The organism is Pseudomonas sp. AK181 (assembly GCF_051122975.1).
GTDB lineage: Bacteria > Pseudomonadota > Gammaproteobacteria > Pseudomonadales > Pseudomonadaceae > Aquipseudomonas > Aquipseudomonas lactis.
Genome location: NZ_CP146348.1, coordinates 2,160,387 through 3,083,132 on the forward strand (window position 1 = coordinate 2,160,387; position 922,746 = coordinate 3,083,132).

Consider the following 922,746-nt stretch of genomic DNA (forward strand, 5'->3'; position numbering starts at 1 on the left):
AAAAGAACCCCGGAGAGGGGAGTGAAATAGATCCTGAAACCGTATGCGTACAAGCAGTGGGAGCCCACTTTGTTGGGTGACTGCGTACCTTTTGTATAATGGGTCAGCGACTTATTTTCAGTGGCGAGCTTAACCGAATAGGGGAGGCGTAGCGAAAGCGAGTCTTAATAGGGCGTCTAGTCGCTGGGAATAGACCCGAAACCGGGCGATCTATCCATGGGCAGGTTGAAGGTTGGGTAACACTAACTGGAGGACCGAACCGACTACCGTTGAAAAGTTAGCGGATGACCTGTGGATCGGAGTGAAAGGCTAATCAAGCTCGGAGATAGCTGGTTCTCCTCGAAAGCTATTTAGGTAGCGCCTCATGTATCACTGTAGGGGGTAGAGCACTGTTTCGGCTAGGGGGTCATCCCGACTTACCAAACCGATGCAAACTCCGAATACCTACAAGTGCCGAGCATGGGAGACACACGGCGGGTGCTAACGTCCGTCGTGAAAAGGGAAACAACCCAGACCGTCAGCTAAGGTCCCAAAGTTATGGTTAAGTGGGAAACGATGTGGGAAGGCTTAGACAGCTAGGAGGTTGGCTTAGAAGCAGCCACCCTTTAAAGAAAGCGTAATAGCTCACTAGTCGAGTCGGCCTGCGCGGAAGATGTAACGGGGCTCAAACCATACACCGAAGCTACGGGTATCACGTAAGTGATGCGGTAGAGGAGCGTTCTGTAAGCCTGTGAAGGTGAGTTGAGAAGCTTGCTGGAGGTATCAGAAGTGCGAATGCTGACATGAGTAACGATAATGGGTGTGAAAAACACCCACGCCGAAAGACCAAGGTTTCCTGCGCAACGTTAATCGACGCAGGGTTAGTCGGTCCCTAAGGCGAGGCTGAAAAGCGTAGTCGATGGAAAACAGGTTAATATTCCTGTACTTCTGGTTATTGCGATGGAGGGACGGAGAAGGCTAGGCCAGCTTGGCGTTGGTTGTCCAAGTTTAAGGTGGTAGGCTGGAATCTTAGGTAAATCCGGGATTCTAAGGCCGAGAGCTGATGACGAGTTACCTTTTAGGTAACGAAGTGGTTGATGCCATGCTTCCAAGAAAAGCTTCTAAGCTTCAGGTAACCAGGAACCGTACCCCAAACCGACACAGGTGGTTGGGTAGAGAATACCAAGGCGCTTGAGAGAACTCGGGTGAAGGAACTAGGCAAAATGGCACCGTAACTTCGGGAGAAGGTGCGCCGGTGAGGGTGAAGGACTTGCTCCGTAAGCTCATGCCGGTCGAAGATACCAGGCCGCTGCGACTGTTTATTAAAAACACAGCACTCTGCAAACACGAAAGTGGACGTATAGGGTGTGACGCCTGCCCGGTGCCGGAAGGTTAATTGATGGGGTTAGCTAACGCGAAGCTCTTGATCGAAGCCCCGGTAAACGGCGGCCGTAACTATAACGGTCCTAAGGTAGCGAAATTCCTTGTCGGGTAAGTTCCGACCTGCACGAATGGCGTAACGATGGCGGCGCTGTCTCCACCCGAGACTCAGTGAAATTGAAATCGCTGTGAAGATGCAGTGTATCCGCGGCTAGACGGAAAGACCCCGTGAACCTTTACTATAGCTTTGCACTGGACTTTGAATTTGCTTGTGTAGGATAGGTGGGAGGCTTTGAAGCGTGGACGCCAGTCTGCGTGGAGCCATCCTTGAAATACCACCCTGGCAACTTTGAGGTTCTAACTCAGGTCCGTTATCCGGATCGAGGACAGTGTATGGTGGGTAGTTTGACTGGGGCGGTCTCCTCCTAAAGAGTAACGGAGGAGTACGAAGGTGCGCTCAGACCGGTCGGAAATCGGTCGTAGAGTATAAAGGCAAAAGCGCGCTTGACTGCGAGACAGACACGTCGAGCAGGTACGAAAGTAGGTCTTAGTGATCCGGTGGTTCTGTATGGAAGGGCCATCGCTCAACGGATAAAAGGTACTCCGGGGATAACAGGCTGATACCGCCCAAGAGTTCATATCGACGGCGGTGTTTGGCACCTCGATGTCGGCTCATCACATCCTGGGGCTGAAGCCGGTCCCAAGGGTATGGCTGTTCGCCATTTAAAGTGGTACGCGAGCTGGGTTTAGAACGTCGTGAGACAGTTCGGTCCCTATCTGCCGTGGACGTTTGAGATTTGAGAGGGGCTGCTCCTAGTACGAGAGGACCGGAGTGGACGAACCTCTGGTGTTCCGGTTGTCACGCCAGTGGCATTGCCGGGTAGCTATGTTCGGAATAGATAACCGCTGAAAGCATCTAAGCGGGAAACTAGCCTCAAGATGAGATCTCACTGGAACCTTGAGTTCCCTGAAGGGCCGTCGAAGACTACGACGTTGATAGGTTGGGTGTGTAAGCGCTGTGAGGCGTTGAGCTAACCAATACTAATTGCCCGTGAGGCTTGACCATATAACACCCAAGCAATTTGACTACTCTAACGAGCATCAGATTGCGGTGTGTGAAGACGAAGATGAACCGAAAGTTCGACGCTCACAAAACACCGAGATCTATCACATACCCAATTTGCTGAAGCGAGGCCAACTGGCCACGACTCAGTACCCGAATTTCTTGACGACCATAGAGCATTGGAACCACCTGATCCCATCCCGAACTCAGCAGTGAAACGATGCATCGCCGATGGTAGTGTGGGGTTTCCCCATGTGAGAGTAGGTCATCGTCAAGATTAAATTCCGAAACCCCAATTGCGAAAGCAGTTGGGGTTTTGTTTTGGGCGCTCGAAAATTTCAGCGCTTCTGGCAACATTAAATAAGCTGCCGTTGAGGGAATTCGATACAAAGTGTTTCTGCATTTTTGCTATGGTGCAGCACATTTTCACAAGGACTGATCCTTATCCGCAGGATGCGGCGTCGACCTTTTCCAACGAGATGCTGTAGAAATGCCTGAACCGATACCTATCAAAGATCACGAAAAAGAAAACCGCCTGGTCAACAAGCGCTTGCTCGCCTGCGCGTTGTTGGTGATTGGGATCACGTGTGCGCTGGTAGGGCGCATGTATTTCCTGCAGGTGGTGCAGTACGAATACCACTCCACAATTTCGGAAAACAACCGGGTCCACGTACTGCCCATCACACCGACTCGCGGCTTGATCTACGACCGTAATGGCGTGGTGCTGGCCGACAACCGCCCTAGTTATAACCTGACCATCACCCGTGAGCGCACTGCCGACCTCAAGGCTGAGCTGGACGAGATCGTCAATCTATTGCACCTGCCTGCCGAAGACCGTGCGGTGTTTGATAAGGCGCTCAAGCAGGCCCGTCACCCGTTTGTTCCCGTCACGTTGTTCTACGAGTTGACCGAAGAGCAGATCGCCGTTTTGGCCGTCAACGAGTTCCGTCTACCTGGGGTGGACGTCGAGCCACAATTCGTTCGCCACTACCCCCTGGGCGCGCACTTTGCCCACTCCATCGGCTACGTCGGCCGCATCAACGAAAAAGAATCCAAGACCCTTGATTCGGTGGAGTACCGCGGTACCCAATCCATCGGCAAAACCGGAATCGAGCGCTTTTACGAGTCAGAACTGCATGGCCATGTCGGTTATGAAGAGGTGGAGACCAACGCACAGGGCCGTGTGCTGCGCGTGCTCAAGCACACCGATCCGATCCCTGGCAAAAACATCGTCCTGAGCCTCGACGTCAAGCTACAGGAAGCCGCCGAAGAGGCCTTGGGCGACCGTCGTGGTTCGGTAGTCGCCCTGGACCCGCAAACCGGTGAAGTATTGGCCATGGTCAGTAAACCGAGTTTCGATCCGAACCTGTTCGTCACCGGCATCAGCTTCAAGGAGTACGCCGCGCTGCACGACTCCATTGACCGGCCGCTGTTCAACCGCGTGCTACGCGGGCTCTACGCGCCAGGTTCAACCATCAAGCCGGAAGTGGCCATTGCCGGTCTCGACAGTGGGGTTGTTACCCCACAAACCCGAGTCTTCGACCCGGGTTACTATCAGTTGCCAGACTTTGACCACAAATACCGCAACTGGAACCACAGCGGTGACGGCTGGGTGGACATGGACGCGGCCATCATGCGTTCCAACGACACTTACTTCTACGACCTGGCCCATAAGCTCGGGATCGACCGCCTGCACGACTATCTGGCCGAGTTCGGCCTGGGCCAGAAAGTGTCCCTGGATATGTTCGAAGAATCTGCCGGCCTGATGCCATCCCAAGCCTGGAAGCGTGCGACCCGTCGCCAGCCGTGGTTCCCAGGCGAAACCGTGATCCTAGGCATTGGCCAAGGCTATATGCAGGTCACGCCACTGCAATTGGCCCAGGCCACAGCATTGATCGCCAACAAAGGTGTATGGAACCGGCCGCACCTGGCCAAGACCATTAACGGTGTGGCTCCGGTAGATGAACACCCGATGCCCAACGTTGTGCTCAAGGACCCGCGTGACTGGGAGCAGGTCAACCATGGCATGCAATTGGTGATGCACGATCCCCGCGGTATCGCCCGAGCGGCAGCGCAAGGCGCGCAATACCGCATTGCCGGCAAGAGTGGTACCGCCCAGGTGGTGGCAATCAAGCAGGGTGAGCGCTACAACCGCAACAAGACGTTGGAGCGGCATCGCGATAACGCCTTGTTCGTCGGCTTCGCGCCGGCCGAACATCCGAAAATCGTGATTTCAGTCATGATCGAAAACGGTGAGGCCGGCGGCCGTGTAGCCGGGCCCGTGGTCCGACAGATCATGGATGCCTGGCTGCTCGACCAGGAAGGCCACCTCAAGCCGCAATATGCAGCGCCGGCCAAGGCTCCCGGCGATCCACGGGTTTGACTCAGACCTTCCATTCGTCCCAGCGCGCTACGCCGTCATAGGCCAGCCAGGGCACTTCATGGGCCGTCCAGATATGCGAGGTAGGCCTGACGCCCGGATCATCATCCAGCGTCGCCACCCGCACGATCACGTGGGGTTGATGCCCACGTTCAGCAATCAGATGTGAGCCGCAGCGCGAGCAGAAATGTCTGAATTTGCCCGGCGAAGATTCAAAGGACGACAGCAGTTCCTCACCCTGCGTCCAGTGAAAATGCTCACGCATCACCCCGGCCGTGGCGACAAACGCGGCCGCGTGTGCCTTGCGGCAGCTTTCGCAGTGGCAGTGGCTGATGGGCATGTCCAGGCTGTCCACTTGGTAGCGCACACCTTTGCACAAGCAACTTCCATTCAGTGGGTCAGTCATAACCTATGGCCAGGCAAGGAGGGGGTCATCATCATCGCGCACAATGCAAGGTTGCGCATTGGTTGATGTCACCTACTGTTCAATGAAGGAGGTGACTTATGCACGTATTAGATCGCATCGAACGCAAAGTCCTGCTCAACGCACCACGTAAACAGATTTGGGAGGCACTCACGCAGGCCGAGCAATTTGGTAACTGGTTCGGTATCGCGCTTGAAGGTAAAACGTTTGTGGCCGGAGAAACCATCGAAGCACCCATTACCTACCCAGGTTACGAACATGTCGTGTGGAAGGCCAGGATCGAACGCATCCTGCCACAAACGCTGTTTTCTTTCTGGTGGCATCCTTTCGCAGTGAAAGAGGGCGTCGACTACGACAAGGAAACACCGACGCTGGTGGAGTTCACGATTGAAGACCGCGCTCCAGGCATCCTCTTGCGGGTCGTCGAGTCCGGTTTTGACCAGATCCCCGAAGCGCGGCGCCAGAAAGCCTTCAAGATGAACTCCCGTGGCTGGGACGAACAAATGGGCAATATCGAAAGCTATCTGAATCAAGCCTGACCCGAACGGGCATCATGGTTGATGCCCGGCTTCACGCCAGCGTGCATTCGATGGCTTTAGAAACTCATCTGCCACTGGCCGACCACCGCATGATTGCGGCTATTGCTGCCCAACTCGCCGTTGTAGCCGACGCTCAGGTTCTGCTGCGCAGACAAACCCACCGCCAACCCCACTTCAACCATCAAACTGTCGCGGTCCAGCGCGCTGCCTTCAACATTGAAGGCGTCGCCGCCGATCAAAAAAGCCTGCCGAGTCTTGCTGTCGACATTGCCATAGAGGTGCCGCCAGCCGAAGCTGGCCTGCGGGGTCAGGCTGATGCCATTGTCCAGTTGGCTCAGATGAGCCAGGCGCACCCCGAAGGTACTGCTGACATTGTCCTGGGTTTGTGCATCCACCTTGAGCGAAGCATCGCCGCCTTTCTCGCGGTAGTTGTCGCGGTGATAGCGCTGATAGCCGAGGTTGGCGAAGGGCTCGATATTCAATCGGCCGTTACCCAGCATGTAACCCAGTTCGGCAAAGGCTTGCTGGCTATCGGCGTCGTAATCACCCTTGGGGCGCTCGCTGAAACCTGCGAACTCTACTGTGCGCTTGTTGTTACCCCTGTGTTGGCTGTACGCAGCCCCCAGGCGCAACGCCAATGGGCCATCCTGGCGTACGGCATATGCCCCCGCGTGCCAGCTGCGTAATGAGTTATCGACGTTGTGGCTGTCCATATCGGTCTTCGAATAGCCGCCCAGTACACCCAGGCGCCAGAGCGGCGACAAGGACCAGTCAATACCCAGCAGGCTGCCTTGTGTACGCTGCTGTGAAGACTCGTTACCGTGCTGGCCATCAAGCTTGCCGTAGCTGCCGAGACCTTGCAGCCACACACGGCCTCGTGCGTTTGGATCATTCAAGTTGCGCGCACTGCTGGGGATGCCAGTTGCGGCAAGCTCAGGTGTTTGCGCCGACTCAAGCCCGACGAGCAAGCTTGAACTGCTGCTCATCTGACGCATGGCCGACAGCATAGACGTGCCCACTTGGCTGCTGGCCGCCAGTGTGGCACTGGCGAGGTTGGCGTTGCTGCTGCCTGCCAGGGCCTCGAGCGCGGCGCTGGCCGTGGTCTCCGAGGTGGCCAGCAGCGCGTCGTAGAGCGGGTTGGGGTTTGGCATCATGGAGGGCGGGGGGAAACTGCCATCCCAGTTGCTCCAGTGGCTCCACGTGATGGACTCGATGCTGTTGACTGCGCGGGCGGCGTTACTGGTACGGGCGTAATCGATGAACTCGACATCGTTGCGTGTGTAGCTCAGGTTCACCCGGTTATTGTCGTAGCTGAGTGTTGGCGTCAGGAAGGCGTAGTAGCTGCGCAGGTTGGAGTCATCAAAGGTCCCCGTGATGCTGCCTGCTTGCAGGACCGTGTACGTGCTGTGCCAGGGATAGTCCATCGAGTAACCGGGCTGCGGCCACAAATAGGCACCGTTGAGGCTGGCATTGCCGACCACATGGGTTGTCGCAGCACTGTCGTCGGGATAAGTAGCGAACTCGAATACAGAGCCTGGCTTCATGATCAGGTTGCCGTTGACCTGAGGAGCGCCGACAACGATATCCGTGATCAATCTCCCGCTGACGGTAAGATTGTTGACTGAGCCTCGGCCCCGGTAAGTCGCGCCTTGGTCGACGATCACGTCACCAGCGATGTTGCCCTGGTTGTTCAAGTGACCATTGGCAGAGAGGCGCGCGCCTTCGCTGAAATCGCCGCGACCATTGAGTACCCAGTAGCCGCGACGCACTTGTAGTACGTCAAAATTGCGCGTCGCCTCGACCGTCCCGTCGGGTTCGCGCGTATCTGAAGGATAATATTGGTAGCCTTCCAGAATCATGGTGTTATGCCCTGCGCCGCCGTCAACTAACCCCTCAAAACGGGCGCCGGGGTACAGCGTCAAGGTGTCGTTGCCGCCCCCCATGTCCAGGGCTACACCATTACCCCCGCTGATCAGGGCACCGTTGAATACCCGGTCGTCGAAATTACCGATAAAACGCGCGCCATAGCCATCAAGCCCACGCAGGTCGACGAAATTTCTCAGCTCCGTTGCGCCGGTTGCCGGCCCATCATGGCCATCACTGACTAAGAGGCCATTGTTGGCACCTGTGATTGAGCCGGTACGTGGAATGCCTGTGGAAGGATCAAACCTGCCGCCGTTGAAGAGGTAGCCACCGCCAATCGATACCCCATCGCTGGTGTTGGCTCGTCCATTTTTGTTCGCTCCACTGGCGCCCAATGCCCGGATAACGCCAGAGTTTTCGATGTGGGCAATGCCTCCTATGCGTAGGCCATCGCCGTCGATATTCTCCAGGCGTCCTTCTCGTGCGCCAGTGATCGTGCCGTCGTTGTAAACCGTGGCATCACCCGTTATCGAAACCCCAGCGCCGTCACGTCCGGCAAGCGTGCCATTGTTGCTCAGCAAATTGAGTTGTTCGCCTGAGATTGCATGCTGGGCGCCGGAGATTACCCCGGTGTTGTCGATGCGCACATCGGTCGCAGCGCCCAGGCTGATCCCGTCTAATCTATCGGCAGTAATCGAGCCGTCATTTTGAATGAAGACATTGCGCTGCCAATCAGGCAGGTTTTGGCGAACGCTGACGGCGGTCGTATGGGTGGTGATGCTGCCGGTCTTGGTCACCCACAAACTGGGAGTGTAAAAATAGCCACTGCCCACGGTGAGCGGGGTATTGGTTGGGGTATCGATGAATACTTGAGCAAGGCTGGCGGGAGAAAGCGAGGCGCCGGAAACAATCAACGAAATAGTCAGGGCCAGACGGCGGGGGACGAACGACATGCGCGAAATCCTTTTCTTGAATCGCGCTATCTTCCTATATAGCCATTTGATATTGCCAGCGCATTCTTATCCTAAAAAGCGATGACATCCTTTTTATGATATTGCGCGCTAGGTGTGCGTTTACCCGCCGCCTTGGCCCGGATGCCGAGTAGAATCACGCCCTGAACGCGATTCTTGAGGTGCGGTACGGTGGATTTACAGCAGGGTTTTGTCCTGACCCGGCATTGGCGCGATACCCCGGCGGGCACGGAGGTCAGCTTCTGGCTGGCCACCGACCAAGGGCCACGGTGCATTCGCCTACCCGTGCAAACCTCGGTGGTGTTCATCCCGGAGGCTCATCGCAAGCCGCTCGATTGGTTGCTCAAGGGCGAGCGCGATCTTGAGTTGCGCCCGTTGCAGCTGTGCGACTTTCATCACCGCCCGGTCCTGGGCCTGTATGCGCGCCAGCACCGCCAGTTGATGGACATCGAAAAGCGCCTGCGCGCTGCCGGGGTCGATGTCTACGAAGGTGACGTGCGCCCGCCGGAGCGCTACATGATGGAGCGCTTTATCACCGCCCCGGTGTGGTTCGGTGGCACGCCGGATGCGAGCGGTACCTTGCTCGACGCGCAGATGAAGCCCGCCCCCGACTACCGTCCGCCCTTGAAGCTGGTGTCTCTGGACATCGAGACCACCGCAAAGGGCGATCTCTACTCCATCGCCCTTGAAGGCTGCGGCGAGCGCCAGGTGTACATGCTCGGCCCGCCGAACAAAACCGACGCCGTGGATTTCAAGCTCGACTATTGCGACACCCGAGCTCAACTGCTCGAACGCCTCAACCAATGGCTGGCCACGTTTGACCCCGACGCGATCATCGGCTGGAATGTGGTGCAGTTCGACCTGCGCGTCCTCCACGAACACGCCCAACGCCTGAACGTGCCGCTGTTGCTGGGACGTGGCGGTGAGGCCATGGCCTGGCGCGAACACGGCAGCCGCAATCACTACTTCGCGGCGGCGGCGGGGCGGTTGATCATCGACGGTATTGAAGCGCTGCGTTCGGCCACCTGGAGTTTTGAATCCTTCAGCCTGGAAAACGTCGCGCAAACCCTGCTCGGCGAAGGCAAGGACATCTCTACGCCGTACCAGCGCATGGACGAAATCAACCGCATGTTCGCCGAGGACAAGCCCGCCCTGGCGCGCTACAACCTCAAGGACTGCGAACTGGTCACGCGGATTTTCGAGAAGACCGAGCTGCTCAAGTTCCTGCTCGAACGCGCCAGCGTCACCGGGTTGCCGGCCGACCGTAACGGCGGCTCGGTGGCCGCCTTCACCCACCTGTACATGCCGTTGATGCACCGCCAGGGTTTCGTCGCGCCGAACCTGGGCGACAAACCGCCCCAAGCCAGCCCCGGCGGGTTTGTCATGGACTCACGCCCGGGCCTTTACGAGTCGGTGCTGGTACTGGACTACAAAAGTCTTTACCCGTCGATCATCCGCAGTTTCCTGATCGACCCGGTGGGCTTGATCGAAGGCCTCAAGCATCCCGACGACAGCGACTCGGTGGAAGGCTTTCGCGGGGCGCGCTTCTCCCGCACCCGGCATTGCCTGCCGTCCATCGTCACCCGCGTGTCCGAAGGCCGCGAAGAGGCCAAGCGCGAGCGCAATGCGCCGCTCTCCCAGGCACTGAAGATCATCATGAACGCCTTTTACGGTGTACTCGGTTCCAGCGGCTGTCGGTTCTTCGACACCCGGCTGGCGTCCTCGATCACCCTGCGGGGGCACCAGATCATGCGCCAGACCCGCGCGTTGGTTGAGGCCCAAGGGTACGAGGTGATTTACGGCGACACCGACTCCACGTTCGTCTGGCTGGGCAGCGCGCAGTCTGCGCAGGACGCCAATCGCATCGGCCTGGCGCTGGTGCAGCACGTCAACGACTGGTGGCGCGCGCACCTGAGCAACGAGTACGGCCTGCAAAGCGCTCTGGAGCTGCAATACGAAACCCACTTCAGCCGCTTCCTGATGCCGACCATTCGTGGCGCCGAGGAGGGCAGCAAAAAGCGCTATGCCGGCCTGGTCGTACGCGAAGATGGCAGCGAAGAAATGGTCTACAAGGGCCTGGAAACCGTGCGCAGCGACTGGTCGCCCCTGGCTCGGCAATTCCAGCAGGAACTCTACCAACGCATCTTCCATCGCCAACCCCATCAGGACTACATACGCGACTACGTGCGGCGTACCTTGAGCGGCGAATTCGATGAGTTGCTGATCTACCGCAAACGTCTGCGCCGGCCCTTGCACGACTACGAACGCAACGTCCCGCCCCACGTACGCGCCGCGCGCCTGGCAGACGAGTACAACGATCGCCTGGGCCGCCCGCGCCAGTACCAGCGCGGTGGCTGGATCAGCTACGTGATCAGCGTCAACGGCCCGGAACCGCTGGAAGTGCGGCAGGCGCCCATCGACTACGACCACTACGTCACGCGCCAGTTGCAGCCCGTCGCAGACGCGATTCTGCCGTTCGTGAATGATGATTTCGGCACGTTGGTGGGCGGGCAAATGGGGCTATTCTAGCTAATCGACCCCAGGCTCACTATTGCCCTTGGCTCAGGAGGAAACGCCCATGTACACCCTCTATGGCACCGACGAATCCGGCTCCTGCATGATCGAAATTGCCCTGCAACGCTGCGCGGTGCCGTGGCATCGTGTGGAGGCCAGTTCCTGGCAGGAAGGCGAGGGCAGTGACGCGCTTGCACGTATCAATCCACTCAAGCAGATCCCCACGCTGGTTACTCCAAATGGTCAGGTACTGACCGAAAGCGCCGCGATCCTGATCCACCTGGGCCTGGAGTATCCCAAGGCCGAGTTGCTGGCCGGCGATCGTACGCAGATCCTGCGCGGCTTGCTGTATATCGCCGCCAACTGCTATTCGGCGATCGGCATCATCGACTACCCGCAACGCTGGTTGGGCAATGCCGATGAGGCGCAGCAAGCGCAACTGGTCAGCGGCACACGGCGCTACCTGCATCAGGCCTGGGTCGTGTTTGCCGATCAGTTTGCCGGCCAGCTGTTTACCCCGAGCAATGTGCCGAATGCACTGGGCATCATGGCGGCGGCGGTGTCGCGTTGGGACGACGCGCGCGCGGTGCTCGGCAATCTGGCGCCGGGCTTTGCGCAGAGCCTGGAGCGGGTAGACGCTGACCCTGTCGTGGCCCCCGTTTTTGCCCGGCATTGGCCGCAGTGGAAGGCCTCGTAACCGGAAGAAACAATGACCCGGCCACTGTCCAAGCCCTTGCGTAGCGGGCTTCCTGACCTACGCTTCTCAAAGTGGTGTAGGAATCATCCTTGAATTTGGCTGTCGCAGACATGAAACTCAAGAACCCTGCATGGAATTCAAAGGAGGTGCGCATGCTCATCCGGTCGCTGACCCTGGCTACCTTGATGGCTTTTACGGGGCCGTTGTTGGCCGCTGATGATAATCCGCTCAAGCAGGAATTGGGCAAGACGCGCCCCCTGGTGGTCGTGGAGCTTGATGCTGGAAACCCGACACTGGCAACGCTGAAGAAACAATTGGAAGAGGCTGCCACCAAGCAGTCCTTCGAAGAGCGCAGCATGGTGTTCTACACAGTCAAGTTCGGCAGTATCGGCGCCGAAGGGGAGAAGTTCGCCAAGGACCCAAAGGACAGTAAAAAGCTCACGCCGCCAGAAACCAACGCGCTGATCCGCGCCCTCAAGCTCGGGGTCGGCAGCGGCACCAAGGTGATCCTGGTTGGCAAGGACGGCGAGAAGAAACTCGAAAAAACCGTCCCCCCGGACAGCCTCGACCTGAAGGAATTCTTCAGCGCCATCGACCAGATGCCCCAGGCGGAAAAGGAGCTTGCCGCGCCCGCGGAGCCAGAGCCTGTTCCAGCCGCGCCAGCGGCTCCGGCCAAGGGCAGCAAACCCGCCAAGCCCGGCAGCAAATCCCCAAAGCCACTGGAGGATTAACAGGTCCTCATCCCACCCCTGTGGTGGGAGCAGGCCTCAGGCCTTCCACGGCTTGAGCCAAAGCCCCAACCCCAGCAACACCAGCGCGCCGGCCAGGCTGCTCAACCCCAACTGCCATCCATCGTTGTGCAAGGGGTGCAGGGCCAGCGCCGCCACACCCAACAGCACCCCGCTCAAGCCCCACTGCAACGGCCAGCCCAGTTGGCCGAGCAGTTGCTGGCGATGCATCAGCAACAGGTTGGTCACCACCACGCCACCCAACGCCGCCAAGGCGATCCCCGGCAGGCCGAAACAATAGGGCAGCACCACCAGTAACGCGGCATTGACCAGGCTGCCCAGCAGTTCGCAATTGAGCGGCAGGCGCGTGTCACCGCTGGCGTAGGCGTAGCGCGCGAGCATGGCGTTCCAGGCGCCAAACACCAGGGGCGTGGCGAACCAGGCCAGCAGCGCCGGCAGAGGGCCGTCGGCGCTCTGGGCGGGCATCAGTAGATGAATCAGCGTAGGGCTGGCGCCAATCAGGCCGAAGGCCGCAGGCAAGCTCAGCAGGGTCGCTGCATCCAGGCCGCGGCGCAGCAGCGCCAGGCGCTGTTGGCCTTGCTCGCCGCTCATCATGCCCAGCAGCACTTGGTTAAGGCTCATCAAGGCAATCAGTGGCAGGTTGATCAGCTTGCGCGCGAGGTTCACCCACGTCACAGCGCCTTCCCCCAGGAAACTGGCGATCAACCGCTCCAGTAGCGCCAGGCCCTGGCTCGCCACGTTGCTGGCCAACAATGGGCCGATGCGCCCCAGCAATTCGCGGCCTGCCAGCGGGTCGCCGCTGACCTGCCACGGCCGCCAGCCGAAGGACCAGACCGGCGCCAGCAACGGCAGGCACATCAACACACTGCCAGCAAAAAAGCTCATGGCCAGCTCGGTACTGTCGCTGGAGCTGCCACGGATAAACAGGTACAGCACCGGTGGCAGATTGAACAGCAAAGAGCCCAGTCCCGGCAGGACAAAACGTTGGCGTGCCTGCAAGGGAATGCTGAACAACGCATGCATCACCAAGCCTGGCGCACAGGCGGCTAGCCAGCGCAGGTTGGCGGCGGCTTGGGCATGGGCCGCGGCGTCCAGGCCGGGGCCGATCAGGCGCACCCACAGCGGCGCGCCCAGCGCCAGTAGGGCAAACAGGGCCAGGCCCACGCCCAGCAGGCGAGGGGACAGGCTGGCCAGCCAGGCTTGCTGGCGCTGTGGGTCGCGTTGCTGATAGAGGGGCAGGGCAGCCGCTGCGAGCAAGCCGGCGGCCAGGGTCATGCGCAGGGCTTCGGGCAAAAACACCGCCACCAGAAACCCGTCGCTGCGACTGCCCGCGCCCCAGGCCGCCACCAGCAGCCATTCGCGGGCAAAACCGGCCACCAGCCCGGCGAGCGTCGCCAGGGTCAGCCAGAGCGTGCTGCCGAACATCAGTGAAACAGGGTGAACAGGCCTTTGCCACCCACCTTGTAGTTCAGGTCATGGCAACGTTCGCCCATGATTTTGGCGCCGCTGCCGCCAATGATTTTGTAGGGCGCCACGGCTTTGGCCACCACGGTATTGGCGCTGATCACTGAACCATGGCCCAGGTGCGTGCCGTAGCCGATCAACGCTCGGCTGCCGATCCACACGTAGTCGTCGATGTAGATCGGCCCGGAAATCGACCAGAACTCCGGCGCCTGCAAATCATGACTGCCGGCGATGATCAGCACGTGGGAGGCAATCGCCACATGGTTGCCGATCACCAGCCCGGCGCGGGCGTCCACCTGGCAATGCCAGCCGATGACCGAATCGTCGCCGACCACCAGATTGTGCATGCCCAGCACTTCGGTGTTACGCCACACGCTGGAGCCCTTGCCTATTTTCGCGCCACCCAGGCGTAGCCAGGCAATGCGCACATGGTGGCTGGGGATCTTGTTGATCAAGATGTTGTAGGCCATGTCCCAGACACTGCGCCATCGGTCTTTGACGGTTGCCCAGTTTTTGCCGTAACGCGGCAGTAGCTGGGCCGCAAGGTCCTGTTTCATTCGGCGGAACAGGCGGCGCGCCACCGGGTGCTCAATCGCGGTTTCCAGGTCGATGGAGCTGATCCAGAAGCGCTTGTTGTCGCCTTCGCCTTCTTCAAATACCACGTCGTGGGCCAGGCACCAATCCAGCGCCTCTTCCAGGTCTGGCAGGCTCACGCCTATTTCAGCGGCCAGCGTGGGGAGGCGGTCGCGCAAGTCGGTGGAATGAATCATCCGGTGCTTCATGGTTGGTTATCCTTTGGCTCAATGGCAGCAACAGGGGCGGTAATGGACGGGCGCAGGCGCACCTGTTGCAGGCTCATGCCCATCAACAGCCAGAACAGCGCGATCAGTACAAAGGTGAAGCTGAAATAGTGGTCGAAAATCCCCGTCAGCAACGCCGCCAGTACGCCACAGATGCACCCCAGCCACAGCGCATTGTCGGCGGTGACCTTGCGCACCTGGCCCAGGGGCCGCACTTCGCGCCACCACAACAGGGTGACGGTGATAAACAGCAGCATCCCTGGAATGCCCACCTTGTAGATGAAGTTCAGCCACAGGTTGGAGATCCCCAACAGATTGGAGCCGGGCACGGGCGGGTCGATCTTGAAGCCGATCCCCAGGGGGAAGGTCGCCATGGCGGTGGGGAACCTGGCGTACTCGTCAAAGCGGATTTCGGTACTGGCGTTGGTGGTCGAGAAAATGGTCAGCAAGCGCTCCTGCAGCGGCGGATAGAACATCACCAGCGCAACGGCGAACGCCGCCCCGATACCGATGATGCGCCCGCTGTTCGGCACGCGCTTGTAAGCCAGCCAGATCAACACCAGCGCCAGGGCCACGATGGCGCCACGGGAAATACTCAGCAGCAGGCCGGCACACCCCAGCACCGCCACCGCCAGGCCCAGCGCCCGACGCCAGCCGCTGCGGGTCCAGCCATAAAACAGTGCCAGCGGAATAAACAGCACCAGCACGCCACCGGTCAGGTTGGGGTGCACCCAGGGCGAGGCCATGCGCGTGTAGTTGGCGGAGAAAATATCCTTCACCGCTTCCGGGTGGGCGTATTTGAGGTCGGTGAGAATATCGATCATCGACATCGCATTGCGTGTTTTGAGGAACATGAAGATCGACAGCAACAGCATCGCCAGGTTACCCAGCAACAGGGCGACCACCACCTTGTCGCGGTCGGCGTCGGTACGCAGCAGCAGCGGCACGATAAACAACATCGACAGGTTCATCAGCCAGCGCACCCAGTTCACCGGCCCGTTGCCTTCGGCATGGATGATCAGCATGCCCCAGATAAACGGAATGGTGCTGAACAGCATCAGCCACATCAGCGCCCGTTCGGTCGGTCGCCACAGCATGAAGCCGCGGGTCTTGCCGATGAACGATTGCCAGAACACCCCGGCCCAGGTCAGCCCCAGTACCGCCTCGCTGACGGTGGTGCGGATGCCCAGTTGCAAGGTGGTGTAGGGAATACTGGTGGCCAGTACCGCGAAAATCAGCAAGCCCCACAGGGGAAAGCGGATCAGGGTCAAGGCCACGGCCACACCGGCCACCACCAACATGACCTTGATCGGTGACAAGGCCAACAGCAACCCGCCGAACACCAGGCCCAGCAGCAGACTGACGAATTTTCCTGGCAGCATTAGCGATCCAATTCCTTGAGCAAAGTGTCCAGGCGCGCGCGATAGGCCGGTTCGGCAAATTGCCGGGCCCAGGCGCGGTGTGTTTCGCCGTCTTGCGTGGCCTCGGCGCCTGCCAGTTGTTGCATGACCTTGTGAAGTTGCTCGGCGTCATGGGGGGCGAAGCGCGGGGCGTTGGGCGGCGCGATTTCATCCAGGGCGCTGCCGCGTGCCACTGCTACCGGCGTGCCGACACTCAAGGCCTCCACCACCGGCAAGCCAAAGCCTTCGGCATAGGACGGCTGCCACAAGCACGCGGCATGACGGTAGAGCGCTTGCAGTTGGCCGTCCGATAAACCGCTGCACCAATGCAGGCCTGGCAGGTCGCCGAGTGATGCCGGTACATCGCTGGCGTGGCCCACCAGTACCATGTCCGGCACATCAGGGTTCAGCGCACGGCAGGCCTGCCATTGGCGCAGAAAGAACTCCATGTTCTTGCGCGGCTCCCGCGTGCCCACCACCAGCCAGTAACGCGCCGGCAGGTTGGCGGGCAGCGGTTCTGGCGCTGCATTCAGTTCGGGCACAAGATTGTTCAGCACGCGGAACTTGGCCCGGGCCCAGGGGAATAGGCGCGCGGCTTCATTGCAGGAAAACTGCGACGGGCACCACACCCGATCAGCCTGCCATACCGACCAGGCAATCGAAGCCCCGTCGATCAGGCGGTAGGCCAAGGCCTTGAGCTTGGAACGATGGAAGTTGCGGTGGGTGAGCTGAAACAGGTCATGCAGCACCAGCACATAGCGGGTGCCGGCGGGTTTGCGACACAGCGGCAAGCCCATATTGGCCGTGGCGATGTACAGGTCGATCTGCTGCTCGTGCAGCGCCTTGGGCAAGAACCCGCGCTCGAACCGCAGGCGCACTTGGGGGCGTTGCAGGCCGTCCAGTGGGCTGGCCCAGGCCGGGCAAACCGCAGTCTGACGTTGCGGATGCTCCAGGGGCGCCTCAGTGAAAAGCACCACCTCGGTGTTGCCCCGCGCGCGCAGGGCGTCTTCCAGGGCCACGACCTGGCGGGCGATGCCCGAAGACGGCGCAACCGTGGCGGGGCGATAATCCAGGGCTACGCGCATGGCTGAGACTCCTTGGCGGTGAGCAAGCTGTGGTAGAGGTGCTCCAGTTCATTACCCGCCACCGCCCAGTCGTGGTATTGCCGCGCATAGTCGCGTGCCGCATCGGCCAGTCGCCCGGCCAGCGCCGGTTCATCCAGCAGGCGCACAACGGCGTCGGCCAGGGCCTCGGCGTTTTCGCCGGCCAGGTAATGCACCTGCGGCTGTACCGCCAACCCGGAAACGCCCTGGGCCGTGCTCACCAGCGGCAAGCCGGCGGCCATCGCCTCCAGCACCTTGAGCTTGGAGCCGCCGCCATGGCGCAACGGGGCGACAAAACCGGCGCAGCGGCGTTGCAAGGCGCACAAGTCGGGAACAAACCCCAACCACTCGATACGTTCATCGGGCCAACGCTCGCGCCAGTGTTCGGGTAAGCCATAGCCGACCACCGCCAGGCGTGCGTCCGGGCACTGCAACCAGACCCTGGGGAAGATCTCTTCGAGCAGCCACTGCACAGCGTCCAGGTTCGGTGCGTACTCGTAGTTGCCGACGAACAACAGGCGCTGGCTCTGCGCATCGGCGTTGACCTCGGCGAAGGCGCGGCTGTCGACCCCATTGACCACCACGCTCACTGGCGTCGACGACAGCGGCCGCATGGCCTGGGCGTCCGCCTCGGTCACCGCGACCACATGCGCGGCGGCATCGAACGCCTTGCGTTCCCATTGCCGACAGCGCCACTGGTCGTACTGCACAAACGGTGCGGCCCACTTGGGGAATCGGTCATAAGTGGCGCCGCCAAGGCTCGATTCCAGGTTGTGCTCGGTCAGCACAAACTCGCGCCGTTGCTGCTGCAAGGTGCGCAGAAACGGCTGCAGGCTGTAGCTGTGTTCGACCTGAATCACGTCCCAGCGCTCATTCAACAGTTGCGCAAACTGGGCCTGCAACGGTGCCGACAGGCCGTTGACCGTGGTCAGCAGCGGCCAGGGCGCGAACAGGCCGCCGAGCAGGGTCAGCGGATGTTTCAGCGGCCGGCGTGGAACCACGATCAGGCGCTCGAGCAGCGGCTCAAGGGCCGCATGCACCGCGTCATCGGCCGGCGTTTTCGATTGCGCCAGCAGCGTGATGCGATGCCCGCGCTCACTCAAGGTGCGCAGCAAATGGTACTGCCGCGTCTTGCCGCCGCTGGTGGTCGGCCACGGCAGGTAGGGCACAATCCAGAGGATTCTCATGTACAGCTCTCCATGCCCAGGGCTACCACACCAGTATCTGCAAACTTGGCTTCACCACTGGGCGAATACCGTTCTCGTCGCTCAGGGTTTGCCGGGCGCCGGTCAGCGGGTCCAGCAGTTCTGCGTTTTTGATGCCGGGCAGGCTGATGCTGCTGCCTTTGGCGCTCCAATACATCAGCAGGTTTTTTCCGTCTGGGCGGGTCCAGGCCACGCTGTAGAAGCTGTCCGGTACATCCTGAAGCTGCGGCGTGTTGCCGGGTTTGAGCGTGGGGCCGGTGATCTCCAGGAAGCGGGCGAGGGCGGTGTACACCGGCTTGGGTTCGCCATCGAGGTTCAACAGGCCGTAATGCTGGTCACGTGGCGAGGCGCGTTGGTCGAGGTCGGACAGCGCGAACAGGAAGATCTTCTGGTAGTCCTGGGACGCCATCAACGCCAGGCGGCGCAAGGTGTAATCGGCTTGCCCGTCGACACCGATCAGGTCCTGCATCTCCTTGGGCCCGGCATAGCTGGACCAGCCCCATTCAGTGGCCCAGACCTGCTTGATCCCGGCACCGTGCAGCATCGAATTAAGTTGATCGCCGCGCAGCAGCACTTCGTTTTTGCCCGGCTCATCGGTTTCCGGAGTCATCGAATAAGGGTGATAGGCCGCGACCATGCCCAGGCTTTGCACCCCCAGCGCGCCGAGCGATTCAAACATCAGGGTTTTGCCACGCGGCGGCATCTGGCTGTAATACGCCATGCCACCCATGACCTGCAGTTTGTCCGGCGCTGCAATGTTCAAGGCCTTGTGACTGGCCAATAACAATTGCGCGTATTCCTTGGCGTTGACTTTGGGGCGCCAGTTGTTCGGCAGGTTCTGTTCATTCCATACCTGCCAGGCATCGATATTCGGGTAGCGCTTGGCCAGTACGGCCAGGCGCATGGCATAGATGTTGGCGTCCCGCGGTTGATACTGGTCCTGGAACGGCACGCCCTTGGGGGCGGTGGTGATAAAGGGTGCCGACCCCACCAGGTAAAACACCGAACGCAGTTTTTCGGCGGTCAGGGTGCGGTCCAGTTCATCGAAGGTGCTGAGTTGATAATCGTCTTCCTTGGGTTCCAGGCGATCCCAATGCAGGTCGACCCGCACCCATTGCAATCCAAGCTTCTTATATTGGTGGATCTGCTTACGGTACTGCTCGGGCGTGAACCACAGAAAGTGGGCGTTCACGCCGAGAAAATCCTTCCAGACCACGCTGCGCTCCGGGGCCAGGTTCACCGGTTGTGCATCGACTTTTTCACTCAACAGCAGGGCGCTACCGACGGCGATTGACAGCGCCAGCGGCAGGTAGCGCCACAGTGGGCGAACGGATGACAGGTTCATCGCAACGGCTCCTCACAAGCATCCCGAAATAATTCAGCAAACCGCTGGGCCGTGTTGGCCCACTGGCGTTGGTGGCCGATTTCTCCTGCCCGGGCGGCCCATTGCTGCGCCTGTTGCGGGTCGAGGATCAAGCGGCTCAAGGCGTTGCTCAAGGACGCTGTATCGCCTTGCTGATAGGTGATGCCATTGCCGCCGGCCACCTCTTCAGCGAAGGCGCGGGCGTTGGAGGTGATCACCCCGCGCCCGCAGGCATTGGCCCACGACAGCGCGCCGCTGGTGCCACGCATCTGCCCCAGGAAGCTGAGTTTTTTCGATTCGCGATAGGGCAGCACCATCACATGGTGCGCCTGGATCGTAGAAGGGATCTGCGCCGAGGGCAGGTCCAGTTGCCAGTCCACCACATCTTCAAGATGCAGCGCGCTGATCTGCTCGCGCAGGCCGTCGAGGTAGTTGCCGGCGGGGTCAAAGGTCATTTCCGGCGCGGTGCCACCGGCCAGGGTCAGGCGTACCTGGCCTCGGCATTGCGGGTGGGCGGCCAGTGACTGGGCCAGGGCCAGCAGCAAGTCCTCAATGCCCTTGCCACGGTAGATAAAACCGAAATACAGCAGGCGCAACGGCGCCAGTGGCGGTAACGCCTGGGGCGCGATGGGCAGGTTGCCATGGGCAATCACCGCCACCTGTTGCGGGCGCAGGCCCATGCGCTGGCGCAGGCAGTCGCCGCCCAAGCGGGTGAGGGTGATCAGGCGGCGCATGCCTTTGGCCAGGCGCCGTTCTTCGTGCAAGGTCAACGGGTCGGCTAGCAGCGCCGCCGCCTGGGGCAGCGGGTGAGGCAGGCGTTCAAGCAGCGTCAAAGGGAAAAACAGCTTGGCTCGGCGCCAGATCAGGCGCTCCGGGTCATGCACCGTGGCGGTCAACGGCAGGTGCGGTTGCGCCCGGCGCAGGTACTCCAGCGCCTGGAACTCACCGAAGCGTCCACCCCCCAGTTCTGCATGCACCAGGTCCACGCCGCGCCAGTCAAAGGCCTGCAGGCGCTTCAACTGTTCAGGCAGCTCCAGGCAGCCGGCGAGCGGGGTCACCACCTCAAGGCCCAGTTCGATCAACGCGTTGCGCAAGTGCGCGGCGTAATCGGCGATCCCGGTCTGCTCCGGTGGCAGCGGCGCCAGCAATGCGATACGCATCAGGCCGCCCCACGCCAGCTATTGAGTCGCGCCAGCACCTTGGCCGGCACTTCGAAGCGGCGGCGGTTGAGGATCATGCCGTCGACTTTGCCGAACGCGGTGGTCAGTAACGACACCGCATTTTCGATCGTTGGCACGGTGCTGGTGCGGGCTTCGATCACCAGCACGATCTGGTCAGCGCGGCGCAGCGTCAGGAAGGCCTGCGGGTTGGAGGACAGCGCCGAGGCGTCCAGCAGTAATACTTCACCCGGCGTTGGCGCGTTCGCCCCATCGACCGAGACGCGGTGACCACGCTCCTCCAGCAGACGCTTGAGTTGCGAGGCGATAAAGGTCACACCTTCGCCATGGCGCGCCGAGGTCAGGCCCAGGGCAAACCCTTCAGTGGCAATGCGATCCAAGGGCAGCAGGCTGTACAAGCGATAAAGGCTGGCGGTGACGGCTGCCGGCGTTGCGTCTTGCACATCGGGAATGCTGCTCCACAGCGGCACATGGAACATCTCCTGCAAGCGGGTACCATCGTGGATGCGCTGGTCCAGCAGGTACAACACATAGATGGTCAGCAAGCCCACGGCCACGCCGGCGGGAATAGCGAACAACAGCATCAGCAGGCTCTTGGGAAACACGCGTGCCGGGTTGAGGGTGGCGTGTTCGATCAGGGCGATGTTGCTGATCTGGCTGTTGTCCAGTTCGTGGTCGATTCGCGCTTGTTCAAGATTGTCCGAGTACAACGCGTAGCTCTTTTCGGCGGTGCGCAGTTGTTGGCTCAGGGTGTTGAGTTGCGGCTCATCGGTCATCGCCTGGTCACGCTGGGCGCGCAGTTCGGTAAGGGTCTTGTCGTAGTTCTCGATTTCCCCGGCCAGTTTGCGCTCTTGCAATTGGGCGTCGATCATTTGCTGTTTGACGTTGATCACCAGGCTGTTGGGCGCGGTGTTCTGTGAGCGTTCCAGGCGGGTGGCTTCCTGGGCGCTGAGGGCTTCCATGTCGCGGATGTTCTGCTCGATCTGGTTGACCTGCGGGGTGCCCGGCAGGTAGGTGCGCAACAGCCGAGCCCGCTCCACTTGCAGTGCATTAAGCTGGCGCTTGAGGTCGAGCTGGGTGGGGTTGAGGCTGGTTTCGCGCATCGTGACCACGTCTGCCGGCTGGCTCTTGATTTGCTGGCTGGCGTTGGCCAGCAGGCTGCGAATCCCCGAAATCTGGTTCTGTGCGCTGACCTTGGCGTCGGTGACGCGGTCGATCTGGTTGGTCAGGTTCTTCAGGCGCGCATCGACACTGATCGAGTCGATCTGCTTCAAGCGGCCTTGTAGCTGATCTTTCAGGCTCTGGATATTCTCCGCCACCTTGGCGCGTTCGGTTTCATAGAAGGTGTGCAGGCTCTTGCGCCCGAGAATCCGCGCGCGTTCTTCGAGGTAGGCGTTGACCCAGGTCTCGACGATTTTTTGCGCCACCGCCGGGTCGTCCCAGGTGAAGGAAATCTCGATCACCGAAGAACCCGGCTCGTGGCCGGCGGTGAAGTTCTTCTCCAGTGAGGTCGCCAGGCGTTCCAGCGGGCTTTGTTTCTCGGCAAGGCCGACAAACTGCAGCACACTTCGAATGCCATTGATGACTTCGCCCACACCCTTCTTGATGTAGAACTTGGTGACCTTCCAGAAGCCTTGCGGCGGTTCGGCGGTCATCGCCATATAGCGCTCGGCGACGATATGCACGATGGGCCGGCCCGTGAGCATTTTTTCTTCGTCGACAATCGGGTCGTGCTGGGTGCTCGGGGCAATCAGCGTCTGGCGGTTGGCGGCCTCGATCGGCAAGGTGGTGTTATCCCGCCCCGGCTTGACCAGCAAGCGCGCGTCCGACTCGTAGCGAGCCGGCAGCAGGAAGGCACCGAGCACGGCGATGACGATCGTGGTGAGCACGGCCAGTTTGAATTCGCGGCGGTAGATGAAAAACAGCCGCAGCAGGTCGCGAAGAGAGCGGATTTCGATCACAGGATCACTCCATTGCATATGGGGTTTACGAAAGGCGGGAACGCTTGGTTCGAGTGATACGAAGCCCGCTTCATAATCCTTGGCCTGCGTTGATGGTTGGGTTGTTGTAGATGGTGTTGCCGCTGTTTTTCACGTCGCTCTTGTTCAGGTCGTAATTCAAGCCAATACCAATCCCTTTGTTGATCGGAAACAGCTTGGTGAAGTACATATCCACAGCCTCCACCGTCGCGCCGATGCCCGATTGCGGCACAAAGATCAAATCGCCGCGTTGCAACGCTACCCGCGGGTGATTGGGGTTGGTCAACATGCTTTCCAGGCTGATGAAGTACGTCCTGTACTTGCCATCGGGGCCGGTGCGCAGCAAGGCCACGTTGGAGGCATCCGCCGAGGGCAATACACCACCGGAGCTGAGCAGCGCCTGCTCGACGCTGACGTTGCCGGCCAGGTCGAAAAACGCCGGGTTGGACACCGCGCCGCCGATAAACACCTTGTTGCTCGGTGCGCTGGCGATGTTCACCGTCACCGCAGGTTCCCGGTAGATGCGCTTGTACTTCTCGGTGATTTCCTTGCCCAGGTCTTCGGGCGTGCGCAGGGCCGCCTTGACCCGGCCAATGTTGGGCACCGAGATCACGCCGTCGGGGCGCACCACAAATATCGTCATGTCATCGGCCGCCGCCGGCTCCTGGGCATCACGTACGATCCGCAGCGAGTCGCCGCTCTGGATCAGCACCTGCGGCGGTGGCAGGTCGGCCAGGGTCAGCGCCGCTTGATGGCCGGCCTTGAGCGTGTCGTTATCAGGAAGCGGCACCCGCGCGGGGGTCGAACAGCCAGCCAGCCAGATTGAGGCACTCATGAGGCCGAGCAGGGTAAGACGGAAACGTCGGTTGATAGTCTTCATGACGGCTCAAGTCCAGTAGGTGGAAAACATGCCCAGGCGCCGTTTAAGCGCGTTGGGCAGGTGGCGTTCAAGGTGGCCGAGGCGATAGCCCAGCAATTTAAAGGCACTGCGCACCACCACTTCGGGGGCGCGGTACAGCGCGTTGGCCTCGCGCAATGCGTGCAGTTCGGCCAGCACATAACGTTTGCCTTCGCCGCCGGCGTCGCCAAACGCCTGGCGAATCCACGGCTCGCGGCCGTAGAACACACCGATATCGAAGTAGCGGCGAAACTCTTCCAGCAAGCGGTAATCATGGGAGTGATAAACCTGCGCACTCGCGGCATAGCGCACCTGATAACCGGCCAGCAGCATGCGCGCGGCCACATAGGCGTCTTCACTGCCAATCACGTCCTGGGGGAAACCGCCCACCGCGCTCAGGGCGCTGCGCCGGTACACCGAAAACGAGTCGGAGCTGAAGCAGGTCTTGATGCCCAGTTGCGCTGCATCGTCCAGGCGCTTGGTGCGGCTGGCCGCCGGGTAATTGAAGTGCCGCGACTGCGCGCCGAGCACGCCGGCACCGGGGTGCGGCAGTTGCCGGCCGTAGGCCACGCCATTGAGCGGCTCCAGTTGCAGCTCGCTGATCAGGTTGGCAAAGGTCTCGGCGTTGGCGGGGATCGCGTCCTGGGTCATGACGATCAAGGCGTCGCCGCCTACTTGCTCGCTGGCCCAGCGCCGGGTACCGCCGTGGTTGAAATCACGGGCGTCAATCACCTCCACGCGCGCGCCGAATTCGCGAAAGCGCGCCACGGTGTTATCGCTCGATGCGCTGTCGACCACCAGCATTTCGTCCGGCTGCAACGTCTGCATGCGCAGCGCTGGCAACAGGCGATCCAGGTGGCTGGCCGCGTTGCGGGTGGGGATGATCAATGACGTACGCATCAGGGCTTCACTTCAACCGGCGCGCGGCCGTAGATGTCGTCATAGCGCACGATGTCGTCTTCACCCAGGTACTCACCGCTCTGCACCTCGATCATCACCAAGTCGATGATGCCGGGGTTGGTCAGGCGGTGCTTGTGCCCGGCGGGAATGTAGGTGGACTCGTTCATGTTGAGCAGGATTTCGCGCTCACCATTGGTGATCATCGCCGCGCCGCTGACCACCACCCAATGCTCGCTGCGGTGATGGTGCATTTGCAGGGACAGCGAACCTTTGGGCTTGACCACGATGCGCTTGATTTTGAACCGCGTGCTTTCTTCCAGCACCGTGTAGGTGCCCCAGGGCCGAGTGACGGTGCGATGCAGGCTGAACGCCGGGTGATTCTGGCGCTTGAGTTCGGCAACGATATGCCGCACGTCCTGGCTGCGATGGGCGTCGGCGATCAGCAGGGCGTCGGGGGTGTCGACGATGATCAGGTCACGCACGCCCACCGCACCGAGTACCCGCTTGGGCGAGTCGATGTAGCAGTTATGCACGTCGTGCAGGATCGCCTCGCCGTTGATCTGGTTGCCATTGTCGTCACTGGGCGTGAGTTGGCGCAGGGCTTCCCAGGAGCCGATATCGCTCCAGCCTATGTCGCAGGGCACGACCGCGACTTGGGCGGATTTTTCCATCAGCGCCACATCGATGGAGATATCCGGCGCGGTGCCGAAACCTTCCGGGCTTAGTTCGCGCTGGCGGCTGCTACTGTTTTGCAGGCTCTGGCTGTGCTCCAGCGCCGCCTTGGCCGCCTCCAGAACCGCCGGGGCGTGGCTGGCCAATTCTTCCAGCAGGGTTGCCGCCTTGAAGCAGAACATGCCGGCATTCCACAGATGCTTGCCGCCGTCCAGGTAGCCTTGGGCGGTGGCCTGGTCGGGCTTTTCGACAAAGCGCTGCACCCGAAAACCTGCGCCCAGGGCCGGCCCTTGTTCGATATAGCCAAAGCCGGTTTCTGCTCGGTCAGGCTGGATGCCAAAGGTCACCAGGTAACCGGCCTCGGCCAAGGCACGGGCTTTTTCCACCGCCTGGGCAAAGGCGCTTTCATCCAGCACCAGATGATCGGCGGGCATCACCAGCAACTGCGCGTCTGCGCCAAAATGCTCCTGCACATGCAACGCAGCCACTGCGATGGCGGCGGCGGTGTTGCGGCCAAACGGCTCCAGCAGCAGGTCGAGGCCCAGGCGCTGGGTGTTCACCGCGCGGTAGTCGTCGAGAGTGCGAAACAGCAGGTCGCGGTTGGTCACGGTCAGGATGCTGTCGACGCCCGGCAAGTGACTGGCCCGCAGGAAGGTCTTCTGCAACAGGCTCTGGTCGTCGCGCATGCGCATGAAGGGCTTGGGCATGTTCTGCCGCGAAACCGGCCATAGCCGCGTACCCGAACCACCGGAGATGATGCAGGGAATCAATCCGTTAAGTGGGTTCATCAATAGACTTCCTTGGTGGAAAGAACGGCCGGGACCGTCATGAAAACGATGTAGAGGTCCAGCCATACGGACCATTTGGCGATGTATTCCAGGTCGTATTCGACCCGCTTCTGAATCTTGAATAACGTATCGGTCTCGCCGCGGTAACCATTTATCTGCGCCCAACCGGTAATGCCCGGCTTGACCCGATGGCGCGAGCTGTATTCGCTGACCGCTTCCTCGAAAGGAATCCCGGCGGCCTTGGTGGCCGTGGCGTGGGGGCGCGGGCCGACCATCGACATATTGCCCAGCAGCACGTTAAACAGTTGGGGCAGCTCATCAATGCTGGTCTTGCGGATGATCCTGCCGACCCGAGTGATGCGCGGGTCCTGGCGCGTGGTCTGGTTCTCGGCGTTGAGGTCGGTCTGCTCGACGTACATCGAGCGGAACTTGAACACGCGGATCAGGTTGTCGTTGTAGCCATAGCGCTTCTGGCGAAACAGCACCGGGCCCTTGGAATCGAGTTTGATCGCGATGGCGGTCACCAGCATCACCGGCGACAGCAGCAACAGGCCGATGCTGGCCAGCAGCAGGTCTTCGCAACGCTTGATAAACGGCGACCAGCCTCGCAGCGGCAATTGCGAGGTGTTGAACATCAGAATGCCGCCCACATCGGTGATGCGGTTATGGCCGTAGCGCAGGGCGGCCATGTCCGGCACCAGCATGACGTTCACCGACATCTGTCGCAGGCGCTTGACCAACCCGTTGATGCGCTGCTCGGCAGCCCAGGGCAGGGTGATCATTACCTGGTTGACCTGTTCGGAGCGGATCAGCTTTTCCAGGTCGCGGGTATTGCCCAGCAACGGCAGGCGGCTCAGCTCCTTGGGAATGCGCTCGGTACGGTCGTCGATAAAACCGATCAGGCCGGAACGAATATCACTGTTGCGCGATAGGTGTTCAGCCACATGCACGGCCGTGTCGGTAAAGCCCAGGATCACGGTGCGCTGGAGGAATTTGCCGTTGTCCATCAAATGGCGATACAGGCGCAGCATGAGTATGCGCTCCACGCCAAACAGCACCAGGCTCGCGCAAAACCAGAACGCCAGGTTGCGAGGGCTCAACTGCGGGAACAGGAGCAGGATCTGGTACATGAACAACAGGATGCAAAACGCCGAGACCCAGGCCACCAGCATCACGCGAAAACGCAGGCGATTGCTGAACAGGTCATCGGAGTAAACCCCCAGGGCCTGGAACAGGATAATGGTCAGGATCGCAAAGAACGCCAGCAGGCCCAGATAGTGAGTGCGCATGTGTTCCGCGACCGGGTCCGGGTAGAACAACAGGATGATCGCCGGCGAGATGGCGGTCAGTCCATGGATCAGTTTTACGAAAACGACAAAAAACTCAACGAAACCGGTGCGAGTTAAAAACAGGCTATCAACCGACGATTTGCCGCGCATACATCAGATCCTCAATACACCACCAGAACGTTCCTATTCGTTTGCTCATCCATAAGACAGGTATGCATTACAAGTGGTGCAAATCGAACGACTTCTGTTGCTGGGTAATACGTAATGGCTGTCTAAACGCAGGCATTTACTGGTTGATGGCTAAATAGTGGCTCCTTTGAGGATTTGTGTCAATGATTTGGCTTTTTGGCCGTCTTATTCGATAGTCCTCTCAAGGTCTCCATGATATGACGGTTTGTTGACGTGCATGGCGGGTATTTCAGAATAATCGAGAATCGATGATGGCTTTTTGGAGTGTAGGAACAAACCTAGGGATTTGCCTGCTAGCCACGAAAAGCTTTTGACGATGGCGGAGGGCCTTTTTGTAGGAGCGAGCTTGCTCGCGAAAAACGTCAACGATAACGCGTGCTTCCTGGGTACACGCGGCGTCTGGGAGTTTTTCGCGAGCAAGCTCGCTCCTACAGGAGGGGGTGTGCGGTGCTTAGAAGTTGCCTTTGAGGCTCAGCGTCAGGTTACGCGGCTCCCCTTGAGCGCCATCGTCCAACTGATAGTCGCCCCACACCCTGAGCATATGTCGGGGCAAGTGGGTGTTGGAGACCGCGTCTTCAGCAATCACTGGGTTCGCTGCGTGAGCAATGTATCCAGCACAATTTTTTGTAGGGCCTGCCAGCGCCGATTAATCTGGGGTTTTCCCAGCGGACGGTTCAACCATGATCAGCCTCGTCACACTCGGCGTTTTTTCCGGCGCTGTGTTGCTATTGCTGCTGTCACCGGGGCCGAACATGGCGTTTGTCATCAGCCAGGGTGTCGCCCATGGCTGGCGCGGCGGCATTGCTGCGGCCCTGGGCATTGGCGTGGCCGACCTGTTGCTGACGGCATTGACCGCGATGGGGGTGACGGCGGTGGTCGCCAGTTGGCCGCCGGCATTCGACCTGATCCGTTGTGCGGGCGTGATCTACCTGCTGTGGTTGGTCTTCAAAACCTTGCAAAAACGCCCCAGCCTGGGCGCCGCTCACGTCGGCAGCGTGGCGTTGAGCCGAGTGTTTCTGCAGGCCATGTTCAACAGTTTGCTCAACCCCAAGGCGTTGTTGTTTTTCATGGTGTTCCTGCCACAGTTTGTGCGGCCCGAGGCGGGGCCTATCGCCTTGCAATTGCTGGTGCTGGGCGGCGTGCTGACGCTGATCGCGAGCGTGTTTCATGTGCTGTTGGGCCTGTTTGGCGGGACGCTGAGCCGCTTTTTCGCCAAGCGCACAAAAAGCGGCTGGTTGCAGAAGTGGGGATTGGCGGCGGTGCTGATGGCGTTGGCCGTGCGTTTGGCGGTGATGTCGCGTCCTGCCTGAGGGCACGCGGGAAGCCAGGCAGGTTTCTTTGTGGCGAGGAAGCTTGCTCCCGTGACGGCCCGACAGCCGATGCTCATTTACCAGACACCCCACCATCCAATTGTGGGAGCTGCCTGCCAACCGACGCCTATCTACCTGGCACCCCGCAATCAAACTGTGGGAGCGGGCTTGCCCGCGAAGGCGGCCTAACAGGCGACGCAGTTATACCGAGAGCATATCCATTCCTGCGGTAACGGCTACTTAGGGTTCCGCCCAACGGCGGCTCACTTTCGAAAAGCGCGAAAGTAAGCAAAGCGCTCTTGCCCCACCACTCGGCACCTCGCTTAGGCTCGGTGTGCCCGTAATCCGCCAGAGATTTGGGGGGCCGCCGCCACGCGCCATCCATGGCGCGGGGCGGCTAAACCGGCATCCCTGCCGGTTTACCCCCCAAATCCCTGTCGAATTCCGGCCAGCGTGGTTTAACGGGGCGCTTGAGATCAAGATCAAAAGCAGATCAAGAGCGGCTCGCTTCGCATCGTGGTTACTGTCGGCTACAACTCGACGGCCGTCGAGCACCGAAAGAATCAAAAAAAGTTACGTATAGCGGTCTAGGGCTCCCCTATGAATCCAAATTCACCCCAACCGCGCAGCCGCCCGCGCAACAATCTCCCCGCGCACTCTGCGTGACTCTTCCGTGCGCTTGTTAGCCTCCTCCAGCACATGCCGGGGCGCCGTTTCCGGGCGGCCGGAGTCAAACGGTGGGGCTGGCGCGTATTCGATTTGCAGTTGCACCAGTTGCGCTGCCGCTTCGCTGTACAGCTCTGCGGCCAACGTCAGGGCAAAGTCGATGCCGGCGGTGATCCCGCCGCCGGTAAACAGGTTGCCGTCACGCACTACACGCTCCTGCACAGGGATGGCACCGAGCGGGGCGAGCAGGTCGTGGTAGGCCCAGTGGGTGGTGGCCTTGCGACCGCGCAGTAACCCTGCCGCGCCCAATACCAGTGAGCCGGTGCACACCGAGGTCATGTAGCGTGCGGTCTGTGCCTGGGCCTTGAGAAAGTCCAGGGTTTGCGCATCTTCCATCAACGGGCCTACGCCAGCGCCGCCAGGTACGCAGAGCACGTCCAGGTTCGGGCAGTCGGCATACGTGATGGTCGGCGTGAACACCAGGCCAGTGCTGGAGGTGATCGGCGCGAGGTCTTTCCACACCAGGTGCAGCTTCACGTCTGGCAGCGAACCGAGGACATCATAGGGGCCGGTAAGGTCCAGTTGCTGGATGCCGGGGAACAATAGAAAGCCGATCTGCAAGGTCATGATTCAAGCTCCGAAAGGAATGGACGTCCTTACTGTAGAAGCCTAGGCTTTGGCGAATACGCCATTGAGCCCACTAATCTCGCCAATCATGCCTAAAATTATTCATGTCCTCGCGTTTGAGAATGCCCAGGTGCTCGATGTCACCGGGCCTCTACAGGTGTTCGCATCGGCTAACGATCTGGCGCGCCAACGTGGTTTGCCATTGCCCTACGCGGTCAACGTCATTGCTACTCAGGCTGGGCCGGTGATGACGTCAGCTGGTCTGGCGCTGCTGGCTGAACCGCTGCCCGCCATCGACGCGCCTTGCGACACGCTGGTGATCGCCGGTGGCTGGGGCGTATACGGCGCTGCCGAAGACCCGGCGCTGGTGCAGTGGGTACGCGATAAATCCCATTCCACCCGGCGCATGGCTTCGGTGTGCACCGGAGCTTTTCTGCTGGCCGCCAGTGGCTTGCTCGATGGTTGCCGCGTGGCCACGCACTGGACACGCTGTGAAGAACTGGCGCGCAAGTTCCCTGCGCTCACGGTGGAGGCCAATCCGATTTTCATCCAGCAGGGCGCGGTGTGGACATCTGCCGGTGTGACCGCCGGGATCGACCTGTGTCTGGCTTTGGTAGAGGAGGACCTGGGGCGTGCGATTGCCCTGGAAGTGGCGCGCCACTTGGTGGTGTTTCTCAAGCGCCCTGGCGGTCAGTCGCAATTCAGCGTGACGTTATCCCTGCAAAAGAGCGACAGCCGCTTTGCTGAGCTGCATGCCTGGATCGCCGATAACCTGACGCTGGGCCTGAGCATCGCCACCCTGGCGGCCCAGGCTGGCATGAGCGAGCGCAGCTTTGTGCGTCACTACCGCACCGAGACCGGCCAAACGCCTGCGCGGGCCGTGGAACTGATTCGCGTCGAAAACGCACGCCGGCAATTGGCAGACAGCACAACCTCCATCAAACGTATCGCCATGCAATGCGGTTTTGGCTGTGAAGAGACCTTGCGTCGCAGCTTTCTAAGGGCTTTGTCGGTGACGCCCCAGGCGTATCGGGAGCGTTTTTCACCGCTCCAGTAGTTCCAGCAAAGCGTGAAGCGTGACCTGAGGCGCTTCCTGGAACACATTATGACCCACGCCGGGCAACACCTGGCGGCGATAAAAGCCGCTGAAGTGCTCTACATCGTCATCCTCCAGCGGCGGCGGGCCCACACCGTCGTCGGCTCCGCACAACGAAATGCTCGGTACCGATATCGCCGGTTGTGGCACCAGCGCCTGCTCGATGTATTCCAGCGCGGGATCACCCGGCGCATACATGAAGCGGTGGCGATAGGAGTGAATCACCACCTCTACAAAGTCGGGGTTATCAAACGACGGCGCGGTCAGGGCGTAGCGGCTTGGCCCTTCGGCCCAGGACGGTGACCACAGTGTCCAGAGCAGTTGGCAGAGTTCACGCCGGTTGGCCGTCAAGCCATCGACCCCGCGCTGGGTGTGAAAGTAATACTGATACCAGAGCCGATGTTCTGTCTCAGGTGCCCTGGGTTTGAGCGACTGGCTGATGGCCTGAATGTTGTAGCCATCGCCGGTCACCAGGCCGCGTACCCGCTGCGGCCACAGCGCCGCCACAATACAGGCGGCGCGCCCACCCCAGTCAAAGCCGGCTAGGGTGGCTTGCGGGATGGCCAAGGCATCCATGAAATCCAGCAAGTCCTTGGCCAGCGCTGCCTGTTGGCCGGAGCGCATCACTTGCGTGTTGATAAACCGTGTCGGGCCATAGCCGCGTAAATACGGGACCAATACCCGATAACCACGTTCAGCCAGCACCGGCGCGATGTCGTCGTAACCCCGAGGGTCGTAGGGGAAGCCATGCAACAGGATCACCGGTTCGCCCTCGACGGGGCCGTGGGTTTCGTAAGCCACATCAAGCAGGGTGGTGCGCACATACAGCAATGCGGGTGGGGTGATTACGGTTGCCATACGGTTTTCTCCCCACTGAGCTTGCGGTCCAGGAACGTTGCCGCGCTGATCAACGCCAAATGGCTCAAGGCCTGGGGCGTGTTGCCCAAGTGCCGGGCCTGGCTGTCGAACTCTTCGGCGTACAACCCCAGCGGGTTGGCGTACCGCAGCAACTGTTCGAATTCCAGATGGGCTTTTTCCACTTGCCCGGCGCGCGCCAGGCATTCGACGTACCAGAACGAGCAGGCGGCAAACGCGCCTTCGACGCCTTGCAGCCCATCGATCTGGCTGTCGTCATTGCGATAGCGGTAGACCATGCCGTCGCGCACCAGGCTTTTCTGGATCGCTTCCAGTGTCGACAGCCAGCGCGGGTCCGTGGCGGCGACAAAGCGCACCAGTGGCATCAACAGCATAGAGCCGTCGAGGGCGGTGCTGCCGATATGCTGCACAAAATGCCCGCGTTCTTCGTTCCAGAAGTTCGTCCAGATGTCGGCGTAGATCGCCTGGCGCGTCTGGTCCCAGCGTGCGAACGGCGCTGGTAGTGAGCGTTTGGAGGCCAGGCGGATGGCGCGGTCCAGGGCCACCCAGCACATCAGGCGTGAGTGCAGGAAGTGGTGCTGTTCACCGCGCATTTCCCAGATGCCCACGTCTTTGTGGTTCCAGATCTCACACACCTGGTCGACCACTTCCACCGTGTGTTTCCAGCCTTGGTGGGAGATGGCTTCGCCGTATTTGTTCACTAGGTAGACCGCGTCCATGAGTTCGCCATAGATATCCAGCTGGATCTGATCGAACGCCTCATTGCCCACCCGCACCGGTTGGGCGCCGCCGTGGCCGCTCAAGTGGTCGAGGGTGGTTTCCGGCAGCTCCTGGCGGCCGTCGATGCCGTACAGGATGTTGATCTTGGTCGGCTGGCCGCAGCAGTCGCTGACCCGCCCCCTGAGCCAGCGCATATAGGCGTTGGCCTCCTCGACGAAACCCAGGCGCATGAACGCATAGACGGTGAACGAGGCATCGCGGATCCAGGTGTAGCGGTAGTCCCAGTTGCGTTCGCCGCCGGGCGTTTCCGGCAGCCCGAACGTAGCCGCGGCGATGATGGCGCCGTGTTTGCGCGAGGTCAGCAGTTTCAGCGCCAGGGCCGAGCGGTTGACCATCTCGCGCCAGCGTCCCCGATAGTTGGACTGGCTGATCCAACCGCGCCAGAACTTCAAGGTGCGCTCCAGGTAGAGGTCGGTACAGTCGTTGGTGACGCGCGCATCCTCCTGGCCGCCGAGGACAAATTCGGCGCCTTCATCCTGGGCGAGGGTAAAGGTGGCGAGGGCGGTGTTGTCTTGAAGGGTCAGCGGCTGGCTGCCGATCAGGCGCAGGCCAGGCTGGCCGCTGGCGGTGAACACGACACTGGCAGCCTCGGCCTTCGCCTCGGTAGCGGCCCGGGCATAGTCGTGGCGCACGGCGCAGCTCAAGTGGATCGTCGCCTTGCCACTGACCACCCGTACCCGCCTGATCAGCAAAGGCAGTTCATCGACGTTTTCGCTGACGGTCAGCAGGTCGGTGATCTCCACCACCGCTTCATCGCTCAGCCAGCGGGTTTGCAGCACGTTGGTGTCGGGCAGGTAGATCTGCTCGCGGCGGGCGTTGGGCAGGTCCGGGGTAAGCTGAAAGGTGCCGGCCTCGGGCGTGTCGAGCAATGCGCAAAACACCGAGGGGCTGTCGAATTCCGGCCAGCAGAAGAAGTCGATGCTGCCGCGGTCGTTCACCAGTGCCGCACTGCGCATGTCGCCGATGATCCCGTGGGCATCAATGGCGCTTTGAGGTTCGTTCTTGAAATCAACCATTGCCACGGAACTCCGGGTAGAGGCTCATACCGCCATCAATGAACAAGGTGCTGCCAACCACATAATCAGAGGCATCGCTGGCCAGCCACACCACGGCATTGGCCACGTCTTCGACGTCACCGACACGACCATAAGGAATCAATTTGAGCAGCTCTTTTTCTGCAGCACCTTCAGTGGCTGCGCGGTTGATCGCCGTGCGAATCGCCCCAGGCGCAATGCCATTGATGCGGATGCGTTGCTCGCTGACTTCCTGGGCGAGGGTGCGCATCAGCATCTCCACGCCGCCCTTGGAGGCCGCGTAATTCACATGCCCGGCCCAGGGGATGACTTGATGCACCGAACTCATATGGATGATTTTGCCGGCGGCCCGTGACACACCTTCACGAACGCCCTGGCGATTGAAGATACGCACCGCCGCCCGCGCGCACAGGAATTGCCCGGTGAGGTTGACGCCAATCACCGTGTTCCAATCCTCAAGAGTCATATCGACTAGGTTGGCGTCTTTTTGCAGGCCGGAGTTGGCCACCAGAATATCCAGATGGCCGAAGGCGTCGAGGGTTTGTGCGAACAGGCGTTCAACATCGTCCTCCTTGGACACATCGCCGCCAATCGCAAGCGCCTGGCCGCCGTTGGCATTGATCTGCGCGGCGAGGGCCTCAGCCGGTGCCGCCTGGGAGTTGTAGTTAAGCACCACCGCCGCGCCTGCTGCGGCCAAGGCTTTGGCCGCACCCGCGCCAATGCCGGAACTGGCCCCGGTGACCAGGGCCACTTGTTGCTGCAAGGAAATCTGCATCGCCCACCCACCGTTTTATGAGAGTCCTTCTTGCTGACTGGCGGCGGGGAGCGGAAGTTCACCCCCTGGCGCTTACGCCCAGCGCGGGTAAAAGCGCGACTTTGTCGTATGATGCTGAAAACAAAGGGCAATACAGGAAGCGATGGAATGCACGTGTGGGCCGATAACAGATGGACGAAACTATTGCTCAGCGGCGTATTGGCCGTTTTATCACTGACTCAGACAGCCTTGTGCGTCGCCGACAACAGCAATGGTAAAGCGCTGTACCTACAACGCTGTGCCGTGTGCCATGGGCCTGATATCAAAGGCACGGGGCCATTGGCTAAAAAAAGTAATCCGCCAACCCCCGACCTGACAACCGCCGCCTTCAAGAAACGACTCCATGATTATCCGGGCGTTATCGTCTCCTCGGTCATCCTTCGCCCCAATGGCAACCTGATCCCCAAGACGCTGCAAGACAATGGCGTAAAGATCGCGCCACATGCCTGGAGCGTTAAAGACTTTCGCGATTTGCATCAATACATGAGTGAGGTCATTTCGAACAAATAGTGGGTGGGCGATGGGCAGCAATTGCCCCGCTTAATAGGAAGCATTACTATTCACGCCCCGTCTCCCCAGTGCTCCCGTGATGACTCCGCAGCCGCCCCGCAGAACAGGCTTTTTCGAGCACTACGAAGAGTTGATCGGCACCTGGACACGCCGCCTGAGAAACCGTCAGCAGGCCGAAGACCTGGCGCACGACACCTTCGTGAGGGTGCTTGAGTCCGCTGCCTGCGAGGTGGCGCAGCCGCGCGCTTACTTGCACCAAACCGCACGTAATATTGCAGTGGACGCCTACCGCCGCGAAGACCGCCGTGAGGCGCTGGCGCTGCAGGGGGTTGATCACAGCACGCCCCACAGCGGCGACCCGGAGCATTACATGCACGCGATCCAGTTGGCCGACGCCATCGAGCGGGCGCTGGCCGAGTTGCCGCTCAACTGTCGCAGGGTTTTTATCTGGCAGAAGATCGAAGGGCTCACCCAGCAGGAAATCGCCACACGCCTGGGGCTGTCTAAAAACATGGTGGAAAAGTATATGATCCGCACCCTGCGGCATCTGCGTGATCGTCTGGATGCGAGCGCGCCATGACCGGCTTTGAAACAGGATCTTCCACGATGGATAACCGTGTCCGTGATGAGGCCGCGCAGTGGTTTGTGCGCCTGCAAGACGGCCCATTGAGCGCCCAGGAGCGTCAACGTTTCGATGCCTGGCGTGGAGCGCAGCCCGCGCATCAGTACGAATTCGATGTGCTGCAAGGGCTATGGAGTGCTGCGGATTTGCTACCCAAGGCCCGGTTGCAGGCGCTGGGCGACGCGCCGGTCGAGCGCCCCGGTCGGCGTGCGCTGATGCGTTATGCCGTGGCCGCCAGTGTGGTCGCCGTTGCAGTGGGCTTGAGTGTATTCAGCGTGTTTGAGCCAAAGCCCTACAATGCCGAATTCAGTACGCAGGTGGGCGAGCATCGCCAGGTGACCTTGCCCGACGGTTCAGTGATGGACCTCAACAGCCGCAGCGTGGTTGCGGTTCACTACGCAAAGGGCCGCCGTGGCGTGGAGCTCAAACAGGGCGAGGCGATGTTCAGCGTGCAACATGACGCCGGCCGCCCGTTTGTAGTCGCCGCCGGGGCAGGGCAGGTGACCGTCACCGGCACGCGCTTTGATGTGCGCCTGGATGCGGACCAGACCCGCGTGGCGGTCGAAGCCGGCACGGTCAAGGTGCAGGGCCAGGCGTCCGATCACATCGTCACGCTCACCGCTGGCCGTGGCACCCATTTTGATCCCCAAGGCCAAGTGGCAGCGGCCTACGCGGTAAACCCTGAAGAACTGACTGCGTGGCGTACCGGTAAACTGGTGTTCAACAACGCCACCCTGAGTGAGGTGGCGCGGGAAGTGTCGCGCTACCGCGAGCAACCGCTGCGTGTCAGTACGGCAGCGGTGGGCAACCTGCGCCTGACCAGCGTGTTCAAATCCAGCGACACCGACGCCTTGCTCAAGGCCTTGCCCCACATCCTGCCGGTCGCCTTGCGCACGTTGCCGGACGGTAGCCAGGAAATTATTTCACGCTGACATTCAGGTTTTTTTCGAGTTCTTCGTCTTCTCCTGCAACTGCAACTGGTTTGCATTAACGGCTGCGCATGCTTGCGATCACAGGACTAGGTTCGACGTGAAAAAACTCGCCCTCCACAACAATAAAATCTCCCGCTGGGCGCCCTTGGCCCTGGCCGTTGCCATCGGCACCACACAGGCTGCCGAAGGCATTCACATTCGCGCCCAATCCCTGGGCGCAGCCCTGAGCCAGTTGGGCCAGCAGACCTCGCTGCAAGTGTTCTTCAGCCCCGATATGGTTGCCGGCAAGCAAGCCCCTGCGGTGGATGGCAACCTCTCTCCCGAACAAGCCCTGCGCCAATTGCTGCAAGGCACTGGCCTGGATTACCAGATTGACGCCGGTTCCGTGACCTTGCGCCCGGTGAGCAACGGCACCGGTGAAGCTGGCTCGCCCCTGGAGCTGGGTGTGACCGATATCAAGGTGGTGGGCGACTGGCTCGCCGACGCCGATGCCGAAGTGGTGCAGAACCATCCCGGTGCGCGCACGGTCATTCGCCGCGAAGCCATGGTGGAGCAGGGCGCGATGAACGTCGGTGATGTGTTGCGCCGCGTGCCTGGCGTGCAAGTGCAGGAATCCAACGGCACCGGCGGCAGTGATATTTCCCTCAACGTCGGTGTACGCGGCCTGACCTCGCGCTTGTCGCCGCGATCCACCGTGCTGATTGACGGCGTACCGGCGGCGTTTGCTCCCTACGGCCAGCCACAACTGTCGATGGCGCCGATTTCTGCCGGTAACCTGGAAAGTATCGACGTTGTCCGTGGCGCGGGTTCGGTGCGTTATGGGCCACAGAACGTCGGCGGTGTGATCAACTTCGTAACCCGCGCGATCCCGCAAGACTTCTCCGGTGAAGTCGGCACCACCCTGCAAACCTCCGCCCATGGTGGCTGGAAGCATGTGGAGAACGCCTTTATCGGCGGCACAGCCGACAACGGCATCGGCGCCGCGCTGCTGTACTCCGGGGTCAACGGCAACGGTTACCGCAACAGCAACAACGGCAACGACATCGATGACGTGATCTTCAAGACCCACTGGGCGCCGACCGATCAAGACGATTTCTCGCTGAACTTCCATTATTACGATGCCAGTGCCGACATGCCCGGCGGCCTGACCCAGCAGCAGTTCGACGCCAACCCGTACCAGTCGATACGTGACTGGGACAACTTCAGCGGGCGCCGCAAGGACGTGTCCTTCAAGTACATCCGCCAGATCGACGACCGCACCCAGGCCGAAGTGCTGACGTACTATTCCGACAGTTTCCGTGGCAGCAACATTGCCAACCGCGACCTCAAGACCCTCAGCTCCTACCCGCGCACCTACTACACCTTTGGCATCGAGCCGCGTGTGTCCCATGTGTTCGACCTGGGGCCCAGTACCCAGGAAGTCAGCGTGGGTTATCGCTACCTCAAAGAAGGCATGCACGAGGAGGCCACCAGCCTGAACCTGGTCAACAATGTGCCGACGCCGGGCGGGCAGAGCGACGGCCACGTGTACCAGGACCGCACGGGGGGCACTGAAGCCAACGCCTTCTATATCGATAACAAAATCGATATTGGCAAATGGACCATCACTCCCGGTATTCGCTTCGAAGACATCCGGACCGAATGGCATGATCGTCCGGTCGTGGCCCTGAATGGCAAGCGTACCGAGGAAAAGCGCCGCGAAGTCCACAACAACGAACCGCTGCCGGCCCTGAGCGTGATGTACCACGTGTCTGACGCATGGAAGCTGTTCGCCAACTACGAAACCTCCTTCGGCAGCCTGCAGTATTTTCAACTGGGCCAGGGCGGTACCGGCGACCAGACGGCCAACGGCCTGAACCCGGAAAAGGCCAAGACCTACGAGGTCGGTACGCGCTACAACGACAGCGTCTGGGGTGGCGAAGTGACGCTGTTTTACATCGACTTCTCGGATGAACTGCAATACGTCAGCAATGACGTGGGCTGGACCAACCTCGGCGCCACCAAGCACAGCGGCATCGAAGCATCGGCCCATTACGACCTGGCCAACCTTGACCCGCGCCTCGACGGTCTGACCGCCAACGCGGGCTTTACTTACACCAAGGCCACCTCCGAAGGTGATGTGCCGTTCAAGGGCCGCGACCTGCCACTGTATTCCCGCCAAGTGGCGACCCTGGGCCTGCGCTACGACGTCAACCACTGGACCCACAACCTGGACGTCTACGCCCAGTCCGGCCAACGTGCGCCAGGCACCGGTACCACCTACATCACTCAAGGCACCGCAGACGGTCAATACAGTGATATCCCAGGGTATGTCTCGGTCAACGTGCGCAGTGGCTATGACTTTGGCGCGCAACTATCGAATCTGAAGTTGGGGGTGGGCGTGAAAAACGTTTTCGACCAGCAGCATTACACGCGCTCCAGTGACAACAATGCCGGGTTGTACCTGGGTGAGCCTCGCACGTTTTTCGTACAGGCAAGCGTGGGGTTCTGATCTGTTGCCGGTAGGAAAGATCGCAACCCCAGGGTTGCGATTTTTTTGCCCGGGTCAAGCGCTCTGCTCACTCATAAACGGCAGGCCACCCTCTGTTTCCTACATCGCCCCCGCACAGATTATTGCTGGATCAGGAACTGATTCCGACGCAAAACCACACATGGGAAAGCTGATGGGCTTCGACATTGCGTTGGAGCGACAAGCTGAAAATCGCCCACTGTCATGGAGAAACGTATGTCGGTATCGATGTCGGATGCACCCGTCTCTGCGTCATCAACGCCTGACCTCTCATCGGCCAATGCCAAGGCCGAGATCAAAAATACCCGCCAGGCGCCTGCTACGCCTTCGTTCAATGGTCGGCAGGCTGCCCATGTGAACTTTCAAGCCGGGGACAGCAAGGCCGGGCCTGTATTCAATTATCACCAGGCGCCAACCACCGCGGCAGATGTGCTTGGGCATCGCCACAACCCGCCGGCCATGCAGAACTTCCTGAGCCAACTCAAGCACTGGATCAGCCACTGGTTCTCTGGGCATCGGCCACCCATGCATCCTGGTTGTGGGCATCCGCCGCCACGGCCGAACCCAGGTTGCAGTAACCCGCCACCCAGGCCGAACCCGAGTGGGTGCAACCCACCACCACCACGACCGGATCCCACCGCATGTCGGCCGTATCCGCCCGCCCCCGGCAGGCCAGACGCGCAGTATTCTCTCAAGAGTCGAGAAGAGTTGGCGCAGCAGTTGCGTGACAGCTTCAATGCCTTCAGAGATCCGAAGAACCCTGGCTCTATCAGTGTTGACAGCATTCTTGCAATGGCCAAAAGAGGATGGTCGCCCAACCCGGTCATGAAGGAAAACATTCGCCTGGCCAATGAGTTGCTACGACGTCCGGAACTGATGGCCGCGTTGGATCGGCACGGTTCCACGGGCGCTTTGGATGGCTTGGTCGACCGGCACAGCCTGAATGCGGTGATCCAAGGGGAAAACTACTTCAAGTACAAGACTGACAAAGAACTGGCCGGTGAACTGCTTGAGCATTTTGACGAGTTGAAGGACGGGAGCGGGGGCTCAAGCCTTAAAATCTGCGACTTGAAAAAGTGGGCATGCAAGCCGCTTACCGGCGACGCTGCCAACGACCATCTAATTCAGTTGGCCCAGGAAATGCTCAAGCGCAGTGACGTGCTTGAGCGAATGGATAACCGCGCCAGTAAAGATGACGATGGGAAGATCAGCCGTACAGGCCTGTACCTGTTGTCCCGCTGAACCTTCTTCAGGCGTCGCCTCTCTGAGGCGGCGCCAGTCCTATATGTTTCAAGGAACGAATCACGCCCATTTGCCACATAAGTGGTACCTGCGGTTGCGACTCGCCCTGTCGCTTTTCAGTTTCTGAATGAGGGAAAAATATGCCTTCAACCTCGTTTAATTCTCGCCCAACCGGGCCCATCGAACTCTTGCGCAATACCCAACGTGAAAGTCTGCCAGTCTCCCTGGACCGAGCACCCTCGTGCAGTCTCCCTTTTGCGTCGACCGAATACGAGGCACAGACACTGCGCATGAAAGCTTATGCCGGCCAGCTTAAATTCCAGGCGCCTGTGTCGGACGATTTTTCCCGAGGCATGCTGGCAGACCCGCAGGTTAACGGGGAAGGTATTGATTCGTTGAACGACACAGGGTTGATCAACTGCCTGACCAGTTGGTGGCGTAGACGCAAACTGGGTTAACCGTGGCTGAGCACGGTTTTACATATTGTCATGGGTATTTGTCCTTCACCCGGAACTGTCGAGTTCGCCCAACCACACATGAGATGCCTGCCTGAGTGGAGTCCACTCGTTGATGTTGCCCATCAAGGTAAAGTCAACCCAGCGGATATGCATCTGAACAGAGTTGGAGAAAACCCATGTGTATGGGAGTGAGATAAGTACAGGGGGGTGTGCGAGGTAATCCTGGGATACTCCGGGAGAAACCGGTCTACTCTGAACGAACTATGAAATAACCTTGCACACGCTGCAAATGAAATCAGCCACTGTTTAGCCATCGGGTGGCGAGGTACGGTCCTCCATATCATCAGCGAACAGATCCTTCTGTCGGCGGGCCAGCTCTTCCTTGCGCACCGCCTTCACGATCTTGTAAATCCACTGTAACGAAGCGCCGTATTTGGCTACCAGCTCCCGGTGATTCGAGCCGTTGAAGTCATCGTAGATCTGACGATCTCGGCGACTCAGCTTGATTGACTGGCCGATGGGAAAGTAGATGTTCTGCCCGCCCCAGTGCGCGGACATACGATCAGTAATTTCCCCGGCGACCTGCTGAGCGGTTCCGCTCTCCATCGAGGCCAGCTCTACGAGAGCTATTGCAATGTGGTCTGTAAGGTCAACCAGCAGCTCGGGGCCCTTGCTTCGGAAGTCGGTCATACGTCACTCCTGCCGCTATCCGCGCTTTCAACGCGCAGTAGCCACTGTTTCAGATTTTCAATTACCCGGCTGGCCTGAGCAGTGGTGAGCCACTGCAACGCAGCGACGCGGGTCATGCCCAGCACAAACTTGGCCAATGCAGCCTCAGAAGGATCACGGACGGCGCCCAGTTCATGCAGCGTCAGCCACAGAGAGCGGATCTTCTTCGACTGGACGTCGTCGGCTAAAGGCCGCTTAGGTTGATTGCTTGGACGAACCTTAAAGCCCCGCAGCTTGAGCTGTTCCAAAACCCTTAGCAGGTTTGGAACGCTCAAATCAGCGGTGGACGTAGCGCCATCCAATCCCGTCATGCCAGCCAACAGGAGGCGATAGGTATCGTCATCCATGCGCAACTCGCGTCGAGCAACGTGGATCAGCTTGATCAGACGCAGGCGGTTCGGGTTGGACGGCGCGGTTTTCACTGGTCACCTCCTTTCATCGAGCGTGTGTTGCCGTTCTGCTGGTTACGAGCGGCATGAATCCGTTGCCGGATCTTGCTGCATTTGGCGTGATTACCAGTGTTACGGGGGCGCTGGCATTGATCGCAGATCGCCAGGAACTCCAGTACACCGGCTGAGAGTTTCCCCGTGCTGTTCATGCCCATTTTTGTCGCCTCATCAGCTCAATAGCGGCCTGCTGCGGATCTTCAATGTCGCCATAAGACAATTCGCGGATGAAGTCCTCCATTTCGAGTTTGTCGTCCAGTGCATGACCCGAAGACCACGCGGCCACTCGCCCTTCGCCGATTGCCCGAGGCACTTCATTACCCAAGCCTTCAACTACTAGGGTGTCGTACTTCTTTTCTGCAGCGCTCATGTCAAACCCCCATGGTCAAGCGTGCGCGAGGCTGATGGTTCACCGCCTGGTGCAGTTGGGCGGACTTGCCCGCTTCATAGCCCGCGTCACCGGCGCCCTCATTGCGCGCTTTGACCTTGCGCCGCTTGAGTTCAACGCTTTTTACGTCTGCATGATGTTTTTTCATGAAGGCGTCAATCGCTTCGGCGATGTTGTCTTCTACGCCCGCAAACGCTTGGATTTTGCTGTGAACTGCATCCAGCCAGCCATTGGCGAAGGCATCCCCTCGGGCGGCCTTCGTAGAGCGCTTGCAACGCTTCTGTGTGTCCAAAAAGTCACGACGGGCCTTTTGTAGCTGACGAGCCAGCACTTGGTATGCGTAGCCGGACAGTTCCGGTGCGGCTGAGCAGCCAATAAAGATGAAGCGAGCAGCACTCCACTGAGGGTTGGAAATAAGGATCATGGTGCCGAACGCATCTGCACAGACTTGCGCAAGACGCACACGCCAGACAGGAGGCGAACCCTCCGAGCCCGCAAGGATCGTGTGTTCGCTCGCCATGCTGGCAAGCACGTCACCCACCTCCAGGTTGTACATCTCCATCAGTTTGTGCGCTTGGCGTAGCGCGGTTTCAGCTTCGTGCGGATTGCTGGTTTTGGACTTGGCCATCTCCAGGCACTTCTTGATTTTTTCCAGAGTGCGGTTGTTGTCCATGTCACTTTTCCTCCGAATCTGTGTCGCGGCTGACGTTCTTCGTCACCGTCAGTGGGAACTTGCCAAACAGATCAAGGGCTGTGGCGCAACCCGCCTTGAAGCCTTTGCGTTCGTCGCCCACAAGCAGGACTTGCTGTCCATTTGCGCCGCGTAATACCAACTCGGTATCGGCTGGCGCCTGCACAATCATCTGCAGTTTCTGGACATGATTGGAATGCCACTGCTGAAGCCATTTGAGGATCTCTACGACCTCCGGGTCGCGGGTGGTTACAGTCACTTGATCGGCCATGTCACATACCCTCCAGAGGGGTGATACGCCACTTGCTATGCAGGCGCCCAACAGGTGTGCATGGCAGGCGTTCAACGCCAGCGGACACGCCTGGAAAGAGCTTTTCAGCCAGGCGCTTCACTGGGTATTCATAGTCATGGGTGCAAGACACACGCTTGCCCCGCACAGTGCCGGTAACGTAACCATCACCGTCCTGTCGTACCGAAACCTCCACCGGTAAAAGCGGTTGTATCGAGCGCACCGGGTATTTAATGCATTGGTCACGAGTATCCCCAGCGCGGAGAAACTCCACCAAACTGCCCACCTTAAGGCTTGCCAGGTTTACGACTCTTACTCCAGTCCATAGGCTGGAGTGGTAAGGCCAGCTTCCGGTGACGATGCCAGCCTCATCGACGGTCCACACCAGGAAGTCCTGGTGGTGGTCCTGAAATTCAATCAGTGTCTTGGTCATGTCACACCACCGCCAGGTCTAGAGGGATTGCCTTATAGTTGTCGGAGTCGCCGATCCGCTCATACACGCGGATGTAAACGGCACTGCCCGAGACCATGATGGAGTCCTTCACGGCCTTCATAGCGGCCTTCCAGTTATCGTCATCAATCTCTAGCCGCAACAAATCCAACACATCGGAGGTTTTGATCTGCCCATTACGGTTGGGGCTGAACACCCGGTCGACGATAGCCATCAAATGAGTGTCTGCCCCCTTGCTCCAAGCACGGATGCAGTCGTAGACCAGTACCTTTGCCACTTCCATTTCCTCGGTGAACGTCAGCCGGTCGGCATATGAACGCTGCACCTTGTACTGGCCGTCATACGTGGCGATGGTCACGTTGCCCTTCTTGCCACCCATCTGAACGCCGTAACGCTCACCGGCAATGCTGATCAAGTCGGCCACATCGCCGAGGGATTTTTTCTTGAAGTTTTTCAGCGCAAGGCTCAGAGCCTTGGCAGCATCTGCTAATTCGCGGGTCACCTGATCGCGCAGCTTGTCTTGGTCTCGCACCTGATCTTCAGGGACCAGGTGGCCCATGGCGTTACGCATATAGCCCTGAGGAATATTGCTATCAGACATGGTCGCTCTCCTTTGTGAGGGCCTGCAGATGCAAGGTGGCCCATTGGCACGTTTCATCGGCGTTCACGCCTTGGGCCTGGACAACAACCCGCTCAATCCCGCCAGTTTTGTCGTAAACGGTGACCATCCAACCAACGACTCGGTTGAAGCCGATCTCCAGCCATAGGTGAGGCCGCAGGCTCAGCGCGGCGTCAAAGGCTGTTACCAAACCGGCCAATTGGGTGACGTGTTCGCTGCACTCGGCGTGCAGGTGGCTGATGACCTGGTATAGATGTTGGATAGCGTCCGAGAAGCGATCTTCAGCAATGGCCGCATGAGCCGCCTCTAACGCCCGAGATGGATCGGGCACCCGCTCGGCATGATCCAGGAGCACCGCCACATGCTTCATGGTGTCCTGCCAAAACAACGTAGGGGTTTCGGAGGCAACAGCTGCTCTCAAGGCTTTAATCGAAACATTGAGGGCCTGGTTCATTGGTCCTGCTCCTTCACCAAGCTGTACCAAGCCACATCAACACCCCGTACCGTCACGGTGTTGCGCGTAAACCGACCTGCAGGCGAGTAACGCATCCCGCGCAATTCATGCCCAAACCGCCGTAGGAACAGCTCAATATCGCTGTGGTCGATAAAGATCTTGTTGTCCAGCAGCACCAGGTGCTTGATCCCAATACCGGCGTCTCGGATATCACGGGTCAGTTCGTTGTAAGCCGAGAGCTTCACAGTGAAGTCTTCAGCCAAAACGCTGGTCCGCTCCTCCACTTGCACACCTACGAGGTATAAAGCGGCCATCTCACACCCCCTTCACAATGTCGGCGGTTACAAGGGGCGCGCCCAAATTCGCGGCCAGGTTCATCGCGGCGATCAGCAGGTTGCCGATTGCCAGCGGGTACAACAGCGAGACCGCCGTATCTCGACTCCCATTACGACCAGGTAGCGAAAGGCGGGCTGCAATGGCCTGGATGCCCCCAGCGTCGATCACCTCGGCCAGCGCCTTGCCTGCGCGTTCAAAGCGGAATTTCAGAAACTCCTCCAGCAGTGCGCCTTCGATTGGCGGCAGCATGATCCGCTCGCACCGCTGCACCACTTCACGTACATCCGCGTTGCGCTCGCTCAGTTTCACGCTCAGCTCCGGCTGGCCGATCATGATGATGCTGACCAGCTTGGTGAAACCGGACTCCAGCTCCAGGATGCGCTTGAGGTGTTTGAGCGTTGGAATCGGCAGGCTATGGGCCTCCTCGATTACCAGGCAGTGGCGATAGCCTGCGGCGTGGGAGTCTTTCAACACTTTGTGCAGCTGGGCAAAGCGTGCCTCGGGGCTGTTCTTGGGTTTGGTCAGGGGCGAGACCCTCGCCATCATTGCCTCGGCAATGTGAGTGCTTTTCAGCGATTTGCCTTTGGTGTCGTTATCTTCGGAAGCCAGTACATAGGGCTCAATGATCAACACCGGGTCATTGTTCTCAACGACTCGGTTCACCAGGTCGCGGCGCAAAGTGCTTTTGCCCGCACCTGATTCCCCCTGAACTGCCAGGAAGCCACCGTGCTTTGCGGTCTGGTACATAACCTCGCGAACGTAGCGGATATCCGGGCTGATCCACATGTCCTTGGCGCAGGAAAGTTCATCAAAGGGGTCGCGGAACAGACTGAATGCCTTACGAGTAGTAGGCAGCAGGGTTTGTTTTGGCAGTAACATAGGTTCGTCCTCCCCGGACGGCTCTTCTTTAAGGGCCGGATCTGTCGTGTTGGCGCACGGCAGGTCCACTTCTTCAAAGGCGTTAGCGATATCGGCATCGTTGGCGCCGGACTCGGTCAAGAACACACGAATGCGCCCCTGCAGGTCGGCGCTGTCCAGGCTGCGCGGCCATTGGCCGTGGTTCAGCAACTGAGCAATAGAGGCCTCGCTGAGCTTCAGCGATTCGGCCAAGGCCGATTGAGATCGGCCCACCCCCTGTAAAACGTGTTTAAGTTTCAACATCACTCACCTCCAACCGCCGCCCGAACCAGGCTGAGCGGGTTGCGCATGACCTCTACAGGCCGTTTCAGCTCAGCCTCAATGGCATCAAGCTGGTCTTGGGCAATGCCCTCCGGGTAGTGCTGCTGCAGCCAGCTGAAGCATTCGGCTGACCAAAGGTTTGCCATTCGTGGGCGCAGCAATTTCGCGGCCTCGACGTGCGACAGCAGCGCATGCTCGACAATCGGGGCGTTGACGTTCAGGGATGTACCACGGCGTGGCAGGTACGCCGGTAGCACGGTGTCGGTGACATGTTTGTGCGGGTCGATCAGCCCACCGAACGGCAGCGTTTTCGCCTTGCGGGCGGCTTCGGCATCGGCTTTGTTGGTGGTGCCGGTGGCGATCTGTTCCAGCAGATTGCGCGAGACTTGCGCCGGGGTTTCTGCGTGGCGCTTGTACTGCTCGCCGATGGTGGCCGAGGTCTGCGCGAAGCCGAACTGGTCCATGCCGATCCGCTCGACTACGTGGTAATGCTCGCGGCCATCGGCACCGGTCATAACGACAACCGCAGAATCTTTGTCGCGCCAGCAATTGCGGGTGATCAGCAGCTTTTCGCCAACCATAACTTCCGGTACCGAGCTGACGTCGAACTGGTCCCCGCGAAACGAAACGCGTAGCAGGTTGCTGACCTTGCGTTCCTCTGGCGTGCTGACCGCCAGTTCGCGGCAAACCTCAATGCCTGGCGCCAGGCGCAACTCGTCCTGCTTGATCAGTTGCCACACGCCGTAGCGGCTGCGGCGTGTCCTGGTATGAATGGAGGTTGCGTTGAAATAGCGCATCCACTCACCGGCCCAGCTATTGATCTGCTCAAGGCTGGTTGCTGCCTGGAACTTCAAGGCGCTTTCAAATTCGCGCTCAACGATGTTGTGGGCCTGCTCCACCTGCCCCTTGGCCCGTGCGTTGCCGACCTGGTTAATGATCAGTTCGATGGACATGGCGCGGCACAGGTTGCGGAAGATACCGCTGGTCATGGCCGCGCCAGGGTCGGTCATCAGCATCCAGGGCACGCCGTGGAATGGGTCAGATTCGTGGCGCTTCTGCATGGCGTTGATCAATACGGTGCAGAGGTTCTCAGCCGACTCCGCGCCCAGTACATACTCGACATACAGCGTGCCGCTGGTGTGGTCGGTGATCACGTAACGCCATAGGCGCTGGCGCTCAATTTTCTTGAGGTTGCCCGGCTTGCCATCGTAGAACTCGGCCTGCCTCATCACCCGAGCGCCATCGTCTGCCAAATAGAACTGTGTCGAGATAGAGGCGTCGACCTGCCAAACGTGGTTGGGGTGCTTGCTGGCAAGCGATACGGCGGGTGCGTCATGCAGCAGCTGCTCAGGGTGTAGTTTGTAGGCACGCAGAGCGCGGCTGATGGCGCTGTTAGTCAGTGGACGAAACTCACCTGAGGCTTCATCTATGCGGCCAGCCAGAATCAGGTTGTTGCTTCGCAGGCGCTCAACAGCGCGCTCAATGGTAGACAGCTGCTTGTTGTTGGCCCGGATGGACTCCAGCAATACCGCCGAGATCATCCGCGCTTCATCCAAAGGTAAGGTGCTGTTACCGGCATCGCTGCGACGTTTACGAGGTTTGCTCACCGCTACCTCCTTCAGCTTACGCTGCAGGGTTTGAAGGGAAACACCCAGCTCGGCTGCACCGGCCTTGTAAATGGCGGTGCGTTGACCGTGTGGGGCATTGGCTGCCCGTTGGGCGATTTGCGCCAGTTGCTGGGTCTGTACGGGGTTCATCGGTTACGCCTCGGCCTGGGTCTGCCATACCGGCGTGTCGTCCTGGTGTTCGGGCAAGTGAAATTCGCTGCGAACAGTTGCCAGGGTGATTTCAAGCTGCTTGATCAAATCGGCCTGGTAGGCACGGTGGTCCTGGCCGTGTTCGGCAGCGTGTTCAGCCATCTTGGCGAAGCCTTCGCGAAGCTCGCCCAGGATCTTGGCTTCCACTTCAAAATGAAGAGCGACCACCTCGGTGCGCAGCTCTTTGATGACATCGTCTGGCGTTGCCGTCTGGATGCGCTTCTGAAGTTTTTTCAGCTCTTGCTTGGTGCTATCAAGCTCTTTGGCTTTGTTCGCCATGACTTCGCCTTGGGCTTCATAGTCGGCGTTGACTTCGTCCAAACGCTGGGTCAGTTCGGTTTTTTCTTTCGAGTGTTTGGCGATGATCTCTTCGGCGAGGTCGACAAAAGCCTCTTTGTCACCGGCCTTGGCGACTTCGATTAGGGCGGCTTGTGCATCTTCAGGCAGGCGGCGGTATTGGCGCATTTCGCGGTAGCCGATGCCCATGCGCGACATGGAGTCCAGCGCATTCTCACCAAATTGGCGAAGGTTACGGATATCCTCATCCACTTGGTCAACAGACCTTCCAAGCACCTGGCAAAACTCCTCCCAAGTGCCACTCAGAATTTCCGGACCGGTCCGGAGTTTCATGCCTTTAATAGCCCTGTAGAGCTTGTTTTCTTTGACGAAGGCCAATTTCGAAATCCGGACCGTCCGGGAAAAATCTTCGAAAGCGCCAGCCGCTTGTGCCTGCCCAAGCAGTTGATTTACCAGGTCACGCTCTTCGCTGTGGGCGGCGAGCATTGTCGCGACCGCATTCTGATTAGCCGTCAGCATTTCGCCGTCCAGGACAGGCAATTCAATTGGGGCAGTAGGTTGGGCTTTAGTACGTGCCATGGTTTTCTCCTTAGTTGAGCGAGCCAGCGGCAATCCGCTGATTGATTTCTTGCATCCGCTGGGTCAGCCTTGCCATGTGTTCGGCATGGGCCTGGGCGATTTGCAACATCGCCACCGAGTGGGCAAACCGACCGTTGTCCAGCTTTACTGCCAGCCCCTCTTCAATCAGGGTTTGCATAGCGCGGGTGATGTTGCTCGGGCTGTCCTTGGTTAGTTGGGCCAGCTCGGTGTTACTGAGGCCGGTGACGGTGTGCCCCTTCAAGGCTTTCAGCACGCCCAGCACGCGAGCGGCTCCTGAGGCGGTGCGGCTCATGGCTGCCCCTCCAGTTCCAGTTGTGGGTGTTGGGTCTGGCTGACGTTGCCTCGGTGCCAAGCAAGCCCTTCCATCGCGGCCTGAATTGCAGTCAGGGTCTCTTCGGCTTCACTGTTCTTGGCGTAGAACGCGAGCAGCTTCCCGGCGGCGGTTGTCAGCAGCTCCTGCAGCGCCTGTGTATCCTGGGCAGTGCAATTGCGCCCGGTGGGCATTTCTATAGTCAGGCGGCCTGCACTAGCAGCTATCCAGCGCGTGACGTAATCGCAGTTGCATACCCGCTCGTAAGGGCGGATCAAGTTGGCGGGCATGCGACCAGTTTGTAACCATTTATAAAGCGCCCAGTGATCGGGCAGCCCCATCTCGTCCGCGATGCGCTGCACACTTTTATTGTGAGCATCGATTGCAAAGTCCTTGCACAGCTCTAAGGCGTGGCGCAGCGACGTAGGACGGACGTTCTTCCAGCGGCGGCGATTCATTGGAAACCCTCCTGCAGACGGTCTTCCAAACAAATGGATTTTTTGCAGCTAGCCAAACAGGTTGCGCCAGCTGCAAAGTTTTGCGGTACATTCGCAAACTGAGACATGGCTATGACCGACCGTATTGAGGCGCTTGAAGCGCAAGTGAATGCTTTGGCGCAGGGCTGGTTACGCCTTGCGGCAGTTCTTGAAGTTGAAGGTCTTGTAACGGCTGAATGCCTTGAACAGGCCCTGAGGCCAATTCGTTGGCCGGGCCAATCAATCGAGGCTGAAGCCACGAAAACGCTGGGCTGGCTTTGCGATCAATTGGCTGAAGCCCGCGTGGCCCGCCAGTCGACAACGCGACAAACCGAAAGCCGAAGCGGTCGACGCTCATCTGCACGGCAGCCATTACGCTGCCAACGCCGATGAAGGTTTAAGTCCAAGCTTCACCGCAATATCGTGAGCCTTGCCGTAATGGGCTTTGGCTTGGCCATTGAGTACGCGATACACCTCGTTACGGGTGTAGCCGTTCTCGGTAGCCCATTCAGTGATGGTTTTGCCAACCCGACGGAAGTTTTCTTTCACCTGGTCGGCGGATAGGGCTTTGGCATGGGTGGCCATGGTGGTGGCTCCTGTGATGCAAAGATGATTAGTGTTTGTGTGGATGATTTTGTGATCTATAGATCACATAGTCAAGGAATATTTGTGACGGATAGATCACCTTTTCTGCGACTCAAAGAAGAGCGCAAGCGCCTGAAGCTGACTCAAGCTGCTGCTGGAGCAGTTGCGGGCGTGACAAGAGAGACTTGGAGTCGATACGAGGCTGGTGCGGTTGCACCCGGCATGGAGGCGCTTGAGGCTTTTGCTCTCGCGGGTGCAGACGTTCAGTACGTACTGACAGGGCTGCGCGGATCGCTTCCGCCGTCAACCAGGGAGCGGCTGTTTCTAGATCAATTTCGCCGCAGCCCTGAAGAGCGACAAGATGAGGCGCTGCGCGTTCTTCTGGGGGCGCAAGCTCCTACCAGCGCACAACATACATTTCAAAGTGTTGGCCAATACATTCATGGATCGGTAAACCAGTCGGGTCTGACCCTCAACGTTGGTGGCAAAGGGAAGAAGTGACATGGTGCAAAACTTCCAAGGAGGAGTCGGTCAAGCAGCCGAAGGGGATATTAATAATTACGGAATCAATATCAGCCTCGCGGATGCCGACAAAGCTGAAACCCGTGGGTTGGTCACGGCTCAACGTAAAGAGCTGCATGAACTGCGCGCTAAATGCGAAGAGCTTGGTGATGACCCTAGGGATGTATGGCGTACGGTGCACGCCCATTTAGGTGTCACGTCGATCAATGAGATTACAGCCGATCAATTCTCGGAAGCGCGAGAGGTCATGCGACAAAGGCTTGAGTATCTTAGAGAAGGTGCAGACAAGCGCAGGCTTGTTGGAAAGGTACTTAGGGCCGTCGCCGAAAAGGACGCAAAAGCAGAAATGAATACGTTCTGCGATCTCTCATTTGGCCGGACCCAACTTAAAGATCTTGAGAAGGCTCAGCTTCAAAAAACACTTGAGTATGTGCTTCAGTTCAAGGCGGTTGTTGCTTCGGCAAGTGAGCCCGCCGAGCTGACATTTCAGAGTTTTGTTTTATTGTATAAGAAGAATGCTGCCGGGATTTTTGCTCTCGGAATCTTGATTGGTGCGGTGCTTTTTTAGGTGGGTGGAGTAATGAAAACAAAGGTTTCAGGTTTCCTGGTTGTCGTGCTTCTGGCTCTTTCAGGTTGTGGTGCTGAGTCAGGCCCTCCTGAGTTTAAGGTCCTTACCAGCGACGCGGTCGTGACGAATGCTCTGCCGGCCATTCGAAAAGTTTGTCCAGGTTTGGATAAGTACTCAGCGCAATTCAGCAACGTACGAGTTGAGCAGCAATTTCGTACTGCCATCCTTTTCGAAGTTTCTAACTCAAGCAAAATCCCAGATGCTTATAAAGCCGGTGGACATACATGCTTTGTAGAGATTGATGATGAGGGCAAAAATATTTTTATCGAAAAAATGGCATGCAAGTCGATTTGCCAAGATCAAACAACGACTGCTGACGGGCAATTGAAACTCTCACTGGCGGAGTGACTGCGAGCAGCATGCGGTATTCACGCTGACATCAAATCTCTTTAAACCCGATTAAAAGCCTTCCTGACACACGCCGCCCATCATGGCGGCGTGTGTATTTCTGGCGCCTGAAACCTGTGGCGCCATTACAGGAGGCGTCCCGTGCGACCCGAATTCCCTCGCGGCATCCGCAATTTCAACCCCGGCAATATCCGCCACACCAAAGGTGTGCGCTGGCAAGGCATGGCCGACGCTCAAGGCGATAGTGAGTTCGTCCAATTCACGGCTCCACGTTGGGGCATCCGAGCCATTGCTCGAATCCTAATCACCTATCAAGACAAGCGCCTGGCCCCTGATGGCAGCCGCATCGACACCGTGCGCGAGATCATCGAACGCTGGGCGCCGCCGTCCGAAAACAATACCAACGCCTACACCGCCAGCGTGGCCCGCGCCTTGGGGATCGGCCCGGATGTAGGCTTGGATGTCTACGACTTCGATGTCATGCGCACGCTGGTGTTGGCGATCATTCGCCACGAAAACGGCCCAGGCCCGCTGCCAGGTGGTCAATGGTACGGCGAGTCGATCATTGCCGAGGGGTTGACGCTTGCAGGCATCGAGCGCGGGGCCAAACACGGCGCCAAGCAGGCCGATACCGACTGGAGGCCAGCATGAAGGGAGTCAAGCCCATCTGCGACTGGCGCTGCTGCTACCGGCTCTACAGCGTTCAGATCACCGTCTTCATCGCGTTCCTTGGCCTCGCTCAGTTGGAGTTGCTGCCGATGTGGCAGGGCCAGCTCTCGCCCCGCGCTTACGCGGCGCTGAACAGTGGTCTTGCAGTGGTTCTATTTTTTGCCCGCTTGATCAAACAACCGCCTGACCAGGGGAAGCCGCTATGAGGCTCAACGTCTTCGGTCGGTTGTTTTCCGCGCTGCTGGCCGGGTTTACCTGGGGGAATCGTTGGGCATCTCCTTGTTCCGCTGCCGGTACTTGGATCGGAGCGGCAGTGGTGCCTCCCTATCGACATGGCAAAACAGGTATCGCCGCAGCGAAGCGTCGTTCACGTAAATCACGTAACCGCCAGAGGCATTCCCGTGGGCGCGCTTGAGCAAATGGTCTGGCCGTTGACTGCACGCCTGGCAGCGGTCGGGTTCGCCTGCGCGCTCAGCGCTGCAGCAGCCGGTTCAATCGCTTACGGCTTCGGCTTTCGGTATGCCGAGTCGGTGGGCGCAGCTGCTCTGGCAGATCTCAAGTCACAGCACTCCGAACAAGCTCGGATCGCTGAAAGCGCTAACCGCCTACAACTGCTCCAACAGGTCGCTAGGGCCAGCGAAAGCGAGTCTCTGCTGTTCAACCTGATGGACCAGTACGCCAAACAAAAACAGCTGCTCCAGGAGCGCATCCCTAATGTCACGACCCAATACCGGCCTGCGCCTGGCGCAGTTGCTCAGCCTATCCCTCGTTGCGTGTTCACTGCTGGCTGGCTGCGCGACTTCAACACCGCCCTCGGTGTGCCCGCCCCAGGATCAAGCACCACTGCCACCCAACTTGCGCAAGCGCCCTGGGCCACCCCCGGCACTGACGCCGAACTATTGGAAAGCGGCGTCACTCCCGCAGACATTCTCGCCTACGCCCAGGACTACGGCCTGTGGGTTCGTAACAACCTCGCCCAACTCAACGGTTTGCTGGATCTACAGGAAAAGGACTGATGCCCTATGGATGTAGCCGAACACGCTACAGAGCAAAACGACGATGAGTCGGCAGCACGTATCTACAGCCACGGCCTGCAGCGGCGATCTGGTATTTCAGCCTACCGCTGCGAGGCTTGCGGCGATGCGATCCCCGAGGACCGCCGCCAAAACGAACCGGGTACCGAACACTGCAGCGACTGTGAAGGCGCTTTACAACACATGAACAGACGGGGTTTTCGATGAACCTGAACGAACTCAACTTTGGCTTCCAGACCGTGCAGTGGCTGATTTTGACGGTACTTGGCATCTACACCTGGATGACCAAGCGCCAGGCGGCAAGCGGTCAGGAACTTTTGGATTTGCGAGTCCGTATTGTTGCCCTGGAGGAGCAAATTCGACACCTGCCTGACCAAGCAGCGTTCACCAATTTACTGGGTGATATGAAAGCCATGCGGGCCGAAGTGTCAGGGGTCAAGGATGCACTTGCCCCTTTAGCCCGCTCGCTAGACCGGATCAATGATTACTTGTTGCGAGAAAAAACATGACTCAATTCGCCGCCTTTCTACGAGAAGACTATCGTCTGGTCATCCTGCGCTTGCTGGCCGAGACCACCGGCTACCGTGCCAATAGCTCTGTGCTGACCATGGCCCTGGACAGCTTCGGCCACACGCTAAGCCGTGACCAGGTCAAAACCGAAATGCAATGGCTGGCCGAGCAAGGCGCCCTGTCGCTTGCCGATGTTGGCCCGGTGCTAGTGGCGACTCTCACCGAGCGCGGGCAGGACATCGCTGCAGGCCGTGCCCGCGTCCCAGGTATTAAAAGGCCGGGGGCGTAACCATGGCGGGCAAATCATCCGTCAGCCGCCTGCCGCCAGTGGTCAAGGCTTACCTCCAGAAGCTTCTGCGTGAAGACCGCATGACCCTGGATGAGATGATCGCCGATATCCAAGCGCGGTTTCCCAATGAGAAGGTGCCCAGCCGAAGCGCGCTGGGCCGTTTCAAGGTGGGCTTTGAGCAACTGACTGAAAAAACCCGACAACACCGGGAGCAAGCTGAAGCTTTTGTCGGCGCGTTTGGCGAAGACTCTAGCGATAAAACTGGGGCATTGCTGGTTGAGGCCATTTCTACCTTGGCCTATCAGGCCGCCATGGGCGCGCATGAAAAGGATGAGGTCACCACCAAAGAGGTGGCTGATCTGGCGCGTGCAGCGAAAAACACCATGCAGGCCCGCACCTTGAGCATGAAAGAACGCCAAGCCGCTGAACAGGCGGGGCGTGACCGTTTGATTCGCGAGCAGTCCGCTGAATTGGATAAGGCCGTCAAGGCCAAGGGGTTGTCCGAAGAACAAGCTCTGTACTGGCGCCAGAACTTCTTGGGCGTGAAGCAATGAAACCATCGTCCAGCACCGTCCGTGTCATCGAGTGGGACGAGCTACCGCCCAGCGTTCGCCAGATTCCCGAGGGATACAACCCGATTGCCGAAGGCATCCTGATGGCTCACCAGGTGGACTGGTTGAAGATTCAGGCGCAAATAAAACTTTGCGAAAAGGGCCGCCGCACGGGCATCACATTTGCTGAAGCACTGGACTCGGTCATCACCGCCGCTTCTCAGAAATCCGCAGGCGGCATGGATTGCTTTTACATTGGCGATACCAAGGAAAAGGGTCTGGAGTTCATTGGCTACTGTGCCAAATTCAGCCGGGTGATGGCCGAGGCTCAAGCCTCGGGCGTCAGCGAGATTGAAGAGTTCCTGTTTCAAGATCAGGACGAATCGGGCAATACACGTCAGATCAATGCTTACCGAATACGTTACGCCTCGGGCTTTAAAATCGTTGCACTGTCGAGCAACCCGGCCAGCGTTCGTGGCCTGCAGGGCAAGGTCATCATCGACGAAGCCGCGTTCCACCGTAACGTATCCGCCGTGCTCGATGCCGCTACAGCCTTGCTGATTTGGGGCGGTCGCATCGTGATCATCAGTACTCACAACGGCAAATCCAACCCCTTTAACCAGATGGTCAATGACATCCGGGATGAGCGTTATGGCGACAGCGCCGAGGTGTACACGGCAACGTTTGACGATGCCGTCGCCAATGGGTTGTATGAGCGTGTTTGCTTCATGGCGGGCGAGCCTCCGACCGCTGAAGGTAAGGAAACTTGGTACAAGAAAATCCGCAATGCCTATGGTCCGCGTAAGGCGCAGATGCGCGAGGAGTTGGATGCAATCCCCCGCGATGGCAATGGCGTGTCCATTCCTGGCGTGTGGGTTGACGAGGCCATGCGTCCTGGCCGCGAAGTACTCCGACTGGCTCTGGATGCAGACTTTGTCCACCAGGCGCTGTATCGCCGCGAAGCTTATGTAAACGACTGGATTGACCGCGAACTGGCGCCAGTAATGTCAGAGCTTGATCCTGAACTTCGCCACTTCCTAGGTATGGACTACGCGCGGCACCGCGACTTTTCCATCATCTGCCCGATGTCGGTTGACATGTCTCGGCACCGTGATGTGCCGTTCGTGATGGAGATGCACAAGGTTCCGACCCGCCAGCAACAGCAAATTCTGTTTTACATCCTGCGTGGCCTGCCGCGCTTTGTCGGCGCCGCACTGGACGCCACCGGCAGCGGCGAAACCCTCGCCGAGGACACTGCCGACGAGTTCGGCCACAACCGTATTCACCAGGTGAAGATCACCCGCGCCTGGTACGGCGCCTGGATGCCCAAGTTCGTGCAGTTGTATGAAGACGGCGCCATCACCATGCCGAAGGACGACAACCTGCACCAGGACGTGCGCGCCATCGAAACCGTGGAGGGCATTCCGATGATCGTCAAAGCCCGTTCACAAGACCTTAAAGACCCGGACCTGTACCGCCACGGTGACTTCGCTGGGGCCGGTGCGCTGGCTAACTTCGCCACGTTGGAAGTCGCATCAGGGCCGGTCGCTGCCAAATCACGCCGCCCTCGCCAGGGCCGACGAATTACCCAGGGGTACGCATGAACAACACAGGCCTGTGGGTCAGCCCCACCGAGTTCGTCAATTTCGCCGATGCCAAGCGCGACAAGCTGCTCGGTCGGCACATCGCTACCCGCGACCGCTCCAGTGGCGGCGCCTTTGGTAGCGCCAATCTGCCCAACCCTGACCCGATCCTCAAGGCCCAGGGTAAGGACATCACGGTCTACCGCGACCTGCGCAGCTCCGCACTGGTCGGCGGGAACATCCGTCGCCGCAAGGCGTCGGTGCTAGCCCTGGAACGCGGTATCAAGCGTGGTAACGCGCCTGTCAAGGTTGAGCGCTTTGTCCGCGACTGGATGCTCGATCTGGACCTTGACCGCATCATTCGCGAGCTGCTCGATGCGCCGCTGTTTGGGTACCAGCCTGTCGAGTTGATGTGGCAACCCGTTGGCGGCTACCTGATGCCCTCTGATCTACTCGGCAAGCCCGCCGAGTGGTTCTTCTATGACAAAGAAAACCAGCTGCGCTTTCGCTCTCAGGACGGTGGCCAGGAAGGCGAACTGTGCGACCCGCAGCGCTTCATCGTGGCGCGCCAGGATGCAACCTACGCCAACCCCTACGGCTTTCCCGATCTCAGTATGTGCTTCTGGCCCGCCATGTTCATGAAGGGCGGCTTGAAGTTTTGGGTGCAGTTCACCGAGAAATACGGCAGTCCTTGGGTTATAGGTAAACACCCTCGTGGCGCCACTGATGCCGAGACCGACTTGCTGCTCGATAGCCTGGAGGCCATGGTCCAGGACGCCGTAGCTGCGATCCCTGACGACTCCAGCATCGAAATCAAGGAAGCGTCCGGCAAAGCGGGCAGCGCCACGGTTTATCGTGAACTGCTGGAGTACTGCCGCAGCGAAATCAACGTAGCCATGCTCGGGCAAAACCAGACCACTGAAAAGGAAAGCAACCGCGCAAGTGCAGAAGCCGGTGCCGAGGTCACCAAAGACATTCGTGATGGTGACGCCGGGATCGTGGCCACAGCCATCAACGCAGTGATCCGCCGCATCGTCGATATCAACTTTGGCGAACATGTTGTGGCCCCCGTGTACGAGCTGTGGGAACAGGAGGAGATTGATAAGGTCCTGGCCGAGCGGGACAAAAGCCTCAGTGAATCGGGAGTCAAGTTCACGCCGCAATACTTCAAGCGCACCTATAACCTGCAGGACGGGGACATTGTCGAAACCGCACCGGCTGATACCGGCCCTGCTTTTTCGGAGCCGACCTTCAAGCCAATCCTCGACCAGCTGGCGCTCGACCAGGCTATTAATCGCCTGCCCGCCGAGCTGCTCCAGGAACAGGGTGAAAAGCTCGTAGCGCCAGTATTGGAAGCCCTGCAACGCGGTCGCTCTGATAGTGAAGCGCTCGGCCTCCTGGCTGAAATTTACCCTCACATGGATGACCAGTCGCTGCAGCAGAACCTTGCCCGCTTGTTGTTCATCGCCGACACCTGGGGCCGCCTGAGCGTCAACGCGGATCGGGAGGACTGACGTGTCCAACGCAAAAGCACCTAACCCTGTCGACCTCAAGGGTATTTTTGGACTGGAGCCCGAGCAGGCCGTCGCTTACCTAAAATCCAAGGGCTACGCAATCACCTGGAACTGGCAGGACATGCTTGACCAGGCGCACGACCAGGCGTTTACCGTGGCTAAGGCCATGCGCCTCGATCTGCTGTCTGACATTCGCGGTGCCCTGGAGACGGCGTTGCAGGATGGACAAACCCTCAAGCAGTTCATCACGGCGCTGCAGCCGACCTTGGAGTCTCAAGGCTGGTGGGGCAAGCAGGTCATCGTTGACAGCCAGGGCGAGGGTGAACTGGTCCAGTTGGGCAGCCCGCGTCGGCTGAAGACCATCTACCAGACCAACCTGCAGAGCGCTTACATGGCCGGTCGCAAGGCCACTATGGAAGAAACCACCGATACCCATCCGTACTGGATGTACGTGGCTATCCTGGACGGCAAAACACGGCCCAGTCATCGCGCCTTACATGGTCAGGTCTTTCGTCACGATGACCCGATCTGGTCGGCGATCTTTCCACCTAACGGTTTCAACTGCCGTTGCCGCGTTGTTGCGCTGACCGAGGCAGCAGTCAAACGCCGGGGGCTTAAGATCGTTTCAAGCGAAGGCCGCATGTTCACCGAAACGGTCGAAACAGGCGTGGATAAGCGTACGGGCGAGATTCGTACTGCAGAGGTCACCGGCTTGCGTACCACGGATAAGGTGGGCAAGCCCGTAACGTTCCGAACAGATCCGGGGTTCAACCACGCACCAGGTACTGGCCTGGCCGACATGTTGAAGCGTAAACAAACAGCGGCATAAGGGGTTTGACATGATCACAGTAGAGCTGGATCACCAGCGCCTGCAGGACGTTTTGCGCCGGGTGGAGTGGGCGGTGGGTGATGTTGCGCCACTGATGCGTAGTATCGCCGCCGAGATGCTCAGCCAGACTGAGGAGAACTTTGCCGAGGAGGGTCGGCCCGATTGGGCGGATCTTTCAGACACAACCACAGAGCGCCGGGCGAAGAAAGGTAACTGGCCTGGCCAGATATTGCAGGTCAGCGCCGCAGGGCTGGCAGCATCCATCAGCAGCCGTGCCGATGACAGCAGCGCACTGGTCGGCAGTAACAAGCCATATGCCGCAATGATGCACTTCGGCGGTGACAAGTCGGAATTTCCACATCTATGGGGCGACATTCCAGGCCGTCCGTTCCTTCCTATGGACACCGAGGGCCAGCTGCAGCCCGAAGCGGAAGAGTCGATCCTGGAATTGGCGATGCATCACATCGAAAAGGCAGCTCGCCTGTAACGCCCTCAGAGGCGCCTGGGCAGCAATGCGGCTGCGGTTCATCGCACTATAGGGTTGAACAACGTTGTAAACGCTTTATAAAGCCGATCTGCCTTATTCTTTACCAGCGGCGCGAGTGCTGAATGCACCACCGCCGTTCTGGCACTCATCTGAAACTCTTTAAACTCGATTAAAAGCCTTGGGCCGATCACAAGCCCAATCTGTGCGCATCACCTTCAACGGCAGCGTACAGCCTCATGAAACCCATTCACATCTTCAAGTCAGGTCAGCACACCGCAATGGGCGGCGGAAGTTTCGACTTCAGCGAGTCAGACCTCGCCGCCACGGTGAAAGCATACGACCCGACACTGCATGAAGCCCCACTGGTTATCGGCCATCCAAAACATGACGCCCCGGCTGGCGGTTGGGTCAAGTCCTTGTCTCTCGCAGATCACGGCCTAGTCGCCGAGCCTCAGCAAGTGGACGCCGATTTTGCCGAGCTGGTTGCCAAGGGCAAATTCAAGAAAATCTCCGCGTCCTTCTACCAGCCTGATGCCGCCAACAATCCAGTCCCTGGCGTGTACTACCTACGACATGTCGGCTTTCTTGGCGCCCAGCCGCCAGCCGTCAAAGGTCTGCGCCCCGTCGACCTGGCAGAAGGCGAAGAAGGCGTCCTTGAATTTGGCGATTTGGGCGACAGCGTCTCCGCAGGCATTTTTCGCAAATTGCGCGAGTGGCTGATCAGCCAGTTTGGGCAAGCCGTGGCCGACCAGGTCGTGCCCAACTGGGAAGTCGAAACCCTCCTGGCTGATTCGCTCCGCGATGACGGGCCAGCCGCATTCAGCGATCCCGCGCCCAAACCAACCATCGAGGCAACCATTGTGACTGAAGACGAAAAAAACGCCATTACCACTGAAAACGCTCAGCTCAAAGCCAGGCTCGCCAAGCGTGAAAAGGCAGATATCGAAGCGGCACAAACCGCCTTGCATGCAAAAAACGTCGAGTACGCCGAGCAGCTAGTCGCTGCGGGCATGAAGCCCGTTCATGTACCCGCCATCGTCGCCGTACTGGATTACGCCGAGGGCGGCGTAAAACCACTGGAGTTCGGTGAAGACGACGAGCGCGAGCCTTTGGCCGATGGCTTGAAGAAGGTGTTCAACACCTTGACTGGCTCGGTCAGTTTCAGCGAACAGGCGTCCAAGGAACGGGCTGGCAAGACAACCAAACAATCTCAAAACCCGTTGCTGGCTGATGCCGAAGCCCGCACTCAGAAATAGGAGGTCCCATGGCTAATTTTTCACAACCTAAAAATTTGGGTGACGTGCTGCTGGTTGAGGTCAGCGAGGGCTGGACCAAGCAGAAAGGCACCTTGCTTGCTGGCTCCAAATATTTGCTGGGCCAGGTGCTGGCTAAGGTGGCGGGCAAGTACCAGGTACTCGATCCAGCCGGAGCGGCGGCTGCCAAAAAAGCGGTCGCTGTGCTGGCTGAAGATGTGGATGCCACCGACGGCGACCGCCCTGGCTTGGTGATCGCTCGCGGCGCCGTTGTTGATCCAAATGAATTGGTGTGGCCTGCCGGTTTCACCGATGCCCCCAAAGCAACCGCCCTGGACGAACTCGATGCCCTTGGCATTGTTGCCCGTGCGGCCCTCTGACTAGGAGTACTCCATGAATTTGCAAGACATGTTCAGCATTGCCAACCTGACGGCAGCCGTAAACAAGCTACCCGCTATTCCTGGCAAGGTCGGCGCGATGGGGCTGTTTGACGAAAAAGGTGTCACCAGCACCAGCGTGGTTATTGACGAGCGCGAGGGTCGCCTGGTTTTGGTACCCAACACTTCGCGTAACGATGATCCAGCGCCGGTCAAAGGCAGTAAGCGTTCGCGTAAAACCTTTGAAACCTTGCACTTGCCCGTCAGCCGATCTCTTCTACCAAACCAGCTCCAGGGCATTGCGGCCTTTGGACAGGAAAACTCAGCGGCACCGGTAGCCACCATCATCAACGACAACCTGCAGGAGTTGAAAAACAGCATCGAAGCCACCCGCGAATTCCAGCGCGTTGGTGCCTTGCGCGGCAAATTGCTGGACTCTGACGGTGCTGTTATCACCGACCTCTATAACGAGTTCGGGGTGGAGCAAAAGAAAATCAACGTCAACCTCGGCAGTGCTACCACCAACGTTCGCAAGGCGTGTCTGGATGCCAAACGCCATTCCGAATCCAAGCTCGGCGGTGTAATGGTCACAGGGTTTCGCAGCCTCTGCGGGCCGGGTTGGCTGGACGCTTTCGTCGAGCACGAAAAAGTTAAGGCGGCATTTGCCAACTATCAAGAGGCGCAGGACCGTCTGGGTGGCGACGTGCGTTCGGGCTTCACCTTCGGGGGCATCGAGTTTATCGAGTACGACGTGACTGTCAGTGCTCAGCGCTTTATCCCCCTGGATGTGGCCCAGGTGTTCCCTGTCGCCAAGGGCGTGTTCCGCATGTTCAACGCCCCGGCCAACTACAACGAAACGGTCAACACCCTGGGCCTGCCGTTTTACAGCAAGGCTGAGGCACGTAGCTTGGGTAAAGGCTGGAAGTTGGAGGCTCAGAGCAACCCATTGGCCTTGTGCTTGCTCCCTGAAGCCCTGGTCGAATTGAAGATAGGTTGACCCATGCGCTACTGCACCCGCGCCGATATCGGCAACGCCATCCCCGAAATAACGTTGATCCAGCTTTCCAATGATGACCCGGCTGCAGAGCAGCCGAACGAAAACGTCATTGGTGACGGCGTGCGCCAGGCTGAAGAGTTGGTGGATGGTTATCTGCGCGGGCGTTACAACCTGCCGCTGGACCCGGTGCCCACCGTTTTGCGCGATGCGGTGGTGTATTTGGCGCGGCACTGGCTCTATCAGCGCCGCCCGGAAGGGGCGATGCCGGACCCGGTCAAGGACAGCCGCAAGGACACCATCAAGCTGCTGGAAAGCATCCGCGATGGTGTGGTCACCCTGGGCATGCCAACCGGCCAGGCGGCACCAGAGCCTGGTGAAATCAAAGTCCGTGCCCGCCGCTCGCAGTTCACGGCTGATCAATGGGAGCGCTACTGATGAGCCAGCCCAAGGCAAAGACCCAAACCGAGCAGTTGCTGGATGCCTTTATCGCTCGGTTAAAAAAGGACTTTGGCCGGGAGCTGTCCGTTGAGCTGTTTCCTGAAAACCCCGCGCTATACCGACTCAACCATACGGTGGGCGCCATTCTGGTGGCTTACGGCAAGTCGACGTTTGGTGCATCAGAAGCCACTGACGCGGTATTCCAAGCCCGCAGCATGAGCTTTCAACTGACCCTGGTGTTTCGCCAGCTTCACGGTTCCGGCGGTGCGATCAGTTTTCTGGATCGGATTCGTGAATGCTTGACCGGCTGGAAACCACCGCATTGCGATATGGCATGCAGGCCATCCGCCGAACATTACATCGGCCAGGTGCAGGGGCTTTGGCAGTACGGGGTGACCATCGCTACTCGCGCCACACAGCTACAAACCATGGGTCCCGAAGACGGCCCGCTATTGAAAGACACCCGCTTTGAGGAACACCCATGAAACTGACCCGATACCTCTACACCGGCCCGCAGAGTTGCGCCTCGCTACGTGTGGGTGAAGAGCGCGAGCTGCTCGATGTGCAACTTCTGCCTGGAGGTGACGTCGAGCTTCCGGCTGATCACGAATACACCGTGGTGCTGCTGGCATTGAAGCACCTGGTGCTTTTGCCCGAGACGTCCGTAGTTCCCACTCCACCGGCTGAGCCTGTAGCCGTCGTCGAGAAGAAAGGAGCCAAACAAAATGGCAGCTAACTATTTGCATGGCATCGAGACCATCGAAGTCGAACGCGGCCCTCGGGCTATCCGTGTGGTCAAGTCAGCGGTCATTGCGTTGGTCGGCACCGCGCCTATTGGACCGGTCAACGAGCTGACACTGTCGCAAACCGAAGTGGACGACGCCAAGTTCGGCCCAGATCTGGAAGGTTTCAGCATCGCTGAGGCACTGGCGGGCATTCATGCCTTCGGCGCCGGGACCGTGTTGGTGGTCAATGTGCTGGACCCGGCAGTCCACCGCAGTAATATCGTCGGGCAGGCTCGCCAGTTCGGTGACAACGACCTGCTGCAACTGCAGCACGGTGCCTTGCAAGTCCTTGCGTTGAAGTCTGAGGACGGTACCAACACTTATGTAGCGGACACCGACTATTCAGTGAACCTGCTGACCGGTCGTGTCACGCGTAAACCTTCGGGCGGTATTCCTGCCGCTGCCAAGGTGAAGGCGGACTACACCCACACAGATCCGAGTAAAGTCACCCCAGCCGATATTATCGGCGCCGTCACCGTGGCCGGTCGCCGTACAGGCTTGAAGGCGTTTCCAGACAGCTACAACCTGTTCGGGTTCTTCCCCAAGGTTTTCATTGCGCCAGGCTTTAGCACCTTGAACAGCGTGAGTGTCGAACTGATTGCGTCGGCGACCCAGTTGAGCGGCGTTGCTTACATCGACGCCCCCATCGGCGCCACAGTGCAACAGGTAATTGCTGGCCGGGGCCCACTCGGCACCATCAACTTCAACACCAGCAGTGACCGGGTACGTCTGTGCTACCCACATGTGAAGATCTACGACGCACGCACCAACGGCGAGCGCCTGCAGCCGCTGTCGGTCCGCGCGGCGGGCCTGCGGGCCAAGGTCGATAACGACAGTGGCTACTGGTGGTCCAGCTCCAACCAGGAACTAGTGGGCGTCATCGGCCTGGAGCGGCCATTGACGGCGCGGGTCGATGATCCCAACAGCGAGGTCAATCTGCTCAACGAAAACGGTATCACCACCGTGTTCAATTCGTTCGGCACGGGCTTGCGTCTGTGGGGCAACCGCACCGCCGCCTGGCCGACCGTGACCCACATGCGCAACTTCGAGAACGTGCGCCGGACCAAAGACGTGGTCGACGAATCGATTCGTTACAGCTCGCTGCAATTCGTTGACATGCCAATCACCAACTCGCTGATCGACAGCATCACGGAAAGCGTGAACCAATTCATGCGTAAGCTGATTGGCGACGAGGCGCTGCTCGGTGGTGAGTGCTGGTATGACCCTGCACGCAACCCGCAGACCGAGATCGAGGCCGGACATTTGCTGTTCAGCTACAAACTGACGGTGCCTCTTCCATTTGAACGCGGCACCTTTGAAACCGAAATCACCGGGGAATACCTGGTCAACCTGGGAGCCGCATAAATGGCCGGTTTTAGCGCACATCGGATCGCCAACGCGTCGGTCTACCTGGATGGAAATAGTTTCTTTGGTCGCTGCGAGGAGATTGATCTTGGCTCTGTGAAAACAGTGATGTCGGATTTCCAAGGGCTGGGCTTGGTAGGTCTTATCGAACTGCCAGATGGCATCGACAAGCTGGAAGGCAAGATCGTTTGGAACAGCCTCTATTATGACGCAGCTAAGAAGCTAGCTACTCCGATGAAGAGCGTGCAGTTGCAATGCCGTTCAAGCGTTCAGGTGGTCAACAGCTCGGGCCTGGTCGACGAGATCCCGCTGGTCACCATGATGACGGTGACCTTCAAGGAATACGCCCTGGGCAACTACAAACCGCGTGATCCAAGCAAGTTCGAATCGCCATTTTCGGCCACGTACGTACGGCAGATACTTGATGGCGAAGAGATCATGCTGCTCGACTATCTGTCCAATATCTTCAAGGTTGGCGGTGTAGATCAGTTGTCCAAATACCGTAAAAATATAGGACAAGCTTGAGTTAACTTCCCGCTAGCTCACTTGCCGTTGTGACAGCCAGCGCGACACCTCGTTTCAGTACACTGGTTGTTAGGTCTCTGATCTGATCAGCAAAGCCGCCTTTAGTCGCTGCAATGAGCTGCTGTCCTAGCGTTTCGGAGTTCTCAAGGCTTTTAGGCGTAGCCTTGAGAACCTCCAGACCTTTTGCGGTGAGGGTCACGTCGATGAACCCAGTTGAGCTCGATATGAGTATGTCTATATAGCCAGCCTTGGCTAACCACTTTGCTGAGTGGACGAAGAAATCCACGGTTTCACGTTCAATCTCAGTCAAGTCTTGGGCACCACCGTACCCTTCCTCAGTTACCGGATCGAATACCCTTTTCTGCATCGTGACGCCTGCAATCTCAGGTTCAAGGCGGGTTGGAACTGGAAAGTGCTGATAAAGATGAGCAAAAATCTTCCCGGTTATTTCGTCAAACCGCTCTATATTCGACTCTGACATATTCGGCCTCGGCTACTTCTTTTTAGAAAGACTATTGATGTAAGACCGTATATGCGGCCGCGCTGCCGCTATCGGGTCCAGCCCTCGTAGCTCTGTGGTTCGTTGATCCCCATTGGGGAGAAAAACGGTCAACGTGTCTCCCTCCACTATGAAGGTTGCCGTGCATTCAATGCCGTTATGCTCAAGCGTGATTTCTTCTTCCATTTTGACCTCCCAGTCTGCTCATCAAAAAATTTCTCTTTAAACTCGATTAAAAGCCAGCGCTCCGACCAGACGCGATACTCAAGGCTCTCATAGAGCAACCGATCACTCGATCAACCTGGAGTATCAAACGTGGCCGACCAAGTCAGTCTCACCCTCAAGTTCCCCTTCAAATCAGGCACAGGTGACCAGCTCAAATCCCTGCCTATCAAACGTCTCAAGCGCAAAGACATCAGCGCAGCCCAGGCAGTAGCCAAGGACGAAGGCGCCATGGAAGACATGCTATGCGCCAAGATGCTCGGCATCACCCTGGAAGATCTGCTGGAATTCGATATTGCTGACTCTAAGTCAGCTACTGAGGTGTTGCGGGAAATGTCCCACGGACGAGACCTTGCTGCATTCCTGGGACGAAGCGCTGCTACTGGTACTGAGGATGCAGCCGTCTGAAATCGACGAGCTGGAGATGGAACGGTACTGGTTTTGGGTCGATGTATGTCAGCGAGAGATTAACCGCCGGATCGAATTTTCCGAGCAGATGAACCGCTGATCAAAGTCACCAAGCCAACTACCACTCCCGCTAGCAATGCGCCGCCCGCTGCGATAGGGGCGGCTACCAGCGCCAGCAACGGCAGGCCCAGGCAGAACATCAGCACCGCAGCCCACAATGGCAGGTTTGCCAGGCAAAGCCAGGCAAGCCAGATCACACCGACGCCGATGGCCAGTGCATATAGGGTTTTGGCGGTGAGCAGAGCGGCTTTTTCAAACATGCTTGCAGCGTAGCAAATTATGGCTAATGAAGTCCTGGTCGGATTAAAGATCGGTGCCGTGGTATCCGGTAGCCTGCATGCCGCGTTTGGCTCGGCGAAGTCGACCGTGCAGCAGTTGGGCCGCGCTACCGATGGCTTGACTACCAAGCAGAAGCTGATGGGGGCGGAGCTGGCGGCTTCTATTGCCCGAGGCGGTACCGGCGTTGAACGCCTGCGCCGTCAGTACGACCAGGTCGGTCGTACCATTGAACAGCTCAAGACCAAGCAAGAACGCCTCAATACCAGCATTGCCCGTGGTGAAACGCTGAAAAACAAGCGTGGTGATCTGCGTGGGCAAGCGGTGGAAACTATCGGTACTGGCGTGGCCCTGGGCGCGCCAGTGGTGCAGTCGGTGCGCACGGCCATCGAATTCCAGGACCAAACCCGCGACATATCTATTACCGGTGGCTTTGACGAGGCTGAGGAACAACGCCTAAGTAATGTGATGCGCGGCGCCGCTCTGAGGTGGAACCAAACTCAAACCGAAGTTGCCAAGGGTACGGGCGTCCTGATTGCAGGAGGTATCTCAAGCGCAAAAGAGCTTGCTGCGTACGCGCCAGTAATGGCCAAAACCGCTACCGCAACCCGAGCCAGCATGGACGATCTTGGGGCTGTCGCTATCGCACTGAACGATAACCTGGGTATCGGCGCCGCTGGGTTAGAGCGTGCAATGAATATCCTTGCCTATGCAGGCAAGCGAGGCCAATTCGAACTGGCAGACATGGCTAAATGGCTGCCGCAGCTCACGCCGCAATTTGCTGCGCTGGGTGTTACAGGCGAGCGTGCGGTCGCAGAAATTGGCGCATCGTTGCAAATCGCACGTAAAGGCGCCGGAAGTAACGATGAGGCTGCCAACAACTACAAGAACTTCCTTTCTAAATTGACCGCTCCTGACACTTTGAAGTCATTCAGCGACGCGGGCATTGATCTTAAAACATCAATGACTAACTTGATCAGCTCAGGGCTTACTCCCACGCAAGCCATGCTGGACATCATCACAAAATACATGGGCACTAAAAGCCCAAAAGCAGCATCCGAATTTCAAAAGGCGATGTCGCTCAAAGATCAATCAGAGCGAGAGACAGCACTAAATCGCATCAACGAAGCTTATAAGCTCGGAGAACTGTTCCGGGATATGCAGGTATTGTCATATCTCCGACCAGCGCTCGCGAACCGGTCGGAACAAGCAGACATCCAAAAAGGAGGAATGGGGTCTGCTGACCAGGGCGTGCTTGAACAGGACTGGAAAAAGCGTATGGGTAGCCCCAAAGAGGAGCTGAAGCGCCTGGGAGTGAACCTATCAGACATTGGCATCTCGCTGGGAAGCGCCCTTATACCTGCACTGGTGGACGTGACCCAGGCACTTGTACCTGTGATGGCTTCGTTCTCAACATGGGCCAGTGAAAACCCCACCATCATCAAAGGCGTTGTCGGTCTCGTCGGCGGCCTGCTCGCGGGCAAGCTTGCCTTCATCGGCCTGGCCTACGGCGCTAATCTGGTTATGTCGCCGTTCGTGGCAATGTCCACCACCATCACTACCGTATCGGCCAAATGGACGTTGTTGCGTGGTATGTGGCAGGTGGGCAAGTTTGCCCCTCTGGTCAGCGGCCTGTCCCGTGTTGGCGCGGGTTTGCTCACTGTGGCCAAGTACAGCGGGTTGTTCTTGCGCGGGGTCACTATGGCATTGGGCGCGCCGTTGCTGATGGCGGCCCGAGGTGGGTTGTTCCTGGGCAAAATCCTCGGCGGCACTTTGCTGTTCGGGCTCAAGCTTGCCGGACAGGCAGTCCTCTGGCTGGGCAGAGCCTTACTGATGAACCCCATCGGTTTGTTGATCACAGGTATTGCTTTGGGCGCGTATCTGATCTACCGCTACTGGGAACCCATCAAGGGCTTCTTCAGCGGCTTATGGACAGAGGTCAAGGCGGGCTTCAATGGCGGGCTGTCTGGTATCACCGGATTGATTCTTAACTTTTCACCGCTAGGGCTGTTCTACCGCGCCTTCGCTGGAGTAATGAGCTATTTCGGAGTGGAGCTGCCCGGTAAATTCAGTGAGTTCGGCGGGATGCTGGTGACGGGGCTGATTAGCGGCATCAGCAACATGGCCAGCTCGCTGAAAGACAGCGTGGTGGGCATTGGCTCCTCTGTTAAGGGCTGGTTTACGGAGACCTTGGGCATCCAGTCACCGAGCCGGGTTTTCATGGGGTACGGCGCAAACATCAGCGAAGGCGCGGCAATTGGCATCACGGCGCAATCCGACCTGGTGCGCCGAGCAGCCCTGGGAATGGCGGGTCAGTCGAAGGTCGACATGCTGCCGCCCAACCCGGCTGAAGTATCCAGAGCGAGCATGATGGGCGGCTTTTCAAGCCCAGGCCAAGGCGGCGCACCTGGTGCAACAGGACAGCCCACTTACCATTACTCGCCACAGATCACGGTATCCGGTGGCGCGAACATCCGTGACCAGGTGGTGCAAGGATCGCAGGCCGGTTACGCGGACTTTGTGAAGTTCATGGAGCGCTACAGCCACGACAGGCGCCGCCGCAGTTATGGCTCATCTGATGAAGGATTTGCCTGATGTTTGCGATTCTTGGCGATATCGAGTTCACCGTTGCAGGTGGTATCAGTGGGCTGGAGCAAAGTGGCTCTGCCGACTGGGCTGAGCATTCTCGTATCCAGGGTAAGCCACTGCTGGAGTGGATTGGCGAAGGCTTGGACACCTGCAACCTGACGGTAGAACTTCACCCGGTGCTGGGTGATCCCGATGAGCGCTTGCGGGCTCTTCGCCAGGCCAAGAGCAAGCACGAGCCGCTGGCATTCGTCATGGGCAGTGGCGAATACCTGGGTGCCTATGTCATTACCGATATCGGCAACACGATCCGTCGAGCCACCGCTGTCGGTCAGATTACGGCGGCCACAGTGCAGGTGAGCCTGAAGGAATACACCGGGTCGTTTAATCGTAAGGTTCTGCGGCCAGGGCTGCTCGATCCCGCCTTGAGCGGAACAGCTGCAGCGGGCATGGGGTCACCTGGGCTGATATCAAAACTCACGCCACCCGCCAGCCCGACCCAGTTGGCTATTGGTCACGCTAAAACCGTTGGCAATGTATTGCGGGCGGGGAAAAACCTCTATGACTCCGTCAAGAGCGGCAGTCCGTCGATGATTCTGGGCCAGGTACCGCAGTTGCTGAATATCACTGCGCGGGCTATCGAGCCGCTCCAAGGTTTTAAGCTGGCAGCTGAGCTGCTCGATGACGGCTCCGATCTGTCGCGCCTGAGTGACAACGTGCTGGGCAACGTAATGGGGTCTCGGTCGAGCCTTGATCCGGTTGACCTTGGCAACATCGTCGACCGGTTCAACAGCTCACACGAATCCCTAAACCAGGCGGCGTCCACCTTGAACGGTGCGGGCACTCGCCTGGCGGGCCTGGCGGCACAAGTCCTGACCCGGAGAGCCTGATGTTTATCACCCACATAACAACTGAGGGAGAGCGCTGGGATCAGCTTGCCTGGCGTTACTACGGTGACGCTCACCGCTATTGGCCTATCGTGGAAGCCAACGCCCACGTGCCCATCACTGCGGCTCTCCCGGCTGGTCTGATGCTCGCTATTCCAATGTTAGAGCCAGTGGCGTCAACCGAGGATCTCCCCCCATGGATGCGCTGATTCCCGAACAGGTACCCGAGGCGCGCTTTGTGCTGACCTACCAGCAGCGCAACATCACCCGCGATATCAGCAAGCACTTGCTGTCGTTGAGTTACACCGACTTTTTGACCGGGCAGGCAGACAGCCTGGACATTGAACTGGAGGACATGGAGGGCAAGTGGCGGGACGCTTGGTACCCAGGGCATGGCGACACCTTGCAGCTGTCTATCGGCTGGGAAGGCAAGCCTCTACGGTCCGTGGGCAGCTTTGAAATTGATGAGGTGGAGCTGAACTGCCCGCCCTCGACCATCAACATTCGGGCGCTTGGTGCCGGCATTCAAACGGCGTTGCGGACCACCGAGCATAAAGCCTACGAGAACACGACCCTGGATGCGGTAGCGAAACAGATTGCAACGCGCCAGGGGTTGGAGCTGATTGGGCGCATTGAGCCGATCACACTCGACCGGCTGACCCAGCAAGAGTCGGATCTGACGTTTCTGCGCAACCTGGCGGGTGAGTACGACTACGCCTTCAAAGTGACCGGCAAGCGCATGGTGTTTCATGCGATCAGCGAGTTGTGCAAGGGCGTGCCCGTGGGCAGCCTGGTCCTGCAGGATCTCGCCAGCGTCCGGTTGCGCGACCAGATAACCGTAGTGCCGAAGGCTATCGAGGTGAAACACAAAGACCCTGTCCAAAAGAAACTGATCTCTTACACCATCGTTAATGGCGAAACAGTTGCTGTGCCCAGCAGCTCCAGCAAGACCACCACCAGTGCCGATACCAAGAAACAGCGAGGCCGTAGCAGCTCGACAGAGGTGGCAAAAGCCAAAGCCAAGGGCGACCTCGGCAAGGCTAACCGAGAGCGCACCACGGGCAGTTGGACCAGTATGGGGCGCCCTGATCTGGTGAGCGGTAACGTGGTCACCCTGGTCGCAGCGGGCAAACTTGGCGGCAACTACCTGATCACCGCCTCAAACCACCGCGTGAGCCGTTCCGGCTACACCGTGGATCAAGAGGTCTGCCGCGTCTCGGCGCCCACGATCAGCTTGACGGCGGCCAATACCAAGCCTGACCTGGCGCTGTCGACCCATGGCATGCCGCATGAAGTGGTGGCGTAATGGGCGTTGAACTGGAATACGGTGAGGTCAGCGCTGTGGATTACCCTGGTTGTCGCATCCGCGTGCGACTGGATGACCGTGACGGCGTAGAAAGTTACTGGCTCAACGTGCCTCAGCGTAATACGCAGGGCACAAAGCGCCGTCCGCTCATGCCCGAACTGGGCGAACAAGTGGCGGTTCTGCTCGATGCCGATGGCGTGGGCGGCGTGTACCTGGGCGGGATTTACTCGACTGCCGAACCACCGCCTGTCATAGACGAGGATACTGACTATGTGCGCTTTAGCGATGGAACGGTCTCGACTTACAACCGCGTGTCCGGGGTCATGACGCTGGACTGTGTTGGAGCATTGCTTGTGAAGTGCGGCAGAAACATCATGGTTGAGGCCAATGAGCCAGTAACAGTTAAGGCTCCCTCTGCAGTATTGGACGTCCCGCAGGTGACCCTCAATGGAAACCTGCAGGTGAATGGAAATATCAATGCGACGGGAAAAATCATCGATGCTGCCGGAAACTCAAGTAACCATAGTCATTGATCTAAAGTAGGACAGCGATTTTTGCACCTTTAATAAACTCACCACGGATTGTGTTCCCGTATACCGTCAACTCCTTTGGTCCAATATCGACCCCAGTGCTCTTCAGTCGATAGGTCACCTCCACAGCTGTGATGGGGGTCGAGATCTCAAACAAAGCATCAGGCGCCTCTGGATATTGTTTACGTAGTGCCTCCTCGCTCTTAAGCTCCAAGAATTTCACGGAGACCGCGTCGCCATTGGGATACTTAACTGAGACAGCTTTACCGGATGGTGGGCATTCAACATCCTCTTGGTTGCCATGAACGGTCCAAAAGTTTTCTTCCATCGAGAACCTTGGTTCACCGTTAATGGTCGCCTCTGCGACATTTAGAAGAAGATATCCATCATCATCACGACTAAGCCAAATTACGGGACCATGCTTATGGCTTACAGCCACGTAGGTTTCCAGGAGGAAGCTTCCACCTATGACCATTAACAACTCATTTCTCATCCAGTTAAAACGTCCTTTGACTTGTTCAGCTTCATCCTTCGCTTGCTTCATTTGCCTAAGCTGCTCAATGGTAAAAGCACCTGCGTCTGCTTGTGCGTGGTGCTGAACACACAGAGCTATCATTCCCTCCGGGTTGTGGTGATTCTCTACGTGCCAAGGCGGGTCAAAATGATGCCACTCAAGGTAAGGGCTACCGCAGCCCTTTACAGGGCAGCCGAAACCAACCTCCTTTCTTAACTGCCTGAGTACCGCTACTTTTGGTTTTCTATTCATTTCAGCTCCTAATTGCCTAAGCACGGTCTTCTTTAAACTAGGTTAAAAGCCAAGCGTAGATGGTTTCTCCATCATTGGCACATGACGACTCCCCTTGCTTATACCAGCATCACCGCCGCCCACTGGCAGCCCGCCCTCGGTACACCCGGAGGGGTGGTTGAGGGCCTACGGGACATTGACCAGGCTATTCGAATTATCCTGACCACGCCCAAGGGCAGCGATGCCCACAGGCCCGACTTCGGCAGCGACCTACATCTGTATATCGACTGGCCCACCAACCGGGTCACCCCGCACCTGGTGCGCGAATCGGTTGACGCCATTCGTCGCTGGGAAACCCGCGTTTCCATTGTCCAGGTGCAAGTCAGTATCGACGACGAACACGTCACGGTGCGCGTGCAATGGCGTGTTGCCGATGGCGTTCCTCAACTGACCGAGGTGCCGTATGCGCGAGCTACCTAAGCCCGAGTTCGTCAAGATCGATCCTGCGGCCACAGAGGCTGAGATTATTGCCAGCTACGAGAAAGAGTCCGGCAAGTCGTTGTACCCCGCGCAGATCGAGCGTTTATTCCTCAACCAGGTAGCTTATTCAGAAACACGAATCAAGGCTGCGATCCAGAACGCTGGTGAGAAGCTCCTGGTGCGATACAGCAGAGGGCCGATCCTTGACTACCTGGGCGACCTAGTTGGTACGCCACGCTTGTTATCCGTTGGTGCGGTTTGCACCGTCCAGTTCGATATCGTCGGTGGGCAACCGCAGGATCGTTTGATTCCCGCCAATACACGCCTAACCACTCAAAATGGCGCCGTGGCGTTTCTTACCCGTCAGGAGGCGGTCTTGAAGGCGGGAGCGCTTACTGTGCAGGTGCGGGCTGTCTGCGACACCCCCGGTGTTATCGGCAACGGTTGGGCTATCGGTCAAATCAATACATTGGTCGGTGAGGGGTTTACCGGGTTATCGGCCAGTAATATCACCGTACCTGTCGACGGCGCAGAAGACGAGGTCGATCCTCATTATATAGAACGGATCATTCTTGCCCCCGAGGCTTACACCACAGCAGGCAGTGAGGGCGCCTACCGGTATCACGCGCTATCGGTCCACCAGTCCATCATTGATGTGGCCGTACGCGGTCCCGAGGACGGATTGCCAGATGGCGAGGTGGCTATTCATCCGCTCACTGAAACGGGTATGCCTACGGCGAACCTCCTGGAGCAGATCGAGCGTTACCTGACCGGCCAAAAACTACGCCCTCTGTGTGACACAGTGCGAGCGCAGATGCCGGAACATATCGACTGGCGTATCAAGTCGCACATCACGCTGTACGCCTGGGCCGACAGAGAGCCCACTCTGGCCGCAGTGCGTAAGGCCGCCCAGGACTACGCCCAGGAACTGCGCGTCAAACTCGGGCTCGACATCGTGCCCGAGCAGCTCAACGCCCGACTGCAGGTCTCGGGCGTGTACCGCTCAGTCCTGGAGCTACCGGCTGTTCCCCTGACACTAGGGCGACACAGCTGGGCTGATTGCTCTGACATCGACATCCTCTATGCGGGGGTGTCTGATGGCTGAGTTGACCCTGCCGCCAGCGCTGGCGGGTGACGAACGCTTTGCACGCCTGTGCAAGTTGCTTGAAGAACGGCATGCCGGCATTGATTTGACGCCGATGCTGGTCTATCTCCTCGACCTGGTGAAAGCGCCTCTGCTGCCCGTGCTGGCCGATCAGTTCAGCCTGCTCGATGAGGCCGCTTGGTTGTTGGCCGAGTCCGAAGACGCCCGCAGGAACCTACTCAAAAACGCAGTAGAGCTGCACCGATACAAGGGCACGCCCTGGGCGATCCGGGAAATTATCCGCCTGCTAGGCTTTGGCGAGGTCCAGCTGCAGGAGGGCCTCGGCGGTCGCACCTATGACGGCAGCATTAACTTCAACGGGCTTTACGTCTACGGCGCGCCCCGCGCCTGGGCAGCGTATCGCGTGATATTCGCCGAGCCCATTACGAACGATCAGGCGGATCTAATCCGCCGCATGTTGTCCACCATCGCACCTAAAAGGTGCCGCCTTGCCTCGCTTGAGTATCAAGCCGTGGCCATTCGCTACAACGGCGCCGCTCGTTATGACGGGCTGTATAACCATGGGAGCAGTATTTGATGGCCACCTTGCCTGAAACAGAAGACTACGCAGATGGGACTTACCAAATTGAAACTTCGGATAGGGTATTAGGTGGCCCTGGTGGCATAGCGAACAAACAAGCTGAGCAGTTGGGCAATCGAACTGCGTGGCTGAAAGCCGCTATCGCAAAGATTGTTAACGGTAAAACCGCCGTTGGCTTGGCTGCTCAGCTGGCCACAGCTCGCTTGTTGAAGTTCAAGGGCGCGGTCAGTGGCAGCGTTAGCTTCGACGGTAGCGCCGACACGGAGATAACGTTAACGCTCGCTGACTCAGGTGTTTTGGCTGGAAGCTACACAAAAGTCACATTAAACGCGAAGGGCGTAGCCACCGCAGGTGAAAATCCCCGGACCTTAGATGGGCACGGGATCATCGACGCTATCGCTATCGGTGATTACGGGCTCGGCGGGAAAGTATCTCCACAAGGGCGTATTGATTCCAAAAATCTGCTCGGCGGCTTTTACTCGTTCAAGGAGGGATATACCACTTTTGCCAACTACGTAGGGTTGATCAACATCCCTTATGGGGAGGAGGGTTTCGCTGGGCAGTTAGGCTTTGAGCAAGGCGGAGCAGAGCCAGTAGTTTATATCAGGAGCGTGAGCAACTCAGGAGAGTGGACGCCCACCCGGAAACTTTGGCATACAGGTAGCTTCGACCCCTCAACCAAGGCACCACTTGCGAGCCCTGTCTTTACTGGAGCGCCAGAGGTGCCGAACGTGGCCGCTGGAGACAATTCAAAGCGTGTCGCGAACACTGCGTTCGTTCGGGCAGCTGTTTCTGCATTGGTGGGTTCTTCGCCAGAGGCGCTTGACACATTAAACGAGTTGGCTACCGCGCTAGGAAACGATCCGAACTTCGCGTCCACAATGACAAAAGCGCTGGCCGGTAAGGCTAACAAAGGCGTGAGCCTTGCGGATTACGGAATACTTGATGGGGTCAAAATTGGTCGCTTTGGTATCGGTGGCACGTCCACTGATGTAGCACCCATCGAGACAATTGGTTTGCCCGGTGGTTTTTACGCGATGGATGGATCGCCAACAGCTTTTTTACAGTATTCATCCATCTTAAACCTCCCCTATTCCGACAAGTCGTGCGCTGGCCAGATTGCTGTAGGTCAGGGCCGTGATGATGTGATTATCTGCGTTCGCGGCGTGACGAACTCAGGTAAGTGGACGCCGAAACGGACCCTATGGCATGACGGAAATTTAGATGCAAATGCTCTTCTGCCGGTTGGGACTTCTATCGCTTTCGCGGGCGCCAGAGCGCCTGCTGGATTCCTGAAAGAAAATGGTGCTGCAGTTTCCAGAACCGTATACGCCAATCTCTTTGCAGTAATTGGTACGACCTACGGTGCGGGAGACGGGAGTACCACGTTCAACCTGCCCGAAAGTCGCGCAGAGTTCTTCAGAGGGCTCGATGACGGTCGCGGTGTTGATGCCGGTCGTGGTCTAGGAACCTGGCAACCCCCAATGCTGGAGGCTCACGATCACACGCTGACTAGCGACGGTACCGGAGCCGCTGGAGCTGCTGGAGGAAATACAACAACAGACTTTAAAGTTGACGGTAGCGTGAGCGTCGGAACCACCGGTAGAACCGGCGGGGCCGAAACGCGTCCTCGAAACGTTGCACGACTGATGTGTATCAAGTACTGAGGTGAACCATGACAGATTCCAATCCTCCGCGGATTTACCTAGCCCATCCGGTTACGGGGGAGTACATAGGTGAAGCATTTGCAGACCCCAACCCGCTTGACCCGGATAACTGGCTCATACCAGCCGGGGCCTTTGTCGAAGCGCCGCCGCCAAACAAAATAGGCTTTGCAGTGATCAATACTCCCGACAGCGATCAGACCTGGTCGTTAGTTCAAGACTGTCGAGGCATTGTCTATAGCAAAGTCGATGGGAAGGCTCGCGAATGGCAAGAGCTTGGCCCGCTTCCCGATTACCTGACAGCAGAAGTCTGTCCCGGTCCGTTTTACGTATGGCAAGAAGATCGCTGGCAGTTAGATCAAGAAGCAGAGGCTAAGGCACTATCCAGTCAAGCCCTAGCTGAACGCGACCGATTGTTGGCGGCTGCAGCCACGCGAATAGCACCATTGCAAGATGCAGTGGATCTGGGCGACGCGTCGCCGGAAGAAGAGATAGAAATAGAGGAATGGAAGCGCTATCGCATAGGCTTGAACAGAATTCAGCGGCAGCCTGACTTTCCGAAAATTATTGATTGGCCAGCTTCACCCGCCAATCGCAATCAGCAATAAAAGAGGGCTGCCAGCTCAGATGTAGACGCATCTAAGCTGACCGCCAACCAGCAGAACTACCCTGCAAGCCAGCCAAGGCCCTCCCGCTCACGTGAGCGCTGGAAAGCCTACCAGAAGTGCAAAAGGTTTGCAGATGATGCAAGAGATACGTTGTGGCCACTGTGGCCGAAAGTTAGCCGCCGTATGTGGGTTTACGGAGTTACAGATCAAGTGCCCGCGTTGCCGGACGCTTAACCATTTGAAGGCCGAGAGCCTCCTGACATCGCCAGCGAGCGTCCCAAGCCTTCAGGAGGCAGTATGTCCGCGCAACCGATTATCCCCTGGATAGGTGGCAAACGCCGTCTCGCCGACCGTATCTTTACGCTGTTTCCGGCTCACAGTTGTTATGTGGAGCCTTTTGCCGGAGGCGCCGCGCTATTTTTTTTAAGACCGGTACCGGCAGAGGTCGAGGTGCTTAATGATGTCAACGGTGACTTGATCAACCTCTACCGGGTGGTGCAAAACCACTTGGAAGAGTTCGTCAGGCAGTTCAAATGGGCTCTGTCGAGCCGCCAGGTGTTTAAGTGGTTGCAGATGACGAGGCCGGAGACCCTTACCGATATCCAGAGGGCAGCCAGGTTTTACTACCTGCAGCAATCCGCTTTCGGCGGACGCGTTGATGGACAATCGTATGGAACCGCTACCACGACACCACCAGGACTAAACCTACTGCGCTTAGAAGAGACGCTATCAGCCGCGCACCTGCGTCTGAGCAGCACTTATATAGAGCACTTGGGTTGGCAAGAGGTGATGAAGAAGTACGACCGTGAACACACGCTGTTTTACTGTGACCCGCCGTATTGGCAGACGGAAGGCTACGGCGTTCCGTTTGGGCTGGAACAGTACGAAGCGATGGCCACAGTTTTAAGAGAAATTAAGGGCAAGGCTATCGTTAGCCTGAATGACCACCCTGACATCCGTAGGGTATTTGCTGATTTCCACATAGAAACCACTGACATCAAATACACCGTTGGGGGCGGTAAAGGGAGTGATGCAAAGGAGGTGTTGATCTTCAGTTGGGACATTCAGGCCGAACCTGCCGGTCTGTTTTGATATTCTGTTGCAACAGCTGCAAAAAATTCTGAGGCCATTTATCTCAGATTAGAGCGCGAGTTTTTCGCGCTCGGCATCACCCATGACAATCGAGGGTGTACTACCTCCCCGGCCTCTCCCCCCCGACAGGCCGGCCGTACAATCAACCAAGCCACCACCGGCCACCGCTGAAACCTGGCATGAAAGCTCTTCCTCGTCCCCGGTGGAAGGCCCGCGCAAGCCCCGTCTTTTTCGTGCACCCTTGTCGGCTCTGCGTCATCGAGACTTGCAGAACTTACCCATTGAGCGGTCCAGTGGTGTCCTGCCGAGTGCAACGTCAACGGATAGCCAGTTGACTAAAGCGCTGGAGAAATCCTTCGCCTTGCTGCACTCGTTCCTGAGTGATGGGCGACTGACCTGGATGTCTTTGCAGCGGATCGCCGCTCATCCTAAGGGGGAAAGCGAGGCGTTGGATGACGTGATTCAGGTCGTGAGGGAAATGCTCAAGCGCCCGCGCTTGAGTGATGCGGTTTTCAGCCGGGACGGCGATATTACGCGCGATAGCCTCAGTGCGGCTGCCCAGGCGTTGCAGGGGAACAGCTCGGCGAATGTGTTCAGTCAAGACCCGTTTCATGCGCAAGGCAATGCGCAGGTGGTGGAGGCACTGCAAGGCCAGTTTCCGCTGTTGAGAGACGAGACCATGGATCGAACCTACCTGTTTGAACAGCATCAGTACGTGGAAATCGCCAAGCTCAGGGAGGTCATGCAGGACCCATACGAGGTTGATCAACAGAGCGCGCCCGTGCTGGATACGTCCACGGGCATGCCCCAATCCAAATACAGCGAGTTCTGCGTCTACACCGCCAAGAACATTATTGAGCGCCCAGGCTTGTTGCCCTCATTGGAGCGTGCAAATGTCACACGACTATTTGGTCCACCTCACAAAGAGGGGTGGCTGAGCAACAAAAGCCTTGAACGGTGGCATGAGCAGGACGCCGCTCGCAAGGCACGCTGAAAAGCGAGCTATACCTTGAGGATTTTGCCACTGATGGCCACTGCCGCCAGCAATACCGCGATCAGGATGAAGGCAGTACTCAAGCTGCTGCCATGGGCGATAAAGCCAATCATGGCGGGGCCGGCGAGAATGCCGGCATAACCCAGTGTGGTGATGGCGGGCACCGCAATATGTTCCGGCATCACTGTTTGCTTGCCCACGGCGGTATACAGCACCGGCACGATATTCGAACACCCGGCACCCACCAGCGCATATCCGAGCAGCGCCGTTTCCCACGCTGGCAATAGGGTTGCGAGGAGCAAGCCGGCACAGGCCAGCGCGCCACCGATCACAATCACCCGTGTGGGCCCCAGGCGTCGAACAATGGCATCGCCGGTGAGTCGCCCTGCGGTCATGGTCAAGGCAAATGCCGCGTAGCCCAGGCCGGCGTAAGCCTCATCCAGGCCGCGCTCGGCGCTCAAAAACACGGCACTCCAATCCAGTACGGCACCTTCAGCCAAAAAGACGATAAAACACAGGCAACCGATAAACAACACCACCCCATGGGGCACTGCAAATGCCGGCCCTGAGCTTTCACTGCCGTAAGGCAACAAGTGCGGTGCAGCCTTGAACAGCGCTCCCAGCGTGATAACCACCACCACCAGAGTTGCCTGCAATGGCGACAGCCCCAGGCCAAGTAACCCCGCAACCCCCGCTGCGCCGACAATGCCCCCCAGGCTGAACAACCCATGGAAGCCCGACATCATGGTTTTGCCACTGGCGCGCTCAACGATCACCGCTTGCAGGTTGACGGTGGAGTCCACGGTGCCCAGGCCTGCGCCAAACAGGAATAACCCGGCAATCAACAACGGGATCGAACTGACGGTGGCCAGTATCGGCAGGGCCAGGCAGATCATCAGTGTCCCTGCGGTCAGCACGCGTCGGCAACCGTAACGCGAGGCGAGCGCACCCGCTGCCGGCATTGCGATGATCGACCCCACCCCCAGGCACAACAACAGCAAGCCAAGGGTGCCTTCATTCAGGTTCGCGCGTGCCTTGGCATACGGCACCAACGGCGCCCAGGCCGCGATACCAAAACCTGCGATAAAAAAAGCGATGCGGGTCGACATCTGTTCCAGTCGCCCGGGAACCACGGGGGCAGGGGTGGGAATGGCAGTCATGAAAAATCCTTGGTTTGGCGTTCAACGAACGATGTCCGGCGCGACATCCTTGCACATCAGGCCCTCTCGAGCGAGCCGGGTTCCCTTGGTGTTACGGGGTGCGAGGCAAATTTTTTTACAAACACGGAACGCTTTGACCACCGGTGACCACGTAGAAAATGATCGAGCCTGTAGGAGGTGGGCTGGAAGGTGTGTAATCCCTGCGGGAGTGGCTGAACCCCAGGTTTCTTGCGGCGGATTACCACCTTCCAGCTCACTTTCCACAGACTTGGCGTTCTGTAATACGCCGCAGTCCCGCTAGGTAGAGACGCGGGGGCGATATCAGTGGGGGAGTCCTGACGCCCCGCGATCCTAATGTGGGAGCTGGCTTGCCTGCGAAGACGGCCTGCCAGCCGATGCATATCTACCTGATACCCCACGATCAAACTGTGGGAGCGGGCTTGCTCGCGAAGGTGGCCTGACAGTCAACACAATTGGATTGTGTACATATCCATTCCTGCGGTAACGGCCGCTTAGGGTTCCGCTCTGACAGCGGGTCACTTTTGGAAGGACCGGAATGCCGGCCCAGCCAAAAGTAACCAAAAGGTCCTCGCCCCACCACTCGGCACCTCGCCTAGGCTCGGTGTGCCCGTAATCCGCCAGTGATTTGGGGGGCCGCCGCCACGCGCCATCCATGGCGCGGGGCGGCTAAACCGGCATCCCTGCCGGTTTACCCCCCAAATCCCTGTCGAATTCCGGCCAGCGTGGTTTGACGGGGCGCCTGAGATCAAGATCAAAAGCAGATCAAGAGCAAGAGCGGCTCGCTTCGCATCGTGGTTACCCATGGTCAGGAGCCAACATTTGTAGCGGGACAGGGCGACTAAAAAGCGGAAACGACTGTCGCATTAAATAAGTGTCAGCCGTTTCCTTAAAGTTGAGTTATACAGAGACAATCTGTAGTCGGAATTTTCTTCATGCTGTTAGAAGATTTTTTGGTTGTATATATTCTGTAAAAGACACTTCCATCTTCGCTGTACGAAACTTCTGTTTTATTCAAAAAGGACCGAAAAGTGCCTGGGGTCGCTAAGCTTGAGCGTGTTCAGGTGCTTTTTTTCGCAATCCGAATGGGGGTTGGGGCGAGAGAGAGTCGTTCAAGAGAAAGTTGATGGCGGGTAACAAAGGATGGTTAACGAGGTTGTTTCGTCGCGTTTCAAGTTAGTCCTTTCAAGCATAAATACAGAACTTCAGGTAGTGGCGTTCAAAGGCAGCGAAGCCCTTGATCAGCCTTACTTTATACAAGTGCAGTTAGTCAGCGAAGATCCTTTCCTTGACCTGGAGGCGTTGCTTCATCAACCCGTCTATCTGGCTTTCGGCGAAGCAGGCCAGGGCTTGCATGGGCAAATCTACGCCATCGGTCGGGATGATCCCGGTACGCGGCTCACCCTTTATCACCTGACGCTGGCCCCACGCCTGGCATCCCTGGCCCATCGTTGCGACCAGCGGGTTTTTCAGCAGTGCAGCGTACCGCAGATCATTGCCGCGGTCCTCGAACACCACGGTATCTTTGCCGACGCCTACACGTTTGAGTTGGGGCCGGTGGTGTATCCACCGCGCACATTTTGCGTGCAGTACAGGGAGTCCGACCTGCATTTCATCCAGCGGCTGTGTGAGGAGGAGGGTATTCACTACCACTTTCGCCACAGCGCGCAGAATCATCTGCTGGTGTTCGGTGATGACCAGACAGTATTTCGCCGGTTGCCGGTGCAGCGCTATTGTTGGTCGTCTGATCCATCGCTTGGGGCCCCGGTTGTCCAACGTTTCGACCGGCGCATGGTAACGCGCAGCCGGCGTACCGTACGTCGTGACTATGACTTTGAGCACCCTTCGTTTCGCCTGCATGACCAAGCCGGTGCCGGGCCGGTCGATCCTTTGGAAGACTATGGCTACCCTGCCGGCTTTACGTGCCATGCACGCGGTGTGCAGCTGGTACGGCGCGGCCTGGAGCGCCACCAGCGTGATCGCCATCGGGTACTGGGCAAGAGCGATCAACCGGCATTGTGCAGCGGTCACTTTCTTGAGCTGTGTGATCACCCGGACCCAGCCTGCAACGACTTATGGCTGCTGACCTCGGTGCGTCATGAGGGTTACCAGCCGCAGGTGTTGGAGGAGTCGATCGTTGATGCCAATGGGTTCCAAGGCTATCGCAACCGGTTCACCGCAACCCCCTGGCGCGCAGTGCATCGACCGGCCCTCAAGCACCCCAAGCCAACGATCAGTGGCAGCCAGACCGCGACGGTAACCGGGCCTGCCAGCGAGGACGTGCACTGCGATGCCTATGGTCGTGTGAAGGTGCGCTTTCACTGGGATCGCGCGGAAAAGGGCGACGAGACCAGCAGTTGTTGGCTGCGTGTGGCGTCCGGTTGGGCGGGTGATGGGTTTGGCGCCATGGTCATTCCACGGGTGGGCATGGAAGTGTTGGTGAGCTTTCTGGAGGGAGACCCGGACCAACCCCTTGTCACCGGTTGCCTGCCCAATGCATCGCACCTGCCGGCGTACCCTTTGCCGCAGCACAAGACACGCAGCGTTCTGCGCAGCCGCAGTTCGCCGGGCGGCGGGGGCGCCAATGAGTTGTACCTTGAAGACCGACGCGGCGAAGAGCTCATTTACCTGCGCGCCCAGCGTGACCTGGAGCAACGGGTGGGGCATGACAGTCGCCTGGAGGTAGAGGGCGATAGCCTGACTCGCGTTGGCCAAAGCTTGGTGATCGAAGCCGGGCAGGAGGTTCATCTCAAGGCCGGTGCCAGCCTGGTGATAGAGGCGGGTGCGCAACTGAGCCTGAAGGCGGGTGGGGAACACCTGGTGATGCAAGCCGGCAGTATTTGCAGCAGCCGGTCCATCACCCTGGGCGGTTTGCCGTCTGCCGGCCGTTCGGTGAGCCCGTCATTGGTTGCCGGCGCGCAAATCTCTGCAGCGCAAGGCGTCATCATGGATCTGGCCAAGCAACTGGGCGCGGACTTTTGCCCACTGTGCGAACGCTGCCGCGAAGGCCTGTGCAATATCGCGGGGAGGGCCGCCTGATGGACAATTTGCCCCATCGCTGGATGGCCCAACAACAGCAGAGCGGACACCAACTGTGCCTGATGCTGGAGGGAAATCACGAGGCTCGCCAACCCCTGCTGACAGATCGCGCCCCGTCGCACTATTGCAGCCTCTACAGCGAGACCGCTGCGGCGGAGTTGGCGAATTCAGGCCCGGTCGTATTGTTACTGGAGCAGATGAATGAGCCTGCACTGGCCGACCTGCTGTTACACCCTGAGTCGAACTGGGGTTGGCTCGCCAGCCTTCCGGCCAACGACCTGGCGGGTATCGCGCGCCATTGGCGCGAGAGACTGCTGGTCGGGCCAGCAGGCCAGCAGGCGCTTTATCGCTTTCACGACAACCGCACCCTGGCCCGTGCCTTGGCCCATCTGGCTGAGGAACATTGGCCGGTCTACCTAGGGCCACTGATCAGCGTGTGCTATTGGCGTGAAGGCCGTTGGTGCCATCACGAAAACCCTGCACCGGGCGACTACCCCGCGCCTGAGTCCCCGCCGTGGCTCGACACACCCAACCCCCAGGCCGAAGCGGTCCTGCACGCCAATATCCTGCGTTACCTGCTGGCTGAGCACAGTGAAGACCTGGCGGCATTGGTCGAATTCCAAGACCCCAGGATTTGGCTGTCCCAAGTACTGGAGCAAGCGCACACCTGGCAATGGCGGGAGCCGGAGCAGCTCGAATTTCTGGTGGTTCGTCGGTTGGCAGAGGCGACCGGCAGTAGTGTTACTCACTGGCAACCGAGGGCAGGCGAGGCGCCAGGGGAGCATTTTTTACGAGTGGCGGCGCAGTGGCACAGGGAGGTAGGGAGCCGTGAGTAAATGGATGGGATTGGTGCTACTGGTGGCTGCGGTGCTTTCGGGATGTACGGGAAGGGCGGTGGAGCGTTTTACGTTGGAGGTGGATTTGCCGGCGCATTTCGGCCTTGTGGGCGATGCTTCCTACACCCCCGCGCCGGGCGAAACATGCAAGTTGCCTCGAAGACATGGCAAGCGACCGGATCTCAAAATATTCAAGGCTGCCAGCAAGCCCATAGCGAATAGAGTGAGTTTCGACGTGCCACTGACAGAACGGGTGGAAGGCTGCTCGCTGATGTTACGTAAACTGGTGTTTGCGATTAACGCAAAGTGGGGGGAGCGTTGGTCGGACGTTGGACGGGATTACGCCGCTGTTTATATCCGAGATAGTTGGGAGGGCGGAATGTCTTTGATGTCGGAAAGTTATGTCCGAGAGCTCCCAGGGCAATGTCAATGGTTGTTTCGTACTGTTGGCCCCCAGCATGCCCTTATTAAGGGGCTTAAATGCAATTCGCTGAACACCAGCGGACAGCTTACGAAAGCTCGTGCTGGCGGTTATGTGTCCCGTGCTGGGTTGCGTGGGAAGACGCTGAGAATGGTGCTGGCGTTAACCGAAGAAGAACAACCAGCAGTGCGAGACAACTGGGTAAAGGTTGTCGGTGGCTGGAAGCGTTGCAGGGGAGAAAGCCAGGAAGACATATTTGCGTTTTGTCGCGGCAATGTCTCTGACTTCAAGGCTTTCAAAATGCCAGATGGGCGTCTATGCAATATTTATCCGACCTGTGATTAATCAGGAGAAACCTCATGGAAGAAGCTGCATGGAAGCAACAGTTTTTCAACGACAGGATGCCTGCTTGCTCATTGAATGGGGGTTGGTTGACCTTCTGCTTAGTCGATGAAACGGGAAATGGAAAAAGTTATGGGGGACTGCCTTACACCCTGCGTGACGTTGCTGGTCAGCAATACAACGGTCGGTTGAACGGGGAGGGTTTTGCCCGAGTGGAGGGCTTTTTCTGTGGACCCGTAATTCTGATGATGGATGAGCGCTATTCAGGTCGGGAAACGCTCTATCAGTCGCTCATGACACGTTCATTCTATGCATTGCCTATCACTGAGTTGCAAGTGCGTGCCGAGCAAACCCATTTTCTTGATAACCACGATCAGATTGTCGAAAAAAATCCCGCACGCCCAAATGCAGATCATTTTTATCAGGTTGAAGTGAGTGACCTGGTTCGACATAGCGCTCACTTGCCGCCCCTGTCGTCACAGGCTCACCGTCCAATGCGGCATGCACTCAAGATGATGGCAGACCTTGGTTTTGGACCTCCCGAGTCTTCCTTCAAGGGGCTGGTGCTCTTTCCAAAAAAATTCACAATGTTGCAGGTGCGACCTCTAAGAGCATTACGGCCAATCCTTTCTACGCAGGATCAATTTTGCGCATTGAACCTGTACCAACTGGCATTAATGGCAACATTAAGCTATTGCGAGTTTGGCCAAGATCCTTCAGCAGAACCTAAGGATAAAGTCAGCTTTCCTTGGCATCCAAGTATCGGGAATTTGTTTTCCGAACGCTTGTCATGTCACCGAGAGGCGTGGAGGTTTGACTCAGAGCAAGTGCAACGATTTTATCCATTGTATGAAGACGTAGCTTATTCCCGTCGTTTCGAGATTTTGCCTTTTGACCCAGAGTTGTACGGGCAGAATGCCAATGCGCATGATCTCGAGCATCCGGAGCGTATACACTTTTTTAACGATGTAGAGTTTGGAACAGATACTCAAGCATTCATTTGTCATCACGATGAAGTGGTGCTTATTGCTGTACGCGGCACCGCTAGTGGTGCCGATGTTCTACGCGATGCAAACGCCCATCAAGTCCCATTCATCGAGGGCGTTGGAAAAGCCCATCAAGGTTTTTATCAGGCATTTCAGGCCATGCATAATTTTGTATCGGGTTACCTTTTTCGATATCACAGCAGGCAACGAATTATCATTTGTGGCCATAGTCTTGGGGGTGCTATAGCACTCTTATTGGCAGAGGCCCTACGCCGCACACCAGATCGAGATTACGACCCACTCCTCTACACCTACGGCGCCCCACGCGCCGCCGACGCTGAATTCACCGCCGGCGCCTCAACCCTGGTCCACCACCGCATCGTCAACCACAACGACCCCGTCCCCAGTGTCCCGGCGCCCTGGATGAACACCACCGCCAAGCTCTGGATTCCCGGGGCCATCACCCTATTCAGCAACCCCGCACCCGGCGGCCTGCTGTTCGCCGCTGGGCTGGTGCGCGTAGGCGGCAACCCCTATCGGCATCACGGTGAGCAATATCACTTCATGCCAATCACACTCGCCGATGGCAGCCATTCCTCGGTGTTATGGAAGCCGGGCTGTGAATCGCTCCAAGAGGCGGGGTGCAACCGCGCATTGCAACTGCAGGGCGATATGCCCGACCGCGATAATCTGCTGAGGCAACTGTTCCAAGCCGACCAGCACTTCATGACTACCAGCTACATCCCTGCAGCCTGGGCGACGTTGCGCCGCTGGCAACAAACCCTGGAGAGTGACGGCCCGCTGGTGACCCAGCGGGAGTTCGAGCTGCTCGACCGGGCCTTCGAAGACATGCGCGAGCAACTGCGGGCCAAGCGGCGTGAACTGGCTCAGCGGCGCCCAGCCAATGATCGTAGCCATGAACCCACCGATGCCTTGAACGCAGAGATCGACCGTTTGCACACCAGCCGCGAGCGCTTGGCAAGCCTGCGCTGGCGTCGCCTGCAAGCCCATGATGTCTACGGCAGCCATGCCCGTTCTGCACATCTGCAATCGAGCCTCAAACGTTGGTTCAGCCACCGCGAGAATCGTGAGTCGTCCCAATTCGCCAGCATCCCACCGCCTGCCCACGATGAGCAGGCCCGGGCGCAAACGCTGGACATCGACTCAGTCGTCTAACCCACGCGGTTACATAAACTCTACCTGGGCCGGTTGCCGCTTCATCAGCACCTTGCCGTTGCGAATCGAGTACAGCGGCAGGCCCTGGCTACGTATGACTTCGTAGTCGCTGTCGGCCGACAGGATCAATAGATTGGCCGGGCGGCCTACTTGCAGTCCGTATCGGTCGCCCAGGGCCATGGCCTTGGCGCTGTTGTCGGTAACCAGGTCCAGGGCGTTTTGCAAATTGCGGTAACCGAGCATATGACAGATGTGCAGACCGGCCTCCAGTACTCGCAGAATGTTGCCGTTACCCAGCGGGTACCAGGGGTCGACGATGGAATCCTGGCCGAAACACACGTTCATGCCGGCCTCAAGCAGTTCGTTCACACGGGTGACACCGCGCCGTTTCGGGAAGTTGTCGAAGCGGCCTTGCAGGTGGATGCTTTCGGTAGGGCACGAGACAAAGCTGATACCGGAATGCCCCAGGAGGCGAAACAGCTTGGCGCAGTAAGCGTTGTCGTAGGAGCCCATGGCCGTGGTGTGGCTGGCTGTCACGCGGGCACCCATGTCGCGGCTGCGGGCTTCTTCGGCGAGGACTTCGAGAAAGCGTGAGTGGGGGTCATCGGTTTCGTCACAGTGCACGTCCACCAGGCAGCCGGTGCGTTCGGCCAGGTCCATGAGGAACTTCACCGAACTCACGCCTTGGTCGCGGGTGTATTCGAAGTGGGGGATGCCACCGATCACGTCGGCACCCAGGCGAATGGCTTCTTCCATCAGTTCGCGGCCATTGCGGAATGACTCGATACCCTCCTGGGGGAAGGCAACGATTTGCAGGTCGATCAGGTGCGTGCTTTCTTCACGCACTTGCAGCATGGCCTTGAGCGCGGTGAGGTCCGGGTCAGTGACGTCGACATGGGTGCGCACATGCTGGATGCCATGGGCGGCGAGGGCCTGTATGGTTTTTTTGGCCCGCGCCTTGGTGTCTTGCTGGGTAATGGTGGCCTTGCGTTCGCCCCAGCATTCGATGCCTTCAAACAGCGTACCGCTCATGTTCCAGCGCGGTTCGCCGGCGGTAAGCGTGGCGTCAAGATGGATGTGGGGTTCGACGAAGGGCGGTATCACCAGGTTGCCGGCGGCGTCCAAGTCGCCGGCCATCAGCGTTGGCACCCCGGTTTGCGCAGTGATGCTGGCGATCCGGCCGTGTTCCAGGTGCAGATCATGCAGGCCTTCACGGTTGCGCAGGCGGGCATTGATGATGTGCATGGTCAAGTTCCTCTTGGCTAAAAACAATCAGGCAGACAGCCGCCAGATCCTCAGGGCGATACCGATGTCCAGGCGGTCATGGCGCGTAGTATGGGGCTGAGCAGCACATAGGTCAGCGATGCGGCAAAAATTCCCACCAGCGGCGCGACCCACGGCGAGTTGAACGCCAGCACGGTGCCCACTCCATACGCAATCAGGCCAGGCCAATTGAACGCCGGTAGGCGAGCCTGCGCCAGGCGTGGGTATTGGCCGCGATAGCGATAGAAGAAGTCCGCCATGATCACGCCCCCAATCGGCGGGATGACCGTGCCCAGCAGGATCAGGTACGGCACCAGCAGGTCGTACATGCCGAACAAGGCGAGCAGGGTACCGATCACCGCGCCGGCCAGGGTCACGCTCTTGCGCCGTTGAGTGCGCAGCAGGTTGCAACCAGCGACGGCGAAGTTGTAGATGGTGTTGTCCTGGGTGCTCCAGATATTAAGCAGCAGCATGGCCATCGCTGCCGTGGCGAAACCTTGCAGCAGCAAGACCTCCACCACATCCGGTTGCTGATAGACGATGGCGCCATAGGCCCCGATCAACACCATCAAGCCGTTGCCGACAAAAAAGCCGATCAGGCTGGCCAGCACCGCAACCTTGGCCGAGCGCGAAAACCGTGTCCAGTTGGTGGCCTGGGTTGCACCGCTGACAAAGGTCCCGAACACCAGGGTGATGGCGGTGGACAAGTCCAGCTCAGCGCTGGGCACCACCGCCAGCAGCCCCTCCAGCCCGCCGACCTTCACGGTGGCGACCCACATCGACAGCAGCAACAGGATGCCCATGGCCGGTACCGCGATGTAGGACAGGATTTCCAACCCGCGATACCCCACGTAGGCGGTGGCGCAGAACAATAAGCCAAACACCAGCATCAGCCCCAGCACACTGCCCGGGCTCAACTGGAAATATTTGCCCAATACCACGGCGGCCGTGGCCGTGCCCCAGGCATACCAGCCGATCTGGGTAAAACCGAGGATCAAGTCACTGAGCTTGCTGCCCACTTCGCCAAAGCAGAAACGCCCCATCAGCACCGAGTTCAAGCCGCTCTTGAACGCGATGTAACCCAAGCCTGCGGCGTAGATACCCAACAACAGGTTACCCAGGGCCACGACGCCAAGCATGTCGATGAAGCTGAACGCCACCCCCAGCTTGCCGCCGGCGAACATGGTCGCGGTAAAAAAGGTGAACCCCAGCAACACCATGGCCGTAGAGGCCAGACCCTTGCGCGCATGCAAGGGGACTTCGCTGAGAGGGTAGTCGTTGCCGGGTTCTTGCTGCGTCATGGGGCTGCTCCCTGAGTGGTGACCCAGGTCGCGTGCATCCTGCGTGCCAACGCCGGTGCAGGCAGGTATGCGTTGACGGGAGCAAGCCCTTTATAAGGCCGCCCCCTCCCAATCAGCGCAAAAGCAGTGCAGCGGTGAGCCAAACTGGCTCAGTCAAACAGCGTCGCCAGCCAATTATAAGAGTTAGAGCGAACAAACAGTGACCTGTGGCGAGGGAGCTTGCTCCCGTTGGGCTGCGTAGCAGTCCCATCTTTTGGGGCCGCTTCGCGACCCAGCGGGAGCAAGCTCCCTCGCCACAGTGACATTCCCCGCAGGTGGTCTTTTCAACACTCGATCACTTACTCACCGCGATAGATGCAGCCACTGGTGCACGTCTCGTGGATACGGATCGCACTGAGTTCCGGCAGCAGAGGTTTCAACTCCGTCCAGATCCACTTGGCCAGCACTTCGCTGGTGGGGTTTTCCAGGCCGGGAATGTCATTGAGGTAGTTGTGGTCGAGGCGTTCATAGAGCGGCTTGAAAATCGCTTTGATCTCCGAGAAGTCGCGAATCCAGCCAGTATGGGGATCCAGGTCTCCGCTCAGGTGGATGGCCACCTTGAACGAATGCCCATGCAGGCGCCCGCATTTGTGGCCTTCCGGTACGTGGGGCAGGCGGTGGGCGGATTCGAAGGTAAACTCTTTGAAGATTTCCACGGTATAACCTGTAAGGCAGGGTTTTAAAGGGCTCTGTGCGATTGTCAGCTTTTGGTGTACTGATCAATGTACTGATTTGTCGTTGCTGGGCGTAATTGAGGTCATCCATTCAGCGATTGCCGACTGGCGCCAGGCGACCGAGTTGGGGCCTATTCTAACCTGTTTTGGGAATGTGCCCTCCCTGATCCGACGATAAACGGTATTCCGCCCCAGGCCGGTCGTATGAAGCACTTCATCTAGGCGCAGGAAGCGATCGATGTTCTCTGCTCTGTTCATGGCTCTTTCCTTGCACCCACCGTGGGCCGCGCTGTCTTGATGATGTGGATTGCCAGGCCGAAGCTGATCAGCAGCCAGGCGCATGTGCCGGCGAAGGCGTAGAGCAGTGCCTCGGTGGTGCCGGTGTCCAGCAGGTCGATAGCGAACCAGCCGAACCAGCCGAGGGTTCCTACCAGGTACAGCAAAGCGCCCAGCAGTATCAGGGTGAGTTTCATAGCGAACATGGGGTGTCCTAGCCGCGCTGGGCGGCAGAAGGTGGGTTAGGGTTATGCTCTTTCGCAGAGGTCCAGGCCAATCTGGCTTACGCGATCGACGCAGGCGGGGTTAAGCCAGATGCATTCGGTTCGGTTGGCGGTGCCGCGCCCTGCGCTGATGCGGGCGGATGTGCTGTAGCTGGCCCAGCCAGGTAGCAGCTCCGCGTACAGGTCACTCGGATATCCCGACAGCACGACCATTCCTTCTAGATCGAGCAAAACCCCGAGCAGTTCGCGGTGTGCAGCGTCATCCATCTCGTGTTTGTAGTACCGGCCGCTCGACGCGCCTTTGTACCTGGTGTCATGCACATAGGGCGGGTCGACGTAGTGCAGTGTCTGCGGCCCGTCATGCGCTTTTATGACCTCGATCGCCGGACGGTTTTCGATCAGAACACCGCTCAACCTCTGGCCAACCTCGGCAAGTTGCTCCGGATAGGAGGCCCAGAGTGACTGGGCTGTGCCGTATTGGCGCTTGGTGTCGATGCGGAATCCGGTCACGCCCTTGGTGGCGCCGGCGGAGCCGAACCCCATTTGCGCCCTGATGATGGTCCGCCTTGCACGTTCGATCGGCTCGGCGCTCGGCTCCCAGGACAGTTCGAACTCTTCGCGGGAGTAGGGCGTGAATACCAAGCGCTCGACAAGTCCCGATCGCGAGTCCAGATCCTGCAAAACCCTGAATAGATTAACGATGTCGCCATCGAGGTCGTTGTACACCTCAGCATACGACCGAGGCTTTTGCATCAGCACGCCAGCGGCGCCGCCGAACGACTCTACATAGCAGGTGTGCGGTGGGAAGTGTTGCAATACCCAAGGCGCAAGCCGGAACTTGGCGCCGTGGTACCGGATGACCGGGGCGGTGATGGTCATAAATATTTTCCAGGCGTGCGCCCGCCGCTCACCGGCAGGCATGTAGGGGGATTGGGGTTAGGGGTAGTTCTTGCTGATGCGCTGGGCGATGTCTTCGAGCGTTTCGGCCATGTACCACATGTCGTTATTGTCGCGGCGCGAAACGACCAAGGAGCGCTGAACGTTGCGCCCCATGAGGATTGCGATAGCCAGGCGGATTAGGGAAGCCTCGAGCTTTCGCCGAATGAAGCCTTCGCGCAGGATCATCACCGTGGCCCCTTGCAGATGAAGACGTAGGCGAACCAGAGGGGGGCGATCATGGCGTCACCCGCTTACGCACCCACACACAGATCGGGCCGTCGTCGGTATCGTGGATCGAGAAGATGAACCAGCCTTCGCCAGGAGGATTGGTCGGGTGCCAGGCCGCACAATCGGCGATACCTTCAGCAAGCCAAGACGCCTGCACTTCCTCTGGCGCGTCGTATTCGAAAGCCCGTTCGCGAGCTTCCAGACCGCGCGAGTCAAACCAGGCGTATGGGATCAACTCGTCTTCGGTTGATGGCCAGGCTGGGTGGGTCCAGTAGCCGTGTGCGTCACGCTCGACTGGCAGCGGCTGGATCAAAACACTTTCTTCAGGCATGCCGGGTTCCTTGCCGCTATAGCGGCTGACTTTGAAGGGGGAGGGGTTACAGGTTTTGCGGGTGGAGTACGGATGTGCTCCTATCGGGATTTGGCGGCACGCTTTCGAAATTCGTAAACCATACTGCGCAGATCTACCAGTGACTCCTGCAGGTCACCGCGTGCGGAGTCGATATTCTCAAGCAGCTCGCCTTCGCCCTCGTCGCCACCCTCATCGACGGCCAGAAGGGCCAGCCCGTATGCCTGGAACTTCGCCAGCACATCATCGGCTGACTTGGCCATGTACTCGGCATGCTCAATGACATAGTCCTTGTCGGAACGCTCATTGGTAACAGGCGCTTCCGGAGCGGCGGCGAGCATTGCGGCCCAGCACAGTTTCGCGCGGAACGCGGCTTGCTGGCAGCCGCTCATTTCTTGGTACTGCTCCCAGACTTCCTCATCGGAAAAACACTCGTCCGGCTCCGACTCGAAGCCGTTTATCACCATGGTTTCGGTCGGTTCAACCGGCACCAGTTTCCATTGACTGCTCATACAGCCTCCCTCGTTACCAGATCATGGGCATCCACAACGGTCATGCCGAGCTTCTCGGCGATCAGCACTTCCAGCTTTGCGCCCTTTGAATGCTCCCAGCCGGCCAGGGTGGCCACGGTGTCGCAGTCCATCAGCGCGGCAATGTCGCGGCGCATACAGTCGGTCCAGGTGCCGCCTTCAGGGTTGATCTCGGCGGGGTTGGTGACTGTGTGGCCGCGGGCGCGGAGGCTGGCGGTCATGCTGTGGAAGGTGGGGAAGTTCAGCCCGGGAAAGCCGCTCATGGGCCCGCTGAGGTAAATTCGTTTCACGGGGAGTCCTTGCCGGGCCATGCCCGGGCGGTGGAGTGGGGGAGTTAGGCGGCTGCGAGGTATGCTTCGATAACTCGCTGTCCGGCCAGCGGCGGTACTGCGTTGCCCGCCATGTGCATGGTCAGCCGGTGGTTGTCAGGTCGCAGGGTATTGGCCGGGAATGACTGGGCGGCCAGAGCCTCATTTGCACTGAGCATTCTCATCTCGTCGCCGCGTACCAGCGCCCACCGATCCAGCGTGGTGATGGTGCCGATGGGTCTGCCCATGTCTCTGCCCGTGAGCCCAGATCCTTTGCCGTAGTAGGGCATGATGAACTGATCACCGAAGCGATCCCTGCCATTGGCCACGCGTGCAAGAGTTGCCGTGGCGCGTCCTGGCTTATCTATGAGCGACCATTTTCCAGAATTGAAATCAAGGAAGCTGGTGGCTGGCACATGCTCATGCCGTTGTATTTGGAGCATCAGTGGCGCCCTGCTGCGGGTCAGCACCAGAAACAGGCGAATACGATGCTGGGGAACGCCAAGGTCGGCGCAGTCGACGATATGCGGTGCAACCTGGTAGCCAAGAGCCTGAACAGCTGCGAGCCAGGCTGGATATAGCGCCCAGTCCATGAACTCGGCCACGTTCTCCAGTATCCCGCCTTCAGGTCGGTGAAACTCAAGCGCAGAAACAACCGCCCAGGCAGTAGAGCGGCTGGCGTCGTGCTGTGGATTGCCCGATGACTTGCCCCGCGCCTTTGAATGGCCCTGGCAACACGGAGATGCCAGAAGCAAATCATGCTTGGGAACTGTTTCCCACTTGGCCTGATGAAGGTCTTGGCAGACATGCTGGGTGCCTGGGTGGTTGGCGCTGTGCCATTTGACGGCCTCAGGCCAATGGTTGGCAGCCCAAAGAACGTCAACGCCGGCAGCGCGCGCACCGGTACTCCATCCGCCAAGCCCGGCGAATAGGTCAATTGCTGTATGCATAGGGATCCTCGCCGGCTGGCGCTGTTCAGTGATATAGGGTATTACGGGTGACCGGCATGGAGCCGGATCAAGGAGCGGAGAGTGTCATCAGCTTTTAGATATTCAGGTCAGAGATACAACGATTCTTTATTGGCGCTTGGAAATGTCCGGATCGGAACACTTCATGACTTTAGGAGTACCGAACATAAAGGCGGCATCGCCGATGTAAATGAAGGAATTAAAAGCGTCTCTCATGATATTCCATATTTTAATAGCAGAGATGTTGGCAGCGCGCATCGTGAAGCTATAAAGCAATTCAAACTTATTGACTTTGATGACTCAGATGGAATTAGTTTGAAAGATATTCGTATGATTCAAAAATTTGATCATCCGAATTGTTTTGTACATTGTGTTTCATCTGAATATTCAAGGAGTGTACTTGCGCAGTTCGATGGAGCAGATTCTTGCGTTGAGATCGTGGACTTATTTAATTTCTATCGGCGACTAACGGAAACGCTAAATTTGCATGTTCCAGTCGTCCTCTTAGGGATCGCAGAAGTACGGTACATGCCGCGCGACGAGGAGTGGAACGGTCTGAACTGGGGGGGTCATCCAGCATTGATAAAAGAACCAAGTTTTTCAAAGCAATGCGAAATCAGAGCAATTTGGCAACCTAAGTTCAGCGGGGAAATAGCGCCAATAGTAATTAATGACACAGCTCTAATTAACTTCTGCAAGAGAAAAAAACTGCCCTAATCCAATGTGTCTTTCCCTTCTATAGCAATCTAGGCGCGCCGAACCTTGAAATGCAGCATCGCCTTGATGCTGTGGCAGTAATCCTGAAGCCGCTCATAGGCCTTGTATCTCGCTTGGCTGCGAGTGGCCGCCCAGACCCTGATCAGGTCTTCGCGGGCTTCCCGGCTCCAGTCGAGGTCTTCCCAGTCATGCCTGAACGGCAGGACCAACCACTCTTTTAGCGGCAGCCTCTCGGCCATTTCGCCGTACTGCATTTCGTGGGTCGGATGGTAATTGCTGATCCTCTTCTTTGGGTCTTCGTCGAGCACCACGCCGATGTAGTGGCCGCGATCCGCCAGGATGATGCCAGGCTTGCCGTAAGCGATGACGCGGCGGCCGATTTCGGCTGGCACCTGATAGTGCTGCCGAACGTATTCGCAGTTGTAGTCCATGGATTATCTCCAGTCAGGCGCCGCCCTCCGGTTACCGGATGCAGCGAGTAGGGTGGGTTACGCGGGTTCGATGATCTCGTCGCCTGGGTCTTTCTGGATGGCGAGCAGGCTTTTATTGCGGAATTCCCGCGCCACAATTTCAGTAGGTTCGAAAACGTGGCGCGGCGGATTCAGTAGAGGCTGGCACTTTGCAGAACCCAGCGCGTGCAGGTGATGAATCATCAGCGTCATCGCCTCGCCCTGCTCAGTAATGCCTGACCACTCCATCAGGTCGGCCAGCGCCTGGCGGGTGCCAGGGCGAACCCTGAGCCTCAATTCCTCTTCGGCAAGTGCCGCGCGCTTCCTGGCGGTTTTCGCTGAGCGCTCCTGCACAGTCTTGGCCATGGCCTACCTCTTCTATTCCGCTGGCCGGCAGTGCGAGCCAGGTTTGACGTTTGCGCTGCTGGGTGCGGGCTATGCGGCGCATGAGGTGCTTCCGCGCCGAGCCTTTGGATAGTCGATGCCGTGGGCCGCGATGATCCGCTCGAATGCCTTATTGTTGATGGCGAGCTTCCCGCAGCACTGGCGCCGTGTGATTCCAAGCTCCAGGAATGCACGGATGCGCTCGGCGTACTTCGCGTCGCGCTCACCCATTTGGTCTCGGCGGTAGTTGTTGTTCGCACCGCCTCGTTCCGGCTTCTTGAAGGTGATGTCGTTCATTGTGGCGTGCTTGTAGACGTTGCGGCGACTGATGCCCAGGGCGGCAGCGGCCTCTGTTTGGGTGTGCGTGGCGCTCAGTTGGCGCATGTGCTCCACCAGCTTTAGCCTGGCCTGCTCCCGAACATCTTCCCTGTCCAGGGGCAGGGGAGCTGCTTCAACCCGGCGCCGAACGAACGGCTTGGGCGCTGGAGGCTCTTGAGGTACGTAGACGACCGGTTTCGGTGGTGGCGGCGGCTTTATTTCCTCTATCTCACCGCCGGCCGCCACAAACTCAGCGACCTGGGCGGCCAGCTCGTTCGATGCCGGCCGAAGGCGTTCTACTTCGTTCTGTAGGATGCTGATCATGACTACCTCACTTGATGCTGATCGAGCTTTTGCCGATCTCAGAGTGGGCACCTGGGACTTCCTGACCATCCTTCAACGCCTTGGCGATGGCCGCCTTGTCCGGTGCGCTGTGTACTTTGACGTTTACGAAGTCGTCGGGGATGGCCTTTTCATCGTCGATGACCACGATGGGCTTGCCCTTGCCGCAGGTGATGGTGAACAGCGGGTGGGTGATCTTGGCGATGCCCGCCGCATCCATGTTGGTGCGCAGGTACTCTTTCAGGCCTTCCTTGCGGTTGTTGATGATCCGCTTGCGCTCGGTGAGCCTGTCGATCTGCGACTGAATCGCCTCAAGGTCGCCGTCAATGTTCAGGGTGATCATTGCGATGGCCTTTCCCTTCTCCTGGAACTCGCCTTCGATCCCTTCCATGGTGTCGCGCAGGGCGACGGCCAGGTCTTCGTCGGCGGTCTCGGCCAGGGCGGCCAGCTCTTTGAACTGCTCGGCAATGGTGTAGAGCGTGGTCATGCTGCTGACTCCTGTTCAAACCGGCCTTTCTGCTCGTCGTACTCGCGCACGATCCTGGTGACGGCCTTGTTGTCGTTGCGCAGCGTCAGGCGGCGCACGGCCACGTCATGGAACGATTTGAGTTCCTTCGGCGTCTTGGCGTTTTTCAGGGACTCAATGACTGACGCGATGTATTCAAGGCGCTCCAGCCTTTGGCGTTCTTCCTCGGCGACCTTGTCTTCGGCCTGCTCGATGGCCTGTTCATCCGCCAAGGCGTTTACGTAGTCCTTGTCGTCGAACATCCCCAGGAACACGTCAGCGCTGAACCCAAGCATCGAAAGGGACTTCTTGATGGCGTCGGTAAGCGACTTCTTCGGGGCCTCGCCGTCGGTCGTTGTGCCGTACTTGCTCTTGTAGAGGTACGGTGTGCAGCCGTACTGTTCGAACTCGCCGCGTTCGCCGTCCTGCTTGATCCAGAAGCGGATCTTCACGGTGTGGTTCAGCTCAAAACCCAGCGTGGCGCGCTTATCGCCCTCGCCGACGAAGATCTCGGCGCCCTTGTCGAAGCGCTCTTCCAGCACAGTCCAGCCAAACCCAATGCCGACCGGCCCGAATATCTCGGTGGCCTTCATGATCATCGCCGTACCGTTCAGGCTGGTGATCTGCTGGCCACCGACCTTCGCGTCTTTGGTGTACCGGGTATCCGTCTTCTCGACGCGATTCCAGATCTGCATGTTTTTATCGGACATGACTATCTCTCCGCGCCACCGGAGAGGGGCGCTGTGAAGGGGGTTATTGGGTGGCTTTCTTGATTGCGCGACTTGCTACGTGGGCGGCTTTGTTCTGGAGGGTCTGATAACCCTTGTCAGCCGCACAGTGCGCTAACGCATCCAGTGCAAGCTGGAGGGCTGCAAGCAGATCAGGCGCAGCGGCGATCAACTTGGCGTCAGCCTCTTCGTAAACCCAGTCGACAACCTGCTCCTGGTCCTCGTTGAAGTCGATGGCGAAAGCTCGCTGGCCTGGCACGTTGCTGTGCTGCACCTCGCGGATGGTCCACGGTGCGGGGGTGTGCTTTTGTTCCGACATGGGGATTCCCTGCCGCGATGCTCGCAGCGATTGAAGGTGTTGGTTATTGAGTGATTCGATCAGCGAGGGCGCCGAGCAACATCACGAAAGTAAAGAATGCGAGCGCTATGGCAGAGCCGCGCCAGAAGCAGTAGCGCTTGGCTCTTTGGTAGGAGGTCATAGCGCGTCACCGGGGTTTTCCAGAAGCGCAAGATTGTCTTCTACGAGCCTGTCGCGCTCTTTGCGCAGACCTTCCCGTTCCTCTATCAGTTGTGCGGACCACTCACGTTCTCGGTCATGCGCTTCTGACCAATATTTCGCGTCCTTGCGGAACCGCTCGTTCTCGGCGATCAGGGCCAGGACAACATCAGGGTTGGCGGCTCTATAGAACGCCTCCGCCGCTCCAAACTCATGACCGATGCCGTAGAACTGGACACCAATTGCTGCGCCATCGAAGTTGCAGTAGTCAGCCTCCAGTTCGACCTCCCCCTGGCCGCCACACTGAGGGCATTCAACGTGCCCATTTTCGACTTTCAACTCAGCGCTGTCGAAGTCCTGCGGGGTTGCGGCCTCTGCCAACCGCTTCAGCTCGGCGTAGTCGGTCATGGCGCCACCTTAACGGCATAAGCGACAGTCCACTCACCGCACAGGCAAGCCCGGCGGCTATAGGCATGAACATTGGGGATGCCGGCGTCATGTGCCAGCGACAGGGCGCCCAGCCACTTGGTGTGGGTGAACGCCAGGATCATGCGGTCGGCGGGCAGTTCTTCGACTTGCTCGTCGATCAGCGATTTCAGGATTGGCGTGGTCATGCGGCGGCCTCCTTGAGCTGCGTATTTCGCTCGACGAACTTGGCGTCCAGCGCATCGCGGTAACGGTTGGCGGTAGGGGAGTCGACCAGATCGGCGAACTCGGCCATTTCGATCATACCCATGACGAAGGTGCGGTCCGGTACCGGCGTGCACGACTTCTTCATCTTGGCGATTTCCAGGCCCAGGCGGGCGAGGGCGGTAGGGGTATTCATAGTTCTTCGTCCTCGGCCTGGGCGGCCAGTGCATCGTCAGCAAGGGGCCGAAGTAGGGCCTCTGCAATTTCGCCAAGCTTGCCGAAGTGGTGGTCACTGGGACCGAGTAGCTCGGCTATGGCGTTCTTGTCGGGATTGTCGTCAGTGGTGACCAGAAGCCAGCCCAGGGCCGGTGAGGTTACCTCGCAGTTCGCCAGCCGGTTGTTCACGTGCTCATCCAGCGCCAAGGCAAGCTGGGACACCCGCACGCCCTGTGGCTGGCACATCCGGCGCTGGAACTTGACATCCATACGGAACCTCACCAGCTGCTCCGTGGCGTTGTACAGCCACTCCTTGCGTGCAATCTCCACCGCCGACTCGCTCACTGGAGGCGGCAACTGAGCGTCGTAACGCTCCTGGCATATCTTTAATGCTGCGTTCATGGTCGCCTCCAGGCTTGGTTATTTGGTTGGCGGGGCGGGGAGTGGTTGCCAGTGGGTTACTGGGTATTGGCCGCCGAAGCGCTCTTGGTGGTAGTCGTAATTGATCGTGGCGACTTCGTTACCCTTTGGCGCTGACGGCCTATAGGTCAGGACGTATCCACAAAGTGGCAGCCTGTCTTCAACCTTGATCCAATCGCTCATGGCGACCTCCAGTGTTCCAAATCCAGCCAAAGGTAATCGACATGCTGTCCCGGCCCGTGCTGGGCGTAGACGCGGTCGTGGTGCTTTAGGTTGACGTGCAGCTTTGCCTTCTTCCGCTTGGGCCAGGCACTGCCGCAGATCTTGCAAACGTGAGCTACAAGCTCTTCGGCCATGGCGACCTCCAGTGTTTGGGGTTAGGCGGATACTGCGACCGAAACAGCTTCACGAAACCGCGACGGGCTCCAATCGCAAGACTCGTCAGCCGGGATATGGCCGAACATCGCGGTGCAGCGCTTGCAGTGCACGCAGTCGCCGCAAGTCTTGCCCTCGGGCAAGTTCATCTGGTCAGCGTTGTCCGCCGACCGTGGGAAAGGCGCTCTTTGCTCGCTCATGAATGTCTCCGTTGATTTTTTGGTTCACCTGTATTCGTCAACACACATGCCTCCCGCTGGTTGCCGATGGGCGCGGGGGAGGAGTGCTGACGTAATAGAGGTGGTGAAGGGTGCCCAGGCCCGCTACTGGCGACGGCCTGGGTTTGCTGCGTCATCGGTGTTGGCCAGTTACCCGCCGCTGATTGCAGGGCTGGCCGTTCGTCTTCGTGGTTGGGCTTCGAGCTTCCTACTCACAGCGTCAAACAGCATTTGTTCGCCGTGGATCACAGGTCCTTACAACATGCACGCTACAGCTCTGAGTGCCCTGATTGAGTGGGGCAGGGTGCATGAGGTCCGGCGGTCCCAGCCGAAGCTATCGGGCCCGCTAATTCTTGAATTTGGTGTCTCTCCCATCTGCCGCTGGGATTCGCGGGGCGCATTGCTTGCCGGGTCATTCGTGCCTACTGGGCATACACGGTTCTGGCGTTTCACCATCGAGCAGCCGTACAAGGTTTTCCCTGTCGTTGGCAGGCTTTCGGGCCTGTCTGCTCGCCGGTCGCCGGTAGAGGCAATGCGGTCTGTTGTTTGTTGCGCTGACTTTTAAAGAGCGGTCAGGCCCTGAGGCCCTGGCGAATCCCTGTTGGGTGACTCGATGGAGCTAATATCTCCTATGGAAATATTCATGTCAACTCCAATGGAGATAATTTTTATCGAAGGCACAAAAAAGCCCGCTCAGTGGCGGGCTGTTTGGAGGGCGCGATGCGTCAGTCGGGGCCCTGAGCCTTCAGCCTGGCCAGGCCCTGCTTGATGTGACCGGCATTCTCGCCGATGGTGAAGAGTGTGCCGCGCACGTTATCGCCGGCCTCGGCATTGCCTTGGCGCTCCACAAAGAGTGCGAGCTCCATTATGGCAGCCTCCAGGGCGAGCTGGTTCTCGTAGATGCGTTCGAGCATATCGGGGAGGGAGTAGGGGGCGGGCATTGAAAAGCTCCGAGAATGGGAGCCGAAAGAATAGCAGGAGGGCAGATACAAGAAGCCCGGCGCTGGGCCGGGGCTGATTAAGATCCTGAGTTAATTTGAGGGGGCTGCGCCTGAGGCTGGGTCGGAGCTTGAGTAGGCGCATAAGTATTCTTCTGCTGAGCCTGGATTTGCTCAAGAAGCTTTCTGGTTTCAATAGACTGTTGCTTGGCTTCTTGAACTAGTACCGATGTTTCTCGCCCAGAGTCAAAGGCTGTAAACGACAGGCTGACTACCGCAACAATGGTGGCAATCATGACGGCCGTGGCAGACCAGATATTTGCCTTCATGCCCTTGATCGGCTGAATTTCCAGCCGAAAGTCGCTCACAGCTTGTCGCATATCTCCCTGGAAATCGGCAATGCGCCGATCCATCCGCGCTTCGACTGCGGACAACTTGGCGTCTAGCTCTTCTCTATTAATTTCGCTCATGGTTGCAGTATCGTCCTGCTTCTTAGCATTGTCACGGGCTACCGATGCTCGAAGCAATCGGCTCTGATCGAGGATGCTGGACTGAGAATGCTTATCTCTGCCTAGGTTCCAGTCTCCGCCCATCGCAATATTGACCCACTGAGGCGGATTTTCAATGTCGCCGAGAGGTGTGGTTAGACGTCTACCGCCAGAGTGGGACTTTTCCGCGCCGACGATCATTCATCGACCTCATCAAACACGGACTTTCGCACTGATTCATGTACCGCAATAGGGCGCACAAATCGACATTTCGTACAAATTAGCGGAATAACTGGAAGCCCGGACATGAATAGTTCGCCGCGCGGATTGCACCATGGCAGAGACGCTGAAAATGCATCCTCTGGTACCGCTACTTCCCAGTTCACAGATTGACAAAATGGGCAGGTCGACGAAGCGCCGACCTCAGCGAGCCAGGCGTTCAATTTCGGGATACTTAAAACTTCTTTTTTCGATGTGGTTGTTTCTACTGCCATTTCTATGCACTCCGTCCATTGCTCGGCGGGATTAAAACCGGCCTATAGCACTAATTGCGCCGCGATCTCCCCGGCACCTGCATCCCTACAACATCCCACCACGCCAAACCACGCGTCCGATGATGCGAACCTCGTTTATCTCCCCGTCGCGCAGCGTCTCGTCGCCGTAGCGCGCCTTGTCGGGGTTGTCGCTTCGAATGATCCAGCCGTCGAAGTCGGACTTCACCAGGCGCTTCACGATCGTGCCTTTCGATTCGCTCTGCATGGCGAATATCTGGCCGTCCTTGGGTTCCACTTTCGACTCATCTACGAGTAGTACGTCGCCATCATTGATGGTTGGCTCCATGCTGTGCCCGTTCGCGTAGATCACGTCCAGGTTCTTCTGGTTGAGGTTATTTGCGCGAAGCCAGGCCGACTTAAATGCCATGACGCCGCGGATCTCGACGTGCGGGTTGTCGTCCCCGTCGCCGGTTGACCCGCGCGCCGTCAGTTGCAGGACGCCGGTGTAGCCGGACTCATCGTTCAGATCGAAGCTGCGCGGGGGAGTGCGGCTATCCGCATCTGGGGCGGCCGGCGCATGACTCAAGCCTGCAGCCGAAGCCATGCGGCCTATGTCGTCCTCGATGCGCTTGCTGAAAGAACCAATCGGCACGCCCAGCATTTCGGCCATAGAAACAGCAAGCTTCTGTGTGAGGGGGCGATGTCCATTCAGATGGCTACCAAGTGTCCCCTGACTCATACCGACAGTGTGAGCGATCTCATCCTGGGTCAGGCGTTTGTCCTTAGGGCGCGAGGCATTGAAGTCCGCAATTGCCTTTTTCAAGGCCGCGCACTCTTCCCGCTCCCAATCAAGCAATTGGCGTCTTTCTTTATTCATTTCGCAAGAATATTCCCACTGGAAATAGTTAACCATCTCCATTGGAGTTGCAAAGTATCTCCATGGGAGATAATCTGCCCGCATGAATGCCAATGGAGGTATGGCCATGAGCCGAATCACTCTCAATCAGTTCGCTATCAGCAAGGGCCAAACCAAGGCCGCTCAGTTGCTCGGTATGTCCCAGGGTGCTTTGAACAAAGCACTCAGGGTTGGCCGAGACATTTTCGTGACCGAGGCTTCGGACGGCACCTTTCATGCCGAAGAAGTTCGCCCGTTCCCAAGCCAAAACCAGCTTAAAAAATCAGCCGCTTAAGCCCTTTCATCAGCCAGGAGAACAGAAGTATGTACATGGACCCCAATCAAAAGCGCGCCATTCCGGTGAAGGTTCGTTTTGAACCAGTGCTTGATCGGATTCTGCGCAAAGCCGCCAGCAAGACCCGTATGCAACACGCCACGTATCTCTACGAAATCATCGAGTGGGCAGTTTCCAACGGTGTCATCGAAGAGCTCATGCAGGACAAACAAGAAGATATCGCGGGCTAGAGGCCTTTTGGAGGCCCGAATGAGCATTGAGCTTGAAAAGTTGCCGCCTAAGACGCGGCAAGCGGTAGAGGGGTTGATGCGCCAGAACGGGTGGAGTTTCGCCCAGGCAATCAACGCAATGATGGAAACATCAATCGCAAGCGGGGCGCTTTCAGAGGTCGGCAGGAAGAAGGCAAAGGTCCTTCAGTTGGTTACCCCAATGAGGGCCTCTGGCAGGGACTCTTAAGGGTAATCCAGAGGGCCTCTGCCAAATTCAACGCAAAAAAAAGCCGGGGTAGTGACCCGGCTCTCTTCAACGCTTCGTGGGATCGATTATATGCAAACCACACCACATAGCAATACCCCGGCTAATTCCGCGCCACGTTTTTCGAATGCTGAAAACGTGGCGCGCAAAACTATGTCGACTCGGGAAATCGCTGAGCTGACCGGCAAGGCGCATTTTCATGTGAAGCGCGACGTTCTCGCCTTGCTGAAAGAGCTTGGAGAGGATGCATCCAGTTTTGGATGTATCTACCTAGACCCGCTGAATCGCGAGCAAACCGAATACTTGCTCGATCGCGAACATACCGACTGCCTTTTGACCGGCTACAGCGCCGCCATGCGCATGACCGTGATTCGCCGCTGGCACGAACTGGAGTCGCAGGTTGTTCAGCCACAGCCGCTCTCGACCATCGAAATCCTGCAGATCGCCATGGAGTCTGAAAAGGCCCGCTTGATGCTTACCGCCCAGGTTGAGCAGCAGGCCACCAAGATCCACTCCATGGAGAAACTGTTCAAGGAAGGCATGACCCACACGCAATTCTGCAAGGGCCTCAATGGGGTCAACGTCATGCAGGTGGGCAAGTATCTGGAAGCGCGCAGCTGGCTCTACAACGAGAGCAAGTCCGGCCTGCGCCACCGCGTGGGCTCCTATGCCCGCGACAAGTACATGACCGAGCACCAACACGAAGTCACCCCGCACGGCAAAGACCCGTTCATCTCCTACGCGCCAATCCTCCTGAAGAAGGGTGCTGCGCGCCTGTACGACCTGTACCTGGCTGGAGAGCTGCCCATGAAGAAGACCTGGGACGGCCTGTTCACTCACGACAAAGCATTCAAGGGGGCCGCGTGATGGCTCGTTCCAGAAATATCAAGCCAGGGTTCTTCTCGAACGAACACCTGGCAGAGGTGGATTTTGCCACCCGCTTGCTCTTCATCGGTATGTGGACCGAGGCTGACCGTGAGGGCCGTCTTGAGGATCGCCCGCGCCGCCTGAAAATGGCCCTATTCCCGGCCGACAATGTGGACATCGAGAAGATGCTCGCTGACCTGGATCATTTGGGGTTCATCACCCGGTACACCGTCGGATCATTTAACGCCATCCAGATCGTTAACTGGGCGAAACACCAGAACCCGCACCTCAAGGAAGCCAAGAGCACCATCCCTGAAATGCCCGAGCCAGAGCATTGCCCGGTAAAGGTAGGTGCTAGCACCATGCAAGCACTAGGCGAGAACAGTTCTTTCCCGGCTGATTCCCTCTCTTCTGATTCCGGATTCCTGATTCCTGATTCCCTTCCTCCGTCGCCTGCTCCGGTGGTGGTGGAAGACCTTTTCCCAAAGTTCTGGAAGCTCTATCCGCGCAAGGTGGGGAAGGACAAGGCGGAGAAGGCCTGGGCCAAGCTCAAGGTCAGCCCGGACCTGTTCGACCTGATGGTCAAGGCGCTGGGCAAGCAGGTGCTGACGCCGGAATGGATCAAGGACAAGGGCCAGTTCATCCCGCACCCATCGACGTGGCTGAACGGTAAGCGTTGGGAGGACGAGATACCTGATGTCGCCAGTAACGTGCATCCGTTCCCACAATCTCGCCACACCGGTTTCGCAGATCGCGACTACACCGCAGGCCTGATTCAGCGTGAGGACGGTTCCTATGCGATCTGAGCCAGCAGAACAGCCGTCGCCCGAGTTCCCAGCAGGCACTCGAATTCAGCCGGCCACCTGTGAGACCCACGGCGACTTCGAGCAGAAGGTATTCCCTGTGCTGGGCAAGGAGCTGAAGAGCGCCTGCCCTGAGTGCAGCCGGATCACTCGCGAGAAGACCGAGGCGGCCGAGCAGGCGAGCAAGGCAATGGAGATCCGCATGGCCATGGAGCGCAAGCTCGGTGCGGCGCTGATCCCCAAGCGATTTGCGGGAAAAACCCTGGATGGGTACGTCGCTGCCACGTCAGAACAGCGGAAAGCGCTGAACACCTGCCGCCGGTACGCCGCCGAGTTCAAGGAAATCGCCGAGGCTGGCCGCTGCCTGCTGTTGCTGGGCAAGCCCGGTACCGGCAAGACGCATCTGTCCGTGGCCATCGCCAACGAAATCATGGCCAAGTCGAGCGCCACGGCGGTGTATCGAACCATCGGTTCCGTGCTGCAGGCGATCCGCGCCACGTACGACCGCACCAGCGACCAGAGCGAAAGCCAGATCCTGTCGAGCCTGATCAGCCCCTCGCTGCTCATCCTTGACGAGATCGGCGTCAGCAAGGAAAAGCCCAGCGACTTCGAGCTGACCACCCTCTTCGCAATCATCAACGGCCGATACGAGCAGATGCGCCCCACGGTGATTGTTTCAAACCTGGAAGCCAAGGCGCTGCCGGATGCCATTGGCGACCGCTGCATTGATCGTCTTCGGGAGGGCGGGGTGATCGTCATCCCGTTTGAGTGGGAATCACAACGCGGCAAGGAGGGATTTTGACATGACCGACAAGATGCGTGACGAGTTCGAGAAAAGCCCGCGCTTCAGGGGAATGGATTTTACCCGGTCGGCAACTCATCCGGACTACTACAACAGCCCCTACGCCAATGGTGCATGGGATGGCTGGAAGGCCGCCAAGGAAGTGGATGGAGCTGTACGTAATCCCGAGCCGAGCCCCCTTAAATTCAGCGAGAGACTTGCATATCTGCGTGCGACGCAAGGGCTAACGCAGCGTGAGCTTGCCGCTGCAACCGGCCTCTCGTGGTCGATGATTTCGAGGTATGAGGCAGGGGAGTGCCGACCTCGATTAAAAGCCATTTTTGCCTTGGAGAAGGCGCTTGGTTGCCCGGGTCAATTTCAAGGAGCCAGCCATGACTGACCATACCGAACTGAAGCAGCTGGTAGATCGCGTGCTGACGGATCGCCGGTTCTGCGGCGACGAAAACCACAAGACTCTTGCTGATGGTGTCCTGGCCCTGATCGCCGAGAACGAGCGTCTTACCAAGCAATGGGGTGATCGGCCTGCATACCGAACGCCTGAGTACGAGAGCAAGCGCGATGCCATGTGGCGCCGCGCTCACATGGTTGCCACCTCCAAAGGGTACGACCACATCAACATGGCAATTGCAGCCGCTCCCAGCGCCTGCGTGGATTGCATGGGTTGCGGTGGTGAATGGCAGGGAGAGGGGATTGCTAACTCGGTGTGTGAGACCTGCAAGGGAAGTCGTGGCAAGGCTCTGGAGGAAGAGCGCGACCAACTCCGCGCCGAAATCGCCGGCCTCAAGACCGGCTACGAAGCCTACGAGCGGGTGAATGCTGAGCTGAAGGCTGAGAGCGAGGCGTTGCGCAATGCGTTGCGACCATTGCTGGCTAACTGGGACGACCTAAAGCCTGGCGAATCGATCAATGTCGACGCCGCCCGCGCTGCCATGGGCCAGGGAGAGCAGTCATGACTATCGACTCAATCGCTTTGTGGCTTGGGTACTGCGTGATGATGGTTGGTGGTGCCCTGGCGGTAGCGGCGATGCTGTTGGTCAGCAGCCTGGTTCTGTCCGCGAAGGTCAACCTGATCGGCAAATACCTGCGGTTTCACTGGGACCTGAAGACCCTGCGCGCGACCATGCGCCAGCTTGAGGCGGAAGGGAAGGTCAGCAAGAAGACGGGGGTTAAGCCATGACGGACAAGATCAGCGTCAACTGCCAGGCCAAGCTTTCCGAGGCAATCACCAGCCTGACTGCCATGTACCGAGACAAGAAGTTCGTGGTGGTCTCCCTGCGCCCTGGCAAGGATCGCACGCTCGACCAGAACGCCCTGTGGTTCGCAATGTACAAGCGCATCGCCGAGATGACCCAGATCGGTGACGCCGCCGACGCCCGCCGTTACTGCAAGCTGCACTTCGGTGTGCAGATCCTGCTGAACGAGGATGCCGGGTTCCAGGCTGACTGGTACCAGGTCATGCGTCACCTGACCTACGAGACCAAGCTGGCCTTAATGGGCGGCTGCAAGCTGTTCGGCCCAGACGGTATGCCGGTGACCAGCCTGTTCAATCGCGCCCAGGGCATCCAGTACACCGACCGCATCGCTCACTATTTCACCGGCCAAGGTGTTGTGTTCACTGATCTGCTTAGCCAGGAGGCCGCATGAGTCACGACAACGGATACGGAAAGCCTTGCCCTGACTGCGGCGAGCCAATGAGCAATATGCCAAGCCTGAACCTTCGACAGTGCGCTACAGGCTGCAAGGAGAAGTTCGACTGGAAGTTGGCTCAGGGTCAGGCGCCATTGTTCGGTAACAACCGGCAGACAGCCAAGGAGGCTGTATGAAGCGCACCCCACTGCAACGCAAAACGCCGCTCAAGTCCGGTGCCGCACGCCGAAAGCGATGCCCAGAGTGCCGAGTGATGTTCTCGCCCTCCAGAGACGCGCAGGCGGTGTGCGGTGAGATCGAATGCGCCATCGCCTATGGTAAGTCGGAGAAGGGCCAGGCGAGCGCCAAGAAGGCCCTGGCGGATGTTGGTCGCAAGGACATCAAGGTCCGAAAGGAGAAGCTGAAGAGCAGGGCGGATCACCTCAAGGATACGCAGCACGCTTTCAATGCCTGGATACGTGCCCGTGACGCCGGGCAGCCTTGCATCAGTTGCGGCACCACTGCGGATGTTCAGTACTGCGCGGGCCACTACAGGACGACTGGTTCATGCCCTGAACTGCGCTTCGAGCCGCTGAACGTCCATCTCCAATGCAACAAGAACTGCAACCTATCGAAGTCCGGAAACATCCTCGGCTACCGCCCGCGCCTGCTGGAGAAGATAGGCGCCGAGATGCTGGCCTGGATCGAAGGGCCTCATGAGGCCAAGAAGTACACCATCGAGCAACTGAAGGCGATGACCGTCGAATACCGAGCAAAGACTAAAGAACTGAAAAAGGGGCAGGCAGCATGAAGATCAACTCAGCGCGCCAAGCTTGGCATGACTGCAAGTACAACCCGGCCCCCGGCCAGACCTCTGACGTTGTGCAGTTGGGCGTGGTGGTGCAGAACACCGAGCGCGGCCCGACGGCAAACCACGCAGTGCACGGTGCGCTTGCAGGGCATATCCAGTCGGCAATCGCTCGCCTGCACCCGCAGATCCGCGTATTCGGTGACTTCATGTACGCCGCCGAGCAAAGCGACGATATCCGCGAGGCTGCTGAAGAGGTCGTATTCCTGCTGGTGCAAAACCGGTCTCCACGGATGACGGCGGCCAAGCGCGATAAGCTGGAGTTCGTCGTAAAGGGCGTGCTACGCCGGTACCAGCACATGCACCAGGGCGGGCAATCGTCCAACGAAGACCCGTTGGCCAACGCCGAGAAGTTCAGGGCTTGGATGTGGAAGGTCTACGAAGTGCGCCTGGAGTCGTGCAACTGGGAGCGGGACTGGGGTGGTGTGCTGCAACTGATCTTCGAGTGCTGCGAAGATCTGGATCGGCGCGCGTTAAGCCCGGTTGCAGCGGTAATTTACGAAATGCGCGAGGCCGCATGAGGGCCTATTGCGTTCCCGTGCGGCTGGTGATACCTTATCGCCACTGTTAGAGTTTTGCCTACGGCAACTTAATCAAATCCCTAAAAAAACCCGGCCATCGAGTCGGGTTTTTTATTGCCCACGGAAAGGGCGATTCAGCAAAAGGAATTTGCAGATGTTGAAAGAATTCAGATGCGGTAACTGCAAAAGACTTCTCGCCCGTACGGGTGGGTTTACAGAGCTCCAGATCAAATGTTCCCGATGCGGGACGTTGAATCATGTGAAGGCCACGAGCCTCGAGCAATCGCCTTTGAGCGACATGAAAGCGGAACCCTCCGCAACAAATCATTCGACTTAAAGGTGACAACGATGGAACCAGTAACTATTGGTGCGAAACACTTCTCCGGCAGCGTTTACATGTCTGCCCAGATCATCAATCCAGCCGATAACGTGGCTGGCGTGATCATTCGGACGGGCCTTTTTTCGGGCCCGGGCGGCTCCGTTATCACGACAGGCACTGCAGCGGCTTCTGGTATCGGTGATGCAACAAAGCCATTCTTGGCGTACCTGTCGGCCTCGAACGTTATGCAATTGCAATATCCGATCTTTCTACCGCCAGGTTATGGTCTTTGGGCTAAAACTAGCTCTTACCTCGATACCTACATCACTTACGATCTGCTCACCTAACAGGAGGGGCTGCTTTCGCGGCCCTATTCATTTCTATTCAGGGCCTCGACATGATCGAGGCCTTTTCGTTTTCGGCTCCACCACACCCATTGCTCCGAGCTGGGAGTGCTGTGTGAGCCGATTCAATTTCCAAACATGCCCCACGGAGTCGAGCGCATGGAGTATTTACAGCGCCTGCTCGACAAGATCGACAGGTTCGAATTGTTGATTGCGGGCCTGATTGGGGCCGTTGTTGCGAGCTGGTGGCACAAGGACGATTTGTCCGACTGGCGCGCCTGGATGGTGTTCTTGATCACGGGGGTTGCCTGCTCGCTGTATCTGACGAGCATGGTCAGCGCCTACCTGAATGTCACTGAACCCAAGATCGTCGCCGGGATTGGCTTCTTGCTGGGCACGTTCGGCGGTTCACTCCTGGCAGCAATCAACCGAGCCATCAAAGCCGCTGACCTCTGGGCGCTTATTCGCCAGCGGTTCGGGGGAGGCAATCCACCATGAATCTTGAACTGATCAACTCCATCGCCTGCGGCCTGATCGCGGCATGGGCGACCTGGTGCGTACTGAGCGGGAAGGTGAGGGACGGCATCCTTGGGAAGCTGATCTACACCACGATCGCCATCACGGGTTTTGTCGTGTCGGTACGCAGCCAGAACATCTTCTTCGGCCCGACCACTGCTGGCCTGACGCTGCATGTCGCCCTGGCCATGGCCGGTGCCCGCCATATCTTCATGGTCACCTACTGGCAGGCGGTAAAGGCCTGGCTGTGCAAGACGCTGAACTGCGAACAATGCATGGGTTGCCCGAAGGCACCTGAAAGCATCGAGCAGCCCAAGCAGTAATCCGCGCCACGTTTTCGAATGCGCCAAATAGTGGCGCGCAACCACTTATTCCACCTCATCACGCGAGGCATGCAGTCTCAAAGGATCCCGTATGGCGCTGACAGCAAAACAGCAGCGCTTTGTCGATGAGTACCTGATAGACCTGAATGCAACGCAAGCCGCTATCCGCGTGGGTTACAGCAAGAAAACAGCGGACCAGCAAGCTAGTCGCCTGTTAACAAATGTCAAGGTTCGTGAATATCTGGCTCAACGGCAGGCGGATAGAGCGAATAGGACCGAGATTACCCAGGACAAGGTCCTCAAGGAGCTCGCAAAGATCGGGTTCAGTGACATCCGCAAGATAGTGCGCTGGGGAGAAACCCAGGTCCGCATGGTTGACGGTGAGGATGACGGACCGGAAGACATGGTGCCCTATCACGGCCTGGCACTGATTGATTCAGCTGAGGTGGATGACTCTACCGCTGCAGCCATTGCCGAGGTTTCCCAGAGTCGGGATGGCTTGAAGGTCAAGCTCCACGACAAGAAGGGCGCGCTGGTCGATATCGGTCGTCACCTCGGAATGTTCTCGCCGCCAGGTCATGCCGACCTCGACACCGAGTTAAAGCGCATCGATGTCGAGAACAAGCGCCTGCTCAACGAGAAGCTGCGCCGCGAACTGGAAGACCCGAATAAGGGCCTGCCCGAGCCTAAGCAAGTAATCATCGGGGTAGAAGATGCAAGCGACCCTGAAGCTGAATAAGCCCCAGTTCGAGTTCATCAGTCACCCCAAGAAGTTTTCGGCGTTCGTCGGCGGCTACCGTAGCGGCAAGACTTTCGTGGGCTGTGTTCGGCTCTGCATCAACGCGCTGGAGAACCCTGGCATTCCCCAGGGCTATTTCGCGCCGACCTATCCGCAGATCGCTGACATCTTCTACGACACCATGCCGGTGGTCGCGGAGGCGTTTGGCCTGTTCGCCGACATCGTGCCGAGTAAGAAGCGCGTGTACCTGCGTGATAACCGAGGCCGGTGCCTATCGACCATCGTTTGCAAGAGCATGGAGCATCCGCACCGCATCGTCGGCTTCAACATCGCGCATGCACTGGTCGACGAGATCGACTGTATGCCGATCAAGAAGGCCGATAGCGCCTGGAAGAAGATCATTGCGCGGATGTCCACTGTGTGGCCTGGCCGCGACATGAACACCATCGACGTCACCACGACGCCGGAGGGCTTCAACTGGGTCTATCGCAAGTTCGTCAAGGAGCTGGCATCAAACCCGAGCCAGCGCCCGCTGTACGGCATCGTGCACGCCTCTACGCGCCAGAACGCCAAGAACCTTCCGAAGGACTACATCAAGTCGCTGCGCGAGTCCTACCCGGCGAACCTGGTGGATGCTTATATCGACGGCCTGTTCGTCAACCTGACCTCTGGCAGCGTCTACCCGAACTTCTGCCGCAAGCAGAACCACACCGACGCAACAATTCGCCCAGGCGAGCAGCTGCACATCGGCATGGACTTCAACATCAACCGGATGGCTGCAACTGTCCACGTCATCCGAGATGGTCTTCCCATGCTGCTGGAAGAGGCCACCAGCCTTTTCGACACGCCGGCGATGATCGTCGAGCTGAAGCGCCGTTTCTCGGGGCACAGCATCACGGTCTATCCGGACGCCAGCGGTAAGAACCGCAAGAGCGTGAACGGCAGCGAGTCAGATCACAGTCTGCTTCGTGCTGCCGGCTTCATGGTGATGGTGAACCCGTCGAACCCAGCGGTTAGGGACCGGGTACTGGCCGTGAACGCCATGTTCCTGAATATCGACCATAAGCGCCGCTACCTGGTGAACACCGACAACTGCCCAGTAACCACCCAGGTGCTGGAGCAGCAGGCTTACACCGAAAACGGCGAACCAAACAAGGACGGCACTGAAGACCCGGTCGACGCACTCGGCTACTTCATTGTCCAGCGCTTCCCGATTGCGGGCAGCTACACACTCGCAAACGTGAGCAACTCATGAGCGCATTCAGCTACCTGAAAGACAGCCTGCAGAACCTGGTCGCAGGACTGGGTACTGCGCGCGACAAAGCATCCCACTCGCACTATGCCGTGCCGGAGATGGACGACCAGCAGCTGTTGAATGCCTTCCGTGGCTCTTGGACTGCGCAGAAGGGCGTGACCATCCCCGCGGTGGACGCGTGCCGTAACTGGCGCAGCTGGCAGGCCGACAAGGACCAGATCGAACTGATCGAGGCCGAAGAAGACCGCCTGAACGTCAAGGGCAAGGTGCTTGACGCCCTATTGAAGGCCCGCCTGTTCGGTGGTGCTGCCGTGTTCATCGGCACCGGCGAGCGTGATACGGCATCCGAGCTGAACCCTGAGCGAATCAAGCAGGGAGGCGTGAAGTACCTCACTGTCATGACTCGCCGACAACTCAGCGCGACCGAGATTGAACAAGACCCGCAGAGCCCGCGCTTTGGCAAGCCCAAGGCTTACCGGTTACCGGGCAGCTTGGTTGAGATCCACCCGTCGCGCTTGGTGATCTTCATCGGCACGCCACACCCTGACCCTGAGCTCGCGGTCGGTTGCGGCTTCGGTTGGGGTGACTCAGTGCTCCTGGCTGCGATGCCCGCCGTGCGTCACTACGACGAGACGGTGGCCAACGTTGTGAGCCTGGTCTACGAGGCCAAGATCGACGTCATCAATATCCCAAACCTGATGGCGAGCATGCAGGACAAGAATTACGAGCGCTTGCTGCTGGAGCGCTTGCGTCTGGCTGCTACCGCCAAGGGTATCAACGGCACGCTGATCCTCGACGGCGCCGAGACCCATAGCTCCAAGTCGGCCAGCTTCGGCAATCTGCCTGAGGTGATCGCCAAGACAGAGCAGGGCGTGTCCGGCGCGTTCGATATCCCGGGCACCCGAATGTTCGGCCAGTCCTCCACGGGCCTGGGTGCCAACGGCGAAGAGAACACCCGCAATTACTACGACAACGTCGCGTCGCGCCAGAAGCTGGAGATCAAGCCAGCCATGAGCGTGCTGGATGAATGCCTGATCCGCTCAGCACTGGGCAGCCGCCCCAAGGAGATCCACTACTCATGGGCGCCACTGTGGCAGGCCACGGCCAAAGAGCGGGCTGACATCGGCAAGACCACGGCGGACACCATCAAGGCGCTGAAAGATTCCGGATTGTTCCCTGAAGACGCGCTGTCGGCTGCCTCGGTGAACCTGCTGGTGGAGCTGAGCGTGATGCCTGGACTGGAAGCGGCCATCGATCAGTTTGGCGCCGAGCTTCCGGACGAAGAGGGAGGCGCAGCTGATGATGGCCTTCCGGTAAGCGAAGGTGATCAGGTAGCGGACAAGAAAGCCCTCTCCGACGCCGCGCCGCGCACGCTGTACGTGTCCCGCAAGGTCACCAATGGCACCGACATCATCGCTTGGGCCAAGGCTCAGGGCTTTGAGTCAACCGTGCCCGCCAATGAGCTGCACGTCACCGTCGCCTACAGCCGCAACCTGGTGGATTGGATGAAGGTCGGCGAGTCATGGTCGGGTGATGGCAAGGGCGAGCTAAAGATCGCTCCGGGCGGGGCAAGACTGATCGACAAGTTCGGCGAAGGCGCGGTGGTGCTGCTGTTCAACAGCTCTGAGCTCGCATGGCGGCACGTAACCATTGTCGAGGCCGGGGCCTCATGGGATTGGCCGGACTATCAGCCCCACATCACCTTCACATACGAACCCGGCAGTGTCGATATCGACAAGGTTGAGCCATACCGTGGCGCGATCGAGCTGGGTCCTGAGATCTTCGAGGAGCTCGACCCATGATCTTTACCGACTCCGTGCCAGTCACGGGCGTACGGCGCACCGAGGACGGCTATCTGGTCGCTGAGGCGCGGGTGGCGCGAACCGGCATCCAGGACTACTTGGGCACCGAGATTGATCCGGACAACGAACACGGCCTGCGCGATAAGCCAATCGTTCGCGTGTACCGGCCCGAAAGCGCGGTTTTCCACGCTGATGCGATGCACTCGTACGCATACCGACCAATGACCAATGGCCACCCGGGCGGCGACGGCGTCAATTCCAAGAACTGGAAAGACGTCGCTATCGGCCAAACCGGTGGCGAAGTCGTCCGCGACGGGCAGTTCGTCAAGGTGCCCCTGGTGCTGATGGACGCCAAGGCGATCGAGGACTACGAGTCCGGCAAGCGCGAGCTGTCCATGGGCTACGGCGCCGAAGTCGTGTTCCAGGATGGAGTAACCGGCGACGGCGAGCAGTACGACTGCTACCTCGGCCCCATGAAAATGAACCACCTCAGCCTTGAGCATCGCGCTCGGGGCGGCATCGATCTTCGCATCGGTGACCACAAACCAGACACCCCCAAAGGAGGCCATGACATGGCTGATGCACTGCGAAAACTCCTTGTCGATGGCATCTCCATTGATGTCACCGAGCAAGGCGCCCAGGCCATCGAGAAGCTGAACACTAAGCTTGCCGATGCTGCCACCGCCACCAAGACCCTGACCGACGCGCACGCTACGGCGATCGCGCTGAAGGATGGCGAGCTCGCCAAGAAAGACGCTGAGATCGACGACCTGAAAGCCAAGCTGCTCAGCGATGCCGACATCGACAAGCGCGTCACTGCCCGTGCCGACCTGCTCACCAAGGCCAAAACCATCGCCGACGCCGACTACACCGGCAAGACCGACGCCGAGATCCGCAAGGCCGTGGTCATCGCCAAGCTGGGTGATGCGGCCGTAACGGGCAAGGCTGACGCCTACATCGATGCCCGCTTCGAGATCCTGGTGGAAGACGCTGCCAAGAACCCGGCCAATGACCCATTCCGCCAGCACATGATCCACCAGGACAGCGCTGCCGGTGGTGATGATTCGGAAAAAGCACGGCTGAAGATGATTTCGGACATGCAAACCGCCCACCTGCCGAAAGCATAAGGAGCACACCATGGCTACTTACCAAACCACGTACACCAACGCTCCAGCCAAGGGCGTGCCCGGCCTGGTCGCCAACGAAGAGAAGTGCAACAAGATCAGTCGCACCGTCTCGAACGCCGAAGGCATTGTCTTCGGCGCGCCTGGCTTCCGTGTGGCTGGTGCTGGCAACGATCACAAGATCGCCGCCACTGGCACCCTGTTCCTGGGCCTGGCTGTGCTGAGCGCAGCCGTACCGCCTGTGGCGACCGGTTCCACTCTGATCGACGGCTACCCGCGAGACTTCACCGGCGCGTTCATGACCGATGGCCAGATGTATGTAACCGCCGGCGCTGCCGTGGTGCCTGGTGATGACGTGTACTACGTCGCCGCGACCAATCGCTACGTCACGACCGCCGCTGAAGGCGCAGTGTTGATCCCTGGCGCCATCTTCGACACCACTGGTGCGAACGGCGACATCGTTGAAATCTCCCTCAAACATCGGAGCGCTTAACATGCCTCAAGCTTTCGAAGACGCTCAGTCGGCGTTCCCGTTCGTTCTGGCCCAGGGCCGGAACATCGAAACGCGCATCTACACCCGCCGCTACCCGACGTTTAACTACGCCGCGAGCATTCCAGTGGTTACTGAAGGCGCTCCATGGGCCATCGGCACCACGTTCTTCACCGTCGATACTGCCGGTGAAGCCAAGTTCCTGTCGGGCTCGGGCACTGACATGCCGTTCAACTCGGCAACGCGCGACCAGGCATCGCACGACTTCGCCATGATCGGCTCCGGCTGGGAATGGAACCTGGAAGAAGTGAACCAGGCGCAGCTGTACGGCATCAACCTGAGCGGCACCAAGGCTGATTCGGCCGCCGACAAGGTTGAGCGCCTGCTGAACAGCATTGCCTTCACTGGCAGTGTTGAGAAGCGCTGGACTGGCCTGTTGAACGACAGCAACGTTTCTCGGGTTGACGCTGCTGCATCCGGCACCGCTGGTTCGACCTACTGGTCCGCCAAAGACGTCGACCTGATCATGGCCGACGTGAATGGCTTGCTGGGCAGCATCCGCACCAACACTGGCGAAGTCGAGTGGGCAGATACCCTGCGCATGCCGCCTGACGCATTCCGAGCGGTGGCAACCAAGCGCATGGGCGCTGGCGATGGCTTCATGACGGTGCTGGAATACATGCGCCGCAACAACATCTACACCGCCGAGACCGGGCTGCCGCTGGACATCGCGCCACTGCGCGAAGCCCGGAACGCTTCGCAGGATGGTGGTGGTCGTCTGGTTGCGTACCGCAAGGACCCGGAAGTGGTTCGCTTCCACCTGCCAATGCCGCGCCGCGTCCTGGCTCCGCGCCAGAAGTCCATCATGGGCTTCGAAACCGGGATCATCGCCCGTACCGGCGGTACCGAGATTCGTCTGCCGGGCGCCGTGGCGTACCTCGACGAAATCACCCCGCCAGTATCCTGATAGGAGGTCGACATGAAAGTAACCAATAACTCGAAGGCACTGCAGGGCGTGCATACCACGGATGGTGTGGTCTATATCCTGCCAGGCAAAACCAAGGAGGTCGATCTGACCTCAGAAGGCCATAAGGGCGCGTCTCGCCTTGCTTTTCTGAGCGTGGAAGGCAAAGCGCCTGCCGGTGATGGTGACGAGCGAACCGAGCTCTTCGCCAAGCTGAAAGCGCTGGGTATCGATGCAGCCGGCAACAGCAAGACCGAAACCTTGCAGAAGAAGCTGGACGAAGCCTTGGCCGCTGCCGAAAAGCAGAAGGTCATGGATGAGCTGACCACGCTGAATGTCGAGTTCGACAAGGAAGCGAGTCTGGAAGACCTCCAGGCAGCACTCGCTGCCGCCAAGGCGTAACACCCCGCAAAACCCGGAGCGCAAGTCGCTCCACCTATTCGAGATCTCCCGATGCCAGACTTTTACGGAACCGTCGCAGAAGCCGACGCCTATCACGCTGCGCGCGCGAATACCGCGTGGACCGGTGATGAAGTGGCGAAGCAGGCCGCGCTGATCCGGGCATCGGCTTACATTGATGGCAAATACCAGTCCCAGAACGCTTGTGGGCGCTGGGAATCGCTGTTTTCCGGGAGCAAGACAGGCGGCCGGGCCCAAGCCTTACAATGGCCGCGCACTGGTGCCACAGATAACGAAGGTAACGCCATCCCTGTGGATGAGGTTCCAATCGAGATCGAACAGGCCACGTATGAGGCTGCTTTGCGTGAAATCGTGCTGCCTGGGAGCCTCAGCCCTGACTATGTGGCATCTGGTGCGATCAAGCGGCAGAAGGTCGACGTTCTTGAAATCGAGTACCAGTCGGCTGCGCCTGGCGCCGCCGGAGTACCGACACGACCAGTAATCACGGTGGTCGACGAGATGGTTGCTCCTCTGTTGGGCTGCAAGACTGCATGCGGAGTCGCGGTGTTCGTCGTATGAACGCCTCGGAAGCGATTCTTGCCATACAGGGCATGGAGCCTGCTGCTCAGCGTGCCTATCTGGCTCAGATCGCCGATATGATCAGCGCAGCAACATTGGCGGAGATCGAGCGAGCGATCAATGATGGCGACGAGAACCAGGTAGTGGCGCTGCTTCCGATCGGTCTCTTCGCTGGACTTATGGAGTTGATCCGCACCGCATACCTGAAGGGGGCAAAAACCGAGGCGAAAGGGATCAAGGCTCCCGGGGTTTCGAAGGATCTGGATGTTCATGCACCTGACGTTTCGTCGTTCTTGTCGGGGCAGGCTCGCTCGCTGCTGGATCAAGCCGCAATTGATGAGGCGACGGCGGTTCGCGCGATCTTGCAGGCTGGCCAAGCCAGTGGGCAGTCGTCGCGCAAGACTGCGCTCGACTTGATCGGCCGGATCAGCAAGCAAACAGGCAAGCGCTCGGGCGGAGTTGTGGGGCTCAGCGGAAACTTCGCCGAGAGCGTGGCCAACGCGAGGACGCAACTGCTCAGCGGCAACGCAACCGAAATGAAAAAATACTTGCTTCGAGTTCGGCGTGATCGCCGCTTTGACGCAACGGTCGAATCTGCCATCAGAGAAGGCCGGACACTCAAGGCCGACGACGTGAGCAAGATCGTCGGACGTTACGCTGACAGGCTTCTGGCAACTCAGGCTGAGATGATCGCCCAGACGTATGTTGCCGAGGCATTCAATGAGGGCCGCGATCAGGCATGGCGACAGATTATCGAGCGCAGTAAGGGCCGCTTGACCTTCACAAAGACCTGGCGCTCTCGCCGAGATGAGAAGGTGCGCGACAGCCATGCCGCCACAGACGGCCAAACAGTCCAGGCCGATCAGCCGTTCATCACCCAGCGCGGCGCAATGCTGATGTTCCCATGCGACTCATCGCTTGGCGCGCCTCTCACCGAGCGAGCGCGATGCCGCTGTATCGCTGAATACTCAATGGTGCCGGTCAGGCATCAGGAGGGCTTATGAGCATAAAAGACACCATGCAGTCCACCTTTGGCGCGCTGTTCGATGGAGCGTTCGCCGAAGTTATGACGAGCTTCACAGGCACATACCTTGGACCAGGTGTTTATGACCCGGTCACCGAGGAGACGACCGCACAGACGGTCACCTATACCGGGCGCGGTGTCCTGACCCGTTACAAGCTCGAGCAGATCGACAATGTAAACATCCTTTCAACTGACTCGCTGCTGATCGTGCTGACCAATGAAGTAACGGACCTACCTAGCGCTGGGCACAAAATCAACGCGAAAGACCCGATCACTGGTGAGCTGAAAACGTTCGACCTGCTACCGGTGAAAACTGACCCTGCCAAGGTCCACTACCAACTCCAGCTGAGGGCTGTCTGATGGCGAAGGGTTGGAGCGTGCCACCATCGCTGTTCATGGATGAGGTTGAGGATGCGCTTGTTGAGCGAATCCGGGCTATCGCCACTGCGATGCATGGCGAGATCATCAGTCGGTCACCAGTCGATACCGGACGCTTCCGGCGCAACAACATCGTCAGCATAGGCGCACCGGTGTTCTCCACCACGCTTGAGGTGGACCAGAATGGCGCCGAGACGAGGGCGGAAGGGATTGCCGCGTTGTCAGCGCTCAAGCCTTACACCGTCGTATATATCCAGAACAACCTGCCGTATGCCGAACGATTGGAGAATGGTCACTCTCGCCAGGCACCGGCAGGCATCTACGGCATCACCTTCATAGGCGTGTCGGAGGACTTTCGATGACCTTCGAGCAGATCAGGGCGCTTATCACCGCTCGCATGGTTGCGTTCACCGGTATTGAACAGGCGCGGATCGATTACCCAAACCAGCCTGCAGTGTTCGCCCCGCCAGATACTGGCTTGTGGTGCCGCCTGAATATCCAGTACGCCACGGCCTTCATGGCGGGCATGGCAGACCGCCCCTATACGCGCAAGCCCGGACAGATCAGCATCCAATGCTTCGCCCGGGTGCACACCGGCACAAAATCCATTAACCAGCTGGCCGACGCGCTCGAAGCGCACTTCGCCTACTGGATGTCCGGCGACCTTGAGTGCATGGAAGCAAGCCAAGTGGTGGCCGGCGAGTTCGAGGGTTTCTACCAAATCAACGTCAACATCCGGTTTCGCGCCGGCTGAGAGGGAAAATGCAGAGCGCAAATTACGTGCCGGGTGTCTCCGGTTGGAGGCTCCACAAGAACGGAAGCCTTGAATTCAAATCGTCCGGCGATCCGTGCCTATCCAGTGTCGGGAAAGAGGAGTCGGCACAGCCATTTATCGTCGTCGACGGCGTGACTTACATCCGTCAGGAGTCGGTCGATGAGTCCAGCATTCAGGGGGCGAAGCTGGCCCCGCAGTGGAACGTTAAGCTTGAGCTGCTCAACGGCAAGTATGTGGCTGCCGGTATTGGGCTGGGTATTGCCTCGCAGTTTCTGGTTAACGCTGACAAGTACCGCGTCAAGTGCATGTGTTGTGGCGGTCCTGCCGGATTCGACCAGAAATAATCAGCCCATTGGGCCAGCCAACCCCGCCTTGAGCGGGTTTTTTTATGCCCGCGAATAGGAGGCTCCAATGAGCTCTGGCGCAAAAGTTGTAAGTCACATCATTGCGGAGGTCACGCCCGGCGTTACTCCCACCGGTACCTGGGACACGCTGCGCCTCACCGGCAATGCGCTGACCCCGACCGTCAACACCGAAGTCAGCGACGAGATCACCGACACCCGCCTGAGCCAGGGCTCGGTGGCCACCAGCATCGATATCGGCGGCGATCTGACGGCCGAGTTCTCGTTCGGCTCGTTCGACCAGCTGCTGGAAGCCGCCTTCTATGGCGTGTGGACCGCTGACGTGCTGCGTGTGGGCGATACACGCAACACCTTCAGCATCGCCAAGGGCTACAACGATGTCGGCGTGTACGGACTGTTCAAGGGTGCACACGTCTCTACCTTCGCCCTCGACATTCCGTCCGAAGGCAAGGTGACTGCCACGTTCAACATGGCCTGCCTCGACTACACCGACGGCGAAGTGCCGATTGTGGTGTCGCCCAATGCCCCGACCACTACACCGTTCCTGTCGAACAACAACGTCGGCACGATCCTGGTCAATGGCCAGTCCCTCGAAGGCGTGGCCTGCGTATCGGCCATGACCATCGCCCTGGACAACAGCCTGCAAACCCAGCGCTGCCTGGGCTCTGAAAGCCTTGGTCCTGGTGCCCACATCGCGACCGAGGCAGCGATCACCGGCAGCATCACCCTGGCCTGGTCCAAGCGTGCATGGCAGCTGTGGAAGAACACCTTCACCCGTACTCCCATTGCGGTCGTGTTCCCGATCACCGACGCGCTGGGCAACAAGTACACCTTCAACTTCCCAGCTGTGGAAGTGGACGGCGAATTGCCGAACGGCGGAAAGCGCGACCTGATCGAGGTCACGCTCAATTACACCGTGGCAAAGCTCAGCCCGACCATCACCCGTGAAGCTGCTGACCCGGCACCGTAAACCCCTTTGACTGCCTCGGCTTGAACGCCGGCCGGGGCGGTCCTTTTATTGGCGTGGCGTTGAGGATTGATCATGGCTTTGCAACTGACCAAGAAAGACCAGGCGGCCGCCGGCGCACGCTGGGTGGAATTCGACAAGGACACCAAAGTGCTGCTGGCCGGCATCGACAATGCCGAGTACCAGGTTGGCCTGGAGCGCATGCGCCGCCGTATCGCGCGCAACGATGCCCGCTTCGAAGAAGGTCAGGTAGGGGTAGTGGCGGGCGAGCTCACTGAGCACCAGAACCACGCCATGTTGCTGGCTCACTTCATCGTGAAGGACTGGTCGGGCGTTCTGGATGCCGAAGGCAATCCACTGAAATACGGCCCTTCGGTAGCTGCGGAGCTGCTTGAAAACAGCCTGGAATTCTTCCTTTTTGTGCTTCGCGGCGGATCGAGCGTTGCCACTGAAAGCGCCGAAGAGCTGAAAGACACGGTGGGAAAGCCGTTGCCCGATTCGAGTGGGAAAAAGAGTGGGCGGGCGGCCAGGCCGAGAAGCGGAGCCTGATCTATAGCCGACTGGGCTTTGAGCTGCCAGACGAGCCTGGGAGTGATCCTATCACGGCGTACCTGCTGAACACCTTCCGCAATGTCGCCCGAGGGCGGCGCTTCCTGTCGACCATGGCCGGGGCATTCCCGCTGCCGTTATCCGCTCGGGAAATCTCCGACTGGCTGGACTCGCACCCGTCTCCGCTGTCACGCGACGAAGTGGACGCCGTTATGTTCGCCTTGGATGCGGTGTGCCTGGCCGACGACAGCGATGATTGACAACCAATATGACGCGGCAGGCCCGCAGGAGCACAAATGAATACATCCACACCTGCGGGAGCCGAGTGCGAGATGGTGTCAGTTACGTGTGGTATTTCCGCCACGGAATCTGCGAAGGGTGAAGGCTTGCAAGAAGCTTGGCCAGATCTTGCCGACCGTGATACCGGAAGGTTCCCCGCGAATCTTGTGACGCAAGAACAACGGGTACTCCTGGAAAATGCGGCTGGAACGATTCGCGGACTGGCTGCGCTGCGCTAGATGATGACGTGTAGTGGTGCTTTACGATCACAACGGCAAATGTGACGCCCCTATGAGTAATCAGGGCTCCTTCAAAGCTGCTCATGCCGACCTCCAGGTCTTAAGCGCGCCGATATTGGCGCTATCCCAGTCCTTGGGCTTGCAGGCGTAGGACTGGGGAAATCCTTGCGTATGGCAGGAGGCTACTACTGGCCGATGGTCGGGCGTTACTGGGGATTCGTACAGGCGGGAAGGGTGTGCAATGTGTGCACGCCCTAACTTAAAGTTAGGGCGTCAGATCGAACCAGCGAAAACTTGTTGGTTCGCTGTGGTCGGGGGCGATTCATTCGATTCAGTTATGGTGATGATCACCATAACTGGGTAAAGGACGGGTCATTTGTTCTTCTTGATTCGGCCATCGAACTCTTGGCGTTGGCGTATCTCGGAAACGATCATGCTTTCATCGTCAGTGCCATCTTCAAGTTCCTTCAAGCGTTTTTTTGCCTTCTCCTCTTTTTCGCCCGGCTTCATGCGGGCCTGGCCTTGCTCAATCTGCTCTTTGGAATAGATGCTTGGAGGTCGAATTCCCAGCATCTCATCGCGAGCCCAGCCAATCATGCGGGAGAGAAAGAAGGATCCGTATTCATCCATGGTCATACCGGCCTCGGCTGCAACCTCTTCCATCTTCTCGTATAGAGCTCCAGGCACCTTTACGGCGATCTCGTCGCCATCCAGGAAGGCTGAAAGCTCTCCAGGACATTCGAGAGCCTCCTCCAAGGCCCAGAGAGCTTTTTTTCTGGGCTTAGACTTGCCTGACTCATATTTGGATATCTGAGACCAAGAGACCCCAACCATGGACGCTAAGTCTCGTTGCGTTAGGCCTTTCTGCGTGCGCAGACGAATCAGTTTGTCGGCGAAAAGATCAGTCATGACTCTCTCTATGGAATTTTGCTATGGGCAGCGTACGTCTCAAGGATTCGCAAAGCAACAAATGACACAGTGACCGTTGACAAATGAAGCAAAGGAAGCAAAACTACACAAAGGAAACGACACAAAGGAAGCAAGTGATGATTGATTCAAAGATAACTACAGCAGTAAGAATGCTGGTAGCCATGCGGAAAATGCTGGAAGAACGAGCTGTTGAAAATGGCCGAAGTCTCAGTGGTGAAATCGTGTTCCGCCTGAAAAAATCACTCGAGCAGGAACAGAGCCATGAAAAACAGCAGGCATAAAAAAACCCCAAAGCTGGCCGGCGATGGGGTGGTGGTTAACGAGATCAACTTCCAGGAAGAAATCGTCATGAGCGATATTAGCACAGTCGTAGCAAAATCCAACGTCATCCCGTTTCGTGCCACCAGGCTCTTGCTTGTCGAGCACTGTGGTCAGCCATTCATTCCCATGAAGCCAGTCGTCGAGGGGATGGGGCTTGATTGGAAAAGCCAGCATACAAAATTGACATCCGGCCGATTTAATTCAGTTATCACGATGATCGTGACAACTGGTGTCGACGGTAAGCAGTACGAGATGTCTTGCCTTCCATTGAAAAAACTTCCTGGCTGGCTTATGTCGATTCACGCGAGCAAGGTCAGGACTGATCTGCGCGAGAACGTGCTGGCTTATCAGGACGAGTGCGATGACGCGCTGTGGTCCTACTGGAATGAAGGTCATGCCGTAAACCACCGCGGACCAGACCAAGCGTTGACCGTCCTCGGCCAGACCATTGGCACTGACGGTTTCCACATGCTCGGCGCGATAGTCAAAGGAAAGGTGGCGAGTCTGCCGGCTCATGCACAGCGTCGCGCCACTGCAAAGATTTGGTCACAAACTCATGCGGCTTTCGGCGTGCGCTCTGCTGCCGATATCCCGTCTGACCAGCTCGACGCGGCGCGAAACTTCATCGCGGCCTATGTCGTTCTGGAGGGCGAGTACATCCAGGCCACCCCAAAGGGCGGAGTCAGCCTTGATAAATATGAGGCAAGCCATCTCTACGGGCTGATGTCATATTTTCATGCAATGTCAGAGCACCGTGAGCATATGCTTTCCGCTGCTCGGTTGCTCGACTCGAAAACGCTGATGTTGTTCTTTGACATGCTGAATGAGGGCCGTGGAGCTTTTGCAAGTTTGGATAAGCGCCGCGACGAGCTCTACCAGAACTCTCGCAGTCTCGGGTTGAGTGGTGGCTACGCATCGAGGGCTTCGGCATGAAGGACTTCGTATACATCATTGAATTTGGGCCGAAGCTCGTAAAGATCGGAAGATCTCGAAAGCCTGATTTGCGCGTTCTGAACGTCTCGAGCGCTTCTGGAAGAAAAAGCCGTAGGGTTTGGGTGTCTCCACCAATAATGAATGCCGGCGATGTCGAGAGGAGGGCTCACGCTTCTGTAGGTGAGTTTCGCGGTCATGGCGAGTGGTTCAACTGTCCATTCGATCTGGCTGTCGAGCGTTCGTCCCGACTGATATCTGAACAAGACCTTTGGACTGATGAAAAAGACGATGAGCGCTCAAGAAAGAGCCGGGCGGATTTCGACTCTCTAATCCATCACATCTTTCCGAGCTCTAGCTCAGGCAACAAACTGAATTTGGATGCGGAGTACAGGGAAAGGTTTAAGCGCGAAATATTTGATAGGTCGATTGAAAATTATGTGAGCTTTCTTGAGGTGGATTCGGCGCGCGGGAGAATCTTCGACGAGCAGATAGCCCTTCATGAGCGAGCTGTAAAGAGCCTTGATGGTCTGTCAATTGACACGGTATGCGAGCTTATATTTCTGCGCGCTTTAGGAAGCGAGGAATATCTTAAAGCAACCATGATGTCCGGCGTCTATATGGGTCATGTCACGGAAAACTGCATGATGGTGCTTGGTGATGCTGAGAAGATTCCAGGCATGATGGACGTTATTGAGCAGACAGCGAGGGAAAGGCTGGCGGCGCGCGATATGGCAAAATAGCTTAATCCAAAAATCCATCGCCCCGCACATGCGGGGCTTTGGTGCTTCCCCTGGATGGTGGTAGATTGCTGCCATCAGAAAAAGGAAGTCACCATGCGAAAATTATTGAAAGGACTGCTTTTTGCTTTCGTATCTCAGGGAGCACTTGCAGCATCGAATGCTACTTATCTCTCGTGCCCTGGCGTCGACAAAAGGGCTGACGATCTTGTTGTCGTGCTTGATCAGCAAGCCGGCACGGCCTCGCTTCAAAGTGGTAAGAGTGGCGAAGGCCTGAACTTCGTCTCTCCAGCTTCCTTCGGCCCAAAGGAAGTGATGTGGAGATACCAATCTGACCGGTACCCTCGCAAGTTCTCTGTAGATCGGGTTAGCTTGGTCCTTAAAGTAGAGACAACGAGCACGATGACCGACAAAGTTTATGTTGAGTCATCAACCTGCACGATTGTTAAACCGCCAAGTGGTGCGAAGTTTTAGATAGATTCCTGATTCGAAGCCACCGACTGGTGGCTTTTTTATTGACCGGAGAAAAGCTATGGCGCAAACATCGCGGCTGGTTCTCGAAATCGACAGTCGGGACGCTGAGCAGAAGGCCGCTGACACAAGAAAAGCCTTGGAGGCCTTGGAGGGTGTCGGCCTTCGGGTGAAGCCGGCGATGGAAAAGGCTGGTGCTGGAATGGAGTCGATAGGCAAGGGCGCCGAAAAGGCAACCAAGTCTGTGCAAGATCAGCGCGATGAGATAGACCAGCTGCTGGGAAGTATTAACCCGCTTACCCGCAAGATGAACGAACTGGAGAAGCAGGAGCTTGCTCTGGCAAAGGCTCACAAGGCTGGCAAGATCGAGACTGACACGTACATCGAGTACCAACAGAAAATCACCGCAACTCGTAATGAACTGACGCGCTTCAGTGATTCTCTGACCCGCACCGGAAATACTGCAAAGCAAACTGCCGCCGCACTTCGTGGGGTGCCCGCCCAGTTCACCGATATCGCGGTGTCGCTACAGGGAGGCCAAGCTCCTCTGACGGTTCTTCTTCAGCAGGGCGGCCAACTAAAAGACATGTTTGGCGGTGTCGGTCCTGCCGCGAAGGCGTTGGGTGGATACGTTCTCGGCTTGGTAAATCCATTCACTGTTGCGGCTGCTGCAGTCGGAGTACTCGGACTTGCTTATTTCCAAGGCTCGAAAGAGGCTGACGCCTATCGCAATGCCCTGATTCTCTCTGGCAACGCTGCAGGCACTAGCGCTGGAGCCATTGGCTCGATGGCCGCGAACGTGAGCAAGTCTGTGGGAACCATTAAAGCTGCATCGGAGGTGTTGGCTCAGCTGGCAGCGTCGTCGAAAATCCCCGCATCCTCTTTCGAGATGATCGCGACGGCCGCGCTGAAGATGGAGCAAGCGACTGGGAAGGCCGCGAGCCAAACCGTGGCCGAATTCGAGAAGCTGGCGAAAGATCCGGTGAAATATTCGAAAGAGCTCAACGAGCAGTACGGCTATTTGACTGCCTCCACTTACGCGCAGATTGAGGCTTTGTCGAAGCAAGGCGATCAACAAGCGGCAGCAAACTTTGCTGAGAAAGCCTACGCCGAGGCCGTTGACTCGCGGGCCGAACTGATTAGAAGCAAGCTAGGTCTTGTCGAGACAGCCTGGGATGACGTGAAATCGGCCGCCAAGGGGGCTTGGGATGCGGTTTTGGATATTGGCCGCGAGGACACTTTTGAGCAGAAGCTGGTAAAGCTCGAGGACCGCCTCAATCGTGTGCGAAACGCGAAGATACCGACCATCTTCGATGACAATCCAAACCTTGGCGAGCTTGCCAGCGGAGAGAACGGCGCGCAGTCGGATATCACTGATTTGTATGTTCAGAAAGCCGAAGACGATAGGCGAGCGGCCGCCAAAGCTGAGCTTCTGAGACTGGACAAGGAATCGATCGCAAACCAAGAGAAACTTAGCGAGGCTCTGAAAAGCTCAGCCTCGAACGCCGATAAGCTGAAGGCTCGTTATGCAGAGATCGACAAGCAGATCGCGTCCGCCAGTCGACGCGGAACTGCTTATTCAGAGACCGAAATAAAGCAGCTTCGGGATGCTGCCGCCAAGCAGTTTGCAGACCCAAAACCAAAGGCTTACACGGAGAACGCCGGCCAGCGAATGCTCGATGAGGCGCGCCAGCGCTATGCAGTGCTTCAACAGCAGAGTTCTTTGATTGGCCTGCAGGCTGACGGAACGAGGTCCTTAGGCGCCGAAGCAAAAAAGCTGTTGGAGCTGGAGCAGCAGATTGCCGACCTAAAGGACAAAAAGACTCTTACTGCTACGCAAAAGCAGCTTCTGGTAATGGCGGATTTAAACCTTGCACAGCAGAAGCAGAACGCCGCTCTTGAGAAGGAAAACGAGTTACGGAAGATTGCGACAGAAGAGGTGCAGAAGCTCGCAGCATTCCAGACCAACCTGGCCAGCCAGCTCTCTAAAGCCCAGATCGGCCTGGATAACAACTTGGCCGGCATGGGCATGGGCGATCAGATGCGCCAGCGCCTGCAGGAGCAGCTGAGCATCCAGCAGCAGTATCAAACGCAGCTGGACGCGCTGGAGCAGCAGCACAACGAAGGCCGGATCAGCGACAGTCTTTACGGTAAGGAAACGGAAGCCCTGCGTGCGGCACTCCAGCAGCGGCTGACCATGCAGCAGGGATATTACACTGCCGTTGACCAGGCCCAGTCTGATTGGTCGCTCGGAGCATCCTCGGCGCTTCAGACCTACGCCGAGCAGGCCAATGATGTCGCTGGGCAGACCCGCAACCTGTTCACCAATGCTTTCGGCAACATGGAAGACGCCGTGGTGAACTTCGTGAAGACCGGGAAGCTGTCGTTCAAAGACTTTGCTGATGGCGTGATTTCTGACCTCATCCGTATCCAGATACGCCAAGCGGCTGCCGGGTTCCTCGGCATGGCTTTTGGCGCCATCACTGGCGGTGGTGGGGCGGCTCTCGGGCCGGCGGTCATGACCGGCAGCAGCCAGACCATATCGCGCGTCGGCTTCTCTGGCGGTGGATATACCGGCGATGGTGGCAAGTTTGAGCCGAAGGGCGTGGTTCACGGCGGGGAGTTCGTTGTGAAAAAGGAGGTTGTCAGCCAGCCTGGCGCGCGTGAGTTCCTGGAGCGCATGAACGCCAACTCGAATGGATACGCTGATGGCGGCCACGTCAATCCTACGCCCGCAGCAGCATCCAGCAGCACCACGCAGAGCATCGCAACCAATGGCGGATCACCGACCATAACTCAACAGTTCAGCTTCCAGGGCAACCCTGACGATGCAACCATCAGCCTTGTGAAGGATGCCGCTTATCAGGGCGCCAAAGGCGGATACGAGATGGTGATGCGTGATTTGAAGCAGAACGGACCCATTCGCCAGCTGATCGCACGGCGCTAAGCCTTTAAGGAGTAACGCATGGCTCTTACGTGGCCTGCTTCGCTGCGCCCGTCAGAAATGACGTGGGGCATAGTCAATAATGGCCGTGCGTTCACGTCGACGCTTTCGAATGCTCAGCAGATCGTTGGTTACCCGGGCGCCTACTGGCAGTGCACGCTGACCTTCGGTTTGCTGACCAGAGCCCAGGAGCGCGAGCTTTCTTCATTCCTGGGAAAGCTGGACGGGATGTTCGGCACGTTCAACATGCCGGCGTTTACCCGTCGGCGCACGCTGAGCATTGGATCGCTGACTGTTGTGTCGGGGAATGCACAGGCAAGGTCGATGGTCGTGGCTGGGGCTGCGCCAAGCTCGGCGATATTCAGTTCGGGCGACTACATCACGGTGGCAGGCGAGATGTTCGAGGTTACCGATCCTGCCGCGTCAAGCGCCCAGGGCCAGGTTACGGTGATGCTCAATAAGCGCATCAGAAAAACCCTTACCGCCGGTGCTGCAGTTGAATACCTCAACCCGTATTCCGAAATGCGCATGACGTCCGATACCTGGTCTATGTCCGTCAGGCCCGTTGTCGCCAACGGCTCATACCAATTCAGGGAGGCGTTCTGATGCCATCAGCTTTTCCATTCAGCCAGAGCGTGGTGAACATCATAGCTACCGGCAAGTTCATGCCGGTGTACGCGGTACAGCTGGACTTCGTCGACGGCATGGTGTTTGCGCATACCGGCACCGGTCAGTTGGTGGTGGACGGGATCACGTACGAAGGCGTCGGCGATTTCGGCCAGGTCAGCCAGTCGCAGGAGAGCGACAACTCTGGCTCGCCGATGTCTGTGGACCTCACGCTGAGCGGCCTTGACGCCTACATTCTCTCTGAAACCAACATCAGGGGCTGCAGGGGCAGGGCGGCCAAAGTCCTTTTCATCGTCTTCGACGAGGCCGGTAACTACGCCGCTGACATTTTGTTCTCGGGGCGGATGGACGCGGCCAAGTTTTCGTTCGCCGGCAATGGCCAGGAAGGCAACAGCATCACGGTTCCGGTGGTGGACCGCATGGCCGAATGGAGCCGCACCGGCACCGAGCGCTTCACAGACGAAAATCACCGCGCACGCCATCAGGGCGACCGCTTCTTCTACGCCATCGCGCAGATGTCCGAGTGGCCAATCTACTGGGGCTCCAGCAAGGACGCGCCGGCATTCACCTACGGGGATTAGCGATGCGATATCGCGATTGGACCATGCGTCTAAACGAAACAATCAAGGCTGCCCAAGGGCGGCCTTTTTTATGGGGAGAATTTGACTGCTGCCTATTCGCCGCCGATTGCTCTGCTGCCATATGCGGTGTCGACCCGGCTGCTGACTATCGCGGCAAGTACAAGACAGAGGCCGGTGCTAAGCGCCAGTTAAAGCGAAAACACGGAAGCCTGGAGGCAGCGTGGGACGCCTGTTTTCAAAGGGTTTCGCTGGCATTCATCCAGCGTGGCGACGTGGTGCTGTACGACGCCCCGGGAGGCCGGAGCATGGCCGTCTTCTGGGCGGGTGATTACTGGTCGGCAACCGATGACGGCGCCCACCGCATTGAGTGCGAGCCGAAAGCCGCCTGGAGGATCGAATAATGAGTGGTGGCGTTAAGAAAATTGCCTCGGTCGTCGTTGGCGCTGTCATCGGTTTTGTTCAAGGTGGCCCGGTCGGCGCTGTAATCGGTGCGGGCCTGGCGTTCTACGCAGCCGAACAACAGGAAAAGCTCAATACCAAATCCCCGCTAAGGGATAACGAGCCGTCGGCACAGACAGTGAGGTCGTCCAAGGCGCCTGTACGATTCATCCTTGGCCGAGTCGCTACTGGCGGCGTGTTGGTCTGGGCCCAGGAGCAAAAGGGCATACAGATGGAGGGGGAGTGGCTGCACCTGGTCTACGTCCTCTGTGAAGGCGGCGTCGACGCTCTGGAAGATATCTACTTGGGCGAAGAGCCTATCGCTGCATTTACAGGATTCGCCAGCTACGAGTTGGTCGTAAACCCAACTCAGGTGAATGCATTCCTGAAGGCAAATTGCCCAGATTGGAAGGACGTCCAGATCGGGCGCGGCCTGTCTTTCGTTCGCCTTTCGCTGATGTATAGCGCTGTCAAATTTCCTTCTGGCATTCCAGACGTACGGTTCGTGGTCCGCGGGCGCAATGACATCTTCGACCCACGCACCAACACCAGCGTGTACAGTGCAAACACCGCACTGCATATCCTTTGGTATCTGCGTAATCGCTGCAACGTTCCGGATGATGAGATCGTCTTCTCGACATTTTCCAGCGCGGCCAACGTTTGTGATGAGGCAGTGACCAACGCCGACGGCTCTGTGAGCCAGCGGTATCGCAGCGCATGCGTTATTGGCGCAGATGAGCTTAAATCAGGCGTTCTGCAGAAGCTTGAGGCTGCATGCGCCGGGCGCCTTATCAGGGTTGGCGGGCGCTGGATGTTGCAGGCCGGCGCCTACTACGGGCCGTATGACTTCGAGATCACCGAGGATATGGTGATAGGCACAATCGGCGGTAGCACGGAGCCAACCAATGATTCTGCAATAAATACGGTGCGCGGCACGTTCATCGATCCGTCGCAGTCTTGGACGGAAACCGACTATCCAGAGGTAAGTGTCGCTGAGTGGATCGCCGAAGACGGCGGTGAAGCAGCCGAAACGCTGACCTATTCCTACGTTACCGATGCCTACCAGCCACAGCGTCTGGCCAACATTGAGTTGCGCCGGCGTCGCGCGGGCGGCGTTATAACGATCCCAATGAATTTCTCGGGGTACAACTGCCGGCCAGGTCGCGTGGTTCGCGTTAACCTGCCTTCGCTCAACATCCTCGGCGAGTTCATCGTGACCAACTGGTCGATGGGCGACAACGAAGGCTGCAACGTCCAGGTCCAGCAATACGAGGCCGCGATCTTCGACGACGCGGTCGGGCAGCCATATGACCCGCTGGGGTTTATCAACCTGCCGTCGGGTGGTCTTGGGTCACCAACAGGTCTAACTTGGAATCAGGAAACTGGAGCAGAGGTAGTCCAGGGTGTGCTGTCCTGGGTTGCGCCGGCGGGCATTGTTACCGAGTACGCGGTTATTGTCCGGCAGGGCTCGGGGGTTGCGCAGTCTCACACGATCCAGGCCGCGAGCAACAGCTGCCAAATCAATGGCCTGCCATCTGGCAGCTACACGATGAGCGTTGCGGCAATCGGCCCAATGGCGCGCTCTGGCGAGGTCACCATCACAGTAAGCATTGAGGGGCCGCCAATCCCGGAATCTTGCTCTGTTCAGTCCTCGATCGACTCCATCACCCTGACGCCGAACAACGTGCTTCACGGCCTGAATGGCGGGACGTACGAATATTTCTTCAGCGTTACCCCACAGGCAACCGCTGGCGAATCAACCTATCTGGGGCAGGGCCTGAGCTTTACACACACCGGCCTTGCGTTCTACACGAACTACTATTACTTCATCAGGTCTGCAAACGCGTATGGAAAGAGCGCGTTCCTTTACGTGCCCGCCGCAACCTCCAACAACGTGGGCACCTATCTTGATGCTATCAAGGGGAAGGTTGATGAATCATCGTTGGCTCCAGCCCTTAACGGGCGCATCAATCTGATTGATGGCGATGGGCCTGGCTCCGTAAATGCTCGAAATGAGCAGCTTAGAAAGGATCTCGAGGCGCAAATCAAGCCATACGTTGATGCGCTGTTGTGGGACGCAGCAAAGGCTTACGCCAAGGGTGACATTGTTCGCCAGGGAAACAAGCTGTACCAAGCCCTGGCGGCTAACAGTGGCTCTCAGCCGCCCAGCGCAAACTGGAAAGACGTCGGCGATATCCTCACTGATGCGAACGCTTTGGCAATACGGGTTGATAACCTTGACCAGGAAATCACCGCAGTCGATGGTAGGGTGGTTGCCACTCAGGAACAGCTTACCCAGCTCCAGACAAAGGTAAATGACCCGGTAACTGGCCTGGCGGCTACGGCAAATAACGTTACCCAGGTGAATCAGCGAGTAACCAACGTCGATGACAAGCTGACCGCGCAGACGCAGCGAATTGACGGCGTGTACGCAGAAATCAATGCGCCTATGGCTGGCTCTGATAATGACCTGGCTGGCGGAACCCAGGGCTATGCGGGCGTTTGGTCGATCCAGTCTGCTATTACCGATGGTGACTACGCCCAAGGCAAGCTGACTCAAACTGTCGAAGCTCAAGTCATCAAAAACTACGCCACCTATGAGGAGACAACGACCGCGCTCGTCAACCAGCAGACCGCTACAACCAGCCAAGTAACGGCTCTTCGCTCCGATTTTGACGGGAACAAGTCCACCGTACAGACGCAGATTAAGACGGTATCCGATCAGGCGTCAGCCACCGCAAGCCAGACCACTCAGCTGCAAACAACCGTCAACGGACACACTCAGCAGTTCCAGCAACAAGCAAGCATCAACCAAGACGTAAACGGAAAGATCACCGGCACCTACTCGTTCCGATTCAAGTTCGATGTGAATGGGTCGCCCTACACTACCGGCGTAGGACTTGGCATTGAGACTGGGGCGAACGGTCAGGTTACTTCGCGCTTAGTCATCCAAGCCGACCAGTTTGCAATCTACAACGGCGCGGTAGGGGCGGCAGGATCTAGCGTGCCATTCGCCGTGAACGGCACAGAAACTTACCTCAAGTCGGCATTCATCCAGGACGCATCGATAACCAACGCGAAGATAGGTAGCTACATCCAGTCGAACAACTACGTCGCAGGGCAGACAGGCTGGAAGTTGTTCTTCGATGGGACGTTTGAAATCAACAGTTCGCTTGGAAGTGGCCAAGCTCGCCAAGTAATAAACAATGCTGGCGGCAAGGTGTTCGATGCGGCTGGAATTAAGCGCTATCAATGGGGAGATCTTAACGCATGAGTTTCGGCGCGAGGGTGTGGGGGCCTACTGGAGTACTGGAGCTTGATGAGACCTCATTTACCGTGGGGGTTACGTATTCGGCCTTGGTGCCAAAGAGTGCTGGCAGGTTCGTTGATATATCAATTCCTGGTGTCGAGCCGACAAAGTATTCAGCGGTTTGCGTTCCAATCGCTCCGTACGGAACGTCTGGGCAATTCAACAGCGCTATTGGGTTTATTCCCGAAATATTAAATGGAGTTGTGCGTGTTTGGTTCGGTAATAGGCAAAGCGCGAGCGGCCCGCTGGGGACCTCAACCCAAAGGTTACTTGTGATGAGGTACAGGTAATGTCTTATGGAATGATGTTTAAAAATGGGTCAGATGTTGTAGTAATCGACTCTGAGTTTTCAAGGCTGACCACTTTGGATAAAGGAGCCTGGAACGGTACTGGGGCCGGAGTCGTAGTCAACTTTGCAAAAACCATAACGACAGATGAGCCGCCACTGGTTTTCGTGCGACCTGATCAGTCCAACGTGTTTTGCTTCTGCTTGGTACGCGGATCAGCCGGCGCCTGGACGGGCTTTTCATTCGTTGGCGTTGTTGGTCAAGCCACATCAGGTAAGTGGTTTGCAGCTGCGTTCAAGTCAGAACCTACAGCGAGCTTCGGGTTTCGTCTTTGGGATGGTAGCGGAAAGCTTCTATTCGACAACGGAACTCCATGTGCTCAATTTACGAGGACCATCACAAGCTGGACCTATTTGGGGGCGGTGCAAGATCCGCAAGGCCAATCCCGCTTGTCGTGGACGGCTCCCTCCAGTTTGGCGAGCGGTGATTACATGCTTTTAAGCAACATCGCCATGGATGTTGCTGGCCTAACTTCTCGACAAGGAAATATGTACGCGGTATGGGAGTACAACAATGACCGACTGATAATTCAAGCGGTTGGAGTGGACCTATCAACCACGCTGTATAACCCTGTCGTATTTGCAAAACAAATTATTTGAGGACTTCATAATGGCAAGACAAAGCATTAATCTCGGCACGGCGCCTACAGGCCAGGGCGGCGATACCTTCCGCACTGCCAGCCAGAAGAATAACGACAACTCGAACGAGCTTTATACTGCCCTTGGGACTCCGGCTAACGGACAGCTGCCCTCGGCGCTGCCCGTTGCGAAAGGAGGAACAGGCGGGACTACGCAGAGTGCTGCCCGGCAAGGCTTAGGGTTAGGCGCTGCATCAACTAAAAGCTTCGGACTGCAAGAAGGCGAGCTTATCCCTGCGGGTACTTACAGTGGGTTTTATTCGAACAATGCGCCGACGACATATCAAGCAGATAGGCCTGGCGAGCCCGGCCAAGGTGGTGCTTTTTCCAGACTTGGCGCTCCAGGCTCGTCTTCAGGCTTGTCGTACTGCACGGTTATCCGTATTCCCTATGCTCAGGACTTCGAGGCGCAGCTGTTCATCCCCGTTGCTCAAGGCAGCGGTAACTTACATTTTCGAACCACGGAATCAAACAGTGGCGGCGCATTCGGCCCCACATACAAGCTTTATCACACAGGCAACACCACCCGCGGTTCCGGCGGTGCGCTTTCTGCAGCATCGCCAATCCTGAGAATCGCTAACGTGTCCGCCAGCGAGCGCCGCGACCTCCAAGAGGAATCGTTTCTCCCCGCCGGCGAATGGGGTGTGGCCAACGATGAAGCACGCGGCGTTATTGTTGAGCGCCTCGGCGTTGGCGAGTATCGGGTGACCGGTAGCCTCGGCCTGGCACTGGAGGGTTGGCGGACCCACGACCCAAGCTCCCCAGACGGCGGACGGATGCTTGGTATCACCGACAGTCATCAGGAAGAGGACGGCACTGTCATCATTCGCCTATTCAAACAGCGCTGGACGCTCACCGATGATGGAGAGATGGTGCCGGGCTGGGGCGCACCTATGGATGTCCCGCTGAATAGCTGGATCGATGTGCGGCTTGAAATGCCCAAGGTCGATACGCCGCCGCCACTCAGATCGACCGAAGAATAGCAGCCCGCCAATTGAGCGGGCTTTTTTACGCCTGGAGAAAAGCATGTCGAGCACCGAAACTCGCGGGGTACGCAACAACAACCCCGGCAATATCGATTACAACCCGGCCAACCAGTGGCAGGGCCAGCTGAAGCCAGACCCTGCTTTAGAGAAGCGCTTCGCCAGGTTCGACACGCCGGAGAATGGTATCCGCGCCCTGGGCAAGCTGCTGCTGACTTATCAGCGCAAACATGGCCTGAAAACTGTGAAGGCGATCATCAGCCGGTGGGCGCCGTCGGTAGAGAACGACACTGCGGCGTACGTGCACGCGGTCGAAGCGAACACCGGCACCCGGCCTGGCGCCGAGATTGACCTGGTCAACCCGGTGGTAATGGCTGGCTTCGTCAAAGCCATCATCCATCACGAGAACGCAGGCTATGCCTACTCTGAAACGGTGTTGGCAGAAGGCGTGCGGCGGGCGCTGGCATGACGTCGGTACAGAAGCTGGCCGGCCTGGTGGTGCTGATCCTGGTGCTGATGGCCAGTGCCGCGGGCGTTACCTGGCAGGTTCAAGACTGGCGGATGGGCAATAAGCTCGCCCAGCAGGCCGTCCTGCACGGGGATGACCTTGCCGCGATCAGTAATGCCGCCACCGCCCAAGCCCGCGCCGAGCAGGGCAAGCGCCTGGCCCTGGAGCAGCAGATCGCTGGCCAGGACCAACAACATACAAAGGAATTATCCGATGCTCAACGAAACCAGGCTCGCCTGCGTGACCAGCTTGCTACTGCTGATGTCCGGCTGTCAGTCCTCCTTGCCGAGGATCCTGCCAGTGGCTGCAACGTGCCTGCCGCCACCGGGGCCGTCGGCGTGGTTCATGCAGCCCGTCGAGCCCAACTTGACCCAGCGCATGCGCAACGAATTGTCGCCATCACCGACGACGGGGACAACGCCATAATCGCCTTGCGTGCGTGCCAGGCGTACGTCAGGGCTATTGCTCGCTGATCGGCTGAATCAGCTCTGGCCCTTTGTTGCGCACGTTGCCCACAGCCGTATCGACCTTGAACCACTCGAACACCTCAGACGGTTCACCCTGGTGAAGCACCATCTGCTCGGCGCGCTCCTTGGGCGTGGCAGGATCCAACCATTCCCGCGCCAGGTCCGGGGTAAGCACCACCGGGCGGCGGTCGTGAATGTCCACCATGCCCCCGGCACTGTCGGCGGTGATGATCACGAAGCCGTCATGCTCGCCCGGTCCTTCATCAGCGTCCGGCAGTTGGCCAATGGCAGCGCAGTATATTGGTGCACCATCCCGCCGGCGGATGAGGTAGGGCTGCTTCTTGGGCCCGCCCTCATCCACCCACTCAAACCAGTTGTCTATAGGCGTGATCGCCCGGTGCGGCCAGATCGCCCGGAAGAACGGGCCGTGGGCTACCTTTTCCACGCGGGCATTGATCGGCGCTGCCCGGTCTTTTGCCCAGTGCGGTCGCCAGCCCCAGCGTACCGGATCGGCGTGGAGTAGGTCGCCCTGCAGGTGCAGCAGCGCAACCGCGGTTGTCGGTGCCACGTTGTAGCGCTCAATCGGCTGATCACCCACGGAGTTTGCCAGAGCATTGGGCATGCTCAACGCTGCAACGAAGTCGTGGATTCCCCGGTACTGCGAAAGTCTCCCGCACATAAGCATCTCCGCTCGTCGGCGCCGATGAACAGCCGGTCCCCGGCCAATCTCTACACTGTAGACACTGGCCCGAGGTATTCGTCATGGCGATCAACGTTGATCAGGTGAACGCAATGGAGGCGTGGTTTGCGCTACGTAACAATCCAACCTTCATATCGGCCACGCCTGAGGAACGCTACGAAACACGGCTGGCGCTGGCTGACGACCTCAAGCAACAGGGGCTGATCAACGAAGGTGAATGGCGCGAGCTGACCGAGGAAGCAGTTGCTGCCTATGCCGACGAGTTAGGCTAATGGCTGCTTGTAAACGCTAAGCTCAAGCAGTAGTCGCTGGTTTTCCCTGCGCAAATGCTCGTTCTGGCTGGAGATCATCTTCAGGCTCATGATCTCCTTGCTCATTTCCGATCCATCAATGTGAGCGCGGCTCAGATCTGCCGTAGCCAATTTGAGCTCCGTCTCGGCTTTGGCTTTCGCGGTGGTCAGCAGGTCGTTCATCTGCACCAGGCCTGCGATATTCGCCCGCGCTCGCCGCAGCATGCGCTCTGTCTCCACCAGCTCATCCACGAGAATTGAGCATTGGTGCTGGTACATTTCAAGCGGAGTGGGGCAACCGAGCCAATCATCGGTGTCCATTTCAACGTTCATAGCGTGAATCTCAAATACTGTATGTGCGTACAGTAATCGAGGTTTAGGCGTGGTGCGATATGAGCCGACGAGCTGCATCAGGCTCCACGTGATGGCATATTGGTATTCCGTGCTCTACAGTCACACGCTCAGATCTTTAGGTGGAGCGCGTGATGAAGCTGAAAGTAGATAGCATCAATAACCGTGGAAAACTCAGTGAAGAGCACGTATCTCTGAGAGTTTTACAAAATTGCAACTTATCTCGATACATGATCATGGACACAACCTTCGGTGAAGGTGGAGGTATCTCCAACGAACATAGGCATATTAAATGGTTGCCTCCCTATGATGTCACCGCTGGAATGATGGTTGCCTTGTGGACTGGAACAGGCGAAGACAGAGTCGAGATGCAAGGCAACACAAAGTGGCAGTACGTGTTCTGGAATTCTGGCACACATATCTGGAATGACGATGGTGATGCCGCCGTTTTATTGGAGCTATCCAGCTGGGAAACGACGACGGTAGAGTAGATTACGTTGCAGGGTCGGCCTCGGGCGCAACGAGGTCTGCCCACTCCTGCATCATTTCGCGACGCTGCTCCAGGTAGGCCGCGTGGTTGTACACATCTCGGATAAAGCTGCTATCAGCATGGGCGAGTTGCCGCTCGATCCAGTCACGGTTGTAGCCGCGCCCGTTCATCTCAGTAGAGAATAGATGCCTGAAGCCGTGGGGCGACTGCTTGCCGGTGAGGCCGCAGAGGTCCATGACGTTGTTGGCGTAGTTAGTGCCAATCGGCATTGTTGGATCGCTACGGTTTGTGAACACGTAGCGAAGGCCTCCAGTGATGGGTAGCATGCTTTTCAACAGCTCAACGGCCTGGGTCGGCAGCGGCACGGCATGCTCTCGTCGCGCCTTCATCTTCGCCGCCGGCGTTGTCCAAGTTGCAGCATCCAGATCGATCTCCGACCATTCGGCGTGCCTGACCTCGCCAGGCCGTGATGCGGTGTAAATCATCAGCATGATCGCCGACCGCAATTGGTGGCCTGACACGCATTGTTGAATGGTGGCGATGGTCTTGGGTAGTTCGCTGAATGGCAAGAATGGATGCGGCCGGTTCTGCGCGCCTTTCTCGGTGACGGCGTGCATCTCAGCGGTAGGATTCGATTCAATCAGACCGATGGCGATCGCATAACTGAACACCTGGCCCATGCGCTGCCTGACCTTGACGGCGGTTACTACTGAGCCGCGCTTCTCGATCCGCCGTATTAGGGTGATAACGTCGGCGCGTTTAATGGCGTCGATCTGTCGACCGCCAAATATTGGAAGCACGTCCAACTCCATCAAGTTGCTGATGATCCGGTAGGTGCCCGGCGAAATGCTGCCCTTCCTGAATGCCAGCCACTCATCGTACACGCGGCGGAATGTCCGACCGCCAGCCTCAATCAGTCCTGCCTTCTTCTCCTTCCTCGATTCGCGCGGATCCACGCCGCGCGCAATGTCTTCCCGCGCCTCATCTCTGCGAGAGCGCGCTTCCTTTAGACCCGTTTCCGGGTATGTCCCAAAAGAAATCCTCGCCTGCTTACCAAGCCATGTGAATCGAAAGTGCCAGCTCTTGATACCGCTGGTAGCCACATATAGAGAAAGCCCCAGTGTGTCGGGTAGGGTGTATGCCTTTTCCTTTGGCTTTGCCTGTCTGGCTGCGGTGTCCGTGAGCGCCACTAGTACATCCTCTCAAAAGTGTTCCTGATGTACTGGATAATGTACTAACCCAATGGCATTGGGAAGGTATTGAGTGGTACGCGGTGATACGCGAATGTCTTTGAGCGTGCGGTTTTAAAGGGGCGTTTGATACGGGAGGGTTTCAGGCGGGAGGCTACCGTGGAATCTTTGAAGATTTCCACAGTGTTTTCAGCTCGGTCAGGTGTCTGGCAGGCGGCGAGTTTAACAGCTTGATCAACCTCTGCGCATACCGCCCATGCGGTCAAAGGGCCAGCAAACGGTCGCCGAGCTTGCCGTTATCCGCCAATGCCAAAAACTCATCCCCCAGCCGTTGGCTCTCGCTCATGGCGGTTTGCCAATATTTGTTGCGGCCTGGATCATCGCCCATAAAGCGCTTGAAGTCGCTGCGGTCTGGCAGCTTGCCATGGGGCAGGCGGGCCAGGTAGTCCCTGGACGGCGCCAGCAGTAACACATCCTGCAAGCCTTGCTGGTTGCTGCGTCGCCATGGCAGGCCCTTGTCGAACCAGCCGGGGATGACTCGGTCGGTAAAGTGCGGGTACAGCACGATGTCATCGCCGTGGTAGGGCAGGTCGAGGTGGTAGTCCAGCAAGCCGCCGTCGCGGTAGGTGCCGGCTCCGGCCCCGGGCAGGTCGCGCACGCCTTGCATCACCATGGGGATCGAGCCGGACGCGAGCAATGCCTGGCGCAGGTTACCCACGTCCAAGGTGAGGAAGCGCGAGGGGAAATCCTTCAGGGGGTGTACCGGGGGTGCCTGGCGCGGGTCGTGGATGATCAGCCGCTCAAAATGCCGCGACAGCCGTGCGCGGCCCCGCAGGTTATCGGCAATCACCGACGACAGGCCCAGCCCCAGCCGCCCACGGTGGTCATCGGCGAGCAAGCCGTGGCTCTTGACCACCATGATGTTCAACCGATAGTCGGGGTTGTCCAGCACCCGCGCATCGCGCCCGGCCAGCAGGTCGTCGAGCATGCGTTGGCAGCTCTGGCTGACTTGGGCCATGGTCACGCCTTTGGCAAAACGCTGCTCGTTGTACAGGCGGCCCAGGTCGAGCAAACCTTGCACCGGGTCGGGCAGGCAGGCGCTGGCAAACCGCCAGGAGCCGATGGACGCGCCGATCAGCGCACGCTCGCGCGGCGCACGGCGTAACCAGTCACCGAACAGCGCCAGGTCGAGCCCTTGGATACCCAGAGCCTTGGGGCCGCCCGCCGCACCGGGAAGGATGCCGACGTCGGCAGGCGCAAGGCCCTGCTCGCGGATGCGGGTGAAGGCGCGTTTGCCGGCCTTGAGGGTCAAGGCCGGGAACTTGATATGGATGGCGGTCATACCGGTCTCTTTTGAGGCGAGCGGGGCAGTATAGGAAATCTCGCAGGCCGTGGGAAAAATGGCTTAACCGCAATTGCCATGGTGGCAATTCAGTTTCAGTTAAGTTGCAGCGCGTACGGTGACTGGCGTAGGAAAACATCATGTAACGGAGACTTATCATGAAGCGCCTCACTGCCCTGGGCGCCGCCGCTATCATCCTCGTTACGGCGACCCCGGCCGCCGCCGTGGACCCCGACAAGCCACTGATCGTGCCGGCCACTGTTACAATTGTCGCTTTCGATCAACTGGAGGCCACGGCGCTGGCCCTTCACCCTGGTTCGACGCTGCTGGACACCGACCTGGATGAGGAATACGGCAAGTACGTCTATGAAGTCGAGCTACGAGATACCAACGGCATTGAATGGGATGTTGAATTGAACGCGCTCACCGGGCAGGTTCTCAAGAATCATCAGGATACGTAATGAAGGTAAATTTACGCGTCGGCAGTCGCGTGGCGCTGGTGCTCATGGTCTTTTGTTCTAGCCTGGCGGCCCGCGACCTGAATCAGGACGAGGCCCTGGCCCTGCGCCAGCAGGGCGTGATCCAGCCATTGGAACAGCTGTTGCAACAGGCCATGGCGCGATACCCGGGCTCGCGGCTGCTGGAAGCCGAACTGGAAAAGAAGCACGGGCAATATGCCTATGAAGTGGAGCTGGTGACCACCGAGGGCGTGGTGCGCGAGATCAAGCTGGACGCCACCAACGGTAACCTGATCAAAGATGAGGAAGATTGATGCGCCTGCTCCTGGTGGAAGACAACGTACCCCTGGCTGACGAGCTGATGGCCGGCCTGCAGCGCCAGGGCTATGCGGTCGACTGGCTGGCCGATGGCCGCGACGCCGTGTATCAAGGGCGCAGCGAGCCCTATGACCTGATCATCCTCGACCTTGGCCTGCCCGGTTTGCCCGGGCTTGACGTGCTGGCGCAATGGCGCGCCGCCGCGTTGGCCATCCCGGTGCTGATTCTGACCGCCCGCGATTCCTGGGCCGAGCGTATCGAAGGGCTCAAGGCCGGCGCCGATGATTACCTGAGCAAACCCTTTCACCCTGAAGAGCTGTACCTGCGCATCCAGTCGCTGCTGCGCCGCTCCCACGGCCAGACGAACCAGCCCACCCTGCAAGCCGCCGGCCTGCATTTGGATGAAGGGCGCCAGTGCGTGCTGCGCGACGGCGCCGAGATCCAACTGACGGCTGCCGAATTTCGCTTGTTGCGCTATTTCATGCTGCATCCCGAACAGATCCTGTCCAAAAGCCACCTGGCCGAACACTTGTATGACGGCGAGACCGAGCGCGACTCCAATGTGCTGGAGGTGCACGTCAACCACCTGCGGCGCAAATTGGGCCGCAGCGTGATCGAGACCCGGCGCGGCCAGGGCTACCGTTTCGGCGCCACCCCGGCATGAGGTCAATCCAGCGGCGCCTGAGCCTGGGGTTGATCAGCGTGATGGTGATTGTCGGCGTGGTGCTGGCGCAAACCAGCCTGTGGTTGTTCGAGGCGGGTTTGCAGCGCTACCTTGAAGCGGGCTTGCGCAACGACAGCGAAAACCTGCTGGTGGCGCTGGTGCGTGGGCCCAATGGCGTGCAGTTGGATGAGCAACGCCTGTCGCCGGCGTACCAGCGGCCATTTTCCGGGCATTACTTTCGTATCGACTTTGCCGACGTACACTGGCGCTCCCGCTCACTGTGGGACCAGGAACTGCCCCGGCTCCCCGTGGCGGGGCTCAAGGGCAACCTGCAACTGGGGCCCGAAGGCCAGCAACTGTTGGTGTTGCGCTCGGACTACAAGCGCTTTGGCCAGTCGATTTCCATCAGCGTGGCCCAGGACTACACGCCCGTGCGCGAGAGCTTTCGCCTGATGCGCCAGGTCGGCCTGGTGATGGGGCTGGCGGCGCTGTTGCTGGTGCTGATCCTGCAACGGGTCACCGTACGCCGTGCCTTGCGCCCGCTGGAGACCGCACGTAACCAGATCGCCCAACTGCAACAAGGCCAGCGTTCGCAACTCGACACCCAGGTGCCGCTTGAACTGGAGCCCCTGGTGGCGCAGATCAACCACCTGCTGGCGCACACCGAAGACAGCCTCAAGCGCTCCCGCAACGCCCTCGGCAATCTGGGCCATGCGCTGAAGACTCCTCTGGCGGTGTTGTTAAGCGCCGCTTCCAGTGAAGCGCTCAAGGATCATCCGCAGTTGAGCCAGTTGCTGCGCGAGCAGCTGGAGCAGGTGCAGCAGCGCCTTAACCGTGAACTCAACCGTGCGCGCCTGGCGGGTGATGCCTTGCCGGGCGCGTTGTTTGACTGTGAACAAGAGCTGCCCGGTTTACTGGCCACCCTGCGCATGATCCACGGCGAACACCTGGACCTCAGCTACCAGGTGGCGCCGGGCCTGCAACTGCCCTGGGACCGTGAAGACCTGCTGGAATTGCTGGGCAACCTGTTGGACAACGCCTGTAAATGGGCGGACGCCGAGGTACGTCTTAGCGTCAGCGAGATGCCCCACGGTTACCGGCTGGCGGTGGAAGATGACGGCCCCGGCATTCCCGAGGCCCAGCGCGACCAAGTGTTCAGCCGTGGCGCACGCCTGGATGAACAGAGGGTTGGCCATGGCCTGGGTTTGGGGATCGTGCGCGACATCGTTGAGGTGTGGGGTGGGGTGCTGCAGCTGCAGGAGAGCGAGCTGGGTGGGCTCAAGGTCTTGATCGAGTTGCCACGCCGCTGACGCTGACACACCACCGCTCAAGATGTGGGAGCTGGCTTGCCTGCGATAGCATCGACTCGGTTTGCCTGAAGTACCGAGGTGTCTGCATCGCGGGCAAGCCCGGCTCCCACAGAAAAGCCTTGCTACATTCAGACCCTGAACTGATCCATCAACCCCTGCTGCTGGTTCGCCAGGCTGTTCAACGCCTGGCTGACCCGCGCCGATTCATTGGCCTGCTCCGACAACGACTCGGTCACATCGCGAATGGTCGCCACGTTGCTGTTGATCTCTTCGGCCACCGCGCTTTGCTCTTCGGCGGCGCTGGCGATTTGCAGGTTCATGTCGCTGATCACCGTGACCGCATCGCCAATCTGGCGCAAGGCCGTCACGGCCTGGCCCACCTGTTCGACGCTGCCCTGGGCCTGGCGATATCTGTTGCCCATGGAACCGACCACGTCGCTGGTACCGGTTTGCAATTGTTCGATCACCAGGCGGGTTTCTTCCACCGATTCCTGGGTGCGTCGCGCCAGGTTGCGCACTTCGTCGGCGACCACGGCAAAACCGCGGCCGGCTTCACCGGCGCGAGCGGCTTCGATGGCGGCGTTGAGCGCCAACAGGTTGGTCTGCTCGGCGATGCCGCGAATTACTTCGAGTACCGAGCCGATCTGTTCGCTGTTGGCGGCCAAGCCTTCTACCTGGGCCATGGCAGTGCTCATGTCGGCGGCGAGCTCGCCAATGTTGACGGTGGTGCGGTCGATAACGGTCAAGCCTTGGCGGGTCGCCTGGTCGGCATCCCGTGCGGCTTGGGCCGCTTGGGCGGCGCTGCGGGCCACGTCCTGGGCGGTGGCGCTCATTTCGTGGGACGCGGTGGCCACCTGATCCACCTGGCGGTACTGCTGCTCCATGCCGGCGCTGGTTTGCGTGGCAATGGCGGCGGACTGGTCGGCGGTGCCGCGGGCATCCTGCACCGAGCGTTTGACCTCGGCAATGATCGGCTGCAGCTTGTCGAGGAAGCGGTTGAACCAGCCGGCCAATTGGCCCAGTTCGTCCTTGTTGGCATAGGCCAGGCGCCGGGTCAGGTCGCCTTCGCCGCTGGCGATATCCTCAAGCATGTGCGCCACGCCAAGGATCGGCCGGGTCACGCTGCGCGCCATCAGCCACACCAGGATCAAACCGACCACCGCGGCCAGCAGGCCCAGGCCCAGTTCCAACAAAGTGCCTTTGGCGTTATCGGCGTCCAGCTGGTTTTTCAGCGCTTCGGCGGGGGCGACCAGGACTTGTTCCGGTACATCCAGCAATACGCCCCAGGCCTTGCCGCCGGGAATCGGTGCAAAAGGCGCCAGTACCTTGAGTTGATGGTCGGTGCGCAGGCTGTGAGTCTGGGTACTGCTGGCCAGGGCACTGATCAACTGCGCGCCGCTGGCCGGGTCGACCTGCTCCAGGCGTTGGCTGAGTTTGCTGGCGTCGGGGCTGTAGCCGGCCAATAAGCCAGTGGCGCTGAGAATGCTGACCTGGGTCTGGCCGTCGTACAGTTTCCCGCTGGCCTGCTGGCTGACCGCCTGCAAGCTGTTGAGGTTGATGTCCACCGACAGCGAGGCGATGACTTTGCCGTTGACCATCAGCGGGAACACGATGCTGGTCATCAGCACGTTCTGGCCGTCGATCACATAAAAATAAGGTTCGATCACACAGGGTTTGAGGGTCGTGCGCGGGCAAGTGAACCAGGCGTTGGCCTTTTCGCCGCTGGGGCCGATGGAGGTGTCGGCCATGTCGCTCTCGGGCAGCGCCATCGAGGTGATTTTCCCCGGCGTCGGTTGCGACCAGTACAGCGCGAAACGGCCTTTGTTATTGCTGCCCAGTTCCGCCTGGTTGGCGAACAGTTCGTCCTTGCCGTCCAGCGCATTGGCTTCGAACACCAGCGACAGGCCGAGCAGGTCGGGGTTGGCTTGCAGGGCGGCCTTGACCTGGCGGGTCAAGTCTTCACGGGTGTCAAAGGCATCGAGAAAGCGCTTCTCGGCCTGCTCGCGCAAAAACAGCACCTGGCGGGAAAAACCGTGGCCGTATTGGTAGGCATCCATGAACTGTTGGCGAATGCCCAGCGCCTGCACTTCACCTTGGGCCTCGATGCGCGACTGGGCGGCTTCGTCGAGCATCTGCATGCTGGACGCCTTGACCTGCTGCGAGCTCTGCGCCATGCGATACAGCGACAGACCCACCAGCAGGGTCACGATCCCCAGCAGGCACAGGCCCGCCAGCAGGGTGATTTTCCATTGAATGGAGAGCTGCCTGAGCGACATCGGGACATCCTTACCTGAAAGCACATAGAGACAGCTTATCGGCGGGCGCCTGCAATTCTTTATCTGTTGAAAAGGAGTTCACTCACCACAGTTTTTGACATGACAGCCCAGCTCCTGCAAAGTGCGCGCCCTCTAATAAGACCTCTTTCAAGCCTGCACGCCGGCAGCTGTTCCCATGGGCCGCGCGCGGGCATGCCTGTCTTTTTTGTTTCTGCTTGAGGTAACCATGATTAACGCAGTCATCGCCGCGGTCGGCACCATGCTGGTACTCAGCCTGTCCCGCGTGCACGTGGTCATCGCCATTATCGTCGGCGCCCTGGTGGGCGGCTTGACCGGTGGCCTGGGTATCGAAGCCACGCTCAAGGCCTTCAACGGCGGGCTGGGCGGCGGCGCAACCGTGGCCTTGTCCTACGCATTGCTCGGGGCTTTCGCCGTGGCGATTGCCAAGTCCGGGCTGGCCCATGCCCTGGCGGACAAAGCCTTGCTGCTGGTGGACCGCCAGGACGCCAGCGGTGGCAACCACGTCAAATGGCTGCTGATCGGCCTGTTGTGGGTGGTGGCGATTGCCTCGCAGAACATCTTGCCGATCCACATTGCGTTTATTCCGCTGCTGGTACCGCCGCTGTTGTATGTGCTGACCAAGCTGCAGCTGGACCGTCGCCTGATCGCCTGCGTGATGACCTTCGGCCTGATCACCCCGTACATGTTTCTGCCGGTGGGCTTTGGCAATATCTTCCTCAATCAGATCCTGCTGGCCAACGTCGCCAAGAGCGGGGTGGATATCAGCGGGGTCAATGTCACCCACGCCATGGGCCTGCCGGCGCTGGGCATGGTGGTGGGCCTGCTGGTGGCGGTGTTGATCAGCTACCGCAAAAAGCGTGTGTACGACCTGAAGAAAATCGAACGGGTCGAGCAAGTGGCAGTGCAGTACAACCCGCTGACCCTGCTGGTGGCCGGCCTGGCGATTGCCTCGGCGTTCATCATCCAGTTGTGGCTGGACTCGATGATCATCGGCGCCCTGGCCGGGTTCCTGATCTTCTCGGTGTCGGGCATCGTGCGCTGGCGCGACACCGATGACCTGTTCACCGAAGGCATGAAGATGATGGCGATGATCGGCTTCATCATGATCGCGTCCTCAGGCTTTGCCGAAGTGCTCAAGGCCACCGGCGACGTGAATTCGCTGGTGCAGGCCTCGGCAGCGTTCATCGGCCATAGCCGAGGCGTCGGCGCGTTGTTGATGCTGCTGGTGGGGTTGTTGGTGACCATGGGCATCGGCTCGTCGTTTTCCACCGTGCCGATCCTCGCGGCGATTTTCGTACCGCTGTGTGTGCAACTGGGCTTCAGCCCGTTGGCCATCGTGTGCATCGTCGGTACCGCCGGAGCCTTGGGCGACGCCGGTTCGCCCGCGTCGGACTCCACCCTCGGGCCCACCTCCGGCCTGAACATCGACGGCCAGCACCACCACATCTGGGACACCGTGGTGCCGACCTTCCTGCACTACAACCTGCCACTGCTGGCGTTCGGCTGGCTGGCTGCGATGACGCTCTGACGAGGTTCCTGTAGGAGCGAGCTTGCTCGCGAAAAGCGTCAACGATAACGCGGGCAACCTGGCACCCCGCAGTGCTCTCAGGTTCTTCGCGAGCAAGCTCGCTCCTACAGAAATTGCTCACATGGCCGTTAACCTCTCAAGTCGCCACTAACAAGAGAGAAAAGCCATGCGTCTGAGTTTGAAGGCCAAAGTCCTGGCCCTTGCTGTCGTGCCGGTGTTGTTGTTTGCCGTGGTCATTAGCCTGACCACCGTGTGGATTCTGCAGGGCCAGGCCCGCAACGAAGTGGATGAAACCCGCCAGCGCCTGCTCAACGACGCCAAAGCCACCCTGCAAGGTTATGTCGAGGTGGCCATGACCACCATCAAGCCGCTCTACGACGCGGCAGCCCCCGGCGACAGTGCGGCGCGGGCGCAGGTGGTCAAGTTGCTGTCCAATACCAGCTACGGCAAAGACGGCTATTTCTTCGGCTACGACTCCGAGACCATCCGCCTGTTCAAGGGCAACAGCCCGGACGGCGTGGGCAAAAGCTTCAAGGACAACCGCGACCCCAACGGCGTCTACGTCAACCGCGACCTGGTCAAGGTCGGCAAGGACGGCACCCACTACCTGCAATACAGCTCGACCCAGCCCGGCCAGACCGAGCTGGTGCCCAAGCTCGGCTATACCGAATACCTGCCCAAGTGGGACATGGTGATCGGCACCTCGGTGAACCTCGATGGCATCGACGCCCAGGTGGCGGTGGTGCAGGCCAAAGTCGAGACACGCATGCAAGGCGTGCTGCTGAGCATCCTCGGCGTCGCCGTGGTGGTGTTGCTGGTGATCGCCGCCGTGGGCATGCTGCTGGCCAATACCATCTTGCGTCCGCTGCACCTGATGAAAGCCAACCTCGATGACATCGCAGCCGGTGAAGGCGACCTGACCCGCCGCCTGGCCATTACCAGCCAGGATGAACTCGGCGACCTGGCCGGTGCATTCAACCGCTTTGTCGATAAAATCCACGGCCTGGTGCGCCAGATCACCGACATGACCGCCCAACTCACCGGGCTGGTGAGCCAGGTGTCCGACCAGGCCCAGCGCTCCGAGCAGGCCATGGAACGCCAGCGCCACGAGACCGACCAGGTGGCCACCGCGATCAACCAGATGTCCTCGGCCGCCCACGAAGTGGCGCGCAGTGCCCAGGGCGCCGCCGTCGCTGCGCAGCAGACCGACGCCGAAGGCCAGGCCGCCAAGCGCGTGGTGGACGGCAGCATCGCGCAGATCCACGCGCTGGTGAACGACATCCGCAGCAGCGGCGTGTCCCTGGACAGCCTGCAGCAGGATGTATCGTCGATTGTCAGCGTGCTCGGCGTGATCCGCTCCATCGCCGAACAAACCAACCTGTTGGCGCTCAACGCGGCCATCGAGGCCGCACGGGCCGGGGAGGCCGGGCGTGGCTTTGCCGTGGTCGCCGATGAAGTGCGTGCCCTGGCCAGCCGCACCCAAACCAGTACCCAGGAAATCCAGGGCATGATCGATCGCCTGCAAAAAGGCACCGAGGCGGCCGTGGACGCGATGCGCCGCTCCAGCGATGCCGGCGACGGCACCTCGGCCCAGGCCAACCAAGCCGGCGCGTCCCTGGACACCATGGCGCAACTGATTGGCACCATTAATTCAATGAACGCCCAGATCGCCAGCGCCGCCGAAGAGCAGACCGCCGTGGCGGAAGAGATCAACCGCAGCGTGCATCAGATTGCCGTAGCGGTAGACAGCGTGGCGGACGAAACCCAGTTGGGTGCTCAGACGTCTCGCAGCCTGGCAGACCTGGGCCAGCGCCTGGGGCAGTTGGTGGGCCAGTTCAGGATCTGATCCATTCAATCCATGGCAGCATAGGTATCTACACAATTTTGGTGCGACGCTGAACCTGTGGCGAGGGAGCTTGCTCCCGTGACGGCCTGACAGCCGACGCTTATCTACCTGACGCCCGCGTTCCAAATGTGTGCGGGCTTGCTCGCGAAAGCGGCCTGGCAGTCAACACAGTTGGATTGTGTACATATCCATTCCTGCGGTAACGGCTACTTGGGGTTCCGCCTGACGGCGGGTCACTTTCGAAAAGCGCGAAAGTAACCAAAGCGCTCTTGCCCCACCACTCGGCACCTCGCTTAGGCTCGGTGTGCCCGTAATCCGCCAGTGATTTGGGGGGCCGCCGCCACGCGCCATCCATGGCGCGGGGCGGCTAAACCGGCATCCCTGCCGGTTTACCCCCCAAATCCCTGTCGAATTCCGGCCAGCGTGGTTTAACGGGGCGCCTAAGATCAACATCAAAAGCAGATCAAGAGCGACTCGCTTCGCATCGTGGTTACCGTCTGCTGCTATAGCCCACAAAGTTGTGTAGATACCGATGCCCATGGCAGGGTTTAAACGTCGCGCATCAGCAGGCCAAAGCGCAGGTCCATCTGCGCCGGAATCGGCACATACACCGTATGCCCGTCCCCCGGCGCCACCTCGATGCCTTCACCCTTGGCGTTGTGCAGGCTTGCCAAGTCAAAGTGAAAATTGCCGGCGGGCGTCATTAACTCCAGGTGGTCGCCCAGCGCAAAGCGATTCTTCACCTTCACCTCGGCCAACGCGCCACGCCGCTCGCCGGTCAGTTCTCCGACAAACTGCTGGCGTTCGGAAACCGAGCTGCCGTTCTGGTAGTTCTGGTACTCGTCGTGCACGTGGCGGCGCAGGAAACCTTCGGTGTAGCCACGCTGGGCCAGTGACTCGAGGTTGGTCATCAAGCCGCGGTCAAACGCACGGCCGGCCACAGCGTCATCGATGGCCTGGCGATACACCTGGGTGGTGCGTGCGCAGTAGAAGTGCGATTTGGTGCGGCCTTCGATCTTTAACGAATGCACGCCCATCTGTGCCAGGCGCTCCACATGCTGCACGGCCCGCAGGTCCTTGGCGTTCATGATGTAGGTGCCGTGTTCGTCTTCGAAGGCGGGCATGGGGTCATCGGGGCGATTGGCTTCCTGTAGCAGGAACACCTGATCGGTGGGCGTGCCGATGCCCAATGTGGGTTGATATTCCTGGACGATATCGCCAGTAACATTCTCCACTGCCGGCGTGGCCTGGTATTTCCAGCGGCAGGCATTGGTGCAGGTGCCCTGGTTGGCATCGCGCTTGTTCATATACCCCGACAGCAGGCACCGCCCGGAATAGGCCATGCACAAGGCCCCATGCACAAACACCTCCAACTCCATGGTTGGCACCTGCTGGCGGATTTCGCCGATCTCTTCCAGGGACAGCTCCCGCGACAGAATCACCCTGCAAATACCTTGTTGCTGCCAGAACGCCACGCTGGCCCAGTTCACCGTATTGGCCTGTACCGACAGGTGGATCGGCATCTTTGGGAAGTGCTGGCGCACGAGCATGATCAACCCCGGATCAGACATGATCAGCGCATCCGGGCCCATGGCGATCACGGGCGCCAGGTCCTTGAGGAAGGTCTTGAGCTTGGCGTTGTGCGGCGCAATGTTCACCACCACGTAGAAACGCTTGCCCTGGTCATGGGCTTCCTGGATGCCGAGGGCCAGGTTGGCGTGGTCGAACTCGTTGTTGCGCACCCGCAGGCTGTAGCGCGGCTGGCCGGCATAGACCGCATCGGCACCGTAGGCGAAGGCGTAGCGCATGTTTTTCAGGGTGCCGGCAGGGGCGAGCAGTTCGGGGGCAATCATGGTGGGCATGGCTGTAGGTCGCAAAAGGCGCGAGGGTAGTGCAGGGCCGGGCGCCGTGCATTGATCCACGTCTAAACAGGGCGATCTATGCTTGTTCGAAAAACAAGGGCACTCCCAGGTTTGGCTGCGGACTAAGCAACAGGGCCGCGATCGGCCCTGTTTTTCTGACATGGACCGGACATGAATCAAACCAACCTGCAATTCAAAACCCTGTTGCTGTTACTGGCCCTGGTCACCGTGGCTTTTATCTGGATATTGCTGCCGTTTTACGGCGCGGTATTCTGGGCTGTGATCCTGGGCATTATCTTTGCGCCGATGCAGCGCCGCCTGCAGCAGCGTTTTAGCTGGAACCGCAACCTGACCTCCCTCACCACCTTGATGGTGTGCCTGGTGATCGCGATTCTGCCGGTGATCATCACCAGTGCGTTGCTGGTGCAAGAGGGGGCCACGCTCTACAAAAACATCGAGAGCGGCAAGCTCGACGTGGCGGGTTATATCGAGCAATTCAAGAACGTTCTACCGCCGTATTTCCAGCAATTGCTCGACCGCTTCGGCATGGGCAACCTCGAAGGGCTGCGGGAAAAGGTCGTCAAGGGCGCGATGCAGGGCAGTCAGTTCTTTGCCTCCCAGGCGTTCAGCTTCGGCCAGGGGACGTTTGATTTCCTGGTGAGCTTTTTCATCATGCTGTACCTGCTGTTTTTCCTGCTGCGCGACGGCCCTGAGCTGGTACGCAAAGTGCGCACAGCCGTACCCTTGGCCGAGCCGCAAAAGCGTCGCCTGCAACTCAAGTTCAACCGCGTGGTGCGCGCCACGGTCAAGGGCAACGTGCTGGTGGCCGTGACTCAAGGTGCGCTGGGTGGCTTGATCTTCTGGTTCCTGGACATCCCCAGTGCCTTGCTCTGGGCCGTGCTAATGGCGTTCCTGTCCCTGCTGCCTGCGGTGGGTGCCGGGCTGGTCTGGGGGCCGGTGGCAGTTTATTTCCTGTTGAGCGGTTCGATCTGGCAGGGCGTGGTGCTGGGGCTGTTCGGCGTGTTCGTGATTGGCCTGGTGGATAACGTGCTGCGCCCGATCCTGGTGGGCAAGGACACCAAGATGCCGGACTACCTGATCCTGATCTCGACCTTGGGCGGCCTGTCGGTGTTCGGCCTTAACGGCTTTGTCATCGGGCCGCTGGTGGCGGCGTTGTTCATGTCGTGCTGGGCGTTGTTCGTCGAAACCAAGCCGCGGGTCAAGCTGCCGTTGCCGTAGCTTTCAGGCCTCAAGCCTGAAGTCGGTTGCCATTCGGCGTTGTGTTTCGGCATCGGATAACGAGGTGAGCGGGCCGCTGATCGGCTCGCCATCGCGCACCACATACCAGCAGGCGAGCAAGCCCAGTTTGCGCAGAGGGGCGGGGACGGCGCTGCCGATGACAGACATGATTTGAACAGTGGGCATAAGTACCTCCAAACGTTATGGAGGTCACCTTACGGTTTGCCTGCGCCTGGGAAAAATCACCTGGCTCGATAGTCGACATCAATGCCAGGCGTTAATCCACCACCTGGTCGAGCATGTTCACCACTTCGTGCTCACTGAGCAGGCCCTTGCGCACCAGGTTTTCGGCCAGCAATGCCAGGAACTTGGCGCTGCGATGGCCTTCAAGGTGCTTGAGTTCAGTCAAGGCGCTGTAGACCTTGCTGGAGGTGCAAAGGCCGGCGGTGCGGTGCGGGTTTTGTGTGGGCATGGTCAATCGTCCTTAATTGTTATTGGCTGGACTGAGTCGATAGTGCGACTGTTTTGTGACGCAAACATGACAGCGCAGCCCGCAACCGATCAAGAGGATATTTGCCGCCCATGATGTGGGATTGCTGCTCGTGCGTTGTTCTCACAGCGACACTGACAGGATAAATCCGGACTTCCCAGGCAAAAAAAGGCCCCGCGTGTGGGCGAGGCCTGTGGCTGTCAACGCGGTTAAACCTTACCAACCATGGCGGTAGTAACCGTGGGGCGGGCCGTAGTAGCCGCGAGGCGGCCCATAATAACCGCGCGGTGGGCCGTAATAGACGGGCGCCGGGCGGTAGTAAACCTGCTGTTGCACATACACCGGTGGCGGTGGCGCGTAGTAGACCGGCGGCGGAGCGGCATACACCGGCTGCGGCTGAACATACACCGGTTGTTGCACGTACACCTCACGCGGCTGGCTGGCAACCACAGAGCCGACTACCGCTGCGCCGACAAGCGCACCGAACACGGCCGGGCCACCCCAACCACCACCGTGGGCGGAGGCTTGGCCGGCCATCGCGAGTGCGCCGATAAGCAAGGCGATCCTGGGAAGTTTACGCATGATGGTCATTCCTCAATTAGCCCCTGCGCTTGTGGTCTGCAATCAATAGACTCAAGGATTGTCGCGGGGATACTTTTAAGACAACGTATTTCGAGAAAACAGCACCGCCAATGGGTAAAGGTTGTGTAAGGTCTGTACCGATTTGCTTACTTCAAGGAGTTCTCCATGCAGATGCACCCCAACAAGGACACCCAGCTGTGCATGTCGCTCTCGGCGCGCCCTGGGAACTTTGGCCTGCGTTTTCATAACCACCTGTATGAACAGCTGGGTCTGAATTTTTACTATAAAGCCTTCAGCAGCCAGGACTTGCCCGGCGCGATCGGCGGTATCCGCGCCCTTGGCGTGCGCGGTTGTGGGGTGTCCATGCCGTTCAAGGAGGCCGCCATTGCCTTGGTCGACGAACTTGATGAGTCGGTTCAAGCCATTGACTCCCTGAACACCATTGTCAACACCAACGGCCACCTCAAGGCTTACAACACCGACTACATCGCCATCGAGCAATTGCTTAAAAAACACGCGGTGTCCAAGGACTCCAGCTTCGCCCTGCGCGGCAGCGGCGGCATGGCCAAGGCGGTCGCCAGTGCCTTGCGTGACGGGGGGTACGCCAATGGCGTGATCGTGGCGCGTAATGAGGTGGCGGGCCAGGCATTGGCCAGGAACCTGGGATACGCGTGGCAGGCGGATCTGGGTAGCCTGCGGCCGCAGATGCTGATCAACGTGACGCCCATCGGCATGACGGGTGGGGCGGAGGCGGATGCATTGGCGTTTGAGGCTGGGGCAATCGATCAGGCGGAAACTGTCTTCGATGTGGTGGCGATCCCGGCGGAAACGCCGTTGATCGTGCGGGGGCGTGCGCAGGGTAAGCGGGTGATTACCGGGTTGGAAGTGATCGCTATTCAGGCGTTGGAGCAGTTTGTGCTTTATACCGGCGTGCGGCCTACGCAGGAGCAGTTTGAGGCAGCGGTGGCCTTCGCCCGCAGCTAAGGCCTTACACAAATCCACTGTGGGAGCTGGCTTGCCTGCGATGACAGCCTGCCAGCCGACACTTATCTACCTGATGCCCCACGATCCAACTGTGGGAGCTGGCTTGCCTGCGATGGCGGCCTGCCAGGCGACGCCTATCTACCTGACACCCCACGATCCAACTGTGGGAGCTGGCTTGCCTGCGAAGACGGCCTCACAGTCGACGCCGTAATGCCGAGTACATATCCATTGCTGCGGTAACGGCCACTTAGGGTTCCGCCCTGACGGCGTCTCACTTTTGAAAAGCGCAAAAGTAAGCAAAACGCTCTTGCCCCACCACTCGGCACCTCGCCTAGGCTCGGTGTGCCCGAACACAGTCTTGAATCCGTGGGCCGCCGCCACGCGCCATCCATGGCGCGGGGCGGCTAACCCGGCGTCCTGCCGGGTTACCCACGAATTCAAGCCTGCGTTCGGCCAGCGTGGTTTAACGGGGCGCCTGAGATCAAAAGCAGATCAAGAGCGGCTCGCTTCGCATCGTGGTTACCGTCGATCACCTCAGAGTGTGTAGATACCTATGGCGGCTTCCACATCTTTATCTGCGTTATGCCTGTTCCAGTTGCGCCAGCCGCTCTTCCAGTGCCGCAATCCGCGCTTCCAGCTCTTCAATCCGCTCCACCGAAACAGCCCCCGCGCTACGCTCCACTGGGTTCCCCCTTGCGGTCATAATCGCTTCAATATCCGCCGGGTCTCCCAGTGCATGGGTGTACCGATCTTCCCGCTGCCCCGCCTGACGCGGCACCAGCAGCGCCAACCCCCGCGCAATCAGGCGCTCCAACTGATGCACGACCTGTTCGGCATCCTCGAAATCATGCATGCGCCCGCTGCGGGTGAGCAGCTCATTGACGGTCTGCGGCCCCCGCAAAAACAGCAGCCCGGTCAGGATCACCTGGGCCGGCACCAGTTCCAGGGCCTTGTCCACACGGTGTTCCCAGCGGTCGGCGCGGCTGCCCATTACCAGGCGCGTGAAGCCTTGGCCTTCGAGCGCGCGCAGGCTCTGGCCGACCTGGCCTTGGCTGAGGTTCATCACCGGCTCGCGGCTGGTCTTCTGGTTGCAGGCCAGCACCAGGGCGTTGAGGGTGAGGGGGTAGGTTTCCGGGTTGGTTGCCTGTTTTTCGATCAGGCAGCCCAGGATGCGGATTTCCGTGCTGTTCAGGCGCGGCTCAGGGGTGTCGGTGTCGTGCTCGGCGGTCATCGCGCTTTCCCTATGCAGTGAAGCCCCTTAGCCTAAGCTTGAAAAAATAAAAGACAAGCGCCAGGCATGGCTATAATCGCGGCTGGTTCCAACCCCGCCATTACCGTGAGACTGTCATGACTATTTCCCTGTACGCCGCTTCCATCCCGGTCTTCAAGCAAATGCTCAACGCCCTCAGCGATGTGCTGAACAAAGCCGAAGCCCACGCCAGCGCCAAGAACATCGAGCCTAACGCCTTGTTGCAAGCGCGCCTGTTCCCGGACATGTTCCCGTTGGTGCGCCAGGTGCAGATCGCCGTGGACTTCGCCAAAGGTGTGTCGGCACGCCTGGCCGAGATCGAAGTACCCAAGTACGAAGACAGCGAAGTCACCTTTGCCGACCTGCAAGCGCTGATTGCCAAGGTCCTGGCCTTTGTTGACACCATCAAGCCCGAGCAGATCGACGGCAAGGAAGGCATCGAGATCGTCACTCGCCCCGGCACCCCGAAAGAGAAGCGCTTCAGCGGCCAGTCCTACCTGCTGACCTACGGCCTGCCGCAGTTCTTCTTCCACGTCACTACCACTTATGCGCTGCTGCGTCATAACGGTGTGGAAGTGGGCAAGCGCGATTATATGGGCGCGTTCTAAACCCGCAGACACAAAAAAGCCCGGTGCCGTTCTCTGCGAACGGCACCGGGCTTTTTTATGGGGCTGTGTTAAGCGGCCTGTTCTTCCTTGCCCAAACACGCCGCCGCCGTAAACAGCACATCGGTAGACGAGTTGAGTGCGGTTTCCGCCGAGTCCTGCAGCACGCCGATGATGAAACCGACGGCCACTACCTGCATGGCGATTTCACTGGGGATGCCAAACAGGCTGCACGCCAGGGGAATCAGCAGCAGCGAACCACCCGCCACGCCAGATGCGCCGCAGGCACACACCGCGGCGACCACGCTGAGCAGCACGGCGGTCGGCATGTCCACGGCGATGCCCAGGGTATGCACGGCCGCCAGGGTCAGCACGGTGATGGTGATGGCGGCGCCGGCCATGTTGATGGTGGCACCGAGCGGGATCGACACCGAGTAGGTGTCTTCATGCAGGCCCAGGCGCTTGCTCAACGCCAGGTTGACCGGAATGTTCGCCGCGGAGCTGCGGGTGAAGAACGCGGTGATGCCGCTTTCGCGCAGGCACATCAGCACCAGCGGGTAAGGGTTGCGGCGCAGTTTCCAGAACACGATGGCCGGGTTGATCACCAGTGCCACGAACACCATGCAACCGATCAGCACCACCAGCAGGTGGGCATAGCCGAGCAGGGCGCCGAAACCCGAGGTGGCCAGGGTGGAGGCCACCAGGCCAAAGATGCCCAGCGGGGCGAAGCGGATCACCACGCGCACGATCAGGGTGACGCCGTTGGACAAGTCGTCCAATACCGTACGGGTGGTTTCACCGGCATGGCGAATAGCGATACCCATACCGATGGCCCAGGCCAGAATGCCGATGAAGTTGGCGTTCATCAGTGCACTGACCGGGTTATCCACCACACTGAGCGCCAGGCTTTGCAACACTTCGCCAATGCCACCCGGAGCGCTCACCGTGGCGTCATGGGTAGCCAATACCAGGAACGACGGAAACATCATGCTGGCAACCACCGCAACCACGGCGGCGGCAAAGGTGCCGAGCAGGTACAGGAACAGGATCGGGCGGATATGGGTTTCCTGGCCATGCTTATGGTTGGCAATCGAGGCCATGACCAGCACAAACACCAGGATCGGCGCGACGGCTTTAAGGGCCGTGACAAACACCTTGCCGATAAAGCCAGTGGCGCGCGCGGCCTCGGGTAACAGCAGGGCCAGCACGATCCCGGCGATCAGGCCGATGACGATTTGGGTGACCAGGCTGACGCGCATTAAACGTTGCAACAGGGAAGGGGCAGCAGTCATAAAGAGTTGTCTCTAGTTTTTTTAGTAGGGCACAGCATTGCAGGCAGAAAGCACTGTAGGAAGTAGGCGCGAAGTCTAGCATGCTGTAGGACGCGTCTCGTTTGCTGCGGCATTCCGTCACCCGTTTCAGTCGAGCTTGGTCAAATCCGGACATGTTCTGTTAAGATTCGACCCTCTCATCTTTCCTCTCCGTCAGCGGGCCCTTCGGGCTGTCGTTGATGTCGTCGTTTCTGGAGTTTTCATGTTGTTTCCTATCCTGCTGCTGTCAGCCGCTGGTTTTACCGTGCTGACCACAGAATTCGTCATCGTCGGCCTGTTGCCTTCGATTGCTCGGGACCTGAACGTCAGCGTGTCCCAGGCCGGGCTGCTGGTGACACTGTTTGCGTTCACCGTGGCCGCGTTCGGCCCGTTCCTCACCGCCTATTGCGCGCGGTTCCCGCGCAAGCGGTTGTTTATCAGCATCCTGATCATGTTCGCAGCCGCCAATACCGTGGCGGCATTGGCACCGAATATCTGGGTGATGGCCGTGGCCCGTTTGATCCCAGCCCTGGGCTTGCCAGTGTTCTGGGCCTTGGCCAGCGAAACGGCGGTAGACATCGTCGGCCCTGAGTTCGCCGGGCGTGCGATTGAAAAAATCGGCTTTGGCATTGTGTGCGCCACCGTGTTTGGTATTCCGGTGGGCACGCTGATTTCCGATATGTTCGGCTGGCGCACCGCGTTTGCCGTGCTCGCGGTGATCGCCCTGGCCAAGGCGTTGCTGCTGTATATCTACCTGCCGGTCACCCAGGCCAAGCACCAGCAGGCTAGCTTGCGCTCACAATTCAAGATCCTGCGCAGCCCGGTGATGCAGGGGCATATCCTGCTGTCGATCCTGGTGTTCAGTGGCATGTTCACCGCCTATACCTACCTGGCAGATATCCTTGAGCGCCTGGCCGGGTTCGACGGTACGTTGGTGGGCTGGTGCCTGATGGGCTTTGGCGCAGTCGGGCTGATCGGCAACTCCCTGGGCGGACGTGCCGTGGATCGTCATCCGTTGATCGCATCCATGGTGTTCTGCGGGTTTATGATCGCGGGCATGGTGGCGGTGGTGCCGGCGATTCACTCGACCATCGGCCTGGCTGCGGCGATGGCGGTGTGGGGCGTTACCCAGGCGGCGATGTTCCTGGTCAGCCATGTGCGCTTGATGAAGGCCGCGCCCCATGCGCCAGCGTTTGCGGCGTCGTTGAACATTGCCGGGGCCAACCTCGGCATCGGCCTGGGCGCGATGGTCGGCGGGCACGTCATCGACACCCTCGGCCTGGGCAGCCTGGGCTTTGCCGCTTCGGGGTTTATCCTGCTGTCGATCCTGCTGGCATTGTGGCTGATGACCGCCAAACCCACGGCGCTCAACGCCTGAAGGATCAGGGCAGGGCGGTAAACAACTCCCGCCGGGCACCTTCGGTAATCGCCACAATGCCGGGGTGCTTGACCTTGCGCTCCACCGAGATCGCATAGAACGACTCGGTCACTGCATCGGTCTGGCCGATCAGCGCCACGCCATATTGGCGCACCACCTCATCGGCGATCACGCTGGGCGCGATAAAGATCCCGCTGCCCGATTGCCCGAAGGCCTGCATCAAGGCGCTGTCGTCGAATTCGCCGATGATGCGCGGTTGAATCTGTTGCTCGGCAAACCAGCGCTGCAAACGGCTGTGCACCACGGTCTCTGCCCCCGGAATCAACAGCGGTGCACCCTGTAAACACTGTGGGAAAACGCCGCCATGCTGATCAGCCAACGCCTGGGTGGCGAAAAAACTGATGCCGCATTCTCCCAGCTTCTGGCTGTAGCCCTTGATGTCCAGGTGCGTGGGCATGGGGCTGTCGGAAATCACCAGGTCCAGGCGCTGGATCGCCAGGTCGGCCAGTAAACGTTCGAGTTTATCTTCACGGCAGGTGATGCGGATCGGTTCGCTCAACTCCATGGTCGGTGCGATCAACCGGTACACGATGGACTTGGGCACCACATCCGCCACCCCGACGCGGAACGGGATCTGCTGCTCGTCAGGCTGGGCGCGCAGCATCGCCTCCAGTTCATTGCCGGTCTGGAACATCTGCTCGGCGTAGGGCAGCGCCTGGCGCCCGGCTTCGGTTAGTTCAAGCTGGCGCCCGACCCGCTGAAACAGGGCAACACCATAGGTCTGCTCCAACAGGCTGATCTGCCCGCTGATGGTCTGCGGCGTGAGGTTCAACTGCTCGCAGGCGCGCACGATGCTGCCGGTCTTGGCCACCACCCAGAAGTAATGCAGCTGTCGATAATTGAGCATCGCGACCTACACTTCGTAAAAATCGAAGTATACGCGAGAAAAATACGAATTTTCCTGAACTGTTTGCCTGCATAGAATGCCTCGCTATCGAGGGGCCACTATTTGGACCCAATGGTTCTAACGAGGAATACATCATGAAACTCAATTCCCTGGGCGCGGCGTCGTTGCTTGCGCTTTCATTGATAGTGGTCAGCGGCTGTGATCAAGTCGAGAAAAGCGCGCAACAGGTGTTGGGCAAAGCCACCGAGTCGGCCAAGCAGGCCATCGACGACACCCACAAGGCCGCCGAGCAGGCATTGAGTGAAGCAACCCAGGGCTTGATCAGCCCTGAGAAGCAGGAAAAAGACGCCGAAAACGACGCTGAATCCGATACCAAAGAAACCTAATTCCCCAGCACTACCACGTCAGGACTGACCTATGGATTACCTTTTACAACTGGCCGCCAGCCCCACCGCCTGGGTCGCACTGGCGACCTTGATCGTCATGGAAATCGTGCTGGGCATCGATAACCTGATCTTTATCTCGATCCTCACCAACAAATTGCCAGAGAAGCACCGGGCCAAGGCGCGGCGCATTGGTATCAGCATGGCGTTGATCTTGCGCCTGGGCCTGTTGAGCACCATCGCGTTCATCGTGCAATTGACGACGCCGGTGTTCGAAGTGTTTGGCCAGGCGTTCTCGTGGAAGGACATGATCCTGATCGCCGGTGGCCTGTTCCTGGTGTGGAAGGCAACCACCGAGATCCATCACAGCATGGACCCGGAGCCTGAAGAGAAGGCCACCGTCAGCAACACCGTGACCATCGGCTTTGCCGCCGCCATCGGCCAGATCCTGATGCTCGACCTGGTGTTTTCCATTGACAGCATCATCACCGCCGTGGGCATGACCGAGCACTTGCCGATCATGATCATTGCCGTGGTGGTCTCGGTGATCGTGATGCTGGTGGCCGCTGAACCGTTGGCCAAGTTCATCAACGACAACCCGACGGTGGTGATGCTGGCCCTGGGCTTCTTGATCATGATCGGCATGACGTTGATCGCCGAAGGCTTCGGCGCCCACGTGCCAAAAGGCTACGTGTATGCGGCCATGGCCTTCTCGGCGGCCATTGAGTGCTTGAACATCGCCCGGCGTAACCGGCACGCACGTTTGCTCGCTGCGCGCCAGTAACCGCTGAACAAACAGGCCGGCTGTGCTCACAAGAGCCCAGCCGGCCTTTTGCTGTCTGCTAGAATCGGCCCACTTGATAGCTTGAGGTCCCCCATGAACGAGCCGATTCGCCTTACCCAGTACAGCCACGGTGCGGGTTGCGGTTGCAAGATTTCGCCCCAGGTGCTGGAAGTGATCCTTGCGGGCAGCGGTGCACAGAACCTCGACCCCAACCTGTGGGTGGGCAATGCCTCCCGCGACGATGCGGCGGTATACGCCATCGACGACGAGCGCGGCGTGGTGTCCACCACCGACTTTTTCATGCCGATTGTCGACGACCCGTTCGACTTCGGCCGCATTGCCGCCACCAATGCCATCAGCGACATCTACGCCATGGGCGGCGACCCTTTGATGGCCATCGCCATTCTCGGCTGGCCGGTCAATGTGCTGGCGCCGGAGATTGCCCGCGAAGTAATTCGCGGCGGTCGGGCCGTGTGCGACGCCGCTGGCATTCCGCTTGCGGGCGGGCATTCCATCGACGCGCCGGAGCCGATCTTCGGCCTGGCCGTGACCGGCATCGTGCAAAAGCGCCATATGAAGCGTAACGACACGGCCACCGCCGGTTGCCGCCTGTACCTGACCAAGCCCCTGGGCATCGGCATCCTCACCACCGCCGAGAAGAAGGGCAAGCTGCGCGAGGCGGATATTGGTTTGGCGCGTGACTGGATGTGCACCCTCAACAAGCCGGGCAGCCGTTTCGGCAAGTTGGCCGGTGTGACGGCCATGACCGATGTCACCGGTTTCGGCCTGCTTGGCCACCTGGTGGAAATGGCCGACGGCAGTGGCCTGACCGCCCGCATCGACTATGCAAAAGTCCCACGCCTGCCGGGGGTTGAGTATTACCTGGACCAGGGCTGCGTACCCGGCGGCACCTTGCGCAACTTCGAGAGCTACGCCAGCAAGCTGGGGCGCGTGCAGGAGCTGCACAAGCGCGTGCTGTGCGACCCGCAAACCAGCGGTGGCCTGTTGATCGCCGTTACCCCCGAAGGCGATGCCGAATTTCACGCCGTGGCCGCCGAGCTAGGCCTGGCCCTTGAGCCTATCGGTGAACTGCTGGAGCGACAGACCAACGCGGTTGAGGTGATTTGATGGCGACGGACATCACCGATTACCGCGACATTTTCCTCAACGACCGGCCGATGATGGATACCCGCGCGCCGGTCGAATTCACCAAGGGCGCGTTCCCTGGGGTGATCAACCTGCCGCTGATGACCGACGATGAGCGCCAGCGGGTCGGCACCTGTTACAAGCAGCAAGGCCAGCAAGCGGCAATCGTGCTGGGGCATGAACTGGTGTCCGGGGCGATCAAGGCCGAACGCATCGAACAGTGGGCACAGTTTGCCCAGGCTAACCCCAATGGCTACCTGTACTGCTTTCGGGGCGGCCTGCGTTCGCAGATCGTGCAGCAATGGTTGAAAACCGAAGCGGGCATCGAATACCCCCGCGTCGGCGGTGGCTACAAGGCCATGCGCACCTTCCTGTTGGAGACCCTGGAGCAGGCGACCGCCCAGTGTGATTTCGTACTGCTGGGCGGCATGACCGGCACCGGCAAGACCGAAGTGCTCGGCCAACTGCGCAATGCCCTGGACCTGGAAGGCCACGCCAACCATCGCGGCTCCAGCTTCGGCAAGCGCGCTACGGCGCAACCCTCCAATATCGACTTCGAAAACCGCTTGGCCGTGGATTTGCTGAAGAAGCGCGCAGGCGGTATCGAGCAGTTTGTGGTCGAGGACGAGAGCCGTATGATCGGCAGTTGTGCGCTGCCGCTGCCATTGCACAAGGGGATGCAGACGTTTCCGATGGTGTGGCTGGAGGACAGCGTCGAAGGCCGTGTGGAGCGCATCCTGAAGGATTACGTGGTCGACCTGTGCGCCGAGTTCATTGACGTGTTTGGAGAAACCGGCCAGCGATTATTTGCCGAGCGTCTGACCCAGAGCCTGGCCAATATTCACAAGCGCCTGGGGGGCGAGCGTTTCCAGCGGTTGCAGGCGGTATTGCAGGACGCCTTGGCCGAACAGGCACACAGCGGCGCAGTGGATCTGCACCGGGTATGGATTGAAGGTTTGCTGCGTGAGTATTACGACCCGATGTATGCGTTCCAGCGCGAGAGCAAGGGCGCGCGTATCGAGTTTGCCGGGGCGCAGGGGGCGGTGGTGGAATATTTGCGCGAGCGGGCAGCTCGGGTAGGGTGACCTTTCGGACGCCATCGCAGGCAAGCCAGCTCCCACCTTTTGAAGTGTGAATACATACAAAGGTGGGAGCTGGCTTGCCTGCGATGAGGCCATCAGCCCCACTGAAACTCTAAAGAATCACCGCCCCAATCAACCCACACACCACCCCCACCAACATGGTCAACCCGGCCACCGTCACCAGCACCCGCGCATCGAAATCCTTGCGCAGCATCAACAGCGACGGCAGGCTCACGCTCGGCAGGGTCATCAGCAAGGCCACGGCCGGGCCGGTGCCCATGCCCAGGGCCATCATGGTTTGTACGATGGGAATCTCTGCCGCTGTCGGAATCACAAACAGTGTGCCGACAATCGCCAGCGGCACCAGCCACACCAGGCTGTCGGCCATCGCCCCGTCCACATGGGGGAACAGCCATACCCGCGCCGCGCCGAGGATCAGCACCGCCAGGATATACACCGGGATGGTGCTCCAGAACAGCTGCCACAGGGTGCGCAACCAGCGGCTCAGGAACGGTTGCGACTCCACTGTGCTGACGTCGGCAACGGCTTCAAGTGCTGCTTCCGGTACTTGGTCCGGGCGCGCAATGCGCTGTGCCACCAGGGACACGCCCACCACCAGCACAATCCCCGCCACTAGCCGCAACGCGGTGAAACCCCAGCCCAGCACAAAGCCCATGAACACCAGGGTGGCCGGGTTCAATACCGGGTTGGCAATCCAGAATGCCAGCGCCGCGCCGACCGACACCTGCTGGCGGCGCATGCCCGCCGCCACCGGGGCCGCGCAGCAGCTGCACATCATCCCCGGCAGGGCGAACAGCCCACCGCGCAGGGTCGAGCCCAGCCCGGCGCGGCCAAACAGGCGCAGCAGCCAGTCGCGGGGGATCAATACCTGCAGCAATGAACCGAGGATCACCGCCAGTACGGCGGCTTTCCAGATGGCCAGGAAATACACCTGGGCATAGGCCAGCGCCGCCGCCAAGGGCGAGCTTTGCTGGTCATTGAGAATCGAGGCGCCAATGCTGTGGTTATCGGCCGCTACAAACGCCTTGAGGTAGTAGGGCGACCACTTCACATAATAGAGGCCGATGCAGGCCACCAAGAGAAACAGGGCCGGTTTGCACCAGAACGCCCAGCCGCGGCTGGGCTGGGTGGAAGCGAGGTTGGGCATGGAGAGGATCCGCAGGTGAGTCGATAGGCTGGCATCATACGCCCCTGCGGCCCAAGCTTCAGATATCTGCGCTGACCTGGGTCGGGTCCGGGCAGTTTTCCCCTCCGTTATTCAGCCCTTGCTTGTAGTTGCGGCTGAGCAGCGAAGCCTTGCCGTTGTGCCAGGTCAGTGTCAGCACGTACAGGGAGTCGTAGTCATTTCCAGACCAATCATCGGTAATGGTGTGTTTTTCGCCGGCGGCTTCGCTGGCGACTTTGTTGATCAGTTCCGGCAAGTAACCATGGGACCAGGCCGTGTAGATGGTCGCATTGCGGTACTTGTCCTCGACCAGTTCTTCGGCCAGGGCACTGGTGTCATTCGCTGAGAACTCGATATTCACCGGCAGGCCGAGCTTGATCGCGCTGGGGCTGATGGTGATCAGTGGGCGAATGTAGCTGTAGGAGTTATCCAGTTCGCCTTCCTCAACGTTACGCGTCGGGTTGGCAGCGAACACATAGTTGGCTTTGCCGAACTTTTCCGGCAACAGGGTCGCCAGGTTCATGGCACGGTTCAGTCCCTGGCAATTGAGTTGGCCCAGGCCACCGGCCGGCTTTTCGCCATGGCGCAGGAATACCAGGGTTTGCACGCCATCGACCGGTTGCGCACGGCTTTCACGGGCGTCCAGGGCGGTGACGATGGCGGCACTGACCAGCAGCAGCGGCAACACCATGTAGGAATAACGTTTGAGTCGTGGCACAAGGCGCAGAGGCTTGATCTTCATGATAGGTTCGAGTCTTCGTGCGTCGGGTTAAGGCGGACAAGCCCGGCCCCAGTGACGCATCAGCGTCCTGCGGTGTTCCCTGTCGATAGAGCAAAGCGCCTCCTTTCATTCTTCGGGCGCTCTTTAAGAGTGCATTCGGGCGCTTTGGTTCGCCCACGCGGGATTCTAGCCGGCAAATGTTGCGCAACGATGACCCATGCACGACGGCAGGCAGATGACTATCATGGGGACTTTCCGTCCAGGGGGTTCTCGATGAACGCACTCGCCGCTTTCCCGATCAACAGCAAATGGCCCGCCCAGCACCCGGAACGCCTGCAGCTGTATTCGTTGCCCACGCCCAACGGCGTCAAGGTGTCGATCATGCTCGAAGAACTGGGCCTGCCTTATGAGGCGCACAAGGTCAGCTTCGACACCCAGGACCAGTTGTCTCCCGAGTTCCTGTCCCTGAACCCCAACAACAAGATCCCCGCGATCATCGACCCCAACGGCCCGAGCGGGCAGCCGCTGGCGCTGTTCGAATCCGGCGCGATCCTTGTTTACCTGGCGGAAAAAACCAGCCAGTTGCTCTCCGAAGACCCGGCCACCCGCTATGAAACCCTGCAATGGTTGATGTTCCAGATGGGCGGCATTGGCCCGATGTTTGGCCAACTGGGGTTCTTCAACAAATTCGCCGGCAAGGCGTATGAAGACAAGCGCCCGCGTGACCGCTATGCCGCCGAATCGCGGCGCTTGCTGGGCGTGCTGGAAAAGCGCCTGCTGGGCCGCACCTGGATCATGGGCGACGAGTACAGCATCGCCGACATTGCAACCTTTCCGTGGGTTCGCAACCTGATTGGGTTCTACGAGTCCGGTGACCTGGTGGGCATCACCGATTTTCCTAACGTACTGCGCGCGTTGGACGGCTTTGTCGCACGTCCGGCGGTGATCCGTGGCCTGAACATTCCGAGCTGAAGCATGCCGACTTTCGATTTTAAACAGCTGGATGTCTTCAGCAGCGTGCCGCTCAAAGGCAACCCCTTGGCTGTGGTGCTGGGGGCCGATAGCTTTACCGACCAGCAGATGGCGGATTTCGCCAATTGGACCAACCTCAGCGAAACCACGTTTTTACTGACACCGCGCGACCCACGTGCTGACTATCGGGTAAGAATCTTCACCACCCTCAAAGAGCTGCCGTTCGCCGGGCACCCGACCTTGGGCAGTTGCCACGCCTGGTTGCAGGCTGGCGGCGTGCCACGCGGGGAGGAGATTATCCAGGAGTGCGAAATCGGCCTGGTGCGTATTCGCCGTCAGGGCAGTGAACTGGCGTTTATCGCGCCGCCGTTGCTGCGTGCCGGCCCGGTGGAGGCGCCGTTGCTGGAGCGCGTGCGCCTGGCATTGGGCCTGGCGCCCGGGGCTATCTTGCGTAGCCAGTGGGTCGACAATGGTGCGGGTTGGCTGGCGGTGATGTTGGCTGATCGTGAGGCGGTGCTTGCGTTGCAACCGGACTATTCGCAACTGCAGGGTCTGGCCGTAGGGGTGATCGCCCCCTGTGACCCCACGCGTGATGCGGTGGACGCGCAATTTGAAGTGCGCGCTTTTGTCGCTGGCGATGGCGCCGCCGAAGACCCGGCCACCGGCAGCTTGAATGCCGGCGTGGCCCAATGGCTGCTCGCCGAGGGCCTGGCGCCCAGCCGTTACGTGGTCAGCCAAGGCACGGCGATCGGGCGAGCGGGGCGTATTTATATCGAGCGCCAGGGCGATGCAATCTGGGTGGGCGGCGCCGTGGCGTTGTGCATCGAAGGGCGTTTACAGCTGTAGATCAATGAATTGTTACGCGCCTGGCAATACACTATTGGCCCCTCGGCGTTTGTGTTGCCAGGACTTGGGGGCATAAGCTTTCGCCCCAAAGTGTTCAGCCATTTTTCAGGATTGCCATGACCAGCCAGTTCCCCCAAGCCCGCCCACGTCGCCTGCGCCGCTCCTCGGAGCTGCGTGGCCTGTTCCAGGAAAGCGAGTTCACCCTCAACGACCTGGTACTGCCGATTTTTGTCGAAGAAGAAATCGACGACTTCGTGCCCATCACCAGCATGCCGGGTGTGTTGCGCATCCCTGAGAAAAAACTCGCCGGTGAAATCGAGCGTTACGCCCGCGCCGGCATCAAGTCGGTGATGACCTTCGGCGTGTCCCACCACCTCGACGCCAGCGGCAGCGACACCTGGAAAGAACACGGCCTGGTTTCGCGCATGTCCTCGATCATTAAGGACGCCGTGCCGGAAATGATCGTGATGTCCGACACCTGCTTCTGTGAATACACCGACCACGGCCACTGCGGCGTGATGCACGGTGCCCATGTCGACAACGACGCGACCTTGGTCAACCTCGGCAAACAAGCCGTGGCCGCAGCCCGCGCCGGCGCCGACGTGATCGCTCCGTCAGCGGCGATGGACGGCCAGGTCCAGGCCATCCGCCGCGCCCTGGATGACGCCGGCTTCACCCACATCCCGATCATGGCCTACTCCACCAAATTCGCCTCAGCCCTCTACGGCCCCTTCCGCGAAGCCGGCGGCAGCGCGCTCAAGGGCGACCGCAAAAGCTACCAGATGAACCCGATGAACCGCCGCGAAGCCGTGCGCGAATCGCTGCTTGATGAACAGGAAGGCGCCGACGCGCTGATGGTCAAGCCCGCCGGAGCCTACCTCGACATCATCCGCGACATCCGCGAAGCCTCGCGCCTGCCGGTGGCGGCGTACCAGGTGAGCGGTGAGTACGCGATGATCAAGTTCGGCGCACAGGCCGGGGCGATTGATGAGGACCGGGTGGTGCGCGAGACGTTGGGGTCGATCAAGCGGGCAGGGGCGGATTTGATATTTACGTATTTTGCGATGGATTTGGCGTTGGCGGGGATCTAAGGAATCTCCGAACAAGCCTTCAGTTATGCGAGAATCCCCGCAACACCTGATCCGAGCCGCCCATGAGCCAGATGAGCTTTTCCGACTTTGAGTACGCCGGCAAGCGCAAGCAAACCCGCCGAGAGCGCTTCCTCGCCGAAATGGATCAGGTGGTGCCCTGGGCAGGCCTGCTGGAGCTGATCGAACCGTTCTACCCCAAGGCCGGCGGCGGTAGAAAACCCTATCCTCTGGAAACCATGCTGCGCATCCATCTGTTGCAGAACTGGTTCTCCCTGAGCGACCCGGCCATGGAAGAAGCGCTCTACGAAATCACGCCCATGCGCCAGTTCGCACGCCTGACGCTGAGCGCGCCAATCCCCGAAGACACCACGATCATGAACTTCCGGCACTTGCTGGAGAAGCATCAGCTCGCACCGGCAATCCTTGCGGTCATCAATGGTTATCTGCAGGAAAAAGGCCTGTCGCTGCGCCAAGGCACCATCGTCGATGCCACCATTATTCATGCCCCCAGCTCGACCAAAAATAAAGAAGGCAAGCGTGATCCCGAGATGCACCAGACCAAGAAAGGCGGTCAGTATTTCTTCGGGATGAAGGCGCACATCGGTGCCGATGTCGAGTCCGGCCTGGTGCATCACGTCCATGGCACCGCTGCCAATGTGGCCGATGTCACGCAGGTGGCTGAACTGTTGCATGGCGAAGAAAACGCCGTGTATGCAGATGCCGGTTACACCGGTGTCGAAAGGCGCGAAGAGCATGAAAATCGGGGGGTGATCTGGCAGATTGCAGCGCGTCGCAGCACCTATTCCAAGCTGAACCAGCGCAGCGTACTGTACAAAGCCAAGCGCAAGATCGAGTTCTGCAAGGCTCAGACACGGGCCAAGGTCGAGCATCCGTTTCGCGTGATCAAGCGGCAGTTTGGTTACGTGAAAGTACGTTTTCGTGGGCTGATGAAAAACACGGCTCAGTTGACCACGCTGTTCGCCCTGGCAAACCTGTGGAGGGTTCGAAAACAGCTCATGGGTATGGGTGAGGTTCGCGTTTAACACGGAGAACCGGTCGAAAAAGCTCTCCGTACATGATTTTTCGGTCACTTTTCGTCCAATGACGCTGTAGGTGCCTGGAAAATTGCAACTTGCCGCGGCTGCACGACAAGTTGATCGGAGCATCCCTAAAGGAGCCTAGTACACCTGTGGCGAGCGAGCTTGTTCGCGCGGGGCTGCCTAGCAGCCCCGTATCTCGGCCAGGAAATTATTTAATGGCGTTTTTTAATGTTAAGGCAACATGGTTTAACCACGTTTGCCCATCACTCCATTCATTAGGGTAATAGTAATAACAGCCGATATCAGAGAGTAAAAAGTCTTGAAGATCTTGCTCTGTTTTTTTGGCTGAAACTAGTTTTTCTAGCTCTGATAGCACTATTGTTATCGTCTCCTCAGATGACTCCGAAATAAAAAAATCAATTACGTCGTTTGCGCTTTTGTGATCATCAACCCAATCTTGATTGAAGTATCCAGCAAAAAATTGCTGCAGCTCGGGGTAGTCTTTATTCATGGGTTTGGAAACCCTGTGTGAATTCGATATCCAGTATGCATTTTTTGGTCTCTGCGAATAATTAAGTAAATTTCTTTTCCGGGTACAGGTGTCGTAGTGTTCTTTTTGAAACTTGTGCCGATTGGCTCTGGGGATGGTTGAGTGATGACTATCTGCTGGTTGTTTCCTTCTAGGAAGTCTTTGATTTTGTCTTGATTGTTATCCAATACCTTTGAAATGGCGAGTTCAGCTGTTGCGCGATCATGAAAAGTAGAGGCTGCCGGGATATGTGGTTCCTGTCTCAAGCGGTCAAGCAATTGTTGATCAGTTCTACCGACATGCTTTTGCATAAGATGTCCTCCTGCCGCCTCATGTGCGGCTAAACCTCCTCCTGGAACGATTACGCTATGCGGCCCTTCAGGGCAGCTTGTTTTTTTACAGCTCAGTCCCAGCGGGTCTACCCAACCCGTTGGATTGGGCACATACCGGTACCCATTGATCCCACCCGCCAACCTCACCGGGTCAGGTGTCAGGTAGCGACCAATATCCGGATTGTAGTAGCGATGGCGGTTGTAGTGCAGTCCGCTTTCCGCATCGAAATACTGCCCTTGAAACCGCAGTGGGTTGTCGATTTTGCCCACGTCGAGCCGGGCGATCTGGCCGTAGGCGCGGTAGTGGGCGGACCAGACGATTTCGCCTTCGGTGTCGGTGAGTTCTTGCGGGGTGCCGAGGTGGTCGAGTTGGTAGTGGTAGGGCGTTGTGGCGTGTGGGCCGAAGCCTTCCAGCAGGGCCAGTGGGCGGAAGCTGTCGGGTTCGTAGAGGTAGCTGCGATGGCGTTCTGCATGGTGTTCGGCAATCAGCTTGTCGCCTTGCCAGAAAAATTCAGTGGTCTTGCCGTCCACGGTCTTGCTGATGCGCCGCCCAAACGGGTCATAGCGATAGCTTGCGGTTTCGCCGTTCGGCTTTGTGACGCTGATGAGCCGATGCTGGCAGTCGTAGCGGTATTCGGTGATGAGTTGCTGGCCTTTGCCGCGCCTCTCACGAATCAAGTTGCCGAAGGCGTCGTAGTCGTAGTGGCGATCGCCCTGGATCATCAGACGATTCGCCGCGACGATGTCCGGGCCGGGGCGATCTTGCATCAGCAGGTTGCCCGCCGGGTTGTGGCCGAAGCGTTCCTGCACGTCTTGGGAGTGGTCGGCGCGGGTCAGGCGGTTTAGCGGGTCGTAACGGTAAAGGTGTTCGCCTTTACGGGTGTCGAGCAGGCGGGTGAGGTTGCCGGCTTTGTCGTAGTCGTATTGGCGTTGGTAGAGGTGGTTTTGTTGTTGGGTCACCGCGTGGGCGTGTAGGCGGTGTTGGTCGTCGTAGTGGTAGTGGCTGAGCAGTTGGCCTTGCTGGCGCTGGTGTTCGCGGCCGCTGTTGAAGAGGTGCGAGGTGAGCACTTCACCGTTGAGTTCGACGGTGGCGAGGTGGCCGCCTTTGTCGTGGTTGAAGGTGAGGCGGTTGTTGTCTGGCAGGCACAGGTTTTTCAGCTGGCCGCAGGCGTCGTAGCCGTAGCGCAGGGTGCCCCAGCCTTGGTGTTCGGCGGTGAGGCGGTTTTGGCGGTCGTATTCGTAGGCCAATGCCCAGTGGCCGTCTTCGACGCTGAGGAGGTTGCCTTGGCGGTCGTAGGCATAGTCGACAACGCTGTCATCGGGTAGGATTTTTCGGACGAGGCGTCCGGCGTGGTCGCGCTCGTAACGGGTGATTAGCTGACTGTCATCGTCGCCGTATTCGGTTTTCTCCAGCAGGTTGCCGTTGAGGTCGTAGGCATACGCGGTGCGCTGGCCGTCGAAGCCGGTTTCCTGGCGGATCAGGCCGTTGGGGTGGTAGTCGAGTTGGTAGGTTTCGCCGGCTTCGTTTTCGATCTCGGTGAGCAGCAGCCGAGTGTTGTCGTAGCGGTAGTTGACTTGGGTGCCGTCGGCGTTGAAGCGACGGCTGATCAGGTGCAGGCCGTCTGCGTATTCGTAGCGGGTGACGTGGCCCAGTTCGTCGCGTTCGGCGATGATTTTGCCGTAGGGGTTGTAGCTGAGCTCTCGTGTTGCGCCGCCTGGCAAGACGAGGCGAATCAACCTACCGACGCTGTCCCATTCATAAACGGTCTGCGCGCCGTGTTCATCCTCACGAGCAATCTGTCGACCCAGATCGTCATAGCGATAACGCTTGATCCCACCATGGGGCAATTGCTCCTCAAGCAACTGCCCACGCTCGTTCCACACCAGCCGATGACAACTGCTGTCCGCGTACCAAACCCCAGTCAGTTGCCCCTGTTTGTTGTAGCTGTAGTCAGTCGAATGGCCATCGGGGTCAGTCTTGCGGATGACATCGCCCTGGTCATTACGCTCATACTTCCAGACCGCCTCCCCACGCCGGACAACCCGTACAAAACCGTTGTCATGCTCGTAGGACGTCGGCTCATCATCCCCCGGAAACAGCGCCACCAAACGTCCGGCATCGTCATACTGATAGGCCGTCACCGCGCCCATCGGGTCTTGCTCGACGGTCAGCCGCCCCTGGTCGTCGTAAGATTTAAAGTGCGTGGCGCCATCCGGATCAATCCTCTGCACCAGCCGCGCCCGCTGGTCATGGACATACACCTCCTGGCTACCATCGGCGTTATGCACGGTGACACGCCCGTCATCGCCCCAGGCATAACGCGTGTCCATCTGCGAAAAGCTTGCCCAATGCCGGACGCAACGCGCCGCCTTGCCAGCGCGTTCCCATTCCCAGAAGAAACTCGCCCCACCGGCCAGTTGCCGCTCAAGAATGACGTGCTGATCGTCGTACCGATAACGCTCGCTTTCACCGACAGCATTGGTCGCGCAAACCAGTCGTCCCTCTTCGTCATAGGCGTAGGAAACAAGGTTTTGCTCGGTCTCCCACACGTAGGGCTCACGCCCTTTGGCGCGATGCACCTGGTAGTCCACCGCGACAATGCGATCCAGCTCATAACGCAACAGCAACGAGCGACCGGCACCGCTATCCAGCCGCTCAATCCGCCCTGAACGATCACGGCAAAGGCGCAGGCGGTTGTCATACGCATCGCTGATGGTTGTCAGCACACCGTCGCGAAAGTGATAGAAGCGCGAGGCCTGGGCCAGCACCAACTCATCAGGAGCCGAACCTAAATAGATCGCTGCTTCGGCCAGGCTATTGGTGATCGCGGGCCGAGAGTCGGTGGGCAAGGGCAGGGTGGTCGAGCGGTTCTCATGGTCAGTCCACACCACCAAATCGCCCGACACCACCAGCCGATGGGCCAGCGCATGGCTCCAACCAAACCCCAACCCACAATCGACGTCCACCGCGCTGGTGCGATACAGCCGCGTCCACTCAAACGGCAAGATCCCATCCAGCGCGCCGTCGGTAAGGGTCAGCAATTCCTCGCCAGTGACCATCGACACCGGGCAACCGTGAGTGACGGTTTTATCCGCAGAAGCCGCCGCATCTCCTTTAGGATTTGACGCCACAGCCGGCACATCATCGACAGGTTCCTGACGAACCAACGTGGTGCGCTGGCTCTTGCCGCGCACCATCGGCACCGGGTTCGAAACCAGCGTGTCACCAGCCCTCAACGGTACAGCCGGCACCGTTTTAATCGGCGTCGCCGCATTGCTCAGCAACACCGGCTTGGCCGCCTCGACATGCGCCCCCAACCCCGGCCCCACCACTTGCTTGGCCAGCAATTCCAACAACGCCCGCGCCCGCCCGGATTTAACGTGACTGAGCACACGAGCCCCCAATCGCACCACCACACCCATCGCGCCCAATACGCGAATCAGCAGCAGATTGATCAGCACCTCACCGGTGATTTCACCCCACAGTTCCGCCATCTCCGTAGGCGGGAGCATGCGCATCCAACTGACCAACGCCGATAGATAGATAAACAGCAGCGGCTCATCACTGAGCACCAACAAGCCCTGGGCTATCGCATCACTGCCCAGGGTCAGCAGTTCATCGAGCTCAGTTTGCGAAAGGTATTTCAGTAGCTTTTCGCTATTGGGCTTAAGGTCCGCCAGCAGCGCAGACAGCTCGCCAATGTTGTCCCACAGGCTGTAAAGCGCCTTGCCCAACCCACTGGCAAAAGCCGCTTCCAGCAAGCGGCGCCGCTCAAGCGGACGGGCGTCTGTGTAGTTTTTCCACTGGGCCTGGAAGGTGTCGGTCCACTCTTTGCGCAGCTGGGTTTCCAGTGCAGCGATCACCGACTGGTAGGACGCATACAGCGCCTTGAGGTGATCCTGGGAAACGTTGGGATAGAAACTCACCCGGTATTGCTGGTTGCGATCACACTCGGTGACTTCGAGGATGCCACTGGGGCCGATGGTCTTATGGAGGGGGTCACCCAGCGGGCCGCCGCTTGGATCAACGCGTTGCACGATCACCGGGGTGTTGCCGATGGGTACGAACCTCGTGCTCTGGAACATATGCACCAGGGTCAAGGTACCCGTGGCCTGGCAGGTGGCGACGGTGCTGCTGGGAAACAGGGAGCGATTGACCGGGGCAACCAGCGCGACGTCATCCCCCACCTTGAACACCTGTTCGACGTCCAACGCGGAGAAGCTCCAAAAGCTTTTGGCCCACTCGTCAAAGGTGTTCAAGCAATCGCGAAAGTCACGGAAGACGCCCTCGACGTCGACCGTTTCCACGTTCATTGGCGTCAGCGCCAGCCTGCCAATGGCCGGGTTCAAGTGGCGGCCCCGTCAACCGCACGCGTCACGAAAAAAACCATCTGCACTCCCTCGCACTGTTTGATCAGGCGAGGGACTTTGCAGAGGTTTGCGAGGGCGAGGAGTAGAGCTTATCCGGCAGTGGTGTGGGATGTTTCAGTTACTGCCAGGCACGGGGTTCGGCATGCCGACGAACCCCGGTTAGACTTACCTGTCGATATCAGCACTGCCCGGCCTGTCGTTAATCAAGGAAGCCCCATGTATTCAACTCGTCTGCTGTTCTGCCTCATTCCTTTGCTGGTACTGGCCGGTTGCTCCACCTCCCGTGGCCCTCAGCAGCCCGAGCGCAGTGAAGCCGAGGTGAAGGCGCAGATCGTGCGCCTGCTGCCGGCGAAGGTCGTGGACCGCAACGGTTGGGCCCAGGACATCTATACCGCCTTCGACACCCAGAAAATCTACCCCAGCACCGAAAACATCTGTGCGGTACTGGCGGTGACCGAGCAAGAGTCCACCTATCAGGTCGACCCGCCGGTGCCGGGTATGGGCAAGATCGCTCAGGATGAAATCCTGCGCCGCGCCGGCAAGGTGCATGTGCCGGCATTCGTGGTGCGCAGCGCCTTGCAACTGCGCTCGCCCAACGGCAAAACCTACGCCGACCGTTTGAATGCCGCTCGTACGGAGAGGGATTTGAGCGGCATCTTCGACGACTTCATCAGCATGGTGCCCCTGGGCAATACGCTGTTTGGCGGGTTCAACCCGGTACACACCGCAGGCCCCATGCAGGTCAGTATCGACTTTGCGCAGAAACAGGCGCGGGGTTATCCCTACACGGTGGACGGTACGATTCGCCGCGAAGTATTCACCCGTCGCGGCGGTATGTACTTCGGCATCGCCCACTTGCTCGGCTACCCGGTGAGCTATGACCAGCCGCTGTACCGCTTTGCCGATTTCAATGCCGGTTGGTACGCCAGCCGCAATGCCGCGTTCCAGGCCGCGGTCAGCCGTGTGTCGGGTAAAGAGCTGGCGCTGGACGGGGATTTGATCCGCTATGGCTCATTGCTGCCCGGCACCACCGAGCTGGCGGTGCGTTCACTGGGGGCCAAGCTGGACATGCGCAACCCGAGCATCCGCAGCCAACTGGAGCAGGGCGAGCAGTTGGATTTCGAGGACACCACCTTGTACAAGCGCGTCTTCGCCTTGGCCGACCAGGCGGCCGGCAAGCCGCTGCCACGGGCGATCCTGCCGGGTATTGTGCTCAAGAGCCCGAAGATCACCCGCAACTTGACCACTGCCTGGTTTGCCAAGCGCGTGGATGAGCGCTACCAGCGCTGCCTGAAGCGCTGATCAACCGCGGCGCTTGACGAACCGGCGCCACAGGCCCACCCACAACCACACCACCGGGAACGCCAGGATCACGAAGGGCAGCACATAGCTGGCGCGTTCCAGGGCGTCGGCGGTGCCGTTCACCAGGTTGTCTCCCAGGTTGCTGAACATCCGGGTGAACCTTGACACCTGGTTGGCGCCGTCGGAGGAGCGGAAGTTCAAGGTCACGCGGTTGGTGTCGAGGCGGCGTTGCTGGCCGGCGGCGACCTGGGCCAGTTCCTGCAGCTCGTTTTCAATGCCAGCTTGCTCTTTGCTCAGGACAATCAGGTCGCTGACGGTGATGTCCTTGCGCTTGGCCAGTTCGTCGAGACGTTGCTGCTGGGCTTGCAGGCGGCCCTGGCGACGGCGCACATCCGCCACCGCATCGGCCAGGTCTTCGGCCGTGGTGATGCGCTGGCCGAGCTTACCGCCTTCGGCCGCCAGGGCGACCATCGGCTCCACACCCGTGGGCGCGATCCGCAGGATGATCTGGCCGCCCTGGCTGTCTTCGGTAATGCCCAGGATATTGCAGGCACCGAAGCGCGCCGTTTCAGACACCTCGCGAGTGGCCTGCATGTGCGGCGAAAGCAGGGCGCCGGGCAGGGCCAGGGTCAATTCATGTTCATAAGCCAGTTGCGCCCCGGCCTTGCCCTGTTCGCCATTGATGACGGTGGCGCGAGAGTGGTCCTTGGGGGAACAACCGGCCAAGGCCAGGCCGGCCAGCAAGATCAACAGCGGCGCACGAAGCGGGTGGGAGTTGCCGTCCAGGTGGCGCATGGTGTTTCCTTGAAATGTGCGGGAGAAATTGGGCGAGATTAAAGCGGGTCTGGCCCATTAACGCAAAGCATTGCCCGGGATTTGCCCGGCTGATGGTGGTGGCTGTCGCGTTGGGGCTGGCGTACACCTCAAGCCTCATACCAGGGAAGCAACCACCATGAACGCTCAGACTGTCCCCCAAGGCTTTGTCCCATTGCCGCGCAGCAGTCCTTTGCTGGAACTGCTCGGCCCGGCGTATTGCCGTGGCGAAGGTCTGCAACTGGAAGTCGGCCTGCGCGCCGATCATCGTCACGCCAACGGGCGCGGTACGGTGCACGGCGGGGTGCTGGCGACGCTGGCCGATATCGGCATGGGGTACGCCATGGCGTTTTCCAGTGAACCGCCGTTGCCGTTGATTACCGCCAGCATGACCGTGGATTACCTGGGCGCCGTGCAGGTAGGGGAGTGGATGGTGGTGCGTTTGGAAAGCCACAAGCGCGGACGGCAGATGGCGTTTGCCACGTTGAGTTTGCAGGTGGAGGAGCGGGTGGTGCTGCGGGCGAGTGCGGTGTTCGCGGTGCCGCAAGCTGACAGGCAATGAGATCAAATGTGGGAGCTGGCTTGCCTGCGAAGACGGCCTGATAGTCAATATAGTTGGACCGTGTACATATCCATTCCTGCGGTAACGGCCACTTAGGGTTCCGCCCTGACGGCGGCTCACTTTTGAAAAAAGCGCAAAAGTAAGCAAAACGCTCTTGCCCCACCACTCGGCACCTCGCTTAGGCTCGGTGTGCCCGAACACAGGCTTGAATCCGTGGGCCGCCGCCACGCGCCATCCATGGCGCGGGGCGGCTAACCCGGCGTCCTGCCGGGTTACCCACGAATTCAAGCCTGCGTTCGGCCAGCGTGGTTTAACGGGGCGCCTAAGATCAAGAGCAGATCAAGATCAAGAGCGACTCGCTTCGCATCGTGGTTACCGGTGGCTGCGGCGAACTGCACAGTTGTATAGATACCTATGGCCATCGCAGGCAAGCCAGCTCCCACGTTTTGACCGAGTTGTTTCAGGGGGGGCGAGAAAAAGAAAAGGCCTGGCTTTTCGTGGAGCCGGGCCTTTTCTGTGTTGCTCGTTATGTCTCCCCCTGTAGGAGCGAGCTTGCTCGCGAAGCACTCACAGGCAACACGTTCCACCGGGAGCGCTGCGTTATCGCTGACGTTTTTCGCGAGCAAGCTCGCTCCTACAGGTCAGTTGCGTTCGAGTGCCAGGGCTACGCCTTGGCCGCCGCCGATGCACAGCGTTGCCAAGCCTTTCTTGGCGTCGCGCTTGATCATTTCATGCAGCAGGGTCACCAGTACACGGCAGCCTGAAGCACCGATGGGGTGGCCGATGGCGATGGCGCCGCCGTTGACGTTGACCTTCTGCGCGTCCCACTCCAGCTCTTTGCCCACTGCCAGGGATTGCGCGGCGAAGGCTTCGTTGGCTTCGATCAGGTCCAGGTCAGCCAACTGCCAGCCGGCCTTGTCCAGGCAGCGGCGGGTGGCCGAGACCGGGCCGATGCCCATGATGGCCGGATCGACGCCCGCGTTGGCGTAGCTGGCGATACGCGCCAGTATGGGCAGGCCGAGGGCCTTGGCTTTGTCAGCGCTCATCAGCAGCACCGCGGCGGCGCCGTCGTTGAGGCTGGAGGCGTTGCCGGCGGTGACGCTGCCGTCTTTCTTGAACGCAGGCTTGAGCTTGGCCAGGGATTCGGCGGTGGTGCCGGCGCGGGGTTGTTCGTCCACCGCGAAGGCTACCGGGTCGCCCTTGCGCTGGGGAATCAGGATCGGTGTGATCTCATCGGCAAAGCGCCCGGCTTCGATAGCAGCAGCGGCTTTTTGCTGGGAGGCGGCGGCAAAGGCGTCCTGGGCTTCGCGGCTGATGCCGTATTTGTCCACCAGGTTCTCGGCGGTGATGCCCATGTGGTAATCGTTGAACGCATCCCACAGGCCGTCGGTGATCATGCTGTCGATCATCTTCGCATGGCCCATGCGCAAACCGGTGCGCGCAGCAGGCAATACATACGGGGCCAGGCTCATGTTCTCCATGCCACCGGCAATGATCACCTCGGCGTCGCCGCAACGAATGGCCTGGGCGCCCAGGTGCAAAGCCTTGAGGCCCGAACCGCAGACCTTGTTCAGGGTCAGGCTCGGCACGGCGTGGGGCAGGCCGGCAAGGATCGAAGCCTGGCGCGCCGGGTTCTGGCCGCTGCCTGCGGTGAGTACCTGGCCGAGGATCACTTCATCCACTTGCGCCGGGTCCAGGCCGGTCTGCTCCAGCAGGCGACGAATCACGGCAGCGCCCAGCTCCGGGGCCGGAATGTTCGCCAGCGAACCTTGGAAGCTGCCCACGGCGGTGCGGGTGGCAGCAACAATCACGACGTCTTGCATGGAATCTGTCCTCACTGGAAGTGCATTTCTGGAACGTGGTCCGGGACGATCAGTTTACCGGCGGTCTTGCTCACAATCTCTTCAACGCTGACGCCAGGTGCGCGTTCCTTGAGGACAAAAGCGCCATTTTCGATTTCCAGGTACGCCAGGTCCGTGAGCACACGCTTGATGCAGTGGGCACCGGTCAGCGGCAGGCTGCACTGGCTGAGCAACTTGGACTCACCGTCCTTGGACGCGTGGGTCATGATCACGATGATGTTTTCTGCGCCAGCCACCAGGTCCATGGCACCGCCCATGCCCTTGACCAGCTTGCCGGGGATCATCCAAGAGGCGATGTTGCCCTGTACGTCCACTTCGAATGCGCCCAGTACAGTGAGGTCGACATGCCCACCGCGAATCATCGCGAACGACTCGGCGGAGGAGAAGATCGAGGCGCCGATGCGTGCGGTGACGGTTTGCTTGCCGGCGTTGATCATGTCGGCATCGATGGTGTCTTCGGTCGGGAACGGGCCCATGCCAAGCAGGCCGTTTTCCGATTGCAGCATCACTTCCATGCCGTCGGGGATGTAGTTGGCCACCAGGGTCGGAATGCCGATACCGAGGTTCACGTAGTAACCGTCCTGCATTTCGCGGGCAACGCGTTGAGCCATTTGTTCGCGGGTAAGCGCCATGATTGTTTCCTCTTATTGTTCTGGCCGGGGATTATTTGCGGACGGTGCGCTGTTCAATGCGCTTTTCGAAGGTGCCGCAGATGATCCGGTCGACGTAGATGCCAGGGGTGTGGATCTGCGCCGGGTCCAGCTCGCCCGGTTCGACGATTTCCTCGACTTCGACCACGGTGATCTTGCCGGCGGTGGCGGCCAGCGGGTTGAAGTTCTGGGCGGTGTGACGGTAGATGACGTTACCGAAGTGGTCGGCTTTCCAGCCTTTGACGATGGCAAAGTCGCCGGTGATGGACTCTTCCATCAGATACGGGCGACCGTTGAATTCGCGGGTTTCCTTGCCTTCGGCCACCGGGGTGCCGACACCGGTGGCGGTGAAGAAGGCCGGAATGCCGGCGCCGCCTGCGCGCATTTTTTCTGCCAGGGTGCCTTGAGGGGTAAGCACCACCTCAATCTCGCCGCTGAGCAGCTGTTTCTCGAACAGGGCGTTTTCACCCACGTAGGAAGCGATCACTTTGCTGATCTGCTTCTGTTCCAGCAGCACGCCCAGGCCAAAGCCATCGACGCCACAGTTGTTGGAGACCACCGTCAGGTCGCGGGTGCCTTTGCGCTTGATTTCGCCAATGAGGTTTTCCGGAATGCCACACAGGCCAAAACCACCGGAGAGCACGGTCATGCCGTCTTCCAGGCCTGCCAGTGCTTCTTCATAGGACGCCACGCGTTTATCGAAACCTGCCATATGCACCTCTTTTATTGTTTGTGGTCCAGCCAGTGAGTTGAGTGTTGCGCCAGTGGATTGATTTGTTAAGTTGTTTTTTAAGGTTGATTGATTTAGAAAACAGCATAGTCCAGTCATCATCCGGAGCAGCTCATGACCGTCAAACAGATGCGTGCCTTTCTCGCCGTCGCGCAAAGCCTGAGTTTTGCCGCGGCCTGCGAGCGCTTGCACCTTTCCCAGTCGGCGTTGAGCTTGACCATCAAGGGCCTGGAAGAAGGTTTGGGCGGGCGCCTGTTCAGCCGCAATACCCGTAACGTCGCGCTGACCCCTGAAGGTGAATCCCTGTTGCCTCTGGCCCGCCGGTTGATTGCCGATTGGGACAACGCCGAAGACGAACTGCGCCAGCGTTTTACCCTGCAACGCGGCCGCGTCACGGTGGCGGCCATGCCGTCGTTCGCGGGGAACCTGTTGCCGCCGATCCTGAAGATATTCCGCGCTCGTTACCCTCAGGTGAACGTGACGGTGCATGACCTGATCAATGAGCAAGTGCTGGAGATGGTGCGCGACCGACAGGTGGAGCTGGGGGTGGCGTTCGAGCCATCAGATGGCTCGTCATTGGCGTTCACGCCGCTGTACCTGGACCGCTTTATCGCCGTGGTCCCGGGAGATTCAGCCTTGGCACAGCGCGCTGAAATCGACTGGAAAGCTCTATTGGAACAGCCGTTCATCACCCTGCAACGGCCTTCCACCGTGCGAGTAATGCTGGAAGAACACCTGGGTGCCTTGCAGATGAAATTGCCCGTGGCCTTGGAAAGCCATCAACTGGCGACGGTGGGCAAGATGGTTGCCAGCGGTTTGGGGGTTAGCGCGGTGCCGGCGTTATGCGCCAGGCAGATGGAAGAGGCCGGAGCCCATTGCATTACCTTGACCGGCCCGGTGATCGAGCGGCCGATTGGGGTGCTGACCAAGCCGGGGCATGAACTGTCGGCGGCGGCGCAAGTGTTGTTTGATATCTTTCGGGATGAAGCGGGGAAGGGCAGGTTTCCAAGTTTCTAAACCGGTAAATACAAATGTGGGCGCTGGCAAGCCAGCGCCCACATTAATTGAGTAGTACTTAGTAGTAACGGTCGATCACTTTAACTTGCGAGCTGTCTTTGAAAGACGCCCAGGCATTATTAAGTGTGTCGAACACCTGTTCGATAAAGTTGCGGTCGGCCGCGGCTTTCTTGCCGACATAACCCTGGCCGCGGCGGTACATCTTCAGGCGCGCCGCCAGCTCACGGTTATTGCGGTCAAACTCGGCTTCTTCGGTATGGGGCGCCAGGCAGTCAATTTGCACTTCGCCCGATTTGCCAATCCACAGGATATGGTCGTCGAGTGTGTCTTTCTGCGCTGCGAACATCTCAGCCAATTCATCGATAGTTGGTTGGTTGTTCAGATTCATGTGTAAGCCCCTTGACCAGTTGGCGATCTATCAGTTGGTTCGTTAATACCAGTTAAGTTGTCTCCGGTTACTAAAACCGGGCGTCAGCGACGGGCTGCCGAATACGGGCAGGGTCTTGAAGCTGATGCATGTAGTCTTGCTGATGGACTGCTACGCAATGCTCTGATTGCGAAGACAAGCCGCGTTTGAGCGTCTTGTACCTGTCCCATTCGGGGCCGGTCAGCTTCATCAATCTGCCTTGTGGGCAGTGCACATCCAGAAAAACAGCTCGGCGGTCAGACGAGCCTGTTCAAAACGCTTGTTACCAACGCTCTCGATCCGAGAGACGTCTAGATCATGCAAGGACAAAAAGGTTACGTCAACGGTTATGTAGTGATTATTTTTGATCACTACATAAATTGCCGTGGGGACGGGGGAATGCGGGAAAACGTGACTTGGGCGTCATTTTTTGGAAGTAATGGTCGAGCGCCTCAACCCCTGTAGGAGCGAGCTTGCTCGCGAAAAACTCGGGCTCGCCGTGGGGGGGGCGGTGTCAGGTTGCCCCGGCTATCGTTGACGATTTTCGCGAGCAAGCTCGCTCCTACAGGGAGAGCTGGTCGACCAGTAATGGCAGTAGTCGCTCGCAGGACGCCTGGATTTTCACTTGCAATAGCTCATCCCCCCGAGTCTTGCCCAGGTTGATAGCAATCACCGGCTTACCCTGTTCAACCATCGCCTTGCACAGGCGAAACGCCGAATAGGCCATCAGCGACGATCCCACCACCAACAGTCCCTCGGCATGCTCTACCGCCGTCATTGCCTTGAGCGCCGTCGCCGGTGCGACGTTCTCGCCAAAGAACACCACATCCGGTTTCAGCCGTTCGCCATTGCAGTGCGGGCAGCGGGGCACCTGGAAGCGCTGTTCGAACGCTGGATCGAGCAAGGTGTCGCCATCCGGCGCTTGGACGGCATGAACCTGTGCCATGTGCGGGTTATCGACTTCCATCTGCCGCTGGATCACGTCGCGCTCGCTGCGCAGTTGGCAATCCAGGCACAGCACGCGATGCAAGCTGCCGTGCAACTCGATCACACCCTGGCTACCGGCCTGGTCGTGCAGGGTGTCGACGTTCTGCGTAATCAGCCCGCTGATATGGCCACGGTGTTGCAGCGTCGCGAGCGCAAGGTGGGCCTTGTTCGGCTGGGCAATGCGCACCCGTGGCCACCCCAGCATCGCCCGCGCCCAGTAGCGGCGCCGTGCCTCGGGGGTGGCGAGGAATTCCTGGTACATCATCGGTGGCTTGCCCCGGCGTACACCTTCACCGTCCCGGTAATCCGGGATACCCGAAGATGTACTGATCCCTGCGCCGGTCAGCACCAGAAAGCGCCGGCCGGTCATGGCCCGGTGCAGGGTGTCGAGGTGGTCTGCCTGATGGTCCAGCGTGTCGAGCATGGGTTCCCCCTATTCGCCGCGGATGTACTGTTCCAGTTGCTGGATCAAGGCCGCTTGTTCGGCAATCGCTTCCTTGACCAAGTCACCGATAGACAGCAGGCCCAGCAGTTTGCCGCCTTCGACCACGGGCAGGTGGCGCAGGTGACTGTCGGTCATGATGTTCATGCATTCCTCGACACTCTTGTGAGTATCCACCGTGATCACCGGCGAGCTCATCACCTCATGGACCTTGGTGGTGACCGACGAGAGGCCCTTGAGCATGATTTTGCGTGCGTAATCCCGTTCACTGATGATGCCGACCACCACGCCATCCTTGACCACAGGCAAGGCACCGACGTTTTTCTCGGACATCCGCACCAGCGCTTCAAACACGGTGTGGTCCCATTTGATGGTGTGGACGTCCTGGTTTTTCTGGTCCTTGGCTTTGAGCAGTTGTGCAACGGTCTTCATGGCGGCCACTCCGGTGTTGTTGTTGGTAGTCCAGATCCCCTACAGAATCCTAGACCGAACTCGCCGGAGCAAGGGCCAATGCGGCGTTAAACCTGTCGAAAAACGTCATGTACCGGTTTTTTTCGGTATTTATCCCGCATTTGCCGGCTTTTTCCCGCGTTTGGGGCTGGCCGCAGCCTTACGCGGGGCTGCCTTGCGTTTCTTTTTCCACGGCGTTGCACCTCGGCCTGCGGGGCTGGCGGGGCCAGTGATGGTCATGCGCATGCCGTTGCAGCGCGCCACCTGTTTGCTCATCCACGCCGCTTGCTTGGCGACGAATTCCTCCAGGCTCATTTCGCCGCTTTGCACCATGTCCAACGCCTGTTCCCAGATGGCGGTGGTGCCAGGGTCGGCGATAGCGCGGGGCACGGCGTCAATCAGGCTGAACGCGGCCGGGGTTGCCGACAGGGCCTTGCCGTTTTTCACCAGATAACCGCGATCCAGCAAGCCCTGGATGATCCCAGCGCGGGTGGCCTCGGTGCCGATGCCCGTGGTGTCCTTGAGTTTTTGCTTGAGTAACGGGTCCTCCACCAGCTTGGCGACGTTTTTCATTGCCTTGATCAGGTCGCCTTCGGTAAAGGGCTTGGGGGGCTGGGTCCAGAGGTCCTTGAGGTTGACCTTGGCCACGGCGTAGTCGTGGCCCTGCACCAGCGTCGGCAACGCTTGGGGCGCGGGGGCTTCGCGACCTTTGGCGGGGGCCAGCGCTTCGGGCAAAGCGCGTTTCCAGCCCGGTTCGATGACCACTTTGCCCACCGCGCGCAACGTCTGGCCGGCACAGTCGAAATCGGCCTGGGTGCGGTCGTATTCATGGTTGGGCAGGAACTGCGCCAGGTAGCGCGCACGAATCAGCGTATAGACCGCACGGTGCTTGCCGGTCAGTTGGCTGATGTCCTTGCCGGCCCCGGTGGGGATGATGCCGTGGTGGGCGCTGACCTTGGCGTCGTTCCAGGCTCGTGAGCGGCGCTGTGGGTCGATGTGCGGCATCAGCTCGTTGACCGCCGTGTCCGCACGGCCCAGGGCCGCCAGAATCTTCGACGCTTCACTGTGCTGGCTAAGCGGCAGGTAACCGCAATCGCTGCGCGGGTAGGTGATGGCCTTGTGGGTTTCGTAGAGGGATTGGGCGATATCCAGGGTTTCCTGGGCGCCCAGGCCGAGCTTCTTTGAGCAGATCTCCTGCAAGGTGCCAAGGTCGAAGGGCAGGGGCGCCACCTCGCGCATGCGTTCGGTACGCAGCGTCACCAGCCGCGCCGTGGCGGCGTTGAGCATGGCGTCGGCGGCGTCGCGCGCCAGTTGCGGGTTGAGGCAACGGCCCTGGTCGTCACAGGCATCCTCAGGGGCGCGCCATTGGGCGGTGAAGGTCATGTGCTCGTGGCGCAGGTCGACATCGATGGCCCAATAGGCCACCGGCACGAAATCGGCGATGCTGCGATCACGGTCCACCACCAGGCGCAGGGTCGGGGTTTGCACCCGGCCAACCGGCAGCACGCCCTGGTAACCGGATTGGCGCCCCAGCAGGGTAAACAGGCGGCTCATGTTCATGCCGATCAGCCAGTCGGCACGTGAGCGCCCCAGGGCCGAGTGATAAAGGCTGAAGGTTTCTGCACCGGGTTTGAGCGCTGCCAGGGCCTTGCGAATGGAAGCGTCGTCGAGCGCCGACAGCCACAGCCGCTGGATCGGCCCGCGGTAGCGGCAATGCTCCACCAGTTCCCGGGCGATCATCTCGCCTTCACGGTCGGCGTCGGTGGCGATTACCAGTTCCTGGGCTTCCCCCAGCAAGCGTTTGACGGCCTTGTATTGGCTGGCGGTCTTGGGCTTGACCAGCATTTTCCATTTTTCCGGAACGATCGGCAGGTCGGCCAGCACCCAGCGTTTGTACTTGGCGTCGTAAGCGTCGGGCGGAGCGGTTTCCAACAAGTGGCCGATGCACCAGGTGACCGTGACGCCATGACCCAGCCAGCACCCATCGCCACGGCGGCTGGCGCCGAGCACGGCCGCGATATCCTTGGCCTGGGAGGGTTTTTCACAGAGGTACAGCCGCATGGTCATCACATCAGATCAGGTTGATGCCTTGCAGGATGCTTATTTGAAGGGATTTGAGCAACCATTATCTGTATGGATGTACAGCAATTTGTGTGGGCACCACACACCGCTGTAGGAGCGAGCTTGCTCGCGAAGGTCGTTAACGATGACGCGGGGCGCCTGGTGCCCCGCGTTGCTCTCAGGTTCTTCGCGAGCAAGCTCGCTCCTACAGGGCAGAGGTATCAGTTGTTTTCGATATCCACATGCCGGGTTTCTTTAAGGCAGAACAGCCCGACGATCAGGCTCACGCCCGTCACCACCACCGGGTACCACAAGCCATAGAAGATATCGCCGGTGTACACCACCAAGGCAAACGACACCGTCGGCAGGAACCCGCCAAACCAGCCGTTACCGATGTGGTAGGGCAGGGACATCGAGGTGTAGCGGATGCGCGTTGGAAACAGCTCCACCATCAGCGCCGCCAACGGCCCGTAGCACATGGCGGCGATGAAGATCAGCACCACGATCAGCACCACCACCATCAGCTTGTTGACCTGGGCCACATCCGCCGATGACGGGTAACCGGCCAGAGCCACAGCGCCCCGCAGGGCCGCTTCGTCAAAACCGTCGATACGCACATCGCCCACGCTCACTTGCACCGGGCTGCCCGCAGGGGCGGCGGCGCTGCTGTAGGGCAGGCCCTGTTTGACCAGGAAGGTCTTGACCTTGTCGCACGGGCTGTCAAAACGGGCCTTGCCCACCGGATCGAACTGGAAGGTACAGGTGGCCGGGTCGGCCAGTACGGTGATCGGCGCCTGTTGGCTGGCCTGGTCCATTGCCGGGTTGGTGTAGTGCGCAAGGCCCTTGAAGATCGGAAAGTACAGCGCGGTCGCCAACAGCAGGCCGAGCATCAGCACCGGCTTGCGCCCGACCTTGTCCGACAGCCAGCCAAACAGGATAAAGAACGGCGCGCCGATCACCACGCTGATGATCAACAGCATATTGGCCAGGGCTGGGTCCATGCGCAGGAACTGGGTGAGAAAGAACAGCACATAAAACTGCGCCGCGTAGAAGGTCACCGCCTGCCCGCCGTTGATGCTGAACAGCGCGATCAGCACCACCTTGAGGTTTTCCCATTTGCCGAACGACTCGCGAATCGGCGCCTTGCAGGCCTTGCCTTCCTCTTTCATTTTCAAGAAGGCAGGCGACTCGTGCAGGCTCATGCGGATCCAGGTCGAGATGCCCAGCAGCACGATGGAAAACAGGAACGGAATGCGCCAGCCCCACACTTCGAACTGATCGCCCGTGAAGTAACGGCAGGCCAGCACCACCAGCAGCGACAGCAGCAGGCCGAGGGTGGCGGTGGATTGAATCCAGCTGGTATGCAGCCCGCGTTTGCCCGGTGGCGCATGCTCGGCCACGTAGGTGGCGGCGCCACCGTATTCGCCGCCCAGCGCCAGGCCTTGCAGCATGCGCAGCACGATGAGGATGATCGGTGCGGCAATGCCGATACTGGCGTAGGTCGGCAGCAACCCGACGCAGAAGGTGGCCACGCCCATCAGGATGATGGTCACGAGGAAGGTGTACTTGCGCCCGATCATATCGCCCAGGCGGCCGAACACCAGCGCACCGAATGGCCGCACCACAAAGCCTGCGGCGAAGGCCATCAAGGCAAAGATAAACGCCGTGGTGTCGTTGACCCCGGCAAAGAATTGTTTGCTGATCACCGCCGCCAGGGCGCCGTAGAGGAAAAAGTCATACCACTCGAACACCGTCCCCAGGGAGGAGGCGAAGATGACCTTTCTTGATTCGTTGGCGGTACTTGCACTGGCCGCCGAGCCCAGGGGTTGAGCATGTTCTGACATCGGGTGTCCCTCACAGTGATTATTTATTGTTTTTCCACTGTCGGCGCCAACCTCAGCGCCGCTATTTTTTCAGCGTCAACGATTACGCGGGGTGTCCTGTAGTGCGCGGTGTTGGTGGGTTTTTCGCGAGCAAGCTCGCTCCTACAGTGTTTGGGGACAGGATGAGCTGCGCGGCTTTCTCCGCGATCATCAGCGTGGGTGAGCAGGTATTGCCGGAGGTGATGCGCGGCATGATCGACGCATCGGCAATGCGCAGGCCGGGAATGCCGTGTACGCGCAGTTGGCTGTCGACCACGGCGTCCTTGTCATCGCCCATGCGGCAGGTGCCTACCGGATGGAAAATCGTGGTGCCGATCCGCGCAGCGGCCTCGTGCAGTTGTTCTTCAGTTTGCAGGGCTTGGCCGGGCAGGTATTCCACCGGTTTGAACTGGCTCAGGGCCGGAGCGGCGACGATGCGCCGCGTCAGGCGAATGGCGTCGGCGGCGATGCGCAAGTCTTCGGGGTGGCTGAGGTAATTGGGTTGTATCAGCGGCGCATCCGCCGGGTTGGCCGAACGAATATCCACCCGGCCGCGACTTTGCGGGCGCAGGTCGCAGACCGACGCGGTAAATGCCGGGAAGCCGTGCAACGGTTCGCCAAAGCGCTCCAGGGACAGTGGCTGCACGTGGTATTGCAGGTTGGCCGAGGCTTGCTCCGGGCCGGAGCGGGCAAATGCGCCGAGCTGGCTGGGCGCCATCGACAGCGGGCCGCTGCGGTCGTACAGGTAGCGCAGGCCCATGCCCATCTTGCCCCACAGCGTGCCGGCGATCTGGTTCAGGGTGCGGGCATTTTCCAGCTTGTAGATCAGGCGCAGTTGCAGGTGATCTTGCAGGTTGCCGCCAACGCCTGGCAGCTCGTGCACCACGTCGATACCCAGGGGCTTGAGCACCTGGGAAGGGCCTATCCCTGAGCGTTGCAGAATGCCCGGCGAACCCACCGAGCCGGCGCACAGTACGATCTCTTTGCGCGCCTTCCAGCTCAGTGACTGGCCGTGTTGGCGCCCCAGTACCTGCGAGGCACGACCATTTTCCAGCAGCACACGCTCAACCTCTACCTCCGTTAGCACGGTGAGGTTGGGGCGCTGGCGGATCGGCTTGAGAAACGCCTTGGCTGCATTCCAGCGCACACCGGCTTTCTGGTTGACCTGGAAGTAACCGCAACCCTCGTTATCGCCCTGGTTGAAATCATTGATATTGGCGATGCCGCTTTGAGCCGCCGCCTCACGAAACGCATCGAGGATCGGCCACGACAGGCGCTGTTGCTCGACGCGCCACTCGCCGCCCTCGTTGTGGAATTCAGAGCCGCCGGCAAAATGGTTTTCGCTCTGTTTGAACAGCGGCAATACGTCTTTCCAGGCCCAGCCCGCGTTGCCTGCTGCCGCCCAGCCATCGTAGTCCTGGGCCTGGCCGCGCATATAGATCATGCCGTTGATGGACGAGCAGCCGCCCAGCACTTTGCCCCGAGGGTAACTTAAGGCGCGCCCTTGCAAGCCGGCTTGGGATTCGGTCTTGAAGCACCAGTCGGTACGTGGGTTACCGATGCAGAACAGGTAGCCGACGGGGATATGGATCCAGGGGTAGTTGTCGCGACCGCCGGCTTCCAGCAGCAGGACACGGTGAGCCGGGTTGGCGGACAGACGATTGGCCAGCAGGCATCCGGCAGGGCCGGCGCCGACGACGATGTAATCGTATTCAGCAGTTGCATTGGGCATCTGGGGTCTCGCTTGTTTTTCTTATTGGCCCCATCCTAGTTGTTAGTTTTCGTCTTAAAAATGTTAGTTTTTACCCACCCGCTGTGCGTTTTTAAACAACGGCGGCTGGCCCGGGCACTGGAGGCGATATGTTCGACTGGAATGACCTGCGGTTTTTTCTCGAGTTGCAGCGCAGTGGCCGCCTGCTCACCGCCGCCCAACGCCTGAAAACCACGCATGCCACCGTGGCCCGGCATATCGACGCCATCGAGAAAAGCCTCGGCACGGCGTTGTTCGTGCAACATGCCCAGGGCTATGAATTGACGCCTGCCGGCGAAGCGCTGCTCAAACATGCGGAGGCCATGGAGAACGTGGCGCTGCTGGCCGAAGACGAGCTCACCCATTCTGCTGCGCCCCTGGGCAAGATTCGCCTCGGCGTGGCCGAAGGGCTGGGGGTGATGTTTTTGGCCGCACGCATGGGAGGACTGTTTGAACGCTATCCAGGATTGGAAGTGGAGCTGGTCGCGGTGCCGCGTTTTGTCAGCATCCTCAATCGCGAAGCGGAGATCAGCATTCACCTGGAGCGCCCCAGCGCCGATCAACTGGTGACACGCAAACTCACCGATTATCGCCTGGCGCTGTACGCCAGCCGTGGCTATCTGGCGCGTAACCCGCCTATCGAGAAGCGTGAAGACCTTGCTGCCCATGCCTGGATCGATTATGTCGATGACCTGCTGTTCAGCCAGGAACTGAAGTTCCTCAACAGCTTCTGCCGTAACCCCAAGGTGGTGTTCCACAGCACCAGTGTGATTGCGCAACACCAGGCGGCGCGTTCGGGGTTGGGCATTGCGGTGTTGCCGTGTTTTATGGCGGCTGGGGATGGGGAGTTGGTGCCGTTGCTGCCGGCGGAGGGCATTCAGCGCAGCTATTGGATCAGCTCGCGCCGGGAGCTGCACAAGTCGGTGCGGTTGCGGGTGTTGTGGGATTATGTGGTGGAGTTGTGCGCGCGGGAGCAGGGCTTGTTGCTCGGTGAACCCCATTGACACACACACGCGGATTAAAATGTGGGAGCTGGCTTGCCTGCGATGGCGGCCTACTAGCCGACACTTCTCTACCTGACACCCCACAATCCAACTGCGGGCTTGCTCGCGAAGGCGGCCTGACAGTCAATACAGTTGGATTGTATACATATCCATTGCTGCGGTAACGGCCACTTAGGGTTCCGCCCTGACGGCGGGTCACTTTGGAAAAGCCCCAAAGTAACCAAAGGGCTCTTGCCCCACCCCTCGGCACCTCGCCTAGGCTCGGTGTGCCCGTAATCCGCCAGTGATTTGGGGGCCGCCCCCACGCGCCATCCATGGCGCGGGGCGGCTAAACCGGCATCCCTGCCGGTTTACCCCCCAAATCCCTGTCGAATTCCGGCCAGCGGGGTTTAACGGGGCGCTTCAGATCAAAAGCAGATCAAGATCAAGAGCCAGATCAAGAGCGGCTCGCTTCGCATTGTGGTTACCGTTGGCTGCGACAACCTCCAAGGTTGTGTAGATACCTATGCTGCGATGGCGGTGTATCAGCCACTCATGTGCAAGCTGACCCGCCGTCATCGCAGGCAAGCCAGCTCCCACATTTGGACTGTGTTGTGTCAGGGATGGTCTAGAGCTTCACCACCTGATGCACCTGCTCGGCACAGGCCCGAGCTTCTTCAATCATTTTGCCGAACGCATCGCTGGTGACTTCGGCATGGGTCAGCCAACGTTTTTTCTGGCTCAGGCGATAGTGATAGCGCAGTGAGCCGTCTTCCAGTTTTCCGTCCAGGTCGAGGTCGTACCACGGCGAGCGTACCTTGCAGCCGGGGATGGCTTTTTCCATCTTCCCGCCTGTCAGGGTGTAGGTGTAGTCATAGGTTTCGGGGTTGCCCAGGTAGAGGTCGGCCTGTTGCCCCTGGCGACGATAGTTGACGTAACCCTCCCAGCGGTCTTTCAAGGACGGGTCGGTGTAGACATAGTCATTGGCCAGTTTTTCCAGGGCGCGCTGATCGTTCATGCGGGCGGTGACGCTGTAGCCGTCATGTACCACAAAGCGGGTGGGTTCGCGGGTGATCTGGCAGTCGCTGATGTCGTTGCCGAAGTTGGCGCAGATGTTCTGGTCGGTGGCGGTGGTGCCTTGCTGGCGGTCGGCGACGCTCAGTTGCATCAGCGGCAGGCGGCTGAAAGTGATAGTCGCCTTGACCGCGCCATCTCCCTCTTTGCCGTATTGCACCTGTTTGTCCAGGCGTATCGAGACTTCGGGGCGCTCCAGTGGGATGTGTTCTTCACGCACTTGGCCCTGGGCGTCGTTGACCAACACCCAGCGGTCCTGAATATCGGGCATGGTCTGGCCTGGGGCAAAGACCGGGTTGGTCGGGTCAAGCCACCACACTTGGCCATTCACTTCGGCGCGCACGATGGCGTGGTTCGGCGCCTGGGTGCCGGGGATCAGCAAAGCATCGACCACGTCGCCACGGCTGACCCACGCGGTCTCAGCCTTGATGCCACTGGCTTTGAGCATGGCCGTCAGCAGCGTAGCCAGGTCCTTGCAGTCGCCGTAGCCGTGCTGCTCGATTTCCGCCAGGCTGAACGGCACGTAGCCGCGTTCGGTTGCGCGCCAGTCACCCAGGTAGCGGTAGTGATCATTGATGTGCTGCATCATTGCGGCCACTTGCTCAGCCGGCGCCAGGCTGCGTGCGGCGGCCACGGCGGCGGCGGCTTGCGCCGGCAGGTTGGCGCCCAGGATCTGGTTGTAACGCTGGGCAAAATCACCGAAGTACGCCTGGCGGTCCACGGCGCTGCCCACTTCAAGGCGTGGGACGCGCAGCAGTGCGGCGGCGGAGGATTCATTGATGTAGTTGAGGTAGATCGGCGCTTTAAGCGCCACGTCCAGGGTTTTGCCGTTGCTCGAAGGGGTCACGTTGAAGGCGTCGAACATTTCACTACGCCACTGGATCGGGCGTTCGGCGGTAAAGCGGGCCTTGAAACGATCGCGGCGGGCCGCGCCGGGGCCGAACTTGAGCACGTAATGGAACTGGCTCATCAGCGGTTTTGCCGGATAGTGGTGGCGTACGGTGTAGCGGATCTTTGTGCCCACGCGCAGGTTGGGGAAGGCCAGGGAGGTTTGCTTGTCGCGGCTGAAACCCTGGTCTGGGTTGGGCGCGCTGCGGGTATCGATTTGCGTGTCGGCGAGGGCGACCGGCTTGGAGCCAGGCTGGGTGGACTGGGCGCTGATCACTTCAAAGGTATCGCCTTCGGAGTAATCGAAATCGATGCGCGAGAGCATTTCGCGCCCGTTGGGTTTGAGGATCGTGTAGCGGTAGGTGGTGGTGCAGTCGGTGCTGGCGTCGCGGTTGAAGTGGCAGTGCAATTCGGTGTCGTTGGCCAGTGGGGCTTCGGCTAGGGGTTGCAGTGCAGCGCTGACAGAATGGGAAACCAGCCCCAGGCTGATAGCAATCAAAGGGCGGTGAAACGAAAAACGGTACATGGGCGCCTCGGGTGACACATTGAAACAGCTACCCGGCGGGTAGCGAGAAGGCGCCGGATGATAATGGATCTCAACGGCAAAGACCAGGATTGTTCGACAATTTTTAAGCCTGAAAGGCCCGTGCTAGAGCCTTCCGTTGATTTGGGTCAAGGTTTGTATACCGCTAGCGCGGCGCGTGTTTAGAGAAACCAGCGATATTCGCGCGCATGAATTTCTTGCTGGAAAGCCAAGTGATCCTGGCGTTTGTTCTCGCAATACACGTCGACAAATTCCGCGCCCAGCTTGTCGCGCAGTACCGGTTGCTGCTGCATGGCACGCACGGCGGCGAGCATTTCCACTGGGAAATCGGTGCCGCTGTTGCGGTCTTCGTTCAGTGGCGCGATGGGTTCGCGCTTGGCCTCAAGCCCGTGCTCCAGGCCCACCAGGATTGCCGCCAGCACCAGGTAAGGGTTGGCATCGGCGCTGGCCAGTCGGTGCTCGATCCGCAGGTTGCGCGGGTCGGACTCGGGGATGCGCACACAAGCATCGCGGTCTTCAAAGCCCCAGCTCGCCCGCGTCGCAGCGTTGACGGTGCCACCCAGGCGGCGGAAGGCGTTGTGGTTGGGCGAGAAGATCGGCATGCAGTGGGGCAGCAATTCCAGGCAACCGGCCACGGCGTGGCGCAATGGCTGCTGCTGATGGGCCGCGAGCAGGTTATTGCCCGCTGCGTCGTAGAGGCTGACATGCACATGCATGCCACTGCCGGGAAATTGCAGGTAGGGCTTGGCCATGAAGCTGGCGCGGTAACCCTGCTTGAGCGCCACACCACGGGTGCTGCGGCAGAACAGGGCGGCCCAGTCGGCGGCGCGCAGGCCGTCGTCGCAGTGGCCGAAGTTGATCTCGAACTGGCCGGGGCCGATTTCGGCGGTGATCACCGTGATGTCGATGCCTTGGTCTTTGGCGGTTTGCGCCATGTCGTCGAGCACGTCGCTGAAACGCGACAGCCGTTCGATATGCAGGTTGGGCTGGTCGTCGGCATCCCCGCTGAGCGGGTCGCGGGCAAATTGCGGCAGGCCCTTTTCCAGCTGTTTATCGAACAGGTAGAACTCCAGCTCAAACGCCACCACTGGGTGAATGCCCTGGTGCTGCAAGCGTTCCAGCACCTTGGCCAGGACTTCGCGGGGTTCGAATTCGATGGGTGCTTCGGTGCCGTCCGAGGTGATGAGCATTTGCCCCAATGGCTGCGACTCCCAGTTCACCGGTTTGAGCGTGCCCTGCACCAATCGGCGATTGGCGTCCGGGTCGCCATCGTTGAAGCAGTAGTCGCCAATCTTGAACAGCCCACCCTGAGCCCCCAGCAATACCGCGTTCTGCGGCAGCTTCAGCGGGCTGCCGGCTGCGACTTTCTCAAGCATCTCCACCGGGTAGCGCTTGCCGTAGAAATGCCCGGGAATATCCAGGGCGATCAGGTCGACATAGCGCACGTCGGGGTGGTTCTGGCGAAAGCTGCGTACTTCGGCCAGCAACGTGGAGGATTGGCTTTTCACGGGTGCAGCTCCTAGTTGTAAACCCACAGGACGCGGGCGGGCAGGTCGGTGAGGTTGGCATAACGGCAGTGGGCGAAACTGGCGAGGTGGAAACTGTCGCCGGGGCCGAGGGTGACCGGCTCGGCTTCGCTATCCACCCACAGGGTTAGCTCGCCTTCGAGCACAAACCCGGCCTGCTCGGCGCGGTCGCTCATGCTTTGCTCGCCGCTGTTGGCACCGGGGGCCAACAGGCTGTCGAGCATCGAAAACGCGCCGTTCATACTCGGCGACACCAGGATGTCGGTGATGCCATTGGCGTAATACACCGTGCGCCGCTCATTGGGGCGGGTGACCCAGTCCACTGCCTTGGGTTTGGGCAGGCTGTAGAAGTAGGTGGTGGGCACGTCGAGGGCTTGGCTGATGGCGGTTAAATCGGCCACGGTCGGGCGCGACAGGCCACGTTCGACCTGAGACAGAAACCCCACCGACCGCTCGATTTTTTGCGCAAGTTGGGCCAGGGTGAGTTTCTTGTGCTTGCGCAGGTCGTGGATCAGCGCCGCGAGTGTGGCGAGCTCTTCTTGTGGGGTCATGAAATTTATATCGAATAATTTCATGAAAAATTACACGATTATTTTCACGATCGCAAACGATATGCACAAACCCTTGTGGCCAGAGATTGCTCCCGCTGGGCCGCGAAGCGGCCCCAACCCATTCACCGCATGTTTCCGGTGGGGGCGCGTTCGGCTTTTTGGGGCTGCTGCGCAGCCCAGCGGGAGCAAGCTCCCTCGCCACGGGGAATTGGGAAATATGGGGAAACTGTATTGAGCAGGGACATCTCAGGTGCCTGCTAGGTTGAATGGACCATTCAACCATTCAGGGGAGCAAAGGATTGCTTCACAAACCCAATTCTCATTTGTTACGACGTGGCCGTTATTCAGAACCTGGCCGAGCTTATTTGGTAACTGCCGTGGTTTATCAACGTCGCCCGGTGTTTGCCGATCTTTACCTGGGGCGGCTATTGGTTGCCGAGCTTAAACGAGCCCATGACCTTGGACTGGTCAACTCGCTGGCCTGGGTCATTATGCCGGACCACCTTCACTGGTTATTTGAACTGCGAGACGCGACGCTGCCTGAGGTGATGAAACGAGTGAAGTCGTGCAGCACACTGGCCATCAACCGAGCCCGTCGTACACACGGAGCTTTCTGGCAGTACGGCTATCACGATCGTGCGGTGCGGGCGGATGAAGACCTTATCAAGGCTGCTCGCTACATCATCGCGAACCCACTGCGAGCCGGACTGGTCGAGCATGTTGGCGACTACTCACTCTGGGACGCCGCCTGGCTATAACGACGTACCCCTTGTGGCCAGAGATTGCTCCCGCTGGGCCGCGAAGCGGCCCCAACCCATTCACCGCATACGCTCAGTGGATGCGAGGTGTGGCTTTTTGGGGCTGCTGCGCAGCCCAGCGGGAGCAATCTCTGGCCACAGGAAACAAGGCTGAATGATTGCGCGCCGCCGCGGTCGGAACCTGGGTACGCACCATTAATTGAAGGAGCACCCATGAAGTCGAAAACCTTAGCCGCTTGCCTGCTGGTCGCTGCCAGCTTTTCCACCGTCAGTGCTGTAGTGCAGGCCGGCGATACCCCTCAGGAAACCGTGCAACCTTCAAACATCAACGCTCGCGACTTGAAAGAGGGCGACCGCGCGCCGGATATCCTGATGCGCAAGGAGTCGGCCATCAGCGATTGGAAAAAACGCGGCCTCAAGCAGCCCGAAGAGGAAAGCCAGTGGGCGCGCGTAGGCGACAAGTACGTCCTGCTCAAGACCACCAACGGCACCATTCTTGAGATTACCCCTGTCAAGAAATAATCCCCCCTGGGCGCCTGCTCGTTTCATGGTTCTTGGGTTAAGGTAACCGACCGCAATGGTCGCGTTACCTTTGAAGAATGAGAGCAGGATGCTTGCCACCATCAGAAACTACCCCCGCACCGTGAACCTGCTGCTGTGCGCCACGTTGTTGCTGACGCTGGCCAAGGCCATTACCTTTCCCTACCTCGTGATCTACCTCACCAGCCATTTCGCCTTGGACATTACCCAGGTCGGCTTGGTAATCGGCAGTTCGCTGATCGTCGGCTCACTGCTCAGTGTCTACGGCGGTTTCCTGGTCGACCGCATCGATAGCTATCGCCTGTTGCTGGGTTTGAGCCTGGTGTTTGTGCTGGGGTTTATCGGCACGGTGCTGGCGCAGAATATCTGGGCATTCTATGGCTGCCTGATCCTGATCAACCTGGCCTACGCCGTCATCGATATTGCGGTGAAAGCCGGCTTCGCCAGCCTGCTGCCCGAAGACGCGCGCAGCGAGGTGTTTTCCATCAAGTACACCCTCACCAATATCGGCTATGCCGTGGGGCCTTTCTTTGGCGCGATGGTGGCCAAGTTGGATATCAGCCTGCCGTTTATTCTGTCGGCGCTGTTGGGGCTGGGTTTTTTCCTGCTTTACGGGCGCTGGGGTGACCGTAACTTGGCCACGGTGGACGCCACGCAAAAGCCGGTGCCGTTCCTCGCCGTCGCCCGCGTTTTGCTGCAGGACCGTCGCCTGGTGTGCTTCACCCTCGGCGGTTTACTCAGCGCAGTGGTGTTCGGCCAGTTCACGGCCTACCTGTCGCAATACCTGGTGACCACCACGACCGCCGAATACACCTACACGGTGATCAGCGCGGTGCTGACCACCAACGCTGTGTTGGTGATCGCCTTGCAGTACCTGATTGGCCGGCGCATCTCGCACCGTTACCTGAGCCAATGGCTGATCGCTGGCTTGAGCATGTTCATGCTGGGTTTGATCGGCTTCGGGCTGTCCACCAGCGTGGTGGGCTGGGTGCTGGCGATGGCGGTATTCACCGTCGGGGAAATCATCGTGTTCCCGGCCGAGTACATGTTTATCGACCGAATTGCCCCGGACCACCTGCGAGGCATGTATTACGGGGCGCAAAACCTGTCCAACCTCGGCGCCGCGCTGGGGCCGGTGCTGTGTGGGGTGGTGTTGGCCAGCCTGCCAGCCCATTACATGTTTTACATGCTCGGGGCGTTTATCGTTGCCGGCGGGGTGTTTTATTTCATGGGAGCGGCGATAAAGGCAGATCATCCAGCGTGAGCTTGCCGACGTTGTTGCTTTGCAGCTCGTAGCGCAATTCATCCACCATTTTTGCGACTTCCTGCGGGGTCTGCAGGCGGTTGGTGCTGATGCCGGTCACCACCAGGTCGACACGGCCGGTCTCTGCGTCGTAGACCTTGAGGGTCAAGGACGCATCCCGGCACAGGGTGAATTCGCACGTCAGCGGTGACAGGCCTTCTTCGATGCAGTTGCGCAGTTGAGAGAGGGTAAACATGCGGGTTCCTTCTAGGCATAAATACGATCCCTTGAAGGTTATTGCTTGCACCGCCGCTCAATAAGGCGAATTCGCACTAGACGCACTAGTGCATTTGCACGGTCATGGCTTGTTTTTCAGGCGCAAATCGCCGGCAAACAGCCCGCGTTCACGGGCCCAGACGATCGCTGCACTACGGCTGTGCACCCCCAGCTTGGAATACACCGTGGCCACATGGTTACGCACGGTGTTGGGCGCCAGTTTCAGGCGCGAGGCAATCTCTTTGTCCGCCAGGCCCTCGCAGATCAGGCCCAATACATCGCGCTCGCGGGCGGTGAGGTCGGTGAAGGAAACATTCGGCAGATTGGGGCTGTTGACGCTTTTGGCGTTGGCCAGCTTTTCGATCAGAGTCTGGCTGAACCAGGAGGCGTCCTGCATGACTTCTTCGATGGCCGCCACCAGTTCCAGCTCCGAGCGTTTGCGCTCGGTGATGTTCATCAGCACCATCAGGTAGCAGGGCACGTCCTGGACAACCACGGTGTCGGCGGACACCACGCAGTCGATCACCTCGTTGCCTTTCTTGCGCACCTTGAGGTCTTGGCCTTCAAGGTTGCCGGCTTTTTCCAGGGTGGCGAACAACTGCGCGCCGGCCTGGGGGCTGTCGATGAAGTTGATGTCTTCGATGGATTTGCCGATCAGTTCTTCGCTGATGTAGCCGGTGATGCTCATGAAGGCTTCGTTGATGTCCACCACCTGGCGGTTGTCGGCACTGCACACCAGGGTCGGCACGGGCGTCAGGCGAAAGGATTTGGCGAAGCGCTCTTCGCTCTGGCGCAGGGCGATTTCGGCTTTGCGTCGTGGCTCCAGGTCGGTGAAGGAAAACAGCATGCAGTCTTCCTCATTCATGTCCAACGGTTGGCCGGCGACGATCACCAGCTTGCTGCCGCCTTCGGGCAGTCTCAGCTCGGCCTGCATCTGTGGGATGGTCGCGCCTTCGCCCAGGCGCTGGATCGCCAGGTCCTTGCGCTCGGCCTGTTCCAGCACATCCAGTTCATACACGGATTTGCCGATGACCTGGTCGCGGTTATAGCCGGTCATCTCCAGAAAACCCTGGTTGACTTTGATGTAGCGCAGGTCGCTGAGGCGACAGATCACGGCGGGCGCCGGGTTGGCGTTGAAGGTTTTCTCGAAGCGTTGCTCGGCGCTGGCCCATTCGGTGGCGTCGCTGAGGATCAGCACCAGCAACTCCGGCTCGCCCTGGGCATCGGTCAGCACCAGGCTGCGCAGGCGATGCACCCAACTGCGGTGTTCGTCGTCGGCGGGCGTGACTTCCACCACCACATCGCTGAACTCTTCACCGGCAGCCACGCGGCTGAGGGGGTAGCTGTCCAGTGGCAAGGGGTGGTTGTTGCGATAGCGCAGGGCAAAGCGCTTGGCGTACGCCTCGGTATTGACGCCCAGTTCCTTGACCTCGCTGACCCCATGCATGGTCAACGCCGCTTCATTGGCCCACAGAATGGTCTGGTCGACCTCGGCCAGAATCACACCGTCGGACAGCCCGGAGATGATGGTTTGCAGTTGGCGGCGGTTGGTTTCTTTGGCGAGAACATCCTGGGTCATAACGTCTCCGATTAGGGCAGGGCAAGGCACATTGGGTTACGACATCCCGGCTTCAGGATAGTGCAGAGTAATTGCCCAAGGGGCAGTGCGAATGCACCAGAGCGTCTGGTGCATATGGGCCAGGACTGAACGTATGTCGTTTCGCCACACTCACACCCAACAAGGCACATTGCCTTGCTCCCCAATTTGAAAAGGACCTTTGTATGACCACTGTCTATGAAACCAATCGATCACTGTTTCGTGTGTCGTGGAGCTCGGTATTGGCCGGTAGTGCAATCGCACTGGTCACCTACCTGGTCTTGAGTGTGTTGGGCACCGCCATTGGCGCCAGTGCTGTTGACCCGATGGAAGCGGGCAACCCGCTGAGCGGTTTTGGCACAGGTGCGGGTATCTGGCTGTTTGTATCGACACTGGTCGCCATCGCGTTGGGCGCTTTTGTGGCCGGCCGCACCGCGCCGGATCGTGGCGGCCTGCATGGGGTACTGACCTGGACCTTGACCACCTTGCTCACCACTTGGCTGCTGGCGGGCCTGGCTTCCAGCGTGGTCGGCACTGCCGGCAACGTCGTGGGCAAAGGCCTGTCCGCAGCCGGCAGTGGCATTGCTGCCGCCGCGCCGGGAATTGGCAATAGCATCAAGCAGCAGTTGAACGAGCAGGGCATCGAGCTGGACTGGAACAGCCTGCAAGGCCAACTGGATACCTTGCTCAAGCAGAGCGGCAAGGCTGAGCTGGACCCTGCCAATGTTGAGCAAAAAGCCGATCAGGCAGCGGCCGATGGCAAGCAGTCGGCCACCGATGCAGCGACCAACCCTGCCCAGGCCGGTGATGAGCTCAAGCAATGGTTCGAACGTGTGAAAGCGTCCGGCGAGCCAGCACTGAATGCAGCGGATAAAGAGGCGCTGGTCAACATCGTCGCGGCCCGCACTGGCAAGAGCAAAGAAGAAGCCACTCAGATCGTCGACAACTATGCCCAGGCTTATCAGCAAGCCATGCAAAAGGTCGATGAGCTGAAAAAACAAGCTGAACAAAAAGCCCGTGAAGCCGGTGAAGTCGCTGCCAAGCAACTGTCCCGCGCGGCCTGGAGCACCTTGGCCATGCTGCTGTTGGGCGCGGCGTTGAGCTTCTTTATCGGTCGTATCGCGCTGACTACCCGTCGCGTGCCATTGGCTTAAAACTGTCTACGGCAAGGACGCCGCCTGTGTGAAGGGGTAAAATGCTGGCATTTTACCCTTATCCCACAAAGGTGCCCCTTGAGCGCAGGCAAAACCGTCGGACTGTTATTACTCACTTCCCTGTTGGCGGCGTGCGGCACCTCGCCGCCACGCACGCCCAACGACCTCTGCGGTATCTTGCGCGAAAAAGACGACTGGTACGACGCCGCCAAGGTCACGCAAAAGCGCTGGGGCGTACCGATCCAGGTGCCGTTCGCCATCATGTATCAGGAGTCGGGCTTTCGCCACGACGCCAAGACCCCGCGAAAATACCTGCTATGGATCATCCCCTGGGGCCGCGTGTCCACCGCTTCCGGCTATGCCCAGGCCAAGGATGAAGTGTGGAACGATTACCGCAAAGCCACCGGCCGCAGCGGCGCTGATCGCGAAGACTTCGACGACGCCATCGACTTTATCGGCTGGTACATGGACAAGACCTACACCATCAACGGCGTCTACAAGTACGACGCCTACGGCCAATACCTGAACTACCACGAAGGCTGGGGCGGCTACCGCCAGCGCACCTACGCCAGCAAAGCCTGGTTGCCACCGGTGGCGAGCAAGGTGCAGGCGCGTTCGCAGATGTATGCGCGCCAATATGCCGGGTGCAAGGATGAATTGGGGCGAGGGTTCTGGAGCCGGTTCTGGCATTGGTTGTAAAAGGCTTCTGGATGCATGCAGATTCAATTGTGGGAGCTGGCTTGCCTGCGAAAGCGGCTGTGCAGACACAGATGTAGGGACTGACACACCGCCTTCGCGGGCAAGCCCGCTCCCACAATTGGATCTGTATGCATTCCAGCGAGTGGTCCACCATGTGGGCCATTCCCCTGCACTTGCCAAACCCACCCAATTCTGGGAAAACCCCAGCCTTTGACCCCTTCAATGAGAACCCCATGAGCAACGACGAACTGCAGGTCACCGACATCCGCCTGGGCGACGGCAAAGCCGTGGTCAAGGGCGCGCTGATCACCACCCAATACACCGGCACCCTGGAAGATGGCACGGTGTTCGATTCCTCCTGGGAGCGGGGCAAACCGTTCCAGTGCGTAATCGGCACTGGCCGCGTGATCAAGGGTTGGGACCAGCTTTTCATCAAATGACACTGCGGTGTATCCTGCCCTTTTAAGCAGCAGGAAGCAGGCCGATGCCAGCCGCCATACCGTACATTCGATTCAGCACGGGCAAGCAGAGACACGGTAACAGCGAGGAACGCCAGCACCAGATGGTGATGAGCTGGCTTGGCCAGAACCCTAACCACACCCTGTCAGACCTCAAATACTCTGACCTTGGCAAATCAGGGTACAAGGGCGATCACATCAAAGATGGTGGTGGATTTGCCATGCTGTTAGAGGCAGTGGAGGCGGGAGCCATCAAGCCGGGCGACGTAGTGTTGGTTGAGGCCATCGACCGCACAGGCCGTCTGTCTCCATTGAAAATGCTAAACACAATTATCAGTCCGATCATTGAAGCTGGCGTGAGCATTGTCACCCTAGACGACAATGTAACTTATGACAGCGGCAGTATTGCTGGTGGTCACTTGTTCCTGTTGGTTGCAAAGATACAGGCAGCACATGGCTACTCTAAGCAACTGAGTGAGCGTGTGACCGCTAGTTATGGAATCAGGCGGCAACAAGCTATTGAAGGGAAGTCAATAAAACGCTGGGCTCCTATCTGGCTAACAGTTGACGGTGTATTGAAAGAGGCTATTGCACCATACATCAAGCAAGCCTTCGAATGGTATGTGAGTGGCATTGGCAAAACTACAATCGCTAACCGCTTGCGTGGTAGTGGTGTGCCTGAGCTAGCGACCTGTTCGGGTCCAACTGTCGAAGCTTGGTTGCGAAATAAAGCGGCTATTGGAACTTGGGAGTATCACAAAGGTAAGGAAGACGCAGAGGATATACCGAATGTTTACGAGCCTGTTGTAACTCCTGAGTTGTTCATGCAGGCACAACGGAGAAAGAAAGAGGTAGCGACTAAGCCCAGAGAACGTACGTCGAAGCATTTTCTTGTTGGTCTTGTGAAGTGTGGAGTATGCGGATCAAGCTACATCATTCACCATAAGGACGGTAAGCCGAACAACCTACGATGCGGGACATATCATCGGTTGAAGAAAGCAGGATGTACAAACGATGAAACCATTCCTTATCAGGTTGCAGTTTACATCTACTCAGAGACTGCTACACACTGGGTAGATAAGGCATTGCAAAAAGTCCAGCTTACAGTTAATGATAAGCGTAAGCTGGTACTGGAAAATGAGCGAGATACTCTGACCGCGTCGATTAAGACTCTTACTGAAAAAGCAGTTGCGCTTGATATTCCTGAGTTGTGGAATAAGCTAGAAGAGGAAAGCAATCGGCGTAAGTTTGTAGACGAAGAGCTTTCTGTTTTGGAGCGTACACCGGATGCTGGTGGTGGGTTCGCTGCGGTTCTTGCACAAGATCAAATGATGATTCATGATCCGATTCAACTCAGTGCTCTGTTGAGGCAGGTAGAATATTCGATTGTCGTTTACCCAAACAAGTTGTTCAAGGTGGCTGGTGAGTTGTATCCTTGGTTATATCTCGGGCCAAAACGTAAACCTAAAAGCAACGTCACACTGGGTTACAGGATACTTTATTTGGGTCAGGAAGCCATCATATCCCCTGTGCTTCCTATGACGTTGGACTGGGGTAAGCCCACCGATAACCCGGTTGAACAAATGAGGTACTATCTTCGTCGCGCCTACAAACTGGTGTCCGCACCACAGTCGTATGAATATAACGACGATGTACCGGAATAAAAGTAGGTACTGTAGAGTCTCAAGGATAGTTGATGTAAAAGTGCAAAAAAACACTTGCAGCGTATAGACAAGTGTGATTTTAATTGTTATAATTGGTGTATTGAAGAGAGAAGTTTTCTTGCTTCTTAGGCTGTCCACTCTTACTTTCAATTTCCTCTAGCGCCGCCCCCTTGGTGTTGTTGGGCAACTGTAGCTCATGGCCTTTCCTTCCTTGACCTATAGTTCGCTCCCTGCCGCTGTGATTCTTCCATAGTGGCACCAATTCTCCTTGCTCTCTCGATCACTTCATTGTGAACGAGAGGTCATTCTTTTCCTGTCAGAATATTCGTCCTGATAGATACCATTACACTTACTTCCTATGGAGGTTTCACGCATGAAAAACGCTAAGCTGTGCCTGTCTTGCCGGTCTCCACTAACAAACAAAAGGTCTGATGCTGTAACTTGCAGCGGGAAATGTAGGAGTAAGAAGTGGAGGGCTTTGAAGGAGCAGTCAGTATTGCTTACTTTTCGCCTGCCTACTTCTTTACATACTGATTTGTTTCTAGTTGCTTACGCACGTAACCAAGGTATCAATACGTATCTGAATAAAGTGGTCGCTGACCATCTGTCCAATACACGTTAAGGAGGAAAGCAACGTGACCAATCAACAAATTCACCAGCAGATGAAATATTATAAATCGTTGAAAGCAGCGGCGGCAGCTACCGGGAATCGTGCAGAAGGTCAGCGGTGTAGTGACATGCTTGAAATGCTCGCTGCACACATAACATGCGGTGCCCGTTATGAGCGTTGAGGCATACATTAAAGGGGGGCAACGAGCAAACGCTAATCGCAAACAACGGCAGGCCAAGCGACAGGCAAGCAAGGTAACCGGTAAGCCAGTGGTAGTTGAACGATCATCAGCAGTCGTCGCTTCACCGGGTTTTGATCTTGAAGCTTTTCGTTTAGATATCATTCAAAAGGCGATTGCCAAAATCATTATTAACAAACAGAAGGAAATTAACAAATGACAGAGAAGATTAAGATTTCAGGGGTTCCTCCGCAGTGGGATGAAGCTGAGTATGAGCAGCGTGTTGCTGACTGGGTTAATGTATATAGAAGCACCACGCAATCAATGGAGCTTATCCGCGCTCCGTTACCGCATGATCTGCTTCAACAAGTGATTGACAAAGCGAAAGACGGTTTCACGATGGCACTAAGTCAACCGGTAAGCCTCGCCCCACTGAACAACTTGTGCTGGATGATAAAGCCTGGATCAAGGCAAGAAGAAGACATTGTTAATATCCGGGCAGAGCAGAAAGCAAAGTACATTGCCCACCTGCAAGCTGAACATGCACGATATCAGGATATGCTTCGTCAACAACTCATTCAGGCAGCTGAAGAAGAAGAGCGTAAGGCAGCAGAAGCCGCTAAGGCGAAGCAACTAGTATCCATCGAAAAAGAGGTTCAAGCTTGCTACAAACCGTTGGTCATTCCGGAGTGACAATTTAGGGTCATTAACAATGGATATACAGGATGCTTCCTACTGGTTAACGCTGGTAGGAAGCTTTTTTTATGTATCAAGAAAAGTCGTTTGATCCGATAACCATTGGGGATCACCGATCAGGTGCTTAACACACCTAACATCCGCACTGGAAACTTTGTCATTTCTCAACGGATATAACGTTTAATCTTGGTTCTCAGCGAGATACTATGGGTAATGGCTCTGTAGCGCCCGCTGATGGGGCCGGGAGGACTTTTCTTTGATTTTGTATCCTGGGGCAGTGGGTAGAGGTTAACGTCGCTCTAGAGCGATCCTGCGAACATCTGCATGGTGTGATGTTTGGTTCTACATCGCCCGTATGAATGGGTACGGTTACCGTTTGCAGCTACCGCACTACTAATGCAATAATGCGGGTTTTTGAGCGGGTTTTGAATTGGGTGAGCCCCTTGAATTGCGGGGTTCAGAGGTGTCTTTGTTCACCGGGATTGCCCATGTAGTATAGGAGAGAGACTCCTGGTCTGAGATTGTGACTAGAGAATGAGTACTAGAGAGTAAGTTGTTAGAGGAAAGACTATGAGTGAAACCACGGAAGACAAGACAAAGAGAAAGTACTTAACGGTATTCAGGGGTTACCCATGGAGCAATCAATATTCAGTGTTCTACGAGGACCCATCGTTGAGCCTTGCCTTGCTGGATGACATGGTGGCATTCAAGCAGAGGTTGCGTAGGGCATACCCGGATCAACCATTTCTGATTCGCCTACAGCTCAAGAGCGGTAGTGGTTGGCCATTGCATGCATACCTGACAATGTTCACCACCAAGCCAGCAGAAGGCTTGCAGGATGTTGTAAGCAAGCTCTTTAAGACACCGATGACTGTCCTCAGTAGGCGGCTCAATGAGGGGAAATTGGTAACCATTGCTAAGGCAATTGAACACCAGCGCCCACAGAACCTGTCGAGATTCTTTGGCAAGGAAGGGGTCAACCGGTGGTCAATCCTCAACAAGCATGCGCTCACTCCTGTTTAAGTCGAGGTCTTCCCTTTCTTGGCACCCTGACGTGGTGCTGCCGTTACATTCCTAAATACGACTGTCGAGCCGGGAATGTCAGGGGACTCATGGATTTCCATTTGTAAATTCAGACCTAGAACATCCAGCGGTTCAAACATCCGCAGTCGAGAGATCGTTTCGCCGTTAGAGCTGCGAGAGTACTCCCCGGAATAGACCAAGGGCTTATGTTCCTCAAGCCATTGAACGCTGCCTTTACACCTTAGTAGGACCACGGGAACTGGACCTTCCGCCGTATCAAGAGCGTGAGGTTCATTCAGCGTGACATTGAACTGTATTGGTACCGCTGGGCCATTCGGTGTCAGGTCGGTCAATAGCTCGGGATGCTTGCCGAGCGTGTTCGTAAAGACTTCTCGCGGAGTGATGAGCGCACCAGTATTCAAATTGCGAAGCATCAGGTTCGCTTGATCGTGTTCTAGCACGTCGTTCAAGCTCTCCACGCTCACCGTTGGCGGAAGTGCCTCAATACCAAACTCGACTCGGTCTAGGTGACGTATCTCTGTTCGGTGGGGCATGCCCACAAGCTCTGGCCACTCCTCGAACTCAGCCGGGGACAGCACTTTGAATTCACGGGTGTCAATTGCAAAACGTTCTGCCTCCTCCAACGCACCAGTACTGAAACCGGTTGTAGAAACTGCTGTAACCCTTGAGAGGTTGAATCTCTGTCTTCTACCGATAAGCTGTTCGATCCACGCGACTGGGGCCGGCCCTTCTGACGGGCGGTCTCTGCACTCGATGAGCCATTTGAAGTCGATAGTTCCTACCTTGCCCTCGACCATAATGTCGAGTTCCGCTGCGGGTCTTCCGGTGGTGGTACTGCTTAGGACTCGGGGCGTGATCGACCAGTCCGGTGGGAGTCGTAAACTCTCGATGTAGGTCACGATACTCTCTAGTTGCTTGCCATCCTTCTTCTTTGCCATGGGCCATTTGCCTGCTGGGTGACGTGAATTTCAACAGTATACGTCCTGGCTAGCATAGACTGTTCGTGTTCTTATGAGTGCACCCTTGAGATCACAGAGAAATGAATACAGCACCCCTATCACGCACGTATTCATTAGGGTTGAGTTTTATAATGAATACATAGATACTGCCTGCATCTAAAATCTATTGAATACAGGCGGGCAGAAATGGCACACGTTGCGTACATCCGGGTCAGCAGTGAAGAGCAGAACACGGACCGTCAGCTTGATGGCATCGCTGTTGATCGGACCTTCTCTGACAAGGTGTCAGGGGCGACCACAGAGCGCCCTGCATTGAAAGAGATGCTGAGCTATGTGCGTGACGGTGACACCATCCATGTTCACTCTGTTGACCGTCTTGCACGTTCGCTGGCTGACCTGCTGGCACTCGTAACTTATCTACGTAAAGCAGGGGTTTGCGTTCACTTCCACAAAGAACAACTGCTGTTCACATCTGAGGTGAACCCTACACAAGAACTAATGCTGAGCATGATGGGTGCTGTCGCTGAGTTTGAGCGTGCCATCATTAAGGAACGTCAGCGTGAGGGCATAGCGAAAGCGAAAGCCAAAGGCGTGTACAAAGGTCGTGTGAAAAAGGTTGATGACCAAGCGATACGTGATGCCATGGGGCGGGAAGGTGCATCGTTCCGGAAGGTTGCCGCTGAGCTTGGAGTAAGCCTAAGCACCGTACAGCGAGCAATGAAAGCAGCATAAGGAACAAGGCTCTCAGCTTCGATCTGAGAGCGTTCGACACCAGCGCATAACCCCGTGCATGACTTGCATACCAAACGCCACGTATGAGCTTAATTTGGAGCTTTGCGGGGCGTTGTCGTATGTGTCTGTAGGGATTTTAAAATCATCAGCATCTTATCCTGCTATAAGTGTGGTATGGGTTAAATGCCTTAGCTAACCCGCCGGATTTTCCGAGCTGTGGATTTTTGGCGGTATTGTAAATGCGTACTAGCAAATTTGGGGGTAAAAAGGGCGATATACGGATCGGCCAAAGTAATTAAAGCAGCGTGCCGGTATCGCCTTTAACTATACTCATTAACCTCTATAGAACCTTGACCCTAGTATTGCGGGTTAGGTTGAGTATTTCCGAGGGGCATAGCTTCACCATCTATGGTCGCATCATTCCATTCATACCATACTTTGCCGCCCCTACTTTAACATTTGCCTTCCCCATGCCTCATACAGAAATATGGGGTATTTATTCTCGCTGCAAAAGCTTTTTACGAGCGTCGTTATATTCTTGCTCGCTAATGTGTCCATCTTCTTTCAGTTTCGCCCACTTAATCAACTCGTCAGCTACCGAGAATGATTTCATCCTCTCTCCCTTGATAATGTCAATATCAGATGACTGCGTGCTCGCTTTGGGCTTACTGGAGAATATACTATTATCCGCAACCCATACTTTATGCTGAGAAAGAGGTTTGTAAAATAGCACATTAAGGATAAGCAAGTAAAAGAGCACCACACCAACCGCAATGCATGAGACTAAAAACTCTTCCCCTTGTCGATCCCAGCGATTATAGGCACCCAGCGTAGTAGCAAACCATGCGGCACACCCCCCAGCGATGGCCAATGCGATATATAGGTAGATTTTGGAGTTCCTGACAGCTGTTGTGATATGAGAGAAGTCATTATTCTTCTTCATCATAAAGACACCAAACAATAGAAATACAGCTGGTGCAACACCAACAAAAAAGCCAATGACTGGCAGCATAACTAAGACAAACACAAGAATCTTGCTATGATCAGAACTGGTTAGCGGGGTATTTTCCATGTGGCAAGCACCTTAAAATTATTTAATGTCAACTATTCAAGCGCCGATTACAATTACAGCTCACAAAGACCTGTTAATCCTCCATGCTATCAACAGCAAAATTAATGAATGCAGAGCAGCAAATGAGCATGAATCGAGCATCTGCTTTGGTGCAAGGCTTGTCACCATCAAGCAAACCGTGCCGGATACCACCGGCATCACTGGTATAACCGTACAAGGTCATGAATGCCGATTTCAAACTTGAATGCAGGCCATGTTTAGTCTCAAGTGTCTTGAGCGCTTGGCCCAATGTTGCCTTATCATCCCCAATCAGCTTTTTAGCAAGTGACTCAACAGCACTAATGCTCTCTTTGATAGAGTTTCGATAGTCAGGATTTTCCCTGTCAGTCAGCAGTCCCAGTGCGGTTTGCATATGAGTTCTTACCCCTGCGTATTTATCCCTGCTGGCAATCGCTTTTTCAACTTCATCAACCTCATCCTTAGAGGTGATAGGTGCCAATACGCCAGACACAAATAGGTAGGCAGAATTTTCGCGGCTCAGCACCCTGTTGAAATCTTCCATTAGTGTAAGCGCTGTGTCTTTGTAGTTCAATTTAACGATAAATTCTATGAAGCTATATTTTCTATGCCAGCTCATGCCGAAATAGCTATCACGTATGACCTTTTTAAATCCTTTCCATGAGGATGGAAGTGAGTCTAAAGATGCTTTGTAGAAGTCAGCATACAAAAGCTCAGAGAATTCTCTGAAGTTAGACTTTTGTATCGTGTCGCTATACTGGCGATCGGTTGTCCGCCACCGAGAAAATAGGTGTACAAGTAATACGTTCCATAAAGAGTTTTCAAGTTCTTTATCAATGCTATCAACTTGTGCAAGTTTTCGTGTAGGGATCAGACCCAAGGATGCTCCGATCAACTTGTCGTGCAGCCGCGGCAAGTTGCAATTTTCCAGGCACCTACAGCGTCATTGGACGAAAAGTGACCGAAAAATCATGTACGGAGAGCTTTTTCGACCGGTTCTCCGTGTTAAACGCGAACCTCACCCATACCCATGAGCTGTTTTCGAACCCTCCACAGGTTTGCCAGGGCGAACAGCGTGGTCAACTGAGCCGTGTTTTTCATCAGCCCACGAAAACGTACTTTCACGTAACCAAACTGCCGCTTGATCACGCGAAACGGATGCTCGACCTTGGCCCGTGTCTGAGCCTTGCAGAACTCGATCTTGCGCTTGGCTTTGTACAGTACGCTGCGCTGGTTCAGCTTGGAATAGGTGCTGCGACGCGCTGCAATCTGCCAGATCACCCCCCGATTTTCATGCTCTTCGCGCCTTTCGACACCGGTGTAACCGGCATCTGCATACACGGCGTTTTCTTCGCCATGCAACAGTTCAGCCACCTGCGTGACATCGGCCACATTGGCAGCGGTGCCATGGACGTGATGCACCAGGCCGGACTCGACATCGGCACCGATGTGCGCCTTCATCCCGAAGAAATACTGACCGCCTTTCTTGGTCTGGTGCATCTCGGGATCACGCTTGCCTTCTTTATTTTTGGTCGAGCTGGGGGCATGAATAATGGTGGCATCGACGATGGTGCCTTGGCGCAGCGACAGGCCTTTTTCCTGCAGATAACCATTGATGACCGCAAGGATTGCCGGTGCGAGCTGATGCTTCTCCAGCAAGTGCCGGAAGTTCATGATCGTGGTGTCTTCGGGGATTGGCGCGCTCAGCGTCAGGCGTGCGAACTGGCGCATGGGCGTGATTTCGTAGAGCGCTTCTTCCATGGCCGGGTCGCTCAGGGAGAACCAGTTCTGCAACAGATGGATGCGCAGCATGGTTTCCAGAGGATAGGGTTTTCTACCGCCGCCGGCCTTGGGGTAGAACGGTTCGATCAGCTCCAGCAGGCCTGCCCAGGGCACCACCTGATCCATTTCGGCGAGGAAGCGCTCTCGGCGGGTTTGCTTGCGCTTGCCGGCGTACTCAAAGTCGGAAAAGCTCATCTGGCTCATGGGCGGCTCGGATCAGGTGTTGCGGGGATTCTCGCATAACTGAAGGCTTGTTCGGAGATTCCCCAAGCGTTGCGAGAAACTCATTGACACCATGCCACCCCCGTTTGCGTCATGGCCCCCATGGGCCGGCACTAGCCATCATGATACACGATGGCTAGTCGCTAGCACCGGCGTGTCGTCAAGGATTGCGGTGTGAATTTTGAACCTGTTTTCAAAGGGGTGTTTGGGGCAAATGGAGTACGCTGGTGCGAACCTTCTCACTGAGCACTATCCATGAACAAAGCCACCACCACTGCTGACGCACTTGAACTACTCCCTCTCAACCAGATCGCCATACGGGCGGCGATTGAGGAGGTGAGTAACTGGGTACGTCAACGCGGTTCCACCAACGTACATGACAACGTGATGGGAGCGTTGCAGACGCTTGATACCAACGCCGGAGCGATCACCAACGCCATTGAGCGTCTGCGGGATTAGATCGCAGTGTATTTTATGAAAATGTTGGGACCAGGGTTTGATGGGCATGCAGGTTGGCGGCGTGCGCACGTTGTATGTACCCGCGCACCTGGCCTATGGCGAGCGCTCGATGGGCGCGCATATCAAACCCAACAGTAACCTGCGCTTCGAAATTGAATTGCTGGAAGTGCTGACGCGGGATGATTGAAGAGGTTGAACATGGACGTTGATCTACAAGCGTTACCTGACTGCTCCCTCGAAGGCATTCGGGTGGTTGAACTACTTGGCTGCGATGAGGCTGAGCTGCAGCAGTTTTTTGAACAGGCGCCGGATTACTTCATCGCGGTGAATGGCGAACCGGCTACCCCGACCGAAGCCCGGGAGGAATTACGCGGCCAATTACCCGCTGGCTGGCATTGCAGCCGCGTGTACTGGCTGGGTTACCGCGATGCGCAGGGCCACCTGGTCGCCGTGGTGAATATCGCCGCGGATTTGCTCGCCGCCGGGGTGTGGCACATTGGGTTGCTGCTGGTGCATACGCGCTGGCACGGCAGCGGGCTGGCGCAGCGCTTGCACGCGGACCTTGAGGCCTGGGCGGTGGCGAAGGGCGCGCAGTGGCTGCGGCTGACGGTAGCGGTGGGCAATACCAGGGCCGAGCGTTTTTGGCCCAGGCTTGGCTATGTACAGGTGCGCACCCGTGAGGGCATAACGATGGGCCGGCAGGTGAATAGGGTGTCGATACAGGTCAAGCCCGTTGGCCAGGGAACCATCGACGGCTACCTGGCGTTGGTTGTGCGGGATCGACCCGGCGCACCTTAGTATGAATGGGTTTTGGCCTTATGCGCAGGCGCTGCCTGAGCGCTTCAGTTCTGGCTCTTCAACCCTTATCCCAAACTTGCCCGACAGCTCCTTTCGCCCCTTGGGCGTCACGGCCAGCGCCCGACTATCAAGGTCCTGGATAACCCATTTGCGGCTGATGACGGCCTGTAGAACAGCGGCCCCCAGTGCGCCGGCGAGGTGAGGACGGCGCATGCTCCAGTCCAGGCATGCGCAAGCGAAACGACGCCGCTGCGCCCTTACGTTTTCTACCTCGATACCGAGCCCTGTCATTGCTTTTTCGCCCGCCACGCTGAGCTGATACGTACCGTCACTTGCGTCTGGTAGGGTCAACCAGCCAGAGTCGAAAAAATAGTCGTGCAGTTGTACCGCCAAGGACCCCGCCATGTGGTCATAACAGGTTCGCGCGAGCTGCAACCGACTGGGGGTCGTCGAAACAAACCCGGTCTGAGCGTTTCGGCTGATCACCATGAGGGCTTCAATCGCTTGTGCCACATGCGCATCTGTCAGGCTGAAGTAGCGGTGCCTGCCCTGTGTGTGCAGTTTTATCAAACCGTCCTCTTTAAGCCTTGCCAAGTGTGCGCTCGCCGTGGAGGCACTGACGTCGGCGATGACGGCCAGTTCGGTACTGGTGCGGGCGTGACCGTCCATCAGCGAACACAGCATTTTCGTCCTTGCGGGTTCCGCAATCGCGCCGGCGACACGGGAAATGGCGGTGTCATTGCTGTGGGAATCCATATTTCGTTCCTGAGCGAATTGTCGATGTGACGGTTGTTCGATAGTAGCCGTTCTTTGCGAAAAGGACTGCCAAAATGACGCCGTTTGAAGCCGTTACCCATGCTGACCCCTACGATTATTACGCACGCCTCAGGCAACACAGTGAACTGGTTTTCGATGCAGATCTTGGTTTATGGATTGCCAGTGGCGCCAGCGTTGTCGAGACCATCCTGGAGCATCCCGACTGCCTTGTACGCCCACTGCACGAGCCGATTCCCGCGGCCATTGCTCAAGGCGCGGCAGGCGATATCTTTGGTCGTTTGATGCGTATGAACGAGGGGGCGCAACACCGCTGCCCCCGGATGGTTATCGAACCCGCCTTGGGCTCGCTGGGAAGCGAAAATCTCGCAGGCATTGTGGCGCAGGTTGTCGAGACATTGGATGACCCCGTCGGTAACCCGAACGAGTGGATGTTCAGGTTGCCGGTTTCGGTCATTGCGACTTTGATAGGTTTCGCACCCAGCCAGTTGCAGGAAGTCGCGCAACTGACACGGGATTTGGTCGCCTGTCTATCGCCCTTGAGCGACGAAGCTCAACTCAGTGAAGCCCATTGCGGGGCGGCTCGGCTGAGGCAGATGGTCCAAGCGCTGCTGAGTGACGACGATAAGCGTAGCGGCTTTTTGGATCGTCTTTATGGCGAATACCAAGCCTCAGCCTGGAAAGACGATGAGGCGTTGATAGCGAATCTGATCGGGCTGTTGTCACAAACCTGCGAAGCCACGGCAGGCCTGATCGGCAACGCCCTCATAGCGCTCCAACGAAACCCTGACCTGTTTGAGGGCATGCAAGCCACGCCCATGCGCGTCGCTGAGTGGGTGGCAGAGGTGGCGCGCTACGACTCACCGGTACAAAACACCCGGCGCTTCGTTGCACAGCGCTGCACAATTGGCGGCAGCGTTCTAGAGGCGGGCGATACCGTTTTGCTATTGCTTGCTGCTGCCAACCGAGATCCCGGCGCCAACCCAGACCCCGACAGCTTTTTGCTCGAACGAACTCAACGACGAACCTTCAGCTTCGGCGCAGGCAGACATCAATGCCCAGGTCAGCCCTTGGCATTGGCTATTGCCGCAGAGGTCATTTCAGCATTCTTGCATCGATGGCCAGACTCATCTGCCCTTGCTTATCGCTGGGATTATTGGCCTTCCCTTAATGGCCGCATCCCGCGGTTCTACCGTGATGAGGAGACTCAACAATGATCGCTGTTATTTTTGAAGCCTGGCCACACGAGGAGCACTACCAGCGTTATCTCGACCTCGCTGCCGAACTCAAGCCCTTGCTCGCTCAAATCGATGGCTTCATTTCAGTTGAGCGCTTCCAGAGCCTGAGTGAACCTGCAAAGCTGCTCTCCCTGTCATTCTGGCGTGACGAGGCAGCCATCCAGCAGTGGCGCAGCCTTGAGCTACATCGAGCCGCTCAATCAACAGGCCGTCGGCAGGTTTTTGCTGACTACCACCTGCGCATTGCCGAGGTAGTGCGCGATTACAGTCTCGAGGATCGTGCACAAGCGCCGACCGACAGCAGGCAGGCGCATGAGTGAAAGCAGCACACCGCCTTCTGTAGGAGCGAGCTCGCTCGCGAAAAACTCGCAGGCGCCGCGTTCATTCAGCAAGCACGCGTTATCGTTGGCGTTTTTCGCGAGCAAGCTCGTTCCCACCGTTGTTACCTGAACCCATCCTGAAGAATTTTCTTATTCACCATGCAGGCACTTTCCTACGGTTTACTCTGGCAACATCGGGGCGTAAGCTTCGCGCGTTTTCATCAATAGCGGAGACCCTCAGTGGGTACTTGTTCGAGTGACAGTCGTCGGCCGGTTTCGGTAACCGGCCTCTTGGCAAGGTAACGCGCATTTTCCAGATGCCGTTGTCTCGCCTCACAAAGCGAGAAGCGGCATCCCGGCGGTGGCCAATCCTGGCACCTGCCTGATCCCCTCTCATCGACGCTGACCAGCACCCGGGTAACGCCTGGATGCTACGGACGCGCCTGCCTGTTACGGCGGGCGGGCCAGGTTCGGCTGTGCCTGTGTGACGGGCGCGGTGTGGACGGGCAGTACCTGCACGACGGTTTTTCCTCGCGCAGGAGTTACACCATGAACCTCACGTTGCTCAAAGAGTTCTTCGCCGGTTTCCTGCGGACCCGGCATATCGCCCGGCATTTTCGCCGTCTGGCGATGCTGGAGACCGTGACCGACGCCAGCGTCAGCCGCGAAGTACCGCCCAGCCTGGCGCAGACACTGGTGGCCTCTGCCAACCGCAGCACTGTGCAATTGCTGGGCGTGCTGGGCAGCCACGCCGAGGGCCTGAGCACTCAGGAAGCCGACGCCCTGCGCGTGCAATACGGCCTCAATGAAGTCGAGCACGAGCAGCCGCTGCCGTGGTGGGTGCACCTGTGGCATTGCTACAAGAACCCCTTCAACCTGCTACTGACCCTGTTGGCGGTGATCTCCTGGCTGACCGACGACATGAAGGCCGCCACGGTGATTTTTTCCATGGTGGTGCTCTCGACCCTGTTGCGCTTCTGGCAGGAGGCCAAGTCGAACAAGGCCGCCGATGCGTTGAAGGCCATGGTGAGCAATACCGCGACGGTGCTGCGCCGCGATGCTGCCAAACGCATTGAATTGCCGATCAAGCAACTGGTGCCGGGCGATCTGATTGTGTTGTCGGCCGGCGACATGATCCCCGCGGACTGCCGCGTGCTCAGCGCCAAGGACTTGTTCGTCAGCCAGGCGGCGATGACCGGTGAATCCATGCCGGTGGAGAAGTTCGCTCATCAGCAGGACGCCCACACACGCAACCCGCTGGAGCTGGAGAATATTCTGTTCATGGGCACCAACGTGGTGTCCGGCGCCGCCACGGCGGTGGTCCTGGCCACCGGCAACAGCACGTATTTTGGTGCACTGGCGCAACGCGTCACGGCGACGGACCGTGCGGCCACCTCGTTCCAGCAGGGGGTCAACAAGGTCAGTTGGTTGCTGATTCGCTTTATGTTTGTGATGGCGCCGCTGGTGCTGTTCATCAACGGCTTTACCAAGGGCGACTGGACCGAGGCGTTGCTGTTTGCACTGTCGATTGCAGTGGGCCTGACCCCGGAAATGCTGCCCATGATCGTCACCTCGACCCTGGCCAAAGGCGCGGTGTTTCTGTCGCGCAAGAAGGTGATCGTCAAGCGCCTGGACGCGATCCAGAACTTCGGCGCCATGGACGTGCTGTGCACCGACAAGACCGGCACGCTCACCCAGGACAAGATTTTCCTGGCGCGGCATGTGGACGTGTGGGGCCAGGAGTCGGACGACGTGCTGGAAATGGCCTACCTCAACAGCTACTACCAGACCGGCTTGAAAAACCTGTTGGATGTGGCCGTGCTTGAGCATGTGGACATCCATCGCGAGCTGAAAGTCGGCACCGCGTTCCACAAGGTCGACGAGATTCCCTTCGACTTCAACCGCCGCCGCATGTCCGTGGTGGTGGCCGAGCAGCACCAACCGCACCTGTTGATCTGCAAGGGGGCGGTGGAGGAAATTTTGTCGGTATGCAACCGCGTGCGCCATGGCGACGTCGATGAAGTGCTGACCGACGAACTGCTGGCGCGCATTCGCCAGGTGACCGCAGCCTTTAACGAAGAAGGGCTGCGGGTGGTGGCGGTCGCGGCGCAGCCGATGCAGGCAGGACGAGACACCTACACCCTGGCTGATGAGAACAACCTGACGCTGATCGGCTACGTGGCGTTTCTCGACCCGCCCAAGGAAAGCACCGCACCGGCTCTCAAGGCCCTGAAGGCTCACGGCGTGGCGGTGAAAGTACTGACCGGCGACAACGAATTGGTCACGGCGAAGATCTGCCGCGAAGTGGGCCTGGAACAACAAGGCTTGCTGATGGGCAACGACATCGAAGCCATGAGCGACGCCGAACTGGCCCTGGCCGTGGAAACTACCAATGTGTTTGCCAAGCTCACCCCCAGCCACAAGGAGCGCATCGTGCGTCTGCTCAAAGCCAACGGGCATGTGGTGGGCTTTATGGGCGATGGCATCAACGATGCTCCGGCGTTGCGCACGGCGGATATCGGTATTTCGGTGGACAGTGCGGTGGACATCGCCAAGGAAGCGGCCGACATCATCCTGCTGGAGAAGAGCCTGATGATCCTGGAGGAGGGCGTGCTGGAAGGCCGGCGCACCTTCGCCAACATGCTCAAGTACATCAAGATGACCGCCAGTTCCAACTTCGGCAACGTGTTCTCGGTGTTGGTGGCCAGTGCCTTTATCCCGTTTTTGCCGATGCTGCCGATGCACCTGCTGGTGCAAAACCTGCTGTATGACATCTCGCAGATCGCGATTCCGTTCGACAACGTCGACGACGAGATGCTTGCCACGCCGCAACGCTGGCAGCCAGGCGAGGTGGGGCGCTTCATGCTGTTTTTCGGGCCGATCAGTTCGATCTTCGACATCACCACGTTCGCACTCATGTGGTATGTGTTTGATGCCAACACGCCAGACCACCAGACGCTGTTCCAGTCCGGCTGGTTTGTGGTGGGGCTGCTGACCCAGACCCTGATCGTGCACATGATCCGCACCCCGAAAATCCCGTTTCTGCAAAGCCGTGCGGCGCTGCCGTTGATGCTGATGACCGGCGTGATCATGGCCGTGGGGATTTTCCTGCCGATGGGGCCGTTGGCGCATTACTTCAAATTGCAGGCGCTGCCGTCGCTGTACTTCGTGTTCCTGCCGGTGATTTTGCTGGCGTACATGGGGCTGACCCAAGCGGTGAAAGGCTACTACATCCGCAGGTTTGGCTGGCAGTAATACAACACCGCAAAACCCTGTGGGAACCGGGCCTACTGTAATGCCCGTCAGTTAAGGTTCTGTAGGAGCGAGCTTGCTCGCGAAAAACTCGCAGACGCCGCGTCCATTCAGTAAGCACGCGTCATCGTTGACGTTTTTCGCGAGCAAGCTCGCTCCTACAGGGGCCGGCATTGTTTCAATGTGCATCTGCATTCATGGAGATTTTTTATGCAGGCAATCAACAACATCAACCTCAACTCCCTGGTCGACACCGTGGTCAGCCTCAGTGCGGCATTTATCCTCGGCGGCTTGATCGGTTTCGAACGCCAGTACCGCCAGCGCACCGCTGGCTTACGTACCAATGTGCTGGTGGCGGTAGGCGCGGCTATCTTTGTCGACATGGCCAACCGCCTGGGCGGTGCGGAAGGTGCGGTGCGCGTGGTCGCTTACGTGGTCTCGGGCATCGGCTTCCTGGGGGCGGGGGTGATCATGCGCGAAGAAGGCAATGTGCGCGGGCTCAACACGGCCGCCACCCTCTGGGCTTCGGCGGCAGTGGGCGCCTGCGCTGGCGCCGACCTGATCCTCGAAGCCTTGCTGGGTACGCTGTTTGTGCTGGCGGCCAACACCTTGCTGCGACCGATCGTCAATAACATCAACCGCCAACCTTTGGATGTGGTGTCGGCAGAGGTCACCAACATTCTTTACGTCATTGCGCGCCGCAGTCAGCAGCAGGCGGTGATGGCGTTGCTCGAAGCCGAGCTGGCACGTTGCAACTACCCGGCCAGCGATGTCGATGTACGGCCGTTCGGCAGCGACGAAGTGGAGATCGAGGCCATCCTGGCCGCCACGTCGGTGGATGGCGACGAACTGGATGCTCTGGTAGCGCGCCTCTCGACATCAACCCTGGTGGTACAGGCTTTCTGGAGCCCGAGTACCACCGACTGACCCCTATGGGCTAGCCAGGATTGGCTAAGCTTTCTTGTGGAAAAATCCTACATCTAGTCCGGATTATCCCTTCAGTTAAAACATCATTGCGTTGCTAAGGTTGGGCACTTGCGGCTGTTGGGTCGTTGAGGTCCGGCGTCCGTGGTTATGCTGAGTTAATTGAAGGGGCCAGACACGGCCTGGTTACCGTACTGATAAGGCAGCGCCGCTCGTCGGAACTGTCATTTCTCACAGGTACCCAGGTCCGGTGTGATGTGTAAGGGTATTTTGTCCACATAGGGAAGTTGTATGAGCAAAGCATTAATTGTGGATGACCATCCGTTTATCCGGGCGACGGTCAAACACCTCCTGCAGTTGGAGGGTTTTGTTGAGATTTTTCAGGCTGGGGATGGCGCAGATGCGATGCAGGTGGCCCGGGAGCAACGTCCCGAGCTGATTATCCTCGACCTGGCGATGCCCAAATTGGGTGGGTTGGAGGTCATCAGCCGGATCAAGGCGTTGGGCTTGCCGTGCAAGATTCTGGTGCTGACGTCCTACCTGGCGGTGTTCTTTTCCACCCGCTGCATGCGCGCCGGCGCCATGGGGTTCGTCGCCAAGACCGGCGAACTGGATGAGCTGCAAAAGGCTATCAAGGCGATCATGTCGGGCTACAGCTGCTTCCCCAGTTTGCCGACCAGTTCGGTGCGGCGCGACGATTTGCAAGAAACAGAACGGCAGATGATCGAATGTTTGTCTGACCGCGAACTCACCGTACTGCAGATGCTCGCCCTAGGGTTGGGCAACAAGGAAATCGCCGAGCAAATGCTGCTGAGTCACAAGACCATCAGTACCTACAAGACTCGACTCAAGGAGAAGTTGCGAATGTCCTCTGTAGTGCACTTATCCAAGTTTGCCCAGCGCAACCATCTGATCTGAACTGAAATGATCACCACCGCGTTTATCAGGTTCGTCACGATCCTTTGGATGAGCCTGTTACCTCTGATCGCGGTGGCCCTTGAAGAGCCTCACGCTTTGCGGCTGTTGGGGCACTCTCATATCGAAACCCCGCAAGTTGCGCTGGACGAGGCCGATTGGCGTTGGCTGCGTGAGCGGCGCACATTGCTGATGGGCGTTTCGGCGCCCGATTACGCACCTTTTGACTTGACCAATAACAACGACGAACTCGAAGGTATCACGGCTGATTTTGCCGCATTGGTCGGCCAGGCCCTGCATATCTCCATCGAGGTTCGGCGTTACGACACCCGCGATGAGGTGGTCGAGGCGCTGAAGCAGGGGGCGGTGGATTTCCTCGGTTCCGCCAATGGCTATGAAGCGGCTGACCCGCAACTGCTGCTGTCTCGCTCTTATGCCAACGACCAACCGACCCTGGTGACCCGCAGCGGTGACAGCCAGGTATTGAATGACGACCTGGCCGGCAAGCGCGTGGCGATGCTGTATCACTACATGCAGCCCGACGCCGTACGGGCGTTTTACCCCAAAGCCCAGTTGGAACTGTTTGCCTCGACGTTCGAAGCCATTGGCGCCGTGGCGTTTGGTCGTGCCGACGTCTACCTGGGGGATGCCATCAGCAGCAATTACCTGATCAATCGCAACCACCTCAATAATGTACGCATGGCGGATTTTTCCGGCCTGGAAGTCAATCCGTTTGCGTTTGCCGTCACCCGCGAAAATGCGCGCTTACTGCCCATCCTCAATGCCGCGTTGGAGGCGATTCCCGCCAGCGAGCAGATGGAAATCCTGCGCCGCTGGAGCGGAGGTAACCTGGGCATAATCGGTGTTGACCGGCTGCACTTGAGCGCCAGTGAACAACGCTGGGTGCAGAAAAACCCACGGGTCAGGGTCGCGGTGCTCAATGACTTCCTACCGTTATCTTTTATTGGTGGTCGAGGTCAATTCGAAGGGTTGAGTGCCGAGGTGTTATCGCGCATCAGCTTGCGCACCGGCTTGAAGTTCGATGTGGTGCCAGGCAGTTCGTTGCCGCGCCAGGTCAACATCGTGAGTGCGGGGACGGCGGACATGCTGGCGGTTATCACCCCCAGTGTGGAGCGGGCCGAAAAAGTACGCTTTACCCGGCCCTACCTGACCAACCCCTTTGTGCTGGTAACCCGTGACAGTCCACACAGCCCGCTCACGTTGGAAGAGATGGTTGGCAAACGCTTGGCCATGGTGGTCGGCAATGGCCTGCACGATGAGATAGCGCAGAATTTTCCAGGCGTGATGTTTGTCGATGTGGAGAACCCCCAGCAAGCCATGGCGCTGGTGGCCAACGGTGACGCCGACGGCGCGGTCAACTCGTTGATCAGCGCACGCTATTTGATCAGCCGGTATTACCGCGACCGCTTGCGTGTCACCAGTACGGTCGGCACTGAGCCTGCACGCGTGACCTTTGGGGTCAACCGCAGTCAATTGGAGTTGTATTCGATCCTCGACAAGGCGCTGCTGAGTATTACCCCGCAGGAAATGGACGAATTGATTGGTCAGTGGCGCAGCGAGGTCATCATCGAGGACAGTTACTGGTTGCGTTATCGCAACGTGATTCTTCAGGGCTTCGGGTTGGCGGCGCTGTTGTTGGCCGTCACGCTGGGCTGGGCCATTTACCTGCGCAGCCTGATTCGTAAGCGCCTGCAGGCCGAGCGGGCGCTGAGCGATCAGATGCGGTTCATGAGCGTATTGATCGACGGCACGCCGCACCCGATTTACGTGCGTGACCGCCAAGGACGGTTGATGGCCTGCAATAACGCCTACCTCGACGTGTTTGGCTACAAGCTTGAAGACGTGATCGGCAGGACGGTGGTGGAAACCGACGTCGAAAATTCGCCACAGGCCCAGTCGTTTCATGAGGATTACCTGCGCTTGATGGCGGGGGGCGAGCCGCAGATTCATGATCGAATACTCAAGGTGCCCAATGGCGATGTGCTGACCATCTACCAGTGGATGCTGCCGTACCGCGACGGCGACGACAAGGTGGTGGGCATGATTGCCGGTTGGGTCGACGTGAGCGAGCGGCACCGGTTGCTCGGCCAGCTACAGGAAGCCAAGGACGATGCCGACGCCGCCAATCGCGCGAAGACTACCTTCCTGGCGACCATGAGCCACGAGATCCGCACGCCCATGAACGCCGTGATCGGCATGATCGAACTGGCGTTGAAAAATGCCGAGCAGGGGCGGGTCGACCGCGACGCCTTGGAGGTGGCCTCGGTGGCTTCACGGGGCATGCTGGAGTTGATCGGCGATATTCTCGATATCGCGCGCATCGAGTCGGGGCACTTGTCGCTGACCCTGGAACCCGCCAACCTGCATGAGCTGTTGGCGTCGGTCGCGCGCGTGTTCGAGGGGCTGGCCCGCGCCAAGGGGCTGGCGCTGCAGGTTGAGCTGGACCCGTTGATCGACCGGGCGGTGCTGGTCGACCCGCTGCGATTCAAGCAGGTGGTATCGAACCTTTTGAGCAATGCCATCAAGTTCACTGCTCATGGGCAGGTCAGTCTGGTTGCGCGGGCTAAGGTCGAGGATGATCGCTTGGCCGTCCAGTTATGGGTGCAAGACACCGGCATCGGAATCAGCATCGCCGATCAGCAGCGGTTGTTCAGTGTGTTTATCCAGGGCAGCAATAACCAGCAGTCGGCACGTAGCGGGTCTGGGCTGGGGTTGGTGATCAGCCGCAGCTTGTGTGAAATGATGGGCGGCCAATTGCACTTGAGTAGCGTGTTGGGGCACGGTACTCGGGTGGACGTGACGCTGACCCTGGCCATGACCGCCACGCTGCCGGCCCCGGTTGAGCCTGCGCAAGAGGCGGCGCCTGAGGGCCGTGCGCTGAAGATTCTGGTGGTGGACGACTACCCGGCCAACCGCTTGCTGCTGGCTCGACAGTTGAGCTTTCTGGGCCACCATATCGTCACGGCCGAAGACGGTGTTCAAGGGCTTGAACAGTGGCGAACGGGGCAGTTCGACGGTGTCATTACCGATTGCAACATGCCGTTCAAGAACGGCTATCAGCTGGCACAGGAGATCCGCGCGCAAGAGCGTGAACAGGGTCTGAAACCCTGCCTGTTGCTGGGGTTCACCGCCAACGCCCAGCCGGAGGAGGCCGAGCGCTGCCGGCAGGCGGGCATGGATGGCTGCCTGTTCAAGCCAACCGGGCTTGACGACTTGCGGTCGGCGCTGGCCTCGCGTGTGGCCGACGCGGGCCCGCAGCCCGTGGCGACATTTGACTTGAGCACATTGATCGCGCTGACCGGCGATGATCACGCTGCGCTTGTCGAATTGCTGGCGCCGTTGCTCGAAAGCCTGGAGGCAGACCGTGCCTTGCTGCCACGCCTGGCCAGCCAGGCAGACTTCGCCAAGCTGCACGACCTGGCTCACCGTGCCAAGGGCGGCGCGCGGATGGTCAAGGCAAACCTATTGATCGGTGGGTGTGAAGCATTGGAGGCAGTGTGTGAACAGCGCGACCGTCAGGCATTGGGGCCAGCGGTTGAGGGCGTGGCTGAAGCGATCGATGTTTTGCGTCATGGCTTGAGCGCTTATTGCAATCAGCCTTGACTGCGGTTGATCGCCATTCGGGGAATTTGGGAAAACTCTTACGCGAACCGGGAACATGCCTGATTTTGTCGTCGGCATATGTCTGGAAAATGGGCAACGCTCACTGCCGAGCACTGCCTGCCAGGGGTTTGCCATGCCGAACAAAGCACTGACCATCCTGATTGCCGATGAACAGCATCTGCAACGCCTGTACATCGAGAAAATGCTCAACCAGTTGGGTTATTACCGGATCGTGCCGGTGCAAACGTTCGAAGAGGTGCGGATTCTTACCGCCATTCCTGCCGAACCCTTCGATGTACTGATAATCCATGCCGGGCTCATGGCCCAAGCCTATGAGCCTCAACCCCAGGTGCGTCATGTGCTGGTCTACGAACATCTGGACCTGGGCGCCCCTTGCGGTGTAACGCCGGCCGTGCGGGTGCGCCTGCCGGGCGTGCCGGACCACGTCAACCTCGAACACTTCATGGACATCGTCGACCCCTGCGAGACTGCCCACGGCCTGCGGGTGTTGCCGTGGCTGCGGGAGCTGTCCCGCATGCCGGTGGCCCGGGCATAACCTCACTGGGCCTGTGGCGAGGGAGCAAGCTCCCTCCCATATGTTGATTTTCACCGATCAGTCGGCTTTGCCGTGCTCCCGCAACCGCTCGGCGGCACTGCGTAACAACTGCTCGGTCCCGTCCCAACCCAGGCAACCATCGGTCACTGACACGCCGTATTTCATCGACGCGCTCAGCGGCTGGCAGCCTTCGAACAGGTGACTCTCAAGCATCATGCCCACCAGGGAGGTATCACCTTGCAGCCGCTGCTCCAGCACGTCATTGAATACCGCTGGTTGGCGCAGTGGGTTCTTGCCGCTGTTGGCATGGCTGCAGTCGACCATGATCCGCGCCGCCACTTTGGACTGGGCCAGATCATGCTTTACGTCTGCCACGCTTTGCGCATCGTAGTTCGGCCCACGGTGGCCGCCGCGCAGCACCAGGTGAGTGTCGGGGTTGCCGGGCGTCTGGATGATCGCAGGGTGGCCCTGGCTGTCGACGCCGAAATGGCGATGCGGGTGAGACGCTGAGCGCATCGCATCACAGGCAATGGCGACGCCGCCGTCGGTGCCGTTCTTGAAACCCACGGGCATGCCCAGGCCGCTGGCCATTTCGCGGTGAATCTGCGATTCGGTGGTGCGTGCGCCAATGGCGACCCACGTGAGCAAGTCATCGAAGTAGCCGGCCGCCATGGGCTGCAGCAACTCGGTGGCGACCGGCAGGCCCAGGCGCAGCATTTCACGCATCAGCTCGCGGGACAGGGTCAGGCCGGCGGCCATGTCATCGCTGCCGTCCAGGTGCGGATCGTAGGCCAGGCCTTTCCAACCCACTGTGGTGCGCGGTTTTTCGACGTAGGCACGGATCACCAGCAGCATCTGGTCGCTGACTTCAAGCGCGAGCTTCTTCAGATTGCGTGCGTATTCCATGGCCGATTCCGGGTCGTGGATCGAGCACGGGCCTACAATCACCAGCAAGCGTGAGTCTTCACCATTGAGGATGGCGCGCACGGCTTGGCGATGGGCGTGGACTTGTTCATTGAGGAACGGGCTGAGCGGCAGTTGATGCTTGAGCTCAAGGGAGCTGGGCAAACGCTGGGTCAGGGCTTCATTGGCACTGTTGAGGGTAGAAACGGGCAAAGCGGCGACGGAGGAGTTCATATTCAAGGCTTCCTGGGCAAGCGGCGGGCGATTCCCGCACGCTTGGCCTACTGGGGTGTTCGACAATTGGCCGTATCGGCTACGTGTGTTGGCTTGCCACCACGGGGTGACCGGTCGGAGGCGGCAGGCTGTCCCGAACGGAGCTGGCTAAATCGCCATGCAGTGCAAGTGTCGTAGCGGTAATAGGTGGTGAAGTTCATGGTGTGTTTCCTTTAAGTGATCGTGAGCAAACAGGTTGTTAGGCGCTAAAAAAACAAAACCCCCGGTCGGGGAGCCGACCGGGGGTTTAGATTTCTCTGGTAGGCGACCCCTTGAGTAGTGGGCGCCGATTTCAGGTATCAGGCGCGCCAGTGGCTAAACCAATACCCAAAATAAAAGCCAGCCAGTGCGCTCGAACCGTTCACACGGGTAGCCGACACCGAGCGCAAAGCGCTGGCAGCAGGGCAAACCTGAGTGTGGGTGAGTGGCAACATGGGGCTCTCCAAATGATGGGGGGAGCTTACTAGAGGCGTGCAGGTGGATTCAATCAGTAATTTCTATTGCGTGGCGGTACTTACCGCTATGGGCAACGCTGGACCTGTGGCGAGGGAGCTTGCTCCCGTGACGGACTGGCAGGCGACGCTGATCTAGCTGACGCACCGCGATCCAAATGTGGGAGCTGGCTTGCCTGCGATGGCGGCCTGACAGTCAACACAGTTGGATTGTGTACATATCCATTGCTGCGGCAACGGCCGCTTAGGGTTCCGCCCTGACGGCGGCTCACTTTTGAAAAGCGCAAAAGTAAGCAAAACGCTCTTGCCCCACCACTCGGCACCTCGCTTAGGCTCGGTGTGCCCGTAATCCGCCAGTGATTTGGGGGGCCGCCGCCACGCGCCATCCATGGCGCGGGGCGGCTAAACCGGCATCCCTGCCGGTTTACCCCCCAAATCACTGTCGAATTCCGGCCAGCGTGGTTTGACGGGGCGCCTAAGATCAAGATCAACAGCAGATCAAGAGCGACTCGCTTCGCATCGTAGTTACCGTCCGCTGCTACAGTCCGCTAAGTTGTGTAGATACCTATGCCGCTATGGGGCAAGTGTGGATATGCTGACGGCTCTCAAACAATGATTGCCAGGACGCGACCATGACTGCCTTGACCCTTGCTGCGGCGCAAACCGTTTCCATCCCGGGCGATGTCGCTGCCAATATCCAGCGGCACCTGGCGTTGATGCGGGCCGCGGCTGAACAGGGCGTGCAATGCCTGGTGTTTCCAGAACTGTCACTGACCGGCTACGAGCCGTTCCTGGCGGCCGACTTGGCCATCGACCCGCAAGAGGTCGTGTTGGCGCCGTTGCGTGAGCTGGCGCGGGAGCTGCGGTTGACGGCCGTGGTGGGCATGCCGGTGCGGTTGGCGCCACAAGCAGGCGTGCTGATCGGCGCGTTGGTGCTGGGGGCGGACGGCTCAGTAGGCGTCTACACCAAGCAACACTTGCACCCCGGTGAGGAGCTGGCATTTGCTGCGGGGCAGGGCGGCGAGGTCTTGGCATTCGGAGATGACCGCATAGCATTGGCGGTGTGCGCGGACTTTTCCCAGGCCAGCCATCCACGTCAAGCGGCGGCAGCGGGCGCCACGGTGTATGCCGCAAGCGTACTGATCAGCGAGGGAGGCTACGCGGCCGACAGTGCTTTGCTTGAAGGCTATGCGGCCGAGGATGGCCTGTTGGTGCTGATGGCTAACCACGGTGGCCCGTCCGGAGGCTGGGCCTGTGCTGGCCGCAGTGCGATCTGGACCGCCGATGGCAACTTGCTTGTTGCCGCCCCCGGTGTCGGCGAGGCGTTGGTGATCGCCCGTCGCGAGGGCGGGCAGTGGACTGGCCAAGTGGTAGCCCTCTGAATGAGGTTTCATTTGCGCCGGGCCACCGAGCAGGACCTGCCGTTTGCCCGCACACTGACCCGGGAGGCCATGAGCCATTACTACCGTCAGAACGGCTTGTTGTGGTCCAACGACGGCTTCGACGTGGCCTGGGCGGGCCGCGAGAACTGGCTGATCTGCAACGATGACGGCGTCATGGGCTTTATCAGCCTGAGCCGCGACGGCAAGGCCCTGTATATCCGCGAGCTGCACCTGCTGGCGTGCTGCCGCAAGCAGGGCGCGGGCAGTTGGGTGCTGGCGCAAATGGTGCTCAAGGCACGCGTCGAGGGCCTGGGCTTTCTACGGTTGACGGTGTTCAAGACCAACCCGGCAAGGAGGCTGTATCAGCGCCTGGGGTTGAGCATTGTCGGTGAAGAGGATGGCTTCTGGCGGATGGAGCGTGAGTGTCGCGCACTCACATCGGACTAAAACAGGCACGTCCTACAAATAAGCGCATACTGCTGTCAGCTAGTGCTTTGTTCATCGTGGGATTGAGCTTCAGGCTCATCCACGATAACGCCCTCTTTCATGCCCAGAAGTACCGCCACTTTATGGGCTTCTCCACGTCGTCCTTTTTTTCGCCCGGCGAGCACTTGATAGGTGGTTGCCGGATCTACGCCATGCTCCCGGGCGAACGCTTGAACTGACTTTCCTTGATGTTCCAGCCAGGCCTTGGCTTGTGCAGCAGTACGGATTCCGGGCATAGTTCAAAACCGTTCAAGTTTGTTTAACGAAGTAATGGTGTGACACCTCTTGGGGTGTGCCAATTTAGGATCATACATCCAAATGAGTGGAATCGGTTCGCGCTTAAGGCAAGAAAGAGAGCGACTTGGCCTGTCGCAGAAAGTTTTTGGAGAAATTGGAGGCGTTGAAGCGAACGCCCAAGGCAAATATGAAAGTGGTGGTCGTGCACCCAAGGCCGATTATTTGTCACGCGTCGCCGAAAAAGGCGTGGATATCCTGTACGTGTTGACCGGCAGCCCAACGCCGATCCAGCTGGATAACCTGAGCAAGATCGAAGAAAAAGTGCTGGGCAATTACCGAGCGATGTTCAAGGAAGACCAGGATGCAATCCGTCGATTGACCAGTACCTTGGCCGAGCATTCATCCGCGGTGAACGGAAAAGCCAAGCCGCACCCCCAGGAATCCTGACCTTTAACCCAGGAAACACGGCTGTTCGCCACCTGGCGAACAGCCCCAACGCGTTGAATCTCTATATATATGACACTTGCAACTAGGTCTGCGCCTTGGTTTTTTGCTAAGGTGTTCAGCAACCTATAAGACCATATCGCGAGGTGTCTGCTTGATTAGGGTGCTAGTAGTCGATGACCATGATCTCGTTCGTACAGGTATTACACGAATGCTGGCTGACATCGACGGCCTGCAAGTAGTCGGCCAGGCGGAGTCGGGGGAGGAATCCCTGATCAAGGCCCGGGAGTTGAAGCCCGATGTGGTGCTGATGGACGTCAAGATGCCTGGGATTGGCGGTCTTGGTGCCACGACCAAGCTATTGCGCAGCCATCCGGACATCAAGGTCGTGGTGGTCACGGTGTGCGAGGAAGACCCGTTCCCCACCCGTTTGCTGCAAGCCGGTGCCGCCGGCTACCTCACCAAGGGCGCAGGCCTGGCCGAAATGGTGCAAGCCATTCGCCTGGTATTTGCTGGCCAGCGTTACATCAGCCCGCAGATTGCCCAGCAATTGGCCATCAAATCGTTTCAGCCCACCAGCGATTCGCCGTTTGATGCGTTGTCGGAGCGGGAAATCCAGATCGCCCTGATGATCGTCGGTTGCCAGAAGGTGCAGACCATCTCTGACAAGCTGTGCCTGTCGCCCAAGACCGTCAATACCTACCGTTATCGTATCTTCGAGAAGCTTGCCATCAGCAGTGATGTTGAATTGACCCTGCTCGCGGTGCGCCACGGCATGGTGGACGCCAGCGCCTGACATGACCACACCGTTTGATCCCAGTGCCTTTCTCTCCACCTGCAGTGGCCGCCCCGGCGTGTACCGCATGTTCGACAGCGAGGCGCGCCTGCTTTACGTGGGCAAAGCCAAGAACCTGAAGAGCCGTCTGGCGAGCTACTTTCGCAAGACCGGCCTTGCGCCGAAAACCGCCGCCCTGGTGGGGCGTATCGCCCAGGTCGAAACCACCATCACCGCCAATGAAACCGAAGCGCTGCTGCTTGAGCAGACGCTGATCAAGGAATGGCGGCCGCCTTACAACATCCTGCTACGTGACGATAAATCCTACCCTTACGTATTTTTATCGGACGGCAATTTTCCACGCCTGAGCATTCACCGCGGGGCAAAAAAGCAGAAGGGCAAGTACTTCGGGCCTTACCCCAGCGCCGGGGCGATTCGTGAAAGCCTGAGCCTGCTGCAAAAAACCTTTTTTGTGCGCCAGTGCGAAGACAGCTTCTACAAGAACCGCACACGGCCATGCCTGCAATACCAGATCAAGCGATGCAAGGCGCCTTGTGTGGGCCTGGTGGAACCTGCGGAGTACGCCGAGGATGTGCGCCACTCGGTGATGTTCCTCGAAGGGCGCAGCAACGCGCTCACCGATGAGCTCTCTGGAGCCATGGAGCAGGCCGCCAGCACCCTGGATTTCGAAAAGGCTGCCGAACTGCGTGACCAGATCTCCCTGCTGCGCCGTGTCCAGGACCAGCAAAGCATGGAAGGCGGCACCGGTGACGTCGACGTGATCGCCGCGTTCGTCAACCCGGGCGGCGCCTGTGTGCACCTGATCAGCGTGCGTGGCGGGCGGGTGTTGGGGAGCAAGAACTTCTTTCCGCAGACCGGTATCGACGAAGACGTGGCGGAGGTCATGGCTGCGTTCCTTGGCCACTATTACGTCAGCAGCCCTGAGCGCGACCTGCCGTCGGAGCTGATCGTCAACGTGGTGCACGAAGACTTCCCCACCTTGATCGAAGCGATCCACGAGCTGCGCGGCCGCGAGCTGGACATCAGCCACCGCGTACGCGGCACCCGTGCCCGCTGGCAGCAACTGGCCGTGACCAACGCCGAACAGGCCCTGGGCGCGCGGCTGGCGAACCGACAGCACGTCGCTGCACGCTTCGACGCGCTGGCCGAAGTGCTCAACCTGGACGAGCCGCCCCAGCGCCTGGAGTGCTACGACATCAGCCACTCCAGCGGCGAGGCCACTGTGGCCTCTTGCGTGGTATTCGGGCCGGAAGGGCCGATCAAGGCCGACTACCGGCGCTACAACATCGAAGGCGTTACCGCAGGCGATGACTACGCCGCCATGCACCAGGCGCTCACGCGGCGTTTCAGCAAGTTGAAGGACGGGGAGGGCAAGTTGCCCGATATCCTGCTGGTAGACGGCGGCAAGGGCCAGTTGTCCATGGCCCGTGACGTGCTCAACGAACTGGCGGTGCCCGACCTGATCCTGCTCGGCGTCGCCAAGGGCACCACGCGCAAGGCTGGTTTTGAAACGTTGTACTTGAATGATGCCGCCCATGAGTTCACTTTGAAGGGCGACTCACCCGCACTGCACCTGATTCAACAAATCCGCGACGAAGCGCACCGTTTCGCCATTACCGGCCACCGTGCCCGCCGTGGCAAAACCCGGCGAACCTCAACCCTGGAAGGGGTTGCGGGGGTAGGCCCGACGCGCCGTCGTGACTTGCTTAAACATTTTGGTGGCTTGCAGGAGCTGTCCCGTGCCAGCATTGACGAGATAGCCAAAGCACCCGGTATCAGTAAAAAGCTCGCTGAGCTGATTTATGCAAACCTGCACAGCGAATAGAATGCCTTCTCACCTCGTAGCCAGTTGTGCCGATGAATATCCCTAATCTGATTACCGTTCTACGCGTCCTGCTTATCCCGATTTTCATTCTGTTGTTCTATTTGCCGTATGAATGGAGCTACATCGCCTCCAGTTCGGTATTCGCCTTCGCAGCCGCCACCGACTGGCTCGACGGCTACCTGGCACGCCGCCTGGAACAGAGCACGCCCTTCGGCGCGTTCCTCGACCCTGTGGCCGACAAGCTCATGGTGGCCGTTGCCCTGGTTCTGCTGGTACAGGAACACGGCAACCTGTGGCTGACCCTGCCAGCCGCCGTGATCATCGGCCGCGAGATCGTCGTCTCGGCCCTGCGCGAATGGATGGCCGAAATCGGCGCCCGCGCCCACGTCGCCGTCTCCAACATGGGCAAATGGAAAACCGCCGCGCAGATGCTCGCGCTGGTCATCCTGCTGGCTAACCCGTCGGACTTCACATTCTGGGTACTCACCGGCTACGCCTTGCTGCTCATCGCCGCCGGCCTGACCCTGTGGTCCATGCTGCAATACCTGCGCGCTGCCTGGCCTCATCTGCGCACGACCGTTGAAAAGAAATAAAACTTTTTTGAATCAAGGGGTTGACGGGTGCTGAGGATTCTATAGAATGCGCATCACCAAGCGGGAATAGCTCAGTTGGTAGAGCACGACCTTGCCAAGGTCGGGGTCGCGAGTTCGAGTCTCGTTTCCCGCTCCAAACGTTAAAGAAAAAGCCACTCAATTGAGTGGCTTTTTTTTGCCTGTGATTTACGGAATAGACGCTTAGGCGTCTTTTTTTGTTTGTATGCAAAACCACTGGAATCCAGGGTAATCCGGTACGTTTAAGTATCGATTTAAGTACTGTCTAACGGACAGACTCGAATCCGCATTGTTGCTGGACTCTCCCAGGTCGCCAGACGGGCATCCTGCGTTTGGCTGCCAGCCTCGGTCGCCTAGGGTTCTGGGCATTGCCCTGAGTAGCCTCGAGTTTAGGCGCTGATTTTTCCTATGGATTTCCTGGTGTGGGCTTACCTATCTACAGCTTTGTTGGGATCAGCAGCGCAATGTGGCGATGCTCGTCCGCGCTGGCCGCTTTTTGCCAAGCGTTAACGCTAACCAAATTCTGACTGGGCACGATACTTACGCAAGACCTACCGCCCCAAGGGTACTCACAGGAGGTTATCGTCACACCTGCCCACCCAACCTAGACTTCACGCGGGTTCTTCACTCAACAATTGAGAGTAAAACATGCGCTTACGAGATCTGGGCATTGTGATTGGCAAGGGCACACCGGGGGCGTTCAACGCCATCACTGATGTGCCTGGCGTGCGCGTTGGCCACCACACCCTCAATGCCGAAAGTATCGATGGCTCTATGCATACCGGCGTGACCATCATCGAGCCGCGCCCAGTCGCGGCCCATCTGGCCCCGTGTTTCGCCGGTGTTCACGTACTGAACGGCAATGGTGATGCCACCGGCCTGGAGTGGATACGCGAAGCAGGTTTACTGACCACGCCCATTGCCTACACCAACACCCATAGCGTTGGTGTGGTGCGCGATGCACTGGTGGCCGCCGAGCGTGAAATGGGCAAGCAGCATACCTACTGGTGCATGCCGGTGGTGCTGGAAACCTACGATGGCATTTTGAGCGATATCTGGGACCAGCACGTCACTGCCGAGCATGTGCAGGCAGCCTTGGCGGATGCGCGCAGCGGCCCGGTGCAGGAAGGCTGTGTGGGTGGTGGCAACGGCATGATCTGTCATGAATTCAAAGGTGGGATTGGTACGTCGTCTCGCGTGCTGAGCGCCGAAGAGGGCAGCTGGACCGTAGGTGCCCTGGTGCAGGCCAACTACGGCGCACGCAGCGCACTGCGCGTGGCCGGTTACCCGGTCGGCAGCGTATTGCAAGACACGCCTTCTCCCTATGACGGCCCGGTTAATGTGGGCGTGCCTGGCATGGGGTCCATCGTGATCACCATTGCCACGGATGCGCCCTTGCTGCCGCATCAATGCACTCGCCTGGCACAGCGCGCGAGTATCGGCTTGGCACGGGTTGGTGGCGGTACCGAGGACGACAGCGGCGACATTTTCATCGCGTTTTCGGTAGGCAATGCCGGTTTGCCGGTTGCCAATCTCGGGCAACCCGGCCCGCCGACGACGGCCTTGCAGATGGTCAATAACGACTACATCTCCGCGCTGTTTGTGGCCGCAGCGGACGCCGTCGAAGAGGCGATCCTCAACGCTCTATTGGCCGCCAAGGACCTGCAGGGCCGTGGCCGGCAAGCGCTGGCGCTCAAGCCTGAGCAGTTGCTGGCAGCGATGGCGAAAGTAGGTTGGACGGCCGCGGTTCATTCCTGAGCCTGAAGGAACAACAGGAATAACTCGGACTGGGATTTGATCCCCAGCTTGTTATACATATGCTTGCGGTGCACCTTGACCGTTTCGGCAGAGATCGCCAGCTTGCGGGCGATCTCTTTGTTTGAGCAGCCGCTGAGCATCAATTGCGCCACCTCGGCCTCACGGCTCGACAACGCAGCGCTGATCTGCAGCGTCGGGGACAGGAGGCGCTCCTGCCAGTCCGGCGCAGGCTCCGCTGGCGCCGGGCTGCTCGATGCGTGTTCAAACACGCAGCGCTGGCGCATCAGGCCGGCTACCCAGGGCTGGATCAACCGCAGCAATGCCAGTTGCTCCTGGCTGAAGCGGCAACGGCTGCCCAACGAAAGGCTCAGGGTGCGCTGGGGGTCGAGTTGCACATTGAGGTGGATCTCATCGGCGACCACGTTCAGGCGAAAGTAGCGCTGGTAATAGTCGGTCTGCTCAAAACATTCAGGGGCGACATCGTCCAGTTGAAACAGCCCACTTCTCGGTGATTCGCGATTGGCCAGGTAAAAGGGGTCGAGCAGGTAAAGCCCCTTGAGGTAGTCCTGGAACAGCGAGTCGGTGCCGCCTTCCTCCGTAGGCGATTCAGCCAGAACCAATGGCCTGCCAGGGTTGAAGATCAGCACCACCCAGCTGTCCACCGGTACATAGCGCCCGAGCAAACGCGCCATGGAGGCCCAGAAGTGCGGTTGGTCGAGGTTTTCAATCAACCGCCCGACCGCGTCATGCCAGGCCACATCCTGCAAGGTCAAACTGCTCTGACTACCCATTGCGGGGTACCCCATTGAAGTGATTTTTTTGCATTGAGCGCCACCCCATACTCATTTGAAGGCCCGGGTAAATTCGGGTTTCCACTTTGCCCAAGGACCTGCCATGAACATCGAACTCTTGCAGTTAGCCGGCCGCGATGGCGACACTGCTTATAACCTGGGACGCACCTTGGAGGCCATCGCCAACTGCAAGGCGGATACCCATTTGCTGGTATTCCCGGAAACCCATTTGATGGGCTTCGTCGGTGGCGAACAACTGGCCAACGTCGCCGAGCCCCTGGACGGCCCGACACTGCAAACCGTGCAACAGGCGGTACGCCAGCGCAATGTGTCGGTTGTCATCGGCTTGGTCGAATGTGATGCGGGCGCCTATTACAACACCTCGGTATTGATCACTCCCGAGGGCATTGCCTTACGGTATCGCAAAACCCATTTGTGGCCCTCCGAACGTGCAGACATCACACCCGGTGACCGCTTTGTCACCACGCTGTGGAACGGCGTGCGTGTGGGCCTGCTGATCTGCTACGACATCGAACTGCCGGAAACCGCGCGGGCGTTGGCGCAGCTGGGCGCCGAAGTGATCATCGTCACCAACGGCAACATGGACCCCTACGGCCCGGTGCACCGTACCGCGATTATGGCCAGGGCCCAGGAGAACCAGCTGTTCAGCGTAATGGTCAACCGCGCAGGGCAGGGCGATGACGGCCTGGTGTTTGCCGGCGGCAGTGCGGTGGTCGACCCGTTTGGACGCGTGCTGTATGAAGCCGGGCGCGAAGAAACCCGGCAGGTAGTCCGCCTGGACCTTGCTCAAATCCAGGCGGCCCGCCTGGATTATCACTACCTCAATGATCGTCGGCTGCTGCTGCAAGGCGAGACTGTCGAGCACCTCGACGGCCGCCGTGAAATGCTCATCCGCTGACCGCGTTTGTACCCTCCATAACAATAATCAGCTGGCGCCCACGTGCCGGCCCAGGAGTTCGTGATGATCGCTATTCGATGCATGCAATGGGGGCTGGCTGCCGTTATCGGCGGCGTAATGGCCTGCGCCCAGGCAGAGGAACCGAAGGTCAATATCTATAACTGGTATGACTTCATCGCGCCGACTACGTTGAAGGATTTCCAGGCGCAGACCGGCATTCAATCGGCCTACGACGTGTTCGACAACAGTGAGGTCATGCAAAGCAAACTCATGGCCGGGCGCAGTGGCTATGACGTGGTAGTCGCCACTGGCGATCTGTTGCCGAACCTGATCAAGGCCGGTGTGCTCAAGGAACTGGATCGCTCTCAACTGCCGAACCTGTCCCATCTGGACCCGGACATCCTCGCCAAGGTCAACAGCAACGACCCCGGCAATCGCTTTGCCGTGCCTTATTTGTGGGGCACCACGGGCATTGGCTACGACGTGGCCAAAGTCCAGGCGCTGCTGGGCAATGACGCACCGGTGAGCTCCTGGGACCTGATTTTCAAGGAGGAAAATCTCGCCAAGTTGGGCGAGTGCGGCGTGGCCATGCTGGACGCGCCCGCCGAGATCATTCCGATCGCCTTGCACTATCTGGGGTTGCCCTACAACAGCCAGAACCCGGACGACTATGCGAAGGCCCAGGCACTGCTGTTGAAACTGCGCCCGCATATTCGCTACTTCGATTCGTCACGCTTCATTACCGATTTGGCCAATGGCAATATCTGCGCTGTCGTCGGCTGGGCAGGCGGCGTGATGGACGCGCGCAAAGCCGCCGATGCTGCCGGCAATGGCCGCCAGATCCAGTACAGCATTCCCAAGGAAGGCGCGCCGATCTGGGTGGAAAACCTGGTGCTACTCAATGATGCACCGAACCCTCAGCAGGGCCTTGCGTTCATTGATTACATGCTGCGCCCGTCCGTGATTGCTGCGTCGTCCAACTATCTCAGTTACGCCAATGCCAATCAGGATGCCAAGGCAATGGTCGACGAAAAAGTGCGAGACAATCCAGGGGTTTACCCTTCTAAAGCGGTGCTCGATACGCTGTTCGCGCTGGAGCCGCTGCCCTTGAAACTAGAGCGAGTGCGCACGCGGGTCTGGAGCAAGGTCAAGAGCGGGACCTGATTGCGCGGCAGGCAGTGATCGGTCTGAATTGGACCCGATGAACGCGGTGTTTATACTCAGTGGACCTGCATTGTGAAAGAGGCAAAAAACACATGGAGCTACACAAGGAGCAAGGAATGGTCTACGGCCAAGAGAAAGAAGCGCGGACAGGGCGACGATCAACGATGCTTCGCGCTGCCAGCGCGGAATGTTCCGGCGTGCGTCTGCGGGTAGTGCTCTCGGAGTGCAAGATCGCGCCAATGGATTTCGCGCTATTTCTGAAGATCAGCCCCCAGCGGCTGACCAATTGGTTTTCTCGTGGTATCCCGCACTTGCAGCTCGATAGGATCGCAGGACTGTTGAGCGTTAATGCACAGTGGCTGGAAACAGGGGCTGGGGAAAAATTCCTGGCGACAAGCGAGTAGTGAAGCCCTGCGGGAGCACATAGCAGAGAGCCCCCGGCAGGCGGGGGCTCAAGGTCTGCAACAGCAGGATTCCCCAACCGCAGGGTGGGCGTCCCTTGAGATGACGAAAGTGATGAAGGTATGACGCGGCCAATGCGCCGTTGACGCACCGCGGTCTTTGACTAGGGCTTGGCGGCGGGTGTCTGTCAAACCGCGTCAGGCACATGCCGGCTTTATGGCCGGTAGTCAGTACTCGTCCAGCAGGAAAACCGCCGTAAGGTCCCGGTCCGCTTCCGTGAAGACACAGAGGTCCAACCCGTCACTGATGACATAGAACGACAGCAGGTAACCGCCAAGTTCCAGAGCCGCGTCGTTGTAGCGCCGATGCTCTGCGCGCACATCGCCCCAGTCGCCGCAGATGTGCCGGCGCACGTAGGGAAGCGGGTCGAGCAGACTCTAGCAAGGTAGACCGTTTCGACGGCGAGGTCGCGGTCACAATCACGCACGTGATGGCGTTGCTTGTGGGGTCGACAGGCGTGCGTTGGTTGGGTAGGAAAGTTCCATGGGGGCCGGCTCTTGGCAGCGTGTCCAACCCCGCAGGTACTTCATCGTTCGCTGACCCATGACGGTGTCACTTTTTATGGGTGAGGGCGTTCGGCTCCGCTGGTTTCCTTGACCGCAAATATCAGGCAGCGCACCGCTTCACGATCTTGTTCCGACAAGCAACGGTAGTAGTGGACCAGGCGCTCTTCCTCTCGGTTGAGCTGTCGGGGCCGCAGGGCTGTACCAAGGGCGGTACGCAATGAGGGGAAAAGCGAAGTATTTTGCATAATCCAAGTTCTTCATGAGATGAATGGAAACGTGGGCTTCTTGCCCAGAACAACTGAATACATAACGTTTATTTTAGAAAAGGGCTCGTCATTTTTCGTGACTGCTGAGTTTTTCAGATGGGGCCGTCGGAAGTGTTTGGCGAAGGTGTAGGAACGATCTTTCACGGCCGGGGGAATAGAGGTGCGATTGAGCGGGGAGCCAGCCAAACTGGCATCCCTGGTCAGATTGGCGGTTGGGAGGTGCGAGCCCGTCAAAAGCGGGACACCTCCTTGAAGGCGCAGGTCAAATAGCGCATCGCCACCCGGTCGGTTTCCGACAGCGTGCGGAAGTGTTCAATCAAACGTGCTTCTTCATCCGTGAGGATGCGCAGCCGGCGCCTCGGCCAGAACACAAAAATCAGTTGTGAAACATTTTTGGTCGATGGCATGAGCCTTGTCCTCTCTTGCGGGAAAAGCAACTGGTCGTGTGCTGTGGCGGGGGCCGTCTGGGCGTTATGGGCAAGCAATCAAGGGCATTTATGGTGAGTGTAGAAAGCTGTTCTCATCTGCGTGAAATATTTTTTCCAGACCGGTTTTGTTGTCAAAAAATGTTTTTTGCGCATACGAATACGTACCTGCTGGGTAGGCGTTCGATGACCAGATTGTCGCTGGCGTCGTACTGGTAGCGCTTCTGCAGCAGTGGGAGTTCTTCGCGGGCGACCTGCTGGTAGTGCACAGCTTTCTGGCTGAGGCGGCCGCATCGGTCGTAGCGGGTACGGGTCCCCTGGATCGCCAGCGTCAACGCCTGCAACGGTAACTGCGCGCGCAACTGCTGGCCAAATAGCCGCTGGCGCTGCAAGGCGTCGTCGCTATCGGACAGCAGCAGGCGCTTGAGGTAGTCCGGGTAGGCCTTACCGATGTCCACGCGCTGAACCACTGACTTCGCGTTCCATGGTGGTCAGGATAGGCACCAGTCCGGGGTAGCGCTGGCCGCCGGCATCAATCAACATCAGGCCCGGCATTAGTTTGCCAAGGCCAGGTGGCGGACAGTGCCTACCGTGTTGCCCATCTCAAGTTGGCCCAGCAGCGCTTCCTGCTGCAGAAGGATCTGGTGCGAGAGGCCGGCGCCAACGACAGCGCAGTGTTGAAGGTGATCTATGCCCATGTGACACCGCCATTGGATCAAAAGTTGTTTCTGGGGTTGCTGGTGGGGGACTGAGTACCTGGCGGGGTTACTACAAGCCACGCAACGACCCGCTCAACGGCGGAGCCGGCAATGACTTCCTGCTGGCCGGTAATGTGGGAGCTGGCTTGTCTGCGATGACGGCCTGCCAGCCGCCCCATATCTATCTGACACCTCACGATCAACCTGTGGGAGCGGGCTTGCTCGCGAAGGTGGCCTGACAGCCGACCGGGATGTTGGATCAGATTGAGTACATATCCGTTATTTAGGTAACGGCCACTTAGGGTTCCGCCCTGACGGCGGCTCACTTTTGAAAAGAGCCCAAAAGTAAGCAAAACGCTCTTGCCCCACCACTCGGCACCTCGCTTGGGCTCGGTGTGCCCGAACGCAGGCTTGAATCCGTGGCTAACCCGGCAGGACGCCGGGTTAGCCGCCCCGCGCCATGGATGGCGCGTGGCGGCGGCCCACGGATTCAAGCCTGCGTTCGGCCAGCGTGGTTTAACGGGGCGCCTAAGATCAAGAGCAGATCAAGATCAAGAGCGACTCGCTTCGCATCGTGGTTACCGGGGGTTGTGGCGAGCTGTACAGTGGGGTGAATGCCTATGTGCATTCGCTCCACTGTCAGGCCGCCACGGGAGCAAGCTCCCTCGCCACAGGTGCGGGTTTGCCATGTATTCAAACCCGCTGCCTCAAAGCCTCCGTTTACTTGAGCGTGACGTCGAGCATCGGCGGGATGTAGCCGTAGTCATACTCGGCGACCACGAACGTTTGCTGCCCTTTGATCTTGATGCCCACTGTCGGTGCTTCGGTGCCGCCGATACGGATCTGTGTGCCGGTGTTGTCGGTCGGTACGCTGTCGATGAAGGAGGTCACCAGGCCGTTGGGCATGACGCAGTGCGAGTAGGTCTGGAACGGTTGGGAGGACGGGTTACCCAGCACCAGGCCGGAGCCGTTCAACGGTACATACGGGCCGAACAGCGAATCGGCGACGAAGCCGTACACGCCGTCCGGGCCGGTCACGCCGTCGGCGTAGGTGAAGGTGTGGCTGATGGTGAACAGGTAGTACTTGCCGTCCTGGAACACGAAGTGCGGGCGTTCGGTCTGGTCGTTGACACCGACCGCGGTCAGCAGCGGTGGCAGCATTTCCCAGTCGTCACCGTCTTCGTCACGGGCCACGGCGATCCCGACGCAGGCGGTCTGGAAGCGCGAGTTGCCGACGTCTTCATAGCCTGGCGGCACGTCGCCGATTTCGGCTTTACCGACCTTGTGCGAACCGCGTTCGCCGGCCACGTTGCCTTCGAACAGCATGTACAGCTTGCCGTCCTTCGGGTCGCGGAACGGCCATGGATCGCGAAAGCCCCAGAAGGCGTTTTGCGCTTCGGTCTGGTACATCTTGCCGTCCGCCTCGAACAGCGGCTTGACCTTCTCAAAGCCCACCAGGCTGACCCCATGCTCGGTGGTCACCACGCGGCCACGCACCTTGACGATGGTCGCGCCGGGCGTGACGGCGGTGTAGTACAGGTCTACTTCGCCTTGCTCGTTCAACAGGATCGGCGTGCCGGCCCATTCGCGCACGGTGGGCGAAACCCCTTCAGCCATTACCCGGCCGCCGAGTTTCCAGTCTTTGCCGGTGCGGGAGAACCAGTAGTACATCTTTGCCCGGCCATGGCGATCGTTCCAGTCGCGGATGACGTCGTAGTTGCCATTCTGATCGAGGTATTGCGGGTCGTTCGGGTGGCGATCTGCGGTGAGGGTGAAGATCACCGACCAGCCGTCGACGGAGGTGATGTTGCCGTCGATATCACGCAGCGGCATGGTGTCCCAGATAAACACCTCGTCGCTCAGTACCGGGAAGTTCGCGCTGACCAGTGGCTGGGTGGTGGTGGGGTCGTCCGCATGCACTTTGAGCGCATCGGCGCGGGTCCACAGGCTGGGTTGATGGGGTGTTTTGCCAAATTTCGCAGGGGTGCTTTTCATAGGAAACCTCGTCCATGAAGGGAATCAAAATACTGTATTTATATACAGTAATTCGAATTTAAAGGACTCGGATCTCTGGGTCAAGGGTAAAAATGCATTTATGCATAATTCGTGATTTTTTTAGAGCTGATACGTTTCATCTCGTCTCGTTTCTAGAAGTTAGTCCCTTCAGCTATCGGCGTGGTCGGGTGGCGACCACTGGCGAGAGCGTGGTCAGATCAAGCCTCGCTTGAACTGATCAGAGATCAAGTCAGCCAGTATCCGCACCGGTTCGGTAAGGCTTTGGCGAGACCGGTGTATGAGCCCGATATCACGATGAAAGGTGTGTATGCCCAGATCGAGTGCTCGCACACCCAAAGGCCACTCCGGATCTCTGCACGTTTGCGGCACCAATGCGACGCCTACACCCTTTTTGACCAACTGGAGGATGGCCTCCAGCTCATCCAGTTCGCACACCTCATGCAGCGCGAAATGCATTTGCCGCACAAATCGATCAACCTGCCGGCCGCCGAACGATGAGCGGTCATAGCGAATGAAAGGATGGCTGGACAGGAGCGCCGACCAGTCTTCACCGGGCACTTCGCTCGGTACTATCAGCCGGTAGGGCTCCCGCGCCAGCGTCGTCCAGTGCAGGTCACTCTGAAGCGAGAAGGGCGGGCGAATGATGGTGGCCATGTCGATCTCGCCAGCGTCGACGAGGTTGACCAATTCCATCGACAGCCCTGGAATGACTCGCGTGCGACATTGCGGGCATTGCTGGTGAAACCTGGCCAGCGATTCGGGTAAATATGAGCGCTGCACCGACGCGATAGCGCCGATAGTCACCCGCTCGTTGGCGGGTTGTCCCATCGTCGAGGAACCCAGGTTGTCGTAAAGCTTGAGCAACTCCTGAGCTTGCAAGAGCACCTGGTGACCCATTCTATTGAGATGCGCCGAGCGTCCTTTTCTGTCGAAAATCTCGACGCCCAGTTCAGCTTCGAGGCGCTGGATTTGTGCGCTCACAGCGGCCTGGGTCAGGCCGATTCTGTTGCCGGCAGCGGCAAAAGTGCCTTCCCGCGCAACCGCGATGAGTGTCTTGAGTTCTTTGATCATTCACAAATATTAATTGTGTTTCTAAGCAAAATATATTGATTTTTATGTTTGGTTTTCCGTCCTACGATGTTTCCCATCCCCGGCAACGGCTGAGCCTAGCGAGTCAATGAGGGGGATATTTCGCCAAATCACAAAAAAAGCACTGGAGATCTGATGAGCCTCTCGCCATTCCACCTCGCAATACCTGTTTACGACCTGACTGCAGCGCGGACCTTCTACGGTGAGGTTTTTGGTTTAGAAGAAGGACGTTCCAGCACTCAATGGGTCGATTTCAATTTCTATGGTCATCAACTGGTGATTCACGAGCACCCCAAAACCGCCTCTCAAGAAAGCGTTCATAGCAATCCGGTCGATGGTCACGATGTGCCTGTTCCGCACTTCGGCATCATTCTGGGCTGGGAGCAATGGGAAGCCTTGGCCGAGCGGCTGAAGTCGTTTGGTACAGAGTTTGTGATCGAACCGTACATTCGTTTCAAAGGTCAGGTGGGTGAGCAAGCCACCATGTTCCTGTTTGATCCTTGCGGCAATGCCCTTGAATTCAAGGCGTTCAAGGATATGGGCCAGCTCTTCGCGAAATAAGAACGCCCCTGGCACGGCGGCGCTGTGCCAGGTGATCTCACGTGAGCTGCAAGCTCATGACTCTAGCAACTGCAGATAACGCAGACCTTTCATTCCAACAAGAAGGCTAGACATGAAACGTATCCCCTTGGTGTGGCAAATCGTTGCCGGGCTGTTGCTTGGCGTGCTTGTCGGTTGGTACTTCAATACCCATCCGCACTATCAGGCCTGGGTCAGCGTGCAGGTTCTGAAACCGCTCGGTGACATCTTCATCAAGATGATGAAGATGGTCGTTGTACCGATCGTATTCTGCTGCATGATCCTGGGCATCACGGGCGGCGCAGACAGCAAGTCATTTGGCCGCATGGGTGTGCGCTCGCTCGGTTATTTCTTTGCGATCACCGCGCTGGCCATCGTCATGGGCTTGTGTTTCGCAAACCTCTTGGAACCTGGAACCGGTACCGACATTTCCGGTGTCTCGCACAGTGGCGCATCCATCACGCTAGAGCCGCCGAAAGGGGCGCTGGTTATTTTGCAGAACATTGTTCCCGATAACGTGTTGGTTGCGATGTCGGAGGGGAAATTGCTGTCGGTGTTGTTTTTTGCCGTGCTGTTCGGCTTGGCATTGAACGCATTACCGAAAGAGAAAAATGCACCAGTGATCGCATTGCTTCAAAGCATTTCAGATGCGATGTTCAAGGTTGTTTCCATGGTCATGGCTTATGCACCTGTGGGTGTGTTTGGCATGATCGGCGCGACGGTGGCGACGTTTGGTTTCGCTTCCTTATTGCCGTTGCTCAAGTTGATTGGTGTGGTTTACCTGGCGCTGATTGCTTTCGCTTTAGTGGTGCTTGGCGGTATCTGTTACTTGATTGGCGAAAACATTTTCAAACTGATCCGTTACCTGCGCGATGAGTTGATTCTCGCGTTCTCGAGTGCCGCCTCAGCCGCAGTGATGCCGCAGTTGATGACAAAGATGGAAAGTTACGGCGTGCCGCGTCGGATCGTCAGTTTCGTGGTGCCGGTGGGGTATGCGTTCAACCTCGATGGCGCGTCGATCTTTCTCGGCGTGGCGACGATCTTTGTCGCGCAACTCTATGGCATCGACCTGTCGTTATCCCAGCAGATTCTGTTGGTGGTGACCATGGTGCTGACCTCTAAGGGGGCTGCAGGGGTGCCGGGTTTTGCCATCATCATTTTGTCAGCGACATTGGCCTCGGCAGGTCTGCCATTGGAAGGCGTGGCGTTGATCGCTGGCATTTTCAGGATCATCGACAGTGGTACCACCACGTTGAACGTATTGGGTAATGCCGTCGCTCCATTAGTCATCGCCAAGTGGGAAAAGGTCGAGCTCAAACCTACAAGGGATGCCGCGCGGGCCTAATCGTTTATACGAGCATTAATAGGCGAGCATTCAGGTGGTCATTGGTCAGTTCGTGTCAATGAGAGTAGACGACCGGTCTAGTTTGCATTAGGCTCTCGTCATTATGAAAAAATCTAATCTGGACATGCGACAGCACATCATCGATGTAGCGAAGTCACTGATGACCCACAAGGGCTATACCGCCGTCGGTCTTATGGAGGTATTGACGACGGCGGGCGTGCCCAAGGGCTCGTTTTATCACTACTTCCGCTCCAAGGAGGAGTTCGGCCAAGCACTGCTGGAAGAGTATTTCCAAGAGTATATCGGTCGGGTAGACATCGTCATGGCAGCGCAAGGGACTGGCGCCGAGCGGCTGATTGGCTACTTGAGTTATTGGGCTAAGACACAGGCTTTCGATCATCCCGAGGAGAAATGCCTGGTGGTGAAACTCGGCGCAGAAGTGTGCGACCTCTCAGAGGACATGCGCAGCGTACTTGAAGAGGGCACCACACTGATTATCCAGAGGATCACGCGGTGTATTGAACAGGGGATGGCCGATGGCTCCATCACGTCGACCCAGAACGCCGAGACATTGGCTGAATCGTTGTATCAACTGTGGCTGGGCGCTTCACTGTTAGTGAAGGTGCGAAACACCACGGCTGCTTTCGAAACAGCGCTGATCACGAGTAAGCGCCTGCTGGCATAGGGGCGTTTTTTTTTACCACTTCACTAGACGACCGGTCTAATTTATTCAGAGGCTTTATGACTGCTATGACCCTAGATACCGACCTTTTTTCTCCTGCGCATATGGGGGCGTTGCAATTGGCCAACCGGATTGTCATGGCGCCAGTGACACGTAGCCGAATGGCCGATGACGGTGTACCGAATGAACTGCATGCCACTTACTACGCTCAACGTGCCAGTGCCGGCTTGATCATTGCCGAAGCGACAAACATTTCTGCTCAAGGGCGTGGCTATGCCATGACGCCGGGAATCTGGTCGGAAGAACAGGTGGCTGGCTGGAAAAAAGTCACCGACGCAGTACACGCGGCGGGCGGCAAAATTGTCAGTCAGTTATGGCACGTGGGGCGTTTTTCCAGTGTCGAGCTGCAACCCAACGGCGAAGCGCCGGTAGCACCTTCGGCAATCAAGGCTGAAGGCAGTACGTACACCGAAAAGGGCTTTGTCGAGGTGTCGATGCCTCGTGCGCTGCAAACCTCGGAGATCCCAGGGATCATCGAGCAATACAAGCGAGCCGCCGAGAACGCCAAACGAGCCGGTTTTGATGGCGTAGAAGTGCATTCGGCCAACAGCTATCTGCTCGATCAATTCCTGCGCGACTCCACCAATCAACGCACTGATCAATACGGCGGTTCCATTGAGAACCGGGCTCGACTGACGTTGGAAGTCACCGAAGCCGTGGTTTCGATATGGGGTAACGACCGCGTCGGTATTCGCCTTTCACCTGTGACCCCGGATGCCGGTAATACCCCTCCCGACAGTAACGTCATGGCGACTTACGGCTACCTGATCCAGCAGCTCAATCAGTTCAACCTGGCATACCTGCATTTTGTTGAAGGCGCCACGGCGACCTCCCGCACCGTGCCCGAAGGCGTGGACCTGGATGCATTGAGTGCGCAGTTTGAAGGGCCATTCATTGGCAATAACAACTACGACCTGGCGATGGCAATCGAACGCCGAGCGCAGGGCCGGATTGATGCGGTGGCCTTTGGTCGCTTGTTCATTTCCAACCCCGACCTCGTGGAGCGTCTGCGCCGCGGTATCGAGCTGACCATCGCGCCACGCGAGAGTTACTACGGTGGGGGCGCAAAGGGTTACACCGATTGGCCAACCGCGGACGCCTCAATAGCAAGCTCTAGCGCCAAGTAAGGCACAGGCGTCGCAATAGTATTCATCGCAAAAGGTATAGAACATGAATTACCTGCAAAACAAGGTAGCCATCGTCACGGGCGCATCCTCAGGCATCGGCGCGGCAACCACCCGGGCGCTGGTAGCGCAGGGTGCGCGCGTGGTTGCCGCCGCCCTTGATGAAGAGGCTTTGGAGTCTTTCGTCGCTGATCTGCGCGAGGCCGCCAGTGAGGTGGTCGCGTTTACTACTGACGTGACCCGACCGGATCAAACCCAGGCGCTTGCCAGGTTTGCGCGTGAAACGTACGGCGCCATCGACATCCTGGTGAACAACGCCGGCCTGATGCTTTTTTCCCGGTGGGTTGATCTGGCCGTGCAGGATTGGGAAAAAATGATCGATGTGAACATCAAGGGTTACCTCAATATGACGGCTGCGGTATTGCCGTTCATGTTGGAACAGAAGTCCGGGCAGATTCTCAATATGGACTCTGTTGCAGGGCATCAGGTAGGGCCGTCGGCGGGTGTCTACAGTGCGACCAAGTTTTTCGTCCAGGCCATGACCGAGTCCATGCGCAAAGAACTTGGCGTGCAGCACGGTATTCGCGTTAACACGATCAGCCCCGGCGTGATCAATACGGGATGGGCGGACAAGGTCAGTGATCCGCGGGGGCGCGAGGCTGCCCAGGCGCTGAACCGGATTGCAATTGGGCCTGACGATGTCGCCCGTGCAGTGATTTACGCGCTCAACCAGCCGGAAAACGTCACCGTCAATGACTTGATCATCTCGCCGACGCGCCAGGATTGGTAACGGGCGGCGGTCATTGCCTCATTCAGCAAGACCCCTCGGCTATGTCAGGCGAGCGGTGTGGCATCTCATCCCTCCATGAAAAGAAAAACAAGCATGTCAAAGAATATCAAGGCAGTACCCACCCAAGAGTACAACGCTGTCATCGCCACAGCCAATCAGTACGTGGAAGGTCTGCGTACCGGTAATGCTCACAGCGTCGCACAAGCCTTCCATCAAGACGCAGTGATGTATGGGTTTACCAATGGCGAGCTGCTCGGCGGCCCGATCAACAACCTGTTTGATTTCGTTGAGAAGAACGGCGGCGCACCCCAAATCACCACCCGCCTCGACGTATTGGCAATTACGCCGAGCACCGCGGTGGTGCGTGTCGATATGGAAAACGACGCGATTGGCGCCGATTACAACGACTACCTGACACTGATCAAAATTGAGGGTGTCTGGAAGGTGATTGCCAAGGTGTATCACCGGTTCGACGCGTAAGCATCAACCGATCCCGGCACGCCTGATGCCGGGATCGCCGGGCTGTCTATTCAATGGGTTATACGATGCCAATGGTTGAATTTTCCGCTGTTTTGAACAGCGATGCACAACGCGCCTGGAGCGTGGTGAAGAAGTTTGGTGAGATCCAGCAGTGGCACCCTGCGATTGTCGAAAGCCACCTCGAGGACGGCGAGTCCGATGGGGCTGTTGGGTGTCTGCGCACACTGACGCTGTCTGATGGGTCGGTTGTGAGAGAGCGCTTGTTATCCGTCGATGATCGCACCTTAACGCTGTCCTACCGCTTTGAAGAAGCACCACTGCCTCTGGATAACTACGTGGCAACGGTACGTCTGGTGGCTTTGACGGGGCAAGACCAAACGTGCATCACTTGGTCTGCGTGTTTCGACCTCCAGGAACCCAATACCGCGCAACATTATCAAGCCTTGATTCAAAGCTTGATAGTCGATGGCCACCAAGGACTGCAGTTGTGGCTTGCTCAGTGTCGCTGAGTCCAGCGGCAGGTCCTTAAATATATTGAACCCAACCCGCACCCGCGCACCAAAAGTTACATAACCTGGAGGTGCATCATGCAAACCACTTACTTCTGGATCGGCCTGGCAGTGATTCTCGTACTGCTCGACGCGTGGATCATCAACAGCATCTGGCGCAGCGATAACGCCTCGGCCAGCAAGGCAGGCTGGAGCGCGGTAGTCGTGGTGCTGCCGTTTCTGGGCGCGGCGATATGGGCAATTGCCGGCCCACGGGGCGTCACCAAGGGGCCGTCTTCTCCCGAGCACAGCAAGGGTTGAATCCGGGCCCCGCTATGAACAACCCAGACCCTGGCGACTTACGCAGCCGCAACTATCCGGTGCAGGAAAACATGGCCTTGCAGCGCAAGGTCTGGCGCTTTGAACGGGTAGGTTGGTATGCGCTGCTGTTGCTGATCGGCTTGAGCTTGGCAGGCTTGTTTTCCAGCGGGCCGCTGAGCACCCGTGAAGTGCGCAGTGCCGATGGGCAGTTGCGCGTGGAGTACCAACGCTTTTTGCGTAATGGTGCCTCCGATGGGCTGGTGATTCATGTGCAAGATAAGGCCCAGGAACCCCTGGAGGTCGAGTTGAGCGGTGAGCTGCTGCGCGGTTTCAATATCGAGATGCTGCAGCCTCAGCCGCTCAAGGCCAGGGCGGCCGGGGAGGGCGTGAGCGTGTGGATGCTGAGTGACAACGCCGGCCAGGCGGTGTTGTACCTGACCTTGCGCAGCGACACGATGGGCAGCGTCGATACCCAGGTGTCGCGGCCAAAAACGGGCGCGTCCGTGCGCTTTTCTCAGTTCATCTACCCTTGAGCGCCTGCCCCACGCCTAAGGGCGTGAGCGGCACAGTTTTTCGATCAAGGTGATGAGCGAATCATGGCCCACGGGTTTGCTGACATGCGCGTTAAAGCCCGATTCAGTGGCTTTTTTCTGGTCATTGCCGGCGCCGTAGCCGGTCAAGGCAATGGCGGGAGCCTGTCGAAGTTGGCCTACCTTGCGCAGCTTCTGCATCAGTTCGTGGCCATTCATTTTCGGCATGCCGATGTCCGAAATAATCACGTCGTAATGGGCATCCCGGGCCGTTTCAAGCGCGCTCAAAGGGTCGCTGAACGCACTCACTTGGGCGCCCTCCATTTCCAGCAGCATGTTCAGCACCTCAAGCACTTCGGCTGAATCATCGACCAGTAACACCTTGAGGCCATTGAGGCGCTGATCTTCGTGCTGGGTAGCGTCGCTATCCAGCAGATGATTCTGTTGTTCGCACAGCGGCAACCAGATCGAGAAGGTGCAACCAAAGCCCAACCCTCGCGAGTGCACACTCACCGAACCGCCATGGGCTTCCACCAGTTGGCGTACCAGCGACAAGCCAATGCCCAGGCCTTCACGCTGGTGGGTCTGGTGCTGGTTTTCCGCTTGCCCGAACAGGTCGAAGATTTTTTCCAGGCTGTCTGCGGCCAGCCCTGCGCCGCTGTCGATGACGTCCAGTTGCGCGCGCCCGTCCGTTCGGCCGACCACCAACTGCACCTGGCCGTCCTCGGGGGTGAATTTCAGGGCGTTGTTGACCAGGTTCCAGATCACTTGCTCGATGCGCGTGGGGTCTACGTCAACGATCAGTGGGCCCGGCACCGAAGGGGTTTGAAGGCTGACCTGGCGACGGTGGCCGTCGGCAAGCACCACGCTATGAATGTCCTTGAGGGTGCGAATCAGGTCGATCGGTTGCTTTTTCAGCTTCAGCTTGCCCGTGCGAACCCGGGCGACGTCCAGCAGGTCGTCAATGATCCGTGCCTGGCTGGATACCGCCTCGCAGATGGTATTGACCGCCTTGATGGCCGGCCCCGCAACCTTGGTGGCGGGCAAGCGCCGCAACAGTTCCGCGTTCAACTGGATCAGGTTCAACGGATGCTTGAGTTCGTGGGACATCACCGCGAAGAACTCATCCTTGAGGTGGCTGTTGGTCTGGGTTTCCTTCAAGCGCTGATTCTGTTCATCCTGGGTGCGCTTGTGGCCGGTAAGGTCCCGGGCAATCTTGACGTAGCCGCGCAAACTGTTGCTCTTGAGCTGGGTGACCTCGCCGCTGCAATAGAAGCGGCTGCCGTCCTTGCGCACGTGCCAGCGCTCATCTTCGCCACGCCCATGTTCGCGGGCAGTGCGCAGTTCGCTCTCCGGTACGCCAGCGGAGCGGTCTTCCGGGGAGAAAATCAGGTCGTAGTAAGCGCCCAGCACCTCGTCCTTGGTGTAGCCGAAGATCAGTTCGGCACCGGTGTTCCAGTCGGTGATGGCGCCGTGGTCATCGAGGATGATGATGGCAAAGTCATGGGTGCTCTCGGCGACCAGGCGCATGCGCTCCTCGCCCAGGCGCAGTTCCTCTTCGGCCTGGCGCCGCTTGGTGATATCAATGAAAGTCAGCACGGTGCCATCAATGTGATCTTCGCTGGAGCGGTACGGCAGTAACCGCGCAATGTACCAGCGGTCGTCGTTGCTGCTGATCTCCCGCTCGATCATGCTCAGCGACTCAAACACGGTGGTGGCGTCTTCGGTCATTTGCGGGTAATCGAGGCGGTGGGTGATGTCCAGCAGCGAACGCCCGGTGTCCACCGGCAGCATGCTGAAAATATCCGTGGCTCGCGGCGTGAACCAGCGAATGCGCATGTTGCGGTCGACGAAGACCGTGGCGATGTCCGTGGACGCGATCAGGTTGGTCAGGTAGTCGTTGACCTTGTCGGTCTCTTCCACCTTGGTCTTGAGCTCGAAATTGACGGTCAGCAGTTCTTCGTTGATCGACTGCAGCTCTTCCTTGCTGGTTTCCAGCTCCTCGGTGGCCGAGCGCAGCTCTTCGTTGACGGCCTGCATTTCTTCGTTGGAGGCCTTGAGTTCCTCGCTGGAGACTTCCGCCTGTTCGATGGTGTCCTGCAGGTGCAACTTGGTGCGTTGCAACTCGCGCTCCAGGTTGCTCATGATCGCGTTTTCGGCCTGGCTGACGGTGTCGATGTCGGGCAGTAGCGGGTCGACGGCGGTTTCCTGGAAGATCACCAGCACGTAGTCGTTTTCGGTCGCTTCATCGCGGTAGGGGCGGGCGCTGATGTCCACCAGGAAGGGGCCTTGCTCGCGCTGGATGCGGATCTTGCGCGAAGACACCGGGCTGTTCGATTGCTGGACCTGGAACAGCGTGGTGCGAATATCCAGGCGTAAATCAGGATGCACCAGCGTCAGCAGGTTGTGCGTCACCTCGCCGGCCACGTAGCGCAGGAATCGCCCGGCGCCTTCGCTCATGTGCAGGATATCGGCCTGCATATTCACGATGACGCTGGGCGGCGCGGCTTTTTCCAGGGCGCGCAGGTGGATGTCCGCGAACGAGACCTTGTTGGGCGCCTTGGCTTCAATCGTCAGCGTCGTGGTGCTCGGGCGCAGATAGCCGCCTCTCGGCATGGTTGGGGCGCGACGTACGGCGGATGAGCCGGCACGCACCCTGAAAATGCGGTTGCGCTTGTCCACCGGTACGAACAGGTCCAGGCAGCCGTCGGCCGACTCCGAGGAGCCGAGGAACAGGTAGCCACCGGGACGCAACGCGAAGTGGAACATTTGCAGGATGTCGCGTTGCACTTCGCGGTCCAGATAGATCAACAGGTTGCGGCACACGATCAGGTCGATCTGCGAGAACGGCGGGTCGGCCAGCAGGCTGTGTTTGGCGAACAGCACCTTTTCGCGAATTTCCTTGCGCACTCGGTAGTGCTGGTTCTTCTCTTTGGCAAAGTACTGGCGCAGCCGTTGGGGCGGTACGTCGGTGATGATCGCTTCGGGGTACACACCATTGCGGCCATGGGTAATGGCCCGCTCATCAATATCGGTGGCAAACACCTGCATCTTTGCGCCGCTGGCATCCAGCGCCAGTTGCTCGGCCACCAGCATCGCCAGGCTGTAAGCCTCCTCGCCGGTGGAGCAACCCGCCGACCAGATACGCACCTCCTCACGGTGCGGCACGCTGTCTTCCAGTGACTTCACCAGGTTGGGGATCACGTCTCGCTCAAGCGCTTCGAAGGCCTCCCGGTCGCGAAAGAAGTTGGTCACGCCAATCAGCATGTCGCCCAGCAACGCCTTGGTTTCGTCCGGGTTGGCCTGGAGGAAGTTGTAATAGGTGGCCAGGTCGGGTTGAGCGGTGACTTGCAAGCGCCGCTCGATACGCCGCAACACCGTGGCGCGCTTGTAATGCTTGAAGTCATGCCCGGTACTGGCGCGCAGCTGGATCAGAATATCCAGCAGCAGCTGTTCGGCCACGGCGGCATCGCGTTCGGAGCTGGGTGGGGTGGTCTTGATCTCAGGGTCGTTGGCGGTGGGCAGGACAATCGACTGAGCATTGCGCCACAGTTCCAGCAGCTTCTGCGGCATTTCCACCACGGGCAACACCAGGTCGACCATCTGGGTTTCGATGGCCGCCAGCGGCATGCCGTCGTACTCGGCGTCTTCCGGCGCTTGTACCAAGGTGATGCCGCCTTGCTCTTTGATCCGTGACAGCCCCACCGCGCCGTCTGAGCCGGTACCGGACAGGATCAGGCAAAACGCGCGTTCTTTATGGGTGTCTGCCAGGTCGCGAAAAAACAGGTCGATGGCAATGTGCGATCCACCATCGCGCACGGCAGGCGAGACCGCGAGGTAGCCATCGTTCATCTTCAACAGCTGCGCCGGTGAGATGACGTACACGTGGTTCTTTTCGATGGGCGTGGCGTCATTGACCTGCGACACCGGCATGCGGGTCGTTTCCTGGATGATCTTGTCTGCCACGCTTTGATGGTCGGGTGAAAGATGCAGGACCACCACGAAGGCCATGCCGCAGTCTTTGGGCATGTGCTCAAAAAACGCTTTCACGGCTTGCAGCCCGCCCGCCGACGCACCGATACCCACCACCGGGAAACTCAGGTTGCTGGGGGTCAGATCTTTGCGTTGCGGTACGTTGGGGGACCGCGGGGGGGCAGACTTCATAAATACCAACCTTGGTTAACGGCGCACAGGAAGACGGGGTGTAGAGGGAAGAACTTGAACAACGAGGGCGAGGGCTGAACCGACAGTGAAATATAGCTGAAAACCTGCTGCCAACAAAAATGGCTTGAGGCCACCCGGCCATTCGACGGACCACTACGACCCGGTTGAGACGCGTAACCGTCGGAAGGTTTAATCAAACTGACGAGTGGCCACCGTGGGTGCACGGTTATCCGATTTTCTGAAAATCCGTCTGAACTTCGCTTCCTGGCAAACCCTCGCAAAGAGAAACCCACCCAGGAGACGTTCTGATGAACAGCTACCCAAAACCACCGTTTCAACCCCAGCAACAGCCCGTGCCAGGTGAGCAGCGCAAGATGGACCCGATGCCCGACTGCGGTGAGCAGTCCTACCAAGGCTCAGGCCGGCTCGCGAATAAAATCGCCTTGGTCACCGGCGCCGACAGTGGCATCGGGCGGGCGGTGGCCATTGCCTTCGCACGTGAAGGCGCGGACGTGGCGGTGTCGTATCTGGATGAACATGAAGACGCCAAGGAAACCGCACGCTGGGTCGAGGCGGCGGGCCGTCAATGCCTGTTACTGCCCGGCGACCTGGGCAATGCGGCGCACTGCACGGCAATCGTTAACGACACCGTGGAGAAGTTCGGACGCATCGATGTGCTGGTCAACAACGCGGCGTTCCAGATGACCTATCAATCGCTGGAAGACATCCCCGACGAGGACTGGGTGAAAACCTTCAACGTCAACATCACCGCGATGTTCCGCATCTGCAAGGCCGCGCTGCCGCACATGGCCGAGGGCAGTTCGATCATCAATACCAGCTCGGTCAACTCCGACATGCCCAACCCCAGCCTGTTGCCCTATGCGGCCACCAAAGGTGCGATTGCCAACTTCACCGCTGGCCTGGCGCAGATGCTCGGCGAGCGCGGGATTCGCGTCAACAGCGTGGCACCGGGGCCCATCTGGACACCGTTGATCGTCTCGACGATGACGCCGGACATGGTGAAAAACTTTGGCGGCAACACCCCACTGGGACGCCCCGGCCAGCCGGTGGAAGTGGCGCCGATCTATGTGCTGCTGGCGTCGGATGAAGGCAGCTATATTTCCGGCGAACGCTACGGTGTGACGGGTGGCAAGCCGATACTGTGATCAGTGAGGAAGGAGGGGGATATGAGCGAAGCCTCGAAGCGCCACGAATCGAACCACTCCGAGCGAAAGGTGCGCCCGCCGGCGGCTAAGCGAAACGATAAATCGCAGGCACCGGCAGGCGGACAACAGGGGAAGGAGCAAGGCGGTGTCGCCCCTGGCGGGCCTTCGAAAGATCCCGAGTCAGGGGCATGAACGCGAGGGGTATTCGCCGGGCCTGACATCCTGAGCGGCTGTCAGGCCGCTATCGCAGCACAGGTATCGACACAATTTTTTAGCTTGTAGCAGCACCCAACGGTAACCACGATGCGAAGCGAGCCGTTCTTGATCTGCTTTTGATCTTGATCTCAGGCGCCCCGTTAAACCACGCTGGCCGAACGCAGGCTTGAATTCGTGGGTAACCCGGCAGGACGCCGGGTTAGCCGCCCCGCGCCATGGATGGCGCGTGGCGGCGGCCCACGGATTCAAGCCTGTGTTCGGGCACACCGAGCCTAAGCGAGGTGCCGAGTGGTGGGGCAAGAGTCTTTTGCTTACTTTTGGGCTCTTTTCAAAAGTGAGCCGCCGTCAGGGCGGAACCCTAGGTGGCCGTTACCTAAATAACGGATATGTACCCGGTCCAACTGTGTTGACTGTTAGGCCGCCATCGCAGGCAAGCCAGCTCCCACATTTGGATCGTGGGGTGTCAGATCGATGCGTGCCCGCTGACGTTATTTTCGCTTGGAACGATGAATCCGCATCCACTCCCGATAAGCCACCGTACGCTGCGCATCCGCACGTTTCTTCGCCTCGGTAAAGCGCGCCCACGTCTGCGCATCGCCGCTGTAGGACTCGATAATTTCGTACGCCAAGGCATCCAATCGATCCGCTTCAAAAAACATCTCGGCGTTTCGCGCGACCTCATCGTCCCGCCTGTTTGTCGTTGTGTAACCAAGAGTCTGGCTGTTCATCCTCTGAGGCCCTCCGCCCATTGAATCTGTGCCGCGCCACTCCAGCGCACCTGGGTAATGCCGTATTTCTCCGCCATCGGTTTAGACACACGCTTGAACGTGTGTTGCCCAAATTTGGGGATCACCGCCACACCAGCGTCACAACTGGCCCAATGCCAAGCCTCGGCATTGTCCATGCGCGGCGCGCGCACGATGAAGGACTTGGGCTCGCCGTGCAGCTGGTACTCGATAGTGAATAGGTCGTTGTGTTTAATGAGCCCTCCTTGATACTCATGAACTACAGATATTTGACGTCAAAAATAATTCAAATAAGTTGTCCGACAATTCGATGACTGGGCGCAGGGCGTGGATGAGGCTTAATCATCTACCGTAAAGGTGACCCATCCAGGCCCATTCGCCGGGCGTTGCAGCTCGGCGATCACCCCGCTGACAGAGGACCCGTCAGGCAAATTGACGGTGATAAAGTTGGGATTGCCGGGCCAATCCATTGGCGTGTCAAAGTCCAAGCGGGCGATGGTCGGTTTGCCACTGCTGGTCATTTGAATATTTTTTGAGTCGTTAAGACGTTCATCTGAGGGTGTGCCAAGATGGCGCGAGGCAGTGATGACACTGGCAGTACCTTGGTAATCGTAAGACATGCTGGGTTACCTCATGCAAAGGGGGCCGTCGCCCCCGCGTTTATTTGTGGCGAGCTGAATATTTGCGCGCCACGACAACACCGCCCACTAGCAGCGCTGCGCCTATTGCAACCATCCCATAAGGCGTACGGTGGGTTTGCCGCCAGCCGCCTTCCACACGACGTTCGCCGCTTGCCGGGGTGAAGAGGTTGCCCGCCGACGTCGCGGCGCGCTGGCTGCGCTCCAGGCCGAGGCGGGTGAGCCAGCCGGATAACCGGGCAAAGCCAGGCAGCAAAAAGTGCGCGACGCGGGCCACGGTGGCAGCGCTGCCTACCGTGGTGCTGTCCCTGGGTTGCAGCGCACAGGCCACCATCGCTTGCGCGACTTTATGCGGGTCATAGACCGGTGGCGGTGGCGTCAACTCGTGGCCGGTAAAATTGCCGCCATCGCGAAAGCCCGGTGTGTCCATCACGGCGGGATAGATGTCGCACACATGAATATCCGGGTAGTCAGCCAGTTCGCCACGCAGGGCTTCAGTCAGGCCACGCAGGCCATATTTACTGGCTGAGTAGGCGACGGCATAGGGCTGGGCCACCCAGCTGCCCAGCGACAAGGTGTTGATCAGAATTCCGCTGTTCTGAACTTTGAAATACGGCCACACCACGTGAGCGCCGCGCAGGTACCCGAGCAGGTCGGTTTGCAGCACCTGTTCGTGGGCTTCCAGGGGCGTGTTCTCGAAACGGCCAACCGCACCTACGCCGGCGTTATTGATCCAGATATCAATGCGGCCATTGCCGAAGGCCGCTGCCTGTTCGGCCAATGCGCGCATCTGGTCGCCCTGGGTCACATCGGTTTTAACGGCGACGGCCTCGGCTCCGCGCGCAGCGCATTCCTCCACTACTTCTTGCAGGGCTTTTTCATCACGGGCCGCCAATACCAAGCGGGTACTTTGCTCGGCAAAGGCATGAGCAGCCGCGCGGCCAATGCCGCTGGAGGCGCCGGTGATTACTACGGTCTTGCCGTGCAGTTTTCCCTTGGTCGGCATGCGCCCAGGTAAATCCTCGGGCACGTGGACAGGCACTGGGTGCAGTTGCAGGCGGGTACCGTCAGTCAGTATCAGGGTCAGGTTTTCGAGGGTGCCGGCGACGCGGTCGGGAAATACCGGTTCGCCTGTGGCGTCGAGCTCATCATAGATAAACGTCTGGCCCTCAAGCCATCCGACTGCCGTCATCAGTTCAGGGCCCAGGTAATATTTTCCGTCCAGGAAAAACCCGCTGAAGTTCGGTGTGCGCTCCAGGTTTTCCACGGCGTATCGCTCGCCAGGCCTCATTCCGGTTGCGGTATCAATCATCATGACATCCTCCTTTGGCTGGTCTTGGGTAGAGAAGGGCCCGCAAATGATCGTTCAATCCAAATGACTGAATGGCGGTGTCAGTGCCGGTGGGCCTTTTGGGTTGGGTCGGCGATCTGGATAACCGTGCCCTGGCGCCACGCGTCTGCACCGGGTGCGATGGGCGGCGCGGGGATATCGGCGCGAGCCTTTTTCTTGTCGGCACTGTCGATGCCCAGGCGTTTATCTCGCTCGGCGACCATACGCGGGTCGGCCTGGCCGTCAGCAGTGAACCCCATCATCAATTGCGGGACGCCCAAGGGCAGGCGTTTATCCAGATCGGTATGCCAGGTGTGCCAGGTCTTGCCATAGGTGTGCACCAGCTTCTCCATCAGTGCATGCTCCGCCACCTCGGGGATTCCCGGAGCGACCAGTTGCCCTGACTTCACTTCATGTACATGGCTGTGCCACAGCGCCTTCTCCGGCGCGGGCAGCGTGTTGAACTGCGCCTCGCTGATGATGTACTCCACGCCCATCAACTTGGCATCCTTGCGGTTGCCGTCGTAGATCACGCACTGGATGACCTCCTCGTTGAGGATTGCACAGTAGTGATGGGCTTCCATTTGTACATCGGGATGGCCGTTGTAGAAGTGAAAGCCGTCCAGGTAGGCGTTCAATGCGTCAATGGGGGGGCGAGATTGAAGCAGGGCGGCGCCGGCTTCCAGCGTTCGGGTCGAGGGCGTTGCGGGTTTTCCGGGGGCTTCGACATTCGAGGGGGAGTTGTTGCCAGCGCACGCGCTGAGCAGGGCGAGTGTCATTGTTGCGCAGAGGGATTTTGTCATCCGGTGGGTTGGGGTGTCAGTCATGGTCGGCTGCCTCCTGTTGCCGGTGGGTTGATCAAAGCCAGGGTTAATCCTGTTCTCGTTGGAAAGACGAGCGTACGGGGCGTTCAAAATGCTTTGAGTTGAACACTCACGCATGTGGGAGCTGGCTTGCCTGCGATGACGGCCTCACAGCCGGCCCCTAACTATCTGACGCCCCGCGATCAAACTGTGGGAGCGGGCTTGCTCGCGAAGGCGGCCTGGCAGTCAACACAGTTGGACCGGGTACATATCCGTTATTTAGGTAACGGCCACTTAGGGTTCCGCCCTGACGTGAACTGACCCCCGAATGTTGGACACCTGCCCCCTCGGGAGAGTGTTCCATGACGAAATACAACCTAGCGCTCAAGCAATCATTGATTGAAGAGTGCCTGTCTGCCAGTAGCATCCATGAGGTGGCCCTTAAGCATGACTTGAGTCCATCGCTCCTGCGACGCTGGGTCAAGGGTTTTGAAAAGCACGGCGCCTCTGGCTTGATCGCCAAGTACAGCCATTACGATGCCGAGTTTAAATTAAAGGTTTTGCAGTGCATCAAACAAGATGGACTGTCGGACCAACAGGCCTGTATACGGTTTGATATCCGTGGTCCAAGTAGTATCAGGCAGTGGCGAAAGCTGTACGATGAAGGCGGTGTAGAAGCACTACAACCGCAGCGTCTTAAAGAGTCCAGTATGCCCCGCAAACCTTCCAGGCAACCCAAAGCAAGTCCTGCTCTTCCTGCGGACGCAGAACTGACCCCTGCACAAATGCTCGCAGAACTGGCTTATCTGCGCGCGGAGAATGCCTATCTAAAAAAGCTCGATGCCTTAATCCAAGCGGATCCCCGTACTGCGCAGCCAAAAAAACGCAGGCCGTCCAAGGATTGAGGCATGAGCATCCACTTGCTCTGTTGCTACGTGCTGCGGCACTGGCACGCAGCACCTTCTATTACCAAAGCAAAACACTGCTAACCGACAAGCATGCCGGCCTTAAAGATCGCATCCGCAGCGTCTATCACGGGCATAAGGGGCGTTACGGCTACCGCCGCATCGCCGCGACCCTTGGAAACAGTGGTGAGTTGATCAATCACAAAAAGGTGTATCGACTGATGCAGGTGATAGGCCTCAAGTCGCTGGTCAAAGTGAAGAAATATCGCTCTTACCGAGGTGCTGAAGGGCTTGTTGCGCCTGATCTACTAAAGCGCGAATTCAAGGCAGAAGCCCCTAACGAGAAATGGGCAACCGACGTGACGGAGTTCAAGGTGAAGGGGCAAAAGCTGTTTCTCTCGCCTCTCATGGATTTGTACAACGGCGAGATCCTGGCTTACCAGATCAACCGACGTCCCGAATTCAGGATGGTTTCGACGATGCTGGAAAAAGCCTTCGGGCGACTGAATCAAGGTGACAAACCGATACTGCACTCCGACCAGGGTTGGCAGTACAGGCAGCCTATCTACCGACACATGCTGGCCGAAAAGAGCATCGAGCAGAGCATGTCGCGCAAGGGTAATTGCTTGGACAATGCCGCCATGGAGAGTTTTTTCGGCACGCTCAAGAGCGAGTTTTTCTATTTGGAGTCATTTGAGAGTGTGGAGCAGTTGGCATCAGGCATAGAGGATTACATCGCCTACTACAACCAAGACCGCATAAGCCTCAGACTAAATGGCTTGAGCCCGGTACAATTTCGGACTCAGGCATTAAATCAATAGCGTCCCCTGTCCAACTTTCGGGGGGCAGTTCAACGGCGGCTCACTTTTGAAAAGAGCCCAAAAGTAAGCAAAAGGCTCTTGCCCCACCACTCGGCACCTCGCCTAGGCTCGGTGTGCCCGAACACAGGCTTGAATCCGTGGGCCGCCGCCACGCGCCATCCATGGCGCGGGGCGGCTAACCCGGCGTCCTGCCGGGTTACCCACGAATTCAAGCCTGCGTTCGGCCAGCGTGGTTTAACGGGGCGCTTGAGATCAAAAGCAGAGCAAGGTCAAGAGCGGCTCGCTTCGCATCGTGGTTACCATCGATCGCTGCACGCAGACCCACGTAGGCCTCAGATCGGGCCGTTAGAAGAACCGGAAGAATCCGCCTCCCGCCCTATGTCATCAACCGCGTTAGGCCGCCCCAGCTTGCTGTATTGCTCGCGCAATTTCTGCAGCTCTCGCGATCCGAGCTTATCCAGGCTCAACGCCGCATTGTGGGCCTCTTTGGTGGCACGAATCAGCTCGTCCAGTTTCAGATGAAGAATATCGTTGTCGCGGTTCTGGGTATTCTGGATCAGGAACACCATCAGGAAGGTGATGATGGTAGTGGAGGTATTGATGATTAACTGCCAGGTGTCGTTGTAATGAAAGTAAGGCCCGGTGAGCGCCCAAACAGCAATCAAGCTGACGGCCGTCAGAAAGGTTTTTGAGCTGCCCGCCTGGTTGGAGAGTTTTTGGCAGAATTTCGCGAACTTCATGGTGCTGTCTCCTGGGGGATGTTCCTCTGTAGACCCCAGCGGATTTTCGAAATTCTTTTTTACAAATCGATTTTTTTTGACAAAAATCAATCAGCAACACCCCTCTGCACAGGAGCGTTCAGCATGTCGGTCGCTGCTTCTATCGTTGGATACCTCAAGCACCATCAGTTGGTTATCACGACGGCCGAGTCGTGTACCGCGGGCAAGATCATCACCTTGCTTTCGCAAGTCGACGGCAGTGGTTCGTGGATCGAAAGCGGATACGTGGTGTATTCGCCAGAAGCGAAACAGCGGCTATTAAACGTGCGCCCTTACACCATCGAAACGTTCAATCTCACCAGCTGTGAGGTCGCCCAGGAAATGGCTCACGGCGCGCTGCGCGACAGCCCTGCGGACGTAGCGGTAGCGACCACTGGCCTGCTGGGGCCGGATGGGATGGACGGCATTCCCCCAGGCACTGTCTGTTTTGCCTGGGCCTATCGAAACGGCGGGGCACTGAGTGTGTTCAGTCGCAAGGAACGCTTCATGGGCTCTCGTGAGCAGGTGCAGTTGGCCGCGTCTCTTCACGCGTTGAAATGGCTGCCGCATTTTCACCAGCGGGCGTTGGCGGGTGAACGCGCCTAATGCTGCCAAGTGCGCGCGTTTACGGCTGCGGTTCGATGTCCATCAGCAAGTCGCCGTTGGTCAAGGATTCAGCCGCCTGCACCACGCCACGATAGGCCTGACCGTTCCATTCAAAGCTAATCCAGTGGGCCTTCAGCAATTGCGCGGGCCATGGTGGCGCAAGTTGCAATTGCACACCGGGCGCAGCGCGCACAAGCTGCGCCATGCACTCGCTGGCGAGCGTGTTCACACCGAACAGCGTGTCTTGCAGGTATTCAATGTTGACCGGTTGCAGCGTTGCGTCAGTAGCGTCTGGCATATCTGTTACCCCACCGATGACAGCCAGAAAGACTGCCTGGCGATGACCATTTCTTCGCGTATTTCCCGCACAAGCCGGTTGATCCCCGAAACACCGTGGTAGTGGGCGCGGTTGATGTTGGCGATGGTGAATTGGTCCATACCGCGCGCCGTTACGGTGACTGAAAGGCTGCCGTCCTGGTTGAGCGCGCACTTGACCGCGCACTTGGGAAGGCGAGCGGAAAGAGCCGTTTCGATTTCGGCTTTCGTTAACGTATCCATGAGTTCACCGCATAAAGGACTCAGCGCGTTAAGGCTAGCTCAGAATGACTGCGCGTAAATACTGGCAAGATAATGGCTCTTTAAGAAAGGTCGCCCACAACTTAACGTCGAAAGCCTTTATTTGAACTAAGGTTCGCTCGTTTGCTAAATAGTGGGCAGGATGTTGGCGAGATTAGTTGCGGCGTGTTCAACCTATCAGGTTTGACGGGGCAGCCAGGCTGCCCCTCCCACCGTTACTCAAGAACCCGACTTCCGACCGCCGCCATGGCTGTGCTGGCCACCTTTACGGCCGGCTTCCGAGGCTTTTTCACGGTCGTTGGCGAAGTTCCCGCCCGACGCCTGGCCGCCTTTTTTACCGGCTTCGGAGGCTTTTTCGCGATCATTGGCAAAGTTGCCCGGGTTTTTATTACCTGTAGTCATGATAGTTCTCCAGTCGCTAAGTTAGCGTTTCGTTAGTTGGCCGTTTCGCAACGGACATTTATTCCGATATTGGCTTTTCGGGAAATGTTTTACCGATTTTTCTAACTGGCGACGAACGGTGATTTGCCTGAAAAAGTTATACAAAAACAGGGTGCGATACACCGCTTCGTATAACTTTTATTACCAGTCAGCACTTCTGCATTAATAAGATCGAAACTGCGGGCTTAGTTAACGGTCCCGCCATTCGTCTTTTTCGTCGCACTCCAAAAAAAGGCGTCGTTCCAACAAGGTTCCTATCCTGTGAACGGGAGCTTTTCAGCCATGAAACACAACCCATCCAACCCACAGTACCTGCCGCTCGAGCATCCAGACGCACCCAATGAAGACGGTTGCGTGATCGGCACTGCCGGGCGCGACGAAGACCCCAATGCGACCACCGATTGGGACCATCCCGACAGCGCCGCAACACCCGCGGACGCCAGCATCAAACCCGCCAGCGGTACGCCCGGAATCGACGTCGTGCCCGAATCGGAAAACCACGGCGCCGATTGAGAAAACTGCGCGACAAGCGCCGTTTCGCTTGGCCTGCAGCGCATTACCGCTGGTCGTGAGGCGTCGGTTTATTTTGAAATTTTCCACGCACCGGCCACTTCCCATGCAAGGTAGGCGCGCATTCCAGCAGGGCGCCTTTTTCCGTAAGCCTGAGGAGATTTGTTCATGTTTCTACATAACAAGCGACTTCAATACACCGTCCGTGTCGCCGAGCCCAACCCGGGGCTGGCCAACCTTTTGCTCGAGCAGTTTGGCGGCGCTCAAGGCGAGTTGGCCGCCGCGTCCCGTTACTTCACCCAAGCCTTGGCGGAAGACGACCCAGGGCGCAAAGATTTGCTGATGGACATTGCCACCGAAGAACTCAGCCATCTGGAGATCGTCGGTTCCATCATCGTCATGCTCAACAAGGGCGCCAAGGGGCGGATGGCCGAAGGCGTGGAAGAGGAGGGCGAGTTGTACCGGGCGCTCAATGGCGCCGGCAATGACTCGCATATCACCAGCCTGCTGTACGGGGCCGGCTCGCCGTTGACCAACTCTGCCGGTGTGCCGTGGACCGCAGCCTACATTGACACCATCGGTGAACCCACCGCAGACATGCGCTCGAATATCGCCGCCGAAGCTCGGGCCAAAATCGTCTATGAGCGGCTGATGAACGTCACCGATGACCCTGGCGTGAAAGATGCGCTGGGGTTTTTGATGACGCGGGAAATCGCACACCAGATATCCTTTGAAAAAGCGCTGCATGCCATTCAACCGAATTTCCCCCAAGGCAAGTTGCCGGGCAAACCGGAGTTCACCCAGGTGTACTTCAACATGTCCCAAGGTGCGCAGGACCTGCGCGGCCCTTGGAACCAGGGTGACGGTTGGGAGTTCGTGGAAAACCCACAACCGGCGGTCGATGGCGGTGACGGCACCGCCAGCGTGCAGTTGGACGCAGGCGATGAAGCGGCGCTGAGCGCGATGAAGATCCGCACGCTCTCGGACCCCACCAGCGACCCGACGACCGGCGCTGACCTGGGCAGGGGGCTGCAGCCAAAACCTGAGCCATGATCCAAGGCGGTACTGTCGCGCGGCGCCCAACCTTAAGGCGCCGCGCCCTTTAGGTGGTAGATGGCACTGCGCAGCGTTTTCACGGTCCATGGAACACATACCACGTATCTGGAGGTGAACCTTGGCGACAAAGAAGAAGCCTGTGGTCGACGGTATGGAATTGGCGATGCTGTCTGCCAGCCGCAAAGACCTGTTCTTTGCGGCCATGCAAGCCAGCCACAGCGCAATGATCGTGACCGATCCCGCCGAGCCTGATAACCCGATCATCTTTGCCAACCAGGCGTTCCTGACCCTGACAGGCTTTGAACTGGACGAAGTGATCGGACGCAATTGCCGGTTCCTGCAGGGGCCCCAAACCGATAAAAACGCGCTGCACCAGGTGCAACGCGCAGTTGAGCGCCACCATGAGGCGTGTGTCGAGGTGCTCAATTACCGCAAGGACGGCTCGACCTTCTGGAACGAGCTGTTCATTTCGCCGTTGTTCAACGAACGTGGGCAACTGGTGTATTTTTTCGCCTCGCAGTTGGACGTGAGCCGGCGCCATGACGCTGAACAGCGCGTGCGTCGCGCACAAGATTTGGAAGCGCTGGGGCAACTGACCGGTGGCATCGCCCATGACTTCAATAACCTGCTGCAAGTGATGATGGGCTATCTCGACTTGATCCAGCAGAGCGCCAAGCGCCCCGGCAGCGATCCGCAGCGCATCGTCAACAGTGCCAGCCGTGCCAGGGCGGCGGCGGAAAAAGCGCAAACCCTGACCCAGCAGTTGCTGGCGTTTTCGCGCAAGCAACGGCTCGACAGCCGGGTGATCAACCTGAACAGTTTGCTCGGTCGCCCGGATTTTATGGCGCGTGCGCTGCAAGGCGTCGAGTTGCATGTGGAGCTTGCCGACGAGCTGTGGAATTGCCGCATCGACCCGGTTCAGGCGGAGCTGGCGGTGCAGCATCTGTTGTCCAATGCCCAGCATGCTTTGCTCGGGCGTGCTGACCCGACTGTCACCGTCAAGACCTGCAACGGCCAGGTGCCGGGCGATGTCGATGCCGAGCGTGAGGGGTTGGCCGAGGGCTGTTACGTGAGCATTTCGGTCTCGGATAACGGCAACGGTATCGACGCAGGTATTCAGGACAAAGTCATGCAGCCGTTCTTCACCACCAAGGAAGAAGGCCAGGGCTCGGGCCTGGGGTTGTCGATGGTGTATGGCTTCGTCAAGCAATCGGGCGGCACGGCGCGGATTCATTCGGACCCGGGTATCGGTACGACGATACGCTTGTACTTTCCGGCCGATGACAGCCAACTCTGGGTTGAGCAGACACCCACGGCCACCTCACCGCAAGGTAGCGAGCGCATCCTGATCGTGGAAGACCGGCCTGAGGTCGCCGAGTTGGCGCAGGTGATCCTCTCTGATTACGGTTACCACACGGCCATCGCCCACAATGCCGCCGAGGCATTGGGCATGCTCAAGCAGGCGACGTATGACTTGGTGTTCAGTGACTTGATCATGCCCGGTGCGATGAATGGCGCAGCACTGGCGCGGGAGGTGTCGCGCTTGTATCCGCACATCAGGATCTTGCTGACCACCGGCTATGCGAAAGACTCGCTGGCCCGCGCGGACATAGAGGTGCATGAATTCGAGTTGATTCCCAAGCCGTATCAACCCGCTGACCTGCCCCGCAAAATCCGTGCGGTGCTCGATGCCAGACAGCCGACGACGATATGACCCTCTCTCTGTAGGAGCGAGCTTGCTCGCGAAAAACTCACAGGCGCCACGTTTATTCAGGCAACCCGCGTTATCGTTGACGTTTTTCGCGAGCAAGCTCGCTCCTACAGGGAGGGCGTCGCCCGCAGAGGTACCTCAGCACCGCCAACGCCAGGTTAAGCGCCAGCACCAACACAATCGAAAACCCGAATATCCTGCGCGCCCAGCCGGTCGGATCAGTCAGCCGTGTACTGTTGGCCGCGAGGGCGAGCCAATACCCCCCAAGCCCGAGCATCACCACAAAATACAACGCTGCCATCTGCGCCACAGCGCCCAGCACCAGGGCGCTGGCGAGGAAGGCCAGCATGTACGCCTGGATCTGCCGATGGGCTTGGGCCAGGCTCAACAACGGCAGGCCTGCCGCGCGGAAATCCTCGCGGCGCATCACGGTGATGGCGTGTGAATGCGGCATCTGCCAGCAGCAAAACACCACGATCAGCAGCCACGCCGTGAGGTCAAACCGCCCGGTGACCGCGCAATAGCCGATCACCGGCGGCATCGCCCCGGAGACGCTGCCGATCAAGGTGGCCCAGTGGGAACGCCGCTTGAGCCAGTAGGTGTAGACCCCCGCATAGATCACCAGCCCGACCATGGCCAGCATGCACGCCAACGCATTGCTGCCGGCCCACAACAAGCCAAAACCGCAGGCGCCCAGGACGACCGCATAGCCTGCGGCAGTGGACACCTTGATGGTGCGCAGTGCCAGCGGACGGTGACAGGTGCGCACCATGCGCCGGTCGATGTCGCGGTCAATACAGTTGTTGATGACACAACCGCACCCGATCACCAGAGCCGTGCCGAGCAGGGTCGCGAGCCCGTGCGTCACCGAGGCCACATGCGCGCTGGCGGCGAGCAGGTAACCGCCCAGCACCGAGGCCAGGTTGCCGACAATAATGCCCGGCTTGGTGAGCTCGATGGCGGTATGGAACAGCCCCCGCCAGTGTTTCAGTGCGCCAGCATGTTGTGATGAATACTGTCCATGATCCATAACGAAAGCCCCACCAACAGAAGAATGATGACCGCCGAGAAAATCAGCGCAATCAGGTTCCAGCGTTGTTCTTCGGCCGTGTCCAGGTGCAGGAAGAACTTGAGGTGGACCACGATTTGTATCGCGCCCAACGCCACCACCAGCCACGCGGTGAAGGTGCGCGGCAGTGACGGGAACATCACCAGGCCGAACGGGATCAGGGTGAGCAGTACCGACACCAGGAACCCGACCAGGTAGGAGCGGCTGCTGCCATGGCTCGTACCGGCACTGCTGTGAAGCGAGCTTTGCTTGTACATGTCACACCACCCCCAACAGATAGACCACGGTAAAGACGCAGATCCACACCACGTCCAGAAAGTGCCAGAACAGGCTCAGGCAACTGAGCCGGGTGGCGTTGGTGCTGGTCAGGCCGCGTTGCTTGACCTGAACCATCAGCACCGCCATCCAGATCAGCCCGGTCAACACGTGCGCGCCGTGGGTGCCGACGAGGGTGAAGAAGGCCGTCAGAAACCCACTGCGGTCCGGCCCGTAGCCTTCTGCGATCAAGTGGTGGAATTCATTGATCTCCATGGCGATGAAGCCCGCGCCCAGCACGAACGTGAGCCCCAGCCAGCGCAACACATCGCGTTGCTTACCGTGGTTCATGGCGAGCATGGCGTAGCCGTAGGTGATACTGCTCAACAGCAGCAGCATGGTTTCGGCCAGCACATAGGGCAGTTCGAAAATGTCCATGCTCGACGGCCCGCCCGCCACGCTGTCGCGCAACACGGCGTAGCCGGCGAACAAGGTCGCGAACAGGATGCAGTCGGTCATCAGGTAGATCCAGAACCCGAACAGGCTCAGGGAACCGGCGTCTTCATGCCCTTGTTCGTGGGTATGGGCAATGTCTTTTTCCATAACGATATTGGACATGGGTCAAGCCTCCGCCAGGTCTTTGAGACGGGCCGTTTCAATGCGCGCGACTTCCTGCGCGGGCACGAAGTAATCGGTGTCTTCGTCGTAGCTGCGCACCACGAACGCCACCACCGAGGCCACCAGGCCGAACGCCGCCATCCACCAGATGTGCCACACCAGCGCAAAGCTGCAGACCAGCGCAAACAAGCTGATCACCAGGCCCGACGCGGTATTGCGCGGCATGTGGATGCTGCGATAGTCGGTGTGGCTGAGGGTGCTGACGCCGCGCTCCTTCATGCCCCAGTACGCGTCCAGGTCATTGACCTTGGGCTGCTCGGCGAAGTTGTACAGCGGCGGCGGGGACGCGGTGGCCCATTCCAGGGTGCGCCCGTCCCAGGGATCGCCGGTGCGGTCGCGGTATTGATGACGGTTGCGGATGCTGACAAACAATTGCAAGGCTTGCGCCGCCACGCCGCAGAGGATGATTGCCACCCCCACCAGCTCCAGCAGCAGCCAGGGCCGCCACTCGGGGTTGTCGAAATGATTGAGACGGCGCGTCATGCCCATGAAGCCCAGCACGTAAGAGGGCATGAACGCGAAATAAAAGCCCACCAGCCAGCACCAGAACGCGATGCGCCCCAGCTTGTCGTTCAAGCGGAAACCGAACGCCTTGGGGAACCAATACGTCAGGCCGGCCATGTAGCCGAACACCGCGCCACCGATGATCACGTTGTGAAAGTGCGCGATCAGGAACAGGCTGTTGTGCAGCAGGAAGTCGGCGCCCGGTACCGCCAGCAGCACCCCGGTCATGCCGCCGATGCTGAAGGTCACGATAAAGCCCAGGGTCCATAGCATGGGCGTTTCGAAACGCACGCGGCCACGGTACATGGTGAACAGCCAGGTGAAGATCTTCACCCCGGTGGGCACCGCGATGATCATCGTCATGATGCCGAAAAACGCGTTGACGTTGCCGCCGGCCCCCATGGTGAAAAAGTGATGCAGCCACACGATGAACGACAACACGGTGATCGCGATGGTCGCCCACACCAGCGACACGTAGCCGAACAACCGCTTGCTGCTGAACGTGGCCGCGATCTCCGAGAACACCCCGAACGCCGGCAGGATCAGGATGTACACCTCCGGATGCCCCCAGGCCCAGATGAGGTTCACATACATCATCGGGTTGCCGCCGGCCTCGTTGGTAAAGAAATGCATGCCCAGGTAACGGTCCAGGGTCAGCATCAGCAGGGTGGCGGTGAGGATCGGGAATGCCGCCAGAATCAGCACCGAGGTGCACAGCGCGTTCCAGGTGAACACCGGCATCTTGAACAGCGTCATGCCTTCGGTGCGCATCTTCAGGATGGTGACGAAGAAATTCACCCCCGTGAGCAGCGTGCCGATGCCGGATATCTGCAATGACCAGATGTAGTAATCCACGCCGACACCGGGGCTATAGCCCAGTTCGGATAACGGCGGATAAGCGACCCAACCGGTGCGCGCGAACTCACCCACCCCCAGCGAAATGTTCACCAGCGCCGCGCCCACTACGAACAGCCAGAAACTCAGGGCGTTGAGAAACGGATAAGCCACATCGCGAGCGCCGATCTGCAACGGCACGACGATGTTCATCAAGCCGACCACGAAGGGCATGGCCATGAAGAAGATCATGATCACACCGTGGGCGGTGAAGATCTGGTCGTAATGTTCCGGCGGCAGGTAGCCCGGCCCGCCGCTGGCGGCCATGGCTTGCTGGGTGCGCATCATGATCGCATCGGAGAACCCGCGCAGCAGCATCACCAGCGCGACGATGATGTACATGCAACCGATCTTCTTGTGGTCTACCGAGGTGAACCACTCGCGCCACAAATAGCCCCACTTGCGTTTCCAGGTGATCGCGCCCACCAGCGCCACCCCGATCAGGCCGACGATGGCCAGGGTGTACATCACAATGGGTTCAGTGGTTGGGATCGCATCCCACGACAGTTTTCCGAACATGGTTACCGCTCCTCAGCCAGCAGACTTGGGTGTTGATCGGTGCGTTGTGCCGCGTCGCTCAAGGGCGAGCGCCGGGGTTTATTGGCCTTGTTCATGCCTTCGTATTTGTCGACGATGTCCAGGAACAGGCGCTCCTGTACCGCCGAGTAATAGGTCACGGGGTGCTTGAAGGTGGGCTTGGCCAATTGCGCGTAAGTGCTGTGGTCCAGAGGCGTGGCCGCGCCCTTGACCTTTGTCACCCAGGTCTGGAAGTCGGCAGCGCTCAGGGACAGCGTGGTGAAATGCATGTCGGAAAAACCGGGGCCGTTGTAGTTGGCGGCGATCCCTCTGAACTCACCGGTCTCGTTGGCGATCAGGTGCAGCTTGGTCTGCATGCCGGCCATGGCGTAGATCTGCCCGCCGAGTGCCGGAATAAAGAACGAGGTCATGGCCGCGTCGGAGGTGACGGTGAAACTCACCGGCGTGTGCACCGGCAGGGCCAGCTCGTTGACGCTGGCGATGCCCAAGTCCGGGTAGATAAACAGCCATTTCCAGTCGGTGGCCACCACCTGCACGTTGATGGGCGGGGTGTCTGACTCCAGCGGGCGATAGGGATCGAGTGCGTGGGTGGTCTCCCAGGTCACCCATCCCAGGACGATGATGATCAGCAGGGGAACGCCCCACACCACCGCCTCGATTTTGTGCGAGCTGGCCCAGCGGGGGGAGTAACGGGCTTTTTTATTGGTGGCGCGGTAGCGGTAGGCGAAGACAAACATCATCACAATCACCGGGACGACCACCAGCAGCATCAGGCCGGTGGCGAGAATGATCAGGTCGCGCTCATCGGTTGCTACTTGCCCCTTGGGGTTGAAAACCACCAGGTTGCAACTGGTGAGTAAGAAGAGGCTGGTGATAGTGACCAGGCAATAACCCATCGCTCGTTTCATGCCTTGCTCCTGTGTTGGAAACTTGCGTTTTGCTGTGCCGAATCTGTGCCCGCGCGTTAACTAAGCGAAGCGCTTATTAACACCAGGAGCCATCAGGTGATAAACATTCGGCAATAAGATGCCGTCAGTAGATAAAGTGCTTCTACTGTCCGGCTCTATTGGCTTTTGCTGCCGCTCTGCGGGGCGCATTTCGCCGCGCTCCCGAACATTTTGAATAGAGCCCTGTGGGTTGGTTTAACAATTTGTTTCCTCGCCTGACGAACGGTTTAACAGGCGAAGCGGTAAAGGGTTTTTATCGGTGCATGATGGAGGTGGCCTTGGAAAAAGTCTGAATTCTGGTGAACAAGTTCAGTCGTTAGTTGATGGCCAACCCCACTAACGGTTTTGGAGAAGAGCTATGTTTATGCGTGGCAAAACCTATGAAGCCTGGGCCGCCAAGGCACTCGACGAAGAGTGCTTTACCCAGGAGGTTGAAAACGGCTGCCATATCGAAGTCAGGGCCCGGGAGCGGGAAGATGGGGATATTGAAGTGCTGCTGTGCGTCTACACCGCGACGGGGCAATGCGTGGTGGAACGTACCAGGCAATTGCCGGGTGCCGAATGGACGGTGCGCGACGCGCTCAAACGCGGTATTGATCAGGCGGAACGGATTGCTGGTGGTGAGTCCGGTCGACTGCCCTGTGCTGATGCTCACTTGCACGACGACGATTGAAGTTCGCGGCCGACAGTCGAGACCTACATGAGGCCCCGCGCTGCAAATGTGGGAGCTGGCTTGCCTGCGATGGCGGCCTAACAGTCAACACAGTTGGTTTGTGTACATATCCATTGCTGCGGTAACGGCCACTTAGGGTTCCGCCTGACGGCGGCTCACTTTTGAAAAGAGCCCAAAAGTAAGCAAAAGGCTCTTGCCCCACCACTCGGCACCTCGCTTAGGCTCGGTGTGCCCGAACGCAGGCTTGAATCCGTGGGCCGCCGCCACGCGCCATCCATGGCGCGGGGCGGCTAACCCGGCGTCCTGCCGGGTTACCCACGAATTCAAGCCTGCGTTCGGCCAGCGTGGTTTAACGGGGCGCCTGAGATCAAGATCAAGAGCAGAGCAAGATCACGAGCGGCTCGCTTCGCATCGTGGTTACCGTCGGTCGCTACGTCACGGGAGCAAGCTCCCTCGCCACAGGGTGTAGCGCCGCCGCAAATAAAAAAGCCCGCACGGAGTGCGGGCAAGACAGGAGTTTTTTACCAAGAGCCTGGAGTGAGCAGACTCACTATTAAGAAACAAAAGATGCATGAACCGTTTTATTTTTTTAATGTGAGGCCGACGAACGGTAGTGCAACGGCAAGTGCATGTTTGTCGTCACTCAAACATTAAAAATTCTGAACCTTCGTTCTGAGCAAATAACAAAAAATCAGAAGGAGAGGTTATGAAAAATTCTTTATATGTCATCGAATACGAATACCACCACGAGCCTAAGTCTTTCATTATAAGAGCGGAGGTGATGAATAACGCAGAAGCCTGGCATTGGGCCTGTTGCGATGCAGGCATTGGTATTATTCCTAGATCGCGTAATGAAAAGATCAAGCGCATCAGTAAGCCGCTGGCCGAACGCTATGGTCTTGAGAATGTAAGGTGGCGTCCGTCTGGCAGTATTCCCTTTATTGCAAAACCCTATGTACCGCCGCCACCCGAATGAATGTGTTTTTGATAGATGATGTGCATTCGGGTAGCGTTAGGAGCGAGGCAAGTGCCTACTGTTTTTTGCGTCGCTCCTGCAACATGCACAATTTTTGCACGCTGCGTTGCAGCGCCTCTTTCATGATGTCGGCTGCATACTGTTGCTTGCACGCCGGGCACAGCATGTCTGACGCTGGCGACATCAGGTAGTCCGGGTCATCCAGCGTTGACTCGAAAGGTTGTTTGCAGTGCAGGCAACGTCGGTTCGCTTGTAGATGCGTCACATCGATTCCTCCCTGAATGAAACGGCCACTCTCAATTAAGAAGTGGGCGTTTTCAACTGCTAAAAAGGAAGAATTCAAACAAGCGCTTAGTTGATGTTCTATTGCCAGTATTTTGTGGGGATAGTTGGGTAGTTGCGGGCGCGTGCGCCCGCTCGGTTCGTGGGGTCAGGTTTTTGCCGTTCTGCTGCGTACTTTTCGTGCAGTTTCTGCCCGATAAGCCCTAGGAATGAATGAAGCTGCTCACGAATTCCGCCTTGACCACGGGAAGTTCGATCCCATGGATCAAGCCGGCGGTGAGCGCTTGTTGTGGGTCGAGAATGCGTGGCGCGGCGATCAGGTATTTTTCGGTCTCCAGTTTTTCGACGGCATCGGCGGTGCGCTCGGCCACGATGCGTGCATACAACTGCAAGTCGTAGTCCAGACTCATCGCATATTCGGACATGCGCGAGTGGTCAACCGCGCCTTGCACATGCCAATGAAAGGGGTGGAACAGGAATTTGCTGTGTTTGCAGGCGGTCCTGCGCTCACCGGCCAGGAAGATGATATTGCCCATGGATTCCACTGTGCCCAGGTTATGGGTATGCACTGGAATCGGCAGGGACAATAAAAAGTTGTACATCGTAAAGCCGTAGCTGCATTCACCGCCCATGGTGGCGATATTCAGTACCAGGCCTTGGGCATCTTGCTGTACGGCCAACGAGGCTTTTTCGATCAGTTGGCTGCATGTGGAGGCGGTGACCGGTGCGGTGAAGTTGATAATGTGTAAAGGCATGGTGTCCCTCATCAATGAAAGCAGGGGAGCATTGCTCCCCTGCATCAAGCACATCAGCTTTTGCGTCCGCCGCCGTGGCTGTGTTCGCCACCTTTACGCCCGGCTTCGGAAGCTTTTTCGCGGTCGTTGGCGAAATTGCCGCCACTGTTCTGGCCACCTTTGCTGCCGGCCTCGGCGGCGCGTTCGGGGTCATTCTTGAAATTGCCCCCGCTGTTCTGGCCGCCTTTGCTGCCGGCTTCAGCGGCGCGTTCGGGATCGTTCTTGAAGTTCCCGCCACTGTTTTGGCCACCTTTGCTGCCGATCTCCTGATAGAACTCTTTATCATGGGACGCAGAAGTGGCTTCGCCGCCTTTTTTACCGGCTTCGCTGACGCTCATGTTGCCTTGCTTGTCTTGAGTAGTCATGTTCAGTTACCTCGTCGTTATGTCGGTAATGTAACGTTCACTTCGATTGTGCTGGAAACTTGTACTCAGGGCGTGCGTTAAGGTGCACGGTTACAAGTGCCTCTCACACAAGGGTGGCGTTTTAGATGCACTGATCGTCGCTTCGGCTTGTTCAGCAAGTTGCTGATGTTCGTAACACGCGGACGTATTAGAACGTAGGCCAGTCCTTGCTTTAGTTTGCACTTCTACAATCGGCCTGCGAGATAACTCGCCGCGCTGATTATCAATTGACGCACGCATGATGAATGCCCTTTGTTAACAAGCGGAACAGCGGCACTGGCCGCTTCGTCAGGACTTACGTCCACCACCATGGCTGTTCTGGCCGCCTTTACGCCCGGCTTCCGAGGCTTTTTCGCGGTCGTTGGCGAAGTTGCCGCCAGAGGCCTGCCCACCTTTTTTACCTGCCTGCGATGCTTTTTCGCGATCATTGGCAAAGTTTCCAGGGTTTTTATTGCTCGTCGTCATAACAATACTCCCAGTTTTGAAATGTCGTTTCGCTAGTTGCCCATTTATGCAACGGACATCTTTTCTGATAAGGGCAGGTGCGCAGATGTTTTGAAATTTTTTAAAAAGGGCGATGAACGGTAGAGGGGCAGGCGAAACTTGTACAAGTAGGCCCCCAGAGTGCCGCTTCGTATAAGTTTGCTGCGTCGATTGATATTGAATTAATGGCGACCTTAACGGTTCGCTTGGCATTCAATACGTTGTCTGATAATGGTCATTAAAGGCGCTGGCTCCTCTGGCCGGCGCTCAGCCGCACACTCTGTTGCTGCAGCCTGCACAGACTGCTTGTATGCTGGCACTCTGGAACCGGTTGCCCCTGTGAGTACCGACGTTCGAATGATGGCTGGATGGAAACCGGACTTCCTTAAGGTGCTGACGTGAAGCGTGATACCCGTCTTGTGATGCTGTTGCTGTTGGTGATCGGCTGTTCCCTGACTTCGTTGACGATTTGGAAAGTCCTGTCCTCCCGCGACCGTGCGCTGGCGGAAGTGGATGTGCATGGCTTGAACCTGACCCAGGCGCTTACCACCTATACCGAAGGTATCGTGCGGCAGAGCTCGTTGTTGTTGCTGGGGCTGGTTGAGCGCCTGGAAACCGAAGGCAGTGGCCTGGTGCAAATCCAGCGAATCAGTACGCTGATCAACCGCCAGCAGCCGCTGATGCCGCAGCTCAGCGGCATCACCATTTATGATCATCAGGGCCGGTGGTTGCTGTCTTCCAATCGCGCGATCCCGGAGGGCGCCAATAGCAGTGATCGGGCCTATTTCATCCACCATCGCGACGATCCGAGCGCTGAACCTTTTATTGGCCCGCCGATTCAGAGCCGTTCCAACCATGAATGGGTGGTGACCATCAGCCGCCGTTTTAACGACGCGGCGGGCAACTTCGCCGGCGTTGTCGCTGTGACCCTGGGGGTGGAAAACTTTCTGCGGGTATTCGGCAAACTCGATGTAGGCCAGGAGGGCGCGATCGGCCTGTCCTACGCCGACGGCACGTTGCTGGTGCGTTACCCCTTCCGCGAGCAGGACATGGGCCGCAACTTTTCCTCCTCGCCTATTTATTCCAAGTACCTGGTCGACCAACCGGTGGGCACCGCGGCCTATACCTCCAGCCTGGACGGGGTGGAGCGGCTCTATGCCTTTCGCAAAAGCGAAACCCTACCGCTGATCACCACCGTCGCGTTGGGCAAGCACGAAGCCCTCGCGGCGTGGCGCATCGAGGCGGCGTTGTCAGCGGTCGTGGTGGTGGGGCTGTTGGGGCTGACAGGTCTGATCGGCTGGTTTCTGATCCTGGATATTCGCAGGCGTACGGCGGCGGAAGAGGCGTTGCGCGTCGCCCAGCAGCAGTTGCTCGACTCCAATCGGCAGTTGGCACTCTTGGCGAAGAAGGACGCGCTGACCGGCCTGGCCAACCGCCGCTGTTTTGATGAAACGCTGGCCGTGGAAGCGCGCCGGGCGCAGCGCGAGGGGACGTCGCTGGCATTGCTGATGCTCGATATCGACCATTTCAAACGCTTTAACGATGCCTTTGGTCACGTCGCGGGAGATGCGTGCTTGCAAGCGGTCAGCACGTTATTGGAAACGTGCGTGCGGCGGCCGTCGGACCTGGTGGCGCGCTATGGCGGAGAAGAAATGGCGATCATCCTGCCCGCGACTGACAGCGCAGGGGCTGCGGTGGTCGCGCAACGCATTCTTACGCGCCTGCAGCAGGAGAACATCACACACCCAGGCAGTCCCTTCGGGCACGTGAGTGTGAGTATCGGTATCGCGACGGGCATGGGCTCACGGCTGGAGCCGGTGTTGGGTCTGGTGGAGGCTGCGGATACAGCGCTTTACGGCGCGAAGGCGGCGGGGCGCAATGGGTTCAACGTGCATCCCGCGGACCGGCTCACATCCCCAGCGTCGGGATCATGAGTTCGCCGCACTCCATCAGTTGGCCAGCGGTGACTTGCAGCTGCGGTGTGGGTTTTGCCGCATAGCCTGCGATAAAGCCCGCACTTAGCAGTGCAAGGCAGAGGACGGCTTTTTTCACAAGCATGCGCAGGGTCTCGATCGGTTCAAAAGGGTGAACCACAGATTGCCCATTCAAGAAAAGGTTCCCGCGTAGCGCTCCCCCGGCCAGTCCGCTGATCTTGCCGGATCAGCGGGTTCAGGGCCGAGGGTTGGGTTAGCGATCAGATACCCAGCGCATCATCTTTTCAAGGTGACCCGTGTGTTCGTCCCGCTGTTCGCTGAGAACGATAAATCCGTGCTTCTGGTAGAAATGAATGCTGGAAACATTCTGCGAATACACGCTCAGTTGAAGAGCGCCTCTAGACCCCATGGCATCTTCCAGCAACTGCGTGCCTACGCCGCGGTCCTGATACGCAGGTGAGACAAATAGCGCTGCCAAGGTGTTTTCATATACGCAACTGAAACCCCGGACTTGTCCATCAACCTCAAACACACGTGTCACGGCGCTTGGTATGTAGATCTCGCGCATGGCGCCCAATTGTGAATGCCAGAACTCGGGGGCGATGAAGTGGTGAGCCAGGATTGACGCTTGCAACCAGATGTCCAGCACAGGTTCAAAATCAGCGTTTTGAAAGTCGCGAATCATACGGCCTCAACGTTTGAGTGTGCAGGGCGAACACCGGCGGGGCGGTGGGCGCTGTCGCGTTTAAAGACCCCCGCGGCAGCGATTCTGAGCAGCCGACGAAAGTTCGGGCATTGCGCGTGATCAGGCGCAGGGCAGGCTGCCGCGTGCCGCAAGCCACGGCTCATGGCGCGCAGTTGCCTTACCGTCGCATCAATCTCGTCGGCCTTGGCCAGCAGCACCGCTCTGTCCACATCAGCCTGGCCGTTTGGCGATAGCATGGCCTGTATTTCATCCAGCGAAAGTCCACCCGCCTGCCCAAGTGCAATCAGCGCTAACTGCTCAATCACCGCCGCTGAAAACTGGCGGCGAATACCGGGTGGGCTGATCGAGGTGATCAAGCCTTTCTTCTCATAAAAACGCAAGGTATGGGCAGGGACTCCCGTGCGCTTGACGACCTCTGCGATATCCATTGGCAACCCATTGACTTGAAGTTGACTTCAACTTCTATGATGCCTGCTCACGTTCAATGGGTCCATGAATAAGAGGTAGATATGGCAGCGCTGGAAGTGGTCGCACAGGTTGTGTTGTTAGGGGCGGGAGCTACCGCCGTGATGGATATGTGGATGCTGTTGATGAAGGCTCTTGGCGTTCCGACGCTGAATTTCGCGTTTGTGGGGCGTTGGGTCGGTCATGCGTGCCAAGGGCGGTTTGTTCACGCCAGCATACGGCAGGCGTCATCCGTTCGAGGTGAAGTGGCCCTGGGCTGGGTCGCGCATTACGTCACCGGCGTTGTTTTTGCGATAACGCTGGTGTGGGTTGAAGGGATTGTCTGGCTGCAGGCCCCCACCATTTTGCCGGCACTGATACTGGGTGTGGTGACAGTGGCCGTCCCGCTGTTGCTGATACAGCCTGCGATGGGGGCCGGGTTTGCATCCTCCAAGACAGCCGCGCCAGGCAAGAATCGCCTGCGCAGTGTGATCAACCATGGTGTGTTTGGGGTGGGCCTTTACTTGGCCGCGCAGGTGATTGCCTGGGCCTGAGCGGGATCAATGGACGAATTTGACGTAAATGTGTTCAGGGTCATCGTCGTCCAGATTCTCGATCTGGCCACTGGGGATAAACCCAGCTTTAATCAGCAGGGCCTGCGCCGCGCCGTTGGAGGCATTGGTCGACGCGAACAGCTTGGGCGTTTTGCAGGCCGCTTCGGCCGCTGCCAGAAGACGAAGGCCGACGCCCTGGCGCTGGTACAGCGGTGAAACCACCACCAGGGCAATAAACCCATGGTTGAAAAAATCGTGGGTGAGCACCAGGTAGCCGGCGCACACGTTAGCGTCGGCGGCTACCAGGCATTGCTGGCGAACCACGGCGTCATAGATAAACACACCACGGCTGGCATGCTCGGTTGCGTAGGCATCCAGTGCGACCAAGGCATGCACATCGTCGGGGGTGGCTTGGCGGATCAGCCAGTGTGGGGCAGCGGGGGGCAGAAGGTATTCAGTCATGGTCGTTGAGCATCCTCTGTTTAAACACTTCATTACCCCCCCGAGCCTGATTACATCATCACGACAGCGAACACGCCGCCTTATCGATAAACGCAGCGACTTCTGCCGGTCTGGACGCCAGGGAGGCGTGGCTGGCATCCAGTGTGAGGGTTTCCCGAGTGCCCAGGCGTTTGGCCATGCGTGCCTGGTTGTCGGGATGGATCATGCGGTCCTGGCTCGAAATCTGATACCAGGACGGTTTGTTCTTCCACGCCGGGTTGCTGACCACATCGCCAAAGGTGCTGGCCAGCGGGGCCTTTTGGGTAACCCCCATGACTTGGCCTTCTTGCCGGGGCAGGTCCTGGCAGAAGCTGTCGTGGAACCGTTCAGGCTTGACCCACAGATAACCGTCGCTATCAGGCGCCAGGTTAGGGGCGGCTTCGGGCAGATGTTCCTGGGTGATGCCGCCAGGGCTTTCGCCGTCATCCGGGGCGAATGCCGCGATGTACACCAGGCCTGCGACATTTGGTTCGTTGCCCGCTTGAGTGATGACGGCGCCGCCATAGGAATGCCCCACCAACAACACCGGGCCCTTGATTTGCGCAACCATCTTGCGGGTACGTTCTGCATCGTCGGCCAGCGAGGTCAGCGGCATCTCCACCGCATGCAAATCGGTATAGCCCTTGTTGTGCAGTTCGATAATCACCCGATTCCAGTGCGCCGCACCGCCCCAAAAACCATGGACCAAGACAATTGCCGGTTTCTCACTCATGTGTAAGTTCCTTGTGCATTGATGAGGTGGTGCTATCGCTCGCCTAAGGGCGGCGTTATGGATAGCACAGTTATGGCTGCGATGGCGCGCGCGGGAGTTACGTTCGTCGGCCTGGTTGCTGTCGTTGTTTAGAAATGTTTATGTGATTCAATGGTCATCTCGGCTTGCGCAGGACGCGCATCGGCCGAGGCCATTCAGTCTCTTAAAAGATTCATCCCAAGGAGTAACACCATGCAAGGAAGCACATCGTTCAAGTACTTGGCGTTTTCGTTGATCCCGTTGATGGCCGCCTGTACCACACCCTCGCGTCAGTCCGCCGTCCTCCCTGCGCCAGCCTTGTCGTTCGATAACTGCGCGGTTGGTTGCCCCAACGGTGGCAGCCCGGTGACGTTGAACCGCCAGGCCTACACGTTGAACAACAACGGCTCGACCAAGTTTGCCAATTGGGTCTCCTACAAGATCACCAAGGCCACGGCGGCCAGCGGGCGCTCCCGCGACTGGCGCACCGACCCGGATATTCCAGCCGGGGAAACCCTGGACCCGGTGGATTACAACGGCGCCAACGTCGCGCTCAAAATCGACCGTGGGCATCAGGCCAACCTTGCGTCAATGGCCGGGGTGGCCGACTGGCAAACGCTCAATTACCTGTCGAACATCACCCCGCAAAAAGCCGAGCTCAACCAGGGGCCGTGGGCACGCCTGGAAGACCAGGAACGCAGCCTCAGCAAGGAGCCAGGCGTCGATCAGGTGTATGTGGCCACCGGGCCGCTGTATGAGCATTTTGTCGGCTCGTTGCCGGGCACGAACAAAGTGCACACCATCCCCAGCGGCTACTGGAAAATCATCGTGGTCGGCAGCTCGCCGGAAACGGGCCTGTACGCCTCATTCGTGATGAACCAGGAAACCCCCAAGGGCGCAGACTTCTGTGATTACCAGGTCACCGTGGATCACATCGAAGAGCGCTCCGGGCTGACGTTCTGGAGCACCTTGCCGCAAGCGATGCAAGCCACGCTGAAGGCCAGGCAGGGTCAGTTGCCGAGTCGGATCGGCTGTAGCCGCACCAAAGCCTGACGCCTAGTCGGCACACACCAATGAGGGCCTGCGGCTGCTGTTCTTGCCCAGGCGCTCATGTTTCGCGGCGTCTGTGGCCTGTTCACGCAGTGCTTCTTCCAGCGCTTGCAAATGCTTGGACAGGATCTTCACCGACCCGCTCGGGTTGGCGGGGTCAAAGGGGATCCGGCCATTGGCAATCAGCACCATGGCCAATTCCCAGGCGCGTTGTGAGTCGTTCATGACAAGGGTTTCCTTTTTTAACGTGGTCGATATAGAGGTGTGACCCGCTTCAAGCGGCCCTATATCAACTGGGTTGCTGCCGAAATTTCGATCACTTCAACGCTTCAGTTGCGCCGAAACCATCATCTTTTTAGATGGTGGCCGCGAAGCGTCGAAAGAATGAACCACCGCGGCGCGGTGGTCACCTAATCGGTATGAATCGGTCGTTTCCCATTCAATGTTCCGAGGGGCAACCATGGACTCTGTATTGCGGGCTGTGGCGATTTACCTGGTGCTGCTGGTGCTGTTCAAAGTTGCCGGCCGGCGCACGCTGGCTGAACTCACCACCTTTGACCTGGTGCTGTTGATGGTCATCGGCGAAGCCACCCAACAGGCGTTGCTGGGCGAAGATTTCTCGATGACCAACGCCGTGCTGGTCATCGCCACCCTGATTGCCATCGACATCGGTTTCTCGCTGGCCAAGCAGCGTTCAGCCTGGTTCGCACGGGTGCTTGATGGCGGGCCGACGGTGCTGGTCGAGCAAGGCCAGGTGCTGCATAAACGCCTCAAGCATGCGCGTCTGGACGAGGGCGACATTCTTGAGGCAGCCCGGTCCACCCAAGGGCTTGTCGAACTCAAGCAGATCCGCTTCGCGATTCTTGAGCGCAACGGCAAGATCTCGGTGATCCCGTTTGAATAACTCCTGGCCCTCCATTCGTCAGCCAAGGGCCTGTTTTTTGAACGCACGCGCCTCTGTTCCAGACAGATAGATCATGGGCGGACGAATTGTGCTTTCGTCACGCGTGTATCACTCACTCGCCAACAGGTGAACGATCATGAAGAAGCTTTATATGTGCCTGGGCCTGTGCAGCGCGCTCATGCTGCACGGCTGTTTTGACAACGCAGACAACGCCACCAAAGACAACAACAGTGGCACCCAGTCGTCAGTGCAGATGCAGGAAGGCAAGGCGGACGAGAGCAAATAAGCCGTCCATGCAGCCAACGCTTATCTGCCTGAATGCTCGCCACCCGAATGTGGTAGCTGGCTTGCGATAGCGGTGGTTCATTTAAAGATGCAGTAACTGACAGGCCGCCTTCGCGAGCAAGCCCGCTCCCACAGGGGACCTGTGCCAGGCGTTGATCCTGTGGGCAACACATAACCAATGTGGGAGCTGGCTTGCCTGCGAATGGAGCGACTCGGTTTACCTGATGAACCGAAGTGCTTGCATCGCAGGCAAGCCCGCTCCCACAGTTGATCGCGACCTATCAACGCATATGCAAAATGATCGGGCTACTGCTCGCCGGGTCCGTATGCCCGCGCAACTTGCTTACGGCCTTCGCATCGACCGCGCCGCCGTGGTTACCCCAGGTACCGCGCACGTAGCTCAGCACGTCGGCGATTTCCTGGTCGGACAATTGCTCACGAAACGCTGGCATACGGTAGGCGTCCGGTAAACCGGCGGTGACCACACGTTGCGAGCCGTTGAGGGTGATGTTGATCGCCGAAGCATTTTCCTTGGCCAAGGCCGAGGTGGCGCCGGCCAGGGGCGGCATCCAGTCGGGTTGGCCTTTGCCGTCGAGGCCGTGGCAGGAGGCGCAGCGGGTGGCGTACGTGTGGGCGCCAGGCGCTTCCGAGCGCGCCGTGACTGCTTGGTACTGCCAGGGGCTGCCGTCACGCTGCGGGTCGCCGGGCAGTGACTTGAGATAGCGAGCGATCGCGGCCAGGTCATCGTCCTGCATGAACTGCGTGGAGTTGTTGAAAGCTTCGGTCATCGACCCATAAACCACGGCATGCTGGTTGCGACCGGTCTTGAGGAACTGCACGATCTGCTCCTCACTCCAGCGGCCCAGGCCGGTGTTGTGGTCTTGGCGCAGGCTGGGGGCGTACCAACCGTCGAGCAGGGCACCGGCGAGGAACGGCGCGCCGGATTCGTCCAGGGCTTTCTCGTTGAACGCCAAACCACGCGGCGTGTGGCAACTGCCGCAGTGGCCGGGGCCTTGCACGATATACGCGCCACGGTTCCACAGCGCGTCCTGGCCGGGCTTGGCGGCGTAGGTCGCGGTGGGCGCAAACACGCCGTTCCACAGGGCGATGGGCCAACGCAGGTTGAGCGGCCAGGGAATGCCGCTGGGCAGGTTGGGCTCATTGGCCGGTTGCACGCCTTTCATGAAAAATGCGTACAGCGCCTGGATGTCGTCATCGCTGAGTTTGACGTAAGACGGGTAGGGCATGGCCGGGTAGAGCCGTCGCCCACCCGGCGCCACGCCGTGGCGCACCGCGCGGTCGAAGTCGGCCAGGCTATAGGTGCCGATGCCATGCTCGCGGTCGGGGGTGATGTTGGTGGCGTGGATCGCCCCCAGCGGTGTGGCCATTTCAAGGCCGCCGGCGAAGGGCGTCTTGCCTGGCAGGCTGTGGCAGGCCACGCAGTCACTTACGCGGGCGACGTATTCACCGCGGCTGACCAAGGCGGGGTCGAAACTCGTGGCTTGTTGCTGTTCAAAAGGCGAGGCGGGCTGGCGCGTGACGTACCAGGCCAGCACGCCTGCGGCGACCACGCAGGGCAGCACCAGCCACCCTGCGGTTCTTGCGAATCGGCGGTTATTCATGGGCATTCCCTGTCGGTTAGCTGAAGGTGTAACGGCTCAAAGGCAGACTGCGGATGCGTTGGCCGGTCAATTGCGCCACCGCATTCGCCACGGCGGGCGCCACAGCCGGCAACGGCGGTTCGCCGATACCGCCCATTTTTTCTCCGCTTTCGACGATCTTCACGTGTACCTGCGCCATACGCGAAGGCGGCAGCACCGGATAAAGGTCGTAGTTGCGCGCCCGTGGCTTGCCATCCACGTACACCGCTTCCTCCAACAAGGTTTGCGACAGGCCCAAGGCCACGGCACCGTTGACCTGCGCCTCCACGATCGCCGGGTTGACGATGCTGCCCGGGTCAATCGCTTGCCAGATGTGATGAACCTTCACCTGGCCGTTCTCGATCGACACCTCGGCCACCACCGCTGCATGGGAGCCAAATGGCGAAGCCATGGCTACGCCGCGTGCACGGCGGGTGCCGTCTTCGGCGGTGTAAGGCCCACGCTTCCAACCGCCAGACAGCTCGGCGGCCGCTTGCAGTAGGGTGGTCAGGCGCGGATTGTCGCGCAGCAGGTGCAGGCGCAGTTCATAGGGGTCATGGCCGCCTTTGTCGGCCAGTTCGTCCAGGAACGCTTCGTAGAAAAAGTCATTGAGCGAATTGCCCACCGAGCGCCAATAACCGAGCATGGCCGGGCCTTTGACGTAGATCTGCGCGATGCGTTTGTTGGGGAGCGCGTAGCTCTTGCCCGACAAGCCTTCCAGGGCGGTAGGGTCGATGGCGTCGCCCTGTTTGCCGGCGATGGCTTCGGTGGGGCCTTCGGTGGCGCTCACCGCTTCGATGGCCACAGGCAGGCCTTTGTCATCCAGCGCAGCACGGAACTTGACCACGGCGACCGGGCGCAATACATCGCGCACGAACTCTTCTTCACGGCTCCAGATCAGCTTGATCGGCCGGCCCACCGCCTTGGTCAGCGCGATGGCTTGCGGGTAAGGGTTGGCGGAGTCATACAGGAAATGCCGGCCGAAAAAACCGCCCAGCAACGGTGAGTGCAGGGTGATTTGCTCAGTGCTCAGGCCGGTGCGTTTGGCGATGTCGGCACGGAACATATCCGGTGCCTGGTTAGGCAGCCACACCTCCAGCGTGCCGTCCGGGTTAAAGCGAGCCAGGGCTGAAGGCGGCTCCAACTGGGCATGGTTGAGGTACTGGTTGTGGTAGGTGGCTTCGACGCGGGTCTTGGCGCTGGCCAGTGCGCCGGCCACATCGCCTTCGTTTTCGTCATCGCGGGCCGGGCCTTGCTGGGCGGCCAGGAAGTCGCGGTACTTGTCGCTGGAAAAATCCGCCGGCATCGCCCGCACGGTGGAGTCGGCGGCGGCTTCAAGCCATTCCACCTGGATGGCCTCGACGGCCCGCTTGGCGTGCCACCAACGTTCGGCTACCACCGCCACGGCGCCGGGCAGGGTGTGAACCGAGTGCACGCCTTGCATGGCTTGCACCTGCACCTGGTTGCGCAGGCTGCCCACGGTCATGCCCAAACGCGGAGCATGCTGGACGGCGGCATGAAGCATGCCGTCGATTTTCAGGTCGATGGTGTACTGCGCCTTGCCGATGGATTTGTCATAGGCATCCAGGCGCTTGACCGGCTTGCCGATCCAGCGGAACTGGCTCGGGTCGCGCAGGGTAATGCTGGCCGGGTCGGGTACCGGCATATCCAGGGCGCGCCCGGCCAGTTCGCCGTAGCCCAGGGAGCGACCGGAAGCGGCGTGCACCACGCGACCGGGTTGGGTGGTCAGCTCGCTGAGCGGTACACGCAATTGCTCTGCGGCGGCTTGCATCAGCATCGCACGGGCGAGGGCGCCGAGGCGGCGCATGGTCGGGTAGCTCATGCGCACGGACATACTGCCGCCGGTGATGCGCATGCCATTTTCCATCACCACGTAGGCTTCGCCGGGCGGGGCCGCTTCGACGATGAACGTGGCCGGGTCGGCATCCAGCTCTTCACCGACGATCTGCGCCATGGCGGTGTGGGTGCCTTGGCCGCCTTCCATGAAGGGGCTGAGCAAACGCACGCTGCCGTCGGGGCGAATCTCCAGGAAGGCGGGTACTTGAGTGCCGCGTTCAGCGGCGGCGCCGGTCGCGGCTTGCACGCGGGAGGTGCCCAGTGGCAAGCCGAAACCGATCACCAGCGCGCCCACGGCGGTGCTGGCCAGGAAGCGTCGACGGGATAGGTTGATCGGTTCGCCCAGAGCAACGCCGGGAATGATTTCGGTGGTGTTCATCAGGCGGTCTCCTTCCCGGCGGCCAAGGCATCCATGGCGGCATGGATGGCGTTGTAGGTGCCGCAACGGCAGAGGTTGACCATCGCCGCGTCGATCTGCGCCTTGGTGGGTGCGGGGGTGTGCTTGAGCAGCGCGGTGGCTGCCATCACCTGCCCGGACTGGCAGTAGCCGCATTGCGCCACTTGATGCTCGACCCAGGCCGCCACCACACGTTTGCCCACGTCATCGGCCTCCACGGCCTCGATGGTGGTGATCTCGCGACCGACCACCCCGGCCACGGGCGTCACGCAGGCGCGCACCACATTGCCGTCCACCAGCACCGAACAGGCGCCGCACTGGGCCAGGCCGCAGCCGTATTTGGTGCCGGTCATGCCCAGGTTATCGCGGATCACCCACAACAACGGTGTGTCGGCTTCGGCATCGACCTGATAGGCCTTTTGGTTGATACGTAATTCCATGCGGGCTCACCTGCTGATCATCGGTTGGTGGTGCTTTTTCTTATCAGGGACGTGCGCGGTGGCATGCCCTGGTGTCGCTCATGGGCGACGGGTTATGGCGGCGGGGTTGAGAATCGGTTTCATCTTGGCCACGCGCGCATGGTTGGACTCTAGACCACGGCGCAAGGGGTATCTATCCCGGTGGGCGATAAGTCGGAGGATCAGGCAAGTATTCGCGAGGATTGAGCGATAGAAGCAGTGGCTGATCCGAGATTTTGACTGATGTCCCGGCATCCCTGTGGGAGCTGGCTTGCCTGCGATGACGGCCTGCCAGCCGACGCCTATCTACCTGACACCCCAACGATTCAACTGTGGGAGCGGGCTTGCTCGCGAAGGCGGCCTGACAGGCGACACTGTTATACCGAGTACATATCCATTCCTGCGGTAACGGCCACTTAGGGTTCCGCCTGACGGCGGGTCACTTTGGAAAAGAGCCCCAAAGTAACCAAAGGGCTCTTGCCCCACCACTCGGCACCTCGCTTAGGCTCGGTGTGCCCGAACACAGGCTTGAATCCGTGGGCCGCCGCCACGCGCCATCCATGGCGCGGGGCGGCTAACCCGGCGTCCTGCCGGGTTACCCACGAATTCAAGCCTGCGTTCGGCCAGCGTGGTTTAACGGGGCGCTTGAGATCAAGATCAAAAGCAGGTCAAGAGCAAGATCAACAGCGACTCGCTTCGCATCGTGGATACCCATGCTTTCGCAGGGCCTATTCACACAACCCCATCAATCAAAATATGCGGCTGCCCCCGGCTGCAGCGCTCGATGCGTGCCTGCACCTGGTAAACCTCGCGCAGCATCGCTTCGTTGATCACCGTATGGCTCGGCCCGCTGCCCTGGGCTGTGCCGTCGGCGATGACCAGCACCTGGTCGGCAAAGCGCAGTGCCTGGTTCAGGTCATGCAGTGCGATAAACACAATCACCTCGCGTTTGCGCGCCAGGGTGCGCATGAAGTCCAGTACTTGTACTTGGCGATGCATATCGAGGGCGCTGGTGGGTTCGTCCATCAGCAGTACGTCGGGTTCGCGCACCAGCGTCTGGGCGATGGACACCAGTTGTTGTTGGCCGCCGCTGAGTTCACCGAGGTTGCGAAAGGCCAGGCCGGTGATGCCCAGGGCACTGAGCATTTCGTCGACCAACTTCAGTTCGTCGTCTTGCACCACCCACCCCGGCGTCAGTTGTTTGCGCGCCAGCAGCACCGACTCGTACACCGTCAACCGGGCGCTGGCGTTCAGTCCTTGGGGCATGTAGCTGATGGCTTGTGCACCTTTTTGCGAGCCTTGCAGCAGCACCTCGCCTGGCCCGTCAATCAGCCCGGCCATGCGCTTGAACAGGGTGGATTTACCGGCAGCGTTGGGCCCGACCACCGCCACCACCTGGCCGCCGACGAAGGCTGCGGTGTTCACGTCGCGGATGATGGTGCGCTGGCCGTAGCGGGCGCCGAGGTCTTTCAACTGGAGACTTACCATGAGTTTTTCTTGCCGCCCAGGATCAGGGATATAAAGAACGGCACGCCGATCAGTGACGTAACCACGCCTATGGGGAAAATCGCCCCCGGAATCAGGGTTTTGCTGACCACCGAGCTGGCCGACAGAATCAGCGCACCGGTCAGCAGCGAGGCGGGCAGGAAGAAGCGCTGGTCCTCGCCGATCAACATGCGCGCGATGTGCGGGCCCACCAGGCCGATAAAGCCGATGGTGCCGACAAAGGCGACCGGGAACGAGGCGAGCAGGCTGACCATGATCAGCGTTTGAAAGCGCAGGCCGCGCACGTTGATGCCGAAGCTGGCGGCCTTGTCGTCACCCAGGCGCAGGGCGGTGAGGGCCCAGGCGCGCTTGGCGAAAATCGGCAGGGTGATCAGGATGATCAGGCAGATCACCCCAAGCTTGGGCCAGGTGGCTTTGGTCAGGCTGCCCATGGTCCAGAACACCACGGCTGCCACGGCTTGTTCGGTGGCGAAAAACTGCACCAGCGCCAGCAGCGCGTTGAAGGTAAAGACCAGGGCTATGCCCAGCAGCACAATGGTTTCGGCCGTCACCCCACGGCGCAGGCTCAGGAAATGGATCAGCAGCGCCGAGAGCATCGCCATGATGAACGCATTGACCGGCACCATGTACTGCGCCGCCAGCGGAAACAACGCCACTCCAAACGCCAGGCCCATGGCCGCACCGAAACTGGCGGCGGCAGAAATGCCCAGGGTAAAGGGGCTGGCCAGCGGGTTATTGAGGATAGTCTGCATCTGCGCCCCGGCCAGGGACAACGCCGCGCCGACCGCGACCGCCATCAGGGCGACGGGCAGGCGGATGTCCCACATCACCACGCGCACTTGCGGCGCGGCGTTGTTTGGCGAGAGCAGCGCGCCGAGCACTTCGCCCAGGCTGTAGCGCGCCGGGCCCAGCGCCAGGTCGAGCAGCACGCTGCACAGCAACAGCAACGCCAGGGCAACCAGAATCAGGCGTTTGCGCATGACAAGGCTGCGGTAGGTCGGGGCGCTCATGGCTTGAGGCTCACGAAGTAACCCGACTCATAAGGTACCGGCAGGAAGCGTTCGTGCAATTCACGAAACGCAGCGTCCGGGTCCAGGTCGGCAAACAGGTCGGGGTGAAACCACTTGGCCAGTTGCTGGATCGCCACGAACTGATACGGGCTGTTGTAGAACTGATGCCAGATGGCATGGAAGGCTTGCGGGCCCTGGGCCTTGATGCCGGCATAGGCGGGGCGCTGGGTGTACCACGCCAGCTTGGCTCGGGCCTGGGCCATGTCGGCACCCGGCCCCACGCCGACCCAGTGCCCACCCGGGGCAAACGCCTCCCAGTTGGCGCTGGTGACAACGACCTGGTCGGGGTTGGCCACGATCACCTGTTCGGGGTTCAACTGGCCAAAGGTGGTGGGAATAATGGCTTTGGCGATGTTGTCGCCGCCGGCCATCTGCACGAACAGGCCGAAGTTTTCATTGCCAAAACTCAGGCAGCAGTCATCGGTGTAGCCACCGATCCGCTCGATAAACACGGACGGGCGCGCCGGTTGCTGCGCGGCAATCACGTCGGTCACGCGGCGGATCTGCTGGTTGCGAAACGCAATGAAATCCTCGGCCCGTTGCTCTTTGCCGAACAACTGGCCGAACAGGCGCATGGTCGGCTCGGTGTTGGTCATCGGCTGGTTGCGAAAGTCCACGTACACCACCGGGATGCCCAAGGCATCGAGCTTCTCGATATAGCGCGCATCCTCGGTGGCATGTTGCGCCTCGATATTGAGGATGATCACGTCGGGGCGTTGCGAGATGGCCTGCTCGATATCGAAGGTGCCGTCTTCAAAACCGCCGAAGGTGGGGATCTTGGCGATGGCGGGAAACTTGCGCAGGTAAGCGTTATAGGTGTCTGGGTCGGACTGGATCAGGTCCTTGCGCCAGCCAACGATCCGTTCAATCGGGTTTTGCGTGTCCAGCGCCGCCACCAGGTACAGCTGGCGGCCCTCGCCAAGAATCACCCGCTGCACCGGCAGGTTGACCTTGACCTGGCGCCCAAGCAGATCGGTGACGGTGGTCAGCGCCGCCATGCTCGGCAGGCTAGCCCCCAACAACCCGGTGAACAGCAGCGCCGCTAAAACGTGGCAACGTCGAACAATGCAGATCATGAATCAAGCCCTTGCAGGTGTCAGAAATCGACCGTGGCCGAGAGGAGGAGGGTGCGTGGCGAGCCTTGGGAAAACGCGCCGTAGGAGGCGACGCCCGACCAGTACTCACGGTCGAATAGGTTCTGTACCGTGGCGCGTAGGGTGGTCGGGCGGTCGGCGATACGCGTGCTGTAGCGTGCGCCGATGTCGAAGCGGGTCCACGCGTCGAGCTTTTGGGTGTTGGCCTGGTTGACGTACTGGCTGGCGGTGTAGATGGCGCCTGTGGTGAGCGTCAGGCCCTCGACCCATGAGGTGTCCCATTCGGCCCACAGGTTGGCTTGCACGTCGGGCACGCCCACCGGTGTGTTGCCGCTGTTGGTGGCAATCGCGGTTTTGGTCAGTTGGGCGTCCAGCAGGGTCACGCCACCGAGCAGGCGCGTGCCGTGGGCGACTTCGCCCAACACATTGAACTCCAGGCCACGGTTGCGCTGTTCGCCCTGTACCGAGAAGCGCCCGGCGGCCAGTTCGCCGCTGGGCTTGTGGATCTGGAACAGCGCCAGGGTCGACATGAAGGTGCCGTAGTCGACCTTGACCCCGACCTCATGCTGTTTGGACACGTAAGGCGCAAACACCTCACCGGCGTTGGTGGCGTTGGAAGGTGCCACGTCACCCTTGCTCAGGCCTTCGAGGTAGTTGTAGTAGAACGCCACATGTTCCCAGGGCTTGAGCACCGCGCCGAACAGCGGCGTGACCTTGGCATCGTCGTAAGTGCTGGTGGCCACGCCGGCGCTGTTGTAGTTGCTGGACTGGATACGCTGTTGGCGCAGGCCGACGGTGACTTGCACGCGCTGGTCGAGCACCGACAACGTATCGGCGATGGCCACGCCGGACAGTTCACTGGCCGATACTGTCGGCGTGGCGGGCTTGGCAATCACAGGCTTGGGCCGGTCCACCGGATGGTAGAGATTGGACAGCACCGGCGCCCCGGAAATAATCCCCCGCGACAGCTCATCGCGATAACGGCTGACCTGCACGGTACTGCTGTGGCTGATGGGGCCGGTCTCAAAGCGCAACCGCGCACCGGCGTCGACCGTGTAGCGCTGCACCTTGAAACGGTAATAACCGGGGATTGACGAGGTGTCACCGGCGGCGTTGATGAGGGTCGGCGTCTGGTCGGACATGCGCGCCACTGCCGACCTGCCGCCCCCGGCATGGGCGAACAGTGTGACGGCGTCGGTGAGGTCGTATTCGCCACTGAGCAGCGCGGATTTATCTCGCGTGCGCGACCAGCCCCAGTCCTGGCTGACGTTGGTGCGGCCGTTGGCGGCGGAGGGGACGTCGACGCCGGCAGCAATCAGGAAGGGGCGCGAGGCGGCGTCGAGTTTCTCCTGTTGGGAGATCAGGTCGAGGCTGGTGCGCAGGCGTTCGCCCTGGTAGTCCAGGGACAGCGCGCCAATACCGACATCGCGCGACTGCTGGTCGACCACCGTGTCACCGTTCTGCAGGCTAGCGTTGAGGCGTACGCCGAATCGGCGCTCGTCGCCAAAGCGCCGGCTGATATCGAGGTGGCTGCCGACCTGCGCGTCCTGGGTGTAGCTGGCGGTGTAGCGGGTCAGGTCTTCATCCAGGGAGCGCTTGGGCACCACGTTGATCACGCCGCCTACCGCGCTGTTGGGTGACATGCCGTACAGCAGCGCACCGGGGCCTTTGACCACTTCGATACGCTCGGCGTAGTCGGTAAATACCCGGTAGTTGGAGGCCACGCCGTACACGCCGTCGAACGCCAGTTCTCCCAGGTTGCCTTCACCCACCGGGAAACCGCGGATGAAGAACGAGTCGACAATCCCGCCCGTCTGCCCGGTGGAGCGCACCGAGGAATCACGCTCCAGCACATTGCCCACGGTGGCTGCCTGTTGGTCCTGGATCAGCGCGGCGGTGTAGGCGCTGACACTGAACGGGGCATCCATCACGTCGGTATTGCCCAGCATGCCCAGGCGCGCGCCGGTGGCTGCCTGGCCGCTGGCATACAGCGGGGGCAGGTCGGTGGCGCGTGGCTCGGGGGCGCTGACGGTGATGTCCGAAAGCGTGACTTGGCCCGGCACCAGGGTGTAACTGCCGTCGCTGCGTTGCACCATGTCCAGGCCGCTGCCGGCCAACAGGTGCGTGACCGCTTCCTGGGGCGAGTAACGGCCGGATAAGCCTGGGCTGGTCAGGCCCTCGGTGAGTGCCGGGAGAAATGACAGCGCAATACCGGCGTCCACGGCAAAGCTCGACAACGTGGCGCCGAGCGGGCCGGGGTCGATGTGGTAGGCGCGCACCGTCACCCTGTCCCATTGCGCCGGCACGTCCGCCAGGGCGGCACCGGCCAGGGCCAGGCTGAGCAGCGCGCTGCGAATCACAAGCATGGAGGGCAGCCCTATGGACGAAAGGGAAAAGGGGTTTGAGTGTTTGCCAGCCGAGCGCGAAAAAAGTATCAGCCGCGCCGCGTTTTATTTTTGCGCCGCTTCAAGCTGGCGACAGGCTGACCCAATAGCCATTCAAATGGCCGTTGGCGCGCACCGGGTAGGTTTGCACCAGCATGTTCAAGGTGCGCTGGGTATCGGCGATGGGGAAGGCCCCGGAAATACGCAGGTTGGCAATGGCCGGGTCGTAGCGCACGAAGCCACGCCGATAGCGGGTCAGTTCCGCGACGAAGTCTGCCAGGCGCATGTTGTCGGCCATCAGCATGCCTTGGGTCCAGGCACTCACATTGCGGTCGGCGGGGGTGAGCGCAGCGAACTGTTGCGCGGAAAAATCCGTGCGTTGCCCGGCGTTGACGATCAATGGCGCGCTCTGGCTATTGTCGGCCAGCCTCACTTTGACCGCGCCCTCAAGCACCGCCAGATGCGTGCGCGGGCCCAGTTCGCGCACGGTAAAACGCGTGCCCAGCGCCTGCAGATGGCCCTGGCGGGTGCTGACCAGAAACGGGCGGGATGCGTCTTGTGCGGTCTGCACCAGGAGTTCGCCTTCGCGCAGGCTCACCAGGCGTTGCTGGCTGTCGAACCGCACGTCGATGGCGGTCTCGGTGTTGAGGGTCAGATGCGAGCCGTCGGCCAGGGTCAGTTCGCGACGCTCGCCGATGCGGGTGCTGTAGTCGGCGCTCCATTGCTGGGACTGCGCCAGCTTCCAACTGCCCCAGCCCACCGGCATTACCGCCAGCAACAAGGCCAGTTTGCCCAGGGCTTCGCGGCGCTGCGGGTTGCTGGGGCGGTCCAGCGCCGACATCGCCAGGGACGGCGGCAGGCCACCGAGCTTGCTTTGCAGCAATTGCGCGCGCGCCCAGGCACGGCCACGCTCGGGGCTGCTGACCTTCCAGCGCTCCCACTCGGCGCGTTCGCTGGCGCTCAATTCGTTCTCGCTCAGGCGCATCAGCCACTCGGCGGCTTCTTCCAGGGCGTCGGTGGGCAGCGGCGGTTCCTTGCCCAGGCTGAGCACTTATTCCACCCGCATCAGGCACTGAACGAGTGCCTGTTTCATGTAGCGCTTGATGGTGATCAGCGACACGCCCAACTGCTCGGCGATGTCCTGGTATTTGAGGCCGTTGAGCTGCGACAGCAGGAACGCACGCTTGACCAGCGGCGGCAGCGCGTCGAGCATCGCGTCGATTTCGTGCAGGGTCTCCAGCACCAGGAAGTGCGCTTCCGGCGACGGCACCTCGTGGGCCGGCACGCTGGCAAGCGCTTCCAGGTAGGCACGTTCCAGGGCCTTGCGCTGGTACCAGTTGACCAGAATGCCCTTGGCTACGCAGCTCAAGTAGGCGCGTGGCTGGTCGATCACGGTAACCTGTGAGGCCAGGATACGGGTGAAGGTGTCCTGGGCCAGGTCCGCCGCATCCATGGCATTGCCGAGTTTGCGTTTGAGCGTGGCGTACAGCCAGCTGTGATGGCCGCTGTACAGCGCCTCGATTGCGCGCAGGTGAGGGGTGTTATCGGCGGGAAGGCTTTCGCTCATGGCGCGCAACCGTGCAATTGAGAAGTATTCCCAATGCTAAGTGCAAACCCGTCGGTTGCGCAACGCGAGAATCGCAATCAGCGCCACGGCATAAGCCACACACACAAACAGGTAGGTGTACGCCAAGCCATAGGCCTGGCTGAGCAGGCCGCCGGCGCAGATGCCCACAATCGAGGCAAATTGCGCGGTGCCTTGGGCGATCCCCAGCACATGGCCTTGCTGCGCGCTGTCGGCGGTTTTTGAAACCAGCGCCATCAGTACCGGTGTGGTCGCGCCCAGCAATACGCCCCAGACAAAATAGGCGACCACAAACACCAGCGGGTTGCGGGTGAGGCCGGCGAGGGCGGTGAGCGCGATGCAGCCGGCCACCACCCAGGTGAGGCGGCGCAAGCTGTCTGCCTGGCTGCGACCTTCGAAGTGGCGCGCCCAGGCGGTGGCCGACAGGATAAAACCCAATGCCAGCAAGCCGTAGCACAGGCCGACTATGGCATTGCTGACAGTGAACGTTGTACTCACATACAGCGCGAACGAGGTCTGCGGCAGCATCCGCGCCAGCAGCAGAATGCCCATCACCGTCAGCAGCGGCAGCAAGGCCGAGGCCTGCCAGGCGCCGCCCGTTGACGAGGCTGTGGTTTTCTTCACCGGTGGCACGTTCGGCAAGGTCAGCGCTGCAATCACTGTGCACACCGCGCAGAGCGCCGCGGCGCTGAGGTTGATCCAGAAGAACGTCGCATGGTCGAGGATCAAGCCGCCGAGCACGGCGCCGAGCAGCGAGCCGACATTGGTGGAAATCTGCAGCAGCGCAAACAGCCGCGCGCGCCGTGACGGCACCTCGATACTCACGCCATACGCCTGGGCCGGGGCGATGTAGCCGGCACAGGCGCCTTGCAGAAAACGCAGCACCAGGATCGCCCAGAGGTCGCTGAACAGGGCCAGCCCCAGTTGCGTCAGGGTCAGGCCTGCCAGTGCGCGAATCATCATCAGCTTGTGGCCGTAGCGATCGCCGATACGGCCCCAGAACGCGCTGGTCAACAGGATGCCGAGCATCGGCCCCACGTACACGGCGACGCTGGCGAAGCTGAACAGCGTGTCGGAGTCGGTCAGTTGGCGTAAATGCACCGGCCAGAACGGCCCGCTCATTTCCATGGCGCCCATGGACACAAGCTGGATCGTGAACAGCAGGGCAATCAGGACGCGGGTGGGTGGCATGGAGCAGTCTCGCTATACAAAAAAAGTCGCGGCAGGGGTGATACTTTTTCACGCGTCGACTGGCATCAAGCGTAATTCTCACTTCACTTGATCAAAGGGCCCTGACGTCATGCCTGTTGCCAGCCGGTTAACCCTCGCTATTCGTACCGCCCTGTTGCTGGCTGCTGCCAGCGGCAACGCCTGGGCCGCCACCGCCGAGTCAACGGGCGACAGCGCGCAGAGCCTGACCCTTGACGCGACGAACGTCAACGCCCGCTATCTGGGCCCCACCGACCTGCCCGAGGTGCTCGCTGGCGGCCAGGTGGCCCGTGGCGCACGCCTGGGCATGCTGGGCAACAAGGACGTGATGGACACGCCGTTCAGCGTGACCAGCTACACCGCCAAGACCCTCGCCGACCTGCAGACTGTGACCGTGGCCGATGCCCTGGAGCGTGACCCTTCGGTACGTTCTACCGGGCAGACCGGCGGTATTGTCGACTCGTTTTTCGTGCGGGGCTTTGCGATTGGCGAGGGCAACCTGGGTGAGCTGGCCTATGACGGCGTGTATGGCGTGGCGCCCAACTACCGCGCATTCACCGAGTACGCCGAGCGTGTTGAAGTGCTCAAGGGGCCGGGGGCGTTGATGTACGGCATCTCGCCCAACAGTGGCGTGGGCGGGGTGATCAACATCGTGCCCAAGCGCCCGCTGGACCAGGACCTCACCCGCTTTACCGGCAGTTACGCCTCCGACACCCAGGTCGGCGGCCACCTGGATATCAGCCGCCGTTTCGGTGAGGAGAACCAGTTTGGCGTGCGCTTCAACGGCAGCCTGCAAGGAGGCGACACCGCCGTGGACGATCAGCATCGCGACGTGGGGGTGGGCGCCATTGCCCTGGATTATCGCGGCGAGCGCCTGCGCCTGAACCTGGACTACATCAGCCAGAAAGAAAGTTTCGAAGGCGCCTCGCGGCCGTTCACCCTGGCGCCGGGCGTACAGGTGCCTTCGGCCCCCAATGGCCGTACCAGCCTGCCGCAGAAGTGGGGCTGGTCCGACACCAAGGAGCAATCGGCCTTGCTCGGCGGTGAATATGACCTCAGCGATTCGCTCACCGTGTTCGCCCATGCCGGCGGCGGGCGTTCGGATGTCAAGCGCTTGTCGGACCAGGTGCCGCGCATCCTCAATGACGCTGGCGACACCAGTAATATTCCGGGCTACTACAAGTTCAACGTCGACCGTTCCACCGCCGATGTGGGCCTGCGGGCGCAGTTCGCCACTGGCCCGATCACCCACACCACCACGCTGATGGCGACCCGTTACCAGGACGAGCTGTCTCGCGGCATCAACAATGGCACCGAGATCCGCTCCAACATTTACCACCCGGTGGACACGCCCCAGCAAAACCTGCGGGCGCCGAAAGTGCTGCGCATCTCCGAATCGGAGCTGTCCGGCGTGGCGCTCACCGACACCCTGGGCTTTCTGGATGAGCGCATCCAGTTGACCCTGGGCGTGCGTCGCCAGGACATCGAGTCGCGTAACTACAACGCCGCGGGTGTGGTGAGTTCCCGCTACAAAGACGCTGCGACCACACCGTTGGTGGGCGTGGTGGTCAAGCCCTGGGATGACGTGTCGCTCTACTACAACTATGTCGAGGGGCTGAGCAAAGGCGATATCGCGCCGGGCACGGCCAGCAATGCCGGTGAAACCTTCGCGCCTTATGAATCCAAGCAGCACGAACTGGGCGTGAAGTATGAACACGGCACCTTCATGACCACCCTGGCGTTGTTCCAGATCGAAAAGCCCAGCGGCGAATTGGGCGCCAACGGTGTGTACTCGGTGCAGGCCGAGCAGCGCAACCGCGGCGTCGAGCTGAGCGTATACGGCGAAGTGGCGCCTGGCACGCGCTTGATGGGCGGCGTGACCTTGCTCGATGGCGAGCTGACCCAGTCGGCGACCGCCGCCAACCGAGGCAACAAGCCGGTCGGCGTGCCCGACATCCAGGCCAACCTGTGGGCCGAGTACGACACCCCGTGGCTGGAAGGTTTTACCCTCACCGGCGGGGCGATCTATACCGACAGCCAATACATCAACCAGGCCAACACTCAGGAGCTGGATGCCTGGACGCGCATTGATGCCGGCGTACGCTACGCGACCAAGATTGAAGGGCGGCCCACCACCTTGCGCGCCACCGTGCAGAACGTATTTGACCGCGAGTACTGGTCGGGCGTCGCGTCTTACGGCGCCTTCTCGCCGGGCTATCCACGTACTTTGCAGCTGTCGGCGACGGTGGACTTTTAACCCTTAAGCCTAGCGGAACCCGCCCGAGAGTTTGTCCTTCAGGTAGTTGACCAACGCACTCACCGACTTGGGCACATGGGGCGAGTAGGGCCGTATCAGATAGATCTCATTGGCAAACGCGCCTTTGAGTGTCCAGTCCTTCAAAACCTGCACCACTTTGCCCGCGTCCAGCGCCGCCTGGGCGCTGAAGTCCGGGAGCAGGGCGATGCCCAGGTGGTTGAGAGCGGCGTCGCGCAAGGCTTCGCTGTTGTTGGTAGCAAAGCTGCCGGCGATGGGCACGGTGAGGCGCTCGAGGGGTTGGCTGCCGCGCTCGAAGGTCCAGGCGGGTTGGTCGGTACCGCGTGGGTAAAACAGGCAATTGTGGGCCGACAGCTCGCCCGGCTCGCGGGGGGCGCCGTGGCGTTGCAGGTAATCGTGGGTGGCGACCAGCACCGAGGTGGTGTCGCACAGCTTCCACGCCACATGGGTTTCTGGCACTTGGAAGCCGTGACGCACCGCCAGGTCGTAACCCTCGGCGGCCAGTGAGCTCAAGGCATCGGAGACGTCCAGTTGGATACGCACCTGGGGGTACTGCTGCAAAAAGCCAGACAGGTGCGGCACCAGTTGTTGCCGGGCGAACGCCACGGGAGCGGTCAGGCGCACCAGCCCGCGTATTTCCCCGACCGAGTCGCGCACCGAGGAAAAACTGCGGGCGATCTGCGCGTAGGCGCTGCGTACTTCCCGAGTCAATGACAGCCCCGCATCGGTCAGCCGCACGCTGCGGGTGGTGCGCGTCACCAGGCGCGTGCCGGTGGCCTTTTCCAGGTCGGAAATGCGCTGGCTCACCGCCGATTTACTCACCCCCAGGCGCGCGGCGGCGGCGGTGTAGGTGCCTTGTTCCTCCAGCACCGACAGCCAGTGAATGTGGGTCCACAGCCCTTCGATCTCAGCCTTTTCCATGGGTGTATTGTTCGCCTATAAGGACAATAAGTTCTGGATTCTGCTCTGGTTCGGAACAAAGCGAAAGCCTATCGTGTGCACCAACGCTACCCACCTGGATCGACTGCCATGACTGCAACCATCGAGCACTACATCAACGACCAGCGCGTCAGCCGCGATGATCGTTATCAGGATGTCTACAACCCGGCCACCGGTGAAGTCACCGCCCGTGTGGCCCTGGCCAGCCGCCAGACCGTGGCCGAAGCCGTCGCCGCTGCCCAGGCCGCGTTTGCCGGCTGGGCCGACACCCCGCCGATCCGTCGCGCCCGTGTGTTGTTCGAATACCTGCACCTGCTGCGCGAACGCAAGGACGACCTGGCGCGCATCATCGTCGCCGAGCACGGCAAGGTGTTCACCGATGCCCTGGGCGAAGTGGACCGTGGCATCGACATTCTTGAATTTGCCTGCGGCATTCCCAACCTGCTCAAGGGCGAACACTCCGACCAGGTCTCCCGTGGCATGGACAACTGGACCATGCGCCAGCCGTTGGGCGTGGTCGCCGGCGTGACGCCGTTCAACTTCCCGGTGATGGTACCGATGTGGATGTACCCCATCGCCATTGCGGCGGGTAACACCTTCATTCTCAAACCCAGCCCCACCGACCCGAGCGCTTCGCTGTTCATGGCCGAGTTGCTGCGTGAAGCCGGCCTGCCCAAGGGCGTGTTCAACGTGGTGCAGGGTGATAAAGAGTCGGTGGACGCGCTGATCGAACACCCGGACGTCAAGGCCGTGAGCTTCGTCGGCTCCACGCCGATTGCCCAATACATCTACGAGAGCGGTGCCCGCAACGGCAAGCGCGTGCAAGGCCTGGGCGGCGCGAAAAACCATATGGTGGTGATGCCCGACGCCGATATCGAACGCACCGTCGACGCGCTGATGGGCGCCGCCTACGGCAGTGCCGGCGAGCGCTGCATGGCGATTTCGGTGGCGGTGCTGGTAGGCGACGTGGGTGACAAAGTCATCGCCGCCTTGACCGAGCGCGCCAAAACGTTGCGCATCACCGATGGTCGCGATTTGAAAGCCGAGATGGGCCCGATCGTGTCGCGGGCCGCGCTGGAACGCATCAGTGGCTACATCGAGCAGGGTGTACACGCCGGCGCGCAGTTGTTGCTTGATGGCCGTGACTACGTGCCCACCGAACCCGGCCTGGAAAACGGCTTCTGGCTCGGCGCGACCTTGTTCGATCACGTGACCCGGGACATGAGCATCTACCGCGAAGAAATCTTCGGCCCGGTGCTGGCCTGTGTACGCGTGAACGATTTTGCCGAGGCGGTGAAGCTGGTCAACGACCACGAGTTCGGTAACGGCGTCAGCTGCTTCACCCGCGATGGCAACATTGCCCGCGAGTTTGCGCGGCGCATCGAAGTGGGCATGGTCGGTATCAACGTGCCGATCCCGGTGCCTATGGCTTGGCACGGGTTTGGTGGCTGGAAGAAGAGCCTGTTCGGCGACATGCATGCCTACGGCACCGAGGGCGTGCGCTTCTACACCAAGCAGAAGTCGATCATGCAACGCTGGTCGGAGAGCATCGAGCAGGGTGCGGAGTTTGCGATGCCGGTGTCCAAGTAAGGTTTAAGCTGTGCTGCAGGATCTGATGTGGGAAGGGCTCAAGCCCTCCCACATTTTTTTTGCCTGTTGACGGATAAACACATAAAAGTCCAGTATGGAATTATAAGTACAAAAAAGCCGCTGCACGTTTTTCTTCACTCTTGCCAAACCAACAACAACTTGCGAGAACCCGTCCATGAAGAAACGCCATCTCCTTCCCGCCCTGGCCCTGAGCCTGTTTGCCTCCAGCCACTTGCTGGCCGCCGAGAAAACCCTGCGTATCGGCATTGAGGCCGCTTACCCACCGTTCGCCTCCAAGACCGGCGACGGCAAGATCGTCGGTTTCGACTACGACATCGGCAACGCCCTGTGCGCGCAAATGAAGGTCAAGTGTGTATGGATTGAAGGTGAGTTCGACGGGCTGATTCCGTCCCTCAAGGTCAAGAAGATCGACATGGCGTTGTCGTCCATGACCATCAACGAAGACCGCAAGAAGTCGGTGGATTTCACCCACAAATACTACTTCACCTCATCGCGCCTGGTGATGAAGGACGGCGCCGTGGTGGATGACCAGTACGCCAGCCTCAAGGGCAAGAACGTCGGCGTACAGCGCGCCACCACCACCGACCGGTATGCCACCGAGGTGTTCGAGCCCAAGGGCATCAACGTCAAGCGCTACAGCAATAACGAAGAAATCTACATGGACCTGGCAGCGGGGCGCCTGGATGCGATCTTTGCCGACACCATCCCCCTGAGCGATTTCCTGTCGATGCCGCGTGGGCAGGGTTATGCCTTTGTCGGCCCGGAACTCAAGGACCCGAAATACGTGGGTGAGGGGGCAGGGATTGCAGTGCGCAAGGGCAATGGCGAATTGGTCAGCGAATTGAACGCGGCCATCGACGGCATTCGCGCCAGCGGCGAATACCAGAAGATTTCACAGCAATACTTCAAGGCCGATATCTACGGCGACTGATGCGATCGGATCGAACTCTTGTAGGAGCGAGCTTGCTCGCGAAGAACTCTCAGGCACCGCGTTTACCCAGGATGCACGCGTTATCGTTAAAGTTCTTCGCGAGCAAGCTCGCTCCTACAATGGATCATGCCTTCAATTCCTTCAAATGCTTGTAGACCGTCGCCCGCCCCATGCCCAGCACATTGGCCACATAGTTGGAGGCGCTCTTGCCCTTGAACGCCCCTTCGGCGTGCAGCGCCAGCACCAGTTCGCGTTTGTGGTCGCGGGTCAACAGGTTCAGGCTCAACTGACGCTCGCGCAGCCAGGCATGCAGGAAGGTGTTGATGCGTTCTTGCCAGTCATCGCGAAACAGCGCGTCTGGCTGTGCAATCAGCTTGCTTGGCGACAGGAATAAATCCAGCGCCGCCTTGGCCGTTTCGAACAGTGAGATATTCAGGTTGATGCACAGCACAGCCAGCCGGCGGCCTTTGTGGTCGTGCAGCACGGTGCTCAGGCTGCGGATTTTCTGGCCGTCCCAGTTGAGCTTTTCGTAAGGGCCGATATTCACCTCGCTGACGTCACCGTCAAGCATGTCCTCCAGGGACGAGTCGTCACCCAGGCTGCGTTTGGACAGGTTATTGGCGATGTAATCCACGGTTTGCGTGCGCAGGTCGTGCAGCACCACTTCTGCATGGGGAAAGAACAGCGTGGCGATTGCATCGGCAATCGCGCGGAAGTTCTGCATGACCTTGTCTTGTTCAGCGGTGTTCATCAATGGGGCTCCAGGCGGACCGGGGAGAGCATACCAGCGTCCAGGCCGAACCGCGTCAGTGCCTCCGGCAGCGGTTCGCCGCGCACCAGGGCCGCGCTTGCCTGGCCCATGGCGGGTGAGGTCTGGATACCATAGCCGCCTTGCGCTGCCACCCAGAACAGCCCCGGTACTTGCGGGTCAAAGCCCGACAGCAAATCACCGTCCTGCACAAAACTGCGCAAGCCCGCCCAGGTGCGCGTGGGGCGGCGGATGGTCAGGGTGGTGGCTTCTTCGATCTGGTAGATGCCCATGGCGATATCCAGCTCTTCGGGTTGCACATCCTGGGGTTCTACCGGGTCGGCGTTGGCCGGCGAGCCGAGGAACATGCCGGCATCGGGTTTCATGTAGAACGCTTCGTCGAGGGCCACCAGCATCGGCCAGTCGTGGCTGTCCACACCCTCGGGGCCGGCGAAGACAAAGGCCGAGCGGCGCTTGGGCTGCAAGCCGATGGACGCGGCGCCCGCGAGCCCGCCGATGTGGTCGGCCCAGGCACCGGCGGCGTTGATGATGACCGGCGCAGTGAAGATTGCATCCTGGGTGCGCACCTGCCACAGGCCATCGGCGTCACGGCTCAAGCCCAGCACATGGCTGTCGGTGCGCACCTCGCCCTGGTTGCGGCGGATACCGCGCAGGTAGCCCTGGTGCAGGGCGTCGGTGTCGATGTCGCAAGCGGTGGGGTCGTAGATAGCCCCGTGGACTTTTTCACGGCGCAGGATCGGCAAGCGTGCACAGGCTTCATCGACCGTCAGGCGCTGCACCTGTTCTACAGTGGCCTTGGCGCTCAGGTACTGGCTGTCGAGTTCGGCCGGGTCACCGTTGAAATCCACGGTCATTTCGCCCCGTGGCGTCAGCAGTGGGTGTTCGCAGAAACCTGCGGGTGGCTGGTCGAAGAAGGCCCGGCTGGCCAACGTCAGCGCGCGTACCTGCGGGGTGCCGTACGCGGCGGTATAGAGTGCCGCCGAACGCCCGGTGGAGTGATAGGCCGGGTGGTTTTCACGCTCCAGCACCAACACCTTGCCGTGCTGCGACAACCAGAACCCGGTGGACGCGCCGGCAATGCCGCCGCCGATAATGATGAAGTCTGCCTGGCTCATGAAGAACTCCTGAAATAAGCATTGTAGAAGCGAGCTTGCTCGCGAAAAACGTTAACAATAACGCGCCCATCCTGTGTAAACGCAGTGCCTGTGAGGTCTTCGCGAGCAAGCTCGCTCCTACAGTTTGTAGAGGGCATTGGCCAGGGCGATGTCTTCCAGGCCCAGGCCGATGGAGCGGAAAAAGACGTGACGGTCGTAGGCCGGGCGTTGGGCCATGTCGCTGAACAACTCGGGCAGGTCGCCGACAATCGTGCGTTTGTCCCAGCCGTGCTGTTCGCTGGCGATCAGCATCTCACCGGCCGAATCCGGGGTGGTCTGGCGGTAGTCGCAGAACACGTGCATCTGGTTGAGGCAATGTGGCGGCACTTCATGGGCACGCGGTGCGTTGGTGCTGATGGAGGTGATCAACGCGGGTTTGCTCAAGCGTGACGGGTCGATGACCGGGCCGGCGGACGAAGTGCACAGCAGGATCACATCCGCGTCTTCCAGGGCGGCCTCGCAGGTGGTGGCGAGGGTCAGGCGCGGGTCCAGGCAGGCCCACTGTGCATGCGTTTCGGCGCTGGCGCTGCCCAGGCTCGGTGAGTACAGGCGGATCTGCTGCCAGTCGCGCAGGTTCTGCACATAACGCAGGTGCGCCTGGGCGACCTTACCGCTGCCGATGATCGCCAGACGTTGCGCCGCCGCCGGGGCCAGCGCATCCACCGCCAAGGCCGTGGTGGCGGCGGTGCGTGCGGTGGTTAATTCAGCGGCATCGCACAACAGCAACGGCTGGCCGCTGTGCATCGACATCAGCAGGGTCCAGGCCGTCACCAACGGGCCTTGCTCGCGCACGATGTAGGGCGAAGTCTTGACCCCGTACACCCCGTCTTCGGCCAATACGCCCAAGTAGTTGATGAAATCCCCGGCGCCATGGGGAAACGCCACCAGCTGTTGCGCCGGCTGCACCGCTTGCCCGGCGGCGAGGTCGCGAAACAGCTTGCGCAAAATCAACGGCACGTCGACTTGAGCCAGCAAGGTACGGGCCTGGGCCTGGTCGATAACGAGGGGCGTCGTGGACATGGGGCTCTCCGAATAAACTAATTTGTCCATTATGGACTTTTAGTTTTTATCCGCAATAACCCGAGGGAAAAATGAGGCTTATGGGGGCTGTCCCCCCACCCATTGTAGGAGCGAGCTTGCTCGCGAAAAACGTCAACGATAACGCGTGCTTCCTGAAGAAACGCAGCGCCTGTGAGTTTTTCGCGAGCAAGCTCGCTCCTACAGTCAGGCAGTGGCTTTGGTGCCGGTCAGGCACTCGATGGAGCGATCTACGGTGGTTTTTGCAATTTCCAGCAAATGCCACACGGCCAGGATCTTCGCCCGTTCAGGGCTTTGCAGCAGCTCACCGCAATCCAGCGCCGTGGCAGAGGCACTGTCGAGCAGGCTGGCGGTGTAGAGCAGGGCGTCTTCGAAACTCAGGTCTTCGTTGACGCAGTGGAAGCCCTGGGTAGGCAGGTAATGGTCGATGGCGCGGTTGAAAGCGGCGCGGTCTTTTGCGGGATCGATGGGTGGATCAGGTAGTACTTTATTCATGGTGTAGCTCCGGAATGAACATGGAGCCGACACGCTTCGCGACTAAACGTAGGGTGGCGGCTGTACGCAGGTTAGTCGACCGGTCCAGAGCATCCGGCGCACCCGAGGGCGCCCCGCGCACAGCCACCATAAAAACGTTATGGGACCAAACGCTTGCTCGAATCCGGGCGACTAAACCCGATCACTGATTTGGCAGTGACGGACCGCAGACTAGCCACCGATTCCAGCAGGCACAAGGCGGCAAGGATTGTCTAGGAAACGTCCTGCAATTTAAAGGGACACGCCTTGCTGGCCCTTTACAAACCATGACCAAATGCCACTAACCCAACAGTGCAACACGGTCAATGTGGGAGCTGGCTTGCCTGCGATGGCGGTCTGTCAGCCGTAAAGAGGTAGCTGAGCCACCGCCATCGCAGGCAAGCCAGCTCCCACAGGTAATCAATGATGTTCTGGCGGGCGAGTTACCGCCTGCCCGAGCGCGTACTCACATCCACCCACACCGCCAGCACCAAAATGCTGCCCTTGACGATCATCTGCCAGTAGCTGTCCACATCCAGCATCGACATCCCATTGTCCAAACTGGTAATCACCAGCGCCCCCAGCAACGCGCCATACACCGTGCCCGACCCACCGCGCATCGAGGTGCCGCCAATAAAGCACGCGGCGATGGCGTCGAGTTCGCCCATGTTGCCCGCCGAGGGTGAACCCGCCGCCAGGCGCGCGGTATTGACCAGGCCAGCCAGCGCGCACATCACCCCCATGATGCCGAAAATCCACAATTTCACCGCTTGCACATTGATGCCCGACAGCCGCGTGGCCTCCATATTGCTGCCCACCGCATACACCCGGCGGCCGAACACGGTCTGGTGCGTGACATAGCTGAACACCCCCAGCAACGCCAGCAACAGCAGCACCGGCACGGGGATGCCGTCGTAGCGGTTGAGGGTGGTGACAAAGCCTGCGAGCACCGCGCCAATCAGCACCACCCGCAGTGCATCGCGCAGCAGTGAATGCGCAGCCAGCCCATGCAGCGCACGGTTGCGCCGTTGTTTCCAGGTGAGGAACAGCGTCAGCGCAAACAGCAATACCCCAAGCCCGATACCGACGCTGTGGGGCAAATACCCCTGGCCCACATACACCAGCGACGGCGACACCGGCGCAATGGTGGTGCCGCCGGTAATCCCCAGCAGAATCCCGCGAAACGCCAACATCCCGCCCAGGCCGACGATAAACGACGGGATGCGCAGGTAAGCGGTCATGTAGCCGTTGGCCAGGCCGATCATCAAGCCGCACAGCGCCACCAGGCTCAGGTTGGCCAATAGCGGTACGTGATAAACCACATCCAGAATCGCCGCCAGCCCGCCCAACAGCCCGAGCAGTGAGCCCACCGACAAGTCGATCTCGCCGCTGATGATCACCAGCACCATGCCGCACGCCAAGATCCCGGTGATCGACATCTGCCGCAGCAGGTTGGAGAGGTTGCGCGGGGTGAGAAAACCACCCTCGGTCTGCCAACTGAAAAACAGCCAGATGAACGCCACGGCAATCACCAGCGCGAGCATTTTGTAGCGGGTAAAAAGGTGTTTGACCTGATTCATCTACGCGGTCTTCCGATCATTATTGTTGTGGCTGAGCGCAGCGGCGAGCACCTGTTCCTGGGTGAGCCCGTCATTGATGAAATCCCCCCGCAATTGGCCGTCGCCAATCACCAGCACGCGGTTGGACACGCCGAGCACTTCGGCCAGTTCCGAGGAGACCATGATGATCGACACGCCTTCGGCCGCCAGTGCGCCCATCAGTTTGTAGATCTCGTACTTGGCGCCCACGTCCACCCCGCGTGTGGGTTCGTCGAGGATCAGCACCTTGGGCTTGGCCATCAGCATTTTCGCCAGCACGGCCTTTTGCTGGTTGCCGCCGGAGAGGCTGGTGATCGGCAGCGACGGGCTGGCGGTCTTGAGGTGCATGCGGCTGATTTGCTGGTCGATGCTGCCCAGTTCGGCCTCAGCGTCGATGCGGGTCATGTGCGCGTAGGTGTCGAGCACCGCCAGGGTGATGTTCTGGCCCACGCCCAGGTCGGGGATGATGCCCTGGCGCTTGCGGTCTTCGGGCACCATGCACAGCCCCGCGCGGATCGACTTGAGCGGCGTGCGCGTGTCGATCACCTGGCCGTCCAGCCACACCTCGGCGCTGTAGCGGCCGGGGTACGCGCCGAACAGCGCCGACACCAACTCCGTGCGCCCGGCGCCCACCAAGCCGGCGATGCCAAGGATTTCGCCGCGCCTGAGCACGAAGGAGATGTCGTCGACGCGCTTGCGCTTGGGGTTGTCGACGTCGTAGCAGGTGACGTTACGCGCCTCGAAGATCACTTCGCCCACGTCATGGGGCTCGGTGGGGTAGAGGTTGCTCATTTCGCGGCCGACCATCTGGGTGATGATCTGCGGGATGTCCATGTCTGCCATGGCAGTGGTCGCGATGTGCTTGCCGTCGCGAATCACCGCAATGGTGTCGCACACCGCCGCCACTTCATCGAGCTTGTGCGAGATGTACACGCAGGCCACGCCCTTGGCCTTGAGGCCCCGGATGATGTCCAGCAGCACCTCGATTTCGCCACGGGTGAGGGCCGAGGAGGGCTCGTCGAGGATCAACAGGCGTGCCTGTTTGTTCAGCGCCTTGGCGATCTCCACCAGTTGCTGGTAGCCGCCGCCATACTGCGACACCGGCAGTGCCACGTTCATGTCCGGTACCTTGAGTTCACGCATCAAGGCTTCGGCGCGGTGCAGCATCGCCGGGTAGTTCATGCGCCCACCGGGCAGGGTCAGTTCGTGGCCCATGAAGATGTTCTCGGCCACCGACAGGTCGGGCACCAGGGTCAGCTCCTGATGAATGATGACAATCCCGGCCGCCTCGGTTTCGCGGATGGACTGGGCCTTGAGCGGCTGCCCATCCCAGAGGATCTCCCCCTCCCAGGTGCCATGCGGATACACCGCCGAGAGCACCTTCATCAAGGTGGATTTCCCCGCACCGTTCTCACCGCACAACCCGACGCACTCTCCCGGACGTACCTTGATATCGATGCCGTTGAGCGCGTTGACACCGCCAAAACTTTTGACGATGCCGTTCATTTTCAGCAGGTAATGCGACATGGCAATGGCTCACACAAAAGGCCGACGAAACACCGTCACTGTAGGAGCGAGCTCGCTCGCGAAAAAACCCCAGGCGACACGGGCTGCCTGCCAGCACCTACAGGCCGATCTGCTCTTTGGTATAGAAGCCGTCTTTCTCCAACACATCGATGTTGGCCTTGGTCAACGGCGTCGGCGTGAGCAGGATGGTGTCGACCTGCTTGCTGCCATTGTCGTATTGCGAGCTATAGGTAGGCTTTTCGCTGCGGGCCAGTTGTACCGAAAGCTTGGCCGCTTCGGTGGCGATCAGCTTGAGTGGCTTGTACACGGTCATGGTCTGGGTGCCATCGATCACGCGCTTGATCGCCGCCAGGTCAGCGTCCTGGCCGGAGATCGGCACCTTGCCCGCCAGCTTCTGCGCGGCCAGGGCCTGGATCGCACCGCCGGCGGTGGCGTCGTTGGAGGCGACGATGGCGTCAATCTTGTTGTCGTTACGGGTCAGGGCGTTTTCGACAATGCTCAAGGCTTCGGTGGGGTTCCATTCCTTGACCCATTGCTGGCCGACGATCTTGATATCGCCCTTGTCGATGGCCGGTTGCAGCACCTTCATCTGACCTTCGCGCAGCACCTTGGCGTTGTTGTCCGTCGGCGCACCGCCCAGCAGGAAGTAATTGCCCTTGGGCGCCGCTTGCAACACGCCGCTGGCCTGCATCTCGCCGACTTTTTCGTTATCGAAGGAAATGTAGGCGTCGATGTCGGCGTTGAGGATCAGGCGGTCATAGGACACCACCTTGATCCCGGCCTTCTTGGCTTCGGCTACCGCGTTGGTCAACACCGTGGCGTTGAACGGCACGATCACGATCACATCGACGCCACGGGAGATGAGGTTTTCGATCTGGGCAATCTGCTTCTGTTCGTTGGCATCGGCAGACTGCACGAACACCTTGGCGTCGAGCTTTTCCGCGGCGGCGACAAAGTAATCACGGTCGCGAGACCAGCGCTCCAGGCGCAGGTCGTCGATGGAAAAACCGATTTTCGGGTGCGCAGGATCGGCCATTACCGGCAGGGCGAGCAGCGCCAGGGTTGCGGCGAGCAGGGCAGGTTTGAATGACTTCATGGTGGTGCGTCCTTTTATTGTTGTTGGAAAGACACAGCGTGGTGCGGGTTGAACTGTAGAGCGTCACTCGACGCTCTGTGCAGAGATTTGTCGTGCAAATGTCACCGATAAATAAACCGATTCACAACGCCCTCAAGCATCTCCTGGCGCCCACTCACCGCCTGTGGGTCCAGCGCGTTGGCAAAGGCATGTTCAGCCAATGACTCCAGGCTGAACTCACCGGCCAACACCGCCTGGCCCAATGGCTTGCTCCACCCGGCATAGCGCTGGTCCTTGAATTGCTGCAAGCGGTCGTCCTGCACCATCGCCGCCGCACGCTCCAACGCCAGGGCCAGCACATCCATGGCGGCGACGTGGCCGTGGAACAGGTCCACCTCGTCGAGGCTCTGGCGGCGCACCTTGGAATCGAAGTTATAGCCGCCGTTCTTGAACCCGCCGGCCTTGAGGATTTCATAGGTGGCCAGGGTCATTTCCTCGACGCTGTTGGGGAACTGGTCGGTGTCCCAACCGTTCTGCGGGTCGCCGCGGTTGGCGTCGATGCTGCCGAAGATCCCCAACGACACGGCGGTGGCGATCTCATGATGAAAACTGTGCCCGGCCAGCGTCGCGTGGTTGGCCTCGATGTTCACTTTGATCTCGTGTTCCAGGCCGTACTCATGCAGGAAGCCGAACACGGTGGCGCTGTCGTAATCGTATTGGTGTTTGGTCGGCTCCTGGGGCTTGGGCTCGATCAACAGGTCACCCGTAAAGCCAATCTTGTGCTTGTGCTCCACCACCATGCGCATAAAGCGCCCGAGCTGTTCGCGCTCGCGCTTGAGGTCGGTGTTGAGCAAGGTTTCATAACCCTCACGGCCACCCCACAGCACATAGTTGGCGCCCTTGAGCCGCAGCGTGGCATTCATCGCGCTGAACACCTGGGCGGCGGCGAAGGCGAACACCTCTGGGTCTGGATTGCTCGCAGCCCCGGCGGCAAAACGCGGGTTGCTGAAGCAATTGGCGGTGCCCCACAACAGCTTGATGCCGGTCTGTTCCTGATGGCGCTCCAGGTGGTCGACCATTTGCGCAAAGTGGTTGCGGTACTCCTTGAGCGAGCTGCCTTCGGGCGCCACATCGGTGTCATGAAAACTGTAGTAGTCGATGCCCAGCTTGGAAAAAAACTCAAACGCCGCCTCGGCCTTGCCGATGGCCACCTCCATCGGATCGCCACTGCGCTGCCACGGACGTTTGAACGTCCCCATCCCAAACATATCCGCTCCCGGCCACACGAAGGTATGCCAGTAACAGGCCGCCATGCGCAGGTGCTCCCGCATGGGCTTGCCGAGGATCAATTTGTTGGCGTCGTAGTGACGAAACGCGAGGGCAGAGGTGCTGGCAGGGCCTTCGAAGCGCACCTTCTCGACACCGGGGAAGTACGGCATGGGGGTTTCCTTATTGTTCTGGGCGGTGTCTGGATACTAGCAATGGCGCCTGGGCGGCTGATTATGAAAATCACCAAAGGGGAGTGCGATTTTGAGTTAAGGGCTGAGAACGGCTCAGGGAGTACAGGATTTAGGGAAACGTCTGACTTTACGGTGGGGAAGTGCCTCTTCAAGGTTTGGTGTGCCACTGACTTGCTCCTGCTCGTTTACCTCGGAAGGCGTTACGCGTCAGTTTTCTTATCGAGACGAGCAGGGAGGTACGGCCAAAAAACATGGATAAGAGGCAAAAAAATGAGCGTAGGTTATTTCATTGGACTGGGTGACAAGACCACCTGCGGCGGGGAAGTGCTGGACGGTGATAAGAGAGTCAACATACATGGCCTTTTTCATGCGTGCGAAGGTGACCGAGTCACCTGTGGCAAGGATGGGCAAACTTATAAGATCGTCGGTGGCATTTCCCACATAAACAGCCATGGCCGGCTTATGGCCGGCACTTTGGATAGTTACAGCGACTGTCCCTGTAAAGCCGAGCTGATTCCTTCGGTGTACTCGGCCACCTACGTAAACCAGAGTGCCTCATCACCCATGGGCCAGAGAGTTGCTCCATCGAATGCATCAGCTGTAAACGGCAGCCCCGTAGCACCGCCTCAATCTGGTTTCGTGCCATCCGCTCATACAGTGCCCCCTACATTCAGTGGTGCGCACGGCCAGGAGCCTGGTTTCTATATCGTGCCCCAGAGCATGACCCGTGAGGCGCTGGAAGCCATACTTTTTCCGACGCTCGACCCGGCTGTAATGCGCAAGTTTCAATCGCTGAATCCCAACACAGGCCACGTCAAAGCTGGTTCGATGATCGTGCTCAGCGATCCGAAAAACACCTCCTGCACGTATGAAGAAGCTCAGTTGATGCAGGCTGCACAACACGTCAGCGCATCACTGGATGAACTGACGCCGGACGAGGCTGACTTTCTCTATCGCCACGGTGCCGAGATCGCTGGCTTTATCGGCCATACCTCCACCTGGCTCGGCGTCAGCGCAGTGGTGATGGAAAAGCACTTGAGCAACCTGCGCGAGACGCTCCAGGCCATGGAACGCCTGCATCAGGACAGCTATCGGCAGCACGGGCACCTTCGGTCACCGCAGTTTTTTGCTGATCGCCAGCGGTTGATGAACCAGTTGGATGCTCATCTGCTCAACTCCACCCGCCTGCGAGGACAAACAACGCTGGGCGATCACCCCAAGTTGAAAACGGCCCTTGGAATTTCCAGTCGCAGCTTGGTGCATCACTGGGACAAGGCGGGTGGGCCGGGGCAGATTCCGGGGTACGCCGCGCATGTGGAAGCGGTCAGCCGTGCCACGAAGTATATGAAGGCAGGTGGTTATATCGGTATAGGCCTTGGCGGTGTGTCTTCGTTGTTGGCTATACAGCAGGTGTGCAACGGGAATTCTGGTGCTGCGTGTGAGAAGGTTAAATTTACTGAAGGAGGGAAATTCGCTGGGTCTACTGCTATAGGTGTTGCAAGCGGATTGGCAGCGAGCTATGCCAGTACTGCGGTGTGCGTAGCGCTAGGCGTCACAACAGGGATCGGTGGTGTTATCTGTGTCGCTGCTGTTGTAGGCACTGGCGCCTGGGTGGGTACGACGTACGGTGGTAAAACGGGTGAGTACATAGGTGAAAAAATTTACGAGGCCAGGCAACCATGACCAGTATCGACACTTGGCCTCCCTGGATCGCAATCATCGTTACAGGGGGCCCGATTTTACTTGCCGCTGCTGGCATTATTTTTAGTCTTTACCTTAGCCGTCGATACTTGGACGCTATAAAGGATGCGCTAAAAAACAGTCGTTTTATTTATATCTGGGGAACAAGCCTGGGAAAGAGGGGGGTAATCTGGTCGCTTCTGGAAATATCAAAAATTGCCGGAATGGTGACGTTGCCGAAGGCGTCTATTCGCATCGGAGAACTGGACCCAGGCGATCTTGAAAATTTCCCCCTTCATCTAAAACGTCTGTTGACCATCAATATGATGATGTTGATCGGTTCCGTCTTTTGGGCAGCAGTTGCAGCCATGTTGGTGGAATTTAGGTAAGTTAAGCGGGCCTCCTCCGAGGCCCGCTATCCCTGATCAGTCAAACCTCTGCGTACTCATCTGCACCGACCGGCCCCAGGACAAAAACAATGAAAACCCTACCGCCCGTTCACCGCATCGCCTTGCTGTTCAACGGCAGCAAAATCTACGACCGCGGCATCATCGCCGGCATTGGCAATTACCTGAGCAGCACCCGTGCGTCCTGGGACCTGTTCCTGGAAGAAGACTTCCTCTGCCGCCTGCGCGGTATCGAGCGTTGGCAGGGCGATGGGATCATTGCTGACTTCGATGACCCGCTGATTGGCGAGGCGCTGGCCGGCAGTCGGCTACCGGTGGTGGCGGTGGGGGGCTCTTATGAGGACGTCAGCAAGTACCCCAAGGGCATTCCCTATGTGGCCACCGATAACCATGCCCTGATGAAGCTGGCCTACGAGCATCTGGTGGAGGCGGGGTTGACGCGGTTTGCCTGTTTCAGCCTGCCCGAAGCCCAGGCCAATCGGTGGGCCCAGGAGCGTGAGAAAGCTTTTCGCCGCTTGATGCAGCGCGATGGCTTGCAGGTGGAGGTGTATCGCGGACTGGGCACCAGTGCGCCGTTGTGGGACAGCGCAGTGGAGCAACAGATTGCCTGGCTGCACAGCTTGCCCAAGCCTATCGGCATCATCGCGGTGACCGATGCCCGCGCTCGGCAATTGCTGCAAGCCTGCCTGACGGCGGGTATTGCGGTGCCGGAGGAGGTGGCGTTGATCGGCATCGACAACGACCCGCTGACCCGCACCCTCACGCGGGTGCCGCTCAGTTCGGTGATCCAGGGCACGGAGACCATGGGCCGTACCGCTGCGGCGCTATTGCATCAGATGTTGCACGGCAAACCCTGCACGGGCACCCAGGTGCTGGTGCCGCCGGACGCCATCAACGTGCAGGCCTCCAGCCTGCATCAGCCCCTGGGCAACCCTTACGTGATGCAGGCCTTGTTGTTTATCCGCCAGTACGCCTGCCAGGGCATCAAGACCGATCAGGTCGCCGCTTATGTCGGCGTTTCCCGCTCGTCCCTGGAAGCGCATTTTCGCAAGGCCCGCGGCTGCAGCGTGCATGATGAGATTTTGCGCTTCAAACTCGCTGCCGCTGCCAAGGGCCTGGAAAACCACAGCCTTGCGATTGCCGACATTGCCGCACGCTGTGGCTTCACCTCTGCGCAGTACCTGCATACGGTGTTTCGCCGCGAATTTGGCTGTACGCCGCGGCAGTATCAGCAGGGCGCGACCTAGAACACCGCTTTGACTTGCAAGCCCAGCACCAGCGCATTGTCGATGCTCTCACCGGAAAACGCCCCCGGCTCGATGATGTATTGCACATCCGGGCGCAAGGTCAGCCAAGGCGTGGCCTGGTAGCCATAACTGAGTTCGATCAACTGTTCAGCCGTGTCCAGGTCGGGGTAGGCCGTGCCGGCGTTGAACGCTGCCAGCTCTTGCACATCGCGGCTGCGCGGGTTCGGTACCGCACGGCCATAGCCCAGGGCGACGGTATCGCGCGGGCGACCTTCGAATGGCTTGTACAGCACCACGCCTGCGCCATACCACTTGGTGAACGGCGAGGCCGCTTGGCTGGCGGCGGAGTATTGACCGAAGGCATGCAGGCTGCGGCCTTGGGATGATGGGGAGGCCCACACCGCCTGGTCGATCAAGAGGTAGTGACCGCCACGCCCGCTGACGTCCTTGTTGCTGCCAATGCGTTTTACATCGGAACTGTCGTAGTAATACCCGAGCTTGTATTCACCGGGCAATGCGCCCGCGTGCTTGTAGATCAGCTCGATGGGCACCACGGTGCCGGTGGTGTGCTTGGGGCCCAGGTGCCAGGCGCGGCTGGAGTTGCCGTTGCTGGACGGGTCGACATTGAAGGCCGCCACGCGCAGTTGCCAGTTGGGCGAAAAGTCGTATTTCACCCGCGCACCCAAGTGCGCGTTCGGGTAGTTGGCCCAGCCGCTGCCGCCGGACATGTTCAGCGGATGCCCGCAGAACCCGGCGTTCATGAAGTTGCACAGGATACCGCTGTCCAGGCCGCCGAGGTCATTGCCCATGGCCATATAGCCCAGCTTGAGGTTCAGCGCCGGGGTGAACAGCGTACGCTCGTAGCTCAGCTCGGTGAGGCGCGTGTAGAGGCCGCCGTAGTTTTCCTGGATCGGCAGGCGGTTGCCCACCAGGTCTTCGGAGGCGCTGTTGCCGCGTCGGTCGTTGATTGTGAGCTGGATGCGGTCGCCGTTGGTGAAGCCGTAGAGCTTGCCCAGGTCGAACTGCACGCCGAGCTTGACGTTTTGCGAGTAGCGCGCCGAACGGTGCTGGCCGCCGTGGGCGTTGTAGGCGGTCTCGCCGCTGTAGTCGCCGGTAAAGCGCACACCTTGCGCGTCGAGTTCGCGGCGCAGGCCGCCCCAGTCGCCGGTCAGGGTGGTGTCGTCGGCTTGAACGGGCAGGGCGGCCGCAAAGGCCAGGCCCAGCGCCAGGCGCCAGGCGGTATGAGGAGTAGGGGGCATGGGGGATCTTTCCAAACACAAAGCGCGGTGCCTGGGCACCGCGCGAACAGAGGTGGTTACGGCAGGGCGTAGGCGATCACGTAGTCGCCGCGGTCGGTGGACTGGCGTGCGCCGCCGGCGGTGACGACGATGTATTGCTTGCCGGTTTTGGGCGACACGTAGGTCATCGGCCCACCCTGGCTGCCGACGGGCAGGCGGGCTTTCCAGATTTCATCGCCATTGCCGCTGTTGAAGGCGCGCAAGTAGAAGTCCTGGGTGCCGGCAATAAAGATCAGGCCGCCTTGGGTGGACAGAGTACCGCCCAGGGTCGGCAGGCCCACCTTGATCGGCAGGTGCATGCGGATACCCAGGGGGCCGGTGTCTTCAACGGTGCCCACCGGTACTTGCCAGGCGACCTTTTGCGTCTTCATGTCGATGGCGGTCAAGGTGCCGAATGGCGGCGCCTGGCACGGAATGCCGGCCACCGACAGGAAGCGGTTTTTGTTCACCGCATACGGCGTGCCCTTGAGCGGCACGGCGCCCATGCCGGTGTTCAGCGCTTCACCACCGGAAGAGGCCTGGGCCTTGTTCTGCGACGGCACCATCTGGATCCACAGGCCCAGGCGCATGTCGTTGACGAAGATAAAACCGTGCACCGGGTCGGTGGAGATGCTGCCCCAGTTCATGCCGCCCAGGGAACCTGGGAAGCTCAGGGATTTATCGGTGCCCGGCGCCGTGTACAGGCCGTCGTAGCGCATGCCCTTGAAGTCGATGCGGCACAGCAGCTGGTCATACGGCGTGGCGCCCCACATGTCCGATTCGGTCAGGGTTTGCGCGCCGATCTGCGGCATGCCCACGGATTTCGGCTGGGTGAGGGAATACGGCTCGTTGGGAATGTTCGCGGCTTTGACCGGCACTTCCTGCACGTCTGTCAGCGGCTTGCCGGTGGCGCGGTCCAGCACATAGATCTGCCCGGCCTTGGTGCCGATGACTACGGCCGGTACGGCCTTGTCGCTGCCTGGCGGGGTGAAGTCGATCAGGCTTGGCTGCATGGGCAGGTCGAAGTCCCAGAGGTCGTTGTGGACCGTCTGGTAGACCCACTTCTCGGCACCGGTGGACGCATCGAGTGCCAGCACCGAAGCGCCGTATTTGTGGTTGAGCTGGGTGCGTTCCACGCCGTAGATATCGGTGGACGAACTGCCCATCGGCAGGAAGACCGTGTTCATCAGCGGGTCGTAAGACATCGGCGCCCAGCTGTTCGGGGTGCTGCGCACGTAGGTGGCATCGCCCGTCGGGGCCTGCTTGTCTTCAGGGTTGCCTGGGTCGAAGGCCCAGCGCATTTGGCCGGTGATCACGTCAAAACCACGGATCACGCCACCGGGCATATCGGTCTGCACGTTGTCTGCCACGCGGCCGCCGACCACCACGGTGGTGCCGGCTATCAGCGGCGCTGAAGAGAGTTGGTAGTAGCTGTCCGGTACATTGCCCAGGCCAGCTTTGAGGTCTACCTGGCCATGGGTGCCGAAGTCTTCGCAGAACTTGCCGGTGTCGGCGTCCACGGCGATCAGGCGTGCATCAATGGTGTTGGTCAACAGGCGACGCTGGCACTGCGCACCGGCAGGCACGCTGGCGGCCAGGATCGGCGAGCTGTTGGGCTGGGTCGGCTGGGCAATCGGCGCGCTGGCGTCGAAATACGCCATGCCCCGGCAACGCTGCCACACTGCCGATTTGGCGTTGACTTCGTTCTTCCACAGTTCTTTGCCGGTGTCGGCATCCAACGCGATCAGGTTGTTGTGCGGGGTGCAGATAAACACTTTGTTGCCGACCTGCAGGGGCGTCAGTTGGTCTTCGGCACCGTTGCCGTCGCTGATGGCCACGTCGCCGGTGTGGTAGGTCCAGGCGACTTTGAGCTTGTCGATGTTGTCGCGGTTGATCTGGTCCAGCGCGGCGAAACGGCTGCCACCTTCGGTATTACCGTAGTGCGCCCAATCTTTCTGCGCATCGGCCGCAGCCACGGGTGTGACGCCCGGGCCTGCACCGGTGGGCGCAACGCTTGGGTGCGCGACAAACATATTGCCCGCTGCCACCGCCACGCCCAGCGCCAACACGGCGGCGACGCCATAGGCACCCCGCGCCGGTTTGCCGGCCAGCAACGGATACACCAGCGCGACCACCACGCCGATCACCGCAAACATGAACAGTCGCGAGAACAGCGGCCAGTATTCCAGGCCCACGTCGGCTACTGCCCACACGGCGGTAGCCAGCAGAAACGCGGCGAACAACCAGGCGCCGGCAGGCTTGCAGCGGGCAATCAGCAGCCCGGAAATGGCCATGACCACGCCGCCCAGCAGGAAGTACCAGGAACCTCCCAGGCTGACCAGTTTGGCGCCGCCGACGGCCAGCGCAAGGCCGAGCAGGGCGATGACGACGCCCAGGCCCAGGAGTAAGAATTTAGAGACGCCAGCGGCGCGCGATGCTCGTTTCATGTCGAATGGACTCGAGTGAGAGAGGGCAAAGACGCGATTTTAGCAAGATAAGTAACCGGTTAGTACATTTGAGTCCTGCAATAGACTGTTGCAGGTACTGCGATGATGGGGCGGGGCCGCTGCTACCCTGTGGCGAGGGAGCTTGCTCCCGCTGGGGCGCGAAGCGGCCCCAAAAGACTGGGCCTGCTACGCAGTCCAGCGGGAGCAAGCTCCCTCGCCACGGTCCAGCGCTGCCTGTTAAGGCATCAGAACTTGAAACGCCCCACCAGGCCATTGAGCTGGCCGGAAATATCAGTCAGCCGCCCTGACCCGGTCTGCGCCGAATGCGCAAAGCCTTCCACCAACTGCGCGTCGGCGTGGATCTGCGCGATATGCCGGTTGATCTCTTCGGCCACCTGGTGTTGTTCTTCGGCGGCGGTGGCGATCTGGGTGTTCTGGTCGCGAATCGAGTCCACCGAACCACGGATCTTGTCGAAGCTATCGCGGGCCTGCTGGATGCGCGCAACGCTGGTGTTGGACACCAGCAAGCTGCCTTGCATCTGCTGGGTGACTTCCTGGGTGCGGCGGGCGAGGTTGCCCAGCAGGCTGTCGATTTCGCCGGTGGAGTCGGCGGTGCGACGCGCCAGTGCACGCACTTCATCGGCCACTACCGCAAAGCCGCGGCCCTGGTCGCCAGCGCGGGCGGCTTCGATTGCGGCGTTGAGCGCCAGCAGGTTGGTCTGTTCGGCAATCGAACGGATGGTGTCGAGGATGGTGTTGATGTTCTGGCTGTCTTGCTCAAGCAACTGCATGGTCTGTGTGGATTTTTGCAGGTCTTCGCTGAGCTTGAGCACGCTGCCGGTGGCTTCGCCGATGTGCTGCTGGCCGGTGTGCACGTCGCGATAGCCCTCATCGGCACTCGTGGCGGCGGCGCTGCATGAACGCGCGACTTCGTTGGCGGTGGCGACCATCTCGTTGAACGCGGTGCTCACCAGTTCCACGGCTTCGCGCTGGCGGCCGGCGGCCTGGTTCATATTGTTGGCCACGGCGCTGGTGTCGGCGGCGGCGGTTTGCAGGTCTGAGGAGGCGTTGCCGATGCGCTGCACCAGTTGCGCGATCATGCTCAGGAACTGGTTGAACCAGCCGGCGAGGCTCGCGGTTTCGTCCTTGCCCTGCACCTTGAGCTGACGCGTGAGATCGCCTTCACCTTCGGCGATTTCCTGCAGGCCGTCGGCCACGCCGCGAATCGGGCGCACGATCACACGGGCAAAACTGGCGCCGACGATGGCGAACACCACGGCCAATACGGCGGCAATCGCCGCGATCAACCACGTCAGGCGGGTGGCACCGGCCATCACTTCGTCCCGCTTGATCAGGCCGATAAAGCGCCAGCCCAGGTCTTTGGAACTGACCACGTTAGCCATATAGGCCACACCGTCGATGCTCACCTCGGTCACGCCATCGCCGTGCTTGGCCAGTTCGGCGTAGTTCGCGCCCAGGCCTGCCAGGGGCTTGAAGTTGTGCGTGGCATCGCTGGGGTCCACCAGCACGTTGCCGTCGGCTTCCACCAGCATCAGGTAGCCGCTGTCGCCCAGCTTGATGGTGCGCACCAGTTCGGTGAGCTGCTTGAGCGATACGTCCAGGCCGACTACTCCAAGGATATTGCCCGTGGCATCCGCGACGGTGCGCACGGTGCCGATCAGCACCACATCGTCCGGCGCCCAGTAGTAGGCGCCTGTGCGCACGGTCTTGCCTGGCGCTGCGATGGCGGCCTGATACCAGGGGCGGGTGCGCGGGTCGTATTGCGTCAGTTTGGCGTCGTCCGGCCAACTGGCGTAGCCGCCATCGCTCAGGCCCAGGGACAGGTAGGCGGTGCTGGGGTGGCTTTTGGCGAACTGATCGAAAATCGCCAGCAGTTCGGTGTTGGTTGGTGTAAGCGGTATTTGCGCGGCATCGGCACCGGCATAGCTCTTGAGGTTCTTGGCCGCGATCACGCGCGGGTCTTTGGCGACGAAGTCGACATTCTGGCTGATGCCGTCGAAAAACTGCTGCATGCCATTGTCGATCTGGCGGATCTCGCGGCCGCTGCTGTGGAGGAAGTTGGCCAGCGCACCCTCGCGCAGATTCAGCACCACGATAATGGCGACCAGGATGACCGGCACGCACGCGATGGCCGCAAACGCCCATGTCAGCTTCTGCTTGATATTCATGACTTCACCCGCGGGTATTTATAGTTTTGGCAAGGGGAGAAAAATTAGTGCTGCATGTCGCAGGCGTTTTTGTGAGAGGCGAGGCCATGCGTACCCTCGGTATATCGGCCGAGGGCGCAGGCACTTGAGCAAGGGTAATCAGGCGATCGGGTCACCGACCAGGGCATCGCGGCGCATCGACTGCAGGTTCTTCTCGATGGTCTCGCAGATGCTTTCCATCTGGATCTGGTGTTCGCTGGAATTGAACGGGCTTTGCAGGTCGGTGCCGATGCGTTCGATGGCCAGCAGCATGAAGCCCACGACGGTGGAGGCCAGCGGCGTGAACCAGCCAAGGGATTCGACCAGGCCCACCGGCACGATCAGGCAGAACAGCGAAATGAACAGCCGTGGGAAATACACATAAGGGTAGGGCAGTGGCGTGTTGGCAATCCGCTCCATGCCGCCCTGGGCGTTCGAGAGGTCCACCAGGGTCGACTCCAACCGCGCCAGGCGAATGCTGTCCAGGCGCCCGGCCTGGTATTCGCGCGCCAGCAACGAGGCTGAGCCGGTGAGGATGTCATTGGCGAAGTTATTGGTGGCGCCGTTGCGCGCAAATTCTTCGGCGGGAATAAAGGCTCGCACTTCCTCCGGGCACGGCTGGCCCTTGAGGTGCGCAGCCAGGCAGTTGACGTAAGCCACGTGACGGCGCAACAGCGTCGACTTCACCGGGTTCACCTCACCAGGGGCGTCATCGAGCAGGGTTAACACTTGCCGGGCAAAACTGCGCGAGTTGTTGACCATCGCGCCCCACAGCGTGCGTGCTTCCCACCAGCGGTTGTAGGCGCTGCTGTTGCGAAAACTGATCAGCACCACCAGTGCCGAGCCGAGCAAGGTCAGGGGCATCAGCGGCAAATTGATCTTGGCGGTGAGAAACAGCATGAAGTCCACCGTCACTGCCACATCCCACAACAACAGCCAGAACAACGCCCAGCCCACATAGCCCATGGTCTTGATGATCAGGCGGTATTTCTTCAGAAGGGCAGCTTTCAAACGAGAACCTCGCGGCGGGCGGTTGGCAACAATCCCTGTTACGACGCCGTCGAGAGGGGAAGGTTCGCAGCGTGCTGAATCGATTAGTCCTCTAACCGCCAGGCGGAGTGAATGTAACCAAAGGTTGCGCGCAACTGTGTGCGGCAGTGGCGTTTGAATGTGGAACAACTTTGGTACTGATGACGTCTTGTCCGGCAATCGCTGTACATTGCGTTCGAGGCGAAAAGCCATTAATGGCAGGATTATTGAAGTGATTTGTTTTGGAGCCGGGCTGCAGGGATTTCGTAGCTGAGATCAGTGGCATCAAGTTGGATGATCAGGGCTCTTTCATGCGTGTCAGTTCGTTGAAGTTGGCTATGTGTAATACCGCGCAAGCGCTCGAACGTCATAAGGATTTTGAATCGTGCATGAGAGCGCATTACCACGTGCTGCTCGTGCCCTATTCGAGACGACCGTTTTTCTACAAGAGTGCCCTTAAATACAGCCGCTTGATGGTGTCGTTTGCATTATTGAGCCAATACTTTTCCACACCGCTGCCGTTGTTGGCAGAAGTTAAAGCCTTGTGCGTAACGCGCAAGTATTGTTCGAAAAACAGCCTGGAATCGATCTTTTTGCTGTTCCAGGCCCTGGGCTTCATGGAGGTTGCGCCGCACCCCGAAGACAGTCGCTTCAGGGTGTATGCACCCTCGGATGAAGCCTGCCGCGAAGCGCGGTTGATGCTCACCGCGCTCACTGAGTCGTTGGCGCTGCTCTACCCCGAGAGGGAAGTGTTCCGGCAGATGCGCGACCTGGATGACCGCGAGTTCCTGGCGCTCTATTTCAAGGGTTTTGCCATGATTCTCGCGGCCGAGTTGACGGTGGATGTCTTGCTGCCCGAATGTTATTGGCTGGTGAAGCGCGACGCTGGCCATCTGTTGATGCTGGCGATCTACAACGACGCCTTTGCCCCCGAGAACGACCGCGCCACCTTCCGGTCGTCTTCCTACCTGGCCTTGGCCAAGCAACTTTCCGTGTCCAAGACCCACATTATCCGTATGGTGCAGGAGGGGGTTGAAAAGGGTTATTTCAAAGCCCACTCCAAAACCCGGCTGGAAGTTCTGCCACCCTTTGCCAGCCTGGTAAAGCGGTTCATGGCCTTTTCATTTGCGATGGGCCTGCATGCTATTGAGATGGGAGCGTAAGGATGCCTGCTAACTTGAAGTTGCGGCCCAGAATGCGCAGTTTGTTGTCACCTGCGGTGGCCCAGGCCGAATGGGTAGGAATTATTGCCTGGGTCGGCATGCTCCTGATTCCTCCGACCTTGAAGTTGGACCTTTATATGTTGGCCGTCACGGTCGGCCTGCTGATTGTTTGCCGGGTACATGCCACCACCGCGAACTTCCTGCTCTGGCGAGTGCTGGGGGTCATCTATATGGTGTTGTTGTCCGTCGGCTTCGCCTATTTGATTCATTTGAACGAAGAGTTGCGTATCTACGGCTTGCCGTTGGCCGTGACCCTGGTGGTGGGCAGCGCCATCTTGTTTATCAGTGTCCAGGATTATCTGGTCGATGCGCTATTGATCTGGCTGATCCTATGGCCGCCCATGCAGACGGATATAGAAGCTGGCAATGAGGTGTATTTGCTGCTGTTCTGCGCGGCATCGGTGTCCATCGGGTTTATCTTGAGTTATTCCTACTTGAAGAACCTGCGTTCGGTATTGCTGGTGGAAAGCGAGTTTCGCGCCTTGGCCGAGACCGACTACCTGACCTCCATTCTCAACCGGCGCGCTTTTATGCAGAGTTTCGAGAAGTTGCTGGCTGGGGAGCAGGGCGGCTACTTCATCATGTTGGATATCGACAGTTTCAAAGAAAAAAACGACCTGTATGGCCACGACGTGGGGGACAAGATTTTGCGCGCCATGGCCCTGTGCCTGAAAAACGCCAAAGGCAGCCACAGCTTCGGGCGGATCGGGGGGGAAGAGTTCGGCGTGTTATTGCAGGGCGACGATGTGGAGGTGGCCTGTGATTACGCCCTGGACTTGTTGCAGGCGATCCGCAGCAGTGTGCCCGCACCCCACCATTACACCTGCAGTGCGGGGATGGCGCGTTTTTCACCGGGCGACGAGTTATCGGCCGTGCTCAAGATGGCGGACAAAAACCTGTACGGCGCCAAGCGCAATGGCAAAGACTGTGTGCACCTGGACGGCGCGCTGTTAAAGGCGATCTTGTCCTGAGGCTTGCCGTCTAGCGCATAGGTATCTACACAACTTTCCAAGTTGCAGCAGCTAACGCTAACCACGATGCGAAGCGAGCCGCTCTTGATCTTGCTCTTGATCTGCTTTTGATCTTAAGCGCCCCGTTAAACCACGCTGGCCGGAATTCGACAGGGATTTGGGGGGTAAACCGGCAGGGATGCCGGTTTAGCCGCCCCGCGCCATGGATGGCGCGTGGCGGCGGCCCCCCAAATCCCTGGCGGATTACGGGCACACCGAGCCTAAGCGAGGTGCCGAGTGGTGGGGCAAGAGCCTTTTGCTTACTTTTGGGCTCTTTTCAAAAGTGAGCCGCCGTCAGGGCGGAACCCTAGGTGGCCGTTACCGCAGCAATGGATATGCACACAATCCAACCGTGTTGACTGCCAGGCCGCCTTCGCGAGCAAGCCCGCACAGTTGGATCGTGGGGTCTCAGTTAGATATGGGGCGGCTATCAGGCCGCTATCGCAGGCAAGCCAGCTCCCACAGTTTGACCGTGGTGTGTCAGGGAGATGGGTGGCGGCTGGCAGGCCGTCACGGGAGCAAGCGCCCTCGCCACAGGCCCAGCGTCGCGCCGAAGTTATGCGTCTAGCGCTGTGACAACACACTGGCCAGCAACCCCGGGAAGCGGCTCTCCAGCTCGTCACGGCGCAACGAGTTCATATGGGTGGTGCCCACATTGCGCGTGTGCACCAAGCCAGCATCGCGCAATACCCGGAAATGATGGGACATGCTGGACTTCGGCCGCCCACCGTCCAGTTCGCCACAGGTGGCCTCTGGCACGTTGGCCAGGTAACGCACGATGTCCAGGCGTACGGGGTCGCTCAAGGCGTACAGCACACGCTCAAGCGTCAATTCCAGCGGGGTAGGGTGTTTGAAGGCTCGCATGGAGCGGATCATAACAGGGGGGTAGCGTTCAATACCATAGTTCGATTACCATCGAACTATCGAATCATTCACCCCTTCCTGGAGCTCCCAATGTCGGCCTTGTTCGAACCGTTCAAACTTAAAGACGTGACCTTGCGCAATCGCATTGCTATCCCACCGATGTGCCAATACATGGCCGACGACGGCATGGTCAACGACTGGCACCACGTGCACCTGGCCGGCATGGCCCGTGGCGGTGCTGGCCTGCTGGTGGTCGAAGCCACTGCGGTCGCCCCGGAAGGGCGCATCACCCCAGGCTGCGCCGGCATCTGGAGCGACGCCCACGCCGAGGCATTCGTGCCGATGGTCAAGGCGATCAAGGCCGCAGGTTCGGTGCCGGGCATTCAGATCGCTCACGCCGGCCGCAAAGCCAGCGCCAACCGCCCTTGGGAAGGTGATGACCACATCCCGGCTTCTGATGCCCGTGGCTGGGAAACCATTGCCCCGTCTGCCATCGCGTTCGGTGCCAACCTGCCCAACGTACCCCGTGCTATGACCCTGGAAGACATCGCCCGCGTACAGCAGGACTTCGTCGACGCGGCCCGCCGTGCTCGCGATGCCGGCTTTGAATGGATCGAGCTGCACTTCGCCCACGGCTACCTGGGCCAGAGCTTTTTCTCCGAACACTCCAACCAGCGTACCGATGCCTACGGTGGCAGCTTCGACAACCGCAGCCGCTTCCTTTTGGAAACCCTGGCTGCAGTGCGTGAAGTCTGGCCGGAAAACCTGCCGCTCACCGCTCGTTTCGGCGTGATCGAATACGACGGCCGTGATGAGCAGACCCTCACCGAGTCCATTGAACTGGCCCGCCGTTTCAAGGACGGTGGCCTGGACCTGTTGAGCGTCAGTGTCGGCTTTACCATTCCTGACACCAACATTCCGTGGGGCCCGGCCTTCATGGGCCCGATTGCTGAACGTGTACGCCGTGAAGCCGGTATTCCGGTGACCTCGGCCTGGGGCTTCGGCACGCCGCAACTGGCGCAAGGCGCGTTGCAGGCCGGGCACCTGGACCTGGTTTCGGTAGGTCGCGCACATTTGGCTGACCCACATTGGGCCTACTTTGCCGCCAAGGAACTGGGCGTGGACAAGTCCTCCTGGACCTTGCCGGCACCTTACGCGCACTGGTTGGAACGCTATCGCTGAGGTAAGCCTGCGCGTTGCATGAGCCACTCGATTGAGTGGCTTTTTTTCGCCTGTTGTTTTTCGCGACCTAAGCGGCGAAAAATAACAAATGAGAACCGATATCAAACGAGAATGCCCTGATATATGATGCGCGGCGAATTCTTGGCAGGTTTGCCGTCCCATCTGGCTCATTCACTAGGTTCTACACCCATGCGTCGTACCCTGATTTCCATCTGTGTGCTCCAGGCGTTTTCCCCCTTCGCGTGGGCAGAGCAGGTGCCTGCCGAGAGTGCCAGTATCGAGCTGCAAGCGACCAATGTCACCGCCACCGCCGACCTTGAGTCGGCCCAAGGCCCCGTGCAGGGCTACCACGCCACACGCTCAGCCAGTGCGACGCGCACCGACACCTCTATTCATGAAACCCCGCAGTCCATCAGCGTGGTGTCCAAGGACGTGGTCGAAGACCTCGGTGCAACGCGCCTGCAGGATGCCCTCGACTACGCCGGCGGCGTGGGCCGCGCCAACAATTTCGGCGGGCAGGGCCTGACCACTTTTACCGTGCGCGGCTTCACCACCGGTGAGTTCTACCGTAACGGTTTCCCGATCAACCGCGGTTACCCGAACATGCCGGACGCCAACACCATCGAGCGTCTTGAAGTGCTGCGCGGCCCCGCGACCATGCTCTACGGCCGTGGCGACCCGGGCGGCACCTTCAACGTGGTGTCCAAGCAACCGCTGGCCGAACGCACCGTCACCCTGGGCAGCCAGCTCAATGACCAGGGCATGAAGCGCGGCACCCTGGATGCCTCCGGCCCGCTGGACGAGGAAGGTCGCCTGGCCTATCGCCTGAACGTGGTGGGCGAGGGCGGCGACACCTTCCGCGATCACGTCGAGACGGAACGCTACGGCGTGACGCCGGTGATTACCTGGCAGGCCACCGATGACACCAAGGTGACCTTCGAAGGCGATTTCATGCGCAACAACCACCCGCTGGACCGCGGCCTGACGCGCTTCCCCAACCAGCGCGGCACGCCCTCGCGTGATACGTTCTGGGGCGACAAGGACGCCGGCAAGCTGCACAACGACAACAACATGGCGCAGTTGCGTTTCGAGCATGCATTGAGTGACAACTGGACCCTGGGCGGCGGTTTTCAGTGGTTGGACGGTAGCTTGAAAGGCAATGCCATCGAAGCCAATGGGTCGGGCAGCCTGGGCGCCGATGGCCGCACCCTGCAACGCAACTTCAACTATCGCAAGCTGGAATGGACCGACAAGGATTACCAGCTCAACTTGACCGGGCACTTCTCCACTGGCGGCTTCGATCACACGCTGCTCACGGGTATCGAGTACGAGGATTACGACTACAAGTCGATCATCCAGCGTTCCAGCGCCGTTGCGGGTACTTACCCGATCGATATCTTTGATCCGGTGTACGGTCAAACCCGTCCAGCGCTGACCCGTACGCCGACCCACGATAAAGAAAACCTCAAAACCTATGCTGCCTTCGTGCAGGACCAGGTCGCCCTCACCGAACGTCTGAAAGTACTGGCCGGTGCCCGCTTTGAGCGTTTCGAGCATGATTACCAGAACTATGTAGGTAAAAGCTGGCAGGCTGCCGACAACGCGGTCACCCCGCGTGTGGGTGTGATCTACGACCTCACCGACACCGTCGCGGTGTATGCCGATGCCGCGCGTTCGTTCAAGCCCAACACTGGCGCCAGTCGTGAAGGCGGTGGTTTTGCGCCGGAGAAGGGCAAGTCGTACGAGATGGGTATCAAGTGGGAGGCGCTGGACCGGCAGTTGAGCGTGGACGCGGCGATCTATCAGATCGAGAAGAAGAACGTGCTGACCAACGACCCAGCAGACACCACAAACACCTTCAGTGTTGCCGCCGGCCAAGTGCGCAGTCGAGGGTTCGACCTGAATGTGGCGGGTAATCTCACCCCTGAATGGCGCGTAATCGGCGGCTATGCCTATGTGGATGCCGAAGTCACCCGTGATAACACCTTCCGCTCCGGCACACGCTTGATGAACATCCCGCGCAACAGTTTCAGCCTGCTCAACGTTTATGAGTTTCAGGACGGCGCGCTCAAAGGCCTGGGCTTGGGCGCCGGCGGCAAGTACGTCGACCAACGCGCCGGCCAGACTGCCAACACGGCATTCTCCATGGACGCTTATACCGTGGTCGACTTGCTCGGCTACTACAAGGTCAATGAGCAGGTGCGTCTGAACCTGGATGTGAAGAACCTGTTCAACCGCGAGTATGAAGAAGGCGCGTTCGGCAATATCTACGCCTACCCCGGCGCACCGCGTACCGTGCAGGTGGGCATCGCCTACACCCTGTGATGAACAGCTTCGATATGTGGGAGCTGGCTTGCCTGCGATGACGGCCCGCCAGCCGACACCTCTCTACCTGACATCCCACGGTCCAACTGTGGGAGCGGGCTTGCTCGCGAAGGCGGCCTGACAGTCAACACAGTTGGATCGTGTACATATCCATTCCTGCGGTAACGGCCACTTAGGGTTCCGCTCTGACAGCGGCTCACTTTTGAAAAGAGCCCAAAAGTAAGCAAAAGGCTCTTGCCCCACCACTCGGCACCTCGCCTAGGCTCGGTGTGCCCGTAATCCGCCAGTGATTTGTGGGGCCGCCGCCACGCGCCATCCATGGCGCGGGGCGGCTAAACCGGCATCCCTGCCGGTTTGCCCCCCAAATCCCTGCCGAATTCCGGCCAGCGTGGTTTAACGGGGCGCCTGAGATCAAGATCACAAGCAGATCAAGAGCAAGATCAAGAGCGGCTCGCTTCGCATCGTGGTTACCGGGGGGTTGGCTGCTGCAACCGAAAAGTTGTGTAGATACCTAGGGCTATCGCAGGCGAGCCAGCTCCCTCTCCACAGTGCCCTGCATCCTATTCACCTGTCAGGTTTGACAGTAGACACTGGCCCTTGATCGAGGGATGTTTGCCCCTAACGTGCCTGTGCAGCAGTCGGCGCTCATTGCTTTTCGAAGCCACGCTTAATAGGGATATTAAAAATGGAACGGGAACTGATCGACGAAGTTGAAGAGCTGATCAAAAAGACTAACGACGCCGAGCGTCTGTTCACCCGATACGCCACCAAGTGCTACACATCAGCCTTGCAAAAGTATGCCAAGGACATCAGCGAGACCTCCTATACCTACCTGCTGGCCGAGCTGGCCGAGGGTTCGTTGAGTTCGGAAATTCTCGGCCGCCCAGGCGCCAATATCAGCCTGGTCAGGATCGAGATAGAGGAGATCATGCTTGAAGCCGATGTGATCAAGAAACTCAAGCGGGCCGAAACCCATTACCTGGAAACCCTGGAATCGGTTCGCAAGTTCGAAGACCTTAAACGCTTCGAAAAAATGCAGGACACGTCCGATATCGTCCGCTCGATAAAACTCGGCGTGTCACGTTTCAATATCCTGTTTGTCATCCTGCTGATCGGCGGGTTGACCTGGGCGGCGATCAATCTGCCTAAAGAGGCGTTGGCGTTGATTTCTGCGGCGATCGGCGGCGCCATCACCCACTTGCTGTCCGAGCGCCAGGCCGTCCTGGCGCTGAAAAAAGAGGGCGATAACAGCTGCCCCAGGGCCAACAATAACAATCAGGAATGACGCGGGTTTACAGCGGCGTCAACACATTCATCACCGTGTCCAGCGCCACCCGCGTGTCATCCAGTTGCACCAGCGACGCATGCCGCGCGCCCAGGGCATCGCGGTTCTGGATCGCCGTGAGGATCGCCTTGTGCCGCGGCAGACTCAGGCCCTGGATGTCCGGGCGGCGGTTGGTGATGTTGATCGACTCGCGCAACGGCAGCGAGAGCATGTTGCACATATAGGCGAGCAGGTCGTTGCGGGTGGCGTCGGCAATTGCGCGGTGGAAGTCCAGGTCGGCCTGCAACAGCTCCTCGTGGGTCTTGGCGGTTTCCATGCCCTGGTAGGCGTGTTCGATGGTGGCGATGTCTTCATCGGTGGCGGTGGTCGCGGCCATGGCGGCGATTTCCGGTTCGAGGATGCGGCGCACCCCGGCCAGGGTGTTGAAGAACTCGCTGTGGGGCGTGGACTGCATCAACCAGGACAGCACGTCCGGGTCGAGCAGGTGCCATTTCAAGCGTGGCCGTACCACCGCGCCCACCCGTGGCTTGGAATACACCAGGCCTTTGGCGCTGAGCACTCGCGTGGCTTCGCGCAATACCGAGCGGCTGACCTGGTATTCCTCGCACAGCGTGGCTTCCATGGGCAACCGTTCTTCAGGCTTGAAGCGACCGGAAACGATGTGCATGCCCAAGTCCTGAACGATCTGGGCATGCTGGCTCTTGCGCGGCTTGGGCGGCTGGTGATCCATAACGACGGCGAGGCTCTGGCTTAGATTCGCCGCATCATAGCATCCCAATTAGTGGGAATGCCGTGGGACTTCTGCCCCGCGACAGCCCACCAGGAAGTCAAAGTCACAGCCTTGGTCGGCCTGCAGCACATGGTCGATGTACAGCTGGCGATAGCCGCCGACAATGAGGTTCTGCGCGGGCGGCAGGTCGGCCATGCGCGCGGCCAGCTCGGCGTCGGGAATGTCCAGGTGCAGGCGGCCATTGGCGCAATCGAGTTCGATCCAGTCACCTTCCTTCACAGTCGCCAACGGCCCGCCGGCAGCGGCTTCCGGTGCAACGTGCAACACCACGGTGCCGTAGGCGGTGCCGCTCATGCGCGCATCGGAAATGCGCACCATGTCCGTCACGCCCTGGGCCAGCAGCTTGGCGGGCAGGCCCATGTTGCCGACTTCGGCCATGCCGGGGTAACCCTTGGGGCCGCAGTTTTTCATGACCAGGATCGAGTTGGCATCCACGTCCAGCTCCGGGTCGTTGATGCGTGCCTTGTACATGTCGAAGTTCTCGAACACCACGGCGCGGCCACGGTGCTGCATCAGTTCGGGGCTTGCCGCCGAAGGCTTGAGCACCGCGCCCAGGGGCGCGAGGTTGCCACGCAGCACACAGATGCCGCCGTCGGCGCGGATCGGGTTGTCCAGGGTGCGGATCACTTCGTCCTGGCCGTAGATCGGTGAATCCTGGGTGTTCTCGCCCAGGGACTTGCCGTTGACGGTCAAGGCGTTAGGGTGCGGGATCAGGTTGGCTTCACCCAGGCGGCGCAGCACGGCGGGCAGGCCACCGGCATAGTAGAACTCTTCCATCAGAAAGCGCCCGGAGGGTTGCAGGTCGACGATGGTCGGCATGCCGCGGCCGATGCGGGTCCAGTCATCCAGGTCCAACTCGACGCCGATGCGCCCAGCGATGGCTTTTAAGTGGATGACCGCGTTGGTCGAGCCGCCGATGGCCGCGTTCACGCGGATAGCGTTTTCGAATGCCTCCTTGGTAAGGATCTTCGACAGCTTCAAGTCTTCACGCACCATCTCCACGGCGCGCATGCCCGACATGTGCGCCAGTACATAGCGGCGTGCATCCACGGCCGGAATCGCCGCGTTGTGGGGCAGGGAAGTGCCCAGTGCTTCGGCCATGCACGCCATGGTAGAAGCCGTGCCCATGGTGTTGCAGGTGCCCGCCGAACGCGACATGCCGCCCTCGGCCGCGAGGAAGTCATCCAGGGTGATGGTGCCGGCCTTGACCTGTTCGCTGAGCTGCCACACCACCGTTCCCGAGCCGATGTCCTGGCCCTTGTGCTTGCCGTTGAGCATCGGCCCGCCGGTGACCACGATGGCCGGCACGTCACAACTGGCCGCGCCCATCAGCAGCGCCGGGGTGGTCTTGTCGCAGCCGGTGAGCAGTACCACGCCATCAATCGGATTACCGCGAATCGCTTCTTCCACGTCCATGCTCGCCAGGTTGCGAGTGAGCATGGCGGTAGGGCGCAGGTTGGATTCGCCATTGGAAAACACCGGGAACTCCACCGGGAAGCCCCCGGCCTCGATCACGCCACGCTTGACGTGCTCAGCGATCTGGCGGAAGTGCGCATTGCACGGCGTCAGCTCCGACCAGGTGTTGCAGATGCCGATGATCGGCTTGCCATGGAACTGATGGTCGGCAATGCCTTGGTTCTTCATCCAGCTGCGGTACATGAAACCGTTCTTGTCGGCGGTACCAAACCACTGGGCAGAGCGTAGGCCGGGCTTTTTGTCAGGCATGATCGATTCTCTTATTGTATGACTATATGTTCTAACCGTAGCTAAACATAAGCGCAAAAACCAAGCTTTGGAAGTGTTGTTTTGCAAATAGTCATACTATATAGTCTTTCTCAACTGAGGTATGACCCTGGCGGATTTTCGCGAGAGGCGTCCCCTGAGCTTCTATAAAAACAACAATCGGAGATCGACCCCATGAGCCAGGAACTGCGGCTTATTCGGCGCATCACGCTGAAACTGATTCCCTTCCTGATCCTGCTGTACCTGATCGCCTACGTGGACCGTTCCGCCGTAGGGTTCGCCAAGCTGCACATGGGCGCTGACGTGGGCATCGGCGACGCCGCCTATGGCCTGGGTGCGGGGTTGTTCTTTATTGGCTATTTCCTGTTCGAGATTCCCAGCAACCTGATGCTCGACCGCTTCGGCGCGCGGCGCTGGTTTGCGCGCATCATGATCACCTGGGGCGCCATCACCATCGGCATGGCGTTCGTGCAGGGGCCGCACAGCTTCTATGTGATGCGCTTTTTGCTGGGCGCGGCGGAGGCGGGGTTCTTTCCCGGCGTGCTGTACTACATCACCCAATGGTTCCCGGTGCGCCATCGCGGCAAGATCCTCGGGCTGTTCATCCTCTCCCAACCGATTGCAATGATGATCACAGGTCCAGTGTCCGGCGGTTTGCTCGGCATGGACGGCATCCTCGGCCTGCATGGCTGGCAGTGGCTGTTTATCGTGATCGGCACCCCGGCGATCCTGCTGACCTGGCCGGTGCTGCGCTACCTGCCGGACGGCCCTCAAAAGGTCAACTGGATGAGCGAGGAAGAAAAAGCCTGGCTCACCGGCGAGCTGCACAAAGACCTGCAAGCCTACGGCCAGACGCGCCACGGCAACCCCTTGCATGCGCTCAAGGACAAGCGCGTGTTGCTGCTGGCGCTGTTCTACCTGCCGGTAACCCTGAGCATCTACGGCCTCGGCCTGTGGCTGCCCACCCTGATCAAGCAGTTTGGCGGCAGCGATCTCACCACCGGCTTCATCTCCGCCGTGCCCTATATCTTCGGCATCATCGGCCTGTTGATCATCCCGCGCAGTTCCGACCGCTTGAACGACCGTTATGGCCATCTCGCCGTGCTCTATGTGCTGGGCGCCATCGGCCTGTTCTGCAGCGCCTGGCTCACCGTGCCGGTGCTGCAAATGGCCGCGCTGTGCCTGGCGGCATTTGCAATGTTTTCCTGCACGGCCGTGTTCTGGACCCTGCCGGGGCGCTTCTTTGCCGGCGCCAGTGCGGCGGCCGGTATTGCCTTGATCAACTCGGTGGGCAACCTCGGCGGCTATATCGGCCCGTTCGTGATCGGTGCGCTCAAGGAGTACACCGGCAACCTGGCCTCAGGCTTGTATTTCTTATCCGGTGTGATGGTGTTCGGCTTGCTGCTGACCCTCGTGGTCTACCGCTTGTTGGAGCGCAAGCACGTGCTGCCCGTCGACCAATTCGCCGCCAGCGCCCGTGGCGCCACACGCACTTAAATCCAGGAGAAGCTGCATGCGTTTAGTTCAGTTCGAGTTGAGTAACGGTGAGCGCCGCGTCGGCGTGGTAGAAGGCAACCAGGTACGCGAAGTGCGCGGCGCCCACAGCGTGCGTGAACTCGCGCTGGCCGCCATCGATGCCGGCGGCAAGTTGCAGCAACAGGTAGAAGCCCTCGGCCTGGGCGGCAGCCATGACTACGCCGCCTTGTTGGCGGAACACAAAATCCTGCCGCCGCTGGACCACCCAGACCCGGCCCATATGCTGATCAGCGGCACCGGCCTTACCCACCTGGGCAGTGCCTCGGCCCGCGACAAGATGCACCAGCAGGCCGGCGACGACAGCGCGATGACCGACACCATGCGCATCTTCAAATGGGGCGTGGAGGGCGGCAAACCAGGCGCTGGCCAGGCCGGTGTGCAACCGGAGTGGTTCTACAAAGGCGATGGCAGCATCGTCGTACGCCCAGGCCAGGCCTTCCCGGTGCCGCCGTTCGCCGAAGACGCCGGCGAAGAACCGGAAATCGGCGGCCTCTATGTGATCGGGCATGACCGTAAACCCTATCGCCTGGGTTTTGCGGTAGGCAACGAGTTCTCCGACCATGTGATGGAGCGCAAGAACTACCTGTACCTGGCTCATTCCAAGCTGCGCAGTTGCAGCTATGGCCCGGAGCTGCGCGTGGGCGAACTGCCCCAGCACTTGGCGGGCACCAGCCGCATCCTGCGCAACGGCGAAGTCATCTGGCAGAACGAATTCCTCAGCGGCGAGGCCAATATGTGCCACAGCCTGGAAAACCTCGAATACCACCACTTCAAATACAGCCAGTTCCTCAAGCCGGGCGACGTGCACATTCACTTCTTTGGCACCGCCACCTTGTCATTCGCCGACGGTATACGTACCCAGCCGGGCGATGTGTTCGAGATCAGCCAGGCTGAGTTCGGCGCGCCGCTGGTCAACGGCATCGGCACAGTCGACGCGGTATTCGAACCCGGCCAAGTCACCCCCCTTTAACCTTTAAGGAGACTCCCATGACCCAGTTTCTCGGCCACAACTACATCGGCGGCCAACGCAGCGCCAACGGCAGCGTCAAGCTGCAAAGCATCGACGCTACCACCGGCGAAGCCTTGCCCCAGGATTTCTACCAGGCCACCGCCCAGGAAGTGGACGCCGCCGCCCAGGCCGCGGCTCAGGCTTACCCGGCCTATCGCGCCTTGAGCGCCGCACGGCGTGCGCAGTTTCTGGATGCAGTGGCCGATGAGCTGGACGCCTTGGGCGATGATTTCGTCGAACTGGTCTGCCGCGAAACCGCCTTGCCGGCCGCACGCATCAAAGGCGAGCGTGGGCGCACCAGCGGCCAGATGCGCCTGTTCGCCACCGTGCTGCGCCGCGGTGACTTCTACGGCGCGCGTATCGACAAAGCCCTGCCTGAGCGCCAGCCGCTGCCGCGCCCAGACCTGCGCCAATACCGCATCGGCCTCGGCCCGGTGGCGGTGTTCGGCGCCAGCAACTTCCCCCTGGCATTTTCCACGGCTGGCGGCGACACCGCTGCCGCGCTGGCCGCCGGCTGCCCGGTGGTGTTCAAGGCCCATAGCGGCCACATGGCGACCGCCGAGCGCGTGGCCGATGCGATCATCCGCGCCGCCGAGGCCACCGAGATGCCGGCCGGCGTGTTCAATATGATCTTTGGCGGCGGCGTCGGTGAGGCGCTGGTCAAGCACCCGGCGATCCAGGCGGTGGGCTTTACCGGTTCGCTCAAAGGCGGCCGCGCCCTGTGCGACATGGCAGCGGCGCGCCCGCAACCGATCCCGGTGTTTGCCGAAATGTCGAGCATCAACCCGGTGATCGTGCTGCCCCAGGCGCTGCAAGCCCGCGCCGAAAGCATCGCCCGCGACCTGACCGCCTCGGTGGTACAAGGCTGCGGCCAGTTCTGCACCAACCCAGGCCTGGTGATCGGTATCGCCTCGCCTGAGTTCACCGCGTTCACCCAACAGGTCGCGCAATTGATCGGCGAGCAACCGCCACAAACCATGCTTAATGCCGGCACCCTGGGCAGCTACGGCAAGGGCCTGGAAAAACTCCTCTCTCACCCGGGCATCCAGCATCTGGCGGGCAGCGCGCAATCGGGCAACCAGGCGCAACCGCAACTGTTCAAGGCGGACGTACGTCTGTTGATTGACGGTGACGAAGTGCTGCAAGAGGAAGTGTTCGGCCCCACCACGGTGTTCGTCGAAGTGGCCGATCAGGCCCAACTCAGCGCCGCCCTGCAGGGGCTGCACGGGCAATTGACCGCCACGCTGATCGGCGAACCGACCGACCTGCACCAGTTCGCCGAACTCACGCCCCTGCTGGAACAGAAAGTCGGGCGCATCCTGCTCAACGGTTACCCCACTGGCGTGGAGGTGTGCGATTCCATGGTTCACGGCGGGCCGTATCCGGCGACTTCCGATGCGCGTGGCACCTCGGTCGGCACCTTGGCCATCGACCGTTTCCTGCGCCCGGTGTGCTTCCAGAACTACCCTGATAGCCTGCTGCCCGACGCGTTGAAAAACGCCAACCCCTTGCGCATTCAGCGGCTGGTAAATGGCACGCCGTCGCGCGAATCGCTGTAACTGATCAGGAGGTTTCATGTCGTTGAGCGCAGTCACCCCGCACCGTGCCCGGTTGGGCGAAGGGCCGTTCTGGGATGCACCGACCCAGGCCTTGTATTGGGTGGATATCGCCGCCCGCCAGGCACTGCGTCTGATGGGTGGGCAGTTGCAGGTGTGGCAGTTGCCCGAGCACGTCTCGGCGTTCATCCCCTGTGAACGCGGCGATGCGCTGGTGACCTTGAGCAGCGGCGTGTATCGCCTGGATCTGGCCTCCGAAGCCTTGACGCTGTTGTGCGTGGCCGACCCGAAAGCGGGCAACCGTGGCAATGAAGCACGCTGCGATGCCCAGGGCCGGCTGTGGTTGGGCACCATGCAGAACAACATTGGCGAGCAGGGTGAAGACCTGCCGATTACCCGGCGTTCCGGTGGCTTGTTTCGCATCGATGCTGATGCAACGGTCACGCGGTTGCTCAACGGCTTGGGCATTCCCAACACCTTGCTCTGGAACGAGGCGGGCAGCCAGGTGCATTTCGGCGACAGTATGGACGGCACGCTCTATCAGCATTCGATCCAGGCTGACGGCCAACTCGGCGCCGCCCAGGCCTGGTTCGGGCCGCACACACGCGGCGGGCCGGATGGCTCGGCCATGGACGCCGAGGGCTACATCTGGAACGCGCGCTGGGACGGCAGTTGCCTGCTGCGGCTAACGCCCTCGGGTGAGGTGGATCGCATCATCGAACTGCCGGTCAGCCGGCCCACCAGTTGCGTGTTCGGTGGGCCCGAGCTCACCACGCTGTATATCACCAGTGCCGCCAGCCCCTTGGGGCATCCGTTGGATGGTGCGGTACTGGCGATTGAAATGGATGTTCCCGGAAAACCCTGTCACCGCTTCGCCGGATAACCTGTAGGAGCGGGCTTGCCCGCGAAAAACGTCAACGATAACGCGTTCATGCTGAATGAACGCGTCACCCTCGGGGTTTTCGCGAGCAAGCTCGCTCCTACAAAGTTCTACCTAAAAACAACAACAAGGAGTCACCCGTATGAATCGTCGTCGTGGTTTGCGTTCCCTGTGCTGCGCCGCTGTGGCGGTCTCGGCCATGAGCTTGAGCGGCCTGTTGCTGGCCGCTGAAGAAGTGAAGATCGGCTTTTTGGTCAAGCAGGCCGAAGAACCCTGGTTCCAGACTGAATGGGCGTTTGCGGAAAAAGCCGCCCAGGACAAAGGCTTCAAACTCATCAAGATCGCGGTGCCTGACGGCGAGAAAACCCTCTCGGCCATTGACAGCCTGGCCGCCAACGGCGCCAAAGGCTTCGTGATCTGCCCGCCCGACGTGTCCCTGGGCCCGGCCATCGTCGCCAAGGCCAAGGCCAACGGCTTAAAAGTGATGGCCGTGGATGATCGATTTGTCGATGCCAAGGGCAACTTCATGGAAGACGTGCCGTACCTGGGCATGGCCGCGTTTGAAGTCGGCCAGAAGCAGGGCGCCGCGATGGCCGCCGAAGCGAAAAAACGCGGTTGGGACTGGAAGGACACCTATGCGGTGATTAACACTTTCAACGAACTCGACACCGGCAAGAAACGCACCGACGGCTCGATCAAATCCCTGGAAGAGGCTGGCATTCCTAAAGATCACATCCTCACCGCCCCACTGAAAACCCTCGACGTCCCAGGCAGCATGGACGCCACCAACTCGGCGCTGGTCAAACTGCCGGGCAGCGCGAAAAACCTGATCATTGGCGGTATGAACGACAACACCGTGCTCGGCGGCGTGCGCGCCACCGAAAGCGCCGGTTTCGCCGCAGCCAATGTGATCGGCATCGGCATCAATGGCACCGACGCCATCGGCGAATTGAAGAAAGCCAACAGCGGCTTCTTTGGTTCGATGCTGCCCAGCCCGCACATTGAAGGCTACAAAACCGCTGAGATGATGTACGAGTGGGTCACCCAGGGTACCGAGCCGCCGAAATACACGGCCATGGACGAAGTGACGCTGATCACCCGTGAAAACTTCCAGGCGGAACTGACCAAGATCGGGCTGTGGAAATGACCGCTGCGGCCCTGCGTTTTGACGGCATCGGCAAGACCTTTCCCGGGGTCAAGGCGTTGGATGGCATTTGCTTCACCGCCCACCCGGGGCAGGTGCATGCGCTGATGGGCGAGAACGGCGCCGGCAAATCGACCCTGCTGAAAATCCTCGGCGGCGCCTACATTCCATCCAGCGGCACCGTGCAGATCGGCGCGCAAACCATGGCTTTCAAATGCGCCGCCGACAGCATCGCCAGCGGCGTGGCGGTGATTCACCAAGAACTGCACTTGGTGCCGGAAATGAGCGTGGCCGAGAACCTGTTCCTCGGGCATTTGCCCACGCGCTTTGGCGTGGTCAACCGCGGCCTGCTGCGCAAGCAGGCCCTGGCCTGCCTCAAGGGCCTGGCCGATGAAATCGACCCCGACGAGAAGCTTGGGCGCCTGTCCCTGGGCCAGCGCCAACTGGTGGAAATCGCCAAGGCGCTGTCTCGCGGCGCCAACGTGATCGCCTTTGATGAACCCACCAGCAGTTTATCGGCGCGGGAAATCGACCGCTTGATGGCGATCATCGCGCGCCTGCGCGACGAGGGCAAAGTGGTGCTCTATGTGTCCCATCGCATGGAAGAGGTGTTCCGTATTTGCGATGCGGTGACGGTGTTCAAGGACGGCCGCTACGTGCGCACGTTCGAGGACATGAGCACGCTGACCCACGACCAGTTGGTGACCTGCATGGTCGGTCGCGATATTCAGGATATCTACGATTACCGAGCGCGTGAGCAGGGCGAAGTGGCGCTCAAGGTGGACGGCTTGCTCGGCCCGGGCCTGCGTGAACCCATCAGTTTCCAGGTGCGCAAGGGCGAGATCCTCGGCCTTTTCGGGCTGGTAGGCGCGGGGCGTACCGAGCTGTTTCGCTTGCTCAGCGGGTTAGAGCGCGCCAGTGCCGGCAACCTGGAACTGTGCGGGCAAGCGCTGCAACTGCGCTCACCCCGCGACGCCATCGCCGCCGGGGTATTGCTGTGTCCGGAGGACCGCAAGAAAGAGGGCATCATCCCGCTGGGCAGCGTCGCTGAAAACATCAACATCAGCGCCCGTGGCGCCCATTCCACCTTTGGCTGGCTGTTGCGCGAAGGCTGGGAGAAGGGCAACGCCGACCGGCAGATCCAGGCGATGCGGGTCAAAACGCCGAACGCGGCGCAGAAGATCATGTACCTGTCCGGCGGCAACCAACAGAAGGCCATCCTTGGCCGCTGGTTGTCGATGCCGATGAAGGTGCTGCTGCTCGACGAACCCACTCGCGGTATCGACATCGGCGCCAAGTCGGAGATCTACCAGATCATCCATAACCTGGCGGCCAGTGGCATTGCGGTGATTGTGGTGTCCAGCGACCTGATGGAGGTGATGGGCATCTCTGACCGCATCCTGGTGCTGTGCGAAGGCGCCCTGCGCGGCGAACAACTGCGCGAGCACGCGACTGAATCCAACCTGCTGCAGCTGGCCTTGCCACGCGGCCTGGCGAACTGAGAGACGACCATGACCATTCAAAACAACGCGCTGCCCTCGGCACGCAAACCCCTCGATATACGCGCATTGCTCGATAACTGGGCGATGCTCTTGGCGGCAGTGGGCATCTTCGTACTGTGCGCGCTGCTGATCGATAACTTCCTCTCGCCACTGAACATGCGCGGCCTGGGCCTGGCGATTTCGACTGTCGGTATTGCGGCGTGCACCATGTTGTTCTGCCTGGCCTCGGGGCACTTCGACCTGTCGGTAGGCTCGGTGATCGCCTGCGCCGGGGTGGTTGCGGCGATTGTGATGCGCGATACCGACAGCGTGATGCTGGGCATTGGCGCAGCGCTGCTGATGGGCCTGATGGTGGGGCTGATCAATGGCATCGTGATTGCCAAGCTGCGGGTCAACGCCTTGATCACCACGCTGGCGACCATGCAGATCGTACGCGGCCTGGCTTATATCTTTGCCGACGGCAAAGCGGTGGGTGTGTCCCAGGAGCAATTCTTTGTGTTCGGCAACGGCCAATTGTTTGGTGTGCCGGTGCCGATCCTGATCACCATCGTGTGCTTCCTGTTCTTCGGCTGGCTGCTCAACTACACCACCTATGGGCGCAACACCATGGCCATCGGCGGTAACCCGGAGGCGGCGCTGCTGGCGGGCGTGAACGTTGACCGCACCAAGATCCTGATCTTCGCCGTGCACGGCCTGATTGGCGCGCTGGCAGGCGTGATCCTGGCTTCACGCATGACCTCCGGCCAGCCGATGATCGGCCAGGGTTTCGAGCTGACGGTGATCTCGGCCTGCGTGCTGGGTGGGGTGTCGCTGAGCGGCGGCATCGGCATGATCCGCCATGTGATTGCCGGGGTGTTGATTCTGGCGATCATCGAGAATGCGATGAACCTGAAGAACATCGATACCTTCTACCAGTATGTGATCCGTGGTTCGATCCTGCTGTTGGCCGTGGTCATCGACCGCATGAAACAACGCTGAACCCAGGCGCGGTGAAAAACAAATGTGGGAGCTGGCTTGCCTGCGATAGCGGTGGTACAGGCTACACAAGTGTTGCCTGAACCACCGCTATCGCAGGCAAGCCAGCTCCCACAATTTAATCAGCGGTGAACTTGAAAATAGTGTGTTGGCTGTAAGTCTGCCCAGGATTCAAGCGGGTTGAGGCAAAGCTCGGCTGGTTAGGCGCATCCGGAAAATGCTGGGTCTCCAAGGTAAACCCACTCCAATGCTGATACGTCTTGCCGCCTTTACCCTTCACCGAACCGTCCAGGAAGTTGCTGGTATAAAACTGTACGCCAGGCTCTGTGGTGTAGAGCTGCAAACGCCGCCCTGATTCAGGGTCATGCACCTCGGCGGCCAACTGCTTGACGTCCCCTTTGGTATCCAGTGCCCAGTTGAAGTCGAAGCCACCCTGTTTGGGTTCGGCGAATTTGAGCTGCGGATGGTCGTCCTTGATGTGCTGGCCGATAGGTGTGGGCTTCAGGAAGTCCATCGGCGTGCCCTTGACCGGCGCCAGCTCACCGGTGGGAATCAAGGTGGCATTCACCGGTGTGTAGTGGCTGGCGTGCAAAGTGGCGACCTGCTTGAGAATATCGCCATTGCCCGCGCCGGCCAGGTTGAAGTAGCTGTGGTTGGTGAGGTTGAGCACCGTCGGCTTGTCGGTGGTGGCGGTGTAGTCGATGTGCAGTTCGTTGTTGTCGTTGAGGCGGTAGGTGACCTCGGTTTTCAAGTTGCCCGGAAAGCCCATTTCTCCATCTTTGGATAGGTAGGTGAGGGTGACGCCCACCGAGTCTTTGTCCTTGACCGATTTGGCTTGCCACACCTGCTTGTCGAAGCCCTGGGCGCCGCCATGCAATGAGTTGGGGCCGTCGTTGAGCGGTACCTGGTAGCGTTTGCCGTCGAGTTCGAAGGCGCCGCCGGCCAGGCGGTTGCCGAAGCGGCCAATGGTCGCGCCGAAAAACGCGGTACCGCCCTGATAGCCTTGCACGTCGTCGAAGCCCAGCACCACGTCGTCGAGCTTGCCGTGTTTGTCCGGCACTTTTAGCGACTGCAGCACGCCGCCGTAGGTGATCACCGTGGCTTGCATGCCATGGCTGTTGCGCAACACGTACTGTTCGACGGCGGTGCCGTCGTTGGTTTTACCGAAGGGTTTGTGTTCGCTGCTAAGGCCGGCAGCGTGCGCGCCGCCGCTGGCGATCAGCATGGACAGCGCAAGGCCGGACAGCAGGTATCGAGGGTGCTTCATGGTCGAACTTCCTTTTGTTGTTTTGCTGGAATAGTTCTACTAATTTGAGATATTTTGTCGATATGACAGCAGATTTATAGCCTTTAACGCCGTTCTTGCAAAATAAAATAAGACTAATTAAGCGGAGCACTGATTGTTATGACTACCCAGCAAGCGATTTATCCCGACCTCAAGGACAAAACCGTGCTGGTTTCCGGCGGGGCTTCGGGGATTGGCGAGTTCATGGTGCGGGCCTTTGCTGCGCAGGGTGCCAAGGTGGCGTTTGTGGACCGTGCACAGAGCCAGGGTGAACGCTTGGCGGCGCTGCTGAACTCCAAAGGGCAGCGTGTCGAGTTCGAGTGCTGCGATATCACCGACGAGATCGGTTACCGCGCCGCGATCGGGCGCTTCGAGCACTCCCTGGGGCCGATCACGGTACTGGTCAACAATGCAGCGAACGATGTGCGTCACAGCCTGGAAGAAATCGACTCGCACATGTTCGACCAGCTGATCGCGGTCAACCTCAAGCACGCCTTCTTTGCCGCCAAGGCGGTGGTGCCCATGATGAAAGAGGCCGGTGGCGGCTCGATCATCAACCTGGGCTCGGTGGGCTGGATGATGGCCTCTGCCGGCTACCCCGTGTACGCCGCCAGCAAGGCCGCCGCCCACGGCATGACCCGAGCCCTGGCGCGGGAACTGGGGCCCAGCCATATCCGCGTCAACACCTTGGTGCCCGGTTGGGTGATGACCGAAAAACAACTGGCCATGTGGGTCGACGACGCCGCCAAGGAACTTATCGCCCGCAGCCAGTGCCTGCCTGGCAGCGTGATGCCGGAACACATCGCCAACATGGCGCTGTTTTTGGCCTCGGATGCCTCGGCGATGTGCTCGGCGCAGAACTTTATCGTTGACGGCGGCTGGGTATAGCGACGCCAACAGTGCTCCCTGTAGGAGCGAGCTTGCTCGCGAAAAACGTCAACGATAACGCGTGTAGCCTGAGTAAACGTGGCGTCTATGAGTTTTTCGCGAGCAAGCTCGCTCCTACACATTAGAGCGAGTTCATTCGATGGGGTAACGCTTGAACGCCGGGTGCTGCTCCAGGCGTTCAGCATGGCGCTTGAGGTTGGGGAACGCATCGGCCTCCACCACCGAGGCCACGGTGAGCTGGCTGAACGACCAGGCGACCGCTGCGGTAATCGACGCCTGGGTCAGCGCCTGACTGTCTGCCAGTTGCTTGTCCAGCAGCTGATAAGCCGCCAGCAATTGCCCGGTAACGCGCTCAAGCCAAGGCGCATGCAATTTTTCAGCGGGGCGAAGGTTGTGTTCATAGACGATCTGCACGCTTTTCTCGCAGGCCGCCAGCGCGAGCCCAAGCAGTTGCAGGTCCCGGGCGCGTGCCGCCGGTTGTTGGGGCAGCAGCTTCTTGTCAGCCGGCGCCAGCGCTTCCAGGTAATCGAGGATCAGGCTCGAATCCATCAGCACCGTGCCATCGTCCAGCACCAGGGTAGGGGCCTTGACTACCGGGTTGATCTGGGCAAATTCAGCGTAAGTGCTGAACACCGACAGCGGTTCATGCACAAAGTCCACCCCGTATAACTCCAGGGAAACAGCCACGCGGCGTACGTAGGGCGAGTCCAGCATTCCGACCAGTTTCATGCAGCCTCCATTGCTTACAGGGTGTTGGGCTCAAGAGATTACGGGCACGGGCCGGGCGTGCGCAACGGCGTTGTGCAGCAGCCGATACGCTTGCACCAATTGATCGAGGCTGAACGCCAGGTTGCGCCCGCTGGGGTTGGGCAGCACCCAGACCGAGGCGTCGCCCAGTGGCTGCGCTTGCAAACCCCAGGCGACCTCGCGCTGGCCGCTCAGCGCGCTATAGCCGGGCTTACCGAGGAACGCGACGAAACGCGGGGCATGGCGGCGGATCTTGTGTTCGAACGCCGCCGCCGCGTCCTGGAACTCATGCCGCGCCACCTCGCCTGCACTGGCCGTGGGGCGCTCCACCAAGGTGGTCAATCCGCAACCATAGTGCAGCAAGGTGGCGCCGTCTTGCGGGCGGATTTCATGGGGCGTGAAACCGGCCAGATGCACGGTGCGCCAGAAGCGATTGCTGCGATTGGCAAAATGCAGGCCGAGGGCTGCCGAGCCCTTGCCAGGGTTGATGCCGCAGAACAGTACGTGCAAGTGGTCGGCGAGGAGGTCGTCGAGTCGGTCGTTCATGCCGCATCTCCCTGCAAATGGCTCGATAGCCACTCGATAAAACACCGCGCCAGGGGGTTGTTCTCGCTGTCGCGATGGGTCAGTAGCGCCCAGCTGGGGCCGCGAATGGTGGCGTCTACCAACGGCGTAAGCAAACCCTTGGCTTGCCCCTGGCGGCTGAGCAACTGGCTTACCAGGCCAATCCCCAACCCGGTGCACACCGCATCCAGCAATAAACCGGGGTCGGAAAAATTCAGGCCCTGGTCCTGTTGCCCCACATCAATCCCGGCTTCCACCGCCCAGTGGCTCCAGTCCATTTCCCGCTCACCGTGCAAGGTGGTGCGTTGCTCAAGAGGCACCTCCAGCACCTGCGGGTGACATGCCGGAAACAGCCGGTCGATATGCAGCACCTTGAAGCTGCATTCGGCCTGGGAGCTGATGTCGTCGCGCACCGCCAAATCGATGGTCTGGCTGGCCATGTCTGGCACTTCGTCGGTGCTGAAAATCCATAGATCGACCTGCGGGTGTTGGCGGCGAAAGTCGGCCAGGCGGGGCAACAGCCAATGCCGGGCGAAGGTCGGCGTGGTGTTGAGCACCAATTGATTGGGTTTGCGGTATTGCCCAAGGCGCCGGACGCCGACGGCCAGTTGTTGCAGTAAGGCCTGGGTGGTGCTGAGGAAATCCTGGCCGGCGTCGGTCAAGCTGACGCTGCGGCCGCTGCGAAAAAACAGCGGCTGTTCAAGGTACGCCTCCAGGCTGCGAATCTGCTGGCTGATTGCCGATTGGGTCAAGTGCAGCTCTTCGGCGGCCTTGTGAAAACTGCCCAGCCGAGCGGCGGCTTCAAAGCCGCGAAGGGTGCCGAGGGGCGGCCAGTGGTTGAGCATGCTGATAAGTTCCTCTAATCAGTTTTGCGCAAAATTCATCGTTTGTTTGCGCTATTTCTTCACCGTAGCATGCCTGTCATTAGCCCGTGGGTAGTTTTCACTGAACACAATGACTTAACTCAAAGGTACTTGTCATGCAGATGGATGAAGTTGAAAACCTGGGGTGGCGGATGCCCGCGGAATGGTGCCGGCATGCGGCGACCTGGATGGTCTGGCCTCATAATCAGGCGTTGTGGGAAACCACTTGGGGCGTGACGTTGGCGCAGGTGCAGCAGGACTTCGCGCGGGTAGCCAATGCCATTGCACGGTTTGAGCCGGTGAAGATGGTTGTCGACCCTTCGGCGGTTGCCAGTGCCATCGCCTTGTGCGGCCCGCAGATTGAACTGATCCCTCAGGCGGTCAACGACAGCTGGTGCCGCGACTCCGGCCCGTCCTTTATCTGTCACCCGCAACAGGGGCTGGCCGGTGTGAGCTGGCGCTTCAATGCCTGGGGCGCAAAGTCGGCCCATGAATGGGATGAAAGCCTGGCCCGTCGAGTTCTCAATCACCTCGGGCTTGTCTGCTTCGGCATGCCGTTGAGCAATGAGGGCGGCGCCCTCCATGTGGACGGCGAGGGCACCTTGATCACCACCGAATCGGTGCTGCTCAATTCCAACCGCAACCCTGGCGTGACCAAGGCCGACATCGAGGAGGTGTTCGCGCGCTGGCTGGGTATCAAGAAGACGATCTGGTTGCCCGGCGACCCGAACTACGTTACCGGCGACATGACGGATGGGCATGTCGACGGCATCTGCGCGTTCGCCCGCCCCGGCGTGTTGCTGGTGGACGCGACCCACGACCACAGCTCGGTCTATGCCCAAGTTGCGCGGGAAAATCGTCGCGTCCTGGAATTGGCCACCGACGCTCAGGGCCGTCGTTTTGAGCTGATCGAGTTGTATGAGGCTACCGAGGCCGTGAACACTGACGCCGGGGTGTTCTGCGCCTCTTACACCAACTTCTATATCGCCAATGGCGCAATCATCATGCCGGCCTATGGAATCGCCGCGGATCAGGTCGCGGCCAATGTCCTGGGCCAGGCTTTTCCGGACCGCGAGATCGTACCGGTGCGCATCAACCACCTGGCCCATGGCGGCGGCGGTGTGCATTGCATCACCCAACAACAGCCTGCCTGGCCATTGAAGGGGTAATGCCATGCGTCTATTGACGATTGCCACTACCCAGATGCCTTGCACCTGGGATTTACCGAGTAACCTCGAGCGCGCCGAGCAACTGGTGCGCGACGCAGCCGCCAAGGGCGCCCAGGTAATCCTGTTGCAGGAGCTATTCGCTACGCCGTATTTCTGCATCGAACAACGGCATCAGCACCTGGCCTTGGCCGAGGAGTATCAGCACAGCCAAGTGCTCAAACGCTTTGCTGCATTGGCCAAGGAGTTAGGCGTCGTGCTGCCACTGAGCTGGTTCGAAAAAGCCGGCAATGCGTTCTTTAACTCCCTGAGTGTGGCGGACGCTGACGGGCGATTGCTTGGGGTGTACCGCAAGAGCCATATTCCCAACGCCATCGGCTACCAGGAGAAGGAATATTTTAGCCCCGGTGACACCGGTTTTCGCGTGTGGGACAGCGCCTTCGGGCGCCTGGGCATCGGTATCTGCTGGGACCAGTGGTTTCCGGAAACCGCGCGCTGCCTGGCATTACAGGGCGCCGAGGTACTGCTGTTTCCCACCGCCATCGGTTCGGAACCCGGCTGTGCCAGCCTCGATTCCCGCGACCATTGGCAGATGACCATGCGCGGGCACGCGGCGGCCAACCTGCTGCCGGTGGTGGCGGCCAACCGCGTCGGGCGCGAAGTGGCGAACAGTAATGCGAGCCTGCAAATGGATTTTTATGGTTCATCGTTTATCTGCGATCACAAAGGCAAGCTGTTGGCCGAAGCCGACCGCGACAGCACGGGCGTACTCGTGCACAGCCTGGACCTGGCCACCATGGGCGAAGAGCGCCTGACCTGGGGCATATACCGTGACCGTCGCCCGGACTTGTACGGTGCGCTGCTGACCCTGGATGGGCGCCTATCATGAAACGCCTGTTGAGCTGTGCCCTTATCCTCACCAGCGCCTGTGCCGTGGCTGATGACAAGACCTTGAAGCTGTATAACTGGGCCGATTATTTTGCCCCTGACACCTTGTCCAGGTTCACCGCCGAAACCGGTATCCAGGTGATCTACGATGTGATGGACAGCAGTGAAACCCTGGAAGCCAAGCTGATGGCCGGAGGCAGTGGCTATGACTTGATCTTCCCAGGCGACACAGTGGCCGAGCGCCTGATGCGTGCCGGCAGCCTGCAGGCCCTGGACCCTGCCAGGCTCACGGCCCTGGGGGACATTGAACCGGGCCTGCAGGCGTTGCGTGCGCACTACGTCAATTCGAACAAGGCCACGGTGCCCTATACCTGGGGCACCATCGGCCTGACCTACAACACCGAGCAGATCCGCCAGCGCCTGCCGAATGCGCCGGTCAACAGCCTCGATCTACTGTTCAAGCCCGAGTTTGCCGCCCAATTCGCCGATTGCGGCATCTCCCTGATTGACTCGCCGGATGAAGTGCTCGCGGTGACGCTTAACTACCTGGGCCGCGACCCGCGCAGTGCCAAGCCCGAAGATCTGGCTGCGGCCAGTGCACTGTTACTCAAGCTGCGCCCCTTTATTCGCAAGTTCCAGTCGCAACCGGTGACCGATCTGGTCAACGGCAACCTGTGCCTGTCCCTGGGCTACAGCGGCGACATGACCCAGGCCCAGCGTGCCGCCGATGCGGCTGGCAAGGCGGTGACCTTCGGCTATCACATCCCCCGCGAGGGCACGACAGTCTGGATGGACACCATGGCGATTCCCGTCGATGCCCGGCACCCGGAATACGCCTACGCTTTTATCAACTTTGTGATGCGCCCGCAGAACATGGCCGCTATCACCAACCTGACCGGCTATCCCACCGCCAATGCCAAGGCGCGACCGCAGGTGGAGGCCAGCCTGCGCGACAACCCGGATATTTACCCAGATGCCGCCACCTTTGAACGGTTGATCGCTGGCAAAGATATCCCCCAGGCCGATATGCGTGCACGTATGCGCGTATGGACTAAATTCAAGACCGCCCCTCTTCAGTAGAGACCCCCATGCCAACCCGTCGAACCTTCCTCAAACACACCAGCGTGGTCGCAGCGATGAGCCTGATTGCTCCTTACGTACGTGCCGCTGTCAGTGGCCGCTTCTATATGCCCGACGAGGGTGAAAAACACCGCCAGGCGTTTATCGCCTTTGGTGCCCAGGAGGCCATCTGGGAGGACTTTACCGCCGATGTTCAAGCAGCGCTGGGCCGTATCGCCCGGGCGATTGCCGAGTATGAGCCGGTGACTGTGTTTTGCCGTGGAGACGAGCGGGTGCTGGCGGAAAAACATTGCGGCACGCGCAACATCACCTTTGTCGAGACCGAGCTGGACGACATCTGGATACGCGACACCGGCGCCAATTTTGTGATTGATGGCACCGGAGCGCTGGGGGCGGTGGATTTCAACTTCAACGGGTGGGGCAACAAACAGCAGCACGCCGAGGATACGCAACTGGCTGCCCAGATTGCCGAACACACTGGGGCCCGCTACTGGCGCAGCGAACTGGTGGGCGAGGGCGGTGGCATTGAAGTGGATGGCCTGGGCACCGGCATCATGACGCAAAGCAGTTGGATCAATCGCAATCGCAACCCCGACTGGAGCCAGGCTGAGGTGGAGGCCGAACTCAAGGAGCGCCTGGGCTTGCGTAAAATCATTTGGCTGCCGGGTATCAAGGGCAAGGACATCACCGACGCCCACGTGGATTTCTACGCACGCTTTGTGTCTCCCGGCGTGGTGCTGGCCAATCTCGACACCGACCCGCAGTCCTATGACCACAAGGTCACCCTGGCACACCTGGAAATGCTCAAGAACGCCACCGACGCCGATGGTCGCGCGTTGCAGGTGCATACCGTATCGCCGCCGCTCAAGCCGCGTAAAAGCAAGTTCAGCCAAGGCAACCCGGATTTCGCCGCGGGCTATATCAATTACTTCGTGATCAACGATGCGGTAATCGCGCCTGAGTTCGGCGACCCACTGGCGGACCGCAAGGCGCTGGAGCTGCTGTCGCGGCTGTATCCGAGCCGCAAGGTGGTGCAGATCAATATTGACGCTATCGCAGCGGGTGGTGGTGGCATTCACTGTGTGACGAGTCATCAACCTTTGGTTTAGTCTGGAACGCTTAGTGGATCACAAGCGCCTCTGGAGCATTGATTATGACCGAGTACGTACCTGCCAAAGTCTGGACCTGGGACGCCGAAAGCGGCGGCACCTTCGCCAGCATCAACCGACCCATCGCCGGCGCCACCCACGAAAAGCCGCTGCCGGTGGGCAAGCACCCGCTGCAGTTATACTCCCTGGCCACGCCCAATGGGCAGAAGGTCACGATCCTGCTGGAAGAACTGCTGGCCCTGGGGCACAGCGGCGCCGAATACGACGCCTGGCTGATCAAGATCGGCGACGGCGACCAGTTCGGCAGTGGCTTTGTGGCGGTGAACCCGAACTCGAAGATTCCTGCACTGATGGACCACAGCGGCGCCACGCCGATTCGCGTGTTCGAATCAGGCGCGATTTTGCAGTACCTGGCCGAGAAGTTCGGTGCGTTCCTGCCCACGGAGCCCGCCGCACGGGCTGAATGCCTGTCGTGGTTGTTCTGGCAGATGGGCAGCGCGCCTTACTTGGGCGGCGGCTTCGGGCATTTCTATGCCTATGCGCCGAGCAAGATGGAATATCCGATCAACCGCTTTGCCATGGAAACCAAGCGCCAACTGGATGTGCTGGATAAACGCCTGGCGGTCAGCCAATACATCGCCGGGGATGACTACACCATTGCCGATATCGCCATATGGCCCTGGTACGGTGGGTTGGTCAAAGGCCGTTTGTATGGTGCGGCGGAGTTTTTGTCGGTGCATGAATACCAGCATGTGATGCGCTGGGCGGATGCGATTGATGCGCGGCCGGCGGTGCAGCGCGGGCGGCGGGTCAACCGGGTGTCGGGCGATGATCAGTTGCCCGAGCGGCATGATGCAAGTGACCTGGATTAATACGATAACCAGGTAGGAGCGAGCTTGCTCGCGAAAAACGTCAACGATAACGCGTGCTTCCTGAATGAGCGCGGCGTCTGGGCGTTCTTCGCGAGCAAGCTCGCTCCTACAAACCTGCGTTATTTGTAGCGCTGCTCAAACACCCCCACCTGCTCAGGCGTGATCAGCTCAAATGGCACCCACACCTGCGCGTCAACCTGCTCGCCCTTGATCATCCGCACCGCCGCTTGCACGGCCTGGGCAGCCTGGGCCTTGGGGTCCTGGAACACTGAGCCCGCCAGCAGCCCGCGCTTGATCGCCGCCAGGCCATCGGGTAAGCCGTCGATGCCGACAATCGCAATCTCGCCCTTGGCCTTGCCCGCTTGCTGCAAGGCCATGGCCGCGCCAATCGCCATTTCATCGTTGTTGGCAACAATGGCATTGAACGCGGTGCCGGCCAGCAACCAGTTGCTGGTCAGGTCCATCCCCTTGCTGCGCTGCCATTCGGCGCTTTGCTGCTCGACGATCTTGATCCCCGGAAAGTCCTTGAGCACCTGTTTGACCCCCTCGGTGCGGGCATGGGTGGCGTTCTGTGCAAGGTCGCCCATGATGATCGCCACGTTGCCCTTGCCGCCCAGTTTTTGGGCGAGGTAGCGCATCTGCAATTGCCCCGCTTCGATGTCGTTGGAGGCCACCGTGACCACGCCCTCAGGCAGCGTAGGCTCATCCGGGTGGCGGTTGACGTACACCAGCGGCGTCTTCGCCGCCACGGCGGCGCGGGTGATGTTGGCGGTGGCGGCGGTGTCGACCGGCAGCACGATCACCGCATCGACTTTCTGGTTGAGAAAGCCTTCGACCTGATTGAGCTGGCGCACCACATCGCCCTGGGCGTCTTCGAATTGGATCTGCACGTCCTGGTGTTTCGCTGCCGCCTCCAGGCCGGTGCGCACATAGGTCATGAAGTTATCGTCCACCCGGGCAATGCTCACGCCGATGCGATAGGCGGCGAAGGACCACTGGCTGAACATCAACAACAGCGCGGCCACTAGTAATGAATAACGGTGCATGAGGCTGTTCCTTTTATTGTTATAGGGTGAATGCCTGGCGGAAACGTTCCAGGGCCGACTCGCTGTCGCCGCTGGCCCAGCCCTCCAGGCCGACCACACCGCTGTAACCCATGGCGTGCAAGGCCCGGGCAATGGCCGGGTAGTGGATTTCGCCCGTGCCGGGCTCCTTGCGCCCAGGCACATCAGCGACCTGGATTTCGCCGATGGCGCTGCCAGCGCGCTGGATCAATTCGATCAGGTTACCTTCGCCAATCTGCGCGTGGTACAGGTCCAGGTTCATCTTCAGATGCGGGCTGCCGACGGCTTCGATCAGGGCCAGGGTGTCGTCGGCACGTGCGAACGGTGTACCTGGGTGGTCGACGGCGGTGTTGAGGTTTTCCAGCAGGAACACGCGGCCGGCGTCTTCCCCCAGGCGCGCGATTTTTTCCAGGCTCTTGCAAGCGCTCAGCCACATGCGCCCGGTGGTGTGGCTGACGGGCTGCACGGGCAGGCCGCCTTCACCCAGGCCGGTGCCATGCAGGTTGAGGCTGGGGCAATTGAGGCGCTCGGCAATGCCCAGGGACTCACGGGCGCTGTCGAGCAATTGGCGGATGCCGTCGGGGTCGGTGAGGGTGCCGCTGAGGTAGCCGGTCATCGAGGTGAAGTCCGCGCCGGTCGCCGCCAAGGCGTTGATGTCCTTATCGGCCCAACCCCAGATTTCGGCGCTGAAACCCAAGGCATGAATACGTTTGACCCGTTCGATGAAGGGCAGGTCGAGGAACACCATTTCGGCGCTGACGGCCAATTTGAACGGCATCATCAAAGGGCTCCTTGAACGGCCACGGCCTTGCCGGTTTGGTACGACTCAATGCAGGCACGGGCAATTGCCAGGGCTGCACGCGCATCTTCACCGCTGGCCAGGGGCTTGGCGCCGCTGCGCAGGCAGTCGACAAAGTGGTTGAGCTCGGCGATGTAGGCGTCGCGCAGCAGGTCGGTGTCCATCCGCTGGGTGTCTGCCTGGATGCCCTCGGCCAGGTAGCGCACCAGGTCGCAGTCGTTAAGGCTGCCCATGCTCAGCATGCCCTTGCTGCCGAACACTTCGCCGCGCACGTCGTAGCCATACACGGCCTGGAAGCTGGCTTCGGCGGTGGCAATGGCGCCGTTGTCAAAGCGCAGGGTGACCACGGCAGTGTCGAGCAAACCTTGGCTTTTGAATTGCGGGGCGATCAGCGCGTCGGCCATCACCTGCACCTGGACCACTTCGGCCCCAGGGTTGAGGTAGCGCAAGGTGTCGAAGTCGTGGATCAGGGTTTCGAGGAAGATCACCCATTGCGGTGAGCTGGCCGGGTTGTTCAGCACCGGGTCGCGGGTCAGCGAGCGCAGCAGCTGCGGCGTGCCAATACGTCCGGCGACGACGTCGAGATGCGCCGTGCGAAAGCTCTTGGCGAAGCGTCGATTGAAGCCGACCTGCAAGGGCACCCGCGCATCGGCAGCGGCGGCGATGGCGCGGTCGGCTTCGTCCAGGGTAATCGCCATGGGCTTTTCGCAGAAGATGCCCTTGCCGGCACGTGCGGCCTTGATCACCAGCTCGGCATGGCTACGGGCAGGGGCGGCGATGAGCACGCCGTCGATGTCCGGGTCGTCCAGTAGCTGTTGCGGGTCGGTGTAGGCCTTGTCCACCCCCAGTTCTGCTGCCAGGCGAGCGGCCTGGCCTGGAACCGGATCGGCGATGGCGGCGAGGCAGGCACCGGGTATATGGCGTGCAGCGGTAAGGCCATGGAAGCTGCCCATGCGGCCGGCACCGATCAAGCCCAGGCGAATGTTCTGTGTACTCATGAAACGACCCCTTTTGTTGTTATGGGCCCCCAGGACCGTCCTGGGTGACACAGGGGCAAGAGCAAGGCCTGTGCCAGTTTATAACTAGCTGATTTATAAGGACTTAATATTTCAATTAAACAAAAAGTGTTCATATTCATGACATGTCTATACTGACATGTCGAAAATATGAACATGGATAACCATGATGACCCAGGCGTTCAGTGTGCAAGACCTCGAATACCTCACAAACCTGGGGCCGGCCGCGCTGAACGACGGGCCCATCGCCGCGTTGGAACAGGCGTGGCGAGAGTGCCTGGCTGGCCAAGTCGTGCGTCCCGACGGGGTACGCCAAGTCATCTGGGATTCCTGGCAACGCAGCGTCGAGGCGGGTATCGAGCCCGGTAACAGCGACTACCGCTTTGTTGCGCCGCAAGCGCTGGCGGCGACCCTGGCCCACCATCGCGCCCTGATCGCCGCTGCCGCGCAGGTCATGCATGGATTGCTGGCTTACAACCCGCGCGGGCATATCAACCTCACGGATGCCGAGGGCACGACTCTGTATTTTTGCGGGCTGGACATCACCCCGGTAGGCAGTCGCTTGCTCGAATCGGTGCAAGGCACCAACTGCACCGGCCTGGCCCTGGCCGAAGATCGCCTGGTGTATGTGCTGGCTGAAGAAAATTTCGCCAGCGGCCTGCGCCAGCGCCACATGCACTGCGCCGCCGCGCCGATCAAAGATGCCCAAGGCCAGACCCTGGCCATGCTCACCCTGACCGCCGAGCCTGGCTGGTTTCATTTCCATACCCTGGGCACCGTTCAAGCGGCGGCCGAGGCGGTGTCGCGGCAGATGGCGCTGCAGGTGCTGCTGGAAGAACAACAGGCCGTACTCGAAGTGCTCAACGAAGGCTTGGTGGTGCTCGATGAGCGGGGCTGCATCAAGGCACTCAACCGTTATGCGCGGCAACTGTTCGGGGTGGGGCATGAGTTGATCGGCAGTCCTTTCCAGCGCCTGGGCCGCAGTGAACTGAGCGACGCGCTGGGTGAGCCTGTGCGCGACCGCGATTGCACCTTCCACTTGCACGACGGCAGCCAACTCGCCTGCCTGGTTTCGGTATGCCCGCTGGAGCAGGGTGGGGTGATTGTGTCTGTGCGCGAAAACCGCCGTATCCGCGAGATTACCCGGCGCATTATCGGCACCCAGGCCCGCTATACCTTCGAGACCATCCTGGGCACTTCCCGGGCCATACAAGACGCACTGCACCTGGGGCGCATTGCCAGTCGCAGCGAGTCCACCACCTTGATCCTCGGCGAAAGCGGCACCGGCAAGGAGCTGTTTGCCCAAGCCATTCATAACGGCAGCGAGCGTTGCAACGGCCCGTTTGTGGCGGTCAACTGCGGGGCGATTCCGCGGGACCTGGTGCAGAGCGAACTGTTCGGCCACGTCGAAGGCGCGTTCACCGGCTCGGCGCGGGGTGGGGCGGCAGGCAAGTTTGAACTGGCGGATGGCGGCACCATTTTCCTGGATGAAATCGGCGACATGTCCTTCGATGCCCAGGTCAGCCTGCTACGGGTTTTGCAGGAGGGTGAAATCACCCGTGTCGGGGCCAAGCAATCGCGGCAAGTCGACGTGCGCATCATCGCCGCCACCCATCGCAACCTGAGCCAGGCGGTGGCCGAGGGCGCGTTTCGTGAAGACCTTTACTACCGACTCAACGTGCTGAACCTGAGCGTGCCGCCACTGCGCATGCGCCGTGACGATATCCCATTGCTGGCGCGGCACTTTTTGCAGCGCTGTGCCCGCTCGCTACGTAAAGCGGTGCAAGGTTTCGCGCCGGATGCGTTGGCGTTGCTGTCAGCCCATGGTTGGCCGGGTAACGTGCGGGAACTGGAGAACGTCATTGAGCGGGCGACCAACCTGGCGATGGGCGAGCTGATTCAATCGGCCGACTTGCCGTTGGAAACCCCGCAACGCCCGATGTTGCGCGCCTACCAGCCTCGGCCCGCGCAGGATTTGAGCAGCCATGAAATGCACGCCATCGTTGCCGCGCTCACCAGCACCCGCGGCAACATACGCCTGGCCGCGCAGCAACTGAATGTGTCGCGGGGCGGGCTGTACAACAAGATGAGTCGGTTTGGCTTGAGTGCCGCCGATTTCCGTGAGCGCTGAAACCTCAAGCTAAACCGATCAGCTGCACAGGTTTTCCGGGGTCACTATCTGCGGCGGTATATGCACGCGGTGCCTCAAGGGGTCAAACCCCTCATCACTCTGCAAGCGCACCAGCAACTCCACCAATGCCACGGCCGTCTGCCGTGGCTGCGAGTCCATCACCACATCAATCAAGCCGTTGCTCAATGCCTGGCGCGACAACGGCGTGGACTCTTGCAGGATGCAGCACAGTGCCGGGCGCTTGGGCAGTTGCGCCAAGGCGTTGATCACGCCGTCGCCACCACCGCCGACCACGCATAACCCACGCAAATCGGTATGGCGGCTGAGCAGGTCGAGGGTGGCTTCTTCGGTGATGTCGCAGTTGTCCAGGTTGATCAGCGGCTCCAACGGTTTGAGCCCCGGCGCGTGTTCGGCCAGGTAGCTGTGCAAGCCCTCGACCCGTGCCTGATGCCCGAGAAAACGATGGCCGCCCAACAGGATGCCCACGCTGCCTTTGCGTGCGCTGCAAGTGCGCGCCAGCAGCCAACCCATGGTGCGCCCGACCACGTGGTTGTCCTGGCCTACATAGGGTTCGGCGGCGTGTTCATGGATGTCCGAAAGCAGGGCAACCACCGGCACGCCCGCTGTGCGGATCTGTGCCAGGCAGGCGTTGATCAATGGGTGGGCGAAGCTGACTACCGCGAGGGCGTCGCACTGCACGGCCAGTTGTTCGATTTGCGCGACGATGGCGGCGGGGGTGCGGTCGTTGATGTAGTCGAACTGGCAACTCAGGTTGGCGGTGGCGTGATGTTGCGCGGCCTCGCTGATGGATTGGGCCAGTTGCGCATAGAAGGCTTGGGCGGTCCCCAGCAACAGCACGCCGAAACGGTAGGTGGGCCGCCGCTCGCGAATACGCTGGCCGATCAGCCGTGCGGCGAAATAGCCCACCGCTTCGGCAGCCTGGAACACCTGTTCGGCGGTGCCGGGGTTGACCGGCGCGCGGGCGTTCAACACGCGGTCGACGGTGGCTACGCTGAGCCCCGCATGGGCGGCAACGGTGGCGATGGTTGGGCGTTTGTTGGTGTGCATGGCAGGCCCCTTGAGCGTCTTGATAGAAAACTATCAAGCCCCGCTGGGCCTGGATGATAGCTTGATAGGGAATGGATTCAAGGCCTTGAGGGTGATTTAGCCGCGCTCTATGGTTGGTTTCGCAAAGCCCCTGAAACCCACGCTTGCGGAGAACAATAACAATGCCTGGACACACCGCTCACCGCGCTCGACGCGACTACAGCCTCACCGGCCCCGAAGCGGCCCGCGCCGTCGACAAGGGCCTGGTCTCGGCCCGTTGGTACCAGTCGCCCATCCCGCGCAATCGCATGAAAGCCCTGATGCAACGCCGCGACGCTCCGGCCTTGCTCGACACCGCCCTGTGGTGCTCGACGTTGTTGGCCACCGGTGTCGGCGGCTACTGGTTCTGGGGCACTTGGGCCTGCGTGCCATTCTTCATCGCCTACGGTGTGCTCTACGGCACGGCCTCCAACCCGCGCTGGCACGAAACCGGCCACGGCACGGCGTTCAAGACCCGTTGGATGAACGATGCGCTGTACCAGGTGGCGAGCTTCATGTGCCTCTTCGAACCCCACGTGTGGCGCTGGAGCCATGCCCGTCATCACACCGACACCATCGTCGTCGGTCGGGACCCGGAGATCGTCGAACCGCGCCCGCCGAGCTTATGGATGATGGCCCTCAGCCTGTTCAACCTGCCCCTGGCCTGGAAGACCTTCAGCGGCGTAGCCCGCCATGCGTTCGGGCGGATGAGTGCCCAGGAGCAGGACTTCATCCCCGAATCCGAGTGGCCCAAGGTGTACCGAGATGCGCGTATCTGGGTCGGCCTTTATGCGGTGATCATCGGCACCGCGCTGTACCTGCACAGCTGGTTGCCGCTGATGCTGGTGGGCCTGCCCAGCCTCTATGGCGCCTGGCTCGGTTACCTGTTCGGTCTCAGCCAGCACGTGGGCCTGGCCGAAGATGTGCTCGACCACCGCAGCAATTGCCGCACCATCTACATGAACCGCGTGTTGCGCTTTATCTACATGAACATGAACTACCACCTTGAACACCACATGTACCCGATGGTGCCGTACCACGCGCTCAGCCAACTGCACGAAGAGATCCGCAGCGACTGCCCACCGCCGTATGCCAACCTGTGGCAGGCCTACCAGGAAATCATCCCGACGATCTGGCGCCAGCGCAGCGACCCCAGCTATTTCGTCCAACGCCCCACCCGTGGCGAGCAAGCTCGCTCGCCACAGAGTAAGAGCCAGTCATTGGAGATAAATGCATGAACGATCAATGGATCGACGTCTGCGCCGTGGGCGAAATAGAAGCAGAAGACGTGCTGCGCTTCGATCACGGCGCGCAGACCTACGCGCTATTCCGTTCTGCCGATAACGAATTCTTCGCCACCGCCGGCCTGTGCACCCACGAGAAAATCCACTTGGCCGACGGCCTGGTGATGGACCATGTGATCGAGTGCCCCAAGCACAACGGGCGCTTTGATTACCGCACTGGCAAGGCCTTGGGCGCGCCGGTGTGCGTTAATCTGAAGACCTACCCGGTGAGGGTAGAGGCGGGGCGGGTACTGCTCGCCGTCACGGCCGAAGGATGAACGCCCCCCTGATTATCGTCGGCGCCGGCCATGCTGGTGGCCGTGCGGCACTGACCCTGCGTGAAGAAGGCTACAGCGGGCGCCTGATCCTGATTGGCGATGAAGCGCATCTGCCCTACGAACGGCCACCGTTGTCCAAGGGCTTGCTGCAAGGCTCGACCGACTTGGCGCAATGCAGCCTGTGCGACAGCCAGCAGTGGGCGGCGCTCGGTATCGAGCATATCGCCGCCAACCCGGTCAGCCGCCTGGAGCCGCAGCACCACCGGTTGCAACTGGCCGATGGCCAATGGTTGACCTATGCCGGCCTGCTGCTGGCCACCGGAGGCCGGGCACGGCGTTTGCCCCAGGCGCAGGCGAATGTATTTTACCTGCGCACCCACGACGAAGCCTTGGCCCTGCGCGATCGCCTGCGCCCTGGCGCTCGGCTGGTGGTGGTTGGCGGTGGTTTTATCGGCTTGGAGGTGGCGGCGACCGCGCGGGGCCTGGGCTGCGAGGTCACGCTGCTAGAAGCCGGGCCACGACTGGCAGGGCGGGTGTTGCCGTCGGTGATCAGTGACGCGCTGCTGGCATTGCACCGTGAGCAAGGCGTGGACGTGCGTTTGAACGTCGCCTTGGAATGCATCCATGCCGACGCCGTGCAACTGGTCGACGGGCAACGACTGCCCTGCGACCTGGTAGTGGTCGGCATTGGCATGCAGCCCAACATCGAGTTGGCCGCGGCGGCAGATTTGGACGTCGGGCAGGGCATTCGCGTCGATGAGTACCTGCGCACCAGTGCGACGGATATCTACGCGGCGGGGGACGTGTGCGAGTTTCGCCTGGCGGGCCTTTATCAACGCCAGGAAACCTGGCGCAACGCCGAAGCCCAGGGCCGTCTCGCGGCGTTGAACTTACTGGGTCGGACCTTGGCGTTCGAGACGATCCCGGGGTTCTGGTCCGATCAATACGCGTGGGGCTTGCACACCGTCGGGGTGATGACTGCGCTGATGGTCCGCCGGGCATTGTCCGGCGGTGGCCTGCTGCTGTTCTACCTTGACGACCATCACCGTTTGCAGGGCGCCTGCGGTTGGGCCATGGGTAACCGCGCAGCCAAGGACGTCAAGCTGTGCGAGCGCTTGATCACCGCCCACATCCCGCTCAACCCGGCCAGCCTGGCCGACCCTGACGTCTCCCTGAAGCCATTATTGCGAGGCTGACCATGCGCCAGTTCTTAGTATTCCAATCGATGTGGGCCATGCAAACCGAGCCTGGCAGCCTCGAAGCTCAACTGGACCGCATCGCCGCCGCCGGTTTTGATGGCATTACCGACCATTACTGGGCGCCGGCATCGGTGCAGCGCCTGCACGCGGAGGCCACGGCCAGGGGCTTGCAGATTGAAGGGCAGCTGTTCCCGCAATCGGTGGATGATCTGGCCAGGGCATTGGAGGTGATCAGCCGCTACGGTTGTCACCACCTCACCTTGCAAGCCGACGTACGCCCACGTACCCAGGCCGAGGCGGCCAGGCTGATCGACGGCTGGCAACGCCTGGCCGAACAGGTGGACTTCCAGATTTTGCTGGAAACCCACCGTTATCGGCTCACCAACGACCTGTTGTTCACCCTCGACCTGCTGGCACAGATGCCCGATCTGAAACTGCTGGCGGACTTGTCCCACTACGTCGTTGGGCGCGAATTGCCCGAACCCGGCAGTGTGGAAGACGACGAACAGATACGCACCATCCTGCGCCACAGCTGGGGCTTTCATGGCCGCATCGCCAGCAGCGAACAGGTGCAGGTGGGCCTGGATTTTCCCCAGCATCAGCCGTGGGTCGAGCGCTTTACCGGTTGGTGGCGCTACGGGATCGAAGACTGGCTGGCCCGCGCCGAGACACCCCAGAGCCTGTCCTTCACCTGCGAACTGGGCCCGCCACCCTATGCGATCACCGACGCGGATGGCCGCGAGCTCACCGATCGCTGGGCCGAGGCGCTCAAGCTCAAAGCCCTGATTCGCCAGGTGTGGGCCAGTTGTCACGGATGATCTGCTAATCTGCGCGGGTTCAAACCGCCCTCAGCCTGTGGAATGCCCATGAAAACCTGCCCCGTCCGCCCCCCGCTCGAACCGCAATCGGTGTGCCACCCGATCACCAGCAGCGCGATCTTCATGGTCGCCACCCTGGCACCCGATGCGGTTGAAAACGTGCGGGCCTGGTGCGCCGACATCGCAGGCCTGGTGCGCTCGGTAGGCAAGCGCGTGCCCTCGGGCAACCTGACTTGCGTTTGCGGGTTTGGCTCGGATGCCTGGGACCGCCTGTTCGGCGCGCCGCGCCCGGCGGCCTTGCATCCGTTTCGCGAGTTCGGCGTGCAAGGGCGCAAGGCGGTGTCGACCCCAGGTGACATCCTGCTGCACATCCGCGCCGAGCAGATGGACCTGTGTTTCGAGCTGGCGACCCAACTGATGGCGGCCCTGGGTGATAGCGTGAAGGTGGTCGATGAGGTCCAGGGCTTTCGCTACTTCGATATGCGCAGCATCATCGGTTTCGTCGACGGCACCGAGAACCCGGTGGGGCGCAAGGCCGAGGCCTTTACCCTGGTGGGCGATGAAGACCCAGAGTTCGAAGGCGGCAGCTATGTGCTGGTGCAGAAATACCTGCACAACATGACCGCATGGAATGGCTTGACGGTAGAGGCTCAAGAGAAGGTGATCGGGCGCACCAAATTATCGGATATCGAACTGGACGAAGACGCCAAGCCGAGCAACTCCCACAGCGCGCTGACCGTCATCACCGACGAGAGCGGTGAGGAAGTGAAGATCCTGCGCGACAACATGCCCTTTGGCCGCCCTGGCGCCGGTGAGTTCGGCACTTACTTCATCGGCTACGCACGCTCGCCGCAGCCGTTGGAGCAGATGCTGGAGAACATGTTCGTCGGCCGCCCGGTGGGTAATTACGACCGCTTGCTCGACTTCAGCACGGCGGTGACCGGCGGCCTGTTCTTTGTGCCCTCGGCCGACTTGCTCGAAGCGCTGGCCGACCGCCAATAACCTGTAGGAGCGAGCAAGCTCGCTCCTACAAGGGTCAGGTGAGCAGGCCGGTGCTGACGGCCACGATCAAAAACACCCCCAGCAGCGCGCGGTAGATCACGAACGGCCAGGTGGAGAAGCGCTCCAGAAACTTCATCAGGCCCCAGATCGCGAAGAACGCCGAGACGCTGGCCACCACCAGCCCGAACATCAAATGTGGCCAAGCGTGGGCGGGCAGGTCGGCGCGCAGCAGCACCCACAGCTCTTTCAAACCGGCCAGGGCGATGGCCGGCAAACCCAACAGGAAGGAAAACCGCGCTGCTTCTTCGCGTTTGAAATTCAGGAACAGCGCCGCAGTCAGCGTGGAGCCCGAACGCGATACGCCGGGTATCAACGCGCCAATCTGCGCAACCCCCACAATCAAGGCATCGCGCAGACGCATCTGGCTCACATCGCGCGTATGGCGAGCACGCAGTTCGGCCACTGCCAGCAGCACCGCCATCACCACGCAGGAAATGCCGATCACCATCAGCCCGCGCAACGGTGAGTTGCAGGCATTCAAGGTCGACGACAACGCCAGCCCGGCAATGCCAATCGGAACAGTCGCCAGCACAATCGCCACGGCGAGCTTGAACCAGCGGTCGTTGTAGTCGCCCCGGCGCACCGCACTGATGCTACCCGTGGTCACCTGGCGCACATCGCGCCAGAAATAACTGACCACCGCCGCCAACGCCGCCAATTGCATGGCCGCAGAAAACGCCGAGCCGGGGTCTTGCCAGCCGAGCAGGGCGGGCACCACGCGCATATGGGCGGTGGATGACACCGGCAGCAATTCAGTAATGCCCTGGATCACGCCCAGGATGAAGATTTGCAGGTAATCCAGGGAGGCAAAGCCCACATCCAGGCCGGCTGTACAGACGTTGGTCAAAATACGTGTCCTTGAGCAATGGGAGGAAACCGGCGAAGTTTATTCTAAATGTTTCAGGATTTCGGCCAGGGCAACCGCTATTTGCAATCGGTTCAGCCAATAGAAAGGATTCTCCAGGCCATTGGCGTGGGGAGCACTTTTGTGAACAATGGCGCCCTGCGTTTTTCCACCGAGAGCCCCATGCCTGAAACCACCGTCGAATTGATCCAGACCGGCCCCGAAGAAGCCGAACTGATCCGCAATCTTTACCAGTACTACGCCTACGAGTCTTCGGACTGGGAACAGGAAGATGTCGAGGCCGATGGGCGTTTCTACATCCATGACGAACACCTGGCCCGCTACTGGAGCGACCCGCAATGGAGCGCCAACCTGCTGCTGGTAGACGGCTACATCGCCGGTTTCCTGTTGATCGAAGGCAGCGAACTACCGGGCATCGACGCCCTGGAACTGGCCGACCTGTTCATCCTCAAGCGCTACCGCCGCAAAGGCATCGGCCGCGCCATCGCCAGCCAGGTACTGTGCAGCGGCGAGCGCAATTGGCTGGTGCGTTTCTATGATCAGGACGAAGTGTCCCAGGCATTCTGGCGCACCGTGCTGGACAACCTGCCGCGCCCGGTGCAGAGCATTGAACTGGACGATGAGCCACAGTTGGTGAACTACCTGATTACCCGGGCTTCGTTGCATTGACGGGCGGGGGCTTTCTCCATATCTAAACCACGCCGTAGCGATCAACCGTAACCACGATGCGAAGCGAGCCGCTCTTGCTCTTGATCTGCTTTTGATCTTAGACGCCCCGTTAAACCACGCTGGCCGGAATTCGACAGTGATTTGGGGGGTAAACCGGCAGGGATGCCGGTTTAGCCGCCCCGCGCCATGGATGGCGCGGGGCGGCGCCCCCCCAAATCACTGGCGGATTACGGGCACACCGAGCCTAGGCGAGGTGCCGAGTGGTGGGGCAAGAGCCTTTTGCTTACTTTTGGGCTCTTTTCAAAAGTGAGCCGCTGTCAGAGCGGAACCCTAAGTGGCCGTTACCGCAGCAATGGATATGTACACAATCCAACTGCGCTGACTGCCAGGCCGCCATCGCAGGCAAGCCAGCTCCCACATTTGGATTATGGGACTTCAGGTAGATAGGCGCCGGCTGTCAGGCCGTCACGGGCCTAGCCCGGGTTGAACAGCACCTGCTGCATCGCCTGAGGCGGCTGCCCGAACGCCCTGAGAAACGCCTGGCGCATGCGTTCACGATCACCAAACCCGGTTTCGCGCGCCACCACTTCCACCGGGTGCCGGCTGATTTCCATCATCGCCCGCGCAGCTTCCACCCGCAGGGCCTCGATAGCTTTGGCCGGGGTCTGCCCGGTTTCTTCGCGAAACACCCGGCTGAACTGGCGCGGGCTGAGCCGGGCGACGTCGGCCAGGGCCTCCACCGATAAATCCTGAGTGAGGTTCTCACGAGCGTAAGCCAAGGCCAGTTGCACGCGGTCGGACTTGGGGTCCAGCTCCAACAAGGCCGACAATTGCGACTGCTCGCTGCCACGACGTTGAGCAATCACCAGCTTGCGCGCAATACGCCGGGCCAGGTCGCTGCCCAGGTCGTCCTCCACCATCGCCAGCGCCAGGTCGACCCCGGCGCTCATGCCCGCACCGGTCCACACCTGGCCGTCGACAATAAACAACTTGTCTTCTTCCAGGCGGATATCCGGGTAGCGCTTGCGAAATGCCGGCGCATGGATCCAGTGGGTGGTGGTGCGCTTACCAGCCAGCAGCCCAGCCTCGGCCAGCACAAAGATGCCCATGCATAACGACGCCACCCGACGCGACTGCGCGGATGCCGCCTTGACCATCTCTAGCAGGTTGGCCTCCGGCAGACGAAACTCCAGGTAGCCACTGACAATCAGCGTGTCATAGCCCTCTGGCCGCAGCGCACTGGTGTTCACCGAAAAGCCCTGGGAGGTCATCACCGCGCCGCCGCTTTCCGACACCAGGTGAAACTCATAGGCCGGCTCGCCGCGCAGCAGGTTGGCGCACTCGAACACCGAGCCCAGGCTGAGGCTCAACGACTGAAAATTCGGGTAAACCATCAGCGCAACGCTGTGCATTGCATCTCTCCAAGGGGCAGGGGGAGAGGCGATTGTCGGCGTGTGCCCGGCAAACGGCAACTGACTTTGGTGCATGTCCGCAATCCTTGCGGATATGACATTGTGAGCCAATGCCTCGCTGCCTAACATGAGCCCAACGCACTAGACGACTGGTCTAATCGCAGAGGGGCAAGCATGAGCAACGCAAGCAGCAGTGCACGGCAAGCGATTCTGGAACGGGCGCAATCCATTGTCGGCGCCAAGGGGTTTTCGGCGGTGGGCTTGAACGAAATCCTGCAAGCCGCGCAAGTGCCCAAGGGCTCGTTTTATCACTACTTCAACTCCAAAGATGCCTTTGGCGTGGTGTTACTCGATACCTATTTCGACCACTACGTCGAGGGCATGCAGCAGTTGTTCGATCAGCCGGGCTCAACCCACCACGCCAAGCTGATGCGCTATTGGCAAGGCTGGATCGACAACCACACCGGCTGCACCGATACCGGCAAATGCCTGGCCGTGAAGCTTGGGGCGGAAGTCTCCGATCTGTCAGAGCCCATGCGGCTGGCGCTGCAACGCGGCACTTCGCGCACCATCGACTTGCTTGCCGTGGCCCTGCAACGCGGCGTCGAAGACGGCTCGCTCGGGTTCGAGCAGGCCCCCGAAAGCCTGGCCAGGCGCTTGTATGCGCTATGGTTGGGAACCAGCGTCATGGGCAAGATCACCCGTACCACCGCGCCGTTCGCTGAGGCGCTGCTGCTGACCCAACAGCTGTTGGGCAGCCCTGAAAACCCTGTTATTCACACCGATCGAGGCACTGGAAAATGAAAGTATTAATGGTACTGACCTCTCACGACCAGCTTGGCGATACCGGGCGCAAGACCGGCTTCTGGCTCGAAGAATTCGCCGCACCTTATTACGTGTTCAAGGACGCTGGCGCCGAGGTGGTGTTGGCTTCCCCGGCCGGCGGCCAGCCGCCGCTGGACCCTAAAAGCGATGAACCGGATGCGCAAACCGAGCAGACCGAACGCTTCGCCAAAGACCCGGCCGCGCAGCAAGCCTTGGCGACCACCGTGAAGCTGGACTCGGTCAACGCCGCCGACTTCGACACTGTGTTCTACCCAGGTGGCCACGGCCCGCTGTGGGACCTGGCGGAGTCGCCGGTGTCCATCGCGCTGATCGAGGCCTTCGAGCGGGCCGGCAAGCCCATCGGCTTTGTGTGCCATGCACCGAGTGCTTTGCGTCACGTCAAGGCGGTTAACGGTGAGCCGTTGATCAAGGGTCGCCGCGTCACCGGGTTCTCCAACTCGGAAGAGGCCGCCGTGCAGTTGACCGAAGTCGTGCCGTTCCTGATTGAAGATGAATTCAAAAAACTGGGCGGCCAGTATGAGAAGGGCGCCGACTGGCAATCCTTCGTCCTCGTCGATGGCTTGCTGGTGACTGGGCAAAACCCAGGCAGCTCCAGCGAAGTGGCCAAGGCCCTGCTGACACTCTGCGCTTAAGTTAATCAACCGATGTACACGGTGGCGACTCCCAGGAGTCGCCACGGTTTTCGTTCGTCCTGAATTTGGAATATCGCCGTGCCTGACTGCATCCTGAACACCCCGATCAAGCTGGGGCATCACCGCTTGAACAACCGTGTGGTACTGCCGCCGTTGACCCGCCAGCGCAGCGCCCAGCCGGGTAATATCGCCACCGACCTGATGGCCGAGTATTACCGTCAGCGGGCCAGTGCCGGGTTCATGGTCAGCGAGGGTACGCAGATCGAACCCCGGGGCCAGGGCTACGCGTGGACGCCGGGCATCCATACACCGGCGCAAATCCAGGGTTGGCGCAAAGTCACCGCAGCGGTGCATGCCGAGGGTGGGGTGATTTTTGCCCAGCTATGGCACGTGGGGCGGGTGTCCCACAACGCGCTGCAACCTGACGGTGGCGCCCCGGTGGGGCCGTCTGCGCTGGCGGCGGTGCAAGCCAAGGCCTTCATTGAAACCGGGCCGGGTGTGGGCGAACTGGTACAGCCACCCGTACCCCGTGCCTTGACCACCCTGGAAATCGAAGAGCTGGTAGGGCACTACGCCCAGGCTGCACGCAATGCCCTGGACGCCGGGTTCGACGGTGTGGAAATTCATGCGGCCAACGGTTACCTGGTCAACCAGTTCATCTCGGCCCATTCCAACCTCCGTGAGGATGAATACGGCGGCTCGCTGGACAATCGCCTGCGCTTGCTGCGCGAGATTGTCGAAGCGGTGTGCAAGGTGGTGGGGCCGGAGCGCTTGGGCGTGCGCTTTTCGCCGCTGTTCAGTGGCACCGATCAGGACCGGGTCTACATCGGCCTGGTGGAAGAAGACCCGCACCATACCTATATCGAAGCGATCAAAGTGCTGGAGGCGTCGGGCATCGCCTATGTGTCCATTGCCGAAGCTGATTGGGACAACGCACCCGATTTGCCCGAGACTTTCCGCCAGGCCGTGCGCCGCACCTTCAGCGGCAGGATCATCTACGCCGGCCGCTACACCGCCGAGCGCGGTGCACGGCTGGTAGAGGCCGGGTTGGCGGACCTGATTGCCTTTGGGCGGCCCTTCATCGCCAACCCAGACTTGCCCCAGCGGCTGTTCAATGGCTGGCCATTGAATGCGTTGAAGGCCGAAGGCTTGTATGGCGGCACGCAGGCGGGGTATGTGGATTATCCGGTGTATGCCCAACACCAGTGATATCCCACGATGGCCTGTGTGGGAGGAGGTTTGCCCTAACGCGGATTAGTTAAATGAGCGCAATGCTCAAAGTCATGAAGATCAAATGTGGGAGCTGGCTTGCCTGCGAAAGCGGTCGTGCAGTAACAGATTCAGTAACTGACACACTACCTTCGCCGGCAAGTCGAATCGCCTCACTCCACCCGCAACACAATCTTGCCGATATGATCCCCACCTTCCATCCGCGCATGGGCCTGGGCGGCGTCGGTATAGGCGTAGACCTGGTCGATCATCGGCAGGCAACGCCCGGCACTGAGTAGCGGCCACACGTGTTCGCGCAGTTGCTCGGCAATCTCGGCCTTTTCTTCGCGGGTGCGGGCGCGCAGCAGTGAACCGGTGATCACCGCGCGTTTGCCGAGGATGGTCAGCAGGTCGACGTCGTTGGCCTTGGCGCCACCGAGGAAACCGAGGATCACCAGGTGGCCGTCCATGCCCAGGGCCTTGAGGTTATTGTTCAGGTACGAGGCACCCATGATGTCGAGGATCACGTTGACGCCCTTGCCATCGGTCTGTTTGGCGATGACCTCGGCAAAGTCCTGTTCGCGGTAGTTGATCGGCTCGGCGCCGAGCTTGGCAATCGCTGCGCATTTGTCAGCACTGCCCGCCGTGGCGAACGCCTGGATGCCCAACTCCTGGCAGAGCATCAACGCGGTGGTGCCGATGCCGCTGGTGCCGCCGTGGATCAAGACGCGCTGGCCTTTATGGGCACCGCCGAGGCCGAACAGGTTGGCCCACACCGTAAAGAAGGTTTCCGGCACGGCAGCGGCCTGAATCCAGTCCATGCCCGCGGGGATCGGCAGCGCCTGGCTGGCCGGCACCGCACAATACTGCGCATAGCCGCCGCCATTGGTCAGCGCGCATACCTTGTCGCCCAGGCTGTACTCGGTGACGCCATCACCCAGCGCCACCACTTCACCGGCCACTTCCAGGCCTGGGATCGGGCTCATGCCGGGCTTCATCGGGTATTTGCCCGCGCGTTGCAAGGCGTCTGGGCGGTTGACCCCGGCGGCGTGCACGCGAATCAGAATCTCGCCCGGCCCGGCCACCGGTACGTCGGCGCTGCGTGGCTGCAAGACCTCGGGCCCGCCAGGGGTGGTGATTTCGATCAGGGTCATTTCTTGCGGTAGCGTCATGGAAAAGTTCCTGTAGCGATGAGCGTATGGGTTGGGACCGTAGCGCGGGGTCGGCAGTTCAGCAAGATCATGCCGGGTTCCTTGGGCAATGCAACCGCAGGATTTCAGCACAAGCCTGCAAGTGCAGAGCCGCGGCGTTGGACACACTGGCTGCCGGTCATTTTCGACGCAAGCAGGTGGCATATGAACCAAGCAAGAAATCAGGATATCGGGCTGTTGTTTCTGCGGGTCAGCGGGGCGTTGTTCCTGCTGTGGGTGCATGGGTTGCCCAAGTTGCTGCACTACAGCGAACAACTGAAGCTGATCGAAGACCCGTTTCACCTGGGCGCGTCTATCACCTTGCTGCTGGCGATTTTCGCCGAGGTGCTGTGCCCGTTGCTGATCATCGCGGGCGTGCTGGTGCGCCTGGCGTGTCTGCCGATCCTGGCGGTGCTGGTGATTGCGTTGCTGGTGGTGCATCCGGAGTGGACGCTGTTCGAAGGGCAGTTCGGTTGGCTGCTGCTGATCATCTTCACCAGCGTGTTGATCGCAGGGCCGGGGCGGCTGGTGTTGAGCCAGCGCTTTGCCTGAACCAAAAAGGCCGGGCGAACCCGGCCTTCTGCCTTCTGCCTTGTGTAGGAGCGAGCTTGCTCGCGAAAAACTCACAGGCGCCGCGTGCATACAGAATGCCCGCGTTATCGTTGAGGTTCTTCGCGAGCAAGCTCGCTCCTACAAGTGCATCGAGGTATCAGCGGTTCAGGAACGCCAACAGGTCTTCATTGAGCTGTTGAGCGTGGGTCACGGCAAACCCGTGCGGCGCATCCTTGTACACCTTCAATTGTGCGCCCTCGATCATCTGCGCCGCGACTTTGCCGGTGGTGTCGAACGGCACGATCTGGTCGCCGTCGCCATGGATCACCAGGGTCGGTACGTCGATCTTGGCCATGTCCGGGCGGAAGTCGGTTTGCGAGAACGCGGTGACGCAATCCACGGTGGATTTGAGCGACGCGAGCATGGCGATCTGCAGGGTCTGGCTGAGCACACCCTCTGAAACGTGCTGGCCTTTATTGAGACCGAAGAACGGCGTGTTGAAGTCGCTGATGAACTGTGCACGGTCCTTCAACAGGCCGGCCTTGATGCCATCGAACACCTCGCCAGGCACGCCTTGGGGGTAATCGGCTTGCTGGCCGAAGATCGGCGTGACTGCGCCCAGCAACACCAGGCCAGCGACACGGGCACTGCCGTGGCGGGCGATGTAGCGCGACACGTCACCGCCACCCATGGAGAAGCCCACCAGGGTCACGTCTTGCAGGTCCAGATGTTCGATCAACTGGGCGATATCGTCAGCGAAGGTATCGTAGTCGTTACCGGTCCATGGCTGGTCCGAGCGGCCAAAGCCACGGCGGTCGAACGCGATGGTGCGAAAGCCACGGCTGCTCAGGTATTCCATCTGGTATTCCCACATGTCCGCATCCAGCGGCCAGCCGTGGCTGAACAGCACGGGCTTACCGCTGCCCCAGTCCTTGAAGTAGATCTGGGTACCGTCTTTAGCAACGAATGTGCTCATCTGAAACTCCTTGCAGGGCTGAAAAAGGGCGGTGAAAAAACCGCCTCACTATTGCCGTAAACCTGGGCCCAGGCTTGTATGGGTGTGCTTGCCTCACCAACTGAACTTGAGCTCCATGCCCAGGTAGTTGCTGTCGTGCCCACCGGCATCGCGCAGGGTCTGGCCGACCGCGTAGTGCACCGCCTCGACCGCACCGCTGAGGTTGGGGGTAAAGGCGTAGTCGGTGCGCAGTTGCCCATAGGCGCCAGTCCAGCGCTCACCTTGGCCCGCGGTGCCAGCCACGGCCAGGTTGGGCTGGGTGTAGACGGCGTCTGCGGTGGTCTGCCGCCACAGCAGGCCGACGGCGGTTTGCACGCTGAGCTTGGCGATGGGCTTGACGGTGAGCGACGGCTTGACGTGGATCAGGTTGCTGTAGCCGGTATAGCCCGCCAGGGAAAAGTAATAGCCATTGGGGAACAGCGGGTTGAAGGTGCCGACCCGGCCGTCACCGGCTTGGCGGTCACCGGAAGCGATATCCAGTTGCAGGCCGATACGCGGCTTCCACGCCAGCGTGTCAAAGGTGTAGCCGGTGCGGCTGCCACCGGCCCAGGCGCGAATCGTCTTGCTGCCCACCGAGCCGCGTTGCAGCATGGCTTCGACGTCCCAGTCGAACCCCTGGGCTGCGCCACCGAGGCGGGCGTCCAATAACTGTCGGGTCTCTTCGCCGTCGGCATCCAGGTAATGGGCGGCGCTGCGCTCGTACACGCCGTAATAGGCAGACAGCTCATTGGTGCCGCCCACCAGCCGCTCGACCCGCAGCATGTGGAAGCGCGCATCGCTGTTGGACTTGTCGTCGAAATGCCGGCCATCCTGGTACTGCACCGGTTGGCTGGCGATCCCGATAAAACGCCATTGCGGCGTTTCCCAGTCCGCCCACAACGCATCGAAGGACTGCCGCACATTCGGGCCGTCCCGTGACGAGATGAAACGCTGCAAGTCGAAGGCGAAATCCTGGCGGCCAGCCCGTGCCTTGAAGGTGCCGGCGTTGAAGGTCTTCACGTATTCGGCAAAGGCCAGGCGCAGGTCGACGCGGTTCTGGTCGGCACCGCCAATCGTGGTCTTGTCATAGGCCCGCACGTCTTCCAACTGGGTGAACAGCCGCCAGTGTTCGTTCAGGTGCAAGTCGGCGTGCACTTGAAAGCGCTGGATCAGGTAGCGGTCACGCGGTACATCGCGCACACCGAACCCGCTGGCGTCGTTCATCTCGAAGCGTTCACGCAAGGTTGCGCCCAACGACAGGTAGGTGAACGGGTTGGCCGCGGACAAAGGGATGTACTTGAGGTTGTCCAGCGGTTGCGTGCGCAAGGCCGGGTCCTTGAGCACAGACCAGTCTTCCTGCCAACGGTTGGCTTTGATCGCCGGGCGAACCGGCTGGTCGTCGGCCTGCACGCTGCCGGCAAGCAACGGCCACAGCACAGCCAGGCTCCAGCCTGCGTGACGCATCATTTTGCCGCGCTGAGTTGGTGGATTTCTGCGACATAACCGCCCGGGAACTCCACCAAGGCACTGCGCCGACCTTTGCTGTCGAACGCCGGCACCAGCACTTTTGCGCCAGAGCCAGTGGCCTTGCCCAGGGTGGCGGCCAGGTCGTTGACCTGATAACCGGTGGTGTCGTGGCCGAACGGGTAGGGCAGTTGGCCGTTGGTGACCAGTACCGCCATGCGCCCAAACGGCGATTCGATATCAACCCGGCGGTAGTGGCCGCCGGCCTGGCCGACATCAACCCCTGGGGCGTGCTTGTCGTCGCTCAATACCTTGCCGTGGGAGAAACCCAGGAACGCCTTGATAAACCGCTCTGCGCTGTCGTTGGACACATACACACGGTTTTCCGGCACGGTGTCGAAGGCGGCGTAATCCGGGGTCTTGGTGTGCCAGTAGAGCTGCATGTTCACGCCACCCGGCCATTGCACCACGGCGTCACGGCCAATGGGGTCGGGGAAATCGCTGACGATCACGTCGGCGCCATTGTCCCGCGCGGCCTTGAGGGCTACGTCCATGTCCTTGACCAGATAGCCGTTGCGTTCCTGGCCGAAGGGGAGGGGTACGGGGGTGGTAAAGCCGAACAACGACACGGTGCCCACCGGGGTCTGCAGCAATTGCGAGGTGGTACTGCTCGGCACTGGCAGCACGTTGACCACGACCTGGGGCGTGCTTTTGCCGCCGAAGGTGGCGAGGAAACTCTGGGCAAAACGGTCCACATCGGCCGGTGCCACATACACATGGCTGGTGTCGTACTGCGGCGCCACGGCCACGCTTGGGGTGGCGGCGAACGCGCTGTTCATCATCGCACTTGCCAGCAGCGTCAATGCCAGCGATACCTTGGTTGTTGTGTTACCCATGCCCGTTCTCCAGCGCTTCTGAGGGTTTGAAAGCGGTGAGGTTAGGGGGGCAGGGTGGTGGGGGATTGTATGGACGTGCTCGGTTGAACGTTTCAGCTACGCGGCCCAGATAGCTGACGCCGATCTACCTGACACCCCGCAATCAAACTGTGGGAGCTGGCTTGCCTGCGATGACGTCCTGACAGCCGACAGCTATCTACCTGACACCCCCGAGATCAACCTGTGGGAGCTGGCTTGCCTGCGATGACGGCCTCCCAGCCGACACCTATCTACTTGACACCCCGCAATCAAACTGTGTGCGGGCTTGCTCGCGAAGGCGGCCTTCTAGTCGACCATTTAGTTGGGTTGGAATGAGTACATATCCATTCCTGCGGTAACGGCCACTTAGGGTTCCGCCCTGACGGCGGCTCACTTTCGAAAAGCGCGAAAGTAAGCAAAGCGCTCTTGCCCCACCACTCGGCACCTCGCTTAGGCTCGGTGTGCCCTCACTCCGGCTTGAATCCGTGGGCCGCCGTCATGGGCCATCCTTGGCCCAGGACGGCTAACCCGGCGTCCTGCCGGGTTACCCACGAATTCAAGCCTGCGTTCGGCCAGCGTGGTTTAACGGGGCGCCTAAGATCAAGAGCGACTCGCTTCGCATCGTGGTTACTGTGGAGTGTGCAACCTGCAAGTTGTGCATGTACTGCACTACTGCTTTCGCAGGCAAGCCATAAGGGCAGTCAGTTAAGGCTTTTTTGTAGGAGCGAGCTTGCTCGCGAAAAACTTACAGGCGCCGCGTTCATTCAGCAAACACGCGTTATTGTTGACGTTTTTCGCGAGCAAGCTCGCTCCTACAGAAATTGGGGATGCCCACACATTCGGATCGCAGGGCATCAGCTAAACAGCCGTTATCTGTCACGCCACCATAATGATCTTCGACACCAATTCCACCACCGTCTTGGCCTGCAGTTTCTTCATCAGCCGTGCCCGATGCACCTCAACGGTGCGGTGGGAAATTGCCAGGCGCAGGGCGATTTCCTTGGATTTGAAGCCGTTGACGATGTGCATGGCGATTTCCCGCTCACGGGGCGTGAGGTCGCCGGTGCCCTGGTGCATGCGGTCCAGGCGTTCGAAGTGCCAGATCATCAGTTTGAACGGGTCTTTGGGGGTGAGGGTGTAGCCGTGGGACTTGGCCCAGAACACTTCGCCGTTGTGGTGCTGCATGAAGCGTTCATCGGAATAAAAGCCGTTGTCGCTGTCGAGCAGCCAGTCATGGCTGCGCTTGCCGATGGCGTGGTAGTCGGCCTGGGACGGGTAGATCAGCAGGGTCAGTTGGTTGACCAGCGCGTCGCGGGTATAGCCGAACAGCTTCAGGAACGCGTCGTTGCAGTCGAGTATCACGCGGTCGCTGGTGACGATCTGCGGGGCGGGGGACAGCTTGAACGCCAAGCGTTCGAGGTCGGGAAATTGCTGGGCTAGCGCGGTCATGGGGCATCCTGCCTCGTTGTTCAATGCCCTGGGCGCTACTTACCCGTGTAAGTAGTTACACGAATTGGCGCACGATCAGGGGTGGGTCATTGTAAGTAAAGTCCGAATCAAGAACAGAAGAAATTGATTATGCCTGCTGATTGCGTCTCCATTGTTGCCGCTGGTCACTCCCGTTTTGGTCGCCTGGAAGGCACGACGCTGGAAGACCTGATCGTCCAGGTGACCCGGGAAGCCTTGAGCGACGCCGAGATTGACGCGTCGCAAATCGATGCGTTGTTCCTCGGTCATTTCAACTCGGGGCTGGTGCCCGACGGGTTTGCCGCTTCATTGCTATTGCAAGCCGACCCCGGGCTGCGTTTTAAACCGGCTACCCGCTGTGAAAACGCCTGTGCGTCCGGCTCGGCGGCGATCCTGGCGGGGGTCAATGCGATCCTCTCCGGTAGCGCCGAGCTGGTATTGGTGGTGGGCGCCGAGAAGATGACCCACACCAGCACCGCCGCAGTCACCCAAGCCTTGGCCGGGGCCGGCTACCAGAACGACCCGGCCGAAGCCGGCCTGAGTTTCCCGCAGTTGTTCGGCCGCGCCGCGCGCCAATACGCCGAGCGTTACCACTGCCCGCTGGGCTCGATGGCGGCCATCGCCACCAAAAACCACTCCAATGCCATGGCCAACCCGCTGGCGCAGATGCATCGGGAGATGAATTTCGAGCACTGCAACAACGTGTCCCAAAGCAACCCGTTCGTGGCCGACTCCCTGCGCCTGACCGATTGCTCGCTGATCAGCGACGGCGCCGCTGCGATCATCCTCGCCTCGCCCAAACGTGCGCGGGCGTTTCGTCGCGAGGTGCAAATCCGCGCGATGACTCAGGTCAACGACACCTTGCCCGTCGCCCAGCGCGACATCCTGGCCTTTGAAGGGCCGCAACGCGCGATCCATGCAGCGCTCCGCGGGGCGAATGTGACCCTGGCTGACCTGAGCTTCGCCGAGGTACACGACTGCTTCACCATTGCCGAGTTGCTGATCTACGAAGCCATGGGCCTGGCGCCCAAGGGCGAAGGCCATCGCGTGCTCGACAGCGGCGTGGTGCGCGCTGGCGGGCGCTTGCCGGTCAACCTTTCCGGCGGGCTCAAGGCCAAGGGGCACCCCGTCGGCGCCACGGGGGTGTCCATGCATGCCCTGGCGTTCCGGCAATTGACCGGCGAGCCGATTGGCCTGGCGGTGCCCAACCCGGAGTTCGGCCTGGTGTTCAACATGGGCGGCATGGCGGTAGCCAACTACGCCTCGGTCCTGCAGGCACGCCGGAGCTGAGCCATGAACATTGCCAACTGGTTGCACGACACCCAGCGCCGGGCCCCGCAACGTCCGGCTTTGTTCGACGGCAGCGTGCAAGTGGCCGACTACGCCACCTTCGCCGCCCACGTGCGCCAACGCGCCGCGCAGTTGGTGGAGCAGCATGGCCTGGTGCCGGGGGACGCGGTGGCGCTGCTGATGAAAAACAGCTGCGACTACCTGGAGCTGCTCTACGCCATCTGGTGGATGGGCGGCGTGGCGGTGCCGATCAACGCCAAGCTGCACCCCAGCGAAGCGGCGTGGATTGCCGATAATGCCGAGGCGCGGTTGATCTTTACCGACAGCGGCCAGGTGTTTTCATCGCGGGATTTGCCCGCGCGTTGCACGGAACTGGACGGCCATCCGCTGCCGCCCAGCCATGGTTGGCCCGGCCTGGAACAGCCAGTGCCCCGCCAGGATCACGACCTCGCCTGGCTGTTCTACACCTCCGGTACCACCGGGCGCTCCAAGGGTGTGATGCTGTCCCACGGCAACCTGATCGCCATGTCGCTGTGCTACGCCACGGATGTCGACGCGGTGAGTGCCGACGATGCGGCGCTGTATGCCGCGCCCATGTCCCACGGCGCCGGCCTGTACAACTTCATCCATGTGCGCTGCGGCGCCCGCCATGTAGTGCCGGCCTCCCATGGCTTTGATGCCGCCGAGCTGTTCGGGCTGGCCGAGCAGATGGGCGATGTGTCGCTGTTTGCCGCGCCGACCATGGTCAAGCGCATGGTGGAGCAGGCGCGGCGCGAGGATTATCACGGCGCCGGCATCAAGACCATCGTCTACGGCGGCGGCCCCATGTACCTGGCCGACCTGCGTGAAGCGGTCGACACCTTCGGCCCGCGCCTGGTGCAGATCTACGGCCAGGGCGAGAGCCCGATGACCATCAGCGTCTTGCCCCGCGCTTTGATCGCCGAGCGCCAGCGTCCCGACTGGGCCACCCTGGCCGCCTCGGTGGGCCACGCGCAAGCCTGTGTGGAGATCCGCATCCTCGATGCCGAGCGCCAGCCACTGCCCACCGGCCAGCGCGGCGAAATCGCGGTGCGTGGCGCCACGGTGATGCAAGGCTACTGGCGCAACCCGCAGGCCACGCGCCAGACGCTGGTGGACGGTTGGTTGCTGACCGGCGATATCGGCTACCTCGACCCGGCCGGCTACCTGACCCTCACGGACCGCTCCAAGGACGTGATCATCAGTGGCGGCAGCAACGTTTACCCCCGTGAAGTCGAGGAAGTGCTGGCCCAGCATCCCGAGGTGTTCGAAGTGTGCGTGGTGGGCGAGCCCGACGCGCAATGGGGTGAGTCGGTGGTGGCCTTCGTGGTGACCCGCAGCGGCCAGCCTCTGGACGAAGGCGAACTTACCGCGTGGTTTCTGGCGCGTATGGCCTCGTTCAAAAAGCCGAAAAAATATGTGTGGCGCAGCGACTTGCCCAAGAACAGCTACGGCAAGATTCTCAAGACCGACTTGCGGCATTGGCTGCAAACCGCGAGTATCGCCGCGCTTTAACATGGATCGATAATCAGACAAGGAGTCCCCACGATGGGCAATCCCGCACAAGACACCGTCCGCAAGCGCCGCCGTGCGTTTCTCGGTGCCACCTCCGGCCACTTGATCGAGTGGTACGACTATGGCGTGTATGGCTTTCTCGCGGTCTATATCGGCCAGGCGTTCTTCGTCTCCGACGACCCCACTACCAGCCTGTTGGCCAGCTTTGCCGCGTTTGCGCTGAGCTTTTTTATTCGCCCTCTGGGTGGGCTGTTCTTCGGCCCGCTGGCAGACAAGATCGGCCGGCGCAAAACCCTGATCATGGCGCTGGTGATGATGACCGGCTCCACGGTGATGCTGGGCCTGTTGCCGACCTACGCCACCCTGGGCATCGCCGCACCGATCCTGTTGATCCTGGTGCGCTGCGTGCAGGGCTTCTCGGCGGGCGGCGAAATCGGCACCGTCACCAGCTTCATCTCCGAATACGCCGGCCCCGGTCGCCGTGGCTTTGCCACCTGCTGGCTGATGGTCACCGCCGTGCTCGGCCTGCTGCTCGGTGGCGCTGTGGCCAATGGCATGACCTGGGTGCTGGGCGCCGAGGTCATGCAGGAATGGGCCTGGCGCATACCGTTCCTGATCGCCGCGCCCCTGGGCTTTATCTCCATGTACATCCGCCTCAAGCTCGAAGACAGCCCCGAGTTCCTCGCCTTGCAACGCGCCGGGCAAACCTCCCGTGCGCCGCTGCGCGAGGTCTGGCAGTGGAAGCGCGCAATTGCCCTGGTGTTCTTTATCATCACCTTGCACAGCTCGATCTTCTACCTGGTGCTGACCTTCGCCTCGACCTACATGGCCAAGATCCTCAAGTTCGATAGCGGCACCACCTTGCTCTACGTGTTCGTCGCCAGCTTCTCGGCGGCCTTCGTGATGCCGTTTGGCGGCGCCTTTACCGATAAATACGGGCGCAAGCCGTTCCTGATGGTGATCGGCACACTGGCGACCCTGGCGATGTTCTGGCTGTTCAAATCCGCCCCCACCGCCACCCCGGCGACCTTCTTCGCACCGTTGATGGCGGTGGCGATTTTGTTCGGGCTGTATGCGTCGTCGACCTATGCACTGATGAGCGAACTGCTGCCAACGCGCATCCGTTCTACCGGGATTGCGGTGGCCTATAACGTGCCGGTGGCGGTGTTCGGCGGCAGTGCGCCGTTGATTTCCACCTGGCTGATCAAGGTGACAGGCGACATTACCTCGCCGTGGTATTTCTACGTGGCGACCGGGGTGGTGTCGTTGCTGGCGTTGGTGGTGTTGCGCAAGGAAGATTTTGTTGCCAGCGGTCACTCGACAGCTGTGCCCGCCAATACTGCCTTCGCGAGCAAGCTCGCTCCTACAGGTACAGAGAATCGCAATGCCGGCCACCCGCTTGACCCTGATCTGCCACGCCATCACGCCCCTGCAAAAGCGGGGGCGCTTTTCTGATGATGAGTCTGTCGCCATGGACTGGCAGGGCGCGGCCTTGTCCCTGGCCGGGCGCTACAAACAACAGGCACGCCTGCTGTGCGGCCCCGAGGCCAGAACCCGTCAGAGCGCGGGCTTGTTCGGCGATAACGCCCAGGTCGACCCCGCCTTACGCGACCTTGATGTCGGCACATGGAAAGGCCAGGCCATCGGCCAACTCGACAGCGAAACCTTGAACACTTGGACCACCGACAGCACCAGCGCAGCACACGGCGGCGAATCGGTGGATCAGTTGTGCAGGCGGGTTGGCCAATGGCTTAAATCTCTCGAAACCCACCCCGGCCATGTCATCGCCGTGACTCACCCGTTCGTCATCCGTGCGGCGATGCTGTTCGCCATGCAGTTGCCGATCTCGATGTTCTACCGGATCGACGTCGAGCCATTGTCCGCCACCGAGCTACGCTTCAACGGCGTGTGGCGCTTGCGCCTGGAAACTTCCGCCTGATTCCCGGAACATGGCAAAATCGACGCCCCGCAATGAGAGCACTCCATGAAACGCATCCTGATCATCGGCATTGGCGCCGGCAACCCTGACTACATCACGATGCAGGCCGTGAAGGCGCTGAACCGTACCGACGTGTTCTTCCTGATGGACAAAGGCCAGAGCAAGGACAAGCTGATCGACCTGCGCCGGGAAATCTGCGACACCTACATCACCGAGCCCGGCTACCGTTTTGTTGAGGCCGACTGCCCGGAGCGGGTGCGCGGTGAAATTGACTACACCACCGCCGTACAAGACCTCAACCGCGATAAGCAGCAGACCTTCGAGCGCATGATCAACGAAGAAATGGCCGACGGCGAAGTGGGGGCGTTTTTGGCCTGGGGCGATCCGGCGCTGTACGACAGCACCATCCGCATTTTGCAGGCTATTCTTGTCAGTGGCCGCTGTGTCTTCGAGTTTGAAGTGATTCCCGGCATCACCAGTGTGCAGGCCCTGGCGGCGCAGCATAAGGTGCCGCTCAACCGTATCGGCAAGTCGATCGAAATCACCACCGGGCGACGGCTGGCGGCAGGGCAGGCGAGTGATGCCGATACCCTGGTGGTGATGCTCGACGCCGAAGACTCCTACCGCAGCGTGGCGGATCAGGACCTGGATATTTACTGGGGCGCCTATCTGGGCACGCCGGACGAGATCCTGATCAGCGGCAAAGTGGCACACGTGGCAGAAGAGATCGAACGGGTACGCAAGGCGGCGCGCCTGGAAAACGGCTGGATCATGGACACCTATTTGTTGCGCAAACCCTGAGGTAAACCCGATGCTCAAACAGCTTGCCTTCGCCTTGGCCCTGGTGGCCGGCGCCGCTCATGCCGATAGCGGCTTGCACACCGACTTGCCGTTGTCCTACCTGGAGCAGACCCAGGGCGACGCACGCAACCAGCCGCTGGTGATCTTCCTGCATGGTTTTGGCAGTAACGAGGAAGATTTGTTTGGTCAAGAACGCTTTGCCATCCACCTGGACCTACCTGTCGGTGCGCGCGCCGCTGCCGGTGGAGCCGCAGGGTTATCGCTGGTTTACCAAGACCGATGAGCCTGAGTACAACGGCGAGACCGACGAGCTGTTCAGCAGCGCCCGACTGATCAAGGACTTTGTGCTGAAGGCCACCGCCAAGTACCACACCCAAAGTGATCGGGTGTTCCTGGTGGGGTTCAGCCAGGGCGCGATCATGTCTTACGAGGTGGCCTTGCGTGAACCCGAGTTGGTACGCGGTATCGCTGCGCTCAGTGGCAGCGTGCTACCGGTGCTCAGGTCTGCGCTGAAACCGGATGCGGCGATGGGCAAGCTGGCGATCTTTATTGGTCATGGCACTTTGGATCAGGCGCTGCCGTTTAGCTCGGCCACGCAAGCGAACAAGGTGCTGGCGGAGTTGGGGCTCAAGCCGGAGTTTCATCAATACCTGGGGATGAATCACACCATCAGCGAAGCGGAAATCCAGGACTTAAAAGCCTGGCTAGAGAAAAGCCTGAAGTGAAAATGCGGTTAAAAATGTGGGAGCTGGCTTGCCTGCGATGGCGGCCTCCCAGCCTACGGCTATCTACCTGACACCCCGCTGTCAAACTTGTGGGAGCGGGCTTGCTCGCGAAGACGGCCTGGCAGCCAACACAGTTGGACCGGGTATATATCCGTTATTTAGGTAACGGCTACTTAGGGTTCCGCTCTGACAGCGGCTCACTTTTGAAAAGCGCAAAAGTAAGCAAAACGCTCTTGCCCACTCGGCACCTCGCTTGGGCTCGGTGTGCCCGAACGCAGGCTTGAATCCGTGGGCCGCCGCCACGCGCCATCCATGGCGCGGGGCGGCTAACCCGGCGTCCTGCCGGGTTACCCACGAATTCAAGCCTGCGTTCGGCCAGCGTGGTTTAACGGGGCGCCTGAGATCAAGATCAAAAGCAGATCAAGATCAAGAGCGGCTCGCTTCGCATCGTGGTTACCGTCGGCTGCTACAGCCTACAAAGTTGTGTAGATACCTAGGCCATCGCGGGCAAGCCCGCTCCCACATGGGTTTTGCGTTGGCTGGAAGAGGGGGGTTACTTGCCGCCTGTAATCTGCTTCACCAACTGTGCATGCCCCTTCACATCATCCGCCCGGGAAATCGCCTGAATTACCAGCAAATGGTTGCCCGAACCCCCCAGGAATGTGGAGTTCAAGGTCTTGCCACCGCCTTGGGTAGCGCTGCTGTCCACCTGGCGCAGGCCCAAACCCTTGTAGGTGAGTTTCTTCTCGCCCAGTTTCTTGAAGTCAGGCAGGGCAGCGCTCTGGTCCTTGACGAAATCGGCCACGGCGCCGTCGAGGAACTGCGGGTCGTTATCCTGGATCGTTGCCCCATCGTTGCGCACGGTTTCGGCGACGATCACCACACTTTTCGTCGTCGAGTTGGCGTACAACGTGCCTTGGGTGTCGGCGGTGCCGTCTTGCGCCGTGCCGGAGGGCAGGGTGTCGGCGCTGTAGGCCTTGGGCAGTTTGAAGGTGAACTTGCCACCCAGGGTGGAGATGGTCTGGGTGGTGGGCTTGGCCGCAGCGAATACGCTGCCGGCGGTGAGCGCGAGGGCCAGCAGCATTGCGGTCTTGGTGAACGTGGCCATGAAGCACTCCGGGGATGAACGAAATTGCGGCGTATTCTGTCAGAAAATTCGCAATCTCGTTCATCGGCCCCGTCACACTTTGTCGGAAGATTCTTCCTCAAGCCGGTCCATTTCAAACAAGCGCGCCAGTTCCGCACGGGCTTCCTGGGCGGTTTGCATGACCTTGGCCGCGTCGTCGTACACCGCGTGTTGGGCGGCGAGTACCTGCTGGTCGTGGGTCTTGAAGCGGTTGATGCGCGCATCGGCCTGGGCCTGGCTCAAACCGAGGCCGACCAGGGTACGGCGGCTCATTTCCAGGCTGGAGTAGAAGGTTTCGCGTACCGGTGAAGCGTCCAGGTCTACCAGGCGGTGTACGTGCTGGCGGTTGCGCGCACGGGCGATGATCTTCATGTGCGGGTAGAGGTTGCGTACCAACTCGGCGGTCTTGATGTTGATCTCCGGGTCGTCCATGGCAATCACGAAGAATTCCGCTTGATCGACTTTGGCCGCGTGGAGGATTTCCGGGCGTTGGGGGTCGCCGTAGAACACCGGCATGCCGCCAAAACTGCGGGTCAGCTCGATGGTTTCCACCGAGGTATCGAGGGCGATGAACGAAATGTTCTGGGCGCGCAGGATCCGCGCCACGATCTGGCCCATCCGGCCCATGCCGGCGATGACCACGCGGGGCGCATCGCTTTCGATGGCGCGGTATTCCTCGGGCACTTCCACCGGCTTGACCTTGGGCTTGAACAGCTTCGGGCACACCAGCAACAGCAGCGGGGTCACGGCCATGGACAGGGTGATGGTCAGCACCAGCACGTCGTACAGCTGCGGTTCGAACAGGCCCTGGTCGCGGCCGATCTTGAACACCACGAAGGCAAATTCACCGCCCGCCGCCAGCACCACGCCCAGGCGCAGGGCACTTTCGCGGTTGAGGTCGCCCACCATTCGCCCGACGGCGTACAGCAGTGGCAGTTTCAAACCGATCAGCAGTAGGGTCAGGCCGATCACCACCAGCGGCGTGCTGAGCAGCAAGCTGAGGTTGGCGCCCATGCCCACGCTGATGAAAAACAGCCCCAGCAGCAGGCCTTTGAACGGCTCGATCTGGGATTCCAGTTCGTGGCGGTATTCCGAGTCTGCCAGCAGCAGGCCGGCGAGGAACGCGCCCAAGGCCATGGACACGCCCACCAATTCCATCAGCCAGGCGGTGCCGATCACCACCAGCAGCGCGGTGGCGGTGGACACTTCGCGCAGGCCGGTCTTGGCCACGATGCGAAACACCGGGCGCAACAGGTAGCGCCCGCCGATGATCACCACGGCGATGCTGCCGAGGATCTGCAACACATGTTGCAGGCCTTGGGCCTCGGTGGTCGGGTGATCGCTGCCGGCCAGCAACGGCACCATGGCGATCAGCGGGATAGCGGCAATGTCCTGGAACAACAGGATGGCAAAGGCCAGGCGCCCGTGGGGTTGGTTGAGCTCCTTGCGTTCGGCCAGGCTTTGCAGGCCAAACGCCGTGGAGGATAGTGCCAGGCCCAGGCCCAGCACGATGGCGCTGTTCCACGACTGGCCAAACAGCCACAGCGCGACCGCACCCATCACCACGCCGGTGAGCAGGACCTGGGCCAGGCCCACGCCGAACACCGCCTTGCGCATCACCCATAAGCGTTTGGGTGAAAGCTCCAGGCCGATGATGAACAGCAACAGCACCACGCCCAGTTCAGAGAACTGCGCCACGCTTTGCGGGTTGCCGATCAGGCCAAGTACCGATGGGCCGATGATCACACCGGCAAACAGATAGCCCAGCACCGCACCCAATTGCAGGCGCTTGGCCAGGGGCACGGTCAGCACCGCGGCGAACAGGAACACCACGGCTGCTTGTAACAGGTTGCCTTCATGGGGCATTACGAACTCCAGCATTTGCATCGATCAACGGTAGGAGCGAGCTTGCTCGCGAAAAACGCAAGGGCACCGCGTTATATCCGGTTTGTCACGTCATCGTTGAGGATTTTCGCGAGCAAGCTCGCGCCTACGGTGGGGAGGATAGGGCGCTATTAGAGCGCTTTTTCACATTTGGAAACTTGTATTTTTGTCGCGACAGTCAATGGATGTTGGCTCTCATCCCATTCTTACGCCGGTTTTACGAAAGTATTAATACCATTTAATTCAATGGCTTTCGCGCAGGTCTACTAACGTTTCGAAAAACTGGATCAGTAGTCACCACGGTCAGGTGTTTCGAATTCGATGCGTGTGGATCGTTGAAACAAGGCGTGCACGCAGTCACGGATGAAAGGCTTGGACCACAAGGAGTAGAACGTGGATAGAAGACTTGCGACTGCCGCTTTACCTCGGATTTCTGCACTTTCTCTTGCGATCCGCCTGGGAGTGGCCGGGCTGGTGGTGGGCCTGGCGAGCCCGGATGTGTTTGCCGCCTGTAGCCCGGCGAGTCCTACGGCCGGAGCCACGGTGACCTGCACCGGTGTGCCGACATTGCTGCTGATTCCCAACACCTTCAACAGCGCTGTCAACACCCTGACGGTCAACGTCACCGCCGGGACGAAGCTCAATACATTGGTGGGTGGTGTCGCGCTGAGCCTGACGGGCAACAACACGACATTGAACAACGCCGGCACCATTGACCCGGCAGTACTTGGGTTGGTTTCAGCCCTGAGCGGTGGTGTGGTGATCGGCAACTCGACAGCCAATGCGCTGAACATCACCAACGCGGCCACCGGCGTTATTAACGGTACCGGCGCGCTGCTTGGGTTGAACCTGGCCTCGCTGGGCGGCATGGCACTCAATGCCACCAACGGCGTAGGCGGCACCACCACGATTGTCAACGACGGCACCATTGGTTCGTCTTTCTTGCTCGGCCTTTCGCTGCTTTCCTCCGACACCCCGGTGGTGGCGGTACAGGGCGGCGGGCAGGTCAATATGACGAACAACGGCACCTTGACTGGGCGCGTGGCGTTCGAGAGCTCTACTGCGGGGAACACGTTCCGCAACACCGGCACGATCTCTGGCGGCGTGTCGATGGGGACCGCCAGCGCCAACACCTTCACTGCCGTCACGGGCTCGCAAGTGACCAACGGCGGCGGCCTCGGCGTAAGCCTTGGCGGACTGCTCGGCGTGAACCTCACCTTTGCGCCCACCGGCCAGGTGGACGGAGGGGCAGGCGGCAGTAACTCGCTGATCCTTGAAAACACGACGGGTGTCGGTGGTGGCAGCACAGGTACCGGCTCGGCCTCGAGCGCCAACTATGTCAACTTCAACAACCTGGCCATCAACAGCGGCACCTGGACCTTGCAGGGGCCGTTGGTCAGCGGCAGCACCACGCTCAATGGCGGCGTGGCGCAATTCAATAACAACGCGACATTCGGCAGCGGTGTGCTCACGTCTAACGGCGGCGCTATCGAAGCCACCACTAACAACCTGACGCTGGCTAACCTGATGACCCTCGGAACCGGTGGCCTGACGGTGCAGGGGGCTGCTACCGGGCTGACCTTGAACGGCCTGATCTCGGGCAGCACTGGCTTGACCAAAGTCGGTACGGGCGAATTGATCCTCAGCGGCGCCAACACCTTCCAGGGTGGCACCACCTTGAATGCCGGCACGCTCACATTGGGCAATGCCGCAGCACTCGGCACCGGTGCCTTGACCGTGACGGGGGCGGGCACGTTGCAAAGCAATGCAGCGCTGACCACCAGCAATGCGATCACCTTGAACGCCAATCTGACCGTAGGCGGCGTAAACCCTCTGACCCTGGGCGGGGTTGTCAGCGGCGGCTCCGGGCTGATCAAGACCGGCGCATCGAGCCTGGCGCTTACTGGCAACAATACTTACACCGGCACCACGGCCTTGAACGCCGGTTCGCTGGTGGTTGGCTCAAACACGGCGCTGGGTACCAGTGTGTTGAACGCAACGGCGGGCACCACGCTGGATGCCAGCGCAGCAGTGAGCCTGGGCAATAACCTGAACCTGGCCGGCGACCTGACTCTTGGCGGCAGCAATGCACTGACCCTGGGCGGCGTGGTTGCGGGCGTCGGCGGGTTCATCAAGAACGGGCCGGCTGACCTGATTCTCAACGGGGCGAACACTTACTTTGGCAATACCGCGCTGAACGCCGGCAAGCTGGTGGTAGGCACGGATGGCGCGCTGGGTGCTGGTGTATTGAATGCGGCAGCCGGCACGACCCTGGATGCCAATACGGCGGTGAGCTTGGCCAACGCGGTCAACCTGGCCGGCAACCTTGGAATCGGCGGCAGCGCCAACCTGACCCTGGGCGGCACAGTCAACGGTGCAGGCAGCCTGACCAAAAACGGCACGGCCGGCCTGACACTCAGCGGCAACAATAACTTCCTGGGTGGCACCACGCTTAATGCAGGCAGCCTGACCGTCGGCAGCAACACGGCGCTTGGCCTGGGCAACTTGACCGTCGGCGGCGCCGCAACCCTGAACAGCAACTCGGCGGTGGCGCTGGGCAATGGCATTGTCCTCAACGCCGGGCTGACCGTCGGCGGCGCCAATGCGCTGACCCTGGGCGGTGTGGTCAGCGGCGCGGGTGCGCTGATCAAGGATGGCCTGGCCAACCTCACCCTCAACGGCGCCAACACCTTCAGCGGTGGCACCAGCCTCAACGCCGGCACGCTGACCTTGGGCTCGGCAGGCGCCTTGGGCGCAGGCCCCTTGACGGTTGGCGGTGCGGCAACCTTGGATACCAGCGCGACCTTTACCCTGGGCAACGGGATTGCCTTGAATGGCAATCTGACGCTCGCGGGCAACAATGACCTCAACCTCAGCGGCGTGATCAGCGGCGCCAGTGCGCTGATCAAAAATGGCTTGGCTGACCTGACCTTGAGCGGCAACAACACTTTTACCGGGCCATTGAATATTATCTCCGGCAGCGTCACCACCGGCAGCGCCGGTGCATTGGGTAGCACCTCTAGCGTTGATGTCAGCGCTGGCGCTGCGCTGAACCTGGGCGTCGATTCCAGCCTGGCCGGCCTCAGCGGTGCAGGTGGCGTGGCAGTCGGCGGCGGTTTGAATCTCACCGTGGGTGGGGTGAACACCAGCAGTACCTTTGACGGTGATCTCAGCGGTGCTGGCGGCTTAATCAAGGTCGGCACTGGCACCCTCACGCTCAACGCAATCAATGGCATCACCGGTAACACGGCGATCAACGCGGGCACCCTGGATGTCGACGGTTCCCTGGCTAGCGCGGTGGTCAACGTGAATAGCGGCGGCACCCTCACTGGCAGTGGCTCGCTATTGGGTACGGCGAATATCAATAGTGGCGGGCACTTGGCGCTGGGCAGTGGCACAACCTTGTCGGCCGCTGGCCTGAACATGACTGCCGGGGCCAGTCTGGATGTGGCCCTTGGCGCACCGTCGCTGACGTCGCTGATGAATGTCGGTGGCAATGTGAACCTGGCCGGCAACCTCAATGTGAGCGATGCCGGTGGCTTCGGCGCTGGTGTGTATCGCTTGATCAACTACACCGGCAGCTTGGCCGGCGCATTGAACGTCAACACGGTGCCGCTGGGCTATGGCCTAGGTGATTTGCTGGTACAGACTTCAGTGAGCAACGAGGTCAACCTGGTGGTAGCGGCCCCGAACATTCGTTTCTGGGACGGCATCAGCAACGTGGCCAACGGCAGTGTTGACGGGGGCAGCGGCACCTGGACAGCGGGCGGTACCAACTGGACCTCGGCCGACGGCCTTTCCAACCAGACCTGGGGTGGCGGCTTTGCGGTGTTCCAAGGCGCGGCGGGTACCGTCAGCGTGGACGGCGTGCAAACCATCACGGGCATGCAATTCGTCACCGATGGCTACAATCTGGTCAATGGCACCGGTGGGCAGTTGAGCACCGGCAGTGGCAACTTCGCCGTGCGCGTCGACCCACTGGCGACTGCCACCCTCGGCGTCGATATCACCGGCGCGGGCGTTCTGAACAAACTCGATACCGGCACGCTGGTGCTCAATGGCGCCAACAGCTACACCGGCGGCACCTTGCTCAATGGCGGTACGGTGGTGGTCGGCAGCAACACCGCGCTGGGCACTGGCACGCTGACTGCGGCAGCGGGCACCACACTGGACAGCAACGCCTCCGTAACCCTGGGCAATGATGCGGTACTCAACGGCAGCCTGACGGTCGGCGGCAGCAACGCATTGGCGCTCAATGGCGCCATCAGCGGCACCGGTGGCCTGGTCAAGAATGGCACGGCAGGCCTGACACTCGGCGGCACCAATACCTTCCTGGGCCCCGTGGCTTTGAACGCAGGCGGGCTGATCCTGGCCAGCAATACGGCGCTGGGCGCGGGCGTGTTGAACGCCGCAGGCGGTACCACCTTGGACGCCAGTACGGCGCTCACCACCACTAACGCGATCAACCTGGCGGGCAACCTGGGCATCGGCGGCACCGCAGACCTGACCCTCGGCGGCGCAATCAACGGTGCAGGCAGCCTGACCAAGGAGGGCACCGCCAATCTGATCCTCAACGGCGCCAACGCCTACCTGGGTGGCACCACCCTGAACGCCGGTACGCTGACCTTGGGCAGCGCCACCGCCCTTGGTTTGGGCAACCTTACCGTGGGCGGCGCGGCGACCCTGGATAACACGGCGGCGCTGACAGTGGGCAATGGCGTCGTGCTTGACGCCAACCTCGCCGTCACCGGCAGCAACGACCTGACCCTGGGTGGCCTGGTCACCGGCACGGCTGGCCTGACTAAAGATGGCGCGGCCAACCTGACCCTCAATGGCGTCAACACCTTCCAGGGCGGCACCACCCTCAACGCCGGTACATTAACGCTGGGCACGGCAGCGGCCCTGGGTACCGGCGCCTTGAACGTAAACGGTGCAGCTACTCTGGCCAACAGCACACCGCTGGTATTGGCCAATGCGGTCAACCTCAATGCTGGCCTGACCGTGGGCGGTCTCAACAACAACCTGACCCTGGCCGGCGTGCTGGCCGGCAGCGGTAGCCTGGTCAAAACCGGCACGGCGGATGTGAGCCTGACCGGCACTAACACCTTCAACGGCCTGTTCGATGTGCAATCGGGCAGCCTCACCACGCTGGGCAATGGTGCACTGGGTGTCGGCGCTGGGGTCAACCTGGCGAGCGGTACTTCCCTCAACCTGGGCGGCAGCGCCAGCCTGGGCGCCCTCACGGGTACCGGGATTGCAACCGTAGGGGCCGGCAGCACCTTAAGCGTCGGCAACAATAATCTGGACAGCACCTTCAACGGCGTCGTGGCAGGCCTCGGCAACCTGGCCAAAGACGGCACAGGCGCCTTGACCCTTGGCGGCCTCAGCGTGGTGACTGGCGATGCCCAGGTCAACGCCGGCAGCTTGCTCGTCAATGGCTCCCTGGCCAGCGCCAATGTGGCGGTGGGCGGTGGCGCCACCCTCGGCGGCACCGGCACCTTGCTGGGCAATGTGAGCATCGCCGATGGCGGCCACCTGGCCGTCAACTCCGGCGCGACCCTGACCACTGGTTCGCTGCTGCTCAATGCCAACTCCAACCTGGATGCGGGCCTCGGCGCGCCCGCCACTGGCGGCACGGCGTTGCTTCAGGTCAACGGCAACCTGACCCTGGACGGCACGTTGAACGTCACGGATATCGGCGGCTTCGGTGCGGGCATTTACCGCCTGATCGACTACACCGGTGGCCTGACTAACAACGGCCTGCTATTGGGCAGCCTGCCGGTGAACATCCCGGCCAGCGACCTGGACCTGCAAACCGCGATCGGCAACCAGATCAACCTGCTGGTCAACGGCAGCACCAATGTGCAGTTCTGGGACGGCAGCCAAACCACGGGCAACGGCACCATCGAAGGCGGCAGCGGCACCTGGAGTGCAGGCGGCAGCCAATGGACCGGCGTCAACGGTGCATTCAATACCGCCTGGACGCCCAACAGCTTTGCCGTGTTCCAAGGCACGGCGGGCACCGTCACCGTTGACGGCGCGCAAGCCATCACCGGTTTGCAGTTCGTCACCGATGGCTACAACCTGGCGGGTGGCGCGGCGGGCGCCTTGACCCTGTTCAATGGCGTGGGCGGCAACACCGCCGTACGTGTCGATCCCGGCGTCACCGCCACCTTGGGCGTGGCGCTTAACGGCGGCGGCACCCTGGCCAAGCTCGACACCGGCACCCTGGTGCTCAACGGCGCCAACAGCTACACCGGCGGCACTGCCCTGGATGGCGGCACGCTGGTGGTCGGTAATAACAGTGCCCTGGGCAGCGGCGTCTTGACCACAGCCAATGGCACCACCCTGGACAGCAACGCCGCAGTCAGCCTGGCCAATGCGCTCAACGTCAACGGCAGCCTCACCCTCGGCGGCAGCAATGCCCTGACCCTGGCCGGCACCGTGGCGGGTACGGGCAGCCTGATCAAGAATGGCATCGCCGACCTGACCCTCAGCGGCAACAACACCTATGCCGGCCCAACCGCCCTCAACGCAGGCGGCCTGATCCTGGCCTCCAACACGGCCCTGGGCAGTGGCGCTCTGAACGCGGCCACTGGCACCACCCTCGACAGCAGCACGGCGGTCGCCCTGGCCAACACGGTCAATCTGGCTGGCAACCTGGGCATTCTGGGCACTGCCGACCTGAGCCTGAACGGCCTGGTCAGCGGTAGCGGTGGCCTGACCAAAACCGGCGCGGGCAACCTGACGCTCAACGGCGCCAATGCCTACCTGGGCGGCACTCAATTGAATGCCGGCTCCTTGACCCTGGGCAATGCGTCGGCCCTGGGTAGCGGTGCCTTGGCGGTCAATGGGGCAACCACCCTGGACACCAACACGGCGTTGGCCCTGGCCAATAACACCAGCCTGAATGCCGCGCTCACCGTCGGCGGCAGCAACGACCTGAGCCTCAACGGTGTGGTGGACGGCACGGGTTCGTTGACCAAGGCCGGTGGCGCCAACCTGACCCTCAACGGCGCCAACACCTACAGCGGCGGCACGGCGCTCAATGCGGGCACGCTGACCCTGGGCAGCACCACGGCCCTGGGCTCGGGCGCATTGACCGTTGGCGGCGCGGCGACCCTGGCCAATAGCACGCCGCTGGTGCTGGCCAATGCGGTCAACCTCAATGGCGACCTCACTGTCGCTGGAAGCAACAACCTGACCCTGGCCGGTGTGCTCGCTGGCAATGCGGCGCTGATCAAGAATGGCGCGGCGGACCTGCTGCTGACCGGCAACAACAGCTTCAGCGGCCCACTCACCGTGGCGGCGGGCAGCGTGACCACGACGGGTAATGGTGCGCTGGGCACCACCTCCGGCGTCACTGTCGGCAGCGGCGCGAGCCTCAACCTGGGTGGCAATGCCAACCTCAACAGCCTGGCCGGCAACGGCGTGGTACAGGTGGCTGGCGGCAACACGCTGGCGGTGGGTGGCAGCAACCTGGATAACAGTTTTGGCGGTGCGCTCAACGGTGCCGGCAACCTGGATAAAAACGGCAGCGGGGTGCTCAACCTGAGCGGCACCAATGCCCTCAGCGGCGCGGCCAACGTCAACGGCGGTACCTTGAATGTCACAGGTTCCCTGGCCAGCGGCACGGTGGCAGTCAACAGCGGCGCGACCCTGGCCGGCAGCGGTTCATTGGCTGGCGCGGTGACCGTGGCCGACGGTGGGCACATCGGCCTGGCCACCGGCAGCACGCTGTCGGTGGGCTCGCTGGTGCTGGGCGGCAACTCAAACCTGGATGTCGGCCTCGGCACCCCCGTGCTGGGTGGCGGCACAGGCTTGCTGAATGTCGGCGGCAATCTGACCCTGGACGGCAACCTCAATGTCACCGATATCGGCGGCTTCGGCAGCGGCGTCTACAACCTCATCAACTACACCGGAGCCTTGACCGATAACGGTCTGGCCCTCGGCACACTGCCAGGCAGCGTGGTGCCGGGCGACCTGCAAGTGCAGACCGCGATCACCAACAAGGTCAACCTGCTGGTGACTGCGCCCAACACCACCGTGCAGTTCTGGGATGGCAACAGCCTGATCGGCAACGGTGCGATTGACGGCGGCACCGGCACCTGGAACGCCGGCAATACCAACTGGACCAATGTCGACGGCAGCCTCAACCAGGGCTGGGTCAACAGCTTCGCGGTGTTCCAAGGCGCGGCGGGCAACGTGACGGTGGACGGCACGCAAAACATCACCGGCATGCAGTTCGTCACCGACGGCTACACCCTGGGCGCCGGCACGGCGGGCGTGCTCAACCTGGTCAATGGCGGCACCGGCAACACTGCGGTGCGCGTCGACCCGAACGCCACCGCGACCCTGGGCGTGACCCTCAACGGCGCCGGCACCCTGGCCAAACTCGACAGCGGTACCCTGGTGCTCAACGGCAGCAATGGCTACACCGGCGGTACCGCGCTGAACGGCGGCACCTTGGTGGTGGGCAATAACAGTGCCCTGGGCACAGGCGCTCTGACGGCGGCCGGTGGCACCACCCTGGACAGCAACGCGGCGGTCAGCCTGGCCAATGCGGCCGTGCTCAACGGTGCGTTGACGGTGGGTGGCAGCAACGCGCTGGCCCTCAATGGTGGCATCAGCGGCAGCGGCAGCCTGGTGAAAAACGGTGCGGCAGCGCTGACGCTCAACGGCGTCAACAGCTACAGCGGCGGCACGGGCCTGAACGCCGGTCAATTGATCCTCGGCAATAATGCTGCCTTGGGCAGTGGTGCCTTGACGGTGGGCGGCGCGGCGCAACTGGATGGCGGCACCGACCTGCAGCTGGCCAATGCCATCCACCTGGGCGGCCCGCTGACCCTGGCCGGCAGCCACGACCTGGCCCTCAACGGCGTGGTCAGCGGCAGCGGCAGCCTGGTGAAAAATGGCAACGGCGCGTTGTTGCTGACCGCTGCCAACACCTACAGCGGCGGTACCACGCTCAACGGCGGCAGCACCACGGGCAACACCACCAGCCTGCAAGGCGCTATCGCCAACAACGCGGCATTGACCTTTGAGCAAGCCAGCGACGGCACCTACACCGGCAACCTCACCGGTACCGGCGTGTTGAACAAAACCGGTACCGGCGCGTTGCTGCTCAGCGGCAACAACACCTTTACCGGCAACACCAACGTCAACACCGGCAGCCTGCTGGTCAACGGCACCTTGAACAGCGCCGCGGTGCAAGTCGCCAGCGGCGCGACCCTCGGCGGCAGCGGTACCCTGGGCGGTGCGGTGAACATGGCCGACGGCTCGGTGCTCCAGGCTGGTGCCGCGACGCCACTGTCGGTGGGCTCGCTTGCCCTGTCATCGGGCACCACCCTGGACTTCGCCCTCGGCGCACCGGGTGCCTCCAGTACAGCGGTGAACGTGGCGGGCAACCTGACCCTGGACGGCACGCTTAACGTCAGCGATACGGGCGGCTTCGGCGTCGGTGTGTACCAACTTTTCCGCTACGGCGGCAGCTTGACCGATAACGGCCTCACCTTTGGCACCTTGCCGGTGGCACTGGGCAACCTGAGCCTGCAAACGGCGCTGGCCAACCAGCTCAACCTGGTGGTGCAAACCACCCCAGGGCAGATCCAGTTCTGGAACGGCGGCACCACCAACCCCGATGGCAGCATCAGCGGCGGCAGCGGTACCTGGGGCCCAGGCACCAACTGGACCGATTCCACCGGCACCCAAGGGCAGGCGTCCACCAACCAATTCGCCGTATTTGGCGGGCAGGGCGGCACCGTGACCGTGGTCGGCAACCAAGGCTTCACTGGCCTGCAAGTGCTGGACGCCGGCTACACGCTGGTCGCCGGCGAGGGCGGCAGCTTGAGCCCCACCAATGCGGCGGATGGCAGCCTGGCGCCGGTGCGGGTCAATTCCGGCGTGACCACCCAGATTGATGCACCGCTGGTGGGAACCGGCGGCATCAACAAGCTGGATGCCGGCACCTTGCTGCTGACCGGCGCCAATACCTACACCGGCGGCACCACCGTCAGTGGCGGTACGCTGGCGGGCACCACCACCAGCCTGCGTGGCAGGATCCTCAACAACGCGCGGTTGTTGTTCACCCAGCGCACCAATGGCCAGTTCAGCGGTACCTTGAGCGGCACCGGTGCGCTGATCAAACAAGGCGCAGGCGCGCTGTTGCTGACCGGCAACCAGCCGTTCAGCGGCACCGTGGCGGTGGAAGAGGGCGTGTTACAAGTGGGTAACGCGGCCAACCCAGGCGCGGTGCTTGGCGGCCAAGTCACCGTGGCCAACGGTGCGGGGCTGACCGGTAACGGCAGTGTCGGTTCGCTGGTCAACAACGGCTCGGTGACACCCGATGGCGGCAAGCTGACCGTGGCCGGCAACTTCACCAACGCCAGCACCGGTGCGCTGAACTTGGTGATCACCCCATCCACCACCGGCTCCCTGGCCGTGGGCGGCACCGCCAACCTGGGCGGCACCTTGAATGTGGTCAACCTGGCACCCTATGCCGGCGCCACCACCTACACCCTGCTGACAGCCGGCGCGGTTAACGGCACCTTTGCCACCACCAACCTGGAGAACCTGGCGTTCCTCACTACCGCGTTGAACTACAGCCCAACCCAAGTGGCCCTGGCGGTCAGCCGCAACAACGTCAGCTACGCCAGCGTGGCGGCCACCGGTAACCAACGCGGCGTGGCGGCGGCGTTGGGCACCGGTACCGCAGTCGGTGGCGCAGCGGTGCAAAACGCCTTGCTTAACGGTGATGCAGCGGCGGCACGTGCAGCCTTCGACAGCTTGTCCGGCGAAATTCACGCCAGCACTGCCAGCGCCATGCTCGAAGATTCGCGTTATGTACGTGACGCCGTCAACGAGCGCCTGCGCCAACCCGGTTGCTACCGCGAGGACGACCCGCGCAATGCCTTGGCACCGAGCGAAAACCACCTGAGCAGCGCCGGTTGCCACGGCGAGATGGTCGGTTGGATGCGCGTGCTCGGCACCTGGGGCCATATGGGCGGTGACAGCAACAGCGCCAAGCTGGACCGCAACCTCAGCGGCTTCCTGCTCGGTACCGATAAGCAGGTGGACGACGCCTGGCGCGTGGGCGTGGCCGCCGGCTACACCCGCAGCGACCTGGACGCCAAGCGCCGCAACTCCAGCGCCGATGTGGACAGCTACCACCTGATGGCCTACACCGCCTACCAGCAAGAAGCCTTCGCCGCACGCATGGGCGTGGCGTACAGCTGGCATGACGTCGAAAGCAAACGCAACGTGGCCGTCGGCGGCGAGGGCCAACGCCTCAAAGCTGACTACAAGGCACGCAGTGCGCAGGTGTTCGGTGAAGTCGGCTACACCATTCAAACCCCTACCGTGGCCCTGGAACCGTTCGCCGGCCTGGCTTACGTCAACTACGACAGCGACACCATTAAGGAGAAAGGCGGCTCGGCAGCCCTGCGCGGCGATGCCGACCAAGACATCACCTACTCGACCTTGGGCGTGCGCATTGGCCAGACCATCACCCTGGGCAACGGCTCGAAAATCACCCCACGGGGCAGCATCGGCTGGCGCCATGCCTTCGGGGACACCAAGCCCGATGCCGACCTGAGCTTTATCAATGGCGGTGGCTCGTTCAGCACCCAGGGCGTGCCGATTGCCAAGGACAGCGCGGTGGTGGAAGCGGGCCTGGATTACCAGATCAGCCAGAACGGCAGACTGGGCCTGGGCTATTCCGGCCAACTCTCGCGCAACGACAAGGACCACGCCGTGACGGTGAGTTTCTCCCTCGGTTTCTGATCAAGGCCGAGTTTTCTTGAACCGCCCGCAAGGGCGGTTTTTTTTGCCCCATGTAGGAGCGAGCTCGCTCGCGAAAAACGTCAACGATAACGCGGGCATCCTGATTGAACGCGGCGCCTGTGAGTTTTTCGCGAGCAAGCTCGCTCCTACAGGTAAGGGCCGTGCTATTCCTCTTGTCCCCGCTTCCCATGTCACCCCCCAGCCCCCAGATCCCTTAATTTTCAAGCCTGCCGGAAGCCCCTCCAGGCCTACGGCTGCGCCCGCGTTTTTTACAGGCGCGCGGTACTGCCGATCCAAGCGGCAAAACTGAATACGGACATTCTCGTCAACCGTGAATTATCAGGCAGGTTCCCCATGCAGTTCAGCGACTTACTGGCAGCGATTTCCACCCACGCGATCCGTCTGCAAATGGAAGAAGACGACCTTATCGTCCTGGGCGATGACCAAGCGTTGGACGACGCGCTCTGGGATCAATTGATCGCGCACAAACCCCAACTGCTGGAGTTGGTCGCCGAACATGGCGGTGACTGGCTGAGCCCGGCCTATCGCATCACCCCGGACATGCTGGCGCTGGTCAACCTTGACCAGCCGGCCATCGATCGCATCGTCGCGGCGGTCCCCGGCGGCGCGGCGAATGTGCAGGATATCTACCCGCTGGCGCCGCTCCAGGAAGGCATGCTCTATCACCATCTTTCCGCGCAAAAGGGTGACCCTTACGTGCTGCACGCGCAGTTCGTGTTCGACAGCCGCGCACGTCTTGGGGCCTTTGCCGAGGCGCTGCAATGGGTCATCGATCGTCACGACATTTTGCGCACTTCGATGGTCTGGGAGCGCCTGGACGAACCGCTGCAAGTGGTGTGGCGCAAGGCTGCGCTGGCCTGCGAAGAGGCGCAGCTGGACGGTGCTGACCGCCTGGCTCAATTGCTCGCTCGCTATGATGCCCGCGCCTATCGCATGGACCTGGGCCAAGCGCCGCTGATGCGCCTGGTGTTCGCTGACGACCCGGCCAACCAGCGGGTGGTGGCGATGCTGCTGTTCCACCACACCATCCTCGATCACACCGCCCTGGATGGCGTGCGGCATGAAATCCAGCTGTACCTGGCCGGGCAGCAAGCCCAGGCCCCTGCACCGGTAGCGTTTCGCAGCTATATCGCCCAGGTGCGCCATGGCGTCAGCGAGCAGGCTCATGAGGCGTTCTTCCGCGACATGCTGGCGGATATCGATGAACCGACCCTGCCGTTCGGCCTGCAGGATGTGCAGGGCGATGGCCAGGGTATCGACGAAGTGCGCATTCCCGTCGACAGCAGCCTCAGCCGCCGCTTGCGTAGCGTGGCGCGCCCGCTGGGGGTGAGTGTGGCGAGCCTGATGCACCTGGCCTTGGCGCGGGTGCTGGGCGCAGCCTCCGGGCGGGAGGCGGTGGTATTCGGTACCGTGATGCTCGGGCGCATGGGGGCGGGCGAGGGCGGTGAACGGGCTTTGGGCATGTTCATCAACACCTTGCCGCTGCGGGTGGATGTGGGCGAGCAGGGCGTGCGCGCCGCGGTCAAGGTCACCCATGAGCGCCTCACGCGCTTGCTCGATCACGAACATGCGTCCCTGGCGCTGGCACAACGCTGCAGCGGCGTGGCGGCGCCTACGCCGCTGTTCAGCGCGATACTCAACTACCGTCACAGCGCCGCCACCGACATGGCGGCAGTGATTGAAGTGGCCGACGGCATCCAGGTATTGGGCGCCGAAGAGCGCACCAACTACCCGCTGACGGTGAACGTCGATGACCTGGGTGAAGACTTCGCCCTGACCGTGATGGTCGATGCCTCCATTGGCGCGCCACGGGTTGCCGGTTACCTGCATGCGGCCTTGGAAAGCCTGGCCGACGCCCTCGAACAACGACCGGACATGCCGCTCTGCGGCCTGAACCTCCTGCCTGACGCTGAACGCCATCACTTGCTGCACACCTTGAACGACTGCCCCACGCACTACGCCGATACCCAGCTGATCCACCAGCACGTCGAAACCCACGCCGCCGCCCAGCCCGATGCCATTGCGTTGCGCTTCGAGCATCACGCCCTGAGCTACCGCCAACTCAACGAACGCGCCAACCAGGTCGCCCACGCGCTGCTGGCCCACGGCGTGCGCCCCGACGCGCGCGTGGCGATCTGCGTGGAGCGCGGCCCGCAGATGATCATCGGCCTGCTCGGCATCCTTAAGGCCGGTGCGGGCTATGTGCCCATCGACCCGGCCTATCCCCAGGAACGCATCGCCTACACCCTGGCCGACAGCCAGCCGGTGGCGGTGCTGGTACAGGCCGACACGGCGCAGCGGGTCGGCGCGCAGGCCCAAATCGACCTCGACCACCTGGGCCCGTTGCCCATCACCAACCCCCGGCTGCACCTGAGCCCGGCCAACCTGGCCTATGTGATCTACACCTCCGGTTCCACCGGCCAGCCCAAGGGCGTGATGATCGAGCATCGCCAGGTCGCGCGCCTGTTCAGCGCTACCCACCACTGGTTCGGCTTCAACTCGCACGATGTGTGGGCGCTGTTCCATTCCTTCGCGTTCGACTTTTCCGTGTGGGAAATCTGGGGCGCGCTGATGCACGGCGGCCAGTTGCTGATCGTGCCGCAACTGGTCAGCCGCTCGCCGGAGGAGTGCTACGCGCTGCTGTGCGATGCCCAGGTGAGCATCCTCAACCAGACGCCGAGTGCGTTCCGCCAATTGATCGTGGCCCAGGGCAACAGCGCCCAGTCCCATTCCCTTCGCCAGGTGATTTTCGGCGGCGAAGCCCTGGAACCGGGCATGCTCAAGCCGTGGTACGCACGGGCGGTGAATGCCGGTACGCAACTGGTGAACATGTACGGCATCACTGAGACCACCGTGCATGTGACCTACCGGGCGCTGGAAGCGGCCGACGCGCACTTGGTCGGCGTGAGCCCGATTGGCGTGCGTATTCCCGATTTGCAGTTGTACGTGCTGGACGCACGCCGCGAGCCCTTGCCCCAGGGGGTGGTGGGCGAGTTGTACGTGGGTGGTGCCGGGGTGGCGCGTGGTTACCTCAACCGCGAGGCGCTGAATGCCGAACGCTTCCTCGCCGACCCGGCCACCGGTTTGCGCATGTACAAGACCGGCGACCTCGGCCGCTTGCTGGCCGACGGCAGTGTCGAGTACCTGGGGCGTAACGATGACCAGGTCAAGATTCGGGGTTTCCGTATCGAACTGGGTGAAATCCAGGCGCACCTGGCCACGGCCAGCGGCGTGCGCGATGCGGTGGTGATCGCCCGTGAAGATCAGCCGGGCGACAAACGTTTGGTGGCCTATGTGATCAGCGATGGCGAACTCAGGGTGGCCGCCCTGCGTGACCATCTGCTGCGCAGCCTGGCCGAACATATGGTGCCCAGCGCCTTCGTGCGCCTGGACACGCTGCCGCTGACCACCAACGGCAAACTCGACCGCAAGGCCTTGCCCACACCCGATGCCGACGCCGTGGCCCGGCGCGCGTATGCGGCGCCCCAGGGCACGGTGGAAACCACCCTCGCCAGGCTCTGGCAAGACCTGCTCAACGTCGACCGTGTCGGTCGTGAGGACAATTTCTTCGAACTCGGCGGCCATTCGCTGTTGGCGGTCAAACTGATCGAACGCATGCGCCAGGTCGACCTCAGCGCCGATGTGCGTGTGCTGTTCGGCCAACCCACCTTGGCGGCGCTCGCTGCGGCGGTGGGCGGCCAGCAGAGCGTGCAGGTGCCGGCCAATCCTATTCAAGCAGACACCCAGGCCATCACCCCGGACATGCTGCCCCTGGTCGAACTGGATCAGGCTGCAATCGACCATATCCTTGAGGCCGTGCCCGGTGGCGTTGCCAACGTGCAGGACATCTACGGCCTGGCGCCGTTGCAGTCCGGCATTCTCTACCACCACCTGGCGACCACAGAGGGCGACCCCTACGTGTTGCAGGTGCAACTGCGCTTTCACGACCAGGGCGCCGTTGACGGCTTCGTCAACGCGCTGCACGCCGTGATCGAACGCAACGATATCCTGCGCACCGCCATCCTCTGGGAGGGCCTGGAGGAGCCGGTGCAAGTGGTGTTACGCCAGGCACCCTTGGTGGTCGAACGCCTGGATGCCTTGGGCGGCGATGCACTGGCGCACCTGCAACAGCGTTTCGACCCACGCCACTATCGCCTGGACCTGTCACGCGCCTCGCTGATGCGCCTGGCGTATGCGCAGGACAGCCACGGCGTGGTCGGCATTTTGCTGCTGCACCATATCCTCCTCGACCATACGGCCCTGCAGGTGCTGGTCGAAGAGATGAGTGCCAGCCTGCACGGCCACAGCGCGCAATTGCCTGACGCGGTGCAGTATCGCAACTACGTGGCCCAGGCCCGCCTCGGTGTCACCCAGGCCCAGCACGAAGCCTTCTTCAGCCAGATGCTGGGCGACATCGATGAGCCGACCCTGGCCTTCGGTTTGCAAGACGTGAATGGTGACGGCAGCGGCATCCATGAAGCGCGCCTGCCGCTGGAGCCGGCGCTCAACCTGGGCTTGCGCGAACAGGCGCGGCAACTGGGTGTGAGCACCGCCAGCCTGGTGCACCTGGCCTGGGCCCAGGTGCTGGGCCAGGTGTCTGGCCAGCAGGAGGTGGTATTCGGCACCGTGTTGCTGGGCCGTATGCAGGGCGGCGAGGGCGCCGACCGGGCGCTGGGGATGTTTATCAACACCTTGCCGCTGCGGGTCAGCCTTGGCAGCGTCGGCGTACAGGCCGGCGTGCGCGCTACCCATGCACGCCTGGCGCAACTGCTCGGGCACGAACATGCCTCGTTGTCCCTGGCCCAGCGTTGCAGCGGCGTGCCGGGCTCGCTGCCGCTGTTCAGCACCTTGCTCAACTACCGGCACAGCGCCGCCGATGAAGCCCCGGGGGACAACCCCTTTGCCGCCTCCGGTATCGAGATTCTCAGCTCCGAAGAACGCAGCAACTACCCGCTGGTGCTCAACGTCGATGACCTCGGCACGGGCATGCGCTTGACCGTGCAAGGCGTGGCCGAACTGGATGTGCAACGGGTAGGCAACTACATGCTCACCGCACTGCGCCACTTGGTGACTGCGCTGCAACAGGCGCCGACCACCGCGTTGCACAGCGTGTCGATCGTGCCGCCGGCCGAGCGGCACAAACTGCTGCAGGACTTCAATGCCAGCGCCCGTGAATTTCCGTCGCACCTCAGCGTCGCCCAACTGTTTGAAGCTCAGGTGCTGGCCCGGCCGGAAGCCACGGCGGTGGTGCATGGCGAACGCGCCCTGAGCTACCGCGACCTCAACCGCCGTGCCAACCGGCTCGCCCATTATTTACTTAACCAGGGCGTGCAGCCGGGTGAGCCGGTCGCCCTGGCGCTGCCGCGTTCCATCGACCTGATCGTCAGCCAACTGGCTGTACTCAAATGCGCGGCGGTCTACGTGCCGCTGGACGTCAATGCGCCGCCTGAACGCCAAGCCTTCATGGTGCAGGACAGCGGCGCCCGCCAGGTGCTGGACAACCTCACCGAGCTGAACCTGGACGTAATGCCTGCGACCAACCCCGCTGTGGCCCAGAGCTCGGACAGCGTGGCGTACATCATGTACACCTCCGGCTCCACCGGTACGCCCAAAGGCGTGTTGGTGACCCATCGCGGCATCAGCCGGCTGGTGATCAATAACGGCTATGCCGACTTCAACCCCCATGACCGCATCGCGTTTGCGTCCAACCCGGCGTTCGACGCCAGCACCATGGATGTGTGGGGCGCGCTGCTCAACGGCGGCCAGGTCCAGGTGATCGACCACGCCACCTTGCTCGACCCGCTGGCGTTTGGCGCTGAACTCAAAGGCGCTACGGTGCTGTTCGTCACCACCGCGCTGTTCAACCAGTATGTGCAGCTGATTCCCCAGGCCCTGGCCGGCCTGCGCATTTTGCTGTGCGGCGGCGAACGTGCCGACCCGGCCGCCTTTCGCAGCCTGTTGGCGCAGGCCCCGGCGTTGCGTCTGGTGCATTGCTACGGCCCGACCGAAACCACCACCTACGCCGCCACCTATGAAGTGCGTGCGCTGGCCTTGGATGCAGACAGCGTGCCGGTGGGCCGGCCCATTTCCAACACGCAGATCTATGTGCTGGATGCGCAGTTGCAGCCGGTGCCGCTGGGCATCACCGGTGAAATCTGCATTGGCGGGGAGGGCGTCGCCAAGGGCTACTTGAACCGTGCGCAGTTGACCGCCGAGAAGTTCGTGGGCAACCCCTTTGTCGATCAGCCTGGGGCACTGATGTATCGCACTGGCGACCTCGGGCGCTGGTCGCAAGAGGGCCTGCTGGAGTGCCTGGGGCGCAATGACGACCAAGTCAAAATCCGCGGTTTCCGTATCGAACTGGGCGAGATCGAGGCACGCCTGGCCAGTTGTGCGGGTATCCAGGAGGTTGCCGTGCTCGCCCGTGAAGACGTGCCGGGGGACAAGCGCCTGGTGGCCTATTTCACCTGGGCTGGCGCAGACCTGGGCATTGACCAGGTACACGCGCAGCTGCAAGGCCAACTGCCGGACTACATGCTGCCGTCGGCCTATATGCCGCTGGCCGGCCTGCCGTTGACTAACAACGGCAAGCTGGACCGCAAGGCGTTGCCGGCACCCGACCAGGCCGCCTTGATCAGCCGTGGCTACGAAGCCCCCCAAGGCGAGGTGGAAAGCCTGCTGGCGCAGATCTGGCAGGACGTGCTCAAGCTTGAACGCGTGGGGCGCCATGATCATTTCTTCGAATTGGGCGGGCATTCGTTGCTGGCGGTCAGCCTGATCGAACGCATGCGCCAAGTGGGCCTGAGCGCCGATGTGCGCGTGTTGTTCAGCCAGCCAAGCCTGGCCGCGCTGGCGGCCGCCGTGGGCAGTGGCAGAGAAATCGTGGTGCCCGCCAATGGCATCCCCGCCGGCTGCACACAGATCACACCGTCGATGCTGAGCCTGGTGCAACTCACCCCGCAGGCCATCGCGCGCATCGTCGCCAGCGTGCCGGGTGGTGCGGCAAACATCCAGGATATCTACCCGCTGGCGCCGCTACAGGAAGGCATTCTCTACCACCACATCAGCGCCGAGCAGGGCGACCCGTACCTGCTGCAATCGCGCATGGCCTTTGACACTGTCGAGCGCCTGCACGCCTTTATGGGCGCGCTGCAACAGGTGGTGGCGCGCCACGATATTTTGCGTACTGCTGTGGTGTGGGAGGGGCTCGACAGCCCGGTGCAAGTGGTGTGGCGCGCCGCCCAGCTGGCGGTGCAGGAGGTGATGCTCGACCCGGCCGGCGGCGACGTCATGGCGCAACTGCACGGGCGTTTCGATGCGCGTCACTATCGCCTGGACATTACCCAGGCGCCGTTGCTGCGCATGGTCTATGCCCAGGACCCGACGCACAACCGGGTCGCGGCGATCCTGCTGTTCCACCACCTGGCGCTGGACCACACCGCCATGGAGGTGGTCGGCCAGGAAATGCGTGCCTTTATGTTCAACCAGGCCCAGGACTTGCCTGCCGCCGCGCCGTTTCGCAACTATGTGGCCCAGGCGCGACTGGGCGTCAGTGTGGCGCAGCATGAGCAGTTTTTCCGCGACATGCTCGCCGAGGTCGACGAGCCGACGTTGCCGTTTGGTCTGCAGGATGTGCAGGGCGATGGCCGTGCAATCGAAGAAGCCGAGGTGCACCTGGAGGCAGGCCTGGCCCAGCGCGTACGCCAGCAGGCGCGCCAACTGGGCGTCAGTGCCGCCAGCCTGATGCACCTGGCCTGGGCCCAGGTGTTGGGCCTGGTCTCGGGCCGCGATGAGGTGGTGTTCGGCACGGTGCTGATGGGCCGACTGCAAGCCGGCGAGGGCGCAGACCGTGCGCTGGGGATGTTTATCAACACCTTGCCGCTGCGGGTCGATGTTGCAGCCGGTGCGACGCAGGCGGTCAAAGCCACCCATGCGCGCTTGAGCGCCTTGCTCGGGCATGAGCATGCGTCACTGGCCTTGGCCCAGCGTTGCAGCGGCGTGCCCGCCAGCACGCCGTTGTTCAGCGCCTTGCTCAATTACCGCCACAGCAACCCAGGGGAAATGGCCCGCGACGGCCACGGCATCTGGGAAGGCGTGCAACTGCTGGGCGGCGAAGAACGCAGCAACTACCCGCTGACCCTGAGCGTGGATGACCTGGGCGCAGGCTTTGGCCTGAGCGTGCTGGCGGTGCCGCAGATTGGCGCGCAACGCTTGTGCGACTACATGCTCAGCGCCGTGCAGCAACTGATTGCCAGCCTGGAGACGGCGCCCCACAGCGCACTGTGCCAATTACCTATTCTGCCCGCCGCAGAGCGCGACACGGTACTGCGCGAGTTCAACGCCACCGCCCACGACTTCCCCCGTGGCCAGACCCTGCACGGTGCGTTTGAAGTGCAGGCCGAGCGCCAACCCCATCGCATTGCCGTGCAGCAAGGCAGCGAGACGCTGACGTATCAGCAGCTCAATCAACGCGCTAACCAGTTGGCTCATCACTTGCTGGAACTCGGCGTGCAAGCCGACGACCGCGTGGCGCTGTGCTGCCGTCGCGGCCCGCAGATGCTGGTGGGGCTGTTGGGCATTCTCAAGGCTGGCGCGGGCTATGTGCCGATTGACCCGGCGTACCCCGCCGAGCGTATCGCCTACTTGCTGCAAGACAGCGCGCCCGTGGCAGTGCTGGCCGAGGCCAGCACCCGGGAGCTGCTCGGTTCGGTTGCGCTGGTCGATCTGCATGACCCCGCCTGGCAGCGCCACGCCGTCAGCAACCCGCAACTGCCCGCCCTGACGCCCGCGCACCTGGCGTATGTGATCTACACCTCCGGCTCCACCGGCCAGCCCAAGGGCGTGATGGTGGAGCACCGCACCGTGGAAAACCTGGTGCATTGGCACTGTGAGGCCTTTGGTCTCACAGCGGTAAGCCACACCAGCAGCGTGGCCGGCATGGGCTTTGATGCCATGGCCTGGGAGGTCTGGCCGGCCCTGTGTGTCGGCGCGACCCTGCACCTGCCACCCGCCGAAATCGGCAATGAAAACATCGATGAACTGCTGGCCTGGTGGCTGGCGCAGCCGTTGGACGTAAGCTTCCTGCCGACGCCGGTGGCCGAATACGCCTTCAGCCTGCCCCAGCAACACCCCACCTTGCGCATCCTGCTGATCGGCGGTGATCGCTTGCGTCAGTTCACCCAGGAGCGGCGCTTTGCGGTGGTCAACAACTACGGTCCCACCGAAGCCACGGTGGTAGCTACCTCCGGTCGCGTGCGGGCCGGGCAGGTGTTGCATATCGGCCGGCCTATCGCCAATGCCACCAGCTATGTGCTGGACGCGCACCTGCGCCCAGTGCCGGTGGGTGTAGCTGGTGAGCTCTATGTGGGCGGCAGCGGTGTGGCGCGGGGTTACCTCAACCGTGCCGAGCTGACAGCCGAACGCTTCCTGCAAGACCCGTTCAACGCTGGGCCCATGTACCGCACCGGTGACCGGGTGCGTTGGCTGCCCGATGGCAACCTTGAATACCTGGGCCGTAACGACGACCAGGTAAAACTGCGCGGCGTGCGGGTGGAACTGGGTGAAATCGAAAGCCGCCTGGCGGCCCTGGACGGCATTCGTGAGGCCGTGGTGCTGGTGCGCGAAGGTCGCCTGCTGGCCTGGTTCACCGAACAGCACCCGGTGCAGATCGAGACCTTGCGTGCGCACTTGCAAGCCCAACTTCCCGAGGCGCTGGTGCCGGTCGCCTACATGCGGCTTGACCAACTGCCCCTGACCGCCAATGGCAAACTGGACCGCAAGGCACTGCCGCAGCCGGACCAGTGCGCCTTGCTCAGCCGCGAATACCAAGCCCCCCAAGGTGACGTCGAAACCACCCTGGCACGGCTGTGGGCCGAGGTGTTGCAGGTGGAACAGGTGGGGCGCCATGACCACTTCTTCGAACTGGGCGGCCATTCATTGCTGGCCGTCAGCCTGATCGAGCGCATGCGCCAGGTCGACCTCAGCGCCGATGTGCGCGTGCTGTTCAGCCAGCCAACCCTAGCCGCGTTGGCCGCCGCTGTCGGCAGTGGCCGCGAAGTGCAGGTGCCGGCCAATCGCATCAGTGCCGATTGCCAGCGCATCACCCAGGACATGCTGGCTTTGGTAAGCCTCGACCAGTCGGCCATCGACCAGGTGGTGGCCCAGGTGCCGGGCGGCACCGCCAACGTGCAGGATATCTACCCGCTGGCGCCGTTGCAGGAGGGGATTTTCTATCACTACCTCACGGCGGCGCAGGGCGATCCCTACCTGCTGCAATCGCATCTGGCGTTTGACAGTGTCGAGCGTGTGCAGGCTTTTGTGCGCGCCCTGCAACAGGTAATTAACCGCCACGACATCCTGCGCACCGGGGTGGTGTGGGAGGGCCTGGCGCAACCGCTGCAAGTGGTGTGGCGCCAGGCGCAGTTGTACGTACAGGAACTGCACCTGCAAGGCGACGTACTCGCCGGTTTGCACGAGCGCTTTGATGCGCGGCGTTATCGCCTGGAGATCAGCCAGGCGCCGCTAATCCGCCTGATGTACGCCCAGGACCCGGTCAACCAGCGCGTAGTGGCGGTGCTGCTCTATCACCATATCGTGTTGGACCACACCGCCTTCGACGTGGTGTTGCGCGAAATGCAGGGCCACCTGTTGGGCCATGCCGCGCCCACCGCCGCGCCGATGCCGTACCGCAACTATGTGGCCCAGGCGCGCCTGGGTGTCAGCGAACAGGAGCATGAGCAGTTCTTCCGCCAGATGCTGGGCGATGTGGATGAACCGACGTTGCCGTTCGGCTGGCAGGACGTGCGCGGCGACGGCAATGCCATCGACGAACATACCCTGCAACTGGACAGCCCGCTCAACCGCCGCCTGCGCAGCCAGGCGCGGCTGCTGGGGGTCAGCGCTGCCAGCCTGTTCCATCTGGCCTGGGCGCAGGTGCTCGCTGCGGTATCGGCACGCCATACGGTGGTGTTCGGCACGGTGCTGGTGGGCCGTCTGCAAGGCGGCGAGGGCGCCGACCGCGCCCTGGGCGTGTTTATCAACACCTTGCCGCTGCGCCTGGATATCGACGACCAGGGCGCCCGCGCCGCCGTGCGCGCTACCCATGCGCGGCTGACCGACTTGCTCGGCCATGAACACGCCTCCCTGGCCTTGGCCCAGCGTTGCAGCGGTGTCGCGGCCCCGGCGCCGTTGTTCAGCTCGATGCTCAACTATCGCCATCGCGGCGCCGCCACCCGCTCGGCGGATGCGCAATTGGCCTGGGAAGGCATGCAGACTTTGGTCAATGACGGGCGCACCAATTACCCCCTGACCTTGAACGTGGACGACCTGGGCGACGGCTACGCATTCACTGCCCTGGCCCAGGTGGATGCGCAGCGGGTGTGCGGCTATATGCATAACGCGTTGAGCGGCCTGGTCGAGGCCCTTGAGCAGGCCCCGCACCAGGCGCTCAATCGCCTGCCGGTGCTGGGGCTGCAAGAGCGGCAACAGCTGCTGGTGCAGTTCAACGCCACCGAGGTGAACTACAACCTCGACCAGACCCTGCACGGCATGTTTGAAGCCCAGGTTGTACGTACCCCGCAGGCCGTGGCGGTGAAGGCCGGCGAGCACACCTTGAGCTACCAGCAACTCAATGAGCGCGCCAACCGCCTGGCCCATCACCTGCGTGACAGCGGCGTGCGCCCGGATGCACGGGTGGGCATCTGCGTCGAGCGCGGCCTGGACATGGTCATCGGCCTGTTCGCCATCCTCAAGGCCGGTGGTGCCTATGTGCCGCTGGACCCGGCATACCCGCCAGAGCGCATCGCCTACATGCTGCACGACAGCGCGCCGGTGGTGGTGCTGGCCCAAAGCGCCACCCGCGCCTTGCTGGGTGACGCGGTGGTGATCGACCTCGACCACAGCACCTGGCAGCACCAACCCGTCACCAACCCGCCAGTACCGGGCCTCGTTGCCCAGCACGCGGCCTATGTGATCTACACCTCCGGTTCCACCGGCCAGCCCAAGGGCGTGATCAACGAACATGCCGGGGTGGTCAACCGCCTGTTGTGGATGCAGGACGCCTATGGCCTCAAGGCCCACGATGCGGTGTTGCAGAAAACCCCGTTCAGCTTCGACGTGTCGGTGTGGGAGTTCTTCTGGCCGCTGTTCACCGGCGCGCGCCTGGTGATGGCGCGCCCTGAAGGGCACAAAGACCCGGCGTACCTGTGCGAGGTGATCGCCGCAGAGCAGATCACGACCCTGCACTTTGTGCCGTCGATGCTCGATGTGTTCCTGGCCCACGGCGATGTCAGCCAAGCGGTGGGATTGGTGCGGGTGATGTGCAGCGGCGAAGCGCTGCCGGGCAGCCTGGTGCGGCGTTTCAAGCAGCAGTTGCCGGGGATTGGCTTGTACAACCTGTACGGGCCCACCGAAGCGGCAGTGGACGTGACGGCCTGGAACTGCGCACGCCCTGAGGTGCCGGACAATACCCCGATCGGCAAGCCGATTGCCAATACTCGCCTGTATGTACTCGACGGGCAGTTGCAGCCGGTGCCGTTGGGCGTGGTCGGTGAGCTGTTCATCGCGGGCGTGCAAGTGGCGCGGGGTTACCTCAACCGCCCTGAACTGACCGCCGAACGCTTCCTCGACGACCCGTTCACCCAGGGGCGCATGTACCGCACCGGTGACCTGGGCCGCTACTTGCTCGACGGCACGCTTGAGTACCTGGGCCGTAACGACGATCAGGTCAAGATCCGTGGCCTGCGCATCGAACTTGGGGAAATCCAGGCGCGGCTGATCGAGCATCCGGCGGTCAAGGACGCCGTAGTCGTCGCCCATGACCAGCGCCTGGTCGCGTATTACACCGGCGCGCCCACCGACATCGACAGCCTGCGCGCCCAGCTGTCGCAGCACCTGCCGGACTTTATGGTGCCGGCGCTGTTCATGCACCTGGACGCCTGGCCCCTGAGCCCCAACGGCAAGCTCGACCGCAAGGCCCTGCCTGCACCGGGTATGGACGCCTTGCAGGTACGTGAGTACGCCGCGCCCGAAGGCGACACCGAGGTCCTCCTGGCCCAGCTGTGGGCCGAGCTGCTCAAGGTGGAGCGGGTAGGGCGCCACGACAACTTCTTTGAACTGGGCGGGCACTCGCTGCTGGCCGTGAGCTTGATCGGGCGCCTGCGCCAGGAAGGCATGGAAGCCGATGTGCGGGGCTTGTTCGAACAACCGACCCTGGCCGGCTATGCCGCAATGACCGAACGAATGGAGATCGTCCTGTGAACATCCTCGAGCTGCTGGCAACCCTGAAAACCAAGGATGTGCAACTGGCGCTCAAGGGCGAGCAGTTGTCGGTGAACGGCAACAAGCACGCCTTGAGCGACCCGGCGATCTTGGCCGCCTTGCGTGAACACAAGCCGGCGCTGATCGAACTGATCAAGGCCGGTGAATACACCGCGACCAAGGCCGGTGAGGTGCAGGTGCCGGCCAATGGCATCCCGGCCACTGCCGAGCGCATCACTCCCCAGATGCTGACCCTGTCGACCCTGAGCCAGGACGAGATCGAGCGCATTGTCGCCACGGTGCAGGGCGGCGTGGCGAATATCCACGACATCTACCCGCTGGCGCCGTTGCAGGAAGGCATTCTGTTCCACCATGTGAGTGCCGAGCAGGGCGACCCCTATGTGATGCAGTCGCAGTTCGCCTTTGACACCCTGGCGCGTTTCGATGCGTTTGCCCAGGCGCTGCAACGGGTGATGGACCGTCACGACATCTTGCGTACCGGGGTGGTCTGGGATGGCCTGGCGCAACCCTCGCAAGTGGTGTGGCGCCAGGCACGCCTGCCGGTGCAAGCCTTGAGGCTGGACCCGGCCGACGGCGATATTGCCGCGCAACTGCATGACCGGTTTGATGCCCGCCACTACCGCCTCGACGTCACCCAGGCGCCGTTAATGCGCCTGGTGCGCGCTGAAGACCCGGCCAACCAGCGCATCGTCGCCACCCTGTTGTTCCATCACATGGCGCTCGACCACAGCGCCCTGGACGTGGTGTGCCACGAAATGCAGGCGTGCCTGTTGGGGCAGGGCGCGGCCCTCGGCCAGGCCGTGCCGTTTCGCAACTATGTAGCGCAGGCGCGGCTGGGAATCAGTGAGCAGGAGCACGAACGTTTCTTCCGGCAAATGCTCGGCGATATCAGCGAGCCTACCTTGCCGTTCGGTTTGCAGGATGTGCAAGGCGATGCGCGCGCCATTGCTGAAGTCAGCCTGCCATTGGCGCCGGCACTGGCCCAGCGTTTGCGCGTACAGGCGCGCCAACTGGGTGTGAGCGCAGCCAGCCTGTTTCATTTGGGTTGGGCCCAGGTGCTGGGGGTGTTGGCCGGCAAGGCTCAGGTGGTGTTCGGCACCGTATTGATGGGGCGCATGCAGGGCAGCCATGACACCGACCGCGCCCTGGGTATCTTCATCAATACCTTGCCGTTTCGCGTGGACGTGGACGCCCAGGACGTGCGCACCGCCGTCAAGGCCACCCACGCACGCCTGACCACCTTGCTGCGCCATGAACACGCGGCCTTGGCGCTGGCCCAGCGTTGCAGTGGCGTGCTCGCGCCGACGCCGTTGTTCAGCGCGCTGCTCAACTATCGCCACAGCGCGCCCGCCGCCAGTGCCGAGGCGGTGTCGGCCTGGCACGGCATCACCGCGCTGCGCGCTGAGGAACGCACCAACTACCCGTTGACCCTGAGCGTGGACGACCTGGGCGAGGGCTTCGGCCTGAGTGTGCTGGCCAGCGCCCTGGTTGACCCTCAGCGCGTCTGCGCCTACCTGCACGCCGCGTTGGAAAACCTGGTGAGCGCACTGGAACAGGCCCCCCATACCGCGCTCGACCAACTCTCGGTGGTGCCCGCTGCCGAACAGCGCTTGCTGCTGGAACAGTTCAACACCACCCAGACCGTCTTCCCACAAGGCACCACCCTGCATGGCCGCGTCGAAGCCCAGGCTGCGCTCACGCCGGACGCCATCGCCGCGGTGCATCAGGGCCGGCAGCTGACTTACGGCGAACTGAACCAGCAAGCCAACCTGCTGGCCCATCATCTGCTGGCATTGGGGGTCAAGCCTGACGACCGCGTGGCCATTGTGGCGCGGCGCGGCCTTGACACCCTGGCCGGGTTGCTGGCGATTCTCAAGGCCGGCGCCGGTTATGTGCCGGTGGACCCGTCCCACCCGGCCGAGCGCCTCCACTATCTGCTCAGCGACAGTGCGCCGGTAGCCGTACTCACCCAACACGCATTACTGGAGCGCCTGCCGGCCCTGGAAGTGCCGGTGATCAACCTGGACCGCTTCACCTGGCAGCACCACTCGGCGAGCAACCCCACCATCGCCGTGGGCCCGACGAACCTGGCCTATGTGATCTACACCTCCGGCTCCACCGGCTTGCCCAAAGGGGTGATGGTGGAACACCACACGGTCGCCAACCTGGTGGACTGGCATTGCAGCGCCTTCGACTTGCGCGCCGGCCGGCACACCGCCAGTGTGGCCGGTTTCGGCTTTGACGCGATGGCCTGGGAAGTGTGGCCGGCGCTGTGTGTGGGCGCCACCCTGCACCTGCCAACGGCCCATGAGGGCGGCGAAGATATCGACGCACTGCTGGCCTGGTGGTGCGCGCAGCCGTTGGACGTGAGCTTTCTGCCGACGCCGGTGGCGGAATACGCCTTCAGCCAGAACATCGAGCACCCGACCTTGCGCACCTTGCTGGTCGGTGGCGACCGCTTGCGCCAGTTCGGGCGGGCGCAGCGCTTTGAGCTGATCAACAACTACGGGCCCACCGAAGCCACGGTGGTGGCCACTTCCGGCAAAGTCGAGGCGGGCCAGCCGTTGCATATCGGCAAGCCCATCGCCAATGCCAAGATCTACGTGCTCGACCCCCACCAGCGCCCGGTGCCGCTGGGGGTGGCGGGGGAGTTGTACGTGGGCGGCAAGGGCGTGGCACGCGGTTACCTCAACCGCCCGGAACTGACCGCCGAGCGTTTCGTGCGCGACCCGTTCAATGCGGGGCGCATGTACCGCACCGGCGACCTGGTGCGCTGGTTGCCGGACGGCACGCTCGACTACCTGGGGCGCAACGATGACCAGGTGAAAATCCGTGGCGTGCGCATCGAACTGGGAGAAATCGAAACCCAGCTCAACCAATTGCCCGGCATTTTGGAATCGGTGGCAGTGGTGCGTGAAGAGCGGCTGGTGGCCTATTTCACCGAAAATCCGCAACGGGACCCGCTGACGCTGGCCGAAATTCGCGCCCACCTGGTGGCGCATCTGCCGGACTACATGGTGCCCGTCGCGTTCATGAAGCTCGACGCACTGCCACTGACCGCCAATGGCAAACTCGACCGCAAGGCTCTGCCAGCGCCGGACATGGCCGCGGTATTTACCCGTGAGTACGCCGTGCCCCAGGGCGAAATCGAAACCGTGCTGGCGCAGATCTGGGCCGAGGTGTTGCAGGTGCAGCGTGTGGGGCGTTACGACCATTTCTTTGAGCTGGGCGGGCATTCGCTGCTGGCCATGCGCATGGTGTCCCAGGTGCGCCAGCGGCTGGGCGTCGAATTGGCACTGGGCGACCTGTTTGCCAACGCCGAACTGGCGGCGGTCGCCGAGGTACTGGCCCAGGCCGGTCGCAGCACCTTGCCGGATATCTTGCCGGCCAACCGTGATGATGACGTGCCGCTGTCCTTCGCCCAGCAACGCCTGTGGTTCCTGGCGTTGATGGAAGGGGCCAACACCGCCTACAACATTCCCATCGGCCTGCGGTTGCGTGGGCAGTTGCATGTGCAGGCGCTGCAACGGGCCCTGGCGCGCATTGTGGCGCGGCATGAAACTCTGCGCAGCCGCTTCGCCCAGCAGGGTGACCAGGCCCAGGTGCTGGTCGTGCCGGCCGAAGAGGTGTTGGCGCTGCAAGTGCAGGACCTGCGGCGCCACCCGCAGCCGCAACAGGCCCTGGACGCGCTGATCCACGGCGAAGCTTCGGCGCCGTTCGACCTTGAACGCGGCCCGTTGCTGCGCGGGCGCCTGGTGGTGATGGCCGATGATCACCATGTGCTGTTGCTGACCCTGCACCATATCGTCTCCGACGGCTGGTCCATGGGCGTGCTGACTCGCGAGCTGATGGCGCTGTACCAAGCCTTCAGCCACGGCCACGCCGACCCGTTGCCACCCTTGCCGATCCAGTACGCCGACTTTGCCGTGTGGCAACGCCTGTGGCTGAGCGGCGAGGTGCTGCAACGCCAAAGCAGCTATTGGCAACAGGCGTTGGCCGGTGCGCCGGCGTTGCTGACCTTGCCCACCGACCGCCCGCGCCCGGCGCAGCAGGACTACGCTGGCAGCAGTGTCGAGGTGCGCCTGGATGAACGCCTCACCGCCGGGCTCAAGGCCTTGAGCCAACGCCACGGCACCACCTTGTACATGACCTTGATGAGCGCCTGGGCTTTGCTGTTAGCGCGCTTGTCCGGACAGCCCGAGTTGGTGATCGGCACGCCGGTGGCCAACCGCATGCGCACCGAAGTCGAAGGGCTGATTGGCCTGTTCGTCAACACCCTGGCGCTGCGTATCGACACCTCAGGCGAGCTGAGCACCGAGGCGTTGCTGGCGCGGGTCAAGGCGCTGACGCTGCAAGCCCAGGCCCATCAGGACTTGCCCTTCGAACAGGTGGTGGAAATCACCCGACCGCCACGCAGCCTGGCCCACAGCCCGCTGTTCCAGACCTTGCTGAGCTGGCAGGACAGCAACGCGCCGACTCTGGCCCTGGATGACCTGGCCCTGGAGAGCATTGTCGAGCACAGCCATTTCGCCAAGTTCGACCTGTCGCTGAACCTGGGGGAAGTGCAGGGCAGCATTCTCGGTGCGCTGGAATATACCGTGGCCCTGTTTGACGAATCGACGATGCAGCGTTACGTCGGCTACTTCACCCGCGTGTTGCAGGCCATGGTCGATAACGATCAGGCGGTGCTGGCGCACGTGCCTCTGGTAGACGCGCGCGAGCGTCGGCAACTGCTGGTGGATTTCAACGCTACCGCCGTTAGCTACAACCTCGACCAGACCCTGCACGGCATGTTTGAAGCCCAGGTGCTGCGCACGCCCCATGCCATTGCCCTGAAGGCGGGCGAGCAGCAACTGAGCTATGCCGAACTGAACACGCGTGCCAACCAGCTGGCCCATCATCTGCAAGCGCTGGGTGTGCAGCCCCAGGCGCGGGTGGCGATCTGCGTGGAGCGTGGCCTGGACATGGTCATCGGCCTGTACGCGATCCTCAAGGCCGGTGCCGCCTATGTGCCGCTGGACCCGGCCTACCCGCTGGAACGCATCGCCTACATGCTCCACGACAGCGCGCCGACGGTAGTGCTGGGCCAGTCCACCACACTCGCGTTACTGGGCGACGTTCCGGTGGTAAACCTCGATTCACCCACCTGGCAGCACCAGCCCACCCATAACCCGCAGGCGGCCAGCGTGGCGGCCTACGTGATCTACACCTCCGGCTCCACCGGCCAGCCCAAGGGCGTGATCAACGAACACCCTGGGGTGGTCAACCGCCTGCTGTGGATGCAAGATGAATACGGGCTGACCGCCAGCGATACGGTCTTGCAGAAAACCCCGTTCAGCTTCGACGTGTCGGTGTGGGAGTTCTTCTGGCCGCTGTGCACTGGCGCACGCCTGGTCATGGCGCGCCCGGGCGGGCATAAAGACCCTGACTACCTGTGCCAGGTGATCGAGGCCGAGCGGGTCACAACGCTGCATTTTGTGCCGTCGATGCTCGACGTGTTCCTGGCCCACGGCGATGTCAGCCAGGCCGCCGGGCTGGTGCGGGTGATGTGCAGCGGCGAAGCGCTGCCGGGCAGCCTGGTACGGCGCTTCAAACAGCAGTTGCCCGAGGTTGGCTTGTACAACCTGTATGGCCCCACCGAAGCGGCGGTGGATGTCACCGCATGGGACTGCGCGGGTGCCGTAGTGCCGGATAACACGCCCATCGGCAAGCCGATTGCCAATACGCGCCTGTATGTGCTGGACGGACACTTGCAGCCGGTGCCGTTGGGGGTGGTCGGTGAATTGTTCATCGCGGGTGTACAGGTGGCGCGGGGTTACCTCAACCGCCCTGAGCTCACCGCCGAACGCTTCCTCGACGACCCGTTCACCCCAGGGCGCATGTACCGCACCGGTGACGTGGGCCGCTACTTGCCCGACGGCACGCTGGAGTACCTGGGGCGCAATGATGACCAGGTGAAAATCCGTGGCCTGCGCATCGAACTGGGGGAAATCCAGGCGCGCCTGAGCGAGCATCCGGCGGTGCAGGAAGCTGCCGTGATCGCCCGCGAGCAGCGCCTGATTGCTTACTACACCGGCGTGCCGAGCGACGTCGAAAGCCTGCGCGCCCATCTGCTGCAACACCTGCCGGAATTCATGCTGCCGACGAGCTTTATGCACCTTCAAGCGCTGCCGCTGAGCCCCAACGGCAAGCTCGACCGCAAGGCACTGCCGGCGCCGGGCCTGGACGCGTTGAGCGTGCGCGACTATGAAGCGCCCGTGGGGGATACGGAAATCACCCTGGCCGCGCTGTGGGCCGAATTGCTCAACGTGGAGCGCGTGGGCCGGCACGATAATTTTTTTGAATTGGGTGGCCACTCCTTGCTGGCGGTCAGCCTGATGGGGCGCATGCGCCGCCTGGGCTTGTCGGCGGATGTGAAAGTGCTGTTTGGCCAACCGACCTTGTCGGCTTTGGCTGCGGCCTTGGGCGGTGGGCGTGAAGTGGCGGTGCCGGCCAATCGCATTGCGACCGATTGCACGCGGATTACCCCGGACATGCTTGCGCTGATCACCCTGGACCCCGCTGCCATCGAACGCATCGTCGCCAGCATCCCCGGCGGCGCGGCGAATGTGCAGGATATTTACCCGCTGGCACCTTTGCAGGCCGGCATCCTGTATCAGCATCGCGCCGTGCAAGGTGACGATGCCTATGTGCTGCAGGCGCAGTTTGCCTTCGATAGCCGCCTGCGCCTGGACGCCTTCGCCCATGCCTTGCAGGCGGTGATCCAGCGCCATGACATTCTGCGTTCATCCTTTCATTGGGACGGGCTGGAGGAACCGGTGCAGGTGGTGTGGCGCACCGCTTCATTAAGCGTTGAAAGCGGCCCGCTGCCGCCACGCTTGGACCTCGGCCAGGCACCCCTGATGCGCGTGGTGTATGCCGAGGAACCACAACGGGTAGTGGCGACGTTGCTGTTCCACCATCTGGTGATGGACCACATCGCCCTGGACATCCTGCAACACGACATGCAGGCCTTCCTGTTGGGCACGCAAGATACCTTGGCCGCGCCCGTGCCGTACCGCAACTACGTGGCCCAGACCCGTCTGGGTGCTGAGGACCACGCGACGTTTTTCCGCGAGATGCTCGCTGAGGTCGACGAACCCACCGACGTACCGCACCTGGGCGCCGATGAGCGCGTGAATGTGAGTCTCGACCTGGGGTTGAGTCGGCGCCTGCGCACTCAGGCGCGTCAAGCCGGCGTCAGCGCCGCCAGCCTCATGCACCTGGCCTGGGCCCATGTGCTGGGCACGGTCTGCGGCCGTGAACAGGTGGTGTTCGGCACGGTGATGCTCGGCCGCCTGCAAGGTGGCGAAGGCGCCGAGCGCGCCATGGGGGTGTTTATCAATACCTTGCCGCTGCGGGTCGACCTGGGTGAACACTCGGTACTGACCGCGCTGCGCGCCACCCATGGGCGCCTGACCCAACTGCTCAGCCATGAACACGCGCCCTTGGCGCTGGCCCAGCGTTGCAGCGGCGTACCGATGGCCACGCCGTTGTTCAGCGTGCTGTTCAACTACCGCCACAGCGCGCCCCAGGCCGGGGGCGTGGCCGAGGCGTGGCAGGGGATCGAGGTGCTCAAGACCGAGGAACACACCCACTACGGCGTGTCGGTGAGCGTGGATGACTTGGGTGAAGGTTTCAGCCTCACGACCATGGGGCAGGGGGCCCGGCGCTTGGGCGACTACCTGCATAACGCCTTGGCGCAGGTGGTACAGGCACTGGAAGCGCGCAGCGACATCACGCTCAATGGCTTGTCGATCCTGCCCCAGGCCGAACGCCAGCAACTGCTTGAGGGCTTCAACGCCACGGCCCGCGCGTTCCCCCGTGATCGCAGCGTGCAACACCTGTTCGAAGCCCAGGCCCAGGCGCGCCCCGACGCGGTGGCGGTGCTGCACGGCGAGCAACGGGTGAGCTACGGCGAACTCAACCGCCGCGCCAACCGCCTGGCCCATCACCTGCTCGGCCTGGGTGTGTGCCCCGGCGATAACGTGGCGATCCTGCTGCCACGCTCAGTGGCTTTGTTGGTCAGCCAACTGGCGATTCTCAAATGCGCCGCCGCCTATGTACCGCTGGACATCAACGCGCCGGCCGAACGCCAGGGCTTCATGCTGCAAGACAGTGGCGCCGCCTGGCTGTTGACCGGCAGCGACTGCAGCGTGGAGAGCGCGGTGCAGCGCCTGGACCTGGACACCCTGGCCCTCGACTCACACCCCGAGCACAACCCGAGCCTGCCGCAGTCTACGCAGAACGTGGCGTACATCATGTACACCTCCGGCTCCACCGGCATGCCCAAAGGCGTATTGGTGCCGCACCGTGGCATCACGCGCCTGGTGCTCAACAACGGCTACGCCGATTTCAATCCCCATGACCGCGTGGCCTTCGCCTCGAACCCGGCGTTCGATGCCAGCACCATGGATGTGTGGGGGGCATTGCTCAACGGCGGTCAGGTGCAGGTGATCGACCACGCCACCTTGCTCGACCCGCTGGCGTTTGGCGCGGCACTTGAGAAAGTGACGGTGCTGTTCGTCACCACGGCGCTGTTCAACCAGTACGTGCAACTGATTCCCCAGGCCCTGGCCGGCTTGCGTATTTTGCTGTGCGGCGGCGAGCGTGCCGACCCGGCGGCGTTCCGCAACCTGCTGGCATTAGCCCCAGAGCTGCGCCTGGTGCATTGCTACGGGCCGACCGAAACCACCACCTACGCCACCACTTATGAAGTGCACGCGCTTACCGCTGATGCCGACAGCGTGCCGGTAGGGCGACCCATTTCCAATACGCAGGTCTACGTACTGGATGCGCAGTTGCAGTTGCTGCCCGTGGGGGCGACCGGTGAAATCTGCATCGGCGGCGACGGTGTCGCCCAGGGCTACCTGAACCGTCCTGAGTTGACGGCGGAAAAGTTCGTGCAGAACCCGTTCAATCCAGGCGCCTGGCTGTACCGCACCGGCGACCTCGGACGCTGGAGCGCAGACGGCCTGCTGGAGTGCATCGGGCGTAATGACGACCAAGTGAAGATCCGTGGCTTTCGCATTGAGCTGGGTGAGATCGAAGCACGCTTGGCCACATTCGCCGGCATCCGCGAAGGGGTGGTGCTGGCCCGCGAAGACGTGCCGGGGGACAAACGCTTGGTGGCCTATTTTACCTGGGCGGGCGAGCCGCTCGGCATCGAGCCGGTGCGTGCTTATCTGCAGGCGCACTTGCCGGCCTACATGGTGCCGTCGGCCTTTGTGGCACTGGAGCAACTGCCGTTGACGGCCAATGGCAAGGTCGATCGCAAAGCCCTGCCGGTGCCCACGTGGGACGCTTCGGCCAGCGGCGTATTTGAAGCACCGGTCGATGCGCTGGAACAGACCTTGGCCCAGCTGTGGGCCGAGGTGTTGAAGCTTGAGCAGGTGGGGCGCCATGACAGTTTCTTCGAACTGGGCGGGCATTCCTTGTTGGCGATTCGCCTGGTCAATCGGCTGGACGAGGCCGGGTTGCCGGTGTCGTTGGCCGAACTGTTCGAGCATGCCAGCGTGGCCTCGGTCGCGGCGCTGCTGCGCCTGCGCGGTGACGATGCGCTGCCTGAGACGGCGGTGATCACAGTGCGCAGCCGTGGGTCGCAGGCACCGTTATTCCTGGTGCATGAGTTCAGTGGCATGGACGTGTACTTCCCGGCGCTGGGCCAGCATCTGCCTGGCGATTACCCGATTTATGGCCTGCCGGGCCTGGCGCTGGGCGAGGCGCATCTGGACAGCATGGAAGGCCTGGCTGCGCGCATGGTCGGGCTGATTCGCCAGATCCAGCCCCACGGCCCTTACCGGCTGGCGGGGTGGTCCTTTGGTGGTGTGCTGGCCTATGAAGTTGCCATGCAGTTGCTGGGGCAGGATGAGGCCGTAGCGTTTCTCGGCTTGATCGACAGCTACGTGCCGCGCATGACCGACCAGGGCAAGGCGCGCTGGAGCGGGCCGGATGCCCTCAAGCGGCATTTGTTGTTGCAGTGCACGGCCTATTGGAAGGCACAAGGAGGTGTGGATGAGCTGGCGAGCCTGGACCAACTGGAGGCAGGCCTTGGACAGCTGGACATTGCGGCTCTGCTGCAACGCTGTCGCGATCAAGGTTTGCTATACGCGCAAATGGCAGCGGCGACGGACGCCGACCTGTTGAGTTTTTTGCAACGGGAAGTCGGGCATGGGCATGCCTTGGCCCATTACAGCCTGTTCCCGCTGCCGATCCCGGTGCACCTGTTCAGCGCCGAGCAGCGGCCCACCGAACTGTCGCGCCGCAGTGCCGCGCTGGGTTGGGACACCGCCCTGGCGCCTGGGCAACTGCGCCAGGTGCAGGTGCCGGGGGATCACCAGAGCATGATGCAGGCGCCGCATATCCAGAGCCTTGGCCAGGCCATGAGCCAAGCGCTGGCGGCGAGCACCCCGGTGAGTTGCGCGGCGCACTCACCCTTGCTGCGTATCCAGAGCGGGCGCGCCGGTTATGCGCCGGTGTTCTGCGTGCCGGGCGCGGGAGACAGCGTCTCCGGCTTTGTGGGCTTGAGCGAAGCGCTGGGGCGCGACTGGCCGCTGTATGGCTTGCAGCCGCGGGGGCTGGATGGCGAAGCGGTGCCCCATAGTCAGGTGGAAGCGGCGGCCCAGTGTTACCTGACGGCGCTGGAACAGGAGTGCCCTGAGGGGCCGGTGCATCTGGTGGGGCATTCGTTCGGCGGCTGGGTGGCGCTGGAAATGGCGCTGCGCTTGCAGGCGATGGGGCGTGAGGTGGGCTCTTTGACGGTGATCGACAGCGAGGCGCCGGGGCGTGCGGGCAAGCCTTATACCTCGACGGCGGCATTGTTGCGGTTGATCGAGGCGATGCAGTTGGCGGCTGGTAAGTCGCTGGGGATTGATGCGGTGGACTTTGCCGGGCGCGATGAGGTGGCGCAGCGGCACGCGTTGCATGGGGGGATGGTGAGGGTGGGGTTGTTGCCGGCGCGTGCGGCGGTGGAGGCGATGGATGGGCCGGCGCGTACTTATGCGGCGGCGTTGCGCACGGTGTATCAGCCGCAGGGGCGGTATGACGGGGTGGTGCGGCTGGTGTTGGCGCAGGACCCGGCGCTGGATGCGGTGGGGAACCAGCGGGAGCAGGGGGTGATGGTTGAGGGGTGGCGAGGGCAGGGGGGTGGGTTGCAGGTTTGGTATGGCGGGGGGAACCACTTTACGTTGCTCAAGGCGCCGAATGTTGTGGGGTTGGCCAGGTGGTGGTTGGACGTTGTTGGGGTTGGGGAGGTGGTGTCTTGAGGGGGGTGCACCGATCCAAATGTGGGGGCAATAGGGGGTTGTCTGCGTACATATCCATTCCTGCGGTAACGGCCACTTATGGTTCCGCTCTGACAGCGGGTCACTTTTGGAAAGGCCCAAAAGTAACCAAAAGGCCTTCGCCCCACCACTCGGCACCTCGCCTAGGCTCGGTGTGCCCGAACGCAGGTTTTGCAGCGTGGGCCGCCGCAATGGGCCATCCCTGGCCCAGTGCGGCTAACCCGGCGTCCTGCCGGGTTACCCACGCTGCAAAACCTGCGTTCGGCCAGCGTGGTTTAACGGGGCGATTGCAGATCAAAAGCAGAGCGCGGCGGCCTTATAGCCGACCGGGTGGTGCGATTGGGCTCGGAGATGAATGTGGGGGCAGGCATGCCCCCGGTAACCACGATGCGAAGCGAGCGGCTCTTGATCTTGATCTGCTTGTGATCTTGATCTTAGGCGCCCCGTTAAACCACGCTGGCCGGAATTCGACAGGGATTTGGGGGCTAAACCGGCAGGGATGCCGGTTTAGCCGCCCCGCGCCATGGATGGCGCGTGGCGGCGGCCCCCCAAATCACTGGCGGATTACGGGCACACCGAGCCTAGGCGAGGTGCCGAGTGGTGGGGCAAGAGCGTTTTGCTTACTTTTGCGCTTTTCAAAAGTGAGCCGCTGTCAGAGCGGAACCCTAAGTGGCCGTTACCTAAATAACGGATATGTACGCGGTCAAATCCAACATCCCGGTCGGCTGTCCGGCCGTCTTCGCAGGCAAGCCAGCTCCCACAACAAGCTCCCTCGCCACGCATTTGTACTCAATCAAGAAGCCAACCATGCAAACGTCTAAATTCCGCAAAATCGGCATTCTGGCTTCAGTGGCCGTCGCAATCGGCCTGGCCATCTACACCGTAAACGCCCCCGCCGACGCCCCCCAATACCTCACCGCCACCGCCGAACGCGGCGATATCGAAAACGCGGTATTGGCCACCGGCCTGCTGGAGGGCGTCAAACAAGTCGACGTCGGCGCCCAAGTCTCCGGCCAGCTCAAGTCGCTGAAAGTCAAAGTCGGCGACAAGGTAAAGAAGGGCCAATGGCTGGCCGAAATCGACCCCTTGATCCTGCAGAACACCCTGCGCAAAGCCCAGGTCGATGAAGAAAACCTCCAGGCCCAACGCCGCGCGACCGCCGCGCAACTCAAGCAGGCCAAGTCCGTGTATGAGCGCTACAAAGGCTTGCAGGCCGACGAGTCGGTGTCACGCCAGGATTTCGAAGACGCCGAATCGACCTACCAGGTGCAGCAGGCCAACCTGCTGTCCCTGGACGCGCAGATCAAAAGCGCGCACATCCAGATCGACACCGCCAAGGTCAACCTGGCCTACACCCGCATCAACGCGCCCATCGACGGCGATGTGGTGGGCATCGTCACCCAGGAAGGCCAGACCGTGATCGCCAGCCAGTTGGCGCCCGTGCTGCTCAAACTGGCGGACCTGGACACCATGACCGTCAAGGCCCAGGTGTCGGAAGCGGATGTGATTCATATCAGCCCCGGCCAGCAGGTGTACTTCACCATTCTCGGTGAAGCGGACAAGCGCTATTACGCCAAGCTGCGCGGCACTGAGCCGGCGCCGCAGAACTTTCTGGAAACCCAGACCGCCGGTACACCGAAGCAAAACACCGCAGTGTTTTACAACGCGTTGTTCGATGTGCCCAACCCCGACCACCGCCTGCGCATCGCCATGACCGCCCAGGTGCGCATCGTGCTCGACACCGCCGAGGCCGCGCTGATGGTGCCCGTGGCGGCGCTGGGTGTGCGCAATGCCGATGGCCGCTACGAAGTGCGGGTGCTGGATGCCAAGGGCAAGGCGGTGGCGCGCACGGTGAAGACCGGTATCAATAACAACGTCAAGGTGCAGATCCTGGACGGCCTGGCCGAGGGCGACACCGTGGTGATCGGCGACGCCACGCCTGCCGTGGCGGGGAGTTGAGTCATGAGCCAGCCTCTGTTGGAACTCAAGGGCATCACTCGCAGCTTCATGGCCGGCGAACGTGAATTCATTGCGCTCAAGGGCATCGACCTGAGCATCCATGCCGGCGAAATGCTCGCGATTATCGGTGCCTCCGGTTCGGGTAAATCAACCCTGATGAACATCCTCGGTGGCCTGGATTACGCCACCGCCGGCAGCTACAAGATCAATGGCATCGAAACCCGCTCCCTGGGCGATGAGCAACTGGCGGAGCTGCGGCGCGATTACTTTGGGTTTATCTTCCAGCGTTACCATTTGCTCGCGCACCTGAGCGCTTTGCACAACGTGGAGATGCCGGCGATCTACGCCGGCACCCCGCAAAGCCAGCGCCATAGCCGCGCCGGCGAACTGCTGGCACGCTTGGGCCTGTCGGGGCACACCAGCCATCGGCCCAGCCAGCTGTCCGGCGGGCAACAGCAGCGGGTGAGTATTGCGCGGGCCTTGATGAACGGAGGTGAAGTGATCCTGGCCGACGAACCCACTGGCGCCCTCGACACCCACAGCGGCAAGGAGGTGATGCGCATCCTCGCCGAACTGCACGCGGCGGGGCACACGGTGATTATCGTCACCCACGACCCCAAGGTTGCGGCGAACGCCCAGCGCATCGTCGAGGTGTGTGATGGCGAGATCATCAGTGACAAGGCCAACGACAGCGTCGGCCTGGAGTTGCCCGCCGAGGCGCCGGTCGAGCCCAGGCGCAGCGGGGCGCGGCGCCTGGTGGCGAGCCTGGGGTTGTTCAAGGAAGCGTTCAACATGGCCTGGGTGGCGCTGATCTCCCACCGCATGCGCACCTTGCTGACCATGCTCGGGATTGTCATCGGCATCACCTCGGTGGTGTCGATCTCGGCCATCGGCGAAGGCGCCAAGCGCTATGTGCTCAAGGACATCCAGGCGATCGGCAGCAACACCATCGATATCTTTTCCGGCACCAGTTTTGGCGACAGCCGCGCCTCGGCCATCGAGACCTTGATGCCCTCGGATGTGGAGGCGCTGAACCAGCTGTATTACGTGGACAGCGCCACGCCGGTGGTGGGGCGCAACCTGTTGTTGCGCTACGGCAATATCGACCTGGATGCCCAGGTCAATGGCGTCAGTGATCGCTACTTCAAGGTCAAGGGCCTCAAGCTTGAAGCCGGCATTGCCTTTAGCGAAAGCGATGCGCGGCGCCAGGCCCAGGTGGTGGTGATCGACCACAATACCCGCCAGCGCCTGTTCGGACCCACCATCGACCCGCTGGGCCAGGTGATCCTGATAGGCAACCTGCCGTGCACAGTGATCGGGGTGACGGCGGACAATAAAAACATGTTCGCCGCCAGCAAGGCCCTGAACGTGTGGGTGCCTTACGAAACCGCGGCGGGGCGTCTGCTGGGCCAGCGTCATCTGGACAGCATCACCGTGCGCATCAAGGATGGCCAGCCGAGCAAGGTGGTGGAAGACAACGTCAATAAGCTCATGCTGCAACGCCATGGCACCAAGGATTTCTTCACCAACAACCTCGACAGCATCATGCAGACGGTACAGAAAACCAGCCGCTCCCTGGCACTGTTGCTGTCATTGATTGCGGTGATTTCTTTGTTGGTGGGCGGTATTGGCGTGATGAATATCATGCTGGTGTCGGTCACCGAGCGCACCCGTGAGATCGGAATTCGCATGGCGGTGGGGGCGCGGCAATCGGATATTCGCCAGCAGTTTCTGGTGGAGGCGGTGATGGTGTGCCTGATCGGCGGGATCATCGGGATCTCGTTGTCCTATGCCATCGGCTACCTGTTTTCGCTGTTTGTGAAGGAGTGGGAAATGGTGTTTTCGGTGGGCTCGATCGTTACCGCGTTTGCCTGTTCGACGTTGATCGGCATTGTGTTCGGTTTTGTGCCAGCGCGGAATGCGGCGCGGTTGGACCCGATAGAAGCACTGGCAAGGGACTAATGATCGTTCCCACGCTCCGCGTGGGAATGCCGCTGTGGACGCTCTGCGTCCACGGTGACGCAGAGCGTCATGGGATCCGTTCCCACGCAGAGCGTGGGAACGATCTTACGATCTTAGTCTTCGGTCGAGTACATCCACCGCAACAACGAATGCCGCCCGCTGATCCCCAACTTGATCGCCGCACGCTTGAGGTAGCTCTCGATGGTGTTGACCTTCAACGCCAGTTGCTCTGCCAGCTCCGGCGCGGTGCGCCCGGCCAGCAGGCCTACGCACACTTCCAGTTCACGGTTGGACAAGGTCAGCCCCGATTGCACCAGGCGCTCCTGAATGCGTCGGCGCAGGGTGTCGATGCCCTGGTGTTGCGGCTCTGCCGACGGGCTGTCCGGGAGCGATGGCTGCAGCGCAGTGATGTGTTTTTCCACCATGGGCAGCAACAGCGTGGAGAAGTCCTGCAGCATGCTGCGTTCTTGCGCAGAAAAACTCTCGGACGGGTGCGAGCGATACACCGACAGTACGTAGCGCACATCGTCCTTGCGGCGCGTGAGGTGCAGTTGTGCGGCGAGTTGCTCGCTGTCCAGGGCCGCCACCGAATCGGTGTACACCGGGCTGATCTTGCGGCGGCCAAGGCCTTCGCGGCTGACGTGTAATTGGGTGATATGGGTGGCGTCCACTGCCAGTTGGGTAAGGATCAGGTCATGCAGCATGCGTGGGAAATGGCGGCTGCCGGTGCTGGCGATGACCTTGCCTATCTGTGGGAACAGGTGTGAGTTCATCAATTCGTCCATGAGTTTCGTGCAGGTATTGGGCCTTATAGCGACGGGGATTAAGAAGGTAACTAATGTGAATAACCTGCAGTGATAGTGCGTCCCGCCGCTGACATGCTAGTACAGGCTGGCTAAAGGAGGGGGATCCAATCTGCGAAAAAAAACATTAAACAGACAGAACAGCGGCCGGATCCTTCCGACCGCCGCCCAGGCACCGCATAACCCAGGGAGTTGGGCGCTATTTCATCGCATACGCCGCTGTTGTGGTGGGCCGCAGGTTGGCAGCGCTGCACTTGGCCAGGGCCTGTTGGATATCCGCCAGTAGGTCGGCGACGTCTTCAAGCCCCACCGACAAACGCACCAGGCCCTCGCTGATACCGTGATGCGCCCGTTGCTCGGGGGTGTAGGTGGAGTGGGTCATGCTCGCCGGGTGTTGGGCCAGTGATTCGGCATCTCCCAGGCTGACCGCGCGGGTGAACAATTGCAGCGCGTTCATGAAGCGCTGGCCGGTCTCGATGCCGCCTTTGAGTTCAAAGGCGATCATGCCGCCGGGCAGTTTCATTTGTCGGTTTGCCAGTTCGTACTGTGGGAAAGAACGCAGCCCGGGATAGGTCACCCACTGCACCGCAGGGTGCGCCTGCAACGCCTCGGCCACCGCTTGGGCGTTGCTGCAATGGCGGTCCATGCGCAGGCCCAGGGTCTTGAGGCCGCGCATCAACAACGCGGCGTCCTGGGGCGACATCACCGCGCCGGTCAAGTCCTTGAGCCCTTGCAGGCGAATGCGCTGAGCCAGAGCCTGGTTGCTCACCGCGATGCCTGCGGTGATGTCGCCGTGGCCGCTGAGGTATTTGGTGGCCGAGTGCACCACCACATCGGCGCCCAGTTCCAGGGGGCGTTGCAGGTAGGGGGTGCAGTAAGTGTTATCGACTACCACGGTGACATTCGGCTGTTGATGAGCCAACTCGGCCACGGCGGCGATGTCGATCAGGCGCAGGTTGGGGTTGGCCGGGGTCTCGCAGTAGAGCATGCGGGTGGCCGGGGAGAAGGCTGCTTGCAGGGCGGCCAGGTCGGTCAGGTCGACATGCCGCACCTTGATGCCAAATTCGCCCAGGCCGTGGTGCAGCAGGGCGAAGGTACAACCATAGAGCGTCTGGCTGACGATGATCTCGTCGCCTGGGCGCAACAGGGTCCAGAACGTCGCGGCAATCGCGCCCATACCGGAGCTGAATGCCACGGCGGCTTCGCCGTTCTCCAGGCTGGCCATGCGTGACTCCAGCAGGGCCAGGGTCGGGTTGGAAATGCGCGTATAGAAGTGGCCGCTGGCTTCGCCGGCAAAGCAGGCGGCGCCGTATTCGACGGTGGGGAAGGCGAAGGTGGAAGACAGGTAGATGGGCGGGACGAGGGCGCCGTGGTGGTCAACGGGGTCATAGCCGTGGTGGATGGCACGGGTAGAAAAGCCGAAGCTGGTGTGTTTAGTGTGCATGTCGGGCGCTCCTTATTTCCTACAATGCTATGCTCATAACCACAGATGAACCTTGCTAAAAAGCCCGGGAAAACCTGCGTTTGTGGATCAAACATCGATAAAAATAATGATTAGAGGCACGTTATGCCCATCAAGCTGGACCGTACGGACAAAGCCCTTTTAAACGCGTTGCAAGGCAATGCCCGCCTGACCGTGGCCGAGTTGGCCGAGCGGGTGGCCCTCACCACGTCACCCTGCTGGCGCCGGGTGCGCACCCTGCAGGAGAGCGGGGTGATCAGTGGCTATCAGGCGATCCTTTCTCCCAAGGCGCTGGGTTATGGGGTGACTGCGTTTGTCAGCATCATGATGGAGAGCCACACCCAGGAAATCGCTCGGGCGTTCGAGCAGCGGCTGTTGGCGATTCCGGAGATTGTGGCGTGCCATAACGTTTCGGGGCGTTATGACTTTTTGCTGGAGGTGGTGGCCAAGGATTTGGAGTCGTTTGGTGAGTTTGCGCGGGAGGTTTTGCAGACGTTGCCCTGCGTCAAGGAGATTTATTCGAGTTTTTCGTACAAGTCGGTGCGGCCGTTGCGGGTGATTCCGTTGCCGGGTTGACGGGGGGCTTACGGCGCCTTACCTACTGACACCCCCACGATCCAACTGTGGGAGCTGGCTTGCCTGCGATGACGGCCTGAAAGCCGACATCTCTCTACCTGACACCCCACAATCCAACTGTGGGAGCGGGCTTGCTCGCGAAGGCGGCCTGGCAGGCAACACAGTTGGATTGGGTACATATCCATTGCTGCGGTAACGGCTACTTAGGGTTCCGCCCTGACGGCGGGTCACTTTGGAAAAGCCCCAAAGTAACCAAAGGGCTCTTGCCCCACCACTCGGCACCTCGCCTGGGCTCGGTGTGCCCGAACACAGGCTTGAATCCGTGGGCCGCCGCCACGCGCCATCCATGGCGCGGGGCGGCTAACCCGGCGTCCTGCCGGGTTACCCACGAATTCAAGCCTGCGTTCGGCCAGCGTGGTTTAACGGGGCGCTTAAGATCAAAAGCAGATCAAGATCAAGAGCGGCTCGCTTCGCATCGTGGTTACCGGTAGATCAAGAGCTGCTCGCTTCGCATCGTGGTTACGTTGGGGGGCTTTTGCTTTTTTGGGCGACACCGTGCAGCAGCAGAGCCTCGAACACTCGCTGCACGCGTGGTTCGTCGCTGTGTGCCACATTGAAGCGCATTGAGTCGCGGTGGGCCGGGTCGTAGCCAAACAGGGCGCCGGGGGCCAGTACCATGCTGCGTTTCAGCGCTTCCTGGGCCAGGAGTTCGCCGTTTACGCCGGGCGGCAGGCGTGCCCAGATGAACATCCCGCCTTCGTACGCCATGGGCAGTTCGCACCCGCAGCGTTTGAGCCATTGTTCGACGCGCCCTCCGGCTTCCATCAGGCGCTGCACCATGCGTTTGCGGTGTTTGGCGTAGCTGCCTTCACTGAGCATGCGGTAGACGATCTGTTCGAACAGTTCGGAGGTGACGCCGCCGCTCATCAATTTCATGTTGGTCAGGTTGGCGGCCAGTTGTGGGGCGGCCACCACATAGCTGACGCGGGTGTTGGCACTCAGGATCTTTGAGAAACCCGACAGGTAGGTGACCTGGTCCAGCCCGGCGACGGCGGCCAGGCGTGGGGGTGGGTTGGGGTGCAGGTCGCCGTAGAGGTCGTCCTCGACGATGTGGCAGTGATACTGCTGGGTCAGTTGCAGCAGGCGGAACGCCTGGCTGGGGCTGAAGGAGTGGCCGGTGGGGTTGTGCAACACGCTGGTGGTCAGGTACAGGCTGGGGCGGTGTTCGGCCAGCAGTTGTTCGAGGGCGGTGAAGTCAAAGCCGTCGGGGCGGCGGGCAATGGTGATGACTTTGACGCCGTGCAGCGCCAGGTTGGCGTGGAAGTTGAAGTAGCACGGTGCATCGAGCAGCACCGTGTCGCCGGGGCGGGCGAGCAGGCGCATGAGCATATCCAGGCCCTGCACGGTATTGGGTGTGGTGATGATTTGTTCCACCGGCACCGACAAGCCTTCGCCGTGCAGTTTCTGTTGCAGCGCCTGGCGCAACGGCAATAGCCCCGCCGGTGTGCCCAGCCCGGCGATGCGCAGTGACGGCGCGCGCACTACGCTGCGCATGGCTTGGCGGATCGCTTCGCCATTGAGCCAGTCCTCCGGCAAGTGCCCGCCACCGGGGCGCAGTTCGCCACTGGCGGTGGCCAAGGGCCGGCGCAATACGCTGAGCAGGTCTTGGGGCAACAGGTCTACCCAGGTCGCCGAGGCCGGGCGGGTGCTGTCCATCGCCACGAAGTAGCCGCGGCCTTGGCTTGAGGTGAGCAGGTGGCGACCGCGCAGGCGGTCCAGTGCCTCGTTGAGGGTGAACTTGCTGACGCCGAGGATCTGGGTCAGTTCACGCACGGATGGCAGTTTGCTGCCCGGTGCCCATTCGCCATTTTCGATGGCGTGGCTGAACGCCTCGACGATCTGCTGGACCTTGGGCGTGCCCTCTACAAAAGCGATGGCAGATACAAACATGACGCGTCCTTGTGTTTGCCGGTGCTTTTACCGGTGAAGTTAGGCCGGATTAGGCATCACTTTACCTGCCTTGCGCAATGCCAGTCCCCTAGACTGCGCGCCATCTCGCCAGGAGATGGCGAAATTTCCTACACCTAAGCAATGGATTTTGCATTTCCATGAAGACTTATATGTGCGCACCCTGCGGTTTTATGTACGTAGAAGAACTGGGCATTCCGGAAGACGGAATTCCCGCAGGCACCCCTTGGGAAGAGGTGCCTGAAGACTGGGCATGCCCGGATTGCGGCGTGACCAAGGCCGATTTCATGGCCATCGAACTTTAACGCTCCATCCACGAAAGGAATCGTCCCATGGACAGCAAACTGATCAACGCCACCGTCCCGTTCTGCACCGGTGTGGCCCACCAGAAATACCTGGGCGCCGAAAAGGGCCTGCAAACCGCCATCGAAGGCGACTGCACCCACTGGTACATCGACGGCAGCCTGTTCGGCGAAATGGTCGATGACTGGACCGAGGCGCGTATCGAGAGTCTGCAGGCGCAAATCGCGGCCACTGGAGTCAAACCGGTTTTTCACGGCAACTTCAAGGCGCCGTTGGGCAGTGATGTCGAAACCTTCCGTAGCGCGGCCGTGGAGTACGTGAAGAAGGAAATCGACATCGCCAGCCGCCTGGGCGCGCCGTTGATCATTCACGGGGGTTGCATCGTCGAGCCGAAAATGGTGCTGATGGCCAAGAAGGTTGCCCTGGAGCATTACCTCAAGTCCGTGCAGGAACTGGCGTTGTACGCCGAGGCCAAGGGCACGGATATCTACCTGGAAAACCTGTCCAACTACGTCAACTATCGGCCGTTCCACTACATCTTTACCCATGAAGCGGAATACGCCTTTGTGTTCGAGCGCCTGCAAGCCCACAGCAATGTGTACTTCTTCCTCGATGCCGGCCACGCCAACATCGAGAACGGCCTGCCGGCAGAAGTGGTGCGCAAATACCACCACCTGATCAAGGGCATTTCCTTCAGTAACAACAACGGCGTGCAAGACCAGCACTTCGGCATCCATGACGGCAACTGCGACTACGCCGATGTGCTGCAGGCCATTGTCGAGACCAACTGGAAGGGCCTGGTTGCGTTTGAAACCCGCAACCAGACCGCCAAGGCCGCCCTGGCTGACTTGGCAGTGATGTACCGCGACTCCCTGACCACCGAAATCGCCGTCGCCTGATCGGCCTGGGGCGAGCGCTGGCTGCGTTCGCCCTGTTGCTGCTGTTTCTCTTTATTCAAGGTGCTGGCCATGACAAGTGCGTTAACCCTGTCTTCATTTCTCTACTTTCTGCTGTTCTGCGCCACCATGACCTTCAGCCCGGGCCCCATGACCCTGCTGTTGCTCAGCCTGGGCTTGAAGGACGGCCTGCGCAGTTCGATCCCGGCGCAGGTCGGCGCCAGTGTGTCGTACCTGATTTCGATCCTGATCTTTGCCGTGGGCTTCTCGGAGTTGATCAAGGGCAACCTCGCCATTACCCAGACCATCCAGTTTGTCGGGGTGGCCTACATTCTTTACCTGGCCTACAAGCAGTGGACCAGCAGTGGCGTGTCGATCAACAACGCCGGCACGGTTGAGGGCGCGCGCAGCCTGTTTGGCAAAGGGCTGTTGACCGGGTTTTCCAACCCCAAGACCATCATCATGTTCAGCGCCGTGTTCCCGCAGTTTGCCGGCGCCGGTGAACACAGTTCGGCGGCGGATATTGCCATCCTTGGCCTGACTTTCCTGCTGCTGCAATTTGCCAGCGGCTGCCTGTATTGCTATTTCGGCCAGCGCATCAAGCACGTGCTGGAAAACCCCAAGCGGCGCGTGCTGTTGCAGCGGATCACAGCCGTGTTGCTGCTGGGCGTGGCCTTGATGCTGGCACGTGGGTTTTCGCACTGAAGTATTAGCCAATAAGCGGTAGTGGCGATTTGACGTTGCCCTGTTAGACTCCAGGCAATCACCCAGGATCGCCCCCACCATGCCAGCCGTCGGAGGAAAAGGACTTCCGCTCGCTTTGCGCTTGTACAAATCCCGCCTGCTGGGGCTGACGCTCGGCTTTGTGTGCGTGGCGTTCGGCATGTATCCGTTGAACCCGCCCCTGTGGGTGTGGGCCTGGATGCTGATCAACGCGTTCGTGTGGCCGCACCTGGCTTTTCAATGCTCGTTGCGCTCGGCCAATACCTTGCGCAGCGAACGCCGCAGCCTGCTGTTCGATTCCTTTTGCGGTGGGTTCTGGGTTGGCGCAATGCACTTCAACCCGCTGCCCAGCGTCACCACCTTGTCGATGATGAGCATGAACAACGTCGCCATCGGCGGGCCGCGCTTTTTGTTTGCGGGTTGGGCGGCGCAGGCATTGGGGCTGGGCACCGCGCTGCTGCTGTTCACGCCCGGGTTTATCGCCGTGACCACCCAGGCCCAGCTGTATGCCTGCCTGCCGATCCTGATGCTGTATCCCCTGGCCCTGGGCTGGATCTGCTACCGCCAGGCCGTCACCTTGGCTCGCCACAAGCGTGAGCTGCTGGCCTTGAGCCGCACCGACAGCCTGTCGGGCCTGCTCAATCACGGCGCCTGGAAGGACCACCTGGACCTCGAGTTTCAACGTTGCCGCCAAGGCCCGGCCGGTGCCGCCATCGCGTTGATCGACATCGACCACTTCAAGACCATCAACGACACCTACGGCCATGTGACCGGCGATATCGTCCTGCGCCAACTGAGCAAGGTGCTGCGCCAGAACCTGCGCACCACCGACCTGGCCGGGCGCTATGGCGGCGATGAGTTCTGCGTGATCCTGCCAGACATGCCCCTTAACCGTGCCACCGAGGTAATGGAGGCCCTGCGCGGTCGCTTCAACGCCTTGGCCTACGCCCAGGACCCGACACTGCGGGTGAGCTTGAGCATCGGCCTGGCGCCTTACCAGCCGAGCCACGCCGACTCCATCAGTTGGCTCAACGATGCCGACCAGGCGCTGTACGAGGCCAAGAGCAGCGGGCGCAACCGGGTCAGTTCGGTACAGGGCAGTTGGTTGCGGTCGGTTTAGTGGGGTAGGGTGGACGGGCACCCTCCAACAAAAAACAAGGATCGGTTCATGCTCTTCACCTTCCCGCGTACTCTCTTGGCCGCTACCCTGGCCTTGTCTTTCAGCCTGCCGGCCTACAGCGCCGAGCCCCATAAACAGATCCAGCAACAGGCCGAACAATACAAGGCCGAAGCCTTGAAGCTGCTGGAGCGCCTGGTGAATATCGACTCGGGTTCAGGCTACGAGCCGGGCCTGACCCAAGTGCGCGATATCGCCGTGGATGAGTTGAAACAGTTGGGTTTCACCATCGAATTGGTGCCGGATAAAGCCGCCAACAATAGCCATGTGGTCGCCACCCTCAAAGGCACCGGCAAGGCCAAGATCCTGCTGATGGCCCATATGGACACCGTATTCAAGGAAGGCTCGGCTGCCGAGCGCCCCTTCCACATCAAGGACGGCCGCGCCTACGGCCCCGGCGTGATGGATGACAAGGGCGGCATCGTTGCGGGCATCTACGCGCTCAAAGTCCTCAAAAGCCAGGGCTTCAAGGACTACGCGCAGATCACCTTCCTGCTAGACGCCAGCGAAGAAACCGGCTCCGACGCCGCCTCCGAACTGATCCGTAAAACCGCCAAGGGCCACGACGTGACCCTGAACCTGGAACCCGGCCGTCCGGCCGACGGCCTGGTGGTGTGGCGCAAAGGCAGTGCCACCGCCGTGGTCGAAGTCAAAGGCAAAGCCGCCCACGCCGGCGTCGCCCCGGAGCTGGGACGCAACGCCGCCATGGAAGCCGCGCACCAGATCCTGCAACTGGGCAAACTCGGCGACGAAGACAAGAAAACCACCATCAACTTCACCGTGCTCAAGGCTGGCGACCGCACCAACGTCATCCCTGACCAAGCCACCGCCAAGGCCGACGTGCGTGCGGCCTTGCCGGAAGAGTTCGACCGGATCGAGAAAGACCTGGCGCGGGTTTCAGCCAACAAATTGATCCCGGAAACCGAAGTGAAAACCAGCCTGCAGCGCGGCCTGCCACCGATGCCACAGACGGCCGAGTCGGATAAGTTGGTAGCGATTGCCCAAGGGATTTATGGCGAACTGGGACGCAAATTGACCATCGAAGGCAGTGGCGGCGCGGCAGATGCGAGCTTGTCCGCCGGGGTAGGCACGCCGACGTTGGATGGGTTTGGGATAGTGGGGGGCAATATTCATACGCCGGAGGAATATGCCGAGGTGGAAAGTGTGGCGCCGCGGGTTTATCTGTTGAGCCGGATGATTATGGAGCTTTCCAAGCGCTGATCAGATCGAACGAAGCGGGTTTGAATGTGGGAGGAATGCCACCCAGGTAAACGCAGATCCCCTGTGGGAGCGGGCTTGCCCGCGAAGGCGGTGTGTCAGTTGCTGCATGTATTACTGCACTACCGCTTTCGCAGGCAAGCCAGCTCCCACATTTGATCGTTGTTGATTTGAGCGTTGTGTTCGTTTGACTGATCGGCATTCCGGGGTGATTGTGATGGTGCCGTTTGCACATGCATTGGCTGGCCCGCGCTGATCCTAAATATTGACAAACCCTGATGTTAGTTTGTTAAAGCATGTAGGAGCGAGCTTGCTCGCGAAAAAATCATAGGCGCCGCGTTTATTCAGGCAGCACACGTTATCGTTGACGTTTTTCGCGAGCAAGCTCGCTCCTACAGGTGACGATGATGCTTTAACTGACCGGCATTAGGGCTTGCCCCCTCCCACATTGAGTCCTCGATGTATTCAATGTGGAAATCACCATGTGGCAGGGTCTTCAAGGCTGGCTTTTTGGAGGTCTTCTTTCCACCACTCATTAGAACGTTCCTTTTTTGTGGGGGGGGGTGTCTGCTTAGGTTCGTTCGCCCGCTTCGGTCTCTAGCTTGTAGTGATATAAGCAGCGTAGTAGTACTCGCATGAATTGTCGTTGGTCAGCTATCTCAGTACTGAAATAAGTTGTCATGGTTTTGAATACATTATCGAAGCTATCGCCAGTGTCTAAGAAATGTTCGATTGAACTAATAAACCAATCTCGCTCTGCGCTGGTGTATATCAAAAATTCTGGCTTGGTCAGGTCGTTAAAAAGTTCGACGAGCTCTTTTTCGTTGTTCGCGTCTACAGACGCGATCCGCTCCTCTCTCTTTAAATCGTCAGTGTTCTCAATGTCATAGGTGAATAGCAAACCGCGAATTATTGACATACTAGGCGCTTTCGTTTTCATTATCATAATTCCGTGTAAGCAGTTTTGGGTTGGCCAGCGCTATTCAGTATTACTCGTGCCTTGGATTGTTGGCTGTATTGCATTTCGTTCCCAGAGTACCCTTCACCCACAATTTTCCCCATGTGCATCGGCTTTAAAGACTGGGCAAGCCCGTTTCTTCTGAATATTAGTTGAGCTCGATGTATTGCATTCAGTTGATCTCTATGGCTGAAAAAGTGGGTGGCAGCAGGTGGATATTTCGGCTCCCCTGCTTTGGGTCCTGATGTGAAGTATTCGACTATTCCTGTAGTTGGATTTTTAGCCGTCTGTAATCGTTCCAGTTGAGACGCGAGTGTCGTTTGCTTTCCGTGCTTCTCTAAAAAGTGTGCTCCGGGTGTTGCTTTTTCAAGCTCATCTAAATGCTTATAGGCGTTTGCCTCTGCAAGCTCATCAATTCTCGCCTGCCGCTGCGCACGGGTCAGTTGCGGTAGGGCCGGTTCTCCATGGTTAACACTTGCCGCAGGGTTTTGGGCGCTAGTACTGGGTTTACACCCATCACCGCCAGGGCATGAATTCAAGCCTAGCGGGTCGACCCATCCCGTTGGATTGGGCGCATACCGATACCCATTGATCCCACCCGCTAGCTTCACCGGATCCGGCGTCAGGTAGCGACCAATATCCGGATTGTAGTAGCGATGGCGGTTGTAGTGCAGCCCGCTTTCCGCATCGAAGTACTGCCCTTGAAACCGCAGTGGGTTGTCGATTTTGCATACGTCGAGTCGGGCGATCTGGCCGTAGGCGCGGTAGTGGGCGGACCAGACGATTTCGCCCTCGGGGCTGGTCAGTTCCTGCGGGGTGCCGAGGTGGTCGAGTTGGTAGTGGTAGGGCGTTGTGGCGTGTGGGCCAAAGCCTTCCAGCAGAGCCAATGGGCGGAAGCTATCTGGTTCGTAGAGGTAGCTGCGATGGCGCTCTGCATGGTGCTCGGCAATCAGCTTGTCGCCTTGCCAGAAAAACTCGGTGGTCTTGCCGTCCACGGTCTTGCTGATGCGCCGCCCAAATGGGTCGTAGCGATAGCTGGCGGTTAGGCCGTTCGGCTTTGTGATGCTTATTAACCGATGCTGGCAGTCGTAGCGGTATTCGGTGATGAGTTGCTGACCTTTGCCGCGCCGCTCACGAATCAAGTTGCCGAAGGCGTTGTAGTCGTAGTGGCGGTCGCCCTGGATCATCAGACGATTGGCCGCGACGATGTCCGGGCCGGGGCGGTCTTGCATCAGCAGGTTGCCGGCGGGGTTGTGGCCGAAGCGTTCCTGCACGTCTTGGGAGTGATCGGCGCGGATCAGGCGATTTAGCGGGTCGTAGCGGTAAAGGTGCTCGCCTTTGCGGGTGTCGAGCAGGCGGGTGAGGTTGCCGGTTTTGTCGTAGTCGTATTGGCGTTGGTAAAAATGGTTCTGTTGCTGGGTGACCGCGTGGGCGTGCAGGCGGTGTTGGTCGTCGTAGTGGTAGTGGCTGAGCAGTTGGCCTTGCTGGCGCTGATGTTCGCGGCCGCTCTTGAATAGATGTGAGGTGAGCAATCCACCATTGAGTTCGACGGTGGCGAGGTGGCCGCCTTTGTCGTGGTTGAAGGTGACGCGGTTGTTGTCTGGCAGGCACAGGTTTTTAAGCTGGCCGCAGGCGTCGTAGCCGTAGCGCAGGGTGCCCCAGCCTTGGTGTTCGGCGGTGAGGCGGTTTTGGCGGTCGTATTCGTAGGCCAGCGCCCAGTGGCCGTCTTCGACGCTGAGGAGGTTGCCTTGGCGGTCGTAGGCGTAGTCGACAACGCTGTTGTCGGGCAGGGTTTTTCTTACGAGGCGTCCGGCGTGGTCGCGCTGGTAGCGGGTGATGAGCTGACTGTCATCGTCGCCGTATTCGGTTTTCTCCAGCAGGTTGCCGTTAAGGTCGTAGGCATACGCGGTGCGCTGGCCGTCGAAGCCGGTTTCCTGGCGGATCAGGCCGTTGGGGTGGTAGTCGAGTTGGTAGGTTTCGCCGGCTTCGTTTTCGATCTCGGTGAGCAGCAGCCGGGCGTTGTCGTAGCGGTAGTTGACTTGGGTGCCGTCGGCGTTGAAGCGACGGCTGATCAGGTGCAGGCCGTCTGCGTATTCGTAGCGGGTGACGTGGCCCAGTTCGTCGCGTTCTGCGATGATTTTGCCGTAGGGGTTGTAGCTGAATTCCTTACAACCACCGCCGGGCTGGGTCAGTTTCAGCAAACGTCCTGCGGCGTCCCACTGATACTGGATTAGTGCGCCGTGCTCATCCTCACGGGCAACCTGTCGACCCAGATCGTCATAGCGATAACGCTTGATCCCACCATTGGGCAATTGCTCCTCAAGCAACTGCCCACGCTCGTTCCACACCAGCCGATGACAGCTGCTGTCCGGGTACCAAATCCCCGTCAGTTGCCCCTGTTTGTTGTAGCTGTAGTCCGTAACCTCACCATCAGGATCGGTCTTGCGCGTAACGTCGCCCTGGTCATTACGCTCATATTTCCAGACCGCCTCCCCACGGCGCACAACCCGTACGAACCCATTGTCATGCTCGTAGGCCGTCGGCTCATCATCCCCGGGAAACAGCGCCACCAAGCGTCCGGCATCGTCATATTGATAGGCCGTCACCGCGCCCATCGGGTCTTGCTCGACAGTCAGCCGGCCCTGGTCGTCGTAGGTTTTAAAGTGCGTGGCGCCGTCCGGATCGATGCGCTGCACCAACCGCGCCCACTGGTCATGGACATACACCTCCTGGCTACCATCGGCGTTATGCACGGTGACACGCCCGTCATCGCCCCAGGCGTAACGCGTGTCCATCTGCGAAAAACTCGCCCAATGCCGCACGCAGCGCGCGGCTTTGCCCGCGCGTTCCCATTCCCAAAAGAAACTCGCGCCACCGGCCAGTTGGCGTTCCAGAATGACGTGCTGATCGTCATACCGATAACGCTCGCTTTCCCCGACGGCATTGGTCGCGCAGACCAGTCGTCCGTGTTCGTCATAGGCGTAGGAAACAACGTTCTGTTCGGTCTCCCACACGTAGGGCTCACGCCCTTTGGCGCGATGCACCTGATAGTCCACCGCGACGATGCGACCCAACTCATAACGCAACAGCAACGAGCGACCCGCACCGTTATCCAGCCGCTCAATCCGCCCTGAGTGATCACGGCAAAGGCGCAGGCGGTTGTCATACGCATCGCTGATGGTTGTCAGCACACCGTCGCGAAAGTGATAGAAACGCGAGGCCTGGGCCAGCACCAACTCGTCAGGCGCCGAACCCAAATAGATCGCCGCTTCGGCCAGGCTATTGGTGATCGCGGGCCGAGAGTCGGTGGGCAAGGGCAGGGTAGTCGAGCGGTTCTCATGGTCGGTCCACACCACCGAATCGCCCGACACCACCAGCCGATGGGCCAGCGCATGGCTCCAACCAAACCCCAACCCACAATCGACATCCACCGCGCTGGTGCGATACAGCCGCGTCCACTCAAACGGCAAGATCCCGTCCAGAGCGCCGTCGGTAAGGGTGAGCAATTCCTCACCAGTGACCATCGACACCGGGCAACCGTGGGTAGCGGTCTTGTCCGCTGGTGCCGCCGCATCCCCCTTCGGATTTGAAGCCACCGCCGGTACATCATCCACACGCTCTTTCTGCATCAGCACCGCGTTCTGCCGCGCCCGCCAGCGCATCTGCATCGTGCCTTGCTTCAGCCCACCTACCACCCCGCGAACCGCCACCGCTTTGTAGCGGTCCACCGCCTGCATGAACTTCGTGAGGATCGTAAGCACACCGGTCACGAAACCCACGGCCGACTGAAGCACCCGCGCACCGTACTTGACCAGGCGCATACTCAAATACGCCACGCCCGCCGCCGGCAGCGCGATGGTCAGCACCGCGCCAATCACCAGGTCAATCAGCAGCGACACCATAAAACCAGCGGCTGCTTGCGCGACTTCACTGGGCGGTAACGCCTCCAGCCAGATCATGGCAGTGCGCAGTAACAGGTACAGCGCGGCCTCATCACTGGCCAGCAACATCGCCTGTTCCATGACCCTGGGCGCATCGGTGGCGATTTGCGCCAACCTGGCCGCCTCGCTACCCAGTTGCTCGACGTACTTGAGCGGGTCTTCAAGCATCGCCTGCACCTGCTTGACGCTGTCCCACGCGTCACGGATCGCCGCCCAACTGCCGGCCAGCACGCCGCTGCCAATTGCGCTAGCGGGGGATTGCTGCCAATGCGGTTTGAAGCCTTGCCACTGTTCGCGCAGCCATTGCTCCAGATCCGCTGTCAGCCCCGCATAGGACGCAAACAAGGCATCGACTTGCTGCGCTGAAACACCGCCTTGAACCCTCACCTGATAGCGCCCGCCGGCGGCGCAGTCGTGGGAACCTTCGCCGTGCTCGTCGAGCAGGATGACCCTGGAACTGCCGTCATCCAGCCCGATCACCTCAACCGGAATATTGCCGATTGGCACGTCGTACGCTGACTCGAACCTGCTCTGGATCTTCAGCACACCCCCTGCCGGACAGCGGGCCACGGTGGCAAAGTCCGCATCGCCAAGACTCACCGACTGCTGCGCATCCCCAGCCCGTAATACCCGGTCCATACCCAGCAATGACGGCATGTCCGCTGCATGACTGACCGTATCCAGCGCACGCGAATACCAGGCGCCCATCTGCTGGCGATACTCCGCCAGGCTCTGATGGAAACCATCCAGCTCGTGTTCGATAAAGGTAATTTGGGCTGCTTGGGTCATCCGCGACGGCTCCCCACGGGGGGCGGCCAGGTAACCAAGGCACTCACAGGAAAAACCATCTGCAATCCCTCGCACTGTTTGATCAGGCGAGGGACTTTGCAGCGGTTTACAGGGGAGGGGAGTAGAGCTTATCCGGCCGTTACGTGGGACATTTCAGCAACCTTGTCGCGCAGCACCAGGCTGCACAGCGCCGGCAGAAACAGCAGCGTCAACACCGTGCCCACCAGCACACCGCCAATCAGCACATAGGCCAGGGACGACCAGAACACCGACAACGTCAGCGGAATAAACGCCAGCGCCGCCGCCAGTGCCGTAAGGATCACCGGCCGGGCACGCCGCACGGTGGCTTCGATAATGGCCTCGCGAATCGCCATGCCGTGGTCCTGGTTCTGGCGGATCTGGTCGGTGAAGATCAGCGTATTGCGCATCAGGATGCCGCCGATGCCAATCAGGCCGAGAATCGCGTTAAAGCCGAACGGCTGGTTGAACAACAACAAGGTGGGCACTGCGCCGATCAGGCCCAAAGGCGCGGTAGCGAACACCATGAACATCACGCCGAACGAGCGCACCTGGAACATGATCACCGTGAGCGTCAGCAAGATCATGATCGGGAACAGCGCCGCCAGGGCGACGTTGGCCTTGGCGCTTTCCTCAACCGGGCCGCCGATGTCGATTTTGTAACCGCTGGGCAACTTCGCGATCAGCGGTTGCAGGTCTTTGTACACGGCCATTTCCACGTCGGGCGGTTGTACGCCGTCGATGATGTCGGCGCGTACCTCCACGGTGGTGGCGCGGTCGCGGCGCTTGAGGATCGGTTCTTCCATGACCGCCTGGAAATGCCCGACCTGGGCCAGCGGCACCGAGGTACCGGCGCTGTTGGTCAGCGTCATGTTGTTGAGGTTGGCCAGGTCTTCACGCTGGCTGCCCTGGGCGCGGGCCACCACCGACACGGTACGGTTGCCTTCGCGCACTTCGGTGATCGGGTTGCCGCTGAGCAAAGCGTTGAGCTGGGACTTGACCTCGTCCGGCGTGAACCCCAGCAGGCGCAAGCGATCCTGGTCCAGCACCAGGCGATAACCGCTGGCACGTTCGCCCCATTCGAGGAAGGTGTCGCGGGTCAGCTTGTTGCCGGCCACCACCTGACGCACGTCTTCAGACAGCCCGCGCAGCACATTCAGGTCCGGCCCGGAAACACGGAACACCACCGGGAACGGTACTGGCGGGCCGAACACGAGCTGTGTGACCCGTACCCGCGCCGAGGGGAATTCGCCCGCCGCAATGCGCTCACGCATCCGCAGTTTCAGTGCGTCGCGGGCGTGGGAGTCCGGCGTCTGCACAATCAACTTGGCAAACGCAGGGTCCGGCATTTCAGGGTTCAACGACAGGAAAAACCGCGGTGCGCCGCCGCCCACATAGGTGTCGACCATGCTCGTTTGGGGTTCCTGTAACAGGGCCTTCTCCACCTGCGCCGCCACCGCCTCGGTGCTTTTGAACGCGCTGCCGGGCGGCATATACACTTCCAGAATCAGCTCCGAGCGGTCGGAGTCCGGGAAGAACTGTTTCTTCACCACCGCCATACCCAGACCACACAGCACAAACGCGGCCACCACCAGCCCAGTTACCAGCCAGCGCCCACGCACGCAGGCCTCCACCAGACGGCGCAGTTTCTGGTAGTAGCGCCCGGCGTAAATTGCGTCATGCCCGCCGGGCACTGGCTTGATCTGCGGTAGCATCTTCACGCCCAGGTAAGGCGTGAACACCACCGCGACCAGCCATGACGAAATCAATGCAAACCCGACAATCCAGAAGATATTGCCGGCGTACTCGCCGGCACCGGAGCGCGCAAACCCCACCGGCAGAAAGCCAATGATGGTCACCAGCGTACCGGTGAGCATGGGCGCGGCGGTGGAGCTCCAGGCATAGGTCGCCGCGTGAATGCGGTCAAACCCTTCTTCCAGTTTCACCACCATCATCTCGATGGCGATGATGGCGTCGTCCACCAACAGGCCCAGGGAGATGATCAGCGCGCCGAGGGTGACACGGTCGAATTCCCGGCCTGTGACCAGCATGATCACGAACACGATCGACAGGGTCAGCGGCACGGCGGCCGCCACCACCAGCCCCACGCGAAAGCCCAGGGCCAACAGGCTGATCAGCATCACCACCGCCAGGGCGACGAAGAATTTGAGCATGAACTCGTTGACCGCCAGGCTGATGTTTTTCGCCTGGTCGGAGACTTTGGCGAAGTTCACGCCCAGGGGCAGGTCGGCCTGGATTCGCGCTTCTTCGGCTTGCAGACTCTTGTCCAGTTCAAGACCGTTCCAGTGCTTCTCCATGATCACGCCCAGCATCAGCGCCGGGTCGCCCTGGTGGCGGATGCGGTAACTGGGCGGGTCTTCATAACCCCGGCTCACGGTGGCTACATCGGCGATGCGCAATACGCGGCCATTGACTTGCAGGGGCACGTTCTCGATCAATGCCAGGCTGTCGAACGCGCCGTCGATGCGGATATAGGCGCGGGCGCCCGCGGTTTCGACGAAGCCTGAAGGGGCCACGGCGTTTTGTGCGGCGAGGGCGGCGAAGATCTGTTCGGGCTTGATGCCCAGGGTTGCCAGACGCTCATAGGAAAACTCGACAAACACGCGCTGGGCCTGTTCGCCGAGGATATTGACCTTCTTCACCCCGGGCAGGTTGAGCAGGCCCTGGCGCAATTGTTCGGCCATTTGCACTTGCTGGCGGTGGGGCAGGTGTTCGGCTTCCAGGGCGTACAACGCAAAGTACACATCGGAATATTCATCATTGAAAAACGGCCCGATCACGCCCTTTGGCAGTTGCGCAGCTTCGTCGCTGAGCTTTTTGCGTGTCTGGTAGAACAGCGCCTGGATCTCGCTCGGGCGGGTGGATTCGAGGAAGGTCATGCGCATCGACACAAAGCCCGGCTGGGCGATGGTCTCGACGCGGTCGTAGTAGTCCAGTTCCTGCAGGCGTTTTTCCAGGCGGTCGGCCACTTGCTCCTGCATCTCCTGGGCGGTAGCGCCGGGCCAGGCAGCGGTGATGGTCATGACCTTGACGGTAAAGGAAGGGTCTTCGGCGCGCCCCAGCTTGCCGAAGGCGAAGACCCCGGCGACGAGGATCGCAATCAGCAAAAACAGGGTGACGGCGCGGTGTTTGACGGCCAGTTCGGAGAGGTTGATCCCGCGCATACTCATTGATCCTGCTGACGGTTGAGGGCCAGCGCCTGGGCGGGCAGCAAGCGCACCGTGTCGCCGCTGTGCAGCAGGTGAGCGCCAAGGGCGACGATGGTTTGGCCGGGTGTTACGCCGCTGTCGAGCAAGGCGTCTTCCTGGCCGAGGCTGGCGACTTTCACCGGGGCGAAACTGATCTTTTGGTCATCGCCAATCAGCCAGACGCCCGTGCCTTGCCCTGCATCCTGCAAGGCGCCAATGGGCACGCGGGTTTGCTGGGGCTGGCCGTTGCCTTGCAGGCGCACGGTGATGGTGGAGCCGAGCGCGAAACGCTCGCCCGAACCCTGCAGCACATAACGTGCGCGGTAAGTGCGGGTGACCGGGTCGGCGCTGGCAGACAGCTCGCGCAGGCTGGCGGTCACGGCCTGGTCGGGGGCGCCGAAGGGGAATGCCAAGGCTTTTTGCGTGGCCAGGTCACGCTGGTTTTCCGGCAAGTTGACGATGGCTTCACGGGCACCGTCATGGGCCAGGCGCGCGACGACTTGCCCCTCGGCCACCACTTGGCCGCGATCGGCCAGCACGTCGGTGATGATGCCGTCGCCATCGGCCTTGAGTACCGAATAAGTGCGGCGGTTTTCGATCTGGCTGGCATCCGATTGCGCCGCGGCCAGTTCGGCTTGGGCGACGCGCAGGTTGGTGGCCGACTGGTCGAAGATCTGCCGCGACACCGCGCCGGTACTGGCCAGGCGCTGGTAACGGTTTTCATCGTCACGACGCTGGCGCAGTTGCGCCTCGGCGGCGTTGACGCGGTTCTTGGCCGAACGCAGCGCCAGTTCGAAGTCGCCGATGTCCAGCACCAGCAAGGTATCGCCACGTGAGACATGCTGGCCGGGGTCGACCTTGCGCTCGATCACCTTGCCGCTGACCCGAAAACCTAGGTTGCTTTCAGTGCGAGCCGCCACCACGCCGGTATAAGCGCTTTGCTGGGTGCCGCCGGCTTCGACTTTGGCGGCGAGCACCGGGCGCGGCACTGGCACCTGGGCGGTATCGGCCTTGCTGTTGCAGCCATTGAGGAACATCAACAGGGCCAGGGGCGTGAGAAGACGCAGGGGGAGAGGGGGCATGGCGAACTCCGGAAACCATTGTGCAAAAAATTACGGGTGTAATTTTTTACTTATATTATGGTTGAAATATAAATTAATCCAGCCTCCTGATAATCCCAGTCAGCTATGTGCAGATCTCCACTGGGCTTGTTCGCGAAAGCGGAGTGTCAGTCACTGATGAGTCAACCGAACCACCACTATCGCAGCATAGGTATCTACACATTTTTGTAGGTTGTAGCAGCCAATGCTAACCACGATGCGAAGCGAGCCGCTCTTGATCTTGATCTGCTTTTGATCTCAAGCGCCCCGTTAAACCACGCTGGCCGGAATTCGACAGGGATTTGGGGGGTAAACCGGCAGGGATGCCGGTTTAGCCGCCCCGCGCCATGGATGGCGCGTGGCGGCGGCCCCCCAAATCACTGGCGGATTACGGGCACACCGAGCCTAGGCGAGGTGCCGAGTGGTGGGGCAAGAGCCCTTTTGGTTACTTTTGGGGCTCTTTTCCAAAAGTGACCCGCTGTCAGAGCGGAACCCTAAGTGGCCGTTACCGCAGCAATGGATATGTACGCAATCCAACTGTGTTGACTGCCAGGCCGTCTTCGCGAGCAAGCCCGCTCCCACAGTTGGATTGTGGGGTGTCAGGTAGATATGGGGCGACTGGCAGGCCGTCATCGCAGGCAAGCCAGCTCCCACAGGTTAAAGCATCGTTCTATCTGTAGAACGATCAGGGCCATTTTTACCGGCTAGTGTTCAAGGGTGAGACGATTTAAGGTGTACTCACTTTGGAGGTACACCATGAAAAAGCTGATTGGTATCTACACCAGCCCCCGCGCCCACTGGGTCGGCGACGGCTTCCCGGTACGCACGTTGTTTTCCTACGACACCATGGGCAAGCACATCAGCCCATTCCTGTTGCTGGATCACGCAGGCCCCGCCGAATTCACCCCCACCGCACAGCGCCGTGGCGTCGGCCAGCACCCGCACCGCGGCTTTGAAACCGTGACCATCGTCTACGACGGCGAAGTCGAGCACCGCGATTCCACCGGTGCCGGCGGCAAAATCGGCCCAGGCGATGTGCAATGGATGACCGCAGCCAAGGGCATTCTTCACGAGGAGTTCCACTCCCAAGACTTCGCCCGTCGCGGCGGCGCACTGGAGATGGTGCAACTGTGGGTCAACCTGCCGGCCAAGGACAAAATGGCGGATGCCGGTTACCAGACCATCGTCGATGGCGACATTCCGGTGCTGCCACTGGCGAACGACGCCGGCCACCTGCGCCTGATCGCCGGGGAATTTGCCGGTGCGCAAGGCCCGGCCCGCACCTTCACGCCGATTGACGTGTGGGATTTGCGCCTCAACGCCGGTAAAGCGGTCACGCTGGACCTGCACGCCGGGCGTAACACCGCCTTGGTGGTGCTCAGCGGCACGTTGTTGATCAATGGCGAAGAAGTCGCACGCCAAGGGCAATTGGCGCTGTTCGAGCGCGACGGCAAGCAACTGACCCTGGAGTCCAACGACGACGCCAAGGTGCTGCTGCTCAGCGGCGAACCCATCGACGAGCCCATCGTCGGCCACGGTCCGTTCGTGATGAACACCGAGCAGGAGATTCACCAGGCATTTGTCGACTTCCAGTCGGGCAAATTCGGGCAGATGCACGCCTGACGATTCACCGCAAACCCCTGTAGGAGCGAGCTTGCTCGCGAAGAACTTCAACATACCGCGTTCAATCAGACAGCACGCGTCATCGTTGTGGTTTTTCGCGAGCAAGCTCGCTCCTACATTTTGTTTCCAGGGTTCTGATTTCATGCGATCTTCTCGGCATTCGCCCTGGAGTCGCCTGGATGCCCTCATTTATCACTGATCACCCGATGCTGTGCGCCGTGGCGTTGATCCTGATCGACATCGCCGTGTGGCGCCTTATTTCCCCCAACCTGGCCAACTGGAAACTCGCGGCACGGCTGGTGATTTTTGCGGTGTTCAGCGCCGTGCTGTTCAACGACGGCATGAACCCCATGCAAGCGGCGCCCTATGCCGATGACACCACCTTGCACCTCGCCGCCACGGCGCTGCAGATCGGCTGGTGGTTGTTCGCCGCCCGCACCCTCACGGTGTTGCTCGGCGCGGTGATGATGCAGCGGGTCGGCCATACCGGGCGCTTGTTGCAAGACCTGCTGGGCGCGGTGATTTTCCTCATCGCGATCATCGCCGCCATGGCCTACGTGCTCGACCTGCCGGTCAAGGGCGTGCTGGCCACCTCCGGCGCCGTGGCGATCATCGTCGGCCTGGCCTTGCAAAGCACCTTGAGCGACGTGTTTTCCGGGATCGTCCTCAATACCACCAAGCCTTACCAGATCGATGACTGGATCTCCATCGACGGCACCGAAGGCCGTGTCACCGATATCGACTGGCGTGCCACACGCCTGCAAACCTCCCAGGGCAGCCTGGCGGTGATCCCCAACTCCCTGGCGGCCAAGGCCAAGATCATCAACTTCTCGCGCCCGGCGGACATGTTCGGCCTGGCGGTCAGCCTGCAAGTCAGCCCCCATGCGCGCCCGCAAACCGTGATCGAAGCCCTGGAGCGTGCGATGCAAGGCTGCCGACCGTTGCTGGCCCAGCCGGCGCCCAGCGTGGCGTTCAAGGCCTCCACTGGCAGTGGCGTGGAATACGAAATCAGCGGTTTTGTGCCGGCCATGGGCCTCAAGCGCGAAACCCGCAACCAGCTTTACGACCTGGCCTACCGGCATTTACAGGCGGCGGGCGTGGGCCTGCTGTCCGCCACCGAAGGCAGCACGCCGCCTGCGGTGTCTGGCGCCCGCGCCTTGCTGGAGCGCTCGACGATTTTCTCCACCTTGCGCCAGGAAGAAAAAGACACCTTCAGCCAGAACATGACCCTGCACACCTACCGCGCTGGGGACATGATCCTGGCCGCGGGGGAGGTCAGCGATCACCTGTTCATTGTCGAATCCGGCGTGGTCTCGGTGCTGCTGCTCAAAGACGGGCATAAGTTCGAAGCCGGGCGAATGGGGCCGGGGGAGGTGATTGGCGAAGCGGGGATCCTGTCCGACCAGGCGGCGCTGGCGGATTTCACCGCCAAGACCTTCTGCACGCTGTACCGCATCGAGAAGGAATACCTCAAGCCTTGCCTGGACGCGCGACACGACATCGGCGAGGCGATGAAGGCGCTGCTCGATTTCCGTGTGCATGCTGCCCAGGCCCTGACCCAGGACGCGCCGGCCATGCCGGTGAAGAAGGGCTTTTTGCAGTGGCTGAGGAACCGTGGCCTGTAGATTGGTCACCTGTTCTTCGCCCGGATTGGCTATTTCTCCAGGACGCCGGGGTGACTAACCTGCTCACCAACCCCACTGTCCTGGAGCAACACCATGCAAACCCGTACCGATTTCTACACCGCTTCCCCAGACGCAATGAAAGCCATGCTCGCCCTGGAAGCGGCGGTGGGCAAACTCTCCATCGAACTGCCACTGCTGGAACTGGTGCGCCTGCGCGTATCACAGATCAATGGCTGCGCGTTCTGCCTGGACATGCACACCGCCGATGCCCGCAAGGGCGGTGAAACCGAGCGCCGCCTGTACACCGTGTCGGCCTGGCGTGAAACCCCGTTCTTCACCCCGCGTGAACGCGCAGCCCTGGCCTGGGCCGAAAGCCTGACCCTGCTCAGCCAGACCCACGCTCCGGATGAAGACTTCGACGCACTGGCCGCCCAGTTCAGCCCCCAGGAACAAGTGGACCTGAGCGTCGCCATCGCCACCATCAACAGCTGGAATCGTTTGGCGGTGGGCTTTCGCAAGATGCCCAAGTAAGGCCGTCAGTTGGCTTTGAAATAGTTTCGCGGCGTGGTGCCGGTCATGCCTTTGAAAAAGGCGATCAGTGCACTGTCGCTGGCAAAGCCCAGTTCAAAGGCGCAGTAGCCCAGGCTGCGCCCGATGGCAAGCAGTTCGATCATGCGCATCAGACGCCACTGTTGGCGCCATTGCTGATACCCCAGGCCGGTTTCCTTGAGGAAAATCCGGCCGATGGTCTTGGTGCTGGCGCCGATGTGCTGTTCCAGGTCCTGCAGTGTGGGGGGCAAGCGGTCAAGCTGGGCCAGCAGCGGCGCCAGGCGCTTGTCCCGTGGCAACGGCAACAGCATGGGTTGCGCCGCCGCGTGGCGGATTTCATCCAGGCACAGCCCGAGCAAATGGGCATAGCGCCCCGCCTGCCAGTCGGTCTCGAACGGCGCCAGGGCCATGGGTTCCAGCACTGCCCTGAGCAAGGCACTCACTTCGATCACCCGCACCTGGGCCGGTAATTGCTGGGCCAGGGCCGCACTCACATACACCGACCGATAATCCACCGCCTGCTGCATCACCGCACGATGGGGCAGGCCGCAGGGGATCCAGGCTGCGCGGGTAGGTGGCAGCAGGCACAGTTGATTGTCCAGGGTGATGCGCGTGCAACCTTGCTGGGTGAACAACAGTTGCCCGCGCTGGTGCACATGCAGGCCCGAATCGTGGTTGCCCAGCACCGCCGCGATGCCGATCACGGGCGCTGCGAAGGCATCGGGGTTGAAAGACGCGGTAGCGGCAAGCCAGGCCATGGGTTGTCCGATTTGATGGATAAAGTGTCGAAGTCTGGATAATAGCCCAGCTGGCGCGCCCTAGAATCCGTCCGTTGTGTTTATGGATGGATCGTGTGATGAAGTTTAAAAATTTGCTGACCCTGGCCATAGCCCTGCTGATGTTCCCGCAGTTGGCCCAGACCCTGTACAGCCCGGCCCTGGGCGATATCGGCCGCGCCTTTAACGTCGCGCCCGAGCGGGCAGGGCAGACCTTGTCGGTGTATTTCCTCGCCTTCGCTCTGGGCGTGGTGGTGTGGGGCCGGCTGAGTGATCGTCTGGGGCGGCGGCCGGTGATGCTGATGGGGCTGGCAATCTATGTGGGCGCTTCGGCGCTGGCCTTGACGGTGACGACATTCAACGTCTTGCTGCTGGCCCAGGCCTGCGCGGCATTTGGCGCGGCGGTGGGGTCGGTGGTCACGCAGACGGTGTTGCGTGACCGTTTCCACGGTGCCGACCTGGCCCAGGTGTTTTCCGTGATGGGTATTGCGCTGGCCGCCAGTCCTGCTATCGGCTTGTTCAGCGGCGCGAGCCTGGTGGAATTTTTTGGTTACCGCGGCGTGCTCTGCGCGTTATTGCTGCTCGCGGCGGTGTTGTGGGGCTGGTGTGGGTGGGCCTTGCCGGAAACCCGTCCGGCCTCCTTGCCCACCGCCGCCCTTGGCCAGACGTTCGGTCTGATGCTTAAGGACGCCGGAATATGGCGCTCGGTCGGGTTGGTCGCGGCGTTCAATATAGCGCTGTTCAGCTATTACAGCGTGGGGCCGTTTATCTTCGCGCAGCAAGGGCGTTCCACCGCCGAGTTCGGCTACAGCGGCGTGCTGCTCGCGCTGGGTTCCGGGTTGGGGGCGTGGCTGAACAAAGCCTTGCTCAAGCGTGGGTTGAGCGGCGAGCGGTTGGTGGTTGTCGCCGCAGCGGTGGCCGTGGTGGGAAGCCTGTTGGTGTTGGCCCTGCAGCACAGCTGGCTGTTGGTGTGGCCGATGCTGTTGGTGGTGCTGGCCTTCGGCATGGCGATTCCCAACGTGCTGGGGGCGGCCCTGGTCGATTACCGAGACCGCCTTGGCACCGCCGCCGCCTTGTTTGGCTTGCTGTACTACCTGGTGATTGGCGGCGGGCTGGCCTTGGTGACCTGGTCTCAGGATCTTGGCTGGAGCCTGTTGGTGTGCGGCTTGGCAGCGTTGTGGCTGGCTACGTCGCGGCTACTCAGAAGTTGACCGACGCACTCAAACGCGCCGTCAACGGTGCGCCCTGGAACAGGTAGTCATCGCCCATGTATTCGCCCGCGTCGCGCCAGTAGCGCTTGTCGAACAGGTTATCGACGCTCAGGCGAAACACTGTCTCGTAGCCATCGACCTTGGTGGTGTAGCGGCTACCGACGTTGACCACCGCGTAGTCGCCCACTTCCACGTTGCCGGTGCGATTGGCGGATTTCTTGGCGCTGTATTGCACACCGCCCAATACCGCCAGGCCATTGACCCAGGGCAGGGCGTAGTCGGCGTAGACACTGGCGCGCAGCTTGGGCACGTTGATCGCCTGGTGGCCTTCGTACTCCGGCGTGCCGCTGCCGCTCACCCGCGCTCGGATCGCGGCCACGCTGGTGGCGATCTGCAGACGGTCGGTGGCCCAGCCGTTGGCGGACAATTCGATCCCGGTGTTTTTTTGCTGGCCCTGTTGCACGTAGTTGAACGTGCCACCTTCGGGCTTGGCGTACTGGTAAGCCTGGCGCGTCTGGAACACGGCGGCGGCGAAGCTGATACGGCGCCAGTCGTATTTCACCCCGGCTTCGAGCTGGCGTGAGACGGTGGGGGCGAGGGTTTCATCTGCATTGTCTGCAAACCACGGCGCGGTGCCGCCCAGGGACAGGCCCTTGCTATAGCTGGTGTACAGCGAAACGTTGTCCACTGGCTTGTAGATCAGCGATGCCTGGGGCAGGAACACGTACTGTTGGGTGTGGCGTGTCTGGTTGCCGGTGACGCTGTCGAAGGCTTTTTCGTCCAGGCGTACTTCGCGGCCGCCGAGGATGGTTTGCCATTGCTCGTTAAAGCGGATGCGGTCGGTGACGAACAGCCCGTACTGGCGGCTGTCGAGGTTGCGGTGGCTGTCGTTCAACGGTTTGTCGGTCGGGGGAAAGCTCGGTACTTCTTCGTCGATATTGGCGGTGCCGATGAATTCGTTGACCGACTTGCGCTTGTCGATCACCCGGCGAAACGCGCTGGTGCCAAACGTCAGTTCATGGCCGATGCCGGCAGTGTCGAAGAGGCCGGTCATGGCCGCCTGAATTTCGTCGTCGCGGCGAGTGTCGTCCGGGCTGCGGTAGTCGTAGACGTCGTAATTGCCTTCGGGGCTGAAGTAGTTCGGCACGCTTGCAGAGCTGCAACTGGCCGAACCATAGCAACCCCAGGCAAACGAGCTGTAGTCATCAATCACCACCTTGCTACGCGCCGCGCTGACACTGCCTTTCCACTGATCGCTGAAACGGTATTCGAACTTGCCGTTGAGGTTCAGCGAATCAATCCCCACCTGCTTGCCCCCCGTCTGGTGCCCCAGCAGCTTTTTCGGCGACGCATCATGGGGCACTTCGGTGCCGCCCAGCAGCTGATAACCGGGTACTGAACGCTGTTGTTTGTTCTGGTATTCAGCATCCAGTTGCAGCACGGCGTCGGGGCTGATATTCCAGTCAAAGGCCAGGGACACAAAATCGCGCTGGCCGTTGGCGTGCTCCACATAGGAATTGAGGTCTTCATGGGCGACGTTGGCGCGCAGGCCGAACTGCTGCTCGTTGCCAAACCAGCCGCCGACATCGGTGGCGATGTAGCCACTGCCACGATCATCGGTAGACACCGTCACCGAGCGCACATCCTGAGGGCGCTTGGTCACGTAATTGATTACTCCACTGGGCTCGGAAATGCCGCTCTGCAACCCGGCCAGGCCCTTGAGCACTTCTACCTGCTGCTTGTTTTCCAGGGCGACGTTCTGCTCGCCGGTGATGGTGCGCCCATTGATCTTGTAACTGCTGGCCGCGTTCAGCGAAAAGCCACGCACCACGAAATTCTCGTAATAGCCAATGGGCGCGTAACTGTCGCCCACCGAGGCATCGTTGCGCAGCACTTCGCTGAGCAGGCGTGCCTGCTGGTCCTTGATCAGCGCGGCGTTGATCACCGTGATCGAGGCGGGGGTGTCCAGCAGCGGCGCTTCATCAAAACCACCCACCGATGCGGTTTCATTGCGGTAACCCGACTCATCCTGGCCCTGGACCTTTACCGTCGGCAGCTCGATCTCGGCGGCCAGGCTGCTGCCGATGCCGCCGCTGAGCAACAGGCCGAGGGCGAAACGTGAGGTGACGACGGGGCGGAAACGCAAAACCATGGGGCAAGGCCTTAAAGCGCTGGGCGGGGGGCGCATAAGCTAGGCATAACGGCGGGATTTTACAAGTTATGCAGCAGGGCTCTGCCACACCGCTGATCGAATGTGGGCTGGCTTGCCTGCGATAGCCATAGGTATCTACACAATTTTGTACGTTGCCCGGTTGTAGCAGCCGACGGTAACTACGATGCGAAGCGAGTCGCTCTTGATCTTGATCTGCTTTTGATCTTAGGCGCCCCGTTAAACCACGCTGGCCGGAATTCGACAGTGATTTGGGGGGTAAACCGGCAGGGATGCCGGTTTAGCCGCCCCGCGCCATGGATGGCGCGTGGCGGCGGCCCCCCAAATCACTGGCGGATTACGGGCACACCGAGCCTAGGCGAGGTGCCGAGTGGTGGGGCAAGAGCGTTTTGCTTACTTTTGCGCTTTTCAAAAGTGAGCCGCTGTCAGAGCGGAACCCTAGGTAGCCGTTACCTAAATAACGGATATGTACCCGGTCTAACTGCGTTGACTATCAGGCCGTCTTCGCAGGCAAGCCAGCTCCCACAGGAGATAGCGTTTCAACCAAAGCGCTTCAGCGTCTCGCTGGGCAGCTCCCGGAACAAAGCCCGATAGCTGTTGGAAAACCGCCCCAAATGCCAAAACGACCAATTCATCGCCACCTCGGCCACGGTGGTATCAGCGCCACTTAGCAACTCCCGCCGCGCCCCGTTCAAGCGGCGCAACCGCAACCACTGCGCCGGGCTCATCCCCGTGTACGTCTTGAAACCTTGCTGTAATTGCCGCAACGGCACACCTGCAATCTGCGCCAGTTCCAGCAGGTTGACGGTTTCATCCGGCGCATCCGCCGCCCATTCGCCAATGCGCGCCATCAAGCGGCGTTCTTCGCTGCGCTTTTGCAGCGAACTGCGGTCCAGACACACGCAGGCGTTATCGAGGATAAACAGGCAATCGTCGAGCAGTTGCTGGGTGAGCGCATCGCGGCTGATGGGGTCGGTGAGGGCGGACAAGCGCGTGAGCGTGCCACTGAGCCAGCGGGTGAACAGCGCGTTCTGTTGGCCGGTCAGCGGTGCCATGAACAGGCCTTCGAGTCTGGCCATGTCCAAGCCCTGGCGCTGGACGAACTGTGGGCCGAACACCACGGCCACTTCGCGGTAGTTGACCGGGGTGATCCAGGTGTTGCGGCTTTCGCCATTGAGCAGGTACAGCGCGTTGTCGCTGCCGTCGAAACAGAACGTCAGGGCGCCGGTGGGGGCGTTGAAATGCTGCTCCACGCGGGTGTTCATGCACTCTTCGTAAACCTGCACGCCTTGCAGGTCGAGGTAGCGCACCTGCCCGGCAAAATGCCCCGGGGACATCTGCTGGTACTGCTGCACCCAGCCGGGTGTCGCACTGCATTGGGCGGCCACATCGCCGGTGGCGAAGGCCTGTACGCGCAAAGCGGTTGCCTGTGTCATGGTGATCCGTGCGCACTCTATTGGTGCGTTGTGCCGCGTGCAAAGTGGATAGATGCCGTTTCAAGGCTGGCCCAAGATAGACCTCAATGCGCTGGGAGTACAAGCCGGCGTCGCATCCCACCCAAGACGAGGTCCTTATGAACGCCCCCTTCGATCAGCTGTCCGCCTGGCTGAAAGAACACAAGATTACCGAGGTCGAATGCGTGATCAGTGACTTGACTGGCATCGCACGCGGCAAGATTGCGCCCACCAACAAGTTCCTGCATGAGCGAGGCATGCGCCTGCCGGAAAGTGTGTTGCTGCAAACGGTAACCGGGGACTTTGTCGACGACGATATCTATTACGACCTGCTGGACCCGGCCGATATCGACATGATCTGCCGCCCGGCAGCCAACGCCACGTACGTGGTGCCGTGGGCCATCGAACCCACCGCCATCGTGATCCACGACACCTTCGACAAGCAGGGCAACCCCATCGAACTGTCGCCGCGCAATGTGTTGAAGAAAGTCCTGCAGCTCTACACCGACCAAGGCTGGCAGCCGATTGTCGCGCCGGAAATGGAGTTCTACCTCACCCAGCGCTGCGAAGACCCGGACCTGCCACTGAAAACCCCGATTGGCCGCTCCGGCCGTGCCGAAACCGGGCGCCAGTCGTTCTCTATCGATGCGGCCAACGAATTCGACCCGCTGTTCGAAGATGTCTATGACTGGTGCGAAGCCCAGGGCCTGGACCTGGATACGCTGATCCACGAAGACGGCCCGGCGCAGATGGAAATCAACTTCCGTCACGGCGACGCCCTGGACCTGGCCGACCAGATCACGGTGTTCAAGCGCACCTTGCGTGAGGCCGCTCTCAAGCACAACGTCGCCGCCACCTTCATGGCCAAGCCGGTGGCCGATGAGCCGGGCAGCGCCATGCATTTGCACCAGAGCGTGGTGGAGATTGCCACCGGCAAACCGGTGTTCGTCGATGCTGACGGCAACATGAGCCCGTTATTCCTGCATCACATCGGCGGCTTGCAGAAGTACATCCCCATGCTGTTGCCGATGTTTGCGCCCAATGTGAACTCGTTCCGCCGCTTCCTGCCGGACACCTCGGCGCCGGTCAACGTCGAATGGGGCGAAGAGAACCGCACCGTCGGCCTGCGCGTGCCCACTTCCAGCCCGGAGGCGATGCGCGTGGAAAACCGCCTGCCGGGGGCCGATGCCAACCCGTACCTGGCGATTGCCGCGAGCCTGTTGTGTGGCTATCTGGGCATGATCGAGCACATCGAACCCAGTGCCCCGGTGGAAGGCCGCGCCTATGAACGCCGCAACCTGCGCCTGCCGTTCACCCTCGAAGATGCGCTGGCGCGCATGGAGGATTGCGACACGGTCAAGCAGTACCTGGGCGAGAAATTCGTGCGCGGCTATGTGGCGGTCAAGCGCGCCGAACATGAGAATTTCAAGCGGGTGATCAGTTCCTGGGAGCGTGAGTTCCTGCTGTTGAGCGTCTAAAAACAAGCATAAAAGGGGTGACGATATGCGTCTTGTGAACAAGCTTCTCCCATTGGCCCTGGTCGCGGCGTTCAGCAGTGCCGGCCAGGCGGCGCCGACGGTGAGTGTCTACAACTGGACCGATTACATTGGCGAGACCACCTTGGCGGACTTCCAGGCCAAGACCGGTATCAAGGTGGTCTACGATGTGTTCGACTCCAATGAAACCCTGGAGGGCAAGTTGCTGGCCGGGCGCACCGGCTATGACGTGGTGGTGCCGTCCAACCACTTCCTGGCGCGCCAGGTGAAGGCCGGTGCGTTCCTCAAGCTCGACCGCGCGCAGTTGCCCAACTTCAAGAACCTCGACCCCAAGTTGCTGAAGTTGCTGGAGCAGAACGACCCCGGTAATACGCATTCGGTGCCGTACCTGTGGGGCACCAATGGCATTGGCTACAACGTCGACAAGGTCAAGCAAGTGCTGGGTATCGACCGCATCGATTCGTGGGCCGTGCTGTTCGAGCCAGAAAATATCAAGAAGCTGCATGAATGCGGCGTGGCCTTCCTCGATTCGGCGGATGAGCTGTTCCCGGCGATCCTCAACTACATGGGTAAGGACCCACGCAGCGAGAATGCCGAGGACTACAAGCAGGCCGAAGCCAAGCTACTGACGCTGCGGCCGTACATCACCTATTTCCACTCATCCAAGTACATCTCGGACCTGGCCAACGGCAATATCTGCGTGGCTTTCGGTTATTCCGGCGATGTGTTCCAGGCCGCCAACCGCGCCAAGGAGGCCAAGAACGGGGTGAACATTGCGTATTCGATCCCCAAGGAAGGCGCCAACCTGTGGTTCGACCTGCTGGCGATTCCGGCCGACGCGAGCAACCCTAAAGAAGCTCATGCGTTCATCAACTACCTGCTGGAGCCCGAGGTGATTGCCAAGGTCAGCGCCTCGGTGGGCTATGCCAATGCCAACCCGGCCGCCAAGCCGTTCATGGCCCCGGAACTGGTGAACAACCCTGAGGTGTACCCGCCCCAGGAGGTACTCGACAAACTCTATATTTCCACCACGCCCACGCCGGCGACCATGCGCGTGATGACCCGCGCCTGGAGCAAAGTGAAGTCCAACCGATGATGCAGTCCAACGAACATGCCCAGTCCTATTACCGCGCTTCGGCGAATGCCATGCCACAGCGGCCCGTACTTGAGGCCGACCTGAGCGCCGATGTGTGTGTGATCGGCGGCGGTTTTACCGGGGTCAACACCGCCATCGAACTGGCCCAGCGCGGGCTTTCGGTGATCCTGCTGGAGGCGCGCCGCATTGGCTGGGGCGCCAGCGGGCGCAACGGCGGGCAATTGATCCGCGGCATCGGCCATGATGTCTCGGGTTTTGCCAAATACGTGGGCGAGGAGGGCGTGCGTTATATGGAGCGGGCCGGTATCGACTCGGTGGCCCTGGTGGGCCAGCGCATTGCCGAGCACGGTATCGACTGCGACCTGCACTGGGGCTATTGCGAACTGGCCAACACCCCGGCGCAGTTCGCCGCGTTCAAAGGCGAACAGGCGCACCTGGCTACCATGGGGTATGCCCATGAAACGCGGCTGGTCGGCCCGCACGACATGGCGCAGGTGGTGGGCTCGACGGTGTATGCCGGCGGCCTGGTCGACATGGGCTCCGGGCATCTGCACCCGCTCAACCTGGTGCTGGGTGAAGCGCAGGCGGCCGAGGCCCTTGGGGTGCGCATCTTTGAGCACAGCCCGGTGCTGGAGCTGATCCATGGCGATACGGTGCAGGTGCGCTGCGCGGGCGGCAGCGTGCGCGCGGCCAACCTGGTGCTGGCATGCAATGCTCATCTTGAGGAGTTGGAGCCGCGCTTGAGCGGCAAGGTACTGCCGGCGGGCAGCTACGTCATCGCCACCGAGCCCCTGCCAGAGCCTGTGGCCCGGCAGTTGATCCCGCAGAACCTGGCGCTGTGCGACCAGAAAATCGGCCTGGATTACTACCGGCTGACCGCAGACCGTCGCCTGCTGTTCGGCGGTGCCTGCCATTACTCGGGGCGCGATCCCCAGGACATTGCTGCGTACATGCGCCCGAAAATGCTCAAGGTGTTCCCGCAGTTGGCCAACACCGCCATCGAGTTCCAGTGGGGCGGCAAGATCGGCATCACCGCCAACCGCTTTCCTCAGGTCGGGCGGCTCAAGCAGTACCCGAATGTGTTCTATGCCCAAGGCTACTCCGGCCATGGCTTGAACGTGACGCACTGGTGCGCACGGCTGCTGGCCGAAGGGATACATGCGGGCGCAAGCCAGGGCCTGGATATTTTCAGCCAGGTGCCGCACATGACCTTTCCCGGTGGCAAGGCGCTGCGTTCGCCACTGCTGGCGTTGGGGATGTTGTGGTATCGGTTGCGCGAAGTGCTCTGATTGATCGTTCCCACGCTCTGCGTGGGAACGCCGCCGCGGACGCTCCGCGTCCCGCCGTTTAGTGACGCGGAGCGTCATGGGATGCATTCCCACGCGGAGCGTGGGAACGATCAGCGGAGCGTGGGAACGATCAGCGGAACGTGGGAACGATCAGTCGGTCAGCACTTTGCGGAAGGTTTCTACCAGCGGCCTCAAGTTGACGCGATGCCAGGCCGCCCACAGCGGTGTGGTGTAGGCCAGCCACGGCAGCTCGCGCAACACCACGCCGGGCGGTGCGTTGCGGCTCAGGCCCTTTTGCACCATCGCTACCCCCAGCCCGGACGCCACCAGGCCCAATGCGGTAAAGGGCTCGCTGGCCTCCATGGGGATCTGCGGGGTGAAACCGGCGCGGATGCAGGCGGCGACGAAATCGTCAGCCGGGTGGGCGCCAGGTTTGCGCTGCACGCCGATCCATTGTTGGTCGGCCAGGTGTTCGGGCAACAGTTCGCGTTGTCGAGCCAGCGGATGCTGTTCGGGCAGGGCCAGCAGCATTGGGTCGTCGAGAACTTGCCAGGCGGTCAGGTCCGGGTCATCGGCGGCGGGTGGTTCGCTCACCAGAGCGATGTCCAGGCTGCGTTGGCGCAAACCCTCCAGTTGTTCCAGGGAGGGCAGGTTATACAGCTTGATATGCACGGCGGGCCGGTCGTCGCGCAGTATGCGCAAGGCATTGGGCAAGACACCGGCGTGCATGGCGTTCTCGATATAACCGATGCACAAACCGCCTTCTTCACCACGGCCTAGGCGCTTGCCCAAGGACTCCAGGCGGTTGGCATGGGTCAGCAATGCCTTGGTCTCGGCCAGGAAGGTCTGGCCGTCGCGGGTCAGGCGGATGCGCTGCTGACTGCGTTCGAACAGGGTCAGGCCCAGGCGTTCCTCAAGCTGGGCGATCTGCCGGCTCAAGGGCGATTGGGAAATGTGCAAGCGCTCGGCGGCGCGGCCAACGTGTTCTTCTTCAGCCACCACTTCGAAGTAGCGCAACTGGCGTAGATCAATCATGTAAGACCTGCAAGGACTCAAGTTGGTCGCAGTATGTCTTGGACGGTCTGATCAGCGCAATCTAGCATCTGCTCAACGGTCACCGCGACCTCGCACCGATTGAGGAACCACCATGAGCTTGAAAGACACACTGCCCGGCGTACTGGGCTTTGGCACCGCCCATTTGGGCAATATGTTTCGCGCTATCCCCGAAGAAGAAGCCCAGGCCACCGTCCAGGCCGCCTGGAGCCAGGGCGTGCGTTACTTCGATACCGCGCCGTTCTACGGCTCGGGCCTGTCGGAAATTCGCTTGGGCCAGGCGCTGTCCAACTACCACCGCGACGACTACGTGCTCAGCACCAAGGTCGGCCGGGTGATTCTCGATGAAGTCGAAGAAGCCGCCCGTGACCTTGGCGAAAAAAGCGGCGTATTCGAACACGGCCGCCCCAATAAAATACTCAACGACTACAGCGCCGACGCCACCTTGCGCTCCATTGAAGACAGCCTGACACGCCTGCAAACCGATCGCCTGGACATCGTGTGGGTTCACGACATCGCCCAGGATTTTTACGGCGACCAATGGCTGGAATACTTCAACCAGGCCCGCACCGGCGCCTTCAAAGTACTCACCCGTTTGCGCGAGCAAGGGGTGATCAAGGCTTGGGGGCTGGGCGTCAACCGCGTGGAACCTTGCGAGTTGACCCTGGACCTGGCCGAAGCCCAGCCCGACGGCTTTCTGCTGGCGGGGCGCTATACGCTGCTGGACCACGACCGCGCTTTGCAGCGCCTGATGGACGCCGCCCACGCCCAGCAGGTCGAGATCGTCGTCGGTGGCCCGTACAGCTCCGGCATCCTCGCTGGCGGTGCGCATTTTGAATACCAGCAAGCCAGCCCGGCGATCATTGCCAAGGTCGAGCAGATCAAGGCGATTGCCCAGGCGTTTGGCGTCAGTATCAAGGCCGCTGCGCTACAGTTTTCACTGGCGCATCCTGCGGTGGCGGCGGTGATTCCCGGTGCCAGTCGTCCGGGGCGGATTGCCGAAGACGTTGCGGCGTTGTCTGAACAGATTCCAGCCGCCTTCTGGCAGGCGTTGCGCGAGGCCCGCTTGATCTCGGAACGCGCACCTTTGCCTCTCTCACGTTAAGGAGCTTGAGCATGAAAATTGATGTAAGTGGCAAAGTGGCTATTGTCAGCGGCAGCACCGCTGGTATCGGCCTGGGCATCAGCCAGGCCCTGGCGCAATCCGGTGCCACGGTGGTGGTGATCGGGCGGGATGCAGGCAAGGTGGACGACGCCTTGGCCAGCATTCGCCAAGCGGTTCCGGCTGCCCAACTGCGTGGTGTGGTGGCCGACCTCGGCACCGTTGAAGGCGCACAGAAACTCTTCGCCGCCGAACCCCGCGCCGACATTCTGGTCAACAACCTGGGCATCTTCGACGCGGTGGACTTCTTCGACGCGCCGGACAGTGAGTGGGCGCGCTTCTATGAGGTCAATGTGATCTCCGGTGTGCGCCTGGCGCGGCATTATGTGCCGGGTATGGTCGGGCAGGGTTGGGGCCGGGTGATCTTCGTGTCGTCGGAGTCCGGCGTGGCGACGCCGGCCGACATGATCAACTACGGGGTGACCAAAAGCGCCAACCTGGCGGTGTCCCACGGCCTGGCCAAGCGCCTGGCGGGTACCGGGGTGACGGTGAATGCGATCTTGCCGGGGCCGACCTTTACCGATGGCCTGGAACACATGCTCAAGGACGCCACGGCTGAATCCGGGCGCAGTGCCCGAGACGAAGCGGATGTGTTTGTGCGCCATGCGCGGCCTACCTCGATCATCCAGCGTGCGGCCAATGTGGATGAAGTGGCGAACCTGGTGGCGTACATTGCTTCACCGCTGTCTTCGGCGACGACCGGTGCTGCGCTGCGGGTCGACGGTGGCGTGGTCGACAGCATGGCAATCTGATTTTTTCCTGACTGGAGTATTGATCGTGGCAACAGCGTCTTCTGTGATTGAAATTGCGGTGTCGGCCGACCAGGTCTGGCAACTGATTGGCGGCTTCAACAGCCTGCCCGACTGGCTGCCTTTTATCGCCAAGAGCGAGCCGAGCGAGGGTGGCCGTGTGCGTCACCTGACCGCCGCTGACGGCGGCACGATTGTCGAGCGCTTGCAGACCTTCGACAACGTGGCGCGCACCTACAGCTACACCATTGAAGCGTCGCCGTTTCCGGTGAGTGCTTACCTGTCGACCTTGCAGGTTGAAGCGTTGACGGACACCTCGGCGAAAGTGACCTGGTCCGGGGTGTTCACGCCGGCAGCGGGTACCACCGAGGCGCAGGTAGAGGAGTTGTTTACCGGTGTCTACGAAGGCGGGCTTGAGGCGCTGCGCGGTAACTTCTGAGGATTGTGGCGAGGGAGCTTGCTCCCGCTGGGGCGCGAAGCGGCCCCGCTCTTTGTGGGACTGCTACGCAGTCCAGCGGGAGCAAGCTCCCTCGCCACAGGGTGGGGGTTTAGCCTAGATGGAGCAAGGCTGCCGCGACAGCTTCTGCCGGCGTCAACTGCGCCGTATCCAGCCTGAACGGCGGCGCTTCCCAGGGTTCATACTCATGCACCTGCACCGATTCCCAGGTCGGTGGCACCAGCCCCGGAATATCGCCCACACGGCCTTCGACTCGACGCCGATGCGCCTGCTGATCGGAACACACCACCTCGATATTGATCAGCGCCACACCGGCGGCTATCGCCACCGCTTGCCAGGCATCACGGCTCTCCTTAACCGGGTTCACGCAATCAGCGATCACCCGCTGCCCCAGGCGCAGGTTACTCAGCGCCAGCGCATTCGCCACAGCGTAGCCACTGGCCCCCACATCGCCCGCCAACACCCCAGCCTCGCGCAGCGCCTGCTCGATCACATCGATACGCAGGTAAACCGCGCCCACCTGTCGCGCCAGCTCCTTGGCAATCGTGGTCTTGCCACTGCCGGGCAAACCGCTGAATACAATAAACATGACCATCCACCCCCTGTAGGAGCGAGCTTGCTCGCGAAAAACGCCAACGATAACGTGTACTTCACTGAATAAATGCGGCGCCTGTGGTTTTTTCGCGAGCAAGCTCGCTCCTACAGTGGTATTAGAACCGCTTGGCTCATTTCACTCACAGGAGCGCCCATGACCCTGCCGTTCGTGAAGATGCACGCCCACGGCGACGACTTCATCATCGTCGACCGCCGTGGCGAGGATAACCCCATTACTGCGCAGATTGCCCGCTACCTGGGTAACCGCCGCTTCGGCATCGGTTTCAATCAACTGGCGGTGGTGCTCGACTGTGAGGAGGCCGCCGCGCGCGTTCAGTTCTGGAACCCGGACGGGACACGCCTGCACACCTGCGGCAGCGCGACGCGTGGCGTGGCTGATCGCCTGATGCATGAGGCTGGCACTGACACCATCGTGCTGCGCAGCGACCGTGGCTTGCTTAGATGCACACGTGCTGATGGGCAGCGGGTGTCGGTGGACATGGGCCCACCTTCCTTGGACTGGGCGTCGGTGCCCCTGGCCAGGGCGATGGACACCTGCGTGTTGCCCATCGACGGCCAGCCGGCGGCGTGCAGCATGGGCAACCCGCATTGCACGTTCTTTGTGGAGGATGTGGCGGTGCTCGATATTGAGGCCATGGGCCCGCCCCAGGAAGTTCACCCGCTGTTTCCGGCCAGGACCAACGTGCATTTCGTGCAAGTGCTGGACCGCAGCCATATCCGCCTGCGTATCTGGGAGCGTGGCGGCGGTGTGCCGCTGGGGTCCGGTTCCTGCTGTTGCGCGGCGGTCGTCAACGGCATCCGGCGAGGGCTGCTCGATGAGCGTGTGGAGGTCCAGTGCGACGGCGGCGAGGTCACGGTGCAATGGGACGGGCAGGGCGGGGTGATATTGACCGGCCGTGTCGAGCCGATCATGCAGGGCACCGCGTACCTGTACTAGAACTTCACGGTAAACGTGGTGCCGGCGCTGGCACAGGAACTCACCGCCACATCGCCGCCATGCACCCTGGCCAGTTCGCGCACGATATACAAGCCCAGGCCCACGCTGCGCACGTCGCTGCCCTGGTCGGTGCCGCGGGTCATGGGTTCGAACAACCCGGCCAGCAAGGCTTGGGGTATCGCCGGGCCGTGGTTGTGCACCGCAACCTCGCAGGTGTTATCGCCCAGGCGCGAGGTGATGGTGATCGGCTGCAGCAAGTCGCCATAGGCCACGCTGTTGGCCACCAGGTTACCGATCATCTGTTGCACGCGGTCGGCGTCCAGGCACGCATCGCCCTGGCCCTCGGCGTGATGCACCAGCGTGGCCTTGGGGAAGGCCACCCGCAGTTCGTCGACGCTGCGATGGATAACGCTGTGCAGGTCCAGGGGTTGCGGCTTGATGGTAATGCCCTGGCCGACCCGGGCCTGGGTGAAGTCCAGCAGGTCGGCGATCATGCGGTGGGCGCGTTCGGACGACTGGCCGATGTGCCCCAACAACTGGCGCTCCTTGGCCGTGCGCTCGCCGCGCTGGAGAAAGTCGGAGGCCATGCGGATCGCAGTAAGTGGGTTTTTCAGGTCATGGCTGACAATCGCCACCATCTGTTCGGCAAACAACGCTCGGCGCTGGGCAATGGCATAGGCCTCGCTCAGTTCGGCCTGGGCCTGTTGCAGGGCCAGTTCCGTAGCCGTTTTTTCCTGCAGCAGGGCTTCCGCCTGCTTGTGGGCATTGAGCAGTTCGCGCTCGTACTTGTCACGGTCGGTGGTGCCGAACAGCGCCAAGTCATACACCACGCCGTCGGGCTGCTGGCGCCGGTTGGCATTGAGCAATACCGTGACTTTGTGCCCGTTGCAATGGCGGATGTCGAGTTTCACCTCGGTGACGCTGCCATGCATACGCAGCATCGGCGCCAGGTGCGTCTGGTAGAAAATCCGCCCGCCCATGGCCAACAGATCCTGGAAACGCCGGCCCAGCAGTTGGGCGGCGGTGAAGCCCAGCCAATCGCACAAGCGCGGGTTGACGTGCAGGATCGTGCCGTCTTCCTGAGTCACCGCCAGAGCACAGGCCGCGCTGTCAAACAGTGAATCAGCGGGCATCGGCAGCCGCCCAAGGGGCGAGGAAGCGGTCCATCGCTGCTGCGCACGCCTGGGGGGCGCTCATATGGGGGCAATGGCCGACATTCTCGACCAGGCAATAAGTGCTGTTAGGTAATACGGCGTGCAGGTATTCACCCACGGCCACGGGGGCGATCAGGTCTTCGGTCGATTGCAGGATCAGCACCGGTGTGGTCAGGCCGAACACATCCTGGCGGTTATCCGACAGGAAGGTCACGCGGGCGAACTGCTTGGCAATGTCCGGCTCGGTGCGGCAGAAACTCTCGGTGAGCGCCTCGCTCAGGTGCGGCTGCGTCGGCGCGCCCATGATCACCGGGGCCATGGCGCTGGACCAGCCCAGGTAGTTGCTGTCGAGAGTGTCGAGCAGGTCATCGATATCGCCGTGCTGGAAACCGCCAACATACTCCTCGGTGTCGATATAGCGCGGCGAAGGGCCAATCATCACGTGCGCGGCAATGCGGCCCGGGATGAAACGGTCGGCGAGGGTGCCGATCATCGCGCTCACCGAGTGGCCCACCAGAATCACCGGGCCTTTGGCGTAGGCGTCGATAATCTCGTTCAGGTCATGGGCATAGCCATCCAGGCGGCTGTATTTGGCTTTGTCGAACGCACTCAAGTCCGACAGGCCGGCGCCGACCAGGTCATACAGCACCACGCGAAAGCGCTCGAGAAAGTGCGGTGCCAGAGCATTCCACATGGCCTGGTTGCAACCAAAGCCGTGGGAAAACACCAGCGTCGAGGGACCGTTGCCCATCACATGTACATTGTTGCGGTGATTTAGGTCCATGGGCGTCCCGTTGATGGCTTATTGCTATGCAGCTTGGCGGCAGTTTAGATAGTCGCAGGCCCTGGGTCACGTGTTTGCGTGCAGATAAGGTAAAGTCGGCGCCTTCAGGGAGAGACTTCAGGTAACCATACATGATCGTGTTTATGCGGCAATCGGTGTTCAGCCTACTGGCCCTGGTATTTTCCAGCCTGTTGATCGCTGCGTATGCGGACACCTCGCCCATTGGGGTTGCCCTTGATCAACGGGTCATTGACCTGACAAACACTCTCGACTCGGGCACCGCCCAGCGCCTCAAGCAACAACTTGCCGACCTTGAACAGCGCAAAGGCGCGCAGGTAGCCGTATTGCTGGTGCCGACCACCGGCAGCGCCGGCATCGAAGACTACGCCAACCAGCTGTTTCGCGCCTGGAAACTGGGGCGCCAGGACGTCAACGACGGCCTCCTGCTGGTGGTGGCCAAGGACGACCGCAAGGTGCGCATCGAAGTGGGCTACGGCCTGGAAGGCATCGTCACCGACCTGCTGGCCCATCGCATCATTGAAGAACAGATCACGCCGGCGTTTCGTCAGGGCGACTTTGCCGGTGGCATCGAGCAAGGCGTGGACGCGCTGGTTGCATTGGTGGACGGCGGCGATTTGCCTGAAAGGGCCGGGCCGGGGCTTAACCCTCAATTTATCGCGATATTGGCGGCGTTTATCCTGGGGGCGCTCACAGGTGTACTGATCGCTGCCGGTAAGTTGCACTGGCGCAGGGCCTTGATCATCGCGGTAGCGGCCACGCTGTTGTTGGCGCTGCTGGCGGGTGGTCGGGATTGGCCGATGTTTCTGTTTGTAGTGCCGCTGACGTTGTTGATTGGCGGCGCGATATTCGGCGCGTTGTGGCAGGTACGTACGCTGTTTTACGGCGTGATCGGGCTGCTGGCTTATATCCTCGGGTTGGTGGTGGCAAACCAGTATGTGGACGTCAGTTTCATCCATTGGCTGCTGTGGCCATTGGGCGTCTTGGTGGTACTGGGCTTGTACCTGGTGCTGCTGCTGATCATGAAGGAGACCTGGCGCACCAGCCGCGCAGGTTTTGCCGTACGGCTGCTGGCGGCGGTGGCCGTGTATGGGGTGGCGGGGTGGGTGATGGACGGTGATCGCGACGCCTGGTTGCTGGCGTTTCCTATCGCATCGTTTGTTGCGCTGATTATCTTTGGCAAGGTCGGCGAAGGTTCTGGCTCCGGTGGCGGGTCCAGTTCAGGTTCCAGCGGCTCCAGCTCCAGCAGCAGTTCGTCGGGCGGTGGCGGCTCCAGCGGTGGCGGGGGGGCTTCCGGCAGTTGGTAGATGACTCGGCGGCTGTCCCACAGCACAACAGCCGCCAAACCATACCTTTGAGGGTGAAGCCCATGGGTATGGGGTGTTCGGCAAAGCCCTGGGTACTATGGCGGCTTAGGCCGAAAACAGTGCAGTTTTCACCCCTTGGTCCAACCGCCGTTGCCGTCGGGTTTTATTTCGAAGTCGATCGGTTCACGATGGTCATTGGACGGGGAGTCGTCTAAAGCCTTGTAATCCGAAGGTGGGGAGGGGGGCTGGGTGCGGCTGTTGGGATGCCAAACTTCGGTAGCGGTCGCTAAGAAATAAAAGGGATTGTCAGCCGGCGCTGGGCAGGCGGGTAGGGTGCCGCTGCCGGGATACGGGCCTTTGGTAGGGACCTGTAAGTCATCAAAAGGATCGTAAGCCGGCTCTGGGAAGGCGGGTAGGGTGCCGGTGCCGTGATACGGGGCTTCGGGAGCAGTCTTTGAGATATAAAAGGGATTGTCAGCCGGCGCAGGGAAGGCGGGCAGAGTGCCGCTGCCGTGACACGGGGCTTTGGTAGGGGCTTTGGTAGGGACCTGTAAGTCATCAAAAGGATCGTAAGCCGGCTCTTGGAAGGCGGGTAGGGTGCCGGGGCCGTGATACGGGGCTTCGGTAGCGGTCTTTGAGATATAAAAGGAATTGTCAGCCGGCGCAGGGCAGGCGGGCAGAGTGCCGCTGCCGTGATACGGGGCTTTGGTAGGGGCTTTGGTAGGGGCATGAAAGTCCTCCGGGAAGACGGGCCGGGTGCCGCTGCGGTGATATTGGCCTTTGGAACTGACCCGGGAGTCATCGACGATCTTTTTGTTCGAAGGCAGGAAGTTGCGATCCAACCGAGTGCGGTTGGCGTGGTCGCGCGTAGCACTGCCATGGGTTTTCCAGCCGCCCTTTCCATTGGACACTTCGGCATCTTCTCCCGCCTGTTTGTCCAGCGGGTTTGTCCTGGGTACATCGTTATCGATAGGGTGTTTGCCAGCGGGCTGGTACGCGGGTACGAATGGGATGGAGTCACTGATTGAAGGCATGATTGCACCTCTCTGATTGCTAGGAAATTGACCCTGTCGGGAAGGGATCCTGACAGGGCGTTTCGCAGGCTACAGCGCCAGGGGCAGGCGCTCAACGAGGTCTGTTTTGGCTGGGTGTAACAGCGTAAAACCGCATCGGGCGTGGGTTTTCGAGTGAGTGAAAAGGCTATAGGTGCAGTCCGGCCCACGCGCCGAAAAGTCAGGCTGGCTGTCAGATAGCGCAGCGCAGTGCCAGGTTTTCACTCACCGAAACACATTGGGTCGTTGCAGGTTTTTTGGTGGCTTCACGCTTGGAAACACTTTTGCAATCACTCGTGCAACGGCTTGCATTAAAGCATTCTCACCATCTCATGCCACGCCATACCCCCATGATCCGACGGCGAAGGGCGCACATAGGTGTAGCCCATTGTTCTGTACAACGGCACATGCTGCTCCTTGCACATCAGGTGGAGGGTGCGCTTGCCCATTGCTTGCATGCGTTGCACGAACTCGGTCATCAGCCTTTTCGCATACCCCTTGCCTTGATGGGCCGGGTCGACCACCACCGACATGATCACCACATTCGGCGCCTCGGCCACATGGCCCACCAACTCCTTGAAGGCCTCGTCCGACATCACCACTTCATGGGCGCACCCTGAGTTGATGAAACCCACCACTGCGCCATCTTCCTCCAGGATCAAAAAGCCCTCGGGGTACTGCGCGATGCGCGTGGTGATCTTTTCAAGCGTTGCGGCTTCGTCGCCCTCGTAGGCGGTGGTTTCGATTTCAAAGCAGCGTGCGGCGTCGGTGGGCAGGGCGTTGCGCAAGGTGAGGGTGGGCATGGGCGGTTCCAGGGATGTTCAGTCAAAGGCTACATCATAGAGAAACGTTGCTCCTTTGGCACCGTAAGGCCACTGGCCCTGAAGGCTCAAGCGGGAGGTTCAACGTTGGTGCCCCGTAATCAAACTGTGGGCGCTGGCTTGACCTGCGATGGCGGCCTGCCAGCCGACACCGACCTACCTGACACCACAACGATTCAACTGTGGGAGCTGGCTTGCCTGCGATGGCGGCCTGCCAGCCGACACCTACCTACCTGACACCCCAACGATCCAACTGTGGGAGCTGGCTTGCCTGCGATGGCGGCCTGCCAGCCGACACCTACCTACCTGACACCCCACGATCAAACTGTGGGAGCGGGCTTGCTCGCGAAGGCGGCCTGGCAGTCAACACAGTTGGATGGTGTACATATCCATTGCTGCGGTAACGGCCGCTTAGGGTTCCGCTCTGACAGCGGGTCACTTTTGGAAAAGAGCCCCAAAAGTAACCAAAAGGGCTCTTGCCCCACCACTCGGCACCTCGCCTAGGCTCGGTGTGCCCGTAATCCGCCAGTGATTTGGGGGGCCGCCGCCACGCGCCATCCATGGCGCGGGGCGACTAAACCGGCATCCCTGCCGGTTTACCCCCCAAATCCCTGTCGAATTCCGGCCAGCGTGGTTTGACGGGGCGCTTAAGATCAAGATCAAAAGCAGATCAAGATCAAGAGCGGCTCGCTTCGCATCGTGGTTAGCGGTGGGGCGCAAATCAATAGCGCTCGTTCTGAAAGATAAAGGGGCATTTTCTTCAATACCTCTTGTCTTTGTGCGCGTTACCGTGATCTCAACATCGTTGGCATCACACAAGGAACTGTAATGAGCTTGATTCTCTCCATGGCCGCTTTTGCCCTGGCCACGTCCATCACTCCCGGGCCTGTCAATGTGGTCGCTTTAAGTGCCGGTGCGCGTTTCGGTTTTGTCGCCAGCCAGAAACATGTGTTGGGCGCCGCCGTAGGTTTCACCTTGTTGTTGGTACTGATTGGCCTGGGGCTGCATGAAGTGCTGGTGCGCTGGCCGATCCTGATCCGATTGATCCGCTGGGGAGGGGTCGCATTCTTGTTGTATATGGCGTGGAAGCTGGCGGTGGATGATGGCCGGTTGGACGCTGATGGTGCACAGACCGCGCCATCGATGCTGTACGGCGCGATCATGCAGTGGCTCAACCCGAAAGCCTGGCTGGCGTGTGTGGCAGGCATGGGCTTGTTTGTGGCCGATGGCGATGCGGCGCAGGTGTGGTTGTTTGCCGCGCTTTACCTGGTGATCTGCTACCTCTCGGTGGCGTGCTGGGCGTATGCGGGGACGTTTTTGCGCCGCTATTTGCACAACCCGAAGGGTGTGCGCCTGTTCAACCGCTCAATGGCCGCGTTGCTGGTGGCCAGTGTGGGTTATTTGCTGATGGCTTGAGGTTTTCGCGGTATTGCCCCGGCGTGGCCGCAAAGTGTTGTTTGAAGGTGCGCTGGAAGTGCGCCTGGTCGGCAAAGCCCGCGGCCAGGGCGACGTCGGCAATCAGTGCGCCATTGCGCAGTTGGCTGCGGGCAAACTGGATGCGTCGGTTGACCATGAAGGCGTGGGGCGTCAAGCCGTAATACTGTTTGAACGCGCGGATCAGGTAAGACGGCGACAAGTCGGCGGCCTGGCAGATGTCTTCGAGTTTCAGGGCCTGTGTGCAGTGGGCGCGAATGTAGTCGGCGGCGCGTTCCAGTTTGTGGTTGACCTCGCGTACCGGCATCAGCGCAGGGTTCAGGCGCTGTTGCACCTCGGTGAAGTAACTCACCAGCGCGCTCTGTTTTTGCAGCAACTCGGCCTGTTCATCCACCAGTGTGCGGTACAGGTCGAGCAAGCCGTGGTACAGCGCGGTGTCGCGGGTATGGGGCGTGTCGAAGGGCCGGTAGCCCTGGTCGGTACTGAACCCCAGCTGGTATTGCAGGTCGGTCAGCCAGGGCGTGTCGAGGTACAGCATGTGGTAGGACCAGGGCTGGTCATGGATGGGGTTGCACGCATGCACATCGCCGGGGTTCATCAGCACCACGGTGCCGGCGCTGATGTCGAAGGTGCGCGTGCCGTAGTGGTAATAGCTGCAGCCGGTGGTGATCGCACCGATGGAAAAATGCTCATGGGCGTGCCGGGTGTAGGTGACCTTGCGCCCGTCGGCGATGGTGCGCGCTTCGATGAACGGCAGGCGTTCGTCGCGCCAGAAGCGCGGTGCTGTAACGGCGGTCATGGGCAGGCGCTCCGGGTGGTAATCGAATGAGCAGGCCTGCAGCCTTATATAAAAAACGCGATTGTTCAAGCCTCAGGATGTTCGAGGGCCAGGCCGCGCAGGTAGTCGGCCCAGGGGTCACTGCCGCTGGCGGCTGCCTGCAGGCTAATCGGCAACTTGGCTTGCTGGCTCAAAGCCAAGCTGTCGTGCAGCAGGTGCTGTTCGACAATAACCTGCGTGAGTGCGTAGCTGCGTGGTGAATCCAAGGTGCTGGGGACGCGCCGGCCCAGGCTGTCTGGTGCGGGAATGTCGTCCGCGCTGGGCAGCTCATGGTCGAGCTTGTTGAGCACCAAGCGGGTGTCAACAGCCGTCACGGCGACTTTGGCCGGCGGCGTTCCCCGTGCATACGCCGCCCAGTCGAAGCGCATCCAGGCTTGGTGAGCGGCAGTGTCGACGGCCTGCATGACCTGGGTGTAGTTCAGGTCGCGTCGTGGGCGAATCAGCACCTGCTTGGGAAAGAACTCATAGAAGTGCTGGTCAGTGAAATACGTGACATACACCAGCACCGCCAATCGGCCCACCTCAGTAGAGGCGCGCGGCCCCCGCCGACTCACGCTGAAAAACTGCACATTGCCGTATTCCAGGGCTTCACGCCGCGGTAAGGTCAGGTGTGACAGCCAATAGCGAATGGACTCTCCATAGGCGGCCTTCACCTGCTGGAGCTTCTTGTCAAAGGCGGTGGCAAAAACGCTGTTGATCTGCCCCAGCAAATGAAAACGCTTGGCCATTTCCCGGTATTTGATCGCCGGATTCGAGGAGTGCCAGCGGTTTGAGGTGGCGTCCAGGCTGCCAGCCATGTGCAGGTCGACGAACGAATACTTGGGGCCGGTATGTACATTCTCGAAGCGACCGTCTTCGGAAAACGGCGAGCTTTCCGGCAGCCACATCAACAGGGGTGTTTCGAGCAGGGAGTTGTCGGGATAGACCTCGCGCAGATCCTCCAGAGCGGTCTGGCGCAACGTTACGATGGGCTGGGCAAATGTCCGCAGAGTGGACGCCAGGCGCGCACGTTGAAAGTTGAGCGCTTGGCGCGCCGTGTTCAACGCCTGGGAGCCGGTGCGCGCCTGGGCACCCAGCACGCCATTGGCCTCGGCCCAGTCCAGGATAGGGCCGGCCGCTTCGTGGCTGTCCAGGAAGTTTTTCCAGGTTCCTTCGGGGGGCAGGTAGGCCAGGCTCATGATCTGCTGATAGCTCAACTGACGAGACGAGCCTTGCACGACCTTTTCCATATAACTCACGTACTGGCGGAACAGCACCCAGGCCTGAGAGCTTTGGCAAGGGGTCGATTCGGGGATGTCGCGAACCAGCAAGTGTGGGCTTTTCCCGCAGAGCAGCAGGTGGGCGGCCAGGGCTGCGACCGGTGCGCTGAGCCCATACAAGCTGGCTTCGATCTGGCGGCGAGTGAACGAGGCGGACTCGCCCCAGTAGTAATCACCCTGCCAGTCGATGCCGTTGATACGGGTGGGATGCACGTGCGGCTCGGGGTCGAGACTCAAAATCAGCGCCGCCAGGATCAGCGCGTTGCGGCTGCCGCTCTCGGTGCGTTCACCGGCATGCCCGCCGTGCCAGTGCACGGCGTTTGACAGGCGTTCACCCAGTTGTTGCGCCAAAGGGGACGCCAGCATGCGCATCAGGAGAAAGTCTGCTTCTGCGTGCACGTCGGCTATGGGCTTACCGGCCAGGTCGGCCCCGCCAAGCACTTCAAACAGCAGACCCTCCTTGTCGGCCAGGAAGGCGTTGCTGATGGTCAAGACTTGCTGGCGTTCCGACGTCGACAGTTGCCACGCCGTCGGCTGCCAGCCGGTCGACGGTTTGAGCGCCCGCCACCAGGCACGATCGCTCACTGACAGCGGCTGGATGACTTCCAGGCGCTGCAACGTAGCGCGCGCTTCTTCCCGTGTGCGGGGCAAACTGAAGTGGTAAAGCTTCAGCGCCTGGGCGAGGGTCACTGTGTTATCTGTGCGCAGATAGCCACCGGTTTTGGCTGCCACGTCCTGAAGTTGGCGTAAGAGCGTCGCTAGCCTGGGTTGTTCCAGGACGGCATCGGTCAGCGATACCCGCTTGCCGTCCAGGTCATCGGCGCAGAGGCTACCGGTGGCGCTCAGTACCACGGGGCTGGAGGAGTCGATGCGCTCGCGTACGCGCAAGGCCAGGAAGGCCGAGTCATCAGTCAGGACAGTCAATTGCCCATAGGCTTTTTTCACGGTGGCCGCAAGGGCGTCCGGATCGGCGCTGATCACCCCATCAAGACCGTCGGGCTTTAGTAGCGCGTCATCGTCGATGACCTTCGCCAATGCGGTGTGCAACGTATGACGGTCGTTCAACACACCGACAAAGTGTTGGTGACGGTACAGCTCGGCAAAGGAGCGCCTGGCATTGAGTACCACCGGTACCGTCGGTGTGGGCACCTGGCGCAGGCGCCCGACCAGGGCGTTGATGGCCGATAAGCTCCAGGGCCGTTCGATGGCGTAGGCTTGCAATGCCGCTGCCAAGCTGAGGCTATGGTTCAGGTAAAGATCGAGGCCCAATTGCTTGCCGAGCGATACCAACGTGTCCCAGCGCGCATCGCGATTGGCCGGGACGAGGAAGTTCCACTCAAGCGTACTGTCGATCAGGGGCAGCGCCAGTTGTTGAAGCTGGAAGTCGAAGTACACGCGGGTCGTTGTTTGCGTCGTTACGCCCAGATCGTTTTCATCCACGATCGCCTGCAGCAGGCTCCCTGCCTGTTTCAAGGTCCTGGCCAGTCGCGAATCGGACGTCAGTTGCAGGCGTGTGCGATAAATGTCCAGGGGCGAATAGGCCTCGCCGTCCAGGGCCATCCGGGCCAGCGCTTCGGCCAGTTGCTGGCGGTCCTTGGCCTGTTCGGTCAATTCTGTGTAGATCATCGATTTGCTGCGCCCATTATCGTCAAAGCCTGGGAAACGGCCCAAGGTTTTTAGTTCTTCGACAATCGTCTGGGCCTGCAGGTGATTGGCAGGCATCGGCAAACCATGGAACGCCAGTGCCAGGTTTAACGGCCATGTGAGGGGGCTCGCCTGCGGCTGCGGGTCGATCAGCGGCATGCCCAACGCCGTCGGGTCGATTAGCTGACTGATAAAAATAATCGGGTTGGCGTGGGCCCACCATCCGGACGCGTCGGCCAGCGTGAAGATTTTTGGCTGGTTGCCCACGGTAGCGCTCAGGGTGCTGTTGTGGACCCGCACGCTCTTGGGGTCAATGCCTTGGGCGTCGACCCAGCGCCTGAATCCTTTGGCGTTGACGGCTTTGCCGAAGGCTGCGCTCCATTGACCGAGCAATGACCCTGCGGCAATCGGTAGGGGGTGTGTGGGGGCTGCCAGGGCCTCGCTCGCCGGGACGCAAAGCAGGACGGTCAGTTGGTCGATCAGGGTGCGGTCACCCTTCGTGAGCAAGGCTTGGCGTTCACTTACAAAGGTGCTCGTGGGGGTGAGCGTGACCGGCAGGGCGGTATCGCTGGGCAAGGTATCCCAGGTCAGGGCGAGGGGGCGAAGGTCTTCCATGAGCACGGTTCCGGTCTTGAGGGCAAACCCGGATGTTGACAGTGGCGGCCCGCACCTTCGTAGCAGGGGGTTCCTGCAAAGCCGTGGCTTATATCAGCCAGCGTCGCGAGGGGCTGGCCTTTCGTCAGGCAGGTACGAGAAAGGCTGCCTTGAGCAACTGCCGGGTATAGGCATGCTGCGGGTCGGCAAAAATCGCCCGGGCATCGCCTTGCTCCACCACCTGGCCTTGCTTGACCACCATCAATTGGTGACTCAGCGCCTTCACCACCGCCAGGTCATGGCTGATAAACAGGTAGGTCAGGTTGTACTTGGCCTGCAAGCCGCGCAGCAACTCTACCACCTGGCGTTGTACGGTGCGGTCCAGGGCCGAGGTGGGTTCGTCCAACAGGATCAGGCGCGGCTTGAGCACCAGCGCTCGGGCAATGGCGATGCGTTGGCGCTGGCCGCCGGAGAATTCATGGGGGTAGCGATGCCGGGATTCGGGGTCCAGGCCCACCTCCTTGAGCGCCGCGATAATCGCGGCTTCCTGTTCGGCGGGCGTGCCCATCTTGTGGATGCGCAGGCCTTCGCCAACGATCTCGCTGACGCACATGCGCGGGCTCAGGCTGCCGAACGGGTCCTGGAACACCACCTGCATTTCCCGGCGCAACGGGCGCACCTGCTGTTGGCTGAGGCGGTCCAGTTGCTGGCCTTCGAAGCGAATCCCGCCCTGGCTGCCGATCAGGCGCAAAATTGCCAGGCCCAGGGTGGATTTGCCCGAGCCACTTTCACCCACGATGCCCAGGGTTTGCCCCTGGGGCAGGCTGAAGTTGATGCCGTCCACGGCCTTGACGTAATCCACGGTGTTGCGCAAAAAGCCTTTTTTGATCGGAAACCAGACTTTCAGGTCGTCCACCTCCAGTAGCGGTGGGCCGACCTCATTATTGGCCGGACCGCCACTGGGCTCTGCCGCGAGCAGTTCCTGGGTGTAGGGATGCTGGGGCGACTGAAACAGCGTCTCGCAATCGGCCTGTTCCACGATGCAACCTTGCTGCATCACGCAAACGCGGTGAGCGATACGCCGTACCAGGTTGAGGTCGTGGCTGATCAGCAACAGCGCCATGCCCAGCCGCGCCTGCAACTCCTTGAGCAATTCCAGAATCTTCAACTGCACGGTGACGTCGAGGGCGGTGGTCGGCTCGTCGGCGATCAACAACTCCGGCTCGTTGGCCAAGGCCATGGCGATCATTACCCGCTGGCGCTGGCCGCCGGACAGCTCGTGGGGCAACGCCTTGAGGCGTTTGTGTGGCTCGGGGATGCCCACCAGCTCCAGCAACTCCAACGTGCGCTGGGTGGCGACCTTGCCGGTCAGACCCTTGTGCAGCCCGAGCACTTCGTTGATCTGTTTTTCAATGGAGTGCAGCGGGTTCAACGAGGTCATCGGCTCCTGGAAGATCATCGCAATACGATTGCCGCGTATATGCCGCAGGGTCTTCTCTTTAAGCGTCAGCAGGTCTTGCCCTGAATACTCGATGGTGCCAGACGGATGCCTGGCCAACGGGTAGGGCAGCAGGCGCAGGATCGAATGGGCGATGACCGATTTGCCTGAACCGCTTTCGCCCACCAGCGCCAGGGTTTCGCCGCGCTTGATGTCGAAACTGACGTGGTTGACCACACGGTGATGATGCTCGCCGGTGACGAACTCGACACTGAGGTCGCGGATTTCGATCAGATTGTCCGGATTCATCTCATTTCCTCGGGTCGAACGCATCGCGAGCGGACTCGCCGATAAACACCAACAAGCTCAACATGATCGCCAGCACCGCAAAGGCACTCATACCCAACCACGGCGCTTGCAGGTTGGATTTGCCCTGGGCCACCAGCTCACCCAGCGACGGCGAACCTGCCGGCAGCCCGAAGCCGAGAAAGTCCAGGGCGGTGAGGGTGCCAATGGCGCCGGTGAGGATGAAGGGCAGGAAGGTCATGGTCGAAACCATCGCGTTAGGCAGGATGTGGCGAAACATGATCGCGCCGTTCTGCATGCCCAACGCCCGCGCCGCGCGCACGTACTCCAGGTTGCGCCCGCGCAGGAACTCGGCGCGCACCACATCCACCAGGCTCATCCAGGAAAACAGCAACATGATTCCCAGCAACCACCAGAAGTTGGGTTGCACAAAGCTGGCCAGGATGATCAGCAGGTAGAGCACCGGCAAGCCGGACCAGATCTCCAGGAAGCGTTGCCCGGCCAGGTCGACCCAACCGCCATAAAAGCCCTGCAAGGCGCCGGCAATCACGCCGATGATCGAGCTGAGGATGGTCAGGGTCAGGGCGAAGAGCACCGACACGCGAAAGCCGTAGATCACTCGCGCGAGCACATCGCGGCCCTGGTCATCGGTGCCCAGCAGGTTGACCGAGGACGGTGGCGCCGGGGCCGGCACTTTCAGGTCGTAATTGATGCTCTGGTAGCTGAACGGAATCGGCGCCCACAAGGTCCAGGCGTCCTTGGCCTTGAGCAGCTCCTGGATGTATGGGCTCTTGTAGTTGGCTTCCAGCGGGAATTCACCGCCGAAGGTGGTCTCCGGGTAGCGCTTGAGCGCCGGGAAGTACCAGCCGCCGTCGAAGTGCACAGCAAGGGGCTTGTCGTTGGCGATCAACTCGGCGCCCAGGCTCAGCACGAACAGCACCAGGAACAGCCACAGCGACCACCAGCCACGCTTGTTGGCCTTGAACCGCTCGAACCGGCGACGATTGAGGGGGGACAGGTTCATCTCAATGCTCCCGGCTGGCAAAGTCGATACGCGGATCGACCAGGGTGTAAGTGAGGTCGCCGATCAGTTTCACGATCAGCCCCAGCAGGGTGAAGATAAACAGCGTGCCGAACACCACCGGGTAGTCACGGTTGATCGCCGCTTCAAAGCTCATCAGGCCCAGGCCGTCGAGGGAGAAGATCACCTCCACCAGCAACGACCCGGTAAAGAAGATGCCAATGAAGGCCGAAGGGAAACCGGCGATCACCAGCAGCATGGCGTTGCGGAATACATGGCCATACAGCACGCGCCTGTTGGTCAGGCCCTTGGCCTTGGCGGTGACCACGTACTGCTTGTTGATCTCGTCGAGAAAGCTGTTCTTGGTCAGCAGGGTCATGGTCGCGAAGTTGCCGATCACCAGGGCGGTGACGGGCAGCGCCAGGTGCCAGAAGTAATCGAGGATCTTGCCGCCCCAGCTCAACTCGTCGAAGTTGTTGGACGTGAGCCCGCGCAAGGGGAACCAGTCGAAATAACTGCCACCGGCAAACACCACGATCAGCAGAATCGCAAACAGGAACGCCGGTATCGCATAGCCGACGATGATCGCCGAGCTGGTCCACACATCGAAATGGCTGCCGTGGCGCGTGGCCTTGGCGATCCCCAGGGGGATGGACACCAGGTACATGATCAGGGTGCTCCATAACCCCAGGGAAATGGACACCGGCATCTTCTCCTTGATCAGGTCGATGACCTTGGCGTCGCGGAAAAAGCTGTCACCGAAGTCGAGCTGGGCGTAGTTCTTGACCATGATCCACAAGCGTTCCGGCGCCGACTTGTCGAAGCCGTACATCTTTTCGATTTCCTTGATCAGCGCCGGGTCCAGGCCCTGGGCGCCGCGGTAGCTGGAGCCGGCTACCGCGACTTCGGCCCCGCCGCCAGCAATGCGGCTGGTGGCGCCGTCGAAGCCTTCGAGCTTGGCGATCATCTGCTCCACCGGGCCGCCGGGCGCGGCCTGGATGATGACGAAGTTGATCAGCAAGATCCCGAACAGCGTGGGGATGATCAGCAACAGGCGACGAACAATATAGGCCAGCATTCAATCGCCTCCGCTCGCCGCATCGGCGCGTGTGTCCAGGGGGACGGCAGGTGTGACGTCGGGTTTGCTCCACCAGGTTGCGGTGCCGACGTCGTAGCGTGGCGAGACCTTGGGGTGGCCCAGGTGGTCCCAGTACGCAACACGGAAGGTCTTGATGTGCCAGTTGGGGATCACGTAGTAACCAAACTGCAGCACACGATCCAGCGCCCTGGCGTGGGCGATCAGGCTCTGGCGCGAGCCGGCGTCGATCAACTCTTCCACCAACTGGTCGACGGCGGGGTCTTTGAGGCCCATGTAATTGCGGCTGCCGGGCTTGTCGGCGCTGGAGGATTTCCAGAACTCGCGCTGCTCGTTACCCGGCGAGGTGGATTGCGGGAAGCTGCCCACCAGCATGTCGAAGTCGCGCGAGCGCAGGCGGTTGACGAACTGCGAGACGTCCACGCGACGAATCACCAGGTCGATGCCCAGGTCTGCCAGGTTGCGCTTGAACGGCAGCAGGATGCGCTCGAACTCGGTCTGGGCCAGCATGAACTCGATGGTCACGGGCTTGCCGGTGCTGTCGACCATTTTGTCGTCGACAATCTTCCAGCCTGCCTCTTGCAGCAGTTGGTAGGCCTCGCGCTGTTGGGTGCGGATCATGCCGCTGCCGTCGGTATGGGACGGTTCGAAGGCCTGGGTGAAGACTTCGCCAGGGATCTTGTCGCGCAGCGGCTCAAGGATCGCCAGTTCATCCGGGCCGGGTAAGCCGGTGGCGGCCATTTCCGAGTTTTCGAAATAGCTGCGGGTGCGGGTGTAGGCACCGTTGAACAACTGCTTGTTGCTCCATTCGAAATCCAGCAACAGGCTGATGGCTTTGCGCACCCGCACGTCCTGAAACATCGGCTTGCGCATGTTGAATACAAAACCCTGCATGCCGGTGGGGTTGCCGTTGGGGATTTCTTCCTTGATCAAGCGGCCTTCTTTCACCGCTGGAATGTTGTAGGCATTGGCCCAGTTCTTGGCGCTGAACTCCAGCCAATAGTCGAACTGCCCGGCCTTCAAGGCTTCCAGGGAGACGGTGCTGTCGCGGTAGTAATCGGTGATACGGGTATCGAAGTTGTAGAAGCCCTTATTGACCGGCAGGTCCTTGGCCCAGTAATCCTTGACCCGCTCGTAGCGAATCATACGGCCCGGCTTGAGCTCGGCCACCTGGTAAGGCCCGCTGCCCAGGGGAATTTCCAGGTTGCCCTTGGAAAAATCCCGGGTTGCCCACCAATGCTTGGGCAGCACTGGCAATTGCCCCAGGATCAACGGCAACTCGCGGTTGTTGGTGCGCTTGAACTTGAACAGCACGCGCAGCGGGTCTTCGGCCACTACTTCATCGACGTCGGCGTAGTAGTTGCGGTACAGCGGGTTGCCTTCCTTGATCAGAGTCTGGAAGGTGAACACCACGTCTTCGGCGCGGATCGGGTGGCCGTCATGGAAGCGCGCTTCGGGGCGCAGGTAGAAGCGCACCCAGCTGTTGTCCGGGGCCTTTTCGATCTTGCCGGCCACCAGGCCGTATTCGGTGATGGGTTCGTCCAGGCTCTGCATGGCCAGGGTGTCGTAGATCAGCGGCAGGTTGTCTGCCGGCACGCCCTTGCTGATATAGGGGTTGAGGCTGTCGAAGCCGCCCATGGCCGATTCGCGGAAGGTGCCACCCTTGGGGGCGTCGGGGTTTACGTAGTCAAAATGCTTGAAGTCGGCGGGGTACTTGGGGGGCTCGTTGTAGAGGGTCAGCGCATGTTGTGGCGCGGCTTGGGCCGCGGTGCACAGCAACAGGCTGGCGAGCAGGGTAGTACGCAAGGACATCATTGGGCTTTCTCCGAAGCTTTCAGCCACCACGCGCTCAGGCCCAGGCTATAGGGCGGCGTGGTGACGAAGGCGAACCGGTTGCGGTACGCCAGGCGATGATAGTTGAGGTACCAGTTGGGAATGCTGTAGTGCTGCCACAGCAGCACCCGGTCCAGGGCGCGGCCGGCGGCCAGTTGTTCTTCGCGGGTCTGCGCCGCCAGCAGTTGGTCCAGCAGGTGGTCGACCACCGGGTTGGCGATACCGGCGTAATTCTTGCTGCCCTTGATTGCCGCCTGGCTGGAGTGGAAGTACTGCCACTGTTCAAGGCCGGGGCTCAAGGTCTGGTTGAGGGTCATCAGAATCATGTCGAAATCGAATTGATCGAGGCGCTGTTTGTACTGTGCGCGGTCAACGGTGCGCAAGCGGGCGTCGATGCCGATGCGGGTCAGATTTTCGACATAAGGTTGCAGGATGCGCTCGAGGTTCGGGTTGACCAGCAGGATTTCCAGGCGCAGCGGTTGCCCGTTTTTATCGAGCAGGCGCTGCCCCGACAGTTTCCAGCCGGCCTCGCCGAGCAGGGCCAGGGCCTGGCGCAGGGTTTCGCGAGGGATGCCGCGGCCGTCGGTGTGCGGCAGGCTGAACGGCTGGGTAAACAGCGCGGCCGGCAGTTGCTCGCGGTAGGGCGAGAGCATCAACCACTCATGGCCCACGGGCAGGCCGGTGGCCGAGAATTCACTGTTGGGGTAATAGCTCACCGAACGCTTGTAGGCGCTGCTGAACAGCGTGCGGTTGGTCCATTCAAAATCAAACATCAACCCCAGGGCTTCACGCACCTTGGCCTGGCTGAACGCCGGCCGCCGGGTATTCATGAACAGGCCTTGGCTCTGGGTGGGGATCTGATGGGCGATCTGCGCCTTGATCACATCGCCGCGGTTGACCGCCGGGAAGGTGTAGCCGGTGGCCCAGTTCTTGGCCTGATGCTCGATATAAATGTCGAATTCACCGGCCTTGAAGGCTTCAAAGGCCACGTCGCTGTCGCGATAGAACTCCACTTCGACCTTGTCGTAGTTATAGAAACCCTGGTTGACCGGCAGGTCTTTGCCCCAGTAATCCTTGACCCGTTCAAACACCAGTTGCCGCCCAGGCGCCACCTTGGTGATGCGGTAAGGCCCACTGCCCAGGGGTGGCTCGAAGGTGGTGGCCTTGAAGTCCCGGTTTTTCCAATAGTGCTGGGGCAGCACCGGCAACTCGCCCAGGCGCAGGATCAGCAAGGGGTTGCCGGCGCGCTTGAACACAAAGCGGATACGGTGAGGGTTGAGGATGTCGACCCGGGCCACTTCCTGCAGATTGGTGCGGTACTGCGGGTGGCCTTCGGTCAACAGGGTGCGATAGGAAAACGCTACGTCATCGGCGGTGATCGGCTTGCCGTCGTGAAAGCGCGCTTGGGGGCGCAGGTTGAACACCACCCAACTGCGGTCCTCGCTGTATTCCACCGATTGGGCAATAAGGCCATAACTGGAGGTGGGTTCATCGCCGGACGGCGCGTATTGCCCGGTGCCCACCATCAAGGGTTCATTGAGCTCGTTGACGCCGTACTGCAGGAAATTGGCAGTGGAAACCGGGCTTGAACCCTTGAAAGTATAGGGGTTGAGCGTATCGAACGTGCCAAATGCCATCACCCGCAATGTCCCGCCTTTGGGCGCTGCAGGGTTTACCCAATCGTAATGGGTGAATTTGGCTGGGTACTTGAGTGTGCCGAACTGCGCATAACCGTGGCTCTCGGTGATCGTCGCGTTCGCCGCAAAGCTCAAGGCCAGGCTTATTAGTAGAAGGAGGGGACGCTTCAAGTCAGAGATCCGATCCGGGCGGCTTGGGCTTTATGATCGGTACAGTAACAGCTTGTTCCGGTTGGAAAAAGGCTGTCGGGAGGGCCATTTGCGGACTGCGAGCTATTGGACGGTGTGAAGGTCAAATGTGGGAGCTGGCTTGCCTGCGATAGCATCGACTCGGTGCCTGGGACACACACCGAGGTGTCTGCATCGCAGGCAAGCCAGCTCCTACATTGATTATCTTGGCCCGGAAACCACCAGCATCTGGCCTGGCTTCAATGCCTGGCCGGTACGCGGGTTCCAACGCTTGAGGTGTTGCATCTCGACGTTAAAGCGCTTGGCCACCATGTACAGCGAGTCACCTTTCTTGACCTTGTACTGCACCGGTTTTTTCGCCGCAACTTTGCGCGTGTCCTGCATCACCAGGGTCTGGCCGACCTTGAGCGCCTGGCCGTTGAGCTTGTTCCAGCGCTGCAGGTCATGCACATCGACCTTGTTGGCCTTGGCAATAAGCGTGAGGTTGTCGCCACTGCGTACCTTGTAGCTGCGGGTGCGCCCGGCAACGGCCTTGGTCTCGACTTCGTCGAACACCGGCTTTTTCGGGCGCATGCTCAGCAATTCTTCCGGCTTCATCGTCGAAAGGGTGCTGGTCAGCAGTTGGGCCTTGGAGGTCGGCACCAGCAGATGCTGGGGGCCGTCCAGGGTGGTGCGTTGCTTCAACGCCGGGTTGAGCTGGAACAGTTCGTCTTCGTCGATCTCGGCCAGCGCGGCAACCCGTGACAGGTCCATGCTTTGCTTGACTTCAACCACTTCGAAGTACGGCGTGTTGGCAATCGGGTTCAGGTTGACGCCGTAGGCTTCGGGCGCCAGTACCACCTGGGACAAGGCCAGGAACTTGGGCACGTAGTCCTTGGTTTCCTGAGGCAGGGGCAGGTTCCAGTAGTCGGTGGGCAGGCCGAGTTTTTCGTTGCGCTCGATTGCCCGGCTCACCGTGCCTTCGCCGGCATTATAGGCCGCCAGGGCCAGCAGCCAGTCGCCGTTGAACATGTCATGCAGACGCGTCAGATAGTCCAGAGCGGCGGTGGTGGAGGCGGTGATGTCGCGGCGGCCGTCGTAGGCGCGGGTCTGGCGCAGGTTGAAGTAGCGCCCTGTCGAGGGAATGAACTGCCACAAGCCGACCGCATCGCTGCGCGAATACGCCATGGGGTTGTAGGCACTTTCAATCACTGGCAGCAGCGCCAGCTCCAGGGGCATGTTGCGTTCTTCAAGGCGTTCGACGATGTAATGAATGTAGAGGCTGCCGCGTTCGCCGGCATTCTCCAGAAAGGAGGGGTTGCTGGCGAACCACAGGCGCTGTTGCTCGATGCGAGGGTTGACGCCGACACCGTCCTGCAATTGAAAGCCCCGACGCATGCGTTCCCAGACGTCCTGGGGCACTTCGGGGCTAGGCTTCTCTGATAGCCAAATAGGTTTTTGCTTGATCTTGGCAGCAAGATTCGGTTTGGGTTGCACGGTGGATTGTGCAGCGTAATTGGTCGATTGGCAGCCCGCCAGAGTTGCGGAAACGGCCACCGCCACGGCTTGAGCCAGGCGGGTCAATGCGTCTGAAGAAATGGATTTACGAATAGATGACGACATTGGCTGGAAGTAAGTTCCGGGCAAAAATGTCGGGCGATTCTAGAAAGCGCTGTGGTTCCGGTCAACCATTCAGAAATTACGTATCAGATTGCATCTGGTTAGAACTTATCTTTCCAAGCCCTCAAGCTAGCAAACACCTCGGCCCCAGAGCGGTTGTCGCGGCCGTTCCGTTCGTCCGCTTTTTGTTTAACGGATGTTTCAGCGGTGCGCAAAAATGGGTTAGTAAGTTTTTCCAGGGCCAGGTTGGATGGCAGCGTCATCTCGCCACGGGCGCGGAGTTGGGCGACATTTTCCACCCGTTCGGCGATGTCGGTGTTGTGCGGTTCCACCGCTTGGGCAAACTTGAGGTTACTTTGTGTGTACTCGTGGGTGCAGTACACCTGCGTATCGGCGGGCAGGGCGGCCAGGCGTTCCAGGGAGTTGTACATCTGCTCGGGCGTGCCCTCGAAGAGGCGACCGCAGCCGGCGGCGAACAAGGTATCGCCACACAGCAATACGCCTTGGTGGTAAAAGGCGATGTGGCCCAGGGTATGGCCTGGCACCGCGTACACGTCGAAGTCCCAGCCCAGCACGCTGATGTGGTCGTTGTCGTGCAAGGCCACATCCCGCGCCGGGATCTTTTCGTTGGCCGGGCCGTAGACCTTGGCGCCGGTGGCAGTTTTCAGTTGCTCGACACCGCCTACATGATCATGGTGATGGTGGGTGACCAAGATGTCGCTGAGGGTCCACGCCGCATTCTGCTTGAGCCAGGCCAGTACTGGCGCGGCATCGCCGGGGTCGACCACGGCGCAGCGCTGGGTGGCGGGGTCTTGTAACAACCAGATGTAGTTGTCGGTGAAGGCGGGTAGGGCACTGATCTGTATCATTCTTCGATTCGCCAAGCTGAACACATTGGTGCATCTTAGAACGTCTAGGCGAGTTGGAGAATGCAATGACTGATAAAGCGTTCGCCCAGGCCGATCCTGAGTGGCTGGCCCTGATCAGCGCGGCCCGCGAATGGTTGTCCGGGCCGATTGGGCAGTTTTTGCTGGAAGAAGAGCGGCGCATGCTCGAAGACGAGCTGGGCCGGTTCTTTGGTGGCTATCTAGTGCATTACGGCCCTTCGGCCGACACGCCGCCCTCGGCGCCGCAGGTGCAACGCAATGTGCGCCTGGGTGCGCCTTTGCCGGGGGTGGAGATCGTCTGCGAGGAGCAGGCCTGGCCCTTGAGCGAACACGCCGCCGATGTGGTGGTGTTGCAGCACGGCCTGGATTTTTGCCTCTCACCCCACGGTTTGTTGCGCGAAGCGGCCAGCAGCGTGCGCCCTGGTGGCCATTTGCTGATTGTCGGCATCAACCCCTGGAGCAGTTGGGGCCTGCGCCGGGTGTTCGCCCATGATGGACTGCGCCAGGCGCGTTGCATCGCGCCTTCACGGGTAGGCGACTGGCTCAACCTGCTGGGCTTCGCGCTGGAGAAACGCCGCTTCGGGTGCTATCGTCCGCCGCTTGCGACAGCCAAGTGGCAGGGCTGCCTGGCCGGTTGGGAACGCCGCGCAGGGGCCTGGCAGCTGTCGGGTGGCGGCTTCTATTTACTGGTTGCACGCAAGATCGTGGTCGGGCTGCGACCCGTGCAACAAGTACGCCGCGAGCCGATCGGCAAGCTCGTGCCGATGCCGTTGGCCAAGGTCAACCGCGAACAACGCGAACCGTAAAACCTCTTTTTGATTTCAGGCCGAATAACCGATGACCGATAGCGTAGAACTCTTCACCGATGGCGCCTGCAAAGGCAACCCGGGCCCAGGCGGCTGGGGCGCCTTGCTGGTGTGCAAGGGCGTGGAGAAGGAACTGTGGGGCGGCGAAGCCAATACCACCAATAACCGCATGGAACTGATGGGCGCCATTCGCGGCCTCGAAGAGCTCAAGCGGCGCTGCAACGTACTCCTGGTGACCGACTCGCAATATGTGATGAAGGGCATCAACGAGTGGATGGTCAACTGGAAAAAACGCGGTTGGAAGACGGCGGCCAAGGAGCCGGTCAAGAACGCCGACCTGTGGCAATTGCTCGATGAGCAGTGCAACCGTCACGACATCACCTGGAAATGGGTACGCGGCCACATTGGTCACCCTGGCAACGAGCGCGCCGACCAGTTGGCCAACCGTGGCGTGGATGAAGTGCGCGGCTACAAGCAGAGCTGAATCAGCGACACCGCAGCGGCCGTTCGAGCCGCTGCTTCACTGCCGCCATCGCGCGTGGCGAATCTACCAGCACGGCATTGAGCTTCAGGCAGGCAGCGGCGCGATAGTCGTCAGCGTTGTTGACCCCAATCGCCAGAATATTCGATTCGCCGTTGGCGCGAAAACAGTCGACAGCCTGGGGCGTCCACAGCTTGGCATTCACCGCTGAGCGGGCCTCACCGAGGGTGAACGTTTCCACCAAATCCACTTTGCGCTGGTACTCGAACGCTACCCAACCGCCTGGTTGCGGTGTCGGGTTGCAATTGTTTGCCAGGGCAACATTGGCCAGGCGTTCACGGGTCCGATCCCTGGATTCGAACAGCCGGGCCTTGGGGTATTGGGCGAACGCTTGCTGGTAGCTGACGTCGGTGGAGTAGATCCACACGCGGTCCCAGGCGTGGTTCTGCTCCAATACGCGAGCAACAGCCGCCGCCTGGGGCGTGGCCGGGAGTGCTTTCATGTCGAGGATGATTGGGGTGGTTACTGGAATCGCTGTGAGCGCCTGTTGCAATGAGGGCAACGCTACGGCCTGGGTGCGATAAGGAAAGGTCACGCGGCCATCCGCTGCAGTTTGCTTGAACTGCCAGCCGGCGTTGAGTTGTTGCAACTGCGCCCAGGTCTTCTCTGCCACCGCGCCTGTACCCTGGGTATTGGCACTCAGGTCGGCAGGCCGGTACAACACGGGCACATCGTCACGGCTCAGTTGCACGGTCAGCCATAGCATGTCGACGTTATGGCGCAAGGCGTTCTCAACCGCCAGCAGGGTGTTCTCCGGGAAGTCCGCCGTGCCACCTCGATGGGCTACGATCAGCGGCAAGTGTGTGCCCGCGACGTCTGGGGCTTGTGCAGTGGTGCAGCCGCCCAGCACAAGGCTGGCGAGTAGCAGCGCTGGGGCGTATCGAGCTTCAATCATTGAGGGGCACCTTTGGTCGCGGTGTCCGGCATACTGCCGAGCTGGCCTGATTAATAAACGAAAGGCCCCATTATTTAATTAATATCGAGCTCAATGCTAACCGGGAGTGCGGGATGTCCTCTTTACCTCATGCCGATGTCCAGGCATTTCTTGATGAAGCGGTAGAGAGCGAGCCACAGGGGCTGACGTACACGCCGCCACGGATTTCGCAGATGATCCGTCGCGCTCTGCCACCCTGGGGCACGATTGAGTGCGTGCAGGTAGCACATCGCCCTCATCGTTTTGAAATGCGCCGCTCGCAGCATCAGTTTGTGCTGTATCGACAGGGGTCGGTCAGCGATGGCGAGGTCAGCATCGATGGCTTGCGGTTGGCTGGGCGTAGGGCCTTGGACCAGTTCGTTGATTTTATTCCGGCCGGTGCCCTGTTCGAAGGGTGGACGGGGGAACGTGCCAGGGTCGGCTATGTCCTGGTGTCGGTTGATGAGGATCAATTGGCGGCAGTCTGCCCGACCTATCGTGTGCAAACGGACCTCAAGCCGCTGATCAGTTGCCATGATGCGTTCTTGCGGGGGTTGCTGGAGCGCTTGGATCAGGTCGTGCATGGCGGCAAAACCGATGCCCTGTACCTGGAAACCCTGGTGATGCTGTTGATGCAGGAAGTGCGTGCGCTGCAACAACTGCCCGAGGTTGTGCCGGTTAATACCGGCGAGTTCGGGCCGGTGCAGCGCCAGCGTTTGACTGACTACATCGAGGCGTCCCTGGCCGATGAAGTGCGCCTGGCCGACTTGTCCAACATCGTCAACCTCAGCCCTTATCATTTCTCTCGGGTCTTCCGGCGCACGTTCGGCATGTCGCCGTACCAGTACCTGCTGCTGTGCCGCGTCAACCGGGCCAAGCACTTGATCACCACCACTGACCGCAGCCTGCTGGATATTGCCCTGGACACCGGCTTTGCCGGCGCCAGCCAATTCTCCCGCGCGTTCCGGCGCATCGTCGGGCAAGCCGCCAGCCAGTTGCGTCGTCCCTAGGCCTCGTACATTGCGCAATATGTGTCAACACAACAGCAGGCAAGGTAAAGCGGCCTGCGAAGCTGCTCGTTAGTCTGGCTTCAGCGGTTGGTTACCCCGGTAACCAACATTGAACCACTGATGGTGCAGAGAAAAATCCCATGAAAATCCTGGCTGCCGTGACCGAAGGCAAAGGTGCACTGTTTGACGTGCGCCCGTTGCAACTGGGCATACCGCGCAACGATGAAGTGCGGGTCAAAATCATTGCCACGGGCATTTGCCATACCGACCTTGCCGTGCGTGACCAACAGATTTCGGTGGCAATGCCCGTGGTGCTGGGGCATGAAAGCGCCGGTATCGTCGAGCAAGTCGGCTCGAACGTCAGCCATGTGCAGGTAGGCGACAAGGTCATTCTGTCCCTCGGTTTCTGCGGGCAATGCAGCCACTGCGCCAGCGGACTGCCGACTTACTGCGATGAGCATTTTGAGTACAACTGGAAAGCCTCGCGGGCCGACGGCTCAGTGGCACTGCATGATCAGGGGCAGCCGGTGCACAGCCACTTTTTTGGCCAGTCCTCCTTCGCCAATTACGCCGTGGTGAGCGCCAGCAGCCTGGTCAAGGTGGCAGACGATGCGCCGCTGGAGTTCCTGGGGCCGTTCGCCTGCGGCGTCATGACGGGGGCGGGCGCCGTCATCAACACCCTTAAACCGTCACCCGGCACCGCCATCGCTGTCTTCGGCATGGGCGCAGTGGGCCTGAGCGCGATCATGGCGGCGAGGGTGATGGGCTGCAATCCGATCATCGCGATAGACACCCAAGCGTCGCGCCTGGCCGTGGCTCAAGAGATGGGCGCCACCCACTTGATTGATGCGAGCCAGGGCGACGCGACCGAGCAGGTCATGGCGCTGACCGGCGGGCAGGGGGTGAAATATTCAGTCGAATGCGCAGGCCATGTTGGCGTGATGGCCAGCGCTGTCAATGTACTGGAAGAGGGCGGGGAGGCCGTGCTGACCGGCGTGGTGGCACCTGGCACGCAGCTGTCTCTGGATGTCATGCAACTGATTCGGGGCCGCGTGGTGCGCGGCAGCATCATGGGGGACGCGGCGCCTTCAGTGTTCCTGCCGCGCCTGGTGGACTTGTTCAAACAGGGGCGTTTCCCGGTGGACAAAATGGTCCGCTTCTACGACCTGGAACAGATCAATCAGGCGATCGCCGATATTCATTCGGGCGACACCATCAAGGCCGTCCTGCGCATGCCTCATTGAGTCACGCCCGGTAAGGGCGTGCGCGCAATAAAACCGTAGCACCCCGTCAATCAAGAGAAAGTGAGGTAATAGACATGATCAGTCTTCGTGGATGGTTAGTGGGCCTGTTGGCCGCCACGGCAGTTTTTGCTGCCGGTGTAAACGCTCAACCCAAGGCAACCATCAAGGAGCAGAACGGCTTCTACTACTTGTCGCCGGGCTACACCACGGCCGACGTGGCGGACTTCTATTGGCGCAGCCTGAATGGTTGGTCGGAGCACCCGGCCGAAATGGCCAAGTACTACCAGCAGGACGGCGTGTACACGCTGGCCTATGCGCCGGTCGATGATTTTCCGAATGCCGGCTTCAAGCGTGCCAATAACGGGCGCCAGGAAATGACCGATTACTTCACCAACTTCAGCAAACAGTTGGGCAACTTGAAGTACAGCGACCCCAAGACCTGGACCTTGCTTGAGACCACTGAAAAGGGCACCTACGTGTTTGAGTACACCAGCGATGGGGTGATTCGTGCCAGTGGCAAGCCCTATCACCAGACCTTCATCGCCATTTTGCGTATGGCCAAGGACGGGCAAATCCAGGCCGTGCGCGAGTATTGGGACCCCTACGTCGCCTTGCGGGACTTTGGTCTGATCAAAAAGACCCAGTAATAGCTGCGGCTTACAGGGCCATGATCGCACGGGCGAGCTGCTCGTCCGTGCACTGCAGCTCCATCCGCGTCTGGCGGATATGCATAAAGGCCGACTCTAGCTGCGCACCCCGTATTTCCCCCGCGCTTGCGACAAACGATGCGGCATCCGTCTTGGCGGCCAGCACGATTTTATCGTCCTTGAAGCTGCTGCTGGTGCCACCCGTGGCACTCATCGACAGGCTCACCAACGCGTCTGTCGTCATGACGAAACTGGTGGCCTGCGCACTGGCGACGCTGAACAGGCACGGGATGAACAGCCATTTCAGGTTGAACATGAGTCAGGGCATTCCGCATCAAGGAGAGGCGCGCAGGTTAGCAACGGGGGGCGTAGCAAACCGCAGCAAGTTTGCTAAAGCTTGTAAAAAACTGTTGGGTCTTCACTGGTGGCTGGGTGCCATGGGGCGCTTCGGTTATAGAGCGTGCTAATATCCCGCCCCTTGAACTGTACCGAACCGTTGAGAGCTGAACCCTGATGGCCATCCGATCTGTTGTACTCGATACCGAAACCACCGGCATGCCGGTGACCGATGGTCACCGGATCATCGAAATCGGCTGTGTCGAACTGATGGGGCGCCGCCTGACCGGCCGCCACTTCCACGTCTACCTGCAACCGGACCGTGACAGTGACGAAGGGGCGATTGGCGTTCACGGCATCACCGATGAATTCCTCAAGGGCAAGCCCCGCTTTGCCGAAGTGGCCGATGAGTTCTTCGAGTTCATCAACGGCGCCCAGTTGATCATCCATAACGCGGCGTTCGACATCGGCTTCATCAACAACGAATTTGCCCTGATGGGGCAGACCGACCGTGCGGACATCTCCCAGCACTGCACGATCCTCGATACCTTGATGATGGCCCGCGAGCGTCACCCGGGCCAACGCAACAGCCTCGATGCCTTGTGCAAGCGTTATGGCGTCGATAACTCCGGCCGTGAACTCCACGGCGCCTTGCTCGACTCCGAGATTCTCGCCGACGTTTACCTGACCATGACCGGCGGGCAGACCAGCCTGTCCCTGGCCGGTAATGCGTCCGATGGCAGCGGTTCGGCGGAGGGCTCGGGCAACCGCCCTTCGGAAATCCGCCGCTTGCCGGCTGATCGCAAGCCGACGCCTATCATCCGCGCCAGCGAGCAGGATCTGGCCGAACATGCGGCGCGGTTGGAAGCGATTGCCAAGGCTGCGGGTGCACCGGCGTTGTGGACGCAACTCACCCAGCAATAACAGCGTTCACCTATCTATCTGACGCCCCGCGATCCAAATGTGGGAGCTGGCTTGCCTGCGATGGCGGCCTGACAGCCGACGGTAACCACGATGCGAAGCGAGCCGCTCTTGATCTGCTCTTGCTCTGCTTTTGATCTTGATCTCAAGCGCCCCGTTAAACCACGCTGGCCGGAATTCGACAGGGATTTGGGGGGTAAACCGGCAGGGATGCCGGTTTAGCCGCCCCGCGCCATGGATGGCGCGTGGCGGCGGCCCCCCAAATCACTGGCGGATTACGGGCACACCGAGCCTAGGCGAGGTGCCGAGTGGTGGGGCAAGAGCCCTTTGGTTACTTTGGGGCTTTTCCAAAGTGACCCGCCGTCAGGGCGGAACCTTAAGCGGCCGTTACCTAAATAACGGATATGTACCCGGTCCAACTGTGTTGACTGTGAGGCCGTCATCGCAGGCAAGCCAGCTCCCACAGTTGGGTCGCGGGATGTCAGGTAGGTATGGCCCAGCTGGCAGGCCGTCACGGGAGCAAGTTCCCTCGCCACAGGTTCAGCCCCGTACCGAAGTTATGCAGGTACCTCTCGACCGCCTGTGAAATCTTCATTCGCCACTTTTGCTTCCAGCTTCTACCCTTGTGCAAAGCCTCCGGAGTAAGAGTGCTCATGTACAAAGACCTGAAGTTCCCCGTTCTGATCGTGCACCGTGACATCAAGGCCGACACCGTTGCCGGTGACCGGGTTCGAGGCATCGCCAGGGAGTTGGAACAGGAGGGCTTCAGTATTTTTTCTGCGGTGGACTACGCCGAGGGGCGGCTGGTGGCCGCTACCCATCATGGTCTGGCGTGCATGTTGATCGCCGCCGAAGGCGCCGGGGAAAACACTCATCTGTTGCAAAACATGGTAGAGCTGATTCGCCTGGCGCGGCTGCGCGCGCCCAACCTGCCGATCTTTGCGCTGGGCGAGCAAGTCACCCTGGAAAACGCCCCTGCCGATGCCATGAGCGAGCTCAACCAACTGCGCGGCATCCTTTATCTGTTCGAAGACACCGTGCCGTTTCTGGCGCGCCAAGTCGCCCGCGCCGCACGCACTTACCTGGATGGCCTGTTACCGCCGTTCTTCAAGGCTTTGGTGCAACACACCGCCGACTCCAATTATTCCTGGCACACCCCCGGCCATGGCGGTGGCGTGGCCTATCGCAAAAGCCCGGTGGGGCAGGCGTTCCATCAGTTTTTTGGGGAGAACACCCTGCGCTCTGACTTGTCGGTATCGGTGCCCGAGCTGGGCTCGCTGCTCGATCACACCGGGCCGTTGGCCGAAGCCGAGGCCCGCGCTGCGCGTAACTTTGGCGCCGACCATACGTTCTTCGTGATCAACGGCACGTCCACCGCCAACAAGATCGTCTGGCATTCCATGGTGGGGCGCGATGACCTGGTGCTGGTGGACCGCAATTGCCACAAGTCCGTATTGCATTCGATCATCATGACCGGCGCGATCCCGCTGTACCTGTGCCCGGAGCGCAACGAACTGGGGATCATCGGTCCGATCCCCCTGAGCGAATTCAGCCCTGAGTCGATCCGCGCCAAGATCGACGCCAGCCCCTTGACCCGTGGGCGAGCACCGAAAGTGAAATTGGCGGTGGTGACCAACTCCACCTATGACGGCCTGTGCTACAACGCCGAACTGATCAAGCAGCAGTTGGGCAGCAGTGTCGAGGTGCTGCACTTCGATGAGGCCTGGTACGCCTACGCCGCCTTTCACGAGTTTTTCGCCGGGCGCTATGGCATGGGCACCTCGCGCACGCCGGACAGCCCCTTGGTGTTCACCACCCACAGTACGCATAAATTGCTGGCCGCCTTCAGCCAGGCGTCGATGATCCACGTGCAGGACGGTGGCGCACGGCAACTGGACCGTGACCGCTTCAATGAAGCCTTCATGATGCACATCTCCACCTCGCCGCAATACAGCATCATCGCGTCGCTGGATGTGGCCTCGGCGATGATGGAAGGCCCGGCCGGGCGCTCGCTGCTCCAGGAAATGTTCGACGAGGCCTTGAGTTTCCGTCGCGCCCTGGCCAACTTGCGCCAGCATATCGCGGCCGAAGACTGGTGGTTTTCCATCTGGCAACCACCCTCGGTAGCAGGCATCGACCGGGTCGCCACGGCGGATTGGCTGTTGCACCCTGGGGATGAGTGGCATGGCTTTGGCGACGTGGTCGAAGACTACGTACTGCTGGACCCGATCAAAGTCACGCTGGTGATGCCTGGCCTCAACGCCGGAGGGGCCTTGAGCGAGTGTGGGATTCCCGCCGCAGTGGTCAGCAAGTTCCTCTGGGAGCGCGGGTTAGTGGTGGAAAAAACTGGGCTGTATTCGTTCCTCGTGCTGTTTTCGATGGGCATTACCAAAGGCAAATGGAGCACCTTGCTCACCGAGCTGCTGGAGTTCAAGCGTAGCTACGATGCCAATGTCAGCCTGGCCAGTTGCTTGCCGTCGGTGTATGCCCAAGGCCCGGCGCGTTATCAAGGCCTGGGGCTGCGCGACCTTTGCGACCAGTTGCACAGCTGTTACCGTAGCAATGCCACGGCCAGGCACCTCAAGCGTATGTATACGGTATTGCCGCAAATCGCGATGAAACCCGCCGATGCCTACGACCAGTTGGTCAGGGGCGAGGTGGAGGCGGTCTCTATCGATGCCTTGGCAGGACGCATCGCCGCCGTGATGCTGGTGCCTTACCCGCCGGGCATTCCACTGATCATGCCTGGCGAACGCTTCACCGAGTCAACGCGCTCGATCATCGATTACCTGGCATTTGCCCGCACGTTCGATAGCAGTTTCCCCGGCTTTGTCGCGGATGTGCATGGGCTGCAACACGAAGATGACGGCAGTGGCCGTCGTTATACCGTCGACTGCATCAAGGGTTAAGGAAGGTTATGCAAGCTGTAATGAACCCGAAGTATCCAGGACTCAGTGTGCGAGTCGCCGACGAAGGTTTTGACGCCTATGTATGGGGCAATGATTTCAGCTTTGAAGTCAGCGCCTATGGGGTGCCGCAAATGGGCCAGCGCGTTGACCAATGGCCAGTGGAGCGCGTGCTGCCGTACCGCAAGTGCTATGGCATCGACCCGGAGGAGTTCGCCAGTTTCCGTGACGCCGCCGACAGCTCGATCTTCATGGCGTACCTGGATGACTGTGCCGTGGGGCATATCGTGGTCAGCACCAACTGGAACGGCTTTGCCCACGTTGACGAGTTGGCCGTGGCGTTGCCGGCGCGCCGACATGGCGTGGCCAAGTCACTGCTGGACGTCGCGCAATTCTGGGCCCGCAAGAAAAACCTGCCGGGCATGATGCTCGAAACCCAGAACAACAACCTCGGCGCCTGTCGCCTGTATGAGCGCTGTGGTTATGTGATGGGCGGTATCGATCAACTGCGTTATCGCGGGATCGACCCGCACACCCGCGAAGTCGCAATTTTCTGGTATCGGTTGTTCAAATCGGAGCGCGAAGCGGTATGAACGGCCGAGGATGTTGACCCTGGCGGGGACCAGGCGGCATTTATGCCGGCCCGTCCCGCTATCTCAATGTTCAGGTGTACATCCAAGAGTGTTCGTTGCCGGTTTTGATTTTAAAATCCAAGGCGAACGGAAAGTAATGGGTTTTTACCGCGTTCATTTTTTCTCGCGTATCGCTCGGTGGGACGATGCCTTGCGCTTTATACTGCTCGTGTATGACCGCTTCTATGTTGATAGCCGGCCCGTTGCGCACGGGTTTATTATCAACCAGTGTGACTTCTTTTAATCTATCAAAACCGAGGTCATACATGTCAGGCCGGCGCGACTTCAGTATGTCGTTAAACATATCGGGGCCAACCGTCTCAAAAATTTTACGCTCGTACTCGTAGAACTCAGCATTGGGTGCCTCGCCTTGTTGAACGGTGGGGCGGTGTGCGGTGAAGTAGTCTTTGTTATTAGCGAAGCGGGTGCGCATCTCACTGATAATGGTGTCGATGACAGGGTTGTCAGGTTGGGTGGCGAAGTTGCTGGTGTTGTAGAAATTTTTGTAGTCAGTGAACTCAATGGCGACGGGGCTGTTTAACAGAATGTCGTTGGGCGCCGCGTGCAATTCGGTGTCTTTGATGGTGGTGACAATGGTGTCGTCAGTGTCAAGGTAAATGCCGCCATATTTCTTCATGATCGGATAGCGCGCCACATCCGAGGCTGCAGCAAGGTTGGTTCCCTGGCCTTGGCGGAAATAGGCATACATGTCGGAAGACTTTAACTGTTGGAAAAGCTCGTCTTTATGAAGGTTTCTGACCTGAATGCCTGACTTGTTGGCCTCCAGTTGATTTTTGAGTTTGACAAACGTCCTCTGGTCGTTGGCATCAACATGGACGATAGATTTATAGCCAGGCGTGTTGAGCGCATTGATCCGTATGTTGTCCTGCAAGTGAGGATTCATATGGCCGCCGGCCCAGAAGTAGTGAATCTCTTTGGGAATTGGCTTGGTGTTATGGGGGACCGTCAGAGAAATAGACGGCGAGGCGTTAACAAAGATATGTTTATGGGTTTTGATTTTTTTTGCGTGATTGAACTCATCGACACTACCCAGCTGCCATTTCCCCTTGCCGGTCCGCCAAAAATACATGGCGCCTGTGTTCGCCTGGTTGCCGGGAACGTGAGTATTGGACATCTCGCTTTTCCATGCGCCGACCTGCGTATCAAACGTCACCGTATGATCGCGGCCTTTGTAGTGGACGGCGTAGGGGGAATCCCCTGTACGCGTTATCTTTACATCATCAAGGGGTACGACGAACGTGTCGTCGGATAATCGCCAATGGGTTGTAGTGGGCGCACCTCCGGGCAAACGGTGACCGCGTGAAATCGGTTCCCAACCCGCAACGCCCACCTCCTTGACTGGAAGGTCGACGCCGGTTCCAGACGGATGCCTTATAAAGCGCTGACCTTCTTTCAGGTTGGACTCATACAGCGTGCCGTCAACCTTCACATATTCTTTATTGTTCGGGCCTACGTAGACGTTGCCTTGCAAGCCTTTGACCTGGAGCAGGTCTGCAGAGACCGTGGCCTCGTAACCCTGCAGCGACGGTGTATTGAGCACCTTGAGCTCGCCGTTGGCGGCCACCACCGAGGGTTGGAAATGCTGGAGTGGCGGCCCATAGGGCAAGCCCTTTGCTGCATCAAAGGCGTGCCAGTTGCCACCTTGGAACACGGCCCCCATTTCGAGGTCATGCCCGGCAATCCTGGCGGTGCCTGTGGAAACCAGGCCATGCTGGGTACTGGCGGCCTTGAGCAGGTCGTAGCTGCCGGTGGCGCCCCTGAGCGTATTGAAGGCTTTCGCGCCCTTGGACCAGGCCCAGCGGCTGATGCCCTTGAGCAAATCGCCTGCGCCGCCCAATGGGTTAAGCGCCTCGAGCGCGACGGTGCCGACGAACCGTGCAGTTCTGGCGACGCCTTTGACCCCAAACACGCCCTTGCTCAGCACTTTGCCGGCCTGGGCGGCTTTGCCGGCGCCCAGTGTCACCAGGCCGATCACATCGAGGCCAAGGTCCATCAAGCCGTCGCCGATATTGCCCTGCATGAAATTAACAATCGCCGACCTGAAAGGGATCATGTTGAGAAAAAACTCGCCGATGGCCTGGTTGGCGGCGCTGGTTTTATCGTATGAAGTGGTTCCACGGGCGTGCTGGAGCAGGTCATCGCCGTGCAGGTCCAGACGTTGGGTGAGCACTTTGGCGATGTAGCGGGTGCGCTTGGAGTCGAACACCTGCGGCGTTTCAACGCGTGCCGGTGTTTCCTTGGACCGTTGGGCGTGCTCGTCTGCGAACGGGTTGAAGCGCACGGTCCTGCGCAACGTGTTCGCGTCGCGCATATCGAGTCGGGAATAGGGCGGCGAATAAATATGCGCGAGGTAATTGTGTTTGGTAATGCTCCCGGCGTGGGTGTCGATCCGATAAATATTGACCTGCCCGTTGCGGGTGATTTTCACATCCAGCGTATGGCCTTTCTTGATCAGGGTTTTGCTCGAAAAATCGGCTTCTATGAAGTAGTCGTTGGTATGGAAAAATTCGAGCTGGCCATATTCGAAATTTTCCCGATCTTGCGGTGGTAACGTCGATATCAGGTGCTGGGTCATTCCCGCATGACCTTTTTCCAGCGCCTCCATCGCGGGTTTGTAGTGCTGGTCAAAGGCGTCTGCGACCGACAGTACGCCGCTATCGGAAAGCGCGCAGAACGCCATGATGGGGATGCGCTTGTCCTGGGTGATCCAGTGCTCGCTGTCGCTGTTGTCGACCTTGGCACCCTGCATGACCACATCCAGCATCGAGTGGGTACCGGGGAAGCGCCCTGGCCGCCCTGGAATCAGCCGGGCTTTGGTCAGGTGCTTTGCCCTGAAGACGTCGTCCGGCACACCGGGAAATTTTTCCCGCAGCAATTGCATGCCCATCTCCTCGCGCATCGGAATGGGGGTTGCCAGTGCCTGGGCGGTGGCCTGCAACGATTGTTGCTGATTGCTGAAGGCGGTTTGCGTGGCGCGCATCTGCGTATCGCTGGGAAAGGTGTCCGCTTTCAAGTAACCGTTGACGATTCCCCAGTTGTGCAAGGCTTCGCGATGGATCGTCTGGGTCAGCGCTCCGACATCGGTGGTCTCGGCGGCTGTCAGTACCTCGCTGTAGGTCATGGTGAATGCACGTCCCGGCGACTCGACCTCCAGCTTGGCCACGGCGATCTCCAATTGAGTCCACGCCACGCTGCCGTAGGTCACGTTGGGCGGTATGTCCTTGACCAGATACTGCGGTGCGGTACGTGCCAGCAACAGGCGCGCTGCCAGGTCAGCCGATGCCTTGGACGCTCGACCTTCCGCGACCAGATGGCGGCTCAAGCCCTCGATCACCACGTTGGGCGGCTGGTTCCAGAGCGCTCGTTGGCCGAGATCAAAGCCACTCACGCTGTTGCGGGCCGGTGTTCCCAGGGCTTGCGGGTCCAGCCCTAATGCAATGGCTGCCAACAAGTAGTCATTGACGCTGGTGTTGGTTGCGATGCCGCCCAGTCGCGCTTGAATGAACTGGCCCAGTGCTTGCGCCTTGGCCGATCCCAGCAGCATTTCCATGGCGCTGGCCGGGAATTTGAAGTCGTTGCTCGACAGGTGAGTGACAGAGCACAGGTAGCCCAGCACACCCTGTTTGTCGGTCAGTGGCAGTTCCGGCAGGGCGGGGTTTGGTGTGTTCAACAGGTCAATGAGGGCTTGTTGGTCCTGCGCCGACAGCGGGATCGGCCACGACAGGGCGCCACCGTAATTGCCGAGGGGAAACGTCTGCACCTGCTTGGTCGCCACCTGATAAAGCGCCAGCAACGCCTCAAGACTCTTGGGTGCGGGCACGCCGCTGCCGCTTAGGAATGTACCTAGCTTGACCCGGCTGTTGGGTGCCAGGTTGTGTTGCCGCGAGTACCGTGAGCCCTCGCACACCGGTAGCGTGGAGGTTGCCAGATGCGTGGCGAGCCGGGCTTCGAGCGCGCCTCGTTGGCGGTCCGACAACTCGCCTGGGAAGGCGTCGTTGAGTTCCTTGAGGAGTTCGCCCAGGTTGTCTGCCAGTAGCTGCCAGTTACAGCGCTCACTGAAGGCTTGTTTAAGGGCTGTCGGGTTGTCGAGTTCGTCGGGGGCCAAATCGTTGGTGGAAGCCTCCACCGGTAAGGGCTGCGTCGTGAGCGCGGGCTGCAGGGGTGGTGCTTGAGTCAGGGCAGCAGGGTGCAGCAGCGGCAAGTGCGCCAGTGCATTGGGAAGTGGGAGCATGGGTATCAATCCTTTGTTGCGCTGTTCATCCGTTAGAAAGCGTGTGCTTTGTGCTGGATGAGTGCCCTGCGCACAGGATGGGGTTCCTGTCTTTTCTTTAAGGCCGTGTGTCGTGCCAGGAAGGAAAGGGCGCGGAGCCCCGTTACGGTGCTGGCGAGCCCGCCAGCAGGGCCTGGGCTTTTTGCGCGACGATTTCCAGCAGCGCATTCAGCGCGGGTGTGGACGCGGCATTCTTCAACGTCAGTGCGTATAGGCTGACCGGAATGGGCGGCGATAACGGGCAGGTATCCAGGCCGGACGCCTGCGCACCGAAGGCGGTGAACGGGTCGACAATTGCCAGGCCTTCTCCGGCTTCCACCAGGCCGCGCATCATCGGGTAGGTTTGCACCCGCGTCTGCACCACGGGCAGTGGTCGCAGGGCTTGCAGCTTGGCATCCAGCAAGCGGCTGAGCGGGTCATGGCCTTCCAGGCCGATCAGCGACTGGCCGGCCAAGTCCTGCAACGCAATGTATTTTTGCTTGGGCTTGAGCCAGCCATGGGGGGCCAGCAACTGCAATTTGCCTTGGGCCAGCACCGTGCTTTGGATCTGTGGATGCTCAGGGTCATGCAGGCTCAGGCCTACATCGGCTTCATGCAACAGCAGGCTGTTGATGATCTCGCCAGTGGGTTGGCTCGACAGGTTGCACGGCATATCCTGGAAGCGTCGACGCAGCGCGGCAATGCTCTGGGGCAACAGTTGGTTGGCAAGCGGCGGCGTGCAGAGGGCGCGCAAGGGCGGCGCGTGGTGGTGTTTCAAACGGCTGGCGAGGCGTTGCAGCGGCTCCAGGGCTTCGTACAGAGCAGTGATTTGCGCCTGCAGCTCCAAGGTTTCCCGGGTTGGCTGCAAGCGCCCGCGCACGCTGGCGAACAGCATGAAGCCCAGTTGCTGCTCAGCGTCCTTGAGGGTGGCGTCTACTTCGCCCACGGGGAGTTGCAACCACTCGGCGGCGGTGCCGAGGTGGCCGGTTTGCAAGATGGCCTGAATCACTTCGATATGACGTAAACGCATGGCCGGAGTCTATGTGCAGTGCGCAGGGGATTCAATGGCGCAGGCCTTCGTGCGTAAAAAAGACTGCCGGGGTCGTCCCAGGCTATGGCGTTCAGCCACGACCCCACTAGAATGGCCAGTCTGATCAGCAACGACCCCTGCCGGTTTGCCGGTACTTAAAATAAAAAACAGGTCTGGTCTCATATGCCTCTGCCCTCGACGTTCTTCGGGGTAACGGCCAAGCAACTCCTGGTCCTGGTGACCGTGGGAGGCCTGGCGGCTTACTTCTTCAATCATCAGAATGAACCGACGCCGGATGACCTCGCACTGCAAGCCTTTATCCGCACCCAGCAACAGGTGGACGAGCAAGTGGGCGCAGTAGTGGGGATTACCCTGGTCAGGGAGGTCGAGGCTTACCCCGCGTACAACGCGCCGGGTTACAAGCGCTCGATGTATACGGTGCAAGGGGAGCGCGGCCAGTTGCTGGTGACGCTCAAGCAAGACGAGCAGGGCATAGAGGTAACGCAGATCCGCCGCCCATGAGCGTTCCCAGCCCAGTCGCCAGGACTGAGCAGGTGAACATGGCAAGCGCTTACGAGGCCAGAGTGGTTTCGGACTCGCGCACGAGAATGGTGCCCGACTGGATCAGTTTGAATTCATCACCTTCCAGCTTTTCTACACGGTCGCCAATGGCCAGCTTGTAGGTCACGGTGGGCGTCGATCCCGCCAGGTCGCCTTGCGCCGGGTTGGATTCCTGGAACTCATGCACCGAATACACGCGGCCTTCCGCGTCTCTGGCATGAAACTGTCCAACAAGTACTGCAGCCATCTGTTTAGAACCTCTGGAGATAAACACTCGATTTGCGGTTCTGTAGACCGTCAGGGAGCGGGGTAGTTTACCTATAAGAAAAAAATACTATTCGCTGATATTTTCAGACGCTTCCTACGCAAGCGCTTGCAAGGAAAACGTCGAGGGAATCCGCATAACCCTCTGGTGAACGCGCCGCGAAGCCTCTATAACTACAAGCTCCTTTATTCAGAAGTCGGGAAACCTCAATGAGCAAGGTCTACACGATTGCCGTCCTGGTGGGCAGCTTGAGAAAAGAGTCGATCAACCGCAAGGTCGCGCTGGCCCTGGCCGAACTGGCCCCTGCCAATCTCAAGTTGAACATTGTTGAAATCGGCGACTTGCCGCTCTACAACGAGGACATCGACGGTGCAACACCGCCAGCAGCCTACAGCACTTTGCGCAAACAGGTGAGTTCATCCGACGCGGTGCTGTTCGTCACCCCCGAATACAACCGCTCCGTGCCAGCCGCCTTGAAAAACGCCATCGACGTGGGCTCGCGCCCATACGGGCAAAGCGCCTGGAGCGGCAAGCCGGGGGCGATCATCAGCGTGTCGCCGGGTGCCATTGGCGGCTTTGGCGCCAACCACCATTTGCGTCAGTCCCTGGTGTTCCTGGATGTGTGGTGCATGCAGCAGCCGGAAGCCTACCTGGGCGGGGCGGGCAGTGTGTTCGATGAGGCGGGGAAGGTGTCGGACAAGACCAAGCCGTTCCTGCAGGCGTTCATCGATGCCTATGGCAAGTGGGTAGAAAAACAGAAGGCTTGAAATTAGCCCGGCCCCTGTAGGAGCGAGCTTGCTCGCGAAAAACTCGAGGATAACGCGTTCATTCAGGATGTCAGCGTTGTCGTTACGATCTTCGCGAGCAAGCTCGCTCCTACAGTAGGGGGTTATCGCAACCAGTTGGTACGTGCCAGTTCGATAACCTCATCGCCGCGCCCGCTCATGACCGCCTTGAGCATATACAGGCTGAACCCCTTGGCCTGTTCCAGCTTGATGCTCGGCGGCATTACCAGTTCCTGAGTGGCGGTCACCACATCCACCAACACCGGGCCGTTATGGGCCAGCGCACGGCGCAGGGCTGGCTCCAAATCTTCGGATTGCCCCACCCGAATGCCCAAGATTCCCATGGCATTGGACATGGCCGCGAAGTCCGGGTTTTTCAGCTCGGTGCCGGTGTCCAGGTAACCTGCGGCCTTCATCTCCATGGCGACAAAACCCAGGGACGAATTGTTGAACACCACCAGTTTGACCGGCAATTGCAGCTGCGCCAGGGAAATGAAATCCCCCATCAACATAGTGAAACCACCGTCCCCAGACATCGAAATCACCTGCCGTCCAGGGAATGCCGCTTGGGCGCCGATAGCCTGAGGCATCGCGTTGGCCATCGAGCCATGGTTGAACGAGCCGATCAGCCGGCGCTTGCCGTTCATCTTCAGATAACGCGCCGCCCACACGGTGGGTGAGCCGACATCGGCGGTGAAGATCGCATCATCATCGGCCAGCTCGCTGAGCAAGCGCGCCACGTACTGGGGATGGATCGGCCTACCAGCCTTGGACGGTTGCGCCAGATCATCCAGGCCTTGGCGGGCTTTTTCGTAGTGCTTCAAGGAGGTTTCGAGGAAGCTGCGATCGGTCTTGCGGGTCAGGCGTGGCAGCAGCGCGGCGATGGTTTCACTGACGTCGGCGGCGATGCCCAGGTCCAAGGTCGCACGGCGCCCCAGGGCTTGCGGGTTGCGGTCCACCTGGATGATCTTCGCGTCGGTCGGGTAGAACTGGCGATAGGGGAAGTCGGTGCCGAGCATGATCAAGGTGTCGCAGTCGAGCATGGCGTGGTAACCGGAGCTGAAACCGATCAGGCCGGTCATGCCCACGTCGAACGGGTTATCCCACTCCACGTGCTCCTTGCCCCGCAGTGCATGCACCACCGGCGCGCCGAGGGCGTCGGCCAGCGCCACTACCTGATCGTGGGCACCGGCACAGCCGCTGCCACACAGCAGAGTGACTTTCTCGCTGCTCTGGAGCAAGTCGGTGAGGCGCTGCAAGTCCTGCTCAACCGGCACGGTGCGCGGTGCGTGCAAGGCCGGCCACGGCTTGAGCTTATCTTCCACCTCCAACAGCGACACATCCCCCGGAATCACCACCACCGCCACGCCTCGGTTGAGAATCGCCGAACGCATGGCACGGTGCAGCACCTGAGGCATCTGCTCGGGGTTGCTCACCAGCTCGATAAAGTGGCTGCACTCCTTGAACAGTTCCTGGGGGTGGGTCTCCTGAAAGTAATTCAGGCCCACCTCCGAGGACGGAATTTGCGCGGCAATCGCCAGCACCGGCACATGGTTGCGATGGCAGTCGAACAACCCATTGATCAAATGCAGGTTACCCGGCCCGCAACTGCCGGCGCACACCGTCAACTCGCCGGTGGCCGCCGCTTCGGCACCGGCAGCGAAGGCCGCGACCTCTTCGTGGCGCACATGCATCCACTCGATGCTGTCCATGCTGCGCAAGGCGTCGGTCAGGCCATTGAGGCTGTCGCCGGTCAGCCCCCAGATACGCTTGATGCCCGCTTGTTCCAGGGTCGTCGCCAACTGCTGGGCCAGGTTGATTTTCGCCATGAGGAACTCCAATCGTCAGTGAGGTTGAAAAACTGCTGATCAGTAGGGGACAGTTCAATCACGGCGAATGCTCCGCCTTTAATGTGAAGATTGCGTCATGCTTGCGCGATACTGCCGCGTACGCCGCGCGATAAACAGCTGGTCACACACCAGTGCCAGCCAGGGCGCGACGTTGGGGTTGGGCAGGCGGCCGCGGCTCAGGCGGCGCATCTGGTTGCGCACCACGGCGAGGGTGGCGAGGGCGGCCAGGGGTTTGCGCTTCCATTCCATGGGCTTGAGTTGTGGGTTGAGGTCGCGACCTTCACGCCACTGCTTGATCAGCTGCGGCTCCAGGGTCAGGGCGGTGGCGATGCCGGCCATGGCGATGCCGCTGTCGAGTACCTGCTGGACCACCGGCAAGCGGCGAATACCTCCGGTCACCATCAGTGGCATGGTGGCGATGCTCGCCATTTGTGTGGCGAAATCCAAAAAGTAGGCTTCACGGGCCAAGGTGCGGCCGTCCCGGGCTTCACCTTGCATGGCCGGCGCTTCATAGCTGCCGCCGGACAATTCCAGCAAATCAATCGGCAGTGTATTGAGCATCTCCACTACAGCGCGTGCATCGGTCTCATCGAAGCCGCCGCGCTGGAAGTCTGCGGAATTTAGCTTTACCGACACACAAAATGAAGGGCTGACGCTGGCCCGTACGGCGCGGATAACCTCCAGCAGCAGGCGTGCGCGGTTTTCCAAGGAGCCGCCCCAACGGTCGGTGCGATGGTTGCTCAAGGGCGAGAGAAATTGGCTCAACAAATAGCCATGGGCGCCGTGGATCTGCACCCCGGTGAACCCGGCTTGCTCGGCCAGGCGGGCGCTGGTGGCGAAGCGCTTGATGACGTCCTGGATGTCGTCTTCGGTCATGGCCTTGGGTGTAGCGAACATCTTGGAAAAACTGCCCACATCCAGCGCAATAGCCGAGGGTGCCAACGCTTGTTGACCGAGGTTGGCCATGGTCTGGCGGCCCGGATGGCTGAGCTGTACCCAGAAGTGCACACCCTTGGCCCGGGCTACGTCGGCCCATTCACGAAAACTGGCCAGGTGTTGCTCGTTTTCCAGCGCGACACCGCCAGGGCCGGTCATGGCGCGGCGGTCGATCATCACGTTACCGGTCAGCAGCAGGCCGGGCTCGCCGTCGGCCCAGGTCTTGTACAACTGCTTCAATGCGTTGGACGGTGCCTGATGCAGGTCCGCCATGTTCTCTTCCATCGCGGCCTTGGCGATGCGGTTGGCGATGACTTGGCCGTTAGGCAGTTGCAGGGGGGCGAACGGTGACATGGGTTAACTCCTGAGCAGGGGAGGCCTCAGGCTAAGCTTAAAGTTAACTTTAATGTCAAGCGGGAGTTGATCACGAAGGATTGACTGGCGACGGAACTGTAGGAGCGAGCTTGCTCGCGAAGAACGCGAGGGCGCCACTACAGCCAGGCGACCTGCGTTATCGTTCAGGTTTTTCGCGAGCAAGCTCGCTCCTACAGGGTGTTAGCGGCGACGGAACAGTGGCAGGGGTTCATCGGTGGCCGCTTGATAGGTCACCGAGAAATCCTTGAGACTTTCCAGCGCTTCATAAGGGTCTTTGTCCGCGCGCAAGGCGAAGGCATCGAACCCGCAGCGGTGCAGGTAGAACAGTTGGTCACGCAGCACATCGCCAATGGCACGCAGTTCACCCTTGTAACCATAACGGTCACGCAACAGGCGCGCGTTGGAGTAGTTGCGCCCGTCGGTGAAGGCCGGGAAGTTCAGGGCGATGACCTGGAAGTGCTTCACGTCATCGCCGATTTCTTCGGCTTCTTCATCGGCGTCCAGCCACACCCCCAAACCGCCGTCGCGGGCCTTGAGGGCGTGGCCGTGCTCGCGCCACAGGGCCAGCGGCACGATCAGGTCGTCGCAGTTGGAAATGCCGTCGAAGCTCGCGTCCTTGGGCAGCAAGTGCCAGGTTTCGTCGACGACTGCGTTGTTCTTAATGATTCGCTGCATAGACGCGCTCCTTGAACAGGTCGATGCCGATGCGCTGGTAGGTGTCGATGAAACGCTCATCTTCGGTGCGCTGTTCGATGTATACGTCGATCAGCTTGCCGATCACCTCCGGCATGGCTTCCTGGGCGAAGGATGGGCCGAGGATCTTGCCCAGGCTCGCATCGCGGCTGGCGCTGCCACCCAGGGACACTTGGTAGAATTCTTCGCCTTTCTTGTCCACACCCAGGATGCCGATGTGGCCGACGTGGTGGTGACCACAGGCGTTCATGCAACCGGAGATGTTCAGGTCCAGCTCGCCGATGTCGAACAGGTAGTCCAGGTCGTCGAAACGGCGCTGGATCGACTCGGCAATCGGGATCGATTTGGCGTTGGCAAGCGAGCAGAAGTCGCCGCCCGGGCAGCAGATGATGTCGGTCAGCAGGCCGATGTTCGGCGTGGCAAAGCCGCCTTCGCGCAGCTCGCCCCACAGGGTGAACAATTGGCTCTGCTCAACGTCCGCGAGGATGATGTTCTGCTCGTGTGAGGTGCGCAGTTGGCCGAAGCTGTAGCGCTCGGCCAGGTCGGCGACCGCATCCAGTTGCTTGTCGGTGATGTCGCCTGGCGCGACGCCGGTGGGCTTGAGCGACAGGGTCACTGCCACGTAGCCGGGCTTCTTGTGCGCCAGGGTGTTGCGGGTGCGCCAGCGGGCGAAGCCTGGGTGTTGCTGGTCGAGTGCGGCCAGCTCGGCGTCCTGATTGCTCAGGGCCTTGTACTCAGGGTCGACGAAGTGCTTGGCGACGCGGTGTACTTCGGCTTCGGTCAGGGTGGTCTGGCCGCCGCGCAGGTGTTCCATTTCGGCATCGACTTTCTGGGCAAACACCTCAGGGGTCAGCGCCTTGACCAGGATCTTGATCCGGGCCTTGTACTTGTTGTCGCGACGGCCGTAACGGTTGTAGACCCGCAGGATGGCGTCGAGGTAGCTCAACAGGTCCTGCCACGGCAGGAACTCGTTGATGAACGCGCCGACCACCGGGGTACGGCCCAGGCCGCCGCCGACCAATACACGAAAGCCCAGCTCACCGGCGGCGTTGTACACCGGCTCCAGGCCGATGTCGTGCACTTCGATGGCCGCACGGTCCGAGGTCGAGCCATTGATGGCGATCTTGAACTTGCGCGGCAGGTAGGCGAATTCAGGGTGGAAGGTGGTCCACTGGCGCACGATCTCGCACCATGGCCGTGGGTCGATCAGCTCGTCGGCAGCGACGCCGGCAAACTGGTCGGTGGTCACGTTGCGCAGGCAGTTACCGCTGGTCTGAATGGCGTGCATCTGCACGGTAGCCAGTTCAGCCAGGATATCCGGCACATCTTCCAGAGCCGGCCAGTTGAACTGTACGTTCTGGCGGGTGCTGATGTGGGCATAGCCTTTGTCGAAGTCGCGGGCAATCTTGGCCATCATGCGCGTCTGGCGCGACGTCAGTTGGCCATAGGGCACGGCCACCCGCAGCATCGGCGCAAAGCGCTGCACATAAAGGCCATTTTGCAGGCGCAGAGGGCGGAACTCTTCTTCGCTCAGTTCACCTGCTAAGTAGCGTCGGGTCTGATCACGGAACTGCTTGACGCGGTCCTCGATGATGCGCTGATCGTATTCGTCGTATACGTACATATAGGTCCTGTTCTCGGCAAATCTGCGCGCACGGCCGCGCACTCCCAACGGAGCCGGCGCACGATAACAGTTTGCGTATATGCGCAAAAGTGATGTTTGGGTATATGTAAATAACCAAACTGACTAATGAGAACCGTTATCGCCATACCCACATTTGTCATGGGGACAAGTGTGGTCTTTACTGTGATCGAGTCTGAGTGCAGTCACCTATAAAACCGACAAGAGGCGATGCGATGAGTAATTCCACCAAAGCCCGTAAACCCGACAGTACCGTGGACGCCTGGGCAATTTTGTTCCTGATTATCCTGGTGGTCGGAACCGCGGTGTTCTGGGTCAGCCACCAGTAAAAGCAGCACGTGGATTGAGCCTCGATTGAATATCTAATTGCCACTATCATGGCGATCAATATTCAAGGTTCAGGCAACCATGTTGAAGGTTCTGATGGCGTGTGTGTGGTTGCTGGGGTCGGCGTACGGGGCAATCGCCCAGGCTGCGTCGGTGGTGTTTCTCAACCCTGGCCGGTCTTCGGAAACCTTTTGGGTCAGTTACGCGCAGTTCATGCAGGCCGGCGCCAAGGACCTCGGCCTGGATTTGCGTGTGCGCTATTCCGAGCGCGACAACCAAGTCACCTTGGCCCATGCGCGAGAGGCGCTGCAGGGTATTGAACGGCCCGATTACCTGGTGCTGGTCAATGAACAGTATGTCGGCCCGCAAATCATGCGCATGGCCCAGGGCAGCGGGGTGAAGTTACTGATCGTCAGCAGCGCGCTGACGCCCGATCAGGTGCAACTACTGGACGCCTACAACAACACCGGTTTGATCGGCACGATGGTTGCCGACGACGAGCAGGCGGGCTACCTGATGCTCACCGACTTGTTGCGCCAGCACGGGCCGGTCGCCCCAGGTGCAACCCTTGACCTGCTGGCGTTTTCCGGCGCCAAGACCACGCCGGTCGCGCAACTGCGAGTACAGGGCATGCAGCGTGCCCTGGCCGAGCACCCCGAAGTGCGCCTGCGCCAGTTGGTGTACGGTGAGTGGAGCCGCCAGCGCGCATTCGAGCAGGCCAGCCAGCTGTTCAAGCGCTATCCGCAGACCGCACTGGTGTGGTCTGCCAATGATGAGATGGCACTGGGTGCCATGCAGGCCCTGCAAGACAGTGGTCGAGTACCCGGCAAAGACGTGTTGTTCAGTGCCGCCAACAGCTCACCGCAGATTCTCGCGGCGCGCCTTGATGGACGCCTGAGTACCTTGGTGGCGGGGCATTTCACCCTGGGTGGCTGGGCGATGGTGTTGATTCATGATGAGGCCAAGGGGGTCGATATCGGCGCCCGTGGCGGTCGCAATCGCCAGGAAGCGTTGTTCCAGTTGATCGACGCCGCCCAGGCACGGCGGCTATCGGGCCCGCTGCCATTGGTGGATTTTCGCGCACTGTCAGCGGTGGGCAAGCCCGCGTCCTACCGTTACCCGTTCAGCCTGCACCTGTTGCTGCGTTAAACCCCGGCCAGGTGCAGCACCAGCTTGACGATGCCAAACAGGGTCAAGGCAAACATCGCCGTGAACAGGATGCCCAGCAGCACAAAGTGGCTGGGCTTGCCGTGGGTGAAGTCACGCGTGCGGTTCTTGCCGCTCTGCACGCCAAAGGCTGCCGCCATGACGCTGTGCAGCATTTGCCAGAAGGTCGGCGGTTTGTTGTCGATGGGGTCGTCCATAAGTCCCTCGCGAGTCGGGTCGTCCCACAGAGCATAGCCAACCCCGGCAGCTGTCACACCTCCAGGCCCAGGAACAGTTTCTGATCCAGCGGCGCCGCGACCAACGCCTTCTCCAGATTGATCACCGCACGGTTATTCGCCCTGGCCTGTTCAATCAGCTCCTTGCGCGTGTAGCGCCGTTCGGCTTTGGTCTTCAGGTGGCCGAAGGCCGGTGTTGCGGCCGGCGTCTCCACGCTTGGGTAATGGAAATGGGCATACCACAGGTCTGCCTCCTCGGGCTTGATGCCAGGCTTGATTTTACTTTTTTCGCGAATGGCATATTCGGTGAGGTAGTCGCCGGCCTTCAATGGCACACGTTTTTTGACCAGGTTGATGTCGACAAAACCGTGGGTCCACAGATAGTCGACCTTCGACGCGCTGGGGCGCTGCAGCAGGTAACCTTCGCTGCACACTTGGCGAGCCCGTTGCGTTGCTGCCAGGGCTTCTTCAAGGAAGCCGTTCCTGGCGTCAATGGCGGGCGCATCGCTGGCCTGCCTGAGTTCTTCGGCAAGCGCCGAAAATTTTGCGGCGTGCTGGCTTAACATCACATCCCAATCTTGGGGCTCGACCTCTTCGCGTTGGATCGGGTCCTGGAGTTTGCGCTGTTGGTAGCGAATGCTTGCATCGATGCCCGCTCGCTCGGCTTTGATGGCTTGGCCATGGGCCTTGATCGTCTTCAGTGAGCGAACGGCGGGCGAGGGTGCCTTAGGCACTTGCACGGCGGGTTCGACGATGTTCCAGACGCCCTCGCCGGGGTGCTCGTGGTAAGTGGCGACGACGCTTCCGGTGAGCGGATCCTTGATATCAACATAGTTGCCCGGCGCGTTGGAGTCCTCTGCGCGCAGATCACCCACCAGGCTCTTTCTGTCGGCAGTCTTGATCACTCGTCGGTTGGCAGGTTTTTGTCGCCTGGCTTTTTCGCGTACGGGCTTGGGGGCGAGCTGTTCTTCCACCAGGATCAAGTTGGCCAGTTGTGCTTCAGCGCTTGCGCGCGCTTCGCCGAGCTCTTTCAAGTAAGGCTCTCGGTATTGCTCTCGCAGCAACGCAGAGTCCATATCTTTGAGGGTGTTAACCGCGTTTTCCAGCCGCTCGTACTGTTGGATTACATCCTTGAGCACATCGATTTGCTCGGCAGTTGAGTACCCGCTAGTGGTGCTTATTTCTGTGTGCGAGAGGATGCGGGCATTGGTTTTGCGATCCGTGAGCGTTTCCAGAAACGGACGCTGCGCAGGTTGATCGGCGTCCAGCGCGCGATTGAGGATCAACTCGACATACGCCAACAGCAGGTGTTGTTTGATTACAACTGGGGAAACGGTGCGATCCGGAGGGATTTTTGCGATCAGCTCTGTGTGCAGCGCCCTGGGCACTCGTTGCAACGTGGCTTGGATTTGCTCTGCCAGCCCCCACATTTCTTTCAGCGCTTGCAGCCGCTGCGTCGCGGTGCTGATGAATTCGTCGTAGGCGAGAGTAATGTCGTGGGGCAATTCCCGGTCGATACGGCGTAGCAGTTCACTGATGTTTTCGCCGCGCAGGGACTCCAGACCGAACGAGATTTTTTGATGCAGGTTTGCGTACGACAACATCAGGTGGCTGTAAAAGTTGCGGGTCGCGTTATCCCGTGCACGCTTGTATTGCACCTCGACCCGGTCCAGCGCCATCGCTTCAATGGCTTTGGCTTCGGTCTTTTGCAGCAATTGGACATACGCCTGGGTGTTTTCCCGATAATTGTCGACTGCAATGTTCCATTCGGTGTTGGCGCGCAACATCGCGCGCTGCCGTTGTGCATGGCGTTCGGCGATTTTGGGGCGAAGGGCGGGCAACAGTTCGGGGTTGTTGAGTCGTTGCCAGTCCTCCCTGAGGGCACGCTTGGCTTCAGTCAGGCGAGTGCTTGCATTGTTCACCGCATCGTTGAGCGTCTGTGCCTGGGGCACCAATAAATTGGTTTCGACGCTCAGCACTTCCAGTTCTGAGGCCAACGCTTCCAATCGGTCCTGACGGCTTCCCTGCCATGCGCTCAACCGATCTCTTGGCATTCCCCCTTCGAGCCTGGCATGCAAGTCCAGGCGCCAATGCCCTTGGCCATCGCTGATCAGCCTGAAACCCGGACGCTGTGGGTGTTGCGGATGCACCAGATACACCTCGCCAAACCCCGGCACCACGCTCACCTGGAACAGCAACCCGCCGACGCTGGCGTGCCAGGTGCCATCAATGCGGTAAAGCCCCTTGAGCGCACCGCTTGGCTGCGGCGCGGGTAAGGTTTCTGGCCAGGGCACATGCACCTCGAGCAACGCCTTGAGTAACGTGGCGCCGGCCATCGGGCTGGCGAGTGAACGGCTGAAGTCCAGGGCGGTGTGGCCGCTGGCCGGAGGCTCGCCAGGCAGTGCCACCGTGCCGTGGCGCACCACTGCCGCACGCTGGGAAGGGGGCAGGCCGGCAGAACGTCGCCAGGTTTCCAGATGCAGGGCGTGGTCCCGCGCGGTGGGCTCTGCCAGTGGCCGTGCCTCGGGCGAGGCGGCGTGCAACAGCACCATTGCGGTGTTGAGCAGCAAGTCAATCAAGGCCAGTTCGCGGGTGGTCGGGTCCTCACTGTCCAAGCCCGCCAGGTCCTGCGCCAGGCTGCCGACCAGTACCATGAACCATCCCACCAGCATCGCCGGCCCGCGTACCAGCGGCAGCAGCAGGGTATTGAACAGCAACCAGGCGCCTTGCATCACAATGGCCCAGCGGCTTTCGCTGTTGGACACCGAGCCGCTGTCCGCCAAGTCCACCAGCGCCCGCGCCGTGCTGCCGAACAGGTGGTTGAGCAGTTGCCCGTTGACCTGCGATTGCAGCCATTCCCCTGCGCCCTCATCGACGGCCAGGGTGGCGGGCTCGGGCTTTTCCGGCACGCTGAACTCATCGCCAGGCAGGAAACGAATCAGGTGAGGTGCGCGGATACCACCGTGATCGTAGATCGGGCGGGCCTTGTCGCTCAGCCAGGTCAACACGCTGTCTTGCAACGGGCCGGGGCTGGCGAGGGCGTCCAGCAGCGCCTGGCGGGTGGGGTACTCATGCAGCGCGTCGGGGTACAGCGGCTGATACAGCAGGTGCGGGCCGATGCTGGCATCGCGCGGTTCGATGATAAACGCGTTGCTGACTTCATCCGGTGTGGCCCCGGGCTTGCGGCAGAGGGCCAGTGGGCGCAGGACAATTTCCTGGCCGTCAACGAAACGATCCGACGGGGTTTCACCCATCAATGCCTTCACATAGCGATAGCCTGCAATGCTCACGCCGTGTAGCCGGCGGATCTTGTATTCCAGCGCCTGCATCGGCAACTTGACCTTCAGCTCACGGGTAAACAGCGTTTCACGCCGGCGCGCATCGGTGCTGTCGGACAACAGCGTGTCCTTGATTTTCTGCGGATAGGCCGTGCCGATATCCACGCGCTGGATCAACCCCGACGCCCCCAGCAGGTAGCGCTCTGTGAGCCAGGACGGCAAAGCCTGGGCACCTTTGGCGAGGATTTTCAGGGTGCCGCTGGGTTTGCCGGCCAGGTTCTTGACCGCCAGCTCGGTCAGCGACAGGCGCACATGCTCGACAATACCGGCCCCGCCTGGGTAGCCAGCGGCCACGGTAAAGTCCAGCACTACCTCGTCGGGGTCGCAGTCGCCATGATCGGTCTGCATCTGTTTACGCAAGGCCGCGCGGCTGAAGCTGTGAAGGTCTTCAATGCCTTGGTTGAACGAGTGTCCCTGGTTGTGCTGCAGCACCTGAGCCATGTCTTGCAGGTGGCGGTGGTAGGCAAAACGGTCGGTGCTGTCGGCCTGGCTGAGCCAGCCCGGCAATTGCTCGCTGACCTTTTGCAGGCGCGCGGCGGCGGGGCTGGGCATCTGGGTAAAGACAATCGCTGGGTCGGTGAGGGTTTCCAGGCGCCGCCCCAGGGCGATTTCATCGTGTCCCTGAAAACTCACGGTGGCGAGGTCTTCCAATTGTTGGTTGAGGATCAGGCCGGCTTGTTGTTCGAAGACGTTGCCGTTCGGTTCGTTGCGCCGCCAGCTCAGGCTGTCGAACGTAAAGCGCGCTTGCATCCGTGTGGCCCATGCCTGGCTGAAAGCCTCGATGGAATCGAAGGCCTCGATGTTCCCGGCCACGCTGTACAGCAGCACCTGTTTACCGCGCACCAACAGCAGGTCGGGTGTCAGCAGGAGCGCTTCTTGGCCGGCGCGGTTGAAGGTGTTTTCGATGAAGTACACATAGGTGGCCGGCGTGGAGCGCGGCAGGCGCTCTGCCAACACCGGCCAGGCGGCGACGACCGCCAGCATGTCGCGCTGGGTTTCATCCAGGCGCGACGCACGCGCGGCGGCGGCGGTCATCTGACCGTTGAGAAAGTCGCTCAGCCATTGCCAGCGGCTGCGGCCATGGCTGTCGACTTCGCTCCAGTAGTCCGCCAGGTCATGCTGCCAGTGCAGGTACAGCGACTCGGGCAACTCATCGAGCAGGCGCGCGACCACCTGCATGTCGATGCGGGCCGGCGCCTCTGGCTTGAGTATCTTCGGCGCTTGCTGGGTCAGGTAGTACGCCAGCTCCCGGTGGGGGTGCAGGTCCAGCGTCTGTGGGTTCAACACTTGCGCAATCGCAATCTCCATCAACGAGGGGTAGGTGTAGTGACCCTCTGGATGTGGGGTGGCCAGCTTGACCGCGGCCAAGTTCAGTTTCAGTGTCGGGTACTGTTCCAGAAGGCGCCGACGCAATGCATTGAACACCACCGAATACAAGGCCGGGCGCGAGGCGAAACGGGCGTGGACCGCTTGGGCAGGCAATTGCTCGAAGGCGGTTGCGGAGGGTGGAGCGGGGTTGGGCATGACGAAATCCTTTGTCTGGTTGAATCCGAGGAGGGTTGGCGCGGCGCTACAGGCCGCCCAGCCATAGCAAATCGAATTTCGTCATCACACTGACGGTATAGGGATACCGCCGACGGCGCTTGAGTCGCCGAGCGCCACATATGCACCGCTTGGCGCCACAGCCAGCGTGGTGTGCTGGCACTCCATTTCAAAGGAGTGACACGATGGCCGATGTAACCCAACCTTCCACGCCTGCCGCAACGCAGAGCCTGCATGGCGACTTCCTCGAACGCGCCAGCCCCTCCTGGCTGATCGAGGCCACACCTGCACGCAAGCAAGCGCTCAAGGCCGCAGCCACGCCGCAGCCTGCCTGGCTTGAAAAAGCCTCGCCCGTGCAACGCAAAGCGTTGGCGGCCAGCTTCCTGGCGAGCTTTACCGCACAGACTCAGCTGGACAAAACCATGGCCAGCTTCCAGGACATTGACGCCTTCGCCAGGCCCTTGCTGCTCAAGGCGTTGAAGGACCAATACCAGGTGGAGGTGGACGTCGATAAAACCTTGCTGTGCCTGCGCCGACCGCTGGCGGTGGGAATTCTCGAAGTCGAGGTGTCGGACTTCCAGTTCCTGAAGCTGTCGATGCTGGAGGCGGCCCTGCACAACTTCGAAGCTTATGAGTGCAAGGAAGGGGCGTACCACAAGACCTCGGGGTTCATGGAGGCGACCAGCACCCCCGGCACCTACCATTCGGTGACGCTCAACCTCAAGGTCAGCCAGTTCCTCAGCCTGTGCCGCAGCCTGGACATCGGCGCCAAATACCAAGCGTATCTGCAGTCGTTTTTTAACCCGCAGGAGGGCGCCGCACAGGTCACCCTGCGTGAGCACTTCATTGCCAGCCAGAAGGCTGCATTGAAGGCCGCCGCCGAGCAGGCGGTGTTGACCGGGGATATCCAGCCCGCCGACCAGCGCATGATCCTCTCGGTGATCGAGGGCGAAATTCACCCGTGGATGGGCGACAAGCAAGTGTGGTTCAGGACCCTGGGCCTGATGAAGCTCAGGATGACCGGCTGCATGGTGTTCTTGATCTGCAAGAAATACACCTACCCCAATGAGCTGATCATTTACATTCCCCAGGACCCGGTGCATCCGCTCAAGCGCTATACCTGGGCGCAAATGGAAAAAGAGTTCAAGCGTCTGTTTACCGAGCGCGACGCCGCCAAGCGCGCCGACCCTGCCCCGACGCCGTACCAGGCGTTCTTCAGTCGGTTCGTGCCCTATGCAAAGCGGGCTTACTACTTCAGCCAGTTCACCCAGAAGGCCGCCGACTCCCCGACGGACATCTGGCGTTCGCCATGGAAGAAACTCCTGGACTTCACCACGCCGCAGTTCATCACGGGCATCAAGGAGTTGCCACCCCAAGCGCCTGCCAAACTGGAACCCAACAACGACCCCTATCTGGCGCCGTCTACACGTACCCGAGCCGGCAAGGGTATCTGGGCGGCGAACATCGACCCCTGGAAGTATTTCTATGAGCAACACCGCGAACAGTTGATCGCCGACGCCCGCGCCCACGCGGTACCCACCGCTGAGGTGGATGCCAAGGCGCGTGACGCCAAGCTCGCACACCTGCTGGAGATCGGCATGCTTGGGCTGAACATCGCCTCGATGTTCGTGCCGGTACTCGGCGAGGTGATGATGGGGGTGATGGCCGGACAGTTGCTCTATGAGACGCTGGAAGGCGCGGTAGAGTGGGGCGAAGGGGATTTGCAAGCGGCCAAGGCGCACTTGGTTGACGTCGCCGAGAACCTCGCGCAGATCGCGATCATGGCCGGCGTGGGCGCTGCGGTCAGTTGGCGGGCAGCCAAGGCGGAGCCTGTGATCGAAAAACTCAATGAGGTGACGCTGCCCGACGGTCGAACCCGGCTGTGGCGAGCCAGTCTGGACCGTTATGCCAGCCCGGTGGTGCTGGAGAACACGCTGAGTCCCAATGCCCTGGGCCAATATGTGAAAGACGGCAAGACCTATGTCCGCCTCGGCGCCCAGGCTTACGAGCAGACCTACGACACGTCGCTGCGCAAATGGCGGATCAAACACCCCAGCGATCCCCAGGCTTACCAGCCGATCCTTGAACATAACGGCCATGGGGCCTGGCAACACACTTTGGAGCGCCCGCTGGAATGGGATCGCCTCACGCTGTTACGGCGTATCGGGTATGCCACCGAAGGCTTCACTGACGAGGCGTTGCTCACGCTGGCGGATATCAGCGGTGTCAGCGACAACACCCTGCGCAAGGTGCACGTTGAGCGCACGGTCGCGCCGCCCGAGCTGTTGGAAGCGATGCGCTTGTTCAAGGCGGACACCGCCGCTACCGCCGTGATCGAGCAACTGGAGGGCACCCAACCCATTGATGAGCTGTACCTGTATGCACTGCCCTTGATTGTGGAAATGCCCAGGTGGCCCCAGGGTCGGGCGCTGGAAATCATCGACGGCCCGGCGTTGACGGCCAAGCCGGTCAAGTATGGCGCCGGGCGTTCGCGCATTGGCGCGACCATCAAGGTCAGCCGTGAGCATATCCTGGGCGGCGAGTTGCCTGAGCGTATCCTGCAGGCCCTGGATGAGTCCGAGCGTGTGAAACTGCTCGGCGCCGAGGCGGCGCGGGTGAGCGAGGCGCGCACGCTGGAATTCAGCAAGCAGCTGGCCGACTATGCTCGCCAGCGCAAACCGGCGATTTTTGACAGTATCTACACCGGCACCGAAGCGGTGGACCCGCGTGTGCGCCGGCTGCAGCGTAATTGCCCCGGGCTCAGTGAAGCGGCGGCGCACGCCGTGCTCGAACACGCCCAGGCTGATGAGCTGGCAGCGTTCGACAGCGCAACGCGCGTGCCCTTGAACATGCTGGAGGAGGCGCGCTGGTACGCCCGCCAAGGGCGCCTGGTGCGCGCCTATGCCGGGCTGCGCCGCGAAGCCATTGCCACGGCGGACACGCGCCGGCTGGCGCTGCATACCCTGCAGACATTGCCGGGCTGGCCCTCGACGCTAAGCCTGCAAGTGCGTGATGGTCGTGTCGACGGTGCGTTGCTCGACAGCATCGGGCCTGAGACTGCGAGCGAGAAAAAGTACCTGGTCAAACAGGGGCCTGCCTACCAAGCCTTCGATGAGCGCGGCGAAGCCCTCAATAGCCTGCCCAGCCATGGCGATAATTTTTTTGCCTCGCTGATGCATGCCTTGCCTGATGATGCGCGCCAGAGTCTGGGAGTGCCGCAGGTGAGCCAGCACGCTGCGCTGCAGGCAAAAATCATCGAACAGGCCGATGCCTATCGCATGCAAGCCGTAGAGTGGCTGGAACCCAAGACCCGCTGGTTCAAGCCCCCGGTGCGCGTCAACGGCGTACTCAAGGGCTATTACGCCAGTGGGCGCGTGCCGGACCATCGCCAAGCGGTTATCCGCGAAGTACGCAAGATCTACCCGGATTTGACCGACGCCCAAGTCGATGACTTTATCCTTGAGCTGCGGCAGGCGGGCAACGACGTCCGGGCGATTGCCGCTCGACTCAGGGCGTTGTTTGAAGAAAACCGCCAGATGCAGGCAGTGCTGGATGACTGGATCAGTCGCGCAGCGCCGGCCGACCGCCATTACCACCTGTTGGCCGCCCAGGCCCTCAAGCGCAGTTGGCGCCAGGCCGCGCTGGCCGGCAAGGTGCCCGGCGCCGAGGTCTTGTCGCTGAACCTGGATACCCCGCTGCCGCCCCTGACCGCGAACTTTTCCCATGTGCGCGAGTTGAACGTCAGCGGTGCCGCCTTGCATGACGGCAATATCGACGAGTTTCTGCGCTATTTTCCCAGGCTTGAAAGCCTGTCCATCGAAGCCAACCAGGGCTTGCGCGCTGAGCGCGTGCCACGTCCGTTGTTGACCAACGTGCCGGTCTCGCTGGCGCGCCTGCAAGGGCTCAAGCATTTGAGGCTGACGTTAAGGGCATCTGAGCTGGCGGAGCAATTTCCCGCCAGGCTGGCAACATTGACCGGCCTTGAGCGCTTGGAGATCGGCTACTTCGGCTATCAGAGCGCGCGCCTCGACAGCCTGGACCTTACACCGCTGAACCAGCTCAAAACGTTGAAAGTCGTTGCGCCCAATGTGACGTTGCAATGGCCGGCTTATGTCCAGCAACTGGCGCTGCTGGAGCGCCTGGACCTGGCGCAAACCAAAGTCCTCAAACTCCCGGACAGCCTCTACACCGGGTATGAGCGGCTGTGGCGCGGGCTGTCGCTGGACTGGTCGCAATTGAGCTATGAAGCGTTCAAACCGGCCTACGAACACGTCAAGAATTATGCCGGCACCTCGGGTCCGCACCTGGTGAATCTGGATGAAATGGTCAGAGATTTCGCCCAGGGAGAACTGGCGTTGCTGATGGGCGAAACGACGGTCGCCGAGCGAGTGACCAACGCGCTCATGAGCACCTGGAAGACCCCGCAAACACGCATGAATGCGCTCCAGGCGCTGCGCGAAGAACACCTGGGTATCTTTAAACAGTTTTATCAGCCGTCCACGCTGCTGGGTATCAGGCACAAGTTTCGGGTAGCGCGCTGGGAGGCGGGGTATAACGCGCGCATCCTGACGGCGCTTGAGAAAAGTTGGAGCTGGGCCGTGCGTAAGCGCTACGGAGTCAGGCTCGACGATGAGCTCAGCGGGCAGGTCGATACGTTTGATGGTTCGGTGTTCGAGCTGCCGGCCTTTGACCTGCCCACCGCTGCCGAATTGAGCAGCGAGAAAATTGACGAGTTGCCGGTGTTGCCAGCCGGTACTTTTTCCCATGTGAAAACCCTGAAGCTGAGCTGGCTCGAGGATGTACCCGCCGACCAGCTCAAAGGCTTCGTCCACGCGTTTGGCGGCGTAGAGCAACTGGAAGTGCGTTACAGCCACCTCAGCGACGTGCCTGTCGCCACCGACGTGCTGCCCTCTCTGACCCACCTGAACCTGTCCGATAACCATATCGTGGTGACCCCAGCGGTGCAGGCTCAATTTGATCGGATGAAGAATCTGCAAGTGTTGAACCGGCAGTACAACCGGCTGGAGCGTTTGAATGTCGGCGCGATGACGAAACTGACGGCCTTGAATCTGCGCGAAGCGCGGTTGCAGGCATGGCCGACCGGTGCCGAAAAGCTCACGCAGTTAGCCAGCCTGGATATACGCGGCAATGCGTTGACGAGTGTTGCCCCAGAAGCCCTCGACCACCCGGATATGCTGCTGCGTACTGAACTGGCGGGTAACCCGCTGAGCACGCAAGGCGAGGCGGCATTGACGGCGGCGCGCAACCGCATCGAGCGCCAGCGTGGGCTGCCTGAGGGGGCGTTGAGCCGTTTTGCCCTGGCTCAAGAGCACTGGCCATTTCCGCCCACGGAGACGGCCGCGTCGTTGTCACGGTATTTATTGCCTTGGCAGGAGCTACCTGAAGACCCTGGGGACCCCCTGAGTTTCGTCGTGCGCTTGCGCCGTATGAATGCCTTGTTGAACGATGAGCAAGGGGCGGCAAGGATCGCGCAGTTGCGCCAAGCCGGCATGAGTGACGCGCAACTCGATACGCTGCTCAGTCAATGGCAGCAGACCTTTGAAGCACTCACGCGAACCTTGAACGGCTGGGTATTCAGTCGGGACATACGGATTGCCGATGGCGACACTGTCGCGTTCACCCGTACGCGAGCGGCAGAGTCTATCCGCTTTTCCTGGCAGCAAGGCGTGACGGCGGGACGCACCGGGGAGGTGGGGGACACATTGAGCCTGAGGGCGCTGAGGACCGGCGATCTGCCCGCGCTGAACATGGCTTTTGACCATATCCGCACGCTCGATTTAACCGGCGTCCGGCTGACGGCCCAAGGCAGTAACGAATTTCTGGGTGCCTTTACGCGGGCAAACCGCCTGGTACTCAGCGGTAACCAACTGTCAGCACTGCCTGATGCGGTTGCAGGCATGACGCAACTTGAACGGCTGGAACTGGCCACCAACCTGTTCACAGATGCACCCGCTCTGCCCACCCTGGCGGGCGCTGAGCGCTTGCGCTGGCTGGACATGAGCCACAACGACTTGGAAGCCTTCGATGCCAGCGCGTTCAGCCGCCTTGAGACGCTGGACCTCAGCTACAACAGCCTGTCGGCCTGGCCTGAAGGGGTGTTGGTCGCCCCGCACCTGACCCGCTTGGACCTGAGCGGCAATGTGTTAACCAGCTTGCCGCCCGGCCTGCTCAGTGGCGCCCATGATGCGTTGGTGGCAGGCACTGACTTGTCGGGTAACCACACCTTGACGCTTGATACCCGGGAAGAACTGTACCAGTACGCCAAAATGCACCAACTGACCAGGTTGATGGGGTTTCACCGCGTAGAGCTTGATGCCTGGCACCAACGCTTCGACGCCGGTTCCGACAGTGATTCGGACTCCGGTTCCGGCCCCGATTCCGATGATGACTCAGACGGCGACTCCGGTGGCGATCTGGGCGCTGCCGTCGAGCCCGTGGAGGCGGTGCCCGAGCTGCAGCGCACGGTGGCCAATGCGTCGCTGGAGCCTTGGCTGGAGGGTTCCAATCCTGCGCAGATAACGCGGCGCACGGCGCTGTGGGAGCAACTGGCGCAAGCCCCTGACCACGACCGGTTTTTCTGGTTGATGTCGAGCCTGCGCCTGACCTCGGAGTTCGACTTCAACCGCGCCAGCCTCACGCAGCGCGTGTGGGATGTGATCGAGGCCGCCACCACAAATGCCGAGTTGCGCAGCCTGTTGTTCGTCGAGGCTGAAACCCACGGCACCTGTATTGACGGGCGTATCCTCACCTTCAGTCAGATGGAGGTGCGGGTATTCGAGTACCGAGCCCTGCACGGCATCCCGCTGCAAAGGCCTGATCTTCGAGGGCGAGCGCTGCTGGATTTATCGCGGCAGTTGTTCCGGCTCGACCGGGTCGATCAACTGGCCGAGGCGTCGGCCACAGGCCTGGACCGGGCCGAGGAGCGCCTGAGGTATCGCATCGGCTTGACCCGTGGCTGGCCCGACGGTTTGGAACTGCCGGGACAACCGGAGTACATGGCCTATGGCCGCCCGATCGAGGGCACACGGCGCGCGCAGATCCAGGCCAGCATCCTCGCCCAGGAAGGCTCCGATGAGTTCATCGAGTACCTGGTGGCCCAGGATCATTGGGCTCGGTACCTGCAAGAGCGCTACCCCGAACAGTTCGATGCGCTGAACAAGGAGCTTGCGCAGAAGTACGAGGCGCTGGAGGACGAGCACGCCGAGCGCGCCGATGCCCAGAGCCTGCGCCGCTACGAAGAAGCGCTGAATCAGCTGGAGGTGGAGCGGGCAACCGCGCGTAACTTGAAGTTGATGCAGCTGTCGCGCATGGAGATACAACGCCTGGCCAGCATCCGCTGAGAACTAATGTGGGCTTGTGTGGCGAGGGAGCTTGCTCCCGCTCGGGTGCGTAGCGCCCGCTAGTTTTTTGGGGCTGCTTCGCAGCCCAGCGGGAGCAAGCTCCCTCGCCACAGTGCTGGCAGCCATTGCAGTGAGGGGTCAGTTGTCGTAACCCAGGTTCGGCGCCAGCCAGCGTTCGGTCACGGCCAGGTCCTGGCCCTTGCGTGCGGTGTAGCTGGTGACCTGGTCCTTGTCGACCTTGCCCACGGCAAAGTACTGCGCCTGCGGGTGGGCAAAGTACCAGCCACTGACCGCCGCCGCCGGGAACATCGCATAGTGCTCGGTAAGGAACACACCACTACGGCCCGCCTGCATTTCGCGGGCTTCGGGGTCGAGCAGTTGGAACAACTGGGCTTTCTCGGTGTGATCTGGGCACGCCGGGTAGCCGGGGGCAGGGCGGATGCCGCTGTATTGCTCCTTGATCAGCGCCTCGTTGTCCAGTTGTTCATCCTTGGCGTAGCCCCAGTGCTCTTTACGCACCTGCTGGTGCAGCCATTCGGCGCAGGCTTCGGCCAGGCGGTCGGCCAGGGCCTTGACCATGATCGAGTTGTAATCGTCGCCCGCGTCCTGATAGGCCTTGGCGACTTCCTCGGCGCCGATGCCGGCGGTGGTGATAAAGCCACCGATGTAGTCGGTCACGCCGCTGTCTTTGGGCGCGACGAAGTCAGCCAGGGAGAAGTTCGGCTTGCCGTCGGTCTTGATGATCTGCTGGCGCAGGTGATGCAACCGGGCAATCGGCTGGCCGTCGTCGCCGTAGACTTCCAGGTCATCGTCCTGCACCTGGTTGGTCGGCCAGAAACCGAACACGGCGCGGGCGCTGATGAGCTTTTCGTCGATCAGCTTCTTGAGCATGGCCCGGGCGTCTTCGTACAGCGCGGTGGCGGCTTCACCCACCACTTCGTCGGTGAGGATGCGCGGGAATTTGCCGGCCAGGTCCCAGGAGATAAAGAACGGTGTCCAGTCGATGTACTCGGCCAACACGTTGAGGTCGATATTGTCCAGCACCTTGGCGCCGGTAAAGGTCGGCACCACCGGCGTGTAGCCGCTCCAGTCAAACTGCGGCTTCTTGGCGATGGCGGCCGCGTAGCTCAGGCGCTCGGTACGCGCACTGCGGTTGGAGGTGCGCTCACGCACGTCGATGTATTCCAGGCGGGTTTTCTCGACGAAACCGGCCTTCAGCTCCTTGGACAGCAATTGCGTGGCCACGCCCACGGCGCGGGAGGCGTCAGTGACGTAGATCACCGCGTCATTGCTGTACTTGGGCTCGATCTTCACCGCCGTGTGCGCCTTGGAGGTGGTGGCGCCACCGATCATCAGCGGCAGGTGGAAATCCTGGCGCTGCATCTCGCGGGCCACGTGCACCATTTCGTCCAGGGACGGCGTGATCAGGCCGGACAGGCCAATGATGTCGCATTTCTGCTCCTTGGCCACCTGTAGGATCTTCTCCGCCGGCACCATCACGCCCAGGTCGACGATGTCATAGCCGTTGCAACCGAGCACCACGCCGACAATGTTCTTGCCGATGTCATGCACGTCACCCTTGACCGTGGCCATGAGGATCTTACCCTTGGCTTCGGGCTTGTCGCCTTTTTCCAACTCGATGAACGGGATCAAGTGCGCCACCGCCTGCTTCATCACCCGGGCGGATTTCACCACCTGGGGCAGGAACATTTTGCCGGCGCCAAACAGGTCGCCGACGATGTTCATGCCCGACATCAGCGGGCCTTCGATCACTTCGATCGGGCGCGCAAACGACAGGCGCGATTCCTCGGTGTCTTCGACAATGTGCGTGGTAATGCCCTTGACCAGCGCATGTTCCAGGCGCTTGTTGACCTCCCAGCCACGCCATTCCTCGGTTTCGGCTTCCTTGACGCTGCCGTCGCCCTTGTACTTGTCGGCAATCGCCAGCAGGGCGTCGGTGCCGTCCGGTGTGCGGTTGAGTACCACGTCTTCGACGGCGTCACGCAGCTCGGCGGGGATCTGGTCGTAGATCTCCAACTGGCCGGCGTTGACGATGCCCATGGTCAGGCCCGCGCGGATCGCATGCAGCAGGAACACCGAGTGGATCGCCTCGCGCACCGGGTTGTTGCCACGGAACGAGAACGACACGTTGGACACACCGCCGGAGGTCAGCGCGTACGGCAGCTCGTCACGGATATAGGCACAGGCGTTGATGAAGTCGACGGCGTAGTTGTTGTGCTCTTCGATACCGGTGGCGACCGCGAAGATGTTCGGGTCGAAGATGATGTCTTCCGGTGGGAAGCCGACTTCATTGACCAGAATGTCGTAGGAGCGTTTGCAGATCTCTTTCTTGCGCGCTTCGGTGTCGGCCTGGCCGGCTTCGTCGAAGGCCATCACCACCACGGCCGCGCCATAGCGCTTGCACAGCTTGGCGTGGTGAATGAACTGCTCCACGCCTTCCTTCATGCTGATGGAGTTGACGATGCCCTTGCCCTGGATGCACTTGAGGCCGGCTTCGATCACTTCCCACTTGGAGGAGTCGATCATGATCGGTACGCGGGAGATGTCCGGCTCGCCGGCGATCAGATTGAGGAAGGTCACCATGGCCTTCTTCGAATCCAACATGCCCTCGTCCATGTTGATGTCGATCACCTGGGCGCCGGCTTCCACCTGCTGCAGGGCGACTTCCAGGGCTTCGGTGTAGTTGTCTTCACGGATCAGCCTGGCGAACTTGGCTGAACCGGTGATGTTGGTGCGCTCGCCGACGTTGACGAACAACGAACTGCGGTCGATGGTGAACGGCTCCAGGCCCGACAGGCGACAGGCCTTGGGAATATCCGGGATCGGGCGTGGCGCATAACCGGCCACGGCCTTGGCGATGGCTTCGATATGCCCAGGCGTGGTGCCGCAGCAACCGCCGACAATGTTCAGGAAGCCGCTTTGGGCAAACTCTTCAATGACCTTGGCGGTTTCTGACGGCAGTTCGTCGTACTCGCCGAATTCGTTGGGCAGGCCCGCGTTGGGGTGCGCCGACACATGGGTGTTGGCCTTGTTCGACAACTCTTCCAGGTAGGGGCGCAGTTCGCTGGCGCCGAGGGCACAGTTCAAGCCCACCGAGATCGGCTTGGCATGGGCCACGGAGTTCCAGAACGCTTCGGTGGTCTGGCCCGACAGGGTACGGCCGGAGGCGTCGGTGATGGTGCCGGAAATCATGATCGGCAGTTCGATACCCAGGGTTTCGAACACGCCTTGCACGGCGAAGATCGCGGCCTTGGCGTTGAGGGTGTCGAAGATGGTTTCGATCAGGATCAGGTCGGCGCCGCCTTCGATCAGGCCCTGGGTGGCCTCGGTGTAGTTTTCCACCAGTTCATCGAAGGTCACGTTGCGGTAGCCGGGGTTGTTCACGTCGGGCGACAGCGAACAGGTGCGGCTGGTGGGGCCCAGTACGCCGGCCACGAAACGCGGCTTGGCCGGGTTTTCGTGGGTCTTGGCGTCGGCGACTTTGCGCGCCAGGCGCGCGCCTTCCACGTTCAGTTCATAGGCCAGCTCTTCCATGCCGTAGTCGGCCATGGAGATGCGCGTGGCGTTGAAGGTGTTGGTTTCCAGAATGTCGGCGCCAGCGTCCAGGTAGGCCTTCTCGATGCCGCCAATCACGTCGGGGCGGGTGAGCACCAGCAGGTCGTTGTTGCCCTTGACGTCGCTCGGCCAATCGGCGAAGCGTTTGCCACGGTAGTCCTGCTCCTCGAGCTTATAGCTCTGGATCATCGTGCCCATGCCGCCGTCCAGGATCAGGATACGTTCCTTGAGGGCGTGGTGAAGGGCTTGCAGACGAACGCTTCGGTCGGACATGGGACTACTCTGGTCAGGCATTTCGGAGGGCGTGAATCATAACAAACCTGCGGGCTTTTGGAGCATGTAGAGCTTTTGCATGAATATCGCTCATGTTGCTGGGGGACATGGCCCGGTAGAATCACGCCACTTCAAACACCGCACGCCTTGAATCGGGACCGGATACATGTCACTTCGTTTAATCGTCAGCGCCGTCCTGGCCTTGATAGCCAGCAGCGCTCAGGCGGAAGGTCCCGCTTCGGCGATTTCCTACACCCGCGACATCCAACCGATCTTTACTGAAAAATGCGTGGCCTGCCATGCCTGCTATGACTCCGCCTGCCAGCTCAACCTGGGCAGTGCCGAAGGCGCAGCACGGGGGGCAAGCAAAATGCCGGTGTATGACGGCGAGCGCAGCCAGGCCACGCCCACCACCCGTTTGTTTTATGACGCCTTCGGTAAACAGGCGTGGCAGCAGAAGGGCTTCTATTCGGTACTGGACGCCCAGGGCAGCCAGGCTGCGTTGATGGCGCGCATGCTGGAGCTGGGGCACAACGCACCGCTGGCGCCCAATGCCAAACTGCCCGACAACATTGTGCTGGGGCTCAACCGAGACAACATGTGCGCGACGCCCAGTGAGTTCAGTGCCTATGCCGGCGCTCACCCCAAGGAAGGCATGCCGCTGGCCGTCACTGGCCTGACCGACCAGCAATACCAGACCCTGCAACGCTGGCTGGCCTCCGGCGCGCCGATTGACGAACAAGGCCTGGCACCGAGCGCCAGGGAAGCCTTGCAAGTACAGCAGTGGGAAAACCTGTTCAACCAGCCGGGCGCCCGGGAAAGCCTGGTGGCGCGCTGGCTGTTCGAGCATTTGTTCCTGGCGCATATTTATTTCGAGAACGGCGAGCCGGGGCATTACTTTCAGTGGGTGCGTTCGCGCACGCCCAGTGGCCAGCCGATTGACCTGATCGCCACGCGCCGCCCCAACGACGACCCAGGCACCCAGGTGTATTACCGCCTGTGGCCGGTGCAGGGTGTGATCGTGCATAAAACCCACATCACTTACCCCTTCAGCGCGGCGAAGATGGCGCGGATCAAGGCGCTGTTCTACGCCGGCAACTGGCAAGTAACGGCCTTGCCAGGCTATGGCCCTGGCAGCCGCGCCAACCCGTTCGCGACATTCGAAGCGATACCGGCCAAAGCGCGCTACCAATTCCTGCTCGATAACGCCGAGTACTTCGTGCGCACCTTCATTCGCGGGCCGGTGTGCCGTGGGCAGATCGCTACGGACGTGATCCGCGATAACTTCTGGACGCTGTTCCAGGACCCCGACCACGACCTGTACGTCACCGATGCGCGTTATCGCGGCCAGGCCACGCCGTTGCTGGCCATGCCCGGGCAGAATGACGACGTGGGCAGTGTGCTGAGCCTGTGGCTGGCCTATCGCGACAAGCGCAACCAGTACGAAGCCCTGCGCCGTGACAACTATGCAGACCTGCCGGCGCCGAGCTGGTCGACATTGTGGGCGGGCAATGACAACGCCTTGTTGAGCATTTTCCGCCATTTCGACAGCGCCTCGGTGACCAAGGGCCTGATTGGCGAGGTCCCGCAGACGATGTGGCTGTTCGACTACCCACTGCTGGAACGCACCTATTACCAGTTGGCGGTGAATTTCGATGTGTTCGGCAATGTCTCGCACCAGGCCCAGACCCGCCTGTATTTCGACCTGATCCGTAACGGCGCCGAGCAGAACTTCCTGCGTTTGATGCCAGCGGATACCCGCGAAGACTTCATGGACGACTGGTACCAGAACAGCGGCAAGCTCAAGCTGTGGCTGGACTACGAGGCGATTGACGATGACAAGGCCAGTGGTTTGCACCTGAGCGAGAAGGACCCCAAGCGTGACTTCGCCAACCAGTTGCTGACCCGCTACGGCCATTTGAACGCCAGCCCCGACCCGATCAACCGCTGCAGCGGCGCGTTTTGCTCGCGCGACGGCATAGACCCGGCCTTGCAGGATGCCGAGCAAGCGCTGAGCCGCCTGACCTCGCGCCCGGCGGCGGGGCTCAAGGTGATCGAGCAATTGCCCGAAGCCACCATGCTGCGCATCGAAACCGCCAGCGGCAAGCGTGAGGTCTACAGCCTGCTGCGCAACCGTGCCCACAGTAACGTGGCGTTCCTGCTGGGTGAGGCGTATCGCTATCAGCCGGGCCTGGACACGGTGACCATTTACCCTGGCGTGCTCAGCAGCTACCCGAACTTCATGTTCAATATTCCCGCCCGGCAAGTGCCTGAATTTGTCGCGCAAATGGAGCAGGCCAAGGACGCCAAGAGCTTCGAGAAAATCGTCGACCGCTGGGGTGTGCGTCGCAGTCACCCGCTGTTCTGGCAGTACTTCCACGACTTGTCGCGGTACATCCACGAAACCACACCGGTGGAAGAGGGCGTATTGGACATGAACCGCTATGAGAACCTATAACTACCGCTATTGATCCGGTCATTTCTCCACGCGGGGGCTGAAGCAGTCGGATATCTACCTACGGACTGGAAAGGGGATGCCGATGTTGATTTCAGTGCAGTTGCTACGCGCGTTGGCGGCATGGCTGGTGGTGGGGCACCACGTCATGCAGCTGTTTTTCAACTTCGAGGCCCACAACGCGTTGGAGGACCTGTTAGTCGAAAAGGGCGGCGCTGGCGTGGATGTGTTCTTCGTCATCAGCGGCTTGGTGATTTTCCTCGCAAGTGCCGACAAAGCGCTGACACCAGGGCGCTTTATGCTCATGCGCCTGGCCAGGATTGCTCCGGCTTATTGGTTCTATACCTTGCTGTTGGCCGTGCTGGTGATGGCCATGCCCTCGATGTTTCCGGATGTTCAGCTCGAACTGAGCCATGTACTTCTGTCGATGCTCTTTATCCCGGCGCAAAACCCCGCGGGGTATGGCGTCTATCCACTGCTGGATGTGGGCTGGACGCTGAATTTCGAGATGCTGTTCTACTGTCTGTTTGCGGCTGCCTTGTTAGTGGGGGAAGCCTATCGGCTATGGGTGGTGGCGGTGTTGCTGTACCTGGTGTGGTACTTCAGCGGCCCCGCCTTCGATTTGGCTGATGGGTTTTACCATGAGGATATTGTCCTGGAGTTTCTCATGGGCGTGGCGATCGGCATGCTGTATCGCTGCGGCCTGTGCCGGGCCAGGCCGTGGCTGGCGTTGCTGGGGATCGCGGCGGCACTGGCGGCGATCTATCACGGCGCGGAGGTCCCCCGTGCGTTGGAATGGGGCCTGCCCAGCGCTGTGCTGGTGATCAGTTGTGTGGCGCTGGAGCCGTATTTCCACGGCTCGCGCTTTATAAAAATGCTCGGGGATTGTTCCTATTCGGTGTACCTGCTTCACGTCCTGGTGCTGTGCGCGGGGCGCTGGGCCATCGAGCACCATGGGGTAGACCCCTACACCATGGTGCCTGTGTGTATCGTCATCATTGCGCTGGGCGCATTCGCCAGCTACCACGTGTTGGAGAGGGGCACACACCGCAGGCTCAAGCATTGGTTTGGCATTGATGACGCGATACCCTCCCGGCAAGCCCATTAGGGCTGGGGCCTCAGGGCCTCATGTATTTCCAGTAGGCTTTCCCGTAATCCATCAGCAACTCGGTCCCGGCAGGGATATCTCGCCAAGCGATTAAAAACACCATGTACTTGCCTACATACAGGGCGCCGACATTTTCAATGCCTGCATCCGGCAGGTTCGGCACCTTGACCGCATTGATCAGGCTCAGCGTACTGCTGTTGCCGTGTCCGCTGATGGTCGCGCCTTGGGTGTTGGTCTGGAATAAATACGTACCGACGGCCGCCTCGCCTTTTTCGAGTATCTCGGCATCGATCGAGGCTTGATCGCGATGCAGCTTGCCGGTGTACGGCCCAAGGACATCGAAGCGCTTTATATCGGTCTTGGCCACCACCGACAGGCCTCGCTCCGGGCCATTTACCAGTTTCTTGACCTCCAATAGCCGATCAAGGCGGCGATGATGGCTGCCCTCCTTGGAGATCCAGTCGCGAATACTTTTGGTTGCAGCCTCTTTGACTTCGACGTGTTGCAGGCCAGTGAACTCGTCAAAGAAATGGTTGGCATCGGTAATCTCGATGGTGTGCAGCGGGCCTTCAAGCTCGAGGGTCAAGCTGCGCCTCACGTCTGTAGGATCTTGCAAAATTGCGGCGTTGTTGTTGATTTTATGATCAAAAGAGCCTGTGATCGAGGTTGATCGGCGCCGCGTGGGTGGGGTGTTGTCTTCCAGGCGCGGGCGTTTTGAACTGCCTGCGGTAGGGGGCGGTGCAGGCCGTTTCCTGGCGACCGGCTGGTCCAGCGGGCTTCGTTGTCCGAACAGCCACATCTCCCGACCGGCGCGGGTCATGCTGCCATTGTCATTGACGTAACTGCGCCATATCACCGGGTTGAGGTTTTTGGCTTCGACAAACGAGAGCATCGAGACCCGTGAATTGGCGGCGTTGTAGTGCGTGTTCCAGGCTTTCAAGTGCTCGGGCGTCAGCACATCGAACTCGCCGCCGCTGGCATATTTGGCCAGCACCTTGCCTGCCGCCCGGTAGCTGCCGTCCGGGTTTACATGCTCGGCAAAGTCCAGCGGGTCAAGGTTGTGGTCGGCGGCGAAGCCTTCAAGGGTGAGGCTGTTGCGCTCACGTTGGGATACCTTGCTCCAGCGCTCCAGGTGTTCGTAGGCCACGCTGGAACGGGCGGTTCCCACACGGTCGAGCATCTGTTGGCCTCTGCGCGTCAGGGTGTTGCGGCTGTTGACGAACTGGCGAAATGCAGTGGGGTCCAGGTTGTAAGTGCTGACGAAGGTGTCCATGGTCTTTTTCAAGGCCTCTTCACTGGCCTCGGTCCATTTCAACAGTATCGATGGCGTTACTACGTTGGGTGCATCTGGCGCGCCGCCTGCCAGTTTGATCTGGCTTGAGTACCAGTGACCGGGCTCGACCGAGGACAGCGTGATCGATAAGTCGCGGTTGGTCTTTGGATTGACCAGAACGATCGAAAAGCTGTTGTCGGCGCCTGCGGCGGTCTCCTGTATAAACCCGTAGGAATTGTCGCGTACCTGATACACCGCGATCTTGCCCTTGTCATCGATATTGCAGATGAACTTTTGATTGTAATCCGCTCGGGAGAAGAGGCCGCGGGCGTCGGGCGTCAGGCCCCTGATCAACTCGGGGTCGACCGCGTATCGACGGATCAACGGGCTGCTGTTGCTGATGACTGTGATCGGCTCTCGAAAACGCGGCCCGAAGGCGGTATTTGAGGCGGCATCGATCAGGCGATAATCGGGGGCGTCGAGGCTGCCGACGTTACGCATCGGGATATTGGCAAAACCGTCGACAGTAAACAGTCGATCGCCAGCCAGCAGCGGCTTCCAACTGTCAGGATCGACCGAACGCATGTGCCTGGCGGCGATTGCCCCATCGCGCAGTTGGGCGATGCCCCGTTTCGCCTGGCGCATCAGTGTGTGACCCAACTTGAGCACGCCCGAGCGCGCTAGCCTGAGCAGGCTGGGGAGGGCGGCCAGGGGGTTGAGTTCCTGAAGCGTGGCAATCACCAGTTTTCCTGTCAGTTTCGCCAGTTTCGGCATCGCCAGGCGCAGCCCGGTTTTGCCCGCCTGGATGAGCAGGCGGGTAGAACCGGCCACATACCGACCCACCGGCAATGCGAAAGCCACGATGTCGATGAACAAGCTGGCGACGCCGGATTTGATGCGCTGGGGGTCGCCGGAGGCGATGTCTTCGATACCGCCCCAGAACGGGACAAATATCTTGCCCCAGAACGCCAAATCTTCGAGTACCTCTGCGCCGATATCCACTTCGCGTGTGTCTTTGCGGGTTTTTTCCAGCAGGGCTTCTTCGTCGCAAAAAAACAGCTCTCGGGCGATCATGCTCGCCAGCGCTTCACTGCGTGGCGCATGCAGCGTGTTGGGCGCGAACGATGAGGGGCGCGATATGTGCGAATCGATGCCAGGCAATGTTTCGCCGACTTGCTCAACGATCATCTCGGCCTTTTTGTCTGGCCTGGGCGCTTTGTTCTCGCGGTAGGCCTCGCGATCAAAGGGCACTTCGGTGGCCAATCTGTATTTGCACCAACTCATGGCGTCACGCAGTTCGACCACTTTGCCATTGAGCGGCAGGGTATCGATATCGCCACGTCGACGAATCACGCCGGCGAGGGGGAACACCTCGACGTAGAGGGCGCTGACAGGATTGCGAGCCTTGACGATGCGCAGAATAAACCCCGTGCGGTAGCGAACGGCATCGGCTTTGCGTTTGGTTTCATATTCGATGGGCACCTTGTTCAGGGCCTCTCTCAATGAGTACACCGTGATTTCGTCCCGGTCCACATCCAGGGTCGAGCTGCCCAGATGGGCAAGCAGGGACTGGATCAGTACCTTGTAGGCGTTTCTCGGGCGTTCAAGGGCTTCACGGAAGGTTTTGTCGTACTCCGCGTCCGACGCCGAGCGCCAACGGCTGGGCAGATGGAGCGCAAGGTTCTGAACCGCGTTGAACACCTCATACTCATGCTGTTCCAGCGCGGTGACGGCCTGAGTGAGCTCCTCGCGGGAGTGGCCCGACTTTCGGCTGGCAATCAGACCGTTGGCCTGCGCCCATTGCACGGTAGGGCCCAGCTTGGCCGCCGCGACGAGAGCCTGTTGTTTGACGTCATCGCCACTGGCACGAAAATGCTCCGCCGTCAGGTTGAGCAGTTGCTCGAAGCTCATGTGGCGCGATGAGCCGGGCGCAAGTGTTTCGGCCAGCAGAAAACCGCTTCTGAAGTTGACCCAGGTACTGGTGGCGGCGTAGGGCAGGTCATCGGGAATATCGGCCACCCATACTTCGCTGGCGACATTGGCCTTGACCACGCACATGGCCAGTTGCGCCGCGTCAGTGCTGATCGACAAGGTGTGGTGATACTGGCTGATCAGGTCTTGGCGGATCGACTTGTAAGACGCCCCAGGCGTGATGAATAACTTCAATTCGTTATCCAGCGTCGAGTGCGGGTTGGGGATGATCGTCAGCCACAGTGCGCGCCACAGCAATTTCACCAGCACCGGTTGTGGGCAGGTTTGCGCCTTTTGGCTGCCGTACCAGTCCAGCGCCTTGGCGATACGCTCGGCCAGCGCGAGGTTGCTCGGACTGTTGAGAATCTGCTCAAGCAAGACCGTCGGCGTGGTGCTGAGCATGGCCTGCTGTGATGAGGAAAAGGTCGGCGGCAGCACGCATTGGAACAGTGATTTACGGGTGTGTGTCTGGATCTCTTGGATAACAGACTTGATCTTTTCGTCAGCAGGCGCATCCAGTAAATGCTGCAGATCGCTGAGGTTGCCTTCGTGGCCGAGTTTTTTCAGGGCGCAGTGTTCCTGCAAGCCATAGAGCACCGATTTCCACTGTTCGCCGGTTTTTGGATGGGACGGGAGGATGGCGTAATACTTGAGCACCAGATCGAGCCGTACCGAACCATCACTCTTAAGGCCATTACCCACGCGCCGGTTGATATCCAGCAACACATCGACGTCGATGTACCAATAGGTGGGCACATGGCGCAGAATCACCGAACGGTCGGCGATGTTGAACGTTTCGGGAGGGTCGGGTACCGGCGAGCGGGCGCTGCTGAGTAGGGTGGAGAGCAGATCGTAAAGAAAGTCCCGGCCTAGCAGAGAATTATCCGGTTCAGGCTTGTCCCGTAGGAACTGCTGAAATTCTTCATCGGCTTCCAGTTTTGCCAGGACCCGAAAGGCTTCCTTGCATTCGCGATGCAGTTCGGAATGCGGGGGAGGGTAGTAGTACACCTCGGCGGCGGATACTGAGCGTGAGCTGTGCGCCGTCACGAACTCAATCAGATGGTCCAGGTGCGCTTGCTGTTCAGGCAAGCCGTTGAAATAGAAACTCTGCAACGCGTTGTTCATGCAATCCTCACAATCCTTGGTCGAAGAGGATTCACTATATTCAGCGAGATTTTGCAGGTGGCCTACATAGGTAGGCATAGGTTTTCGCAGAAACCGATAGGAGCGCCAGCGGGTTCGGTCAGCAGGATCAGGTCTTTCCCGACAAAAACACTCGGACTTTGTACCTGGGTAATAATTTGGCGTAAACTGCGGGCAAGCCTGTGAGGAGTTTCCATGACTGCCATAACCATTACCGACGCCGCCCACGATTACCTGGCTGACCTGCTGTCCAAGCAGAACACCCCGGGTATCGGCATCCGCGTCTTTATCACCCAGCCTGGCACCCAGTACGCCGAGACTTGCATTGCCTACTGCAAGCCCGGCGAAGAGAAGCCTGAAGACACCGCCCTGGGGCTCAAGAGCTTCACCGCCTACATCGACGCGTTCAGCGAAGCCTTCCTTGACGACGCCGTGGTCGACTACGCCACCGACCGTATGGGCGGCCAGTTGACCATCAAGGCCCCCAACGCCAAGGTGCCGAACGTCAATGCCGACAGCCCGGTCAATGAGCGCATCAACTACTACCTGCAAACCGAGATCAACCCTGGGCTGGCCAGCCATGGCGGCCAGGTGAGCCTGATCGACGTGGTGGATGACGGTATCGCCGTGTTGAAGTTCGGCGGCGGCTGCCAGGGCTGTGGCCAGGCGGACGTGACCTTGCGTGAGGGCATCGAGCGCACGCTGTTGGAACGGATTCCTGAGCTCAAGGGCGTACGAGATGTGACTGACCACACGCAGAAAGAAAACGCCTACTACTGAGTAAGGTGTTCACTGCGAACATAAAAAACGGCGCCCCGTGAGCGCCGTTTTTTTATGCTTAAAATTCAGTTAGTTATAAGATGTATCTAACAAAATAGATCAAGTGTGGGAGCTGGCTTGCCTGCGATGACGGCCTCACGGCCGACACCTATCCTCCTGAAGCCCCACGATCCAAACTGTGGGAGCGGGCTTGCTCGCGAAGGCGGCCTGACTGTCAACACAGCTGGACCGGGTACATATCCGTTATTTAGGTAACGGCCACTTAGGGTTCCGCTCTGACAGCGGCTCACTTTTGAAAAGCGCAAAAGTAAGCAAAACGCTCTTGCCCCACCACTCGGCACCTCGCTTAGGCTCGGTGTGCCCGAACGCAGACTTGAATCCGTGGGCCGCCGCCACGCGCCATCCATGGCGCGGGGCGGCTAACCCGGCGTCCTGCCGGGTTACCCACGAATTCAAGCCTGCGTTCGGCCAGCGTGGTTTAACGGGGCGCCTAAGATCAAGATCAAAAGCAGATCAAGATCAACAGCGGCTCGCTTCGCATCGTGGTTACCGTTGATCGTTACAGAGTTATGCACTGACTGTCGGATCGTCACGGGAGCAAGCTCCCTCGCCACAGGTTCAGCGCCGCACCAGCGTTGTGTAGATAACTAGGCTGCGATGGCTCTAACCGCGTTAAATGTGTTTCTTCAGGGTCGGTAGAGGTGCGCATGCCCTGCGCGGTACAGCGACGACTCACTGAAACTGTCACTGGACAACACCCGGCCCACCACGATCAATGCCGTACGCCGAAACCCTTTGGCCGCGACTTTCTGGGCAACGTCACTCAGCGTACCGATCACCCACTCCTGATCCGGCCAGGTCGCCCTGTGCACCACGGCAATCGGGCAGTCCGCGCCATAGTGCGGCAGCAGTTCGGCGACGATCTTTTCCAGGTGATTGACCCCCAGATGAATCGCCATGGTGGTGCCATGCCGCGCCAGGCTGTCGAAGTCTTCACCCGGGGGCATGCTGGTTTTATCGGCGTAACGGGTCAGGATCACGCTTTGGGCGATGTCCGGCAGGGTCAGTTCGGTCTCCAGCAAGGCCGCGCACGCCGCGACCGCTGTGACCCCTGGAATGATCTGGAAAGGGATGCCCAGCTCACGCAAATGGCGGATTTGTTCGCCAATCGCGCCATACAGGCTGGGGTCGCCGGAGTGCACCCGCGCCACATCCTGGCCTTGGGCATGGGCCGTCTTGATCAGCTCGATGATCTGCTCCAGGTGCAGTTCGGCGCTGTTGACCACCTGGAGCGCCTGATGACCTTCCAGTACGGCGGCGGGCACCAGCGAGCCGGCGTAGATGATCACCGGGCAACTGCGGATCAGCCGCTGGCCCTTGACGGTGATCAATTCCGGGTCGCCGGGGCCGGCGCCGATAAAGTAGACGGTCATGGAGAAGTCCTGTTGAAAAACGGGCGAGCATGAAGATTGCTCATGATCGAAAGCGGCAATTATCGGGATTTTAACCCGCGCAGGCCAATGCAAGGGTGGCCTGTGCGCTTTTCTGGCGGGTGATCAGCAGGCGCGCGGGGCCATTGGACAGGTGCTCGGCCAGGGCCAGGGCGGCGCTTTCGGCCACGCCGTAACAGCCGGTGTGGGCAAAAGCCAGGGCTGAGCGATGGCTCAGCCGATGCTCATAGCCCGCCAGTTGTTCGGCACTCAAGCACTGCAAGGGCAGGTTCAACCGCTGGGCCAGGGCCTGCAGGCCAGGCTCATCGCGTTTGCGGTCAATGCTTGCCAACGCAGTCACGCGTGAGCGCTCAATGCCGGCCTCGACCAGGGCGTTGTCCAGCAATGCCAGCAGGCTGTGAACCTCACAGCCGCGCTGGCAGCCAAGCCCGACAACCAGGATCATGCCGAGTATTGGTCGTCGCGGTTGCGGCGAAACAACCAGGCGCTGATCAGGCCCAGGGCCAGCCAGAAGGCCACGTTGGTCAATTGCGAAGCGATCTTGAACTGCGCTTCGAGCGCCTCCGGGGCCAGCATCGAATGCACTTGCGGTTGCGGCGCGCCGATAAAGTGGGGTACGGCAAGGATCGCCAGCCCAAGGCCTTTCAACAGCCAATTGCGGCCGAACACAATCAGCGCCAGGCCGGCGGCGGTGGATGCAGCAGTGCCTATCCACCAGGTCTGGCGCAGCGTCAGGTCAGCCGCCGCGGTACCGGGCAGTTCCGGTGGCAGGCCCAGGGTGGGCGCCAGTACAAAGGTCGCGTAGCCGGCCAGGCCCCAGAGCAGGCCTTGAGCGGTGCGGGTTGGCGCGCGCAGCGTGTAGAGGCCGGCGAGCATCAGCGCAAAGCCTACTGCCACTACCAGGTTGCCGCCGGTGGTGGACAGCACACGCTGCCAGCCATCTTCAGGCTCCCAGGCTTGGGCGTCATGGGTGTGGCCAGCGGCGTGTTCATGCACCACCTCGGCGGCTGGCGGGGCTTTTTCAAAGCTTTCCGCCTGCAGAATCAGCGGTGCCACCCAGAAACTTTGCAGCAGGGTCAGCAGCAAGGCCGCCAACAGCCCAGTGAACCCTGCGGTTTGCGCAATACGCTTGATCATGTCGGCAGCTCTCAATGGCACGGGAACGCGGCGCTGTGGCGGGTATCGTGGGCGGCGTTGTGCACCGCCTCGATATGCGAGAACCCGGCGAAATACACCAGGCACGCGCCAAGGATCGACGCACCGATGGCGGCGGTCAGGCGTTGGCTGAGGGTGGCGGTGCTAGTGGCGGTGTGCGAAGTGCTGCTGATGATCGACATGGCGCGTCCCTTTCAGGTGTCTGGGCGAAACGAGCGCATGAAAACCCCACGCGCCAGGCACGCAGGGTTTTGAACAGCGCCCGCCCACCGCGGGTTTGTTATCTGAATTTTTCGGGCCGGTCTCCGGGCTTGCGATGGGCGGCTCTTGAAAGAGTCCTCCTGAAAGCATCGCCTTCCCATGCAAAAACACAGTGGCCATGACGCTTCGCTCGCTTACCGTTGCGGGGGCAGCACCGGACTGGTCATAGGTCTATGACGCACCGGTTTCCCGTTTCACCCTGTGAAGGGCACCCGAAACAAGATGTGTAGGAGAGCATGGTGTGCAGGTCAGCGTCAATTGGATGAAGACGGCTACGAAGAAGTACACGGCGATGAAGTACTTTCTGACGCGATAGGCAGACACGCGATGTATGAAGTGCTTGGGAACGCTTGCGCATTTTTCAATAACTCAGAAGGAGACACGGTTTATCTCCCTGCGCAACATTGAAATTAACGGTGGGTTTTATGCGACTTTCCAATACGCTGCAAAGTTTTCATGCGCCGCTTGCCGGCGATCAGCAATCAGCGGTTGCCGATGCGACCCTTAGGCCCAACGACCCCTCTGCACCCAACGTTGACAAGCCCTCTTTCACGGTTGATCAGGCCGCGCGTCAAATCACTCGAACCGGCCATCGTTGGTTTGACGTCAATCGTGACGGGATCACGCAGATTTCCTATTCATTCAACAAGCACGCAAGAGGGCATACGGCCTTCAATGCGACCCAGAAAGAGCAGGCCAGGCGCTCGATGCAATCGTGGGAGGATGTCGCGAACGTTTCATTCCAAGAGGGCAGTCGCCGGCCCGAGGGGCTTTTGGCGTTTTCCAATAGCACGGACTACGAGGTCGCCTTCGGCCAATATCCGGGCCAGGAAGGTAAAGTGCTGATCAATCCCCGATTTGGCACCAATACTAACCCGGCCCTGCACAATCATGGGCGAATGACCCTGACCCATGAAATTGGGCACAATCTGGGCCTGTTACACCCAGGCACCTATAATTTTGGTAATCCCAATTACCCTGATCACGCCTTATATGCCCAGGATACGCGTGCTTACAGCGTGATGAGCTACTTCGATGCGCCTGAAGCGGGTAAACATTTCAATGGAAAGTTACCGTCGGCGCCAATGATGGATGATATCGCCGCCGTGCAGCGGGTTTATGGTGCCAATAACACGACGCGCAATTCAAATACTACCTATGGCTTCAACTCCAATGCGGGACGAGACTATCTGCAGCTGAACTCGCGTCACGACACGGCCTTGTTCTGTGTATGGGATGGCGGCGGTATCGATACATTGGACTTTTCCAAGTATCACCAAAACCAGACTATCAATTTGCGGGCAGAGTCGTTTTCGGATGTTGGCGGCCTGGTGGGGAATGTTTCCATTGCCAGGGGCGTCACGCTGGAGAATGCAATCGGCGGTTCCGGGCATGATTCGATCATTGGTAATCACGCAAACAACGTTATTAAAGGTGGGGCGGGTGCGGATCGACTCCGAGGCGCGGGGGGCGCTGACACCTTCGTCTACGACAATGCCAGCGACTCCACGCCGGCGCATCCCGATCAGATTATGGATTTTGTCACCGACGTGGACAAAGTCGATCTATCGACCCTGCTGGGCAATGCGGGGGTCGATGCCCTGACGTTTGTCGGGCGTCTGACGGGCAAGCCAGGTGAAGCCATTCTGGATTACAACCGCACGACTAACCTGTCGAGGCTGGCGATCGATCTTACGGGCAATGGCCGATTCGATTTCTTCCTCACGGCTCACGGTCCGATCAATGTGCCCGATATCATCACCACCGCTCCTGGCAGGCAGCGCTACGCCTAGGTAGCCGCTGCCTGGGCCGACTTGCCGGCAGGTGCTTGAGCATTGACCGCCTGCCGCGCACTGCGTAGCCTTGCACCCTCGAGGTTCTTCGGCCCAGGCCGAAGCTAAGAAGGGAACGCGGTTCAAGCCGCGGCTGCCCCCGCAACTGTGAAGGGTTCAGTTGACTGCCACGCCACTGCCGATAGGGCGGGAAGGCGCAGTCAGCGTTGGTCGCAAGACCTGCACACCCCAAGCCAGGAGACCTGCCTCGCGACTGATTTTTTAATTCAACCGGGCGGGGTGATCCGGTGACGAAATCCGCTGCTGCGCGCCGCCGCAGGGCCTGTCGTCCCGTATGCCCGCCCCAAAGGGCATCCGATGAAAACACTGGCCAAACTTCCCGTCACCATCGTTACCGGCTTCCTTGGCTCGGGCAAAACCACGCTGTTGCGCCATATGCTCGACAACGCCCAGGGCCGTCGCATTGCGGTGATCGTCAACGAGTTCGGCGAGCTGGGCATTGACGGTGAAATCCTCAAGCAGTGTTCTATCGGTTGCACCGAAGAAGAAGCCAATGGCCGCGTCTACGAGCTGGCCAACGGTTGCCTGTGCTGCACCGTGCAGGAAGAGTTCTTCCCGGTGATGCGTGAACTGGTCGCCCGTCGCGGTGACCTGGACCATATCCTTATCGAAACCTCAGGCCTGGCCCTGCCCAAGCCGTTGGTGCAAGCCTTCCAGTGGCCGGAAATCCGCAGTGCCTGCACCGTTGACGCGGTGATCACCGTGGTCGACAGCCCGGCCGTGGCCGCCGGTACCTTTGCCGCCTTCCCGGACCAGGTCGACGCCCAGCGCAAACTCGACCCGAACCTGGACCACGAGTCGCCGTTGCACGAGTTGTTCGCCGACCAGTTGGCCAGCGCCGACCTGGTGATCCTCAACAAAAGCGACCTGATCAGCGCCGAAGACCTGGCCCGTGTGCGCCTGGAAGTCGCCGAAGAACTGCCGCCCGCGGTGAAGATCATCGAAGCCAGCAGCGGTCGCCTGCCCCTGGACGTGCTGATCGGCCTTGGCGCCGGTTCCGAGGAGCATATCGACGGGCGTCACAGCCATCACGACCATCACCACGAAGGTGAAGACGACCACGATCACGATGCCTTCGACTCCATCTCCATCGACTTGCCCCAAGCCGACGAAGCGCTGCTGCTCGACGCCCTGACCCAATTGGTGGTGCAGCACGGCATCTTGCGTGTGAAAGGTTTCGCCGCGATCCCGAACAAACCGATGCGCCTGCTGATCCAGGGCGTGGGGACGCGCTTTGACAAGCACTTCGACCGTGCCTGGGGCGCTGACGAAGCGCGCACCACGCGCCTGGTGCTGATCGGCCAGGAACTGGACGCCGTGGGCCTTGAAGCGCAATTGCGCGCTGCTCTCAGCGTTTAACCATGCACCTGCTCAGGACCCAACCCGGTGGTTTCGTCGCGGACGACAATATTGCCGACCTTGGCCAGACCCCCGCTGAACTGGTGATCCTGTGCAGCGGCGATTCCAGCCTGGCACTGCTCGCCGAAGCCGCCCAGCAATTGCCCGAGGATTACCCCAGCCTGCGCCTGGCCAACCCGATGCAGGTGCAGAACCATGCCTCGGTCGACCTGTACGTCGACGAGGTATTGCGCCACGCCAAGGTCATCCTGCTGTCATTGCACGGCGGCATCGGCTATTGGCGCTACGGCGTCGAGCGCCTGGTGGAGTTGGCCGAACGCGGCGTCACCCTGATCCTGGTGCCGGGTGACGACCGCCCAGACCCGGAACTCAGCGGCCTGAGCACCGTTGCGGCTGAACATCGCGAGCGCCTGTGGCACTTCCTGCGCCAAGGTGGCTTGGGCAACGCCCTGGATTTTTATCACTGCCTGGCCAGTGCCCACCTGGGCCGCGACTATGCCTGGACCGAGCCGCAAACGCTGCCGCGCACGGCGATCTATCACCCGCACACCGCCAATGCCCGCCTCAATGACTGGCAGGCCGATTGGCACGCCGATTGGCCCGTGGCTGCGGTGCTGTTCTACCGCTCCCATTTACAGGCGGCCAATACCGGTTTTATCGATGTGTTCTGCCAGCGCTTACAAGCGGCGGGCCTGAACCCGTTGCCGATTGCGGTGGCCAGTTTGAAAGAGCCCGGCTGCCTCACGGTGGTCGAGGACCTGCTGGATGATGTGCAAGCCGCGGTGATTCTGAACACCACCGGCTTTGCCCAATCCAGCCCGGAAGCCCCGCATTTGCGCCCGTTTCGCCGCAATATCCCGGTGATCCAGGCGATCTGCGCCCAGGACAACCAACCCGGCTGGCAGGCCAGCGAGCAAGGCCTGGGGCCCCGCGACTTGGCGATGCACATTGCCTTGCCGGAGCTGGACGGGCGCATCATCAGCCGGCCGATCAGTTTCAAGGACCTGGCCTGGCGCAGCGAGCGCAGCCAGTCGGACGTGGTGTGCTACCGCGCAGCGCCCGAACGCATGGATTTTGTCGCAGAGCTGGCACGCCGCTGGGTCGAGTTGGCGCGGGTGCCCAACGCCCAGAAACGGATTGCGTTGATCCTGGCCAACTACCCGACCCGCGACGGTCGCATCGGCAACGGCGTGGGCCTGGACACCCCGGCGGCGGCGCTGAATATCCTGCGCGCCTTGCAAACCGAAGGCTACCCGGTGGCGGAGGTGTTGCCCGACAGTGGCACCGCGCTGATCCATGAACTGCTCGGCGGCGTCACCAACGACCTCGACAGCCTCGACCTGCGCCCCTGCCATCAAAGCCTGGGCCTTGTGGAATACCAGGCGATGTTCGATCGCTTGCCGGCCTCCAATCGCCAGGCTGTGCTGGAGCGTTGGGGCGCGCCGCAAAACGATCCGATGTGCCGCGATGGCCGCATGATGATCGCTGGCCTGCGCCTGGGCCTGACCTTCGTCGGCATCCAGCCGGCCCGGGGTTATCAGGTGGATGCCAGCGCCGTGTACCACGACCCGGACCTGGTGCCGCCCCATGGCTACCTGGCGTTCTATTTCTGGCTACGCCATGCCTACGGCGCCCACGGCGTGATCCATGTGGGCAAGCACGGCAACCTGGAATGGCTGCCCGGCAAAGGTGTGGGCCTGTCGGAGCACTGCTGGCCGGATGCATTGCTGGGACCGCTGCCGAATATCTACCCATTTATCGTCAACGACCCGGGTGAGGGTGCCCAGGCCAAGCGGCGCACCCAGGCGGTGATCATCGACCACTTGATGCCGCCGCTGACCCGCGCCGAAACCTACGGCCCGCTGCGTGACCTTGAGTTGCTGGCCGACGAGTATTACGAAGCGCAATTGCTCGACCCGCGCCGTGCCCTGGAGCTGCAAAAAGACATCCTCAAGCTGGTGCGCGAAACCCGTATCGACCAAGAGCTTGAACTGGGCACTGAGGCGGACGCGGCGGTGTGGCTGCCGCGCCTGGATACCTACCTGTGCGACTTGAAGGAATCGCAGATCCGCGACGGCCTGCATATTTTTGGCGAGTCGCCCGAGGGCCGCTTGCGTATCGACACCTTGCTGGCGCTGTTGCGCATTCCCCGTGGCGATGGCCGAGGCCCGCAGTCGAGCCTGTTGCGAGTGTTGGCCAAGGCATTCGAGCTGGGGTTTGATCCGCTCGATTGTGCACTGGCCGAGCCCTGGACGGGGCGGCGCCCGTTGGTGTTGCAGAAGATTGACGATCAGCTGTGGCGTACGGCCGGGGATACCCGTGAACGTCTGGAGTTGTACGCGGCGCGCTTGATCGAGCAGGCATTGGAAGGCCCCATCGAGCAGTTGGAAGAGCCCGGCTGGCACGAGGTGAAGTCGGTGATCGAAAGCCTGCGCATTGTCGTCGCGCCACGCCTGGATGCGTGCGGCCCGGCGGAGATGCGCGGCTTGCTCGACGCCTTGAGTGGGCGCTTCGTCCCAGCGGGGCCCAGTGGCGCGCCGAGTCGCGGGCGGCTGGATGTGCTGCCCACGGGGCGTAACTTCTTCACCGTGGACGTGCGCAACCTGCCAACCACCACGGCCTGGCGCATCGGCTTCCAGTCGGCCAACCTGATGCTTGAGCGCCACCTGCAAGACCACGGCGACCACCTGCGCCAGCTCGGCCTGTCGGTATGGGGCACCGCCACCATGCGCACCGGCGGTGATGATATCGCCCAGGCCATGGCACTGATGGGCGTGCGCCCGGTGTGGGCCACCGGCAGTCAGCGGGTGGACGATTTCGAGATCCTGCCGATCAGCTTATTGGACCGCCCGCGTGTGGACGTGACCCTGCGCGTGTCCGGGTTCTTCCGCGATGCGTTTGCCAACCTGATCCGCCTGTTCGATGCGGCGGTGCAGGCGGTGGCGGCCCTGGATGAACCCGACGACATGAACCCGCTGGCCGCCAAGGTGCGCAGCGAACGCCAAGCGCTGCTTGAGTCGGGCCTGGATGAAGCTGCAGCGGCCAAGCAGGCCGGCTGGCGCATCTTTGGCGCCAAGCCGGGCGCCTATGGCGCAGGCGTGCAGGGCGCGATTGACGGGCGCTTGTGGCAGAGCCGCGAGGACTTGGCCGAGGTGTACCTGAACTGGGGCGGTTATGCCTACGGTGGCTCCGATGAAGGCACCGCAGCCCGCGAGCAATTTGCCCAGCGTTTGAGCCAGGTGCAGGCGGTGTTGCAGAACCAGGACAATCGCGAGCACGACGTGCTCGACTCCAACGACTACTACCAATTCCAGGGCGGTATGCTGGCCGCCGTGGAAACCCTGAGCGGCGAAAAGGCCGCCAGTTACCATGGCGACCACAGCCAGCCCGACTTGCCGAAAATCCGTACCTTGAAGGAAGAGCTCAACCGGGTGATCCGTTCCCGTGCGGCCAACCCCAAGTGGATCGAAGGCGTGAAGCGCCATGGCTATAAAGGCGCGTTTGAAATGGCCGCGACCGTGGACAACCTGTTCGCCTTCGACGCCACCACCGCGCTGATTGACGACCACCAATACGCCTTGCTCGCCGATGCCTACCTGCTGGACCCCGACACCCGTGCCTTTGTGCAACAGCACAACCCCGATGCCCTGCGCGACATGACCGAGCGCATGCTTGAAGCCCAGCAACGTGGCTTGTGGCAGGCACCGGGGGCGTACCGCGAAGCCTTGGAAAACCTGTTGCTGGACATAGAAGAAGACAGCTGAGTGATCGTTCCCACGCTCCGCTGATCGTTCCCACGCTCTGCGTGGGAATGCAGCCCGTGACGCTCTGCGTCACAAGAACGGACGCCGAGCGTCCAGCGAAGCGTTCCCACGCGGGAGCGTTTGAACGCGTGATTAAGAGTTGACTATGACTGATATTCCCCATTTCCCGCTGTCCGCCGTGGTCGGCGCTGATGACTTGAAGCTCGCGCTGTGCCTGGCCGCTATCGACCCGAAGATCGGCGGTGTGCTGATCGAAGGGCCACGGGGCATGGCCAAGTCCACCCTGGCCCGTGGGCTGGCGGACCTGCTGGCCAGCGGGCAATTTGTCACCTTGCCCCTGGGCGCGACCGAAGAGCGCCTGGTCGGCACCTTGGACCTGGACGCCGCACTGGGCGAAGGCCGCGCGCAATTCTCCCCCGGCGTGTTAGCCAAGGCCGACGGCGGCGTGTTGTACGTGGATGAAGTCAACCTGCTGGCGGACCACTTGGTGGACCTGCTGTTGGACGTGGCGGCCAGTGGCACCAACCTGATCGAACGCGACGGGATTTCCCATCGCCATGCGGCGCGCTTTGTGCTGATCGGCACCATGAACCCGGAGGAGGGCGAGCTGCGCCCGCAGTTGCTCGACCGCTTCGGCTTCAACGTGGCGTTGAGCGGGCAGACCTTGCCCGCCGAGCGTGGGCAGATTATCCGTCGCCGCCTGGATTTCGACACCGACCCAGCTGCGTTCTGCGCACAGTGGGCGCCAGCCCAAGCCGCCTTGCGCGAACGTTGCACCCAGGCGCGGGCACGGCTCGACAGCATCGCCCTGGATGACCAGGCGCTGGCCCGCATCACCGAGCGCTGCTTTGCCGCAGGGGTCGACGGCTTGCGCGCCGACCTGGTCTGGTTGCGTGGCGCCCGTGCCCATGCGGCGTGGCGTGGTGCGGCCGCTATCGAGCAGGAAGATATCGATGCGGTGGCAGAATTTGCCTTGCGCCATCGTCGTCAACAACAGACTCCGCCAGGCGCGCCGCCCCAGCCGAATGACGGGCCGTCGCCTTCCCCCTCTGACACCTCGACCGGCCAAGGCCAATGGGGCGATATGCCCGCACCCGCCTTGCCCACGGGCGCACGCCGCGATGTACCCACCTGGCCAAAAAAGCCCTAGGCATCCGCCCCCGACCTGACGCGGGGGCGGATGCCCGGCCCCAGGCGGGGCGGTTGCACAGCGGCCGGCAGGGCCAAGCCCGCAGCGCACAGCGCGGGGCGATCAATTGGCCGGGCACGTTGCTCGGCGGTCGGCCGCAATGTCGTGCGGACCTGCTGTTCCATTTGCGTAGCCGGTCAGCCCCTGAGCTGTGGCTGGTGATTGTCGATGCCTCGGCGTCCACGCGGCGCCATCGGGCGTTGACCGACGCCAAGGGGTTGTTGGCCCAGCTGTTTGACGATGCTTATCGGCAACGAGCGCGCATGGCGTTGCTCACGGCTAGCGGGCAGGCACCGAAGTGGCAAGTGCAAGGCTTGAAGGCGGCGAAAGGCTTGGCCGATTGGTTGGCGCAGTTGGGCGCGGGCGGCGGGACGCCGTTGCTGGCTGCGCTGACCGAGGCGGGGCATTGGTTGGCGGCACGGCGCAAGCGCTATCCCGCCGAGCAGCAGAAGTTGCTGGTGGTGACCGATGGACGGCTCAAGGCGATGGGCGCGCTGCCGCGGTTGGAGTGCCCAGGCGTATTGATTGATATCGAGCGCGGGCCGATCAGGTTGGGGCGGGCTGAGGAATTGGCGGTGGGGTTGCAGTTGGAGTATCAGCACATCGACAAGCTATAGCGCTTGGGCTATCGCTTTCGCAGGCAAGCCAGCTCCCACATGGAATCGGCGCCGCGGCCAATTCTGTAGGAGCGAGCTTGCTCGCGAAAAACGTCAACGATAACCCGTTTTTGCTGAATGGACGCAGCGCCAGTGAGTTTTTCGCGAGCAAGCTCGCTCCTACAAAAAGGGCAAGCCGGCCATCGGAGACGGTAACCACGATGCGAAGCGAGTCGCTCTTGATCTTGCTCTTGATCTGCTTTTGATCTTAGGCGCCCCGTCAAACCACGCTGGCCGGAATTCGACAGGGATTTGGGGGGTAAACCGGCAGGGATGCCGGTTTAGCCGCCCCGCGCCATGGATGGCGCGTGGCGGCGGCCCCCCAAATCACTGGCGGATTACGGGCACACCGAGCCCAAGCGAGGTGCCGAGTGGTGGGGCAAGAGCGTTTTGCTTACTTTGCCGCTTTTGCAAAGTGAGCCGCCGTCAGGGCGGAACCCTAAGTGGTCGTTACCGTAGGAATGGATATGTACTCGGTATAACGGTGTCGACTGTGAGGCCGTCTTCGCAGGCAAGCCAGCTCCCACATTTGGATCGCGGTGCGTCAGTTAGAACAGCGTCAGCCTGTCCCCGGCACATTCGGCCAAAGATCGGCCACCAAAAACAACCGCTCGGCTTCCTCCCACTCCTCACCGTTGGGCACCATGCGCACCAGCAACTGCGCCGGGGCCATCGGGTCCAGGTCTGCCAGCCAACCTTGCATCTGCACCTCACTCCACACTTCATCGGCCGGGTAATGCGCGGGCGCCAGCCAGGCATGGCGGGGCAGGGGTTGCCAGCGGCCCGCGGGGCGGGTGCTGGCAAAATCCGCCCAATCGCGCTGATGCAGCCAGCGCCCACGCAGGTGCTGCGGGTGAGCGCCGAGCGGAGATTGCGCCGCGCCAGGCCAGGGGTAGAGCAGATAGCCGCCGAGCCACAAATGCGCATCGAACGCTTGGATATCCAACGCCGCCAAGGCCTCGCGGCTCTCTGCCCGCGCAGAGATCGGCAGTTGATGCTGGGTCAGGTGCGCCAACTTGCGGTCCAGCCGGTCATGACAGCCAGGCCCCAGCCATTGCGCGGTGTCCTGACCGTTGCCGTCCTGCGGGCCCAGGTAGAGTTTGATCGCCAGTTCCAGGTGGTGCACCCCATCGCGGTCGCGTAGCAGCATGTCCAGCTCGCCCAGGGTATGCCCGGCACGGCGGATCGGCAGGTTGGCGGCCAGTAATTCCACGCCCGGCGCATGCTGCACCGCAAATTGCCACAAGCGTTCGTAATACAGGCCCAGGCGCCGGGTGCGTGACAGGCTCAACCACTGCTGCAACGCGCTGCTGTCCTGGTCCAGTTGGCGCAGCCAGGCTTCGAGCTGATGAGGGGCCTGCACCCAGTCACTGCCGGCCAGCGGGTGGCGCTGGGGCCAAGGCGTCTGCGCCAGCATCGGCGGTGCGAGCATCACCCACGCCAGGTCGCGCACCTCGGGGTGGCGCAGTTGGCGGGGCAGGGTGTGCAAGTCGGGGAATGGGGTCATGGTCCGAGCATAGCCTTTTCAGCGCGCAGAAGGTGCCTGAGAACCATTGTCATCAAGGCTTGGCGGCGACAAAGGATTTTGCCTGAGGCGGCCTTTCGCCCATAATCGCTCTTTTTGCCTCACCCCAGATTCCGCAGGAGCCCCATGGAGCACTTTCGCAATATCGGCATTATCGGTCGCCTGGGCAGTACCCAGGTGTTGGACACCGTCCGCCGGCTGAAGAAGTTTCTGCTCGAGCGCCACCTGCATGTGATCCTCGAAGACACCATCGCTGAAATCCTCCCCGGCCACGGCCTGCAAACCTCGTCGCGCAAGATGCTCGGCGAGGTGTGCGACATGGTCATCGTGGTCGGCGGCGATGGCAGCCTGCTCGGCGCTGCCCGGGCGCTGGCGCGGCATAATGTGCCGGTGCTGGGGATCAACCGCGGCAGCCTGGGGTTCCTCACTGACATCCGCCCCGATGAGCTGGAAGTCGAAGTGGCCAAGGTACTCGACGGTCATTACCTGGTGGAGAACCGCTTCCTGTTGCAAGCCGAAGTGCGCCGCCACGGCGAGGCGATCGGCCAGGGCGATGCCCTCAACGACGTGGTGCTGCACCCCGGCAAGTCCACGCGCATGATCGAGTTCGAGCTGTATATCGACGGCCAGTTCGTGTGCAGCCAGAAGGCCGACGGCCTGATCGTCGCCACGCCCACAGGTTCTACTGCCTACGCGCTGTCGGCCGGCGGCCCGATCATGCACCCCAAGCTCGATGCCATTGTGATCGTGCCGATGTACCCCCATATGTTGTCCAGTCGGCCAATTGTGGTCGATGGCAACAGTGAGCTGAAAATCGTGGTGTCCAAAGACATGCAAATCTACCCGCAAGTCTCCTGCGACGGGCAGAACCATTTCACCTGCGCCCCCGGTGACACCATCACCGTGAGCAAGAAGGCACAGAAGTTGCGCTTGATCCACCCGCTGGATCACAACTACTACGAAGTGTGCCGCACCAAGTTGGGCTGGGGCAGCCGCTTGGGAGGTGGAGGCGACTGATGCTCGATCCCGCGCGTAGCTACGACCTGATTGGTGACGTGCACGGTTGCGCTCATACCCTTGAGCACTTGCTCGACCAAATGGGTTACCACAAGCAGGGCGGCACCTGGCGCCATCCGTCCCGCATGGCCGTGTTCCTGGGCGATATCATCGACCGTGGCCCACGCATCCGCGAGGCGCTGCATATCGTCCACGATATGACCGAGGCCGGCCAGGCGCTGTGCATCATGGGTAACCATGAGTTCAATGCGTTGGGCTGGACCACGCCGGCCCCGCCGGGCAGCGGCAAGCAGTTTGTGCGTGAGCACAACCCGCGCCACGCCCGTTTGATCCAGGAAACCCTGACCCAGTTCGAACACCACCCGGCCGATTGGCACGACTTCCTCGGCTGGTTCTACGACATGCCGCTGTTTGTCGACGCCGGGCGTTTCCGCGTGGTGCACGCGTGCTGGGACGAAGGCTTCATCCAGCCGTTGCGCGCCACCTTCCCGGACGGCTGCATCGACCAACACTTCCTGCAAGCCGCCGCCGTGCCGGGCAGTTTCGCCTGCAACGCGTTCGACCGCCTGTTGCGCGGCACCGATATGCGTCTGCCCGACGGGCTCACTCTGACCGGTGGCGATGGCCTGACGCGTTCGTTCTTTCGCACCAAGTTCTGGGAAGACGACCCCAAGACCTACGGCGACATCGTGTTCCAGCCCGACGCCTTGCCGGAGCCGGTGGCGCGCACGCCATTGTCGTCCACACAAAAGAATTCCCTGCTGCGCTATGGCGTCGATGAACCGCTGTTGTTCGTCGGCCACTACTGGCGCAGCGGCAAACCGGCGCCGATCCGTCCGAACCTGGCCTGCCTGGACTACAGCGCCGTGCTGTACGGCAAGCTGGTGGCGTATCGACTCGACCAGGAAACCCAACTGGATCCGCATAAATTCGTATGGGTCGACGTTGAGCGACCAGAGGCCATTCCATGAGTACGGTAGCTGTATTGCGCTTGCCCCTGAGCGTCGACCTGGGCGGCTTCGTCAAGTTGCTGCACCGCATGCAGGTGCCGCACCGTGTCAGCGAAGAGGCGGGTGAACAGGTGCTGTGGGTGCCCGAGGCCATCAGCGACGACGTGCGCGTGTTGTATCAACGCTTCCCCGCTGGCGACCCGGACCAGCAACTGGACATTCCCGAGCAGGCGCCGGTTACGCGGCCAGGTTTTGTCCAGCAGGTGCGCCACAGCCCCGTCACCGCGCTGGTGCTGTTGGCCAGTCTCATCGTCGCTGCTGTGACCCTGCTGGGTGAAAACCTGCAAGCCATGGCCTGGCTGACCTTCCTGCCGTTCCGGGTGCTGGGCGAGTACATCCAGTTCACGCCGCTGGCCGACACGCTGGCCTCGGGGCAGTGGTGGCGCCTGGTCACGCCGATGCTGATCCACTTCGGCATCCTGCATCTGGCCATGAACGGCATGTGGTACTGGGAGCTGGGCCGGCGCATTGAAGCGCGCCAGGGCGGTATCAACCTGCTGGGCCTGACCCTGTTGTTCAGCCTGGCCTCCAACTACGCGCAATACGCCTACGGTGGCCCCGGCTTGTTTGGCGGCTTGTCCGGCGTGTTGTATGGCCTGCTCGGGCATTGCTGGATCTTTCAATTATTGTCGCCCAACCCGGCCTATCGCCTGCCCCGTGGGGTGCTGGTGATGATGCTGGTGTGGTTGCTGCTCTGCCTGTCGGGGCTGGTCTCGATGATCGGTTTCGGCGAAATCGCCAACGCGGCCCATGTGGGCGGCTTGGTCATCGGTTGCTTGACGGGTTTGCTCGGCGGTTTGTACAACCGTCGCAAAGCGTCTCTTTGATAAGGAAGAGCCTTATGTCCTCTTTTGCTGAAATGATCGAAAACATCACCCCGGACATCTACGAGAGCCTCAAGCTCGCCGTAGAGATCGGCAAATGGTCCGATGGCCGCAAGCTCACCGCCGAGCAGCGCGAACTGTCGTTGCAAGCGGTGATCGCCTGGGAAATCCAGAACCTGCCCGAAGAGCAACGCACCGGCTATATGGGCCCGCAGGAATGCGCGTCCAAATCCGCGCCAGTAGCGAATATCCTGTTCAAGTCGGATGCGATCCATTGATTGAAATTGGTCGCGGTGCAGTCAGCAAAATGTCGGCGCAACTCGGTGAGCCGACCGTTCAATACGCCTTTCGCTTAGGAAACACCGAGGTGCCGGTCAATCCGCTGATCGGCACCCATGTACGCCTGGAGTACCTGGGCGCGATTCATTGCAGCCATTGCGGGCGCAAGACCAAGACCAGCTTCAGCCAGGGCTATTGCTACCCGTGCATGACCAAGCTGGCCCAGTGTGACCTGTGCATCATGAGCCCCGAGCGTTGCCATTACGACGCCGGCACCTGCCGCGATCCGGGCTGGGGCGAGACATTCTGCATGACCGACCACGTGGTGTACCTGGCCAACTCGTCGGGCATCAAGGTCGGCATTACGCGGGCTACGCAGTTGCCCACCCGTTGGCTGGACCAGGGCGCCAGCCAGGCGCTGCCGATCATGCGCGTGGCGACGCGCCAGCAATCGGGCTTCGTCGAAGACCTGTTTCGCAGCCAGGTGGCCGACAAGACCAACTGGCGCGCCTTGCTCAAGGGCGACGCGCAATCGGTGGACCTCAAGCTGGTGCGTGATGAGCTGTTCGCCGCTTGCGCCGAGGGCTTGCTGGGTTTGCAGGAACGCTTTGGCCTGCAAGCCATCCAAACCATTGCCGACATCGAGCCGATTGAAATCCGCTACCCGGTCGAGCAGTATCCGACCAAGATCGTCAGCTTCAACCTGGACAAGAACCCGATTGCCGAAGGCACGCTGCTGGGGATCAAGGGCCAATACCTGATCTTCGACACCGGCGTCATCAACATTCGTAAATACACGGCCTACCAGCTCGCCGTGCATCAGTAGAAGGATCCCCAGCATGCGCACCGAACAACCGAAGATGATTTACCTGAAGGACTATCAGGCGCCGGATTACCTGATCGACGAGACGCACCTGACCTTCGAGTTGTTCGAGGACCACAGCCTGGTCCACGCGCAGCTGGTGATGCGCCGCAACCCCGAGCGCGGCGCCGGTTTGCCGCCATTGGTGCTCGATGGCCAGCAACTTGAGCTGTTGAGTGTCAACCTGGCCGACCAGCCGTTGACGGACGCTGACTACCAGCTGACCGACAGCCACCTGACCGTGCAGCCAAAGAGTGAGACCTTCACCCTCGACACCACCGTCAAGATCCACCCGGAAACCAACACTGCCCTGGAAGGCTTGTACAAATCCAGCGGTATGTTCTGCACCCAGTGCGAGGCCGAAGGTTTCCGCAAGATCACCTATTACCTCGACCGCCCGGACGTGATGAGCGTGTTCACCACCACGGTGATCGCCGAGCAGCACCGCTACCCGGTGCTGTTGTCCAACGGCAACCCGATCGCCAGCGGCCCCGGTGAAGACGGCCGGCACTGGGCGACCTGGGAAGATCCGTTCAAGAAGCCTGCGTACCTGTTTGCCCTGGTGGCCGGTGATTTGTGGTGCGTCGAAGACAGCTTCACCACCATGACCAACCGCGAAGTCGCGCTGCGCATCTACGTCGAGCCGGAAAATATCGACAAGTGCCAGCACGCCATGACCAGCCTGAAGAAATCCATGCGCTGGGACGAAGAAACCTACGGCCGCGAGTACGACCTGGATATCTTCATGATCGTCGCGGTCAACGACTTCAACATGGGCGCCATGGAAAACAAGGGCCTCAATATCTTCAACTCCAGCGCCGTGCTGGCCCGCGCCGAAACCGCCACCGATGCCGCCCACCAGCGCGTCGAGGCCATCGTTGCCCACGAATACTTCCACAACTGGTCGGGCAACCGCGTGACCTGCCGCGACTGGTTCCAGCTGTCGCTCAAGGAAGGCTTCACCGTGTTCCGTGACTCGGGCTTCTCTGCCGACATGAACTCGGCCACGGTCAAGCGCATCCAGGACGTGGCGTACCTGCGTACCCATCAGTTCGCGGAAGATGCCGGCCCCATGGCCCACGCCGTGCGCCCGGACAGCTTTATCGAGATCTCCAACTTCTACACCCTGACCGTGTACGAAAAGGGCTCGGAAGTAGTCGGCATGATCCACACCTTGCTCGGCGCCGAAGGCTTTCGCAAAGGCAGCGACCTGTATTTCGAGCGCCATGACGGCCAGGCCGTGACCTGCGACGACTTCATCAAGGCCATGGAAGACGCCAATGGCGCCGACCTCAGCCAATTCAAACGCTGGTACAGCCAGGCCGGCACCCCACGCCTGGCGGTGAGCGAAGCCTACGATGCGGCGGCCAAGACCTACAGCCTGACCTTCCGCCAGAGCTGCCCGCCGACCCCGGACAAGGTCGAGAAATTGCCCTTTGTGATCCCGGTGGAGCTGGGCTTGCTGGACGGGCAGGGCGCCGGCATTGCCTTGCGCCTGGCCGGTGAAGCGACGGCAGGTGGCACCTCAAGGGTGATCTCGGTAACCGAAGCGGAACAGACCTTTACCTTCGTCGACATCGCTGAAAAACCCTTGCCTTCGTTGCTGCGGGGTTTCTCGGCGCCGGTGAAGCTCAGCTTCCCCTACAGCCGCGATCAACTGATGTTCCTGATGCAGCACGACAGCGACGGTTTCAACCGCTGGGATGCCGGCCAACAATTGGCCGTGCAGGTGTTGCAGGAACTGATCGGCCAGCATCAGGCGGGCCAGCCGCTCAAACTTGATCAACGCTTGATCGACGCGCTGCGCACGGTGTTGAGCGATGAAAGCCTGGACCAAGCCATGGTCGCCGAAATGCTTTCGCTGCCGAGCGAAGCCTACCTCACGGAAATCAGCGAAGTGGCGGATGTGGACGCCATCCACGCTGCCCGCGAGTTTGCCCGCAAGCAACTGGCCGACAACCTGTTCGAAGGGTTGTGGCTGCGCTACCAGGCCAACCGCGAGCTGTCCAAACAAACGCCTTACGTGGCAGAGGCCGAGCACTTCGCCCGGCGTGCTCTGCAGAACATCGCGCTGTCGTACTTGATGCTCAGCGGCAAGCCAGAAGTGTTGGCGGCCACCCTGGATCAGTTCGACACCAGCGATAACATGACCGAACGCCTGACCGCGTTGGCGGTGCTGGTGAACTCGCCGTTCGAAGCAGAGAAAGCGCAGGCCTTGGCGGTGTTTGCCGAGAACTTCAAGGACAACCCGCTGGTCATGGACCAATGGTTCAGCGTCCAGGCCGGCAGCACCTTGCCGGGCGGGCTGGCGCGGGTCAAGGCGTTGATGGAGCACCCGGCGTTCACCATCAAGAACCCCAACAAGGTGCGCGCGCTGGTGGGCGCATTTGCTGGGCAGAACCTGATCAACTTCCATGCGGCGGATGGCTCGGGCTATCGATTCCTGGCCGACCTGGTGATCCAGCTCAATACCTTGAACCCGCAGATCGCCTCGCGCCAGCTGGCGCCGTTGACCCGCTGGCGTAAATACGACAGCGCTCGGCAGGCGCTGATGAAAGCGGAGCTGGAGCGCATCCTGGGCGCCGGTGAGCTGTCCAGCGATGTGTTTGAGGTGGTCAGCAAAAGTCTGGCGTAACCGTCATTGCTTTATGTAGGAGCGAGCTTGCTCGCGAGGAACTCACAGGCGCCGCGTTCATTCAGGAAGCGCGCCTTACCGTTGACGTTTTTCGCGAGCAAGCTCGCTCCTACAGATGGCAGGATTTATCCCCTGGCACTAGGCCGATTCATAGCCGCGGCGTGTGCGCTCTATCTCTTCGACCAACCGGTCAATGCCCGCCAACCGCGCTCGGTTGTCATGATCCCAGGGATGAAACCCCGGCTTGAAATAATGCAGCCACGGCCGGAACATCCGTGGAAACACCCCCTTGGGCCCGTACAAGAACTTAACCATGCGCCACAACCCCTTGAGCGTGCCGCCCGAAGTGCGGTCGGCAATCAACAGGCGCACGTGAAAGTCCAGCACCACCACCCAGAACAGCACGCTGGTGGTCAGCATGGTGCCAGTGCGCAGCAGGTAACGCGCAGGCCCTGGCTTGATCACTGTGTTCCACACATCGAACGCCACGGCTTTATGTTCGGTTTCTTCCAGGGCGTGCCAGTACCACATCTGCTGGTAACCCTTGAGTGAGTCGCCAAAGCGCGACGGGTCGCTCAGCAGGATTTCCGCCAGCATGGCGGTGTAGTGTTCCAGGGCGATGGTCACCGCCAGGTTTAACGAGGGCGGCAGGTGTTTTTTCTGCAGGTCGAGGAAGAACTTCAGGCGTCGGTCAAGGGTGTGCGCTGGCAGGCCGGCGGCTTGCAGCAAATCGTTGTAGGCCACGTGCTCGCGGCTGTGCATGGCCTCCTGGCCAATAAACCCCTGGATCTCTTTTTTCAGTTCGGCATCGTCGATCTGCCCACGGTAGTGGCGGACGCTGTCCATGAAGAACAGCTCGCCCTGGGGAAACAGCAGCGACAGGGCATTGAAGAAATGGCTGACCACCGGCCCTTGTTCGTGCCAGTTTTTGATGCGCTCGGCAGGCAAGGCAAAACGGATATCGCGACGGATCGGCAACATGCTGCGTGCTCCTGTTCAGAGTCGGGGCTCGTCGTTGGTTTCAAACACTGGCGTGCGCGGCTTGGGCGCCATGCGTTTGCTGGCAAACACCACCAGCGCCTGATAGGCCGCCGGCAGGCAACGGGCGAGCAGGTCGAGGAAATAGGCATCGCGGCCAATCAGCACGCGGCGCTTGTTTTTGCGTACGCCTTGCAGGATCACTTTGGCGGCCTGGTCGGCGTCGGTGATGAAGAGCTTTTCGAAATCGGCACGGGCTTGTTGCTCACTGTGGATGAGAAAGCCGGTCATGTTCGCGTCGATGCGGCTGCTGCGGCAAATGTCGGTACGAATGCCACCAGGGTGTACACAGGTGGCCGAGACGCCGCAGCGTTGCAGGTCGAGTTCCTGGCGCAAGGCTTCGGTGAAACCGCGCACGGCGAACTTGGTGGCGTTGTAGCCGCTCATGCCCGGCTGGGCGAACAGGCCGAACACGCTGGACGTATTGATGATATGCCCGTCACCGCTGGCCTTGAGGTACGGCAGGAACGCCTTGGTGCCATGCACCACGCCCCAGAAGTTGATGCCGACGATCCATTCCAGGTCAGCGTAATCCACCCCTTCGACGGTGCTCGACAGCGCCACCCCGGCATTGTTGAACACCAGGTTGACCTGGCCGTGCTCGGCCACGCAACGCGCCGCCCACGCCTGCATGGCCTGGCGGTCGGACACGTCCAGCACTTGGGTGGTGACAGTGACGGGCGACAAGGTCGAGGTGCGGATCAGGTCCTGGGTATGTTCCAGGCCCTGGCTGTTTTTGTCTGCCAGCGCCAGGTGGCACCCTTCCCGCGCCAGCGCCAGGGCCAGTGCGCGGCCCATGCCGGAAGCCGCGCCGGTGATCGCCGCGACGCGGCCGTTGAATGACTTCATGACAGGCTGCCTTCTGTGGTGGAGTGGGGCGTTGCGACCGCACGCGGGAGGGCGGGCGCCGGCGCCTGGCTGACGCTGTAGTCCTTGAGGGCAAAATGCCGGGTGACCTGCTTGAAGCGCCAGGTCGAACCGGGCCACAGCGTGGTGTTTTTGCCGGTGCGCGGGTCGAGGTACCAGCTCTGGCAGCCGCCGGTGTTCCAGATGGTGCGCTGGAGCTTGTCCTGCAACTGCTGGTTGTAGGCGTGCTCCACGGCAGGTTTGACCTCCACCGTGGTGATGCGCTGGCGCTGCATGTGTTTGAGGGCGTCGAGGATGTACGCGACCTGGGCCTCGATCATCAGGATCATCGAGTTATGCCCCAGGCCGGTGTTGGGGCCGACGATCAAAAACAGGTTCGGGTAGCCCGGCACGGTGGTGCCTTTGTAGGCATGGGCGCCATCGCGCCAGGCGTCCATCAGGTCGATGCCGTCACGGCCGATGATGCAGCCACGGGGCAACGGGTCGCTGGCCTGGAAACCTGTGCCGAAGATCAGGCAATCGGCGGGGTGCTTGATACCGTCGGCGGTGATCACGCCGTCGGCTTCGATGCGCAGCACGCTGTCGGTGACCACCTCGACATTGCTGCGCGAGAGTGCCGGGTAGTAATCGTTGGAGATCAGCACGCGCTTGCAGCCGATGGTGTAGTCCGGCGTCAGGGTTTTGCGCAGGGAAGGGCGGGCCACCTGTTTGCGCAGGTGACGCAGGGCGATTTTCTGCACCATTTTCATCAGGCGTGGATGCAGGGCAAAGCCCACCACGCGGCCTTCCAGTGCCCAGTAAAGTGCAGCGCGTACCAGCTTCTGGGTGAACGGCAGGTGCTTGAACAGCCAGCGCTCGGCAGCGGAAATCGGCCGATCAGGCTTGGGCATGATCCACGGCGGTGTGCGCTGGAACAGGTCCAGGTGCGCTACCTGCGGGGCGATCTGCGGCACGAACTGGATGGCGCTGGCACCAGTGCCGATCACCGCCACGCGCTTGCCCTTCAAAGAATACTCGTGATCCCACTGCTGGGAGTGGAAGCGCTTGCCCTTGAAACTGTCCAGCCCTGGAATATCTGGCATGGCCGGGCGCGACAATCCCCCCATGCCCGACACCAGCACCCGTGCGCTGACCTGGCGGCCGTTACTGAAGGTCAACTGCCAGCGCTGCTGTTGTTCATCAAACAGCGCACGTTGCAAGCCCATGCCGAAGCGCAGATAGGGGGCAAGCTCGAAGCGCCTGGCGCAGTCTTCCAGATAGGCGCGGATCTCGGGCTGCGCCGCGAACTGTCGCGTCCAGTTCGGGTTGGGCGCAAAGGAAAACGAATACACGTGGGACTGCACGTCGCAGGCGCAACCTGGGTAGTGGTTGTCGCGCCATGTGCCGCCGAGGGTTTCAGCCTGTTCGGCGATAAAGAAATCGGTGAGCCCGGCTTCCTTGAGTTTGATCGCCATGCACAGGCCCGCGAACCCGGAGCCAATGATGGCGATGTCGATTGAGTCACGGGGGGCATTCATAGGGCTGCCTCGTCAATAAAACGCTTGGGCATCGGATGTGCTCCTGTTTTTGTTTTGTCTTTTAGATAGAACACCATTGCAAAGGAAAATTGAATTATTTATTTTAAAAAAGATTTTAAATAATCTACCTGAAAAATTCGCCTACGCTAGGGCCTTGTTGCGCATGAGCGATTTGTCCGACGGACGAACGTGGTATGCATGAAGTTCAGGTCCAGGGTGTGGACGATGGCTGAGGCCAGGCCAATTCCGGTCGGGTCGCCAGCAGCAGGGAAGCAGAGGGCCGAGCTATGGCTGTGGAGTGGGTTGTCGCTGCGGGTGTGCTGGTGGGCGCCAGCGCGGTGTTATGGGGCTTGAGTGCCTGGATGACGCGGCGCATTGAAGCGACCGTGCCGAGCAACGGGCGCTTCGTCGAGGTGGACGGCGAGCGCTTTCATTATGTCGAAGAGGGCAAGGGCCCGCCGTTGGTGATGATCCACGGGCTGATGGGCAGCAGTCGCAACCTGACCTATGCCTTGTCCGGCCAGTTGCGTGAGCATTTTCGCGTCATCAGCCTCGACCGGCCGGGCTCAGGGTATTCCACCCGGCGCAGCGGCACGCCGGCAGACTTGCCGGCCCAAGCGCGACAAATCGCGGCTTTCATCAAGACGCTGGATCTGGACAAACCGCTGGTGCTTGGGCACTCCCTGGGCGGCGCGATTGCCCTGGCGCTGGCCCTCGACCATCCCCATGCGGTATCCGGGTTGGTGCTGGTTGCGCCCTTGACTCACCCCCAGCGCATGCTGCCCCTGGTGTTCCTGTCTCTGGCCGTGCGCCCGGCCTGGCTGCGGCGCTGGGTGGCTCACACCTTGACCCTGCCCATCGGCCTGCTGACCAAAGACTCGGTGGTGAAGGGCGTGTTCGCCCCCGATCCTGCGCCGCCAGACTTCGCCAGCCGTGGCGGCGGTTTGCTGGGCATGCGCCCCGGCAACTTCTACGCCGCGTCCACCGAGATCAACCGGGTCAACGACCACCTGCCGGACATGGTCAAGCGCTACCCCCAACTGACCCTGCCCATCGGCCTGATCTACGGCGGGCAAGACAAGGTGCTCGACTTCCAGAAACACGGCCAGGCCCTGGCGAGCAAGGTGCCAGGGCTGAAAATGCAAGTGATCGAAGGCCGCGGGCATATGTTGCCGATCACCGCCACCGAGCGCGTGGCGGCGCTGGTGGAGCAGGTGGCCAAGCGGGTTCGACCCGGTGAAAACGTCAGGCAGTTACAGCCATCTGTAGCCTTGGCGAGCAAATAACGGCGCCACTCGATTGCGGTTCATTGGTGTTGATGCCTGCCCTGAGTACCTGACCAGATGGCTGAAAAGAGACTGCTTGGTCACGGAAAAAAGGGCTGGAGAAACTAGTTGACGACCTAACGATTCCGCGCTATTTATTTAAAAAAATTATTTCAATGTGTAATTTGAAATTATTTTTGAAATGCCTAAGAGCGAATAAAATAATGAAAAAAACGCCTTTTATCGCATGCATGATTTTTCGCAGCAGTCAGCGCATCGCTGCCGCATTGCCTACCGTATGTGTTCGGAGGCTGCCATGAACCAGACTCTGGCAGCTGCGACCGTGTGGTCCGACGGCAAACGCCACCTGTGGTGGCTCGGCATCATGCCGCTGGCCACTCCCTTGCTCTCCGGCGCCCTTGCCATCACCACAGGCGTGCAACAACTGTGGTGGGTGGGCGTGCTAGTGATCTTCGGCTTGATCCCGCTGATCGACGGCCTGCTTGGTGAAGACGTCAGCAACCCGCCCGAATCTGCGGTCAGCCACCTTGAATCCCAACGCTATTACCGCTGGATCGTCTACACCGGCGTGCTGTTTGTGATTTCCTCGGTGGTCATCACCGGTTGGCTCGCCGCAGGCGGCATCGACTGGATCATCAACGGCGGCCTGCTGCACGCCACGGCCACCCTGGAGCCCTCAAGCTGGCTGGCCAAGACCGCCGCGTTCATCACCGCACGTACTGAACTTCACGGTGAAATCAGCGGGTTGACCTATGTGGGCATGGCGATGTCCACCGGTGCCGCTACCGGTATTGCCATCAACACTGCCCATGAGCTGGGGCACAAACCCAAGCCCCTGGAAGTGTTCCTGGCCAAGGTCACTCTGGCGCCGACCTTCTACGGGCACTTCTACACCGAACATAACCGTGGCCATCACGTACGGGTCGCTACACCGGAAGATCCTGCCAGCTCGCGCCTGGGTGAAAGTTTCTGGGCCTTCCTGCCACGTTCGGTGTGGTTCAGCGCCGTGTCGGCCTGGAACCTGGAGCGCGAACGCCTGCGCAAACTCGGCCTGCCGGCCCTGCACTGGAAAAACGCCGTGCTCAGCGCCTGGATGTACAGCGTGGTGTTGTGGGGCGCGATGATTGCCTGGCTGGGGGCGGCGGTGATTCCGTTCCTGATTATCCAGGGCATCTACGGGTTCTCGTTGCTGGAAGTGGTGAACTACGTCGAGCATTACGGCCTCAAGCGTCAGAAGTTGCCCAATGGCCGTTATGAACGCTGCTCGCCGCGCCACTCGTGGAACAGTAATCGTATTGTCACCAATATCTTCCTGTTCCAGTTGCAACGGCACTCCGATCACCATGCCAACCCCACGCGCAGTTATCAGTCGTTGCGTCACTTTGATGAGTCACCACAACTTCCGTATGGCTACGCCAGCATGATTGTCTGGGCTTATGTGCCGTATTTGTGGCGGCGTCGCATGGACCATCGCGTACTGAATCACTATGGCGGTGATATCAACTTGACCAATCTTCAACCGTCAAAACGCTTGAAGTACCTGGAGAAGTACAGCGGTAGCGCCAAGCCGTTTTGAGATGAAGTAAGCCTTCAGGGTGTACTCGGGATCCGTGTATCGCGCAGGTTCTGATCGCCCGGAGTATTGAGTGCAAGAACCCGGTTTGACCCTACAACAATAATTTCAAGGGAAGGACGTACACCATGCAAAGTTCTGCCAAGTTCACCGCCCACATCCTGTTAGCGGCCATGGGCCTGATTGCGTATCACCAGGCCCAGGCTGCGCGTATCGAACCCGCTGGCAGTGCCTTCACTGCCCAGGGGCCTATCAGCTTTTCCAAAGGCAAGCTCATCAGTGCCGATTGCACCATCAAGGTGGCCGGCAAGGTTGCAGCCGATGGTTCATCGGTGAATGTCGACAAAGTCGAGTTCGACGGTGGCCTCAAATGCAGCCGTGTCGAAGCCATCAACTTGCCCTGGGTGTTAATCGCCAAAGACACAAAAAGCGGCTCCATGTCGAAGATCAGCGTGGATGTGCATGCCTTTGGCCTGGGCGGCAAGTGCGGGCCTTCGACGGCCGACGGTATTTGGGATAACGCCACCGGCAAGTTGGAAGCCAGCGATGTGGCGATTGGCGAAGACTGCAAGATCAAGACGGTGTCGATCAAGATGCCGCCCAACTTCAAAGTTGTCGAATAACACGCTCCGACTGTTGTAGCGGTACATGCATTGAAATTTGGCTGGAAAGGGAAGTTCTGCAGTTTCACCGTGACCTCTCGATCATGGCCATTACCCCTGGCGAAATGAATCGCCATAACATGTGAGGAAAAACAATGAAAAGCTTGAAAACCCTCGTTTGTGCAACTTCGTTTGCTCTGTGCTTTGGCGCTGCGTCGATGGCGAGTGCGGCTTCCGTCTCTCCAGACGGTCCGTTCTCGACTAACGCCGGTACCATCGTGGTGAAGTCACCTTCATCCTTTGGTGCAGCAGTGACGTGCGGCATTACTTTTACCGGCAACGTTAGCGGTGGCGTGGCTTCTATCAACGGTGCGTCCCTGACCGGCGGCGGCCTGTGCGCACTGCCCACGCTGACTAACCTGCCTTGGGTTCTTACCGCTTCGACGGGCACCACCGGCACTGTGACCAACGTAGGCTACAAAATCTCCTCGATTCCGGCCACTAACTGCGGCCCTACCACCATTGCCGTGGCTTGGACTCCTGGTACCAAAACACTTTCGGCTACCAATCAGTCGCTGACCGGCAACTGCACCGTCGTATCGCTGAATGTTGTTGCCCCGACGCTGACGGTTAACCCATAAGCATGTAACTCCTGAGGGCTGATCACCCGTTGAAAAACCGATGCCTCACGCGAGGCATCGGTTGGGCAGGGTACTTACGGTCTGCCTACGGCCACACGACCCACCGGCAGGGGCCGGGCGAAATAATAATAAGGAGCAGCGCATGAATAATAAGAAACAACACGCTCACACGTTACTGGGGTTGGCGCTGTTGGGAGGCTTGATGACCACGGGACATGTGCAGGCGGGCGGCTTCTCCACGCCAACCTACGGTGCGCCTGGCTGGGGGCGCGCGTTTGGTGGCGGTTCATTGTTCAAGAACGACCCCAGTGCCGCGTACAACAACCCGGCGGCCATGGCGTTCATCGATTCAACCATCGTGCAGCAGACCGTCGATTACGCCCGGATCAAGATCAAATATTCTGGCCAGGCGTATGACCATAACGGTAACCCGGTGACCAATACGCCGGTGCTGGATGATCAGGGCAACCTGGGCGATCCGACGCTGAATACGAATAATGGCGGCCAGGGTGGTTTCACCGCATGGCTACCTACCGGCTTTATGGTCATGCCCATCGGCGACCGTTTTGCTTTTGGCCTGAGCCAAGTTGTACCGCAAGGCATGAAAAGTACGTGGAACGAAAACTCTAAGCTGCGAGATTTCGCCGTTGACACCAAGATCGAGACCATTGGCCTGACAGGCTCCTTGTCATTCAAGGTCAATGATGAGTTTTCCGTCGGTGCCGGTGCCATCGTTCAACGTAGCCAAGGGAACGTCAGCCAGAACGTTGACCTGTTGGCTGCCGCGGATGTCTCTCCCGGTCTGGGAGGCACCGGTTTTCCGACCGGCGTCGGGCATTCCTTGATACGCGTGAAAGTCGACAATATCTCAGTGGGCTGGTTTGGCGGCGTGGTTTGGAAGCCGACAGCGCAAGACACGCTGGGCGTGAATTATCACGCCAAGATCAAAAACAAGATGACGGGCAAGTACGACGTTTATACAGACGCGATTGGCCGTAACGCGATGACCAACCCGATTGGTCCGAACGGCGAAACGCTGGTTGAAATGGCCTACCCTGGTCTCAAACTGTTCCCGGATGGCGCGCATGCCAGTGCTCAATTGGATATCCCGGCGACGGCGGCGATTGACTGGGTCCACCAGTTCAATGATCGCTGGACGCTGGGCGTGAGTGCCCAGTGGACAGAGTGGTCTTCGTTCAAGGACCTCACGCTCAAGTCACAGGGCTCGACCATCGTTGCCATACCCTACAACTACAAGAACGCGTGGATGACTTCTATCGGCGGCGACTACAAAGCGACCGACGAACTCACCCTGCGTGCCGGCGTGGCTTACGACCAGACACCGACCCGAAACTCCACCCGTGACCCTCGGATCCCCGACGGGGATCGCTACTTCCTTGCGTTCGGTGCAGGTTATGACATCAAGGCGGTACCAGGCCTGTCGGTGGATGCCGCCTACTCGCACCAGTTTGTCGAGAAGGTCAATCTGAAGACCAAGAACGTTGACCGCCTTGGAGGCGCGCAGCTGGACGGTAAAGCTGAATCCTCAGGTGACGTGGTCAGCCTGTCGGCGACTTATAAGTTCTGAGGCGCGTGCAAGGCAGGGCACTCAGCGCATCTGGAGGCCTTGCCATGGCTGTCGTTTTCGGCGACGTACGTTGATATCTTCTTTCGTCAGGCTGACTCGGTCAGCCTATTTTTTCGGCAAGCAATTAAATAAAAATTTCAAAACAAAATTTGAATTAATGATTTGAAGTTTGTAGTGTGGTTTCACGTCCTGAATCAAGTAGAGGTCTCCCCCATGCTTATCTGGTTATTGGTGGGTATCGCAGCAGCGATTGCCCTGGCTTACCGACAAGCCGCCGCCGCCCTGTGGCTAAGCGCCGGCATCGTCTGGCTGGCGGTTGGTTACCTGTTCAACGCGGTGGCCGGCCTGGGCCTTACTGTCGCGGCTTTGCTGGTGGTGCTGCCCGCCTTGGTGCTGGCGATCAAACCCCTGCGCCGCAGGCTGCTGACCGCCAAGGCCCTGGGCCTGTTTCGTACGATCATGCCGGCGATGTCCGACACCGAGCGGGCGGCCATCGAGTCCGGTACCGTGTGGTGGGACGCCGAGCTGTTCAGCGGCAAACCCAACTGGCAGCGTCTGCTGCAAGCCGCGCCGGCCAGTCTGAGCGCGGAGGAGCAAGCCTTCCTCGACAACGAAGTCGAAACCCTGTGCGACATCGCCAACGACTGGGAAACCACGCAAGTCTGGCAGGACATGTCCCCCGAAGGCTGGCAGTACACCAAGGAGGCCGGGTTCCTCGGCATGATCATTCCCAAGCAGTACGGCGGCAAAGGCTTCTCCCACTATGCGCATTCCCAAGTGGTGATGAAGCTGTCGACACGCTGCTCGGCGGCAGCGATTTCGGTAATGGTCCCCAACTCCCTGGGCCCGGCCGAGCTGTTGCTGCATTACGGCACCGACGCCCAGCGCAACTACTACCTGCCGCGTCTGGCACGCGGTGAAGACATCCCCTGTTTCGCCCTGACCAGCCCCTATGCCGGCTCCGATGCCGGCGCGATCCCTGACTTGGGTATTGTCTGCAAAGGCATGCATGAGGGCGAGGAAGTACTGGGTTTCAAAGTGACCTGGGACAAGCGTTACATCACCCTCGGCCCGATTGCCACGGTGCTGGGCCTGGCGTTCCGCGCCGAAGACCCGCAGGGCTTGCTCGGCGCGCCAGGTTCTCTGGGCATTACCTGTGCGTTGATCCCCACGTCCCACCCGGGCGTAAACAGTGGCCGGCGTCACTGGCCGTTGAATGCGGTATTTCAGAACGGCCCAACCACCGGCAAGGACGTGTTCATTCCCTTGGAGTGGGTGATCGGTGGTCGCGAACAAATCGGCAACGGCTGGCGCATGTTGATGGAATGCCTGGCGGCAGGCCGGGCGATTTCCCTGCCATCGGCCAACGTCGGCCTGGGTAAAGTGGCGGTGCGCGGTACCACCGCCTATGCGGCGATGCGCAAGCAATTCGGCCTGCCCATCGGCAAGTTCGAAGGCGTGCAGGCGCCATTGGCGCGTATGGCCGGGCATCTGTATGCCTGCGATGCGGTGCGCAAGGTGTCGGTGGCGTCCCTGGATGCCGGCGAGAAACCCTCGGTGATCTCGGCCATTGCCAAGTACCACGTTACCGAGCGTGCGCGCATCATCGTCAACGACGGCATGGACATCGTCGCCGGCAAAGGCATCTGCATGGGCCCCAATAACTTCCTCGCCCGTGCCTACCAGCAAAGCCCCATCGCCATTACGGTGGAAGGCGCGAATATCATGACCCGCTGCCTGATCATCTTTGGCCAGGGCCTGATTCGTTGCCATCCCTACGTGTTCCGCGAGATGGAAGCGGCGCACAACCCCGACCGGCGCAAGGCCCTGGAAGACTTCGACAGCGCGATGTTCGGCCATGTGAGCTTTGTAGTGGCCAACACCGTCCGCGCAGCGGTGCATGCCCTGACCGGCGGACGCCTGATTTCGGCACCGGCCAAGACTGACCCGGCACTGGCTGCCTACTACCGTCAGGCCAATCGGCTGTCGGTGGTGCTGGCGCTGATCTCGGATATTTCCATGGGCGTGCTGGGCGGTGCCCTCAAGCGCAAGGAAAGTATCACCGGGCGCCTGGGGGATATTTTGTCGCAGCTGTACATCTTGTCTTGCGTGCTCAAGCGCTTCGAGGATGACGGCAGGCCCCAGGCGGACTTGCCGCTGGTGCACTGGGCGGCCCAGGACGCGTTGCTGCGCACCCATGAAGCCTTGGCCGAAGTGCTCGACAACTACCCGTCAAAACCGGCTGCGGCGGTGGTGCGCACCTTGAGTTTTCCGTTTGGCATCCCGTTGCGCAAACCATCGGACCGGCTGTTGGCGCAGGTGGCGGAGGTGGTGCAGACCCCTGGCGAGACCCGCGACCGCTTGCTGGCCAATTCCTACATCCCGCGGCCGGAAGTTGACAAGCTGGCGTATGGCGAACTGGGGTTCCGTTTGTTGCCCCAAGTGGAGTTGATCGAGGCGCGGCTAAAACCCGCCATCAAGCAAGGCCTGCTCGGCCCGCTGCCGATTGCTGCCACGGCCTTTACCGATTGGCGCGTCAAGGCGCGGGCGCTGGACTTGATCAGCGACGACGAAGACGCCTTGCTGGCGCGCTATGTGGAGTACGCCGACCACGGTATCCAGGTGGATGACTTCCCCCAGGACTTTGGTTTGCTGGAGGCCCTGCAGCAGCGTAAGCAGGCACTCGAGCCGGTGGCCAAACGGCGCAGCGTCCCGGTCAGTTAAGAGCAACCCCGGTCCACCTGTGGGAGCTGGCTTGCCTGCGATGGCATCACCTCGGTTTGACTGATACACCGAGTCGCGGGCATCGCAGGCAAGCCAGCTCCCACATCGATCGGGTTTACAAGACAGCCATTGTGTTGTGAGTGGAACCCTCTATGAGTGACAGCTACCTTTCGTTCGTCAATTCCCCCTGGGGCCGGCGCCTGGCCCAGGCGGTCGGCTTGCCGCAACCCTTGCCCCTGCAACGGCATCGCAGCGGCCAGGCCGGCCTGGCCAACCCGGTGATCATCGCCGGGGCAGGGCGCCTGGTGGCCTCGGTGCAGCGCATCTTCAGCGCCACTGACACCGTCGCCGCGACCCCGGCGACGCCCAAGGCGCCGTCCACGGTCAAGGTGCAAGGCGCGGTGTTCGACGCCAGCGGCGTAACCGACCTGCAACAACTGGATGAGCTCTACCTGTTTTTTCACAGCAATGCCAAACGCCTGGGCCAGCATGGCCGGGTGGTGGTGCTCGGCACGGCACCCGAACATTGCCACGACTTGCCCCAGGCCATCGCCCAACGCGCCCTTGAAGGCTTGGTGCGGTCGCTGGCCAAGGAGCTGCGCCGGGCGATCACCGTGCAATTGCTGTACGTGGCGCCGGGCGCGGAAGACGCGCTGGACAGCAGCCTGGGGTTTTTCCTGTCGCGCCGCTCCGCCTATGTCTCGGGGCAGGTGGTGCGCCTTGAAAAACCGGTCGATGGCCACGCCGCCATCAACTGGGACAAACCCTTTGCCGGCAAACGCGCCCTGGTCACCGGCGCCTCCCGTGGCATCGGCCTGGCGATTGCCCAGGTGCTGGCGCGCGACGATGCCCATGTGGTGTGCGTGGACGTGCCTCAGGCCCAGCAAGCCTTGCAGCAGGCGGCGACCAGCGTGGGCGGCTCGGCGTTGCCCCTGGATATCACCGCCGCCGATACCGCCGCGCTGTTGCAAACCCACGTCAGCCAATACGGCGCCTTTGATGTGGTGGTGCACAACGCCGGGATCACCCGCGACAAGACCATCGCCAAAATGACCGAGGCCGCCTGGCGCAGTGTCCTGGCGGTCAATCTCGAGGCGCCGTTGCAGCTCAGTGAGGCCTTGCTCGACAGCCAGGGCTTGAACCCCGGCGGGCGCATTGTGTGCGTGTCGTCGATTTCCGGCATCGCCGGTAACCTGGGGCAGAGCAACTACGCCACGTCCAAGGCCGGGGTGATCGGCCTGGTGCAAGGCCTGGCGCCGCGTGCGGCCGCTCGGCAGGTCACGGTGAACGCGGTGGCGCCCGGCTTTATCGAAACCCAGATGACCGCCAAGATCCCGCTGATGATCCGCGAAGCGGGGCGGCGCATGAATTCGTTGTCCCAGGGCGGGCAACCCATCGACGTGGCCGAGACCATTGCCTGGCTGGCCCATCCGGCGTCGGGCGGGGTCAATGGCCAGGTGGTGCGGGTGTGCGGCCAAAGCCTGTTGGGAGCCTGACCGATGGACTACGTGACACAGATTATCGACCCACCGCCGTCGCGCACGCAGTTGCTGCTCGACGGCCTGCGCGCCTTACGCAAACCCAAGTTCGACGGCGCGCCGCCATTGCCCACCGCACGCCTGGTGCGCAGCGCGGTGGAGCTTTCGTCGGCCGGTATCGCCGCTTACGCACGGGCGTGTGGTTTTCGTCGCGAGCAGGGCGTGCCATTGTCCTATCCCCATGTGCTGGCGTTCCCACTGCACCTGATGTTGCTGACCCGGCCAAGCTTCCCGTACCCCGCCAGCGGCATGGTGCACCTGGCCAATCGCATTCGTCAGCACCAGCGCCTGCACGAGGGCCAGGCGCTGCGCCTGGAAGTGTATTGCGAGCGCTGGGTGGCCCATCCGAAAGGGCAGGCCTTGAGCATCGCTACCCGTGCCTACAGCCAGGAAACCCTGGTGTGGGAAAGCGACAGCTTGTACTTGCGCCGTGATGTCAATGACCCGGTGGGTGAAGCCTGGAATGACCCTTTGCCGCTGCAGGAAGACGGCCTGTTACGCACCCAGCGTTGGGTGCTGCCCGCCGACCTGGGGCGCCGCTTTGCCAAGGTCTCGGGGGATTTCAACCCCATTCACACCTCAATCATCGGTGCCAAACTCTTCGGTTTTCGTCGCGCCATCGCCCATGGCATGTGGACCCTGGGCCGCGCATTGGCAGCGCTACAGCCGCCTGGTGGCCTGGACCAGGCCGAGGCCCATTGCGACTTCAAATTGCCGATCTTCCTACCCGGCCAGGTCGCCCTGTGGGGCCACCCCGTGACCGGCCCACGGCGCGAGTTCGAAGTGCGCAATTTCGCCGGGGACAAGCCCCATATGCGCGGGCTATTCATTTGCAAAGAGAGCCAGCAATGAGCGACTACAGCTTTACCCCAGCCCCGACCCGCCGCGTGGCGATTATCGGCGGCAACCGTATTCCATTTGCGCGCTCCAATACGGTGTATGCCCACGACAGTAACCAGGACCTGCTGGTCGCCGCGCTGCAAGGGTTGGTGGAGCGCTACAACCTGCACGGCCAACGCCTGGGCGAGTTTGCCGCCGGGGCGGTGATCAAGCACTCGCGGGATTTCAACCTGGCCCGCGAGGCGCTGTTGTCCACCACCTTGTCCGCGCAAACCCCTGCCTACGATGTGCAACAAGCCTGCGGCACAGGGCTTGAAGCCGCGCTGCTGGTGGCGAATAAAATCGCCCTCGGCCAGATCGAAGTGGGCGTTGCCGGTGGCGCCGACACCACTTCCGACGCGCCCATTGGCATCAACGAATCGTTGCGCCATACCTTGCTTGCCGCCAATCGCGCCAAACGCCTGGGCGACAAGCTCAAAACCTTGTTGAAAGTACGCCCCTCGATGCTGTTCAAACCGTTGCTGCCGCGTAATGGCGAGCCGCGCACCGGGCTGTCCATGGGCGAGCACTGCGAAGAAATGGCCAAGCGTTGGCAGATCAAGCGCCTGGCCCAGGACGAGCTGACCCTCACCAGCCACCAGCGCCTGGATGCGGCTTATAAACGCGGCTTCTTCGACGACCTGATCAGCCCCCATCGCGGCTTGGCCCGTGACAACAACCTGCGTGCCGATATCAGCCTCGAAAAGCTCGCAGGCTTGTCGCCGGCCTTCGACCGCCAGAACGGCACGCTCACCGCCGGCAACTCCACGCCCCTGACCGATGGCGCCTCGGTGGTGCTGCTGGCCAGTGAAGAATGGGCCGCCGCCAATGGCTGGCCGGTGTTGGCCTACTTGCGCACCGGCGAAACGGCCGCGGTGAATTTTGTCGACGGCACCGAGGGCCTGCTGATGGCGCCGGCTTACGCCGTGCCGCGCATGCTTGCGCGTGAAGGCTTGGGTTTTGCCGACTTTGATTTCTTCGAGATCCACGAAGCGTTCGCCGCCCAGGTGCTGTGCACGCTCAAGGCGTGGGAAGACCCGCAATATTGCCGCGAACGACTCGGCCTTGACGTTCCTTTGGGCAGCATCGACCGCGCCAAGATGAACGTCAACGGCGGCTCACTGGGCTGCGGTCATCCCTTTGCGGCCACCGGCGGCCGGCAATTGGCGGCGCTGGCCAAGGCCATCCACGAACGCGGTGGCGGTCGCGGCCTGATCTCGATCTGCGCAGCGGGTGGGTTGGGCATCACCGCCATCGTCGAAAAGTAGCGCTATCAAAAACAACAATAAGGACACTGCGATGAACGCTATCAGCCTGGAACACACCGAACGCATCTGGTTGAACACTTACCTGCCCGGCGTGCCGGCGGACATTGAGGCCGGGATCGAGGATTACCCGTCGCTGCGCGAAGTGTTCCTGGAGCACTTGGAAAAATTCCGTGAGCGAGTGGCTTACGTCAGCATCGGCACGGAAATGACCTATGCCGATTGGCGCACCCAGGGCATTGCCTTTGCCGCCTGGTTGCAGGGCCAGGGCGTGAAGAAGGGCGATCGCGTGGCGCTGATGATGCCCAACTGCTTGCAGTACCCGATCTGCCTGCTGGGCACGATCCTGGCTGGGGCGGTGGTGGTCAACGTCAACCCGTTGTACACCGCCCATGAACTCAAGCACCTGCTCAAGGACAGTGGCGCCGAAACCGTGGTGATCTTCGAAAATTTCGCGCATACCCTGGAAAAAGCCATGGTCGGCAGCAGCGTCAAGCGTGTGGTGGTGGCGGCCATCGGCGACTTGCTGGGTACCTTCAAGGGCGCGGCGATGAACTTCATTCTGCGCAGCGTGCAGAAGCAAGTGCCGGCCTTCAGGCTGCCCGGCTCGCTGCGTTTCAACCAGGTGCTCAAACAGGGCAGGGCCATGCACCATTTGCCGGTCAGCCTGGGCCGCGAAGAACTGGCCTTTTTGCAATACACCGGCGGCACCACCGGCGATGCCAAGGGCGTGATGCTCAGCCATCGCAATATCATTGCCAACCTGCTGCAAGCCAAGGCCTGGGTCGGTGACCAGTTAGACCAGCACAAGCAGGAAACCAACGTGACCTTGCTGCCGCTGTATCACATCTTTTCCCTGACGGTGAACTGCCTGATGTTCATGTGCCTGGGCGGGCGCAATATCCTCATCGCCAACCCCCGGGACGTGAAGCGCGTGCAGATGATCCTGCGCAAGGAACGCTTCAATGGCATTGCCGGGGTGAACACGCTGTTCAATGGCTTGCTGGAGAACAAGGAGTTCTGTGCACGGGACTTTTCCGACCTGCGCCTGGTGATTGCTGGCGGCATGGCCACCCACACCGCCGTGGCCAAGCGCTGGAAGGAAGTGACCGGGTTGCCGATCATCGAAGGCTACGGGCTGACCGAGTGCTCGCCCGTGGTGAGCATCAGCCCCATCGATATTTCGCGTATGCGCGAGATGGAATTCACCGGCAGCATTGGCGTGCCGTTGCCGTCGACCTGGGTGCGTTTCATGCGCGAAGACGGCGAGCTGGCTGACATCGGCGAGCAAGGCGAGCTGCAAGTACGCGGCCCGCAAGTGATGCAGGGCTACTGGAAGCGGCCCAAGGAAACTGCTGAGGTATTGGATGCCGACGGTTGGCTGTCCACCGGCGATATCGGGGTGATGGACGCGCGCGGCTATATCCGCCTGGTGGACCGCAAGAAGGACATGATCCTGGTCTCGGGTTTCAATGTGTACCCCAATGAAATCGAGGACGTGGTGGCGATGCACCCGGATGTCGCAGAAGTGGCGGCGATCGGTGTGGAAGATGCCGTGAGTGGGGAGAAGGTCAAAATCATCGTGGTGCGCAAGGATCCGACCCTGACCCAGGAGCAGATTCTTGCGCATTGCCGGGAATACCTGACGGGGTACAAGGTGCCAAAGTATGTGGAGTTTCGCACCACGGAATTGCCCAAGACAACGGTGGGCAAAGTACTTCGTCGGGCGCTGCGTTGATCTAAAGTGACGGAGACCCAAGAGTGGGGGGATACCGTACCCTTAAACGCAAGCAGCGCAAGGTACATGTCGACAATGGGAGGTTGTTCGATAGCTAACTGTATGCTGAGTTTGATGAGAGGATTTTTGAGGTGCTGGTGTTTTAAGTTATTAAGGTTATAACTAATAGGTATAGATGTCTGCAGGGTTTCACAGGTGTATTTAGAATGAAAGGTCTCTTAACTTAGGTGGCAGGGATGTTGCGGTTAACACTGCAATCGTGCCCTGAGGCACACTTAATGGAGATTCTTAAATGGTGAGCAAAAAATCGTCGGCCTTATTGCTTTCTGGCGCATTGTTTGGTGGTGTAATGGCTTCAACTTACGTGCGCGCAGAGACGCAGGTTTATAATCAACCTGGTACCCATTACTTCACCGCCCCACTAGGAGTTACAGTAAAAGTCACTGTGATCGGCGGTGGCGGCGGGGGTGGGGGCGGTGGGGGCGCTCTTGACCGGCTTTTGGTGAGAAGTCGTGGCGCTGGTGGCGGTGGGGGGGGCGCAGGTGGTGGTCTAGTATGTTCGGTATCCACCGCGTCAAATCCAACCTTCACCATTACTGTCGGTAGCGGCGGCGCCGAGGGTAGCGCAGGAAAGAAAGGCAGTCACACCCAGCTCGGCACATCGGGTGGTAATGGAGGGGACGGCGCAAAAAGCATAGTTAATACAAATGACGGTGTTTATTCCGCTGATGGGGGCTCTGGTGGAGGCGGCGGCGGCGATGGTGGGCTTACAACCGCTAAACCTGGACATGGCGGAAACGGAGGCGCTGCCCACCTCCCGGAGAATCAAGGAAACAACTGTTCTACGTTTAAGATTGGGGGCGTTGGCGAAAGCGGAGGCCTTTACGGTGGCTCAGAAACTCCTGGCAATGGCGGAGACAGTTTAGGTCTGTGCAGCAACGCGGGTAAAGGTGGTAAAGGCGGCGTTGGCGGTATCGCTAACTCAAGCAGCCAGACTGGATATTCCGGCTCTCCAGGGCTCAAGGGGGGAGATGGCTGTGTCATTCTCGAATATTGACTTTCCCTTAACCGTTTTCATCAATATCGAGGCTGTAAAGAATGATTGTGGGTTCTTTATAGCCCCTGCGTATATCGTTTAAAAAAGGAAGGTATATTATGGCTCTTACTTTGGTTAATGTTTATGTGCTCCTGCGGCATGGGAAAACTATCCCAGGCCCAACACCTAATGATCCGGCCTATGGAAAGCAATACAAAACTTGGATTGATACCAGCACGACTACCGGGAAAGATCTCGCATTGATCATTGCTGGTTTGTGTGGGGCTCAGCCATTAAAAAGGTACGGCGACCAGCCCGCGTTATACTATTTTAGTAATGTTGCACCACTTGAAAAGCCTGAGGGGACGGAGTTTGTGCAAACAGCACAACAGTTGAGAGTAAGAGGCTTGCCAAATTTAATGGATATACCGTCCACGTCAGGAGTTCCTATTTGGGAGGTAAGCCTACTTGCAGAAAAGCAGGTTAGCGAGGCTGGTTTGATTTTTTGCCAAACGTTTCGTTATCGATACTAGTATTATATGACAAGGAGTATTTCCGGTGGTCCGCGATGCCTAGGCACTCGCGGACTAGCTGACTTTAATTTAAAGTACCGTGCCCTCTACCTCCCCAAAATTTTTGGGTTGACTGTTTTTGAGTGGCCCGTGCGCGCTGACCTTGACCCAACGTTCTTCGAGGGCTGCCACGCGAATCGCTGTCGCCAATCGCTCTATCTCCCATGCAGCCTCGAAGTCGGTGCCATCCGCACCTTGCCCCGCCAGCGCCATGATCAACTCCTGCACCTCCAGCGTCTTCAACTCGTTGTAGCCCAACTGATGCCCCGCCGCCGGGCTGAACGCCGCATAGCCGGGCAGGGCAGGGCCAGCCAACAGGCGCTGGAAACCGTCTTGGCCGCTGCGGTACAGGCGCAGTTCATTCAAGCGTTCCTGGTCAAACGCCAGCGTGCCTTGGGTACCGCTGATCTCGAAACTCAGATGGTTCTTGTAGCCGTGCTTGAGCCAACTGCTGCTCACCGTGCCACGGGCGCCGTTGGCGAAACGCAACAGGGCGTGCACCTGGTCATCCACGGCAATGGTTTTTGAGGTCGGGTTGCCGGCGGCGGCGGGGCGCTGGCTGTGTACGGTCTGGGTATCGGCACAAACATCGGTTACCTCGCCCACCAGATAGCGGGCCATCGACAGCAAATGGCTGCCCAGGTCCGCCAGGGCGCCGCCAGCATGCTCCACGTCGCAGCGCCACGACCAAGGGGAAGTCGGGTCGGCCATGAAGTCTTCGCTGAACTCACCTTGAAAACTGATGATCTGGCCCAGTTCGCCCTGGGCAATCATCTGCCGCGCCAGCACGATCATCGGGTTGTGCTGGTAGTTATAGCCGACACGCGTCACCACCCCGGCGGTATGGGCGGCGCGGCGCATGGCATCGGCTTGTTCAAGGCTGACGGCCAGGGGCTTTTCGCAATACACGGCTTTACCCGCCGCTATCGCGGCCATGGCCATGGGGTAATGCAAATGGTTGGGGGTGGTGATGGCCACGACGTCGACCTTGGGGTCGTTGACCAGCGCTTGCCAGTCACCGTGGGCCTGGGTAAACCCCCAGGCGCTGGCGCAACGCTGGGCGCGCTCGGTGTCGGCATCGGCCAGGGCGGCCAGCTTGAGGTGCACCGGCAGTTCAAATACCGCCCGCGCGTTATTGAACGCCAGCGCGTGGGCGCGGCCCATGAAGCCTGTGCCGATCAAGCCGATTCCGAGTTCACGCATCGTCGTGGTCCTTTGGATTATTGTTTTCAGGAAGTCTATTAATGGAATAAATATTCGCTAAATTCAATAGGTGGAATAAAAATTCATTTGCCCTGATCGTTCCCACGCTCCCCGTGGGAATGCCTCACTGGACGCTCTGCGTCTGCCTTTAGCGTCGTGACGCGGAGCGTCACAGGCTGCATTCCCACGCGGAGCGTGGGAACGATCATCGCTTGCTCACCACTTGATCAGCGGCCGTTCGACTTTTGTGCGACTCCAGCCATTTCTGTACATGCAGTCCTTTACCAGCGTTTCCCGAGGCAGGCGGTTTTTATCGGTATAGCTGTACTCGGTGTCTATCTGTTCGTTGTTTTTTTTGCAGTTGCTGTCGCTACTTGAGCAGGTTGAACGTGTGGACGTTGCCGACGCCCTCACATTATTTGGGGGCAGTGCCCGTAGCGCATCCGCTTCACACGCTGCTTGCTGGTGCTTGCGTTGCTCGCGGGAGGCATCGGCCTTGACCCACGTTCGATCGTAGGTCGTACAGGAAACCAGTAGCAGGCAAGACACTAATAGGGTTAGGGCAGGGGGTTTCATGGCTGGCGCGTCCTTATGGCAAGGTTTGAGCGCCGATTGTGGTTCAGCGTGCAAACAGTCAGCCAGTAAGCCATTTCCGAATATGCCTGCCGAAATTTCCGATATCGCACGTTAAAACGCCATCATTGTGCCGAATGCTCGGTTATTCACCCTTCGCTTTGCGGCCATCAGTTAACAAAAGATAACGTAGCGTCGATTGTCAGACGATTCCAAAGCCCGATAGGATGGCTCCTGCTTCCTCCAGGCGCTCTAGATTGCAGGTTTCAAGGTCCTGGAAGAGAAGACGACCTAACAATAATAAATGGGAGAAAGGTCTATGAGTGAGCCTGTCATGGGTTGGGTTGTTTGCCGCCCACGCGCCGCACGCAGGGTTGCGTTGCTGGCCACAGCGCTCTCGCTGCTTGCTGGCACGCTGTTGTCGATGCCGGTTCTGGCCGCCAGCGATACCTCCGCCGCCGCAGTCTTTGCGATTGAATCCCCCAAGGCCGCCAAAGGCTTGATGATCGACGTGGTTCACGCGGGCAAGCGCCTGGTGGCGGTCGGTGATCGTGGGCATATCCTTTATTCCGATGACCAGGGCAGCACCTGGGCCCAAGCCAAAGTGCCCACCCGGCAACTGCTCACGGCGGTGTTTTTCGTTGATGATCAGCACGGTTGGGCCGTCGGCCATGATGCGCAGATTCTTGCGAGTACCGACGGCGGCGCCACATGGACCCAGCAATATCAAGACCTCAAACGCGAAGCGCCGTTGCTCGATGTGTGGTTCAACGACGCCAACCACGGCCTGGCCGTGGGCGCCTACGGGGCGCTGATCGAAACCACCGACGGCGGCAAAACCTGGAACGACGTCAGCGAGCGTCTCGACAACGAAGACCAGTACCACCTCAACGCCATCGCCCAGATCAAGGGCGCCGGCCTGTTTATCGTCGGTGAGCAAGGCAGCATGTTTCGCTCCAGCGATGACGGCCAGACCTGGGAAAAACTCGAAGGCCCCTACGAGGGTTCACTGTTTGGCGTGATCAGCACCGCACAGCCACAGACCCTGCTGGCGTATGGTTTGCGCGGCAACCTGTACCGCTCCACCGATTTCGGCAGCACTTGGGAGCAGGTCCAATTGAACGCAGCGCGTGGTGCGCTGGAGTTTGGTCTGTCGGGTGCGACCTTGCTGGATGACGGTTCCATTGTTGTGGTCGGCAACGGCGGCAGCGTGGTGGTCAGCCATGACGACGGCCAGACCTTCAGTGTGTTCAATCGCCCGGACCGTATTTCACTCTCGGCGGTCACGGCGGCAGGCAATGGCAATTTGATCCTCGCGGGGCAGGGTGGCGTGCGGGTTGCCACATCGGCCGGCGCAGAGCTCTCAAAATAATAAGAAGGCGGGGATTCAATGAGCAGTCATCACAACGATAAAGCGACCTTTCTTGAGCGTCTGATCTTCAACAATCGCCCGGCGGTGATCGTCATCTGCCTGCTGGTGAGCCTCTTCCTGTTCTGGCAGGCGACCTTGATTCGCCCGTCCACCAGCTTTGAAAAGATGATCCCCCTCAAGCACCCCTTCATCGAAAAAATGATGGAGCACCGCAACGACTTGGCCAACCTGGGCAACACCGTGCGTATTTCGGTGGAGGCCAAGGACGGCGACATCTTCACCAAGGAATACATGGAGACCCTGCGCCAGATCCATGACGAGGTGTTCTACATCTCCGGTGTGGACCGCTCGGGTCTCAAGTCGCTATGGAGCCCCAGCGTGCGCTGGACCGAAGTGACCGAAGAAGGGTTTGCCGGCGGGGAGGTCATCCCGCAGAGCTACAACGGTTCGCCACAAAGCCTCGACCAGTTGCGCAATAACGTGCTCAAGTCCGGCCAGGTCGGGCGGCTGGTGGCCAATGACTTCAAGTCGAGCATCGTTGATATCCCGCTGTTGGAGTCCTACCCGGACCCGCAAGACCAGGGCAAATTGCTGGCCCTGGACTACCGCAAGTTCTCCCATGAACTCGAAGACAAGATCCGCGACAAGTTCGAAACCCAGAACCCCAACGTCAAGATTCATATTGTCGGCTTTGCCAAGAAGGTTGGCGACCTGATCGACGGCCTGGTGATGGTGGTGCTGTTCTTCGGCGTTGCGTTTGTCATCACCCTGGTTCTGCTGCTGTGGTTCACCAACTGCCTGCGCAGCACCATTGCGGTGTTGAGCACGACATTGGTGGCGGTGGTCTGGCAACTCGGGTTGATGCACTTCTTCGGTTTCGGGCTGGACCCGTACTCGATGCTGGTGCCGTTCCTGATCTTCGCCATCGGCATTTCCCATGGGGTGCAGAAGATCAACGGCATTGCCCTGCAATCCAGTGAGGCAGACAACGCCCTGACCGCCGCGCGGCGCACCTTCCGGCAACTGTTTCTGCCGGGGATGATCGCGATCCTCGCCGACGCAGTGGGCTTCATCACGCTGCTGATCATCGACATTGGCGTGATCCGCGAACTGGCCATCGGCGCGTCCATCGGCGTGGCGGTCATTGTGTTCACTAACCTGATCCTGCTGCCGGTCGCGATTTCCTACGTGGGCATCAGCAAACGCGCTATCGCCAAGAGCAAGAAAGACGCGAACCGCGAACATAGCTTCTGGCGCCTGCTGTCCAAATTCGCCAGCCCGAAAGTCGCGCCGGTTTCGGTGCTCCTGGCCCTGATCGCCTTTGGTGGCGGTCTCTGGTACAGCCAGAACCTGAAGATCGGTGACCTGGACCAAGGCGCACCGGAACTGCGCCCGGACTCGCGCTACAACAAGGACAACAACTTCATCATCAGCAATTACTCCACCAGCTCCGACGTGCTGGTAGTGATGGTCAAGACCAAGGCCGAAGGCTGCTCGCGCTATGAAGCCATGGCGCCCATCGACCAGTTGATGTGGAAGATGCAGAACACCGAGGGCGTGCAGTCGGCGATCTCGTTGGTGACCGTGTCCAAGCAAATGATCAAGGGCATGAACGAGGGCAACCTGAAATGGGAAACCCTGTCGCGCAACCCGGATGTGCTGAACAACTCCATCGCCCGTGCCGATGGCTTGTACAACAACAATTGCTCGCTGGCGCCAGTGCTGGTGTTCCTCAACGACCACAAGGCCGAAACCCTAGACCGCGCCGTGCATGCAGTGCAGGACTTCGCCAAGGAAAACAACAAGGACGGCCTGGAATTCATCCTCGCCGCGGGTAATGCCGGGATCGAAGCGGCCACCAACGAGGTGATCAAGGAGTCGGAGCTGATCATTCTGATCCTGGTGTACCTGTGTGTAGCGACCATGTGCATGATCACCTTCCGTTCCTGGGCAGCGACCCTGTGCATTGTGCTGCCGCTGGTGCTCACCTCGGTATTGGGCAACGCGCTGATGGCGTTCATGGGCATTGGCGTCAAGGTTGCGACCTTGCCGGTGGTGGCCTTGGGTGTGGGCATTGGCGTGGACTACGGCATCTACATTTACAGCCGTCTGGAAAGCTTCCTGCGTGCCGGCCTGCCGTTGCAAGAGGCGTATTACCAGACGCTGAAATCCACCGGTAAAGCCGTGCTGTTCACCGGCCTGTGCCTGGCCATCGGCGTGTGCACCTGGATCTTCTCGGCCATCAAGTTCCAGGCTGACATGGGCCTGATGCTGACCTTTATGCTGCTGTGGAACATGTTCGGCGCGCTGTGGCTGTTGCCGGCGCTGGCGCGGTTCCTGATCAAGCCAGAGAAGCTGGCGGGGCAGAAGGGCAATTCATTGTTCGCGCATTAAGCCTGGGTAGAAGAACAAAAAGCCGCACACTGTGCGGCTTTTTGTTAGGCCTCAGGGCCAGGGTTTCACAATTTCAAGAACAGCTTTTCAGCCAGCGGCTTGGTGATACCGGCCTTGATGAGTTTCTCAACGACCCCGTTGTTTCCGGCTTCCTCAATCAGCATCTTTTGAGTCTTGATGCGTTGCAGCGGTGTTTTCAAGTGCGCCGCCCTGAAGTCATCACGCGCCCAGCCTTTTTCCGGATAGTGAAAGTGGGCATACCACAACGCATCGATTTTGTTTTTCTTGCGAACCACATACTCGGTGAAGACATCGCCACTTCTGGTCGGGATGTCGCGCCGTACCAGGTTGATATCGACAAAACCGTGACGCCACAGGTAATCGACGTTTTCCGCCGTGGGCGTCTGTACCAGATAGCCATCAGCGGTATGCTGGCGGGCCTTTTGCAGCATTTGCTCGGCCGCTGCTCGCCAGCGCGCCACCCATTCGGCGGTTTCCGGCCTGGCGCCGTGGGCGGCTTGCGCCTGTTGCGCCTTCTCGAAAAGCAGGTTGGCCTGGGCTTCGAGCATGTCGTTCCAGTCGCGGGGGTTGACGGTGTCTCGCCGCAGCGGGTCATCGAGTTTCTTTTTCTGAAAGAGGATAGTTTTTTCTATCTTCGGCACGCCGTCGATGAGGTTTTGCGCCTCACTCTTATACGTGGACCAGGACTTGGGCGGTGAGGCGGGGCGAGGTGCTGTGGGCTGTCCCTGCACGATTTTCACCCAGCCGCGTTCCCCAGGGTGTTCGCTGTAGCTGGCAATGGGTTGCCCGCTCCCTGGGTCGACCACGTCGATGATATCGACGGTCCGGCCCGGCTCCGAAGGGCGCAACGTGCCGATAAATGTTTCCTGGTGCTCGGTCCTGAACACGCGTTGATTCTGCGGTTTCGCCCTTTGGTTGGTGCGTGCAGGCGCGGCAGGAAGCAGAAACTGCTCCTCCTTGACCACCTGGACCAGTTCGGTCTCGGCCTCGCTGATGAACTCATTGAGCAACTCGGTGAAGCGCTGGTGGTACTCGATCCGAAACAGCTCGGGGTACTGCTCCTGCATCAATTGACTGTCACTGAGTACCTGCTTGAATTTGTTGATGATAGTAGTCAGCGTGGCATGGCGTTCTTCCAGTGTGTAGCCTTTGTATTGGCGCAGGTCCTCGAAGGCAAGAATCTCGGTCTTCAGTCCCTCGGTCAGCAAGCGTTTCATTTGGAAATACGCGAGGTCCTCGGGGCTGCGCGCTGCCCAGGTAGTGGTCAGTTGTTTGAGAAACGACAACCTGTTGAGTTGTGTTGTCAGCCTCCGAGACTCCAGGGACTGTGTATACCGTTGCTTGAGGTAGTCGTCGGCGGCCTTGTTGCCAAAGGGCGAGTCGTTCTTCCAGCGCTCGAATACGGAGCTGATGGTCTGTCGCAGTGGCAACAATATCTCGGTGCCGCGGTAGCCCATTTCGCATACTTTCACGAACTCGTCATAGGCCTGCTCGGAGCCGCTATTGGATTGGTCGGTCAGTTCGGCCATTGAAGCGCCATCCGCGCCATGTCTGACCATGTCTCTGGCCAAGCGCACATACACATTCTCTATTTCGATCAGCGCGTACAGCGAGTGCTGGTATTCCAGCGAGCGGTTCTTTTTGAACTCGGATAGATCGTCAATGCCGCCGATCTTTTTCGGCGCCAAGGTTTCGATGTTGTGCTCGCTGGCCACCATCAGTGACTGCGTCAGGGGCTTGAGCTTTTCAAGTGCTTGATCCAGATCGGCCCGCAGCGCGTCGCAGATCTTCTGTTGATTCGAGTAGGCCGGGGCGAACCGCTCTGCCGAAGTGTTGCCGTTTACCAGGCTGTGCAGCGTCTTGAGTTTTTTTCGGGCTTGTTCGTATTCGGCAAGGGTGGCGTGGACTTTTTCCATGCTGGCGGCATGTTCTTTTGAAATCTTGCTGCGCTCCTGCCAGCCGCGTTGAAAATCCGCTTCGGTACGGGCCTTCGCTTCCAGGTTTTGTTTGATCTTACTCTGCAAGTCTTTGGTTTTCGGCATACCGCCCTTGAGCCTGGGCGCCAGGTCAAAATACCAGTTGCCCCGGGCGTCCCGTGCTATCGAGGGCGCGGTGCGTGCCTTGTTGTGTTCGTCAATCACGTAAGGGCCATCCAGGTCGGTGGCGACGCGAAACCAGTGGTTGTCGATCTTGGCGTACCAGCGGTTATCCACCTGATACAGGCCCTTCCTGATGCCTTCGGCAATGGGGGTGCCGGGGGTTGTGGGTGCGGGCACTTTGAATGAGTCGATGTGCGCGCGCAGCTCAGGGGTGAGTCCGCGTGGGCTCGACAGCCTGATATCGATGGCCGTACCACCGCCCAAACCGGTGGTGACCGGCGCGCCCGGGGCCTGGTGAATGGTGGGCGCAGGGCGCACGGGGTCATGGCTCTGACGGGGGCGAGGCGCAGAGTTGCTGGCCTCTGGCCCCGGCTTGAACGGCTCAAAGGTGCGCGTCGGCGTGGGTTCGGCAACAGGGATATGGGTCAGGGTCATGCCCAGGTTCACCAGCAAGTCGACCATTGCCCCGGCCGGGTCCGGATCGTTCGCGGTCGACAGGCGCTTGATGTCGTTTTCGGCATTGGCCAGTTGCAGCAACCAGCCGGCCATGGCGCCCGGCCCGCGCATCAGCGGCAGCAGGGTATTGAACAGCAGCCAGCCGAGCTCCTTGTAGGAAGCCCAGCGGCTTTGCGCATCGGAAGTGGATTGGCCTTCTGCGAGGGTAACCAGGCTGTTGGCGTTGGAGTGGAACCAGTGCGTGGCCAGGTCGCCATTGAGCAGGTCCTGGCGTAGCGTGCTGGCAGCGGCATAGCCGTCGACAGCCAGGGTGGTCGGCTTGGGCGTAGCAGGCGGGTCAAACTCGTTGAATACGGTAAAACGGGCAATATTGGGCGTGTGAAAACCGCCGTTGCCGTACACCGCCCGTACTTTGTCGTCCGGCAACCAGGCCAACACGCTTTCCTGCAGCGCGCCGGGCTTGCGGATGGCCTCCAGCAGCGCGTCGCGGCTGGCGAACTCCAGCAGTGCCGGCTTCAGCTGGGGGCGATACAAAAGGTGCGGGCCGCTGTCGTTGGCCAGCGGTTCGATGATGAACATATTGGCGACCACATCCGGCGTCGCTCCCGGCTTGCGCACAAACGCCAGGGGCCGCACGGTAATCTCTTGGCCGTCCACCCATTTGCTGCCCGCGCCGGGTTGGGTGACGGCTTCGATAAACGCGTGGCCCTGGGCGGTGATGCCGGCTTCACCCTTGAGCTTGAGTTCCAAGGCCTGCATCGCGAGCTGCAGGGGTACCTGCTCGATGAAACGTACCAGCCGATCACGGGCCGCTGGGCTGTCGTCCAGCAGTTCCCGCTTGAGCAACTCGGGGTAGTGGCCGCCAATGTCCACAGTGTTGATCAGGTCCTTGAGCATTTTTGGCAGGCTGGCATCGCTGACCCGTTGCCCATGCAGGTGGACTTCCATCTCCCCCTTGGGCAAGCCCGAAAGGTTTTCCAGGGCCATGTCCACCAGGCTCATTTTCACCCGTTCCAGGTAGTTGCTGCCCATATCGCCCACCGGGACCTTGAACACCACCTCCACATCCTTGGCCGTGTAACCCTTGCCGGCTAAATGCTGGTCGAGCTGTTGCTCGGCGTAGGTGCGGATATCGGGGATGCCGTCGAGGAAGGTGCGGCCATTGTTGCGGCGCACACTGCTGGCCAGGGCCAGTGCGTGCTGTCGATAGGTGTCGCGTTCTGCGGCGCTTGCCGAGCCGAACCAGGTAGGCAACTGTTCATGCAGGCGTTCAAGCTCGCGCGCGTCGGGTGCATAGGCCCCCACAAACCAGGGGCTCGGGTCGCTGGCCTGGGTGAAAGCCTGCTCCAGCGCCTCAAGCGAGCCGGTGGTGGGCACCTCGATGGACGCAACGTTCTCCACCATGGCATTGAGGATGACCGCCGCCTGGGTATCGAAAATATTCCCCGCAGGCTCCTGGCGCTTCCAGTTCAGAGTGTCGAAAACGAAGGCATCGCCCATTTTCTTGCCCCAGGCTTGGCCGAACGCGTGCAAGGAGTCATAGGGCGTCACCACGCCGGCGGCGGTGGCGTGCAGCACCTGCGTGCGGCCATCGACCTGGCGCGTAATCAGCAGGTCTGGGGTGAGCTGCGAGGCATTGCCACCGGCATGGCTCACCGAAGAATCGAGGATAAACACCTGCGCCGCGGCATCACCTTTGGCCGCTTGGCGCTGCGCACGATCCGGGTAGGTCAGGACCTGGTCGAGGGTCTCGCGTTGTCGAGCGTTGAGCCCCGGCTGTTTCAGGGCGGCAGTGGTCAGGGTGTCGCGTAGTGTGTCGCTGAGCCAGCGCCAACGGTTGGCGCCTTGAGAGTGGGCATCGGCGCTGCCCATGAAGTGCTTGAGCAGGGCTTGTTCGAAGGTTTTTTTGAGCGGGGCGCGCAGGCTGCGGATGGCCAGTTCGATGGCTTGCATATCAATACCAGGCATCAAGGCATCCGGCGACGGCCCCGGTTTGAGAGTGTGGCCGGTGGCTGGGTCGACCAGCGTGCAGGGCAGTGCATGTTTGTCGGTAAAGTCGAGGTCACCGCCGGTGGTCAGGTGCCTCAGAGCGATGTCCAGCAAGGGGGTCAGGCGGTACTGGGGTGGGTTATCTGAAATGGGTTCGGCGACCGCCGCTTCGGCGGGATTGAATGCCAAAGTGGGGTACAGGCTTTTGATCGCCTCCTCGAGCATGCCCGACACTACTGAACGCAGCGTAGGGCGGGTATCGAACTGGTGGGCGACCGCCGTTGCGGTGAGCGGTGGCGAGTTATCGGTGGCCGGGGTGGGAGTGCTGGTCCCTGGGGTGCGCAACGGTGCGGATGCACGCCGGGGCCGGTTCAGTGGCTGGCCGTTTTCGATGTTCGTCAAGGGTTCATGCTGGGTATCGGCCGCCAGGCTGGCAGTTGGGGTTGGCAGTGAAAGGGGCAGGTTGTGGTCGAAAAAACGCTGGGGGTAGTTTCCCTGGATCATCATGCAGCTTCCTTGTCGTTGCAGCCGTGCTCGTCATAGAGGTGACCCTGTTCGCGTCATGCGGCAGGTAAAGGGGGAAACTACCGAGCCGGGTTTTTCAGTGAAATCGGCAAAAGGTAATCAGCCATTTCAATGGGGGCGTGCTGGCCGTCAACCCTTGATTCGGCGCGGGGTGGAGTAGGGCGCGGGATATATGGCTGCATGTAAACGCGGCGCAGGCCACGCGAGGATTTACGCCGCTGCAACCATTTGCCCTATCATGGGGTCTTTCCTCTGAACGATTGATGTTATGACTGCCGAATCCGCCTCCTTGCGCCCCGTGCTTGAAACCAGCGACATGCTTGAAATCGACGGCCTGCATGCCTTTGATTTCGAGTTGACTGAACTAAAGCTAGTGATTACCGCCATGGATGGCCGGGCCGAAAAACGCTGGAGCTTCACCACGGCGCAGGTGGGCGCCGCCACATTTGACGACACGCTGCAAAGCTGGACCCTTACCGGTGAGTCGGGCGAGCACCGCTTGATCTGCATGAGCGCCTTCACCGGCAACAATAACGATGAGGACGAAGCGGATGATGATGCGTAAATTCTGGCCCCTGCTGATGGCAGGCAGTGTCGGTGCGATGTCGGTACAGGCCGCGCCCAGCGATGTGCATGAACTGCTGGTGGGCAGCTACACCGCTGGTAGCAGCGAGGGTATTTATCGCCTGCAGTTCGACAGCCGCACCGGGCAGTTCAGCGGCAAGCCGGTGCTGGCGGCGAAAACCGCCAACCCTTCCTGGCTGACGATTTCCAAAGACCAGAAGCAGTTGTTCGTGGTCAATGAAAACGGCCCGGGCCAGGAAGACCCGGTGGGGCGTGTCAGCAGCTACAGCATCGACCCGCAGAACCACCAGCTGACCCTGATCAACCAGGTGCAGAGCCTGGGCAATGAGCCCACCCATTCCAGCGTGGCCGCCGATGGGCGCTACCTGTTCGTCGCCAACTATTCGGTGGTGGAAGACCCGGGTGGCAGCCTGGCGATCCTGCCGGTAGATGCCAGTGGCAAGCTGTCGGCGCCGGTGCAGTTGAGCGGGCACCCGGCCAGCCGCGTGAACCCGGAGCGCCAGGCGTCCAACCATGTGCATTCGGTGGTGTCGTCGCCGGACGGCAAGTATGTATTCGTGCAGGACCTGGGCGCAGACAAGGTATTTGCCTACCGCTACGACCCCAAGGCCAATCACGAGCTGCCACTCACAGCAGCCAACCCTGCGTCGGTGCAGTTGCCACCGGGCAGCGGCCCGCGTCACTTGCTGTTCAGCGCGGACGGCAAACACGCTTGGCTGACCACTGAGATGAGCGCCCAGGTGGCCGTGTTCGATTACAACGACGGTAAGCTGACGCAAACCCAGTTGCTCGATTATGCCGCCGGCCAACCGGTATCTGATAAGGCCGGTGCGGCGTTGCATGCGTCAAACGACGGCAAATTCCTCTACGTGAGCAACCGTGGTACAGCCAATCAGATGCTGGTGTTCAGCATCGACCCGGCCACCGCGCACCTCAAGGAAATCCAGCGCCGTTCTGTCGAAGGCGACCACCCGCGTGAGTTCAGCCTCGACCCGAGCGGCAAGTTCCTGCTGATCGCCAACCAGAAAAGCAATGAAATCGTGGTGGTTGAACGCGACCCCAAGACCGGCCTGCTGGGTAAAACTGTGCAGAAATTGCCGATCGATGCCCCCAGCGACCTCAAGTTTCTGGTGCGTCAATAAGCCACAGGCCCCGCAATGCGGGGCCTGAGCCTTTGTATTAATCGCAGTGATAACGGCTACTGTTTCAAAGCATTTCTAAGGTTCAACCCTCGGGCGTAAGTTGGGTTCCAAGGCCTTCCCAGGCCACCCAACCAAACGAACACAAGGGTTACCGCCATGAACTTCAATCTCTTCTCGATCATTGCTGCTTCTGCTGTTTCCGCCACTGTGGCATTGCCTGCTGCTGCTAGCGTGGAAGTCACTGGCAAAAAATCCAATGTCACGGCCTATACCCAGAAGTACCTGCAACAGAGTGCCAATTTCTATGCTGCGCTGGATCACAAGAGCCAGCACTGAGGCGCCATTGAGCCAAGGTCAACTGTGGGAGCTGGCTTGCCTGCAATGTCCATAGGTATCTACACAACTCTGTAGTGCTCAACGGTAACCACGATGCGAAGCGAGCCGCTCTTGATCTGCTTTTGATCTTGATCTCAGGCGCCCCGTTAAACCACGCTGGCCGGAATTCGACAGGGATTTGGGGGGTAAACCGGCAGGGATGCCGGTTTAGCCGCCCCGCGCCATGGATGGCGCGTGGCGGCGGCCCCCCAAATCACTGGCGGATTACGGGCACACCGAGCCTAGGCGAGGTGCCGAGTGGTGGGGCAAGAGCCCTTTGGTTACTTTGGGGCTTTTCCAAAGTGACCCGCCGTCAGGGCGGAACCCTAAGTGGCCGTTACCGCAGCAATGGATATGCACACAATCCAACTGTGTTGACTGCCAGGCTGCCTTCGCGAGCAAGCCCACACACACAGTGGGATCGCTGGGGTTTCAGGTAGATAGGTGTCGGCTTTCAGGCCGTCATCGCAGGCAAGCCAGCTCCCACACTTGATTGTATTGGCCTCAGGGTTTTGCCATCACCGCCATAAACAACGGTGAATCCAGAAACCGTTGCAGCCAAGCCTGCAAACGCCGATACGGCGTGCTCGCAAACCACTCCCGATCCACATGGGCAAACTGGCGTACAAACGGCATCAGCGCCGCATCTGCCAGGCTCAGGTGGTCGGCGAGCAGGTATTCACGGGCTGCCAGCAATGTTTCCAGTTTCTGTAAGAACACTTCACCCTCGGCCCGATAGTGCTCCATCGGTTGCTCCGGGTAGCGTTCGGCGTACTTGTATCGATTCAAATGGTGCTTGAACACCTGATCATTCTCGGCAATCAACGCCAGCACCCCAGCGTCACCTTGCAGCAGCCAATCACCGGGATCGTGCTGCGCCAGTGCCCACTGCATGATCTGCAGGCTTTCCTCGATCACGCGGCCTTCGACGCTCAGCACCGGCACCGTGCCCTTGGGCGACAGCGCCAGCATCTCGGCCGGTTTGGCTTTCAGGCTGACTTCGATAATGCGCACTGCCACGCCGGAGTAGCGCAGCGCCAGCCGCGCGCGCATTGCATAGGGGCAGCGCCGGAACGAATACAGCAGCGCTTCGCTCACTTGACCTCCAACGTGCTCAGGCCATTGCCCTGGCGCTGGACCTGGATCTGCACCGGGATGCGTTCATGCATTTCCTGTACATGGGAGATCACCGCCACTTTGCGGCCCTGGGCTTGCAAGCCGTCCAGGGCGTCCATTGCCAGTTGCAATGACTCGGGATCGAGGCTGCCAAAGCCTTCGTCGATAAACAGCGACTCGATCTTCAAGGTGCTCGACGCCATCGACGCCAGCCCCAACGCCAGTGCCAACGACACCAGGAAGGTTTCGCCACCGGACAGCGAGTGCACCGAGCGCAGTTCATCGCCCATCTCTGTGTCCATCACCAACAGCCCGAGCATGCTGCCGCCGCGTTTAAGCCGGTAGCGGCGCACCAGTTGGCGCAGTTGCACGTTGGCGTGGTGCACCAGCAAGTCGAGGTTGTAGGCCTGAGCGATCTTGCGGAAGGTATCGCCGGTGGCCGAGCCGATCAGCGCATTCAGGCGTGCCCAGCGCTGCCATTGTTCGTAAGCCTTGGCGATCTGTTCGGCCAGGGCCTGGTTGGCATTCTGGCGGCGCTGGTCTTCGGATTGGCGTGCGCGCAGTTCGGCGCAGTGTTTCTCACCCTCGAGCAGTTGCTGGTTAAGCGTTGCCAGGGTGACGTCCAGTTGCTCGGCTTCCAGGTTGCCATTGTGCAGGGCCTGGTGTTCGGCCAGGCGCTGTTCGCGCTCGTGCAGCAGAACCTTGGCTTGCTCCACGGCCTTTTCGCTGCTGTGCAGGTGCTGGCGTAACTGCGCGACTTGGGCCTCATCAAAGGCCAACAGGCGTGCCAGGCCCTGATCATCCAGTTCGGGGTGCAGGGCGCGCCATTCGCTGATGCGTGTCGCGAGGGCTTGCTGTTCCGCCTCCAATGCCTGCTGGCGTTGCTGCTGGGCGTTGAGGTCGGCGGCCAGCTGTACCAGGGCCGTGTGCACGGCGTGCAGTTCCTGGTTGGCGTCGGTCTCGCTTTGGCGGGACTGGGTGACGGCTTGTTCCAGTTGCTGTTGCCAGTGTTCGGCGCTGGGGTGGTCCCCTAGCAAGGCGCGGAGTTTTTCCTGGACAGCGTGTTGCTGGTCAGCCAGCTCGGCGACTTGCAGATTCACAGCGTCGAGTTGCTGCTGACGATGCTGCTGGTGGGTGTGTTGTTTCTCGATGGCCTGTTGGCGCTCCTGCTGCTCGGCCTGCTCGTCGCGTTGGTGGCCCAACTGCTCAAGGCGCTGGCTGACCTGCTGGTCGAGCTGCATGAAGGTCGCCGCAGGCGCGCTGCGTAAACCCTCCAACGTCTGGGCGGGCAACAGGCTGGAGAAGGCGCTGAGTTCCGCCTCCAGGCGTTCGCGGTCGCCGGCCAGTTGCCGCTGTTGGTCCACCAGCAGTTGACGGGCTTGCTGGCTGGCCTCCTGGGCCGCTTGCAATTGTTGCTGCAAGCGCCCGGCGTTCTGTTGCAGGTTGAGCAGGGCGCCCTGGCGTTGTTCGTCCTGGCTGATGTTTTGCGTCAACTGGGTCAGTTGCTGGGCCAGCCAAGGGCTGCGCTTGTCGACGTCCTGGTTGAACAGCGAGGCGCACAGCGGATGGGCTTGCAGGCTCGGTGCCAAGCCCTGCTGCTGGGTGGCCAGCTGTTCTTGCTGTTGCAGGAATTCTTTTTGTTGAGCGATCAGGCCGCCCACTTCTCCGCGCAGTTCGGTGAGTTTTTCCTTGAGGCTGTCGACGGCTTTCTGCGCCGCCGCCTCTTCACTTTCATCATGGCGGCCCAGGCTTTGCAGCAGGGCTTCAGGCTGGTGATAGGGGTGTTCGTGGCTGCCGCACACCGGGCAAGGTTGGTCATCCTGCAACTGCTCGCGTAATTCCTCGACGCTGGCACTGCGGGCCAGGCGTTGGCGTTCCAGCAGTTGTTTGGTCACCGCCAGGGTTTGTTCGGCAACGGTGAGTTCTGCCTTGGTTTGCAGGCCGGTCTGGTTCAGTTGTTCGCGTTTTTGCGCGGCCTCGCCGAGTCTTTGCGTGAGCGCAGCGGCCTGTTGATCCAACTGTTGCTGGCTGTCCCACAAGCGGGCCAGGTCTTCGAAGGCGCGCTGTTGCTTGCGATTGTCTTGCAGCAGGCTGGCCAGTAACTGGATTTGTTCGGCCACTGCGTGCGGTTCGGCACCGGCCTCGTGGTAGAGCAGGTCCAGGGCTTCGCGTTGCTGGGTGAACTGTTCGGCGGCGGCACTGGCGCGCTGTTCGAGCTGCCCCAGCTCGGCCTGGCCTTGGTTGAGCCGATTGCCGATCAACACCAACTGTTGCAGGCGGTCACGGTAGGCGTTCCAGGCATCGCTCAGCGGGGCGAGGGCGGCGCTGTGCTCAAGCTCGGTGGCCAGGCGTTGCAGGCGCTCGGTGCCTTGGGCCTGTGTGTGTTGCAAGCCGTCGAGCAGGGCCTGGCCTTCGGTGCAGGCGCTTTCGTGCTGGTGTTTTTCTTCGTTGCGCTTGGCCAGTTCGCGGCTCACGTGGGCGAGGGTGTTTTGCTCTTCGATGGCCTGGCGCAGCAGGGGCGCGGCGTCTGCCTGGGTTTTCAGGGCCTCAGCCAGTGCTGCCTGGGCGGCCACTTGCTGGTGTTGCGCCTGTTCCTGGCGGGTGTGCAGGGCGGTCTGTTGCTCGAGGTGCTGGGCAATCTGTGCCGCCAGGGGTGTCAACAAGGTGGCGAGTTCTGCCTGGCGCAGGAAGTGATGGCGTTGCGGTGCCAACTGCTCCAGCAGGCTCAGGTCTTGGCGTTGCTGGCCTTGGCTCGCCCAGGTCGCTTCGTCGCGTTGCAGTTGCTCCACTGCGTGTTGATGGCGCTCCTGCCATTCACGCAGCTCCTTGAGCCAGGTGTGCTGCAGCTCCAACTGCTTGAGCTGGGCTTGCTGGGCCTTGAGCTGTTGCTGAGCTTCGGCCAGCTGTTGGTCCAGCTCGGCGCGGGCTTCGGGGGCCAGGGGCACTACGCCGGTGGCTTGGTCCTGCAACTGTTTGTGGGAGTCCTTGGCCTCTTTGGCCTTGTCGAACGCGCGGCGGCCGAGTTGGGTGTAGAGCGCGGTGTCGGTGAGCTTTTCCAGCAATTCGCTGCGCTCATTGTCATTGGCCTTGAGGAAGGCGCTGAACTCGCTTTGCGCCAGCAGCACCGCACGGGTGAACTGCTCGAAGTTCAGGCCCAGGGCCAATTCCAGCTGGGTCTTGTATTCGGTTTTCTGGCTGGCCAGCAGTTGGTCGCTGTCCAGGTCGATCAGGCTTTGCCGGCTGTTCTGCAGCTTGCCGCTGGCTTTGTCACGGGCGCGGTTGGCTTCCCAGCGCGCACGGTAGCGACGGCCACTGACCCCGACAAAATCCACCTCGGCATAGCCGCCGCCAGTGCCGCGGCGAATCAGGGTGCGCGGGTCGCCGATGGAAATATCCGTATCGGCATCTGGCATCTTGGCCTGGCCGGTGTCACCCAGACGCGGCACCGCGCCAAACAGCGCCAGGCACAACGCATCGAGCAGGGTGCTTTTACCCGCGCCAGTCGGCCCGGTGATGGCGAACAGGCCCGCACTGGCCAGCGGCTCGGCGGTAAAGTCGATCTCGAACGGGCCGGCCAGGGAGGCGAGGTTTTTCAGGCGGATGGCGAGGATCTTCATGGCTGTTCGCCCTCCTGTTGTACTTCCTGGAGCAGCACGGCGAAGTCCTTCAAGGTCTGTTCATCCACTTCACTGCCGTAGCTGTCCTGCCAGGCGCGGCTGAACAACTCCTGGGGCGTGAGTTGGTCGAGTTCGATCAGTTGCGCATCGTCCGTCTCTGCACTGCCGCGTGTGCCGGCGTATTCGGCGGCGATACGCACCAGGCGCACGGCCTTGCCTTGCAACGCGGTTTCGATCTGTTGGCGCAGGTCTGGTTGCGGCTCGTCGAGGCGCACGCGCACTTCCAGCCAGGGGTGGCGCTGGGTTTCGGCGAGCAGGTCGATGTCGGGCAACTCACCGAGTTGCTTGAGGATATCGGCCAGGGGCGCGGCGTCCAGGCGTTGCAGGTTGACGGAGCGGGGGATCAGGATCGGTTCGCAGCCCACCAGCCTTTCGCCCTGGAACGTCACGTCGAGAATCTGGTGCTTGTAGCCGATTTCGGAGAACGACAAGGGGATCGGCGAGCCGCTGTAGCGAATGCGCTCCTCGCCATTGACCTTTTGCGGCTTGTGCAAATGGCCGAGGGCCACATACGCCACGCTTCGGTCGAACAGTGTGGCGGGCAACGCCTCGGCATTGCCGATAATCAGGCTGCGCTCGGAGTCTTCGGATACCGAGCCGCCGGCCATGTGCGCATGGCTGATGGCTATCAACGCCTGGCCTTTGTTGCGCTTGGCGTTGGCGGCCGCGATCAGCCATTCGTGCACTTGGCCGATGCCGCGCAAGTAATCATCGCCCAACTGGGCACCGGTGACTTCCGCCGGGCGCAGGAAGGGCAGCGCCAGGCACCAGGCGGCGATCTTGCCTTTGGCATTGGGCAGCGGGATCAGCAGGCGGTCGGCATCCAGTTGGCCGTCATCCAGCCACAGCACCCGGCCCAGGGCATGGGTGCGCAAGCGGCGCATCAGAGGCGCCGGCAGTTCGATGCGCGAGCCGGAGTCATGGTTACCGGCAATCATCACAATGGTCAGTGTCGGCTGTTGTTCGTGGGCGCTGATGATGAAGTCATACAAACGCTCCTGGGCCTTGAGCGGCGGGTTGACCGTGTCGAAGATATCGCCGGCGATCAACAGCACATCCGGGCGTTGTGCCTTGAGTTGGCCCAGCAACCATTCAAGGAAACAGGCGTGTTCGAAGTCGCGTTCCTGGCCGTGGAGGTTTTGGCCCAAGTGCCAGTCGGAGGTATGAAACAGACGCAAGGCGAACTCCGTGGAGAAGATGAAAAGGAGGGGAGTTTACCTGTAAAAGTGCGCGCGGACTCATGGCCGACGCGATGGTTATTTGTAGGAGCGAGCTTGCTCGCGAAAAACGTCAACGATAACGCGGGCTTTCTGGATAAACGCGGCGCCTGTGAGTTTTTCGCGAGCAAGCTCGCTCCTACACAGGGGTTATGGTGCGTTAGTGGGGTTGGGTTGCAGGCAATCCAGCGCACGGTCGGCGAGGGTGCGCGCCATGTCGATCAGGTGGGCGGTGGAACAGGCCATGTCTCGCTGGGTGCCTTTGAGGCCCTCGGCGGTTTCGGTGGCGGTGGTGGCGGCGCAGCGCAGTAGCGAGGAGATACTGGCGATGGCGTCTTCGAAACTCAGGTCTTCGTGGGCGACGAAAATCGGAAAGGGTGGGTCGGGGATGAGTTTGTTCATGGATAAAGCTCCTGCTTGGATTGGGAGCCATTCTTTTGCCGATCTCACACGTCAAAAGGTGGCAGCTATGTGCGGGGTGAGATACCGGAAAACAGGACCCGGCCAGACCGAAGCCTGCCCGCACACAGCCGCCATAGACGGTTGTAGCGCATTGCGCCTGCTAATAACGGGATCTCACACCCGATCGCTGATAGGCAGCGACGAAGCGAAGGCTAGCCAGTGGGTTGAGCAGGCGCAAGGCCAAAGGATTGTCTAGGAAACGTCCTGCAAGTTAAAGGGATATGGATTGCTGGCCTTTAACAATGCATGTCGAGCGGGTGGTGATAAATGGAACGGCAGGTTGAGTGACGACCACCCACAAGGTGGATTTTTCAATCAATCCCTGAATGAATCAGAGGCCCACCATGTCATTTTCAATAAACCCATCTTCCACTAGCGCTTTCACCGCTCTACCCGAGCAACCGGATGCTGACAGTCGCTCACGCCAAGCTAGCCATCGACAGGCACGAAGCGCTGAAACCCAGGCCAGCGTTCCCGACACGCGCCCTTACGCAAGCGTGACTGACCGACAACTGATAGGGCTGATCCGCGACCACTTCCGCGAATTCGCCGCAGGGGCGACAGACAGCTATGTGAACTTCAATGAGTTGAAAGAAGCCGCCGGCCTGATCACCACCGACAGGACGTTCTCACCGGAGGCCCACCACGCGGCCAAGGAGCTACTCTCACGCCCCAAACTGCTGCGCAAGCTGGATATCGGCATCAGCTTCTTCGGTGGGCCCGGCAAGGAGGATGGCCGGTTCGATATGGATAACCTGAACTATCTATACAAATTCCCCCATCGGGAATGGAAGGTGCCGCGTCGTAATCATTAAGTGCAGGTAGGCGTCCGATCAGGAGTGCAGTTGATCGTTCCCACGCTCCGCGTGGTAACGCATCCTGTGACGCTCTGCGTCACCGTTGCACAACGCTTGAACCTTGGACGCGGAGCGTCCGGGGCGGCATTCCCACGCAGAGCGTGGGAACGATCAGGCTCGGGGGTTACTTGGGGTAGAGCGGCGGCAAGCTGGTGGTGTCGGTCGCCGGGTCTTGCTCGCGTTCGGCCACGGGGATCGCCTTGATCGCCCGCCACAGGTCATCGCCCAACCAGTATTGGCCGCTTTCGCTGTACAGCGCACCATTCAACCCGTCCAGGGCATCCGACAGCGGCACAAACCGTGCGGCCATGTCGGCCAGGGTTTCGGGTTGTTGCCGCGCCCAGGCGTCCAGCGCCTGGCGGGTGGCGTGGGGGTCGTTGGCCTGGGTGGCGCGCTTGAGGTCGTCGAGCAGCGTGCGTGGGCTGGGGCCGGTTTGGGCGGCGCGTTGTACCGCCGGTTGTCGGCGTGCGCGCCACCACAGGCCAAAGCCCAGCAGGGTGGTGCAGGCCAGCATCAGTGTGCTCAGTTGCCACAGCCACAGGCGGTCATCGTCGGGTGCGGTGATGATGGTCGGTGTCGCCGGGGTGTCTACCACCAGGCTGGGGTTCACCGCCACGTGCACGGTGCGCGCCGGCAGGCTGGTGCGTTCCAGATGGTCTTCGTGGGTGTTCCACCACACCACTTCCACGGCGGGCAGTTCCAGCTCGCCGGCGCGGGTCGGCACCAGGGCTTCGCGGTCTTCACGGCTGCCGGTCAGGCCGCGGTCGCTGGTGCGGTTAGCCATCACCGGTTGGTCGGGGTAGCGGCGCAGGCCGTTGACCTCGGTGCCGGGCAGCGCTGGCAATTGTGCGCTGGACAGGCCTTCGGCCTCCACGGTGAGGCTGCGGGTCAGGGAGTCGCCGACTTGCACGTGGTCCGGCGTGGGGTTCCAGCCTTCGCTCAAGCTCAGGCTGCGCGCGGGCAGCCAGGGGGCGTCGGCGGGGTAGGCGTCGGGTTTGGGTTTGACCGTTAAGGGCAGGGGCGCGGAGCTGACGTGAATCATCTTGCCCGGCTTGGTGCCCTGCAGGGTGTTTTCCTGGGGCGGTCGCGATTCCACCAGGGTGGCGCTGAAGGTCTGTGCCGGAATCACCACGGCGCCACTGTGTTGCGGGTAGAGGGCGTAGCGGGTTTCGATCACGCCATGGCGGATGCTGTTGATGACCTTCTCATAGGTGCGTGATTCGCCCAGTTGTTCGACACGTGCATCCGGTATCTGCAAAGGCGTGAGGCTGCTGTCGTCATACAGCGACACCGAGTGGTACACGCGCACGGTCAATAGGGCCTGAGCCTGCACATACACGCTGGTCTGGTCGAGGTTGGCTTCGATGAACACCGGGGCCAGTTCGGCGCTGGTGTTCTGGCTGGCGCTTTCCACCACTTGCAGGGTGATCGGCTGGGTCTTGAGTGCGCCCACTTGCAGCGGCGGGATGACCACGTTGCCGTTCACCTTGGGCAGCAGGGTGATGATCCAGCGGGTGGTGGCGTGGTTGTCGCCGTCCAGCGTGGTGAGTTGGTTGATCTGGCGGGTGCCGCTGACTTCGAACTGCGCGTCCAGGGGCGACAGGTCCGGTTTGCCGAATTGGGTCACATCACTCGATTGCACCGTCAGCTCCACCGTTTCCCCAGAGTTGAGGCGGCTGCGGTCTACGCTGGCGACCAGGTCCGCCGCCTGGGCGTGGCCTGCCGACAACGCGAGCAGGAGCAAAAGGGTGGTGCGGCGGCTCATCGAGTGGTGTCCTGATGTTGTTGCTGTTCGTACCAGAATTTGCGGCGCAACAGCTCGCCCGGGTTGTCCGGGATCTCCTGCAACCATTGCTCCAGCGCTTGGCGGCGCTCGCCTTCCAGGCGCGTGTCGGCAGGGCGCAGTGGCGGCGTGGTGGTTTGCTCGTCGCCCAGTTCGCTGCCTGGCACTTCGTTGCCGCCTGGCTGTGGCGTAGCGGCTGTCTGAGTCTCACCGGTGCCGGCTTCGCCCTGGCCGTGGGACGACTGCTCGCCACCCTGTGCCGTTTGTGCGCTGGCACCCGGTTGCGCAGTTTGGCCGGGTTGGGCGGTTTCGTCATCTTCGTTTTTTGCTGGCGGCTCTGCCTCGGGCTGCGCTTGCTCCTGCATCAGGGTTTCCACCAGGGCTTTGTTTTTCAGTGCCGGTTGCAAATCGGGCTGGGCTTCCAGGGCTTGTTCATACGCATCAATGGCCGCTTCAAGCTCACCGGCCTTGGCCAGGGCATTGCCACGGTTGTAGTGGGAATAGGCGTCGCTGCCTTGGGCAAACCGCTTGATGGCCTCGGCGTAATTACCGGCCTCGTACAACGCCACGCCTTGCCATTGCGGGTCCTGGAAGTGTTCGGCGGCTTCGGCCGGGCGTTTGTGCTTGAGCAGGTACTGGCCTTGTTGGTCGGGGCGCAGCCACAGGTCCTGCAGCCCAAAGGCGTAGCTGGGTTGCGGCGCGCCCATCAGCAGCAAGGGCAGGCAGAACAGCCAGCCGCGGCGCCCGGCGCATGCGGCCAGCAGCAACAGCGGCAAGAGCAGCCAGTAACCCTGGTCGGCCCAGGTGTCCAGGCGCAGCCGTTGGCCGTCGTCGCGCAGTGCTTGGGCACTGTCGAGCATGCCGAGTTGGCGCAGGTCCTTGTCATCCAGGCGCGCCGCACGGTAGCGGCCGCCCATTTCGCTGGCGAACGCCTTGAGGGTCGGGCTGTCGAGACGCGGCACCAGGATCGCGCCCTGGTCGTCCTTGAGGAACTCGCCGCTTTCCTGAGTCACCGGCGTGCCTTCGCGACTGCCGATACCGAGGATCGACAACGTTGGAGCCTGAGCACTTTGCAGTTGCAGGCGAATGCCTTGGCGCTCTTGTTTGGACAGTGAGGAACCGATCAGCAGCAGGCGCCCCTGGCCGAGACCGCCTTGCTTGAGCAGGCCCAGGGCTTTTTCCACGGCCAGATCGGCACGATGGCCGGGCTCGGGCATGATCGAGGGGCGCAGGGCTTCCAACAGGTTGCGGCTGGTGGCCAGGTCATCGGACAGCGGCACCAAGGTGTGAGCGCTGCCGGCGTATACGATGATGGCTGTTTGCGCATCGGTGCGTGCTTGCAGCAAGTCATACAGCTTGCGCCGCGCCTGCTCCAGGCGGTTGGGCGGGCTGTCGGTGGCGAGCATTTCCGGGGTCAGCTCCAGCAGCACCACCAAGGGGTCGGAAGGTTTTTGGCTGGCCTGTTCAACCCGTTGCCAACTGGGGCCCAGCAACGCCAGCACGGCCAACAGCCAGGCGATGCCGAGCACCACCCACGGCGATTTACTCTCGCGGCCATTGCCACCACTGAGCAACTCGGCATGGAACGCCGGCGGCAGGATCATCTGCCAGCGCCCGGCGCGCTTTTGCCGGTGCCACAATTGCCACAGCAACCAGCCAAGCAGGGGCAGCAATAACAGCCACCAGGGGCGCAACCAGTGCGGCCACAGCGCGATCATCGACGCCTCCGCAAACGCAGGCGCTGCAGACGCTGGCGCCATTCAGGGTGTTGCTGCAAAAAGATGCCCCTGCTCGATAGTCGATTGAAGGCGCGCTGCAAGGCGTTATTCGGCCAGCGTTCCTGCACCACCAACAACAGGCTCAAAACCAACGCCAGGGCCAATGGGCCGCTGTACAGCGCCTGGGCCGGGCGCGCCTGGGTCGGTTGTTGCTCCACCGGTTCAAGGGTGTCGAGGGTGTCCTTGATCTTCAGCAGTTCCTCGCCGTCACGGGCGCGGAAATACTGGCCGCCGGTGGCCTCGGCCAGTGCCTTGAGCGCCGGTTCGTCGAGGTCCAGGCTCGGGTTGACGCCCAGGATGCCCAGGGAGCCGGTTTGCTCGGGGTCGGCGCCGATGCCGATGGGGTAGATTTTCACGCCTTCTTCAGCCGCCAGGCGCGCGGCGGTCAACGGGTCGATCTGCCCGGCGTTGTTGGCACCGTCAGTAACCAGGATCAGCACGCGGCTTTGCGCCGGGCGTTGGCGCAGGCGCTTGAGGGCCAGGCCGATGGCGTCGCCGATGGCGGTGTTCTTGCCAGCAATGCCGATGCGCGCTTCATCCAGCCAGGTGCGCACGGTGCGGCGGTCAAAGGTCAGGGGCGCTTGCAGGTAGGCTTGGCTGCCAAACAGGATCAGGCCTACGCGGTCACCTTCACGCTCCTCCAGAAAGTCTCCCAGCAGGTGCTTGACCAGAGCCAGGCGGCTCACGTCTTCGTCCTGCCAATGCATATCGGGAAAATCCATGGAGCCGGAGACGTCCACCGCCACCAACAGGTCCCGACCGCTGGCCGCAATCGGCAAGGGTTCGCCCAGCCATTGCGGGCGGGCGGCGGCGGTCAACAGCAGCAACCACAGCACCACGAATGGGGCTTGCTGGCGCCAGCCGGGCAGGTTGACCCGGGCACGGCGGCGGGCCAGGCCTTCAAGGTCGCTGAGGTAGCTGACTTTGAGCGCCGGTTCGCCGCTGTCGGCCACGGGCAGCACCAGGCGCATGATCCACGGCAGTGGCAACAGGGCGAAGATCCACGGCCAGGCGAACTCAAACATGTTTGCGAATCCAGGTGTCGACGGCTTGGGTCAGGCCAGCGATGGCTTTGTCGTCGAGCTTGCATTCGGGCTTGTAGGCGCCTTCCACCAACACCATCCAGCGCGTCAGGCCGGCGGCGGGGCAGCGGTTATCCAGGAAAGCCAGCCATTTGCGCCCGTTGAGGGTGTGGCTCTGGCTATAAGGGTAGTCGTTACGGCACAGGCGCTTGAGCAGGCCGTTGAGTTGCTGCAACCAGGCGCCAGCCGGCGCGCCGTCGTAGGGCTTGGGCATCAAAGCCAGCTCGGCCAGGGCTGCGATACGCAACGGGTCCAGCGGTTGTTCGGCACGCGCCACGGGGCGGCGAGCCGGCAGATAACGGCGCAGCCACCACAGGCCCCAACCGAGCAGGGGGATCACCAGCAGCAACAGCCACCAGCCCGGCGCAGGTGGCCAGAAGCCAATGGCGGGCGGGGCGATCAGCGGTTGCAGTTGGTCCAGGCTGCTCATGGTTTTTTAACCGGGCGTTGCGGGTTGAGGTATTCGCGCAGTTGCTCGACCATTTCACTCTGGGTGCTCAAGGGCATCAACAACAGCCGCAGTTTCTGCGCGAGCAGTTCCCAGCGGGCGATACGGGCTTCGGCCTGGGCCTTGTAGGCTTGGCGCAGGTCGATATTCAGGGTGTCCAGTTCCAGTTGCGCGCCTCTTTGCGCGAAACGCAGCAGCCCGGCGGCGGGCAGGGCGTGGTCCAGCGGGTCGGAGATCGGTAATAACAGCAGGTCGCAATGGCGCGCCAACAGGCTCAGCTGTTGCTCGGCGCCTTCGGTGAGGGCGCGCTCATCGCAGATCACCACCACCAGGCTGCCCGGGCGCAGCACCTCGCGGCCACGGCGCAGGGCCATGCCCAGGGCGTCGGCTTCCGGCTGACGCTCGGTGTTCAGACTCTGGTTGACCCGCACCAGCCGGTTAAGCAGTTGCAACAGGCTTTGCTTGCTGCGCCGTGGCTTGATCTCGTAGTGCTCGCTGTCGCCGAACACCAGCCCGCCCACCCGGTCGTTATGGCCCAGGGCAGCCCAACCGATCAGGCTGGCGGCCTGGGCGGCAAGCACCGACTTGAACATTTGCCCCGAGCCGAAAAACAGCCGGCAACTTTGCTCCACCATAATGAAAATGGGCCGCTCGCGCTCTTCGTGGAACAGCTTGGTGTGCGGCTCCTGAGTACGCGCCGTCACGCGCCAGTCGATGGTGCGCACGTCGTCGCCGGCCTGGTACACGCGCACCTGGTCGAAATCGACGCCACGCCCGCGCAGCTTGGAGTGGTGCAGGCCAACCAGCGGGCTACGCTGGCCAGGCGTGGAGAACAACTGCACCTCACGCACGCGGTGGCGCATCTCAATCAATTCACTGAGGGTTACGCGGATGCCATCGCTTGCGTTCATCGACTTCAAGCGACGGCAACGACGTCGAGAATGCGTTGCACCACGCGGTCCTGGTCGACCCCGGCGGCTTCTGCCTCGAACGACAGGATGATGCGGTGGCGCAGCACGTCGAACAGCACCGCCTGGATATCTTCGGGGCTGACGAAATCGCGACCGGCCAGCCAGGCATGGGCGCGGGCGCAACGGTCCAGGGCGATGGAGCCTCGGGGGCTGGCTCCGTAGGCGATCCACTCGGCCATTTCCGGGTCGAACTTGGACGGGGTGCGCGTGGCCATCACCAGTTGCACCAGGTATTCCTCCACGGCATCGGCCATGTACAGGCCGAGGATTTCCTTGCGTGCGGCAAAGATGGCCTGCTGGCTGACCCGGCGCTCGGGTTTGGTTTCGCCATTGAGCGCTTCGCCACGGGCTTGCTGCAGGATACGGCGCTCGACGGCGGCGTCCGGGAAGCCGATCTTGACGTGCATCAGGAACCGGTCGAGCTGGGCTTCGGGCAGCGGGTAGGTGCCTTCCTGCTCGATGGGGTTTTGCGTGGCCATCACCAAAAACAGCGGCGACAGCTCGTAGGTGCTGCGGCCCACGCTGACCTGGCGCTCGGCCATGGCCTCGAGCAAGGCCGACTGCACCTTGGCCGGGGCACGGTTGATTTCGTCCGCGAGCACCAGGTTATGGAAGATCGGCCCTTGCTGGAACACAAAGCTGCCGGTTTCCGGGCGATAGATCTCGGTGCCGGTGATATCGGCGGGCAGCAGGTCGGGGGTGAACTGGATACGATGGAACTGCGCTTCGATCCCTTCGGCTAACTCCTTGATCGCCTTGGTCTTGGCCAGCCCCGGTGCACCTTCGACCAGCATATGGCCGTCAGCGAGCAGGGCGATCAACAGGCGATCGATGAGTTTTTCCTGGCCGAGAATCTGCGTAGAAAGAAAGGTTCGCAGCGCAAGCAGCGCTTCACGATGTTCCATCGATGACGGTTCCTGGAAAGATGAGCCTGGGTGTTGTGACAGAACACCGGGCCTGGGGCGTTTACTTTAATGCATCGCGGGGTGTGGCGACTAACGGCTTGATGGGTATTTTTGGCGAAACTTACAGGATTGCAGTGTGAGAGGCATAACAGCTGGGTAGGTAGAGTACGGTCACACACTCCACGATGCGAAGCGAGTCGCTCTTGATCTTGATCTGCTTTTGATCTTAGGCGCCCCGTCAAACCACGCTGGCCGGAATTCGACAGGGATTTGGGGGGTAAACCGGCAGGGATGCCGGTTTAGCCGCCCCGCGCCATGGATGGCGCGTGGCGGCGGCCCCCCAAATCACTGGCGGATTACGGGCACACCGAGCCTAAGCGAGGTGCCGAGTGGTGGGGCAAGAGCGTTAATGAGATGGTCAGCCCGGTACGAGAACCCCGGTAAATCTAAAGTTATCGGGGTTCTCACTTACTTGAGGAGACCTCTCATGGACACCTTGGAACTGCTTGGCCTGGATATTGGAAAAAGCACTTTTCATCTCATCGGGCACGATGGCAAAGGCCATGAAGTACTACGCAAGAAATTCAATCGCAATCGCTTGCTTGAGTTCGCTGCAAAACTAAAGCCTTGCACCATCGTGATGGAGTCCTGCGGCGGTTCGCACTGGCTTGCCAGGAAACTCATATCTTTCGGGCATCAAGTGAAGTTGATCGCGCCGCAACATGTAAAACCTTACGTTACCGGCAATAAAAACGACTACATCGATGCTGCTGCCATCTGTGAAGCCGCGTCCCGCCCCAGAACGCGCTACGTCGCGATCAAGACAGTGGAGCAGCAAGTGCTTTCGACCCAGCACCGCCTTCGAGAGGCGCTGGTAGGTCATCGAACTCAAACCATAAATCGCATTCATGGGTTCTTGCTTGAGTTTGGAATTGCGTTGCCTGCGACAAAAGCGGCGATGAATCAGATTCACCAAATTCTGGACGATCCTGTCGCAGAGCTGCCTCAACAGCTGAAGTGCGATATTGAATATCTGCTGGAAGAGATCAAACGGCTCACCGGAGAAATAAAGGCAATTGACCGAAGTATCAAAGAGCAAGTGGCAGCTGATGATGCGGGAACACGCTTAATGAGCATCCCCGGCATCGGCCCGATCATCGCTAGCGCGCTGCTGGCCGACATCGGGGACGCTTCCAATTTTCATTCGGCTCGAGACTTTGCCGCTTCGCTAGGACTGGTGCCGAGGCAATACTCAACAGGCGACCAAACCGTCCTTTTGAACATCAGCAAACGTGGTGATAAGTATCTTCGAAAGCTTCTGGTCCAAGGCTCGCGGGCAGTGTTGGTGCGGATCGACAAACGCAACGATGCTCTTGGAAGGTGGTGCAGAGACCTCCTTGCACGGAAGCACCCAAACAAGGTTGCCTGCGCCTTAGCCAATAAACTGGCAAGAATCGTATGGGCCGTTTTAGCTCGTGGAGGCAGCTACAACGCGCAGTTGGTGACTTGAGCGAAACACTACCGGCTTTTGCGACGACAACGATGATGACGATAAACAGCTCAGATCCTGCTTGAAAACCTGGTAAGCAAAACAGCTTTCGAAGCTGAAGCGTTTTTCAAGGACAGGCGGGAGCGACTATTCATCAAGGGCCGAGCGGTGAAACTGCCAACTATGAGCCCGGATACATTAGCGCAAGCATGCTTTACCGCTCATCGCCTGTGGTTGCAGGAGGTGGGCTGACCATACATTTGCTTACTTTTGCGCTTTTCAAAAGTGAGCCGCTGTCAGAGCGGAACCCTAGGTGGCCGTTACCGCACCAATGGATATGTACTCGGTATAACAGTGTCGACTGTGAGGCCGTCTTCGCAGGCAAGCCAGCTCCCACATGGGGTCTTCGGTGCATTCAAATGACGGGTTTAAGTCCGAATGAAGGTGCCGGTGCCCGTGAGGATGTTCTGCAGGGTTTCCTGCACTTCAGGCATGTCTGACGCGGCGGTGCCGTGGGTGATCTCCAACTGGTCCTTACCACCCAGGGCATCGGCATCGCCGGCCGCCAGTTCGATCAATAAGGTGGTGTCGCCCAGCGTCACTTTCAGCCCATCGAGAGTCGAAGGTTCGTAGTCCCAGGTCAGCTCCACTTCATCTTCATCCGGGTAACGGGTGAGCATGAACATTTCGCCGTTCTTGCCGTGACAGCACAGCATGGCCATGTTGTCTTCTTCGTCGTCGCACGGGGTGACCATCAGGGCGTCGGTTTTCAGCTGCAGCATGGGGCAATCCTGTGTAGGGGAGGGCAATTGTGCCATTGCGGCGAATTTTGTGCTTCATCCTGTGTCGGAACTTAGGCATGACCTGACGGACCGGATCGGTCATTTCTGGTACTGATGGTGTTCAAAGTAGCAAGATTTTCTACCGAAAATCCGGGGTTGCCCAAGTTGCAACCGACACCCTGCTTACCGATGACCGAATATGTCGCAGCATCGCAAGCAGCGCTCTTCCTACACTCGTTAAGCTGCGCAACGGATGTGCCCTGTGCCAGGCGCCTGACCTGCCCGTCGTATCGTCACCTGGCCAGGGGCATGCCGTATGGAAGTTGTATGTGACCTGACTGTCTTGTCCAGCTTCACCCACCTGTCACCCTGATTCGTTTATGGTGCTTGTCAGCACACCAGCGAACAGAGCTGACGGTCTCCCCGCAAGGGGACAACACGCGACGCTTTCATCAATAACAAGCCCAAGCGGAGTACCACAGATGGCGTTCTTCACCGCAGCCAGCAAGGCCGACTTCCAGCATCAACTGCAAGCGGCACTGGCGCAGCACCTCAGTGAACAGGCACTGCCACAAGTGGCGCTGTTCGCTGAACAATTTTTCGGCATCATTTCCCTGGACGAACTGACCCAGCGTCGCCTTTCCGACCTGGCCGGTTGCACCCTGTCTGCCTGGCGCCTGCTTGAGCGCTTTGATCACACCCAACCGCAAGTGCGGGTTTACAACCCCGATTACGAACGTCATGGCTGGCAATCGACCCACACCGCGGTCGAAGTGCTGCACCATGACCTGCCCTTTCTGGTCGACTCGGTACGCACCGAGCTGAACCGCCGTGGCTACAGCATCCATACCCTGCAAACCACCGTGCTCAGCGTGCGTCGTGGCAGCAAGGGCGAGCTGCTGGAAATCCTGCCCAAGGGCACCCAGGGCGAAGGCATCCTGCAAGAATCGCTGATGTACCTGGAGATCGACCGCTGCGCCAATGCCGCCGAGCTGAACGTGCTGAGCAAAGAGCTTGAGCAGGTGCTGGGCGAAGTGCGCGTGGCCGTGGCCGATTTCGAACCGATGAAAGCCAAGGTCCAGGACCTGCTGGCCGGTATCGACGCCAGTGCGTTCGCCATCGACGGCGAAGAAAAAGCCGAAATCAAGAACTTCCTCGAATGGCTGGTGGGCAACCATTTCACCTTCCTGGGCTACGAAGAGTTCGTGGTACGTGACGAGGCGGACGGCGGTCATATCGAATATGACGCCAGCTCCTTCCTCGGTCTGACCAAGCTGCTGCGCGCCGGCCTCACCGCCGAAGACCTGCGCATCGAAGACTACGCCGTGGCCTACCTGCGCGAGCCGACCGTGCTGTCGTTCGCGAAGGCCGCCCACCCAAGCCGCGTGCACCGCCCGGCTTACCCGGACTATGTGTCGATTCGCGAGATCAGCGCCGACGGCAAGGTCATCAAGGAACACCGTTTCATGGGCCTGTACACCTCGTCGGTGTATGGCGAAAGCGTACGAGTCATCCCGTACATCCGTCGCAAAGTGGCCGAGATCGAACGCCGTTCGGGCTTCCAGGCCAAGGCGCACCTGGGAAAAGAGCTTGCCCAAGTGGTTGAAGTACTGCCCCGTGACGACCTGTTCCAAACCCCGGTCGACGAGCTGTTCAGCACCGTGATGTCGATTGTGCAGATCCAGGAACGCAACAAGATCCGCGTGTTCCTGCGCAAAGACCCGTACGGTCGTTTCTGCTACTGCCTGGCCTACGTGCCACGCGACATCTACTCCACCGAAGTACGCCAGAAGATCCAGCAAGTGCTGATGGACCGTCTGAAGGCTTCGGACTGCGAGTTCTGGACCTTCTTCTCCGAGTCCGTGCTGGCCCGTGTGCAACTGATTCTGCGGGTTGATCCCAAGAACCGCCTGGACATCGACCCGCTGCAACTGGAAAAAGAAGTGGTGCAGGCCTGCCGCAGCTGGCAGGACGACTACGCCAGCCTGGTAGTGGAAAGCTTCGGCGAAGCCCAGGGCACTAACGTGCTGGCGGATTTCCCCAAAGGCTTCCCGGCCGGCTACCGCGAGCGTTTTGCCGCGCATTCGGCTGTGGTCGACATGCAGCACCTCAACAGCCTGACCGAAGCCAACCCGCTGGTGATGAGCTTCTATCAGCCGCTGGGCCAGGTCTCCGGCCAGCGCGAGCTGCATTGCAAGCTCTACCACGCCGATACGCCGCTGGCGCTGTCCGACGTGCTGCCGATCCTGGAAAACCTCGGCCTGCGTGTGCTGGGCGAGTTCCCGTATCGCCTGCGTCACGCCAATGGCCGTGAGTTCTGGATCCATGACTTTGCGTTCATCGCCGCCGAAGGCGTGAACCTGGATATCCAGCAGCTCAACGACACCTTGCAGGATGCGTTCGTGCACATCGTACATGGCGATGCCGAGAACGATGCGTTCAACCGCCTGGTGCTTACCGCCGGCCTGCCTTGGCGCGACGTGGCATTGCTGCGTGCCTATGCCCGTTACATGAAGCAGATTCGCCTGGGCTTCGACCTGGGTTACATCGCCAGCACCCTGAACAACCACACCGACATCGCCCGCGAATTGACCCGGTTGTTCAAGACCCGCTTCTACTTGGCGCGCAAGCTCACTGCCGACGACCTGGAAGACAAGCAGCAACGCCTGGAGCAAGCGATCCTCAGCGCCCTGGACGACGTCCAGGTGCTCAACGAAGACCGCATCCTGCGTCGCTACCTGGACCTGATCAAGGCCACCCTGCGTACCAACTTCTACCAGACCGATGCCAACGGCCAGAACAAGTCGTACTTCAGCTTCAAGTTCGACCCGCGTGCTATCCCAGAGCTGCCCAAGCCCGTGCCGAAGTTTGAAATCTTCGTGTACTCGCCACGGGTCGAAGGCGTGCACCTGCGCTTTGGCAACGTGGCCCGTGGCGGCCTGCGCTGGTCCGACCGTGAAGAAGACTTCCGCACCGAAGTGCTCGGCCTGGTAAAAGCCCAGCAAGTGAAGAACTCGGTGATCGTGCCGGTAGGCGCCAAGGGCGGCTTCCTGCCGCGTCGCCTGCCATTGGGCGGCAGCCGGGACGAGATCGCGGCCGAAGGCATCGCCTGCTACCGCATCTTCATTTCCGGCCTGTTGGACATCACCGACAACCTGAAAGACGGCGCCCTGGTGCCGCCGGCCAACGTCGTGCGCCATGACGACGATGACCCGTACCTGGTGGTGGCGGCGGACAAGGGCACTGCGACCTTCTCCGACATCGCCAACGGCATTGCCATCGACTACGGCTTCTGGCTGGGCGATGCGTTCGCTTCCGGCGGTTCGGCCGGTTACGACCACAAGAAAATGGGCATCACCGCCAAGGGCGCGTGGGTGGGTGTGCAGCGTCACTTCCGTGAGCGCGGCATCAACGTGCAGGAAGACAGCATCACCGTGGTGGGCGTCGGCGATATGGCCGGTGACGTGTTCGGTAACGGTTTGTTGATGTCGGACAAACTGCAACTGGTCGCAGCGTTCAACCACCTGCATATCTTCATCGACCCGAACCCGAACCCGGCCACCAGCTTCGTCGAGCGCAAGCGTTTGTTCGAACTGCCGCGTTCGGCCTGGACCGACTACGACACCAGTATCATGTCCGAAGGCGGCGGTATCTTCTCGCGCAGCGCGAAAAGCATTGCCATCTCGCCACAGATGAAAGAACGCTTCGACATCCAGGCCGACAAGCTGACCCCGACCGAACTGCTCAACGCCTTGCTCAAGGCGCCGGTGGACCTGTTGTGGAACGGCGGTATCGGTACTTACGTCAAGGCCAGCACCGAGAGCCATGCCGATGTGGGCGACAAGGCCAACGACGCGTTGCGCGTCAACGGCAACGAGCTGCGCTGCAAGGTAGTGGGCGAGGGCGGTAACCTCGGCATGACCCAGCTGGGGCGTGTGGAATTCGGCCTCAATGGCGGCGGTTCCAACACCGACTTCATCGATAACGCCGGTGGCGTGGACTGCTCCGACCACGAAGTGAACATCAAGATCCTGCTCAACGAAGTGGTGCAGGCCGGTGACATGACCGACAAGCAGCGCAACCAGCTGCTGGCGAGCATGACCGACGAAGTCGGCAACCTGGTGTTGGGCAACAACTACAAGCAGACCCAGGCCCTGTCCCTGGCCGCGCGCAAGGCTTACGAGCGTGCTGCCGAGTACAAGCGCCTGATGAGCGACCTGGAAGGCCGTGGCAAGCTGGACCGCGCCATCGAGTACCTGCCGACCGAAGAGCAGCTCACCGAGCGCGCCTCCAGCGGCAAGGGCCTGACCCGTCCGGAACTGTCGGTGCTGATCTCGTACAGCAAGATCGACCTCAAGGAAGCACTGCTCAAGTCGCTGGTACCGGATGACGAGTACCTGACCCGTGACATGGAGACCGCGTTCCCACCGAGCCTGGTGGCCAAGTTCGGCGAAGCCATGCGTCGCCACCGTCTGAAGCGCGAGATCGTCAGCACCCAGATCGCCAACGACCTGGTCAACCACATGGGCATCACCTTCGTTCAACGACTCAAAGAGTCGACCGGCATGAGCCCGGCGAACGTGGCGGGCGCTTATGTGATCGTGCGGGACATCTTCCATCTCCCGCACTGGTTCCGTCAGATTGAAGCCCTGGACCACCAGGTTTCCGCTGACGTGCAGCTGGAGCTGATGGATGAACTGATGCGCCTGGGCCGTCGCGCTACGCGCTGGTTCCTGCGCAGCCGTCGCAACGAGCAAGACGCCGGGCGTGACACCGCGCACTTCGGTCCGCACCTGGCCGCGCTGGGCCTCAAGCTCGACGAACTGTTGGAAGGCCCGACCCGCGAAGGCTGGCAGAACCGCTACCAGGCCTACACCCAGGCCGGCGTACCGGAGTTGTTGGCGCGCATGGTTGCAGGTACTACCCACCTGTACACCTTGCTGCCGATCATCGAAGCCGCCGACGTGACCGGGCATGACGCTGCCGAAGTGGCCAAGGCCTACTTCGCCGTTGGCAGCGCCCTGGACCTGCCTTGGTACTTGCAGCAGATCAGCGATCTGCCGGTTGCCAACAACTGGCAGGCCCAGGCCCGCGAAGCCTTCCGCGATGACGTGGACTGGCAGCAACGGGCGATCACCATCTCGGTCCTGCAAATGGCCGATGCGCCACAAGACATGGAAGCCCGCGTGGCCCTGTGGCTTGAGCAGCACCAGGACATGGCGGATCGCTGGCGCGCCATGATGGTGGAAATTCGTGCTGCGGTGGGCACGGACTATGCCATGTACGCGGTGGCCAACCGTGAGTTGCTGGACCTGGCGTTGAGTGGTCAGTCGGTGTTGCAACCGGCTTGATACCTCGCTAAACCAAAAGCCCCCGCATCGTGAGATGCGGGGGCTTTTTATTTGATCTGGAATGCGATCAATGTGGGAGCGAGCTTGCTCGCGAAAAACGTCAACGATAACGCGTGCTTGCTGAATGAACGCGGCGCCTGTGAGTTTTTCGCGAGCAAGCTCGCTCCTACAATGGCATTAAGGCAAGCCAGCTCCCACAGGTTGATCTTCATTCACTGGGGATCAGTGGTGTTTGAGTAGTCGGGTTTCCAGGTGATCCAGATGCTGGGTCATCAGGGCGACAGCCGCGTGGGCGTCGCGCTGTTCCACGGCATCCACAATCGCCACATGCTCCTGCCACGCGCAATAGGTGCAGGCCTTTGCTTCAAATTGCGCAATGATCAACGACGTCAACGGCACCAGGCTGTTGAGAAACTGGGCCAGCGGCGCATTGCCGGCCATGTGCGCCAGTTGCAGATGAAACTCTCCGGAAAACCGGATCGCCGGCCCCCGCTGATCACGCTCAATGGCCTCGCGCTCCTGGGCAATCAGCTCGCGCAGTTGGCGAATCTGCATCGCGGTGGCCTGGGCGCAGGCCAGTTGCACCACGGTAATCTCGGTGATGCGCCGGGCTTCCAGAATCTGCCGTGTGTGCTGGGCATCCGGCGCGGCGACCTGGGCGCGCTGGTTGGGGCGCAGGATGACCACTTGCTGATGGGACAGCTTGGCGAGCACCCGGCGAATCACGCTGCGGCTCACGCCAAAGAGTTCGCCCAGGCCTTCTTCGGTGAAGCGGCTGGCGGGCGCAATGCGTTGCTCAAGAATGGCGTCGAACAAGCGTGGGTAAATGTCGTCCACCGAGGGCTTTTTTTCGGGCGTCCAGCGTAGGGACGTGAGGGGGCAATTGCGTTGCAGGGCGTGAGCGTTCATGGCCGGTCTCCGAAAATCAACTGCCCAGATGGTCGTCCGGGATATTCAAGCGAATGCCTATGCGCAGGCCTTCCTGCAGAATGTGCCGGCGCATTTCGGCACTGGCCAGGGCGCTGTTCTTGTTGCGGATAGCGCGTACCACGGCTTCGTTCTCTTGCAGGCGTTCGGCCAGGTGTTCTGGCGAGTTGCGCAATACCTGGGCGCTTTGTTTGAGCGCGGTGCTGGTTTGCTGCACCACGTTCTGAAAGATCGGGTTGGAAGTCAGGGCGAACAGTTCTTCATGGAAGTCGATATAGGCGTTCATGCCGGCTTCGGCATCGCCCGCATCGAGGGCCTCGCGCATGTCCATCAAGGTCAGGCGCAGTTGGCCGATTTCCTTGCTGCTGATGGACTGGGCCACCAGGCCGACGATGAAAGGTTCGAGGGTGTAGCGCAGTTGCAGGATGTCCTCGAGGCTGGCATCGGCCACGGCGTCGCTCGATTGCGGCTCGCTGACGCTGGTTTCCAGCACGACCACGCCTTTGCCCGGCATGGAGCGCACCAGGCCGAGGGTCTCCAGCACGATCACTGCTTCGCGCAGGCTCGGGCGGCTGATGCCCAGCTGTTCGGCGAGTTCACGCTGGCCAGGCAGCATTTCACCGCGGCGCCACTGGCCTCGCGCCAAGGCGGCGCGCAGTTTTTCTACCACTGAATTGACGACGGTTGAGGTGCTGATCACGTCGAAGGCTCCTTGATGTTGCTCATACAGTATTCAGTCTGGCGAAGGTCCAATGTGGGAGCTGGCTTGCCTGCGATGACTGAGTGTCAGGCACTACATTTGACGCTGACCCACCGCTATCGCAGGCAAGCCAGCTCCCACATCGGATGGGTGTTGTCCTAGAACTCCTGATGCGCCGGCAGCACCGGCTTCTTGGCCTGGAAGGCATAGCCTTGCTGGCCGTCGAGCACCTTGTTGGCGCGCTGGATATCAATGTCTTTTTCCCAGCGCGCAATTGCCACGGTGGCCACGCAGTTGCCGATCAGGTTGGTCAGCGCCCGGCCGATGCCCATGAACCAGTCCACCGCCAGCACCAACACCAGGCCGACCACCGGAATCGCCGGGATCGCCGTGAGCGTTGCCGCCAGAATCACCAGCGCCGAGCCTGGAATGCCATGGGCGCCCTTGGAGGTGATCAACGATACCAAAAGGATGGTCAGCAAGTCGGTCATCGACAGTGGTGTGCCGGTGGCGTTGGCGATAAATACGATGGCCAGGGTCAGGTAGATGGAAAAACCGTCGAGGTTGAACGAGTAGCCGGTGGGAATCACCAGGCCCACGGTGGAGCTGCCGATGCCCAGGTGTTCCAGCTTGCGCATGATCTGCGGCAACACCGCGTCGGACGAAGCGGTGCCCATCACGATCAGCAGCTCCTCGCGCAGGTACTTGAGCAGCGGCAACATGCGCAGGCCGGACAGGCGCATCACCAGCCCGAGGATCACCGCCACGAAGGCAAAGCAGGTCAGGTAGAAAAGCCCCACCAGGCTGCCCAGGTGTTGCAGCGAGTCAAGGCCGTAGGTGCTGGTGGTGAAGGCGATGGCACCGAATACGCCAATCGGCGCCAGGCGCACGATCATGCCCATGATGCGGAAGATCACATGGCTCAATTCATTGATCAGCCGCGAAATACCGCTGGCCGCTTCGCCCACCAAGTTCAAAGCGCTGCCGAACAGCACCGAGAACAACAGCACTTGCAGCACGTTGTTGTCGGCAAAAGCGCCGACCACCGAGTTGGGGATCAACTCCATCAGGAACTGGCTGGTGCCGCGGATGTGCTGGCCCTTGTCGGCCAACTCATTCAAGCCGGCGGAAGAAAGTTGCTCCAGGTGAATATTGGCGCCGCTGCCGATGCCGGTGCTGAAGGCCATGATCAGGCCGAGCACCAGGGCGACGGTGGTCAGCATCTCAAAATAGATCACCGACTTGAGGCCGATGCGCCCGACCTTCTTCAAGTCGCCCGCGCCGGAAATACCGCTGACCACCACGCAGAATACAATCAGGCCAATCAGCATTTTGATCAGCTTGATAAAGCCGTCACCCAAGGGTTTGAGTTGCGAGGAGAATTCGGGAAGGGCCAGGCCGCAGGCGATGCCGAGCATCAGGCCAATCACGACTTGCAGGAAAATCGAACGCGAGCACCATCTGAGCATGGGAGGGATCTCTATTCGGTGCCCTGGTGGTTCCAGGGCTTAATTGTTGTGGTCTTACCGGTAAGTCCAGTGCGGGGCCAGTCTACGCTCGGTTTTTTTCAAATCACAAGCAAATATTTGGCGGTTGGCAGGTCCCGGTCTGACCAGTTGGTCGGTAAGTGCGACGCTTGAGCGGTTGGCGCAGGTTATTTTTTTTTGCGTATCATCGCCTTCGGCATACGAGGTGATGGATGGACCAACCAGGGCTGACAACCGACGAAGCAGGGCGCATGTATTGCGCCTGGCGCACTGCAGCGCCTGCGTACCTGCATTACCACGACCACGAGTGGGGTGTGCCGGTGGCGGATGACATCGCGCTGTACGAGAAGATCTGCCTGGAGGGTTTTCAGGCGGGGATGGCGTGGATCACCATCCTGCGTAAGCGCGAAAACTTTCGCCAGGCGTTCGAGGGCTTTGATTTTCGCCGGGTGGCGCAGTACGGCGAGGCGGACATCGAGCGGTTGATGGGCGAGCCGGGCATCGTGCGCAATCGGGCGAAGATCGTCTCGGCCATCAACAATGCACGCCGGGCCTGTGAACTGGTGGAGGAGACTGGCTCGCTGGCGCGCTGGCTGTGGACGTTCGAACCCGGCACAGAAGAGCGGCCGGCAGTGGTGGATATGGCTTACTGGACGGCCAATCCGACTTCAGCGGCTTCGGTGCGTTTGTCCAAAGCCCTGAAGAAACGCGGCTGGACCTTTGTCGGCCCGACCACGATGTATGCGTTGATGCAGGCGATGGGGATGGTCAATGATCATTTGGAGGGGTGCGAGTGCCGGCCGCGCATTGAACAGCAGCGCAAGCTATTCAAACGTCCATGACCAGACACGGTTAACACTGTGGGAGCTGGCTTGCCTGCGATGGCGGTGTATCAGCCAGCTCATCTTTTACTGACCCACCGCTATCGCAGGCAAGCCAGCTCCCACATGGGTTTTTTGGTGTTGCTAATTATTTGGGAAGCGGGGTTAGTACCTCAGCCTTGTCATCCAGCACCATCACCACCAGCAGCTTGGCCGGTTGGGTCTGGCTGGCATTGCTTGACTCAAAATGCCGCGAGCCGGCCGGTTCGTAGAACGATTGCCCGGCTTTGTAGGTGATCGCCTTTTCATCATTGACCCGCGAGGTAATCTGGCCTTCGAGCACATACGCCACGGCGGTGCCGGTGTGGCTGTGGGGCACGGTGGCCTGGCCGGGGGCGTAGTCCACGGTGAGCATGATGGTTTTCTTGCCCGGCACGTTGGTCAAGGCGTGCTCTTGCAGTACCTTGAGCGTTTCCTGGTTGTAGACCGGGTCGTGGGCAAATGCACTGAGGGAGACGAGCATCAGTGTGGCAGCGAATAAGCGTTTCATGATGAGGGTTCCATCGAGTTCAAGACCGCTTCACCCTACGCCGCAGAGGGCCTGCCACCAATGACCAATGCGCCGGAAAACTGCCTAGCCAATCTGCAGGAGAATATCGCGAACCTTGTTCAGCGCGGGGTCAATGTCCAGGGTCTCGATGGCACCGAACCCCAGAATCAGCCCCGAGCGCACCGGCAGATCGTGAAAGAACACGTCCAGGGGATACAACCCCACCTCGACCTCACGCGCCCGTTCCATCAGTAAGGGAATATTCACCGGCACCTTGCACAGGGCCGCCAGGTGAAAACCCGCCACCGTCGGTACTGCCTCGAACCACGGCGATAGATCGCCCGCCAGGCGCTGCAATATGCGTTCGCGACGCCCCGCATAGAGGCTGTGACAGCGACGAATATGCTTGAGCAGGTAACCTTCATTGATGAACTTGGCCAGTGCCCACTGCGGCAGGGTAGCGCTGTGCTGGTCGGTCAATTTCTTGGCCTTGAGCACTGCTGCGTAGATGGCCGGCGGCAGCACCGCATAGCCCAGGCGTAATTCCGGCGACAGGGTTTTGGAGAAGGTGCCGACGTAGGTAACCACGCCTCGGGTATCCATGCTTTGCAGGGAGTCGGTGGGGCGGCCTTCGTAGCGGAATTCGCTGTCGTAATCGTCTTCAATGATGATCGCGCCAAGCGCAATGGCGCGGTCCAGCAGGGCCTCGCGCCGCGCCTGGCTCATGGGCATGCCAAGGGGAAATTGGTGCGACGGTGTCACATAGATCAGGCGGGTGCCATCCGGGATCTGGTCGACCTGCAAGCCCTCTTTGTCGACGGCCACACTGGCAACATTGGCGCCCATCGCGACGAACAATTGGCGTGCGGGGCTGTAGCCTGGGTCTTCCATCGCGACCAGGCTGCCCGGCTCAAGCACCACGCGGGCAATCAGGTCCAGTGCCTGCTGTGCCCCGTTGGTGACCACGATATCGCCGGCCCCGCATTTGACCCCGCGAGAAAACGCGATATGCCCGGCGATGGCTTCGCGCAGGGCGGGCACGCCTTCTGGCTGGCTGTAAAAACCACTGTTCTGGGCGATACGGCGCAACGCATCCTGGGTACAACGCCGCCATTCGTCCTGGGGGAAGTGGTGGCGTGTCGTCGCGCCGCCGATAAATTCGTAGCGCAGGATGTCTTCACGGGCGGGGTGGCCCATGGGCGAGGGCAGTGCCGCCCATTTGCCCAGGTTGGCGGCGCACGCCAGGTCGGTGGCGGTTTGCACGCGATCGGGCTGTGGCGCCCACGCGTTGACGAAGGTGCCGCGGCCGATCTTGCCAATCAGCAGGCCTTCGTAGGTCAAGGTGGCGTAGGTGTCCGACACGGTCTTGCGCGAGATGCCCAGTTGTTCGGCGAGCAGTCGGCTGGGGGGCAGTTGCGCGCCCGCCGACAGTCGCCCGGTGGCGATGGCTTGGCGCAATTGCTGGTAAAGCTGGGCAGCCAGGTCCTTGCGGCCGGTGATGACGAGGTGCAGTTCCATGTTTAATCCTGGGACAGATCGATCTGCGCCAAGGTTACGCGCAAATCGATCTGAAAAAACCCAGATGAGGTCAGGACAAGAAGCCGCCGTCCACATTCAGCGAAACGCCGGTGGTATAGCTCGACGCGTCACTGGCCAGGTACAACACTGCGCCGGCCATTTCGCTGGGGGCGGCAACGCGCTTGAGCGGGATTTGCGCCAGGGCCATGTTCAGGATCGAATCGTTCTTGACCAGCGCCGAGGCGAACTTGGTATCGGTCAGGCCTGGCAACAGGGCATTGCAACGGATGCCAAAGGCCGCACATTCCTTGGCAAACACCTTGGTCATGTTGATCACGGCGGCCTTGGTCACCGAGTAGATGCCCTGGAACACACCCGGCGAGATGCCGTTGATCGAGGCCACGTTGATGATGCTGCCGCCGCCGTTCTCGCGCATCAGCTTGCCGGCTTCCACCGACATGAAGAAGTAACCACGGATATTCACGTCGACGGTTTTCTGGAACGCGCCGAGGTCGGTGTCCAGTACGTTGCAGAACTGCGGGTTGGTGGCGGCGTTGTTGACCAGGATATCCAGGCGGCCGAACTGTTCGCGAATGCCGGCGAACACCTGGGTGATCTGCTCCATTTCACCAATATGGCAGGCAATGGCCGTGGCTTTGCCGCCGTCGGCGATGATCGCATCAGCCACGTGCTGGCAGCCTTCCAGCTTACGGCTGGAGACAATCACATGGGCACCTTGCTGGGCCAGTAACTTGGCGATGGCCTCACCGATGCCACGGCTGGCGCCGGAAACAAACGCAATCTTGCCGTCGAGGTCGAACAGGTTGGTCTTGGACATGAGGGTTCCTTGTAGTTGCACTCAGAGCGCTGATTTGCCGATGACATTCAGGCTCATCTGCTCCAGCAGTTTGTTCATGTGGATGAACTGCGCGAAGCGTTTGTCCTGGGTCTGGCCGTGGAAGAAGCGGTAGTAGATCTGCTGCACAATCCCGGCCAGGCGGAACAGGCCGTAGGTGTAATAGAAATCGAAATTGTCGATCTGGATGCCGGAGCGCTCGGCGTAGTAGTCGACAAACTGGCGGCGGGTGAGCATGCCAGGGGCGTTGCTTGGCTGGCGGCGCATCAGTTGCACTGGGGCCGGGTCCGCGGCCTCGATCCAGTAGGCGAGGGTGTTGCCCAGGTCCATCAGCGGGTCGCCCAGGGTGGTGAGCTCCCAGTCCAGCACGCCGATGATCTGCATCGGGTTGTGCGGGTCGAGGATCACGTTGTCGAAGCGGTAATCGTTGTGCACGATGCTGGAGGTGGGGTGATCGGCTGGCATCTTGTCGTTGAGCCAGGCGCGTACCGCCTCCCATTTTGGCGCATCGGGCGTCAGGGCTTTTTCATAGCGCTCGCTCCAGCCGCGAATCTGCCGTGCCACGTAGCCTTCAGGCTTGCCCAGGTCGGCCAGGCCGCAGGCGGTGTAGTCGACCTGGTGCAGCTCGACGAATTTGTCGATAAAGCTTTTGCACAAGGCTTCGGTGCGGGTGGCGTCCAGGCCCAGTTCAGCCGGCAGGTCGGACCGCAGGATGATGCCGTTGACGCGCTCCATCACATAGAACTCGGCGCCGATCACCGATTCATCGGTGCAGTGCACATAGGCTTTGGGGCAGTACGGGAAGCCATCTTTGAGCTGGTTGAGAATGCGGTATTCGCGGCCCATGTCGTGGGCTGACTTGGCCTTGTGGCCAAACGGCGGGCGACGCAGCACAAATTCCTGGCCTGGGTATTCCAGCAGGTAGGTCAGGTTCGACGCACCGCCCGGAAACTGGCTGATGGTGGGCGTGCCATCCAAGCCCGGGATATGGGCCTTGAGGTAGGGATCGATCAGGCTGGCATCAAGTTCTTCGCCTGGGCGAATCTGGGTCGATTGGTCGTTCAGCGCCATGCTTATCCCTTCTGCTTATTCTAAAGGCCTTGGACTATTTCCTAATCTAATGCGCACAGCCGCCCAGCGACAAGGTCGGGGCGGCTTAATAGGTTAGCGTGTTGAAGCGTGATCAGCGTGCCTGATCGGTCATTTTGCAGGCGCTGGCAAGGCCACCGGTGTAAGCACGGGGCGGCCGGCGAAGTATTCCACCAGGTTGTCAGCGACGCGCTGCACCGTGTCATGGACCGCTTCCGGGGACAGCCCGGCCACGTGGGACGTCAGCACGGTATTGCTCAGGCGCTTGAGGGCATCGGGCACTGCGGGTTCATCGTCAAATACGTCCAGCGCGGCGCCGCCGATGCGTCGCTGTTCCAGCGCGGCAACCAGGTCGGCGGTCGCCACCACGCTGCCGCGGCCAATGTTGACCAGAAAACCGTGCGGCCCCAGGGCGTCCAGAGCGTGGCGGTCGATCAGGTGGCGAGTGCTGGCACCGCCGGGCGTGGCCAGCACCAGGAAGTCCGAGGTGCGCGCCAGCTCAACAGCCGTCGCACAGTAGGTGTAATCCACGTCATCGCGGGGTTGGCGGTTGTGATAACTCACCTCCATGCCGAACCCCAGGGCGGCGCGCCGGGCAATCTCCATGCCCACCGCGCCCAGCCCGACAATCCCCAGGTGTTTACCGCTGATGGAAGGGCGCATCACCTTCGGCCATTCGCCGCGCCGTACCGCCGCATCTGTCTGGGGAATGCCACGCACCAGCGCCAGCAACAACGCCATGGCGTGATCGGCCACCGAAGGGGCGTTCACGCCGGCGCCGTTGGTAACCACAATCCCACGGTTGCTCGCCGCCTGCAGGTCTACATGCTCGTAGCCGGCACCGATCACGCAAATGATCTCCAGCAGGGGCAGCGCGGCGATTTCCTCGGCGTAAAGCCCCAGCGGGCCACGGGTCAGCACCGCCTGGATCTGCCCACCATGGGTCTTGATCGCCTGGGCGCGTTCAGCGGGCGTCGGCGCCAGGATCACATGAAAGTCACTGCTTTCGATGATTTGCAGGTATTCGTTGATGGTTTCAACCAGGACCAGAACAGTGGTGGGCATCGCAAGGCTCTTCCTGAAGGGTTTGAGAGCATGAGTATGCGGGATTTGTAAGACAGAGCGTTTTATTGAGATGGAAAAATTTCCCCGCCCGTAAGGCCCGTCTGATTTTACATACCGTCCATCCGCGCCCGCTTTTTTGCGCAAGACTTCAATGACTTTCCCACCAGCAGAGACGACATGGATGCCTGTTCCTGCCGCACCCGAAGAGATCGAATGGACACCGTATGGTTACAAACACTGCCCCTCAGCCCAGGTTCCCTGGAGAACAGTGATCGCCAGTACGCTGATTGGCCCCGCCAAGTACAGGCCAGGTATCGCTATTGAAAAGCTTGAAAGGGAGGCTTATAAAAACGGAACGCCCACTACCAATGGAAAACCTTGGAGAGTGATGGAGTTCTCCCACTGCATTGGTGCCAGCCATGGCAAACTCAGCCGCTGGGTGCGGATAGAGCTCAGCGCTGGTGCTATTCATGGTCACCCGATTTCTGAACAGGAATTCAGGAGGTTAACAAATTGATCTCGCTTAACTTTACTGGTGGCACAGTCACCCATGACGATCTGTCGCACCTGCAGGATATTGCAGTGGCCAAGCAGGTCGATCTGTTAAAGGAAGATATGCTCCAGGTGGAGTTCGCCGAGGGATTGTTGCTGGATGTGGGTTGGTACCCAGAATTTGATGCGGCGGGTGGTTTTCGGATAAATGTCATCAAGAACTATGACTGGGACCTCCCACTTATGGCGCTGACGGCCCACGAAACCTCTGAATTGTTAGAAAAACTGGCTATTGCGCAGAACGCCATACAAAGCGAGCTGCGCAATCCAAACCTGGGCACCTCGGCCACTTAGCAAGTGCGCCAGCTACTGCGCAGTCCCCGTTTGCCGTGCCTGGGCTCGCTCTCTTTGCGCGATCGGCATGAAGTCGTAGGTCGGGAAGAATTCTGTCTTGTAGACACCCCACGCCGTGTTCTCGATGGCCAGGTTGACTTGGGCCAGGCGCGACGCCGGTAAACGCAGCACGATGACCTGCCCGATGCCCATGGTGATATTCCAGCTGACGACTTCGACACCTTCCGGCGGGAAGACTTTATGAAATTCCTGCTTGGCCAGCTGGGCTTTCAATTCGCCCAGCGGGCGTGATTGGTCGTGTTTAAGAAACACGGTCAACATGACGGTGTTATCGGGCATGGCGGCGATGTTTTTGGTGGGCAGTGTTGTGCTGGCCTGTAGCGTCGTTGCGCTGGGTAACAGCACGGCTGCCAGCAGTGCAGGCATTAATAGCGATTTGAATGAAATATATGGCTTTTTCATGAAGTGTCTCTTTTGTTGTTGGTTTTTATGGCTGGGTATAAAGAAGGTATTCAACTAGTTTGACATTTGAGTCTTTATCGGCCCTGTGTAAGGGGCATGTACAACGTAAATTCTAACGGGAGGGTTGGTCGCTACCATGTCGCGAGGGACTTCGCGAGAATACGTGAACTCGGTGCTGTCCAGTTTTTCCAGCCTTCTGACGATGGTGCGGTGCGGGCCAAGGTCGGGCACCAGGATGTGGGTCTGCTTGTCGCCAGTGACCAGGAAATAGCCGCCTCCGCCGTCGGGGTGTTTCGAGCGCCCCGTATCGGTGTAGAAGAACTCATAACGATTGCGCTGCGGGTCCCACATCGATATACCCACCACGCCGGGGTACTGGGCCTTGACGTCGTTTTCTGGCTCGCCTTCTATATAGACTTTGGTGGTCAGCCATTGGGGCGAGGAGGCCAGGGCACTTATATCCGCCTCGTGTTCAACAGGCTTGGCGTAAGTGGCAGGCGCGCCTAATAAGCCTGCAAAGAGCAGGCCGGTAACTGCAAGGGTGAGTCTTCGCATTGTCAAACTCCTTGAGCGTTGACTAAGTGTTGTTATCGTCTTTTTGGTTGGTGCGCGATAAATATTAGTTCGTGAATTTGTGCGCGCTCAATAGCGGTGTATGGTTCTGTAACAGTTGAGGTGCTGTATGAGTAATAATATGTTTTTGAAGGAAGTTAATTCTGGACTTGTTGTCGGACTCTTCTTGTATGTTGAGTGCGTTAAAGGGAAAGAGCTATTTTTCGTAAGACTCCTCAGTCATCCAAATCCTCCCTCAGGGCGGCCTCTGAACGGCTGCACCGCCTAACCATTGCTCAGCTAAGTCTTTGCTTCTCCAAGAGAATCCCGGACAATCCGGCCCTTGTTTCGGCCAGGGCGCTGCCTGTCAGGTTTTTCTGACTCGTGCTGGCCGTGTGAATGCGGAGATCCGACCGGATGAATGATCAGGCCAATAGCGTCGACGAACGCTATGCAACGACACCTGCAACGCTCACAAGCTGGAGCCGCCAGGACACTACCTGGATGCTCGGGCTATTCGGTACCGCCATTGGCGCCGGTACTTTGTTCTTGCCTATCAACGCGGGCCTGGGGGGCTTCTGGCCGTTGGTGATCCTGGCGTTGCTGGCTTTCCCGATGACGTTCTTTGCCCACCGTGGGCTGACCCGTTTCGTGCTGTCCGGCCGTGAAGGTTCCGACATCACCGACGTGGTTGAAGAGCATTTCGGTATCAAGGCCGGTGCGCTGATCACCTTGCTGTACTTCTTTGCAATCTTCCCGATCCTGCTGATCTACAGCGTGGCGCTGACCAATACCGTCAGCAGCTTCATGGAGCACCAGTTGCATATCCTGCCGCCGCCCCGGGCGATCCTGGCGTTTGTGTTGATCCTGGGTCTGCTGGCCGTGGTGCGTTGCGGTGAGCAAGTGATCGTCAAGGCCATGAGCTTGATGGTGTACCCGTTCATTGTGGCCTTGCTGTTCCTGGCGGTGTACCTGGTACCGCACTGGAATGGCGGCATTCTCAGCACCGCCAGCGAAGTGCCGGCACCCTCGGCGTTGCTCAACACGCTGTGGCTGGCGATTCCGGTGATGGTGTTCTCGTTCAACCATTCACCGATCATCTCGGCCTTCGCGGTGGACCAGAAGCGCCAGTACGGCGCACACGCCGAGGAGCGCAGTTCGCAGATCCTGTCCCGCGCGCACTTGCTGATGGTGGCGATGGTGCTGTTCTTCGTGTTCAGTTGCGTGCTGACCCTGTCACCCGCGCAGTTGGCCGAAGCGAAAGCGCAGAACCTGTCGATCCTGTCTTATCTGGCTAACCACTTCGATAACCCGACGATTGCCTTTGCCGCACCGTTGATTGCATTCGTGGCGATTGCCAAGTCGTTCCTGGGCCACTACATCGGCGCCAGCGAGGGCCTCAAGGGCCTGGTGGTCAAGACCGGCCGCCGCCCGGCACCCAAGACCCTGGACCGCATGACCGCAGCCTTCATGCTGGTGGTGTGCTGGATCGTCGCCACGCTCAACCCGAGCATCCTGGGCATGATCGAGACCCTGGGCGGGCCGGTGATTGCGTCGATTCTGTTCCTGATGCCGATGTACGCCATCCGCAAGGTGCCGGCCATGGCCAAGTACCGTGGGCAGGCGTCGAATGTGTTTGTGACTGCGGTTGGTTTGGTTGCCATTACGGCGTTGGTGTATTCGCTGCTTGCCTGAACCCTGATGCGGTCTATCTGACTGTTCAGATATAAATAGGTGGGAGCTGGCTTGCCTGCGATGCGAAGCGAGCCGCTCTTGATCTTGATCTGCTCCGTGCTTGTGATCTTGATCTTAGGCGCCCCGTTAAACCACGCTGGCCGGAATTCGCCAGGGATTTGGGGGGTAAACCGGCAGGGATGCCGGTTTAGCCGCCCCGCGCCATGGATGGCGCGTGGCGGCGACCCCCCAAATCACTGGCGGATTACGGGCACACCGAGCCTAGGCGAGGTGCCGAGTGGTGGGGCAAGAGCCCTTTGGTTACTTTGGGGCTTTTCCAAAGTGACCCGCCGTCAGGGCGGAACCCTAAGTGGCCGTTACCTAAAAACGGATATGTACCCGGTCCAACTGTGTTGACTGCCAGGCCGCCTTCGCGAGCAAGCCCGCTCCCATATTAGGATCGCGGGGTGTCAGGTAGATAGGCGCCGGCTGGCAGGCCGTCATCGCAGGCAAGCCAGCTCCCACATTTGGATCGCGTTGCGTCAGTTAGATCAGCATCGTCTGTCAGGCCGTCCCGGGAGCAAGCTCCCTCGCCACAGGGTCCGCGGCTCCCACATTTGTTTTGTGTTGGCAGTAATGGTTAGTTCCAGGCATAAAAAAACGCCGCGTACCTTGCGATACGCGGCGTTTTTCACATCAACACACCGTTAGGCTTGAATCACCGGGATGTTGGCGCTCGCTGCGATCTTGCGGAACTCAGCGATCTGGTCGAAGTTCAGGTAGCGGTAGACGTCACTGGCCATGGTGTCCAGTTTCGCCGCGTAGCCCATGTACTCTTCGACGGTCGGCAGGCGACCCAGGGTAGAGGCCACGGCCGCCAGCTCAGCCGACGCCAGGTAGACGTTGGCACCATCACCCAGGCGGTTCGGGAAGTTACGGGTCGAGGTCGACACCACGGTGGAGTTCGGCTCAACGCGTGCCTGGTTACCCATGCACAGCGAGCAGCCTGGCATTTCCATGCGTGCGCCAGCCTTGCCGTAGATGCCGTAGTAGCCTTCTTCGGTCAGCTGGTGAGCGTCCATCTTGGTCGGCGGCGACAGCCACAGACGCGTTGGCAGCTGGCCCTTGACCTGCTCCAGCAGCTTGCCGGCAGCGCGGAAGTGACCGATGTTGGTCATGCACGAACCGATGAACACTTCGTCGATCTTCTCGCCAGCGACGCTGGACAGCAGACGAGCGTCGTCCGGGTCGTTTGGCGCGCAGAGGATCGGCTCGTTGATTTCCGCCAGGTCGATCTCGATGATTTCGGCGTATTCGGCGTCGGCATCGGCTTCCATCAGTTCCGGGTTGGCAACCCAGGCTTCCATCGCTTGGGCGCGACGTTCCAGGGTGCGTGCATCGCCGTAGCCTTCGCCGATCATCCAGCGCAGCAGGGTGATGTTGGAGTTCAGGTACTCGGTGACGGACTCTTTGGACAGCTTGATGGTGCAACCGGCAGCCGAACGTTCAGCCGAGGCGTCGGACAGCTCGAAAGCCTGTTCCAGCGTCAAGTCGTTCAGGCCTTCGATTTCCAGGATGCGGCCAGAGAAGGCGTTCTTCTTGCCTTTCTTCTCTACGGTCAGCAGGCCAGCCTGGATCGCGTAGTAAGGAATGGCATGAACCAGGTCACGCAGGGTGATGCCAGGTTTCATCTTGCCTTTGAAGCGCACCAGGATCGATTCCGGCATGTCCAGCGGCATGACGCCGGTGGCGGCGGCAAACGCGACCAGGCCAGAACCGGCCGGGAACGAGATGCCCATCGGGAAACGGGTGTGGGAGTCGCCACCGGTACCGACGGTGTCCGGCAGCAGCATGCGGTTCAGCCAGCTGTGGATGATGCCGTCGCCTGGACGCAGCGATACACCGCCACGGGTCATGATGAAGTCAGGCAGGGTGTGGTGGGTGGTCACGTCGATCGGCTTCGGGTAAGCCGCGGTGTGGCAGAAGGACTGCATCACCAGGTCGGTCGAAAAGCCCAGGCACGCCAGGTCTTTGAGTTCGTCACGGGTCATTGGGCCGGTGGTGTCCTGGGACCCCACGGTGGTCATCTTCGGCTCGCAGTAGGTGCCTGGACGAACGCCTTTGCCTTCTGGCAGGCCACAGGCCTTGCCGACCATTTTCTGCGCCAGGGTGAAGCCTTTGCCGGTGTCGACAGGCGCTTCAGGCAGCTTGAACAGGTCGGTTGGGCCCAGGCCCAGCTCAGCGCGTGCCTTGTCGGTCAGCCCACGGCCGATGATCAGCGGGATACGGCCGCCGGCGCGGACTTCGTCCAACAGCACCGGAGTCTTCATTTCGAAGGTGGTCAGGACTTCGTCGGTGCCGTGTTTGCAGACTTTGCCAGCATGCGGGTACAGGTCGATCACGTCGCCCATGTTCATGTTGGTGACGTCGAATTCGATTGGCAGTGCGCCAGCATCTTCCATGGTGTTGTAGAAGATCGGAGCGATCTTGCTGCCGAAGCAGAAACCGCCGGCACGCTTGTTCGGCACGTAAGGCACGTCGTCACCGAAGAACCACAGTACCGAGTTGGTCGCCGACTTACGCGACGAGCCGGTACCGACCACGTCACCGACGTAGGCGATCGGGAAGCCTTGGCCGCGCATTTCTTCGATCTGCTTCATCGGGCCGGTCTTGCCTTGCTCGTCCGGCACGATGCCTTCACGGGCCATTTTCAGCATGGCCAGGGCGTGCAGCGGGATGTCAGGGCGGGACCAGGCGTCAGGCGCAGGCGACAGGTCGTCGGTGTTGGTTTCGCCGGTGACCTTGAAGACGCGCAGGCTGATCTTGTCGGCCAGGGTAGGGCGGTTGCGGAACCACTCGCCATCAGCCCAGGACTGGATCACGCCTTTGGCGTGTTCGTTGCCATTACGGGCTTTTTCGGCGACGTCGTGGAACGCATCGAACATCAGCAGGGTGTGCTTGAGCTGGGCGGCCGCGACGGGCGCCAGTTCGGCGTCGTCCAGCAGCTCGACCAACGTCACGATGTTGTAGCCGCCTTGCATGGTGCCGAGCAGTTCAACAGCGCGTTTCTTGTCGATCAGGGGGGAAGTGGCTTCGCCCTTGGCCAGGGCAGACAGGAAACCGGCCTTGACGTAAGCGGCTTCGTCAACGCCTGGCGGAATGCGGTTGGTGATCAGGTCAACGAGGAATTCTTCTTCGCCAGCCGGAGGATTTTTCAGCAGCTCGACCAGGCCTGCGGTTTGTTCGGCGTTAAGCGGCTGGGGAACGATACCCAGTGCTGCACGCTCTTCGATATGTTTGCGGTAGGCTTCAAGCACAGTTATTACCCTCATCAGTGGTCCCACGGGACGCTCATCCAGAAATGAACGGCACGCATGCGCTCGGGGGCTTTTTGGGCCGCAAAGCCAGCGCTGCCGGCATTCCTTTACAGAAGCTGCTTTCAAAGTTTTACGCCTGCAGAACGGAGCTGATGAGGGTTGGCGCGGGCTCTGACCTACCGGGTCGAACCTGCGCCAACACCGTTCTGAAGGAACGACTGTGCTCGTGACGCTTTGAAAACAGCTTCCAGCGGATTATTGGCGCCTTACAAGGCCGGGTGATTCTACGGCAAAAAAAATCTAAAGGTAAGTTGCCTGCTCAAGTTTGCTGGGTGATCAACCTTAGACAAAGGGCTAACATGGCGCACTGTTTCGCTGATTTGCGTGTTGCTGCCCATGCCCAACCAAACCATCAAGACCCCCTGCGTCGGCCTGTGTTCCACGGTCTACGGCGATCTCGTGTGTCGTGGATGCAAGCGCTTCCACCATGAAGTGATCCAGTGGAACGGCTATAACGAAGAAGAAAAACGCGCGGTCTGGCTCAGGCTTGAGCAATTGTTGGTGCAGGTCATGGCCGGCAAAGTGGAGGTTTTCGACCCCAAGACCCTGCGCGGGCAATTGGAGCAACGCAAGATTCGCTTTGTGCCGCACCAGTCCGAGTATTGCTGGGCCTACCAGTTGATTGCCCGTGGAGCCCGGGTGATCAATAACCTGGAGGCCTATGGCATGGTGCTGTTGCCGGAGTTTCGCGACTGGGCGCTGCCTGAATTGCGCGATGCCATTGATCGCGAGTTCTTTATCTTGTCCGAGGCGCATTACCAGCGCTATATCGCACCGGGCTTCCTGAAGGATGCGCTGGGTAACTGACGGGCGAGGTTAATGTGGGAGCTGGCTTGCCTGCGATAGCGGTGTATCAGGAGCAAATGCGCCAGCTGACCCACCGCAATCGCAGGCAAGCCAGCTCCCACATTTGATCCCCATTGCCTGAAGGTCGGTGTCAGGGCTTGGTCTCCAGCTCTTCCAGATGATCCATCAGCGTCTGCGGTTTTAGCACCAGTACATCGCTTTGCACCGCATCCAGCACCACCTCCGCCGTATTGCCGATCAGCGCGCCGGAAATACCGGTACGCGCCACTGTGCCGATAATGGTCACCGCCGCCTGTAATTGATGGGCCATGTGCGGGATCAGCACATCGGCCGGGCCTTCCTTGATATGCAGGTGGCTGTCGTCCACGTCGAACTCAGCCTGGAATACCTTGCATTGCTCGCGATAGCGCGCCTCGATGGTTTCCTTGAGCTGAAAGGTCGGGTCGGCCGCCGACAGCATGGGCGACGGGTGGGCACTGATGACATGCAATTTGGCTTTGGCCAGGCTGGCGATATCAAAGCCATGGTCGATGATCGAGTTATGCAGCGAGCGGTGTTCGCCGTCTGTGTTGCCCACGTCGATGGCCGCCAGGATCACGCCGCCCGCCCAGGGGGTAGCGGTCTTGACCAGCAACACTGGCGTTGGGCAATAGCGCAGCAACTTCCAGTCCGCCGGGGTCAGCAGGGCTTTTTTCAGCGGGCTGTCGGGGAAGTGCTGTTTGATCACCAGGCCGCAGCCTTCGGCTTGCTGCACATCGATGATGGTTTCATGCAGGCTGTCGTTCCACGCTTGCTCGGTGGTGACGCTGTAGCCGTCTTCCGTCAAGCCTTGCTTGAGCAGGCTCAGCAGCGCCGAATGTTCGTGTTTCTTGTCACAGACCAGCAAGTGCAGGTGCGCGTCGGTCACCCCGGCAATCAGCTTGGCACGCTTGAGTGCCAGGCTTTCGGAATGCTCGGGCTCGATGACCACCAGGATGCTGCGGATGGCTTGCATGGTCGGGTTCTCCTGAAGGGTGGGCGTTGGATAACTATAGTTGCTGGCCGGCAGCCGTCATGTTGATACACATCAAGGCCGGTGGCTGGTGGTCTGCGGCGGGGTCGGTATAATCGGCGCCCTTTTGTATCCTTTGCCCGTGAGCCCGATGAACCTGCCCGAAATCCACGAATTCCTCGGCTGCCGCACCCCCGATGCCTGGGTGCAGGCCGCGTTGGCCGATCAGGAAACTCTGCTGATCGACCACAAGAACTGCGAATTCAAAGCCGCCAGCACCGCCTTGAGCCTGATGGCCAAGTACTACGGCCACGTTGACCTGATCAACATGATGTCGCGCCTGGCCCGCGAAGAGTTGGTGCACCACGAGCAGGTCATGCGCTTGATGAAAAAGCGCAAGGTCGAACTGCGTCAACTGCACGCCGGGCGTTATGCCTCGGGCTTGCGCAAGGTGGTGCGCAGCCATGAGCCGGTCAAGCTGGTGGACACCCTGGTGGTGGGCGCTTTTATCGAAGCGCGCAGTTGCGAACGTTTCGAAGCGCTGGTGCCGCATTTGGACGAAGAACTCGGCAAGTTCTACTTCGGCTTGCTCAAGAGCGAGGCGCGGCACTTCCAGGGCTACCTTAAGCTGGCGTACCAGTACGGCGACGCCAAGGACATCGCTCAGGTGATCGAGCGAGTGCGGGCCACCGAGCAGGAGCTGATCGAGTCACCCGACGTCGAGTTCCGCTTTCACAGTGGCGTGCCAGCCTGAGGCCACGGCCACACCGATCAAGGCGGTGATCCCCGCCAGCAGCAGGATCACCGTTGGCGTGCCCAAGGGCGCCGCCAGCACGGCAATCATCAAGCCCGCCAAGGGCTGGGCCAGGTTGTTGAGCAAGGTCATCACGCCGACTGTCTTGCCGAAGTCCTGCACTGGGATCACCCGTTGGCGGGTGCTGCGAAGATACACGTTGAACATCTTGTCGAAGCCGCTCACCAGCAGGAAGCCCACCGCGTAGTCCCACACGCCGGGGCTGAGGGCGGTGATCAGCGCGCCGACGGTGATCATCGAATACGACAGCCCGCCCAGTACCTTCAGCTTCAGCGATGAACGCGCCAGGTAGAACAGAATAGCGATGGTCACCAGCGCCCCGGCGGCTTGCAGCAGGGCATAGGCGTCTTTGCCCGCTGCGTAGTGGCCGGTGACCATCGCGGCCGAGGTGGCCAGCGTCACCCCGACTATCAGGTTCACGCCGACCGCCAGGACGATGATGCGCTTCAACTCCACCCGGCTGAAGATGTGGCCAAAGGCGGTGCGCAATGGTTGCAGCCAGATACCCGGGTGCTGTTGGTGTATTTCCAGGTTCACCATGGTGTTGCGCTGCCAGATCAGCATTGCCAGGTCTGCCAGCACAAACAGCACGGCCACCCCCAGCACCACCCAAGGCCACGCCCAGACTTCCAGGATCAGCGCCGCCACCAACGGGCCGAGCACCAGGCCACTCTGGTCGGCGATTTGCGAATAGGACAAGGTCTTGGCGTAGGTGTACTGCCCGAAGATATGCGGCATCACCACTTCCCGCGCCATGATGCCCTGGGTGGTCAACACGCCGCACAACGCGGACAGCATCACCAGCCAATGGATGCCGTCGAACAGCCCATAGCACGCCATCGCCACCACACACGCCAAGGCCCGATACACCTGGCTGATATGCAGGATACGCACCGGTGAAAACCTGTCGCACAGCGCACCGCATACCGGAAACGCCAGGTAACGCGGCAGCGACTCGGCAAAGAACGCCAGCCCCGCCCACGACACGCTTTGCGTGGTCTGGAACACGATCAGCGGCACGATAAACAGCAAAATCTGGTCGGCCAGCCGTGACAGGAATAGCGAAATGAAGAACGCCAGGTAATCCTCGCGCATGGAACTCCCTGTCAATGGCGTTAAAAAGTGCAGGCTATTTGTTAAAAACTCTTAAAAGCATGAAGCTTCTTCACTGGGTGCTGGCCAGCGGCTTCTGTCGGCCAGCTTGCCACCTATAATGGCCCTTTTTCAATCCGCGCATCCACACTGAGAACTTATGGAAAACCTGGGTCTGGGCAAGGTCCTGCTCGTTGAGGACGATGAAAAGCTGGCAGCGCTGGTCTCGCATTTTTTGTCGCAACATGGGTTCGAGGTTCGGGTGGTGCATCGGGGCGATGAAGCCCTGGCGGCGTTCGTGGATTTCAAGCCGAAGATCGTCGTGCTCGATCTGATGCTGCCGGGGCAGAGTGGGCTGCATGTCTGTCGCGAGATTCGCAACGTGTCGGACACGCCCATCGTAATCCTCACCGCCAAGGAAGATGACCTGGACCATATCCTTGGCCTTGAGTCCGGTGCTGACGATTACGTGATCAAGCCGATCAAACCGCCGGTGTTGCTGGCGCGCCTGCGTGCGTTGCAGCGCCGCCAGGTGCCCGAGCCCACGGTGCGCGGCGCTCTGGAGTTCGGCCGCTTGTCGATTGATCGCAGTTGCCGGGTGGTGCGCCTGGGTGACGAAACCATTGACCTCACCACCATGGAGTTCGAGTTGCTGTGGTTGCTGGCCAGCAGCTCGGGCAAGGTTCTCTCCCGTGACGATATCCTCAACCGCATGCGCGGCATTGCCTTTGATGGGCTGAACCGCAGCGTAGACGTGTACATCAGCAAACTGCGCGGCAAGCTCAATGACAACCCACGCGAGCCGGTGTGCATCAAGACCATCTGGGGCAAGGGCTACCTGTTCAATCCGTTCGCGTGGGAGGTGTAGATGCTGCGCTTGTATCTGCGCCTCTATTTGATTCTCGCACTCGGCCTGGCCGGGTCGATCTGGCTGGTGAACTTCGGCCTGGACACCTACATGCCCGAGTCCAACGAGACCTACAACCGTGAAGCCCTGCGCGGCCCGGCGTGGGCCCTGGTGGAACAGCTGCGACCCGTGCCGGCAGAGGCGCGCCAGGCACGCCTGGACGAACTGCAACCGCATTACGGCTTGCGGCTTAAGTTAGTACAACGCGACAACCAGCACCTGAGCGAACGCGAACAGAAACTCCTGGCGGCTGGCCAGGTGGTGGTGCGCGAAGACTTCATGAAGTTTCTCGCGCCTATCGACGACGGCCCCCAATTGCTCGAAATCAAACTGCCGGAAGAACCCAAGTGGTTGTACCTGTGGGCCTACGGCTTCCTGGGCGTGAGCCTGGCCATTGTCCTGTATTTCTGGGTGCGCCCACACTGGCGTGACCTGGAACACATTCGCCTGGCGGCGCAACGTTTCGGTGACAACGACCTGGGCTCGCGCATCCTGTTGCCGAGCCGTTCCACCGTGCGTTCCCTGGCCGGGCATTTCAACCAGATGGCCGAGCGCATCGAAGGTTTGATCGCCAACCAGCGCGAACTCACGAACGCGGTCTCCCATGAATTGCGCACGCCGATTGCGCGGTTGTCATTCGAGCTTGACCAACTCAGGCAACAAAGCGACCCACGGCAAAGCCGAGCGCTGATCAACGACATGTACGCCGACCTCGGTGAACTGGAAGAAATGGTCTCCGAACTGTTGACTTATGCGAGCCTGGAGCCAGGCGCCACCCAGGTCACCCGCGAGCATATCGAGGCCCACAGTTGGCTCGACAGTGTTATAGGCGCCGTGGCCCTGGAGGCCGAGGCGCAAGGGGTGCAGCTGTCGTTGCGCACCTGCGAGGTGGACGTTATCCAGATCGAGCCACGCTTTATGGCACGGGCGGTGATCAACCTGCTGCGCAACGCCATTCGTTATGCCGATCGCCGCGTGGAAGTGTCGCTGGTCAAGTTTGGCAGCGGTTACGAAGTGCGGGTCAACGACGATGGGCCGGGGGTGCCGCTGGAGGGCCGCACCAAGATATTCGAACCCTTCCTGCGCCTCGACGCCAGCCGCGACCGCCGTACGGGCGGGTTTGGCCTGGGCCTGGCGCTGGTCAAACGTGTCAGCCAGTGGCATGGCGGGCAAGTTGAGGTGCTGGATTCGGAATGGGGTGGGGCGTCGTTTCGGATGACGTGGGCGTATGCCGAGTAAAGGGGCACGCCCCAACATCATCCTGTAGGAGCTAGCTCGTTCGCGAAACACTCACAGGCGCCGCGTTTATCCAGAAAACACACGTTATCGTTGATGTTTTTCGCAAGCAAGCTCGCTCCTACAGCAACTGCGTTACCGCGGCAAACGCCGCCTGGCGCCGTTGTTCCCAGCCCCCGCGAATCACCACCAGTGGCTGTTGGTGCTGCTGCATCCATTCCAGACTGGCCTGGAAAAACGCCTGCCTATCCGCCAGTTCCGGCTGGCAGCGCTGGCCGTCGGCACTCCATTCCACGTCTTCAGGGGAGAGCAGCAGGTGCAGGTCGTAATGCCGCGCCAGGAGTTCGTCATCCAGCCAGCCGGGGTAGTCGCCGAACAGGGTCTGGCTCCAGAGCCTGTTGGTGAGCAGGTGGGTGTCGAGGATCAGCAACGCGGGGCGTTTGGCGCGGGCGGCATCCTCCCAGGCCAACTGGCCTTGGGCAATGGCCGGGATATCCGCCAGGGTGGTGTCGCGCTGATGCTGATCGATGAAGTAGCGCACATATTCTCCTACCATCAACCCGCCGAAGTGCGCGTGCAACTGCGCCGCCAGCCAGCTCTTGCCGCTGGATTCGGGGCCTGCCAATACCACCACCTTCATGCGCGCAACGCCGGGTCGGCGCGCCACTCGCGCCAGCCTTGCACGGCAATCACGGTAAACAGTGCGTAGAGCGCGGCGGTAAGGTAGAGGCCTTTGTAAAGGAACAGGCCCACGAAGATCACATCCACCACGATCCACAATGCCCAGCACTGCACACGTTTTTGCGCCATCCACATCTGCGCCACCAGGCTGAAACCGGTGAGCGCGGCGTCGAGCCAAGGCTGGGCGGCGTCAGTCCAGTGGGCCATGGCGGCGCCCAGCAGCAGACTGCCGACGGCACCTACAGCCAGGCTGGCCATGATCGCCGGCACGCCCAGGCTTGTGACTTGGCGGCCCTGCTTGACCTCGCCAGCGCGGGTCCACTGCCACCAGCCGTAGACCTGCAAAGCCGCATAGACCACTTGCAGGAGCATGTCGGAGTAAAGCTTGACCTCAAAGAACACCCAGGTGTAGAGCAGCACCATCACCAGGCCGATGGGCCAGCACCAAGGGTTTTGTTTGACCGTCAGCCAAACGGCGATCACCCCCAGGGCGGCGGCAAACAGTTCAAGCCCGGACATGGTGGATCCTTGGGGGAGTGGGAGAGGGCGGTGATTGTACCTAGAGGCCGGCGAACCTCAAACACCGCAGGACAAACGCGCGCGTGGGCTTGCTCCATGCGCGCGGCGATGCCGTGGCTGGGGATGTGAGCACCGCCGGTTATTGACCCTTGAAGCGCAGTTCCCGATAGCGCGGTACGGCCAGATGCCAGGCAATGTTGCCGCGCCATTGGTTATGCAGGGCTTGAGCACAGGTCATTGCCTGTTCTTGAGCTCGCGTGTCATAGCCCCGCGCATCCAGGCGTTTGGGCAACTCGGCTTGCGCCATTGCGAAGCTTTTCGCCCATTGCTCAATCCGCTGTGACACCTCGGCTGCGGCCTGCAGCGCCGATTGGCCCTGGGTGTGCCTGAGGTGAGTCAGTAGGTTGTAGATGTCTTCATCAGGGTTTTCCATGATCTGAAAAGACAACAAATCGTTAACTGCCTTGAAGAGTTTCAAAGCCAGGTTTCGCAGGTCTTGCCAGGGGTGGCTGTAGTAAAGCGAGGACGATAATTGAATGTTCTGCACCAGGTAGGTGAACTCCAGACAGACTTGAAAACCGCCTGCGTTTTGCCACAGCGCTTCATAACCTTCTACCCCCGGCTGCGTGTGATGAAGGCGATGCATCAGCGCGGTGGTGCAGGGAGCCAGGTAGGTCAAGTATTGCTCGGCCACTCGCTGCTGCCAGAGCGTGGGCATCAAGCGTGACGCGCGTCGCATGATATCTGTGAGTGCATTGGCCAACGGTTCTCGGGGTGTGCTGGCGCGCGTGAACGCTCTTGCGTAGACACCTCGAATCAGGCGTTCGAGGGCTTCGGGGTCATTGCAGTCTTCGTCGGCGAGATCGTCCTGGCAACTGAACCACCCCACCAGATCAGACAGAATGAGTAATAACTCAAGTGGCGCGTCACTCCACATATAACCGGCATACAGACCGGGAATGTAGATGTCCAATTGATGGGTTGCGCGGGATGTTTGTTCCAGCCCCATATTCTTGAGCCATTGGCGTGTGTGCTGCTGAGCCTCTTGCGCGAAGGGACTCAGAGGATAAGTCGCTGTCTCAAGCCATCGGGGTAAATGAAAGGGACCGATGGGCTGTTGGACATCAAGGCGTGGTGAAGAGGGCGAGGTTTTTTCCCGCGAGCCTGATCGCGCTGACATACGATGTAACCTGTAACGTTAGAGTGCGTCGATAAGTAGCAAGACAAGTTATAGCACTCAGTGTTGTAGCATCTGGTGCGCTTTCAATATGGATTTGGAATCGATGCGCTGAACCTTATGAATAAATAAACTGTGTTTTTGCGCGCCGTGGAATGTTGTGTCCTTGTGCCTCTTAAAAAAATGGCTAACCTTCCCAGAAGGTTAATGATGATCACGTAAAGCGGTGGCCTGCGCAGGGTTGAAGGTCTTTTACGCGTGAAGAACGTAGAAGACAGTGAGTGTTGAGGCGCTCACGCGGTCAACAACGAGGTCTATGAGATGAACCCTTTCTGCTCGTCATTCGATGACACCTGGTACTTAAACGCCAGGGCCCAGTGGTCTGAGCCTTTTGCTTATCAAGAGCGTTTCCCCGGTAAAGCCGTAAGAACAGAGCTCATGTGGGCACTCTCGGTGTTGTACGGCTTGCCTTCTGTCCAGACTCACACCCTCTGCGCGGCCATCGAAAAGATGAATCTTTCCTCATTGATTCATGACGATTTACTGGATGGTGATACGGTGCGCCGTGGTGTTCCAACGGTATGGAAGCAATACGGTACAGAGGTTGCTCTGGTGTCGGGGATGTATGGTTACCTGGAAGGTCTTCAGCTCCTGGCCAAGCTCAATGACTTGAATGTTGTGCGGGCGGGTATAGAAAGCCTTGAACGTCTGCATGTTGGGCAATACCTCGACGCCAAAGCAAGTGCAGGTGACACATTGCCCACCTTGGAAGACTATGGCTGTATTGCACAGGCTAATACCGGCTGTTTTTTTGTGTTTCTGTTAAAAGCTTGCCAATGTCTGAAACCGTTGGAAGCGCAGACCTATGTTCTGCTTGAACGGATGCTGCTGTTGATGGGCATCTATTATCGTTACGTCAACGACTATTGCGATATCAATCATATTCCGCACTTCGAAAAAAAAGGATTCGCCATGGATTTGGAGGGCGGGCCAAAGTCGTTCCTGATGATCTTGGCAGGCAAGGCACTGGTCAAGGGCGCACTCACTTCAGACCAAAAAAAACAGATTATTCGAGGGTATGGAGACGCAGGCGTATTTGACGCTGCCCTGGCGTTGATGGAGGAAACCTATGGGCAGCTATTGCGCTTCGTAGACGCTATAAAGCGGCGAAACAGCACTGTCAGCATTCACGCATTAAAGGGGTTTTTACGCAGCATTCATTTCCAACCTGAGGCCGATGACAATTATTACGCAACGCTACTCAGGTAACCCCCTCCGGAGTGTCGCACCTGTGGCTGAAGGTCGCGGTCAGGGCTGGCCGCGACAGTCGGAGACCCTTTCGTGATTTATTGATCCATCGTACTCAAAATTTCATAAGCCAACTTTACCCGCTCGGCATTCGGGTAGTTCTTGTTGGCGAGGATCACTACACCCATGTCCTTGCTTGGCACAAACGCCACATAGGCGCCAAAACCGCCGGTGGAGCCGGTTTTGTTGTAGAGCACGTTGGCAGGCTGCGCCTGGGCAGGTTTGAGCCAGTTAACCTTGTGCGGCTCCATCGCCATCGGTGTGGAGTTGCCCTCAAGCAACGCTTGCAGCGCGATGGGGTAGGGGTAGCGTTCCCAGCCCAGGCCCTGGGTCATGCCGTTGACGGTGTAGTAGCCGGCGTGAGTGGTGGCAATGGCCTGCTGCACCGGTTGCTCCAGGGTTTGCGGGTGCATGTTGGCGATCACGTAGCGGGCCAGGTCCTGGCTGCTGCTCTTGATACCGTAGGCTTCGAAGTCCAGGGCGCCGGGGTTGACGCGTACTGGTTTCTGCTGGCTGTCATAGCCCTGGGCGTAGAGGCCGGCCTTGTCGGCGGGCACGCGGGTATAGGTGTTGGTCAAGCCCAGCTTGGGCAGCAGGGTTTTTTCCATGGCGACGGTGAACGGCAGGTCCAGGCTTTTTGCTGTCACGTAACCGAACAGGCCAATGCTGGGGTTGGAATACAGGCGTTGTTCCCCCGGTGCATAAGTGGGTTTCCAATGCTTGAAATAATCCATCATGGTAGTGGCACTGTCGGCGGCATCCGGAAACTGCAGCGTCAGGCCGCCGGGGGTGTAGGTCGCCAGTTGCAGCAGGCTGATGCGATCGAACGCGCTGCCAGCCAGCACGGGCAGGTGTTGGCTGGTCATGTCCGACAGCTTGAGCTTGCCGATAGCCTGGGCATACCCGCCGAGGGTGGCGTTGAAAGTTTTGCTTACTGAGCCGATTTCGAACAGGGTGTTTTCGGTGACGGGTGCCTGAGTGTCCTTGGCGGCGACGCCGTAATTAAAGTATTGCACCTTGCCGTGTTGGATGACCGCGATTGTCAGGCCGGCGATGCCTTGCTGTTTCATCAGAGGGGTGACGTGGCTGTCCACGACCTGGCGCATATCGGTGGCGGCCATGCAGCTGCCGGCCCCAAGCAACAAGGCTGAGATCGCATATTTTTTCAGGGTGTGTTTCATGCTTCGCTTCCATGTAAGTAAGGCAGTGACGATCGGAGCCTGCGCAGGCGTGGCAAATGTAGGTGGATTTCCGGGAGCGGGCAAACGATGATATCTCGCACCAGCCATTAGAAAAATTTGGGCCAGACCATGTTGCGTTCCCATCTGCCGCTCAATGCCTTGCGCGCCTTCGAAGCGTCGGCGCGTCATTTGAGCTTTACCCGTGCGGCCATCGAGTTATGCGTGACGCAAGCGGCGGTCAGTCATCAGGTCAAAAGCCTCGAAGCGCAACTCAACGTCACGCTGTTCAAGCGCCTGCCACGGGGCTTGATGCTCACCACCGAAGGCGAATCCCTGCTGCCCGTGCTGCGTGACGCCTTCGACCGTATTGCTCTGACCTTGGATCAGTTTGAAGGCGGGCATTACCGTGAAGTATTGACCGTGGGGGCGGTGGGTACCTTTGCGGTGGGCTGGTTGTTGCCGCGCCTGGCGGATTTTCATAGCCGCTACCCGTTGATCGACTTGCGCTTGTCCACCCACAACAACCGCGTGGATGTCGCCGCCGAAGGCCTGGATTATGCCATCCGCTTTGGCGCCGGCGCCTGGCACGGCACCGATGCCTGCCCTTTGCTTGAGGCACCGTTGACGGTGTTGTGCGTGCCGCAGATTGCCGAACAACTGCGCAGCCCGGCTGACGTGTTGAAGCACACCTTGCTGCGTTCCTACCGTGCCGATGAGTGGAACCTGTGGTTCCAGGCTGCCGGCTTGCCCAGTGATACGCGGGTGCCGCGCAGCGTGGTGTTCGACTCCTCGCTGGCGATGATGGAGGCCGCACTGCAAGGGGCTGGCGTAGCACTGGCGCCAGCCCTGATGTTCTCGCGGCAATTGGAGAGCGATGTGATCCGCCAGCCGTTCGAGGTGGGGATCACGACTGGCAGCTATTGGCTGACGCGCTTGCAGTCGCGGGCTGAAACGTCAGCGATGGTGGCGTTCAAGGGGTGGTTGCAGGCGAGCGTTGGATAACATTTTGGGAGGACAGGCCCCATTTATGTAGGAGCGAGCTTGCTCGCGAAAAACTTCCAGGCGCCGCGTCTATCCAGGACGCCCGCGTTATCGTTGTCGTTTCTCGCGAGCAAGCTCGCTCCTACACCAGGTATTGGCGGAACCATCCCAGGGTACGTTCCCAAGCAAGGTTCGCCGCTGCCTCGTCATAGCGCGGCGTCGAGTCATTATGGAAACCGTGGTTGGCGCCCTTGTAGACAAACGCCTCGTACGTCGTACCTGCGGCCCTCAACGCCTGCTCATACGCCGGCCAGCCTTCATTGATACGGGTATCCAACTCACCGAAATGCAACAGGATCGGCGCCTTGATGCGCGGCACGTCTTTGGCGTCGGGTTGGCGCCCGTAGAACGACACAGCCGCGCCCAGTTCCGGGTAGGCCACCGCCGCGGCATTGGTCACCCCGCCGCCATAACAGAACCCGGTGATGCCGACCTTGCCCGTGCTGCTGTCGTGGTGCATCAGCCATTCGATGGCGGCGAAGAAGTCGTTCATCAGTTTGGTCGGGTCGACCGTCTGTTGCAGTGCCAAACCTTTTTCATCGTTGCCAGGGTAACCGCCTACCGAGGTCAGGCCGTCCGGGGCCAGGGCGATAAAGCCGGCCTTGGCCAGGCGTCGGGCGACGTCTTCGATATAGGGGTTCAGGCCGCGGTTTTCATGCACCACCACCACGGCGGGCAGCTTGCCTACGACTTTGGCTGGGCGCACCAGGTAGCCGCGTACGGTGCCGTTGCCTTTGGGCGAGGGGTAGTTGATGTAGTCGGCGACGATATCCGGGTCGGTGAATTTCACCTGTTCGGCCAGGGCGTAATTGGGGCTCAGGGCCGCGAGCAGTGCCGAAGCGGTGAGGCCTCCGAGGGTGAACAGCGCGGCGCGGTCGAGAAATTCGCGGCGGTTGATCTTGCCGTGGGCGTAGCCGTCGTAGAGTTCCAGCAGTTCGGGAGCAAAGTCTTTCGCGGTCAGACGAGTCATCGGTGCAGTCCTCGATTAGCGGTTGCTGTCACTGTAGACCAGGATCAAACCTCGCGACCATGGGCGGCAGCGGCCAGTTGCCCGGTGTCAACGCGCACGAACACCGAGTCGCCGACGGCGGTGAGCACGCTGCCTGCATACACTTCGCAGACTACACGGCTTTTGCGCCCGACTTCGCCTTCGACCCGAGCGCGCAGGACCAGTGGCACACCCATGGGCGTGGGCTTGATGAATTTGATCCCCAGGTTGCCGGTGACGCAATCGATGCGCGGCAGGCTGCCGGGTTCCCGCTGTTCGGCGCGGTAGTGGTAGGCCATGGCGGTCCAGTTGGAGTGGCAGTCCACCAACATGGCGATCAGGCCACCGTAGACCAGGTCCGGCCAGCCGCTGTATTTAGCTTCGGGTTGGTGCTCGGCAATGACGTGTACGCCGTCATCATCCCAGCGGCTTTTGATGTGCAGGCCATGGGGGTTGCTGCTGCCGCAGCCGTAGCAGATGCCTTCCGGCGCCGTGGTGTCCTGGAGAGAAGCGCTGTGCATGCAGAGTCCTTATTGTTTTTTGGGGCAACGCTTCTATTTAGCAGGCCAGGGGTTAGCGAGCAAACTTCTTTGCCCCGGCCACGCAGGCGATCACGGCTACCGTCACCAGCACCATGCCCAGGCTGACCTGTTCATGCAGCAAGCCCGCCGCCAGCGCCAGGCCGAAGAACGGTTGCAGCAACTGCAACTGGCCGACCGCGGCAATGCCGCCTTGGGCCAGGCCGCGGTACCAGAACACAAAGCCGATCAACATGCTGAACAACGCCACGTAGCCCAGGCTCAACCATGCCGGCAGGCTGATACCGCTGAGGGTCGAAGGCGCCAGCAGCAGGCTCAACGGCGCCACTACCGGTAGCGACACCACCAACGCCCAGCAGATCACCTGCCAGCCGCCGAGGCTGCGCGACAGCTTGGCGCCTTCGGCGTACCCCAGGCCGCACACCAGCACCGCCAACAGCATCAGCACATCGCCCGCGGGTGCAGCGCTCAAGCCTTGGGCAACGGCGTAACCCATCACCAACAGGCTGCCCAGGATCGAAAACAACCAGAACACCGGCCGCGGCCGCTCACCGCCGCGCAGCACGCCAAACACCGCCGTGGCCAGCGGCAGCAGGCCGATGAAAACGATGGAGTGGGCCGAGGTCACGTACTGCAGGGCCAGGGCCGTCAGCAGTGGAAAGCCGATCACCACGCCAAGCGCGACGATGAGCAACGGTGCCCATTGCTGACGCATGGGGCGTTTTTCCTTGAATAGCCACAGCAGGCACAACCCCAGTAGCGCTGCGAGGGTGGCGCGGATCATGGTCAGGAACACCGGGTCGAATTCCATCACCGCCACGCGTGTGGCCGGCAGCGAGCCGCTGAAAATCACCACGCCGATAAAGCCGTTGATCCAACCCTGGGTGCTGTTGTCCAGAGTGCCGAGGGGAGAAGTGCGTTCCATGGGGGGCGTCCTGAAAAGGCAGTTGCGTGCTGGGCATCCTAGGATTGAAGATTAAGACAATCAAAAAATTGTCATGGATACATCCTTATGCCCCGTGCTCGCTACAAGTCGCTGGTCGATACCTTTGCCGAGGCCATCCGCAGCGGCCAATTGCTGCCCGGCACGCGGCTGCCCACCCATCGGCAATTGGCGGCCGAGCATGGCCTGGCGCTGGTCACTGCCAGCCGGGTGTACAGCGAGCTGGAAGCCATGGGCCTGGTCAGTGGCGAGACCGGGCGCGGCACCTTCGTGCGTGAGATCGCCTTACCGCCGGGGCAGGGCAGCGGGCAGATGACGGTTGCGGCGGGGTTGCTTGACCTGAATTTCAACTACCCGTCCTTGCCGGGCCAGGCCGAGCTGTTGCGCACGGCGTTGCGCCAGCTTGCCCTGTCTGGCGATCTGGAGGCGCTGCTGCGTTACCAGCCCCATGCCGGTCGCGTGCACGAGCGCGCCGCCGTGGCCCGGCACTTGTTGAACCGAGGGCTGACGGTGCCAGCCGAGCAGGTGCTGGTGGTCAGCGGTGCCCAGCATGGCCTGGCGGTGAGCATGATGACCTTGCTCAAGCCCGGGGATGTGGTGGCGGTGGATGCGCTGACCTATTCGGGTTTCAAGGTGCTGGCCGAAACCCTGCACCTGGAACTCGTCGCCATCCCGGTCACTCCCAGCGGCCCGGACCTGGACCACCTGCACAGCCTGTGTCGCCAGCGCCCGGTGCGAGCGGTGTACAGCATGCCGACCCTGCACAACCCACTGGGCTGGGTGATGAGCCTGGCGCAGCGCGAGCGCTTGGTGGCAATCGCCCGGCAGCACAACTTGATGATCATCGAGGATGGTGCCTATGCGTTTCTCGCCGAAGAAGCACCGCCACCCTTGGCGTCCCTCGCACCGGAACGCACGGTGTACATCGGCGGGCTGTCCAAGAGTGTCGCCACCGGTTTGCGTGTGGGCTTTATCGCTGCGCCCCCGGCTTGGGTGAGCGGCCTGGAACGCACGATCATGGCCACCACCTGGAACGTGCCGGGGGTGATGAGTGCGATTGCGGTGGGCTGGCTCGAAGACGGTACGGTGGCGCAACTGGAGGCGCAAAAGCGCGCGGATGCCCAGGCCCGCCAGGTATTGGCGGCACAGGTGCTGACCGGTGTGAAGACCATCAGCCATCCGTCATCCTACTTTCTGTGGCTGCCGTTGGCGGAAGATGCCCGCGCCGATCAGGTCGCCATGACCTTGCAGCGTGCAGGCATCTCTGTTTCAACCGCTGAACCGTTCGCGGTTTCGGCCCAGGTGCCCCACGCGCTGCGCCTGGCTTTGGGTTCGGTGCCGATGGCGGGGTTGTGGGAGGCGCTGGTGAAGGTGCGCAAGGTGGTGGTGTGGTGAGCGAAAGCCCATCCACAGGGCTTGATTTGAAATAGGGGCAAAATGTGGGAGCTGGCTTGCCTGCGAAGACGGCCTCATAGTCGACACCGTAATACCGAGTACATATCCATTGCTGCGGTAACGGCCACTTAGGGTTCCGCCCTGACGGCGGCTCACTTTTGAAAAAAGCGCAAAAGTAAGCAAAACGCTCTTGCCCCACCACTCGGCACCTCGCTTAGGCTCGGTGTGCCCGAACACAGGCTTGAATCCGTGGGCCGCCGCCACGCGCCATCCATGGCGCGGGGCGGCTAACCCGGCGTCCTGCCGGGTTACCCACGAATTCAAGCCTGCGTTCGGCCAGCGTGGTTTAACGGGGCGCCTGAGATCAAGATCACAAGCAGATCAAGATCAAGAGCGACTCGCTTCGCATCGTGGTTACCTGTGGGTGGCACATTCGACGTCGCTGTCGATTGAACGGCCGCCATCGCAGGCAAGCCAGCTCCCACATGGAGTCGGCGCTGCGGCCAATTCTGTAGGAGCGAGCTTGCTCGCGAAAAACGTCAACGATAACCCGGGCTTGCTGAATGAACGCGGCGCCAGTGAGTTTTTCGCGAGCAAGCTCGCTCCTACAAAAAAGCCTTAACTGACTGGCATTAAGGCAAGCCAGTCACAGGTTGACCGCGTTTAGCGGGTTGCCAACGGTGGCGTACGCGGCGGGATCATCCGTTTGCTGCCGGTGGCCTCGAACGCCGAGGCGAAGCGCAACAGCGCCGAATCATCGTAGGCACGCCCGGCGAAGGTGAGCCCCACTGGCATGCCGATGTCTGCCATCACGCCCATTGGCACGGTGACGGTGGGCACGCCCAGGTGGCGGATGGCGAGGTTGCCGTTGGCGACCCACACGCCGTTGCTCCAGGCAATGTCGGCAGACGCTTCGTTCACATCGGCATCCGCCGGGCCTACATCGGCCACGGTGGGGAACAGCACGGCGTCAAGCCCCAGGGTATCCATCCAGTCTTCCAGGTCCAGGCGCCGGGTTTGCTCCAGGCCGCGCAGGCCATCGGGCACGGTGCTGATCTGGTCCCATGGGGTGATGCCGCGTTGGGCCATGCGCACGTATTCGTCCATGCCGGCGGCCAGGTCGTCTTCACGGTTGGGCAGGGTGCCGGGGTCGTGGGGGAATATCTTCGGTCCGTCCACATCGGCCAGGCGGTTCAGGTGCGGGTCGCCGTTGGCGCGCAGGAAGTCATCGAAAGCCCAGGCCGACAATTCCCACAGCTCGTCGTGGAGGAATTCCTTGGAAACCAGGCCACGGGTAAACACCGTCGGTGCACCAGGGCGGTCGCCTTCGCAGTTGGACACCAGCGGGAAATCCACTTCGATCACTTCGGCGCCTGCAGCTTGCAGTGCCTGGCGTGCGGCTTGCCACAGGTCGATCACCGTGGCACGGGTGTGGATCTTTTGCCCGGTCGGGCCGCCGATACCGGGTTTTTCGCTGGTGCCAGCCTCCGGGTCGGCGTTGATGTACATGCGTGGCACGCCAAAACGCTTGCCGGCCAGGCTTTCGCTGCTGGCGGCGAGGGCCGCGTAGGACGCCGGGCGCACCGAGGTGACGCTGGGGATCGGCACCCAGGGTTGCAGGCGCCACAGGTCGCCCCGGGTGTCCGGGTCTTCGGCCACCACGACGTCGAGCACTTCCAGCAGGTCGGCCATGGTGCGAGCGTAGGGCACCACTACGTCCATGGTCGGAGTCAGCGGCCAGTTGCCGCGCACCGAAATCACCCCGCGCGAAGGCGTGTAGGCACACAAGCCATTGTTGGAGGCCGGGCCGCGACCGCTGGACCAGGTTTCTTCAGCCAGCCCGAACGCGGCAAAACTGGCGGCGGTGGCGGTGCCGGCACCGTTGGAGGAGCCCGATGCAAAAGGCGCGGTGAGGTAGTCGGCGTTGTAGGGGCTTTCGGCGCGGCCATACACGCCACGTTGCATACCGCCATTGGCCATCGGCGGCATGTTGGTCTTGCCCAGGCAAATGGCGCCGCCGGCCCGCAGGCGCTCAATGGTGAAGGCATCGCGCTGGGCCACCAGCTTGGCAAACGCCGGGCTGCCGGATGCAGCTGTCAGCCCCTTGACCAGATAACTGTCCTTGGCGGTGTAGGGAATGCCATCCAGCGGCCCCAGGGTTTGCCCCTTGGCACGGCGCGCATCGGACGCCTGGGCTTCTTTGAGCGCTTCGGGGTTGCGTACCACCACGGCGTTCAGCGCAGTGGCCGTTTGGGGGCCATCGTAGGCGTCGATTCGCGCCAGGTACGCCTGGACCAGTTCAACCGCCGTGGTCTGGCCGGCTTCAAGCGCAGCGCGCAATTGGGCAATGGAGACTTCAGTAACTTGCATCACGTTTTTTTCGCCGCCTTCAAGTGGGGGTATGGCGGCAGTCTACGTACAGATATTTCACAAAACCAGCGCGGCATACTTCGCGTAGGACATCTCGAGAAAGACCTCAGCAGGATTGCGAGCGGCAGCTCTTATCGCTAAGGTGGCCGCGTTGATTAACGTTGCGCTTCAAGGAAGAGACCATGCAAAAACCTTATATCGCCCTGGCGGCCTTGCTGGGATTTACCGTCTATACCGTGGCGACCATGCTCACGGCCGAGCAGTCACTGCTGGCGTTTGGATGGGAGCTGATGTCCCGGCCCGATACGGCCCAGGTGGTGATTGACCTGTATCTGATGGCGGTGCTGGCGTGTGTGTGGATGTACCGGGATGCGCGTGGGCGAGGGCGGTCGATGGCCTCAGTGTTGCCGTATTTTTTACTGACGGCAGTGTTTGTGTCGGTAGGGCCGTTGCTCTATATCGTGGTTAATGGGTTTTCCCGGCGAACACTCAACTAAGCCTGTATGGCAAGGGCGCAAGCTCCCTTGCCATGGGTAGTGCGCGGCCTTCAGGGATTAAGGAACGCTTGGTAGTTGTCCTTGGTGATCTGCTGATAAGGAATCGTCAGCTCCGCCGTGTACGGCTGCTGCTTGACCATCTTCACCGCCAGGTCGATGGAACCCACTGCCTGGCCCTTGTTGTCCTGATACACCGTGACCAACAACTGGCCTTTTTTCACCGCGTCCAATCCCGCTGCGCCGCCGTCACTGCCGGCCACCAGGATGTCCTTGCCCGGCTGCATGCCTGCCTGGCTGATAGCCATGGCCGCGCCAATCGCCATTTCATCGGCATTCGCGGCCACGGCATCGATTTTGCGCCCGGATACGATCCAGTTGTTCATCAGGTCAATCGCCTTGCCGCGCTGCCATTCGGCGCTTTGCTCCTCGACGATCTTGATGTCGGGGTAGTCCTTGAGCACAGTCTTCACCCCCAGCGTGCGGTTATGGGTGGCGTTGTTGGACAGCAGCCCGAGCATGATCGCCAGGTTGCCCTTGCCGCCCATTTTCTCGGCCAGGTAGCGCATCTGGATTTCGCCGGCCTTGATCTCGTCCGAACCGACATAGCCCACGCCCGCTGGCACCTCCTTGAACTCCGGACGGCGGTTGACGTACACCAGCGGGATCTTGGCCTGCTGGGCATTGAGCGTCATCTTCTGGGTGGCGGCCGTGTCCACCGCGTTGACGATAATCGCGTCCATGCCCTGGGCGGTGAAGTTTTGCACCTGATTGAGCTGGCGCACGACATCGCCCTGGGCGTCTTCAAATTGCAGGGTGACATCAGGCAGTTCCCTGGCGTGGGCGGCCATGTAGTCGCGCATTTGTGCCAGGAATACGTCGTCCACCTGGGCGATGCTCACGCCGATGCGAATGTCGGCCAGCGCCCAAGGGCTGAACGTCAGGACTAACAGTGCCGTAAGGAGTTGCTTCTTCATGGTTTTGCTCCGTTGTTTTTGTTGTTGTCAAAGCAGGGCGGTTCACGCTTGGCGTTTGGCCCGCAGCTGCGCCACGGCGGCGGCGAAGTCCGAGCACGGCCAGCGTTCGTCGAGGGCTTGCAGCATCAGCTGTTGCCCGGTTTGTGGAGCCAGGCCCTGCAAGGGTGGGTCGGTGTCCAGGTTGGTGGGGAAGGAGTACCCGTCTGCGGTACAGGCGACCACTGCGTGGGCATCCAGGTTGGGGTTGGCGAGCAGTACTGGGTACACCGCCAGCATCATGCGGTCGCGGTCGATGGCTTCCATCGGCTTGCCGAATGCCGAGGAGATTTGCAGCAGGTTAGCCATGCGCTGGCGATCGGCTGTGCGGTTGGTGCCGGCGGCATGGAACAGCGCCGGGTTGAAGAACAGCAAGTCGCCCTTGTTCAGCGGCAATTGCACCGCGTGTTGCTGGAAGTAATCGATAAACTCCGTGCGACGCCACGCCAGGTACCCCAACGCGTACTGCTGGGAAAACGGCAGCAACTGGGTGGGGCCGGTTTCCAGCGGCATATCCGAGTGTGCGATAGCACCTTGCAACGTCAAATGTTGGGACAGCGCATGCAGTGGCAGCGGAAAACGTTCGACCACGTCGTTGGTCTGGAAACCCAGATGATAGTCACGGTGCGGCTGCTGCGCCTGGCCACCGGGATGCACCACATTGACTTGCGCCGTGACTTGAAAGCCCGGCCCCAACCAGGCTTCGGCAATCAGCCCCAGTAGCGGGTTGGCGTAGTACTCGGCAAAGGATTCGGGAGACTGTAAGGCCGCCTTCTGCAACGCGTTCCAGATCCTGCCATTGCTGCCGGCCTTGGCAAAGTGATCGGCGGCCACGCCTTGGGCGGCTTCATGGGCAAAGATCGCGTCGAAGACCTGGCTGTGGCGGTCTACCACTTCCAGGTCTTCATAGGCTTGGCGCACCACCATTACGCCGGGGCCGTCACGGAACAGGTGATGCAGTTCGTTCATAACGGCCAGGCGGTCGCTGTTGCGCAAGGTGTGGGCCTGATAGATCGGCACATTGCCTTGTACCTCAAGGCACAGCGGGTAGTCGCTGGCATTGGTGCGTTGCGCACAAATCCGGCTGAAGTCGGCCAGGCGCACCGCGTCGCCGTTCACGAAAGCTGACATCACGCACCTCCGGGAAGGCTCAGGGCCTGGTGAGGTTGCGGGGTGCTGCTGTCGGTGCAGCCGACCACACCTTGTTCCAGGTCGATGACCGCGCCGCTCATCATTCCCGACTCGGCGGACAGCAAAAATGCCACGCTGCGCGCCACCTCCTCGGGCTTGAGCAGGCGCCCAAACGGTTGGGCGCGTTCGGCTTCGGCCAGCCAGCCGTCCTGGGCACCGTGGTACTGGCGCTGGATCTGATCCTCGTGGGGTGTGTCCATCCAGCCGATATTCAGACCATTCACGCGGATGCGGTTGCGCAAGGCACTGAACGCGACATTCTTGGTCAGGATCGCCAGCGCGCCCTTGGACGCCGCATAGGCACTCAAGAACGACTGCCCACCATGGCCGGTAACGCTCTGGATATTGACTACTGCACCCTCCACACCGTTGCTGATCATCAGCTTCAGTGCTTCCTGCATCAGGAAAAACGGCGCCCGCACATTCACCGCAAACAAACGCTCGAACAGCTCCGGCGAGGTGTCAAGAATGGTGCCACGGTCAGACATGCCGGCGCAGTTCACCAAACCGTGCAAGGTGCCGAAATGGGCGTGTGCCGCTTCGATGATTGCGCGGCAGTCCTCGACCTTTTCCAGGTCGGCCTCGACAAAAAACGCCTGGCAATCCAGCTGGGCCAGCTGGCGCACCTGCTCTTCGCCCTCGGTACGGCGACGCCCGCAAATGATCAGCCCGGCCGCACCACGGCGAGCCAGGGTATGGGCCACCGCCGCGCCGAGGCCCTGGGTGCTGCCGGTGACGACAAAGTATTGGCCGCTGAACGAGGTCGCAAGATCGGTGTGGTGCATTGGGGTTCTCCTGGAATTTTTGTTGTTTTGCTGGCCCGGCTCGACGCCGGGCAAAACTGAGACTAGCATTGCAAAACCTCAGTAACGCCCAAAAAAGACCTCAAAAACACCTCAGGCGAAACCCATGCTCGAACGTGCAAAACACTTTTCCATCAAGCAACTCGCCACCCAGGCTGGCGTCAGCAAGGCCACGGTGGACCGCGTGCTGCACCAGCGCGGCAGCGTGCATGCCCAAACCCGGCGGCGTATCGAGCAGGCATTGGAGGAGTTGGAGTCCCAGGAAAAAAATGGCTTGGCCGTGGGGCGTACCTTCCATGTGGACGTGATCATGCACACGCCCCAGCGTTTCAGCGCGGCGGTGCAGGCGGCGATCGTTGGCCAACTGGCCAGCCTGGGACCGTTTCGCATCGCGCCACGGTTTCACCTGTTCGAGGAGATCGAACCCCAGGCCATGCACGACCAACTGCTGCGCTGCCTCGACACGGGCAGCCAGGGCGTGGTGCTCAAGGCTGCGGATGAGCCGGCGGTGAACCTGGCCGTCAAGCAGCTGATTGCGGCCGGCATTCCGGTGGTGACCTTGGTCACCGACCTGCCCCAAAGCGAGCGCATCGGCTATGTGGGCATGGACAATCGCACGGCCGGCCAGGCAGCTGCCTACCTGATGTCGCGCTGGCTGCCGACCGAGGCGCAGGACGTCGCGGTGGTGATCGGCAGCGAATTGTTCCGCGGCGAAGAAGAGCGCGAGATGGGTTTTCGTGCCTGGCTGCGTGGCCGCGCCGAGCACCTGCGAGTACTGGATATCAGCGGCGGCTACGGCGTGTATGAGCGCACCTTTGAGCGAGTGACCCAAGCCTTGCTCCAGCATCCCGGGCTGAAGGCGGTGTACAGCGTCGGCGGTGGCAACCGTGCAATTGTCGACGCCTTTGCCGCCCAGGACCGTCCATTGGAGGTGTTCATCGGCCACGACCTTGACGAAGAAAACCGCCAACTGCTGAGGGAAGAAAAAGTCGCGGCGATCATCGATCACAACCTGCAGATCGATGCCCGCCACGTATTCCTGCACATCCTGCAGTACCACCGGCTCTGGAAGGCCGGGCCGATTGCGCCGTCACAGGTGCAGATCGTCACGCCGTTCAACCTGCCGGACTGAAGCGCTGAAATACCACATCCAATAACAATCCAGGAGTTCGACCATGCTACGTATCGCCGTTCTAGGTGCCGGGCGCATCGCCAAGATCCACGCCGCCAACGTTGCCGCCCATCCCAATGCCACGCTGGTGTTGGTGGCCGATCCCTGGCGCGCAGGTGTCGATGCCTTGAGCACCCAGTTGGGATGCGAGGCCGCGTATGACTGCGCCGCCGTGCTGAGCCGCGAGGACATCGATGCGGTGGTGATCGGCACGCCCACCGACACCCACATCGACCTGTTGCTGGCTGCGGTGGCCCAGGGCAAGGCGGTGCTCTGCGAAAAGCCTATCGACCTGGATATCGCCAAGGCGCGCAGCGCGGCGCAAACCGTGGAGCGCCAGGGCGGCAAGGTAATGCTCGGTTTCAACCGGCGTTTCGACCCGGACATGCTGCGCCTGCGCCAGGCACTGGATGCTGGCCAGATCGGCGCTGTGCGCCAGGTGATTATCACCAGTCGTGACCCTGGCCTGGCACCGCGTGACTACCTGGAACACTCTGGCGGCATCTTGCGCGACATGACCATCCATGACTTTGACACCGCTCGCCACTTGCTCGGCGAGGAACCGGTAGAAGTCAGCGCCTTTGCCAGCCGCCTGGTGGACCCGACCCTGGAGCAGATCGACGACTACGACAGCGTCATGGTTTTGCTACGCACCGCTTCGGGCAAACAATGCCATATCAACTGCTGTCGCCAGGCGGTGTATGGCTACGACCAGCGCGTAGAAGTTTCCGGCGCCAGCGGCGTGCTGCTGACCGACAATCATCGGCCCAGCACCGTGCGCCATTGGAGCGCTGAGCACACCGAAGCGCTGGAGCCGTTGCAGCATTTTTTCCTTGAACGTTACGCGGATGCGTATCGCAATGAGCTGACGCAGTTCATCGATGCGCTGAACGAGGGGCGCGAGTTGCCCACCAGTATGCGCGATGGCTTGTATGCGTTGCATCTGGCTGATTGCGCGCTGGAGTCGGTGAAGACCGGGCGCAGTGTGAGGGTTAGTCATAACCTGTAGGAGCGAGGGGGGCGCCCAGTTCTTGCTTGCGAAAAACGTCAACGATAACGCGTGCTTCCTGGATAAACGCGGCGCCTGTCAGTTTTTCGCGAGCAAGCTCGCTCCTACAGCATCCCGTCAAACGCCTTTGGTCGACGGCAACAGTACCGTCAGGATACCCACCAACGGCAGGAACGAGCACAACTTGTACACGTACTCGATGCCGTGATGATCAGCGAGCATCCCGAGCAGCGCCGCGCCGATCCCACTGAAGCCGAACATCAGACCGAAGAATATCCCGGCGATCATGCCCACATTGCCCGGCACCAATTCCTGGGCAAACACCACGATGGCCGAGAACGCCGAGGCGATGATAAAGCCGATGACCACGCTGAGTACGGCGGTCCAGAACAGGTCGACGTAGGGCAGGGCCAGGGTGAACGGTGCGGCGCCGAGGATGGAGAACCAGATAACCTTTTTGCGGCCGATCTTGTCACCGATCGGGCCGCCGGCGAAGGTGCCCACGGCCACCGCGCCGAGGAACAGGAACAGGTACATCTGGGAGCTTGCCACCGACAGCTGGAATTTCTCGATCAGGTAGAACGTGAAGTAGCTGGTCAGGCTGGTCATGTACCAGTATTTGGAGAACACCAGCACGGCCAATACCACCAGGGCGAAGGTCACGCGGCCTTTGGACAAGCCGTGGGTCGCCTGGCTGCCTTGCTTGAGCTTGAACAGATTGAGGTGGTGGCGGTACCAGCGGCTCAAACCGTACAGCACCAGAATGGCGAACACCGCGAACAGGCCGAACCAGGCAATGTGGCTTTGGCCGTAGGGAATGATGATCGCCGCCGCCAGCAATGGGCCGAAGGCGCTGCCGGTGTTGCCGCCGACCTGGAAGGTCGACTGCGCCAGGCCGTAGCGACCACCGGAGGCCAGGCGTGCGACGCGGGAGGTTTCCGGGTGGAAGGTCGATGAGCCCACGCCCACCAGCGCCGCCGCGAGCAATATCGCCGGGAAGTTGCCGACAAAGGCCAGCATCAAGATGCCGACCAAGGTGCACACCATGCCCGCCGGCAATAGCCAGGGTTTGGGGTGGCGGTCGGTGTGGTAGCCGATCCACGGTTGCAATAGCGAGGCGGTCAACTGGAAGGTCAGGGTGATCAGGCCGACTTGGGTAAAGCTCAGGCCGTAGTTGGCCTTGAGCATCGGGTAGATCGACGGCAGCACCGCCTGGATCAAGTCATTGATCAGGTGCGCCAGGGCACAGGCGCCCAGGACGCGCATGACTAAGGGGCTTACTTGCGGGCTGGTCGAAGGTGCGGCGGGTGACGCTGTGACTGTGGACATGCGGGCATTCCGTACAAGGCAGCTAACAGGCGTGGAGGCGGGCGGCGGTGATGTGAACCGCCACTCCATCTGGACTCGGCGTTTATGCTAGATTCGGCGCCAATGCCTGTCTCGCGCAATTCGGGCAGAAACCATCGCAAAAAGGGCGAAATGATCAAATCACTGGATAAATTTCTGCGAGAAATCGATGAGGGCGACTGGGCCGTCATCAGCTCGGCCACCGATTACCCCGAAAACTGGGTGATCCCCGAACACAGCCACAACAAGCACCAACTGCTGTACGCCATTGGCGGTGTGATGGTGGTGTACTCGGCCCTGAGGCAATGGACGGTGCCGCCCAATCGTGGCTTCTGGATGCCTTGCGGTCAAGTTCACTCACTGCGCTGCGTGGGCACGCTGCAGATGCGCAGCGTGTTCGTACGCCCGGACAGCTTCCCCAACCTGCCGGCCGAGCCCAAGACGGTGACGGTCTCGCCGCTGCTGAGTGAACTGATCAAGGCCTCGGTGAGCTTGAAACCGCCGTATGCCGAGGATTCACGCGACGCGCGGATCATGCACCTGATTCTTGATGAGCTGGCCATCCTGCCGGCCTTGCCGCTGTCTTTGCCCCAGCCTGCCGACCCACGCCTGAGCCCGATTTGCCTGGCGTTGCAGGACGAGCCGAGTGATGCCTCCACCGTCGCCGACTGGAGTGCGCGGTTGGGGTTGGACCAGACCACCATCCAGCGCCTGTTCCGCAAGGAAACCGGCATGACCTTCGGCCAGTGGCGCCAGCAAGCGCGGCTATTGCTGGCGCTGGAACGCATTGCGGTGGGGCAGAAGATCATCGATGTGGCGTTTGAATTGGGCTATGAAAGCCCCAGCGCTTTTACCAGCATGTTCAAGAAGCAGTTTGGCAAAACGCCGAGTCATTTTTTCAAGTAGTGCTGCTCGCCATGCGCGCATGAGCCGTGCGGCGCGATGCCAGGTAAGCCAGCAGCGTGGCAACTACCAGCAAGGCGGCGCTCAGCTCGAAGGTGGCCTGATAGCCGCTCAAGTCGAATGCCACGCCACCGACGGTGGCGCCGGCGGCAATCGCCAGCTGGATGATGGCGACCATCAACCCCCCGCCGGCCTCGGCGTCGTCGGGCAAGGCGCGCGCCAGCCATGTCCACCAGCCAACCGGTGCAGCAGTGGCCACCAGGCCCCAGCAGCCCAACAGCACAGTGGTGGCAATCGCTGAACCGCCGAACGCCACCAACGCAAGGGCGATGCCGGCCATGATCAACGGGATGGCAATCAGCGTCGGGTAGAGGTGGCGCTTGAGCAAATGCTCAATCAACACCGTACCCGCCAGACCCGCCAGGCCGAGCACCAGCAGCATCAACGACAGGGTGGATACCTCAACCCGGGTCACGCCTTCCAGGAACGGCCGCAGGTAAGTGAACAGCATGAACTGGCCCATGAAGAACAGGCTGACAGCGCACATGCCCAAGGCCACCTTGGGGTTTTTCAGCAGGCGCAGTGCATTGCCGGTGTTCGCTGCGCCGCTGTGCTTGAGCGCCGGCAGGCTCAGCCACAGCCAGGCCAGCGCAATCACGGCCACTGGCACCACGCAAAAGAATGCGCCGCGCCAGCCGATCAGGCCGCCGAGAAAGCTGCCCAGCGGCGCCGCAATCACCGTCGCCAGGGCGTTGCCACCGTTGACGATGGCCAAGGCCCGTGGCACTTGGGCGGGCTCGACCAGGCGCATTGCCGTGGCCGCCGACAGCGACCAGAAGCCGCCAATCGCCACGCCAATCAACGCGCGACCGAGCATGAACACCGCGTAATTCGGTGCGAACGCCACCACGCTGCCAGAGACGATCATCAGCAGGGTCAAGGCCATCAGCAGGCGCTTGCGATCCATCCGCGCGGCAACCGCCGCGATCACCAGGCTGGTGAGCAGGGCAAACACCCCGGACACGGAAATGCCCTGGCCGGCCTGGCCTTCAGTGATCTGCAAGTCAGCGGCCAGCGGTGTCAGCAGGCTGACCGGCATGAACTCGGAGGCGACCAAGGCAAATGCCGCCAGCGACATCGCCAGCACCGCGCCCCAGCGTTGCGGTTGAGGGGTAACGGAACTCACTGCAAGTGGCTCTGGAAGAAGGTGGTGAGCGTGTCAAACGGGATCAGTTCGACGCGGTCGTACAGGTCTACATGGCCGGCGTTGGGGATGATCAGCAATTGCTTGGGCTCGGCGGCGCGTTGATAGGCGTCTTCACTGAATTCACGGGAATGCGCGTCGGCCCCGGTAATCAGCAGCAGCGGGCGTGGCGAGATCGTCTCGATATCGTTGAACGGATAGAAGTTCATGAACTTGACGTTGCTGGTCAGCGTCGGCCGGGTGGTGGTTTGCGATGAGGCGCCTGCCGGGGTGACTTCGCCGCGCGGGGTGCGGTAGAAGTCGTAGAACTCGTCGCCGATCGGATCGCCGGTGAGGCTCAGCGGCGTGCCGCCGGTGTAGAGGGTCTCGCCGCCCTGGAATTCTACATAGCGCTGGTTGGCGGCCTGGCGCAGGATCTGCTGGCGCTGTTGCAAAGTCATGCCGTGCTTGAGGCCATTACGGTTGGCCGCGCCCATGTCGTACATGCTGACGGTGGCGATTGCCTTGAGACGCGGATCGATCTTCGCCGCACTGATCACGAAACTGCCGCTGCCACAAATGCCGATGGCACCGATGCGCTCCCGGTCGACCTGTGGGCGAGTGCCAAGAAAGTCCACGGCGGCGCTGAAGTCTTCCACGTAGAGGTCGGGCAACACCGCGTTGCGTGGTGTGCCGGCGCTTTGGCCCCAGAACGACAGGTCCAGGGACAGGGTCACGAAACCCTGTTCAGCCATTTTGGTGGCGTAGAGGTTAGCGCTTTGCTCTTTGACGGCGCCCATCGGGTGGCCGACGACAAGGGCTGCGTGCTTTGAGCCCGGGGCAAGGTGCTTGGGCACGAACAGCGTGCCTGCGACCTGCATGCCGTATTGATTGTTGAAGGTGACCGGTTCGGCCGTCACTGTGTTGCTGCTGTAGAAATTATCCGCACCGTTAGACATATCGGCTCCAAATGAAGAAAGAGAAGTCACCAACAAACCCAAGGCGAGCAAGAGGCGTTTCATAGGGATGTTCCTTGTGAAATGTCCGCACATTTTCCGGGTGACGGCAGGGCTTCTGTAGTGCATTTGAGTGGATTACTTGCCTGATCCTCTGAGTTTAAGCGCCAGGTAACGACGCCCGTGGCTTGCGCGGGTAAAGTGCAATGAAGCATTGAAAGGGTCTGCCATGACGTCCACTCCCACCCCATTGAACGCGCTGATCCAGTCGATTGGTTCGCGCACGCCGTCGCCCGGCGACTACGCCATGCCGATTCCGGGCCTGGGCTTTTATCGGCGTGAGCAACCCGCTGCGCCGGTGGTGTGCATGGTGGAGCCGTGTATCGTGCTGGTGGCCCAGGGCGAGAAGCAGTTGTGGGTCGGCGGCGAGGGCTATCCCTACGACACGTCCCGGTTCCTGGTGACATCGCTGGATATTCCGGCCAATTCCGAGGTGCTGGCGGCCAGCCCCGAGCAGCCGTGCCTGGGGCTGACGTTCAAGCTGGACCTGCGCATGCTCGCCGAGCTGATCGCCCAGGGTGGCTTGCCGCCGGTGCGGGAGCGCGCAGTCATGAAGGGTGTGGGGATCGGTACGGTCACCGACGGCATGCTGGCCGCATTCGCGCGCCTGGTGGCGTTGCTGGATGAACCCGAAGCCATCCCCGTACTCGCGCCCTTGATCCAGCGCGAGATTCATTACCGGCTACTGAAAAGCGACCAGGCCGGCCGGTTGCGCCAGATCTGCTCGGTGGATGGCCAGGGCTATCGGATTGCCAAGGCCATCGACTGGCTGAAGTTGAATTTCGACGCGGCCCTGCGTGTGGAAGAACTGGCAGCGCGGGTGCAAATGAGCGCGGCGACCTTTCATCATCACTTCCGGCAACTGACCGCGATGAGCCCGCTGCAATACCAGAAATGGCTGCGTTTGAATGAAGCGCGTCGGTTGATGTTGAACGAGCACCAGGATGTGTCCAGTGCTGCGTTCAAAGTCGGGTATGAGAGCCCGTCGCAATTCAGCCGTGAGTACAGCCGGCTGTTTGGGGTGCCGCCCAAGCGCGACATGGCGACCCTGCGGGGCAGGGCGGGTGTCAGTGATCTGCCGGGGTCAAATTAGCGTAGAAAATGCAGCCAATAAGCCGTGCGAACAGGCTCAGGGTTTCCGGCAGGTTCGGGTCGTCGAACAACATGGCCCGTGAGTCCAGCGCACACAGCGCGCCGAACAGGCGGCCATCGGGCAGGAAGATCGGCGCGCCGGCATAGCTTTCGATGGCGTATTGCTTGACCACCGGGCGCGCCGCGAAACGGCCGTTCTGGCTGATCTGGGGAATGAACAGGGTGTGTGGGTTGATGCAAAATTCACTGCACAGGGTGGTTTCGAGGTCGAGTACATCGTCGACGTTGATGCCCATTTGCAGTGGGTCGTAGGCCGAACACACCACCCATTCCAGGTCGGTGAACTTGGCGATGCCGGCGAATCTCATCCCGGTCAGACGGGTGACCAGCTTGAGGATGTTGGTGGTTGCTTCAATTTCGGCAATGGCGGCGCGCTCGTCTGCGCTGAGTAACCTGTGTGCGGCGGTGACGCTTGAAACCATGCTGAACGCTCCAATGGCGTGGTCGCAGGCCGCGACCACGCACAGTCAGGTTATTAGTTGATGCGCGGGTGTTGCTGTACCAAGTTTTCCCGCTTGGTTTGCAGCGCGGCAATCTCGGCGTCGATGTCTTCGATTTTCTGCTCGATATTGTCGTGATGCTCCTGCAACAGCTCCTTGGCTTCTTCCATGTCGGAAGCTGCCGGGGCCGCGCCACGCAGGGGCTTGTTGGCGGTTTCCTTCATGGTCAGGCCCGTGATCAGGCCAACCACTGCGAACACCATCAAGTAATAAGCGGGCATGTACAGGTTGTTGGTGCTCTCCACCAGCCAGGCCACCGCAGTGGGCGTGACACCGGCGATCAGTACCGAGACGTTGAAGGCACTGGCCAGGGCGCTGTAGCGCAGGTGGGTGGGGAACATTGCCGGCAAGGTCGACGCCATCACACCGATAAAGAAGTTCAGCACTACCGCCAGAATCAACAGGCCGCCGAAGATCAGGCCGGTCTTGCCGCTGGTGATCAGCATGAAGGCCGGGATCGACAGGAACAGCAGGCCAATGCTGCCGGCGATGATGAACGGCTTGCGGCCGATCTTGTCGCTGACAAAACCAATGAACGGCTGCACGAACAGCATGCCGACCATGATCGCGATGATGATCAGCACGCCGCTGTTTTCGGCGTAGTGCAGGTTGTGGGACAGGTAGCTCGGCATGTAGGTGAGCAGCATGTAGTAGGTCACGTTGGTGGCCGCGACGATACCGATGCAGGTCAGCAGGCTGCGCCAGTGCTTGGTGGCGATTTCCTTGAACGAGACTTTCGGGCCGTGGCTCAGGCCTTCGCGGTCACCCTGTTCGAGTTTGTCGACATGCTGTTGAAACGCCGGAGTCTCTTCCAGCGCGTGGCGCAGGTACAGGCCGATGATGCCCAGGGGCAGGGCGAGGAAGAACGGCAGGCGCCAGCCCCAGGCCTCGAATTCTGCTTCACCGAGCACGGTGGAGATCAACACCACCACACCCGCGCCGAGCACGAAACCGGCGATGGAACCGAAGTCCAGCCAACTGCCAAGGAAGCCGCGCTTGCGGTCCGGGGCGTATTCAGCCACGAAAATCGACGCGCCGGTGTACTCACCGCCCACCGAGAAACCCTGGGCCATTTTGCACAGCAGCAACAGGATCGGCGCCCAGATGCCAATGGAGGCATAGCCGGGGATCAGACCGATGGCAAAGGTGCTCAGGGACATGATCACGATGGTGGCGGCGAGGACTTTTTGCCGCCCGTACTTGTCGCCCAATGCGCCGAAGAACAGGCCGCCCAGCGGGCGAATCAGGAAAGGTACGGAGAAGGTGGCCAGCGCTGCGATCATCTGCACGCTGGGGGAAGCGTCAGGGAAGAACACCTTGCCCAGCACATAGGCGACAAAGCCATAGACGCCAAAGTCGAACCATTCCATGGCATTGCCAAGTGCGGCAGCGGTGATCGCCTTGCGCATCTTGTTGTCGTCGACAATGGTGATGTCTTTCAATCCAATGGGTTTGACGCGTTTTTTACGTAGTTTCATGCGGGCCACTCAAAAGCTGAACAGGGGAGGTGCCATCGCTACGATGGCACCGCTCTGTCAGTTCAGATACAAGTGGACACGAAATAATTCACCGCTTTGTGTATTTTTTCTCCCATGGGTAAAAATGCCTGGTTCAGGAGGCCGATGCATGGCTACCGGAAAAACAGATCAAATGTGGGAGCTGGCTTGCCTGCGAAAGCGGTGGTTCAGTTAAATATTTAGTGACTGGCACTCCGCTTTCGCGGGCAAGCCCGCTCCCACAGGGGGCATTGTCAGTCAGGCAAAACAGGGAAGTCATCTAATGCCAAACAGCCATTCACGCCTTACCTACCGCCAACCACGGGCCGCAGACGTTCAGCGATTGTTCGCGATCTTCGGTGATCCACAGACCCACTTGTTCAATCCTGCCGGCCCGCTGCCCAACTTGGATGCGGCTCAACGGCTATTGGATCACTGGCTTGAGCAATGGGCATCCCAGGGTTACGGCTGGTGGGCGATTGCCCGCAAAGAGAGCCCCGAACACATCATCGGGTTTGGCGGCATTGCGCCACTTAACTATCTGACGCAGCGGCGCATCAACCTTGGCTATCGCCTGGCCGTCGAGGCCTGGGGGCAGGGGTATGCCACTGAGCTGGGTCGTGACGCCCTGGCGCTGGCGTTCGGCACCCTGTCTTTACCGGAAGTCTTCGGCCTGGTGCGGCCCGATCATGCTGCGTCGATCCGCGTATTGGAGAAGCTCGGCATGCAACGCTTTGGCCTGCTGGATGATGTCCCCGGTCAAGCGCCCAGCCTGGTGCTCAGGGTTTGTCATCCTACAACTGCATAAGCCTGACATTTTCCTATTCCACGTAAATCCTCGATAAGCGGCAATCTTTACGATTGACACTGCGTGAGCGTCTCGCTATAAAACTCGCAGTTGTACGACGACATATGACGTTACATATGTCCTACCTAACAAAAATAAAAAGTGATGCCATGAATCTGAACGAGCCCATCAGTGCCCTTCGTGTCGGCCAGGCGGTCGGCAGCTATCGCTGGACGATCTGCGCGATGCTGTTTTTCGCCACCACGGTCAATTATCTCGACCGCCAGGTGCTCAGCCTGTTGGCGCCGCAACTCTCGACGCAGTTCGGCTGGAGCAACACCGATTACGCCAACATCGCGGCGGTGTTCCAGTTTGTCTACGCCATTTCCATGCTGTTTGCCGGGCGTTTTGTCGACAAGATCGGCACCAAGGCCGCTTATGTAGTAGCGATTGGTATCTGGTCCACCGGCGCGATCATGCATGCGTTTTCGGTGCCGATGGGCGAGGGTATCGCAGCCGTCAGCGGCGCCATTGGCCTGGCGGTGATCCCAGTGTCGATTGCCGGCTTCATGCTCTCGCGGGCGGTGTTGGCGATTGGTGAAGCGGGTAACTTCCCGATCGCGATCAAGGCCACTGCCGAATATTTCCCCAAGAAAGAACGCTCCCTGGCTACCGGCATCTTCAACTCCGGCGCCAACGTCGGCGCGATCCTGGCGCCCATCTGTGTGCCACTGATTGCTGGCATGTGGGGCTGGGAGGCGGCGTTTATGGTCATCGGTATGCTGGGTTTTGTGTGGGTAGCCGTGTGGGCCGCCGTGTACGAAAAACCGGAACAGCAAAAACGCCTGTCGCCTGAAGAGCTGGCCTACATCCGCAGCGACCAGACCGTACAGCCGTTCACCCCGGCGCCGACGGGCACCGCTGTGAAGAAAGTCTCCTGGTTCAAACTGTTGACCTACCGCCAGACCTGGGCGTTTGCCTTTGGCAAGTTCATGACTGACGGCGTGTGGTGGTTTTTCCTGTTCTGGCTACCCACCTACCTGTCTGCCCAATACGGCATGAAAGGTGCCGATATCGTGATGCCGCTGGCGGTGCTGTACAGCATGACCATGGTCGGCAGTATTGGCGGCGGCTGGTTCCCCAGCTACTTCATGGCACGCGGCGATGCCCCCTATGACGGGCGCATGAAAGCCATGCTGGTGATTGCGCTGTTCCCGCTGGTGGTGTTGCTGGCGCAGCCGCTGGGTTACCTCAGCTTCTGGATACCGGTGCTGCTGATCGGCGTGGGCGCTTCGGCACACCAGGCGTGGTCGTGCAACATTTTCACCACGGTGTCCGACATGTTCCCGCAGAAAACCGTGGCCTCGGTGGTCGGCATTGGCGGCATGGCTGGCGGCCTGGGCGGCGTGCTCATGACCAAGGTCGGTGGTTGGGTGTTCGACTATTACAAGTCCATCAACGACATCCATACCGGCTACATGATCATGTTCGCCATCTGCGCCCTGGCTTACCTGGTGGCCTGGAGCGTGATGAAGACACTGGTGCCGCGCCACAAGGAAATCACTGACCTGTAGCTTTAATGCGACGCCGCTTGCTCCCGATACAACTGTTCGGGCTGTAGCAGCAAACGGCAACCACGATGCGAAGCGAGCCGCTCTTGCTCTTGCTCTTGATCTGCTTGTGATCTTGATCTCAAGCGCCCCGTTAAACCACGCTGGCCGAACGCAGGCTTGAATTCGTGGGTAACCCGGCAGGACGCCGGGTTAGCCGCCCCGCGCCATGGATGGCGCGTGGCGGCGGCCCACGGATTCAAGCCTGCGTTCGGGCACACCGAGCCTAGGCGAGGTGCCGAGTGGTGGGGCAAGAGCCCTTTGGTTACTTTGGGGCTTTTCCAAAGTGACCCGCCGTCAGGGCGGAACCCTAAGGGGCCGTTACCTAAATAACGGATATGTACCCGGTCCAACTGTGTTGACTGTGAGGCCGTCATCGCAGGCAAGCCAGCTCCCACAGTTGGATCGTGAGGTGCCAGGTAGATAGGCGTTGGTTGGCAGGCCGTCACGGGAGCAAGCTCCCTCGCCACAGGCCCAGCGTCGCACCAAAGTCGTCTAGATACCTATGTCCGGAATGCGGGATCAAGCTGAGTACATCTCCGGTCTATCAGTCATACTGGCAAACATGACTTTCGACTCGCCTCTCGCCGCTTATCAACATGCCATCACCCAGCCAGGTTTCGTCGCCGACGACGCCCAGCGCCGGGCGGTCCAAGCCCTGCAAGCCTGTCACGAGGCCTTGCACCAAGGGCGTTCACCGATTGCCGGTGTGTACCTGTGGGGGCCGGTGGGGCGCGGCAAGACCTGGCTGATGGACCAGTTCTACCAAAGCCTGCGCGTGCCTGCGCGGCGCCAGCATTTTCACCACTTCATGGCGTGGGTGCACCAGCGCTTATTCCAGCTCACCGGCACCCAGGACCCCTTGCAGGCGCTGGCCCGGGAGCTGAGCCAGGCCGTGCGCGTACTGTGCTTCGACGAGCTGTTTGTGAATGACATCGGTGACGCGATCATTCTCGGCCGCCTGTTTCAGGTGATGTTCGAGGAAGGCGTGGTGATGGTGTGCACGTCCAACCAGCCGCCCGACCAGTTGTATGCCGATGGCTTCAACCGTGAGCGTTTCCTGCCGGGCATCGATGCGCTCAAGCAGCATATGCAGGTGGTGGCCGTGGACGGTGGCGAGGATCATCGCTTGCATCCCGGCGCAGGCATGCAGCGCTATTGGGTGAATCAACCCGAGGCACTGGCGGCGGTGTTCCGACAATTGAGCCAAGGCCAAACCGTGACCAGCGGGGCGGTAAACGTAGGGCACCGCACCATCATGACGGTGCAGGCCAGTGACACCGTGCTTTGGTGTCGCTATGCCGACCTGTGCGAGCAACCCCTGGCCGCCATGGATTTCATGCTGTTGTGTGATCGCTTCCGCGCCATCCTGCTGGGAGACGTCCCCAACCTCAGTGCACAGAAACGCCCGGGCCGAATTGCCCGTGGCACTGAAGACGGCGCCGAGCGCGTGGTGGCTGGGGATCGAGAGTTGCCGCAGTTGTCGGTGCACGATGACAGCGTACGTCGCTTTATTGCCTTGGTAGACGAATGCTACGACCGCAAGGTGCCGCTCTTTATCGAAGCCCGTGTGCCGTTGCAGCACCTGTACACCGATGGTTACCTGGAATTTCCTTTCCGTCGCACCCTGAGCCGGCTGCAGGAGATGCAACTGCAACGCTTCGCCACCTAGGAAAAATCGCTGCTTGCGGGCTCATTGCGCGCTTTGATGCGCGCAACCTTCGCACTTTCTGTCAGTTATTTGTCGCTTATCTCCTTCATCTACTGCCGACTCCACGCTTACAATCGCCCCTCTCAAAGGGAAACGATTCCCTGGTTGTCGCTATCGAGGAAGGACATGGACACCCCAGACATCCTGGTGCTGCAAGCCAGCTATACCAACGCCGTGCACGCCGACGCCATTGGCCTGCTGCTCAACCATTACGCTGAAGATCCGATGGGCGGCGGCCACAGCCTGCCAGCCGATCTCTTGCAGCAACTGCCCGCCGAGCTGGCCAAGCGCCCACACGCGTTCAGCGTGCTGGCGTTTGTCGGGGGGGAGCCAGCGGGGTTGGTCAATTGCTTTGAAGGCTTCTCGACCTTCGCCTGCCGGCCCTTGGTCAACGTCCACGATGTGGTGGTGAAGGAGCAATTCCGCGGCTTGGGCTTGAGTCAGAAGATGCTGCAAAAGGTCGAGGAAATCGCTCGGCAGCGTGGTTGCTGCAAGATCACCCTCGAAGTACTCGAAGGTAATGCCCTGGCACAGTCGGCATACCGCAAGTTCGGGTTTGACGACTCAGTGTTTGATCCCGCCCATGGGCGGATGCTGTTCTGGCATAAACCGTTGTAATAAATAACCGGCAAAAAAAGGGCGCCATTCAATGGCGCCCAATAAACCTTCGCCAACGGAGCAGAATGGCGCAGGGTGCTACGGATTAAGTAAGTATTAACTCAGCTGTTCGGTTGCGCCTGATCAACAGTCTCAGACTTAACCGATTTGCCATCGGCGCTGGCAACTTGTTGCTCAGCCTTGCCGTGGGTTTTTTCCTGAATGAAGCTGAAGTTGTTGTAGAACTCCTTGGAACGCTCTGCACCGCCCTCTGCAAAGGCGGCGGCGGAGGTCAGGGTCATCAGGCTGGCCAGCATCAAGGTCGACAGTTTCATCGCGGTATTCCCATTAAAAGTGATAGGTGTCCGGTCGCTCCGTGATCAGATCATGGAGCGACTATGGCGTTATCTTATTAAGTGGGAATTAACCAAGGCGGCCCTGAAGTTAATGTCGTCAACGTTCAGGACTGCGTGTAAGCGCTTCTATGATTAACGCACCGCTACGGGCTCAGGAAACTTCCAGCTTGCGTTGAGTATTTGCGCACGGGGTTGATACAGGCGCACGGTATAGTTCCAGCCTGGCACGATCGGCAGGCAATTGGCAGTCTCGGCACTGCAGTTCCCGAACTGAATAACGATTGAGCCATCTTCACTCTTCTTTGCCGTGAGGTTGTTCACGGTGTAGGCGTCTGCCGCATTCTTCTCGAAATACCCTTGCGCGTTATAAAGGCTGACCGACCAGAAGCCATCCACCGGCACGTCTTTGACGGTCAGGCGATAGGTTGTCTTGCCATCGTTGTTCACGGGGGTGACATTCAGGTAAGTGGCATCCTTGTCCGGGTTGCCTCCCCACGCTGACGCTGAGCCGAGAAGATGACGAACGGGGTCGACCTCGGCCTTGGTGCCGAAGGCTTTCTTGAAATCCGGGATGGTTGAAGAGAGCACCAAAAGCGCATCGCGTACTTTTTTCTGGCTGATGGGGTCCCAGGCGGGCAGTTCGAGCTTGCCCACGCTTTTCTGGCTGACGGTGATGCTGTCCTGAAGCGCGTGGACCTGTTTGACGTCTTCGGGGTTATTGGGGTCGACAAGGGTACGCACGGCCGTGACCACATAGCGGGTGCCAACATTTTCCCGGGTAAGCGTATGGGTGCCCGCACCGTAATAAACGTTAGGGGTGTAATGGTCCTCGTTGATGACCTGCAAGGACATGAACCGCTTGCCAGGGTCAGGAAAAGTAAGGGTGACCGGACCGGCGTCCAAATCAAACACCCCGGAAGAATAAAGCGTATCGCGGTTGAGCCGGATCACGGTCTGGTGGTCGATCGAGGCAGGCTCGCGGCGGTGCAAGAGCTTACCCAGCCCGCCTTGCTTGATCATCGCCGTCAGGTAGACATCGCTTTCAGCCCGCACGAAATTATCCACGGTCACCGGCACCGTGGCAGATGACTCAACCTCAGCGGCATGGGCGATGCCTGTCAGCGCCACAGTGGCGGCTACAAGGATGAAAGTTGGGCGTGTGTTCATGGGATTCCTTTCTTTGGCAGCCTTGATGTCAGAAAAAAGCCAACGTCAGATTGATGGCCACGCCATCACCTTGTGGCCGGTTTTTGGTATCGAATTCCGGCACCCAGCGCGCGCTGATGGTGGCGTCGGCGTCAGCGAATTTTCCACTCCAACCGATGACGGGCCCGGCGCCCACCGAGCGGCCGCGAAAGCCACCAAGGGCGTCGGCGGTATCGCCTTTGTCATCGGTAATTTGCTGCACGTAACCGGCAGCCAGTCCGGCGCTCCAGCCATTGGAAAGCCCAAGGGTCCACAGCGCGTCGAGGGTGAAGATGTTGCCGTTGCGGTAATGGGTGGCATCGTTCTCGGTGTAGAGCTCCAGCGCTGCCATCAGGCTGAACTCGCCACCTTTACCGTCCAGGTGAGTAAAGGCGACGGTCGGGATGAAGGTGTAATTGTTCTGCCCGGGATTGGCCAGGCGATCTTCGTTATAAGCGCCTGTAGGCACGTAAATGGGCAAGGAAAACGCAATGTGATTGACCTTGTCGAAGTGGTACCCCGCCGCAATGGGCGTGACCAGCATGTCCGCAAACTGCGTGCCGGCATCATCGTTGCCCAGGCTGCGTCCACGCGGCCCCGTGAGGCTTGCCCTGACATCGGTGTATTGAACCGGTACGCCAATGGCCGACGCGTAATTCCAGCGCCCTGGCCCGGTATCCCAGACATGAGTGAAGTTGGCCATGGTGTAAGAGACCTTCATGTCCAGCCCACTGCTCAGCTCGCCCACGATGGGCACTGACTTTGCGCCCTTGAGGCTGCCGTCGTACCAGATGCTGGTCAGCGACATCACCCAGCCGGGTTCAGGCGGGACGATGCCGGCGTTGGAGAATATTTGTTGACCCGTGATGGGCCTGCCGACGCCGCCTTCAGCGGCCTGCAAAGAGGGGCTGCACATGGCGATAAGCACGGTCAGTACCGCTGGCATCTCAAACCGACTGGGCATCAATAAGCGCTCTGCTGGAGAAATGATGGAGGGGCCATTACTGCTTCACCGGCGTCAGCAGCGGCATCTGCCATTGGCCTGTAAGGAATTGCGGCGTTGGCAGGTAAATTCTCAAGACGCCATAAAACGGGCCATCAGGCGCGGGTAGCCAGTTGTTCTGTTTGTCTTTGCCGGGATTGTCTGGCTGTACATACAGGGTAAGGCCGCCATCGGCGTCGAATTTCAGGTCCGGTAACATTCGCGAGTTGATCAGGTAGCGGTTAAGCGGGTTAGCCACCAGTAATTTGCTTTGGCCGTCATACATAGTGAGGGACCAGAACGCCTTGGCGGGTGGCAACTCACCTTTATTGAAATGCAGGATATAGGCTTGTTTTGAGGCATCGGCGGGCTTGCCCTGTGTGTCGACGAAGTAACCGATATAAGCCGCTTCCTGTGTCGAGTTGCCAAAGATCCCCATGTTCGCGCCCGCATAGCGGTAGAGGTAATTACCCTTGAGGTGTTCCCGGGTACCGAAAAAGTCGCCGCTGGTGACCTGATGGCTGTCGACTTTATCTTTTTTGAATTGGGCAAATTCGGCCTTGCCGTCGGCAATGCCCGACTCGAGTGCCTGGCGTTGTTCTGCGCTAAGCGCTGCTAAGTCAAAAGGTTCGCCCGCAGCGATGCCAATCGTTTTGAAACGGGCCAACAACGGTTTCTCCACCGGTTGAGGCGGTGCGAAGCCCAACATGAAGTTCAAATAGCGAAAGAGTTCCGGGCTGTCACTCATGTTGTCGACCGGCACAGGCCAATCCACCTTGGGTGCGGAGGCTGGTGCTGAAGAATGCTCGTACTGGCTCAGAGACTGGACGGTGTAGTCTTGCTGAATGGCCTTGACCTTGGACAGGTCCTGCTCATCGAACAACTGCGTTCGATACAGCGCATAGGCAATGTTGCTTTCACTCTGGATCACGCGGTCGATGTTGGCGGGTTTTTCGCCTTTCCAGTCCGGGCCGGCAATCATGAAGTGTCCACCTTTGTTGCCCGTGGTGCGAGTTCCCAGGTAATCGAAGTTGTGCGTATAAAGGTCGATCAATTGCACGGAGTAGTAGCGATTTTCTTCAACCGCCGGCAGCGTGAGCACCAGCGGCTCGGCTCTCAAGTCCATCCACACGAATGAATAAGGCGTGTCGGAATTGGGCGTCACGAACGCGCTGTCTTTGGGCGTGAATACCATGGCGGTATTGCCGATCTGGTTGAACGGCGCTTTGAAATTAGGCCCTTTTTCATCCACCGCCTGGGTGTACAGGGTCTTGTACATTTCTACCACGGGGTAGCCATAAAGATAAGCTTGCTTGGCGATCTCGCGGGCCTCTGAGGGTGTGGCGGTGAAGTCGGCACTCGCGGCCGTGCTCACTAGCAATGAGAGACCAGCAATCAGCGCATGCACAGGCTTTACAGTGATCATTATCAATTCCTTGTCATCGTCTAGAAATGCCCGGCCCTTGAGCCGCCATGGGTATCTCTTGCACGCACTATTTTCCAAAGGTGACGTTAAGGCCGGCGAACACGGTGAACTGTGGCAGGCCATCGCCTTTGCGCTCGACGGTCCATTGCGGCTCGACGAAGGCGTTCAGGATGTTGGTACCCGACTTCCACGCCTTGCCTACACCCAGGCCAATAGGGATGTAATGGGTGTCGTCCTTCAGATTGAAGGTCCAGGTCGCCGTTGAGCGCAGATACCAGCCCTTGGGCAGGTTATGAATGACGAACGGTTGAAAGGTGGCACTTTCGACGTGGGCTCGATCATGATCCCCGGCAAAGGAACTTTGGTACTGAACCAAGGCCCCAAGAAGGCCGCGCGGCGATGAGTCGATAGCCACCGCCGCCAGGCCCGCCTGCCATTTTCCGGTACCCAGCTCATCTTGCGCGGCGGTGGGCGCGGTAATCTGCGGACCTATACCCAGTTGTACACCGTCGGTCTTGAGCAGGAAAATATCGAATAAATTCAGATCGCCTATACCGGTGCTATAGCCGTTGTGGGGATCTGGGCGGGTGCTGATCGGCAGTGTCGCCCGCAGCAACTGGGGAACGCCGATGAAGTCATTCGGCGCGATTGGCAACGTGCCGCGCAATAAGGCGTCATTGGTATGCACATTGGTGTCATAGATCTTGGGGGTGTAGTAATCCTGAAGATTCATGCCGGGTGCGAGGTTGAGCGGGTTGTTACTTTTGTTCGCGGTATCGGCATTGTCAGCGAATGCTGCAAAGCTCGGGATCAGGGTGGAGGCCAACAGGAGCGTTCTAATACTGCAGAATTCAGACATGCTTCCATTCCTTGCCGGTTATATCGACGCGTCATAAGCGTCCAGTGAACTAGGCTAGTCACCTTTTGAAAAAATGCCTCATTTAATGGAGTTCTCTCTGGTTTTTGTTAACCAGTACTCAGCGCAAGTTGCTGGTCGATGGCGGATGGCGAGCGTGTGCCCGAGAAGAGGCGATCAGTAACGATGGTCGTGTTCTTGCGCTGTTCCAGCGTCCAATCCAGCGTGACGGCACGCGGCGCGCCCCCAATACACATGGTTGGCGTGTGACCGCCGAGATGAATTGAGGGGGGTTCTTGACGCAGAGGTTCAGCTGGTGGTGTAGGCACTGGTGTGCCCGGTAGCGAAGGTCATGGAAGCGAACATCGCTGCAGACTCCTTGTCGTCTTTGATACCTCCCCAGGCAGGGAGGGCTTGGTTCAAAGACGAAAGGAGTTGCGCAACTTCAGGGTTAAACGAGAAAGGTTGTTATCTTTCTGTTACAAGACCCTGGCTTACTTGGCCACCACTTCGGCGCCGTCGGCCTTCTTGGGCTTGATCAGGCTGAAGTCGATCAGCGCCTTTTGCTTGGTTTCGTAAGGGTTGCCGATCAACAGGGGGCGTGGCTTGAAGCTGTCGCTCACCAGGCTCTTGCTGTGGTCCAGCTCATCGAAACTCAAGCCTGCCATGTCGGCCCAGGTGTGGATCAACTGCGAACTGCTGTAAGGCCGTTGCAAGTCGCCGGCGAAGCTCCAGTCGTGGCTTTCGCGCCATTTTGGCGAGGCGTAGGCCATGAACGGGATGGTGTACATCGGCGCGGTCGGCTTGCCTTCGTTACGGCCCAAGGTGTCGTGGCCGGCGGAGTCGAACACGTCTTCGCCGTGGTCCGACAGGTACAGCAAGAAGCCGTTGGGGTCGGTCTTGGCGTAGTCCTTGATCAGGCTGGAGACCACGAAGTCGTTGTACAGCACCGCGTTGTCATAGCTGTTGTAGGTCGGCAGTTGTGCATCGCTGACACCCGCCGGCACGCCCTGGCGGTCGGTGAACTTGTCGAAGGTCTGCGGGTAGCGATACTGGTAGCTCATGTGGGTGCCCAGCAGGTGCACCACGATGAACTTGCGTTCGGCGGTATCGGCCAGGGCCTTGGAAAACGGCGCCAGTACGTCGCCGTCGTACTGACGGGCGTTCTGATTGCGGTTGTTGTTCAGGTACACCTGCTCGTCGGCCTGTTCGGAAAAGGTCGTGAGCATGGTGTTGCGCTTGGTCATGGTCTGCTGGTTGGTGATCCAGAAGGTCTTGTAGCCGGCCTGTTTCATCACGCTGACAATCGATGGCGTCTTGAGGTACAGGTCCGGGTTTTCTTCGTCGGCGAAGGTTAGAACCTGTTGCAGCGCTTCAATGGTGTAGGGGCGCGGGGTGATGACGTTATCGAACACGGCCAGTTGGTCGCGCAGCTTGTCCAGTTCCGGCGTGGTGTTGCGTGGGTAGCCGTAGAGGCTCATGCGCTGGCGGTTGGTCGACTCGCCGATTACCAGGACCAGTGTGGACGGCTGGCCGGCCATGCTGTCCTTGAGGTTGTTCAAAGGCGGGATCTTGCTCGCACTGGTGAGCATGCCTTGCATGTTGTCCAACTGTTCGGTGTAGCGACGGTAGGCGACGATCATCTGCCAAGGCACGGCAGGCTCGATGCGGGTTTCGAAACGGTCGATAGCCAATTCCATGGTTTCGCTGGTGGCGATCTGCTTGACCAGTGGGTAGCCCACCACTGCCAGGACGATGGCAATGGCTGCCACGATCGACTGGCCGCGCGGCAGGTACACCGGGCGCAAGCGCGTCCACAGGAAGATGGCGAAGGCGGTGTGGGCAATGAACGCCAGCACGATCCACCAGGCAAAGTATTGGGTCGCGTATTCGCCGGCTTCAGAGATGTTCGACTCGAACATGATGAAGATGACGCTCTGGGAGAATTCCTGCTGGTAAATGAAGAAATAACCCAGGCTCGCCATGGAACACGCCCACAGCACCACGCCGATCAAGGCGGCGAGCAGGCGCGTACGGCGCGGGAACAGCAACATCGGCGCCAGCCACAGCGCGCTCATGAAGAAGGCCTGGCGGAAGCCACTGAAGCCGGAGGTGCCGGTCAGTTGGATAAGAAGTTGGGTAATACCCGAGAAATACCAGAAAAACAGGAATAACCAGCCAAGGCCGGCCCAATCAAAGCCTTTCGCAGTCGTCGTGCTGCGTTTGAACATCGCCATCCAGCGCCCCATCAGAAAAAGATTGCCGCGCACAGGCGCGCAACATCGGGCCGCCCAGGAAGTGAGCGGCATCGCGGAACGGGAGTATCAAGAGGGGAGTGTGAAAACTTTGTGAGTTTTCTGTAGGTATTGCCTTACAAGGCTACTGGCGCGGGCTTCAGCACAGCGCAGGCTTGGCATCCGACGGCTGATCGAGATGGGCTTGAAGGTGTGAACGCAGGCGCAGGACTTCCTGTTGCAACTGATCACGCTCGTCTTTCAACTGGCGCAGTTCATCGCGACGGATGGTGACGTAGAGGGTCTGTGGCGGACGGGTCATCTGTGCTGTGCTCATTGCTTACCTCGCAAATAGCCGGTAGATCGCGGTGCCAAAACAGGTTTTTGGCAACAGTCGGAAGCAAGTTTGAATTCTTTTTCGCGCCAAGGGAACTTTTTTATTTTTGGTGGTCGTGTGACTTTTGCCGGGGTGATGGTGAAACGATGGCAATTTTTTTGACATGAAACTACACGGATCCGCTCTGGACTAACCCTCATTAGCCTCATTGCGCTATAAACTATGTCACACATTTTTTAGAAGTTAGGAGCATCAGCACATGCAACTGGGGATTATCGGACTAGGCCGCATGGGCGGTAACATTGCGCGGCGCCTGATGCTCAATGGGCATACCACCGTTGTATACGACCGTAACGAAGCCTTCGTCAAAGCCCTGAGCGAGGAGGGCGCCACCGGCGTCGCCGACCTGAAAGCGCTGGTGGCCGGCTTGCAAAAGCCCCGTGCCGTCTGGGTGATGTTGCCGGCGGGCGCGCCCACCGAAGACACCATCAACGTACTGAGCGAACTGCTGGAAGACGGCGATGTGATCATCGACGGCGGCAACACCAACTACAAGGACGACGTGCGTCGCGGCAAGGCCTTGGCTGAAAAGGGCCTGCACTATGTGGACGTGGGCACCTCGGGCGGCGTCTGGGGCCTGGAGCGTGGCTATTGCATGATGATCGGTGGCGACACCGAGACCGTGAATCGCCTCGACCCGATCTTCAAAAGCCTGGCGCCGGGCCTGGGTAACATCCCGCGCACCAAGGACCGTTCGGCCTCTGCCGACCCACGTGCCGAGCAGGGCTACATTCACGCCGGCCCAGCGGGTTCGGGGCACTTCGTCAAGATGATCCACAACGGCATCGAGTACGGGATGATGCAGGCGTTTGCCGAAGGTTTTGACATCCTCAAGACCAAGAACTCGGAGAACCTGCCAGAAGACCAGCGCTTTGACCTCAACGTTGGCGACATCGCCGAAGTCTGGCGTCGTGGCAGCGTGGTGTCGTCCTGGCTGCTGGACCTGACCGCCGACGCCCTGGCCACCGACCCGAAACTGGACGGCTACTCAGGCTCCGTGGCCGACAGCGGCGAAGGCCGTTGGACCATCGAAGCGGCCATGGAGCAGGCCGTGCCGGTTCCGGTGTTGTCGACCTCGCTGTTCGCGCGTTTCCGTTCCCGCCAGCAGAGCACCTACGGTGACAAAATGCTGTCTGCCATGCGCTTCGGCTTTGGTGGCCATGTGGAGACTTCCAAAAAATGACCGCCAACGGCAAGAAACCCAAGGCCGAACCTGCTCCACCCACCACGTTGTTTCTGTTTGGCGCCCATGGCGACCTGGTCAAGCGCCTGCTCATGCCGGCGCTGTACAACCTGAGCCGCGACGGGTTGCTGGGCGATGGTCTGCGTATCGTCGGCGTTGATCACAACGCCATCAGCGATGCGGACTTTGCCAAGAAACTCGAGGACTTCATTCGTACCGAAGCCTCCAGCAAGGTCCGGGGCAATGCCGAAAACGCCCTCGACCCTGCGCTGTGGGCGCAATTGGCCAAGGGCATCAGCTACGTCGAGGGCGATTTCCTCGACGACAGCACCTATGCCGATATTGCCAGCAAGATCGCTGACAGCGGCACCGGCAATGCAGTGTTCTACCTTGCCACTGCACCGCGCTTCTTCAGTGAAGTGGTGCAGCGCCTGGGCAGTGCCGGCTTGTTGAATGAAACCGACGATGGCTTTCGCCGCGTGGTGATCGAGAAGCCGTTCGGCTCCGACCTGGCCACCGCCGAGGCGCTCAACGCCTGCCTGCTCAAGGTGATGAGCGAGAAACAGATCTACCGCATCGACCATTACCTGGGCAAGGAGACGGTGCAGAACATCCTGGTCAGCCGTTTCTCCAACGTGCTGTTCGAAGCGTTCTGGAACAACCACTACATCGATCACGTACAAATTACCGCCGCTGAAACCGTCGGCGTGGAAACCCGGGGCAACTTCTTCGAGAAGACCGGCACACTGCGCGACATGGTGCCCAACCACCTGTTCCAGTTGCTGGCGATGGTCGCCATGGAGCCGCCGGCCGCCTTTGGCGCCGATGCGGTGCGGGGTGAGAAGGCCAAAGTGGTGGGTGCCATCCGCCCTTGGTCGCTGGAAGATGCGCGGGCCAACTCGGTGCGCGGCCAATACACCGCTGGCGAAATCGCCGGCAAGTCATTGCCCGGTTATCGCGAAGAAGCCAACGTCGCGCCTGATAGCAGCACCGAGACGTTCGTGGCGCTCAAAGTGATGATTGATAACTGGCGTTGGGTCGGTGTGCCGTTTTACTTGCGTACCGGCAAGCGCATGAGCATCCGCGACACCGAGATTGTGATCTGCTTCAAGCAGGCGCCTTATGCGCAATTTCGCGATACCGAAGTCGACGAGCTCAAGCCCACTTACCTGAAGATCCAGATCCAGCCGAACGAAGGCATGTGGTTCGACCTGTTGGCCAAGCAGCCTGGGCCGACCCTGGAAATGGCCAATATCGAATTGGGCTTTGACTACAAAGACTTCTTCGAAATGCAGCCGTCGACGGGTTACGAAACCCTGATCTACGACTGCATGACCGGCGACCAGACCCTGTTCCAGCGTGCCGACAACATCGAGAACGGTTGGCGTGCGGTGCAGCCGTTCCTGGATGCGTGGAAGCAAGATGACGGTATCCAGGCCTACAAGGCCGGTGAAGATGGCCCGGCGGCGGCCGATGCCTTGCTGGCCCGTGATGGCCGCGCCTGGCATAGCCTCGGATGAGTGACGCGACGATTCAACCCATCCGGTTTGTCCTCAGTGATGTGGACGGGACGCTATTGCATCCCGACCACAGCCTCAGCCAACGCACCGCCGATGCGATTCGCGCCATGCGCGAGGCCGGGGTGCTTTTCAGCCTGGCCAGCGGGCGCCCACCCAAGGCCATGCGGCATTTGATCGAAACCTTCGGTATTGATGTGCCGGTGGCGGGCTTCAATGGCGGTACGTTGGTCAACCCGGATGGCAGCATCCTGGTTGCCCACCATTTGCCGGCGGAAGCAGCACTGATCACCCTGGCGCTGTTTTCGGCCGAGCCGGACGTGGAAGTCTGGGTGTTTGCCGATGGCGACTGGCTGCGCCGTGATCCGCCCGGGCCCATGGTGCAGCGCGAAGCCGATGGCTTGGGCTATGGGCCGGTGGTGGTGGAGAGTTTCGAGCCATACCTGGACCGGGTCGACAAGATCGTCGCCGCCAGCAACAACACCCAGTTGTTGGTGGAGCTGGAAGCGCAATTGCAGCCGAAAGTGCAGGGGTTGGCCCAGGTGTCGCGTTCGCAACCGGTGTACCTGGACGTGACTGCGATGTTGGCCAACAAAGGCGAAGCCTTGAAAACCCTGGCCGAGCACCTGGGCGTGCCGCTGGCGCAAACGGCCGCGATTGGCGACGGTGGCAATGACCCGGCGATGTTTCATGTGGCGGGGTTGTCGATTGCCATGGGCCAGGCCGAAGAAACCGTCAAGCGCCAGGCCAATGTGGTCACCGGCAGTAATGTCGAGGACGGCGCTGCCGAAGCGTTCGAACGTTTTATTCTCACCGCACGTTAAGTACTGACGGATGACTGCACAACTTCCAGCTCAAGTTTTACTTGGGCTGGAAGTTGCTGCATGCAATTACTTCGGCATTGCCCAGTGTTGCAACTGGTGACCCTCTTTATCGAGCTCGGCGCGGGCCTGCAATAACAGGTTTTCAAGTTGAGCCGGGTCGGTATACGCAGTGGAGGACAGCTGTTTGCTGCCGATGCGGGTGTTGGTACGGTCGATGACGCTCAGGCTGAGGGCGCCAACGCCATCGTGCCAGGCCACGCACTGAAAGGGCTGGAAAGCACGGTCTGCAATCAAAAGAGCTTCGTTGATGCGCAGCGGAGCGTTCATTTGGGTCTTCTCTCTGTATGCCCATTCAAGTGAGTACCGGCGGTTGGGCTGACCGTGCGGTGGGTTACTTGTACTGATGCACGATGGTGGGGTGCGGGTCACATGCTAGGGCAAGAAATTTTAACTTTCCCTGATTGACGTCATGTAAGCGGCTGTTTTGAAAGCGCAATAAGCCTTTCACTGGCGAGCAACTTCTGGCGCGCTACGAAACAGGCATGGCTTTTTGCCCACACTTATAGCGAAATGGTACAAGGTCAGCGTCAAGATCTTGCTAGGGTTACCAGCAGTCGCCACAAACTGTTGTTTCTAAATAACTTTAACAATCTTGGCGCCAAGGAACAGTCATGATTGCGACGCCCTCCCAACGCCGCTTACTGGTGGTCGACCCCTGTGACGACTGCCACGGGCTTTTACCCGGTTTACGCACCGCCGGCTGGGAAGTGGACAGCTGTGCGTTGGAGGCGGTGGGTGAGCGCTCCTGCGATGTGGGCCTGCTGCGTTTGCAGCGTGATCATTTGGAGCGTCCCGAGGCGGTCAAGGAGTTGATTGGCCGCAGCGGCACCGAGTGGATCGCTGTGCTCAGCCAGGATGTACTGCGCTTGCAGAACGTCGGCGATTTTGTCTGCGAATGGTTTTTCGACTTCCACACCTTGCCCTTCGATGTGTCCCGGGTGCAGGTGACCCTGGGCCGTGCGTTCGGCATGGCGCGCCTGCGTGGCAAGGGCTACGCCCCGGTGGATGAGCCCCACGAATTGCTGGGCGAGAGCCGCCCCATTCGCGAGCTGCGCAAGTTGTTGTCCAAGCTGGCGCCGACGGAATCCCCGGTGTTGATCCGCGGTGACAGTGGCACGGGTAAAGAGTTGGTGGCCAAGACCTTGCACCGCCAGTCCCAGCGGCACGCCAAGCCGTTTGTCGCGATCAATTGCGGCGCCATCCCTGAACACCTGATCCAGTCCGAGCTGTTCGGCCACGAAAAAGGCGCGTTTACCGGCGCTCATCAGCGCAAGATCGGGCGTATTGAAGCGGCCAACGGCGGCACCCTGTTCCTCGATGAAATCGGCGATCTGCCGATGGAGCTGCAAGCCAACTTGTTGCGCTTTCTTCAGGAAAAGCACATCGAACGCGTTGGCGGCAGCCAGCCGATCCCGGTGGATGTGCGCGTGTTGGCCGCCACCCACGTCAACCTTGAGGCGGCGGTAGAGAAGGGCGCCTTTCGCGAAGACCTGTATTACCGCCTGAATGTGCTGCAAGTGGTCACCGCGCCGTTGCGTGAACGCCATGGCGACGTGGCGATGCTGGCCAACCACTTTTCACGTTTCTACAGCCAGGAAACCGGACGGCGCCCGCGCAGTTTCAGCGAAGAGGCCTTGGTGGCGATGGGGCAACACCCGTGGCCGGGCAATGTGCGTGAACTGGCCAACCGCGTGCGGCGTGGCCTGGTACTGGCCGAAGGGCGCCAGATCGAAGCGGTTGACCTGGGGCTGCAAGGCCAGCAAGTCATTTCGGCACCGATGGCGACACTGGAAGACTACAAGCACCGCGCCGAACGCCAAGCGCTGTGCGATGTGCTCAACCGGCACAGCGACAACCTCAGTGTCGCAGCCCGCGTGCTGGGGATTTCCCGGCCGACGTTCTACCGGTTGCTGCACAAACACCAGATCCGCTAGGGCGGGTAGACCCAATGTGAGAGCTGGCTTGCCTGCGAAAGCGGTGGTTCAGTTAGAGATTCAGTGACTGACACTCCGCTTTCGCGAGCAAGCCCGCTCCCACAGGGGATTGGTGCCTGGCGCTGATTCTGTGGGCAATGCATGACCAATGTGGGAGCTGGCTTGCCTGCGAAAGCGGTGGTTCAGTTAGAGATTCAGTGACTGACACTCCGCTTTCGCGAGCAAGCCCGCTCCCACAGGGGATCTGCGCCAGGCGCTGATTCTGTGGGCAATGCAGACCAGTGTGGGAGCTGGCTTGCCTGCGAAAGCGGTAGTGCAGTCACAGATGCAGCAACTGACACACCGCCTGCAGGCAAGCCAATCAGAAGTAATACGGGAATTTCAGGCTGAACGTAAAGTCCGGCGCATCATCGGTCATGCCAATCGCCAGGTTCGGCACGATGGTCAGGTTATCCGAGGCGGCAATCGTCATGCCCACGTTGAAATAGCCGGCGTTGGCATCGCTGGACACCACCGATTGCCAGTCGCCGCCATCTGGCTTGAGCTTGCTCTTGCGCTGCACCAGGTCGGACACCGAGAACGACATACTCATCTTCTCGTTCAAAGCAAACGCTACGCCCACCCCGAACTGGAAGCTGTCGCCCAGGCGCACCTTGCCTCCCACCTTCTGATTGACTTGACTGCTGATGTCATCGAAAGAGTCTTCAAAGTTGTGGGTGTACGACAACGAACCGAACAACACGGCCGGGTCGAAGGTCTTGACCAGGGAGATGCCCGGTGTGACCGACCAGACCCCATTGCCCGTCGGCAGGCTTTCGGGCACGTAGAGGTTGTCGTTGTTCGTTTGCTGGACCAGTTTGATGCCAAAAGGCTCCTTGCCCGTCGGTGCCTTGACGCGCACGGATACCACCGCATCCGGCAAGGTCGAAGTTTCGTCGAGGAACTTGTAGGCCACGCCAAAGTTGACATCGCCGATGGTCGGGTCGCGGGTCACGGAGCCTTCGGAGGTGGCGGTGGCGTCGTTGCCGGCGCCGCCCGACTGGTAGGTGGACTCGCGGTATACCACCGGCACGTTCAGGTCGAATTGCCAGCGGTTGTCGACGTTGTAGCGCCCGGTGAGGTCCAGGGTCCAGCTGTCGGACTTGATCCGGTCCAGGTTGATGTTGCCCAGGAAGATCGAGTCCAGCGCCAGGAAACCATTGAGGGTCAATTGGCGCGCGTCGTAACGGGCATAGGTGATGCCGGTTTCCACGCTGAACTTGCCATTGCCGAAAAAGCCGCTGGCTTCGTTGTACAGGTTGCTCACACTTTGCGCAGGGGCCGAGTCGTCCTTGAGGGCCTGGCCATAGGAACTGCCACCGCCGCCAGCGCCACCGGAGGCCGCGGCTGCGCCCGTACCGCTAGCCGCGACAGTGTTAGCGCCGTTCTTGAAGTCGGCAGGTGATTTAGCCAGGCGCCTGGGGGCAGGCGTGGCCGGTTGATCCTCGACCTGGCGCACACGTTGCTCCAGCACGGCCAGGGCTTTTTGCTGCACGTCGTAACGTTGCTTGAGTTCCAGCAGTTCCTTCTTCAGGGTTTCGATGTCAGCGTCTGGCGCGGCATACAGCACGGATGCGGGCAAGAGCGTACTCAAACAAACCACCGCACGAAGCGATAACGATCGATGCATGAAATAAGCCGTCCTTTTCTAATGCGTAAGTGTCGAGGGTCAGCGTAGTTCAATAACCGAGCGTGCGTAGGCCTTTAAGTTGGTCCAGGTTGCAGTTCAGCGCGGCGTTGTTCAGCCCGTTGTTATTCATGACTACGTTGATCTGGGTGATGTTTCTGACAAGGTTGCTATTGCCGGTCAAAACCGTGCCCTGCAGCACGTTCCCCGCGCCGATCTGTTGCAGGCTGTTGCCCTGGTTGTGATTGGCCTGGATGGCCATCTGCACGCCGTCATTGCTGGCCGATACGCTGACACGGCCCGCGGCGCTGTCGCCGGTCACTGTGCCGCCAGCCACCAGCACCTGGCCGGACTGCTGGTTATTGGCGGGGGTAACCCCATTCTCGACGTTGATGCCCACAGTGTTGTAGGCGGCGTTGCCATCGCCGGCGGTGCGTACACTTTGGGTCACGCCCTGGCCGCTGCCGAGGCCGGCTCCCCCGACCACATTGCCGGTGCCCGTGTTGGGAGGGGTGCCGGTACCGGTCGAGCCGGTGGTTTGCACATAGAACTGAGGAGTAATGGTGGTTTTGTCGATCTGCATGTTGGCCGTGCCGGTAATGTTGCTACCTTCGGCATTGGTCCAGGTGCTGCTCATGACAATGCCAAAGCTGATGATGCGCCCCGGCATCACGTAACGGCCACGCAGCTCGGCCATTTCGGCGTCCTTGAGTTCGATGGGCTTGAACCCCGAGGACGCATAAGCAGGCATTGAGGCGGCCAGACACAAGACCGTCAGCCAACGGGAAGTGTTCATCTGCTGCTCCTGGGGCGTCCTGCCCCTTATTGCGCTTCTAGAAGAAGTCGCTCTGGATAAAACCGAAATCCATCAGCTCGGCATCGCCCACGGGCCGGAACTCATTCATCTGGCTCTTGGCGGTCAGCGGCAGGGGCGGGTCGAGCAAGACGTTGGCCTTGTCGTAACCCTCGCCCAGTACGGCGAAGACAATGCCATTCCAGCCTTTGACGAAATCGTCATGGGAATAGCGCTTGTGGCCCAATACGGGGTCGCCGATGTACACCCAGTCCTTGTCGGCCCGTTGCAACACCACGAAGTGCTTGTAGCCGCGGATTTCCAGCAGCACCACCACGGGGATTTTCACGGTCAGCAGGGTCTCGGGTGCGATCTTGTAGCCCCGGGCGCGCATGCCGATGCTTTCGAGGTAGCGCTTCATGTCCAGCATGGAAAAGCCCTGGGTTCGTACCAGGTCTTGGTCGGCAGTGACCAGCATGCCTTTGATGATGTGCGCTTCGTCGACGTCCAGCCAGTAGGCCTGGCGCAGGATGGTGGCGAGTGCCGCGGCACCGCAGCTGAAATCGGTTTTCTGTTCCACCAGGTTGGCGAACCGGCGCTCGCGAATGCTCTCGACCTTCTTGAAAATCACCGCGCCGCCGGGCATGGCGGAGACCGCCATGGTGCCTGCCCAGCTCGTGCCGGTGAGTAACATCAGGAGGGTGAGGGTCGCGATACGCATGATCGAATGACCTGTTGGACATTGGAATAAAAAGGGCCTTGTCGCCAAGGCCCCGTTGGATCAGAAGCGCACGCCGCTGGTGCAGACGGTGCAGCCTTGACCGATCGACAGGCTGTTGCTGCCTTGGTTACCAGAGCCGGATTGCAGGTTCACACCCACGTTGCCGGAGTTGCGGGTTACCGAGTTGTCGAGGCTGGAGTTGTTGGACACGTATTGAGGTTTGCCACCATAGCCATAACCGTGGCTGGTAGCGGCGGCGTTGAGGAAGTTGTTGGCGAGCGAGTTTTGCTCGGTGTTGGCCGCCGCTGCGATGTTTTTGCCATCTGCGGTCACGATAGCCAGGTTGTTTTTACCCTGGTTGCCTTGGCCGGACTGGCCGTTGTAACCCACGTTGCCCGAGTTATTGTTGACGGTGTTATCCAAGGAGGAGTTGTTTTGCGTGCCTTTGTTGACGAAGTTGTTCAGCGCGCTGTTTTGATTCACATCGACTACGCCGAATACGGTGGCTGCGTCGCCTTTGGCGCTGGAGATGGCAGCAGAGTTGTCGGCCTGGTTACCGCTGCCTGACTGCACGTTGACCCCAACGTTACCGCTGTTGCCGTTTACCGAGTTGTCGGCAGACGAATTGTTTTCGGTTTTGGTGTCATCGAACTTATTGCCTGCGCTGTTTTGTACATCGGTTACCACAGCGGCAATCACGCCTGTTGGTTGAGGCGCAGGGTGCCAACCACCCGCTTGAGCAGCAGCAGCCATGAGTGCGGCGAGAGCGAAAACCATTGGTTTCAGAGCCATTTGAGGTTTCATGGTGTTTCTCCTTGCTTCTAATTAGTTGGTTAAGTGTTGGTACGGTCTGACGAACGTCTACCAAGCGGTTACTTGATAGTGATGCCCAGGGTGTTAGCCACTCGGTTCCCCACCCCTGCACTCTGGACCACCTGCGTCACTCCTCGGCTGCCGGTGAAGGCCTGGTCGCTGGTCACGACCTGGCGGCTGCCAGTGGTGGGGGTGAGTCCTGAGTCGGTTGCCAGCGTCGTCGTGTTCTGTTGCAACAGGACGCTGTCATCGATGCTCTGCGGGCCAGGGTTGAGGCTGATCCGCACAGCGTTGATGGATTGGTTATTGGCCCCGGCCGCCTGGTTGATGCCCAGCACACCGTTGCCACTGCTGAATGAGTTGCCCTGGATCGCTGCCTTGGCGTTCAGGGACGGATCGACCTTGCCGTCGACGCGCTGAATGTCGACGTTGGTGGCCTGGCCACCGAGCGCGATGGCGCGGCTGTTGGACATTTGTTGTTGGTTGCCGGCGGCCTGGTTGATCGACAGCACACCGTCGTACTGCTGGCCGCTGTTGTTGATCACGGCAGTGTTGTCGGCCATGGCCGTGGCGCTGCCCAGCAGGGCGACTATCAATAGGGCGCGCTTCATCACTTGCCCCCCATCATGCTGCCGAGGTTGTTGAGCGGTGCCATGCCACGCTGGATCGAGTCGCTGATCTGCCCGCCCATGCTGCTGCCGCTGCCCGCACCATGGCCGGCCGCTGCGCCAGCGCCGAGGGTCGACATGCTGTTTTGTGTGGCGCCCAGGCCCGACAAATTGCCGCCTTGTTGCAGGGAGCGTGCGAGGCTGGAGCCACTGCTGATGCCGCCAATATCCCTGTCGCTGAGTTCGCCGGTCAGGGCGTTGTTGATCTCTTTGCTGGGGTTGGCATTGGCAGTGTTGGGGTAGGGGTCGGGCAGCGAGGTGCGCCCATACATATGGCCCTGCACGGTGCGCCCGGTCACGATCACGCCGTCACCCGCCTGGCTTGTCAGGCTGACACCGGCACTGAGCACGCAGCTGATCAGCAGTACGTTTATCGACGAGGCGTGTGTGAGTGTGTTCACGGCGGCAGTCCTTATTCTTCACGCTGACCCTAAACAGCGATATCAGGGAAGGAGCAGAAGGCGTGCCGCTTTCTATTAGATGTGGTTATTCAAGGACTTGGGTTTAAGACAAGGCAAAGTGATGGCAACCCTGTTTCAGGTTTGAAACAGTCCGCAAAGCGTGAGATAGGCCCATGCTCGCCTCACGCTGTCTCAGCGATGTAACACTGCCTGTGACAGAACCATGAATCCGCACGCGGCGGGCGATGCAGGCGAGGGAGGTGTTTCAAAAATGGACACCCGCGGCCCAAACGTACCCGTTCGTGCGAGCGGGCTCAGCCCTTGGGGGTTTTACGTGGAATGGAATTGAGCACGGGGTTGCCGTCCTGGTTTTGGGTCAGGTAGACCGGCAACACCTTGGGCAAGGAGGGCACGAGGTTGTTGACCTCGTTGATGTTGTAGATACCGCCGATGCGAATCGCGCCGGTACTGGCGTCGGCGAGCATCACCGGCTTTTTCAGGTAGCGGTTGATCAGGGGCAGGGCGTCCGACAGGGTCAGGTTGTCGAGTACCAGCTTGCCCTGGCGCCATGCCAGCGCGGTGTCATCGGGATTAATGGCGGCGACTAGCGGGGTGGCGTCACCCTGGCGGAAACTGGCTTGCATGCCTGGGCTCAGCGGCACGCTGGCGTGTTCGCTGTCGCTGGAGACCTGCACCGAGCCCTCCAGTAACATCACCCGCACCTGGTTTTCATATTCCCAGACATTGAACTGCGTGCCGGTCACCCTTACCTGGCCTGTGCCGGCTCGCACGATAAACGGGTGGTCGCGGTCGTGGGCGACCTTGAAGAACGCTTCGCCCTTTTTCAGGGTGACCCGGCGCTGGTCCTTGTAATGGCTGTAGACCAACTCGGTGCCCAGGTTCAACTCCACTTGGCTGCCATCGCCCAAGGTGACTTTTTTCAAGCCATTGGCGGCTTCGAAGCGTTCATAAGAGCTGGGCAACCAACCCGCTTCCCAGCCGGTGAAAGCGGCAAGCGGCAGCGCCCCCAGGCACACTGCTGCGGCTACCGCGTAGGTGCGCAGGCGGCTGCGCGGCTTCTTGAGGGGCACCACCACCGCGTCAGGCTTTTCGCGCGGCAGATGATCGGCCACGTCCCAGATCTCAAGCATGGCCGCATATTCGAAAGCGTGCAGCGGATGGGCGTCGTGCCATTGAGTAAAAGCCTGACGTTCGCCGGCTGTGCAATCTGCAGCATGCAGGCGCATGCACCAATGCGCGGCGGCGTCGGTGATGGCGTCATATTCGGTTTCTGAAAGGGGCTTTTCGCTCATTAACTCATCCTGATTTCCCACATTCTAACCTCCCAAGGCAGACGGCGAGAACCGCATCATGGCGATTGCACATCAATTGGAACTTATTCTTGTTTGCGTGCGCCTAAAAAATCAGGAATTAACCTGTCGTCCACTATGGAGTACGAAAATGTTGAAGAAAACCTTGATCGCCCTGTGTGCTACTTCCGCGCTGCTGAGCGCTGGCGCCGCCATGGCCGACAAGCCGGGTGCAGGCTGGATCACTATTGAAAAAGCCATCGAGGTGGCGAAAACCAAGGCCGGCTACGTTGAGGTCTACGCCGCTGAAGCGGATGACAATGGCTACTGGGAAGTCAAAGGCCGCAAATCCGATGGCACCGTATATGAAGCCCGCATCGATGGCGCTTCTGGCAATGTGCTGCGTGACCAGAAAGACTGATGTACCTGCCGGGGGCCGCTCAGGCTCCCGGCTCCAAGTAGCGCCCAAGGTGGGTGATCAGGTACGTCACTGAGTCTGCATTGGCCAGGATGGTGTCAATGCGTTTGTCAGGTACCGACATGAAGATGACCCTTGCGTCCTGCAAGGTCTTGGCGCCCGTCGCCTTGAAAATTTTCTTTTCAATTGCCGAGCCTGGCTGGAAGTCTTCCCACAGCGCGGTGAGGCTGTCTTGAGTCTTGAACAGCATGGTTGCAGGCGTCATCGTCGATAACGCCGTGCTGCGCAGATCCTCCAGGGTGGTTTTAAGCACTGCGGCGCCGGGCCTTTGGATATTGATCAAGTCCGGGAAGGGCCGCATGCTGTCCAGGTAGGCAATGTCTACGGTGTCCAGCTTCAAGTGCGTCAATTCGTGAATCAGCGTACTGGCCCTGGCGTGCGTCGATATGTTGAAGGCCACATTCTCCAGCAAGCGGTTCTGATAAACGTCCAGATTGGGGTCGAAGAAGCGGCTCAGCAGATACAGTTTTCGCTCTCTGTCGGCGGGAATCATGAACGCATAATCCGATGCGGGATCCTGTCGGCTGGTGCCCACTACAAAACGCATGGAATTTGGACCGGTCAAGCTGGGGTCGGTGAGCTCATTGAGTATCTCGTCGATTATTTTGGTGACTTTCGAAACCTGGTGCGGCGTCAGGGTGACGACACCGAACATTTCTCCCAAAAAGCGCCCAACCCGGCTGTTCGGGTCGCGTTGTGTGGCGAATTGCGCGACGTTGCGGCGGCAGTTCAGCGCGTAATAAGTCGCAAAGTTCAGCGCTTCGGTGATGGCTTGGGCTTTCCAGTAGGTCAACGCACCGATATCGCGGATGCCCACCGCTTCAATATTGATATCCCGTGCTTCGTTGCGCCATGTCTTGAGGTATGACTGAGCCCTGCCGAAGCGCGGCTCTTGGTCGCCCAGCTCCAGTACCCATATGCCCTGCGTATCGCGGCCGATGTACGGCCCAACCTGTTCGTCGTTGGCGAGGCGCCAGCGTTTTGCGGCTTTCTTGACGCTATACACCTTGCCGGCCAGCGGCACGTAGTATTTCGAGGCTTTGCGGTCTTCATACACCTGGCTGAGCGTGCTTTTTTTCAGGTCTTGCAATGCCACATCCTGTGCCTCGAACGGCTGCAGCCGGGTGCGCGAAGGGCTGGTGATATGCCAGGTGTCGAGGGTGGTGGCGGCGGGCAGTGACGTGTCTGTCAGCTCGGCCAGCGAGCGCTCTTTTTCGGTGGGCGGTGCAAGGGCGGTGCCGTCCAGCGCACTGCGCAGGGCGGCCATCTGCGCCACGCCCCTGACGAAATCCTTGAACGCAGCCTTCCACTGGTGCAGTTGCAAGGCTTCGGCCGAGCGCTTGAACAAGGTGTAGCTGCGCCATACCACCAGCGGGTAGGCGAGTTTGCCGGCCATGAACTGTACCGCCGTGGGGATTTCCTTGCCGAACAAGCGGGTCGCATGGTCCCACAAGGTCTTGGCGCCTTCTTCGAATTGGCTGCCCAGCACCTTGAGCAACATCAATGTATTTTCACTGAACAGGTAATGCAGCACATTGCCCTTCACTGGCGATGCTGCCAGGCGGATATCGGAGGGGCGATGGCGACTGTCTTTGAGCAAGTGGCGGTAAGTGGCCTGGTGCGGATCTTCCAGGTGCATAAGCACCCAGTCCTGCAGGACGCCCGGCCTTTGTATCTCATCGAGCAGGGCCGTTTCATCCGTATATTCCTTGAACACATGTTGTTCGCTGTACGGCGCGTAAAGCACCCATGGTCCATCGCCGGGGCTCTGCGGGCCGATCAGGTACACGCCCAGCACTTTGGCGGTACTGGCGCCTTCGGTGGCGATCAGTTCCAGCGGTCGAATCATCGCCGTGGCGCCACTGAGTGAGGCTCGGGCTACGGCGTCCGGCATATCGAAAATCTGTTGCACCAGGCTCAACGCCTGGGTGGAAAGGCGTTCCTGCAAGCTGTGTTCGTGGGCGCACTGCAACGCTTGCCAAGGCAATTGGCGGCAAAACAGGCGTTTGCGTTGGCGCGCATCGTCGGTTTTTGTTTCAAGCTGGCTTCGCACCCGTTGTTGATAAGCACTTTTGAGGTCCAGCTGTCGCACCATTTGTATCACCGCACTGGCGTCCAGGGCTTTTGGTAATGGCTTGGCGGTGCGTGAGCGCGGGCGGATGTGTTGCGCCGTCAGGTTTGGCCAGTGCCGCAAGGCAAAGTCGGTCAGGTTGTCGACATTCACATCGAGCACCGCATGGGTGGGGATCAGGATGTCATCGGGGTTGAGCCCCTTGCCGGGAAAGCGCGCCTCAAGCAGCGCCGTCAGCGTGGTTAAGGCATACGCGCGGATGGGTTGGATGTCATGCAGGTAGTCGTGTTCCTCGCCGGCGTTGTTGCAATACTGCTCCAGAAGCTCGGCCTGGTGGATTTGCTCCTGAGGCGGCGCCATGCCGAGCCACACCGGCAGTGCCTGCTGGTTGACCATGGCATCGGCCAGCGTGATCGCCCTGCCAAGGTTGGTGGGCGGCGGCTGTTCGATGACGGCGTCCAACCGGTCTTGCAAGGCGCGGGCCCCAAGGCCCATGGATAGCAAGTGATCAACGCCCGCCATGACCGCGTCGTTGTAGCTGTTTACTCGGTCATTCAAAAGGTCCTGATCGATACGTTGCAGCGGCCCCTGGCGAAAGGCCTGATGGGGCTCGCGCAAGCAGAACGGCAGGTTCTCCAGCAGGCTCAAGCTGTTGAGCGGGTGCGCCAGGCGCTGGGTGATTTCATCGCGCAGGTCGCTGATGCAGGCAAAGACTTCGTAGCCCAGGCGCGGGGTCCAGAGCAGCGCCTGGCCCGAGCGCTGCGGGTCGAGACCGCCGCGCTCAGTGATGACAAAAATATTGGCCAGCGGTTGTGGCGTATCGACGGCGTTCAAGTCCAGCGTCAAGCCATAGGCATCCGGCAAAAAACCGTTAAGGCCATGGCGGGTCAAGCGCGACAGACTCTCGGGCTGAAGTAGCGTGTCGACAATGGCCTTGCTGGTGGGCGCCAGGGTTTTATCCAGCCACCTCAGCTCGGCTTCGCTGCGTAACCCCACCAGCATCGAGTGGGCGTGTTTGGCGAGAGTCTTGACGAGAAAATCATGGGGTTGCTGGCGTATGGCCTGCTTGGAGAACAGCAGCAGGACGCGCTCGATGATGGTGTTGAACGTTTTGAGCGTCATGCTCGGCAATTGCACGAATACATTGCCTGCGCCCCGCGTATAGAACTTCGTCCTGGACGAGAGGGGCACAGCAGGCGCCTCTTGGGCCAGGCGTTCAATGAAGTGCTCAAGCATGCTCAATGACTGCACTGGCGTACGCTCTTCACGCTCCTGGGCGCGGGTGGCGTAGGTGTTGATATACACCTCGCTGGCCTTGACCGCCTGTTGTTGCAGTTTCAGTTCGGCGTTGAGCGTATCCGCTATGATGCTGCGTAACGTCGGATGGTTCGCGCGCTCCAGCGCCAGTGCGTGCTCAACCGCCTGCAGGCTCTGGAGCTGGAGCCGGGCACGCTCGGCCTTGACCGTCGAAGGGCGGCCATCGCCGCGGGTGACCGGGTGCAAGGTCCAGCGCCCGGCGGTCTCCAGCGTGGCCAGTTGACTGTCCAGCAGGGCACGCACATCCAGGGCGCTGTCGAGCAGGGCCGCCAGGTCCACTTGGCCATCGCTGCGTCGGTAGATTTGCAGGGCATGGTTAAGGTTGTTTGTTTGCTTGCGCACAATGTCTTGCACCAGGGTTACAAACACATTGCCGGGAATCGGCCTTGCCGCGATGGCGATCGGGTCCAGGCCGAGCAGCGTGTCGCGCTCATCCAGTGAGAGTGCGTTGAGCCATTCGTCCTCGTAACCTTGGGCCTTGAGCATGCTCAGCAACCGGTCTTTGAGGTCATCGAGGTTTTCCAGCACCTGTAACCCCCGCGATTGGGTGTAGAGGTAAGCGTGGTGCTCGGTGATCATCAACGTGCTCGCCGGTTCAACGTAATGTTGATGGGGCGCATAAAGGCGCACCTTTTCTACATTGAGGTTTTCGGCATGGGCACTGCGGGCACTTTGGTCGCTGAGGAACAGTGCCTGAAGTGCGTCACTTTCATCGGCGGTGATAATGTCGCTCTGGCGTTTGAGCAGCACATCGAGGCGAAACTTCTGCGCCATGACCTGGGCAAAAAAATCCACGCGGGAGGTGCCGCTGTCGATATCTTCATTCCAGTAGGTCTGCAGCAGGCTTTCCAACAGCTTCGAAAAAATGCTTGAGCTCTGTTCGATCAAGGCTTCCCAGCGTTGGCGATCTTCTTCCCGTTCGGCGGTGGTCAGGTCAGTGGTGTCATGTTTTGGGTTCGAGTATTCGCGGGTTTGCCCTTTGGGCCACCCATGGCGCACATAAAATTGCAGCAGCGCTTCGCTCAAGGTCAGCACGTTGACCCAGCGTGGCGTTGCCTGCTCAGCCTCGCGGGTAAAGACATTGACCCGTGTGTCCCGTAGATCCAGGTGTTTGAACTGCTGGCGGCCCATGATGCTCAGCAGCGTATCGAGCATGTCAGGCAAGGTCGGGGTTTTTTGCAGGTGGCCGAGCATGGCTTTGACATTATCCAACTGGCAGGCCTGCAGCATGCGCCCTTGCTCTGGCATCACGTCACCTTCGATGATCTGAGTGGTCAGCACCATGGGCGTGTCAGCGCCAAGCGAGTTGCGTTGATCCGTCGACAGGTAGTTGAGCAAAGGGGCGCTCTGCAGTGGGTCTTCCAATTGCTCGGTCAATTCGCTCAGCAGTTCAGCATGGCTGTCATAGACCTGGATGCCGTTATCCGGGGTGTAGAGCAACGCCTTGGCGTCGTCGGGTGTCGGGCTGATCGCGAACGCGCCGGCAAGGGGGATGGGGGGCTTACCGGAAATATTGATCAGCACCTTTTCAACGCGCATGGGGTGATCATGCCGGCGTGTGTCCTGCCGAGATTCGTCGGTGGCCAGGTAGAGGTTGTACAGCCATTCACGGTCTTTGGCGGTGAGCCCCAGCGTGCGTTCACGGGCGGTGGGCGAGGCTTTGCCTTGGGGTTTGAGAAACTCGGGGAAAAAATACGGGGGCGTTAAACGGATCACAGCCTGTCTCCGGCGTGCCAGGAAAAGCACAGGGTAGGCAAGCGCCCGTGACGCAAGGCGGTAAATAATCAGCGTTGCGCACGTTGACAGCGCAGAGCGTGCGTGGTGTTTAATCGGGGGTCTGGATGTTCCATTCGTTGCCCCTTCCAATCATAAAAACGGAGCTTCAAATGTCTGCGCAGTCCCCGACAGTTGCCCCCGCTTGCGCCTCGATCGGCTTCGCCGAACTGGTGGAGTTGCTTCAACAGGTCTTCGTCAGGCACGGCACGTCGCCGCAGGTTGCTGCGATTCTTGCGCACAACTGCGCCAGCGCCGAGCGTGACGGTGCCCATAGCCACGGTATTTTTCGCATCCCCGGTTACCTGTCGACGCTGGCCAGTGGCTGGGTCAACGGTACCGCCGTCCCCAGCGTGACCGATGTGGCCTCAGGCTGTGTGCGCGTCGACGCCGGCAACGGTTTTGCTCAACCGGCCCTGGCGGCGGCGCGCCCGCTGCTGGTGGAGAAGGCACGCAGCGCCGGCATCGCGTTGCTGGCCATCCATAACTCCCATCACTTTGCGGCCCTGTGGCCGGACGTCGAGCCGTTTGCCGAGGAGGGGCTGGTGGCACTCAGTGTGGTCAACAGCATGACCTGTGTGGTGCCCCACGGCGCGGATCGCCCGTTGTTCGGCACCAACCCCATCGCGTTTGCGGCGCCACGGGCCGACGGCGCGCCGATTGTGTTCGACCTGGCCACCAGCGCCATCGCCCATGGTGACGTGCAGATCGCCGCACGCAAAGGCGAGCGTCTGCCGGCAGGCATGGGCGTCGATAGCCTGGGGCAGCCGACCCAGGACCCTAAAGCTATTCTGGAAGGCGGCGCACTGTTGCCGTTTGGCGGGCACAAGGGCTCGGCACTGTCGATGATGGTGGAGTTGCTGGCGGCCGCGCTGACGGGCGGCAACTTCTCGTTCGAATTCGATTGGACGGACCACCCTGGCGCGCGCACGCCCTGGACGGGCCAACTGTTGATCGTGATCGACCCAAGTAAAACCGCAGGGCAAAGCTTCGCCCAGCGCAGCCAGGAACTGGTGCGGCAGATGCATGCGGCGGGGCTGCGGCGCTTGCCGGGGGATCGGCGCCATCGTACGCGGGCGAAGTCGCAGGAAAGCGGAGTAGAGCTGGATGCGCAGGCGTTGCGCGAGTTGAGGGCGTTGGCAGCGGGGTGAAACAGGCTGCGCGGGTGCGCAGCCTGAAATGCATCAGTTACGGCGACCCAGCAACAGGCCGACCACCAGGCCAAAGCCTGCGGAAATGGCCACGGTCTGCCATGGGTGCCCACCGATATAGGTTTCGGTGGCATCCACGACCGGCTTGCTGCGCTCGCGCACGTTGGACACCGACTCCAGGGCTTGCTTGAGTTTGATGGCGACCTGCTCGCGCAGGGTTTCACCTTCCTCGCCCACCAGGGATGCGCTGCTTTTGAGCAGTTTGTCCGATTCTTCGATCAACGCGCTCAGTTCGCTGAACGCTTGGTCCTTGATTTGATCTTCGACAGCTTGGGCGGCGGTTTTGCGGGCCATTGAGTGACTCCTTGCAGGTGGATGTGGCAGTGAACAATGGAGTATCGGGGGGTGGCAAAAGTTGCAGTTTTTTTCCCCATGCGCTCATCCGAGGCAAAATCCGGATCGGGAACGTTGGGCCTACAGTGTAAGATGTCACCTATTTGTGCAGCAGGTAATTCAACATGAGCTTCAATCTCGCCAACAAGACCCTCGCCGAACGCGCCGAGCTGGAAGATGAAAAGTCGCGCCTCTACGACCTGTGGCAAACCAACCTGGGCAAGGCCAAGGGCGAAGCCGCGCGCTTGTTCGGTGAGCGCGCCAAGCGCAAAGGCAAATGGGCCGAATGGGTGCGTGCCGAACTCGACGGCATGTCGCCGCCGGAGTTTTCCAACATGGTGCGCAGTGAAGTCAACAAGCTGATGGCGGCGGCGAAGTAAAGCACGCCACAATCGCCTCGCGCACCTTGAGCAACAGCGGGTCCAACTGAGCCTGGGTGCGCCAGCCCAACTCCACCGGGTAATGCGGTAGCGCCAGCGGGCAGGGCAGCACGCGCAAGCCGGTCATTTGCGCAATGGCATGGGCCGCATGCCCGGGAATGGTTGCCACTGCGGTGCTGCCTTTGAGCAGATACGGCAGCGCCGCAAAGTGGCTGGTGGACGCGCACACGTGGCGGCGCAGCCCGTGCGCCGCCAAGCCTTCATCGGTAATGCCGATAAACCCGCCTGACGACACCAGTACATGCTCGCGTGTGACAAACCCCTGCAGGTCGATGATCTCCTGGCCCGGCGCCAGGCTATGGGGGTCTACCAGGCAACGGTAGTCACCTTCCCCCAGCACCTGCCGGCTCAGCCTGCGCTCGGTAAAACCGCCGGCGGTAATGGCCAGGTCCAGCGTGCGGTCGAGCAGGGCGGCGGCGACGATCTGGCTGTAGGTCTGGCGAAAGATCACCCGTAGCTTGGGCAGGCGCAGTGCGATGGCCTCTATCAGGCTTCGGCCATAGGCAATCTCGAAGTCATCCGACAGCCCCAGCACCACCGAGCGCCCCTCGTAGTGCAGGTTTTGCGGGCTGATCATCGCCAGGCTCTGGCGGCAGCGATCCAATGCCTCACTGATCACCGGTTTCAACTGGTTGGCCCGCAATGTCGGCGCCAGGCCGCGGCCGGTGCGCACGAACAAAGGGTCGCCGTACAGCTCACGCAAGCGCCGCAAGCCGGCGCTGATCGCCGACTGCGTCACACCCAGGCGCAGCGCCGCACGGCTGGCACTGGACTCGTCGTGCAGGGCTTCGAAGGTTTTGAGCAGGTTCAGGTCAACCTGGGCGATATTCATTTGGCTCATATCATTTAGCACTGAGGTGGGCTTTATTCATGATCGAGTCTGGCCGGAGAATGGGCAACCCCTATCTATCGGAGTGAGCCTGATGCCTGTATCGACTGTCGCAGCCCTGCAAATCGGCGCCTTGCCTGGCGGCAAGGCTGACACCCTGGCGCAGATCCTGGCCTATGAGGAGCAAATCCAGCGCAGTGGCGCGCACTTGGTGGTCATGCCCGAGGCGTTGCTGGGTGGCTATCCCAAGGGCGAAAGCTTTGGCACCCAATTGGGTTATCGCCTGCCCGAGGGCCGGGAAGCCTTTGCGCGGTATTTTGCCAATGCCATCGACGTGCCGGGTGCCGAGACCGAGGCGCTGGCCGGGTTGTCGGCGCGTACCGGTGCCAGCCTGGTGCTGGGCGTGATTGAACGCAGTGGCAGCACGCTGTATTGCACTGTGTTGTATTTCGAACCCTCGGACGGCCTGGTGGCCAAGCACCGCAAACTGATGCCGACCGGCACCGAGCGGCTGATCTGGGGCAAGGGCGACGGCTCCACACTGCCGGTGATCGACACTGCGGTGGGGCGTATCGGCGGCGCGGTGTGCTGGGAAAACATGATGCCGTTGCTGCGCACCGCGATGTACGCCAAGGGCGTTCAGGTATGGTGTGCGCCCACCGTGGACGAGCGCGAGATGTGGCAGGTGAGCATGCGCCATATCGCCCATGAAGGGCGTTGCTTTGTGGTCAGCGCTTGCCAGGTGCAGGCATCGCCTGAAGCCTTGGGTGTGGAGGTTGATAACTGGCCGGCGGACCGTCCGTTGATTGCCGGTGGCAGCGTGATTGTCGGGCCCATGGGCGATATTTTGGCGGGGCCGTTGGTGGGCGAGGCGGGGTTGTTGACGGCGCAGATCGACACCGATGATCTGGTGCGGGCACGGTACGACTATGACGTAGTGGGGCATTACGCCCGGCCGGATATTTTTGAATTGGTGGTGGACGAGCGCGCCAAGCCAGGCGTTCGCTATATCACTGACTGAACGCAATCAACCTGTGGGGGCTGGCTTGCCTGCGAAGGCGGCCTGACAGTCAACACAGTTGGACCGGGTACATATCCGTTATTTAGGTAACGGCCACTTAGGGTTCCGCTTTGACAGCGGGTCACTTTTGGAAAAGAGCCCCAAAAGTAACCAAAAGGGCTCTTGCCCCACCACTCGGCACCTCGCTTAGGCTCGGTGTGCCCGTAATCCGCCAGTGATTTGGGGGGCCGCCGCCACGCGCCATCCATGGCGCGGGGCGGCTAAACCGGCATCCCTGCCGGTTTACCCCCCAAATCACTGTCGAATTCCGGCCAGCGTGGTTTAACGGGGCGCTTAAGATCAAGATCAAAAGCAGATCAAGATCAAGAGCGGCTCGCTTCGCATCGTAGTTACCGTCGGCTGCTACAGGCTACAAAGTTGTGTAGATACCTATGGCCATCGCAGGCAAGCCAACTCCCACATTTGATCTTGAGTGTTCGGGGGATGTGGTTTTCAGCCACTTACCAAGTGGCGGTGTTAGGCAAGTCCAGGGTGCCACGTTCTACAAAGCGCATGGTGCCAAACAGGCCCCCCGCCAATTTGCCGCGCAGTACGTAGGGCAGGTTGTTCAGGCTTTGGGTTTGGCTCAGGCCCAAGGTCTGGCGCAACACCGAAAACGCTGAAACGCTGACCGGCACCATCAGCACGGTTTCAGAGAAACGTGGGATGCTGCCAGCCTGATCGCTGACGCCAGAAGCGAGTGGCCGGCCATTGACCTCCAGGTCCAGGGCCACGCCGTTGTAGTCGATTGCCGCTTCATTGGGGTTCTGCACCCGCAGCTTCACGGCAAAGCGCACTTCCAGGTCCTGGCTTTGCAGCGGCTCGATGCCCACTACATTGATGTTCACCGGGTCACGATTGGGGAACAGTGCGCAGGCGCTCAAGGTCAGCAGCAACAGCGATAGAACCATGAGCTTGCGCATATAGAAATGCTCCTACTTTTGGGGGATGTCCGGGTCTTGCATGACCTTGAGGGTAGAGGACTCCGGCTCGAATTCATCTTCTTCCAGCTCTATGAACTCTTCGGGCAGGAAAATGTTCAGCAAGATTGCACAGAATGCACCCACGGTGATCGGCGATTCGAAGATGTTGTGCAGTGCCTTGGGCAACTCGCGCAGCACTTCCGGCACGGCGGCGACGCCCAGGCCCATGCCTAGGGATATCGCCACGATCAGCACATTGCGCCGATGCAGGCCGGCTTCGGCGAGGATCTTGATGCCGGCCACGGCCACGGTGCCGAACATGATCAGGGTCGCGCCACCCAGTACTGGCTTGGGCATCAGTTGCAACACCGCGCCGATCATCGGGAACAGCCCCAGCAGCACCAGCAGGCCAGCAATGAAGTAGGCCACGTAGCGGCTGGCCACGCCGGTCAATTGGATCACGCCGTTGTTCTGGGCGAAGGTCACCATCGGCAGGCTGTTGAAGGTGGCAGCCATCGCGGAGTTGAGGCCGTCGGCCAGCAGGCCGGACTTGATACGCTTGATATACAGCGGGCCCTTGACCGGTTGCTGGGAAATCATCGAGTTGGCGGTCAGGTCACCGGCGGCTTCCAGGGGCGAAATCAGGAAGATCACCGCCACCGGGATAAACGCCACCCAGTCGAACGAGAAACCGTACTTGAACGGCACGGGCACGCTGATCAGCGGCACCTGGGGCAGGGCGGCCATGTCGACGCGGCCCAGCAGCCACGCTACTACAAAGCCCAGGGTCAAACCGATCACGATCGACCCCAGGCGCAGGAACGGGTTGTTGAAGCGGTTGAGCACCACGATGGTCAGCAGCACCAAGGCCGCCAGGCCCATGTTGCCTGCGGCGCCCAGGTCGCTGGCGCCATAGCCGCCTGCCATGTCGGTGACCGCCACCTTGATCAACGACAACCCCATCAAGGTGATGATGGTGCCGGTCACCACCGGGGTGATCAGTTTGCGCAGCTTGCCGATGAACTGGCTGAGCACCACTTCGATAAACGCCGCGAAAAAGCAGATGCCAAAGATCGTCGAGAGGATCTCATCGGTGCCGCCGCCCCGGGCCTTGACCATGAACCCGGCGCTCAAAATCACGCTGATAAAGGAAAAGCTGGTGCCTTGCAAGCACAACAGCCCCGAGCCCACCGGCCCGAAGGTGCGCGCCTGTACAAAGGTGCCAAGCCCCGACACGAACAGCGCCATGCTCACCAGGTACGGCACTTCGCTTTCCAGGCCCAGTACGCCGCCGACGATCAGGGTGGGCGTGATGATGCCGACAAAACTCGCCAACACATGCTGCAACGCTGCAAAAATCGCGGCGGTGAAGTGCGGGCGGTCTTCGAGGCCGTACATGAGGTCGGATTTATAGCGCGGGCGGGGGGCTTGAGCGTCAGACAAAATGATGGCTCGGGTCAGAAAATGGAGGCGCAGGATGCCAGAAAGTGCCAGGCGCCTGAAGTGTAAAAAAATATTTATAAAAACCCTGCGCTAAAGCCGTGGCCCAGCCGATATCAAGCATAGGCCCACACTACAACGACAACAGTGGTGACCAAGGTCTGGGCAGCGCGTTGACGCTGACGGATCGTTTCGCGGCAAGGATGCACGCAAACACTACTTCTGAGAGCAGCCCTATGTCCCTCCGTCACCTGAATATTGCCCCTCGCGCGTTTATCGGTTTTGCCTTCATTGCGGTTCTGGTGGTGCTGCTGGGCGTGTTTGCGGTCAACCGTATGACGCAAATGCGCCAAGCCTCCCAGGACATGAGCGCCAACCAACTGCCCAGCATGACTCACCTGGGCACCATCACCGAAAACGTGCTGCGCATGCGCATCCTGTCGTTTCGCGTGCTGGTCAATCGCGAGCCTGCCGCCTTGCAGGAAGCCGAGACGCGCATTGACGTGCTGGCTGACAAGGTCAAGACCGCCCAGGCCAAATATGCCACGCTGCCTGCCGGCCCGGAGGAGGCTGCGCTGTACAAGGCCTTTGGCGTCACCCTGGACAACTACCTCAAAGCCCAGGCCGAGATGGTGGCATTGTCCAAACAAGGCAAGGTCGATGAGATGCGCGCCCTGATCAACAGCCGCATCAAGGACGGCACTGACCAGATGGGCGAGCAATTGAACAAGCTGATCGCCATCAATGCGGCCGACGCCAAGCAAGCCGACGTAGATGCCGGGCAAAGCTACGAGGGCGCGATCACCGGTGTGGTAGCGGTCTCTGTAGTGGCGGCGTTGCTCACCGTGCTGCTGGCCTGGTTGCTGACCCGCAGCATTGTGACCCCGCTGCGCAAGGCGGTGGAAGTGGCCGAAACCATTGCCGCCGGCAACCTCAGCAAAACCATCGAGGACGATGGCAAGGACGAACCGGCGCGGTTGCTCAGTGCGCTGTCGACCATGCAAGCCAGCCTGCGCCAGACCATCCAGCACATCGCCGGTTCGGCCACGCAGCTGGCTTCGGCGGCGGAAGAGTTGAGCGCGGTCACCGAAGAGGCCTCCCGTGGCCTGCAACAGCAGAACAATGAAATCGACCAGGCCGCCACGGCCGTCAATGAGATGACGGCGGCAGTGGAGGAAGTGGCGCGTAACGCGGTTTCCACCTCCGAGGCGTCCGGGCAGTCCAACCAGGCGGCGCGGGAAGGGCGTGATCGGGTGATGGAAACCGTCGGCGCGATCCAGACCATGACCCAGGACGTGCAGAACACCTCGGCGATGATCGAGGGCCTGGCCGCCCAGGGCCGGGATATCGGCAAGGTATTGGATGTGATCCGCGCGATTGCCGAGCAAACCAACCTGCTGGCGCTTAACGCGGCGATTGAAGCCGCCCGTGCCGGCGAGGCCGGACGAGGCTTTGCGGTGGTCGCCGATGAAGTGCGCGCCCTGGCCCATCGCACCGCGCAGTCGACCCAGGAAATCGAGAAAATGGTAGCCGGCATCCAGAACGGCACCGGGGAGGCGGTGCAGTCCATGCAACAGAGCAACCAGCGCAGCCAGACCACCCTGGAAATGGCACGCGCAGCCGGCGCCTCACTGGAGCAGATCACAGCGTCCATCAGCCTGATCAACGAACGCAACTTGGTGATTGCCAGCGCGTCGGAAGAACAGGCCCAGGTCTCCCGCGAGGTGGACCGCAACCTGGTCAACATCCGCGACCTGGCCACCCAGTCGGCGGCAGGCGCCAACCAGACCAGCGCAGCCAGCCATGAACTGTCGAGGCTGGCGGTGGACTTGAATGGAATGGTGGCCAGGTTCGTCGTCTAACAATTGTCACAAAACCCTGTGGGAGCTGGCTTGCCTGCGATAGCAAACGAACAGTCAGCACTTACCGTTATCGCAGCATAGGTATCTGTAGCGCTCAACGGTAACCACGATGCGAAGCGAGCCGCTCTTGATCTTGATCTGCTTTTGATCTCAAGCGCCCCGTCAAACCACGCTGGCCGGAATTCGACAGGGATTTGGGGGGTAAACCGGCAGGGATGCCGGTTTAGCCGCCCCGCGCCATGGATGGCGCGTGGCGGCGGCCCCCCAAATCACTGGCGGATTACGGGCACACCGAGCCTAAGCGAGGTGCCGAGTGGTGGGGCAAGAGCCTTTTGCTTACTTTTGGGCTCCTTTCAAAAGTGAGCCGCCGTCAGGGCGGAACCCTAAGTAGCCGTTACCGCAGCAATGGATATGTACCCAATCCAGCTGTGTTGACTGTCAGGCCGCCTTCGCAGGCAAGCCAGCTCCCACATTTGAATCGCGGGGTGCCAGGTAGATAGGCGTCGGCTGTCAGGCCGTCACGGGAGCCAGCTCCCACAGTTGCTCTTGTGTTGTATCAGTGCCTCCATGCCCCAGGATTCACCAGGTTTACCGGCTTTTCGCCAGCCAGTGCCGCCAGCAGATTATCCACCGCACACTTAGCCATCGCCTCCCGCGTCTCATGGGTGGCCGAGCCGATATGCGGCGTGGCGACCACATTATTCAACCGCAGCAACGGTGACGCATGATCCAGCGGCTCCTTCTCAAACACATCCAACCCCGCCGCGCGGATAGTGCGTTGCTGCAACGCTTCCACCAGCGCCGCCTCATCCACCACCTTACCTCGCGAGATATTGATAAAGATCGTCTGCGGCCCCATCAGCGCGAATTCCTCGGCGCCAATCAGCTTCTCGGTTTCAGCGGTCAACGGCAATGTCAGGCAGACAAAATCCGCCTCTTTGAGCAAGTCCTGGAGGCTTCGGTACTGCGCGCCAAAGCGCGCCTCCACCGCCGGCTTGGGTGAGTGGCTGTGGTAGATCACCGGCATACCGAAGCCAAAATGCCCGCGCTGGGCAAGGGCTTCGCCGATGCGGCCCATGCCGATGATACCCAGGGTCTTGCCATGTACATCGCTGCCAAAATGCGCCGGGCCGATATTTTTGTTCCACTGGCCGGCACGCACCATGTCAGCCAGTTCCACCACGCGCCGGGCGGTGGCCAGGATCAGCGCAAAACCGGTGTCGGCGGTGGTTTCGGTGAGCACGTCCGGGGTGTTGCTGAGCAGGATGCCGCGTTGGGTCAGGTAATCGATATCGTAGTTGTCGACGCCCACCGAGACGCTGGCCACGGCTTCCAGCTGGGGCGCCAGGTCGAGCAACCGAGCGTCCAAGCGCAGGCTTGCCCCCAGCAGGCCGTGGGCGGTAGGCAGGGCATCGCGCAGCTTGGCCAGGCCGGTTTCATCCAGTGCGTCAATCAGCGTGACCTCGACCTGCTCATGCAGACGAGCCATGAGCGGGGCGGAGAGTTTTTTGTACAGCACGACAGACTTTTTCATGAGGTTTTTACCTTCAATTCCAGGGTTGGCGCCGGGGAGCGATCACTGGCGCCGGGCTTGAGGAAAATCGTCAGCACCACGGAAAGCAGCAGCGCGCCGCTCATCAACAGGTACGAAGCGCCGGGCGAGCCGGTGCTGCTGTTGAGGTAACCCACCAGGTACGAGCCGCCGAACGAGCCCAGGGCGCCCATGCTGTTGATCAGCGCCATGGCGCCACCGGCGACGTTGGCTGGGAGGATTTCCGGGACGATGGCGAAAAACGGGCCGTAGGGTGCATACATGCAGGCCCCGGCGATCACCAGCAGGGTGTAGGACCACCAGAAGTGTTCGGCCCCCAGCACGTAGGACGCGTAAAAGGCAATCGACGCAATCAGCAGGGGCGGCCAGACAAAACGCTTACGTTTTTGCAGCTTGTCCGAACCCCAGGACACCACGAGCATGCCAATCACCGCTGCCAGGTAGGGCAGCGCCGAGAGCCAGCCGGCTTCGACCATGTCCATCTGCAAGCCGGCTTTGAGGATCGACGGCAACCACAGCACGAAGCCGTACACGCCAATGCTCCAGCAAAAGAACTGCAGGGCGAGAATGATCACCTTGGGCGAACGGAACGCCTCGGCGTAGTTCTTCACGGCCTTGATTCCCACCTGCTCGGCGGCCAGGGCGGTTTCCAGGCTGTGCTTTTCGGCGTCGCTCAGCCACTTGGCATCCTTGGGACGCTCATCGGCCAGCTTCCACCAGATAAACGCCCACAACACTGCCGGCAGGCCCTCGATGATGAACATCCAGCGCCAGCTGAAATGCTGCACCAGGTAGCCCGACACCACCGACATCCACAGCATGGTCACCGGGTTGCCGAGGATCAGGAAGGTGTTGGCCCGCGAGCGTTCGGCACGGGTGAACCAGTGGCACAGGTACACCAGCATGGCAGGCATCACGGCGGCCTCGACCACCCCGAGCATGAAGCGGATGACGATCAGCATGTAGGCGTTGGACACCACGCCAGTCAGCGTGGCCAAGCCGCCCCAGAGGATCAGGCTGACGAAGATCAGTTTCTTGACGCTGCGCTTTTGCGCGTAGATCGCCCCTGGCACCTGGAAGAAAAAGTAGCCAAGGAAAAACAGCGCACCGAGCAGCGAAGACATGCCCGGCGTGATCATCAGATCTTCGGCCATGCCGGACGCGGCGGCGAAGCCGTAGTTGGCGCGGTCCAGGTAGGCCAGGCTGTAGGTGATAAACACGATAGGCATGATGTACCACCAACGGCGGGTGGCGAGTTTCACGGTTTCCATGGGGTTGCTCCTGAGCTTGTTGTAGTTGTGGCAACAGGTAATGGGTCACGCAACGGATCGGGTGGGTAATTCAGCGCGGGTCGGCAAACCCTCCATATCGCCACGGCTCTGCACGGCGCGGCTGCCGATCCAGTTGCCGCGCTGCACGGCCTCGGGGAAGCTTGAGTTTTCCAGTAGGGCGCTGATCATGCCCACGGCAAAGCCATCGCCGGCACCGACCGTATCCACCACCTTGGCTACCGGTACGGCGGCGACAAAACCCTGGTCCATATGGGTGCGGTAATAGGCGCCCTCGGCGCCCAGCTTGATCGCCACGGCTTCGGCGCCCTGGTCGAGGTAGAACGCGGCGATGTCTTCCGGGTCGTCAAACCCGGTGAGCAGGCGGCCTTCGCCCAGGCCCGGCAACACCCAGTCGGCCAGAGCGGCCAACGCGTTGATTTCGCGGATCATCTGCGCCTGGCTGGCCCACAGGGACGGGCGCAGGTTCGGGTCGAACGACACGCTGCGCCCGGCCTTGCGCATTTGCGTCATCAGTTCGAACGACAGTGCGCGAGTGGCATCGGATAGCGCTGGCGGAATGCCGGTGGCGTGCAAATGGCGGGCTTGCAGCAGCGCCGGGTGGATGGCATCGATGCACAAGTGGCTGGCGGCCGAGCCTTTGCGAAAATACTCCACTTGAGGGTCTGCGCCGGCCTCTTCACGGGACTTGAGTTGAAAGCCGGTGGGGTGCAGTGGGTCGACGGCCACATGGCGGCAATCGAGCCCTTCTTTAGTCAAGGTATCGACCACAAAACGCCCGAGGGAATCGTTACCCACGCGGCTCAGCCAGGCCACGTTGAACCCCAGGCGCGACAGGCCGATGGCGACGTTGCTGTCGGCGCCGGCAATGCGTTTGTGAAACTGCCCGACCTGGGCCAGGTCGCCAGTCTGTTCGGCGACAAACATCGCCATGGTCTCGCCAAACGAGAGGATATCGATCTCAGACATGGGCGTTCTCCACATGGGGTTGGCCAAGGCGGGCCAGGGTCGCGACCTGTTGTGCGGTGACCTCGATCAGGTCATCGCCCTGCAACGGAAATTCCACCGCCCGGGTAATACCTTGAGTCATGTGTTTAAGCAGTTGTTCCCACAGATGCAGGTCGGTGGCGCCCGGCGGCAAGGCCACGAGCTTGCCGTCGGCGCGACGGGCCACGGCCTTGCAGTGCAGGTAATCCACATGCCGGCCCAGCAACCGCGCAGCGGTGAGCGCGGATTGGTCTTGCCACTGCCAGTTGCCGATATCGAAGGTCATTTTCACTGGCAGGCCGAGACGTTCGACTTCAGTGAAAAACCGTTGCATCGGTTCAATGCGCCCACCGTGCAGGGTCTGGTCGTTTTCCACCAGCAGCTTGACTGGGTGGCGGTTGAGCAGGGCGTGCAGGCTTTCCAGATCGTTGGTATCGGTGAAGTAACCGAGAGACACTTTCAGCCAGCCCGAACCAAAGGCCTGGGCGCGGTCCAGGGTAGCGGCCAGCTCGGCATTGGGCTGGGCACGGCCGGCGACCCACAGCTCCAAGGGCGAGGAAAATACTGATTCCAGGCCTTGTTCTGCAGCGGCCAGGGCCAGTTCGGCCGATTGCTCGGTGGTGAGCAGTTCTTCACGCCACTCAATGCGCTGGGCACCGGCGGCGCTCAGCAGCGCGACAAAACTCAATTGGCCCTGCTGGCGAACCAGGTCGGCGCCGTAGCTGGAAAGGCTGATGGAAACGGGGTATTTATGCATTGTTGTTTACCTCTGAAACCGGTTTCATTTTCATGCGCAGAACAAAATGTGGGAGCGGGCTTGCTCGCGAAGGCGGCGTGTCAGTCAGCTTGGAAGTGGCTGATACACCGCCTTCGCGAGCAAGCCCGCTCCCACAGGGGATTGAGTCGAGCCGCGGATAATCAGCTCGGGTAAAAAATCCAGGGTGCGGGTGGGGGCGGTATCGCCGCGCAGGCGCTTGAGCAAACAGTCAAAAGCGCTGGCACCAATCGCTTGCGTCGGTTGGGCGAGGGCGGTGATGCCATTACCCACCAGCGGGTACCAGTCCAGGTCATCCAGGGCGATCAGGCCCACGTCGTCGAACAGGTCGCAGCCCAGGGCCTTGAGTGCACGGGTGCAGGCCAGTGCTGCCACGCCGTTGGCGCAAAACAGTGCCTTGGGGCCGGGTTTGGCGAGAAAGGCTTGCAGACGGTTTTCCAATTCGCCATCCAGTTCAACCACGGCGCCTGTCAACGCCGGGCGCTGGGCAATCTCGGTGGTGAAACTCGCCAGGCGTTCCAGACGTGAACTGGTGCCGTCGGTGGTCTCGCTCACCAGCAGCACCTCGCGGAAACCCTGCTGTTGCAGATGGTCCATCGCCATACGCACTGCCGCCGGGTTATCCAGGCCCACCAGGTCGCTGTGCAGCGGTTCGACCTTGCGGTCCACCAGCACCAGGGGCATTTCCCGTTGCAGTTCCAGCAGTTGGTCGAGGTGATGGCCCAGGGTGTTCACGATCAAGCCTTCGATGTTGTAAGAGCGCAGCGCCGCCAGGTGCTGGCGCTCCTGCTCGTCATCGCGGTCGGTGTTGCATACCACCAGGCTGTACCCGTGCTGGCGGCACGCGGTTTCGACGCCGTGCATCACGGCAATGGAGTAGGGGTTGCGGATATCCGCCACCAACATGCCGATCAGGCGCGTGCGCCCACGCTTGAGGCCACGGGCCATCTGGTTGGGGCGATAACCAAGTTCGTCGATGGCCTGTTCGATGCGCAGGGCGATGGCATCGGAGAGCAGGGCGCGGTCATCGCCGATAAAGCGCGACACGCTGGCCTTGGATACGCCCGCGCGCTCGGCGACGTCGAGCATGGTCACGCGGCTGCGCTGGGCGGCGGAGAATGAAGTCACGGTAAAGCCTTTCTTATTGGAGTTTGGGGTCGCGCTGAAACCGGTTTCAGGGAACACCAAGTCCAAGAAGCCGTCAAGCTAATCTTCGCTATTGGCACGCAGCAATGCTTGGATAAAACCGACGAATGGGACCCACAACCTGTTAATTCTGACAGTTCCCAAACAGAAGGGGCTGGCGTTTACTTTCTCACAACGTGATGGGTGGAAGCGCTCCAGGAACTCATCATCGAAAGAGGAAAGAGTATGTCCATTTCAACATTGACTCATATTTCTGGAGCGCGCATTGGCGGGGTACTTGCGCTGGGACCCATGGACATTCCGGGTGTCGACCCTCTCGACCCCAACGGTCTTGTACCGGTTTCACTGACGCTTGCGCCCCTGTTGGTCAGGATACCTATGTGGCTCCCGGCCCCAGAGCCGCTGGATACCCCCCACAGAGTGCAACTTCTCTGGTTGCGAGACGGTATTGAAAGACAGGCCGACCTGAAACTGATTGATGCTCCACCGCCGCCGCTGCCTGCATTTGTGCAAATGCACGTGCCATTGGCCATGCTTCGAGAGCGTTCAGGCTCGGTGGAGCTTTATTATCGTGTGACAGACTCGGAGGGGCAGGTTAGCGAGCTTGATCCGAAGGTCACATTAACCATTGATTTGGAATCACCAGAACTGCTCAGGCCGGATGACCAACTCAGTTTTGTGACTGCGCCCATCACGGGTGTCGATGAAGCCTACTTGGCGGGCAATGACCCGGTGCGCTTCAATGTCCCGCCTTATCGAGGGCGAGAGCGCAATGATCGCATTGAAATGTTTCTATCCAACAACCCGAACCCAGCTGCCGCTGCGCCTGACGGCGATTATGTATTGGTAAACACCTCGGACCCGCTGATCAGCGAGTTACCGGCCGCCGCATTTCGTCGCCTGAACAACGGGCAAGCCTACATCTTTTATCGAGTATTCGACGAGGCTGGTAATTTCAGTACGCGTAGTGCCGGCTTACCCTTTGTATTGGACCTGATAGCAGGCCCAGGCGTACCTCTCCCTGCGCCTACTATCATGCCGCCAGCCTATGACGACACTCTCATCAAGCGAGATGACGCGCGAGCTGGAGTGGTGGTGCTGGTTCCCCCCTATGCCAATTGGGCCGCGGGTGATCAATGTCGGGCTTATTGGGACGAACGGCCGGTGCCGGATGTCCCGGTGTCAGATGGCGTCGAAACACAGGTACCCATTCCTTGGTCCATCCTGAGGGGCCCATTGCCCGTCTTGGTGGCAGAAGAGATCCGGATACGTTACGAGATTATCCGTGGTCTGGTGAGCTACCCCTCATTTGGACGTCGTATCAGGCAGGACTTCACCGTGGCGGGGCAAGACCATGCGGGAGCGCCCGCATTGCTTAACCTCACTTTGCCGTCGGCTGAAGTGCGCGGGTTGGTGTCAGATGAGGCCAATTTGGTTGACCTTAGAGACAAGGATGTTGGCGCTCGTGCCCGTGTGTTTCTCTATGACGACCCACAGCCAGGCCAAGTATTGCGGTTCTTCTGGAATGGTATCGGGCCGGTGGCGACCAAGACGGTCCAAGTCGGGGAGGTCGCCGGCCAACTGGTATTCTCCAGCGTTATTCCTTGGGGCGTCATGGAAGGCATCATTAACTCGTCGTTGCCCGTGCATTACACCACCGATAACGGGGTTAACCAGCAACAGTCCAGAAATACTGAAGTTGATGTTAATACGGGGCCGCTGCTCAGCTTTCCTACTCCGGTTATTCAGCACACGCTTATCGGTGGCACGGGTACGTTTCTGACGTGTTGCTCATCCCCGGAGATATTTGCAGGTGTTAGTTGGAAAGTCGTTTCCCATGGCGATTTTCAAGTGAACGACGAAGTGCGATTTTTTACCCACGGCTACAACAACAATGGTTGGGTAGATCCCATTGTTCCAGACAGTAGGTTCACTCAAAGCAAGACCTTTGATACGCCAGCGGATTTAGTCAATGGGTTGGACTTTACGGTCATGCCCTACGATCCAGTGGTGTATTCGTTGCGCCTTCAGAGTACTGCCGTTGCATGGTATGAGGTGTGGCGCGGTGGAAGCAAAATCGGTGAGTCGATCCTGCGCCGCTTCAGGGTTGACCTGGCTTATCCCGCGGGTGGGTTCTGCCAGGCAGGGGATGTCGTTCATTGCACAAGTGACGGTGTGCCCTCGCTGATAACGAAAAGGTGATGACATCGGTGCAGGCTTAACGTCTGAAATAAGCGGCGGGCACAGGTGCTTCTAGCCGGCAAATGGCTGTACTAAGCGAATAGGGTTAAACGAATATTTTCGCTGTTGTTCGTCGCCCATATTGTCACTAATGGAGAACGATGATGAATAAAAAGACGCGTGATTATTTTGCCAGATTAAACTCTGTTGTTAGCCCGTCGGCAGTCGTTTTATCACAGTTGGAAGCACCAGAAGTCGATTCTGTTCCAGGGTTTCCAGGATTGCTTTCTCGGGAACAGGCTTTGTCTCAAGATTTGGAACTGCGAATGCCGCGATGGGAAGACTATAGCGTCAGTGCCGCCGCTCCGGATACCGTGAGAGTGTATATAAAGCCGGTAGATGATGCGGAGTATGGAGAGCCGTTCCTAACGTTCACTTTTAATTTCGATGCAACACTGCCACAAGCCTATGCAACTGCGAATATCGCCCGAGGCAGGCGTCCGCCAGGTCACTGGGATATCAAGTACGAGGTGTATATCAGACGTGCGGATAACTTGAGCGAATCGACCGAGATGCGTTTGATTGTCGATACTGATGCACCGTACGCATCATCTCCGAATCTCCCGCCAGCGCCTATCCTACCGGCAGGCTTGACACTGCCCATTGAAGAGGCCGATTTTCCAGCGCCTCCCAATGATCGACTGTTTTTTTCAATTCCAGATTACGTCGCTCAAGGGCGTGCGCCGGGCGATAGGCTGAGAATTTTTTACACAGATTCCGATACCCCCTATGCACCCGATCCTCCCTCTACCGATGTGGATTGGCCCGTGACGGACCTGAGGTTTCCATTGCCCAAGAGTGTCGTCGAGGGCGGGCCGGACGCGTTCAATACGCTTCGGTATCAGCTACTGGACGCGGCGGGCAATCCCAGCCAGCTTTCCTCCTCTTTGCGAGTGGATGTGGCCTTGCTGCCTGCGCCGGCTAATTTGAAGCAGCCCCTGATTGGCAGAGCGTTCCCGGGAGACAACCGCTTCGACCGGGCCGACGCCGCCATTGACCAGGGAATGATTGTGAGAGTCCCTGAGTACGACAACCCTCAACGGGAAAATGACGGTGATGTGATTGACATCCAGTTTTCGACCAGCATCGCCAGTGCAACCCTGGAAAATACGCCATTAGGCAATACGAATTTCCCATTGGCCGTTGATGTTCCATTCCATATTTTGCAAACGCTCTATGGCGCGTCAACAGGTGATTTGCTGTTGACGGTCACTTACATCATCAAGCGTCGATCCAAGACGTATGGTCCTGCGCCGTCGACGATCATCAATTTGAATCTACACGTGGTCGGGCCGACCCCTACCAATCCTCCGGACCAGACTAACACCGACCTCTATCCGGTCGTAATCAAGGGGGTTGATCCCAGCGGCACCGAGGGTGCTGACAACGAGCTATTACCGGAACACGCCAATCGGCCTGCCAATATGCATATCACGTTGTGGGATGAGGCCCCGACCCCAGATACCGAGGACTTTACCATCCGGGCCTTTTACGAGGGAGAGCTCGCCGCCACTCGGCTGATCACGGGTGGGGTTGCCGGCGCTCCGGTCACCCCGCCGTTGCAGATTCCATGGGCGTTGATTGCCAAGCATGGTAACGCACCGCCTCTGAAGCAGGTGCATTACACAATCGATACGGGGCCTGGTACGAATCGGCAGGAGTCCGAGGTGACCTTGGTGGACGTACAGGCCAACGTCCAGGCCCTTGTCATGCCCGAAGTCCGGAACCTGGAAATGTTGGGCGGTCCTCCAGGCGCAATCAACTGTACTACTTTCAGGCCTGTGAATATGGACGGACGTATCACAGTTTATATTCCGCCGTCGGACTTGTTTGAGCCGACTATGGTGGTCCGGGTGGACTGGCAAGGCTACAGTGATGATGCTGGCATGACCCCAGTGCTTGCGTCCGTAGGGTTCAAAGACTCCCCTCCGTTGACCTCGGCCATGATCGCGCTGGGGTTTGAGGTGACCCTGGACGCGCCTTTCTCCACCCTCATGAAGACGATTCATCCACACGCAGGAGAACGGCACACGGGGTCGGCACGGATCAACTACACCATTCAACTGACAACAGGGCCTTTAACATCGAGCGACGCTTTGCATCGGGCACGCTCGGTCAAATCTGGCGTCTCTCCCACCTACTGCGACAACACGCCGGTACCCGCGGCGCCCTGAATGGTTGCGGCAACGACCAGGGAGCAGCCAGCTGCTCCCTGGATCCACATATATATTCTCACCCTGTGTGTCGACATTGAAACTGTCGACTTAAGACTAATCCTACATAAATAGGGAACGCCTCTGGGTAGTTTGGGCACCGCTTGATTGGCATGGTTCCGCGCTCTTGGTACCGGCCAATTTCTTCAATCGGAAATGCCAAACCCAGAGGGTGGTCCTGATGTCGTCAATATTCAATTTTAAACTCAACCCGTTAAGCTTCGCTTTGAAGGCAAACGCGGTCTCTTTAGTGGTGCTGATGTCGGGTATGGCCGAAGCGCGAGTGGTTACCGGGCCGAATGAAACCGTCCGGCCTGGCCCTCCGCCTGACAGCTTCGAATTGAAGCCCGGCTCAGGCCTCACCGTGGAAGGTGCCACTACCAAACAAATCCGTGCACAGTCTGCGAACTTGACCGTTAACCCAGGCAGCAAAACCCAAGACATCACGGCATTCAATTCGAACGTGAGTATTGATGGTGCCGAGATCACTGCGCGGGCGACACAACCGGCAGCAGTGTTCATGAGTGGCGGGACGCTGTCGCTCAAGAACAGCACACTTACCCACACTAATGGCACCGGCCTGGTCGTTTCTCGTCCGATTGGCAGTGATGAGGGGGCGATTGCTTCGGTATTCAACAGCAGCATCACAGGCACCACGCGTGGCGTCAGTGTGGGGGGTAACAGCGCGTTGGCCCTCTACCAAACCGACGTTGCAGGCACGGGCGAAAATGGCGTTGGCCTGTATCTGTTCGGTCAAGCCATTGCGATCGACAGCTCCATCACCGGTGAGCTCAATGGCGTGCGGATGGATATGGACCGCAGCCCCGAGGTGCCAGCTGCATTAATACTTGATGGCTCATACGTAGAAGGGAAAGCGGGCGCAGCCATTCTGGTCGAAAGCTCGAAGGCGGGCACACCGGCTAATGCAACTATAGATGTGCGCAACGGTGCCACCCTCAAGGGCGGCAACGGCAACCTCCTCGAGGTTACCGGCGGCTCCTTCGCCAACATGAATGTCGACGGCAGTACCTTGTTCGGTGACGTCGTGGTCGAGGAGGGCAGCACCGCCAAGTTACAGCTCAACAACGGCTCGTGGTTGACCGGCCAGTTGAAAAACGTGGCCGAGTTAAGCGTAAACAACGCCTCCCACTGGGCACTGGTGGGCGACAGCGAAGTCGGCGACCTGAAAATGGCGGGCGGCAGCGTGCATTTTGGTGGGCCTAATGAGTTCTACCGGATGGATGTTGACAGCCTGTCGGGCGATGGCACGTTCGTGATGCACACAGATTTTGGCAGCGGCCAGACCGACTTGCTGGCCGTTAATGGCATTGCCGAAGGTAACCACAGCCTGTTGCTGGCGGCCACGGGATCGGAGTTGGCAACGGCCGAGCCGATTCGCGTGGTGAGCACCGAGGGTGGTGATGCGCAGTTCGCGCTGGTCGGCGGAGCGGTTGACGCAGGTGCCTACAGTTACGGGCTCAAGCAGGAAGACACCGACTGGTACCTGGACCCTAACCGTCGCGGCACCAGCAACAGCACCAAAGCGGTGATGGCGTTGTTCAACACCTCGCCCACGGTGTTGTACGGCGAGATGACCTTGTTGCGTACCCGCATGGGTGAGCTGCGTTTCAGCCAAGGCAACAACGAAGGTTTCTGGATGCGTGGCTACGGCAACAAGTACGAGGTCAGCGGTAACCAGGATGGTGGTGGCTACACGCAGAACCAGCGCGGCTTTACCTTGGGTATCGACACGCCGCTGTACGGCGGCGATGGGCAGTGGGTAGCCGGTGTGATGGCCGGTCACAGCACCTCCGACATCGACCTCAACCGTTCCGGTGGCGGTACGGTCGACAGCTACTACGTGGGCGGTTATGCCACTTGGCTCGATGACGAGAGCGGCCTGTATTTCGACGGTGTGGTCAAGCTCAACCGCTTGCACAACGAAGTCAACGTGAGCATGAGCGACGGCAAGAAAGCCAAGGGCAACTACACCCAGAACGCCGTGGGGGCTTCGGTGGAAGTCGGTCGGCATATCAAGCTCGATGACGGTTACTTCGTTGAACCCTACGGGCAACTCAACGCGGCGATCACCCAGGCCCAGAGTTATGACCTGGACAATGGCCTGCACGCTAAAGGTGACCGTTCGGCCTCGGTTGTGGGCAAGGCAGGCGTCACGGTGGGCAAGAGTATCCAGCTGGACAGCGGTGGTGTGTTGCAACCGTACTTGCGTACTGCGTTGGCCCATGAGTTCAACCACAACAACAAGGTCACGGTCAACGGCGAGCGCTTCAACAACGATGTGTTCGGCTCGCGCATTGAAATGGCCGGTGGTGTGGCGATGTCGGTGTCTCAGAACGTCAAGCTGCATGCGGACCTCGAGCATACACGTGGTAAAACCGTCGACCAGCCATGGGGTGTCAACTTCGGCGTGCGTTACGACTTTTGATTCATTCATCCACCCGAACAGGGGAAGCTTAGGCTTCCCCTTTTTTTCGCCTTCAGATCAGCACACTCAGCCAGGCTGAGCCCAACAGCAGCAAGGCCATGATTCGGTTGAACGCTTGCAAGGTACTGGGGGAGCGCAAGAGGCGGCTAGACCCGGCACCCAATAAGGCCCAGGCGCCGAGGCAGGGCAAGGCGATCAGGAAAAATATCAGGGACAGGTACACCACCTGGCGCTGCCCACCCTGGCCAGCAAACACGCTCACCACCGCCAGCGCCATCATCCAGGTCTTGGGGTTGATCAATTGCAGGGCCGCGGCACCCAACAGGCCCAAGGGTTTTTGCCTGGCATCGGCACTGATGGCCTGGGCTGGCGCACTAAAAATCTGCCAGGCCAGGTAACTCAGCCAGGTCACACCGGCCCACTGCATCGTCATTTGCACCTTAGGCATTTGCACCAGCGATTGGCCCACACCGGAACCCACCAGCAGCACAATTGCCGATGCCCCCACACACGCCCCCAGGATGATTGGCAGCGCAGCCTTGAAACCGTAACGAGCGCTGTTGCTGAGCACCAGGATATTGGTCGGGCCGGGGGTGATGGAGGCGACAAAGGCGAACAGCATGAAAGGCACGAAGGTGGACAGCATGATGGGTGACTCCGGTGAACTCATCGAGAGCGTCCATCTTCACAAGCCTGCGGGTTACCGGTCTGGAAGGTTTGTGCAGCGCTTGCGGTACGCGGCTGGCGTCAGGCCATAAGCCCGCATGAACCAGCGGCCCAAATGACTTTGATCGGCAAAACCCAAGGCCATCGCCACGTCTGCCGGTTGATCGCCCTTGGCCAATAAATATCGGGCACGGGCCAGGCGCAGTTGCACCAGATACGCGTGGGGCGGCAGGCCGAAGGCGCTCTTGAACGCACGGCTCAGGCGAAAGCGGTCGGCGCCGCAGGCCAGTGCGAGTTCATCCATGCCCACGTCCTGATGCAGATGGGCGTGCAGGTATTCCCGGGCCTTGTGCGCCACCTGCGGCAAACGTGGGTCATCGCGATAGCGCATGCGCCAGTAGAGCTGGCCGGTGAGGCGTTCCAGTAACAGATCCAGCGCGCTTTGCCGCACGATCCGCAATTCACCGTGATGCAAGCTCTGAAACGCGTGGCTGGTGGCCAGGGCAAGGCGCGGATCGCTGGCCAAGGTGCTGGCGAAACTCAGTTGATGATGGGCGGGTGCCTCCTCAAAGACACTGGAAATTTCCCGCTCCAGCCACTGTGGATCGAGGTAGAGCATGCGGTAAGTGAAGCCGTCGACCGTCGGGGCATTGCCGTCGTGGAGTTCCCCAGGCTCCAGCAGGAACACCTGCCCCGGCACGCTGTCATGGCGCATGCGCCGGCAGTTGAATTGCTGCACGCCTTGTTCGGTCACGCCGACTAGATAGCTGTCGTGCCAATGGGGGTCATACGCATGGCCTTCGAAATGCGCGCGCAGGGTCTCGATACCGGTGTCGGCGTCCTGGGACAGGTCGATCCAATTGTGCGCAGGCATACAGCACCGAGTCGGAAAGTGAAGTGCAATTAGCGGCCTACGCCGGGGTGCGCGTCTAGAAGGTTTGTGCAGTCTAGCCAAACAACCCGGCGGCGATGTTGATCGAAAAGCCGAGAATGGCGGTGTTGAATAAAAAACCGATCAACGACTGCCCCAGCACCACCTTGCGCAGGCCACGGGTGGCGACGCCCACATCCGAAGTTTGTACCGCTACGCCGATGGTGAAGGAGAAATACAGGAAATCCCAGTAGTTGGGGGTGAGCAAGCCTTCGGCAAAACGCAAGGCGGGTTCCTTGCCTGGCCAGGTGTAATAGAGCCTGGCGTAGTGCACGCTGAAAATCACCCCGATCAGCAGCCAGGAGCCGATCACCGTCAGCCCGGTAAAACCGTAGTGCAGCAGACGCTCGGAAGCGGCCAGGTCCTTGCTGCCCACCAGTTCGAAGGTGATGGTGGCCAGGCTGGCGATGGCGGCGATGCACACCATGAACAGCACCAGGCCGGCGTTTTCATCTTCGACTTCGGCAATGCGCTTGACGTCCTCGGCCTTGGCGCGAATGGTCAGCCACAGCATCAGAACAAGGTAGGTCCAGACCCCGGCGTTCCAGCCGATCAAAATTTTGCTGGCAAGGGTGTCGGCCGGCACCAGGAAGCCGACGGCCAGGCCCAGTACGGCGGCGGATGAGAGGCGAGGGTGGGTGCGGGCGAGGAAGGGCATGGTGGCTCACAAAGAACTATGTGTGAGCACCATAGCTTATTCGGGTGTACCTGATCATGAATGCACTCAATAACCCTGTGGGGCTTGCGTGGGAGCGGGCTTGCTCGCGAAGGCGGCCTGACAGTCAACACAGTTGGACCGGGTACATATCCGTTATTTAGGTAACGGCCACTTAGGGTTCCGCCCTGACGGCGGCTCACTTTGCAAAAGCGGCAAAGTAAGCAAAACGCTCTTGCCCCACCACTCGGCACCTCGCCTGGGCTCGGTGTACCCGAACACAGTCTTGAATCCGTGGGCCGCCGCCACGCGCCATCCATGGCGCGGGGCGGCTAACCCGGCGTCCTGCCGGGTTACCCACGGATTCAAGCCTGCGTTCGGCCAGCGTGGTTTAACGGGGCGCCTAAGATCAAGAGCAGATCAAGATCAAGAGCGGCTCGCTTCGCATCGTGGTTACCGGCGACGGGTTCAACTTGCAAGCCACCACCTTTCGCTACGGCGTTGATCAGTTTGGTTTATGGCGCTTGCGCACCAGCTTCATCACCACCACAAAAAACACTGGCACAAACACCACCGCCAATGTCGCCGTGATCATCCCGCCAATCACACCGGTGCCAATCGCCTGCTGGCTGGCCGAACTGGCCCCGGTGGCGATAGCCAGTGGCACCACGCCTAGGATAAACGCCAGGGACGTCATGATGATCGGCCGCAACCGCAACCGCGCCGCCTTCAAGGTGGCGTCGATCAAGTCCTCGCCCTGGTCATACAGGTCCTTGGCGAACTCGATGATCAGGATCGCGTTCTTCGCCGACAGGCCGATGATGGTGATCAAGCCAACCTTGAAGAACACGTCGTTGGGCATCCCGCGCAAGCTCACGGCCAACACCGCGCCCAGTACCCCCAGTGGCACCACCAGCAACACCGAGGTGGGGATCGACCAGCTTTCATACAGCGCAGCCAGGCACAGGAACACAATAAGCAACGACAGGCCCAACAGCAGCGGAGCCTGGGATCCGGACAAGCGCTCCTGCAACGACAAGCCCGTCCATTCCTGGCCCAGCCCGGCGGGCAACTGGCTGACCAAACGCTGGATTTCGTTCATGGCCTCGCCCGTGCTGTGCCCCGGCGCCGCTTCACCGCTGATGGCGATGGCCGGGTAGCCGTTGTAACGGGTCAACTGCGTCGGGCCCTGGGTCCACTTGGCTTGGACAAAGGCCGACAGCGGCACCATTTTCCCGGCGTTGTTGCGCACGTGGATCTTCATCAGGTCGGCCACCTGGCTGCGCTGGTCGCCTTCGGCCTGCACCACCACGCGCTGCATACGGCCTTGGTTGGGGAAGTCGTTGATGTAAGCCGAACCGATAGCGGAGGACAGCACGTTGCCCACGTCGGCAAACGAAACGCCCAAGGCGTTGGCCTGCTTGCGGTCCACTTCCAGCTGCACTTGTGGCGCTTCGGCCAGGGCGCTTTCGCGCACGTTGGCCAGGATCGGGCTTTTCGCCGCAGCGTCCAGCAATTCGGTACGCGCGGCCATCAACCCGGCATGGCCGACGCCACCGCGGTCCTGCAAGCGGAACTCGAAACCGCTGGACGTGCCCAGGCCGTCGACCGGTGGCGGCAGAACCGCGTAGGCAATCGCGTCCTTGAGTTCGCTGAAGGCCATGTTGGCGCGATCGGCAATCGAGGAAGCCGAGTCATCACTGCCACGTTCCGACCAGTCCTTGAGCGTGGTAAACGCCAACGCCGCGTTCTGCCCGGAACCGGAAAAGCTGAAACCCATGATCATGGTGGTATCACCCACCCCAGGCTCGCCTGCGTTATGCGCCTCGATCTGCTCGGCCACCTGTACCGTACGGTTCTTGCTGGCGCCCGGCGGCAACTGGATATCCGTGATGGTGTAACCCTGGTCTTCCACCGGCAGGAACGAGGAGGGCAGGCGGCTGAACAGCAGGCCCATGCCCACCAGCAAGACCAGGTAGATCAGCAAGTAGCGGCCGCTGCGCTTGAGGGCATAGGCCACCCACCCTTCGTAGCGGTTGGTGAGTTGGTCAAAGCGCTGGTTGAACCAGCCGAAGAAACCACCCTTGGCATGGTGCTCGCCCTTGGCAATCGGCTTGAGCAAGGTGGCGCACAGGGCCGGGGTCAAGGTCAGGGCCAGGAACGCCGAGAACAGGATCGAGGTGGCCATCGACAGCGAGAACTGCTGGTAGATCACCCCCACCGAACCCGGCATGAAGGCCATCGGCAGGAACACCGCCACCAGCACCAGGGTGATACCGATGATGGCCCCGGTGATCTGGCCCATGGCTTTCTTCGTCGCGTCCTTGGGCGACAGGCCCTCGGTGGCCATGATCCGCTCGACGTTTTCCACCACCACGATGGCATCGTCCACCAGGATACCGATGGCCAATACCATGCCGAACATGGTCAATACGTTGATCGAGAAACCCAGCAGCAACATGGTGGCGAAGGTGCCCATCAGCGCAATCGGCACCACCAGCGTGGGGATCAAGGTGTAGCGCACGTTCTGCAGGAACAGGAACATTACCGCGAACACCAGCGCCATGGCCTCCAGCAAGGTGTAGACCACCTTGGTGATCGAGACCTTGACGAAGGGCGAGGTGTCATAGGGAATCTTGTATTCCACATTGGCCGGGAAGTAGCGCGACAACTCGTCCATTTTCGCCCGCACCAGCGTGGCGGTGCTCAAGGCATTAGCGCCGGGCGATAGCTGCACGCTGACGGCGGTAGACGGCTTGCCGTTCAAGCGGGTGGAGAACTGGTATTCCTGGCTGCCGACTTCCACCCGTGCCACATCGCCGATGCGCACGGTAGAGCCATCGGGGTTGGCCTTGAGCACGATGTCGGCAAATTCCGCCGGGGTCGAAAGTTGCCCCTTGACCAGCACCGCCGCGGTAATTTCCTGGGCGTGGGTGCCCGGTAAGTCACCGATGCTGCCCGCCGAGACCTGGGCGTTCTGGGCGCTGATCGCGGCGTTGACGTCGGCCGGCGTGAGGTTGAAACCGATCAGCTTCTGCGGGTCAATCCAGATACGCATGGCGCGTTCGGCCCCGTACAACTGGGCCTTGCCGACGCCGTCCAGGCGCTTGAGCTCGTTCATCACGTTGCGCGCCAGGTAATCACTGAGCGCGACGTCGTCGAGCTTGCCGTCGTTGGAGGTCAAGGTCACCAGCAGCAGGAAGCCGGCGGAGACCTTTTCCACCTGCAAGCCTTGCTGGGTCACGGCCTGGGGCAGGCGCGACTCCACGGCTTTGAGGCGGTTTTGCACATCTACCTGGGCCATTTCCGGGTTGGTGCCCGGCTGGAACGTGGCGGTAATGGTCGCCGAGCCCAGGCTGCTCTGGGATTCGAAATACAGCAGGTGATCGGCGCCGTTGAGCTCCTGCTCGATCAGGCTGACCACGCTCTCATCCAGGGTCTGGGCCGAGGCGCCGGGGTACACCGCGTAGATTTCCACCTTGGGCGGCGCGACGTTGGGGTACTGGGCCACCGGCAACTGCGGGATGGCCAGCGCACCGGCCAGCAGGATGAACAAAGCCACCACCCAGGCGAAGATCGGGCGGTCAATAAAGAACTGCGGCATGACGGGTTATTCCTTTACGAGCGGGCTGTCGTCCACTTCAACTTTTTCACCGGGGCGCGCATGTTGCAGGCCCTCGACGATGATGCGGTCGCCGGGCTTGAGGCCACTGGTGACGATCCAGCGATTGTCGATCACCGCGCCCAGTTCCACCGGTTGCTGGCTGACGGTCTGCTCGGCATCCAGCAGCAACACCATCGGGATACCGGCGCTGTCACGGGTAATGGCGCGTTGCGGCACGCTGAGGCCTTGCTTGTCGACGGCCTGTTCCACGCGCACCCGCACAAAGCTGCCCGGCAGCAGGTCGAGGTCCGGGTTAGGGAACTCGCTGCGCAGGATGATCTGCCCGGTGCCCGGGTCGACGCTTATGTCAGCGAAGAGCAATTTACCCGGCAACGGGTACTGGCTACCGTCGTCCTGGATCAAGGTCGCCTTGGCCTGGTCCTGGCCGACCTGCTTCAGGCTGCCGGCACGAAAGGCGCGGCGCAGGTCGTTCAGCTCACGGGTGGACTGGGTGAGGTCGGCGTGGATCGGGTCCAGTTGCTGGATAATCGCCAGCGGCGTGGCTTCGTTCTGGCCCACCAGTGCGCCTTCGGTCACCAGGGCGCGGCCAATGCGCCCGGAAATCGGCGCGGTCACGGTGGCATAGCCCAAATTCAGCTTGGCACGCTCGACGGCGGCCTTGTTGGCGGCCACTTCGGCGTTGGTCTGGCGCAGGGCGGCGCGGGCGTTGTCGTATTCCTGGCCGCTGATGGCATTGCCTTCCACCAGTTGGCTGTAGCGCTGTTCTTGCAGGCGCGCCTGGAACGCGTTGGCCTCGGCCTTGCTCAGGTTGGCCTGGGCACTGTCCAGGTCGGCCTTGAACGGCGCCGGGTCAATACGGAACAACACGTCGCCTTGTTTTACATCGTGGCCTTCGTTGAACACCCGCTGCATGACCACCCCGGCGACCCGTGCGCGTACTTCGGCGATACGCGGTGCGGCGATGCGCCCGCTCAGTTCGCTGGTAATAGAGAGGGGCTTGGCCTGCAGGGTTTCGATCCGCACTTTGGCCAGGGGCATTTGGGGCGCCTCGTCTGCCGACTGACCACACGCGCTCAGCGCCAGTGTGAGGGCCAACAGGCAAAACGGCGCAAATAGATTCTTCGACATGCTCTTATCCCAATATTGACTGGCGCATCCTAGGGGCACCTGCGCCGTGGTGCTGTGAAGCTGTGTAGCGGGTCTGTGAAGAAGTGTAAGGTACGGCGCGCAGGGCGCCGGGGGCGTATATCCTTGCACAATCCTGCAACACACCAACAAACCGCATTATTTGGAAACACCATGCCCAACATCCTCCTGGTGGAAGACGACGCCGCACTCTCCGAGCTGATTGCCAGCTACCTGGAACGCAACGGCTACCACGTCAGCGTGCTCAGCCGTGGCGACCATGTCCGTGAACGCGCACGCCTGAACCCACCGGACCTGGTGATCCTCGACCTGATGCTGCCGGGCCTAGACGGCCTGCAGGTGTGCCGCTTGCTGCGCGCCGATTCGGCGGGCCTGCCGATCCTGATGCTGACCGCCCGCGATGACAGCCACGACCAGGTACTGGGCCTGGAAATGGGCGCCGACGATTATGTGACCAAACCCTGTGAGCCGCGTGTATTGCTGGCCAGGGTGCGCACATTGCTGCGGCGCAGCAGCCTGTCCGAACCCCAGGTGGCCAGCGACCAGATCGTCATGGGCAACCTGTGCATTGATTTGTCCGAGCGCACCGTGACTTGGCGCGAGCAGGCGGTGGAGCTGTCCAGCGGTGAGTACAACCTGCTGGTGGTGCTGGCCCGGCATGCCGGCGAAGTGCTCAGCCGCGATCAGATCCTGCAACGCCTGCGCGGTATCGAATTCAACGGCACCGACCGTTCGGTGGACGTGGCCATCTCCAAGCTGCGGCGCAAGTTCGACGACCATGCGGGCGAGGCGCGCAAGATCAAGACGGTGTGGGGCAAGGGGTATCTGTTCAGCCGTTCCGAGTGGGAATGCTGAAGCATGTTTCGCGTACTGCTGCGCCTCTACCTGATCACCATCGTCACTTACAGTGCGGCGATTTACCTGATTCCCAAACTGGTGATCCAGCTGTTCGAACACCGCTACATGGACTACAACATCGAACAGTCCCGTGGCCTGCAAAAGCTCATGGTCAAGCAGTACCAGCGGGCGCCGGTGGAGCGCTGGTCCCAGGTGACCGACCAATTGAGCCACGATTTTGCACCGCTGAAGGTGCAACTGTTGCTGCGCCAGGATGCCCGCTATACCCCCGAGGAAGAACAGCTACTGGAGCAAGGCAAGCCAGTAATCCGCCTGGGCGAGTGGGGCTGGATGGAAGAAATCAGCTCGCCGATCAACCAACAGTTCGCGGTCAAGTTGACCGTGCCGCCAGACCCGTTGGACATGAACCTGTTGTACTGGTCGATGAACGTGCTGGTCGGCGCCGCCTTGCTGGCGTGCCTGCTGGTGTGGCTGCGTCCGCACTGGCGTGACCTGGAGCGCCTGAAAAGTACCGCCGCGCTATTGGGCAAGGGCCATCTGGAGGCGCGTACGGGGCTCGCACCCAGCTCCAGCATCGGCGGCCTGGCGGCGGTGTTCGACACCATGGCCGATGATATCGAACGCCTCTTGAACCAGCAGCGCGACTTGCTCAACGCGGTCTCCCATGAACTGCGCACGCCGCTCACCCGCCTGGATTTCGGCCTGGCCCTGGCGCTTTCCGAAGACATGCCCGCGGCCAGCCGCGAGCGCTTGCAAAGCCTGGTGGCGCATATTCGGGAGCTGGATGAACTGGTGCTGGAATTGCTGTCTTACAGCCGCCTGCAAAACCCGGCGCAGTTGCCGGAGCGGGTAGAGGTGGCGCTCGATGAGTTTATCGACAGCGTGTTGGGCAGCGTCGACGATGAGCTGGAAAACCCAGACATCGTCATCGATGTGGTGCTCGATTGCGCTGTGGAGCGCTTCAGCCTCGACCCGCGCCTGACTGCCAGGGCCTTGCAGAACCTGCTGCGCAATGCGACGCGCTACTGCGATAAACGCATCCAGGTGGGCGTGCGGGTATGCCCCAAAGGCTGTGAAATCTGGGTGGACGACGATGGCATCGGCATACCGGCGGACCAGCGTGAGCGCATCTTTGAGCCGTTCTACCGCCTGGACCGCAGCCGCGACCGCGCCACGGGCGGCTTTGGCCTGGGCCTGGCGATCAGCCGGCGCGCCCTGGAGGCCCAGGGCGGCACTTTGACGGCCTTGGCGTCTCCCTTGGGCGGGGCGCGGTTTCGTGTGTGGCTGCCTAACCTTTCGTGATCAAAGCACTTTGACTGCGCGGCCAATCCCGTGGATCGGCCCGGTGGGTTTGCCAGTGGGCGAGCCATTGGGCCCTTCCAGCGTCAGTTCAAACAACTGGTTGGGCGCCAGCGGCGGCAGCTTGTCCAGGGGGATCGACAAGGTCTGCCCAGGCTTGACCAGCCCCAGGGAGACGGGACCCTGCCAGCCATCGGCCTTGGTCCAGAACTCCAGGGCTTTGTCAGCAGGAATCTCCATCACCCCCAGTGGGATCAACTGGATCTGCTGATTATCACTGGCCTGCACCACCCAGCCCGGTGCCTGGCTTTGTGGCGCCATCAGCACCACCACGAAGCTGGGTGCGGGCAGGGGCGGGCGCGTCAGTAATAAAGCCGCCAGCACCACGCTTGCCGTCAGGCCCGCGGCAGAAAGCCCACGCCAGAACGCCAGCAGGTTCCACCACGCCACGCTCGTTTCGGGGGCTTTGATGTGGCGTTCAATACGCCGCCACAGCTGTGCCGAAGGCGGCACCGGTTGGGCCAGCGCCACCAGAGGCAACAGGCGCTGCTCCCAGGCATCCACCGCTGCGCGCAGCGGCGCATCATGGGCCAGGCGTTGTTGCACCTGCGCGCGCTGTTCGGCGGGCAGGGTCCCCAGCACGTATTCGCTGGCCAGTTCATCCAGGCTGTCGTTCATGCCATGCACTCGCGCAACGCGGCGAGGCTGCGTTTGATCCAGGCTTTGACCGTGCCCAGCGGGGTACTGAGTTTTTGCGCGATTTCGCTGTGGGAGTAACCGTCCACATAGGCGTGCAGAATGCAGGTGCGGCGCGTCGGGTCGAGGCGTTCCAGGCATTGGTGGATCTGCCCGGAGCGTGCGGCAAACTCGATGGCCTGGGCAGGCTCTGCCAGCGGTTCGTACTGATCGTCCAGCGGCACGTCACGCCCGGCGCTGCGTACAACGTCCAGGGCCAGGTGGCGAGTCACGCTGAACACCCAACCCCGTGCGGAGCCTCGCAGGGGATCGAAACTGCGCGCGCCATGCCAGATCTTGATAAAGGCGTCATGCACAATGTCCTCGGCCAGGGCCTTGTTGCGGGTAATGCGCAGTGCCACACCGAGCAAGCGGCTGCTGTCCTGCTCATAGAGCTGGTGCAGGGCGCGTTGATCGCCGCGGGCGCAGGCTAACAGGCACACTTCATAATCAAAGATGATTTCAGCCAAACCAGAATTCCTGCCACTGAGGAGACGTCTACGCGTGGTAGGCGCGAGGTTGCTCGCGCCTACCTGGCCAGCGTAGCTGAGTTTGCTCAGTTGGCGGCCCAGAAGAGGTAATCCGCCTGGTATTTCACCACTTCCTTGGCGCCTTTGTTCGCCGTGGTGCAGGGCGTCGCGGGAGCGACCCCGCCTTTGAGCGCAACCCGCTGGATATACGTCACGCCGCTCATCGCACCTTTGCCCTCGGCCGGGTTGGCCTTGACCAGTTGATAAGGCAGGTTACCCGGGCTCGACGGCGCCACGGCCAATTGCGTGCCGGTGATGGTCGAGCCGTCCTTGGCCTGCCAGGTGGCGGGTGGGCCGAAATAGGTGCCGACCTGCTGGCCGTTACGGTCGTTCAACACAGCTTTGGGGCCCACGAAGGTCCACTCGGTCTGGCCGGCGGCGTTGGCCTTGTCGCGGCATTCATAGGTGATTTCGCCGACCCCGGTGGTTTGCATCGCCAGCTTGTGGCCATCCGGCACCTTGATGCTGTCCGGCAGGCCCGCCTGGGCAAACGCCGATGGCGCGGCGATGAGCAGGCCGGTCAAGCACAGCAGTGTTTTAGCGTTCATGGTGTTTCTCCATTGGGTAGAACAGCAGGGTTACGCTGATGACTACGGCCCTGGCCCGCCCATTGGATGCAGTGTTTTGCAAAAAAAGTGAAGATTTTCAAAAAAGCATAAACTCAGATCGCATCGGTATAAGTGGTTATAAGAAAAATCGCTATCCTGCGGCCAGAAATTTATAAGGCCGCGGGTAGCTGGGATGGATGTAGGTAATATTGGTTTCGTGGTTGCCGGCCTGATCGTGGGTTTTATCGTGGGTATGACGGGGGTGGGCGGCGGTTCGCTGATGACCCCGATCCTGCTGTGGTTTGGCATCAACCCAGCCACTGCGGTGGGCACCGACCTGCTGTACGCCGCGATCACCAAGTCCGGTGGTGTGCTGGTGCACAGCAAGAACAAGAATATCGACTGGACCATCACTGGTTGGCTCACCCTGGGCAGCGTGCCGGCGGTGTTGCTGACGTTATGGTTCCTGGCCAGCTTGCACACCGACCCCAGTGCGATGAATGCGGTGATCAAACAGGCCCTTGGCGTGGTATTGCTGCTGACGGCCCTGGCGATCCTGTTCAAGAAAAGCCTGTTGGCTTTTGCCCAGCGTCATGCTGGTGATTCCTATCATCTGCGCCCGCGCAATCTGAATGCGCTCACTGTCGTGACAGGTGCGATCCTTGGCACCATGGTGGCGCTGACCTCGATCGGCGCGGGTGCTCTGGGCACGGTGGCGCTGTTTATTCTGTACCCGTTCCTGGCCACGCGGCGCCTGGTTGGCACCGAGATCGCCCATGCGGTGCCCCTGACCTTGGTGGCGGGCCTGGGCCATGCCAGCATGGGGAATATGGATTGGCATTTGCTGGGGTTTTTGCTGATGGGGTCGTTGCCGGGGATCTATGTGGGCAGCCATATGACGGGCAAGATTCCCGATGGGGTATTGCGGCCGTGTCTGGCGGTGATGTTGATGGCGGTGGGGTACAAGTTGGCGTTTTGAGTATTTTGCTGGACACCCCACGCTCCAACTGTGGGAGCTGGCTTGCCTGCGATGGCGGCCTGGCAGTCAACACAGTTGGATTGTGTACATATCCATTTCTGCGGTAACGGCCGCTTAGGGTTCCGCCCTGACGGCGGCTCACTTTGCAAAAGCGGCAAAGTAAGCAAAACGCTCTTGCCCCACCACTCGGCACCTCGCTTGGGCTCGGTGTGCCCGTAATCCGCCAGTGATTTGGGGGGCCGCCGCCACGCGCCATCCATGGCGCGGGGCGGCTAAACCGGCATCCCTGCCGGTTTACCCCCCAAATCCCTGTCGAATTCCGGCCAGCGTGGTTTGACGGGGCGCCTAAGATCAAAAGCAGATCAAGATCAAGAGCGACTCGCTTCGCATCGTGGGTACGTTTGGCGGGACTGGTCGCCACTGTTGCTCCAGCAACAGCAGATCCACAAACTACTGCGATCGCAAACACTGGCAAGCCAACGCTTCAATCCCCCTTTTTGCCCCGCAACCCCCACGCTACGGGCATTTGCCTACCCCTGGCACGCTTGCTGCCTAATCCCTTGCACATCCCTTGTGCGAGGTACCGTCCGATGAGTCAGCAAGCTGTGAAATTTGCCTATTGGGTACCCAACGTCAGCGGTGGGTTGGTGGTCAGCAAGATTGAACAGCGCACCCACTGGGGCATCGAGTACAACCGCAAGCTGGCGCAGCTGGCGGAGGCGGCGGGCTTTGAGTATGGCTTGACGCAGATTCGTTTCACCGCAGGCTATGGTGCCGAGAACCAGCATGAGTCCGTGGCGTTCAGCCATGCGTTGCTCGCGGCAACCACCAGCCTCAAGGTCATCGCGGCGATCCTGCCTGGGCCGTGGCAACCGGCGTTGGCGGCCAAGCAATTGGCGACCATCGACCAACTCACCAACGGCCGTATTGCGGTGAATATTGTCAGTGGCTGGTTCAAGGGCGAGTTCCAGGCCATTGGCGAGCATTGGCTGGAGCATGATGAGCGCTATCGGCGTTCCGAAGAGTTTATCCGTGCCCTCAAAGGCATCTGGACCCAGGACGATTTCACCTTCAAGGGCGATTTCTATCGCTTCAACCATTACACCCTCAAGCCCAAGCCCCTGGGCCAGCCGGAGATTTTCCAGGGCGGCAGTTCGCGGGCGGCGCGGGATATGGCGGCGCGGGTGTCGGATTGGTATTTCACCAATGGCAACACGCCCGAAGGCGTTAAGGCTCAGGTCGATGATATTCGCGCCAAGGCCGCTGCCAATCACCACTCGGTGAAGGTGGGCGTGAACGCCTTTGTGATCGCCCGCGACACGGAGGAAGAGGCGCGGGGGGTGCTGGCGCAGATCATCGACCAAGCCGACCCCGAGGCGGTCAATGCCTTTGGTGACGCGGCCAGGCAAGCAGGCAAGGCGTCGCCGGAGGGCGAGGGCAACTGGGCCAAGTCCAGCTTTGAGGACCTGGTGCAATACAACGATGGCTTCAAGACCAACCTGATCGGCACGCCGCAGCAGGTCGCCGAGCGCATCGTCGCACTCAAGGCCGTGGGGGTGGACTTGGTGCTTGCGGGCTTTCTGCACTTCCAAGAAGAAGTGGAATATTTCGGCAAACGTGTATTGCCGCTGGTGCGCGAGCTCGAAGCCAAGGCCACTGTAGGAGCGAGCTCGCTCGCGAAAAACGTCAACGAAAAAGTGGGGAGCCTGGTTTAGCGCGCAGTCCTTGAGGCCTTCGCGAGCAAGCTCGCTCCTACAGGGTTTGAGGGGTTTGAAGGGTTTGAGGGGTTTGCAAGGTCAGCACTTCATACCCATCCGCCGTCACCGCCACGGTATGTTCCCATTGCGCCGAGAGGCTGTTGTCCTTGGTGACCACCGTCCAGCCGTCTTTCAGGCTGCGGGTTTTGGCGCTGCCCTGGTTGAGCATCGGTTCGATGGTAAACACCATGCCTTGGCGCAGTTCCAGGCCGGTGCCAGGTCGGCCGAAGTGCAGGATTTGCGGCTCTTCATGCATTTGCCGGCCGATGCCGTGGCCGCAGTATTCGCGCACCACGCTGTAGCCATTGGCTTGCGCGTGGCTCTGGATCGCATGGCCGATATCGCCCAGGCGCGCGCCGGGCTTGACCTGGCGGATACCGGCCCACATCGCCTCAAAGGTCATGTCCACCAGGCGCCTGGCCTTGGGCGTCACGTTGCCGATCATGTACATCTTGCTGGAGTCGGCAATGAAGCCGCCTTTTTCCAGGGTGATGTCGATGTTGATGATGTCGCCGTCCTTGAGCAATTGCTTGGCGCTGGGCATGCCGTGGCACACCACCTCGTTGATCGAGGTGTTGATGCAGAAGGGGTAGTCGTACTGCCCCAGGCTGGCAGGGCGGGCCTTGAGGTCATTGCGGATGAAGGCTTCGACGGTGCTGTCCAGCTCCAGGGTAGTGCGGCCGGCGGCGACGAAGCCGTCGAGCATGTCGAAGACCTGCGCCAACAGGCGCCCGGCTTCACGCATCACGGCCAGTTGTGCGGGGGTCTTGATCATCAGCTGCGCCCCCGGATCAGGTCGGGTTTGTCCAGCAACAGCTTGTTGATCAGCTCGTTGTAAGGCAGGTGCGGGTTGAGTTCCGCGAGCAGGCCGATCTTGATCCAGAACTCGGCCTGGGCGTTGATGGAGCGGTCCATGGCGGCGCTGGCCAGGCGGAGTTGTTCGTGCAGTTGATCGGTGATCTTGACGATGCCCATGAGGTTCACTGTGTTTGGTTTATATACGAATCGTATATGTTTCGTATGTTTATCGCAAACCTGCGTCGGCTGGGCGGTGATGGATTGATTGGTTGCGATATGTTGCCGAAAAAAGGGTTTCCCCATAAACACCTGGCCGCGATGCCGCGGGTTAAACGTTTAATCCATGTAGTTCGACGATGAAGCCCAAGAGAGCGTTTTGTTTACTATGAGCAAGCGGTTTGCTTATGAGGAAAGGTTACAACCACGGCGGTTTTTGCCGAGTAGGCTTATTGATTGAAAGCGTCTTCCAAGGTTGGCAAGACGTGGCAGGCAAGTGCCTGTCGGATACATATAACTGTTGGCGGTCTCAAAAAAAGGAGAGGTTAGCCATGCTTTCAGAACTAGAGCTTCGCAGCATTATTGAAGGGAGTTTCCTGCCTAAACGGTGCGAATGCACCAAAGCCGAGGATGCGTCGTTGACGATCAGGGTCTACGACGAGCGCGACCGTGACCGGGTGGATTTGGAAGTCAAAGGTATAAACGCTGACAAACTCGACAGCAGTCGAGCCATTTGCAACCTGATCACCGGGTTGCGTGAGGACCTCAGGCACAACCACGCACCGGTCCTGCAACGAGCAGGCGAGCGCGGTTATCACTAGTTGATCGCTTGAGGGTGAATTGAGACCGTGGGCCTGGTATGTGCCAGGCCCAACGCTGACAAGACTTCAGCTTTACCAGCTCACTTTCACTCCGATACTACCGCTGGCGCCCTCAAAGTGATTGTCGTCCAGCCCGGTTCCATATTTGCCCTCCACATAGGCGCTGAACGCGGATGACAATTGAGCCACGACGCCGGCGCCAATATCGGCGGTGGAGGACTTGTGATCGCTCTTGATCCGGTCCGCATCATCGAACGTCACCGTGTCACTGCCGCCAAAGGTGTGCCAGACATTCGCCCGCAGGTACGGCTCCACCGGCGTGTTGCTGACCAGATAGCGGCCCTTGAGGCGTGCGCCGAGGCGGCCGGTCCAGTATTCCTGGGAGTCGAAGGAAACCTTGGAAATACCATCGTGCTGGCTATCCAGGTCGATCTTCTGGCCGATCACCTGAGCCTGTGGCTCCACGACCCAGTGCTCGGACAGCGTGATCGGGTAGCCGGCCTCGGCGGATAACGCCAGAGCGTGGCCCTTGGTGTCCATCTTCACGCCTCGGTCGGACTTGTTGTCGCCCTCCAGGCGCGTGCCCATGGCAACCACGTCCACGTACCAGCCGGTGGGATCGGTGAGGGTCCAGTAGGCGCCGACATTGTCGCCGTCGAGTTTGACTCGCCCGGAACGATGGTTTTGCCAGCCCAGCGCAAACCCTTTGACGTCGCCGCGCAGGCGACTCTGGCCGATAAACAGGCCAAAGCGTTGAGTCTGCCCGCCACTGGTTTCGCTGGCATAGAGGTCATGGCCCACCTGGAAGCCCCTGGACGTGCCGTCAAAACTGGGCGCCACCGTGCCCGACCAGCTCTTGTTGAAGTCACTGCCGTAGGCGCGGCCCCAACCTGCCGGCATTGCACCGGTCCCGGTCAGCAGGCTTTGCTCGCCCTGGCGTTCATGGAAGGTACCCAGGGCTTGCAACGTCATGACCTGCGCAGCGGGGATGTCCACTGAATAGATCGGCACTTCCGGGCGATACAACGGAATCGGCTCGGCACCGGCGATAGCGGTCGGCAACGGCGGGTTGCTCGCCGCGGACTGCGGTGAGTGGGCTGCCGCAACCTGGCTGGGTGGTGGCGCAGGGGGCTCGACCGGTGCTACCGGTTGCGCGGTCGGGGGTTCGACAGGCGGCTCGTCCGGGTCGACTACTGGCGGATTTGCCGGAATGGGCGCTACGGGCACAGCGGGCGGCACGGGCGGCGTCGGCGTCACAACGGCTGGCGGTTGCACCGCTACCACCGAGGAACGCAGGTACCAGTTGTGTTCCGTGCCAGCGACAGTGCCGCCATGGAAAAGGAAATACTGATAGGCCCCGGCGGATACCGGGTACTTCAAAGCGAACGCATCAGGGGGGCTGACGGCACCGTTAAGCGCCTGGACCACCTCGATACCGTCGTTGCGGGTAAGCCCACCGGCACCGCCGAGGTTGCTGACGGCCAATTGTGTGTGACCGCTCATACTGCCGTCGGATACGACCAGCCTGTCGGTGGCAGAGTTTTCATCGCCGAGTACGGTTTGCAGATGCAACTGGCCGTTGTCGCCCACGTAGTCGCCATGCACCGTCAACACGCTGGTCGCGCTGTTGTCAGCGGTCATGTCGATCGTGCCGGCGTTATTGAACGTCACCCGTTGCCCGGCGGTGTAGGGGCGGATGCTGCCTTGGGTCACGGCCAGGGTACTGCTGCCGTCGATGTTGAAGATGCCGGTTTTGCTGTCACTGTCACCTGAGAAAAAGTCCCCGACCAGGTCCAGGCGCGATTTGTTGGTGAGGTTGACCGTCTCCCAGCCAAGGTAGCGGCTGGCGGTGCTGGACGTGGTCGCATCGAAGGTCAGTTGATCGTTGCCCAGGCCCGCATCGATAGAGGGCGTGTGGGTCAGGGTGCTTTCACTCAAGCCTTGCAGCAGGGCGGTGTCGTCGCCATCACCCATCAATACCGGGGCGTTGATCTGGCCGCCACCCAGCCATTGGAACGTATCGTTGCCGACGCTGGCGCGGATCTCACCCTTGATCAAGCCGCCCCTGACGGTGATGCTGTCATCACCGCCGCTGGTGCTGATATTGCCACCGATGGTACCGCCGGAAATGTCGATCGTGTCGATATCAAAGCCGGTCACCAGGTTGTTCACGATGTCGCCACCGGACATGTAATAGAAATTCTTGTCCAGTTTCATATTGACGCGGCCAATGCTGCCACCGCTCTGGCGGGCCCTGTCGCCGTCCTCAAACGCGTCGACGATGGTGCCGCCGCTCATTTCGAAGGTGTCGAGGCCATCGCCTTGGAACAAAGCCTGGATCTTTCCGCCTGTCATCAGGAAATGATCGATACCGGGACCTTGCTGCACTACGCCGTTGACCACGGCGTCATCGTTGAATTCTACCCTATCCATTCCAGCACCAAGGGTAACGTTGCCATCAATGATGCCGCCCTTGGAGAGCGTCAGGCTGTTATCCCCGGAAAGATCGGTCAGGCCGGGACTGCTGCCGTTGTCGCACGTATAGGTATCGTTACCGATTCCCGGGGGGAGAACACAGGCAGCGTGGGAGGGTTGAGAGGTGATGTACTGCAATGAGATGAGGCCGACAGCTAAAACGGCCCGGGTCGAGAAACCACTGGGCTTTTGCATGGGGGTGTCCTAGGTTTGTTGTAATAACTGCTCCTGTTTTTGGGTTTAGCACAGTTTTCCAGTAGCGCAATTTTTTGTGCATGGCGCGCAGGCCACGGAATACGTGGCCTGCGTGATGGCATTTTGAGTTTTTGCCCGCTCAGCTCAACCCAATTGGTGACGATAGGGCAGGTCTGGGCCGGTCTTGCCGCAGGTCAGTGCGGCGGCACGAATCGCGAAACCCAGCATGGCGTCGATCTGCTCGCGGCTAAGGTTTTGCAGCCCTTTAACTGAGTCCAACTGCTGTTCCGTCAGCCACGCAATCAGCGCCGCCTGGAAGGTATCACCCGCGCCCACCGTATCGGCCATCACCACCTTGACCGCAGGTTGCGACCAGGTGCCATGCTGACGGCTAAACACCGACGCGCCATCGCCCCCACGGGTAAGAAATACCAATTGGCAACGGTGTTGCAGCCAACCTTGCAGCACGCTTTCCGGTGTCTGGTCGGGGTAGAGCAGGTGCAGGTCTTCGTCGCTGACCTTGATCAGGTCGGCGTGTTGCACCAGCTCTGCGACGCGCGCGCGCCACAGCTGAATATCGGGCTGCGGGTTAAGGCGTACGTTGGGGTCGAGGCTGATCAGGCGCTTGCCGCTTTCACGCTTGACCAGGCTCAACAGCGTGTCACCAATGGGCTGTACCACCAGCGAAAACGAGCCCACATGCAGCCCGCGAATCTCATCGCCCAGGGGCGGCAGGTGCGTCAGTTGCAATTGCCGGTCGGCGCAGCCTTCGCCGCGAAAGCTGTACTGCGGCGAGCCGTTGGCACCCACGGCGACCATCGCCAGGGTGGTCGGCGCGTCGAACTCCACCAGAAAGCCTTCGCTGACACCTTCGTCTTTCAATACCTGCTGCAAGCGCCGTCCAAGGTAATCGGTGGACAGGCCGGCGAAGAACCCGGACTCGATCCCCAGGCGGCGCAAACCCACCGCCACGTTGAACGGCGAGCCACCGGCAATCGCCTTGTAGTTGAGCTTGGCGGCCTGCCCGCTGGCATCCTCCTCGCTGAAGAAATCAAACAGCGCTTCACCACACACCAGATACATAGTTGCTCGCTCTTAAAGGGTTGCCACGTGCTGTTGATAACGCTCATACGCCTGTTGATAGGCGCTGACATTGGCGGCCACGGGTAAGGTGCGGCTGGCGGGGTCGATGCTCACGCATTTGTCGCACAGGCTGGCCAGCGGTTCGCCGCTCTGGCACCACGCCGCCTGGATCGCAGCGCCCAGGGCGGCCGCCTCGCTCTGTTCGGTACACACCACTTCGGTGTGCATGATATCGGCGACCATCTGCCGCCATAGCGGGCTTTTCGAGCCGCCGCCGATCAGGCGGATGCTCTGGCTTTGCAGGCCGGTCTGGCGCAGCAGGTCGAGGCCATACCGCAGGCCGAAGGTGGTGCCTTCGACCACCGCGCGGCACAGGTTGGCGCGGGTCAGGTTGGTCATGGTCAGGCCCTGCAGGCTGCCGGTGGCGTGGGGCAGGGCGGGCACGCGTTCGCCGTTGAGAAACGGCAGCATGCTCACGCCATCGGCACCGATTGGCGCCTGTTCGACCAGGGCGTTGAAGGCGTCCAGGTCCAGTTCGAACAGCTCGCGGATCACCCCCGTGGCGTTGGTCAGGTTCATGGTGCAGATCAGCGGCAGCCAACCGCCGCTGGAAGAGCAGAAGGTCGCCACCGAGGCCTGCGGGCTGACGTTCGGCTGGTCGGCAAAGGCATACACGGTGCCCGATGAACCCAGGCTCATGGTGATCACGCCGGGGGCGATATTGCCGGTGCCAATGGCGCCCATCATATTGTCGCCGCCGCCACTGGACACCACCGCGTTGGGGTTGATGCCCAGGCGCTCGGCGATGGCCGGCAGGATGGTGCCCACCGCTTGGTCCGCTTCGATCAGTGTCGGCAACGCGGCTTGCAGGCGGCCGCTGGGGTCGATGTGCTGGAGCAATGCCACATCCCATTCGCGGCGGCGCACGTTGAAGTAACCGGTGCCCGATGCATCGCCGTACTCGGCGCAGGCGCGGCCGGTGAGCCAGTAGTTGAGGTAATCATGGGGCAGCAGGATATGGGCAATGCGTGCGAAGACGTCGGGGTGCTGTTCGCGGGTCCAGAGCAGCTTGGACACGGTGTAGCCCGGTGCAATGGCCACACCCAGGCGCTCCAGGGAGCCGCGTTCGCCGCCCAGATGTTGCAGCAGCCGGTCGTTCTCCGGCGTGGTTTCGGTGTCGCACCACAGCTTGGCCGGGCGCAACACTTCACCTTGTTCGTCCAGTAGCACCAAGCCATGTTGCTGGCCGGATACGCCGATGCCGAGGATATCCTGGCCATCCACGCCGGCCTGTTGCAGGGCGCGGTGGGTGGCGGCGGTGAAGGCGTCCAGCCACTCCTGGGTGTGTTGTTCACGGCGGCCATTGGCGCCGCTGATCAAGCTGTGCGCGGCCGCGCCCAGGCCCAGCACCTTGCCGCTGGACGCATCGAGGACGATGGCCTTGGTGCCCTGGGTGCCGCAATCGATGCCGAGGTAAAGGTTTTGCTGGGTCATGAGGTGGGTGCTCAGCATTATTATTGGGTTGAAAATTCGGTCGATGTGGGAGCTGGCTTGCCTGCGATAGCGGTGGTCCAGTCAACCCTGCAGTGACTGCCGGACCGCTATCGCAGGCAAGCCAGCTCCCACATGCTTAATCCGGTTTGTTCAGGAGGTTTTGCAGTGTGGCTGTGACGCCTTTGTCGCGCAGGCTTGCATAGCAACGCTGGAACGCTGCCACAAACGCCGCCGACTTGGGAATAGCCGTGCCAAAAATCTCTTCCACCCCCAGCAACCGCTGGCTGATCAGCGCGTCATCGCTCACCAGGTGCTGGCAGAACGCTGCCCGTGGGTCCGGGATGCTGTAGCGCGCGCCGTTTTCATCCACGCCTTTCAAGTACAGCGCCCAGGCCGCCACCACCAGGGCGGCACGCTCAGTCTCGCGGCCGTCGGCAATCAGGCGGTTGATGGTCGGCACGGTGAACTTGGGAAACTTCGATGAACCGTCGGAGCACACGCGCTCCAATTGGTCGGCAATCGCCTGGTTGGAAAAGCGCTCCACCAGGGTCTGCTTGTATACGGTCAGGTCGATACCAGGTACCGGTGCCAGGTTCGGCGTGACGTCCAGGTCCATGTAGGCGCGCATATACGCCACGAACACGGGGTCGTTCATGGTCTCGTGAACGAACCGGTAGCCCTTGAGGAACCCCAGGTACGTGAGGGCCAGGTGGCTGCCGTTGAGCAGGCCGATCTTCATTTCTTCGTAAGGCGTGACGTCATCGGTGAACTGCACGCCGACCTTCTCCCAGGCCGGGCGACCGTTGACGAATTTGTCTTCCAACACCCATTGCACAAACGGCTCGCACACCACCGGCCAGGCGTCGTCGATGCCGTGCTGGTCGTGCAGTTGCAGGCGGTGGGCGGTGCTGGTCATTGGCGTGATGCGGTCAACCATGGCATTCGGGAAGCTCACGTTGGCCTTGATCCAGTCATGCAGCCCGGCGTCGTGCAGGGCGGCAAAGGCCAGCAAGGCCTTGCGGGTGACGGCGCCGTTGTGGGGCAGGTTATCGCAGGACATTACCGTGAAGGCCGGGGTGCCGGCGGCGCGGCGCTGGGTGAGGGCGGCGCAGATAAAGCCGAACACGGTTTTCGGTGCCCTCGGATGCGCCAGGTCATGCTGGATCTGCGGCAGGTGGGCCATGAACTCGCCGTTGCTGTCGTCGATGCAGTAGCCGCCTTCGGTGATGGTCAGCGAGACGATGCGGATCTGGGGGCTGGCGAGCTTATCGATCAGCGCCTGGGCGCCGTCTTCGGCCAGCAGCATGTCGCTGATCGAGCCGATCACGCGCACTTGCGTATCATCGGTGTCGCCCAGTTCATACAGGGTGAACAGGTAATCCTGGCCGGCCAGGTCGTCGCGGGCCTTGCGGTCTTCACTGCGCAGGCCCACGCCGCAGATGCCCCAGTCCAGGCCTTCGCCGGTGTTCATCAGGGCATCGGTGTAAAACGCCTGGTGTGCACGGTGGAAACCGCCGACGCCAATGTGCGCGATGCCCTGGCGGGTATCGGCAAGCGCGTAGGTCGGCACCTGCACTTGGGGCGCCAGTTGGGTGAGGTTGGCTTTATTCAATTTCATCGGGAAATACTCACGAAATCAGGCGGCAGCGCGCAGTGGGCGGGCCACGGCGACGCCATCGGTGTCGAACAGATGGCAGTGCGCCGGGTCCAGGTGCAGGTGCAGCGTCTCGCCGTATTGGCTGGCCATGTCGCCACGGATACGCATGGTCAGCGGCTCGCCGTTACGGGTGATGACGTGGCAGAAGGTGTCGCTGCCCAGGCGCTCGCCGACGTCGGCGGTGACGGTCAGGGTGGTTTGCCCTGGTGTGGCGATTTCCAGATGTTCCGGGCGAATGCCCAGGGTCACCGCGCTGCCCACGCTGAGGGTGGCGCCGCTCAACGGCAGGCTGATCAGGGTACCGGCGTCAAGTTGCACTTCGCAGCCTTGGCTGTCGACGCGGGTGACCTGGCCCTTGAGGAAGCCCATCTTCGGCGTGCCGAGAAAGCCTGCCACGAACAGGTTGGCCGGCTGGTGGTACAGCTCCAACGGCGAGCCGACCTGTTCGATGCGCCCGCTGTTGAGTACCACCACTTTATCGGCCAGGGTCATGGCTTCGACCTGGTCGTGGGTCACGTAGATCATGGTCGCTTGCAGTTCTTTATGCAGGCGCGCCAACTCCAGGCGCATTTGCACGCGCAGGGCCGCGTCGAGGTTGGACAGCGGTTCGTCGAACAGAAAGATCTTCGGGTTGCGCACAATCGCCCGGCCAATCGCCACGCGCTGGCGCTGGCCGCCCGAGAGTTGCTTGGGCTTGCGCTCCAGCAAAGGCCCCAGCTCAAGGATGCGTGCGGCTTCGCTGACTTTGCTCTCGACCAGCTTCTTGTCCACGCCGGCCAGGTCCAGGGCAAACGACATGTTCTTGCGCACGCTCATGTGCGGGTACAGCGCGTAGGTCTGGAACACCATGGCCAGGTCGCGTTTGGCCGGGGTGACTTCGGTGATATCGCGGCCATCGAGTTCGATGGTGCCTTCAGTGACTTCTTCCAGGCCGGCGATCAGGCGTAGCAGGGTGGATTTGCCACAGCCTGACGGGCCGACAAATACCACGAATTCCTTGTCATTCACTTCCAGGTCAATGCCCTTGATGATGGAAAAACCTTCGAAGCCTTTTTGCAGATTCTTGATTTTCAGGTTGGCCATGATGGGCCTCCTTTTCGAATTATTATTTGACGGCGCCAAAGGACAAACCGCGTACCAACTGCTTCTGGCTGATCCAGCCAAAGATCAGGATCGGCGCGCAGGCCAGGGTCGATACGGCGGACAGCTTGGCCCAGAACAAGCCTTCAGGGCTGGAGTAAGAGGCGATCAAGGCGGTCAACGGCGCGGCGCTGGAGGAGGTCAGGTTCAGCGACCAGAACGCCTCGTTCCAGCACAGGATCAACGACAGCAGTACGGTGGATGCCAGGCCACCCTTGGCGATGGGCAGCAGCACGCGGACCATTTCCTGCCACAGGGTGGCGCCGTCCAGGCGGGCGGCTTCGAGGATGTCCTTGGGGATGTCCTTGAAGTAGGTGTACACCATCCACACCACAATCGGCAGGTTGATCAGGGTGTAGATGATGATCAGCGCAATGCGCGTGTCCAACAGGCCAAAGCTCTTGGCCAGCAGGTAGATCGGCATCAGCACGCCCACCGGCGGCAGCATCTTGGTGGACAGCATCCACAGCAGGGTGCCCTTGGTGCGCTGGGTTTCGTAGAACGCCATGGAGTAGGCAGCCGGCACCGAAATCAGCAGGCACAGGGCGGTAGCGCTGAAGGAAATCACCACAGAATTCCAGGCGTAGGCGAAGTAGTTGCTGCGCTCGTTGATGTGCAGGTAGTTCTCCAGCGTCGGCGTGAAGATGAACTGCGGCGGGGTGGCGAACGCGTCGATTTCAGTCTTGAAACTGGTCAGCACCATCCAGAAGATCGGGAAGAAAATCAGGATCGCGATGGCCCAGGCCAACGTGCCGAGCAACAGGCTTTGCAGGCGGCGGGATTGTTGAAGCGTCATGGCGCGGCCCTCAAGGCTTGTCAGTCAGGTTTTTGCCGATCATCCGCACCAGGATGATCGCAGCGATATTGGCGATGACCACGGCAATCAAGCCGCCGGCCGAGGCCATGCCCACGTCGAACTGCACCAGCGCCTGGTTGTAGATCAGGTAGGCGAGGTTGGTCGAGGCGTAGCCGGGGCCACCGTTGGTGGTGGTGAAGATTTCGGCGAACACCGAGAGCAGGAAGATGGTTTCGATCATCACCACCACGGCAATCGGGCGGGCCAGGTGGGGCAAGGTCAGGTGCCAGAAGATCGCAATGGCGCCGGCACCGTCCAGGCGTGCGGCCTCCTTTTGTTCCTGGTCCAGGGACTGCATGGCGGTCATCAGCAGCAGGATCGCGAAGGGTAGCCATTGCCACGACACAATGATGATGATCGACAGCAGCGGGTAATGCGCCAGCCAGTCCACTGGCTCGGCGCCGAAGAACTTCCACACGGCAGCGAGAATCCCCGACACCGGGTGAAAAATCAGGTTCTTCCAGATCAGCGCGCCGACGGTGGGCATGATGAAGAACGGCGAAATCAGCATCACCCGTACGATGCCGCGCCCCAGAAACTCACTGGCCTCCAGCAGCGCACTGATCAACACGCCGAACACCACGCTGATCAGCAACACGCTGCCCACCAGCAACAGGGTATTAGTGGCGCCGGGCAGGAACCCCGAATCGGTAATGAAGTAGCTGAAGTTTTCCAGCCCCACGAATTGGTTTTCGCCGGGGTAGAGCAGGTTGTAGCGGATCAGCGAAAAGTACAGGGTCATGCCCAGCGGCACGATCATCCACAGCAGCAGCAAGGCCACCGAGGGGCTGACAAGAAACCAGCCGGGGTTGGCCAGGCGGTTTTTGGTGGGTGTATTCATGATAATCAGAACCAGTCAGATGCCTGCAGAATCTGCGTCGGAGCGCGGTCACTGTGGGAGCTGGCTTGCCTGCGATGGCATCGCCTCGGTGTTATGGATAGACCGAGTTGTTTGCATCGCAGGCAAGCCAGCTCCCACAAAAGCTCTGCTCCTGTATTTGCGGTGGTGAGGCGGGCTTATTTGGGGTAACCAGCCCGCTTCATTTCCCGCTCGGTGGTGTTCTGCGCGGCGGTCAACGCAGCATCGACGGTCTGCTGACCGGTCAACGCACCCGAGAAGAACTTGCCCACCTGGGTACCGATCGCCTGGAATTCAGGAATGGTCACCAACTGGATACCGATATACGGCACCGGCTTCTCGGTTGGCTTGGTCGGGTCGGCCACTTTCAGCGATTCCAGCGTCACCTTGGCAAACGGCGCGGCCTTCATGTACTCGTCGCTGTAGGTGGATTGGCGCGTACCGGGCGGCACATTGGCGATGCCATCGGTCTTGGCCACCAGTTGCCCGTATTCCTTGGAGGTGGCCCAACTGGTGAACACCTTGGCGGCGTCCTTGGCCTTGGAACTGGTCGGGATCGCCAGGCTCCAGGAGTACAGCCACGACGTGCCCTTGTCGGTTTTCTCATGGGGCGCGAAGGTAAAGCCGACATGGTCTGCGACCTTACTCTGGCTCTTGTCGGTCACAAACGAGCCGGCCACGCTGGCATCCACCCAGATCGCGCATTTGCCGCTGTTGAACAGCGCCAGGTTTTCATTGAAACCGTTGCTGGACGCACCCGGCGGGCCGGATTTCTTCATGTTGTCGACGTAGAAGTTCAGCGCGTTCTTCCACTCGGGGCCGTTGAATTCTGGCTGCCACTTCTCATCGAACCAGCGCGCGCCGAAGCCGTTGGCCAGGGTGGTGATCAACGCCATGTTCTCACCCCAACCGGCTTTGCCGCGCAGGCACAGGCCGTATTGCTCTTTGGATTTGTCGGTGAGTTTGGCGGCGAATTCGCCGATCTGGGTCCAGGTCGGGTGCTCGGGCATGCTCAGCCCGGCGTCCTTGAACAGGTCGGTGCGGTAATAGGTGATCGAGCTTTCGGCATAGAACGGCAGGGCGTACAACGAGCCCTTGACTGACAAGCCGTCACGCACTGAAGGGAACACATCGTCGAGGTCGTAGGACGCCGGCAAGTCTTTCATCGGCTCCAGCCACCCCTTGGCGCCCCAGAGTGCGGCTTCGTACATGCCGATGGTCAACACATCGAACTGCCCGCCTTGTGTGGCGATGTCGGTGGTCAGGCGTTGGCGCAGTACGTTTTCTTCGAGCACCACCCAGTTCAACTTGATCTCCGGATGCTCGGCCTCGAAGGTTTTCGAGAGCTTCTGCATGCGGATCATGTCGCTGTTGTTGACGGTGGCAATGGTCAGGGTTTGCGCGCCAAGGCTGACGGCGCTGAGGGTCATGCAGGTACAGGCAAGCAATGCTTTTGCTGTGAACTTCATCGCGCACTCCATTTCCGCGCCCAGGGGGCTACAGAAGGACGGTTATTGTTGTTGTGTCTTCCTACAAGGAGTCAGGAAGAGTGTGCGTTGATTACAGCCTTCAAAAGCGGCGGTGACAAATCCTTGGGAGCACGCTCACTGATACTTTTTTGCACTCGTCGACCACCTGATCGTTCCCACGCTCCGCGTGGTAACGCCGCTTGGGACGCTCTGCGTCCCCGGGTGACGCAGAGCGTCACGGTATGCATGCCCACGCGGAACGCGGGAACGATCCTCAGGGCAGTGCTTAACGCTTGATCGTTCCCACGCTCTGCGTGGTAACGCCGCTTGGGACGCTCTGCGTCCCCGGGTGATGCAGAGTGTCACGGTATGCATGCCCACGCGGAACGCGGGAACGATCCTCAGGGCAGTGCTTAACGCTTGATCGTTCCCACGCTCTGCGTGGTAACGCCGCTTGGGACGCTCTGCGTCCCCAGGTGACGCAGAGCGTCACGGAATGCATGCCCACGCAAAGCGCGGGAACGATCCTCAGGGCAGTGCTTAACACTTGATCGTTCCCACGCTCTGCGTGGTAACGCCGCTTGGGACGCTCTGCGTCCCCGGGTGACGCGGAGCGTCACGGAATGCATGCCCACGCGGAGCGCGGGAACGATCCTCAGGGCAGTGCTTAACGCTTGATCGTTCCCACGCTCTGCGTGGTAACGCCGCTTGGGACGCTCTGCGTCCCCAGGTGACGCAGAGCGTCACGGAATGCATGCCCACGCGGAGCGTGGGAACGATCAGTGCGGTGTTTAACGCTCAATATCAGCCAGTACACGTTCAGCCAACAACCGAGACACCTCAATCAACTGTGCAATACCCAGCGCACCTTCTCGTCGCGAGCCGTCGAGTTCAAAGGCGAAATCGCAGGTGAGGGCGTGGGCAGAGGCGAGGGATTCGCTGAGGTTGACGAGTAGGTCTTGGGTGGAGATGCCGTCTTTAACGGTGAATAGCACGCTGGGTGCTGGATCGATTGGAGGATTTGGGGTGGGTTTGATCATGGTGCAACTCCTGATTTAAGTGGAGCTGCCACCCTTTCGCCGCGACGCTATTGGGTGGTAGCTGTACGCAGGTTCGCGGACCGGAATCAGGAAACCGGCATACCCGAAGGTATCCCGCGCACAGCCACCATGAAGCCGCACAGTAGACGATAAAAAAACGCCGACTAAAAGCGGAAATGGCACTTTGCATCTGATTAAACCGGGCCGCGACGCCCGACCGCTGAGTGTGCAGCGGTGTAAGGAGACTAGAGATCGAGTGTCCTAGGGGCAACCTCAAAGCCTTGTAAGACGCTTCTGTTTCCCACCACTACCTAGACGAACGATCAACCTCAAGCCAAATTCTGCTCAGTCAACCGCTGCACCGCCAACCGCCGATAGTGAGACGGCGTCATCCCCTTGAGCTGCTGAAACCGCCGATTAAAATTGGAAATATTATTGAACCCCGACTCAAAACAAACATCCGTCACCGCCTTGTCCCCATCGGCCAGCAGCTCGCAGGATTTGCTGATGCGCAGCCGATTGACGAATTCAATAAAAGTGCGCCCGGTCGCCTGCTTGAATACCCTGGAAAAATACGTCGGCTTCATCCCCAGGTACTCCGCCACTTCCTCCAGCGGCAACTCTCGGGCGTAGTGGGCAAAGATGTAGTCCACCGCGCGGTTGGTGCGGTCGATGCTGTGTTCGTCGGCTTGCTGTGGCGTGGTCACGCCGGACAGTAACTGGTAGTCCTCACAGGTGCTCAACACTTCCAGCAGGATAAAGAAGTGCCCCAAGCGTGCCATGCCCTGGGCGTCTTCGATGCGTTGCATCAGGGTCATGGCGTGGGCGATGGTTTTTTTGCAGCGAAATTCGATGCCGTACTGCGCACGTTCAAGCAACGGCGCCAGGCTTTTGAGTTCGGTGAAGATGTGGCTGCCGTGTTCGAACAATTCATCGGTGAAGTTCACCAGCATGTCGCGCTTGGGCACCACTTCGTCTTCTTCCACCTGGCTGATCCAGTTATGGGGCAGGTTGGGGCCGGTGAGGAACAGGCTTTCGGGGTAGAAGTTGCCGATGTAGTCGCCGATAAACACCTTGCCGGAGCTGGCGACGATCAGGTGCAGCTCGTATTCCTTGTGAAAATGCCAGCGCACCAGGGGGCAGGGGAAGCCGTGCTGGCGATAGATGATGGACAGGCCGTTATGGTCGTCCATCAACTCGTAGGAAGGGTCGGTGATGCGCGTTGCTCGGGTCATGCTGCCGTCGCTTTATTGTGGTCGCTGCGTAGGATAATGCCCCGTCGCGCGCGACCTCGCCAGCGCCAGTGTTTATAGGGTGCGGTTTTTGGCCTCGATCCACTGGGACATGTATTGGGTACTCTTGTGTGCGTGGTGGCGCAGCATGCTGCCGGTGAAGTTGTCCCGGCGATGGGCGGCCAGGTTGCTGCGGCAACGTTCCAGGCATTCCACCAAGGCGGGCCCGTGCACGCCCTGGTCATAGCGCCGGGCCAGCAGTTGGCGCCCTTGTTCCTGGGCCTGGGTCCAGCGCTCGCGGTTTTGGTAAAGGGCCACGGCAGCGGCGGCCAGGGCCGGGGCGTCCTCTGCGATCACGCCGGGCCAGGGTTGGTCATCGCCCATGGCCTCGGCGCCGATGGGGGTGGTGACAGTGGGCGTGCCGCACAGCATGGCGTCCACCAACTTGCCCTTGATGCCGGCGCCAAAGCGCAGCGGCGCCAGGCAGATACGCGCGGCGGTCATGACTTGCAGCGCATCTTCGGCCCAGTTCATCACATGGAAACCCTGCGCCGGGTTGTGCAGGGCGGTGGCCTTGGGCGGGGTGTAGGCGCCGTAGATATGCAACTGCGCGCCCGGCAGTTGTTGGCGAATCAGCGGCCACAGGCTGTGCTTCATCCACAGCACCGCATCCCAGTTGGGCGCGTGGCGGAAGTTGCCGATGCTGAGGAAATGCGCACGGTCTTCAAAGGGCGCAAATGCGGCGCTGGGCGGTTGCAGCATCAACGGGCACCAGTGGAGCAGGGCGGCAGGCACCTTGAACTGTTCGGTGAGCAGGCGGATTTCCACGTCGGAGATCATCAGGCTGATGTCACAGCGGTAAATGGCAGCGATTTCGCGTTTGGCCAAGTCGGTATCGGCCATGCGCTGGAACTCGTCCTCCAATGCCGGCGCGAACAGGGCGCTGAAGTCGTCGCTGTCGGGGTTGGCTTTTACTTGTTCTTTGAAACGCTGGTGGCGGGCGTCGCGCAGGCTTTGCAGGTCGGAGGTCTCCAGCACCCGCAGGGCGTCGGGGCAGCATTGTTCCACGCGCCAGCCGAATTGCTCCTCCATCATGAAACGGTCGAACAGCACAATATCTGGTGCCAGTTCGCGGACAAAGTCATCGAAACTGCTGTTATTCAGTTCGATGGCGCGTTCGGCGATTCCGAGTGCGGGCAGGTCGGCCTTGTGCTCGCCGATGGTGGCGGGGCTGCTGAAGGTAATGTCCCAACCTTGCGTAAGAAAGCTCTCAAGGATTTGCATCATATGCCCGCCCGCGGCTGAGGAACGGGGCTCGGGCCAGACGTAGCCAATGACCAGGACTTTGGTGGCGGGTTGATGCATGAAATGAGTCCTTCGTGCCGTCGGCGGGCCTAAAAAAGCGGCTGATTAAATCACACTTTTGCGGCGCAACAAGCCTTGCGAGGAAATGCTGATTAACGCGTGGATTTTAATTGCGAAATGAGCTTGTGGCCTGTCAACGTTCACAGTTATCGCGGCTTGTGCAGGGTGTTAGGTTCGCTACAGCTTTCCGGATGTCGGGAGGTCGGAAACTCATCAAATCGTTTTCAGGAGGTGCCTACCATGGATGACCATGAACAAACCAACAAGGGGAACGCGGTTGAAGCTGACTGGCACAACGTCACATTGACAAGGGGTGTTACCGGCTATAGCGGCAATTTGCGTATCAGGTTTCAGCGCTCAGGTAACACGCTGACGTTGACAACCGAGGAATACATGATCAGCGGCGATAGTTCACGTAGCAAAGCCAATATTAATTACGATGTCAAGGTCGGCAACAACACGGTATGGGAGCTGGACTCGCCCGATGACCGTAAGCAGGATGGGCAGTGGCATACCTGGTCAAACTACCAGCAAATAATGATTCCGAGCGGGACTCAGACGATAACGTTCAGGGCAGAGTTTATCTTTGATATGTCCGGACCCGATGATCGGGCAATAGCGACGCATGCCGTAAGCATCTAGCTCGCGAGCGCCAACGTCTTGCCGGGCACCTCCGGTGCCCGGCATTTCCTATCTATCGAACTGAATCTATATCAGCGCAATTTCGGCGGGTAAGCACGTGTTCGCGCCCGATTCCAGATGGTGTCGGTATTGATCATGCGTGGGGACATGACAATTTGTGTCTGGCGGTAGGTAGCTTCGGCACTTTGTGGTTAACTTCGGCCTCTCGAATTCGTTTAACCAAACCCAGCATAAGGATTCTGTTCATGGCTCAAGTCACCCTTAAAGGCAACCCGGTCCAGGTTGAAGGCGATTTGCCGAAAGTCGGCGCCCAGGCGCCCGAGTTCACCCTGACCGCCGGCGACCTGTCGGACGCGACCCTGGCGACCTTCGCCGGCAAGCGCAAAGTGTTGAACATCTTCCCAAGCGTCGACACCCCGACCTGCGCGACCTCGATTCGCAAGTTCAACGCCCAGGCCAACGACCTGAACAATACCGTGGTGTTGTGCATTTCTTCGGATCTGCCGTTTGCCCAGGCACGTTTCTGTGGCTCCGAAGGCCTTGACAACGTCAAGAGCCTATCGGACTTCCGTAGCGCTGCATTCTCCCAGGATTACGGTGTAGACATCGTTGAGGGCCCGCTGCGCAGCCTCACCGCTCGCGCCGTTGTTGTGCTGGATGAGAACGACAAGGTGCTGCACAGCGAACTGGTTGCCGAAATCGGCCAGGAGCCAAACTACGACGCCGCCCTGGCTGTGTTGAAGTAACTGTTTCTACGTATGACTGTCGTTTGGCAGTAACACGTATGATGCATGATTGCGGCCTGGCCTAGTCCAGGCCGTTTTTATTTGAACGTCAGCGGCTTAGCGAAATAGCCGATGGACTAAGATCAAAAGTTAAACGTTGTAAGCCTAAGGTAAATAGCCGGTAAAGGTGCTTTTCTAAACGCACCCCAGTGCTTATCTTTCAGCCTCCCGAAGAAGAAGCTCTCACCCCCAATGGTTGATCACTCCATGCAATCCTCCTCCCGCAACTCCCGCCGCTGGCTGTTTGGCCTGCTCGTGCTGCTGGTTATCGCCGGCCTGTGCTGGAAATTCTGGCCCAGTGGCACGGCCCATAAAGATGCTCCGGCGGGGCACACGGGCAAGACCGGCATGGCGCGCCCTGGCTTCGGTGGCTCCACCGGGCCGGTACCGGTGCGTGTGGCGCCGGCGGTGCTGGGGGAGTTTCCGGTGTACTACAAGGCGCTGGGGACGGTCACGGCGCTGAACACCATTAATGTGCGCAGCCGGGTGGGCGGTGAGCTGGTCAAAATCGCCTTCGAGGAAGGGCAGATGGTCAAGGTCGGCGACCTGCTGGCAGAAATCGACCCGCGCAGCTACCAGAACGCCTTGCTCCAGGCCCAGGGCACCTTGCTGCAGAACCAGGCCCAGTTGAAGAACGCCCAGGTCGATGTGCAGCGTTATCGCGACCTGTACGCCCAGGACAGTATCGCCAAGCAAACCCTGGACACCGCCGAAGCGCTGGTTCTGCAATACCAGGGCACGGTCAAGACCAACCAGGGCGCGGTGGACGACGCCAAACTCAACCTGGAATTCACCAAGATCCGCGCGCCCATCAGTGGCCGCGTCGGTTTGCGCCAGCTTGACGTCGGCAACCTGGTGGCCGCCAACGACACCACCGCCCTGGCGGTGATCACCCAGACCCAGCCGATCAGCGTGGCCTTCACCCTGCCGGAAAATACCCTGGAAACCGTGTTGGCCCGTTACCACGCCGGCAACAAGTTGCCCGTGGAAGCCTGGGACCGTAGCGACGTGAAAAAACAGGCAGTCGGTGTACTGCAAAGCCTGGACAACCAGATTGACGTGACTACCGGCACGCTGAAATTCAAGGCGCGTTTCGATAACAAGGACCAGGCGCTGTTCCCCAACCAGTTTGTCAATGTGCACCTGCTGGCCGACACCTTGAAGAACGTGGTGCTGGCACCCTCCGCGGCGATCCAGTTCGGCAACAATGGCACCTTTGTCTACAAGCTTGACGGCGACAAGAAGGTCAAGGTCCAGCCGCTGGTGGTAGGTGACACCGATGGCGAAAACACTGTGATCAAGGAAGGCCTGGCCGCTGGCGACCGTGTGGTGCTGGAAGGTACCGACCGCCTCAAGGACGGCAGCGAGATCGAAGTGGTCAACGCCAGCAGCGAAGTGCCGACTACCCCGACCGAACACCTGCAAGGCAAGCCCGCAGCAAAAGGGGAGACCGGCGCTGATGCCGGCAAGGCGCAAAAGGTCGGTTCATGAACCTGTCGCGCCTGTTCATCCTTCGCCCGGTCGCCACCACGCTGAGCATGCTGGCCATTGTCCTGGCCGGCATCATTGCGTACCGCCTGCTGCCGGTGTCGGCGTTGCCCCAGGTGGATTACCCGACCATCCGGGTGATGACCCTGTACCCAGGCGCCAGCCCCGATGTGATGACCAGCGCGGTCACCGCACCGCTGGAGCGCCAGTTCGGGCAGATGCCCGGGCTGACCCAGATGGCGTCCACCAGCTCCGGCGGTGCCTCGGTGCTTACCCTGCGTTTTAACCTCGACATCAATATGGATGTCGCCGAGCAACAGGTGCAGGCCGCGATCAACGCCGCCACCAACCTGCTGCCCAAGGATTTGCCGGCGCCGCCGGTGTACAACAAGGTCAACCCGGCGGATACCCCGGTGCTGACCCTGGCCATTACCTCCAAAACCATGTTGCTGCCCAAGCTCAATGATTTGGTCGATACGCGCATGGCGCAGAAAATCGCGCAGATCAGCGGTGTCGGCATGGTCAGCATCGCCGGTGGCCAGCGCCAGGCCGTGCGCATCAAGGTCAACCCCGAGGCCCTGGCGGCCAACGGCTTGAACCTCTCGGACGTGCGCGCCCTGATCGCCGCCTCCAACGTCAACCAGCCCAAGGGTAACTTTGACGGCCCCACCCGCGTGTCGATGCTCGACGCCAACGACCAGTTGGTCTCGCCCGAGCAATATGCCGAACTGATCCTCGCCTACAACAATGGCGCGCCGCTGCGGCTCAAGGATGTGGCGCAGATCGTCGACGGCGCCGAAAACGAACGCCTCGCCGCCTGGGCCAACGAGAACCAGGCTGTGCTGCTCAATATCCAGCGCCAGCCAGGCGCCAACGTGATCGAGGTGGTGGACCGCATCAAGGCCCTGCTGCCGAGCATCACCGACAACCTGCCGGCCGGCCTGGACGTGACGGTGCTCACTGACCGCACCCAGACCATCCGCGCCTCGGTCAAAGACGTGCAGCACGAATTGCTGATCGCCATTGCCCTGGTGGTGATGGTGACGTTCCTGTTCCTGCGCCGGGTCAGCGCCACGATCATCCCCTCCATCGCCGTGCCGCTGTCCCTGGTGGGCACCTTTGGCGTGATGTACCTGGCCGGATTCTCCATCAATAACCTGACGCTGATGGCCCTGACCATCGCCACCGGGTTTGTGGTGGACGACGCCATCGTGATGCTGGAGAACATCTCGCGCTATATCGAGGAAGGCGAGACGCCGATGGCGGCCGCGCTCAAGGGCGCCAAGCAGATCGGTTTCACCCTGATATCCCTGACCTTGTCGCTGATTGCGGTGTTGATCCCGCTGCTGTTCATGGCTGATGTGGTGGGGCGGCTGTTCCGTGAATTTGCCATCACCCTGGCCGTGGCGATCCTGATTTCTCTGGTAGTGTCCCTGACCCTCACGCCGATGATGTGCGCGCGTCTGCTCAAGCGCGAACCCAAGGAAGAAGAACAGGGCCGCTTCTACAAAGCCAGCGGCGCCTGGATTGATTGGCTGATCGAAGCCTACGGCCGCAAGCTGCAATGGGTGCTCAAGCACCAGCCGCTGACGTTGCTGGTGGCGATCGCCACCCTGGGCCTTACGGTGGTGCTGTACCTGGTGGTGCCCAAGGGCTTTTTTCCGGTGCAGGACACCGGGGTGATCCAGGGCATTTCCGAAGCGCCGCAGTCGATTTCCTTTGCGGCCATGAGCCAGCGCCAACAGGAACTGGCGAAGATCATTCTCGCCGACCCTGCGGTGGAGAGCCTGTCGTCCTACATTGGCGTGGATGGCGATAACGCCACCCTCAACAGCGGCCGCTTGCTGATCAACCTCAAGGCCCACGGCCAGCGCGACTTGAGCGCCGCCCAGGTGATCACCCGCCTGCAACCGCAGATCGACAAGCTGGTGGGCATCCGTCTGTTCATGCAGCCGGTGCAGGACCTCACCATCGAGGACCGGGTCAGCCGTACCCAGTACCAGTTCAGCATGTCCTCCCCGGACGCCGAGTTGTTGGCATTGTGGAGCGGCAAGCTGGTACACGCCCTCAGCCAGTTGCCGGAACTCACCGACGTCGCCAGTGACCTGCAGGACAAAGGCTTGCAGGTGTACCTGGTGATTGACCGCGATGCGGCCTCGCGCCTGGGCGTGAGTGTCTCGACCATCACCGATGCGCTGTATGACGCCTTCGGCCAGCGGCAGATTTCCACCATCTACACCCAGGCCAGCCAGTACCGGGTGGTGTTGCAGGCCCAGTCCGGCGAAACCCTCGGCCCGGCGGCTCTCAACCAGATCCATGTGAAGACCACAGACGGTGGCCAGGTACGCCTGTCGAGCCTGGCCCATGTGGAACAGCGCCAGGCGCAGTTGGCGATTGCGCATATCGGCCAGTTCCCGGCGGTGATGATGTCGTTCAACCTGGCGCCCGGCGTGGCGCTGGGCAAAGGCGTGGAGCTGATCAACCAGACCCAGAAGGACATCGGCATGCCGGTGGGCGTGCAAACCCAGTTCCAGGGCGCGGCCCAGGCGTTCGAAGCCTCGTTGTCGAGCACCTTGCTGTTGATCCTGGCGGCGGTGGTCACCATGTACATCGTGCTGGGTGTGCTCTATGAGAGCTATATCCACCCGATCACCATCCTGTCGACCTTGCCGTCGGCGGCGGTGGGGGCCTTGCTGGCGTTGCTGCTCAGTGGCAATGACCTGGGCATGATCGCGATCATCGGCATCATCCTGCTGATCGGTATCGTGAAAAAGAACGCGATCATGATGATCGACTTCGCCCTCGACGCCGAACGCAACCAGGGCCTGGACCCGCAGACGGCGATCTACCAGGCGGCGCTGTTGCGCTTTCGGCCGATCCTGATGACCACCCTGGCCGCCTTGTTCGGTGCGGTGCCGTTGATGCTCGCCAGTGGCTCCGGCGCCGAACTGCGCCAGCCCCTGGGCCTGGTGATGGTCGGTGGCTTGCTGGTGAGCCAGGTGTTGACGCTGTTCACCACGCCGGTGATCTACTTGTACTTCGATCGTCTTGGCCGGCGCTGGCGCAAAGAGCCACAACGCCTGGAGCCGGTTGAGCCATGAACCTGTCCGGACCTTTCATCCGCCGGCCGGTAGCCACCATGCTGCTGAGCCTGGCGATCATGTTGCTCGGTGGCGTCAGCTTCAACCTGCTGCCGGTGTCGCCATTGCCGCAGATCGACTTTCCGGTGATTGTGGTGTCGGCCAGCTTGCCCGGTGCCAGCCCCGAGGTGATGGCGTCTACGGTGGCCACGCCGCTGGAGCGCTCATTCGGCGCGATTGCCGGTATCACCACCATGAGCAGTTCCTCGAGCCAGGGCTCGACACGGGTGATTCTGGCGTTCGATTCCGACCGCGACATCAACGGCGCGGCGCGGGAAGTGCAGGCGGCCATCAACGCGTCGCGCAACCTGCTGCCCAGCGGTATGCGCAGCATGCCCACCTACAAGAAGATCAACCCGTCCCAGGCGCCGATCATGGTGCTGTCGCTGACCTCCGACGTGTTGCAGAAAGGGCAGTTGTACGACCTGGCCTCGACCATTCTGTCCCAGAGCCTGTCCCAGGTGCCGGGCGTGGGCGAAGTGCAGATCGGCGGCAGCTCGCTGCCGGCGGTGCGCATCGAGCTGGAACCCAAGGCCCTCGATCAGTACGGCGTCGCCCTGGACGATGTGCGCAACACCATCGCCAACGCCAACCAGCGCCGGCCCAAAGGCTCCCTGGAAGACAGCGAGCGCAATTGGCAGATCCAGGCCAATGACCAGTTGGAAAAAGCCAAGGACTATGAGCCCCTGTTGATTCGCTACCAGGACGGCGCCGCCCTGCGCCTCAAAGACGTGGCGAAGATCACTGATGGGGTGGAAGACCGCTACAACAGCGGTTTCTTCAACAATGATTCGGCGGTGTTGCTGGTGATCAACCGCCAGTCCGGCGCCAACATCATCGAAACCGTGCGGCAGATCAAGGCGCAGTTGCCGGCGTTGCAGGCGGTGCTGCCGTCCAGCGTCAAGCTCAGCCTGGCCATGGACCGCTCGCCCGTGATCACCGCCACCCTGCATGAGGCGGAAATGACCCTGCTGATTGCGGTGGGGCTGGTGATCCTGGTGGTGTACCTGTTTTTGGGTAACTTCCGTGCTTCGCTGATCCCGACCCTGGCGGTGCCGGTGTCGTTGGTGGGCACCTTCGCGGTGATGTACCTGTACGGCTTTTCGCTGAACAACTTCTCGCTGATGGCGCTGATCCTCGCCACCGGGCTGGTGGTGGACGATGCCATCGTGGTGCTGGAGAATATTTCCCGGCACATCGACGAGGGCGTGCCACCGATGAAAGCCGCCTACCTGGGCGCCCAGGAAGTCGGCTTTACCTTGCTGTCGATGAACGTGTCGCTGGTGGCGGTGTTCCTGTCCATTCTGTTTATGGGCGGGATCGTGACCAACCTGTTCCGTGAATTTTCCATCACCTTGTCGGCGGCGATCATCGTCTCGCTGATTGTCTCGCTGACCCTGACGCCCATGCTCTGTGCCCGTTGGTTAAAGCCGCATGTGAAGGACCGGCAGACCGGATTGCAACGCTGGAGCCAGAAGGTCAACGACCGCATGGTCGCCGGTTACGCCACCAGCCTGGATTGGGTGCTGCGCCATCGGCGCCTGACCTTGCTCAGCCTGTTGGTCACCGTGGGCGTGAATATTGCGCTGTACGTGGTGGTGCCCAAAACCTTCATGCCCCAGCAGGACACCGGCCAGTTGATCGGGTTTGTGCGCGGCGACGATGGCCTGTCGTTCAGCGTGATGCAGCCGAAGATGGAGATCTTTCGCCAGGCGGTGCTCAAGGACCCGGCGGTGCTCAGCGTGGCCGGTTTTATCGGCGGTAATAACGGCACCAACAACGCTGTGATGCTGGTGCGCCTCAAGCCGATCAGTGAACGCAAGATCTCCGCCCAGGCGGTGATCGAGCGCTTGCGCAAAGAGGTGCCACTGGTGCCGGGCGGGCGCTTGTTCCTGATGGCCGACCAAGACCTGCAATTTGGCGGCAGTCGCGACCAGACCAGCGCGCAATATTCCTACATCCTGCAAAGCGGTGACTTGGCCGCGCTGCGCCTGTGGTACCCCAAAGTGGTGGCGGCCATGCGTGAATTGCCAGAGCTGACCGCCATCGACGCCCGCGAAGGCCGGGGCGCGGCCCAGGTCACGCTGATTGTCGACCGCGACCAGGCCAAGCGCCTGGGAATCGACATGGACATGGTCACGGCGGTGCTCAACAACGCCTACAGCCAGCGGCAGATTTCCACCATCTACGACAGCCTCAACCAGTACCAGGTGGTGATGGAGGTCAACCCCAAATACGCCCAGGACCCGATCACCCTCAACCAGGTGCAGGTGATCACCGCCGACGGCGCACGGGTGCCGTTGTCGACCATTGCTCATTATGAAAACAGCCTGGCCGACGACCGCGTCAGCCATGAAGGCCAGTTTGCTTCGGAGAATATCGCCTTCGACATGGCGCCCGGGGTTACGGTGGAGCAGGGCACTGCGGCCATCGAGCGTGCGATTGCGAAGGTCGGGTTGCCCGAAGACGTGATCGCCAAGATGGCCGGCACCGCCGATGCCTTCGCCGCGACTCAGAAAGGCCAGCCGTTCATGATTCTCGGCGCGCTGGTGGCGGTGTATCTGGTGCTGGGTATTTTGTATGAAAGCTACATTCACCCGCTGACCATCCTGTCTACGCTGCCGTCGGCTGGTGTTGGCGCGTTGCTGGCGATCTACCTGCTGGGCGGCGAGTTCAGCCTGATTTCCTTGCTGGGCTTGTTCCTGTTGATCGGCGTGGTGAAGAAAAACGCGATCCTGATGATTGACCTGGCGCTGCAGTTGGAGCGCAACGACGGCATGAGCCCGCTGGAGTCGATCCGCAGCGCCTGCCTGTTGCGGCTGCGGCCGATCCTGATGACTACGCTTGCCGCCATCCTCGGAGCCTTGCCGCTGCTGCTCGGCAGCGGCGACGGCGCGGAAATGCGTCACCCGTTGGGCCTGACCATCATTGGCGGCCTGGTGTTCAGCCAGATCCTGACCCTTTACACCACCCCGGTGGTTTACCTTTACCTCGACCGCGCGCGCCACCGCTTCAATGCCTGGCGCGGCGTGCGTACCGATGCTGCCCTGGACACTGCGCTATGACCGACCCAACCAACGCCCCTGCAACCCCTGTAGGAGCGAGCTTGCTCGCGAAGAACGCCCATGCGCCGCGCTCATCCAGAATGAACGCGTTATCGTTGACGGCTTTCGCGAGCAAGCTCGCTCCTACAGTGGGCCTGGCTATGTTGCTCAGCGCCTGCGCCATCGGCCCTGACTACAAACGCCCGGAGGTCATCGAGCCGGTGCAATTCAAAGAAGCCCAGGGCTGGCGCCAGGCCAACCCCAGCGACTCTCTGGCCCGCGGCGCTTGGTGGGAGCTCTACGGAGACCGCCAACTCAACGACCTGGTGGTACGCCTCAACGCCTCCAACCAGACCGTCGCCCAGGCCGAAGCGCGTTTTCGTCAGGCAAAGGCGTTGGTGCGCAGCTCACGCGGGGCGTTTTACCCCAGCGTTGACCTGAGCGTTGGCAAGACCCGCGCCAGCCAGGGCACCGGCAGCAGCAGTGCCAGCCTTAGCAGTTCCAGTAGCGGGATTCGCGACACCCTCAATGCCCAGTTGGGCGTGAGCTGGGAGGCGGATATCTGGGGCAAATTGCGCCGTGGCCTGGAGGCCAACGAAGCCAGTGCCGAGGCAAGCTCGGCCGACCTGGCCGCGATGCGCCTGAGCCAACAGTCGGAACTGGTGCAAAGCTACCTGCAACTGCGGGTCATGGACGAACAGACGCGCCTGCTGCAAGCCACGTTGGACACCTACCAGCGCTCGTTGAAAATGACCGAAAACCAATACCGTGCCGGTGTGGCCGGCAAGGACGCCATCGCCCAGGCGCAAACTCAGCTCAAGACCACCCAGGCCAGCCTGATAGACCTGATCTGGCAGCGCGCCCAGTTGGAAAACGCCATCGCCGTATTGATCGGTGAAGCGCCAGCGAACTTCAACTTGGCGGTGAGCAACGACATCCCGGCCCTGCCGCAGATACCGGTGAGCCTGCCGTCCCAATTGCTCGAGCGCCGCCCCGATATCGCCTCGGCCGAGCGCTCGGTCATCGCCGCCAACGCCAATATTGGCGTGGCCAAGGCAGCTTATTATCCGGACCTCAGCCTGAGCCTGCAGGGCGGCTATTCCAGCAGTACGTACGAGGACTGGATCAGCCTGCCGAACCGTTTCTGGTCGGTGGGGCCGAAACTGGCCATGACCCTTTTCGATGGCGGCCAGCGCTCGGCGGAAGTCGACCGCAGCGTGGCCAGCTATGACGAGACCGTGGCCAAGTACCGCCAGACTGTGCTGGACGGTTTCCGTGAGGTGGAAAACTACATGGTGCAGCTCAAGGTGCTTGCCGACGAGGCGGTGGTCAGCAATGAAGCGTTGGAAGCCGCGCGTGAGTCGCTGCGCTTGACCGAAAACCAGTACAAGGCCGGGCTGATTGCCTACCTGGACGTGGTCACGGTGCAGGCAACGGCCCTGAGTAACGAGCGTACGGTGTTGACCTTGCTGCAGTCGCGGCTGGTGGCCAGTGTGCAGTTGATCGCCGCGTTGGGCGGAGGCTGGGACGGCCAGACCTCCCTGGCTGAAAAACAGTGACCGACTGTAGGAGCGAGCTTGCTCGCGAAAAACGTCAACGATAACGCGTGCTTGCTGAATGAACGCGGCGTCTGTGAGTTTTTCGCGAGCAAGCTCGCTCCTACAGACAGCCCCGTATTTTGATGTCCGTGGCGTCGTTGAAAATACCTTGATGAAGCCAGGCGATTGACGCCAAAAACTGTGTCATGGCCCACAGGTTAATTAATCACCTACCCGAGATTCATACTCGCTACAATCGCCCGCTTTGCCACCCGGCACGGGCTTTTACGCCCCGTCGCCCGCGAGACGTCCCATGCTGATCGGTAGCTATTCAACCTCCCTTGTCGTGATTTCCCTGTGCGTGGCCATCCTGGCGTCCTACACTGCCTTGGACCTTGCCGGGCGTATCGCGACCGCCAAGGGGCGGGCTGTTTACCTGTGGATTACTGGCGGCGCAGTGGCGATGGGCGTCGGCATCTGGTCCATGCACTTCATCGGGATGTTGGCCCTGCGCCTGCCGTTTGCCCTGGGCTTTGACGTAGCCATTACCCTGTTCTCGCTGTTGATCGCCGTGCTATCCAGTGGCTTCGCGTTATGGCTGGTCAGCCAGCCACGCTTGCCGGCCTGGCAACTGGCATTTGGCGCGCTGGTGATGGGCGCTGGTATTGCCAGCATGCATTACACCGGCATGGCCGCGATGCGCATGATGCCGGGCATTGATTACGACTCGACCTTGTTCGGCGCTTCGTTGATGATCGCGGTGGTGGCTTCCGGCGCCGCGCTGTGGATTGCCTTCAACCTGCGGCGCAACACCCCTTATGTACGGCTGGCACGAGGGGGCGCCGCCGTGGTGATGGGCGTGGCTATCGTGGGGATGCACTACACCGGGATGGCTGCGGCGCGCTTTGCCGATGGCAGCTTCTGCGGCGCCGTATTGACCGGCCTGAGCGGCAAGGGCCTGGATAACCTGGTCTTGGTCACTTCGCTGGCAGTATTGGTCATTGCGCTGTTGACCTCGGTGCTGGATGCGCGCCTGGAAGCGCGCACCGCCGTGCTCACCGACTCCCTGACCCTGGCCAACCAGGAACTCACCCACCTGGCCCTGCATGACATGCTCACCGGCCTGCCTAACCGCACGCTGCTGGCTGATCGCATTCAACAGGGCATCCAGGCGGTGAACGAGCGGGGCGGTTGCTTTGCCTTGATGTTTATCGACCTGGATGGTTTCAAACCGGTCAACGATGCCTTTGGCCATCATCTGGGTGATCAGTTGCTGCGCGAGGTCGGCTTGCGCCTGCGCGAGGATTTGCGCAGCCAGGACACCCTGGCCCGCATCGGCGGTGATGAGTTTGTGTTGCTGGTGCAGCTCACCCAGCCCGACGATGCCATGGGCTTGGCCGAGCGCCAGGTGAGCCTGATCAACCGCACCTTTACGGTGGCCGAGCATGAGCTACAAATCTCGGCCAGCATCGGTATCGCCATGTTCCCGGGCAACGGTAATACCGCCCAGGAACTGCTGATGAACGCCGACGCGGCGATGTATCACGCCAAGGGCATGGGCAAGAACGGCTACAGCTTCTTCGATGTGTCGATGAACACCAACGCGCGCAAACAGCTGCAATTGCTGCAAGACCTGCGCAATGCCCTGGAGCAGCGGCAGTTTCGTTTGCATTACCAACCCAAGTTCGACGCTGTCAGCGGTGTTGCCGTGGGGGCCGAGGCGCTGTTGCGCTGGGAGCATCCGCAACAGGGCTTGCTGATGCCCGCTACGTTTATCGCACTGGCGGAGAAAACCGGGCTGATCATTCCCATCGGCGAGTGGGTACTCGATGAAGCCTGTCGCCAGATGCGCCTGTGGTACGCCCAGGGTTATGAGAGCTGGCGCATCGCCGTCAACCTGTCGGCGTTGCAGTTCTGCCACGCCGGCTTGGTCACCAGCGTAGCGGGCGCGCTGGAGCGTCATCAATTGCCGGCCAACAGCCTCACGCTGGAAATCACCGAGACCACCGCCATGAGCGATGCCGACGCGAGCATGACGGTATTGCAGCAGCTCTCGGATATGGGCGTGGACCTGTCCATCGATGACTTTGGCACCGGTTACTCCAGCCTGATGTACCTCAAGCGCCTGCCAGCCAACGAGTTGAAGATCGACCGTGGTTTTGTGCGTGACCTGGAACACGACAGCGACGATGCGGCGATCGTCTCGGCCATCGTGGCCCTGGGCCAGGCCCTGGGCCTGCGAATTGTCGCTGAAGGTGTGGAGACCGATGTGCAGCAGCGCTTCCTCACTCGCCTGGGGTGTAACGCCTTGCAAGGCTACCTGCTCGGTCATCCACTACCAGCTGATCAGTTCATCGCCGAAATTCAAAAGGCTGACGGCTGAGCGGTAACGAGTGCGCCGTTGATCTTGCCGGCGCCTGTTAATTCTGACAGTAGCGACCGCATAGGCCGAGGGTTAGATTGAGTGCTACGAAGATAGCGTGAGCGCTTGCGTCATGAAGACGAACGTTGCGGGTGAGTTTAAAAGTACTGGGTCAATGCTTGAGCCCCGATATGCGCATTGCGCGGTGACCACCGGGCTGGGCGTTTTGGTGATTGCAGGAGCCAGTGGTGTTGAACTCTACAATCAAGGGGCGGGTGAGTGGTCTGCACGAGCGTCGCTGCCGGTGGCTCGTCATACCTGCGGCGTTGCGCTTTTACCGTCCGATGTGGTGTTGGTCGTAGGTGGCAGCAATGCGTCTTACGCGCTGAGTGATGCTCAGTTATATGACGTATCAGCAGATCGCTGGAGAGGAGCGGGGCGGTTGCAGACTCCGCGTTTGAGTCACACCACCACCGTGCTCGATTCAGGCAGGGTGCTGGTGATCGGTGGAAATAACCTGGGGCCTTCGGGTGGGCAGGTGCAAGACAGCGTTGAGCTATATGATCCGCTTGATGACCTCTGGCACCTTCAGCGCTGGCTTCCCGTCGACGTCATGAATCACACGGCCACTTTATTGGCGGACACGAACGTCTTGGTCGTCGGCGGCTTTTCCGGCAGGCAAAACGTGGCGTTGTCCAGCGCCTTTATCTATCACGTATCAACCGGGCAATGGTCGCCAGTACAGCCCATGCCCATGCCGCTCATGCAACATACGGCGACCTTGCTGGCGGACGGTCGAGTCTTGGTCGCCGGCGGTTCGAATACGCCTTTTGGGCCGGCACAAAGTTGTGCCTACATCTATGATCCGAAGTCGGACAGTTGGGAAACGTCTGTGATGTGCGTGGCGCGCAAAAATCACAGTGCGACCAGGTTGGCGACAGGCCAGGTACTGCTCATCGGTGACAGCGCAATTTCAACCCCCGCAAACGCTCGAACCGCTGAGTTATATGAGCCCAGTTCCGGCCAATGGGCATTGACAGCACAGATGTCCTACGGGCGCTTTGGGCATAGTGCGTCTTGCCTGCCTTCCGGGGAGGTGTTGGTGGCCGGAGGGGCACGACCGGTATCACACCCTGCGCCAGTCTCATCCGCAGAGATCTACACGCTGACCTAGGCCGACTGCGAAGGTGCTGACCTGGGTCGGTGAAAAAACTGTCTGTTGACGGTATTCTTGGATCCAACCCTAAACATCCGGTTGAATCAGGAGGCCGCAGCCATGGACAAAGTCGTCATCATCACGGGGGGCAGCCGTGGCATTGGCGCCCAGACAGCATTGCTCGCGGCTCGCCAGGGCTATCGCATCTGCATCAACTACCAAGCGGATGAAGATGCTGCCCACCGTGTACTTGAACAGGTGCGTGCGTTGGGCGCCCAGGCGATTGCCGTGCGGGCCGATGTCAGCATCGAGGATGAAGTGATCGGCCTGTTCAATCGCGTTGATGCGGAGCTGGGTCGGGTCACTGCGCTGGTCAATAACGCCGGTACCGTGGGGCATAAGTCGCGGGTTGATGAGATGTCCGAGTTTCGTATCCTCAAAATCCTCAAGACCAATGTGCTGGGCCCGATCCTGTGTGCCAAGCACGCGGTGTTGCGCATGTCGCCCCGCCATGGCGGGCAGGGCGGCAGTATCGTCAATGTGTCCTCCGTAGCGGCGCGGCTGGGCTCGCCGGGTGAGTATGTCGACTACGCCGCCTCCAAGGGGGCGCTGGATACCTTCACCATTGGCCTATCGAAGGAGGTCGCAGGTGAGGGCATCCGTGTCAACGCGGTACGCCCTGGCTATATCTTTACCGATTTCCATGCCCTCAGCGGCGACCCGGACCGGGTCAGCAAGCTGGAGTCGGGCATTCCCATGGCGCGTGGCGGGCGCCCGGATGAAGTGGCCGAGGCGATTATCTGGTTACTCTCGGACAAGGCGTCGTATTCCACCGGAACGTTTATCGACTTGGGCGGCGGCCGTTAGAACGACCGCACAATCCGCCCTAATGTCTCCATGGCCTTTTCCGACGCTTCGTTCCACGGGCTGCCATAGTTCAAGCGTATGCAGTTTCTGAAGCGCTGGGTCGCGGAAAAGATCGGCCCCGGCGCAATGCTGATGCCCTGGGCCAGGGCCATCTGGAACAGTTTCAGCGAGTCGGTCTGCTCCGGCAATTCCAACCACAAAAAATAGCCTCCCGCCGGTTGGCTGACCCGGGTTTGCGCGGGGAAGTAGCGGGCGATGGCCGCCAGCATGGCGCTTTGCTGTTCTTCCAGGGCGTAGCGCAGTTTGCGCAGGTGCCGGTCATAGCCGCCGTGTTGCAGGTAATCGGCAATCGCCGCCTGGGCCGGCATCGATGGGCACAACGAGGTCATTAGTTTCAGCCGCTCGACCTTCTGTGCAAAGCGCCCGGCGGCGACCCAGCCCACGCGGTAACCGGGCGCCAGGCTCTTGGCAAAGGAGCCGCAGTGCATCACCAGCCCTTCGGTATCGAAGGCCTTGGCCGGTTTCGGCGCTTGTTGCCCGTAATACAGCTCGGCGTAGACGTCATCTTCGATCAACGGCACTTGATGGCTGCGCAGCAGTTCCACCAGCGCCTGTTTTTTCTCCTCAGGCAGCGTGGCGCCCATGGGGTTCTGGAAGCTGGTCATGGTCCAGCAGGCCTTGATCGGGTAGCGCTCGAGGCTTTGGGCCAGGGCGTTCAGGTCAATACCGTCGCGCGGGTGTACCGGAATCTCCACGGCCTTGAGCTTCAAGCGTTCAAGCACTTGCAAACACGCGTAGAACGCTGGCGCTTCGATGGCGACCAGATCGCCCGGTTCGGTCACGGCCTGCAGGCACAGGTTGAGCGCTTCGAGGGCGCCGTTGGTGATCAGCAGCTCCTCCATCGGCAGCATCAGGCCGCCGACCATATAGCGCAGAGCAATCTGACGGCGCAGTTGCGGATTGCCTGGCGACATGTCGGTGACCACCAGGCGCGGGTCCATTTCGCGGCTGGCACTTGCCAGTGAGCGGGCCAGGCGCGGCAGCGGGAACAGCATGGGGCTGGGGAAGGCCGAGCCGAAGGGCACGGTGTTGGGGTCTTTGATGGAGTCCAGTACCGAGAACACCAGCTCGCTCACGCCCACATCGGTGGACTCATGCACCTGCTCACTCACCACCGGTTCGGAGAACGGGCTGGGCGCATGGGTGTTGACGAAATAGCCAGAGCGCGGGCGTGCGCGAATCAGGCCGCGACGCTCCAGCAAGTAGTAGGCCTGGAACACGGTGGACGGGCTGACGCCGTAGGCCTGGCTGGCATAGCGCACCGATGGCACGCGCTGGCCGGGGCCGAGGACGCCGGAGCGGATCAGTTCTGCGATGTCGTCGGCGAATTTTTCGTAGCGTTTCATGGCGGCCTAATTAGCTTTTTGAATGTATACGCAGGGCGAACTGTAGGAGCGAGCTTGCTCGCTCCTACAGTTGATTAGCGATTCAACGGGGCAACGAAGCGGCTGTCGGCAGCGGTATAAATCCACGGCTCATCCACATCCGTCACTTTAAAACGGATAGTCTGAGAACTGCTGGCCGGTGTGTCCGCCAGCAACGCCACCGACACCGGCACATCGACAATTTCCCCGGGCGCCAGGCTGACCTGGGTCTTGCCTTGCAACTGGAAGCCTTCGGCGTCCACCAGTTCCAGGCGGTAGTCCTGACGCTGCTGGGTTTTGTTGATCACCTTGAGGCTGTAGATGTTCTCGATCAAGCCCTGGCTGTTTTCGCGGAACATACCACGGTCCTTGGTCACATCCAGCGACACCATCGGCCGTTCAATCAGGGCCACCACCAACGCCGCGATCATCACCACCAGCACGGCACTGTAGCCGATCAGGCGTGGCCGCAGCAGGTGAGTCTTGCCCCCCTGCAATTGATGCTCACTGGTGTAACTGACCAAACCACGGGCATAACCCATTTTGTCCATGATCGAATCACAGGCGTCGATACAGGCTGCGCAGCCGATGCATTCCATTTGCAAGCCGTCGCGGATGTCGATGCCGGTGGGGCATACCTGCACGCACAGTTGGCAGTCGATGCAATCGCCCAGGCCAACCTCGGCTGGCTGCACGTCACGTTTACGCGGGCCACGGTGTTCGCCACGGGCGGCGTCGTAGGAAATGGTCAGGGTGTCTTTATCAAACATCACGCTCTGGAACCGTGCATAGGGGCACATGTGCATACACACCGCTTCGCGCAGCCAACCGGCATTGATGTAGGTGGCGCCGGTGAAAAATAGTACCCAGAACAGGCTCACGCCGCCCATCTGCCACGTCAGCAATTCAGCGGCCAAAGGGCGGATGGGGGTGAAGTAGCCTACAAACGTCAGCCCGGTCAACACACTGATGCCCAGCCACATCGTGTGTTTGGCCGAGCGGCGTGCCAGCTTGTTCAGGCTCCAGGGCGCGGCTTGCAGTTTGATGCGCTGGTTGCGTTCACCCTCGGTGACCTTTTCACACCACATGAACAGCCAGGTGAACGAGCTTTGCGGGCAGGTGTAGCCGCACCAGACGCGGCCGGCAAACACCGTGATTGCAAAGAGGCCGAAGGCACAGATGATCAGCAGCGCCGAAAGCAGGATGAAGTCCTGGGGCCAGAACGTCGCACCAAAGATATGAAATTTGCTCTCGGCCAGGTCCCACAGTACGGCTTGGCGCCCACCCCAGTTCAGCCACACGGTGCCGAAAAAAGCCAGGAACAGCAGGCCGGCACCGGCCACGCGCAAGGTGCGAAACAGGCCGGTAAAACTGCGGGTATGGATCAGGTTGTCGCTGGATTTGGCCTTCACCTTCTTTGGGTGAATGGGCTCAAAGGTTTCCACGGTTGGGATTCGTTCGCTCATGGTCGTTCGCTCATCAGCCTCCATCAGGCCGATGAACTATGGGCGACGGGCTGTTTGCATAACAGACTCAGGTGGAGCGATAAAAAGCGGATCAGATAGGTTTGGCGCGTTCGTGTGCGTCAATGTGCTGCACCCCCAGGGCATAGGGGTGCAGGGATTCAGCGGGTTCGGTGATACAGATCAATCAAATCACCGAACCAGGCGCTTGCACCTTCACATGGTTACGGCCATCCGTGGCCCCTTCAACCGTCAGCGCGTCTGCTTCGGCTTCAGTGATATAGATCCGCTCGCCCGCCAGGTCCACATAGGACATGGCTTTGTCATTGTCGGTAAGGATCTTCACGCGGGTGGCTGGCAGGCTTTGCTCCTGGCCGTCCACGCCGAGCTTGAAGTAGCACAAGTGGTTGTCGATGCGCAGGGTCATGGCGATCTCCTTTCTATGGGCTATATAGCCTTAGGCGGCACCTATGAAGGCAGGTTCCAGGCAACTGACTGGCGGTCTGCGCTGTCCATTCTTTATCTATCCATAATAAAAAGGAGCGCATCCATGGACGCCTGGTTGCATCTGGTGTGGCAAACCCTGCAAGCCGAATTCGCGGACATCGGCGATGCCCGGCAACTCACCCAAGTGACCGTGCGCCTGCTGATCGCGGCGATCCTCGGCGGCATCCTGGGGTTTGAGCGTGAACACAAGGGCAAGGCAGCCGGGGTGCGTACTCATATGCTGGTGGCACTGGGCGCCGCGCTGTTTGTGCTGGTGCCGCAGATGTCCGGCAACCAGGCAGATGCCATGAGCCGTGTGGTTCAGGGGGTGATTGCGGGCATTGGCTTCCTCGGTGCCGGCACCATCCTCAAGGGCAAGGAAGACGAGGAGGGCCAGCATGTGAAGGGCCTGACCACGGCGGCCGGGTTGTGGATGACCGCCGCCATTGGCGTGGCGGCGGGCATGGGCCGTGAATCGACCGCGGTACTCAGTACTCTGCTGGCCCTGGCGGTGTTCAGCATCATGCCCAGAATCGTCAAAATGTTGGATAAATGATGCCGCATTATGGATCACTGGATGCTTGGCGAATGCCAGGCTTGGATCCCTATTACCGGCGGCATAGTGGTCGGCGGCTCCTCCACGGGCGGTGGGTCGTTTTCCGGCGGTTCTTTCTCCGGAACGGGCGCCGGCTCGCCGGGCGGCAGAGGCGGGTTGTCGATATTCGGATCTTCAGGTTCAGGGGGGATCGGGATATTCATCGGTGTGGCCTCCTTTGTGCTTTGCTCTAGCGGTGGACCGCGGCCTGGGGCAATTGATTCCCTGCCCAGTGGCGGCATATCCACCTGAACTTTTGCTGCGCGCCCAGGCTCGGACCTTAAACGGCCACGCTCGGGGAGAGCGCCGCCGCCTTTGAATTCGGATCAAGCCAAGAGCGTCCACAGGGCGTAAGGGGAAGATGCTCGATGACTGCTGAAACACTGGTTCCAGAAGACTCCGTGCTGCCGCTGTCCCAGGCGCTGCTGTTACCCAGGATCGCGATCGAAAGCACCATGCCGGTCATCGACAACGGTGAGTTTGCCGTCAAGGCGGTGGTGGGCCAGCGGGTCCATGTGACCAGCAAAGTGTTTGCCGATGGCCACGATAAACTGGCGGTGTTGATCCGCTGGCGCGCCCTGGGAGATGAAAGCTGGCACAGCGTGGTCATGCTGGATATCGGCAACAATGGTTGGGAGGGCGCGTTTACCGTCGCCCGCCAAGGCCGCCATGAGTACTGCATCGAAGCCTGGATCGACACCTTTGCCAGCTTCTGTTACGAACTGCGCAAGAAGCATGAAGCTGGCGTGCCGGTCAGCCTCGAGTTGCAGGAGGGCCGCAGCCTGGTGTTGCAGGCCGCCGAGCGCAGTGACAACGAACTGCGTGACCGCTTGATGTTGTTGCACCATGAACTCTCCGGCCTGCTGGAAACCGAGCAGGTGGCGTTGTTCCTGCACGAAGACAGTGCACACCTGATGACCCAGGCCGACCATCGGGCCTATTTGAGCGTGAGCCCCGCGTACCCGATTGACGTGGAGCGTGAGGCCGCACAATTTGCCAGCTGGTACGAGCTGTTTCCGCGCTCGATCACCGACGATCCGGCGCGGCACGGCACGTTTAACGACGTGCATGCGCGTTTGCCGATGATCCATGACATGGGCTTCGACGTGCTGTACTTCCCGCCGATTCACCCCATCGGCCGTAGCCATCGCAAGGGTAAGAACAATTCACTCACTGCCGGCCCCGATGATCCTGGCAGCCCCTATGCCATCGGCAGTGAGGAGGGCGGTCACGAGGCGATCCACCCGCAGTTGGGCACGCGCGATGATTTTCGCCGGCTGGTCCAGGCCGCTGCCGACCACGGCCTGGAAATCGCCCTGGATTTCGCCATCCAGTGCTCCCAGGACCACCCTTGGCTCAAGGAGCATCCGGGTTGGTTCAACTGGCGCCCGGACGGCACGATTAAATACGCGGAAAACCCGCCGAAAAAGTACCAGGACATCGTCAACGTCGATTTCTACGCGGCCGATGCCATCCCGAGCCTGTGGACCGAACTGCGCGATATCGTGGTGGGCTGGGTGGAAGAGGGCGTGAAGACCTTTCGCGTCGACAACCCGCACACCAAGCCGCTGCCGTTCTGGCAATGGCTGATCAGCGACGTGCGTGCCAAGTACCCGGAGGTGATCTTCCTCGCCGAAGCCTTCACCACCCCGGCGATGATGGCGCGCCTGGGCAAGGTCGGCTATTCCCAGAGCTACACCTACTTCACCTGGCGCAACACCAAGGCTGAGCTGAGCGAGTACCTCACCCAACTGAACCAGTCGCCCTGGCGTGAGTGCTACCGCCCGAATTTCTTCGTCAATACGCCGGACATCAACCCGGGTTTCCTGCATGAATCCGGCCGTGCAGGCTTCCTGATCCGTGCCGCGTTGGCCACCATGGGCTCGGGCTTGTGGGGGATGTATTCAGGCTTTGAGTTGTGCGAAGCCGCGCCGGTGCCGGGCAAAGAGGAATACCTGGACTCGGAGAAGTACGAGATACGCCCCCGCGACTTCACCGCGCCCGGCAACATCATCGCCGAGATCGCCCAGCTCAATCGCATCCGCCGCCAGAACCCGGCGTTGCACACGCACCTGGGGCTCAAGCTCTACAACGCCTGGAACGACAACATCCTGTATTTCGGCAAGCGCAGCGAGGACGGCAGCAATTTCATTCTGGTCGCCGTCAACCTCGACCCGCACAACGCCCAGGAAGCCCACTTCGAATTGCCACTGTGGGAGATGGGCTTGCCCGACGATGCCCAGACCCAGGGCGAAGACTTGATGAACGGCCACCGCTGGACCTGGTACGGCAAGACCCAATGGACCCGGCTGGAGCCGCAGATGCCGTTCGGCATCTGGCGCATCAGCACACCCTGAGTGCTCGTTCCCACGCTCTGCGTGGGAACGCCTCACTTGACGCTCTGCGTGGGAATGCCTCACTTGACGCTCTGCGTCGCGCTTGGGACGCGGAGCGTCCGGGCTGCATTCCCACGCAGAGCGTGGGAACGATCTCTAGAGCTTAGTATTTCCAGGAGTTTGCAATGGCCAAGAAACCCAAGGCAGCCACCTTTATCAAAGACCCGCTCTGGTACAAAGACGCGGTGATCTACCAGGTTCATGTCAAATCCTATTTCGACTCCAACAACGACGGCATTGGCGACTTTGCCGGGCTGATCGCCAAACTCGACTACATCGCTGACCTGGGCGTGAACACCATCTGGCTGCTGCCGTTCTACCCCTCGCCGCGTCGTGATGACGGCTACGACATTGCCGAATACCGCGGCGTGCACAGCGACTACGGGACGATGGCCGACGCCAAGCGTTTTATCGCCCAGGCCCACCAACGCGGGCTGCGGGTGATCACTGAACTGGTGATCAACCACACCTCTGACCAGCACCCCTGGTTCCAGCGTGCGCGCAAGGCCAAGCCAGGCTCGGCCGCCCGGGACTTCTACGTGTGGTCGGACGATGACCAGAAATACGACGGCACGCGCATTATTTTCCTCGACACCGAAAAGTCCAACTGGACCTGGGACCCGGTGGCCGGCCAGTACTTCTGGCACCGCTTTTACTCGCACCAACCCGACCTCAACTTCGATAACCCGCAGGTCATGAAAGCGGTGCTGTCGGTGATGCGCTATTGGCTCGACCTGGGCATCGACGGCCTGCGCCTGGACGCCATTCCGTACCTGATCGAACGGGATGGCACCAATAACGAAAACCTCGCCGAAACCCACGACGTCCTCAAGCAGATCCGTGCCGAGATAGACGCCCATTACCCCGACCGCATGCTGCTGGCCGAAGCCAACCAATGGCCGGAAGACACGCAGCTGTACTTTGGCGACAGAAAGGGTGATGACGGCGATGAATGCCACATGGCGTTTCACTTCCCGCTGATGCCGCGCATGTACATGGCGTTGGCCCAGGAAGATCGCTTCCCCATTACCGACATTCTGCGCCAGACTCCGGAGATTCCCGCCAACTGCCAGTGGGCGATTTTCCTGCGCAACCATGATGAGCTGACCCTGGAAATGGTCACCGACAAGGAGCGCGACTACCTGTGGAACTACTACGCCGCAGACCGCCGCGCCCGCATCAACCTGGGCATTCGACGACGCCTGGCGCCGCTGGTAGAGCGCGATCGTCGGCGGGTGGAACTGCTTAACAGCCTGTTGCTGTCGATGCCGGGCACGCCGACCTTGTACTACGGCGATGAAATCGGCATGGGCGACAACATCTATCTGGGCGACCGTGACGGCGTGCGCACGCCCATGCAATGGTCCATCGACCGCAATGGCGGCTTTTCCCGTGCCAACCCGGCCAGCCTGGTGCTGCCGCCGATCATGGACCCGCAATATGGCTACCAGTCGGTCAACGTCGAGACCCAGGCCCAGGACCCGCACTCATTGCTCAACTGGACCCGGCGCATGCTCGCAGTGCGCAAACAATCCAAGGCGTTTGGCCGTGGCAGCCTGAAAATGCTCTCGCCGAGTAACCGGCGCATCCTGGCTTACACCCGTGAATACACCGGTGAAGACGGCCACACCGAGATCATCCTGTGCGTGGCCAACGTGTCGCGCAGCGCCCAGGCGGCGGAGCTGGACCTGTCGGCCTTTGCCGGCATGGTGCCGGTGGAGATGCTCGGCGGTAATGCTTTCCCGCCGATCGGCCAGCTGAATTTCCTGCTGACCCTGGCGCCCTATGGTTTCTATTGGTTCGTGCTGGCCGCGGAAAACCAGATGCCCAGCTGGCATGTGGAACCGGCGCAAAGCATGCCCGACTTCACCACTTTGGTACTGAAAAAGCGCATGGAAGAGTTACTGGAAGAACCTTGCCGCACCAGCCTTGAGCACACTTCATTGCCCGCCTGGCTGCCCAAGCGTCGCTGGTTTGCCGGCAAAGACACAGCAATCGACACGGTACACATCGCCTACGGCGTGCGTTTTGGCGACCCGCAGCATCCAGTGTTGCTCAGTGAGATCGAAGTGACCAGTGCTGGCCAGATCAGCCGCTACCAACTGCCCTTGGGCTTCCTTGGCGAAGACCAGTTCACCAGCGCCTTGCCCCAGCAATTGGCCTTGGCCCGGGTGCGACGTACCCGCCAGGTTGGCTTGGTGACCGATGCCTTCAGCCTGGAGCATTTTATCCTTGAGGTGATCCAGGCCATGCAGGCCGGCACCGTGCTCAATACCCCTGACGGCGACCTGCGGTTTGAGGCAACTGAACACCTGGCCGCACTGCAACTGACCCGTGAATCGCCGGTGCGTTATTTGTCTGCCGAGCAGTCCAACAGCTCGGTGGTGGTCGGTGACAGCCTGGTGCTCAAGCTGATTCGTAAAGTCAGCGCCGGTGTGCACCCGGAGCTGGAAATGAGTGCCTACCTGACCGCCGCCGGCTACCCGAATATCTCGCCGCTGCTGGGTTTTATGAGCCGCCGCGACGGGCAGGGGCAGGACAACCTGCTGATGATTGCCCAGGGTTACCTGAGCAATCAGGGCGATGCCTGGAGCTGGACCCAGAACAACCTGGAGCGCGCGATCCGCGATGAGCTGGCCGACGCGATCTCTGAACAGGAACAGCACTACAACGCCCTCGGCGAACTGGCGGATTTTGCCGGCTTGCTCGGTCAGCGCCTGGGTGAAATGCACGTGGTATTGGGCGCGCCAACGAGCGATAAAGCCTTCAAGCCCGAAGTCACCACGGCCAAGGACACCCAAGCCTGGGCCAAGGATGTGGGCGCTCAGATCGAGCGTGCCCTGCAGTTGCTCAAGCTTCACCAAACCCAGTTGAACCCCGCCGACCAGGCGTTGGTCAGTGAATTACTGGCGCAGAAAAAAGCCATTGCGGCGCATGTCCAGGCGTTGGCCAAAGCCACGGCGGGCGGGTTGCGCATTCGCGTCCACGGTGACTTGCACCTGGGCCAGGTATTGGTGGTCAAGGGCGATGCCTACTTGATCGACTTTGAAGGCGAGCCGGCGCGGCCGCTGCATGAACGGCGCGGCAAACACAGCCCTTATAAAGATGTGAGCGGTGTGCTGCGTTCCTTCGATTATGCCGCGGCCATGGCGCTGAATGTGCAGGGGGTGGATCACACGCCAGAAGCGAACGCGGCGCGCAAGCGGGTGACCGACCGCTACCTGAATGAAGCCCGCGTGGCATTTACCCAGGCTTATCAGGCCGCTGCGTCTACACTGGCGCATGACTGGCAGGATGCCAACGGCCACGACGCAGCGCTGACCTTGTTCAGCCTGGAAAAGGCCGCGTACGAAGTGGCCTACGAAGCAGAAAACCGCCCGACCTGGCTGCCGGTGCCCCTGCAAGGGCTACACGGCTTGCTGAACGGGCTGACACCTATATCTAAACCTGTACGCGGTGGGGAGACGTCATGAGTTTTACACAGAGAGAACCGCTGCAGCCCAAGCTGACTGCATTGCCGGCGTCCAAGGACGTCGATGCGCTGGTGCGCGCCGAGCACCCCGATCCTTTTTCGATCCTGGGGCCCCATGATGACGAGCAGGGCGGCCAGTTTATCCGTGCGTTCCTGCCGGAGGCCCTGAGTGTTCAGGTGCTGGCGCGTGACACGGGCGAGCCGTTTGGCAGCCTCGACGCCACCCAGGTGCCGGGCCTGTTTGTCGGGCACTTCAGCACTCGCCAGCCCTACCTGCTGAAAATCCAGTGGGCCGGCGGTGAGCAGATCACCGAAGACCCTTACAGCTTCAGCCAATTATTGCTGGGGGAGATGGACCTGTACCTGTTTGCCGAAGGCAATCACCGTGACCTGGGCAACTGCCTGGGGGCACAGGTGGTCAGCGTCGATGGCGTGCAAGGCGTGCGCTTTGCCGTCTGGGCGCCGAATGCGCGGCGGGTTTCGGTGGTGGGCGACTTCAATATCTGGGACGGGCGCCGTCATCCGATGCGCCTGCGCCATCCATCGGGCGTGTGGGAAATCTTCATCCCGCGCCTGCAACCGGGCGCGGCTTATAAGTACGAAATTCTAGGCGCCCACGGCATTTTGCCGCTCAAGGCCGACCCCGTGGCGCTGGCCACCCAACTGCCGCCGGACACCGCTTCCAAGGTCGCCGCACCTTTGCAAGTGGATTGGCAAGACCATGAGTGGATGCAATCGCGGGGCGACAAGCAGAAATCCACCGCGCCGTTGTCGATCTATGAGTTGCACGTGGGGTCCTGGCAGTGCGAGTTGGACGAGGCCGGTGAAGTGGCCCGTCAATACGGTTGGCGCGAACTGGCCGAACGCCTGATTCCTTACGTTCAACAATTGGGCTTCACCCATATCGAACTGATGCCGATCATGGAGCACCCCTTCGGTGGCTCCTGGGGCTATCAGGCGTTATCCCAGTTTGCCCCCAGCGCGCGCTTTGGCTCGCCGGAAGACTTTGCCTGGTTCGTCAATGCCTGCCATCAGGCCGATATCGGTGTGATTCTCGACTGGGTGCCGGCGCATTTCCCCACCGATACCCACGGCCTGGCGCAATTTGACGGTACCGCGCTGTACGAATACGCCAACCCCCTGGAAGGTTTTCACCAGGACTGGGACACGCTGATCTACAACCTGGGCCGCACCGAGGTCCACGGTTTCATGCTCGCGTCGGCCTTGCATTGGCTCAAACATTTCCATGTGGACGGCCTGCGCGTGGACGCCGTGGCCTCCATGCTGTATCGCGATTATTCGCGCAAGGCCGGTGAATGGGTGCCCAACCGCCATGGCGGTCGCGAGAACCTGGAAGCCATCGACTTCTTGCGGCACCTGAACGACGTGGTCGCCCTTGAAGCACCGGGCGCCTTGGTGATTGCCGAGGAGTCCACGGCCTGGCCCGGCGTCAGCCAGCCGACCCAACAGGGTGGCCTGGGCTTCAACTACAAATGGAACATGGGCTGGATGCACGACTCCTTGCATTACATCCAGCAAGACCCGGTGTACCGCGCCCATCATCACAACGAGCTGAGTTTCGGGCTGGTGTACGCCTGGTCCGAGCGCTTTATCCTGCCGATTTCCCATGATGAGGTGGTGCACGGCAAGCACTCGCTGATCGACAAGATGCCCGGCGACCGCTGGCAGAAATTTGCCAACCTGCGCGCCTACCTCAGTTTCATGTGGATGCACCCCGGCAAGAAGCTGCTGTTCATGGGTTGCGAATTTGGCCAATGGCGCGAGTGGAACCACGACCAGCAACTGGATTGGTATTTGCTGCAATACCCCGAGCACCGTGGCGTGCAGAAGCTGGTGGGCGACCTGAACCGGCTATACCGCGAAGAACCTGCGTTGCACGAACAGGACGATGCGCCCCAGGGCTTCCAATGGCTGATCGGCGACGACGCGATCAACAGCGTCTACGCCTGGTTGCGCTGGAGCAAGGACGGCAAACCGGTGTTGGTGGTGGCCAACTTCACCCCGGTGCCGCGTGAAGGCTACGCGGTCGGTGTGCCGTTTGGCGGGCGCTGGAGTGAGGTGATCAACAGTGACGCCGATACCTACGCCGGCTCCAATTACGGTAACGGTGGCGCCGTATTTACCCAGGATGAGCCGCGCCATGGGCAACCGGTGTCGCTGTCGCTGAACTTGCCGCCCTTGGGTGTGCTGATTTTGCGGCCCGAGGAGCCTGAAACGCTCTAGCACGGCGGATGCTGCTGTTCGGCTTGCTGGCAAGGTGCCACAATGGCGCCTTTGTCGTCGCCGTTCACACAGGCCAATCCCATGAATAGCCTCGGGCAAGATCAGGGTCAGCAAATCGAAGAGCAGGTGCGAACCGACCGTTTGCACCAGCTGTTTCGTCAATCATTCTCGGCGATCTTCGGCAGTTACCTGGGCGCCGTCATGCTCTGCTGGCTGTGCTGGGATCGGTTCGATCATCAGGTCATCCTGGTGTGGCTGGTACTCTTGGCGGGTTCAACATTGGTGCGTCTGCATCTGTTCGTGCAATGGTTTCGCTGCCCGGACGCGGGGCGTACACCCGCCCGTTGGGAACGCCGCTACTGGGTCACGCTGATGCTGTCGGCGGGTATCTGGGGCGGCGGGGCGCTGGCGGTGATGCCGGTCGATGACCGCTTATCCCAGGTGTTGGTGATGCTGTTTACCGTGGGCATGTCGGTGAGCGCGGTGTCCTGTTATTCGGCCTATCGCTACATGACGCTGGGCTCCATGGCGCTGGTGTTGCTTCCCTGTACGGTATGGATGCTGCTCCAGCCCTCACCGATGCAAGTCGGCGTGGCGCTGGCAGTGCTGGTGTTTGCCTCGTTTGTGGCGGGTGCGACGCGCAAGCTCTCCGATGCCCTGGAAAAAGCCTTTCGCCTGACGCGGCAAATGGAGCGCGCTCATCACATTTCCACCCGCGCCGCCCAGACCGATGAGCTGACCGGGCTGATGAACCGTCGGGCGTTTTACGAACAGGCCCAGTTGCTCTACGCGCAGTGCCTGCGCGAGCAGCAGCCGCTGTGTGCGTTGATGATGGACATGGACCACTTCAAAGCCATCAATGACACCTACGGCCACCAAGCCGGTGACCAGGTGTTGCGCCAGATTGGCGCGGTGATCAGCGCATCCTTTCGCCAGACCGATATCTACGGTCGCCTGGGAGGCGAGGAGTTTGCGGTGTTGCTGCCCAATACCTCATTGGAGACCGCGCGCGGCATTGCCGAGCAGTTGATCCAGAAAATTGGTGATTTGCCCGCCGACCCGGTACAGGGGGTGAGCGCCAGCCTGGGCGTGGCATCCACCCACGCTCAGCATCTGGACTTGAACGGCTTGATGAACAGCGCCGACAAGGCCCTGTACCAGGCCAAGGCATCGGGCCGCAATCAGGTGGCGGTCGTCGACTGATCCTTGCACATCGCCTTTGCCAGCACCCGCGCAACCTGGTCGGCGGAGTAGGGCTTGGCGAGGAATTCAAAGCCTTCATAGCCGCTGTCCGCCAGCTCCTCGCTGTAGCCGGAGACGAGCACCACCGGCAGGTCCGGGCGGCGCTGGCGCAGCAGCTTGGCCATGGCCACGCCGGTCATGCCGGGCATCACCACGTCGGAGAAAATCGCGTCAAACCCCTGGACGTCTGTGCCGGCGAGGTTCAGCGCCTGTTCGGCATTGGTCGCCCAGGTGGTCTGGTAACCCAGGTCCTTGAGGATCTGGCTGGCGAAGCGTCCCACCTCAAGGTTGTCCTCGACGATCAGCACGTGCTGATGAGCCGCCTCTTGCGGCGCAGGCAGGTCTGCATGCGGGTCTTGATCCGGCGCCGCTTCGCCTTCGACTTGCGGCAGGTACAAGGTAAACACCGTGCCGTGGCCCAGGGTGCTGGCCACATCGATATTGCCGCCTGACTGCTTGGCAAAGCCGAATACCTGCGACAGGCCCAGGCCCGTGCCTTTGCCCACGGCCTTGGTGGTGAAGAACGGCTCGAAAATGCGCTCGAAAGTATCGCTGGGAATTCCGGTGCCGGTGTCGGCCAGGGAGATGGCGATGTAGGGCATGCACGACTCGGCATCCCCGCGAATACGTGGCAGCGTTTGCTGCCCGGCGACCTTGAGGGTCAGGGTACCCTGGCCGTCCATCGCATCGCGGGCGTTGAGGGCGATGTTGATCAGCGCGGTTTCGAACTGGCTGGGGTCGATGCGCGCATAGCAGGGCTGATCGGGCAATTGCACCTGCACATGAATGCGTGCGCCGGTGACGCTTTCGAGCATCTCGCCGATGTTCTGCACGCGCTGGCCGACATCGAACACCTGCGGGTTCAACGGTTGGCGACGGGCAAAGGCGAGCAGTTGGCTGGTGAGCTTGCTGGCGCGCTCCACGGTGTCGGACACCGCGCACATATAGCGTTGCCGACGTTCTTCGGACAGGCCCGGTTGGCGCAGGAAATCCACGGATGAGCGGATAATGGTCAGCAGGTTGTTGAAGTCATGGGCGACGCCACCGGTCAGTTGGCCGATGGCCTCCAGTTTTTGTGACTGGCGCAGTGCAGCTTCGGCTTCGGCCAGCGCACGGGTACGCTCATTCACGCGCTGCTCGAGGCTGGCATTGAGTTCCGCATAGGCGGCCAGGCCCTTACGCACGGCGGCGTCGGCACGCACGCGCTCGATATGCGCCCAGGAACGTTCGGTGACTTCGCCCAACAGCGCGATGTCGTAGGACGACCAAAAGCGCGGCACTTTGTCGTGTACGGCCATCAGTGCGGTGAGCCGCCCGTCTTTGATCAAGGGCATGCAAATAGTGGCTGTCACACCGAGCGCCTGGAAGCTTGCGGCATCATGGGGCGGCAACTCGATCAGATTATTGCGTATCACCAGTGGCTCGCCGGCACGCAGGCAGTTGACCGCGCATTCGCCAAACGCCGCCAGGCTGTAATGGCCGATGATGCTCGGCGAGCCTTGCGCCGACCAGTCGCCGCGAATGGTGAAGCCGTCTTGATCCTCGTCCATGTCGGCGTAGGCGCAGATGGACACCTGCAGGTGCTGGGCCAACAAACGGGTGGTCGACGTCATGATGCTTTCGGCGTCGGTGGCGTTGGTCACGCAGTTGCTAATGGCGTCCAGCACTTCAAGACGACGGGCCAGGAACACCGTGGCAGTGGTTTCGGTCACCGTGTCGAGCAAACCGACCACCACGCCTTGGGCATTGCGAATCGGGCTGTAGCAAAAGGTGAAATAGGCTTGTTCCGGCGCTTCGTTGCGTTGAATCAACAGCGGGAAGTTTTCGATATAGGTGGCATGCCCGTCGAACGCGGCGTCGGCGATAGGGCTGATATCGTCCCACACCTCGTGCCAGATCTCGTTGAACGGGCGGCCCAACGCGTCGGGTTTGCTCCCCAGGATCGGCGTAAACGCATCGTTGTAGAGGGTAATCAACTGAGGCCCCCAGACAATGGCCTGGGGGAAACTCGACGCGAAGGACAGCGCAACGGTTGTCTTCAACACATCGGGCCAGTGCTCAAGCGGCCCCAGGGGCGTATTGGCCCAATCATGCTGACGAACCCGCTCTGCCATTTCGCTGCTGCCTTGCAGCCAATTCATCATTGGGTTCACACCTTGCTTGCCACGCATTGTTTAGCTTTGAAGAGTCACACCGACTAGCAACAGACCGGAATGACCGCATTCAGTTCAGCGCGATTATCTCCCTGATAGCACTTTGATTTCATTGTCTATTTTCACACCGTCATCATTGGCCGGGTTGGGCCGGCGCCCAACCTTTATTGCGTGCCGAATAAACCCGTCCAATAGATGCCCGCGTCACTCTTGGGGTCCATCGCGTAGGCGGCACCCAAGTCGCGAAATTGCGGGTTCATCAGGGTGGCGCAGTGGCCGGGGCTGGCGAGCCAACCGTCGACGACCTTGCGCGGCGTGTCGAGGCCGGCGGCGATGGTTTCGCCGATGTTCTTCGCGATATACCCGGCCAGTTCGGCGCGGTCACCGGGCGTACGCCCGTCGTGGTCCAGGTGGTCGAAGAAGTTGCCATTGGCCATGTTGCGCGTGTGGCTGTTGGCCGCGCTGGCCAGCGTGTCGTTCCACGACAGCGGTGTGGTCGCGGTGAACGCCTGGGTGCCGCACTGGCGCGGCTCGGCACGCGCGGTGTTGATCAGGTCGAGCAGTTTTCTGCCTTCGGTCTGCCAGTCGCCCAGGCCACTGGTCAGCAGCGGGCGGGCCAGCACGATGCGCCAGTCCTGGCCGCTGTTGCTGACGCCGATGTCGACAAATTGCGGATCGAGCACTACGCGGCAGAAGCTTTCGCGTACCGCCTTCATGGCGGCCTGGGCATCCTTGGGCCCGGACAGGCTGATGGCCTGCACGTTCACCATGGGGTACGCAGCCCGCGCCAGCGACTGCTGCAAATCGCCGACGTTGGAGGCCGGCAACACCAGCCGTGTGTCGCTGGCCAGCGGTGGCAGCTCCTGGGAACCCTGGTCACCGCAGCGTTGTACCTGGCTGCGGTATTGGTTGATCTGTTGGACTAACTGACTTTCTTCATTCGCCATCGCGCTGGCGCAGAACACCGTAGTGGCGGCCAGCGTCGTAAGACCCATCATCAATGACAGAACGCGCATGGACGTTACCCTTGAGCTTGAAAGTGCCCATGATGCGCGATCCAGGTGCATCCATGCACCCGTTGGTCCGAACTTTTTTGCTCAATTCTTGAATGCCGAGTGTTTCGCGCCCTGATCGCGCTGGGCCAAGACCTTCACCAAAATGGCCACCAGTATCAAACCCGCGGCCATGGCGAAGGTCGCGTGCAAGCCGGCAGCTACCGCCTGTGGCGCAGCGTGACTGACATCCGGGGTGGCGCGGGCAAATACTGCGCCGAGGGCCGATGCGCCGAAAATCAGGCCCAGGTTGCGCGACAGATTCAGCAGGCCGGACACCGTGCCTCGGCGGGTCGCCTGTATGTCGCTCATCACCGCCGTGTTGTTGGCCGCCTGGAACAGGCTGTAGCCGGCCGTCAACACGATCAGGGCCGCGAGATAAACGCCAAGCCCGGACACCTGCGACAGCAACAAGGCGCCGCACAGCATCACACCCAATCCCAAGAGGATCAGGCGCTGGCTGCCGAGGCGATCGGTCAGGTAACCCGCCGGCACACCGGTAACCGCTGCAACCGCTGGCCCCACGGCCATGGCCAAGCCCATCCAGGCGGGATCGAGGCCCAGACTACGGGACAGGTAGAACGGGCCCACCACAAACGTGGCCATGATCACCGCCGACACCAGGGCACTCATGGCCAAGCCGGCACGCAATTGCGCATCGCGCAGGGGCGCCCAGAATGTATCGCCTGGCCAAGCGTCGCGGCGGTCAGCATCCACCGGCAAATAACGATAGGCGAGGGCGGCAGCCACACCCGCCAAGGGCAGGCCGATCAAAAACAGCGCGCGCCAGCTCCACAGGCTGAGCAATACTCCGCCGACACTCGGCCCCATGGCCGTGCCGAGTGCCGACATTGTGCCGAGCAGGCCCATGACTCGGCCGGTATTTTCTTGAGTGACGGTGTCACCCACCATGCCCAGGGTCATCGCCATCATGATCGCCGCGCCCAGGCCCTGGAAGGCCCGTGCGCCGATCAGCCAGGGCAGGGTTGGCGCGATGCCACACCCGGCGCAGGCCAGGGCAAACACCAGCAAGCCGGCCAGCAGCAAGCGCCGGCGCCCCAGACGGTCGCCCAGGCGCCCGGCGCTGACGATCACGGCGGTGATGGCCAGCAGGTAGGCGAGCACCACCCACTGCACGGCATGAAACGAGGCCCCGAAGGCGTGCGCCAGGCTAGGCAGGCCAACATTGGCGATGCTGGTGCCCAGGGCGGCCAGCAGCATGGACAACGACAAAGCGACCAGGCCGCCGCGTGTGGAGGTTTGCATGCGCGTTTCCTTGAGTGAATGCACGTGTCACAAATCTACGGCGTCGCCTAACATGGCGGAAGACGCATGGGTTGCAGGTTATAGCTGCACCGAACGCCTGATTAAGGAGCCCGCATGCCCGACCTCAATTTACTCATCACCCTGGACGTGTTGCTTGCCGAAGGCAGCGTCGCTCGCGCTGCCCAGCGCTTGCGCCTGAGCCCTTCGGCCATGAGCCGGGCCCTGGCGCGTTTGCGCGCGGCCACGGGCGACCCGTTGCTGGTGCGCGCCGGTCGCGGCCTGGTGCCGACGCCCCGGGCGTTGCAGCTGCGCGAGCAGGTCAGCCAACTGGTGCAGGACGCCCACGCCGTATTGCGCCCGGCGCACACCTTGGACTTGGGGGCGGTGGTGCGCACCTTCACCCTGCGCGCCAGTGAGGAGTTCGTCGAACGCTTCGGCCCCGCATTGCTGGCGCGTATCGCCCAGGAGGCACCCGGTGTGCGCTTGCGCTTTGTGCACAAGAGCGACAAGCACAGTGCGTTGCTACGCGACGGTGGTGTCGACCTGGAAACCGGTGTGGTCGATGTCGGCGCCAGCCCCGAGGTGCTGACCCAGGCGCTGTTTCGTGACCGCCTGGTGGGCGTGGTGCGCGAGGGCCATCCTCTGAGTCGCGGCCCTTTGAGCGCAGCGCGTTTCGCCCAGGGACAACACGTCTATGTGTCGCGGCGCGGCCAGGACCGTGGCCAGATCGACGAGGCCCTGGAGGCGCAAGGTCTGGTCCGGCAGGTCAGCATCGTGGTCGCCGGTTTCAACACGGCCATCGCCCTGGCGCGGGTCACCGACCTGATCGCCAGCGTGCCTGAGCGCTACCTCACCGTGCCGCCTGAAGGCTTGCACTGCTTTGAGCTGCCGGTGACATTGCCGCCGTTTACCGTGGCGATGCTGTGGCACCCGCGACAGGACGCCGACCTGGCCCATCGATGGCTGCGCACCTGTTTGCGCGAGGTGTGCGGGCCATGAGCGGCCCGCAACAGGTACAATCGCCGCTGCCTTGACGCGAAACCCCAGGAATTTGCATGTTCAGCCTTACCCGCTACACCACACCGTGCCCCGAACCGATCAACAGCCAGATCCTGCAGATGGTGGTAGACAACCTCACCGATATCAGCAGCGTGGCGTTGGCACCGAGCAACCTGCTGTACAACATCTATCAGTACGCCATCGGGTTTGAGGTGCACCTGTACCTTGAGGCGTTGAATGGCGAAAAGGGCGTTGCGGTGGAGTTGGTCGTGGCGATGGAAGACGACGCGGTGGTGGGCTTTTGCCTGTATCTGCCGGTGAAGGATGATCCGCACGCGTGTGGCATCGCGTTTATGGCGGTGCAGGCCGGCTTTCGTCGCCAGGGTGTGGCACGCAGCATGCTGGACGAGGTCTTGGCGCGTTATCCCCACGCCGAACTGGCCTGTGCGGTAGAGAAGGTCGCGGTGTTCGAAGCCCTGGGTTTCCAGGTGCGCGGTGCGCGTGGCACCCAGGTCGTGATGAACACCCGCAACTACGCCACCGATGGGCTGATGGGCGTGTTGGATGTGGCCTCGATCTACAGCTCGCTGGAAGTGCGGCAGATCCACACCTACCTGCTGCAAAAACACGGCAAGCGCGCCATGGTCGACGCAGAGAAACAGCGTGATCGGCACCTGGACCAGTTGACGCGCAAGGCGCACCTGTTCGTCCAGGGCCGTCTGCCTACGGCCTGACCCGCCTGACCATCCCGAGGATAGTCTCCAGCAGCTCCTGCTGAGCTTCCTCGCGGCTGATCTCGCCATTGGCCGCCGCGTGGGACAGCGCTTCCGCCGCGCCGAGCATGGCGCGCAGGCCGGCCTGGGAAATGCTGCCGCCAGCGGTGAAGGGCGACAGCGCGTCCCGGCATTTATCGAGGAAGATCGCCTCGTATTCACGCTTGGACGCCTCCAACTCTGGCGAACCGCTCAAGGCGGCAATCACGCCGGGGATTTCCCGACCTTGCAACAGCACACAATCAACATACGACGAGGCGATGACCCACGCGCGGTCCTCGAGGGTCGCATTGCTGGTGGCGATGGCATTGGCAAATACCTGGTCCTGGCGCTCGTCGAAGTCTGCATACAGCGCGGCCAGCAACCCCGCGCGCGTCGCGAAGTGGTCGTACACCACCGGCTTGGTGACGCCCGCCAGCTCGGCCAGGCGGCCCAGGGTCAGGGCGTCGGTGCCTTCGTCACGCACCAATTGCCAGGCCACGTCGAGTAGCTGACGCAGGCGATCTTCACGAGATAAACGACGACGTGGGGCAGGGGATTCACTGCTTGACATGCTTATATACCAAAAGTAACTTATTCGACGTAACTTACTAAAAGTAGATTAAGCCTAAACGGAGTCAAAGTCATGCACGCACTGATCGTTGTTGCCCATCACGACCCGCAATCCCTCACCCATAGTGTGGCCGCCGAGGTGGGGGCGGGCTTGAATGCCAATAGCCACACCTTTGAAATAGCCGACCTTGCCGCTGAAGGGTTCGACCCACGCTACACCGCCGCCGACCATCGGGTGCACCGTACTCGGGCGGTGCCACCCGCTGACGTGCTGGCCGAACAGGCCCGTATTGACCGCGCCGACGCACTGGTGCTGGTATTCCCTATCTACTGGTGGTCGATGCCAGCGTTGCTCAAGGGCTGGGTCGACCGCGTATTCGTCAATGGTTGGGCGATCGATTACGGCCCCGATACACCGGTGCAGAAGAAACTCAGGCATTTGCATGTGCATGTGCTGGCCCTGGGAGCGGCTGACGAAAGCGCCTTCGAACGACACGGTTATGCCAAGGCCATGAACACCCAGATCGACTACGGCATCTTTGATTATTGCGGGGCGCGGGTACTCACCTCCGAGTTGTTGCTGGACTCGGAAAGTGGCACGGCCCAGGCGCACTTGCACAAGGCCCGGGCTGTGGGGCAAGAGTTGTTCGAGCGAGAAGCAGTGGCGGGATAATTCAGACGTCGCGAAACAGGTCGTGGGCGTCCAGCAAGCGGTAGGCAATCTCTGGGTTTTTCTCCAGGCCTCGGCGAATGGAGGCGGGGATGGACTGGCGGGTCTTGCGACACATGCCCGGCAGTTCGTCGATGACGATCTGGATCCCGCGCATGCTCTTGACCTCGGTATGCCCCGGCGCGATGTGTACGCGGATGCCCAGCTGGTCGTACATCCGCTGTTGCAAGTGTTCGAGGTCTTGCAGGCTCTTGAGGTTTTCCAGGCGCTCCAGCAGGATTTTTTCCTGCTGGCGCGTCAGTTGGAGAATGCGCAGGTCCGCGCCGGGCGCTTGCAGCAGTTGTTCACGGTTGCAGACACAGGCGCCGGGTGGGCAGGGTTGGCGAAGGGTCATTGACGCTCCCGGCTAGATCTCGCTGCAAAATGTAGGAGCGAGCTTGCTCGCGAAAAACGTCAACGATAACGCGTGTTTCCTGAACAAACGCGGAGCCTGTGCGTTTTTCGCGAGCAAGCTCGCTCCTACAGGTTTGTGTGTCAGTCGTTTAGGTGAACGCCCAGGCTGGCCAGGGCTTTCCAGTAGTCAGGGTAGGTCTTGGCCACGCAGTCCGGGTCTTGAATGCGAATGCCCGAGACTTTAAGCCCGGCCAGGGCAAAGCACATGGCGATGCGATGGTCGGCGTGGGTGTCGATCAGTGCGGTGCAGGCGGTGCCTGCCAGGGCCGGGTCGCTGGCGACCAGCAGGTCATCGCCCTCGATGGTCGCCAGGCCCGGGCGAATTTCGTTGAGGCCATCGTGCAGCGCCTGCACGCGGTCACATTCCTTGACGCGCAGGTTCGCCAGTTCAGTGAAACGCACCGGGGTGTTGTTGAACGCGGCGAGCACCGCCAGGGTCGGGATCGCATCCTGCATTTGCGAGCCTACCACCGTGGCTTGCATGTTCGGGAACTGCGCAATCACGGCCTGGGCCTTGGCGTCGGGCTGGGTGAAGTCCTGCGCGGCTACGCCGATGTCGATACGCCCACCGGTCAGCACTTCTGCGGCCCACAAATACGTGGCGGCGGACGCATCGGGTTCGATCAGGTAATCATGGGCGGTATAGCCGGTGGGGGCGACGCGCCAGGTGGTGTCGTCCACGGCGTCCACCTGGGCCCCGAAGGCACGCATGCAGTCGAGGGTCAGGTCCACGTAGCCACGGGCACCGATATCCTTGCCGGTCAGCGCCACTTCAATCGGCGCTTCGCCGCACGCCGCGAGCATCAGCAGGGCCGATACGTACTGGCTGGACAAACCACCATCAATCTCGAAACGCTTGGCCTGGACCTTGCCCATGCCGTGCACGGTGACCGGTGGGCAACCGGTGGGGCTGTCGACCTGGATGCCGTTCTGGCCCAGGGTAGCCAGCAGCGGGCCAATCGGGCGTTTTTGCATGTACTCGTCGCCGTCCAGTACCACGGTGCCTTGCACGGTGGCCACGGCAGCCGTGAGAAAGCGCATGGCGGTGCCAGCGTTGCCGAGGAACAACGGCTGGGCCGGCAATTGCAGCGAGCCTTGGCTGGTGACCACAAAGGTGGTGTCGTCCGGCTCGTCGATGGTGACGCCCATCTGCCGCAGGGCGACCGACATGTGGCGCGTGTCATCGCTTTTGAGCGCACCGCTCAAACGGCTGGTGCCCTTGGCCAATGCCGCCAGCAACAGCGCACGGTTGGTAATGGATTTGGAGCCGGGGGGCGCGACCTTGCCAGTGAGGGGGAAGTTGGGCGGTGTAACGGTCACGGTTTTCTGCGAACTCAAGGTACAAGGCTCCTGGTCAAGGCGAGGTGGCGTGGAGTGGCCGACATGCGGACCCGAATCATCAGGCAAACACGCCATGCTTGTCGAGTGGTGGGGGACTTGCCCTAACTGTAGGAGCGAGCTTGCTCGCGAAAAACGTCAACGATAAAGCGTGCTTCCTGAATGAACGCGGCGCCTGTAAGTTTTTCGCGAGCAAGCTCGCTCCTACAAAAAAGGTTTGCCTGCCTTAACGCTGGCTCAGCCAGTAGTCATGCAACGCCCGCGCAGCCGGTTCGATCTCGCTGACCCGCTGTTGATGGGCGTTTACATCCAGATCCGCCGGCAATTCGAAATTGTCCTGTTCGGCGCACCAGGAAATCCGCTCCAGTTGCCCGGCTTGTGCAGCGGGCAATGGCGGCCAGTTGGCGATCGCCACGCCGCGCAAATAACCAAAGCACCATTCCTCGGCAAGGGTCACCGCCTGGTCTTGATGTTCTGTTTCATCGAAACGGGCTTTGAATGCCTGGGCATCAATAGCCAATTGTGCGGCCAGGGTATTCATATGGCGTACACACAGCTCGAGAAAAGCCTGGGCCTCGTCCATGTTGTCCCATTCAGGGTTTTGCCCACCCCAGATCGCCGGGAACCACTCGGCCACATCCACCTTGGCCGGGCTGGAAACCAGGGCGGTGAAATAACCGTCTAGTTCGGCCATGTTCAGCACTGAGTGGTCTTCGCCGTATTTGAGCAAGGTGGCATCAATGAAGTCGAAATCGGCGGGAGCGAGGGGTTGGGCGTGCATGGCATATCCTTAAAACGTCGAGCGCGGCTTAAAGCGCAAAGGATGGCGTGTACGCGGGGTTTTATCCAGCGGCTTTTCCTGCGCCGGTGGCAGTCCCGCTTTTGGCCGATGCGCCGTGGCGCACCCTTGATATAGTCTGGCCTTTCTCAATCGCCAGTCAGGGATCACTGCCATGTCCGAATACCAAGCCTTCGTTGTCGAACTCAGCGGCAACGTTGCCCATGTGCAGATCAACCGCCCGGAAAAGATCAACGCCATGAACGCGGCGTTCTGGACCGAAATCATCGACATCTTCCAATGGATCGACGAGACCGACGCCGTGCGTGTCGTGGTGCTCAGCGGGGCGGGCAAGCACTTTTCCTCGGGCATCGACCTGATGATGCTGGCCTCGATTGCCAATGATTTTGGCAAGGACGTGGGTCGCAATGCGCGCCTGCTGCGCCGCAAGATCCTTGAGCTGCAAGCCTCGTTCAACGCCGTGGACACTTGCCGCAAGCCCGTGCTGGCGGCGATCCAGGGCTACTGCATCGGCGGCGCCATCGACCTGATCAGTGCCTGTGACATGCGCTATGCAGCTGAAGACGCGCAATTCTCGATCAAGGAAATCGACATCGGCATGGCTGCCGACGTGGGCACCTTGCAACGTCTGCCGCGCATTATCGGCGACGGCATGCTGCGTGAACTGGCCTACACCGGCCGTCAGTTCGGCGCCGAAGAAGCGCGCAGCATCGGCCTGGTCAACCGCGTGTTTGCCGATCATGAAAGCCTGCTGGCGGGCGTCATGGACCTCGCCCAGCAAATCGCCGCCAAGTCGCCGATTGCCGTGACCGGCACCAAGGCCATGATCAGCTACATGCGTGACCACACAGTCAATGATGGCCTGGAATACGTTGCCACCTGGAACTCGGCTATGTTGCAATCCAACGACCTGCGCGTGGCCATCGCGGCCCACATGAGTAAGCAGAAACCCGAATTCGTGGATTGACCGACATGACCCCAGGCTGGATTACTACAACGCTGCTGGACAACGACGCCCCTGGCGGCTGGGCCGTCGCCCGCAGCCGCGAAGGCTTTTTACACGACACAAACGGCCCGCTGTTCCCGCGCGAATGGCTCAAGCGCCAGGACCTGTCGGTGTTTGCCGAACACGGCATCGGCCACCTTGATGGCGAGCCGGTGTACCTGTTGGAACTCGACTCGGTGGCGGATGTGCCAGGGTGCAGTTGGCAGGGCTTGCGCGGTTTTATGCTGCAAGGCGATCACACCCTTTACAAGGTGCTGGGCTACGCCGCGCAGATCGGCACCTGGGCGCGGGAGCACCGCTTTTGTGGCAGTTGCGGCCAGGCGATGGTGCAGGTGCCGAGGGAACGGGCGATGTATTGCCAGGCCTGCGACCTGCGCAGCTACCCGCGTATCTCGCCGAGCATGATCGTGCTGGTGACCCGTGGCGATGAGATCCTGCTGGCGCGTTCGCCGCGTTTCGTCACGGGGGTCTATAGCACTCTGGCCGGTTTTGCCGAGCCGGGTGAGTCCGCCGAAGACTGCCTGATCCGTGAGGTGCGCGAAGAGGTGCAGGTGGAGGTCAAGAACATCCAGTACATGGGCAGCCAATGCTGGCCGTTCCCTCACTCGATGATGCTGGGCTTTCATGCCGAATACGCCGGTGGCGATATCGTGCCCCAGGCCGACGAGATCGAGGATGCGCAGTGGTTCAATATCCACGAGCTGCCGCCGTTGCCGGCGTCACGCTCGATTGCGCGTTACCTCATCGACCTCTACGTGGCCCGCCGCTTAGGCCACGCTGAACCAGTGCTGCCAGGCTAGGCGCACGGTCAGGCCCAGCACCACGGTGATAAACACCGGGCGAATGAATTTGGCGCCGCCGCTGATCGCGCTGCGTGCGCCAAAGAACGCGCCACACATCACCGACACACCCATTGCCAGGCCGACGATCCAGTCCACCGAACCATTGATGATGAACACCGTCAGCGCCGCCGCGTTGCTGACGAAGTTCATGCTGCGCGCCACGCCGCTGGCCTTCACCAGGTCGATGGGGTGCAGCAGCATCGTGCTGACCGTCCAGAACGCACCGGTGCCAGGCCCGGCCACGCCGTCGTAGAAGCCCAGGCCAAAGCCCTGGGTGGCTTGCCATTTCTTCTTGATCGGTGCCTCGGCATCCAGCGGCGCCTTGGGCGTGCCGCCGAACAGCAGGTACACACCGCAGGCGAAGACGATCACCGGGAGCATCTTGTTCAGGGTTTCGGCGGGCAAGTAATGGGCGACGACCGCGCCGGTCAGCGCACCGATCAAGGTACCGACGATGGCGTGCACCCATTGGCGTGGGTGGAACAGCTTGCGGCGGTAGAACGTAAAACTGGCGGTGGCCGAGCCGAAGGTGGAGCTGAGTTTGTTGGTGCCCAGTACCAGATGCGGCGGCATGCCAGCGGTGAGCAGGGCGGGCGTGGTCAACAAACCGCCACCGCCAGCGATGGCATCGATAAAACCGGCGATAAAAGCGACAACGGCCAGGATGGCCAGGGTGGTGAGGTCAACGCTGAGTTCGAAAGGCATGGGCAGGGCTTATTGTTGGAGGGCCGCAGAAAGCCAGCATCTTACTGCGATGTAGCGGGTCTAGGCGATTCAAATGTGGGAGCGGGCTTGCCCGCGATAGCGGAGTGTCAGTCACTGAATTTTCAACTGAACCACCGCTATCGCAGGCAAGCCAGCTCCCACATTGGTCATGCATGGCCCACAAAATCAGCACCCGGCATAGATCCCCTGTGGGAGTGTAGACACTCAGCCTCACCGAACCGAGTTCTGCATCACAATCTGCGGCAGGTGCTCGGACAGAAAGTCAATCAGCGCCCTGACCGAAGGCAGCATGCCGCGCCGCGCCGAATATGCCAGGTGCAGCGTCAGCTCGGGAGCACTCCATTCTGGTAGCACCACCACCAGTTGCTGTCGAGCCAGCGCGGGCACGCACGCGACGTCCGGCATCATCGCGATGCCCAATCCCTGGATGGCCGCATTCAGGATCGTCTCATGCTCGCGGCACATCAAGGTCGGCCGCAGCCTGGCCGTGGTGCGTGAACCATCGGGACCCACCAGCAGCCATTGCGGCTGTGGCTCATCTGCCGCTTCGTAGTACAGCGTTGGCCGTTGTGCCAGCTCGTCCGGATGAGACAGCGGCCCTGTGCGCTTGAGATAGTCCGGGCTGGCGACCAGGATGCGCCGGCTGATCCCCAGGGGTTTGGCCACCAGGTCGGGGTCCATGTCCTCCGGCTGGCGTAGCCGCACGGCGATGTCCATGGATTCTGCCTGCAGGTCCACCGTGCGATCGGTGGCAAGCACCTGCACGCGTACCTGGGGATAGCGGGTCATGAACGCCGGCAGGTTAGGGGCCAGGAATACCTGCGTCGCCAGCACCGGGCAACTGATGCGCACCAGCCCACGCGGCGCGGCGCTGGCCATGTCGATGACTTCCTGGGCCGCCAGCGCTTCGGTGATCGAGGCGCGGCAATGGATAAAAAATCGCTCACCCAGGTCGGTCAAGGACACATGCCGTGTGGTTCGATGAAACAAGCGGGCACCCAAGCGTTGTTCGAGCGCCGCGACGCGTGCGCTGAGCCGCGACTTGGGGATGCCCAGCACCCGTCCCGCCGCCGAAAACCCGCCGTGCTCGGCGACCATGGAGAAATAGTAGAGATCGTTGAGGTCCTCCAGCACAGCCTGGGTGGTCATTCTATTGTCCGGTTTCAAGTAACAGAGGGTTCAAAACTAGCATCTATTGGGATGATTGTCCTTTGGGTAGGCTGATGACTCACCGAATCAACTGGTCCCCAAGGAGCCCCCGACATGCCTCTGCTTACCGCCGACAATCTTGCGCAATACGGCGACCCTCATCCACGCCAGCGCGTTGCCGTGCTCGACACTGACATGAGCTACGTGGACGTCGGCGCAGGCGACCCCATCGTCTTCCTGCATGGCAACCCGACGTGGTCGTATCTATGGCGCAACATCATTCCCCATGCGCTGCCACACGGCAGATGCCTGGCGCCGGACCTGGTGGGCATGGGGCTTTCGGGCAAGTCGCCGACCCGCGCCTATCGCTTTGAGGACCACGCCCGCTACCTCGATGCCTGGTTCGAGGCCATGGGGTTGAGTAACGTTGTGTTGGTTACCGATGACTGGGGCACTGCGCTGGGGGCGCATTGGGCCAACCGCCACCGGGATCGCGTACAGGCGCTGGTGTATATGGAGGGCGTAGTGTTTCCGGGAAGCTGGGACGATTACGCCGGCGCAGGCAAGGACCTCTTCAAAGCCCTGCGCTCGGAACCAGGCGAGCAGATGATCCTTGAGGAGAACCTCTTCATCGAGGGGATCCTGCCTCGCACCACATTGCGCACCCTGGGCGTCGAGGAAATGGACGCCTACCGCGCACCCTTCGCCACCCCCGAAGACCGCTGGCCGACCCTGGCCTGGCCCCGCGAACTGCCTATCGAGGGTGAACCGGCCAATGTCGTCAAGATCATCGAGGCGTCCGGCGCATGGCTGGCGACCGACGCACTGCCCAAGCTGCTGATCGTCGGGGAGCCAGGCGCAGTGCTCACCGGGCGTGCGCTGGCCTATGCCCGCACCTGGGCCAATCAACGCGAGGTCAGCGTGCCGGGCATTCATAGCCTGCAGGAAGACTCTCCGGCCGAGATCGGCCTGGCGCTGTCGCTGTTCCTGCGAGAACTGCGCCCCATCACCTGAAGCCATCCCATTACACCCGTGCATGACCTGACCCCCTGGAGGTAGACCATGAAACACACCTACAAAGGCCCCGACGATGCGTTGGAAGTGGCGCGCTTTGTCTGCAATGCCGTCAACGGCTGGACCGAAAACCCGACACGGATGATTCCCTATTTCACCCCGGACGGCGGTTGGGAGTTCCCGTTCGCGCCCACCGAGTTTGGCCTGTTCTTCAAGGAGGTTCGTGGAGCCGAGGCCATGAAGCGCTACTTCAGCTCGCTCGTGCCTTATATGGAAAACCTCGATATCGGGCCGGTAGAAAATTGGACCATCCATACGCTGAAGACCCCGCATACCTACGTGTACGAATACACCGGCACGGCCACCATCAAGGGCTCGGGCAAGCTCTACGAGCAGAACTACATTTCGATCGTGACGCTGGAAGGCGGCAAGATCAAAACCTATCGGGAACATTGGGACCCCTACGTCGCGCTGCTCGATTTCGGCCTGGCGCGTCCCGTTGACGGTGACGCGAAGTAGCGACTGTGGCAATTCCTGATTGTAAAGACGAGGTGATACATGAACGCAAAAGATGTGGTAACCACGATGTGGACCGAACTGATGACCGCCAAGGACCCGGCCGTTATCCAGAAGTGGGTAGCCCCGACCTACAAGCAGCACAGCCCCTATGTACAAACCGGCCGAGAGGGTCTTGAGCAGTTAGTGGCAAGCCTGCGAGACGACTACAGCTACGAGCTGGTGCGGATCTTCAGCGACGGCGACCTGGTGGTGTTGCACGGCATTCATCGCAACTGGCTCAACGGCGTATTCACCGGCGGCGAAGCCGTTGTCGGCGTCGACATGTTCCGCGTCGCGGATGATCAGATCCAGGAACATTGGGATGCGTCGGTGCCCGTGATGCGCATTTCTGCCTCCGGCCGCACCCAGCTTGACGGCCCGGCGACGGTTGAACACGCAGGCATGACGCAGCAGAGCAGAAACGCGGCTAAAGCCTTCGTCCAGACGGTACTGGTCGACAAGCAGCATCAGCGCCTGCCCGAGTTCATCAGCAAGCATGGGTTGGCGCAGCACATTACGGAAATTGCCGATGGCGCCGCTTGCCTGGCGCAAGCGTTGGCGGTGAGCGACAACGAGTATGTCGCGATCAGGAAGGTGGTGGCTGAAGGTGAGTTTGTCGCGGTCCAGTCAGAAGGGCGGGTCAATGGTCAAACCCATACCTTCTGGGACCTGTTCAGGGTCGATGCGCACGCAAAGATCGCTGAACAGTGGCAGGTAGCGGCGGTATTCCCCGATGTCGTACCCCACGACAACGGGGCGTTCTAGAGGGTTATTTGTGCGCGCCCAGCCATTCCACGGCCGTGCGCCAAATGCAGATACCCAGGAAGTAGGCCGACATCAGCGACCACAGGCCGAATGTCCAAGGGTTGGTGTTGGGATAATCCACCACCATCAGGAAGCTGCACAGCAGCCAGATGGTGGTCACCGCGATGTTGATCGGCATGAAGCGTTTGACCCGGAACGGGTGCAAGAACTTCATCGGCGTCACGGTCAACAGCGCCAGGCCAATCACGGTCAGCAAGGTGACCCAGGCATCCGGCTGGATGATATAGACGCACAGGGCAACGACGTTCCAGGCGGCAGGGAAGCCGACGAAGTAGTTGTCCTTGCTCTTCATGTTCACGTTGCAAAAGCAGAACAGCGACGACACCAGGATCACCGACACTGTAAACAGATGGGTGAAATCGGGCAGGTCGATATAGCGGTAGATAAACAGTGCCGGGATGAACACGTAGGTGAGGTAGTCGATCACCAGGTCCAGCACCGAGCCGTCAAAGCTGGGCAGCACCGTGCTGACATTCACCCGTCGCGCCAGCGAGCCGTCGACGCCATCCACCACCAGCGCCAGGCCCAGCCACAGCAGGCACGCCTTGGGGGAGTTTTCCAGCAGCGCCAGGGTGGCCAAAAAGGCCAGTACCACACCGGTGGCGGTAAAGCCGTGGGCGCCCCAGGCTTTGAGTCTGGCTACATGCAGGGTCGATATCACGGGCGGTTCTCCAAAAGGTCAAACGGGGCAGCCGACGACGTAGGGCCGTCGAGTCTGGCCAGGGAATGCAGGTATCGACCGGGAAGGGGAGGATAAGGTTCACCGCCCGGCGTATCCGTTAGCGTAGCAAGCGTAGGACATTTGGGCATCAGCCCTGACGGAACACCAGTGCCTTTAACCCGCTCTGGGGGTCAATATCAGGAAATTCCGGTGGGTTTTCCAGCCGCTGCACAAAGCGCAGGCCCGGTGCTTCGCGGGTCACGCCGTCGATCAGGAAATCTTCGCCGAAGGCCGGATCGTTCATGCATGCCAGCACGGTGCCTTGGGCACTGAGCAAATCCGGCAGGCGGCGCAGCACGCGCTGGTAATCCTTGGTGAGCAGGAAACTGCCTTTCTGGAACGAGGGCGGGTCGATGATCACCAGGTCGTAAGGGCCGTTGTTCGTCACCTTGGCCCAGGATTTGAACAGGTCGTGGCCCAGGAAACTCACACGGCCCAGGTCATGCCCATTCAGGCGATGGTTGTCGCGGCCACGGCTGAGGGCACCACGGGCCATGTCCAGGTTCACCACATGGTCGGCGCCGCCTTCGATGGCGGCCACGGAAAAACCGCAGGTATAGGCGAACAGGTTGAGCACGCGTTGGCCTTTGGCCTGTTCGCGCACCCAGTTGCGCCCGTAACGCATGTCGAGAAACAGCCCGCTGTTCTGTTTTTTACCCAGGTCGATCAAGTAGCGCAGGCCGCCCTCGGTGATGGTCAGCTCGTCGATGGCGTCGCCCACCAGCCATTCGGTGGTGCTTTGCGGCAGGTAGCGGTGTTGCAGGGCCACGGTGTGCACGCCGAAGCGGCTCCACTCGATCTGCAACAGGGTGTGCTTGAGGGCTTGCAGGTGCTCGGTTTCTTTGAACAGGGCGACCAGCACCACCCCTTGCAGCCAGTCCACGGTGAGTTGCTCCAGGCCTGGCCAGCAGCGGCCACGGCCATGGAACAGGCGTCGGGTTTCCGCGGGCGCGTCAGCCAGGGCAGTGAGCAGGTGGGCGTGCAGGGTAGCGAGGGCGTCTGGGGTCATCGTTAAGCGTCGGTCATCGGGGCGGGCGGCATTTTAAACATAATTGGGTAGGAGGGGGGCTGGCCTGTGAAGGGGATGACACCCCGCGGTCCAACTGTGGGAGCTGGCTTGCCTGCGATAGCGGCCTGACAGTCAACACAGTTGGACCGGGTACATATCCGTTATTTAGGTAACGGCCACTTAGGGTTCCGCCTGACGGCGGGTCACTTTGGAAAAGAGCCCCAAAGTAACCAAAGGGCTCTTGCCCCACCACTCGGCACCTCGCCTAGGCTCGGTGTGCCCGTAATCCGCCAGTGATTTGGGGGGCCGCCGCCACGCGCCATCCATGGCGCGGGGCGGCTAAACCGGCATCCCTGCCGGTTTACCCCCCAAATCACTGTCGAATTCCGGCCAGCGTGGTTTAACGGGGCGCCTAAGATCAAGATCACAAGCAGATCAAGATCAAGATCAAGAGCGGCTCGCTTCGCATCGTGGTTACTATCGCAGGCAAGCCACAGCGTTTGCGATGTGGGTCAGCGCGTAGCAATCAGCGCCGGTCCGAATGCCTCTTTCAGGAAAACCGGGGCGATATAGCGTTCGTAATGTGCCTCGGACAGCAGGAAGAACTCCCGGTCTATTGCATCGCGCAGGTCCGCCAGGTGGCGCTCGCGAAACTCGGGCAGCAACGCCAAGCCATACGCATCCAGCTTGGAGATCACCCGTGCACCCCGGGCAATCAGTTGGTATGCCCAGCAATACGGCGACTGGTGCGGCACAAAGCGTATCTTGCGCGCCTCTAACTGATCACGCAGGCGTTGAGGGTCGAAGACTTCCAGCTTGCTGGCCATCACCTGTACCAGCAACTGCTCCAGGCGCTGCCACACCGCTTGTTTTTCTTCGGCGCTATAGCCATTCCACTGGATCACTTCATGGTGATAACGCTTGCAGCCCCGGCAGACCAGGTCACCGTAGACGGTGGAGCACAGGCCCACGCAGGGGGTCTTGATGGTTTGGTTGGGCATAAAGGCAATTTGCAAAAGTTTGAAGAACACCGCGGCCCCCATGTAGGAGCGAGCTTGCTCGCGAAGACCCCAAGGGCACCGCGTTCATTCAGGATGCACGCGTTATCGTTGACGTTCTTCGCGAGCAAGCTCGCTCCTACAGAGGTTATGTCAGTCCCAGCTCAGCGCGCCGCCGGTCTGGTATTCGATCACACGGGTCTCGAAGAAGTTTTTCTCTTTCTTCAAGTCCATGATCTCGCTCATCCACGGGAACGGGTTGGTGGTGCCTGGATATTCTTCCTTCAAGCCGATCTGCGACAGGCGACGGTTAGCAATGAACTTGAGGTAATCCTCCATCATCGCCGCATTCATGCCCAACACCCCACGCGGCATGGTGTCTCGCGCATATTCAATCTCCAACTGCGTACCCTGCAGAATCATCTGGGTCGCTTCTTCCTTCATCTCGGCATCCCACAGGTGCGGGTTTTCGATTTTGATCTGGTTGATCACGTCGATACCGAAGTTCAGGTGCATCGACTCATCGCGCAGGATGTACTGGAACTGCTCGGCCACGCCGGTCATTTTGTTGCGGCGGCCCATGGACAGGATCTGGGTGAAGCCGCAGTAGAAGAAGATGCCTTCCAGCACGCAGTAGTAGGCGACCAGGTTGCGCAGCAGTTCTTTGTCGGTGTCGACGGTGCCGGTTTCGAACTTTGGATCGGAGATCGAACGGGTGTACTTCAGGCCCCAGGCGGCCTTTTTGGCCACCGATGGAATCTCGTGGTACATGTTGAAGATCTCGCCTTCATCCATGGCCAGCGATTCGATGCAGTACTGGTAGGCGTGGGTGTGGATCGCCTCTTCGAAGGCCTGGCGCAGGATGTACTGGCGGCACTCCGGGTTGGTGATCAGGCGGTACACGGCCAGCACCAGGTTGTTGGCGACCAGGGAGTCGGCAGTGGAGAAGAAGCCCAGGTTGCGCATGACGATGCGGCGTTCGTCGTCGGTCAGGCCTTCGGGGTTTTTCCACAGGGCGATGTCGGCGGTCATGTTGACCTCTTGCGGCATCCAGTGGTTGGCGCAGCCGTCGAGGTACTTCTGCCAGGCCCAGTCGTACTTGAAGGGCACGAGTTGGTTGAGGTCGGCGCGGCAGTTGATCATGCGTTTTTCATCAACGGCGACGCGGGCAGAGGCGCCTTCCAGCTCGGCGAGGCCTTCGGCGACGTCGAGTTTGTCCAGGGCGGCCTTGGCGCGCACGATGGCGGCGGAGTCGTTGGCGGTGACGGCGCGGGCTTCCACGGCGGCAGCGGCGCCGGCACCGTCGAGGCGGTCCATGTTGGCTTCGGTAGCGTGGCCGGCGTTGGCGCCTTTGATCACCGCTGCACCGGTGTCTTCGTTGTCGACTTCATCCCAACTCAGCATGGAAATACTCCTTCCTGGTACTCGAAAAATAAATGTTTTTGCAGGCTACAAGGCATTGAAATACTGCGCGTAGTGTGGTCGGTAAATACTGATGCTGCACACTATGTAGTGGTCTGATCTGTTTGTGGGCACACTATATGGGGTGTAACAAAGTTGGTCAACGCACAAGATGTGCGGTCATAGGTCGCTGCCACATACAAATTCAGCCGTGGGCGGGTCATGAAACATCACTCTGCATATGTCTTTATCGAATAAATAAATAGATATTTATTCCTTTTAATATTTTATCCGGCAGCGCATTTTGAGGGCCTGCGCATTCGTGCGGATTGACCCAACAGCCAAAAGGAAAGCCGACATGACCATCAAAGCGATCAACGTGCGCAACCAGTTCAAAGGCGTGATCAAGGAGATTCTGCTGGGGGAAGTGGTGTCGGAAATCGACGTGCAGACCGCCTCGGGCATTGTGACGTCGGTGATCACCACGCGCTCGGTGCGTGACCTGGAATTGAAGGTGGGCAGTGAGGTGATTGCCTTTGTGAAGTCCACAGAAGTGTCCATTGCCAAGTTGTAAACGCCCAACAGGGTCAGGGAAAGGCGTGGGGCAGTGCCCTCAGTCAACTCGATTGAAAATTTCCCTGACCTGATCCTCGGGCATGACACCTTTGCCCGTTCCCTCGATCAGCTCGAACGTGCCATCAGCATTCAGCGTGATGCCCAGGGAGCTGGCCAGCGTGACGCTGACGCCGGGCCGTGCTTGAAGCAGTGTCCTGAGCGGTTGTTCGCCCTGCAACGATTGCCCGATGGTGGTGGCCATGCCTTGCAGCGAATCTGAATTGACCCCGCCTACCAGGATGACCTGCCCACCTTTGTTCAATGATGCGTTCAATCGATCCAGTAGCGCTTGGGTATTGCCGCCCCGCAGTCCCAACTCCAGGTTGCTGCCGGTCAGGTGCATCAGCGTACGGGTCTGGTAACGCGCACCGTCCCAGTCGGTGAGCACCGCAATGGCCGAGCAGTCGGTCAGGCTGCGGGTGGAGAGCACGTCGTTGCCGCTCGTGAGTGTCGTGGCTTCACCCATGGCCACCTGCACGGCATTGGCGGCTTTCAGCTTGGCGGTGCGCCGCAACCAGCCCAGGGTAAGCCTGGCCGCGTCGGCCCTGGCCAGGTCTGCGGCCGGATGCACCTGGTTGCCAGGCAACGGTGAAACACGATGGGGGCGCAAGGCCACATCCGGTTTCACGATGGCGTTGGCTTGCTGCAGCCGGTACACCACTTCGCGCTGCTGCTCAGGGTTCATGCCTTTGCAGTGGCGCTTCAATTCGTCGATGTCGGCTTTGCTAAACCCTGAACGCTGCAGCTGCTTGAAGGCTTTTTTGAGCGGAGCCAGCGCGACAAAGTCGGCCTTAAGGGCCTGCACAGCATGGTTGGCACTCAGAAACTGGCGGTACCCTTGCGCAAGGCTCAGCTCTAGAGGCCCGCATTTCTTGAACCTGATATCCCGCGTTTGCGTTTTATCCAGTGGTGCGTAATAGAACTCGGCAGTGTCAGCCTCTACCACCAGGTAGCGCTGGCTGGCGCTGGTGACGACCACGCCTCTAAGCTGGCGTTGATCATTGCTGGCATTGCTGATGCTGCCGAGCTTGACCACCCGGGTATCGTTAGCAAGCGTGTCGGCGCTGTCGCCTGTGTAAAAACCGAAATCGGGGTCGTCAATGAGCTGGCCGTGCACGTGCGCCTTGTAAGTGATGCGTTCGCCGTTGGCGACGGGCACCAGTTGGGGGCCGGTGTCGCCTTTGACTATTGTGTGCAGACGTTTTTCATAGACCACCGTGCGCTCGCGCGTGAATAGCCCGGCCTTGGACGGGAACAACCGCACGTGCTCCAGGGCCTGCAGGCGTACTTGGGGTTTGGGCAGGTCGGCGACAAGTTTAACGAAGCACTCGTCCTGGATACCGCGTCGCACCCGCCCACCCGGAGTGGGCGCAGGGCAAAGCGCCTCAAAGTCCTCCAAGGGCTTGGCGTGTTCTGCTGCTTGCAGGTCGGTCAGCTCGCCAGGTCTTGTATTGAGGTAGCGATAGACCCGACCACGGTCCACCAGATCATAGCCATTGGCGCGTGGCAGGGTATAGGCACTGGGGCTCAAAGGGTGTTCGATGACCATTGCCTGCTGGCCATCGCTGAAAAGCTCCCGGGTCAGGGGGATCGTGGCCGGTTGCTCAAAGGCAGGCTCTTTCGCGGTACCGCCCACGATGGCAAACAGCTCGTTGAGCGCGCCATCCAGCGCGGCAGTGCTGCCATGTTTTCGCTCGGCCTGCGTGTCGCCCGTGATCGATTGCTCGACACCCACTTCGGCTTCTACAAGGCCGGCGGCGGCCGCGACACCGACCACGACCGGCTCGCCAATCACTGCGAACTTGGCCGCCAGGCCCGCGGCTACGGTCAAATCGTTTAGCCAGGTATCGCGGGTGACCTCGCTGTTGGACTTGATCATGACATCTGCATCGCGGGACATGCGCTCGCGGGTGGCGTCTTTGATCACGCTGAACACGTCGCCGTGAATGCGCACATTGGCGCTGTCGATAACGGTTCCTTCCAGGGTGTCCCAGTAGCCGCTCGCCAAGTAGCGAATGGCGCTGTCCGCGCCTTTGTTCGAGCGCGAGTCGCCGGTGATGAAGGATTTGAAATCGCTCCAGAACCCTAAGTCGCTGTCTTGTCGGTCCCTGAGGGAGAAGTGTGATTGCAGCGCCTTGCGCGTCTCGGCATGCCGGCCTTGCTCGGCCACCCATTGGTCCATCGCGTCCAGGGAATCAAAGCGCAGGAAAGCGGGCTTGTGCCCCGGTATATACAGGACTTGCACGCCGTCTCGACGATCACGTAACTGCCCGCGGCTGCCGTAGTCAGTGGCGGTGAAACGCAGGATGTCGTGAGCGGGGCGCCCGTTGATGTCAAACACGTGAACCCGTGTGCGGCTTTCTACCGGTGCTGTCGCTCGTAGTTGTTCGACGCTCAGGGCTTGGTTTTCATCCAGGGGCAGGTTGGCGGCCGCGCCCATCACTAGGTGGTAATCGTCGCGGGTAAAGCGCTGCTCGGCCGGCATGTTCAGGCGTTCGGCGGGTGAGGCGCGCTCGTAGGCCTTGAGCTGTTCACGGGCCTGATAAATGAACTCGCCTTTCAAGGCGGTGCGGTAGTCATCGCCATGGTCGCGCCAGAAACGTTCGAGCTTTTGAGTCATGTGCGCCTGAAAGTCGTTTTTCCAGCTTTCATGCATCAGTTGGGAAGGCGCCAGCGCAAACTGGTTATGGGCGCCATAGCCGCCTTGGGTACTTTGCCCGCGGCCGACCGTGTACAGGCCGGCCTGCTGGTCAAGCACGCCGGGCAGTGCGTCGTGTTCGTTGAAGTTGCTCAACAACGCGTCCGGCAGCGCCTGGGAAACCGTGGGCTCTTCTCCCAGATGTTCCCAGCCGGTGACGGTATTGGCACTTTGTGCTTGCTGGAAGCGATTGAGGAAGATGGCATCGGCATCGACCTTGCGACCGGTCAACTTGAACACCAGCGCCTCGGCCCATTGCTTGGCTTCGTCGCGCACTCTGGGCAGTGCAGTGTGCGTGGCCTGCAACAGCTGGCGGTAGAGGGCTTTCTGGTGGTCTACCGATGTACTGCGGTTTTGCCTCAACGCCGGTTTGCGCGGCGGCTGCAGAGGCTCCACCGAGTGGGTCGGCAAGGCCGGTGGGGTATCGCCGACGGTGGGTTTGAAATCCCAGGCAATGAGGGGGAGTGGGCGTGGCGGCAGAATCATCGACGGTCGGCTCCGGGAGAATTTCAATGGCACAGCGGGCAGCTAAGCTCGGTATGTGCGAAAAATCTCCCGTGCGGTTCCGACCGACGTCAGCGGTTTTGTAAGCTGATCTGCATGCGCTGTACGCCTTCCTCCAGCATCGCCCTTGGGCAACCGAAGTTCAGGCGCACGAATTGCTGGCTGTCATCGCCAAATTCAATCCCCGCGCTCAGGCCCACCTTGGCCTGCTCCAGAAAGAACTGCTGCGGGTCATCAAGACCCAGGGCGCTGCAATCGAGCCACGCCAGGAAGGTGCCTTGCGGTGCATGCATTACTACGCCGGGCAGGCGGGTTTTTACCGCGTCGAGCAGGTAGTCACGGTTGGCTTGCAGGTACTGCACCAGCGCGCTGAGCCAGTCGGTGCATTCGCTGTAGGCGGCGCGGGTAGCTTCCAGGCCCAGGGGGCTGACGCTGTCGACCATGCCGCAGCGCGCCTGATTGAAACGCTCACGCACCTCGGCGTTCTGGACCACGGCGAAGCAGGTCTTCAGGCCCGCCACGTTATACGCCTTGCTCGCTGACATCAGGGTGATGGTGCGCTGGGCAATCTCGGGGCTGAGGCTGGCGGTGGGGATGTGGCGACGGCCGTCGAAGCACAGCTCGGCGTGGATTTCGTCGCTGATGATCAATGCGCCGGTGTCCAGGCAGGCATTGGCCACCGCCAGCAGCTCTTCACGGGCAAACACCTTGCCGATGGGGTTGTGCGGGTTGCTCAGCAACAGCGCCCCGGCCCCGCTCAAGGCTTGGCGCATGGCCGGCAGCGGTGTGCGGTATTGGTCATCGATCAACTCGAACGGCACTTCGATGCGTGGCAGGTTCCAGTTGCCGGGCGCCAGGCGAATCGGCCGATAGTTGGGGGTTTGCAGTACCACCGCCTGGCCGGGCTGGACGAAAGCGTGCAGGGCCATATTGAAGCCAGGCTCGACGCCGGGCAGAAACAGCAGTTCTTCAGGCTGCACGCGCCAGGCGTACTTGGCCCACAAGTCGGCAACGATAGCGTCGCGCACGTCCGGGCCGGCCACGCTGTAGCCGAGAATCTGCTGGTCGAGGCGCGCGTGCAGGGCTTGCAAGATGGCGGGCGGCGCGGCGATGTCCATGTCGGCGATCCACATCGGCAAAACGTCTTGCGGGTAACGGCTCCATTTGGTACTGCCGGTATCGAAGCGTGGGTGGATCGTGTCGAAATCAAAACTCATGGACAGGCTCGTATCAGGGCGGCGGTAAAAGAATGGCGCCGATTCTAGCGCCATTAATTTTATAGGCCAGAGCTGATTGCCGACTTACGCAGCGGTGTGCGTTCCATGACCGACAAGTTCTGTAATAAAAACGCCATTGCGCTGGGGATTGAATCGGCGAGGGGCTATTTTGGTGCATCTCAATAATCAGAGTAGCCATGGATGAAATACCAACCTTTCAGTCACACTTTGATTGCGACCGCGCTGGTCTTGACGGTCAACGGTGTGCACGCAGCTTCCCAAGCCCCGGTTGCGGGTGAAAATGGCATGGTGGTCACGGCCCAGCACCTGGCAACCCACGTGGGTGTCGATGTGCTCAAGGCCGGCGGCAACGCGGTCGATGCGGCGGTGGCGGTAGGATACGCGCTGGCAGTGGTGTACCCGGCGGCGGGCAACCTGGGCGGCGGTGGTTTCATGACCGTGCAACTGGCGGACGGGCGCAAGACCTTCCTCGACTTCCGCGAAAAAGCCCCGTTGGCGGCGACGGCCGACATGTACCTGGACAAGGCCGGCAATGCGGTCGAAGGCCTCAGCGCCAAAGGCCATTTGGCGGTCGGCGTACCGGGCACGGTGTCTGGCATGGAGCTGGCCCTGAGCAACTATGGCACCCTCAAGCGCGCGCAAGTGATTGCCCCGGCGATCAAGCTCGCGGAAAACGGCTTTGCGCTGGAGCAGGGCGATATCGACCTGTTGCACACCGCCACCGGTGAGTTCGAAAAAGACCAGGACATGCGCGGGATCTTCCTGCATAACGGCAAACCGATGCAGGTGGGCCAGAAGCTGGTGCAGAAGGACCTGGCCAAGACCCTCAAGGAAATCTCGGCCAAGGGCACCGACGGCTTCTATAAAGGCTGGGTCGCCAAGGCGGTGGTGGATTCCAGCCAGGCCGGCAAAGGCATCATCACCCAGGCCGACCTCGACGCCTACAAAACCCGCGAACTGGCCCCCATCGAGTGCGACTACCGTGGCTACCATGTGGTCTCGGCGCCGCCACCCAGCTCGGGCGGTGTGGTGATCTGCCAGATCATGAACATCCTCGAAGGCTACCCGATGGCCGATCTGGGCTATCACTCGGCCCAGGGCCTGCACTACCAGATCGAAGCGATGCGCCATGCCTACGTGGATCGCAACAGCTACCTGGGTGATCCGGACTTCGTGAAGAACCCCATCGAGCATCTGCTGGACAAGAACTACGCGGCCAAGCTACGCGCTGCCATCGAGCCGCAGAAGGCCGGTGACTCCCAGGCGATCAAGCCAGGTGTGTCGCCCCACGAAGGCAATAACACCACCCACTATTCCATCGTCGACAAGTGGGGCAACGCGGTCTCGGTGACCTATACCCTCAACGACTGGTTTGGCGCCGGGGTGATGGCCAGCAAGACCGGGGTGATTCTCAACGATGAAATGGATGACTTCACCGTCAAGGTCGGCGTACCGAATATGTACGGGCTGGTGCAGGGCGAAGCCAATGCCATCGCACCAGGCAAGGCGCCGTTGTCATCGATGAGCCCGACCATCGTTACCAAGGACGGCAAGGCAGTAATGGTCGTTGGCACACCGGGGGGCAGCCGCATTATCACCGCGACCTTGCTGACCATCCTGAATGTCATCGACTACAAGATGAACATCCAGGAAGCCGTGGACGCACCGCGCTTCCACCAGCAATGGATGCCGGAAACCACCAACCTTGAGACCTTTGCGGTCAGCCCGGACACCCAGAAGATCCTTGAAAGCTGGGGCCACACGTTTGCCGGTCCGCAAGATGCCAACCACCTGGCTGCCATCTTGGTAGGCGCGCCTTCCCTGGAGGGCAAGCCGGTGGGTAACAACCGTTTCTATGGGGCCAATGACCCGCGGCGCAACACGGGCTTGTCGTTAGGTTACTAAGGAACTGGCATTGTCTCTGTAGGAGCGAGCTTGCTCGCGAAGCACTAACAGGCGCCGCGTTTATCCAGAAAACACGCGTCATCGTTGATGTTTTTCGCGAGCAAGCTCGCTCCTACAGAGGGCAAGGTAGATCAGAAGGTGTATTGCAACTCCCCCGACACCGACGCCTGCAACCGCTGCTCCACAATCGGGCTTTTGCCCGCCTTATCCGCCAGGTACTGCACATCCAGCAGGGTCGAGAACTGCGTGTGTTCGTTGATCGGCACGCTCCATGAAAGGCTCATGCCATTGCTGATATTGCCGGCACTTGCCCTGTATTCCTTGAAGCGGCTGCGGGTGGCCTGGTCGGTCGTCACGCCGTACCAGGTTTGCAGGTAGTTGCGGTCACCGAAGTGGCTGTTGATGGCGGCATCGATGGAGCCGTAGGGGCCTTCATACAGATGGGTACCCAGGCTCAATTCCAGGTGGGTAAAAGCCTTGCCGGTTTCCTTGTGTTTATCTTCTTCAAGCGCATGTTCCAGGGTGGCGCCGATGATCACACCGCCGAGGTTGTAGGCGGCACTCACCCCCAATTGCGGACGTGACTTGATCTGGCCCATGCCTTTGAGGCGTTTGGAGCCGGCCTGCATGCTTTCATTTTTATCCTTGCGCGAACCGCTTGCGCCAACGTATGCGCTGTAGCTCAGGGCATTACCTTCGTAACCCCAGCCCAGGCCCGTATCAGTATCGAGGAAGACGCCCCAGGGGCTGATGATTTTGCCGCCGAGTACAGGTGCCGTCATACGTTCGTCGCTGCCACTGTAGCGGGGTGCGTTGGCCATGCCGGCCTTGAGGCTGTATTGCCAGTCTTCGGCAAGCGCCGTGTCGGCGGCGGCGAGCAGGCACAGTCAGGTCAATGACAGGCACAGGTTTTTTGAGTGCATCAGGGTGTTTTCCTGGTTAGAGGTTCAAGGGTGTGTGGGGTGAATGGGTGCGTTTGAACGAGTAGCCCGAAGCGCTCAGGCCGTTGACCTGGCGGCTGACGGTATCGCCCAGGCCGTAGCCGTTGCCGGCCAGTACCGCATGGGCGTTGTCGATGGGCAGCAGGATGTAGTCGGTCAGCGGCTCGCCGTGCAATTGGCCGCGAATCACCAGGAAGCCGTCCTCCTGACGCACACTGATGCCACTCAATGGCGCGTCGGGTTCATGGCTGCTGAGCACCTGATAGGTGCCGACCGTGCTGGCCCAGGCGGCGGGCAAGGGCGGTGGCTCGATGCGTTCACCGATGGCAATGCGTTGGCCGTGGCTGCGCGCGGTGAGCATTTGGCGGCCTTGTACCTGGATCACATCCAACTGCACGCGGCCCAACTCGCCCAGGTCCTTGCGCCAGAAGCCGAGGATCTTTTTCTGCGCGCGGAGCCAGCCTTGCTCATCACGTAACAGCTCGAAATCGTAGCCGGCCAGTTCGCCGGTCAAGCGTGCATGCTCATCCCTGATGCGGAACACGCCCCAGGCGGTCGCATAGAAACCAGCCAGGCGCTTGCGGTCCACCGCCGCCGGCACATGGCGCAGCTTGAGGCCGTGGCTCGGCGCCTGGCAGTCATCGGCGCACACGGGCTGGCCGGTCTGTGCCTGGAGCATCAGGCGCAGGCTGTCGGTAGTCAGCGACACCACCATGTCTTCGGCGTTGCTGTCGTTGGCCATGATGATCACCGCCAGTTGCTGATCCGGCAGCAGGGTCAACTGGGCGACGAAGTCATCGCCGCCACCACTGTGCTGGTAGGTGCGCACACCGGGGCCGATGGGCTCGTCACCGCAGGGTGCCAGAAACCAGCCCAGGCCGATCTGGCAGTCGAAATCCAGGGCGTTGCCGGTGTTTTGCTGGGTAAACATGGCGTCGATAGAAGCGCTGCCGAGGATCTGGCTTCCCTTGTAGGTGCCGTTGGCAAACAGCATGCGTACGTAGCGGCTAAGGTCTTTAGGGCTGGTCCACAGGCCACCGGCGGCGAGGTCACGCACTTGGGCGTCGGTGCTGGCCTTGCCGTCCTCGTAACCATGGGCGCGAAAGCCCATTTGCGCACCGGTGCCCACGAAGCTGGACTGGTTCATTCGCAGGGGCGTGAGCAGGCTGCTTTGCAACTGGGCTTCAAAGCTTTTACCGCTGCTGCGCTCGATGGCCGCGCCCACCAGTGAATAACCAAGGTTGGAGTACGCCACCTGGGACCCCGGCAGGCTGCTCAGCCACACACCCGACACACGCATCGGCATTTGCCCCATGGCATAGGTGCTGCGCAGGTCGCGCAGGTGCTCGCTGGGCAAACCGGATTGATGGCTGAGCAAACGCCGCAAGGTGATCGCTCGATCCGCCTCGGCCTGGTCGCTGTGAAAGCGTGAACGTACGTAGAACTCACGCAGGGTCTGCTGGATCGGCGCATCCAGTGCCAGGCGCTGTTGCTCCACCAGTTGCAGCGCCGCCGTGGCGCTCAGCAGTTTGGAAATGCCACCGGCGCGAAACGCGGTATTGGGCGTGACCGGCACCCCCTGGTCTGTGTCAGCCAGGCCAAAGCCACGCGCCCAGATCAGCTCCTGGCCATTGACCAGCGCAATCGACAACCCTGCCACATTGTCCCGCGCCATCTCCCGGGGAATGCGGGTTTGCAGGTAGCGGATGATTGCGCCGTAATCGCCCTTTTGAATCGGCGGCGGGACAGGCGGTTGCGAGTGGCAACCGATACTGCCCATCAGGCAACCCAAGAGCGGAATACCGCGCAACCTGCGAAACATCAAGAGCACCCGAATGATGATTTGGATGCTGGAATGCTAGGGCGGCGGGGGCTTGGAATCTTTGAGTGCTTTGTCGGGAAACTGTCAAAGACTGTTAACGCCCACTTGTAGGAGCGAGCTTGCTCGCGAAAAACGCACAGGCGCCGCGTTTATCCAGAAAACACCCGTTATCGTTGAGGTTTTTCGCGAGCAAGCTCGCTCCTACAGGATCAGGGCATCAACGTGGCGATCAGCGCGCGAATGGTCCCTGGCAGCGCTTCCAGCTCACGTACCAGGATGCTGCGCTCGCGAATCGCCCAGGGTTCGTCGAGCTTTACGGTCACCAACTGCATGGTGCGGCTATGGCGCAGGGCGGCGGATTCGGGAATGATGCCGATGCCCACGCCGGCCTCGACCATCCGGCAGATCGCTTCAAAGCTCGAGACCTGGATACGCAGCGACAATTGCTTGCCCAGGCGCTCGACGTGTTCGCGCAGGAAACTCAACAGCGTGCTGCCTTCATGCAGGCCGATGTGCTGATACGCCAGGGTCTGCTCAAGGGTCACCGAAGGCAGGTCGGCCAGCGGATGCCCGACCGGCACCATCAGCACCAGTTCATCGGTGCTGAAATGCAGCACTTGCAAGCCAGAGGCTTCCACGGGGCCGGCGATGATACCCATGTCACTGGTGCCATCGAGCACCCCGCGCACGATGTCCCGTGACAGGCGTTCCTGCAGGTCGACGGTGACGCCGGGGCGCTGCGACAGAAAGCCTGCCAAGACCTCTGGCAAGAACTCGGTGACCGCCGTGGTGTTGGCGAAGATACGGATATGCCCGGCCGAATCCACGCCGTATTGGGTGAACTCGCTTTTGAGGTAATCCACCTGGCGCATGATCAACCGCGCATGGTGCAACAGCCGCTCGCCTGCCGGGGTGATCTCCACGCCCCGGCTGTCGCGGTACAACAGGCGCGTGTCGAGCTGGCCTTCCAGGGCTTTGATCCGCGCACTGGCGGCAGCCGGCGACAGGAAGGCGCGCTTGGCGCCCTGGGTGAGGCTGGGGGATTCGGCGATATGGATGAACAGGCGCAGGTCGGCGAGATCGAAGTGCATGCAAAACTCCCGAAGAACAGGTTTCCTGTGGGAGCTGGCTTGCCTGCGATAGCGGTGTGTCAGTGAGCATCTTCGTCACTGACACACCGCTATCGCAGGCAAGCCAGCTCCCACATTGGTTCACGGTGTGGCTGTAAGCGTTCAGCATAACCGAACGCTGGTTTATTGAAATGCAAATTCTCAGAACGGGCGGGCCCTTGCATGATCCACGGCAGTCACCCACTGCCTGAGGACCTGCACCCGATGAGCGCTACTGATTGGATCGGCCGAAGTGAGACCGCCCACGACCACCTGAGCCCTAACCTGCTCAAGCGTATCGCCGCCACGTTCGGTGAGGCGGTGCCCGCCGATGGCGACGCGGTGCCTGCGTTGTGGCAATGGTGTTTCTTCCAGGACCCGTTGCCCGAATCGGCCCTGGGCAGCGACGGTCACCCGACACGCGGCGGGTTCCTGCCGCCGGCCGATAACCGCAATCGCATGTGGGCCGGTGGGCGCCTCGAGTTTTTGCACCCGCTGCGGGCTGGCGAGGCGGCCACGCGCGTATCCACCATCACCCAGGTCGAAGAAAAAGCGGGGCGCACGGGTTCACTGTTATTCGTCACCGTGCGCCATGACTATTCCCAGGACGGTCGCCTGGCCATCCGCGAGGAACAGGACATCGTCTACCGCGAACCCACGCCACCCAAGGCGGGCAGCGGCGACGCACTGGCCCAAGGCGAATGGACAGAGGCCGTCGAGCCGACGCCGACCCTGCTGTTCCGCTACAGCGCCGTCACGTTCAACGGCCACCGCATCCATTACGACTACCCCTATGTCACCGGCACCGAAGGCTATGCCGGCCTGGTGGTGCATGGCCCGCTGATCGCCACCTTGAACCTGCGCGCGTTCTGCCGGGCGCACCCCGAAGCGACCCTGCGTCGCTTTGCCTATCGCGGCGTGCGCCCACTGATTGCGCCGCAGCCCTTTGAGGTGGGCGGGCGCATCACCGCAACCGGCGTCGCAGACCTCTGGGCCGGCAACGCTCAAGGCCTGGCGCAAACCGCCCAGGTGCATTTCGAATAACCCCATAACAACAGGCGGAGAGCCGTTAATGAATGCCCATGACAACGAAGAACTCACTGCCATCCGCGACGGCGTGCGCGCCTTGTGCGCCGAATTCGATGCCGCTTACTGGCGTAAGATCGACGAAGAAAAAGGCTTCCCCGAAGCCTTCGTCAAGGCCCTGACCGACGCTGGCTGGCTGTCGGCGATGATCCCCGAGGAGTACGGCGGTTCCGGCCTGGGCCTGGCCGAAGCCTCGGTGATCCTTGAGGAAGTCAACCGCTGCGGCGGCAACTCGGGCACCGTGCACGGCCAGATGTACAACATGTTCACCCTGCTGCGTCACGGCAGCGAAGCGCAAAAACGCTTCTACCTGCCCAAGCTGGCCAGTGGTGAATTGCGCCTGCAGTCGATGGCCGTCACCGAACCCACTACCGGCACCGACACCACCAAGATCAAGACCACGGCGATCAAGCGCGGCGATAAATACGTGATCAACGGCCAGAAAGTCTGGATCTCGCGGGTGCAGCATTCCGACCTGATGATCCTGCTGGCACGCACCACGCCCTTGGCCCAAGTGCAGAAAAAATCCGAAGGCATGTCGATCTTCCTGGTGGACCTGCGCCAGGCCATCGGCAACGGCCTCACCGTGCAGCCCATCGCCAATATGGTCAACCACGAGACCAACGAGCTGTTCTTCGACAACCTGGAGCTGCCCCTGGACAGCCTGATTGGCGAGGAGGGCAAGGGTTTCAAATACATCCTCGATGGCCTGAATGCCGAGCGCACCCTGATTGCCGCCGAGTGCATCGGTGACGGCCGCTGGTTTATCGAAAAGGCCAGCGCCTATGCCCGCGACCGCGTGGTGTTTGGCCGGCCCATCGGGCAAAACCAGGGCGTGCAGTTCCCGATTGCCGAGGCGCATATCGAGATCGAAGCGGCCGACCTGATGCGCTGGCGCGCCTGTGAGGAATACGACAGCGGCAAGAACGCCGGGGCCAGTGCCAACATGGCCAAGTACCTGGCGGCCAAGGCCTCCTGGGAAGCCGCCAACGCCTGCCTGCAGACCCACGGTGGCTTTGGCTTTGCCTGCGAGTACGACGTGGAGCGCAAATTCCGCGAGACCCGCCTGTACCAGGTGGCACCGATCTCCACCAATCTGATCCTGTCCTACGTGGCCGAGCATTTGCTCGAACTGCCGCGCAGCTTCTGAGGGCCTTGAGCATGCATCATACCCAAGCCCTGTGCCGGTTCCTGGCTGAGCTGACTTACGCGCAGTTGCCCGAGCACGTACTGGCGCGCACCGAAGAGCTGTACCTGGATTGGCTCGCGTCCGCCTTGGCCAGCCAGGGCGCGCACCCGATTCCGCTGTTTGAACGCTACGCGCAGAAGATGGGCCCGAGCAGCGGCCCGGCCCAGGTGATCGTCAATGGCACCGGCACCAGCGCGTATTTCGCCGCACTGATCAACGCTGCCTCCTCACATCTGGTGGAGCAGGATGACCTGCACAACAGCTCGGTGCTGCACCCAGCCACAGTGGTGTTTCCCGCCGCGTTGGCCGCTGCCCAGGACCTCGGCAAGTCTGGCCGTGAACTGTTGCTGGCTTCGGTGGCCGGCTATGAGGCGGGGATTCGCATCGGTGAATTCATGGGCCGTTCCCACTACCGCATCTTCCACACCACGGCCACGGTCGGCACCCTGGCGTCAGCGGTCGCGGTGGGCAAGTTGCTCGACTTCAACGAAGACCAATTCATCAACCTGCTCGGCAGTGCCGGCACCCAGGCCGCCGGGCTGTGGGAGTTTCTGCGCGATGCCGCCGATTCCAAGCAACTGCACACGGCCAAGGCCGCGGCGGACGGCCTTCTGGCGGCTTACCTTACGGCCGATGGGCTGACCGGCGCACGCAATATTCTTGAAGGCGACCAGGGTTTGGCGGCGGGCATGTCCAGTGATGCGCAGCCGGGCAAATTGTCTGCCGGCCTGGGCAGCCGTTGGGCGCTGGTCGAAACCTCGTTCAAGTTCCACGCTTCCTGCCGTCACACCCATCCCGCTGCCGATGCGCTATTGGACGTGATGCAGCGTGAAGGTTTGAGCGCTGCACAGATCTCCCAGGTGCAAACCCACGTGCACCAAGGCGCCATCGACGTACTCGGCCGCGTGACGGTGCCAGCCACGGTGCACCAGGCCAAATTCTCCATGGGCACCGTGCTCGGCCTGATCGCCGTGCATGGCAAGGCCGGGTTGCCTGAATTCCATGACCTGTCGTTGACCGACCCTGCGGTCGCGGTGTTTCGCAACAAGGTCAGCATGACCCTGGACCCGGAAGTCGACAGCGCCTACCCGCAACGCTGGCTGGGCCGCGTCACGGTCACCACCACCGATGGCCGCACGCTGCGCGGTGCCATTGATGAACCCAAGGGCGACCCAGGCAACACCCTGAGTCGGGCCGAACTGGCGGATAAGTTCCAGCGCCTGGCCCACTTCAGCGGCGCCCGCACCCCGACCCAGGCCAGAGGCCTGATCGAGCAGGTGTGGAACCTGCGCACTACCGCGTCCATGGCCCATTGGCTTTGAGGGATTTGTCATGACTGAACAACGACCGCTGGACGGCATCACCGTCGTCAGCCTGGAGCACGCGATTGCCGCGCCATTCTGTACGCGCCAACTGGCCGACCTCGGTGCCCGGGTCATCAAGGTGGAGCGCCCCGGCACCGGCGACTTCGCCCGTGGCTATGACGAGCGGGTGCGTGGCCTGGCGTCGCATTTCGTCTGGACCAACCGCTCCAAGGAAAGCCTGACCCTGGACCTCAAGCAGGACGAGGCGGGCGCCATTCTGGATACGCTGCTGGCCGATGCCGATGTGCTGGTGCAGAATCTTGCCCCCGGCGCGGCGGCGCGCATGGGCTTATCGTTCGAGGCGCTGCACGCGCGCTTTCCACGGCTGATCGTCTGCGATATTTCCGGCTACGGAGAAGGCGGGCCCTACGAGAAAAAGAAAGCCTACGACCTGTTGATCCAGAGCGAGGGCGGCTTTCTCTCGGTGACCGGTGGCCCAGGTGAAGAACAGATGGCCAAGGCCGGTTGCTCCATCGCGGACATCTCGGCCGGCATGTACGCCTACAGCGGCATTCTGTCGGCGCTGCTGCTGCGCGGCAAAACCGGCCAGGGCAGCCGCATCGATGTGAGCATGCTCGAAAGCCTGGTGGAGTGGATGGGCTACCCGATGTACTACGCCTTCGACGGCGCGCCGCCGCCACCGCGTGCGGGTGCCGCGCATTCGACGATTTACCCTTACGGGCCGTTTCCCACTGGTGGCGGCGGCACGGTGATGCTCGGCTTGCAGAACGAGCGCGAATGGGCGGCGTTCTGCGACAAAGTGCTGCTCAGCCCGGCGCTGGCCACGGACGAACGCTTCAGCGCCAACTTCAAGCGCTCGGCCAATCGCGAGGTGCTGCGCCAGATCATCGTGGAGCGCTTTGCCCCACTGGACGTCGAGGCGGTGATCCAGCGCCTGGAAGACGCGCAGATTGCCAGTGCACGGGTCAACGACATGCAAGGCGTGTGGGACCACCCGCAACTCAAGGCCCGCGACAGCTGGCGCGACGTCGACAGCCCGGCGGGGCCGTTGCCGTCGCTGCTGCCGCCGGCCCGTAACGCTGCATTTACCCCGCGCATGGACGGCGTGCCAGCGCTGGGGCAACACAGCCAAGGCATCCTCGACCAGCTGGGTTACTCCGTTGAGGCCATTAACAGCCTGCGCGAGCGCGGCGTTATCTAATCAGGAATCAAGTGATGCCAAAGCCATTAGTACGTTCTGCGCTGTTTGTGCCGGGCAGCCGCCCGGAGCGGTTTGCCAAGGCCCTGGCCAGCGGCGCCGACGCAGTGATTGTGGATTTTGAAGACGCGGTGGAAGAACCGCTTAAACGTCAGGTCCGGGATAATCTGGATGCATTCCTGCGCGCCCATGCTGAAGCCCGGGTGTGGGTACGCATCAACGCGCCCCAGCATGCCGAGCATTTTGCCGATGTCGCCTTCTGCAAGGCCCATGCAAATGTGGCGGGGGTATTGCTGCCCAAGGTCGAAAGCGCGGCCCAGGTGGCGGTGGTGGCGGCGACCGGCAAACGTATCTGGCCGATTATTGAAAGCGCACGGGGTTTGCTGGCGCTGGCGCAGATTGCCCAGGCGCCCCAGGTGGAGCGCTTGTCGTTCGGCGGCTTGGACCTGGCGCTGGACCTCAACCTGAGCAGTCACTCCCGCGCGGCCGAATTGGCCCTCGACCAGGCGCGCCTGGCGCTGATCGTGCATTCGCGCGCTGCGGGCCTGGCGGCGCCGCTGGACGGCGTGCACCCGGCCATCGACGATCCCGAAGGCCTGCACCGCTCGATCCGGCACGCTTATGAAATGGGCTTTGCCGGCGCGTTGTGCATTCATCCCAAGCAAGTCGCGGTGATCCATGCCGCGCTGGCGCCGAGCGCTGAAGAGCTGGCCTGGGCCAGGCGGGTGGTGGAGGCGGGTGCCCATGGGGCAGGGGCTTATCAGATTGACGGGCAGATGGTGGATGCGCCGGTACTGCTGCGCGCGCAACGACTGCTGGCCGCGCAACTGTAACTGACAAAACCGGGAACAAAATGTGGGAGCTGGCTTGCCTGCGATGGCGGCCTGCCAGCCGACGCTGATCTAACTGACGCGCCGCGATCCAAATGTGGGAGCTGGCTTGCCTGCGAAGACGGCCTAACAGTCAACACAGTTGGACCGGGTACATATCCGTTATTTAGGTAACGGCCACTTAGGGTTCCGCCCTGACGGCGGCTCACTTTGCAAAAGCGGCAAAGTAAGCAAAACGCTCTTGCCCCACCACTCGGCACCTCGCTTGGGCTCGGTGTGCCCGAACGCAGGCTTGAATCCGTGGGCCGCCGCCACGCGCCATCCATGGCGCGGGGCGGCTAACCCGGCGTCCTGCCGGGTTACCCACGAATTCAAGCCTGCGTTCGGCCAGCGTGGTTTAACGGGGCGCCTGAGATCAAGATCAAAAGCAGAGCAAGATCAAGAGCGGCTCGCTTCGCATCGTGGTTACTGTCTGCTGTTGCAACCGCCAAAGTTGCGCAGATACCTATGGCTATCGCAGGCAAGCCAGCTCCCACACTGGACGCGTTCGTCCTGGCCGAACGCAGGTATCTAAAATTCGAAATTCACGACACGCGTTACATCAGGCACCTTGCCTTAAAACACAACAATAAGAAGGTGATTCCCATGCTCAAGCTTTCCCGGGCGCTGCTGTGCGCCGCCACCTTGTTTACCGCTGGCCTGGCCCAGGCGGCAGACCCGATTGTGATCAAGTTCGCCCACGTGGTTGCCGAGAATACCCCTAAAGGCCAGGGCGCGTTGCTGTTCAAGAAACTCGCGGAGGAGCGCCTGCCCGGCAAGGTCAAGGTCGAGGTGTACCCGAACTCGTCGCTGTTTGGCGATGGCAAGGAAATGGAAGCGCTGCTGTTGGGCGATGTGCAGATGCTGGCGCCGTCCTTGGCCAAATTCGAGCACTACACCAAGCAAGTGCAAATCTACGACTTGCCGTTCCTGTTCAACGACCTGGCCGCCGTCGACCGTTTCCAGGCCGCTGAGGGCAAGCAACTGCTGACCTCGATGCAGGATAAGAACATCCTCGGCCTGGCCTATTGGCACAACGGCCTCAAGCAACTGTCTGCCAACAAGGCCCTGCATGAACCCAAGGACGCCCGTGGCCTTAAGTTCCGCGTGCAGGCTTCCAGTGTGCTCGAAGAACAGTTCAAGGCGATCCGCGCCAACCCGCGCAAGATGAGCTTTGCCGAGGTCTACCAGGGCCTGCAGACCGGCACCGTGAATGGCACCGAGAACACCTGGTCCAACTATGAAAGCCAGAAGGTCAACGAAGTGCAGAAGTACTTCACCGAGTCCAACCATGGCTTGATCGACTACATGGTGATCACCAACGCGAAATTCTGGAACGGCCTGGCGCCCGATGTGCGCAGCACCCTGGAGCAGATCATGGCCGAGGTCACGGTGGAGGTGAACAAGCAGGCCGAAGCGCTGAACCAGTCGGCCAAGCAGAAGATCATCGACGCCAAGACCAGCGAAATCATCGAACTGACCCCCGCGCAACGTGCGCTGTGGCGCGAAGCCATGCGCCCGGTGTGGCAGAAGTTCGAGGGCGAGATTGGGGCTGACCTGATCAAGGCGGCGGACGCTTCCAACCAGTAATCCAGGTCACTGATCGTTCCGAATGCATTCCGTGACGCTCCGCGTCGCCCTACACACGACGTGATACTGGACGCGGAGCGTCCGGGGCGGCATTCCCACGCGAAGCGTGGGAACGATCTACAACCCATCCCTTTTTCGCGAGGTTTTGCCATGCAAACGCTAAGGCGCGTCTGGGAGCACCTGGAGGAAGGCTTTATCGCTTTCCTGCTGGCCGCCATGACCCTGGTGACATTCGTCTACGTCATGCTCAACAACGTCTACACCCTGTTCTTTGACCTGGCCGACAAATGGGCCTGGAGCGGCCCCTTCTTCAATGCCCTAGGCGACGGCACCATGACCTTGGCCCAAGAGATGACCTGGAGCGTGGCGCTGACCAATGCCATGTTCGGCTGGTTGATTTTCTTCGGCATTTCTTACGGCGTGCGCACCGCAGGCCACCTGGGCGTGGACGCGCTGGTGCGGCTCACCCGGCGCCCGGTGCAACGCCTGCTCGGCATGCTCGCCTGCCTGTGCTGCCTGGCCTATGCCGGGCTGTTCATGGTGGCCAGCTACAAGTGGGTGAGTGCGGTGATGACCGCGCATATCGGCGCCGAAGACCTCGACCAGTTCGGCATCACTGTCGGCGCCATCGTGGTGATCGTGCCCATTGGCTTTGCCTTGGTCTTGATCCGCTACCTGGAAATTTTCTATCGCATCTTTACCCACCGCCAGGTCGGGTTGGGGCTGGCCGACGAGGCCGGTGAGGCCAGCAAGTTGGCCGGCAGCCATGAGGAGCGTCACTGATGGCCGTGCTCTGTCTGTTTCTGCTGTTGTTCGTGTTCATGTTTCTGGGCGTGCCGATTGCGATTGCCCTGGGGCTGTCCGGTGCGGTGTCGATCCTGATGTTCAGCCAGGACTCGGTGAGTTCCCTGGCGATCAAGCTGTTTGAAACCAGCGACGCCTACACCTTTCTGGCGATTCCGTTTTTCCTGTTATCCGGCGCCTTCATGACCACCGGCGGCGTGGCCCAGCGGCTGATCGACTTTGCCAACGCCTGTGTCGGGCATATCCGTGGTGGCCTTGCGATTGCGGCGGTGCTGGCGTGCATGCTGTTTGCGGCGCTGTCCGGCTCGTCACCGGCCACGGTGGCAGCGGTGGGTTCGATTGCCGTGGCGGGCATGGTGCGTTCCGGTTACCCGAAGGAGTTTGGGGCGGGCATCATCTGCAACGCCGGCACCTTGGGCATTCTGATTCCGCCGTCGATTGTGATGGTGGTGTATTCGGCGGCGACCGAAACCTCGGTGGGCAAGTTGTTCATGGCCGGGGTGATTCCGGGCTTGCTGCTGGGCCTGATGTTGATGATTGCGATCTACATCGTCGCCCGCGTCAAGAAGCTGCCAGCGCAACCCCGGGCGACATTCCGTGAGTGGCTGAGCTGCGCACGCCGGGCGTTCTGGGGCCTGTTGCTGCTGGTGATCATCCTCGGCGGCATTTACAGCGGCATGTTCACCCCGACCGAAGCGGCGGCGGTGGCGGCGGTGTATTCGGCGTTTGTCGCGCTGTTCGTCTACAAGGACATGAAGCTGCGCGACTGCCCCAAAGTGCTGCTGGAATCCGGGCGGTTGTCGATCATGCTGATGTTCATCATCGCCAACGCCATGCTGTTTGCCCACGTGCTGACCACCGAGCAGATCCCCCAGCAAATTACTGCTTGGGTGATCTCCGAAGGGCTGACACCGATTGGCTTTTTGATCATGGTCAACGTGGTGTTGCTGATTGCCGGCAGCTTTATGGAGCCTTCGGCCATTGTGCTGATCCTGGCGCCGATCTTTTTCCCGATTGCGATGAAGCTGGGTATTGATCCGATTCACCTGGGCATTGTGATGGTGGTGAACATGGAGATCGGCCTGGTGCACCCACCTGTGGGGCTGAACCTGTTCGTGACCTCGGCGGTGACGGGGCTGACCCTGGGGCAGACCATCCGCGCGGCGATGCCGTGGCTGATGATCCTGTTGGTGTTCCTGATCATGGTCACTTACCTGCCGTTCATTTCCCTCGCGCTGCCGCAGTGGCTGGGGATGTGAGGCCGCTAGGCGGTGGGAGAGGGCAGCCCTCCCACCGTTGAGGGGCGTCAGACCTTGAACTGACGCAAAAGCCCATCAAGCTGTTCACTCAAGCCACGCAACTGTGCACTCGCCACGCTGGATTGTTCCGCCGCCAGCGCGGTGCTGTGGGACAGCCCGGCCGCTTGGGTGACGTTCTGGTTGATGTCTTCCACCACGTGGGCCTGTTGCAGGGTGGCGCTGGCAATCGAGGCGTTCAGGCCGTTGAGGTTGTGCAGCGCCTGGCCGATGGCGGTGAGGCTCGCGCCCGCCTGGCCGGCTTGTTCGATGGTCAGTTGCGAGGCGCTGTGGCTGTCGCTGATCACCTTGACCGCCGCTTCCGAGTGGCCTTGCAGGCGCTCGATCATCACCTGGATCTCGGCGGTGGATTTCTGCGTGCGCTGGGCCAGTAGGCGCACCTCATCGGCGACCACCGCAAACCCACGGCCTTGCTCACCGGCGCGGGCGGCTTCGATGGCGGCGTTGAGGGCGAGCAGGTTGGTCTGGTCGGCGATGGAGCGGATCACTTCCAGTACGCCGCCGATCTGCGTGCTTTCGCTGGAGAGCGTGCGGATCACCTCAACAGCCTGGCTGATAGTGGTGGAGAGCTGGTCGATCTGCTGCAAGCTGCCGTCGATATTGACCTGGCCCTGTTGTGCCTGGGCCTGGGCATCGCGCATTTCGCTGGCGGCGTGCTCGGCATTCTTCGCTACGTCTTGCACGCCGTAGGTGACTTCGTTGATGGCGGTGGCCACCAGTTCCATCTGCTGCGATTGCTGCTGGCTGCGGTCGTGGGCCTGGCTGGCGTTGTGGCCCAGCTCGGTGGACGACTGGCCCAGGGCGTTTGCGCACACCTGCAACTGGCCGACCACCTGGCGCAGCTTGGCGGTGAAGCTATTGAAGTGCTGGGCCAGTTGCGTCAATTCGTCACGGCCGTGGGTGTCGAGGCTGTGGGTCAGGTCGCTTTCGCCGCTGGCGATATTGCCCATGGCATTCACCGCCGCCTGCAACGGCTGCACGATGCTGCGGGCAATCAGCACCACCAGCACGGCCATCATCAACGCAATGCCCAGGCCAATCGCCGAGGCCTTCCACACCTGGCCCCTGAATTCGGCCTGCACATCGTCCACGTAGACGCCGGAGCCGATGATCCAGCCCCAGGGTTCGAACAGTTGGATGTACGAGGTTTTCTCTACCGGCGCTTCGGCGCCGGGCTTTGGCCAGCGGTAGTTGACGATGCCGGCGCCCTTGGCCTTGGCCAGGCTCACGAATTCGTTGAACACGGCGAAACCATCCGGGTCGCGAATCGCCGAGAGGTTCTGGCCGTCGAGCTTGGGGTTGGCCGCGTGCATGATCATCACGGGGGTGAGGTCGTTGATCCAGAAGTAGTCGTCGTGGTCATAACGCAGGCCGCGCACGGCGCTCAAGGCCTGTTGTTGCGCGGCGTCGCGGGTCAGTACGCCGGTTTTTTCCAGGTTCTGGTAATAGCTGAGTACGCCACTGGCGGTCTGTACCACGTGCTGGGTCTGCTGGCGCTTGGCCTGGTAGAGGTCGCCGTGGATCTGGTTGAGCATCAACAGCCCCAAGGCCAGCAGCATCAACACGGCGACTATCAGGATCAGCCAAAGGCGGCGGCTGATCGACATGCTGCGCAAACTGTTCATCGTCCTGTCACTCCCTGCTCTTTATAATTGTGGTGCTGCTTCGAGATTTCCGGCGTGTCTGATAGGCTTTCGGCCCGGAATCGGAAAACCTGAGTACTGCCTGATTTTTCACGGAATTTTTGCAGACCGGCGTTGAGAATCAACCGCGGGCGCTTGTGTGCGCTCGTCGTCAGTGAACTTAAAAAAGACTAAGAGGCATGCCCCGTGCATGACCTTTGGAGACAGCATGGATTTTTGGACCGCCATACAGGCATTGATTCTCGGCATCGTCGAGGGGCTTACGGAGTTCTTGCCGATCTCCAGCACCGGCCACCAGATCATCGTCGCCGACCTGATCAATTTTGGCGGCGAGCGTTTCGAAGCCTTCAATATCATCATCCAGCTGGGCGCGATCCTGGCGGTAGTCTGGGAGTTTCGGCGCAAGATCTTTGACGTGGTCATCGGCCTGCCGACCCAGCCCAAAGCCCGGCGTTTCACGGTCAACCTGATCATTGCCGTATTGCCGGCAGTGGTACTTGGGGTGATCTTCGCCGACCTGATCAAGCACTACCTGTTCAACCCGATCACCGTGGCCACGGCGCTGGTGGTGGGCGGCGTGATCATGTTGTGGGCTGAACGCCGCCAACATGCGGTGCGGGCTGAGACCGTCGATGACATCACCTGGAAAGACGCCCTGAAGGTCGGCCTGGCCCAGTGCCTGGCCATGATCCCGGGCACCTCGCGTTCTGGTGCGACGATCATCGGCGGCCTGTTGTTCGGCCTGTCACGCAAGACCGCCACCGAGTTCTCGTTCTTCCTGGCGATGCCGACCATGGTTGGTGCAGCGGTGTACTCGGGCTATAAGTACCGTGACCTGTTCCAGCCCGCGGACTTGCCGGTGTTCGCCATTGGCTTTGTCACCTCGTTCATCTTCGCGATGATTGCGGTCAAGGCCCTGCTCAAGTTCATCGCCAGCCACAGCTACGCGGCGTTTGCCTGGTACCGGATTGCCTTTGGCCTGGTGATCCTGGCGACCTGGCAATTCGGCTGGATCGACTGGACTGCGGTCAAGCCATGAGCATCCAGCACCCACGCCTGAAGGCGCTGCTTTTTGTGCTGCTGTGTGCCGCGCCGCTGCTGGGCTCGGCCTTGCTGTGGTATCGCGGCGAAACGGTCATCCCGTTGATGGCCTACGGCGTGGTCAGCGTGGTGGCGTTCTTCCTGTACTGGAGCGATAAGCGCAAGGCCCAGACCGAAGGCTGGCGCACCCCGGAAAACATCCTGCATGCGGTGGAGTTAGCGGGCGGTTGGCCGGGGGCGTTGATCGCCCAGCAGGTGTTCCGGCACAAGACGCGCAAGGTGTCTTACCAGGTGCTGTTCTGGGTGATTGTGCTGTTGCACCAGGTGTTCTGGCTGGACCAGTTGTTCCTCGGCGGCACCTTGCTGTCAATCCTCTAGCCGTAAGCCAATCTGCGTGCGCTTGGGCAGCTTGCTCACCACCAACTGGTGGGAGCGCTGCAACAAGCCGCGCAGTTCCTCAGCGCCCAAAGGGTAGGGCGTGTTCATGATGACCCACTGGGCCCTGGCCAGGTAAGGCGCCGGGTGAATGCCCGGCCGGTCGACGTGGCCCAGGAACAGTTCTTTGTCGACCTTGAAGGCCAGCGATTCACCGCGCAGGTTCTGCAAGGCGAACATCTTGTTGCCGGCAATCGAAAACACCCGCACGCCGCCCCATTTATAGTCTTCCCGTGCGCCTGGCAGGCTCAGGCAGAAACGCGCGACTTGTTCTTCTGTCATGCTCATAACAGCCGATCTCCACAGCCTTTGAAGCCTTCTTCCAGATAGTCGATCCAGGCCCGGATAGCCGGCAGCACACCGCGCCGATGCGGGTACACCGCCTGCAGCCAGCCGCCCGGCAATGACCATTGCGGCAGCAGTTGCACCAGCCGGCCGCTGGCCAGTTCTTCTTCGCAGTACATCATCGGCAGTATCGTAAAGCCCACGCCCATGATGGCGCTGGCCTTGCGCACGATAAAGTCCTCGATGCCCAGGCGCGCCTCCATCACCAGCTCATGGGTATTGCCCTGGGGGTCGATGATGCGTTGGTGCACCATTCGGTCTGCCTCAAGTGCGCCGAGGATGGGCAGTTGCTTGAGGTCTTCCAGGGTTTCGACCTGCCGATCACGCATGAACGCGGGGCTGGCTACCAGCACGGTGTGCGCCCGGCGCAGGCGTTTGGTCACCAGCAACGGGTCCTCATCGCCGTGTTCGCGCACGCGCAGTGCCACGTCAATGCCCTCGGCTACCAGGTCGACGCGGCGGTTCACCAGGGTCATGTCCAACTGCACCAACGGGTGGGCGGCCAGAAAACCTGCCACCAACTCCGGCAGGATGTGTTGGGCCAGGCCCACCGGGCAACTGACCCGCAGCCGCCCACGTGGCTCGCTGGACATGCTGGCCACGGCCTCGTCGGCCATTTCCGCTTCCAGCAGCATGGCCTGGCAGTGGCGCAAGTAGCGCTCACCCACGGCAGTGAGGGTCAGTTGCCGGGTGGTGCGTTGCAGCAGGCGTGCCCCCAGGCGGTCTTCCAGCTCGGCAATGCGCCGTGACAACCTGGATTTGGGAATCCCGAGTAGCCGGCCAGCCGCAGCAAAACCGCCGGCTTCGACGACTTTGGCGAAATAGTAGAGGTCGTTGAGGTCTTGCATGGTGGGCCTATTGTCCTGTCAGTGGGACAAACTATCGCATTTAAGCTGGCTTATCGACCATTGGTTTCATGCGTAGCATCACCACCATCTGATCGCCACTGTCGATCCCACCTCGGAGATCCATCATGAAACTGTTGCACATCGATTCCAGCATCCTCGGCGACAACTCGGCCTCCCGTCAGCTCAGCGCCGGTGTGGTCAAGGCATGGCAAGCCGCCCAACCGGGCGTGGAAGTGACTTACCGTGACCTCGCCAGCGAAGGCATCAACCATTTCTCTGGCGCTACCCTGGGCGCCCTGGGCACTGCCGCTGAACTGCGCGATGCGGCGCAAAAGCACGAGGCTGAACTGAGTGCATCGTCGCTGGCTGAGTTCCTCGCCGCCGATGCCGTGGTAGTCGGTGCGCCGATGTACAACTTCACCATTCCCACCCAGTTGAAAGCCTGGATCGACCGCATCGCGGTGGCCGGCCAGACCTTCCGCTACACCGAAGCCGGCCCTGAAGGCCTGTGCGGCAACAAGAAAGTCATTATTGTCTCCACCGCCGGCGGCCTGCATGCCGACCAAGCTTCGGGCGCTGCCCACGAAGGCTACTTGAAGCTGTTGTTCGGTTTCCTCGGTATCACCGACATCGAGATCGTCCGCGCTGAAGGCCTGGCCTACGGTGATGAAGTGCGCAGCAAAGCCATGAGCGACGCCAACGTGCGCATCAACGAGCAACTGTTCGCCGCTGCGTAAGGCTTATGTAAATTTGGCCTGTCCTCGGTTTCATTCTGAAACCGAGCGCCTAAACTCTGTATTCTGATCGCCTGAGCGCGAGCGGAGTACGGAGTTTTTTCGTTGTGGCCCAGGTTATGCAGACATCCATTCGATACCCTGGACTTTTTATTCGACAGGCCGGTTCTTGTGCAGCAAAGGTGGACATCCCCATGATGCGTCTTTGTGCTGTTTTGGTTCTTTCCCTGATTGGCGGCCTGGTTTCAGTGCACGCCGCGCCGGCACCGCACCCCCATTGGAGCGTGGGGTTTCATCGCATGAGTTTTCTCGACCCGCTGGATGCGCAGCCGATGAAAGCCATCGCGTTCTACCCCTCTACCGATGCCGAGCGCTCCACTGCGCTGGGCGCCTACCATGTGGCGGCCAGCGAAGATGCCAAGGTGGCGATCGGGCGATTCCCGATGCTGATGTTGTCCCACGGCAATACCGGCACGCCGCTGGCCCTGCATGACCTGGCCACCGCCTTGGCACGCAAGGGCTTTGTGGTGGTGGCGGTGCTGCATCCCGGGGACAACTACAAGGACCACAGCCGCCTGGGCACTGTGAGCAATTTATATGGTCGGCCGATCCAGATCTCCCAGGCGATCACCGCCGCCTTGGCCGAGCCGATGCTGTCGCCCTTTGTGGATATCGATCAGATCGGCGTCATCGGTTATTCCGCCGGTGGCGAGACGGCATTGATTCTGGCCGGCGCCAAGCCTGATTTCGAACGTCTGCGCCGCTACTGCCAAGAGCGCCCCGAAGACCGCGACGCGTGCACCACCAAGGGCGAGCTGGTGGTCGACCGCGACGATTTGCAACCCCAATCCGACCCGCGCATCCATGCCTTGATGCTGATGGCGCCGCTGAGCTTGATGTTCGGCCGCCACACCCTGGCGGACGTGCATGTGCCGGTGCTGCTCTACAGTGGCGATGGCGACCAGTTGGTGGCGGTGGACAAGAACGCCGCCGCCCTGGCGCGCAAGTTGCCGCAGCCACCGGATTTCAAACTGTTGGCCGGGGCCGGGCACTTCGTGTTCATGGCCCCGTGTGACAGTGACCAACTGGCGAGCATGCCGGCCATTTGCACGGATGCCGATGGGGTTGATCGTGAAGGCATCCACCGCGATCTGGTCTCCGAGGCCGGGCGTTTTTTCAGCCATACTCTGGGCGAGGCCACCCGCGCCGGCTTGCAGACCGCTGATCAGTAGGCGCGGCGCCTAAGCAGTACGGTCAGGCCAAGCGCGCTGACCGATAGCAAGGCCGCGCAGAAGAAGATCCAGCCATAACCGAGGTTCAACGCCACGGCGCCCATCAATGGCCCGGCAATCGCCAGGGCCAAGTCGAAAAACACCGCATAGGCACTCAGACCCGCGCCGCGGCTGCTGTCTGGCACTTGCTTGATCGCTTCCACCCCTAGCGCTGGGTACACCAGTGACAAGCCAAAACCGGTCAACCCGGCGCCGATCAAGGCCACGCCGGTAGACGGCGCCAGCCACAACAGCGTGAGGCCGAGGGTTTCGATCAGCATGCAGGCGATGGCGGCGGTGAACCCACCAAACCGGCTGATGGCTGAGATAAACACCAGGCGCGAGAGAATAAAGCACACGCCAAATACCGTCAGGCAATACGCCGCGCCGGCCCAGCCACGATTCAGGTAATACAGGGTGATAAAAGTCGTCAGCGTGCCGTAGCCAATCGAAGCCAGGCACAGGCTGGCGCCGAATGGCGCGATACGCCCGAACACCGCCCAGAACGGCAGCCGCTCGCCACGCACCACTGGCACCGACGGTTTATTGCGGATCAGCACCAGGCCCAACGCCGCCAGCACCGCCAGGGCAATACCGAGGCTGGTGTAGCCGTAGTCAGCCACCATCACCACGCCAAGGGGCGCACCAATGGCAATCGCCCCATAGGAGGCGATGCCATTCCATGAAATCGATCGTGCGGTGTGCTCAGCGCCCACGGCGCCCATGCACCAACTGATAGTCCCCACGCCAATCAGGCCCTGGGCCACGCCGAGCAGTAGGCGACCGGTGATCAGAATACCCAGGCTCACGCTCGGTAGGCTTTCCAGCAGCGTGGCGATAAAGGTCAGTACACCGCTGATCAGAATGCCGGCCAGGCCCAGCACGATCGCGCGTTTGGTGCCGACGTTATCCGACATCCGCCCAGCCATCGGGCGGCTGAGCAGCGTGGCCAGGTATTGCGAGCCGATGGTCACCCCGGCAATCACGGCGCTGAAGCCCAATTGCTCGTGCACATAGCCTGGAATCACCGCGATCGGCAGGCCGATGCAGATAAAGGCAATGAAGGTGTAGAAGACGATGGAAACGATCTGCAGGGTGATCGACAGGGAGGAGGGGGCGGCAGGCATGAATACTCAATCGCTGGCGGGCGGTAAAGCATCATGGCATATCCCGCATTACTGTAGGAGCTAGGGACGCCTACAGGAGACCCCTATGGGAGCGGGCTTGCCCGCGAAGGCGGTGTGTCAGTCAGTGAATCTGTAGCTGAACCACCGCTTTCGCAGGCAAGCCAGCTCCCACATGGGTTAGGCATGGCCCACAAAATCAGCGCCCGGCACAGTGCGGATGCAAAAAAGCCCTGTCACAGGGACTGGGCTTTTGCTTGCAGCTAAGTGCTGTTCTTAGAACACCACACCCTGGCTGCGCAGGTAGTCGTCATAGGTGCCGCTGAAGTCGATCACGCCGCTAGGGCTCAACTCGATAATGCGGGTGGCCAGGGACGATACGAACTCACGGTCATGGCTGACGAAGATCAGCGTGCCCGGGTAGTTTTCCAGCGCCAGGTTCAGCGCTTCGATGGATTCCATGTCCAAGTGGTTGGTCGGTTCGTCCATGATCAGCACGTTCGGCTTTTGCAGGATCAGCTTGCCGAACAGCATGCGCCCTTGTTCACCACCGGAGATCACTTTGACCGACTTCTGGATCTCGTCGTTGGAGAACAACATGCGGCCCAGGGTGCCACGAATCATTTGCTCGCCTTGGGTCCACTGGCCCATCCAGTCGAACAGGCTCACGTCGTCTTCGAAGTCGTGGGCGTGGTCCTGGGCGTAGTAGCCCAGCTCGGCGGCGTCGGTCCACTTGATGCTGCCGGCGTCCGGGGTCAGTTCGTTGACCAGGGTGCGCAGCAGGGTGGTCTTGCCGATACCGTTCGGGCCGATGATCGCCACGCGCTCGCCAGCTTCAACCTGGAAGCTGAAGTCCTTGAACAGCGGCTTGCCGTCGAAACCCTTGGCCATCTTCTCGACCATGACCGCCTGGCGGTGCAGCTTTTTGTTCTGCTCGAAACGGATGAACGGGCTCACACGGCTCGACGGCTTGACTTCGGCCAGCTGGATCTTGTCGATCGCCTTGGCACGGGAGGTGGCCTGCTTGGCTTTCGAGGCGTTGGCCGAGAAGCGGCTGACGAAGGATTGCAGTTCGGAGATCTGCGCTTTCTTCTTGGCGTTATCCGACAGCAATTGCTCGCGGGACTGGGTCGCCACGGTCATGTACTCGTCGTAGTTGCCCGGGAACAGGCGCAGCTCGCCGTAGTCCAGGTCAGCCATGTGGGTGCACACGCTGTTCAGGAAGTGACGGTCGTGAGAGATGATGATCATCAGGCTGGAGCGCTGGGTCAGGATGTTTTCCAGCCAGCGGATGGTGTTGATGTCCAAGTGGTTGGTCGGTTCGTCGAGCAACAGCACTTCAGGATCCGAGAACAACGCCTGGGCCAGCAATACGCGCAGTTTCCAGCCTGGGGACACTTCGCTCATCGGGCCGAAATGCTGTTCCAGGGGAATACCCAGGCCCAGCAGCAGCTCACCGGCGCGGGATTCGGCGGTGTAGCCGTCCATCTCGGCGAACTCGGTTTCCAGCTCGGCCACGGCCATGCCGTCTTCTTCGCTCATTTCCGGCAGCGAGTAGATGCGATCGCGCTCGGCCTTGACCTTCCACAGCTCTTCGTGGCCCATGATCACGGTGTCGAGCACGGTGAATTCTTCGTAGGCGAACTGGTCCTGGCGCAGTTTACCCAGGCGCACATTCGGCTCGAGCATGACCTGTCCGCCGGACGGGTCGAGGTCGCCCCCGAGGATTTTCATGAAGGTCGACTTGCCGCAACCGTTGGCACCGATCAAACCATAGCGGTTGCCGGCGCCGAACTTGACCGAGACGTTCTCGAAGAGCGGCTTGGCGCCGAACTGCATGGTGATGTTAGCTGTGGAGATCAATTACTTTACCTATCAATGGGTTGCGAGCGTGACGGCAGGTGCCTTCAGGCATGCGTCAACAGCGACATCAAGGCGCGAAACCCGGTCGCTGAACACAAAATTTTGGATGTGTGTTGGAATTTGGCGCGCATTGTCGCATATGTCAGGCGACAGTTGTATGGCGAGCGAAGGATGGTTTTGCCAAGGTCTCCGGCATGGCCAGCCACAACAGCATCAAGGCAGCGGCTGCAACCGCCGCCAGCGTCAGGAACGCCGCGTTGTAGCCAGCCTGCTGCACCACGAAACCGGCCAGGCTGTTGCTGAGTGCCGCGCCGAGGCCAAATACGGTGGAGAGGGCGCCCAGGCTGACGTTGAAGCGCCCGGTGCCTTGGGTCAGGTCCTTGACGATCACCGGGAACAGGGCGCCGAAAATGCCGGCACCGATACCGTCGAGCATCTGCACGGCCACCAGCCAGTAGGGGTCGCTGGACAAGGTATAGAGCACGCCACGCAGCGGCAGTATCAGGAAACCGGCAAGCAACAGCGGCTTGCGCCCCCAGATATCGGCCTTGAGCCCGACCAGCCAGGCCATCGGCACCATCACCAATTGGGCGGCGACGATGCAGGCTGACGTCAGCGGGGTGGCCATCTGCAAATTGATCTGCGCCAGTTTCTGGCTGACCAGCGGCAGCATTGCGGCGTTGGCCAGGTGAAACAGCGCGCAGCAGATGGCGAACAATAACAGCGGTTGGTTGGCCAGCAACGCGTTCAGGCCCGAGGGCTGTTCATGGTCGGTGTGATGGGCCGGATCGAAACCACGGGCGACCTCATGGTCAATCGCCTTGGCCGGCACGCAACTGACCGCAATGACACTAGCGACCGCCATAAAGGCCATCAGGTAGAACACCACCACTGGCCCGAACAGGTAGGCCAACCCGCCGGCCAGCAACGCGGCCACGGCATTACCGGCGTGGTTGAAGGTCTCGTTGCGCCCGGTACGCCGGGTGAAGGCGCGGGGCCCGGTGATGCCCAGCGAAATGGCGGAAATTGCCGGGGCAAAGACAGACGCAGCTACGGCGCTGGCAGCCTGGGTCAACGCCACCCAGCCAAATGAGCTGACGAAGGGCAGCATCAGGCAACTGCCCGTCACCAGCAGCGCAGCAATGGCAACCACCGCGCGTTTGCTGCGAGTGCGGTCGATCAACGCTCCGGCGGGGCCTTGGGTCAGCAAGGCGGCGATGCCTGCCAGGGTCATGACCACGCCAATGCTGGCCGGCTCCCATTGATGCACGGCCAGCAGATAGATTGCCAGGTAAGGTCCGAGACCGTCGCGCACATCGGCGAGAAAGAAGTTCAGGCTGTCCAGGGATAAAGCGATGCGCAGGTCTGAATGACGGGCCACGGTGCGGACCTTCAAGAGCGGCGTTCAGGGGCTGAACGCGCGTTGGGTTAGTGACCTGTGGGCGGGGTGATAAGTTTCGCGGTCGGGGAGGCTTTCCTCCTGCGCGCATTTAACTTACTTTCCAAAGCCCACTGTAATGAGTTTCTGGAGAAGCAATGGACATGCCCTCAGCGCAAGAGGCGATCACCAGCAACAAAAATGCCTGGGATGAATCTGCCGGGTTGCACAAAGATACTCCGAGCTGGACGGCACTGCTGGCCTCGGTCGCCGTGCCTGATTTTTCCTGCCTTGACCCGACCATCACCAGCTTGCTGCAAGAGGTGGGCGTGGTGGGCAAGGACGTGGTGCAGTTGTGCTGCAACAACGGGCGCGAAAGCCTTTCGTTGTATGGTTTGGGCGCGCGTTCGGTGGTGGGGGTCGATCAATCCCGGGCGTTTCTTGAACAGGCGCGGGAATTGGCCGAGGTCTCGCCCCATAGCCCTGAGTTCATTGAGACCGATATCCACCATTTGCCCGAGCGTTTGCAGGCACGCTTCGATATTGCCCTGGTGACCATTGGCGTGCTGGGCTGGATGCCGGATGTGGCGCTGTTCATGCGCCAGGTTGCCAGTGTGCTGAAGCCCGGCGGCACGCTGGTCATGTACGAAACCCATCCCTTTCTCGAGGTGTTTGACCCCTGTGGGGCCAACCCGATGCTGCCTGCCAGTTCTTACTTTCAGCGCGAGCCCTTTGTGCTGCAGGAGGCAATTGTCTATGAAGGGAAGGATGAACGTCCCGGGCCGACCTCCTATTGGTACGTACATACCCTGGGCAGCGTGGTCAGCGGGGCTATCGCAGCGCAGTTGCAGATCGCCCATTTGCAGGAGTACCCGCATTGCAACCGGGAAGAACTTTACGAACAGTATGAGCATCAGGCCGCGCAACTGCCGCTGTGTTTTACCCTGACAGCGACCAAACGTAAGGGCTGATCCCGGTTTGCGCAGGCAAAAAAAGGCCCGCGAGGAGAGGGCGGGCCAAGGGATTCACTGGAGTAGGTAGGCTTCACCCTATAGGTGGAAAAGTGAAGGCCTTGTGAAAATGCCGTGATCAAATCGGATAGCCACGTCTTATATGTCCACCTGTGGCGAGGGAACTTGCTCCCGTAACGGCCTGCCAGCCACCGCCTATCTGCCTGACGCCCCGCGTTCCAACATGTGGGAGCTGGCTTGCCTGCGATAGCGGTGTATCAGTGACAGATTAGTTGACTGACCCACCGCTATCGCAGGCAAGCCAGCTCCCACATTTGATCATGAGCGCCGTATGAAGGTGCGCATGGTTTGCCCCGGTCCTGTGCTGAACACGGTGGGCCTGGGCATGCCTTCATCCGCTGCGATAAACACAAAATCATCGCCGTCGAGCCGGTAACTGGCGGGGAGCTGCTTGCCCGCGTCTTCGCCGATGGCATCTGTCCAGGTGATGCTTTTTGGCGTGGTACTGGCGTCCAGCTCGAACCGACCCGCCAATAATAGTTCGCCACTGACCGTGGTCACTTCGAAGCGATCCCCTGCAATGGTCGTTATCGCGCCTGGCGCGCTGTGGGCATCCACGGGGTTGAGCACGCCATTGTCTTCAAGGGCTGTTTGTTCCCAAGTGCCTTGCAGTGCGTGAAAGTCCGATGCTGAAAGCGGTGACATGCAAACTCCTTATTGCTGTTCAAGAAAATGTTCAATTGTATTGAGGCCGACACTGTTCCACCTGTAGGCGAAATTTTTTTCTTTATAAGACAGCTATTTGACAGCTTTTTCATGTTGTATTGACTACGCTTGCAACCAGATCAGTCTGACATGGCTGTGTCATTTGGCTTACTCACCGAAATGAATCCGAAATAATCCCTAAGTCTGTGGGATATTTCGGTGGGCTGAGTGGTCACATCGCCATTGGTCTGCCGTATCCAGGGCGTTGTCCCTGATTTTTGAAGTCATTCAGACTTCTGAGAATGATGGCCTTTTAGTATTATTTTAAGGTGTTCTTATTTTGAATCGTACTTCCCCGCTTCCGCCTTCCGCTGCGTCTGATGAAATTGATTTGTTTGAATTGTTTCACGCCATCTGGCGACAAAAAAAGCTGGTGGTCGGGTGTACGCTTCTGGCTGGGGTATTAGGCGCAGGTTATGCCTTCCTGGCACCCAAGACGTATGAAGTCAGCAGTGTGTTACGGCCTGCTGCAATCAACGAGCTAGACGCCTTGAACCGTTCGGAAGTGTATAAGTTGCCGCCTGCCGATGCGCTGCTCAAAGTAGGTGCACAGCTGGACTCTTATGATGCGCGCCTGGGGTTCTTCAAGGACCATGAGGAGTTGTTCAAGGCGTTCAAGAAACCGGGGCAAACCCTTGAGCAGAGCTTTGAGGCGTTCAACCGCAATTCCGTTAATCTGATTTTGCCCGATCCGAAGAAATCCGATTCGTTGAGCAGCTATATCCGTCTGGAGTTGCAATACCCGACCGACGTCGATGGTGTCGCGATTCTCAATGGTTTTGTGGACTACGCCATTGCCGCCGAGCGTCAGCAGGTCGGTGCTGACCTTAAGGTGATCGTCAATAACCGTTTGAGCGAGCTCAAGGGCAAGATCGACGCCGCCCGCGCCAACTACGATACCGATAAAGAGTCGAAAATCGCCAAGCTCCTGGAAGCTGACCGGCTCAAGCGTGCCCAACTGCAGGATGAGCTCAGCGCTTTGCGCTTGCAGATGAAGATGGAACGCACCAACCGCCTGGCCGAGTTGGCCGAAGCGATCAGCATTGCCAAGTCCATGGGCATTCGCACACCGACGACGCCGTCCTCCATGGCTGACTCCACCCGCACGGGTTCGAGCCAGGTCATGCGTACCGAGGTGAACAATCAGAAGATCCCGCTGTATTTCATGGGGACCGAGGCGTTGGAAGCTGAGCGCGCTGCACTGCAACAGCGTACCAGCGATGACTTTACCAACCCGCGCATTGCCGAGATCGGCAAAGAGCTGCAACTGCTGGAAAGCAACCGCGAGGTTGAGGTGCTGCGCAAGCGTGGCAATGAAGACATCTTCTTGCAGGACGTCGAGCCGCTTCGCGCTGAGGTCGCCAGGTTGCGTGGTTTGAACATCGATATGAGCAATCTCAAGCTGGTGACGATTGACCGTCGAGCCCAGGAGCCTCTGTCACCGATCAAGCCGAAAAAACCGCTGGTCATTGCGTTGAGCCTCGTCGGCGGCCTGTTGCTGGGCCTGATGATTGCGCTGATCCGCTACTTCGTCCGCAGCCGCACTCAGGCCGTTCCCTATACGGCATTAGGTGATCGCCGCGAGGGTAAAGACGCGCCGCTGTAACCCTTCAAACGCCCTCAAACAGGCAGGCCCAAGGGCCTGCCTGCTCATACCCCCAGCACACTCGGTAGACAGCTTTTCACAATTCTTAGTTAACCTTTGGTTACAAAGTGTGGCTAAATAACTGCCAATGGTTGCACGCAGGCGGTTAGCCCGCCGGCCGTGTTGCCTGTATGTGAACTGTGATTTCAGGTGCTGCTTATCCATCCTCGGCCGTTGTGAGCCCGCAGGAGCAGCCTGTTCTCTCCCTGACGTGTGACGAATCCCTTGAAACTCATCATTGTTGCTCTCTACGTTGCTTCCATTGCGTATGTACACCTGCGCGGTCGGGTGCGACACAAGCTGGGTCGCCAGCTTAGCGATCACTCGACGTTCCTGGCGCCGATCAACTGTTTCCTGTACCTGTTCTCCAAGCAGCCCAGCCGTCCCTTTCTCTCGCCCAGCGACTTTCCGGACCTGAGCCCATTGCAGGAGCACTGGGAAGAGATCCGCGAAGAAGGCCAGAACCTGATGCGGGCGGGGGAGATCAAGCGCTCGGAGCAATACAACGACGTAGGCTTTAACTCGTTTTTCAAGACCGGCTGGAAGCGCTTCTATCTCAAGTGGTACGGCGACAGCCACCCGTCGGCGATGAAGCTGTGCCCCCGCACCACCGAACTGGTACAGAGCATCGGCTCGATCAAGGCCGCGATGTTCGCCGAGCTGCCACCGGGCTCCAAGCTGGTGCGTCACCGTGACCCGTATGCAGGCTCCTACCGTTATCACCTGGGGCTGGATACGCCTAATGATCCAGGCTGCTATATCAACGTGGATGGTGAAAACTATTACTGGCGCGACGGTGAGCCGGTGATGTTTGACGAGACTTACATTCACTACGCGGAAAACACCACCCAACAGAACCGCATCATTCTGTTCTGCGACATCGAACGGCCGATGAAGTACCGCTGGGCGGCGGCGTTCAACCGTTGGTTCAGCCGCAATGTGATGGCGGCCGCGGGTTCGCCCAATGACGAGGGCGACAAGACCGGCGGCCTCAACCGTGCCTTCACCCGCCTGTACAAGATTCGCCTGCGTGGCAAAGAGCTTAAAAAGCGCAATCGCACGCGCTACTACCTGGAAAAGTGGGCGATCTTTGCCGGGCTGGCACTGATCTTCATTCTTATCTGACCTGGCTCAGGGCGCGGATCACCCGGGTGGCTCCGCGCCCAGCTTGTCCCACATCTTTTTGCTGATCTTCTGCCGATTGGCATACCCCGCCCACGGGTCGTCCTTCAACGCCTGCAACCGCTGGTGCAGGTTCGCCACTGTCCACTGCTGGGCGCCACGCAACCCTTTCAACTCCTCTCGACTCACCGGCACCGACACTGGCAGGCCCGGGCGTGCCCGCACCGAATACGCCGCCACGGTACTGGCGCCACGGGCGTTGCGCAGGTAATCGATAAAGATCTTGCCCACGCGGTTCTTGGGGCCACTGGTGGCGGTAAAGCGTTCGGGCAGTTGGCGGGTCATGAATTGGGCAATGGCTTTGGCGAATGCCTTGACGGTGTCCCAGCCATCGCGCCGGGCCAACGGCACGATCAAATGCAGGCCCTTGCCGCCGCTGGTTTTAACGAAGGCTTGCAAGCCCAGCTCATCGAGTACCGACAGGGTCAGTTGGGCCGCTTCCAACATGGCTTTCCAGGGCAGGGCCGGGTCCGGGTCGAGATCGAGAACAAACAGGTCAGGCGTTTCAATCTTGTCTGCGGTGGCACCCCAGGTGTGAAACTCGACCGTGCCCATTTGCACGGCGCCGACCAATGCATCCACGCTGTCTATTTCCATCAGGCGCGCATGGCCTGGGTCCAGCGCCGGGTCCAACTGCTTGATGTGGGGGATTGCCATGCGCTCTGAGTGCTTCTGGAAGAACTGCTCACCTTCAATACCTTCCGGCGCCCGCACCAGTGACACCGCACGTCCACGCAGGAAGGGCAGTATCCATTCACTGATATCGGTGTAGAACTGCGCCAGTTGCTGTTTCTGCGTGCCGCTGTGCTTGTCGATAATGCGCTCGGGGTGAGTGATTTTCACGTTCTTCACCGTTGCCTGGGCTTTACCGGCTTTCGATGCCTCGGGCGCCTTGACGGACTTGGCCGCTCGCGGCTGTTCGTGAATGATCTGCGAGGCTGGCTTGTCGGTACGCAGGCCCACAAACGCGGCCTGGCGCACCACGCCTTCACGGGTCCATTCGGCAAATTGCACTTCGCCTACCAGGCTCGGCTCAACCCAGTGCACGCCACGGGCCTGGGCACTGGTCAACGGCTTTTGCAGTGGCGAGTCCTTGCGTTCAAGCGCGGTGAGCTTGGCATAGATACTTTTCAGCGCCGCCTGATCAAAGCCCGTGCCTACGCGCCCGGCATAGACCAGGCCGGTGTCATCGTTGACCGCCAGCAGCAGCGCACCAAAGCCGCTGCGCGAGCCTTGGGGGCGGGTGTAGCCGACGATCACGAATTCCTGACGCAGGCGGCATTTGAGCTTGATCCAGTTGTCACTGCGTCGCGACACATAAGGGCTGCCGGCACGTTTGCCGATCACACCTTCCAGGGCCAGGTCACAGGCGCTCTCGAAAATATCGCGCTGGCTGGCGGCAAAGGCTTCGGAGAAGCGCAGCAGTTTGCTTCGGCTGCCGGACAGTGCGGATTTGAGCGCAGCGCGACGCTCTTCGACAGGGTCTTCACGTTGGTCGCGACCGTTCAAAAACGGTGCGTCGAACAGGTAATAGACGATGTCCAGGCTGCGGCCGATATCGAATGCGTTTTGCAGCGCCTGGAAATCCGGCAACCCGTCGCCATTGAGGCTGACCACTTCGCCATCCAGCCAACTGTCCTTGAGCTTGAGGGCTTGCAAGGCTTTGCACTGACGCGGCAGGCGCTCGGTCCAGTCGTGGCCGTTGCGGGTGAACAGCCGTACTTCGCCGTCGCGAATGCGCGCCATGATGCGGTAGCCGTCGAACTTGATCTCGTAGCGCCAGTCACCTTCGGGGGCCCGGTCGACCAAGGTTGCCAATTGAGGGGCGAACTCATCCGGCAGGGCAGCGGTACGCTTGGGCGCTTTGGCTTTTGGCGCGGCTTTGGGTTTGGCCTTGGCCTTGGCTTTTGGCTTACCCACCACCGCATCGCTGAGCACGCTGGCGGGTTCGGCCTCGACAATATCGAATTCAGCCGCCGGGCGCGCTTGCTGATCGTTTTCCTTGATCAACAGCCACTGCTCCTTGTCGCCGCTGCCCTTGAGCCGGGTTCGTACCAGGGCCCAGTCACCGGAGAGCTTCTCACCCACCAGGGTGAATTTAAGTTTGCCCGCCGCATAGGCCTTGTGCGGGTCATCGTGGGGTTGCCAGATGCCTCGGTCCCACACGATCACATCCCCCGCACCGTATTGGCCGGCGGGAATGCTGCCCTCGAAACTGCCATAGCTCAGCGGGTGGTCTTCAACATGCACGGCCAGGCGCTTCTGACTCGGGTCCAGGCTCGGGCCCTTGGGCACCGCCCAGCTCAACAGCACGCCATCAAGTTCCAGGCGAAAGTCGTAATGCAGGTTGCGTGCATCATGTTTTTGGATCACAAAGCTTAAGGCCGAGGCTTTACGTTTGCTGGGTGAGCTGCCGGCGGGTTCGGCGGTGATCTTGAAATCGCGCTTGCGGTTGTACTCGCTCAGGGGCTTTGCCATGTCGTTCTCCCGTCAATGGCAGGCTCAAGAGGCCTTGTTATTGGACTTTTTTGCGGCGGCTTTTTTCGCCGCAGGTTTACCCGCCAGGCTGCGTTTGAGCAGTTCGGTCAGGTCGATGACATCCGCGGACTTGCGCTCTTCGCCGCCTTCGGCCGTTTCCACATCTTCTATCTTGCCGGCCTTGGCCTTCTTCGCCACCAGCGCCCGGATCTTGTCCTGGAAGCTGTCACGGTATTCATCGGGCTGCCAATCGGCGCTCATGTCTTCCACCAGGCGCTTTGCCATGTCCAACTCTCCTTTGGCCAAGGTCGGTTTTGTCACATCGCTGCCCAGTTCCAATTCGTCCAGGCTGCGCACTTCGGTGGGCCAGCGCAGCATGACCAGCACCAGGGCCGACTCCAGCGGCATCAACGCAGCCAGGTGTTGCTTGGTGTGCAGCACCACATTGGCCAGGGCGACCTTGCCGGTTTTTTTCAGCGCTTCGCGCAGCAGTGCGTAGACCTTGCCGCCGCGTTTATCCGGGGCGAGGAAGTAGGGCGTGTCGATGTTTTGCAGGGGGATCTGGTCGCTGGCGACGAAGGCGATGATTTCGATGGTCTGGGTGGACTTGGGGTGGGCCGAGCGAATTTCGTCTTCGCTGAGCACCACATAGCGCCCTTTTTCAAAGGCCACGCCCTTGACGATGTTTTCCTTGGTGACTTCCTTGCCGGTGGTTTTGTTGATGCGCTTGTAGCCCACCGGGTCCATGCTGCGCTTGTCCAGCCAGTCAAAGTCGACGCCTTGTGACGAGGTCGCCGAGACCAGCGATACCGGGATGTGAACCAAGCCAAAACTGATGGCGCCTTTCCAGATTGCCCGTGGCATAGGTGTGATTCCTCAACGAAGAGCCTGTGTGCTGGTGACTCGCAGCGCAGGGCAAAAGTTTCGGCGGATAGATGCTCGGACAGATCGTGTTACACCTGATGAGAAACTATTTAGTGTCACAACCCGAACCCACGGCGTAGCGTGTTATCGAAAGCACGTAGTACCTGGCATAGAGAGGTTTGGCCATGAACCCTTGTGTACGTCATCTTGCAGCACTGGCGCTGGGCCTGGCCCTTGCGCCGTTGGCCCAGGCGCAAAACCTGCCGGGCCGCAGCAGCGACCACGGCCCGATTCACCGGGCCAACCCCAATAGCATGCAGGGCACCCAGCCCAATGCACCGGCGGTTCGCAGTATTCAGCCTGTCCCGGCCAACCCGCGGCCGACGCTGGAAAACGGCGGCATCGGCAACCGCTACCCCAAGCAGGAGGCGGCCCCCAGCCGCCCGGCCACCGCACCCAAAGCGCCCACCTATGATGCCAACGGCAATCGCCGCTGAGGATTTCGCCTTATGTTTGTACGTAAAACCCTGCTAGCCGCCCTGTGCGCCACCGCGTTACTGCCGTTGAGCGCGGTGTATGCCGCCGATAGCCAACAGTTCCCCACTGAGCAAGGCAGCATCACCGCCACGCCGGTCGCCAAGGGTCTGGACCATCCGTGGGCGCTGGCGTTTTTGCCCGACCAGCAAGGTTTCCTGGTGACTGAACGGCCTGGAAACCTGCGCTTCGTCAGCCCCGACGGCAAGCTGTCTGCACCCTTGAAGGGCGTGCCGCAGGTATGGGCCAAAGGGCAGGGCGGGTTGCTGGATGTGGTGCTGTCGCCAGACTTCAAGCAGGACCGCCTGGTGTACCTGTCGTACGCTGAAGGCGGTGGCGAGGGTGGTAAGGCTGGCACTGCCGTAGGGCGTGGGCGCTTGGCAACTGACCTGAGCGGCTTGGAGGACTTCAAGGTGATTCTGCGCCAGGAGCCCAAGCTGTCTACCGGCAACCACTTCGGCTCGCGCCTGGCCTTTGACCGGGACGGCTACCTGTTCGTGACCCTGGGTGAAAACAACGACCGCCCCACGGCCCAGGACCTGGACAAGTTGCAAGGCAAAGTGGTGCGCATCTACCCGGATGGGCGCGTACCGGATGACAACCCTTTTGTCGGTCAACCCGGCGTGCGTCCCGAGATCTGGTCCTACGGGCAGCGTAACCCGCAAGGGCTGGCTCTGAACCCGTGGAGCGGCACGATCTGGGAAAATGAACACGGGCCCCGTGGCGGTGATGAAGTCAATATCATCGAGCGCGGCAAGAACTACGGTTGGCCGTTGGCGACCCATGGCATCAACTATTCCCTGCTGCCAATTCCCGAAGCCAAGGGCAAAACGGCAGAGGGCACAGTGGCACCCCATCATGTGTGGGAGAAGTCGCCGGGCATCAGTGGCATGGCGTTCTACGACGGCGACCGGTTCAAGGTCTGGCAGCACAACCTGTTTATCGGTGCACTGGTGAGTCAGGAGCTGATTCGCTTGCAGTTCGAGGGCGACAAGGTGGTCCACGAGGAACGCTTGTTGGGCGAATTGAAAGCGCGGATCCGCGACGTGCGGCAGGGGCCGGATGGGTTTCTGTATGTGCTGACGGATGAGGATGACGGTGTGTTGTATCGAGTGGGGCTGAATCAGGACTAAACGTGTGGGAGGGCGCTGACAGCAGACGCTGATCTAATTGATGCCCCGCGATCCAAATATGGGAGTTGGCCTGCGAAGGCATAGGTATCTACACAACTTTTTGGGTTGTAACAGCAGACGGTAACCACGATGCGAAGCGAGTCGCTCTTGATCTTGATCTCAAGCGCCCCGTTAAACCACGCTGGCCGGAATTCGACAGGGATTTGGGGGGTAAACCGGCAGGGATGCCGGTTTAGCCGCCCCGCGCCATGGATGGCGCGTGGCGGCGGCCCCCCAAATCACTGGCGGATTACGGGCACACCGAGCCTAAGCGAGGTGCCGAGTGGTGGGGCAAGAGCCCTTTGGTTACTTTGGGGCTCTTTTCCAAAGTGACCCGCCGTTGAACTGACCCCCGAATGTTGGACACCTGCCCCCTCGGGAGAGTGTTCCATGACGAAATACAACCTAGCGCTCAAGCAATCATTGATTGAAGAGTGCCTGTCTGCCAGTAGCATCCATGAGGTGGCCCTTAAGCATGACTTGAGTCCATCGCTCCTGCGACGCTGGGTCAAGGGTTTTGAAAAGCACGGCGCCTCTGGCTTGATCGCCAAGTACAGCCATTACGATGCCGAGTTTAAATTAAAGGTTTTGCAGTGCATCAAACAAGATGGACTGTCGGACCAACAGGCCTGTATACGGTTTGATATCCGTGGTCCAAGTAGTATCAGGCAGTGGCGAAAGCTGTACGATGAAGGCGGTGTAGAAGCACTACAACCGCAGCGTCTTAAAGAGTCCAGTATGCCCCGCAAACCTTCCAGGCAACCCAAAGCAAGTCCTGCTCTTCCTGCGGACGCAGAACTGACCCCTGCACAAATGCTCGCAGAACTGGCTTATCTGCGCGCGGAGAATGCCTATCTAAAAAAGCTCGATGCCTTAATCCAAGCGGATCCCCGTACTGCGCAGCCAAAAAAACGCAGGCCGTCCAAGGATTGAGGCATGAGCATCCACTTGCTCTGTTGCTACGTGCTGCGGCACTGGCACGCAGCACCTTCTATTACCAAAGCAAAACACTGCTAACCGACAAGCATGCCGGCCTTAAAGATCGCATCCGCAGCGTCTATCACGGGCATAAGGGGCGTTACGGCTACCGCCGCATCGCCGCGACCCTTGGAAACAGTGGTGAGTTGATCAATCACAAAAAGGTGTATCGACTGATGCAGGTGATAGGCCTCAAGTCGCTGGTCAAAGTGAAGAAATATCGCTCTTACCGAGGTGCTGAAGGGCTTGTTGCGCCTGATCTACTAAAGCGCGAATTCAAGGCAGAAGCCCCTAACGAGAAATGGGCAACCGACGTGACGGAGTTCAAGGTGAAGGGGCAAAAGCTGTTTCTCTCGCCTCTCATGGATTTGTACAACGGCGAGATCCTGGCTTACCAGATCAACCGACGTCCCGAATTCAGGATGGTTTCGACGATGCTGGAAAAAGCCTTCGGGCGACTGAATCAAGGTGACAAACCGATACTGCACTCCGACCAGGGTTGGCAGTACAGGCAGCCTATCTACCGACACATGCTGGCCGAAAAGAGCATCGAGCAGAGCATGTCGCGCAAGGGTAATTGCTTGGACAATGCCGCCATGGAGAGTTTTTTCGGCACGCTCAAGAGCGAGTTTTTCTATTTGGAGTCATTTGAGAGTGTGGAGCAGTTGGCATCAGGCATAGAGGATTACATCGCCTACTACAACCAAGACCGCATAAGCCTCAGACTAAATGGCTTGAGCCCGGTACAATTTCGGACTCAGGCATTAAATCAATAGCGTCCCCTGTCCAACTTTCGGGGGGCAGTTCACGTCAGGGCGGAACCCTAGGTGGCCGTTACCTAAATAACGGATATATACCCGGTCCAACTGTGTTGAGTGCTAGGCCGTCTTCGCAGGCAAGCCAGCTCCCACAGTTGGATGGTGGGGTGTCAGGTAGATAGATGTCGGCTGGCTGGCCGTCACGGGAGCAAGCTCCCTCGCCACAGGTCCAGCGTCACACCAAAGATGTGTAGATACCTATGCTGCGAAGGCGGTGTGTCAGGCGCTGAATCTGTTACTGCACCACCGCTTTCGCAGGCAAGCCAGCTCCCACATTGGATCTCACGCTGCCTACAGAATCGGGGTTATAGCCCCAGCTCTGACAGACCCGGATGCTCATCCGGCCGCCGGCCCAGCGGCCAATGGAACTTGCGCTCGCTCTCCTTGATCGGCATATCGTTGATGCAGGCAAAGCGGTTGGCCATCAAGCCGTTCTCGTCGAATTCCCAGTTTTCATTGCCGTACGAGCGGTACCAGTTACCCGAATCATCGTGCCATTCATAGGCGTAGCGCACGGCAATACGGTTATCGGTAAAAGCCCACAATTCCTTGATCAATCGATAATCCAGCTCCTTGGCCCATTTGCGGGTCAGGAACTGCTTGGCTTCTTCGCGGTTATGGGCAAATTCGGCGCGGTTACGCCAGTTCGTATCCAGGGTATAAGCCAGGGACACGCGCTGCGGGTCGCGGGAGTTCCAGCCATCTTCGGCCAGGCGAACTTTTTCGATGGCAGACGTGCGGGTAAACGGCGGCAGGGGCGGGCGGACTTCTTCTTGGGCTGACATGGGCGACTCCTTAAAGCAATAAAGGTTGGGTCGAAAGTTGCCTGGGGCTGTGGGTTCACAGTTGCAGTAAGGTTCGCGCCATGCATTGCGCATTATCGGCAGCTGTTGAATCACCCATGACCAGGGCAACGGTAATGGCGCCATCGATCAGGATCAGCAGTTGCGCGGCCTGCTGCTCCGGGTCGGGGGTGCCATGTGCTTGGCACAGTTCAAGTGCGTACTCGAACAGTTTGCGTTTATGGGCCTTGGCCAACAGGCGCACCGGGTCTTGGGCGTCGCCGGTTTCGCCACTGGTATTGATAAAGGCGCAGCCGCGAAAGTCCGCCGAGCCGAACCAGCGCTTTAGCGCGCTGAACAGCCCCAGCAGGCGCTCGCCGCTGTCGTCGCTGCGTTCCACTTCGCTGCGCAGCCACTGCATCCAGCGCTCGTCGCGGCGTTGCAGGGCGGCCACCACCAACTCATCTTTGTTGGCGAAGTAGCGATAGATACTTTTCCTCGACACACCGGCGGTTTTCACCAGTAAGTCCATGCCGGTGGCAGCGATGCCGTGGCGATAGATCAACTTCTCGGTGACGTCGAGGATGATGTCGCGGGTTTCATTCTGGGTTATATCGTTCATGTCGAGCACAGTAGAACGATCGTTCTTCATGGTCAACAGGGTTTTTTAAATTACCCGCCGCGAGACCTGGGCAGCCTCATGGTGTAAGCTTTGGGCCTCTTCGGATTCGACCCATTGCGAGCCCTATGCCGTCGTTCTTCAAACGCTCCCTGTTGCCCAAGCTGCGCGGTTTTCCGTTGTCCAACGAGGCCATTGAGGTGCTGCCCAGCGCCGACGCCTATCGTCGCTGCCTGCTGGAGAAAATCGCCCAGGCCACGCGGCGTATCTACATCGTTGCCTTGTACTTGCAGCAGGACGAGGCGGGGCAGGAAATCTACGACGCGCTACACGCCGCCAAGGCCGCACGGCCTGAGCTGGAGATCGTGGTGATGGTGGATTGGCTGCGCGCCCAGCGCGGGTTGATCGGCGCGGGCAAGCAACCGGGCAACAGCGCCTGGTACCAGGCGATGACCCAGCGCCACGCCACCGAAGTGCCGGTGTATGGCGTGCCGGTGCAAACCCGCGAGCTGTTCGGCGTGTTGCACCTCAAGGGTTTCGTGATTGATGACAGCGTGCTGTACAGCGGCGCCAGCTTGAACAATGTGTACCTGCACAAGTTCGACAAATACCGCTTCGACCGCTACCACCTGATCCATAGCCAACCCTTGGCCGATTCGATGCAGCACCTGGTGGAACACGGCCTGGTCGCGTCCAAGGCTGTGCATCGCCTGGACCTGCCGAACCCGCCCACCACCCGCAGCCTGCGCAACGACATCGGCGACCTGCGCAGCCGTCTCAAGCATGCGACCTACGACACCACGGCCGGGCAATTGCCCAACGGCCATCTGTCGGTCAGCCCCTTGCTGGGCGTTGGCAAGAACAACCCGTTGAGCCGGGTGATCCTTGAGCTGATCGCCAGCGCCCAGCAACAACTGACTATTTGCACGCCGTATTTCAACCTGCCATTGCCGGTGACCCGTGAGATCAACCGCGCCCTGGCACGTGGCGTGAAGATCGACATCGTGGTGGGCGACAAGACCGCCAACGACTTCTACATTCCGCCCACCGAGCCTTTCAAGGTAATTGCGGCGTTGCCGTACCTGTACGAGATCAGCCTGCGACGCTTTGCCAAGCGGCACCAGCCGATGATCAACAGCGGCCAGTTGAACCTGCACTTATGGCGCGACGGCGATAACACCTATCACCTAAAGGGCATGTGGGTGGACGAGCGCTACACCTTGCTCACCGGCAACAACCTCAACCCACGGGCGTTTCGCCTCGACCTGGAAAACGGCTTGCTGATCGACGACCCTCAAGGCCAATGGCTGGAGCCGCGAAGCGCCGAGCTTGCGAATATTTTCCAGCACACCACGCGTATCGAGGGTTACCAGCAATTGCAGACGCTGGTGGATTACCCGCCCGCCGTCGGCAAATTCCTGCGGCGTGTCAGCCGGGTGCGGATCGAGCGCTTGCTGTATCGCATTCTCTAACTGAGCAACGTGCCGGCAAAAAAACACCCAGGCCCTTCGACAGGGACTGGGTGTTTTTTGTGCGCAGCAGTTAGTTCAAACCCAGCTTGCCGCGCAGGGTTGAGAGGTCTTCGGCCAGGGTATTGACCGGGCCGACCAAGGCCTTGCGGTCGTTGTCCTTGACCTTGTCATAGGTCTGGAAGCCGCCATCCTTGGTTTTGTACTTGGCGAGGATCTTGTCGACGCTGGCAAAGTTTTTGTCGACCTTGGCCAGGAAGGCTTGGTCTTGCTGCCCGATCTGGCCACGGAACAGGTCGACGATTTTTTTCGCACCGTCGATGTTGCCCTGGAAGTCATACAGGTCGGTATGGCTGTAGCGGTCTTCTTCACCGGAGATCTTGGTGGCCGCGACTTCTTCCAGCAACGCAGCGGCACCACCCACGACTTTCTCCGGCGGGAAAGTCAGGCCATCGACGCGGGTCTTGAGGTCATTCACATCCGCGTTGAGCTTGGCGGTCAGCGCTTGCAGGCCCTGGGTCGAGTTCTGCGAGAACAGCGCGTATTCAATGCGGTGAAAGCCCGTGAAGTCTTCGGCCGTCACGCCTTTTTCATGATCGTCCACACGCGAATCAATGGACGCGTCGAGGTCGCTGAACAGCTCGGCGATTGGCTCAATGGACTCATAGTGCACACGGGTCGGCGCATAGAGTTTCTTGGCCGTGGCCAGGTCGCCTTTATTGATGGCGTCGGTGAACGCCTGGGTCTGGGTGACCAGTTCGCCGATTTCTTCGGTGACGTAGATCTTGTAATCCGACACCGGGCCCACCAGGTCCAACGGCGCAGTAGCGGCGAAGCTTGCCAGTGGCGAAAGGCTGAGTAACAACAACGCGATAGACGACTTCTTCATGGGAGACATTCCGCTCTGGTGTGTTTTAGGTCTTGGCAGGAGTTTGAGATTGCGTTGCCGCGAGCAGCGTGCGCCCAATGAAATCCTTAGGGCCGGTGACCCCTGGCAACGTGAAGAAATACCCGCCACCCACGGGCTTGAGGTACTCCTCCAGCGGCTCGCCGTTGAGCCGGGTTTGCACGCTGATAAAGCCTTTCTCCAGGTCAGCCTGGTAGCAGATGAACAACAAGCCCATGTCCAGTTGACCGTTTTTGTTGACGCCGTTGGAGTAGTTGAACGGCCGCCGCAGGATCAAGTTGGCCTGGGTCTGCGGGGTGCGCGGGTTGGCCAGGCGGATGTGGGCATCGAGCTTGGTCAACTTGCCTTCTGGGTCCTTGCTGTAGTCCGGGACCTGGGTTTCATGCTGGCCGTCCATGGGCGCGCCCGTGGGTTTGACACGGCCGATGATGCTTTCCTGTTCTTGCAGCGGGGTGCGATCCCAGCGCTCGACAAAGTTACGGATGATGCGCACGGCCTGGTAACTGCCATGGGCGGCCCAGGCCGGTTCGTCGCTGGTAGGCTGTACCCAGACGATCTGGTCCATGGCCTTGTCATCATTGGAATTGGGGTTGGCCGAGCCATCGCGAAAGCCCAGGAAATTGCGCGCACTCTGCGCCGGCTCGCCGGGCTTGGCCGGTGCCTGGGGCGGTACGCTGCCTTCTTGCTTCCAGCGCACCAGCAGCAGGTCGGGCAGGTTTTTGACGATGTCGCGCAGGGCGTGGATATTGGTGTCCGGCGTGTTGGAGCTGAACTGCAGGCTCATGTCGCCGTGGCACTGCGCCGGTTCCAGCGCGTCGTTGGGGAAACCGACCATGCGGCTCAGGCGCTTGGGTTTGGCCGCGGCAAGCCCGAAGCGTTCGTCGAACAATGACTCGCCGACCGACACGGTGATGGTCAGGTTATCGGGTGTGACCACCGGGCCAAGGATGCCGGAATCGGTAGGCGGTAATTTCGGGTCGACCTGGGGCACGGTGCCGCCGGTCATCAGGAACGCGATGCGCTCGTTGAGGGTGCGGAACAGACGTTCCAGGTCTTCGCGGTCGCTGGCCAGTACATCGAACGCCACGACCATGCCGCAGGCCGGGCGCGGGGTGACGATGCCGCTTTGGTGCTTGCCGAAAAACGCCTGGTGGTCCTGGGTCTTGTCACTGCGCGGTGCGGTGGTGACTTGCTCAGCCGCTGCCGCCATCGCCGGGCAGCTCAGGCTGCTGCCGGCAATCGCAACGCCGGTGGCCGCCATGCCCAACAGGACGCGGCGACGTTGGAGGTCAAACTGTTCTGTATCACTCATGTATGCGGTCGTCTTCACTGCAGGCCGGAAAGGCCAAGGGCGGGGTCGATTCCATCGAGTGCAACGGCCAGTGCCTTGGCCTTGTCGGCGATCTGCTTGCGCTGATCGGCTGTAACCTTGTCGTAGGTTGGGTAGCGGTCATTCACCTTGAGCCCGTCGAGTTCGGTGTCTAAGGCGCTGAGCGCGCTGTCGATAGTGGGCAACAGGTCGGCGGCGGACTTGCCCAGCAACGGGCGCATCAGGTCGACCACTTTGTGCGCGACCTGCAGGTTGGCGGCAAAGCCGTTCAAGTCGATGTGGCTGTAGCGTTCTTCTTCACCGCTCGCCGCACGCACGTCCGCCAGGCTGTTGAGGTTGCGTACCACAATGCTTACCAGTTGCTCCGGTGGCAGGGACTGAGCCAGTAACTGTTGCTTGAGCGTGGTGACGTCGGTAACCAGGCGTTGGGCGACCGGCGCCAGGTCATCGAGGCTGTGTTGTTGGAACAGGCCGTATTCGAGGCGGTGGAAGCCGCTGAAGGCGGGGTCTTGCTCGCGCTTTTCAAAGTAATCGGCGCGGGCGTTGATCGCGTTATCCAATTCGGCCAGGCGCTGGGACGCCGGCGCCAGGCGCTGATACGCCTCGCGGGCCGGTACATACAGCGCTTGGGCCTGGGCCAGGTCACCGGCGGCGATGGCCTGTTGCAGGGCCGTCACGGCCTTGACCAGCGCACCGCCTTGGCCGCTCAGGTACACGCGAAACTCCGACAGTGGGCCGATAAACGCCACCATCGACGGCTTGGCCTTGGCCTGGGCGTCAGACTCTGCCGTGGGCGTGACATGCAAGGTGCCGCGCGGGTTGCTCAGCAGGCCACAGGTAATGGCGTAGTCGCCGGGCAGCAGGTTGGCGTTGATCACCTGGCTAAGGCCCGGGGCAATGTTTTCCCGCTCTTCGACCACCAGCACGCCGTCGAGGATTTCCCACTCCACTGCGCGGTCGGAGCGGTTGATGATGCGAAAGCTGGCATGCCCGGCGGGTACCGTCAGGGCGTTGGGTTCGCAGGCGTGGCCGTGGATGGTCACCGCGATTTCATTGTGGTTGGCCTGGCGTTTGCCGGCGGCCAATTGCGAGGCGTAGTAGAACAGGCCACCGGCGGCGATCATCACCACCACCGAGCCGGCCACGCCCCAGCGCAAGGCGCGGGACGGCGGGGCCGATTGAGGGGTTGGGTTGGGCAAGAGACGGTCCTTACTGGCTGGAAACGGAAGAAGTGTTGGCAACAGGCTGGGGCGGGGCCGAGGGCAGGAAGAACATCACCAGGGCCACCACCAGGTAAATCAGATAGGCGCCCAGGGTGCTGATGGTCGGCGCCTCCTGGTAACCGAACATGCCGGCCAGTACCGAACCGAGTGGGCTGTCCATGGGCAACGCGGTGCTGAAGTCGAACAGCACGGTCTGCCAGTGATTCCACACGCCGGCTTCATGCAGGGCTTGCACCGAGTTGGCGAGAATGCCGGCCGCGACCACCAGGATGAACAGGCCGGTCCAGCGGAAAAACGCGCCGAGGTTCAGGCGCATGCTGCCGGAATAAATCAGGAAACCCACGACGATGGCCAAGATCAGGCCGAGCAGGGCGCCTACCGGAGCGCCTGGGCCTTCACTCTGCTGAAACACGGCCAACAGGAAGAACACCGTTTCCAGCCCTTCGCGGGCCACGGCGAAAAACACCATGGCGATCAGGGCGAACACCTGATGCCTGGAGCCGGCCAACGCATGGTCGAGGGATTCATGCAGCGAGTGTTTAATCGAGCGCGCCACTTTGCGCATCCAGAACACCATGGAACTGAGGATGCCCACGGCCACCAGCCCGACGACACCTTCAAACAATTCCTGCTGCTTTTGCGGGAATTCCGCACTCACCAACTCCAGGCCCCCGCCCACCAGCAGCGCGAGCGCCGCCGCAAGGAATACGCCGATCTACACCGCGGGCATCCACTGGCCACGCCCGGTCTGTTGCAGGTAACTGGCGATAATGCCAACGATTAATGCCGCTTCAATGCCTTCGCGCAGCATGATTAAAAAAGGAACGAGCATCGGGCACCCGGGCGCAACTAGTTAGGGAGCTAAGTTGTAACATAATGATACTCATTGCTAAACAAGAAATATTGACCTTTGCTGAACGTGGGCTGAACAGTGGTGGCGAAGCGCAACCGCCCTTATGATGCAGGCCAACCACACCGCAGCCGGACAGCTCAACGCCCCATGTCGGAAAAAGACACCATCTCCATCCACCTCGTGCGCGAAGCGCTGTTGCAGAGTTGCGCGCCGGGAGCGGCCACCGTTGAGGTATTGAGTAAAGTCGGGATTGACCCGGCGTTGCTTGAGCAGCCCGACGCTCGCGTGGCGGCCACCGCCTATGCACGCCTGTGGCGTTTGCTGGCGCGGCGCAGGGATGATGAATTCTTTGGCATGGACCCGCGCAAACTCAAATCCGGCAGCCTGGCGTTCCTGTGTCGCGCCTCCATGGCGCAACCCAGCCTGGCGGCAGGCCTGGAAACCGGCTTGGGGTTTCTCTCGCTGATGCTGGAGCACCTGCCGGCCCAGCTGGTGCGGCAACAGAGCCTGGCGGAAATCGTCCTGCTTGAACCTGATGAGCCCAAGCGTGCGTTTACCTACTTCACCTATTGGATGATCGTCCACGGCGTCGCCTGCTGGCTGGCCGGGCGGCGCATTCCGATCCTCGCCATTGAGCTGCGTTGCGCGCAGCCGGACTTCTGTGACGATTATCAGGTGATGTTTTCTGACAACCTGCGCTTTGATCGACCACGCACCCGCATGATCTTTTCCGCTGATTGCCTGGACCTGCCGATCAAGCGCAGCCCGCAGGAGCTCCAACGTTTCCTGGCCCATGCACCGGCTAACATCCTGGTCAAATACCGCGACCCCGAAAGCCTCGCCACGCGCATCAAGCACGACCTTCGGCAGATGCCCCCCGACACCTGGCCGGAAACCGAGGGGCTTGCCGCCAGGTTGTGTATTTCTGCGTCCACACTACGCCGCCGCCTGGCGGAAGAAGGGCAGACCTATCAGGGCCTCAAGGACAGCGTGCGCAAGGAACTGGCGATTGTGTGGCTGGCTGAACCGCAGATCAGCTTTGCGGAAATTGCCACGCGGTTGGGGTTTGCCGATGCGAGTTCGTTTTATAAGGCGTTTCGTAAGTGGGCGGGATCGAATCCGGGGCATTATCGGAGCTTGATTTTGAATGAAATAACGCCTGAGAAGTAAGCCGAGCGCGGGCCTAGGAAGCAACTGACAGCGCCCTTCACTTAAGTATGACAGAACGATCCTTATTGTTTTTAGGAAGTGGCTGGCATATTCGGAGCAAAAAATCGAGTACGGTTTACATACGATCCTACCCGGCGACTGGCACCAAATCATGAATGGTTTCAGTTTGGATGGATCGCACTCTTAACGGTGAGGGATCGCATTTGATGAGTGAGAAGGGGTGATAGTGACCTTCATGCGTTAAGTTCTCGAGTCATACTTTATGGTGAGCTTATGAGAAGTTTAATTGCATTACCCTTTGCTGCGTTACTGTTGCTGTCTGCTCAAGCGTCTGCACTGTGCTTGAGTGTTTCCGAAAGCTTTGGCGGAATAGTCGAGCCGGATAGTGAAATAACCGCCCATGGCCCATTCTCGATAACCGGTAGCAACGGTTGTTCTGGTGCGAACATTGATGCCATGGTTTCAACCGGTGGGTCGGGTCGGGCTCCTCAAATTTCTATTGAGCGCGAAGTTGGCTCTGCTTGGACAAAGGTAGCGGCTAATCCTTTGTCACCTCGCGTTTCTTGGCTGGGGTCTTTCGGTACATATCGAGTCAGGGTGCATAATCCTGAGGCTGTATCAAAAACCTATTCAGGAACCGTCAGATACGGGCGTTAAGTGACAGGGAAAGCAGTGTGCCGCGGCACCTGTAGCACACTGCTTTTTCCCAGTCAGGCATGCTCTTCCACCGATAAATCGTCTTTTGGAGAGTGGGCGAAATATAAAAGAGCATTAATCGCTCGATTAGCATCTACCATGCCTTGTATATATTCAGGAATACCCTGTGAGCGCCTTACGTCTGGGTTGCTGTCCACGAAGGCAAGATAATCCTGCAGTTTTTCGTCGAACAGCGCTATTGCATTAAACTTAACATGTGTGTTTGTTTGTCTGCCGTTGGCATCCGACGCTCCGTCACCAGCGATGAAAATAAGAAATGCTTGTTCATCGATAATGTTGCTTTCGAATAGTCGTCTTCCCACCTTCTTAAGTTCATCCGTGCTGATGGATGTCATATCATAGCTTTTTAGAAACGTTTTTAAATCCGTGAGCTGCGCTCGCTTCGATATTCGCAACTCTTCAGCTGCCTGGGCTTCCTCAGTAACAGTAAACGTATTCGTCGTTCTCTCTGGGTTTTTAATTACAAAAGCATCCGTCTGCTTTGAAAGCACACCAGGCATTACCACTCTCATGTCCATGCTCGTCTCCTTAATGGATGAAAGGTTCACCCTGCTATCGACGTGCTGCACGGGATATTTAGCTCATCTAAATATTTGGGAAGTTTCTTTCAGATTAGGATTACAAATATAAAAATTGACTTCAACGGCTGCAAAAAAAGCCCCACGACCGAATGGACCGCAGGGCTAAAAATTGGCTGGATGCGACCAACCAAAGGAGCTCTTTACCTCACTTGTTGCTGGCGACCACCGTATCCGGCTGCCAACCACCACCCAAGGCCTTGTAGATCGCCACAATGCCGCGATACAGATCCACTTCAGCCTGGGCCTGGGAGTCTTCAGCGGCCAGGCGTTCGCGTTGGGCGTCGAGCAGGACCAGGAAGTCCACCGTGCCTTCGCGGTAGCGGATCGCGGCGAGGTCGGCGGCGGCGCGGCTGGATTCGCTTTGGCGGATCAGCGAGACCAGGCGTTGCTGGCGCTTGCCGTAATCGCTGAAGGCGTTCTCGGACTCTTCCAATGCCAGCAACACTTGCTGTTCATAGGTCGCCAAGGCACCATCGGCTTCGGCATTCGCACCGCGCAAACGCGCGCGCACGCTGCCTAGGTCAAACGCGGCCCAGGTGATGCTCGGGCCCAGTGACCAGGCATTCGCGGCGGCCGAGCCGATCTGCGAACCGCGGCCGGCGGTGAAGCCGAGGAAGCCGCTGAGGCTCACCCGTGGGAACAGATCGGCCTTGGCCACGCCGATACGTGCGGTGGCGGCGGCCAGTTTGCGTTCGGCGCTGAGGATGTCCGGGCGCCGTTGCAGCAGTTGCCCCGGGTCGCCAACTGGCAACGCCTTGGCAATCGCTGGCAGGTCTTTGGGGCTCAGGTCCACGCTCAGTTTGTCGGGGCGCTGGCCGAGGAGGGTGGCGATGCGGTTGCGCTCGCGCACTTGTTCGGCCTGCAGTTGCGGCACGCTGGCTTCAACCGCTGCCAGGCGGGCGTCGGCGCGCTCGACGTCGAGCTGGTCACCCACGCCGGCATCGCGCAGGCTGACGGTGATGGTGCGCGATTCCTGCTGGTTCTTCAGGTTGTCCAGGGCGATGCGTTCACGCAGTTGCGCACCGCGCAGTTGGCCGTAGGCATCCACCAGCTCGGCAATCATGGTGACTTGCAGTTGGTACAGGTCGGCTTCGGCCACCTGTTGGTCGGCGTCGCTGGCCTCCAGGTTGCGGCGGATACGCCCGAACAAATCCACTTCCCAGGCCATGTCCAGGCCCAGGTCGTAGCGCTCACTGTTGACACGCTTGGTGGTCTGGCCGGGAATCTGGCCCTTGCCCACATCGCTGCTGGCGCGGGAGGTGACCACCGGCATGATGTCGTTGGCCGCATCATCACGGATGGCCCGTGCCGCCCGCAGACGTGCAAAGGCCACGCGCAAATCACGGTTGCCGCTCAGGGACTGGGTCACCAACTGGTTGAGGGTCGGGTCGTCGAACTGCTGCCACCAGATGCCTTCGTATTTGGCGTGGTCGTAGCTCTTGGTGTCGGCGGCGGCCGTGATGTTGGCCGCCTCCAGTTGCTGGGTCTTGTAGTCCGGGCCTACGGCACAGGCGGCGAGCGCCAGCACCAGCAGGCTCGGCAGGAATATTTTCACACTCATTGCTGCGTCTCCAGCTTCAAGGCCTTGGCCGCTTTGCGCGCGTCTTGGCGCTCGACATAGCGACGGATCAGTACGTAGAACACTGGCGTCAGCAACAGACCGAAGAAGGTCACACCGATCATCCCTGAGAACACCGCTACGCCCATGGCATGGCGCATCTCGGCGCCGGCACCGCTGGAAAGCACCAGTGGCACCACACCCATGATGAATGCGAACGAGGTCATCAGGATCGGCCGCAGACGCAGGCGGCAGGCTTCCAGTACCGCGGCGAGCGGGTCGAGGCCTTCCTGCTGTTTATCCTTGGCGAACTCGACGATCAGAATCGCGTTCTTGCACGCCAGGCCCACCAGTACGATCAGGCCGATCTGGGTGAAGATGTTGTTGTCGCCGCCCGAGATGATCACCCCGGTGATGGCCGACAGCAGTGTCATCGGTACGATCAGGATTACCGCCAGTGGCAGGCTCCAGCTTTCGTATTGGGCCGCGAGCACCAGGAACGCCAGCAGTACGCAAAGCGGGAACACGAACAGCGCGGTATTGCCCGAGAGGATTTGCTGATAGGTCAGGTCGGTCCACTCGTAGGTCATGCCGTTGGGCAGTTCATCTTTGAGCAGTTTTTCAATCGCGGCCTGGGCCTGGCCAGAGCTGTAGCCCGGCGCGGCGTTGCCGTTGATTTCTGCGGTGATGAAGCCGTTGTAGTGCATCACGCGATCCGGGCCCGAGGTGTCGCTGACCTTGATAAAGGTCGCCAGGGGGATCATCTCGCCTCTGTTATTGCGCACTTTCAACTGGCCGATCTGGTCGGCGTCCTGGCGGAACTGTTGCTCAGCCTGCACGTTGACCTGATAGGTGCGCCCGAAGCGGTTGAAGTCGTTGGCATACAACGAGCCCAGGTAGACCTGCAGGGTGTCGAAGATGTCACTGATCGCCACGCCGTGGGTCTTGGCCTTTTCGCGGTCGATGGCCGCGTCCACTTGCGGCACGTTCACCGTGTAGCTGGTAAACAGGCCGAACAGCTCAGGCACGCCGTGGCTCTTGGCGATGACGTTCTGCACTTCTTTGTACAGCTCGTCATAGCCGAGGTTGCCACGGTCTTCGATCTGCAGGCGGAAACCACCGATGGTGCCCAGGCCTTGTACCGGCGGCGGCGGGAAGATCGCCATGTAGGCTTCTTCGATATTGGCGTATTGGCCGTTCAGTGCACCGGCAATCGCACCGGCAGACATGCTTGGGTCTTTGCGCTCATCGAAGGGCTTCAAGGTCACGAACACGATGCCGCTGTTCGGGCTGTTGGTGAACCCGTTGATCGACAGGCCCGGGAAGGCAATCGCAGCTTCCACGCCGGGTTGTTTCAGGGCGATCTCCGACATGCGCTTCATCACGTTTTCGGTGCGGTCCAGGCTTGCGGCGTCGGGCAATTGGGCGAAGGCCACCAGGTATTGCTTGTCCTGGGCCGGTACGAAACCGGTCGGCGTGTGGGCAAACCCGAAGAACGTCAGCACCATCAAACCTGCGTAGACGAACAAGGCAATACCGCTGCCGCGAATCACTCGGCGCACGGTGCCCACGTAGCCATGGCTGGCCTTTTCGAAAAAGCGGTTGAAGGGACGGAACAGCCAGCCACCGAAGACCTTGTCGAGGAACTTGGAAAAACGGTCCTTCGGCGCGTCGTGACCGCGCAGCAACACAGCGGCCAGGGCAGGGGACAGGGTCAGGGAGTTGAACGCCGAGATCACGGTTGAGATCGCGATGGTCAAGGCGAACTGCTTGTAGAACTGCCCGGTCAAGCCACTGATAAAGGCGGCCGGAATGAACACCGCACACAGCACCAGCGCGGTGGCGATGATGGGGCCGGTCACTTCACTCATGGCTTTTTCGGTCGCCGGGAAGGGCTCCAGGCCCAGCTCGATATTGCGCTCGACGTTCTCCACCACCACGATGGCGTCGTCCACCACGATACCGATGGCCAGTACCAGGCCAAACAATGACAGGGCGTTGAGTGAGAACCCGAACAGGTGCATCACCGCAAACGTACCGATCAACGAAACCGGCACCGCCACCAAGGGGATGATCGAGGCGCGCCAGGTCTGCAGGAACAGGATCACCACCAGCACCACAAGGATCAGTGCTTCAAACAGGGTATGCACTACCGCCTCGATGGAGCCGCGTACAAAGATGGTCGGGTCATAGGCGATGCGATAATCCATCCCCGCCGGAAAGCTCTTTTTCAGCTCAGCCATCTTGCTGCGCACATCGTTGGAGATGTCGATGGCATTGGAGCCGGGGCGCTGGAAAATCGGAATCGCGACAGCGGGCTGGTTATCGATCAGCGAGCGCAGCGCGTATTGGCTGGAGCCCAGTTCGACCCTGGCGATGTCGTTGAGGCGCGTGATTTCACCGTTGGCGCCGGCACGAATCACGATGTTCTCGAACTCTTCTTCAGTGACCAGGCGGCCCTGGGTATTCACCGACAACTGGAAGCTGGTGTCACTCGGCGCCGGCTGGGCGCCCAGGGCACCGGCTGCCACCTGGCGGTTCTGCTCGCGGATCGCTGTGACCACGTCGGTCGCCGTCAGGTTGCGCGAAGCGGTTTTGTTCGGATCGAGCCACACGCGCAGGGAGTAGTCGCCCATGCCGAACAACTGCACGTCACCGACGCCGCCCAGGCGTGCCAGTTCATCCTTGATATTGAGGATCGCGTAGTTGGACAGGTACAGCATGTCGTAGCGCTGATCCGGGGAGGTCAAGTGCACCACCATGGTCAGGTCGGGGGAGGCTTTGTCCACGGTAATACCGATGCGGGTCACTTCCTCCGGCAGCTTGGGCTGGGTGCGCGTCACCCGGTTTTGCACCTGCACCTGCGCGTTGTCCAGGTCGGTGCCCAGGGCGAAGGTGATGGTCAGGGTCAGCTTGCCGTCAGCAGTGGACTGTGAGGACATGTACAGCATGTTCTCGACGCCAGTGATGGCCTGCTCCAACGGCGCGGCCACGGTTTCACCGATGACTTTGGGGTTGGCCCCGGGGAAGTTGGCGCGCACCACCACGGTCGGCGGCACCACTTCCGGGTATTCGCTGATCGGCAGTTGGAACAGCGAAATTGCACCGGCGATCAGGATCAGCAGCGACAGCACCGCTGCGAAGATCGGCCGTGAAATGAAGAACTTGGAAAAATTCATCTTAAGTATCCCTTAACCGCGTGGAGCCGCGACGCTTGCGAGCTTGGGCGCTGCGGTTTGCGGCGCTACTTGCTCCAGGTTGCTGGCTTCAAGCGCTTGTCGTTGTTGGGCCAAGGCGGCGAGGGTTTCCTTGCTGGCCATCGGGATGGTTTCCGGCGCGACCGGCGAGCCTGGGCGCACACGTTGCAGGCCCTTGACGATCACGGTGTCGTCCTTGGTCAGGCCACTGCGCACGATGCGCAAACCTTCGATTTTCGGCCCCAGTTCCACCGCGCGATAAGCCGGCTTGTCGCCGTCCATCACCAGTACGAATTTCTTGCCCAGGTCGGTGCCGACGGCTTCGTCGTTGATCAACACCGCCGAATAGGTACCGCTGCCGACCAGCTTCAAGCGCGCATACAGGCCAGGGGTGTATTCGCCCTTGCTGTTATCGAACACCGCACGGCCACGGATGGTGCCGGTGGCCGGGTTGACCTGGTTGTCGACGAAGTTCATCTGGCCCAGGTGCGGGTTGCCGGTTTCGTTGGACAGGCCCAGGTACACAGGGGTGGTAGCGCCACGCCGGCCTTCACGGGCCAGTTCGGTGTACTTGAGGAACACGCGCTCATCGGCGTCGAAGTAGGCGTAGACCTTGTCGGTGGACACCACGCTGGTGAGCGCAGTGGTATCGGCGGTGACCAGGTTGCCGGCGGTGATTTCGGCACGGCTGACGCGGCCACTGATGGGCGAGGTTACGCGGGTGAAGCTCAGGTTCAGCTTGGCCAGGTCCAACTGCGCCTGTATCCCGGCCATGGCGGCGCGGGCTTCCTGGGCGGCGGTGGTGCGCGAGTCGGCCAGTTCGGCGGAGATCGCATTGCTCTGGCGCAGGCGCTCGCCACGTTGCGCTTCATTTTCACTGCGGGTGGCGGCGGCTTTGGTCTGCGCTAGCTGGGCTTCGAGGCGGCGCACTTCGGCCTGGAACGGGCGAGGGTCGATCTGGAACAGCAGGTCGCCTTTCTTCACCAGCGCGCCTTCGGTGAACGCCACCTGATCAATCTGCCCGGACACTCGCGGACGAATCTGCACGGTTTCCGGCGCTTCAAGGCGCCCGGTGAACTCGTCCCATTCGTTGACCGGTTGTTCCAACACTTTGGCCACGCTGACCTTGGCAGGAGGCATGGCGGCCGCTTGTTCGGGAGACTTGCCGCACGCGCTCATCACCACCACGGCCAAGATCGCCAGGGGGAAGCGCAAATGTTTGAGTGACTGTTCCATGAGGTGCATCCGCCAATGTATTTGAGATGGGCGGATCATGCGCGGGGAGGCGGTGTGTCACGAATCGAATGAAGCAAAGGTAACTATCATTCGGAATGATATAAGCGCGGAGTCAGCCCTCTAGCATGGGGGTTTTGTTAGGGAGCTATCAATGTGATTGATGACAAAAGACTGTTGCCCTGGGTGCAAGGAACTTTCCCAGCAACGCGTGGGAGCCTCACGGCGCGTCAAACGCATCGCCCAGAAAGTCGATCAAGGACCGCACCGACGGCATGAGCCCGCGCCTGGAGGGGAACACGGCGGTGATCACGCCCTCAGCGGGTTGCCATGCAGGCAAGACGGCAATCAGGCGGCCATCGGCCAGTTCCTCTTTCACCACCATCCTCGGCAGGTTGGCGATGCCCACGCCCGCCAGTGCTGCATTTTTCAGGGTGGACATGTCATCACTGATCAGGCGTGGCGTGTGCAACACCTGCGCCGTGGTGCCGTCCGGGCCGGTCAGTTCCCACAGGTACTGAAGCAACGGGTTGCCCCAATGGATAGACGGCAGTCCGACAAGGTCGGCAGGTACCAAGGGCAGGGGAGCGCTCTGCAAAAAAGTCGCGCTCGCCACCAGCACTTGAGGACTTTTAGCCAGCACTTTCATGACCAGCTCACTGCTTTCCAGCGGCGGGAAACACAGGTTCAAGGCCATGTCATAGCCTTCGCTGATGATGTCGACCTTGCGGTTGAAGCTTTTCACGTTCAGTTCGACGCTGGCGCATTGGGCCATGAATTGGGCGAGCATCGGCGCCACCCAGTAGTTGAGCAGTGCGGTGGTGCAGCTCAAGCGGATCACGCCGCGTGGCTCTGATTTGTTGAAGGCAATCACATCTTCGGCCGACTCGGCCTCGCTAATCATCGCCACGCAATGGCGATAGTAGGCCAAGCCGATATCGGTGACCTGGAACTGGCGCGTCGAACGCTGTATCAGCCGTGCCCCCAGCCTGGCTTCAAGCTGGCTGACCCTGCGGCTCAAGGTCGATTTGGGCAGGTTCAACGCTCGACCCGCCGCCGCAAAACCGCCGTGCTCGACCACCTTGGCGTAGAGGAAGAGTTCGTTGAGGTCGAACATGGGCAGTGTTCCATTTTTGAGATGCCCAAGCTTAATCCAAATCAGCCCTCACGTTGAACGAATGTCAGCGCACTACAGATCAGCGCGTCAGTTCAGCGTATGACTGATATCCCGCAGGCGCGCGTCGCTCAGGTTGCCGGTGGATGCCAGCAGGTGCAACTGCGCCATCAGAATCGCATAGCGTTGTTGGGCCAGGCGTTGCTGGGTATCGGTGACTTTCTGTTGGGCATCCAGCACATCGGTGTTGATACGCGAGCCGGCTTCGAAGCCGTGGGTGACGGCGGTAAGGTTGATCTGGCTGGAATTCAACGCCTGCTTGAGTGCCTGGTATTGGCTCATGCCATTGGTGACTTGCAGGTAGGCCTGACGTGCCTTCAGGCCGGCGTTGCGGCGTGCATCTTCGACTTCGTCCGCCGCCTTGCTTTGCAGTGCATGGGCTTCGCGCACGCGACTGCTGGTGCGGCCACCGCTGTACAGTGGAACGCTCAGTTTGACCCCGACCACGGTCTGGTTATAGCGGTTTTCCTGCAACGTCACATCGTAGACATCACCGCCGACAGAGGCGAAGCGGCCATGGGCGGCGATCAGATCCAGGGTCGGCAAATGCCCGGCCCGTTCCTTGTCGATGTCCATTTCGGCCAGGCGCTGGGCAATCTGCGCCGCCTGTACGGCGAGGTTACCCTGTTGCGCGGTCGTGGCCCAATCATCGATGGCAGCGGGCACCGGGGCATTGAACTGCGGCTCTTTACCGGACCACGGGCCGGCCTGCGCGGCAGTCAATTGGGTGAGTGTTTCGTTGGCAATGTCCAGTGCGCCACGGGCAGCAATCTGCTCGGCGAATGCCTGGTCGTACTTGGCCTGCACCTGGGCGAGCGCGTTTGCGGTGGTGGCGCCGTCGGCCAGCAGTCGCTGGCTGCGCGTTTGGCTCTCGCGCAGGGTTTGTAGCTGTTGTGTGCGGGTGTTCAACAGTTCCTGATTGAGCAGCACGTCGAAATAAGCGCGGGCGACGCGCAGCATCAGCGCTTGGCGCGCCTGTTCGGTGTGCAGTTCACTGGCGCTGATCAACAGTTTGCTTTGGTCGTGGGCAATCACATTCTGCCAACGCAGCAGCGGCTGTGTGAGGACCACGGCGTAGGCGTTGGTGTTATTGCGATTGCGATGATAATCGGACGAATCCTCTGCATCGACCCAGGCCGCGCCGCCAGTGACAGACAGGTCCGGCAGCAGGTTGGCACGGCTTTGCGGTTCCTTTTCTGCCGTGGCCAACTGCTGGGCCTGTGCGGCGGCGAACTGCATGTCGTGGGTCAGCGCCTTCTGGTACAGGTGGTACAAGTCATCTGCCGATACCTGGGTGGGCGCGCAGGCGAGTGCCAGCCAATACAGCGGCATAAGCAGCGGGGTGGTGTTGAGATGCAGGCCTGGAATACGCAAGGGGTGTGCTCCACTGAAAAGTTTATCGACTGATCTGGCTTCTGCGCATCATCAGCACCATGGGAATGCCGATGGCCATCACCGCTCCCAAGGTGCCGAACAGCATGCTGAACGCCAGCATTTGCCCTTGTTCGCGCGCTTGCAGATAAGGCATCAGCGCCAGGGCTTGTTGATGGCTCGCCAGGCCCAGGGAAAGAAACAAAGGGTCGGTTTCCACACCTCCCCAGCCGCTGGCCACCAGGCTCGATTCGGTGACATGTTCGGAAAGCAGGCGGTAGCGTTCCCACGAGAACCGTGTGAGCAAGGTGGCTGCGATGGCGATGCCAACGCTGCCGCCCAACTGGCGCATCAGGTTGAGTACGCCGGAGGCGCCGGAGATCAATGTCAGCGGCTGGCGACGCATTGCCAGGTTGGTCAGCGGCACGAAGATCATGCCCAGGCCCAGGCCGCGGATCACCAAGGGCCAGTACAGCGAGTCGGGGTTACTGTCGAGGGTGAACTGGGTGTGCAGGAACATCGCATAGCAGTACATGACAATGCCCAGGGTGACGAACACACGCTCGTCGATCTTGTTTTCCTGGGACAGTTTGCCGATCACCAAGGTGCTGATGGCGCTGGCCACTGCCCCGGGGAAAATCACTAGCCCGCTCTGGTAAGCGCTTTGCGCCAGTAAGGTCTGCAAGAACAGCGGCACCATGAACAACGTGCTGTACAGCCCGAAGCCCACGCAGAACGCACAGATGCACCCCATCAGGAACTCGCGGTTCTGGAACAGCGCGACATTGACGATCGGGTTGGCCACACGCCGCTCCCACCAGAAGAAGCCCACCAGGCTGAAGCTGCTGAGCAACAGGCAGGCCACGGTCCAGTTGGACGCCATCCAGTCCCAGTGTTCGCCGCGCTCCAGCAGGATCTGCAGGCTGCCCACGCCCAGGGCCAGCAAGCAGAAGCCGCTGTAGTCGACGCTGGAAGGCTTTTGTTCGTTGGGCGAGTCGTTAATACACAGCCAGCACAGCAACAAGGCCACGGCACCGATCGGCAAGTTGATCAAGAAGATCCAATGCCACGACAAGGTGTCGATCAGGTAGCCGCCGACGGTCGGACCCAAGGTGGGCCCCATCATCACGCCCACGCCGTACAGCGCCATGCCGCTGCTGACCTTTTCCTTGGGGAAGACGTCGTAGATGATTGCCTGGGAAATCCCCAGCAACCCGCCGCCCGCCAGGCCTTGCAGCACCCGGAACGCGACCAGTTGCCAGAGTTCGGCAGACATCGCGCAGCCCAATGATGCCAGCACGAACAGCGCGGTAGAGACCAGGTAGTAAGTGCGCCGGCCGAACCACGCCGACAGCCAGCCACTGACCGGAAGAATCACCACGTTGGCCACCACATAACCGGTGGACACCCAGGAGATTTCATCCACCGACGCCCCGTAGGTGCCCATCAGGCTGGGAATCGCTACGTTGACAATGGTGACATCGAGCAACTCCATCATCGAGACCAGCGTGACGGTCAGCGCAATCAGGTAAGGCGACTTCATAGCGTGTGGCCGGTGTCGTCAGGTGCGGCCACTTCGACAAACACGCTCATGCCCGGGCTCAACAGCGGCTTGTAGTCATCCGGCACATCGTTGAGCGCGATGCGCACCTGCACGCGCTGTACCACCTTGGTAAAGTTGCCCGTGGCATTCTCCTGGGGCAGCAATGAGAACTTCGCCCCGGTGGCCGGTGCCAGGCTTTCGACGACGCCTTCGAAGGCGTGCCCGGGGAAGGCGTCCACGGTGACGCGGGCATTCTGGCCCACGCGCACGCGGCCCACCTGGGTCTCCTTGAAGTTGGCGGTAATCCACAGTGGGTCGGTGGCGATCAGGCTCATGAGCTTTTGGCCAGCCACCACAAACTGGCCGGGTTCCACCTCTTTTTTCGAGACAATGCTGCGCATCGGCGCGGTCTGGCGGGTGTCGTTGAGCTGGATCCTGGATTGCTCCAGCTCAGCTTGCGCGGCCGCGATCCGATAGTCCTGCACCTTGAGTTCGGCCTTGTTGGCCAAGGTACTTTGGGCGGCGGCCTGGGCGTTGCTGCGTGCCACCTCCTGGGCATGGCTGAGGGCGTCGAAACGCGCCTTGGCCACTTCCAGGTCCTGGGTGCTCAGCACGCCTTGGGCGCCGAGGCGACGGGCACGCTGGTAGTCGTTGCGCGCTTGCTCAAGGTTGGCGCTCGCTTGAGCCAGGGCCGCCTGCGCGGCCTCGCGCATGGCCACCGCGCCGAGCACCTGGCTGTCCAGCGCCCCCGGCAGGCCCGCGCGCCCGGCGGCGGCGAGCAGCGCTTGCCACTGTGCTTCGCGCTGCTGCAACTGGTAGCGGTATTCATTGTCGCGGATCTGAAACAGCAGGTCGCCGCTCTGTACCGTGACGTTGTCCACCACCGGCACACTGATCACCACGCCCGAGAGCTTGGCCCGTACCGGGATGATCACCCCGTCGAGTTCGGCGTTGTCGGTGCTCACGTAGGTGCTGGAATACTGCCAGCGCTGCCAGCCTAATATCAGCAACCCGCCGACCACGACGCCGCACAGCGTCAGTTTTATCAACTTGCCTTTGGTCATGTGGTACTCCCTGTCGATGCGCGTTGGGGTCAAGCAGGCTCAGAAACGGTGTGGACCTCCCGCGCAGGGCGACCCACTGTGGGCTGGGCACTTTCGGCCAAGTAGTCGATTCGCAGACACGGGCGTCCGGGCGTACACTCTTTTATTCACTTTCAGTGGGGCTGAGTGTTCTGCTGGAGGGGGTTGACGTTGTTGCGAATCAGATGCGATGGATGTTGGCGTTTTGCTGTCAGTGCGTCTTGAACGAAACGCTTGTCTTGCGCAAAACCTCAGCGGCAGTGCGCGGCGTCATGCCAATCATGCGGCGCATCATGCGGGCCAGGTGCGCCTGGTCGGAGAAACCGCCGTCGGCAGCGGCGTCCGACAACGTCGAACCCCCGGCCAGGGATTTGGAGGCCCGTTCCAATTTGTTCCAGATGATCCACTGGGAGAGGGAAACACCCATCTGGTGGGTGGCGACGCAGCGCAAGCGCGGGCTGGACAACCCCACCGCCTGGGCAGCGCGACTGACGCAACCTGGGCCGTCGCGGTCCAGACGCAGAATATTCAAGGCTTTGTGAAGCCTATGGTCGATCGGCGGGGTAATTGCCAGTAAACGCGAGAGGGCGTCGACAAAGTGTGACAAGGAGGTACTACGACGAAAACACTCCAGCAGTTCATCACTGGCCAAGGCGATGCCATCGTCTTGCAGCAGCGCATTGAGCGCACGGCCCAACGCCGTGTCCGGGCTGACATACAAAAATGCCACCGGATGACTCTCGGCCACGGCACGGTGCTCGACGTTGGGACCGATGATCACGCCTGCCGCACGGATCACCTTTCCTGGCAGTTCCAGGGTGGCGGGTTGGCCTACGCCGATGCACAGTTGGATGGCGACATGGGAGTGAGCAGTGTTTTGATCCGCACGGCCAATGTAGCCGGCCCATGAGTCGCCAAAGGTAACGCTGCCATCCCACATTTGAAGTCTTCCTTGACGTATTGGGTGAATGTTCGACGCGTGCAGGGTAGGCCTGCGCAGGTTTGGATTCAAGCGGGGAGCGGGTCGGACGCAAGACAGTCGTCACTCAGACTTAATAGGCGCTGATGCTAATTCTATAATTTTGGGCGCTAACTGGCGCAAAAAGTGATAAGTACAGGTTATGTTGGATTTAAGCTTCAGCAAGCCGAGTGAAGTCGTCAAGCGCCTCTAGAGCGCTTGGTGCTGGACATGAATACAACTTCGGGATGGCGCCGAACCTGTGGCGAGGGAGCTTGCTCCCGCGACGGCCTGACAGCCGACGCCTACCTACCTGACACCCTAACGATCCAACTGTGGGAGCTGGCTTGCCTGCGAAGACGGCCTGACAGCCGACCGGGATGTTGGATTTGACCGCGTACATATCCGTTATTTAGGTAACGGCCACTTAGGGTTCCGCCCTGACGGCGGCTCACTTTTGAAAAGCGCAAAAGTAAGCAAAACGCTCTTGCCCCACCACTCGGCACCTCGCTTAGGCTCGGTGTGCCCGTAATCCGCCAGTGATTTGGGGGGCCGCCGCCACGCGCCATCCATGGCGCGAGGCGGCTAAACCGGCATCCCTGCCGGTTTACCCCCCAAATCCCTGTCGAATTCCGGCCAGCGTGGTTTGACGGGGCGCCTGAGATCAAGATCAAAAGCAGATCAAGAGCGGCTCGCTTCGCATCGTGGTTACCGTTGGGTGTGGTCACTCATGGCAGGGAATTTATCGCCTTTATGACCGCATCGGCGATGGTCTTTGTAATAAGCCGTCGCTGACGGTGATCAATCGTCGGGCTCAGCCATGTGGGCAGGCTGTTCAGCACGGGCAGAATCGCCGTGAGCGCGCCCTCGCGCAACGGCCCGCCGGGCTGATGGCCCAGTTGGCCGACCACCTTCATGAGTTCCGACTCGTAGGCTAGCCTCAATCGCTCAACGCTCGCCTGCATCGGCGCGCCCAGGCAGTTGGCGTCCATGACCGCCAACTTGAAGTGCCCGGTCATCCGTTCATGCAATTGAAGATGGCCTTCAATCAGTTTTGCCAGGCGTTGCGCGGGTGTCAATCTACGGGTGTTGATCCGATCGACGTGCGACAACAGCGCCTGATACAGCTCTGTCAGCCACTCAAACAGCATGGCTTCCTTGCTCTCTACATGGTGATAAATCGCACCCGGGCTGATGCCAACATGCGCCGCCAATTCGCGCATGCTGACCTGGCTGAAACTACGCTCCTTGAACAGCTCCAGGGCTCTGCGCTGGAACTCCGAGCGGCTGAGCGCGGGAGCCGTCCTCATGTGTCGAGTGCCTGCTGTTTGGCAATTTCCTGGTTGCGCAGGATGAACCGCTGCAACTTGCCACTGGGGGTCTTGGGCAGTTGCTCGACGAACTCGATTTCCCGTGGGTATGCATGCGCGGCCAGGCGCTGTCGCACATGCAGGCGCAACACTTCCGCCAACTCGACACTGGGCAGGTACTCACGGTTGAGCACGACAAACGCCTTGATCAGCTCGGTACGTTGCGGGTCGGGCTTGCCGATCACCGCGGTTTCGACCACCGCCGGGTGTTCGATAAGCGCGCTCTCCACATCGAAAGGCCCCACGCGGTAGCCGGACGTGGTGATCACATCGTCGTTACGGCCGACAAAGCTGATACTGCCGTCCTCATTGAGCTCCACGATATCGCCGCTCAAGTAGTAACGACCCACAAACGCCTTGGTGGGCATGTGAAGGTAGCCATTGAACCAGCACAGGGGCGAGCGCTCGCGATCCACCGCCAGGACGCCCGGCTGGCCTGTCGGTAATTCCCGCTGCGCATCGTCCAGCACGACAATCCGGTACCCCGGCACCGCATAACCGGCAGAGCCCTCACGTACCTGATGGCGTAACCCATGGTGATTGCACAGCACCATGCCGATTTCGGTTTGGCCGTAATGGTCGTGAATGACCACGCCGAGCTGTTCGGCGAACCAACGGATGACCTGCGGGTTGAGCGGTTCGCCGGCGCTGCTGACGATACGCAGTTGGCCACGCACGGCGTCGGCGAACTCGGCCCCGGCGTCAATCAGCAGGCGAAAGGCCGTAGGCGAGCCGGCCAGGTTGCTGATCCCGTACTTGGCGATAATCCGGCTGGTGCTTTGCACGGTGAAAGGGCCGTCATGGAACAGCGTGGCCCGGCCGCATGCCAGGGGGCCGGTCACTGCGTAATACAAGCCATAGGCCCAGCCGGGGTCGGCGAGGTTCCAGAAACGGTCGTCTTCGCGCAGGTCGATTGAATCGCGCATATAACTTTTGAAGGCCAGGATGGCGCTCAAAGGCACCTCCAGCGGCTTGGCCGGCCCTGTGGTGCCCGAGGTGCACATCAGCAGGAACGGTGCATGGGCATCCAGCAGCTCAGGTGTGCAGTCGGGTTGTTGATGCTCCAGCACCTCCCAAAACGCGTAGTCGCTGGGGCGCTGTGGGGTGGCGTCGGTCACGATGACGTGAGGGCAGTCGAGGAGTTCGTCCAGCTTGGGACGGTTGTGGGTGTCGGTCACGATCCAGCGCGCCTTGGAACAGTCCAGTCGCTGTTCAATGGCCTTGGGACCGAACGCGGTAAAGAGCGGTTGGTAGACCGCCCCGATGCGCCAGGTTCCCAGGATGGCGATCACCAGTTCAACCGTGCGTGGCATCAGGCCGGCGACCCGATCCCCCGGCTGCACGCCATGGGCCCGCAGGAAGTTGCCGAAGCGCGCCGCGTGCGCCTGCAGTTCGCTGAAGGTGTACTGCGTGGCGCGGCCATCGCGCGTTTCGCAATACAACGCCACGGCATTGCCTTGGGCGTGCCGGTCGCAGCATTCAATGCAGGCATTCAAGGCGCCGAGTTCGCCGTGCAAGTCCTGGGCAGCCAGGTGTAGATAATCGAAGGAAGAGACTGCTGAGTCGTAATCGCGCATAACGTACCTGATTATTATTGTTGGAATTTGTGCTGTGCCCACGCAGGCTGCGCGGGTGCGTGGATGTCGCTAGTGGTCCATCATCTGGGCCGCTTGCTGGGTCGCGTGGCTGGTCCTCGTGGCCAGCTTGCGCACTTCATCGGCGACCACCGCAAACCCGCGACCGGCTTCGCCAGCTCGCGCCGCTTCGATGGCGGCATTCAATGCCAACAGGTTGGTCTGGCTGGCAATGCCCTGGATGGTGGCGACAATCTGCGTCAGCTTGGTGAGGGTTTCCTGCATCACCTGGTGTTGTTGCGCCTGCGCCTGGCGCATCGCACTTTCTTCATGGTGGGCATGGATATCGGTGATGGCGCCCACCACCCGTTGCGGCGCGCCGTCCGGTGCGCGACGGGTTTGCCCCCGGCCGCGAAACCAGCGGTAAGTGCCATTGGTGTGTTTGAGTCGATACTCCACATCGAATGGGGTCTTGCCGCTGCGGTCGTCTACATGGGCGACGAACGCGCCGATGGCCCGTGCGCTATCCTCGGGATGCAGGCGCGAGGTCCAGCTTTCCAGGGTGTTGGGGAACTCTTCCACCGTGTTGCACCCCAGCAGCCGGCGCATCTGCGAAGACCACCAAATGGTATTGTTCGGGTTCGCCGGGTCGCCGGCCACCACCTCGATATCCCAGAGCCCGTCGTGTAGCATTTCTCGGGAAATATCGAAACGTGTGGCCGCCAGTTCGAGCGCCTCGTGGTGCAGGTACTGTTCATGAATGTCACGCACGGTTCCCCCCATGGCAAGCGCTGTGCCCTGCGCATCGCGTCGGGCGGCCCCGTTGATCCGGCACCAGCGATAGTCATTGCCGAATGCCGACTTCATCCGCACGTCGAGGGCAAAGGCCGTACGCCCGCTGCGATCGGCAAGGTGCCGGGCGAGCGCCGCCCGATGCGCGGGCTGGTCATCCGGGTGCAGTTGTTCGCTCCAGCCGCCAAATTGGTCAATCGCCTGGGCCAGGTTCGACGCAGACCCCGTCCACGTCATCGCAGCACCCGGAGCGAGGGCGGCGGCGCCATCCAGTTCCAGCTCCCAGAACCGTTCACCTGCACCCTGTGTGATCAGGGCCCAGCGCGCCTCCCACTGCAGCACCAGCTGGTCACGGCGGGCCAGGCGCTCTTCCAGTTGGCGGGTGTCCAACGTCTGTGCGCGGGCTTGCTCCTTGAGGGTTCGCCGTTCTTGCAGCAGTTGTTCGACGCTTGCCAGGATGCGGCGCAACAACGGGTGGCTTGACGACAGTGGTGTGCCTGGCTGGTCAGGCTGCTCCAGTCGGTCGGCGAGCGGCGCCAATACGCGGCGGGTGGTTCGGCTGAAAAAGAGCATGGGGCACCTCTACCTCGGTCAAGTGGGGTCAGCCTGCAAGGACGGCGTCGGCGCCGATAAGGCCAGGGAGTCAAAGGTTGTCGCCCCCGGCAGGGCCTGCCAGGCCGAGGGGCCGGCGGCGATTTCCTGAGTACTCAGCAGGCAATTGTCGAGTGCGCGCTGCAGCGCTTGGGTGTCCAGGCCCTGGCCGATAAAGACCAGCTCCTGCCGGCAATCGCCGACAATGCTGTCCCACTTGGCCATGATGCTCTGCAACCGATATTCATCCTGCGGCCATTGCGCCTGCTCGATGAAGTTCCACCAGTGCCCGACGTAGTCCCACTGGAACTGCCTGCCGCTTTGCACCAGCAGGCCGGTTTCCAAGTGCCTGCTGGCGAGCCAGAAGTAACCTTTGCTGCGCAACAGGCGCCCGATGTGCCAGGGCTGCTGGAGAAAATCGAGTAATCGCTGTGGGTGAAACGGGGCACGCTCGCGGTACACCCAGGAGGTCACGCCATAGGTGTCCGATTCAGAGGCCGGCGCGTCGTCGGCCTGCATTTTTTTCATCCAGCCGGGCGAGGCCACAAGGCTAGGCAAATCAAACAGGTGGGTGCCGAGGATGGCGGATAACTCCACGTTACCCTGAGTCATCGGTATGATCCGCGCGCTCGGGTTAAGGCCGGCGAGGATCGCGTGCACGGCCTGGTAGCCGGGCTCGTCGATCAGGTCCAGTTTGTTGACGAGAATGACGTTGGCGTACTCCACTTGCTCGATCAGCAGGTCGGTCAGATGGCGCGTGGCTGCGCCGTCGCGGGCCACGATGCCCGGCGATTGGAGCAATGCTTCAAAGCGACTGCCATCGACCACCGTCACCAAGGTGTCGAGCCGTGCCAGTTCGCTGAGGCTGAAGCCCTGCGCGTCGAGGAAGGCGAACGTCTCGGCCACCGGCATCGGCTCGGAGATCCCCGTGGACTCAATCAGCAAGTAGTTGAAACGTTGCTGGCGCGCCAGGGCGCTGATCTGCTCGAGCAAATCGGCGCGCAGCGTGCAGCAGATGCAGCCATTGCTCATCTCGATCAACTCATCGCGACCCCGGTGCAGCGTCACGTCGCGCTGCACCTGCTCGGCATCGATGTTGACCTCGCTCATATCATTGACGATGACCGCCACGCGCAGGCCGTCGCGATTGCGCAGGATATGGTTGAGCAGGGTGGTTTTGCCGGCGCCGAGGAAGCCGGAAAGCACCGTCACCGGCAGTCGGCCTGTCAGGGCGCCGTCCATCATGCGTTCACCGTGCTATCGGCGTGGTCCAGGTAGCTTTCGAACAGGTCGACCACCACGAAACCCTCATCTGCTGCGTCGCCCCAGAGCTCTTTCACGCGAAACTCGACGTGGTAGGTCGGCTGATGCGCCGCGCTCAGATCACCGTGGCCGATCGCATCAGGGAAGGGCCACTTTTGCGTAGTGCGGTGCACAACCACGCCTTCTTTGCCGCGCACGTAAGCCGGCATGCGGGTATGCCCGGCCACATACTCGTTGCGTACCACCACCCGGTCGCCCACCTCAAAGGGCGCGCGGCCGGTGATCGCTGGGCGCCCGCTGGCATGTGCGGGGTTCGCCAGCTTGAAGTGCGACCCCAGGGCCTGATCGAGTTCCGCCTGGGTGATCACACCGGTTTCTACCAGCAGGGTGGCGGTCGAGATGACATAGCGTTCGTAGTATTGGGTGCCGACATGTTGGCGCACATCCAGGCGCTCGACGGCGTGGCGCACTTCGTCCACGCTGAACTTTTTCAAGTGATCGGCGCCGACAAACATCAGGCTGTAGGCCAGGTGCTCCCAGTCCTGCTTGAACACGGGTTGGTAGCTCAGGCTGTTGATGGTGTGAGGGACTTTGCCAAAGCCTTGAAACCCACCGAGATCGTGAAAGCCATCCATTGTGAATACCTCTGAAAAATGCAAAAAACACAGGGCACCGGTTACGCCACGTAAGGCAGCGCCACGCCGATAAGGACATCCTTGGTGATCAGTTTTCGCAGGGCCTCTTCATCCATCGATTCGCTGCCCTTAGGCCGCACAGGCAGCACCAGATAGCGGGTTTCGGCACTGGTGTCCCATACTTTGACGATGACGTCGGCCGGCAGCTCGGTGCCCAGCTCCCGCAGCACGGTGCGCCCTTCGCGCACCAGTCGGGCGCGGAACTCGAAGCCCTTGTACCACTCCGGCGGCAAGCCCAGCACAGGCCAGTTGGTGCAGGAGCACAAGCTGCACACAATCACGTTTTTCACGCTGGGCGTGTCTGGCAGCGCAACAATGTATTCACCCTGCGGGCCGGTATAGCCAAATTGGGCGCACGCCGCGGTGCCGTCTTTGAGCAGCAGTTCGCGAAACTGCGGGTCTACCCAGGCCTTGGCCACCACCCGAGCTCCGTTCTCCGGGCTCCATTGGTGCGCCATCAGCTGTGTCATGTGTTCGATGTAACCGTCGGGGATCAGATCCTTCTGCTTGAGCACCTGCAGCAGCGCTTGCGCGCGTTCGCCCGGTGTTGATGTGGTTGCTTGATGTGCGCTCATAAGTTGACTCCTCATCGTTGAGCTTCTGGGCAGCGCCTGGCGGCTTGTTCTTTTTGCGCTGCGCGGGATTACCGGCTAACAGTTTTTCCAGTCAACCGACGCCTCGAACGCTGCGGCGGCCTGGTAAATCGTGCCTTCGGCATAGTGCTTGCCGACCAGCATCAGCCCGACAGGTAAACCGTCTACCAGGCCGCAGGGAATCGACATGGCCGGATGGCCGGTGATGTCCTGGGCGGAGGCATTGCCGATCATTTCCAGTGCACGGGCCACGTACTCGGTAACCGAGCAGCCCGGCTGCGGGTGGGGCTGGGCGATGATCGGCACGGTGGGCATCACCAGCAGGTCATAGCGCGCCAACGCGGCGTCATACCCGGCGCGCGCCACGCGCCTGAGGTTTTGTGCCTTGGCGTAGAACCGCCCGTTGTAGCGCTCCAGGCCGTATTGCCCGACGAACATGCACAGCTTGAGAGAGGCGGACAGCTCATTGGCTTGATCGCGCCATCCGGCTTGCTGGTCTAGCAAGCCGACGTCATACAGCCCTTGCCAGTTAAAGCCGGCCCCATTGCCGTGCATCATCTGCATCATCAAGCCTTCGCAGCCGATGGGGTGCCACAGCGAACCGGCAATGCTGTGCTCAGGCACCGACACCTCCTCGACCTGCGCTCCCAGCCGCGCAAACGCTGCAATGGCTTGGCGTACGCACGAGGCCACACGTGGGTCCTGGTTGGCCAGTTCAAAACCTTCGCGCAGGATGCCGATCCTCAGCCCGTTGACACCGCGCTCCAAGTAATCGCTGTAAGCGTCGACCTGCGGCGCGGCTTGTCGCGGATCGAGCCCATCGGCGCCGGCCATGACCTCCAGCATCAAGGCGTTGTCGCGCACGTTTGCGGTAATGGGGCCGGCGTGATCGATAGTCGCCTCGATGGCCATGATGCCGGTGTAGGGCACCAGGCCGTGGGTCGGCTTCATGCCGTAAGTGCCGCAGAAGGCGGAAGGAATGCGGATTGACCCGCCCTGGTCACCGCCGACGGCCAGGTCGACCTCGCCGGCGGCAACCAGTGCTGCGCTGCCGGAAGACGAGCCACCCGAGGCAAACCCTTGGCGATAGGGGTTGTGCACCGGTGCAGGATCGGAGGTGTGGCTGCCGCCGGACAGGCAGTAGTGTTCGCACGTTGCCTTGCCCAGAATGGTCGCGCCGGCATCCAGTAAACGCGTGACAACCGTGGCATCGAAGGCGGGTACAAAGCCTTCAAGCGGTTTGGCACCATTCATCATGGGCACGCCAGCCAGTGAAATATTGTCCTTGAGGGCGACTGTTTTACCCGCCAGCTTGCCTTCGCGCGCACCGTTGACTTCGGTGCGGAAGTACCAGGCGTTGAGCGGGTTGTGTGCGGCTGAGGGGCGGTAGCCTGAGCTGCGTTCATAACGCACCGGCGGGATGAAGTCCGGCAGCTCGTCAACCAGGTCATAGGCATCGAAGCTTGCCTGCATAAGTGCCAGGTATTCATCGGCTTGCTGCGCATCGAGCTGCATGTGCAGGCTGCTCGAAATAGCCAATAGCTGTTCAAGGGTGGGGCGAGCGATTGCCATGGTTGGCTGTCCTTATCGTAAATGGCCGAAGAGCACTGCATGCTCACTATCAGCGGGCCTGGGGCTCAAGATAGTCCGCGCATCCAGCCGGTGGCTTGGTTGAGAAAGACATCGACTTGGCTGAGCGGGACACCCTGGCGCCAGGGGCGTGCGGTCGCAGTTTCCGGCGTTAAAAAATGTGCGCGTAACGCAGGTTCATGCGGAAGTCTTCGCGGGTGCCGTTGTCCACCGAGAGGTCTTTGCCCAATTGCAGTTGCACCTGGTCGGTGGGGGTGACGAATTTGGTGGCGGTAAGGCGCAAATTGGTGGTACCCAACTCGTTGTCCTGATTGACATGCTCGATGTTTGTCTCGCCTCCCCAGGTACGCCCCAAGCCAACAGCAAAGGTGGTGGTGGCATCCGGCATGTAACGCCCCATGATTTGCGCTGCGTAGGACACGTCCTGCTTCAGGCGGTCGGCATTTGCACCGTAATCGGTGTTGTCGCCATACCAGGTCGCGCCGCCGACCAGGTCCATCGCCCATTTCTCTGTGAAGTGCTTGACGTAGGCACTCTGCAGTTCGAATTTCCAGCGATTCTCCCCGAGGTTGAGCGCATCGTCCTTGTCATACGTGCCCGAAGGCACATACACATAGGGGGCGATACTGAGGGTGTCGCGGGCTTCGTTGAACCGCCATTTCACCGGCGCGGTGAGGATCAAGTCGCCTACGCCGCGAGTACTGCCCAGTGCCGAGGCGTCACCTGCGCCGGAGACGTGCCCGAAAGGCAAAAGAAATTGCGGGTCGATGGTGACCGTGTCGCTGAGTGCATACACATGGAGCAGACGCAGGATGCCCACGTCGGAGGTCACCCTGAAGTCAGAGCTGGCCTTGTGGCCGTTGGCGTAAGCCGAGTCCGTAGTGGCGTGCTGGTAATAAATCGCCCCGATAGTGGCACCGACCGGATATTGCTCGTAGTCGCCAGGCGCGACCTCACCCGCGTTCGCGTGGAGGGCGGGCAACAGGGTGGAGAGGGTCAGCAGGCGGATCTTATTCATCGTTTATTCCTCGCACAGGGGACCGGGCCACCCGTGAAGGGTGGCAGGGCGGTAGAAGCTGGGGGGTTACACGCCGAGGGCGCTCAGGCTGTGGGCGGCAGGGCGTCGCGCAACATCCCGGTTTGCGCGTGACAGTTGATGTACTCGAAGACCTGGCTCTTGGCGTCGGACACGGACACCTCGTGGTACAGCCTCAACTTCTTCAAGCCCGCGGCCACGCGAAAGAACGTCACGAAAATACGCAGGTGGGTCGGGTGGGATTCGGCCCAGCGTTCGAGTTTCTCCACTGAGCGCCAGTGACCGATGTTGTAGCTCAGGTCGAGCACGTTGCCGTCCAGGTCGATATTGCGCACGAACCTGTTGCTGTAGCAGCCCAACGGCTGGCCGTTGTCCCGCAGGAAGTCCATGCCGTCCTGCAACGTCGGTAAAATTTCGTCGAGGTAGAGCGAGCGTTCCTCTGCCTCGGCATCCGCCCAGTCCTGGCCGGAACGAATCAGTGTGAGGTTGTCATGCCCCAGCACCACGACGCGTCCGCCCTTGGCCGGGTCGCCCGCGACCACTTGCAGCTCGCTCGTGGGCTTCATCCAGTCTGTTTGGGAGATGGGGAAACGGTCGCGCATCGAGCCCCAGTAGCCGTGCTCTTCGATCTCGCCACTGGTGGCATCCATAACTGCGCCAACACCCGGCAGGTTCTCCTGGAAGGCGTACAGCGTCTCGAACTGCTCGGCGCGCGGCGCGGTGATTTCGCGGAAGTAACCCAGGCCTTCACCCAGACGATCCGGCGAACTCCACCAGTCATTCACCTGGGGTGAACGCAACCAGCGGCAATGGGCGGCAGGGTCTTTCCAGTACCCGACCACAATCAGATTATCAAAGCCGCTGCTGTCGGTGTGCTGAGTCAAATCGTAGTTCTGCGGGCCGTCGGCGTGGCTGAAACTGCCGACGATGTGACGCATCGCCTGCAATGCAGCCTTGCGCTGGGCATCGCCTTGATACTGCACGCCCAGATAAGCCATCACCACTTGTTGCAGCTGCTCGTCAGCGCGCGCCACCCACATCGGGAACGGCGGTTGATACTCCTCGGGCACACGGCGGGACAGGGTGCGTGGGCATTTGAGATGTGTGTCGATTGCAGATTCCATCTTGAGCTCCTCGTTATTTTGGTTCAGGCCTACGGGTGGGCGTCAGCGCGTCGGCGGCAGGGGGCGCTTGGCGACCTGCCGTCGGTGCAGCAGCTGCATGGTTCCCCATTCAATCAACCAATAAGCCGACTCCTCAGGCGCGAGATCGCGCCGTTGCAGAAGCCAGGAAGAATCAGCCAATCGTGGTGAAGAGTGTCGATGCATGGCGTACCTCATCAGCGGGGTATGAGCTGCTGTGAGGTGGAAATTAGGCCGGCAGAGGAGGGGGCGCTTTGTTCGGTGAGACAACCGCTTGGTTGGCAAAGACAGGCCGGCTACGGACGTTTACCTGTGGTCTGCGTTGGTGCACGCGGGCTGATGATGTGATGTGCTGTGCCCTTAAACGGGCCACGACTGCGGTGCGACGCGGGCCAATTGTGGGAGCTGGCTTGCCTGCGATGACGGCCTGTCAGCCGACACTCATCTACCTGCTACCTGACGCCGCGCGGTCCAAGTGTGGGAGCTGGCTTGCCTGCGATGGCGGCCTGACAGTCAACACAGTTGGATTGTGTGCATATCCATTCCTGCGGTAACGGCCACTTAGGGTTCCGCCTGACGGCGGGTCACTTTGGAAAAGAGCCCCAAAGTAACCAAAGGGCTCTTGCCCCACCCCTCGGCACCTCGCCTAGGCTCGGTGTGCCCGTAATCCGCCAGTGATTTGGGCGGCCGCCGCCACGCGCCATCCATGGCGCGGGGCGGCTAAACCGGCATCCCTGCCGGTTTACCCCCCAAATCCCTGTCGAATTCCGGCCAGCGTGGTTTAACGGGGCGCTTGAGATCAAAAGCAGATCAAGAGCAAGATCAAGAGCGGCTCGCTTCGCATCGTAGTTACCGTTGCTACAGCCGGCATGCCACTGCATTTGGCGTGTTAATTGCTTTGATGGCTGACAATTGGCCGCACGTTACAACTTCTCGCGCGCCTATTGCATCGTTGTCGAGGTCAGCGTCATGAACCCGAACACTCAGTATTCGACCCTTGCCGTCCCTGCAACACGTCGGTTTGATTATTGGAAAGAAGTGGTCTGTCGCCATTGCCTGGCGGCCGATAGCAAACCCTTGTCCCAGAGCCGCTTTGATGGCTCACTCACCCTTAATACAGTCGGCGCGCTGGACATTTGTACGCTGTCTTCGCCGCTGCATTACTGGGAGCGTTCCGAACAGCACCTGCGCAGCGGCCCGGCTGAAGATTTATGGTTGGGTTTCGCTCGAAAGGGCCATGGGCAAATCGAACAAGGCTCAAGAAAAGCCAACCTGGCAACGGGCAATTTGTTTCTTTATGACGCAACACAGGCGTTTCGCTTCAGCCTGGGTGGTACCGAAAACCACTTGATCCGTATTCCCAGAGCGTTGCTCACCGAGCGCCTGCCGCGTATTGCCGAGTACACCGCCATGGTCCTCGACGACCGGCGCCCAGGTGTAGTGCCCTTGCGCGAAATGCTGCACCAGGCCGCGAGCACGCCTGCGTCGTTGCAGGATGAACGCATCTCGAATCGTTACTCAAGTGCTGTGCTTGATCTGCTGGTGATCAGCCTGGAACTGCAGGACCTGAAAACCAGCCATCAGGAAATGGACCTCTACGGCCGCATCATGCAGTACATCCAACGCCACCTCACCGAACCTGACCTGTCGATTGAAGCCATCGCCAAAGCCCACAACGTGTCCACCCGCACCGTTACACGCGCCTTCGCCCGCTACCAGAAAACCCCCGTTGCAGAGATCTGGAAAGAGCGCCTGAATGCCAGCCGAGAAGCGATCGAGCGGGGCCAGGTACGCAGTGTGTCTGAGGCGGCGCTGGACTTTGGGTTTTCTGATTTCTCGCATTTCAGCCATGCGTTTCGTAAGGCGTTTGGGGTGGCGCCGAATACGCTTTTGCGCCGGGATTGAAATTGGCGGGGTATTAAATCGTTGCGAGAAGGGGGGATGTGTGCTTGAAATCGATCGGCATGTTCAATGCCTATCCATATTTGCGCTTAGAGGCATCCAGAGAGGTTTCAATGCCCTACGAGTTAGAGAATCGCCTGGTGATCGGCGTCGCTTCCAGCGCTGTGTTTGATTTGCTGGCATCGGACGCAGTGTTTCAGCGTCAGGGGGAGGAGGAATACCGCAAGTTTCAGCAAAAAAATCTTCACGTCCCGCTTCGTAAGGGGATAGCGTTCCCCTTCATCAAGCGCTTGCTGTCAGTGAATGACCTGAGCGTCGATCCTACGGATCCGCTCGTTGAGGTCATACTGCTTTCGCGCAACGATCCTGATACTGGGCTGCGCGTGCTGAAGACTATCGAGCACTACGGCCTTGGGATGACACGGGCGATTTTCATGCAGGGAAAATCCCCTTATGAATACATACCTGCTCTGAATATCGCTTTATTTTTGTCGGGTGACAAAAAAGACGTGGAAGCGGCTATCAAGGCCGGGTACCCGGCTGGCCAGGTGCTCGATTCAAAATTCGAAGACGACGAAACGGATAAAACCTTACGCATCGCGTTCGACTTTGACGGCGTCCTTGCCGGTGATGAGTCCGAAACAATCATGCAGGCCTCTGGATTGTCTGAGTTCCATGCGCATGAAGTGAAGAACGTTATGCAGCCCCATAACCCGGGGCCGCTGAAGGAGTTCATGGTGCGGATATCCAAAATCCAGTCGGTCGAGGAGCAACATAAAAAGCTCAATCCTGACTACGAAAACCGCATACGTGTCTCAATCGTCACAGCCCGCAATGCGCCGTCTCATGAGCGTGCAATGAATACACTCAAAAGTTGGGGTGTCATGGCTAACGACGCGTTCTTTCTGGGTGGCATTGAGAAAGGCAGGATTTTAGGTGTATTGAAACCGCACATCTTCTTTGATGATCAATCTGGGCACCTACAATCGACTAGCGCAGTTGCGCCATCTGTGCACATTCCTTTCGGCATTACCAACCATGGTGCGACAGTGGTTGCGCTGGAATCTGAAGCGGATCAGGTCCGGCAGGAGGTGTAACACGCAGGCTTGAGCGAGCAGTGTCACAGGCGTTCGTATCGGTTCTGTGCTGCGAAGAATCCTCGCCAGCTGTTCTATTGCTTCACGTCAGACCGCGTATGCCCAGGAGAAGGGCATCACGGCGCGTGACTGGACTGCCGAGTAAAGCGCCGCTCAGGCGGCGCTCGCGATAGCGTGCTGGCCAGGGATGGCGCCAATCAGCTCACGGGTGTAATCGCTGGTCGGGCGGTTGAAGATGCGCTCCACCGAACCCTGTTCGACCACCCGGCCATTGCGCAGCACCAGCACCTCATGGGCGAAGTTGGCGACCACCGACAAGTCGTGGGACACCAGCACGTAGGCGATGCCCATGTCCCGTTGCAGCTCTTGCAGCAGTTCAAGGATGTGCGCCTGCACGGACACGTCGAGGGCGCTGACCGGTTCATCCAGTAGCAATAGATCCGGTTTCAGCGCCAGGGCGCGGGCGATGGCGACCCGTTGGCACTGGCCGCCGGAAAGCTCGCGCGGCAGGCGATCGAGGAAACTCACCGGCAAATGCACGCGACTGATCAGCTCGCGCGCGGCCTGTTCCAGGGCAGGGCCCTTGAGCAAGCCGAACGACACCAGCGGTTCGACGATGCTGTCGAACACTGTGAAGCGTGGGTCCAGCGCCGCAAACGGGTTTTGTTGCACCAGTTGCAGGCGCTGGCGCAGCGGGCGGAAGTCGCGCCAGCTGAGGTCGGTGACGTCCTGTTGCTCGAACCACACCCGCCCGCGGCTGGGTTTTTCCAGGCCGAGGGCGATGCGCAGCGCGGTGCTTTTGCCTGAGCCGGACTCGCCGACAATCGCCAGGGTCTGCCCGGGGTAGACCAGCAGGCTGAGGTCCTCCAGCGCGACAAAGGTCGCGTCTTCGCCCTTGACCTTGGGCAGCACGAACGTCTTGCCAACGTTTTGCAGCTGCAGGATCGGCGGCTGCGTCGGGGCCGGCCTGGCCAGCGGCTGGCGGCGCGTGGCGAACGCTGGCGCGGCGGCGATCAAGGCGCGGGTGTAGTCATGCTGCGGCGCGCCGAGAATCTGCCGTGGTGCCCCTTGCTCCACCACTTGTCCCTGTTGCATCACCAGGACGCGGTCGGCGCGATCCAACGCCACGCCAAGGTCATGGGTGATGATCAGCAACGAAATTCCGCGCTCACTGACCAGCCGTTTCAGGTGGTCGAGGATCTTGCGCTGCACGGTGACGTCGAGGGCACTGGTCGGTTCGTCGGCGATGAGCAAGCGTGGGTTGCCGGCCAGGGCGATGGCGATCAGCACACGCTGGCGCATACCCCCGGAGAGTTCATGCGGGTACTGGCGCGCGCGCAGTACCGGCTTGGCGATACCGACCTGTTGCAGTAGCTCGACGATATCCGCATCGACGCCGGGGTAGCGCTTGCCCTTGGCCAGGATCAGCGCCTCGGCAATCTGCTGGCCAATACGCAGGGTCGGGTTGAGGCTGACCATCGGGTCCTGGGGCACCAGGCCGATGGTGCGCCCGCGCAGGCCGCGTCTCTGGCGTTCGCTGGCGTGGGTGAGGTTGTTGCCGTCCACCCACAGCTCGCCGGCGCTGATGGTTGCGCTGCCCGGCAACAGGCCGAGAATCGCGTTGGCCAGGGTGGATTTACCCGAGCCGGACTCGCCGACAATCGCCAGCGTCTCGCCTTGGGTGATGGTCAGTGACAGCTGGTTTACCGCCAGGTTGCCGTGCCGGTAGCTGACACTCAGCTGGCGAACATCAACTAAAGCATTCATCGCTGAACCTCCTCGAACGTGCGGGCAATGTGGTTGAGGCTGAATACCACCGCGACCAGGAACAGGCCGGGCAGCAACGACACCCAGGGGGCGGTGATCAGAAAGTGCCGACCGTTGGCGATCAACGTGCCCCATTCGGCGGCCGGAGGCGCGGCGCCAAAACCGAGAAAACTCAGGCCGGCGGTTGCGAGGATGGCTGCGCCGAAATCCAGGGTCGCCAGTACCGCCACGGGGCCCCATGCGTTGGGCAGGATGTGCCGCAGCAAGGTGCGGCCCCAGCTAGCGCCGCCCAGGCGTGCGGCTTCCACGTACGGCAGGGTCTTGACGCGTAGCACTTCGGCGCGGGTGGTGCGGGCGAATCCGGGGACAATCCCGACGCCCACGGCGATAGCCACCGGCACCGTGCCGAAGCCGATGGCGGTGACAATCGCCAGAGCCAGCAGCAAGCCGGGCAAGGCGAGCAACACGTCGACAATCCGCATGATTACCGCGTCGATACGCCCACCAGCAAAGCCGGACAGAATGCCCAGCCCGAGCCCGCCCAACAACGCGATCCCCACCGCCAGAAAGGCCGCCAGCACCGACAGGCTGGAGCCGTAGACCATCCGGGTGTACAGGTCGCGGCCCAGCTCGTCGGTGCCAAACCAGTGGGTCAGGTTCGGCGCCGTGAGCTTGACCGCAGGTGCGGTGGCATAAGGGTCGAAGCTGGTCAACCACTGGGGCGCCACGGCGGCCAGCAATGAAAACAACACAATCAACACTGCCAGGCTGAAGCCCGGTCGCCGCAGCAAGGGCATGACCGTCGCCATGGCACGTTGTCGGCGGGTGCGGCGTTGCCAGAGTGGGGGCGTAAGGCCGAGGTTTTGCTCAAGGATCGTCATGGTCTAGGACACCTTTGGCGTGTGGGAAATGCGCGGGTCGAGCCACGGGTACAGCAAATCCACCAGCAGGTTGACCAGCACAAAGGCTGCCGCCGACACCGCGACAATCGCCAGCACCACCGGGATGTCCTGGCGCAGCACGGCCTCCTGGGCCAGGCGGCCGATGCCGGAGCGGGCGAAGATGGTTTCCACCAGCACCGCACCGGACACCGTGTTGCCCACCTGCAGGCCGATCAGGGTGAGAATCGGCAGCGCCGCGTTGCGAAACCCATGGCGCGCTTGCACCTGGCCACGGTTCAGGCCCTTGGCGTAGGCGGTGACGATATACGACTCCTGCCACACTCCCTGGAAGCTGCGCTGCAGCACTTGGGCATACACCGCCGCACTTGGAATCGCCAGGGTGACCGCCGGCAGTACCAGGCTTTCAAAGCCTCGGCTGCCGGTGGCGGGGAACCAGCCGAGGCCGAAGGCAAACACCTGGATCAGCAACAGGCCCATCCAGAACACCGGCACCGAAAACCCCAGGGAAGGCAGGCGCGCCAAGGCTTTTTTCAGCGGTTGCCAGCGAATGTAGGCGGTCAGGTAGGCCAGGCCGATGCCGCCGACCAGCGACAACACAATCGCCAGGCCGGCCAGGGACAGGGTTTGCGGCAGGCGCTCGGCGAGTAACTCGGATACCGGGCGGTTCAGCGACAGGGACTGGCCGAAGTCGCCGTGCAAGGCGCCCAGCAGCAGGTCGACATATTGCTCGAACAGGCCCTTGTCCAGGCCGTAATAGGCCCGCGCCTTGGCCAGGTCGGCCACCGACAGTGAATCGGCCTCCATGCCCGAAGCACTGAGCATGATCGACAGCGTGTCGCCCGGCAGCAGATAGAGGATCAAGTAGGTGATGCTATAGGCCCCCCACAGCACCAGCAGAGCCTGGCCGACGCGTCCGATCAGGTAGCGGCTCATGGTGTGCCGATCTCGATATCACCCAGCAGCGCGAAGCCCTCGGCAGTCCAGCGAAAGTTCTTCACCTTCGGCGACATTGCCGCCTGCCACACGCGCTCGTACACCGGGAACGCCGAGCTTTCGTCGATCAGAAGGTCCTGCAGGTCGCCATAGGCGGCGGCACGCTGTGCGCCTTGGGTGGCCGTAATGCCGGCATCGAACAAGCCCGTGGCTTTTTCCAGGGTGGCCGGTTCGTAGGTGTTAGTGGCCACGGTGGAGTTGTTGGCGCTGCGCGGGTCGAGGATGGTTTGCAGGATGATCGGGTCAGCGCGAGTCATGTAGTTGATGGTCAGGTCGTAGTTGCCGGCGGAGTTATTGGCCACCCATTCGGCGCGGGTCACCACGCTGAGCTTCAGATCGATGCCGACCTTGCGCAGTTGGTCCTGGATCAGCACGTCACCCGCGGTTTCGGCCGGGCTGATGTTGTAGCTCAGGCTCAGACGCTTGCCGTTTTTGCTGCGGTAACCGTCCGCGCCCTTGGCCCAGCCGGCTTGATCCAACAGTTTTTCGGCAACTGCCGGGTCGTAGCCGAGCTTGCTGCCCTGGCTTTTGAAGTAAGGCGTGGTTACGTCGAAAATGCCATCCACCACTGGAAACTCGGCGTTATATACGGTGCTGGCGTAGCTCTTACGATCGATGGACTTCTGCACGGCCAGGCGCACTTGTTGATCGGCGAGGATGCGCTCGCCACGGGTGTTGGGGTACAGGTTCAGCGCCGGGCCCGGCAGCGAGCGGCTCTGGATGGTCGCGCCCTTGGATTGGAACAGCTTGAGGTCGACCTCCGAAAACGGGTTGCGTGGCCACAGGATGTCGGCCTTGCCCTGCAAGAACAGGCCGTTGCGCACGCTCTCTTCGGGGATGTAGCTGATGTCGACGGCGTCCAGGTGTGCCTCACCCGGGTTCTTCATATTCGCCGAGGGCCACGCGTAACCCTTGCGTTTTGTCAGGCGCGCGCCGACTTCCGGGGTATAGCTGGCCAGCACAAACGGCCCGGTACCGATGATCTTGCCCAGAGAGCGTTCCTTGACCGTGAGTGCGTAGGACGCGGGCGCAAGGATTGCCAAGTTGGTGGTAGAAGTGGCTTGTAAAAAGCCCGCGTTGGGTTTGGCCAGCAACAGCTTGACGGTGAAGTCGTCGACCACTTCGGCGTGGTCATAACCTGCCAGGTAGGTGGCGCCGAAGGTCGCCGGCAGCTGGGTGGCCAGTGCCTTGTCGCTGTCGAACGCGTTTTTTACCGCTTTTGCGTCGAAGCGCTCGCCGTTGCTGAACGTCACGTTATCGCGCAAGTGAAAGGTGTAGGTCAGCGCGTCGTCACTGATCTCCCAGCTCTTGGCCAGCCAGGGGATGATCTTGCCGGTGGCCGGGTCTTGGTCGGTGAGCGACTCGGCGACATTGCGCAGCAGCACGCGATGTTCCAGCCAGTACACCTGGAATGGGTCGACGCTGACCAGGGTGGTGTTGTCGCCAAAAAATGCAATGTTCAGGGTTTTGTTCGCTTGCGCCTGGTCGCCCGAAGGTGAGCAGGCGGCCAGGCTGATCGCCAGGGCGCAGGGGGCCAGCAAACGGCTCATCAAGTTGGAGGTGTTCAATGGGGTGCCCTCGTTTGGCGATGTGAATCAGAAGTCGTAGGCCAGCTTGGTGTACCAGTAGCCGCCGCCCGGATAGAACGGCGGGTTGCCGTAAGGCGCCAGGCCCAGGTTGCTGTAGACGGCGTGCCGGTCGGGGCGCACGTCGAAGATGTTGGTGCCGCCGATGCTTACGGTGATGCTGTCGACGAAGGTGTAGCTGACATCGAGGTCGGTGATCCATTTGGCGCCGAAGCTGCGATCCCCGGTGGGGTTGACCGCCAGGGTCTTTACCGCGCCGTAGCGGGCGGTTTGCAGGTTGACCGCGAGGTCCTGCACTTTCCAGTTCGCGCCGAGGATCCACTTGGTCTTGGGCGACGCCTGCGTGAGGTCACCTTCGCGGTCGCGGCCCACCAGGGTCACGCCGGAACCGACCAGTGCGGCCGGGGTGTCGCGGGTGCCTTCGATGGTGGTCTTGTTCCAGTTCAAGCCCAGGCTCCAGCGCACGTCGCCCCAGGCATCCAGCGGCGTGGTGTGGTCGGCGACCACATCCAGGCCACGGGTACGGGTGTCGAAGGCGTTGGTGTAATAGTTGACCCAGGTGCCGGTGGGCACGCCCTGGTCGGCGAGGATCGCGTTGACTGCGCCATTGCCCTGGTCATAGATATTGCTGGTCAGGGCGATGCGGTCGTCGATGTCGATCAGGTAGGCGTCGGCGGTGATGCTGGTGCGCGGCGCGGGTTGCCAGGTGAGGCCCAGGCCGAGGTTGCGCGACTTCTCCGGTTTCAGGTCATCGCCACCCAGCGCCTTGGCCAGGTTGCTGCCCGACGGGGTCAGGCGGGTGACTGCCGGAACCACGTTGCCGTTGACGTCGGTAGCCACGCGGTTGTCCGCCACGGTGTAGCCGATCTGGGTCAGCGACGGCGCACGGAAACCAGTGCCGACGGTGCCGCGCACCGCCACGCTGTCGGTCAGCTCGTAGCGCGAGTTCACCTTGAGGCCGAAGGTGTTGCCCGAGTCATCGTCGTAATGTTCGACCCGCCCGGCCACATCAAGGAACCAGCGCTCGGTGAGGTCAAAACCCAGGTCCAGGTAGCCGGCGTAGTTGTTGCGGATCAGGCTGACTTCATCTTCGGGGCGAATGGTCACTGCCGCCTGTGCGCCCGTTGCCGCCGGGTATGTGCCGGTGATATAGGCCTCGGGGTCGCCGGCAAAGGTGCTGAAATGCTCCCAGCGATGCTCCAGGCCGGCCGACACCTGCACCGGCGACGTGAGGTTGAACAGGCTGTCGTAACGGCGGGTGAAGTCGAGGTTATTGACCCATTGCTCGAAGCGCAAGGTCGCCAGGTTGTCGAATTGGGTCGGCGAAGCGGTGCCCAGCGACGGGTTGATATTCAGGTCGCTGGAGTGGTGCACATTGTTGCGCCCGTAGGTGGTGCTCAGGTCCCAGTTCCATTCGGCCACTTGGCCCTTGCCGCCAAAGAGCAACTGGTAGTCGCGGTCCTTGATGTTGTTCAACGGGTAATAGCCGTCGGGGAACACCTCCGGCACCGCCGCGCGGCCGGTGGGCAGGCGCAAATAGTTGGCCGCTTCGGCGTCGCGCTCGCCGTAGGTGGAGAACGAATAAAGGGTCAGGTCTTCCAGCGGCAGTTCGGCGTTGTAGGCCAGGTTGAAGGCCTTGAGGTCGGGGTCGCCGTTCTTGATTGCCACGCGGTCCCAGGCCGCTTCCTTGGCCGGATCGTTGAAGGCGCGTACGCTGCTGTCGGCCTTGTCGTTCCAGGCCGCTTCGCCGCGTTTGCGCGCATCGGCCGAGAGGTGGAAGAAGCCGCCATCACCGAGCTTGAAACCCTGGTCGCCAGCGACCTTGATGGTTTCGCCCTGGCCGGAATACAACTGACCATAGCTGGTCTCCAGGTGCCCGCCGTTGTTGGCGGACTTGAGGATGATATTGATCACCCCAGCCACCGCATCCGAGCCGTACTGGGCGGCGGCGCTGTCCTTGAGTACTTCGATATGGTCGACCGAGCTGACCGGGATCAGATCGATGTCCACGGCATTTGCGCCGCTGTTGTCGATCGAGCCGCGCTGGCCGGTGGCGCCGTTGTGACGCCGTTTGCCGTTGACCAGCACCAGGGTGTAGGCCGGGCCGAGGCTGCGGTTGCTCAGCGGGCGCGTCACTGAGTTGTAGCCAGCGATATTGGTGCCGAAGTTGAAGGAGGGCAGCAGCTTGGCAATCGCCTCGGACAACTCGGCACGGCCGGTCTTGAGCAACTGCTCGCTGTTGATCACATCAATGGGGGCCGGGCTGTCGGCGACGGTACGCTCCTGGCCGCGCAAACCGGTGGAAATCACCGTTACCGTGCCGAGCTTGGCGTCCTCGGCGCAGGCGGGTACCGCCGCCAGCAGCAGCGAACTGGTCAACAGCGACAGGTGGAATTTTTTTAGCGGGGCGGGGTGAGAAATATCGGGCATATCGAGAGAGATCCATGTCGGGGGTACGTCCTCCGCCAGGCATGGGGTCGGTCTGTGAAGTGAAGATATCTCTATAAAAAACTGCGGGGAAAGTCTTTTTTAGAATAAGCTAATTATTAGATATTGTTATCTTGTAGTTTTATAAGATCACCTATTTTTATTACCCGGCTGGTGCGGCGTGTCGGCTCGCCGTTGGATGTGCGCGACGTCATCGCCTGTCATAATCCACCCGTCTCACCCCTAACCCCCACACGGAGGCCATGCCATTGATGGTGCTGTTCAATCGATTGAGCGCGTTTTCCATCCAGGCGCGCAGGGCACTGAAGCTGGTCTGGGGGACGTCGCGCCCCTTATTCATAGGCCTGCTGCTGGCCACCATCGTTGCAGGTCTGTTGCCTGCGCTGGCTGCCTGGATCGGCCAGCGTATTGTCGACGGCGTGGTGCATGCGATGCAGATTCATGCAGCCGGCAGCCAGGCACCCGTGTGGCCAGTGATGCAATACGTGCTGGCCGAGGCGGGCGTGTTGGGGCTGCTGGCCGCCGCTCAGCGTGCGTTGTCAATGCAGCAATCTTTGCTGCGTGTGCAGTTGGGGGTGAAGGTCAACCTGATGATTCTGGAGAAGGCCCAGACCCTCTCGCTCACGCAATTTGAAGACGCCGAGTTCCACGACAAGCTGGTGCGCGTGCGCCAGGGCGCGTCGACACGGCCGCTGAGCCTGGTCACCAAGGGCCTGGGGTTGGTGCAGAACCTGATCTCGCTGGTCAGCTTTGCCGTGTTGTTAGTGCACTTTTCGCCGTGGGCGCTGGTGATTCTGGTGGTCGGCGCCTTACCGGTTTTCTTCGCCGAGACGCATTTCTCGGGCAATGCGTTTCGCCTGTTCCACCGGCGTGCGCCGGAGACCCGTCAACAGAATTACCTGGAATCGCTGCTGTCCCACGAGACCCACGCCAAAGAGGTCAAGCTGTTCGGCCTGGCGCCGCTGTTCCTCAAGCGCTACCGCGACAACGCCCGGCGCTTGTACGCCGAAGACCGCCAGTTGACGGTGCGCCGGGATGCCTGGGGCTTTGCCCTGGGCCTGCTGGGCACCGCGGCGTTTTATGTGGCTTACGCCTGGGTGGTGCTGGACACCGTGCGCGGCCAGACCAGCCTGGGGCAGATGACCATGTACATCGTGCTGTTCAAGCAGGGGCAAAGCGCGATCACCGCCAGCCTCAGCGCGATTGCCGGCCTGTATGACGACAGTCTGTTTCTCTCAGACCTTTATGAGTACCTGCTAACCCCAGTGGTCGTGCCGAGTGGCCGGCTTACCCAGGGCGCGCGTCCCGGCGACGGTTTGCGTTGCGAGCACGTGGGGTTCAGTTACCCCGGCGCTGAGCGGCCGGCATTGGCTGACATCAACCTGCACTTGGCGCCGGGGCAAAGCCTGGCCCTGGTGGGCGAGAATGGCTCGGGCAAAACCAGCCTGATCAAACTGCTCACGCGCCTGTATACCCCGCACGAGGGGCGTATTCTGCTGGATGGCAGCGACTTGCAAGACTGGGATGAACAGACACTGCGCCAGCGCATTGGGGTGATTTTCCAGGATTACATCCGCTACCAGATGACCGTCGGCGAGAACCTTGGCGTGGGTGACGTCGATGCGCTGAACGACGAGCCGCGCTGGCGCACGGCTGCAACCCAGGGGGTGGCCGCCGAGTTCATCGAACGCCTGAGCAAGACCTACGGCACACAGTTAGGGCGCTGGCTTGGCGGCCAGGAGTTGTCGGGTGGGCAATGGCAGAAGGTTGCCTTGTCACGCGCATATATGCGCCAGGAGGCGGATCTGCTGATTCTTGACGAGCCGACGGCGGCGCTGGACGCCAGCGCCGAGGCGGCGGTATTCGAGCACTTTCGCGAACACGCCAAGGGCCGCATGACGTTGTTGATTTCCCATCGATTCTCCAGCGTGCGCAATGCCGACCACATCATCGTGCTGGACGGCGGGCGAATCCTGGAGGAGGGCAGTCATCATCAACTGATGGCGGCGGGTGGGCGCTATGCCGAGTTGTTCGATGTTCAGGCGCGGGGGTATCGCTAGGTCGCGAGCGCCACGCCCGACGATACCTCCAGGGTATCCCTCCAGACTTTATCCATATTGGACGCCCCCCTACCCAAGCGTCAGCCTGAGCCCAATAACGATAAAAGAGTCGCGACCATGACCGTGCTATTGAGTGAGCGCAGCCAGATTTTCCAGGGCGCCGATGCCTACGCGGTGTCGGACTACGTCAACCAGCATGTGGGCAGCCACTGCATTCGCCTGCCTCCCAGGGGCCGGCCCCGGGCAAGTATCAGCCATCGCACCTTCGCCAGCCTGGACCTGTGCCGCATCAGCTACGGCGCACCGGTGCGGGTCACGTCGGTGGCGCTGGAGACCATCTACCACCTGCAGATCCTCTTGAGCGGGCATTGCCGCTCCAACTCCCGTGGCGAGGATGATGTGTTCGGGCCGGGGGAAATTCTGCTGATCAACCCGGACGACCCGGTAGACCTGACCTATTCCGCCGACTGCGAAAAATTCATCATCAAACTGCCGGTGCGCCTGCTGGAAAACGCCTGCCTGGAGCAGCACTGGAGCCTGCCGCGGGCGGGGGTCCGCTTCACGACCGCCCGCCACGCGCTCAGTGAAATGGGCGGCTTCCTGCCGTTGCTCGGGTTGATCTGCCATGAGGCGGAAAACGCTGCCGAGCCCCACATGCAAGGCCTGTACGAACGCATCGTGGCCAACAAGCTGCTGGCATTGCTGGGCAGCAATGTGTTGCGGGAGACACCCCGGGCTGCCCACGGCGGTGGGTTTGAAGCGGTGCACGAATTTATCCAGCAGCACTTGGGCGATGACATCAGCGTCGAACAGTTGATGGCCGTGGCCAACGTCAGTGAACGTTCGCTATACAGCCTGTTTGAGCGCCAGGTGGGGCTGTCGCCGCGCGATTACGTACGCCGCTGCAAACTCGAACGCGTGCATGCACGCTTGCAACTGAGCAGCACGCGCAGTGTGACCGAGGTGGCTTTGGACCATGGGTTCATGCACTTGGGACGGTTTTCCGAGGCCTATCGCAAACGCTTCGGCGAACTACCGTCGCAGACCTGGAAACGCCATCGTTAAGCGACGTGCGCCTGGCGGATAGCGATGTGCAGGCAGCGGATATTGACGGGCAGGGCGAACACGTACGGTGAGGGCGCCTGATACAAGAACAACGGAGGGCCCGCCCCATGATCAGTACACTCGACCGACTCGCCTGCCAATTGCGCGAGTCCGTACAGGAAGACCCCGCCACTGGGGTGTTCCGCTGCCGCCGCGACATCTTCACCGACCCCGACCTGTTTGCTCTGGAGATGAAACACATCTTCGAAGGCGGCTGGATCTACCTGGCCCATGAAAGCCAGGTGCCGCAGATCAACGATTACTTCACCACCTGGATCGGCCGCCAGCCGGTGGTCATCACCCGTGACAAGCACGGCGCGCTGCATGGTCTGGTCAACGCCTGCGCGCATCGCGGCGCCATGTTGTGCCGGCGCAAACAAGGCAACAAGGGCTCATTCACTTGCCCCTTCCATGGTTGGACGTTCAGCAACGCCGGCAAGCTGCTCAAGGTAAAGGACGCAAAGACCGGCGCCTACCCGGACAGCTTCGACTGCGACGGCTCCCATGACCTCAAGCGCTTGGCGCGCTTTGAAAACTACCGCGGTTTCCTGTTTGCCAGCCTCAGCGATGCGGTGCCGGAACTCAGCGATTACTTGGGCGAAACCCGCGTCATCATCGACCAGATGGTCGACCAGGCCCCTTTGGGCCTGGAGGTGCTGCGCGGCAGCTCATCCTATGTCTATGACGGCAACTGGAAGCTGCAAATCGAAAACGGCGCCGACGGTTACCACGTCAGCTCCGTGCACTGGAACTACTCGGCGACCATGGGCCGGCGCAACTACGACGCCGAAGGCACGCGCACCGTCGACGCCAATGGTTGGTCGAAAAGCCTGGGCGGCGTCTACGCCTTCGACCACGGGCATATCCTGCTGTGGACGCGCCTGCTCAACCCCGAAGTGCGCCCGGTGCACGCTCACCGCGAGGCCTTGGCCGAACGCCTGGGCCAAGCGCGCGCTGACTTTATCGTCGACCAGACCCGCAACCTCTGCCTCTACCCCAATGTGTACCTGATGGACCAGTTCTCGACCCAGATCCGCGTGGTGCGGCCCCTCGCCGTGGATAAAACCGAAGTGACAATCTATTGCATGGCGCCCATCGGCGAAAGCGCCCAGGAGCGCGCCACGCGGATTCGCCAGTACGAAGACTTCTTCAATGTCAGCGGCATGGGCACCCCGGATGACCTCGAGGAGTTCCGCGCCTGCCAGACCGGTTACCAGGGCGCGAGCACCCTGTGGAATGACTTGAGCCGTGGCGCCAAGCAGTGGGTCGAGGGCGCGGACGAAAATGCCTTGGCCATGGGTATGCAACCGCAGCTCAGCGGGGTCAAGACCGAGGACGAGGGCTTGTTTGTGCGCCAGCATGCGCACTGGGCCCAAAGCCTGCAGCGTGCGATCGAGCGCGAACAGCAAGGGCTGATTGCCAGCGACCGTGAGGTGCAGCCATGAGCCTTGCCCGTGACCAACTGCTGGATTTTCTTTACCGTGAGGCGCGCCTGCTCGACGACCGCCAATGGGATGACTGGCTGGCCTGCTATTCGCCCAAGGCCGAGTTCTGGATGCCCGCCTGGGACGATCACGACACCCTCACCGAAGACCCGCAGCGCGAAATCTCGCTGATCTACTACCCCAACCGTGACGGCCTGGAAGACCGCATCTTTCGCATCAAGACTGAGCGCTCCAGCGCCAGCACGCCCGAGCCGCGCACCGTGCACATGCTGTGCAACCTCGAAGTGCTGGCCGACGACGGCGCGCAGGTGGACCTGCGTTTCAACTGGCACACCCTCAGCCACCGCTACAAAACCACCGACAGTTATTTCGGTACCTCCTTCTATCGCCTCGACATCCGTGCCGAGCAGCCGCTGATAACGCGCAAGAAGGTGGTGCTGAAAAACGATTACATCCACCAGGTCATCGACATCTACCACATCTGAGGACACCGCCATGACGTATGCCATCGCCCTGAACTTCGAGGATGGAGTGACCCGCTTCATCGACTGCAAGGTGGGGGAAAAGGTGCTCGATGCCGCCTTCCGCCAACGCATCAACCTGCCCATGGACTGCTCGGACGGCGTGTGCGGCACCTGCAAATGCCGCTGTGAAACCGGCGCCTACGACCTGGGCGACGACTTTATCGACGACGCCCTGAGCGCCGACGAAGCGCAGGCGCGCCACGTACTGACCTGCCAAATGGTGCCGCAGTCCGACTGCGTGATCGCCGTGCCGGTGCCGTCCAGCGCCTGCAAGACCGGCACCACGCACTTTGCCGCGACGCTGGCCGGCATCACCCGACATGCCGATGCGGCGCTGGAGGTGAGTTTCGAACTGGACCAAGCGCCGGTATTCCTGCCCGGCCAGTACGTGAATATCAGCGTGCCCGACAGTGGGCAGACTCGTGCTTACTCCTTCAGCAGTCGCCCGGGCGACCCGCGCGCCAGCTTCCTGATCAAGCACGTGCCCGGCGGGTTGATGAGCAGTTGGCTCGAGCGCGCCCAGCCGGGCGACAGCGTGGCGATCACCGGCCCACTGGGGAGTTTCTACCTGCGTGAGGTGGCGCGGCCGCTGCTGTTACTGGCCGGTGGTACCGGCCTGGCGCCGTTCCTGTCGATGCTTGAAGTGCTCGCTCAGCGCCAGGAAACCCGCCCGATCCGGTTGATCTACGGCGTAACGCGGGATCAGGACCTGGTGATGATCGAGGCGTTGCAGGCTTTTACCGCGCGTTTGCCCGACTTCAACTTGGTGACCTGCGTGGCTGATCCGCACACCACTCACCCGCGCCAGGGCTATGTGACCCAGCACATGGCCGACGAAGCCCACAATGGCGGCGATGTCGACGTGTACCTGTGCGGCCCGCCGCCGATGGTCGATGCGGTGCGCGAGCACTTCAAGCAGCAGAGCGTGACCCCGGCCAGCTTCCATTACGAGAAATTCACCCCTAACGCCGTCGCCCCGTGCGATGCCGCCTGAGGACTGCCGCATGACTCAACGGTTTAACAACAAGGTCGCGCTGGTCACCGGCGCTGCGCAAGGCATCGGCCGGCGTGTCGCCGAACGCTTGCTGGAGGAGGGTGCCTGGCTGGTCGCGGTAGATCGCTCCGAGCTCGTGCATGAATTGCAGCATGAGCGAGCGCTACCGCTGACCGCCGACCTGGAACAATACAGCGAGTGCGCGCGGGTGATGGCCGCCGCCACGGCGCGTTTCGGGCGCATCGACGTGCTGGTCAATAACGTCGGAGGGACCATCTGGGCCAAGCCTTTTGAGCATTACGCCGAGGCTGAAATCGAGGCCGAAGTGCGCCGCTCGCTGTTCCCTACGTTGTGGTGCTGCCATTGCGTGCTGCCCTATATGCTGGAGCAGGGCGCGGGCGCGATCGTCAACGTGTCTTCCGTGGCTACGCGTGGGGTCAATCGCGTGCCCTATGGCGCAGCCAAGGGCGGCGTGAATGCCTTGACGGCCTGCCTGGCCCTGGAGACTGCCGGCAGCGGGATTCGCGTCAACGCCACCGCGCCCGGCGGCACCGAGGCACCGCCACGGCGCATCCCGCGCAACAGCCAGCCGCAGAGCGAGCAGGAGCGTGTGTGGTACCAGCAGATCGTCGACCAGACCCTCGAGAGCAGCTCGATGAAACGTTACGGCAGCATCGACGAACAAGCTGGCGCAATTCTGTTCCTGGCCTGCGACGAGGCCTCCTACATCACCGGCGTGACCTTGCCGGTGGGCGGCGGCGACCTCGGCTAAGGCTTTTTCCATCAGATGACAGTGACTTCAGTTTGAAAGAATCTTTATATGCCCCCAATTTTTCCCCCACTCAGACGGCATACATGAACGATCATGAAGCCGAAGTAAGTCGCCGCCCGGGTGGGGTCCATATTTAGGAACTGCTCGAACAGCGTCTGTATTGCTGCGACGAGCTCGTCCAGCCCGATGAAGAACACCGCTTCGAACTAGAGCCCCCCGATGTGTTGAACATCGAAAACCCGGATATCGGATTGGTTACCCAATGACTGGTCATCGCACAGGGGGCTGCGAGCAAACTTCTGCTCTCTAGCTTCTCGGTAAGCGCTTCTGAGACGGGTTCGCTTGCTTCATAAATCCCAGTCCTCGACACCACCTACCTATTTTTGAACATCACCGCAATCTTGTGTACCTATCCGCACTGTGCCATTTGACGTTAAAGTGCCAGTACACGAGAAGTTTATTGCAAGGATGCTGTTCAAATGGTTTTACCGAATCAACCTAAAAGCCTGATTTTTGACCTGGAAGTCGTCCCCGGCAAACCCAATCAAACTGACCGCATATTCATGGTTGGTGCGATGCGTCCCGATACGGAGGAGGAGCTTGAGCATAAGGTCAACAAGGACTTGCCTGCAGTGCTTGAGGCCCTTGATCGCTTAGCGCAGGGCGCTAGCTTTGTACTTGGTCATAACGTTATCGGCCATGACTTACCCATACTTCGAGAGCAAGCTGCGCATCTGGTATTACACCAGCTACCGGTGATAGACACCCTACGTCTATCGCCTTTGGCCTTTCCACAAAACCCGTATCACCGGCTGGTCAAAGACTACAAACTCATTCGTGACGGCCTCAACTCACCATTGTCCGATTGCCGCTCAACCTTGACACTGTTCAATGATCAGCGGCGTGCATTCGAAGATCTGAGTATTAAGCTCCAATCAGAACTGCTCTGCTACCAAGCGCTGCTCGCTCCAATGCCAAATAGCGACCTAGGCGCGTTCTTTACCTCGATCACTGGTCAGGAGCCTGGATCCCTCGCAGAACTTCGTAACCTGATCCCAGAGCTACTTCGGGAAACTGACCCAACGTTGACGCGTACTTCCAAGGTTTGCAGTAACCGACTAAACCAGTTGTTGCAAAGCGACCTCATGGACGACAGCCAGCGTTGGCCACTTGCTTATGCGCTAGCGTGGCTGCGCGTGTCGGGCGGCAATTCTGTTCTGGCACCTTGGGTGCGCCACCAATTTCCTGCAACCGGTAAGTTGATTTCTGAGCTGCGTGACGTTCCCTGCGGAGAAAGCCACTGCGACTATTGCAGCACCACTCATGATCCTCGCCACGAGCTCAGGCGCTACTTCGCTCCCATTCAGGACTTTCGGACCGAACGAGACGGGCGCTCTTTACAGCATGACGTGGTGCTGGCAGGCATGCAGGGCAAGCACGTGCTCGCGATTCTTGCGACAGGGGGCGGAAAATCCTTGTGCTACCAGTTACCGGCGCTGAACCGCTTTCATCGCAACGGCAGCTTGACGATCATCATCTCGCCGCTGCAGTCGCTGATGAAAGATCAGGTCGACGGCCTGCTTGCTCGTAACGTCCAATGCGCTGCAACTTTGAATGGTCTGTTGACCATGCCCGAGCGGGCCGAGGTGCTGGAGAAGATCCAATTAGGCGATGTGGGCATTCTGCTGGTATCCCCCGAGCAGTTTCGCAATATGGCTTTTCGCCGTGCGATCTCCCAGCGTCAGGTCGGCGCCTGGATCTTCGATGAGGCGCATTGTTTGTCCAAATGGGGCGCAGATTTTCGCCCGGATTACCTCTATGTCTCGCGCTTCATCAAGCAGTTCACTGGTGACAGTCCGCTTGCGGCGATTGGCTGCTTTACGGCTACGGCCAAACCCGATGTGCTTGAGGACATCGAGCAGCATTTCAAAGAGCAGTTGGGCATCACCTTCGAGCAATTTATCGGTACCCACGAGCGTACCAATCTGCACTTTGAGGTCCTGCCGTGTACTCGGTCAGAAAAGCGCCACCATACTCAAGCATTACTTGAGGAAGAGCTAGGCGCCAGCGAGGGGGGGGCGGTGATATTCGTTTCAAGCCGAAAGGGCGCTGAAGAGCTTGCAGACTTTTTGATCGGCCACGGATGGTCTTGCAAGTACTTCCACGCCGGGCTGGAGCCACATGAAAAGAAAGATATTCAGGACGCCTTCAAGGGCGGGGAACTGAAGATTATCGTGGCCACCAACGCTTTTGGCATGGGCGTCGACAAACCCGATATTCGTCTGGTGATACATGCTGATATTCCGGGGTCGCTGGAGAACTACTTACAAGAAGCCGGTCGCGCCGGTCGCGATCAAGGGCAGGCTCGGTGCGTGCTACTGTATGACGCTCAGGACATCGAGAACCAGTTCGGGATGTGCGAAGGTTCGAAACTGACCTTGCGTGATATCCAGCAAATCCTGCGCAAATTGCGCAAGGAGAGCGACCGACGCAAGGGTAGCAGGCTCGTCATCACGGCCGGTGAGGTGCTGATGGATGAGCATGTTGATACTAGCTTTGAAGCCGGAGAACGTGACGCTGAAACAAAAGTGGTCACGGCAGTGTCCTGGCTTGAGCGAGGGCAGTTTTTAAAACGGGAGGAGAACCAGACCCAAATCTTCCCGGCAAGCCTGAAGCTGACTAAGGAGGAGGCCGATAAGCGTCTGGTCACCGCTAAGTTATCGGCCAGGCGGCTCGAAGAATTCAGGGCCATTTTGAGTTATCTGTACGAGGCTAATGCTGACGAGCGAATCAACACCGACGCATTGATGGCTCTGACCAGCCTCACGTCCGAAGAAGTCACTGCGACACTGCGTCAGATGGAGGACTTGGGGCTTTTAGTTAACGACTCTAAGCTGACCTTATACATCCGACATGGTGTAGTGTTCCCTTCCACTCAACGTCTGCAAGCCACCTTACAGCTTGAGTCTGCCTTGTTCGACCTGCTGCAGGAACTGGCACCTGAGGCCGAGAGTGGGGAATGGCAGGACCTGAACGTGCCGCTGTTGACCTCCACGCTCAAAACAGCTTCTGGTAACAAGGGCCTGATACCGCTTCACGTGTTGCGACTGCTGCGCAGCCTGGCCCAAGATCACGATAGCGATAGCCAACAGCGCAGCAGTTTCGAACTGCGCCAGATCACTCAGGATTTCCTCAAACTGCGCATCCGCGGCGGATACAACTGGAGAGCCATTCAAGGGCTGGGAGAGCGTCGACGTGCTTTGGCCGCCGTGGTCCTCACGTTTTTGATTGGCAAATTACCGCCGGGCTCACGCAACAAAGACCTGTTGGTGGACACTACGTTCGGCGAACTTATGAGCCTGATTGATCTGGATCTTGAGCTGCGCACTAGAATCCCAGAGTCGCAGCGCCGCAAGGCCGTTGAGCACGTACTGCTGTACCTGCATAAGCAAGAAGTGCTTACGCTGAACCACGGCATGACAGTTATGCGTCGGGCTATGACGATTGAAGTCGAGGGGGAAAAGCGCACCGGATTCCTGAAAGATGATTATCAGCGTCTTGATGAGCACTACCGAGAAAAACGTATTCAGGTTCACGTCATGCGCGAGTATGCCGAGGTTGGGCTTGGCTCGATGAGCGAGGCCCGGGATCTCGTTCAGCACTATTTCACACTCGCCAAACAGGAGTTCATTCGCCGCTACTTCGTAGATCGCGAGGAAGTACTTAAGCTAGCTACGAGTGAGGAATCTTGGCGTAGCATTGTTGAGAAGCTTAGTGCAGCCCAGCGGATTATCGTGTCCGATGATGATGACGTGAATCGCTTGATTCTGGCTGGGCCCGGCTCCGGCAAAACGCGTGTGATCGTGCATCGAATCGCTTACCTGTTGCGAGTTCGTCGTGTTCCGGCGCGCTGTATCGTGGCTTTGACGTTCAACCGTCACGCAGCAAATGAGATTAAGCAGCGCCTGATCAAGCTGGTTGGCCCTGATGCGTTCGGGGTCAACGTGATGACGTATCATCGCATGGCGATGCGCCTGACGGGCACTCGCTTCGAGCGAGGTGAAACGCTTGAAGAAGGTCGATTAGCCCAGGTGATGGGAGAGGCTGTTGAGTTGCTTGAAGGCAAGCGCCAGGTAGAAGGGGAAGACGATCTGCGCGAGCAATTGATGCGAGGCTACCGCTACATCCTCGTAGATGAATACCAAGACATTGATGACCTACAGTATCGGCTCGTAAGTGCATTGGCCGGGCGTAAGTCTGAAGAAGAAGGGCGCTTGTGCATTTTGGCAGTCGGTGACGATGATCAGAATATCTACGCCTGGCGGGATACGAATAACCGCTATATAGAGCGCTTTCGCGAAGAGTACTCGGCTACAAAGAACTAGCTGGTCGACAACTACCGTTCCAGCGGCTACATCATAGATGCGGCTAACCGGGTTATTGGTCGTAACCCAGATCGCCTCAAAAAGGACCACCCGATTCAAATTGATACTGTTCGTCGTGTAATGCCGAAAGGCGGTGACTGGGAAGCCCTCGACATTGAGCGGGCGGGGCGCGTGCTTCGTCTCAGAATAGACGCTCAGGGCCATGCCCGGGCTAATTTGCAAGCCCAGGCAGCGATGGCAGAGTTGCAGCGCCTGCTCAGTTTGGACTGCGAGGATTGGCAAGGGTGTGCCGTGCTAGCCCGTACCCATCAAAACCTGCTGCCCCTTCAGGCCTGGTGCGAAGCTCACGGCGTTCCATATTGTTTGGCTGCCGACAAGGAAGGTGTCTTACCTCTCACCGCTCAACGTGGCTTCGTGCAGGCTGTTGAAATACTCAGAGAGATTACCGAACCGCTGAGTGCCTCCGAGATATGGACATATCTAGGTAAGACGCCGCTCGGGCCAGAATGGTACGACATGTTGCTCGTCGCCTTTGATCAGCTAACAGCTGAGCTCGGACAATGTCCGCTAAGTGCTGAGATCCTGCTTGATTGGCTCTATGACTATTTCCGGGAGCTGCGTCAGCAACCCGCAAAGGGCCTCTATCTGGGCACTGTACACTCTGCCAAAGGCCTGGAGTTCCGCCACGTAGTCGTGCTTGACGGCGGCTGGTCCACGCAGCCCGAAACGCTTAGCGATGAGCGTCGACTCTACTACGTGGGCATGACTCGCGCCGAGCAGACTTTGACCTTGTGTGAATACCTAGAAGGCAATCCTTTCTGCAGCCAACTTCCGGAAGAGGTCATGGGGCGAACCTTCCAAGGAGAATACCTTGCGGAGCTGGAGAAGCGTTACCTACAGCTCTCTTTGAAGGACATTGATCTTGATTATGCTGGGCGTCAGAATCCTACGGCATCTATACACATGGCATTGGCATCGCTTGAACCTGGCGACATGCTTTCGTTTAAAGCTCATGAAGATAGATATCTGATTCAGGACGCCAACGGTCAGGTTATTGGCCGCACAGCAAAATCTTTCAGCCTAGACCTTGAAATTGAGGAATGTGAAGTGGCAGCTGTTTTGGTTCGGTATTCTGATCGGTGTGAAGAGTCGTTTCGAGCTTTTCATCGTTCTCAAGAGTGGGAGCTAATCGTGCCGAGAATTGCTGGCCGGGTCGTAATGAACGATACAATAACTTGAAGCTAATCTACCCGAGCAGTAGTTTAGCTAATAGTGCTACTGTCGATGCTGTTGGAGCTGTGGTTGGAGCCAAGACACCAAATTACATGCCGTACTTACAATGCCCGCCTGGAAATAGTTGCGGTGAAATTGTCGTATTTGTAATAGCAAATGTTTTGCGCATTACTGCATTATTCCTGCGCGGCCGATGTGAGAGCCTGACCGGTGTACGGGTAAGCCAAGTGTTACGCGGATTTCGTGCCTTGATAACGAGCCTATGGGGATTTCTGGATTGTTGGAGTACCGGCTTGACCCGGCAGGCGAGGAGGTATTTAGCGTACTCTATGCTGACGATTATTCAACACGTTATACCTATTGGATTTCCAGCAATAACGCCCTGGCGAAGAGAGAGTTGCGCTAATAATCGATGAGACGAAGCACTCTTCACATTACGAATGCCCGTCTCATGTCGGATTTAATTACTCATAGTATTGATAGTGCTCCGCGCATCCACACTCTTCAAAAATCAACCTCAGACCATCTTTGAATACATCATGATTAAATTCCTTTGTGCCTAGGGCAGTGATTCAAGGTCGGCCAAATTAAGATTTGCCCCCAATTTTTCCCCCTGACGCGTAGGATAAATGCGAAATCGCGCTCTACCCTGCAGGGCTGGTCGAGGAACAATTGTATTTCGGCACCGTGCCGGTTTTTTGGGGTATGAGGAGAACTCATATCCCCATGACTATTAATAGTTTCAGCCCCTCCGGGCCCCGATGTTAAAAAATCGCAAACACAGCTCATCAATAACAAAAAGAGCGTTTGCAATCATGACTAAGCCCCACTGCCGCGTCTCCGCCAGCCTCGTGTTGCGCTCTCCATACCCTGATGTTTGCCACGCGATCTTCAAGATCCGCGTGCGCTTTTGATCACCCAAAATAAATCCAAAAAGAGTAAAGACTCATGAAAGAACTCGACCTGTATATCGGTGAAGGTTTCGAAGGTCCTGGCGTGAATGCCGCACACATCAACATCCTGATCGGCCCGCGCAATGGGCCGGCGGGGCAGGCGTTTGCCAACAGTTTGGCGTCGCCGAGCCAGGGGCATTGCCCTTTTATGGTGATCGCCCAACCGAACATTCCGGTCAAGCCGATGACCCTTTACGTCAACAAAGCCGCTATCAGCAGCGACTTGCACGGCAACGCCACCTGGGGCGCGTCCCAGGCCGGGATCGCCAAGGCCGTACTGGAAGCGCTGCTGGACGGCACCTTGCCGCCGGAAGCCGAAGACGAGTGGGCGATTGTCACCGCCAACTGGGTCAACCCGGCCTGCGATGATCTGGATGCGGTGTACCTGAATAACTACAACGCCTGCCGCACCGCGATCCGCGCCGCCCTGACCGGCAAACCGCAAACCGCGCAACTGGCGGATGTGGTCGCTCACATCAGCAATCCTTTCTACACCCCGAAAGCCTGAGGTCTGAGCCATGCAATACATCCGTTTGGGCAACTCCGGCCTGCAAGTCTCCCGCCTGTGCCTGGGCACCATGAACATGGGCACTCCGGTCTGGAAACCGTGGATCTTCGATGAAAAGCAAAGCGAGCCGATCGTCGCCCATGCCCTCGATAACGGGGTGAATTTCATTGACCTGGCAGACTTCTATTCCGCGGGTGTCGGTGAAGAAGTGGTCGGGCGCATCGTTAAGCGTCTGGCCCGTCGTGAAGACTTGGTCATCACCACCAAGGTCGGCTACGGCACCCGCAACGGCATCAACGCCAGCGGTCATTCGCGCAAGCACATCATGGACAGCATCGACGCCTCGCTGAAGCGTTTGAACATGGATTACGTCGATGTGTTCATGCTGCATTACTTCGACCTGAATACCCCGGTTGAAGAAACCATGAGCGCGATGAACGACATTGTGCGCTCCGGCAAGGCTCGCTACATCGGTGTGTCGACCATGCTCACCGGGCAGTTGGCGAAGATCCTCATGGCTTGCGAACGCAACGGCTGGGTCAAGCCGATCAACATGCAGCTGCAACTGAACTGCGCCTACCGCGAAGAAGAGCGCGAAATGATTCCTTTCTGTCGTGATCAGGGCCTGGGTGTCTCGGTGTTCAGCCCGCTGGCTCGCGGCTTGCTCACCGGGGACGCGCAATCGACCCGCAGCCAGACCGACTTCTTCACACAGCAGATGTACAGCGACGAGGCATCGTTCGAGATCGCTCATTCGGTGCAGCGCGTGGCCCGCGCCCGTGGGGTATCGAACGCGCAAATCGCTCAAGCCTGGGTTGCCAATCATCCGGGCGTCGATTGCATGCTGGTCGGCGCCGACACCACCGCGCAGTTCGACAGCGCCTTGGCAGCCTTGGAAACCAGGCTCGACGCCGAAGAACTGCATGAGTTGGAACGCAACTACACCCCGTGCGACGTGATCAACGATTACACCGCCGGCAAACGCATCCTGCGCTCAGCCCGTCCGGGTCTGGAACGCTTTACTCTGAATGAGGCTGTGGCATGAGTTCGTTGATCCGTAACGGTAATTTCATCGACGGCCAATGGTCGAGCGGGGGCGCGACCTATCCGGTGTTGAACCCGGCCAATGGCGAAATGATCGCTGAGGTGCAAAAAGCCGGCGCCGAGGAAACCAACCTCGCCATCGCCGCAGCTAATGGTGCCTTGCCGGCCTGGCGAAAATTGACCGCCAAAGAACGCAGCCAGCGCCTCAAGCGTTGGAGCGAACTGATGCTGAGCAACCAGCAAGACCTGGCCACGTTGCTCAGCCGCGAGCAGGGCAAACCGCTCGCCGAAGCCATGGGCGAAGTGGTCTACGCCGCAAGCTTTCTGGAATGGTTCGCCGAAGAGGCCAAGCGCGCTTACGGCGACATAATCCCGAGCCATAAGGCTGATGCGCGGATCCTTGTGGTCAAGGAAGCCATCGGCGTGGTTGCGGCGATCACCCCTTGGAACTTCCCGCTGGCAATGGTCACGCGCAAGGTGGGTCCAGCGCTGGCGGCGGGTTGCACAATGATTCTCAAACCGTCGGAGGAGACGCCGTTGTCAGCCTTCGCCCTGGCCGTGCTGGCCGAGCAAGCGGGGATTCCGGCCGGGGTGTTCAACGTGGTTTCCGGCGACGCCGTGGCAATTGGCGGGGCACTGCAAGCGTCCGGCATCGTGCGCAAACTGTCGTTTACCGGCTCGACACGTACCGGCAAGCTGCTGATGCGCCAAGCGGCGGATACGCTGAAAAAAGTCTCGCTGGAATTGGGCGGCAACGCGCCATTCATTGTGTTCGACGATGCGGATCTGGACGCTGCGGTCAAAGGTGCGATGGCCTCGAAATTCCGCAACACCGGCCAGACCTGCGTCTGCGTGAATCGTTTCTTCATCCAGGACGGCGTTTACGAAGCGTTCACCGGAAAACTCGCCGAAGCGGTCGCCGCGATGCGCGTCGGCAGTGCGCTGGACGGTGAAACCGAGCAAGGTCCGCTGATCAACGCGGCGGCGTTGGCCAAGGTTGAGTTGCACGTGAGTGACGCCTTGGAGAAGGGCGCCACGCTGTTGTGCGGCGGTCGTCGTCATGCGCTGGGCGGTACGTTCTACGAGCCTACCATCCTCACCGACGCCAACAGTGACATGCTGATCGCCCAGGATGAAACCTTTGGCCCGGTAGCCGCGTGTTTCCGCTTCAAGGACGAAGCTGAAGTATTGCAACGGGCCAATGACACGCCCTACGGACTGTCGGCGTACTTCTACAGCCGCGACATCGGCCGCGTCTGGCGCATGGCCGAAGGCCTGGAAGCCGGCATGGTCGGGATCAACGAAGGCATCATCTCCACGGAAGTCGCGCCGTTTGGCGGCATCAAGGAGTCGGGCCTGGGTCGCGAAGGCTCCAAGTACGGTCTGGAAGACTATCTGGAAATCAAATACCTGTTGATGGGCGGCCTCTAACTCAACCGTAACGCCTGTGGGAGTGAGCAAGCTCGCCCCACAGGTTCAAGCGCTATCGATTTCTTTTCTCCTTCAATAACAACAACTGGAGACGAACATGTCCGCCCAATCGATAAAGATTGATGACCTGCCCATCGGGCGCTTCCACCTTAAAATCGCCGGTCTGACGTTCGGCGCACATTTCACCGACGGCTATATCCTGGGCCTGATCGGTATTGCCTTCACACTACTCAGCCCGCAGATGCAGCTAGATGCCTTCTGGCAAGGACTGATCGGTGCTTCGGCACTGATTGGCCTGTTTCTTGGCAGCCTGTTCTTCGGCTGGATTTCCGACAAGGTCGGGCGGCAGAAAATCTTCCTGGTCAGTTTTGTCCTGATCACCCTTGCTTCGGTCATGCAGTTCTACGCCGAAACGGCGATGCAGTTATTCCTCTGTCGGGTGATAATCGGCATCGGACTGGGCGGCGACTTCAGCGTCGGCCACGCAATGCTCGCCGAATTCTCGCCCAAAAAACACCGGGGCGTGTTGCTGGGTTCATTCAGCGTTATCTGGACTTTTGGCTATGTTGCCGCGACCTTCGTCGGCACCGCCATGCTCCATCTCGGCGATGACGCCTGGCGCTGGATGCTGGCCTCTTCAGCCATTCCGGCAGGGTTAATTCTGATCGCGCGGATCGGTACGCCCGAGTCACCCCGCTGGTTGGTCAATCAGGGGCGGATTGCCGAAGCACGGGCAATTGTCAAAAAACACCTGGGCGATAATATCGAACTCGATGAAACCCGCTGCACCGAAACCCGTTCCGGCTACGCGGTGCTATTCAGTCGCGAATACCGCAAGCGCACCGCGTTCAACTGCCTGTTCTTCGTCTGCATCGTGATGCCGTATTTTGCGATCTACACGTTTCTGCCGTCGATTCTGCAGAAGCTGGGCTTGGCGGAGGGCTTTGGCACTGAATTGATGTTGAACATGCTGCTGATCCTCGGCGCATTGATCGGCATCTGGTGCACTGTGAAGTTCTCGCGGCGAGGCTTTCTGATCAATTCATTCATCATCCTGGCGGTGGCCTTGTTCCTGCTGGCAGCTCTGCCCGGCAGCGCGCCATTCCTGCTGGTACTGGTGTTCGGCGTGTTCACGCTGGTGTTGTCAGCGGTGAGCAACCTGGTGGGCGTGTTCCCGGCCGAAAGCTTTCCGACCGAAGTGCGGGCCAGCGGGATTGGCCTGGCAACGGCGGTCAGTCGCTTGGGCTCTGCAATCAGCACGTTCCTGTTGCCGGTAAGTGTGGCGGGTATCGGCTTGAGCCCAACCATGGGCATCCTGGCGTCGATTCTCGCACTGGGCGCGATCATTTCCTGGGCCTGGGCACCGGAAACCAAATTCCTGACACTGAGCCAGGCGTGCAAGGCGCAGGGTCCGATGGAGAACGCGGCACCCGCTGCCACAAAGGTCGCAGCCCCAATCTAAAACCCGCCACAAGCCCAATGTGGGAGCGAGCAAGCCCGCTCTCACATTTGGATGTCGGTGTTTCAGGGATTGCTGACCAATCCCAACCAATCAGTAAACAACTGCACTTTCGACAGCCCCCGTTTCTCATTCGCCACATCCAGCCAATATCCGTAAGGCCCGACCACTTCCACAGCAGTGATCGGCAACAGGCTGCCATTGGCCAGTTCCTTTTCAATCATCTGTCGGTCAATCACCGCCAGCCCACCACCGGCCAGTGCCGTGTGGATCACCTGGTCCAGCGTGCTGAACTCCAGCCCTTGCGCGGCATCGATATCCTCGCGGCCCATCGCCGCCAACCAGTTCTCCCACACCTTCAAGCGTTTGCCGTCATGCAGTATGTGCAATAGCGGAAACTGCCGCAGATCCGGCGGCTGGCCATTGACGAACAACTCCGGGCTGGCCACTGCCATGTGCCGCTCCATTACCAGCAACTGACTGCTGCAATGGTTGGCCGCTTCAAGGCCGAAGCGGATGTGGCAGTCGATTTCCGCGAGGCTGTCGTTGCCGTTCTGGTGGGTCACGCTGAGGCCGATGTCCGGGTAGCGTTGACAGAATGCGCGCAAGTGCGCCGACAACCAGCGCGTGGCCCAGGTCGGTGGTGCGACGATACGCAGGCGTTGGCGCAGGTTCGGCACGCGCACTGCTTGCAGGGCGCGTTCGACGTGGTCGAAGGCATCGCTCAATTGGGGGGAGAGGGCAAGGCCGGTTTGGGTTAGCGACAGACCTTGGGGTGTGCGGATAAAAAGCGCCACGCCGAGATAATCTTCAAGCTGCTTGATCTGACGGCTGACCGCGCCTTGGGTGACGTTCAACCCCAAAGCCGCCTGGCTGAAACTGCGATGCCGCGCGACTTCTTCAAAAATGCGCAGCATGTTGAGCGAGGGCAGTTGACGCATGAATAGGATGACTCCATACCGGCCTTCGACGCAGTAGTGCGCGGGCAGGTTTATTGTTTTTGGTGAATATTCTGTACGGCGTATCTGACTCCTTTCCGAGAGGCTGATGCAAGTGGTGTTTGGGTTAAAGTCTTCGCCAGCAAGCCCGCTCCCACAGGTTATGCACTGAACCTGTGGGCGCGGGCTTGCACGCGAGGAGGCCTTCAGAAATGCCAAACAGTCCGGCTCAGAAGTAATACCCAATGTTCATGTACAGCTGATTCTCCCACTGGTTAGTCCCACCAGACGCCAAGCTTTGGGTGTAACTGCTGCCACCAATGTACGGGTCATTTTTGCCGTACAGCCATTCCGTCGCGATCCACAGTTTGCTGAACGAAAACGAAGTGCCCAGAATCAGCCGTTGCGAGGTCTTGAACGCGTCGGCGGATTTATCGAAGGCGCTGTAGTTGGCGTACAGCTTCACACCGCTGATCTGGTCGAACAGGTATTTGCCGGCGACGTCATAGCTCAGGTCGGCGACGTACAAGTTGCCGCGACTGGCGACGTTGTAGGTGCCGTCGTACCCGCCAAGTGTGACGACTTCATCGCTGCCACGGTTACGCGGCGACATTTGTTGCCGCGCCGCTTGCAGTTGCACGCCCCATGGGCCGTTCTTGCCGAGGTAGTGCACGGCCACCGCGTTGCGGCGGCCATCGTTATCGGTGTCCTTGTTCTCCAGGGTCGAGGTCAGGCCGGAGAGGCCGATTTCGGATTTCCACGCCCCCAGGTCCAGGTCCTTGGCCACGCGCAGCACCACCCTATTGCGTTCCTGGTTGTCGCTCCCGTCGCCCACGTAGCTGTCGGCCCCGGACACCACGCTGGAATACGTTACCCCTTTGCTGGTGCCTTTGCCTTGCCACGCCGGGCGCAGGTAGTAGCCGGCCTGGATGTTCCAGTCGCCACTTTGCTGGATGTACTTGGCGCCGACTTGTTGCACATCTTCCAGGCCGATGACGTTGCCCAGGGTTTCGTAAAAGGTGCTGCCGAAGTACGGCTGCAACCCGAACGGCACGGTATTCAGGCCTACCTGCACTTGCTGGTCGGAATTAAACTTGTAACCGACCCAGGCGAACTTGGCGAACTGGATATCACCGTAGTTCTTGGTGTACTGGTAAGGATAGGAACGTCCGTAGAAGCGGTACTGGGCCTCGCCGATCCAGGTGTCAGAGTTATACTTGGCACTGAGGAACACCGTGTCCAGGCCAAACTTCTGGATGTCGCGGTCCGGATCGTAGTCCCAGCGCGCCCGAATGGCACCGCCGAGGTCAAGGTTGTCGGTAACCTGCACTGCCATGGCCGGGGCCGCGAAGGCGCCGAGCAGCGGAATGAGAGCGATGGAACGAACCGCAATATGGGTAGTCGTGCGCACAGTGTACTCCTGGTTTTTTAGTTATCGTTGGCAACAGCAGCCCATGGCGCAGCGAACGCTGCTACCTGGGAAAAAGGCTTGTTAACTCAGTTGGCTTGCGGTCGGATCAGCCTCAGCGCGGGTTCGGCAACAGGCGCCACCGGAATCGCCGAAGCGCCGGGGGCAGCAGCCAGCAAGGTCTGGGTGTAGGCGTTTTGCGGCCGCAGCAGCACCTGTTCCGCCGTGCCGTACTCCACCACTTCGCCCTGGCGCATCACCGCGATGTAGTCACTGATTTGCGCCGCCACGCGCAGGTCGTGGGTGATGAACAAGATGCTTAGGTTGAGGCGCTGTTGCAGCTCAGCGAGCAGCTCCAGTACCTGTTTTTGCACCGAAACATCCAGCGCCGATACGCTTTCATCCGCAATCAGCACTTCCGGGCGCATCGCGAGGGCCCGGGCGATGCCGATGCGCTGACGCTGGCCGCCGGAGAACTGCCGGGGCTTGCGCTTGAGGGCATCACGCTTGAGCCCGACCTGTTCCAGCAAATCACCGGCCTCGGTCCACGCATCCTTGGCCGACAACCCGCGCAATTGCGCGGCGCGGGCGATGATGTCGCCGACCCGGTGCCGTGGATTGAGCGAGCCGTATGGGTCCTGGAAAATCATCTGAATCCGCCGCCGATTGGCCGCCAGCGCGGAACCGCGCAATGCCAGGAAATCCGTGTCACCCACCCAGACATGGCCGCTGTCGCTTTCCACCAGCCGAATTGCAGCTTTGACCAAGGTGCTTTTGCCCGAGCCGGACTCGCCCACAATCGCCAGTGTCTTGCCCCGTGGCAGTTGCAGCGAGACATCCTTGAGCGCCGGGACCAAGCGGCCGCCGACGTTGTAGGTCTTGGTCAAGTGCTCAATGCGCAACGCCAACTCACCATCGGCGCACGGCGCGTGCAACTCTGGGTGCAGGGCCGGAACAGCGGCAATCAATTTGCGGGTGTACGGGTGTCTTGGCGAGTTGAGTACTTGATCGCGTTCACCGATTTCCACCAGTACACCCCCCTCCATCACGGCGATGCGGTCAGCGATTTCCGCCACCACGCCGAAGTCGTGGGTGATGAACAGGATGCCGTGCTGACCTCGACCGCGCAGGTCGCGGACCAGTTTCAGCACTTGGGCCTGTGTGGTCACATCCAGCGCCGTCGTCGGTTCGTCGGCAATCAGCAAATCAGGGTTCATCGCCAGCGCCATGGCTATCACCACCCGTTGGCATTGGCCGCCCGAGAGTTGATGCGCGAAGCTGTTGGCAATCCGTGGTGGATCGGGCAATTGAGTCGAGTCGAGCAGGGCGAGCATACGTTCGCGGCGCTCCGTAGCGGGCATCTGCGGCGCATGAATGTCGAAGATTTCTTCGACCTGCTGACCAATGCGAATCGCCGGATTCAGCGCTGCCATGGGCTCTTGGAAAATCATCGCAATGCGGTTGCCGCGCAGCGTGCGCAGAGCGTTTTCGTCCATGCGGCAGATATCGTCGCCGAGGAAATCGATCACACCTTCACTGTGGCGCAGGCCTTTGGCGTAATCGCCCATGATCGCGGCCGAGAGCACCGATTTGCCGGAGCCGGACTCGCCGATCACGCAGAGAATTTCGCCCTTGCGTACATCCAGGCTGATACCCTTGACGGCGTGGCTACGATCGGCGCCGGCGGGCAGTTCGATGGAAAGGTTTTCCACTCTCAATACTTGTTGATGACTCATGCTCAACTCCTTGCGCCTTTTTGGGCGTGTTCGTCCAGACCGTCCGCCAACAGGCTCAGGCCCAGCATCAGGGTGGAGATGGCAATGCACGGGAAGATCACCAAGTGCGGGAAGGCGATGGCCATGCTGCGGCCTTCGTTGATCATGCCGCCCCAGTCCGGGGTCGGCGGTGGCAGGCCGAGGCCGAGGAAGCCAAGGGCGCCGATCATGATCGCGGTGTAGCCGATACGCAGGCAGAAATCGACGATCAACGGGCCGCCGCAATTGGGCAGTATTTCCACCAGCATGATCCGCAGTGATCCTTCGCCTTGGGTGATGGCGCTGAGCACGTAGTCCCGCGAGCGGATGTCGATGGTCAGTGCGCGCATGATCCGGAAGATCGCCGGAGCGCTGGTGAAGGTCACCGCAATCAGAATGTTCAGCGCCGACGCGCCGAGGGCGATGATGATCACGATGTACAACACCAGCACCGGGAACGACAACACCGTGTCGGCGACATAGGACAGCAGCGCATCGACCCAGCCATTGAAGTAGCCGGCGCACAGGCCCATGGCGATGCCCACGGCGAATGCGGTCAGTGTTGCCAGAATCGACCAGAACAACACGGTACGCGTGCCCCAGATCAGCCGCGAGAGAATGTCCCGGCCGATCATGTCGGTGCCGAGCAGAAAGTGCATCCCGTTGCCATCCGGCGTCATCGGCGTCAGCAGCGGGGTGAAGCTTTCCAACGGGTCGTGGGGCGCCAGCCACGGCGCAAACAGCGCCATCAGCACCCAGCCGCCCACCAGCAGCAAACCAAGTAACGCAAGGGGATGTTTGAACGAATTGAGGAAATTCATTGGCCACCTCCGCCAAGACTGCGCAACGTTATGCGCGGGTTGAGCCAGGTATAGGCCAGGTCAGAGAAGATTTTGGTCGCGCCGACGACGATGCCGCTGATCATTGCGCAGGCTTCGATCAGGTAGACGTCATGGTTCAGCGATGCGGTGTAGAGCAGCGAGCCGAAGCCTTTGTAGGCGAAGAACACCTCGACCACGATCACGTTCGACAGCAGCCACGGGATGTACAACATGATCACGGTGATTGGCGCGATCAGTACGTTACGCAGCGCATGGCGCAACACGATGCGTGAGGTCGACGCGCCTTTGAGGCGGGCGGTGCGGATGTACGGCGCCTGCATCACCTCGACCATCGAGGCCCGGGTGATGCGCGCCAGATAGCCGATGCCGAAGAGGCACAGCACCATCAGCGGCAACGCCAACTCTACCGCATTGAAACCGTCGCTCATGCTGCTCACACCTGGCAGCCAGTTGAGCCAGAACACGAAGATCGCTGAGACAAACACCGCGCTGGCGAAGTCCGGGATCGAAGTGGTGACGATCGACAGAAACGACACCAGTCGATCCACCGCCGAGCCCTGGCGAATCCCGGCCAGAATGCCGAGGGTCAACGCCACCGGCACCATGACCGCCAACGCCAACCCGGCGAGGATCAACGTTTGCCCGAGGTTCGGCAGCAGCAGATCAATTACCGGTTCGCGAAAATGCACCGAGGTGCCCCAGTCGCCGCTGAGAAAGTCCTTCAGCCACACCAGGTAGCGCCAGACGAAGGGTTGGTTGTAACCGTGTTCCACCAGCCAAGCAGCGCGCTGGTCGGCGGCGGAATAGGGGCCGAGGACGTTGATTGCGACGTCTTCGATATTCAGTTCCAGGGCCAGGAACACGATCACTGACACCGACAGCAAGGTTGCCGCCAGCGCCAATAACTTGCGCAATAAAAATTCAGCCATGCTAGCACGCTCCGGCTAATCAAGGGATGGCGGCCCACCGCAGCTGAGTGGGCGGGCTCGTTCGGGGCGCTTGAATCAGGCGCTCAACCAGACTTGATCCATTGGGTAGAAGTCCGACGGGTGAACCTCAAAGCCCTGGACTTTCTTGCTCGCGGCGGTGAATTTATCGCCCCAGAACGGCTGGACCATGACGCAGGCGTCTTGCAGGATCTGCTCGACGCTTTGCATCGCTGCTGCCCGTTGTTTCGGGTCGATGATGCCCATGGCTTTGTCCAGCGCTGCGTCGAACGCCGGGTCGCTGTAGTGGCTTTCATTCCAGGCCGCGCCGCTGCGGTAGGCCAGTTCCAGCGACATCACACCAAGTGGGCGGTGTGCCCAGTAGGTGAGGCTGAACGCGGCCTTATCCCAGATCGGCCAGTATTGCGTCGCGGGGATCACTTTGAGGTTGATGCGGATGCCGGCCTCGGCGCAGTTTTGCTGGAGGATCTGCGCGCAATCCTGTTCGTAGCGGCCCTGGGTGTTGCCGACGATCAGGTCGATGTCTATGCCGTTCGGGTGGCCGGCTTCGGCGAGCAGTTTCTTCGCACCCGCCACGTCCCGCGCACGTTTGGGCCGCGGGAAGTATTCCGGGTGGGACGGCGCGACGTGATGATCTTCGCCCAGGGTGCCCATGCCGCGATAGGCGATTTTCAGCATCTGCGCGTTGTCGGCGCAGAGCGCTACTGCTTTGCGGATGCGCAGGTCGTCAAACGGCTTCTGGTCGCAGGCCATGCGCATGACGATTGTTTGCGCCGATTTACAGGTCAGCAGTTGCGCGCCGGGCAAGCGTTTGGCCAGGTCGAGTTCGGCCACGGTCACCCGGTACAGCACGTCCACTTGCCCGGCCTGCAACGCTGCGAGATGGGTGGAAATATCGGTGCCCATGTCGACGTAGCGCAACTCGTCGAGGTTTGCTGGTGTGCGCCAGTAATCGGCACGCTTGGCGAAGGTCGCGTGCTTGTTGACCGCGAACGACATCAGTTTGAACGGCCCGGTACCCAGCGGATTTTTCGCCCAGTCGTCACCGGCCTTGAAGCTGCGGTGCACGATGGCGCAAGTGAAGGCGTTGAGCATTTCCGGGATCGCCAGCATCGGTCGCTTGAGTACCAGGCGGAACTGGAAGTCACTGACTTTTTCGAACGCGGTAATGTCCTGGAACGCGGTGCGGTTGACCGACTTGGAATCGGCGGCAATCCAGCGCTCGATATTGTGCTGCACGTCCTCGACGTTGAAGGTGTCGCCGTTGCTCCACTTCACGTTTTGGCGCAGGTTGAAGGTCCAGGTTTTCAGGTCCTCGGACGGGCTCCAGCTCTCGGCCAGGTACGGGTGAGTGATGTTGTCGGCATCGACCCAGGTCAGGAATTCGAGACTGTTGCGCAGCAGGTTCGAGGCTTCGATCCAGGTGATCAGCATCGGGTCCTGGATTTCCTGGATAGCACAGGCAAACCTCAGGCTGCCGCCCTGACGCGGCGTTACCGCGTCAGCGGCATGAGCCGAATTACCGAGCAGCGCGGAACCGAGGAAAGTGTTCGCACTGGCGGCGGTGATACCCAGCAGTGCGGCGGTGCGCAGGAATTGGCGACGATTGATCTCGCCACTTTTGACTTGGGTGCACAGGTCGTTCACCGCTGGATGCGGCAGAGTGCCGTCCAGTGTCATTAAGTCTTTCATATGCCTCTCCGATAACGTGCAAAAGTGCGTTTTTCGACTGGCCGCACATGGGGCGAGCGGCAGACGCGGTCGGTTCGATGAACCGAGACTGTCAGTGGCCGGCAGCGCGAAGGCGCAGGCGTGACAGGCGTGAAGCCGGCAGTAGGGCAAGGCGCAACGAGATCAGAAGGACGGAGGCTGGGTATGACATAGGGCTGCTCTCATGTTGTTTTTATTAGAGATGCCCGCAGTTTTGTCATCTGGGCAACGATCGACAAACGATAAATTCAACGCTGAAACGTTCGATAAATGCATGTTACTGACCGTAAGGAAGGCTGCCGCTTGAGCTAGACAGGCCGGACGGAGGAAGGCGCGGGTACGAAACACTGCGCGGTGGCCGCAAACGCCCCTTGTTCCTGGTGGGAACAAGGGGAAAACCGGACAGTGTCGAAGGAGGTTACGGCGCCGTCCGGGGCAACTCAGCGTGGCATCAGGCGCGGATCGAACGGATAGTCCGAGAGCAACTCAATGCCGTTTTCGTGGATGTAAATCTGCTCTTCGAGCTTGACCCCTTCGCCGCCCGCATCGTGGCCGATGTAGCTTTCCACGCAGATGGTCATGCCGGCTTCGAACATCCCGTCGTAACCCAGTGCATCAATGTCTTCGCGGTGCACCACGTACGGGTATTCACCGGTCATGCCAACCCCGTGGGCGAGGGCGAAATAGCGGTTGGCCTTGTAGTTGTCCGGGATTCTCCAGGCCAGCTCGGCGTATTCCTTGAAGCTGCGGCCGGCCTTGAGCATTTCCATGTTGGTCTGCACTTGTTCGTAGGCCAGTTTGTACAGCTCCTGTTGCTTGGCGGTGGCGGCTTGCTCGCCGCAGAGGAAGGTCCGGGAAAAGTCCGCGTAATAGCCGAAACGACCAACCACATCGGTGTCCAGCGCCACCAGGTCACCGGCTTCGATGGGCCGGGTGCTGCACTCCTGGAACCACGGATTGGTGCGCGGGCCGGAGGACAGCAGGCGGGTTTCGACGTAGTCGCCGTCGGTAGCGATCACGTGCTGGTGCAAGTGCGACCACAGTTCGTTTTCGCTGATGCCCGGCACCAGCTTGCTTTCCATCAAGCGCACGCCGGCCTCGGTGGCACGCAGGCTGGCGCGGATCATCTTCAGCTCGTTAGGCACCTTGATGCAGCGCGCGCGCTCCAGCGGTTCCTGGGCATCGAATATCTGGTAGCCGAGTTTTTGCAGTTCGAACGCAGCGGCTGAGGTCGCGCTTTCGATGGCGACGCGTTTGTTGCCGCCGCCGTGCTGGCGCACCAGTTCACCGATTTCAGCGGCCCATTCGGCGGTGACGTTATTCAGGAAGCTGTCGCAGAAGTAATAGGAGATGGCCTTGGCCGGGCGCACTTCATCGACGGTGTTGAGCTGTTCGGCCAGGTGCAGGCAGCCGCCGAATTCGAAGACCACCACCGGGCCTTCTGCCGGGATGAAGGCGTAACGTGCCGGGTTGCGCGCCGAGTACACCTGCATGTTGCGCGAGCCGGTGGCGTAGCGCATGTGGGTCGGATCGAACAGCACGCACGCAGCGTAGTCGCGTTTTTTCAGTTCGTTGCGCACACGTTGCAAACGGTCCAGCTGGATCTGCTGAATTTCGGCGTAGGTCGGTTCGCAGTCGGCGGGGGTGCGGTTAGGGCCGGACAGACTCATGGGTGTTCCTCGCAGGGCAAATACGGTTGGTTTTTCTAAGATTTTTCTGGGATGGATCAGTCGAGCAACTGGTCGCTGCGTACCAGGTTGCGTTCGGCTTGCAGATGGGCTTCGGACAGGCGTCCGTAAAGCTGTTTGGTGCGCTGGGCACGGCCGATGATTCCGGGCTTTTCGGAGTAGGCGAAGATCGCCGTATTGCGTTCAGTAGTGCCTTCGACGCGGGTTACCCGGTGCACTGAAAAGCGACCCTTGAAAATCTGCAAATCGCCTGGGTTGAGCTCCAGTTCCTGCACGCGGCTGCGGTCGTCCCCGCGCACCACGTTGCCGACAGCGCCGAGGTTTTCCTGGGTGCGCGTGCGGATCATCGGTGCGTACTCGAACAGGCCGCCAGCCTCGGGCTTCTGGGTCATCATGCTGACGATGAATTCGTTGGTATCGAAGTGCCAGGGTTGCTCGGTGCCTTCGGGCATCACATTGATCACCAGCCCAGCGAACGGGTCGGCGTATTCGAAAATTTCCGGCTCGTCGAGGCAGGCACCGATAAATCGCTTCATCATCGGCGAGACGTACAGGCGATGGATGATCGCGTCCGGGGCAATCATGTCCCGCGTGACAAAACCGCTTGTGCGCTCCATGAATGTGCGGCGCGGGTCATCCTGGGGCAGGGTAGGGTCGTCTTCTGTGAAATAGGCGTTGACCTTGCGCACCGAGTAAAAGGTCTTGCCCGACAGTGCCTGACCTTCGGCACGGGCCCGTTCCAGCGCCTCCGGCCGCAAGAAATCTTTCAGCAGGCAGCAACCGTCTTCGGCCAGTTCTGCGCGGGCGTGTTCGATCAGCGCCTGCAACCGGACATGGCCCGAATCATGTATGGGGTACAACTCGGTATTTATGATATCGCTGATATCGCCCACTTCGGCGTCGGCAAGTTGAAGGCTCATGCAAGTCTCCTGGAACTATCAATTAACAGTGTTTGGCGTTGAATCGATAGTTGCTTAAAGAGGTGCGAAGTGGAAATTACAAGTTGTGATCGAATCCATCGGCAGGGGCGATAGTTATGTCAGGCGAACTGGATGGGACCTTACTTAAAGTGTTTGTTGCGATTATCGAGTGCCACGGATTTTCTGCGGCGGCCGAGCGTCTGCATAAAACCCAATCGACCATTAGCCAAAGTTTGCAGCGCCTGGAAGAAATCGTCGGCACGCCGTTGGTCCAGCGCACCAGTCGCTCGGTGAGCCTGACACCCGGTGGCGAGACGTTTCTGATCTATGCGCGGCAGATCCTCAAACTGCATGCCGATGCGATCAACGCCGTGCAACTGCCCGATGAGCAGATGTGCATTCACGTTGGCATGCCCGAGGACTACGCCCAGTTTTGCCTGGCCGAGGTGTTGCGCGACTTTCAGGTGCAGTTTCCCCAGGTGCGGCCGGACATTTGTTGCGAGATGTCGACGGCACTGGTCAGTCGTTTGCAACGCGGTGAGCTGGACCTGGTGCTCGGTGTGCAACACGCCAATCTGCAACTGGGCGAATATCTGTGCGACGAGCCGCTGGTGTGGGTGGCGGCTGAGGGCTGGAGCGCCGGGGCGGATGTCTCGGTGCCTCTGGCAGTGTATGCCGAGGGCTGCGCCTTTCGAGCCAATGCCGTGCGGGCGCTGGCCGAGGCCGGACGGGCGTGGCATGTGGTTTACACCAGCCAGAGCCCGCGAGGGATAGGGATTGCCATTGAACAGGGCCAATCGGTCGGTGTCACGGCGCGGCGCCTGGTGCCGCCGGGTTGGAAGGTGCTGGACGCGGCTCAGGGCTTTCCGCCGATTGAGCCGGCGCGGTTGATGTTCTGGCGCTCCACTCAGTGCGAGGCGCTGGCCGTGGAGGCCTTGGTGGACATTCTGTCGCGTCGCTTGGGCCGTTCAGAGTGGCTGGCCGAGCGCCGGCTCACAGCGTTGACGGCGGGCCATCAGCCTCAGCAATAACAGGCTGGCGGTGACCCAGCAGACGATCCAGCCGTGCACCAGGCCAAACTGCCCGGTGGCCTGCAGCAGCCAGCCGCACAGCCAGTTGGCGGTGGCGCTGCCCAAGCCATAACCGACCATGCTAAGGCTCACCACTTGCAGGCTTTGCACGGGGCTCAAGCGTGCGCTGAGGTAGGCGGCCATCAAGCCCCAGACCGGGAAATAGAACAGCGCGAACAGCCCGGCTGCCAGCCAAGTCAAGTTCAGGCTCGGTTGCCAGAGCAGGGCGAGCATTGCCAGGCCGAAAGCGCTGATGCTCAATGCCATCACCCTCAATGCCCCCCAGCGATCCGCCAACGCGCCCAGCAACAAACCGCCAACGACCCCGCCGATTCCGATCAGTGTCCACAGTGATCCGGTGATCTGCGCGTTGGCGCCCAGCCGTTCGCTGGCAAACGCCGAGAGGAAATTCAGGAAGGGGCCGCTGATCCCGCCTATGAAAGCGCTGAGCAACAGTATGTGCAACGCCACCGGGTATTCCAGGCACAGGTCCACCCATTGTCTGAGTACCCGGCGTAGCGACGGCGCGCTGCTTTGCTTGATGTGTTGGCCTGTTGCCAACGGCGCCAAGGCCCAAAAGGTCAGCAGCGTGACAATTAAGGTCAGCCCGGCGCACATCAGCCAGAAGTACCGCAACGAGATGCCCTGCAGCAGGGCGATCAGCACACCGTTAAGGCAGATCGCGAACGCCGCCCCCGACGATGCCAGGCCCAGCACGCGGCTGCGATGGGAGGCGGGGATCACTTCGCCGACCAGTGCGGCGATGGCGTTCCAGTTCGACACGGCGCAGGCCGAGACCAGTGCCAGGCATAGCGCGAACGGCAGCACCCACGGGGTGGCGACCGCCAGGGCCAGCAGCGCCGGGCTCAAGGCCATCGTCAGCTTTACCATGTTGCGCGGGCTGATCCACGCCGCGGCGATACCGCTGACAATGGACGCACCCATGTAGAACAGTTGCAGCAGCGCCGCGACGAACGCGGCCTGGCTGTAGCTCAGTTCGAACACCTGGCGGATCTGGGGTAATAAGGCCGAATAAAGGAAGATACTGAAACCGTGGGTGGTGGCGTTACACGCGGTAAAGATAAGCGCCAATATAACAATACTTCTTGTGGCTGAGTGTGTGTTGATTGGCATGGGGTTGGCTCGGTCAGTTTAATTGCTATGGAATGGGGCGTAAGTGCGAGACATGCCCTATGTAAGTGCGTTGACTCAGTCGGGGATTCAATTAAAGCAAGACTAGCGTTTATATAAATAAAACAGCCAGTGCTTAATAGTCGTGAGTCTGCTGCGAAATACTCATGCTATTTATACGTCAGCGACAGTGGCACGGCTGAAACCGACGTCATTGAATATTGCCGATTACCTGTGGCGAGGGAGCGAGGGAATCGGCCTGCACAACACAAAAATGCATGTTACTCAGGAAATTTGCCGCAAGCCGTGGGATGCTTATGGCTCGTCAGCCACAGCGCGAGTCCTGTTCATGAAACGCAAAATGCCCGCGCTCAATGCGCTTAAAGCCTTCGAAGTGGCCGGCAGTACCGGCAGTTTTACTCGGGCGGCGGAGCTGCTCAACGTCACGCAAAGTGCCGTCAGCCGCCAGGTGCGCCAGCTCGAAGAACAGCTCGGCGAGAATCTGCTGGAACGCCGGCATCACCACCTTGAACTGACCAGCGCCGGCCGGGTTTTGCTGCGGGCGCTGCATCAATCCTTCGACAAAATCGAGCTGACGGTGCGCAGCATCCAGCAGAAGTCACACGCTAATCGCCTGCACATCAACGCACCGCCTACCTTCACCAGCCGCTGGTTGATGCCGCGCCTGGGGCGGCTGCGGGAGAAACACCCCGAATTGGAGCTGAGCATCACCACGCGTTTACAGGACAGCCTGGCGGAAACCAGCACCCTGGACTGCGCGATCCGCTTTGGCGATGGCGAATGGGATGGGCTGGACAGCTCGCTGCTGCTCCAGGAACGGCACATTGCGGTGTGCGCGTCGTCGTTGTATGCGCGGGAAGCGAGCGAAGGCGAAATCGACCTTAGTCGCCTGACTTTGCTGCATGTGTTGGCCAGGGAAGACCAGCGCTACCTGACCTGGAAACACTGGCTCGACGCGGCGAAAATCAGCGGCGTGGATACCCAGGGCGGCTATGAATTCGACCTGCTGGACCTGGCGATTCGTGCGGCCACTGACGGCTTGGGCATCACCATTGCCGACTGGCACATGGTTGCCCCTGAGCTGGCCAGCGGGCAGTTGACCCAGGTACTGAACGTGCATGTGGAAGGGCATCAATCCTACTGGTTGGTGACTCGGCCGGAGCAGACGTTGATGCCGCAGTTGCAGGTGTTCAGCCAGTGGTTGCAGGAGGAAATCTGGTTGGCTCAGAGGCAGCTCGAACCCTCCACCGCCGCCAGCTGAGCCCCCAACCCTCACGGGAAATTTGATTCCTTCCTGGGTAACCTGCATTTTCTGAATGTTACTTCGCTCAATAAATCGTTTGTTCAACCCCCTCAGGATGCCAAAACTGCGGGAACTGGATAAAAACAACGATGGGCGATTCACATGCGACTTGAGCGAAACTTTGTAAACGGTCACTTCATTGAGCCTGCCAGCGATGCGCTGATTGCGGTCTACAACCCGGCCACCGAAGCCTTGGTGGGTCAGGTCTCGGCCGCCACCAGCGCTGAAGCCACTGCCGCCGTTGAGGCTGCCGCCGCCGCCCAGAAGCGCTGGGGCAAGCTCACGAGCATCGAACGCGCCGAGCACTTGCGCTCATTCGCTGACGCCCTGGAGGCCTGCGCCGAGAGCATCGGTGCCGCCTTGGCCGCCGAATCCGGCAAAAGTGTCAGCGACGCCAGCAACGAAGCTCGTTACGCCGCGCAAATCACCCGTTACCACGCCGAGTGGGCGCGGCGGATCGAAGGCGAGATCATTCCCAGTGACACCCCGAACGAAAACCTCCTCCTGCACCGCGAACCGATTGGTGTGGTCGCCTGCCTGATTCCGTTCAACTACCCGGTCTACACCTTGCTGCGCAAAATCGCCCCCGCGCTTATTGCCGGTAATACCGTGGTGGTGCGCCCGAGTAACAACACCCCGATCTCGGCGTTTGAAATCGCCAAGGCTGTGCAGCAATCCGGTTTACCGGCCGGCGTGGTCAACATACTGACCATGGACCATGCCACCGCCGCAACGGTCTGCACCCATAAAGCCGTCGGCTTGATCACCCTGACCGGCAGCGTCAACGCCGGGCGCATCGTGCTCGATTATTGCAAGGCCAACATCGCCAAGCCGTCGCTTGAACTCGGCGGCAAAACCCCGGCAATCATTGAAGCCGACGCTGACCTTGAAGCGGCCGCCAGCGCTATTGTCGCGTCCAAGACCACTCATTGCGGTCAGTTGTGTACGGCGGTGGAGCGGGTTTACGTGCAGGAAAGCGTCTACGAGCAATTTCTCGCGTTGCTCAAAGCCAAAATCAGCGCCGTGAAGTTTGGCGACCGCGCCACCGACGCCAGCCTGATGGGTCCGTTGGTCAACGCAAGCTCGCGGCAAAACATCCACGCCATGGTCGAGCGTGCCGTCTCCGACGGTGCGGTACTGGAAGCGGGCGGTTTCATTCCTGAGGGCAACGGCCATTTCTACCCGCCGACGCTGTTGAGCAACTGTCGCCAGGACATGGAAATAATCCAGGAAGAAATCTTCGGCCCGGTGCTGCCAGTGCTCAAGTACCGCGACATCGACGAAGCGCTGGCCATGGCCAACGATCACCAGTTCGGCCTGTCGTCGGTGCTGTACACCGAGAGCTACCGCACCACCCTGAAAGTCGCCAACACCATCGAGGCCGGTGAGTTGTACGTCAACCGGACCCCGGCTGACCCTTACCAGGGCTTCCACGCCGGGTGGAAACGCTCGGGCCTGGGCGGTGATGACGGCAAGCACGGCATGCTCGAATTCACCCAGACCCGACTTGTGGTGATGAAGTACTAGACCGGTAGCTGCACGCTTCAAGCGGTAAATGAAAGCGAACGGCAGCGGACTCTGAATTGCCGCTTGTAGCTTTGCGCTTGTTACTGCTCCAAACCTATAAAAACAATTATTGGGGCTCCCGGACCACCGGGATGCCCGAGGTCTCATCGATGTCCAAGCCTGCAACCACTGTTGCCGCTGTTCAGGGTTCGAACGCGGCTGCAAAAAGCCGCAGTGACAAGGGAAGTCGCTACATCCAGTTGATGCTGTTGGTGCTGGCCGCCGGGGCGATCTACCCGATCCTGTACCTGCGCCAGGTTTACCAGACCACCATGCTCGAGGTGTTCCAGATCAACCACAGCGAATTGGGTTATCTGTACTCGATGCTCGGGACAATTTTCCTGCTTAGCTATTTGCCGAGTGGTTGGTTGGCCGATCGGATCGCGCCGCGGTTTTTGATTTTCTTTTCGCTGGTGGCCACCGGAGCCTTGGGGCTTTGGTACTCCACGGGACCGTCGATGACCGGTTTGATGATCATCTTCGGTTGCTGGGGCCTGACCACCGGCCTGACGTTCTGGGCCTCGGTGCTCAAGCGGGTGAAGATGATTGCTCATCACACTGAACAGGGCCGGTTCTTCGGCATCCTCGACGGTGGTCGCGGGCTGGTCGAAGCGCTGCTCGCAACGGTCGCCCTGGGGCTGTTTGCCTTCGCCACAGAAACCCGTGGCGAGTCCGCCGCAGAAGGTTTCAAGCACGTGGTCTACCTCTATGCCTTCACCTGTATTGCCATCGGCTGTGTGCTGGTGCTGATCAAGGACCCGAAGGCGATGGAGGACACCGCGCCAGTGGAAAAGGGTAAATACAACCTGCTCAGCGACCTGACCACACTGGTGAAAATCCCTGAGCTGTGGCTGGTGACGGCGATCGTGTTCTGCGGTTACCACATCTTCTGGGCGACCTACAGCTTCTCCGATTATTTGCAGGGCGGCGGCATGACCGCCGTCATGGCCGGCACTATCACCACCATCAAGCTGTGGATGCGTCCGATTGGCGGTATAGGTGGCGGCTGGCTCGGTGACAAGTTCTCGAACATTTCGGTGCTGATCGTGGCGCTGTTCCTCGCGACATTGGCGATGGTCGGCCTGATCGTGTTCCCGGCGCTCAACAGTATGGGCCTGCTGGTTGGTACGGTGATCTTCATCGGCCTTATGACGTATGCGATTCGCGGTTTGTACTGGGCGATCCTCGACACCTGCAACATTCCGCTGCGCATTACCGGCCTCGCCATCGGCATTGTCTCGGTGGTCGGTTACCTGCCGGACGCCTTCATCCCATTGATCAACGGTTACCTCACCGAACACTTCCCTGGCGCCCTTGGTTACAAGCTGTATTTCGGCTACATCGCCTCCGTCGGCCTGATCGGGACCCTCGCGGCCCTGAGCTTGCGCGCGCGTATCAATCGTCAATCTTCTAATAAAGCAGGTGCCTGAGATGAAAATCGTCGCCCTTGAAACCCATATCGTTGCCGTACCGCCACCGCACATTGGCGGCATGTATTGGCTGTTCGTCAAGCTCAAGACCGATTGCGGCATTGAAGGTGTCGGCGAAATCTACGCTGCAACCTTCGGCCCCAAAGCCATGCTGCCGATCATTGAAGACGTGTTTGAACGCTACTTGCTCAACCAGGACCCGCATCACATCGAACGCTTTTTCCGTCAGACTTATTCGAGCGGCTTCACCCAGCGTCCCGACCTGACCATGATGGGCGTGGTCAGCGGCCTGGAGATGGCCTGCTGGGACATCATCGGCAAAGCGGCGAACAAGCCGGTCTATGAATTGCTTGGCGGCAAGGTCAATGAGCGTCTGCGTTCCTACACCTACCTGTACCCGGTCAACAGCCAGGGTGAGTACGACTATGACGACCCGGACTTGGCTGCCGAATGCGCTATCGAGAACATGAATAAAGGCTTCACCGCCGTGAAGTTCGACCCGGCCGGGCCGTACACCGCGTACTCCGGTCACCAGATTTCGCTGGAAGTACTGGAGCGCTGCGAAACCTTCTGCCGAAAGATCCGCGAAGCGGTGGGCGACAAGTGCGACCTGCTGTTCGGCACCCACGGGCAAATGGTCCCGTCCTCGGCGATTCGCCTGGCCAAGCGCCTGGAGAAGTACGACCCGTTATGGTTTGAAGAGCCAGTGCCACCGGGTCAGGAGGAGGCGATGGCGCAAGTCGCGGCCAAGACCACCATTCCGATTGCTACGGGCGAGCGGCTGACCACCAAGTACGAATTCTTCAAGCTGTTGCAGGCAGGCGGTGCGTCGATTCTGCAAATGAACGTGGCCCGCTGCGGCGGGCTGCTGGAAGCCAAGAAGATCGCGAGCATGGCCGAGGCCTATTACGCGCAGATCGCACCGCATCTTTATAACGGGCCGATTGGCGCGGCGGCGAGTTTCCAGTTGGCAACCTGTACCCCGAATTTCCTCATCCAGGAAAGCATCATGACCTGGGGCGGTTTCCACGCCGAAGTCCTGACCAAGCCGCTGCAGTGGGAGGACGGCTACATCATCCCGTCCACCGAGCCGGGCCTTGGGGTGGAGCTGAACATGGACGTGGTGCGCAGGCATTCGCCCTATGCCGGTGAGCGCTTGCACCTGCAAATGGCACCGGCCCCGGCAGACGTCAAAGACACATCGCCGGCCAGAGGCTGACGGGATTTGCCGTCGTTCAGTTGCGGGAATGAGTGTTTTTTAAATAACGACTTACGCGGTAACCGTGCATGACATACGACTACATCATCGCTGGCGCCGGCGCGGCCGGCTGCATACTCGCCAACCGGCTATCGGCCTGCGGCAAATACACGGTGCTGCTGCTGGAAGCGGGCGGCAAGGACAGTTCGCTGTGGTTCAAGATCCCGGTCGGCTTTGCCAAGATGTATTACAACCCGACCTTCAACTGGATGTACTACAGCCAGCCGCAGAAGCAGCTCAACAATCGTGAAATTTATGCTCCGCGCGGTAAGGTCCAGGGCGGTTCGGGCTCGATCAATGCGATGATCTACGTCCGTGGCCAGGCCCACGACTTCGACGACTGGGCCGCCAACGGCAACGACGGCTGGGGTTTCAAGGACGTGTTGCCGTATTTTCGCAAACTGGAAAACCACCCGTTGGGCGAAAGTGAATATCACGGCGGCAATGGCCCGATCAACATCACTCCGATGAAGGGAGAGACCCATCCGATCTGCGATGTGTTCCTCAAGGGGTGCGATGAACTCGGTTATCCGAACAGTGACGACTTCAACGGGCCGAACTTCGAAGGCTCGGGTATCTACGATGTCAACACCAAAGACGGCCAGCGCAGCTCCAGTAGTTTTGCGCATCTGCATCCCGCACTCAGCCGTCCGAATCTGACGGTCGAGCATTACGCACTGGTGGATCGGGTATTGTTCGAGAACGAGCGGGCCAGCGGTATGTCCGTGACCCAACACGGTGTGGTCCGCACCTTCCAGGCGCGCAAGGAGGTGATCCTCTGCGCCGGTGCCGTTGACACCCCGAAAATTCTGCAACTATCCGGTGTCGCTGATCAGGCGTTGCTCGCCAAGCACCAGATCCCGCTGGTCAAACACCTACCGGCAGTGGGGCAGAACCTTCAGGATCACTTGTGCGTCAGCTACTACTACAAGGCCAACATTGCGACGCTTAATGACCAGCTCAGCTCGCTGCTCGGGCAGTTCAAGCTCGGCCTCAAATACCTGCTGACCCGCAAGGGTGCCTTGGCGATGAGCGTCAACCAGGCCGGTGGTTTCTTCCGTGGCAACGAGTCGCAGGCCAACCCGAACCTGCAACTGTACTTCAATCCGCTGTCGTACCAGATCCCGAAAAACAACAAGGCCAGCCTCAAGCCCGAGCCGTATTCCGGCTTCCTGTTGTGTTTCAACCCGTGCCGGCCGACGAGCCGTGGGCATATCGAGATCCAGTCGAATAACCCCCGGGATGCGGCGTTGATCGATCCCAATTACCTGAGCACACAAAAGGACATCGACGAAGTGATCCAGGGCAGTCGGCTGATGCGCAAAATCATGCAGGCGCCGGCCTTGAAAAGCATCACGGTTGCAGAAGTATTACCGGGGCCAGCGGTCGAAAGCGATGAACAGATGCTGCAGTACTTTCGCGAAAACAGCGGTTCGATCTATCACCTGTGCGGTTCGTGCGCGATGGGGGCGGATGTACTGAAGTCAGTGGTCGATAAACGGCTTAAAGTCCATGGTCTCGATGGTCTGCGCATTGTCGATGCGTCGATCTTTCCCAATGTGACGAGCGGCAATACCCACGCCGCAGTGCTGATGGTAGCGGAGAAGGGCGCCGATCTGATTTTGCAGGATGCCTGATTCGTTGCCATGGTGATTGAACGTCTGCCGATTTGTTTTTGTTTAACCTGAGTAGTCGATAATAAGAAAGCTGGGGTCGATGGTTGTCGAACTCTTGATCCAACTGACCAAGAGGGAGCGGAGCTTAGCCTTAGACTGGGGGCATCCTTTTCAATCCGTCCAAAGCATGCCCTCAGATGTGCCCCCAATGTAGCAATCCACTGGAAGTGAATGGAACTCCATGGTTTGTGGAAAGGCAGAAATGATCAGTTAAACAGCCTTCCCGACAACGCCTACAGACTCTCAGGGTCGCCAAAAAACATCTGAATCCGCGACCTCAGCCACCGCTCCCCCGGATCATTATCCTGCGAACCCCGCCACGCCATATGCAGCTCAAACGAGCGCACCGGCAATGGCGGGTCTTCGGCCCGCAACCCACCCGCCGAGGTCAGCGCTTCCGCCGCATAATCCGGCACCGTTGCCAGAATGTCCGTACCCGCCAGCAACGTACCCAGGCCGTTGAACTGCGGCACCGCGAGTACAACGTGGCGCTTGCGGCCGAGTTTTTCCAGCTCTTCATCGATAAACCCGCTCAAGTCGCCGGCAAAGGACACAAGGGCGTGGGGCCGTGAGCAGAAGTCATCCAGGCTCAGCGAGCCCGGTACGCTGTCGGCGCGCAGCAGTTTGGGCAGGCTGCGGCGCAGTACCTTGCGTTTGGCGTTGGCGGGCAGGTCGGCGGTGTAGCTGACGCCGATGGAGATTTCGCCGGAGGCGAGCAGACTGGGCATCAGGATGTAGTTGACGCGGCGTACCACCAGCACGATGCCGGGGGCTTCGGAGCGCAGGCGTTTGAGCAGTTGCGGGAGCAGGGCGAATTCCACGTCGTCCGACAGGCCAATGCGAAACACTGCGGTGCTGGTGGCCGGGTCGAATTCGGCGGCGCGGCTGACGGCGGTGGAGATCGAGTCCAAGGCTGGGGAGAGCAGGGCGAAGATTTCCACGGCGCGGGCCGAGGGCTCCATGCTGCGCCCGGTGCGCACGAACAGGGGGTCATCGAACAACCCGCGCAGGCGTGACAACGCCGCGCTGATGGCCGGCTGGCCGAGGAACAATTTCTCGGCGGCGCGGGTCACACTGCGCTCATGCATCAAGGTTTCGAATACGATCAAGAGGTTAAGGTCGACACGACGCAGGTCGTTACGGTTCATCTTGTGTCCTGGAAGAGTCAGCAAAACTTGATGTGAGCGGTCATGTAGCAACCCCTGAGGTTCGATTCAGAAGGATGACCGGCATGAATCTTACGGGGAAAGGCTGGTACTCTGCACCGGCTAATTGATTTTTCCTACGATAGTTGAGGGGTGTTCCTCCTTCGCGGAATCAATGACAGGCATGTCGACTATTAATGGTGACCGGTGGTCTTACCCCCAAAGCCCAGATAAAGTTCATGGCATTAGAGGTTACTTTGACGAGGTTTGCGATGTCCCGCACGATTCGTTTTCACAAGTTTGGTCCGGCTGAGGTGCTCAAATGCGAGGAGCATGCAGCCGCGCAGCCCGCACCGGGCGAAGTGCAGGTGCGTGTCGACGCGATCGGTATCAGTTGGTACGACATTCTGTGGCGCCAGAACCTGGCGTCTTCCCATGCACGCCTGCCTTCTGGCCTGGGCCATGAAATGGCCGGTGTCGTAGTCGCCCTCGGCGACGGCGTGGATGACTTGGCAGTGGGCGATAAGGTGGCCAGTTTTCCGGCCGAGAGCCCCAATGATTACCCGGTGTATGGCGAGCAGATCGTCTTGCCCCGTTCGGCCCTGACCCGCTACCCGGATGTCTTGAGCCCGATTGAAGCCAGCGTGCATTACACGCCGCTGCTGATTGCGTACTTTGCCTACATGGACCTGGCGCGGGTCAAACCCGGCCAGTTTGCCCTGGTGACCGACGCCAGCCACTGTGCCGGCCCTTCGTTTGTGCAGCTGGGCAAGGCCCTGGGTGTGCGGGTGATTGCCGCCACCAAAGACAGTGCTGAACGCGAATACCTGCTGTCTCTCGGGGCAGAAAAAGTCATTGTGACCGAAGAGCAAGACCTGCTGATGCAGATCAACAAGTTCACGGACAACCGTGGCGTCGACGTGGTGTTCGATGGCCTGGGTGGCCCGCAGATGTCGCTGCTCGGTGACGTCCTGGCTCCGCGTGGCAGCCTGGTGCTGTATGGCCTGCAAGGTGGCAACCAGACGCCATTCCCGGCCTGTGCGGCGTTCCAGAAGAACATTCAGTTCTTTGTGCACTGTATCGGCAACTTCACCGGCAAGCCGGAGCTGGGCATTATCCAGGACCAGGTGGCGTTGCAGCGTGCGTTGCGCGATATCAACCAGCTGACGGCCGACCGTGTGCTTGTCCCACTGAAAACCACGGTATTTCCGTTTAGTCAGTTCGTCGAAGCGCACCGATACATGGATGAATGCCCGTGCCGCGAACGGGTGGCGTTGCAGGTTGAAGCTGTTTGAGCTGTAGGAGTATTCGCAAATGAATGCTCCGGCGCCTGAGCTGATGAGGCAAATGCGCCATTTGACAGGGCTTAACCCGCACCGGGATTGAGCCGCCGCTGGGGCGCTGCGCCCCGCAAACAATACTGTTATTGCCGTGCGCCGCCCTGAAATCCAGTGCGGCGCTCTTGTGTGGGCGTCATTTAAGTTGGGCTGGCAGGTCATCTGAACTGCTTTTTGACGCTGTTCTGTATCTGTTAATCATTATTTGAGTGCCGATAATTGAGTCTTCATTGTCATCTCAAGGATTGAGCCATGATTGATTACACGGCAGTTGCGTCACGCACCTTCAGAACTAACGAGGCTCGGATTGTTTCTCCCGCAAAGTGCAAAACCAATACCCTGTTTCCTTGCGCGCAGCGAAGGTGCGCAGGTGATTAATATTCGTCGGACGCTTCTTTAATTTCTTAGTTAAAACAGTGTAGGACGCTGTCGGAACATTCCTAAGGCTAACAGCTATTTCGCTGGAGCCCGCGCGGGCGCTGGATTCTCCGGCGGAGCAGCCATGGGCGCCCTCAATGCTCTCACCTGCGCTTTTGTTGCAAGGTGCTAATGTTGGCTCAAACTTGTGCTGCGCAGTGGAAGACAAGCCTACAGATGTAATGGGTCGGGCAACGCTGTCTGGTAGTTGCTTGAAACTGATATTTCAACTCAGGTAGTAGAACGATGAGCACTATTCATGAACAAGCCATGAGCTATGTTTACCAGCAAGTTCTGCAACGTTTAATCGGGCACTTTACGCGCGCCGAACGAACGTCACTTCAATTGCTCGTTCAGCGAATCGTGGTGGCCGCAGGCGGCATGGAACAAGTGGGCAATTACAAAGTACTGATCGCCCATGGTGGCGGCGAAGTGAGCAGCTACACCCTCGCGTTGCTGCGTGCGGCGCAACTGACCATTGCTGGCCGCTCGCCCAAGACGTTTCAGATACGGGTGGCAACATTGCGGCATGCCGGTATGACTCAGGCAACGCTCGACTCCCTGAATCAAGGCTACGCAGCGCTGTTCTTCCATGACGACCCACGGGTAGAGCTGTTGATGGTGGAAAACCATGAGGTGCTGCCGTTCAACCATCAGCGCCCGCCGTCCAGTGCCGCTCGGGAAATCAGCCAGCGTAACAAACTGATGATCGGGCACCTGACGTCCGGGGATATCCGCGCTGCCCTGTGCGACGACACGCTCCTGGCCCTAGGCGATTTCTATCAGCGGGTCGCTACCTGGAACGGCGGCGTGCATGCCCTGGTCAGCGGTGATTCAGCACGCAAGCAAAGCCAATACATCGCGTGGCTGAAAAAAAGCGCGCTGACGACCGGCCTTACCTTTGCGCCCACTAAGCCCTCGTCGCTCAATGCATGGTTTGCACGCATGGAGGAGTGGAGTGTGGGTTGCTATCGCGACCTCTATGGCGAGCACTATGCGGGCAACGAAAGTCCGGGCCGGGGCGGGCATCGTCATTTGGCCTATATCGGCATCGCCGACCTGCTCAAAGACGCCGACGTCGGCCATGCGCGACTGCTCACTGGGTTTCTCGCCCACAAGCGGGACCCGTTCGAGTTCCATTTCAGCCATCCTGCCTATCCCAACCCATTGCTCATGGCGCATTTGCACGGCGTGCAGGCCCAGTGCCTGCGTGAGCTTTCCTACGAACATGGCGTCGCGGGGTTTGTTCGGCGTGCGGCCGACTTCCTGCATCGCCGGCACGTGCCGGTCGCGCTGATCAAAGAAGCGTCCGGGCGGGAAGGGCAGTTGCTGTCCACCGCCTACATCCAGGAGTTCTCGGGTCTGGACGACAGCCAGCTGACCTGCCTGTTATTTGCACCCTTTGTTCAGCATGGCGAGCGGTTGGAGAGTTTCTTGCGCCAATGCCATCCCGGCATGCTGGTGGCGCTCCCCGAACTCCACAAGGCACTACAGGGCAAACCCGCAGCAGACATCCTGCATCAGTGGCTGGTGGATACCAGTGGGTTGCCGCTGCCGCTGTTGCAGCACCTGTATCGTAAGCGCCCGTTGTTGGAAGGACGCGGCACGCGGGCGCGCAAACGAGCTTTCGCGCGGCCCGAGGCGCGCGTCGCCCAAGTGTCGGGGCGTTAGCAACGTGTGTCCGCCAATGAACGCCGGTGAGCAACGATGAACCTTCGGGGGGAGCGGCAAGTAGACTTTGCCTATCAGGCGGTGTACCGCTACATGATCAACCTGATCAACGAAGTCAGCCGGGAAACGCCGGTGAAACTGCCGTCGCTGCGGCAGTTATCGACGCGCATGAATGTGTCGATCTCGACGATTCAGTACGCCTATTCGTTGCTGGAAAAGGAAGGCCGAGTGTACTCGGTGGCCAAGTCTGGCTACTTCGCCTGGCCTGTGGCTGCCAATGCGCCCCTTATGGCCGGTACTGATCTGCTCGAGCGTTTGTACACGGCTGCACGGCGCCCGGCGATGGTGGTACTCAGTGGTGATGAGCCGGCGCTGTTGGGATCGCTCGATGGCGCATTGCTGGCGCTGGAGCGCCAACTGGTACGCCGGTATCCCCATCACCTGCAACCGTCGCAACCCTGCGGTGTGTGGGAGTTGCGTGCTGCCTTGGCCGCCCGTTATACCTCGTCGCCCACCCGTTGCTGGCAAGCGGATGAGGTGTATGTGGGGGCCGACCTTCAAGGCGTATTGGGCATCCTGATTGATGCCCTGGGCCTCAAAGGCACCGTGGTGGTGGTTGAATCGCCCTGCGATTACCTGGTGTTGCGCCTGCTACAGGCCGCTGGCGTGCGGGTTATTGAATGGCCCTGGCGTGCCGACGGCCGTCCGGACCTGGCCGCATTGGAGCACCTGCTGCGCCATGAGCCGGTGCACCTTGTGCTGCTCTCATCCGTGGTCAGCATGCCCTCGGGCAACACCATGACCGAACCCGAGCGGCTGCACGTAGCGCGACTGCTCGACCAGCACGGCTGCTGGTTGCTGGAGAACGATACCTTCGGTGACCTGAGCTTTGCGCTGCCCGGACCGGCCTTGCGCAGCCTGGTCAACCCAGAGCGGCTGATCGTGTTTTCTTCGTTCGAAAAGGTATTGGGCCCGGAAGCCCCCTTTGGTTACCTGCTGGCGCGGCAGATGAGCAGTGAATTGCAGCGCCAATTCTTGCTGCGTTCATTTCGACTGTCCGCTATCCGACAACGCGCCATTGCCCGGCTTTATGAAAGTGGGCGGTTTGACCTGCACCTGCAGACGCTGCGTCAGCGCCTCCACGAGCAGGCCCATGCCATGAGTCACCGCTTGGATGTGCGTCTGCAAGGGCGGGTGTATTACCGCATGCCCGTGGCCGGGGCGAGTTTCTGGTTGCAGTCGACGGCGCCGGTGGACATGCGCCTGGTGTTTCAGCGCATGCTCGCCCAGCAGGTGGTGATTGCCCCGGGCGAGTTGTTCAGCCTCAGTGGTTTGCACCACCAGCATATGCGCTTGAGCCATACCTTCAGTGGCCACCCCAACCTGGACATCGCCCTGGATACGCTGGCGCAGTCACTACGGCAGGCGCAGACTGAGTAGGAGCGAGCTTGCTCGCGAAAAACGTCAACGATAACGCGCGCTGCCTGAATAAACGCGGCGCCTGTGCGTTTTTCGCGAGCAAGCTCGCTCCTACAACTATCCAATGCAGGAGCTGGCCTGCGATAGGCATAGATATCTACACAACTTTGTGGGCTGTAGCAGCAAACGGTAACCACGATGCGAAGCGAGCCGCTCTTGATCTTGATCTGCTTTTGATCTCAGGCGCCCCGTTAAACCACGCTGGCCGGAATTCGACAGGGATTTGGGGGGTAAACCGGCAGGGATGCCGGTTTAGCCGCCCCGCGCCATGGATGGCGCGTGGCGGCGGCCCCCCAAATCACTGGCGGATTACGGGCACACCGAGCCTAAGCGAGGTGCCGAGTGGTGGGGCAAGAGCGTTTTGCTTACTTTTGACTGGGCCGGCATTCCGGCTTTTCAAAAGTGAGCCGCTGTCAGAGCGGAACCCTAAGTGGCCGTTACCGCAGCAATGGATATGTACACGGTCCAACTGTGTTGACTGCCAGGCCGTCTTCGCAGGCAAGCCAGCTCCCACATTTGGACTGCGGCGCGTCAGTTAGATAAGCGCCAGCTGTCAGGCCGAGTGCATATCCTCACCTCAACTATCCGAAATTTCTCTTCAGGCTGTCGGATCGATACCGTCGCGCAGTAGTCCAAGCCTCAGTAAACTGTCATTTTTTCCGAATCCTTCTTTTCGAGGTTTATGCATGACTATCAGTCCTTTTGCGGGCAAACCGGCGCCAGCCCAGTTGCTGGTGGATATCCCGCGACTGGTCACGGCCTACTACACCGGCCAGCCTGATGCAGCGATCTCCACTCAGCGCGTGGCTTTTGGTACCTCCGGGCACCGTGGCAGTTCGTTTGAACTGAGTTTCAACGAGTGGCATGTGCTGGCTATCAGCCAGGCCATCTGCCTGTACCGCGAAGCGCAGGGCATCACTGGCCCATTGTTTGTCGGCCTGGATACCCATGCATTGTCGACGCCAGCCGGTGCCAGTGCGTTGGAAGTCCTGGCGGCCAACGGCGTGCACGTGATGCTGGCCGAGGGCGACGAGTACACGCCGACACCGGCGATTTCCCACGCCATCATTTGCTACAACCGTGGCCGTACGAGCGGCCTGGCGGACGGCATTGTGATCACACCGTCCCACAACCCGCCGCAAAGTGGCGGCTACAAGTACAACCCGCCTAACGGTGGCCCGGCCGATACCCACGTTACCAAGTGGATCGAAGCCAAGGCCAACGAACTGCTCGCCAACAAGTTGGCCGGGGTCAAGCGCATCACGCACGCCCAGGCGCTCAAGGCAGATACCACCCATCGCCATGACTATCTCAACAGCTACGTGGCCGACCTGATCAATGTGATCGACATGGACGCGATCCGTAGCGCCGATCTGCGCTTGGGCGTGGACCCACTGGGCGGAGCAGGGGTGCGCTACTGGTCGGCGATTGCCGAGCATTACCGCCTGAACCTCGACGTGGTGAATACCGAAGTCGATTCCACCTTCCGCTTCATGAGCGTCGACTGGGATGGCCAGATTCGCATGGACCCGTCTTCCAGCTACGCCATGCAAAGCCTGATCGGGCTCAAGGAACGCTTCGACGTTGCCTTTGCCTGTGACCCGGACCACGACCGCCACGGCATCGTCACGCCTTCCGGTGGTTTGCTGGCGCCCAACAACTACCTGGCGGTGTCCATCGACTACCTGTTCCAGAATCGCCCGGACTGGCGTGCCGACGCAGCCGTGGGCAAGACCGTGGTGAGCAGCGGCCTGATCGACCGCGTCGCGGCGCGCATCGGTCGTCGCCTGTACGAAGTGCCGGTGGGCTTCAAGTGGTTTGCCGATGGCTTGTTCGAAGGTTCGCTGGGGTTTGGCGGCGAAGAAAGCGCCGGCGCCTCGTTCCTGCGTAAGGACGGCAGCGTGTGGAGCACCGACAAGGACGGCCTGATCCCGGCCTTGCTGGCCGCGGAAATGACCTCGCGCAAAGGCCAGGACCCGAGCCAGATCTACCGTGGCTTGACCGATGCGCTGGGTGAGCCCTTCGCCATTCGCGTGGATGCCAAGGCCACTCCAGCGCAAAAAGCCCTGCTGGGTAAACTGTCGCCGGAGCAGGTCACGTCCACGCAATTGGCCGGGGAGAGCATCCAGCAGATCCTCAGCCATGCGCCGGGCAACAACCAGGCCATTGGCGGTTTGAAAGTCATGACCGAAAACGGCTGGTTTGCCGCACGGCCTTCGGGCACTGAGGACATCTACAAGATCTACGCCGAGAGCTTCATTGGCGAAGAGCACCTCAAGCAACTGGTGGAAGAAGCGCAGGTGTTGGTAGACGGCGCAATCAGCCAATAACTGACGCTGTATGTAGGAGCGAGCTTGCTCGCGAAAAACGTCAACGATAACGCGTGCTTCCTGAGTGAACGCGGTGCCGGTGAGTTCTTCGCGAGCAAGCTCGCTCCTACATGATCAGGCCAGATCCACCAGCACGATTTCGCTGTCCTCGATCGCCGTCACGCGCAACACCTGTTCATCCTCAACCGCCACGCCGTCTCGTGCCTGTGCCCGCACACCATTGACGTCAATCACGCCCGTGGCAGGCACCAGGTAGGCACGGCGACCGCTGTCCAACCGGTACTCCGCGCTTTCCCCGGCCTTCAGATTCGCCGCCACCAAGCGTGCATCCGCACGAATCCGCAAGCTTTCACTGTCGCCAGCCTTGCCGCTGGCCAGCGTTACAAAGCCCTCGCGGTTGCCTTGCGGAAACGGCTTGGCGCCCCAGGACGGCGGCAGGCCGGCCTCATTGGGGATGATCCAGATTTGGAAGATCTTGGTCGGCGTGGCCTCCAGGTTGTACTCGCTGTGGGCAATGCCGGTGCCCGCGCTCATCACCTGCACATCGCCGGCTTCGGTGTGGCCTTTGTTACCCAGGTTGTCGGCATGGCTGATGGCGCCTTCGCGCACATAGGTGATGATTTCCATGTCGCGGTGCGGGTGCTGGGGAAAGCCGCTGCCGGGGGCGATAATGTCGTCGTTCCACACCCGCAGGTTGCCCCAGTGCATGCGCTTGGGGTCGTGGTATTCGGCAAAGGAAAAGTGGTGATGAGCGTCAAGCCAGCCATGGTGGGCGCCGCCCAGGGTGGTGAAAGGTCGAAGTTCAAGCATGATCGTCTCCTGTTGATGGGGCCTATCATCCAGCAGCGCATGATCGATAAAAAGCGTAAAAACTGCCGGATTATTATCTATTTGTTCGATGGTTTATTCCGGTGTTCACTTTCACTTCATCGCCTAACTGCATGACAGCAAAGCATTTGGCTGGAACTGGGCGGCGTTTCCGGCGACCATGGTGGCCTGGTCAAAACAAGCTCACCGCAGGAGTCCGCGTGTCGCAACAACAGCCTGATCTACCCCCCGAACTGCGCCCCTTGGCTGAGATGCCACTGTTGAAGCGGCTTGCCGCTCGCCTGTTCGGCCATGGCCTCACCCGTTTGCGTGCGCAGCATCGGTTTTCCTGGCTGCATGGCCAAGCGGACGGCTTTCGCAGTGGGCATGAGGCGGGCGTTGAATACGGTTACCGCGAGGGTAAGGCCGATGGTATCGAGGAGGGCCGCCAGGTCCTGCTGATTCGTGACTTTCGCCCCGATGAGCACCGTGCGCCAGGCGTAGATGACAGCCTGTTCGACGATTGGCGGTTGCCGCTCACCGCAGAAGTGAAGAAACGCATGAAGGCCGATGTCGCGCGCCTGCTGCCAGCCCATGCGCAGCCAAGTGCGGCGCAATGGAAGATGATCTTCAGCGACACGCCCTCGACCTCAGTGATTGCGGGCGCAGGCGCCGGCAAATCGACCTCCTTGGTGCTGCGCATCCTGTTGCTCAGCCATTACCTGGGCTTTGAGCTGAGTTCGATGACGGTGGTGACGTTCACTCGCGAATCGCGCAAGGACTTCATCAACAAACTCATGGAGATTCTCAGCCTCTGGGGCCAACCCCTTGGTATTAAAGAAGCCCAGGCGGTGGTGCGCACCTTTCATTCGCGCATCCTGCCGATGGTGCGCAGCTTGCCGGGTTTTGAGCGGCTGCAGGCCTTTGAGAACCTCAGTGGTGGTTTCGAAGACGCCGACACCAATGCCTTTGACCTGCGTATCAGTGACGCCCAGCGCCAGCAGATGAACGCTTGTTATCACCGCTTGTATGGCCGCCATCAGCGTTTTCGCGAGTTGATTGCACCCTTGGCTCGCCATGGCCTGCAGCTCAAGGAGCTGGAGCGCGATCATCCGGACGTGCAAAAGCGCATGGCCGTGACTGAATTGGCCGCCAAGCGCGATGAAGAACTCTGTGATGTGATCGAAGACCTGTGGTTTCGCGCCGGTGCCTGGCCGATCAAAGGCATCGAACCCAGCCGCCAGACCTTTGAAATCAACGGCGCGCAATTTCATTGCCATGGCTATATCCCCGAGCTGGATGCCTGGGTGGTGCTGGGGTTCGAGGGGCGCGAAAACCCGCAGATCAGTCGGCCGAATTCGAAACTCTCAGTGCGCGCTGAGTGGGCGGTAAAGCGCACCTTGTTTCAAGCTTTCTGCAATAAACCTCTGATATGGCTAGATAATTACGAATCTTCAAGGCGCCTTTTGAGCAGCCTGGGCGGCGATGCCACGGCCGGGCCGGGCTTTGATTACAAGGTCAAAGGCGAGCTCGCTTCGGCGCCCCTGCTGGACAGTTTTGTCATGGCAGCCGGGTTTATCGAGAACCTTGGCTTGGATGTGCCTACGGCGGTTGGCCAGATGAGCTTTGCCAAGGACGACCCGGACCGGCTGTTCTTCGAGGCTTTGAGCATTTTCTGGAAGGCCCTGGAAGATCACCTGCTGGAACAATCGCCGCCGATCATGACCTACAACCGGATGTTCTCGCTGTTTGGCGAAAACACCCCGGAGAACCTCAAGCTGCTCAGCGATCCGCTGTTGCGGCCGATGTCGCACCTGATGATCGATGAATTCCAGGACGTGTCGCCGCAGATCGTGTCCTGGATCCGCGCCAGCCTGCGGGAAATCCGTAGTCGCGGGCCGGCCATGCACGTCGGGCGCGGTGCGCAACGTTCATCCTTGCTGTGCGTGGGGGATGACTGGCAATCGATCTATGGCTGGCGCGGCAGTTCGCCCAAGTACTTCATGGAGTTCAACAAGGAGTTTGTTTCGCCCAGCACCACCCGCGTGATGCTGGGGGAGAACTACCGCAGCCACCAGCACATCATCGACGCTGCCGAACATATCGTACGCAGCGCACCGGCCATTCCGGGCAAGAAGGCCAAGGCCAGTGGCGAGCCCAAGGCATTGGTGCCCGTCACGGTGTTGGAACGTGACGACGCGGCACTGGGGCAGCGGTTGCTGGAGCACTATCAGCGGGGCGATTCGATCCTGATGCTTTATCGAAAAAGTAGCGATAAGTTGTTGATTCATGAGTATATTCAGTCTGTAGTTAATGTGGATTCTAGCTTGGCGCCTCAGGCGCGCAGGTTGAAGCAGCTGACTTATCACAGTGCCAAGGGGCTGCAGGCGGATGCGGTGTTTTTGCTGGGTGATTGTCAGCATGTCACCAGTTCGCCGTACAAGAACCAGGTGTATCGCATGGCGGGTTTGGGCAAGGATGGCGACAGCGAGCCTTATGACAATGCGCAGAGAGACGAAGTGTTGCGCCTGGCCTACGTGGGGATTACTCGGGCGGTCAGCCATTGTTATTGGTATGTGGAGAAGCCGGAAGGCCAGGCTGTGAATGTGCCGAGGGCGTCTGAACGGGTGGATGGCAGGAAGGTGTTTTTTGATGATCAGCGTGCGCCGAAGGGGGCTGGCTGACCTGCGATGGCGGCCTGCCAGCCGACGCCTATCTACCTGATACCCCACGATCAAAAATGTGGGAGCTGGCTTGTCTGCGATGGCGGCCTGCCAGCCGACGCCTATCTACCTGACACCCCAACGATCGAAAATGTGGGAGCTGGCTTGCCTGCGATGGCGGCCTGGCAGCCGATACCTATCTACCTGAAACCCCACGATCAAAAATGTGGGAGCGGGCTTGCTCGCGAAGGCGGCCTGGCAGGCGACACAGTTGGATTGGGTGCATATCCATTCCTGCGGTAACGGCCACCTAGGGTTCCGCTCTGACAGCGGCTCACTTTTGAAAAGCGCAAAAGTAAGCAAAACGCTCTTGCTCCACCACTCGGCACCTCGCTTAGGCTCGGTGTGCCCGAACGCAGGCTTGAATCCGTGGGCCGCCGTCATGGGCCATCCTTGGCCCAGGACGGCTAACCCGGCGTCCTGCCGGGTTACCCACGAATTCAAGCCTGCGTTCGGCCAGCGTGGTTTAACGAGGCGCCTGAGATCAAGATCACAAGCAGATCAAGAGCAGATCAAGAGCGACTCGCTTCGCATCGTGGTTACCGTCGGAGTGGGCCGCTACAGGCTGTTGCCTCACCTCACGCCCGCAACGAAACCGGCGGCACAAAACTCTCCAATTCATCCTCCACGGCCTCGATGATGCGCTCCACATCAGCCGCGTTCATCACCGTGGCGCACGGGATCCCCGCGATGGCGATCAAGGTCTCGCCGCTGGCCCGGTCGAACAGGCGGGCGATCATGCTGCCGGGGGCGTCCATGCTGCCCTCGAAGCCCATCGGGTGAAAATGCCAGCGCATCAGCTGGCAGGCGTTGGGGAATGTCACTTTGTTCATGTTGCCCACCTTGTTCATTGAGCGCTTCCTTTAGCTCGCGGCAGGGGCCAGGACCTTCACTGGTCATGACAGATAAGGGCTTAAAAATAGCATTCGTTCGCAACGCCAAGGTGACTTTTTTGGGCCCGTTCAGCGATTCTTTCGCCTAATTTTGATATGGATCATGTCCTACAGAGGAATAGGCAAAAGGCCATTAGTCAGGCGCTCGATTTGACTCTTGAAGAGGCGGGTAAACTTCGGCAGTCTCAAGTATTTTTTCCGCGGTAGAGCCCGATATGCCCGACATCGCTCCAGACGATGAGTGTCAGAATTCCCACGCTACCGGCGCGCTGGTGCTGCGCCATCACTTGTGCTGGCGCCATCGCGATCTGGACGGAGTGATGGCCTACTATCACCCCGACATCCAGTACCACGATTTTTTCCAGAACCGTGTGGTGGGCTATGCCGAGTTGCGTGAGTACTTGCAGGCCAGCATGCCCCGTGAGGCAGACGAGGCGATTGAACACACCGATCGCATCCGCGCCGATGGCGATACGGCGTTTATCCAGTACCGCATTACCTTGCGTGGCGGCCAGGGCCTGGTGTCGTTTCGTACCAGTGAGGCCATTACGGTGCGTGACGGGTTGATCTGGCGGGTGAATGAATATGCGTCCCTGGTGCACGAGCAACCTACCCAGGCGCTGCGCCCGACGGTCAGCCGCCTGGGTCTGTCGCCCCAGCAGTTGGGTTATATGGCCAATGACCTGCAACAGTATTTCGAGCGTCAGCAACCGTACCTGGACCCGGAGCTGGACCTGCAGCGGGTCGCCAAGGCCTGTGGCTACAGTCGCAACCAGATGTCCTACCTGCTGAACCAGGTGCTGGGGCAGAGCTTCTATCGCTACGTCAACCAGGCGCGACTCCAGCATGTGCTGGCCGCGTTGGACTGCGCCACACCACCCATCAAGGTGGATGATCTGGCCTTTGCCGCCGGTTTCAATTCACTTTCGGCGTTCTACAGCGCGTTTCGCCAGCACACCGGGCAATCGCCCAAGGCGTACCTCAAACAAATTTCTCTGCGTGCACGCGCGCAAGACAGCCCCTGACGCTGCGCTCTAGGATCGACCCTATCGAACCGAGGTAGGGGAACCTGGCATGCCGGCATGGCGCAGTATCAGTTTATGGATGGACCAGCTGGACGACCCGTTGGTAGCGCGGCCGTCGCTGGAGCACGACCTGGACGTCAATGTGGCGATTATCGGCGCCGGCTACACCGGCCTGTGGACCGCCTATTACCTGAAGCGCCAGGCCCCCGAGTTGAAAATTGCGATCATCGAGGCGCAAACCGCCGGTTTCGGCGCATCCGGGCGCAATGGTGGCTGGCTGATGGGCAACCTCTTGGGGGAAGACCGTCTGCTGGCAGGGCTTGCCCCCCAGCACCGGCGCGCTTCGTTTGACCTCTTGCATGGCATTCCCGATGAAGTGGCCCAGGTGCTGGCCCGCGAAGGCATTGACTGCGATTACCGCAAAGGTGGCGCCTTGTATTGCGCCGCACGCTACCCGGAACAGGAAGGCAGCCTGCGCCGCTATCTGGACAAGCTGTACGCCCAAGGCCTCACCGAAGCGGACTACCGCTGGCTCAGCCCGCAGCAATTGGCCGAGCAGGTCCGCATTGCCAAGCCTTATGGCGGCATCTATGCCCCTCACGTTGCGACCATCAACCCAGCGAAACTGGTGCGTGGCCTGGCGCGGGCCGTTGAGAACCTGGGTGTAGCCATCTACGAGAACAGCCCCGTGACCCATTGGCAGTCCGGCAGCCTGCGCACCGCGAAGGCCAGCGTGCGCGCCGCCTGGGTGGTGCCTGCTGTCGAGGGCTACGCCAACACCTTGCCGCCGTTGGGCCGCTACCAGTTACCGGTGCAGAGTTTGATCGTCGCCACCGAACCGCTGCCGGCCAGCACCTGGGATGACATCGGGCTCAGCCAGGGCCAGGCCTTTGGCGAGAGCAGCCGACAAGTCACCTACGGCCAGCGTACGGCCGACAATCGCCTGGTGTTCGGCGCCCGTGGCGGTTATCAATTTGCCGGCAAGTTACGGCACAACTTCGACCTGACGGACAGTGAGGTGGAGTTACGTCGCTACCTGTTTGGCGAACTCTTCCCACAGCTGAAAAAGGCCAGGATTACCCACTCCTGGGGCGGCAACCTGGGCATGTCGCGCCGTTTTCGACCGCACATGCTCTGTGACCACAACACCGGCGTCGCACTGTCCGGCGGTTATGGCGGGGAGGGCGTGGGCGCCACCAACCTCGGCGGCCGCACCCTGGCCGATTTGATCCTGGGGCGCGACACCTTGCTGACTCAACAACCTTGGGTGATTCGCGAGGGCGGCCTCAAAGCACTCAAACCCTGGGAGCCGGAACCGTGCCGCTGGCTGGGCTACAACGCGATCATTCGCAGTTTTGTTCATGAAGACCAGGTCTTGGCCAACCCCAACACTGCGCCCTGGCGTCGCAAGCTGGCGACCGGCATTGCCGGTTTCATGGAAGGTTTCATGCACTAAGTCGTTCCACCCACAGGGGAAAACCCATGAGCATCACCCAATTCAAAGACACGCTGAACACCCCGCTGCCAGATTCATCACCGGTGGCGGCGCCTTTGGGCGAGCCCATCGCCGTGGCCTCCACGCTGAGCGTGGAGCGCAACGACGGCGTCGAGACCGGTATCTGGGCCTGTACGTCGGGGCGCTGGCGTCGGCAGATCACGTCCCAGGAGTTCTGCCATTTCATCCAGGGGCGCTGCACCTTCACGCCCGACAACGGAGAAACCCTGCACATACAAGCCGGTGACGCACTGATGTTGCCAGCCAATAGCACCGGTATCTGGGATATCCAGGAAACCGTGCGCAAGACCTATGTCCTGATTCTGTAACGCTTTGATCCTTGATCGCCTGCCATAAAAACAGCCCTAAAACCGCCAGGAAATCGAACCATGAAAGCCATTGCCCTGTTGCCCTTGATGTTGGTGGCCTCTATCAGCCAGGCCGCCGAGACCGTGAAGATCTATAACTGGTCGGACTACATCGCGCCGGACACTACCAGGAATTTCCAGAAAGACACCGGCATCGGTTTCACCTACGACGTGTACGACAGCAACGAGACCCTCGACGGCAAGCTGATGACCGGTAAATCCGGCTACGACGTGGTGTTCCCCTCCAACCATTTCATGGCGCGGCAGATCCAGGGCGGCGCCCTGAAAAAGCTCGACAAGAGCCAGTTGCCCAACTGGAAAAACCTCAACCCGGTGCTGCTCAAGGCCCTGGAAAATAACGACCCTGGCAACGCCCACGGCTTCCCGTACCTGTGGGGCAGCACCGGCATTGGCTACAACATCGACAAGGTTAAGGCGGTACTCGGCGACAACGCCCCGGTGGATTCCTGGGACTTGATCTTCAAACCGGAAAACATGGCCAAGCTGCAAAAATGTGGGGTCGCCATCCTCGATAACGGCCCCGAACTGCTGCCTGCCGCGCTGAATTACCTGGGCTTGCCGCACCACAGCAAAAAAGCCGAGGACTACAAAAAGGCCGAAGCCCTGCTGATGAAAGTGCGACCTTACGTGGCGTATTTCCACTCTTCGAAATACACCGCCGACCTGGCCAATGGCGATATCTGCGTGGCCGTCGGTTTCTCCGGCGACATCCTGCAGGCCGAAAGCCGCGCCAAAGAAGCCAAGAACGGCGTGAATATCGGCTACAACATTCCCAAGGAAGGCGCGGCAATCTGGTTCGACATGGTGGCTATGCCCGTCGACGCCCCCAATGAAAAAGCCGGCTATGCATTCATGAACTACCTGCTGCGCCCCGACGTGATGGCGAGTATCACCAACTACGTGCACTACGCTAACGGCAACGCGGCGGCCGACAGCCTGGTAGACCCGGCAATCAAGGCCGATACCAAGGTGTATCCAAGCGCGGAAATGATGGGCAAGTTATTTGCACTGCAAGCCATGCCGTTGAACATCGACCGGGTGCGTACTCGGGTTTGGAACACCATTCGCACGGGGCGATAATTCATACCTTTCGTGTGCTGGCATAGAGTGTTTTTTTAATAGTGTGGACTTAATTAAGGTGTCCGCATAATCAAACTGCCATGCCAGCACACCGCCATTGAAATAAAAGTTCGCAACAGGGAGCTCTTTCGGGATTGTTAAGTCACTATCAAGTTGATAGGGCGAATGAACGGTTGCGAGATATGTACAGTGTCAGTTTCCTGAAATGATGTGTTAAAGATAATGGCTGGGAGATGAGGGGGGAATGTGAGAGCGTTGCGTACTGAAATATGCGTAGTACTTCAACATAAAACTGACTAAAGGGTTATCAATATGACGACATACGCCCCCCTTCCTATCGGTGGAACCTGGACCTCACCGGCCTCTCATACTCCCGTGTTACGGGGGGGGAACCGTGCTGAACGGCTTGTCGCCGTCCCCGGCGAAGCGTCTGTGCTTATCGGGCGGGGCGGCGCTGACCATTTATGGGGAGCGTGGGGTGCAAATACCTTCAAGTATGAAAAGCTCTCCGACTCCTCTGGCACTAACGAAGATGTTATCTTTAATTTTGATCCTGGAGAGGACAAAATTGACGTATCAAAACTGTTAAAAAAGTACAGGGTGAAAGAAGTCAGAATTCAGGATGAGCCGCCCGAGAAAATAGGTGATGTACAGATCACACATAGTCCCTTTGGCGACAGTAGACTAACAATCAAAGTACGCCCCCATGGGCCGGACTTCTCTGTTCGTGTTGATGCCATGAAATTGTTGCCTGAGCATATCGATTTCTTCAGTCGTCGTTAAAGTCTTGGTTGATGCCAGGTCGATCAGGTAAGCCATACTGCTGAGTATCGATCACGTGGGTGCTCGGGTAGGGAATGCCATCCGAACGAGGAGATGATCAGCTGGCGTTCACATTTATAAGCCGCTGGCTTGAAGTATAAGCCAGCATCCCTGGCGCTCAGATGATAAATGCGCTATTGGCGGTGACCTTAATAAATAATGACGTCATATTTAAGACATTTAATGTCAAGTATTTCGAGTGGAAAGTGTTATTGCCTGCGTGAGAGATTTCGATCCGCAGCGCGTAACACTTTTACATACACTCACTCTCTGACAGGTGACTTATATGTCCTCAATAGAAAGCCTTCCCACTGGCGGCACGTGGACCCATCCGGAAAACAGCCCGCCGACCTTGCGCGGTACAGACCAGCGTGAGCGCCTGGAAGCCAAGCGGGGCGAGCCCTCGGTGCTTATCGGCGGCGGTGGTGCCGACCAGTTGGTGGGGCGCCAAGGTGAGAATATATTCAAATATGAAAAAAGCACCGACTCGCTTAGCGATGACCCAGACACGCTCTTGAACTTCAACCCCAAGGAGGATGAAATCGATGTGTCCGGAGTATTAAAAGACAACAATATCTCAGCCATTAATATTCAATCTGGCCCGCCCGTAGAGGTGGGGGATGTGCAACTCACGCATGAGTTTGGCGTGAGCACCTTGAATATCAAGGTAAACCCTGAAGGGCCGAACTTTTCTGTACGCGTTGATGGCGTACATTTATTGCCGCAGCATATTAATTTCTTTCATTCGGATTAAGCCTATGGATTCTCCAGGTCATGGCCCAACGACTGAATGAATAGGGAAAACAACTCGGGCTGCGACGAGATGTCCAGCTTGGCGTACAAATGCCTGCGGTGCACTTTTACGGTGTCCGGCGAGATCTTCAAGCGTTCGGCCATGGCCTTGGAGGAGAACCCACGCAACACCAGGCGGGCAATCTCCAGCTCGCGATCCGACAGCACGCCGCTGCCGAAGTGACTCAGGGCATCGCGAATCTGACTGTCCATAGCTGGTGCCCGTTGGGTGCTTTGCTGCCAATGCTGCTGCATGAGCGGCAACACCCAGGCCGACAGCGTGGTCAACAGCCCGGTTTCTTCAAAGCTGAAGCGTCGCTGCATACCCAGTGACAGCGACAGCGTGCCCGCGCCGGGCAATTGCAGGATCAATTGCACTTCGTCTTCCAGTACGTTGTCGTGGAAGTAATTGAGGAAGTACTCACTTTGGCGAAAATGGTCCGGCGCCACTTCTTCCAGGCGGTATACGCCACTGGCATAGTGCTCGCGGCAGGCTTGGTAGAACGGGTCGAGCAGGTACAGGCCGTTGAGGTACACCAGCATCGACGCCGGTTTGCTGCTGGGTTGGGCGTCGTACTCTTCCAGTGCCTGGGGCGGGCCATCCAGCGGGTAGAAAATCGCCAGGGCATTATCGAAAGGCAGGCATTGGTGCAACAACAGCACCAGTTGCTTCCAGAACCGCTCGGTGCCGATCTGTGACAGGGTGCGGCCCAACCCAGCATGCATACCCATTTCCCGGAACAGGCTCATCTCATCATCCCCACCCTCAAATAATCGGCCAAGGGTTAGGCTTCTGGCGGGCACCGTCAAGGGGAGTACGCCAATAGGGGAATTGGCCGACAGGCACGCCAGCCGATAACGTCGTCACTGTCCAACGGGAAGCATATCCCGAGGAAAAATCATTTTTCGTTTCTGCCTCACACCAAAAACAACGACAGAGGATAACGATATGAGTGCTACCCCCGCGCCCGATGGCGTGCTCAAGCCCACCCTGAGCGTCTTTGATGTAGTGGCCATTACCGTTTCAGCGGTAACGCCGGCCAGTTCCGTCTTTGTGATCGCCCCGTTTGCCATCCAGCAGGCGGGCAGTGGCGTGTTCCTGGCGTTCGTGATGGCGGCGTTACTCGCGTTGATGTTCGCCTTCTGTTACGCCGAACTCGGCCGCGCCCATAACACCGCCGGCGGCGAGTATGTGTATGCCAAGCGCGTATTTGGCGGCATGGCTGGTTACGCCACCTTCCTGACGGTGCTGGTGATGTTGTTGTTTATCCCGCCGGTATTGGCCACCGGTGCGGCGACTTACCTGAATAACGCCCTGGGCACCAAGTTCGACGCGCAAACGGTCGCCCTGGTGATCGTGGTCTGCAGCTACGCCCTGGGCATCCTCAATATCAAGCTCAACGCCTGGATTACCGGCACCTGCCTGCTGTTGGAAGTGGCGGCGTTGCTGGTGATTGTGGTGATCGGCTTCGGTAATCCGGTGCAGCCGGCCAGTGTGTTGTTGCAGCCGCAGATCGTCGAAAACGGCGTGTTGCACCTGGCACCCTGGGCCTTGGTGATCGGCGCCGTCGGCATCGGCCTGTTCTCGTTCAACGGTTACGGCCCGGCGGTGTTGCTGGCTGAAGACATGAAGTGCGGCGGCAAGGGCGTGCACAAGGCGGTGCTCTGGTCCCTGGGGTTGGTGGTGGTGATTGAGTTGGTGCCGATCACCGCGCTGTTGATCGGCGCACCGTCCCTGAGCGAGATGATCAGCAGCCCCGACCCGATCGGCTACCTGTTGACCAGCCATGGCAATGAAACCCTGTCGCGGTTGGTGAGCGCCGGGATTTTCCTGTCAGTGTTCAACGCGATCGTCGCCATCGTGATCCAGATTGGCCGGGTGGTATTCAGCAGCGGTCGCGATGCGCTGTGGACGCCAAGCATCAACAGGCTGTTCACACGTATTCACCCGCGCTGGGACTCACCGTGGTTGGCGACGCTGTTTCTGGCGATCCCTTCGGCGCTGTTGAGCTTCAGCTCCAACCTGGCCGACCTGACCTCGTTCAGCGTGTTGCTGATCATGCTGGTGTATCTGGTGGTGGCGCTGAGCGCGCTGATGAGCCGGGTGCTGTTGCGTGATCGCGAGCATCCCTATCGCATGCCGTTATGGCCGCTGCCGGCATTGCTGGCGGTGCTCGGTGCCGGTTATCTGCTGGTCACCTTGATCCTGGAGGCCTCGGTACGCGACATCATGATCATCATCGGCTTGCTGGCCCTGTCGGTTATTTTGTATTGCATCAGTGGCCGGTTGAGTCCGGCGTTTCAGAAATTGTAAGGAGTGGGTATGCGTGCACGTCAATTGGGCATCACGTTGGGGCTGGGCATGCCTGGCGAGTTGAATGCCATCACCGATGTTCCCGGGGTTCGCGTCGGCCATGCCACGCTCAAGGCGCAGGTCGACGGCAAGCAGGTGCGCACCGGCGTTACGCTGATCCAGCCACGTGCCGGGGAAGCGCGGCATCAACCGTGTTTTGCCGGCTACCACGTGCTCAACGGCAATGGCGACGCCACGGGGCTTGAATGGATCAGCGAGGCGGGGTTGTTGACCACGCCGATGGCCATTACCAACACCCACAGTATCGGGGTGGTGCGCGACAGCTTGATCGCCCTGGAGCGCGAGCGCCTGGCGGACCCTGCGGTGTACTGGTGCATGCCGGTGGTCATGGAAACCTACGATGGTCTGCTCAACGACATCTGGGGCCAGCATGTACGCCCTGAGCATGTGCGCCAGGCCCTGGACCAGGCGGAAAGCGGCCCGGTGCAGGAAGGCGCGGTAGGCGGTGGCACCGGCATGATTTGCCACGAGTTCAAGGGCGGCATCGGCACCGCGTCACGGCGGTTGCCAGCGGAGCAGGGCGGCTGGACCGTCGGCGTACTGGTGCAGGCCAACCATGGCAAGCGCCAGGAGCTGCGGGTCGATGGCTACCCGGTGGGCCGTCATTTGATGGACATTGCTTCGCCCTTTGCCGAGCGAGGCACTCCCGGCATGGGCTCCATCGTGGTGATCATCGCCACGGACGCCCCTTTGCTGCCCCACCAATGCCAGCGCCTGGCACAGCGCGCGTCCATCGGCATCGCGCGCACCGGTGGCGGCACCGAGGATTCCAGCGGTGACCTGTTCCTGGCCTTTGCCACCGGTAACCAGGATTTGCCACCGGCCGACTATGGGCGCAAGGACCTGCCGCTCAGCACCGGCTTGCAGATGGTCAACAATGATCATATTTCGCCGCTGTTCAGCGCGGCGGCAGAGGCGGTGGAGGAGGCGATCATCAACGCCATTCTGGCAGGTGAAGACATGACCACCCAGGACGGCGTCAAGGTGCCGGGGCTGGCTGGCGAAACCCTGCTGGCGGCGTTGAAACAGTGTGGCTGGAGTGTGTCCCGGTAATGGGGGACAGCGCACTTTAATAGTGCCGATAGTGGCTCTTTAATGTTGCTAATGACACCGTGACAATATATTGGATCCATTAATCAAGTGGGCCGCTCACTTAGAGCGGCTTTACTTGTATTTAATATTTAAATAGTGCCGTGTGCCGATTCGGCCACACAAACGCAACGGCCCCCAATAAACACTGCGTGGGACTTCTGCAACTTGAACCTGCGTCACAAGTGTGCGATGGAAATAGATGTAGACGAAAGATTTCAAGTTGTGTCAGTTTTCTTACGCCTTCAAAAGAGGTGAGTGATAGGACTATCCTCGCCCGCGAGGTTCCTATCGAACAAAGACTGATGCACTTGCAAACAAGGAAGTACGTTTATGTCAAAAGTAAAAGACAAAGCTATTGTATCTGCCGCGCAAGCCAGCACTGCTTACTCGCAAATCGATAGCTTCAGCCATTTGTATGACCGTGGCGGCAACCTCACGGTCAATGGCAAACCGTCCTACACCGTAGACCAGGCAGCGACCCAGCTGCTGCGGGATGGTGCTGCGTACCGGGACTTTGATGGCAACGGCAAGATCGATCTGACCTACACCTTCCTCACCTCGGCTACCCAGAGCACCATGAACAAGCATGGCATCTCGGGGTTCAGCCAATTCAACACCCAGCAGAAAGCACAGGCCGCACTGGCCATGCAATCCTGGGCGGATGTCGCCAACGTGACCTTTACCGAAAAGGCTTCCGGCGGTGACGGCCACATGACCTTCGGCAATTACAGTGGTGGTCAGGACGGCGCCGCGGCCTTCGCTTACCTGCCCGGTACCGGTGCAGGCTACGACGGCACTTCGTGGTACCTGACTAACAACAGCTACACGCCGAACAAGACCCCGGACCTGAACAACTATGGCCGGCAAACCCTGACCCACGAAATCGGCCACACCCTGGGCCTGGCTCACCCTGGCGACTACAACGCCGGGAACGGCAACCCGACCTATAACGACGCAACCTATGGACAGGACACGCGTGGTTATAGCCTCATGAGTTACTGGAGCGAGAGCAACACCAACCAGAACTTCAGCAAAGGCGGCGTCGAAGCTTACGCTTCCGGCCCGCTGATCGACGACATCGCCGCGATCCAGAAGCTCTACGGTGCCAACCTCAGCACCCGCGCCACCGACACCACCTACGGGTTCAACTCCAACACCGGGCGTGATTTTCTCAGCGCCACATCCAACGCCGACAAGCTGGTGTTTTCGGTATGGGACGGTGGCGGCAACGACACCCTGGACTTCTCCGGTTTCACCCAGAACCAGAAGATCAACCTCACGGCCACCTCGTTCTCT

The 922,746-nt window shown here is 60.4% G+C and carries 780 protein-coding genes, 1 tRNA gene, 2 rRNA genes, 12 pseudogenes and 2 riboswitches (2 of these 797 running past the window's edge); of the genes and pseudogenes, 408 read left to right on the plus strand and 387 right to left on the minus strand.

The window, feature by feature from the left end:
• The 3 genes from V8689_RS10170 to mrdA all read left to right on the plus strand — a co-directional run.
• A 23S ribosomal RNA gene (locus V8689_RS10170) occupies positions 1–2,425 on the plus strand (it extends 467 nt beyond the left edge of the window).
• A gap of 158 nt (positions 2,426–2,583) precedes the next feature.
• A 5S ribosomal RNA gene (gene rrf / locus V8689_RS10175) occupies positions 2,584–2,699 on the plus strand.
• A gap of 213 nt (positions 2,700–2,912) precedes the next feature.
• Positions 2,913–4,805, plus strand: coding sequence for a penicillin-binding protein 2 (mrdA, locus tag V8689_RS10180; protein WP_056788216.1), 1,893 nt, complete (start codon positions 2,913–2,915; stop codon positions 4,803–4,805).
• Position 4,806: 1 nt separating this feature from the next.
• On the opposite strand, the gene V8689_RS10185 is transcribed toward mrdA, so the two are convergent.
• Positions 4,807–5,208 carry a GFA family protein gene (locus V8689_RS10185; protein WP_056788219.1) on the minus strand — a complete coding sequence of 134 codons (402 nt, stop codon included), beginning with the start codon at positions 5,206–5,208 and terminating at the stop codon, positions 4,807–4,809.
• A 98-nt stretch (positions 5,209–5,306) separates the two neighbouring features.
• On the opposite strand from V8689_RS10185, the gene V8689_RS10190 reads away from it, so the two are divergent.
• Positions 5,307–5,765, plus strand: a complete 459-nt coding sequence (locus tag V8689_RS10190; RefSeq protein WP_056788222.1) for an SRPBCC family protein — start codon at positions 5,307–5,309, stop codon at positions 5,763–5,765.
• Positions 5,766–5,821: 56 nt separating this feature from the next.
• On the opposite strand, the gene V8689_RS10195 is transcribed toward V8689_RS10190, so the two are convergent.
• Positions 5,822–8,581, minus strand: a complete 2,760-nt coding sequence (locus V8689_RS10195; RefSeq protein WP_060766052.1) for an autotransporter outer membrane beta-barrel domain-containing protein — start codon at positions 8,579–8,581, stop codon at positions 5,822–5,824.
• Between the two features lie 189 nt (positions 8,582–8,770).
• On the opposite strand from V8689_RS10195, the gene V8689_RS10200 reads away from it, so the two are divergent.
• From V8689_RS10200 to V8689_RS10210, 3 genes are all read left to right on the plus strand, one after another.
• Positions 8,771–11,128, plus strand: coding sequence for a DNA polymerase II (locus tag V8689_RS10200; RefSeq protein ID WP_056788228.1), 2,358 nt, complete (start codon positions 8,771–8,773; stop codon positions 11,126–11,128).
• Between the two features lie 49 nt (positions 11,129–11,177).
• A complete protein-coding gene (locus V8689_RS10205; RefSeq protein WP_056788231.1) occupies positions 11,178–11,810 on the plus strand; it encodes a glutathione S-transferase N-terminal domain-containing protein in 633 nt (210 codons plus the stop codon).
• A 152-nt stretch (positions 11,811–11,962) separates the two neighbouring features.
• A complete protein-coding gene (locus tag V8689_RS10210; protein WP_056788234.1) occupies positions 11,963–12,541 on the plus strand; it encodes a DUF4174 domain-containing protein in 579 nt (192 codons plus the stop codon).
• A 36-nt stretch (positions 12,542–12,577) separates the two neighbouring features.
• Here V8689_RS10210 and V8689_RS10215 read toward each other — a convergent pair whose 3' ends face one another.
• The 13 genes from V8689_RS10215 to V8689_RS10275 form a co-directional block, all read right to left on the minus strand.
• The gene (locus tag V8689_RS10215; protein ID WP_056788237.1) at positions 12,578–13,984 is read right to left on the minus strand and encodes a lipid II flippase MurJ; all 1,407 of its coding nucleotides are present in this window, start codon (positions 13,982–13,984) and stop codon (positions 12,578–12,580) included.
• Complete coding sequence (locus V8689_RS10220) at positions 13,984–14,805, minus strand: acyltransferase (RefSeq protein WP_056788240.1); 822 nt, start codon at positions 14,803–14,805, stop codon at positions 13,984–13,986. Before V8689_RS10220 ends, V8689_RS10215 begins: the two co-directional genes overlap by 1 nt.
• A complete protein-coding gene (locus V8689_RS10225; RefSeq protein WP_056788242.1) occupies positions 14,802–16,205 on the minus strand; it encodes an O-antigen ligase family protein in 1,404 nt (467 codons plus the stop codon). Before V8689_RS10225 ends, V8689_RS10220 begins: the two co-directional genes overlap by 4 nt.
• Positions 16,205–17,308, minus strand: a complete 1,104-nt coding sequence (locus V8689_RS10230) for a glycosyltransferase family 4 protein (RefSeq protein ID WP_056788245.1) — start codon at positions 17,306–17,308, stop codon at positions 16,205–16,207. The genes V8689_RS10225 and V8689_RS10230 overlap by 1 nt, the downstream gene beginning before the upstream one ends.
• Positions 17,299–18,513: a glycosyltransferase family 4 protein gene (locus V8689_RS10235; RefSeq protein WP_056788248.1), complete on the minus strand. Its 1,215-nt coding sequence runs from the start codon at positions 18,511–18,513 to the stop codon at positions 17,299–17,301. Before V8689_RS10235 ends, V8689_RS10230 begins: the two co-directional genes overlap by 10 nt.
• Before the next feature lie 22 nt (positions 18,514–18,535).
• On the minus strand, positions 18,536–19,876 hold the full coding sequence (locus V8689_RS10240; RefSeq protein ID WP_056788251.1) for a beta-galactosidase: 1,341 nt from the start codon (positions 19,874–19,876) through the stop codon (positions 18,536–18,538).
• Positions 19,873–21,054 carry a glycosyltransferase gene (locus V8689_RS10245; RefSeq protein ID WP_056788254.1) on the minus strand — a complete coding sequence of 394 codons (1,182 nt, stop codon included), beginning with the start codon at positions 21,052–21,054 and terminating at the stop codon, positions 19,873–19,875. The genes V8689_RS10240 and V8689_RS10245 overlap by 4 nt, the downstream gene beginning before the upstream one ends.
• Positions 21,054–23,033: a GumC family protein gene (locus tag V8689_RS10250; protein ID WP_056788255.1), complete on the minus strand. Its 1,980-nt coding sequence runs from the start codon at positions 23,031–23,033 to the stop codon at positions 21,054–21,056. Before V8689_RS10250 ends, V8689_RS10245 begins: the two co-directional genes overlap by 1 nt.
• 70 nt (positions 23,034–23,103) lie before the next feature.
• Complete coding sequence (locus V8689_RS10255; RefSeq protein WP_056788258.1) at positions 23,104–23,931, minus strand: polysaccharide biosynthesis/export family protein; 828 nt, start codon at positions 23,929–23,931, stop codon at positions 23,104–23,106.
• A 6-nt stretch (positions 23,932–23,937) separates the two neighbouring features.
• A complete protein-coding gene (locus V8689_RS10260; RefSeq protein ID WP_056788261.1) occupies positions 23,938–24,849 on the minus strand; it encodes a glycosyltransferase family 2 protein in 912 nt (303 codons plus the stop codon).
• Positions 24,849–26,309, minus strand: coding sequence for a mannose-1-phosphate guanylyltransferase/mannose-6-phosphate isomerase (locus tag V8689_RS10265; RefSeq protein ID WP_044273578.1), 1,461 nt, complete (start codon positions 26,307–26,309; stop codon positions 24,849–24,851). Before V8689_RS10265 ends, V8689_RS10260 begins: the two co-directional genes overlap by 1 nt.
• On the minus strand, positions 26,309–27,748 hold the full coding sequence (locus tag V8689_RS10270) for an undecaprenyl-phosphate glucose phosphotransferase (protein WP_056788264.1): 1,440 nt from the start codon (positions 27,746–27,748) through the stop codon (positions 26,309–26,311). The genes V8689_RS10265 and V8689_RS10270 overlap by 1 nt, the downstream gene beginning before the upstream one ends.
• Positions 27,749–28,238: 490 nt before the next feature.
• Positions 28,239–28,373, minus strand: a complete 135-nt coding sequence (locus tag V8689_RS10275) for a hypothetical protein (RefSeq protein ID WP_263398751.1) — start codon at positions 28,371–28,373, stop codon at positions 28,239–28,241.
• Positions 28,374–28,467: 94 nt separating this feature from the next.
• Here V8689_RS10275 and V8689_RS10280 point away from each other — a divergent pair, with 94 nt between their 5' ends.
• Positions 28,468–29,097 (plus strand): LysE family translocator, encoded by a 630-nt coding sequence (locus tag V8689_RS10280; RefSeq protein WP_056788266.1) that lies wholly within the window; start codon positions 28,468–28,470, stop codon positions 29,095–29,097.
• A gap of 612 nt (positions 29,098–29,709) precedes the next feature.
• Here the strand turns inward: V8689_RS10280 and inhA are convergent.
• Positions 29,710–30,390, minus strand: coding sequence for an isonitrile hydratase (inhA, locus tag V8689_RS10285; protein ID WP_056788269.1), 681 nt, complete (start codon positions 30,388–30,390; stop codon positions 29,710–29,712).
• An 88-nt stretch (positions 30,391–30,478) separates the two neighbouring features.
• Here inhA and V8689_RS10290 point away from each other — a divergent pair, with 88 nt between their 5' ends.
• Positions 30,479–31,447 carry a GlxA family transcriptional regulator gene (locus V8689_RS10290; RefSeq protein WP_056788273.1) on the plus strand — a complete coding sequence of 323 codons (969 nt, stop codon included), beginning with the start codon at positions 30,479–30,481 and terminating at the stop codon, positions 31,445–31,447.
• Here V8689_RS10290 and V8689_RS10295 read toward each other — a convergent pair.
• From V8689_RS10295 to V8689_RS10305, 3 genes are read right to left on the minus strand one after another with little or no spacing between them, the layout of a single operon-like run.
• Positions 31,433–32,344, minus strand: coding sequence for an alpha/beta fold hydrolase (locus V8689_RS10295; RefSeq protein ID WP_056788275.1), 912 nt, complete (start codon positions 32,342–32,344; stop codon positions 31,433–31,435). The two genes, V8689_RS10290 and V8689_RS10295, sit on opposite strands and share 15 nt — an antisense overlap.
• The gene (locus tag V8689_RS10300; protein WP_056788277.1) at positions 32,332–34,158 is read right to left on the minus strand and encodes a glycoside hydrolase family 15 protein; all 1,827 of its coding nucleotides are present in this window, start codon (positions 34,156–34,158) and stop codon (positions 32,332–32,334) included. The genes V8689_RS10295 and V8689_RS10300 overlap by 13 nt, the downstream gene beginning before the upstream one ends.
• Positions 34,151–34,951: a glucose 1-dehydrogenase gene (locus tag V8689_RS10305; RefSeq protein WP_056788281.1), complete on the minus strand. Its 801-nt coding sequence runs from the start codon at positions 34,949–34,951 to the stop codon at positions 34,151–34,153. Before V8689_RS10305 ends, V8689_RS10300 begins: the two co-directional genes overlap by 8 nt.
• Positions 34,952–35,098: 147 nt before the next feature.
• Here V8689_RS10305 and V8689_RS10310 point away from each other — a divergent pair, with 147 nt between their 5' ends.
• From V8689_RS10310 to V8689_RS10325, 4 genes are all read left to right on the plus strand, one after another.
• A complete protein-coding gene (locus V8689_RS10310) occupies positions 35,099–35,500 on the plus strand; it encodes a cytochrome c (RefSeq protein ID WP_056788287.1) in 402 nt (133 codons plus the stop codon).
• A gap of 79 nt (positions 35,501–35,579) precedes the next feature.
• On the plus strand, positions 35,580–36,080 hold the full coding sequence (locus V8689_RS10315) for a sigma-70 family RNA polymerase sigma factor (protein WP_056788289.1): 501 nt from the start codon (positions 35,580–35,582) through the stop codon (positions 36,078–36,080).
• 26 nt (positions 36,081–36,106) lie between these two features.
• Entirely contained in the window at positions 36,107–37,054 is a 948-nt protein-coding gene (locus V8689_RS10320) for a FecR family protein (protein WP_056788292.1), read from the plus strand.
• A 97-nt stretch (positions 37,055–37,151) separates the two neighbouring features.
• Positions 37,152–39,545, plus strand: coding sequence for a TonB-dependent siderophore receptor (locus tag V8689_RS10325; RefSeq protein WP_434520706.1), 2,394 nt, complete (start codon positions 37,152–37,154; stop codon positions 39,543–39,545).
• A gap of 511 nt (positions 39,546–40,056) precedes the next feature.
• On the opposite strand, the gene V8689_RS10330 is transcribed toward V8689_RS10325, so the two are convergent.
• Complete coding sequence (locus V8689_RS10330; RefSeq protein ID WP_223816859.1) at positions 40,057–40,206, minus strand: hypothetical protein; 150 nt, start codon at positions 40,204–40,206, stop codon at positions 40,057–40,059.
• Positions 40,207–40,355: 149 nt separating this feature from the next.
• Between V8689_RS10330 and V8689_RS10335 the strand changes: the two genes are divergently transcribed.
• Positions 40,356–40,805 carry a hypothetical protein gene (locus tag V8689_RS10335; RefSeq protein ID WP_230962031.1) on the plus strand — a complete coding sequence of 150 codons (450 nt, stop codon included), beginning with the start codon at positions 40,356–40,358 and terminating at the stop codon, positions 40,803–40,805.
• 290 nt (positions 40,806–41,095) lie between these two features.
• A complete protein-coding gene (locus V8689_RS10340) occupies positions 41,096–41,263 on the plus strand; it encodes a type III secretion effector protein (RefSeq protein WP_081089403.1) in 168 nt (55 codons plus the stop codon).
• A gap of 306 nt (positions 41,264–41,569) precedes the next feature.
• Here the strand turns inward: V8689_RS10340 and V8689_RS10345 are convergent, their stop codons facing one another.
• The 14 genes from V8689_RS10345 to V8689_RS10410 all read right to left on the minus strand — a co-directional run bounded on the left by V8689_RS10345 (position 41,570) and on the right by V8689_RS10410 (position 50,327).
• Positions 41,570–41,953, minus strand: a complete 384-nt coding sequence (locus V8689_RS10345) for a Mor transcription activator family protein (protein ID WP_150073117.1) — start codon at positions 41,951–41,953, stop codon at positions 41,570–41,572.
• Positions 41,950–42,414, minus strand: a complete 465-nt coding sequence (locus V8689_RS10350) for a gp16 family protein (RefSeq protein ID WP_005789436.1) — start codon at positions 42,412–42,414, stop codon at positions 41,950–41,952. The genes V8689_RS10345 and V8689_RS10350 overlap by 4 nt, the downstream gene beginning before the upstream one ends.
• A gap of 172 nt (positions 42,415–42,586) precedes the next feature.
• Entirely contained in the window at positions 42,587–42,808 is a 222-nt protein-coding gene (locus tag V8689_RS10355; RefSeq protein WP_150073116.1) for a hypothetical protein, read from the minus strand.
• 1 nt (position 42,809) lies between these two features.
• Positions 42,810–43,499 carry a DUF2786 domain-containing protein gene (locus tag V8689_RS10360; RefSeq protein ID WP_150073115.1) on the minus strand — a complete coding sequence of 230 codons (690 nt, stop codon included), beginning with the start codon at positions 43,497–43,499 and terminating at the stop codon, positions 42,810–42,812.
• Position 43,500: 1 nt separating this feature from the next.
• Complete coding sequence (locus tag V8689_RS10365; RefSeq protein ID WP_005789429.1) at positions 43,501–43,788, minus strand: hypothetical protein; 288 nt, start codon at positions 43,786–43,788, stop codon at positions 43,501–43,503.
• Position 43,789: 1 nt separating this feature from the next.
• Entirely contained in the window at positions 43,790–44,239 is a 450-nt protein-coding gene (locus V8689_RS10370; protein ID WP_150073114.1) for a hypothetical protein, read from the minus strand.
• Between the two features lies 1 nt (position 44,240).
• Positions 44,241–44,858, minus strand: a complete 618-nt coding sequence (locus tag V8689_RS10375; protein WP_005789425.1) for a DUF3164 family protein — start codon at positions 44,856–44,858, stop codon at positions 44,241–44,243.
• Positions 44,851–45,330 carry a hypothetical protein gene (locus V8689_RS10380; protein ID WP_150073113.1) on the minus strand — a complete coding sequence of 160 codons (480 nt, stop codon included), beginning with the start codon at positions 45,328–45,330 and terminating at the stop codon, positions 44,851–44,853. Before V8689_RS10380 ends, V8689_RS10375 begins: the two co-directional genes overlap by 8 nt.
• Positions 45,327–45,644 (minus strand): hypothetical protein, encoded by a 318-nt coding sequence (locus V8689_RS10385; protein WP_223816904.1) that lies wholly within the window; start codon positions 45,642–45,644, stop codon positions 45,327–45,329. The genes V8689_RS10380 and V8689_RS10385 overlap by 4 nt, the downstream gene beginning before the upstream one ends.
• Before the next feature lies 1 nt (position 45,645).
• Positions 45,646–46,827 (minus strand): ExeA family protein, encoded by a 1,182-nt coding sequence (locus V8689_RS10390; protein WP_005789420.1) that lies wholly within the window; start codon positions 46,825–46,827, stop codon positions 45,646–45,648.
• Entirely contained in the window at positions 46,827–48,602 is a 1,776-nt protein-coding gene (locus V8689_RS10395) for a DDE-type integrase/transposase/recombinase (RefSeq protein ID WP_005789418.1), read from the minus strand. Before V8689_RS10395 ends, V8689_RS10390 begins: the two co-directional genes overlap by 1 nt.
• 3 nt (positions 48,603–48,605) lie before the next feature.
• Entirely contained in the window at positions 48,606–49,538 is a 933-nt protein-coding gene (locus tag V8689_RS10400) for a hypothetical protein (protein WP_005789416.1), read from the minus strand.
• A gap of 10 nt (positions 49,539–49,548) precedes the next feature.
• Positions 49,549–49,851: a helix-turn-helix domain-containing protein gene (locus tag V8689_RS10405; protein WP_005789414.1), complete on the minus strand. Its 303-nt coding sequence runs from the start codon at positions 49,849–49,851 to the stop codon at positions 49,549–49,551.
• A complete protein-coding gene (locus V8689_RS10410) occupies positions 49,848–50,327 on the minus strand; it encodes a hypothetical protein (RefSeq protein WP_005789412.1) in 480 nt (159 codons plus the stop codon). Before V8689_RS10410 ends, V8689_RS10405 begins: the two co-directional genes overlap by 4 nt.
• A gap of 111 nt (positions 50,328–50,438) precedes the next feature.
• Between V8689_RS10410 and V8689_RS10415 the strand changes: the two genes are divergently transcribed.
• Positions 50,439–50,738 carry a hypothetical protein gene (locus tag V8689_RS10415; RefSeq protein WP_190311650.1) on the plus strand — a complete coding sequence of 100 codons (300 nt, stop codon included), beginning with the start codon at positions 50,439–50,441 and terminating at the stop codon, positions 50,736–50,738.
• Here V8689_RS10415 and V8689_RS10420 read toward each other — a convergent pair.
• Entirely contained in the window at positions 50,718–50,930 is a 213-nt protein-coding gene (locus tag V8689_RS10420; protein ID WP_005789410.1) for a DNA-binding protein, read from the minus strand. The genes V8689_RS10415 and V8689_RS10420 overlap by 21 nt on opposite strands.
• On the opposite strand from V8689_RS10420, the gene V8689_RS10425 reads away from it, so the two are divergent.
• The 22 genes from V8689_RS10425 to V8689_RS10530 all read left to right on the plus strand — a co-directional run bounded on the left by V8689_RS10425 (position 50,919) and on the right by V8689_RS10530 (position 65,634).
• A complete protein-coding gene (locus tag V8689_RS10425; protein ID WP_087945253.1) occupies positions 50,919–51,431 on the plus strand; it encodes a helix-turn-helix domain-containing protein in 513 nt (170 codons plus the stop codon). The two genes, V8689_RS10420 and V8689_RS10425, sit on opposite strands and share 12 nt — an antisense overlap.
• 1 nt (position 51,432) lies before the next feature.
• On the plus strand, positions 51,433–52,020 hold the full coding sequence (locus V8689_RS10430) for a hypothetical protein (protein ID WP_150073111.1): 588 nt from the start codon (positions 51,433–51,435) through the stop codon (positions 52,018–52,020).
• Between the two features lie 12 nt (positions 52,021–52,032).
• Positions 52,033–52,428 (plus strand): hypothetical protein, encoded by a 396-nt coding sequence (locus tag V8689_RS10435; protein WP_050989044.1) that lies wholly within the window; start codon positions 52,033–52,035, stop codon positions 52,426–52,428.
• Between the two features lie 141 nt (positions 52,429–52,569).
• A complete protein-coding gene (locus V8689_RS10440) occupies positions 52,570–53,079 on the plus strand; it encodes a hypothetical protein (RefSeq protein ID WP_005789403.1) in 510 nt (169 codons plus the stop codon).
• Positions 53,076–53,303 carry a hypothetical protein gene (locus tag V8689_RS10445; RefSeq protein ID WP_005789401.1) on the plus strand — a complete coding sequence of 76 codons (228 nt, stop codon included), beginning with the start codon at positions 53,076–53,078 and terminating at the stop codon, positions 53,301–53,303. Before V8689_RS10440 ends, V8689_RS10445 begins: the two co-directional genes overlap by 4 nt.
• 195 nt (positions 53,304–53,498) lie before the next feature.
• Positions 53,499–54,113 carry a hypothetical protein gene (locus V8689_RS10450; protein WP_005789399.1) on the plus strand — a complete coding sequence of 205 codons (615 nt, stop codon included), beginning with the start codon at positions 53,499–53,501 and terminating at the stop codon, positions 54,111–54,113.
• Between the two features lie 6 nt (positions 54,114–54,119).
• Positions 54,120–54,338: a TraR/DksA C4-type zinc finger protein gene (locus V8689_RS10455; RefSeq protein WP_150073110.1), complete on the plus strand. Its 219-nt coding sequence runs from the start codon at positions 54,120–54,122 to the stop codon at positions 54,336–54,338.
• Positions 54,335–54,640, plus strand: a complete 306-nt coding sequence (locus V8689_RS10460; RefSeq protein ID WP_005789397.1) for a hypothetical protein — start codon at positions 54,335–54,337, stop codon at positions 54,638–54,640. Before V8689_RS10455 ends, V8689_RS10460 begins: the two co-directional genes overlap by 4 nt.
• A complete protein-coding gene (locus tag V8689_RS10465) occupies positions 54,637–54,930 on the plus strand; it encodes a VpaChn25_0724 family phage protein (RefSeq protein WP_005789394.1) in 294 nt (97 codons plus the stop codon). The genes V8689_RS10460 and V8689_RS10465 overlap by 4 nt, the downstream gene beginning before the upstream one ends.
• A gap of 2 nt (positions 54,931–54,932) precedes the next feature.
• Positions 54,933–55,484 carry a phage protein Gp27 family protein gene (locus V8689_RS10470; RefSeq protein WP_005789392.1) on the plus strand — a complete coding sequence of 184 codons (552 nt, stop codon included), beginning with the start codon at positions 54,933–54,935 and terminating at the stop codon, positions 55,482–55,484.
• Entirely contained in the window at positions 55,481–57,085 is a 1,605-nt protein-coding gene (locus tag V8689_RS10475) for a hypothetical protein (protein WP_150073109.1), read from the plus strand. The genes V8689_RS10470 and V8689_RS10475 overlap by 4 nt, the downstream gene beginning before the upstream one ends.
• The gene (locus V8689_RS10480; protein WP_005789388.1) at positions 57,082–58,578 is read left to right on the plus strand and encodes a DUF935 domain-containing protein; all 1,497 of its coding nucleotides are present in this window, start codon (positions 57,082–57,084) and stop codon (positions 58,576–58,578) included. The genes V8689_RS10475 and V8689_RS10480 overlap by 4 nt, the downstream gene beginning before the upstream one ends.
• A 1-nt stretch (position 58,579) precedes the next feature.
• On the plus strand, positions 58,580–59,407 hold the full coding sequence (locus tag V8689_RS10485; RefSeq protein ID WP_005789387.1) for a phage head morphogenesis protein: 828 nt from the start codon (positions 58,580–58,582) through the stop codon (positions 59,405–59,407).
• Between the two features lie 10 nt (positions 59,408–59,417).
• Positions 59,418–59,894: a phage virion morphogenesis protein gene (locus V8689_RS10490; RefSeq protein WP_005789385.1), complete on the plus strand. Its 477-nt coding sequence runs from the start codon at positions 59,418–59,420 to the stop codon at positions 59,892–59,894.
• Positions 59,895–60,130: 236 nt separating this feature from the next.
• Entirely contained in the window at positions 60,131–61,150 is a 1,020-nt protein-coding gene (locus tag V8689_RS10495) for a peptidase (RefSeq protein WP_150073108.1), read from the plus strand.
• Between the two features lie 8 nt (positions 61,151–61,158).
• Complete coding sequence (locus tag V8689_RS10500) at positions 61,159–61,527, plus strand: head decoration protein (protein ID WP_005789381.1); 369 nt, start codon at positions 61,159–61,161, stop codon at positions 61,525–61,527.
• A gap of 13 nt (positions 61,528–61,540) precedes the next feature.
• Positions 61,541–62,521, plus strand: a complete 981-nt coding sequence (locus V8689_RS10505) for a major capsid protein (RefSeq protein ID WP_005789379.1) — start codon at positions 61,541–61,543, stop codon at positions 62,519–62,521.
• 3 nt (positions 62,522–62,524) lie between these two features.
• Positions 62,525–62,956 carry a gp436 family protein gene (locus V8689_RS10510; RefSeq protein WP_005789377.1) on the plus strand — a complete coding sequence of 144 codons (432 nt, stop codon included), beginning with the start codon at positions 62,525–62,527 and terminating at the stop codon, positions 62,954–62,956.
• On the plus strand, positions 62,956–63,444 hold the full coding sequence (locus V8689_RS10515) for a Gp37 family protein (RefSeq protein ID WP_005789375.1): 489 nt from the start codon (positions 62,956–62,958) through the stop codon (positions 63,442–63,444). Before V8689_RS10510 ends, V8689_RS10515 begins: the two co-directional genes overlap by 1 nt.
• A complete protein-coding gene (locus V8689_RS10520; protein WP_005789373.1) occupies positions 63,441–63,695 on the plus strand; it encodes a hypothetical protein in 255 nt (84 codons plus the stop codon). The genes V8689_RS10515 and V8689_RS10520 overlap by 4 nt, the downstream gene beginning before the upstream one ends.
• The gene (locus V8689_RS10525) at positions 63,685–65,109 is read left to right on the plus strand and encodes a phage tail sheath subtilisin-like domain-containing protein (protein ID WP_005789372.1); all 1,425 of its coding nucleotides are present in this window, start codon (positions 63,685–63,687) and stop codon (positions 65,107–65,109) included. The genes V8689_RS10520 and V8689_RS10525 overlap by 11 nt, the downstream gene beginning before the upstream one ends.
• Entirely contained in the window at positions 65,110–65,634 is a 525-nt protein-coding gene (locus tag V8689_RS10530) for a phage major tail tube protein (RefSeq protein ID WP_005789370.1), read from the plus strand.
• Between the two features lies 1 nt (position 65,635).
• Here V8689_RS10530 and V8689_RS10535 read toward each other — a convergent pair whose 3' ends face one another.
• Complete coding sequence (locus V8689_RS10535) at positions 65,636–66,115, minus strand: hypothetical protein (RefSeq protein ID WP_005789368.1); 480 nt, start codon at positions 66,113–66,115, stop codon at positions 65,636–65,638.
• A gap of 333 nt (positions 66,116–66,448) precedes the next feature.
• Between V8689_RS10535 and V8689_RS10540 the strand changes: the two genes are divergently transcribed.
• Positions 66,449–66,763 (plus strand): phage tail assembly protein, encoded by a 315-nt coding sequence (locus V8689_RS10540; RefSeq protein ID WP_005789366.1) that lies wholly within the window; start codon positions 66,449–66,451, stop codon positions 66,761–66,763.
• 59 nt (positions 66,764–66,822) lie between these two features.
• Here the strand turns inward: V8689_RS10540 and V8689_RS10545 are convergent, their stop codons facing one another.
• Positions 66,823–67,083, minus strand: coding sequence for a hypothetical protein (locus V8689_RS10545; RefSeq protein ID WP_005789363.1), 261 nt, complete (start codon positions 67,081–67,083; stop codon positions 66,823–66,825).
• A 19-nt stretch (positions 67,084–67,102) separates the two neighbouring features.
• Here V8689_RS10545 and V8689_RS10550 point away from each other — a divergent pair, with 19 nt between their 5' ends.
• Genes V8689_RS10550 through V8689_RS10570 form a run of 5 tightly spaced genes read left to right on the plus strand, consistent with a single transcriptional unit; the run spans position 67,103 to position 72,411 of the window.
• Positions 67,103–69,694 (plus strand): phage tail tape measure protein, encoded by a 2,592-nt coding sequence (locus tag V8689_RS10550; RefSeq protein ID WP_150073107.1) that lies wholly within the window; start codon positions 67,103–67,105, stop codon positions 69,692–69,694.
• Entirely contained in the window at positions 69,694–70,575 is an 882-nt protein-coding gene (locus tag V8689_RS10555) for a phage tail protein (RefSeq protein WP_005789359.1), read from the plus strand. Before V8689_RS10550 ends, V8689_RS10555 begins: the two co-directional genes overlap by 1 nt.
• Positions 70,575–70,781 carry a tail protein X gene (locus V8689_RS10560; protein ID WP_150073106.1) on the plus strand — a complete coding sequence of 69 codons (207 nt, stop codon included), beginning with the start codon at positions 70,575–70,577 and terminating at the stop codon, positions 70,779–70,781. The genes V8689_RS10555 and V8689_RS10560 overlap by 1 nt, the downstream gene beginning before the upstream one ends.
• Positions 70,769–71,878 (plus strand): phage late control D family protein, encoded by a 1,110-nt coding sequence (locus tag V8689_RS10565; RefSeq protein ID WP_005789357.1) that lies wholly within the window; start codon positions 70,769–70,771, stop codon positions 71,876–71,878. Before V8689_RS10560 ends, V8689_RS10565 begins: the two co-directional genes overlap by 13 nt.
• Positions 71,878–72,411, plus strand: a complete 534-nt coding sequence (locus V8689_RS10570) for a phage baseplate assembly protein V (RefSeq protein ID WP_005789355.1) — start codon at positions 71,878–71,880, stop codon at positions 72,409–72,411. The genes V8689_RS10565 and V8689_RS10570 overlap by 1 nt, the downstream gene beginning before the upstream one ends.
• Before the next feature lies 1 nt (position 72,412).
• On the opposite strand, the gene V8689_RS10575 is transcribed toward V8689_RS10570, so the two are convergent.
• Positions 72,413–73,174 carry a hypothetical protein gene (locus V8689_RS10575; protein WP_005789353.1) on the minus strand — a complete coding sequence of 254 codons (762 nt, stop codon included), beginning with the start codon at positions 73,172–73,174 and terminating at the stop codon, positions 72,413–72,415.
• A gap of 81 nt (positions 73,175–73,255) precedes the next feature.
• On the opposite strand from V8689_RS10575, the gene V8689_RS10580 reads away from it, so the two are divergent.
• From V8689_RS10580 to V8689_RS10615, 8 genes are all read left to right on the plus strand, one after another.
• Positions 73,256–73,633, plus strand: a complete 378-nt coding sequence (locus V8689_RS10580) for a GPW/gp25 family protein (protein WP_032803616.1) — start codon at positions 73,256–73,258, stop codon at positions 73,631–73,633.
• Complete coding sequence (locus V8689_RS10585) at positions 73,617–74,738, plus strand: baseplate assembly protein (RefSeq protein WP_434520707.1); 1,122 nt, start codon at positions 73,617–73,619, stop codon at positions 74,736–74,738. Before V8689_RS10580 ends, V8689_RS10585 begins: the two co-directional genes overlap by 17 nt.
• Positions 74,731–75,315: a phage tail protein gene (locus V8689_RS10590; RefSeq protein WP_160049566.1), complete on the plus strand. Its 585-nt coding sequence runs from the start codon at positions 74,731–74,733 to the stop codon at positions 75,313–75,315. The genes V8689_RS10585 and V8689_RS10590 overlap by 8 nt, the downstream gene beginning before the upstream one ends.
• Positions 75,315–76,985, plus strand: coding sequence for a phage tail protein (locus V8689_RS10595; RefSeq protein WP_434520708.1), 1,671 nt, complete (start codon positions 75,315–75,317; stop codon positions 76,983–76,985). The genes V8689_RS10590 and V8689_RS10595 overlap by 1 nt, the downstream gene beginning before the upstream one ends.
• Positions 76,986–76,993: 8 nt before the next feature.
• Complete coding sequence (locus V8689_RS10600) at positions 76,994–77,590, plus strand: tail fiber assembly protein (protein WP_434520709.1); 597 nt, start codon at positions 76,994–76,996, stop codon at positions 77,588–77,590.
• 136 nt (positions 77,591–77,726) lie between these two features.
• Positions 77,727–77,918 carry a Com family DNA-binding transcriptional regulator gene (locus V8689_RS10605; protein WP_150073118.1) on the plus strand — a complete coding sequence of 64 codons (192 nt, stop codon included), beginning with the start codon at positions 77,727–77,729 and terminating at the stop codon, positions 77,916–77,918.
• Complete coding sequence (locus V8689_RS10610; protein WP_150073102.1) at positions 77,888–78,682, plus strand: DNA adenine methylase; 795 nt, start codon at positions 77,888–77,890, stop codon at positions 78,680–78,682. Before V8689_RS10605 ends, V8689_RS10610 begins: the two co-directional genes overlap by 31 nt.
• A gap of 241 nt (positions 78,683–78,923) precedes the next feature.
• Entirely contained in the window at positions 78,924–79,676 is a 753-nt protein-coding gene (locus tag V8689_RS10615) for a type III secretion effector protein (protein ID WP_282390121.1), read from the plus strand.
• 8 nt (positions 79,677–79,684) lie between these two features.
• On the opposite strand, the gene V8689_RS10620 is transcribed toward V8689_RS10615, so the two are convergent.
• Positions 79,685–80,836, minus strand: a complete 1,152-nt coding sequence (locus tag V8689_RS10620; RefSeq protein WP_056788303.1) for an MFS transporter — start codon at positions 80,834–80,836, stop codon at positions 79,685–79,687.
• A gap of 1,161 nt (positions 80,837–81,997) precedes the next feature.
• Here V8689_RS10620 and tssI point away from each other — a divergent pair.
• Genes tssI through V8689_RS10640 form a run of 4 tightly spaced genes read left to right on the plus strand, consistent with a single transcriptional unit; the run spans position 81,998 to position 87,654 of the window.
• A complete protein-coding gene (gene tssI, locus V8689_RS10625; protein ID WP_056788305.1) occupies positions 81,998–83,893 on the plus strand; it encodes a type VI secretion system tip protein TssI/VgrG in 1,896 nt (631 codons plus the stop codon).
• Entirely contained in the window at positions 83,893–84,729 is an 837-nt protein-coding gene (locus tag V8689_RS10630) for a DUF4123 domain-containing protein (protein WP_056788308.1), read from the plus strand. The genes tssI and V8689_RS10630 overlap by 1 nt, the downstream gene beginning before the upstream one ends.
• Positions 84,722–85,495 carry a hypothetical protein gene (locus V8689_RS10635; protein ID WP_056788311.1) on the plus strand — a complete coding sequence of 258 codons (774 nt, stop codon included), beginning with the start codon at positions 84,722–84,724 and terminating at the stop codon, positions 85,493–85,495. Before V8689_RS10630 ends, V8689_RS10635 begins: the two co-directional genes overlap by 8 nt.
• Positions 85,496–85,509: 14 nt before the next feature.
• Positions 85,510–87,654 carry a lipase family protein gene (locus V8689_RS10640; RefSeq protein WP_056788314.1) on the plus strand — a complete coding sequence of 715 codons (2,145 nt, stop codon included), beginning with the start codon at positions 85,510–85,512 and terminating at the stop codon, positions 87,652–87,654.
• Between the two features lie 9 nt (positions 87,655–87,663).
• Here the strand turns inward: V8689_RS10640 and codA are convergent, their stop codons facing one another.
• The 11 genes from codA to V8689_RS10695 form a co-directional block, all read right to left on the minus strand.
• Positions 87,664–88,899, minus strand: a complete 1,236-nt coding sequence (codA, locus tag V8689_RS10645; RefSeq protein ID WP_056788316.1) for a cytosine deaminase — start codon at positions 88,897–88,899, stop codon at positions 87,664–87,666.
• 50 nt (positions 88,900–88,949) lie between these two features.
• Positions 88,950–90,218 (minus strand): cytosine permease, encoded by a 1,269-nt coding sequence (gene codB / locus V8689_RS10650; RefSeq protein ID WP_056788320.1) that lies wholly within the window; start codon positions 90,216–90,218, stop codon positions 88,950–88,952.
• 338 nt (positions 90,219–90,556) lie between these two features.
• Positions 90,557–90,913 (minus strand): 6-carboxytetrahydropterin synthase QueD, encoded by a 357-nt coding sequence (queD, locus tag V8689_RS10655; RefSeq protein ID WP_003237990.1) that lies wholly within the window; start codon positions 90,911–90,913, stop codon positions 90,557–90,559.
• Positions 90,914–90,976: 63 nt separating this feature from the next.
• Entirely contained in the window at positions 90,977–91,189 is a 213-nt protein-coding gene (locus V8689_RS10660) for a helix-turn-helix transcriptional regulator (RefSeq protein WP_060766053.1), read from the minus strand.
• Entirely contained in the window at positions 91,186–91,413 is a 228-nt protein-coding gene (locus V8689_RS10665) for a hypothetical protein (protein ID WP_060766054.1), read from the minus strand. The genes V8689_RS10660 and V8689_RS10665 overlap by 4 nt, the downstream gene beginning before the upstream one ends.
• A gap of 42 nt (positions 91,414–91,455) precedes the next feature.
• On the minus strand, positions 91,456–92,310 hold the full coding sequence (locus tag V8689_RS10670) for a DNA adenine methylase (RefSeq protein ID WP_056786250.1): 855 nt from the start codon (positions 92,308–92,310) through the stop codon (positions 91,456–91,458).
• A 57-nt stretch (positions 92,311–92,367) separates the two neighbouring features.
• A complete protein-coding gene (locus V8689_RS10675; RefSeq protein WP_056786248.1) occupies positions 92,368–92,556 on the minus strand; it encodes a hypothetical protein in 189 nt (62 codons plus the stop codon).
• A gap of 49 nt (positions 92,557–92,605) precedes the next feature.
• A complete protein-coding gene (locus V8689_RS10680) occupies positions 92,606–92,929 on the minus strand; it encodes a hypothetical protein (protein ID WP_056786245.1) in 324 nt (107 codons plus the stop codon).
• Between the two features lie 80 nt (positions 92,930–93,009).
• A complete protein-coding gene (locus tag V8689_RS10685) occupies positions 93,010–93,459 on the minus strand; it encodes a hypothetical protein (RefSeq protein WP_056786242.1) in 450 nt (149 codons plus the stop codon).
• On the minus strand, positions 93,456–93,767 hold the full coding sequence (locus V8689_RS10690; protein ID WP_056786238.1) for a DUF4406 domain-containing protein: 312 nt from the start codon (positions 93,765–93,767) through the stop codon (positions 93,456–93,458). Before V8689_RS10690 ends, V8689_RS10685 begins: the two co-directional genes overlap by 4 nt.
• A gap of 44 nt (positions 93,768–93,811) precedes the next feature.
• The gene (locus V8689_RS10695) at positions 93,812–94,735 is read right to left on the minus strand and encodes a DNA cytosine methyltransferase (RefSeq protein ID WP_060765654.1); all 924 of its coding nucleotides are present in this window, start codon (positions 94,733–94,735) and stop codon (positions 93,812–93,814) included.
• 81 nt (positions 94,736–94,816) lie between these two features.
• Between V8689_RS10695 and V8689_RS10700 the strand changes: the two genes are divergently transcribed.
• Positions 94,817–95,470, plus strand: a complete 654-nt coding sequence (locus V8689_RS10700; protein WP_150073292.1) for a hypothetical protein — start codon at positions 94,817–94,819, stop codon at positions 95,468–95,470.
• A 29-nt stretch (positions 95,471–95,499) separates the two neighbouring features.
• Here the strand turns inward: V8689_RS10700 and V8689_RS10705 are convergent, their stop codons facing one another.
• The 15 genes from V8689_RS10705 to V8689_RS10775 all read right to left on the minus strand — a co-directional run bounded on the left by V8689_RS10705 (position 95,500) and on the right by V8689_RS10775 (position 103,348).
• Complete coding sequence (locus tag V8689_RS10705) at positions 95,500–95,901, minus strand: hypothetical protein (protein ID WP_060765653.1); 402 nt, start codon at positions 95,899–95,901, stop codon at positions 95,500–95,502.
• Positions 95,902–95,958: 57 nt separating this feature from the next.
• Complete coding sequence (locus V8689_RS10710; RefSeq protein WP_060765652.1) at positions 95,959–96,285, minus strand: hypothetical protein; 327 nt, start codon at positions 96,283–96,285, stop codon at positions 95,959–95,961.
• A 69-nt stretch (positions 96,286–96,354) separates the two neighbouring features.
• On the minus strand, positions 96,355–96,945 hold the full coding sequence (locus tag V8689_RS10715) for a hypothetical protein (protein WP_054898959.1): 591 nt from the start codon (positions 96,943–96,945) through the stop codon (positions 96,355–96,357).
• 7 nt (positions 96,946–96,952) lie between these two features.
• Positions 96,953–97,450 carry a siphovirus Gp157 family protein gene (locus V8689_RS10720; protein WP_060765651.1) on the minus strand — a complete coding sequence of 166 codons (498 nt, stop codon included), beginning with the start codon at positions 97,448–97,450 and terminating at the stop codon, positions 96,953–96,955.
• Positions 97,447–98,178, minus strand: coding sequence for a hypothetical protein (locus tag V8689_RS10725; protein WP_060765650.1), 732 nt, complete (start codon positions 98,176–98,178; stop codon positions 97,447–97,449). Before V8689_RS10725 ends, V8689_RS10720 begins: the two co-directional genes overlap by 4 nt.
• A gap of 43 nt (positions 98,179–98,221) precedes the next feature.
• Positions 98,222–98,515 (minus strand): hypothetical protein, encoded by a 294-nt coding sequence (locus V8689_RS10730; protein WP_060765649.1) that lies wholly within the window; start codon positions 98,513–98,515, stop codon positions 98,222–98,224.
• Positions 98,516–98,671: 156 nt separating this feature from the next.
• Complete coding sequence (locus tag V8689_RS10735) at positions 98,672–99,100, minus strand: hypothetical protein (RefSeq protein WP_060765648.1); 429 nt, start codon at positions 99,098–99,100, stop codon at positions 98,672–98,674.
• The gene (locus tag V8689_RS10740) at positions 99,097–99,306 is read right to left on the minus strand and encodes a hypothetical protein (protein ID WP_060765647.1); all 210 of its coding nucleotides are present in this window, start codon (positions 99,304–99,306) and stop codon (positions 99,097–99,099) included. Before V8689_RS10740 ends, V8689_RS10735 begins: the two co-directional genes overlap by 4 nt.
• The gene (locus tag V8689_RS10745) at positions 99,303–99,518 is read right to left on the minus strand and encodes a hypothetical protein (protein WP_060765646.1); all 216 of its coding nucleotides are present in this window, start codon (positions 99,516–99,518) and stop codon (positions 99,303–99,305) included. The genes V8689_RS10740 and V8689_RS10745 overlap by 4 nt, the downstream gene beginning before the upstream one ends.
• Positions 99,515–99,940 carry a hypothetical protein gene (locus tag V8689_RS10750; protein ID WP_060765645.1) on the minus strand — a complete coding sequence of 142 codons (426 nt, stop codon included), beginning with the start codon at positions 99,938–99,940 and terminating at the stop codon, positions 99,515–99,517. The genes V8689_RS10745 and V8689_RS10750 overlap by 4 nt, the downstream gene beginning before the upstream one ends.
• Before the next feature lie 18 nt (positions 99,941–99,958).
• On the minus strand, positions 99,959–100,141 hold the full coding sequence (locus tag V8689_RS10755; protein ID WP_060765644.1) for a DUF551 domain-containing protein: 183 nt from the start codon (positions 100,139–100,141) through the stop codon (positions 99,959–99,961).
• Positions 100,142–100,335: 194 nt separating this feature from the next.
• Complete coding sequence (locus V8689_RS10760; protein WP_081089290.1) at positions 100,336–100,533, minus strand: hypothetical protein; 198 nt, start codon at positions 100,531–100,533, stop codon at positions 100,336–100,338.
• Between the two features lie 743 nt (positions 100,534–101,276).
• Positions 101,277–101,492 (minus strand): hypothetical protein, encoded by a 216-nt coding sequence (locus tag V8689_RS10765; RefSeq protein ID WP_060765643.1) that lies wholly within the window; start codon positions 101,490–101,492, stop codon positions 101,277–101,279.
• Positions 101,493–101,569: 77 nt separating this feature from the next.
• The gene (locus V8689_RS10770) at positions 101,570–102,178 is read right to left on the minus strand and encodes a hypothetical protein (protein ID WP_060765642.1); all 609 of its coding nucleotides are present in this window, start codon (positions 102,176–102,178) and stop codon (positions 101,570–101,572) included.
• A 378-nt stretch (positions 102,179–102,556) separates the two neighbouring features.
• The gene (locus V8689_RS10775; protein ID WP_230961993.1) at positions 102,557–103,348 is read right to left on the minus strand and encodes a LexA family transcriptional regulator; all 792 of its coding nucleotides are present in this window, start codon (positions 103,346–103,348) and stop codon (positions 102,557–102,559) included.
• A 106-nt stretch (positions 103,349–103,454) separates the two neighbouring features.
• Between V8689_RS10775 and V8689_RS10780 the strand changes: the two genes are divergently transcribed.
• The 32 genes from V8689_RS10780 to V8689_RS10935 all read left to right on the plus strand — a co-directional run bounded on the left by V8689_RS10780 (position 103,455) and on the right by V8689_RS10935 (position 122,791).
• Positions 103,455–103,661, plus strand: coding sequence for a Cro/CI family transcriptional regulator (locus V8689_RS10780; RefSeq protein ID WP_044274852.1), 207 nt, complete (start codon positions 103,455–103,457; stop codon positions 103,659–103,661).
• A 35-nt stretch (positions 103,662–103,696) separates the two neighbouring features.
• Positions 103,697–103,891: a hypothetical protein gene (locus V8689_RS10785; RefSeq protein ID WP_230961992.1), complete on the plus strand. Its 195-nt coding sequence runs from the start codon at positions 103,697–103,699 to the stop codon at positions 103,889–103,891.
• A gap of 19 nt (positions 103,892–103,910) precedes the next feature.
• Positions 103,911–104,117, plus strand: coding sequence for a hypothetical protein (locus V8689_RS10790; protein WP_060765641.1), 207 nt, complete (start codon positions 103,911–103,913; stop codon positions 104,115–104,117).
• A 90-nt stretch (positions 104,118–104,207) separates the two neighbouring features.
• Positions 104,208–105,002 carry a Rha family transcriptional regulator gene (locus V8689_RS10795; protein ID WP_060765640.1) on the plus strand — a complete coding sequence of 265 codons (795 nt, stop codon included), beginning with the start codon at positions 104,208–104,210 and terminating at the stop codon, positions 105,000–105,002.
• The gene (locus V8689_RS10800; protein ID WP_060765639.1) at positions 105,002–105,808 is read left to right on the plus strand and encodes a hypothetical protein; all 807 of its coding nucleotides are present in this window, start codon (positions 105,002–105,004) and stop codon (positions 105,806–105,808) included. The genes V8689_RS10795 and V8689_RS10800 overlap by 1 nt, the downstream gene beginning before the upstream one ends.
• The gene (locus tag V8689_RS10805) at positions 105,798–106,607 is read left to right on the plus strand and encodes an ATP-binding protein (RefSeq protein WP_060765638.1); all 810 of its coding nucleotides are present in this window, start codon (positions 105,798–105,800) and stop codon (positions 106,605–106,607) included. The genes V8689_RS10800 and V8689_RS10805 overlap by 11 nt, the downstream gene beginning before the upstream one ends.
• Before the next feature lies 1 nt (position 106,608).
• The gene (locus V8689_RS10810) at positions 106,609–106,986 is read left to right on the plus strand and encodes a helix-turn-helix domain-containing protein (RefSeq protein WP_060765637.1); all 378 of its coding nucleotides are present in this window, start codon (positions 106,609–106,611) and stop codon (positions 106,984–106,986) included.
• On the plus strand, positions 106,979–107,560 hold the full coding sequence (locus tag V8689_RS10815; protein WP_060765636.1) for a hypothetical protein: 582 nt from the start codon (positions 106,979–106,981) through the stop codon (positions 107,558–107,560). The genes V8689_RS10810 and V8689_RS10815 overlap by 8 nt, the downstream gene beginning before the upstream one ends.
• A complete protein-coding gene (locus V8689_RS10820) occupies positions 107,557–107,784 on the plus strand; it encodes a hypothetical protein (protein WP_060765635.1) in 228 nt (75 codons plus the stop codon). The genes V8689_RS10815 and V8689_RS10820 overlap by 4 nt, the downstream gene beginning before the upstream one ends.
• A complete protein-coding gene (locus V8689_RS10825) occupies positions 107,781–108,251 on the plus strand; it encodes a hypothetical protein (protein ID WP_060765634.1) in 471 nt (156 codons plus the stop codon). The genes V8689_RS10820 and V8689_RS10825 overlap by 4 nt, the downstream gene beginning before the upstream one ends.
• Before the next feature lie 175 nt (positions 108,252–108,426).
• Entirely contained in the window at positions 108,427–109,044 is a 618-nt protein-coding gene (locus V8689_RS10830) for a recombination protein NinG (RefSeq protein ID WP_060765632.1), read from the plus strand.
• On the plus strand, positions 109,041–109,622 hold the full coding sequence (locus tag V8689_RS10835) for a hypothetical protein (protein WP_060765631.1): 582 nt from the start codon (positions 109,041–109,043) through the stop codon (positions 109,620–109,622). Before V8689_RS10830 ends, V8689_RS10835 begins: the two co-directional genes overlap by 4 nt.
• Before the next feature lie 154 nt (positions 109,623–109,776).
• On the plus strand, positions 109,777–109,959 hold the full coding sequence (locus V8689_RS10840; RefSeq protein WP_081089288.1) for a zinc finger domain-containing protein: 183 nt from the start codon (positions 109,777–109,779) through the stop codon (positions 109,957–109,959).
• A gap of 11 nt (positions 109,960–109,970) precedes the next feature.
• Positions 109,971–110,288 (plus strand): hypothetical protein, encoded by a 318-nt coding sequence (locus V8689_RS10845; RefSeq protein WP_060765630.1) that lies wholly within the window; start codon positions 109,971–109,973, stop codon positions 110,286–110,288.
• 156 nt (positions 110,289–110,444) lie between these two features.
• Positions 110,445–110,783 carry a hypothetical protein gene (locus V8689_RS10850; protein ID WP_010211438.1) on the plus strand — a complete coding sequence of 113 codons (339 nt, stop codon included), beginning with the start codon at positions 110,445–110,447 and terminating at the stop codon, positions 110,781–110,783.
• Positions 110,780–111,124: a hypothetical protein gene (locus V8689_RS10855; protein ID WP_060765629.1), complete on the plus strand. Its 345-nt coding sequence runs from the start codon at positions 110,780–110,782 to the stop codon at positions 111,122–111,124. Before V8689_RS10850 ends, V8689_RS10855 begins: the two co-directional genes overlap by 4 nt.
• A 91-nt stretch (positions 111,125–111,215) precedes the next feature.
• Complete coding sequence (locus tag V8689_RS10860) at positions 111,216–111,863, plus strand: terminase small subunit (RefSeq protein WP_081089287.1); 648 nt, start codon at positions 111,216–111,218, stop codon at positions 111,861–111,863.
• A complete protein-coding gene (locus V8689_RS10865) occupies positions 111,838–113,118 on the plus strand; it encodes a terminase large subunit domain-containing protein (protein ID WP_314694353.1) in 1,281 nt (426 codons plus the stop codon). Before V8689_RS10860 ends, V8689_RS10865 begins: the two co-directional genes overlap by 26 nt.
• Positions 113,115–114,920, plus strand: a complete 1,806-nt coding sequence (locus tag V8689_RS10870) for an anti-CBASS protein Acb1 family protein (RefSeq protein ID WP_314694356.1) — start codon at positions 113,115–113,117, stop codon at positions 114,918–114,920. Before V8689_RS10865 ends, V8689_RS10870 begins: the two co-directional genes overlap by 4 nt.
• Positions 114,917–116,047, plus strand: a complete 1,131-nt coding sequence (locus V8689_RS10875; RefSeq protein ID WP_434520710.1) for a DUF2213 domain-containing protein — start codon at positions 114,917–114,919, stop codon at positions 116,045–116,047. Before V8689_RS10870 ends, V8689_RS10875 begins: the two co-directional genes overlap by 4 nt.
• A 10-nt stretch (positions 116,048–116,057) precedes the next feature.
• A complete protein-coding gene (locus V8689_RS10880; protein ID WP_005785648.1) occupies positions 116,058–116,537 on the plus strand; it encodes a structural cement protein Gp24 in 480 nt (159 codons plus the stop codon).
• 1 nt (position 116,538) lies between these two features.
• Positions 116,539–117,501, plus strand: coding sequence for a DUF2184 domain-containing protein (locus V8689_RS10885; RefSeq protein WP_434520711.1), 963 nt, complete (start codon positions 116,539–116,541; stop codon positions 117,499–117,501).
• 12 nt (positions 117,502–117,513) lie between these two features.
• Positions 117,514–117,900: a hypothetical protein gene (locus V8689_RS10890; protein WP_060766409.1), complete on the plus strand. Its 387-nt coding sequence runs from the start codon at positions 117,514–117,516 to the stop codon at positions 117,898–117,900.
• A 51-nt stretch (positions 117,901–117,951) separates the two neighbouring features.
• Positions 117,952–118,476, plus strand: coding sequence for a DnaT-like ssDNA-binding protein (locus tag V8689_RS10895; RefSeq protein ID WP_060766410.1), 525 nt, complete (start codon positions 117,952–117,954; stop codon positions 118,474–118,476).
• Complete coding sequence (locus V8689_RS10900; protein WP_060766411.1) at positions 118,473–119,480, plus strand: phage minor head protein; 1,008 nt, start codon at positions 118,473–118,475, stop codon at positions 119,478–119,480. The genes V8689_RS10895 and V8689_RS10900 overlap by 4 nt, the downstream gene beginning before the upstream one ends.
• On the plus strand, positions 119,477–119,860 hold the full coding sequence (locus V8689_RS10905) for a hypothetical protein (RefSeq protein ID WP_060766412.1): 384 nt from the start codon (positions 119,477–119,479) through the stop codon (positions 119,858–119,860). The genes V8689_RS10900 and V8689_RS10905 overlap by 4 nt, the downstream gene beginning before the upstream one ends.
• The gene (locus V8689_RS10910) at positions 119,860–120,240 is read left to right on the plus strand and encodes an HK97 gp10 family phage protein (protein ID WP_060766413.1); all 381 of its coding nucleotides are present in this window, start codon (positions 119,860–119,862) and stop codon (positions 120,238–120,240) included. The genes V8689_RS10905 and V8689_RS10910 overlap by 1 nt, the downstream gene beginning before the upstream one ends.
• Positions 120,237–120,632, plus strand: a complete 396-nt coding sequence (locus V8689_RS10915; protein ID WP_060766414.1) for a phage tail terminator-like protein — start codon at positions 120,237–120,239, stop codon at positions 120,630–120,632. The genes V8689_RS10910 and V8689_RS10915 overlap by 4 nt, the downstream gene beginning before the upstream one ends.
• An 8-nt stretch (positions 120,633–120,640) precedes the next feature.
• Positions 120,641–120,997 carry a phage tail tip fiber protein gene (locus V8689_RS10920; protein WP_060766415.1) on the plus strand — a complete coding sequence of 119 codons (357 nt, stop codon included), beginning with the start codon at positions 120,641–120,643 and terminating at the stop codon, positions 120,995–120,997.
• Between the two features lie 67 nt (positions 120,998–121,064).
• Positions 121,065–121,985, plus strand: coding sequence for a phage tail tube protein (locus tag V8689_RS10925; protein WP_060766416.1), 921 nt, complete (start codon positions 121,065–121,067; stop codon positions 121,983–121,985).
• A 72-nt stretch (positions 121,986–122,057) separates the two neighbouring features.
• On the plus strand, positions 122,058–122,531 hold the full coding sequence (locus V8689_RS10930) for a hypothetical protein (RefSeq protein ID WP_060766417.1): 474 nt from the start codon (positions 122,058–122,060) through the stop codon (positions 122,529–122,531).
• Positions 122,532–122,644: 113 nt separating this feature from the next.
• Complete coding sequence (locus V8689_RS10935; RefSeq protein ID WP_419555223.1) at positions 122,645–122,791, plus strand: hypothetical protein; 147 nt, start codon at positions 122,645–122,647, stop codon at positions 122,789–122,791.
• A 630-nt stretch (positions 122,792–123,421) separates the two neighbouring features.
• On the opposite strand, the gene V8689_RS10940 is transcribed toward V8689_RS10935, so the two are convergent.
• Positions 123,422–123,958: a helix-turn-helix domain-containing protein gene (locus tag V8689_RS10940; protein ID WP_060766419.1), complete on the minus strand. Its 537-nt coding sequence runs from the start codon at positions 123,956–123,958 to the stop codon at positions 123,422–123,424.
• Between the two features lie 137 nt (positions 123,959–124,095).
• Between V8689_RS10940 and V8689_RS10945 the strand changes: the two genes are divergently transcribed.
• The 13 genes from V8689_RS10945 to V8689_RS11005 all read left to right on the plus strand — a co-directional run bounded on the left by V8689_RS10945 (position 124,096) and on the right by V8689_RS11005 (position 137,289).
• The gene (locus V8689_RS10945; RefSeq protein ID WP_081089513.1) at positions 124,096–124,260 is read left to right on the plus strand and encodes an Arc family DNA-binding protein; all 165 of its coding nucleotides are present in this window, start codon (positions 124,096–124,098) and stop codon (positions 124,258–124,260) included.
• Complete coding sequence (locus V8689_RS10950; protein ID WP_081089514.1) at positions 124,241–125,233, plus strand: phage antirepressor N-terminal domain-containing protein; 993 nt, start codon at positions 124,241–124,243, stop codon at positions 125,231–125,233. The genes V8689_RS10945 and V8689_RS10950 overlap by 20 nt, the downstream gene beginning before the upstream one ends.
• Entirely contained in the window at positions 125,230–125,973 is a 744-nt protein-coding gene (locus tag V8689_RS10955; protein ID WP_060766420.1) for a GIY-YIG nuclease family protein, read from the plus strand. Before V8689_RS10950 ends, V8689_RS10955 begins: the two co-directional genes overlap by 4 nt.
• A gap of 93 nt (positions 125,974–126,066) precedes the next feature.
• Positions 126,067–126,444, plus strand: a complete 378-nt coding sequence (locus V8689_RS10960; protein ID WP_060766421.1) for a hypothetical protein — start codon at positions 126,067–126,069, stop codon at positions 126,442–126,444.
• Positions 126,445–126,502: 58 nt separating this feature from the next.
• Positions 126,503–129,388, plus strand: coding sequence for a phage tail tape measure protein (locus V8689_RS10965; protein ID WP_060766422.1), 2,886 nt, complete (start codon positions 126,503–126,505; stop codon positions 129,386–129,388).
• 18 nt (positions 129,389–129,406) lie between these two features.
• Positions 129,407–129,991, plus strand: a complete 585-nt coding sequence (locus V8689_RS10970) for a hypothetical protein (protein WP_060766423.1) — start codon at positions 129,407–129,409, stop codon at positions 129,989–129,991.
• Entirely contained in the window at positions 129,991–130,593 is a 603-nt protein-coding gene (locus tag V8689_RS10975) for a hypothetical protein (protein ID WP_057978795.1), read from the plus strand. Before V8689_RS10970 ends, V8689_RS10975 begins: the two co-directional genes overlap by 1 nt.
• A 2-nt stretch (positions 130,594–130,595) precedes the next feature.
• Positions 130,596–130,994: a DUF6950 family protein gene (locus V8689_RS10980; RefSeq protein WP_060766424.1), complete on the plus strand. Its 399-nt coding sequence runs from the start codon at positions 130,596–130,598 to the stop codon at positions 130,992–130,994.
• Positions 130,994–134,305 carry a phage tail tip fiber protein gene (locus tag V8689_RS10985; RefSeq protein WP_434520712.1) on the plus strand — a complete coding sequence of 1,104 codons (3,312 nt, stop codon included), beginning with the start codon at positions 130,994–130,996 and terminating at the stop codon, positions 134,303–134,305. The genes V8689_RS10980 and V8689_RS10985 overlap by 1 nt, the downstream gene beginning before the upstream one ends.
• Positions 134,306–134,630: 325 nt before the next feature.
• Positions 134,631–135,287 carry a hypothetical protein gene (locus V8689_RS10990; protein ID WP_060765682.1) on the plus strand — a complete coding sequence of 219 codons (657 nt, stop codon included), beginning with the start codon at positions 134,631–134,633 and terminating at the stop codon, positions 135,285–135,287.
• Between the two features lie 10 nt (positions 135,288–135,297).
• Positions 135,298–136,308 (plus strand): hypothetical protein, encoded by a 1,011-nt coding sequence (locus tag V8689_RS10995; RefSeq protein ID WP_434520713.1) that lies wholly within the window; start codon positions 135,298–135,300, stop codon positions 136,306–136,308.
• Positions 136,309–136,351: 43 nt separating this feature from the next.
• A complete protein-coding gene (locus tag V8689_RS11000; protein WP_060766056.1) occupies positions 136,352–136,777 on the plus strand; it encodes a structural protein in 426 nt (141 codons plus the stop codon).
• On the plus strand, positions 136,774–137,289 hold the full coding sequence (locus tag V8689_RS11005) for a lysis system i-spanin subunit Rz (RefSeq protein ID WP_060766057.1): 516 nt from the start codon (positions 136,774–136,776) through the stop codon (positions 137,287–137,289). Before V8689_RS11000 ends, V8689_RS11005 begins: the two co-directional genes overlap by 4 nt.
• Here the strand turns inward: V8689_RS11005 and V8689_RS11010 are convergent.
• Complete coding sequence (locus V8689_RS11010; protein WP_060766058.1) at positions 137,276–137,962, minus strand: SOS response-associated peptidase family protein; 687 nt, start codon at positions 137,960–137,962, stop codon at positions 137,276–137,278. The genes V8689_RS11005 and V8689_RS11010 overlap by 14 nt on opposite strands.
• Positions 137,963–138,045: 83 nt before the next feature.
• On the opposite strand from V8689_RS11010, the gene V8689_RS11015 reads away from it, so the two are divergent.
• Complete coding sequence (locus V8689_RS11015; protein ID WP_060766059.1) at positions 138,046–138,255, plus strand: hypothetical protein; 210 nt, start codon at positions 138,046–138,048, stop codon at positions 138,253–138,255.
• Here the strand turns inward: V8689_RS11015 and V8689_RS11020 are convergent.
• Positions 138,247–138,606: a hypothetical protein gene (locus tag V8689_RS11020; protein WP_060766060.1), complete on the minus strand. Its 360-nt coding sequence runs from the start codon at positions 138,604–138,606 to the stop codon at positions 138,247–138,249. The two genes, V8689_RS11015 and V8689_RS11020, sit on opposite strands and share 9 nt — an antisense overlap.
• Before the next feature lie 152 nt (positions 138,607–138,758).
• Between V8689_RS11020 and V8689_RS11025 the strand changes: the two genes are divergently transcribed.
• Entirely contained in the window at positions 138,759–139,115 is a 357-nt protein-coding gene (locus V8689_RS11025; RefSeq protein WP_014717940.1) for a hypothetical protein, read from the plus strand.
• Between the two features lies 1 nt (position 139,116).
• Here the strand turns inward: V8689_RS11025 and V8689_RS11030 are convergent, their stop codons facing one another.
• Together V8689_RS11030 and V8689_RS11035 are read right to left on the minus strand one after the other, a co-directional pair.
• Positions 139,117–140,304 (minus strand): tyrosine-type recombinase/integrase, encoded by a 1,188-nt coding sequence (locus V8689_RS11030; protein WP_060766061.1) that lies wholly within the window; start codon positions 140,302–140,304, stop codon positions 139,117–139,119.
• Between the two features lie 262 nt (positions 140,305–140,566).
• Complete coding sequence (locus V8689_RS11035; protein WP_044273606.1) at positions 140,567–141,646, minus strand: hypothetical protein; 1,080 nt, start codon at positions 141,644–141,646, stop codon at positions 140,567–140,569.
• 158 nt (positions 141,647–141,804) lie between these two features.
• On the opposite strand from V8689_RS11035, the gene V8689_RS11040 reads away from it, so the two are divergent.
• From V8689_RS11040 to V8689_RS11055, 4 genes are read left to right on the plus strand one after another with little or no spacing between them, the layout of a single operon-like run.
• Positions 141,805–142,107: a PepSY domain-containing protein gene (locus V8689_RS11040; RefSeq protein ID WP_056788323.1), complete on the plus strand. Its 303-nt coding sequence runs from the start codon at positions 141,805–141,807 to the stop codon at positions 142,105–142,107.
• The gene (locus tag V8689_RS11045) at positions 142,107–142,418 is read left to right on the plus strand and encodes a PepSY domain-containing protein (protein ID WP_056788326.1); all 312 of its coding nucleotides are present in this window, start codon (positions 142,107–142,109) and stop codon (positions 142,416–142,418) included. The genes V8689_RS11040 and V8689_RS11045 overlap by 1 nt, the downstream gene beginning before the upstream one ends.
• Positions 142,418–143,086 carry a response regulator transcription factor gene (locus V8689_RS11050; RefSeq protein ID WP_003190268.1) on the plus strand — a complete coding sequence of 223 codons (669 nt, stop codon included), beginning with the start codon at positions 142,418–142,420 and terminating at the stop codon, positions 143,084–143,086. The genes V8689_RS11045 and V8689_RS11050 overlap by 1 nt, the downstream gene beginning before the upstream one ends.
• Positions 143,083–144,396 carry a sensor histidine kinase gene (locus V8689_RS11055; RefSeq protein ID WP_056788327.1) on the plus strand — a complete coding sequence of 438 codons (1,314 nt, stop codon included), beginning with the start codon at positions 143,083–143,085 and terminating at the stop codon, positions 144,394–144,396. Before V8689_RS11050 ends, V8689_RS11055 begins: the two co-directional genes overlap by 4 nt.
• Before the next feature lie 128 nt (positions 144,397–144,524).
• Here V8689_RS11055 and V8689_RS11060 read toward each other — a convergent pair whose 3' ends face one another.
• Positions 144,525–146,672, minus strand: a complete 2,148-nt coding sequence (locus V8689_RS11060; RefSeq protein ID WP_282390178.1) for a methyl-accepting chemotaxis protein — start codon at positions 146,670–146,672, stop codon at positions 144,525–144,527.
• A 229-nt stretch (positions 146,673–146,901) separates the two neighbouring features.
• Here V8689_RS11060 and V8689_RS11065 point away from each other — a divergent pair, with 229 nt between their 5' ends.
• From V8689_RS11065 to V8689_RS11075, 3 genes and pseudogenes are all read left to right on the plus strand, one after another.
• Positions 146,902–148,221, plus strand: a complete 1,320-nt coding sequence (locus tag V8689_RS11065) for a Na+/H+ antiporter family protein (protein WP_161794324.1) — start codon at positions 146,902–146,904, stop codon at positions 148,219–148,221.
• A 166-nt stretch (positions 148,222–148,387) separates the two neighbouring features.
• Positions 148,388–149,161, plus strand: a pseudogene (locus tag V8689_RS11070) (cache domain-containing protein); the annotation flags it as partial.
• A 315-nt stretch (positions 149,162–149,476) separates the two neighbouring features.
• Positions 149,477–150,067: pseudogene (locus V8689_RS11075) on the plus strand (methyl-accepting chemotaxis protein); the annotation flags it as partial.
• A gap of 548 nt (positions 150,068–150,615) precedes the next feature.
• Here V8689_RS11075 and yegQ read toward each other — a convergent pair.
• Entirely contained in the window at positions 150,616–151,929 is a 1,314-nt protein-coding gene (yegQ, locus tag V8689_RS11080) for a tRNA 5-hydroxyuridine modification protein YegQ (RefSeq protein ID WP_056788336.1), read from the minus strand.
• A 171-nt stretch (positions 151,930–152,100) separates the two neighbouring features.
• Between yegQ and V8689_RS11085 the strand changes: the two genes are divergently transcribed.
• Positions 152,101–153,168: an AI-2E family transporter gene (locus V8689_RS11085; RefSeq protein WP_019818663.1), complete on the plus strand. Its 1,068-nt coding sequence runs from the start codon at positions 152,101–152,103 to the stop codon at positions 153,166–153,168.
• A gap of 3 nt (positions 153,169–153,171) precedes the next feature.
• On the opposite strand, the gene V8689_RS11090 is transcribed toward V8689_RS11085, so the two are convergent.
• The 3 genes from V8689_RS11090 to V8689_RS11100 all read right to left on the minus strand — a co-directional run bounded on the left by V8689_RS11090 (position 153,172) and on the right by V8689_RS11100 (position 154,249).
• On the minus strand, positions 153,172–153,354 hold the full coding sequence (locus tag V8689_RS11090) for a hypothetical protein (RefSeq protein WP_003190283.1): 183 nt from the start codon (positions 153,352–153,354) through the stop codon (positions 153,172–153,174).
• A 91-nt stretch (positions 153,355–153,445) separates the two neighbouring features.
• A complete protein-coding gene (locus tag V8689_RS11095; protein WP_003190284.1) occupies positions 153,446–153,640 on the minus strand; it encodes a hypothetical protein in 195 nt (64 codons plus the stop codon).
• Between the two features lie 234 nt (positions 153,641–153,874).
• Positions 153,875–154,249, minus strand: a complete 375-nt coding sequence (locus V8689_RS11100) for a hypothetical protein (RefSeq protein ID WP_019818659.1) — start codon at positions 154,247–154,249, stop codon at positions 153,875–153,877.
• Between the two features lie 156 nt (positions 154,250–154,405).
• Between V8689_RS11100 and V8689_RS11105 the strand changes: the two genes are divergently transcribed.
• Complete coding sequence (locus tag V8689_RS11105; RefSeq protein ID WP_056788339.1) at positions 154,406–155,224, plus strand: shikimate 5-dehydrogenase; 819 nt, start codon at positions 154,406–154,408, stop codon at positions 155,222–155,224.
• Positions 155,225–155,804: 580 nt separating this feature from the next.
• Here V8689_RS11105 and V8689_RS11110 read toward each other — a convergent pair.
• Positions 155,805–156,455, minus strand: a complete 651-nt coding sequence (locus tag V8689_RS11110; protein WP_054898808.1) for a YceH family protein — start codon at positions 156,453–156,455, stop codon at positions 155,805–155,807.
• Positions 156,456–156,571: 116 nt separating this feature from the next.
• On the opposite strand from V8689_RS11110, the gene V8689_RS11115 reads away from it, so the two are divergent.
• Positions 156,572–157,081 (plus strand): DUF1993 domain-containing protein, encoded by a 510-nt coding sequence (locus tag V8689_RS11115; protein ID WP_044273114.1) that lies wholly within the window; start codon positions 156,572–156,574, stop codon positions 157,079–157,081.
• A 68-nt stretch (positions 157,082–157,149) separates the two neighbouring features.
• Here V8689_RS11115 and sstT read toward each other — a convergent pair whose 3' ends face one another.
• Positions 157,150–158,370 (minus strand): serine/threonine transporter SstT, encoded by a 1,221-nt coding sequence (gene sstT, locus V8689_RS11120; protein ID WP_056788346.1) that lies wholly within the window; start codon positions 158,368–158,370, stop codon positions 157,150–157,152.
• Between the two features lie 241 nt (positions 158,371–158,611).
• Here sstT and V8689_RS11125 point away from each other — a divergent pair, with 241 nt between their 5' ends.
• On the plus strand, positions 158,612–159,766 hold the full coding sequence (locus tag V8689_RS11125) for an MFS transporter (protein WP_056788350.1): 1,155 nt from the start codon (positions 158,612–158,614) through the stop codon (positions 159,764–159,766).
• 4 nt (positions 159,767–159,770) lie between these two features.
• Here V8689_RS11125 and nhaR read toward each other — a convergent pair whose 3' ends face one another.
• A complete protein-coding gene (nhaR, locus tag V8689_RS11130; protein ID WP_056788355.1) occupies positions 159,771–160,673 on the minus strand; it encodes a transcriptional activator NhaR in 903 nt (300 codons plus the stop codon).
• Between the two features lie 134 nt (positions 160,674–160,807).
• Between nhaR and V8689_RS11135 the strand changes: the two genes are divergently transcribed.
• The 4 genes from V8689_RS11135 to mnmH all read left to right on the plus strand — a co-directional run bounded on the left by V8689_RS11135 (position 160,808) and on the right by mnmH (position 164,071).
• The gene (locus V8689_RS11135; RefSeq protein WP_032892480.1) at positions 160,808–161,059 is read left to right on the plus strand and encodes a hypothetical protein; all 252 of its coding nucleotides are present in this window, start codon (positions 160,808–160,810) and stop codon (positions 161,057–161,059) included.
• A gap of 31 nt (positions 161,060–161,090) precedes the next feature.
• Positions 161,091–161,840 (plus strand): TerC family protein, encoded by a 750-nt coding sequence (locus V8689_RS11140; protein ID WP_014717958.1) that lies wholly within the window; start codon positions 161,091–161,093, stop codon positions 161,838–161,840.
• A 93-nt stretch (positions 161,841–161,933) separates the two neighbouring features.
• Positions 161,934–162,968, plus strand: a complete 1,035-nt coding sequence (selD, locus tag V8689_RS11145; protein ID WP_020302053.1) for a selenide, water dikinase SelD — start codon at positions 161,934–161,936, stop codon at positions 162,966–162,968.
• Complete coding sequence (gene mnmH / locus V8689_RS11150; protein WP_056788360.1) at positions 162,968–164,071, plus strand: tRNA 2-selenouridine(34) synthase MnmH; 1,104 nt, start codon at positions 162,968–162,970, stop codon at positions 164,069–164,071. The genes selD and mnmH overlap by 1 nt, the downstream gene beginning before the upstream one ends.
• Before the next feature lie 109 nt (positions 164,072–164,180).
• Here the strand turns inward: mnmH and V8689_RS11155 are convergent, their stop codons facing one another.
• Entirely contained in the window at positions 164,181–165,236 is a 1,056-nt protein-coding gene (locus V8689_RS11155) for a permease (RefSeq protein ID WP_056788363.1), read from the minus strand.
• Positions 165,237–165,294: 58 nt separating this feature from the next.
• Positions 165,295–165,996 (minus strand): hypothetical protein, encoded by a 702-nt coding sequence (locus V8689_RS11160; RefSeq protein WP_019817513.1) that lies wholly within the window; start codon positions 165,994–165,996, stop codon positions 165,295–165,297.
• A 252-nt stretch (positions 165,997–166,248) separates the two neighbouring features.
• On the opposite strand from V8689_RS11160, the gene V8689_RS11165 reads away from it, so the two are divergent.
• From V8689_RS11165 to V8689_RS11180, 4 genes are all read left to right on the plus strand, one after another.
• On the plus strand, positions 166,249–166,947 hold the full coding sequence (locus tag V8689_RS11165; RefSeq protein WP_019817512.1) for a glutathione S-transferase N-terminal domain-containing protein: 699 nt from the start codon (positions 166,249–166,251) through the stop codon (positions 166,945–166,947).
• Between the two features lie 3 nt (positions 166,948–166,950).
• Entirely contained in the window at positions 166,951–167,793 is an 843-nt protein-coding gene (locus V8689_RS11170; protein WP_056788367.1) for a PhzF family phenazine biosynthesis protein, read from the plus strand.
• A gap of 116 nt (positions 167,794–167,909) precedes the next feature.
• The gene (hemB, locus tag V8689_RS11175; RefSeq protein WP_056788372.1) at positions 167,910–168,884 is read left to right on the plus strand and encodes a porphobilinogen synthase; all 975 of its coding nucleotides are present in this window, start codon (positions 167,910–167,912) and stop codon (positions 168,882–168,884) included.
• A gap of 62 nt (positions 168,885–168,946) precedes the next feature.
• Positions 168,947–169,927, plus strand: a complete 981-nt coding sequence (locus V8689_RS11180) for an IS5-like element ISPa41 family transposase (RefSeq protein WP_014003920.1) — start codon at positions 168,947–168,949, stop codon at positions 169,925–169,927.
• Positions 169,928–170,132: 205 nt separating this feature from the next.
• Here the strand turns inward: V8689_RS11180 and V8689_RS11185 are convergent, their stop codons facing one another.
• Entirely contained in the window at positions 170,133–170,435 is a 303-nt protein-coding gene (locus V8689_RS11185; RefSeq protein ID WP_056788376.1) for a contact-dependent growth inhibition system immunity protein, read from the minus strand.
• Entirely contained in the window at positions 170,432–175,099 is a 4,668-nt protein-coding gene (locus V8689_RS11190) for an RNase A-like domain-containing protein (protein ID WP_434520729.1), read from the minus strand. Before V8689_RS11190 ends, V8689_RS11185 begins: the two co-directional genes overlap by 4 nt.
• A 273-nt stretch (positions 175,100–175,372) precedes the next feature.
• Between V8689_RS11190 and V8689_RS11195 the strand changes: the two genes are divergently transcribed.
• Entirely contained in the window at positions 175,373–176,458 is a 1,086-nt protein-coding gene (locus tag V8689_RS11195) for a DUF1615 domain-containing protein (RefSeq protein WP_056787701.1), read from the plus strand.
• Here the strand turns inward: V8689_RS11195 and V8689_RS11200 are convergent, their stop codons facing one another.
• Positions 176,459–177,253: a DUF4349 domain-containing protein gene (locus tag V8689_RS11200; protein WP_434520714.1), complete on the minus strand. Its 795-nt coding sequence runs from the start codon at positions 177,251–177,253 to the stop codon at positions 176,459–176,461.
• Positions 177,254–177,410: 157 nt separating this feature from the next.
• On the opposite strand from V8689_RS11200, the gene V8689_RS11205 reads away from it, so the two are divergent.
• Entirely contained in the window at positions 177,411–177,833 is a 423-nt protein-coding gene (locus V8689_RS11205; protein WP_014717969.1) for a PaaI family thioesterase, read from the plus strand.
• Between the two features lie 641 nt (positions 177,834–178,474).
• Here V8689_RS11205 and V8689_RS11210 read toward each other — a convergent pair.
• From V8689_RS11210 to V8689_RS11220, 3 genes are read right to left on the minus strand one after another with little or no spacing between them, the layout of a single operon-like run.
• Entirely contained in the window at positions 178,475–179,656 is a 1,182-nt protein-coding gene (locus V8689_RS11210) for an acetyl-CoA C-acetyltransferase (protein WP_056787692.1), read from the minus strand.
• 11 nt (positions 179,657–179,667) lie between these two features.
• Positions 179,668–180,327, minus strand: coding sequence for a CoA transferase subunit B (locus V8689_RS11215; RefSeq protein WP_056787690.1), 660 nt, complete (start codon positions 180,325–180,327; stop codon positions 179,668–179,670).
• Between the two features lie 31 nt (positions 180,328–180,358).
• Entirely contained in the window at positions 180,359–181,057 is a 699-nt protein-coding gene (locus tag V8689_RS11220) for a CoA transferase subunit A (RefSeq protein WP_044273134.1), read from the minus strand.
• 132 nt (positions 181,058–181,189) lie between these two features.
• On the opposite strand from V8689_RS11220, the gene V8689_RS11225 reads away from it, so the two are divergent.
• Positions 181,190–182,092 carry a LysR family transcriptional regulator gene (locus V8689_RS11225; RefSeq protein ID WP_056787687.1) on the plus strand — a complete coding sequence of 301 codons (903 nt, stop codon included), beginning with the start codon at positions 181,190–181,192 and terminating at the stop codon, positions 182,090–182,092.
• A 58-nt stretch (positions 182,093–182,150) separates the two neighbouring features.
• Here V8689_RS11225 and V8689_RS11230 read toward each other — a convergent pair whose 3' ends face one another.
• The 6 genes from V8689_RS11230 to V8689_RS11255 all read right to left on the minus strand — a co-directional run bounded on the left by V8689_RS11230 (position 182,151) and on the right by V8689_RS11255 (position 190,032).
• Complete coding sequence (locus V8689_RS11230; RefSeq protein ID WP_003190335.1) at positions 182,151–182,480, minus strand: hypothetical protein; 330 nt, start codon at positions 182,478–182,480, stop codon at positions 182,151–182,153.
• Between the two features lie 580 nt (positions 182,481–183,060).
• On the minus strand, positions 183,061–183,909 hold the full coding sequence (locus tag V8689_RS11235) for an NAD-dependent protein deacetylase (RefSeq protein WP_056787684.1): 849 nt from the start codon (positions 183,907–183,909) through the stop codon (positions 183,061–183,063).
• A 9-nt stretch (positions 183,910–183,918) separates the two neighbouring features.
• Entirely contained in the window at positions 183,919–184,359 is a 441-nt protein-coding gene (locus V8689_RS11240) for a CBS domain-containing protein (RefSeq protein ID WP_032892454.1), read from the minus strand.
• Between the two features lie 129 nt (positions 184,360–184,488).
• On the minus strand, positions 184,489–186,438 hold the full coding sequence (locus V8689_RS11245) for a DNA topoisomerase III (protein WP_060766072.1): 1,950 nt from the start codon (positions 186,436–186,438) through the stop codon (positions 184,489–184,491).
• A 221-nt stretch (positions 186,439–186,659) separates the two neighbouring features.
• Positions 186,660–188,282 carry an MFS transporter gene (locus V8689_RS11250; RefSeq protein ID WP_032892452.1) on the minus strand — a complete coding sequence of 541 codons (1,623 nt, stop codon included), beginning with the start codon at positions 188,280–188,282 and terminating at the stop codon, positions 186,660–186,662.
• An 82-nt stretch (positions 188,283–188,364) separates the two neighbouring features.
• Positions 188,365–190,032 carry a GMC family oxidoreductase gene (locus tag V8689_RS11255; protein WP_056787682.1) on the minus strand — a complete coding sequence of 556 codons (1,668 nt, stop codon included), beginning with the start codon at positions 190,030–190,032 and terminating at the stop codon, positions 188,365–188,367.
• A 128-nt stretch (positions 190,033–190,160) separates the two neighbouring features.
• Here V8689_RS11255 and V8689_RS11260 point away from each other — a divergent pair, with 128 nt between their 5' ends.
• Entirely contained in the window at positions 190,161–191,054 is an 894-nt protein-coding gene (locus V8689_RS11260) for a LysR family transcriptional regulator (RefSeq protein WP_056787680.1), read from the plus strand.
• A gap of 607 nt (positions 191,055–191,661) precedes the next feature.
• On the opposite strand, the gene V8689_RS11265 is transcribed toward V8689_RS11260, so the two are convergent.
• The 3 genes from V8689_RS11265 to V8689_RS11275 all read right to left on the minus strand — a co-directional run bounded on the left by V8689_RS11265 (position 191,662) and on the right by V8689_RS11275 (position 195,616).
• Positions 191,662–193,521, minus strand: a complete 1,860-nt coding sequence (locus V8689_RS11265) for a DUF3857 domain-containing transglutaminase family protein (RefSeq protein WP_056787675.1) — start codon at positions 193,519–193,521, stop codon at positions 191,662–191,664.
• 179 nt (positions 193,522–193,700) lie between these two features.
• Entirely contained in the window at positions 193,701–195,047 is a 1,347-nt protein-coding gene (locus tag V8689_RS11270) for a glutamine synthetase family protein (protein WP_056787672.1), read from the minus strand.
• Positions 195,048–195,058: 11 nt separating this feature from the next.
• Complete coding sequence (locus V8689_RS11275) at positions 195,059–195,616, minus strand: helix-turn-helix domain-containing protein (RefSeq protein ID WP_056787669.1); 558 nt, start codon at positions 195,614–195,616, stop codon at positions 195,059–195,061.
• Between the two features lie 266 nt (positions 195,617–195,882).
• Here V8689_RS11275 and V8689_RS11280 point away from each other — a divergent pair, with 266 nt between their 5' ends.
• The 3 genes from V8689_RS11280 (at position 195,883) to V8689_RS11290 (ending at position 198,178) form a co-directional block, all read left to right on the plus strand.
• Complete coding sequence (locus tag V8689_RS11280) at positions 195,883–196,374, plus strand: REP-associated tyrosine transposase (RefSeq protein WP_052224669.1); 492 nt, start codon at positions 195,883–195,885, stop codon at positions 196,372–196,374.
• Between the two features lie 213 nt (positions 196,375–196,587).
• Positions 196,588–196,896 carry an RcnB family protein gene (locus V8689_RS11285; RefSeq protein WP_056787665.1) on the plus strand — a complete coding sequence of 103 codons (309 nt, stop codon included), beginning with the start codon at positions 196,588–196,590 and terminating at the stop codon, positions 196,894–196,896.
• Positions 196,897–196,984: 88 nt separating this feature from the next.
• Positions 196,985–198,178, plus strand: a complete 1,194-nt coding sequence (locus V8689_RS11290; protein WP_056787663.1) for an MFS transporter — start codon at positions 196,985–196,987, stop codon at positions 198,176–198,178.
• On the opposite strand, the gene V8689_RS11295 is transcribed toward V8689_RS11290, so the two are convergent.
• Together V8689_RS11295 and V8689_RS11300 are read right to left on the minus strand one after the other, a co-directional pair.
• Positions 198,141–198,413, minus strand: coding sequence for a DUF1652 domain-containing protein (locus tag V8689_RS11295; protein WP_003190355.1), 273 nt, complete (start codon positions 198,411–198,413; stop codon positions 198,141–198,143). The two genes, V8689_RS11290 and V8689_RS11295, sit on opposite strands and share 38 nt — an antisense overlap.
• Before the next feature lie 102 nt (positions 198,414–198,515).
• Complete coding sequence (locus V8689_RS11300; protein ID WP_434520715.1) at positions 198,516–200,012, minus strand: PAS domain S-box protein; 1,497 nt, start codon at positions 200,010–200,012, stop codon at positions 198,516–198,518.
• Positions 200,013–200,215: 203 nt separating this feature from the next.
• Between V8689_RS11300 and V8689_RS11305 the strand changes: the two genes are divergently transcribed.
• The 8 genes and pseudogenes from V8689_RS11305 to V8689_RS11340 all read left to right on the plus strand — a co-directional run bounded on the left by V8689_RS11305 (position 200,216) and on the right by V8689_RS11340 (position 206,512).
• A complete protein-coding gene (locus V8689_RS11305; RefSeq protein WP_019821429.1) occupies positions 200,216–201,184 on the plus strand; it encodes a hypothetical protein in 969 nt (322 codons plus the stop codon).
• Positions 201,185–201,262: 78 nt separating this feature from the next.
• Entirely contained in the window at positions 201,263–201,883 is a 621-nt protein-coding gene (locus V8689_RS11310; protein ID WP_056787659.1) for a hypothetical protein, read from the plus strand.
• 233 nt (positions 201,884–202,116) lie between these two features.
• Positions 202,117–202,308 (plus strand): annotated as a pseudogene (locus V8689_RS11315) (FKBP-type peptidyl-prolyl cis-trans isomerase); the annotation flags it as partial.
• A 59-nt stretch (positions 202,309–202,367) separates the two neighbouring features.
• A complete protein-coding gene (locus tag V8689_RS11320; RefSeq protein ID WP_060766062.1) occupies positions 202,368–204,005 on the plus strand; it encodes a recombinase family protein in 1,638 nt (545 codons plus the stop codon).
• A gap of 635 nt (positions 204,006–204,640) precedes the next feature.
• Positions 204,641–204,796: a hypothetical protein gene (locus V8689_RS11325; RefSeq protein WP_155717274.1), complete on the plus strand. Its 156-nt coding sequence runs from the start codon at positions 204,641–204,643 to the stop codon at positions 204,794–204,796.
• Complete coding sequence (locus tag V8689_RS11330) at positions 204,786–205,013, plus strand: hypothetical protein (RefSeq protein ID WP_060766063.1); 228 nt, start codon at positions 204,786–204,788, stop codon at positions 205,011–205,013. The genes V8689_RS11325 and V8689_RS11330 overlap by 11 nt, the downstream gene beginning before the upstream one ends.
• Complete coding sequence (locus V8689_RS11335; RefSeq protein WP_060766064.1) at positions 205,010–205,486, plus strand: hypothetical protein; 477 nt, start codon at positions 205,010–205,012, stop codon at positions 205,484–205,486. The genes V8689_RS11330 and V8689_RS11335 overlap by 4 nt, the downstream gene beginning before the upstream one ends.
• A 573-nt stretch (positions 205,487–206,059) precedes the next feature.
• The gene (locus V8689_RS11340) at positions 206,060–206,512 is read left to right on the plus strand and encodes a hypothetical protein (RefSeq protein ID WP_060766065.1); all 453 of its coding nucleotides are present in this window, start codon (positions 206,060–206,062) and stop codon (positions 206,510–206,512) included.
• Here V8689_RS11340 and V8689_RS11345 read toward each other — a convergent pair.
• The gene (locus V8689_RS11345) at positions 206,509–207,471 is read right to left on the minus strand and encodes a hypothetical protein (protein WP_060766066.1); all 963 of its coding nucleotides are present in this window, start codon (positions 207,469–207,471) and stop codon (positions 206,509–206,511) included. The two genes, V8689_RS11340 and V8689_RS11345, sit on opposite strands and share 4 nt — an antisense overlap.
• Before the next feature lie 207 nt (positions 207,472–207,678).
• On the opposite strand from V8689_RS11345, the gene V8689_RS11350 reads away from it, so the two are divergent.
• Positions 207,679–208,224 carry a recombinase family protein gene (locus tag V8689_RS11350; protein ID WP_060766067.1) on the plus strand — a complete coding sequence of 182 codons (546 nt, stop codon included), beginning with the start codon at positions 207,679–207,681 and terminating at the stop codon, positions 208,222–208,224.
• Positions 208,225–208,720: 496 nt separating this feature from the next.
• Here the strand turns inward: V8689_RS11350 and V8689_RS11355 are convergent, their stop codons facing one another.
• The 3 genes from V8689_RS11355 to V8689_RS11365 all read right to left on the minus strand — a co-directional run bounded on the left by V8689_RS11355 (position 208,721) and on the right by V8689_RS11365 (position 211,300).
• Complete coding sequence (locus tag V8689_RS11355; RefSeq protein ID WP_060766068.1) at positions 208,721–209,296, minus strand: SHOCT domain-containing protein; 576 nt, start codon at positions 209,294–209,296, stop codon at positions 208,721–208,723.
• Between the two features lie 73 nt (positions 209,297–209,369).
• On the minus strand, positions 209,370–210,194 hold the full coding sequence (locus tag V8689_RS11360) for an AbiJ-NTD4 domain-containing protein (protein WP_434520716.1): 825 nt from the start codon (positions 210,192–210,194) through the stop codon (positions 209,370–209,372).
• A gap of 125 nt (positions 210,195–210,319) precedes the next feature.
• Positions 210,320–211,300 (minus strand): IS5-like element ISPa41 family transposase, encoded by a 981-nt coding sequence (locus tag V8689_RS11365; RefSeq protein WP_014003920.1) that lies wholly within the window; start codon positions 211,298–211,300, stop codon positions 210,320–210,322.
• A 273-nt stretch (positions 211,301–211,573) separates the two neighbouring features.
• Here V8689_RS11365 and V8689_RS11370 point away from each other — a divergent pair, with 273 nt between their 5' ends.
• The 3 genes and pseudogenes from V8689_RS11370 to V8689_RS11380 all read left to right on the plus strand — a co-directional run bounded on the left by V8689_RS11370 (position 211,574) and on the right by V8689_RS11380 (position 212,575).
• Positions 211,574–211,777, plus strand: a complete 204-nt coding sequence (locus V8689_RS11370) for a hypothetical protein (RefSeq protein WP_081089408.1) — start codon at positions 211,574–211,576, stop codon at positions 211,775–211,777.
• A gap of 19 nt (positions 211,778–211,796) precedes the next feature.
• A pseudogene (locus V8689_RS11375) lies at positions 211,797–211,964 on the plus strand (FKBP-type peptidyl-prolyl cis-trans isomerase); the annotation flags it as partial.
• An 11-nt stretch (positions 211,965–211,975) separates the two neighbouring features.
• Positions 211,976–212,575, plus strand: coding sequence for a GNAT family N-acetyltransferase (locus tag V8689_RS11380; RefSeq protein ID WP_056787634.1), 600 nt, complete (start codon positions 211,976–211,978; stop codon positions 212,573–212,575).
• 18 nt (positions 212,576–212,593) lie between these two features.
• Here V8689_RS11380 and V8689_RS11385 read toward each other — a convergent pair whose 3' ends face one another.
• Entirely contained in the window at positions 212,594–213,331 is a 738-nt protein-coding gene (locus tag V8689_RS11385) for an ArsR/SmtB family transcription factor (protein WP_056787631.1), read from the minus strand.
• A 74-nt stretch (positions 213,332–213,405) separates the two neighbouring features.
• On the opposite strand from V8689_RS11385, the gene V8689_RS11390 reads away from it, so the two are divergent.
• The 7 genes from V8689_RS11390 to V8689_RS11420 all read left to right on the plus strand — a co-directional run bounded on the left by V8689_RS11390 (position 213,406) and on the right by V8689_RS11420 (position 224,178).
• A complete protein-coding gene (locus V8689_RS11390; protein ID WP_056787628.1) occupies positions 213,406–214,566 on the plus strand; it encodes a cytochrome P450 in 1,161 nt (386 codons plus the stop codon).
• A complete protein-coding gene (locus tag V8689_RS11395) occupies positions 214,563–214,907 on the plus strand; it encodes an antibiotic biosynthesis monooxygenase family protein (RefSeq protein WP_056787626.1) in 345 nt (114 codons plus the stop codon). Before V8689_RS11390 ends, V8689_RS11395 begins: the two co-directional genes overlap by 4 nt.
• Positions 214,908–215,456: 549 nt before the next feature.
• Positions 215,457–218,162, plus strand: a complete 2,706-nt coding sequence (gene mgtA, locus V8689_RS11400) for a magnesium-translocating P-type ATPase (RefSeq protein ID WP_056787623.1) — start codon at positions 215,457–215,459, stop codon at positions 218,160–218,162.
• A gap of 207 nt (positions 218,163–218,369) precedes the next feature.
• Positions 218,370–219,086 (plus strand): MgtC/SapB family protein, encoded by a 717-nt coding sequence (locus V8689_RS11405; protein ID WP_019821435.1) that lies wholly within the window; start codon positions 218,370–218,372, stop codon positions 219,084–219,086.
• Between the two features lie 288 nt (positions 219,087–219,374).
• Positions 219,375–220,001, plus strand: a complete 627-nt coding sequence (locus V8689_RS11410) for a response regulator transcription factor (RefSeq protein WP_056787620.1) — start codon at positions 219,375–219,377, stop codon at positions 219,999–220,001.
• A gap of 6 nt (positions 220,002–220,007) precedes the next feature.
• Positions 220,008–223,622, plus strand: a complete 3,615-nt coding sequence (locus V8689_RS11415) for a transporter substrate-binding domain-containing protein (RefSeq protein ID WP_060766070.1) — start codon at positions 220,008–220,010, stop codon at positions 223,620–223,622.
• 133 nt (positions 223,623–223,755) lie between these two features.
• Positions 223,756–224,178, plus strand: coding sequence for a hypothetical protein (locus tag V8689_RS11420; protein WP_056787614.1), 423 nt, complete (start codon positions 223,756–223,758; stop codon positions 224,176–224,178).
• A 57-nt stretch (positions 224,179–224,235) separates the two neighbouring features.
• On the opposite strand, the gene V8689_RS11425 is transcribed toward V8689_RS11420, so the two are convergent.
• Positions 224,236–225,315 carry a 3-deoxy-7-phosphoheptulonate synthase gene (locus tag V8689_RS11425; RefSeq protein WP_056787611.1) on the minus strand — a complete coding sequence of 360 codons (1,080 nt, stop codon included), beginning with the start codon at positions 225,313–225,315 and terminating at the stop codon, positions 224,236–224,238.
• 1,123 nt (positions 225,316–226,438) lie between these two features.
• On the opposite strand from V8689_RS11425, the gene V8689_RS11430 reads away from it, so the two are divergent.
• Positions 226,439–227,188: a carbon-nitrogen hydrolase family protein gene (locus V8689_RS11430; RefSeq protein ID WP_056787608.1), complete on the plus strand. Its 750-nt coding sequence runs from the start codon at positions 226,439–226,441 to the stop codon at positions 227,186–227,188.
• The gene (locus V8689_RS11435; protein WP_056787605.1) at positions 227,189–227,635 is read left to right on the plus strand and encodes a GNAT family N-acetyltransferase; all 447 of its coding nucleotides are present in this window, start codon (positions 227,189–227,191) and stop codon (positions 227,633–227,635) included. It begins immediately after the preceding gene.
• 35 nt (positions 227,636–227,670) lie between these two features.
• Here the strand turns inward: V8689_RS11435 and V8689_RS11440 are convergent, their stop codons facing one another.
• The gene (locus V8689_RS11440; protein ID WP_044273192.1) at positions 227,671–227,910 is read right to left on the minus strand and encodes a DNA-binding protein; all 240 of its coding nucleotides are present in this window, start codon (positions 227,908–227,910) and stop codon (positions 227,671–227,673) included.
• An 82-nt stretch (positions 227,911–227,992) separates the two neighbouring features.
• On the opposite strand from V8689_RS11440, the gene V8689_RS11445 reads away from it, so the two are divergent.
• The 6 genes from V8689_RS11445 (at position 227,993) to V8689_RS11470 (ending at position 233,345) form a co-directional block, all read left to right on the plus strand.
• The gene (locus V8689_RS11445) at positions 227,993–228,358 is read left to right on the plus strand and encodes a helix-turn-helix domain-containing protein (protein ID WP_056787600.1); all 366 of its coding nucleotides are present in this window, start codon (positions 227,993–227,995) and stop codon (positions 228,356–228,358) included.
• A gap of 151 nt (positions 228,359–228,509) precedes the next feature.
• The gene (gacA, locus tag V8689_RS11450; RefSeq protein WP_003190387.1) at positions 228,510–229,151 is read left to right on the plus strand and encodes a response regulator transcription factor GacA; all 642 of its coding nucleotides are present in this window, start codon (positions 228,510–228,512) and stop codon (positions 229,149–229,151) included.
• 1 nt (position 229,152) lies between these two features.
• Positions 229,153–230,976: an excinuclease ABC subunit UvrC gene (uvrC, locus tag V8689_RS11455; RefSeq protein WP_056787597.1), complete on the plus strand. Its 1,824-nt coding sequence runs from the start codon at positions 229,153–229,155 to the stop codon at positions 230,974–230,976.
• A gap of 32 nt (positions 230,977–231,008) precedes the next feature.
• Positions 231,009–231,569: a CDP-diacylglycerol--glycerol-3-phosphate 3-phosphatidyltransferase gene (gene pgsA, locus V8689_RS11460; RefSeq protein ID WP_032892416.1), complete on the plus strand. Its 561-nt coding sequence runs from the start codon at positions 231,009–231,011 to the stop codon at positions 231,567–231,569.
• Between the two features lie 60 nt (positions 231,570–231,629).
• Positions 231,630–231,705 (plus strand) — tRNA-Gly (locus V8689_RS11465).
• Between the two features lie 530 nt (positions 231,706–232,235).
• Positions 232,236–233,345, plus strand: coding sequence for a P1 family peptidase (locus V8689_RS11470; RefSeq protein ID WP_056787592.1), 1,110 nt, complete (start codon positions 232,236–232,238; stop codon positions 233,343–233,345).
• On the opposite strand, the gene V8689_RS11475 is transcribed toward V8689_RS11470, so the two are convergent.
• Entirely contained in the window at positions 233,336–234,136 is an 801-nt protein-coding gene (locus V8689_RS11475; protein WP_056787589.1) for a response regulator transcription factor, read from the minus strand. The two genes, V8689_RS11470 and V8689_RS11475, sit on opposite strands and share 10 nt — an antisense overlap.
• Before the next feature lie 103 nt (positions 234,137–234,239).
• Here V8689_RS11475 and V8689_RS11480 point away from each other — a divergent pair, with 103 nt between their 5' ends.
• The 3 genes from V8689_RS11480 (at position 234,240) to V8689_RS11490 (ending at position 236,623) form a co-directional block, all read left to right on the plus strand.
• On the plus strand, positions 234,240–235,055 hold the full coding sequence (locus tag V8689_RS11480; protein WP_056787586.1) for a carbon-nitrogen hydrolase family protein: 816 nt from the start codon (positions 234,240–234,242) through the stop codon (positions 235,053–235,055).
• A gap of 63 nt (positions 235,056–235,118) precedes the next feature.
• Positions 235,119–236,219 carry a polyamine ABC transporter substrate-binding protein gene (locus V8689_RS11485; RefSeq protein ID WP_056787582.1) on the plus strand — a complete coding sequence of 367 codons (1,101 nt, stop codon included), beginning with the start codon at positions 235,119–235,121 and terminating at the stop codon, positions 236,217–236,219.
• A 116-nt stretch (positions 236,220–236,335) separates the two neighbouring features.
• Positions 236,336–236,623, plus strand: a complete 288-nt coding sequence (locus tag V8689_RS11490; RefSeq protein ID WP_150072860.1) for a hypothetical protein — start codon at positions 236,336–236,338, stop codon at positions 236,621–236,623.
• Between the two features lie 225 nt (positions 236,624–236,848).
• Here the strand turns inward: V8689_RS11490 and V8689_RS11495 are convergent, their stop codons facing one another.
• The 4 genes and pseudogenes from V8689_RS11495 to V8689_RS11510 all read right to left on the minus strand — a co-directional run.
• Positions 236,849–237,034: a hypothetical protein gene (locus tag V8689_RS11495; protein WP_056787577.1), complete on the minus strand. Its 186-nt coding sequence runs from the start codon at positions 237,032–237,034 to the stop codon at positions 236,849–236,851.
• Between the two features lie 649 nt (positions 237,035–237,683).
• A complete protein-coding gene (locus V8689_RS11500) occupies positions 237,684–237,860 on the minus strand; it encodes a hypothetical protein (protein ID WP_177343011.1) in 177 nt (58 codons plus the stop codon).
• 152 nt (positions 237,861–238,012) lie between these two features.
• Complete coding sequence (locus V8689_RS11505) at positions 238,013–238,336, minus strand: hypothetical protein (protein ID WP_056787574.1); 324 nt, start codon at positions 238,334–238,336, stop codon at positions 238,013–238,015.
• Positions 238,332–238,448, minus strand: a pseudogene (locus tag V8689_RS11510) (AraC family transcriptional regulator); the annotation flags it as partial. The pseudogene V8689_RS11510 and the gene V8689_RS11505, both read right to left, overlap by 5 nt.
• A 2-nt stretch (positions 238,449–238,450) precedes the next feature.
• Between V8689_RS11510 and V8689_RS11515 the strand changes: the two are divergent.
• Entirely contained in the window at positions 238,451–238,630 is a 180-nt protein-coding gene (locus V8689_RS11515) for a hypothetical protein (RefSeq protein ID WP_056787572.1), read from the plus strand.
• Between the two features lie 666 nt (positions 238,631–239,296).
• Here V8689_RS11515 and V8689_RS11520 read toward each other — a convergent pair.
• Both V8689_RS11520 and V8689_RS11525 read right to left on the minus strand, forming a co-directional pair.
• A complete protein-coding gene (locus tag V8689_RS11520) occupies positions 239,297–240,571 on the minus strand; it encodes a glycoside hydrolase family 68 protein (RefSeq protein WP_056787569.1) in 1,275 nt (424 codons plus the stop codon).
• Positions 240,572–240,784: 213 nt separating this feature from the next.
• Complete coding sequence (locus V8689_RS11525; protein WP_056787568.1) at positions 240,785–241,663, minus strand: LysR substrate-binding domain-containing protein; 879 nt, start codon at positions 241,661–241,663, stop codon at positions 240,785–240,787.
• Between the two features lie 153 nt (positions 241,664–241,816).
• Here V8689_RS11525 and V8689_RS11530 point away from each other — a divergent pair, with 153 nt between their 5' ends.
• The 9 genes from V8689_RS11530 (at position 241,817) to V8689_RS11570 (ending at position 248,083) form a co-directional block, all read left to right on the plus strand.
• A complete protein-coding gene (locus V8689_RS11530) occupies positions 241,817–242,242 on the plus strand; it encodes a VOC family protein (RefSeq protein WP_056787564.1) in 426 nt (141 codons plus the stop codon).
• A 112-nt stretch (positions 242,243–242,354) separates the two neighbouring features.
• Positions 242,355–243,605: a cation:dicarboxylate symporter family transporter gene (locus V8689_RS11535; RefSeq protein ID WP_056787561.1), complete on the plus strand. Its 1,251-nt coding sequence runs from the start codon at positions 242,355–242,357 to the stop codon at positions 243,603–243,605.
• 103 nt (positions 243,606–243,708) lie between these two features.
• Positions 243,709–244,290, plus strand: coding sequence for a TetR/AcrR family transcriptional regulator (locus V8689_RS11540; protein WP_056787558.1), 582 nt, complete (start codon positions 243,709–243,711; stop codon positions 244,288–244,290).
• A 56-nt stretch (positions 244,291–244,346) separates the two neighbouring features.
• Positions 244,347–245,474, plus strand: coding sequence for an alkene reductase (locus V8689_RS11545; protein ID WP_056787555.1), 1,128 nt, complete (start codon positions 244,347–244,349; stop codon positions 245,472–245,474).
• Positions 245,475–245,517: 43 nt separating this feature from the next.
• Positions 245,518–246,261 carry an SDR family oxidoreductase gene (locus V8689_RS11550; RefSeq protein WP_056787550.1) on the plus strand — a complete coding sequence of 248 codons (744 nt, stop codon included), beginning with the start codon at positions 245,518–245,520 and terminating at the stop codon, positions 246,259–246,261.
• Between the two features lie 93 nt (positions 246,262–246,354).
• Positions 246,355–246,741 carry a nuclear transport factor 2 family protein gene (locus V8689_RS11555; protein WP_056787545.1) on the plus strand — a complete coding sequence of 129 codons (387 nt, stop codon included), beginning with the start codon at positions 246,355–246,357 and terminating at the stop codon, positions 246,739–246,741.
• Between the two features lie 65 nt (positions 246,742–246,806).
• The gene (locus tag V8689_RS11560) at positions 246,807–247,250 is read left to right on the plus strand and encodes an SRPBCC family protein (protein ID WP_056787542.1); all 444 of its coding nucleotides are present in this window, start codon (positions 246,807–246,809) and stop codon (positions 247,248–247,250) included.
• Between the two features lie 78 nt (positions 247,251–247,328).
• On the plus strand, positions 247,329–247,550 hold the full coding sequence (locus V8689_RS11565; protein WP_003190416.1) for a PLDc N-terminal domain-containing protein: 222 nt from the start codon (positions 247,329–247,331) through the stop codon (positions 247,548–247,550).
• 14 nt (positions 247,551–247,564) lie between these two features.
• The gene (locus tag V8689_RS11570; protein ID WP_056787540.1) at positions 247,565–248,083 is read left to right on the plus strand and encodes a hypothetical protein; all 519 of its coding nucleotides are present in this window, start codon (positions 247,565–247,567) and stop codon (positions 248,081–248,083) included.
• Between the two features lie 15 nt (positions 248,084–248,098).
• Here V8689_RS11570 and V8689_RS11575 read toward each other — a convergent pair whose 3' ends face one another.
• The gene (locus V8689_RS11575; protein WP_056787536.1) at positions 248,099–252,244 is read right to left on the minus strand and encodes a CheR family methyltransferase; all 4,146 of its coding nucleotides are present in this window, start codon (positions 252,242–252,244) and stop codon (positions 248,099–248,101) included.
• Between the two features lie 308 nt (positions 252,245–252,552).
• Here V8689_RS11575 and V8689_RS11580 point away from each other — a divergent pair, with 308 nt between their 5' ends.
• Positions 252,553–253,410 (plus strand): SDR family oxidoreductase, encoded by an 858-nt coding sequence (locus tag V8689_RS11580; RefSeq protein WP_056787533.1) that lies wholly within the window; start codon positions 252,553–252,555, stop codon positions 253,408–253,410.
• 704 nt (positions 253,411–254,114) lie between these two features.
• On the opposite strand, the gene V8689_RS11585 is transcribed toward V8689_RS11580, so the two are convergent.
• The 5 genes from V8689_RS11585 to V8689_RS11605 form a co-directional block, all read right to left on the minus strand.
• Positions 254,115–254,354: a hypothetical protein gene (locus V8689_RS11585; protein ID WP_032892362.1), complete on the minus strand. Its 240-nt coding sequence runs from the start codon at positions 254,352–254,354 to the stop codon at positions 254,115–254,117.
• On the minus strand, positions 254,351–254,608 hold the full coding sequence (locus tag V8689_RS11590) for a DUF6555 family protein (protein WP_003190423.1): 258 nt from the start codon (positions 254,606–254,608) through the stop codon (positions 254,351–254,353). The genes V8689_RS11585 and V8689_RS11590 overlap by 4 nt, the downstream gene beginning before the upstream one ends.
• A gap of 102 nt (positions 254,609–254,710) precedes the next feature.
• A complete protein-coding gene (locus tag V8689_RS11595; RefSeq protein WP_056787530.1) occupies positions 254,711–254,992 on the minus strand; it encodes a hypothetical protein in 282 nt (93 codons plus the stop codon).
• A 40-nt stretch (positions 254,993–255,032) separates the two neighbouring features.
• Positions 255,033–256,322, minus strand: coding sequence for an SDR family oxidoreductase (locus tag V8689_RS11600; RefSeq protein ID WP_060766121.1), 1,290 nt, complete (start codon positions 256,320–256,322; stop codon positions 255,033–255,035).
• 80 nt (positions 256,323–256,402) lie between these two features.
• On the minus strand, positions 256,403–257,167 hold the full coding sequence (locus V8689_RS11605; RefSeq protein WP_056787526.1) for an OBAP family protein: 765 nt from the start codon (positions 257,165–257,167) through the stop codon (positions 256,403–256,405).
• A 338-nt stretch (positions 257,168–257,505) separates the two neighbouring features.
• Between V8689_RS11605 and V8689_RS11610 the strand changes: the two genes are divergently transcribed.
• A protein-coding gene (locus tag V8689_RS11610) for an IS3 family transposase (protein ID WP_155717239.1) occupies positions 257,506–258,869 on the plus strand; the annotation gives its coding sequence in 2 pieces (ribosomal slippage) (positions 257,506–257,971 and positions 257,971–258,869; 1,365 coding nt in all).
• A gap of 332 nt (positions 258,870–259,201) precedes the next feature.
• Here V8689_RS11610 and V8689_RS11615 read toward each other — a convergent pair.
• A complete protein-coding gene (locus tag V8689_RS11615) occupies positions 259,202–259,609 on the minus strand; it encodes a low affinity iron permease family protein (protein ID WP_056784057.1) in 408 nt (135 codons plus the stop codon).
• Positions 259,610–259,732: 123 nt separating this feature from the next.
• On the opposite strand from V8689_RS11615, the gene V8689_RS11620 reads away from it, so the two are divergent.
• A complete protein-coding gene (locus V8689_RS11620) occupies positions 259,733–260,233 on the plus strand; it encodes a CinA family protein (protein ID WP_056784062.1) in 501 nt (166 codons plus the stop codon).
• Between the two features lie 19 nt (positions 260,234–260,252).
• On the opposite strand, the gene V8689_RS11625 is transcribed toward V8689_RS11620, so the two are convergent.
• The 3 genes from V8689_RS11625 to V8689_RS11635 all read right to left on the minus strand — a co-directional run bounded on the left by V8689_RS11625 (position 260,253) and on the right by V8689_RS11635 (position 261,211).
• The gene (locus tag V8689_RS11625) at positions 260,253–260,531 is read right to left on the minus strand and encodes a hypothetical protein (protein ID WP_056784064.1); all 279 of its coding nucleotides are present in this window, start codon (positions 260,529–260,531) and stop codon (positions 260,253–260,255) included.
• Between the two features lie 5 nt (positions 260,532–260,536).
• Entirely contained in the window at positions 260,537–260,791 is a 255-nt protein-coding gene (locus V8689_RS11630) for a hypothetical protein (RefSeq protein WP_056784067.1), read from the minus strand.
• A gap of 237 nt (positions 260,792–261,028) precedes the next feature.
• Entirely contained in the window at positions 261,029–261,211 is a 183-nt protein-coding gene (locus V8689_RS11635; RefSeq protein ID WP_003190457.1) for a general stress protein, read from the minus strand.
• 321 nt (positions 261,212–261,532) lie between these two features.
• On the opposite strand from V8689_RS11635, the gene V8689_RS11640 reads away from it, so the two are divergent.
• The 3 genes from V8689_RS11640 (at position 261,533) to V8689_RS11650 (ending at position 264,530) form a co-directional block, all read left to right on the plus strand.
• Positions 261,533–261,763: a hypothetical protein gene (locus tag V8689_RS11640; RefSeq protein WP_434520717.1), complete on the plus strand. Its 231-nt coding sequence runs from the start codon at positions 261,533–261,535 to the stop codon at positions 261,761–261,763.
• 165 nt (positions 261,764–261,928) lie between these two features.
• Positions 261,929–262,813, plus strand: coding sequence for a manganese catalase family protein (locus V8689_RS11645; RefSeq protein WP_056784075.1), 885 nt, complete (start codon positions 261,929–261,931; stop codon positions 262,811–262,813).
• Between the two features lie 166 nt (positions 262,814–262,979).
• Complete coding sequence (locus V8689_RS11650) at positions 262,980–264,530, plus strand: histidine kinase famiy protein (protein ID WP_230962060.1); 1,551 nt, start codon at positions 262,980–262,982, stop codon at positions 264,528–264,530.
• A gap of 70 nt (positions 264,531–264,600) precedes the next feature.
• On the opposite strand, the gene cyoE is transcribed toward V8689_RS11650, so the two are convergent.
• From cyoE to cyoA, 5 genes are read right to left on the minus strand one after another with little or no spacing between them, the layout of a single operon-like run.
• Positions 264,601–265,557 carry a heme o synthase gene (gene cyoE / locus V8689_RS11655; RefSeq protein WP_434520718.1) on the minus strand — a complete coding sequence of 319 codons (957 nt, stop codon included), beginning with the start codon at positions 265,555–265,557 and terminating at the stop codon, positions 264,601–264,603.
• The gene (gene cyoD, locus V8689_RS11660) at positions 265,515–265,853 is read right to left on the minus strand and encodes a cytochrome o ubiquinol oxidase subunit IV (protein WP_019821483.1); all 339 of its coding nucleotides are present in this window, start codon (positions 265,851–265,853) and stop codon (positions 265,515–265,517) included. Before cyoD ends, cyoE begins: the two co-directional genes overlap by 43 nt.
• Position 265,854: 1 nt before the next feature.
• Entirely contained in the window at positions 265,855–266,469 is a 615-nt protein-coding gene (locus V8689_RS11665; RefSeq protein ID WP_003190467.1) for a cytochrome o ubiquinol oxidase subunit III, read from the minus strand.
• A 3-nt stretch (positions 266,470–266,472) separates the two neighbouring features.
• Positions 266,473–268,446 carry a cytochrome o ubiquinol oxidase subunit I gene (gene cyoB, locus V8689_RS11670; protein WP_056784085.1) on the minus strand — a complete coding sequence of 658 codons (1,974 nt, stop codon included), beginning with the start codon at positions 268,444–268,446 and terminating at the stop codon, positions 266,473–266,475.
• Between the two features lie 2 nt (positions 268,447–268,448).
• Entirely contained in the window at positions 268,449–269,372 is a 924-nt protein-coding gene (cyoA, locus tag V8689_RS11675; RefSeq protein WP_056784087.1) for a ubiquinol oxidase subunit II, read from the minus strand.
• A gap of 397 nt (positions 269,373–269,769) precedes the next feature.
• Here cyoA and V8689_RS11680 point away from each other — a divergent pair, with 397 nt between their 5' ends.
• Both V8689_RS11680 and V8689_RS11685 read left to right on the plus strand, forming a co-directional pair.
• The gene (locus tag V8689_RS11680; protein WP_056784090.1) at positions 269,770–270,084 is read left to right on the plus strand and encodes a hypothetical protein; all 315 of its coding nucleotides are present in this window, start codon (positions 269,770–269,772) and stop codon (positions 270,082–270,084) included.
• A gap of 706 nt (positions 270,085–270,790) precedes the next feature.
• Complete coding sequence (locus V8689_RS11685) at positions 270,791–271,060, plus strand: DUF6555 family protein (RefSeq protein ID WP_003190473.1); 270 nt, start codon at positions 270,791–270,793, stop codon at positions 271,058–271,060.
• Positions 271,061–271,115: 55 nt separating this feature from the next.
• Here the strand turns inward: V8689_RS11685 and V8689_RS11690 are convergent, their stop codons facing one another.
• From V8689_RS11690 to V8689_RS11705, 4 genes are all read right to left on the minus strand, one after another.
• Positions 271,116–271,325 (minus strand): hypothetical protein, encoded by a 210-nt coding sequence (locus V8689_RS11690; protein WP_032892340.1) that lies wholly within the window; start codon positions 271,323–271,325, stop codon positions 271,116–271,118.
• 220 nt (positions 271,326–271,545) lie between these two features.
• Positions 271,546–272,097, minus strand: a complete 552-nt coding sequence (locus V8689_RS11695; RefSeq protein ID WP_003190476.1) for an ATP-dependent Clp protease proteolytic subunit — start codon at positions 272,095–272,097, stop codon at positions 271,546–271,548.
• A gap of 53 nt (positions 272,098–272,150) precedes the next feature.
• Positions 272,151–272,501 carry a general stress protein gene (locus tag V8689_RS11700; RefSeq protein ID WP_019821493.1) on the minus strand — a complete coding sequence of 117 codons (351 nt, stop codon included), beginning with the start codon at positions 272,499–272,501 and terminating at the stop codon, positions 272,151–272,153.
• 327 nt (positions 272,502–272,828) lie between these two features.
• Positions 272,829–273,005 carry a general stress protein gene (locus tag V8689_RS11705; RefSeq protein ID WP_003190478.1) on the minus strand — a complete coding sequence of 59 codons (177 nt, stop codon included), beginning with the start codon at positions 273,003–273,005 and terminating at the stop codon, positions 272,829–272,831.
• A gap of 416 nt (positions 273,006–273,421) precedes the next feature.
• Between V8689_RS11705 and V8689_RS11710 the strand changes: the two genes are divergently transcribed.
• Positions 273,422–274,957 carry a sensor domain-containing diguanylate cyclase gene (locus V8689_RS11710; RefSeq protein WP_056784093.1) on the plus strand — a complete coding sequence of 512 codons (1,536 nt, stop codon included), beginning with the start codon at positions 273,422–273,424 and terminating at the stop codon, positions 274,955–274,957.
• 253 nt (positions 274,958–275,210) lie between these two features.
• Here V8689_RS11710 and V8689_RS11715 read toward each other — a convergent pair whose 3' ends face one another.
• Together V8689_RS11715 and V8689_RS11720 are read right to left on the minus strand one after the other, a co-directional pair.
• Entirely contained in the window at positions 275,211–275,642 is a 432-nt protein-coding gene (locus V8689_RS11715; protein WP_056784097.1) for a GNAT family N-acetyltransferase, read from the minus strand.
• A complete protein-coding gene (locus tag V8689_RS11720) occupies positions 275,639–276,091 on the minus strand; it encodes a helix-turn-helix domain-containing protein (RefSeq protein ID WP_056784100.1) in 453 nt (150 codons plus the stop codon). The genes V8689_RS11715 and V8689_RS11720 overlap by 4 nt, the downstream gene beginning before the upstream one ends.
• Positions 276,092–276,172: 81 nt before the next feature.
• Between V8689_RS11720 and V8689_RS11725 the strand changes: the two genes are divergently transcribed.
• Positions 276,173–276,661 (plus strand): DUF2938 domain-containing protein, encoded by a 489-nt coding sequence (locus V8689_RS11725; protein WP_056784103.1) that lies wholly within the window; start codon positions 276,173–276,175, stop codon positions 276,659–276,661.
• A 6-nt stretch (positions 276,662–276,667) separates the two neighbouring features.
• Here V8689_RS11725 and V8689_RS11730 read toward each other — a convergent pair whose 3' ends face one another.
• Positions 276,668–277,123: a GNAT family N-acetyltransferase gene (locus V8689_RS11730; protein WP_056784106.1), complete on the minus strand. Its 456-nt coding sequence runs from the start codon at positions 277,121–277,123 to the stop codon at positions 276,668–276,670.
• A 58-nt stretch (positions 277,124–277,181) separates the two neighbouring features.
• Positions 277,182–277,874: an alpha/beta hydrolase gene (locus tag V8689_RS11735; RefSeq protein ID WP_056784109.1), complete on the minus strand. Its 693-nt coding sequence runs from the start codon at positions 277,872–277,874 to the stop codon at positions 277,182–277,184.
• Positions 277,875–278,105: 231 nt separating this feature from the next.
• Here V8689_RS11735 and V8689_RS11740 point away from each other — a divergent pair, with 231 nt between their 5' ends.
• Positions 278,106–278,945, plus strand: coding sequence for a DNA/RNA non-specific endonuclease (locus V8689_RS11740; RefSeq protein WP_056784113.1), 840 nt, complete (start codon positions 278,106–278,108; stop codon positions 278,943–278,945).
• A gap of 3 nt (positions 278,946–278,948) precedes the next feature.
• Here V8689_RS11740 and V8689_RS11745 read toward each other — a convergent pair whose 3' ends face one another.
• On the minus strand, positions 278,949–279,167 hold the full coding sequence (locus V8689_RS11745) for a hypothetical protein (protein ID WP_056784115.1): 219 nt from the start codon (positions 279,165–279,167) through the stop codon (positions 278,949–278,951).
• A 235-nt stretch (positions 279,168–279,402) separates the two neighbouring features.
• Here V8689_RS11745 and V8689_RS11750 point away from each other — a divergent pair, with 235 nt between their 5' ends.
• Positions 279,403–279,846: a DUF421 domain-containing protein gene (locus V8689_RS11750; protein ID WP_014718042.1), complete on the plus strand. Its 444-nt coding sequence runs from the start codon at positions 279,403–279,405 to the stop codon at positions 279,844–279,846.
• A 136-nt stretch (positions 279,847–279,982) separates the two neighbouring features.
• The gene (locus tag V8689_RS11755) at positions 279,983–280,132 is read left to right on the plus strand and encodes a hypothetical protein (protein WP_177342994.1); all 150 of its coding nucleotides are present in this window, start codon (positions 279,983–279,985) and stop codon (positions 280,130–280,132) included.
• A gap of 280 nt (positions 280,133–280,412) precedes the next feature.
• On the opposite strand, the gene V8689_RS11760 is transcribed toward V8689_RS11755, so the two are convergent.
• The 10 genes from V8689_RS11760 to V8689_RS11805 form a co-directional block, all read right to left on the minus strand.
• On the minus strand, positions 280,413–281,753 hold the full coding sequence (locus V8689_RS11760) for a c-type cytochrome (RefSeq protein ID WP_056784117.1): 1,341 nt from the start codon (positions 281,751–281,753) through the stop codon (positions 280,413–280,415).
• Positions 281,754–281,769: 16 nt separating this feature from the next.
• The gene (locus tag V8689_RS11765) at positions 281,770–284,007 is read right to left on the minus strand and encodes a xanthine dehydrogenase family protein molybdopterin-binding subunit (RefSeq protein WP_056784120.1); all 2,238 of its coding nucleotides are present in this window, start codon (positions 284,005–284,007) and stop codon (positions 281,770–281,772) included.
• On the minus strand, positions 284,007–284,465 hold the full coding sequence (locus V8689_RS11770) for a (2Fe-2S)-binding protein (RefSeq protein ID WP_014718046.1): 459 nt from the start codon (positions 284,463–284,465) through the stop codon (positions 284,007–284,009). The genes V8689_RS11765 and V8689_RS11770 overlap by 1 nt, the downstream gene beginning before the upstream one ends.
• A gap of 750 nt (positions 284,466–285,215) precedes the next feature.
• Complete coding sequence (locus V8689_RS11775) at positions 285,216–285,971, minus strand: ABC transporter ATP-binding protein (protein ID WP_056784122.1); 756 nt, start codon at positions 285,969–285,971, stop codon at positions 285,216–285,218.
• On the minus strand, positions 285,965–286,999 hold the full coding sequence (locus tag V8689_RS11780; RefSeq protein WP_056784124.1) for a FecCD family ABC transporter permease: 1,035 nt from the start codon (positions 286,997–286,999) through the stop codon (positions 285,965–285,967). The genes V8689_RS11775 and V8689_RS11780 overlap by 7 nt, the downstream gene beginning before the upstream one ends.
• On the minus strand, positions 286,996–288,135 hold the full coding sequence (locus tag V8689_RS11785) for an ABC transporter substrate-binding protein (RefSeq protein ID WP_056784127.1): 1,140 nt from the start codon (positions 288,133–288,135) through the stop codon (positions 286,996–286,998). Before V8689_RS11785 ends, V8689_RS11780 begins: the two co-directional genes overlap by 4 nt.
• A 20-nt stretch (positions 288,136–288,155) precedes the next feature.
• On the minus strand, positions 288,156–290,519 hold the full coding sequence (locus V8689_RS11790) for a TonB-dependent receptor (protein ID WP_060766254.1): 2,364 nt from the start codon (positions 290,517–290,519) through the stop codon (positions 288,156–288,158).
• A 100-nt stretch (positions 290,520–290,619) separates the two neighbouring features.
• Positions 290,620–291,588: a FecR domain-containing protein gene (locus tag V8689_RS11795; RefSeq protein ID WP_056784133.1), complete on the minus strand. Its 969-nt coding sequence runs from the start codon at positions 291,586–291,588 to the stop codon at positions 290,620–290,622.
• Entirely contained in the window at positions 291,589–292,104 is a 516-nt protein-coding gene (locus tag V8689_RS11800) for a sigma-70 family RNA polymerase sigma factor (protein WP_032892325.1), read from the minus strand.
• A gap of 36 nt (positions 292,105–292,140) precedes the next feature.
• Complete coding sequence (locus V8689_RS11805) at positions 292,141–293,313, minus strand: MFS transporter (protein WP_056784135.1); 1,173 nt, start codon at positions 293,311–293,313, stop codon at positions 292,141–292,143.
• A gap of 109 nt (positions 293,314–293,422) precedes the next feature.
• Between V8689_RS11805 and V8689_RS11810 the strand changes: the two genes are divergently transcribed.
• Complete coding sequence (locus V8689_RS11810) at positions 293,423–295,588, plus strand: TonB-dependent receptor (RefSeq protein ID WP_056784139.1); 2,166 nt, start codon at positions 293,423–293,425, stop codon at positions 295,586–295,588.
• Positions 295,589–295,597: 9 nt separating this feature from the next.
• On the opposite strand, the gene V8689_RS11815 is transcribed toward V8689_RS11810, so the two are convergent.
• Positions 295,598–296,527: a LysR family transcriptional regulator gene (locus V8689_RS11815; protein WP_056784142.1), complete on the minus strand. Its 930-nt coding sequence runs from the start codon at positions 296,525–296,527 to the stop codon at positions 295,598–295,600.
• 108 nt (positions 296,528–296,635) lie between these two features.
• On the opposite strand from V8689_RS11815, the gene V8689_RS11820 reads away from it, so the two are divergent.
• Positions 296,636–298,135 (plus strand): CoA-acylating methylmalonate-semialdehyde dehydrogenase, encoded by a 1,500-nt coding sequence (locus tag V8689_RS11820; RefSeq protein ID WP_056784144.1) that lies wholly within the window; start codon positions 296,636–296,638, stop codon positions 298,133–298,135.
• Between the two features lie 175 nt (positions 298,136–298,310).
• Positions 298,311–299,087, plus strand: a complete 777-nt coding sequence (locus tag V8689_RS11825; RefSeq protein WP_014718054.1) for an ABC transporter substrate-binding protein — start codon at positions 298,311–298,313, stop codon at positions 299,085–299,087.
• A 124-nt stretch (positions 299,088–299,211) separates the two neighbouring features.
• Here V8689_RS11825 and V8689_RS11830 read toward each other — a convergent pair whose 3' ends face one another.
• From V8689_RS11830 to xylA, 8 genes are all read right to left on the minus strand, one after another.
• Positions 299,212–299,838, minus strand: a complete 627-nt coding sequence (locus tag V8689_RS11830; protein ID WP_056784149.1) for a helix-turn-helix transcriptional regulator — start codon at positions 299,836–299,838, stop codon at positions 299,212–299,214.
• Positions 299,838–300,971, minus strand: a complete 1,134-nt coding sequence (locus V8689_RS11835; protein ID WP_056784151.1) for an NAD(P)/FAD-dependent oxidoreductase — start codon at positions 300,969–300,971, stop codon at positions 299,838–299,840. The genes V8689_RS11830 and V8689_RS11835 overlap by 1 nt, the downstream gene beginning before the upstream one ends.
• A gap of 117 nt (positions 300,972–301,088) precedes the next feature.
• On the minus strand, positions 301,089–302,030 hold the full coding sequence (locus tag V8689_RS11840) for an ornithine cyclodeaminase family protein (RefSeq protein ID WP_056784154.1): 942 nt from the start codon (positions 302,028–302,030) through the stop codon (positions 301,089–301,091).
• Between the two features lie 204 nt (positions 302,031–302,234).
• On the minus strand, positions 302,235–302,543 hold the full coding sequence (locus tag V8689_RS11845; protein WP_003190524.1) for a DUF6124 family protein: 309 nt from the start codon (positions 302,541–302,543) through the stop codon (positions 302,235–302,237).
• 461 nt (positions 302,544–303,004) lie between these two features.
• Complete coding sequence (locus tag V8689_RS11850) at positions 303,005–304,141, minus strand: sugar ABC transporter permease (protein ID WP_056784157.1); 1,137 nt, start codon at positions 304,139–304,141, stop codon at positions 303,005–303,007.
• Positions 304,142–305,686 (minus strand): D-xylose ABC transporter ATP-binding protein, encoded by a 1,545-nt coding sequence (gene xylG / locus V8689_RS11855; RefSeq protein ID WP_056784159.1) that lies wholly within the window; start codon positions 305,684–305,686, stop codon positions 304,142–304,144. It lies immediately after the preceding gene.
• 97 nt (positions 305,687–305,783) lie between these two features.
• Positions 305,784–306,782 carry a D-xylose ABC transporter substrate-binding protein gene (gene xylF / locus V8689_RS11860; protein ID WP_056784161.1) on the minus strand — a complete coding sequence of 333 codons (999 nt, stop codon included), beginning with the start codon at positions 306,780–306,782 and terminating at the stop codon, positions 305,784–305,786.
• Positions 306,783–306,883: 101 nt separating this feature from the next.
• Positions 306,884–308,200, minus strand: coding sequence for a xylose isomerase (xylA, locus tag V8689_RS11865; protein ID WP_056784163.1), 1,317 nt, complete (start codon positions 308,198–308,200; stop codon positions 306,884–306,886).
• 291 nt (positions 308,201–308,491) lie between these two features.
• Between xylA and V8689_RS11870 the strand changes: the two genes are divergently transcribed.
• From V8689_RS11870 to V8689_RS11880, 3 genes are all read left to right on the plus strand, one after another.
• Positions 308,492–309,904, plus strand: a complete 1,413-nt coding sequence (locus V8689_RS11870; RefSeq protein WP_056784935.1) for a PAAR domain-containing protein — start codon at positions 308,492–308,494, stop codon at positions 309,902–309,904.
• Complete coding sequence (locus tag V8689_RS11875) at positions 309,901–310,290, plus strand: hypothetical protein (protein WP_056784166.1); 390 nt, start codon at positions 309,901–309,903, stop codon at positions 310,288–310,290. Before V8689_RS11870 ends, V8689_RS11875 begins: the two co-directional genes overlap by 4 nt.
• Before the next feature lie 89 nt (positions 310,291–310,379).
• Positions 310,380–311,555 (plus strand): XylR family transcriptional regulator, encoded by a 1,176-nt coding sequence (locus V8689_RS11880; protein ID WP_056784169.1) that lies wholly within the window; start codon positions 310,380–310,382, stop codon positions 311,553–311,555.
• Here V8689_RS11880 and V8689_RS11885 read toward each other — a convergent pair.
• The 5 genes and pseudogenes from V8689_RS11885 to V8689_RS11905 form a co-directional block, all read right to left on the minus strand.
• Complete coding sequence (locus V8689_RS11885; RefSeq protein ID WP_056784172.1) at positions 311,552–312,814, minus strand: carbohydrate porin; 1,263 nt, start codon at positions 312,812–312,814, stop codon at positions 311,552–311,554. The genes V8689_RS11880 and V8689_RS11885 overlap by 4 nt on opposite strands.
• A gap of 56 nt (positions 312,815–312,870) precedes the next feature.
• On the minus strand, positions 312,871–315,279 hold the full coding sequence (locus V8689_RS11890; protein WP_056784175.1) for a glucose/quinate/shikimate family membrane-bound PQQ-dependent dehydrogenase: 2,409 nt from the start codon (positions 315,277–315,279) through the stop codon (positions 312,871–312,873).
• 245 nt (positions 315,280–315,524) lie between these two features.
• Positions 315,525–316,061: pseudogene (locus tag V8689_RS11895) on the minus strand (methyl-accepting chemotaxis protein); the annotation flags it as partial.
• Positions 316,062–316,436: 375 nt separating this feature from the next.
• A pseudogene (locus V8689_RS11900) lies at positions 316,437–317,468 on the minus strand (cache domain-containing protein); the annotation flags it as partial.
• 138 nt (positions 317,469–317,606) lie between these two features.
• Positions 317,607–318,497, minus strand: a complete 891-nt coding sequence (locus V8689_RS11905) for a bestrophin family protein (RefSeq protein WP_003190542.1) — start codon at positions 318,495–318,497, stop codon at positions 317,607–317,609.
• 329 nt (positions 318,498–318,826) lie between these two features.
• Between V8689_RS11905 and V8689_RS11910 the strand changes: the two genes are divergently transcribed.
• Both V8689_RS11910 and V8689_RS11915 read left to right on the plus strand, forming a co-directional pair.
• Complete coding sequence (locus tag V8689_RS11910; protein ID WP_003190543.1) at positions 318,827–319,678, plus strand: hypothetical protein; 852 nt, start codon at positions 318,827–318,829, stop codon at positions 319,676–319,678.
• A 2-nt stretch (positions 319,679–319,680) separates the two neighbouring features.
• Positions 319,681–320,709: a GGDEF domain-containing protein gene (locus V8689_RS11915; protein ID WP_056784180.1), complete on the plus strand. Its 1,029-nt coding sequence runs from the start codon at positions 319,681–319,683 to the stop codon at positions 320,707–320,709.
• 603 nt (positions 320,710–321,312) lie between these two features.
• On the opposite strand, the gene V8689_RS11920 is transcribed toward V8689_RS11915, so the two are convergent.
• On the minus strand, positions 321,313–321,612 hold the full coding sequence (locus V8689_RS11920; protein WP_050516211.1) for an ArsR/SmtB family transcription factor: 300 nt from the start codon (positions 321,610–321,612) through the stop codon (positions 321,313–321,315).
• A gap of 90 nt (positions 321,613–321,702) precedes the next feature.
• On the opposite strand from V8689_RS11920, the gene V8689_RS11925 reads away from it, so the two are divergent.
• From V8689_RS11925 to V8689_RS11935, 3 genes are all read left to right on the plus strand, one after another.
• Positions 321,703–322,794, plus strand: coding sequence for an NADH:flavin oxidoreductase/NADH oxidase (locus tag V8689_RS11925; RefSeq protein ID WP_032892303.1), 1,092 nt, complete (start codon positions 321,703–321,705; stop codon positions 322,792–322,794).
• Positions 322,795–322,983: 189 nt separating this feature from the next.
• Positions 322,984–325,119 (plus strand): TonB-dependent siderophore receptor, encoded by a 2,136-nt coding sequence (locus tag V8689_RS11930; RefSeq protein ID WP_056784183.1) that lies wholly within the window; start codon positions 322,984–322,986, stop codon positions 325,117–325,119.
• Positions 325,120–325,804: 685 nt separating this feature from the next.
• The gene (locus tag V8689_RS11935) at positions 325,805–326,404 is read left to right on the plus strand and encodes a hypothetical protein (protein WP_047710605.1); all 600 of its coding nucleotides are present in this window, start codon (positions 325,805–325,807) and stop codon (positions 326,402–326,404) included.
• 7 nt (positions 326,405–326,411) lie between these two features.
• Here V8689_RS11935 and V8689_RS11940 read toward each other — a convergent pair whose 3' ends face one another.
• On the minus strand, positions 326,412–327,134 hold the full coding sequence (locus tag V8689_RS11940; RefSeq protein WP_003190551.1) for a FadR/GntR family transcriptional regulator: 723 nt from the start codon (positions 327,132–327,134) through the stop codon (positions 326,412–326,414).
• 48 nt (positions 327,135–327,182) lie between these two features.
• Positions 327,183–328,919, minus strand: a complete 1,737-nt coding sequence (locus V8689_RS11945; RefSeq protein WP_019817288.1) for an IlvD/Edd family dehydratase — start codon at positions 328,917–328,919, stop codon at positions 327,183–327,185.
• Between the two features lie 192 nt (positions 328,920–329,111).
• Here V8689_RS11945 and V8689_RS11950 point away from each other — a divergent pair, with 192 nt between their 5' ends.
• The 7 genes from V8689_RS11950 to araH all read left to right on the plus strand — a co-directional run bounded on the left by V8689_RS11950 (position 329,112) and on the right by araH (position 337,542).
• Entirely contained in the window at positions 329,112–330,434 is a 1,323-nt protein-coding gene (locus V8689_RS11950) for an MFS transporter (protein ID WP_003190554.1), read from the plus strand.
• A gap of 16 nt (positions 330,435–330,450) precedes the next feature.
• Positions 330,451–331,443 (plus strand): AraD1 family protein, encoded by a 993-nt coding sequence (araD1, locus tag V8689_RS11955; RefSeq protein ID WP_056784188.1) that lies wholly within the window; start codon positions 330,451–330,453, stop codon positions 331,441–331,443.
• 17 nt (positions 331,444–331,460) lie between these two features.
• Positions 331,461–333,041 (plus strand): aldehyde dehydrogenase (NADP(+)), encoded by a 1,581-nt coding sequence (locus V8689_RS11960; RefSeq protein WP_056784193.1) that lies wholly within the window; start codon positions 331,461–331,463, stop codon positions 333,039–333,041.
• 16 nt (positions 333,042–333,057) lie between these two features.
• Complete coding sequence (locus tag V8689_RS11965; RefSeq protein WP_056784196.1) at positions 333,058–333,921, plus strand: SMP-30/gluconolactonase/LRE family protein; 864 nt, start codon at positions 333,058–333,060, stop codon at positions 333,919–333,921.
• A gap of 139 nt (positions 333,922–334,060) precedes the next feature.
• A complete protein-coding gene (locus V8689_RS11970) occupies positions 334,061–335,065 on the plus strand; it encodes a substrate-binding domain-containing protein (protein ID WP_056784200.1) in 1,005 nt (334 codons plus the stop codon).
• The gene (araG, locus tag V8689_RS11975; RefSeq protein WP_314694128.1) at positions 335,062–336,564 is read left to right on the plus strand and encodes an L-arabinose ABC transporter ATP-binding protein AraG; all 1,503 of its coding nucleotides are present in this window, start codon (positions 335,062–335,064) and stop codon (positions 336,562–336,564) included. Before V8689_RS11970 ends, araG begins: the two co-directional genes overlap by 4 nt.
• Positions 336,565–336,573: 9 nt before the next feature.
• Positions 336,574–337,542, plus strand: a complete 969-nt coding sequence (gene araH / locus V8689_RS11980; protein WP_032892292.1) for an L-arabinose ABC transporter permease AraH — start codon at positions 336,574–336,576, stop codon at positions 337,540–337,542.
• Between the two features lie 115 nt (positions 337,543–337,657).
• Here araH and V8689_RS11985 read toward each other — a convergent pair whose 3' ends face one another.
• Entirely contained in the window at positions 337,658–338,806 is a 1,149-nt protein-coding gene (locus V8689_RS11985) for an aldose epimerase family protein (protein WP_056784203.1), read from the minus strand.
• Between the two features lie 138 nt (positions 338,807–338,944).
• On the opposite strand from V8689_RS11985, the gene V8689_RS11990 reads away from it, so the two are divergent.
• Positions 338,945–339,712, plus strand: coding sequence for an SDR family NAD(P)-dependent oxidoreductase (locus V8689_RS11990; RefSeq protein WP_056784205.1), 768 nt, complete (start codon positions 338,945–338,947; stop codon positions 339,710–339,712).
• Positions 339,713–339,844: 132 nt separating this feature from the next.
• Here V8689_RS11990 and V8689_RS11995 read toward each other — a convergent pair whose 3' ends face one another.
• From V8689_RS11995 to V8689_RS12005, 3 genes are read right to left on the minus strand one after another with little or no spacing between them, the layout of a single operon-like run.
• Positions 339,845–340,441: a glutathione S-transferase family protein gene (locus V8689_RS11995; RefSeq protein ID WP_056784210.1), complete on the minus strand. Its 597-nt coding sequence runs from the start codon at positions 340,439–340,441 to the stop codon at positions 339,845–339,847.
• A 30-nt stretch (positions 340,442–340,471) separates the two neighbouring features.
• Complete coding sequence (gene mug / locus V8689_RS12000) at positions 340,472–341,005, minus strand: G/U mismatch-specific DNA glycosylase (RefSeq protein ID WP_056784213.1); 534 nt, start codon at positions 341,003–341,005, stop codon at positions 340,472–340,474.
• Positions 341,002–341,868 (minus strand): LysR substrate-binding domain-containing protein, encoded by an 867-nt coding sequence (locus tag V8689_RS12005; RefSeq protein ID WP_056784215.1) that lies wholly within the window; start codon positions 341,866–341,868, stop codon positions 341,002–341,004. The genes mug and V8689_RS12005 overlap by 4 nt, the downstream gene beginning before the upstream one ends.
• Positions 341,869–342,002: 134 nt before the next feature.
• Here V8689_RS12005 and V8689_RS12010 point away from each other — a divergent pair, with 134 nt between their 5' ends.
• The 5 genes from V8689_RS12010 to yghU are packed head-to-tail and all read left to right on the plus strand — an operon-like array spanning position 342,003 to position 347,001.
• The gene (locus V8689_RS12010; protein WP_060766394.1) at positions 342,003–343,055 is read left to right on the plus strand and encodes an agmatine deiminase family protein; all 1,053 of its coding nucleotides are present in this window, start codon (positions 342,003–342,005) and stop codon (positions 343,053–343,055) included.
• A gap of 4 nt (positions 343,056–343,059) precedes the next feature.
• Positions 343,060–343,941 carry an N-carbamoylputrescine amidase gene (gene aguB / locus V8689_RS12015; protein ID WP_056784220.1) on the plus strand — a complete coding sequence of 294 codons (882 nt, stop codon included), beginning with the start codon at positions 343,060–343,062 and terminating at the stop codon, positions 343,939–343,941.
• A complete protein-coding gene (locus V8689_RS12020; protein WP_056784223.1) occupies positions 343,938–345,020 on the plus strand; it encodes an extracellular solute-binding protein in 1,083 nt (360 codons plus the stop codon). Before aguB ends, V8689_RS12020 begins: the two co-directional genes overlap by 4 nt.
• A gap of 8 nt (positions 345,021–345,028) precedes the next feature.
• Entirely contained in the window at positions 345,029–346,129 is a 1,101-nt protein-coding gene (locus V8689_RS12025; RefSeq protein ID WP_056784226.1) for an agmatine deiminase family protein, read from the plus strand.
• A 44-nt stretch (positions 346,130–346,173) separates the two neighbouring features.
• Positions 346,174–347,001 carry a glutathione-dependent disulfide-bond oxidoreductase gene (gene yghU, locus V8689_RS12030; RefSeq protein ID WP_056784229.1) on the plus strand — a complete coding sequence of 276 codons (828 nt, stop codon included), beginning with the start codon at positions 346,174–346,176 and terminating at the stop codon, positions 346,999–347,001.
• Between the two features lie 119 nt (positions 347,002–347,120).
• Here yghU and V8689_RS12035 read toward each other — a convergent pair whose 3' ends face one another.
• The 3 genes from V8689_RS12035 to V8689_RS12045 are packed head-to-tail and all read right to left on the minus strand — an operon-like array spanning position 347,121 to position 349,862.
• Positions 347,121–348,047, minus strand: coding sequence for a sugar ABC transporter substrate-binding protein (locus tag V8689_RS12035; protein ID WP_056784232.1), 927 nt, complete (start codon positions 348,045–348,047; stop codon positions 347,121–347,123).
• A gap of 19 nt (positions 348,048–348,066) precedes the next feature.
• Complete coding sequence (locus tag V8689_RS12040; RefSeq protein WP_056784236.1) at positions 348,067–348,846, minus strand: TIM barrel protein; 780 nt, start codon at positions 348,844–348,846, stop codon at positions 348,067–348,069.
• Positions 348,846–349,862, minus strand: a complete 1,017-nt coding sequence (locus tag V8689_RS12045) for a Gfo/Idh/MocA family oxidoreductase (protein WP_056784238.1) — start codon at positions 349,860–349,862, stop codon at positions 348,846–348,848. Before V8689_RS12045 ends, V8689_RS12040 begins: the two co-directional genes overlap by 1 nt.
• Before the next feature lie 187 nt (positions 349,863–350,049).
• Between V8689_RS12045 and V8689_RS12050 the strand changes: the two genes are divergently transcribed.
• Complete coding sequence (locus tag V8689_RS12050) at positions 350,050–352,011, plus strand: sigma-54 interaction domain-containing protein (RefSeq protein WP_056784241.1); 1,962 nt, start codon at positions 350,050–350,052, stop codon at positions 352,009–352,011.
• Between the two features lie 18 nt (positions 352,012–352,029).
• Here V8689_RS12050 and V8689_RS12055 read toward each other — a convergent pair whose 3' ends face one another.
• Positions 352,030–353,079, minus strand: coding sequence for a substrate-binding domain-containing protein (locus tag V8689_RS12055; protein ID WP_056784244.1), 1,050 nt, complete (start codon positions 353,077–353,079; stop codon positions 352,030–352,032).
• A gap of 161 nt (positions 353,080–353,240) precedes the next feature.
• Between V8689_RS12055 and V8689_RS12060 the strand changes: the two genes are divergently transcribed.
• The 5 genes from V8689_RS12060 to V8689_RS12080 are packed head-to-tail and all read left to right on the plus strand — an operon-like array spanning position 353,241 to position 357,677.
• Positions 353,241–354,335: a fatty acid desaturase family protein gene (locus tag V8689_RS12060; RefSeq protein WP_056784247.1), complete on the plus strand. Its 1,095-nt coding sequence runs from the start codon at positions 353,241–353,243 to the stop codon at positions 354,333–354,335.
• A complete protein-coding gene (locus V8689_RS12065) occupies positions 354,332–354,658 on the plus strand; it encodes a MocE family 2Fe-2S type ferredoxin (RefSeq protein ID WP_056784250.1) in 327 nt (108 codons plus the stop codon). Before V8689_RS12060 ends, V8689_RS12065 begins: the two co-directional genes overlap by 4 nt.
• Positions 354,655–355,854: an NAD(P)/FAD-dependent oxidoreductase gene (locus V8689_RS12070; RefSeq protein WP_056784253.1), complete on the plus strand. Its 1,200-nt coding sequence runs from the start codon at positions 354,655–354,657 to the stop codon at positions 355,852–355,854. Before V8689_RS12065 ends, V8689_RS12070 begins: the two co-directional genes overlap by 4 nt.
• A 2-nt stretch (positions 355,855–355,856) precedes the next feature.
• A complete protein-coding gene (locus V8689_RS12075; RefSeq protein ID WP_056784256.1) occupies positions 355,857–356,675 on the plus strand; it encodes a sugar phosphate isomerase/epimerase family protein in 819 nt (272 codons plus the stop codon).
• A 48-nt stretch (positions 356,676–356,723) separates the two neighbouring features.
• Positions 356,724–357,677, plus strand: coding sequence for a Dyp-type peroxidase (locus V8689_RS12080; protein WP_056784259.1), 954 nt, complete (start codon positions 356,724–356,726; stop codon positions 357,675–357,677).
• A gap of 34 nt (positions 357,678–357,711) precedes the next feature.
• Here V8689_RS12080 and V8689_RS12085 read toward each other — a convergent pair whose 3' ends face one another.
• Positions 357,712–358,584: an undecaprenyl-diphosphate phosphatase gene (locus V8689_RS12085; RefSeq protein ID WP_056784261.1), complete on the minus strand. Its 873-nt coding sequence runs from the start codon at positions 358,582–358,584 to the stop codon at positions 357,712–357,714.
• Positions 358,585–358,632: 48 nt separating this feature from the next.
• Here V8689_RS12085 and V8689_RS12090 point away from each other — a divergent pair, with 48 nt between their 5' ends.
• Positions 358,633–359,271 (plus strand): GNAT family N-acetyltransferase, encoded by a 639-nt coding sequence (locus tag V8689_RS12090; protein ID WP_056784264.1) that lies wholly within the window; start codon positions 358,633–358,635, stop codon positions 359,269–359,271.
• A 473-nt stretch (positions 359,272–359,744) separates the two neighbouring features.
• Here the strand turns inward: V8689_RS12090 and V8689_RS12095 are convergent, their stop codons facing one another.
• Positions 359,745–360,683, minus strand: coding sequence for a GlxA family transcriptional regulator (locus V8689_RS12095; RefSeq protein WP_056784267.1), 939 nt, complete (start codon positions 360,681–360,683; stop codon positions 359,745–359,747).
• Between the two features lie 174 nt (positions 360,684–360,857).
• Here V8689_RS12095 and V8689_RS12100 point away from each other — a divergent pair, with 174 nt between their 5' ends.
• The 3 genes from V8689_RS12100 (at position 360,858) to V8689_RS12110 (ending at position 363,370) form a co-directional block, all read left to right on the plus strand.
• Complete coding sequence (locus V8689_RS12100) at positions 360,858–361,487, plus strand: TetR/AcrR family transcriptional regulator (RefSeq protein ID WP_056784270.1); 630 nt, start codon at positions 360,858–360,860, stop codon at positions 361,485–361,487.
• A complete protein-coding gene (locus V8689_RS12105) occupies positions 361,484–362,161 on the plus strand; it encodes a type 1 glutamine amidotransferase domain-containing protein (protein WP_056784274.1) in 678 nt (225 codons plus the stop codon). The genes V8689_RS12100 and V8689_RS12105 overlap by 4 nt, the downstream gene beginning before the upstream one ends.
• A gap of 78 nt (positions 362,162–362,239) precedes the next feature.
• Positions 362,240–363,370 carry an alkene reductase gene (locus tag V8689_RS12110; protein ID WP_056784278.1) on the plus strand — a complete coding sequence of 377 codons (1,131 nt, stop codon included), beginning with the start codon at positions 362,240–362,242 and terminating at the stop codon, positions 363,368–363,370.
• Between the two features lie 173 nt (positions 363,371–363,543).
• Here the strand turns inward: V8689_RS12110 and V8689_RS12115 are convergent, their stop codons facing one another.
• On the minus strand, positions 363,544–364,542 hold the full coding sequence (locus V8689_RS12115; RefSeq protein WP_056784281.1) for an NAD(P)H-quinone oxidoreductase: 999 nt from the start codon (positions 364,540–364,542) through the stop codon (positions 363,544–363,546).
• 183 nt (positions 364,543–364,725) lie between these two features.
• Here V8689_RS12115 and V8689_RS12120 point away from each other — a divergent pair, with 183 nt between their 5' ends.
• Complete coding sequence (locus V8689_RS12120) at positions 364,726–365,112, plus strand: DoxX family protein (protein ID WP_056784285.1); 387 nt, start codon at positions 364,726–364,728, stop codon at positions 365,110–365,112.
• Between the two features lie 157 nt (positions 365,113–365,269).
• Here V8689_RS12120 and V8689_RS12125 read toward each other — a convergent pair whose 3' ends face one another.
• From V8689_RS12125 to V8689_RS12140, 4 genes are all read right to left on the minus strand, one after another.
• Positions 365,270–366,088 carry an alpha/beta fold hydrolase gene (locus V8689_RS12125; RefSeq protein ID WP_056784289.1) on the minus strand — a complete coding sequence of 273 codons (819 nt, stop codon included), beginning with the start codon at positions 366,086–366,088 and terminating at the stop codon, positions 365,270–365,272.
• 93 nt (positions 366,089–366,181) lie between these two features.
• Positions 366,182–367,573, minus strand: coding sequence for an alginate export family protein (locus tag V8689_RS12130; protein WP_056784292.1), 1,392 nt, complete (start codon positions 367,571–367,573; stop codon positions 366,182–366,184).
• Positions 367,570–368,466 carry a VOC family protein gene (locus tag V8689_RS12135; RefSeq protein ID WP_056784295.1) on the minus strand — a complete coding sequence of 299 codons (897 nt, stop codon included), beginning with the start codon at positions 368,464–368,466 and terminating at the stop codon, positions 367,570–367,572. Before V8689_RS12135 ends, V8689_RS12130 begins: the two co-directional genes overlap by 4 nt.
• Before the next feature lie 894 nt (positions 368,467–369,360).
• Entirely contained in the window at positions 369,361–369,933 is a 573-nt protein-coding gene (locus V8689_RS12140; protein ID WP_003190613.1) for a LuxR C-terminal-related transcriptional regulator, read from the minus strand.
• A 129-nt stretch (positions 369,934–370,062) separates the two neighbouring features.
• On the opposite strand from V8689_RS12140, the gene V8689_RS12145 reads away from it, so the two are divergent.
• The 6 genes and pseudogenes from V8689_RS12145 to V8689_RS12170 all read left to right on the plus strand — a co-directional run bounded on the left by V8689_RS12145 (position 370,063) and on the right by V8689_RS12170 (position 376,239).
• Positions 370,063–371,241 carry an acetyl-CoA acetyltransferase gene (locus V8689_RS12145; protein WP_056784298.1) on the plus strand — a complete coding sequence of 393 codons (1,179 nt, stop codon included), beginning with the start codon at positions 370,063–370,065 and terminating at the stop codon, positions 371,239–371,241.
• A 3-nt stretch (positions 371,242–371,244) separates the two neighbouring features.
• On the plus strand, positions 371,245–372,774 hold the full coding sequence (locus tag V8689_RS12150) for a class I adenylate-forming enzyme family protein (protein WP_056784301.1): 1,530 nt from the start codon (positions 371,245–371,247) through the stop codon (positions 372,772–372,774).
• A gap of 33 nt (positions 372,775–372,807) precedes the next feature.
• Positions 372,808–374,229, plus strand: a complete 1,422-nt coding sequence (locus V8689_RS12155) for an MFS transporter (RefSeq protein ID WP_230962089.1) — start codon at positions 372,808–372,810, stop codon at positions 374,227–374,229.
• Complete coding sequence (locus V8689_RS12160) at positions 374,159–374,713, plus strand: histidine phosphatase family protein (protein ID WP_056784937.1); 555 nt, start codon at positions 374,159–374,161, stop codon at positions 374,711–374,713. Before V8689_RS12155 ends, V8689_RS12160 begins: the two co-directional genes overlap by 71 nt.
• Positions 374,714–374,758: 45 nt before the next feature.
• Positions 374,759–375,514: a precorrin-6A synthase (deacetylating) gene (gene cobF / locus V8689_RS12165; protein WP_056784305.1), complete on the plus strand. Its 756-nt coding sequence runs from the start codon at positions 374,759–374,761 to the stop codon at positions 375,512–375,514.
• Positions 375,515–375,524: 10 nt separating this feature from the next.
• Positions 375,525–376,239, plus strand: a pseudogene (locus V8689_RS12170) (alpha/beta hydrolase).
• 553 nt (positions 376,240–376,792) lie between these two features.
• Here V8689_RS12170 and V8689_RS12175 read toward each other — a convergent pair.
• Both V8689_RS12175 and V8689_RS12180 read right to left on the minus strand, forming a co-directional pair.
• A complete protein-coding gene (locus V8689_RS12175) occupies positions 376,793–377,347 on the minus strand; it encodes a hypothetical protein (RefSeq protein WP_014718107.1) in 555 nt (184 codons plus the stop codon).
• 72 nt (positions 377,348–377,419) lie between these two features.
• A complete protein-coding gene (locus V8689_RS12180) occupies positions 377,420–379,231 on the minus strand; it encodes a monovalent cation:proton antiporter-2 (CPA2) family protein (RefSeq protein WP_019817299.1) in 1,812 nt (603 codons plus the stop codon).
• Positions 379,232–379,642: 411 nt separating this feature from the next.
• On the opposite strand from V8689_RS12180, the gene V8689_RS12185 reads away from it, so the two are divergent.
• From V8689_RS12185 to V8689_RS12205, 5 genes are all read left to right on the plus strand, one after another.
• Positions 379,643–391,030, plus strand: coding sequence for an autotransporter-associated beta strand repeat-containing protein (locus tag V8689_RS12185; RefSeq protein ID WP_056784307.1), 11,388 nt, complete (start codon positions 379,643–379,645; stop codon positions 391,028–391,030).
• A 354-nt stretch (positions 391,031–391,384) separates the two neighbouring features.
• A complete protein-coding gene (locus tag V8689_RS12190) occupies positions 391,385–404,308 on the plus strand; it encodes a non-ribosomal peptide synthetase (RefSeq protein WP_282389832.1) in 12,924 nt (4,307 codons plus the stop codon).
• A gap of 38 nt (positions 404,309–404,346) precedes the next feature.
• Positions 404,347–415,632, plus strand: a complete 11,286-nt coding sequence (locus tag V8689_RS12195) for an amino acid adenylation domain-containing protein (protein ID WP_434520730.1) — start codon at positions 404,347–404,349, stop codon at positions 415,630–415,632.
• A gap of 825 nt (positions 415,633–416,457) precedes the next feature.
• A complete protein-coding gene (macA, locus tag V8689_RS12200) occupies positions 416,458–417,609 on the plus strand; it encodes a macrolide transporter subunit MacA (protein WP_056784316.1) in 1,152 nt (383 codons plus the stop codon).
• A gap of 3 nt (positions 417,610–417,612) precedes the next feature.
• Positions 417,613–419,571 (plus strand): MacB family efflux pump subunit, encoded by a 1,959-nt coding sequence (locus V8689_RS12205; RefSeq protein ID WP_056784319.1) that lies wholly within the window; start codon positions 417,613–417,615, stop codon positions 419,569–419,571.
• A gap of 113 nt (positions 419,572–419,684) precedes the next feature.
• Here the strand turns inward: V8689_RS12205 and V8689_RS12210 are convergent, their stop codons facing one another.
• A complete protein-coding gene (locus tag V8689_RS12210; protein WP_177342995.1) occupies positions 419,685–420,344 on the minus strand; it encodes a helix-turn-helix transcriptional regulator in 660 nt (219 codons plus the stop codon).
• A gap of 229 nt (positions 420,345–420,573) precedes the next feature.
• The gene (locus V8689_RS12215) at positions 420,574–421,818 is read right to left on the minus strand and encodes a methionine gamma-lyase (RefSeq protein ID WP_060766388.1); all 1,245 of its coding nucleotides are present in this window, start codon (positions 421,816–421,818) and stop codon (positions 420,574–420,576) included.
• Positions 421,819–421,941: 123 nt separating this feature from the next.
• On the opposite strand from V8689_RS12215, the gene V8689_RS12220 reads away from it, so the two are divergent.
• Positions 421,942–422,412 carry an Lrp/AsnC family transcriptional regulator gene (locus tag V8689_RS12220; RefSeq protein ID WP_056784324.1) on the plus strand — a complete coding sequence of 157 codons (471 nt, stop codon included), beginning with the start codon at positions 421,942–421,944 and terminating at the stop codon, positions 422,410–422,412.
• A 519-nt stretch (positions 422,413–422,931) separates the two neighbouring features.
• On the opposite strand, the gene V8689_RS12225 is transcribed toward V8689_RS12220, so the two are convergent.
• The gene (locus tag V8689_RS12225) at positions 422,932–424,362 is read right to left on the minus strand and encodes a PLP-dependent aminotransferase family protein (RefSeq protein WP_056784328.1); all 1,431 of its coding nucleotides are present in this window, start codon (positions 424,360–424,362) and stop codon (positions 422,932–422,934) included.
• A gap of 158 nt (positions 424,363–424,520) precedes the next feature.
• Between V8689_RS12225 and V8689_RS12230 the strand changes: the two genes are divergently transcribed.
• The 5 genes from V8689_RS12230 (at position 424,521) to V8689_RS12250 (ending at position 428,700) form a co-directional block, all read left to right on the plus strand.
• Entirely contained in the window at positions 424,521–424,685 is a 165-nt protein-coding gene (locus V8689_RS12230) for a rubredoxin (protein ID WP_056784331.1), read from the plus strand.
• 27 nt (positions 424,686–424,712) lie between these two features.
• On the plus strand, positions 424,713–425,582 hold the full coding sequence (locus V8689_RS12235; protein WP_056784334.1) for a sugar phosphate isomerase/epimerase family protein: 870 nt from the start codon (positions 424,713–424,715) through the stop codon (positions 425,580–425,582).
• A gap of 69 nt (positions 425,583–425,651) precedes the next feature.
• The gene (locus tag V8689_RS12240; protein WP_032892247.1) at positions 425,652–426,284 is read left to right on the plus strand and encodes a LysE family translocator; all 633 of its coding nucleotides are present in this window, start codon (positions 425,652–425,654) and stop codon (positions 426,282–426,284) included.
• A 79-nt stretch (positions 426,285–426,363) separates the two neighbouring features.
• Entirely contained in the window at positions 426,364–427,422 is a 1,059-nt protein-coding gene (locus V8689_RS12245) for a diguanylate cyclase (RefSeq protein WP_056784336.1), read from the plus strand.
• Between the two features lie 48 nt (positions 427,423–427,470).
• Positions 427,471–428,700, plus strand: coding sequence for a M20/M25/M40 family metallo-hydrolase (locus V8689_RS12250; protein WP_056784339.1), 1,230 nt, complete (start codon positions 427,471–427,473; stop codon positions 428,698–428,700).
• A gap of 568 nt (positions 428,701–429,268) precedes the next feature.
• Here the strand turns inward: V8689_RS12250 and V8689_RS12255 are convergent.
• The 4 genes from V8689_RS12255 to V8689_RS12270 all read right to left on the minus strand — a co-directional run bounded on the left by V8689_RS12255 (position 429,269) and on the right by V8689_RS12270 (position 438,694).
• Positions 429,269–429,637, minus strand: a complete 369-nt coding sequence (locus tag V8689_RS12255) for a hypothetical protein (protein ID WP_056784342.1) — start codon at positions 429,635–429,637, stop codon at positions 429,269–429,271.
• A 2-nt stretch (positions 429,638–429,639) separates the two neighbouring features.
• Complete coding sequence (locus V8689_RS12260) at positions 429,640–434,385, minus strand: RHS repeat-associated core domain-containing protein (protein WP_282390120.1); 4,746 nt, start codon at positions 434,383–434,385, stop codon at positions 429,640–429,642.
• Positions 434,386–434,513: 128 nt separating this feature from the next.
• Positions 434,514–437,588, minus strand: coding sequence for an efflux RND transporter permease subunit (locus tag V8689_RS12265; protein ID WP_056784345.1), 3,075 nt, complete (start codon positions 437,586–437,588; stop codon positions 434,514–434,516).
• A gap of 2 nt (positions 437,589–437,590) precedes the next feature.
• A complete protein-coding gene (locus tag V8689_RS12270) occupies positions 437,591–438,694 on the minus strand; it encodes an efflux RND transporter periplasmic adaptor subunit (RefSeq protein ID WP_056784347.1) in 1,104 nt (367 codons plus the stop codon).
• 774 nt (positions 438,695–439,468) lie between these two features.
• On the opposite strand from V8689_RS12270, the gene V8689_RS12275 reads away from it, so the two are divergent.
• From V8689_RS12275 to V8689_RS12285, 3 genes are all read left to right on the plus strand, one after another.
• Positions 439,469–440,335, plus strand: a complete 867-nt coding sequence (locus V8689_RS12275) for a pirin family protein (RefSeq protein WP_056784350.1) — start codon at positions 439,469–439,471, stop codon at positions 440,333–440,335.
• Between the two features lie 179 nt (positions 440,336–440,514).
• Entirely contained in the window at positions 440,515–441,960 is a 1,446-nt protein-coding gene (locus tag V8689_RS12280) for a mechanosensitive ion channel family protein (protein WP_056784353.1), read from the plus strand.
• Between the two features lie 93 nt (positions 441,961–442,053).
• A complete protein-coding gene (locus V8689_RS12285; protein WP_003190655.1) occupies positions 442,054–442,491 on the plus strand; it encodes a carboxymuconolactone decarboxylase family protein in 438 nt (145 codons plus the stop codon).
• A gap of 5 nt (positions 442,492–442,496) precedes the next feature.
• Here the strand turns inward: V8689_RS12285 and V8689_RS12290 are convergent, their stop codons facing one another.
• A complete protein-coding gene (locus V8689_RS12290) occupies positions 442,497–443,267 on the minus strand; it encodes an AraC family transcriptional regulator (RefSeq protein ID WP_056784356.1) in 771 nt (256 codons plus the stop codon).
• A 98-nt stretch (positions 443,268–443,365) separates the two neighbouring features.
• On the opposite strand from V8689_RS12290, the gene V8689_RS12295 reads away from it, so the two are divergent.
• Positions 443,366–444,496, plus strand: a complete 1,131-nt coding sequence (locus V8689_RS12295) for an MFS transporter (RefSeq protein ID WP_150072863.1) — start codon at positions 443,366–443,368, stop codon at positions 444,494–444,496.
• Here V8689_RS12295 and V8689_RS12300 read toward each other — a convergent pair.
• Together V8689_RS12300 and V8689_RS12305 are read right to left on the minus strand one after the other, a co-directional pair.
• Positions 444,486–446,648, minus strand: a complete 2,163-nt coding sequence (locus tag V8689_RS12300; protein WP_056784360.1) for a TonB-dependent siderophore receptor — start codon at positions 446,646–446,648, stop codon at positions 444,486–444,488. The two genes, V8689_RS12295 and V8689_RS12300, sit on opposite strands and share 11 nt — an antisense overlap.
• A 557-nt stretch (positions 446,649–447,205) precedes the next feature.
• Positions 447,206–448,102 carry a helix-turn-helix domain-containing protein gene (locus tag V8689_RS12305; protein WP_056784365.1) on the minus strand — a complete coding sequence of 299 codons (897 nt, stop codon included), beginning with the start codon at positions 448,100–448,102 and terminating at the stop codon, positions 447,206–447,208.
• A 137-nt stretch (positions 448,103–448,239) separates the two neighbouring features.
• On the opposite strand from V8689_RS12305, the gene V8689_RS12310 reads away from it, so the two are divergent.
• The 3 genes from V8689_RS12310 to V8689_RS12320 are packed head-to-tail and all read left to right on the plus strand — an operon-like array spanning position 448,240 to position 452,001.
• Entirely contained in the window at positions 448,240–449,598 is a 1,359-nt protein-coding gene (locus tag V8689_RS12310; protein ID WP_056784941.1) for a glutamine synthetase family protein, read from the plus strand.
• Between the two features lie 25 nt (positions 449,599–449,623).
• Positions 449,624–450,712, plus strand: coding sequence for a polyamine ABC transporter substrate-binding protein (locus tag V8689_RS12315; protein ID WP_056784368.1), 1,089 nt, complete (start codon positions 449,624–449,626; stop codon positions 450,710–450,712).
• Positions 450,709–452,001: an NAD(P)/FAD-dependent oxidoreductase gene (locus V8689_RS12320; RefSeq protein ID WP_056784371.1), complete on the plus strand. Its 1,293-nt coding sequence runs from the start codon at positions 450,709–450,711 to the stop codon at positions 451,999–452,001. The genes V8689_RS12315 and V8689_RS12320 overlap by 4 nt, the downstream gene beginning before the upstream one ends.
• A gap of 150 nt (positions 452,002–452,151) precedes the next feature.
• Here the strand turns inward: V8689_RS12320 and V8689_RS12325 are convergent, their stop codons facing one another.
• Complete coding sequence (locus tag V8689_RS12325) at positions 452,152–453,036, minus strand: LysR substrate-binding domain-containing protein (RefSeq protein WP_056784376.1); 885 nt, start codon at positions 453,034–453,036, stop codon at positions 452,152–452,154.
• Positions 453,037–453,148: 112 nt separating this feature from the next.
• On the opposite strand from V8689_RS12325, the gene V8689_RS12330 reads away from it, so the two are divergent.
• Genes V8689_RS12330 through V8689_RS12340 form a run of 3 tightly spaced genes read left to right on the plus strand, consistent with a single transcriptional unit; the run spans position 453,149 to position 455,404 of the window.
• Entirely contained in the window at positions 453,149–454,159 is a 1,011-nt protein-coding gene (locus tag V8689_RS12330; protein WP_056784377.1) for an aldo/keto reductase, read from the plus strand.
• An 11-nt stretch (positions 454,160–454,170) separates the two neighbouring features.
• On the plus strand, positions 454,171–454,968 hold the full coding sequence (locus V8689_RS12335; RefSeq protein WP_056784379.1) for an SDR family NAD(P)-dependent oxidoreductase: 798 nt from the start codon (positions 454,171–454,173) through the stop codon (positions 454,966–454,968).
• A gap of 25 nt (positions 454,969–454,993) precedes the next feature.
• The gene (locus tag V8689_RS12340; RefSeq protein ID WP_056784381.1) at positions 454,994–455,404 is read left to right on the plus strand and encodes an SRPBCC family protein; all 411 of its coding nucleotides are present in this window, start codon (positions 454,994–454,996) and stop codon (positions 455,402–455,404) included.
• 109 nt (positions 455,405–455,513) lie between these two features.
• Here V8689_RS12340 and V8689_RS12345 read toward each other — a convergent pair whose 3' ends face one another.
• Entirely contained in the window at positions 455,514–456,011 is a 498-nt protein-coding gene (locus V8689_RS12345) for an AAA family ATPase (RefSeq protein ID WP_056784942.1), read from the minus strand.
• 159 nt (positions 456,012–456,170) lie between these two features.
• On the opposite strand from V8689_RS12345, the gene dapF reads away from it, so the two are divergent.
• Positions 456,171–456,974 (plus strand): diaminopimelate epimerase, encoded by an 804-nt coding sequence (dapF, locus tag V8689_RS12350; RefSeq protein WP_056784384.1) that lies wholly within the window; start codon positions 456,171–456,173, stop codon positions 456,972–456,974.
• On the opposite strand, the gene V8689_RS12355 is transcribed toward dapF, so the two are convergent.
• Positions 456,971–458,107 carry a PAS domain-containing sensor histidine kinase gene (locus V8689_RS12355; protein ID WP_056784387.1) on the minus strand — a complete coding sequence of 379 codons (1,137 nt, stop codon included), beginning with the start codon at positions 458,105–458,107 and terminating at the stop codon, positions 456,971–456,973. The genes dapF and V8689_RS12355 overlap by 4 nt on opposite strands.
• Positions 458,097–458,912 (minus strand): alpha/beta fold hydrolase, encoded by an 816-nt coding sequence (locus tag V8689_RS12360; RefSeq protein ID WP_056784390.1) that lies wholly within the window; start codon positions 458,910–458,912, stop codon positions 458,097–458,099. Before V8689_RS12360 ends, V8689_RS12355 begins: the two co-directional genes overlap by 11 nt.
• Positions 458,913–459,043: 131 nt before the next feature.
• Between V8689_RS12360 and V8689_RS12365 the strand changes: the two genes are divergently transcribed.
• Complete coding sequence (locus V8689_RS12365; protein WP_056784393.1) at positions 459,044–460,237, plus strand: TPM domain-containing protein; 1,194 nt, start codon at positions 459,044–459,046, stop codon at positions 460,235–460,237.
• A 128-nt stretch (positions 460,238–460,365) separates the two neighbouring features.
• Here V8689_RS12365 and V8689_RS12370 read toward each other — a convergent pair whose 3' ends face one another.
• Both V8689_RS12370 and V8689_RS12375 read right to left on the minus strand, forming a co-directional pair.
• Positions 460,366–461,271 carry a hypothetical protein gene (locus tag V8689_RS12370; protein WP_282390245.1) on the minus strand — a complete coding sequence of 302 codons (906 nt, stop codon included), beginning with the start codon at positions 461,269–461,271 and terminating at the stop codon, positions 460,366–460,368.
• Between the two features lie 329 nt (positions 461,272–461,600).
• The gene (locus V8689_RS12375; RefSeq protein ID WP_056784399.1) at positions 461,601–462,092 is read right to left on the minus strand and encodes a GNAT family N-acetyltransferase; all 492 of its coding nucleotides are present in this window, start codon (positions 462,090–462,092) and stop codon (positions 461,601–461,603) included.
• Between the two features lie 846 nt (positions 462,093–462,938).
• Here V8689_RS12375 and V8689_RS12380 point away from each other — a divergent pair.
• A complete protein-coding gene (locus tag V8689_RS12380) occupies positions 462,939–463,526 on the plus strand; it encodes a LysE family translocator (RefSeq protein WP_056784402.1) in 588 nt (195 codons plus the stop codon).
• On the opposite strand, the gene V8689_RS12385 is transcribed toward V8689_RS12380, so the two are convergent.
• The 9 genes from V8689_RS12385 to gloB all read right to left on the minus strand — a co-directional run bounded on the left by V8689_RS12385 (position 463,468) and on the right by gloB (position 477,867).
• Positions 463,468–464,343: an AraC family transcriptional regulator gene (locus tag V8689_RS12385; protein WP_056784405.1), complete on the minus strand. Its 876-nt coding sequence runs from the start codon at positions 464,341–464,343 to the stop codon at positions 463,468–463,470. The two genes, V8689_RS12380 and V8689_RS12385, sit on opposite strands and share 59 nt — an antisense overlap.
• A 65-nt stretch (positions 464,344–464,408) precedes the next feature.
• Positions 464,409–467,900, minus strand: a complete 3,492-nt coding sequence (locus V8689_RS12390; RefSeq protein ID WP_056784407.1) for a hypothetical protein — start codon at positions 467,898–467,900, stop codon at positions 464,409–464,411.
• Positions 467,901–468,024: 124 nt separating this feature from the next.
• A complete protein-coding gene (locus V8689_RS12395) occupies positions 468,025–469,626 on the minus strand; it encodes an ABC transporter ATP-binding protein (protein WP_056784411.1) in 1,602 nt (533 codons plus the stop codon).
• Position 469,627: 1 nt separating this feature from the next.
• A complete protein-coding gene (locus tag V8689_RS12400) occupies positions 469,628–470,647 on the minus strand; it encodes an ABC transporter permease (protein WP_003190688.1) in 1,020 nt (339 codons plus the stop codon).
• A 1-nt stretch (position 470,648) separates the two neighbouring features.
• Positions 470,649–471,722, minus strand: coding sequence for a microcin C ABC transporter permease YejB (locus V8689_RS12405; RefSeq protein WP_056784415.1), 1,074 nt, complete (start codon positions 471,720–471,722; stop codon positions 470,649–470,651).
• A complete protein-coding gene (locus V8689_RS12410; RefSeq protein ID WP_056784419.1) occupies positions 471,723–473,555 on the minus strand; it encodes an extracellular solute-binding protein in 1,833 nt (610 codons plus the stop codon).
• Positions 473,552–475,381, minus strand: coding sequence for an extracellular solute-binding protein (locus V8689_RS12415; protein WP_056784421.1), 1,830 nt, complete (start codon positions 475,379–475,381; stop codon positions 473,552–473,554). The genes V8689_RS12410 and V8689_RS12415 overlap by 4 nt, the downstream gene beginning before the upstream one ends.
• Positions 475,382–475,600: 219 nt before the next feature.
• On the minus strand, positions 475,601–477,001 hold the full coding sequence (locus V8689_RS12420) for a transglycosylase SLT domain-containing protein (protein WP_020301567.1): 1,401 nt from the start codon (positions 476,999–477,001) through the stop codon (positions 475,601–475,603).
• Positions 477,002–477,099: 98 nt separating this feature from the next.
• Positions 477,100–477,867 (minus strand): hydroxyacylglutathione hydrolase, encoded by a 768-nt coding sequence (gene gloB, locus V8689_RS12425; RefSeq protein ID WP_056784423.1) that lies wholly within the window; start codon positions 477,865–477,867, stop codon positions 477,100–477,102.
• A gap of 65 nt (positions 477,868–477,932) precedes the next feature.
• On the opposite strand from gloB, the gene V8689_RS12430 reads away from it, so the two are divergent.
• Both V8689_RS12430 and rnhA read left to right on the plus strand, forming a co-directional pair.
• Positions 477,933–478,691: a class I SAM-dependent methyltransferase gene (locus V8689_RS12430; RefSeq protein ID WP_056784426.1), complete on the plus strand. Its 759-nt coding sequence runs from the start codon at positions 477,933–477,935 to the stop codon at positions 478,689–478,691.
• 31 nt (positions 478,692–478,722) lie between these two features.
• Positions 478,723–479,175: a ribonuclease HI gene (rnhA, locus tag V8689_RS12435; RefSeq protein ID WP_003173571.1), complete on the plus strand. Its 453-nt coding sequence runs from the start codon at positions 478,723–478,725 to the stop codon at positions 479,173–479,175.
• Position 479,176: 1 nt separating this feature from the next.
• Here rnhA and V8689_RS12440 read toward each other — a convergent pair whose 3' ends face one another.
• Complete coding sequence (locus tag V8689_RS12440; RefSeq protein ID WP_060765913.1) at positions 479,177–480,127, minus strand: glycerophosphodiester phosphodiesterase family protein; 951 nt, start codon at positions 480,125–480,127, stop codon at positions 479,177–479,179.
• A gap of 113 nt (positions 480,128–480,240) precedes the next feature.
• Between V8689_RS12440 and V8689_RS12445 the strand changes: the two genes are divergently transcribed.
• From V8689_RS12445 to V8689_RS12455, 3 genes are all read left to right on the plus strand, one after another.
• The gene (locus V8689_RS12445) at positions 480,241–481,155 is read left to right on the plus strand and encodes a helix-turn-helix domain-containing protein (protein ID WP_434520719.1); all 915 of its coding nucleotides are present in this window, start codon (positions 480,241–480,243) and stop codon (positions 481,153–481,155) included.
• A 140-nt stretch (positions 481,156–481,295) separates the two neighbouring features.
• Entirely contained in the window at positions 481,296–482,399 is a 1,104-nt protein-coding gene (locus V8689_RS12450; protein ID WP_056784437.1) for an NAD(P)-dependent alcohol dehydrogenase, read from the plus strand.
• Positions 482,400–482,473: 74 nt separating this feature from the next.
• Positions 482,474–483,046 carry a nuclear transport factor 2 family protein gene (locus tag V8689_RS12455; RefSeq protein ID WP_150073468.1) on the plus strand — a complete coding sequence of 191 codons (573 nt, stop codon included), beginning with the start codon at positions 482,474–482,476 and terminating at the stop codon, positions 483,044–483,046.
• A gap of 10 nt (positions 483,047–483,056) precedes the next feature.
• On the opposite strand, the gene V8689_RS12460 is transcribed toward V8689_RS12455, so the two are convergent.
• A complete protein-coding gene (locus V8689_RS12460; protein ID WP_056784442.1) occupies positions 483,057–483,362 on the minus strand; it encodes a DUF2388 domain-containing protein in 306 nt (101 codons plus the stop codon).
• A 203-nt stretch (positions 483,363–483,565) separates the two neighbouring features.
• Between V8689_RS12460 and dnaQ the strand changes: the two genes are divergently transcribed.
• The 3 genes from dnaQ to V8689_RS12475 all read left to right on the plus strand — a co-directional run bounded on the left by dnaQ (position 483,566) and on the right by V8689_RS12475 (position 487,802).
• Positions 483,566–484,306: a DNA polymerase III subunit epsilon gene (gene dnaQ / locus V8689_RS12465; protein ID WP_164692278.1), complete on the plus strand. Its 741-nt coding sequence runs from the start codon at positions 483,566–483,568 to the stop codon at positions 484,304–484,306.
• 650 nt (positions 484,307–484,956) lie between these two features.
• Positions 484,957–487,212: an Orn/Lys/Arg decarboxylase N-terminal domain-containing protein gene (locus tag V8689_RS12470; protein WP_056784445.1), complete on the plus strand. Its 2,256-nt coding sequence runs from the start codon at positions 484,957–484,959 to the stop codon at positions 487,210–487,212.
• Between the two features lie 8 nt (positions 487,213–487,220).
• A complete protein-coding gene (locus V8689_RS12475) occupies positions 487,221–487,802 on the plus strand; it encodes a GNAT family N-acetyltransferase (protein ID WP_081089351.1) in 582 nt (193 codons plus the stop codon).
• Between the two features lie 70 nt (positions 487,803–487,872).
• Here the strand turns inward: V8689_RS12475 and V8689_RS12480 are convergent, their stop codons facing one another.
• Both V8689_RS12480 and V8689_RS12485 read right to left on the minus strand, forming a co-directional pair.
• Entirely contained in the window at positions 487,873–492,093 is a 4,221-nt protein-coding gene (locus tag V8689_RS12480; protein WP_056784448.1) for a glycosyltransferase, read from the minus strand.
• A 142-nt stretch (positions 492,094–492,235) separates the two neighbouring features.
• Positions 492,236–493,141 carry a LysR substrate-binding domain-containing protein gene (locus V8689_RS12485; protein ID WP_056784451.1) on the minus strand — a complete coding sequence of 302 codons (906 nt, stop codon included), beginning with the start codon at positions 493,139–493,141 and terminating at the stop codon, positions 492,236–492,238.
• 183 nt (positions 493,142–493,324) lie between these two features.
• Between V8689_RS12485 and V8689_RS12490 the strand changes: the two genes are divergently transcribed.
• Complete coding sequence (locus V8689_RS12490; protein ID WP_060765862.1) at positions 493,325–493,663, plus strand: hypothetical protein; 339 nt, start codon at positions 493,325–493,327, stop codon at positions 493,661–493,663.
• Positions 493,664–493,712: 49 nt separating this feature from the next.
• Here V8689_RS12490 and V8689_RS12495 read toward each other — a convergent pair whose 3' ends face one another.
• Entirely contained in the window at positions 493,713–493,949 is a 237-nt protein-coding gene (locus tag V8689_RS12495; RefSeq protein ID WP_032892208.1) for a hypothetical protein, read from the minus strand.
• Between the two features lie 227 nt (positions 493,950–494,176).
• On the opposite strand from V8689_RS12495, the gene V8689_RS12500 reads away from it, so the two are divergent.
• Positions 494,177–494,734 (plus strand): NADPH-dependent FMN reductase, encoded by a 558-nt coding sequence (locus V8689_RS12500; RefSeq protein ID WP_044273388.1) that lies wholly within the window; start codon positions 494,177–494,179, stop codon positions 494,732–494,734.
• Positions 494,735–494,856: 122 nt separating this feature from the next.
• Here the strand turns inward: V8689_RS12500 and poxB are convergent, their stop codons facing one another.
• The 4 genes from poxB to V8689_RS12520 form a co-directional block, all read right to left on the minus strand.
• Positions 494,857–496,581, minus strand: a complete 1,725-nt coding sequence (gene poxB, locus V8689_RS12505) for a ubiquinone-dependent pyruvate dehydrogenase (protein WP_056784457.1) — start codon at positions 496,579–496,581, stop codon at positions 494,857–494,859.
• A 78-nt stretch (positions 496,582–496,659) separates the two neighbouring features.
• Entirely contained in the window at positions 496,660–497,892 is a 1,233-nt protein-coding gene (locus tag V8689_RS12510; protein ID WP_056784460.1) for an NADH:flavin oxidoreductase/NADH oxidase family protein, read from the minus strand.
• A gap of 201 nt (positions 497,893–498,093) precedes the next feature.
• Complete coding sequence (locus V8689_RS12515; protein WP_056784463.1) at positions 498,094–498,588, minus strand: DUF934 domain-containing protein; 495 nt, start codon at positions 498,586–498,588, stop codon at positions 498,094–498,096.
• Entirely contained in the window at positions 498,572–500,230 is a 1,659-nt protein-coding gene (locus V8689_RS12520) for a nitrite/sulfite reductase (RefSeq protein ID WP_003190712.1), read from the minus strand. The genes V8689_RS12515 and V8689_RS12520 overlap by 17 nt, the downstream gene beginning before the upstream one ends.
• 426 nt (positions 500,231–500,656) lie before the next feature.
• On the opposite strand from V8689_RS12520, the gene V8689_RS12525 reads away from it, so the two are divergent.
• Complete coding sequence (locus tag V8689_RS12525) at positions 500,657–501,724, plus strand: ABC transporter substrate-binding protein (RefSeq protein WP_056784466.1); 1,068 nt, start codon at positions 500,657–500,659, stop codon at positions 501,722–501,724.
• Here the strand turns inward: V8689_RS12525 and V8689_RS12530 are convergent.
• A complete protein-coding gene (locus V8689_RS12530; RefSeq protein WP_056784469.1) occupies positions 501,721–501,939 on the minus strand; it encodes a DUF2970 domain-containing protein in 219 nt (72 codons plus the stop codon). The two genes, V8689_RS12525 and V8689_RS12530, sit on opposite strands and share 4 nt — an antisense overlap.
• Before the next feature lie 53 nt (positions 501,940–501,992).
• The gene (locus V8689_RS12535) at positions 501,993–506,819 is read right to left on the minus strand and encodes a dermonecrotic toxin domain-containing protein (RefSeq protein WP_056784471.1); all 4,827 of its coding nucleotides are present in this window, start codon (positions 506,817–506,819) and stop codon (positions 501,993–501,995) included.
• Between the two features lie 203 nt (positions 506,820–507,022).
• Between V8689_RS12535 and V8689_RS12540 the strand changes: the two genes are divergently transcribed.
• On the plus strand, positions 507,023–514,198 hold the full coding sequence (locus tag V8689_RS12540) for an NEL-type E3 ubiquitin ligase domain-containing protein (RefSeq protein WP_056784474.1): 7,176 nt from the start codon (positions 507,023–507,025) through the stop codon (positions 514,196–514,198).
• Positions 514,199–514,336: 138 nt separating this feature from the next.
• Here V8689_RS12540 and metH read toward each other — a convergent pair whose 3' ends face one another.
• Positions 514,337–518,047, minus strand: coding sequence for a methionine synthase (gene metH, locus V8689_RS12545; protein WP_056784477.1), 3,711 nt, complete (start codon positions 518,045–518,047; stop codon positions 514,337–514,339).
• A gap of 166 nt (positions 518,048–518,213) precedes the next feature.
• On the opposite strand from metH, the gene V8689_RS12550 reads away from it, so the two are divergent.
• Both V8689_RS12550 and V8689_RS12555 read left to right on the plus strand, forming a co-directional pair.
• On the plus strand, positions 518,214–520,505 hold the full coding sequence (locus tag V8689_RS12550) for a fatty acid cis/trans isomerase (protein WP_434520720.1): 2,292 nt from the start codon (positions 518,214–518,216) through the stop codon (positions 520,503–520,505).
• An 82-nt stretch (positions 520,506–520,587) separates the two neighbouring features.
• Positions 520,588–521,610 carry an acyltransferase family protein gene (locus V8689_RS12555; RefSeq protein ID WP_056784945.1) on the plus strand — a complete coding sequence of 341 codons (1,023 nt, stop codon included), beginning with the start codon at positions 520,588–520,590 and terminating at the stop codon, positions 521,608–521,610.
• Positions 521,611–521,620: 10 nt separating this feature from the next.
• On the opposite strand, the gene V8689_RS12560 is transcribed toward V8689_RS12555, so the two are convergent.
• Positions 521,621–525,979 carry an SET domain-containing protein-lysine N-methyltransferase gene (locus V8689_RS12560; protein ID WP_056784484.1) on the minus strand — a complete coding sequence of 1,453 codons (4,359 nt, stop codon included), beginning with the start codon at positions 525,977–525,979 and terminating at the stop codon, positions 521,621–521,623.
• A gap of 213 nt (positions 525,980–526,192) precedes the next feature.
• Here V8689_RS12560 and nfuA point away from each other — a divergent pair, with 213 nt between their 5' ends.
• Complete coding sequence (nfuA, locus tag V8689_RS12565; protein WP_003190728.1) at positions 526,193–526,777, plus strand: Fe-S biogenesis protein NfuA; 585 nt, start codon at positions 526,193–526,195, stop codon at positions 526,775–526,777.
• A 686-nt stretch (positions 526,778–527,463) separates the two neighbouring features.
• Here the strand turns inward: nfuA and cobM are convergent.
• The 4 genes from cobM to V8689_RS12585 form a co-directional block, all read right to left on the minus strand.
• The gene (gene cobM / locus V8689_RS12570) at positions 527,464–528,210 is read right to left on the minus strand and encodes a precorrin-4 C(11)-methyltransferase (RefSeq protein ID WP_056784486.1); all 747 of its coding nucleotides are present in this window, start codon (positions 528,208–528,210) and stop codon (positions 527,464–527,466) included.
• A 70-nt stretch (positions 528,211–528,280) separates the two neighbouring features.
• On the minus strand, positions 528,281–528,673 hold the full coding sequence (locus V8689_RS12575) for a cobalamin biosynthesis protein (protein WP_056784489.1): 393 nt from the start codon (positions 528,671–528,673) through the stop codon (positions 528,281–528,283).
• Entirely contained in the window at positions 528,670–529,365 is a 696-nt protein-coding gene (locus V8689_RS12580; RefSeq protein ID WP_056784493.1) for a CbtA family protein, read from the minus strand. Before V8689_RS12580 ends, V8689_RS12575 begins: the two co-directional genes overlap by 4 nt.
• A gap of 11 nt (positions 529,366–529,376) precedes the next feature.
• A complete protein-coding gene (locus V8689_RS12585; RefSeq protein ID WP_003190735.1) occupies positions 529,377–529,565 on the minus strand; it encodes a CbtB domain-containing protein in 189 nt (62 codons plus the stop codon).
• 97 nt (positions 529,566–529,662) lie between these two features.
• A riboswitch (cobalamin riboswitch) is annotated at positions 529,663–529,875 on the minus strand.
• Between the two features lie 194 nt (positions 529,876–530,069).
• Between V8689_RS12585 and V8689_RS12590 the strand changes: the two genes are divergently transcribed.
• The 5 genes from V8689_RS12590 (at position 530,070) to V8689_RS12610 (ending at position 538,426) form a co-directional block, all read left to right on the plus strand.
• Positions 530,070–531,437: a M10 family metallopeptidase C-terminal domain-containing protein gene (locus V8689_RS12590; protein WP_056784948.1), complete on the plus strand. Its 1,368-nt coding sequence runs from the start codon at positions 530,070–530,072 to the stop codon at positions 531,435–531,437.
• A 64-nt stretch (positions 531,438–531,501) separates the two neighbouring features.
• A riboswitch (cobalamin riboswitch) is annotated at positions 531,502–531,701 on the plus strand.
• A 93-nt stretch (positions 531,702–531,794) separates the two neighbouring features.
• The gene (gene cobW / locus V8689_RS12595) at positions 531,795–532,856 is read left to right on the plus strand and encodes a cobalamin biosynthesis protein CobW (protein ID WP_003190738.1); all 1,062 of its coding nucleotides are present in this window, start codon (positions 531,795–531,797) and stop codon (positions 532,854–532,856) included.
• A gap of 2 nt (positions 532,857–532,858) precedes the next feature.
• Entirely contained in the window at positions 532,859–536,620 is a 3,762-nt protein-coding gene (gene cobN, locus V8689_RS12600) for a cobaltochelatase subunit CobN (protein ID WP_434520721.1), read from the plus strand.
• 145 nt (positions 536,621–536,765) lie between these two features.
• The gene (locus V8689_RS12605; protein WP_056784498.1) at positions 536,766–537,770 is read left to right on the plus strand and encodes an ATP-binding protein; all 1,005 of its coding nucleotides are present in this window, start codon (positions 536,766–536,768) and stop codon (positions 537,768–537,770) included.
• Positions 537,771–537,823: 53 nt separating this feature from the next.
• On the plus strand, positions 537,824–538,426 hold the full coding sequence (locus V8689_RS12610; protein ID WP_056784500.1) for a vWA domain-containing protein: 603 nt from the start codon (positions 537,824–537,826) through the stop codon (positions 538,424–538,426).
• A gap of 598 nt (positions 538,427–539,024) precedes the next feature.
• Here the strand turns inward: V8689_RS12610 and V8689_RS12615 are convergent.
• Positions 539,025–539,972 (minus strand): DUF1853 family protein, encoded by a 948-nt coding sequence (locus V8689_RS12615; protein ID WP_056784503.1) that lies wholly within the window; start codon positions 539,970–539,972, stop codon positions 539,025–539,027.
• A 144-nt stretch (positions 539,973–540,116) separates the two neighbouring features.
• Between V8689_RS12615 and V8689_RS12620 the strand changes: the two genes are divergently transcribed.
• Genes V8689_RS12620 through pepN form a run of 6 tightly spaced genes read left to right on the plus strand, consistent with a single transcriptional unit; the run spans position 540,117 to position 546,617 of the window.
• Entirely contained in the window at positions 540,117–541,007 is an 891-nt protein-coding gene (locus V8689_RS12620; RefSeq protein WP_003190745.1) for an NAD(+) kinase, read from the plus strand.
• Positions 541,004–541,978 carry a metallophosphoesterase gene (locus V8689_RS12625; RefSeq protein WP_162259477.1) on the plus strand — a complete coding sequence of 325 codons (975 nt, stop codon included), beginning with the start codon at positions 541,004–541,006 and terminating at the stop codon, positions 541,976–541,978. The genes V8689_RS12620 and V8689_RS12625 overlap by 4 nt, the downstream gene beginning before the upstream one ends.
• On the plus strand, positions 541,975–542,844 hold the full coding sequence (locus tag V8689_RS12630; RefSeq protein WP_056784509.1) for a rhomboid family intramembrane serine protease: 870 nt from the start codon (positions 541,975–541,977) through the stop codon (positions 542,842–542,844). The genes V8689_RS12625 and V8689_RS12630 overlap by 4 nt, the downstream gene beginning before the upstream one ends.
• A gap of 14 nt (positions 542,845–542,858) precedes the next feature.
• Complete coding sequence (locus tag V8689_RS12635; protein WP_056784512.1) at positions 542,859–543,119, plus strand: YeaC family protein; 261 nt, start codon at positions 542,859–542,861, stop codon at positions 543,117–543,119.
• Positions 543,116–543,946 carry a DUF2797 domain-containing protein gene (locus V8689_RS12640; protein ID WP_056784515.1) on the plus strand — a complete coding sequence of 277 codons (831 nt, stop codon included), beginning with the start codon at positions 543,116–543,118 and terminating at the stop codon, positions 543,944–543,946. The genes V8689_RS12635 and V8689_RS12640 overlap by 4 nt, the downstream gene beginning before the upstream one ends.
• Before the next feature lie 13 nt (positions 543,947–543,959).
• Entirely contained in the window at positions 543,960–546,617 is a 2,658-nt protein-coding gene (gene pepN / locus V8689_RS12645) for an aminopeptidase N (RefSeq protein WP_056784519.1), read from the plus strand.
• A gap of 138 nt (positions 546,618–546,755) precedes the next feature.
• On the opposite strand, the gene V8689_RS12650 is transcribed toward pepN, so the two are convergent.
• The 3 genes from V8689_RS12650 to V8689_RS12660 are packed head-to-tail and all read right to left on the minus strand — an operon-like array spanning position 546,756 to position 550,039.
• Complete coding sequence (locus V8689_RS12650; RefSeq protein ID WP_056784522.1) at positions 546,756–547,598, minus strand: metal-dependent hydrolase; 843 nt, start codon at positions 547,596–547,598, stop codon at positions 546,756–546,758.
• Between the two features lie 15 nt (positions 547,599–547,613).
• Positions 547,614–548,504 (minus strand): SDR family NAD(P)-dependent oxidoreductase, encoded by an 891-nt coding sequence (locus V8689_RS12655; RefSeq protein WP_056784524.1) that lies wholly within the window; start codon positions 548,502–548,504, stop codon positions 547,614–547,616.
• A complete protein-coding gene (locus tag V8689_RS12660) occupies positions 548,501–550,039 on the minus strand; it encodes a flavin-containing monooxygenase (RefSeq protein WP_056784527.1) in 1,539 nt (512 codons plus the stop codon). Before V8689_RS12660 ends, V8689_RS12655 begins: the two co-directional genes overlap by 4 nt.
• Before the next feature lie 287 nt (positions 550,040–550,326).
• Here V8689_RS12660 and V8689_RS12665 point away from each other — a divergent pair, with 287 nt between their 5' ends.
• The 12 genes from V8689_RS12665 to V8689_RS12720 all read left to right on the plus strand — a co-directional run bounded on the left by V8689_RS12665 (position 550,327) and on the right by V8689_RS12720 (position 565,442).
• Positions 550,327–551,325, plus strand: a complete 999-nt coding sequence (locus V8689_RS12665; RefSeq protein ID WP_056784530.1) for an alpha/beta fold hydrolase — start codon at positions 550,327–550,329, stop codon at positions 551,323–551,325.
• A 295-nt stretch (positions 551,326–551,620) separates the two neighbouring features.
• Positions 551,621–552,901 (plus strand): alkane 1-monooxygenase, encoded by a 1,281-nt coding sequence (locus V8689_RS12670; protein ID WP_056784951.1) that lies wholly within the window; start codon positions 551,621–551,623, stop codon positions 552,899–552,901.
• Between the two features lie 125 nt (positions 552,902–553,026).
• Complete coding sequence (praA, locus tag V8689_RS12675) at positions 553,027–553,521, plus strand: alkane oxidation protein activator PraA (RefSeq protein WP_056784533.1); 495 nt, start codon at positions 553,027–553,029, stop codon at positions 553,519–553,521.
• 134 nt (positions 553,522–553,655) lie between these two features.
• Positions 553,656–554,141, plus strand: coding sequence for an alkane oxidation protein activator PraB (gene praB, locus V8689_RS12680; protein WP_056784535.1), 486 nt, complete (start codon positions 553,656–553,658; stop codon positions 554,139–554,141).
• 142 nt (positions 554,142–554,283) lie between these two features.
• Entirely contained in the window at positions 554,284–555,729 is a 1,446-nt protein-coding gene (locus V8689_RS12685; RefSeq protein WP_056784539.1) for an outer membrane protein transport protein, read from the plus strand.
• A gap of 213 nt (positions 555,730–555,942) precedes the next feature.
• A complete protein-coding gene (locus tag V8689_RS12690) occupies positions 555,943–558,453 on the plus strand; it encodes an acyl-CoA dehydrogenase (RefSeq protein ID WP_056784543.1) in 2,511 nt (836 codons plus the stop codon).
• Between the two features lie 152 nt (positions 558,454–558,605).
• Entirely contained in the window at positions 558,606–559,949 is a 1,344-nt protein-coding gene (locus tag V8689_RS12695) for a 3-oxoacyl-ACP reductase (RefSeq protein WP_056784546.1), read from the plus strand.
• Positions 559,950–559,952: 3 nt separating this feature from the next.
• The gene (locus V8689_RS12700; protein ID WP_056784548.1) at positions 559,953–560,843 is read left to right on the plus strand and encodes a MaoC/PaaZ C-terminal domain-containing protein; all 891 of its coding nucleotides are present in this window, start codon (positions 559,953–559,955) and stop codon (positions 560,841–560,843) included.
• Positions 560,840–562,138 (plus strand): acetyl-CoA C-acetyltransferase, encoded by a 1,299-nt coding sequence (locus V8689_RS12705; RefSeq protein WP_056784550.1) that lies wholly within the window; start codon positions 560,840–560,842, stop codon positions 562,136–562,138. The genes V8689_RS12700 and V8689_RS12705 overlap by 4 nt, the downstream gene beginning before the upstream one ends.
• Before the next feature lie 31 nt (positions 562,139–562,169).
• Positions 562,170–563,873, plus strand: coding sequence for an AMP-binding protein (locus V8689_RS12710; protein ID WP_056784552.1), 1,704 nt, complete (start codon positions 562,170–562,172; stop codon positions 563,871–563,873).
• Positions 563,874–564,580: 707 nt separating this feature from the next.
• On the plus strand, positions 564,581–564,799 hold the full coding sequence (locus tag V8689_RS12715; protein WP_032892153.1) for a hypothetical protein: 219 nt from the start codon (positions 564,581–564,583) through the stop codon (positions 564,797–564,799).
• 229 nt (positions 564,800–565,028) lie between these two features.
• A complete protein-coding gene (locus V8689_RS12720; protein ID WP_150073518.1) occupies positions 565,029–565,442 on the plus strand; it encodes a hypothetical protein in 414 nt (137 codons plus the stop codon).
• Between the two features lie 69 nt (positions 565,443–565,511).
• Here V8689_RS12720 and V8689_RS12725 read toward each other — a convergent pair whose 3' ends face one another.
• Positions 565,512–566,684 (minus strand): Gfo/Idh/MocA family protein, encoded by a 1,173-nt coding sequence (locus V8689_RS12725; RefSeq protein WP_236710110.1) that lies wholly within the window; start codon positions 566,682–566,684, stop codon positions 565,512–565,514.
• 907 nt (positions 566,685–567,591) lie between these two features.
• Here V8689_RS12725 and V8689_RS12730 point away from each other — a divergent pair.
• Both V8689_RS12730 and V8689_RS12735 read left to right on the plus strand, forming a co-directional pair.
• On the plus strand, positions 567,592–568,629 hold the full coding sequence (locus V8689_RS12730; RefSeq protein ID WP_081089356.1) for a WD40/YVTN/BNR-like repeat-containing protein: 1,038 nt from the start codon (positions 567,592–567,594) through the stop codon (positions 568,627–568,629).
• Positions 568,630–568,647: 18 nt separating this feature from the next.
• The gene (locus tag V8689_RS12735) at positions 568,648–571,023 is read left to right on the plus strand and encodes an efflux RND transporter permease subunit (protein ID WP_056784560.1); all 2,376 of its coding nucleotides are present in this window, start codon (positions 568,648–568,650) and stop codon (positions 571,021–571,023) included.
• 65 nt (positions 571,024–571,088) lie between these two features.
• Here V8689_RS12735 and V8689_RS12740 read toward each other — a convergent pair whose 3' ends face one another.
• Positions 571,089–576,095, minus strand: a complete 5,007-nt coding sequence (locus tag V8689_RS12740) for a dermonecrotic toxin domain-containing protein (RefSeq protein WP_223816935.1) — start codon at positions 576,093–576,095, stop codon at positions 571,089–571,091.
• A 286-nt stretch (positions 576,096–576,381) separates the two neighbouring features.
• Here V8689_RS12740 and V8689_RS12745 point away from each other — a divergent pair, with 286 nt between their 5' ends.
• The 3 genes from V8689_RS12745 (at position 576,382) to V8689_RS12755 (ending at position 578,176) form a co-directional block, all read left to right on the plus strand.
• The gene (locus V8689_RS12745; protein WP_056784563.1) at positions 576,382–576,678 is read left to right on the plus strand and encodes a DUF5629 family protein; all 297 of its coding nucleotides are present in this window, start codon (positions 576,382–576,384) and stop codon (positions 576,676–576,678) included.
• Positions 576,665–577,840: a lactonase family protein gene (locus V8689_RS12750; RefSeq protein WP_056784565.1), complete on the plus strand. Its 1,176-nt coding sequence runs from the start codon at positions 576,665–576,667 to the stop codon at positions 577,838–577,840. Before V8689_RS12745 ends, V8689_RS12750 begins: the two co-directional genes overlap by 14 nt.
• Positions 577,841–577,996: 156 nt before the next feature.
• Positions 577,997–578,176 carry a hypothetical protein gene (locus V8689_RS12755; protein ID WP_056784568.1) on the plus strand — a complete coding sequence of 60 codons (180 nt, stop codon included), beginning with the start codon at positions 577,997–577,999 and terminating at the stop codon, positions 578,174–578,176.
• Positions 578,177–578,719: 543 nt separating this feature from the next.
• On the opposite strand, the gene V8689_RS12760 is transcribed toward V8689_RS12755, so the two are convergent.
• The 4 genes from V8689_RS12760 to V8689_RS12775 form a co-directional block, all read right to left on the minus strand.
• Positions 578,720–579,313, minus strand: a complete 594-nt coding sequence (locus tag V8689_RS12760; protein ID WP_056784571.1) for a glutathione S-transferase — start codon at positions 579,311–579,313, stop codon at positions 578,720–578,722.
• A complete protein-coding gene (locus V8689_RS12765; RefSeq protein ID WP_056784575.1) occupies positions 579,310–582,948 on the minus strand; it encodes an AAA family ATPase in 3,639 nt (1,212 codons plus the stop codon). The genes V8689_RS12760 and V8689_RS12765 overlap by 4 nt, the downstream gene beginning before the upstream one ends.
• Positions 582,945–584,186 carry an exonuclease SbcCD subunit D C-terminal domain-containing protein gene (locus V8689_RS12770; protein ID WP_056784578.1) on the minus strand — a complete coding sequence of 414 codons (1,242 nt, stop codon included), beginning with the start codon at positions 584,184–584,186 and terminating at the stop codon, positions 582,945–582,947. Before V8689_RS12770 ends, V8689_RS12765 begins: the two co-directional genes overlap by 4 nt.
• Positions 584,187–584,375: 189 nt before the next feature.
• On the minus strand, positions 584,376–584,627 hold the full coding sequence (locus V8689_RS12775) for a DUF6124 family protein (protein ID WP_047710694.1): 252 nt from the start codon (positions 584,625–584,627) through the stop codon (positions 584,376–584,378).
• Positions 584,628–585,184: 557 nt separating this feature from the next.
• Between V8689_RS12775 and V8689_RS12780 the strand changes: the two genes are divergently transcribed.
• Positions 585,185–585,502 carry a hypothetical protein gene (locus V8689_RS12780; RefSeq protein WP_223816956.1) on the plus strand — a complete coding sequence of 106 codons (318 nt, stop codon included), beginning with the start codon at positions 585,185–585,187 and terminating at the stop codon, positions 585,500–585,502.
• A 166-nt stretch (positions 585,503–585,668) separates the two neighbouring features.
• Here V8689_RS12780 and V8689_RS12785 read toward each other — a convergent pair whose 3' ends face one another.
• Genes V8689_RS12785 through V8689_RS12810 form a run of 6 tightly spaced genes read right to left on the minus strand, consistent with a single transcriptional unit; the run spans position 585,669 to position 592,511 of the window.
• On the minus strand, positions 585,669–587,309 hold the full coding sequence (locus V8689_RS12785; RefSeq protein WP_056784581.1) for a BatD family protein: 1,641 nt from the start codon (positions 587,307–587,309) through the stop codon (positions 585,669–585,671).
• The gene (locus V8689_RS12790) at positions 587,306–589,045 is read right to left on the minus strand and encodes a tetratricopeptide repeat protein (protein ID WP_056784584.1); all 1,740 of its coding nucleotides are present in this window, start codon (positions 589,043–589,045) and stop codon (positions 587,306–587,308) included. Before V8689_RS12790 ends, V8689_RS12785 begins: the two co-directional genes overlap by 4 nt.
• Positions 589,042–590,130, minus strand: a complete 1,089-nt coding sequence (locus V8689_RS12795; RefSeq protein ID WP_056784588.1) for a vWA domain-containing protein — start codon at positions 590,128–590,130, stop codon at positions 589,042–589,044. The genes V8689_RS12790 and V8689_RS12795 overlap by 4 nt, the downstream gene beginning before the upstream one ends.
• Positions 590,123–590,617, minus strand: a complete 495-nt coding sequence (locus tag V8689_RS12800; RefSeq protein ID WP_056784594.1) for a DUF4381 domain-containing protein — start codon at positions 590,615–590,617, stop codon at positions 590,123–590,125. The genes V8689_RS12795 and V8689_RS12800 overlap by 8 nt, the downstream gene beginning before the upstream one ends.
• Positions 590,614–591,546 (minus strand): DUF58 domain-containing protein, encoded by a 933-nt coding sequence (locus tag V8689_RS12805; RefSeq protein ID WP_044273431.1) that lies wholly within the window; start codon positions 591,544–591,546, stop codon positions 590,614–590,616. The genes V8689_RS12800 and V8689_RS12805 overlap by 4 nt, the downstream gene beginning before the upstream one ends.
• A gap of 5 nt (positions 591,547–591,551) precedes the next feature.
• Positions 591,552–592,511: an AAA family ATPase gene (locus tag V8689_RS12810; protein WP_032892134.1), complete on the minus strand. Its 960-nt coding sequence runs from the start codon at positions 592,509–592,511 to the stop codon at positions 591,552–591,554.
• A 487-nt stretch (positions 592,512–592,998) separates the two neighbouring features.
• Between V8689_RS12810 and V8689_RS12815 the strand changes: the two genes are divergently transcribed.
• Positions 592,999–594,021 carry an IS110 family transposase gene (locus V8689_RS12815; RefSeq protein ID WP_056784597.1) on the plus strand — a complete coding sequence of 341 codons (1,023 nt, stop codon included), beginning with the start codon at positions 592,999–593,001 and terminating at the stop codon, positions 594,019–594,021.
• 407 nt (positions 594,022–594,428) lie between these two features.
• On the opposite strand, the gene V8689_RS12820 is transcribed toward V8689_RS12815, so the two are convergent.
• The gene (locus tag V8689_RS12820) at positions 594,429–594,782 is read right to left on the minus strand and encodes a hypothetical protein (protein ID WP_056784600.1); all 354 of its coding nucleotides are present in this window, start codon (positions 594,780–594,782) and stop codon (positions 594,429–594,431) included.
• A 482-nt stretch (positions 594,783–595,264) separates the two neighbouring features.
• Here V8689_RS12820 and V8689_RS12825 point away from each other — a divergent pair, with 482 nt between their 5' ends.
• Positions 595,265–600,133, plus strand: a complete 4,869-nt coding sequence (locus V8689_RS12825) for an NAD-glutamate dehydrogenase (RefSeq protein WP_056784606.1) — start codon at positions 595,265–595,267, stop codon at positions 600,131–600,133.
• A gap of 222 nt (positions 600,134–600,355) precedes the next feature.
• On the opposite strand, the gene V8689_RS12830 is transcribed toward V8689_RS12825, so the two are convergent.
• The 3 genes from V8689_RS12830 to V8689_RS12840 all read right to left on the minus strand — a co-directional run bounded on the left by V8689_RS12830 (position 600,356) and on the right by V8689_RS12840 (position 603,244).
• Positions 600,356–601,042 (minus strand): GntR family transcriptional regulator, encoded by a 687-nt coding sequence (locus V8689_RS12830; protein ID WP_056784609.1) that lies wholly within the window; start codon positions 601,040–601,042, stop codon positions 600,356–600,358.
• A 16-nt stretch (positions 601,043–601,058) separates the two neighbouring features.
• Positions 601,059–601,760 carry a FadR/GntR family transcriptional regulator gene (locus tag V8689_RS12835; RefSeq protein ID WP_434520722.1) on the minus strand — a complete coding sequence of 234 codons (702 nt, stop codon included), beginning with the start codon at positions 601,758–601,760 and terminating at the stop codon, positions 601,059–601,061.
• A gap of 158 nt (positions 601,761–601,918) precedes the next feature.
• A complete protein-coding gene (locus V8689_RS12840) occupies positions 601,919–603,244 on the minus strand; it encodes a C4-dicarboxylate transporter DctA (protein ID WP_169855370.1) in 1,326 nt (441 codons plus the stop codon).
• 215 nt (positions 603,245–603,459) lie between these two features.
• Between V8689_RS12840 and V8689_RS12845 the strand changes: the two genes are divergently transcribed.
• The gene (locus V8689_RS12845; protein WP_056784612.1) at positions 603,460–604,089 is read left to right on the plus strand and encodes a DNA-3-methyladenine glycosylase I; all 630 of its coding nucleotides are present in this window, start codon (positions 603,460–603,462) and stop codon (positions 604,087–604,089) included.
• A gap of 127 nt (positions 604,090–604,216) precedes the next feature.
• On the opposite strand, the gene V8689_RS12850 is transcribed toward V8689_RS12845, so the two are convergent.
• The 5 genes from V8689_RS12850 to V8689_RS12870 all read right to left on the minus strand — a co-directional run bounded on the left by V8689_RS12850 (position 604,217) and on the right by V8689_RS12870 (position 609,146).
• Entirely contained in the window at positions 604,217–604,618 is a 402-nt protein-coding gene (locus V8689_RS12850) for a cupin domain-containing protein (RefSeq protein ID WP_056784614.1), read from the minus strand.
• 84 nt (positions 604,619–604,702) lie between these two features.
• Positions 604,703–606,136 (minus strand): PLP-dependent aminotransferase family protein, encoded by a 1,434-nt coding sequence (locus tag V8689_RS12855; RefSeq protein WP_056784617.1) that lies wholly within the window; start codon positions 606,134–606,136, stop codon positions 604,703–604,705.
• 70 nt (positions 606,137–606,206) lie between these two features.
• A complete protein-coding gene (locus V8689_RS12860; RefSeq protein ID WP_032892126.1) occupies positions 606,207–606,974 on the minus strand; it encodes an SDR family oxidoreductase in 768 nt (255 codons plus the stop codon).
• Positions 606,975–606,995: 21 nt separating this feature from the next.
• Complete coding sequence (locus tag V8689_RS12865) at positions 606,996–608,063, minus strand: phosphotransferase family protein (RefSeq protein WP_056784620.1); 1,068 nt, start codon at positions 608,061–608,063, stop codon at positions 606,996–606,998.
• Positions 608,064–608,192: 129 nt separating this feature from the next.
• On the minus strand, positions 608,193–609,146 hold the full coding sequence (locus V8689_RS12870; RefSeq protein ID WP_056784622.1) for a 2-hydroxyacid dehydrogenase: 954 nt from the start codon (positions 609,144–609,146) through the stop codon (positions 608,193–608,195).
• 181 nt (positions 609,147–609,327) lie between these two features.
• On the opposite strand from V8689_RS12870, the gene V8689_RS12875 reads away from it, so the two are divergent.
• Entirely contained in the window at positions 609,328–609,663 is a 336-nt protein-coding gene (locus V8689_RS12875) for a hypothetical protein (protein ID WP_150073191.1), read from the plus strand.
• A complete protein-coding gene (locus tag V8689_RS12880) occupies positions 609,660–609,992 on the plus strand; it encodes a hypothetical protein (protein ID WP_032892123.1) in 333 nt (110 codons plus the stop codon). Before V8689_RS12875 ends, V8689_RS12880 begins: the two co-directional genes overlap by 4 nt.
• Before the next feature lie 12 nt (positions 609,993–610,004).
• Here the strand turns inward: V8689_RS12880 and V8689_RS12885 are convergent, their stop codons facing one another.
• Together V8689_RS12885 and V8689_RS12890 are read right to left on the minus strand one after the other, a co-directional pair.
• A complete protein-coding gene (locus V8689_RS12885) occupies positions 610,005–610,418 on the minus strand; it encodes a hypothetical protein (protein WP_081089357.1) in 414 nt (137 codons plus the stop codon).
• Positions 610,419–610,508: 90 nt separating this feature from the next.
• On the minus strand, positions 610,509–611,009 hold the full coding sequence (locus V8689_RS12890) for a DUF4822 domain-containing protein (protein ID WP_056784630.1): 501 nt from the start codon (positions 611,007–611,009) through the stop codon (positions 610,509–610,511).
• Between the two features lie 414 nt (positions 611,010–611,423).
• On the opposite strand from V8689_RS12890, the gene V8689_RS12895 reads away from it, so the two are divergent.
• Entirely contained in the window at positions 611,424–612,701 is a 1,278-nt protein-coding gene (locus V8689_RS12895; RefSeq protein WP_056784632.1) for a serine/threonine transporter, read from the plus strand.
• A gap of 686 nt (positions 612,702–613,387) precedes the next feature.
• On the opposite strand, the gene acnB is transcribed toward V8689_RS12895, so the two are convergent.
• Positions 613,388–615,997, minus strand: a complete 2,610-nt coding sequence (acnB, locus tag V8689_RS12900) for a bifunctional aconitate hydratase 2/2-methylisocitrate dehydratase (RefSeq protein WP_032892119.1) — start codon at positions 615,995–615,997, stop codon at positions 613,388–613,390.
• A 396-nt stretch (positions 615,998–616,393) separates the two neighbouring features.
• On the opposite strand from acnB, the gene V8689_RS12905 reads away from it, so the two are divergent.
• Positions 616,394–616,864 (plus strand): DUF1289 domain-containing protein, encoded by a 471-nt coding sequence (locus V8689_RS12905; RefSeq protein WP_032892118.1) that lies wholly within the window; start codon positions 616,394–616,396, stop codon positions 616,862–616,864.
• Between the two features lie 130 nt (positions 616,865–616,994).
• On the opposite strand, the gene V8689_RS12910 is transcribed toward V8689_RS12905, so the two are convergent.
• Entirely contained in the window at positions 616,995–617,858 is an 864-nt protein-coding gene (locus V8689_RS12910; RefSeq protein ID WP_056784635.1) for a universal stress protein, read from the minus strand.
• A 148-nt stretch (positions 617,859–618,006) separates the two neighbouring features.
• On the opposite strand from V8689_RS12910, the gene V8689_RS12915 reads away from it, so the two are divergent.
• The gene (locus V8689_RS12915; RefSeq protein WP_044273444.1) at positions 618,007–618,609 is read left to right on the plus strand and encodes a tRNA-(ms[2]io[6]A)-hydroxylase; all 603 of its coding nucleotides are present in this window, start codon (positions 618,007–618,009) and stop codon (positions 618,607–618,609) included.
• Here V8689_RS12915 and V8689_RS12920 read toward each other — a convergent pair.
• Positions 618,565–619,764, minus strand: a complete 1,200-nt coding sequence (locus V8689_RS12920; protein WP_056784638.1) for an MFS transporter — start codon at positions 619,762–619,764, stop codon at positions 618,565–618,567. The genes V8689_RS12915 and V8689_RS12920 overlap by 45 nt on opposite strands.
• Before the next feature lie 157 nt (positions 619,765–619,921).
• Here V8689_RS12920 and V8689_RS12925 point away from each other — a divergent pair, with 157 nt between their 5' ends.
• Positions 619,922–620,629: a response regulator gene (locus V8689_RS12925; protein ID WP_032892114.1), complete on the plus strand. Its 708-nt coding sequence runs from the start codon at positions 619,922–619,924 to the stop codon at positions 620,627–620,629.
• Positions 620,630–621,907 (plus strand): ATP-binding protein, encoded by a 1,278-nt coding sequence (locus V8689_RS12930; RefSeq protein ID WP_056784640.1) that lies wholly within the window; start codon positions 620,630–620,632, stop codon positions 621,905–621,907. It begins immediately after the preceding gene.
• 118 nt (positions 621,908–622,025) lie between these two features.
• Here the strand turns inward: V8689_RS12930 and V8689_RS12935 are convergent, their stop codons facing one another.
• The 3 genes from V8689_RS12935 to V8689_RS12945 form a co-directional block, all read right to left on the minus strand.
• Positions 622,026–622,544: an AAA family ATPase gene (locus tag V8689_RS12935; protein ID WP_003190840.1), complete on the minus strand. Its 519-nt coding sequence runs from the start codon at positions 622,542–622,544 to the stop codon at positions 622,026–622,028.
• Positions 622,541–623,104 carry a nicotinamide riboside transporter PnuC gene (gene pnuC / locus V8689_RS12940; protein ID WP_003190841.1) on the minus strand — a complete coding sequence of 188 codons (564 nt, stop codon included), beginning with the start codon at positions 623,102–623,104 and terminating at the stop codon, positions 622,541–622,543. Before pnuC ends, V8689_RS12935 begins: the two co-directional genes overlap by 4 nt.
• A gap of 139 nt (positions 623,105–623,243) precedes the next feature.
• The gene (locus tag V8689_RS12945) at positions 623,244–624,113 is read right to left on the minus strand and encodes a terpene synthase family protein (protein ID WP_223816970.1); all 870 of its coding nucleotides are present in this window, start codon (positions 624,111–624,113) and stop codon (positions 623,244–623,246) included.
• Between the two features lie 489 nt (positions 624,114–624,602).
• Between V8689_RS12945 and V8689_RS12950 the strand changes: the two genes are divergently transcribed.
• Entirely contained in the window at positions 624,603–625,550 is a 948-nt protein-coding gene (locus tag V8689_RS12950) for a polyprenyl synthetase family protein (protein ID WP_056784643.1), read from the plus strand.
• A 77-nt stretch (positions 625,551–625,627) separates the two neighbouring features.
• Here the strand turns inward: V8689_RS12950 and ampC are convergent, their stop codons facing one another.
• On the minus strand, positions 625,628–626,770 hold the full coding sequence (ampC, locus tag V8689_RS12955) for a class C beta-lactamase (RefSeq protein WP_056784645.1): 1,143 nt from the start codon (positions 626,768–626,770) through the stop codon (positions 625,628–625,630).
• Between the two features lie 129 nt (positions 626,771–626,899).
• Here ampC and V8689_RS12960 point away from each other — a divergent pair, with 129 nt between their 5' ends.
• Positions 626,900–627,772 carry a LysR family transcriptional regulator gene (locus tag V8689_RS12960; RefSeq protein WP_056784963.1) on the plus strand — a complete coding sequence of 291 codons (873 nt, stop codon included), beginning with the start codon at positions 626,900–626,902 and terminating at the stop codon, positions 627,770–627,772.
• A 121-nt stretch (positions 627,773–627,893) separates the two neighbouring features.
• Here V8689_RS12960 and yghX read toward each other — a convergent pair whose 3' ends face one another.
• Genes yghX through V8689_RS12975 form a run of 3 tightly spaced genes read right to left on the minus strand, consistent with a single transcriptional unit; the run spans position 627,894 to position 630,263 of the window.
• Positions 627,894–628,781 carry a YghX family hydrolase gene (gene yghX / locus V8689_RS12965; protein WP_056784647.1) on the minus strand — a complete coding sequence of 296 codons (888 nt, stop codon included), beginning with the start codon at positions 628,779–628,781 and terminating at the stop codon, positions 627,894–627,896.
• A gap of 44 nt (positions 628,782–628,825) precedes the next feature.
• Positions 628,826–629,320 (minus strand): PaaI family thioesterase, encoded by a 495-nt coding sequence (locus V8689_RS12970; protein ID WP_032892109.1) that lies wholly within the window; start codon positions 629,318–629,320, stop codon positions 628,826–628,828.
• Positions 629,321–629,372: 52 nt separating this feature from the next.
• Positions 629,373–630,263 carry a DMT family transporter gene (locus V8689_RS12975; protein ID WP_434520723.1) on the minus strand — a complete coding sequence of 297 codons (891 nt, stop codon included), beginning with the start codon at positions 630,261–630,263 and terminating at the stop codon, positions 629,373–629,375.
• 87 nt (positions 630,264–630,350) lie between these two features.
• Here V8689_RS12975 and V8689_RS12980 point away from each other — a divergent pair, with 87 nt between their 5' ends.
• Entirely contained in the window at positions 630,351–631,676 is a 1,326-nt protein-coding gene (locus V8689_RS12980; RefSeq protein WP_056784653.1) for a PLP-dependent aminotransferase family protein, read from the plus strand.
• Between the two features lie 663 nt (positions 631,677–632,339).
• Here the strand turns inward: V8689_RS12980 and V8689_RS12985 are convergent.
• Entirely contained in the window at positions 632,340–634,049 is a 1,710-nt protein-coding gene (locus tag V8689_RS12985) for an amidase (RefSeq protein WP_056784656.1), read from the minus strand.
• A 179-nt stretch (positions 634,050–634,228) separates the two neighbouring features.
• Between V8689_RS12985 and V8689_RS12990 the strand changes: the two genes are divergently transcribed.
• On the plus strand, positions 634,229–634,543 hold the full coding sequence (locus tag V8689_RS12990; protein ID WP_056784659.1) for a DUF2834 domain-containing protein: 315 nt from the start codon (positions 634,229–634,231) through the stop codon (positions 634,541–634,543).
• A 50-nt stretch (positions 634,544–634,593) separates the two neighbouring features.
• Here the strand turns inward: V8689_RS12990 and V8689_RS12995 are convergent, their stop codons facing one another.
• The 3 genes from V8689_RS12995 to V8689_RS13005 are packed head-to-tail and all read right to left on the minus strand — an operon-like array spanning position 634,594 to position 637,529.
• Positions 634,594–635,517: a sugar ABC transporter substrate-binding protein gene (locus tag V8689_RS12995; RefSeq protein WP_056784661.1), complete on the minus strand. Its 924-nt coding sequence runs from the start codon at positions 635,515–635,517 to the stop codon at positions 634,594–634,596.
• 42 nt (positions 635,518–635,559) lie between these two features.
• The gene (locus tag V8689_RS13000) at positions 635,560–636,684 is read right to left on the minus strand and encodes a phytanoyl-CoA dioxygenase family protein (protein WP_056784664.1); all 1,125 of its coding nucleotides are present in this window, start codon (positions 636,682–636,684) and stop codon (positions 635,560–635,562) included.
• Entirely contained in the window at positions 636,684–637,529 is an 846-nt protein-coding gene (locus V8689_RS13005; RefSeq protein WP_056784666.1) for an SDR family oxidoreductase, read from the minus strand. Before V8689_RS13005 ends, V8689_RS13000 begins: the two co-directional genes overlap by 1 nt.
• A gap of 124 nt (positions 637,530–637,653) precedes the next feature.
• Here V8689_RS13005 and V8689_RS13010 point away from each other — a divergent pair, with 124 nt between their 5' ends.
• Together V8689_RS13010 and iolG are read left to right on the plus strand one after the other, a co-directional pair.
• Positions 637,654–638,679, plus strand: a complete 1,026-nt coding sequence (locus V8689_RS13010; RefSeq protein ID WP_056784669.1) for a LacI family DNA-binding transcriptional regulator — start codon at positions 637,654–637,656, stop codon at positions 638,677–638,679.
• A gap of 43 nt (positions 638,680–638,722) precedes the next feature.
• Positions 638,723–639,727 carry an inositol 2-dehydrogenase gene (gene iolG / locus V8689_RS13015; protein WP_034135454.1) on the plus strand — a complete coding sequence of 335 codons (1,005 nt, stop codon included), beginning with the start codon at positions 638,723–638,725 and terminating at the stop codon, positions 639,725–639,727.
• 117 nt (positions 639,728–639,844) lie between these two features.
• On the opposite strand, the gene V8689_RS13020 is transcribed toward iolG, so the two are convergent.
• Positions 639,845–641,056, minus strand: a complete 1,212-nt coding sequence (locus tag V8689_RS13020; protein WP_034135455.1) for an MFS transporter — start codon at positions 641,054–641,056, stop codon at positions 639,845–639,847.
• A 102-nt stretch (positions 641,057–641,158) separates the two neighbouring features.
• On the opposite strand from V8689_RS13020, the gene V8689_RS13025 reads away from it, so the two are divergent.
• Positions 641,159–641,980: an AraC family transcriptional regulator gene (locus V8689_RS13025; protein WP_034135456.1), complete on the plus strand. Its 822-nt coding sequence runs from the start codon at positions 641,159–641,161 to the stop codon at positions 641,978–641,980.
• Here the strand turns inward: V8689_RS13025 and V8689_RS13030 are convergent.
• Complete coding sequence (locus V8689_RS13030) at positions 641,973–643,163, minus strand: MFS transporter (RefSeq protein ID WP_056784672.1); 1,191 nt, start codon at positions 643,161–643,163, stop codon at positions 641,973–641,975. The genes V8689_RS13025 and V8689_RS13030 overlap by 8 nt on opposite strands.
• Complete coding sequence (locus tag V8689_RS13035; protein WP_056784676.1) at positions 643,160–644,182, minus strand: alpha/beta hydrolase; 1,023 nt, start codon at positions 644,180–644,182, stop codon at positions 643,160–643,162. Before V8689_RS13035 ends, V8689_RS13030 begins: the two co-directional genes overlap by 4 nt.
• 163 nt (positions 644,183–644,345) lie before the next feature.
• Here V8689_RS13035 and V8689_RS13040 point away from each other — a divergent pair, with 163 nt between their 5' ends.
• Complete coding sequence (locus V8689_RS13040) at positions 644,346–645,269, plus strand: AraC family transcriptional regulator (RefSeq protein WP_056784678.1); 924 nt, start codon at positions 644,346–644,348, stop codon at positions 645,267–645,269.
• Here the strand turns inward: V8689_RS13040 and V8689_RS13045 are convergent.
• A complete protein-coding gene (locus V8689_RS13045) occupies positions 645,244–645,750 on the minus strand; it encodes a GAF domain-containing protein (RefSeq protein WP_056784681.1) in 507 nt (168 codons plus the stop codon). The genes V8689_RS13040 and V8689_RS13045 overlap by 26 nt on opposite strands.
• Positions 645,751–645,803: 53 nt before the next feature.
• Positions 645,804–647,306, minus strand: coding sequence for a glycine betaine/L-proline transporter ProP (gene proP, locus V8689_RS13050; RefSeq protein WP_032892100.1), 1,503 nt, complete (start codon positions 647,304–647,306; stop codon positions 645,804–645,806).
• Positions 647,307–647,607: 301 nt separating this feature from the next.
• Here proP and V8689_RS13055 point away from each other — a divergent pair, with 301 nt between their 5' ends.
• The 4 genes from V8689_RS13055 to V8689_RS13070 all read left to right on the plus strand — a co-directional run bounded on the left by V8689_RS13055 (position 647,608) and on the right by V8689_RS13070 (position 652,050).
• Complete coding sequence (locus V8689_RS13055) at positions 647,608–648,132, plus strand: GNAT family N-acetyltransferase (RefSeq protein WP_056784684.1); 525 nt, start codon at positions 647,608–647,610, stop codon at positions 648,130–648,132.
• Between the two features lie 149 nt (positions 648,133–648,281).
• Complete coding sequence (locus tag V8689_RS13060; protein WP_056784685.1) at positions 648,282–649,685, plus strand: MFS transporter; 1,404 nt, start codon at positions 648,282–648,284, stop codon at positions 649,683–649,685.
• 601 nt (positions 649,686–650,286) lie between these two features.
• Positions 650,287–651,393, plus strand: coding sequence for a cell division protein ZapE (gene zapE, locus V8689_RS13065; protein ID WP_056784688.1), 1,107 nt, complete (start codon positions 650,287–650,289; stop codon positions 651,391–651,393).
• A gap of 165 nt (positions 651,394–651,558) precedes the next feature.
• Positions 651,559–652,050, plus strand: coding sequence for a GNAT family N-acetyltransferase (locus V8689_RS13070; protein ID WP_003190875.1), 492 nt, complete (start codon positions 651,559–651,561; stop codon positions 652,048–652,050).
• Between the two features lie 101 nt (positions 652,051–652,151).
• Here V8689_RS13070 and V8689_RS13075 read toward each other — a convergent pair whose 3' ends face one another.
• The 7 genes from V8689_RS13075 to V8689_RS13105 all read right to left on the minus strand — a co-directional run bounded on the left by V8689_RS13075 (position 652,152) and on the right by V8689_RS13105 (position 659,390).
• On the minus strand, positions 652,152–652,364 hold the full coding sequence (locus tag V8689_RS13075; RefSeq protein ID WP_056784690.1) for a hypothetical protein: 213 nt from the start codon (positions 652,362–652,364) through the stop codon (positions 652,152–652,154).
• A gap of 153 nt (positions 652,365–652,517) precedes the next feature.
• Positions 652,518–653,552, minus strand: a complete 1,035-nt coding sequence (locus tag V8689_RS13080; RefSeq protein ID WP_056784693.1) for a DUF1214 domain-containing protein — start codon at positions 653,550–653,552, stop codon at positions 652,518–652,520.
• A gap of 28 nt (positions 653,553–653,580) precedes the next feature.
• Positions 653,581–654,534, minus strand: a complete 954-nt coding sequence (locus V8689_RS13085) for a SphA family protein (RefSeq protein ID WP_056784694.1) — start codon at positions 654,532–654,534, stop codon at positions 653,581–653,583.
• Positions 654,535–654,571: 37 nt separating this feature from the next.
• Entirely contained in the window at positions 654,572–655,978 is a 1,407-nt protein-coding gene (locus V8689_RS13090; RefSeq protein WP_434520724.1) for a DUF1254 domain-containing protein, read from the minus strand.
• A gap of 67 nt (positions 655,979–656,045) precedes the next feature.
• Complete coding sequence (locus V8689_RS13095) at positions 656,046–656,837, minus strand: hypothetical protein (RefSeq protein WP_056784701.1); 792 nt, start codon at positions 656,835–656,837, stop codon at positions 656,046–656,048.
• A gap of 491 nt (positions 656,838–657,328) precedes the next feature.
• Positions 657,329–659,071, minus strand: a complete 1,743-nt coding sequence (locus V8689_RS13100) for a phosphoethanolamine transferase CptA (RefSeq protein WP_032892095.1) — start codon at positions 659,069–659,071, stop codon at positions 657,329–657,331.
• 157 nt (positions 659,072–659,228) lie between these two features.
• Positions 659,229–659,390, minus strand: coding sequence for a DUF6026 family protein (locus tag V8689_RS13105; RefSeq protein ID WP_003190881.1), 162 nt, complete (start codon positions 659,388–659,390; stop codon positions 659,229–659,231).
• 274 nt (positions 659,391–659,664) lie between these two features.
• On the opposite strand from V8689_RS13105, the gene gnd reads away from it, so the two are divergent.
• From gnd to V8689_RS13120, 3 genes are read left to right on the plus strand one after another with little or no spacing between them, the layout of a single operon-like run.
• The gene (gene gnd / locus V8689_RS13110; protein WP_003190882.1) at positions 659,665–660,648 is read left to right on the plus strand and encodes a phosphogluconate dehydrogenase (NAD(+)-dependent, decarboxylating); all 984 of its coding nucleotides are present in this window, start codon (positions 659,665–659,667) and stop codon (positions 660,646–660,648) included.
• Positions 660,645–662,168: a glucose-6-phosphate dehydrogenase gene (gene zwf / locus V8689_RS13115; protein WP_056784704.1), complete on the plus strand. Its 1,524-nt coding sequence runs from the start codon at positions 660,645–660,647 to the stop codon at positions 662,166–662,168. The genes gnd and zwf overlap by 4 nt, the downstream gene beginning before the upstream one ends.
• Entirely contained in the window at positions 662,165–662,989 is an 825-nt protein-coding gene (locus tag V8689_RS13120; protein WP_032892092.1) for a Cof-type HAD-IIB family hydrolase, read from the plus strand. The genes zwf and V8689_RS13120 overlap by 4 nt, the downstream gene beginning before the upstream one ends.
• Before the next feature lie 66 nt (positions 662,990–663,055).
• Here the strand turns inward: V8689_RS13120 and V8689_RS13125 are convergent, their stop codons facing one another.
• Positions 663,056–663,316, minus strand: a complete 261-nt coding sequence (locus tag V8689_RS13125) for a hypothetical protein (RefSeq protein WP_032892091.1) — start codon at positions 663,314–663,316, stop codon at positions 663,056–663,058.
• A gap of 344 nt (positions 663,317–663,660) precedes the next feature.
• Here V8689_RS13125 and V8689_RS13130 point away from each other — a divergent pair, with 344 nt between their 5' ends.
• The gene (locus V8689_RS13130) at positions 663,661–664,983 is read left to right on the plus strand and encodes a sigma-54 dependent transcriptional regulator (RefSeq protein WP_056784706.1); all 1,323 of its coding nucleotides are present in this window, start codon (positions 663,661–663,663) and stop codon (positions 664,981–664,983) included.
• 361 nt (positions 664,984–665,344) lie between these two features.
• On the opposite strand, the gene V8689_RS13135 is transcribed toward V8689_RS13130, so the two are convergent.
• The 7 genes from V8689_RS13135 to V8689_RS13165 form a co-directional block, all read right to left on the minus strand.
• Entirely contained in the window at positions 665,345–666,652 is a 1,308-nt protein-coding gene (locus V8689_RS13135; protein ID WP_056784711.1) for an autotransporter domain-containing protein, read from the minus strand.
• A gap of 49 nt (positions 666,653–666,701) precedes the next feature.
• Positions 666,702–667,445, minus strand: a complete 744-nt coding sequence (locus tag V8689_RS13140; protein ID WP_056784714.1) for a hypothetical protein — start codon at positions 667,443–667,445, stop codon at positions 666,702–666,704.
• Positions 667,446–667,482: 37 nt separating this feature from the next.
• Positions 667,483–668,163: a C39 family peptidase gene (locus V8689_RS13145; RefSeq protein ID WP_044273466.1), complete on the minus strand. Its 681-nt coding sequence runs from the start codon at positions 668,161–668,163 to the stop codon at positions 667,483–667,485.
• A gap of 60 nt (positions 668,164–668,223) precedes the next feature.
• Complete coding sequence (locus tag V8689_RS13150) at positions 668,224–668,967, minus strand: hypothetical protein (RefSeq protein WP_056784716.1); 744 nt, start codon at positions 668,965–668,967, stop codon at positions 668,224–668,226.
• 68 nt (positions 668,968–669,035) lie between these two features.
• A complete protein-coding gene (locus V8689_RS13155; protein ID WP_032892085.1) occupies positions 669,036–669,587 on the minus strand; it encodes a hypothetical protein in 552 nt (183 codons plus the stop codon).
• Positions 669,587–670,045, minus strand: coding sequence for a hypothetical protein (locus V8689_RS13160; protein ID WP_056784719.1), 459 nt, complete (start codon positions 670,043–670,045; stop codon positions 669,587–669,589). Before V8689_RS13160 ends, V8689_RS13155 begins: the two co-directional genes overlap by 1 nt.
• 314 nt (positions 670,046–670,359) lie before the next feature.
• Positions 670,360–671,358 carry a FecR family protein gene (locus V8689_RS13165; RefSeq protein WP_056784721.1) on the minus strand — a complete coding sequence of 333 codons (999 nt, stop codon included), beginning with the start codon at positions 671,356–671,358 and terminating at the stop codon, positions 670,360–670,362.
• A 148-nt stretch (positions 671,359–671,506) separates the two neighbouring features.
• On the opposite strand from V8689_RS13165, the gene V8689_RS13170 reads away from it, so the two are divergent.
• Positions 671,507–671,776 carry a PepSY domain-containing protein gene (locus tag V8689_RS13170; protein WP_003190899.1) on the plus strand — a complete coding sequence of 90 codons (270 nt, stop codon included), beginning with the start codon at positions 671,507–671,509 and terminating at the stop codon, positions 671,774–671,776.
• Between the two features lie 19 nt (positions 671,777–671,795).
• Here the strand turns inward: V8689_RS13170 and V8689_RS13175 are convergent, their stop codons facing one another.
• Entirely contained in the window at positions 671,796–676,937 is a 5,142-nt protein-coding gene (locus V8689_RS13175) for a dermonecrotic toxin domain-containing protein (RefSeq protein WP_056784725.1), read from the minus strand.
• Positions 676,938–677,107: 170 nt separating this feature from the next.
• Between V8689_RS13175 and V8689_RS13180 the strand changes: the two genes are divergently transcribed.
• Positions 677,108–678,145 (plus strand): Ldh family oxidoreductase, encoded by a 1,038-nt coding sequence (locus tag V8689_RS13180; protein ID WP_032892080.1) that lies wholly within the window; start codon positions 677,108–677,110, stop codon positions 678,143–678,145.
• Between the two features lie 33 nt (positions 678,146–678,178).
• Here the strand turns inward: V8689_RS13180 and V8689_RS13185 are convergent, their stop codons facing one another.
• A complete protein-coding gene (locus tag V8689_RS13185; protein WP_019817806.1) occupies positions 678,179–678,499 on the minus strand; it encodes a DUF883 family protein in 321 nt (106 codons plus the stop codon).
• Positions 678,500–678,663: 164 nt separating this feature from the next.
• Here V8689_RS13185 and V8689_RS13190 point away from each other — a divergent pair, with 164 nt between their 5' ends.
• Positions 678,664–678,918, plus strand: coding sequence for a hypothetical protein (locus V8689_RS13190; protein ID WP_003190904.1), 255 nt, complete (start codon positions 678,664–678,666; stop codon positions 678,916–678,918).
• Here the strand turns inward: V8689_RS13190 and V8689_RS13195 are convergent.
• Entirely contained in the window at positions 678,890–679,810 is a 921-nt protein-coding gene (locus tag V8689_RS13195; protein ID WP_056784728.1) for a LysR family transcriptional regulator, read from the minus strand. The genes V8689_RS13190 and V8689_RS13195 overlap by 29 nt on opposite strands.
• Positions 679,811–679,901: 91 nt before the next feature.
• On the opposite strand from V8689_RS13195, the gene V8689_RS13200 reads away from it, so the two are divergent.
• The gene (locus tag V8689_RS13200) at positions 679,902–680,828 is read left to right on the plus strand and encodes a carbon-nitrogen hydrolase family protein (RefSeq protein ID WP_056784731.1); all 927 of its coding nucleotides are present in this window, start codon (positions 679,902–679,904) and stop codon (positions 680,826–680,828) included.
• 500 nt (positions 680,829–681,328) lie between these two features.
• On the opposite strand, the gene V8689_RS13205 is transcribed toward V8689_RS13200, so the two are convergent.
• Together V8689_RS13205 and V8689_RS13210 are read right to left on the minus strand one after the other, a co-directional pair.
• Positions 681,329–681,790, minus strand: a complete 462-nt coding sequence (locus V8689_RS13205; RefSeq protein WP_003190908.1) for an LEA type 2 family protein — start codon at positions 681,788–681,790, stop codon at positions 681,329–681,331.
• A gap of 12 nt (positions 681,791–681,802) precedes the next feature.
• Positions 681,803–683,233 carry a nucleobase:cation symporter-2 family protein gene (locus V8689_RS13210; RefSeq protein WP_056784733.1) on the minus strand — a complete coding sequence of 477 codons (1,431 nt, stop codon included), beginning with the start codon at positions 683,231–683,233 and terminating at the stop codon, positions 681,803–681,805.
• A gap of 233 nt (positions 683,234–683,466) precedes the next feature.
• Between V8689_RS13210 and V8689_RS13215 the strand changes: the two genes are divergently transcribed.
• On the plus strand, positions 683,467–685,092 hold the full coding sequence (locus tag V8689_RS13215) for a methyl-accepting chemotaxis protein (RefSeq protein WP_056784734.1): 1,626 nt from the start codon (positions 683,467–683,469) through the stop codon (positions 685,090–685,092).
• A gap of 556 nt (positions 685,093–685,648) precedes the next feature.
• Here the strand turns inward: V8689_RS13215 and V8689_RS13220 are convergent.
• From V8689_RS13220 to V8689_RS13240, 5 genes are all read right to left on the minus strand, one after another.
• The gene (locus V8689_RS13220; RefSeq protein ID WP_056784737.1) at positions 685,649–686,626 is read right to left on the minus strand and encodes an NAD(P)-dependent oxidoreductase; all 978 of its coding nucleotides are present in this window, start codon (positions 686,624–686,626) and stop codon (positions 685,649–685,651) included.
• Positions 686,623–687,915, minus strand: coding sequence for an MFS transporter (locus V8689_RS13225; protein WP_014718725.1), 1,293 nt, complete (start codon positions 687,913–687,915; stop codon positions 686,623–686,625). The genes V8689_RS13220 and V8689_RS13225 overlap by 4 nt, the downstream gene beginning before the upstream one ends.
• 45 nt (positions 687,916–687,960) lie before the next feature.
• A complete protein-coding gene (locus V8689_RS13230; protein ID WP_056784742.1) occupies positions 687,961–688,902 on the minus strand; it encodes a sugar kinase in 942 nt (313 codons plus the stop codon).
• Entirely contained in the window at positions 688,895–689,677 is a 783-nt protein-coding gene (locus V8689_RS13235; RefSeq protein ID WP_056784745.1) for a sugar phosphate isomerase/epimerase family protein, read from the minus strand. Before V8689_RS13235 ends, V8689_RS13230 begins: the two co-directional genes overlap by 8 nt.
• Positions 689,678–689,761: 84 nt before the next feature.
• Positions 689,762–690,823 (minus strand): LacI family DNA-binding transcriptional regulator, encoded by a 1,062-nt coding sequence (locus tag V8689_RS13240; protein ID WP_056784965.1) that lies wholly within the window; start codon positions 690,821–690,823, stop codon positions 689,762–689,764.
• A gap of 243 nt (positions 690,824–691,066) precedes the next feature.
• Between V8689_RS13240 and V8689_RS13245 the strand changes: the two genes are divergently transcribed.
• The 3 genes from V8689_RS13245 to V8689_RS13255 all read left to right on the plus strand — a co-directional run bounded on the left by V8689_RS13245 (position 691,067) and on the right by V8689_RS13255 (position 697,741).
• Positions 691,067–693,043 carry a hypothetical protein gene (locus V8689_RS13245; protein ID WP_056784747.1) on the plus strand — a complete coding sequence of 659 codons (1,977 nt, stop codon included), beginning with the start codon at positions 691,067–691,069 and terminating at the stop codon, positions 693,041–693,043.
• Positions 693,044–693,183: 140 nt separating this feature from the next.
• Entirely contained in the window at positions 693,184–695,256 is a 2,073-nt protein-coding gene (locus tag V8689_RS13250) for a hypothetical protein (RefSeq protein WP_056784750.1), read from the plus strand.
• Positions 695,257–695,476: 220 nt separating this feature from the next.
• On the plus strand, positions 695,477–697,741 hold the full coding sequence (locus V8689_RS13255) for an autotransporter outer membrane beta-barrel domain-containing protein (RefSeq protein ID WP_056784753.1): 2,265 nt from the start codon (positions 695,477–695,479) through the stop codon (positions 697,739–697,741).
• Positions 697,742–697,793: 52 nt separating this feature from the next.
• On the opposite strand, the gene V8689_RS13260 is transcribed toward V8689_RS13255, so the two are convergent.
• From V8689_RS13260 to V8689_RS13280, 5 genes are all read right to left on the minus strand, one after another.
• Positions 697,794–698,387 (minus strand): LysE family translocator, encoded by a 594-nt coding sequence (locus V8689_RS13260; protein ID WP_056784756.1) that lies wholly within the window; start codon positions 698,385–698,387, stop codon positions 697,794–697,796.
• 54 nt (positions 698,388–698,441) lie between these two features.
• Positions 698,442–699,281, minus strand: coding sequence for an AraC family transcriptional regulator (locus V8689_RS13265; protein ID WP_056784759.1), 840 nt, complete (start codon positions 699,279–699,281; stop codon positions 698,442–698,444).
• Positions 699,282–699,354: 73 nt separating this feature from the next.
• A complete protein-coding gene (locus tag V8689_RS13270) occupies positions 699,355–699,996 on the minus strand; it encodes a DUF1345 domain-containing protein (RefSeq protein ID WP_056784762.1) in 642 nt (213 codons plus the stop codon).
• Positions 699,997–700,498: 502 nt separating this feature from the next.
• A complete protein-coding gene (locus V8689_RS13275) occupies positions 700,499–703,597 on the minus strand; it encodes an efflux RND transporter permease subunit (RefSeq protein ID WP_056784766.1) in 3,099 nt (1,032 codons plus the stop codon).
• 6 nt (positions 703,598–703,603) lie between these two features.
• The gene (locus V8689_RS13280; protein WP_047710733.1) at positions 703,604–704,746 is read right to left on the minus strand and encodes an efflux RND transporter periplasmic adaptor subunit; all 1,143 of its coding nucleotides are present in this window, start codon (positions 704,744–704,746) and stop codon (positions 703,604–703,606) included.
• 171 nt (positions 704,747–704,917) lie between these two features.
• On the opposite strand from V8689_RS13280, the gene V8689_RS13285 reads away from it, so the two are divergent.
• Both V8689_RS13285 and V8689_RS13290 read left to right on the plus strand, forming a co-directional pair.
• A complete protein-coding gene (locus V8689_RS13285; RefSeq protein ID WP_003190934.1) occupies positions 704,918–705,619 on the plus strand; it encodes a response regulator transcription factor in 702 nt (233 codons plus the stop codon).
• A gap of 3 nt (positions 705,620–705,622) precedes the next feature.
• Entirely contained in the window at positions 705,623–706,924 is a 1,302-nt protein-coding gene (locus tag V8689_RS13290) for an ATP-binding protein (RefSeq protein ID WP_047710734.1), read from the plus strand.
• Here the strand turns inward: V8689_RS13290 and V8689_RS13295 are convergent, their stop codons facing one another.
• The 3 genes from V8689_RS13295 to V8689_RS13305 form a co-directional block, all read right to left on the minus strand.
• A complete protein-coding gene (locus tag V8689_RS13295; protein WP_056784767.1) occupies positions 706,925–707,599 on the minus strand; it encodes an anti-sigma factor in 675 nt (224 codons plus the stop codon). It abuts the gene before it with no gap.
• On the minus strand, positions 707,596–708,126 hold the full coding sequence (locus tag V8689_RS13300; RefSeq protein ID WP_003190939.1) for a sigma-70 family RNA polymerase sigma factor: 531 nt from the start codon (positions 708,124–708,126) through the stop codon (positions 707,596–707,598). Before V8689_RS13300 ends, V8689_RS13295 begins: the two co-directional genes overlap by 4 nt.
• An 86-nt stretch (positions 708,127–708,212) precedes the next feature.
• Positions 708,213–708,734: a DUF3455 domain-containing protein gene (locus V8689_RS13305; RefSeq protein WP_003190941.1), complete on the minus strand. Its 522-nt coding sequence runs from the start codon at positions 708,732–708,734 to the stop codon at positions 708,213–708,215.
• Positions 708,735–708,927: 193 nt separating this feature from the next.
• Here V8689_RS13305 and V8689_RS13310 point away from each other — a divergent pair, with 193 nt between their 5' ends.
• On the plus strand, positions 708,928–709,713 hold the full coding sequence (locus V8689_RS13310) for a sulfite exporter TauE/SafE family protein (protein WP_054897461.1): 786 nt from the start codon (positions 708,928–708,930) through the stop codon (positions 709,711–709,713).
• Positions 709,714–710,303: 590 nt separating this feature from the next.
• On the plus strand, positions 710,304–711,428 hold the full coding sequence (sfnG, locus tag V8689_RS13315) for a dimethylsulfone monooxygenase SfnG (RefSeq protein WP_056784770.1): 1,125 nt from the start codon (positions 710,304–710,306) through the stop codon (positions 711,426–711,428).
• Positions 711,429–711,465: 37 nt separating this feature from the next.
• Here sfnG and map read toward each other — a convergent pair whose 3' ends face one another.
• On the minus strand, positions 711,466–712,245 hold the full coding sequence (map, locus tag V8689_RS13320; RefSeq protein ID WP_056784774.1) for a type I methionyl aminopeptidase: 780 nt from the start codon (positions 712,243–712,245) through the stop codon (positions 711,466–711,468).
• Positions 712,245–712,445, minus strand: coding sequence for a ParD-like family protein (locus V8689_RS13325; RefSeq protein WP_003190946.1), 201 nt, complete (start codon positions 712,443–712,445; stop codon positions 712,245–712,247). The genes map and V8689_RS13325 overlap by 1 nt, the downstream gene beginning before the upstream one ends.
• Before the next feature lie 371 nt (positions 712,446–712,816).
• Here V8689_RS13325 and V8689_RS13330 point away from each other — a divergent pair, with 371 nt between their 5' ends.
• The gene (locus V8689_RS13330) at positions 712,817–713,086 is read left to right on the plus strand and encodes a DUF1652 domain-containing protein (RefSeq protein ID WP_056784777.1); all 270 of its coding nucleotides are present in this window, start codon (positions 712,817–712,819) and stop codon (positions 713,084–713,086) included.
• Between the two features lie 72 nt (positions 713,087–713,158).
• Here the strand turns inward: V8689_RS13330 and V8689_RS13335 are convergent, their stop codons facing one another.
• The 11 genes from V8689_RS13335 to V8689_RS13385 form a co-directional block, all read right to left on the minus strand.
• Positions 713,159–715,756 (minus strand): autotransporter outer membrane beta-barrel domain-containing protein, encoded by a 2,598-nt coding sequence (locus V8689_RS13335; protein ID WP_056784780.1) that lies wholly within the window; start codon positions 715,754–715,756, stop codon positions 713,159–713,161.
• A 144-nt stretch (positions 715,757–715,900) separates the two neighbouring features.
• Complete coding sequence (locus V8689_RS13340) at positions 715,901–716,839, minus strand: carbohydrate kinase family protein (protein ID WP_056784783.1); 939 nt, start codon at positions 716,837–716,839, stop codon at positions 715,901–715,903.
• Positions 716,840–716,851: 12 nt separating this feature from the next.
• Positions 716,852–718,333 carry a xylulokinase gene (gene xylB / locus V8689_RS13345; RefSeq protein WP_056784967.1) on the minus strand — a complete coding sequence of 494 codons (1,482 nt, stop codon included), beginning with the start codon at positions 718,331–718,333 and terminating at the stop codon, positions 716,852–716,854.
• Positions 718,334–718,469: 136 nt separating this feature from the next.
• Entirely contained in the window at positions 718,470–719,951 is a 1,482-nt protein-coding gene (locus tag V8689_RS13350) for a mannitol dehydrogenase family protein (RefSeq protein WP_056784784.1), read from the minus strand.
• A gap of 18 nt (positions 719,952–719,969) precedes the next feature.
• Complete coding sequence (locus V8689_RS13355) at positions 719,970–721,073, minus strand: ABC transporter ATP-binding protein (protein ID WP_056784787.1); 1,104 nt, start codon at positions 721,071–721,073, stop codon at positions 719,970–719,972.
• Between the two features lie 22 nt (positions 721,074–721,095).
• Positions 721,096–721,926: a carbohydrate ABC transporter permease gene (locus tag V8689_RS13360; RefSeq protein WP_005788583.1), complete on the minus strand. Its 831-nt coding sequence runs from the start codon at positions 721,924–721,926 to the stop codon at positions 721,096–721,098.
• 10 nt (positions 721,927–721,936) lie between these two features.
• Positions 721,937–722,827, minus strand: a complete 891-nt coding sequence (locus tag V8689_RS13365; protein ID WP_014718700.1) for a carbohydrate ABC transporter permease — start codon at positions 722,825–722,827, stop codon at positions 721,937–721,939.
• A 176-nt stretch (positions 722,828–723,003) separates the two neighbouring features.
• Entirely contained in the window at positions 723,004–724,314 is a 1,311-nt protein-coding gene (locus V8689_RS13370; protein WP_056784790.1) for an ABC transporter substrate-binding protein, read from the minus strand.
• Positions 724,315–725,105: 791 nt separating this feature from the next.
• Entirely contained in the window at positions 725,106–725,354 is a 249-nt protein-coding gene (locus V8689_RS13375; protein WP_046067944.1) for a DUF6124 family protein, read from the minus strand.
• Positions 725,355–725,683: 329 nt separating this feature from the next.
• The gene (locus V8689_RS13380) at positions 725,684–726,589 is read right to left on the minus strand and encodes an AraC family transcriptional regulator (RefSeq protein ID WP_056784792.1); all 906 of its coding nucleotides are present in this window, start codon (positions 726,587–726,589) and stop codon (positions 725,684–725,686) included.
• Positions 726,590–726,661: 72 nt separating this feature from the next.
• On the minus strand, positions 726,662–727,951 hold the full coding sequence (locus tag V8689_RS13385) for a glycosyltransferase (RefSeq protein WP_056784795.1): 1,290 nt from the start codon (positions 727,949–727,951) through the stop codon (positions 726,662–726,664).
• A 240-nt stretch (positions 727,952–728,191) separates the two neighbouring features.
• Here V8689_RS13385 and V8689_RS13390 point away from each other — a divergent pair, with 240 nt between their 5' ends.
• The 9 genes from V8689_RS13390 to V8689_RS13430 all read left to right on the plus strand — a co-directional run bounded on the left by V8689_RS13390 (position 728,192) and on the right by V8689_RS13430 (position 742,973).
• Positions 728,192–728,593: a hypothetical protein gene (locus tag V8689_RS13390; protein ID WP_056784797.1), complete on the plus strand. Its 402-nt coding sequence runs from the start codon at positions 728,192–728,194 to the stop codon at positions 728,591–728,593.
• A gap of 245 nt (positions 728,594–728,838) precedes the next feature.
• Positions 728,839–729,339, plus strand: a complete 501-nt coding sequence (gene tpx / locus V8689_RS13395) for a thiol peroxidase (protein ID WP_056784798.1) — start codon at positions 728,839–728,841, stop codon at positions 729,337–729,339.
• Between the two features lie 231 nt (positions 729,340–729,570).
• Positions 729,571–730,869, plus strand: a complete 1,299-nt coding sequence (locus tag V8689_RS13400) for an MdtA/MuxA family multidrug efflux RND transporter periplasmic adaptor subunit (protein ID WP_056784801.1) — start codon at positions 729,571–729,573, stop codon at positions 730,867–730,869.
• Positions 730,866–733,967, plus strand: a complete 3,102-nt coding sequence (locus V8689_RS13405; RefSeq protein WP_047710745.1) for an MdtB/MuxB family multidrug efflux RND transporter permease subunit — start codon at positions 730,866–730,868, stop codon at positions 733,965–733,967. The genes V8689_RS13400 and V8689_RS13405 overlap by 4 nt, the downstream gene beginning before the upstream one ends.
• Positions 733,964–737,071: an efflux RND transporter permease subunit gene (locus V8689_RS13410; protein WP_056784806.1), complete on the plus strand. Its 3,108-nt coding sequence runs from the start codon at positions 733,964–733,966 to the stop codon at positions 737,069–737,071. Before V8689_RS13405 ends, V8689_RS13410 begins: the two co-directional genes overlap by 4 nt.
• Entirely contained in the window at positions 737,068–738,609 is a 1,542-nt protein-coding gene (locus tag V8689_RS13415; protein WP_081089377.1) for an efflux transporter outer membrane subunit, read from the plus strand. The genes V8689_RS13410 and V8689_RS13415 overlap by 4 nt, the downstream gene beginning before the upstream one ends.
• Positions 738,610–738,901: 292 nt before the next feature.
• Positions 738,902–740,971: a putative bifunctional diguanylate cyclase/phosphodiesterase gene (locus V8689_RS13420; RefSeq protein WP_056784808.1), complete on the plus strand. Its 2,070-nt coding sequence runs from the start codon at positions 738,902–738,904 to the stop codon at positions 740,969–740,971.
• Positions 740,972–741,083: 112 nt separating this feature from the next.
• Complete coding sequence (locus tag V8689_RS13425; RefSeq protein ID WP_056784811.1) at positions 741,084–742,124, plus strand: Kelch repeat-containing protein; 1,041 nt, start codon at positions 741,084–741,086, stop codon at positions 742,122–742,124.
• A 102-nt stretch (positions 742,125–742,226) separates the two neighbouring features.
• Entirely contained in the window at positions 742,227–742,973 is a 747-nt protein-coding gene (locus V8689_RS13430) for an SDR family oxidoreductase (RefSeq protein ID WP_044273522.1), read from the plus strand.
• On the opposite strand, the gene mapR is transcribed toward V8689_RS13430, so the two are convergent.
• From mapR to V8689_RS13445, 3 genes are all read right to left on the minus strand, one after another.
• Complete coding sequence (mapR, locus tag V8689_RS13435) at positions 742,970–744,379, minus strand: GntR family transcriptional regulator MpaR (protein WP_034135502.1); 1,410 nt, start codon at positions 744,377–744,379, stop codon at positions 742,970–742,972. The two genes, V8689_RS13430 and mapR, sit on opposite strands and share 4 nt — an antisense overlap.
• A 74-nt stretch (positions 744,380–744,453) precedes the next feature.
• A complete protein-coding gene (ccoG, locus tag V8689_RS13440; RefSeq protein ID WP_056784816.1) occupies positions 744,454–745,863 on the minus strand; it encodes a cytochrome c oxidase accessory protein CcoG in 1,410 nt (469 codons plus the stop codon).
• A gap of 184 nt (positions 745,864–746,047) precedes the next feature.
• On the minus strand, positions 746,048–746,287 hold the full coding sequence (locus V8689_RS13445) for a DUF3203 family protein (protein ID WP_056784819.1): 240 nt from the start codon (positions 746,285–746,287) through the stop codon (positions 746,048–746,050).
• Positions 746,288–746,410: 123 nt separating this feature from the next.
• Between V8689_RS13445 and V8689_RS13450 the strand changes: the two genes are divergently transcribed.
• Complete coding sequence (locus tag V8689_RS13450; protein WP_056784822.1) at positions 746,411–746,902, plus strand: MgtC/SapB family protein; 492 nt, start codon at positions 746,411–746,413, stop codon at positions 746,900–746,902.
• A 14-nt stretch (positions 746,903–746,916) separates the two neighbouring features.
• Here V8689_RS13450 and V8689_RS13455 read toward each other — a convergent pair whose 3' ends face one another.
• Positions 746,917–747,105, minus strand: coding sequence for a hypothetical protein (locus V8689_RS13455; RefSeq protein ID WP_032892035.1), 189 nt, complete (start codon positions 747,103–747,105; stop codon positions 746,917–746,919).
• 204 nt (positions 747,106–747,309) lie between these two features.
• Here V8689_RS13455 and V8689_RS13460 point away from each other — a divergent pair, with 204 nt between their 5' ends.
• The 4 genes from V8689_RS13460 (at position 747,310) to V8689_RS13475 (ending at position 756,256) form a co-directional block, all read left to right on the plus strand.
• Complete coding sequence (locus tag V8689_RS13460) at positions 747,310–749,298, plus strand: alpha-1,4-glucan--maltose-1-phosphate maltosyltransferase (RefSeq protein ID WP_056784824.1); 1,989 nt, start codon at positions 747,310–747,312, stop codon at positions 749,296–749,298.
• 164 nt (positions 749,299–749,462) lie between these two features.
• A complete protein-coding gene (treS, locus tag V8689_RS13465; protein ID WP_056784827.1) occupies positions 749,463–752,810 on the plus strand; it encodes a maltose alpha-D-glucosyltransferase in 3,348 nt (1,115 codons plus the stop codon).
• On the plus strand, positions 752,807–755,053 hold the full coding sequence (gene glgB / locus V8689_RS13470; protein WP_056784830.1) for a 1,4-alpha-glucan branching protein GlgB: 2,247 nt from the start codon (positions 752,807–752,809) through the stop codon (positions 755,051–755,053). Before treS ends, glgB begins: the two co-directional genes overlap by 4 nt.
• Positions 755,054–755,095: 42 nt before the next feature.
• The gene (locus tag V8689_RS13475; RefSeq protein WP_056784833.1) at positions 755,096–756,256 is read left to right on the plus strand and encodes a GGDEF domain-containing protein; all 1,161 of its coding nucleotides are present in this window, start codon (positions 755,096–755,098) and stop codon (positions 756,254–756,256) included.
• Here V8689_RS13475 and V8689_RS13480 read toward each other — a convergent pair.
• The 3 genes from V8689_RS13480 to V8689_RS13490 all read right to left on the minus strand — a co-directional run bounded on the left by V8689_RS13480 (position 756,235) and on the right by V8689_RS13490 (position 760,766).
• Complete coding sequence (locus V8689_RS13480; protein WP_056784970.1) at positions 756,235–758,439, minus strand: ATP-binding protein; 2,205 nt, start codon at positions 758,437–758,439, stop codon at positions 756,235–756,237. The genes V8689_RS13475 and V8689_RS13480 overlap by 22 nt on opposite strands.
• Before the next feature lie 173 nt (positions 758,440–758,612).
• Entirely contained in the window at positions 758,613–759,464 is an 852-nt protein-coding gene (locus tag V8689_RS13485; RefSeq protein WP_056784837.1) for a CAP domain-containing protein, read from the minus strand.
• 81 nt (positions 759,465–759,545) lie between these two features.
• Entirely contained in the window at positions 759,546–760,766 is a 1,221-nt protein-coding gene (locus V8689_RS13490; protein ID WP_056784840.1) for an MFS transporter, read from the minus strand.
• 114 nt (positions 760,767–760,880) lie between these two features.
• On the opposite strand from V8689_RS13490, the gene V8689_RS13495 reads away from it, so the two are divergent.
• Both V8689_RS13495 and V8689_RS13500 read left to right on the plus strand, forming a co-directional pair.
• Complete coding sequence (locus tag V8689_RS13495) at positions 760,881–761,765, plus strand: LysR family transcriptional regulator (protein ID WP_056784843.1); 885 nt, start codon at positions 760,881–760,883, stop codon at positions 761,763–761,765.
• 56 nt (positions 761,766–761,821) lie between these two features.
• On the plus strand, positions 761,822–762,499 hold the full coding sequence (locus V8689_RS13500) for a GNAT family N-acetyltransferase (RefSeq protein WP_056784846.1): 678 nt from the start codon (positions 761,822–761,824) through the stop codon (positions 762,497–762,499).
• On the opposite strand, the gene V8689_RS13505 is transcribed toward V8689_RS13500, so the two are convergent.
• On the minus strand, positions 762,489–763,091 hold the full coding sequence (locus V8689_RS13505) for a TetR/AcrR family transcriptional regulator (protein WP_056784850.1): 603 nt from the start codon (positions 763,089–763,091) through the stop codon (positions 762,489–762,491). The genes V8689_RS13500 and V8689_RS13505 overlap by 11 nt on opposite strands.
• Before the next feature lie 72 nt (positions 763,092–763,163).
• Here V8689_RS13505 and V8689_RS13510 point away from each other — a divergent pair, with 72 nt between their 5' ends.
• A complete protein-coding gene (locus tag V8689_RS13510; protein ID WP_056784854.1) occupies positions 763,164–763,763 on the plus strand; it encodes an NAD(P)H-dependent oxidoreductase in 600 nt (199 codons plus the stop codon).
• A 1-nt stretch (position 763,764) separates the two neighbouring features.
• On the opposite strand, the gene V8689_RS13515 is transcribed toward V8689_RS13510, so the two are convergent.
• The 3 genes from V8689_RS13515 to V8689_RS13525 form a co-directional block, all read right to left on the minus strand.
• Positions 763,765–764,154, minus strand: coding sequence for a hypothetical protein (locus V8689_RS13515; RefSeq protein WP_047710762.1), 390 nt, complete (start codon positions 764,152–764,154; stop codon positions 763,765–763,767).
• A 140-nt stretch (positions 764,155–764,294) separates the two neighbouring features.
• On the minus strand, positions 764,295–765,551 hold the full coding sequence (locus V8689_RS13520) for a 3-phosphoshikimate 1-carboxyvinyltransferase (RefSeq protein ID WP_056784857.1): 1,257 nt from the start codon (positions 765,549–765,551) through the stop codon (positions 764,295–764,297).
• A gap of 226 nt (positions 765,552–765,777) precedes the next feature.
• Positions 765,778–766,332, minus strand: coding sequence for a UPF0149 family protein (locus V8689_RS13525; RefSeq protein ID WP_056784861.1), 555 nt, complete (start codon positions 766,330–766,332; stop codon positions 765,778–765,780).
• Between the two features lie 172 nt (positions 766,333–766,504).
• On the opposite strand from V8689_RS13525, the gene V8689_RS13530 reads away from it, so the two are divergent.
• Together V8689_RS13530 and nudC are read left to right on the plus strand one after the other, a co-directional pair.
• A complete protein-coding gene (locus tag V8689_RS13530; RefSeq protein ID WP_056784864.1) occupies positions 766,505–767,317 on the plus strand; it encodes a crotonase/enoyl-CoA hydratase family protein in 813 nt (270 codons plus the stop codon).
• Between the two features lie 5 nt (positions 767,318–767,322).
• Positions 767,323–768,156 carry an NAD(+) diphosphatase gene (nudC, locus tag V8689_RS13535; protein WP_003191009.1) on the plus strand — a complete coding sequence of 278 codons (834 nt, stop codon included), beginning with the start codon at positions 767,323–767,325 and terminating at the stop codon, positions 768,154–768,156.
• Here nudC and V8689_RS13540 read toward each other — a convergent pair.
• Together V8689_RS13540 and V8689_RS13545 are read right to left on the minus strand one after the other, a co-directional pair.
• Complete coding sequence (locus V8689_RS13540) at positions 768,124–768,903, minus strand: TSUP family transporter (protein ID WP_003191011.1); 780 nt, start codon at positions 768,901–768,903, stop codon at positions 768,124–768,126. The genes nudC and V8689_RS13540 overlap by 33 nt on opposite strands.
• Before the next feature lie 231 nt (positions 768,904–769,134).
• On the minus strand, positions 769,135–770,073 hold the full coding sequence (locus V8689_RS13545; RefSeq protein ID WP_056784867.1) for a LysR substrate-binding domain-containing protein: 939 nt from the start codon (positions 770,071–770,073) through the stop codon (positions 769,135–769,137).
• Positions 770,074–770,187: 114 nt separating this feature from the next.
• Between V8689_RS13545 and V8689_RS13550 the strand changes: the two genes are divergently transcribed.
• From V8689_RS13550 to V8689_RS13560, 3 genes are read left to right on the plus strand one after another with little or no spacing between them, the layout of a single operon-like run.
• Positions 770,188–771,087 (plus strand): haloalkane dehalogenase, encoded by a 900-nt coding sequence (locus V8689_RS13550; protein ID WP_060765992.1) that lies wholly within the window; start codon positions 770,188–770,190, stop codon positions 771,085–771,087.
• A gap of 48 nt (positions 771,088–771,135) precedes the next feature.
• Positions 771,136–771,606, plus strand: a complete 471-nt coding sequence (locus V8689_RS13555) for a nuclear transport factor 2 family protein (protein ID WP_056784872.1) — start codon at positions 771,136–771,138, stop codon at positions 771,604–771,606.
• A 39-nt stretch (positions 771,607–771,645) separates the two neighbouring features.
• On the plus strand, positions 771,646–772,410 hold the full coding sequence (locus tag V8689_RS13560; RefSeq protein WP_056784874.1) for a nuclear transport factor 2 family protein: 765 nt from the start codon (positions 771,646–771,648) through the stop codon (positions 772,408–772,410).
• Positions 772,411–772,414: 4 nt separating this feature from the next.
• On the opposite strand, the gene pcsA is transcribed toward V8689_RS13560, so the two are convergent.
• From pcsA to V8689_RS13580, 4 genes are all read right to left on the minus strand, one after another.
• Complete coding sequence (gene pcsA, locus V8689_RS13565) at positions 772,415–773,131, minus strand: phosphatidylcholine synthase (protein ID WP_056784877.1); 717 nt, start codon at positions 773,129–773,131, stop codon at positions 772,415–772,417.
• Between the two features lie 148 nt (positions 773,132–773,279).
• A complete protein-coding gene (locus V8689_RS13570) occupies positions 773,280–774,200 on the minus strand; it encodes a class I SAM-dependent methyltransferase (RefSeq protein WP_056784879.1) in 921 nt (306 codons plus the stop codon).
• A 512-nt stretch (positions 774,201–774,712) separates the two neighbouring features.
• Positions 774,713–775,201 (minus strand): DUF1289 domain-containing protein, encoded by a 489-nt coding sequence (locus tag V8689_RS13575; protein ID WP_056784972.1) that lies wholly within the window; start codon positions 775,199–775,201, stop codon positions 774,713–774,715.
• A 150-nt stretch (positions 775,202–775,351) separates the two neighbouring features.
• Entirely contained in the window at positions 775,352–776,602 is a 1,251-nt protein-coding gene (locus tag V8689_RS13580; RefSeq protein WP_032892020.1) for a ribonucleotide-diphosphate reductase subunit beta, read from the minus strand.
• A 355-nt stretch (positions 776,603–776,957) separates the two neighbouring features.
• Here V8689_RS13580 and V8689_RS13585 point away from each other — a divergent pair, with 355 nt between their 5' ends.
• The gene (locus V8689_RS13585; protein WP_003173733.1) at positions 776,958–777,173 is read left to right on the plus strand and encodes a TOBE domain-containing protein; all 216 of its coding nucleotides are present in this window, start codon (positions 776,958–776,960) and stop codon (positions 777,171–777,173) included.
• A gap of 39 nt (positions 777,174–777,212) precedes the next feature.
• Here the strand turns inward: V8689_RS13585 and V8689_RS13590 are convergent, their stop codons facing one another.
• The gene (locus V8689_RS13590) at positions 777,213–780,398 is read right to left on the minus strand and encodes a dermonecrotic toxin domain-containing protein (protein WP_056784882.1); all 3,186 of its coding nucleotides are present in this window, start codon (positions 780,396–780,398) and stop codon (positions 777,213–777,215) included.
• A gap of 89 nt (positions 780,399–780,487) precedes the next feature.
• Entirely contained in the window at positions 780,488–781,633 is a 1,146-nt protein-coding gene (locus tag V8689_RS13595; protein WP_056784885.1) for a MalY/PatB family protein, read from the minus strand.
• 201 nt (positions 781,634–781,834) lie between these two features.
• Between V8689_RS13595 and ggt the strand changes: the two genes are divergently transcribed.
• Positions 781,835–783,559, plus strand: a complete 1,725-nt coding sequence (gene ggt / locus V8689_RS13600) for a gamma-glutamyltransferase (RefSeq protein WP_056784886.1) — start codon at positions 781,835–781,837, stop codon at positions 783,557–783,559.
• A 131-nt stretch (positions 783,560–783,690) separates the two neighbouring features.
• Here ggt and V8689_RS13605 read toward each other — a convergent pair whose 3' ends face one another.
• From V8689_RS13605 to V8689_RS13615, 3 genes are all read right to left on the minus strand, one after another.
• Positions 783,691–784,446 carry a MipA/OmpV family protein gene (locus tag V8689_RS13605; protein ID WP_223816978.1) on the minus strand — a complete coding sequence of 252 codons (756 nt, stop codon included), beginning with the start codon at positions 784,444–784,446 and terminating at the stop codon, positions 783,691–783,693.
• A gap of 52 nt (positions 784,447–784,498) precedes the next feature.
• Positions 784,499–786,322 carry a serine hydrolase domain-containing protein gene (locus V8689_RS13610; protein WP_056784888.1) on the minus strand — a complete coding sequence of 608 codons (1,824 nt, stop codon included), beginning with the start codon at positions 786,320–786,322 and terminating at the stop codon, positions 784,499–784,501.
• Positions 786,323–786,531: 209 nt separating this feature from the next.
• A complete protein-coding gene (locus tag V8689_RS13615; RefSeq protein WP_003191032.1) occupies positions 786,532–787,413 on the minus strand; it encodes a LysR family transcriptional regulator in 882 nt (293 codons plus the stop codon).
• A gap of 243 nt (positions 787,414–787,656) precedes the next feature.
• On the opposite strand from V8689_RS13615, the gene V8689_RS13620 reads away from it, so the two are divergent.
• The 8 genes from V8689_RS13620 to dctM all read left to right on the plus strand — a co-directional run bounded on the left by V8689_RS13620 (position 787,657) and on the right by dctM (position 796,751).
• Positions 787,657–788,475 (plus strand): FAS1-like dehydratase domain-containing protein, encoded by an 819-nt coding sequence (locus V8689_RS13620; RefSeq protein WP_056784975.1) that lies wholly within the window; start codon positions 787,657–787,659, stop codon positions 788,473–788,475.
• A 28-nt stretch (positions 788,476–788,503) separates the two neighbouring features.
• Positions 788,504–789,667 carry an acyl-CoA dehydrogenase family protein gene (locus tag V8689_RS13625; RefSeq protein WP_056784890.1) on the plus strand — a complete coding sequence of 388 codons (1,164 nt, stop codon included), beginning with the start codon at positions 788,504–788,506 and terminating at the stop codon, positions 789,665–789,667.
• An 11-nt stretch (positions 789,668–789,678) separates the two neighbouring features.
• Positions 789,679–791,028 carry an MmgE/PrpD family protein gene (locus V8689_RS13630; RefSeq protein WP_056784893.1) on the plus strand — a complete coding sequence of 450 codons (1,350 nt, stop codon included), beginning with the start codon at positions 789,679–789,681 and terminating at the stop codon, positions 791,026–791,028.
• 10 nt (positions 791,029–791,038) lie between these two features.
• On the plus strand, positions 791,039–792,232 hold the full coding sequence (locus V8689_RS13635) for a CaiB/BaiF CoA transferase family protein (protein WP_056784895.1): 1,194 nt from the start codon (positions 791,039–791,041) through the stop codon (positions 792,230–792,232).
• 14 nt (positions 792,233–792,246) lie between these two features.
• Complete coding sequence (locus V8689_RS13640; protein WP_056784900.1) at positions 792,247–793,062, plus strand: HpcH/HpaI aldolase/citrate lyase family protein; 816 nt, start codon at positions 792,247–792,249, stop codon at positions 793,060–793,062.
• Between the two features lie 642 nt (positions 793,063–793,704).
• The gene (locus V8689_RS13645) at positions 793,705–794,688 is read left to right on the plus strand and encodes a TRAP transporter substrate-binding protein (RefSeq protein ID WP_056784904.1); all 984 of its coding nucleotides are present in this window, start codon (positions 793,705–793,707) and stop codon (positions 794,686–794,688) included.
• 150 nt (positions 794,689–794,838) lie between these two features.
• The gene (locus tag V8689_RS13650) at positions 794,839–795,471 is read left to right on the plus strand and encodes a TRAP transporter small permease (RefSeq protein WP_056784907.1); all 633 of its coding nucleotides are present in this window, start codon (positions 794,839–794,841) and stop codon (positions 795,469–795,471) included.
• Positions 795,471–796,751, plus strand: a complete 1,281-nt coding sequence (dctM, locus tag V8689_RS13655) for a C4-dicarboxylate TRAP transporter large permease protein DctM (protein WP_056784910.1) — start codon at positions 795,471–795,473, stop codon at positions 796,749–796,751. The genes V8689_RS13650 and dctM overlap by 1 nt, the downstream gene beginning before the upstream one ends.
• Positions 796,752–796,798: 47 nt before the next feature.
• Here dctM and V8689_RS13660 read toward each other — a convergent pair whose 3' ends face one another.
• Complete coding sequence (locus V8689_RS13660; protein WP_003191044.1) at positions 796,799–798,433, minus strand: methyl-accepting chemotaxis protein; 1,635 nt, start codon at positions 798,431–798,433, stop codon at positions 796,799–796,801.
• 226 nt (positions 798,434–798,659) lie between these two features.
• Here V8689_RS13660 and V8689_RS13665 point away from each other — a divergent pair, with 226 nt between their 5' ends.
• A complete protein-coding gene (locus V8689_RS13665; RefSeq protein ID WP_044273643.1) occupies positions 798,660–799,490 on the plus strand; it encodes an undecaprenyl-diphosphate phosphatase in 831 nt (276 codons plus the stop codon).
• Positions 799,487–799,870, plus strand: a complete 384-nt coding sequence (locus tag V8689_RS13670; protein WP_003191046.1) for a DUF1294 domain-containing protein — start codon at positions 799,487–799,489, stop codon at positions 799,868–799,870. Before V8689_RS13665 ends, V8689_RS13670 begins: the two co-directional genes overlap by 4 nt.
• Here the strand turns inward: V8689_RS13670 and V8689_RS13675 are convergent.
• Both V8689_RS13675 and V8689_RS13680 read right to left on the minus strand, forming a co-directional pair.
• Positions 799,859–800,215 (minus strand): MmcQ/YjbR family DNA-binding protein, encoded by a 357-nt coding sequence (locus V8689_RS13675; RefSeq protein ID WP_034127343.1) that lies wholly within the window; start codon positions 800,213–800,215, stop codon positions 799,859–799,861. The genes V8689_RS13670 and V8689_RS13675 overlap by 12 nt on opposite strands.
• Positions 800,212–801,120 (minus strand): LysR substrate-binding domain-containing protein, encoded by a 909-nt coding sequence (locus V8689_RS13680; protein ID WP_044273644.1) that lies wholly within the window; start codon positions 801,118–801,120, stop codon positions 800,212–800,214. The genes V8689_RS13675 and V8689_RS13680 overlap by 4 nt, the downstream gene beginning before the upstream one ends.
• A 125-nt stretch (positions 801,121–801,245) precedes the next feature.
• Here V8689_RS13680 and V8689_RS13685 point away from each other — a divergent pair, with 125 nt between their 5' ends.
• Both V8689_RS13685 and V8689_RS13690 read left to right on the plus strand, forming a co-directional pair.
• The gene (locus tag V8689_RS13685; RefSeq protein ID WP_003191051.1) at positions 801,246–801,857 is read left to right on the plus strand and encodes an FMN-dependent NADH-azoreductase; all 612 of its coding nucleotides are present in this window, start codon (positions 801,246–801,248) and stop codon (positions 801,855–801,857) included.
• Positions 801,858–802,048: 191 nt separating this feature from the next.
• Positions 802,049–803,086, plus strand: a complete 1,038-nt coding sequence (locus V8689_RS13690) for an alpha/beta hydrolase family protein (protein ID WP_056784911.1) — start codon at positions 802,049–802,051, stop codon at positions 803,084–803,086.
• On the opposite strand, the gene V8689_RS13695 is transcribed toward V8689_RS13690, so the two are convergent.
• The 3 genes from V8689_RS13695 to V8689_RS13705 form a co-directional block, all read right to left on the minus strand.
• Complete coding sequence (locus tag V8689_RS13695; protein WP_056784915.1) at positions 803,080–804,252, minus strand: MFS transporter; 1,173 nt, start codon at positions 804,250–804,252, stop codon at positions 803,080–803,082. The genes V8689_RS13690 and V8689_RS13695 overlap by 7 nt on opposite strands.
• 273 nt (positions 804,253–804,525) lie before the next feature.
• The gene (locus V8689_RS13700; protein WP_003191057.1) at positions 804,526–806,112 is read right to left on the minus strand and encodes an ABC-F family ATPase; all 1,587 of its coding nucleotides are present in this window, start codon (positions 806,110–806,112) and stop codon (positions 804,526–804,528) included.
• A gap of 142 nt (positions 806,113–806,254) precedes the next feature.
• Positions 806,255–807,493 (minus strand): MFS transporter, encoded by a 1,239-nt coding sequence (locus V8689_RS13705; RefSeq protein WP_056784978.1) that lies wholly within the window; start codon positions 807,491–807,493, stop codon positions 806,255–806,257.
• Between the two features lie 155 nt (positions 807,494–807,648).
• Between V8689_RS13705 and V8689_RS13710 the strand changes: the two genes are divergently transcribed.
• Entirely contained in the window at positions 807,649–808,461 is an 813-nt protein-coding gene (locus V8689_RS13710) for a class I SAM-dependent methyltransferase (RefSeq protein WP_056784918.1), read from the plus strand.
• A gap of 318 nt (positions 808,462–808,779) precedes the next feature.
• Here the strand turns inward: V8689_RS13710 and V8689_RS13715 are convergent, their stop codons facing one another.
• A complete protein-coding gene (locus V8689_RS13715) occupies positions 808,780–809,166 on the minus strand; it encodes a TIGR03067 domain-containing protein (protein WP_056784922.1) in 387 nt (128 codons plus the stop codon).
• Positions 809,167–809,506: 340 nt separating this feature from the next.
• Here V8689_RS13715 and V8689_RS13720 point away from each other — a divergent pair, with 340 nt between their 5' ends.
• Positions 809,507–810,832 carry a Wzz/FepE/Etk N-terminal domain-containing protein gene (locus tag V8689_RS13720; protein WP_056784923.1) on the plus strand — a complete coding sequence of 442 codons (1,326 nt, stop codon included), beginning with the start codon at positions 809,507–809,509 and terminating at the stop codon, positions 810,830–810,832.
• A gap of 264 nt (positions 810,833–811,096) precedes the next feature.
• Positions 811,097–811,996 carry a lipid A hydroxylase LpxO gene (lpxO, locus tag V8689_RS13725; protein WP_044273650.1) on the plus strand — a complete coding sequence of 300 codons (900 nt, stop codon included), beginning with the start codon at positions 811,097–811,099 and terminating at the stop codon, positions 811,994–811,996.
• 18 nt (positions 811,997–812,014) lie between these two features.
• Here lpxO and ligD read toward each other — a convergent pair whose 3' ends face one another.
• Both ligD and V8689_RS13735 read right to left on the minus strand, forming a co-directional pair.
• On the minus strand, positions 812,015–814,531 hold the full coding sequence (gene ligD, locus V8689_RS13730; protein WP_060765989.1) for a DNA ligase D: 2,517 nt from the start codon (positions 814,529–814,531) through the stop codon (positions 812,015–812,017).
• A 24-nt stretch (positions 814,532–814,555) separates the two neighbouring features.
• The gene (locus tag V8689_RS13735; RefSeq protein ID WP_056784928.1) at positions 814,556–815,395 is read right to left on the minus strand and encodes a Ku protein; all 840 of its coding nucleotides are present in this window, start codon (positions 815,393–815,395) and stop codon (positions 814,556–814,558) included.
• 185 nt (positions 815,396–815,580) lie between these two features.
• Here V8689_RS13735 and V8689_RS13740 point away from each other — a divergent pair, with 185 nt between their 5' ends.
• From V8689_RS13740 to V8689_RS13750, 3 genes are all read left to right on the plus strand, one after another.
• Positions 815,581–815,892 (plus strand): hypothetical protein, encoded by a 312-nt coding sequence (locus V8689_RS13740; RefSeq protein WP_032892000.1) that lies wholly within the window; start codon positions 815,581–815,583, stop codon positions 815,890–815,892.
• 12 nt (positions 815,893–815,904) lie between these two features.
• A complete protein-coding gene (locus tag V8689_RS13745) occupies positions 815,905–817,062 on the plus strand; it encodes a PQQ-dependent sugar dehydrogenase (protein WP_056784932.1) in 1,158 nt (385 codons plus the stop codon).
• 429 nt (positions 817,063–817,491) lie between these two features.
• Positions 817,492–818,855, plus strand: a protein-coding gene (locus tag V8689_RS13750) for an IS3 family transposase (protein WP_155717239.1) whose coding sequence is annotated in 2 segments (ribosomal slippage) — positions 817,492–817,957 and positions 817,957–818,855 — 1,365 coding nt in all. Because the reading frame shifts where the segments join, the coding sequence is not laid out codon by codon here.
• Between the two features lie 347 nt (positions 818,856–819,202).
• On the opposite strand, the gene V8689_RS13755 is transcribed toward V8689_RS13750, so the two are convergent.
• Positions 819,203–819,682 (minus strand): DUF1348 family protein, encoded by a 480-nt coding sequence (locus V8689_RS13755; protein WP_047710787.1) that lies wholly within the window; start codon positions 819,680–819,682, stop codon positions 819,203–819,205.
• Positions 819,683–819,737: 55 nt separating this feature from the next.
• Complete coding sequence (locus V8689_RS13760) at positions 819,738–820,301, minus strand: TetR/AcrR family transcriptional regulator (protein WP_032891997.1); 564 nt, start codon at positions 820,299–820,301, stop codon at positions 819,738–819,740.
• A 125-nt stretch (positions 820,302–820,426) separates the two neighbouring features.
• Between V8689_RS13760 and pssA the strand changes: the two genes are divergently transcribed.
• Positions 820,427–821,770, plus strand: coding sequence for a CDP-diacylglycerol--serine O-phosphatidyltransferase (gene pssA / locus V8689_RS13765; protein ID WP_056785710.1), 1,344 nt, complete (start codon positions 820,427–820,429; stop codon positions 821,768–821,770).
• Between the two features lie 70 nt (positions 821,771–821,840).
• Here pssA and efeO (V8689_RS13770) read toward each other — a convergent pair whose 3' ends face one another.
• From efeO (V8689_RS13770) to efeU, 4 genes and pseudogenes are all read right to left on the minus strand, one after another.
• Positions 821,841–822,656: an iron uptake system protein EfeO gene (gene efeO / locus V8689_RS13770; RefSeq protein WP_034135556.1), complete on the minus strand. Its 816-nt coding sequence runs from the start codon at positions 822,654–822,656 to the stop codon at positions 821,841–821,843.
• A gap of 25 nt (positions 822,657–822,681) precedes the next feature.
• Positions 822,682–823,986, minus strand: coding sequence for an iron uptake transporter deferrochelatase/peroxidase subunit (gene efeB, locus V8689_RS13775; protein ID WP_150072935.1), 1,305 nt, complete (start codon positions 823,984–823,986; stop codon positions 822,682–822,684).
• Between the two features lie 14 nt (positions 823,987–824,000).
• Positions 824,001–825,203 (minus strand): iron uptake system protein EfeO, encoded by a 1,203-nt coding sequence (efeO, locus tag V8689_RS13780; RefSeq protein ID WP_056785707.1) that lies wholly within the window; start codon positions 825,201–825,203, stop codon positions 824,001–824,003.
• A 10-nt stretch (positions 825,204–825,213) separates the two neighbouring features.
• Positions 825,214–826,059, minus strand: a pseudogene (gene efeU / locus V8689_RS13785) (iron uptake transporter permease EfeU).
• Positions 826,060–826,227: 168 nt separating this feature from the next.
• Between efeU and V8689_RS13790 the strand changes: the two are divergent.
• Complete coding sequence (locus tag V8689_RS13790; protein WP_056785702.1) at positions 826,228–827,250, plus strand: AraC family transcriptional regulator; 1,023 nt, start codon at positions 826,228–826,230, stop codon at positions 827,248–827,250.
• 710 nt (positions 827,251–827,960) lie between these two features.
• Here V8689_RS13790 and V8689_RS13795 read toward each other — a convergent pair.
• The 19 genes and pseudogenes from V8689_RS13795 to oxdA all read right to left on the minus strand — a co-directional run bounded on the left by V8689_RS13795 (position 827,961) and on the right by oxdA (position 851,292).
• The gene (locus V8689_RS13795; RefSeq protein ID WP_056785677.1) at positions 827,961–828,485 is read right to left on the minus strand and encodes a hypothetical protein; all 525 of its coding nucleotides are present in this window, start codon (positions 828,483–828,485) and stop codon (positions 827,961–827,963) included.
• Positions 828,486–828,693: 208 nt separating this feature from the next.
• Positions 828,694–830,109, minus strand: a complete 1,416-nt coding sequence (locus V8689_RS13800) for an efflux transporter outer membrane subunit (protein WP_056785674.1) — start codon at positions 830,107–830,109, stop codon at positions 828,694–828,696.
• A complete protein-coding gene (locus tag V8689_RS13805; RefSeq protein WP_434520725.1) occupies positions 830,106–833,285 on the minus strand; it encodes an efflux RND transporter permease subunit in 3,180 nt (1,059 codons plus the stop codon). The genes V8689_RS13800 and V8689_RS13805 overlap by 4 nt, the downstream gene beginning before the upstream one ends.
• A gap of 12 nt (positions 833,286–833,297) precedes the next feature.
• Entirely contained in the window at positions 833,298–834,539 is a 1,242-nt protein-coding gene (gene mexE, locus V8689_RS13810; RefSeq protein WP_056785726.1) for a multidrug efflux RND transporter periplasmic adaptor subunit MexE, read from the minus strand.
• Positions 834,540–834,756: 217 nt separating this feature from the next.
• A complete protein-coding gene (locus V8689_RS13815) occupies positions 834,757–835,653 on the minus strand; it encodes a LysR substrate-binding domain-containing protein (protein ID WP_056785668.1) in 897 nt (298 codons plus the stop codon).
• A gap of 87 nt (positions 835,654–835,740) precedes the next feature.
• Positions 835,741–837,084: a TolC family outer membrane protein gene (locus V8689_RS13820; protein ID WP_056785666.1), complete on the minus strand. Its 1,344-nt coding sequence runs from the start codon at positions 837,082–837,084 to the stop codon at positions 835,741–835,743.
• 22 nt (positions 837,085–837,106) lie between these two features.
• A complete protein-coding gene (locus V8689_RS13825; protein WP_056785662.1) occupies positions 837,107–838,624 on the minus strand; it encodes a DHA2 family efflux MFS transporter permease subunit in 1,518 nt (505 codons plus the stop codon).
• Positions 838,621–839,688: an HlyD family secretion protein gene (locus tag V8689_RS13830; RefSeq protein ID WP_056785659.1), complete on the minus strand. Its 1,068-nt coding sequence runs from the start codon at positions 839,686–839,688 to the stop codon at positions 838,621–838,623. The genes V8689_RS13825 and V8689_RS13830 overlap by 4 nt, the downstream gene beginning before the upstream one ends.
• Before the next feature lie 229 nt (positions 839,689–839,917).
• The gene (locus V8689_RS13835) at positions 839,918–840,646 is read right to left on the minus strand and encodes an AraC family transcriptional regulator (protein ID WP_056785657.1); all 729 of its coding nucleotides are present in this window, start codon (positions 840,644–840,646) and stop codon (positions 839,918–839,920) included.
• A 746-nt stretch (positions 840,647–841,392) separates the two neighbouring features.
• Positions 841,393–841,974: a TetR/AcrR family transcriptional regulator gene (locus V8689_RS13840; RefSeq protein WP_056785653.1), complete on the minus strand. Its 582-nt coding sequence runs from the start codon at positions 841,972–841,974 to the stop codon at positions 841,393–841,395.
• Positions 841,971–843,611 carry an AMP-binding protein gene (locus tag V8689_RS13845; protein ID WP_056785651.1) on the minus strand — a complete coding sequence of 547 codons (1,641 nt, stop codon included), beginning with the start codon at positions 843,609–843,611 and terminating at the stop codon, positions 841,971–841,973. Before V8689_RS13845 ends, V8689_RS13840 begins: the two co-directional genes overlap by 4 nt.
• A gap of 93 nt (positions 843,612–843,704) precedes the next feature.
• Positions 843,705–843,974: pseudogene (locus V8689_RS13850) on the minus strand (methyl-accepting chemotaxis protein); the annotation flags it as partial.
• 48 nt (positions 843,975–844,022) lie between these two features.
• A pseudogene (locus tag V8689_RS13855) lies at positions 844,023–844,973 on the minus strand (PAS domain-containing protein); the annotation flags it as partial.
• Between the two features lie 18 nt (positions 844,974–844,991).
• Positions 844,992–846,236 (minus strand): GTP-binding protein, encoded by a 1,245-nt coding sequence (locus V8689_RS13860; protein ID WP_056785648.1) that lies wholly within the window; start codon positions 846,234–846,236, stop codon positions 844,992–844,994.
• Positions 846,233–846,889 carry a nitrile hydratase subunit beta gene (nthB, locus tag V8689_RS13865; protein WP_056785645.1) on the minus strand — a complete coding sequence of 219 codons (657 nt, stop codon included), beginning with the start codon at positions 846,887–846,889 and terminating at the stop codon, positions 846,233–846,235. Before nthB ends, V8689_RS13860 begins: the two co-directional genes overlap by 4 nt.
• A gap of 41 nt (positions 846,890–846,930) precedes the next feature.
• Positions 846,931–847,524, minus strand: a complete 594-nt coding sequence (gene nthA / locus V8689_RS13870; protein ID WP_056785642.1) for a nitrile hydratase subunit alpha — start codon at positions 847,522–847,524, stop codon at positions 846,931–846,933.
• Between the two features lie 75 nt (positions 847,525–847,599).
• A complete protein-coding gene (locus V8689_RS13875; protein ID WP_056785641.1) occupies positions 847,600–849,114 on the minus strand; it encodes an amidase in 1,515 nt (504 codons plus the stop codon).
• Between the two features lie 169 nt (positions 849,115–849,283).
• On the minus strand, positions 849,284–850,150 hold the full coding sequence (locus V8689_RS13880) for a transporter (RefSeq protein WP_056785637.1): 867 nt from the start codon (positions 850,148–850,150) through the stop codon (positions 849,284–849,286).
• An 83-nt stretch (positions 850,151–850,233) separates the two neighbouring features.
• Entirely contained in the window at positions 850,234–851,292 is a 1,059-nt protein-coding gene (gene oxdA, locus V8689_RS13885; protein WP_056785635.1) for an aliphatic aldoxime dehydratase, read from the minus strand.
• Positions 851,293–852,279: 987 nt separating this feature from the next.
• Here oxdA and V8689_RS13890 point away from each other — a divergent pair.
• On the plus strand, positions 852,280–853,215 hold the full coding sequence (locus V8689_RS13890) for a helix-turn-helix domain-containing protein (protein ID WP_003191111.1): 936 nt from the start codon (positions 852,280–852,282) through the stop codon (positions 853,213–853,215).
• Between the two features lie 110 nt (positions 853,216–853,325).
• The gene (locus V8689_RS13895) at positions 853,326–854,309 is read left to right on the plus strand and encodes a 5'-nucleotidase (RefSeq protein ID WP_056785722.1); all 984 of its coding nucleotides are present in this window, start codon (positions 853,326–853,328) and stop codon (positions 854,307–854,309) included.
• A gap of 153 nt (positions 854,310–854,462) precedes the next feature.
• Here V8689_RS13895 and V8689_RS13900 read toward each other — a convergent pair whose 3' ends face one another.
• From V8689_RS13900 to V8689_RS13920, 5 genes are read right to left on the minus strand one after another with little or no spacing between them, the layout of a single operon-like run.
• On the minus strand, positions 854,463–856,076 hold the full coding sequence (locus tag V8689_RS13900) for a dipeptide ABC transporter ATP-binding protein (protein WP_056785632.1): 1,614 nt from the start codon (positions 856,074–856,076) through the stop codon (positions 854,463–854,465).
• Complete coding sequence (locus V8689_RS13905; RefSeq protein ID WP_056785629.1) at positions 856,073–856,957, minus strand: ABC transporter permease; 885 nt, start codon at positions 856,955–856,957, stop codon at positions 856,073–856,075. The genes V8689_RS13900 and V8689_RS13905 overlap by 4 nt, the downstream gene beginning before the upstream one ends.
• 3 nt (positions 856,958–856,960) lie before the next feature.
• Positions 856,961–857,911 carry an ABC transporter permease gene (locus V8689_RS13910; protein ID WP_056785628.1) on the minus strand — a complete coding sequence of 317 codons (951 nt, stop codon included), beginning with the start codon at positions 857,909–857,911 and terminating at the stop codon, positions 856,961–856,963.
• On the minus strand, positions 857,908–859,521 hold the full coding sequence (locus tag V8689_RS13915; protein ID WP_056785718.1) for an ABC transporter substrate-binding protein: 1,614 nt from the start codon (positions 859,519–859,521) through the stop codon (positions 857,908–857,910). Before V8689_RS13915 ends, V8689_RS13910 begins: the two co-directional genes overlap by 4 nt.
• A gap of 45 nt (positions 859,522–859,566) precedes the next feature.
• A complete protein-coding gene (locus V8689_RS13920; protein WP_056785626.1) occupies positions 859,567–861,987 on the minus strand; it encodes a TonB-dependent receptor plug domain-containing protein in 2,421 nt (806 codons plus the stop codon).
• Between the two features lie 269 nt (positions 861,988–862,256).
• On the opposite strand from V8689_RS13920, the gene V8689_RS13925 reads away from it, so the two are divergent.
• The 11 genes and pseudogenes from V8689_RS13925 (at position 862,257) to V8689_RS13975 (ending at position 879,920) form a co-directional block, all read left to right on the plus strand.
• Positions 862,257–864,065, plus strand: coding sequence for an ABC transporter ATP-binding protein (locus tag V8689_RS13925; RefSeq protein WP_056785714.1), 1,809 nt, complete (start codon positions 862,257–862,259; stop codon positions 864,063–864,065).
• A 117-nt stretch (positions 864,066–864,182) separates the two neighbouring features.
• Positions 864,183–865,130 carry an AraC family transcriptional regulator gene (locus V8689_RS13930; RefSeq protein WP_056785622.1) on the plus strand — a complete coding sequence of 316 codons (948 nt, stop codon included), beginning with the start codon at positions 864,183–864,185 and terminating at the stop codon, positions 865,128–865,130.
• A 107-nt stretch (positions 865,131–865,237) separates the two neighbouring features.
• The gene (locus tag V8689_RS13935) at positions 865,238–866,614 is read left to right on the plus strand and encodes a Rieske 2Fe-2S domain-containing protein (protein WP_032891968.1); all 1,377 of its coding nucleotides are present in this window, start codon (positions 865,238–865,240) and stop codon (positions 866,612–866,614) included.
• Positions 866,611–867,099 carry a benzoate 1,2-dioxygenase small subunit gene (gene benB, locus V8689_RS13940; protein ID WP_056785619.1) on the plus strand — a complete coding sequence of 163 codons (489 nt, stop codon included), beginning with the start codon at positions 866,611–866,613 and terminating at the stop codon, positions 867,097–867,099. The genes V8689_RS13935 and benB overlap by 4 nt, the downstream gene beginning before the upstream one ends.
• A 10-nt stretch (positions 867,100–867,109) precedes the next feature.
• Positions 867,110–868,132, plus strand: a complete 1,023-nt coding sequence (benC, locus tag V8689_RS13945) for a benzoate 1,2-dioxygenase electron transfer component BenC (protein ID WP_056785617.1) — start codon at positions 867,110–867,112, stop codon at positions 868,130–868,132.
• Positions 868,133–868,142: 10 nt separating this feature from the next.
• Complete coding sequence (locus V8689_RS13950; RefSeq protein WP_056785614.1) at positions 868,143–868,904, plus strand: 1,6-dihydroxycyclohexa-2,4-diene-1-carboxylate dehydrogenase; 762 nt, start codon at positions 868,143–868,145, stop codon at positions 868,902–868,904.
• A gap of 479 nt (positions 868,905–869,383) precedes the next feature.
• Positions 869,384–874,528: pseudogene (locus V8689_RS13955) on the plus strand (RecQ family ATP-dependent DNA helicase).
• 942 nt (positions 874,529–875,470) lie between these two features.
• On the plus strand, positions 875,471–875,983 hold the full coding sequence (gene fae, locus V8689_RS13960; protein ID WP_056785605.1) for a formaldehyde-activating enzyme: 513 nt from the start codon (positions 875,471–875,473) through the stop codon (positions 875,981–875,983).
• 10 nt (positions 875,984–875,993) lie between these two features.
• Positions 875,994–877,028, plus strand: a complete 1,035-nt coding sequence (locus V8689_RS13965; protein ID WP_056785601.1) for an aldo/keto reductase — start codon at positions 875,994–875,996, stop codon at positions 877,026–877,028.
• Entirely contained in the window at positions 877,025–878,458 is a 1,434-nt protein-coding gene (locus V8689_RS13970; RefSeq protein WP_056785599.1) for an NAD-dependent succinate-semialdehyde dehydrogenase, read from the plus strand. The genes V8689_RS13965 and V8689_RS13970 overlap by 4 nt, the downstream gene beginning before the upstream one ends.
• 97 nt (positions 878,459–878,555) lie before the next feature.
• The gene (locus V8689_RS13975; RefSeq protein ID WP_056785595.1) at positions 878,556–879,920 is read left to right on the plus strand and encodes an MFS transporter; all 1,365 of its coding nucleotides are present in this window, start codon (positions 878,556–878,558) and stop codon (positions 879,918–879,920) included.
• Positions 879,921–879,982: 62 nt separating this feature from the next.
• Here the strand turns inward: V8689_RS13975 and V8689_RS13980 are convergent, their stop codons facing one another.
• The 8 genes from V8689_RS13980 to V8689_RS14015 form a co-directional block, all read right to left on the minus strand.
• On the minus strand, positions 879,983–880,858 hold the full coding sequence (locus tag V8689_RS13980; RefSeq protein WP_056785592.1) for a LysR substrate-binding domain-containing protein: 876 nt from the start codon (positions 880,856–880,858) through the stop codon (positions 879,983–879,985).
• Between the two features lie 226 nt (positions 880,859–881,084).
• Entirely contained in the window at positions 881,085–882,191 is a 1,107-nt protein-coding gene (locus V8689_RS13985) for a hypothetical protein (RefSeq protein WP_434520731.1), read from the minus strand.
• A gap of 161 nt (positions 882,192–882,352) precedes the next feature.
• Positions 882,353–883,999: a dipeptide ABC transporter ATP-binding protein gene (locus V8689_RS13990; protein WP_056785586.1), complete on the minus strand. Its 1,647-nt coding sequence runs from the start codon at positions 883,997–883,999 to the stop codon at positions 882,353–882,355.
• 2 nt (positions 884,000–884,001) lie between these two features.
• A complete protein-coding gene (locus V8689_RS13995; protein WP_034135583.1) occupies positions 884,002–884,838 on the minus strand; it encodes an ABC transporter permease in 837 nt (278 codons plus the stop codon).
• Complete coding sequence (locus V8689_RS14000; RefSeq protein ID WP_034135584.1) at positions 884,835–885,788, minus strand: ABC transporter permease; 954 nt, start codon at positions 885,786–885,788, stop codon at positions 884,835–884,837. Before V8689_RS14000 ends, V8689_RS13995 begins: the two co-directional genes overlap by 4 nt.
• Positions 885,789–885,863: 75 nt before the next feature.
• Positions 885,864–887,498 carry an ABC transporter substrate-binding protein gene (locus V8689_RS14005; protein WP_056785582.1) on the minus strand — a complete coding sequence of 545 codons (1,635 nt, stop codon included), beginning with the start codon at positions 887,496–887,498 and terminating at the stop codon, positions 885,864–885,866.
• A 458-nt stretch (positions 887,499–887,956) separates the two neighbouring features.
• Complete coding sequence (locus tag V8689_RS14010) at positions 887,957–889,186, minus strand: M24 family metallopeptidase (RefSeq protein ID WP_056785579.1); 1,230 nt, start codon at positions 889,184–889,186, stop codon at positions 887,957–887,959.
• 56 nt (positions 889,187–889,242) lie between these two features.
• Positions 889,243–890,124, minus strand: a complete 882-nt coding sequence (locus V8689_RS14015) for a HalD/BesD family halogenase (protein ID WP_034135587.1) — start codon at positions 890,122–890,124, stop codon at positions 889,243–889,245.
• 116 nt (positions 890,125–890,240) lie between these two features.
• Between V8689_RS14015 and V8689_RS14020 the strand changes: the two genes are divergently transcribed.
• Positions 890,241–891,155 (plus strand): LysR family transcriptional regulator, encoded by a 915-nt coding sequence (locus tag V8689_RS14020; RefSeq protein WP_034135588.1) that lies wholly within the window; start codon positions 890,241–890,243, stop codon positions 891,153–891,155.
• Here the strand turns inward: V8689_RS14020 and V8689_RS14025 are convergent.
• A complete protein-coding gene (locus V8689_RS14025; protein WP_056785576.1) occupies positions 891,093–892,328 on the minus strand; it encodes an MFS transporter in 1,236 nt (411 codons plus the stop codon). The genes V8689_RS14020 and V8689_RS14025 overlap by 63 nt on opposite strands.
• Before the next feature lie 346 nt (positions 892,329–892,674).
• On the opposite strand from V8689_RS14025, the gene V8689_RS14030 reads away from it, so the two are divergent.
• From V8689_RS14030 to V8689_RS14050, 5 genes are all read left to right on the plus strand, one after another.
• Positions 892,675–893,607, plus strand: a complete 933-nt coding sequence (locus V8689_RS14030; RefSeq protein WP_056785574.1) for a LysR substrate-binding domain-containing protein — start codon at positions 892,675–892,677, stop codon at positions 893,605–893,607.
• Positions 893,608–893,751: 144 nt separating this feature from the next.
• Positions 893,752–895,176, plus strand: coding sequence for an aldehyde dehydrogenase (gene aldA, locus V8689_RS14035; protein ID WP_056785571.1), 1,425 nt, complete (start codon positions 893,752–893,754; stop codon positions 895,174–895,176).
• A 149-nt stretch (positions 895,177–895,325) separates the two neighbouring features.
• Positions 895,326–896,645 (plus strand): MFS transporter, encoded by a 1,320-nt coding sequence (locus V8689_RS14040; protein WP_056785568.1) that lies wholly within the window; start codon positions 895,326–895,328, stop codon positions 896,643–896,645.
• A 1-nt stretch (position 896,646) separates the two neighbouring features.
• Entirely contained in the window at positions 896,647–897,864 is a 1,218-nt protein-coding gene (locus V8689_RS14045) for a mandelate racemase/muconate lactonizing enzyme family protein (RefSeq protein ID WP_056785565.1), read from the plus strand.
• 68 nt (positions 897,865–897,932) lie between these two features.
• Positions 897,933–899,540, plus strand: coding sequence for a GMC family oxidoreductase (locus V8689_RS14050; protein WP_056785561.1), 1,608 nt, complete (start codon positions 897,933–897,935; stop codon positions 899,538–899,540).
• A 272-nt stretch (positions 899,541–899,812) separates the two neighbouring features.
• On the opposite strand, the gene V8689_RS14055 is transcribed toward V8689_RS14050, so the two are convergent.
• Positions 899,813–900,727 carry a LysR family transcriptional regulator gene (locus tag V8689_RS14055; protein ID WP_020301481.1) on the minus strand — a complete coding sequence of 305 codons (915 nt, stop codon included), beginning with the start codon at positions 900,725–900,727 and terminating at the stop codon, positions 899,813–899,815.
• A 269-nt stretch (positions 900,728–900,996) separates the two neighbouring features.
• Here V8689_RS14055 and V8689_RS14060 point away from each other — a divergent pair, with 269 nt between their 5' ends.
• The 4 genes from V8689_RS14060 (at position 900,997) to pgm (ending at position 907,958) form a co-directional block, all read left to right on the plus strand.
• A complete protein-coding gene (locus V8689_RS14060) occupies positions 900,997–902,019 on the plus strand; it encodes a zinc-dependent alcohol dehydrogenase family protein (RefSeq protein WP_032891964.1) in 1,023 nt (340 codons plus the stop codon).
• Between the two features lie 705 nt (positions 902,020–902,724).
• Complete coding sequence (locus V8689_RS14065) at positions 902,725–904,149, plus strand: hypothetical protein (protein ID WP_177343004.1); 1,425 nt, start codon at positions 902,725–902,727, stop codon at positions 904,147–904,149.
• Positions 904,150–904,185: 36 nt separating this feature from the next.
• Complete coding sequence (locus V8689_RS14070; protein WP_056785555.1) at positions 904,186–905,589, plus strand: PLP-dependent aminotransferase family protein; 1,404 nt, start codon at positions 904,186–904,188, stop codon at positions 905,587–905,589.
• Between the two features lie 725 nt (positions 905,590–906,314).
• The gene (gene pgm / locus V8689_RS14075) at positions 906,315–907,958 is read left to right on the plus strand and encodes a phosphoglucomutase (alpha-D-glucose-1,6-bisphosphate-dependent) (RefSeq protein WP_056785553.1); all 1,644 of its coding nucleotides are present in this window, start codon (positions 906,315–906,317) and stop codon (positions 907,956–907,958) included.
• A gap of 114 nt (positions 907,959–908,072) precedes the next feature.
• On the opposite strand, the gene V8689_RS14080 is transcribed toward pgm, so the two are convergent.
• Positions 908,073–908,768 (minus strand): pirin family protein, encoded by a 696-nt coding sequence (locus tag V8689_RS14080; protein ID WP_056785550.1) that lies wholly within the window; start codon positions 908,766–908,768, stop codon positions 908,073–908,075.
• A 218-nt stretch (positions 908,769–908,986) separates the two neighbouring features.
• Between V8689_RS14080 and V8689_RS14085 the strand changes: the two genes are divergently transcribed.
• Entirely contained in the window at positions 908,987–911,449 is a 2,463-nt protein-coding gene (locus V8689_RS14085; RefSeq protein WP_060765998.1) for a UvrD-helicase domain-containing protein, read from the plus strand.
• 617 nt (positions 911,450–912,066) lie between these two features.
• On the opposite strand, the gene V8689_RS14090 is transcribed toward V8689_RS14085, so the two are convergent.
• On the minus strand, positions 912,067–912,339 hold the full coding sequence (locus tag V8689_RS14090; RefSeq protein WP_014718395.1) for a DUF1652 domain-containing protein: 273 nt from the start codon (positions 912,337–912,339) through the stop codon (positions 912,067–912,069).
• A gap of 257 nt (positions 912,340–912,596) precedes the next feature.
• Here V8689_RS14090 and V8689_RS14095 point away from each other — a divergent pair, with 257 nt between their 5' ends.
• The 6 genes from V8689_RS14095 (at position 912,597) to V8689_RS14120 (ending at position 917,946) form a co-directional block, all read left to right on the plus strand.
• The gene (locus V8689_RS14095; protein WP_056785543.1) at positions 912,597–913,406 is read left to right on the plus strand and encodes a helix-turn-helix transcriptional regulator; all 810 of its coding nucleotides are present in this window, start codon (positions 912,597–912,599) and stop codon (positions 913,404–913,406) included.
• Positions 913,407–913,455: 49 nt separating this feature from the next.
• Positions 913,456–914,862 carry an NAD(P)/FAD-dependent oxidoreductase gene (locus tag V8689_RS14100; RefSeq protein WP_056785541.1) on the plus strand — a complete coding sequence of 469 codons (1,407 nt, stop codon included), beginning with the start codon at positions 913,456–913,458 and terminating at the stop codon, positions 914,860–914,862.
• A 26-nt stretch (positions 914,863–914,888) separates the two neighbouring features.
• The gene (locus V8689_RS14105; RefSeq protein WP_434520726.1) at positions 914,889–915,230 is read left to right on the plus strand and encodes a cupin domain-containing protein; all 342 of its coding nucleotides are present in this window, start codon (positions 914,889–914,891) and stop codon (positions 915,228–915,230) included.
• A gap of 60 nt (positions 915,231–915,290) precedes the next feature.
• Positions 915,291–916,370, plus strand: coding sequence for a polyamine ABC transporter substrate-binding protein (locus V8689_RS14110; RefSeq protein WP_056785539.1), 1,080 nt, complete (start codon positions 915,291–915,293; stop codon positions 916,368–916,370).
• 312 nt (positions 916,371–916,682) lie between these two features.
• Complete coding sequence (locus V8689_RS14115; protein ID WP_056785537.1) at positions 916,683–917,153, plus strand: M10 family metallopeptidase C-terminal domain-containing protein; 471 nt, start codon at positions 916,683–916,685, stop codon at positions 917,151–917,153.
• 325 nt (positions 917,154–917,478) lie between these two features.
• A complete protein-coding gene (locus V8689_RS14120; protein ID WP_056785535.1) occupies positions 917,479–917,946 on the plus strand; it encodes a M10 family metallopeptidase C-terminal domain-containing protein in 468 nt (155 codons plus the stop codon).
• 2 nt (positions 917,947–917,948) lie between these two features.
• Here V8689_RS14120 and V8689_RS14125 read toward each other — a convergent pair whose 3' ends face one another.
• A complete protein-coding gene (locus V8689_RS14125) occupies positions 917,949–918,734 on the minus strand; it encodes a helix-turn-helix transcriptional regulator (RefSeq protein WP_056785531.1) in 786 nt (261 codons plus the stop codon).
• A gap of 199 nt (positions 918,735–918,933) precedes the next feature.
• Between V8689_RS14125 and V8689_RS14130 the strand changes: the two genes are divergently transcribed.
• The 3 genes from V8689_RS14130 to V8689_RS14140 form a co-directional block, all read left to right on the plus strand.
• A complete protein-coding gene (locus V8689_RS14130) occupies positions 918,934–920,298 on the plus strand; it encodes an APC family permease (RefSeq protein ID WP_056785529.1) in 1,365 nt (454 codons plus the stop codon).
• A gap of 9 nt (positions 920,299–920,307) precedes the next feature.
• Positions 920,308–921,411 (plus strand): P1 family peptidase, encoded by a 1,104-nt coding sequence (locus V8689_RS14135; RefSeq protein WP_056785526.1) that lies wholly within the window; start codon positions 920,308–920,310, stop codon positions 921,409–921,411.
• A gap of 369 nt (positions 921,412–921,780) precedes the next feature.
• A protein-coding gene (locus V8689_RS14140) for a serralysin family metalloprotease (RefSeq protein ID WP_056785523.1) crosses the window boundary here: on the plus strand, positions 921,781–922,746 show its 5' portion. It continues 468 nt past the right edge of the window; 966 of the gene's 1,434 nt are visible here — the first part of the coding sequence; its start codon is at positions 921,781–921,783; its stop codon lies beyond the right edge, outside the window.

Coding starts and splice junctions, on each gene's coding strand:
- V8689_RS10675 (WP_056786248.1), bottom strand. CDS start 92,556: ATGATCCTGCGCGAAGGCTTCATTCGGCGAAAGCTCGAGGCTTCCCTA.
- V8689_RS10890 (WP_060766409.1), top strand. CDS start 117,514: ATGAAAGTAACCAATAACTCGAAGGCACTGCAGGGCGTGCATACCACG.
- V8689_RS12805 (WP_044273431.1), bottom strand. CDS start 591,546: ATGAACGCAAGCGATGGCATCCGCGTAACCCTCAGTGAATTGATTGAG.
- V8689_RS10530 (WP_005789370.1), top strand. CDS start 65,110: ATGGCCGGTTTTAGCGCACATCGGATCGCCAACGCGTCGGTCTACCTG.
- V8689_RS11775 (WP_056784122.1), bottom strand. CDS start 285,971: ATGGTAAGTCTCCAGTTGAAAGACCTCGGCGCCCGCTACGGCCAGCGC.
- V8689_RS12155 (WP_230962089.1), top strand. CDS start 372,808: ATGGGCAATCCCGCACAAGACACCGTCCGCAAGCGCCGCCGTGCGTTT.
- V8689_RS11870 (WP_056784935.1), top strand. CDS start 308,492: ATGAGCGTAGGTTATTTCATTGGACTGGGTGACAAGACCACCTGCGGC.
- V8689_RS11920 (WP_050516211.1), bottom strand. CDS start 321,612: ATGCGAGCCTTCAAACACCCTACCCCGCTGGAATTGACGCTTGAGCGT.
- V8689_RS11345 (WP_060766066.1), bottom strand. CDS start 207,471: ATGGCAAAGAAGAAGGATGGCAAGCAACTAGAGAGTATCGTGACCTAC.
- V8689_RS11630 (WP_056784067.1), bottom strand. CDS start 260,791: ATGGATACGTTAACGAAAGCCGAAATCGAAACGGCTCTTTCCGCTCGC.
- V8689_RS11765 (WP_056784120.1), bottom strand. CDS start 284,007: ATGAACACCACCGAAATCATTCCCGGCGTTGCTCTGGGCGAACCGATC.
- tpx (WP_056784798.1), top strand. CDS start 728,839: ATGGCTCAAGTCACCCTTAAAGGCAACCCGGTCCAGGTTGAAGGCGAT.
- V8689_RS13625 (WP_056784890.1), top strand. CDS start 788,504: ATGAATGCCCATGACAACGAAGAACTCACTGCCATCCGCGACGGCGTG.
- V8689_RS14015 (WP_034135587.1), bottom strand. CDS start 890,124: ATGAGCCTTCAACTTGCCGACGCCGAAGTGGGCGATATCAGCGATATC.
- V8689_RS12660 (WP_056784527.1), bottom strand. CDS start 550,039: ATGAATGCCCCCCGTGACTCAATCGACATCGCCATCATTGGCTCCGGG.
- V8689_RS11925 (WP_032892303.1), top strand. CDS start 321,703: ATGTCGGCCTTGTTCGAACCGTTCAAACTTAAAGACGTGACCTTGCGC.
- V8689_RS14040 (WP_056785568.1), top strand. CDS start 895,326: ATGTCCAAGCCTGCAACCACTGTTGCCGCTGTTCAGGGTTCGAACGCG.
- V8689_RS11015 (WP_060766059.1), top strand. CDS start 138,046: ATGGCGATCAACGTTGATCAGGTGAACGCAATGGAGGCGTGGTTTGCG.
- V8689_RS10400 (WP_005789416.1), bottom strand. CDS start 49,538: ATGGCACGTACTAAAGCCCAACCTACTGCCCCAATTGAATTGCCTGTC.
- V8689_RS10800 (WP_060765639.1), top strand. CDS start 105,002: ATGGCTCGTTCCAGAAATATCAAGCCAGGGTTCTTCTCGAACGAACAC.
- V8689_RS13055 (WP_056784684.1), top strand. CDS start 647,608: ATGCCAAACAGCCATTCACGCCTTACCTACCGCCAACCACGGGCCGCA.
- V8689_RS12665 (WP_056784530.1), top strand. CDS start 550,327: ATGGCTGTGGAGTGGGTTGTCGCTGCGGGTGTGCTGGTGGGCGCCAGC.
- V8689_RS11060 (WP_282390178.1), bottom strand. CDS start 146,672: ATGTCGCTCAGGCAGCTCTCCATTCAATGGAAAATCACCCTGCTGGCG.
- V8689_RS12580 (WP_056784493.1), bottom strand. CDS start 529,365: ATGATCAAGCGTATTGCGCAAACCGCAGGGTTCACTGGGCTGTTGGCG.
- V8689_RS14090 (WP_014718395.1), bottom strand. CDS start 912,339: ATGAACAAGGTGGGCAACATGAACAAAGTGACATTCCCCAACGCCTGC.
- V8689_RS14070 (WP_056785555.1), top strand. CDS start 904,186: ATGAACCTTCGGGGGGAGCGGCAAGTAGACTTTGCCTATCAGGCGGTG.
- V8689_RS10535 (WP_005789368.1), bottom strand. CDS start 66,115: ATGTCAGAGTCGAATATAGAGCGGTTTGACGAAATAACCGGGAAGATT.
- V8689_RS11880 (WP_056784169.1), top strand. CDS start 310,380: ATGAAAACCCTACCGCCCGTTCACCGCATCGCCTTGCTGTTCAACGGC.
- V8689_RS12915 (WP_044273444.1), top strand. CDS start 618,007: ATGAACCTGCCCGAAATCCACGAATTCCTCGGCTGCCGCACCCCCGAT.
- pepN (WP_056784519.1), top strand. CDS start 543,960: ATGCGCACCGAACAACCGAAGATGATTTACCTGAAGGACTATCAGGCG.
- macA (WP_056784316.1), top strand. CDS start 416,458: ATGCAAACGTCTAAATTCCGCAAAATCGGCATTCTGGCTTCAGTGGCC.
- V8689_RS12830 (WP_056784609.1), bottom strand. CDS start 601,042: ATGAACGCTCACGCCCTGCAACGCAATTGCCCCCTCACGTCCCTACGC.
- V8689_RS11745 (WP_056784115.1), bottom strand. CDS start 279,167: ATGAACGACTCACAACGCGCCTGGGAATTGGCCATGGTGCTGATTGCC.
- V8689_RS14000 (WP_034135584.1), bottom strand. CDS start 885,788: ATGGCTGAATTTTTATTGCGCAAGTTATTGGCGCTGGCGGCAACCTTG.
- cobW (WP_003190738.1), top strand. CDS start 531,795: ATGAAAACACTGGCCAAACTTCCCGTCACCATCGTTACCGGCTTCCTT.
- V8689_RS11370 (WP_081089408.1), top strand. CDS start 211,574: ATGAACAAAGCCACCACCACTGCTGACGCACTTGAACTACTCCCTCTC.
- V8689_RS13250 (WP_056784750.1), top strand. CDS start 693,184: ATGATGAATAAAAAGACGCGTGATTATTTTGCCAGATTAAACTCTGTT.
- V8689_RS10465 (WP_005789394.1), top strand. CDS start 54,637: ATGACTCAATTCGCCGCCTTTCTACGAGAAGACTATCGTCTGGTCATC.
- V8689_RS12235 (WP_056784334.1), top strand. CDS start 424,713: ATGGACAGCAAACTGATCAACGCCACCGTCCCGTTCTGCACCGGTGTG.
- V8689_RS12670 (WP_056784951.1), top strand. CDS start 551,621: ATGAACCAGACTCTGGCAGCTGCGACCGTGTGGTCCGACGGCAAACGC.
- V8689_RS13740 (WP_032892000.1), top strand. CDS start 815,581: ATGAACCCTTGTGTACGTCATCTTGCAGCACTGGCGCTGGGCCTGGCC.
- V8689_RS11350 (WP_060766067.1), top strand. CDS start 207,679: ATGGCACACGTTGCGTACATCCGGGTCAGCAGTGAAGAGCAGAACACG.
- V8689_RS11770 (WP_014718046.1), bottom strand. CDS start 284,465: ATGGAATTACGTATCAACCAAAAGGCCTATCAGGTCGATGCCGAAGCC.
- V8689_RS12175 (WP_014718107.1), bottom strand. CDS start 377,347: ATGGCCACGTTCACCAAGACCGCAATGCTGCTGGCCCTCGCGCTCACC.
- V8689_RS12515 (WP_056784463.1), bottom strand. CDS start 498,588: ATGCAGCGAATCATTAAGAACAACGCAGTCGTCGACGAAACCTGGCAC.
- V8689_RS12825 (WP_056784606.1), top strand. CDS start 595,265: ATGGCGTTCTTCACCGCAGCCAGCAAGGCCGACTTCCAGCATCAACTG.
- V8689_RS10770 (WP_060765642.1), bottom strand. CDS start 102,178: ATGATCGTCGGCGCGGAAAAGTCCCACTCTGGCGGTAGACGTCTAACC.
- V8689_RS10925 (WP_060766416.1), top strand. CDS start 121,065: ATGAGCTCTGGCGCAAAAGTTGTAAGTCACATCATTGCGGAGGTCACG.
- V8689_RS13335 (WP_056784780.1), bottom strand. CDS start 715,756: ATGCAAAAGCCCAGTGGTTTCTCGACCCGGGCCGTTTTAGCTGTCGGC.
- V8689_RS12325 (WP_056784376.1), bottom strand. CDS start 453,036: ATGATTGATCTACGCCAGTTGCGCTACTTCGAAGTGGTGGCTGAAGAA.
- V8689_RS12065 (WP_056784250.1), top strand. CDS start 354,332: ATGAACGATCAATGGATCGACGTCTGCGCCGTGGGCGAAATAGAAGCA.
- xylF (WP_056784161.1), bottom strand. CDS start 306,782: ATGAAGTCATTCAAACCTGCCCTGCTCGCCGCAACCCTGGCGCTGCTC.
- V8689_RS12405 (WP_056784415.1), bottom strand. CDS start 471,722: ATGCTGGCCTATATTGTTCGTCGCCTGTTGCTGATCATCCCCACGCTG.
- V8689_RS11395 (WP_056787626.1), top strand. CDS start 214,563: ATGATCGCTGTTATTTTTGAAGCCTGGCCACACGAGGAGCACTACCAG.
- V8689_RS10630 (WP_056788308.1), top strand. CDS start 83,893: ATGGACAATTTGCCCCATCGCTGGATGGCCCAACAACAGCAGAGCGGA.
- V8689_RS12250 (WP_056784339.1), top strand. CDS start 427,471: ATGCTCTTCACCTTCCCGCGTACTCTCTTGGCCGCTACCCTGGCCTTG.
- V8689_RS12240 (WP_032892247.1), top strand. CDS start 425,652: ATGACAAGTGCGTTAACCCTGTCTTCATTTCTCTACTTTCTGCTGTTC.
- V8689_RS13660 (WP_003191044.1), bottom strand. CDS start 798,433: ATGAACAGTTTGCGCAGCATGTCGATCAGCCGCCGCCTTTGGCTGATC.
- araG (WP_314694128.1), top strand. CDS start 335,062: ATGACCGCTGCGGCCCTGCGTTTTGACGGCATCGGCAAGACCTTTCCC.
- V8689_RS10580 (WP_032803616.1), top strand. CDS start 73,256: ATGACGACTCCCCTTGCTTATACCAGCATCACCGCCGCCCACTGGCAG.
- V8689_RS10405 (WP_005789414.1), bottom strand. CDS start 49,851: ATGAGCCGCACCGCCTCAGGAGCCGCTCGCGTGCTGGGCGTGCTGAAA.
- V8689_RS11635 (WP_003190457.1), bottom strand. CDS start 261,211: ATGACTACAGGTAATAAAAACCCGGGCAACTTTGCCAATGATCGCGAA.
- V8689_RS11055 (WP_056788327.1), top strand. CDS start 143,083: ATGAGGTCAATCCAGCGGCGCCTGAGCCTGGGGTTGATCAGCGTGATG.
- V8689_RS10760 (WP_081089290.1), bottom strand. CDS start 100,533: ATGAGCGAGCAAAGAGCGCCTTTCCCACGGTCGGCGGACAACGCTGAC.
- V8689_RS13400 (WP_056784801.1), top strand. CDS start 729,571: ATGGTTGATCACTCCATGCAATCCTCCTCCCGCAACTCCCGCCGCTGG.
- V8689_RS10290 (WP_056788273.1), top strand. CDS start 30,479: ATGCCTAAAATTATTCATGTCCTCGCGTTTGAGAATGCCCAGGTGCTC.
- V8689_RS10305 (WP_056788281.1), bottom strand. CDS start 34,951: ATGCAGATTTCCTTGCAGCAACAAGTGGCCCTGGTCACCGGGGCCAGT.
- V8689_RS12230 (WP_056784331.1), top strand. CDS start 424,521: ATGAAGACTTATATGTGCGCACCCTGCGGTTTTATGTACGTAGAAGAA.
- V8689_RS11720 (WP_056784100.1), bottom strand. CDS start 276,091: ATGGATATCGCAGAGGTCGTCAAGCGCACGGGAGTCCCTGCCCATACC.
- V8689_RS12655 (WP_056784524.1), bottom strand. CDS start 548,504: ATGAAGTCATTCAACGGCCGCGTCGCGGCGATCACCGGCGCGGCTTCC.
- V8689_RS12935 (WP_003190840.1), bottom strand. CDS start 622,544: ATGAAGGTGGTGGTATTGGCAGGCCCCGAATCCAGCGGCAAGAGCTGG.
- praB (WP_056784535.1), top strand. CDS start 553,656: ATGAAAAGCTTGAAAACCCTCGTTTGTGCAACTTCGTTTGCTCTGTGC.
- V8689_RS10855 (WP_060765629.1), top strand. CDS start 110,780: ATGAATCTTGAACTGATCAACTCCATCGCCTGCGGCCTGATCGCGGCA.
- V8689_RS13505 (WP_056784850.1), bottom strand. CDS start 763,091: ATGTCAAGCAGTGAATCCCCTGCCCCACGTCGTCGTTTATCTCGTGAA.
- V8689_RS13995 (WP_034135583.1), bottom strand. CDS start 884,838: ATGAATTTCCTCAATTCGTTCAAACATCCCCTTGCGTTACTTGGTTTG.
- xylB (WP_056784967.1), bottom strand. CDS start 718,333: ATGACCCAGCAAAACCTTTACCTCGGCATCGATTGCGGCACCCAGGGC.
- V8689_RS12345 (WP_056784942.1), bottom strand. CDS start 456,011: ATGTTTATTGTATTCAGCGGTTTGCCCGGCAGTGGCAAGACCACGATT.
- V8689_RS13860 (WP_056785648.1), bottom strand. CDS start 846,236: ATGATGGACGGCGCCCTGACAGGCCGACTGCCGGTGACGGTGCTTTCC.
- V8689_RS12990 (WP_056784659.1), top strand. CDS start 634,229: ATGCAAAAACCTTATATCGCCCTGGCGGCCTTGCTGGGATTTACCGTC.
- V8689_RS10935 (WP_419555223.1), top strand. CDS start 122,645: ATGGCCGGGGCATTCCCGCTGCCGTTATCCGCTCGGGAAATCTCCGAC.
- V8689_RS11050 (WP_003190268.1), top strand. CDS start 142,418: ATGCGCCTGCTCCTGGTGGAAGACAACGTACCCCTGGCTGACGAGCTG.
- V8689_RS14050 (WP_056785561.1), top strand. CDS start 897,933: ATGACATACGACTACATCATCGCTGGCGCCGGCGCGGCCGGCTGCATA.
- V8689_RS12755 (WP_056784568.1), top strand. CDS start 577,997: ATGAACTTCAATCTCTTCTCGATCATTGCTGCTTCTGCTGTTTCCGCC.
- V8689_RS13755 (WP_047710787.1), bottom strand. CDS start 819,682: ATGTCAGCCCAAGAAGAAGTCCGCCCGCCCCTGCCGCCGTTTACCCGC.
- V8689_RS10920 (WP_060766415.1), top strand. CDS start 120,641: ATGCAGAGCGCAAATTACGTGCCGGGTGTCTCCGGTTGGAGGCTCCAC.
- V8689_RS12395 (WP_056784411.1), bottom strand. CDS start 469,626: ATGAATCCGGACAATCTGATCGAAATCCGCGACCTCAGTGTCGAGTTC.
- V8689_RS12540 (WP_056784474.1), top strand. CDS start 507,023: ATGGCCGATGTAACCCAACCTTCCACGCCTGCCGCAACGCAGAGCCTG.
- V8689_RS12470 (WP_056784445.1), top strand. CDS start 484,957: ATGTACAAAGACCTGAAGTTCCCCGTTCTGATCGTGCACCGTGACATC.
- V8689_RS13340 (WP_056784783.1), bottom strand. CDS start 716,839: ATGTATCTGGTGTGTGGTGAAGCGCTGTTTGATTTCTTCAGCGAGGAG.
- V8689_RS10975 (WP_057978795.1), top strand. CDS start 129,991: ATGCCATCAGCTTTTCCATTCAGCCAGAGCGTGGTGAACATCATAGCT.
- V8689_RS11185 (WP_056788376.1), bottom strand. CDS start 170,435: ATGAATAAAGACTACCCCGAGCTGCAGCAATTTTTTGCTGGATACTTC.
- V8689_RS10965 (WP_060766422.1), top strand. CDS start 126,503: ATGGCGCAAACATCGCGGCTGGTTCTCGAAATCGACAGTCGGGACGCT.
- V8689_RS10835 (WP_060765631.1), top strand. CDS start 109,041: ATGAAGATCAACTCAGCGCGCCAAGCTTGGCATGACTGCAAGTACAAC.
- V8689_RS10685 (WP_056786242.1), bottom strand. CDS start 93,459: ATGAGCAGTCAATGGAAACTGGTGCCGGTTGAACCGACCGAAACCATG.
- V8689_RS12560 (WP_056784484.1), bottom strand. CDS start 525,979: ATGAACAACGCGTTGCAGAGTTTCTATTTCAACGGCTTGCCTGAACAG.
- mapR (WP_034135502.1), bottom strand. CDS start 744,379: ATGAAACGCTACGAAAAATTCGCCGACGACATCGCAGAACTGATCCGC.
- V8689_RS11410 (WP_056787620.1), top strand. CDS start 219,375: ATGAGCAAAGCATTAATTGTGGATGACCATCCGTTTATCCGGGCGACG.
- V8689_RS11725 (WP_056784103.1), top strand. CDS start 276,173: ATGGCAGCGCTGGAAGTGGTCGCACAGGTTGTGTTGTTAGGGGCGGGA.
- mexE (WP_056785726.1), bottom strand. CDS start 834,539: ATGGAACAGTCACTCAAACATTTGCGCTTCCCCCTGGCGATCTTGGCC.
- V8689_RS10265 (WP_044273578.1), bottom strand. CDS start 26,309: ATGAACCCACTTAACGGATTGATTCCCTGCATCATCTCCGGTGGTTCG.
- V8689_RS10430 (WP_150073111.1), top strand. CDS start 51,433: ATGGTGCAAAACTTCCAAGGAGGAGTCGGTCAAGCAGCCGAAGGGGAT.
- V8689_RS12810 (WP_032892134.1), bottom strand. CDS start 592,511: ATGGAACATCGTGAAGCGCTGCTTGCGCTGCGAACCTTTCTTTCTACG.
- V8689_RS10225 (WP_056788242.1), bottom strand. CDS start 16,205: ATGCTGCCAGGAAAATTCGTCAGTCTGCTGCTGGGCCTGGTGTTCGGC.
- V8689_RS10875 (WP_434520710.1), top strand. CDS start 114,917: ATGATCTTTACCGACTCCGTGCCAGTCACGGGCGTACGGCGCACCGAG.
- V8689_RS13165 (WP_056784721.1), bottom strand. CDS start 671,358: ATGAGCGAAAAGCCCCTTTCAGAAACCGAATATGACGCCATCACCGAC.
- yghX (WP_056784647.1), bottom strand. CDS start 628,781: ATGACTCGTCTGACCGCGAAAGACTTTGCTCCCGAACTGCTGGAACTC.
- V8689_RS13370 (WP_056784790.1), bottom strand. CDS start 724,314: ATGAAGTTCACAGCAAAAGCATTGCTTGCCTGTACCTGCATGACCCTC.
- V8689_RS11835 (WP_056784151.1), bottom strand. CDS start 300,971: ATGAGCCAGGCAGACTTCATCATTATCGGCGGCGGCATTGCCGGCGCG.
- map (WP_056784774.1), bottom strand. CDS start 712,245: ATGATCAAGACCCCCGCACAACTGGCCGTGATGCGTGAAGCCGGGCGC.
- V8689_RS10420 (WP_005789410.1), bottom strand. CDS start 50,930: ATGGCCACCCATGCCAAAGCCCTATCCGCCGACCAGGTGAAAGAAAAC.
- V8689_RS10240 (WP_056788251.1), bottom strand. CDS start 19,876: ATGAACCTGTCATCCGTTCGCCCACTGTGGCGCTACCTGCCGCTGGCG.
- V8689_RS11540 (WP_056787558.1), top strand. CDS start 243,709: ATGAAAAAATCTAATCTGGACATGCGACAGCACATCATCGATGTAGCG.
- V8689_RS13040 (WP_056784678.1), top strand. CDS start 644,346: ATGACGTCCACTCCCACCCCATTGAACGCGCTGATCCAGTCGATTGGT.
- V8689_RS10515 (WP_005789375.1), top strand. CDS start 62,956: ATGAGCCAGCCCAAGGCAAAGACCCAAACCGAGCAGTTGCTGGATGCC.
- V8689_RS10850 (WP_010211438.1), top strand. CDS start 110,445: ATGGAGTATTTACAGCGCCTGCTCGACAAGATCGACAGGTTCGAATTG.
- V8689_RS13695 (WP_056784915.1), bottom strand. CDS start 804,252: ATGCCTGCCGCCCCCTCCTCCCTGTCGATCACCCTGCAGATCGTTTCC.
- V8689_RS10765 (WP_060765643.1), bottom strand. CDS start 101,492: ATGCCCGCCCCCTACTCCCTCCCCGATATGCTCGAACGCATCTACGAG.
- V8689_RS11415 (WP_060766070.1), top strand. CDS start 220,008: ATGATCACCACCGCGTTTATCAGGTTCGTCACGATCCTTTGGATGAGC.
- V8689_RS11805 (WP_056784135.1), bottom strand. CDS start 293,313: ATGCCACCCACCCGCGTCCTGATTGCCCTGCTGTTCACGATCCAGCTT.
- V8689_RS11290 (WP_056787663.1), top strand. CDS start 196,985: ATGCTTGCCACCATCAGAAACTACCCCCGCACCGTGAACCTGCTGCTG.
- V8689_RS12180 (WP_019817299.1), bottom strand. CDS start 379,231: ATGCCCCATGAAGGCAACCTGTTACAAGCAGCCGTGGTGTTCCTGTTC.
- V8689_RS13185 (WP_019817806.1), bottom strand. CDS start 678,499: ATGGCCCGCAAAACCGCCGCCCAAGCTGTCGAAGATCAAATCAAGGAC.
- V8689_RS12290 (WP_056784356.1), bottom strand. CDS start 443,267: ATGGCCTGGCTTGCCGCTACCGCGTCTTTCAACCCCGATGCCTTCGCA.
- V8689_RS13380 (WP_056784792.1), bottom strand. CDS start 726,589: ATGACCCGAGCAACGCGCATCACCGACCCTTCCTACGAGTTGATGGAC.
- V8689_RS10665 (WP_060766054.1), bottom strand. CDS start 91,413: ATGTTCGCTATGAAACTCACCCTGATACTGCTGGGCGCTTTGCTGTAC.
- V8689_RS10910 (WP_060766413.1), top strand. CDS start 119,860: ATGGCGAAGGGTTGGAGCGTGCCACCATCGCTGTTCATGGATGAGGTT.
- V8689_RS13010 (WP_056784669.1), top strand. CDS start 637,654: ATGCTCGAACGTGCAAAACACTTTTCCATCAAGCAACTCGCCACCCAG.
- V8689_RS11740 (WP_056784113.1), top strand. CDS start 278,106: ATGCAAGGAAGCACATCGTTCAAGTACTTGGCGTTTTCGTTGATCCCG.
- V8689_RS12495 (WP_032892208.1), bottom strand. CDS start 493,949: ATGGCTGCAGTACTTGTTGGACAGTTTCATGCCAGAGACGCGGAAGGC.
- V8689_RS12980 (WP_056784653.1), top strand. CDS start 630,351: ATGCCCCGTGCTCGCTACAAGTCGCTGGTCGATACCTTTGCCGAGGCC.
- V8689_RS10885 (WP_434520711.1), top strand. CDS start 116,539: ATGCCTCAAGCTTTCGAAGACGCTCAGTCGGCGTTCCCGTTCGTTCTG.
- V8689_RS10520 (WP_005789373.1), top strand. CDS start 63,441: ATGAAACTGACCCGATACCTCTACACCGGCCCGCAGAGTTGCGCCTCG.
- V8689_RS13060 (WP_056784685.1), top strand. CDS start 648,282: ATGAATCTGAACGAGCCCATCAGTGCCCTTCGTGTCGGCCAGGCGGTC.
- V8689_RS12380 (WP_056784402.1), top strand. CDS start 462,939: ATGAGCTTGATTCTCTCCATGGCCGCTTTTGCCCTGGCCACGTCCATC.
- V8689_RS11555 (WP_056787545.1), top strand. CDS start 246,355: ATGTCAAAGAATATCAAGGCAGTACCCACCCAAGAGTACAACGCTGTC.
- V8689_RS11205 (WP_014717969.1), top strand. CDS start 177,411: ATGAACGCTCAGACTGTCCCCCAAGGCTTTGTCCCATTGCCGCGCAGC.
- V8689_RS12765 (WP_056784575.1), bottom strand. CDS start 582,948: ATGAAGATCCTCGCCATCCGCCTGAAAAACCTCGCCTCCCTGGCCGGC.
- V8689_RS10280 (WP_056788266.1), top strand. CDS start 28,468: ATGATCAGCCTCGTCACACTCGGCGTTTTTTCCGGCGCTGTGTTGCTA.
- V8689_RS11695 (WP_003190476.1), bottom strand. CDS start 272,097: ATGCCTTTACACATTATCAACTTCACCGCACCGGTCACCGCCTCCACA.
- V8689_RS11225 (WP_056787687.1), top strand. CDS start 181,190: ATGACCGTCAAACAGATGCGTGCCTTTCTCGCCGTCGCGCAAAGCCTG.
- poxB (WP_056784457.1), bottom strand. CDS start 496,581: ATGGCGAAAATCAACCTGGCCCAGCAGTTGGCGACGACCCTGGAACAA.
- V8689_RS13290 (WP_047710734.1), top strand. CDS start 705,623: ATGTTTCGCGTACTGCTGCGCCTCTACCTGATCACCATCGTCACTTAC.
- V8689_RS13575 (WP_056784972.1), bottom strand. CDS start 775,201: ATGCCCAACCAAACCATCAAGACCCCCTGCGTGGGCCTGTGCTCCACC.
- V8689_RS13825 (WP_056785662.1), bottom strand. CDS start 838,624: ATGAAGTCGCCTTACCTGATTGCGCTGACCGTCACGCTGGTCTCGATG.
- mrdA (WP_056788216.1), top strand. CDS start 2,913: ATGCCTGAACCGATACCTATCAAAGATCACGAAAAAGAAAACCGCCTG.
- V8689_RS11595 (WP_056787530.1), bottom strand. CDS start 254,992: ATGTCTTACGATTACCAAGGTACTGCCAGTGTCATCACTGCCTCGCGC.
- V8689_RS13095 (WP_056784701.1), bottom strand. CDS start 656,837: ATGTCTGAATTCTGCAGTATTAGAACGCTCCTGTTGGCCTCCACCCTG.
- V8689_RS13100 (WP_032892095.1), bottom strand. CDS start 659,071: ATGGCGATGTTCAAACGCAGCACGACGACTGCGAAAGGCTTTGATTGG.
- V8689_RS10605 (WP_150073118.1), top strand. CDS start 77,727: ATGCAAGAGATACGTTGTGGCCACTGTGGCCGAAAGTTAGCCGCCGTA.
- V8689_RS13895 (WP_056785722.1), top strand. CDS start 853,326: ATGCCCTACGAGTTAGAGAATCGCCTGGTGATCGGCGTCGCTTCCAGC.
- V8689_RS12865 (WP_056784620.1), bottom strand. CDS start 608,063: ATGGCGCTGAACGACCAATCGACCCAGATTCGCCCAGGCGAAGAACTT.
- V8689_RS10985 (WP_434520712.1), top strand. CDS start 130,994: ATGAGTGGTGGCGTTAAGAAAATTGCCTCGGTCGTCGTTGGCGCTGTC.
- V8689_RS12120 (WP_056784285.1), top strand. CDS start 364,726: ATGAACCAAGCAAGAAATCAGGATATCGGGCTGTTGTTTCTGCGGGTC.
- V8689_RS10385 (WP_223816904.1), bottom strand. CDS start 45,644: ATGGCCGCTTTATACCTCGTAGGTGTGCAAGTGGAGGAGCGGACCAGC.
- V8689_RS10455 (WP_150073110.1), top strand. CDS start 54,120: ATGGATGTAGCCGAACACGCTACAGAGCAAAACGACGATGAGTCGGCA.
- aguB (WP_056784220.1), top strand. CDS start 343,060: ATGCGTCTATTGACGATTGCCACTACCCAGATGCCTTGCACCTGGGAT.
- V8689_RS13085 (WP_056784694.1), bottom strand. CDS start 654,534: ATGCCCAGTCGGTTTGAGATGCCAGCGGTACTGACCGTGCTTATCGCC.
- rnhA (WP_003173571.1), top strand. CDS start 478,723: ATGACCGATAGCGTAGAACTCTTCACCGATGGCGCCTGCAAAGGCAAC.
- ligD (WP_060765989.1), bottom strand. CDS start 814,531: ATGGCAAAGCCCCTGAGCGAGTACAACCGCAAGCGCGATTTCAAGATC.
- V8689_RS12270 (WP_056784347.1), bottom strand. CDS start 438,694: ATGCCCCCTCTCCCCCTGCGTCTTCTCACGCCCCTGGCCCTGTTGATG.
- V8689_RS10475 (WP_150073109.1), top strand. CDS start 55,481: ATGAAACCATCGTCCAGCACCGTCCGTGTCATCGAGTGGGACGAGCTA.
- V8689_RS13170 (WP_003190899.1), top strand. CDS start 671,507: ATGTTGAAGAAAACCTTGATCGCCCTGTGTGCTACTTCCGCGCTGCTG.
- efeO (WP_034135556.1), bottom strand. CDS start 822,656: ATGAAGAAGTCGTCTATCGCGTTGTTGTTACTCAGCCTTTCGCCACTG.
- V8689_RS12020 (WP_056784223.1), top strand. CDS start 343,938: ATGAAACGCCTGTTGAGCTGTGCCCTTATCCTCACCAGCGCCTGTGCC.
- V8689_RS12685 (WP_056784539.1), top strand. CDS start 554,284: ATGAATAATAAGAAACAACACGCTCACACGTTACTGGGGTTGGCGCTG.
- araD1 (WP_056784188.1), top strand. CDS start 330,451: ATGCGTTTAGTTCAGTTCGAGTTGAGTAACGGTGAGCGCCGCGTCGGC.
- V8689_RS10955 (WP_060766420.1), top strand. CDS start 125,230: ATGAAGGACTTCGTATACATCATTGAATTTGGGCCGAAGCTCGTAAAG.
- V8689_RS11475 (WP_056787589.1), bottom strand. CDS start 234,136: ATGGGTAGTCAGAGCAGTTTGACCTTGCAGGATGTGGCCTGGCATGAC.
- V8689_RS13260 (WP_056784756.1), bottom strand. CDS start 698,387: ATGCTGTCCACCTTCGTGCCTTTCATGCTGTTCGCCTTTGTCGCCTCC.
- V8689_RS13645 (WP_056784904.1), top strand. CDS start 793,705: ATGCTCAAGCTTTCCCGGGCGCTGCTGTGCGCCGCCACCTTGTTTACC.
- V8689_RS11970 (WP_056784200.1), top strand. CDS start 334,061: ATGAATCGTCGTCGTGGTTTGCGTTCCCTGTGCTGCGCCGCTGTGGCG.
- V8689_RS13845 (WP_056785651.1), bottom strand. CDS start 843,611: ATGCGCGATTACGACTCAGCAGTCTCTTCCTTCGATTATCTACACCTG.
- ampC (WP_056784645.1), bottom strand. CDS start 626,770: ATGAAACACACCCTGAAAAAATATGCGATCTCAGCCTTGTTGCTTGGG.
- dctM (WP_056784910.1), top strand. CDS start 795,471: ATGGCCGTGCTCTGTCTGTTTCTGCTGTTGTTCGTGTTCATGTTTCTG.
- V8689_RS11885 (WP_056784172.1), bottom strand. CDS start 312,814: ATGCCCCCTACTCCTCATACCGCCTGGCGCCTGGCGCTGGGCCTGGCC.
- V8689_RS10260 (WP_056788261.1), bottom strand. CDS start 24,849: ATGCGTACGTCATTGATCATCCCCACCCGCAACGCGGCCAGCCACCTG.
- V8689_RS10745 (WP_060765646.1), bottom strand. CDS start 99,518: ATGAATACCCCTACCGCCCTCGCCCGCCTGGGCCTGGAAATCGCCAAG.
- V8689_RS11890 (WP_056784175.1), bottom strand. CDS start 315,279: ATGAAACGAGCATCGCGCGCCGCTGGCGTCTCTAAATTCTTACTCCTG.
- V8689_RS11550 (WP_056787550.1), top strand. CDS start 245,518: ATGAATTACCTGCAAAACAAGGTAGCCATCGTCACGGGCGCATCCTCA.
- sstT (WP_056788346.1), bottom strand. CDS start 158,370: ATGACTGCTGCCCCTTCCCTGTTGCAACGTTTAATGCGCGTCAGCCTG.
- cobN (WP_434520721.1), top strand. CDS start 532,859: ATGCACCTGCTCAGGACCCAACCCGGTGGTTTCGTCGCGGACGACAAT.
- V8689_RS11240 (WP_032892454.1), bottom strand. CDS start 184,359: ATGAAGACCGTTGCACAACTGCTCAAAGCCAAGGACCAGAAAAACCAG.
- V8689_RS14115 (WP_056785537.1), top strand. CDS start 916,683: ATGACGACATACGCCCCCCTTCCTATCGGTGGAACCTGGACCTCACCG.
- V8689_RS11545 (WP_056787555.1), top strand. CDS start 244,347: ATGACTGCTATGACCCTAGATACCGACCTTTTTTCTCCTGCGCATATG.
- V8689_RS14060 (WP_032891964.1), top strand. CDS start 900,997: ATGTCCCGCACGATTCGTTTTCACAAGTTTGGTCCGGCTGAGGTGCTC.
- V8689_RS12970 (WP_032892109.1), bottom strand. CDS start 629,320: ATGCACAGCGCTTCTCTCCAGGACACCACGGCGCCGGAAGGCATCTGC.
- V8689_RS13365 (WP_014718700.1), bottom strand. CDS start 722,827: ATGAATACACCCACCAAAAACCGCCTGGCCAACCCCGGCTGGTTTCTT.
- V8689_RS11430 (WP_056787608.1), top strand. CDS start 226,439: ATGACTGCCTTGACCCTTGCTGCGGCGCAAACCGTTTCCATCCCGGGC.
- V8689_RS10215 (WP_056788237.1), bottom strand. CDS start 13,984: ATGTTCGGCAGCACGCTCTGGCTGACCCTGGCGACGCTCGCCGGGCTG.
- V8689_RS13715 (WP_056784922.1), bottom strand. CDS start 809,166: ATGTCACCGCTTTCAGCATCGGACTTTCACGCACTGCAAGGCACTTGG.
- V8689_RS10425 (WP_087945253.1), top strand. CDS start 50,919: ATGGGTGGCCATGGTGGTGGCTCCTGTGATGCAAAGATGATTAGTGTT.
- xylA (WP_056784163.1), bottom strand. CDS start 308,200: ATGCCGTACTTCCCCGGTGTCGAGAAGGTGCGCTTCGAAGGCCCTGCC.
- mug (WP_056784213.1), bottom strand. CDS start 341,005: ATGAACGACCGACTCGACGACCTCCTCGCCGACCACTTGCACGTACTG.
- V8689_RS10790 (WP_060765641.1), top strand. CDS start 103,911: ATGAGCATTGAGCTTGAAAAGTTGCCGCCTAAGACGCGGCAAGCGGTA.
- V8689_RS10740 (WP_060765647.1), bottom strand. CDS start 99,306: ATGACCACGCCAATCCTGAAATCGCTGATCGACGAGCAAGTCGAAGAA.
- V8689_RS10245 (WP_056788254.1), bottom strand. CDS start 21,054: ATGCGTATCGCATTGCTGGCGCCGCTGCCACCGGAGCAGACCGGGATC.
- V8689_RS13130 (WP_056784706.1), top strand. CDS start 663,661: ATGATTGCGACGCCCTCCCAACGCCGCTTACTGGTGGTCGACCCCTGT.
- V8689_RS13815 (WP_056785668.1), bottom strand. CDS start 835,653: ATGTTCGACCTCAACGAACTCTTCCTCTACGCCAAGGTGGTCGAGCAC.
- V8689_RS13485 (WP_056784837.1), bottom strand. CDS start 759,464: ATGCGCGTTCTGTCATTGATGATGGGTCTTACGACGCTGGCCGCCACT.
- V8689_RS10980 (WP_060766424.1), top strand. CDS start 130,596: ATGCGATATCGCGATTGGACCATGCGTCTAAACGAAACAATCAAGGCT.
- V8689_RS12485 (WP_056784451.1), bottom strand. CDS start 493,141: ATGCGTTTACGTCATATCGAAGTGATTCAGGCCATCTTGCAAACCGGC.
- V8689_RS11140 (WP_014717958.1), top strand. CDS start 161,091: ATGGATTACCTTTTACAACTGGCCGCCAGCCCCACCGCCTGGGTCGCA.
- V8689_RS12815 (WP_056784597.1), top strand. CDS start 592,999: ATGGACACCTTGGAACTGCTTGGCCTGGATATTGGAAAAAGCACTTTT.
- V8689_RS11215 (WP_056787690.1), bottom strand. CDS start 180,327: ATGGCGCTTACCCGCGAACAAATGGCTCAACGCGTTGCCCGCGAAATG.
- V8689_RS10300 (WP_056788277.1), bottom strand. CDS start 34,158: ATGGTTGATTTCAAGAACGAACCTCAAAGCGCCATTGATGCCCACGGG.
- V8689_RS10895 (WP_060766410.1), top strand. CDS start 117,952: ATGCCAGACTTTTACGGAACCGTCGCAGAAGCCGACGCCTATCACGCT.
- cobM (WP_056784486.1), bottom strand. CDS start 528,210: ATGACCGTCTACTTTATCGGCGCCGGCCCCGGCGACCCGGAATTGATC.
- V8689_RS11750 (WP_014718042.1), top strand. CDS start 279,403: ATGGACTCTGTATTGCGGGCTGTGGCGATTTACCTGGTGCTGCTGGTG.
- V8689_RS14095 (WP_056785543.1), top strand. CDS start 912,597: ATGCCCGACATCGCTCCAGACGATGAGTGTCAGAATTCCCACGCTACC.
- V8689_RS11985 (WP_056784203.1), bottom strand. CDS start 338,806: ATGAAGCACCCTCGATACCTGCTGTCCGGCCTTGCGCTGTCCATGCTG.
- V8689_RS12605 (WP_056784498.1), top strand. CDS start 536,766: ATGACTGATATTCCCCATTTCCCGCTGTCCGCCGTGGTCGGCGCTGAT.
- V8689_RS12750 (WP_056784565.1), top strand. CDS start 576,665: ATGATGATGCGTAAATTCTGGCCCCTGCTGATGGCAGGCAGTGTCGGT.
- V8689_RS10390 (WP_005789420.1), bottom strand. CDS start 46,827: ATGTTGAAACTTAAACACGTTTTACAGGGGGTGGGCCGATCTCAATCG.
- V8689_RS13540 (WP_003191011.1), bottom strand. CDS start 768,903: ATGCCTTTCGAACTCAGCGTTGACCTCACCACCCTGGCCATCCTGGCC.
- tssI (WP_056788305.1), top strand. CDS start 81,998: ATGGTTAACGAGGTTGTTTCGTCGCGTTTCAAGTTAGTCCTTTCAAGC.
- V8689_RS11490 (WP_150072860.1), top strand. CDS start 236,336: ATGGTCTACGGCCAAGAGAAAGAAGCGCGGACAGGGCGACGATCAACG.
- V8689_RS11245 (WP_060766072.1), bottom strand. CDS start 186,438: ATGCGGCTGTACCTCTGTGAAAAACCCTCCCAGGCCAAGGATATCGCG.
- ggt (WP_056784886.1), top strand. CDS start 781,835: ATGAAATACCAACCTTTCAGTCACACTTTGATTGCGACCGCGCTGGTC.
- V8689_RS13835 (WP_056785657.1), bottom strand. CDS start 840,646: ATGTGGGATGGCAGCGTTACCTTTGGCGACTCATGGGCCGGCTACATT.
- V8689_RS13840 (WP_056785653.1), bottom strand. CDS start 841,974: ATGAGGACGGCTCCCGCGCTCAGCCGCTCGGAGTTCCAGCGCAGAGCC.
- V8689_RS13245 (WP_056784747.1), top strand. CDS start 691,067: ATGTCCATTTCAACATTGACTCATATTTCTGGAGCGCGCATTGGCGGG.
- V8689_RS11930 (WP_056784183.1), top strand. CDS start 322,984: ATGCGTCGTACCCTGATTTCCATCTGTGTGCTCCAGGCGTTTTCCCCC.
- V8689_RS10660 (WP_060766053.1), bottom strand. CDS start 91,189: ATGAACAGAGCAGAGAACATCGATCGCTTCCTGCGCCTAGATGAAGTG.
- V8689_RS11565 (WP_003190416.1), top strand. CDS start 247,329: ATGCAAACCACTTACTTCTGGATCGGCCTGGCAGTGATTCTCGTACTG.
- V8689_RS10585 (WP_434520707.1), top strand. CDS start 73,617: ATGCGCGAGCTACCTAAGCCCGAGTTCGTCAAGATCGATCCTGCGGCC.
- V8689_RS13500 (WP_056784846.1), top strand. CDS start 761,822: ATGTTCAGCCTTACCCGCTACACCACACCGTGCCCCGAACCGATCAAC.
- V8689_RS13680 (WP_044273644.1), bottom strand. CDS start 801,120: ATGCAAGACCTCAACGACCTCTACTATTTCGCCAAAGTCGTCGAAGCC.
- V8689_RS13330 (WP_056784777.1), top strand. CDS start 712,817: ATGCTTTCAGAACTAGAGCTTCGCAGCATTATTGAAGGGAGTTTCCTG.
- V8689_RS13710 (WP_056784918.1), top strand. CDS start 807,649: ATGGACATGCCCTCAGCGCAAGAGGCGATCACCAGCAACAAAAATGCC.
- V8689_RS11640 (WP_434520717.1), top strand. CDS start 261,533: ATGAAACACAACCCATCCAACCCACAGTACCTGCCGCTCGAGCATCCA.
- V8689_RS12945 (WP_223816970.1), bottom strand. CDS start 624,113: ATGGGGCTGGAACAAACATCCCGCGCAACCCATCAATTGGACATCTAC.
- V8689_RS11095 (WP_003190284.1), bottom strand. CDS start 153,640: ATGCCCACACAAAACCCGCACCGCACCGCCGGCCTTTGCACCTCCAGC.
- V8689_RS10640 (WP_056788314.1), top strand. CDS start 85,510: ATGGAAGAAGCTGCATGGAAGCAACAGTTTTTCAACGACAGGATGCCT.
- V8689_RS10470 (WP_005789392.1), top strand. CDS start 54,933: ATGGCGGGCAAATCATCCGTCAGCCGCCTGCCGCCAGTGGTCAAGGCT.
- V8689_RS12450 (WP_056784437.1), top strand. CDS start 481,296: ATGAAAATCCTGGCTGCCGTGACCGAAGGCAAAGGTGCACTGTTTGAC.
- V8689_RS13805 (WP_434520725.1), bottom strand. CDS start 833,285: ATGAATTTTTCCAAGTTCTTCATTTCACGGCCGATCTTCGCAGCGGTG.
- gloB (WP_056784423.1), bottom strand. CDS start 477,867: ATGATACAGATCAGTGCCCTACCCGCCTTCACCGACAACTACATCTGG.
- V8689_RS10725 (WP_060765650.1), bottom strand. CDS start 98,178: ATGTCCGATAAAAACATGCAGATCTGGAATCGCGTCGAGAAGACGGAT.
- nhaR (WP_056788355.1), bottom strand. CDS start 160,673: ATGCTCAATTATCGACAGCTGCATTACTTCTGGGTGGTGGCCAAGACC.
- V8689_RS13020 (WP_034135455.1), bottom strand. CDS start 641,056: ATGTCCACAGTCACAGCGTCACCCGCCGCACCTTCGACCAGCCCGCAA.
- V8689_RS11560 (WP_056787542.1), top strand. CDS start 246,807: ATGCCAATGGTTGAATTTTCCGCTGTTTTGAACAGCGATGCACAACGC.
- V8689_RS12845 (WP_056784612.1), top strand. CDS start 603,460: ATGGACCAACCAGGGCTGACAACCGACGAAGCAGGGCGCATGTATTGC.
- V8689_RS12490 (WP_060765862.1), top strand. CDS start 493,325: ATGCCTCTGCCCTCGACGTTCTTCGGGGTAACGGCCAAGCAACTCCTG.
- V8689_RS12730 (WP_081089356.1), top strand. CDS start 567,592: ATGGGTTGGGTTGTTTGCCGCCCACGCGCCGCACGCAGGGTTGCGTTG.
- V8689_RS11960 (WP_056784193.1), top strand. CDS start 331,461: ATGACCCAGTTTCTCGGCCACAACTACATCGGCGGCCAACGCAGCGCC.
- V8689_RS11995 (WP_056784210.1), bottom strand. CDS start 340,441: ATGAAACTGGTCGGAATGCTGGACTCGCCCTACGTACGCCGCGTGGCT.
- V8689_RS12530 (WP_056784469.1), bottom strand. CDS start 501,939: ATGGACGACCCCATCGACAACAAACCGCCGACCTTCTGGCAAATGCTG.
- V8689_RS13790 (WP_056785702.1), top strand. CDS start 826,228: ATGTCGGAAAAAGACACCATCTCCATCCACCTCGTGCGCGAAGCGCTG.
- sfnG (WP_056784770.1), top strand. CDS start 710,304: ATGAGTCAGCAAGCTGTGAAATTTGCCTATTGGGTACCCAACGTCAGC.
- V8689_RS12075 (WP_056784256.1), top strand. CDS start 355,857: ATGCGCCAGTTCTTAGTATTCCAATCGATGTGGGCCATGCAAACCGAG.
- V8689_RS12035 (WP_056784232.1), bottom strand. CDS start 348,047: ATGCACCGTTATTCATTACTAGTGGCCGCGCTGTTGTTGATGTTCAGC.
- V8689_RS11570 (WP_056787540.1), top strand. CDS start 247,565: ATGAACAACCCAGACCCTGGCGACTTACGCAGCCGCAACTATCCGGTG.
- V8689_RS13745 (WP_056784932.1), top strand. CDS start 815,905: ATGTTTGTACGTAAAACCCTGCTAGCCGCCCTGTGCGCCACCGCGTTA.
- V8689_RS11085 (WP_019818663.1), top strand. CDS start 152,101: ATGAATCAAACCAACCTGCAATTCAAAACCCTGTTGCTGTTACTGGCC.
- V8689_RS13460 (WP_056784824.1), top strand. CDS start 747,310: ATGACTGCTGAAACACTGGTTCCAGAAGACTCCGTGCTGCCGCTGTCC.
- V8689_RS11115 (WP_044273114.1), top strand. CDS start 156,572: ATGACTATTTCCCTGTACGCCGCTTCCATCCCGGTCTTCAAGCAAATG.
- V8689_RS11110 (WP_054898808.1), bottom strand. CDS start 156,455: ATGACCGCCGAGCACGACACCGACACCCCTGAGCCGCGCCTGAACAGC.
- V8689_RS10840 (WP_081089288.1), top strand. CDS start 109,777: ATGTTGAAAGAATTCAGATGCGGTAACTGCAAAAGACTTCTCGCCCGT.
- V8689_RS11340 (WP_060766065.1), top strand. CDS start 206,060: ATGAGTGAAACCACGGAAGACAAGACAAAGAGAAAGTACTTAACGGTA.
- V8689_RS12860 (WP_032892126.1), bottom strand. CDS start 606,974: ATGTCCAAGACCAACCTGTTCGACCTCGACGGCAAGATTGCGTTTGTT.
- treS (WP_056784827.1), top strand. CDS start 749,463: ATGGCCAAGAAACCCAAGGCAGCCACCTTTATCAAAGACCCGCTCTGG.
- V8689_RS10345 (WP_150073117.1), bottom strand. CDS start 41,953: ATGACCGACTTCCGAAGCAAGGGCCCCGAGCTGCTGGTTGACCTTACA.
- xylG (WP_056784159.1), bottom strand. CDS start 305,686: ATGTCGCATTACCTGCTGAAAATGAACGGCATCGTCAAAAGTTTTGGC.
- V8689_RS12850 (WP_056784614.1), bottom strand. CDS start 604,618: ATGAAACGCTTATTCGCTGCCACACTGATGCTCGTCTCCCTCAGTGCA.
- V8689_RS10185 (WP_056788219.1), bottom strand. CDS start 5,208: ATGACTGACCCACTGAATGGAAGTTGCTTGTGCAAAGGTGTGCGCTAC.
- V8689_RS12690 (WP_056784543.1), top strand. CDS start 555,943: ATGCTTATCTGGTTATTGGTGGGTATCGCAGCAGCGATTGCCCTGGCT.
- V8689_RS12520 (WP_003190712.1), bottom strand. CDS start 500,230: ATGTACGTATACGACGAATACGATCAGCGCATCATCGAGGACCGCGTC.
- V8689_RS12920 (WP_056784638.1), bottom strand. CDS start 619,764: ATGCGCGAGGATTACCTGGCGTTCTTCATTTCGCTATTCCTGTCACGG.
- V8689_RS13005 (WP_056784666.1), bottom strand. CDS start 637,529: ATGCACCACACCGATCTTGCGACCTCGTTCAGCGGCCAATACTTTGTC.
- V8689_RS12265 (WP_056784345.1), bottom strand. CDS start 437,588: ATGCGCGGGATCAACCTCTCCGAACTGGCCGTCAAACACCGCGCCGTC.
- V8689_RS12210 (WP_177342995.1), bottom strand. CDS start 420,344: ATGAACTCACACCTGTTCCCACAGATAGGCAAGGTCATCGCCAGCACC.
- V8689_RS10670 (WP_056786250.1), bottom strand. CDS start 92,310: ATGACCATCACCGCCCCGGTCATCCGGTACCACGGCGCCAAGTTCCGG.
- V8689_RS13950 (WP_056785614.1), top strand. CDS start 868,143: ATGACTCAACGGTTTAACAACAAGGTCGCGCTGGTCACCGGCGCTGCG.
- V8689_RS11910 (WP_003190543.1), top strand. CDS start 318,827: ATGCGTGTCAGTTCGTTGAAGTTGGCTATGTGTAATACCGCGCAAGCG.
- V8689_RS10780 (WP_044274852.1), top strand. CDS start 103,455: ATGAGCCGAATCACTCTCAATCAGTTCGCTATCAGCAAGGGCCAAACC.
- V8689_RS11300 (WP_434520715.1), bottom strand. CDS start 200,012: ATGACCCAGGATGTTCTCGCCAAAGAAACCAACCGCCGCCAACTGCAA.
- V8689_RS14005 (WP_056785582.1), bottom strand. CDS start 887,498: ATGAAAGACTTAATGACACTGGACGGCACTCTGCCGCATCCAGCGGTG.
- V8689_RS10915 (WP_060766414.1), top strand. CDS start 120,237: ATGACCTTCGAGCAGATCAGGGCGCTTATCACCGCTCGCATGGTTGCG.
- V8689_RS10705 (WP_060765653.1), bottom strand. CDS start 95,901: ATGGACTACAACTGCGAATACGTTCGGCAGCACTATCAGGTGCCAGCC.
- V8689_RS10860 (WP_081089287.1), top strand. CDS start 111,216: ATGGCGCTGACAGCAAAACAGCAGCGCTTTGTCGATGAGTACCTGATA.
- V8689_RS13350 (WP_056784784.1), bottom strand. CDS start 719,951: ATGAAATTGAATAAAGCCAACCTCACCCAACTGGCGCCCCAAGTGCAG.
- V8689_RS10395 (WP_005789418.1), bottom strand. CDS start 48,602: ATGAACCCCGTACAGACCCAGCAACTGGCGCAAATCGCCCAACGGGCA.
- V8689_RS13935 (WP_032891968.1), top strand. CDS start 865,238: ATGATCAGTACACTCGACCGACTCGCCTGCCAATTGCGCGAGTCCGTA.
- V8689_RS12315 (WP_056784368.1), top strand. CDS start 449,624: ATGCGTCTTGTGAACAAGCTTCTCCCATTGGCCCTGGTCGCGGCGTTC.
- V8689_RS11650 (WP_230962060.1), top strand. CDS start 262,980: ATGCTGTCTGCCAGCCGCAAAGACCTGTTCTTTGCGGCCATGCAAGCC.
- V8689_RS10590 (WP_160049566.1), top strand. CDS start 74,731: ATGGCTGAGTTGACCCTGCCGCCAGCGCTGGCGGGTGACGAACGCTTT.
- V8689_RS13985 (WP_434520731.1), bottom strand. CDS start 882,191: ATGGCAGTGCAGGTTACCGACAACCTTGACCTCGGCGGTGCCATTCGG.
- V8689_RS10575 (WP_005789353.1), bottom strand. CDS start 73,174: ATGAATAGAAAACCAAAAGTAGCGGTACTCAGGCAGTTAAGAAAGGAG.
- V8689_RS11820 (WP_056784144.1), top strand. CDS start 296,636: ATGACTGCAACCATCGAGCACTACATCAACGACCAGCGCGTCAGCCGC.
- V8689_RS12585 (WP_003190735.1), bottom strand. CDS start 529,565: ATGTCGATCATCAGCAGCACTTCGCACACCGCCACTAGCACCGCCACC.
- V8689_RS13555 (WP_056784872.1), top strand. CDS start 771,136: ATGAAACACACCTACAAAGGCCCCGACGATGCGTTGGAAGTGGCGCGC.
- V8689_RS10900 (WP_060766411.1), top strand. CDS start 118,473: ATGAACGCCTCGGAAGCGATTCTTGCCATACAGGGCATGGAGCCTGCT.
- V8689_RS11685 (WP_003190473.1), top strand. CDS start 270,791: ATGAAAAATTCTTTATATGTCATCGAATACGAATACCACCACGAGCCT.
- V8689_RS10830 (WP_060765632.1), top strand. CDS start 108,427: ATGAAGCGCACCCCACTGCAACGCAAAACGCCGCTCAAGTCCGGTGCC.
- V8689_RS12480 (WP_056784448.1), bottom strand. CDS start 492,093: ATGCTCCCACTTCCCAATGCACTGGCGCACTTGCCGCTGCTGCACCCT.
- V8689_RS11190 (WP_434520729.1), bottom strand. CDS start 175,099: ATGAACGTGGAAACGGTCGACGTCGAGGGCGTCTTCCGTGACTTTCGC.
- V8689_RS11755 (WP_177342994.1), top strand. CDS start 279,983: ATGAAGAAGCTTTATATGTGCCTGGGCCTGTGCAGCGCGCTCATGCTG.
- V8689_RS13075 (WP_056784690.1), bottom strand. CDS start 652,364: ATGAAACTGTCGACCTTGATGCTGGCCAGCCTGATGACCCTGACCTCC.
- V8689_RS10365 (WP_005789429.1), bottom strand. CDS start 43,788: ATGGCCGATCAAGTGACTGTAACCACCCGCGACCCGGAGGTCGTAGAG.
- V8689_RS12205 (WP_056784319.1), top strand. CDS start 417,613: ATGAGCCAGCCTCTGTTGGAACTCAAGGGCATCACTCGCAGCTTCATG.
- V8689_RS12285 (WP_003190655.1), top strand. CDS start 442,054: ATGCAAACCCGTACCGATTTCTACACCGCTTCCCCAGACGCAATGAAA.
- V8689_RS12875 (WP_150073191.1), top strand. CDS start 609,328: ATGCCTGTTCCTGCCGCACCCGAAGAGATCGAATGGACACCGTATGGT.
- V8689_RS13200 (WP_056784731.1), top strand. CDS start 679,902: ATGCCTGTATCGACTGTCGCAGCCCTGCAAATCGGCGCCTTGCCTGGC.
- V8689_RS13595 (WP_056784885.1), bottom strand. CDS start 781,633: ATGAGTTTTGATTTCGACACGATCCACCCACGCTTCGATACCGGCAGT.
- V8689_RS13150 (WP_056784716.1), bottom strand. CDS start 668,967: ATGAAACCTCAAATGGCTCTGAAACCAATGGTTTTCGCTCTCGCCGCA.
- V8689_RS12745 (WP_056784563.1), top strand. CDS start 576,382: ATGACTGCCGAATCCGCCTCCTTGCGCCCCGTGCTTGAAACCAGCGAC.
- benB (WP_056785619.1), top strand. CDS start 866,611: ATGAGCCTTGCCCGTGACCAACTGCTGGATTTTCTTTACCGTGAGGCG.
- V8689_RS10545 (WP_005789363.1), bottom strand. CDS start 67,083: ATGTTTGAAAAAGCCGCTCTGCTCACCGCCAAAACCCTATATGCACTG.
- V8689_RS11780 (WP_056784124.1), bottom strand. CDS start 286,999: ATGAGCGCCCCGACCTACCGCAGCCTTGTCATGCGCAAACGCCTGATT.
- V8689_RS12260 (WP_282390120.1), bottom strand. CDS start 434,385: ATGACCCAAGCAGCCCAAATTACCTTTATCGAACACGAGCTGGATGGT.
- V8689_RS10680 (WP_056786245.1), bottom strand. CDS start 92,929: ATGCCTGAAGAAAGTGTTTTGATCCAGCCGCTGCCAGTCGAGCGTGAC.
- V8689_RS12440 (WP_060765913.1), bottom strand. CDS start 480,127: ATGATTGAAGCTCGATACGCCCCAGCGCTGCTACTCGCCAGCCTTGTG.
- V8689_RS13410 (WP_056784806.1), top strand. CDS start 733,964: ATGAACCTGTCCGGACCTTTCATCCGCCGGCCGGTAGCCACCATGCTG.
- V8689_RS12305 (WP_056784365.1), bottom strand. CDS start 448,102: ATGACACAGGCAACCGCTTTGCGCGTACAGGCCTTCGCCACCGGCGAT.
- V8689_RS10600 (WP_434520709.1), top strand. CDS start 76,994: ATGACAGATTCCAATCCTCCGCGGATTTACCTAGCCCATCCGGTTACG.
- V8689_RS13515 (WP_047710762.1), bottom strand. CDS start 764,154: ATGACCCTTCGCCAACCCTGCCCACCCGGCGCCTGTGTCTGCAACCGT.
- V8689_RS10270 (WP_056788264.1), bottom strand. CDS start 27,748: ATGCGCGGCAAATCGTCGGTTGATAGCCTGTTTTTAACTCGCACCGGT.
- V8689_RS10610 (WP_150073102.1), top strand. CDS start 77,888: ATGTCCGCGCAACCGATTATCCCCTGGATAGGTGGCAAACGCCGTCTC.
- V8689_RS14100 (WP_056785541.1), top strand. CDS start 913,456: ATGCCGGCATGGCGCAGTATCAGTTTATGGATGGACCAGCTGGACGAC.
- V8689_RS12650 (WP_056784522.1), bottom strand. CDS start 547,598: ATGTTGCCGATCCGTCGCGATATCCGTTTTGCCTTGCCTGCCGAGCGC.
- V8689_RS10295 (WP_056788275.1), bottom strand. CDS start 32,344: ATGGCAACCGTAATCACCCCACCCGCATTGCTGTATGTGCGCACCACC.
- V8689_RS12715 (WP_032892153.1), top strand. CDS start 564,581: ATGACGGTGTTTATTCCGCTGATGGGGGCTCTGGTGGAGGCGGCGGCG.
- V8689_RS12360 (WP_056784390.1), bottom strand. CDS start 458,912: ATGGACCTAAATCACCGCAACAATGTACATGTGATGGGCAACGGTCCC.
- praA (WP_056784533.1), top strand. CDS start 553,027: ATGCAAAGTTCTGCCAAGTTCACCGCCCACATCCTGTTAGCGGCCATG.
- V8689_RS10510 (WP_005789377.1), top strand. CDS start 62,525: ATGCGCTACTGCACCCGCGCCGATATCGGCAACGCCATCCCCGAAATA.
- V8689_RS10355 (WP_150073116.1), bottom strand. CDS start 42,808: ATGAGCGCTGCAGAAAAGAAGTACGACACCCTAGTAGTTGAAGGCTTG.
- V8689_RS13275 (WP_056784766.1), bottom strand. CDS start 703,597: ATGCCGCAGTTCTTTATTGACCGCCCGATCTTCGCCTGGGTGGTGGCT.
- V8689_RS13620 (WP_056784975.1), top strand. CDS start 787,657: ATGAGCGCTACTGATTGGATCGGCCGAAGTGAGACCGCCCACGACCAC.
- V8689_RS13445 (WP_056784819.1), bottom strand. CDS start 746,287: ATGACCCTGCGCATCGACAACCACTTGTGCTACTTCAAGCTCGGCGTG.
- V8689_RS14020 (WP_034135588.1), top strand. CDS start 890,241: ATGTCAGGCGAACTGGATGGGACCTTACTTAAAGTGTTTGTTGCGATT.
- V8689_RS12930 (WP_056784640.1), top strand. CDS start 620,630: ATGCTGCGCTTGTATCTGCGCCTCTATTTGATTCTCGCACTCGGCCTG.
- V8689_RS12785 (WP_056784581.1), bottom strand. CDS start 587,309: ATGAGCCGCCGCACCACCCTTTTGCTCCTGCTCGCGTTGTCGGCAGGC.
- V8689_RS13325 (WP_003190946.1), bottom strand. CDS start 712,445: ATGGGCATCGTCAAGATCACCGATCAACTGCACGAACAACTCCGCCTG.
- V8689_RS10695 (WP_060765654.1), bottom strand. CDS start 94,735: ATGCATACAGCAATTGACCTATTCGCCGGGCTTGGCGGATGGAGTACC.
- V8689_RS10555 (WP_005789359.1), top strand. CDS start 69,694: ATGTTTGCGATTCTTGGCGATATCGAGTTCACCGTTGCAGGTGGTATC.
- V8689_RS11265 (WP_056787675.1), bottom strand. CDS start 193,521: ATGTACCGTTTTTCGTTTCACCGCCCTTTGATTGCTATCAGCCTGGGG.
- V8689_RS13795 (WP_056785677.1), bottom strand. CDS start 828,485: ATGGACATGAGAGTGGTAATGCCTGGTGTGCTTTCAAAGCAGACGGAT.
- V8689_RS10315 (WP_056788289.1), top strand. CDS start 35,580: ATGACTCCGCAGCCGCCCCGCAGAACAGGCTTTTTCGAGCACTACGAA.
- V8689_RS13615 (WP_003191032.1), bottom strand. CDS start 787,413: ATGCACTTCGATCTCGCCGACCTGCGCCTGTTCATCCATATCGCCGAA.
- V8689_RS12725 (WP_236710110.1), bottom strand. CDS start 566,684: ATGCGTGAACTCGGAATCGGCTTGATCGGCACAGGCTTCATGGGCCGC.
- V8689_RS14045 (WP_056785565.1), top strand. CDS start 896,647: ATGAAAATCGTCGCCCTTGAAACCCATATCGTTGCCGTACCGCCACCG.
- V8689_RS13510 (WP_056784854.1), top strand. CDS start 763,164: ATGCACGCACTGATCGTTGTTGCCCATCACGACCCGCAATCCCTCACC.
- V8689_RS11180 (WP_014003920.1), top strand. CDS start 168,947: ATGAGCCAGATGAGCTTTTCCGACTTTGAGTACGCCGGCAAGCGCAAG.
- V8689_RS11255 (WP_056787682.1), bottom strand. CDS start 190,032: ATGCCCAATGCAACTGCTGAATACGATTACATCGTCGTCGGCGCCGGC.
- V8689_RS13490 (WP_056784840.1), bottom strand. CDS start 760,766: ATGCAAACCTCCACACGCGGCGGCCTGGTCGCTTTGTCGTTGTCCATG.
- V8689_RS11090 (WP_003190283.1), bottom strand. CDS start 153,354: ATGCCCACTGTTCAAATCATGTCTGTCATCGGCAGCGCCGTCCCCGCC.
- V8689_RS13045 (WP_056784681.1), bottom strand. CDS start 645,750: ATGGTTTCAAGCGTCACCGCCGCACACAGGTTACTCAGCGCAGACGAG.
- cyoE (WP_434520718.1), bottom strand. CDS start 265,557: ATGGATCATGGACAGTATTCATCACAACATGCTGGCGCACTGAAACAC.
- V8689_RS11330 (WP_060766063.1), top strand. CDS start 204,786: ATGAGCGTTGAGGCATACATTAAAGGGGGGCAACGAGCAAACGCTAAT.
- V8689_RS10255 (WP_056788258.1), bottom strand. CDS start 23,931: ATGAAGACTATCAACCGACGTTTCCGTCTTACCCTGCTCGGCCTCATG.
- V8689_RS10370 (WP_150073114.1), bottom strand. CDS start 44,239: ATGACCAAGACACTGATTGAATTTCAGGACCACCACCAGGACTTCCTG.
- V8689_RS12150 (WP_056784301.1), top strand. CDS start 371,245: ATGAACATTGCCAACTGGTTGCACGACACCCAGCGCCGGGCCCCGCAA.
- V8689_RS12635 (WP_056784512.1), top strand. CDS start 542,859: ATGTCCTCTTTTGCTGAAATGATCGAAAACATCACCCCGGACATCTAC.
- V8689_RS12215 (WP_060766388.1), bottom strand. CDS start 421,818: ATGCACACTAAACACACCAGCTTCGGCTTTTCTACCCGTGCCATCCAC.
- V8689_RS12555 (WP_056784945.1), top strand. CDS start 520,588: ATGTTGATTTCAGTGCAGTTGCTACGCGCGTTGGCGGCATGGCTGGTG.
- V8689_RS10795 (WP_060765640.1), top strand. CDS start 104,208: ATGCAAACCACACCACATAGCAATACCCCGGCTAATTCCGCGCCACGT.
- V8689_RS10995 (WP_434520713.1), top strand. CDS start 135,298: ATGGCAAGACAAAGCATTAATCTCGGCACGGCGCCTACAGGCCAGGGC.
- V8689_RS12535 (WP_056784471.1), bottom strand. CDS start 506,819: ATGCCCAACCCCGCTCCACCCTCCGCAACCGCCTTCGAGCAATTGCCT.
- V8689_RS12295 (WP_150072863.1), top strand. CDS start 443,366: ATGAAGTTTAAAAATTTGCTGACCCTGGCCATAGCCCTGCTGATGTTC.
- V8689_RS12125 (WP_056784289.1), bottom strand. CDS start 366,088: ATGAGCACATTCGTTGCTAAAGACGGTACCCAGATCTACTTCAAGGAC.
- V8689_RS12590 (WP_056784948.1), top strand. CDS start 530,070: ATGCGACTTTCCAATACGCTGCAAAGTTTTCATGCGCCGCTTGCCGGC.
- benC (WP_056785617.1), top strand. CDS start 867,110: ATGACGTATGCCATCGCCCTGAACTTCGAGGATGGAGTGACCCGCTTC.
- V8689_RS12775 (WP_047710694.1), bottom strand. CDS start 584,627: ATGAACAAACTCATCCCCGACCCACCCTTTCCGATTTTCGTCGCCCAC.
- V8689_RS11575 (WP_056787536.1), bottom strand. CDS start 252,244: ATGAAGTCTGCCCCCCCGCGGTCCCCCAACGTACCGCAACGCAAAGAT.
- V8689_RS11480 (WP_056787586.1), top strand. CDS start 234,240: ATGAACATCGAACTCTTGCAGTTAGCCGGCCGCGATGGCGACACTGCT.
- V8689_RS14135 (WP_056785526.1), top strand. CDS start 920,308: ATGCGTGCACGTCAATTGGGCATCACGTTGGGGCTGGGCATGCCTGGC.
- V8689_RS13670 (WP_003191046.1), top strand. CDS start 799,487: ATGAGCATCCAGCACCCACGCCTGAAGGCGCTGCTTTTTGTGCTGCTG.
- V8689_RS11170 (WP_056788367.1), top strand. CDS start 166,951: ATGCCGACTTTCGATTTTAAACAGCTGGATGTCTTCAGCAGCGTGCCG.
- V8689_RS11915 (WP_056784180.1), top strand. CDS start 319,681: ATGCCTGCTAACTTGAAGTTGCGGCCCAGAATGCGCAGTTTGTTGTCA.
- V8689_RS12105 (WP_056784274.1), top strand. CDS start 361,484: ATGAAAGTATTAATGGTACTGACCTCTCACGACCAGCTTGGCGATACC.
- V8689_RS13415 (WP_081089377.1), top strand. CDS start 737,068: ATGACCGACCCAACCAACGCCCCTGCAACCCCTGTAGGAGCGAGCTTG.
- V8689_RS13195 (WP_056784728.1), bottom strand. CDS start 679,810: ATGAATATCGCCCAGGTTGACCTGAACCTGCTCAAAACCTTCGAAGCC.
- V8689_RS13270 (WP_056784762.1), bottom strand. CDS start 699,996: ATGCCCTTCCTCGCCCGCACCCACCCTCGCCTCTCATCCGCCGCCGTA.
- V8689_RS12040 (WP_056784236.1), bottom strand. CDS start 348,846: ATGATGCCGTTCAAATTGGCCGTCAGCGCCGAAATGGTGTTCCTCGAC.
- V8689_RS11155 (WP_056788363.1), bottom strand. CDS start 165,236: ATGCCCAACCTCGCTTCCACCCAGCCCAGCCGCGGCTGGGCGTTCTGG.
- V8689_RS14110 (WP_056785539.1), top strand. CDS start 915,291: ATGAAAGCCATTGCCCTGTTGCCCTTGATGTTGGTGGCCTCTATCAGC.
- V8689_RS13930 (WP_056785622.1), top strand. CDS start 864,183: ATGACCGTGCTATTGAGTGAGCGCAGCCAGATTTTCCAGGGCGCCGAT.
- V8689_RS10845 (WP_060765630.1), top strand. CDS start 109,971: ATGGAACCAGTAACTATTGGTGCGAAACACTTCTCCGGCAGCGTTTAC.
- V8689_RS11005 (WP_060766057.1), top strand. CDS start 136,774: ATGACGTCGGTACAGAAGCTGGCCGGCCTGGTGGTGCTGATCCTGGTG.
- V8689_RS12740 (WP_223816935.1), bottom strand. CDS start 576,095: ATGATGATCCAGGGAAACTACCCCCAGCGTTTTTTCGACCACAACCTG.
- V8689_RS11020 (WP_060766060.1), bottom strand. CDS start 138,606: ATGAACGTTGAAATGGACACCGATGATTGGCTCGGTTGCCCCACTCCG.
- V8689_RS10930 (WP_060766417.1), top strand. CDS start 122,058: ATGGCTTTGCAACTGACCAAGAAAGACCAGGCGGCCGCCGGCGCACGC.
- V8689_RS13145 (WP_044273466.1), bottom strand. CDS start 668,163: ATGCGTATCGCGACCCTCACCCTCCTGATGTTACTCACCGGCACGAGC.
- V8689_RS12800 (WP_056784594.1), bottom strand. CDS start 590,617: ATGAGCAGCCTGGACCAACTGCAACCGCTGATCGCCCCGCCCGCCATT.
- V8689_RS13635 (WP_056784895.1), top strand. CDS start 791,039: ATGACTGAACAACGACCGCTGGACGGCATCACCGTCGTCAGCCTGGAG.
- V8689_RS12630 (WP_056784509.1), top strand. CDS start 541,975: ATGAGTACGGTAGCTGTATTGCGCTTGCCCCTGAGCGTCGACCTGGGC.
- V8689_RS12430 (WP_056784426.1), top strand. CDS start 477,933: ATGACTGATAAAGCGTTCGCCCAGGCCGATCCTGAGTGGCTGGCCCTG.
- V8689_RS11335 (WP_060766064.1), top strand. CDS start 205,010: ATGACAGAGAAGATTAAGATTTCAGGGGTTCCTCCGCAGTGGGATGAA.
- V8689_RS13530 (WP_056784864.1), top strand. CDS start 766,505: ATGTCCGAATACCAAGCCTTCGTTGTCGAACTCAGCGGCAACGTTGCC.
- V8689_RS14055 (WP_020301481.1), bottom strand. CDS start 900,727: ATGAACCGTAACGACCTGCGTCGTGTCGACCTTAACCTCTTGATCGTA.
- V8689_RS12705 (WP_056784550.1), top strand. CDS start 560,840: ATGAGCGACTACAGCTTTACCCCAGCCCCGACCCGCCGCGTGGCGATT.
- V8689_RS11790 (WP_060766254.1), bottom strand. CDS start 290,519: ATGCTTGTGATTCGCAGCGCGCTGCTCAGCCTGGCCCTGGCCGGTGCC.
- V8689_RS11840 (WP_056784154.1), bottom strand. CDS start 302,030: ATGTCCACGACGCCCCTCGTTATCGACCAGGCCCAGGCCCGTACCTTG.
- V8689_RS11965 (WP_056784196.1), top strand. CDS start 333,058: ATGTCGTTGAGCGCAGTCACCCCGCACCGTGCCCGGTTGGGCGAAGGG.
- V8689_RS12700 (WP_056784548.1), top strand. CDS start 559,953: ATGGACTACGTGACACAGATTATCGACCCACCGCCGTCGCGCACGCAG.
- V8689_RS13450 (WP_056784822.1), top strand. CDS start 746,411: ATGGACGCCTGGTTGCATCTGGTGTGGCAAACCCTGCAAGCCGAATTC.
- V8689_RS10810 (WP_060765637.1), top strand. CDS start 106,609: ATGACCGACAAGATGCGTGACGAGTTCGAGAAAAGCCCGCGCTTCAGG.
- V8689_RS11285 (WP_056787665.1), top strand. CDS start 196,588: ATGAAGTCGAAAACCTTAGCCGCTTGCCTGCTGGTCGCTGCCAGCTTT.
- V8689_RS12525 (WP_056784466.1), top strand. CDS start 500,657: ATGTTGAAGGTTCTGATGGCGTGTGTGTGGTTGCTGGGGTCGGCGTAC.
- V8689_RS12255 (WP_056784342.1), bottom strand. CDS start 429,637: ATGAAAACGAAAGCGCCTAGTATGTCAATAATTCGCGGTTTGCTATTC.
- V8689_RS10775 (WP_230961993.1), bottom strand. CDS start 103,348: ATGAATAAAGAAAGACGCCAATTGCTTGATTGGGAGCGGGAAGAGTGC.
- V8689_RS13800 (WP_056785674.1), bottom strand. CDS start 830,109: ATGAGTGTGAAAATATTCCTGCCGAGCCTGCTGGTGCTGGCGCTCGCC.
- dapF (WP_056784384.1), top strand. CDS start 456,171: ATGACCCTGCCGTTCGTGAAGATGCACGCCCACGGCGACGACTTCATC.
- V8689_RS10320 (WP_056788292.1), top strand. CDS start 36,107: ATGGATAACCGTGTCCGTGATGAGGCCGCGCAGTGGTTTGTGCGCCTG.
- V8689_RS10730 (WP_060765649.1), bottom strand. CDS start 98,515: ATGTCGGAACAAAAGCACACCCCCGCACCGTGGACCATCCGCGAGGTG.
- V8689_RS12245 (WP_056784336.1), top strand. CDS start 426,364: ATGCCAGCCGTCGGAGGAAAAGGACTTCCGCTCGCTTTGCGCTTGTAC.
- V8689_RS12080 (WP_056784259.1), top strand. CDS start 356,724: ATGAAAACCTGCCCCGTCCGCCCCCCGCTCGAACCGCAATCGGTGTGC.
- V8689_RS10480 (WP_005789388.1), top strand. CDS start 57,082: ATGAACAACACAGGCCTGTGGGTCAGCCCCACCGAGTTCGTCAATTTC.
- V8689_RS10340 (WP_081089403.1), top strand. CDS start 41,096: ATGAAAGCTTATGCCGGCCAGCTTAAATTCCAGGCGCCTGTGTCGGAC.
- V8689_RS12310 (WP_056784941.1), top strand. CDS start 448,240: ATGAACGCCCCCTTCGATCAGCTGTCCGCCTGGCTGAAAGAACACAAG.
- V8689_RS12410 (WP_056784419.1), bottom strand. CDS start 473,555: ATGATGTCCTTGCGTACTACCCTGCTCGCCAGCCTGTTGCTGTGCACC.
- V8689_RS13070 (WP_003190875.1), top strand. CDS start 651,559: ATGGACACCCCAGACATCCTGGTGCTGCAAGCCAGCTATACCAACGCC.
- V8689_RS11010 (WP_060766058.1), bottom strand. CDS start 137,962: ATGTGCGGGAGACTTTCGCAGTACCGGGGAATCCACGACTTCGTTGCA.
- ccoG (WP_056784816.1), bottom strand. CDS start 745,863: ATGAGCGAACGAATCCCAACCGTGGAAACCTTTGAGCCCATTCACCCA.
- V8689_RS11355 (WP_060766068.1), bottom strand. CDS start 209,296: ATGGAAAATACCCCGCTAACCAGTTCTGATCATAGCAAGATTCTTGTG.
- V8689_RS11200 (WP_434520714.1), bottom strand. CDS start 177,253: ATGCGCCACCTGGACGGCAACTCCCACCCGCTTCGTGCGCCGCTGTTG.
- V8689_RS11235 (WP_056787684.1), bottom strand. CDS start 183,909: ATGCTCGACACGCTGGACCATCAGGCAGACCACCTCGACACCCTGCAC.
- V8689_RS12280 (WP_056784353.1), top strand. CDS start 440,515: ATGCCCTCATTTATCACTGATCACCCGATGCTGTGCGCCGTGGCGTTG.
- V8689_RS13640 (WP_056784900.1), top strand. CDS start 792,247: ATGCCAAAGCCATTAGTACGTTCTGCGCTGTTTGTGCCGGGCAGCCGC.
- V8689_RS11405 (WP_019821435.1), top strand. CDS start 218,370: ATGCAGGCAATCAACAACATCAACCTCAACTCCCTGGTCGACACCGTG.
- V8689_RS10415 (WP_190311650.1), top strand. CDS start 50,439: ATGACCGACCGTATTGAGGCGCTTGAAGCGCAAGTGAATGCTTTGGCG.
- V8689_RS10735 (WP_060765648.1), bottom strand. CDS start 99,100: ATGACCGACTACGCCGAGCTGAAGCGGTTGGCAGAGGCCGCAACCCCG.
- V8689_RS11810 (WP_056784139.1), top strand. CDS start 293,423: ATGCCTGTTGCCAGCCGGTTAACCCTCGCTATTCGTACCGCCCTGTTG.
- V8689_RS13375 (WP_046067944.1), bottom strand. CDS start 725,354: ATGATCAAACCCACCCCAAATCCTCCAATCGATCCAGCACCCAGCGTG.
- V8689_RS10360 (WP_150073115.1), bottom strand. CDS start 43,499: ATGGACAACAACCGCACTCTGGAAAAAATCAAGAAGTGCCTGGAGATG.
- V8689_RS14080 (WP_056785550.1), bottom strand. CDS start 908,768: ATGCTTGAACTTCGACCTTTCACCACCCTGGGCGGCGCCCACCATGGC.
- fae (WP_056785605.1), top strand. CDS start 875,471: ATGAAAGAACTCGACCTGTATATCGGTGAAGGTTTCGAAGGTCCTGGC.
- V8689_RS10335 (WP_230962031.1), top strand. CDS start 40,356: ATGGCCAAAAGAGGATGGTCGCCCAACCCGGTCATGAAGGAAAACATT.
- V8689_RS12225 (WP_056784328.1), bottom strand. CDS start 424,362: ATGTTTGTATCTGCCATCGCTTTTGTAGAGGGCACGCCCAAGGTCCAG.
- V8689_RS10620 (WP_056788303.1), bottom strand. CDS start 80,836: ATGACTGCCATTCCCACCCCTGCCCCCGTGGTTCCCGGGCGACTGGAA.
- V8689_RS10990 (WP_060765682.1), top strand. CDS start 134,631: ATGTCTTATGGAATGATGTTTAAAAATGGGTCAGATGTTGTAGTAATC.
- V8689_RS14125 (WP_056785531.1), bottom strand. CDS start 918,734: ATGAGCCTGTTCCGGGAAATGGGTATGCATGCTGGGTTGGGCCGCACC.
- V8689_RS10195 (WP_060766052.1), bottom strand. CDS start 8,581: ATGTCGTTCGTCCCCCGCCGTCTGGCCCTGACTATTTCGTTGATTGTT.
- V8689_RS13735 (WP_056784928.1), bottom strand. CDS start 815,395: ATGCCACGGGCAATCTGGAAAGGCGCCATCAGTTTTGGCTTGGTTCAC.
- codB (WP_056788320.1), bottom strand. CDS start 90,218: ATGACGCAGCAAGAACCCGGCAACGACTACCCTCTCAGCGAAGTCCCC.
- uvrC (WP_056787597.1), top strand. CDS start 229,153: ATGACCACACCGTTTGATCCCAGTGCCTTTCTCTCCACCTGCAGTGGC.
- V8689_RS10505 (WP_005789379.1), top strand. CDS start 61,541: ATGAATTTGCAAGACATGTTCAGCATTGCCAACCTGACGGCAGCCGTA.
- V8689_RS12385 (WP_056784405.1), bottom strand. CDS start 464,343: ATGACCGCCGTTACAGCACCGCGCTTCTGGCGCGACGAACGCCTGCCG.
- V8689_RS12510 (WP_056784460.1), bottom strand. CDS start 497,892: ATGTCACCGTTCGCCCCCCTGCAACTGCCTAACGGCCAAGTCATCGCC.
- proP (WP_032892100.1), bottom strand. CDS start 647,306: ATGAAACTACGTAAAAAACGCGTCAAACCCATTGGATTGAAAGACATC.
- V8689_RS12870 (WP_056784622.1), bottom strand. CDS start 609,146: ATGCCCACCACTGTTCTGGTCCTGGTTGAAACCATCAACGAATACCTG.
- V8689_RS12620 (WP_003190745.1), top strand. CDS start 540,117: ATGGAGCACTTTCGCAATATCGGCATTATCGGTCGCCTGGGCAGTACC.
- V8689_RS12330 (WP_056784377.1), top strand. CDS start 453,149: ATGAGCTTGAAAGACACACTGCCCGGCGTACTGGGCTTTGGCACCGCC.
- V8689_RS10445 (WP_005789401.1), top strand. CDS start 53,076: ATGAAGGGAGTCAAGCCCATCTGCGACTGGCGCTGCTGCTACCGGCTC.
- aldA (WP_056785571.1), top strand. CDS start 893,752: ATGCGACTTGAGCGAAACTTTGTAAACGGTCACTTCATTGAGCCTGCC.
- V8689_RS13760 (WP_032891997.1), bottom strand. CDS start 820,301: ATGAACGATATAACCCAGAATGAAACCCGCGACATCATCCTCGACGTC.
- mnmH (WP_056788360.1), top strand. CDS start 162,968: ATGGCGACGGACATCACCGATTACCGCGACATTTTCCTCAACGACCGG.
- V8689_RS11470 (WP_056787592.1), top strand. CDS start 232,236: ATGCGCTTACGAGATCTGGGCATTGTGATTGGCAAGGGCACACCGGGG.
- V8689_RS13295 (WP_056784767.1), bottom strand. CDS start 707,599: ATGAACGACAGCCTGGATGAACTGGCCAGCGAATACGTGCTGGGGACC.
- V8689_RS13405 (WP_047710745.1), top strand. CDS start 730,866: ATGAACCTGTCGCGCCTGTTCATCCTTCGCCCGGTCGCCACCACGCTG.
- V8689_RS12460 (WP_056784442.1), bottom strand. CDS start 483,362: ATGTTCAACCTGAAATGGCTGTTCATCCCGTGCCTGTTCAGCGTCGCC.
- V8689_RS12720 (WP_150073518.1), top strand. CDS start 565,029: ATGGCTCTTACTTTGGTTAATGTTTATGTGCTCCTGCGGCATGGGAAA.
- V8689_RS13550 (WP_060765992.1), top strand. CDS start 770,188: ATGCCTCTGCTTACCGCCGACAATCTTGCGCAATACGGCGACCCTCAT.
- V8689_RS13580 (WP_032892020.1), bottom strand. CDS start 776,602: ATGCTGAGTTGGGATGAAGTCGACAACGAAGACACCGGTGCAGCGGTG.
- V8689_RS11100 (WP_019818659.1), bottom strand. CDS start 154,249: ATGACCATCATGCGTAAACTTCCCAGGATCGCCTTGCTTATCGGCGCA.
- V8689_RS11730 (WP_056784106.1), bottom strand. CDS start 277,123: ATGACTGAATACCTTCTGCCCCCCGCTGCCCCACACTGGCTGATCCGC.
- V8689_RS13090 (WP_434520724.1), bottom strand. CDS start 655,978: ATGATCACTGTAAAGCCTGTGCATGCGCTGATTGCTGGTCTCTCATTG.
- V8689_RS13285 (WP_003190934.1), top strand. CDS start 704,918: ATGCCCAACATCCTCCTGGTGGAAGACGACGCCGCACTCTCCGAGCTG.
- V8689_RS12445 (WP_434520719.1), top strand. CDS start 480,241: ATGTCCTCTTTACCTCATGCCGATGTCCAGGCATTTCTTGATGAAGCG.
- V8689_RS12335 (WP_056784379.1), top strand. CDS start 454,171: ATGAAAATTGATGTAAGTGGCAAAGTGGCTATTGTCAGCGGCAGCACC.
- V8689_RS11615 (WP_056784057.1), bottom strand. CDS start 259,609: ATGAAGTTCGCGAAATTCTGCCAAAAACTCTCCAACCAGGCGGGCAGC.
- V8689_RS11605 (WP_056787526.1), bottom strand. CDS start 257,167: ATGACTGACACCCCAACCCACCGGATGACAAAATCCCTCTGCGCAACA.
- V8689_RS11645 (WP_056784075.1), top strand. CDS start 261,929: ATGTTTCTACATAACAAGCGACTTCAATACACCGTCCGTGTCGCCGAG.
- glgB (WP_056784830.1), top strand. CDS start 752,807: ATGAGTTTTACACAGAGAGAACCGCTGCAGCCCAAGCTGACTGCATTG.
- inhA (WP_056788269.1), bottom strand. CDS start 30,390: ATGACCTTGCAGATCGGCTTTCTATTGTTCCCCGGCATCCAGCAACTG.
- V8689_RS12355 (WP_056784387.1), bottom strand. CDS start 458,107: ATGCCCGCTGATTCACTGTTTGACAGCGCGGCCTGTGCTCTGGCGGTG.
- V8689_RS11035 (WP_044273606.1), bottom strand. CDS start 141,646: ATGACCGCCATCCATATCAAGTTCCCGGCCTTGACCCTCAAGGCCGGC.
- V8689_RS11715 (WP_056784097.1), bottom strand. CDS start 275,642: ATGATTCGCGACTTTCAAAACGCTGATTTTGAACCTGTGCTGGACATC.
- V8689_RS10825 (WP_060765634.1), top strand. CDS start 107,781: ATGACGGACAAGATCAGCGTCAACTGCCAGGCCAAGCTTTCCGAGGCA.
- V8689_RS13035 (WP_056784676.1), bottom strand. CDS start 644,182: ATGAAACGCCTCTTGCTCGCCTTGGGTTTGTTGGTGACTTCTCTTTCT.
- V8689_RS11735 (WP_056784109.1), bottom strand. CDS start 277,874: ATGAGTGAGAAACCGGCAATTGTCTTGGTCCATGGTTTTTGGGGCGGT.
- V8689_RS12475 (WP_081089351.1), top strand. CDS start 487,221: ATGCAAGCTGTAATGAACCCGAAGTATCCAGGACTCAGTGTGCGAGTC.
- V8689_RS10235 (WP_056788248.1), bottom strand. CDS start 18,513: ATGAGAATCCTCTGGATTGTGCCCTACCTGCCGTGGCCGACCACCAGC.
- V8689_RS10785 (WP_230961992.1), top strand. CDS start 103,697: ATGGACCCCAATCAAAAGCGCGCCATTCCGGTGAAGGTTCGTTTTGAA.
- V8689_RS10460 (WP_005789397.1), top strand. CDS start 54,335: ATGAACCTGAACGAACTCAACTTTGGCTTCCAGACCGTGCAGTGGCTG.
- V8689_RS10495 (WP_150073108.1), top strand. CDS start 60,131: ATGAAACCCATTCACATCTTCAAGTCAGGTCAGCACACCGCAATGGGC.
- V8689_RS13420 (WP_056784808.1), top strand. CDS start 738,902: ATGCTGATCGGTAGCTATTCAACCTCCCTTGTCGTGATTTCCCTGTGC.
- V8689_RS11295 (WP_003190355.1), bottom strand. CDS start 198,413: ATGTTTACCCTCTCTCAACTGCGCAACTGCATCGAAGAAGGCCTGTCA.
- V8689_RS13105 (WP_003190881.1), bottom strand. CDS start 659,390: ATGACCCGTCCGCCACAGACCCTCTACGTCACCATCCGTCGCGATGAA.
- V8689_RS10755 (WP_060765644.1), bottom strand. CDS start 100,141: ATGAGCGATTGGATCAAGGTTGAAGACAGGCTGCCACTTTGTGGATAC.
- V8689_RS11165 (WP_019817512.1), top strand. CDS start 166,249: ATGAACGCACTCGCCGCTTTCCCGATCAACAGCAAATGGCCCGCCCAG.
- V8689_RS12925 (WP_032892114.1), top strand. CDS start 619,922: ATGGAAAACCTGGGTCTGGGCAAGGTCCTGCTCGTTGAGGACGATGAA.
- iolG (WP_034135454.1), top strand. CDS start 638,723: ATGCTACGTATCGCCGTTCTAGGTGCCGGGCGCATCGCCAAGATCCAC.
- V8689_RS13120 (WP_032892092.1), top strand. CDS start 662,165: ATGAGTGACGCGACGATTCAACCCATCCGGTTTGTCCTCAGTGATGTG.
- V8689_RS13665 (WP_044273643.1), top strand. CDS start 798,660: ATGGATTTTTGGACCGCCATACAGGCATTGATTCTCGGCATCGTCGAG.
- V8689_RS11125 (WP_056788350.1), top strand. CDS start 158,612: ATGTTGTTTCCTATCCTGCTGCTGTCAGCCGCTGGTTTTACCGTGCTG.
- V8689_RS13025 (WP_034135456.1), top strand. CDS start 641,159: ATGCCTGTCTCGCGCAATTCGGGCAGAAACCATCGCAAAAAGGGCGAA.
- V8689_RS11940 (WP_003190551.1), bottom strand. CDS start 327,134: ATGGATCACCAGCCGCCCAAGCCGCGCAAGAGCCAGCATGCCCAGATC.
- V8689_RS14065 (WP_177343004.1), top strand. CDS start 902,725: ATGAGCACTATTCATGAACAAGCCATGAGCTATGTTTACCAGCAAGTT.
- V8689_RS11520 (WP_056787569.1), bottom strand. CDS start 240,571: ATGAAAAGCACCCCTGCGAAATTTGGCAAAACACCCCATCAACCCAGC.
- V8689_RS13920 (WP_056785626.1), bottom strand. CDS start 861,987: ATGCCCGATATTTCTCACCCCGCCCCGCTAAAAAAATTCCACCTGTCG.
- V8689_RS12025 (WP_056784226.1), top strand. CDS start 345,029: ATGCCAACCCGTCGAACCTTCCTCAAACACACCAGCGTGGTCGCAGCG.
- V8689_RS11420 (WP_056787614.1), top strand. CDS start 223,756: ATGCCGAACAAAGCACTGACCATCCTGATTGCCGATGAACAGCATCTG.
- efeB (WP_150072935.1), bottom strand. CDS start 823,986: ATGAGTGATACAGAACAGTTTGACCTCCAACGTCGCCGCGTCCTGTTG.
- V8689_RS13880 (WP_056785637.1), bottom strand. CDS start 850,150: ATGAATAAGATCCGCCTGCTGACCCTCTCCACCCTGTTGCCCGCCCTC.
- zapE (WP_056784688.1), top strand. CDS start 650,287: ATGACTTTCGACTCGCCTCTCGCCGCTTATCAACATGCCATCACCCAG.
- nthB (WP_056785645.1), bottom strand. CDS start 846,889: ATGGATGGCTTTCACGATCTCGGTGGGTTTCAAGGCTTTGGCAAAGTC.
- V8689_RS11250 (WP_032892452.1), bottom strand. CDS start 188,282: ATGTCAGAACATGCTCAACCCCTGGGCTCGGCGGCCAGTGCAAGTACC.
- V8689_RS13545 (WP_056784867.1), bottom strand. CDS start 770,073: ATGACCACCCAGGCTGTGCTGGAGGACCTCAACGATCTCTACTATTTC.
- V8689_RS12140 (WP_003190613.1), bottom strand. CDS start 369,933: ATGACCGCGCTAGCCCAGCAATTTCCCGACCTCGAACGCTTGGCGTTC.
- V8689_RS13965 (WP_056785601.1), top strand. CDS start 875,994: ATGCAATACATCCGTTTGGGCAACTCCGGCCTGCAAGTCTCCCGCCTG.
- V8689_RS10380 (WP_150073113.1), bottom strand. CDS start 45,330: ATGAACCAGGCCCTCAATGTTTCGATTAAAGCCTTGAGAGCAGCTGTT.
- V8689_RS12190 (WP_282389832.1), top strand. CDS start 391,385: ATGCAGTTCAGCGACTTACTGGCAGCGATTTCCACCCACGCGATCCGT.
- V8689_RS10715 (WP_054898959.1), bottom strand. CDS start 96,945: ATGATCAGCATCCTACAGAACGAAGTAGAACGCCTTCGGCCGGCATCG.
- V8689_RS11365 (WP_014003920.1), bottom strand. CDS start 211,300: ATGAGCCAGATGAGCTTTTCCGACTTTGAGTACGCCGGCAAGCGCAAG.
- V8689_RS11385 (WP_056787631.1), bottom strand. CDS start 213,331: ATGGATTCCCACAGCAATGACACCGCCATTTCCCGTGTCGCCGGCGCG.
- metH (WP_056784477.1), bottom strand. CDS start 518,047: ATGTCCGACCGAAGCGTTCGTCTGCAAGCCCTTCACCACGCCCTCAAG.
- V8689_RS11700 (WP_019821493.1), bottom strand. CDS start 272,501: ATGACTACTCAAGACAAGCAAGGCAACATGAGCGTCAGCGAAGCCGGT.
- nudC (WP_003191009.1), top strand. CDS start 767,323: ATGACCCCAGGCTGGATTACTACAACGCTGCTGGACAACGACGCCCCT.
- V8689_RS13990 (WP_056785586.1), bottom strand. CDS start 883,999: ATGAGTCATCAACAAGTATTGAGAGTGGAAAACCTTTCCATCGAACTG.
- cyoD (WP_019821483.1), bottom strand. CDS start 265,853: ATGTACAAGCAAAGCTCGCTTCACAGCAGTGCCGGTACGAGCCATGGC.
- V8689_RS12090 (WP_056784264.1), top strand. CDS start 358,633: ATGTTTCAGGATTTCGGCCAGGGCAACCGCTATTTGCAATCGGTTCAG.
- V8689_RS12890 (WP_056784630.1), bottom strand. CDS start 611,009: ATGCGAAGACTCACCCTTGCAGTTACCGGCCTGCTCTTTGCAGGCTTA.
- V8689_RS10220 (WP_056788240.1), bottom strand. CDS start 14,805: ATGAAGCACCGGATGATTCATTCCACCGACTTGCGCGACCGCCTCCCC.
- V8689_RS12300 (WP_056784360.1), bottom strand. CDS start 446,648: ATGGTTTTGCGTTTCCGCCCCGTCGTCACCTCACGTTTCGCCCTCGGC.
- V8689_RS13000 (WP_056784664.1), bottom strand. CDS start 636,684: ATGTCAGCTTTCGTGAACGGCGACGCGGTGCGCCTGGCCGACTTCAGC.
- V8689_RS11785 (WP_056784127.1), bottom strand. CDS start 288,135: ATGATCTGCATTGTTCGACGTTGCCACGTTTTAGCGGCGCTGCTGTTC.
- V8689_RS11800 (WP_032892325.1), bottom strand. CDS start 292,104: ATGAGCGAAAGCCTTCCCGCCGATAACACCCCTCACCTGCGCGCAATC.
- V8689_RS12115 (WP_056784281.1), bottom strand. CDS start 364,542: ATGACGCTACCGCAAGAAATGACCCTGATCGAAATCACCACCCCTGGC.
- pgsA (WP_032892416.1), top strand. CDS start 231,009: ATGAATATCCCTAATCTGATTACCGTTCTACGCGTCCTGCTTATCCCG.
- V8689_RS11580 (WP_056787533.1), top strand. CDS start 252,553: ATGAACAGCTACCCAAAACCACCGTTTCAACCCCAGCAACAGCCCGTG.
- V8689_RS12320 (WP_056784371.1), top strand. CDS start 450,709: ATGATGCAGTCCAACGAACATGCCCAGTCCTATTACCGCGCTTCGGCG.
- V8689_RS11305 (WP_019821429.1), top strand. CDS start 200,216: ATGACCACTGTCTATGAAACCAATCGATCACTGTTTCGTGTGTCGTGG.
- V8689_RS13190 (WP_003190904.1), top strand. CDS start 678,664: ATGAGCTTCAATCTCGCCAACAAGACCCTCGCCGAACGCGCCGAGCTG.
- V8689_RS13685 (WP_003191051.1), top strand. CDS start 801,246: ATGAAACTGTTGCACATCGATTCCAGCATCCTCGGCGACAACTCGGCC.
- V8689_RS14120 (WP_056785535.1), top strand. CDS start 917,479: ATGTCCTCAATAGAAAGCCTTCCCACTGGCGGCACGTGGACCCATCCG.
- V8689_RS11025 (WP_014717940.1), top strand. CDS start 138,759: ATGAAGCTGAAAGTAGATAGCATCAATAACCGTGGAAAACTCAGTGAA.
- V8689_RS11040 (WP_056788323.1), top strand. CDS start 141,805: ATGAAGCGCCTCACTGCCCTGGGCGCCGCCGCTATCATCCTCGTTACG.
- V8689_RS10960 (WP_060766421.1), top strand. CDS start 126,067: ATGCGAAAATTATTGAAAGGACTGCTTTTTGCTTTCGTATCTCAGGGA.
- V8689_RS13630 (WP_056784893.1), top strand. CDS start 789,679: ATGCATCATACCCAAGCCCTGTGCCGGTTCCTGGCTGAGCTGACTTAC.
- V8689_RS10230 (WP_056788245.1), bottom strand. CDS start 17,308: ATGCGCGTAGCCCTGGATTATCGCCCCGCCACGGTTGCGCCGTCTTCG.
- V8689_RS12130 (WP_056784292.1), bottom strand. CDS start 367,573: ATGATGCGTCACGCAGGCTGGAGCCTGGCTGTGCTGTGGCCGTTGCTT.
- V8689_RS14030 (WP_056785574.1), top strand. CDS start 892,675: ATGAAACGCAAAATGCCCGCGCTCAATGCGCTTAAAGCCTTCGAAGTG.
- V8689_RS12550 (WP_434520720.1), top strand. CDS start 518,214: ATGTCACTTCGTTTAATCGTCAGCGCCGTCCTGGCCTTGATAGCCAGC.
- nfuA (WP_003190728.1), top strand. CDS start 526,193: ATGACTGCCATAACCATTACCGACGCCGCCCACGATTACCTGGCTGAC.
- V8689_RS11945 (WP_019817288.1), bottom strand. CDS start 328,919: ATGCCTGACAAAAAGCCCGGCCTACGCTCTGCCCAGTGGTTTGGTACC.
- V8689_RS11760 (WP_056784117.1), bottom strand. CDS start 281,753: ATGAATAACCGCCGATTCGCAAGAACCGCAGGGTGGCTGGTGCTGCCC.
- V8689_RS13215 (WP_056784734.1), top strand. CDS start 683,467: ATGTCCCTCCGTCACCTGAATATTGCCCCTCGCGCGTTTATCGGTTTT.
- V8689_RS12375 (WP_056784399.1), bottom strand. CDS start 462,092: ATGCCCACCCTCACCTTGCGCAACGCCCTGCCCACCGACGCCGCACGC.
- V8689_RS11390 (WP_056787628.1), top strand. CDS start 213,406: ATGACGCCGTTTGAAGCCGTTACCCATGCTGACCCCTACGATTATTAC.
- V8689_RS13080 (WP_056784693.1), bottom strand. CDS start 653,552: ATGAACACACGCCCAACTTTCATCCTTGTAGCCGCCACTGTGGCGCTG.
- V8689_RS11530 (WP_056787564.1), top strand. CDS start 241,817: ATGAGCCTCTCGCCATTCCACCTCGCAATACCTGTTTACGACCTGACT.
- araH (WP_032892292.1), top strand. CDS start 336,574: ATGACCATTCAAAACAACGCGCTGCCCTCGGCACGCAAACCCCTCGAT.
- V8689_RS10710 (WP_060765652.1), bottom strand. CDS start 96,285: ATGGCCAAGACTGTGCAGGAGCGCTCAGCGAAAACCGCCAGGAAGCGC.
- V8689_RS13225 (WP_014718725.1), bottom strand. CDS start 687,915: ATGGAAACCGTGAAACTCGCCACCCGCCGTTGGTGGTACATCATGCCT.
- V8689_RS11260 (WP_056787680.1), top strand. CDS start 190,161: ATGTTCGACTGGAATGACCTGCGGTTTTTTCTCGAGTTGCAGCGCAGT.
- V8689_RS13525 (WP_056784861.1), bottom strand. CDS start 766,332: ATGCACGCCCAACCCCTCGCTCCCGCCGATTTCGACTTCATTGATGCC.
- V8689_RS12975 (WP_434520723.1), bottom strand. CDS start 630,263: ATGGAACGCACTTCTCCCCTCGGCACTCTGGACAACAGCACCCAGGGT.
- V8689_RS11435 (WP_056787605.1), top strand. CDS start 227,189: ATGAGGTTTCATTTGCGCCGGGCCACCGAGCAGGACCTGCCGTTTGCC.
- V8689_RS12365 (WP_056784393.1), top strand. CDS start 459,044: ATGATCGTGTTTATGCGGCAATCGGTGTTCAGCCTACTGGCCCTGGTA.
- V8689_RS11500 (WP_177343011.1), bottom strand. CDS start 237,860: ATGCCATCGACCAAAAATGTTTCACAACTGATTTTTGTGTTCTGGCCG.
- V8689_RS13305 (WP_003190941.1), bottom strand. CDS start 708,734: ATGAACGCTAAAACACTGCTGTGCTTGACCGGCCTGCTCATCGCCGCG.
- V8689_RS13180 (WP_032892080.1), top strand. CDS start 677,108: ATGTCTGCGCAGTCCCCGACAGTTGCCCCCGCTTGCGCCTCGATCGGC.
- V8689_RS11875 (WP_056784166.1), top strand. CDS start 309,901: ATGACCAGTATCGACACTTGGCCTCCCTGGATCGCAATCATCGTTACA.
- V8689_RS13125 (WP_032892091.1), bottom strand. CDS start 663,316: ATGAACGCTCCGCTGCGCATCAACGAAGCTCTTTTGATTGCAGACCGT.
- V8689_RS12910 (WP_056784635.1), bottom strand. CDS start 617,858: ATGCAAGCCATCCGCAGCATCCTGGTGGTCATCGAGCCCGAGCATTCC.
- V8689_RS11620 (WP_056784062.1), top strand. CDS start 259,733: ATGTCGGTCGCTGCTTCTATCGTTGGATACCTCAAGCACCATCAGTTG.
- V8689_RS10750 (WP_060765645.1), bottom strand. CDS start 99,940: ATGAACGCAGCATTAAAGATATGCCAGGAGCGTTACGACGCTCAGTTG.
- V8689_RS14025 (WP_056785576.1), bottom strand. CDS start 892,328: ATGCCAATCAACACACACTCAGCCACAAGAAGTATTGTTATATTGGCG.
- V8689_RS11105 (WP_056788339.1), top strand. CDS start 154,406: ATGCAGATGCACCCCAACAAGGACACCCAGCTGTGCATGTCGCTCTCG.
- V8689_RS11440 (WP_044273192.1), bottom strand. CDS start 227,910: ATGCCCGGAATCCGTACTGCTGCACAAGCCAAGGCCTGGCTGGAACAT.
- V8689_RS12005 (WP_056784215.1), bottom strand. CDS start 341,868: ATGCTCAACCACTGGCCGCCCCTCGGCACCCTTCGCGGCTTTGAAGCC.
- V8689_RS13925 (WP_056785714.1), top strand. CDS start 862,257: ATGGTGCTGTTCAATCGATTGAGCGCGTTTTCCATCCAGGCGCGCAGG.
- V8689_RS10500 (WP_005789381.1), top strand. CDS start 61,159: ATGGCTAATTTTTCACAACCTAAAAATTTGGGTGACGTGCTGCTGGTT.
- V8689_RS12995 (WP_056784661.1), bottom strand. CDS start 635,517: ATGAAGAAGCAACTCCTTACGGCACTGTTAGTCCTGACGTTCAGCCCT.
- V8689_RS11535 (WP_056787561.1), top strand. CDS start 242,355: ATGAAACGTATCCCCTTGGTGTGGCAAATCGTTGCCGGGCTGTTGCTT.
- V8689_RS10720 (WP_060765651.1), bottom strand. CDS start 97,450: ATGACCACGCTCTACACCATTGCCGAGCAGTTCAAAGAGCTGGCCGCC.
- V8689_RS13135 (WP_056784711.1), bottom strand. CDS start 666,652: ATGCATCGATCGTTATCGCTTCGTGCGGTGGTTTGTTTGAGTACGCTC.
- V8689_RS13830 (WP_056785659.1), bottom strand. CDS start 839,688: ATGACCAAAGGCAAGTTGATAAAACTGACGCTGTGCGGCGTCGTGGTC.
- V8689_RS12855 (WP_056784617.1), bottom strand. CDS start 606,136: ATGGAACTGCACCTCGTCATCACCGGCCGCAAGGACCTGGCTGCCCAG.
- V8689_RS11135 (WP_032892480.1), top strand. CDS start 160,808: ATGAAACTCAATTCCCTGGGCGCGGCGTCGTTGCTTGCGCTTTCATTG.
- gnd (WP_003190882.1), top strand. CDS start 659,665: ATGCAACTGGGGATTATCGGACTAGGCCGCATGGGCGGTAACATTGCG.
- V8689_RS11320 (WP_060766062.1), top strand. CDS start 202,368: ATGCCAGCCGCCATACCGTACATTCGATTCAGCACGGGCAAGCAGAGA.
- V8689_RS13905 (WP_056785629.1), bottom strand. CDS start 856,957: ATGACGATCCTTGAGCAAAACCTCGGCCTTACGCCCCCACTCTGGCAA.
- V8689_RS13140 (WP_056784714.1), bottom strand. CDS start 667,445: ATGAACACTTCCCGTTGGCTGACGGTCTTGTGTCTGGCCGCCTCAATG.
- V8689_RS11160 (WP_019817513.1), bottom strand. CDS start 165,996: ATGAAGATCAAGCCTCTGCGCCTTGTGCCACGACTCAAACGTTATTCC.
- V8689_RS10525 (WP_005789372.1), top strand. CDS start 63,685: ATGGCAGCTAACTATTTGCATGGCATCGAGACCATCGAAGTCGAACGC.
- pssA (WP_056785710.1), top strand. CDS start 820,427: ATGCCGTCGTTCTTCAAACGCTCCCTGTTGCCCAAGCTGCGCGGTTTT.
- yghU (WP_056784229.1), top strand. CDS start 346,174: ATGACCGAGTACGTACCTGCCAAAGTCTGGACCTGGGACGCCGAAAGC.
- V8689_RS13425 (WP_056784811.1), top strand. CDS start 741,084: ATGAAGACGAACGTTGCGGGTGAGTTTAAAAGTACTGGGTCAATGCTT.
- V8689_RS13280 (WP_047710733.1), bottom strand. CDS start 704,746: ATGTCGAAGAATCTATTTGCGCCGTTTTGCCTGTTGGCCCTCACACTG.
- V8689_RS10490 (WP_005789385.1), top strand. CDS start 59,418: ATGATCACAGTAGAGCTGGATCACCAGCGCCTGCAGGACGTTTTGCGC.
- V8689_RS13230 (WP_056784742.1), bottom strand. CDS start 688,902: ATGTCTGAGATCGATATCCTCTCGTTTGGCGAGACCATGGCGATGTTT.
- V8689_RS11380 (WP_056787634.1), top strand. CDS start 211,976: ATGGACGTTGATCTACAAGCGTTACCTGACTGCTCCCTCGAAGGCATT.
- V8689_RS13495 (WP_056784843.1), top strand. CDS start 760,881: ATGCCCGACCTCAATTTACTCATCACCCTGGACGTGTTGCTTGCCGAA.
- V8689_RS10210 (WP_056788234.1), top strand. CDS start 11,963: ATGCTCATCCGGTCGCTGACCCTGGCTACCTTGATGGCTTTTACGGGG.
- V8689_RS10375 (WP_005789425.1), bottom strand. CDS start 44,858: ATGTCTGATAGCAATATTCCTCAGGGCTATATGCGTAACGCCATGGGC.
- V8689_RS10905 (WP_060766412.1), top strand. CDS start 119,477: ATGAGCATAAAAGACACCATGCAGTCCACCTTTGGCGCGCTGTTCGAT.
- V8689_RS13975 (WP_056785595.1), top strand. CDS start 878,556: ATGTCCGCCCAATCGATAAAGATTGATGACCTGCCCATCGGGCGCTTC.
- yegQ (WP_056788336.1), bottom strand. CDS start 151,929: ATGCCCACCATGATTGCCCCCGAACTGCTCGCCCCTGCCGGCACCCTG.
- V8689_RS13265 (WP_056784759.1), bottom strand. CDS start 699,281: ATGCCTGCGCACAATTGGATCGACCTGTCCCAGGACGCCGACACCGGT.
- mgtA (WP_056787623.1), top strand. CDS start 215,457: ATGAACCTCACGTTGCTCAAAGAGTTCTTCGCCGGTTTCCTGCGGACC.
- V8689_RS10945 (WP_081089513.1), top strand. CDS start 124,096: ATGATTGATTCAAAGATAACTACAGCAGTAAGAATGCTGGTAGCCATG.
- V8689_RS13675 (WP_034127343.1), bottom strand. CDS start 800,215: ATGAGCATGACAGAAGAACAAGTCGCGCGTTTCTGCCTGAGCCTGCCA.
- V8689_RS12160 (WP_056784937.1), top strand. CDS start 374,159: ATGCCGGCCACCCGCTTGACCCTGATCTGCCACGCCATCACGCCCCTG.
- V8689_RS13360 (WP_005788583.1), bottom strand. CDS start 721,926: ATGACGCTTCAACAATCCCGCCGCCTGCAAAGCCTGTTGCTCGGCACG.
- V8689_RS10550 (WP_150073107.1), top strand. CDS start 67,103: ATGGCTAATGAAGTCCTGGTCGGATTAAAGATCGGTGCCGTGGTATCC.
- V8689_RS11830 (WP_056784149.1), bottom strand. CDS start 299,838: ATGAACACCGCTGAACAAGACAAGGTCATGCAGAACTTCCGCGCGATT.
- V8689_RS12790 (WP_056784584.1), bottom strand. CDS start 589,045: ATGATCGCGCTGTGGCCGCACTGGTTGCGCCCCTGGTGGCTGTTATTG.
- V8689_RS12905 (WP_032892118.1), top strand. CDS start 616,394: ATGCCCAACCAAACCATCAAGACCCCCTGCGTCGGCCTGTGTTCCACG.
- pgm (WP_056785553.1), top strand. CDS start 906,315: ATGACTATCAGTCCTTTTGCGGGCAAACCGGCGCCAGCCCAGTTGCTG.
- V8689_RS12370 (WP_282390245.1), bottom strand. CDS start 461,271: ATGCCTTCAATCAGTGACTCCATCCCATTCGTACCCGCGTACCAGCCC.
- V8689_RS10950 (WP_081089514.1), top strand. CDS start 124,241: ATGAAAAACAGCAGGCATAAAAAAACCCCAAAGCTGGCCGGCGATGGG.
- V8689_RS14105 (WP_434520726.1), top strand. CDS start 914,889: ATGAGCATCACCCAATTCAAAGACACGCTGAACACCCCGCTGCCAGAT.
- V8689_RS13690 (WP_056784911.1), top strand. CDS start 802,049: ATGATGCGTCTTTGTGCTGTTTTGGTTCTTTCCCTGATTGGCGGCCTG.
- V8689_RS12710 (WP_056784552.1), top strand. CDS start 562,170: ATGAACGCTATCAGCCTGGAACACACCGAACGCATCTGGTTGAACACT.
- V8689_RS12795 (WP_056784588.1), bottom strand. CDS start 590,130: ATGTTTGAGTTCGCCTGGCCGTGGATCTTCGCCCTGTTGCCACTGCCG.
- V8689_RS11845 (WP_003190524.1), bottom strand. CDS start 302,543: ATGAATAAAGTACTACCTGATCCACCCATCGATCCCGCAAAAGACCGC.
- cyoB (WP_056784085.1), bottom strand. CDS start 268,446: ATGTTCGGAAAACTGTCGTGGGATGCGATCCCAACCACTGAACCCATT.
- V8689_RS10570 (WP_005789355.1), top strand. CDS start 71,878: ATGGGCGTTGAACTGGAATACGGTGAGGTCAGCGCTGTGGATTACCCT.
- V8689_RS11000 (WP_060766056.1), top strand. CDS start 136,352: ATGTCGAGCACCGAAACTCGCGGGGTACGCAACAACAACCCCGGCAAT.
- V8689_RS12390 (WP_056784407.1), bottom strand. CDS start 467,900: ATGGAAGACCTTCGCCCCCTCGCCCTGACCTGGGATACCTTGCCCAGC.
- V8689_RS10870 (WP_314694356.1), top strand. CDS start 113,115: ATGAGCGCATTCAGCTACCTGAAAGACAGCCTGCAGAACCTGGTCGCA.
- V8689_RS13220 (WP_056784737.1), bottom strand. CDS start 686,626: ATGAAAAAGTCTGTCGTGCTGTACAAAAAACTCTCCGCCCCGCTCATG.
- V8689_RS12960 (WP_056784963.1), top strand. CDS start 626,900: ATGTTGCGTTCCCATCTGCCGCTCAATGCCTTGCGCGCCTTCGAAGCG.
- V8689_RS12060 (WP_056784247.1), top strand. CDS start 353,241: ATGCCTGGACACACCGCTCACCGCGCTCGACGCGACTACAGCCTCACC.
- V8689_RS12400 (WP_003190688.1), bottom strand. CDS start 470,647: ATGAACCTGTCCCCCCTCAATCGTCGCCGGTTCGAGCGGTTCAAGGCC.
- V8689_RS11665 (WP_003190467.1), bottom strand. CDS start 266,469: ATGTCCAATATCGTTATGGAAAAAGACATTGCCCATACCCACGAACAA.
- V8689_RS12895 (WP_056784632.1), top strand. CDS start 611,424: ATGAATGATCAGGCCAATAGCGTCGACGAACGCTATGCAACGACACCT.
- V8689_RS12045 (WP_056784238.1), bottom strand. CDS start 349,862: ATGAGTACACAGAACATTCGCCTGGGCTTGATCGGTGCCGGCCGCATG.
- V8689_RS13585 (WP_003173733.1), top strand. CDS start 776,958: ATGACCATCAAAGCGATCAACGTGCGCAACCAGTTCAAAGGCGTGATC.
- V8689_RS13900 (WP_056785632.1), bottom strand. CDS start 856,076: ATGAATGCTTTAGTTGATGTTCGCCAGCTGAGTGTCAGCTACCGGCAC.
- V8689_RS10330 (WP_223816859.1), bottom strand. CDS start 40,206: ATGCGGTGGGATCCGGTCGTGGTGGTGGTGGGTTGCACCCACTCGGGT.
- V8689_RS12820 (WP_056784600.1), bottom strand. CDS start 594,782: ATGCTGCAGCTGAAAACCGACGCCCTGATGGTCACCCCGTGCGACGAC.
- V8689_RS13235 (WP_056784745.1), bottom strand. CDS start 689,677: ATGCATAAATACCCCGTTTCCATCAGCCTTTCCAGCTACGGCGCCGAC.
- V8689_RS11195 (WP_056787701.1), top strand. CDS start 175,373: ATGTATTCAACTCGTCTGCTGTTCTGCCTCATTCCTTTGCTGGTACTG.
- codA (WP_056788316.1), bottom strand. CDS start 88,899: ATGCACATCATCAATGCCCGCCTGCGCAACCGTGAAGGCCTGCATGAT.
- V8689_RS12950 (WP_056784643.1), top strand. CDS start 624,603: ATGAACCCTTTCTGCTCGTCATTCGATGACACCTGGTACTTAAACGCC.
- V8689_RS12135 (WP_056784295.1), bottom strand. CDS start 368,466: ATGGGTAACACAACAACCAAGGTATCGCTGGCATTGACGCTGCTGGCA.
- cobF (WP_056784305.1), top strand. CDS start 374,759: ATGAAACGCATCCTGATCATCGGCATTGGCGCCGGCAACCCTGACTAC.
- V8689_RS10880 (WP_005785648.1), top strand. CDS start 116,058: ATGGCTACTTACCAAACCACGTACACCAACGCTCCAGCCAAGGGCGTG.
- V8689_RS13910 (WP_056785628.1), bottom strand. CDS start 857,911: ATGAGCCGCTACCTGATCGGACGCGTCGGCCAGGCTCTGCTGGTGCTG.
- V8689_RS13155 (WP_032892085.1), bottom strand. CDS start 669,587: ATGAAGCGCGCCCTATTGATAGTCGCCCTGCTGGGCAGCGCCACGGCC.
- V8689_RS12050 (WP_056784241.1), top strand. CDS start 350,050: ATGACCCAGGCGTTCAGTGTGCAAGACCTCGAATACCTCACAAACCTG.
- nthA (WP_056785642.1), bottom strand. CDS start 847,524: ATGAGCGCACATCAAGCAACCACATCAACACCGGGCGAACGCGCGCAA.
- zwf (WP_056784704.1), top strand. CDS start 660,645: ATGACCGCCAACGGCAAGAAACCCAAGGCCGAACCTGCTCCACCCACC.
- V8689_RS12500 (WP_044273388.1), top strand. CDS start 494,177: ATGAGCAAGGTCTACACGATTGCCGTCCTGGTGGGCAGCTTGAGAAAA.
- V8689_RS11275 (WP_056787669.1), bottom strand. CDS start 195,616: ATGACCCCACAAGAAGAGCTCGCCACACTCGCGGCGCTGATCCACGAC.
- V8689_RS12275 (WP_056784350.1), top strand. CDS start 439,469: ATGAAAAAGCTGATTGGTATCTACACCAGCCCCCGCGCCCACTGGGTC.
- V8689_RS14130 (WP_056785529.1), top strand. CDS start 918,934: ATGAGTGCTACCCCCGCGCCCGATGGCGTGCTCAAGCCCACCCTGAGC.
- V8689_RS12735 (WP_056784560.1), top strand. CDS start 568,648: ATGAGCAGTCATCACAACGATAAAGCGACCTTTCTTGAGCGTCTGATC.
- V8689_RS11210 (WP_056787692.1), bottom strand. CDS start 179,656: ATGCAAGACGTCGTGATTGTTGCTGCCACCCGCACCGCCGTGGGCAGC.
- V8689_RS13205 (WP_003190908.1), bottom strand. CDS start 681,790: ATGCGCAAGCTCATGGTTCTATCGCTGTTGCTGCTGACCTTGAGCGCC.
- V8689_RS10595 (WP_434520708.1), top strand. CDS start 75,315: ATGGCCACCTTGCCTGAAACAGAAGACTACGCAGATGGGACTTACCAA.
- V8689_RS13915 (WP_056785718.1), bottom strand. CDS start 859,521: ATGAGCCGTTTGCTGGCCCCCTGCGCCCTGGCGATCAGCCTGGCCGCC.
- V8689_RS10190 (WP_056788222.1), top strand. CDS start 5,307: ATGCACGTATTAGATCGCATCGAACGCAAAGTCCTGCTCAACGCACCA.
- V8689_RS13310 (WP_054897461.1), top strand. CDS start 708,928: ATGGATGTAGGTAATATTGGTTTCGTGGTTGCCGGCCTGATCGTGGGT.
- cyoA (WP_056784087.1), bottom strand. CDS start 269,372: ATGAAACGAGCGATGGGTTATTGCCTGGTCACTATCACCAGCCTCTTC.
- V8689_RS13890 (WP_003191111.1), top strand. CDS start 852,280: ATGAACCCGAACACTCAGTATTCGACCCTTGCCGTCCCTGCAACACGT.
- V8689_RS12095 (WP_056784267.1), bottom strand. CDS start 360,683: ATGCACAGCGTTGCGCTGATGGTTTACCCGAATTTTCAGTCGTTGAGC.
- V8689_RS11045 (WP_056788326.1), top strand. CDS start 142,107: ATGAAGGTAAATTTACGCGTCGGCAGTCGCGTGGCGCTGGTGCTCATG.
- V8689_RS11815 (WP_056784142.1), bottom strand. CDS start 296,527: ATGGAAAAGGCTGAGATCGAAGGGCTGTGGACCCACATTCACTGGCTG.
- V8689_RS13255 (WP_056784753.1), top strand. CDS start 695,477: ATGTCGTCAATATTCAATTTTAAACTCAACCCGTTAAGCTTCGCTTTG.
- V8689_RS10820 (WP_060765635.1), top strand. CDS start 107,557: ATGACTATCGACTCAATCGCTTTGTGGCTTGGGTACTGCGTGATGATG.
- V8689_RS13610 (WP_056784888.1), bottom strand. CDS start 786,322: ATGTTTCGCAGGTTGCGCGGTATTCCGCTCTTGGGTTGCCTGATGGGC.
- oxdA (WP_056785635.1), bottom strand. CDS start 851,292: ATGGAATCTGCAATCGACACACATCTCAAATGCCCACGCACCCTGTCC.
- selD (WP_020302053.1), top strand. CDS start 161,934: ATGAACGAGCCGATTCGCCTTACCCAGTACAGCCACGGTGCGGGTTGC.
- V8689_RS10805 (WP_060765638.1), top strand. CDS start 105,798: ATGCGATCTGAGCCAGCAGAACAGCCGTCGCCCGAGTTCCCAGCAGGC.
- V8689_RS10865 (WP_314694353.1), top strand. CDS start 111,838: ATGCAAGCGACCCTGAAGCTGAATAAGCCCCAGTTCGAGTTCATCAGT.
- V8689_RS12420 (WP_020301567.1), bottom strand. CDS start 477,001: ATGTCGTCATCTATTCGTAAATCCATTTCTTCAGACGCATTGACCCGC.
- V8689_RS12145 (WP_056784298.1), top strand. CDS start 370,063: ATGCCTGCTGATTGCGTCTCCATTGTTGCCGCTGGTCACTCCCGTTTT.
- V8689_RS11825 (WP_014718054.1), top strand. CDS start 298,311: ATGAAGAAACGCCATCTCCTTCCCGCCCTGGCCCTGAGCCTGTTTGCC.
- V8689_RS11935 (WP_047710605.1), top strand. CDS start 325,805: ATGGAACGGGAACTGATCGACGAAGTTGAAGAGCTGATCAAAAAGACT.
- V8689_RS10940 (WP_060766419.1), bottom strand. CDS start 123,958: ATGACTGATCTTTTCGCCGACAAACTGATTCGTCTGCGCACGCAGAAA.
- V8689_RS13355 (WP_056784787.1), bottom strand. CDS start 721,073: ATGGCCAACCTGAAAATCAAGAATCTGCAAAAAGGCTTCGAAGGTTTT.
- V8689_RS11990 (WP_056784205.1), top strand. CDS start 338,945: ATGACTACCCAGCAAGCGATTTATCCCGACCTCAAGGACAAAACCGTG.
- V8689_RS14010 (WP_056785579.1), bottom strand. CDS start 889,186: ATGAGTCTGTCCGGCCCTAACCGCACCCCCGCCGACTGCGAACCGACC.
- V8689_RS13970 (WP_056785599.1), top strand. CDS start 877,025: ATGAGTTCGTTGATCCGTAACGGTAATTTCATCGACGGCCAATGGTCG.
- V8689_RS10815 (WP_060765636.1), top strand. CDS start 106,979: ATGACTGACCATACCGAACTGAAGCAGCTGGTAGATCGCGTGCTGACG.
- V8689_RS12070 (WP_056784253.1), top strand. CDS start 354,655: ATGAACGCCCCCCTGATTATCGTCGGCGCCGGCCATGCTGGTGGCCGT.
- V8689_RS11600 (WP_060766121.1), bottom strand. CDS start 256,322: ATGATTGATACCGCAACCGGAATGAGGCCTGGCGAGCGATACGCCGTG.
- V8689_RS11525 (WP_056787568.1), bottom strand. CDS start 241,663: ATGATCAAAGAACTCAAGACACTCATCGCGGTTGCGCGGGAAGGCACT.
- V8689_RS12885 (WP_081089357.1), bottom strand. CDS start 610,418: ATGCCTGCACTGCTGGCAGCCGTGCTGTTACCCAGCGCAACGACGCTA.
- V8689_RS12055 (WP_056784244.1), bottom strand. CDS start 353,079: ATGCACACCAACAAACGCCCAACCATCGCCACCGTTGCCGCCCATGCG.
- V8689_RS11950 (WP_003190554.1), top strand. CDS start 329,112: ATGAGCCAGGAACTGCGGCTTATTCGGCGCATCACGCTGAAACTGATT.
- V8689_RS10970 (WP_060766423.1), top strand. CDS start 129,407: ATGGCTCTTACGTGGCCTGCTTCGCTGCGCCCGTCAGAAATGACGTGG.
- V8689_RS12695 (WP_056784546.1), top strand. CDS start 558,606: ATGAGTGACAGCTACCTTTCGTTCGTCAATTCCCCCTGGGGCCGGCGC.
- V8689_RS11280 (WP_052224669.1), top strand. CDS start 195,883: ATGGACCATTCAACCATTCAGGGGAGCAAAGGATTGCTTCACAAACCC.
- V8689_RS12010 (WP_060766394.1), top strand. CDS start 342,003: ATGCAGATGGATGAAGTTGAAAACCTGGGGTGGCGGATGCCCGCGGAA.
- V8689_RS13590 (WP_056784882.1), bottom strand. CDS start 780,398: ATGATTCTGCCGCCACGCCCACTCCCCCTCATTGCCTGGGATTTCAAA.
- V8689_RS11425 (WP_056787611.1), bottom strand. CDS start 225,315: ATGAACTCCTCCGTCGCCGCTTTGCCCGTTTCTACCCTCAACAGTGCC.
- V8689_RS13980 (WP_056785592.1), bottom strand. CDS start 880,858: ATGCGTCAACTGCCCTCGCTCAACATGCTGCGCATTTTTGAAGAAGTC.
- V8689_RS11625 (WP_056784064.1), bottom strand. CDS start 260,531: ATGCCAGACGCTACTGACGCAACGCTGCAACCGGTCAACATTGAATAC.
- V8689_RS11485 (WP_056787582.1), top strand. CDS start 235,119: ATGATCGCTATTCGATGCATGCAATGGGGGCTGGCTGCCGTTATCGGC.
- V8689_RS12220 (WP_056784324.1), top strand. CDS start 421,942: ATGCCCATCAAGCTGGACCGTACGGACAAAGCCCTTTTAAACGCGTTG.
- V8689_RS12455 (WP_150073468.1), top strand. CDS start 482,474: ATGATCAGTCTTCGTGGATGGTTAGTGGGCCTGTTGGCCGCCACGGCA.
- V8689_RS13560 (WP_056784874.1), top strand. CDS start 771,646: ATGAACGCAAAAGATGTGGTAACCACGATGTGGACCGAACTGATGACC.
- V8689_RS13430 (WP_044273522.1), top strand. CDS start 742,227: ATGGACAAAGTCGTCATCATCACGGGGGGCAGCCGTGGCATTGGCGCC.
- pnuC (WP_003190841.1), bottom strand. CDS start 623,104: ATGTCCGGGCTTGAACTGTTTGCCGCCGCCCTGGGGGTGATCGCCGTT.
- V8689_RS12100 (WP_056784270.1), top strand. CDS start 360,858: ATGAGCAACGCAAGCAGCAGTGCACGGCAAGCGATTCTGGAACGGGCG.
- V8689_RS13570 (WP_056784879.1), bottom strand. CDS start 774,200: ATGACCCCAGACGCCCTCGCTACCCTGCACGCCCACCTGCTCACTGCC.
- V8689_RS13480 (WP_056784970.1), bottom strand. CDS start 758,439: ATGATGAATTGGCTGCAAGGCAGCAGCGAAATGGCAGAGCGGGTTCGT.
- V8689_RS10410 (WP_005789412.1), bottom strand. CDS start 50,327: ATGAATCGCCGCCGCTGGAAGAACGTCCGTCCTACGTCGCTGCGCCAC.
- V8689_RS13475 (WP_056784833.1), top strand. CDS start 755,096: ATGGCGCCTTTGTCGTCGCCGTTCACACAGGCCAATCCCATGAATAGC.
- V8689_RS11705 (WP_003190478.1), bottom strand. CDS start 273,005: ATGACGACGAGCAATAAAAACCCTGGAAACTTTGCCAATGATCGCGAA.
- V8689_RS13455 (WP_032892035.1), bottom strand. CDS start 747,105: ATGAATATCCCGATCCCCCCTGAACCTGAAGATCCGAATATCGACAAC.
- V8689_RS11445 (WP_056787600.1), top strand. CDS start 227,993: ATGAGTGGAATCGGTTCGCGCTTAAGGCAAGAAAGAGAGCGACTTGGC.
- V8689_RS13390 (WP_056784797.1), top strand. CDS start 728,192: ATGGATGACCATGAACAAACCAACAAGGGGAACGCGGTTGAAGCTGAC.
- V8689_RS10205 (WP_056788231.1), top strand. CDS start 11,178: ATGTACACCCTCTATGGCACCGACGAATCCGGCTCCTGCATGATCGAA.
- V8689_RS11220 (WP_044273134.1), bottom strand. CDS start 181,057: ATGGCAGGTTTCGATAAACGCGTGGCGTCCTATGAAGAAGCACTGGCA.
- V8689_RS10565 (WP_005789357.1), top strand. CDS start 70,769: ATGGATGCGCTGATTCCCGAACAGGTACCCGAGGCGCGCTTTGTGCTG.
- V8689_RS12615 (WP_056784503.1), bottom strand. CDS start 539,972: ATGACCCCATTCCCCGACTTGCACACCCTGCCCCGCCAACTGCGCCAC.
- V8689_RS11680 (WP_056784090.1), top strand. CDS start 269,770: ATGTTTATGCGTGGCAAAACCTATGAAGCCTGGGCCGCCAAGGCACTC.
- V8689_RS11850 (WP_056784157.1), bottom strand. CDS start 304,141: ATGAATCAGGTCAAACACCTTTTTACCCGCTACAAAATGCTCGCGCTG.
- V8689_RS10560 (WP_150073106.1), top strand. CDS start 70,575: ATGTTTATCACCCACATAACAACTGAGGGAGAGCGCTGGGATCAGCTT.
- V8689_RS12575 (WP_056784489.1), bottom strand. CDS start 528,673: ATGATCCTGGTTGTCGGGCTTGGCTGCCAGCGCGGCTGTGAGGTTCAC.
- V8689_RS13650 (WP_056784907.1), top strand. CDS start 794,839: ATGCAAACGCTAAGGCGCGTCTGGGAGCACCTGGAGGAAGGCTTTATC.
- hemB (WP_056788372.1), top strand. CDS start 167,910: ATGACCAGCCAGTTCCCCCAAGCCCGCCCACGTCGCCTGCGCCGCTCC.
- V8689_RS11585 (WP_032892362.1), bottom strand. CDS start 254,354: ATGAACAGCCAGACTCTTGGTTACACAACGACAAACAGGCGGGACGAT.
- V8689_RS10310 (WP_056788287.1), top strand. CDS start 35,099: ATGCACGTGTGGGCCGATAACAGATGGACGAAACTATTGCTCAGCGGC.
- V8689_RS10435 (WP_050989044.1), top strand. CDS start 52,033: ATGAAAACAAAGGTTTCAGGTTTCCTGGTTGTCGTGCTTCTGGCTCTT.
- V8689_RS13385 (WP_056784795.1), bottom strand. CDS start 727,951: ATGCATCAACCCGCCACCAAAGTCCTGGTCATTGGCTACGTCTGGCCC.
- V8689_RS11230 (WP_003190335.1), bottom strand. CDS start 182,480: ATGAATCTGAACAACCAACCAACTATCGATGAATTGGCTGAGATGTTC.
- V8689_RS13875 (WP_056785641.1), bottom strand. CDS start 849,114: ATGGCAATCGCTCGCCCCACCCTTGAACAGCTATTGGCTATTTCGAGC.